This window comes from Bacteroides sp. BFG-637 (genome assembly GCF_024793605.1).
GTDB classification, from domain to species: Bacteria; Bacteroidota; Bacteroidia; order Bacteroidales; family Bacteroidaceae; genus Bacteroides; species Bacteroides vicugnae.
This window is the reverse complement of sequence record NZ_JANUPD010000002.1, coordinates 1,960,829-2,883,574: the sequence shown is the minus strand read 5'-3', so window position 1 is coordinate 2,883,574 and position 922,746 is coordinate 1,960,829. Positions and strand designations below refer to the sequence as shown.

The 922,746-nt window shown below is 43.0% G+C and carries 604 protein-coding genes, 9 tRNA genes, 3 rRNA genes and 64 pseudogenes (2 of these 680 only partly in view); 281 read left to right on the top strand and 399 right to left on the bottom strand.

Annotated features, from left to right (window positions below; all coding sequences use genetic code 11):
* From NXX38_RS11190 to NXX38_RS11140, 11 genes and pseudogenes are all read right to left on the bottom strand, one after another.
* A pseudogene (locus tag NXX38_RS11190) lies at positions 1-2,938 on the bottom strand (two-component regulator propeller domain-containing protein) (it extends 1,033 nt beyond the left edge of the window).
* A gap of 1,158 nt (positions 2,939-4,096) precedes the next feature.
* Positions 4,097-5,488 carry a phosphoglucosamine mutase gene (glmM, locus tag NXX38_RS11185; RefSeq protein ID WP_148366497.1) on the bottom strand — a complete coding sequence of 464 codons (1,392 nt, stop codon included), beginning with the start codon at positions 5,486-5,488 and terminating at the stop codon, positions 4,097-4,099.
* Positions 5,489-5,531: 43 nt separating this feature from the next.
* Complete coding sequence (locus NXX38_RS11180) at positions 5,532-6,224, bottom strand: DUF4827 domain-containing protein (RefSeq protein WP_148366498.1); 693 nt, start codon at positions 6,222-6,224, stop codon at positions 5,532-5,534.
* 118 nt (positions 6,225-6,342) lie between these two features.
* Positions 6,343-7,380: a bifunctional oligoribonuclease/PAP phosphatase NrnA gene (locus tag NXX38_RS11175; RefSeq protein ID WP_004311034.1), complete on the bottom strand. Its 1,038-nt coding sequence runs from the start codon at positions 7,378-7,380 to the stop codon at positions 6,343-6,345.
* A gap of 46 nt (positions 7,381-7,426) precedes the next feature.
* On the bottom strand, positions 7,427-9,520 hold the full coding sequence (locus tag NXX38_RS11170; protein WP_258979464.1) for a ComEC/Rec2 family competence protein: 2,094 nt from the start codon (positions 9,518-9,520) through the stop codon (positions 7,427-7,429).
* An 8-nt stretch (positions 9,521-9,528) separates the two neighbouring features.
* Complete coding sequence (gene rpe, locus NXX38_RS11165; RefSeq protein WP_148366500.1) at positions 9,529-10,179, bottom strand: ribulose-phosphate 3-epimerase; 651 nt, start codon at positions 10,177-10,179, stop codon at positions 9,529-9,531.
* A 99-nt stretch (positions 10,180-10,278) separates the two neighbouring features.
* On the bottom strand, positions 10,279-11,250 hold the full coding sequence (fmt, locus tag NXX38_RS11160) for a methionyl-tRNA formyltransferase (protein ID WP_258981933.1): 972 nt from the start codon (positions 11,248-11,250) through the stop codon (positions 10,279-10,281).
* Between the two features lie 125 nt (positions 11,251-11,375).
* The gene (locus NXX38_RS11155) at positions 11,376-13,169 is read right to left on the bottom strand and encodes a chloride channel protein (RefSeq protein WP_074636713.1); all 1,794 of its coding nucleotides are present in this window, start codon (positions 13,167-13,169) and stop codon (positions 11,376-11,378) included.
* Positions 13,170-13,733 (bottom strand): L-threonylcarbamoyladenylate synthase, encoded by a 564-nt coding sequence (locus tag NXX38_RS11150; RefSeq protein ID WP_004297304.1) that lies wholly within the window; start codon positions 13,731-13,733, stop codon positions 13,170-13,172.
* 201 nt (positions 13,734-13,934) lie between these two features.
* On the bottom strand, positions 13,935-15,560 hold the full coding sequence (locus NXX38_RS11145) for a RagB/SusD family nutrient uptake outer membrane protein (RefSeq protein WP_258979463.1): 1,626 nt from the start codon (positions 15,558-15,560) through the stop codon (positions 13,935-13,937).
* Positions 15,561-15,584: 24 nt separating this feature from the next.
* Positions 15,585-18,611, bottom strand: a complete 3,027-nt coding sequence (locus NXX38_RS11140) for a TonB-dependent receptor (protein WP_258979462.1) — start codon at positions 18,609-18,611, stop codon at positions 15,585-15,587.
* A 489-nt stretch (positions 18,612-19,100) separates the two neighbouring features.
* On the opposite strand from NXX38_RS11140, the gene NXX38_RS11135 reads away from it, so the two are divergent.
* The 23 genes and pseudogenes from NXX38_RS11135 to NXX38_RS11025 all read left to right on the top strand — a co-directional run bounded on the left by NXX38_RS11135 (position 19,101) and on the right by NXX38_RS11025 (position 43,160).
* Complete coding sequence (locus NXX38_RS11135) at positions 19,101-19,532, top strand: thioesterase family protein (RefSeq protein WP_004324741.1); 432 nt, start codon at positions 19,101-19,103, stop codon at positions 19,530-19,532.
* Between the two features lie 209 nt (positions 19,533-19,741).
* Entirely contained in the window at positions 19,742-21,265 is a 1,524-nt protein-coding gene (hutH, locus tag NXX38_RS11130; RefSeq protein ID WP_004324740.1) for a histidine ammonia-lyase, read from the top strand.
* A 1-nt stretch (position 21,266) separates the two neighbouring features.
* Positions 21,267-21,995 carry a 3-oxoacyl-ACP reductase FabG gene (gene fabG, locus NXX38_RS11125; RefSeq protein WP_004297297.1) on the top strand — a complete coding sequence of 243 codons (729 nt, stop codon included), beginning with the start codon at positions 21,267-21,269 and terminating at the stop codon, positions 21,993-21,995.
* A 26-nt stretch (positions 21,996-22,021) separates the two neighbouring features.
* On the top strand, positions 22,022-23,245 hold the full coding sequence (locus NXX38_RS11120; protein WP_258979461.1) for a beta-ketoacyl synthase: 1,224 nt from the start codon (positions 22,022-22,024) through the stop codon (positions 23,243-23,245).
* 21 nt (positions 23,246-23,266) lie between these two features.
* Entirely contained in the window at positions 23,267-23,518 is a 252-nt protein-coding gene (locus NXX38_RS11115; protein ID WP_004305450.1) for an acyl carrier protein, read from the top strand.
* Between the two features lie 2 nt (positions 23,519-23,520).
* On the top strand, positions 23,521-24,432 hold the full coding sequence (locus NXX38_RS11110; RefSeq protein ID WP_195648605.1) for an acyltransferase: 912 nt from the start codon (positions 23,521-23,523) through the stop codon (positions 24,430-24,432).
* A gap of 25 nt (positions 24,433-24,457) precedes the next feature.
* Complete coding sequence (locus NXX38_RS11105; RefSeq protein ID WP_258979460.1) at positions 24,458-25,528, top strand: class I SAM-dependent methyltransferase; 1,071 nt, start codon at positions 24,458-24,460, stop codon at positions 25,526-25,528.
* Complete coding sequence (locus NXX38_RS11100) at positions 25,525-25,998, top strand: hydroxymyristoyl-ACP dehydratase (RefSeq protein WP_258981932.1); 474 nt, start codon at positions 25,525-25,527, stop codon at positions 25,996-25,998. Before NXX38_RS11105 ends, NXX38_RS11100 begins: the two co-directional genes overlap by 4 nt.
* Positions 25,958-26,401, top strand: a complete 444-nt coding sequence (locus NXX38_RS11095; protein ID WP_004305454.1) for a thioesterase family protein — start codon at positions 25,958-25,960, stop codon at positions 26,399-26,401. Before NXX38_RS11100 ends, NXX38_RS11095 begins: the two co-directional genes overlap by 41 nt.
* The gene (locus NXX38_RS11090) at positions 26,386-28,158 is read left to right on the top strand and encodes a beta-ketoacyl-[acyl-carrier-protein] synthase family protein (protein ID WP_258979459.1); all 1,773 of its coding nucleotides are present in this window, start codon (positions 26,386-26,388) and stop codon (positions 28,156-28,158) included. Before NXX38_RS11095 ends, NXX38_RS11090 begins: the two co-directional genes overlap by 16 nt.
* The gene (locus tag NXX38_RS11085; protein ID WP_004297289.1) at positions 28,151-28,432 is read left to right on the top strand and encodes a phosphopantetheine-binding protein; all 282 of its coding nucleotides are present in this window, start codon (positions 28,151-28,153) and stop codon (positions 28,430-28,432) included. The genes NXX38_RS11090 and NXX38_RS11085 overlap by 8 nt, the downstream gene beginning before the upstream one ends.
* A gap of 3 nt (positions 28,433-28,435) precedes the next feature.
* Positions 28,436-29,627, top strand: a pseudogene (locus NXX38_RS11080) (beta-ketoacyl-[acyl-carrier-protein] synthase family protein).
* Positions 29,628-29,651: 24 nt separating this feature from the next.
* Entirely contained in the window at positions 29,652-30,650 is a 999-nt protein-coding gene (locus NXX38_RS11075; RefSeq protein WP_258979458.1) for a beta-ketoacyl synthase chain length factor, read from the top strand.
* Positions 30,647-31,324: a polysaccharide deacetylase family protein gene (locus tag NXX38_RS11070; RefSeq protein ID WP_258979456.1), complete on the top strand. Its 678-nt coding sequence runs from the start codon at positions 30,647-30,649 to the stop codon at positions 31,322-31,324. Before NXX38_RS11075 ends, NXX38_RS11070 begins: the two co-directional genes overlap by 4 nt.
* 12 nt (positions 31,325-31,336) lie before the next feature.
* The gene (locus NXX38_RS11065; RefSeq protein ID WP_004323602.1) at positions 31,337-31,972 is read left to right on the top strand and encodes an outer membrane lipoprotein carrier protein LolA; all 636 of its coding nucleotides are present in this window, start codon (positions 31,337-31,339) and stop codon (positions 31,970-31,972) included.
* On the top strand, positions 31,947-32,525 hold the full coding sequence (locus NXX38_RS11060) for a hypothetical protein (protein ID WP_258979455.1): 579 nt from the start codon (positions 31,947-31,949) through the stop codon (positions 32,523-32,525). The genes NXX38_RS11065 and NXX38_RS11060 overlap by 26 nt, the downstream gene beginning before the upstream one ends.
* Positions 32,526-32,528: 3 nt before the next feature.
* Complete coding sequence (locus NXX38_RS11055) at positions 32,529-32,993, top strand: 3-hydroxylacyl-ACP dehydratase (protein WP_148366514.1); 465 nt, start codon at positions 32,529-32,531, stop codon at positions 32,991-32,993.
* Positions 32,990-34,180, top strand: a complete 1,191-nt coding sequence (locus tag NXX38_RS11050) for a DUF2062 domain-containing protein (RefSeq protein ID WP_258979454.1) — start codon at positions 32,990-32,992, stop codon at positions 34,178-34,180. The genes NXX38_RS11055 and NXX38_RS11050 overlap by 4 nt, the downstream gene beginning before the upstream one ends.
* Complete coding sequence (locus tag NXX38_RS11045; protein ID WP_258979453.1) at positions 34,177-38,034, top strand: trifunctional MMPL family transporter/lysophospholipid acyltransferase/class I SAM-dependent methyltransferase; 3,858 nt, start codon at positions 34,177-34,179, stop codon at positions 38,032-38,034. Before NXX38_RS11050 ends, NXX38_RS11045 begins: the two co-directional genes overlap by 4 nt.
* A gap of 1 nt (position 38,035) precedes the next feature.
* Entirely contained in the window at positions 38,036-39,526 is a 1,491-nt protein-coding gene (locus tag NXX38_RS11040; RefSeq protein ID WP_258979452.1) for an NAD(P)/FAD-dependent oxidoreductase, read from the top strand.
* Positions 39,519-41,255, top strand: coding sequence for a C45 family peptidase (locus NXX38_RS11035; RefSeq protein ID WP_148366518.1), 1,737 nt, complete (start codon positions 39,519-39,521; stop codon positions 41,253-41,255). Before NXX38_RS11040 ends, NXX38_RS11035 begins: the two co-directional genes overlap by 8 nt.
* Positions 41,239-42,534 (top strand): phenylacetate--CoA ligase family protein, encoded by a 1,296-nt coding sequence (locus tag NXX38_RS11030; protein ID WP_004324722.1) that lies wholly within the window; start codon positions 41,239-41,241, stop codon positions 42,532-42,534. The genes NXX38_RS11035 and NXX38_RS11030 overlap by 17 nt, the downstream gene beginning before the upstream one ends.
* 56 nt (positions 42,535-42,590) lie before the next feature.
* Positions 42,591-43,160 carry a hypothetical protein gene (locus tag NXX38_RS11025; RefSeq protein ID WP_258979451.1) on the top strand — a complete coding sequence of 190 codons (570 nt, stop codon included), beginning with the start codon at positions 42,591-42,593 and terminating at the stop codon, positions 43,158-43,160.
* A 339-nt stretch (positions 43,161-43,499) separates the two neighbouring features.
* Here NXX38_RS11025 and NXX38_RS11020 read toward each other — a convergent pair whose 3' ends face one another.
* On the bottom strand, positions 43,500-44,360 hold the full coding sequence (locus NXX38_RS11020) for a phosphodiester glycosidase family protein (protein WP_258979450.1): 861 nt from the start codon (positions 44,358-44,360) through the stop codon (positions 43,500-43,502).
* Between the two features lie 361 nt (positions 44,361-44,721).
* Between NXX38_RS11020 and recJ the strand changes: the two genes are divergently transcribed.
* The 8 genes from recJ (at position 44,722) to dnaG (ending at position 55,924) form a co-directional block, all read left to right on the top strand.
* Positions 44,722-46,440 carry a single-stranded-DNA-specific exonuclease RecJ gene (recJ, locus tag NXX38_RS11015; RefSeq protein WP_258979449.1) on the top strand — a complete coding sequence of 573 codons (1,719 nt, stop codon included), beginning with the start codon at positions 44,722-44,724 and terminating at the stop codon, positions 46,438-46,440.
* A complete protein-coding gene (locus tag NXX38_RS11010) occupies positions 46,433-48,343 on the top strand; it encodes an ATP-dependent DNA helicase RecQ (protein ID WP_195648619.1) in 1,911 nt (636 codons plus the stop codon). Before recJ ends, NXX38_RS11010 begins: the two co-directional genes overlap by 8 nt.
* Before the next feature lie 38 nt (positions 48,344-48,381).
* Positions 48,382-49,344 (top strand): lipopolysaccharide assembly protein LapB, encoded by a 963-nt coding sequence (locus tag NXX38_RS11005; protein WP_148366522.1) that lies wholly within the window; start codon positions 48,382-48,384, stop codon positions 49,342-49,344.
* 301 nt (positions 49,345-49,645) lie between these two features.
* On the top strand, positions 49,646-50,494 hold the full coding sequence (locus NXX38_RS11000; RefSeq protein WP_004297266.1) for a prephenate dehydratase: 849 nt from the start codon (positions 49,646-49,648) through the stop codon (positions 50,492-50,494).
* Entirely contained in the window at positions 50,469-51,647 is a 1,179-nt protein-coding gene (locus NXX38_RS10995) for a pyridoxal phosphate-dependent aminotransferase (protein WP_055167701.1), read from the top strand. The genes NXX38_RS11000 and NXX38_RS10995 overlap by 26 nt, the downstream gene beginning before the upstream one ends.
* Before the next feature lie 88 nt (positions 51,648-51,735).
* Positions 51,736-52,797 carry a bifunctional 3-deoxy-7-phosphoheptulonate synthase/chorismate mutase type II gene (locus NXX38_RS10990; RefSeq protein WP_074636687.1) on the top strand — a complete coding sequence of 354 codons (1,062 nt, stop codon included), beginning with the start codon at positions 51,736-51,738 and terminating at the stop codon, positions 52,795-52,797.
* Positions 52,798-52,962: 165 nt separating this feature from the next.
* On the top strand, positions 52,963-53,736 hold the full coding sequence (locus NXX38_RS10985; protein ID WP_055167702.1) for a prephenate dehydrogenase/arogenate dehydrogenase family protein: 774 nt from the start codon (positions 52,963-52,965) through the stop codon (positions 53,734-53,736).
* 106 nt (positions 53,737-53,842) lie between these two features.
* Complete coding sequence (gene dnaG / locus NXX38_RS10980; RefSeq protein ID WP_148366524.1) at positions 53,843-55,924, top strand: DNA primase; 2,082 nt, start codon at positions 53,843-53,845, stop codon at positions 55,922-55,924.
* 113 nt (positions 55,925-56,037) lie between these two features.
* Here the strand turns inward: dnaG and folE are convergent, their stop codons facing one another.
* The 14 genes from folE to NXX38_RS10910 form a co-directional block, all read right to left on the bottom strand.
* Positions 56,038-56,628 (bottom strand): GTP cyclohydrolase I FolE, encoded by a 591-nt coding sequence (folE, locus tag NXX38_RS10975; protein ID WP_004324710.1) that lies wholly within the window; start codon positions 56,626-56,628, stop codon positions 56,038-56,040.
* Positions 56,629-56,635: 7 nt separating this feature from the next.
* On the bottom strand, positions 56,636-57,085 hold the full coding sequence (locus tag NXX38_RS10970; RefSeq protein ID WP_148366525.1) for an SPOR domain-containing protein: 450 nt from the start codon (positions 57,083-57,085) through the stop codon (positions 56,636-56,638).
* 107 nt (positions 57,086-57,192) lie between these two features.
* Positions 57,193-57,951: a triose-phosphate isomerase gene (tpiA, locus tag NXX38_RS10965; protein ID WP_004307847.1), complete on the bottom strand. Its 759-nt coding sequence runs from the start codon at positions 57,949-57,951 to the stop codon at positions 57,193-57,195.
* A 106-nt stretch (positions 57,952-58,057) separates the two neighbouring features.
* On the bottom strand, positions 58,058-59,416 hold the full coding sequence (locus NXX38_RS10960; protein ID WP_148366527.1) for a BT_3928 family protein: 1,359 nt from the start codon (positions 59,414-59,416) through the stop codon (positions 58,058-58,060).
* Entirely contained in the window at positions 59,406-59,948 is a 543-nt protein-coding gene (locus tag NXX38_RS10955; protein WP_074636678.1) for a DUF1599 domain-containing protein, read from the bottom strand. Before NXX38_RS10955 ends, NXX38_RS10960 begins: the two co-directional genes overlap by 11 nt.
* 122 nt (positions 59,949-60,070) lie before the next feature.
* Complete coding sequence (locus tag NXX38_RS10950; RefSeq protein ID WP_148366528.1) at positions 60,071-60,940, bottom strand: peptidoglycan DD-metalloendopeptidase family protein; 870 nt, start codon at positions 60,938-60,940, stop codon at positions 60,071-60,073.
* Between the two features lie 19 nt (positions 60,941-60,959).
* Entirely contained in the window at positions 60,960-61,424 is a 465-nt protein-coding gene (gene ndk, locus NXX38_RS10945) for a nucleoside-diphosphate kinase (protein WP_148366529.1), read from the bottom strand.
* A 223-nt stretch (positions 61,425-61,647) separates the two neighbouring features.
* Positions 61,648-63,744 (bottom strand): ATP-dependent DNA helicase RecG, encoded by a 2,097-nt coding sequence (recG, locus tag NXX38_RS10940; protein ID WP_258979447.1) that lies wholly within the window; start codon positions 63,742-63,744, stop codon positions 61,648-61,650.
* Positions 63,745-64,404 carry a 2-C-methyl-D-erythritol 4-phosphate cytidylyltransferase gene (locus tag NXX38_RS10935; protein ID WP_258979446.1) on the bottom strand — a complete coding sequence of 220 codons (660 nt, stop codon included), beginning with the start codon at positions 64,402-64,404 and terminating at the stop codon, positions 63,745-63,747.
* 7 nt (positions 64,405-64,411) lie between these two features.
* Positions 64,412-64,963, bottom strand: coding sequence for a DJ-1 family glyoxalase III (locus NXX38_RS10930; protein WP_148366532.1), 552 nt, complete (start codon positions 64,961-64,963; stop codon positions 64,412-64,414).
* Positions 64,964-64,990: 27 nt separating this feature from the next.
* Entirely contained in the window at positions 64,991-65,866 is an 876-nt protein-coding gene (locus NXX38_RS10925) for a cell envelope integrity protein TolA (protein WP_148366533.1), read from the bottom strand.
* A 6-nt stretch (positions 65,867-65,872) separates the two neighbouring features.
* The gene (locus tag NXX38_RS10920; protein ID WP_148366534.1) at positions 65,873-66,289 is read right to left on the bottom strand and encodes a biopolymer transporter ExbD; all 417 of its coding nucleotides are present in this window, start codon (positions 66,287-66,289) and stop codon (positions 65,873-65,875) included.
* 7 nt (positions 66,290-66,296) lie between these two features.
* Complete coding sequence (locus tag NXX38_RS10915) at positions 66,297-67,013, bottom strand: MotA/TolQ/ExbB proton channel family protein (protein ID WP_148366535.1); 717 nt, start codon at positions 67,011-67,013, stop codon at positions 66,297-66,299.
* The gene (locus NXX38_RS10910) at positions 67,010-67,726 is read right to left on the bottom strand and encodes a pyridoxine 5'-phosphate synthase (protein WP_148366536.1); all 717 of its coding nucleotides are present in this window, start codon (positions 67,724-67,726) and stop codon (positions 67,010-67,012) included. The genes NXX38_RS10915 and NXX38_RS10910 overlap by 4 nt, the downstream gene beginning before the upstream one ends.
* Positions 67,727-67,874: 148 nt before the next feature.
* Here NXX38_RS10910 and NXX38_RS10905 point away from each other — a divergent pair, with 148 nt between their 5' ends.
* Complete coding sequence (locus tag NXX38_RS10905; RefSeq protein WP_148366537.1) at positions 67,875-68,744, top strand: NAD kinase; 870 nt, start codon at positions 67,875-67,877, stop codon at positions 68,742-68,744.
* 633 nt (positions 68,745-69,377) lie between these two features.
* Here the strand turns inward: NXX38_RS10905 and NXX38_RS10900 are convergent.
* Complete coding sequence (locus tag NXX38_RS10900) at positions 69,378-70,250, bottom strand: hypothetical protein (RefSeq protein WP_148366538.1); 873 nt, start codon at positions 70,248-70,250, stop codon at positions 69,378-69,380.
* A 407-nt stretch (positions 70,251-70,657) separates the two neighbouring features.
* On the bottom strand, positions 70,658-70,861 hold the full coding sequence (locus tag NXX38_RS10895) for a hypothetical protein (RefSeq protein WP_195648625.1): 204 nt from the start codon (positions 70,859-70,861) through the stop codon (positions 70,658-70,660).
* 123 nt (positions 70,862-70,984) lie between these two features.
* Here NXX38_RS10895 and mdh point away from each other — a divergent pair, with 123 nt between their 5' ends.
* The 5 genes and pseudogenes from mdh (at position 70,985) to NXX38_RS10870 (ending at position 77,205) form a co-directional block, all read left to right on the top strand.
* A complete protein-coding gene (gene mdh / locus NXX38_RS10890) occupies positions 70,985-71,926 on the top strand; it encodes a malate dehydrogenase (RefSeq protein WP_148366539.1) in 942 nt (313 codons plus the stop codon).
* 289 nt (positions 71,927-72,215) lie between these two features.
* A complete protein-coding gene (locus tag NXX38_RS10885; RefSeq protein ID WP_258981930.1) occupies positions 72,216-73,649 on the top strand; it encodes a TolC family protein in 1,434 nt (477 codons plus the stop codon).
* A 114-nt stretch (positions 73,650-73,763) separates the two neighbouring features.
* Positions 73,764-74,756: an HlyD family secretion protein gene (locus tag NXX38_RS10880; protein ID WP_148366541.1), complete on the top strand. Its 993-nt coding sequence runs from the start codon at positions 73,764-73,766 to the stop codon at positions 74,754-74,756.
* Between the two features lie 6 nt (positions 74,757-74,762).
* A pseudogene (locus NXX38_RS10875) lies at positions 74,763-75,945 on the top strand (ABC transporter permease).
* Complete coding sequence (locus NXX38_RS10870; protein WP_195648627.1) at positions 75,946-77,205, top strand: ABC transporter permease; 1,260 nt, start codon at positions 75,946-75,948, stop codon at positions 77,203-77,205.
* A 151-nt stretch (positions 77,206-77,356) separates the two neighbouring features.
* Here the strand turns inward: NXX38_RS10870 and NXX38_RS10865 are convergent, their stop codons facing one another.
* Positions 77,357-77,950: a porin family protein gene (locus NXX38_RS10865; RefSeq protein WP_195648628.1), complete on the bottom strand. Its 594-nt coding sequence runs from the start codon at positions 77,948-77,950 to the stop codon at positions 77,357-77,359.
* A 398-nt stretch (positions 77,951-78,348) separates the two neighbouring features.
* Here NXX38_RS10865 and NXX38_RS10860 point away from each other — a divergent pair, with 398 nt between their 5' ends.
* The 3 genes from NXX38_RS10860 to NXX38_RS10850 all read left to right on the top strand — a co-directional run bounded on the left by NXX38_RS10860 (position 78,349) and on the right by NXX38_RS10850 (position 82,655).
* Positions 78,349-78,714 (top strand): BlaI/MecI/CopY family transcriptional regulator, encoded by a 366-nt coding sequence (locus NXX38_RS10860; RefSeq protein WP_004305524.1) that lies wholly within the window; start codon positions 78,349-78,351, stop codon positions 78,712-78,714.
* Between the two features lie 18 nt (positions 78,715-78,732).
* On the top strand, positions 78,733-80,550 hold the full coding sequence (locus tag NXX38_RS10855; RefSeq protein WP_234132357.1) for a M56 family metallopeptidase: 1,818 nt from the start codon (positions 78,733-78,735) through the stop codon (positions 80,548-80,550).
* Positions 80,551-80,741: 191 nt separating this feature from the next.
* Positions 80,742-82,655 (top strand): TlpA disulfide reductase family protein, encoded by a 1,914-nt coding sequence (locus NXX38_RS10850; protein WP_258979440.1) that lies wholly within the window; start codon positions 80,742-80,744, stop codon positions 82,653-82,655.
* A gap of 179 nt (positions 82,656-82,834) precedes the next feature.
* Here the strand turns inward: NXX38_RS10850 and NXX38_RS10845 are convergent.
* The 8 genes and pseudogenes from NXX38_RS10845 to mnmA (NXX38_RS10810) all read right to left on the bottom strand — a co-directional run bounded on the left by NXX38_RS10845 (position 82,835) and on the right by mnmA (NXX38_RS10810) (position 90,648).
* Positions 82,835-83,936, bottom strand: a pseudogene (locus NXX38_RS10845) (P-loop NTPase).
* A 60-nt stretch (positions 83,937-83,996) separates the two neighbouring features.
* Positions 83,997-84,755 (bottom strand): tRNA (guanosine(46)-N7)-methyltransferase TrmB, encoded by a 759-nt coding sequence (trmB, locus tag NXX38_RS10840; RefSeq protein WP_148366547.1) that lies wholly within the window; start codon positions 84,753-84,755, stop codon positions 83,997-83,999.
* A gap of 112 nt (positions 84,756-84,867) precedes the next feature.
* Positions 84,868-85,491: a DUF975 family protein gene (locus NXX38_RS10835; protein ID WP_148366548.1), complete on the bottom strand. Its 624-nt coding sequence runs from the start codon at positions 85,489-85,491 to the stop codon at positions 84,868-84,870.
* Between the two features lie 44 nt (positions 85,492-85,535).
* Positions 85,536-86,567, bottom strand: coding sequence for a branched-chain amino acid aminotransferase (locus NXX38_RS10830; protein ID WP_258981928.1), 1,032 nt, complete (start codon positions 86,565-86,567; stop codon positions 85,536-85,538).
* Between the two features lie 38 nt (positions 86,568-86,605).
* On the bottom strand, positions 86,606-86,815 hold the full coding sequence (gene xseB, locus NXX38_RS10825) for an exodeoxyribonuclease VII small subunit (protein ID WP_004297216.1): 210 nt from the start codon (positions 86,813-86,815) through the stop codon (positions 86,606-86,608).
* 53 nt (positions 86,816-86,868) lie between these two features.
* Entirely contained in the window at positions 86,869-88,158 is a 1,290-nt protein-coding gene (gene xseA, locus NXX38_RS10820) for an exodeoxyribonuclease VII large subunit (protein ID WP_371826257.1), read from the bottom strand.
* Positions 88,159-88,170: 12 nt separating this feature from the next.
* Positions 88,171-89,539, bottom strand: a pseudogene (locus NXX38_RS10815) (S8 family peptidase).
* Between the two features lie 23 nt (positions 89,540-89,562).
* A complete protein-coding gene (gene mnmA / locus NXX38_RS10810; RefSeq protein WP_148366552.1) occupies positions 89,563-90,648 on the bottom strand; it encodes a tRNA 2-thiouridine(34) synthase MnmA in 1,086 nt (361 codons plus the stop codon).
* Positions 90,649-90,758: 110 nt separating this feature from the next.
* Here mnmA (NXX38_RS10810) and NXX38_RS10805 point away from each other — a divergent pair, with 110 nt between their 5' ends.
* Positions 90,759-91,622, top strand: a complete 864-nt coding sequence (locus NXX38_RS10805) for a hypothetical protein (RefSeq protein ID WP_148366553.1) — start codon at positions 90,759-90,761, stop codon at positions 91,620-91,622.
* Here the strand turns inward: NXX38_RS10805 and NXX38_RS10800 are convergent.
* The 4 genes from NXX38_RS10800 to NXX38_RS10785 are packed head-to-tail and all read right to left on the bottom strand — an operon-like array spanning position 91,612 to position 94,425.
* Positions 91,612-92,619: a metallophosphoesterase family protein gene (locus NXX38_RS10800; RefSeq protein ID WP_148366554.1), complete on the bottom strand. Its 1,008-nt coding sequence runs from the start codon at positions 92,617-92,619 to the stop codon at positions 91,612-91,614. The two genes, NXX38_RS10805 and NXX38_RS10800, sit on opposite strands and share 11 nt — an antisense overlap.
* Before the next feature lie 19 nt (positions 92,620-92,638).
* Positions 92,639-93,121 (bottom strand): 2-C-methyl-D-erythritol 2,4-cyclodiphosphate synthase, encoded by a 483-nt coding sequence (ispF, locus tag NXX38_RS10795; RefSeq protein ID WP_004297210.1) that lies wholly within the window; start codon positions 93,119-93,121, stop codon positions 92,639-92,641.
* A gap of 39 nt (positions 93,122-93,160) precedes the next feature.
* Positions 93,161-93,775 (bottom strand): fumarylacetoacetate hydrolase family protein, encoded by a 615-nt coding sequence (locus NXX38_RS10790; RefSeq protein ID WP_148366555.1) that lies wholly within the window; start codon positions 93,773-93,775, stop codon positions 93,161-93,163.
* A complete protein-coding gene (locus tag NXX38_RS10785) occupies positions 93,775-94,425 on the bottom strand; it encodes a redox-sensing transcriptional repressor Rex (RefSeq protein ID WP_008650453.1) in 651 nt (216 codons plus the stop codon). The genes NXX38_RS10790 and NXX38_RS10785 overlap by 1 nt, the downstream gene beginning before the upstream one ends.
* A 165-nt stretch (positions 94,426-94,590) precedes the next feature.
* On the opposite strand from NXX38_RS10785, the gene NXX38_RS10780 reads away from it, so the two are divergent.
* The gene (locus tag NXX38_RS10780; RefSeq protein ID WP_148366556.1) at positions 94,591-94,941 is read left to right on the top strand and encodes a translation initiation factor; all 351 of its coding nucleotides are present in this window, start codon (positions 94,591-94,593) and stop codon (positions 94,939-94,941) included.
* Positions 94,942-94,958: 17 nt separating this feature from the next.
* Positions 94,959-95,468 (top strand): TlpA disulfide reductase family protein, encoded by a 510-nt coding sequence (locus NXX38_RS10775; protein WP_148366557.1) that lies wholly within the window; start codon positions 94,959-94,961, stop codon positions 95,466-95,468.
* Positions 95,469-95,591: 123 nt separating this feature from the next.
* Here NXX38_RS10775 and tsf read toward each other — a convergent pair whose 3' ends face one another.
* The 4 genes from tsf to rplM all read right to left on the bottom strand — a co-directional run bounded on the left by tsf (position 95,592) and on the right by rplM (position 98,519).
* Complete coding sequence (gene tsf / locus NXX38_RS10770) at positions 95,592-96,584, bottom strand: translation elongation factor Ts (protein ID WP_148366558.1); 993 nt, start codon at positions 96,582-96,584, stop codon at positions 95,592-95,594.
* 122 nt (positions 96,585-96,706) lie between these two features.
* Positions 96,707-97,543, bottom strand: coding sequence for a 30S ribosomal protein S2 (rpsB, locus tag NXX38_RS10765; RefSeq protein WP_004305566.1), 837 nt, complete (start codon positions 97,541-97,543; stop codon positions 96,707-96,709).
* A gap of 121 nt (positions 97,544-97,664) precedes the next feature.
* Positions 97,665-98,051 (bottom strand): 30S ribosomal protein S9, encoded by a 387-nt coding sequence (rpsI, locus tag NXX38_RS10760; RefSeq protein WP_004297203.1) that lies wholly within the window; start codon positions 98,049-98,051, stop codon positions 97,665-97,667.
* A gap of 6 nt (positions 98,052-98,057) precedes the next feature.
* Entirely contained in the window at positions 98,058-98,519 is a 462-nt protein-coding gene (gene rplM / locus NXX38_RS10755; RefSeq protein WP_004297202.1) for a 50S ribosomal protein L13, read from the bottom strand.
* 479 nt (positions 98,520-98,998) lie between these two features.
* On the opposite strand from rplM, the gene NXX38_RS10750 reads away from it, so the two are divergent.
* From NXX38_RS10750 to NXX38_RS10695, 12 genes are all read left to right on the top strand, one after another.
* Complete coding sequence (locus NXX38_RS10750) at positions 98,999-102,178, top strand: TonB-dependent receptor (protein ID WP_258979438.1); 3,180 nt, start codon at positions 98,999-99,001, stop codon at positions 102,176-102,178.
* A gap of 22 nt (positions 102,179-102,200) precedes the next feature.
* Positions 102,201-103,904: a RagB/SusD family nutrient uptake outer membrane protein gene (locus NXX38_RS10745; RefSeq protein WP_258979437.1), complete on the top strand. Its 1,704-nt coding sequence runs from the start codon at positions 102,201-102,203 to the stop codon at positions 103,902-103,904.
* 8 nt (positions 103,905-103,912) lie between these two features.
* Positions 103,913-106,516 (top strand): DUF4962 domain-containing protein, encoded by a 2,604-nt coding sequence (locus tag NXX38_RS10740; RefSeq protein ID WP_258979436.1) that lies wholly within the window; start codon positions 103,913-103,915, stop codon positions 106,514-106,516.
* A gap of 17 nt (positions 106,517-106,533) precedes the next feature.
* Positions 106,534-107,310 (top strand): DUF3575 domain-containing protein, encoded by a 777-nt coding sequence (locus NXX38_RS10735; protein WP_234132361.1) that lies wholly within the window; start codon positions 106,534-106,536, stop codon positions 107,308-107,310.
* Positions 107,311-107,322: 12 nt separating this feature from the next.
* A complete protein-coding gene (locus NXX38_RS10730) occupies positions 107,323-108,372 on the top strand; it encodes a DUF6562 domain-containing protein (RefSeq protein WP_148366563.1) in 1,050 nt (349 codons plus the stop codon).
* Between the two features lie 30 nt (positions 108,373-108,402).
* Complete coding sequence (locus tag NXX38_RS10725; RefSeq protein WP_258979435.1) at positions 108,403-110,073, top strand: DUF6562 domain-containing protein; 1,671 nt, start codon at positions 108,403-108,405, stop codon at positions 110,071-110,073.
* Positions 110,074-110,222: 149 nt separating this feature from the next.
* The gene (locus NXX38_RS10720; RefSeq protein WP_409012863.1) at positions 110,223-112,787 is read left to right on the top strand and encodes a DUF4962 domain-containing protein; all 2,565 of its coding nucleotides are present in this window, start codon (positions 110,223-110,225) and stop codon (positions 112,785-112,787) included.
* 15 nt (positions 112,788-112,802) lie between these two features.
* Complete coding sequence (locus tag NXX38_RS10715; RefSeq protein WP_229118797.1) at positions 112,803-113,633, top strand: DUF1961 family protein; 831 nt, start codon at positions 112,803-112,805, stop codon at positions 113,631-113,633.
* A gap of 9 nt (positions 113,634-113,642) precedes the next feature.
* The gene (locus tag NXX38_RS10710; RefSeq protein ID WP_258979434.1) at positions 113,643-114,500 is read left to right on the top strand and encodes a YesU family protein; all 858 of its coding nucleotides are present in this window, start codon (positions 113,643-113,645) and stop codon (positions 114,498-114,500) included.
* Positions 114,501-114,975: 475 nt separating this feature from the next.
* Entirely contained in the window at positions 114,976-117,978 is a 3,003-nt protein-coding gene (locus NXX38_RS10705; protein WP_258979433.1) for a polysaccharide lyase family 8 super-sandwich domain-containing protein, read from the top strand.
* Between the two features lie 62 nt (positions 117,979-118,040).
* Entirely contained in the window at positions 118,041-119,258 is a 1,218-nt protein-coding gene (locus tag NXX38_RS10700; RefSeq protein ID WP_258979432.1) for a glycoside hydrolase family 88 protein, read from the top strand.
* 118 nt (positions 119,259-119,376) lie between these two features.
* Positions 119,377-123,480: a hybrid sensor histidine kinase/response regulator transcription factor gene (locus NXX38_RS10695; protein WP_258979431.1), complete on the top strand. Its 4,104-nt coding sequence runs from the start codon at positions 119,377-119,379 to the stop codon at positions 123,478-123,480.
* A 27-nt stretch (positions 123,481-123,507) separates the two neighbouring features.
* Here the strand turns inward: NXX38_RS10695 and NXX38_RS10690 are convergent, their stop codons facing one another.
* From NXX38_RS10690 to yaaA, 13 genes and pseudogenes are all read right to left on the bottom strand, one after another.
* Positions 123,508-126,276 (bottom strand): DUF4962 domain-containing protein, encoded by a 2,769-nt coding sequence (locus NXX38_RS10690; protein ID WP_258979430.1) that lies wholly within the window; start codon positions 126,274-126,276, stop codon positions 123,508-123,510.
* Positions 126,277-126,318: 42 nt separating this feature from the next.
* Positions 126,319-127,719 (bottom strand): sulfatase, encoded by a 1,401-nt coding sequence (locus NXX38_RS10685; protein WP_195648646.1) that lies wholly within the window; start codon positions 127,717-127,719, stop codon positions 126,319-126,321.
* 18 nt (positions 127,720-127,737) lie between these two features.
* Positions 127,738-129,147, bottom strand: a complete 1,410-nt coding sequence (locus NXX38_RS10680) for an alpha-L-fucosidase (RefSeq protein ID WP_258979428.1) — start codon at positions 129,145-129,147, stop codon at positions 127,738-127,740.
* Positions 129,148-129,198: 51 nt separating this feature from the next.
* Positions 129,199-131,802 carry a DUF4962 domain-containing protein gene (locus NXX38_RS10675; RefSeq protein ID WP_258979427.1) on the bottom strand — a complete coding sequence of 868 codons (2,604 nt, stop codon included), beginning with the start codon at positions 131,800-131,802 and terminating at the stop codon, positions 129,199-129,201.
* A gap of 59 nt (positions 131,803-131,861) precedes the next feature.
* Entirely contained in the window at positions 131,862-133,061 is a 1,200-nt protein-coding gene (locus NXX38_RS10670; RefSeq protein ID WP_258981925.1) for a glycoside hydrolase family 88 protein, read from the bottom strand.
* Between the two features lie 250 nt (positions 133,062-133,311).
* Positions 133,312-133,803 carry a DUF4488 domain-containing protein gene (locus NXX38_RS10665; RefSeq protein WP_195648648.1) on the bottom strand — a complete coding sequence of 164 codons (492 nt, stop codon included), beginning with the start codon at positions 133,801-133,803 and terminating at the stop codon, positions 133,312-133,314.
* A gap of 139 nt (positions 133,804-133,942) precedes the next feature.
* Positions 133,943-135,346 carry an asparagine--tRNA ligase gene (gene asnS / locus NXX38_RS10660; RefSeq protein ID WP_148366576.1) on the bottom strand — a complete coding sequence of 468 codons (1,404 nt, stop codon included), beginning with the start codon at positions 135,344-135,346 and terminating at the stop codon, positions 133,943-133,945.
* A 105-nt stretch (positions 135,347-135,451) separates the two neighbouring features.
* Positions 135,452-136,930 carry a pseudouridine synthase gene (locus tag NXX38_RS10655; RefSeq protein WP_195648649.1) on the bottom strand — a complete coding sequence of 493 codons (1,479 nt, stop codon included), beginning with the start codon at positions 136,928-136,930 and terminating at the stop codon, positions 135,452-135,454.
* A gap of 74 nt (positions 136,931-137,004) precedes the next feature.
* Positions 137,005-138,351, bottom strand: a complete 1,347-nt coding sequence (gene purB, locus NXX38_RS10650) for an adenylosuccinate lyase (RefSeq protein WP_195648650.1) — start codon at positions 138,349-138,351, stop codon at positions 137,005-137,007.
* Positions 138,352-138,491: 140 nt separating this feature from the next.
* A tRNA-Val gene (locus NXX38_RS10645) sits at positions 138,492-138,566 on the bottom strand.
* Between the two features lie 36 nt (positions 138,567-138,602).
* Positions 138,603-138,677, bottom strand: a tRNA-Val gene (locus NXX38_RS10640).
* Positions 138,678-138,863: 186 nt separating this feature from the next.
* Positions 138,864-139,409, bottom strand: coding sequence for a sugar O-acetyltransferase (locus tag NXX38_RS10635; RefSeq protein WP_148366579.1), 546 nt, complete (start codon positions 139,407-139,409; stop codon positions 138,864-138,866).
* Positions 139,410-139,412: 3 nt separating this feature from the next.
* Positions 139,413-140,187 (bottom strand): annotated as a pseudogene (yaaA, locus tag NXX38_RS10630) (peroxide stress protein YaaA).
* A gap of 145 nt (positions 140,188-140,332) precedes the next feature.
* On the opposite strand from yaaA, the gene NXX38_RS10625 reads away from it, so the two are divergent.
* Complete coding sequence (locus NXX38_RS10625) at positions 140,333-140,464, top strand: hypothetical protein (protein ID WP_255518787.1); 132 nt, start codon at positions 140,333-140,335, stop codon at positions 140,462-140,464.
* A 198-nt stretch (positions 140,465-140,662) separates the two neighbouring features.
* Here NXX38_RS10625 and carB read toward each other — a convergent pair.
* A pseudogene (gene carB, locus NXX38_RS10620) lies at positions 140,663-143,885 on the bottom strand (carbamoyl-phosphate synthase (glutamine-hydrolyzing) large subunit).
* Positions 143,886-144,159: 274 nt separating this feature from the next.
* Positions 144,160-144,744 (bottom strand): hypothetical protein, encoded by a 585-nt coding sequence (locus NXX38_RS10615; protein WP_258979426.1) that lies wholly within the window; start codon positions 144,742-144,744, stop codon positions 144,160-144,162.
* A gap of 198 nt (positions 144,745-144,942) precedes the next feature.
* On the opposite strand from NXX38_RS10615, the gene trpS reads away from it, so the two are divergent.
* Entirely contained in the window at positions 144,943-146,037 is a 1,095-nt protein-coding gene (trpS, locus tag NXX38_RS10610; protein WP_004297181.1) for a tryptophan--tRNA ligase, read from the top strand.
* A gap of 90 nt (positions 146,038-146,127) precedes the next feature.
* Here trpS and NXX38_RS10605 read toward each other — a convergent pair whose 3' ends face one another.
* The 13 genes from NXX38_RS10605 to tig form a co-directional block, all read right to left on the bottom strand.
* Positions 146,128-148,515: a DUF2339 domain-containing protein gene (locus tag NXX38_RS10605; RefSeq protein ID WP_258979424.1), complete on the bottom strand. Its 2,388-nt coding sequence runs from the start codon at positions 148,513-148,515 to the stop codon at positions 146,128-146,130.
* Between the two features lie 658 nt (positions 148,516-149,173).
* Entirely contained in the window at positions 149,174-150,361 is a 1,188-nt protein-coding gene (locus tag NXX38_RS10600) for an OmpA family protein (protein ID WP_148366583.1), read from the bottom strand.
* A gap of 103 nt (positions 150,362-150,464) precedes the next feature.
* Positions 150,465-152,360 carry a DNA mismatch repair endonuclease MutL gene (gene mutL / locus NXX38_RS10595; protein WP_148366584.1) on the bottom strand — a complete coding sequence of 632 codons (1,896 nt, stop codon included), beginning with the start codon at positions 152,358-152,360 and terminating at the stop codon, positions 150,465-150,467.
* Between the two features lie 17 nt (positions 152,361-152,377).
* Complete coding sequence (locus NXX38_RS10590; RefSeq protein WP_004297174.1) at positions 152,378-152,677, bottom strand: hypothetical protein; 300 nt, start codon at positions 152,675-152,677, stop codon at positions 152,378-152,380.
* A 1-nt stretch (position 152,678) separates the two neighbouring features.
* Entirely contained in the window at positions 152,679-154,328 is a 1,650-nt protein-coding gene (locus tag NXX38_RS10585; protein WP_148366585.1) for an OstA-like protein, read from the bottom strand.
* 22 nt (positions 154,329-154,350) lie between these two features.
* Positions 154,351-155,733, bottom strand: coding sequence for a peptidylprolyl isomerase (locus NXX38_RS10580; protein ID WP_122138585.1), 1,383 nt, complete (start codon positions 155,731-155,733; stop codon positions 154,351-154,353).
* 9 nt (positions 155,734-155,742) lie between these two features.
* The gene (locus NXX38_RS10575) at positions 155,743-156,588 is read right to left on the bottom strand and encodes a peptidyl-prolyl cis-trans isomerase (RefSeq protein WP_148366586.1); all 846 of its coding nucleotides are present in this window, start codon (positions 156,586-156,588) and stop codon (positions 155,743-155,745) included.
* Positions 156,589-156,642: 54 nt separating this feature from the next.
* Entirely contained in the window at positions 156,643-158,187 is a 1,545-nt protein-coding gene (locus tag NXX38_RS10570) for a peptidylprolyl isomerase (RefSeq protein ID WP_258981923.1), read from the bottom strand.
* 143 nt (positions 158,188-158,330) lie between these two features.
* Positions 158,331-159,809, bottom strand: a complete 1,479-nt coding sequence (gene guaB / locus NXX38_RS10565; protein WP_148366587.1) for an IMP dehydrogenase — start codon at positions 159,807-159,809, stop codon at positions 158,331-158,333.
* Positions 159,810-159,896: 87 nt separating this feature from the next.
* On the bottom strand, positions 159,897-162,077 hold the full coding sequence (recQ, locus tag NXX38_RS10560) for a DNA helicase RecQ (RefSeq protein WP_148366588.1): 2,181 nt from the start codon (positions 162,075-162,077) through the stop codon (positions 159,897-159,899).
* Between the two features lie 168 nt (positions 162,078-162,245).
* Positions 162,246-163,490 (bottom strand): ATP-dependent Clp protease ATP-binding subunit ClpX, encoded by a 1,245-nt coding sequence (clpX, locus tag NXX38_RS10555; protein ID WP_148366589.1) that lies wholly within the window; start codon positions 163,488-163,490, stop codon positions 162,246-162,248.
* Between the two features lie 2 nt (positions 163,491-163,492).
* Positions 163,493-164,155 carry an ATP-dependent Clp endopeptidase proteolytic subunit ClpP gene (gene clpP, locus NXX38_RS10550; protein WP_004297164.1) on the bottom strand — a complete coding sequence of 221 codons (663 nt, stop codon included), beginning with the start codon at positions 164,153-164,155 and terminating at the stop codon, positions 163,493-163,495.
* A gap of 143 nt (positions 164,156-164,298) precedes the next feature.
* Positions 164,299-165,654 carry a trigger factor gene (gene tig / locus NXX38_RS10545; RefSeq protein ID WP_148366591.1) on the bottom strand — a complete coding sequence of 452 codons (1,356 nt, stop codon included), beginning with the start codon at positions 165,652-165,654 and terminating at the stop codon, positions 164,299-164,301.
* 689 nt (positions 165,655-166,343) lie between these two features.
* Between tig and NXX38_RS10540 the strand changes: the two genes are divergently transcribed.
* Positions 166,344-166,589, top strand: coding sequence for an RNA-binding protein (locus tag NXX38_RS10540; RefSeq protein ID WP_004297160.1), 246 nt, complete (start codon positions 166,344-166,346; stop codon positions 166,587-166,589).
* Between the two features lie 64 nt (positions 166,590-166,653).
* On the opposite strand, the gene NXX38_RS10535 is transcribed toward NXX38_RS10540, so the two are convergent.
* Both NXX38_RS10535 and NXX38_RS10530 read right to left on the bottom strand, forming a co-directional pair.
* Complete coding sequence (locus NXX38_RS10535) at positions 166,654-167,424, bottom strand: ABC transporter ATP-binding protein (RefSeq protein ID WP_195648656.1); 771 nt, start codon at positions 167,422-167,424, stop codon at positions 166,654-166,656.
* Complete coding sequence (locus NXX38_RS10530; RefSeq protein WP_148366593.1) at positions 167,421-168,164, bottom strand: ABC transporter permease; 744 nt, start codon at positions 168,162-168,164, stop codon at positions 167,421-167,423. Before NXX38_RS10530 ends, NXX38_RS10535 begins: the two co-directional genes overlap by 4 nt.
* 75 nt (positions 168,165-168,239) lie before the next feature.
* Between NXX38_RS10530 and lptB the strand changes: the two genes are divergently transcribed.
* The gene (gene lptB, locus NXX38_RS10525; protein WP_004297152.1) at positions 168,240-169,001 is read left to right on the top strand and encodes an LPS export ABC transporter ATP-binding protein; all 762 of its coding nucleotides are present in this window, start codon (positions 168,240-168,242) and stop codon (positions 168,999-169,001) included.
* Between the two features lie 134 nt (positions 169,002-169,135).
* Here lptB and der read toward each other — a convergent pair whose 3' ends face one another.
* From der to NXX38_RS10475, 10 genes are all read right to left on the bottom strand, one after another.
* Positions 169,136-170,449: a ribosome biogenesis GTPase Der gene (gene der / locus NXX38_RS10520; protein WP_004297149.1), complete on the bottom strand. Its 1,314-nt coding sequence runs from the start codon at positions 170,447-170,449 to the stop codon at positions 169,136-169,138.
* Between the two features lie 48 nt (positions 170,450-170,497).
* Positions 170,498-171,379 (bottom strand): GTPase Era, encoded by an 882-nt coding sequence (era, locus tag NXX38_RS10515; RefSeq protein WP_004297147.1) that lies wholly within the window; start codon positions 171,377-171,379, stop codon positions 170,498-170,500.
* An 86-nt stretch (positions 171,380-171,465) separates the two neighbouring features.
* Positions 171,466-172,473 carry a beta-ketoacyl-ACP synthase III gene (locus tag NXX38_RS10510; protein ID WP_074559971.1) on the bottom strand — a complete coding sequence of 336 codons (1,008 nt, stop codon included), beginning with the start codon at positions 172,471-172,473 and terminating at the stop codon, positions 171,466-171,468.
* Between the two features lie 86 nt (positions 172,474-172,559).
* Positions 172,560-172,745, bottom strand: coding sequence for a 50S ribosomal protein L32 (gene rpmF / locus NXX38_RS10505; RefSeq protein WP_074559973.1), 186 nt, complete (start codon positions 172,743-172,745; stop codon positions 172,560-172,562).
* 12 nt (positions 172,746-172,757) lie between these two features.
* On the bottom strand, positions 172,758-173,336 hold the full coding sequence (locus NXX38_RS10500) for a DUF177 domain-containing protein (protein WP_074559974.1): 579 nt from the start codon (positions 173,334-173,336) through the stop codon (positions 172,758-172,760).
* A 207-nt stretch (positions 173,337-173,543) separates the two neighbouring features.
* Positions 173,544-173,654: ribosomal RNA gene (gene rrf / locus NXX38_RS10495) — 5S ribosomal RNA — on the bottom strand.
* A 77-nt stretch (positions 173,655-173,731) separates the two neighbouring features.
* Positions 173,732-176,620: ribosomal RNA gene (locus NXX38_RS10490) — 23S ribosomal RNA — on the bottom strand.
* Positions 176,621-176,779: 159 nt separating this feature from the next.
* Positions 176,780-176,853 (bottom strand) — tRNA-Ala (locus tag NXX38_RS10485).
* A 58-nt stretch (positions 176,854-176,911) separates the two neighbouring features.
* Positions 176,912-176,988, bottom strand: a tRNA-Ile gene (locus NXX38_RS10480).
* Between the two features lie 207 nt (positions 176,989-177,195).
* Positions 177,196-178,725: ribosomal RNA gene (locus NXX38_RS10475) — 16S ribosomal RNA — on the bottom strand.
* Together the 16S, 23S and 5S rRNA genes with 2 tRNA genes alongside form the textbook arrangement of a ribosomal RNA operon.
* Positions 178,726-180,052: 1,327 nt before the next feature.
* Here NXX38_RS10475 and NXX38_RS10470 point away from each other — a divergent pair.
* The 5 genes and pseudogenes from NXX38_RS10470 (at position 180,053) to gldH (ending at position 184,834) form a co-directional block, all read left to right on the top strand.
* The gene (locus tag NXX38_RS10470) at positions 180,053-180,565 is read left to right on the top strand and encodes a ferritin-like domain-containing protein (protein ID WP_004299950.1); all 513 of its coding nucleotides are present in this window, start codon (positions 180,053-180,055) and stop codon (positions 180,563-180,565) included.
* A 187-nt stretch (positions 180,566-180,752) separates the two neighbouring features.
* A complete protein-coding gene (gene metF / locus NXX38_RS10465; protein WP_258979423.1) occupies positions 180,753-181,706 on the top strand; it encodes a methylenetetrahydrofolate reductase [NAD(P)H] in 954 nt (317 codons plus the stop codon).
* Between the two features lies 1 nt (position 181,707).
* A pseudogene (locus NXX38_RS10460) lies at positions 181,708-182,833 on the top strand (ATP-binding protein).
* A 14-nt stretch (positions 182,834-182,847) separates the two neighbouring features.
* Positions 182,848-184,383, top strand: coding sequence for a regulatory iron-sulfur-containing complex subunit RicT (locus tag NXX38_RS10455; protein ID WP_148363871.1), 1,536 nt, complete (start codon positions 182,848-182,850; stop codon positions 184,381-184,383).
* Complete coding sequence (gene gldH, locus NXX38_RS10450) at positions 184,361-184,834, top strand: gliding motility lipoprotein GldH (protein ID WP_148363872.1); 474 nt, start codon at positions 184,361-184,363, stop codon at positions 184,832-184,834. The genes NXX38_RS10455 and gldH overlap by 23 nt, the downstream gene beginning before the upstream one ends.
* Positions 184,835-184,844: 10 nt before the next feature.
* On the opposite strand, the gene rodA is transcribed toward gldH, so the two are convergent.
* From rodA to NXX38_RS10375, 15 genes and pseudogenes are all read right to left on the bottom strand, one after another.
* Positions 184,845-186,302, bottom strand: a complete 1,458-nt coding sequence (gene rodA / locus NXX38_RS10445; RefSeq protein WP_148363873.1) for a rod shape-determining protein RodA — start codon at positions 186,300-186,302, stop codon at positions 184,845-184,847.
* Complete coding sequence (gene mrdA / locus NXX38_RS10440; RefSeq protein WP_148363874.1) at positions 186,283-188,145, bottom strand: penicillin-binding protein 2; 1,863 nt, start codon at positions 188,143-188,145, stop codon at positions 186,283-186,285. Before mrdA ends, rodA begins: the two co-directional genes overlap by 20 nt.
* A 2-nt stretch (positions 188,146-188,147) precedes the next feature.
* A complete protein-coding gene (gene mreD / locus NXX38_RS10435) occupies positions 188,148-188,645 on the bottom strand; it encodes a rod shape-determining protein MreD (RefSeq protein ID WP_195649246.1) in 498 nt (165 codons plus the stop codon).
* A complete protein-coding gene (gene mreC / locus NXX38_RS10430) occupies positions 188,642-189,487 on the bottom strand; it encodes a rod shape-determining protein MreC (RefSeq protein ID WP_122136129.1) in 846 nt (281 codons plus the stop codon). The genes mreD and mreC overlap by 4 nt, the downstream gene beginning before the upstream one ends.
* A gap of 7 nt (positions 189,488-189,494) precedes the next feature.
* Positions 189,495-190,517: a rod shape-determining protein gene (locus NXX38_RS10425; RefSeq protein WP_004304915.1), complete on the bottom strand. Its 1,023-nt coding sequence runs from the start codon at positions 190,515-190,517 to the stop codon at positions 189,495-189,497.
* Positions 190,518-190,606: 89 nt separating this feature from the next.
* Positions 190,607-192,129 (bottom strand): annotated as a pseudogene (gene purH / locus NXX38_RS10420) (bifunctional phosphoribosylaminoimidazolecarboxamide formyltransferase/IMP cyclohydrolase).
* A gap of 151 nt (positions 192,130-192,280) precedes the next feature.
* Positions 192,281-194,317 carry a M13 family metallopeptidase gene (locus NXX38_RS10415; protein ID WP_258981921.1) on the bottom strand — a complete coding sequence of 679 codons (2,037 nt, stop codon included), beginning with the start codon at positions 194,315-194,317 and terminating at the stop codon, positions 192,281-192,283.
* A gap of 47 nt (positions 194,318-194,364) precedes the next feature.
* On the bottom strand, positions 194,365-196,332 hold the full coding sequence (locus NXX38_RS10410) for an ABC-F family ATP-binding cassette domain-containing protein (protein WP_258979422.1): 1,968 nt from the start codon (positions 196,330-196,332) through the stop codon (positions 194,365-194,367).
* 142 nt (positions 196,333-196,474) lie between these two features.
* Entirely contained in the window at positions 196,475-197,386 is a 912-nt protein-coding gene (locus NXX38_RS10405; protein WP_074558949.1) for a nucleotidyltransferase, read from the bottom strand.
* Positions 197,387-197,514: 128 nt separating this feature from the next.
* On the bottom strand, positions 197,515-199,857 hold the full coding sequence (locus NXX38_RS10400; RefSeq protein WP_148363876.1) for a BamA/TamA family outer membrane protein: 2,343 nt from the start codon (positions 199,855-199,857) through the stop codon (positions 197,515-197,517).
* Between the two features lie 2 nt (positions 199,858-199,859).
* The gene (locus NXX38_RS10395) at positions 199,860-204,371 is read right to left on the bottom strand and encodes a translocation/assembly module TamB (RefSeq protein WP_258979421.1); all 4,512 of its coding nucleotides are present in this window, start codon (positions 204,369-204,371) and stop codon (positions 199,860-199,862) included.
* Between the two features lie 114 nt (positions 204,372-204,485).
* Complete coding sequence (locus NXX38_RS10390; RefSeq protein WP_258979420.1) at positions 204,486-206,819, bottom strand: ATP-binding protein; 2,334 nt, start codon at positions 206,817-206,819, stop codon at positions 204,486-204,488.
* A 40-nt stretch (positions 206,820-206,859) separates the two neighbouring features.
* Positions 206,860-208,219: pseudogene (locus tag NXX38_RS10385) on the bottom strand (MATE family efflux transporter).
* 83 nt (positions 208,220-208,302) lie between these two features.
* Positions 208,303-209,541 (bottom strand): pitrilysin family protein, encoded by a 1,239-nt coding sequence (locus NXX38_RS10380; RefSeq protein WP_195649252.1) that lies wholly within the window; start codon positions 209,539-209,541, stop codon positions 208,303-208,305.
* 5 nt (positions 209,542-209,546) lie between these two features.
* Positions 209,547-210,385: pseudogene (locus NXX38_RS10375) on the bottom strand (peptidylprolyl isomerase).
* Positions 210,386-210,566: 181 nt separating this feature from the next.
* On the opposite strand from NXX38_RS10375, the gene NXX38_RS10370 reads away from it, so the two are divergent.
* Entirely contained in the window at positions 210,567-211,847 is a 1,281-nt protein-coding gene (locus NXX38_RS10370) for a sigma-54-dependent transcriptional regulator (RefSeq protein WP_409013805.1), read from the top strand.
* Positions 211,848-212,067: 220 nt separating this feature from the next.
* On the opposite strand, the pseudogene NXX38_RS10365 reads toward NXX38_RS10370, so the two are convergent.
* Positions 212,068-216,161 (bottom strand): annotated as a pseudogene (locus tag NXX38_RS10365) (two-component regulator propeller domain-containing protein).
* A gap of 180 nt (positions 216,162-216,341) precedes the next feature.
* Between NXX38_RS10365 and NXX38_RS10360 the strand changes: the two are divergent.
* The 8 genes from NXX38_RS10360 to NXX38_RS10325 all read left to right on the top strand — a co-directional run bounded on the left by NXX38_RS10360 (position 216,342) and on the right by NXX38_RS10325 (position 226,878).
* Positions 216,342-219,602, top strand: a complete 3,261-nt coding sequence (locus NXX38_RS10360; RefSeq protein ID WP_258979419.1) for a TonB-dependent receptor — start codon at positions 216,342-216,344, stop codon at positions 219,600-219,602.
* Between the two features lie 19 nt (positions 219,603-219,621).
* Positions 219,622-220,359: a RagB/SusD family nutrient uptake outer membrane protein gene (locus tag NXX38_RS10355; protein ID WP_258979417.1), complete on the top strand. Its 738-nt coding sequence runs from the start codon at positions 219,622-219,624 to the stop codon at positions 220,357-220,359.
* Complete coding sequence (locus NXX38_RS10350) at positions 220,280-221,557, top strand: RagB/SusD family nutrient uptake outer membrane protein (protein WP_258979415.1); 1,278 nt, start codon at positions 220,280-220,282, stop codon at positions 221,555-221,557. Before NXX38_RS10355 ends, NXX38_RS10350 begins: the two co-directional genes overlap by 80 nt.
* A 52-nt stretch (positions 221,558-221,609) precedes the next feature.
* A complete protein-coding gene (locus tag NXX38_RS10345) occupies positions 221,610-223,067 on the top strand; it encodes a sulfatase (RefSeq protein WP_229128594.1) in 1,458 nt (485 codons plus the stop codon).
* A 30-nt stretch (positions 223,068-223,097) separates the two neighbouring features.
* Positions 223,098-224,468 (top strand): alpha-L-fucosidase, encoded by a 1,371-nt coding sequence (locus NXX38_RS10340; protein WP_258981919.1) that lies wholly within the window; start codon positions 223,098-223,100, stop codon positions 224,466-224,468.
* A gap of 10 nt (positions 224,469-224,478) precedes the next feature.
* On the top strand, positions 224,479-224,709 hold the full coding sequence (locus NXX38_RS10335; RefSeq protein WP_370540815.1) for a hypothetical protein: 231 nt from the start codon (positions 224,479-224,481) through the stop codon (positions 224,707-224,709).
* Positions 224,710-224,778: 69 nt separating this feature from the next.
* The gene (locus NXX38_RS10330; RefSeq protein ID WP_195649257.1) at positions 224,779-226,341 is read left to right on the top strand and encodes a sulfatase; all 1,563 of its coding nucleotides are present in this window, start codon (positions 224,779-224,781) and stop codon (positions 226,339-226,341) included.
* A gap of 270 nt (positions 226,342-226,611) precedes the next feature.
* Positions 226,612-226,878, top strand: a complete 267-nt coding sequence (locus NXX38_RS10325) for a hypothetical protein (protein WP_167511699.1) — start codon at positions 226,612-226,614, stop codon at positions 226,876-226,878.
* A 104-nt stretch (positions 226,879-226,982) separates the two neighbouring features.
* Here the strand turns inward: NXX38_RS10325 and NXX38_RS10320 are convergent, their stop codons facing one another.
* The 7 genes and pseudogenes from NXX38_RS10320 to NXX38_RS10290 all read right to left on the bottom strand — a co-directional run bounded on the left by NXX38_RS10320 (position 226,983) and on the right by NXX38_RS10290 (position 242,667).
* A complete protein-coding gene (locus NXX38_RS10320; RefSeq protein ID WP_195649258.1) occupies positions 226,983-228,536 on the bottom strand; it encodes a LamG domain-containing protein in 1,554 nt (517 codons plus the stop codon).
* Positions 228,537-228,572: 36 nt separating this feature from the next.
* Positions 228,573-230,501, bottom strand: a complete 1,929-nt coding sequence (locus NXX38_RS10315) for a RagB/SusD family nutrient uptake outer membrane protein (protein WP_258979414.1) — start codon at positions 230,499-230,501, stop codon at positions 228,573-228,575.
* A gap of 13 nt (positions 230,502-230,514) precedes the next feature.
* On the bottom strand, positions 230,515-233,760 hold the full coding sequence (locus tag NXX38_RS10310; RefSeq protein WP_195649260.1) for a TonB-dependent receptor: 3,246 nt from the start codon (positions 233,758-233,760) through the stop codon (positions 230,515-230,517).
* A 36-nt stretch (positions 233,761-233,796) separates the two neighbouring features.
* Positions 233,797-235,188, bottom strand: a complete 1,392-nt coding sequence (locus NXX38_RS10305) for a glycoside hydrolase family 76 protein (RefSeq protein WP_195649261.1) — start codon at positions 235,186-235,188, stop codon at positions 233,797-233,799.
* Positions 235,189-235,202: 14 nt separating this feature from the next.
* Positions 235,203-236,450, bottom strand: a complete 1,248-nt coding sequence (locus NXX38_RS10300) for a SusE domain-containing protein (RefSeq protein ID WP_309600929.1) — start codon at positions 236,448-236,450, stop codon at positions 235,203-235,205.
* Positions 236,451-236,465: 15 nt separating this feature from the next.
* Entirely contained in the window at positions 236,466-238,439 is a 1,974-nt protein-coding gene (locus tag NXX38_RS10295) for a LamG domain-containing protein (protein WP_258979412.1), read from the bottom strand.
* 186 nt (positions 238,440-238,625) lie between these two features.
* Positions 238,626-242,667: pseudogene (locus NXX38_RS10290) on the bottom strand (response regulator).
* 211 nt (positions 242,668-242,878) lie between these two features.
* Between NXX38_RS10290 and NXX38_RS10285 the strand changes: the two are divergent.
* The 4 genes from NXX38_RS10285 (at position 242,879) to NXX38_RS10270 (ending at position 249,113) form a co-directional block, all read left to right on the top strand.
* The gene (locus NXX38_RS10285) at positions 242,879-245,161 is read left to right on the top strand and encodes a GH92 family glycosyl hydrolase (protein WP_258979410.1); all 2,283 of its coding nucleotides are present in this window, start codon (positions 242,879-242,881) and stop codon (positions 245,159-245,161) included.
* 53 nt (positions 245,162-245,214) lie between these two features.
* Positions 245,215-246,165, top strand: coding sequence for an endonuclease/exonuclease/phosphatase family protein (locus NXX38_RS10280; RefSeq protein ID WP_195649266.1), 951 nt, complete (start codon positions 245,215-245,217; stop codon positions 246,163-246,165).
* An 80-nt stretch (positions 246,166-246,245) separates the two neighbouring features.
* A complete protein-coding gene (locus NXX38_RS10275) occupies positions 246,246-247,379 on the top strand; it encodes a glycoside hydrolase family 76 protein (RefSeq protein ID WP_229128602.1) in 1,134 nt (377 codons plus the stop codon).
* 573 nt (positions 247,380-247,952) lie between these two features.
* Positions 247,953-249,113, top strand: a complete 1,161-nt coding sequence (locus tag NXX38_RS10270) for a glycoside hydrolase family 130 protein (protein ID WP_195649315.1) — start codon at positions 247,953-247,955, stop codon at positions 249,111-249,113.
* Between the two features lie 328 nt (positions 249,114-249,441).
* Here the strand turns inward: NXX38_RS10270 and NXX38_RS10265 are convergent, their stop codons facing one another.
* The 4 genes from NXX38_RS10265 to NXX38_RS10250 all read right to left on the bottom strand — a co-directional run bounded on the left by NXX38_RS10265 (position 249,442) and on the right by NXX38_RS10250 (position 254,051).
* The gene (locus NXX38_RS10265) at positions 249,442-251,712 is read right to left on the bottom strand and encodes a GH92 family glycosyl hydrolase (protein ID WP_258979409.1); all 2,271 of its coding nucleotides are present in this window, start codon (positions 251,710-251,712) and stop codon (positions 249,442-249,444) included.
* A gap of 304 nt (positions 251,713-252,016) precedes the next feature.
* Positions 252,017-252,688, bottom strand: a complete 672-nt coding sequence (locus NXX38_RS10260; protein WP_195649268.1) for an RluA family pseudouridine synthase — start codon at positions 252,686-252,688, stop codon at positions 252,017-252,019.
* 9 nt (positions 252,689-252,697) lie between these two features.
* Positions 252,698-253,444 (bottom strand): 3-oxoacyl-[acyl-carrier-protein] reductase, encoded by a 747-nt coding sequence (gene fabG, locus NXX38_RS10255; RefSeq protein WP_010536417.1) that lies wholly within the window; start codon positions 253,442-253,444, stop codon positions 252,698-252,700.
* A 16-nt stretch (positions 253,445-253,460) separates the two neighbouring features.
* Entirely contained in the window at positions 253,461-254,051 is a 591-nt protein-coding gene (locus NXX38_RS10250; protein ID WP_007763961.1) for a TetR/AcrR family transcriptional regulator, read from the bottom strand.
* A gap of 237 nt (positions 254,052-254,288) precedes the next feature.
* Here NXX38_RS10250 and NXX38_RS10245 point away from each other — a divergent pair.
* Positions 254,289-254,361 (top strand) — tRNA-Met (locus NXX38_RS10245).
* A gap of 260 nt (positions 254,362-254,621) precedes the next feature.
* On the opposite strand, the gene NXX38_RS10240 is transcribed toward NXX38_RS10245, so the two are convergent.
* The 17 genes and pseudogenes from NXX38_RS10240 to rhaB all read right to left on the bottom strand — a co-directional run bounded on the left by NXX38_RS10240 (position 254,622) and on the right by rhaB (position 283,246).
* Positions 254,622-255,419 (bottom strand): sialate O-acetylesterase, encoded by a 798-nt coding sequence (locus NXX38_RS10240; protein ID WP_258979408.1) that lies wholly within the window; start codon positions 255,417-255,419, stop codon positions 254,622-254,624.
* A 17-nt stretch (positions 255,420-255,436) separates the two neighbouring features.
* Positions 255,437-258,113: pseudogene (locus NXX38_RS10235) on the bottom strand (glycoside hydrolase family 2 TIM barrel-domain containing protein).
* A gap of 19 nt (positions 258,114-258,132) precedes the next feature.
* Positions 258,133-260,491 (bottom strand): annotated as a pseudogene (locus NXX38_RS10230) (TIM-barrel domain-containing protein).
* A gap of 8 nt (positions 260,492-260,499) precedes the next feature.
* Positions 260,500-262,294 (bottom strand): annotated as a pseudogene (locus NXX38_RS10225) (glycoside hydrolase family 71/99-like protein).
* A 56-nt stretch (positions 262,295-262,350) separates the two neighbouring features.
* Positions 262,351-263,337 (bottom strand): DUF6528 family protein, encoded by a 987-nt coding sequence (locus NXX38_RS10220; RefSeq protein ID WP_258979406.1) that lies wholly within the window; start codon positions 263,335-263,337, stop codon positions 262,351-262,353.
* Between the two features lie 61 nt (positions 263,338-263,398).
* A complete protein-coding gene (locus tag NXX38_RS10215; protein WP_258979405.1) occupies positions 263,399-264,937 on the bottom strand; it encodes a hypothetical protein in 1,539 nt (512 codons plus the stop codon).
* A 114-nt stretch (positions 264,938-265,051) separates the two neighbouring features.
* The gene (locus NXX38_RS10210) at positions 265,052-266,593 is read right to left on the bottom strand and encodes a hypothetical protein (RefSeq protein ID WP_148363922.1); all 1,542 of its coding nucleotides are present in this window, start codon (positions 266,591-266,593) and stop codon (positions 265,052-265,054) included.
* Between the two features lie 27 nt (positions 266,594-266,620).
* The gene (locus tag NXX38_RS10205; RefSeq protein ID WP_148363923.1) at positions 266,621-267,229 is read right to left on the bottom strand and encodes a fasciclin domain-containing protein; all 609 of its coding nucleotides are present in this window, start codon (positions 267,227-267,229) and stop codon (positions 266,621-266,623) included.
* A gap of 13 nt (positions 267,230-267,242) precedes the next feature.
* A complete protein-coding gene (locus NXX38_RS10200) occupies positions 267,243-268,703 on the bottom strand; it encodes a RagB/SusD family nutrient uptake outer membrane protein (RefSeq protein ID WP_258979404.1) in 1,461 nt (486 codons plus the stop codon).
* 13 nt (positions 268,704-268,716) lie between these two features.
* A complete protein-coding gene (locus NXX38_RS10195) occupies positions 268,717-271,854 on the bottom strand; it encodes a TonB-dependent receptor (RefSeq protein ID WP_258979402.1) in 3,138 nt (1,045 codons plus the stop codon).
* Between the two features lie 335 nt (positions 271,855-272,189).
* A pseudogene (locus NXX38_RS10190) lies at positions 272,190-276,217 on the bottom strand (two-component regulator propeller domain-containing protein).
* A 111-nt stretch (positions 276,218-276,328) separates the two neighbouring features.
* Complete coding sequence (locus NXX38_RS10185; RefSeq protein ID WP_148363927.1) at positions 276,329-277,228, bottom strand: AraC family transcriptional regulator; 900 nt, start codon at positions 277,226-277,228, stop codon at positions 276,329-276,331.
* Between the two features lie 144 nt (positions 277,229-277,372).
* The gene (gene fucO / locus NXX38_RS10180; protein WP_004304988.1) at positions 277,373-278,527 is read right to left on the bottom strand and encodes a lactaldehyde reductase; all 1,155 of its coding nucleotides are present in this window, start codon (positions 278,525-278,527) and stop codon (positions 277,373-277,375) included.
* Between the two features lie 18 nt (positions 278,528-278,545).
* Positions 278,546-279,355, bottom strand: a complete 810-nt coding sequence (gene rhaD / locus NXX38_RS10175; RefSeq protein ID WP_008997894.1) for a rhamnulose-1-phosphate aldolase — start codon at positions 279,353-279,355, stop codon at positions 278,546-278,548.
* Between the two features lie 103 nt (positions 279,356-279,458).
* Positions 279,459-280,478, bottom strand: coding sequence for an L-rhamnose/proton symporter RhaT (gene rhaT / locus NXX38_RS10170; RefSeq protein WP_148363928.1), 1,020 nt, complete (start codon positions 280,476-280,478; stop codon positions 279,459-279,461).
* 3 nt (positions 280,479-280,481) lie between these two features.
* Positions 280,482-281,738: an L-rhamnose isomerase gene (locus tag NXX38_RS10165; protein ID WP_258979401.1), complete on the bottom strand. Its 1,257-nt coding sequence runs from the start codon at positions 281,736-281,738 to the stop codon at positions 280,482-280,484.
* Between the two features lie 47 nt (positions 281,739-281,785).
* Positions 281,786-283,246, bottom strand: coding sequence for a rhamnulokinase (gene rhaB / locus NXX38_RS10160; RefSeq protein ID WP_258979400.1), 1,461 nt, complete (start codon positions 283,244-283,246; stop codon positions 281,786-281,788).
* 235 nt (positions 283,247-283,481) lie between these two features.
* Between rhaB and NXX38_RS10155 the strand changes: the two genes are divergently transcribed.
* From NXX38_RS10155 to NXX38_RS10120, 8 genes are all read left to right on the top strand, one after another.
* Positions 283,482-283,955 (top strand): arginine repressor, encoded by a 474-nt coding sequence (locus NXX38_RS10155; protein ID WP_004299854.1) that lies wholly within the window; start codon positions 283,482-283,484, stop codon positions 283,953-283,955.
* 27 nt (positions 283,956-283,982) lie between these two features.
* Positions 283,983-284,561, top strand: coding sequence for a GNAT family N-acetyltransferase (locus tag NXX38_RS10150; protein ID WP_143257045.1), 579 nt, complete (start codon positions 283,983-283,985; stop codon positions 284,559-284,561).
* 3 nt (positions 284,562-284,564) lie between these two features.
* Positions 284,565-285,782, top strand: a complete 1,218-nt coding sequence (locus tag NXX38_RS10145) for an argininosuccinate synthase (protein WP_258981916.1) — start codon at positions 284,565-284,567, stop codon at positions 285,780-285,782.
* Complete coding sequence (gene argC / locus NXX38_RS10140; RefSeq protein WP_195649291.1) at positions 285,779-286,747, top strand: N-acetyl-gamma-glutamyl-phosphate reductase; 969 nt, start codon at positions 285,779-285,781, stop codon at positions 286,745-286,747. Before NXX38_RS10145 ends, argC begins: the two co-directional genes overlap by 4 nt.
* Before the next feature lie 14 nt (positions 286,748-286,761).
* Complete coding sequence (locus NXX38_RS10135; RefSeq protein ID WP_195649292.1) at positions 286,762-287,883, top strand: aspartate aminotransferase family protein; 1,122 nt, start codon at positions 286,762-286,764, stop codon at positions 287,881-287,883.
* Positions 287,884-288,019: 136 nt separating this feature from the next.
* Positions 288,020-288,793 (top strand): pyrroline-5-carboxylate reductase, encoded by a 774-nt coding sequence (proC, locus tag NXX38_RS10130; protein ID WP_148363933.1) that lies wholly within the window; start codon positions 288,020-288,022, stop codon positions 288,791-288,793.
* Between the two features lie 170 nt (positions 288,794-288,963).
* Positions 288,964-289,518 carry a helix-turn-helix domain-containing protein gene (locus NXX38_RS10125; RefSeq protein ID WP_148363934.1) on the top strand — a complete coding sequence of 185 codons (555 nt, stop codon included), beginning with the start codon at positions 288,964-288,966 and terminating at the stop codon, positions 289,516-289,518.
* Between the two features lie 7 nt (positions 289,519-289,525).
* Positions 289,526-291,181 (top strand): AMP-binding protein, encoded by a 1,656-nt coding sequence (locus tag NXX38_RS10120; RefSeq protein WP_258979399.1) that lies wholly within the window; start codon positions 289,526-289,528, stop codon positions 291,179-291,181.
* Positions 291,182-291,271: 90 nt separating this feature from the next.
* Here NXX38_RS10120 and NXX38_RS10115 read toward each other — a convergent pair whose 3' ends face one another.
* The 7 genes from NXX38_RS10115 to NXX38_RS10085 all read right to left on the bottom strand — a co-directional run bounded on the left by NXX38_RS10115 (position 291,272) and on the right by NXX38_RS10085 (position 299,600).
* Positions 291,272-293,794 (bottom strand): zinc-dependent metalloprotease, encoded by a 2,523-nt coding sequence (locus NXX38_RS10115; RefSeq protein ID WP_148363936.1) that lies wholly within the window; start codon positions 293,792-293,794, stop codon positions 291,272-291,274.
* A 28-nt stretch (positions 293,795-293,822) separates the two neighbouring features.
* The gene (locus NXX38_RS10110) at positions 293,823-294,950 is read right to left on the bottom strand and encodes a thioredoxin family protein (protein WP_195649294.1); all 1,128 of its coding nucleotides are present in this window, start codon (positions 294,948-294,950) and stop codon (positions 293,823-293,825) included.
* 21 nt (positions 294,951-294,971) lie between these two features.
* Complete coding sequence (locus NXX38_RS10105) at positions 294,972-295,103, bottom strand: hypothetical protein (protein WP_258979396.1); 132 nt, start codon at positions 295,101-295,103, stop codon at positions 294,972-294,974.
* 160 nt (positions 295,104-295,263) lie between these two features.
* Positions 295,264-296,592: a PKD-like family lipoprotein gene (locus NXX38_RS10100; RefSeq protein ID WP_258979394.1), complete on the bottom strand. Its 1,329-nt coding sequence runs from the start codon at positions 296,590-296,592 to the stop codon at positions 295,264-295,266.
* 31 nt (positions 296,593-296,623) lie between these two features.
* Entirely contained in the window at positions 296,624-297,427 is an 804-nt protein-coding gene (locus tag NXX38_RS10095) for a DUF4843 domain-containing protein (RefSeq protein ID WP_148363939.1), read from the bottom strand.
* Between the two features lie 12 nt (positions 297,428-297,439).
* Entirely contained in the window at positions 297,440-298,954 is a 1,515-nt protein-coding gene (locus NXX38_RS10090) for a RagB/SusD family nutrient uptake outer membrane protein (protein WP_148363940.1), read from the bottom strand.
* A gap of 22 nt (positions 298,955-298,976) precedes the next feature.
* Positions 298,977-299,600: a hypothetical protein gene (locus NXX38_RS10085; protein ID WP_258979393.1), complete on the bottom strand. Its 624-nt coding sequence runs from the start codon at positions 299,598-299,600 to the stop codon at positions 298,977-298,979.
* Positions 299,601-299,768: 168 nt separating this feature from the next.
* Here NXX38_RS10085 and NXX38_RS10080 point away from each other — a divergent pair, with 168 nt between their 5' ends.
* The gene (locus NXX38_RS10080) at positions 299,769-301,064 is read left to right on the top strand and encodes a site-specific integrase (protein WP_009291488.1); all 1,296 of its coding nucleotides are present in this window, start codon (positions 299,769-299,771) and stop codon (positions 301,062-301,064) included.
* Between the two features lie 91 nt (positions 301,065-301,155).
* Here the strand turns inward: NXX38_RS10080 and NXX38_RS10075 are convergent, their stop codons facing one another.
* From NXX38_RS10075 to NXX38_RS10055, 5 genes are all read right to left on the bottom strand, one after another.
* A complete protein-coding gene (locus NXX38_RS10075) occupies positions 301,156-301,473 on the bottom strand; it encodes a helix-turn-helix domain-containing protein (protein WP_008640967.1) in 318 nt (105 codons plus the stop codon).
* 1 nt (position 301,474) lies between these two features.
* Positions 301,475-301,768, bottom strand: a complete 294-nt coding sequence (locus NXX38_RS10070; protein ID WP_032532542.1) for a helix-turn-helix domain-containing protein — start codon at positions 301,766-301,768, stop codon at positions 301,475-301,477.
* Positions 301,769-301,848: 80 nt separating this feature from the next.
* Positions 301,849-302,088, bottom strand: coding sequence for a hypothetical protein (locus tag NXX38_RS10065; protein ID WP_025813736.1), 240 nt, complete (start codon positions 302,086-302,088; stop codon positions 301,849-301,851).
* Positions 302,089-302,113: 25 nt separating this feature from the next.
* Positions 302,114-302,521, bottom strand: a complete 408-nt coding sequence (locus tag NXX38_RS10060) for a hypothetical protein (protein ID WP_258979392.1) — start codon at positions 302,519-302,521, stop codon at positions 302,114-302,116.
* Positions 302,522-302,563: 42 nt separating this feature from the next.
* Entirely contained in the window at positions 302,564-303,994 is a 1,431-nt protein-coding gene (locus NXX38_RS10055; protein WP_258979391.1) for a KAP family NTPase, read from the bottom strand.
* Between the two features lie 148 nt (positions 303,995-304,142).
* Between NXX38_RS10055 and NXX38_RS10050 the strand changes: the two genes are divergently transcribed.
* The 11 genes and pseudogenes from NXX38_RS10050 (at position 304,143) to NXX38_RS10010 (ending at position 312,677) form a co-directional block, all read left to right on the top strand.
* Positions 304,143-304,526, top strand: a complete 384-nt coding sequence (locus NXX38_RS10050; RefSeq protein WP_196245570.1) for a hypothetical protein — start codon at positions 304,143-304,145, stop codon at positions 304,524-304,526.
* A gap of 225 nt (positions 304,527-304,751) precedes the next feature.
* Entirely contained in the window at positions 304,752-305,726 is a 975-nt protein-coding gene (locus NXX38_RS10045) for an ArdC family protein (protein WP_032532540.1), read from the top strand.
* Positions 305,727-305,797: 71 nt separating this feature from the next.
* Positions 305,798-306,448, top strand: coding sequence for a hypothetical protein (locus NXX38_RS10040; protein WP_032532539.1), 651 nt, complete (start codon positions 305,798-305,800; stop codon positions 306,446-306,448).
* Positions 306,449-306,490: 42 nt separating this feature from the next.
* Complete coding sequence (locus NXX38_RS10035; protein WP_080696111.1) at positions 306,491-306,700, top strand: hypothetical protein; 210 nt, start codon at positions 306,491-306,493, stop codon at positions 306,698-306,700.
* A gap of 11 nt (positions 306,701-306,711) precedes the next feature.
* A pseudogene (locus tag NXX38_RS26745) lies at positions 306,712-306,906 on the top strand (DUF3873 family protein); the annotation flags it as partial.
* Positions 306,907-307,416, top strand: a complete 510-nt coding sequence (locus tag NXX38_RS10030; RefSeq protein WP_309569433.1) for an SLOG family protein — start codon at positions 306,907-306,909, stop codon at positions 307,414-307,416.
* A 143-nt stretch (positions 307,417-307,559) separates the two neighbouring features.
* Positions 307,560-309,271: pseudogene (locus tag NXX38_RS10025) on the top strand (ParB/RepB/Spo0J family partition protein).
* A 109-nt stretch (positions 309,272-309,380) separates the two neighbouring features.
* A pseudogene (locus NXX38_RS26740) lies at positions 309,381-309,980 on the top strand (hypothetical protein); the annotation flags it as partial.
* The gene (locus tag NXX38_RS10020; RefSeq protein WP_258981914.1) at positions 309,969-310,202 is read left to right on the top strand and encodes a hypothetical protein; all 234 of its coding nucleotides are present in this window, start codon (positions 309,969-309,971) and stop codon (positions 310,200-310,202) included. The pseudogene NXX38_RS26740 and the gene NXX38_RS10020, both read left to right, overlap by 12 nt.
* 376 nt (positions 310,203-310,578) lie before the next feature.
* Entirely contained in the window at positions 310,579-311,022 is a 444-nt protein-coding gene (locus NXX38_RS10015) for a RadC family protein (RefSeq protein WP_004326124.1), read from the top strand.
* Between the two features lie 194 nt (positions 311,023-311,216).
* Positions 311,217-312,677 (top strand): P-loop ATPase, Sll1717 family, encoded by a 1,461-nt coding sequence (locus NXX38_RS10010; RefSeq protein ID WP_258979390.1) that lies wholly within the window; start codon positions 311,217-311,219, stop codon positions 312,675-312,677.
* Between the two features lie 138 nt (positions 312,678-312,815).
* Here NXX38_RS10010 and NXX38_RS10005 read toward each other — a convergent pair whose 3' ends face one another.
* The 19 genes and pseudogenes from NXX38_RS10005 to NXX38_RS09915 all read right to left on the bottom strand — a co-directional run bounded on the left by NXX38_RS10005 (position 312,816) and on the right by NXX38_RS09915 (position 327,258).
* On the bottom strand, positions 312,816-313,646 hold the full coding sequence (locus tag NXX38_RS10005; protein WP_032532601.1) for a hypothetical protein: 831 nt from the start codon (positions 313,644-313,646) through the stop codon (positions 312,816-312,818).
* Positions 313,643-314,230, bottom strand: coding sequence for a hypothetical protein (locus tag NXX38_RS10000; protein ID WP_032532533.1), 588 nt, complete (start codon positions 314,228-314,230; stop codon positions 313,643-313,645). The genes NXX38_RS10005 and NXX38_RS10000 overlap by 4 nt, the downstream gene beginning before the upstream one ends.
* Before the next feature lie 5 nt (positions 314,231-314,235).
* On the bottom strand, positions 314,236-314,679 hold the full coding sequence (locus NXX38_RS09995) for a DUF3872 domain-containing protein (protein ID WP_032532532.1): 444 nt from the start codon (positions 314,677-314,679) through the stop codon (positions 314,236-314,238).
* 22 nt (positions 314,680-314,701) lie between these two features.
* Positions 314,702-315,283 carry a conjugal transfer protein TraO gene (locus tag NXX38_RS09990; protein WP_032532531.1) on the bottom strand — a complete coding sequence of 194 codons (582 nt, stop codon included), beginning with the start codon at positions 315,281-315,283 and terminating at the stop codon, positions 314,702-314,704.
* A 3-nt stretch (positions 315,284-315,286) separates the two neighbouring features.
* Positions 315,287-316,224 (bottom strand): annotated as a pseudogene (traN, locus tag NXX38_RS09985) (conjugative transposon protein TraN).
* A gap of 56 nt (positions 316,225-316,280) precedes the next feature.
* Positions 316,281-317,684: pseudogene (gene traM, locus NXX38_RS09980) on the bottom strand (conjugative transposon protein TraM).
* Between the two features lie 13 nt (positions 317,685-317,697).
* Positions 317,698-318,837 carry a hypothetical protein gene (locus NXX38_RS09975; RefSeq protein WP_225549350.1) on the bottom strand — a complete coding sequence of 380 codons (1,140 nt, stop codon included), beginning with the start codon at positions 318,835-318,837 and terminating at the stop codon, positions 317,698-317,700.
* Positions 318,838-318,840: 3 nt separating this feature from the next.
* A complete protein-coding gene (locus NXX38_RS09970) occupies positions 318,841-319,122 on the bottom strand; it encodes a TraL conjugative transposon family protein (RefSeq protein WP_032532529.1) in 282 nt (93 codons plus the stop codon).
* A gap of 5 nt (positions 319,123-319,127) precedes the next feature.
* Entirely contained in the window at positions 319,128-319,751 is a 624-nt protein-coding gene (gene traK, locus NXX38_RS09965) for a conjugative transposon protein TraK (RefSeq protein WP_032532600.1), read from the bottom strand.
* A 54-nt stretch (positions 319,752-319,805) separates the two neighbouring features.
* Positions 319,806-320,810, bottom strand: coding sequence for a conjugative transposon protein TraJ (traJ, locus tag NXX38_RS09960; protein WP_032532528.1), 1,005 nt, complete (start codon positions 320,808-320,810; stop codon positions 319,806-319,808).
* 53 nt (positions 320,811-320,863) lie between these two features.
* Complete coding sequence (locus NXX38_RS09955; protein ID WP_032532527.1) at positions 320,864-321,493, bottom strand: DUF4141 domain-containing protein; 630 nt, start codon at positions 321,491-321,493, stop codon at positions 320,864-320,866.
* A gap of 4 nt (positions 321,494-321,497) precedes the next feature.
* A complete protein-coding gene (locus tag NXX38_RS09950) occupies positions 321,498-321,860 on the bottom strand; it encodes a DUF3876 domain-containing protein (RefSeq protein ID WP_008640917.1) in 363 nt (120 codons plus the stop codon).
* A 141-nt stretch (positions 321,861-322,001) separates the two neighbouring features.
* Entirely contained in the window at positions 322,002-322,211 is a 210-nt protein-coding gene (locus tag NXX38_RS09945; protein ID WP_008640916.1) for a hypothetical protein, read from the bottom strand.
* A gap of 67 nt (positions 322,212-322,278) precedes the next feature.
* Positions 322,279-324,778: pseudogene (locus tag NXX38_RS09940) on the bottom strand (TraG family conjugative transposon ATPase).
* Positions 324,775-325,098 carry a DUF4133 domain-containing protein gene (locus NXX38_RS09935; protein WP_008640914.1) on the bottom strand — a complete coding sequence of 108 codons (324 nt, stop codon included), beginning with the start codon at positions 325,096-325,098 and terminating at the stop codon, positions 324,775-324,777. The pseudogene NXX38_RS09940 and the gene NXX38_RS09935 overlap by 4 nt, the downstream one beginning before the upstream one ends.
* 11 nt (positions 325,099-325,109) lie before the next feature.
* Positions 325,110-325,409, bottom strand: a complete 300-nt coding sequence (locus NXX38_RS09930) for a DUF4134 domain-containing protein (protein WP_008640913.1) — start codon at positions 325,407-325,409, stop codon at positions 325,110-325,112.
* Positions 325,410-325,428: 19 nt separating this feature from the next.
* A complete protein-coding gene (locus tag NXX38_RS09925) occupies positions 325,429-326,043 on the bottom strand; it encodes a hypothetical protein (protein WP_008640912.1) in 615 nt (204 codons plus the stop codon).
* 17 nt (positions 326,044-326,060) lie between these two features.
* Complete coding sequence (locus NXX38_RS09920) at positions 326,061-326,495, bottom strand: DUF3408 domain-containing protein (RefSeq protein ID WP_032532525.1); 435 nt, start codon at positions 326,493-326,495, stop codon at positions 326,061-326,063.
* Entirely contained in the window at positions 326,476-327,258 is a 783-nt protein-coding gene (locus NXX38_RS09915) for a ParA family protein (RefSeq protein ID WP_032532524.1), read from the bottom strand. The genes NXX38_RS09920 and NXX38_RS09915 overlap by 20 nt, the downstream gene beginning before the upstream one ends.
* Positions 327,259-327,928: 670 nt before the next feature.
* Here NXX38_RS09915 and mobA point away from each other — a divergent pair.
* From mobA to NXX38_RS09830, 17 genes and pseudogenes are all read left to right on the top strand, one after another.
* Positions 327,929-328,357, top strand: coding sequence for a conjugal transfer protein MobA (gene mobA, locus NXX38_RS09910; protein WP_004327358.1), 429 nt, complete (start codon positions 327,929-327,931; stop codon positions 328,355-328,357).
* Positions 328,354-329,649, top strand: a complete 1,296-nt coding sequence (gene mobB / locus NXX38_RS09905; RefSeq protein WP_032532522.1) for a conjugal transfer protein MobB — start codon at positions 328,354-328,356, stop codon at positions 329,647-329,649. Before mobA ends, mobB begins: the two co-directional genes overlap by 4 nt.
* A gap of 22 nt (positions 329,650-329,671) precedes the next feature.
* Positions 329,672-331,678 (top strand): conjugal transfer protein MobC, encoded by a 2,007-nt coding sequence (gene mobC, locus NXX38_RS09900; RefSeq protein WP_032532521.1) that lies wholly within the window; start codon positions 329,672-329,674, stop codon positions 331,676-331,678.
* Between the two features lie 340 nt (positions 331,679-332,018).
* Positions 332,019-332,378: a hypothetical protein gene (locus NXX38_RS09895; protein WP_014299618.1), complete on the top strand. Its 360-nt coding sequence runs from the start codon at positions 332,019-332,021 to the stop codon at positions 332,376-332,378.
* 459 nt (positions 332,379-332,837) lie between these two features.
* Positions 332,838-335,129 carry a hypothetical protein gene (locus NXX38_RS09890; RefSeq protein WP_032532520.1) on the top strand — a complete coding sequence of 764 codons (2,292 nt, stop codon included), beginning with the start codon at positions 332,838-332,840 and terminating at the stop codon, positions 335,127-335,129.
* A 50-nt stretch (positions 335,130-335,179) separates the two neighbouring features.
* Positions 335,180-336,391: an OmpA family protein gene (locus NXX38_RS09885; RefSeq protein WP_032532519.1), complete on the top strand. Its 1,212-nt coding sequence runs from the start codon at positions 335,180-335,182 to the stop codon at positions 336,389-336,391.
* A 564-nt stretch (positions 336,392-336,955) separates the two neighbouring features.
* A complete protein-coding gene (locus NXX38_RS09880) occupies positions 336,956-338,116 on the top strand; it encodes an OmpA family protein (protein WP_032532599.1) in 1,161 nt (386 codons plus the stop codon).
* 85 nt (positions 338,117-338,201) lie between these two features.
* Entirely contained in the window at positions 338,202-338,894 is a 693-nt protein-coding gene (locus tag NXX38_RS09875) for an MIP family channel protein (RefSeq protein WP_008640900.1), read from the top strand.
* Between the two features lie 82 nt (positions 338,895-338,976).
* Positions 338,977-339,399, top strand: a complete 423-nt coding sequence (gene mscL / locus NXX38_RS09870) for a large-conductance mechanosensitive channel protein MscL (protein ID WP_008760197.1) — start codon at positions 338,977-338,979, stop codon at positions 339,397-339,399.
* A gap of 125 nt (positions 339,400-339,524) precedes the next feature.
* Complete coding sequence (locus NXX38_RS09865) at positions 339,525-339,812, top strand: HU family DNA-binding protein (RefSeq protein WP_008760198.1); 288 nt, start codon at positions 339,525-339,527, stop codon at positions 339,810-339,812.
* A gap of 176 nt (positions 339,813-339,988) precedes the next feature.
* Positions 339,989-340,681 carry an SIMPL domain-containing protein gene (locus NXX38_RS09860; protein WP_032532518.1) on the top strand — a complete coding sequence of 231 codons (693 nt, stop codon included), beginning with the start codon at positions 339,989-339,991 and terminating at the stop codon, positions 340,679-340,681.
* A 125-nt stretch (positions 340,682-340,806) separates the two neighbouring features.
* Positions 340,807-341,034, top strand: coding sequence for a charged multivesicular body protein 2b-B (locus NXX38_RS09855; protein ID WP_080696110.1), 228 nt, complete (start codon positions 340,807-340,809; stop codon positions 341,032-341,034).
* Positions 341,031-341,222, top strand: a complete 192-nt coding sequence (locus NXX38_RS09850) for a hypothetical protein (protein ID WP_032532516.1) — start codon at positions 341,031-341,033, stop codon at positions 341,220-341,222. The genes NXX38_RS09855 and NXX38_RS09850 overlap by 4 nt, the downstream gene beginning before the upstream one ends.
* Positions 341,223-341,339: 117 nt before the next feature.
* Positions 341,340-342,528 (top strand): annotated as a pseudogene (locus tag NXX38_RS09845) (clostripain-related cysteine peptidase).
* A 345-nt stretch (positions 342,529-342,873) separates the two neighbouring features.
* Positions 342,874-344,394, top strand: a complete 1,521-nt coding sequence (locus tag NXX38_RS09840; protein ID WP_009040569.1) for a DUF4099 domain-containing protein — start codon at positions 342,874-342,876, stop codon at positions 344,392-344,394.
* An 89-nt stretch (positions 344,395-344,483) separates the two neighbouring features.
* Complete coding sequence (gene topB / locus NXX38_RS09835; RefSeq protein WP_258979388.1) at positions 344,484-346,610, top strand: type IA DNA topoisomerase; 2,127 nt, start codon at positions 344,484-344,486, stop codon at positions 346,608-346,610.
* A 215-nt stretch (positions 346,611-346,825) separates the two neighbouring features.
* Positions 346,826-347,956, top strand: a complete 1,131-nt coding sequence (locus tag NXX38_RS09830) for a YhcG family protein (protein ID WP_032532514.1) — start codon at positions 346,826-346,828, stop codon at positions 347,954-347,956.
* A 136-nt stretch (positions 347,957-348,092) separates the two neighbouring features.
* Here NXX38_RS09830 and NXX38_RS09825 read toward each other — a convergent pair whose 3' ends face one another.
* The 11 genes from NXX38_RS09825 to NXX38_RS09775 all read right to left on the bottom strand — a co-directional run bounded on the left by NXX38_RS09825 (position 348,093) and on the right by NXX38_RS09775 (position 362,554).
* Positions 348,093-348,578, bottom strand: a complete 486-nt coding sequence (locus NXX38_RS09825; protein ID WP_032532513.1) for a dihydrofolate reductase family protein — start codon at positions 348,576-348,578, stop codon at positions 348,093-348,095.
* 417 nt (positions 348,579-348,995) lie between these two features.
* The gene (locus NXX38_RS09820; protein ID WP_008640871.1) at positions 348,996-349,355 is read right to left on the bottom strand and encodes a helix-turn-helix domain-containing protein; all 360 of its coding nucleotides are present in this window, start codon (positions 349,353-349,355) and stop codon (positions 348,996-348,998) included.
* Entirely contained in the window at positions 349,330-351,456 is a 2,127-nt protein-coding gene (locus tag NXX38_RS09815; protein ID WP_032532512.1) for a bifunctional DNA primase/helicase, read from the bottom strand. Before NXX38_RS09815 ends, NXX38_RS09820 begins: the two co-directional genes overlap by 26 nt.
* Positions 351,419-351,829, bottom strand: a complete 411-nt coding sequence (locus NXX38_RS09810; RefSeq protein WP_008640869.1) for a helix-turn-helix domain-containing protein — start codon at positions 351,827-351,829, stop codon at positions 351,419-351,421. The genes NXX38_RS09815 and NXX38_RS09810 overlap by 38 nt, the downstream gene beginning before the upstream one ends.
* Before the next feature lie 233 nt (positions 351,830-352,062).
* Positions 352,063-352,896, bottom strand: a complete 834-nt coding sequence (locus NXX38_RS09805; RefSeq protein ID WP_008640868.1) for an RteC domain-containing protein — start codon at positions 352,894-352,896, stop codon at positions 352,063-352,065.
* 211 nt (positions 352,897-353,107) lie between these two features.
* Positions 353,108-356,353, bottom strand: a complete 3,246-nt coding sequence (locus NXX38_RS09800; protein ID WP_258979387.1) for a fimbrial protein — start codon at positions 356,351-356,353, stop codon at positions 353,108-353,110.
* Between the two features lie 36 nt (positions 356,354-356,389).
* The gene (locus NXX38_RS09795; protein WP_032532597.1) at positions 356,390-357,802 is read right to left on the bottom strand and encodes a DUF5042 domain-containing protein; all 1,413 of its coding nucleotides are present in this window, start codon (positions 357,800-357,802) and stop codon (positions 356,390-356,392) included.
* Positions 357,802-358,716: a FimB/Mfa2 family fimbrial subunit gene (locus NXX38_RS09790; RefSeq protein WP_008760204.1), complete on the bottom strand. Its 915-nt coding sequence runs from the start codon at positions 358,714-358,716 to the stop codon at positions 357,802-357,804. Before NXX38_RS09790 ends, NXX38_RS09795 begins: the two co-directional genes overlap by 1 nt.
* Positions 358,717-358,910: 194 nt before the next feature.
* Positions 358,911-360,344, bottom strand: a complete 1,434-nt coding sequence (locus NXX38_RS09785; RefSeq protein WP_032532510.1) for a hypothetical protein — start codon at positions 360,342-360,344, stop codon at positions 358,911-358,913.
* 55 nt (positions 360,345-360,399) lie between these two features.
* Complete coding sequence (locus NXX38_RS09780) at positions 360,400-361,902, bottom strand: hypothetical protein (protein WP_032532509.1); 1,503 nt, start codon at positions 361,900-361,902, stop codon at positions 360,400-360,402.
* A gap of 55 nt (positions 361,903-361,957) precedes the next feature.
* Entirely contained in the window at positions 361,958-362,554 is a 597-nt protein-coding gene (locus tag NXX38_RS09775; protein ID WP_032532596.1) for a DUF3575 domain-containing protein, read from the bottom strand.
* A gap of 508 nt (positions 362,555-363,062) precedes the next feature.
* On the opposite strand from NXX38_RS09775, the pseudogene NXX38_RS09770 reads away from it, so the two are divergent.
* Positions 363,063-363,907: pseudogene (locus NXX38_RS09770) on the top strand (helix-turn-helix domain-containing protein).
* Between the two features lie 578 nt (positions 363,908-364,485).
* Here the strand turns inward: NXX38_RS09770 and NXX38_RS09765 are convergent.
* The 10 genes and pseudogenes from NXX38_RS09765 to NXX38_RS09720 form a co-directional block, all read right to left on the bottom strand.
* Positions 364,486-365,700 carry a site-specific integrase gene (locus NXX38_RS09765; protein ID WP_007485338.1) on the bottom strand — a complete coding sequence of 405 codons (1,215 nt, stop codon included), beginning with the start codon at positions 365,698-365,700 and terminating at the stop codon, positions 364,486-364,488.
* Between the two features lie 373 nt (positions 365,701-366,073).
* Positions 366,074-367,090 carry a hypothetical protein gene (locus tag NXX38_RS09760; RefSeq protein WP_007485339.1) on the bottom strand — a complete coding sequence of 339 codons (1,017 nt, stop codon included), beginning with the start codon at positions 367,088-367,090 and terminating at the stop codon, positions 366,074-366,076.
* A 41-nt stretch (positions 367,091-367,131) separates the two neighbouring features.
* Positions 367,132-369,466 (bottom strand): annotated as a pseudogene (locus NXX38_RS09755) (TonB-dependent receptor).
* Positions 369,467-369,563: 97 nt separating this feature from the next.
* Positions 369,564-369,896: a hypothetical protein gene (locus tag NXX38_RS09750; protein ID WP_008640858.1), complete on the bottom strand. Its 333-nt coding sequence runs from the start codon at positions 369,894-369,896 to the stop codon at positions 369,564-369,566.
* Between the two features lie 106 nt (positions 369,897-370,002).
* The gene (locus tag NXX38_RS09745; protein WP_032534166.1) at positions 370,003-370,524 is read right to left on the bottom strand and encodes a ParB/RepB/Spo0J family partition protein; all 522 of its coding nucleotides are present in this window, start codon (positions 370,522-370,524) and stop codon (positions 370,003-370,005) included.
* 5 nt (positions 370,525-370,529) lie between these two features.
* Positions 370,530-371,810 (bottom strand): DUF3440 domain-containing protein, encoded by a 1,281-nt coding sequence (locus tag NXX38_RS09740; RefSeq protein ID WP_032534164.1) that lies wholly within the window; start codon positions 371,808-371,810, stop codon positions 370,530-370,532.
* Positions 371,807-372,211 carry a hypothetical protein gene (locus tag NXX38_RS09735; RefSeq protein ID WP_005805232.1) on the bottom strand — a complete coding sequence of 135 codons (405 nt, stop codon included), beginning with the start codon at positions 372,209-372,211 and terminating at the stop codon, positions 371,807-371,809. Before NXX38_RS09735 ends, NXX38_RS09740 begins: the two co-directional genes overlap by 4 nt.
* A 412-nt stretch (positions 372,212-372,623) precedes the next feature.
* A pseudogene (locus NXX38_RS09730) lies at positions 372,624-374,227 on the bottom strand (RagB/SusD family nutrient uptake outer membrane protein).
* Between the two features lie 19 nt (positions 374,228-374,246).
* Positions 374,247-377,243 carry a TonB-dependent receptor gene (locus tag NXX38_RS09725; RefSeq protein ID WP_032534162.1) on the bottom strand — a complete coding sequence of 999 codons (2,997 nt, stop codon included), beginning with the start codon at positions 377,241-377,243 and terminating at the stop codon, positions 374,247-374,249.
* Between the two features lie 87 nt (positions 377,244-377,330).
* Positions 377,331-377,795 carry a beta-barrel fold lipoprotein gene (locus NXX38_RS09720; RefSeq protein ID WP_032534161.1) on the bottom strand — a complete coding sequence of 155 codons (465 nt, stop codon included), beginning with the start codon at positions 377,793-377,795 and terminating at the stop codon, positions 377,331-377,333.
* A 388-nt stretch (positions 377,796-378,183) separates the two neighbouring features.
* On the opposite strand from NXX38_RS09720, the gene NXX38_RS09715 reads away from it, so the two are divergent.
* A complete protein-coding gene (locus tag NXX38_RS09715) occupies positions 378,184-378,882 on the top strand; it encodes an IS3 family transposase (protein WP_157454349.1) in 699 nt (232 codons plus the stop codon).
* A gap of 379 nt (positions 378,883-379,261) precedes the next feature.
* Here NXX38_RS09715 and NXX38_RS09710 read toward each other — a convergent pair whose 3' ends face one another.
* The 4 genes from NXX38_RS09710 to NXX38_RS09700 form a co-directional block, all read right to left on the bottom strand.
* A complete protein-coding gene (locus NXX38_RS09710) occupies positions 379,262-382,153 on the bottom strand; it encodes a SusC/RagA family TonB-linked outer membrane protein (protein WP_258979384.1) in 2,892 nt (963 codons plus the stop codon).
* Positions 382,154-382,163: 10 nt separating this feature from the next.
* Positions 382,164-382,307, bottom strand: coding sequence for a DUF4974 domain-containing protein (locus tag NXX38_RS26895; RefSeq protein ID WP_409013804.1), 144 nt, complete (start codon positions 382,305-382,307; stop codon positions 382,164-382,166).
* Positions 382,273-383,271 carry a FecR family protein gene (locus NXX38_RS09705; protein WP_258979382.1) on the bottom strand — a complete coding sequence of 333 codons (999 nt, stop codon included), beginning with the start codon at positions 383,269-383,271 and terminating at the stop codon, positions 382,273-382,275. The genes NXX38_RS26895 and NXX38_RS09705 overlap by 35 nt, the downstream gene beginning before the upstream one ends.
* A 248-nt stretch (positions 383,272-383,519) precedes the next feature.
* Positions 383,520-384,089 carry an RNA polymerase sigma-70 factor gene (locus NXX38_RS09700; RefSeq protein WP_148363943.1) on the bottom strand — a complete coding sequence of 190 codons (570 nt, stop codon included), beginning with the start codon at positions 384,087-384,089 and terminating at the stop codon, positions 383,520-383,522.
* Positions 384,090-384,832: 743 nt separating this feature from the next.
* Here NXX38_RS09700 and NXX38_RS09695 point away from each other — a divergent pair.
* Positions 384,833-386,917, top strand: coding sequence for a BT4734/BF3469 family protein (locus NXX38_RS09695; RefSeq protein WP_258979381.1), 2,085 nt, complete (start codon positions 384,833-384,835; stop codon positions 386,915-386,917).
* A 200-nt stretch (positions 386,918-387,117) separates the two neighbouring features.
* Here NXX38_RS09695 and NXX38_RS09690 read toward each other — a convergent pair whose 3' ends face one another.
* From NXX38_RS09690 to prmC, 21 genes are all read right to left on the bottom strand, one after another.
* Entirely contained in the window at positions 387,118-389,427 is a 2,310-nt protein-coding gene (locus NXX38_RS09690) for a glycoside hydrolase family 3 N-terminal domain-containing protein (protein ID WP_258981910.1), read from the bottom strand.
* Positions 389,428-389,598: 171 nt separating this feature from the next.
* Positions 389,599-390,813: a DUF1735 and LamG domain-containing protein gene (locus NXX38_RS09685; RefSeq protein WP_258979380.1), complete on the bottom strand. Its 1,215-nt coding sequence runs from the start codon at positions 390,811-390,813 to the stop codon at positions 389,599-389,601.
* A gap of 11 nt (positions 390,814-390,824) precedes the next feature.
* Positions 390,825-391,796: a BT_3987 domain-containing protein gene (locus tag NXX38_RS09680; RefSeq protein ID WP_258979379.1), complete on the bottom strand. Its 972-nt coding sequence runs from the start codon at positions 391,794-391,796 to the stop codon at positions 390,825-390,827.
* 24 nt (positions 391,797-391,820) lie between these two features.
* Entirely contained in the window at positions 391,821-392,825 is a 1,005-nt protein-coding gene (locus NXX38_RS09675; protein WP_254883910.1) for a glycoside hydrolase family 18, read from the bottom strand.
* Between the two features lie 51 nt (positions 392,826-392,876).
* On the bottom strand, positions 392,877-394,478 hold the full coding sequence (locus tag NXX38_RS09670; RefSeq protein ID WP_258979378.1) for a SusD/RagB family nutrient-binding outer membrane lipoprotein: 1,602 nt from the start codon (positions 394,476-394,478) through the stop codon (positions 392,877-392,879).
* 12 nt (positions 394,479-394,490) lie between these two features.
* Entirely contained in the window at positions 394,491-397,853 is a 3,363-nt protein-coding gene (locus NXX38_RS09665; protein ID WP_217722898.1) for a SusC/RagA family TonB-linked outer membrane protein, read from the bottom strand.
* Positions 397,854-398,037: 184 nt separating this feature from the next.
* Complete coding sequence (locus tag NXX38_RS09660; RefSeq protein ID WP_217722897.1) at positions 398,038-399,009, bottom strand: FecR family protein; 972 nt, start codon at positions 399,007-399,009, stop codon at positions 398,038-398,040.
* A gap of 150 nt (positions 399,010-399,159) precedes the next feature.
* Entirely contained in the window at positions 399,160-399,702 is a 543-nt protein-coding gene (locus NXX38_RS09655; RefSeq protein ID WP_008997914.1) for an RNA polymerase sigma-70 factor, read from the bottom strand.
* A gap of 345 nt (positions 399,703-400,047) precedes the next feature.
* Positions 400,048-401,190, bottom strand: coding sequence for a DUF1735 and LamG domain-containing protein (locus NXX38_RS09650; RefSeq protein WP_148363950.1), 1,143 nt, complete (start codon positions 401,188-401,190; stop codon positions 400,048-400,050).
* Positions 401,191-401,222: 32 nt separating this feature from the next.
* A complete protein-coding gene (locus NXX38_RS09645) occupies positions 401,223-402,344 on the bottom strand; it encodes a glycoside hydrolase family 18 (protein ID WP_217722896.1) in 1,122 nt (373 codons plus the stop codon).
* Between the two features lie 33 nt (positions 402,345-402,377).
* Complete coding sequence (locus NXX38_RS09640; RefSeq protein ID WP_117935555.1) at positions 402,378-404,018, bottom strand: SusD/RagB family nutrient-binding outer membrane lipoprotein; 1,641 nt, start codon at positions 404,016-404,018, stop codon at positions 402,378-402,380.
* A 15-nt stretch (positions 404,019-404,033) separates the two neighbouring features.
* Entirely contained in the window at positions 404,034-407,357 is a 3,324-nt protein-coding gene (locus NXX38_RS09635) for a TonB-dependent receptor (protein WP_148363952.1), read from the bottom strand.
* Positions 407,358-407,519: 162 nt separating this feature from the next.
* Positions 407,520-408,506 (bottom strand): FecR family protein, encoded by a 987-nt coding sequence (locus NXX38_RS09630; protein WP_258979377.1) that lies wholly within the window; start codon positions 408,504-408,506, stop codon positions 407,520-407,522.
* Positions 408,507-408,564: 58 nt separating this feature from the next.
* On the bottom strand, positions 408,565-409,119 hold the full coding sequence (locus tag NXX38_RS09625; protein WP_148363954.1) for an RNA polymerase sigma-70 factor: 555 nt from the start codon (positions 409,117-409,119) through the stop codon (positions 408,565-408,567).
* A gap of 277 nt (positions 409,120-409,396) precedes the next feature.
* A tRNA-Leu gene (locus NXX38_RS09620) sits at positions 409,397-409,480 on the bottom strand.
* A gap of 16 nt (positions 409,481-409,496) precedes the next feature.
* Positions 409,497-409,569, bottom strand: a tRNA-Gly gene (locus NXX38_RS09615).
* Between the two features lie 93 nt (positions 409,570-409,662).
* Positions 409,663-411,003, bottom strand: coding sequence for an argininosuccinate lyase (gene argH, locus NXX38_RS09610; protein WP_148363955.1), 1,341 nt, complete (start codon positions 411,001-411,003; stop codon positions 409,663-409,665).
* 108 nt (positions 411,004-411,111) lie between these two features.
* Complete coding sequence (locus NXX38_RS09605; protein WP_148363956.1) at positions 411,112-411,522, bottom strand: SRPBCC family protein; 411 nt, start codon at positions 411,520-411,522, stop codon at positions 411,112-411,114.
* 95 nt (positions 411,523-411,617) lie between these two features.
* Positions 411,618-412,256 carry an orotate phosphoribosyltransferase gene (pyrE, locus tag NXX38_RS09600; protein WP_004299787.1) on the bottom strand — a complete coding sequence of 213 codons (639 nt, stop codon included), beginning with the start codon at positions 412,254-412,256 and terminating at the stop codon, positions 411,618-411,620.
* 78 nt (positions 412,257-412,334) lie between these two features.
* Positions 412,335-412,817: a regulatory protein RecX gene (locus NXX38_RS09595; protein WP_148363957.1), complete on the bottom strand. Its 483-nt coding sequence runs from the start codon at positions 412,815-412,817 to the stop codon at positions 412,335-412,337.
* Positions 412,814-413,650 carry a peptide chain release factor N(5)-glutamine methyltransferase gene (gene prmC, locus NXX38_RS09590; RefSeq protein WP_148363958.1) on the bottom strand — a complete coding sequence of 279 codons (837 nt, stop codon included), beginning with the start codon at positions 413,648-413,650 and terminating at the stop codon, positions 412,814-412,816. The genes NXX38_RS09595 and prmC overlap by 4 nt, the downstream gene beginning before the upstream one ends.
* 36 nt (positions 413,651-413,686) lie before the next feature.
* Between prmC and ribD the strand changes: the two genes are divergently transcribed.
* The 8 genes and pseudogenes from ribD to NXX38_RS09550 all read left to right on the top strand — a co-directional run bounded on the left by ribD (position 413,687) and on the right by NXX38_RS09550 (position 422,181).
* The gene (gene ribD / locus NXX38_RS09585) at positions 413,687-414,742 is read left to right on the top strand and encodes a bifunctional diaminohydroxyphosphoribosylaminopyrimidine deaminase/5-amino-6-(5-phosphoribosylamino)uracil reductase RibD (RefSeq protein WP_258979376.1); all 1,056 of its coding nucleotides are present in this window, start codon (positions 413,687-413,689) and stop codon (positions 414,740-414,742) included.
* Between the two features lie 142 nt (positions 414,743-414,884).
* Positions 414,885-416,363: a DUF6242 domain-containing protein gene (locus NXX38_RS09580; protein WP_258979375.1), complete on the top strand. Its 1,479-nt coding sequence runs from the start codon at positions 414,885-414,887 to the stop codon at positions 416,361-416,363.
* Positions 416,364-416,388: 25 nt separating this feature from the next.
* Positions 416,389-417,123 carry an isoprenyl transferase gene (locus tag NXX38_RS09575; protein WP_217722892.1) on the top strand — a complete coding sequence of 245 codons (735 nt, stop codon included), beginning with the start codon at positions 416,389-416,391 and terminating at the stop codon, positions 417,121-417,123.
* Positions 417,124-417,153: 30 nt separating this feature from the next.
* Complete coding sequence (gene bamA, locus NXX38_RS09570) at positions 417,154-419,808, top strand: outer membrane protein assembly factor BamA (protein WP_074556722.1); 2,655 nt, start codon at positions 417,154-417,156, stop codon at positions 419,806-419,808.
* 23 nt (positions 419,809-419,831) lie between these two features.
* Positions 419,832-420,348: pseudogene (locus NXX38_RS09565) on the top strand (OmpH family outer membrane protein).
* 56 nt (positions 420,349-420,404) lie between these two features.
* Positions 420,405-420,920: an OmpH family outer membrane protein gene (locus NXX38_RS09560; protein ID WP_117935535.1), complete on the top strand. Its 516-nt coding sequence runs from the start codon at positions 420,405-420,407 to the stop codon at positions 420,918-420,920.
* Between the two features lie 108 nt (positions 420,921-421,028).
* The gene (gene murI, locus NXX38_RS09555) at positions 421,029-421,871 is read left to right on the top strand and encodes a glutamate racemase (protein ID WP_258979374.1); all 843 of its coding nucleotides are present in this window, start codon (positions 421,029-421,031) and stop codon (positions 421,869-421,871) included.
* Between the two features lie 76 nt (positions 421,872-421,947).
* Complete coding sequence (locus tag NXX38_RS09550; protein WP_004299777.1) at positions 421,948-422,181, top strand: DUF2007-related protein; 234 nt, start codon at positions 421,948-421,950, stop codon at positions 422,179-422,181.
* Here the strand turns inward: NXX38_RS09550 and NXX38_RS09545 are convergent.
* Positions 422,150-423,298 carry a pyridoxal phosphate-dependent aminotransferase gene (locus tag NXX38_RS09545; RefSeq protein ID WP_148363962.1) on the bottom strand — a complete coding sequence of 383 codons (1,149 nt, stop codon included), beginning with the start codon at positions 423,296-423,298 and terminating at the stop codon, positions 422,150-422,152. The genes NXX38_RS09550 and NXX38_RS09545 overlap by 32 nt on opposite strands.
* 105 nt (positions 423,299-423,403) lie before the next feature.
* On the opposite strand from NXX38_RS09545, the gene proB reads away from it, so the two are divergent.
* From proB to NXX38_RS09530, 3 genes are all read left to right on the top strand, one after another.
* Positions 423,404-424,486: a glutamate 5-kinase gene (gene proB / locus NXX38_RS09540; protein WP_258979373.1), complete on the top strand. Its 1,083-nt coding sequence runs from the start codon at positions 423,404-423,406 to the stop codon at positions 424,484-424,486.
* 551 nt (positions 424,487-425,037) lie between these two features.
* Positions 425,038-426,294 (top strand): glutamate-5-semialdehyde dehydrogenase, encoded by a 1,257-nt coding sequence (locus NXX38_RS09535; protein ID WP_258979372.1) that lies wholly within the window; start codon positions 425,038-425,040, stop codon positions 426,292-426,294.
* A gap of 71 nt (positions 426,295-426,365) precedes the next feature.
* On the top strand, positions 426,366-427,322 hold the full coding sequence (locus tag NXX38_RS09530) for an acetylornithine carbamoyltransferase (protein WP_258979371.1): 957 nt from the start codon (positions 426,366-426,368) through the stop codon (positions 427,320-427,322).
* A 33-nt stretch (positions 427,323-427,355) separates the two neighbouring features.
* Here the strand turns inward: NXX38_RS09530 and NXX38_RS09525 are convergent, their stop codons facing one another.
* From NXX38_RS09525 to rpmH, 7 genes are all read right to left on the bottom strand, one after another.
* Complete coding sequence (locus tag NXX38_RS09525; RefSeq protein ID WP_195650066.1) at positions 427,356-427,748, bottom strand: rhodanese-like domain-containing protein; 393 nt, start codon at positions 427,746-427,748, stop codon at positions 427,356-427,358.
* A gap of 14 nt (positions 427,749-427,762) precedes the next feature.
* Positions 427,763-428,464, bottom strand: coding sequence for a NigD-like protein (locus NXX38_RS09520; protein ID WP_234133273.1), 702 nt, complete (start codon positions 428,462-428,464; stop codon positions 427,763-427,765).
* Complete coding sequence (locus NXX38_RS09515) at positions 428,461-429,609, bottom strand: 1-acyl-sn-glycerol-3-phosphate acyltransferase (protein WP_258979370.1); 1,149 nt, start codon at positions 429,607-429,609, stop codon at positions 428,461-428,463. The genes NXX38_RS09520 and NXX38_RS09515 overlap by 4 nt, the downstream gene beginning before the upstream one ends.
* 100 nt (positions 429,610-429,709) lie before the next feature.
* Entirely contained in the window at positions 429,710-430,684 is a 975-nt protein-coding gene (locus NXX38_RS09510) for a D-alanine--D-alanine ligase (RefSeq protein WP_234133277.1), read from the bottom strand.
* Positions 430,681-431,754, bottom strand: coding sequence for an RluA family pseudouridine synthase (locus NXX38_RS09505; protein WP_117935519.1), 1,074 nt, complete (start codon positions 431,752-431,754; stop codon positions 430,681-430,683). The genes NXX38_RS09510 and NXX38_RS09505 overlap by 4 nt, the downstream gene beginning before the upstream one ends.
* A 26-nt stretch (positions 431,755-431,780) precedes the next feature.
* The gene (locus tag NXX38_RS09500) at positions 431,781-432,434 is read right to left on the bottom strand and encodes a PASTA domain-containing protein (RefSeq protein WP_148363970.1); all 654 of its coding nucleotides are present in this window, start codon (positions 432,432-432,434) and stop codon (positions 431,781-431,783) included.
* 367 nt (positions 432,435-432,801) lie between these two features.
* Entirely contained in the window at positions 432,802-432,960 is a 159-nt protein-coding gene (rpmH, locus tag NXX38_RS09495; RefSeq protein ID WP_004299762.1) for a 50S ribosomal protein L34, read from the bottom strand.
* A gap of 192 nt (positions 432,961-433,152) precedes the next feature.
* Here rpmH and efp point away from each other — a divergent pair, with 192 nt between their 5' ends.
* On the top strand, positions 433,153-433,719 hold the full coding sequence (gene efp, locus NXX38_RS09490; protein ID WP_148363971.1) for an elongation factor P: 567 nt from the start codon (positions 433,153-433,155) through the stop codon (positions 433,717-433,719).
* Between the two features lie 70 nt (positions 433,720-433,789).
* Here the strand turns inward: efp and NXX38_RS09485 are convergent, their stop codons facing one another.
* Complete coding sequence (locus NXX38_RS09485) at positions 433,790-435,190, bottom strand: alkaline phosphatase (protein WP_148363972.1); 1,401 nt, start codon at positions 435,188-435,190, stop codon at positions 433,790-433,792.
* Positions 435,191-435,352: 162 nt separating this feature from the next.
* Positions 435,353-436,948: a DUF6377 domain-containing protein gene (locus tag NXX38_RS09480; protein ID WP_148363973.1), complete on the bottom strand. Its 1,596-nt coding sequence runs from the start codon at positions 436,946-436,948 to the stop codon at positions 435,353-435,355.
* Between the two features lie 243 nt (positions 436,949-437,191).
* Between NXX38_RS09480 and NXX38_RS09475 the strand changes: the two genes are divergently transcribed.
* The 5 genes from NXX38_RS09475 (at position 437,192) to NXX38_RS09455 (ending at position 447,323) form a co-directional block, all read left to right on the top strand.
* A complete protein-coding gene (locus tag NXX38_RS09475; protein WP_148363974.1) occupies positions 437,192-439,045 on the top strand; it encodes a glycoside hydrolase family 13 protein in 1,854 nt (617 codons plus the stop codon).
* Positions 439,046-439,247: 202 nt separating this feature from the next.
* Entirely contained in the window at positions 439,248-441,455 is a 2,208-nt protein-coding gene (locus tag NXX38_RS09470) for a glycoside hydrolase family 97 protein (protein WP_258979369.1), read from the top strand.
* 104 nt (positions 441,456-441,559) lie between these two features.
* Complete coding sequence (locus NXX38_RS09465; protein WP_258979368.1) at positions 441,560-444,571, top strand: TonB-dependent receptor; 3,012 nt, start codon at positions 441,560-441,562, stop codon at positions 444,569-444,571.
* An 11-nt stretch (positions 444,572-444,582) separates the two neighbouring features.
* Positions 444,583-446,178 (top strand): RagB/SusD family nutrient uptake outer membrane protein, encoded by a 1,596-nt coding sequence (locus NXX38_RS09460; RefSeq protein ID WP_148363977.1) that lies wholly within the window; start codon positions 444,583-444,585, stop codon positions 446,176-446,178.
* A gap of 17 nt (positions 446,179-446,195) precedes the next feature.
* Positions 446,196-447,323: a SusE domain-containing protein gene (locus NXX38_RS09455; RefSeq protein ID WP_258979367.1), complete on the top strand. Its 1,128-nt coding sequence runs from the start codon at positions 446,196-446,198 to the stop codon at positions 447,321-447,323.
* Between the two features lie 196 nt (positions 447,324-447,519).
* Here NXX38_RS09455 and NXX38_RS09450 read toward each other — a convergent pair whose 3' ends face one another.
* The 8 genes from NXX38_RS09450 to pta all read right to left on the bottom strand — a co-directional run bounded on the left by NXX38_RS09450 (position 447,520) and on the right by pta (position 455,383).
* Positions 447,520-448,284, bottom strand: coding sequence for a UDP-2,3-diacylglucosamine diphosphatase (locus NXX38_RS09450; RefSeq protein WP_258979366.1), 765 nt, complete (start codon positions 448,282-448,284; stop codon positions 447,520-447,522).
* 52 nt (positions 448,285-448,336) lie between these two features.
* Positions 448,337-448,648: a metal-sulfur cluster assembly factor gene (locus NXX38_RS09445; protein ID WP_074909760.1), complete on the bottom strand. Its 312-nt coding sequence runs from the start codon at positions 448,646-448,648 to the stop codon at positions 448,337-448,339.
* A gap of 169 nt (positions 448,649-448,817) precedes the next feature.
* Positions 448,818-449,513: a RadC family protein gene (radC, locus tag NXX38_RS09440; protein ID WP_148363980.1), complete on the bottom strand. Its 696-nt coding sequence runs from the start codon at positions 449,511-449,513 to the stop codon at positions 448,818-448,820.
* A gap of 292 nt (positions 449,514-449,805) precedes the next feature.
* A complete protein-coding gene (ltrA, locus tag NXX38_RS09435; RefSeq protein ID WP_258978446.1) occupies positions 449,806-451,296 on the bottom strand; it encodes a group II intron reverse transcriptase/maturase in 1,491 nt (496 codons plus the stop codon).
* Between the two features lie 232 nt (positions 451,297-451,528).
* Positions 451,529-451,681 carry a hypothetical protein gene (locus tag NXX38_RS09430; protein WP_167511788.1) on the bottom strand — a complete coding sequence of 51 codons (153 nt, stop codon included), beginning with the start codon at positions 451,679-451,681 and terminating at the stop codon, positions 451,529-451,531.
* A gap of 216 nt (positions 451,682-451,897) precedes the next feature.
* Positions 451,898-452,887, bottom strand: coding sequence for a glycosyltransferase family 2 protein (locus NXX38_RS09425; protein ID WP_148363981.1), 990 nt, complete (start codon positions 452,885-452,887; stop codon positions 451,898-451,900).
* Between the two features lie 237 nt (positions 452,888-453,124).
* Entirely contained in the window at positions 453,125-454,324 is a 1,200-nt protein-coding gene (locus NXX38_RS09420; RefSeq protein ID WP_148363982.1) for an acetate kinase, read from the bottom strand.
* Positions 454,325-454,363: 39 nt separating this feature from the next.
* Complete coding sequence (pta, locus tag NXX38_RS09415; RefSeq protein ID WP_148363983.1) at positions 454,364-455,383, bottom strand: phosphate acetyltransferase; 1,020 nt, start codon at positions 455,381-455,383, stop codon at positions 454,364-454,366.
* Positions 455,384-455,581: 198 nt separating this feature from the next.
* On the opposite strand from pta, the gene NXX38_RS09410 reads away from it, so the two are divergent.
* The 4 genes from NXX38_RS09410 to NXX38_RS09395 are packed head-to-tail and all read left to right on the top strand — an operon-like array spanning position 455,582 to position 458,722.
* On the top strand, positions 455,582-456,025 hold the full coding sequence (locus tag NXX38_RS09410) for a CidA/LrgA family protein (protein ID WP_148363984.1): 444 nt from the start codon (positions 455,582-455,584) through the stop codon (positions 456,023-456,025).
* Complete coding sequence (locus NXX38_RS09405; protein ID WP_148363985.1) at positions 456,022-456,717, top strand: LrgB family protein; 696 nt, start codon at positions 456,022-456,024, stop codon at positions 456,715-456,717. Before NXX38_RS09410 ends, NXX38_RS09405 begins: the two co-directional genes overlap by 4 nt.
* Positions 456,718-456,774: 57 nt before the next feature.
* Positions 456,775-457,692 (top strand): DUF2156 domain-containing protein, encoded by a 918-nt coding sequence (locus NXX38_RS09400; protein WP_258979365.1) that lies wholly within the window; start codon positions 456,775-456,777, stop codon positions 457,690-457,692.
* Positions 457,693-457,705: 13 nt separating this feature from the next.
* Positions 457,706-458,722: a GNAT family N-acetyltransferase gene (locus tag NXX38_RS09395; RefSeq protein ID WP_217721884.1), complete on the top strand. Its 1,017-nt coding sequence runs from the start codon at positions 457,706-457,708 to the stop codon at positions 458,720-458,722.
* Between the two features lie 91 nt (positions 458,723-458,813).
* Here the strand turns inward: NXX38_RS09395 and NXX38_RS09390 are convergent, their stop codons facing one another.
* The 5 genes and pseudogenes from NXX38_RS09390 to NXX38_RS09370 all read right to left on the bottom strand — a co-directional run bounded on the left by NXX38_RS09390 (position 458,814) and on the right by NXX38_RS09370 (position 465,415).
* Positions 458,814-459,947 (bottom strand): glycoside hydrolase family 88 protein, encoded by a 1,134-nt coding sequence (locus tag NXX38_RS09390; protein ID WP_258979364.1) that lies wholly within the window; start codon positions 459,945-459,947, stop codon positions 458,814-458,816.
* Between the two features lie 4 nt (positions 459,948-459,951).
* Positions 459,952-461,247: a BNR repeat-containing protein gene (locus NXX38_RS09385; RefSeq protein WP_258979363.1), complete on the bottom strand. Its 1,296-nt coding sequence runs from the start codon at positions 461,245-461,247 to the stop codon at positions 459,952-459,954.
* 9 nt (positions 461,248-461,256) lie between these two features.
* Complete coding sequence (locus NXX38_RS09380; RefSeq protein ID WP_258979362.1) at positions 461,257-462,279, bottom strand: glycoside hydrolase family 43 protein; 1,023 nt, start codon at positions 462,277-462,279, stop codon at positions 461,257-461,259.
* Positions 462,280-462,306: 27 nt separating this feature from the next.
* A complete protein-coding gene (locus tag NXX38_RS09375; RefSeq protein ID WP_217721876.1) occupies positions 462,307-463,563 on the bottom strand; it encodes a DUF2264 domain-containing protein in 1,257 nt (418 codons plus the stop codon).
* A 296-nt stretch (positions 463,564-463,859) separates the two neighbouring features.
* A pseudogene (locus NXX38_RS09370) lies at positions 463,860-465,415 on the bottom strand (ATP-binding protein).
* Positions 465,416-465,590: 175 nt separating this feature from the next.
* On the opposite strand from NXX38_RS09370, the gene NXX38_RS09365 reads away from it, so the two are divergent.
* The gene (locus tag NXX38_RS09365) at positions 465,591-468,182 is read left to right on the top strand and encodes a helix-turn-helix domain-containing protein (RefSeq protein ID WP_258979361.1); all 2,592 of its coding nucleotides are present in this window, start codon (positions 465,591-465,593) and stop codon (positions 468,180-468,182) included.
* 81 nt (positions 468,183-468,263) lie between these two features.
* Complete coding sequence (locus NXX38_RS09360) at positions 468,264-470,744, top strand: glycoside hydrolase family 31 protein (RefSeq protein WP_409012860.1); 2,481 nt, start codon at positions 468,264-468,266, stop codon at positions 470,742-470,744.
* Between the two features lie 688 nt (positions 470,745-471,432).
* Here the strand turns inward: NXX38_RS09360 and NXX38_RS09355 are convergent.
* The 7 genes from NXX38_RS09355 to folP form a co-directional block, all read right to left on the bottom strand.
* Positions 471,433-472,578: an ATP-binding protein gene (locus NXX38_RS09355; protein ID WP_074556753.1), complete on the bottom strand. Its 1,146-nt coding sequence runs from the start codon at positions 472,576-472,578 to the stop codon at positions 471,433-471,435.
* 96 nt (positions 472,579-472,674) lie between these two features.
* Positions 472,675-474,645: a glycoside hydrolase family 97 protein gene (locus tag NXX38_RS09350; RefSeq protein WP_258979359.1), complete on the bottom strand. Its 1,971-nt coding sequence runs from the start codon at positions 474,643-474,645 to the stop codon at positions 472,675-472,677.
* A 35-nt stretch (positions 474,646-474,680) separates the two neighbouring features.
* Entirely contained in the window at positions 474,681-477,146 is a 2,466-nt protein-coding gene (locus NXX38_RS09345; protein ID WP_258979358.1) for an alpha-L-arabinofuranosidase C-terminal domain-containing protein, read from the bottom strand.
* Between the two features lie 36 nt (positions 477,147-477,182).
* Positions 477,183-478,160, bottom strand: a complete 978-nt coding sequence (locus tag NXX38_RS09340) for a glycoside hydrolase family 43 protein (RefSeq protein ID WP_217721866.1) — start codon at positions 478,158-478,160, stop codon at positions 477,183-477,185.
* A gap of 45 nt (positions 478,161-478,205) precedes the next feature.
* A complete protein-coding gene (locus NXX38_RS09335) occupies positions 478,206-480,542 on the bottom strand; it encodes a beta-galactosidase (protein WP_258979357.1) in 2,337 nt (778 codons plus the stop codon).
* Positions 480,543-480,739: 197 nt separating this feature from the next.
* On the bottom strand, positions 480,740-481,504 hold the full coding sequence (cdaA, locus tag NXX38_RS09330; RefSeq protein ID WP_148363998.1) for a diadenylate cyclase CdaA: 765 nt from the start codon (positions 481,502-481,504) through the stop codon (positions 480,740-480,742).
* A gap of 11 nt (positions 481,505-481,515) precedes the next feature.
* On the bottom strand, positions 481,516-482,382 hold the full coding sequence (gene folP, locus NXX38_RS09325; RefSeq protein ID WP_195650099.1) for a dihydropteroate synthase: 867 nt from the start codon (positions 482,380-482,382) through the stop codon (positions 481,516-481,518).
* 117 nt (positions 482,383-482,499) lie between these two features.
* Here folP and NXX38_RS09320 point away from each other — a divergent pair.
* Positions 482,500-484,514, top strand: a pseudogene (locus tag NXX38_RS09320) (ATP-binding protein).
* A 77-nt stretch (positions 484,515-484,591) separates the two neighbouring features.
* Positions 484,592-485,887: a UDP-N-acetylmuramoyl-tripeptide--D-alanyl-D-alanine ligase gene (gene murF / locus NXX38_RS09315; RefSeq protein ID WP_258979356.1), complete on the top strand. Its 1,296-nt coding sequence runs from the start codon at positions 484,592-484,594 to the stop codon at positions 485,885-485,887.
* A gap of 118 nt (positions 485,888-486,005) precedes the next feature.
* On the opposite strand, the gene NXX38_RS09310 is transcribed toward murF, so the two are convergent.
* Positions 486,006-486,398: a VanZ family protein gene (locus NXX38_RS09310; RefSeq protein ID WP_148364001.1), complete on the bottom strand. Its 393-nt coding sequence runs from the start codon at positions 486,396-486,398 to the stop codon at positions 486,006-486,008.
* A 102-nt stretch (positions 486,399-486,500) separates the two neighbouring features.
* Here NXX38_RS09310 and NXX38_RS09305 point away from each other — a divergent pair, with 102 nt between their 5' ends.
* Positions 486,501-487,871 (top strand): sodium-dependent transporter, encoded by a 1,371-nt coding sequence (locus tag NXX38_RS09305; protein ID WP_195650101.1) that lies wholly within the window; start codon positions 486,501-486,503, stop codon positions 487,869-487,871.
* Positions 487,871-488,782: a helix-hairpin-helix domain-containing protein gene (locus NXX38_RS09300; protein ID WP_258979355.1), complete on the top strand. Its 912-nt coding sequence runs from the start codon at positions 487,871-487,873 to the stop codon at positions 488,780-488,782. Before NXX38_RS09305 ends, NXX38_RS09300 begins: the two co-directional genes overlap by 1 nt.
* Before the next feature lie 182 nt (positions 488,783-488,964).
* Here NXX38_RS09300 and NXX38_RS09295 read toward each other — a convergent pair whose 3' ends face one another.
* The 3 genes and pseudogenes from NXX38_RS09295 to NXX38_RS09285 form a co-directional block, all read right to left on the bottom strand.
* Positions 488,965-489,621, bottom strand: coding sequence for an ABC transporter ATP-binding protein (locus NXX38_RS09295; protein WP_148364243.1), 657 nt, complete (start codon positions 489,619-489,621; stop codon positions 488,965-488,967).
* Positions 489,622-489,628: 7 nt separating this feature from the next.
* Positions 489,629-490,363 carry a ThiF family adenylyltransferase gene (locus NXX38_RS09290; RefSeq protein ID WP_234132554.1) on the bottom strand — a complete coding sequence of 245 codons (735 nt, stop codon included), beginning with the start codon at positions 490,361-490,363 and terminating at the stop codon, positions 489,629-489,631.
* Positions 490,345-492,479, bottom strand: a pseudogene (locus NXX38_RS09285) (cation:proton antiporter). Before NXX38_RS09285 ends, NXX38_RS09290 begins: the two are co-directional and overlap by 19 nt.
* Positions 492,480-492,967: 488 nt before the next feature.
* On the opposite strand from NXX38_RS09285, the gene NXX38_RS09280 reads away from it, so the two are divergent.
* From NXX38_RS09280 to NXX38_RS09160, 25 genes and pseudogenes are all read left to right on the top strand, one after another.
* Positions 492,968-493,975 carry an aspartate-semialdehyde dehydrogenase gene (locus NXX38_RS09280; protein WP_004299708.1) on the top strand — a complete coding sequence of 336 codons (1,008 nt, stop codon included), beginning with the start codon at positions 492,968-492,970 and terminating at the stop codon, positions 493,973-493,975.
* Between the two features lie 240 nt (positions 493,976-494,215).
* Complete coding sequence (locus NXX38_RS09275; RefSeq protein WP_258979354.1) at positions 494,216-497,053, top strand: TonB-dependent receptor; 2,838 nt, start codon at positions 494,216-494,218, stop codon at positions 497,051-497,053.
* A 2-nt stretch (positions 497,054-497,055) separates the two neighbouring features.
* Complete coding sequence (locus tag NXX38_RS09270; RefSeq protein WP_309569432.1) at positions 497,056-498,291, top strand: DUF4876 domain-containing protein; 1,236 nt, start codon at positions 497,056-497,058, stop codon at positions 498,289-498,291.
* Entirely contained in the window at positions 498,284-499,795 is a 1,512-nt protein-coding gene (locus NXX38_RS09265; RefSeq protein ID WP_258979352.1) for a DUF6850 family outer membrane beta-barrel protein, read from the top strand. The genes NXX38_RS09270 and NXX38_RS09265 overlap by 8 nt, the downstream gene beginning before the upstream one ends.
* 35 nt (positions 499,796-499,830) lie before the next feature.
* Positions 499,831-501,447: a fimbrillin family protein gene (locus NXX38_RS09260; RefSeq protein ID WP_258979351.1), complete on the top strand. Its 1,617-nt coding sequence runs from the start codon at positions 499,831-499,833 to the stop codon at positions 501,445-501,447.
* 203 nt (positions 501,448-501,650) lie between these two features.
* Complete coding sequence (locus NXX38_RS09255) at positions 501,651-502,238, top strand: hypothetical protein (RefSeq protein WP_004322225.1); 588 nt, start codon at positions 501,651-501,653, stop codon at positions 502,236-502,238.
* On the top strand, positions 502,225-502,791 hold the full coding sequence (locus NXX38_RS09250; protein WP_258976830.1) for a PepSY-associated TM helix domain-containing protein: 567 nt from the start codon (positions 502,225-502,227) through the stop codon (positions 502,789-502,791). Before NXX38_RS09255 ends, NXX38_RS09250 begins: the two co-directional genes overlap by 14 nt.
* Positions 502,792-502,813: 22 nt before the next feature.
* A complete protein-coding gene (locus NXX38_RS09245; RefSeq protein WP_004305101.1) occupies positions 502,814-503,701 on the top strand; it encodes an ABC transporter ATP-binding protein in 888 nt (295 codons plus the stop codon).
* 24 nt (positions 503,702-503,725) lie between these two features.
* On the top strand, positions 503,726-504,394 hold the full coding sequence (locus NXX38_RS09240; protein WP_004305102.1) for a hypothetical protein: 669 nt from the start codon (positions 503,726-503,728) through the stop codon (positions 504,392-504,394).
* A 42-nt stretch (positions 504,395-504,436) separates the two neighbouring features.
* Complete coding sequence (locus NXX38_RS09235) at positions 504,437-505,471, top strand: DUF4857 domain-containing protein (RefSeq protein WP_258979348.1); 1,035 nt, start codon at positions 504,437-504,439, stop codon at positions 505,469-505,471.
* 259 nt (positions 505,472-505,730) lie between these two features.
* Entirely contained in the window at positions 505,731-507,005 is a 1,275-nt protein-coding gene (locus NXX38_RS09230) for a lamin tail domain-containing protein (RefSeq protein ID WP_258979345.1), read from the top strand.
* A 282-nt stretch (positions 507,006-507,287) separates the two neighbouring features.
* A complete protein-coding gene (locus NXX38_RS09225) occupies positions 507,288-508,688 on the top strand; it encodes an Mfa1 family fimbria major subunit (RefSeq protein ID WP_148364013.1) in 1,401 nt (466 codons plus the stop codon).
* A 24-nt stretch (positions 508,689-508,712) separates the two neighbouring features.
* The gene (locus NXX38_RS09220; RefSeq protein WP_409012859.1) at positions 508,713-509,705 is read left to right on the top strand and encodes a FimB/Mfa2 family fimbrial subunit; all 993 of its coding nucleotides are present in this window, start codon (positions 508,713-508,715) and stop codon (positions 509,703-509,705) included.
* A gap of 23 nt (positions 509,706-509,728) precedes the next feature.
* A complete protein-coding gene (locus NXX38_RS09215) occupies positions 509,729-510,382 on the top strand; it encodes a fimbrial protein (RefSeq protein ID WP_258979339.1) in 654 nt (217 codons plus the stop codon).
* The gene (locus tag NXX38_RS09210; protein WP_258979336.1) at positions 510,349-511,533 is read left to right on the top strand and encodes a hypothetical protein; all 1,185 of its coding nucleotides are present in this window, start codon (positions 510,349-510,351) and stop codon (positions 511,531-511,533) included. Before NXX38_RS09215 ends, NXX38_RS09210 begins: the two co-directional genes overlap by 34 nt.
* A 12-nt stretch (positions 511,534-511,545) precedes the next feature.
* A complete protein-coding gene (locus NXX38_RS09205; RefSeq protein WP_258979335.1) occupies positions 511,546-512,376 on the top strand; it encodes a hypothetical protein in 831 nt (276 codons plus the stop codon).
* A 317-nt stretch (positions 512,377-512,693) separates the two neighbouring features.
* Positions 512,694-514,166 carry a sodium:solute symporter gene (locus tag NXX38_RS09200; RefSeq protein WP_258979332.1) on the top strand — a complete coding sequence of 491 codons (1,473 nt, stop codon included), beginning with the start codon at positions 512,694-512,696 and terminating at the stop codon, positions 514,164-514,166.
* Between the two features lie 13 nt (positions 514,167-514,179).
* Positions 514,180-516,632: pseudogene (locus NXX38_RS09195) on the top strand (DUF4922 domain-containing protein).
* A 12-nt stretch (positions 516,633-516,644) separates the two neighbouring features.
* Complete coding sequence (locus NXX38_RS09190) at positions 516,645-517,976, top strand: SpoIID/LytB domain-containing protein (protein WP_258979330.1); 1,332 nt, start codon at positions 516,645-516,647, stop codon at positions 517,974-517,976.
* Positions 517,977-517,991: 15 nt separating this feature from the next.
* A pseudogene (locus NXX38_RS09185) lies at positions 517,992-519,276 on the top strand (MFS transporter).
* A gap of 46 nt (positions 519,277-519,322) precedes the next feature.
* Positions 519,323-520,174 carry an ATPase gene (locus tag NXX38_RS09180; RefSeq protein ID WP_195648826.1) on the top strand — a complete coding sequence of 284 codons (852 nt, stop codon included), beginning with the start codon at positions 519,323-519,325 and terminating at the stop codon, positions 520,172-520,174.
* Positions 520,175-520,205: 31 nt separating this feature from the next.
* Positions 520,206-521,021 carry an N-acetylmuramic acid 6-phosphate etherase gene (murQ, locus tag NXX38_RS09175; RefSeq protein WP_258979327.1) on the top strand — a complete coding sequence of 272 codons (816 nt, stop codon included), beginning with the start codon at positions 520,206-520,208 and terminating at the stop codon, positions 521,019-521,021.
* Positions 521,022-521,282: 261 nt separating this feature from the next.
* Positions 521,283-523,822 (top strand): annotated as a pseudogene (locus NXX38_RS09170) (glycosyl hydrolase 115 family protein).
* Positions 523,823-524,009: 187 nt separating this feature from the next.
* Positions 524,010-526,445, top strand: a complete 2,436-nt coding sequence (locus tag NXX38_RS09165) for a glycosyl hydrolase family 95 catalytic domain-containing protein (RefSeq protein WP_148364024.1) — start codon at positions 524,010-524,012, stop codon at positions 526,443-526,445.
* A 159-nt stretch (positions 526,446-526,604) separates the two neighbouring features.
* A complete protein-coding gene (locus NXX38_RS09160) occupies positions 526,605-530,624 on the top strand; it encodes a two-component regulator propeller domain-containing protein (RefSeq protein WP_258979325.1) in 4,020 nt (1,339 codons plus the stop codon).
* A gap of 21 nt (positions 530,625-530,645) precedes the next feature.
* Here NXX38_RS09160 and NXX38_RS09155 read toward each other — a convergent pair whose 3' ends face one another.
* The 15 genes and pseudogenes from NXX38_RS09155 to xyl3A form a co-directional block, all read right to left on the bottom strand.
* Positions 530,646-532,025 carry a glycoside hydrolase family 43 protein gene (locus NXX38_RS09155; protein WP_148364026.1) on the bottom strand — a complete coding sequence of 460 codons (1,380 nt, stop codon included), beginning with the start codon at positions 532,023-532,025 and terminating at the stop codon, positions 530,646-530,648.
* 11 nt (positions 532,026-532,036) lie between these two features.
* Positions 532,037-533,953: a sialate O-acetylesterase gene (locus NXX38_RS09150; protein WP_258979322.1), complete on the bottom strand. Its 1,917-nt coding sequence runs from the start codon at positions 533,951-533,953 to the stop codon at positions 532,037-532,039.
* Positions 533,954-533,986: 33 nt separating this feature from the next.
* A pseudogene (locus tag NXX38_RS09145) lies at positions 533,987-535,289 on the bottom strand (cellulase family glycosylhydrolase); the annotation flags it as partial.
* A 127-nt stretch (positions 535,290-535,416) separates the two neighbouring features.
* Positions 535,417-537,615 carry an endo-1,4-beta-xylanase gene (locus NXX38_RS09140; protein WP_258979319.1) on the bottom strand — a complete coding sequence of 733 codons (2,199 nt, stop codon included), beginning with the start codon at positions 537,613-537,615 and terminating at the stop codon, positions 535,417-535,419.
* Between the two features lie 18 nt (positions 537,616-537,633).
* Positions 537,634-538,692: a DUF5627 domain-containing protein gene (locus NXX38_RS09135; RefSeq protein ID WP_143867439.1), complete on the bottom strand. Its 1,059-nt coding sequence runs from the start codon at positions 538,690-538,692 to the stop codon at positions 537,634-537,636.
* 26 nt (positions 538,693-538,718) lie between these two features.
* Positions 538,719-540,507, bottom strand: a pseudogene (locus NXX38_RS09130) (RagB/SusD family nutrient uptake outer membrane protein).
* Positions 540,508-540,540: 33 nt separating this feature from the next.
* Positions 540,541-543,374 (bottom strand): annotated as a pseudogene (locus NXX38_RS09125) (SusC/RagA family TonB-linked outer membrane protein).
* A 42-nt stretch (positions 543,375-543,416) separates the two neighbouring features.
* A complete protein-coding gene (locus NXX38_RS09120) occupies positions 543,417-545,417 on the bottom strand; it encodes a RagB/SusD family nutrient uptake outer membrane protein (RefSeq protein WP_148364032.1) in 2,001 nt (666 codons plus the stop codon).
* A 10-nt stretch (positions 545,418-545,427) separates the two neighbouring features.
* A pseudogene (locus NXX38_RS09115) lies at positions 545,428-548,578 on the bottom strand (SusC/RagA family TonB-linked outer membrane protein).
* Positions 548,579-548,697: 119 nt separating this feature from the next.
* The gene (locus NXX38_RS09110; protein ID WP_258979314.1) at positions 548,698-550,431 is read right to left on the bottom strand and encodes a glycoside hydrolase family 43 protein; all 1,734 of its coding nucleotides are present in this window, start codon (positions 550,429-550,431) and stop codon (positions 548,698-548,700) included.
* A 188-nt stretch (positions 550,432-550,619) separates the two neighbouring features.
* Positions 550,620-552,194: a glycoside hydrolase 43 family protein gene (locus tag NXX38_RS09105; protein WP_258979312.1), complete on the bottom strand. Its 1,575-nt coding sequence runs from the start codon at positions 552,192-552,194 to the stop codon at positions 550,620-550,622.
* A 50-nt stretch (positions 552,195-552,244) separates the two neighbouring features.
* A complete protein-coding gene (locus tag NXX38_RS09100) occupies positions 552,245-553,573 on the bottom strand; it encodes a glycoside hydrolase family 43 protein (RefSeq protein ID WP_217721821.1) in 1,329 nt (442 codons plus the stop codon).
* Positions 553,574-553,590: 17 nt separating this feature from the next.
* Positions 553,591-555,531: a glycoside hydrolase family 97 protein gene (locus NXX38_RS09095; protein WP_258981907.1), complete on the bottom strand. Its 1,941-nt coding sequence runs from the start codon at positions 555,529-555,531 to the stop codon at positions 553,591-553,593.
* A 67-nt stretch (positions 555,532-555,598) separates the two neighbouring features.
* Entirely contained in the window at positions 555,599-557,326 is a 1,728-nt protein-coding gene (locus NXX38_RS09090) for a glycoside hydrolase family 43 protein (RefSeq protein WP_258979308.1), read from the bottom strand.
* Between the two features lie 854 nt (positions 557,327-558,180).
* Positions 558,181-560,766, bottom strand: coding sequence for a xylan 1,4-beta-xylosidase (xyl3A, locus tag NXX38_RS09085; protein ID WP_217721819.1), 2,586 nt, complete (start codon positions 560,764-560,766; stop codon positions 558,181-558,183).
* A 257-nt stretch (positions 560,767-561,023) separates the two neighbouring features.
* On the opposite strand from xyl3A, the gene NXX38_RS09080 reads away from it, so the two are divergent.
* The gene (locus tag NXX38_RS09080; RefSeq protein ID WP_148364038.1) at positions 561,024-562,229 is read left to right on the top strand and encodes an ATP-binding protein; all 1,206 of its coding nucleotides are present in this window, start codon (positions 561,024-561,026) and stop codon (positions 562,227-562,229) included.
* Between the two features lie 113 nt (positions 562,230-562,342).
* Here NXX38_RS09080 and NXX38_RS09075 read toward each other — a convergent pair whose 3' ends face one another.
* From NXX38_RS09075 to NXX38_RS09060, 4 genes are read right to left on the bottom strand one after another with little or no spacing between them, the layout of a single operon-like run.
* Positions 562,343-563,359 (bottom strand): zinc-binding alcohol dehydrogenase family protein, encoded by a 1,017-nt coding sequence (locus NXX38_RS09075; protein ID WP_148364039.1) that lies wholly within the window; start codon positions 563,357-563,359, stop codon positions 562,343-562,345.
* Positions 563,360-563,384: 25 nt separating this feature from the next.
* Positions 563,385-564,653 carry an L-fucose:H+ symporter permease gene (fucP, locus tag NXX38_RS09070; RefSeq protein ID WP_148364040.1) on the bottom strand — a complete coding sequence of 423 codons (1,269 nt, stop codon included), beginning with the start codon at positions 564,651-564,653 and terminating at the stop codon, positions 563,385-563,387.
* Positions 564,654-564,691: 38 nt separating this feature from the next.
* Entirely contained in the window at positions 564,692-565,615 is a 924-nt protein-coding gene (locus NXX38_RS09065; protein WP_258979304.1) for an amidohydrolase, read from the bottom strand.
* Positions 565,616-565,630: 15 nt separating this feature from the next.
* Positions 565,631-566,563, bottom strand: coding sequence for an aldo/keto reductase (locus tag NXX38_RS09060; protein ID WP_258979302.1), 933 nt, complete (start codon positions 566,561-566,563; stop codon positions 565,631-565,633).
* Positions 566,564-566,742: 179 nt separating this feature from the next.
* On the opposite strand from NXX38_RS09060, the pseudogene NXX38_RS09055 reads away from it, so the two are divergent.
* Positions 566,743-567,757: pseudogene (locus NXX38_RS09055) on the top strand (LacI family DNA-binding transcriptional regulator).
* A 126-nt stretch (positions 567,758-567,883) separates the two neighbouring features.
* Here the strand turns inward: NXX38_RS09055 and NXX38_RS09050 are convergent.
* The 3 genes from NXX38_RS09050 to NXX38_RS09040 all read right to left on the bottom strand — a co-directional run bounded on the left by NXX38_RS09050 (position 567,884) and on the right by NXX38_RS09040 (position 571,302).
* Positions 567,884-568,444, bottom strand: coding sequence for an FKBP-type peptidyl-prolyl cis-trans isomerase (locus NXX38_RS09050; protein WP_148364044.1), 561 nt, complete (start codon positions 568,442-568,444; stop codon positions 567,884-567,886).
* 11 nt (positions 568,445-568,455) lie between these two features.
* Positions 568,456-569,997: a glycine--tRNA ligase gene (locus NXX38_RS09045; RefSeq protein ID WP_074559048.1), complete on the bottom strand. Its 1,542-nt coding sequence runs from the start codon at positions 569,995-569,997 to the stop codon at positions 568,456-568,458.
* A 243-nt stretch (positions 569,998-570,240) separates the two neighbouring features.
* On the bottom strand, positions 570,241-571,302 hold the full coding sequence (locus NXX38_RS09040; protein ID WP_258979293.1) for a DUF6930 domain-containing protein: 1,062 nt from the start codon (positions 571,300-571,302) through the stop codon (positions 570,241-570,243).
* Between the two features lie 383 nt (positions 571,303-571,685).
* Here NXX38_RS09040 and NXX38_RS09035 point away from each other — a divergent pair, with 383 nt between their 5' ends.
* The 9 genes and pseudogenes from NXX38_RS09035 (at position 571,686) to NXX38_RS08995 (ending at position 586,191) form a co-directional block, all read left to right on the top strand.
* Entirely contained in the window at positions 571,686-574,331 is a 2,646-nt protein-coding gene (locus NXX38_RS09035; RefSeq protein WP_195648833.1) for a DNA gyrase/topoisomerase IV subunit A, read from the top strand.
* A 19-nt stretch (positions 574,332-574,350) separates the two neighbouring features.
* Complete coding sequence (locus NXX38_RS09030) at positions 574,351-575,190, top strand: DUF3316 domain-containing protein (RefSeq protein ID WP_258981905.1); 840 nt, start codon at positions 574,351-574,353, stop codon at positions 575,188-575,190.
* A gap of 45 nt (positions 575,191-575,235) precedes the next feature.
* Entirely contained in the window at positions 575,236-576,270 is a 1,035-nt protein-coding gene (locus NXX38_RS09025; RefSeq protein WP_008649432.1) for a S41 family peptidase, read from the top strand.
* 73 nt (positions 576,271-576,343) lie between these two features.
* Positions 576,344-576,428, top strand: a tRNA-Leu gene (locus NXX38_RS09020).
* Positions 576,429-576,484: 56 nt separating this feature from the next.
* Positions 576,485-577,376: pseudogene (locus tag NXX38_RS09015) on the top strand (carbohydrate kinase family protein).
* A 181-nt stretch (positions 577,377-577,557) separates the two neighbouring features.
* The gene (locus NXX38_RS09010) at positions 577,558-580,623 is read left to right on the top strand and encodes a TonB-dependent receptor (RefSeq protein WP_148364068.1); all 3,066 of its coding nucleotides are present in this window, start codon (positions 577,558-577,560) and stop codon (positions 580,621-580,623) included.
* Between the two features lie 66 nt (positions 580,624-580,689).
* Positions 580,690-582,222 (top strand): RagB/SusD family nutrient uptake outer membrane protein, encoded by a 1,533-nt coding sequence (locus NXX38_RS09005; protein WP_148364069.1) that lies wholly within the window; start codon positions 580,690-580,692, stop codon positions 582,220-582,222.
* A gap of 142 nt (positions 582,223-582,364) precedes the next feature.
* A pseudogene (gene bglX, locus NXX38_RS09000) lies at positions 582,365-584,676 on the top strand (beta-glucosidase BglX).
* A 111-nt stretch (positions 584,677-584,787) separates the two neighbouring features.
* Positions 584,788-586,191 (top strand): glucoamylase family protein, encoded by a 1,404-nt coding sequence (locus tag NXX38_RS08995; protein ID WP_148364071.1) that lies wholly within the window; start codon positions 584,788-584,790, stop codon positions 586,189-586,191.
* A 27-nt stretch (positions 586,192-586,218) separates the two neighbouring features.
* On the opposite strand, the gene NXX38_RS08990 is transcribed toward NXX38_RS08995, so the two are convergent.
* Both NXX38_RS08990 and NXX38_RS08985 read right to left on the bottom strand, forming a co-directional pair.
* The gene (locus tag NXX38_RS08990) at positions 586,219-588,777 is read right to left on the bottom strand and encodes an outer membrane beta-barrel family protein (RefSeq protein WP_258979289.1); all 2,559 of its coding nucleotides are present in this window, start codon (positions 588,775-588,777) and stop codon (positions 586,219-586,221) included.
* 213 nt (positions 588,778-588,990) lie between these two features.
* Complete coding sequence (locus NXX38_RS08985; protein ID WP_148364073.1) at positions 588,991-589,440, bottom strand: hypothetical protein; 450 nt, start codon at positions 589,438-589,440, stop codon at positions 588,991-588,993.
* A 1,093-nt stretch (positions 589,441-590,533) separates the two neighbouring features.
* On the opposite strand from NXX38_RS08985, the gene NXX38_RS08980 reads away from it, so the two are divergent.
* The gene (locus NXX38_RS08980) at positions 590,534-592,645 is read left to right on the top strand and encodes a BT4734/BF3469 family protein (RefSeq protein ID WP_258979285.1); all 2,112 of its coding nucleotides are present in this window, start codon (positions 590,534-590,536) and stop codon (positions 592,643-592,645) included.
* A gap of 183 nt (positions 592,646-592,828) precedes the next feature.
* Here the strand turns inward: NXX38_RS08980 and NXX38_RS08975 are convergent.
* Positions 592,829-592,927, bottom strand: a pseudogene (locus NXX38_RS08975) (AAA family ATPase); the annotation flags it as partial.
* Between the two features lie 190 nt (positions 592,928-593,117).
* On the opposite strand from NXX38_RS08975, the gene NXX38_RS08970 reads away from it, so the two are divergent.
* Positions 593,118-594,671, top strand: coding sequence for an ATP-binding protein (locus tag NXX38_RS08970; RefSeq protein ID WP_258979284.1), 1,554 nt, complete (start codon positions 593,118-593,120; stop codon positions 594,669-594,671).
* Positions 594,672-594,718: 47 nt separating this feature from the next.
* Here the strand turns inward: NXX38_RS08970 and NXX38_RS08965 are convergent, their stop codons facing one another.
* The 5 genes and pseudogenes from NXX38_RS08965 to NXX38_RS08945 form a co-directional block, all read right to left on the bottom strand.
* Complete coding sequence (locus NXX38_RS08965; RefSeq protein ID WP_148364076.1) at positions 594,719-595,567, bottom strand: DNA/RNA non-specific endonuclease; 849 nt, start codon at positions 595,565-595,567, stop codon at positions 594,719-594,721.
* Positions 595,568-595,686: 119 nt separating this feature from the next.
* On the bottom strand, positions 595,687-597,258 hold the full coding sequence (locus NXX38_RS08960; RefSeq protein ID WP_258979280.1) for a choice-of-anchor J domain-containing protein: 1,572 nt from the start codon (positions 597,256-597,258) through the stop codon (positions 595,687-595,689).
* Positions 597,224-597,712, bottom strand: coding sequence for a DUF6359 domain-containing protein (locus tag NXX38_RS08955; protein ID WP_258979275.1), 489 nt, complete (start codon positions 597,710-597,712; stop codon positions 597,224-597,226). Before NXX38_RS08955 ends, NXX38_RS08960 begins: the two co-directional genes overlap by 35 nt.
* A gap of 20 nt (positions 597,713-597,732) precedes the next feature.
* A complete protein-coding gene (locus NXX38_RS08950; RefSeq protein ID WP_258979274.1) occupies positions 597,733-598,575 on the bottom strand; it encodes a DUF5689 domain-containing protein in 843 nt (280 codons plus the stop codon).
* Positions 598,576-598,622: 47 nt separating this feature from the next.
* Positions 598,623-601,152 (bottom strand): annotated as a pseudogene (locus tag NXX38_RS08945) (TonB-dependent receptor).
* A gap of 200 nt (positions 601,153-601,352) precedes the next feature.
* On the opposite strand from NXX38_RS08945, the gene NXX38_RS08940 reads away from it, so the two are divergent.
* Positions 601,353-602,378 carry an endonuclease/exonuclease/phosphatase family protein gene (locus tag NXX38_RS08940; RefSeq protein ID WP_258979273.1) on the top strand — a complete coding sequence of 342 codons (1,026 nt, stop codon included), beginning with the start codon at positions 601,353-601,355 and terminating at the stop codon, positions 602,376-602,378.
* Positions 602,375-603,529: a DNA/RNA non-specific endonuclease gene (locus NXX38_RS08935; protein ID WP_258979272.1), complete on the top strand. Its 1,155-nt coding sequence runs from the start codon at positions 602,375-602,377 to the stop codon at positions 603,527-603,529. Before NXX38_RS08940 ends, NXX38_RS08935 begins: the two co-directional genes overlap by 4 nt.
* 305 nt (positions 603,530-603,834) lie before the next feature.
* On the opposite strand, the gene NXX38_RS08930 is transcribed toward NXX38_RS08935, so the two are convergent.
* The 4 genes from NXX38_RS08930 to prfB form a co-directional block, all read right to left on the bottom strand.
* The gene (locus NXX38_RS08930) at positions 603,835-605,127 is read right to left on the bottom strand and encodes a DUF4010 domain-containing protein (RefSeq protein WP_195648964.1); all 1,293 of its coding nucleotides are present in this window, start codon (positions 605,125-605,127) and stop codon (positions 603,835-603,837) included.
* 58 nt (positions 605,128-605,185) lie between these two features.
* Positions 605,186-605,653, bottom strand: a complete 468-nt coding sequence (locus tag NXX38_RS08925) for a CYTH domain-containing protein (protein ID WP_148364081.1) — start codon at positions 605,651-605,653, stop codon at positions 605,186-605,188.
* A gap of 119 nt (positions 605,654-605,772) precedes the next feature.
* Complete coding sequence (locus tag NXX38_RS08920) at positions 605,773-606,825, bottom strand: porin (RefSeq protein WP_148364082.1); 1,053 nt, start codon at positions 606,823-606,825, stop codon at positions 605,773-605,775.
* Positions 606,826-607,277: 452 nt separating this feature from the next.
* A protein-coding gene (gene prfB, locus NXX38_RS08915) for a peptide chain release factor 2 (RefSeq protein ID WP_143256892.1) occupies positions 607,278-608,394 on the bottom strand; the annotation gives its coding sequence in 2 pieces (ribosomal slippage) (positions 607,278-608,330 and positions 608,332-608,394; 1,116 coding nt in all).
* A 99-nt stretch (positions 608,395-608,493) separates the two neighbouring features.
* Here prfB and NXX38_RS08910 point away from each other — a divergent pair.
* A complete protein-coding gene (locus tag NXX38_RS08910; RefSeq protein WP_258979269.1) occupies positions 608,494-611,412 on the top strand; it encodes a pitrilysin family protein in 2,919 nt (972 codons plus the stop codon).
* A 183-nt stretch (positions 611,413-611,595) separates the two neighbouring features.
* On the opposite strand, the gene NXX38_RS08905 is transcribed toward NXX38_RS08910, so the two are convergent.
* Complete coding sequence (locus NXX38_RS08905; RefSeq protein ID WP_148364084.1) at positions 611,596-613,410, bottom strand: long-chain fatty acid--CoA ligase; 1,815 nt, start codon at positions 613,408-613,410, stop codon at positions 611,596-611,598.
* 109 nt (positions 613,411-613,519) lie between these two features.
* Here NXX38_RS08905 and NXX38_RS08900 point away from each other — a divergent pair, with 109 nt between their 5' ends.
* Positions 613,520-614,587: a M20 family metallo-hydrolase gene (locus tag NXX38_RS08900; protein WP_195648856.1), complete on the top strand. Its 1,068-nt coding sequence runs from the start codon at positions 613,520-613,522 to the stop codon at positions 614,585-614,587.
* 86 nt (positions 614,588-614,673) lie between these two features.
* Here the strand turns inward: NXX38_RS08900 and NXX38_RS08895 are convergent, their stop codons facing one another.
* The 11 genes and pseudogenes from NXX38_RS08895 to NXX38_RS08845 form a co-directional block, all read right to left on the bottom strand.
* On the bottom strand, positions 614,674-615,870 hold the full coding sequence (locus NXX38_RS08895) for a TlpA disulfide reductase family protein (RefSeq protein ID WP_258979268.1): 1,197 nt from the start codon (positions 615,868-615,870) through the stop codon (positions 614,674-614,676).
* Positions 615,871-615,954: 84 nt separating this feature from the next.
* Positions 615,955-616,971, bottom strand: a complete 1,017-nt coding sequence (locus NXX38_RS08890; protein ID WP_148364086.1) for a DUF2059 domain-containing protein — start codon at positions 616,969-616,971, stop codon at positions 615,955-615,957.
* 203 nt (positions 616,972-617,174) lie between these two features.
* A complete protein-coding gene (locus tag NXX38_RS08885) occupies positions 617,175-620,111 on the bottom strand; it encodes a glutaminase family protein (RefSeq protein WP_258979267.1) in 2,937 nt (978 codons plus the stop codon).
* A gap of 434 nt (positions 620,112-620,545) precedes the next feature.
* On the bottom strand, positions 620,546-622,114 hold the full coding sequence (locus NXX38_RS08880) for an O-antigen ligase family protein (RefSeq protein WP_217721788.1): 1,569 nt from the start codon (positions 622,112-622,114) through the stop codon (positions 620,546-620,548).
* A gap of 51 nt (positions 622,115-622,165) precedes the next feature.
* The gene (locus NXX38_RS08875) at positions 622,166-622,750 is read right to left on the bottom strand and encodes a hypothetical protein (protein ID WP_258979266.1); all 585 of its coding nucleotides are present in this window, start codon (positions 622,748-622,750) and stop codon (positions 622,166-622,168) included.
* A complete protein-coding gene (locus NXX38_RS08870) occupies positions 622,690-623,028 on the bottom strand; it encodes a hypothetical protein (protein ID WP_258979265.1) in 339 nt (112 codons plus the stop codon). The genes NXX38_RS08875 and NXX38_RS08870 overlap by 61 nt, the downstream gene beginning before the upstream one ends.
* Before the next feature lie 318 nt (positions 623,029-623,346).
* Complete coding sequence (locus NXX38_RS08865) at positions 623,347-624,003, bottom strand: hypothetical protein (protein ID WP_254883791.1); 657 nt, start codon at positions 624,001-624,003, stop codon at positions 623,347-623,349.
* A 191-nt stretch (positions 624,004-624,194) separates the two neighbouring features.
* Complete coding sequence (locus NXX38_RS08860) at positions 624,195-624,839, bottom strand: hypothetical protein (protein WP_217721787.1); 645 nt, start codon at positions 624,837-624,839, stop codon at positions 624,195-624,197.
* A gap of 15 nt (positions 624,840-624,854) precedes the next feature.
* Positions 624,855-625,844, bottom strand: coding sequence for a hypothetical protein (locus NXX38_RS08855; protein ID WP_217721786.1), 990 nt, complete (start codon positions 625,842-625,844; stop codon positions 624,855-624,857).
* A gap of 349 nt (positions 625,845-626,193) precedes the next feature.
* Positions 626,194-626,592, bottom strand: a complete 399-nt coding sequence (locus NXX38_RS08850; RefSeq protein ID WP_217723724.1) for a hypothetical protein — start codon at positions 626,590-626,592, stop codon at positions 626,194-626,196.
* Between the two features lie 49 nt (positions 626,593-626,641).
* Positions 626,642-628,667: pseudogene (locus NXX38_RS08845) on the bottom strand (discoidin domain-containing protein).
* Positions 628,668-628,932: 265 nt separating this feature from the next.
* Between NXX38_RS08845 and NXX38_RS08840 the strand changes: the two are divergent.
* Together NXX38_RS08840 and NXX38_RS08835 are read left to right on the top strand one after the other, a co-directional pair.
* The gene (locus NXX38_RS08840; RefSeq protein WP_258979263.1) at positions 628,933-629,331 is read left to right on the top strand and encodes a hypothetical protein; all 399 of its coding nucleotides are present in this window, start codon (positions 628,933-628,935) and stop codon (positions 629,329-629,331) included.
* The gene (locus tag NXX38_RS08835) at positions 629,321-629,653 is read left to right on the top strand and encodes a hypothetical protein (RefSeq protein WP_258979261.1); all 333 of its coding nucleotides are present in this window, start codon (positions 629,321-629,323) and stop codon (positions 629,651-629,653) included. The genes NXX38_RS08840 and NXX38_RS08835 overlap by 11 nt, the downstream gene beginning before the upstream one ends.
* A gap of 489 nt (positions 629,654-630,142) precedes the next feature.
* Here the strand turns inward: NXX38_RS08835 and NXX38_RS08830 are convergent, their stop codons facing one another.
* Together NXX38_RS08830 and NXX38_RS08825 are read right to left on the bottom strand one after the other, a co-directional pair.
* The gene (locus tag NXX38_RS08830) at positions 630,143-630,748 is read right to left on the bottom strand and encodes a hypothetical protein (RefSeq protein WP_258979259.1); all 606 of its coding nucleotides are present in this window, start codon (positions 630,746-630,748) and stop codon (positions 630,143-630,145) included.
* A gap of 266 nt (positions 630,749-631,014) precedes the next feature.
* Entirely contained in the window at positions 631,015-631,650 is a 636-nt protein-coding gene (locus NXX38_RS08825; protein WP_258979257.1) for an HU family DNA-binding protein, read from the bottom strand.
* Positions 631,651-631,983: 333 nt separating this feature from the next.
* Here NXX38_RS08825 and NXX38_RS08820 point away from each other — a divergent pair, with 333 nt between their 5' ends.
* Positions 631,984-633,327, top strand: a complete 1,344-nt coding sequence (locus NXX38_RS08820; protein ID WP_217723716.1) for a VapE domain-containing protein — start codon at positions 631,984-631,986, stop codon at positions 633,325-633,327.
* A gap of 183 nt (positions 633,328-633,510) precedes the next feature.
* Here NXX38_RS08820 and NXX38_RS08815 read toward each other — a convergent pair.
* The 16 genes and pseudogenes from NXX38_RS08815 to NXX38_RS08740 form a co-directional block, all read right to left on the bottom strand.
* Positions 633,511-634,597 (bottom strand): annotated as a pseudogene (locus tag NXX38_RS08815) (acyltransferase).
* A gap of 26 nt (positions 634,598-634,623) precedes the next feature.
* Positions 634,624-636,678 (bottom strand): glycoside hydrolase family 127 protein, encoded by a 2,055-nt coding sequence (locus NXX38_RS08810; RefSeq protein ID WP_258979254.1) that lies wholly within the window; start codon positions 636,676-636,678, stop codon positions 634,624-634,626.
* 141 nt (positions 636,679-636,819) lie between these two features.
* Positions 636,820-637,950 (bottom strand): aldose epimerase family protein, encoded by a 1,131-nt coding sequence (locus NXX38_RS08805; protein WP_008998073.1) that lies wholly within the window; start codon positions 637,948-637,950, stop codon positions 636,820-636,822.
* A gap of 129 nt (positions 637,951-638,079) precedes the next feature.
* Positions 638,080-639,441: pseudogene (locus NXX38_RS08800) on the bottom strand (glycoside hydrolase family 125 protein); the annotation flags it as partial.
* Positions 639,442-639,545: 104 nt separating this feature from the next.
* On the bottom strand, positions 639,546-641,837 hold the full coding sequence (locus NXX38_RS08795; protein ID WP_258979252.1) for a GH92 family glycosyl hydrolase: 2,292 nt from the start codon (positions 641,835-641,837) through the stop codon (positions 639,546-639,548).
* A 12-nt stretch (positions 641,838-641,849) separates the two neighbouring features.
* Positions 641,850-644,327 carry a glutaminase domain-containing protein gene (locus NXX38_RS08790; RefSeq protein WP_258979243.1) on the bottom strand — a complete coding sequence of 826 codons (2,478 nt, stop codon included), beginning with the start codon at positions 644,325-644,327 and terminating at the stop codon, positions 641,850-641,852.
* 31 nt (positions 644,328-644,358) lie between these two features.
* Positions 644,359-646,524 (bottom strand): hypothetical protein, encoded by a 2,166-nt coding sequence (locus NXX38_RS08785; protein WP_258979241.1) that lies wholly within the window; start codon positions 646,522-646,524, stop codon positions 644,359-644,361.
* Between the two features lie 29 nt (positions 646,525-646,553).
* A complete protein-coding gene (locus NXX38_RS08780; RefSeq protein WP_195648861.1) occupies positions 646,554-647,813 on the bottom strand; it encodes a glycoside hydrolase family 76 protein in 1,260 nt (419 codons plus the stop codon).
* Positions 647,814-648,044: 231 nt separating this feature from the next.
* Complete coding sequence (locus tag NXX38_RS08775) at positions 648,045-649,511, bottom strand: DUF4972 domain-containing protein (protein ID WP_234132640.1); 1,467 nt, start codon at positions 649,509-649,511, stop codon at positions 648,045-648,047.
* A gap of 22 nt (positions 649,512-649,533) precedes the next feature.
* Entirely contained in the window at positions 649,534-650,676 is a 1,143-nt protein-coding gene (locus NXX38_RS08770; RefSeq protein ID WP_258979206.1) for a DUF4972 domain-containing protein, read from the bottom strand.
* Between the two features lie 25 nt (positions 650,677-650,701).
* Positions 650,702-652,024 (bottom strand): glycoside hydrolase family 76 protein, encoded by a 1,323-nt coding sequence (locus tag NXX38_RS08765; protein ID WP_195648863.1) that lies wholly within the window; start codon positions 652,022-652,024, stop codon positions 650,702-650,704.
* A gap of 23 nt (positions 652,025-652,047) precedes the next feature.
* Complete coding sequence (locus NXX38_RS08760) at positions 652,048-653,967, bottom strand: RagB/SusD family nutrient uptake outer membrane protein (protein WP_195648864.1); 1,920 nt, start codon at positions 653,965-653,967, stop codon at positions 652,048-652,050.
* 11 nt (positions 653,968-653,978) lie between these two features.
* A complete protein-coding gene (locus tag NXX38_RS08755) occupies positions 653,979-657,410 on the bottom strand; it encodes a TonB-dependent receptor (RefSeq protein WP_258979193.1) in 3,432 nt (1,143 codons plus the stop codon).
* Between the two features lie 158 nt (positions 657,411-657,568).
* Positions 657,569-658,771, bottom strand: a complete 1,203-nt coding sequence (locus tag NXX38_RS08750; protein WP_148364112.1) for a FecR family protein — start codon at positions 658,769-658,771, stop codon at positions 657,569-657,571.
* A 112-nt stretch (positions 658,772-658,883) separates the two neighbouring features.
* Positions 658,884-659,456 (bottom strand): RNA polymerase sigma factor, encoded by a 573-nt coding sequence (locus NXX38_RS08745; RefSeq protein ID WP_148364113.1) that lies wholly within the window; start codon positions 659,454-659,456, stop codon positions 658,884-658,886.
* 105 nt (positions 659,457-659,561) lie between these two features.
* Entirely contained in the window at positions 659,562-660,551 is a 990-nt protein-coding gene (locus NXX38_RS08740; RefSeq protein ID WP_258979187.1) for a glycoside hydrolase family 43 protein, read from the bottom strand.
* Positions 660,552-660,716: 165 nt separating this feature from the next.
* Between NXX38_RS08740 and NXX38_RS08735 the strand changes: the two genes are divergently transcribed.
* Positions 660,717-661,820, top strand: a complete 1,104-nt coding sequence (locus NXX38_RS08735; RefSeq protein WP_195648868.1) for a family 43 glycosylhydrolase — start codon at positions 660,717-660,719, stop codon at positions 661,818-661,820.
* Positions 661,821-661,822: 2 nt separating this feature from the next.
* Here the strand turns inward: NXX38_RS08735 and NXX38_RS08730 are convergent.
* The 12 genes and pseudogenes from NXX38_RS08730 to NXX38_RS08675 form a co-directional block, all read right to left on the bottom strand.
* A pseudogene (locus tag NXX38_RS08730) lies at positions 661,823-664,772 on the bottom strand (glycosyl hydrolase 115 family protein).
* 267 nt (positions 664,773-665,039) lie between these two features.
* Positions 665,040-666,616: pseudogene (locus tag NXX38_RS26890) on the bottom strand (alpha-glucuronidase).
* Between the two features lie 102 nt (positions 666,617-666,718).
* Positions 666,719-667,090 (bottom strand): annotated as a pseudogene (locus NXX38_RS26885) (alpha-glucuronidase family glycosyl hydrolase); the annotation flags it as partial.
* Positions 667,091-667,127: 37 nt separating this feature from the next.
* Positions 667,128-668,300 carry a glycoside hydrolase family 76 protein gene (locus NXX38_RS08715; protein ID WP_195648871.1) on the bottom strand — a complete coding sequence of 391 codons (1,173 nt, stop codon included), beginning with the start codon at positions 668,298-668,300 and terminating at the stop codon, positions 667,128-667,130.
* Positions 668,301-668,327: 27 nt separating this feature from the next.
* Entirely contained in the window at positions 668,328-669,245 is a 918-nt protein-coding gene (locus NXX38_RS08710; protein WP_195648872.1) for a DUF1735 domain-containing protein, read from the bottom strand.
* Between the two features lie 22 nt (positions 669,246-669,267).
* Complete coding sequence (locus tag NXX38_RS08705) at positions 669,268-671,061, bottom strand: RagB/SusD family nutrient uptake outer membrane protein (protein WP_195648873.1); 1,794 nt, start codon at positions 671,059-671,061, stop codon at positions 669,268-669,270.
* 13 nt (positions 671,062-671,074) lie between these two features.
* Positions 671,075-674,152, bottom strand: coding sequence for a SusC/RagA family TonB-linked outer membrane protein (locus NXX38_RS08700; protein WP_229128558.1), 3,078 nt, complete (start codon positions 674,150-674,152; stop codon positions 671,075-671,077).
* Between the two features lie 25 nt (positions 674,153-674,177).
* Entirely contained in the window at positions 674,178-675,560 is a 1,383-nt protein-coding gene (locus NXX38_RS08695; RefSeq protein WP_258981899.1) for a RagB/SusD family nutrient uptake outer membrane protein, read from the bottom strand.
* Complete coding sequence (locus tag NXX38_RS08690; protein WP_258979185.1) at positions 675,557-676,054, bottom strand: hypothetical protein; 498 nt, start codon at positions 676,052-676,054, stop codon at positions 675,557-675,559. Before NXX38_RS08690 ends, NXX38_RS08695 begins: the two co-directional genes overlap by 4 nt.
* Positions 676,055-676,074: 20 nt before the next feature.
* Positions 676,075-679,237, bottom strand: a pseudogene (locus tag NXX38_RS26725) (SusC/RagA family TonB-linked outer membrane protein).
* A gap of 37 nt (positions 679,238-679,274) precedes the next feature.
* Complete coding sequence (locus NXX38_RS08680; protein WP_258979183.1) at positions 679,275-680,966, bottom strand: glycosyl hydrolase 115 family protein; 1,692 nt, start codon at positions 680,964-680,966, stop codon at positions 679,275-679,277.
* Between the two features lie 37 nt (positions 680,967-681,003).
* The gene (locus NXX38_RS08675; RefSeq protein WP_258979173.1) at positions 681,004-681,345 is read right to left on the bottom strand and encodes a hypothetical protein; all 342 of its coding nucleotides are present in this window, start codon (positions 681,343-681,345) and stop codon (positions 681,004-681,006) included.
* A gap of 397 nt (positions 681,346-681,742) precedes the next feature.
* On the opposite strand from NXX38_RS08675, the gene NXX38_RS08670 reads away from it, so the two are divergent.
* The 5 genes from NXX38_RS08670 (at position 681,743) to NXX38_RS08650 (ending at position 691,317) form a co-directional block, all read left to right on the top strand.
* Positions 681,743-683,179: a DUF6377 domain-containing protein gene (locus tag NXX38_RS08670; protein ID WP_258979170.1), complete on the top strand. Its 1,437-nt coding sequence runs from the start codon at positions 681,743-681,745 to the stop codon at positions 683,177-683,179.
* Positions 683,180-683,519: 340 nt separating this feature from the next.
* Positions 683,520-686,234 (top strand): glycosyl hydrolase 2 galactose-binding domain-containing protein, encoded by a 2,715-nt coding sequence (locus NXX38_RS08665; RefSeq protein ID WP_258979168.1) that lies wholly within the window; start codon positions 683,520-683,522, stop codon positions 686,232-686,234.
* Positions 686,235-686,245: 11 nt separating this feature from the next.
* Complete coding sequence (locus NXX38_RS08660; protein WP_258979160.1) at positions 686,246-688,108, top strand: FAD-dependent oxidoreductase; 1,863 nt, start codon at positions 686,246-686,248, stop codon at positions 688,106-688,108.
* Positions 688,109-688,179: 71 nt separating this feature from the next.
* Complete coding sequence (locus NXX38_RS08655; RefSeq protein ID WP_195648880.1) at positions 688,180-689,280, top strand: glycoside hydrolase family 105 protein; 1,101 nt, start codon at positions 688,180-688,182, stop codon at positions 689,278-689,280.
* Between the two features lie 222 nt (positions 689,281-689,502).
* Entirely contained in the window at positions 689,503-691,317 is a 1,815-nt protein-coding gene (locus tag NXX38_RS08650) for a glycoside hydrolase family 2 protein (protein ID WP_195648881.1), read from the top strand.
* A gap of 104 nt (positions 691,318-691,421) precedes the next feature.
* Here NXX38_RS08650 and NXX38_RS08645 read toward each other — a convergent pair whose 3' ends face one another.
* From NXX38_RS08645 to NXX38_RS08625, 5 genes and pseudogenes are all read right to left on the bottom strand, one after another.
* Positions 691,422-692,942, bottom strand: coding sequence for an arylsulfatase (locus tag NXX38_RS08645; RefSeq protein WP_195648882.1), 1,521 nt, complete (start codon positions 692,940-692,942; stop codon positions 691,422-691,424).
* A gap of 530 nt (positions 692,943-693,472) precedes the next feature.
* Positions 693,473-694,853 (bottom strand): annotated as a pseudogene (locus tag NXX38_RS08640) (sulfatase).
* Positions 694,854-694,887: 34 nt separating this feature from the next.
* Positions 694,888-696,264, bottom strand: coding sequence for an arylsulfatase (locus NXX38_RS08635; protein WP_195648884.1), 1,377 nt, complete (start codon positions 696,262-696,264; stop codon positions 694,888-694,890).
* Positions 696,265-696,318: 54 nt separating this feature from the next.
* Entirely contained in the window at positions 696,319-697,689 is a 1,371-nt protein-coding gene (locus NXX38_RS08630; RefSeq protein ID WP_258979137.1) for a sulfatase, read from the bottom strand.
* Positions 697,690-697,705: 16 nt separating this feature from the next.
* Positions 697,706-699,298 (bottom strand): arylsulfatase, encoded by a 1,593-nt coding sequence (locus NXX38_RS08625; protein ID WP_167511710.1) that lies wholly within the window; start codon positions 699,296-699,298, stop codon positions 697,706-697,708.
* Positions 699,299-699,528: 230 nt separating this feature from the next.
* Here NXX38_RS08625 and NXX38_RS08620 point away from each other — a divergent pair, with 230 nt between their 5' ends.
* On the top strand, positions 699,529-702,090 hold the full coding sequence (locus NXX38_RS08620; protein WP_258979134.1) for a hypothetical protein: 2,562 nt from the start codon (positions 699,529-699,531) through the stop codon (positions 702,088-702,090).
* A 144-nt stretch (positions 702,091-702,234) separates the two neighbouring features.
* On the opposite strand, the gene NXX38_RS08615 is transcribed toward NXX38_RS08620, so the two are convergent.
* The 7 genes and pseudogenes from NXX38_RS08615 to NXX38_RS08585 form a co-directional block, all read right to left on the bottom strand.
* Entirely contained in the window at positions 702,235-703,920 is a 1,686-nt protein-coding gene (locus NXX38_RS08615; protein WP_258979132.1) for an arylsulfatase, read from the bottom strand.
* A gap of 37 nt (positions 703,921-703,957) precedes the next feature.
* Positions 703,958-705,310, bottom strand: coding sequence for a sulfatase (locus NXX38_RS08610; RefSeq protein ID WP_217723555.1), 1,353 nt, complete (start codon positions 705,308-705,310; stop codon positions 703,958-703,960).
* A 218-nt stretch (positions 705,311-705,528) separates the two neighbouring features.
* On the bottom strand, positions 705,529-706,548 hold the full coding sequence (locus NXX38_RS08605) for a DUF4973 domain-containing protein (RefSeq protein WP_148364125.1): 1,020 nt from the start codon (positions 706,546-706,548) through the stop codon (positions 705,529-705,531).
* A 20-nt stretch (positions 706,549-706,568) separates the two neighbouring features.
* On the bottom strand, positions 706,569-708,617 hold the full coding sequence (locus NXX38_RS08600) for a RagB/SusD family nutrient uptake outer membrane protein (RefSeq protein ID WP_258979122.1): 2,049 nt from the start codon (positions 708,615-708,617) through the stop codon (positions 706,569-706,571).
* A 15-nt stretch (positions 708,618-708,632) separates the two neighbouring features.
* Positions 708,633-711,723: pseudogene (locus tag NXX38_RS08595) on the bottom strand (SusC/RagA family TonB-linked outer membrane protein).
* 12 nt (positions 711,724-711,735) lie between these two features.
* Positions 711,736-713,241, bottom strand: coding sequence for an IPT/TIG domain-containing protein (locus NXX38_RS08590; RefSeq protein WP_148364128.1), 1,506 nt, complete (start codon positions 713,239-713,241; stop codon positions 711,736-711,738).
* Between the two features lie 17 nt (positions 713,242-713,258).
* A pseudogene (locus tag NXX38_RS08585) lies at positions 713,259-713,870 on the bottom strand (glutaminase domain-containing protein); the annotation flags it as partial.
* 279 nt (positions 713,871-714,149) lie between these two features.
* On the opposite strand from NXX38_RS08585, the gene NXX38_RS08580 reads away from it, so the two are divergent.
* Complete coding sequence (locus NXX38_RS08580) at positions 714,150-715,499, top strand: ATP-binding protein (RefSeq protein ID WP_195648967.1); 1,350 nt, start codon at positions 714,150-714,152, stop codon at positions 715,497-715,499.
* 92 nt (positions 715,500-715,591) lie between these two features.
* On the opposite strand, the gene NXX38_RS08575 is transcribed toward NXX38_RS08580, so the two are convergent.
* The 6 genes and pseudogenes from NXX38_RS08575 to NXX38_RS08550 form a co-directional block, all read right to left on the bottom strand.
* Positions 715,592-716,653, bottom strand: a complete 1,062-nt coding sequence (locus NXX38_RS08575) for a DUF4973 domain-containing protein (RefSeq protein ID WP_258979102.1) — start codon at positions 716,651-716,653, stop codon at positions 715,592-715,594.
* Between the two features lie 22 nt (positions 716,654-716,675).
* Positions 716,676-718,787 carry a RagB/SusD family nutrient uptake outer membrane protein gene (locus NXX38_RS08570; RefSeq protein WP_258979100.1) on the bottom strand — a complete coding sequence of 704 codons (2,112 nt, stop codon included), beginning with the start codon at positions 718,785-718,787 and terminating at the stop codon, positions 716,676-716,678.
* Positions 718,788-718,803: 16 nt separating this feature from the next.
* Complete coding sequence (locus tag NXX38_RS08565) at positions 718,804-721,923, bottom strand: TonB-dependent receptor (RefSeq protein WP_234133940.1); 3,120 nt, start codon at positions 721,921-721,923, stop codon at positions 718,804-718,806.
* A gap of 32 nt (positions 721,924-721,955) precedes the next feature.
* Entirely contained in the window at positions 721,956-723,494 is a 1,539-nt protein-coding gene (locus NXX38_RS08560) for an IPT/TIG domain-containing protein (protein WP_234133941.1), read from the bottom strand.
* A 26-nt stretch (positions 723,495-723,520) separates the two neighbouring features.
* Positions 723,521-724,150, bottom strand: a pseudogene (locus NXX38_RS08555) (glutaminase domain-containing protein); the annotation flags it as partial.
* Positions 724,151-724,868: 718 nt separating this feature from the next.
* Positions 724,869-726,152 carry a site-specific integrase gene (locus NXX38_RS08550; protein WP_148364254.1) on the bottom strand — a complete coding sequence of 428 codons (1,284 nt, stop codon included), beginning with the start codon at positions 726,150-726,152 and terminating at the stop codon, positions 724,869-724,871.
* A gap of 535 nt (positions 726,153-726,687) precedes the next feature.
* On the opposite strand from NXX38_RS08550, the gene NXX38_RS08545 reads away from it, so the two are divergent.
* The 8 genes from NXX38_RS08545 (at position 726,688) to NXX38_RS08510 (ending at position 742,964) form a co-directional block, all read left to right on the top strand.
* A complete protein-coding gene (locus tag NXX38_RS08545) occupies positions 726,688-729,210 on the top strand; it encodes a glutaminase family protein (protein ID WP_258979088.1) in 2,523 nt (840 codons plus the stop codon).
* A gap of 33 nt (positions 729,211-729,243) precedes the next feature.
* Positions 729,244-732,051: a TonB-dependent receptor gene (locus NXX38_RS08540; RefSeq protein ID WP_258979086.1), complete on the top strand. Its 2,808-nt coding sequence runs from the start codon at positions 729,244-729,246 to the stop codon at positions 732,049-732,051.
* A 4-nt stretch (positions 732,052-732,055) separates the two neighbouring features.
* The gene (locus NXX38_RS08535; RefSeq protein ID WP_258979084.1) at positions 732,056-733,810 is read left to right on the top strand and encodes a RagB/SusD family nutrient uptake outer membrane protein; all 1,755 of its coding nucleotides are present in this window, start codon (positions 732,056-732,058) and stop codon (positions 733,808-733,810) included.
* A 32-nt stretch (positions 733,811-733,842) separates the two neighbouring features.
* Positions 733,843-736,959, top strand: a complete 3,117-nt coding sequence (locus tag NXX38_RS08530) for a TonB-dependent receptor (RefSeq protein ID WP_258979082.1) — start codon at positions 733,843-733,845, stop codon at positions 736,957-736,959.
* A 19-nt stretch (positions 736,960-736,978) separates the two neighbouring features.
* Complete coding sequence (locus tag NXX38_RS08525) at positions 736,979-738,688, top strand: RagB/SusD family nutrient uptake outer membrane protein (protein ID WP_195648895.1); 1,710 nt, start codon at positions 736,979-736,981, stop codon at positions 738,686-738,688.
* A gap of 34 nt (positions 738,689-738,722) precedes the next feature.
* The gene (locus NXX38_RS08520; protein WP_258979079.1) at positions 738,723-739,664 is read left to right on the top strand and encodes a hypothetical protein; all 942 of its coding nucleotides are present in this window, start codon (positions 738,723-738,725) and stop codon (positions 739,662-739,664) included.
* A gap of 240 nt (positions 739,665-739,904) precedes the next feature.
* Positions 739,905-741,266 (top strand): sulfatase, encoded by a 1,362-nt coding sequence (locus NXX38_RS08515; RefSeq protein ID WP_195648897.1) that lies wholly within the window; start codon positions 739,905-739,907, stop codon positions 741,264-741,266.
* Between the two features lie 12 nt (positions 741,267-741,278).
* Positions 741,279-742,964: an arylsulfatase gene (locus NXX38_RS08510; protein ID WP_258979078.1), complete on the top strand. Its 1,686-nt coding sequence runs from the start codon at positions 741,279-741,281 to the stop codon at positions 742,962-742,964.
* 94 nt (positions 742,965-743,058) lie between these two features.
* Here NXX38_RS08510 and NXX38_RS08505 read toward each other — a convergent pair whose 3' ends face one another.
* Genes NXX38_RS08505 through dut form a run of 5 tightly spaced genes read right to left on the bottom strand, consistent with a single transcriptional unit; the run spans position 743,059 to position 751,198 of the window.
* Positions 743,059-747,075, bottom strand: coding sequence for a two-component regulator propeller domain-containing protein (locus NXX38_RS08505; protein WP_258979076.1), 4,017 nt, complete (start codon positions 747,073-747,075; stop codon positions 743,059-743,061).
* A 24-nt stretch (positions 747,076-747,099) separates the two neighbouring features.
* A complete protein-coding gene (locus NXX38_RS08500) occupies positions 747,100-748,401 on the bottom strand; it encodes a murein hydrolase activator EnvC (protein WP_148364144.1) in 1,302 nt (433 codons plus the stop codon).
* Positions 748,398-748,973 carry a DUF4292 domain-containing protein gene (locus tag NXX38_RS08495; RefSeq protein WP_148364145.1) on the bottom strand — a complete coding sequence of 192 codons (576 nt, stop codon included), beginning with the start codon at positions 748,971-748,973 and terminating at the stop codon, positions 748,398-748,400. Before NXX38_RS08495 ends, NXX38_RS08500 begins: the two co-directional genes overlap by 4 nt.
* Entirely contained in the window at positions 748,970-750,742 is a 1,773-nt protein-coding gene (locus NXX38_RS08490; RefSeq protein WP_148364146.1) for a tetratricopeptide repeat protein, read from the bottom strand. Before NXX38_RS08490 ends, NXX38_RS08495 begins: the two co-directional genes overlap by 4 nt.
* A gap of 24 nt (positions 750,743-750,766) precedes the next feature.
* The gene (dut, locus tag NXX38_RS08485) at positions 750,767-751,198 is read right to left on the bottom strand and encodes a dUTP diphosphatase (protein ID WP_004307331.1); all 432 of its coding nucleotides are present in this window, start codon (positions 751,196-751,198) and stop codon (positions 750,767-750,769) included.
* A 126-nt stretch (positions 751,199-751,324) separates the two neighbouring features.
* Between dut and NXX38_RS08480 the strand changes: the two genes are divergently transcribed.
* Entirely contained in the window at positions 751,325-752,671 is a 1,347-nt protein-coding gene (locus NXX38_RS08480) for a deoxyguanosinetriphosphate triphosphohydrolase (protein ID WP_258979073.1), read from the top strand.
* Here NXX38_RS08480 and NXX38_RS08475 read toward each other — a convergent pair.
* Both NXX38_RS08475 and NXX38_RS08470 read right to left on the bottom strand, forming a co-directional pair.
* Positions 752,643-753,659, bottom strand: coding sequence for a GNAT family N-acetyltransferase (locus tag NXX38_RS08475; protein WP_148364148.1), 1,017 nt, complete (start codon positions 753,657-753,659; stop codon positions 752,643-752,645). The two genes, NXX38_RS08480 and NXX38_RS08475, sit on opposite strands and share 29 nt — an antisense overlap.
* Positions 753,660-753,685: 26 nt before the next feature.
* Positions 753,686-754,504, bottom strand: a complete 819-nt coding sequence (locus NXX38_RS08470; RefSeq protein WP_148364149.1) for a 1-acyl-sn-glycerol-3-phosphate acyltransferase — start codon at positions 754,502-754,504, stop codon at positions 753,686-753,688.
* Positions 754,505-754,762: 258 nt separating this feature from the next.
* On the opposite strand from NXX38_RS08470, the gene NXX38_RS08465 reads away from it, so the two are divergent.
* The 23 genes and pseudogenes from NXX38_RS08465 to NXX38_RS08355 all read left to right on the top strand — a co-directional run bounded on the left by NXX38_RS08465 (position 754,763) and on the right by NXX38_RS08355 (position 781,096).
* The gene (locus NXX38_RS08465; protein WP_004298201.1) at positions 754,763-755,266 is read left to right on the top strand and encodes an RNA polymerase sigma factor; all 504 of its coding nucleotides are present in this window, start codon (positions 754,763-754,765) and stop codon (positions 755,264-755,266) included.
* A gap of 465 nt (positions 755,267-755,731) precedes the next feature.
* Complete coding sequence (mraZ, locus tag NXX38_RS08460; protein ID WP_004307337.1) at positions 755,732-756,202, top strand: division/cell wall cluster transcriptional repressor MraZ; 471 nt, start codon at positions 755,732-755,734, stop codon at positions 756,200-756,202.
* A complete protein-coding gene (gene rsmH / locus NXX38_RS08455) occupies positions 756,189-757,103 on the top strand; it encodes a 16S rRNA (cytosine(1402)-N(4))-methyltransferase RsmH (RefSeq protein ID WP_148364255.1) in 915 nt (304 codons plus the stop codon). Before mraZ ends, rsmH begins: the two co-directional genes overlap by 14 nt.
* 6 nt (positions 757,104-757,109) lie before the next feature.
* Positions 757,110-757,466 (top strand): FtsL-like putative cell division protein, encoded by a 357-nt coding sequence (locus NXX38_RS08450; RefSeq protein ID WP_148364150.1) that lies wholly within the window; start codon positions 757,110-757,112, stop codon positions 757,464-757,466.
* Positions 757,467-757,537: 71 nt separating this feature from the next.
* Positions 757,538-759,664: a penicillin-binding protein gene (locus tag NXX38_RS08445; protein ID WP_195648970.1), complete on the top strand. Its 2,127-nt coding sequence runs from the start codon at positions 757,538-757,540 to the stop codon at positions 759,662-759,664.
* A 29-nt stretch (positions 759,665-759,693) separates the two neighbouring features.
* Positions 759,694-761,142, top strand: coding sequence for a UDP-N-acetylmuramoyl-L-alanyl-D-glutamate--2,6-diaminopimelate ligase (locus NXX38_RS08440; RefSeq protein WP_258981896.1), 1,449 nt, complete (start codon positions 759,694-759,696; stop codon positions 761,140-761,142).
* 90 nt (positions 761,143-761,232) lie between these two features.
* Complete coding sequence (locus NXX38_RS08435; RefSeq protein WP_148364151.1) at positions 761,233-762,501, top strand: phospho-N-acetylmuramoyl-pentapeptide-transferase; 1,269 nt, start codon at positions 761,233-761,235, stop codon at positions 762,499-762,501.
* A gap of 180 nt (positions 762,502-762,681) precedes the next feature.
* Positions 762,682-764,016: a UDP-N-acetylmuramoyl-L-alanine--D-glutamate ligase gene (gene murD, locus NXX38_RS08430; RefSeq protein WP_195648901.1), complete on the top strand. Its 1,335-nt coding sequence runs from the start codon at positions 762,682-762,684 to the stop codon at positions 764,014-764,016.
* A gap of 36 nt (positions 764,017-764,052) precedes the next feature.
* The gene (locus tag NXX38_RS08425) at positions 764,053-765,381 is read left to right on the top strand and encodes an FtsW/RodA/SpoVE family cell cycle protein (RefSeq protein WP_148364152.1); all 1,329 of its coding nucleotides are present in this window, start codon (positions 764,053-764,055) and stop codon (positions 765,379-765,381) included.
* Positions 765,382-765,416: 35 nt separating this feature from the next.
* Positions 765,417-766,547 (top strand): undecaprenyldiphospho-muramoylpentapeptide beta-N-acetylglucosaminyltransferase, encoded by a 1,131-nt coding sequence (gene murG, locus NXX38_RS08420; protein ID WP_258981894.1) that lies wholly within the window; start codon positions 765,417-765,419, stop codon positions 766,545-766,547.
* Positions 766,548-766,578: 31 nt separating this feature from the next.
* Entirely contained in the window at positions 766,579-766,965 is a 387-nt protein-coding gene (locus tag NXX38_RS08415) for a GxxExxY protein (RefSeq protein WP_195648902.1), read from the top strand.
* Between the two features lie 30 nt (positions 766,966-766,995).
* Positions 766,996-768,372, top strand: a complete 1,377-nt coding sequence (murC, locus tag NXX38_RS08410) for a UDP-N-acetylmuramate--L-alanine ligase (protein ID WP_074558441.1) — start codon at positions 766,996-766,998, stop codon at positions 768,370-768,372.
* Positions 768,373-768,446: 74 nt separating this feature from the next.
* Positions 768,447-769,184 (top strand): cell division protein FtsQ/DivIB, encoded by a 738-nt coding sequence (locus NXX38_RS08405; RefSeq protein ID WP_004298212.1) that lies wholly within the window; start codon positions 768,447-768,449, stop codon positions 769,182-769,184.
* 92 nt (positions 769,185-769,276) lie between these two features.
* Entirely contained in the window at positions 769,277-770,722 is a 1,446-nt protein-coding gene (gene ftsA / locus NXX38_RS08400; RefSeq protein ID WP_195648903.1) for a cell division protein FtsA, read from the top strand.
* A gap of 57 nt (positions 770,723-770,779) precedes the next feature.
* A complete protein-coding gene (gene ftsZ, locus NXX38_RS08395; RefSeq protein ID WP_004307359.1) occupies positions 770,780-772,090 on the top strand; it encodes a cell division protein FtsZ in 1,311 nt (436 codons plus the stop codon).
* An 85-nt stretch (positions 772,091-772,175) separates the two neighbouring features.
* Positions 772,176-772,625, top strand: coding sequence for a GatB/YqeY domain-containing protein (locus tag NXX38_RS08390; protein WP_004298215.1), 450 nt, complete (start codon positions 772,176-772,178; stop codon positions 772,623-772,625).
* A 593-nt stretch (positions 772,626-773,218) separates the two neighbouring features.
* Positions 773,219-774,911: pseudogene (locus NXX38_RS08385) on the top strand (tetratricopeptide repeat protein).
* 160 nt (positions 774,912-775,071) lie between these two features.
* A complete protein-coding gene (locus NXX38_RS08380; RefSeq protein ID WP_217722669.1) occupies positions 775,072-775,440 on the top strand; it encodes a DUF3244 domain-containing protein in 369 nt (122 codons plus the stop codon).
* Between the two features lie 55 nt (positions 775,441-775,495).
* A complete protein-coding gene (locus tag NXX38_RS08375; protein WP_217722667.1) occupies positions 775,496-776,830 on the top strand; it encodes a hypothetical protein in 1,335 nt (444 codons plus the stop codon).
* 12 nt (positions 776,831-776,842) lie between these two features.
* Entirely contained in the window at positions 776,843-778,492 is a 1,650-nt protein-coding gene (locus NXX38_RS08370; protein WP_258979068.1) for an MACPF domain-containing protein, read from the top strand.
* A 94-nt stretch (positions 778,493-778,586) separates the two neighbouring features.
* Positions 778,587-779,696 carry a hypothetical protein gene (locus NXX38_RS08365; protein ID WP_008649209.1) on the top strand — a complete coding sequence of 370 codons (1,110 nt, stop codon included), beginning with the start codon at positions 778,587-778,589 and terminating at the stop codon, positions 779,694-779,696.
* Positions 779,697-779,750: 54 nt separating this feature from the next.
* Entirely contained in the window at positions 779,751-780,338 is a 588-nt protein-coding gene (locus NXX38_RS08360; RefSeq protein WP_195648907.1) for an immunoglobulin-like domain-containing protein, read from the top strand.
* 32 nt (positions 780,339-780,370) lie between these two features.
* Positions 780,371-781,096, top strand: a complete 726-nt coding sequence (locus tag NXX38_RS08355; protein ID WP_258979066.1) for a DUF5036 family protein — start codon at positions 780,371-780,373, stop codon at positions 781,094-781,096.
* Positions 781,097-781,457: 361 nt separating this feature from the next.
* On the opposite strand, the pseudogene NXX38_RS08350 reads toward NXX38_RS08355, so the two are convergent.
* The 3 genes and pseudogenes from NXX38_RS08350 to recO form a co-directional block, all read right to left on the bottom strand.
* Positions 781,458-782,685 (bottom strand): annotated as a pseudogene (locus tag NXX38_RS08350) (acyloxyacyl hydrolase).
* 22 nt (positions 782,686-782,707) lie between these two features.
* A pseudogene (locus tag NXX38_RS08345) lies at positions 782,708-783,660 on the bottom strand (hypothetical protein).
* Positions 783,661-783,845: 185 nt separating this feature from the next.
* Entirely contained in the window at positions 783,846-784,574 is a 729-nt protein-coding gene (recO, locus tag NXX38_RS08340) for a DNA repair protein RecO (protein ID WP_004298226.1), read from the bottom strand.
* A 140-nt stretch (positions 784,575-784,714) separates the two neighbouring features.
* Here recO and NXX38_RS08335 point away from each other — a divergent pair, with 140 nt between their 5' ends.
* The 11 genes and pseudogenes from NXX38_RS08335 (at position 784,715) to gyrB (ending at position 795,581) form a co-directional block, all read left to right on the top strand.
* A complete protein-coding gene (locus tag NXX38_RS08335; protein WP_195648911.1) occupies positions 784,715-785,674 on the top strand; it encodes a tyrosine-type DNA invertase cluster 3b in 960 nt (319 codons plus the stop codon).
* 349 nt (positions 785,675-786,023) lie between these two features.
* Positions 786,024-786,696: pseudogene (locus NXX38_RS08330) on the top strand (DUF3575 domain-containing protein).
* Positions 786,697-786,721: 25 nt separating this feature from the next.
* On the top strand, positions 786,722-787,753 hold the full coding sequence (locus tag NXX38_RS08325; protein WP_258979063.1) for a DUF3868 domain-containing protein: 1,032 nt from the start codon (positions 786,722-786,724) through the stop codon (positions 787,751-787,753).
* A gap of 12 nt (positions 787,754-787,765) precedes the next feature.
* Positions 787,766-788,335 (top strand): DUF3575 domain-containing protein, encoded by a 570-nt coding sequence (locus NXX38_RS08320; protein WP_120080758.1) that lies wholly within the window; start codon positions 787,766-787,768, stop codon positions 788,333-788,335.
* 11 nt (positions 788,336-788,346) lie between these two features.
* Positions 788,347-788,538: a hypothetical protein gene (locus NXX38_RS08315; protein ID WP_165863283.1), complete on the top strand. Its 192-nt coding sequence runs from the start codon at positions 788,347-788,349 to the stop codon at positions 788,536-788,538.
* A gap of 48 nt (positions 788,539-788,586) precedes the next feature.
* Positions 788,587-790,002, top strand: coding sequence for a DUF3868 domain-containing protein (locus tag NXX38_RS08310; RefSeq protein WP_120080754.1), 1,416 nt, complete (start codon positions 788,587-788,589; stop codon positions 790,000-790,002).
* Between the two features lie 24 nt (positions 790,003-790,026).
* A complete protein-coding gene (locus NXX38_RS08305) occupies positions 790,027-791,520 on the top strand; it encodes an Mfa1 family fimbria major subunit (RefSeq protein WP_258979058.1) in 1,494 nt (497 codons plus the stop codon).
* 31 nt (positions 791,521-791,551) lie between these two features.
* Positions 791,552-792,526, top strand: coding sequence for a FimB/Mfa2 family fimbrial subunit (locus NXX38_RS08300; protein ID WP_148364160.1), 975 nt, complete (start codon positions 791,552-791,554; stop codon positions 792,524-792,526).
* A 529-nt stretch (positions 792,527-793,055) separates the two neighbouring features.
* Positions 793,056-793,127: transfer RNA gene (locus NXX38_RS08295), tRNA-Glu, on the top strand.
* 42 nt (positions 793,128-793,169) lie between these two features.
* Positions 793,170-793,424, top strand: coding sequence for a 30S ribosomal protein S20 (gene rpsT, locus NXX38_RS08290; protein WP_004298235.1), 255 nt, complete (start codon positions 793,170-793,172; stop codon positions 793,422-793,424).
* A gap of 198 nt (positions 793,425-793,622) precedes the next feature.
* Entirely contained in the window at positions 793,623-795,581 is a 1,959-nt protein-coding gene (gene gyrB / locus NXX38_RS08285) for a DNA topoisomerase (ATP-hydrolyzing) subunit B (RefSeq protein WP_074558273.1), read from the top strand.
* 417 nt (positions 795,582-795,998) lie between these two features.
* On the opposite strand, the gene NXX38_RS08280 is transcribed toward gyrB, so the two are convergent.
* Positions 795,999-796,580 (bottom strand): DUF3109 family protein, encoded by a 582-nt coding sequence (locus tag NXX38_RS08280; protein WP_008649198.1) that lies wholly within the window; start codon positions 796,578-796,580, stop codon positions 795,999-796,001.
* Between the two features lie 169 nt (positions 796,581-796,749).
* Positions 796,750-798,264, bottom strand: a complete 1,515-nt coding sequence (gpmI, locus tag NXX38_RS08275; RefSeq protein WP_148364161.1) for a 2,3-bisphosphoglycerate-independent phosphoglycerate mutase — start codon at positions 798,262-798,264, stop codon at positions 796,750-796,752.
* 347 nt (positions 798,265-798,611) lie between these two features.
* Between gpmI and NXX38_RS08270 the strand changes: the two genes are divergently transcribed.
* The gene (locus NXX38_RS08270; protein WP_008649186.1) at positions 798,612-799,541 is read left to right on the top strand and encodes a magnesium transporter CorA family protein; all 930 of its coding nucleotides are present in this window, start codon (positions 798,612-798,614) and stop codon (positions 799,539-799,541) included.
* 128 nt (positions 799,542-799,669) lie between these two features.
* Here the strand turns inward: NXX38_RS08270 and NXX38_RS08265 are convergent, their stop codons facing one another.
* The 3 genes from NXX38_RS08265 to NXX38_RS08255 form a co-directional block, all read right to left on the bottom strand.
* Entirely contained in the window at positions 799,670-801,211 is a 1,542-nt protein-coding gene (locus tag NXX38_RS08265; RefSeq protein ID WP_008649185.1) for a DUF5723 family protein, read from the bottom strand.
* Positions 801,212-801,391: 180 nt separating this feature from the next.
* Complete coding sequence (locus NXX38_RS08260) at positions 801,392-801,994, bottom strand: ribonuclease HII (RefSeq protein WP_074558286.1); 603 nt, start codon at positions 801,992-801,994, stop codon at positions 801,392-801,394.
* A 90-nt stretch (positions 801,995-802,084) separates the two neighbouring features.
* The gene (locus NXX38_RS08255; protein ID WP_258979052.1) at positions 802,085-804,289 is read right to left on the bottom strand and encodes a sodium-translocating pyrophosphatase; all 2,205 of its coding nucleotides are present in this window, start codon (positions 804,287-804,289) and stop codon (positions 802,085-802,087) included.
* A gap of 322 nt (positions 804,290-804,611) precedes the next feature.
* On the opposite strand from NXX38_RS08255, the gene NXX38_RS08250 reads away from it, so the two are divergent.
* Positions 804,612-806,801 carry an alpha-galactosidase gene (locus NXX38_RS08250; protein ID WP_258979051.1) on the top strand — a complete coding sequence of 730 codons (2,190 nt, stop codon included), beginning with the start codon at positions 804,612-804,614 and terminating at the stop codon, positions 806,799-806,801.
* Positions 806,802-806,992: 191 nt separating this feature from the next.
* On the opposite strand, the gene NXX38_RS08245 is transcribed toward NXX38_RS08250, so the two are convergent.
* The 9 genes from NXX38_RS08245 to rimP form a co-directional block, all read right to left on the bottom strand.
* On the bottom strand, positions 806,993-809,827 hold the full coding sequence (locus tag NXX38_RS08245; RefSeq protein WP_258979050.1) for an ATP-binding protein: 2,835 nt from the start codon (positions 809,825-809,827) through the stop codon (positions 806,993-806,995).
* A 546-nt stretch (positions 809,828-810,373) separates the two neighbouring features.
* On the bottom strand, positions 810,374-811,585 hold the full coding sequence (locus tag NXX38_RS08240) for an aminotransferase class V-fold PLP-dependent enzyme (RefSeq protein WP_195648974.1): 1,212 nt from the start codon (positions 811,583-811,585) through the stop codon (positions 810,374-810,376).
* Positions 811,586-811,604: 19 nt separating this feature from the next.
* Entirely contained in the window at positions 811,605-812,948 is a 1,344-nt protein-coding gene (sufD, locus tag NXX38_RS08235; RefSeq protein WP_258979049.1) for a Fe-S cluster assembly protein SufD, read from the bottom strand.
* A gap of 97 nt (positions 812,949-813,045) precedes the next feature.
* A complete protein-coding gene (sufC, locus tag NXX38_RS08230) occupies positions 813,046-813,798 on the bottom strand; it encodes a Fe-S cluster assembly ATPase SufC (protein ID WP_004298251.1) in 753 nt (250 codons plus the stop codon).
* A gap of 115 nt (positions 813,799-813,913) precedes the next feature.
* Entirely contained in the window at positions 813,914-815,392 is a 1,479-nt protein-coding gene (gene sufB / locus NXX38_RS08225; RefSeq protein ID WP_004307399.1) for a Fe-S cluster assembly protein SufB, read from the bottom strand.
* Between the two features lies 1 nt (position 815,393).
* On the bottom strand, positions 815,394-815,927 hold the full coding sequence (locus tag NXX38_RS08220) for a CvpA family protein (RefSeq protein WP_148364164.1): 534 nt from the start codon (positions 815,925-815,927) through the stop codon (positions 815,394-815,396).
* A gap of 112 nt (positions 815,928-816,039) precedes the next feature.
* A complete protein-coding gene (infB, locus tag NXX38_RS08215; protein WP_148364165.1) occupies positions 816,040-819,138 on the bottom strand; it encodes a translation initiation factor IF-2 in 3,099 nt (1,032 codons plus the stop codon).
* Positions 819,139-819,244: 106 nt separating this feature from the next.
* Positions 819,245-820,525 (bottom strand): transcription termination factor NusA, encoded by a 1,281-nt coding sequence (gene nusA / locus NXX38_RS08210; RefSeq protein WP_117932414.1) that lies wholly within the window; start codon positions 820,523-820,525, stop codon positions 819,245-819,247.
* Between the two features lie 2 nt (positions 820,526-820,527).
* Positions 820,528-820,995: a ribosome assembly cofactor RimP gene (gene rimP / locus NXX38_RS08205; RefSeq protein ID WP_195357701.1), complete on the bottom strand. Its 468-nt coding sequence runs from the start codon at positions 820,993-820,995 to the stop codon at positions 820,528-820,530.
* 172 nt (positions 820,996-821,167) lie between these two features.
* On the opposite strand from rimP, the gene NXX38_RS08200 reads away from it, so the two are divergent.
* Positions 821,168-821,566 (top strand): hypothetical protein, encoded by a 399-nt coding sequence (locus NXX38_RS08200; protein WP_148364167.1) that lies wholly within the window; start codon positions 821,168-821,170, stop codon positions 821,564-821,566.
* 123 nt (positions 821,567-821,689) lie between these two features.
* Here NXX38_RS08200 and NXX38_RS08195 read toward each other — a convergent pair whose 3' ends face one another.
* Positions 821,690-822,388 carry a SprT family zinc-dependent metalloprotease gene (locus NXX38_RS08195; protein WP_258979048.1) on the bottom strand — a complete coding sequence of 233 codons (699 nt, stop codon included), beginning with the start codon at positions 822,386-822,388 and terminating at the stop codon, positions 821,690-821,692.
* Positions 822,389-822,517: 129 nt separating this feature from the next.
* Between NXX38_RS08195 and NXX38_RS08190 the strand changes: the two genes are divergently transcribed.
* The gene (locus NXX38_RS08190) at positions 822,518-823,300 is read left to right on the top strand and encodes a head GIN domain-containing protein (RefSeq protein ID WP_148364169.1); all 783 of its coding nucleotides are present in this window, start codon (positions 822,518-822,520) and stop codon (positions 823,298-823,300) included.
* Positions 823,301-823,468: 168 nt separating this feature from the next.
* Here the strand turns inward: NXX38_RS08190 and NXX38_RS08185 are convergent, their stop codons facing one another.
* From NXX38_RS08185 to NXX38_RS08145, 9 genes are all read right to left on the bottom strand, one after another.
* Positions 823,469-823,948, bottom strand: a complete 480-nt coding sequence (locus tag NXX38_RS08185; protein WP_258979043.1) for a hypothetical protein — start codon at positions 823,946-823,948, stop codon at positions 823,469-823,471.
* Positions 823,938-824,447 (bottom strand): RNA polymerase sigma factor, encoded by a 510-nt coding sequence (locus NXX38_RS08180; RefSeq protein WP_148364171.1) that lies wholly within the window; start codon positions 824,445-824,447, stop codon positions 823,938-823,940. Before NXX38_RS08180 ends, NXX38_RS08185 begins: the two co-directional genes overlap by 11 nt.
* Positions 824,448-824,508: 61 nt before the next feature.
* On the bottom strand, positions 824,509-825,282 hold the full coding sequence (gene argB / locus NXX38_RS08175) for an acetylglutamate kinase (RefSeq protein WP_258979042.1): 774 nt from the start codon (positions 825,280-825,282) through the stop codon (positions 824,509-824,511).
* 122 nt (positions 825,283-825,404) lie between these two features.
* Positions 825,405-827,297 carry a biosynthetic arginine decarboxylase gene (gene speA / locus NXX38_RS08170; protein WP_074558252.1) on the bottom strand — a complete coding sequence of 631 codons (1,893 nt, stop codon included), beginning with the start codon at positions 827,295-827,297 and terminating at the stop codon, positions 825,405-825,407.
* Positions 827,298-827,366: 69 nt separating this feature from the next.
* Positions 827,367-828,437, bottom strand: a complete 1,071-nt coding sequence (locus tag NXX38_RS08165; protein ID WP_217722649.1) for a hypothetical protein — start codon at positions 828,435-828,437, stop codon at positions 827,367-827,369.
* A 9-nt stretch (positions 828,438-828,446) separates the two neighbouring features.
* Positions 828,447-830,213, bottom strand: coding sequence for an HSP90 family protein (locus NXX38_RS08160; protein WP_148364174.1), 1,767 nt, complete (start codon positions 830,211-830,213; stop codon positions 828,447-828,449).
* Positions 830,214-830,222: 9 nt separating this feature from the next.
* A complete protein-coding gene (locus NXX38_RS08155) occupies positions 830,223-832,721 on the bottom strand; it encodes a hypothetical protein (RefSeq protein ID WP_258979040.1) in 2,499 nt (832 codons plus the stop codon).
* 208 nt (positions 832,722-832,929) lie between these two features.
* On the bottom strand, positions 832,930-833,457 hold the full coding sequence (locus tag NXX38_RS08150; protein WP_074558244.1) for a shikimate kinase: 528 nt from the start codon (positions 833,455-833,457) through the stop codon (positions 832,930-832,932).
* A gap of 115 nt (positions 833,458-833,572) precedes the next feature.
* Entirely contained in the window at positions 833,573-834,175 is a 603-nt protein-coding gene (locus tag NXX38_RS08145) for a nitroreductase family protein (protein ID WP_148364260.1), read from the bottom strand.
* 140 nt (positions 834,176-834,315) lie between these two features.
* On the opposite strand from NXX38_RS08145, the gene NXX38_RS08140 reads away from it, so the two are divergent.
* Both NXX38_RS08140 and NXX38_RS08135 read left to right on the top strand, forming a co-directional pair.
* Positions 834,316-834,951, top strand: a complete 636-nt coding sequence (locus tag NXX38_RS08140; protein WP_148364176.1) for a viroplasmin family protein — start codon at positions 834,316-834,318, stop codon at positions 834,949-834,951.
* A gap of 29 nt (positions 834,952-834,980) precedes the next feature.
* On the top strand, positions 834,981-836,756 hold the full coding sequence (locus NXX38_RS08135) for a glycosyltransferase family 39 protein (protein ID WP_148364177.1): 1,776 nt from the start codon (positions 834,981-834,983) through the stop codon (positions 836,754-836,756).
* Here the strand turns inward: NXX38_RS08135 and NXX38_RS08130 are convergent.
* From NXX38_RS08130 to NXX38_RS08100, 7 genes and pseudogenes are all read right to left on the bottom strand, one after another.
* Positions 836,743-838,723, bottom strand: a pseudogene (locus tag NXX38_RS08130) (LTA synthase family protein). The gene NXX38_RS08135 and the pseudogene NXX38_RS08130 sit on opposite strands and share 14 nt — an antisense overlap.
* 46 nt (positions 838,724-838,769) lie before the next feature.
* Entirely contained in the window at positions 838,770-839,189 is a 420-nt protein-coding gene (locus NXX38_RS08125) for a GtrA family protein (RefSeq protein WP_148364179.1), read from the bottom strand.
* The gene (locus tag NXX38_RS08120; RefSeq protein WP_148364180.1) at positions 839,173-840,129 is read right to left on the bottom strand and encodes a glycosyltransferase family 2 protein; all 957 of its coding nucleotides are present in this window, start codon (positions 840,127-840,129) and stop codon (positions 839,173-839,175) included. Before NXX38_RS08120 ends, NXX38_RS08125 begins: the two co-directional genes overlap by 17 nt.
* Positions 840,126-840,929, bottom strand: a complete 804-nt coding sequence (locus NXX38_RS08115) for a polysaccharide deacetylase family protein (RefSeq protein WP_217722642.1) — start codon at positions 840,927-840,929, stop codon at positions 840,126-840,128. Before NXX38_RS08115 ends, NXX38_RS08120 begins: the two co-directional genes overlap by 4 nt.
* A 14-nt stretch (positions 840,930-840,943) precedes the next feature.
* Entirely contained in the window at positions 840,944-842,779 is a 1,836-nt protein-coding gene (locus NXX38_RS08110) for an ABC transporter ATP-binding protein (RefSeq protein ID WP_148364182.1), read from the bottom strand.
* Between the two features lie 120 nt (positions 842,780-842,899).
* The gene (locus NXX38_RS08105) at positions 842,900-844,033 is read right to left on the bottom strand and encodes an ATP-binding protein (protein WP_148364183.1); all 1,134 of its coding nucleotides are present in this window, start codon (positions 844,031-844,033) and stop codon (positions 842,900-842,902) included.
* Positions 844,034-844,111: 78 nt separating this feature from the next.
* A complete protein-coding gene (locus tag NXX38_RS08100; protein ID WP_217722640.1) occupies positions 844,112-846,190 on the bottom strand; it encodes a BT4734/BF3469 family protein in 2,079 nt (692 codons plus the stop codon).
* A 603-nt stretch (positions 846,191-846,793) separates the two neighbouring features.
* On the opposite strand from NXX38_RS08100, the gene NXX38_RS08095 reads away from it, so the two are divergent.
* Positions 846,794-847,405 carry an HU family DNA-binding protein gene (locus tag NXX38_RS08095; RefSeq protein WP_258979039.1) on the top strand — a complete coding sequence of 204 codons (612 nt, stop codon included), beginning with the start codon at positions 846,794-846,796 and terminating at the stop codon, positions 847,403-847,405.
* Between the two features lie 157 nt (positions 847,406-847,562).
* Here the strand turns inward: NXX38_RS08095 and NXX38_RS08090 are convergent.
* Together NXX38_RS08090 and NXX38_RS08085 are read right to left on the bottom strand one after the other, a co-directional pair.
* A pseudogene (locus tag NXX38_RS08090) lies at positions 847,563-847,865 on the bottom strand (AAA family ATPase); the annotation flags it as partial.
* A 90-nt stretch (positions 847,866-847,955) separates the two neighbouring features.
* Positions 847,956-849,157: pseudogene (locus tag NXX38_RS08085) on the bottom strand (ATP-binding protein).
* Positions 849,158-850,454: 1,297 nt separating this feature from the next.
* On the opposite strand from NXX38_RS08085, the gene NXX38_RS08080 reads away from it, so the two are divergent.
* The 5 genes from NXX38_RS08080 to NXX38_RS08060 all read left to right on the top strand — a co-directional run bounded on the left by NXX38_RS08080 (position 850,455) and on the right by NXX38_RS08060 (position 855,622).
* Positions 850,455-851,780, top strand: coding sequence for an MACPF domain-containing protein (locus tag NXX38_RS08080; RefSeq protein ID WP_258979038.1), 1,326 nt, complete (start codon positions 850,455-850,457; stop codon positions 851,778-851,780).
* A gap of 397 nt (positions 851,781-852,177) precedes the next feature.
* A complete protein-coding gene (locus tag NXX38_RS08075; protein ID WP_258979037.1) occupies positions 852,178-852,720 on the top strand; it encodes a glycosyltransferase family 2 protein in 543 nt (180 codons plus the stop codon).
* Positions 852,721-853,225: 505 nt separating this feature from the next.
* Entirely contained in the window at positions 853,226-854,041 is an 816-nt protein-coding gene (locus tag NXX38_RS08070; protein WP_258979036.1) for a glycosyltransferase, read from the top strand.
* A gap of 52 nt (positions 854,042-854,093) precedes the next feature.
* Entirely contained in the window at positions 854,094-855,095 is a 1,002-nt protein-coding gene (locus NXX38_RS08065; RefSeq protein ID WP_258979035.1) for a glycosyltransferase, read from the top strand.
* On the top strand, positions 855,095-855,622 hold the full coding sequence (locus NXX38_RS08060) for a glycosyltransferase family 2 protein (protein ID WP_258979034.1): 528 nt from the start codon (positions 855,095-855,097) through the stop codon (positions 855,620-855,622). Before NXX38_RS08065 ends, NXX38_RS08060 begins: the two co-directional genes overlap by 1 nt.
* Before the next feature lie 383 nt (positions 855,623-856,005).
* On the opposite strand, the gene NXX38_RS08055 is transcribed toward NXX38_RS08060, so the two are convergent.
* The 3 genes from NXX38_RS08055 to NXX38_RS08045 all read right to left on the bottom strand — a co-directional run bounded on the left by NXX38_RS08055 (position 856,006) and on the right by NXX38_RS08045 (position 858,351).
* A complete protein-coding gene (locus NXX38_RS08055; RefSeq protein WP_258979032.1) occupies positions 856,006-856,593 on the bottom strand; it encodes a glycosyltransferase family 4 protein in 588 nt (195 codons plus the stop codon).
* 25 nt (positions 856,594-856,618) lie between these two features.
* On the bottom strand, positions 856,619-857,332 hold the full coding sequence (locus NXX38_RS08050) for a hypothetical protein (RefSeq protein ID WP_258979031.1): 714 nt from the start codon (positions 857,330-857,332) through the stop codon (positions 856,619-856,621).
* Positions 857,333-857,421: 89 nt separating this feature from the next.
* Positions 857,422-858,351 (bottom strand): glycosyltransferase family A protein, encoded by a 930-nt coding sequence (locus tag NXX38_RS08045; protein ID WP_258979029.1) that lies wholly within the window; start codon positions 858,349-858,351, stop codon positions 857,422-857,424.
* A gap of 423 nt (positions 858,352-858,774) precedes the next feature.
* Between NXX38_RS08045 and NXX38_RS08040 the strand changes: the two genes are divergently transcribed.
* Together NXX38_RS08040 and NXX38_RS08035 are read left to right on the top strand one after the other, a co-directional pair.
* On the top strand, positions 858,775-859,620 hold the full coding sequence (locus tag NXX38_RS08040) for a glycosyltransferase family 2 protein (protein ID WP_258979028.1): 846 nt from the start codon (positions 858,775-858,777) through the stop codon (positions 859,618-859,620).
* A 13-nt stretch (positions 859,621-859,633) separates the two neighbouring features.
* On the top strand, positions 859,634-861,016 hold the full coding sequence (locus tag NXX38_RS08035; protein WP_258979027.1) for a glycosyltransferase: 1,383 nt from the start codon (positions 859,634-859,636) through the stop codon (positions 861,014-861,016).
* Positions 861,017-861,104: 88 nt separating this feature from the next.
* On the opposite strand, the pseudogene NXX38_RS08030 reads toward NXX38_RS08035, so the two are convergent.
* Both NXX38_RS08030 and NXX38_RS08025 read right to left on the bottom strand, forming a co-directional pair.
* Positions 861,105-862,209, bottom strand: a pseudogene (locus NXX38_RS08030) (glycoside hydrolase family 99-like domain-containing protein).
* Positions 862,210-862,237: 28 nt separating this feature from the next.
* Positions 862,238-863,221, bottom strand: a complete 984-nt coding sequence (locus NXX38_RS08025; RefSeq protein ID WP_258979026.1) for a glycosyltransferase — start codon at positions 863,219-863,221, stop codon at positions 862,238-862,240.
* A gap of 197 nt (positions 863,222-863,418) precedes the next feature.
* Here NXX38_RS08025 and NXX38_RS08020 point away from each other — a divergent pair, with 197 nt between their 5' ends.
* From NXX38_RS08020 to NXX38_RS07995, 6 genes are read left to right on the top strand one after another with little or no spacing between them, the layout of a single operon-like run.
* Positions 863,419-864,228, top strand: a complete 810-nt coding sequence (locus NXX38_RS08020; protein ID WP_234131657.1) for a glycosyltransferase family 2 protein — start codon at positions 863,419-863,421, stop codon at positions 864,226-864,228.
* 1 nt (position 864,229) lies between these two features.
* On the top strand, positions 864,230-865,279 hold the full coding sequence (locus NXX38_RS08015; RefSeq protein ID WP_258979025.1) for a histidinol-phosphate transaminase: 1,050 nt from the start codon (positions 864,230-864,232) through the stop codon (positions 865,277-865,279).
* Entirely contained in the window at positions 865,276-866,007 is a 732-nt protein-coding gene (locus NXX38_RS08010) for an NTP transferase domain-containing protein (RefSeq protein WP_148364200.1), read from the top strand. The genes NXX38_RS08015 and NXX38_RS08010 overlap by 4 nt, the downstream gene beginning before the upstream one ends.
* Positions 866,008-866,022: 15 nt before the next feature.
* Entirely contained in the window at positions 866,023-866,835 is an 813-nt protein-coding gene (locus NXX38_RS08005; protein WP_148364201.1) for a phosphorylcholine transferase LicD, read from the top strand.
* 30 nt (positions 866,836-866,865) lie between these two features.
* Positions 866,866-867,999 (top strand): glycosyltransferase family 1 protein, encoded by a 1,134-nt coding sequence (locus tag NXX38_RS08000; RefSeq protein WP_258979023.1) that lies wholly within the window; start codon positions 866,866-866,868, stop codon positions 867,997-867,999.
* Positions 867,996-868,808, top strand: coding sequence for an FkbM family methyltransferase (locus tag NXX38_RS07995; RefSeq protein ID WP_148364203.1), 813 nt, complete (start codon positions 867,996-867,998; stop codon positions 868,806-868,808). Before NXX38_RS08000 ends, NXX38_RS07995 begins: the two co-directional genes overlap by 4 nt.
* 4 nt (positions 868,809-868,812) lie before the next feature.
* Here NXX38_RS07995 and NXX38_RS07990 read toward each other — a convergent pair.
* A pseudogene (locus tag NXX38_RS07990) lies at positions 868,813-869,725 on the bottom strand (lipopolysaccharide kinase InaA family protein).
* Between the two features lie 232 nt (positions 869,726-869,957).
* Here NXX38_RS07990 and NXX38_RS07985 point away from each other — a divergent pair.
* Positions 869,958-871,016, top strand: a complete 1,059-nt coding sequence (locus NXX38_RS07985; RefSeq protein WP_217723339.1) for a glycosyltransferase family 9 protein — start codon at positions 869,958-869,960, stop codon at positions 871,014-871,016.
* Here NXX38_RS07985 and NXX38_RS07980 read toward each other — a convergent pair.
* Genes NXX38_RS07980 through NXX38_RS07970 form a run of 3 tightly spaced genes read right to left on the bottom strand, consistent with a single transcriptional unit; the run spans position 870,999 to position 873,773 of the window.
* Positions 870,999-872,075 carry a glycosyltransferase family 1 protein gene (locus NXX38_RS07980; RefSeq protein WP_258979022.1) on the bottom strand — a complete coding sequence of 359 codons (1,077 nt, stop codon included), beginning with the start codon at positions 872,073-872,075 and terminating at the stop codon, positions 870,999-871,001. The genes NXX38_RS07985 and NXX38_RS07980 overlap by 18 nt on opposite strands.
* 57 nt (positions 872,076-872,132) lie before the next feature.
* Complete coding sequence (locus tag NXX38_RS07975) at positions 872,133-873,164, bottom strand: glycosyltransferase family 9 protein (RefSeq protein ID WP_148364207.1); 1,032 nt, start codon at positions 873,162-873,164, stop codon at positions 872,133-872,135.
* Between the two features lie 3 nt (positions 873,165-873,167).
* On the bottom strand, positions 873,168-873,773 hold the full coding sequence (locus tag NXX38_RS07970) for a DUF4254 domain-containing protein (RefSeq protein ID WP_004324325.1): 606 nt from the start codon (positions 873,771-873,773) through the stop codon (positions 873,168-873,170).
* A gap of 117 nt (positions 873,774-873,890) precedes the next feature.
* Here NXX38_RS07970 and pdxB point away from each other — a divergent pair, with 117 nt between their 5' ends.
* Entirely contained in the window at positions 873,891-874,931 is a 1,041-nt protein-coding gene (pdxB, locus tag NXX38_RS07965) for a 4-phosphoerythronate dehydrogenase PdxB (RefSeq protein WP_148364208.1), read from the top strand.
* Here the strand turns inward: pdxB and NXX38_RS07960 are convergent.
* Complete coding sequence (locus NXX38_RS07960) at positions 874,928-875,551, bottom strand: phosphoribosylglycinamide formyltransferase (protein ID WP_217723346.1); 624 nt, start codon at positions 875,549-875,551, stop codon at positions 874,928-874,930. The two genes, pdxB and NXX38_RS07960, sit on opposite strands and share 4 nt — an antisense overlap.
* Positions 875,552-875,649: 98 nt before the next feature.
* On the opposite strand from NXX38_RS07960, the gene NXX38_RS07955 reads away from it, so the two are divergent.
* The 3 genes from NXX38_RS07955 to rnc are packed head-to-tail and all read left to right on the top strand — an operon-like array spanning position 875,650 to position 878,086.
* Positions 875,650-875,886: an acyl carrier protein gene (locus NXX38_RS07955; protein ID WP_002558672.1), complete on the top strand. Its 237-nt coding sequence runs from the start codon at positions 875,650-875,652 to the stop codon at positions 875,884-875,886.
* 15 nt (positions 875,887-875,901) lie between these two features.
* A complete protein-coding gene (gene fabF / locus NXX38_RS07950; protein WP_148364210.1) occupies positions 875,902-877,164 on the top strand; it encodes a beta-ketoacyl-ACP synthase II in 1,263 nt (420 codons plus the stop codon).
* Positions 877,130-878,086 (top strand): ribonuclease III, encoded by a 957-nt coding sequence (rnc, locus tag NXX38_RS07945; protein WP_148364211.1) that lies wholly within the window; start codon positions 877,130-877,132, stop codon positions 878,084-878,086. Before fabF ends, rnc begins: the two co-directional genes overlap by 35 nt.
* On the opposite strand, the gene NXX38_RS07940 is transcribed toward rnc, so the two are convergent.
* Positions 878,028-879,038 carry an ATP-dependent 6-phosphofructokinase gene (locus NXX38_RS07940; RefSeq protein ID WP_148364212.1) on the bottom strand — a complete coding sequence of 337 codons (1,011 nt, stop codon included), beginning with the start codon at positions 879,036-879,038 and terminating at the stop codon, positions 878,028-878,030. The genes rnc and NXX38_RS07940 overlap by 59 nt on opposite strands.
* 137 nt (positions 879,039-879,175) lie before the next feature.
* Here NXX38_RS07940 and NXX38_RS07935 point away from each other — a divergent pair.
* A pseudogene (locus tag NXX38_RS07935) lies at positions 879,176-880,703 on the top strand (GH3 auxin-responsive promoter family protein).
* 253 nt (positions 880,704-880,956) lie between these two features.
* Here NXX38_RS07935 and mnmA (NXX38_RS07930) read toward each other — a convergent pair.
* Positions 880,957-882,114: a tRNA 2-thiouridine(34) synthase MnmA gene (gene mnmA, locus NXX38_RS07930; protein ID WP_258979019.1), complete on the bottom strand. Its 1,158-nt coding sequence runs from the start codon at positions 882,112-882,114 to the stop codon at positions 880,957-880,959.
* A gap of 53 nt (positions 882,115-882,167) precedes the next feature.
* Between mnmA (NXX38_RS07930) and NXX38_RS07925 the strand changes: the two genes are divergently transcribed.
* From NXX38_RS07925 to NXX38_RS07915, 3 genes are all read left to right on the top strand, one after another.
* Positions 882,168-885,008: a DEAD/DEAH box helicase gene (locus NXX38_RS07925; protein WP_258979018.1), complete on the top strand. Its 2,841-nt coding sequence runs from the start codon at positions 882,168-882,170 to the stop codon at positions 885,006-885,008.
* Positions 885,009-885,152: 144 nt separating this feature from the next.
* Positions 885,153-887,741, top strand: coding sequence for a DUF4955 domain-containing protein (locus NXX38_RS07920; RefSeq protein WP_148364216.1), 2,589 nt, complete (start codon positions 885,153-885,155; stop codon positions 887,739-887,741).
* A gap of 21 nt (positions 887,742-887,762) precedes the next feature.
* Positions 887,763-889,703 carry a PL29 family lyase N-terminal domain-containing protein gene (locus NXX38_RS07915; RefSeq protein ID WP_258979017.1) on the top strand — a complete coding sequence of 647 codons (1,941 nt, stop codon included), beginning with the start codon at positions 887,763-887,765 and terminating at the stop codon, positions 889,701-889,703.
* Between the two features lie 74 nt (positions 889,704-889,777).
* Here the strand turns inward: NXX38_RS07915 and NXX38_RS07910 are convergent, their stop codons facing one another.
* Positions 889,778-890,947, bottom strand: a complete 1,170-nt coding sequence (locus NXX38_RS07910) for an ATP-binding protein (RefSeq protein ID WP_258979016.1) — start codon at positions 890,945-890,947, stop codon at positions 889,778-889,780.
* A gap of 166 nt (positions 890,948-891,113) precedes the next feature.
* On the opposite strand from NXX38_RS07910, the gene NXX38_RS07905 reads away from it, so the two are divergent.
* From NXX38_RS07905 to NXX38_RS07885, 5 genes are all read left to right on the top strand, one after another.
* On the top strand, positions 891,114-891,926 hold the full coding sequence (locus NXX38_RS07905) for a Cof-type HAD-IIB family hydrolase (protein WP_217723357.1): 813 nt from the start codon (positions 891,114-891,116) through the stop codon (positions 891,924-891,926).
* A gap of 231 nt (positions 891,927-892,157) precedes the next feature.
* Positions 892,158-893,639: a cysteine--tRNA ligase gene (gene cysS, locus NXX38_RS07900; RefSeq protein WP_258979015.1), complete on the top strand. Its 1,482-nt coding sequence runs from the start codon at positions 892,158-892,160 to the stop codon at positions 893,637-893,639.
* Between the two features lie 241 nt (positions 893,640-893,880).
* On the top strand, positions 893,881-894,246 hold the full coding sequence (locus NXX38_RS07895; protein ID WP_258979014.1) for a carboxypeptidase-like regulatory domain-containing protein: 366 nt from the start codon (positions 893,881-893,883) through the stop codon (positions 894,244-894,246).
* Complete coding sequence (locus NXX38_RS07890; protein WP_258979013.1) at positions 894,243-897,140, top strand: SusC/RagA family TonB-linked outer membrane protein; 2,898 nt, start codon at positions 894,243-894,245, stop codon at positions 897,138-897,140. Before NXX38_RS07895 ends, NXX38_RS07890 begins: the two co-directional genes overlap by 4 nt.
* A 14-nt stretch (positions 897,141-897,154) precedes the next feature.
* A complete protein-coding gene (locus NXX38_RS07885; protein WP_258979012.1) occupies positions 897,155-898,795 on the top strand; it encodes a RagB/SusD family nutrient uptake outer membrane protein in 1,641 nt (546 codons plus the stop codon).
* Between the two features lie 85 nt (positions 898,796-898,880).
* On the opposite strand, the gene NXX38_RS07880 is transcribed toward NXX38_RS07885, so the two are convergent.
* The 3 genes from NXX38_RS07880 to NXX38_RS07870 form a co-directional block, all read right to left on the bottom strand.
* Entirely contained in the window at positions 898,881-901,742 is a 2,862-nt protein-coding gene (locus NXX38_RS07880) for a chondroitinase family polysaccharide lyase (RefSeq protein ID WP_234131668.1), read from the bottom strand.
* Positions 901,743-901,874: 132 nt separating this feature from the next.
* Positions 901,875-903,425 carry a sulfatase gene (locus NXX38_RS07875; protein WP_217723362.1) on the bottom strand — a complete coding sequence of 517 codons (1,551 nt, stop codon included), beginning with the start codon at positions 903,423-903,425 and terminating at the stop codon, positions 901,875-901,877.
* Between the two features lie 151 nt (positions 903,426-903,576).
* Positions 903,577-904,779: a glycoside hydrolase family 88 protein gene (locus NXX38_RS07870; protein ID WP_148364223.1), complete on the bottom strand. Its 1,203-nt coding sequence runs from the start codon at positions 904,777-904,779 to the stop codon at positions 903,577-903,579.
* A 185-nt stretch (positions 904,780-904,964) separates the two neighbouring features.
* Between NXX38_RS07870 and NXX38_RS07865 the strand changes: the two genes are divergently transcribed.
* Positions 904,965-905,375 carry a PaaI family thioesterase gene (locus NXX38_RS07865; RefSeq protein ID WP_148364233.1) on the top strand — a complete coding sequence of 137 codons (411 nt, stop codon included), beginning with the start codon at positions 904,965-904,967 and terminating at the stop codon, positions 905,373-905,375.
* Positions 905,376-905,388: 13 nt separating this feature from the next.
* Here the strand turns inward: NXX38_RS07865 and NXX38_RS07860 are convergent, their stop codons facing one another.
* Both NXX38_RS07860 and NXX38_RS07855 read right to left on the bottom strand, forming a co-directional pair.
* Complete coding sequence (locus tag NXX38_RS07860; protein WP_148364234.1) at positions 905,389-906,264, bottom strand: DUF3108 domain-containing protein; 876 nt, start codon at positions 906,262-906,264, stop codon at positions 905,389-905,391.
* The gene (locus tag NXX38_RS07855; protein WP_258979010.1) at positions 906,209-908,125 is read right to left on the bottom strand and encodes an Ig-like domain-containing protein; all 1,917 of its coding nucleotides are present in this window, start codon (positions 908,123-908,125) and stop codon (positions 906,209-906,211) included. Before NXX38_RS07855 ends, NXX38_RS07860 begins: the two co-directional genes overlap by 56 nt.
* 337 nt (positions 908,126-908,462) lie before the next feature.
* Here NXX38_RS07855 and NXX38_RS07850 point away from each other — a divergent pair, with 337 nt between their 5' ends.
* From NXX38_RS07850 to NXX38_RS07835, 4 genes are all read left to right on the top strand, one after another.
* Positions 908,463-909,074, top strand: a complete 612-nt coding sequence (locus NXX38_RS07850) for a DNA-binding protein (protein WP_258979009.1) — start codon at positions 908,463-908,465, stop codon at positions 909,072-909,074.
* A gap of 151 nt (positions 909,075-909,225) precedes the next feature.
* Positions 909,226-909,858 (top strand): ApaLI family restriction endonuclease, encoded by a 633-nt coding sequence (locus tag NXX38_RS07845; RefSeq protein WP_234131670.1) that lies wholly within the window; start codon positions 909,226-909,228, stop codon positions 909,856-909,858.
* Entirely contained in the window at positions 909,830-911,020 is a 1,191-nt protein-coding gene (locus NXX38_RS07840; RefSeq protein ID WP_234131671.1) for a site-specific DNA-methyltransferase, read from the top strand. The genes NXX38_RS07845 and NXX38_RS07840 overlap by 29 nt, the downstream gene beginning before the upstream one ends.
* Before the next feature lie 335 nt (positions 911,021-911,355).
* Positions 911,356-911,700, top strand: a complete 345-nt coding sequence (locus NXX38_RS07835; protein WP_234131672.1) for a hypothetical protein — start codon at positions 911,356-911,358, stop codon at positions 911,698-911,700.
* Between the two features lie 295 nt (positions 911,701-911,995).
* Here NXX38_RS07835 and NXX38_RS07830 read toward each other — a convergent pair whose 3' ends face one another.
* Genes NXX38_RS07830 through NXX38_RS07815 form a run of 4 tightly spaced genes read right to left on the bottom strand, consistent with a single transcriptional unit; the run spans position 911,996 to position 921,392 of the window.
* Positions 911,996-913,651 carry a RagB/SusD family nutrient uptake outer membrane protein gene (locus NXX38_RS07830; RefSeq protein ID WP_258979006.1) on the bottom strand — a complete coding sequence of 552 codons (1,656 nt, stop codon included), beginning with the start codon at positions 913,649-913,651 and terminating at the stop codon, positions 911,996-911,998.
* An 8-nt stretch (positions 913,652-913,659) separates the two neighbouring features.
* Positions 913,660-916,431 carry a SusC/RagA family TonB-linked outer membrane protein gene (locus tag NXX38_RS07825; protein ID WP_195648960.1) on the bottom strand — a complete coding sequence of 924 codons (2,772 nt, stop codon included), beginning with the start codon at positions 916,429-916,431 and terminating at the stop codon, positions 913,660-913,662.
* A gap of 27 nt (positions 916,432-916,458) precedes the next feature.
* Entirely contained in the window at positions 916,459-918,255 is a 1,797-nt protein-coding gene (locus NXX38_RS07820; protein WP_195648961.1) for a RagB/SusD family nutrient uptake outer membrane protein, read from the bottom strand.
* Between the two features lie 11 nt (positions 918,256-918,266).
* Entirely contained in the window at positions 918,267-921,392 is a 3,126-nt protein-coding gene (locus tag NXX38_RS07815) for a TonB-dependent receptor (protein WP_258981889.1), read from the bottom strand.
* A gap of 486 nt (positions 921,393-921,878) precedes the next feature.
* On the opposite strand from NXX38_RS07815, the gene NXX38_RS07810 reads away from it, so the two are divergent.
* Positions 921,879-922,746, top strand: the beginning of a protein-coding gene (locus NXX38_RS07810) for a glycoside hydrolase family 2 TIM barrel-domain containing protein (RefSeq protein WP_258979005.1). The gene runs 2,240 nt beyond the window's last position; only the first 868 of its 3,108 coding nucleotides appear in the window; its start codon is at positions 921,879-921,881; its stop codon lies off the right edge, out of view.

The following is a 922,746-nucleotide window of genomic DNA, read 5'->3' as shown; positions in this document are numbered from 1 at the left end:
CTGTTTTCTTCCTCTTTCATACTAACCGACACTTCACAGGTGTTCCTGTCCAATAGGTAGAGACCGCTGAAATAAAGGATGCAGCGCAACGCATTCTTATAAACAGGGAAAGTGAAATCCGCCGGAATATCCAAATGGATAGAGGAAATATCACGACCTTCCTTTTCAAGTACCCGGAGCACTTCTTCCGCCAACTGTGAAAGAGGCGGTCGCCCCGTAACAAAGAATTGCAGGGACGACAACAACCGGAAACACTCGTCGCCAATACCGCACCCGAAGAGCAAAGCCATGACGGCCTCACGGATCTGCCCGACTTTATCAGCATACTGATCCAACGAAAGCGTCTTGTCATTCAGTTGGTCACAGGCTTGGTAAATGAGCGTACAGTTATCAAGTACCTCGCGTTCTTTGTAACCGTCTACCACCAGTGAAGCGTTACGGCGTTCGGTTTCCAGCAGTTCCTGCATCATACGTTCATGACGGAAATATTTGTGGAATAAATGAATGACATATACCGCCAGCATAAGTCCGATCAACAGATAGATGATATACGCATAAACCGTCCGATACCAGGGAGGAAGAATATATACAGGAATAGTGAACGTCTTGTATTCCGTAGCAAATACATCTTTCTTATAACGGACTTTAAAAAGATAATTGCCCGAAGGCACACTAAAATAAGAGGCCTCGTTGACACTACTGAATGCCCCCCAATCCTGATCATACCCTTCGAGCATATAAGAGTATTCCACATCTCCGTCACTTGTATAATCCGGCACGACAAAAGAAAGAGAAAAAGACACCTTCGCCCCTTTCATCTGCAACCCTTTCCTGTCCGGCAAATAGTGGTCCTGTAAGTTAACGAATGTTTTCTCAATCACCAACTTACGCAATAAAACCTCCGGGTAATATTCTGGAGCGGAAGGTACATTCTTGTTCATATAGAGCAGCCCGTCGATTCCTCCGAAAAAAGATTTCCAGTGTAAGGACAGCGATAATAGGCATCGTCGCTAAATTCTCCGATTTGTATGCCGCCACTATAATAATAAGCGTGCGAAAAGAAATTGTCCGGATTGAATTTGATAAGACCGCGGTTCGTCCCCAGCCAGAGAAGTCCGTTGGCATCTTCCAAAATACTGTGTATCATATCGTTGAGCAATCCTTGCTTACGCCCGATATGGACGGTTTCCAACCTGTTCTCCTTGAAAGTGACACGCACCAAACCGGCAGTAGTGCCTACCCACAACTCTCCACGACGCCAATGCAAACACAGTACATCATCCACGGATTTGTGCAACATCTCGCTCAAAGAGAAGACCTGATATTCTTCCGTCTTCCGGTTGAAACGCACCAATCCCCTCTGCTGACTGCCCAGCCACAACAAGGAATCTCCTTGGGGCACCATACTATAATAGAGATTAAGCTCCTGTTGCTCATAGTAGAATTTATAATGTTTCAATGACTTTATCCGGAGCGGTCCATGCCCGCTGTCGAGCACCACCTTACAAAGCCCTTCACCCGAAGTGGCAAGATAGAGTACACTGTCATTCTCTTCAACGATGGAATGTACTTCATTACCGCCCTCTACCGGAACTCCGGAATCAGTTCCCACCAAAGGATGAAGTTGTCCGTTATCGAATGAATAATAGCACAAGCCCGGAGAAGCGGCTCCCACCCAGAATCCGTTTCTATAACTGCTCTCCCGCATAGCATAGATTCGCAACTCCCGTTCCGGTCTCACGTAAGATACCGCAGGCTGTTTCCCATTCAGCGAATAGACCTCCACATCGGATGCCCGCACTCCGTCACGATAATTTTTCACATGAAGCAGGCCGTTTCCCTTGGTTCCTACCCAAAGGCCACCCTGTTTATCCGTCATGATTGCCCTTACCTGCCGAGTCAAATTGGGAGAGAAGCTGCTCAACATCAGATTGGTAGCAATAGCGTATTTCCGCGAATACATCACCGCTCCCTGCCCGTCGGTTCCCACCCACAAAACTCCTTGCCGGGGATCATTATAGATGCCGAAAATCCGCATATTCCGGTCAATCACTTCTTCCGCATATCGCTGGGAAAGACGCAAACGCATCAGTCCATTGGTATGAAAAGCTAAAATGATGTCTTCATAGAAAGGCACAATGCCGGTGATAAGCCCATACTTCCGAACCAACTCACCAATATTCCGGATATAAATCTTAGACTTTCTTGAAATATCGTACACGAAAAGATCGTAGTCGGAGTCATAAAAGCAAAATATGCCATTCTGGTAGCATACATATTCTATCCGCTTCTGATGAAAATGGGAAGGAATGGTGGTAAGCCGGGTGGACAGAGTATCCTGATCAAAAGCATTCAACGAAAAGCGATACAGGTCACCGCTTTCATAGGGGAAAAGATACAAATCGCCTTCATCAGTGACAAACGCCCTGACATCGACTTTCAGCATATGGATGTCCGGCATCGGAATGTTAACAAAACGATGGTGAAACGTATTATAATAAGAAATCCATCCGTAGCCCAACACCCAGGTATTCCCTTTCTGATTGGAATGAATGACAAAGTCTCCTCCGAAATCGTAATTACTAATAATCTGTCGGGAGTCTTTTGAAAAACGGTTGGCTCCCGAATGCGTGGTCATCCACAGGCAACTGCTATCCGCCTGTTGAATAGAGTGCACAATATTGTTGTTCAATGTTTTCTGTTCGGAAAAGTCGGAGCGGAATACTTCCATATTTTCTCCGTCATAACAATTCGCACCGTCATACGTTCCAAACCACATCAATCCTTCGTTATCTTGGAAAATACTTAATACGGCACTATTGGAGAGTCCTTGCTGATAATTCACGGTCCGGAAAAAATAGGTTTCATTCCCTTTATCAGCACGGACAGTCAATGAAGCAGCCAGTGTTATAAGAAATAAAATCAGGTGTGTTTTCATCGTACTTTCTTTATATTACAGATCGTTTTCCCCCTCCTTCCGGAGTAGTAATTCGATCTTATATTCCAACCGTCCGATACGACGGTCCAATTCCATAATCTTCTCATCTTTACGTTCGAACAGTTCAAGTAACTACTTGTTAAATATGCTCACTATCCATTGGCAAACTGCCTCCAAAAACATAATCTTTTGTATTTCAATATAATCTCTAATTATACCACCGAAATAAAGGAAGCAAGCTTTCATTTATCAGATAATTCAGAGCAAATATAGTGAATTAATATAAATAATACCAAAATGAAGCAGAAAAGTAATCTACAACAGCATACTCCTTTCATTCCGCCCAAAAGGTTGGAAGCAAAAAAGTGGTAAAACAAAAAAAACGGTGTCAGACCAGAAGCACTGTGTAGTGGTTCATTGACGGAGCGGCAAAAGTCTTCTTGCTTTACAAACACGGCTACCGGAAACGAGAAAGCAATTGGGAGAGCAATTTGAAAACTTGGGGGGATTTGATTCAGGACAATCACATTCTTAAAATAGATTCATTCCGGTACGAAACCAAATCAAACCGTAACCGTAAATGGAGTATATGGTTTAATACTACATAATGTCGGCTCTATATGACAATTTTGATATTTTATTAATGGACAACTGTAGTCGGCTACTTGGTCAAGTACAGTTGGCTACTTAGACGACTATAGTTGACTAGATAGTCAACTATAGTCGGCCAATATCTATGTTGACTATTTCAATCCATTATTCAAGCATATTGGTCTTCTTATGTCCTTCCATATGGAAGGAAACACCTAAGCTTTTGTTTTAACTAAGGCTTCTTTCCCAAGAGGTAGGGAACGCAGTGTGAAGGATGTGAAGAATTAAAAAGAGAACCTTAAATCACAGCAAACATCTGTCACACTACAACTTACGAGTCTGTGATACTTGTGAAGGTCAAAAGCGTTTTTTTAAAAGGATCAAACTACCGCAATTTTGATTCATAACCAAAACGAACCGTTTTGAGGATAGTTGTTCTGAAACATATCCCCTCAAAATTAAACAGAGCCAGCAATTGCCTGTCAAATAGACAAACAGAATAAACAAAGGGAGAGCTTGATAGTGAAGCTCTCCCTTTATTATTTTTCCGATGATGTTAATGAATCGTTATTTCTTGGCTAATTCATTAATCACATCCATTATCTTCTGACCGATTTCTTCGGCTGCCTCCATTGTAGAAGCCTCGCTATATACGCGGATGATCGGTTCTGTATTACTCTTACGCAAATGTACCCATTTGTCGGCAAAGTCAATCTTCACACCGTCGATATCGTTGATTTCTTCGTTCTTATAGATTTCCTTTACTTTTGCAAGGATAGCATCTACATCGATTTCCGGAGTCAGATCGACACGGTTCTTAGCTATGAAGTAAGGAGGATAAGTGGCACGAAGCTCGCTAACTTTCTTTCCTTCATGAGCCAGATGGCTAAGGAATAAAGCAATACCTACCAATGCATCACGGCCATAATGGCTGGCAGGATAGATTACTCCACCATTTCCTTCACCACCGATAACGGCATTGGTTGCTTTCATCTTCGTTACAACGTTTACTTCGCCTACAGCAGAAGCACTGTATTCCATACCATATTTACGGGTTACATCACGCAGGGCACGGGTAGAACTCAAATTAGAAACTGTATTCCCCGGAGTATGTTTCAGTACATAATCAGCCACAGTAACCAGTGTATATTCCTCACCGTACATTACACCATTTTCGCAAATCATTGCCAAACGGTCAACGTCTGGGTCTACAACGAATGCTACATCTGCTTTGCCCCCTTTCATCAGGTTCATGATGTCGCCGAGGTTCTTTTCAAGCGGTTCTGGGTTGTGTTGGAAGTTTCCGGTAGGTTCACAGTAGAGTTTTTCTACATGTTTCACCCCCAAACGTTCAAGAAGTTCAGGGAGAATGATACCGCCTACAGAGTTCACACAGTCAATCGCTACCCGGAAGTTGGCTTTCTTGATAGCTTCTACATCTACCAGGTCGAGAGCCAATACACTGTCGATATGTTTCTGATTATAAGTCAGGTCTTTGCGGTAAGATCCCAGATGGTCAACATCGGCATAGTCAAATTCTTCAGCTTCAGCAATACGAAGTACTTCGTTGCCTTCGGCTGCATTCAGAAATTCACCATGTTCATTCAACAATTTCAGTGCGTTCCACTGTTTCGGGTTATGAGAAGCTGTCAGGATAATACCACCACAAGCGCCTTCCATTGTTACAGCAAGTTCTGTGGTCGGGGTAGAAGCAAGATCAATGTCTACTACATCCCAGCCCATTCCCATCAATGTGCCGACTACTACGTTTTTTACCATCTCACCCGAAATGCGGGCATCGCGTCCAACAACAATCTTGTTGCTCTTCGCTTTGCAGGTCTTACGAATCAAAGTAGCATAAGCCGAGGTGAATTTTACAATGTCAAGCGGGTTCAGTCCTTCCCCCGCTCCTCCGCCGATAGTTCCGCGGATTCCAGAGATAGATTTGATTAGAGTCATAAGTTCTCTACTTAAAGATTTGATTTATCTAAATGTTAGTGCTTTAGCTTTTTGCTTTCTCAAACTTCCAAATATCATAAAAATATGGATTGACATATTGCTGTGCAAGTGTATGTCCCATCTTAGAAGGTACAATCAGGCGTACATGTGCATTATTACGCAAATAAGGTAAGGCAATCAACCATCCGGATGGAATCGCAGTTCCATAACCTTGATTAACCCATAATAAATCGTAGTCCAAACTACCAGATAAAACGATTCCATAAACAGTAGATGCGTTTTGTACATAACGGAATGTTAATGGAAACTTATAATAATCAGGAACATCCATCCATTCTTCTAAAGGTACATTGAAACAAGTAACTTCTCCTGTCATCATATCCTTTTCCACATAACGAGCACAAATGATATTATTGTTAGCAAAAGTATCTACCTCATTAATAACTTCAACTCCATCCTTATCCTCTTTTCCTCCACGATCTACGATCTGCATATATACGCCATTGGAGAAAGCAACATATTCGTCATATCCATTCCCTGCTTCTTTAGAAGCTGTAATAGTATCCCGTTCAAACTCTTCCAATGAAATGACACGGATATCATTATCTTTGATGAACTTATTCACCGCATTTTTCTCGTCTTCCAGCATTTCTGCATAAGTCTTCGAATTGTCGCATGCCTGGAACAGACTTCCGGCGGTTAACAAAGAGAGAAATAAAAATACAAGTTTCTTCATTATCTGTTATTTAGCTATATTCTGCACAAATGTATCTCAAAATCATTAAAAGTTGAAAGAGGGAAGTTGAAAGTTCGTATCTTTTAACCTTTCCATATTCACTTTTAACCTTCCATCTTTAGCTTTTCGCTGTTAGTAAAGGTTTATATTTCTCAAGCGCTTTCTCAAAGACCGCTTTTGCCTCTTCCATCGTTCCGAAAAATTCACCGCCCGAAGCATTCAAGTGCCCTCCTCCATGGAAGAATTCGGCAGCTAGCTGATTGCATGGGAAGGTTCCTACCGAACGAAGGGATATTTTAATCATCGGTTTCTCTGTATCTTCCCTCAAGAAGCAAGAGAAGCAGACATTTTTAATGGAAAGGGGGATATTAACAAAGCCCTCACTATCGCCTTTTATGTAGTTGAATTTACTTTGCTCTGCTTTCGTCAGGGTGATTAGTGCCGAATTATAATCCGAATACACAGTCATGTTCGACAATACATAGCCCATCAAACGTAAACGACTCTCTGAATAGGTGTTGTACACCTTACGATAAATATCATCTTTATCGATTCCTTTAGAAAGGAGTTCGCTAATGATAAAATATATCTCCCGGTTGTTCGAGTTATAGGTGAACCCACCGGTATCTGTCATCATCCCTGTGTAGATACATTCAGCGCCTTCCTTAGAGATATCACTGAAATATCCCATACGGCAGATGAGACGGAATATCAGTTCGGAAGTAGAAGATATTTTAGGATAAGACATTACTATCTTACAGAAATCTTCGGGATACAAATGATGATCGATCATTATTTTACGTGCCGGAGAAGCAGCCACAGCGTCTGCCATATCGTCAATACGCTTCAGTGCATTGAAATCGAGGCAACAGATGACATCTGCTTCGGCAATCAATTTATCTGCAAAGTCTTTGTAACGGTCATACAACAGAATATCCTTACTGCCCGGCATCCACCGCAAAAAATCGGGAAAAGCATTCGGCACAATTACGTTTACTGTTTTTTCCTGTGAATCCAGGAAATGATATAATCCCAGTGAAGAACCGATAGCGTCACCGTCAGGGGAAACATGAGATACAATTACTATTTTGTCAGCTCGTTCAAACCATTTGGTGAAATGGTCTATTTTGGCTTGTTCAATTACTTTCGTCAACATACTCTTATACTTTATCAAGGTGCAAATGTACGATAAATCTTTGTACTTAGAGCAAAAAGCGAACAGAACCTTCGTCGGATAGCGAGATAAACCGCAGACCGGATTGCTTGCATTCGCTTTCAAGGAGGTGTTTGCGGTATTCCGAGAGAGATGCGTCCAATATGACGTAAGAGAAAGAAAAGATTCGAGTGAGCTCTTCCATATGTCCGTCATATCCTTTGCATAAGTAAAGATACTGAATATATAACGGAGAAACGGTAGTGTTGTTCCGCCAATGGTTATCATTTATTACACAAATATGACAGCCATGATAGGATATAATCTGCTGCTGACGGTTTAGTTCCATATACCGGCAATCGGCAGTTATTTTTTGGGGAGGCAGAAGGTGATGATGCTTCCAATAGTTAGCAGCCATGCGTTTCAAATGTTTTTCATGGGGGATAGTATCTACATAGTTTATCCAGGAACGTCCATCGCTCTCAATGCAATGTACTGCTGGGCAACCGCGCACATTATAAAAGACCAGGCTCGTCCGAGGACGATCTAGCCAATAGATTGTTGCATGATAAGTCCCCAGTAATAAGATAGAAAAAAGACAAATCAATAAATTCCGGTATCGACGGTTCATAAAATAATAGGTTAACAAAGAGCCAACGATATAGATACCCAATATTTCTGACTGATAAAGCCAGATTCCATCTATAGAAGCGTAAGGAAGCTGTTCCACCCATCGGACGAAGAAATTAAGTCCTTCCAATAGTTTCTTAACACCTTCGGCCACTACGGTCTGAAGCCACGAAAGAGGAGTCAGAAGAAGCATAATGACAGCAGCATACAGGATAATCGTAATGAAAGGAATAACAACCAAGTTCGTCAATAGAAAATGTACAGAGAACCGGGAGAAATAAAACATGACAAGCGGAGCTGTTCCTACCTGTGCAGCAATAGACACACTCATCAGTCCCCAAATATATTTCCCTATTCTACCTTTCACCGTAATCAGGTGATAAACTGGCTTTTGAATCAATAGGATGGAAGCAACAGCAAGGAAAGAGAGCTGGAAACCAACATCAAACAACCATGCCGGATTACAGAATAGCATCAACCATGCAGCTGCCGCCAATGTATTTAAAGATAGCGGTTGGCGACCAACCATATCTGCCATTGCTAAAATCGAAAACATACTGACCGAGCGTACTACCGAAGGGGAAAGTCCTGTGAAAAAGGCAAAAGCCCATAATAGGATAAGAAGAAGAACAGAACGTATAGCTCTACCTATATTTCCTCTTCGGGCAACAGGTTTCAGAATGAAGAAGAGCAATGTATATAAAAGCCCGATATGCAAACCGGATAAAGCTAAAATATGACTTGCTCCGGCTACCGAATAACTCTCACGAACCGAATCACTTAATTCCGTTTTGTCTCCTATGGTCAGTGCTGAAAGTACAGCCAGTTCATCGCCGGAAAATCCTAGTTCCCGATAAAGTGAAATCATCTTTCTTCGACAAGAACCGGCTATACTTTTGAGATCAAGGTTATTCATTCCGTCCTGTTTTGTCCATTTCCCGGATGCAACATATCCTATTCCGCTGATTCCTTTCCGCATCAGGAAGCGGGCATAATCAAATTCATCAAAGTTCCGATTGTTGAGAGGAGGAGAAATACGGGCAGAAACCAGCAGTTCATCTCCACTTTTTAATCGGGTGACGGCCGAATCTTGCTGTAGATAAAGGATTGCAGCACGTTCTATCGGATATGTGCCGGCAGTATCACGACGTCCCTTTAATAATGTCTGGCAGAGGTAGGTATGTTCTTTCACCTGAGGTGCATCCGTTATTAAAACCCGATACACTGTTTCTTCTTCCGGAAAAGAGTAGACAGCGTGCTGTAATTGCCAAGTTATTCCAAGCCACCCTCCTATAAAACAAAGGATAGAGACAGCTAATCCAAAGCACCATCGCAATGAATGGCGTTTCAGGAAATAAAGAACAAACAATAAAGCAATACAAAGTCCAAGAGCTAGAACACTCCCAAAAGGTTCCCATGAACGGTCAAAAAAATGATCTCCACAAAAAACGCCTGTTATCCAAGGGATAATCAGGCGTATATAGGGATATCGATGGATGTAAAAAGTACTCAACAGATGAGTTACAGTTCGTGCAACTGACGAATCATCGCTTCCGGATCCGGTGCCGCAAAGACAGCATTACCCGCCACTAACGCATCGGCTCCCGCCTCAACCAAACGGGCACCTGTTTCCAGATTTACCCCACCGTCTACTTCAATCAGCGCTTTCGAACCTGTCCGTTCAATCAGGGCACGCAGCTCACGAACTTTTTCTACTGAATGTTCGATAAACTTCTGTCCTCCAAATCCCGGATTCACGCTCATGATAAGCACCATATATACATCCCGGATAATATCTTGTAAAAGAGCTACAGGAGTGGCCGGATTGATAGTTACAGCAGGCTGCATCCCGGCTTCTCTGATTTGTTGAATCACCCGATGCAGATGCGGGCAAGCTTCATAATGCACATTCATCGTATGAGCGCCCAACGCTTTTACCTCCGGAATAAACTTTTCCGGATTCACAATCATCAAATGCACATCCAACGGTTTCCGGCTTAACTTCGCTACATATTTCAGTACCGGAAAGCCAAATGAAATGTTCGGAACAAATACTCCGTCCATAATATCAATATGTACCCACTCCGCTTCACTGCGGTTTACCATTTCAATATCCTTTGCCAAATATCCAAAATCGGCAGAAAGAATGGAAGGAGCGATAATCGGTTTCATAATTCTTCTATTTTAAGTTCTAGCCGTCTCTTATTCGGGACGGTTTTATTCTATTTATAATCTAATGGCTTGCTCGTTTTAATCTGTTTATCCGATTAATTACTTCATCAGACAACCATCTTCCAAGTGATATCCACGAAGCAATTCATCTATTTTCAAACGTTTTTTACCGGGAAGCTGTAAAGAAAGAATAGATACAAATCCATCCGGTACAGCTACTTTCATGAATTTCTTCCCATCGGTCACAATTGTTCCTATAGCTAATTGATGTGATTCATAAATCTTCTCACTTTCAAAGATCTTCACGGCCACTGGTGCTCCTTTTTCAGAAGTAATCAGTTCACTCCAGGCAGCAGGATAAGGTGATAATCCACGGATAAAATCGTATATCTTCTTCACCGACTGATTCCAGTCAATCCGGCAGGTTTCTTTAAAGATCTTCGGAGCAGGACGAAGTTCACCGACAACCGCCATTTCTTCTTGAGGAATCGGTTTTACCGTTCCATTCAATATAGCGTCTACCGTTTCAAGAACCAGTTTTCCTCCCAGCACCATCAACTTATCATGTACCACTTCCACATTATCCGTATCTGCGATAGGCACACGCACTTGCTGAATGACTTCTCCGGTGTCTATCTCGTGTTTCAAAAAGAAAGTAGTAATTCCGGTTTCCGTATCACCATTGATTACTGCCCAATTAATGGGGGCAGCTCCACGGTATTGAGGAAGCAAAGAAGCATGAAGATTGAACGTACCCAGTCGTGGCATATTCCATACCACTTCCGGCAACATACGAAAAGCAACTACAATCTGTAAGTCCGCCTTCCATTCACGCAATGCTTCTACAAAAGCTTCATCTTTCAACCTTTCCGGTTGAAGTAACGGCAAATTTTGTTCAAGCGCATATTGCTTTACAGGAGAATACTGAATCTTATGTCCGCGTCCGGCAGGCTTATCGGGCATTGTAATCACACCCACTACATTATAACCGCCTTCTACTAATTGACGCAGGGCCTCTACCGCAAAATCGGGAGTCCCCATATATACTATTCTTAAATCTTCTTTTTTCATCATTCAATATGTTATCGCTACTTAGGCACGGATTACACGGATTTCACGGTTTCCTGAATTAGGTCTACATAAAACAACAGCGTAAGCTGTGTAATCCGTGCCTAATAAATTATCCCTTACGGTTGTTAGTCTTCAGAGAAATGTACCAATACTTGCCGGTATGAATTAAATATCTTCGATTTAGAGACAAATCCCTGGTATCGCCCTTCTTCATCCACTACCGGAAGATTCCAAGCTTTCGTATCATCAAACGTCTGCATCACCTGTTCCATTCCATCCGTATCGAATATCTTGGCAGGGGCAGATGTCATTAATTTATTAACAGTGAAACGATGATAAAGTTCTTGTCGGAACATGATGTTACGAATGTCGTCGAGAAGTACAATTCCCAGCAATTCACCCGTTTTCTTATCTGTCACCGGGAACACATTTCGATGGGAAGCAGCTATTGCTTTCACTAATTCGCCCAAATCCATTTCCGGATGTACGACAACGAAATCTTTCTCCACCACATTTTCCATTTTCATCAACGTCAACACGGCTTTATCCTTATGGTGTGTAAGCAACTGTCCCTTCTTGGCCAGACGCATCGAATAGATACTATGAGGCTCGAAAGCAATAATGGTCAGATATGAACTTACGGATACAATCATCAACGGAAGGAATAAATCATATCCACCAGTCAGTTCGGCTATCAGAAACACCCCTGTCAAAGGAGCGTGCATAACGCCACTCATCACTCCCGCCATTCCCATCAACGCGAAATTCTTCTCCGGCAAATAAGCAGAGAAAGCAAAATCATTGCTAAAATGAGAGAAAACAAACCCTGCAATACACCCCAAATAAAGCGAAGGTGCAAAGATTCCACCACAACCGCCACCACCGTTCGTTGCACTGGAGGCAAATACTTTCAACAAAATTATCAGCACCAGATAAACCAGCAGCAGATTACCATAACCATAAAACATAGAATTGTTCATGACCGTATCCCACTCTGCCGCAGACGTTCCATTCAGTAAAAGATCAATCGTATCATATCCTTCACCATAAAGAGGCGGAAAAAGGAAAATCAGCACACTCAACATCACACCACCGAAAGCCAATTTCTTATAAGGGTTATTAAGTTTACCAAAGACGCCTTCCACCGAATTCATGGCACGCGTAAAGTATAGCGAAATCAGTCCGCAAAAGATTCCCAACAAGATAACGAAAGGAATACGTTCCAGTTCGAATGCCTGATCAAGATGAAACTTAAACATAGCTTCCGTACCGGTAGTGATATAAGATACGGTAGCTGCGGTCACTGCAGAAATCAGCAGCGGAAGCAAAGAAGACATAGTCAGGTCAATCATCAGGACTTCCAATGTAAACACGAGTCCGGCAATCGGAGCTTTGAAAATACCGGCAATGGCACCTGCCGCTCCACATCCTACGAGCAGCATCAGCGTGCGGTGTTCCATCTTGAAGACGCTACCCAAATTGGAACCGATAGCTGAACCAGTCAGTACAATCGGCGCCTCCGCCCCGACCGATCCTCCAAATCCGATAGTAATAGCACTGGCGATAGTAGATGACCAAATATTATGTCGTTTGATACGTCCCTGCCTGCGGGAAATGGCATATAGAATCTTGGTGACTCCATGACTGATGTCGTCCTTGACTATATTGCGCACAAACCAGCCTGCCAAAAAGATTCCGACTACCGGATATACCAAATACAGGTAGTTGGCCTGCGTCGCACTGAAGTTATCGGTCAGAAAATTCTGTATCTGATGGATAAAGAATTTCAATATTAATGCGGCAAACGCTGTAAAGATCCCAACAAGAAAACTTAATATCAGGATAAATTGCTTCTCCTTTATATTCGCTTCCCGCCATTTGATGCAACGCTGTAATAAACTAAGTTTTTCTCCTTTCATTTATTCGCGAATTATCTTTATCACTCCACCTTTTTCCAACTTAATAATACTTGAGGGTCTCGGCCGGCTCATATCGTCCTGGCGAAAGCCAACGATATAATCTACCGCCGATTTGATTTCATCACTGATTTCGCTAAAATTAGCCGCACCCGGCTGCCCGCTGACATTAGCCGAAGTAGAAACGATTGCTTTACGGAACTGCTGACAGAGTCGTCTGGAAAAGTCTTCATTCGTCACCCGAATCCCTACACTGCCATCCTCGGCCAGCAAATTCGATGCTAAGTTACGTGCTCCGGAATAAATAATCGTCAACGGCTTGTCGGCAACTTCAATCAAATCCCATGCAACATCAGGCACATCCTGTACATAAAAATCTACTTTAACCGGAGAGTCTACCAAGACCAGCATAGCCTTGCTGTCAGCGCGTTTCTTAATCTCATACACGCGGCGTACAGCCTCTTCATTAGTCGCATCACAGCCTATACCCCATACGGTATCGGTGGGATAAAGGATCACTCCTCCTTCATTCATCACCTGACAGGCTTTTTTAATATCTTCTATCATTTCTTGATTAATTTCCGTTAAGAACAAGACGCAAAAATAACACTTTTATTCCATTTAGTGAAATCTATCCCGACGTTTTTAAGTCCCTCAAAAATATAGATCGACACAACAAACCATACAAAAAGAAAGAACGATGTAAATTAAGAGATAACCTACATCGTTCTATAAAAAACAGATCATTCAAAAAATCAGCCCCTAACGCTATCTATTCTTCCAACTATTATCCAGATTCGGGTTCAAAATCACATCTTCATAGGGATAAGGAACATACATCTTACTGTCATCCCAAGTTCCGGTGACTGCTACTGCTTCTTTCCTGAAAACTCCGGGCGCCACTTCAATAGGCTCATTTTTCTTACGGAATTCAAAATGATCCTTATACCGGTACATTCTGAACATATCCCTGGCTCTGCTCGCAATACCGCCCCAATAATAACCGGCCATTTCCCAACCATGTTCATTGTAGGCTGCTTCCGCCAGTTCATCAGGAGACATATCCGTCGTATATCTATTTGTTTTTTCACCGTCTGCCCTGTTGCGCACTTCGTTCAACACTTTAACCGCCTGTTCATTGATTTCTCCTGCACGGCCTGTTGCTTCGGCATACCAGCAATATACTTGCGAAAGACGTAATAACTGGAATGTTTTCTCCCCCGATGCATTGACTACGGCAGGATTTGTATAATCAAATTCAGTTCCGCGTACAGCACCTTCCACGGTCTTCATAAAGACAGGCGCCACTACCTCGCGGGAAGCAGGATCGGTATCATACCACCAATCATATAGCTTCCCGTCGCTAAGCATGATTTTCGGGAAATACGTAGCGTTTTTACGAGGACCTTCGGGGAAGTTCATCCAGAAATTAATTTCTCCATTCGTATCTCCCCAACCGGCCTGTTTCATATCCTGCAGGAAGTCGGTCAAGGGAGCGGATTGTCCTGCTGCATCCCTATTATAATAGATACCCAACAGAAGTTCCGTATTCTTATTATTGTATTCCCATGAATATACCTGACTATATTCCGGCAGCAGTTTATAATAGTAGCTACCACCATCCGCACCGTCTATCACTTCTTTGGCTTTGGCGGCAGCCAGCTTGTAATATTCTACTCCTTTATTAAGCGACCATCCTGCCATACACATATAGACATAAGCCATCGTTGCTTTTACGGCTCCCTCACTTACAGCAATGTTCATTCCATTTCTGCCATACGGTTCCTTCGTGTACAGTGCGGGGCAATCGGTTTCTGCTATTTTCAGGTCAGACAGAATCAATTCGTACACTTCTTCTTCCGTCTTCAACGGAGCATTATAATCTATTTCTTCTTTCAGCATGATGGGAACCCGTCCCCAAGTGGTCACCAGATAAAAATAAGAGTAGGCCCTCCAATAATGTGCTTGTGCAATAGCCACTTTTATATCGTCTTTTGACACCTCCGGCGTACGCTCCGCATTATTTATGATAAAATTGGCAGCCTTGATGACTTTGAAACGCTGCTCCCACATACTGGACAACCACGAGTTATTGTCTTTCACATCAAACTGGTCGTGTTCACGAAGAGGTTGTTTATTACTGGAAGGATGAGTGGAGATATCATCTCCCACCAGGAAGTTCGTTCCACAAAGATTATTACTAGCCTGTGAACTTGCGATCACGGAATAGAGAGCCGTCAGCGAAGCGTCCAAGTCTTCTTTATTACTGAAATAGGTATCCGAAGGTAACTGCCCTTTCGGATCTTCTTCCAGAAAATCACTACACGAAGTCCAACACAAAGCTGTCAGAAGCACAGGCAAGGCTTTCATTATAAAGGTATATGCTGTTTTCATACGGTTATTGTCTTAATACACGGTTTAAAATCTGAATTTGGCTCCAAAGGTGATTGTCCGAGGAATCGGATAAGCACCGTAATCCAGTCCGTCATAACTGGTGTACACTTCAGGATCCATTCCTTTGTAGCGGGTGATTGTAAAGAGATCCTGTGCGCTGACAGACAGTTGTACACTTGCAAACTTCAGTACACGGCGAGGAATGCGGTACGAGAGGCTGATATTCTTCAACTTGATAAAAGAAGCATCTTCAAGCCAGAAATCCGAATTAGCATAACTCTTGTTGTCGGTATTGGTAAGGCTCGGATAAAGAGCGTCCGCTTTGTTGGCAACATGATCCCATCCTTTGAAGTAGGCATCACGCAAGGTTACGAAACGAGAAACACCAGTCATGGATGCCGCCATAAAACGGCTGATATTCAACCGGTCATATCCGGTGGCAGCATTGAAAAATACATTCAGCGTCCAGTTTTTCCAAGTAACAGTGTTGTTCCAACCTACTGTCCATTTGGGACTTGCCTGTCCTTTCACAACCAAATCATCGGAAGTCGGATTCGTTGTCAGACTACCATCTGCTTTCTGATAAAGATTAGCGCCTTTATCATCGAATCCTTTCCATTGATAGACATAGAAAGATCCCATAGGATAACCGGGCTTCATAATCTGCAGAGGACCTCCCAAATCGCTATAGTTAGCAGTGAGTACAAAGTCATCTCCTGCGAGATCTGCTACTTCATTCTTCACATAAGAAGCATTCAGGCTGGTTTCCCATGTCACAGCTCCCTTTACAGGGAAAGTGGTAAGGGATAATTCGACTCCGGTATTGTTCAGTTTTCCTTGATTCACCCAATAAGTACCACCTCCGTTATATTTAGGCACCTGTTTCTGAAAGAGCAGATCTTTCGTTTGTTTCTTGAACCAGTCCACTGTAATATTAAAGCCTCCGATACTCATATCCAATCCCAAATCATATTGGTAAGTCTTTTCCCAGGTAATGCCGGGTGTAGCAAACTGATATCCCCAATATCCTGTAGAGGAAGTGGAAGTTCCCCAGCCGTAAGATGCTCCCGACAACATACCCAATGTGCTGTAAGCAGCAATATCCTGATTTCCGGTGACACCAAAGCTGGCACGCAGTTTCAACTGATCGAGCACGTGCTGGTTGCTCATGAAAGATTCTTGTGCAATATCCCAAGCCACAGCTGCGGAAGGGAAATATCCCCATTTGTTGTCTCCCTGAAATTTAGAAGAACCGTCAGCTCTTAATGCAGCAGTAATAAAATATCGTTTCTTATAATCGTAATTAGCACGCACGATACCGGAAGCCAAAGAAAATTCCGTGTATGAATTGCTCGCATCTCTGATAGCAGCATTGCCAAGATTCCAGTACCCAACACTTTCATTGTTCAGATTGGAACCGGTTCCCTTTAGTTGTGAGTCCCACGAACGACTTATTTCCCATACGCCCATGGCAGTGAAGCTATGATCTCCGAATTGCTTTTGCCAGGTCAGATTGTTAGTATTCTGCCAATAGTTATGCAATGCGTTGGTATTGCTTGCGCTATTGATAGCACCCGGTGAATCCAGTTTCGACCGGAAAGAATAAGAAGGACTATTATCGTAGTCATAACCTCCCTGAACGGAAAGCGTCAGTCCTTTCATGATCTTAAACAGCAATGTCAGGTTGGCGTTTAAATTATAGCTATAGCTATCGCTATTGTTCACTATCATTTCACCGTAAGGGCTGGAACCGATCATATTATACGGGTCTGTATTGTACACGCCGGTTTCGGGATCTTTCAGCTCCATGGTAGGCGAAAAGTTAGTGACATGCAACCAGTTCGCCCCACCTTCATTGTGTTTGTGAAGACTGGATGCGTTTAATTTTGCAGAGATTGTCAACCAGGGTTTCACTTCCGAGTCGATGTTTGCCCGAATTCCATAGCGTTTATAATCGGACATGATGGTGATGGCTTCCTGATCGAGCACATTTCCCGAAATAAGGTATTTCACTTTTTCATTTCCTCCGGATATGGCGAGCCGATAATCCTGGGTGATACCTGTACGAGTCAGAAGATCAGTCCAGTTAATTCCTTTCGTTCCATTTTTATAAGCCTCAAGATCTTCGGCAGAAATAGTAGACGATCCGCGAATGTCATTCAGTGCAGTTGCATATTCGTAAGCATTCAGCAGGTCATACTGTTTTCTGACAGTCGAAAGCCCTACCGATGCATCGAACGTTACCTGTGCTTTTCCCTCACTACCCTGTTTGGTAGTTATCAGGATAACGCCATTCGAACCACGGGAACCGTAAATGGCAGTGGAGGAAGCGTCTTTCAGTATTTCCATCGACTGGATATCAGAAGGGTTAATACCGTCCAAGCCACTGGAAGAGATGATACCGTCAATCACATATAAAGGGTCACTGCTTTTATTAATAGAGGTAGTTCCACGGACGCGCACCTTCATACTTGCTCCGGGCATACCACTCGTAGCAGTGACTTCTACACCGGGAGTACGACCCTGGAGTATATTTTCAACCCGTTGTACAGGTTGATTTTTGTATTGTCTGTTGGATACACCGGACACAGCACCCGTAAGGTCACTCTTTTTGACGGTTCCGTATCCTACCACTACCACTTCATCCAACAACTGATTGTCTTCTTTCAACACAACACGAAGAAGAGATCTCTTTCTGACTTTTACTTCCTGCGTATGATAGCCGATATAAGAGATCACCAAAGTCGCTCCTTCCGGGGCTTCGAGAGTAAACCTACCATCCATATCACTGGTAGTTCCGGTATCTTCACCTTTGATAATGACGGAAGCACCAATGATTGTCTCTCCCTGTTCATCGTTAATCACTCCTTTGATTGTCTTTCCAGCATCCCCGTCGGTGGTAGTATCGCTGTTTATCGTAACTTCATTGTTATTTTCCGGGGCTTTCTGTATTTCTGTCTTCTGTTCTTCAAGAGGAGGAGCAACCTGCGCGAATAATCCGAAAGGCAGAAACAGCATTAAAAAAATGCATAATAGCCATTTGTTTTTCATTATTACTTCCATTATTGTTCTAAAATTAGAATAGTTATTAGGATAGATTACCATCAATATTAGGCAATTTATGTGCCAAAAGCATAACAAAAGACTGATACAACGAGACTTGCCAAGTTTAACAAAAGAGATTATATCACTCATTTTCAAATACATAAACAATTTACAATAAAGAAAAAAAGCATTAATAGCCAGATTAAGTTTCAAGCACGATCCTGTGCAAAAATTCCACAGAAATGTGGACATATTCCACAAGATAATAAGTTAAGAATAATCCGTATTTAAAAGTTCCTTTCCATCCTTCTGATTGTTTCCACATATCAGAAGTCAGAATAAACGTTCCAAAACTCCAGTTTAAACGATTATTAACTAATTTCTCCCCCGTCTCCGAGAACAGAATCAGCAGAAATATCTATCTTTGCCCCAAATTCAAGCAAGAAAGCAAAAGTGCTATTTTTGTGTCGAATTTAAAACATTTAAGAGAAAACAATGGAAGAAATCGTATTTCATCACACATTACCTATCCAATTGCGATTCAATGATGTAGACAAATTTGGTCACGTCAACAACACGGTTTACTTCTCCTTTTACGACTTGGGAAAGACTGAATACTTCGGTTCAGTATGCCCGGGAGTAGATTGGGAAAAGATTGGCATTGTCGTTGTTCATATTGAAGCGAATTTCGTTAAGCAAATTTTCGCATCAGACCACATCGCTGTACAAACCGCCGTCTCTAAGATAGGTACCAAAAGCTTTCATCTGGTTCAACAAGTCATTGACACGAAAACCAATGAAGTGAAATGCGTTTGCAAGTCCATCATGGTTACTTTCGATCTTGAAAGACATGAGTCCATGCCACTAACCAAAGAATGGATAGAAGCGATCTGCAAGTATGAAGGACGGGATTTGCAAAAAGCATAGATTGATTTTTCTCCCCACCGATGAAGACACCCTCCGGCACCAATGAAGGCATCGAGCGGTACCGGGGAACAAATCTCCCACGAATGAGAAACAAAACAAGCAAAACCAATTCCTTAGAAAAAGTTTTATCCTGATTCATGTCCGCTATATAACAGAAATTGCCTATTTTTGCACCTTATTATTAAGGCATAAAATATCTAGTACAGAAAATGATAGCTGACAAAAGTATAAATTTAGATACCCTTCATAAAGTATTGTTTGATAATGAGAAGCTGGAACTCTCTGAAGAATGTATTCGAAAAGTAGAGGAAAGCTTCGATTTTCTGCAATCCTTTTCCAGCGATAAGATTATTTATGGTATCAATACGGGGTTCGGCCCAATGGCACAATACAGAATAGAAGATCAGTCATTGATCGACCTTCAGTATAATATCATCCGAAGCCATTCCACCGGTGCCGGCAAACCGCTTCCCGAACTTTATGTAAAAGCAGCTATGATTGCCCGTTTGTACACTTTTCTACAAGGGAAGTCAGGAGTGCATCTGGAACTGGTTTCTCTCCTCTGTGAATTTATCAACCGCGGAATTTATCCGTTCATACCCGAACACGGAAGTGTAGGTGCCAGCGGCGATCTCGTACAACTGGCCCATATCGCCCTGACATTAATAGGGGAAGGGGAAGTTTTTTATCAGGGTAAATTGTGTAACGCAGCTACGGTGCTTCAGGAAAACGGTCTGAAACCTTTTTCCATGCGTATTCGTGAAGGTTTATCCGTTACAAACGGTACTTCTGTAATGACAGGCATCGGTATTGTCAATCTGATTTATGCAAAAAAACTACTCCGTTGGTCGGTGGCTGCCTCTGTAATGATGAATGAGATTGCCGCCTCTTATGATGATTTTATGGCACAGGCATTAAACGAGGCCAAGCATCATAAAGGTCAACAAGAGATAGCTGCTATGATGAGAGAATGGGTGGCAGGCAGTAAATGCGTGCTTCAAAGAGAGAACGAGCTATACAACCAGGTGCATAAAGAGAAAATCTTCGAACACAAAGTACAGCCCTATTATTCCTTGCGATGTGTTCCGCAAATACTCGGTCCTATTTACGATGAACTGGAGAATGCGGAAGAAGTATTAATAAACGAAATAAATTCCGCCTGTGACAATCCGATTGTCGATCCGGATACACAAAATATTTATCATGGCGGCAACTTCCACGGAGATTACATTTCTTTCGAAATGGACAAGTTGAAAATTGCCGTGACCAAGCTGACTATGCTTTGCGAAAGACAGATTAACTATCTGTTCCACGACCGTATCAATGGCATCCTGCCTCCGTTTGTAAATTTGGGAGTGCTTGGATTGAACTATGGTTTACAGGCTTCGCAATTCACTGCAACCTCCACCACAGCGGAGTGTCAGACATTATCAAATCCGATGTATGTACACAGTATCCCCAACAACAATGATAATCAGGATATTGTCAGCATGGGAACCAACTCGGCTCTATTAGCAAAAACAGTCATTGAGAATTCTTATCAGGTGATGGCTATCCAGTTCATGGGAATGGCACAAGCTATCGACTACCTGAAAATACAGGATCGCCTAAGTTCCAAAAGCAGGCAGGTTTATGAAGAAATACGCAGTTTCTTCCCTGTATTTACCAATGACACACCTAAATATAAAGAGATAGAAATGATGATAGACTATCTCAAAAAAGAAGATAAATAAAATGAAATATGCATTAGTAACCGGAGGAAGCCGAGGTATCGGCCGTGCTGTCAGTTGTAAACTGGCGGAAATGGGCTACTTTATACTGATAAATTATCAGAATAACGACGCAGAAGCGGAGAAAACGTTGCAGTTAGTACAAGAAAAAGGAAGTAATGGCGAGTTGATGAAGTTCGATGTGACCGACCCTGCCGCTATCACCCTTGCTTTGGGCAACTGGGCTTCCCAACACCCTGACGAATATATCGAGGTACTGATAAACAATGCAGGTATCCGCAAAGACAACCTGATGCTCTGGATGACAGGAGAAGAATGGAGCAAAGTGCTCGATATCAGCCTGAACGGCTTCTTCAACGTGACACAGCCTTTATTGAAGAATATGCTGGTCAAACGTTATGGACGTATCGTAAATATCGTGTCATTGTCGGGCATTCAGGGAATGCCCGGCCAAGCCAATTACTCCGCAGCCAAAGGTGGCGTAATAGCTGCTACCAAAGCACTGGCACAGGAAGTTGCCAAGAAGAAAGTAACAGTCAATGCAGTAGCTCCGGGATTCATCCGTACGGATATGACGGAAGGAATTGATGAGAACGAATGGAAGAAACATATTCCTGCGGGACGTTTCGGCACTCCGGAAGAGGTTGCCGACCTGGTCGGTTTCCTGGCATCTCCAGCCTCATCCTACATCACAGGAGAAGTGATTTCCATCAACGGAGGACTATATACTTAAAATAAAAGCATAGAATAGACAAAATAATGAAAAGAGTTGTTATCACGGGAATGGGGATTTACTCTTGCATCGGCAAGAATCTGGATGAAGTAAAAGACTCACTATATCATGGGAAATCGGGAATTGGCATAGACCCGGTACGGAAAGAATTGGGCTATTTTTCTGCATTAACGGGGATATTGGAACGTCCCGACTTGAAGAAGTTGTTGGACCGTCGTAAACGTCTCTGTCTACCGGAGCAGGGAGAATATGCTTATCTCGCTACATTAGAAGCTTTCCGTAATGCCGGTATTAATGAGGATTTTCTCGAAGCCCATGAAGTGGGTATCTTGTATGGCAATGATAGTAGTGCCGCTCCTGTTATTAACGCAGTGGACATCATTCGTGAAAAGAAAAACACTGCACTGGTGGGTTCCGGTTCTATTTTCCAGTCGATGAATTCCACCGTGACAATGAACCTGTCGGTTATTTTCAAACTAAGAGGGGTCAACTTCACCATTGCCGGAGCCTGTGCAAGCGGTTCTCACGCTATTGGCATGGGTTACCTGCTTATAAAATCGGGATTGCAGGATTGTATTCTTTGCGGTGGCGCACAAGAAGTCAATCCTTATGCAGTAGGAAGTTTCGACGGACTAAGCGCATTTTCCACCCAGGAAGCAGTCCCCGAGAAAGCCTCGAAACCTTTTGATAAACGACGTGACGGACTGATTCCGAGTGGAGGAGCCGCTAGTCTGGTATTAGAGAGTTATGAATCGGCTGTAAAAAGGGGAGCTCCCATTCTGGCCGAAGTCATCGGTTACGGTTTTTCATCCAATGGAGATCATATTTCCGTACCTAATGTGGACGGCCCGAAACGTTCTCTTCAAATGGCCATCAAAGATGCAGGGATTGCACTCGAACAGATCAGTTATATCAATGCACACGCCACCTCAACTCCGGTAGGTGACTTGAATGAAGCGAAAGCCATTGCGGAAGTATTTGAAGGACATCACCCGTATGTGACTTCCACGAAGTCTATGACAGGACATGAAATGTGGATGGCCGGGGCCAGTGAAGTGATTTATTCCACCCTCATGATGAACAACGGTTTCATCGCTCCCAACCTCAATTTCGAGGAACCGGACGAGGCCTCTGCACAATTAAATATACCTACCCAACGGGTAAACCTGGAATTTGATACGTTCCTTTCCAACTCATTCGGATTCGGAGGAACCAATTCTACGCTAATCATACGCAAAATCAATTCATAATTTACTAAAGAAAACAGATATATGACAAACGAAGAAATCATCGAGAAAATAAGAACCACTCTGGCAGAAGAGTTTGAAGTAGACATCGACGTTATCCAGCCGGATGCACCGTTAATGGAAACTCTTGAACTGGACAGCCTGGACTTGGTCGATATGGTGGTACTGGTAGAAAAGAACTTCGGTTTCAACGTAACCGGACAAGATTTTGCGGGTATCAAAACCTTCCAGGACTTCTACGATCTCGTTATCACCCGTATGCAGGAAGCCAAGTAAATATGTCGACGTGGAAAGGCAAAACCCGGGGAGGAACATTCGGATATTTATTCTTTATTTACCTGATTAAGTATCTGGGCATTACTGCCGCTTATATATTTCTAAGTCTGGTAGTATTGTACTTCATACCGTTTGCTCCGAAAGCCACCAAAAGCACCTGGTTTTATGCCCGCCACATTCTGAAATACAACCGAATACGCTCTTTGGGTATATTGCTACGCAACTATTATCGGTTAGGGCAAATCCTGATTGACAAAGTAGCTATTGGCAACGGAAAAGTCGATCAATACCGGTTCGAGTTCGAACGGTATCCGGAATTTCTGCAATTGCTGAACAGCGAACAGGGAGTGATTATGATTGGCGCCCATGTGGGAAACTGGGAAATAGGCGTTCCTTTCTTCGACGATTACGGAAAGAAAATCAATATCGTGATGTATGATGCCGAACATCGTAGAATCAAAGAGATATTGGAGAAAAATGGTCAGGACAAGGATTTTAAGATTATCCCCGTCAACGAAGATAACCTGACACACGTTTTCCGTATCACCGAGGCGTTAAACAAGAAAGAATATGTATGCTTCCAGGGCGACCGTTATCTGAATAAAGAGAAACTGCTGACAGGAACACTCCTGGGACAGAAAGCTCCTTTCCCTGCCGGTCCTTTCCTGCTTGGTTCGCGAATGAAAGTTCCGGTGGTATTCTACTTTGCCATGAGAGAGCCGGGCAGAACCTACCGTTTTCATTTTATAAGGACGGAACCAGTCATACGAACCAAAGAAAAGAAAGCAGAGACAGCTCTGCTCGAACAATATACGGCCGCTTTGGACCAGATACTGAAACGCTATCCGGAACAATGGTTTAACTATTACTCATTCTGGGAAACCACAAGTGACGGTTCGCTCTCAAAGGATTGAAATAGAAAGATATAACAAAATAAAGATGCAACAGAATCAATATGATAAGGAACCGTTGACCGCAGTAGAGGCACAACGCCTGGCACAAGAAATAGCTTTCGGGCCCGTCGTGTTTCAGGTATCACGCCTCATGCTCAAATTCGGTATTTTTCAGTTACTGGCCGACGAACGCGCTGGCATGACACAAGAAGAAATCAGCAAGACTTGTGGCCTGTCTTCTTATGCGACACAAGTTTTGCTGGAAGCCTCATTAACCATCGGTACCGTATTGCAGCACGAAAACCGTTACCGCCTTGCCAAAGCCGGATGGTTCCTGCTCAACGACAAGATGGTACGTGTCAATATGGATTTCAACCACGATGTCAACTATCTGGGAATGTTCCATCTTGAAGAGGCTCTCACCAACGGACGTCCCGAAGGGCTGAAAGTATTCGGCGAATGGAGTACCATCTATGAAGGACTGTCAAGCTTACCCTCACAAGTACAAAAGAGCTGGTTCGGTTTCGATCATTATTACTCGGATTGCTCGTTTGACGAAGCTTTGGCGATTGTTTTCGCCCGTCATCCCAAGACTTTACTGGATGTGGGAGGTAATACCGGTCGATGGGCAACCAAGTGCGTAAGCTATGACGACGCAGTGGAAGTAACTATAATGGACCTTCCGCAACAATTGGAGATGATGCGTCAACAAACTAAAGAACTGCCCGGAGCAATGCGTATCCACGGGTATGGCGCCAATCTGCTCGATCCCGAAGTTCCTTTCCCGACAGGGTTCGATGCTATCTGGATGAGCCAGTTCCTTGATTGTTTCTCGGAAGAAGAAGTAACCAGCATACTGACCCGCGCAGCCCGCTCTATGAGCCGGGAGAGCCGCCTCTATATCATGGAAACTTTCTGGAACCGGCAAAAGTTTGACACAGCCGCTTATTGCCTGACACAAATCAGTCTTTATTTCACAGCCATGGCAAATGGTAACAGCAAAATGTATCATTCGGATGATATGGAACGGTGCATCAAAGCAGCGGGATTGGAAGTCGAAAAGATAGATGACCATTTAGGAATGGGACACAGCATTGTACAATGCAGATTGAAATGAACAACAGGGAAGTTATCATACAAGGAGAAGGAATACTCAATCTGATTCCACAGCGTCCGCCCATCGTGATGGTGGACAGTTTCTTTGGTATCGAAGAGAATCATTCCTATTCCGGACTGACTGTCACTGCTGATAATATTTTCTGCGAAACCGGAAAACTGCAAGAGGCAGGAATTATTGAACACATCGCTCAATCGGCAGCAGCACGTATCGGATTTCTTTATACCCGGCAGGATGAAAAAGTACCGTTAGGGTTTATCGGCTCGGTAGACAAACTTAAAATCTACGATTTGCCAAAGATCGGGATGAAACTATTTACGGAGATTACCGTTGTACAGGAGGTATTCGACATTACATTGATTTCTGCACAAGTGAAAGTGGAAGACAAGCTGATAGCTGAATGCAGGATGAAAATATTTATAAAAAAGAATGAAACGGAAAACGAATCAACAGGTTGCAGCTTTGACTAACCGGACTACCTTCAGAGTGCGGTTCAGCGAAATAGACTCTATGCAGATTGTATGGCATGGTGAGTATGTGCGCTACTTTGAAGATGGAAGAGAAGCTTTTGGCAAACAGTATGGTTTGGATTATATGAGTATTTACCGGGAGGGATACATGGTTCCTATCGTGGATTTAACCTGTCAGTTCAAACAATCACTATCTTTTGGTGAAGAAGCGATTGTCGAGACGCGCTATATTGCCTGTGAGGCAGCCAAGATAAAATTTGAATACGTTATCTACCGGGCTACCGACCAAAGTATAGTAGCTACCGGAAGCACCATACAAGTGTTCCTGAACCTGAATAAAGAATTGGAGCTTATGAACCCTCCGTTTTATCTGGAATGGAAAAAGAAATGGAATATCCTTTAAATATATACATCACAGCCCATACGCTGATTAGTTCGTTAGGTTTCGGCATCCCGGAAAATCTGGAGGCCATCCATAACTACCGAAGCGGAATCCGTATGCAACAAGCCGGCCTAATTTCCGATCATCCCCTATTGGCGGGAATGATTGATTCTGTGGAACTGGAAAAACGGGCGAAGCTGATGCAGATTACGGATTATACCCGGATGGAGCAATTATTCATACTGGCTATCCAAGAGATTATTTCTCAATCGGGAGCCGACTTGCGGGAGCCGGATTGCGCCTTGTTATTATCTACCACTAAAGGAAATGTTGATTTATTGAGTGAATTACCTGCTGACAGTCCGGTTTTTCTTTGGAAAATGACAGAACGAATCGGAGATTTCTTTGGAGCGACAAATCAGGTAGAGGTCATCTCCAATGCCTGTATATCAGGAGTCTCGGCACTAATCGTCGCTAAGAGATGGATAGAATCAGGACGTTACAAACGAGTGATTGTGGCAGGTGGGGATATTCTTTCTCATTTCATTACCAGCGGCTTTCTATCGTTCCGATCTGTCAGCGCACAGCCCTGCCGACCATACGATATACAACGGGATGGATTAAGTCTGGGCGAAGCCTGTGGAGCTGTTCTTTTAGAAACTCAAGAAAACACGAATCATATTATTCTCTCCGGAGGAGCAATCAGTAATGACGCCAACCATATATCCGGTCCTTCCCGAACAGGGGATGGTTTAGCTCTAGCTATCAATCAGGCAATGGAAGAAGCCGGAGCACTCCCCGAAGACATTAGCTTTATCAATGCACACGGAACAGCTACGGTTTACAATGACGAAATGGAATCCAAAGCCATACATCTGGCGGGATTAGCTACAGTTCCGGTGAATAGCCTTAAGCCCTATTTCGGTCATACATTAGGAGCTTCGGGCATTATCGAAACCATACTTTGCATAGAGCAACTAAAAGAAGGAAGATACTACGGAACTTTAGGGTATGAAACACTCGGTGTTCCCATGCCTATCACTGTCTATGCCACTCATCAGCCGATGCCGATGAAATGCTGCATCAAAACCGCTTCCGGTTTCGGAGGCTGTAATGCCGCACTGGTATTATCCCTCCCCGATGCTCACCTGAAACAGAAGGCAAACTTGCAGACAACCGACAAAGCGAGTGCTCCGTCAGTTTGTAAAGCAGTGGTGGAATCGGGCAACATGGTCACAATCAGACCGGGAGCAGTAGAAAGTAAAGGAACAACTGTATTCAGCTCTTCGGAAACAGACTTTGCACCATTCATCCGGGAAGCACACAAGCATCTGGGAGAAAACAATATGAAGTTCTATAAGATGGACAACCTCTGTAAGCTGGGATATGTAGCTGCCGAATATTTACTGAAAGATACAAACTACCGTCCGGAAGAGATTGGAATCATTCTTGCCAATGCTTCTTCCTCTCTGGATACGGACTGCAAACATCAGGCAATCATCAGTAAAGAAGGAGACAAAGCAGCCAGTCCTGCCGTGTTTGTCTACACTCTCCCCAATGTAGTATTGGGAGAAATCTGTATCCGGCACAAGATTCAGGGAGAGAATACATTCTTTGTCCGTCGACAATCCGATGCTGCCTCATTAGAGGATTATGCAAGGATTGTGATGGCGAAAGGTAAGTTACGCACCTGTATCATAGGCTGGTGCGAACTATTGGACGGACATTATCAAGCAGAATTTAAACAACTTAATAATATATCAACGATTTATGGATAATTTAGATCAAACTAAAAGAGAACTGATGGACGAAGTGAAAGGGAAACTAATCGAAGAGTTGAACCTTGAAGAAATCACTCCGGAAGATATTGACAATGAAGCCCCTCTGTTTGGCGACGAAGGTCTTGGCCTTGACTCCATTGACGCACTCGAAATCATCCTGATTCTGGAACGCGAATACGGTATAAAGATAGAGAACCCTAGTGAAGGAAAACAAATCTTCTACTCGGTACGTACACTGGCAGACTACATCATTGCTAATCGCAAAGCTTAACCGATGAAGATATACGTCACCGGATTGGGAGTTGTTTCGGGCATCGGTATCGGAGTTTCCGAAAATATAGAAGCGTTGAGACAAAGAAAGCATGGCATCGGAAAAGTAACTCTTTTTCCGACGGCTCTCGATGTGCCCGTATCCGAAGTGAAACGTAGCAATGAGGAACTAAAGAAACTGATCTCTTTACCTCCGCAACGCACTGTATCACGTACGGCCTTGTTGGGAATGATAGCAGCCGAAGAAGCAATGAAAGATGCGGGACTCACACCACCATTACGTATCGGTTTTATTTCCGCCACTTCCGTTGGCGGCATGGATTTGAGCGAGCACTTCTATGAATCTTTCAAGAAAAAACTGGGACAAGGGACGGTTACGGGAAGTAATTTCACACGACTGCGGAGCCAGTACAGAATTGATTGCTTCGTATTTGGGTATCAATGATTTTATAACCACCATCAGTACAGCCTGTTCGTCAGCAGCCAATGCCATCATGCTGGGAGCAAGAATGATTAAACATGGGCTACTGGATGCCGCTATCGTGGGAGGCACAGATGCACTTTGCCGGTTTACGCTCAATGGATTCACCTCCCTGATGATTTTGGACAAAACACATTGCCGTCCTTTTGACCGCTCACGTACCGGATTAAATCTGGGAGAAGGTGCCGGTTACTTAGTGCTTCAATCGGAAAGTTCACTTCAAAGAACTCCTTATTGCGAACTTAGCGGTTACGCCAATACAAATGAGGCTTATCATCAAACAGGAAGTTCTCCTGAAGGGGACGGTGCCTTTCTGTCAATGAGTGAAGCTATCGCCTCCAGTGGCATTTCTCCCAAAGAAATCGATTATATCAATGTACATGGAACAGGTACTCCCGGCAATGATGCGTCAGAAGGTATGGCACTCCGAAGAATCTTTGGAGAACATGTTCCGCCATTTAGTTCGGTAAAAGCTTTTATCGGACATACCTTAGGAGCTTCCGAAGGAATTGAAGCTGTTTACTCCGTTCTTTCAATAGATAAAGGGCTGATCTATCCCAACCTGAACTTTACGGATGCGATGCCGGAAACAGGACTGATACCGGAAACCTCTTTTCAAGAAGGAATCCCCATCCGACATGTGTTATCCAACTCTTTCGGTTTCGGAGGAAACGATTCATCGCTCCTCTTTTCCGCAACGAATTTTCCAGCATGAACGCACCTTTAAGTATTTAAGCCTATGCAGCCAGTTTATATTCAACGCATCGCTTCCATTCATCCGCCAAAGGATCATTCACCAGAAAATAATCACCCTTATCTTCAGGCTTGCGAACCCGATTATAAGGATATTATCACCAATGCGACCTTGCGCAGACGTATGAGCCGTATCGTAAAAATGGGGGTGGCCTGCGGATTGGAATGTATGGGTGAACTATCTCCTGAAAAGATACAAGGAATCATCACAGCGACAGGATTGGGCTGCCTGACAGATACGGAAAAATTCCTGAACAACCTATTGGATAATGAAGAGCGGATGCTGAATCCTACTCCTTTCATCCAGTCGACATTCAATACAATCGGTGCACAAATAGCTCTGATTCATCAAATACATGCCTACAACATGACTTATGTCCACCGTGGACTTAGTTTTGAAAGTGCTTTATTGGACGCTATGATGAAAATAGGAGAAGGAAGTGAGAATATACTTGTGGGAGCCATCGATGAAATGACAGAAACCAGTTACACGATTCAGCAACGGCTGGGAATGCTGAAAGGGATAGCAGCCGGAGAAGGTGCTCAATTCTTCCTGTTAAGTCGGGAAGCCGGAGAGCATCCGTTGGCTGAAATACAGGGAATCGAAACTTTCATCGGGAAACAGACTATAGAAGAAATCAGCTCCCGAATCATCCGTTTTTTGCAACGAAATGGTTTAGAATGTCAGGATATTCAGTGGTTGGTTACCGGGAAAAACAAGAAGCAACACAATCAAGATGACTCTCACGAGCAAACTGTCGACAATGGCAACTCTATTTATGAAGAGCTTGAAACAAACCTTTTCCCGGAAAGTGTTCATCTTAGTTTTAAGAATGAATGTGGTGAATATCCTACCGCAACATCGTATGCGGTATGGAAAGCAGTGAACGAATCGGCCAACTGCACTACCTCGACCCATATATTGATTTACAATCATCACCACTCCATCAATCATTCATTGATTCTAATCCGGAAAAGCGTATGATAATCGTTTGCCTCCTTCTTTGCTTGCTCTTGCTCCTGTCTTTTCTCGTTTATGCCTCTTATAGCATTCAATCGGGAATTTACCTCCGGTCATTTTGCAAAAAGCATACTGCGGAAAAGATTGTCGCCCTGACTTTTGATGACGGCCCCGACTCCATACAGACTCCCAAAGTTCTTCAGGTACTAAAAGAATATCAGGTAACCGCCTGTTTCTTCTGTATCGGTCATAAGGTAAAAGGGAATGAAGCAATCTTGCAAAAAATGGTGGCAGAAGGTCATCTGATTGGAAATCATTCGTATACCCATTCCGGTTTATTCCCGCTATACGGGCTCTCCAAGATGAAAAAAGACTTGCAAACTTGTCAGTGTGAACTAGAACGAGTAACTTCGCAGCCGGTTAGTTTGTTTCGTCCGCCGTTCGGTGTCACTAATCCAACGATTGCGAAAGCCGTTCGACAGTTAGGATATACCTCTATAGGATGGAGCATCCGTACACTGGATACACAACAAGCACCGGATAAAATCCTTGCCAAGATTCGGAAACGTCTTGAACCGGGAGCCATTATTCTGTTGCACGACCGGATGCCGGACAGCGACCAGCTAGTGAAACAAATCTTGGATTTGCTGAAAGAACAAGGATATACCGTTGTCCATCCAGACAAACTATTGGCATAAAATAAAAAAGGTATGAGAACTTTATTAATATATTTATCGCTTTTCTTCTTGTCAATAGCCTCTATCCATGCCCAGAGCATGAAAAAGATGGCGCAAAAGACAGAGTTTGAAAGCCGCCTGGCAAAGGAGGCGCAAACCGTAGAGTCCATCGAAAGCGATTTTACCCAAGTGAAATATCTCGATGTATTCGATGAGAAAGTTACTTCCAAAGGGAAGTTCTACTACCAGAAGACCCATAAAATCTGCATGGAATATTTCCGCCCGATGGATTATCTCATCGTGATAAACGGCAGTAAGCTCAAAATCGTTTCGGATGGCAAGAAAAGTATCATGAACCTTAGTTCGAACAAAATGATGGCACAGATGCAGGATATGCTGACCGCATGTATGATAGGCGACCTGTCTAAAATGTCGTCCAACTACCTGCTAGAGTATTTTGAAGACGCACGATACTATCTGGTTAAAATAAAACCGACCAACAAAGCGGTACAAGCCTATATTGCCGGTATAGAAATCTATCTGGACAAGAAAGATATGTCGGTACACAAACTCCGTCTGTCCGAAACAGCCACAAACTATACAGAATACGAATTCTATAATAAAAAGTTCAACTCCCTGAAAAATGAGACGAAGTTTGCGATTCGTTAGTCTGACGGCTCTGCTATTCTTATGGATACAGATCCAGACTTCCTGCTCTCCACGGATGAGCGGGGAAGGAAGTACCGTGCCCCCCGCTATCGAACTAACACAAGGAGAAAGCTCGCAAAAATACAATATCCAACTGGATTTCATGAAACATCACATGAGCGGTATGCTAATAGTACGCCGTATGCCTGATAACGAAATCCGGATCGTAGCGTCTACCTACTTCGGACTAAGCCTTTTCGATTTTTCTCTTCGCAACGATCAGTTTACTGTCAACAGCTGCATTGAACCCATGAAAAAGGAAAAGGTGCTGAAACTTCTGGAGATGGATTTCAGACGTCTGTTCTTAAGTGGGAAAGATATTCGTGTGAAAGCGACCAAAGACAGTGCTACTGAAAAAAGGACCAGTGGAAAAGGCTTTGGAAAGTCAGTGCTCTATATCACCGGAAATACTCCGGGTGACCCCACACAAGTAAAAATCAAACATCCGTGGATACGGTTAATAATCTGTCTGGATAAACTGTCCAACCCGGATAAACTACCTAAAGAGATTTAATATATGCTACTTGATAACTTCTATACCATCCTTTCCTCCGAATCATCGGACTCAACTATCTGGACTATCCAGATAGAGTTGAATCCCAAACACCCTATTTACCAGGGACATTTTCCCGGGCATCCGGTAGTTCCCGGAGTTTGTCTGTTACAACTTATCAAGGAATGTATAGAAGACATTCGCCAGCAAAAGTTGCAAATAGCACAAGTGTCTTCCTGCAAGTTTCTTTCGGCTATCAATCCTATAGAAACACCGCACATTTCGGTGGCACTGACTTTTAAAGAGATAGAAGAAGGTACACTTCAATTGCAGGCGGAGGGGAGTGTAAAAGAAGGAGCTGTGAAAGAGAACATTGTAAAAGAAAGCAGTATAAAGGACAGCAGTATAGAAGAGAACTGTGCAGAAGGGCATACCGTAAAGAGCGAATGTTTCATTAAACTAAAAGCTGCACTTACCCCGAAAGCATGAAAGAACAAATAAGTACAGCCTATTGGCACGAGAAGTTGAACCAATTAGGGATCATCGTTATCATCCCAAGTTACAACAATGGAAAGACACTGGCGGACGTCATAGAAAGTGTACGTTTCTACGCCCCCGATATCCTTGTTGTCAACGACGGTTCTACAGATGAAACTGCCGGAATACTTAGCCGGGAATCTAACTTACATACCATCACCCACCCTGTCAATCAAGGAAAAGGAGTAGCTTTGAGACATGGACTATCCTTTGCCAAAAAGCAAGGATTTCGGTATGCAATCACCATTGATTCTGACGGACAGCATTTCGCTTCGGATATTCCCGCATTGATCGAAGCCATAGAAAAGGAACCGGACACATTATTGGTAGGTGCCCGTAACCTCGCCTCGGACAATATGCCGGGAAAGAATACATTTGCCAATAAGTTTTCCAACTTCTGGTTTACCCTCGAAACAGGTATCAAACTGCAAGATACACAATCCGGCTACCGCCTGTACCCCATCCAACGAATGAATGTAGACAAGTGGTATTACACCGCCAAATACGAATTTGAGTTGGAAGCACTTGTCTTTGCAGCCTGGGGCGGCATTACCGTTAAAAACATTCCGGTACATGTTTATTATCCGCCACAGGAAGAGCGGGTTTCTCATTTCCGACCGTTCCGTGATTTCACCCGTATCAGTATCCTGAATACAATATTGGTACTCGTCACTTTCCTTTGGATCATCCCCCGAAACTTCTTCCGTAAACTGACCTGGAAGAACTGCAAGCAGTTTTTCTCGGGTCATGTCACCCACTCCCCCGAATCTAATCTGCGGATCACGGCTGCCATCACACTCGGCGTATTCATGGGTATCGTTCCGGTATGGGGATATCAAATGCTAATCACGTTATTTCTGGCACATTTGTTCAGACTGAATAAAGTCATAGCTATTGTAGCAGCCAATATCAGCATCCCTCCTATGATTCCATTTTTGCTGTACGGCAGTTACGTAACCGGTTGCAAAATGCTGGGAGATCCTGTCAATCTGCATTTAAACGAACTTTCTTTTGAAAATGTAAAATCAGTCATAGAGCAATATTTAATAGGAAGTGTTATCTTTGCAGTCGTATGCAGCATACTGGCAGGAACCATCGCGTTCATTCTGCTCACGGCGTGTAGGAAAAAAAAGATATGACCCAGTTTTTTATCGGACTATATGATTATTTCGAGAGGCACAAGATTCTGTTCTATTTGTCACTCATCAGTTGTGTCCTGTTAATGGGATTCTTTGCCCTGCAAGTAAGGTTCGAAGAGAACATCACACAATTTTTCCCCGACACTAAAGATTCCCGGAACACAATCAAAGTATTCGACAATCTCAAGATTAAGGATAAGATTATCATTATGTTATCCTCGGCAGATACCTGCCACCGCGTAGAACCCGACTCCCTGATAGAAGCAGCCGGACAACTACAACAAACCCTGACTGAAAAAGCCGGAGGAAAACTGATTAAAGGAATTTTCGCACAGGTAGACCAAAGCCTCATCCAAGGAGCCACAGACTTCGTTTATGAACATCTTCCGCTTTTCCTGACAGATACGGACTATCAACGCTTCGATTCCTTACTGACGGATAAAGGGATACAAGCTACCATGCAGAAGAATTATACCAACCTCCTCTCTCCTGCCGGAATTGCATTAAGAAGCTATATTCTCCGGGATCCGCTCGGACTGGGAAGTGAAGCCCTGAAACATTTGCAAGATTTCCAGTTGGAAGCCAACTACGAGATTTATGACGAACATATCTTCTCCAAAGACGGTTCCACCTTACTTATGTTCATTACCCCGGTATTCAGTACAGGAAGTACCGGAAAGAACGACGAACTGATAAAGATACTCGAAGAAGAGCTCAAGCACGTACAGGGAGCATCTCCTACCATTCGAGCTGAATATTTCGGCGGTCCCTCCGTGGGAGTCTACAACGCCCGTCAGATTAAGAAAGATACCATCCTGACTTCCTCCCTGGCACTGCTTATCATCATTGTATTTATCTCACTCGTTTTTAAACGAAAGAGATCGATACCGTTGATTATTACTCCGGTACTGTTCGGAGGATTATTCGCCCTGTTTCTCATTTTCTTTATTAAAGGAAGTATCTCCGCCATTGCAGTGGGAGCCGGTTCGGCAGTGATGGGTATTGCACTAAGCTATTCCATTCACATGCTGGCACATCAGAACCATGTTTCCACCGTGCAACAACTTATTAAAGAGATAGCCTATCCGCTTACGGTAGGTAGTTTCACCACCATCGGCGCATTTCTGGGATTGATATTCACCAGTTCCGATCTGTTACGCGACTTCGGTTTGTTTGCCTCTCTGGCATTGGTGGGCACTACCCTCTTCTGCCTCATTTACCTGCCTCATTTTCTGAAAGGACAGGCAGACGTCAAACAGGGACGCATACTACGCATCATCGAGAAAATAAACGCTTATTCTTACGAAAAGAATAAATGGCTGGTAGGCGGCATCCTACTCATTACAGTGATCTGTTTGTTTACTTCGCAAAAGGTAGGCTTCAACAACGATATGATGAGTCTCAACTATGAGCCCCGCCATCTCCAACAATCGGAAGAAAAAATCCTGCAACTCTTCGACACTGACGAAAAGACCGTGCTTTTTGTCAGTGTGGGCAAAGACATGAATCAGGCTACCGAAACTTATGCAACGACCAATCAGAAGTTATCGGCACTGAAAGAGCAGGGACTCATCAAAGAGTATGCCTCCGCCTCACAGTTTCTGATCTCTCCGCAAGAACAGCAGAAACGCCTGAAGAAATGGAAAGATTACTGGACGGATGAAAAGCAGCAGCAAGTTCGTGAACAGTTGGAAACAGCTGCTGCCGAATATCGTTTCCGTCCGGGAAGCTTTGATTCTTTTTATCAATGGATGAACCAACCTTTCGGTGAATATCATTACACCGCGCAAGGAGACGATTTATCCGGCAAGCTATTGAATGAATGGCAAACCTCTGCCGATTCCATCACCATGCTTATCAGCCAGATACGGATCAGCGAACCGAATAAGGAAGCTGTGTACCAGAACTTTAATAAAGATCCGAATGTAGTCATCTTCGACCGTTCCTACTTTGCCAACAAATGGGTATCGGCCATCAATGACGACTTTTACCTGATTCTGTACATCTCTTCTTTCCTGATATTCTTTGCACTATGGTTCTCCTACGGACGTATCGAACTTACCTTGATGAGTTTTCTCCCGATGCTAATCAGCTGGGTAATCATCTTGGGATTGATGGGAATTCTGGGAATTGAGTTCAATATTATCAACATCATCCTGTCCACCTTTATCTTTGGCATTGGAGATGACTTCAGTATCTTCATTATGGACGGACTACAAAACAAATACCGTACAGGTCAGAAGGTGTTGAATTCACATAAAACAGCCATCTTCTTCTCCGCCTTCACCACAGTGGTCGGTATGGGAGCACTTGTGTTTGCCAAACACCCGGCTTTGCAATCCATTTCACTGATTTCCATTCTGGGTATGATAGCAGTGGTACTGGTGGCCTATACTATTCAGCCACTCATTTTCCGATTCTTCATCGCAGGCCCTGCTTCCAAAGGATTGCCGCCTTATACGCTTATCGGATTGATACGTACCGTGTTGCTCTTCCTGCTTTTCTTTATCGGCTGCATCGTCCTCCGTATATTGATTATCCTGCTTTATCCGGTGCCTGTGCGCAAAAGCAGCAAGCAGCGTTTGGTGTGCCGCCTGATACAAATCACCTGCAAAGGAATTTTGCTACTGGCCACCGCCGTCAAAAAAGAACATATCAACAAAGCCAACGAACGCTTCCGGCATCCGGCAATTATCATTGCCAACCACCAGTCATTCATCGACATTCTGGTATTGCTGTCTCTTTCGTCTAAAATCCTGATGGTAACCAATCATTGGGTATGGCACTCTCCTTTCTTCGGAGCCATCATTCGTTATGTCGACTTCTATTATATAGGCGAAGGATACGAGCAATATATGGAACGGATGCGGAAAAAAGTGAAGGAGGGCTACTCCATCGCCATTTTCCCGGAAGGCACACGTACCTATAACGGAAAGATGAAACGTTTCCACAAAGGAGCATTCTATCTGGCAGAAGCATTGAAACTGGATATTCTCCCGATCCTGCTTTACGGTAATAACAAAATCATTGCCAAAGCACAACCTTTCAATATCCGGAAAGGAATCATCTATACGGAAATACTTCCCCGTATACCATTAGACGACCTGTCTTTCGGAAGTACTTATCAGGAGCGTACCAAACGCATATCCGCTTACATGAAAGAGGTTTATGCCCGTATCTGCCGTGAACAGAACACGACGGACAATCCGGCGTTCTACGAAGCTCTTATCCAGAACTATATCTATAAAGGTCCCGTCGTAGAATGGTATATCCGTATCAAAGTAAAGATGGAAAAGAATTACCGGCTATTCAACCGGTTGATTCCCGTCCAAGGGCAAATCACAGACATCGGTTGCGGCTTCGGCCCGTTATGCTATATGCTGTCTCTGCTTTCCGAGGACCGGGAAATCCTGGGTATTGATTACGATGAAGACAAGATAGCGCTGGCGCAGCACGGATGGTTACGCAACGAGCATCTCCAGTTCAAGCATGGCAATGCATTGGAATATCCCCTGCCGGAAAGTGATGTCTTTATCCTGAACGACATGCTTCACTATATGAGCTACGAACATCAACAAACCCTATTGTTGAAATGTGCCGGTCGCTTACGTTCAGAAGGAATGATTATCATACGCGACGGAAATTCAGCCAACGCTTCCAAGCACCGGTTAACCCGGTTCACGGAATTACTATCCACCCGTATTTTCAACTTTAACCGGACGGTCGGAGAATTACACTTCACCACCGAAACTCAACTACGGGAAATAGCAGTCGCCTGTGGAATGGATGTCGAAATCATTCCTAATGACAAATATACATCGAACACTATTTACATATTCAGAAAACCGGACTAGTATGAGCAAATATGATATCATCATTATCGGCAGTGGCCTTGGCGGACTGGAATGCGGAGCGATTCTTAGCAAAGAGGGATTCAACGTATGCATAGTAGAAAAAAATGCGCAATTCGGTGGATGCTTCCAGACTTACCAACGAAAAGGGCATTTGTTGGATACGGGTATTCATTATGTAGGAAGCCTGGATGAGGGTCAAGTGATGAACCAGTATTTCCGCTATTTCGGTATCATGGACAAGCTGAAAATTAAACGCTTGGACGATGCTGCTTTTGATACGATCTACTATAAAGGAAAAACATACGATTATGCAATGGGATACCCGCAGTTTATTGAAACCATCTGCCGGTCCTTCCCGCATGAGAAAGAAAACTTGAAATGCTATGCCGAACAGCTTCAGGCTGTCGGAAACCTGATTAGCGTAGACCATCTGAAACAAGGCACACTCGCTTTAGAGGGTATGAAATACTTTTGTACCTCTGCCGCCCACCTGATTGCGGATATCACTCCGGACCCCGCCTTACGAAATGTACTGGCAGGTTCAGCTTTACTCTACGGAGGTTTGAAAGATGTCTCCACTTTCTACCAGCATGCCATGATTAACCACTCTTATATTGAAGGGGCCTACCGTTTTGTAGACGGAAGTATGCAAGTCAGTCTGGAGCTAATCAATGTAATCCGGGCAAACGGAGGGACCGTGCTCAATAACAGTGAAGCCACCCGCATCATCGTTGAAAACGAAAAGGTACAGGGGGTTATCATCAACGGAGAAGAGCGACTGGAAAGCGACTTCGTCATCTCCAATATGCATCCCCAACGGACATTGGAGATACTGGATAAAAACCGTAGCATCAAGAATGCCTATATTTCCCGCATCCGTTCGCTGGAAAACACCTACGGCATCTTTACGCTCTACCTGGTAATGAAGAAAAAAAGCACTCCCTATCAGAACCGCAACCTGTATCTGCATGCGAACAATAAAGTGTGGTATGATAAACTGCTCTATCCGGGACGGACCACCAACTGTATGATTTCCATGCAAGCGTCTTCCGAGGACAGTCAATATGCCAGTGTCATTTCCATCCTGACACCGATGTATATAGATGAACTGTCTGCCTGGAAGGACACGACTCCCGAACATCGGGGAGAAGACTACCAATCCTTCAAAAAGGAGAAAGCAGAGCAGATTCTCCGCTTCATCCGGGGACATGGCATTGATCTTTCAGAAAACATAGAAGAGATGTATACCACTACTCCATTAAGCTATCGGGACTATACAGGAACAGTGGATGGTTCCGCGTATGGGATTATCAAAGATTATAAATGCCCGCAAATTGGCTTCGTATCTACAAGAAGCCGCTTGGGAAATCTCTTTCTCACCGGGCAAAACCTGAATGTGCATGGTGCATTAGGGGTAACACTAACTGCCATGCTGACTTGTGCGGAGTTTGTAGGACAAGAATATCTGGCTAAAAAAGTAGGAAATGCATAGAATAGTCAAAAAAACAATCAAGTACGCAGGTTACATTTTCTTGTTACTCATCATCGGATTGATAGTCGGCATCAGCTACCTCTACTTTTCTGCGGATATGATGCAACCCAAGCATGAGCCCATGATACCCTTGAGGGAAATGCCTTATGCAGACACTATCATCATGGCTCCGGCAGAGGTTATCTACAACGACACTCTTGACCTCCGGTTTTATGCCGACAACTTCCTGCGTCACAGCGAAAGCGGGCTGTGGGAATTGTTCGTTAGAGGGGATGCTCTTGAAAGGGGGGATGCCATCGGCAAACTGTCTGCCGATCTGCTCCATCATCAGGAGAAAGTATTTATCGACCAGATTCGCGAAATTATTCCTTCGGACAGTTATCTGAAATTTCTGCGGTTCTTCATTGTACTATTCAACCGTAATCTGGGTGCGAATGTCCCTGAAGAATATCGAGAAGAGATTTATGGAATATCGCAATCGTGTACCCATGAATACGATTTTATCGGCACTCCTTACGAACGCCAATTAAATTATCATTCGGCACATGATCTGGGACATGCCATGCAAGATTATATGTTAGTGGGATGCAGTTCATTCGCTGTTTGGGGAACACAAAGTGCAGATTCATCCCTGCTCATCGGACGTAATTTTGATTTCTACGTAGGAGATGCTTTTGCAGAAAACAAGCAAGTTGCTTTCTATGCACCGGAGAAGGGCTATAAGTTTGCTTCCGTCGGATGGCCCGGCATGATAGGTGTACTGTCCGGTATGAATGAAGCAGGGCTCACCGTCACGATTAATGCAGCAAAATCCGCTGTCCCCACAGGCTCCGCCACCCCTATTTCCATCCTGACCAGAGAAATCCTGCAATACGCATCAACGATTGAAGAAGCCTTTGCCATCGCCGAAAAGCGGAAAACATTCGTCTCCGAATCTATATTGATAGGTTCTGCCAAAGACGGAAAAGCCGCCATTATCGAGAAATCGCCCGAGAAGACCGTACTTTTCACCGGTAAAGAGCCCGACCGCCTCATCTGCACCAATCACTATCAATCGGAAGCATTCAGCGAGGACGAACGGAATCTCGAGAATATCCGTACTTCCGACAGCCCTTATCGTTTTGCCCGATTGGAGGAACTCATCAACGAGAATCAGCCTCTGGACACCAAGGCAGCCGCCTCTATCCTGCGCAATCGCAAAGGTCTGCAAGATATCGATTTGGGACTGGCCAACGAAATGGCTGTCAACCAGTTTATAGCCCATCACTCCGTTATCTTCCAACCGGAAAAGCGGTTGATGTGGGTTTCCACCTCTCCTTGGCAATGTGGAAAGTATGTAGCTTACGACTTGAACAAGGTATTCAAAGACTACATCCTGCTGAAACAAGAAATATTCATCCCGGAATTAACTATTCCGGCAGATAAATTCATCGACACACCGGAGTTCCAGCATCTTCTCACTTATAAGAAACTGACTCCGCTTTTATTGAAGAAAATCAGAAAAAAGGAAAAGATAGAGGAATCTGTTTTAAAAACATACCAAGCCTCCAATCCTTCCTTATACTATGTATATGAAGTAATAGGAGATTACTACGAGGCCATGCAACAACCTCACCAAGCTATTGCATACTGGCAACAGGCATTGAAGAGACCTATTCCCAAGTTGCAAGAGAAAGAACGTATCCAGCAAAAAATTCAAAAACAATCCAAAGATGGAAAAGAATCCTGAAATTCAGTTCCGCTCACCGGAAGATATCAAAAGCTATCAGGAAGAACAGTTAGCCAAAGCGTTAGCCTACCTGCAAGCACATTCCAAGTTCTATCAACAGATGTTTGCCGAACATCACATTGATATCAATCAAATAAAGACGATTGAAGACTTGCAACAGATCCCCGTCACTACCAAGACGGACTTGCAACTCCATAACGATGATTTCATCTGCGTAGACAAAGAGGAAATTATCGACTATGTGACGACTTCGGGCACATTGGGAGATCCGGTCACTTTCGTTCTCACCTCTGAAGACCTGGACCGTCTCTCTTACAACGAATACCTATCTTTCACCACCACCGGATGCACCAAGCAGGATATTCTTCAATTGATGACTACCATCGACCGCCGTTTCATGGCAGGCTTGGCTTATTATATGGGAGCCCGCGAACTGGGTATGGGAGTGATCCGTGTAGGCAACGGCATCCCGGAACTGCAATGGGACACGATTCGACGGATACATCCGACTTGTGGAATGGTGGTCCCCTCTTTCCTTATCAAACTGATAGAGTTTGCCGAGAAGAATCATATCGACCATAATACCTGTTCCATGCAGAAGTGCATCTGTATCGGAGAAGCATTGCGCAATCAGGAATTCCAGTTGAATACGCTCGGACAGAAGATACACGATAAATGGCCTGCCTTGCAGTTGTATTCCACTTATGCCTCCACCGAAATGCAGTCGTCCTTTACCGAGTGTAATGAATTCCACGGAGGACATTTGCAACCGGAACTTATCATTGTAGAGTTTCTGGATGATAATAATCGTCCTGTGGAAGAGGGAGAAGCAGGGGAAGTAACGATCACGACGCTCGGAGTCAAAGGTATGCCGTTGCTCCGTTTCAAAACAGGCGATATTTGCTACCACCACACCGAACCCTGTGGTTGCGGGAGAAATACCATCCGCCTAAGCTCCATCCTCGGCCGGAAAGGACAAATGATTAAATACAAAGGAACAACGTTATATCCGCCTGCATTATTCGACATTCTGGATAATATACCTTCGGTAAAAAACTATATCATTGAAGTTTATACCAATGAATTGGGAACGGATGAGATTCTGATTCGTATCGGAAGCGAGAACCGTAGCGAAGCCTTTGCCAAAGAGATTAAAGATCTGTTCCGTTCGAAAGTCAGAGTGGCGCCAAGCATCAATTTTGAATCGGCAGAGTACATTGCCAAGATACAAATGCCTCCAATGAGTCGAAAAACGATAAAATTCATTGATTTACGATAATTATTTTCTACTTTTGGAAGTTAGTAACCAACTATATCACTTTAACATTAACGTATATGAAAAAACTTATTCTATTCTTATTCTTGAGCACGAGTCTGTTCTGTTTCGGACAAGGCAAGAGTGCATTGAAAGACATTCAGTCTATTAAGTTCTATGGGGTAGACTACTCCCAAGTGAAGATTTTCGGTGCAGATGAATCACCGGTACAATTCAAAGATGCTTTCAGACGCATCAATGAGCTGTTCATCACAGAAGCTAAGAAGTATAACATAGGAAAACAATTAAAAAAAGAGGTGACAGAGATTTCACTGGATGCAGTTAATCAGGTGAACGAAAACATCGATCTGTCCGAGCTAATGACTGCTAAAAGAGAATATACTCTTAGTAAAGAGCAAATCAAAGCAGCCATCAACGCATTGCCTATCCAGAAAACACCCGGAGTAGGTATGGTGTTTATCGCACAGTTCCTGGACAAATCAAACAATAGAGGTACGTATGAAGTCGTATTCTTCAATACCGAAACAAAGGAAATCATTGAAGAATGGATCACCGACGGCAAGGCACGTGGTTTCGGATTGCGCAACTATTGGGCAGGCTCTATCTATAGCGCACTCAAGAAACTATAAACAATAAAAATACAAGTATGAGGTTATATGGAGTAGGTATTAGATTCGGATTTGAATTCTAAGTCTGTTTGCAATACAGATAAATTTCTTGCCCTACTATTGCTTTTCACTAATTAATTTTGTATCTTTAGTAATTTTCATCCTTTTGGAGATAGCTAGTCACCTTATAGAATGATAAATGTCACCTTATAAGGTGACATTCGTCTTTTTACAAAGTGCCCATTGTCCCGTTATAACGGGACGACTACCCGACTGCACAAAAAGTCACTAGTTTCTGCACTGAAAAGTCTTAATCTATGCACTGAAAGACCTTAAATACAATGAAGAATAATGGAAACGTTATTGATGCGTTATATAAAGAATATTAGGAACTTTCCGTTCTCCGGCATGGTCAAACCGCCCATTGTCACAAGGATAATTAACGACTCCATTATCCGATGCACCGTACAACCAAAGAGTAGTAGATCCACCTCCATCCAAATTTAATGCATCCTCACCTCCTAAAACCCGAATCAGATGTGCCAATTCCGGGATATTCACTCCTCCTGCTTGTTCAGGAAAACGTCCGTCTACCGTTATCAACAGTATTTTTCCATCCTTAGTAGTAGCAACAGCACTGCGAGGATGCTTGTTTCGGATAAAATTCGCATTACAGGAGCTCCAGTCGCAAACCTGTCCGTCTTTCAACATTAACGGACCGGAGGCTAGTACTGTACCCGTTTCTTCCTTATACGCCTTTTCTATTTGCCTGTTCCAGGGAATTAACTTCATTTTTCCCTTATGTAGATGTATGGCTCCGGTAACACGCCATTTAGATTCACTCAAAGTGGTTGTATCAACGACCTGGGTACCAACTTTCAGAAAACAAACCGAATTTCCCCGCTTCATATCAAAGTAGGAACCATTAATGGCTGCAATGGCATGATGTTCAGAAGCAATCCGACTCGTCTCCTTCATTTCACCCGAAATGGCAATATCCACTTTCAAACCTGCGCCGGGATCAACTTCTATCAGACTAACAGACTGCGGTCCCTGATACAATCGAGGGATAGAAGCATACTTATGAATGAGTCCTTTTTGAGGACTTTCCACCTTCCATTGGGCAGAGACAATTGCCAGTGAATCCGATACTGTTTGCCCTTTTATTATTCCAATAGAGCATAAAATCAGGATAGCAATTAACAAGTTTCTTTTTATCATAGACAGAGAAATGAATCATTTAAGTCGCTAAAGCTAGTCAATAATCAACATTCATCCAAAGATTCCCGTACTTTTCCACTCTCTCACTCCATTTTCTCTATCGGCCCTTCTCTACTATCCAGATAATCAATATCCTCCGACGACTTCCGATACAGAATGACCAGTAGCCCCTTAAGCCAACTTTTGGCAGCTTCTTACTTTTAATATAGTAGCGTTTTTCCTGTCTTCGTTTTTTATGGTCTTGAAATATTTTCGTCTTATCTACTATACACTTCCCGCTTTTTTTCGTACTTTTACCCCTTGTTGGAAAGAAGTGCCTTTTCAACCCTTGAGAACAGAAAAAGAAAAAACAATATATAAAATGAATCACAAATGGAATTATCGACCCATTACACCCGAACAGGCAGAGACAAGCCAGACATTGGCCCAGGAATTAGGGGTTAGCCCGATACTTGGACAACTTTTGGTGCAGCGGGGAATTACGAAGGCAGCAGATGCCAAGAAGTTTTTCCGCCCGCAATTGCCCGACCTGCATGATCCGTTCCTGATGAAGGATATGGATATTGCAGTAGAACGTCTGAACAGGGCGATGGGAAAGAAAGAACGTATTCTAATTTATGGAGATTATGACGTAGACGGTACTACTGCCGTAGCATTGGTCTACAAGTTTATTCAACAGTTCTATTCGAACCTTGATTATTACATACCCGACCGATACAATGAAGGGTATGGCATTTCTAAAAAAGGAGTGGACTACGCCGCAGAAACCGGTGTAGGACTGATTATTGTACTCGATTGTGGAATTAAAGCAGTAGAAGAAATCACTTATGCCAAAGAGAAAGGGATTGATTTCATCATCTGCGATCATCATGTACCGGATGATGTGCTTCCGCCTGCCGTAGCTATTCTGAATGCCAAACGCCTGGACAATACGTATCCGTACACTCACCTTTCCGGTTGTGGAGTCGGTTTCAAGTTTATGCAGGCATTCGCTATCAGTAACGGTATCGAGTTCCACCACCTGATTCCTTTGCTGGATATTGTAGCTGTGAGTATTGCATCGGACATCGTTCCGATTATGGGTGAAAACCGTATCCTCGCCTACCACGGTCTGAAGCAACTGAACAGTAACCCGAGCATTGGTATGAAGGCTATTATCGACGTATGCGGACTTTCTGAAAAGGAAATCACCGTCAGCGATATTGTGTTTAAAATCGGACCGCGCATCAATGCATCAGGACGTATTCAAAACGGAAAAGAAGCCGTAGACCTGCTGACGGAAAAAGATTTCTCGGTAGCACTTGAGAAAGCCGGACAAATCAACCAGTACAACGAAACCCGGAAAGACCTCGACAAGAGTATGACGGAAGAGGCAAACAACATCGTTGCCAATCTGGAAGGATTAGCGGATCGCCGCTCCATCGTGCTCTACAACGAAGAATGGCACAAAGGCGTGATCGGCATCGTAGCTTCCCGTCTGACAGAAGTGTACTACCGCCCTGCCGTGGTACTGACCCGGACGGATGATATGGCAACAGGTTCCGCACGTTCAGTTTCCGGCTTCGATGTATATAAAGCAATCGAGCATTGCCGCGACCTGCTGGAAAACTTCGGGGGACATACATACGCCGCCGGACTGTCGATGAAAGTGGAAAACGTGAATGCCTTTACCAAACGGTTCGAAGAATACGTTTCACAGCATATCTTGCCGGAACAAACCAGTGCTGTGATCGAAATTGATGCTGAAATTGATTTCAGGGATATTTCGTCAAAGTTCTTCAACGACCTGAAAAAGTTTAATCCTTTCGGTCCTGATAACACGAAACCTATTTTCTGCACTCACCATGTCTATGACTACGGAACAAGTAAAGTGGTGGGACGCGATCAGGAACATATCAAACTCGAACTGGTCGATAATAAATCGAATAATGTAATGAACGGTATCGCGTTCGGACAGAGCTCACACGTACGTTATATCAAAACGAAACGCTCGTTCGACATCTGTTACACCATTGAAGAAAACACGCACAAGCGTGGTGAAGTACAACTTCAAATCGAGGATATAAAGCCGATTGAATAAGTATCAGGAGATATTAAAACAATATTGGGGATATGACTCCTTCCGCGACTTGCAGGAGGAGATCATCACCAGTATCGGCGAAGGCAAAGATACACTGGGACTTATGCCGACCGGAGGCGGTAAGTCCATCACTTTTCAAGTGCCTGCTCTCGCCCAGGAAGGGATTTGCATTGTCATTACTCCTCTCATCGCCCTGATGAAAGATCAGGTGCAAAACCTGCGTAAACGCGGCATCAAGGCGCTTGCCGTCTATTCAGGCATGACACGGCAGGAGATTCTCACTGCTCTTGAAAATTGCATCTTCGGTAATTATAAATTCCTCTATATTTCTCCGGAACGTCTGGACACGGACATATTCCGTGCCAAACTGCGATCTATGAAAGTCTCCATGATTACGGTCGACGAAAGTCACTGTATCTCACAATGGGGATATGACTTCCGTCCTGCTTACCTGAAAATTGCCGAAATACGGACATTGCTACCGGGAATTCCGGTACTGGCACTTACGGCGACCGCCACTCCGGAAGTAGTGAAGGATATTCAAGCTCGCTTGGATTTCCGTGAAGAGAATGTTTTCCGCATGAGTTTCGAACGGAAAAACCTGGCATATATCGTCCGGCAAACGGATAACAAAACTCAAGAGCTGTTGCATATCTTACGAAAGATACCCGGCAGTGCCATTATCTATGTCCGCAACAGACGACGCACCAAAGAAATCACCGAGTTACTGGTAAACGAAGATATTACCGCCGACTTCTATCACGCCGGACTGGATAATGCCGTAAAAGACCTCCGGCAAAAACGCTGGCAAAGCGGAGAAGTTCGTGTAATGGTAGCGACAAACGCCTTTGGAATGGGGATTGATAAACCCGACGTGCGCATCGTATTGCATCTCGATCTCCCCGACTCTCTCGAAGCTTACTTCCAGGAGGCCGGTCGTGCAGGAAGAGACGGTGAAAAAGCGTATGCTGTGATCTTATACACCAAAACGGACAGAACGACGCTGCACAGGCGCGTTGTGGATACTTTTCCCGACAAAGAGTATATTCTCAGTGTCTACGAACATCTGCAGTATTACTATCAGATGGCAATGGGCGACGGTTTCCAATGTGTCCGCGAATTTAATCTGGAAGAGTTTTGCCGGAAGTTCAAATACTTCCCGGTTCCGGTGGACAGTGCACTGAAAATACTGACTCAAGCCGGTTATCTGGAATATACGGACGAACAGGATAATGCCTCCCGTATTCTTTTCACGATTCGCCGGGACGAACTATACAAATTGCGGGAAATGGGAACGGAAGCCGAAGCACTGATACAGACGATTCTCCGCTCTTACACCGGAGTATTCACCGACTATGCCTATATCAGCGAAGCAACCTTGTCCATACGTACCGGACTGACCCGCGAACAAATTTATAATATACTGGTCACGCTTACCAAACGTCGTATCGTGGATTACATTCCGCACAAAAAGACACCTTATATTATATACACCCGCGAACGGCAGGAACTTCGTTTTGTGCATATTCCTCCTTCCGTCTACGAAGAACGCAAAGCCCGGTATGAAGCCCGCATCAAGGCGATGGAAGAGTATGTCACTTCGGAGAATGTGTGCCGGAGCCGGATGCTGCTCCGTTACTTCGGAGAGAAGAACGAGCACAACTGCGGACAATGCGATGTTTGTCTTAGTCACCGTGCAACTGGTGCCCTGACCGAGAATTCTTTCGATTTCGAGGAACTGAAAAAGAAAATATCAGAATTACTTACCCAGAAACCGCTGACACCGGTAGAAATAGCCGATAAGATAGAAGCGGAGAAAGAGAGCATCAGCGAAGTCATCCAATATTTATTGGAGGAAGGCGAATGGAAGATGCAGGATGGAATGATACATATTTCAAAATAAGTTACTACCTTTGCAAGGTAACTCAAAAATAACACACCATGCCGAACTTTTTTAAATCTTTCTTCTCCGGTAAGTCGGAAACTCCGGAAAGTGAAAAACAGAAAAACGATCAGAAAAATTTCGAGATCTTCAAATACGACGGTTTACGTGCGCAACGCATGGGACGTCCGGATTATGCAGTAAAATGTTTTATTGAAGCTCTTGCCATCAAGGAAGAGTTTGAAACAATGGGCTATCTTAGCCAACTCTATATCCAGATGGGGGAAACGGCAAAGGCCCGCGAATTATTGGAAAAGATGGCTGCTATGGAACCTGATGTCACAAGTACTTTCCTGACACTGGCCAATGTATGCTTCATCCAGGAAGATTATCAGGCTATGGAGGAAGCTGCCAATAAAGCGATTGCCATCGAAGAAGGAAATGCCGTGGCTCATTATCTGTTAGGGAAGGCCCGCAAGGGACAGGATGACGACCTGATGACTATTGCCCATCTCACCAAAGCAATCACTTTGAAAGATGATTTCATTGAAGCTCGCCTGTTACGCGCGGAAGCTTTGATGAACCTGAAACAGTATAAAGAAATGATGGAGGATATAGATGCTGTGCTCGCTCAAAATCCGGAAGAAGAGACCGCCATGCTCCTGCGCGGAAAAGTAAAAGAAGCAGACGGCAAGGACGAAGAGGCAGAAGAAGATTACAAACTGGTGACGGAAATAAACCCGTTCAACGAACAGGCATACCTTTATTTAGGGCAACTTTATATCAACCAGAAAAAACTGACGGAAGCCATCGGCCTGTTTGATGAAGCCATCGAGCTGAATCCGAACTTTGCAGAAGCCTACAAAGAACGTGGACGTGCTAAATTACTGAATGGTGATAAGGACGGTTCTGTAGAGGACATGAAGAAATCTCTGGAACTGAATCCGAAGGATGAAGCTAACCTGAATGGGGAATTCAAGAACCTGGGACCAAAGCCTGAAGCACTTCCCGGCATCTTTTAAGTATCCTTTTCATGTATTTTAAGCAAGAAAACAAAAAAAGTATCGTTTTTTGTTTGCATCTAACAGAAAATTATTACTTTTGCCCCAGAATTAAAAACCAAAGCAAAAAAATAAAGATTCGAATGAAATCATTTACTTATGCATATTACTTCTTTTTTTACTTTTACTTTAGCAACAAAGTAGAGCGGGAGTTTGTATGTATCAAGTGACAGTGATGCTTAAGGACTGAATAGAGAAATCAATCATATGAATCCCGCTCCAATATGGACGCGGGATTTTTTTATATAATATATTTAGAACAATGAAAAAGATAGCAATTCAAGGAACACTCGGCTCATATCATGATATCGCCGCACACAAGTACTTCGAGGGAGAAGAAATAGAGTTAATCTGTTGTGCCAACTTCGAAGACGTGTTTACTTCGATACGGAAAGACAGCCAGGTTATCGGAATGCTAGCCATCGAGAATACGATTGCGGGAAGTTTGTTGCACAACAATGAATTGTTGAGACAAAGCGGCACACAGATTATCGGTGAATACAAACTGCGCATCTCGCACAGCTTTGTCTGTCTCCCCGATGAGAACTGGGAAGATCTGACAGAAGTCAACTCCCACCCTATCGCCCTGATGCAGTGTCGCGAATTTCTGAATCAACATCCGCAGTTGAAAGTGGTGGAAGGTGAAGATACGGCCCGCAGCGCAGAAATCATCAAGAATGAAAATCTGAAAGGACACGCTGCCATCTGCTCCAAAGCAGCAGCTGAACGTTACGGTATGAAAGTCCTTCAGGAAGGTATTGAAACGAACAAGCACAACTTCACCCGTTTTTTGGTTGTTGCCGATCCCTGGCAAGTAGACGAACTCCGCCAACATCATGCCAATGCAACCAACAAGGCAAGTATCGTATTCACTCTTCCACACACGGAAGGCAGCCTGTCACAGGTTTTATCCATTCTATCGTTCTATAATATCAATCTGACCAAAATTCAATCGTTGCCTATCATCGGACGGGAATGGGAATACCAGTTTTACGTAGATGTAGCTTTCAACGATTATCTAAGATACAAGCAGTCTATTGCTGCAATCACTCCATTAACCAAAGAACTTAAATTATTAGGCGAATATGCAGAAGGAAAGTCAAACGTATAAAATCGCTCCTGCCGACAGATTGGCAAGTGTTAGCGAATACTACTTCTCAAAGAAGCTAAAAGAGGTAGCACAGATGAATGCAGAGGGAAAGGATGTTATCAGCCTCGGCATCGGAAGTCCTGATATGCCTCCCTCAAGGGAAACCATCGAAACATTGTGCAACAATGCTCATGATCCCAACGGACACGGTTATCAACCGTATGTAGGTATCCCCGAACTGCGCAAAGGCTTTGCTGCCTGGTATCAACGCTGGTATGGAGTGGAACTGAATCCGAATACGGAGATACAGCCTTTAATCGGCTCGAAAGAAGGAATTCTCCATGTTACGCTGGCATTCGTCAATCCGGGTGAGCAGGTGCTAGTCCCGAATCCGGGATACCCGACCTATACATCTTTGAGTAAAATACTCGGAGCGGAAGTTATCAACTACGACCTGAAAGAAGAGGATGGCTGGATGCCTGACTTCGAGGCACTGGAAAAAATGGATCTTAGTCGCGTAAAACTGATGTGGACCAATTATCCCAACATGCCGACGGGAGCCAATGCAACTCCGGAAATCTATGAACGTCTCGTTGATTTTGCCCGTCGCAAGAATATCGTAATTGTGAATGATAATCCATACAGCTTCATTCTGAACGAAAAGCCTATCAGTATCCTAAGTGTACCGGGAGCCAAAGACTGTTGCATCGAGTTCAATTCTATGAGTAAGAGCCACAATATGCCGGGCTGGCGTATTGGTATGCTGGCATCGAATGCTGAATTCGTACAATGGATATTGAAGGTGAAAAGCAATATCGACAGCGGTATGTTCCGTGCCATGCAACTGGCTGCAGCTACCGCCCTTGAGGCTGAAACAGACTGGTATGAAGGTAATAATAAGAATTACCGCAACCGTCGTCATCTTGCCGGTGAGATCATGAAAGCATTGGGATGCACCTACGATGAGAAACAAGTAGGCATGTTCCTCTGGGGGAAGATTCCTGCTTCCTGCAAGGATGTAGAGGAACTGACAGAAAAGGTGCTGCATGAAGCAAGAGTGTTTATCACTCCGGGATTTATCTTCGGCAGTAACGGAGCAAGGTATATTCGTATCTCACTTTGTTGCAAGGACAATAAGCTGGCGGAAGCACTGGAAAGAATTAAAAGAATCTAACCTCTTCCAAAGAGAGGACGACAGCAAGATGAGACAGAATAAGTTCAATAAAAACAAGTTATTAAAAGAATAAAAAACAAATAAGAATATGGAACTCGAATCAATTTTATTACCGGGCATTGAGGCTAAAAGACCAATTGTCATTGCCGGCCCATGTAGCGCAGAAACGGAAGAACAAGTAATGGATACAGCCAAACAACTGGCTGCTAAAGGACAAAAAATATATCGTGCCGGAATCTGGAAGCCGCGTACCAAACCGGGAGGTTTCGAAGGTATCGGTGTAGAAGGTCTTGCCTGGTTGAAAGAGGTGAAGAAAGAAACTGGAATGTATGTTTCTACGGAGGTAGCAACAGCCAAACACGTTTACGAATGTCTGAAAGCGGGAATCGATATTCTTTGGGTAGGTGCACGCACCACTGCCAATCCTTTCGCCGTACAGGAAATCGCTGACGCACTGAAAGGTGTTGATATCCCTGTGTTAGTCAAGAACCCGGTGAATCCGGATCTCGAATTGTGGATCGGAGCGCTGGAACGCATCAACAACGCAGGATTGAAGCGTCTGGGTGCTATCCATCGCGGTTTCAGCAGTTATGACAAAAAGCTCTACCGGAATCTTCCCCAATGGCATATTCCTATCGAACTGCGCCGTCGCATCCCTAATCTTCCGATTTTCTGTGATCCGAGCCATATCGGTGGAAAACGTGAGTTAGTTGCACCGCTTTGCCAACAGGCTATGGACTTGAATTTCGACGGTCTGATTATAGAAAGCCACTGCAACCCGGATTGCGCATGGAGCGATGCTTCTCAACAGGTTACTCCGGACGTACTCGACTATATCCTCAATCTGTTGGTAATCCGTACGGAAACACAATCTACCGAAAGTCTGGCACAGCTCCGTAAACAGATTGACGAATGTGACGACAATATCATTCAGGAATTAGCAAAAAGAATGCGTGTGGCACGTGAAATCGGTACTTACAAAAAAGAGCACGGAATCACAGTTCTTCAAGCCGGACGTTACAATGAGATTCTGGAAAAACGTGGCGCGCAGGGCGAACAATGCGGTATGGACAGCGAGTTTATGAAGAAGATTTTCGAAGCCATCCACGAAGAATCAGTTCGTCAACAGATGGAAATTATTAATAAGTAGTTAGAGTGAAGGTGTGTCATAATGAATAATAAAACGCAGATTAACGCAAATTATCGCAGATTATTTCAATTATATTGATATATTAATCAACGACTTATAAAATTATTTCTGCAATCATTTGTGTTAATCTGCGTTTTGACACACTCTCACTAAATAATAAACATTATGAGAATATTAATCCTTGGAGCCGGTAAAATGGGCTCCTTCTTTACTGATATTTTGAGCTTTCAACACGAGACGGCCGTGTTCGACGTCAACCCACACCAGTTGCGTTTCGTCTATAACACGTATCGTTTCACCACATTGGAGGAAATTAAGGAATTTGAGCCGGAATTGGTTATTAATGCCGCTACAGTAAAGTACACGTTGGATGCCTTTCGCAAAATACTGCCTGTACTACCGAAAGACTGCATCATTAGTGACATTGCCTCTGTAAAAACCGGACTAAAGAAGTTCTACGAAGAGAGTGGTTTCCGTTACGTTTCCAGTCACCCTATGTTTGGCCCGACTTTCGCAAGTCTTAGCAATCTAAGCAGCGAAAATGCCATCATCATCAGTGAAGGCGACCATCTGGGAAAAATATTCTTCAAAGACCTCTATCAGACATTGCGTTTGAACATCTTCGAATATACGTTCGATGAGCACGACGAAACAGTAGCCTACTCGCTTTCTATTCCGTTCGTATCGACTTTCGTATTTGCTGCCGTAATGAAACATCAGGAAGCCCCGGGAACTACGTTCAAAAAGCACATGGCAATCGCCAAAGGGCTGCTAAGCGAAGATGATTACCTGCTTCAGGAAATTCTGTTCAACCCACGCACTCCGGGACAAGTGACTAATATCCGGACAGAGTTGAAAAACCTTCTCGAAATCATCGAAAACAAGGATGCGGAAGGTATGAAAAAGTATCTGACGAAGATTCGGGAAAAGATTAAATAATCAATACTGGTGCCAAGATTTAACGATCCCCTGCAAAAAAGTTCTTTGCAGGGGATTTTTTTATGTGTACCTTTGTATCCGCAAAAACGGATTCACAGGAGAAAGAATGATAGATCAAATTACCATAGACCGGATATTAGATGCGGCACAAATTATAGATGTCGTTTCAGATTTTGTCACCCTGCGCAAACGTGGTGTCAATTACGTCGGTTTGTGTCCGTTCCACAGTGATAAAACCCCTTCTTTTTATGTCTCTCCCGCCAAAGGATTATGCAAGTGTTTTGCTTGTGGAAAAGGTGGAAATGCCGTGCATTTCATTATGGAGCACGAGCAGATGTCTTATCCGGAAGCATTGAAGTACCTTGCCAAGAAATATAATATCGAAATCAAGGAACGGGAATTAAGTGACGAGGAGAAGTTTGTGCAAAGCGAACGTGAAAGTCTGTTTATTGTCAACAACTTTGCACGCGATTATTTCCAGAATATACTAAAGAATCATATAGACGGCCGTAGCATCGGTATGGCCTATTTCCGTAATCGTGGCTTTCGCGATGACATTATTGAGAAATTCCAGTTAGGCTACTGCACCGAAAGTCATGATGCATTTTCCAAAGAAGCAATCCAAAAAGGATATAAGAAAGAGTATCTGGTAAAGACCGGACTTTGTTATGAAACGGATGACCACCGGTTACGGGATCGTTTTTGGGGACGTGTTATCTTTCCTGTCCACACGCTTTCCGGCAAAGTGGTGGCTTTTGGCGGACGTGTACTTGCCAGTGCAACGAAAGGGGTTAAAGTTAAATACGTCAATTCGCCCGAATCGGAAATTTACCACAAAAGCAACGAATTATACGGTATATATTTCGCCAAACAGGCTATTGTAAAGCAAGACCGCTGCTTTCTAGTTGAAGGTTACACGGATGTGATCTCCATGCATCAATCCGGCATAGAGAATGTGGTTGCTTCTTCGGGAACAGCCCTCACGCCAGGCCAAATCCGTATGATCCATCGGTTCACCAACAATATGACGGTGCTTTATGACGGTGACGCAGCAGGTATCAAGGCTTCTATCCGAGGAATTGATATGTTATTGGAAGAAGGGATGAATATCAAAGTCTGTCTTCTTCCCGATGGGGACGACCCGGACTCTTTTGCCCGTAAACATAACTCTACGGAGTTTCAAGCCTTCATCTCGGAACATGAAACGGACTTTATCCGCTTCAAAACGAACTTATTGCTGGAGGATGCAGGAAAAGACCCTATCAAGCGTGCGGAACTGATTGGCAACCTGGTGCAAAGTATCTCTGTCATTCCGGAAGCGATTGTTAGAGATGTCTATATCAAAGAATGTGCCCAACTACTTCATGTAGAAGACAAACTGCTTGTATCGGAAGTTGCCAAGAGGCGGGAAACTCAAGCGGAAAAGCGAGCCGAGCAAACGGAACGGGAACGCCGGATGGCTGAAAGAACAGCTATGATGTCACAGGGTAGCACACCTCCTGAAGATGTTCCAATGCCTAATGGAGATATCCCGTTGCCTCCTGAAGTGGATGGCGGATATACAGATGTTCCTCCTGCTCTGCAGGAAGACAGCTATGCTTCCTTTATTCCACAGGAAGGAAAGGAAGGGCAGGAATTCTACAAATTCGAACGGCTGATATTACAGGCGGTAGTTCGTTATGGAGAGAAAATCATGTGTAACCTGACCGATGAAGAAGGAAATGAAATTCCGGTAACCGTCATAGAATATGTGGTTAATGATCTGAAAGAGGATGAATTGGCCTTCCATAATCCGCTGCACCGCCAAATGTTATCGGAAGCTGCCGCACACATGCACGATGCCAACTTCATTGCCGAACGTTATTTCCTGGCACATCCTGATCCGGTAATCAGTAAATTGAGTGTAGACTTGATTAATGTGCGTTATCAGCTTAGTAAATATCACTCCAAGTCCCAAAAGATCGTGACGGATGAAGAACGGCTCTATGAACTGGTTCCGATGTTAATGATTAACTTCAAGTATGCAATCGTAACAGAGGAATTAAAGCACATGCTTTATGCCCTACAAGATCCTGCTCTTGCCCATGATAATGAGAAATGTGACTCACTTATGCAACGCTATAATGAGTTGAGAACCGTACAAAGCATCATGGCAAAACGCTTGGGAGACCGGGTTGTTCTGCGATAAATCTTCATCGGTGCGAAGCCATGCCTTCACCGGTGCCGCACACCCTCCTCATTGATGCCGAAGCCTACGTTCCCCGGTGCTGGAACAAAATCGCATTTTTTAGAGGTTTTCTCCTATAAAGTTCCGTGTTGAATCAGATTCATAAACTCTTCACGAGTCTTTGCCTGATTGAAAGCTCCGGTAAAGTCAGAAGTAGTAGTAATAGAATTTTGTTTTTCTACACCACGCATCTGCATGCACATGTGTTTGGCTTCCACCACTACCATTACACCCAGTGGATTCAGGGTTTCCTGAATGCACTCTTTGATTTGCAGTGTCATGCGTTCCTGCACTTGCAGACGATGAGAGAATATATCGACTACACGGGCAATCTTACTCAACCCCGTGATATAGCCGTTAGGAATATAAGCCACGTGCGCCTTTCCGTAGAACGGCAACATATGATGTTCGCAAAGAGAGAAGAAATCGATATCTTTCACAATCACCATCTGACTATATTCTTCCTGGAATTTAGCGGAACGAAGCACTTCATGAGGATCCATATGATACCCTTTCGTCAAGCTTAACATTGCCTTAGCCACCCGTTCCGGAGTTTTTAATAACCCTTCCCTTTCGGCATCTTCACCCAACAAAGTTATAATACTACGATAATGACTCTTCAACTCCTCCAGATTCGGAGAAACAATTTCTTCTTTTTCTAACATGATACAATTATAAAGGGATATTGATCTGGTCTCTTACAATAGAAACCTCTTTGAACACACCGGTAGCTTTCAACCGACGCATCATTGCGTCCGCTTCTTCAATGCTACGGAAATCACCTACACGACAAAGCCAACGAGGTGGATTGAACGAAGTATATACCGTCAATTCAGGAAAATACTCTTTCACACGTGATGCCACATGATAAGCATCATTCTTCGCCTGACGAGTATTGTTACCGGCATACGCCTGAATTCTGAACCCGGAAGTCTTTATTACTTTCTGTTCACCTGTTGCAGGACGTTCCATACCTATGAGAGCCTCAATGCGGGGGTCTTGATGGATAGTCACCTTTCCTTGCCCCGGAATGTTACGTTCCAGACTCTTGATAATACTTTGCGCTTGTATGCCAACACTTGCCAAAGCCAGCAACAAAGTAAGTAAGGCTATTTTCTTCATTTAATAAACAGTATTTAGGCACGGATTACGCGGACTACACGGTTTTTAAGATTTCATAGACAAAAACACCGTGTAATCCGTGAAATCCGTGCCTGAAAAAGTTTTAATTATGCGTTGAAGGCATCAATGATACCTTTGAAATCAGATACTTTCAAAGCAGCACCACCAATCAAACCACCATCAACGTCCGGGTTAGCGAACAGTTCTTTAGCGTTAGAAGGTTTACAGCTACCACCGTAAAGGATAGAAGTATTGTCTGCGATTTCTTTACCATACTTGTCAGCTACGATAGAACGGATGAAAGCATGGATTTCCTGTGCTTGTTCAGGAGAAGCAGTTTTACCTGTACCGATAGCCCAAACCGGTTCGTAAGCCAATACAATCTTAGAGAAGTCTTCAGCAGACAGAGAGAATACAGATTCCATCTGTGCAGCTACCACTTCGTTCTGCTTGTTAGCTTCGCGTTCTTCCAACACTTCACCGATACAGAAAATCGGAGTCAGGCCGTTAGCCAAAGCCAATTTTACTTTTTCTTCCAGGATAGCAACTGTTTCACCGTAGTATGCACGACGTTCAGAGTGTCCCAGAATTACATATTTTGCACCTGTAGAAGCAACCATTTCAGCTGAAACTTCACCTGTATATGCACCTGATGCTTTGTCTGCACAGTTTTCAGCACCTACACCGATCTTTGCAGCGTCTACCAACGGAGTAACAGAAGCCAGGTGGATAAACGGAGTACAGATGATTACATCACAGTTAGGCTTTTCGTTAGCCAATGCTTCGTTCAGTTCTTTAGCCAAAGCGATACCCTCTTGAAGGGTTTTGTTCATTTTCCAGTTTCCTGCAACAATGTTCTTTCTCATTTTGTTTTTTATTTTAAAGGGTTAATAAATTTACGATTGGACGATTGACGATTGAACGATTGAAATTAGTGTTCGTTACAGAGGGTCGATCGTTATCATTCATTTCTTATTCTCGTTCTTCTATTCCTTGGTTCTTTATTTCCATTTCTTTGTTTTTCACCTCTTCCTCTCGTTGCTTCCGCTTCGCGTTTTTCCGTTCTCTGCGGCGAACGACCAAAACATCCACTCCGAGCACTAACAACAACGGAATAACAAACCATAAGAATACATATCCCACCGTATGAGTATCACTGCTCACTTTCTGCTTTCCTAACGGCAGATTTTCCAGCTTGTCCGTCAGCACATATTCATCCGGTATATCCTCATCGCTCCATTTATTCAGAATTGTTCCGTTCTTAATCAGTATCAATCCCGGATTGGAACGAACCATCGTCTTTAATGTAATATCATCCATCTGACAGAAAGGATATTCGGCTCCCGTCTTGTCCTTCCACAATTCGATCTGCTCTTCCGGTGAAGAAGTGAGGCAGTAAAACTTATAGCCATGCTCCACCGAATAGTCATATATCTCATTAATCAAATCAATGTTACTATCATCCGCCTCTTCAATCCGATGGGCAACCAACAGGAAGGTGTATCCTATATCCGTCAAGACATCGTCTGTTATATCCTCACCCGTATTCAGATCAATCATAGAGAAATCGTGAATAGCCGGTTCATATCCTTTTTCCTTTAAGACTGTCCGCGTGTCGATAAATGTCCAGGTACTATCCGGATAGTTATCCAACGTAAATTCTTTCTTCTCTCCGTTCTTTTCCAAGATAAAGATGCTTTCATATACACTCGGTTTCGCTCCTTCGGGCATTGTCATCCCTTCCAGAATATTCTTTCCGATCTTGTAAGGACGAAAATCTAAAACAGGCAGACGGTCCAGACAATAGAATGACAAAGTAAACACAAAAAACAGCGTATAGAGAGAAACCAACCATTCCATCTTCACACTGATAAAACGAATCAGCATCCTTCTGTGACGGAAAGCCATCATTGCTGCAAACAGCAGAACTATATTCTTCCCGAATGTCTCCCAGTTTGTCAACACCCAAGCATCTCCAAAACAGCCACAATCCGAAACCGGATCAAAGATGGCAAGATACAAAGTCAGTGGTGTCATGAAAATCATCAGCATCAAAGCCAATGAAGTAGCCAAGGTTCTTCTGGTAGCAAAGAATAAGGAGATACCGATAAAAAACTCAATAGCTGATAAAGTGATGCCTCCCAATAAAGGGAAGAATGAAGGAAACCAGGAATCCATTCCGAATGCGGTCAGATAATCCTGTATCTTATACTGGAACCCCAGTGGATCAACTGCCTTTACAAATCCGGAAAAGATGAACGATGCCGCCAAAAGAAAGCGACACATATTCGCCACTACCTCCTGAATGATATGTAAGTTCTTATCCTTCAAATTCTATCTTAATCAGTCCGAAAACAGAGTAATTAATCATATCCATATAATTGGCATCAATTCCCTCTGACACCAATGTGTTGCCGGCCAGGCTCTCAATCTGCTTGGTACGGTAAATCTTCATCAAGATCAAGTCTGTGTAAGAGCTGACACGCATGCTCCGCCAGGCTTCATCATAATCATGGTTTTTGGCAAGCATCAGGTCTAATGCCCCTTTTGCATACTTATCGTATAAAGCCATCGCTTCTTCATTGCTGATGTCGGCAGATTCGGCATACCCCAGCTCCAACTGGATGAGTCCGACAATGCCATAATTGACAATCGCAATAAACTCTGCACGGATTCCCTCGTCAATCAAGGTCACTCCTTTGGTCTCAATACTACGAATCCGATTGGCTTTAATAAAAATCTGGTCAGTCACCGAAGCCGGACGCAGGATACGCCATGCAGGCCCGTAATCGTGCAGCTTCTTGGAAAATAAGTCACGGCACAAGGCGATGACATGTTCAAATTGTTGCTTGGTATCTTTCATCTTCTTCCAAATAGTGCGCAAAGGTAACAATAATTAAGTAAAAACAGAAAGAGGGCACTCTAAATTATATTAAAGTGCCCTCTTCTAAAGATATTGTATTACTGTTTTATAAGCTATCTATTTTATGAACAACGCAAAACCTGTCCGATACGCAAAGTCGTGGTTGGTTTGATGCGGTTCAGTTTGCAAAGCGTGCTGACTGATACGCCGCGTAACTTAGCAATGCGGGACAATGTATCGCCACTCTTCACCTTGTGATAACGGATAGCACCGTCAGCCACCTGAGTGTCATGAGAACCTGCACGATTCACGCCTTTTGCTTTGCGGAACGTATAAGTATCGGCAACGATATCCTGTTTCGGGAAGTCGAACATATAAATCGGATTAATGGCAATTCCCAGGAAGCGGGTTTCGAAATGAAGATGCGAACCAGTAGAACGTCCGGTGTTACCACCCAGACCAATCGGTTCACCGGCTTTCACCAGCTGATTATCTTCAACCAATTGTTTAGACAAGTGTCCGTATACAGTTTCCAATCCATTATCATGACGGATAACAACGTACTTACCATAACCTCTGCGCTCATACTTCACTACACGCACTTTACCGTCAAAAGCAGCAACGATTGTATCACCGATATTAACCTTCAAGTCAAGGCCATTATGCATTCTTCTCCAACGAGGCCCGAAAGGCGAAGTAATTTTAGTACTCGGAGTTGGCATATGGAAACCAGTCAGGTCGATTGTATACGTTTCAGGGATAATAGCATTTCCGTAAGCATGCACATACTGGTTGTTCCAGTTTGGATAAAGACTTAGGGCGGGATATTCGGACTGTTCGGCGCGGATTTGCTTCTGCAAGGCCAAAGAGTCTACTGATTTTAATTTCTTGTCTATCGGTGCTTGGCGGGCAATCAGGTCTTGCGAGAAAGAGCTCAGACTGACCATAGCCGCAACAGCGACCAATCCTGTTTTAATAATGCTAAAATTCATTCGTTCTTTGTCAATTCAATTAATATTCGTCGTTTGCGTACAGGTAGTCAAATGTTGCCTGCTTGTAATCGAATATTTCTTCCGGTTTAAAAAATCTCGTTAATTCAATAGCTGCGGTCTCCGGAGAATCGGATGTATGAACTATATTCTCTTGAAAGCTCATACTATAATCCCCACGAATGGTGCCTGGGGCAGCTAAACGTCCATTAGTCGGTCCCGCCAACGTACGGACTGTTTGAATAGCATCCACACCTTCGAAACAACAAACAATGACAGGAGCTGTCATCATCGAATCTTTCACACGCTGAAAGAAAGGTTTGCCGCTAAGGTGGGCATAATGTTCGCTTAACAATTCATCAGTCAGTTGCACCATCTTCATGCCGGCCAACCGCAATCCTTTACGTTCAAAGCGGTGAGTAATCTCACCAACCAATCCCCGTTGAAGGGTACACGGTTTTAAAATGACCAGCGTTTTTTCAAGCATAATACTCGACTTTACAAATGGTTAAACAATACATTTACTAAAAAAATTCCTCCAAAGATAGTATTTTCCTATGAAAAGGCAAGGGAGTTATTAACTATTTTTCAGATGCTTAGTACGGAAAGAAGGGAGAATCAGGGCGTTAAACTCCTATAAATAGGGAGGATAGAGACGAAATATGTTTTGCAACACATTTACGCAAATAAACTGCATGTTTAACCGTTTTTCAACTTATGGCAGCCCAGTTAACATTCGTTTTCCGTAAGGCTTTAAGCTGTCGCCATAAGATTTCGTTCTCCGGACTTTGTGCTGCAGGGTCTTGTTCTACAATACTTTCAGCTATAGCACGAACGTATTGCAACAGTTGCCCGTCGCGGACAATATCCGCAATCTTCAAATCGAAAGCAATGCCACTTTGCTGTGTACCTTCAAGATCACCGGGACCACGCAATTTCAAATCGGCTTCTGCTATTTCAAAGCCATCATTGGTGCGCACCATGATTTCCAATCGCTTCCGGGTGTCCTCCGTCAACTTGTAATTCGTCACCAGAATACAATAAGACTGTTCTGCTCCACGCCCCACCCGGCCGCGCAACTGATGTAACTGCGATAACCCGAAACGTTCTGCATTTTCTATAATCATCACCGAAGCATTCGGAACGTTCACTCCCACTTCGATGACGGTGGTAGCTACCATGATCTGTGCTTTACCCGAAACAAAAAGTTGCATTTGTTCGTCTTTCTCGGCAGGCTTCATTTTGCCATGCACTTTGCAAACCGTACACTTCGGAAACTCTTCCAGAATATGCTGATATCCTTCTTCAAGATTCTTCAAATCAATCTTTTCGCTCTCTTTAATCAGCGGATAGACAATATAAACCTGACGTCCTTCGTCGATCTGCTTACGCACCGAACGATACATGCTTTCCCGGCGATTGTCGAATTGATGGATGGTAGTAATCGGTTTTCTTCCGGGAGGAAGTTCATCAATCACAGACACGTCCAAGTCGCCATACAAGGTCATCGCCAACGTACGGGGAATGGGAGTGGCAGTCATTACAAGTACATGCGGAGGTTGAACATTCTTACTCCAAAGACGGGCACGCTGAGCCACGCCAAAACGATGTTGTTCGTCAATCACAACGAAACCTAAAGAGGAGAAATTGACAGTATCTTCAATAACGGCATGGGTTCCTATTAATATCTGCACATCTCCGGTCAGCAATCCGGTCAGAATCGCTTCTCTCCTTTTTCCTTTAATAGAACCTGTCAGTAGCTCAACACGAATGTCCATGCCAAAAAGCAATTCCTTGATGGTTTCGTAGTGCTGGTTTGCCAGGATTTCGGTAGGTGCCATCATACAAGCCTGATAGCCATTATCCAATGCCAGCAACATACTCATCAAGGCAACCAGTGTTTTTCCGCTTCCTACATCTCCCTGCAAAAGACGATTCATCTGCCTGCCACTGCCGACATCGTTCCGTATCTCTTTCAATACCCGTTTCTGCGCACCCGTCAGTTGGAAAGGAAGATTCTTTGCATAAAATGTATTGAACACATCTCCCACTCTTTCAAAGATGTATCCACGATACCTTTTCTGCCTGTCTTTGGCATATCGGAGAATGTTTAACTGAACATAAAACAGTTCTTCAAATTTAAGACGGTATTGTGCCCGACGAAGGACATCGGGATTGGTCGGGAAGTGGATATTCCGGAGCGCTTCCGTCAAAGGCATCAAATGATGCTCCGTCAGCAACTTGGGAGAAAGTGTTTCAGGCAGAGGTTCCTGTATCTGCTGAATCACCGTTGCCATCATCTTCTCAATCGCGTGAGAGTTGAGGAAACTGCGTTTCATCTTCTCCGTCGTACTGTAATAAGGTTGCAGTCCCACCGAGGAAAGTTTCAAATCATCCGGTTTATCTATATCGGGATGCGCCACATTGATACGTCCGTTGAAAATAGTCGGTTTGCCAAAGATGATATATTCCTCGCGAAGTTTATACTTTCCCAAGATATACTTTATGCCTTGAAACCACACCAAATCAACGACTCCTGTGCCATCCGAGAAATGCGCTGTCAGACGGCGTTGCCGTCCTTCACCAATAGTCTCAAAACCGAGGATTTCTCCTTTCAACTGAATATACGGCATATTGCCATCTATTTCATGAATGTAATAGATGCGGCTCCGGTCAATATATTTATAAGGGAAATAATAAATTAAATCGTGCAAGGAGTAGATTTCCAACTCCTTATTTAATACAGCGGCTTTTTGAGGGCCTACACCGGAGATAAATTTTATGTCGCGTGTGGCTAAATCAAACATTTATAAAAGAGCACTCCCCACTTTTAAATCGAAAGGAGTTGTTATTTTTATATTTTCACGGTTGCCTTCTGCCAGATAAACGGGCATTCCCATCGCTTCCACAACAGAAGCATCATCTGTAAAGAAGGGGGTAAATTCCTGTGCGTAGGCTTGTTTCAGCAACTCTATATCAAACACTTGCGGTGTTTGCACCAGTTTGTAATCCATCCGGCTGACTGTTTCACTTCCTGCATCTGTCAAATGGCGAAGCGTCTCTACTACATCCACCACAGGAATCACGGCTTTCTGCACCTCTGCCAACTCATAACAACGGCGAATCACTTCTACTGATACAAACGGGCGTACTCCATCATGCACCCCCACCAATCCCGGCTCTTGCACCAATGCCAGCCCATTCTTTACGGAATGGAAACGTGTTTCACCTCCTTCCGCAAGGACATGTTTCACCGTAAAATGATGTTTATCACAAAGTTGCTTCCAGAAACTTTGTTGCTCCTGCGGAAGCACCAATATGATTTGAAGTGTCTCGTCATATCTCCTGAAGACTTCCAGGGTATGCATCAACACAGGTTTATCACCCATGGGAAGGAATTGTTTGGGGAGATCACTTCCCATTCGCAAGCCCTTTCCACCGGCGACAATGATTACATATTTCTTCATGGGCGGTTTAGCGTTTAACGCACATCGCTTCTACCAGTTCGCCTACTTTTTCTTTACCTGCCAACAGATCAACGATTGCCAAGGCAAATTCCATAGCAGCACCCGGTCCCATCCCCGTAATGATGTTTCCATCACGTACGACATGTGCATTTACACATTCGGCGCCATCCAGATATTGTTCGAAACTCGGATAACAGGTAGCCTTCTTTCCTTTCAGCAGCCCCAGTTTACCCAACACCATCGGAGCAGCACAAATGGCAGCAATAGGTTTACCTTTTGCAGCAAAATCAAGAATCAATTTACGCAATCCTTCGTGCTTGTCAAGTGTAGCAGCTCCCGGCATTCCTCCCGGCAACAACAAAAGTTCAGCATCGAAGAAATCGCAATTCTCGAAATTGATATCGCAAAGAACAGATACATCATGTGCTCCCACTACAATTTCATCCGGTGTAACGGATACGATTTCTACATTCAGTCCGGCACGTCTCAACGTGTCAATAGCAGTAAAGGCTTCAATTTCTTCAAAACCATCTGCAAAAAAAGCGTATACAGTTCCCATAATGCTTAATATATTTGGTTAATGATACTATCTCAAGTTAAAATAATAGGTGATTGTCCCTGTCTGGTTATTCACTCCATCGATCGTATTAAAACGGGCTTTCTTAGCTGCATCCTCCGCTGCTTTACGTAAAGCAGAGTTTACAGTGTTCGTTTGAGGGCTAATGCTGGTCGACACTACTTGTCCTGCGGGATTCACGGTGATATTCACCACTACACGTCCTTCTTCCTGCACGTTATATACAGGCTTCGGCAAACTACCCGTACCTAAAGAACGTCCGCCAAGGTCAAATGTTCCATAACCACCAGTTCCGGTCTTCGCTCCGGTAGAAGAATTACCTTCTTTGCTACCTTCGGTTCCCGTGCCACTATCTGCTGTTCCTTTATTACCTGTCATTTGCGCTCCTTTTCCGAACGCACCGGCCACCCTCTTTTTAGCAGCCTCTTCGGCAGCTTTACGTTCACGTTCCGCTTTTTCCTCCGCCAGTCGTTTCGCCTCCGCAGCTTTTTCCGCTTCCGTTTTTTCCGGCTTCTTCACCGGCTCTTTCGGCTTGACCACCTCTTTAGGTTTCACCGTTTCTTTTTTCGGTTCTTCCGCTTTAGGTTTCAAAGTGACCGTTTCCTCTTCAGTCTGTGTCAGTAAATCCTGTTCCGAAGGAAGTTGCGGTTCTGTTTCTGCAGGCGGTGCTGCCGCATCTTCATCCATAATATCCACATCTACCAGAGAAGGATCATCAAAACCGCTCGCTGCGTCCACATTCCCCAGCATCACGGGCACTCCACCTGCATCTTCATCCGGTTGGGGGACAGTAAAGCTCACCAGAATCAAAAGAGCAATCACTGCCACATGCACCAATAGTGCACCGAGCGCTCCTATGTATTCACCCTTTTTTCTTCTGTCCATTGTTTCTTATTTTTTTTCAGGCGGGCGGGTAGCCAGCACCATCTTAAAATGATTCTCGTTTGCAATGTTCAATACCCTTACAATCTCACGGTAAGGTACCGATTCATCCGCATACAATGCCACATACATTTCCGGTTCCTTCTCTGCACAACTCTGCAAAAAAGAGGTCAGATCGTTCAGCGCCACCGGCTGCTCTTTTTCATTGCCGAAAGCGGCATAGAAATTCAAGTCCTTATCGATAACCACTCTTGTCAGCGGTTTGGCCGAAGTCTGCTGCTTGCCTTGAGGCAACAATACCTTGATGGCATTGGGCGACACCACCGTAGAGGTTATCATAAAGAATATCAGCAACAGGAAGATGACATCCGTCATGGAGGCCATGCTGAAATTGGGCGATACTCTATTTCTTCTTTTTAATCCCATCTGCGAATTATTTTGCAGGCTCGTTCAACAGGTCCATGAACTCCATTGTACGAGATTCCATTTTATTTACCACACGGTCTACCAGCATCACCAGATAATTGTAGGCAAACATAGCGATGATACCGACAATCAGACCACCGACCGTTGTAATCATAGCTTCATAGATACCTCCGGAAAGCAAAGTGATATCAATGTTTCCGCTTCCGGCATTCGCCATTTCGTAGAAAGCACGTACCATACCGGTCACCGTACCGAGAAATCCGAGCATCGGAGCGCCTCCGGAAATAGTTGCCATCACAGTCAGTCCTTTTTCCAGCTTTGCAACTTCAATATTACCCACATTCTCAATAGCTACCTGCACATCGTTAATAGGACGTCCCAAACGGCTGATTCCTTTTTCTATCATACGTGCCGAAGGAGTATTCATCGTGCGGCAATAGTTAATAGCCGCTTTGATCTCTCCACTATGAATATAGTCTTTAATCCGTTCCATAAACATGGGGTCCTCTTTTCCTGCCTTGCGAATCATGTAGTTACGTTCAAACAGGATATAGAAGCAGACAACCGACAGTACGCCCAGCACAATCATAATCCATCCACCCTTGACAGCCATATCAAGCATGTTCATTTCAGGAGTGTTTACCTCCGTCAGCACGGGGTTGGCAGTAGCCAGTGAATCGGCCATATTCATAGCCCCTTGGGCTAACAAGATCATTGCATTCATGAGCGTAGACAGTTTTTATATTCCTGAATGGTACGTTCGAGTCCCAGATACAGTGCATCGCTAATCAACGCATGTCCGATAGACACTTCATCCACCCAAGGAATGTTTTTATAGAAATAATTTAAATTCACCAGACTTAAATCATGACCGGCGTTCAATCCGATCCCCAGTTTACGGGCAGTCTTCGCAGCTTCGATAAAAGGAGCGATGGCCGCTTCCGGATTCTTAGGATAGTTTGTTGCATAAGGTTCTGTATACAGTTCGACACGATCCGCCCCTGCTTTTGCCGCATATTCCACCATTCCAGGATCAGCCGCTACAAAAACGGAAGTACGGATGCCGGCACTGTTAAATTGATCGAGAACTTCAGTCAGAAATTCCAGATTTGCTTTCGTATCCCAACCGGAATTGGAGGTGATCTGTGAAGGATCATCGGGAACTAAAGTAACCTGATGAGGTTTTACTTTCAACACTAAGTCAATAAATTCCGGGGACGGATAACCTTCAATATTGAATTCTGTCCGCAACAGAGGACGCAAATCATATACATCCGAACGACGAATGTGACGCTCGTCAGGACGGGGATGAACGGTGATACCATCAGCACCAAAAGATTCACAATCAAGCGCCACCTTTACTACATCGGGCACATTTCCCCCGCGAGCATTTCTTAGTGTAGCAATCTTGTTTATGTTTACACTTAATTTAGTCATAGTTCTACGTTATATTTGCCGCAAAAATACAAATATTATTATTAGTTGCCTAATAATACGAAACGCATTCTCTACTCTTTTTTGGTTATTTAAAGTAGAAATCCAAGAAAAAATGCCAAATTTGCATCCTGAACTAATGATGTTGCTTATGAAATTTGCCATTTTCGGAAATACTTATCAGGCTAAAAAGTCTTCTCATGCTGTCACCTTGTTTAAACTTTTAAAGAAACAGGGAGCAGAGATTGGTATGTGCAGGGAATTTTACCAATTCCTAGTTTCAGAAAATATGGATATTGAAGCAGATCTATTATTTGATGGTGATGATTTTACTGCCGATATGGTAATCAGTATCGGAGGCGACGGAACATTTCTGAAAGCTGCCCGCCGCGTAGGAAGAAAAGGGATCCCTATTCTGGGAATTAACACAGGACGTCTAGGGTTTCTAGCTGATATTTCACCGGAAGAAATGGAGGAAACATTCGATGAAATCCAAGCCGGAAGATATAGTGTAGAGGAACGAAGTGTACTTCAGTTGATCTGCAACGACAAACATCTTCAAGATTCTCCGTATGCCCTCAACGAAATTGCCATTCTTAAACGGGACAGTTCATCAATGATTAGTATCCGAACAGCTATTAATGGTGCGTATCTGAATACTTATCAGGCTGACGGGCTGGTAATTGCAACTCCTACCGGCTCCACAGCCTATTCTTTGAGTGTAGGTGGTCCGATTATGGTTCCCCATTCCAACACGGTTGTCATCACTCCGGTAGCTCCGCATAGTCTCAACGTCCGCCCTATCGTTATTCGGGATGATTGGGAGATTACATTAGATGTAGAAAGCAGAAGTCACAACTTCCTCGTCGCCATTGACGGGAGGAGCGAAACCTGCAAAGAAACGACTCAACTAACCATTCGCCGGGCAGATTACAGTGTAAAGGTGGTGAAACGTTTTAATCACATTTTTTTCGATACACTCCGCAGCAAGATGATGTGGGGAGCTGATGGAAGACGGTAAGCAGTTTACATTATACAACCGTTATTCCTCATCGCCTGATTCAACTATACGGTACTTAAAAATAGAACTTCTAAAAAAAGGGACATTCAAGCTGTTGAGAATGCAACAATTTGGGTATAGGATTCCAACTAAAGACAAAAAAGGCCGGGATTTACTATCTTCAGAAATCACATTGACATTATTTTCCCCTATATTTACCCGATAAGATTAAAATACCCTGATTGCATTTACAAATCATTCTTTTATAGACAAGAGTCATTCATTTTATCAGTTTCTCCTTATCTTTATTCGCATACAAACTAGAGAAAAAAACAGTTTCCAATCCTTCCTATATGAGTTCCTCACCGAGAAAAGAGTTGTCCCTCACCGAGGAACTTATCCTTCCTCGGTGAGGGACATCTCGTTGGTTTTAATCCAATGAAAGCTTCTATGATTAAAAAGCGGCATATTATATGCAAATTCATGCTACGCTCGCCCTATTTTCTGTATATTATTGCAATTATTTATGCAGTTCTTTCTCCAGTTCATCCATAAAAGAACAACTGTTACCCGAAGAAATATTAAAAACAGACCATCGGATTAGTTAATATAGAAGGAAATTAAAATATCGGTAGAGAGAAAAATACCCCGATATTAATTTAATGTAAACGACTGCGAACCTATCAGGTTCCCGCCTTCAAAAATATCTACCCGATAATTTCCGGCATATAGAAACTCTTCTACATCCCAAAACACATTGATATTCTGTTCTTCTCCATTATATTCAATATACTTCTTAATTGAATAAACCAATGTACGGTTTTCATAAGGGAAAGTATTGGATGCACTCTTGGTCAGTACATCATTATCGGGTTTGGTAATACGTATATAGATGGTACGTTCACCGTTTTCAGCGGTTATATTCTTCACGACCGTGAAACTGATAGCCAGCTTCACCACGTCTTTCACTTTCTTTGCAGCTTTGCCACGTTTATTGCGTGGTTCGATACGAATATTAGTTGCATCGAGTTGTGCGGCTAACGTCACCTTTTTATTCAGATTCTTCTTTTCTTCAGAAAGGTTATCGATCTGTCGTGAAGCCTGATTATACTTTTGAGTCACTTCAGCTATGACCTGTTTCTGCTGTGCAGTCAGTTTATTCAAAGAGTCGATCTGATTGATATAGCCAACCATTACCTTACGCAAAGTAGCCAATTCTTTCTTTAAACGACGAATCTCTGTCGCATTCGAGCTCTTCACAGTACGAAGTTCCTCCAATAGACGTTGAGTTTTCAATTGTTCCTGTTCCAGTAATTGAGATAAAGAGTCATTAGAAATCGTCATCTTTAACTCATCATATTGTTGTGCAAAACGGGCATATTCGTTTTCCAGATCTTCCTTGTCTAATTGGAATTCCTGCACTAACTCCCGGTTAGCTTGTTTTTCGGTAAACAATAAATAAGTAATACCAATAATAGCTATCACCAAGATAGCCACGGCCGCAATAAGAAGGCTTTTTTTACTCATAGTTTCAGTTGTGAATTGATAACGTGCGCAAAAGTAATCATTTCGCAACAGAAGTCAAGTATAAAAAGTGAGAGTTTTTGAAATAATCTGCGAAAATCTGCATTAATCTGCGTTTCAATAAATATCCATTCAGCTCATGTCCGTACGCTAAGCGGTAGCCCGAGAAATAATATAGCATTTACCTAACGGACAAACGTATGTTATCTACCGTGTGAATGTCCGTTACCCACCGGACGAGCATCAACAACCTACCAGACGAAAGCCGGTCATCTGCCGGACGAACAATTCATGAAGGACGCGGGAACAGAAACAGCACCGGCGAAGTGATCCGAACCGACAGCGGCAGCAGCAAAAGCTGTCTTCTCTGCCCAGTATTATTGCTGTTGTTTATAACAGAAATAATACTTTTACTTACTCTTCTTTTCTCTACTCTTCTCTACTCTACTGGTTTCCATTGGGTTTTCCCCCTTTACTGGCGGGCGTTTCAGCGCTTTGTGCACCCCTCTTCGGACACCCTCGTTTTTGTATCGTTTTCGTTGCTTATTCTCCGCTTCTTTTCCACGCTTGCCAACGGCTTGTCCGACCACTTTTTTTCCATTATAGCTGTCCATTCGGGAGAACTTAGACCTTTAACTAAAATTATTACGGAAAAATTTCTTTAATCAGGATTATCGTTGTAATTTTGTCGCGCTAAAAGATAAAACAAATTATCAACTTTTTAAATATATAGTATTATGTCAAAAGTAACCGTAGTAGGCGCAGGTAACGTAGGTGCTACATGTGCAAATGTACTTGCTTTTAATGAAGTAGCAGACGAAGTAGTAATGCTGGACGTTAAAGAAGGCGTTTCAGAAGGTAAAGCAATGGATATGATGCAGACAGCTCAATTGTTGGGTTTCGACACTACATTGATAGGCTGCACGAACGACTATGCTCAGACTGCTAACTCTGACGTTGTTGTGATTACTTCAGGTATTCCTCGTAAACCGGGTATGACTCGTGAAGAACTGATCGGTGTGAACGCTGGTATCGTTAAATCGGTAGCAGAAAACCTGTTGAAATATTCTCCTAACGCTATCATCGTTGTTATCTCTAACCCAATGGATACAATGACTTATTTGGCATTGAAAGCTCTGGGCCTGCCGAAAAACCGTGTTATCGGTATGGGTGGTGCTCTGGATAGCTCTCGTTTCAAATATTTCTTGTCTCAAGCTATCGGTTGCAACGCTAACGAAGTAGAAGGTATGGTTATCGGCGGTCACGGTGATACTACTATGATTCCTTTGACTCGTTTCGCTACTTACAAAGGTATGCCTGTATCCAACTTCATCTCTGCCGAAAAACTGGAAGAAGTTGCCGCTGCTACAATGGTAGGTGGTGCTACACTGACTAAATTGCTGGGTACTTCTGCATGGTATGCACCGGGTGCAGCGGGAGCATTCGTAGTTGAATCTATCCTTCACGACCAAAAGAAGATGGTTCCTTGTTCTGTATTATTGGAAGGTGAATACGGCGAATCAGATCTTTGCATCGGCGTTCCTGTAATCCTTGGCAAGAACGGTATCGAAAAGATCGTTGAACTGAACCTGAACGAAGACGAAAAAGCTAAGTTCGCAGCTAGCGCAAAAGCTGTTCACGGAACGAACGCTGCTTTGAAAGAAGTAGGTGCTCTGTAATTAAAATCCCCTTACTTTATATATCAAGAAAGGCTGTTCCTCGTCATGAGAAACAGCCTTCTTTCTTTTCAACAGAATCCAACCCCACTATATTTCTAAAAAAAGCTAATTCGTTTTGAGTTCTCACAGAAAGCATATACATTTGCATCGTTGTTTATGCAATTATTGTTTAAGTAAACAAGTACAAAAAAACTGACTACTTTAATAAACAAATTACATAAGAACAGGGTTATTTAAAATAGAAGTATCACCTTATTAATATGCAAGATGCGATGAAAAAAGTTTTTTTCTGACATTTCTGTTAAGTTTCACTTTTACAGTAAAAGCGCAGAGCTTTCTAAGTCTGGATAGTTGCCGCGCATTAGCTCTTGCCAACAACAAAGATTTGTTGATAAGCAATGAAAAAATAAATGCTGCTCATTATCAACGGAAAGCTGCATTTACAAATTATTTGCCAAATTTCTCGGCAACGGGAGCTTACATGAGGAACCAGAAAGAGTTTTCATTATTAAATAATGACCAGAAAGCTGCGCTTTCAGGATTAGGAACGAATCTGGCTGTGCCTTTCCAACAAGCCGCACACGAGATTGTAACAGCATACCCAGACTTGGCGCCACTTATTTCTTCTTTAAGTGGAGCTCTACCCGCTCTCGATCAAGCGGGAAACTCTTTAGTGGATGCGCTCCGCACAGACACCCGAAATGTCTATGCAGGTGCCATTACATTGACACAGCCCTTATATATGGGTGGGAAGATCCGTGCATACAACAAAATTACAAAGTATGCCGAAGAGTTGGCCCAAGAACAACATCACGGCGGTATGCAGGAAGTGATCATGAGTACGGACCAAGCCTACTGGCAAGTTATTTCGCTGGTTAACAAAAAGAAGTTGGCGGAAGGTTATCTAAAGCTTTTGCAACAGCTGGACAGCGATGTAGAGAAAATGATTAATGAAGGAGTAGCTACGAAAGCAGACGGTTTGTCTGTACGCGTCAAGGTAAATGAAGCGGAAATGACACTGACTAAAGTGGAAGACGGATTGAGTCTTGCGCGAATGTTGTTGTGTCAACTATGTGGCATTGATCTTAGTTCTCCCATCACACTGGCAGACGAAAATATGGAAGACATTCCATTACTGACAACGGACCCTCATTTCGATCTATCCACCGCTTATGAGAATCGTCCGGAAATACGTAGCCTCGAATTGGCAACGCAGATTTATAAACAGAAAGTAAATGTAACCCGTGCAGAACATCTTCCATCCATCGCATTGATGGGAAATTATATGGTAACCAATCCCTCGGTTTTCAATAGCTTTGAAAACAAGTTCAAAGGTATGTGGAATGTGGGAGTGATGGTACAGATACCTATATGGCACTGGGGAGAAGGTATTTATAAAACCAGAGCGGCAAAAGCCGAAGCTCGTATTGCACAGTATCAACTTCAGGATGCTCGTGAAAAAATAGAATTACAGGTCAATCAAGCCGCATTCAAGGTAAAAGAAGCCGGTAAGAAATTGGTAATGTCTTCTAAAAACATGGAAAAAGCGGAAGAAAATCTACGCTATGCAACACTTGGTTTTAAAGAAGGAGTGATTGCCACCAGCAATGTTCTTGAAGCACAAACAGCATGGTTGTCTGCTCATTCAGAAAAGATTGACGCGCAAATAGATGTGAAGCTGACGGAAATCTATCTGAAGAAATCTTTGGGAACTCTGAAATAGGTGATAGTTGATAAATGATAGTTATCAGTTATCATCTATCAACTATCATTTATCACCTATCACTTATCATTTATCACTTATCATTTATCAACTATCATTTAAATTCATATTAATATGGCACCTATAAAATCACAAAACAGCAATATGCTGCTTGCATTCCTTACTCTGTTGGGAGTTATTGCAATCGTTGCAGTCGTTGGCTTCTTCATGCTCCGCAAAGGTCCTGAAATTATACAGGGACAGGCTGAAGTTACCGAATATCGCGTTTCAAGTAAAGTTCCGGGACGTATACTGGAATTTCGCGTGAAAGAAGGGCAAAGTGTCAATGCCGGGGATACACTAGCCATTTTGGAAGCTCCTGACGTGGTAGCAAAAATGGAACAGGCACGTGCTGCTGAAGCAGCTGCACAGGCACAAAATGAAAAAGCAATCAAAGGCGCACGGGAGGAACAAATCCAGGCAGCTTATGAAATGTGGCAAAAAGCCCAAGCAGGCGTTACCATTGCCGAGAAATCATACCAACGCATCAAGAATCTCTATGAACAGGGAGTGATGCCTGCACAGAAGCTGGATGAAGTGACTGCGCAACGGGATGCAAGTATTGCAACAGAGAAAGCTGCCAAAGCACAATATACCATGGCGAAGAATGGAGCCGAACGTGAAGATAAGATGGCTGCGGAAGCTTTGGTAAACCGGGCGAAAGGAGCTGTTGCCGAAGTTGAATCGTATATTAAGGAGACTTATCTCATCGCTCCGGCTGCCGGGGAAGTTTCTGAAATATTCCCGAAGGTAGGCGAATTGGTTGGTACCGGTGCTCCTATCATGAATATCGCTGAACTCAACGATATGTGGGTAACATTCAATGTACGCGAAGATCTGCTGAAGAACCTGACGATGGGTTCGGAGTTCGAGGCTGTCATTCCTGCTTTGGATAATAAAAAGATCCAACTCAAAGTATACTATCTGAAAGATTTAGGCACTTATGCTGCTTGGAAAGCAACCAAAACCACCGGACAGTTCGATCTGAAAACATTCGAGGTGAAAGCTTCTCCGGTAGAAAAGGTGGAAAATCTCCGTCCGGGTATGTCTGTTATCATTGACAAGTAAATGACCATGAAAGAGAGAGAAAAGAAATATATAGCTTTGTGGCAGGTCATGCAAAGAGAGTGCCGGCGGTTGGTATCACGTCCGCTCTATCTCTTCTGTATGGTCATCGCCCCGCTGTTTTGCTATATATTCTTCACCACTTTAATGGATTCGGGGCTTCCCAAGGATTTGCCTGCGGGAGTGGTGGACATGGATGATTCGTCTACTTCCCGTAATATTGTCCGCAACCTGGATGCTTTTTCGCAGACAGGGGTTGTAGCTCATTACAGCAATGTAACAGATGCACGTATTGCCATGCAGGAGGGAAAAATCTACGGATTCTTCTATCTCCCCAAGGGTTTATCGGCAGAGGCACAAAGCCAACGGCAGCCAACGATCTCTTTCTACACCAATTACTCATACCTGATTGCAGGCTCTCTATTGTTCAGGGACATGAAAATGATGGGAGAACTCACCTCCGGAGCTGCGGCCCGGACGATGCTGTATGCCAAAGGTGCGACAGAGGATCAGGCTATGGCTTATCTGCAACCGATCGTAATTGATACACACCCACTAAATAATCCGTGGCTGAACTATTCGGTATACTTATGCAATACACTGATACCGGGGGTACTCATGCTATTAATATTTATGGTTACCGTTTATTCAATCGGTGTGGAAATCAAGGATCGTACTGCCCGAGAATGGCTACGGATGAGCAACAACTCCATTTACATTGCATTGGCTGGAAAACTGCTTCCCCATACAATAGTCTTTTTCATTATGGGTATATTTTATAATGTATACCTGTATGGATTCCTGCATTTTCCTTGCAATAGCGGCATATTCCCGATGATATTCGCCACACTGTGTCTCGTATTGGCATCTCAATGTTGTGGCATTGTCATGATAGGGAACTCTGCCGACTCTACGACTCGGATTAAGTTTCGCCTCCCTATGGGGAGTCATATCATTCTCCATTTCCGGATTTTCATTCCCGGTCATGGCTATGCACCCTGTTCTACAGGCTTTGAGTAACCTATTCCCGTTGCGGCATTATTTCCTTATTTACGTCGATCAAGCGCTCAACGGATATAGCATGGCTTACTCATGGACCAACTATATGGCACTATTAATATTTATGATGCTCCCTTTCTTTGTGGTTCATCGCCTGAAGGAAGCATTGGTTTACTATAAATATATACCCTAAATGAAAGATATAAAATTAAAAGACAAGATAGCCCAAGGCATCAATGACCTGTTTTATATCTGGAAGCGGGAGTTTCAGACAACTTTCCGCGACCAGGGGGTACTGATATTTTTCATACTCGTCCCACTAGGTTATCCGTTGTTGTATAGTTTCATTTATGACAACGAAGTAGTGCGTGAAGTTCCTGCTGTTGTTGTAGACGATTCGCATTCATCTCTTAGCCGTGAATATCTACGCAAGGTAGATGCCACACCCGATATTCAAATCGTCTCTTACTGTGCCGATATGGAAGAGGCCAAACAAATGCTGAAGAACCGGCGTGCGTATGGTATCATTTATATCCCTTCGGATTTCAGCGACAATATCGCAAAAGGAAAGCAGACACAGGTCAGCATCTATTGCGATATGAGCGGATTGTTATACTATAAATCGATGCTTCTTGCCAACACTGCCGTTTCTCTGGATATGAACAAGGACATCAAAATTGCACGTAGCGGAAACACGACCGATCGTCAGGATGAAATCACCGCTTATCCGATAGAATATGAAGAGATTTCCATCTTCAACCCTACTGCCGGATTCGCCGCTTTTCTGATTCCTGCTGTATTGGTATTGATTATCCAACAGACATTATTGCTCGGCATCGGTCTCGCCGCAGGAACTGCTCGTGAGAACAACAGATTTAGGGATCTTGTACCTATCAACCGTCATTACAACGGAACGTTACGAATTGTATTAGGAAAAGGATTGAGTTATTTTCTGGTTTATATATTGGTAGCTTTCTACGTACTTTATGTAGTTCCAAGATTGTTTAGCCTCAACCAAATAGGACAACCCGGTTCATTAATATTATTCGTTGTCCCCTATCTTGCGGCTTGTATTTTCTTTGCGATGACAGCTTCCATTGCCATTCGCAACCGGGAAACGTGTATGCTGATTTTTGTATTCACATCAGTCCCCTTGTTATTTATTTCCGGTATTTCCTGGCCGGGGGCAGCTATTCCTCCGTTTTGGAAGTATGTATCCTACATCTTCCCCTCAACGTTTGGAATTAACGGCTTTGTAAAAATCAACAATATGGGAGCTACTCTTAGTGAAGTAGCTTTTGAATATAAAGCTTTATGGCTACAAGCTGGTATTTATTTCCTGACCACCTGTTGGGTATACCGCTGGCAAATACTAATGAGTCGCAAACATGCAATAGAGAGATACAAAGAATTAAAAGAGAAAGCAAACTTATCCAAGCAGATAAGTGATTAATGAGTAAGAATTGCAAGAGAGAGAATTAACGGTGTATCCTTTCAATGGAGATATGCCGTTTTTCTTTTTATATCAAGACAGAAAAATCCCCCGTTCCAAGAGAGTATAGAACGAGGGATTTTAGAGATATTATAAAGAGAGTATAATAAGTTTAGAACTTGTAACCTACACCAATAGAGAAGTTCATGTTCTTAGGATTACTTACCCCGTCTGATTTGAAATCAACTACATTAGTAAATCCGAATTCACCATCCAGACCTACAAAGAATTTACCGATTTCATAAGCAACACCTACACCAATACCACAATCAAATCTTTTTCCACCAAATTGATCATCACCATCACCAAAGAAATCAGCTTTGTCATCACCAACTTTTACCTTTCCGGCAACACCAAATGCAAAATAAGGACCAGCTTTCACAACGATGTTCTGATTGTCAGCAACAGCAAATCTTGCAGCTGCCAAAACAGGAATCTCAAGATACATAGGATTAAACTTCATAGTCTCACCATCTTCTTTTATTTTTGCACCTTTTTGAGTAAGCATCAAAGAAGGTTGGATAGACCACATATCAGAGAACTGATATTCCATACCAACACCTACATTAAATCCAATCTTCATGTCAGTATCCATATCCCCAGTGTAGTTACTCATGTTCATACCCACTTTGGCATTCCAAGAAATTTGAGAATAAGAAACGATAGAAACAAGTGCAAATAGCACAAAAATCAAACCTTTTTTCATATCATTCATTTTTTAGTTTGCCTCCCTCTTCCCTTTGGTTGGCATTATTAGTTAATAGTCCTGTTTGAGGTGCGGGGAATTATTCGTAACAGATTAAAGTATTGAAACGCACCCTTCCATATTTAACGTATGTTTCGTAGCCGCAAATATATTTCATTTATTTTATATAAAAAAATCCTTGATAGTCTATTTTTTGCATAAAGGTTATTAAAGAGTGACTATATAGAAAAAAATAATGTTTATCCGGTCTTTTTTTATGCTTAACTAATTTCCAGACAACAATGCAATCAAAATATTCTTGCAAAATTTACACATTCACAATTATTAACCAACTATCTACTGGCTGTTTACGAAATATTCGTAGATTTGCGAAGTATTCGTAATTAAACAACATCTCCATGGAAAAGTTAACTATACAAGAAGAAGAAGTAATGATCTACATTTGGGAGTTACAATGCTGTTTCGTAAAAGACATTGTTGCAAAGTATACGCAACCGGCACCTCCTTATACCACAGTAGCATCTATCGTGAAGAACCTCGAGCGAAAAGGATATGTCACACCGAAACGTGTGGGTAATACCTACCAATATACTCCTGCCATTCGCGAAAATGAATATAAACGCCATTTTATGAGTGGTGTAGTTCGTAACTACTTTGAGAACTCTTACAAAGAGATGGTTTCTTTCTTTGCCAAAGACCAGAAAATTTCGACCGATGATCTCAAAGATATTATCGAACTCATTGAAAAAGGAAAAGAAAATTAATAGAAAACATTCATCACCATGACTCCGGAACTGGCTTATTTTCTAAAGATAAATGTAGCGATAGCTCTGTTCTACGCATTCTATCGGTTGTTTTTTCATAAAGACACCTTCTTCCATTGGCGCAGGATGGCTTTGCTATGTTTCTTCGCTATCTCCTTGCTTTATCCTTTGCTGAATATTCAGGGATGGATAAAAGCTCACGAACCAATGGTGGCAATGGCAGATCTTTATGCAACCATCATACTTCCGGAGCAAGCAGTTACTCCTTTACAAGAGCCTGCAATGAACTGGCAAGAGGTTATCATACAGTTCGCAAAAATTATCTATTGGAGCGGAATGTTATCACTAGCTACACGCTTCTTTGTACAACTGGGTAGCATCATCCGGTTACACTTCCAATGCTCAAAAAGCAAGATACAAGGAGTACGCGTACATCTATTAAAGAAGGAAACCGGCCCTTTTTCTTTCTTCCACTGGATATTCATACACCCACAATCACATACGGAATCTGAAATCAGTGAAATCATTACTCATGAAGAGACACACGTCCGTCAATACCATTCGGTAGACGTACTTATCAGCGAGATAATGTGTATCTTTTGCTGGTTCAATCCATTTATCTGGCTGATGAAACGGGAAGTCAGAGGAAACCTCGAATACCTGGCAGATCACCATGTATTGGAGACGGGGCATGATAGTAAATCATACCAGTACCATTTATTGGGACTGGCACATCACAAGGCTGCAGCAAATTTATCAAATAGTTTCAATGTTTTACCACTCAAAAATCGTATTAAAATGATGAATAAACGAAGAACGAAAGAAATAGGAAGAACAAAATATCTGATGTTTCTTCCCTTGGCTGCTATCTTAATGATTGTCAGTAACATCGAAATGGTGGCACGTACTACTGAAAAATTTGCCAAAGAAATGATGGGGCAAGCAACAGAAGAAGCTGCCATACAAGCTGAAACCACGGATATTCCGGAACTTCCTATAGAAGAAATTCAAGGAACTACACTTCCACTGGATAAGCAAGGAAAGGAAATGACGGAAACTCAAATCAAAAGTGTACCAGATTCCGTTGTCTTCCAAGTTGTAGAAGAAATGCCAGATTTTCCGGGAGGAGCACAGGCACTGATGGATTACTTGTCGAAGAATGTCAAATATCCGGCTGAAGCACATGCAATCGGTGCACAAGGACGCGTGATTGTAAGCTTTACTGTTAAAAAGGACGGAACTATAGCCGATACGAAAGTGGAACGAAGTGTCAATCCGTATCTCGACAAAGAAGCCATGCGTGTAATTGCCGCCATGCCTAAATGGAAACCCGGTAAACAAAGGGGAGAAGCGGTGAACGTGAAATTTACAGTTCCTGTTGCTTTCAGACTGACTGGTCCGGAGCTTCCCAAAGCGGAAGAGGTAAAGCAGTCCGACATGGATGAAGTAGTGGTGGTGGGCTATGCTGCAAAAGATGATCCAACTCCAGAGGGAGGCAGTGTAAAAGGAGAAAATGAGGATGAAGTATTCACCGTGGTAGAAGCAATGCCCAAATTTCCGGGAGGACAAGCCGGCCTGTTCCAATATCTGGCTAGAAGTATCAAATATCCCGTCATCGCTCAAAAAAGTAAAGAGCAAGGCAGAGTCATCATACAGATGATTATTGGTAAAGACGGAAGTTTGTCGAATATCAAAGTCTTACGCAGTGTATCTCCGTCACTGGATGCAGAGGCTGTACGCGTAGTGGGTAATATGCCTAAATGGGAACCAGGAATGCAAAAAGGACAGCCTGTTTCTGTCAAGTATACCATTCCTATCGTATTCAGATTACAGTAAATTCTTTCCCCGGTGCCGCTCCCTTTCCTCATCGGTAAGGAAAGGGGCGTTCATCGGTGGGGAGCACCCTCCTCCCCCAGTGCCGAACGTATCCTTCCCCGGTGCTCAAAAAAACATTTCTTTTTCAGCTGTTTACAAGGATAGTTATAAAAAGATCCTTATATTTGCTCATGTAACAAAACATTATTCACATGAAAAGATTCGTATGGATTATTGGTTTGATATGCTGCATGACCTGCATCATACAAGCCAAAGACAGAGTGATCGAGCGTCCTCCTTTTCTAGCATGGAGCTCCAACAGTATCGAGGTCGATAAAATTGTCATGAGTGATACAGTGACAACAGTGTATATAAAGGCTTTCTATCATCCTAAATATTGGATAAAAATAGCAACGGGCAGTTTCCTGAAAGACAACAATGGAATGCTCTATCCCATTCGAAGAGGAATTGGAATCACATTAGACAAGGAGTTCTGGATGCCGGAATCAGGAGAAGCGGAATTTCAATTGTTATTTCCTCCCATACCCGAAAATGTGACCAGTCTGGATTTCTCGGAAGGGGATTTTGACGGAGCATATAAGATATGGGGCATACAACTGGATAAGGATGCATTCTATAAACAGAAACTTCCCAAAGAAGCAGTCGTACACAAAATAAATAAGAAAGCGATATTGCCGACTCCTAAGTTGGCCTACGGAACTGCTACTCTTAAAGGAAAAATACTGGACTATCAAAAAGAGATGATAAAGCAAGTGAAGATGCACATAGAAAGTCCTGCACTGAATATCCACAACGAACAGAATATCATAAAAATCAAGGAAGACGGCACTTTCCTGGCGGAATTAAAAGTGGTATCTGTTACAAGCGTAGCATTGGAATTTCCTTTTGGTTGGATTGAATGTCTGATAGCTCCCAATGAAGAGACATCACTCATTATAAATACGAAAGAACTTTGCCGCAGACAAGCACATCTGCAAAGAAAAGATAAAACGTATGGAGAGCCTGTATACTTCAATGGTTATCTGGCTAGCCTACAACAAGAATTAGCTTCAGTAGATATAAACATTGTATTAAAAAGCGTTTATTACATGGATATGTACAACGACATTGTCGGGAAAAGTGCAGATGAATATAAAGCTTATGTACTTGAGCGCCTTCCATCTATTCGAAAAGAAATCGCGCAATCACAATACAGTAATGCGTGCAAAGAGCTATTAAATATCCTGGTAGATCTGGATGCGACTGGCAAAATCGCTATGACGGAGAGAGAACTAAAATCAGCACATATTGCTGTCAATAAACAGAATAGGGAACAGACAGACGATTATTTTTATAATACTCACATCGATACTCCTAAAGGATACTATGACATATTAAAGGAATTCAGTTCTATCAACACTCTTAAAGCTCTATACGGCAAATATTACGCATCGACGATTTATTTGATAAGCTTCCTGCCAGATTCTCAAAAGGTACTTGAGGAGACACTAGGAACAGGACAGGGACCCTTATTTGATAATATTAAATTTAATAAGCTGTATCAATCCATCAAAAATTTCACCCCGTTAACAACAGAACAGCATGCCGAATTAAAAACTTTTTCTTCTCCGGTTTATGCCGAGATGCTTAACCAAACGAACAAAGAAATCATAAAGAAAATTGAATTGAACAAAAGAAAGACAGGATTCACAGTGAACGAAGCCGGACAAGTCTCCAATGAGGATTTATTTCCCTCCATTATCTCTAAATTCCGGGGACACACGTTGTTAGTTGATTTCTGGGCAACATGGTGTGGTCCTTGCCGCACGGCTAATAAAGCTATTCTTCCCATGAAAGAGGAATTAAAAGATATGGATATTATCTACCTTTACATCACAGGCGAGACTTCTCCCAAAGGTACTTGGGAAAATATGATTACCGATATTCATGGTGAACATTTCCGTGTGACAAATGAGCAATGGAGTTTTCTGATGTCCAATTTCAACATACAGGGAGTTCCTACCTACTTTGTTGTTGATCCGGAGGGTAATATCACCTTTAAGCAAACAGGTTTTCCGGGAGTAGACACGATGAAAGAACAGTTAATGAAGGCTATGAATAAGTAATTCAAACCTAATAAATCAATAAAGAAAAAGGGCTGTCTAACAAGTCCCTCATTTACAATTTCACCCACGCTACAGATAGTTATAACGTGGGTGATTTTCAATATTCAGGACTCGTTAGACAGCTCCTTTTTATATCCTACGAGTGGGAGGCCAAAAGTCCTCCAAACTCCCCACCATCTTTATTTATGCATTTCTACAATTTGAGTTGGAGCCATCTCTACATTCCGGCGATCTACCTGACGAACGACACTGGCAGCCAGGGATAAGAAAGCACGTCCGGTCACGGAGTCTTCATCCAACGCAACAGGAGTACCATTATCTCCTCCTTCACAGATGCTTTGCACGATAGGAATCTGTCCCAACAAAGGAACATTCATTTCTTCAGCCAGTTTCTTGGCACCTTCTTTACCAAAGATATAGTATTTATTCTCGGGAAGTTCAGCGGGAGTAAACCAAGCCATATTCTCAACCAAACCGAGAATAGGTACATTTACCTTATCATTGGTGAACATATTGATTCCCTTACGGGCATCTGCCAAAGCAACCGCTTGCGGAGTGCTGACAACAATCGCTCCTGTCATGGCTAATGTTTGAACAACCGTCAAATGAATGTCACTGGTTCCGGGAGGAAGGTCTATCAGGAAATAATCCAAATCTCCCCAGGCTGCATCAGCTATCAACTGTTTCAATGCATTACTTGCCATTCCACCACGCCACAAAGTTGCCTGATCCGGATCGACAAAGAAACCGATAGGACAATAATTTCACTCCATATTTCTCTACCGGAATAATCATGTCACGACCATCTATACGTTCAGCATAGGGGCGTGCATCCTCCACCTGAAACATCTTAGGCATGGAAGGACCGAAAATATCTGCATCAAGCAAACCAACCTTATAGCCTAATTTAGCCAGAGCAACTGCCAGGTTCGCAGACACCGTAGACTTACCCACGCCACCTTTACCGGAAGATATACCGACTATATTCTTCACTTGCGGAAGGAGCTTGCCAACTTCCGGACGAGCGGCTTGCTTACTCTCTGTTGTGATTGTTACCTGCACATCAGGAGAGACATACGTATGAATAGCTGTTTCCGCAGCTTTCAACATTGATTTCATAAACGGATCAGTCGGTTTCTCAAAAATCAATGAAAAGCTGACAGTCATACCATCAATACGAAGATTATCGGCAACCATCTCCGCTTCCACCAAATTCTTTCCCGTACCAGGATAACGCACCGTTGCCAATGCATCCAATATCAATTTAGGATAGAGAGTCATTTTATTTACTATTTGACGATTTACAATTATACGATTTAATTACTATTTACTGCTGGAGAATTATTTGCTTGTATTCAATCCGCTACGCTTGCTACGGTTATAGCTACGATAGGGATCAAGCTCTATTTCCACATCCGGTTCTTGTAGTTTACCTTCCTGCGGAAGCCGGAATTTGATATACTTAATATCTAAACCACGATCCAGCCATTGTTGTTCATAATAGGTCTTAATACCGAGAATATTATCTACCAGACCAGAATGATATAAATCTTCAGTCATAAACTCAACGGGAAGTTTGTTTGCCTCAATCATGTATTTCGTATAGGTAAACATGAAGTTGCTGTCCGTTTTCAGGTGGATAATGCCATTCGGCTGCAAGAATTTGCGATACCGTTCCATAAAATAGGTAGAGGTCAGTCGTTTGGTTGCTTTCTTCATTTGCGGATCAGAGAAAGTAAGCCATATTTCACTCACTTCGCCTTCGGCAAAAAAACGTTCGATGATTTCAATATTGGTACGCAGGAAAGCAACATTCTTCATTCCGGCCTGTAATGACTCCGTTGCTCCCGTCCACATACGGGCGCCTTTTATATCCACTGCTATAAAGTTCTTTTCGGGAAACATCTTACCCAGACCGACGGTATACTCACCACGTCCGCAACCCAGTTCGAGCACAATCGGATGATCGTTCTTAAAAAACTCTTTATGCCATTTCCCCTTCATGTCAAAAGGCACGTTATCTACCGCCGAATAAGGATATTCGAATACGTGCGGATAACTTGCCATATCGGCAAACTTTTCTAATTTATTCTTTCCCATATCAATCCTGATTAGATCGCAAAGGTACTGATTTTGATGCAACCGACAAAAAGAAATGGAGCACAGATTTCTCCATGCTCCATTCTTCTATAGTGCTGAATGATTCGTCTTATCAAATCTCAACATTCACTTCAACGTCTACTTCCACATTTCCGCCTTGTTGTGCTTTCAAATCTTCATAGAAAGCAGCACGGGAAATAGCAACATACGGTTGCAGGAAAAGAAATCCAATACCAAAAGTAAAGATACAAAGGATGGCCCAGCCAATGAAGCTTAAATCAAGCATGAACAACTTCATCTTGTTTCCTTCCATCATAGCCATACTTTTCTCAATAGCTGCATTGTTTTTCATTTCCGGTTCATCTTTCAAGATAAAGTCGGTCATTGCATAAGAATAAGCCTTAATGATACCCGGTATAAGCAGCAACAGTGACCACAAAACTGTATAGACCATCTGAAGCAACTTAGTGACAAAAATACGTCCATAATCTTGGAAACCTTCGAACAAAGTACCAAAGTCAATGTCTTTGCCTCTACATACGCCAAGCATTACAATAGTAAAACCGTACGCAACCGGTAGTCCGACAAATAATGAGCATAACCCTCCAATCAAAGGAATAGCTGATAAACCGCCGGCTATAACTGAATAAATAAGTGCAGCAACAGCTGCCATAGGCCACTTGCCTCGAAGTGCCTCACGTGCCTGCGCACGCAATTCTGAATTTTGTTTTAACATAATGAATAATATTAATTGATAAATGTGTCATTTCAAAAATATAGTTATTCCACTATTGTTACCCAGCCATGCGTATCCGGTTCGTCGCCATACTGAATTCCACGGAGCTTATTATACAATTTTGTACAGATTGGTCCCGGCTTACCGTCTTTAGAGATCACATAAGATTTTCCGTTTTCCAAATCATCGATACGTTGAATCGGGCTGATTACTGCAGCAGTACCACAAGCACCTGCTTCCTCAAATGTTTCCAGTTCTTCTTCCGGTATCGGACGGCGTTCTACCTTGATACCCATATCTTCTGCCAACTGCATCAAACTCTTATTGGTAATAGAAGGCAAGATAGAAGATGATTTCGGAGTGATATACGTATTATCCTTAATACCGAAGAAGTTGGCAGCACCACATTCATCGATATATTTCTTTTCTTTCGCATCGAGATAGAACTCGCAGGAATAGCCCAAATCGTGCGCTTTCTTGTTAGCACGAAGACTGGCTGCATAGTTACCACCCACTTTATAAATACCTGTTCCATGAGGAGCGGCACGGTCAAACTCACGAATGATAACGTACGGATTGGTAGAGAAGCCACCTTTGAAATACGGTCCTACCGGAGTTACAAATACTACAAACATATACTCATCTGCAGGATGTACGCCTACCTGGGCACTTGTTCCAATCAATAGCGGACGAATGTAAAGAGAAGCACCGGTTTCATAAGGAGGAATAAAGCGTTCATTCAGCTTCACCACTTTCAAGATTGCTTCTTTGAATCGTTCTGTCGGAAGTTCTGCCATCAGAATTCCCTGGCAAGTAGATTGCAAACGGGCAGCATTTTCTTCCAAACGGAAAATACGAACTTTACCATCTTTTCCACGGAATGCTTTCAATCCTTCAAAGGCTTCCTGACCATAATGTAAACAGGTTGCCGCCATGTGCAAATTAAGGTGTTCTTCACTGCTTACCTCCAGTTCTCCCCATGCACCATTACGGAAATTGATTCTCACATTGTAATCTGTCTTCATATATCCAAACGACAGATTCGCCCAGTCTATTTCTTTCATATTGTTATGTATTAGTTTATTTTCTATGCATTGAAACGCAAAAATAACTTTTATTCTTCAGATTGCCTCTTTTCTTGCAATAATTTTTCGACTTCCCGGTCGGCTTTTGTCAGTTTATCCTTGCAAAAGGCAATAATTTCATTGGCTTCTTTTATTTTCTCACTCAAAATGTCGATATCCAGTTCGTTGTTATCTATCTGGCGAACGATCTTTTCAAGACGTTCCATCGCTTGGGAATATGTTTCTTTTTTTGCTGCCACGATGATTGATATTTAATGATTAATGTTTTTACAAATACACGTTTGGTGGATAGTTACTTTTCTACCACCGATCGAACTTCTCCTTTCGATAACCGGGTTATCAAATGGTCTCCCGGCTTCAGTGAAGATACATCCGTCACCGCTTTCCCGTCTTTTATTGTAATACTATATCCACGACTCAAGAGTTTATCCGGAGAAGCGTCCGCTATTCGTTGTTGCAAAAGTTCCAGACGGTGAGATTGACGGGCCACTAATGCTTTCGTCACCTGTGACAAATCTTTCTTTGCTACCAGCAAAGAAAAACGAGCGTCCGCAAGTTTGCGATGAACAAGATTGGGAATACGGGTTTGGAGAGTTTCCAACCTTCGTCGTTCCAGATCAAGAAGCATATAAGCTCCTTGTTGAATACGCATAGATAATTCTTCCAGATGCTCCGCAACTTCCCCTACCCGGTGAATCAGGAGTTCGGCAGCAGCCGTAGGAGTTTTTACCCGGGTATGAGCAACGGAATCAAGCACTGTATCATCGCGTTCATGCCCAATACCAGTAATGATAGGTAACGGAAATTGCGCACATGCAGCTGCCAATAGATAAGTATCAAAGCCGGACAAATCGGAAGTAGCTCCACCACCACGAATGATGACTACTACATCAAATTCATTGATGCGGGCATTAATACGATCCAAAGCCGCCAACACTGATTCTTCTACCTGATTTCCCTGCATTAAAGCCGGAAAAAGCTCCGTATAGAAAAAGAACCCGCCCGGATTATGCTGCAACTGATGACAGAAATCTCCATATCCGGCCGCAGTAGCCGAAGAGATGACAGCAATACGCTGGGGAAGAACCGGTATCTCAAGCTCTTTATTCAGCGTCAACACTCCCTCCTCTTCCAACTGTAATAATATTTCCCGGCGGCGACGAGCCATATCTCCCAATGTATAAGCAGGATCAATGTCAAGCACTGTCAGACTGTAACCGTACAGTTCATGAAACTGAACTGTTACTTTCACCAACACCTTAATGCCGGAAGTAAATAGCTGCCCTGTAGTTTCCTCAAAATAAGGCTTCAACAAACGGTAGATATTATTCCAAATCATACCGCGTGCCTTGGCTACGAGATTATTGCTACGAGGATCTTTCTGCACGAATTCCAGATAGCAATGCCCTGTCGTATTGGAACGGACATCGCTCAACTCTGCCTGTATCCAATATTCATCAGGCAGGCATTGCTCCAGACTACGGCGGACGAGTGCATTCAGCTCTAAAAGAGAAAGCCTCTCCCCACCCTCTCCCAAAGAGAGGGAGTCAGATTGCTTCGACTTATTCATAGCGTTTATCATACAGCAGTCACATTATTTCTTTTCCTTGGAAGAAAAGTTAAGATAAGCCTTCCACAAATCGGGAATACCATATCCATATATGTTATCCGGGAAATCGGCTCTATCACCCGATTGACGTACCAAATCTATAATCTGCTTCGCTGTCAGCTTCGGACAAGCCTGCCACAGACAAGCTACCATACCACACATAATCGGAGAAGAGAAAGAGGTTCCGTTGGCACGGCGAAGATTACCATCTGTTCCCATCACATCCGAATTCAGACCGACAGCCACTACATCCGGTTTCACACGTCCGTCAGCCGTATTTCCAACAGAAGAAAATGGTGCCAGCTCCCCCCTTTTATTTACAGCTCCTACCGTTATTATATTCTCTGCGTCTCCCGGAGGGGTAATTTTCTTCCACGAACCTGCCCCCGAATTTCCGGCACTGCAAACAACGACCATTCCTTTATCGGCTGCCTTCGCAGCTTCACGAGACATCAACGCATAATGACCATTCAAGTCACGATATCTATAATTCTTCGCAGGATCGTCAAATGAATAATATCCAAGCGATGTATTCACCAGATCCACTCCTACACTATCGGCAAACTCAATGGCTGCCGCCCAGTAATCCTGTTCCTACCAGATTCTCCGAATATTCGTCCTCACTACGCAGCAACCAATAAGAAGCTTCAGGAGCTGTGCCAATCATCACATTCGGCTGATTCATGGCCATACAGGATAATACAGACATTCCATGGCTACTTTCAGCATAAATATCCGCTTCCGGATTCACAAAGTCACGCACCCCAAGAATACGGATATTTTTCATTGCATCAATCTTATCCACATTATGGAATCCGGCATCAATTACGGCAATAGTCATTCCCTGTCCCTTAAAGCCCGCATCATGCAGAAGATTGACACGGCTCATTGCCGCCTGTGTGATTGCAGGACCGTAAAGGCTATCGGTACGCACCGGTTTATTTATTAACGAATCTCTTTGAAGGGCTCTTTGTGTGATACCTTTCCACACTCTTTCCGTGGAACGTACAAAAGGCAACTTTGCTATTTCGTCAATCAAAGTACTATCATTGCAAGAAACAGTAACAAAATTATCCCACTTCCCGGTAACGAGTACATGGACACCTGTCTTCCGTATAGCATCTACATATTTCTTACAGACCGGCAAATCCGTGGAATCAATGGGTAATCCTTGTTTCTTTCGACGCTCTATAGATTTCATAGACAAATATTTTTCCGGTTTCTGCAAGGAATAGTCTGTAGCCGCCTTGTCTTTCAGGCTAATTCGATATTTTAAGGTATCCTCCGGAGTAAACTGTGCAAACACACCCAAATACATATTTAAAGCGAGAATCAATACTATAAACTTCTTCATAAGTTATCTTTCTTTTTAATCAATCATAATCCTTCATTTTCTATAATCACCAACCCGATTCCTCTTTGAGAAGCAATGAAAGCTCCTCCCAGCACTCGTCTCCCGTCATAAAACACGGCAGATTGTCCCGGGGCAATGGCCGAAGCCGTTTCGAGGAAACGTACTAACAGACGTCCGTCTTCCAATCTTTTCACCCGGCAGGGGATAGGACGACTGCGATAACGAATCCGTACTGTCAGATTCTCACATCCGAACAGTTCCTGTTCATCCACAATCTTATCCTGCTCCGCCAACATGTATTCTGTTTTTAATTGGTCGGCATCCCCAAGCATCACGGTATTTTTCTGCGGGTTGATTTTCAATACATAGGCCGGCTTTCCTAAAGCAATCTCCAATCCCTTACGCTGACCGATTGTATAATAAGGCGCCCCTTTATGTTGCCCCAACTTCACCCCTTCAGAGTTGACAAACCATCCCGGTCCGATTTCACTATCCAGTTCAGGACACTGTTCACGAAGAAAATCACGATAATCTCCTTTAATAAAGCAGACTTCCATACTTTCCCCTTCTTTCGACTTTGCCTCATATCCTTTCTCCGCAAGATACTCGCGAACTTTCACTTTCGTATAATCTCCCAACGGAAAGATACAACGCTTCAGCACTTCCTGTCCCAATCTCCAAAGGAAATACGACTGGTCTTTCTTATCATCATCTCCGGCTACTATATACGTGTATCCGTTTTTCTCTTCCAACCGTGAATAATGTCCGGTAGCAATCCATGCACAATTCAACTTGTCCGCCCACTCTGTCAAAACACGGAACTTAAACAACGGATTGCACATCACGCACGGATTCGGCGTACGCCCCTGCTTATATTCGTCTATGAAGTTTTTTACAATGGTCTCTTTAAAAGGAATACGTTCATCTGCCACATAATGTTCAATCCCCATCCGTGCAGCCAACTCTCTGGCATCCTGCGGTTCATCTCCCCACACACGCATAGTAACTCCCACGATCTCGTATCCTTGTTCTTGCAGCATCAAGCAAGTAGCGGTGCTGTCTATGCCACCACTCATACCTACCAATACTCTCTTATTTCGTTCTTCCATTCGAATTTTGAAAATTTACATGGATACAAATGTACGAGATTTCAAAGAGAAAAATTGCTTTTCTGAAAGAAAATCCTTATATTTGAAATATACCAAAAGCGAGAACAATTATGGCTAACCCAAGATTACCGGGCATTTCCGAAAACGAGCAAGCCTTATTGTATGCCAAATTGAATGAGTACAACCGGGGCAGAGCCTCTTTTAAAGAGGTAGGAGTCTACCTGGTGGTGTTGCCCCGACCGGGGAAACCAAACTATTCCCTTTGGCTGTACTCTCCCCTGCCCGAAAAACAATCCATTCTTTATATACATGACCTGTCACCGGACATCAACGACTCCCTGCGGATGGCCAGCACGATGTTTTATTATTCGAGACGTTGTATCATCCTGGTAGATTACAATGAGAAAAGAATGCAGAGCAATGGTGACGACCTTATCTTCTTCGGAAAATACCGGGGACATTTTCTCCATGAAATCCTCAAGATAGATCCCGCTTACCTAAGTTGGGTAGCGTACAAATTCATTCCCAAAATACCTAAACAGGAACGTTTCGTCAAAATAGCACAAGCTTATTATTCCATACATTTGGACATAATGATAAGAAAGTCGAGGGAGAAGCGTTCACCCAGCCGCTATCTGGGAGAATTAGGAGAAAAGCTGACAGACTTAAAATTAAAAGTCACTCGGGTAAGATTGGAAGATGATCCATACAAAACAAGAGTGAACGGCACTACCCCACAGTTTTTTGTCAAGCAAATACTGACTTTGACCGATGCCAGTGGAAACTTAGTCATTATGAGTATTCCATCAAAAAATCCCAGTGCGATTTCATGCACTCTATCTGGGATAGAACATGAATACCGACTGGGAGATATTATCTACGTCGCATCAGCGAAAGTATCACGCCAATATGAAAGCTATGGTTCAAAATACACGCGCCTTAGCCACGTGAAGTTCGCAAGTCTCAACGTTTAGTCCAATCGTCCTTGACAAAACTTGCCGGATAAGAGATTTTATCCACCACACCGTCTTTCTGACGAATCCAGGATGTGAATGTACGGGTACCCTCATCCAATACAATAATACGGGCTCCATTCGGCAAATGGTTATATTCCGTATTTCCACCGGTAAAGCGTCCGTAAGCCAAAAGGATATCTTTCCACATCACAGCATAATCATTATCATGGTCGTGTCCTACAAACATACCCATCACATCGCCAGCTTCTTTCATCGCCGCAAACATTCCTGTATTCAATTTAGGTGCACAGGCTTCCTCCATACGAGTTCCACGAAGAATTGCATTTTCGCTACGGGCAGCGTCATTGTATTCAGGAAGAGGAATATGAAAAAAAGCAAGAGCCGGCAAAGGTTGTCCACCGTTTTGCTCTTTATAAGCCGCACTCTGTTGACGATACCAATTTATCTGGTCGAATGTAAGCCATGCATACCCTTTCACATCTTTCAAAGGAGAATAAGAATGAGAATCCATGCAATAAAGCAAAGCAGCATCCTTCTTTAGATTAGAAGACGATTTCACTGTCAATACATAATCCGGTGACAAAACAGTTCCGCGATCAGGCAATAAATTGCCGGGAACTTTACGGATGATATCATATAACTGTTCCCGTGTCATTCCCTGTTCATTGTCATGATTACCAAAAGTAACCACAAAAGGCAGTTTACGCTTAACTACCGGTTCAAGTACCTGCAACATTCCGGAATCCGCCGGAGCAGAATAAACGACATCACCGGTAAATATCACTAAATCCGGACGTTCGTCATCAAGCACCTGATTAATACGTTCCAAAGCTATATCTGAAGCCCGATTTCCATATTTAAAATGCACATCGGTAAATTGTACAATCTTGAATTTACCATCTTTACTAAATTTCAGTTCACTCTTCTGAGCCATACAAAAAGTCGTTACCAATAAAAAGGCAAGTGTTAAGTAGATTTTTAAAAGACGAATCATAATTATTTGTTTTAGGGGGTTAAGAAATCTTTTCTATCAGCACAGTAGCATAAGCCGATATACCTTCTTCACGACCTGTAAAACCGAGTTTCTCAGTAGTAGTCGCCTTAATGGAAATATCATCCATGTCAATCCCCATAACAGTTGCCATTGTCTCCTGCATCAAAGGAATGTGCGCTTTTAACTTCGGGCGTTCGGCACAAATGGTTGCATCGATATTGCCTACTTTATATCCTTTAGTAGCAATCAACTCCACTGTTTTCTTCAGCAGTATCTTGCTATCTATATTTTTAAATTCTCCTGCAGTATCAGGGAAATGATAGCCAATATCACGCATATTCGCCGCCCCCAACAGAGCATCGCAAACAGCATGCAATAATACATCAGCATCCGAATGCCCTAACAATCCTTTTGTGTGTTCCAAAAGAATGCCACCCAGCCATAACTCACGTCCTTCGACCAACTGATGTACGTCAAAACCAAAGCCTACTCTTATCTTCATATTTTGTATAACAAATGAGTACTAATGAATAAAAAAAGATCAACGAATATAGAAATCCAGCAGTTTTTCTTCCTCCAGATAACCTTGCAAACGCTGTCCGATACTAACAGGGCCTACGCCTACAGGAGTCCCTGTAAAGAGCAAGTCACCTATTTTCAAAGTTACAAACTGGCTGACATAAGCGATTATATCATCTATCTTGAAAAGCATATCTGCCGTACAGCCACGCTGCACTTCCTGTCCGTCGATCAACAAATGAAAGTCAAGATTCTGAATATCCTTATAGTGCTCCACCGGAACAAAAGTTCCAATAGCAGCCGACGAATCAAAACCTTTGCAAAGCTCCCAAGGATTACCCTGCTCACGGAATTTTCGCTGAAGGTCACGAGCCGTAAAGTCGATACCTACAGTCACTGCATCATAATAGCGGTTAGCAAAACGGGGAGCGATATTTTTCCCCAATCGGTTGATACGGACTACCAATTCCGTTTCATAATGTATCTCTTTAGAAAAGTCGGGAATGAAAAACGGTTTGCCATCCTTCAGAATAGCAGAATCAGGCTTCATAAAAATCACCGGCTCCGTATTTACTTGTGTATGTCCCAGTTCTTTGTTATGCTGGGCGTAGTTCATTCCTACTGCAATAATCTTCATTATTTCTCGTTAAAATTCAATCGGTTAAACATAACAGCCAAATGAGCATATAGAGACGTATTCTGCACCACTATATTCTCAGGCACACGAATTCGGAAAGGAGTAAAGTTCCATACGGCTTTTATGCCTCCGTCTACCATCTTATCTGTAATTTCCTGAGCAATATTAATAGGTACGGTCAATACACCGATATTTACATCATATTCTTTCATCTTTGCTTCAAAGTCATCGGAATGAAAAATAGGAATGCCATTCAGGTCTTTTCCCACCAGTTCCGGATTCACATCAAAAGCAGCCACAATCTCCAGTCCGAAATGATGCAAACCTGAATCCCGAAGCAAAGCAGCACCCAGGCTACCTACACCAAACAAGAAGGCTTTGTGCATATTGGTAAATCCAAGAAAGCTCTCTAACACCTCAATCAACGCATCAATATTGTATCCAACCCTCGTACGCCCCGAGATATTGACGTATGACAAATCCTTGGCGATTTGAGAAGCGTCAATATTTATTTCCTTAGAGATTTGTGTAGAAGAGACATACTGCTCCCCTTTTTCTTTCATTAGTTTTATATTGGACAGATACCAGGGAAGTCTGCGCAAGGTAGGCTCCGGCACTTTATCCGCCTCTTTTCGTATATAAGTGCTCATACTTCTTACAAAATTTGGTATTTTGCAAAAGTACATTATTTTTTGAGACTGACAACCCTATAACAGAAAACCTTAATAGAGATTAAACAAAACGATGAAAAGAGACTCAAATTTTGCTCTTTTCGATAAGTTTAATACTTTTGAAAAGGATTAAAAATAACAAGTATGAAAAATAATGATTGGAAAGATAGATTGAACGTTGTGTACTCCACGAATCCGGACTTCGGCTATGAAATGGATAACGATGAAGAACAGGTTACCCTCGACAAAGACAAGCAAAACCTGCGGGTTTCCATTGACAAAAAGAACCGGGGTGGTAAAGTGGTAACATTAATTACCGGATTTGTGGGTACGGATAATGATTTGAAAGAGCTGGGCAAGTTACTGAAAAGCAAATGTGGAGTAGGCGGTTCAGCTAAAGACGGAGAGATAATGGTACAAGGAGATTTCAAGACCAAGATCATAGATCTACTCATCAAAGAAGGATATACTAAAACCAAAGGCGTAGGAGGTTAAATTAAATAATACAAGATATGAGAAAAGTAATATTATTCTGTGCGGCAACACTATTCTCGCTGCTGTCATTCGCACAAGAAAGTGATATGGATATTGTCAAGGTAGGTGACAATATGCCTGCTTTCACCCTTCATTCAACAGCAAACGGTACTGTAAACTCTGCAGATCTAAAAGGGAAAGTTGTATTAATCAATATTTTCGCCACCTGGTGCGGTCCTTGCCAAAGCGAACTGGCTGAAGTTCAGAAAACACTCTGGCCTAAATATAAAAACAACAAGGATTTCTGTATGTTAGTAATCGGTCGCGAGCATACAGACGACCAATTAGCGGAATACAATAAAAGAAAAGGGTTTACATTTCCCCTCTACCCGGATCCCAAACGGGAAGTTACAGGTAAATTTGCCACCAAAATGATTCCCAGAAGTTATTTAATAGACAAAGAAGGAAAAGTAATATCAGCTACTACCGGCTATGAAGATGGAGCCATAGATACGCTGATGAAGCAAATAGATAAAGCACTGAAATAGTCCCTATCCCTAAGATATGCCTTAAAGAAAAAGAGTCCGGTGCAATACCGAACTCTTTTCCTAAATTTTAAATGTAAAAAATGACTTGGCAAGTAAGTAATACTTAACAAGATTTGAATCAGATTATTCAGCTTTCAAAGTGAAACGCTTGAAGTCAACAATCTTCAGTTCAGGATCAGCAGCAGCCAACACTTCTCTTACAGTCTTCTTAGCGTCCATGATATCTTCTTGGTTCAGCAGGCAAACTTCTTTCAAGAACTTAGCCAGACGACCCTTAGCGATGTTCTGAATCATTTGTTCAGGCAGATGTGCAGCCTTTTCAGCAGAAACAGTAGCAATGATTTCTTTTGCTCTCGCTACATCTTCAGCTGTAATCCAACCTTTAGCCATGTTGCTTTCCATGTGGTCTTCACTGTCTACATGAGCCGGGTTGATGTTAGCTTTCTTCAGAGCAGCTTCTACAGCCTTCTGTACCTGTTCAGCCTTTGTCTTTTCGATAGCTACTTCGATTTCTTTTTGCTTCACTTCTTCAGAAACACCATCCTCATCAATAGCGATCGGATTCATGGCAGCAATCTGCATAGCTACTTGCTTAGCCAACTGCTCGTCAACGTTCTTGTTAAAAGCAACAATCGTACAAAGACCATTTCTGTTCATGTGATTGTAAACAGCAGTGCTTGCACCTTCTACAGTCATGTAACCATCAAGTTCCATTTTTTCACCTGTGATACCGCTACGGTCAGTCACTGCATCCTGCACAGTACCGTTACCCATTGGCAATGCTTTTACTTCGTCCAATGTCTTGCATTTGTTAGCCACAGCAAGATCAAGAATATCCTGAGTCAGTTTCACAAAGTCAGCATTCTGAGCTACGAAGTCAGTTTCACACTTCAAAGCAATGACAACGGCATAGTCACCGGTAGTCTTAGCCAGAACGCAACCTTCAGAAGCCTCACGTTCAGAACGCTTAGCAGCAACAGCTTGTCCTTTCTTACGGATAATCTCCATTGCCTTGTCGTAATCGCCATCAGCCTCTGTTAATGCATTCTTGCAATCCATCATACCAGCTCCGGTCATTTTGCGCAGCTTGGTAATATCAGCCATAGTTACAGCCATAATAATTTCCTTTATTTAAATGAATAATAATTTTCGAAACAAAAAAATGTGCCAATCTGCCAATCAAGATGCAAGTGTATAACAATACCCTTGCACATTAGCAAATTGGCACATTTTATATATTAAGCCTCTTCGTCTTCCTTGATGAAAGCAGCAGCTTTAGCTGCGTTGATAGCTTCTTCGTCAGACTTGTCGAGTCTAGCTTTTACTGATTTCTTCTTGCCTTTGTTAGCAGGAGCCTCACCAGCTGCTTCCATGTCGATCTTTTCAGCTTTTCTTTCTTCCAAACCTTCGATCATTGCAGCGCAACAAGCATCCAGGATAACTTCTATTGATTTAGTAGCGTCATCATTAGCAGGAATTACGAAATCCACGTTTGAAGGATCAGAGTTAGTATCAACGATACCAAATACAGGGATACCCAAACGGTTAGCTTCGCGAACTGCGATATTTTCTTTCATTACGTCGATTACGAACAATGCAGACGGCAGACGAGTCAGGTCAGCGATAGATCCCAAAGTCTTGTCTAATTTTGCACGTTGACGAGAAATCTGAAGAACTTCTCTCTTAGAGAGGTTAGAATATGTACCATCGTTAGTCAATTTATCGATAGTAGCCATCTTCTTCACAGCCTTACGGATAGTCGGGAAGTTAGTCAACATACCACCCGGCCAACGCTCGATTACATAAGGCATATTAACAGATTGAGCTTTCTCAGCCACAACTTGTTTAGCTTGTTTTTTAGTAGCAACAAAAAGAACTTTCTTGCCAGATTTGGCAATCTGTTTCAAAGCTTCAGCAGCTTCGTCTACTTTTGCAACTGTTTTGTGGAGGTCAATGATATGAATACCATTGCGTTCCATGAAAATATAAGGAGCCATTGCAGGGTTCCACTTTCTCTTAAGGTGTCCGAAGTGGCAACCAGCCTCCAATAATGTATCAAAATTTGTTCTTGACATCTTGTTTTTTCTTTAAATCGTTTACTTTCTTTTTTGTTTTTTCTAAACCAACCGCTGGGTAGTCTATGAGCAGAGTCCCAGTAGTTTAGATACTAAACATATTCCTCTATCAGGCAGCACATTAACGCTTGCTGAACTGGAATCTTCTACGAGCTTTCGGCTGTCCCGGTTTCTTACGTTCAACAGAACGAGGGTCACGAGTCATGAAGCCTTCTGCACGAAGAGCAGCTTTATCTTCAGCGTTCATCTTAACCAGTGCACGAGCGATTGCCAAACGCAATGCCTGAGACTGACCTGTGAAACCACCACCACACAAGTTAACCTTGATGTCATACTTCTCAGCAGCACCCAGCTTGTTCAATGGTTGTTTTACAACATACTGAAGAATAGTTGATGGAAAGTACTCTGCAAGGTCTCTCTTGTTAATAGTAATCTTTCCTGTACCTTCGCTTACGAATATGCGTGCAATAGCACGTTTACGTCTGCCTAATGCATTTACTACTTCCATTATATCTTATTTATATGAATTAATATCAATCATTTTCGGGTTCTGTGCAGCCTGTTTGTGTTCGCTACCAGCGTAAACATACAAGTTGTTCAGCAATTTAGCTCCCAGAATATTCTTAGGAAGCATGCCCTTCACTACTTTTTTCAGTAATCTCTCTTCACCGTTCGGTTTTGTAATCAAACGAGCAGGAGTCATTTCTCTCTGACCACCAGGATAACCAGTATATGACAAATATACTCTGTCATTCCATTTGTTACCAGTCAGTTTTACTTTGTCTGCATTGATGATGATAACGTTATCACCGCAGTCTACGTGAGGAGTAAAGTTTGGTTTGTACTTTCCTCTCAGCAATTTTGCAACTTTTGCTCCCAGACGACCTAAAGTCTGGTCTGTAGCGTCAACGATAACCCATTCTTTGGTTACAGTCGCTTTGTTTGCAGAAATGGTCTTGTAACTTAAAGTATCCACTCTAATTTTGTTTTTTAAATGTTACTACTAAAATTGTCTTCACCACTTATTAGTCTTCCCCGGACAAAGGAATACTAACTAGCTATGAATTAATCTCTTATCATTTTGTGATAATAATCGGCTTGCAAAAGTACGGCTTTTCTTTGAATTGGCAAACAATTTCTTCCTTTTTTTGGATTTATCCGGTTGAATAACAAGAGATATAAAGATATTATCGGAAAACAAAAAGTCATCTCTGGAAGATTTCAAAGTAAATTATAATTCAGACTATTATATAAATAAGGTGTAACAGAGATCTGCCACCTTCCCTACAAGCATCACAACAGGTATCGGGATAAATTCTAAAGGGTTTTAGACGATTTCAAAAGCCCTCTATCTGTTTTCAAAAAAAGGAAAAACAATACTAAAATAGTAATAGAAAGAAAAGCATCTATCTTTGCCATAGATTCTTAATCCAGAAAACAACGAATAGAATTGATATGAAAAACATTCAAAAACTTCTCTTTCTTGCGGTTTGCCTTTGCACCGCACTTACGGTCAAAGCACAAAACCTGACTGTCACCGGAAAGGTCTTAGACTCGGAAGGTCTTGAGGTGATCGGTGCCAACATTACCCTGAAAGGTACTCCCGGCGTCGGTGCAATCAGTGATTTAAGCGGAAATTACAAGATTCAGGTAAACAATGCCGCTAAAGACATTCTCGTATTCTCTTATATAGGAATGAAAACACAGGAAGTACACGTAAAAGGAAAAACGGTCGTCAATGTCACGCTGCAAAGTGATGCCAAAGCATTGGACGAGGTGGTTGTGGTAGGTTACGGAACCAGTAAGCGTAGTGACCTGACCGGTTCTGTGGTTTCCGTAAAAAGCGAAGATTTGATGAGAATGCCTACTTCCGACGTCACCCAAGCATTGGCGGGACGGGTGGCAGGTGTACAAATAACCCAAAGTGAAGGTGCCCCGGGTTCTACCATTTCCATACGTGTACGCGGTGGTATTTCCATTACGCAAAGTAATGAACCTCTTTATATTATCGACGGCTTCCCCAGCGAAGACGGAATGTCTACTATCGACCCTGCCGAGATTGAAACGATTGATATCCTGAAAGATGCCTCGGCAACTGCCATTTACGGTGCACGCGGAGCAAACGGGGTAGTGGTAATCACCACAAAGCAAGGAAACAAAGACGGTTCCAAGATGAGTATCAGTTTCGACAGTTATGTAGGCGTGAAGACTCTGGCACGCAAACTGCCGGTACTCTCTACCAAGGAGTTTGTCCTGCTGGATTATGAGCGCAGATTACAATTCAACGGTGAAACAGGAGTGAAAAGTTTCCAGTCTATCTACGGTTCTTTCCTGGATATTGATGAAAACTACGGCAACTACGCCGGAATCGACTGGCAGGAAGAGACTTTAGGAAGAGTAGCCACTTCACAGAATTACCGTGTACGCATCTCCGGAGGAAACAAGGAACTGCAATACTCCCTGAACTATACTTATTTCAAAGACCTTGGAGCTATGCAGTACAGCGGAAACGACAAGCATAATATTTCATTCAGCCTTTCCCACAAACCTACCAAGCGTATTTCTGTCAATGCCCGTGTAAACTACGACCAGACCTATATATATGGTATGGGGACTTCCGACCAGTCCACCCGTTTCAACAAGATGGAGCATATCCTGCAATATCGCCCCACCAAAGGGATCTATGGAGATGACGAGAGCCTGCTGAAGAATGAAGAAGACAATATCACCGACGAAGAAGGCAATCCGATGCAGAATCCGCTCACCTCTGCCGCCCAAGAAATAAACAAAAGGCAATTGCGTACTTTCCAAGCCAATGGAGGGCTGACTTTCAATATTGCCAAAGGATTCAGTTTCCGCAACAATACCGGTATGCGTTACCAAACCACGCGCTTTGATGTCTTTTATGGAGAGAAATCCAGCATCGGAAAACGTTCCAGCGCCAACGGATATATCCAATACGCGGAAAACAGCAGCTTCCAGACTTCCAATGTGCTCAACTATGAATACAAGAAGAAAAAGCATAAATTAGTCGCTATGCTCGGACAGGAATGGGTATCACGATGGACACGCAATATGCGCGCCAGTGCCACCAATTTCCCCAATAACGATATTAACCTGGATGATATGAACCTCGGCATTCCGGGTTCCATTACTTCCAATGCCAATTACGATGACAAATTACTGTCCTTCTTCACCCGGTTCAATTACAATTTCGGAGAAAAATATCTGGTGACCGCTACTTTACGTGCCGACGGTTCTTCCAAATTCAGTGAGGACAAGAAATGGGGACTTTTCCCTTCCGTTTCTGCCGCATGGCGTATGGGCGAGGAGAAGTTTATCAAGAACCTGAACTTGTTTTCCGACCTGAAGTTACGTGTCGGGTATGGTATGTCGGGCAACAACCGCATCGGCAGTTATGCTTCACTGAACCTGCTGAATTCCGTGAAATATCCGAATGGTGAAAGTAATATGCCCGGATACGTACCGACCGCTATCCCGAACGAAATGCTTCAATGGGAATCCAACAACACACTCAATATCGGACTGGATTTAGGTTTTCTGGAACAACGCCTGACTATATCCCCGGAGTTTTACGTGAACGAAAGTACCCACTTACTCCTGAACTCACGCATACCCAGCTCTTCAGGATACAGCAATATGATTCGCAATATCGGAAAGACGCAGAACATCGGCGTCGACCTGACCATCAGTTCCGTCAACATACAAAAACGCAACTTCACATGGAATACCAACTTCAACTTGTCTCACAACAAGAATACGATCAAAGCATTGTCCGGAGAGCAATACTTCCTCGAAGAAGCCAAATTCGGTTATAACCAAAAGACACACAAGATAGAAGTAGGCAAGTCAATCGGACAGTTCTACGGATACCGTACCCTCGGACTTTATCAGGTAGAGGACTTTGATTATGACCCGAACACTAAAAAATACACATTGAAAGAAGGAATCCCTTACAGAGGTTCCCGCAGTGAAACGCAACCGGGTATGTGGAAATTTGCCGATACCGACGGGAACAAAGTGATTGATGAAAACGACCAGACGGTTATCGGTGAAGCCAATCCGAAATTCTTCGGCGGATTGAACAACACTTTCACTTATAAGAATTTCGACCTGAGCATATTCTTTACCTTCTCCTACGGAGGCGAAGTATTGAATGCCACCAAACTGACCAATACCCAAGCCGGCAAATCCGGATACAACGTACTGGATGCAGTGAACAGCAGCAAGCGCTGGATGACCATCAACCGGAATGGTGACATTATAACAGACCCGCAAGAGCTTGCCGCATTAAATGCAGGCAAAAGCGCAGCCGTTGTCAACGATATGGAACAGGGAGACACCTATATCCACTCATGGGCAGTAGAAGATGCCTCTTACCTGCGGCTAAGCAACGTGACTATCGGGTACAACTTCCCCAGAAAATGGATACGGAAAGCCGGCATCCAGAAACTCCGCCTGTATGCAACAGGCAGCAACCTGTTTGTCTGGACTCCCTATACCGGATTCGACCCGGAAGTTTCTACCAAAGGCAGCAACCTGACTCCCGGAGTAGACTACGGAGCATATCCGAGAAGCCATTCCTACGTATTCGGTCTGAATGTGACCTTTTAATTCACCTTAAAATAACGGAAAAATGAAAATCTACAAAACATATCTTTATGCGCTCGGTATACTGGCAGGAGGTCTGCTCAATACTTCCTGTGCCGACCTGTTGACTGAAGACCCCAACTCTTATTACGAGAAAAAGGACATATTCTCCACAAAGGCAAAGGCCGCCATGGCCGTTACCGGAGTATACGAACGACTTCCGGAACTTTATGGGTATATGGACATGGCGTTTCCCTGTTCGGACGATACTTATTATGTGTCGGGAGTGACTTCGGACAAAGGCCGGCGGGACATCGCCCACTACAAAGTGACCAGTTCAAACACATGGGTAAATAGCGTCTGGCAAGGCAACTACACCGGAATTGAACGTGCCAATTATACCGTTGAAGGTATTGAAGGCATGGCTGATTATGAGAAAGACAAAGAGCTGCAATCACTGGTCGGAGAAGCTAAATTCCTGAGAGCCTTGTATGCATTCAATCTGGTGCGTTACTGGGGAGATGTTCCCTTCAAAACGACTTCTACGAATGTAGACAAAAATGTCTTCCAACCACGTTGCAGCAGAGAAATAATCTACGACCAGATTATTGACGACCTGAATTTTGCCAAGACTCATTTATCGTGGGCTACCCCGGCCGTTACCCCGGAGAAAATCACCCAAGGCGCTGCACGCGGATTGCTTATGCGCGTACTATTGCAACGTGCCGGATACAGTCTTCAAATGAACGGAAGCATTACCCGCCCGGACGATGCCAAGCGCAAAGAATATTTTGAAGCTGTTATCGAAGAGTGGGAAGAGTTCAAAGCAAACGGCTATCATGATTTCTATCCCGAAGGTTACAGAGAGCTGTTCAAAGGTTTCTCGGCAGGAACACTTAACTCTGTAGAAAGCATCTTTGAAATCGCATTTTATAGTCCGGACGGAAATACAGGAGCCAAAGGCTACTGGGGGACTTACATCGGCCCGCTGGTTGCGCATCCCGGCATCTCCGTCACTGAAGTCAACCAGTTCATGGGACGTGCCAATGCGATGTTCCGGGTGGTTCCCGAATGGAAAGCATTCTTTGACGTACAGGAAGAAGACGCAGACGGTAATGTAATAACGGGGGACGAACGCCGTGACGTGATGATTTGCGACTATAAATACAACTGGGACAAAGAAATCTACAATCACGTGAAAGTGGTTAACAAGAACGGAAAAGACTGGTATCCCGGCAAATGGCGCCGCGAATGGATGCCTATCGGATACAAGAACCCGAACGTTACCGATGTCAACTTCTGCTATCTGCGCTATGCGGATGTCGTACTGATGGCAGCCGAAGCCTACAATGAAACGGGTGATACATCCGAAGCATGGAAACTGCTCAACAGCGTACGCAAACGTGCCGGAGCCAGAGAAATTACCACAGAAAATTACACCGAACTGATGAAAGAGAAAGTGTACAAACTCAACTTTATTTCCGATGCTGACGATGCCGGCAAGTTCCGTACGGCACTTTATTGGGAGCGTGGTTTTGAACTCGCTTTTGAAGGGCAACGTAAATACGACCTTATCCGCTGGGGAGTTATCAAAGAGGCATTAACCTTGTTCAGCAGCCGTTCATCAGTGAAGAGTTCTTATCCTGCCGGAGACAATTTCCAAAAGGGCAAACATGAATTATTCCCTATTCCGCTGGACGAACTCCAGTTGAATCCGATGTTTGAAAGCAAAAACAATCCTAATTATTAAATAATACCATGAAGAAATTAATCAGCAGCATACTACTTTGTTGTCTGGTGTCCGGTGTACAGGCACAAGAGAAGCCGGCACGGATCAGACTTACGGACGTAACGCTTATGCACGAGATGCGTGCCACCCCGTCGCCGTTGGACAAAGCAACGGTGTCCGACCGTGCAGTCTCGTTCCAATGGCCTTTGCAGGCAGATATAGATACTTCCGAAGAAGTATTGGACGGAATGAAGTCCCGCAAGAAGAAAGTAGACAAGTCCCGTTTGAAATACCAGTTACGCTACTCGCAAGATGCAGCGCTGAAAAGTAATGTGATTCAGGAAGAGACCCGCTGGCCTTTCTTCAATCCGGAGAAAGATTTAGCTCCCGGTGTATGGTACTGGCAATACGGATATGTGAATGAAGGAGGAAAGACTCAATGGTCTTCCGTTTTGCAGTTCACGGTTGAAGCCCATCCGGACAAGTTCTGCCCGCCATCATTCAAGACGATGCAGGCAAACCTTTCCAAAAGTCATCCGCGTATATTGGTGCAGAAAGACCAATGGGCGGACTTTATGAAAAACAGCCGGTCGAAACCGGAGTACCAGTGGTATTTGGAACAAGCCGATAAAGTATTGAAGACTCCGATGCAGTCTGTCAATAACATTAATACCAAACTGGCTGACGGTCTGGACAACGCCATGCAACGCAGTGCCATGTTAACCAGGGAAAGCCGCCGCATCATCGATCAGGAAGAAGCCAATGTAGAGCTGCTGATACGTGCCTATCTGCTGACACAGGACACGAAATATAGCAAAGAAGCTATAAAGCGTGTGATAGAAATGGTCGGCTGGGATGAGAACAAAAATGTCATGGGCGACTTCAACGCTTTTACCATGCTTTCGCTCAGCTCATTGGCTTATGATTCATTCTACGACCTGCTGGACGAAGGGCAGAAGCAAACTTTGCTGAAAGAGATTAAAAAACGTGGCAGTGAATCCTACAATAACTTTAACAACCGGTTGGAAAATCATATAGCCGACAATCACGTATGGCAGATGACCCTGCGCATTTTCACATTTGCAGCATTCAGCGTGTACGGTGAGCTCCCTGAAGCGGATACATGGGCGGATTACTGCTACAACGTTTGGCTGGCACGTTTTCCCGGTCTGAACAAAGATGGAGCCTGGCACAATGGCGACGGTTACTTTGCGGTCAATTTCCGCACGCTTGTCGAAGTGCCCTACTTCTATACCACCGTCACAGGATTCAACTTCTTCAACGACCCGTGGTATCAGGGTTCCGTGATGTACACCCTCTACCAGCAGCCCCCTTTCTCCAAATCAGCCGGCAACGGTAGCGGACACCAGGGAAATATGAAGCCGAACTCTATCCGTGTGGGATATGCCGACGCATTAGCCCGCATGACCGGCAATACGTATGCCGCCGATTATGTGCGCCGCATCGCCACTACTCCCGACTTCCACAAACGTTTCCTGACTTCCAAATCCGGCAGCCTGGCATGGTTCCGCCTGCAATGCGACAGACCGTTGCCCGAAGGCGAAGGGCTTGCCAATCTCCCGATGGGGTATGTTTTCCCGGAAAGCGGACTGGCTTCCTTCATGACCAACTGGGAGCGTGTGGGTGGAAACGCCATGTTCAGTTTCCGAAGCAGCCCTTACGGCAGCACCTCGCACGCCATTGCCAACCAGAACGCATTCAACACATTCTTCGGCGGAAGCTCGCTCTTTTACAGTAGCGGTCACCACATCGCATTTGTAGACAAGCATAGTATGCTTTGCCACCGTTCCACCCGCGCTCACAACACTATTCTGGTGAACGGCATGGGACAGCGTATCGGTACGGAAGGGTACGGTTGGATTCCCCGTTACTATATAGGCGAAAAAATCGGATACCTCTTGGGGGACGCTTCCAACGCTTACGGCGAAGAAATCTCCCCTATCTGGCTGGAACGCGGAAAAGAAGGCGGAATAGAATACACTCCTGCCAACGGCTGGGACAAGAACCACCTGAAAACTTTCAGACGTCACACCGTCGCTTTAGGCAAGACCGGATTAGTATTCATCTACGACGAACTGGAAGCCGACGAACCTGTCACCTGGGACTATCTGCTGCATACGGTCATCCATCCGATGAATGTCACCAAGAAAGATAAGTTCGTACACATACAGGCTACCAACAAAAACGGAGCTTCCGACGCTTATCTTTTTTCAAGCGGCACATTAAAGACCGATACGACCAGCCAGTTCTTTGCTCCGGCTGTAAACTGGTTGCGCGCAGATGCCAAAGGACAGTTTGCCGCTTATCCCAACCATTGGCATTTCACAGCGACTTCCGAGAAACAGAAGACGTACCGTTTTGCCACCATTATAAACACACATCTTCTCTCCCGCCCTGTCGCCGACCCGGAGATACTTCCCGACGGACGCATCAAAGTGGGGAGCTGGATTATCAAGGTGAATGTCTCGGCAGAGGGTGCTCCTTCGTTTTTCATCCGCTCTACCCGGAAAGGGGAAGATGTAAACATCACCTATAAAGGCGGAGCGACGATAGTACGTGAAGACGGCTATGAAACGACTCTTGTAGACAAACGTCCGGAACTGGAAATCTAACCGATTATAAGAAACATATGAAAACAAAAAGATACTTAGTACAAGGATTCCTGCTGCTGTTCTGCTCCATGACAGCCATAGCCGGTTCTCCTTCCGAAGAACTGCAACATCCGCAGCATCCACAGAAACAGGAAGGTAAACGTCCGCGCATACAGACTTCCGCAAGCGAGAAAGAAATTGTGTTCAAACCCAATGCGGAAACGGGAAAAGTGGAGACAGCAAAGACCCAAACAGTCAAAGCCATCGGGAAGGAGCGGAAAGAAACGGCAGCCAAGCCTAAAAAGAAGCCTCATCCGAAGAAAACTTCCGAACGCTACCGGGCGTTCAAGACCAATATTGCTTATGATGCAATCGCCGTGCCGAATCTGGCTTTCGAGATACAATGCAGCGAGCATATTTCCGTAGAGCTTCCCGTCATGTTCAGCGGCTGGGACATCAGTGACAAACACGCAGTCCGTACTTTTGCCGTTCAGCCGGAAGGACGCTGGTGGTTGGAAAAAGCAGGGACAGGCCATTTCTTCGGTGTACACGCACACATGGCATTGTTCAACGTGAAATGGGACGAAAACCGTTATCAGAACACGGGGCGTCCGTTATTGGGCGCAGGTGTCAGCTACGGATACAAACTCCCTTTTTCCAAACATTGGGGAGCGGAATTTACCTTGGGAGCCGGCTATGCCAACATGAAGTATAATACCTATTATAATATAGACAACGGTGCTCTGATTGAAACAAAAAGCCGGAATTACTGGGGAATCACCCGTCTCGGTCTATCACTGTCCTATCATTTTTAAGTCTGTTTGATTATGAAAAAGAATACCTATATATCCATTATCCGCACGTTGGGCTGTTTGCTGTTACTGTCGGTTTTCGTAAGCAGTTGCCTTTATGAAGAACCGGAATTGACAGCCGACGGTGAACTCGGAGTAGACCCCACCGCTGTCAACATCATGACGAACCTGACACTGGAAACGTCATTTGACCCCGTAAATGTGAATCGCGGTACACGCGCGGCAGCCACCACCTACTTGCACCGTTTTGTCGTTGCCGTTTACGAAGGCTCGCAAAAAGTAGCCGGTCAGGTTATCTATCAGGAAATGCAGAGCGGTGAAACAACTGTCAATATCCCGCTTAGCATGAAGTTACATGCCCGTAAGTATCAGCTTGCCGTATGGGCAGACTATGTGGAAAAGCCGGAAGAGGAAACTTATCAGACTTTCTATGATGCAACGGACATGGCATTCATACTACGTGCCACACCCTACAAGGGAAACTCCCGATACCACGACGCTTTCTACGGAAATACCCCATTGGATTTGAGTGCCTATCGCGACCAGTGGAACGTAACCGTTCCCGTAGATGTCAAGATGCTTCGTCCGATGGCATCGTACAACCTGATAGCAACGGATGTAGCCAAATTCCTGAAGAAAGTGACCGACAAGGAAATCACCGGAAAAAGATTTACCATGACTGTCAAATACAACTACTATCTGCCCACAGGGTTTGATGTGTTCACCGGCAGACTGAAAAACTCTTTGCAATATATAGAGTACAATAAGACGGTTGACCTGGCAACTCTCCAGAAAGAGGAAAACAAAGAAGAGTTCAACATCGGTTTCGACTATCTGCTTATCAACAATGAATCCGTATCGTCCATCCCGGTGACTATCGAGATAACGAATGAGAGTAAAACCGTGGTAGCCCGTTACCAGAATCTGAAAATCCCTTATCAACGGAACAAAGAAACAAACATCCGGGGATATTTCCTGACAGCCAGTCCGGGTATCAGTTTCGACCCTGACTTCAACGACGAGGACATCATCATAGATGTAACTCCTATTGTAAAAAACAACTAATAATTATTATACACTTTAATCATTACCATTATGAAAAAGAACTTTGCCTATTTAGCGATTACGCTATTCATGGGATTATTCGCCTCATGTAGTCAGGAGAATGACCCAACTACTTCGGACAGCCGGAACAAGCTGGTCAATATCTCCGCCGAACTACCGAAGGAATTTGCCCAAACACGTGCCGTTCCGTCAGCAGACGGACATTACCTGCGTTGCATCCTCGAAATAACGAATGAAAACGGCGACCGGGTGTATAGAGAAGAGAAACTGGGAACTGAAGGCAATGCGGACGGTAAACTCTCCTTTACTTTTGCCCTTGAAGAAGCTGGTACGTACAACTACAAGATGTGGGCTGACTTCATTGAAGCCAACGGACAGGAAAAAGATCCTGTGACAGGCCGCTACACCGACAAGTTTTATAACACGGAAGACCTTACAAAGATTACAATCAAAGATCCGGCTTTGCTTTATAACACCGATGCGTGTGACGCATTCTCCGGCAACGGAACTTTCGAGAAAAGTCAGGCAACGTTAGAGAATCCGCTTAGTGTCACATTGATTCGTCCGTTTGCCAAACTGATTGTATCGGACAAGAGTAAGGAGAATTTCGCTAAATGTACTTCTGTCAGTATCAGTCAGGAAATTCCTGGCGGATTCGATGTATCGACAGGTAAGATTTCTACGGAAACAGTGGAAGCCGTTCTTCCGGCTACTGCTCCTATCGGCACAGGAGAACAAGAAGGAGAAGGATTTGATTTAAGACTCTTCTCATGCTATATCTTTGCAGACAACGACGCTCTGGGAGAAATCGGACTGACTTTTGTAACTACCGACGGTGGCCGTACAGTCGCCATTCCCGCCAATGTGCCGGTGAAAAAGAACACACGCACACTGGTAAGAGGATACCTTGTAGCCGAATCACAAAACAACGGACAGATTGATACTGATTTCGGTGATTGGAATCCGGATATAGACGGAGGAGACGTTGAACCGACAGAACCGACTATCGACCCGAAAATTGGTGATTACTATTATAAGAACGGTGAATATTCTTCGGAACTGAGGACGGATGCCGAAAACCCATGTATCGGAGTTGTATTTGCCACTAAAGCTATAAACGGCGATGAAGCAAGCAATTATGGTGAATATACCCGTATCAAAGGATATGTGATGGCTTTGGAAAGCGCGCCGAGCAATACACGTAAAGAATTCTGTGATAAAGCTATGAATGGTACAATTGATTTCACCGGTATGGAATTGGTAAAAACAGGCTATGAAAATACGAAAGCCTTTTTAGCGGACAGCCGCTATACAGACAACAGTACCTCTTATCCACTACTTCTCGACTTTATCGCATTCAAAGAAAAAACAGCCACTCCCGAAAAGTCCAGTGGATGGTATATACCTTCTATCGAAGAGTTAAAAGAAACAATGATTAAATATCACGGTTTTGAGGAAACTCCAGCCAACAATGTATTCGTTGAAGCCGTAAATGCCATAGAGGGTGCCAACCAGTTTGTTCACACTACATCTGCACGTTACTTACTTTCCAGCAGTATCAGTAATAAAACAATTACCCCTGTAACGTTAACCGACGGTGTATTAGATACCAATACCAGAACGCAGGCAATATTTAATTCAGATCCGGAAAGAGCCGGCGTGCAAGGACAAATCCGTCCTATCCTCACTATCTTGGAATAAACAGCCAAAAGCGAAACACAATAGAAGAGCCAAGATAAGCAAGGCATCCCCTGCTAGCCTTGCTTATCGGCTTTTCCTCTTTATTTGCTATTTAATTTCGTTTTATTTCCGATTTATCTCCCAATCAATCTTTTATTTAATTCATCCTTATGAAAACAACTCTCCGCTTCAGCACTCTTTTCTTCATGCTTGCCTGCCTGTTTTTAGGCACTGCTTGCAGCGACGATGCACTTCCCGAACCGACAGACACGGGAACGGAACAGCCGGGAGAATCTCCCGATGCCTTACACGACAAGACACGGGAAAAGCCCTATCCTAAAGCGGACAATGAACTCTACATCAATCCCGCTCCGTTCATCGTGCCCCAAGCCATGAAGACCGGAGACAAACTTCAATTTGCCTTTTCACAGTCGAAAGACTTTCCTGATACGGAAACCACTGTATCCACTCCCCGGCAATGGTGCATGTACAATGCGCACCGGACACTCAAAAGCGGTACATGGTACTGGCGCTTCCGCTCTGTCGGCAATGACGGAACCGAACAGGCATGGAGCGAAACCTACTCTTTTGAAGTAAAAGACGAAACGCCCAAATTCGTAACTCCTACCTTTGAGACATTGCTCAAGAATGCTCCCCGCACTCATCCCCGCCTGTTCTGTTTTCTCGACAACGGACTGGAACAGGCACGACGTAATGTCAAGTCGCATCCCGAATACAAACAATTAACAGGCCGTGCACAAACGGCATTGGGCACGGATTACTCTCTTCTTCCCAACCCTTACGACGCAGCCGCCCAAATAAAAAACTCCGTCCAACATCTGTATCAAGCCTATCACCTGATACAAGACAAAAAATATGCAGACAAACTGCACGAGATACTGACCATTCTGCTGGCATATCCCGTATCGGACTCCCAACTGTTTGCCAGTAATTTCGGCGCTACGGATATCGCCATCAGCTTTATCGAAATCTACGACTTACTCTACAACGAACTGGCTCCGGAAGAAAAGCTCGGAATTGAAGAACTGTTGATGCGTGTTTCGCGCTACTATTTCCAATCAAACTGCGGAAGACAGGAAAACCATATTTTCGATAACCACTTCTGGCAACACAATATGCGCATATTGTTCCAGGCTTGCTTCATCCTTTACGATAAAGCAGCCTATGCGGACGAAATTCTCCCGATGCTGGAATACTATTATGAAATATGGAGTGCCCGCGCACCGGCTTCGGGGTTCAACCGGGACGGAATATGGCATAACGGAACGGGCTATATCGCCACCAACATAAAGACACTGTATTATATTCCTTCCCTCTTCTCGCACATTACGCGAAGTGATTTCCTGAAACATCCGTGGTATCTGAACGCAGGGAAAGCACTGGTCTATACCAGTCCACCCCACTCCAAAAGCATCGGATTCGGTGACGGAAGCGAGAGCGGAGAAGAGCCGAGCCGGGTATTAGCCGCTTTTGCCGACTTTCTGGCTAAAGAGAACGCCGACCCGTATTCGGGCTGGTATGCCGACCAATGCAAGGAGTTGGTACAGCAAGACTATGAGTTCAGGCTCTACCGCATGGTACGCACTCAAAGCTATGCCACCGAACTGCCATCGAACACTCCCAAGCTCATCTGGTATAAAGATGCGGGAGAAGTTGCCATACATACCCATCTGGCGAATCCGGAACAGGATATGGCTATCGGCTTCCGTTCCAGCACCTTTGCTTCGGGCAGCCATACGGTAGCCAATCAAAACAGTTTCAATCTCCTTTACAAAGGAGTGGATGTGTACCGCAGCAGCGGATACTACCAGAACTTCAGCGACGCGCACAACTTGATGTCTTACCGCCATACCCGTGCCCACAACACTATTTTAGTCAACGGCATCGGCCAGCCTTATTCCTTGAAAGGATACGGCAACATCACCCGTGCCATGGGCGGCGACCACATTTCCTATTGTCTCGGAGATGCCTCCCACGCTTATAGCGGCATCAGCGACGACCCGATGTGGGTGACCGCCTTTGCAGCCGCAGGCATCACCCAAACTCCGGAAAACGGATTCGGCAAAACTCCGCTTACCAAATACCTGCGCCACCTGTTGTTGCTGCATCCTTATACCGTAGTCATCTACGACGAACTGGAGGCTTCCGAAGCTGTCCGCTGGGACTGGCTCCTACACAGCCCCACGCAATTCCAACCAGACAAGGACAGGAACATGAGTGTCACCGAAAACACGACGAAAGGATTCAAAACCGTTGTTCGGCAATTCAGCAATTCTTCTTTTGAATACTCGCAAACCGACCAGTTTGTTGTACCGCCTGCCACCCCCGCTCCTGCCCAATGGCATCTGACTGCAACCTACGGTCCTTGCGCCCAAAACCGTATCCTGACTATTATTCAGATTACGCCGGATTCGGAACAGGCTCCGGCAATCGTACGTACCGGAGACAGTTTCCAATGTGACGACTGGAGCATCCAAGCCGTCCTAAGTCCCTCCCAACCGGCCGAACTGATAGTCACCAACCGGACAAACAGCGCGCTATTCAGCTATTCGGCAGACAACCCGGTCATCGACGGAAGTATGTATCTCCGGAAGTCTCCCCGTTCTTCTTTACTCTACGACCAATCGAACGGCAGATATGGCGTGACGGAACAAACGGATTATATCCCGGCTTCCACACGGGCTGTCGACTATGAACATAAAACAAATCCCTAATTGACTATTATGAATATGAAACAAGTATCTATCTTTCTAATTCTACTGTTCGCTTATTGCGGCGCTTACTCTCAAAGCTCCAAAGAAACCATATCGGCTTTTTACACTTTCGACAACGAAGAAGAAATTGCCGACTGGCTGGTGGAAGGAGAAGGCAAAGCGTATATCGAAAACGGAAAGCTGATTCTGGAACCTCTGTTCTTTCCACTTATGGAAACGTTGATGAAAGCCGGAGCAATCTCTGACGACAACCGCATGAAAGAATACGAGCCCTATCTCTATGCAGCCATGAAAGCCAAATACGGAAAGGACGTCAGAAACTATTTTCTTTTAGGAAAAGGAAAGCCCGTATTCATGGGCGGCCATTTCAACGTATGGAACCGGCGCATCCGGACATCCGATAACTTTGCCATCGAATTTGATTTCACCCCGCTTTCACCCGCTCCTTTGCACATGCTGATGTTCTGCGGCTCCGGCTTGGAAGGAGAAAGCGTTTTCGATGCTTCCCTACCCGCACGCTACGGAGTGGAAGACGAAACGATGTACGACATGGCAATGTATCGCGTCTCATTCTTCCATAAATCACGCCGGAAGGCTAACTTGCGCCGTGCCCCCGGCAAGATTATGGTTGCGCAGGGAGCAGATGTGGTGGTTTCGGAAGACTGGACGACAACCAGCCGTTGCCGGGTGGAAAGAATCGACGGGACAGTACGATTCCTGATAAACGGAAAAGAAAGTTTCTCCTTCAAGGACGAGCAGCCGTTGAAAGGCGACAACTGGGGATTCAGACTAATGGCTTGTGCCAAAGGAGCGTATGACAATATTAAAGTACTCACAATTAAATAAGGTATCCTTATGCATATCAGACAGACATTTATATGGCTGCTTTTACTGCTCGCTTATAGCAGCATTCATGCGCAAATTCCGAAGGAAGCCATAAATCCGAAAGAAACCGTATCCGCGACCTACACGTTCGATACGGAAGAAGAGCTTGCCGACTGGTTGGTGGAAGGAGAGGGCAAAGCATCCATAGAAAACGGGAAACTGATTCTGGAACCTCTGTATTTCCCGCTTATGGACTCTTTGATGAAAGCCGGAGTAATCTCCGAAGATAACATCATGGAAGAATACAACCCCTATCTCTATACGGCAATGAAAGCCAAATATGGAAAGGACATCGGCAGGTATTTCCTGCGGGAAAAGGAAGAAGCGATATTTACAGGCGGACACTTCAATATCTGGAACCGGAAAATCAAAACAGCCGGAAACTTCGCCATCGAATTTGATTTCACTCCCCTTTCGCCCGCCCCCTTGCACATGGTTCTGTTTTGTGCTTCCGGACTGAAAGAAGAAAGCATCTTTGCTCCTTCCCTGCCCGCACGCTACGGTCTGGGCGAAGAACTGATGTATGACATGAAAACCTACCGCCTTTCATTCTTTCATCAGTCACGCCGGAAAGCCAATTTGCGCCGGGCTCCGGGCAAAGTCATGATTGCCCAAGGAACAGATGTAGTTACTTCGGAAGACTGGCGTACAACCAGCCATTGCCGGGTGGAAAGAATCGACGGAACCATACGCTTTCTGATTAATGGAAAAGAAAGTTTCTCCTATAAAGACGAGGAACCATTGAAAGGCAACAACTGGGGATTCAGACTAATGGCTTGTGCGAAAGGAGCGTATGACAATATACGGATTATCACAATCTATCAATAGCCAACTCCAGTCGGCTATGTGGTCAAGTAGAGTTGTCTATTCAGCCAACTACTGTCAGCTATGTGGCCGACTGCATTTGGCTAACCCCATCTTACCTGTTTCCACCCGGTATTCAATCGTATTCGCTTTCTTATGTCCTTTCAGATTAAGGAAGCACCTACACTTTTGTCTTAACCGGGACTTCTTTCTTAAAAGTGTGAACAGAGTGAAGGGTGTGAAAGGCTAAAAAGAGAGCCTTAAATCACAGTATACATCTGTCATACTACAACTTACGGATTGGTGAAACTTGTGAAAAGCAAAAGTGAATTATAAAACCAGAATGAATCAGAATCAGTTTTGATTTCGTCTTTTACAGCTTATTGTCAGAAAATGAAATTCTTTAAATAGAATCTGAAAGTCATTTAATCTCCAGTTACCTATCTTTGCCCCCATGATAAAGCATAATCAGCGTTACAGAATTAAATAACACAATACCATGAAAAAAGATTTTCTACCTTTTTTAATTGCATGTTTCATCTGTTCATGCATCAGTTTTCAGGCATACGCACAGGAAAAAGTGTTTGCCACTTATTTTGATATTCCTGTCAATAGCCCGGAAGGAACGGAAGTTACCGGACGCATTCATCTGGAAAGGAATAAAGATGTACTGACTTCTCCTATCCCCAAAGGATATAAGTTCGAGATTGTCACACAGCCTGCGGAAGCACTGTTCAAGATAGAAACCCGCTACGATTTATCCCAGCGTATCATGGGAATATTGAGCGTTGACAAAAAGAAAAAGACCGGCCCCAAAGCCATCTCCTATCCCATGACAATCGCCCTGAAAGACGGGAACAGGGAAATAGAGAAATTCGATATTACGGTTCATATCGCTAAAAGCACTTTATGGACGTTATTATACGACCGCTACCTTCCCCATGCCATCGGCAACAGCCGACTGTATGGCCGGATGAAGTACTCGGACAAAGAAGTAGCGGAGATAATAGATGAATTAGAAAAGAACAACGGACGTTTCAGCGGATTCAGATGTTATACTGCCCGTCCACAGGATTATAAAGCGGAATTCAATCCTAAGAACGACCATCTCAACACAAAAACCATTGAATATGACTGGGAAAAAGTAGCCAACCGGATTGGAGGACTCGGCTATGCGTATGCCACATCGAAAGTCTATGGTCCGGAAGGTTCACCGGAGAAAAGGAAAGAATTGCGCGATGCTTTATACAAAGCAATATTAGCCTATACCCTGTCTGTTCCAGTGGAAGGGAAAGAGGTGGAAATAAACGGGAAGCCTATCGGCAATTGCACCGGCGACGCTTTCAGCCTGCTTCAAGCCAACAAGCTGTCGGGCGTTCAGATACCGACTCATCAGTGGGTGCTGACAGACCCGTTGGTGGTGCCTGCACTCTACCTTATGCCTGACATTCTGAAAGGGATGCAGGAAAATGACGAGACCTGCCTCAAAGTGCATAATGCACTGGTACGTTATAATCAGTTATTTATGTCCATCATAAAGGGGCGCAGAGCTATTGACAACCCCAAAGAACGCTGGGGGGAAATACAGGATACCCTTTATTCGTCCGGAGCGTGGACAGATGCCAATCTGGGACATCGCTCGCGCACCATGTTGGCTCTCCCGCTTATCTGGGCGGACTACAACCGTCCGCTGACGTACGTACAATACTGGTATAGCGACTTCTATAAGGATAAGCCTTTCAAGAATTTCAGTTTCTCTCCCGGATGGAGTCCGCAAGGAGTGATAGCCGACGTCAGCCGATGGATGACGAAATACAACATTCCCGCACACAAGTATATCCAGTCGGGATTTCAACCGGATGGCACCATATCCCACCACATTGGCCGTGCTACTGACGCAGCTATGGTAGCCTACGGCTTTGAATGGCTGACGGATTGCAACGTGGGATACCAATATTTCAAGAACACGCCCTTCAAAGTAGCTGCCCCGCAGTATCAGTTCCAGTTAGACCATTTATTGAATGTATATCCCAAGTTAATCTATAAGCAGCACATGGACTTCCTCGTCGCCGGACGTTCTTATCTGGACGATTTGAAAGGATTTGCAACCAAGCGCTATCCCAGAGCGGTCAATGAAATGCTGAAAGCCCGAAGCAAAAATACCCAATTGAGTGGAGTGGAAGAATTGCAGACAGTAATCAAAGCAATCAAAGCGAATACTCATGAATATTCGGGTACGGATGCTTATTGGGTGAATGAATATCTCGTGCACCGCCGGGGCGAAAACGAACCTGCGTTCTATGCGTCCCTGAAACTGAAATCGGAACGTACGGTAGGAGCCGAAGATTTCAGCAAGGTACGCAAGTCCTGGCATCTGGGATATGGTATCCTGCAACTTAAAGTACGCGGAGATGAATACGCCAGCCGCGTTTTGAAGAATTATGACTGGCACGCCGTGCCGGGACTGACGGAAGAATGGCGTACCGACGCCCTGCCCGCCGAAGGTGGCGCACAGGCTTCTTTGCCCGGATTAAACAAAATATCCGGTGTACTGGCCGACGGCAAAACGGGTATGGGAATCTACCACCATCTGCCGAAAGAGAAATACAGTTCCTCAACCGCATTCAAAACGTACCATTTCATCGAGGATAAAATCATCGCACTGGGAAGCGGCATCTCCCGTCTCCGTCCGGGACAGGGAAAGGAAATCACCACATTCCTCGACCAGTCTGCCTTCAACCGCGAACTGACCTGGTGCGTCAACAGTAAAGAGCAAACTGTGAATCCGGGTGAATCGGTGAATATCACCGAAAATATAGAATCTGTCTGCTGGCTTCACCAAGGAGAGAAAGGATATATCATTCTGCCGAAAAAGAGGCTGCAACTGGTGATTAAAACCGGAAAAGAAATCAATATCACCGACCGGGCAATAGCCGACAAACAGCCTAACTTTATTATCGCCCTCAATCACGGAGTCACTCCGGGAAGCGGTCTGGATGATAGTTATGCCTATTACCTGATACCCAATATCGGCAAAGAGGAGATGAAAGCCCGCGTGGCAAACCTGCAAAAAGAGATTACGACCGTAGAAAACACGGCTTCCGCCCATGCGGTATATTCCGCTGCCGACAAGACCTGGCAATATGCTTTCTTCAAGCCCGGAACGATTTCCGCAGGAAAGACTGAAGTGACTTCCGACGATGTGGCATTAATCATGCTGCGCGATAACGGTGACAGTTGGACTTTATCTGCTTCCAATCCGATGCCGGACGGCAAAAAGCAGAGACTGACTTTCCGTGTCAGCACTCCTCTGGCGGCAGGCACTTATACCTACCGGACAAAAGGCGTTTATCCGCTGGAAGGAGAAACCGTGACTGTTTCTCCGGATAAAGGGGGTGCAAAGGTGGTGGTTGAGCTGCCGGACATCAGAGATGAGAAACAGTACAATTATCAGTCCGACTTATATGCGGCAACCCCGATTGTAGTTACTATTCCTAAATAAATCGTTTTCAATATAATACACCAGCATCATAAGAAGATGCACTTATCATCATTGGTTGAGATATGAAATCACTTCAAAAAAGAAATATACTTATTCTTCTACTCCTGACCGCCTGTTTCTGCGGAAACTCGCAGAGTTTTGCCGCCGAACCGGGAAAGAAGGTTCCGCAATGGGTTCAACACGCTTTTTCCGTGATTGAGAAACAGGCACAGAAGATGTCTGCCAAAGTAGAAAAAACATCTTGCCTTCCCCGTTCCATCCAACGGGGAATGGTAAGTCCGACCGACTGGACCAGCGGCTTTTTTCCGGGAATGTTGTGGTATGTGTACGAATATACCGGAAAAGAAGAATGGAAAGCGCGTGCCGAACGTGCCACTGCCTTACTGGAAATGGAACAGTTCAATGCTTTCGACCACGACATAGGTTTCAAAATGTATTGCAGCTACGGTAACGGATGGCGGCTGACCCGGAATCCGGACTATAGCAAAATTATTTTCCGTTCTGCCAAGACTTTAAGTTCACGCTATTCATACAAGACAGGGCTTATCATGTCTTGGGAAGAAGACAGCACACGTGACTGGCAGTTCCCGGTTATTATCGACAACATGATGAATCTGGAATTACTGATGGAAGCCTATAAATTATCCGGAGACACCACATTGCGCCATATCGCCCTTTCCCATGCCGACAAAACAATGAAATGCCAATACCGCGAAAACTATTCATGCCCCCATGTGGTAGACTATGATGCGGAAACGGGCGAAGTCCGCAAATTCGACTGGAACAACGGCTCCGATGATGTCCGTGTTTCGACTTGGGCACGCGGACAGGCATGGGGACTTTATGGGTTCACGATGATGTACAGGGAAACAAAGAACCCGAAATACCTGCGCCATGCCGAACATATCGCCGACTTTCTCATACAGCATCCCAACCTGCCGACAGACGGAATTCCTTATTGGGACTATTCCGGCAGCCAGATTTCAACGATACGGGATGCTTCCGCCGCTTCCGTGATGGCATCGGCGTTCATTGAGCTAAGCACCTACTCTCCCCATAAAGGCTACTTCAAAACCGGAGAAAAAATGCTGAAAAGTCTCTCTTCCGATGCGTATCTCGCCAAACCGGGAAAACATTCTTTCTTTATTATAAAGCAGGCTATCGGAAATTATCTCCGAAACAGCGAACTGGAAGGTGGATTGTCATACGCCGACTACTACTATGTGGAAGGGTTGCTGCGCTACTTAAAACAAATCAACCCATCCATGGAACAGAAGTAAAAACATCGAATAGGCTGGAAATGTGAGATGAATAATCCGAAAGTATATTTGGCTATTGAATGAAAGATGATTATCTTTACCTTACATTTGTAGTATTCACATTTATCATTCAGCACACATGAGAAACCGATATTTGCAAACAAGCCTCATCTCCGGCCTATTCCTCTGTTTACTATCCGTTTCGTTCTGCCATGCGGCGACCGGCGGATCGGAACACATTCATTTCCGGCGTCTGTCGGTCAATAACGGAATGTCGCAAAATACGGTTCTCGCCCTCACGCAAGACCATAACGGTAAAATCTGGGTGGGAACCATGGATGGTCTGAACTGGTATGACGGATACCGTTTCGCTCTCCTCTACAAGAATCTGAACGACAGCACCAGTTTATCCAACAATCATGTTTACTCACTCTGTACCGACGCAGAAGGTACTGTGTGGGTAGGCACTTTAACCGGACTATCCAGATATAACATTGTAGGAAACAACTTCACCAATTTCTACTTACCCGGAAAATTACCCATACAAATATTCGCCATAGAAGACCTGAACGACAAGAACCAGCTCTTATTGGGAACCAATAGCGGGCTTGTTGTCTTTGATAAAAAAACGGGGTACATGAACCTGCATCCCCTTCTGCGGAAAGTCAACGTTTATTCCATTTGTAAAATAAAAGATGAAGTGTTGCTTGGAACTTCATCCGGTCTCTACCATTACCATCCCCATGACAATTCTGCCGTGCAACTGCTTCCGGAATTGAAAGAAGAAGTGTTCTCGTCCATTCTCCACGACCCGAGAAAACAGGTCAGCTGGCTGGGGTCGCTGACCAACGGAGTCTATTGCATAGATGAAAAATTCCGGATAAAGAAACATTATTATGACAAAAGCCCGCAGCAACTAGCTGAAAAGGCCGTCCGCACATTGGCACAGGATGACAAGGGAAGAATCTGGATCGGTACCATAAATGCCTTATTCATATTGGAACCTGAAACCGAAAAAATACAGAGACACGCCTTCTCCCATGAGGATCAAAATTCATTGGGACATAACTCTGTACGTTCCATTCTAAAAGATAATCAGGGAGGAATGTGGGTAGGTACTTTCTATGGCGGACTGAACTATCATCATCCCATGGCTCCGGCATTCGGGACGTTAGTTTATTCAGCCTACAAAAATTCCATCAGCGACAACACGGTCAGTTGCATCGTCGAAGACCCGCATACCGGCAATCTCTGGATAGGAACCAACGATGGCGGGCTGAACGAGTATGACCGTAAGAACAACCATTTCTCGGTTTACCGGGCCAATCATCACAACGCCCGCGCATTGCAATCGGACAATATCAAATGTGTATTGCCCGACGCGGACGGCATTTATATAGGAAGCCACGGCGGTGGATTGAGTTATTTATCCGCCCGCACCAAGCAAATTGAGAACTATACTTTCCCCGAAGCTGTCTCTTTCAGCAACAGTTGTTACTCTTTACTGGACGGACAGGACGGAACACTTTGGGTAGGTTCCATCATCGGATTGTACCGTTTCAATAAAAAGACCGGGCAGCTATCCCTGCATCCTCTGGCACAAGAATATCCCCGGCTGAACTCCATCCTCATATCCATCCTATACCGCGATTCGGCAAACCGGATATGGATTGGAACGGAAGAAAGCTTGTTCGTATATGCCAACGGCAAACTGGAAGAATGGAAAGACGGCACATCCGGCGTTCCGGCTCTGATACAGGCTTTCTGCATACAGGAAGACAGCAATCATCGTATCTGGATAGGCTCCTCCGACGGCCTGTATAAGTCGGATGACGGAAGTGTCGGACAGCAAGTCCGCTATTCTACACAGAACGGATTGCCTAACAATTTCATCTATGGCATACTGGAAGACGGACGGGGACGGCTCTGGCTCACGACCAACCGAGGTTTATCCTGTTTTGACCCTGCCGAAGAGACGTTCCTCAATTATACCGTACAAGACGGATTGAGCCACGGGCAGTTTAACACTTACGGAGCGTGTAAGACCAAGGACGGCATCTTCTTTCTAGGAAGCCTGCAAGGAATTACCTATTTCAATCCGTATGAGTTTGTAGACAATCCGTATTCTCCGAATGCTGTCATTACGGGAGCCAGCATCCAGAACCAGCCTGTGGCAAAAATAAAAGATGGCGTTTCCAAGTTTTTCCAGGCAGATGACGGGAAACTATTAGGAATGTCCTTTCCTTCCAACCGCAAGTTATTCAGCGTCCATTTCTCCGTAATCAATTATCTTTCCGGCAGACGGAATCTGTTTGCCTACAAACTGGAAGGATTTGATGAGGACTGGATTTATTCGAGGCAGATTGTTCCGTCGAGAGGTGTCGCCTATTCCAATCTGCCGCCGGGGAAATATGTATTCAAGGTAAAAGCCTGCAACAACAATGGCCGCTGGAGTCTTACTCCGACCGAATTCTTTGTACATATCACTCCTATGTGGTATCAGACATGGTGGGCAAAGATGCTCTATGTCTTATTTACATTGGGCGGACTTACTTTCATCTTCTATTTCTTCATTGCCCGCGCGAAGATGAAAATGCAGATGCAGATTGAACATCTGGAACGCAATAAGATTGAAGAAATCAGCCAAGAGAAAGTACGCTTCTACATCAATATGTCCCACGAACTGCGTACTCCGTTGAGCTTAATATTGGCTCCTCTGGAAGAACTGGTAGAAGAGAAGAATAAGTTTGACGACCGGATTCAGCAGAAACTTTCGTATGTGTACAGAAACGGACGCAAATTACTTCACCTTGTCAACCAGTTACTGGATTTCAGAAGGGCAGAGTCGGGAGCGCTTCCCATTCATGTTGCCATGAATAACGTGGATGAACTGGCCGGAAATGTCTTTACGATGTTCAAGGAGAACGCGCAGAAAAGAAACATTGCCTATCAGTACCGGTCGGAACTGGATGCGAGCCTGCTCCCGATAGACAGAACATATGTGGAGATGATACTAACCAACCTGCTTTCCAATGCGTTCAAATTCACTCCGGACGGTGGAGAGATAACGCTCTCTGTCTGGAAGAAAGAGAATTGTTTCGGATTCACGGTCAAAGATACCGGCGTCGGAATCGCGCCGGAGAAATTAGCACGCATCTTCGAGCGTTTCTATCAGGCGAGCGAAGGCAGGAAGGGAAGCGGAATCGGACTTTCATTAGTCAAATGCCTGGTCGAAAAGCATCACGGAAGTATCAGTGTGGAGAGTAAGCCGAACCAAGGCAGTGAATTCCGTATCGAGTTGCCGTCCGATCTGTCAGTATATGCTCCGGAAGAAATAGAGAACCCGCATGAACAGCATATCCCCGAACTACAAACGGCTTCATTAGCCACTGAAACAATGGTGGAGGACGGAGAGTTCCGGGCAATAGAGGAATCTGCCGCACCGACGGAAAATGAGTCATCGGATGAGATTACAGAAACAATCCTGCTGGTGGATGATAATAAAGAGATGGTGGACTATTTGAAGAATAACTTTAAATCCAAATACATCACATTGACCGCCGGAAACGGGGAAGAGGCACTGGCCATCCTGAAAGAACAGAAAGTGGACATTGTATTGTCCGATGTCATGATGCCGGGTATTGACGGGATAAAGTTGTGCGAACTGATAAAAAAGAATATGCAGACCTGCCATATTCCTGTCATTCTCTTATCGGCCAAAGGTAGTATCGAAGCCCAGACAACCGGTATCCAGACCGGTGCGGATGACTATATCCCCAAACCTTTCTCGATGAGTCTGCTAAAAGGTAAAATCAGTAATATACTGAAAGCAAAGCAGCGGTTGAGGCACTACTATTCCAACACGATTGATATTGATACGGCGAAAATAACGTCCAATGCGCTGGATGAAGAGTTTATGAGCAAAGCGATACAGATAGTCGAGGAAAATATTGACGATGAAAATTTCACGGCGGATGATTTGGCGGAGAAACTTTGCATGAGCCGTTCTTCCTTGTACCTCAAGATGAACTCGATATCAGGGGAACCGCCGGCTAACTTTATCCGTCGTATCCGTTTTAATAAAGCCTGCAAATTATTGCTGGAAGGAAGGTATTCGATTTCCGAAATCAGTAACAAGGTCGGCTTTAGCTCGCCCTCCTATTTCTCTACCAGTTTCAAGAAACACATGGGTTGTCTGCCTTCCGACTATGTGAAAAACCAAGGAAAGAGAGAGGCTGAATAATATTCAGCCCTCTCTCCTGTTTCATTTTTAATATCCTTTCTGACAAGGTACCATCAAAGGGTAACGGTCGATTGTCTCCTGACAACCGGAAGTCTTATTAATCAATAAAGTGCTATGCGAGAACTTCCGTCCTTTCGCTTTTACTGCTCCGTTGGCAGGGCCATAAAGCAGGTATTCTCCCGTCGTCTTGTTTTCAATTTCCAGACGGGCTTCCTGACTGGTGTCCATCTGCGCTTTGATACGATAGTTGCCGATGACAATTGTGTTATCTGCATCCGGCTTCGCATCAGCAAATGACATGGAGTTGGATTCATCTATCTGAATAACTGCCAGGAATCTCATATCCTTGCATTTACGGACGTTCTCGAATTTACCGTGATATTGATTTTTTTCAAACTCGATTGCTTTTCTTCCACGCTGCGGGTTCAGCCAGTCGAACGGTTTGACGTACGACGTATCAACCAGGGAAGTAGTCAATTCGGAACTTCCGAAAATCCGGGCAAGCACATCACAATTATCCGTATCGGCTATCAGTGAATTCCCGGCATCGCCAATCTTCATGCCTGCACGTTCAAGCCCATTAAGCTGAAAAGTCCAGGTTACTTCTTTTTCCGCTTCCAGTTCATCATATAGTACGATGATATTAGGACGCAACATCACCAAGTGACGACGGAATTTACGGACTTGCGGATTATCATTATCATCCAGTATAAAACCGTTTTCGGAGGTGTAAGCCTGTGCATTCTTCAACACAGTAGTCCAGTTGAGGGCACTTTGGTCAAAAGGTACATATGCGTTTGAAGCATCGCCCAAAGCATAGGTAATATCGTTGCCGTCCAGATAACGGGCAATCCATCCGTAACCGCTATGCGAATAGGCCTGCGTCTTTCCGTCTACGGTAATGGTATTACGCGCCCGGCTATGCTTGTGTGCCAGCAAGTAATGCTTGTCTTGTGTCGTCACTTTATATCCTGTAGGATAAAATATCGGTTTCCCTTTGTAGGACACATTGAAACTGTTTTGCTCTGCCATTCCGTGAGAACCGGATCCGAAAGGTGAACTGCGGAACGAGACAAACAGATTGTCCGAAGCATTCAGCACATCGGTATTCATGACGACGATACCGGTTTGGGGAAATATGGCAGACTGGGGAATGTTCGCCAGATTCACTGCCTCTACCTTCCGCGGACGATGCTGCAAACGATAGGTGTCAAAGTCCGTTTTCTTAAAAGCGAATGGAGCGGCAGGCGATTGGCCGGACAGCTCATAAGCGTAATGGATAGCAAACGGATTATTCAACTCTTGCCCCAGAATGTATGCAAACTCTGCCCGGAGCCGGTTTACTTCATAGACCTTGTCGCTCCCGTCACCGAAGCCGTCACCGGCAGAATGTACAGGCATCGTGTAAGCCAATGCATTGGCACAATTGGCATACCATGGATGCTTGAAGATATTCACGTTGAAAAGATTACGAAACAAGATGAAGTTATTCACCATCGATTCCATATTCACATGGACATAGCCCATGTTTCCGTTAGGCCAGACACCGTCCGACAAGAAGCCGCCGCCCGGTGAACGTGATAACCAGATGTCATAAAGCATACCGAACCACTTCTCTGCCTGTACATCATGGCCTTTCATGACGATAGCGGAAGTAAATGCGTTATAAAAGGTATGCTGAAAGAAATGGGCGCATAGTATGCCATCCGCCGACCCGACATTTTCCTGCATGGCATCGTCTATAATCAGCCCAATGACGGTCGTGATGAAGTGCTTATAATTCTTTTTCTGTTGTTCGTTCAGATAGGCATAGGCCACGTCATAGGTCATACTCAAGGCGGACATGGACTTGGCGCCCGTAAAGTCGGCAGCCGCATACATTGCAGCCGGTTCCTTTGCCGCGATGTAATCTGCCAAGGCTACAGCTTTATCGAGATATTCCTTGTTCGAAATCAGCCGATAGCCATTCAACAAATGTTCAATATCTCTATTGATTCCTTCTACTTCGTATCTCAAACGGAATTGCATGATTTGCTTTCGTTCTACTTCAGAAGCCGTTGCAGGTATGGGGTCGCCTTTCACCTTATAACTCGCCACCTCTTTATTCAAAGCCGCATTCGCAGCTCTCCGGTAAGATGCCCTTAATTGTTTCTGATCGGCTGTCAGCACTTTGCCGGATATGGCCTCTCCGAAAATACGAGGATGCTTCTCCGGTATCATATCATACGCTTCTTCGGCATTCGGTGACTGAAATTTAGGAAGATTTTCGGGGATATTCACTTCGTATACCTTCGACCAGGATTTCCCTGACACCCGATAGCGCCAATACCACGTACCCGGTTTGAGAGGCTTGTGGTTATTATAAAAGGCCAGTTTCAACCCTGTACGGGTAAGTACATCTTTATCTGAAAAGTTTCTTGTACGTCCCATTTGGAAGTCATACTGCAAACAGCGCTCCGTTTTTCCGCTTACTTTTTTTACAGGAAAGACTTTAGGATACTCGTAATCAGCCATCGGCCAAGTGAAAACCGGCGGATTGGTTATAACCTCGTGCCCCTTCACCGGGTAAGGAAACTCCCGGTTTCCCTTTTGCCGGATGCATCCCATAGTCAATGGGGTAATGCCACTCTTACTATCATCCGCCTCCTCTTCATTCACCTTGAAACCGTCGGCAAACTGATGGAAACCGCTGAATACCTGCTGAACCGTTCCATCCGACTGCGCGAATACTGACTGCACGGAAACGGACATTACCGCCACCGTTGCGCCAAGCCATACTTTGATTTTATTCTTCATGATACTCTTAACTATCTATCTGCTATAAATTCTTTTTTATATTTATTGAATACATTCCGCCATCTTTACCTGAAAATCATTCATCATGGCAGCCATTTTTTGTGCTATCTCCGGATATTGCCCAACCAAATCTACAGTCTCTTCGGGGTCTTTCTCCAAATCGAAAAGCGCAAGGCCGGTTTTGCCTCCCCTTGCAAGTTGCACGCCCGGCAGACCATCCTTGCCCGGTTCTGTCACGATGCGATATTCGTGAGGAGCCACACATTTCCATTTCCCGTCTCTCACCGCTTCTACTTTACCGTCATATAAGAAGTAAAACGGTTTATGACTCTGTGCTTGTCCGGTAAGTGTCATCCATACGTTCTCACCATCGAACTCGTTCATCCGCGGCATTTGTGAACCGGTCAGTTCTACAATGGTAGGGGTAATGTCCAAAGCCGACAGGAACTGCTCGGAAACTTTACCTGCCGGAATACGACCGGGCATCCGGGCTATGAACGGCACACGCTGCCCACCTTCAAAAGTAGTACCTTTTCCCTCACGAAGTCCGCCTGTAGAACCGCCGTGATTGCCGTAACTCAGCCACGGACCGTTGTCGGATGTAAACAATACCAGGGTATGATCGTCCAAACCGTTTTCTTTCAATGTTTTCATTATTTCACCTACCGACCAGTCTATCTCCATAATTACATCAGCATATAGCCCTTCTCCGGATTTTCCTTTGAACTTATCCGATACGCCCAGAGGAACATGAGGCTGTGTATAAGGAACATAAAGCAGGAAAGGTTCATTCTTATGCTTGTCAATGAATGCCGTTGCACGTTCTGTGATACGGGTAGTCATGTGATTCACTGTAGGATTATATTCCACCACGCGCTCATTGTCGTAAAGCGGCAATGCCCGGTACGGATGTCCCGGCTGAGGATGGAAAGGCCACATATCATTGGAATAAGGCAAACCGAAAAACTCATTGAAACCGTGTCGGAGCGGTAAGTGTTCGGGAAGACATCCCAAATGCCATTTGCCGAAAATGCCGGTAGCATAATTATTCTGTTTCAGGTAGTCGGCAAGGGTAAATTCATCGCTTTCCAATCCGTTTACGGACAGGTCGTCTACAACTCCCTGTAAGCCTGCCCGTTCGGCATATCGCCCTGTCAGTAAGGCGGCGCGCGATGGAGTAGAGGCTGCCGCACCTGCATAAAAGTTAGTGAAACGGATACCCTCCGCCGCCAATTGATCCAGATTGGGAGTTTGCAAACGAGAGTTGCCGTAACACTTCATGTCTCCATAGCCTTGGTCGTCAGTCAGTATAATAACGATGTTGGGCTTTTCTGCAGCGTTGCTTCTTGAAGAAGCATTCGCTGTTTCAGATGATTTTGAGTTTGAACCGTTGCAGGCGGATAATCCTGCAACAGCCAAACATAAGACTGATAAATTATTCATAAAACTTACTGTAAACTATCATTTTTTTACTTTAAAGCTAAAGGCTAACGGTTCATTCTTCAACCCTTTGGGCAGAGTAACAGTCACCTTGCCATCCTTACAGGAATACTTCACGCTCTTGCCGTTTTGCAACAGAGTCATTCTGCCTGTCGGCTCGTTACCTTCCCACTCAATGGTGGCAGGCAATGTCTCTTTTTCGGGCAGGGCGTAGATGGCATATAATGTTTTACCGTCTTTATTGGCAGTAAACCATACTTTACCGCAGTTATAGTTTGGTGTAGTACGGGTGGCGTAGATAGCCGCACCATTCTGCTTCAACCAATCACCAACTTCTTTCAAGCGGTCGATAGCGCCTTGCTCAATCTCTCCTTCCGGAGTAGGTCCGATGTTCAGTGCCAGGTTTCCGCCTTTGGCTACAATTTCAGCCAGCATATTGATTACCCATGAACAGGATTTGTATTCAGAGTCCGGACTCCAGCCCCAAGTTTTAGCCAAAGGGATACAAGTTTCCCAGGGGTTGTTTATCTGTTTCTCAGGAATGACACGTTCCGGTGTCTGGTAGTTCTCGTTACATCCCGGCACGGTTCTGTCCGCCACGATAAGACCCGGTTGTTTCCGGCGTGCTTTGTCTACGATTTCATCCATCTTGATATCCTGTTCCGGTTTACGCACCCATCCTCCATCAAGCCACAAAATGTCGACATTGCCGTAATTGCTCATCAGTTCGTCAATCTGGTTGGCGGTAAACTTCTGGAAGTTCGCCCATTTCTTATGGTATTTCTTTACGTCATAGTTTACGTTACGTGTGGGAGTAGCCCAAAACGGATCCCAATAATCTTTGTGATGCCAATCCGGTTTGGAAAAGTAAGTACCAATCATGAAACCTTTCTGCCGGAAAGCATCGAACAGGTGCTTGGTGACATCACTGTATTTTCCATTCTTATACGGGCCTTTTGTAATGCCGTAATCCGTGTATTTAGAGTCGTACATACAGAATCCATCGTGATGCTTAGTGGTGAAGACAAGGTATTTGCATCCGGCATCTGCCGCAATGTCTGCCCAACGGGAAGGTTCGAACTTGACCGGATTGAATGAATCCGCCAATCCCCAGTACCATTTTTTAAATTCATCGTAAGGTTTGTCCGGAGCTACTCTCTCCCTGCGCTTGGTAAAGCGGTCTTCCGAACAAAGCAACCATGATTCCGTAATACCCGGCACAGAGTAAATGCCCCAGTGGTACATGATACCGAATTTCACGTCTTGCCATTTATCCAGTTTTTCCAGTACTTTCGCATCCGTAGGCCATTCATAGCTTTCCGAACTTTCGTGTATCAGTTCTCCGTCTTTCATTCCGAAAACTTTTTTGTTTTGCGCATTCAGTGCCAACGACAGACCGATACACGCAACGAGTGATAAAACTTTTTTCATAAATAATTCTTGTTATTGCATTAGTAATAGATATTTTAGTTCTTTACCTGATTAGATTTCCAGTTCGGGAACTGTATCAACCAAGACTTTTTCAGTACCGTTTTCTTTGACAATGGTAGCTTTACCTTTATAGTCGATGCTTACGTTCTCACCTTTCTTCGTATTGCGAACGAAAAAAGAGGGAGCACCTTTAGAGGATAAATTAACCTTGATATTCCAGTCGCCTATCTCAATACAGCCATCTTTCAATGTTCGTGGCTGCGCGGTGGGGGACAGTTTGGCATGAGTATTGATAATTGTAGCAAAACGATATACTTTCTGCTTGTCTGACGTAGCTGTGAAATGCCAATGATTTGCGTACGTTTTAAAATTACCTTTCTCGTCAGCAATCAGCCAATTGACGGCAGGCGTAAAGAATTGGCTGGTCATATCGGTTTTCAATACTCCGGTGGAAAAAAGGTAAGCATCAGAGATTCCTTCTTTGTTGGTAGCCTGTACGTGTACCCAATCCGGATTGCTTTTGTCCACATTCATCGGATTAGTAACCGTATGCAGCAAGTAACTCCAAGTGACAGGCTGTTCAGCTTCCAATTCGTCATAGATAAAGGTAAGACCTGTTTTTCCGAGTTCCACGATATGACGGCGGTAAGTTTTCAGTCCGACTTCGTCCCAACCATTCTCAGGGGTATATTCCAGCCCGGCAACTTTGCCACGTTCTATCCAAAGCGGAGAGATTACTTTTCCATATGCATTAGACGCATCCCCTACCACATAACCTATGTTTTCACTTATATAATGACGGGGAATCCATCCGTAACCTTCGGTACCGATACGCTGTCCCATACCATTAACCAGTATCGTATTGTGAGCACGAGTTGCACGGTAACAATAAACAGAATGTTTATCAATAAAAGAAGTACCATGACCTGAGCTATAAAAGAGCGACTGTCCGCCCCAAAAGGTATTGAACGCATTCTGATTGGTTAGTGCATGGGATGTGCCACCGTAAGGACTGCTACGAAAACTAATCATGGCACTGTTTTCTGTCTGCGATAAACGGGTGGAGAATGAAGCCAGACCGGATTGCGGGAAAACGTGTCCCATAGGCAGGTCGGCAAGACCAGCCCCCACAGGCAATGGTTTGTCACACTGCAAACGGAACCATGCCAGTCCGCCTGCTTTGGACGTACTGCCTTCATTCAAAATGTTCGGCTGACGTGCCCGGATAGTACGCACATAATCAGCAGCATACGTATTGCCTGTCATCCGGGCGACAGCATCCGCGTAACCGACTCTTACTCCTCTGGGCGTTAACACCTTTTCATGGGAACTACCATTTCCGCCCGATTTTGAAAATGGGGGTTGCTGATAGATAGTGTACAACACCGAACCTTGATACCAGGGATCAGAGAAGAAATCAAATCCGGTCAGCCTGCTGTAAAAATAAGGAACTTCTATCAATGTACGTGTGTTTACAGTGAAATAAGAGTCACCATTATGCCATGCACCATCCTTATTCAGACCGGGGAAACGGGCAAGCCACACGTTATAGCAGTAATCTACCCAAGTATCAGCCTCGGGCAGTTCACCGTAAACAGTGAAAGCCGCCATTGTAAGAATCCGGAGCGTCATTTGCCAGACGTGATTCTCGGCGATATGATTTTCCAGATAATTATTATAATGGTCATACATCTTGTTTCCATACTTCCGGATGCAAGCAAGCAGGTCTTTTCGGGTATCTTCATCCAGAAGGTCATAGAGAGCATCATAAGCCAATGTGCCAAGTGATACGAAAGTAGCGTCATTAAAATCGCCTTTCACATTATCACTTTCCCCCCAAGTGATAATTTCCTTGATACGCTTGATGGCTTCATCGGCATAGCGACGTTCTTTAGTCAGCATATAAGCACGTATGATAACATCCAGGTTCGACTCTTCTCTGTCAACAATACGGCGACTTTCACGAGTAAGCATTGCGTTGCGCTCCATTTCGCTGTTCAAATTTGCGAGCAGCTTGGTGTTGACGTCATTGATAGACTTCATAGGTGTCTTCATCGCCTTGTTGGCAGCCGAGATATAAATCTTGCGTTCCGGAGTGGAAATGCTACGACGGATAAAGTGCTCCCACTCTTTTTTATCAAGCCAGACGCGGGGATGTTCATGCGGAACTTTGGCGAGGACTTCTTTCAGGGAAGACGGACAGAACTTGTCAGGATTGGTTTCCACCGTAAATTGCTGAACCGTAGCCCATTTTGTCTTGCCATCCTTTACGTTGCCATATTGCCAGTACCACACGCCGGGTGTCAAGTCTTTCTCCGGATTGTAAAAAGGCCAACGGGTTTCCACCTGTACCACCCCGGTCTTGAAAGTGGGATCTTGAGAGTAGCGCAAGCTATAACGGACTTTACTCTTGTCAACCTTATGCTTAGTATCCAGCCCGTCCAGCCCGCTCTCTACCACATAAAGCCCTTCCTGCAACGGCCATTGAAAAGAAACGATACGGTCGGCAACCACTGCTTTGTCCGACGGCGAGGGAGTAGCACGCATTTCGTGCATCAAAGTGACATCTTTCAGCCGGATATTGACAGGCGACTGTTGAGCATACAGTCCGGATGCCAATAAACAAATTGTAAGAGTATATAAAGTAAGTTTCATGGTTATTTGTTATTTATAATCTAGCAGTTAAGCGTTTTTCATTCTATATTCATTCTTGTTTAGCCGAACTTCTTCAATTCTTTATATCGTCTTAATGCTTCCAGATAATAATAATCCGCATAGTTTAACGGTACATCCACCTCGCTATCATGTGGAAAACTACCCACCGAGTGTTTCAGGATGAATCCTTTATTCTCATTCTCCTTCGCCAGATAATCCGGTGAAGAAAGCTGTTTTAATATATTTTCCGCATACTCCATATAACTGTTACTTAGATTCTTATCATCTGTATATCCGCATAGTTCGAGCAAAGCGGAAGCGGTAACAGCCGCGGCGGAAGCATCACGCGGGGCGTTCGGAATATCCGGTGCATCATAATCCCAGTAAGGAATATAATCATTTTCCGAAGGACGGTTCTCCATTATAAATCGGGCAATCTTATGCGCAGCTTCCAGATAAGCGGAATTTTTCGTAAAGCGGTAACACATCGTGTAACCATACACTCCCCATGCTTGTCCGCGTGCCCAGGCGGAAGAATCGGAATATCCTTGGAAAGTTCCTTTAGACTCCACTTTCCCGCTAGGTACGGAATAGCTGACTACATGATAGGAAGTCATGTTCTCACGAAAATGATTCTTCAAGGTTTTGTCAGCGTGAGCCATCGCAATATCACGATATTTAGAATTTCCGGTTTGTTCGGATGCCCAGAAAAGCATCTCAAGATTCATCATATTATCAATAATCACCGGGTAACTCCAATCCCCAAAATCCCAGGAACGAATCAAGCCGACTTCCGGACCGAAACGCGTACAAAGGCTCTCGGAAGAATTTACCAAAACCTGTTTATCTTTCGGTTCCGGTTTCAAACGAAGCGCCTGTCCGTAGCTACAATACATCATAAAGCCAATATCATGGTTTCCTGTATAATATTGAATATCTTCCAGACGGTTCGTATATTTACGGGCCTCCTTCGCCAACGCCTCATCCCCTGTCATCTCATAGGCCAGCCACATGGAACCGGGATAAAAACCACTTGTCCAGTCTTTGGCATTTTCCAGACGGTAACTTCCATCCGCCTTGGTAGAACGTGGAAAACAAACTGTGTCAGGTACATTTTTCAACTGATCCGCCATATAAAGTAACTGATGACCGGATGTTTTCACCGCAGTTTCAAACCATTCCGGCGTACCCGCTTTAGGAATATCACAAGCGGTCAGCAGACCTATTCCCAAAACCGCCATATACAACTCTCTTTTCATTTCCATATTTATAGTTTTAATGATTTATTTTAGATTTAATGTCTCATCTTTACCGATAGCAAAATTAGGGATTGCCGAAAAGAAAGGCTTTATATATCTATTTTTTCATCCTTGATTCCATATGCGTCAATGTAGATTTCGTCCAAAACACTTTTGTTTTTGTCTATTCTCATATAATCATACAAAAATTGCGCACACCTTCTTTAAAAAAGAGGATGTGCGCAATTTTGTTTCAGTCTGCGAACCTTGCTTATCTCACAATATCTTCCGGAAATTTAGCCGGCATCTCCACCCGTTTCCAAGTTTCATAATACCAGGTATTCAACTCGTTTCCATTCAAATCATTCTTGATGAAATATTTCAGACACAGATAATCATTGTCTTTTATTTCAAATTCGAGGATATTATCCTGATTATCCAACATTGGCAGATGAATATTCTTCTCGATACTTTCTTTATAAGAATCATCCGTCAGTTGTTTCCACATTCCATATCCTGTAATGATGGCATCCGAACCGGGGATAATGGTAAAGTTCACGATCCGTCCGTCATCACTCAACACTTTAAATGTATTACTGGGTTTCAATGCTCCCGGAACATCGGGAGATTCCGACACATAGTGGCAGAGCTGCCAAATACCTTTTAAATCGGCCGCTTTGAATTTTGTTTTCTTTTGGGCCATCGCACCTGTTACCGCTAACAACATCATTGAAAGCATGGTAAAGAAAAAGAGCTTTTTCATTGTCGTATGATTTTAGTTAACACTCTCGAAGGCGTATGTCCAAATATAAATATTTATTTTGAGAATATAACTATCAAAGACATAAAAAAACTCGCATAACCCAAAGATTATGCGAGTTTTACATAAATATACCGAAATATTAGAAATCAGCATTTCTCGGTGTACGCGGGAACGGTATCACGTCACGGATGTTCGCCATACCTGTAACGAATAATAACAGACGTTCAAAACCAAGTCCGAAACCGGAATGAGGACACGTACCAAACTTACGGGTATCCAGATACCACCACATATCTTTCATCGGGATGTGCATTTCTTCAATACGGGTCAGCAGCTTGTCATAGTCCGCTTCACGTTCGGAACCACCGATAATTTCACCGATCTTCGGGAAAAGAACGTCCATTGCACGTACAGTCTTACCATCTTCGTTCTGCTTCATATAGAAGGCTTTGATTTCTTTCGGATAGTCAGTCAGAATCACCGGACGTTTGAAGTGTTCTTCCACCAGGAAGCGTTCGTGTTCAGAAGCCAAATCCACGCCCCAGTAAACCGGGAACTCGAACTTATGGCCTTTCGCAACAGCTTCTTCCAGAATCTTGATACCGTCTGTATAAGGCAGACGTACGAACTCATCTTTCAATACACCTTGCAGACGTTCAATCAAGCCCTTGTCGAACATATCGTTGAGGAACTTCACATCATCCGCACAGTTATCCAACGCCCATTTCACACAATATTTGATGAACTCTTCCGCCAAGTCCATATTGTCTGTAATATCGTTGAAAGCAACTTCCGGCTCAACCATCCAGAACTCTGCCAAGTGGCGGGGAGTGTTGGAGTTTTCGGCACGGAACGTAGGACCGAATGTGTAGATAGCTCCCAAAGCAGTAGCAGCCAATTCACCTTCCAGCTGACCGGAAACGGTCAAACTTGCCTGCTTACCGAAGAAATCATCTTCATAAGAGATAGAGCCTCTCTCGTCTTTCTTCAAGTCATACAGGTTCATGGTAGTCACCTGGAACATCTGTCCGGCACCTTCACAATCGGAAGCCGTAATGATCGGCGTATGGAAATAGAAGAAGCCCTTTTCATGGAAGAACTTGTGAATAGCAATCGCCATGTTGTGACGGATGCGGAACACAGCACCAAACGTATTCGTACGCGGACGCAAGTGAGCAATCTCGCGCAGGAACTCCATAGAGTGACCTTTCTTCTGCAATGGATATGTATTATCACAAGTACCCAGCACTTCGATTTCACGAGCCTGTACTTCCACTTTCTGACCGGAACCTACTGACTCTACCATTTCTCCGTTCACGCTAATACAAGCGCCGGTAGTAATCAGTTTCAGCATCTCTTCATCGAAATTAGCCAAATCTACTACGACCTGCAAATTATTTATTGTAGAACCGTCATTCAGTGCGATAAAGTTTACTTGTTTGCTACCTCTGCGGGTGCGAACCCATCCTTTCACATTGACCATCGCGCCAATATCTGTGCGCTTCAACAGATCAACAATTTTTGTTCTACCAATCTTTTCCATTTAACTTTTTCTTTTTAGATACAAGAAGACGAGGTTTCAATTACAGGGTTCATTCTTTCCTGCTCTCTTTCCTCGTCCTCTGTCAAGTTGTTATTTATTGACTTATTATTCAAACGACCCCATACGGAGGTAGTTTACTTCTGCTTCCGACAGGTAACGCCAGTCTCCGCGACGCAGCCCTTTTTTGGTCAGTCCGGCGAAGAACACACGGTCGAGTTTTACTACTTTGTAACCCAGTGATTCGAAAATACGGCGAACGATACGATTCTTACCGGAGTGAATTTCGATACCTACCTGGTCTTTTTTGAAATCATCTGTATAGCTGATTGCATCTGCATGGATTTCGCCATCTTCCAACTGGATACCAGCTGCAATCTGATCCATATCCGCTTTTGTCAGGTTCTTGTCCAGATGAACATGATATATTTTCTTCTTCAGGAATTTCGGGTGTGTCAGCTTGGAAGCCAGATCACCGTCATTCGTCAGCAAGAGTACACCAGTCGTGTTACGGTCAAGACGTCCTACGGGATAAATACGTTCGTTGCAAGCGCCTTTTACCAGATCCATTACCGTACGGCGTTCCTGCGGATCATCCGATGTAGTAACCGTATCTTTCGGCTTATTCAACAATACGTATACCTTACGTTCGATGCTTACCGGTTCATCGTGGAACTTAACCACATCCGAACGTTTGATCTTTGTACCCAATTCCGTTACTATTTCACCGTTTACAGAAACCACACCTGCCGTGATAAATTCATCAGCCTCGCGACGTGAACAAACACCGGCATTAGCCAGGAACTTATTCAGACGGATCGGCTCATTCGGATCAATAAACTGTTCCTTGTACTCGATCTGTTTCTTTACGCTATACTTAGCATTCGGATCATAATCGCCGGTACGCGGACGAGGACGATAGCCTCCTTGTGAACGGTCATTGTTGTATCTCGGACGATAGCCGCCACCACCGTTGTTGCTACGATAGCCACCACCTTCACCGTTGTTGAAACGGGGACGATACGGACGGTCACCACCTTCACGGTTGTAAGAAGGACGTTGAGGACGGTCGCTACCTTCGCCGTTATTGAAACGGGGACGGTACGGACGGTCACCACCTTCACGGTTGTAAGAAGGACGTTGAGGACGGTCACTACCTTCGCCGCTATTGAAACGGGGACGCTGGGGACGGTCATAAGAACCACCTTCACGATTGTAGGAAGGACGTTGGGGACGGTCATAAGAACCACCTTCGCGGTTGTAAGAACGTTGCGGGCGTTCGCCTCCTTCATTATTGTTATTGAAGCGAGGACGATACGGACGATCGCCACCTTCACGATTGTAAGAAGGACGTTGGGGACGGTCGCCATAAGAGCGGTCACCATACGAACGCTGCGGGCGTTCGCCTCCTTCATTGTTGGCATTAAATCGCGGGCGATACGGACGATCCCCGCCTTCACGGTTGTAAGAAGGACGATACGGACGTTCTCCACCTTCTCTGTTGTAAGACCTGTTACCATCACGGCCGGCACCTGTATTCTCTTCATTGAAAGAATTTTCGCGCCATTCTTCGTTTTCTGTGCTCATTTTTTTTATTCGAATAAAATTAGACTTTGGCCTCACGGCCTATTTAAAAACACGTTTATTATATAAGTAAACAATTAAAGCCCCGTATAAGTATGGGGAGTGATTGCTCTTAACTCTTTTTTAATATCTTCGCTTACATTCAATTCTTCGATAAACTCTTTAATAGAACTTTCTGTAATAGCCTGATTAGTCCGGGTTAAAGCTTTCAAAGCTTCATACGGATGCGGATAAGCCTCACGGCGCAGAATAGTTTGAATAGCTTCTGCCACTACGCTCCAGCAGTTATCCAAGTCACGATAGATAGCCGGTTCGTTCAGCAACAGTTTACGCAATCCCTTCAAAGAACTCTGAATGGCAATCACGATATGACCGAAAGGCACACCTACATTACGCAGCACTGTCGAGTCTGTCAAGTCGCGCTGCAAACGGGAAACAGGAAGTTTCACAGCCAAGTGTTCCAGGATAGACGTTGCTATACCCAGGTTACCTTCCGCATTTTCAAAGTCAATCGGATTCACTTTATGCGGCATGGCGCTTGAGCCCACTTCTCCGGCTTTGATCTTCTGTTTAAAGTACTCCATAGAGATATACTGCCAGAAGTCACGATTCATATCGACCATAATTGTATTGATACGCTTCATGCTATCAAAAACAGCAGAGAGGTTATCATAGTTCGAAATCTGCGTAGTATATTCTTCACGTTCCAGCCCCAGTTTTTCTGCAACAAACCGATTACCGAATTGTTTCCAGTCATATTGAGGATAAGCTACATGATGCGCATTGTAATTTCCGGTAGCACCACCAAACTTAGCGGTAATCGGACATGCTTTCAACATGGCCAGCTGACGTTCGAGACGGTAAACGAATACCATCACTTCCTTGCCTAAACGAGTAGGAGAAGCCGGTTGACCGTGAGTTTTGGCAAGCATCGGAATGTTAGCCCATTCTGTTGCATAAGTTTTCAACTGCGCAATCAACTCTTCAATCAACGGATAGTAAACCTGTTCCAATGCTTCTTTGATAGAAAGAGGAACAGACGTATTGTTAATATCCTGAGAAGTCAGTCCGAAGTGGATGAATTCTTTATAGTCATCCATTCCGCCCATCTTGTCAAATTCTTCTTTCAGGAAGTATTCTACGGCCTTCACGTCGTGGTTAGTTACACTTTCGATATCTTTAATGCGCTGTGCGTCTGCTTCAGAGAAGTTACGGTAGATATTCCGTAAAGTTTCAAACACGTTGCTATCGATTCCTTTTAATTGCGGCAAAGGGAGTTCGCACAAGGTGATAAAGTATTCCACCTCTACCTGTACACGGTATTTAATCAGTGCAAATTCAGAGAAATAAGCTGCCAAAGCTTTAGTTTTGCCTCTATATCGACCATCAATCGGAGATATGGCCGTCAATACATCAAGTTCCATACGTTTTCTTAGATAATTATCAGACTGCAAAATTAACTCTTTTTCCTGAGTTATAAGGTAAAAGGAGAAAGAAAGTTTGTATAAAAGAGGTAAGAAATAAAAAAAGTCTCACGAATTCATCCGTAAGACTTCTTTTTGTGTGGGCGTTGACGGATTCGAACCGCCGACCCTCTGCTTGTAAGGCAGATGCTCTGAACCAGCTGAGCTAAACGCCCTTGTTAATGAGCCGGAAGTGCTTCGTTTTTTTTGTGTGGGCGTTGACGGATTCGAACCGCCGACCCTCTGCTTGTAAGGCAGATGCTCTGAACCAGCTGAGCTAAACGCCCTTACACTTCCGTTTCAAAAGCGATGCAAAGGTACGGCATTTTTTGAATTCTGCAAACATTTCATGTATTATTTTTCAAGAAAGTTTTTGTCTAATAAAGGAAAGCCCTGATTATCAACAAATAATACAAAAAAGTTTTTTTCTTGCAACTTTCACTTCGTCCAGTCCTTCTAATAGATAAAGCAACCTATTTACGAATCACACGTGCCGGATTCCCGACTGCAACACTGTCGTCGGGAATATCTTTCGTCACAACACTCCCCGCTCCTATCACACAACGATTACCGATCGTCACACCGGGACAGATAATAGCGCCGCCGCCAATCCAGCAGTCTTCACCAATCGTCACCGGATAAGCATATTCCTTAGAGCCTCTTCTTTCCTGATAATCCATTGGATGATGCGGCGTATAAATTTGCACGCAAGGGCCGACCAGTGTGTGAGCACCAATCGTGATATATCCTCCATCGAGGAAAGTGCAATTGGCATTAACAAACACATGTTCACCCAACTTAATTCCGTCTCCGTGGTCGCAATGGAAAGGCGGGCATATAATAGAAGTTTCAGGAATCCCAGGCACCAACTTTTCCAATAATTCCCTATACCCCGCATCGTATGTACTCATTCCCCGCATACGTGCCAATAGCTTTTTGGCATGTTCAAAACGTACCTGCAATTCCGGTGCAGACATATCAGCCAACTGGCTACTACGCATCTTCTCAACTTCCGTCATACTTTATACTTCTTTACCGTTAGTAAATACAAACTTCTTTTCATTCGAAAGAGATTCGTTAAACTCAAATCCTTCCCAAGAGAAGCCTTTCAGATCCTCCGGATTTTCAACTCGATTCTTCAGAATGAATCGTGTCATTTCACCACGGGACATTTTGATATATATCACTATTGAAGCCAATTTTCCATTCTTCCAGACCTGAAATTCGGGAGTGATGACACGCACCTCTTTTTCTACCCGCTTCCAATCAAACAAACTCTTCATCTCGTCACTAGCCAAATTGCAAAGTATGCCGCCGGCTTTCTTTATATCTTCTATGAACACATCCGTCAGGTGAGACTGCCAATAAGAGAACATCGTCTGATTGCCCAGTTCAGGCAACACTATATCTCCTTCCAACCGATAGGAACGAATGACATCCAAAGGCCTCAACAACCCATAACAAAAGGAAGTCAGCCGCAGGTGTTCCTGTGCATATTCAAATTCTTCTTTCGAGAAATCTTTTGCATTCAGCCGTTTGAACACAATTCCGGTATAAGCCAATAAAGCTGGCAGTTCCGGTGTACCCTCTGCATGAAAAGCCTGATAACGCTTGTAATTTTCCACAGCTATCTTAGCATTCACACGCAACAGACGCTCCAGTTCGTCCACCGAAAACTGTGACATTTGCAAAGCAACCCCGGAAGCTTCTTTTTTGAAATCGTGGAACCGTCTTCAAAGGAACTTTTACCTTTGAAGTTTCACTCATAGTCTTGGCACAAGATAGAAGTACTAACATCGCTAAATCTGATTTTATCTTTTCAAGAAACAAAAGTAAATAATAAAAAGCAAAAAAACATTCTACTAGAGATTTTAAATATTACAAGTTGCTGTCATCCGTCACCCAAAGCCTAATAATGCATTGACTATAAACAAGTAAGACTGTGACAGCAAGACGTGATGGCATGGTGACAGCACCATTTTCCGTCACCATGCCGTCACACTTTATCAATGCATCCTTCCGCTATAAGACTTTCATCCCTTCGGATGATGAAATCAAGGAAGCCTTAGTTTAGTTAGTTTCCAGCCACTGAAACTTTAGTTTCTCACTGGTGAAACTCCAGTTTCTCACCGATGAAACTTTAGTTTCACACCGACGAAACTTTAGTTTCACAGTGCGGAACTACCAGTAGCAAGGCACATAAAAAAAAGAACCCTCTCTTTGAACAAGCCAAAGAAAGAGTTCTTTTTCTTAAATAAACGACTAAAACAGTTTATTTATATTCCTGCCAGCTCTTGATCTGAATATCACCCAATTTCAATTCGCAGAATGCTTCGATAAAGGCACTTGCCAGACGAGCATTTGTAATCAATGGAATGTTGTGATCAATCGCACCGCGACGGATACGATAGCCGTTCGTCAATTCACGCTTACTATGATTCTTCGGAATGTTAACGATCAAATCAAACTTATGGTCAGCAATCATCTTCATCACGTTGTTCTCTGCACCCGGTTTTTCATCCGGCCAATAAACCGGAATTGTGTCTACTCCATGAGCGTTCAGGAAAGCTGCAGTTCCGGCAGTAGCATAAATCTGATATCCCTTAGCAAACAACATACGGCTAGCATCCAGCAAATCCACCTTCGACTTCATGGCACCGGAAGAGAACATAACCGCTTTTTCAGGAATCTTGAATCCGGTAGCAATCATTGAATTCAGTAATGCTTCAGAGAAATCGTCCCCAATACATCCAACTTCACCCGTAGAAGACATATCCACACCCAATACCGGGTCGGCATTGTGCAGACGAGAGAAAGAGAATTGAGAAGCTTTTACACCAATCCAATCGATATCAAACGCAGATTTGTCCGGACGTGAGTACGGAGCATCCAGCATGATACGGGTAGCTGTTTCGATGAAGTTACGTTTCAGAACTTTAGACACAAACGGGAAGCTACGAGAAGCACGCAAGTTACATTCGATAACTTTCACTTCGTTGTTACGAGCCAGGAACTGGATATTGAACGGACCGGAGATATTGAGTTCTTTGGCAATCTGACGGCTGATCTTCTTGATACGGCGTGCCGTTGCAAAGTAAATCTTCTGTGCCGGGAATACCAGTGTAGCGTCACCGGAGTGCACACCGGCAAATTCCACGTGTTCGGAAATTGCGTATTCCACCACTTCACCATTCTGGGCAACAGCGTCAAATTCAATTTCTTTTGTATTTTCAAGGAATTGAGAAACAACTACCGGGTATTCTTTAGAAACTTCGGCAGCCATCTTCAGGAAGTTCTCCAATTCTTCATCATCGTAGCAAACATTCATTGCAGCTCCCGAAAGAACATAAGAAGGACGAACCAATACCGGATAGCCTACTTTTTCTACGAATCCTTTCACCTCTTCGAGACTAGTAAGTTCCATCCATGCCGGTTGGTCGATACCTAGTTGGTCGAGCATAGCGGAGAACTTGTTACGGTTTTCAGCACGGTCGATAGAGATCGGAGAAGTACCTAGTACAGGAACCGACTGGCGGTAAAGTTTCATAGCCAGGTTGTTCGGAATCTGTCCACCTACAGAGACAATCACACCGCGAGGTTGTTCCAGATCGATTACGTCGAGTACACGTTCGAACGAAAGTTCGTCGAAGTACAGACGGTCGCACATATCATAGTCAGTAGAAACCGTTTCAGGGTTGTAGTTGATCATGATTGACTTGTAACCCAACTTGCGGGCTGTCTGAACGGCATTTACCGAACACCAGTCAAACTCAACCGAGCTACCGATGCGGTAAGCACCCGAACCCAGTACCACTACTGATTTTTCATTCTTATAATAGTTTACATCATAACCTTCTACTGCATAAGTCATATACAGGTAGTTAGTCAGTTCCGGATGTTCGGAAGCGACGGTATTGATACGTTTCACAGCCGGAAGAATACCCAAAGCTTTTCGATGAGCACGTACAGCCAAGTTTTCTTTCTCCATATTTCCAGTCGGGTTCAAGACGAAGCGGGCAATCTGGAAGTCAGAGAAACCTAAGATCTTCGCTTCACGCATCACGTCAGCCGGAATATCTTCTACCTTATTATAAGCAGACAATTTAGCTTTGTAGTCTACGATATTTTTCAGTTTGCCAAGGAACCAGGGATCGATCTTAGTCAGGTCGTGGATACGTTCGATAGTGTAACCTTCTTCCATGGCCTGTGCGATAGAGAAGATACGTAAGTCAGTCGGACAGGAAAGTTCTTTATCCAAATCGTCAAAGTGCAGTTCGTCGTTACCTACGAAACCGTGCATCCCCTGACCAATCATACGAAGACCTTTCTGGATGATTTCTTCGAAAGAACGGCCGATAGACATAATTTCACCCTACCGACTTCATGCTTGAACCGATCTCACGAGATACACCGGCAAACTTAGTCAAGTCCCAACGAGGAATCTTACAGATGTAATAGTCAAGTTCAGGAGCTGAATATGCTGAATTCGGAGTACCCATTTCACCGATCTGGTCGAGTGTATAGCCGAGTGCTACTTTAGCAGCAACGAATGCCAACGGATAACCGGTAGCTTTAGACGCCAATGCAGAAGAACGGCTCAAACGGGCATTTACTTCAATCACACGGTAGTCGTCCGTATCAGAGTTGAAAGCATACTGAATGTTACACTCACCCACGATGCCGAGGTGACGGATACATTTAGTAGAAAGTTCTTTCAACAGAGTCAATTCTTTATCATCCAGTGAACAAGTAGGAGCCACAACGATTGATTCACCGGTATGGATACCCAGCGGGTCAAAGTTTTCCATGCTGGCTACTGTGAAGCAATGGTCGTTAGCGTCACGGATCACTTCAAATTCGATTTCTTTCCAGCCTTTCAAAGATTCTTCTACCAGAATTTGTTTAGAGAAAGCAAAGGAACTTTCAGCCAGTTTCAGGAATTCTTCTTCGTCGGCACAGATACCGCTACCAAGACCACCCAATGCATAAGCAGAACGTACCATGACAGGATAACCGATTCTGCGTGCAGCAGCGATGGCATCTTCCATGTTTTCTACTGCCTGGCTAACCGGAGTCTTCATCTCGATTTCGTTCAGTTTCTTCACGAACAAATCACGGTCTTCTGTATACATGATAGCTTCTACCGATGTACCAAGCACCTTTACTCCGTATTTATCAAGAATACCCTGTGTGTAGAGTTCCGCACCGCAGTTCAATGCAGTCTGTCCGCCGAATGCCAGCAAGATACCATCAGGACGTTCTTTCTTGATAATTTCTTCTACAAAATAAGTATTTACGGGAAGGAAATACACTTTATCGGCAATACCTTCAGAAGTCTGAATGGTTGCGATGTTCGGGTTTACCAATACTGAGCTGATACCTTCTTCTTTCAAAGCTTTCAGTGCTTGTGAGCCTGAGTAGTCGAACTCTCCGGCTTGTCCGATTTTGAGTGCTCCAGAACCCAAAACGAGAACTTTCTTGATTTCCTTTTCCATTTCTTTTGTTGTTATAATAAGTTGTTATTTCTAAGTTCGTCCATAAAAAAAATGCGTTACCCTCAAAAAAGGATTAACGCATTACCAAAGAACTAAAATATCGTTTTTGGAGAAAAGAGAAGAAGTCTGCCGTTTCCGGGTGCAAAACATCCGAATGTAGATAATACTTACTTCTGATTTCCTGTTGATTCATTGTCGATTTCAAAATTTGTGCAAAGTAACGACATATTTTGCACATGACAAAAAGAAACGTTCACTTTTTTACCGAAATAGTTTACCGCGTCAATGAAACGGTTGTTTTTCCATTGGCTTTTTTAATGAATACTTTCTTGTATGGTTCGTCGTCGTCCGAGTAAACATGTACGCCATTATATTTCCAAGATATTATTTTTGCCCAATATTTACCGCCAACAATGTCTCTATCCGTATATTTATAGGTGATTTGCATTCCATCCTTATCGCCATTTACATAAATTGGAAAAGAATAAGTGCTCTGTCTTTCATCTCCATAAGCGCTCACTGTGCAATAGTAGAGTTTTTCCTCTTCGTCATAAAGAATCCAGTTATGGTTACCGTTATAATTGCCATGTTCCTGGAGATCTTCCGTACGTTCTATCGGATTTTCTATTTCTTCTCTCCATGATACAGGAAAAGTTTCTTTATTCTCCGGATTTATCAGACTGTTTCCATTCTCATCTATATAGTAAAATTGCACCGTGTTACCTCTCGAAAAGAAATTTCCATCCGGGATGCTATCATACCAGCCTTCTTCCTCATCAGTCATTTCATCATTACAACCTATCAGGCTGAATGTACCTAAAACGAATAGCAACATTCCTAGTAGTTTTCCCGTTTTCATAATATAAAAGTTTTTAGATACCGACAAAGATATTGAATTAATCCGGTAAACAGAATATTTTCTTTAATAATTTTCTGATAGATAGCTCATTTTCAAGACTAACAGTAGTAAGCATTAATCATGAAGTAGCTACATTTTGATGTATCTTTCAGTTTTTATCCTTATCTTTGTTGCCATTATATAATAAGGTAATAAAATATGGGAAAAGAAAAAATCATATTGACGGGCGACCGTCCTACCGGAAGACTTCATATCGGTCACTATGTAGGTTCGTTGAAACGCAGAGTTGACCTGCAAAACGCAGGTGATTATAGCAAGATGTTTATCTTCATTGCCGATTCGCAAGCATTGACAGACAATATAGACAATCCGGAAAAGGTGCGTCAGAATGTAATTGAAGTAGCCCTTGACTATCTGGCTTGTGGCATAGATCCGTCTAAAGCTACCATCTTCATACAGTCGCAAATTCCGGAATTATGCGAGCTTAGCTTCTATTATATGGACCTTGTAAGCGTATCCCGACTGCAACGTAACCCGACTGTGAAATCGGAAATCCAGATGCGTAACTTTGAAGCTAGTATTCCCGTAGGTTTCTTCACTTATCCTATCAGTCAGGCAGCGGACATCACAGCATTCCGTGCAACAACTGTCCCTGTGGGTGAAGACCAGGAACCAATGCTCGAACAAGCTCGTGAAATCGTTCGCCGTTTCAACTATATATATGGTGAGACATTGGTAGAACCCGAAATCCTGTTGCCGGACAATGCAGCCTGCCTGCGTCTTCCGGGAACTGACGGTAAAGCTAAAATGAGTAAATCACTCGGAAACTGTATCTACCTTTCGGAAGAACCGGAAGAAATCCAGAAGAAGATTATGAGTATGTATACCGATCCGGGACATCTCCGTGTACAAGACCCGGGAAAGATTGAAGGTAACACCGTATTCACTTACCTTGACGCTTTCTGCCTTCCCGAACATTTCGAACGCTACTTACCGGATTATCCGAATCTGGCAGAATTGAAAGCACATTATCAACGCGGCGGACTGGGCGACGTAAAAGTGAAACGTTTCCTAAACTCTATTATGCAAGAAATACTCGAACCGATTCGTAATCGTCGTAAAGAGTTCAGCAAAGATATTCCGGCTATCTATGACATGCTTCAGCAAGGATGCGAAGTAGCCAGAGCTGCTGCTGCCGAGACTTTGGCAGATGTGAAAAAAGCAATGAAGATTAATTATTTCGATGACAAGGAGTTAATCGAGGAACAGGTAAAACGTTTCTCACAGGAATAAGGAAGTTTGCATAAAAACGTATCATATAAAGTAAAGGCTGCCTACTCTAAGAAAGAATGGCAGCCTTTATTATAATATACAATTTAAGATTTAGCTAACTTCATCTTCGTCATTCTTGAATAATACATCCTTTAGTTTCTGATAAAGGAATGAAAGTATCAGTAATATCAGTCCGAGAATGATGAACACAATGATTTTACCAATAGTAGGCATTGCCCACAAATCGTCAAATACAAGTTTAAGCAGAACGATTCCGAAAGTCGAAAGGCTTATCATGCGCATGACTTTCTGATGCAAACGCATCCCTAGTCCCATCTGAACAAATCCGGCAATACTTAATGAAAGCGAAAGACCGGCACTGAAATCATCCACTCCTACCTGCCAGAGGAAAGAGCGCACCATTGTCACCCAAAGAAGAGTGACCAGAATATTGAGATAAATAGTGAAACGACTCTTGATGCCGATTAATAGATAGTATTGGCGTGCCACATAATAGATATTCGCTATTACAAAGGCTGCCGTGAACCATCGCAGTACAACAGGCACAAAAGCCATGTTCTCCCATTGGTCTCCCCATATATTTATGATGTATACAAGCGAATTTACCCCAATAGCCAGCATATAGAAAGTCAGATATCGGGTGATCGGGAATCTTTTTCTGAAAGCATAACAAACACTCGAAATGGCAATGGCAGTAAACAAGAACATTGCTCCGCTCCTCGTAGCTCCCTCAAAATGCAGGTGGAACTCCATCATAAATGTATAATAGAGTATAGCTACAGAGACAAAAAGCATGAAAGGATTCCAGAAACCATATTTCAGTTGACGGGCTGTAGAGAAGAATGAGCTATAATGTCCCATCAACAAAGCAAATGCTCCGGTAGCCAGCCCTACAAACAAAGAGGTGACAAATGAACTGTTCAGGAAAATAGTGCCGACAACATGATGTTCATACATTACTACATTATATATATCCATCAGGTAAGAAATAAAGGTGAGTCCCACCAGTATCTTTGCCGCATATTCATATACCCGGATTCTCGACTTGATATAAAGCCATAACAATAACACCATTTCTGACGCCCAAACTAATGTTATATAATTTCCATCCAACTGAATCGGGACGGTAATAGAGACAAATGTCAACACAAGTCCCAAAGTGGTATACACCAAGAATTTATAGTCCTTCCGGCTCTTCCATAACCAAAGCACCAGCCCTAAATTAACAAGAGCGATAAACAGGCTCAACAAACCGCTTGCTTTGAAAGACCATCCCATATTCCGCAAGAACAAAGCTCCCGAAAGCAAATAAATAAAATTATTCGTTATAATGACGAATACCAGTCCCCGACTCATTGTTCGCATATCTTCCCCACGAAGAATGGAGAACACCGGAAGCAGAAAAATAAAATAAAACAGAGTGGTAAACAAAAACAAGTGCCCCGAAATAACTGTAGAACTGGAGGTATAACTAAATAAAAGAAAGATTCCCATTATCAGCCAGGTAAAGACAAATGAGATAATCGGAAGCTCACCCCACTTCTTATAAATGGAAAGTCCGAACATACCGAGATTCAGGATACTTACATAAGTGAACAGTACCAGATAACTTCCCTCTCCACTGCTCACGATGAAAGGTGCAAGAAATCCTCCGACAAGTGAAATGATAGCCAGTTCACGCCGATTGTACACCACAGACAGAACAGACATAAATACAGTGACGCCTATCAGAATGATAAACGCCATAGTCTGCGAGAAGATATGATAATAATGGAATGCAATGGCAACCGTAAGATAGAATACAGCAAAAGCGCCACCCGCAAGTAACGAGCTAAATGTACGATATTTCTTTTGCAACCGTTCGGCAACGGCCAGCAATACAGCTCCCGTCAGGAAACCAAGTACGGTACGGAAAGTCTCATTGATCCAATTCTTATCAATAGCATACTTCACAAAGAAACCTACACCGATGACGAATATAAGGATACCGATCTTTCCGAAGAGATTCTCACCGATGAACCTCTCGTAATTCACTTGCTTCTTTTGTCTTGAAACAGCCGGAGCAACCGGGATAACCGGAACAGTCGGAGATTTAGCAGATTCTTTTCGAACAGCCTCAATACAAACTTCTTCCAGTTCTGTTTCAACCGTCTTTTCTAGTGTCTCACGTACTGTTTCAACAACCGATTCTTGTTTTTCCGGAACAACTTTCCCTTGTTGTGCAGCCTTTATTACCGTAACATGCTCTGTCATTTGAGAGATCAAAGGGACATCTTCTGTTTCTTTTACAACTATTTCCTCTTTAGGTTTATGCTCTTCAGTAGCAGCCTTTTGCTGAAGTTTGAGATAATCGTCCATTCGTTTCTTTATCTCATTCAATTCTCTCTCTACTTTCCCGAAGCGATTATCCAACCTACTCAATAGCACAAATAGCATAACTAAAACAAGTAGCGCATATACAGTATTAAAATCGTCCATAATATTCCAGATTTGAGTTCGATATCACAAATATAGATAATAATTAATAGTCTCAATCAATTGTTATTAAATTATTTGGATTATCGCAACAATGTAAGTTTACATCAATTACACAAATCAGACTACAGATCTCAAAGTCTGAAGATAGCAATCGCCCTTTACCTTTATCCCAGGCCCCCGATGAATAAAGAGTTGGCGGGTGAATGGCGACTCTTACACCAGCTTTTTCACTTTGCTTTGCATGCAATATCATTATAGCTAATCAGAATATCATTATAGCTAACAGGAATATGCTAATAGCAAAAACAAATATGCTAATAGATTATTTTTTTCATTGGGATGATTAAAAAAAACATTGCAGTGTTTTCTCCAATTAATACAAGGATTTTAGAAAACACTGTAATGACATTTTTTCGATATGTAATGTGATGAATACAGTAATGAAAAGGACTTCCTTCACCCGCAAACAGTGTATTCATCGAGAGTTCAGAAGAAAGGTGAAGGGGATGGGAAAATTACAACTCGCATTCACATTCTCTACCAAACTAATAAAAAGGCAGCTGAAAGCGAAAATACCTTATTTCAGGATTCGCTTTCAGCCGCCTTCTCTCTTTCAGCAGGCGATCACAAAGAATCGCCGGATACTGAAATTATATGATTACTGTGCTGATTCGACCAATACTACACGGTTCAGAATCGGTTGACCGAATTTGTCAACACCACCACCGGCTGCAACTTTCAATCTATCGGCAGAGATGCCATACTTTTTAACGAGCAGGTCTTTAACAACTTGCGCACGTTCCAAGCTCAACTTCTGGTTGAAAGCCGGAGTACCTGTTGCAGAGTCTGCATATCCGTTGATTGTGTATGTAGCATTCGGAGTATCTTTTATCTTGCTGGCAAGATATGACAAGTTCATTTCTTCCTGCGGAGATAATTTATCAGAACCAATCTTGAAGAATACAGTACGCGGAGCAATGTTAGTATCTGTTATAACAACTTCTTCAGTATCTTCTACTTCAACCGGTTGTTGTGCATTTGCCAACTGCTGTTGTAATTGCATATTAGCTGCTGCCATTGCATTCATCTGATTACGCATCTGGTTCAATTCAAGTTCAGAGATAATCTGTGGAACCGGACGTTGGAATCCGCGAGTTGGGAAATAATAAGTTACACCAATAGTAGCACCTAAGATACCATCGTAATCAGGTTTACTTCCGTGTTCGCCGTCAAACTTGCCTTCCAGACCTGTTGCACTCAATTCCAAGTTCAAGTCAACAGCATTCGACAAACGGAAGCGGTTGATAATACCTGCATTGAAAGTAGCGGAGTTAGTGTGAGGACGAGAATAAGCATGAGCCCAACCGGCACCAATATAAGGGATAATTTCATATACACGGTTCGGATTGTATCCACCGAAAAGTGCGTTCAGGTTAATCATCAAATCACCATGCAAGTTCATGTAGTCCCATCTTTGTTTGTAAGAGCCATCTTCTCTCGGACCGCCAACCACATAATTAGCAGTTTCGCTGGTGGTGAATCCTTTGGCCTGTAGACCGCTGTACTGCAAACGCAATCCGAATCCCGGAGTTACCCATTTACCAACAGACACGTTGAATGTAGGAGCGACACGATCTCTGAACTTACCGATATGGTCATTGTTTCCATACAATACCTGAGCACCTCCTCCTACAGAGAAGAACCAGTTACTCCAGAAAGGATTAGTTATTACTTGATATTTATCTTGCACCTGAATCACTTCGTATTCAGTTACAGTCATTGTCTGCTGCGCAGAAGCGACAGACGCAACGCCGGCAAATGCCAGCAACATCAGAATCTTTTTCATATACCTAATAGTTAAGTGGTTATTTAAATCTTTTTCTTTGTTGAACTATTTAAATAACACGAACTGGACTAAAAGGTTTTAGGAAAAGATGAATTTATTTGTTTTATTTGAATAATCTTTCGATGTCCTCCTCCTTAATAGTTGTCAAAACGATTTTCCCGTCGGGTGTGTAATTCGGTGAGGGACAGGCAAAAAGGTTGTCTACAAGGCTTACCATTTCTTCATTACTCAACACCTGTCCGTAGACAATAGCCGCTGCCCGCGCCAATGTAATTGCCAGAATACTTTGAATCTCTTCTTTAACGTCACTTCCTTTTTCCATCGCTGTATGTAGCATATTACGCACCAGCTCGACCGGATTCAGTCCTTCAATACCCGAAGGAATACCATTAATGGCATAACTACCGCCTCCCAGATTGCTCAAATCGAAGCCGACTGCCGACAAATCATCCATAATACTTTGAAGAACAGCAGCTTCCGAAGCCGGTAATTGTAATATTTCCGGAAAAAGAACGCCCTGCGATACTCCCTGTTTCTGCTGTATCTGTATCATATAGCGATCAAAAAGCACCCGTATGTGTGCCCGGTGTTGGTCGATTAACATCAAACCGGATTTAACTGAAGTCAGAATAAACCGCCCTTTGAACTGTAAATGCTGATTCCCCTTTTCCATCACCGGTTCATTGGCATACAAAGTAGAAGAAGCAGCGGATGTCATCGTCTCTATCTTTTCTTCCACAAAGGCCGATTCGCCTCCAATAGAAGAATCCGCCCAATCCATTTCGGGTTCCGGCTGCGGATTATTCATCTTACTGGCTTTTGTCAGCCCTCCGTACAAATCCTCCCATTCTACTTTCGAACGGCTATACGATCCGCCGCCACCGGTAGAGACTTTAAACGGATTATATTCTGTATTATAATGTACCTTCGGAGGTTCGGAAGATATCTTTTCCTCAAATGCCGGAATGTCAGGCATATCCTCCGTATCAAAATCAATGGAAGGGATAGCACTGAACTTACCCAACGATTCCTTAACGGATGCTGAAAGTATCTGCCAGATGGCCTGCTCATTCTCAAACTTGATTTCGGTCTTTGTCGGATGAATATTTACGTCAATATTGGCCGGATCCACATCAAAATAGATAAAATAAGAAATCTGTTCACCGACGGGAATCAACTGCTCATAAGCCTCCATGACTGCCTTATGGAAATAAGGATGGCGCATATAGCGTCCGTTGACAAAGAAATACTGATGGGCTCCTTTCTTACGGGCAGTCTCCGGCTTGGCTACATATCCGGAGATTTTCACCATGGTAGTGTTCACGTCTATATTCAGTAATTGCTGGTTGAGCTTCTTACCGAAAATAGCAAGAATACGCTGACGCAACTGTGATACCGGAAGATTGAAAAGTTCCGAATCATTACTATAAAGCGAAAAGGCAACTTCCGGATGCACCAAAGCGATACGCTCAAATTCGGCAAGGATGTTACTCAATTCAGTAGAATTAGCCTTTAGAAATTTACGACGGGCAGGCACATTAAAGAACAGGTTCTTTACAGAGAAGTTGCTTCCTTTAGAACAGGATATAGCCTCCTGACTCTCCACTTGAGAACCTGCAATCACCAGCTTCGTTCCCAGTTCTTCCGATTCCGGGCGCGTCTTTAGTTCTACCTGCGCCACTGCTGCGATGGATGCCAATGCTTCTCCGCGAAATCCCATGGTACGCAAAGCAAACAAGTCCGCAGCTTCCCGTATCTTGGAAGTAGCATGCCGCTCAAAAGAGAGACGGGCATCCGTTTCGGACATTCCTTTTCCATCGTCAATCACCTGAATACAGGTTTTACCCGCATCAGTCACTAACACATGTATATTTTGCGCATCTGCATCAATCGCATTCTCCACTAGCTCCTTGATAACAGATGCCGGACGTTGTATTACTTCACCGGCAGCAATCTGGTTAGCTACCGAATCAGGTAACAAATGAATGATATCGCTCATACTTCGTAAATTAACAATTAAAAACTCCAGCTTCCTGTTGCTAAATAATGCCACAGATAGAGAAGGAAGGCTATGATTATCAGTATGATTCCGAAAGAGACAGGTTTGCGGCCACTTGCTTTTCTTCTTTTCAAATGTGTAGTACCTTCGACGAATTTACCGCGAATATCTTCCGGATTAAATTCTTTCTCCGGCAGCATTCCCAAGTCACGTTTGGCGTTCTCCTCCATCTTAGCGAGCTTTTCTTTCCGCTCGTCCACATAAATGTATTGATGATTAAAGCCCCGGGGCTTTCTCATTGAGTTAAACATTCCCATACTACTTCATATTTATTAAGTTTCGCTTTTCTGTCTTTGGTCGCCGGTCGGTAGTCGGCTTCAATGTTTCTCCCGCACGCTTGCTGCGCCAGTTGAAAATATCGTCCTTATTCAGCGGACGGACATAGTCGAACCAGGCAAAAGTGGGAAGACGCAGTTTATCAGGCGGTATCTGGTCCATCGGATACATCGTTCCGTTGGATTTGCCGATAAAGAGTCCTTTTTCCATTTTCTTATCCTTCATATAAAGATGGAGCATACTACCTTCCAGACAATTAAATCCGGTCATCGTACTGTCTTTCTCTTCAGGATAAAAAGCTGTCAATACATTACCGATCACCTCAATATGGCGCATATCTCCATTAACGAAATAGGCTTTCATCTCCTTGCCGGACACTTGATTATAGTGAATAGAGTCTTTCATCTCTACTGTCAATGCCTGGTTGATAATGTGCGCCCAGTCAATCGTACTGTCATTCATATAAATCTTGATCTGCTCACCAAGCAGTTGCTGTCCGTCATTCCAAAGAATAGGGTCAGTATACATGGTCATACAGGAATCTTTCGAATTATAAACCAGTGAGTCACATACTCCCTGAACATCTGTACGATACATACGTACTTTATGGTAAGCCTTCATCAACCGATACAAAGAATCGGTATTCAGATTATAGGACACCATCTGCAAAGTATCTCCATGCAGATAAAGACTGTCTCCCTGTGAATAATCGATAGCAACAGCGCGTTTTGTTGCAAATGCGGAGTCCGTCAATTCATTATAGAAACAATAATCACCCGTCAGCATATTCTTATTAATGGAATCTGTCATCTTCACATTATCGAATGCTTCTCCGTAACCGATTATCCGGTCATAGAAGAGACTGTCGCCTACAAGTTTCTTCCCCTGATTGGTCAGGACCGAACGGTCCAACAATTCCGCTTGTTCGGTCAATGTGTTATAGAATCCCCGTTCCGAATAGATATGATTATTATCACTGACGATATTGGAAGGTCCGAGAATCACTGCTATTTTGTTCTCCGTATTATACCTCAATGTATCGGAGGTCAACACAAACTTAGGATTCACCAGCTTCACATCATGGTTGAATACCGACTGTTTCGTTGCAGGGCTATATTCACCCCAGTCAGAAGTCAGTACATTCTCTTCATCCATCAAAGTTCCTCCCTCGAAATAATATCCGAGGTCGTAGAGACGGTCATAGTTCAAACTGTCCGTCAGCAAAGTAGTGTTCCGGTTAATCATCTTCACATTTTCACGAAGTTGCGCAATTTGCGTCATTCCGTCATAATAAAGATAATCACCATAGATGAACAAGGTATCTCCCTGTTCCATACGCACATTACTGAAGGCTTCTACGGAGTTGGTTTTCTCAAAAATCAGTGCACTGTCACAGTACATATACATACTGTCATGGCGCAACTTCACGTTACCAATCAACACCTGCACATCCGGACGTGCCAGCTTATCCGCCTGTCCTTCGTCAGCATGAAGCAAGTAAACTTTGGTCTTTTTATTCTCCGGTTGCTTCTTGTTGTCTTGCGCAAGACATACACCAAACAGGCATAGAAAGCCTATAAGGAGCCATCTATGCCTGTCTTGTTGTTTATTTTTCTTATTCTTTTTCAGCATATAAAGTCAAAGCAAGGTTATATCAGTCATTCTTGACCCAACCCGGATACTTGAAGTCACACTTCTGCCAGTTTTCGTTGATGCGTACATAAGTGTGTTTTTGCTTGTTCAGAATCCATTTCTGCAACACCTCTTCGCGACGCTTATCCATTACGATTTCTTTCAGATCCTGATAGTCTTCCGCGATGGTTGCTTTATGACCATTGATTTTCGTTTTCAATTTCACGATAGCGCATACTTCTTTTCCATCTTTCTCATTAATCATTGTAAAAGCTTTGGAAATCTCGCCAACATTCATCTTATCCACTACCTTAGCAACGTCTTGAGGAAGATCCTGCATCTGGAACTTAGAGGTAGTGATACCTGAATGTTCATTGATGTTCACCATGATACCATGATTGTTACGGGTATCCTTATCTTGTGAGATAACGGCAGCCGCATCATCAAATGTGAATTTGTTAGCACGAATATCATCTGCAATAGAATCCAGACGGGCACAAGCCTCGGTCAGTTCTTTTTCCGATACTTTCGGACGCAACAGGATATGGCGAGTATTAACACGGTCACCACGCTTCTCAATCAACTGGATAATATGGAAACCAAATTCCGATTCTACAATTTTGGAAACTTTCTTCGGGTCCTGCAAGCTGAATGCCACATTCGCATAAGCGGGGTCCATCATACCACGTCCCATAAATCCACATTCACCACCTTTAATGGCAGAAGCCTTGTCTTCAGAATACAAACGTGCCAATGTGGAGAAGTCGATTTCTCCTTTTGTCACACGATCCGTATAATCACGCAGTGTCTTCTTTACATCCTCAATTTCCGAAACGGGTATTTTGGGTTGCAAAGTAATAATCTGCACTTCCACCTGTGTAGGAATGTAAGGGATGCTATCCTGTGGAAGGTCTTTGAAATAACGGCGTACTTCTGCCGGAGTCACTTTGATATCTCCTGCCAGTTTCTGCTGCATCTTCTGAACCGTCAATCCGTCACGTGCATTATCACGCAAAGTCTCACGAATCTGGGTGGATGTTTTATTGAAATACTCCTCCATTTTCTCTCTGGAACCGATCTGCTGGATGTACATATTGGTCATCATATCCACACGCTGAATGATTTCCGCTTCGGAAACCTCGATACTGTCCAACTTTGCCTGATGCAGGAATAACTTCTGCACAGCAATCTCTTCAGGAATTACACAATAAGGATCGCCTTCGAATCTGCGTCCATTATACAAGGCATCCATACGGGCCTCTTCTACATCTGATTTTAAAATAGCTTCGTCACCTACAACCCAAACTACTTCATCAACCACATTATCTTGTGCATAGGTTGCCACATTAGCAAATATTGCCAGGACAAGGGTAACAACAAATCTAAAGTTCACAAACTTCTTCATTCTTTGTATTTAATAATTATATATAATCTTCTTCTTACTTACCGCCTGCTGATACAAGTCGTTCTTTACCTGTTCCATAAAGCTCACCCGTTTCTGATTCACCAGTAAGTCTTTCACTTCCGACCGGGCAAATTCATACGGTTTCTCCTCACCAACTCCGCGATAATCGCTCACATTCAGGAAATAATAATAAGCCGTATCTTTCAATTCTACCTGACGGTGTTTGTTTACGTACTCTTCCGGTGCTTCTACTTTCAACGGAATCATGTCCAGGACATCGGTCACGGACACCCATTTATCATAGAAATATTCATATTTCACCGCATTCTGCAAACTATATTTTTCCAGACTCTCAATAGCATCCTGTTTTTCCGACTTATACCATCTGCGCACATTGTTCAACTGCGGAGCTGTCAACGGCACTTTAATAAACAATCCCTTAATCAACGGACTTTCCAGTTTAAACAATTCCTTGTTTTTGCCGTAATACTCTGCTATCTCGTGTTCGGAAATATCATTCGTCAACTTCTGGTTAATCAACTCCTGCTGATAAGTATGCATGATCAACGCTTTCCGATAATTCTCCACCAGTTTGTCTACATCCACATTATCAGGGATATTGTTCGCAGCTTTCTCATACAATAAAATCTCTTCCGCCCAACTACGAATATAGTGCTCGGCGAAGAGAATGCTATCATCTTTTGACAATCCGACCGGAAGCACGGACATCAAATCTTCTTTATATAAAAAGTTACCGTCCACCTCTACCAAAGGAGTCTTTCCTTTGTGGTCGCGCTGTTCCTTGCACGCTCCACAACCAAGAAGGGTAATCAGTAAGAGGACTAATATTCGCATCGGCAACTAAAATCTACTTATTTAAGGTACGAAGATAGTGAATAATCGGTTACATCAGTTATTATTAACTGTTTTTAAAACCTCTTGGTTTATTTCAACCTTACCGGACTCACTCAATTCCCGCATCCAGCACGTGTCAAGATAGCTTCGATAATCCTTTCGAACCCGATCAATTACTTCCCGATAATCCTCCGGACCTTTCATTTTTTTGCCTACAACAATAGTAAAAGGATAAGACACCAAAGGGTCAAAATCACCCTTCTTAAAAACCAGTTTATCTATATATTTATTGTCTCCGTCGGCAAAAATTCCTTGTTCAACTTGTATCTTTTCCTCCCCGGATGTATTAAAAGTTTGCCGAAGCTTTTCCGCCCACTCTTTTTCCGGCACTTTCTTCAGCATTTTTTTGGCTTGCTTTGCCGTCTTTTTATCAACGCAATGAAGCACGACTCCTCTATACCGGGGACTCTCCCACCGATAATCCGACGAATGAAATTTAAAATAAGTAGCCAATCCCGCGCGGTCATTGGCTGCGGGCAAATCTATTTTCTGACGTGTCATCTCTTCCACCAAATAGTTTTCATCAGATTCCCGCAAGGCATAAGGTATTTCAGGATGCTTTTTATCGATGTTCCGGCTTTCATAATCCAGCAATGACTTGGCTATAAATCCTTCCAACTGCCGTTTGACAGCTTGAGGATGGGAAGAGGCAAAATGAGTGAACATAGTTCCGGTGTACGCTTGTCCGTCAATCGTAAACAGGGTTTGTTCTGTACGGCCTTTCGCCAGCAATTCTTCCATTGCCGCCTGATTGGGAATATACTGCCATGCTTTTTTCAATCGCTCGAGCACCGCACCTGTACCTTTGTCCAAAATTTCCTTGCGCCGTAACCGTTCCATTAATCTGACACTGACATTTTCATAAGCAGCCGTTTCCTCCCGATCGACCACTTTCAAGATATGAATCCCTTCAGGAGTGAAAAAAGGCTGGGATACCATACCTTTTGCCAAAGAGAAAGCAACATTCTCAAACTCACTCGTTGTTTCCAGACATTCAATCCATCTACTTTGCTTATCATCCGAGTATATTTCGACCAAACGGTTAAAATTCAAATCCGGCTGATTCTGTATCACCCGGTATATAGAATCCATCCGCGTTTTTTCTTCTTCTAAATGCCTGGAAGTGATTATCTGCGGCAAACGTTTGAAAATCTGCATCACCTGTACCCTGCCGCTACGTGCCTTCAGTCCCATTTTCTGATAGATAGCATGGGCACAGCTATCCATCACTTGCCTGTCTATCAGATAAGATTCCACCAATTCGGTCCGGCATTTCTCCTGTTGTTTACGAAAAACAGAAGTCGTATCAAGTCCGGCAGCCCTGGCAGCTTCCACTTTCAATTTCGATTGAACGAAAAGTGCTGCATACTCTTTCGGTGAAAGTTCGACATTTGAACGTTCCGCATAACGGTGGTACGCATATTCAAATTCCGAACGGAGTATCTCTCTTCCGTTCACACGCATCAATACGGGATCTTCCCGCGCAAAGGCCACGACTACAAAAAGAGAAATACATCCCAACAACAGGCTTCTTTTCATCATCTATTTTATTTTCTTTCCGATCAATTAAACAACAAGCATCATGACAATAACAGATAAATAACAAACGGTGAGCAGTGAACACCCTGCTGACAACACAGCCTGTTCACCGTTCACCGTTACTAGTTCACCGTATTTATCTATTACTCCGGACGACTATAGTTCGGCGATTCACTAGTAATCGTCACGTCGTGCGGATGACTTTCCATTACACCTGCATTGGTAATGCGGGTAAATTTAGCGTCATGAAGTTTCTCAATATTGGCAGCACCGCAGTATCCCATACCTGCACGCAAACCACCACTCAGTTGATAAACAACTTCGAAAAGCGTACCTTTATAAGGAACACGGGCAGCGATTCCTTCCGGAACAAGCTTCTTCACATCAGCAGTTCCACTCTGGAAGTAGCGGTCTTTCGAACCATTCTCCATTGCTTCCAACGAACCCATACCACGATAGGATTTGAATTTACGACCATTGAAGATAATAGTGTCACCCGGAGATTCCTCTGTTCCGGCAACTAATGATCCGATCATTACGCAATATCCTCCAGCGGCCAACGCTTTCACCACGTCGCCCGAATAACGCAAACCACCATCGGCAATCAAAGGAATACCTGTACCCTTCAACGCTTTTGCAACATCATAGACAGCAGATAACTGCGGAACACCTACACCGGCAACCACACGAGTTGTACAGATAGAACCCGGACCGATACCTACTTTCACAGCATCCGCACCAGCTTCCACCAAAGCTTTGGCAGCTTCTCCGGTAGCAATGTTACCTACCACAATATCAATATTCGGGAAGCGTTTCTTTGCTTCTTTCAGTTTTTCAATCACAAATTTAGAGTGTCCGTGAGCTGTATCAATCACGATTGCGTCCGCACCGGCATCCACCAATGCTTGCATACGCTCCAATGTATCGGCAGTAACACCTACACCGGCAGCTACACGCAGACGACCTTTGGCATCTTTACAAGCCATCGGTTTATCTTTTGCTTTTGTAATATCTTTATAAGTGACAAGACCGATCAACTTTCCATCCATTCCGACAATCGGAAGTTTCTCAATCTTATGTTTCTGAAGAATCTGTGCAGCAGATTCCAAGTCTGTAGACTGGTTGGTAGTCACCAATCTTTCTTTCGGAGTCATGACAAGATCAATATGTTTTGCCATGTCTCTTTCGAAACGCAAATCTCTGTTGGTAACAATACCCACCAGATAACCTTCATCATCTACCACAGGGATACCACCGATTTTATATTCTGCCATAATGTCCAGTGCATCCTGAACAGTAGAACCTCTTTTGATCGTTACAGGGTCATAAATCATACCATTTTCGGCACGCTTTACGATAGCAACTTGTCTTGCCTGTTCTTCGATAGACATATTTTTGTGAATCACACCGATACCACCTTCACGGGCAATGGCAATAGCCATTTTCGCTTCGGTAACCGTATCCATGGCAGCCGTCACAAAAGGTATTTTTAACTCAATGTTTTTTGAAAACTTTGTCGAGAGATCGACAGTGCGCGGTAAAACTTCAGAATAAGCGGGGATCAACAATACATCATCGTAAGTCAACCCATCCATTACAATCTTATCAGCAATAAATGACATAGGGCTATGCGTTTAAAATTTATTGCGTGCAAATATACGGTTTTTATTCAAAACCGCATACCTGCACGCCTATTTTTTTTCGCTTTTTTAATTAGCCATTTCAGAGATGAACTTAATACGTACCAAGCGAACTTCCTCTTCCGTAAAGTCATCGCCTAATTCATCAAGCGCATCATCAATCTTATCAGTGGTAGATTCTTTGAAATAATCGTAGATATCGAGCATATGATCTTCGTCCATGATTTCTTCCAGGAAGTAATCTATGTTCAGCTTGGTTCCCGAATAAACGATGGCTTCTACCTCGTCCAACAGTTCACCAAATTCAATCCCTTTGGAAAGAGCGATATCATCTAACGCCACTTTACGGTCGATAGCCTGAATAATAGCTACCTTCATCTTAGATTTATTGGCAACCGTACGTACCCGCAGGTCTTCAGGGCGTTCTATCTCGTTCTCTTCACAGTGGCGTTTGATTAATTTACAGAACTCTTCACCGTAACGTTTTGCTTTTCCGGCACCTACGCCAGGTATATTCTGCAACTCGTCTAATGTCACCGGATAAATGGTAGCCATCGCTTCCAAAGACGGATCCTGGAAGATCACATAAGGCGGTACTTCCAGTTTCTTCGAGAGTTTCTTCCGCAAGTCCTTCAACATAGAATAAAGAGCCGGGTCCACCGCACAGGAACCACCGCCACGTGCCGGCACTTCTTCTTCCGTCTCTTCGAAGTCATTGTCCTCGGTAATCTTGAATGACTTCGGCTTCTTCAGGAACTTATGCCCTTCCTCCGTCACTTTCAGGAGTCCGTAATGCTCCACATCTTTGCTCAAGTAACCTGCAATCAGCGCCTGACGAATCACTGCGTTCCATGTCTTATCCTCTTCACCCATACCGGAGCCGAAGACTTCGAGGTCTTCATGCAAATGCGCCTGTACTTCGGAAGTTTCTTTACCTTGTAGTATGTCTATAATATAATCTGCCTTAAAATTTTCTTTCACCGCGATAATCGCTTCAATCACGGCACACAATAACTCTTGAGCCTCCACTTGTTTTTTAGGGTTTAAACAGTTGTCACAATTTCCACAATTTTCTTCCGTATATTCTTCACCGAAATAATGTAGCAACGTCTTGCGTCGGCATACGGAAGATTCGGCATAAGCAGCGGTTTCCAACAGAAGCTGCTTGCCAATTTCCTGCTCTGCCACAGGTTTTCCTTGCATGAACTTTTCCAGTTTCTGCAAGTCTTTGTTTGTATAAAAGGTTATGCACTGACCTTCACCGCCATCTCTACCGGCGCGCCCGGTCTCCTGGTAATACCCTTCCAGACTCTTTGGAATATCGTAGTGAATCACAAACCTCACATCCGGCTTGTCAATTCCCATACCGAAAGCGATAGTTGCTACAATAACGTCCACTTTTTCCATCAGGAAATCATCCTGATTCTTAGTCCTGGTCAACGAATCCATACCAGCATGATAAGGACGTGCATTGATACCGTTTGCTTGCAGGATTTCGGCAAGTTCCTCCACTTTTTTCCGGCTAAGGCAATAGATAATGCCTGATTTCTCCGGATTGTTTTTGATAAACTTGATAATATCCCTGTCAATATTAGCGGTCTTCGCACGTACCTCATAATAAAGGTTCGGACGGTTGAACGAAGATTTAAAGACTTGAGCATCTACCATTCCCAGATTTTTCTGGATATCATGCTGCACCTTCGGTGTCGCTGTTGCGGTAAGCGCAATCAACGGAGCTTTTCCTATTTCATTGATAATAGGGCGAATCCGCCGGTATTCCGGTCGAAAGTCATGACCCCATTCCGAAATACAATGAGCTTCATCCACTGCATAAAACGAAATCTTTACCGAACGCAAAAACTCTACGTTTTCTTCTTTCGTCAGCGACTCCGGCGCTACATATAGCAATTTTGTCTTTCCGGCAAGGATGTCCGACCTCACTTGGTCTATCGCACCTTTGTTTAATGAAGAATTGATAAAATGGGCGACGCCATCTTCTTCACTGAAATTGCGCATTGCATCCACTTGATTCTTCATCAACGCAATAAGCGGAGAAATTACGATTGCTGTACCTTCCATCAAGAGCGAAGGTAGCTGATAGCATAAAGATTTCCCGCCACCGGTAGGCATCAGTACAAAGGTATCTTTACCATCGAGCAAGTTATTAATGATCGCTTCCTGGTTTCCCTTGAACTTATTAAATCCGAAATACTTTTTCAGTTCATCTGTTAAATTAATCTTCCTTGCCATCTTAACTTAGGTTGTTTTATTCAGTTCATGGTTTAACTTTAAGTATGTTCTCTTCTTCAAGAGAGCCAAACAAAGTTATAAACAACTTCGTAATTACCAAGCAAAATGCGACTAATATTTTCAAGAAAATACAGTTACGATCATTTTCTGTAGCCTTACTCTTTGATTTTAAGCAGTTTGTAGTCGTGCCATATTCGCTTTTTCCAGTTGCATCTTTGCATAATCCAGCGTCACCTTATACTCTTTTTTGTTCTCTGAAGGGATTTCAAACATGACATCCATCATGATTGTTTCCACAATAGAGCGCAATCCGCGGGCACCCAGCTTATATTCTACCGCCTTGTCAACGATATATTCGAAGACATCATCTTCAAATGTCAGCTTGATACCATCCATTTCAAACAGTTTGATGTATTGTTTGATGATAGAGTTTTTCGGTTCGGTAAGGATCGCACGAAGCGCATCCCGATCCAGCGGATTCAAATAGGTCAGTACCGGAAGACGTCCGATAATTTCGGGAATCAGTCCGAATGACTTCAAATCCTGCGGAGCGATGTACTGCATCATGTTATTCTTGTCCACCGTCGCTGTTTTCTGCGATGCCGTATAACCTACGACATGGGTGTTCAACCGTTGGGCGATCTTCTTCTCGATACCGTCGAACGCACCGCCACAGATAAAGAGAATATTCTTGGTATTTACCGGAATCATCTTCTGGTCCGGATGCTTACGGCCTCCCTGGGGAGGTACATTCACTACAGAACCTTCGAGCAATTTCAATAATCCCTGCTGTACACCCTCACCGCTCACGTCGCGAGTGATCGAAGGGTTATCTCCTTTACGGGCAATTTTGTCGATCTCGTCGATAAACACGATACCCTGTTCTGCTTCAGGTACATTATAATCTGCTACCTGAAGCAAACGGGTTAAAATACTTTCGATATCTTCGCCCACATAACCGGCCTCCGTCAGCACCGTAGCATCTACAATGGTAAACGGCACGTGCAGTAACTTGGCAATCGTGCGTGCTAGCAATGTTTTTCCGGTTCCGGTACTGCCCACCATAATAATGTTCGACTTTTCAATCTCCACATCATCACCGCTGTCTTTTTGCAACAGGCGTTTATAATGGTTATAGACCGATACGGAAAGGAAGCGTTTCGCATCATCCTGTCCGATCACATACTGGTCGAGGAATTTCTTGATTTCTACCGGCTTGGGTAGTTCTTTTAAGTTGAGTTTGGTAGCTCCTGTGCTTTTCTTGCCTTCTCCCAATGCCTCCTGAGTAATCTCATAAGCCTGGGTAGCACAGCTGTCGCAAATATAGCCATTCATTCCCGTAATCAGGAATCCGACTTCATTCTCCGACCGTCCACAGAAGCTACATCTTTTCTTTGTTTTTGAATCAGCCATTTTTATTTCTTAATCAATACCTCATCAATCATACCGTACTCTTTCGCTTCCTGAGCTGTCATCCAGTAGTCGCGGTCAGAGTCCGCCCATACTTTATCGAAATCAGTATGCGAATGATCAGCGATGATCGTATAAAGTTCTTTCTTCAATTTCTGAATCTCACGCGCTGTGATTTCAATGTCTGACGCTTGTCCTTGCGCACCACCCATCGGCTGATGAATCATCACACGTGAGTGAGGCAATGCAGAACGTTTGCCTTCAGCACCGGCAACCAGCAATACAGCCGCCATTGAAGCTGCCATACCTGTACAGATGGTAGCAACATCACTTGAAATAAACTGCATCGTATCATAAATGCCCAGTCCGGCATATACACTTCCGCCCGGAGAGTTGATATAGATAGAGATATCCTTACCCGGATCCACAGAATCCAGATACAACAACTGTGCCTGAAGCGTATTAGCTGTATAGTCATCAACTTGTGTACCGAGGAAAATGATGCGGTCCATCATCAAACGGGAGAAAACGTCGAGTTGAGTTACGTTCAACTGTCTTTCTTCCAGAATATAGGGATTCAAATACCCGGCCTGCGACTTAATCACATCATCCAATACCATGCCATTCATCCCTAAATGCTTGGTTGCATATTTTCTAAAATCATCCATGTTAATTGTTCCTTTCTTATAAATTAAAAATAAACGTAAGTACAAAGAAACGAAAAAGAATACAGAGACACAAAAAAACACAGAGTTATAATTTTATAAAAACTCTGTGTTTCTGTGACTTTATATTTTATTCAACCGAATGATTACTCAAACATTTTATTGAATTCTTCGATCGAAACGTTCTTGTTTTCCAAAGTAACCTGCGCTTTCAGAGCAGCAGCAAGCTTCACTTCTACCACACGACTTACCAAATTATTGATAGTTTCTTTCTTCTTCAACATTTCCTGTGCATAGTTGTCAAGCACATCGTCAGGAATAGACAACATACCGTATTGAGCAAACTGTGCCTTCGTTGTTTCTCTAGCCATCTTCAGAACATCTTCCTGTTCTACTTTGATATCGTTTGCTTCAACCAACTGCTCCTTAATCAGGTGCCAAGTCAGTTCTTCGATGCTCTTATCATAGTTTTCAGCAACATATTCTTCTCCCTTTTCTTCGTTGTTCAGCAACATGATACGTTTCAGCAGGGTATCAGAGAATTCCAGCTTACCTACTTTTTCCATCATCACCTTACGAATGTCGATCAGGAATTTATAATCGCTGTCAGCCACAAATCTAGCTGCGATTTCTTCTTTAATCTTAGCGCGGAATTCTTCTTCAGTCTTCACAACACCTTCGCCGAATGCCTGGTCGAATACTTCCTGAGTCAATTCACCCGGAACAAAACGAGTGATTTCTTCTACCTGGAAGCTGAAATCAGATTTCACGTCTTTTGCGATTTCCTTGTCAATCTTCAACAAAGAACCCAGTTCGGCAGCATGTCCGTCATAAGCCACATTCGGATTGAACACCAATACATCATTTACTTTTGCATTAGCAAAAATAGCTTTCTGATCGTCGTTCTTCATGTAAGCAGGCATCAACACAGCAGCTTCTACCTGAATACCACCTTCTTTTGTGTTACCTTCTTCATCCAACTGTGCCAGCAGACCTTTCAGCATATCATTATCTTCGTAAGAGTCTACCTTATCATACTTGCCAGTGCGTTGAGTATACATCTTCACCTGGTTGTCGATCATTTCGTCAGAAACTTCGATAGTATAATAATCCACTTTATCTTTAGCACTTACTTCTGCTTTAAATTCAGGTGCCAAAGCGATGTCGAATACGAAATCGAATTCTTCCATTGTATCGAAATCAATATTCTGTTGCTTTTCTTCGTTAGGCAACGGCTCGCCCAACATATTCACCTTATTTTCTTTAATATAATTGTAAACAGCTTCTTGCAGTGCCTTATTCACAACCTCTGCAATTACCGACTTACCATACATCTTTTTAATAAGACTTGTCGGAACCATACCTTTACGGAATCCCGGAATCTGTGCCTTCTGACGGAGCGACTTCAACTCTTTATCTACTTTCTCCTGATAATCGGCTTTCTCAAGCTTTACAGTAAGCTCTGCGCTTACTTTGTCAATGTTTTGTAATGAAACGTTCATTCTGACAATTATTTATTTGATTTATACTTTGTTCTATACTCAAAGAGGGTGCAAAATTAGTGCTAATCTTTCAAATTTCAAAAGACATTGCAGATTTATTTCAGCAACGCCACCCATCTTTCACACATCTTTTATTGATATTTCACTGATATTCTGCTCATACCCACACCTAAACAATGAAAATTCCCCATCAACACCCACCCCGCCAGGTTCCCCCGGCCTACTTTTTTCTCCGTCAAGCGAGTGCCCGTAACGGAGCGTTAAGAAGGGCAGATTGTTTGAGCGTAACGAGTTTCTGCCCTTTAGCGTAGTGTAGGAAGCGAGTAGGAGAAAAAAGTCAGCCTTGAAAAGCCCGATTTAATGAGTGTAGCCGCAAGCTCGCTTGAGGATACCGAGCGTAAGGGCTTTCTCCAACTTTTCCTTGGTTCTTTCTTTTCTTTCAAGAGAAAAGGAAAGAACTTTTTTTCTCTGATAATCCGCAAATTAACTTTCCAAAAAGATGGTTAATCCAAAAATTATTCTTTTCTTTGTTGCGGATTGATGGACCATTAGTTTCTCGATTTGATTACAAGGTTTTTACTTCCGTTACCAGAACGCATTTGTAAACTCTCTGTCGTTTTAATCTTTTTATTAGTAACCATCTATCCAGAGAGTTTTATTCATTTATTTATTTTTTTATCATTTTCATTATGAACATTTATGTTGGAAACCTTAACTACCGTGTTAAGGAAGGAGATCTGCAACAAGTGATGGAAGATTACGGAGCAGTATCATCAGTTAAAGTTGTTATGGACCGTGAAACCGGTAAATCCAAAGGATTCGCTTTCATCGAAATGGAAGACGACGCTGCAGCTGCAAAAGCTATTGCTGAATTGAACGGAGCTGAATACATGGGTCGTACAATGGTAGTTAAAGAAGCTAGACCTAGAGCTTAATTGCCGACGCTAACATAGCTAAGAAAAAAGAAACTTCTGTCACCTGATGACAGAAGTTTTTTTATTACCCTTCCATTCCTTGCACTTCCACGTCCTTCACCTTACGGAGCAAGTCGGAAGCAAAGATAAAGTTATTCAGTCGTTCATTGGTAGAAGTAAAGATGTCATCTTTCGTACCTTCCCACTCTTTATGTCCCTCATAAATATAAATCACCTTCTCACCAATCCCCAATACAGAGTTCATATCATGCGTATTGATAATGGTCGTCATGTTATATTCTTGCGTAATATCGTGGATCAGATCATCAATCACCAATGACGTTTTCGGGTCCAGCCCCGAGTTCGGCTCATCACAAAACAGATATTGCGGATTCAAGGCAATCGCACGCGCAATAGCGACACGCTTCTGCATACCACCACTGATTTCTCCCGGAAACTTATCTTTCGCTTCCCCCAGATTCACACGATCCAGACAGAACATCGCCCGTTTGACCCGGTCACGCAAGATATCGTTGCTAAACATATTCAGTGGAAACATCACATTATCAAATACGGTCATAGAGTCAAAAAGAGCCGCACTCTGGAAAATCATTCCCATTTCCTTGCGAAGCATCTTCTTCTCCTTCTTCCCCATCAGGACAAGGTTACGTCCGTCATACAAGACTTCTCCTTTCTCCGGAGTCAGCAATCCTACAATACATTTCATCAACACCGTCTTACCGGAACCACTCTGACCGATAATCAAGTTTGTCTTTCCATTTTCAAAGTCAGCATTGATATCACTCAATACTGTCTTGTCATCAAATGATTTATAAAGTTCTTTAATCTCAATCATCCCATCAAAAGTTTAGTTAATATCAAGTCTGAAAACAGAATCAATACACTGCTGGACACTACGGCATCCGTAGAAGCCTTTCCTACAGCAATCGAACCTCCCTCTACCGTGTATCCGAAGAAAGCGGACACACTTGCAATGATAAACGCAAAAAAGAGGGATTTGATGATACCCGCCCAGATAAACCATTCGTTAAACATATACTGCAAACCATATTCGAGATCGACAGCATTCATAACCCCGGCAAACCAACATGTGCAAAAGGCACCGATGATTCCGGCAAAGATACTAAACGTCACTAGAATAGGGATAACAGTCACCATCGCCGTAATCTTAGGCAAAATCAGGTAGTTCGCCGAATTGATACCCATAATTTCGAGCGCATCAATCTGTTGTGTCACCCGCATCGTTCCTAATTCGGAAGCGATATTCGACCCGACTTTTCCGGCAAGAATCAAGCACATGATGGAGGAAGAAAATTCCAGCAACATAATTTCACGTGTCACATATCCCACTGTCCAGCGGGGCATCCATGGACTTTCGATATTCAACTTAATCTGAATGGTAATCACTGCGCCAATGAAAAACGAAATCAACAGCACAATACCGATGGAGTTCACACCTAGCTGCTCCAACTCGTTAAGGTATTGCCGGAAGAACATACGCATACGCTCGGGGCGGGAAAAAGTCCGTCCCATCAGTATAAAATATCTCCCGACGGTTCTCAATGCTTTTATCATAACTCACACTATTTGTCTGCAAATGTACATTATTTCAGCTTATTTTTACTACATTTGCCGCAAAATAACTAGAATATGGAAGAAAGCAAGATGGTGCTCCGCACGGAAGACTTGGTTAAAAAGTACGGTAAACGAACCGTTGTAAGCCACGTTTCCATCAATGTGAAGCAGGGTGAGATTGTAGGTTTGCTGGGACCGAACGGTGCCGGTAAGACGACTTCATTCTATATGACTGTAGGGCTGATTACTCCTAATGAAGGACGTATTTTCCTCGATGACTTGGAGATTACCAAATATCCGGTTTACAAACGCGCACAAACAGGAATCGGCTACCTTGCACAGGAAGCTTCCGTTTTCCGCCAGATGAGCGTGGAAGATAATATCGCCTCTGTACTGGAAATGACCAACAAGCCCAAAGAATATCAAAAAGAGAAACTCGAAAGCCTGATTGCAGAGTTCCGCCTGCAAAAGGTACGCAAAAATAAAGGTAACCAGTTGTCGGGAGGTGAGCGCCGCCGTACAGAAATTGCCCGTTGTCTTGCCATCGACCCCAAATTCATCATGCTTGACGAACCGTTTGCCGGTGTCGACCCGATTGCCGTAGAAGATATCCAGCAAATTGTATGGAAACTGAAAGACAAGAATATCGGAATCCTGATTACCGACCACAACGTACAGGAGACGCTTAGTATCACAGACCGCGCCTATCTGCTGTTCGAAGGAAAGATCCTTTTCCAGGGGACACCGGAAGAACTATCGGAAAATCAGATTGTGCGTGAAAAATACTTGAGTAATAGTTTCGTGTTACGCCGAAAAGATTTCCAGTTGGAAAAATAGGTTCACCACAGAGGACACGGAGGACACAGAGTTTTATTTTATAAGAAGACACGGATTGCCCCAATCTATATTTATATAGTTGAGACAGTCCGTGTCTTTGATTTATTATTTCTCTGTGTCCTCTGTGGTGAATTTTATTTCTGTCGAATATAAATATTAACCGGCGTACCTGTCAGATTCCATTTCTCACGCATCTTATTTTCGAGGAAACGTTTGTATGGCTCTTTCACATACTGCGGCAAGTTGGCGAAATATACAAATGAAGGCACTTGTGTGTTCGGCAACTGTGTGATATATTTAATTTTGATATACTTACCTTTATTGGAAGGAGGCGGATAAGCCTCGATCAACGGAAGCATTTCTTCATTCAAACGTGCGGTCGGAATCTTTGTCGTCCGGTTTTCATACACACTACGTGCTTCTTCAAGCACTTTCAGAATACGTTGTTTAGTCAGTGCAGAAGCAAAGATGATCGGGAAATCGACAAACGGAGCAAAACGCGAGCGAACAGCTTCCTCAAACGCTTTCTGTACTTTCACAGATTTATCTTCCACCAAATCCCACTTATTGATAACAACTACCAGTCCTTTCTGATTCTTCTGAATCAGAGAGAAGATATTCAAGTCCTGCCCCTCAACACCTCTTGTAGCATCCAACATCAAAATACAAACATCCGAACCTTCGATAGAACGAATCGAACGAACGACTGAATAATATTCCAAATCTTCATTTACCTTGTTTTTCTTACGGATACCCGCTGTATCCACCAGGTAAAAATCAAATCCGAATTTATTGTAACGAGTATAGATAGAGTCGCGGGTAGTTCCGGCAATCTCTGTTACGATATTACGTTCTTCCCCAATAAATGCATTTACAATAGAAGACTTTCCGGCGTTCGGACGTCCTACCACAGCAAAACGAGGAATATCATCATCCAGAATTTCAGATGATTCTTTCTTGAAATTGCTGACAATCAAGTCCATCAAATCACCCGTACCACTTCCTGTCATGGCAGAGACGCAATACGGATCGCCCAATCCCAGTTTATAGAATTCGGGAGCGTTATATTGTAAATCGTGATTATCCGTTTTATTGGCAACCATAATCACCGGACTATTAGCACGACGCAGAATAGCAGCTACCTGCATATCCAAGTCAGTCACTCCATTCATCACATCCACTACAAACAGAATGACATCCGCTTCTTCCACGGCCAATAATACCTGCTTACGGATTTCCTCTTCAAAGACATCATCCGAGTTGACCACCCATCCACCGGTGTCCACCACAGAGAATTCACGGCCCAGCCACTCAGACTTGCCATATTGTCTGTCGCGGGTTGTACCCGCTTCTTCATTCACAATAGCCTGACGAGTCTTCGTCAGACGGTTAAATAAGGTAGACTTGCCCACATTCGGGCGTCCTACAATTGCAACTAAATTACCCATAGTTCAATACCTTGTTTTTTCACGACTATCACAGTCGCATGAATACTCTTAATCTAACTGATAACCAAAATTGCGGAGTTCCTTATCCGAACTACGCCAATCCTTATCCACTTTCACATACGTTTCGAGGAAAATAGTCTTTCCAAAGAAACGTTCCAGTTCACGGCGAGCCTCGGTAGCCACCTTCTTCAACGCCTTTCCCTGTTTACCGATAATGATTCCTTTCTGCGAATCACGTTCCACGTTAATCACCGCCCGAATATGAATCTTCTTCGGTTCTTCCTTAAACTCTTCTACGACAACCTCCACCGAATAGGGGATCTCTTTATCGTAGTAGAGCAGAATCTTTTCCCGGATAATCTCATTCACGAAGAAACGGGCAGGCTTATCCGTCCACTGATCCTTTCCAAAATAAGGAGGAGAATCGGGCAGCAGTTCTTTGATCCGCTTCATTACATAGTCTACATTGAACTTTGATGTAGCAGAAATCGGAATAATTTCGGCTTGGGGAAGCAACTCTTTCCACTCTTCCACCAGCTTTACCAGTTTTTCCTGATCTGTAAGATCTATCTTATTGATGAGCAAGAGAACAGGCACCGTCATCTGACGCACCTTTTCCATAAACTCATTATTCTTATCCGGCGTCTCCACCACGTCCGTTACATAAAGCAAGATATCCGCATCCGTCAATGCCGAAGTAGAAAAATTCAACATAGACTCCTGTAGTTTATAATTGGGCTTCAACACACCCGGAGTATCAGAAAAAACAATCTGCATTTCATCCGTATTATAGATTCCCATAATCCGGTGACGAGTAGTCTGCGCTTTGAAGGTAGCGATCGAAATACGTTCGCCTACCAAGACATTCATCAATGTCGATTTTCCGACATTCGGATTTCCTACGATGTTTACAAAACCTGCTTTATGCATTTCTCTTTATTTTATTGGTTGAGACAAAAAAACGCATCGAATCGAAATAGGATGCGTTTTTGAGTGTTATAGTTCAGTAACTTACGTTACGATTCCTTCTTTCCATCATAACCCCATTTCACATATACTGCGCCCCAAGTAAATCCGGCACCGAATGCAGTGAAAATGATGTTATCGCCTTTCTTGAGTTTATCTTCATAATCCCAGATACACAGAGGAAGTGTAGCGGCACTCGTGTTACCGTAATGCTCAATATTTACCAACACTTTATCCATTGGCACCTCCATACGGTGTGCCACAGCCTCGATGATACGGACATTCGCCTGATGCGGAACAATCCAGTCAATACTATCTTTCGTCAGGCCATTCTTTTCTGCGATTGCAGCAGAGACATCCGACATGTTGGATACAGCATATTTAAATACTGTTCTTCCTTCCTGGTGCAAATAGTGCATCTTATTGTCTACTGTGAAATAAGACGGAGGACAAACCGAACCACCAGCCTTCATGTGGAGGAAAGGCAATCCCTTACCATCTGTTCTCAGTATCGAATCCATGATCCCGTAATCTTCCGTAGTCGGTTCTACCATAAAGGCAGCAGCACCGTCACCGAAGATAGGGCATGTAGCACGATCTGTATAGTTAACCATTGACGACATCTTATCGGCACCGACAATGATAATTTTCTTATATCTTCCCGAACGGATGAAATTAGCAGCTGTCTCCATCAAATACAGGAATCCGCTACAAGCAGCCTGCAAATCGAAGGCAAAAGCATTCTTCAGTCCGAGTTTATCACAAAGAATAGAAGCTGTAGAAGGGAAGTGATAGTCAGGAGTAGTAGTAGCAACAACAACTAAATCAATGTCATCAGGATTAGCGCCAGTCTTCTTCATCAACTGTTTGGCGGCTTTGCGCGCCATATATGAACTACCTAATCCTTCCTCATTCAGAATATGTCTTTCCTTTACTCCGATACGAGTCATAATCCATTCGTCGTTGGTATCCACCATTTTTGATATCTCATCGTTAGTCAAGATATAATCGGGTACGTACCCGCCGACTCCTGTGATTACTGCATTTATTTTTTCCATCAAACCTATTTTTAATTAGCAATACTATAATACTTAAAGCAGCCGGAGAGTTTCACCCCCAGGCTGTTTCAGTATAACTGTACTAATTATACAGCTGCTTCTTTCACAATAGCGAGCTTACCTCTGTAATAGCCGCAAGCACCACATACAGTGTGGTAAACGTGCCATTCGCCGCAATTCGGACAAATAGCCAATGTAGGAGCTACTGCCTTATCATGAGTTCTTCTCTTCGCTTGTCTCGTACTTGATTGTCTTCTCTTAGGATGTGCCATTTTCTTAAAACTTTAATTATTATCTAATATTTTTTTTAATTCATTCCAACGAGGATCAATTTGTTCCTCCACTTCTTCCTCAATTACGATGTCATCTCCACCTGTGTCGAAAGTATCATCGCTATCCTCATTCGCATTCGTTTTCAAATGCTTGTTCAATTTACTGGTTACCGCTTTATTACACTTACCGGGAGCATGTACATGCTTCATGGGTATAGAGAGTGCAATAAACTCATACATGAACCATGCAACGTTGATTTCCCCTTCTTCCTCGGGAATCACAATCAGGTTGTCACCTTCTTCTGCATATTCATGTCCAAACTTTACCATCAGTTTATCAGAAGAACTGATAGGCAACTCCATATCATCCAGACAACGGTCACATGGTACCCATACCATTCCCTCAGTCTGAAAACTCAGCTCGAAAGCACGAGAGGTTCTTTTCACGGTCAATGTAACATTCACCTTTCCTTTCTGAACTTCAGGACCATCAATGTGAGCGAAGTAAAGGTTATCCAATACAAACTCATACTTAGCAGAGTCTGTTTGCATTCCTTTCAAGTCAATTTTGTATTTATCAAACTTTCCCAAAGCTTCTCTCTTTTTTAAATCGTTAGCTTACAATTCGGGCGACAAAGATACAAATAAATATCCTCATAACATACAAATTATCAGTAAATATTCACTTTTTTAATAGGTATTATGAGGTTTGTATCTGTTAAAAACGGCGATATAAATACCAAAGTAATAAAAAAACAGAAAGCCTCGCCCGTCCAATAGACAAGCGAGGCTTCTTAAAAACGGCGGCTACCTACTCTCCCACTGTTACGCAGTACCATCGGCGTGACGAGGCTTAACTTCTCTGTTCGGAATGGGAAGAGGTGGAACCCTCGTGCTATAACCACCTGAATAAGGTTATGACATGATGAAAAGTAAAATCCTAGTGTATAGCAAGCTAAACGTATATACCCAACCGGTACATGTTCGAAAGAAAGTGAACGGGCAATTAGTAATGCTCGGCTTTGATGTTACCACCTTTACACCTGCATCCTATCAACGTCATCGTCTTTGACGACCCTAAGAAATCTAATCTTGTGGCTGGCTTCGTACTTAGATGCTTTCAGCACTTATCCAATCCCGACTTAGATACCCAGCAATGCACCTGGCGGCACAACTGGTAAACCAGCGGTCAGTCCAACACGGTCCTCTCGTACTAGTGTCAGAGCCACGCAAATTTCATACGCCCACGATAGATAGAGACCGAACTGTCTCACGACGTTCTGAACCCAGCTCGCGTGCCACTTTAATGGGCGAACAGCCCAACCCTTGGGACCTTCTCCAGCCCCAGGATGTGACGAGCCGACATCGAGGTGCCAAACCCCTCCGTCGATATGAGCTCTTGGGAGGGATCAGCCTGTTATCCCCGGAGTACCTTTTATCCTTTGAGCGATGTCCCTTCCATACGGAAACACCGGATCACTATGCTCTAGTTTCCTACCTGATCGACTTGTCTGTCTCCCAGTCAAGCGCCCTTATGCCATTACACTCTACGGACGGTTACCAATCGTCCTGAGGGCACCTTTAGAAGCCTCCGTTACACTTTTGGAGGCGACCACCCCAGTCAAACTACCCACCAAACAGTGTCCTCGCAGCAGCGAGTTAGAACTCAAATAATCAAAGGGCCGTATTTCAACAGCGACTCCACAAATACTGGCGTACCTGCTTCGAAGTCTCCGGCCTATCCTACACATCAATTACCCAAATTCAATGTTAAGCTATAGTAAAGGTTCACGGGGTCTTTTCGTCCCATCGCGGGTAATCGGCATCTTCACCGATACTACAATTTCACTGAGCTCACGGTTGAGACAGTGTCCAGATCATTACACCATTCGTGCAGGTCGGAACTTACCCGACAAGGAATTTCGCTACCTTAGGACCGTTATAGTTACGGCCGCCGTTTACTGGGGCTTCAATTCAATGCTTCTCTTGCGATGACATCTCCTCTTAACCTTCCAGCACCGGGCAGGTGTCAGGCTGTATACGTTATCTTTCAATTTAGCACAGCCCTGTGTTTTTGTTAAACAGTTGCCTGGACCTATTCTCTGCGCCCAACTCTCGTTGGGACCCTTTATCCCGAAGTTACAGGGTCAATTTGCCTAGTTCCTTAACCGTGAATCACTCAAGCGCCTTAGTATATTCAACCCGACTACGTGTGTCCGTTTGCGGTACGGGTACCTTAAAGATTAAGTTTAGCGGATTTTCTTGGGAGTATGTTTACACGCACTATTACCTCATTCCGAAGAATTCGGTATACTATCAGGTTCGACTCTTGCGGTGGATTTGCCTGCCGCAATCAACATCTACACCCTTCAACGGACTATTCCGTCAGTCCGCGGCGCTGTCACTCCTCCGTCTCCACGTCACTCTTTAAGGTAGTACAGGAATATTAACCTGTTCTGCCATCGGCCTCACCGTTCGGCTGAGCCTTAGGACCCGACTAACCCTGATCCGATTAGCGTTGATCAGGAAACCTTAGTCTTTCGGCGAGGGGGTTTCTCACCCCCTTTATCGTTACTTATACCTACATTTGCTTTTCCACACGCTCCAGCAAAGCTCACGCTTCACCTTCGACGCGGAGTGGAATGCTCCCCTACCGATGTTAGTGTTTAGTTAACATCCCATAGCTTCGGTAAATTGCTTGATGCCCGATTATTATCCACGCCAAACTCCTCGACTAGTGAGCTGTTACGCACTCTTTAAATGAATGGCTGCTTCCAAGCCAACATCCTAGCTGTCTTAGCAATCTGACTTCGTTAGTTCAACTTAGCAATTATTTCGGGACCTTAGCTGATGGTCTGGATTCTTCTCCTTTAGGACATGGACCTTAGCACCCATGCCCTCACTCCTGGGATCGAACTACTGCGCATTCGGAGTTTATCAAGACTTGATAGGCGGTGAAGCCCTCGCATCTTATCAGTCGCTCTACCTCACAGTAGTAATTCCCAAGGCTGCACCTAAATGCATTTCGGGGAGTACGAGCTATCTCCAAGTTTGATTAGCCTTTCACCCCCACCCTCAGTTCATCCGGAAGCTTTTCAACGCTTATCGGTTCGGTCCTCCAGTTAGTGTTACCTAACCTTCAACCTGACCAAGGGTAGATCACTTGGTTTCGCGTCTACTCCTTCCGACTAATCGCCCTGTTCAGACTCGCTTTCGCTTCGGCTTCATGTCTTGAGACACTTAACCTTGCCGGAAAAAGTAACTCGTAGGTTCATTATGCAAAAGGCACGCCGTCACAACCGAAGTTGCTCCGACCGCTTGTAGGCGCACGGTTTCAGGGACTATTTCACTCTTCTATTCGAAGTGCTTTTCACCTTTCCTTCACAGTACTGGTTCGCTATCGGTCTCTCGGGAGTATTTAGCCTTACCGGATGGTCCCGGCAGATTCACGCAAGATTCCTCGTGTCCCGCGCTACTCAGGATACCACTACGCTTCGTTTAGCTTCGAATACCGGACTATCACCGTCTATGGTCCCATTTTCCAAAGGGTTCTTCTCACTAAAGTTCTTGCGATATCGTGGTCCTACAACCCCAATATTGCCGTAACAACATTGGTTTGGGCTAATCCCCGTTCGCTCGCCACTACTAGGGGAATCATTATTATTTTCTTTTCCTACAGGTACTAAGATGTTTCAGTTCCCTGTGTTAGCCTCCAACTAGGTTGGATGACATTCCTTCAGAATGCCGGGTTGTCCCATTCGGAAATCTTCGGATCAAAGGTTATTTGCACCTTCCCGAAGCTTATCGCAGCTTATCACGTCCTTCATCGCCTCCGAGAGCCAAGGCATCCGCCATGCGCCCTTGCTTACTTTCTTTCAAACGTTTTATTCGTGTACTGGTATTGGTATGGGAATTGCTTCCTTCTATCAATATTGCGTACTCGAACACGTACGGTTTGATATATACTTTTAGCTCTTACTAAAATTTTACTTTTTGTACATCATGTCAAAGATCGTTTCTCTTTTCAGAGATCGTGGAGAATAACGGATTCGAACCGTTGACCCTCTGCGTGCAAGGCAGATGCTCTAGCCAGCTGAGCTAATCCCCCAAGAGGTTATCAAGAATTACTGCATTCCGCTTACGCGTCATTTCCTCGTTCTTGAGCTTGGTAGTCCCAGGCAGAGTTGAACTGCCGACCTCTACATTATCAGTGTAGCGCTCTAACCAACTGAGCTATAGGACTAGTTCAACCTTGTCTACCTGTATGTTAGACTCGGCTTCTTTTTTCTCTTGTTTATCTCTATCTATACTTCTATAGATGGTTGATCTATATATTATAAATAAACAAGTACCAGTAGTACAAAAACAGAACCTTTAAAGTCACTTTTTTTTACGATGTTGTATTTTACATTATTCATGCAGAATTACATCGTTTACGGCATCACTCCAGAAAGGAGGTGTTCCAGCCGCACCTTCCGGTACGGCTACCTTGTTACGACTTAGCCCCAATTACCAGTTTTACCCTAGGACGCTCCTTGCGGTTACGTACTTCAGGTACCCCCCGGCTTTCATGGCTTGACGGGCGGTGTGTACAAGGCCCGGGAACGTATTCACCGCGCCATGGCTGATGCGCGATTACTAGCGAATCCAGCTTCACGAAGTCGGGTTGCAGACTTCGATCCGAACTGAGAGAGGTTTTTGGGATTAGCATCCTGTCACCAGGTAGCTGCCTTCTGTACCCCCCATTGTAACACGTGTGTAGCCCCGGACGTAAGGGCCGTGCTGATTTGACGTCATCCCCACCTTCCTCACATCTTACGACGGCAGTCTCTCCAGAGTCCTCAGCATGACCTGTTAGTAACTGAAGATAAGGGTTGCGCTCGTTATGGCACTTAAGCCGACACCTCACGGCACGAGCTGACGACAACCATGCAGCACCTTCACATTTGCCTTGCGGCTATATAGTTTCCTACATATTCAAATGCAATTTAAGCCCGGGTAAGGTTCCTCGCGTATCATCGAATTAAACCACATGTTCCTCCGCTTGTGCGGGCCCCCGTCAATTCCTTTGAGTTTCACCGTTGCCGGCGTACTCCCCAGGTGGAATACTTAATGCTTTCGCTTGGCCGCTTACTGTATATCGCAAACAGCGAGTATTCATCGTTTACTGTGTGGACTACCAGGGTATCTAATCCTGTTTGATACCCACACTTTCGAGCATCAGTGTCAGTGACAGTCTAGTGAGCTGCCTTCGCAATCGGAGTTCTTCGTGATATCTAAGCATTTCACCGCTACACCACGAATTCCGCCCACCTCTACTGTACTCAAGACTGCCAGTTTCAACTGCAATTTTACGGTTGAGCCGCAAACTTTCACAACTGACTTAACAATCCACCTACGCTCCCTTTAAACCCAATAAATCCGGATAACGCTCGGATCCTCCGTATTACCGCGGCTGCTGGCACGGAGTTAGCCGATCCTTATTCATATGGTACATACAAAATTCCACACGTGGAATACTTTATTCCCATATAAAAGAAGTTTACAACCCATAGGGCAGTCATCCTTCACGCTACTTGGCTGGTTCAGACTTACGTCCATTGACCAATATTCCTCACTGCTGCCTCCCGTAGGAGTTTGGACCGTGTCTCAGTTCCAATGTGGGGGACCTTCCTCTCAGAACCCCTATCCATCGTAGTCTTGGTGGGCCGTTACCCCGCCAACAAACTAATGGAACGCATCCCCATCGATAACCGAAATTCTTTAATATCAATCTCATGCGGGATTGATATGCTATCGGATATTAATCTTTCTTTCGAAAGGCTATCCCCGAGTTATCGGCAGGTTGGATACGTGTTACTCACCCGTGCGCCGGTCGCCATCTTCACTTTGCAAGCAAAATGAAATGCTGCCCCTCGACTTGCATGTGTTAAGCCTGTAGCTAGCGTTCATCCTGAGCCAGGATCAAACTCTTCATTGTAAAAGTATTTTTTATCATCAGTTAAGATGATCTTTTTGCTCTGTTCAGGACGCCGTAAATTTATTGACCTTATTCAAATACCTATTAGTCTTAACTGTATCGCTACTTCATAAGACAAGTATTGACGGTTCTATTTTTACTTGTACTACTTGTATTGTTTATCAATATTTCAAAGAACTAACGTGGCTTCCGCCGCGCCTGCTTTCTTTTCGAAAGCGGATGCAAAGATAAGGACTTTTTCAGATAACTTCCAAACTTTTTTCAAAGTTTTTTGTTTTTATTTTCTGTGGCCTTCATCTTATAGCAGAATGTCAATCATTAGGCTCTGTCTCTCTAGCAAAGCGGGTGCAAAAGTAGACAAGTTATCAATAACATCCAAATATATCTGACTATTTTTTCTAATTATTTTCGGGTATTCATCCTAACTTACTGAATCATAACGATGTTGTAGAATGTATTTTTCTTCATATATGTTGCATATATATGAAGACAGGAAGGAAAGGACACCTTATTATATTACATACGCGTGTGTAGAGCAAATAGCAAAAAGATATTCGCAAAGAGAAGGTAAAAAGAGAAGTACTCTTAAAGAAACAAACTAAAAAATAGATTTCTACAGGACAAGAACACATAAAAAAGTGAGAATAGTTATCCGTTATCACTCTACTTTTGTTTATAATTCGCTCCTACTAATCAATAAATAAATTACTATCCTAATTTCAGCATACAGGTGTCTTTCTTTATAAGACATGCCACTTCATAGGCTTTCTTCTTATGTTCAATATTCATTTGCTTAGTAGTTGGCAAGGGCTCACTGCAGTGAACAAATAAGCTATCAGATGTAAACAAATAAGCTAACGATAGTAAACAAATTCGTTCACTGCAGTGAGCTGTTAAAAGACATTAGGGCTTATCAGAAGAATCACGAGGGATAAACATCTATTATATAAGACATTGACGTCTATTGTATAGGAGAGTATAGGATAAAAGCGAATAGACAAGACACTTATTATAAACTGTTTAAGATAGAATCAGGACGAGACAGGGTGAGGGTAAAAAGTTACCCTCACCCTACTACCGCACTTACCCTCACACGTTGTAACCACGATGAATAAAGGGATTGAGCGAAGGTGTGAGGGTGTGAGGGTAAAAGTGATACAAAAATTTAGTTGAAATCAAATATTAAAAGCATCCATGTTCTATTAAAAAAGAAGGAGCTGCACAATGCAATGCATTCTTTCTGTTAAAACCTCCGGGATACTCAAACAAAAAGAACCTCCGTCTGTTACATTAGCGATTTAAACATAGTAACCTAAACTTTAAAATTATGGCTAGAGAAAGTGTAAAAATCCTACAAGGTAAATTAGATGTAGAAAGTTTAATTTCACAGTTGAACGCAGCATTGGCTGAAGAGTGGTTGGCATATTACCAATATTGGGTAGGTGCATTAGTAGTGGAAGGCGCCATGCGTGCCGACGTACAAGGTGAGTTCGAGGAACATGCCGAAGAAGAACGTAGACATGCACAGTTGCTTGCCGACCGTATCATCGAGCTGGAAGGGGTTCCGGTACTTGATCCGAAACAATGGTTCGAACTGGCAAGATGCAAATATGATGCTCCGCAAGGCTTCGATTCAGTCAGTTTGCTGAAGGATAATGTTGCTTCCGAACGCTGTGCCATTCTCCGTTATCAGGAAATTGCCGACTTTACTAACGGGAAAGATTTCACCACTTGTGATATCGCCAAACATATTCTTGCCGAAGAGGAAGAACATGAACAAGATTTACAAGATTATCTGACTGACATTGCCAGAATGAAGAAATCATTTCTCGAAAAGTAAATTCTAATTTAATAATGATTAGGTGAGAGAGGGTGCGTCCGAAATACAGGATATGCCCTCTTTTATGTAATAGTGCGATAAAAACCAAACTATTTTCAAACAAATCAAGAAGAAATCTTTCTTTTTTCGTATTTTTGTCCCAATATGCATGTTTAATCCAAGTAGATAACAACATCAACGAAAAGGAATGAAAGTAATTGATTTAATAAATAACAGTAAAGGTACAGCTTTTTCTTTCGAGATTCTCCCTCCTTTGAAGGGAACCGGAATCGAAAAGCTCTATCAGACAATCGACACTCTTCGAGAATTTGATCCGAAATATATCAATATCACCACGCATCGCAGCGAATATGTCTACAAAGATCTCGGCAACGGGCTCTTTCAGAGAAACCGCCTGAGAAGACGTCCGGGAACAGTTGCCGTAGCGGCAGCCATTCAGAATAAATATAATATTACTGTGGTTCCTCATATCCTGTGCAGTGGTTTCACGCGTGAGGAAACCGAATATGTATTGCTGGATTTGCAATTTCTGAATATCACTGATTTGCTGGTACTTCGTGGGGACAAGGCTAAACATGAATCGGTCTTTACTCCCGAAGGAGACGGATATCATCATGCGATTGAATTGCAGGAGCAGATTAATAATTTCAATAAGGGAATCTTCGTTGACGGTTCAGAAATGAAAGTCACCGCCAGTCCTTTCTCGTATGGCGTGGCGTGTTATCCGGAAAAGCATGAAGAATCTCCTAACATAGAGACAGATCTTTACTGGCTGAAAAAGAAGGTAGAAGCTGGTGCAGAGTATGCTGTAACACAATTATTCTACGATAATAAGAAATATTTCGATTTTGTGGAGCAGGCTAAGGCAGCAGGTATCAACATACCTATCATTCCGGGAATCAAGCCTTTCAAGAAAATCTCCCAACTAAGCATGGTCCCCAAAACATTCAAGGTGGATTTGCCGGAAGCTCTGGTGAAAGAAGCATTGAAATGCAAGAATGACGCGGAAGCCGAACAGGTGGGTGTTGAATGGTGCGTGGCTCAATGCAAGGAGTTGATGGGACATGGGGTTCCGAGCATCCATTTCTACTCCATCGGAGCAGTAGACAGTATCAAGGAAGTAGCCAAAATCATTTATTGATATGTTTTTCAAAGACGTAATCGGACAAGAAGAAATCAAGCAACGACTCATTCAGGAAGTGAACGAGGGGCGTATTCCACATGCCCAACTCATTTGCGGTCCCGAGGGAGTTGGTAAAATGCCATTGGCTATCGCATACGCACGCTACATCAGTTGCACCAATCGGGGCGAGGAAGATGCTTGCGGTGTCTGTCCGTCTTGTGTGAAATTCAATAAGCTGGTACATCCGGATGTGCATTTCGTATTCCCCATCGTGAAAAGTGCGAAAGGCAAGAAAGAAGTGTGTGATGATTATATTGCCGATTGGCGGCCATTCGTTATCAACCATCCTTATTTCAACCTCAACCATTGGTTAAGTGAAATGGACGCAGAGAACTCTCAAGCGCTGATTTATGCCAAAGAGAGCGATGAGATCCTGAAGAAGCTCAGTCTGAAATCCAGTGAGGGTGGATTCAAGATTACGATTGTATGGTTGCCGGAGAAAATGCACCCGGTATGCGCCAATAAGTTGCTGAAACTGCTTGAGGAGCCACCCGAAAAGACGATTTTTCCTATTGGTTTCCGAAGCTCCGGACATGATCCTGCCTACCATCTTGAGCCGTACTCAACGTATGAATGTGCGAAAAATTGACGAAGCCAGCATCGACCGGGTATTGCAGAGTAAATATCATGTTCAGCCTGCGGATAGCATCTCGATTGCCCATCTGGCAAACGGAAATTTCGTCAAGGCACTCGAAACGATTCATCTGAATGAGGAGAATCAGTTATTCTTCGAGCTCTTTGTCAACCTGATGCGCTTATCCTATCAACGGAAAATAAAGGAGATGAAGATGTGGAGTGAACAGGTGGCCAGCATGGGACGCGAACGCCAGAAAAACTTTCTGGAATATTGCCAACGTATGATCCGCGAAAACTTTATCTTCAACCTGCACCAGCGCGATCTGACGTATATGACTATTAACGAACAGAATTTTGCAACCCGCTTTGCACCTTTTGTCAACGAACGTAATGTGATGGGTATCATGGACGAATTAAGCGAAGCGCAACTACATATAGAACAAAATGTAAATGCTAAAATGGTATTTTTCGACTTCTCACTGAAGATGATCGTACTGTTGAAGCAATAATAAATATATAACTTATGGAATATAAACTTCATAATGGGAGCGGTGGCCTTTGCTGCAAAGGATGTTCCCGACAAGATAAAAAACTGAATACCTACGACTGGCTGGCTGACATACCGGGCAATGCGGAGGAGAGTGACATGGTAGAAGTGCAATTCAAGAATACCCGGAAGGGATATTTTCGGAACAGCAACAAGATCAAACTGGAAAAAGGAGATATAGTTGCCGTAGAAGCTGCTCCGGGCCATGACATCGGAGTAGTTACATTAACCGGCCGGCTTGTTCCCCTGCAAATGAAGAAAGCAAACTTCAAGGCAGATACGGAAATCAAACGTGTTTACCGGAAAGCCAAACCAGTGGATATGGAGAAGTTCAACGAAGCCAAAGCCAAAGAACACGCTACCATGATCCGCGCACGCCAAATTGCATTGAACCTCAATCTGGATATGAAAATCGGTGACGTGGAGTATCAGGGAGATGGTAATAAGGCTATCTTCTACTACATCGCCGATGAACGGGTAGACTTCCGTCAGTTAATCAAAGTATTGGCCGAAGCTTTCCGTGTACGTATCGAGATGAAACAAATCGGTGCCCGTCAGGAAGCCGGACGTATCGGCGGAATCGGTCCATGCGGACGCGAACTGTGTTGTGCCACATGGATGACAAGTTTTGTTTCTGTGTCTACCAGTGCCGCCCGTTTTCAGGACATCTCACTAAATCCGCAAAAACTTGCCGGACAGTGTGCTAAACTGAAATGTTGCCTGAACTATGAAGTAGACTGTTATGTAGAAGCGCAAAAACGACTTCCTTCGAGAGAGATAGAGTTGGAAACGAAAGATGGTACTTTCTATTTCTTCAAAGCAGATATTCTAAGCAATCAGGTTTCTTACTCTACGGATAAGAACTTCCCCGCCAATCTGGTTACAATCAGCGGCAAACGTGCTTTTGAAGTCATCTCCATGAATAAAAAAGGGATGAAACCGGACAGCTTGATCGAAGAAGAAAAGAAACCGGAACCGAAGAAACCGGTTGACTTGCTGGAACAGGAAAGCGTTACCCGCTTTGACCGTAGCCGGAATAATAAAGATGGCGGCAATAACGCTAACCGAAACAATAAAAAGAAGAAGAAAGGAAACAATAACAATAATAACGGTAACCGCCCGCAACAACAAACGGAAGGTGGAAATCGTCCGCAACAACCTCAACGGGAGAATGAAAACCGCCCGCAGCCGTCAGAAAACGGCAACAGAGGGGAAAGGGACAATCGACCGAGAAATAACAATAACAACCGGAACAGAGGACAGAACCAGGGACGGAATAACGAAAACAGACGTCCGGAAAGGGGACAGAACCAAGAACGCCCACAAGGACAAGAGCGCCCCAGTCAAGAACGTCCGCAAGGTCAGGAACGCCCACAACAACAAGACCGCCAACGGGAGCAGCAAGGACAGGAACGTCAAGAACGACGTCCTAATCTGGAGCGTCCTTCCAAACCGGAAAGAAATCAGAATCAGGAGAAACTGCCAAATAATGAAAGGTCTACTCAAGAATAGTTTATTTATTCTATTCAGTGCTTGTTTACTGACAGCCTGCAATGATAATACGGTGTATCACTCCTATCAATCCCTCCCTGACGAGGGATGGGAAAAGAGTGATACACTCTCTTTTCAAATATCCATAACCGACAGTATTCCCACTACCCTCCGGCTTTTTGCAGAAGTCCGCAACAGAATAGAGTATCCTTATCATGACCTCCACTTATTTATCAGTCAGAATCTACAGGATTCTACGGTATGGCGCACTGACACAATCGCTTTCAGCTTGGCTGATTCTGAAGGGAAATGGACTGGACATGGATGGGGAAGCATTTACCAATCGGAAACTTTTTTTAAATCTCTCCTCCCCTTGCATTCCGGCAACTATACTATCAAAGTGATAAACGGAATGAAAGATGAAAAACTACAAGGATTGAGCGATATAGGCATCCGCATTGAAAAACAGTAAAAGGTAAAAGTTAAAGCCTTCTGCCACGGCCTGCATCAATCCGCAGGAAAATAAACAGCAATATCGTAAATCCCCATAAAGAAGAGCCTCCATAACTAAAGAAAGGTAATGGAATACCAATAACCGGAGTCAAGCCCAGCACCATACCGACATTGATAAACAAGTGGAAAAGGAAAATACTGACGACCGAATATCCATAAACCCGGCCAAAATTCGAAGTCTGCCGTTCGGACAAGAAGATTAATCGCAAAATCAAAATAAGGAATGCCAACAGGACAGCAGCCGAACCAACAAAACCTTGCTCTTCACCTACTGTACAGAAGATAAAGTCGGTATCCTGTTCAGGCACATACTTTAACTTCGTTTGCGTACCATTCAGGAACCCTTTTCCTGTTAATCCACCGGAACCGATGGCAATCTTAGATTGATTCACATTATATCCGGCACCGGTCAAATCTTCTTCCAAACCAAGCACTACTTTAATACGGACCTGCTGATGGGGTTCCAGCACATTGTCAAATACATAATTACTAGAATACAGGAACCCGACAGAACCGATTGCAAACAGAGCAATCAGGAAATAAGTACGTTGCCGCTCACTTAATGCCAGATAAATCAGATAGCCTATCATTACAGCACAAAGCCCCCATTGCACCCAAACCAGACTAAAGTGCACCCAATATTCCGATATTAAATAGGTAATCAGCAATATGATCAAACTTCCACCAATGATATTGCGGGTAGCAGCCCATTTCTTGCGATATACCCATACCATGCCACCGGCAAATAATAGAATCAACAGCAATACGATAAATTCTCCCAGCGGCGTAGGAGTATCGGCAATAAATACTTCATCAAAACGGATGCCGACCACAAAGTAGATTACCGCGCATACGCCTGCAAAGAGCACTACCCCCGGCATTCCTTCACGATAAAGAACCAGAAAAAAGGCGAGATAAACCAATGCGGAACCCGTCTCCCGCTGACCGATAATCAATAACATCGGAAGCAGAATGATAAATCCCAAGATAAAGGCACACTTTTCTTTTTTGATGCTGAATGAATAAGAGTTCATGTATTTGGCCAAAGCCAAGGCTGTGGCAAACTTGGCAAATTCGGCAGGTTGCAAGCTAACCGGCCCCATCACCAGCCAAGAGCGTGAACCCTTTGTGTCCGGCGCTATGAAGATGGTAACGATGAGCAAGAGAATCATTCCTACATATATAATGTACGCGAACATATCATACATACGGTCTTCCAGCATCAACAACACAAATCCGAGCCCGAAGGAACAGATAATCCACACAAACTGTTTACCGGCACGGGTCGAAAAATCCAGAAAATCACGTTCACCATAGTCGTAACTGGCTCCGCAAACGCTGAACCATCCACCAACAATCAGGAGCAGGTAAATAAAAATCGTTACCCAGTCCAGTGATTTCCACAAACTATCGTTCCTCGTTACCATACAATATCACTCTGTTACTAATTTCTTCCGCTCTTAATTCATTTTCCGGTGATAACTTCCCGTTTATATATTGTTCCATCATCAACGCACCAACAGGCACTCCATAAGTAGCTCCCCAACCACCGTTCTCCACATAGACGGCAATAGCTATCTTGGGTTTATTCATAGGTGCAAAACCCATAAATACCGAGTGGTCGTGCCCACGATTCTGTGCAGTACCTGTTTTACCACAGGCCTCCAACCCCGGAACCATTACGGACAGCATACGGCAGGTACCACCGGTGGCTGCGCCACGCATCCCTTCTACTACTGATTCATAATGCCTCTTCTCAATAGTGGTATAACGCGGTACGCGATAGATGCTATCCAACTGGTTATCCTGGATTTCCTTTACAATATGCGGTGTCACGAAATATCCTCTGTTGGCAATCGTCGCCCCCAAGTTAGCAATCTGAAGAGGAGTGGACAGAATTTCTCCCTGTCCGATAGAGATACTGATTACGGTTAATCCGTTCCAATGTCCGCGATAAGCTTTATCGTAGAACTGTGCATTCGGAATCAAACCACGTTTTTCTCCCGGCAAATCGACTCCCAGTTTGTAGCCGAATCCCTGCGAAACCATGTGATCTTTCCAGACCGTTATGGCATTTTGCGGTGAACCGTATTTACGATCGCCGAACATACGAAACAGTCCCCAACAGAAATAGGAGTTGCACGAAGTGGCAATGGCAGGAATCAGAGGCAAGGGAGAACCATGAGCGTGGCAACCTACTGTCAATCTTCCGTAATGGAATCCATGCGAGCAAGGGAATGCCGGACTTTGTTCGGTAATAATTCCTTCTTGCAAGAAGGTCAGTCCCTGCGCTGTTTTAAAAGTAGATCCCGGAGGATACACTCCCATCAAGGCACGATTCAGAAGTGGTTTCGTCATATCACGTTGCAAAGCCAGATGATTCTTTCCACGCTGACGGCCAATCATCAAGTGCGGATCGTAATTGGGAGAGGATACCAGACAAAGGATTTCCCCGGTTTCCGGTTCGATAGCTACAACACTTCCGATTTTATTCTTTAATAAACGCTCGCCCAGCATCTGCAAGTCAATATCCAGGCTCAATGTCAGATTCTTACCGGGAACGGAAGGACGGTCATATTCGCCATCCATATAATGCCCCTGGATACGGCCATGTGCATCACGAAGCAGAATTTCAATTCCTTTCTCGCCACGAAGATATTTTTCATACGATTTTTCAACTCCCAGTTTGCCGACATAGTCACCACGAATGTAGTATCCTTCTTCATCAGCCTCCATTTCTTTTGCGGAGACTTCTCCAATATCTCCTAAAGCATGAGCGGCAGCGTTGTAGGTATACTGGCGAATGGTACGCCGTTGAATATAAAAGCCACGGAACTTAAATAGTTTTTCCTGAAAGACACCACATTCCTCTGCCGAAAGTTGCGACATAAACAACTGGTTGGTATAGCGGGAATATCCCGGATTACGGCGACGGTCTTTCATGTCGCTCATAATTTTCAGGAACTGCGAACGGGTGATATTCAGCGATTGGCATAAATCGAGGGTATCGAGATTCTCGACTTCCTTCGGCACAATTGTTATGTCATAGGCCGGCTGGTTGAATACCAGCAATTTGCCGGTCCGGTCGTAAATAGCACCGCGTGAAGGATACTGAATTTTATTCAGAAAAGCGTTACTGTCAGCATTCTTTTTGTAGTCATCAGTCATGATCTGCAATACAAAAAGACGTATCAGATAAATCAGAACAATGGAGAGAGCAATACCTCCGATTACAAATTTGCGCTTCTCTAAGATATAATCTTTTGCCATCGTTACCTCTTAATCCCTTCTATAGCTATGATACAGGTTACAGTCAGAACAGTGCAAAGGAGCACTCGCAACAATAACAGCCAAATGCTGGTGAATGAGAAGAACTCGATGGAGAGTAATGCCAGACTGTGCACAAAAACACTTGCAGTAGTATATTTTAGAAAAGGACTGATTCCCATCGTCTTGAAAGAGGGAATGAGGCTGTCCGGATTATCACGGGGCATGAACAGACGAAGCAAAGAGGGCCGGAGAAAAGCAAGCAACACGGCAGCCGCTGCATTCATTCCCGGAGTATCGGAAAAAATATCAATGGTCAGTCCGAAGAAGAAAGCCCACAGCATCAGTTCATTGCGGGAAGTGCCGGAGCTGAACTTCAGAATAAAGTAGATATAGAGAAAAGGAGTTGCGTATCCGGCAATATGCACATTATTCAGAATCAGTACCTGAAGAAGCACCAAGCCGATAAACCATCCGATTCTATGTATATAAGTAATTATCATTCTTGCGTCACCTTGTTTTCAAGTTTCTTCTGTTCTTCCTGTCCCGTCCGGGCTATCACGCGAACATCACTCAACTTACCGAAATCAGTAGCCAGCTTAATCTTCAACAGATAGGAAAGTCCGTCATTAGAATCGGACATATCATCCACCGTTCCCACCATGACACCTTCCGGAAAGACAGTCGAGAAACCGCTGGTGACGACCGTATCTCCCAAATTAAACTCTGCATGACGAGGCAGGTCTTTCAGATAAGCATAGCGCGAATCTCCATGTTCCCACTTCAGGTAGCCGAAGTAATCGCTACCGACAATCTTACAACTGATATTCGACTTGCTGTTCAGTACCGAAATCACCACCGAATAAGAAGGGGATGTTTCATAAACAATCCCTACAATTCCATTACCGTCCACGACTCCCATTTCGGAGCGAATGCCGGAAGAAGAGCCTTTATCAAGTGTGATATAATTATCAACGAGATTCAAGCTGTTCTTTATCACATGAGCCTTGAACAGCTCATAATCCGTTTGCGACACCTGCCGAATACTTTTGATAGTCAGAGAATCAAGCTGACGCTCTCTCAATGCTTTCTCCAGATTAGTAATCTGTTGTTCGAGCACCATGTTCCGGTCCATCAGGTCTTCATTGACCGATTTCAGATGAAAATAAGAGGAAACTCCTCCCGAAACTTCATAAACTGCCCCCACAACCGTATTGGCAGAAGTGAAGAATGCACTCTGCTGATAACGGTTGAACCGAAATAACAAAACAAAACTGGCTACCTCCAATACGATGAAGAGGAACCAGTAATTGTATTTCAGAAGGAAGTTTAATAAATTCCTCATTCCCGGTTTATCTCATTAAGAAAGAGAAACGGTCTACGTTCTTTAATGCCACACCTGTACCTTTGGCGACTGCGTGCAAAGGATCTTCCGCAATATGGAAAGGAATGTTGATCTTGTCGGTCAAACGCTTATCCAGTCCACGAAGCAATGCACCACCTCCGGAGAGATAGATACCATTGTGCACAATATCAGCATACAGTTCAGGAGGCGTATTTTCCAATGCACTCAAGATAGCAGTTTCAATCTTTGAAATAGATTTCTCCAGACAGTGAGCTACTTCCTGATAGCATACAGGCACTTCCATTGGAAGAGCTGTGATACGGTTCGGACCATGAACGATATAATCTTCCGGAGCATCTTCACCCAGTTCGGTTAAAGCAGCACCCACATTGATCTTGATACGTTCTGCCATACGCTCGCTGACTTTCACATTGTGCTGACGGCTCATGTATTCGCGAATATCTTCTGTCAGGTCATCACCGGCAGTACGAATGGAGTTGTTGGAAACGATACCTCCCAAAGAGATAACGGCAATTTCCGTAGAACCACCACCTATATCGACAATCATGTTTCCTTCCGGAGCTTCTACGTCGATGCCGATACCGATTGCCGCAGCCATCGGTTCAAAAATCAAATAGACATCACGGCCACCGGCATGTTCCGCAGAGTCGCGAACAGCACGGAGTTCGACTTCCGTACTTCCCGAAGGAACGCCAATCACCATGCGAAGAGAAGGTGAAAACAAATGGTTGCGAGTATTCACCTGCTTTATCAAACCGCGCATCATCTGCTCGCAAGCATAAAAGTCGGCAATCACTCCATCTCTCAACGGACGGATAGTACGTATGTTTTCGTGGGTTTTTTCATGCATCAACTTCGCCTTTTCCCCCACGGCAATCATCTTTTCTGTACGGCGATCCAAAGCAACGACTGACGGCTCATCCACCACGATTTTCCCATTCGTGATGATAATGGTATTGGCTGTGCCCAAGTCCATTGCGATCTCTTGTGTAAAAGAAAATAATCCCATTCTTGAATAATTTATTAAAGTGGAGTATTAAGTTTAAGTATTATAACTGTGCAGTGCAAGTTAACACTAAAAACTTAATACTTATTTTTTTAGTGTTTAAAATGACGGATACCGGTAGTCACCATCGCCATACCATGCTCATTGCAATAAGCAAAGGATAAATCGTCTTTTACCGAACCTCCCGGTTGGATAACAGCCGTAATACCTTCTTTATCTGCAATTTCCACACAGTCGGGGAACGGGAAGAAAGCATCGGAAGCCATCACTGCACCATTCAGATCAAAACCGAATGATTTGGCCTTTTCAATTGCTTGCTTCAATGCGTCTACACGCGAAGTCTGTCCTACACCGCTTGCAAGAAGTTGCTTATCTTTTGCCAATACGATGGCATTAGACTTGCTGTTCTTTACAATTTTATTGGCAAACAACATATCTTCTACTTCTTCCGGAGTAGGAGCTTTGTCTGTCACGGTTTTCAGGTCAGCTACCGTTTCAATATTAGTATCTTTATCCTGCACCAATACGCCATTCAGTAAAGCACGGAATTGCTTTTTAGGCAATTTGGCTTCTTTACGAACGAGGATGATGCGGTTCTTTTTTGTCCCAGGATTTCGAGTGCATCCACATCATAATCCGGTGCGATAATCACTTCGAAGAAAATCTTGTTGATTTCTTCCGCTGCTTCTTTGTCAATGACGCCATTCGTAATCAATACACCTCCGAAAGCAGAAACCGGATCACCGGCCAATGCGTCTTTCCAAGCATCCAGAACAGTAGTGCGGGAAGCCAGCCCACAAGCATTGTTATGTTTCAGGATAGCGAAAGTGAGGTCGTCGAATTCGTCAATCAGGTCAACGGCAGCATTGATATCGAGAAGATTGTTATAAGAGATTTCTTTTCCGTGAATCTGGTCGAACATCGCTTCCAGATTTCCGTAGAAATAACCTTTCTGATGTGGGTTCTCACCGTAACGAAGTTGCTTCTGGCTATTTACCGAGCAACGGAAAGCAGAGCCTTCGCCGGCATCGAAATAGTTGAAAATAGCCGAATCGTAATGAGAAGAAACGGCAAATGCTTCTTTTGCCATCCAACGGCGTTCTTCGAGTGAAGAAGTAGCACCGTGCTCCATCAACATATCCAGCAATGGTTTGTATTGAGCTTGAGAAGCCACAATGATTACATCGTTGTAGTTCTTGGCTGCGGCACGAATCAGAGAGATTCCGCCTATATCGATTTTTTCAATAATATCTGCTTCAGATGCACCGGAAGCTACCGTAGCTTCAAACGGATACAAATCAACAATCACCAGATCTATCTCGGGGATTTCATACTTCTCAATCTGTTGCATATCCTGCTCCAAGCCGCGACGGCAAAGGATACCTCCGAATATTTTCGGATGTAATGTCTTTACTCTACCACCGAGAATAGAAGGATAAGTGGTCAAATCTTCCACTGCCTTGCAAGGATATCCCAATGATTCAATAAACTGACGAGTTCCGCCTGTCGACAAAAACTCTACTCCCTCTTCATGAAGTTTGGTAATAATTTCGTCCAAACCTTCTTTATGGTATACAGATACCAATGCAGTTTTTATTTTTTTAGACTCTGACATTGAATTGCTTATTAAGTATTTGGTGTGCAAAGTTACGAAATATTGTTTATCGTACGTAATAAATAAGGTGTGAATTAATAAAAAAAAGCGTTGACCCTCCTCAATGGAAAATCAACGCCTCTTCGCAGATGTGTTCTCTATTCAAAATCTATTACCAGATAGACACTCGTTTATCCTTAGGTACAAACATCGGATCCTGCTCGGTAATTTTGAATGCTTCATACCAATTTTCGATATGAGGAAGAGCACCGTCCACACGCCATTTTCCTAATGAGTGAGGATCGAGTTTAGTTAACCGGAGAATTTCTTCAGGACGGATATTTCCTGCCCACACATTAGCATAAGCAAGAAAGAAACGTTGTTCCGGAGTAAATCCGTCAACAATTCCCAATGGTGCAGCTTCTGTTGCTTTCTTGAAAGCCTGGAAAGAAACCTGCAAACCTCCGTGGTCGGCGATGTTCTCTCCCAATGTCAGGCTACCGTTTCCGTGTACGCCCGGAGCCACTTCAATGCTGTCAAAGAAGTTCACCATTACTTGGGCACGTTCTTCGAACTTTTTAGCATCTTCTTCCGTCCACCAGTCTTTCAGGTTTCCGTCTTTGTCATATTGACGTCCCTGATCGTCAAATCCATGAGTCATCTCATGGCCGATGACCACGCCAATTGCACCGTAGTTCATAGCATCGTCCGCATTCATATCGAAGAACGGAGGTTGCAGGATGGCTGCCGGGAAGCAGATTTCATTGGTAGTCGGGTTATAATAAGCGTTCACAGTCTGGGGAGTCATCAACCATTCATCCTTGTCTACCGGTTTGCCGGCTTTAGCAATCATTTCGTTGTAATCCCATTGGTTCGCACGTTCAATATTTGCCCAGTAAGAATCATTTTTGATCTCCAGTGCAGAGTAATCTTTCCATTTATCAGGATAACCGATTTTTACATGGAAGGTAGCCAGTTTCTCCAACGCTTTTTCTTTGGTCGGTTCGCTCATCCATTCCAAACCTTTGATGCGTTCACCCAAAGAAGTTTGCAGGTTCTTCACCAGTGTAACCATGCGTTCTTTAGCAGCAGCAGGGAAGTACTTTTCCACGTACATTTGTCCTACCACTTCGCCAAGCACACCGTCTACGGTGCTCACAGAACGTTTCCAACGAGGTTGCATTTCTTTCTTGCCGGACATTGTTCTGCTGTAGAAATCGAAATTCTGTGCTTCAAAATCATCGCTTAAATAAGAAGCGGCAGCATCTATCAATCCCCATTGGAGATACAGTTTTTGATCGTCCAGCGATACGGTGTTAATCACATCGGCTACTTCCTTCATGGCAGCAGGCTGACCGATGTTCACTTCCTTCAGATCTTTCAAACCGGAAACGGTGAAATAAGTATCCCAGTCGAAAGTCGGGAAGTTCTTTTTCAACGTTGCCATGTCCATCTTGTTATAATTAGCATGAGGATCACGCAATTCCACTTGTGAACGAGCTGCTTTCGCCAGACGGGTTTCAATGTTCATCACTGCTTTTACCGCTTTCTGTGCAGTAGCTTCATCATAACCTGCCAACTGGAACATCTTGGCGATGTGTTCCTGATATTTGTTACGGATATTTTTAGTCTGCTCGTCATCTTCCAGATAATAGTCACGTTGTCCCATTCCGATACCTCCCTGATAGGTTTGTACGATATTCATGGAACTGTTCATATCGTCTGCACTTACGAACATGGTAAAGTAAGGACGGATGCCTTTCTTCTGGCTTTCGGCGATATATGCATAGATTTCTCCTTTATCCTTGAGAGCGTCAATGGCTGCCAGTTCCGCTTTGATCGGAGCTACACCTTCCTGATTCAGTTTCACGCTATCCATTGCGATATTATAAAGATCGCCTACTTTCTGGGCAGCACTGCCCGGTGCGTTATCTTTCTTTGCAGCCAATTCGGCAATCAACGCTTTCAGTTGCTCACGGCTGTTTTCGCGCAACATATCGAATGTACCGAAACGTGAATACTCGTCTGTCAGCGGATGATCTTTCACCCAACCTCCACAGGCATATTGATAAAAACTTGTACCCGGCACAGCCGTGGTATCCAGATTAGCAAGGTCGATACCGGACGTCAGTACGGCCTCTTTCTTACTGTTACATCCTGTTGTCATAAGGCATACGGCAAGAATTGGTAAATACTTGGTTACTTTCATACTCATATAATATGTTATAGAATTATCATGCTATTGGAAAGGTAGTTCTAGCCTTTCACTTCTTTCACTTCTTCCAGTTCCATCGAAACTCGCTCCCACTCTTCAACAATAGTATCCAACTGCTGTTTCAGTTTCTGATGCTGCTCATACAGTTTCATATCCGAAGCTCCTTCGGGAGTGGCCATTTTCACTTCTATAATGGCTATGGCCGATTCGGTTTCTTCGATCGAGGTTTCGCAATCCGCAACTTGGCGCTCGAGTTTCTTCACTTTCTTATTCAGTTCTTTTTGAGCTTCATAAGAGAGTTTGTTTTCCGAAGGTTGTGCGGCTTCCTGTTCATTATTTCCTTTGGCAGATGCCGTAGGAGAAGTGGATAAGCCTGTCCCTTTCTGAAGTTCGTTCAAGCTATCTATCTTTTTCTTTTGCAGAAATTCATAGATACCGCCGAGGTGTTCTTTTACCAGTCCGCCACCGAACTCATATACTTTAGTCGCAAGTCCATCCAAAAAATCACGGTCGTGGCTGACAAGAACTACGGTTCCGTCAAATTCGCGGATCGCTTCTTTCAATACGTCTTTCGAACGCATATCCAAATGATTGGTCGGTTCGTCCAGAATCAGGAAGTTGACGGGTTCCAGAAGAAGTTTAATCATTGCCAATCGGGTACGTTCTCCACCGGAGAGGACTTTCACTTTTTTGTCCGAGGCTTCGCCTCCAAACATGAAAGCTCCCAGTATATCACGTATTTTCAGACGGATATCGCCTGTAGCTACCCGGTCGATCGTATCGAATACAGTCAGGTTCTCATCCAGCATTTGCGCCTGATTCTGCGCAAAATAGCCGATTTGTACATTATGACCGATGGTGAGCTTACCATCAAAGTCAATCTCTCCCATGATACACTTTACCAATGTAGATTTACCCTCTCCATTCTTACCGACGAAAGCTACTTTCTCTCCCCGGTTGATAGTGAGGTTTACATCATGGAAAACAACATGGCTGCCATACGCTTTGCGTACATCTTCGCAAATCACAGGATAGTTTCCGCTACGGCTGGCAGGAGGAAACTTCAAACGAAGCGAGGAGTTATCTTCTTCATCTATTTCAATGCGGTCTATTTTATCCAGCTGTTTGATACGGCTCTGCACCTGTACGGCTTTGGTAGCTTTATAGCGGAAGCGTTCGATGAAGTCTTCCGTATCCTGTATCTGTTTCTGCTGGTTTTCGTATGCACGAAGCTGTTGTTCGCGACGTTCTTTACGCAAGACTACAAATTCATCATATTTCACTTTGTAGTCATAGATCTGGCCACAAGTGATTTCAATGGTACGGGTCGTTACATTATTGAGGAAAGCACGGTCGTGGCTGACCAATACAACTGCATTGGCACGTGTAGCCAGAAAGTTTTCCAGCCATTGGATACTTTCAATATCGAGGTGATTGGTCGGTTCATCGAGCAAGAGTACGTCCGGGCGACGCAAAAGCAACTTCGCCAATTCGATACGCATACGCCATCCGCCGGAGAATTCCGAAGTAGAACGTTCGAAGTCCTCCCGGCTGAATCCCAGTCCGAGCAGAGTCCGTTCGATTTCCGCCTGATAGTTTGTACCACCCATCATCAGGAAGCGGTCATTTTCATGCGTGAAACGGTCTATCAACTGATGGTATTCTTCCGAATCATAGTCTGTCCGTTCGGCTAATTCCTGATTCATCCGTTCCAACCTTGCCTGAAGTTCAAAAATATGTTCGAATGCCAGTTCCGCCTCTCCCATCACCGTCCGGTTGTCGGAGAGAATCATGACCTGTGGCAAATATCCGATGGTTACATCTTTCGGAGTGGCTACAATGCCATGTGTCGGCGACTGCAAGCCGGCTAATATTTTCAGCATGGTTGATTTGCCGGCACCATTCTTGCCGACCAACGCAATGCGATCTTTCTTATTAATTACATAGCTGACGTCCTCAAAAAGCGGCGTCGCATTAAATTCTACTGATAATCCTTCTACTGAAATCACTTCTGCTTCTGATTTATAACATTTTGGACTGCAAAGATACTGAATATTTATTAGATACAGCTTAGTATTATACGTTATGAAAAACAAAAAAGCAGTCATTCTGATTGAATGACTGCCCTCTATCTTTACCTATGTATCTTCTTTAGAACAACTTAGCAGGATATTCGCCGGCATCTACCAATGCCTGAATCTTGTCTACTACGCTCTGACGATCTTCCGGATAAGTAACACCAAACCATTTGCTGGTAGTATCCAATACTTCAACAGTAGCAGTTCCGTCATTAATCAATTTATCCACCATCAATGGGATGAAGAATTCGCTCTTCAGGTTTTCCATGTTCTTCGGATCGCTAAGGAAAGTCTTGAAAAATTCCTGGCTGTAAGCGAAGTAATCAGGAGTGAAGCCCCAGAAGTTCATACTTACCGGAGTCGTGTCAGGAGTAGCAGTCCATTCGCCATCATCACCGATATATTTCACTTCACCGTCAAGACGTTGAATCTTCGTACGTTCTACTACAGATGTCAACAATCCTTTAGCATCTGTGCTACAGATACCACGAGATACCGTACCGCTTTCGCTCAAGGTATTTCCTACACGGAAACCTACCATTGAATAAACGTTCTCTGAATTTTCAGGAAGAGCTGAAAGGAATTTACCCATTACCTGGAAAGAATCGCGACCATAAAAGTCATCGCAGTTGATTACTGCAAACGGTTCTTTAATCACATCAGCACCCATCATTACTGCATGGTTTGTACCCCATGGTTTTGTACGGTCTGCCGGACAAGTAAAGCCTTCCGGAAGATCGTTGATAGACTGAAATACCAGTTCGCAAGGGATGTGACCTTCGTATTTGGAAATAATTTTATCACGGAAATCTTGCTCAAAATCTTTGCGGATTACAAATACAAGCTTACCAAATCCGGCATTGATAGCATCATAGATAGAGTAATCCATAATAGTTTCGCCATTAGGACCCAGTCCGTCTAATTGCTTCAAGCCTCCATAACGGCTACCCATACCGGCTGCCAATAAGAATAAAGTTGGTTTCATAAATTGTGTAATATTAAAAGGTTAGTGATGTCAACGGCATCAGATTTCGTTGCAAAATTACAAAAATAGTTGAATCCAACAGGACAAATATCAATCATTATTTACCAAAATCGTACAAAAATCATTCATTAGAAGGGATAACCGATAGCAAAATGTATTCCCAGATTCTTCATAAAGCTTCCTGTGACATTGTAATATCCGCTTCTTTCGGTATCGTAAGGCAAATGCAAAGGTATACCGAAGTCGAGACGGAACACCAGAATATCCATATCATACCGAATACCGACACCAGTACCCAAGGCGATTTGTTTAGGGAAAGTTTTCAGTTCGAGCTGTGAGTCCGGACGAGCCTCATCTTTACGCATCAACCAGACATTTCCGGCATCCAGGAAAGTAGCTCCCCAGATACTCTTAAAGATACGGAAACGATATTCTACATTTGCCTCGAAACGGAAAGTACCCGTCTGATCGAGGTAGGAATAGCGGCTTTCCGACGGATGGTAACCACCCGGTCCGATGCTACGCACCGTGAAGGCACGAATACTGTTGGCACCGCCTACATAGAATTGTTCGCTGTAAGGGGCTATCGTTGCATTACCGTAAGAGAAGAGAGCACCCAAGGCCACACGGGAGGCAATCTTATTATTCTTGTCCATATTCCATAAATGGCGGAACTCCGTATTCAGCTTTACAAACTGTGCGAAAGGTACGTTGAGCAAACGCTTATCTTCTTTGTTGAAAGGCTGACCGAAAGCACGGTAAATCAAGGAGGTCAAGTTTCCGGCAGAAGTAATGGTGGACTGCCACCAAATCGGATTCTTTATACCGCGTGCGGAAGCGTTATCATACGTATAAGTATATTCCATGGCAGGAATAAACTGGTCTTTCAAACTGATATATAAGGCCGGATTAGCTTCGGCTATTGCGATAAATTCGTCCGATTGATGTTGCAGGACATTGAATGTCAACTTGAAAGGGGTAATACTATGTCGGCTTGTACGTGTCGGCTGGAAATCGTAGGTAGCATTTCCACCGAAGGATAGCAGTTTGTAATATCTGGCGCGGTTCAACTGGTCGACGTACAGGCGGAAAGTCGTTGTTGCCGGAAAGTCGAACTCCCGTTTTCCCAAATGCGGGAAAACCACCCGTGGGAAAGTCAAAGAAGTAGAAACTCCCATCTCCCAGCTATTCATCAGAGAACTCTTCTCTCCTCCGCCGGTTTGCCACTCATAAGAACCTTTCAGCTTTACATTCCAGCTTTCTCCACCTCCGAACACATTGTTCCGGGTGACGCCGAATGAGGCTCCCGGACCGGTCTGGTCGTTACTTTTGGTTACGACATTCAATTCCAGCTCGGCATCCAGCGGCTTGGCAAAAGTAGCTTGCATCGTCACCTGCAACGTATCGCAAACGGCTGTTGTATCTTTAGGAGCATATTGCAGATCCAAGTAACTGAAAATTCCCAGCTGACTGAGCTTCTCCTGAATCTGTTCCTGCCGATACTGATTATAAAGCCGGGTGCGGTTGGAAGCACGCATCTGTGTATTCCGTACAAATTGCTGATAGTTCAACCACCGATAAAGCATATTCGGACGAACCTGCAATTTCTTATAGAAATGAATATTCAGATTCTTGTACATCATGCTATCATTCGGCATTTCTCCATTTTTCCCAAATAAATAGACAGAAGCATCTCCTACATAGTAAGGACGCTGCGCAGCAGCAGGCAATCCCGACACAGGAATCAGACGAAGACTGATGTGTCCTCCGGGCACTAAAGTTGTATCTGCCTGATAAGTCATATAGTCGGGACGGAAATAAAAATATCCCCGGTTACGTAACAGCGTACTGATACGGGTACGTTCTTCATCCAGATCGACCACGTTAAACTGCTCACCGGGATTTATATAGGACATCCGGCGCCCCCGTTCCATAATACGTAAAGTCTGGGGTGTGAAACGCTGATAATAGACCGTATCAATAAAATAAGGGTTCTTCATGTCAACCGTATAAAGAATGCTTGCTTTCAGGCTGTCTTTCTTATCCACCAAGGTTTCATAAGTCACTTTCCCATTAAAATAGCCATAATCACGGAGCAAGTTAGTAGCCACCTTGATACGCACTTCCGGATTGACAGTGGAAATAAATACCGGAGGGTTGGCAGCCAGGCGGTTGAACATCCACTTTCCAAATCCCTTTTTATATTTCACAAAGTCGTTATACATCCACATCTTAAAAGGAATAGGCAGAAGGCCTCCCAACATCTTTGTACTGGGAGTTTTGTCAAGAGCCGCATCAATCTCTGTTAAAGCCGTCTCTCCTACCGGTGTTGCCGACTTATTCTCTACTACCGTTTTTCCTCCTGTATAGAGTACCTCCCCTTCAGGCAGGTGTTTTGTCACCGAACAGCCCGAAAACAAAATGATACCAATCAGACAACTTGCTAATATGTTATTATATATCCCTTTCATGCTTACTTCTTTTTCTTAAAGATGAACAGTTCACTGAGTTTGTCCAGTTTCTTGCGAAGTACCAGACCGACTCCGGTTTCCGTAATCTCGCCTTCGAGTACACTCTCGTAGTTTTTATCGTAAAACAGACGGACATAACGGGTTCCGGTTCTATCCAAACGATATTCCAGAGAGATGTTATCAATAAAGGATTCCGCATCATTCGTCGCACTCTCACCTGTAGAAACCTTACCTCCGATTACAATCTGGAAACGATTGTTAAAGAGACGTTGTGAATAACGGAAACTGTAATCCGTACGCTTACCACCCGTATCCGACAAATCGTGATCTTCGATACCGACAGAAACACTGGCATTTTTCAGATTTCCCATCAATGAATTGATTTGGCTGCTTAATACGGAGTTCAGTGCGGAACCCATATTCAATTTACCCAATCCACCACCTCCGCCACCAATCGGTCCGGTGCCAAGATAGGTTTTCATAACCATAATATAGAGAGCTTGTTTACCTCTCTCTTCCGCCCCCATGGCTGTCAACTCGTTTTGTATGGTTGCATCTTCGGGAGCAGATACATCAAATGCAAAGGAAAGATTATCCAACCGGTTCTTGACGACAATGGACACATCGAAATTAACCGAACGCGTTCCACCGTTCTCTCCTTCGGAAACAGAAGCACGGATACGATCGGTTGCTTTGAAGTTCAACATCGGGTCCATGGGGTTTCCTGTCCATTCCACATAGCTACCGTTATCGATAGCAAATTCTTTGGCGGCAATGACAGGCAAAGCATATTTCATCAAACCGCCGCTCAACGTATAGCGTCCGGTCAATGTCAGATCACCTTGCGGAGTATATTTCATAGAGAGGTCACCTCCCCCTTCCAGTTCGACACGATTGTCATTGCTTGCATCCAAATCGACTTTCAAACGGACGGATGGATCGATATGTACCATCATCACCATGTCCAACCCGCCTAAAGAAACAGTCGGCACTTCTTGTTGAACAACCGTAGTGGTGTCGCTAAACGAAGTAAAGGTTACCAGACTTCCCAAACGATCCTGTACCGTCAACGGTGAGTCGGTCAAGATATAGGAAACGTCTGTATTACCCAACAGGCTCATGTTTCCACGCATGTTCAATCCATCCAACGGTCCTTTCACTGTTGCCCGGAAATCGGCAAAGACTTTTCCGTAGACCAGACTCTCACGAGTGCGTTTGGCATCCAGAAGCGTATAGTTCTGCGCCAGCAGATTCAGATTTGCCATCGGTCGGGACATATCCCTGAAATCAACATAACCGTCAATCGTAAATGGAGTTTTTCCTGTTGTATAGATAGCGAATTTATCAAATTCCAACCGATTATTCTTTATCAGTACCGGACGGTTGTCGAACCTGAAATTAGCACCATACTGTTGAGAAAGGACAGAAACGCTATCCAGCACCAGTTCGCCATTAATCAAAGGCTGTTCGGTGCTACCCGTAATGTTCAGATTACCATCCATATCACCAGCCAGCGTAGCCATTTTATCAGGAATAAATACGTTAGCTACACGTAGCGGGAAATGCTCCAGAGTAGCGTTTACTTCCAGACTGTCTTTTCCTGTCCGGGTTGGAAGCAGCTTACCATCCGCCACCATCACTTCTACTTCGTCGTGATTCAGATAGGCGTTCAGGTATTGCTTTCCCTGTTCGCCCGGTAGCCAAGTAGCTCCCACTGTCACGTCACCAATGCGTTGACGTTCATAAGTCAGCTCATCAATAGCTGCTTCAACCGAAAGCTGAAGATCCTTTTCGGTCTGTACATAGTGCGCTTCCGCAGAGAATAAACCGGTTATTTCCGGGAAGTAAGGAAGTACACTGCTCAAATCAGCCAAACTGATTCTTCGGATTTCCACATCAATATTCTGTAGAGAAACGGTGTCTCCCCGTACGGAATGTACACGGAATCCCATTCCTTCGTCATCCCACATATCGACATTGGCGTATACGCGCATATTCTTATGTACATAAATCCAATTATGCTTTTCATTGAAATGGAACTTCTGGAAGGCGATAATCGGTTCTTCCGGAATCAAGGTGAAAGCCAGTCCATCGCCTTTTCCTTTGCCCTCAAACAAGGGACGTGCATTGACACCGAGTAATACTCCTGTTTCTCCTTTTCCATTTTTAAAGTCTACCAACAACTCGGCATCCCGGTCACGAATCTCTCCCGTCAGTGTGGTAGAGAAGGAGAATTGCGGATTCTTGGGGCCGTTAATAACTCCGGCACGCAATTTCATGAGTGTGGTATCTTGTTTGACGGTAAAGAAGATGGTATCCAATTGCAAAGTATCTACTTTCAAGGCATGGATAGCGGCCTTTCCATTGATTCCCCAGTTGGGAGCCGTTCCGAATTTCACTGAAGCGTCATGGTAAGCTATCTTCTTGGTAGCCAGGAAATATGCCAAAGGGTTCTCTTGTCCTGCGGAGAAAGAGAAAATAGCAGTTGGCAATGCTTTGCGTAATTCAGCGTGATTCAAGGCTTTCTCATCAATCTGCTTCATCAGTACATCTACAAAATGAGTGGACTGGCGAATCAAAGGATTAACGCCGGAACGTGCACTCAAATCGAGTTTCATATCTCCGGAGATTAAATGTGCCGAAACTAAATCCCGACGTGCTTCGGCAACTAAGTTAAAAGTCAGCGGACGTTTCATTGGCTCTGGCATGATTCCCAGTTCATGCAAATCCAGTTGGGTGACATCAATCGTTATTTTACCGTCGGGGTAGCTGTGTGCCAGATTGTATTCAGCATCCGTTGTCATTTTCAATAAAGCATTGTCACTTGTTAGATGTGCAGTGACCAATGCGCCTTTAAGTTCTCCCGTCAGATCAAGATTGGAAAGATGGTATTTAGCATAATGAAGCTGATCTAATGAAAGATTCAATTTGGCAAATGAATGGTAGGACATGACATCCAATCCACGACCATTAGCCGCAGCCGAAAGAGAAAGTTCATAGATAGAGTCTTTCGGGAGGAAACTATGAAGTTGCAGATTGTCTATTTTCAGATCAGCCTTATAGACTTCGGTAGTGGTATTTAAGGCTGCATTCACGTCCATAGCTCCTTGTCCTTCTTTCAAACGGAGATTTGCTTTATATTCAGGACCTTTGATATCCACTTTCGCCACCAGATTCATGCTGTCAGGAATGACAAGCGTACCATTCGGCGCTTCTCCCGACAGAGCGGTCAGGAAGTTCAGGTTTTGAGTGGTCATTTTCAAGCCGATGGTTCCGGTGCGTGTGAGGCTGTCAGCAAGGTTTTCCAGAAGACCACCACCCTCCAATGCAAAAGCACCCGGCAGATCTACCGTGAAACGGGAAATCTGCATTTCTTTCAGATTGCCGTCCGTGCCGGCACGGATGACGAGCGGGCGGAAGGGATAGGCTTCTTTGAAGCTTTCAGGCAGACCGCCGGCAAATAGCATGACGTCTTCTTTGCCGATATAGGCATTGAGACGGGCGGATAAGCGTCCCGTAGTGGGGATATTGACCAGTTCCCAATAGGTATGGGCAGATAAATCGATTTCAGAATGGGGAGTGTTCAGTTTCAAACCGGGAACACAGATAACAGAATCATTGGAGTAGGCTCTACCCGTCAGGGAAGTGACGCTCAATCCGGAACGTTCGTTCATGGTAAATTCACGAATGACTGCGTTCATATCCCTCCCTTTATACAGCAAGGAATCCAGAGCGATGCGAATATCCCGGACGGCAATATGAGAAGCATCGAAGCCCTCTGCCGGTTGAGCAGTTCCGGTATCATAGCTGGCGGAGGTTCCCGATAATAAGAACTTCTTCAAGTCGTAGTACTGATTCTTCAAATCCGCTTGAGCATCATCGATGGCTGCTTCTCCAATATGGGTCGCCATACGCATGGAATCAGCAGGAAGCTGCATACTGAACGATACATTTTTCAATTTCAACTGATGAAGAGCTACTTTCCAGTTGATCGGAGTAGAAGCTGCGGTATCTTTGGGCGTAGTTGTGGTATCATTCATCAGTAGCTGCACGTGAGTGTCGGATAGTTCGACCTGATTGATTACCGCTACTTCATTAGATAGATCGACGCCATGACTTTGCAGGAAGAAACGTCCCAAAACGCCTTTAATCTTCATTCCCTCCATCAAATCGGCTGAATTAACGGCTACCCGGCTCAAAGTCACTTCATCCACTTCTACTTTTCCTTTTATCAACGGCCATGCCTGTACACGGACATTGAGACTTTCTAAAGACAAAAGGGTGTCCGGCTGTTGAATGACCTCCACACCACGTACCAACAGATTAAGTGGGAAACGAAGGTCTATCCGCTCCACCTGAATCTGCATGCCGGTTGCTTTAGAGGCGTATGCAGTAACCTCCCGACGCAAAAGATTCTGAACGGGAGGAACATAAAGCAATACCATTAGTATTACAAAGAGTATTATAGGAGTAAGCAGTATCCAGCTTACCCAACGTATCCATTTTCGTTTCATGTAAAATGTGTCAGTGTAAATAAGGTGACACAAAGTAAACAAATTATTTTGAAAAAAGGTTTGGGTAATAGTAAGAAAGATATAAATAGTAGCTAAGGAGTAGGAGAAACCAGCTTATTGGGGCTTCTTCATTGTCTCCAAATAAAGCTCCGCTTCACTAATTATTTTACGGACAGCTTCTAATGTATTAAATGTTATTTCTTCTATTTTTTCCGAGAATTCTTCTCCACGACAAGCCTCCAACCATTTTAGCGGAGCGATGGTTTCCTCCGCTCCGATCATTGTGAAGAGAGGGAGAAGTTTATGCGCCATGGCAGCTATCCCATCCACTTCTTTATCGTTCAATACTTGTTGCATCCGTTCGATATTCCTACCTGTCTCTTCAATAAAAGTATGAATGATGGAGTATGCTGCTTCCGGATCATCTTCAGAATAAGCAGTAAGTGCAGAAAAGTTGATCCCGACAGTTCCCATATCTTCTGTAATATGCGCTTCATCGGCCGAAAGTTGACCTTCATTTACTGTTAGCAACAATTCCTTTACTGTAAACGGTTTATGCAAACAACCGGCAAAACCATATTCATGTAAAGCGGCTTTATCCATCTCACTACGGGCAGTCACAGCAATAACAGGGATTGTTTTTGCTTGTGGTATATTAGAAGCCCGTAATAGTTTTACCAAATCAAACCCGTTAATGGCAGGCATTTGTATATCTGTCAGCAATACATCGAAGACGGAAGAGCGAAGTTGTTCAATCAGCTGTTCCAGCTGTTCACAACATACCGCATCAATACCATGCTGTTTCAACATGGCAGCAGTCAGATTCAGCTGAATCTTATCATCATCAATCAAAAGCACACGAATGACTTTCATGGGAGGAATGGCAGCCGACTGTTTGGGAGCGTATGAACTTTCGTTCTCCGATGATTCACTTTCCGGAGATTCACTCTCCGCAAGGGATTTACCTACCGGATACAGAGGCAGAACGACCGTAAAACAGCTTCCCTCACCTAATGTACTCTGCACGTCGATTGTTCCCTCAAGCAAGGTTACCAGCTTCTTCACAATAGACAGTCCGAGTCCGAATCCTTCTTCCCCCTGTGCACCGGAAAGACGTGTGAACTCCTGGAAAATACGTTCACGATCTTCTGATGCCATTCCTTTTCCTGTATCGGCTATAGCAATGGTTAACTTTGAAGAATCATAACCGGCTGTCAGGCTAATCTCGCCTTTTTGAGTAAATTTTACAGCATTGGACAAAAGGTTATTCACAATTTGCCGAAGTCGCAAAGGATCGCTAATATATCCTCTGTTCAGTTCCGAAGCGACGTGACATTGCAAGGCTAATCCTTTGGCAGCAGTCAGAGGTTCGAAACTGACATAAATTTCATCAAATAGCTGGGAGGGGTTAAAGGTTACACGATTCACTTCCGCTTTATTGAGATCAAGCCGGTGGAAATCGAGCAAGTCACTGACTAACTTCAATAAATGTTCCGAAGAACTTTTCATATTGTCGAGATAGAATCGTTGCCGTTCATCTTCTGTCAACCGGGACAGAAGCTCGGTATATCCCATAATTGAGCCTAACGGAGCTTTAAAATCATGGGTAATGGCAAGCATTAATTTCTCGCGGGCAACAAGCAAATCTTCCGCTCGTTTATTCGCTACCTCCAATTGCCGGCGGTAACGGTTGCTACGGGAAATATCCCGCATAATCAATATCAGGAAAAAAGCAGATAATAGTACGGCACCAACCGCGATACCGCCGATGATACGTGCCGACCGCATCCTCACTTCCTGCTGAAGTTCGGCATCCTGACGGGCACGCAAGGTCATTTCTTCCTCATATTGTTTAATCAGGCTATCCATCCGTGCCGTCAACTGCGTATTCATCCGCTGATACTTTGTACTGGTACGCCGGATTGTTTTCCTCCGTTGCAGTCGTTTTTCTTCGGTAGCCATGCGGATTTTCTGCTGAAGAGAATCTTTGGAAGTGGTCGGTTGAAGAATGGTATCGGTAGCGACTTCCAACGATGTATTTACTAATACGGCACTGTCTTGTTTAGAAGGGGAAAACACCTCGGCGAGTCGTTTAAAGAATCCCTTCTTTTTAGGCGTAGTGATTAAAGAGTCACGCTTGGTAATGACCCGATGTTGTACCCGCTGCTGGGTAATAACTGAATCCTGTTCGGAAATGATTTCTTCGATTTCCGAAGCAGAGAGAAGACTGTCGTTTGCTTCACTTAGCACCCGCAACATCTGAATCGTGTTTTGATCTTTCTCATGGAGAAGGGTCAACAGACTGTCTGTTCTTAAATTCTGTTGATCGTCGGCGGCCGACAATGCTTCCATCTCACGATGTACAAACACCAGCGAGAAAAGGAGGATCGCCAGCAACAAAGTGTAACCGGCGGTTATTTTCAACTTTGTAAAACGGAAGGAAGCCATTGGGGTTAAGTATTAAGTTTTAAGTATCAAGTATTTAGTATCAGGTTTTGGGATGGGGTTCGGGGAGTTTCGTCATGTGATGAAAACGCCACCAAAGCATCAATCCTGCGCTCGTCAAACCAAAAGGGAACGCCATCCAGACACCTACTACTCCCCATCCCATCACAAAGCCACAGAAATAACCTACAGGAAGGGAAATAATGAAATAGGCGACAAAGGCAATCACCATCATTAGTTTTACATCTGAAATTCCACGCAAAGCGTTGGCAAAAGTAATCTGCAGTCCGTCGCCAAACTGATAAACGAGGAAAGGTAAGATTAGAGAGGTCACCATAGCAGCCACTTCCTGACTGTCGGTAAACCAGCCTCCCAAGTAATTCCGGCAAAGGAAGACAATCAAAGAAAGCACAACACCCAATGTCATCATCAGATGAAAACCTGCATAGGCAGAACGACGTACATTGATGATGTCATTCTGACCTTTGAAGTTACTGACACGAACAGCCACAGCGGCACCCATACCGTAATACATCATAAATGTAAACTGCGAAATAGCCAGCATAACCTGATGGGAAGCCAGAGCGATAGTACCCAGCCAACCGATCATGATCGCACTTAGACTAAAGGAGGCTGTCTCCATTCCCATTTGAAAGGCAACCGGCCATCCGATCCCATTCAAACGTCCAAATATAGCTCGTGACCATCCCAAACGGAAAAAGCCAATCTTATAGCGGACAAAACGCGGACTACGCATAAAGATAATGATAAATATAATCACCATCACGATACGCGAGAACAGCGTGCTGATACCTGCTCCCAACAGACCTAATTCGGGCAATCCGAGCTTTCCATAAATCAGGATATAGTTTCCCTATGATATTCAAGACATTTCCACCAAGCAATATCCACATGGCGGTTTTAGTATCCGTAATTCCGTCTGTAAACTGCTTAAATCCATTGAAAAGCATGACAAACACTAGCGAAGCGAGCAAAACAAGATAATACGGTTTAATCAGAGGAATCAATTCTTCCGGCTGTCCGAGACGTTCTATATTTAGATAAAGAACAGTCATACAGATAGTCAGCAACAATGCAACCATCAGGTTTGCCAGCAAACTGTTGCGTAAAGCCTGTCCCGCAGGGGCATACTGCCGGGTTCCATACAAACCTCCCACAATGGGAGTCAGCCCATACGAAAAACCCGTACTGAAAATAATCGCCAGATTGAACACATTATTGACGAAGGAAGCTGCTCCCAGCTCAATCGTACTATGATGTCCGATCATTAACGTATCCGCGAATCCAAGAACGATTACTCCTATTTGACCGATCACAATCGGCAATCCGAGAAAAATCAGTGCTTTATAATGCTCTTTATATGTACTATAAATATGTCTCATTTACTTTTCCGTTACCTAAACGAATCTCCATTTTCAGGCAAAGGGACTTTTCCCTTTCACTGGTAGATTATAAAAGGGAGAATTTAATTTTGTTGTTTCTTATAATAAAGTATTACTCCGTTCTCCTTACGGAAAGCAGATTGAGCCACCGCCCGCAATTGGTCAGCTGTGACAGATCGATAACGATCAACCTCTTTTTCCATGTCTTCCGCCCGGCCAAGCAATTCGTACCAAGCCAGATTGGTTGCCACATTCAAATAATTGATGTTGCCGAATATCTGGGTAGACTCAAATTTATTCTTCACCTTTTCCAGTTCCTGTTCGTCAACCAATTCTTGTTGCAACAAATCCAGTTCTTCCCGTACTGCCGCTTCCGCCTGTTCCAGGGTGACACCTGCCGAAGGTTTGCCACTAATATGGAATAACCCCGCATCTACACTGCCGGAAATATAGGCATCTATACTTGAGAATAATTGTTTCTGCTGTACCAAACGCTGGCTCAAACGGCTGGAACGCCCGTTGCTCAACACATCCGACAGAATATCAAACGCATAATAATCCGGATGATGATGATCGGGCATATGGTAAGCCATAAACAGGGAATCGAGAGGAACATTTCTCTCAACTGTCAGTCGACGTTCTTCCGTCTGCTCCTGTTCCTGTGGCAGGTTCCGTTGAGGAACTTCCCGACGAGGAATAGAGGCAAACCATTTTTCCGTCAAAGCAACCGCTTCTTCGAAAGAGATATTGCCGGTCACAGCCAATATAGCATTATTGGGAGCATAAAAACGGAAAAAGAATGCCTCCACTTCTTCCAGCGTAGCATTGGCTATATGCGACAACTCTTTTCCGATAGTAGGCCATTGATAAGGATGCGTCTGATAAGCCAGAGGACGCAAAAGATGCCCTACATCTCCATAGGGCTGATTCAAACAACGCTGTTTGAATTCTTCCATTACTACTCCCCGCTGTACCTCCAGACTCCGTTCACTAAAATCAAGACTCAGCATCCGGTCGGATTCCAGCCAAAAGCCGGTTTCTACGTTCTGACGAGGTACAGTGAGGTAGTAATTGGTTATATCATTATTCGTCCAGGCATTATTCTCTCCACCCGCCAGTTGAAGCGGCATATCATAATCGGGAATATTCACCGATCCTCCGAACATCAGGTGTTCGAACAAATGGGCAAAACCGGTATGTTCGGGATCTTCGTCACGGGCTCCCACATTATATAATATATTAAGGGCAACCATCTGCGTACTTTCGTCCTGCGAATGTACCAAACGTAACCCATTATCAAGAATATGCCTGTTGATTTTCATATATTTCAGTCAAGTATTGTCACCTTTGTTATTTTTACATCTTCTTCGGGACGGTCGCTACGGTCGGTTTTCACCTGCTGGATTTTATCCACAATATCCATACCTTTCACGACTTCGCCGAATACGGTATATTCGCCATCCAGATGCGGAGTTCCTCCCACCGTTGTATAGGCTTCAATCTGTTCCGGAGTGAAATGAAATTCCGGTTCTTTGGCAGCCATTTCCTGTGCCTGTGCAAATAGTTTTTCCTGCAAATCATAAAGACCGTTCTCGTCATTTTCTTTCCGCATCTTATAGATTTCTTTCATGTGTTTCTGTGCCAGCGTATTGAAAATAACATTAATCTTATTCTCATTCATCTGGCTTTCCATACCCAGCAAGGTAGAATCATTGAACACCTTACCCGTCACGATATAAAACTGGCAACCGGAAGATTCTTTCTTCGGGTTCACATTATCTCCCTGACGAGCAGCGGACAGGGCACCTTTCTTATGAAAATATTTAGGATATACAAATTCTGCGGGAACAGTATAACCTACATCTCCGGTACCCAACATTTTTCCTTTCGGCGCATTCTTTGAGTCCGGGTCACCTGCCTGAATCATAAAATCTTTGATAACGCGATGAAACAACGTACCTTCATAAACTCCGTCTTTCACCAGTTTGATAAAATTATCGCGATGCTTCGGTGTCTCATTATAGAGCTTTACCTCAATGTCTCCTAAAGTGGTTTCAATCTTTACCAACGTTTCTTTATCCATGTCTCCTCCTTTTTTGTTCCGGTTTTGCAGGCAGTAAGTCCGCAAAACGATATGGTTAATATGATCAATAAAATCTTTTTCATAACGCTTTTATTTAATTTAAGTTTGCAAATATACCATTTTCGCCTAAATCCTCTTACCTTTGTGACTTAAAAGAATCAAAACCTGACATGATGAGCTCCATATTGATCGTTGAAGATGATATCACTTTTGGAATGATGCTAAAAACCTGGTTAGGCAAAAAGGGGCTTTGAAGTATCATCAGTGAGTAATATTGCCCGCGCCCGAAAACATATTGAAAGCCAAAGCGTCGACCTCATTTTATCAGACTTGAGACTCCCCGACCACGAGGGCATTGATCTACTGAAATGGATGAACGAACAAGGCATTGATATTCCTTTAATTATCATGACCGGTTATGCAGATATACAATCGGCTGTGCAAGCAATGAAACTGGGAGCACGTGATTATATCGCCAAACCTGTGAATCCGGAAGAGTTGCTGAAGAAAATCGCAGAATCCTTACAGGTCGGAAAGGTTCCGGTGACTCATAATACCGCCAAATCTTCTTCTAAAAAAAGCACCTCCATTTCATCTAAAGATTCAACAGAAAATCATCATGCCTATCTGGAAGGTGAAAGTGATGCAGCCAAACAACTTTACAACTATGTAAGTCTGGTAGCTCCTACCAATATGTCCGTACTTATCAACGGTTCCAGCGGAACAGGAAAAGAATATGTGGCACACCGCATCCACCAACTTAGCAAACGGAATGACAAGCCGTTTATTGCCGTAGATTGTGGCTCTATCCCCAAAGAACTGGCGGCCTCCGAATTTTTCGGTCATGTAAAAGGTTCGTTCACAGGAGCCTTGACAGATAAGACGGGGGCTTTCGTTGCTGCCAACGGCGGAACTATCTTCTTGGATGAAATCGGGAATCTTAGTTACGAAGTACAAATACAACTGCTCCGTGCCCTGCAAGAGAGAAAGATACGTCCGGTAGGCTCCATGCAGGAAATATCAGTAGACATCCGTCTGGTATCTGCAACAAATGAAAATCTGGAACAAGCTATCGAAAAAGGAACTTTCCGTGAAGATCTTTATCACCGTATTAATGAATTTACGTTGAAAATGCCTGACCTAAAAGAGCGGGAAGAGGACATCCTGCTCTTTGCAAATTTCTTTCTTGATCAGGCAAATAAGGAGCTGGACAAGCATCTGATAGGCTTTGATGCAAAAGCATCACAGGCTTTACTGAACTATCATTGGCCGGGTAACTTACGCCAAATGAAGAATATCGTGAAAAGAGCGACCTTATTGGCACAAGGCAGTTTCATCACTCTCCTTGAACTTGGGACCGAACTTTTGGAAACTCCCGTATCCAGTGTCACAAGCATAGCATTACGCAATGAAGATACCGAAAAGGAACATATTCTGGAAGCATTGCGCCAAACCGGAAATAATAAGAGCAAAGCTGCACAGTTACTGAATATTGACCGGAAGACATTATATAATAAATTGAAATTATATAATATTGATTTGTAGCAATTTACAATCTTATATTTCTCAAGCATTCTCATGCCTATGAGAAAAAACTCTCATAGGCATGAGAAAAAGTTCTCACTATAATGAGTATTTTTTCTCATCACAGTGAGAACACTTTAGATTGTACTTCCCTGATACTATTTGACTAGTTCTTTCTTTATTCTTGTTACAGGTTGATTAGAATGATTGCGTAATAACCTGCTAATAATTGGCTACCTTTCTATATTTCTCCCATATATTTAGAAGGAGATACTCCAAAATGTTCCGTGAAATGTTTGCGAAGAGTGCGAGTATCAGAATATCCGACCATTTCCGAAATCTCCTGAATAGAATAGCGGTTTTCCAGAATTAATGACGCCGCTTTGCTTATACGTATACTGCGGATCATATCTATGACCGACAAATCACTACGCTGCTTCACTTTCCGATACAACGTAGGCTGGCTCATATTTAATTGTTCCGCCAACATCTTCACATTAAAATCTTCATTGGAAAGATTAACCTCTATAACATGAATAAGCTGTTGCAGGAAAGTATCTTCTTTCCCTCCCTCTTCCGATTCTTGTTTCAGCATCAAGGCCTTTGTATAAATCCGTCTCAACCGTTCTCGTTGTAAAATCAGGTTATCCACTTTGGCAAGAAGAATCTCCGGATTGAAAGGTTTCAGCATATAATCATCCGCTCCACTATAAGAACCATGCAAGATATCAGCATCTTCCGATTTTGCAGTCAACATCAAAATCGGAAGATGCGCCGTTTCCTGTTGTGCACGAATCTCCCGACAACAAGTAAAGCCGTCTTTTACAGGCATCATCACATCCGAGATAATGAGGTCGGGCAATTGTTCTTTTGCCATACGCACCCCTTCTTCACCGTTGCCGGCTTCCATATACTAAATACTTAGAAATAAACAAACTCCGGATATATTCACGGACTTCTTCATTATCCTCAATAACCAACAAGCTTTTTTGGGATGTTGTTTCTTGGCTATTTTCTGATGCAGAAAGAAATAGTTCCGACTCCAACTCTTCATTCGGTTTCGTACTCATTTGCTGACAGTCAACCAGTTCATAATCATCTTTTGCAAAATGCTCCTTGCCATCAGGAATATATAAAACAAACGTACTCCCTTCACCCGTTTTGCTCTCCAATGTCACTTTGCCATGATGCAAATCCATCGTATTCTTCACAATGTATAATCCAATCCCTATCTTTGTTGATATTTCCGGTATATTTTCTCCTGTTATGAACGATTCGAAAACATGTTTCTGCAAATCCTTCGGAATCCCTGCCCCTGTATCCGAAACAGCAATCCGGCAATATCCTTGTCCATCTTTCATTGTATGGGAGACAGAGAGCAGGACACTACCACCCGAAGATGTATACTTAAATGCATTCGAAAGAAGATTTTGCATGGCCGAAGTAATTTTGGGTTCATCTACCCAATACAACAGTTTTCCTTCAGGCAGATTAACCTCAAAGCGCAAATCCTTGATCTCCGACATTTGCCGGAATGGTTCCGACACACTCTTTATCACCCGAGCCAAGTCGGTCTCGGACAATTGGAGTTTAACCATTCCTGCCCCTATTTTTTGCACATAAAGTAAATGATCTACTAAAGTATGCAAGGAAGTAGCATTCTTATGCATTATCTGCAATTTCTTATAAAAAGATTCCAACGGATTAGCTTGTTTCATCAATTCCTGCAACGGAGCAAGAATCAAAGTTAGCGGAGTACGCAGTTCGTGGGCAGCACCAGTAAAGAAATTTTCACGTTCCATACGTATCTGCCGTTCTTTCTCACGCTCCAGACCAACAGTCAGCAATTCATGTTTCATCTGCATTTCATGTTCCAGACGCCGTTGTCTCAATCTTAACAATCGCACAAAATAAGCTATCATGCCAATCACCACAAAGAGAATAAACAACCGAAAAGCCACTGTGCGACTCCAATGAGGAAGTATCTTTATATTCAGGGAAGTCACTGCTCCCGTCTGTCCATCCGGAAATATATTCTTTACCTCGAATACATAGTCCCCTTCCGGCAAGTTAGTATATGAGGCTTTTTCTCCATCATCAGATATCAGCCAATTCTCCTGATAGGGCAAAAGCCGGTAGTTATACTTTTGTTGTTCATTAGAATAAGACAGATTATTGAAAGTCAAAGAAAAATCGCGATTATCATTATTCAAAATAACTCGATTGGTATAAGAGATTCCCTCCCGAAGTATTATTTGACCGTTTATCTCCTTATCTATTTCCACCGGACGGTTGTCGACTTCCAATCCCGTTATCAATACCCGTTCATTTGCAGGATACACATCTACATTATCCGGATGAAAGTAAGTCATACTCTGATTATTCCCAAAGAACAACGTATGGTTACTGAATAAAGCCGATCGGTTACTACCTGCAATATAATAATTATAGAAAAGGTGCTGATGACGGCTATAACGGGAAATTCCCGAATTGCTGCCCAGCCATATATGTCCTTTAGCATCTTCCGCAATACAGCCGACAAAATTACTGCACAATCCGTCAGCAGTTGTATAAAATTCACAAATCGAATCCTGTTGAGGAGAGAGAATTGCGAAACCATCCATATAGCCTACATACAGATTTCCATCTGTAGAAGCTAACAATGACCGCACTGAATGATTCTTTACATTTGCTTTCTGCTCATAGCCAGACTTGGCTGATATTTCACCGGAAGCAGAGACAGACACCCTACATACTCCCTGATTGCTTGTGCCCAGCCAGATACCCCCGTCTTTTGTTACAGCAATAGAACGTATGGCAAGTGCTTCTTTTTTTATCTAGTTTCTGTTCAACCGGCAAACGCTTGCACATACTTTTTTTAGGTTCAAAGAGCAAAAGTCCTTTTTCAGTACCCACCCAAATAACTCCTTCAGCATCTATATAGATAGCCCAAATATCCGAAGTATAGATGATACCATCCACCAGCAAAGTATAAGTTATGAATCGGCGGGATTTAACATCATAAACGGTCAATGTCCCATTTCTATTCCCGAACCATAAATTACCCTGTCCATCTTTCAAAGAACAGAGCACAGTTTCACTACTATTTCCCGAACCGGAATATACAGTAGAAAACTGTAGCCTCTTACCTGATTCATAAGGTTCATCACTTCGCATAATACCTTTATGAAAAGTGGCCAGCCATACAAAACAGTCGTCGTCCATCGTTATACTGCAAATCTCATTATGCCTATCCTGATAAAAACGGTTATAGAACTGTGACCGCAAGTCCGAACACATCACTCCTCCACCGTTTGTCCCAATCCAAAGCACCCCATTCGGATCATAATAGGATGAAATCATACGAGTTTCCAAGTTTTGCTGAACTTGTGAAGCTGTATTATTATAAATTTCTGTAGTGAGTTTCTGTGGATATCCCTTATCCGGTATCAACACAGTATAGCCACTCCAAGTTACCGCCAGATAACGGTTATTATCTATTGGTATGACTTGATAAACATCCGTATGGGAAAGCTGATTTCCCTCTGTTATCCCGTCATACGAGATCCTGTCAATCTGATGAGTCCGCAAATGATAGCGAATAATCCCCCGGGCAATGGTTGAAATCCATACAATATCATCCTTACACATGACAGAAGTAATCTGAATAGACTTTATTGTATCTAATGGAATCAACGTCCGGCACAACTTCTCACTATCCGGATGAAATAACAGCAAGTTACTGAAATTGGTAACCAGACACAACCCTCTATTTTCATCAAAGCAAACAGCAGAAAGAAATTCTCCTTTTGCGGATAGTAGCTTAAACTCCTTCTGAAGGTTCGCACAAATAAAGTCTGCATCGCCTGACTGATCTTTATGCTCTTTCCATTGATACAACAATAATTTATCTTCGAATATAGCCCAAAAAGAAGTTTCATTCAAGGGCAACAATCCCCAGAGCCTGACTCCATCCGTCTCCTTTCCGGATATGACAGGAGTAAAACATTCGGATTTTCTATTAAAACAATAAAGTTTGTTTCCGGCAATAATACCCAGATAGTCTTCAGATAATTTCACAATCCTTTCAACCGAAACAGACATTTCCATCGGACTGAAATTTTTAATCATCTTCCCATCATAACGGCTTAAGCCATTATTCGTACCAAACCACATAAATCCGTCCGCATCCTTACAAATGCAAGAAACGGTATTGTCTGCCAGTCCATCCTGCATTGTCAACAAACGAATATCCTTATCAAAAAAAGCATAAACGGAAACCAAAGGAATACTGCTTATCAGAACTAGTAAGATTAGATTTAAGCGTTTTGCCATATTAATTAATTTAGGGCAAATAAACGAAATAAAGTCAAAACATACAAAAAAAAAGAGATAAAGAAATGCCGTATGAATTAAACATGTACACTGAATGAAAGAAATATGCATATCCATAAAAACTTTCTTCGCGTACATTTGCAGTACAATAACCTTATGTATAACTTTAAATAAAATGCAATGAGAAAACTAACATCATTACTCACCATGCTATTGCTAGGTATCAGTTTCGTGTATGCGCAGCAAGTCAGCATCAAAGGTACCGTTACAGACAAAAGGCTTAATGAGCCGATTATCGGTGCCAGTGTATTAGTGGAAAACACAAACAACGGAACCATCACAGATATAGATGGTAACTTCTCTCTCAAAAATGTCGCTAAAGGAAATGTGCTGATCATATCTTATATAGGATATCAGCCTCAACGCCTGACATTCGACGGCAATCAAACGACTTTCAATATTATGCTGACCGAAGATACACAAACGCTGGATGAAGTGGTTGTAGTAGGATTCGGTACGCAGAAGAAAGTGAACTTAACCGGAGCCGTAGCGACAGTAGATACCAAAACATTGGAATCCCGCCCGGTCACTTCCGTATCACAGGCCCTGCAAGGGGTCATGCCGGGATTGAACATTGACGTGAATGATAAAGGCGGACGACTGGATAAGAATCCGACAATGAACATCCGTGGCGTCGGTAACCTGGGAACAGGTTCCAGTGCTTCACCACTTGTTTTGATTGACGGTGCCGAAGGAGATATTAACACGCTTAATCCACAGGATATTGCTAATATTTCCGTATTAAAAGATGCAGCTTCCTCTTCTATCTACGGATCTCGCGCTCCGTTTGGTGTGATATTGATTACTACTAAATCCGGAGAAGCAGGAAAGACAACGATCCAATATTCAGATAACTTCCGTTGGTCTCGTCCGACCAATATACCCGACATGCTTGACTCCTATCGTTTTGCCAGATATTTCAATGCAGCGCAACTTAATACAGGAGATGGTAACAAGAAATTTATTTTCGATGCCAACACTATTGATCGTATCCAACGATACATGGCAGGCGAGTATCCATACACCTCTGATCCGGAAGGTTCTCAAGGGAGTAATTTTTTCCCTTTCAATGGAGCGTCTAATGATAACCAAAACTGGCCGCGAAACTTCATAGACAAAACATCTTTCGGACAAGAACATAATTTAAGTATTTCCGGTGGAAGTGAAAAGGTCAAGTATTATATCTCCGGTGCTTTTCTTTCGCAAGAAGGACAAATGAACTACTCTGACGAGAAAAAGAAACGTTTTAATATCAGCGGAAAAGTCAGCGGACAGGTAACCAAATGGTTAAACCTTGACTTCAATGCACGATTTATCCGTGAAGATATTGCAATGCCTACGTTTATCAATCTCTATGGCGACCGTTTCTTTGCAGAAACAACCAAGTTATATCCTACAATGCCATTATATGACAACAACGGACACTATACACGTAATCCCAAGTTAATGCAGTTAACTTCCGGAGGGCGTTCCAACTCAACGAAAGATACTTACTTCACCCAGGGAGGATTTCATTTAACCCCCATCAAAGGATTAGGCATACACGGGCAAGCCAGTCTGCGTACCGAAAGCTATCAACATCAATACAACATTAACAAAGTATATCTATACACTCGTGACAATCAGCCGGTTGAAGAGCAATGGTTGGGTGGTGACGACGATCTTGCCGCCGGAAGAACATCTGCACAAAGCGAAACGGAACAAACTTCCATGGTAACTACGGCTCTTTACGCAGACTATGAATACTCTTGGATGAAGCATAATTTCAAAGCTACCGCAGGTATGAATTCGGAATATTACCGCATCAACAACATGGTAGGCAAACGCTATGACGTAGTCAACGAACTGGTCCCCAGTATCAATACCGCAACAGGAACGAGTGTACTGAAAGCCTTCACAAGAGAATGGGCTACAATGGGTTATTTCGCACGCGTCAACTATGACTACGACGGCAGATACCTGATTGAAGGAAATATCCGTCGTGACGCGACTTCCCGTTTCCGGGGAGATCAACGTTGGGGAACTTTCCCTTCCGTATCCGTCGGTTGGAATATCGCACGCGAAGCATTTTGGGAACCGATACAACAACAAGTAAATCTTTTGAAACTCCGTTTCTCTTATGGTAGTCTGGGAAACCAGAACACAGAGAGCTTCTACCCTACCTATTCCATTCAGAACATTACAGTAGGTAGCGCAGACGACGGAGGCCGTTGGTTGCTTGAGCAGGCCAACAAGTCAAGTATAGCTACTACTCCCGGACTTGTAAGTTCATTGCTCACTTGGGAACGGATCACCAGTTACAATGCCGGTCTGGACTTCGGAGCTTTCAACAACCGTTTGACCGGATATGCTGAATATTATGTCCGCGACACAAAAGACATGGTAGGACCTGCCGAAGAGATTTCTCCGATTGTAGGTGCGTCAGCCCCGAAACTGAACAATACATCTTTACGAACCAAAGGATGGGAATTACAAATAAATTGGCAGGATAGAATCGGTCAGGTAGGTTATCACATATCTCTCAACTTATCCGATGCGCAGACTGAAGTGACAGAATATCCTAACCCTGACAAGACATTCTATACCAAAGACTCTGATGGTAATACAATAGAAAGTTACTGGAAAGGAAAAAAACTAGGTGAAATCTGGGGATTCAAGACAGTAGGCATGGCAAAAACCGATCAGGAAATACAAGATTATATAGCTATCCATGACCAAAGCAGACTTCCCAATGTTGGCAATAACATCTGGAAAGCAGGTGACATCATGTATGCGAATCTCGATGATAATGCTGCTATTGAAAAAGGGACTTCCGCCAACGACCCGAAGGACCTCTGCATTATCGGCAACAGTACGCCGCGCTATCGTTTTGGCATCACATTGGGAGCAGATTACAAAGGTTTTGATATCAGCATGATGTTCCAGGGAGTGGCGAAACGCGATATATGGGTAGGTGGAGATGACAGATCTGTATATGAAAAAGGTATGATTTTCTGGGGAGTCAACGGAGGACAATGGGACTCTACAGGATACGAAGAACATTATGATTTCTTCCGCCCGGAAGGTGACGAACTGGGAACAAACCTGAACGCTTACTTCCCTCGTCCCATCATCGGAAGCAAGCAAAATCAACAAGTACAGACTCGTTACCTGCAAAATGCCGCTTATATCCGTCTGAAGAATCTACAAATCGGATATACCTTACCGAAAGCGCTGATACAAAAAATCAGTTTACAAAAAATACGGGTCTTCTTTTCTGGTGACAATCTTTGGACAGGAAGTAAAATGAGTAAGAATTTTGATCCGGAGCTATTATATCAGAATGGTATGAGTTACCCACTAAGCTATACACTCTCCTTCGGTGTCAACATCACATTATAAACCTTAAAAACAGATTATTATGAAACTAAAATATATATTCTTTTCATTCATGGCTGCCTCATTCACTTTGAGTTCATGCAGTGACTTTCTCGACAGGCAACCCTTGACAGACAATACGGACGAAGGATTCTTCACCGAACCGATTCAATTGCAGGCATATTGCAATAAAAAATATGATTTGCTCCCCGATTATAAAGATGTCAATCTTTTCAATGATGACGAAACGAGTGATAATCAGGCAGCAGACGCACCGAAAGATCTCTTTTTGCCCCAGCGCATCAAAGTAGCAACAGATGGCAGCTATAACCGGCAGGAACATTTGCGGGATTGTAACCACTTCCTGCACTATGCTCTTGAGAACCTGAAAAGCGGAAGACTTAATAATACCAATGAAACACAGCAATATATAGGCGAAATGTATTTCTTCCGTGCCTATATTTACTTTGAATACCTAAGAAAGTTTGGAGACTTCCCTATCATTACGGAAGAACTTACCGCTGATGACTATGCCGCCAATGTGGAAGCAAACAAACGTAAGCCACGTAATGAGGTAGCACGTTTTATTCTTAGCGATCTGGATGAAGCTATCAGCCGTCTTTTTCCCCGTAGCAATGCATTAACCAATCACCGGTTGAATCAGGAATCCGCATTATTGTTTAAGTCACGTGTTGCTCTTTATGGAAGCCAGTTGGGAGACTTATCACAAAGGAACAGCCCGCGTACCGGGTGGTCCGGGATGGCCGGGAGGAACATTTGATGGTAATCTGGACACAGAAACAGACTTTTTCCTGACACAGGCAATGGAGGCAGCAAAACCTATAGCAGAAGCATTTCTACCCAATATTACCGATAAAATTGAAGACTACATGAATTTGTTCAACCAATATGATTTATCATCCAATAAAGAAGTATTGTTATGGCGTATGTATGCCGTAGATGCAACAGTCAACAGCAAGGTGGAGGGTACGTATCATAGTATCTACTACGGAGAAAAAACAGAAGCCCAAGGTTGTGCCGGCAAAGACGGAGGATACACACGCTCATTAATGGAAACATTCCTGACCACTAACGGTTTGCCTATTTACGCAACCGGCAACACAGAATATCAGGGTGACGCAAGTATTGAAGATGTGATGAAAAACAGAGATCTGCGCCTGGTACAATCAACTTCCAAACCGGGAGATCTCATATGGAGGGGAGCAAACCTTGACCAGACAGGTATCATGAGATATGTCAACTTGCTGAATTCATATGAAAGCGTATCTCATTCCACTACCGGTTATATGGTACGCAAAGGATGGAGAGACAGCAACGTTACTATGAATGATAATTCGCCATTGGCTTATATGATTTTCCGTGCTTCAGAAGCATTCCTCAACTATATGGAAGCCGATTGTATGAAAAACGGAGGAATTTCCATAGATGCAAACAGCCAGAAATACTGGAAAGCATTAAGAAAACGCGCGGGAGTATCAGATGATTATCAAAAGACCATAGACAACACTGACCTGAACAAAGAAAATGACCTGGCTGTATGGTCGGGCAATGAACAAGTCAGCAGACTGCTTTATAATATCCGACGTGAACGCCGTTGTGAGTTTATAGCTGAAGGTATGCGCAAAGACGATTTATTCCGTTGGCGTTCACTAGATAAAATGAAGAATTATATAGTGGAAGGATTCAACTGGGAAGAATATAAGAAAGAGGAGTATTATGTACATCAGACGCAACTGGGATTGAAAATCTATGATAGCAAATATCTGCGGCCATATGCCTTCAACGAGTTAATTATCAGCAATAATGGCTATAACTTTGAAGAAGCAAACTATCTTACCCCGATTTCTTATGACGTCTTCCGCATGTCGACACCAGTGAAAGGAGGAGACCCAACCACTTCGGTTGTATATCAGAATCCGGGATGGCCGATAGGCTCCAATCTCTATGCAAATCAGTAGCAATTCAATATAAATCATAATCCATTAGAAATAAAAAGCTATTTTTGCCATTATGAGTATTACAACAAGTATGATATATCACCGGACATGGATAATCGGAGCAGCACTTGCTGCTCCGATTCTTCCAGTTTCATCACAGGTCCCCCCTAACCTAGTCTTTATCATGGCCGACCAATATCGGGGAGATGCATTAGGTTGTGTGGGCAAAGAACCTGTAAAAACCCCTTGTCTGGATAAACTTGCTTCCGAAGGAATCCTGTTGACCAATGCAATCAGCAGTTATCCCGTTTCATCACCGGCACGGGCCATGCTGATGACAGGTATGTATCCGCTCCACAATAAGGTGGTAGGCAATTGTAATTCACAAACTGCCCCCTATGATGTAGAACTTCCTCAAGAAGCCCGCTGCTGGAGCAACGTACTGAAAGAAATGAACTATCAGACCGGATATATAGGTAAATGGCACTTGGATTCTCCTCATAAACCTTATGTAGACACCTACAACAACCGCGGTAAAGTAGCATGGAACGAATGGTGTCCGCCCGAACGTCGTCATGGTTTCGATCATTGGATAGCCTACGGGACGTACGATTACCATCTAAAGCCCATGTATTGGGATACTACCGCCCCACGCGATAGTTTCTATTATGTAAACCAATGGGGACCTGCCTATGAGGCAGATAAAGCCATCGAATACATTCAGGCACAAAAAGAGAATAAGCAGCCTTTCGCATTAGTCGTTTCAATGAATCCTCCACATACAGGTTATGAACTGGTTCCCGACAACTATAAAGCCATGTATAGGGACTTGAATGTAGAAGCTTTGTGTGCCAATCGCCCCGATATACCTGCCAAAGGGACTGAAATGGGTGACTATTTCAGAGACAACATACGTAACTATTATGCATGTGTTACAGGAGTGGACGAGAACGTAGGACGTATCGTAGACGAATTAAAAAGAAACGGGCTCTTCAAGAATACGATTATAGTGTTTACTTCCGACCACGGCATCTGTATGGGTGCTCACAACCATGCAGGGAAAGATATTTTTTATGAAGAGTCTATGCGTATCCCCATGATTATTTCCTGGCCAGAAAAAATTCAGCCGCGTAAAGACGAACATTTGATGATTGCTTTCGCCGACTTATATCCTTCTCTCCTATCCATGATGGGATTCCGGAAAGAGATTCCCGAAACGGTACAAACATTCGACTTATCCCGGGAAATCCTCGGCGAAAGTAGAAGAGAGGTCATACAACCTTATTATTTCGTACAGTTCGACAATCATGCCACAGGTTATCGCGGACTACGCACAGCAACCCATACCTTTGTAGTACATGCCCAAAATGGTATTATAGACGAAACAGTTCTTTTCGACCGCACAAAAGACCCATATCAAATAAACAATATAGCCGAACACTCCCCCAAGTTAGTCCGGCAGTTCCGGGAACAACTCAAGAAATGGCTACACCATACCCATGATTCATTTGCCAATTATCTGACCCCCTAATAAATAAATTAAAGACCATGAAGAAACTACATTACTTTATTCTTTTTTATCTTTTGCACAGTTACCTGTCTCGCACAACAGCAGAACATCCCTGTCCCCAAGCCTCACCAACTAAAATGGCATGAGGCGGAATTAGGAGCCGTCTTCCACTACGACCTGCATGTGTTCGACGGCATCCGCTATGAGCAAGGCAACAACCGCATTAACCCCATCGAAGATTACAACATATTCAATCCTACCAAACTGAATACCGACCAATGGGTGCAAGCCGCCAAAGCTGCCGGATGCAAATTCGCTGTGCTGACAACCAGTCACGAAACCGGCTTCTGTCTTTGGCAAAGTGATGTCAACCCTTATTGCCTGAAAGCCGTGAAATGGCGGGACGGCAAAGGAGATATTGTACGCGACTTCGTGAACTCCTGCCGCAAATATGGTGTGCAACCGGGCATTTATGTCGGTGTACGATGGAATGCTCTGCTAGGCATCCACAATTTCAAAGCCGAAGGAGAAGGAGAATTCGCAGTCAACCGCCAGACATGGTATAAACGCCTGTGCGAGAGAATGGTTACCGAGCTGTGCACCCGCTACGGCGATCTCTATATGATATGGTTTGACGGTGGAGCCGATGACCCGCGCAGTGACGGTCCGGATGTGGAACCTATCGTGAACAAATACCAACCGAATTGTTTGTTTTACCATAATATAGACCGTGCCGACTTCCGCTGGGGAGGGTCGGAAACCGGTACTGTGGGCTATCCTTGCTGGTCTACTTTTCCCGCTCCCTGCTCGCACCATAAGCGTTTGGAACAAGACAAAGACCTTTTGGAGTTGCTAAAACACGGAAGCAAGGACGGCAAATATTGGGTTCCCGCCATGGCAGACACTCCATTAAGAGGGGCTAACGGACGTCACGAATGGTTTTGGGAACCAGATGACGAAAACAATATTTACCCGGTGGACGTGCTAATGGACAAATATGAAAAATCGGTAGGAAGAAACGCCACGCTAATCCTTGGACTTACGCCCGACCCCACAGGGTTACTTCCCACCGGAGACGTGCAACGGCTCAAAGAAATGGGAGATGAAATCAATCGCCGGTTCGCTTCACCGATAGCACAAACCGCAGGACAGAAGAAAAGCCTGCCCCTTAAGTTTGGCAAAAAGCAACCCGTAAACTATTGCATCATCCAGGAGAACATCAAAAATGGAGAACGCATCCGTCAATATAAAGTAGAAGCGAAAGTGAACGGCAAATGGAAAACCGTCTGCACAGGAGAATCCGTAGGCCACAAACGGATTGAAAAGTTTGAACCGGTAGAAGCAACGGCACTAAGACTGACTGTACTCGAATCTACCGCATTACCGGATATTATCAATTTCAGTGCATACTCCGTCCAATAAAATCGGAAACATGAAAAGAACCATCCGCACCATGAAAGAGTATGGATTTGACTTTTTAAAGATAGATAACCAATCTTTCACGCTCCCGTTTTATATGGACGGAACGCAGGCCGTTCGACAGGCAAAGTACTGTAACCTCGCATTAGAACATCAAGCCCATCGTATGCAGCTGGGATTGATGAATTGTATGGTACAGAATGTTTTGAATATAGTATGGGTTGATTCTAACGGAAAGCAGTAATTACGAAGTATCCCCATCAACAAGATAGGCATAATTGAAATAAAGAAATAACACCCAAAAACTCCCCCCATGAACAAGAAAGCTCTATTTCCTCTCACACTTTTGCCGCTGGCCGCAACTTATTTGCAGGCACAGAACAACGGCAGTCTCCGAAGTGAATGCACAGACAAACGTCCGAATATCATCCTCTTTATGGTGGATGATATGGGATGGCAAGACACTTCCCTCCCATTCTGGACGCAAAAGACACGTTACAACGAACTGTATGAAACACCTAATATGGAACGCCTCGCCCGGCAAGGAATGATGTTTACCCAAGCGTATGCCAGCAGCATCAGTTCTCCTTCCCGGTGCAGTCTTATCACCGGAACGAATGCAGCCCGCCACCGGGTAACCAATTGGACACTGCAAAAGAATACAAAGACGGATCGCGAAGACAAATTACTGGATGTTCCGGATTGGAACTATAACGGAGTAAGTCAAGTAGCCGGCACTAATAACACCTTTGTCGGAACCTCTTTCGTACAACTCCTAAAAGACAGCGGTTATCATACCATCCATTGCGGAAAAGCCCACTTCGGTGCCATAGACACGCCGGGAGAAGATCCGCATCATTGGGGATTTGAAGTCAATATCGCCGGACATGCCGCCGGAGGGCTTGCCAGTTATCTTGGAGAAGAGAATTACGGACATACCAAAGAAGGGAAACCGGTTTCATTGATGGCTGTTCCCGGGCTTGAAAAATATTGGGGTACAGAAACTTTTGTAACCGAAGCGCTGACTTTGGAAGCTATTAAAGCATTGGATAAGGCAAAGAAATACAACCAGCCTTTCTACCTGTATATGGCTCAATACGCCATCCATATCCCGCTGAACAAAGATAAACGTTTCTATGACAAATACAAGAAGAAAGGGATGACTGACCACGAAGCTGCCTATGCAACGCTCATTGAAGGCATGGACAAGAGCCTTGGCGACTTAATGAACTGGCTGGAAAAGAATGGAGAAGCTGATAACACGATTATCATTTTTATGAGTGATAACGGAGGACTTGCCTCCGAACCCCAATGGCGTGACGGCAAATTGAATACACAGAATTATCCTTTGAACAGTGGCAAAGGCTCTACCTATGAAGGTGGTATTCGCGAACCGATGATTGTCAGCTGGCCGGGTGTAGTGGCTCCAGAAAGCAAATGCGACAATTACCTGCTGATAGAGGACTTCTACCCCACTATCCTCGAAATGGCAGGAATCAAAAAATACAAAACAGTCCAGCCAATAGATGGAATCAGCTTCATACCTCTGTTGAAACAGACAGGCAATCCCTCCAAAGGCCGGAGCCTTTTCTGGAATATGCCTAACAACTGGGGAAATGACGGTCCCGGAATCAACTTCAATTGTGCCGTTCGTAACGGCGACTGGAAATTGATTTATTACTATGGAACAGGCAAGAAAGAGTTGTTCAATATCCCTGATGACATAGGTGAAAGCAACGACCTTAGTGCACAACATCCGGATATCGTGAAAAAACTTTCCAAAGAGTTAGGAGACTATCTAAGAAAAGTAGATGCACAACGACCTACTTCCAAAGCTACCGGCAATCCTTGTCCCTGGCCGGACGAAATAAAATAGATTGCCCAAACAAAAGGAGTGTGGCGGGGAGTGTGGAATAATTCCACACTCCCCGCCACTATTTCCACACATTCCACATACGGTTCTACACAGTCCTACGCCTTTCGAAATCACATACACCTTTATTTATCAACTACTTAGCATATCGCTATTTTTTTGGCACGCGCTTTGATCTTTAATAAAACGTTAGCGAAAAAGTAATAACCAATTCCTTAACACAAAAGTAGAGAATTGAAAACATATGTCTAATAATCTTTAAAGCAAACGATTATGAAAAAATTAGTATTAGTAGTAGCAATGTTTATGTTTGTTTGTGGTGGTTCATTCCTTGTAAAGGCTCAGAGTTCTGCAGAAGCTGTGACAGCCCCGACAGAAGTCAATGCGACAGTTGTCAATGATACAGTAGTAAAAGATACTGTAACTAAAAAAGACGAGCCTGCAACGGCATCACTGGTTGCATTAGCCGCTAATGTCAATGATACAGTTGTCACAGACACTGCATCTAAAGACAAACCGGCTGTGCCTGTCAAGGAATAACCTTGCCAACAACAAGCAGGACATAGTCTGCTGAACAATAGTAAGCACACTACAAAAAAAGCCATCCCTACTTTCGTCTATTCCGGGGATGGCTTTTTTTATTTTTATTCCAATATCGGATCTGCTTTCCAACTTGAAACGATATTTGCCGCCTCTGCTTCAAAACTCTTTCCTACCAAAGACACAAATGTCTTAGTATTGCCATTTCCATTATTGAACAACCAATTAGCTACCATTCCATCCTTATCCTCACTCAACAACTTGCCGCTCTGCTCGGAAATTTGTTGTTCCGATAAGGCTTTTGTCCAAATACGGGCATAACTGATAGCTCCGTTCAACCGGCGTTTACCATCAGACTGTCCGATGTAGAAATCAGAAGTAAGATTGATCTCTTTCAAATCATCCGGCGTACCGTTTGATAATTGAAGCGTTTCTTTGGCACCATTTACATACAATGCAATCCGTTCACTTCCGCTCTTACTATTATCCAATACCACAGCCACATCATACCATTTATTAGTTTCTATCTTGGTAGAACCTTCATAGCGGATACTGCCTTTATCATCTGCAGCAAGCTGAAGGAAACGTTCCTCATTATTGCTTCCTCCTTTATGCACATCGACACGCAGCAGGAATTTCTTCTCTATACCCATCACTGTATTAATCCGGGCATTTCCATTGTCATCTCCATTCAACGACTCAATGTTGAAACGGGCTTCAAACGTGATCGTACTCAAATTCTTTAGCGATTCATCTGCCGTACCATTATATTCAAACGGTACTTTAAAGTAATTACCGCTACCCAGGTTCGCTACTTTATCTGCCTGTACCACCGTTACAGTCAGACTTAATTCCTGCTCCGCTTCGTCTCTGACAAACACGGTAGTGATACCCGCTTTTTTACCTATTAAATTGAAACGAGTGTCATCCACCTGCTGAATAGCTACAATCTCTTCATTCTCTGCTGTCAGACTATAACCTCCGTTTCCTTTTTCTACCGTAATCATGATCTTATTGTTGACTCCCACTCTCGGTGTCAGATTGGAGACATCAATAGAAATCGGATTTACCGTCACCTGAACCACTGCCTGTTTTCCTTTATGGTCTGTAAAAGTCACTGTTGTATGTCCGTTCTTCAAGCCTGTCAAAGTATAGAAAGGACGGAACTGGTCTGTATTGACCATGCTGACAACCGTTTCGTCCTCCACCTCATAAGATAATTCATCATTGCTGGAAAAATTCCCCATGCTGACAATCAACTGCTTTTCACCGGAAACTTCCAAGATCACCTCCGGCTCATTCACTTCCAGTTCAAATACACCTACATTCACAGAGATATTGGCAGCTACTCCTTCTCCATCCATTACTTCGATGGTAGTGGCTCCATTCTGTGAGCCACTTTTTACAGTTATCAATTCACCGGAAACAGTAGCCGTTGCAATGGCAGTGTTGAAACTTCTCACGGTATAGTTTCCGTTTCCAACCACTACATTCACTTTGGCTTCCTCATTCTGCCCGATACGTATCACCGGTTTATTCACAATCAACTCTATCAAGTCTTTAGCCACATCGTCATCATCATCGTCATCACAACCTATAACGGCAAACGATAATACCGACAAAAGCAACAGACACATATATGTATAGATTCGTTTCATCTGATTTTCTTTTTAAAGTTATACATTCCTACCGGTTTACCATCCGGGATTTTGTTCAATGGTCGGTGTCTTCTGCAACTCACTCTGGCGAATGGGGAACAGATAATGCTGAATAGAGAAAGTACGTTCTTCCACGCAGAAACGCTCCATTCTATATTTCACACCGTCAACCGTAATCGCTCCATTCTCATCCTGTACCGGACGCATTCCGTTAATCATTCGCTGGCAACGAGGCAATGCACCGTTATTGGCAGCCCAGTATTTCTGTGTACGTTTTGAGTTGTCGCTTCCACTAGATTTCCAAAGGCTTTCCTTTGCCAGTTCTTCCTTACTTGTCGGCTCCAAATACAAACGGCAAGTCCACGGACGTTTTCCCTCATAAAAGAGTTCCACGCGACGTTCGCGCTGAATGTATTCACGCATCAACTGCTGATTCGTTTTTACTTCCGGCGGCATCGGTTTCATAAAAGAACGTTCACGAACCGTATTCACCAATTTATAAGCTTCATCAATATCCTCTCCCAATTCATTACAAGCCTCCGCATAAATATATATAAACTCCGGAAGACGCCAGATGGCGGGCGCATTGATACTGAAATTACCGGATTTGTTCCATGACTCCTGTTGGAATTTACGTAAATAATAACCAGTAGTAGTTGCATTGGTAGCACCAATCTTATCGGAACCACTCGCGGTATTGATCGTTTTCGACTCGTTCTTATTATTACGGTAAGGAGCTCCGTGATAAATTACGTCGCGATAGAAACGCGGGTCACGAGTACCTTTCACATACGGATTAGCATCGTCATAGCCACCTTTACGGGCTTCTGCCGAATACACCGGATAACCATAATCACCTACGATATATTCATATTCATCCACTTGTTCCTGCACCGGTTGCTGTCGCGAACTTCCCTCACGGCTAGGCGGATAAATATCTCCCTGCCATGCCTGATCCTTGCTCTTCGTCATAAAGAACACATACTCATTGGCAAAGGCATCCATATCATAAAACATATCCCACAAACGAGCATATACACGGCTGTCATTCAGATTACCGTCAGCCGGATCCTTGAAATCATTTGCGTCATGTTTCGTATAGAGAGAATAACGCTTGGTGCCACCGACTTCGAAATCCAAAACGGCTTTGGCCGCTTCTTTTGCTTTTCTCCAACGAGTAGCATCGTAAGCATACTCATCTTCGAACACACGACGCAGGTTATATCCATATTGAGAAGCACCATTCCACAACGGAGTAGCTGCTACCCAGCGAACAAAAGAAATCAATCCCAGACAGGCTCCCTTATCCACACGACCGAAATTCTCAGAAGTTTTCACATATTTATTGGGAACCATGCCATAAGCTGTTTGCGCATCCGTCACAATCTTCTCGACCATCGAATGAACAGACTCTTTCTTGAAGTCCATATTATCTCCGGCATTAATCACACGATCAATATAAGGAGCTTCGCCATACATACGCATTAACAACATGTGGAAATAACCACGCATGAAATACATTTCACCGATACGGTTACGAAGATCACCATCCTGTTGAGGATTATCAGGAGTGTTATATTTTTGTACATTTTCTATAATCAGATTCGCTTTACGGATTCCTTCATAAAGAGCCTCCCAATATTGTCCAAAACTACCGGGCAAAGAGTTCGGGTTCCAAGCGCCGTTATTGAAGTTATTCGTTATGTTTCCCTCTACGTTGGTTCCTTCACATTCGTCCGTAATGGCACTGTTGCTGAAGTGTTCGAAGAATACCAACGGACGGTCTGCTTTCTTTGCAGCCGCATATACGTCGGAGACTAGTCCGTTCACTTTTTCGTAACGGGCAAAAACGTCCGCTTCCGTAATATTATCATCATCGTCCCGGTCCAGGTAATCGCTACAGGAAGTAAAGACCAAAGGCAGGACCAATAAAGCAATTGCTAAAAATCTATATAACTTTTTCATATTTCTATCTTATTTAGAATGTAATATCAATACCAAAATTGAATACCTTTTGAATAGGATACCAGGAAGCTCCGTCTCCGGATTTCGTTTCCGGATCGATATCCACATCACCCAGTTTATCAAAAGTCAACAGATTCAGACCTTGCACATAGATACGTGCCTGTTGCACATGGAATTTACGTAATAATTTGGGCGATACATTGTAACCAATTTCCACATTCTTAAGACGCAGGTATGAAGCATCATACAAAAACAAACTGCTGTTTCCATTCTTGTTGTTATCATGTGTTCCATAATGCAATGCCGGATATTTGGCAGTAGCAGCCGTTTCTGGTGTCCAACGGTCCAGATGCATTTTCTTCACACGTCCGATCTTATCCTGTTCAAATTGCGGGAAGTCAAATACAGCAGCCCCATTCAACAGAATAGATGATTTTGTCGCACCTTGCAATAATACACTAAAATCAAAGTTCTTATACTGGAAACCGAAAGGAATACCGAACATCAGTTCCGGACTACGCGGATTTCCCATTGCCGTACGGTCTTCATCATCAATCACTCCGTTACGATCCAAATCCTTATAAACAACATCTCCCGGAATTAATTGTCCCCACGGCTGATAACCGATTTTGTTCAGGCGGTCAGCTTCTTCCTGATCGGCTACAAAATGATCGAACACATAGACGAAGTTTTCGTATAAACGTTTACCGGTCTCTTTACGCCAGGAATTCTTACGGGCAACTTCCGCTTTATATTCCAGACGGTTGCGGGAGAAAGTCAGGTTCGGACGGATATAGTAACGGAAATCCTTTCCAATCTTATCGTTCCAGCTCAATTCGATATCCACACCGCGGTTGCTTACTTCACCCAGATTCTGTAAAGCCGCATCCTTACCTACAATGTCCGGATATCCCATGATACCGTCACCGTTCATATCCGTAATAATGTCAAAACGATATTCATAAAATGCATCTACCGTCAATGCCAACCTTTGATTCAGGGTAGTAAAATCAATACCGACATTCAGTTTACGAGCTTTCTCCCAAGTCAAACTTGCATTAGCCAGATTACCTTCGGAATTACCGCCTACATTTGTACCAAAGTTATTACCGAAATCATAACCGCTACCACCACCATAGAAAGCCAGATAAGGGAAACGGCTGCTGACATTGTCACTACCTACCAAACCATAAGAAGCTCTTACTTTCAGGAAATCAACCCAGGAAGCTTTTTTCATAAATTCTTCTTCTGAGACTACCCAACCGATTGAACCCGCGGGGAAGAATCCGTAACGTTTGCCCGGAGCGAAATTCTCGGAACCATTGTAACCGAAATTGAATTCCATCAGATACTTCTGATTATAATAATAAGCAAAGCGCCCGGTGATACCTTGGCTATGATAAGCCAGCTCATTGTTAACGGTACGATTACCACGGTTTGCCAATAACATGGCTGTCACTTCGTGACGATCGCTAAACAAACGGTTGTAATCCAAACGTGCTTGTATATAAGTACGTCCATCAGAAGCATTATGACTGAATCCGTTACCGATAGTCTGGTCAATATCATACTTGTTACCTGTTTTATAAGCACCAGTATAATGGCCGCCAGTCATATAAGCATCTGAACCTTCAATCGGCATAAACGTTGCATACTTCGGATATTCACGATATCCATCCTTGTAAGTATCCAGTTTGCGGTTAATCCATCGTCCTTCGGAAGCATCATAAGAAAACATCAGTTCCGCCTTTAATCCTTTCGTCAGAAATCCCATATCCAGATTCATCGCAAAACTACCGTTCAGATAAGTATTCTTCTCATTCAAATAACCCGTACGGCTCAATTCACCCAAAAGATTGTAGCGATAGATGTTGTCACCATAAAGCATTCCACGAGGGTTCTGCTGAATATATTCCTCATTCTGCGGATGCGAGTTTTCTTCCACCAAAATGGGCAGATAGGGAGGTTGAGTTGCACAGATGGTCATCAGGCGACTAGCCGTTGTACCCGGTGCATTACGGTCAGTAATACGGGCTCCCAAGTCCAGACGGGTACTCAAATAACGATTAATGTTAATATCAATGTTTGAACGAAAGTTGTAACGGGTGAATTTGGTCTGTGAGTCATATTCACCAGCATTCGCATATTTGTAGTTACCTCCTTGTGAGAAGTAATTAGCCAATACATAATAACGTACCTTGTCCGTACCTCCACGGATGGAGAGGCTTACATCTTCCTGCAAGCCCGGTTTAAAGGCAAAATCATAATAATCCCAGTCATATCCCAAGCCATCGGAGTTATCTCCTTTGGCGCGGCGGAAGTTATCAATCGCCTGTTGAGAGAAGAGGTTCAAACTGCTGATGTCTGCACCCGTCATCTTGGCATCGTTCAATCTGGCCTCATTATATAAGGTTGCATAATCGGCAGAACCTAAATATTCGGGGAAACCGATCGGCTGGTTAATACCGATAGAGGCTTTCAGATTCACGGTTGCCTTTTCCGCTGCTTTACCACGTTTGGTGGTAATAACGATTACACCATTTGCACCACGGATACCATAAGCGGCAGTAGCGGAAGCATCTTTCAGAATAGTGAATGTTTCAATTTCATCTGGTGCGAGGTAACTCATGTCACGTTCGATTCCATCGACAATGACAATAGCACTTTGATTACCGTAAGTTGCCTTACCACGGATAAACAATTCACTTTGGTCAACACCCGGTTCACCACCCGCATACTGGTTTACAATCAAACCAGGCAGACGTCCGGCAAGTGCATTGTTGATATTAGCCGTAGGACTCTGCGTCAAATCTTTTGTCGTAATGGTAGCAACAGAACCGATCATGGTTTCTTTACGTTGTTTGGTATAACCTACCACAACCACTTCCTGCAGGGCTTTCGTATCTTCCTGTAGTAAGACAGTCAGTTCCTTCTTTGCACCGGGAACAATTTCCTGCGGCTGGTAACCCAGATAGGAAAACACCAACGGAGCTTCTGCATACGGCAGTTTCAATGTAAACTTACCATCCATATCCGTAATCGTACCTGCATTGGCCACTCCTTTCACGACAACAGACACACCGATCAACGGGTCATTTGTCGTCTTGTCCAATACCGTACCCGACACTGTTATCTTATTGCTTTGTGTGGCCTGCACCTTTGCCGTTCTTCCCGTTTGCGCCACCCCCTGCAAAGGTATACCTGCAAGAAGAGTGCAAGAAACAGCCACCAGACAAATATTTCTTTTTATATGTATCATCTTTCTTTTCGATTTTCTATGTGTAATAAATCAATCTTATTCCTCTGCTTTCTTACCGAAATCCGGTCCGACCCAGTTGGCTTTTTCCGTTGCTTTACCTTGCACCCAGTCTTCATAACGGGCACGGATTTCAATCATTGTTGCTCCCGGGACTTCCGCATTCAAGGAGATTGTCAGACGATCTTCCCTGTTGTCGCGATTACCGAAGACCGGTGCTTTTGCCCAGTCGTACTCCCACACATAATAGCCTTCGGGATGAGCCAACGTCCAAAGCACATCAGAACAGCTGCGCAATGCAGCAATAAACTTATTCTTGGTCTTTTCCGGATAAAGGCTGCTAGTCGGCTGTTTCACCATATCCAAAAAGTAACGGACAAATATTCCACGGAATAAAAGATTATCTCCCGAATTTCCTTCACCACTGAATACCGGATAGTTGGAATCCATTTTCTTATTCACCTGGTAAGAGCCGAAAGCAACTGCATTACGAAGATATTCATCCTCACCGGTAGCGTTGTACAACTCCAGAGCAGCCGCCATAAATGTTCCCTGATTATAAGACAAGGCTACTTTATCAGGATCTCCCGGTGTACCGTCATCTTTAATACTAAGATTATCATATACCTGTCCGGTGGAAATATCACACAGATAAGCCGTCATCCAGTTATATACCTCTTTGGCGAAGTTCAGGTAATAAGCAGCCTGCTCTTCCCAGCCGTCTTTAGCCTCTTTAACGGTAAGCTGATACAATTTCATAGCCAGAAGGCAACCGGGACCATTAGAACAAGACATACGTGAAGCCGGCGCATCCGTTTTCCATGCCATTCCTCCTACCCCTTTATAGTCATTCTTCGCTCCCTTAATATGGTTCCACATCTTCATCAACGCACTGTAATAATCCTGATCGCCAGTCAATTCATAAACCCGCAGACAAGACAGTGCCATCCATTCCATATCATCATAGAAGTTATTCCAGAAGTCTTTGCCACCATAACCGCAATGTTCATTCCAGTCATCAAAAGCCGGCAGGAAAGGTTTCATGATGTTTTCATACAAATGAGCCTGATATTCGGGATTATTTGCATGACGGATATAAGCATCGATCACGATATCCAATGCATGTCCCTGCGACCATCCACCGCTACCGCCTGTGCTTGCCGGTTCTCCGGTTTCCGGTGTATTCGGTTTTTCCCAGTAAATGCTTCCGCAAAAGGTATCCCGTCCGCTGGCATTCTCATAAAAATATTTGATATAAGTTCCCGTACTTTTGTCGGCTGCATCTGTCCAGTTCACATCCGACACATATTCGCCAGACGAATTGCCCTTGTAGATATCTCCCAAATCGCCGTCGTCACAAGCTGTAAATATTGCCAGTGCACCGCTTAACAGCAAAGCTCTTTTTGATAATGATACTATATAGTTCTTCATATTATTATTCAGTTTTAATCTTCATTCGTTTCCGAAGCTACCCAACGGTGGGTATACGTTCCAAACTCTGCATTGAAATAGAGGGTCACATCGGTTCTCACCGTAGCATAATAGACATTTCCCTGCTTTTCGCCCCATTGCAGTAACTCGTCGCAAAAACGGAAACTGTAATCCCATGGATCTGTGCCCAATGCCAGTTGATATAAATTATAATAGCTGTTGTCGGTAGTCAGATTCGGTTGCCCTTTATCTTTCTCCTTATGTCCCCAACGGTAGGTTGTTCCGTTGATCTCCATCTTAAAGCTATGACGGGTTTCACCGCTTCCTGCCCAACTTTCCGTTTGTTTCCGGGCAGTATAATTCTTCACACCCCATTTGCCATATCCCAGATAGTTGAAGTTCTGTCTATACCCGCCTGAATGGTTATAAAGATACACCTCTCCTATTTCATCATAACTGATTGTCTGCTCACCCATATTGATAGTAATCCGGTAGATGCCTGATTGAGGAACCGTAATTGTATAATCTTCACCGTCATTACGTTCACGCAACACTCCGTTATCATCTACATAATAATAGCACTTGCGACCTTCAACAGTAGATGTAAAGACAAATGGCTGATCAGCTTTCAATTGAGTAAATGTCTGATAAATTCCCTCATTCTGACGAAGCATCTGCTGCGCTTCCGCTTCATCGCCATCATCTTCTGTACCTGCTCCAGTGATATAAACCGGCTCGTTTTCAGAAGGCATATCATCGATGCCGTCCATCATAAAAATTACGAAATAGCCTTCCAAACTACTAAGAGCCTGATCCAATCCGCAATAAGCACGTACCTTCCAACGCAGTGTGCCGTTGGTATTGCAACGGAACTTAGCCAGTTTACCTATTGTATTTGCCTGATAATGGGTAAAAGTCAGCTGTGATTCCAGCCCATTATTATCCGAAAAAAAAGTTTCTACCGGTTTGGTAAAGTCGCCCCCGATCGTATCAATCAATACTTCATAACGATATACAGTATTTCCGTGCTTCTCGGTAGGCGTCCATTTTAAGATAATATCCGTTAACGAAGCACCCGAAAGTACTACCCGCTCACCGCTAGCCATTGCATCCATTGTTCTGACAGGTTCAGGCGGAACAATCGGTTCATAATCATCCGGATCAAAGCCCGGATTCAGTTTATTGTCACAGGCCGTCAGTCCGATAAGAAAAAACAGCAGGGCAAATTTGATTAGTTTCTTTGTTATCATATTGTTTCTCATATTATATTCCTAGTTTTAGTATGAATGAGGACATCCAATTGGTTCAAAGCGGCTCTTATCTCCATTATAAGTTGCAGGAAGTTCCGCTCCCCAAGCTGGTTTATTTTCGCTTATATTCTGCAAACAAACTTGCGCATCCAATCCGCTACCGCCATTTCCCCAATTTTCAAAAACTGTAGAACCTCCGACACCTTTCGAGAATACCCAATATCCCATCAAGTCAGAGTGTTCTTCTGCATTAAGGATTTTGCACATATTCGCTTTAATTTCACTTTCGTCCAACGCTCTCTTCCACATCCGTGCCTGATAAACTTTGCAATATCCTACCCGATATGAATCTCCGGAACGTCCTATCAACAACGCCTTATCATTTCCACCTACATCTGTCAGATTGAGAGATGAATTAGGGGCACAATCTTCATAAGAGTTATCTGCAGGAGTCAACGTTTCTCTCACTCCGTTTATATACATTTTATAAGCCTCTTTTGTACTTGATTTCGTTCCATCATATACAATGGCTATATGATACCATTTACCCGGAGTCTTACGTCCACCTTCCGAATCATCACAATAAATAGTCTGCTGACTACGGAAACGGGGGTCACTCTTACCATTAATTTTAGTGGCTATTTCAAAACGCGGATTCACATCCTTAGCTTCTGCACGAAGCAGGAATACACTTTCCAAACCTATAAACGATTGCAAAGAACGAGTATAAGTCGGATAGAAAACAACCTCAAGAGTAAGCTGATTCATACTTTTCACCTCTGAATGTGATTCCGCATACTTCTTAATATCAATTTTAAAGCATACGTCATATTCCAAACGATAACATACCGGATTCACATAAACTGGTAAAGTCAATTTCTGACCTGCCGCATCAGACAGTTCCAGTGTAGTAGTTCCAAGCTTCTTTCCTGTTAGTTTTAACTTGGTAGCCCCGTCTTCCGTAATCAATTCAGCGGTTTTCAAATAGGTTTTATTATCATCTGTGAGTTGTGCCAACTTATAATCGCCATTTCCTCTGGTGATGGCAATTTCTGTAGATGCCTCATAGCCACCAATAATTAAAGAAGTTGCTTCATTTTCCAATTTAAGGTTATACGGATTCACTTTCACCGCAATCTCCTCCATGGAACCTTTTTGGTCTGTCACAATCACTTTCACATCACCTCTGGCTTTGGGTTTCAAGGTAATCAGATTCTCTTTTTCAGTGGCCTCCACAATCGTTGCATCCGTAGTAGGCTCGCCATCTCCTACCTGATAAGTAAAACTATAGCCACCATTACCTTTCTCTATAGATATATATTGAGATTCGGCATCCGGTTCGACAAAAATGGCTTCATTACTTTTCAGTGTCAGATCCACGATGTTCACTACCACAGGAAGGATGATCGTTTTGCCTTTCTTATCTGTTATCGTAACATTTACCGGATCATCTCCAGTCTCGAACTTGGCAGTCAACGGAATAACCTGTCCCGATAGTTCGCCCACTTCCAGAAACTTATCAGCACCTTCCGGTATGGAAATCTGGTAATCTCCGTTACCGGTCAAAATCTTCACCAGTCTCTTTTCACCGATAAAGAGGTCAAACCCTTCTTCCGGTGCATCTACCGTCAAATCCCAAAGTTTTGCTACCCGAACCAGCACTCTAGCCACTTTCTTACGCCCATCTACTATTAATATAGTGGTTTCCGTACGGTTATTTTCCTCCAACTGGCTATTTTCGGTAGCTTTAATAGTCACCTTATTACCATTGATTGTAGCCGTCGCCACATTTTCATCAAATGGCTTCACATAATAATCTCCATTACCGGAAGTGATACTTACCGTAATCTCATCTCCTTGTAGCAGTGTCACCGAATTATTATCGACAACCAGATCTGTTGCCGGTTTCACTTCCTGTTCTTCTTTATCATCACTGCACGATACCATAAAAAATGGGATAGTCAATGCTGAAAGAAATAAAAAACTAAGTTTCCTTTTCATTAGATTAAAGATTAATAAATTAATACTTTTCGAGTTTATCTACTTAAAACTTCGATGAGACAAAGATAAAATCACTAAACTCTACCAAAAGAAAATTAACTGCTTTTTTTACCTTTTGGCACGGATATTTACTACATTAACACGGATATTTACTTCTTCTTTTTCTTTAAAAATTCCCGCCACAGGCTACTGCTGAACCTCTTCCAAATGTTTCATCCGAAACTCTTTTGGCGTACATTCATACTTTTCACGGAACACCTTAAAGAAAGTAACTTTGTTCGAGAATCCCGAATCGAATACAATTTCATCAATCGTCTTTTTAGTGGTCAGCAATAAATCTTTCGCTATGTGCAAACGACATTCCTTAATCAGATCGGTCGGGCTATCCTCTCCTATCTCTTCCATCTTCCGGTAAAGACTCCGGGGACTGATTGCCAGCCGATCGGCGATATAACGCGGAGTCAAATCTTTGTTCGTTATATTATCATTGATAATCTTCAAAACCGACTGTAGGAACTTCTTCGACTCTTTATGCGTCAACTTCCCGTCCGACTTTTCAAAAGAACTAATCGGCGAACTGAAATAATTCTTCAACACCTCTTTCCGTTCCATCACCTGACAGACAGAAATACGAAGGTACTCCGCACTAAACGGTTTCGTGATATACATTTCCGCACCGGCAGAAAGAGCCTCCATCTGTTGTTCCATCTCGTGCCGTCCGGAAACCACAATAATAGGAATATGCGCCGTCTCTTTCACCGATTTGATCCGCCTGGTCAGTTCAATGCCACCCATTCCCGGCATCATGACATCACAGATAATCACATTCGGATAAACCTCATTCATCACCTGATCCAGCCGCTCGGGATCTTGCAAGGTTATTACATTAAAATCGCCGGAAAATATTTCTCCAATAAACCATAACATCTCGATTTCATCATCAACCACCAAAAGCGTGGGACGCATCTTGTCAAACTCATACTGTGGAAGTTTCAGTATCGATTGAGTATCTATCTTAGGGATGTATTCCGCTGTGAGCCGCTTGGTTTCCGACACTCCGGTAGTCTGCTCCATAACTGGCAAGGTTAATGTAAACATCACCCATCCATCAGGAGTATTTTCCACTTTCAACGTACCATTCAGTAACTTTGCCATATTATAAGAGATGGCTAGTCCCAGTCCGTTCCGTGAAAAGTTCTTTTCATCCTGATTTTCGAAGTTATCCAAAATAGCATACCGGTTAAAAATATACTGGAAATCCTTTTCCTTGATGGTACTTCCTTCATTTGCTACACGAAGAGTCAACATGTTTTCCCCACTCGTATCCACTTCAATCTTGATACTCTGTCCGTCGGGAGTATATTTAAAGGCATTAGAAATCAGATTAATAATAATCGTATTCAGAAATCCCTTGTCCGAGTTCCACATCACCTGTTCGGGTATCTTGCTCAAGAAAGTGATGTTTCTGGATTTAGCCATTTCGACAAACGTTTTGGCTATTCCTTTCACAATAGAAGACACATTCAATGACTCAATCCGTACTTCCCTGTTTCCTGTTTCAATCCGACGGAATTCAATCAACTCATGAATCAGGTTGTTGAGACGCTCCGCATTCGTCTGAATCATCTGTACGTAGTCCACGACAAATTTACTAAGTCCCTTCGATGAAAGGATTCGTCCGCAAGGACCATAAATCAAAGTCAGCGGAGTACAAAACTCATGTGCGATATTAGTAAAGAAACGAAGTTTGGACTCAAAGACATTCTTTTGATGGCGTTTCTCCTATCTCGTTCAGCAATTCCTGCTTTTTACGTTTGGAGCGCAGTATAAAAGAACGTATCAGTAAGGCTGCCAGTAAAAGCAGACAGAAGGCATAAATCAAATAAGCCCACCAGGAAGCATACCACGGATCGCCTATACGAATGACCAGGGAATAGACATCACTCTCTTTATCAAAAACACTATTGTAATATTTCACCAGTAAGGTATATTCGCCGGGAGCCATATTCGTAAAAGAGACTCCACTTTCCGAGCCATTGTTTACCCATTGGTCACTCAATCCTTTCAGTTTATAGAAATAGGTACAGTTATTACCATTCAGATAATCCACAGAAGCAAATGAAACAGAAAAGAAATTCTGGTCATACTGTAAATTCAAGACTTCAGCTTCTTTTTTCCGGGTGAGAAATTCTCCCAGATTGTATTGTTCACCGAAGATAGACAGCTTATCAAAATAAACAGGAGGCATATAAAGCTGCTCCGGACGGCCATCCGCCCGGATAGCTACGACTCCATTGATTCCTCCAAAGAACAGAGTACCAGTCCGGGAATCCCGAAAAGCGGCACCGTCACTAAACTCTACCACCTTTAAACCATCTCCGAAACCATACGAACGAAAGACATTCCGTTTCGTATCGAAATTGATTAATCCGAGATTGGTGCTCAACCAGAAATTGTCGGACGAGTTTCTAAGAATTGCATGAATGGTATTATTCAGGAAACCATTCTTGGCATTGAAGAGCTGATAAGAAGTTTCCGAAGTGTACTTTATCAATCCGTAGCTCGTTCCAAAAAGATAGTTATTGCTGCTGTCTTTACTGATGGCGAGAATATTATTCAGGGTCATGTTTTCGTATTTGTGAGTAGACACCGGTTCCAGGCCGTTCGTCGTTTCGTTATAGCGGAACACCCCATATCCTTTATTACCAAACAACAGGTTGGTTTCATTCTCCGCATAAATAGTAAAGAAATAGTTCGATCCCAGTTCGCCATCATTAATGATGTAACGTTGCGCATCCACAATCACCGGATTGTCCGGTGTTCCGGCAATACGAGCCTTCACCACTCCCATGCCGACACTCGCCAGCCACAGTTCGGAATCTGCTGTTTCGTAAATGTCATGGATGTATTTGAAATCTTCGTTGCCGATCCGTATTGGTATACTCTTGATACGTTTTTCCCGATATGAATAATAAGTTAATCCTTCTTCGTCTCCTATCCAAAGCAAATTCCGGTGGCTTTTGGCAAAACAATAAACGGCATTACTACTCAAAGCACTATTAGAGGTAGTCAACACCTCTGATCGGCAGTCAGAGATGTTTTTATCGAATTCGTAATCATAGATTTTAAGAATTCCGTTTCCTTTGGTTCCCACCCAAAAAGTACGTTCATCATCAAGATAGATGGCACGCACGGGGCGTTCTATTTTCTCGGTGTAATTGCTAAGCACCATTGATTTGATAGAATAAAGCGGGTTCGAATAAAGATAAACACCTTGCCCGTCTGTACCAATCCAAACAACATCCTGAAAACGGTCCTTCTTGAGACAGAATACACCGCTGTTGATTGGCAACGGCTGAATTTGATAATGATTCGTTTCCTTCTGTTTCTCCAACAGCAGAATACCATCCATCAAAAAACCCACAAAATAGCTGTTATGATAATGAACGATGGAAGAGATTTTGCCACGTTCCTGTATTTCCTTACCCAGATTGGCAATAAATTCATTCTTCTGGGTCGGAATATGGAAAGCATAAAAATTAAATTCCTTGTCTATGTAATAAAGAGATTGCTCGTCATTGAAACAATAGATCAAGGAGGTCTGATAAATCAGATTCGTTTTTTGGGGTAACAGGGTGATATCTCCCGATGTGGCTTCCTGCTGTATGTCATAACAACGGTTGTATCCTTTCATGACTACCCACATCCGGTTATTACCGTCGATAAAGAAGTTTACGATATCGGAAATCGGAATTCCCGTGATATTGATTTTCTTGAAGACGCCTTCTTTTTTATGATAATAATAAATGCAGTTACTATCCTGGATAATGAACAGATTACCATGACTATCCTTATTCATAAAGAAGAGTTTCTGAAATTCATTATAGTGAGTGATTGTATTGGTTTTCCGGTTCAAACGGTTCAACCCATAGTAGGTTTGAATCCAGTAAATGTCTTCACCCGTATACACAATATTGTCAATCAGATTACCAGATAAGTAATCCTCCTTGTCACGGGTCTTAAATTCCTCAATCTCTTGTCCATCATAAATATTCAGTCCGTCGCAGGTCCCGATCCACATTAATCCACGTTCATCCTGGCACAGAGATGTAATCGAACTATTAGACATATATTCTTTATCTGCAACTTGCTTCAAATTATAAGCATAAGCGTTATGTATCAACAGATTAAGAAAAAAGAATAGAATAAAAAACGACTGTTTCCCCATAGTGTATTATTCTTAGATTTGCTATATGACAAAGGTAAACAAAAAAACATTCCGAGCTTTTTTTTTGGCCGAGATATAAGTAAATATCCGTGCCAGAGTAGTTAATTTCAGTGACAAGAGACGATTTAAACTCCCTATTACTAGAAGCGCATTCCTTTTCTCCCTATTTTCGTCGTAGAAATTATTTTCAAATCTATAAATTCATTGGTTCATGAAAACACCTTTTTCATTTAAACACTTGCTATTTCTTGGAGGTGTCGTGTTGTACAGCCTGCAATCTTCTGCCGTTAAGAATCCGGTAGACTATGTCAGTACACTGGTAGGCACTCAATCCAAGTTTGAACTGTCTACCGGAAACACGTATCCGGCTACGGCATTGCCGTGGGGAATGAATTTCTGGACACCGCAGACCGGTAAAATGGGAGACGGTTGGGCATACACGTATGATGCCGACAAAATCCGGGGATTCAAACAAACACATCAGCCCAGTCCCTGGATGAACGACTACGGGCAGTTTGCCATCATGCCTGTCACCGGCGGACTGGTATTCGACCAAGACCGACGTGCCAGTTGGTTCTCTCACAAAGCGGAAGTCGCCAAGCCTTATTATTATAAGGTATATCTTGCCGACCACGATGTAACAACCGAGCTTGCTCCTACGGAGCGTGCCGCCATGTTCCGTTTCACATATCCGGAGACAAAGAATGCCTACGTGATTGTAGATGCTTTCGACAAGGGATCTTACGTGAAAGTGATTCCGGAAGAAAACAAGATTATCGGCTATTCAACCAAGAATAGCGGTGGCGTGCCGGAAAACTTCAAAAACTATTTTGTGATTCAGTTCGACAAACCGTTCACATTCCTTTCCGCAGTTTCCGAAAATAACATTCTTCCGAATGAAACAGAAGCGAAAGGAAACCACACAGGTGCCGTGATCGGGTTCGCCACCCAAAAAGGAGAAATTGTACACGCACGTGTTGCTTCCTCCTTTATCAGTCCCGAACAGGCGGAGTTGAATCTCAAAGAGCTTGGCAAAAACAGTTTCGACCAACTGGTAGCAAACGGAAGAGAGGTCTGGAACCGTGAAATGAGCAAGATAGAGGTAGAAGATGACAACATTGATCATTTACGTACATTTTATTCCTGCCTGTACCGTTCGATGCTTTTTCCACGCAGTTTCTACGAAATAGACGCTAAGGGACAAGTCATGCATTACAGCCCCTACAACGGCGAAGTGCGTCCCGGCTATATGTTTACCGACACCGGATTCTGGGACACGTTCCGCTGCTTGTTTCCTTTCCTCAACCTGATGTATCCGTCAATGAATCAGAAGATGCAGGAGGGACTGGTGAATGCTTACAAAGAAAGCGGTTTCCTGCCGGAATGGGCCAGCCCGGGACACAGGGATTGCATGGTGGGCAACAACTCGGCTTCCGTAGTGGCCGACGCTTACATCAAAGGGTTGCGCGGGTATGACATCGAAACTCTTTGGGAAGCATTGAAACATGGAGCCAATGCACATCTTAGCGGAACTGCTTCGGGGCGTCTCGGCTACGAATCTTACAACCAACTGGGATATGTCGCCAACAATATCGGCATAGGACAAAACGTTGCACGTACATTGGAATATGCATATAACGACTGGGCGATTTATACATTAGGCAAGAAACTCGGTAAACCGGAAAGCGAAACCGATATTTACAAGAAGCGCGCATTGAACTATAAAAATGTCTATCATCCGGAACACAAACTGATGGTAGGTAAAAACGACAAAGGCGTATTCAATCCGAAATTCGACGCTGTAGACTGGAGCGGTGAATTTTGTGAAGGAAACAGCTGGCACTGGAGCTTCTGCGTATTCCACGATCCGCAAGGACTTATCAACCTGATGGGAGGCAAGAAAGAATTCAATACGATGATGGATTCCGTTTTCGTCATTCCGGGCAGACAGGGAATGGAGAGCCGCGGCATGATTCATGAGATGCGTGAAATGCAAGTGATGAACATGGGGCAATATGCGCACGGAAACCAGCCTATTCAGCATATGGTGTATCTCTACAACTATTCAGGCGAACCCTGGAAAGCCCAATACTGGATACGTGAGATTATGAACAAGCTATACACCGCCGGTCCCGACGGCTATTGCGGTGACGAAGACAACGGACAAACTTCCGCATGGTATGTATTCTCCGCACTCGGTTTCTATCCAGTTTGTCCGGGAACAGATGAATATATCATAGGAACTCCGCTCTTCAAATCAGCGAAGTTACATCTGGAAAACGGAAAGACCATTACGATCAAAGCAGATAACAACCAGCTTGCCAACCGCTACATTAAAGAAATGAAGGTGAACGGGAAATCACAAACCCGCAATTTCCTTACACATGACCAGCTGACAAAAGGTGCTAATATCCAATTCCAAATGAGCCCCGTACCCAATAAACAGCGGGGAATCACAGAAAAAGATGTACCTTACTCTCTTTCATTTGAATAAAATATTGTACTTTTGGAGGTCAATGAATTATCTACCAAACAAACTATAAAAACATGAAACTGAAAAGTCTTTTACTAATTTCCCTTGTTGCGATCGTATTCTGCAATTGCCAGAGTAACTATCAGCCTACCACCTTTACTGTTGCCTCTTATAACCTAAGAAATGCCAACGGCAGCGATTCACTTCGCGGAAACGGTTGGGGACAACGTTATCCGGTCATTGCCAAGATGGTGCAATACCACGATTTCGATATTTTCGGCACACAGGAATGTTTCCTTCATCAGCTGAAAGACATGAAGGAAGCACTTTCCGGTTATGACTATATCGGTGTGGGCCGTGACGACGGTAAAGATCAAGGTGAACATTCTGCAATCTTCTATCGTACCGACAAGTTCGATCTTGTAGAGAAAGGCGACTTCTGGCTGTCGGAGACTCCCGATGTGCCGAGCAAAGGCTGGGATGCCGTGCTACCGCGTATCTGCAGTTGGGGACACTTCAAATGCAAAGATACCGGTTTCGAATTCCTGTTCTTCAACCTGCACATGGACCATATCGGGAAGAAAGCCCGTGTGGAAAGTGCGTTCCTTGTACAGGAGAAGATGAAGGAACTGGGCAAAGGCAAGAATCTTCCGGCTATCCTGACCGGTGACTTCAATGTCGATCAGACTCATCAGTCATACGATGCTTTTGTAAGCAAAGGCGTGCTGTGCGATTCCTACGAAAAGTGCGATTTCCGTTATGCTATCAACGGAACCTTCAATGACTTCGACCCGAACAGCTTTACAGAAAGCCGTATCGACCATGTATTCGTATCTCCGTCTTTCCATGTGAAAAGATACGGCGTACTGACAGATACTTACCGGAGCATCGTAGGAAACGGAGACAAAAAAAATGCAACCGACTGTCCGGAAGAAATCGACATCAAAGCATATCAAGCCCGCACTCCTTCCGATCACTTTCCTGTAAAGGTAGAGTTAGAGTTTGACGAACGTCGGCAGAAATAATTTTATTAGTTAAAAATAACCTGAAAAGTTTCACCACACAACCTGATATTCCTATGAGAAATATATACACCCTAGCCTGTATGTTATTTTTCCTTACGTCCGCAACGGGAAAGACACCGGAAAACAATCGCTATCTTTCCATTGCCGACTCGATTCTGCACAATGTATTGAATCTTTATCAGACGAAGGACGGATTACTGACAGAGACTTATCCTGTCAATCCCGACCAGAAAATCACTTATCTGGCTGGAGGAATGCAACAGAACGGAACGCTGAAAGCCTCTTTTCTATGGCCTTACTCCGGGATGATGTCAGGTTGTGTGGCGTTGTACAAAGCTACCGGTAACAAGAAGTACAAGAAATTACTCGAAAAGAGAATCTTGCCGGGGATGGAACAGTATTGGGATAACAGCCGCCAACCAGCCTGTTATCAGTCATATCCGGCCAAATATGGTCAGCACGGACGTTATTATGACGACAACATCTGGATTGCATTGGATTATTGCGACTATTACCAGCTCACCCACATCCCAACTTATCTGGAAAAAGCCATCGCATTGTATCAATACATTTACAGCGGCTGGACTGACGAACTGGGTGGAGGTATTTTCTGGTGCGAACAGCAAAAGGAAGCAAAACACACTTGTTCGAATGCCCCGTCAACTGTGCTCGGTGTCAAGTTATACCGATTGACAAAAGATGCCAAGTATCTGGAAAAAGCAAAGGCTACCTATGCCTGGACCAGGGAACATCTTTGTGACCCCGACGACCATCTTTATTGGGATAACGTCAACCTGAAAGGAAAAGTGTCCAAAGAGAAGTATGCCTACAACAGTGGGCAGATGATTCAGGCAGGCGTGTTGCTCTATGAGGAAACAGGAGACGAACAATATCTGCGTGATGCCGGACAAACAGCTGCAGGAACAGACGCTTTTTTCCGTACGCAAGCCGACAAGAAAGATCCGGTAATCAAAGTACACAAAGATATGGCTTGGTTTAATGTGATTCTGTTCAGGGGATTGAAAGCTCTGTACAAGATTGACAACAATCCGGTTTATGTAGATGCCATGGTGAACAACGTTCTTCATGCTTGGGAAAACTACAGGGATGAGAACGGACTATTGGGAAGAGACTGGTCGGGACATAAGGAGGAACCGTATAAATGGTTGCTCGACAATGCCTGCCTCATTGAGTTTTTTGCCGAAATAAATTAACTTCATCCATTATTATTACCATGAATATAACTAAAATAGTTGGTTTATCCATCCTCCTCTCCGGCAGTGCCGGTATGCAAGCGATGGAGTAGCCGATTGCTCATATCAGGAATTATTGTATTCCTGCTTACGGAATAACTGTTTCTAACATTGACACTTACGGTTCCAAGATAGTTTCAAGGCAGAAGAACTTTAGTTTCAAGCCTTTGAAACCATAGTTTCAAGCCTTTGAAACCATAGTTTCAAGCAACAGAAACTAAAGTTTCCTACTGATGAAACTAAAGTTTCAAGCAATGAAACCTTCTCTCACCTGTAATAGTATGATAATGAGCGAATACAACTCCGAATAGAGAAACAAGTACCCTCATAGCAGAAAAACAATAAAATCCCAGCTTTCGACAAAGTGACAGCACACCATGCCGTCACCTTGCCATCACACCATGCTGTCACACCGTAATATTTTCAGGATCAATAATTTATATCCAATCAGGTGACAGATGACAGCATTTTATTCATTTTTCAATTTATATGTAGAGAGTTATATGACTCCTGAAAATAAACAACCCATATAATATAGACAATATGAAATCAACTTTTTTATTCTTACTTGCTACGACAGTGATGACTTGTGCTGCCAACGGCCAGTCTTCCAATCATAAAGAGAACCAGTTACCCGATTGGGCTTTCGGTGGTTTCGAACGTCCGAAGAGCGTAAATCCGGTAATATCCCCCATCGAAAACACCCAATTTTATTGTCCGCTCACAAAAGACTCCATTGCATGGGAATCGAATGATACATTCAATCCGGCAGCTACAATCTACAATGGAGAGATTGTCGTGTTATACCGTGCAGAGGATAAATCAGGGGTCGGCATCGGACGCCGTACTTCACGCCTCGGTTATGCAACCTCTACTGATGGCACACATTTCCAACGGGAAAAGACTCCTGTATTCTATCCGGATGACGATTCACAAAAAGAATTGGAATGGCCCGGCGGCTGTGAAGATCCACGGATTGCTGTAACCGATGACGGACTTTATGTAATGATGTACACCCAATGGAACCGCCATGTGCCTCGTCTGGCAGTAGCGACCTCCCGCAATCTAAAAGATTGGACAAAGCATGGGCCTGCTTTTGCCACGGCATACAACGGAAAGTTCTTTAATCTGGGCTGTAAATCCGGCTCTATCCTGACGGAGGTTGTCAAAGGCAAACAGGTTATCAAGAAAATCAACGGAAAATACTTTATGTACTGGGGCGAAGAACACGTATTTGCGGCTACTTCTGATGATTTAATCCATTGGACTCCGATTGTCAACATTGACGGCTCCCTGAAGAAGCTGTTTTCTCCCCGTGACGGCTACTTTGACAGCCATCTCACCGAATGTGGACCACCGGCCATCTACACTCCGAAAGGAATCGTCCTTCTTTACAATGGTAAGAATCATTCAGGAAGAGGTGACAAACGTTATACTGCCAATGTTTATGCTGCCGGACAAGCGCTCTTCGACGCCAAAGATCCTACCCGCTTTATCACCCGTCTCGACGAACCGTTCTTCCGCCCGATGGACAGCTTCGAAAAGAGTGGACAATATGTGGACGGAACCGTATTTATCGAAGGAATGGTCTATTTCAAAAACAAATGGTATTTGTATTATGGCTGTGCCGACTCCAAAGTAGGAGTAGCCGTTTATGATCCGAAACGGCCGGCAAAAGCTGATCCGCTGCCATAATTAAGTATATGCACACAAGTAGTTTATATAATCATTCAGACACGGATTACATCCTCCTTTAAAAGAAAGAAAGTAATCACGACTAACTTATTTCTTAAAACTACATCCTCTCAAACGGCTGAAAACGGTAAGTTCCTGTAAGGATTTACTTTTCAGCCGTTTTTAGTGTATAAAATAAAGCTTTCCGAAGCTGAACTAAATGTTACAACCGGAAAGCTTTACAATACCTATTGAAAACTGAATTAATACTCGGGAACTAACTTTATTCTTTCATTGCCGAAGACTTTTCCCTCCTTTCAATAAGGACTTATCTTTTATAAGCTGTCTTTCATCTATTTATCTTATTCAAAACAACCGGTCTGTTTGCCGGAGCCTTACCAAAATTCTTATTCGGCTTTTTCCCCATTACAAACTTCAATGTGCTGCCATTTATTATATCCTGATAAGTGATATAACTCTTATCATAAGGCTTGCCATTCAAATACACTTTCTGGATATAGATATTTTCTTTGCTGTTATTTGGTGCTTCTACAGTAAAAGTATTACCACCACGTACCTTCATTTCTACTTTCTTAAAACAGGGGCTACCGAAAACAAATACACCATCCGACGGGTTCACCTGATAGAGTCCCATGGATGAAAGCAGATACCAAGCTGACATTTGTCCACAATCTTCATTGCCGATAATACCATCCGGTTGGTCTGTATAAAAATCACTCATGATGAAACGGACCTTTTCCGCCGTTTTCCATTGTTCACCGGCATACGCATAAAGGTAAGCAACATGGTGGCTCGGTTCATTTCCGTGCGCATATTGTCCGATCAATCCGGTTATATCGCTCGATGCTCCTTCGCCCATACTGTCGGTGTTGGTAAAGAAACTATCAAGCTTCGTCGCAAAGGGTTTGTCACCGCCAAACAAGGCAATCAGTCCATACGGATCTTGTGGAGCAAAGAAAGTATATTGCCATCCGTTTCCTTCACAGAAATCTCCGACAGTATGAATGGAACGTGCCGGATCGTAAGGAGTGCGCCAAGAGCCGTCTTCCAATTTCGGGCGGATAAAATGGATGGAAGAATCAAAATAGTTCTTATAATAATGAGCACGTTTCGAGAAAGTTTCAGCATCTTCGGCCTTTCCCATCTTATATGCCATAGCAGCAATTCCCCAATCGTCCACCGCATATTCCATTGCTATCGAAGTCGCCTCATGGATTTTGTCGGCAGGAATATATCCTTTTTCTACCACATAGGGTACTCCCTTTTGTTTCTCGTAAGTAGCCGTAGCTTTCATAGCCTGCCATGCTTCTTCCGCATCGAAACCGGTAAATCCTTTCAGATACGCATCGGCAATCACCGGCACGGAGCTATAGCCCGGCATCTGATTGGTTTCGCCGCTCATCAAAGGCCAGATGGGGAGTTTATCCTGCTGACGATAGATGGAAATCATCGAATTGACTACATGGTCCACCATTTCAGGTTGGGTGATAGTCATCAGAGGATTCAATGCACGGTAGGTATCCCACAAAGAAAGAGTTGTATAGTTGGCTTTCTTCGGATCCGTGTAAATCATGTCGTTCATTCCCCTATATTCTCCATTCACATCACAAAAAAGTGTAGGGGCAATCATGGTATGATAGTGTGCGGTATAGAACACACGTCTGGAAGCCTCATCGTCGGTTTCTACTGTCATCTTCTCCAGTTGCTTGTTCCATCGGGCGGCACTCATATCCACTACTTTGTCAAAATCCCAGTGGGTAAGTTCGGCTTGCAGATTCATCGCCGCATTGTCACAGCTGACAGAAGAAAGAGCGACTTTTATCTTCACTTCTTTCACGTTACCAAAAGTGAGGACACTCTTCACTGATGCCACTTTCAGTTGCCCCCAAGGTTTCGGGGTATTATCGTCATAGGCAGTAAACTGCTCTATCTTCTTATCACTTTTCAACACAAAATAAACTTTGCGGGAAGGACTCCAGCCTCTCACATAACGATACCCCTCTACTGTATAATCATCTACTTTACGGATATAACTGTCGTAAGCATTCGAGCCATTCCCTTCACGTAAGTCGATCAATATGGAAGCAGGTTTTCCTTCAGGATAAGTATAACGATGGAAGCCTACACGATCTGTAGCTGTCAGCTCAGCTTTGATATTGTAACGGTCGAGAAGCAAAGAGTAATATTCGGGACGGGCAATTTCATTCGTATGGGAATATCCGGAAGCATAGCCATCTCGTATATCATCCTGATTGCCTCTAGGCGTACGGATTTCATTCAATGGCATGATGAGAATATCACATAAGTCAGTACAGCCCGTACCGCTCAAATGGGTATGTGAAAAACCGATTAAGATGCTATCGGAATAATGATAACCCGAACACCAGTCCCAACCTTTATGGATGTTAGTAGGGCCCAGCTGCACCATTCCATACGGAACACTCGTCCCAACAAAAACGTGTCCATGATAACCGGATCCGATATACGGATCGACGTACTGCAATAATCCTTCACTTTTTGAATAGTCCCGTTGCGCAACTCCATTTCCCGCTGCAAACAAGAAGCAGGAAGTCAATGCAAGTAGTTTAAATGCTTTCATTCGTATTCTTCTTTGGTATGATTGATAATAACAATTAGCGAATGATGCAAATATACTACCTATTCAGGAATTTACTAAATGTCGCTGGAGTTTACTAGAAAAATGGCAGGCAAGTTTACTCTTTTGGCAAGAGTTCCAATCACAGACTTACCCGAATTTCCACAAAAAAAGCTGTATACCAAGCACTCTTGCTAAACAATCGTATATTATTAGGTACAGATTCCATGTTTTTTAGAATAATGAATTGTAAAGCAACAGCGCCAATCCGTGAAATCCGTGCTTAAATTTATTATAGAAATCCGTGTTAATCTATGATGAATCCTTTCCATAAATTCCCTTCGGGAAGGGGAGCTTCAAGCTCTATCAGCTCTTTGGAAACAGGATGTATGAATCGCACTCTCCGGGCGTGCAGACAAATGCTCCCATCCGGATTGGAGCGTGGAGAACCATATTTCAAATCTCCTTTGATAGGACATCCCATTTTGGCCAACTGACAACGAATCTGATGATGACGTCCGGTCTTCAAATCAACTTCGAGCAAATAGTAATTCTCCGAACGACCGATCAACCGGTAATGCAAAATCGCTTTCTTACTGTTCGGAACTTCCTTATCATATGCATAACTTTTATTTTGCTTTTCATTACGCACAAGAAAATGTATCAGTTCGCCTTCCGGTTCTTCCGGTTCATTTTTCACAACCGCCCAATAAGTCTTTTTCACCTCACTGGTGCGAAACATTTCGTTGAGTCGTGTAAGCGCTTTACTCGTTTTGGCAAAAATAACAAGACCGCTTACGGGGCGGTCCAACCGGTGTGTCACACCGAGGAAAACATTTCCGGGTTTCTGATACTTCTCTTTCAGATACTGTTTCACAGTCTCCGAAAGCGGCGTATCGCCCGTCTTGTCTGCCTGGACAATCTCGGAAGCGGTCTTATTGACTACAATGATATGGTTGTCTTCGTATACAACAGTCATTCTGTTCGATTACATATTCATACCACCATCTACCTGAATCACCTGGCCCGATACATAAGATGACATATCAGAAGCAAGGAAGGTAGCGATGTTTGCCACATCTTCAGGAGTACCACCACGACGCAAAGGTATTTTCTTTGCCCATTCAGCTCTTACTTCATCAGAAAGAGCAGCTGTCATGTCTGTCAGGATGAATCCCGGAGCGATAGCGTTGGCACGGATGCCGCGAGAACCCAACTCCTGTGCGATAGACTTAGCCAATGCAATCATACCTGCTTTGGAAGCAGCATAGTTAGCCTGTCCTGCATTTCCGTGAACACCTACAACAGATGCCATATTGATAATGCTACCGGCTTTCTGACGCATCATGACAGGTGTACAAGCATGAATGAAGTTAAACGCCGACTTCAGGTTCACGTTGATCACCATATCCCATTGCTGTTCGCTCATGCGCATCATCAAACCGTCACGAGTGATACCGGCATTGTTTACCAATATATCGATCCGTCCAAAGTCCTTGTGGATTTCTTCTACGACCTTTGCAGTATCTTCAAAGTTAGCAGCGTTAGATGCATAGCCTTTGGCTTTCACGCCCATTGCTTCAAGTTCTTTAGCTGTATTTTCTGCATTTTCGTCAATGACAAGGTCAGTAAATGCGATGTTTGCACCTTCGGCGGCAAACTTAAGAGCGATAGCCTTACCAATACCGCGAGCAGCACCGGTTACAATGGCTGTTTTTCCGTCTAATAATCCCATACTAAAAGTTATTTAATTAAATTTCTGTTCTATGCAGTGCGCCAAACACGATGTTGGACACATATTTATTTCTTGTATCTTCATCCAGATGCGCGCCTATATGACCACGGATATAAGGAACTTCAATTCCTTTCACACAATAATGAATCAAGTCGGCAGTCATCTCCACATCGTCAATATGAAAAACTCCTTTTGCCTGTCCTTCCAGGAGAACGGCTTTAAAAAGCTGGACTTCCTTTGCATCAAACTTCTTGCGGACTTTCTCTACCCGCCATATATCACGGAAGAAATAAGCACGCAGTGTTCCGTTTCGATAGACTACCTCTTTTACCGCGTCCAACCGGGTATATATCATCTCCAGCAATTTCTCGTCCGGTGAGATGTTTTTCTCGGCTACCCGCTTCATCATATCCGACAGAATATCCAATTCCGACTCCACAACAGCCAAATAAATTTCGTCCTTGCTCTTGAAATAAGTATAGAGTGTTCGTCTACCTTTTTTAGAAGCAAGAGCGATATCGTTCATAGTTGTGTTTTCTACTCCCATCTTCGCAAAAAGCTGACGGGCTACATCTACTAATTTGGCTTTTGTCTTGGATACGGTCATAGGTTACAAATTGCACATTGCTGAATATTTTGAGCAAAAGTAATTCTTTTCTTTAGACCATACAAGAAAATAGAGAGAATATTAACATTTGTATATTAATAGGTGCTAAGAAAAAGTTTCATCATTATTTCGCTCATTCTCAACCTAATAAGAAAAAAGTGAAGATTTATTCGAAAAATATTCAGCAATATATTTGTTTGTTTCAAAAAAAGCCGTACCTTTGCACCCGTTAAACATCGCGGAGTGGAGCAGTTGGTAGCTCGTTGGGCTCATAACCCAAAGGTCATTCGTTCGAGTCGGATCTCCGCAACTAAAGAAAAGAAGAATCGTAAAATGCGGTTCTTCTTTTTTTATGACGACTCTTCTCTACAGACTTTATTCACAACCTCATTTCAGTTATCAACAAGGATATTAACAAAGTTATTAACAGGTTAATTTGTTTATAACAAGATAATTAACTACATATAGTCATTTTCTATCAACAAGGCAGTATTTAGTTATTCACCATACAAAAGCCGGCTGATTCCTCATGAATCAGCCGGCTTTTGTATTCTTTCGAAAAAGGGTATTCTATGGATGCTTATAGAACTTCAGTACCTTTTTTGCATAACGTTTCCCTAATAACAATTGTGCTTCCGTATTAAAATGAGGGTCCTTCTCATCTTTATACCATCCCAATCCTTTCGATGATACCCAATCGGAATGGGGAATAAAAGAAGAAACTTTTTTAATCATCTGATTAAAGGGGACTGTACCTGCTTCTCTTTTCGTCCAGTTCCATTGAGAAATCTGTCCTACAACAATCGGCAGTTCCGGCAGATTCAAATCTTCCCGCAGGTCTTTCACCAAAGAAATCAGTTTTTGTTTATACGCTTCCGGATTGGAGCAGTCGGCTTCTCCCTGATGCCAAAGGATTGCTTTTAAAGCACCTCCCTGTTTCATCGCAATCCGAATCCGGGAGAGTGCTTCTTCATAATATCCGTCTTTACTTCCTTTTAACCAAGAGTTGATAGAAGAACCACCACGTGCATTTACTACCAGTCCGATAGGGCGTTTCGTTTTCCGCGTCAATTCTTTGGCAAAACCATAAGCTGGTCCCAAGCGTTGCATAGACAAATCTTTCCGGACTGTTGAATAACGATTGAGGGGATTTACTGCCGGTTCAAAATTCCCCTTATCATTCAACAGATACACATTTTGAAGGGTATCCATGACTTCCGGAGTTAATGTTGCACGCCCCGCCATGTTGGATTGTCCGATGCATACATACAAATCTAAAGAGGACGGAACACTCTCCTTTACATTCCCGGCAAAAGCAAACAAGGATTGCAGGAGGAGAAAAGACAGTAAATAAATAGACCTAAGCATATTGATAGCATTTATAATTAATAGTTTCTATAAATACGGATAGCATTCAGAATTGGTTCTCCCTCCTTTTTATGGAAATCGACACTCAATCCTTTTCCATCCTTTACTGTTATCACAAACTTCTTGATAACAGCACGGGCATATCCGTAATCGCGGGCTACGTTAAAATCATCAGAAACGGTTGTTCCATTGATTGAAATTCCGAAGCTGCGGTTTCCGGCAAATGTCTGTTCCGAGTCAGCTCCCAAGTTATAAACCAATGCTTCCCGCTCTTTGTCCGACTCCAGTTCTGCCCAGTACAAATATACGGAATATTCTCCATCCGGTACATCAGCTTTAAAAGATTTTATTCCGACACGTTGGGTCTGGAAAACCGGATTCATGTCTGTTCCGTGAATATCAATATCCGAGCCAAGCATACTGCCGAACCCTGTTTTGCGGCGATAAGAAGTTCCGCCAACAAATCCCCAGCTACCGGGCTTATACTCCTGTTCGGGAATCCATGCTACATTTGCCGAACGGTCTTCAAAATATCTTGGAGAACCTAACATTACATTGATTTCCGTGAATGGCACAGCTTCATCTTTCAATTGTGAACCTACCAACTGGAACTGAATCCGGAGCATATCACGCAATTTATGACCACTAGCCACAGCAACAGCTTCCAGCAGATTCTCTCCACCAACGAACGGCACGTCGAACAAAGCATAATTATCTTCTACCTTTTTTCTTTCCCAGACTCTTGTTGTTCACAAACAGCTCAACTTCTTCCGCATTAGAGAATACAGGGACAGACTGAATACACTCTTTCTGTGCAGTATTCACCACTCCTCCACGGCTTTTCCACTCCCGATTACCTATAACAAGTATCGGACGACGTGACAAAGCTGTCTTATAGAACCAATAGGCATCTTTCTTCTCCCTGTCTAATCCGACAACTCCTTTATTGTTTACATGAGGAACAGCATCTACACGGGATTCGGAATAAAAATCATTCAGATTCCACAGACTGGAACCGGCTATAAACGGACGTTTCATCATTTCACGGAGATAATGTTTATGATATACCAGACCGTATTCCTGTGAGAAGTCGAAACGTTCCGACTGGTAGGAATGAAGTCTCGGATCTACTCCCGGTCCATATTCCGTAACCATCAGTACTTTTCCTTTGTATACCTTATGGGCACGATCGAGCAAACGCTGAAACTCATTGATATCCGGTTCATACCAGCCTTGATACAGGTTCCATCCCTGAATCATCGGTATCTCGGTCAGATGGGCGTCTTCGTAATATTGAGGCATATTATGATAAGCCATCATGGTATATCTTGAAGGATCTTCTTCTCGGATGGTCGCCTCCAAGGCACGGGCTACTTTTTCAGTAAAGCGGTAATAATTTTCCAATTGCTTGCCTTCGGTATAAGGGCGACGCAGGAAAATCTCATTCATATAACCCCAAATCATAACAGAAGGGCGATTGAAGTCCTGACGCACCATTTCTTTAGCCATCTCAACGGAGTTCTGCAGAAACTCTTCGGTTTCCGTAACAGCATTGACAACGGGGATTTCAACCGAAGTCACAATACCCAGTTTATCGCACATTTCCATGATTACAGGATCTTGGGGATAATGTGACACACGCAGGAAGTTCCCTCCCATCTCTTTCAACAGCAATACATCCTGTACATGCAACTCGTCGCGCAAGGCATTTCCTTTCTGAAAATAATCCTGATGCCGGGCAGTTCCGATCAGTTTACGTCCTTTGCCATTCAGGAAAAAGCCTTTTTCCGAATCAAACTTGAACCAGCGCAAACCTAACGGATTCACCACTTCATCCAGTAAAGCGCCCTTTTTCTTATCAAGAATACGCGTATATACCATATACCGATAGGGATCGTCTATATCCCACAAACGGGGAGAATCAATTTTTATCTTTTTAGAGATGTCCGTCTTTGTTTCGCCGGATGCCAGCTTTACTTCCGCATGAGTCTTTTTCACTTCCCTGCCATCCGCATCGCAGATTATATTTTCCACCCTGATTTCAGCAGGTTGGAGTGTATTATTCGTCAGTAACGTAGTGATTTCTACCGAGGCTGCGGAGTTGTTCACTTCGGGTGTACGGATATAAACTCCTGACGAAGCATAATCATTCGTTGCAATGTGCACCGGATTCATAAACTGCAGATAGACATCCCGGTAGATACCGCCAAAGAAAGTAAAATCGGCAGACAGAGGCGGGATATTCGGGTTATAGACATTGTTCACATAAATGGCAAACAGGTTTTCCTGTCCATAACGCAAATGGGAAGTAATGTCAAAACAGAAACGGGTATACCCTCCTTTGTGCTCTCCCACGAACTGACCGTTCAGATAGCATTGCACTTCCTGATTGGCTCCTTCAAAATAGATCACTGCCTGACGTCCTTCCTGGCTTTTGTCTACAAATAATTGTTTCCGATACCAAGCCGGCCCCCGATAAAATCCCGGAGTTTCGTCGTCGGCATCTTTATCATTCCATGTATGAGGAATATTGACCGTCTCCCAAGAAGAGTCGTCACAGCCGGCCAGCTGCGCTTCAAACGGAGATCCTTTTGTAAATTTCCATCCGTCGTTGATTGTGTATACCACGCGTTGTTGCGCCTGCGCCCATCCCACAATAAGCAATAAAATAAAGATATAGAAAAACTTCTTCATAATCGATATATGCATCTAATTAAAACTTTATTTTTACCTCTCTACCTGTGTAGACACACTCTTTACTCTCAAGAGCAGCACCTTCAGGCAGATATAATTTCATATGCACTTTTATTTGTTCCGGCATACCGGGATAAGTTCCCTCACGCAGGCCAATAGTCAATGTCCGTTCCGAATCTTTCCATTGCACCGGCACTTTCGAACATACACCCTCTTCATAACGGTAGGAATCACCTTCATCCTCATACCATAAAAAAAGAAGCGTCCGCTCCTCCATAGATACGCAGTTCCAATTCACGGTCGGGATATTCCATCGCATATTGTTTTACTTCTGCCAAAGGCAAGATAGAACCTGCCTTCACATAGAGCGGAAGTATATCGAGGATACTTGTCTGCATTTGTTCTCTTCCTCCTTCAAAAGCTTCTCCGGTCCAGAAGTCATACCAATATTTACCGCTGTGTTCCGGCAGATAAATGCTGATGTTCTTTTCTTCCGATTGCGGACGAAATACCGGACGCACCAATAAGGAAGTACCGAACATATAGGCATTATCAATATCAAAAGTCCGGGTATCTGTCGTGAAATCCATTGCCAAGCCTCTCAACATGGTATAGTTATTGGCAGTTACCTGATGAGACATTGAGTAAATGTAAGGCAACAGACGGTAGCGCAGATGGATATATTTCACCTGATTATCATAGAATAATGTCCCCTTTTCACCGAATTGCCAAATTTCACGCGGCACGTTCGTACCGTGAGCACGGAAGATAGGAGTAAATGCGCTAAACTGGAACCAACGGGAATACAACTCTTTATAATCATTACTTTTCAGTCCGTCGGGATATTTCGCATCCCGTTCTGTGACGAAGAATCCTCCCGTATCGGAAGTCCAATACGGAATACCGGACATAGACAAGTTTAAGCCGGCAACCAGTTGTTTGTGCATATTCTCCCATGAAGCCGAAACGTCACCCGACCATACAGCCGTACCATAATGTTGTTGCGAGGCAAAGGCGGAACGAGTCAGGATAAATATTCGTTTCTGATCGCTTTCGGCTCGCAGGCGTTGATAGAAATCTTTCAGCATCTCTAAAGAATAGGTGTTCAGATAACGGTGGAAGCTACCCAGATAAGTATTACCTGCCGATTTGGTCTTTTCTTCCTGTTTCAACTGTGTGAATCCGTCTCGGAAAGAAGGTTCCGTTGCATCCATCCACCAGGCATCCACGCCCATATCATAGAGTCCTTTCTTGAGGTATTGCCAGAAGATATCCCGTGCAGCAGGATTATAGGCATCAAAAACCTTATAACCTGCCCATGTAGGTTCGCTAAACAATGCACCGATAGAATCCAATGACTGATAGACAGCCGTTTCCGGTCCGAATCCGGGCCATACGGAAAGCATAAAATGAACATGGTCCTGTTGATGCAGTTCATCAATAACCTGACGGGGATGATTAAAGTTTGCCGGATGGAAAGTCAGGCTGTTCCAATGAGGTTTGTCTCCCCAATATTCCCAATCCTGCACAATGTTATCCAACGGAATTCCCCGTTTACGATATTCTTTAACGACTGCCTTCAATTCATCGAACGACTTATAACGCTCTTTGGACTGCCAGAAGCCATATACCCATTTTCCAAACATCGGCACGTCCCCCGTCAATTCCCGATAACCGGCAACGACTTCGTCCATATCCTTGCCATAGACAAAATAATAGTCGGAAGCATCACCTACTTCGGAAGTAAACGAGTAGCCCTCCTTCGTATCTTCAAACTTCGTAGAAGAATAATTATCCCATAAGACACCGTATCCGTTGGTCGAAATAAGGAACGGATTGACAATATCCATATTGGCCTGCAACAGAAGTACGGATTTCCCCCGATAGTTCATGATTCCGTTCTGATACTGTCCCAACCCGTAAATAGCCTCATCCTCGGTAGGAACAAAGCATTGAGTGACTTCGAGACATTGTTCACCTCCGGCAACCGAACGTTTAAAGTTCCGTGCCTTTCCATCCCCTTTCTCTTTTAGTAACAACTTACCTGTGGATATTTCCTGAAAAGTGAAAGCCGCATCTGCCTTATCAAAAGCTACGGAAAGTTCACGGGTGCGAAAGAACAGCTTCTGTCCCGTATCTTCCCATTTATAGTCTTTGAAAGCCGGCTTTTCCGCATCGACCACCAATCTTTTTGTTATCAACGTATCACCTTGGGGAAAAGACAAAATCCGTACGCATCCCGCCGACATAAACTCAACCCGATATTGAATACTGTCAGATACGAAAGCACATCCTCTGCCATCCTCATGAACCGGAGAGGAACAGCCGAAGTAGGATAGTACCGATAAAACTAATAACCAATTATTTAAGCTCTTCATCCATGCATTTATTTGACTGTGTAGATCGTATAACCCAATGACAAATTACGGACTACGACATTTCCTTTTAAATAAAAAGTAGGCATATTGAATCCATTCACGATATTATCCTTATACAATTCTACTTTTGCGCTTTTCCACTCGCCCGTATTGTCGGTACGTATCCGGGATACAATTTTAAACGGCTCTTTCGGTTCACGCAGCGTAGACGAACGTATAAAAAGAGATTCATTTCCTTTGTCCAGATACTCAAAATAGAGATATCCTACATAGTTATTCATTTGTAGTTTGGAAACCAACTCTTTAGGCAAAGAGATAGAGAGAGTCTCTTCGGCACTGTAGCCACCGGATTTCCGCTTTCCCTGAATCTTCATGTCCGACTCACGCAAACGCATCATCTCAACCGTTAAAGCCGACTTTGCCGTCTTGACATCATTTTCTATTTGCGACAACAAACCTATCGCCACCGGATAACGTCCCTGGCTGATTAACAATGCTGCTTTATCGAGGGAACGATGACAACCGGATACGTCCATCTTTGTCTTTTCCAAGAAACGGGCTTCTTTTCGCAAACGGAAAAGCATCAAAGGCAAGGTTAATCCACGTTCATCCGCCTGTTCACCTTTGAACTCTGCCGCATATTTTAAAGTAGTACGCAATTCGCGGTCGCCGTTTTCAATGGTTGGCTCTATTTCGTGTCCTTCGGTATAGTCGCTCCACGAAGCAATAAACATCATATCCAAGCTGTCTTTCTCCGCCATACAGAACTTCCACATACTTTGGTAGGTTTCTCCATTGTTGCGAGGAATATAATAGGAAGTGTCCGCGTCCCCAGCCTGCACACCCCCGGTTATCCATCCCCGGCATGGCAAATCCCGACTTTATTGTATATGCAGGATTGTTACTATGCCAGATAGAATCGCGGAAAGGTTTCATAAACTCGATAACATCATCCTGTGTGGCGTAATTATCCCATTCGGCATGTGCCTGATCTCTTGTACGGACACGGGCAGGAAGCCATGCAGTCGGAATTTCTCCCACTTCTTTCCAAGCATCCATTTCATCGCTACGAGTGACGGGGATATATTTATCGTTTTCCAGTTTTCCCCAATCCGCCCAACGGCGTAAAGCAACCGGTTGCTTCATTCCTTGCGGTAACTTCGCCAGTGATAATACTTTCTTATATTCATCCACCTTCGCTCCGGGACCGAAATGATAAAAAACAGGCATTCCCTTCACCATAGGAGCTGTAGGACCGGTAAAGACGCTATCTACCAAATATTGGTAACATTTAGCCATGTATTCAGTCTTTGCCTCACGGGTATTGATTTCCGGATAAAGTTTAGTAATCCAGTCATAATACAACCAACCGTCACACCAGTTTACCCCGATCTCAAAGTCATACTTCGCCGCCACTTTCTGCATCTCACGCAACAAGATGTCATTTTCGTGAGGCTTGAATCCCCATTCAATAAAGAATCCATCTATCTTGGCTGCTTTCGCAGACAAAATCTGATATTCGATATAATCGGGATCGAGATTGGACTGCATTCCGACTTGCGGATAAGCCACTGCCGCTATTTCATGCCGCCCTTCACTGTCTATCAGGTCGGCATTATAACACAGCGACTTTCTTCCGGTACTTGATTTCTCCGTATTGGCATACATCTCCCAACGGCCCAACTTTCCGTCATGCTGCCGGGTATAGCGTACACCGTGAAAGTCGGCATACACTTTCTTTCCATTCTGCGCCAAAGCCGGCAATGCGATAGATACCAATAAAAATAGAAGAAGCTTCCTCATTGTTCCAAACTTAATTATTCAACTTATATACTCTATCAATCTTCCGTGATACTTAATCAATCCTCACCCAACACGAAATCATGCTTTTCCGGATAACTGAAGGTATTGTCTATCATCCAACGGCCTTTATAAATCTTGGCTCCGTCCATTTTGAAAAGTTCTTCTCCCTTCTCATTTACAAGTCCTTCTGCCCACCACTCTTCAGTCGGTTTCAACATCAGGATTCCATCCGGTCCGTTGCAGATACTTTTTATATCGGCTATGCTATACACTTTCTCGCAGGTCGGAACATCCGTAGAAATATCAAACTTATAAACTGCCGAAGCCGCTGTCAACCATAATTTATCTTCTTCACCATACACCGGGAACAAATCATGTCCTCCAGATTCCTTGTCGAAGGTATATATACGTGTCTGATTAGTAAGTTGCGGATTATTCCGATTTCCATTATAATTCATACGGAACAAAGCTGTTACACCCGCCTGTATGGTAGCCGTAGCATAGATACATTCTCTTTCCTTATCCCAGACTACATTATGGGCATTACCCAGTTTTATGGTATTAGCTTTCATTCCTAATACTTTTACCGTATCTACTACAAAGGTATTGATTTCACCGGATTTCGACTCTGCCGTAACGATATTTCCATCCGGCAAAATTTCTACAGAATGCGGGTTCTGTCCACAGTTTGCATAAAACATTAATTTATGGTCTGACAAGCGAATTAAAGCTACCGCCCCACCGGAAGCAGTCATTAGAATATAGCGTTTATTAAATACCGGTTTTACTTCGCTCGGATTAATAAACCAATCCTGATGTGCCGAAGGAACACGAGCAGTATAAGGATCCCAACTCCATACATTACGTTGGGTTTCTGCATCTCTTATCACAATAGCACGTTTTGTTTGCTCTGCCAAAACATATGCCTTTGCGGGAAGCTGAAACGATTCATTTTTCACAATCGGAGCTGCGTCGTCATCTGAACAAGCACCTAAAGCTATATTAAAGCCTAAAAAAAGAGCTAATAAACTGATCTTCTTCATTGTAGTAACTATTTCAAATTATATTTTCTTTTTCTATCAAAATCTCGATAAACTATCCTACTCATTGCTTGGCATCATAATAATCAATCAATGGATATACAGCCAAGTTCAGTTGTCGTACATATGAGAGGAAGGATTCATAGGGTTCATATTCCAGCGAAACGATTCCTTTATTTGAGGCACTGCCATCCGAAGCATAACCATCGTTGTATTCAAAATGTACCCATCCAACACAATTCTGCGTTTCAAGTAAACGAAGACAGAAATTCTGATGAAATTCTCCTCTGTTCTTTTGTGTACGGACAAGCCAACCACCGCCTTCAGTATTTGCATATTTAACCCCTTGATAACTGGCATCCTCTGCTTTCGTATAAAATTCTGATACCAGAAATGGCTTCGCACCACACCATACTTTCAAATTAGCAAGGAAGTCGGTTTCGGGTTGCCAACGTCCATAGTAATTAACAGAAACAACATCACAGTAACGGGCACAAGCTTCTACCACTTTCTGGTTATATTTGCTCCAGTCATGAAGACGCGTACCTAAGATCAAATGCTCCGCATCATGGCGGCGAACAGTTGTTGTGGCTAACTGATAATAATAATCAGAAACAGCTCCACGAAAGTCTTCCTGATCTTTCTTGCTTATTGCCGCCGAAGAAGCAATCCCTCTTTCTTGCATAAACTTCTCCGCATAAATCCGGGCAGCTTTATAACGATCGGGCAAGGATAGAAAATGCTTCAACTCAATTCCCTTTACTGGATCACCATTCTGGTAACTTGCAAACGGCAATTCATTATCAAGATAATATCCGATAAAATGTTTATCACCTGCAAACAATGCTGATTTCTCCTGTACAAGATTATCAATATATGCTGCAAATGTGGGTTCGAAAAGAAGAACCAGACGATTATATTTATCATCATCAAAAGCATATCCCAAATTCTTAGTCATATCCCACATAAAAGTGCGGAGTAGATACAGCGTTTCCGCATAAGCAATTTTCTGTGTCTTCGGAGTCAACAGATTGGCACGTACCGCTACGGGAAATGCTTCAATACGGTTTGAACCATATGAGATATAGTTTATATGATTGTCCGCCAACATTTTGCCAGTCACCTCACTCCATCGGGCTTCACTTCCATATTTTGTAATGAAAGCTTTCTGGTGAGCTGTAGACTCCCCTGGACGAACATGCTGAATTCCATGCAAAATAACAGCTCCATTATCTGGATCAAGCAGGTAAGCTCGTCCTCCACAATAGGCAACCCGGAAGAACCCTTCTTTTCCTGTTACAGAAGAAGGTTGCAACCCGATCCGTCCTCCCCATGCAGTCCTGCTATAATCTCCCGAAGGAGCGTATCGGTTCATATTATCAATGATACGGGTCTCACGGGAATCTGCAGTAGTCCACGATTGAAAAGTCCCATTCTGCCACTTTCTATACTCTACATTCAGATAAGTATACTCATCTGCTGGAGTAGTAGGAGTTTCTGGTTCTGAAGGTTCTTCTGCACTGCCAGAACAACTTATTGCGAACAATAATATCAAACTGGCTAAACAAAAAAAGCAAAAATACCTGTATGTATGTTTTTCCATATTACTTTCAGTTAATGTTAGTATCGTGTACGAGACATTCATCTCGCACACAACAACTAACCTCTTATCCCTATACAATCCACCTGTTTCAATACATTGCGAACGGGAGCATCTTTACTTCTTTTGGGGGAATTTGATTTCAACAGTCATTACTCGGGCAGTTGCATTATTGGAAACCAAATCCTTAGGTTCCGTTATATTAATAACTTTCATAACTCCAATTCTTCCTCCACCTGCTGTAGAAGAACTTCCTGTGCGGAAGGCTATAATATTTCCAACAGCAATAGGATCCAACAGACTTTGAGTTATACTACTTGAAAGTATTTCCGAAGAAATAGAAGTCACAGTTGCATTCTCATAATCAAAGTTAGATAATATAGCAAAACGTGTTAAGTTTTTCACCTTTATAGCCGACAGTTTACCAGTAGACCCGGAAAACTCACTATCCTTTCCTGTATTATCCATAGAGTATAAGCGAGGAGTACCTGCCGCCCCAAAACAATAGAATTTAAAGTCTATATTCTTCGCATTAGCCTCATTAGCGATTGCATAATCAACAGAGTATGTTTTCAAATCATTCAAAGACACCATTCCAAATGCATCCGGATATTTCTCATGTGCATTATTAGCAAGAGGCTGGCTACCTACATTCAGTGTAGCAACCTCCATATTAACATACGCTTTCACATAGCCTGTTGCTTCTTTGCCTTCTCTTCCATCAGAGACTACTACCTTAAGTTTTGAAGTAGCTTCGGTAAAATCTATTTCCGGAGCATAATTCAAAGTATGTTCTCCACTTCTAGTTTCACGCAAGGCCTCAACTTCCGCTCCATTTTCAATACGGTAAATTACAACCTCGTGCACTCCACGTACTGACTCTATCTGCATAGATACTCCTTTTTTAGCATCAGTACCTGCAAAAATTGCGGATTCTGTTAAGGTCAAAGAAGGTCCGGGGATAGTTTTATAAGTTACAGGTAACGTTGAAATCGTAATATAACCATAGGTATCTTCCGCTTTTACTTTAAAACCTCTGTCGCCTTCTTTATAATTAATCATTTCGTCAAACGTGTACTCTTTCTCCCCACTCAAATTTATCGTTCCTTTCGCTTCCTGTCCACTAGCCGAAACCAAATACATTTCAACTGTTTTCAAACCAGCCTCCGAAGTTATTTTAAATGTAGTACGAGGAATAGTAGGATTCTCATCCATTTCATCATAGATAATCTCTTCCGGATCAAAAGTGATAACCGGACGTTCTACCACATCAGTCACAGATATGGGCAGTGTTCCTGTGATAGCATGATTCAGTTTATCAGTCGCTTCAATAATAAATGCCTGATAATTTGCATTATATTCTAAGTTTTCCGACAAACTATAAGAGTTCGGATTAAAAAAATCCGTGACAGTCTTATACTCAACAGTACCCTCTACAGTCTGGATTTTCATCGTTACGCTCTGCAATCCAGCCTGGGACTTGATTACAGCTACTACTGGCAGATTGTCGACTTTATTCAAATCAACATCCAATTGTTCCATCGGGAATTTGATAACAGGAGCAGACGCATTAGGATCAATGCCTTCATTGTCGTCGCCGCAAGCTACTAAGTTTAAACAAAGCCCGATTAATAAGATGGTATATAATTTACGAATCATAATAAACTCATTTTAATGTAATACTGATTATTTCTGGTAATAACAATATTTCTCGAAGATATGAATGACACCATTCGTCGGCAAAATATTACTAGTTTTGGCATTACGCTGAGGTGATTTGCCATTACTACCCGTTTCATTCACCAAGATCTTGCCTACGGCAGCCTGCCACGGGTTCTTCCAGACAGACATTGTCATCAATCCCTTTTCCCCGGGAAGCATCGTCAAAACAAACATAGCTTCCACCTGCAGTTGACCATAGGAACTGTATTCACCATCTACAATATGGTATAAAAGCATATTTTTCACCGTTTCTTTATCACAGTCCGTAATAGAGGCTATCCCCGGAAAGGCATTTTCACGGTATGATTGCATTGCCGTATTATTCAAAGCCAAATAAGTGTATTTATTTTCGGTTTGAGTATAATAATCCTTCAAACCTGTATACTCTATAGCGGTAGTAAATTCAGAGAACATATCCTGATGATCCTGAAAATACTCCCAAGCTGTTACATTTACATGAGGATCATCTACTGATGCTTCATAATCATAATTCTTCTGCAATTCCAAGTCACACCCAGCTAGCGCAATAACGCTCAAGCAAAAGAAAAGCGTTCTATATATTGTCTTTTTCATCGTTTCAATCTTTTTAATTGTTACCATAATATGCATTCTGAGTTATCTTCGGATTCTCCAATATGTGAGAATAATGAATCGGGAACAGCTCATTTCCATCCTGACTCATGCCATTAATAGGCTTCATCACTTCTTTCCATTTCCCTGTACGTAACAAGTCGAACCAACGACGGCCTTCACCCACTAACTCTACCTGCCGTTCACGCAGAATATAATTAATGACTTCATCTTCCGATGCAAAACTAAGTGCAGTAGGAGTAACCAGTCCGGCACGGTCACGTACTTTCTTCACTAAATCCAAAGCTTCTTCCCATTTTCCTAAACGGGCACGTGCTTCGGCCTGCAATAACAACATATCCGTGTAGCGATAAATAGGATAAGCAACCTCACAAGTCTTATTTAATGAGTTACTAATATCACCGGCCATATATTTACGTAATTCGTTTCCATTCTGATAATCTTTCACAGTATAAGCTTTACGTAAATCACCCTGCATATCCGGTTCATTGAAAACACTCATCAACTTATCCGACAAAACGGCAGCACGGTTACCAGAGCCGGAGAACCATTGATACATATAACTATAACCATTGGTTCCCACTTCATCCATATTAAAATGAATCAGGAAAATAAACTCTTTTGTAGAATACTCATCATTTTCCGGAGTATCATCCGATGGCTTGTTATTCAATTCCTCTGTGAACATTGTATGCCAAGTTTGAATAGAGGGTTCAAAATCTACCAGACGCCCTTTGGAAGATTTTATATCAGCCATCTTATCAATGGTCTGATCAGCCAAATTATATTGCTCTGTCCACATATAAACATCAGCCATGATGGCCCAAACGCCACAGATAGAGATACGCTTGCGTTCGTAATTTTTGTTACGGTTAATCAGACTCTCCGCTTTCTTCAGATCCGGAAGAATTACATTATCAATAATATAATTCTTATCTGTACGTTCCTTGTAAATAGCCTCCGAATACTTTTCAGTAGGTTCTATAAACAAAGGTACGTCTCCCCAGACACGGATAGCATAGAAGTAGGCCAAAGCACGTAGCGCATACGCTTGTCCGAGGTAATCGTTGCGGTCTGCCACGTCGGGCATACTGATATTAGGAACATATTTGATGGCCAGATTGGTCTGGTTAATCATCTGATACAAGGTTGTCCATTTCGCACATTTCTCGTCCGTAGACATCAGGTTATTAATCACACGTGCCTGATCGGCCATCACCGGTGCTCCGGGAGCTACGTTATCCGAACGGAATTCACCCCAATAAAAATAATTCTCGCGTAAAGTGGAACGCAGCAATCCGTAGATTTCATTTATACCTGCCTTAGCATCACGGGCGGTCTGCCACATGTCACCTGCCGGGATTTCACTCACCGGTTCCTCATTCAGAAAGTCTGAACAGCTATTCAATGATAGAGCCAGGCATACAGCTCCAACAAAATATTTTATATTCTTCATACGATATTTTCAATTAAAAGTTAGCAGAAAAACCAATACCATATTCTCTCTTTCTCGGATAACGATAAGAGTCTTTACCTACCTGCAAAGGATTACTTGTAGAGAATTCAGGATCGAATCCCGAATAGTTGGTCCATGTCAACGCATTGTTTATAAAAGCGTAGATGTTTATATTCTTCAACATCAGCTTCTTTATCCAGTTTTCAGGAAGATCATAGGCTATACGTACGTTCTGCAAACGGATAAATGAAGCATCTTCCAAATAGAACGAGTTACCCATACGCGCATTGTTGAAATCATCGTTATACGGACGCGGATAGATGGCCTGATCGCCCGGATGCAACCACATATTATGAATGACTTCCGGTGAAGGAGTAGTTCCGGTATATTTGAACATATTACGATTATGTTCGGCAGAATTATAAATCTGTCCTCCCAAAGAATAATAGAATCCCAAATACAAGCTTACGCTTTTCCAAGTCACGGTTGTATTCAAACCACCGGTCACATCAGGCATGGCATTACCAATCACCATACGGTCATTATCATCAATCACACCATCACGAGTTCCTTCCGGCTCTTCCCAGTTGTAATCTCCACCACGGAACGGTTTGCCGTTCGGTAACGTTTTCTGGCGGATATCACCTGCATATTCCTTTCCATTCAATAAATACTTGTATTGGAATACACCATTTTCAAATACCGGAGTCAGTTGTTCCCATTTATCTGTAAAAGCGTTCGATTCGTCGTAAGCAAAGATACCGGCGCTTTTAAATCCATAGAAGTCACCTACACGGCCGCCTTCTTGCATCCACCAGATATCACCTTCCATATATGCCTTACCTTCAGACAGTTTCTCAATGCGGTTGATATTTCTGGAGATATTGAAAGAAGCATTCCACTTCCAGTCCTTTGTGCGGATAATATCACCGGTAACGGCAATTTCAAAACCGCGGTTACTCATCTCACCGACGTTTGTCTTCATATATGCAAAACCGGATTCTTTAGGCAATTGGTAGTTTGCCAACAGACCGTCTGTATATTTATCGTAGTAATCGGCAGTAATCGTCAAACGGCTATTCCAGAAATTCAAGTCCAAACCAAGGTTGAACTGTTTGGTTTCCTCCCATTTCAGGTTGTCTTTACCGATACGGGTCGGAATAACACCACCCACTCCGTCATAGATAGAATTCGGAGAATAAGAATAAATATAGTCATAGTTTCCGATCGCTTCATTACCCGTAATACCATAACTTACACGTATCTTACCATCTTCCAGGAATTTCTTCGAGAACTTCATGAACTTCTCATCAGAGAAACGCCATCCCACTGACACTGACGGGAAATTTCCCCATTTGTTTTCTTTCGCGAAACGGGAAGAACCGTCACGACGCATATTCGCTGTAAACAGATATTTTCCCAGATAATCATACGTCACACGTGCAAAGACAGAAGCCATGGAGTGATTGCTCAAGGTAGATCCCGTAGAAGACAAATCCAAATTAGCAGCAAAGGCATTCATCGTATAAATAAAGTCGGTGGATGAATTCAAACCTACAAAGGTTTCATTTTCATAACGCCATTGTTGAGCACTGACACCCACCATTGCGCTGAAATTATGTCCCTTGATCTTACGTGCATAAGTGATGAAATCTTCATTCATCCAGTTCCAGTTCAAGTAATTATAAGAATAGCCCTTATTCTGTTTCTGCCATTCATCGGTGATAAGACTCGGTTCGAGTTTTTTGCGCTTGTCCAGATAGAAGTTGGCATTGATATTGGCTCTGAACTTCAGATATTTGTTGAATTTGATTTCAAAGAACTGGAAAAAGTTCGCCTTATAAGAGTCTGTAAAGTCAGTTGTATAATTAACCTGTGCAATAGGGTTCTTCTGACCATTAAACACTCCAACCAAAGAGCCATCCGGATAATAAGTATTGAAATAAGGGCGACGAGTCAATACCGCACTCAATAATGTACCTTCATTCAGACCTTTCTTCTTAGAATAAGTCAAAGAAATACGGCTACCCATATTCATCCAGTCTGTCGGTGAATAATCGGAGTTGATACGAGTATTTAATCTTTGAAAACCGGTATTGGAAATAATACCTTTCTCGTTATAATAACCGGTATTGATGAAATATTTCAGTTTCTTCGTACCGCCACCTACGCTGATATCCACCTGATCTTTCTGCGCAGTGCTCGTAATCATGTCCAGATAATCATTGTCTACATTGAAGAAAGAGTTCAACGGATCATTCAGTATATCACTACTTTCGTCAGGATTACCTCCGCCGTATGTTTCAAAATACTCTTTGCGGTACTGGTCGTACAACAGACGCTCTTTGCGATTTGCCTGTGGCACCTTATGAGACAATGTACCCCATGAGTGATTATACTTGATATCAATACGGGCTTTACCTTCCTGACCGCTCTTGGTAGTGATAATAATCACACCGTTAGCCGAACGGGAACCGTAGATAGCTGCAGAAGCAGCATCTTTCAAAATCTCCATGGAAGTAATATCATTGGTATTGATACCGTCGATACTTTCCAAAGGCACACCATCTACAATATAAAGAGGAGTCACTCCTTCGGCGGAGAAAGTGGAAGTACCACGAATTTTAATAGAAGAAGACTCACCGGGCTGTCCCGAACCTGACACTACCTGTACACCGGCAGTAGTACCTTGCAGTGCTTCAAAAACATTAGTAGCCATTTTCTGCTCAATAGCCTCACTTGAGATGGAAGTAATAGCTCCCGTCACATCACGCTTTTTCATCGTACCGTAACCCACTACCACTACTTCGTCCAGTAACTTAGAGTTCTCTTCAAGCGTAATATTCATTGTTTTATCTTTCACTACTACCTCTTTAGGGGTATATCCCATGAATGATACAGTCAAAGTAACTCCCTTCTTTGAAACATTCAATGAGAAATTACCATCTAAATCCGTAATTGTCCCATTAGATGTTCCTTTCTCCATCACGTTAGCGCCAGGCAAAGGAAATCCTGTTTTATCCACAACAACTCCCTTCACTGCAAACCCGCCTTGAGCATAAGCCGGATGGACAAGGAAAAGGAGACTCAAGGAAATCAAAAGAAACGACTGCAACAACCGCACTTTTGTCCTACTCTGCAAATTTTTCATAACTAGAATAAAATTAAATTGGTTAATTATCAAGGTTTTACTCACTACTTAATTAATTAGGAGAAATACATTGGTTCTCTCCTGTAAGATGTTATCTTTTATTTATTACACGGATGATTGTCTTTCATAATACTATACAATAATTATTATATTAGAATAAAGATTATATCATACTTGGTCTGCTAAATAAAAGTGTGTGCGGACACACCTAATTAAAGAAAACTCAAGTACAAGCTGGCATGATCCAACGCCACAAAAGTATCGCATTTGAGCATATTGCACCCTATCGAATTGTTCGTTTTATCTAGTCTAAAAATTCAGATGACTTATTTTAATCACCTTACAGAGGGATCGGAAGGGGCATCATGAGATTTCCTATACTGTGTAGGAGCTATATCAAAAAGTTCTTTAAAACATTTGTTGAAGTATTGAGGATTTCCAAATCCTAACCGGTAAGCAATATCCGAAATGTTCATCTCCGGAGCATTCAGCAGAAAATACGCAGCCTTTTTCAGACGGAGATTCATGATAAAATTATTTGGTGTACTTCCCGTGATACCTTTTATCTTCTGAAATAAGACAGTACGCCCCACCCCCATCTCCCGTGAGAAAGCATCTACACTGAATTCGGGATTTTCCATATTATCTTCCACCACTTGAGTAGCTTGTTCGATAAACTTCTGGTCGAGTTCGTTCGTTGCAATCTTCTCCGCCTTGCTATCCAATTGATGGGCATATTTATTCTGTAAAAGTCTGCGGGTATTAATGAGATTATTGCATTGCATCACCAGCCGCCGCATATTAAATGGCTTCACCACATAAATATCCGCTCCAATTCTCAATCCTTCCAACTCACGTTCGGGAGCACTAAGGGCAGTCAGAAGAACGACAGGTATATGACAGGTTTCCTATATTGTTCTTGATCTTGGCACATAACTCTGTTCCGGGCATTCCGGGCATCATGATATCCGAAATAACCAGATCGGGCTGCATCACCTTTACTTTCTCGTATCCTTCCTTGCCATCACTTGCAGTTTCAACCGTGTACAATGGAGAGAAAATATCCACAAGGATATTTCTGATCTCTTCATTATCATCAATTACCAATAACTTACAGTCAGTAGTCCCGCTTTCACTCTGGGCTGACCGCACCTCCTTAACCAACAGTTCTTTATCTTCCGAATAATAAATATATTCCTTATCCCGCTCCGGTTCAACCCGGGCAACAGAAGAATCAAAGTGAGCATCCCCTTTTTTCAAAATGACCTTAAAACAAGAGCCTTTTCCCAACTGACTTTCTACTGTTATATCCCCCTGATGGGCTTTCACAATACCCTGACTCAAAGCCAGTCCGATACCTGTTCCTCCATACTGTCCTATATTCTCAACCTGATAGAACCGCTCGAATATCTTAACGTAGTCTTCCTCGGAGATTCCCGCACCATTATCGGAAACGGAAAACATACATTCCTCCGTTCCATCAGCCAATTCCATACGGATAGTTCCACCGTCTGAAGTATATTTAAAAGCATTAGACAGCAGGTTATTAACCACCTTTTGTATTTGCATCCGGTCTCCCCACACGAGGCATTGCTCGCAGTCGGCATGCAAAGCAAACGAAATATTCCTGTTAGCAGCCAACTCCTTGAACAATACATAATGCTCTTTGAGCAAAGAATATAAGTCAAATTGAGAAACTTTCAGTTTCAAAAGTCCCTGTTCTTGTTTCCGGAAATCAAGCAATTCAGTAATCAATGATTTCAGGTTACCTGCATTTTTATGTATATTCAACAGTTTTGAATAAGCATAGGTAGACAATTTGCCGGAATTCAGCAATAGATCAACCTGTCCCAGAATAAGAGTGATCGGAGTTCTGATTTCATGCGAGATATTCGTGAAGAAACGAAGTTTGGATTGATTCATCTCTTCAATGTATTGCTTCTCGCGAAGTTCAAAATCCAATGAAGTTTTCAGGAACAGACGGATTCTATATTCTCTCACGATAAAGAATAGCATAGTAAGAATCACGCATACATAAATCGTATAGGCCCACCAAGTGGCATAGAAAGGTGGCGTAATCGTTATATTCAGCGATCTGATTACTTCCGGGAAGTTCTTCAGCCTGATCTCAAAGACATAATCGCCCGGAGAGATGTTCGTATAAGTAATATCATTTCCCAAACGGTTCTCGCTCCATTCATCATTATACCCCATCAACCGGTATTCTACCTCACCCCCGCCTATATGCAAAAAATTATCTGTCGAGAAGCCGATAGGAAAACACATTCTGCAAGTAATTCAATTTGATCCGGTCGGTATAGGCAAAGGATTTATTTAAAATACCGGTTTGATCGCCTGTTGTTATCTCTTTGTTGTTGACATACAAATGCGCCAACTCCAGATCGTATATTTTCGGAGGATAATACAGACTACTTTCACGAATGGTAACCAGTCCGGTGGCCCCTCCCATATAAATATCATGATTGCGCGATACATGCATGGATTTCCGGTTCACAAGAGTCAGAGGAAACCCTGTTTTCGAATTGAAGTTAATCACTTTTCCCTCTTTCTGCTCCAGCATTGACAATCCATGCCCGGTACCAATCAGCAAATTTCCGGAAGGAGTTTCACCCAATACCCTGATATTTTCTCCTGACAATGCACTTTCAGAAGTATGCAAATGAAATGAACGGTCTTTCTTATCCAACAAGAAAAGTCCGTTTCCATGTGTCCCTACCCAAATATTTCCTTTCCGATCTTCATAGATAACATTGACCAGCTCTTTTTGAGATCTGACCCGTTTCTTCAGACTTATCCTATAGGTTTCAAACCGCTTTTCCTCAATCACATAAGCTACACAACCGTCATCGGAAGCAAACCATAATCTGTTTTTCGAATCAAGCAATAGGGTGTTGTAGTTATGTGTAAACAATTCCTTCTGATGAAACAACACCTCCGGTTTCAAGGTCTGTTTATCCAAACTCACAATAGCGGATGTTGTCCCGACATACAATTTACGAGGCGTATCTGCCAAAGCAAACAGGGCTTCTCCTACACTTTCTTCTCCAAGCGGTTCGAGATTATAGATATCATTCCGATAGTTATCAAGATGAAAACAATTAACCTTATTGGTAAAGTCAGCGGCAATCCATAAGCAATTATTAGCCTCATCGAAAACAACATCTTTCAGATAGTCCGTACTGAAATGATACCCCGTATGCGCATTAAAATGCTTGAACTTCCCTTGCTCCGGTTGATATAAATCCAATCCGCCTCCTTCCGTACAAATCCAGATATTTCCGGCTTTATCTTCCGCCATAGCACCGACCACCGGAAAAGACAATCCGGTGTCCGAAGCATGATAATGCACAAAATGCTGATATTCCGGGGAGAAAAAATTTACCCCTCCCCAATAAGTCCCCACCCAAACAGTTCCCTGATTGTCTGTATAAAGAGACGTCACCGAACGATTGGACATGGCACCCACCCGGTTAGGATCTGCCTGATAATGGAATATTTTCCCGGTAGCCACTTCAATCTTACTCAATCCACTTCTGTAGCCTACCCATATATTTCCTTCCAGATCCTGACATAATGCTCTCGCCATATCATCCCGAACCGTATAAACACTCTTATCATTGTATTCATAGTGATGTATGATGGCACCTTGAGGTGAAAAACAGAAAACGCCCTGATCCTGCGAACCTATCCAGATATTCTGGTCGTTACTTTTTATCAGTTTCATCACTTTAATTCCGGGCAAGTGAAGTGACATCGCTCCGCTAGTGTCTACACGCATCACCCCACCTTCTTTCAAAGCAATCCAGAGGCTTCCCTCAGAACCTTCCACCATCGTCGGGCCACTGTCCGGCAGCTGCAAATCGGCATACATCGGTTTCAAGAGGCGGGTATTCTTATCGTATAAGAACAGTTTCCCTCCTTCTGCAATCCACACTCCCGTCTTTCCTTTGGCAAGAGTGGAGGGAGAAGTCACCGGAAGGATATAATATTTCTCCGTTTCAAGGTCGAACTGGAAAAGTCCGGTAGAAGCCAACAGGAAAAGACTTCCCTGACCGTCTTCCACCATTTGAGTCACATATAAATTACCATAACTGATAGAGTCGTTATGAAAGTGGTTGAAGACTTTGATGTGATTGCCATCGAAACAATTCAGCCCGTCCAGAGTGGCAATCCATATACGCGATTTCTCATCCTGGCAAATATCGCTCACCGTTATTTGCGACAATCCATCTTCCACACCCAATGTTCTGAACTTGTATTCCTGTGACCGGAGTGGAAATACAAATCCAAAAAGAGATAGCAGAATCAAAAAATGGATATTAGATAGTCTTTGTCCGCGCATATCAAGAATGATGGTTTATAGCACACATTAATCTCGTCACAAAAGTAACAGTTTTTATGATATTCCCAAAATCAGAGCAAAATTACTGATAGATATAGACTTTCACCCTATTCATTCTTCCCGTCCGAACGAACGATATTCCAACGGAGTCAGCCCTGTACGCTTCTTGAAAAAAGAGAAAAAGTATTCGGTAGACTGGAAACCCAGGAAAAAAGAAATCTCTTTCACGGATTGGGAAGTTCCGACCAGCATTTGTTTGGCCTTACGTAGTTTCAATTCCTGAAAATACTTGGCGGGAGCATAACCTGTATATTCCTTGAAAACACGTCGGAACCATGAATAACTGATGTTGAGCCGCATAGCCAACTCTTCCGGATCCACATTACCGGAAACATTTTCATTCATGATAATTTTAGCCTGCTCTATCTTCTGGTCCACATCACTCATCTCAAAAAACTTATTCTTGGAAACGGAAAGAATCATTCCTATCATGTGAAGCACAATGCCGGAAAGATATTGTTGCGCGGAAATCTTATCCGCTTCTGCCACAGCAAGGGCACGGGAGAACAAGGAAACCAACTCTTCATTAATACCAATTTCGAGTATTTGCTGTTCCTGCGACAAAAAAGCATCGTTCACGATGGCGTCTATCATTGGTCCTTCAAAACCAATATAATACTCCGTCCAACCAGTCTGCCGTAACGGGCGGTAAGTATGCCATTGACCGGGAAACAGCACCATCAGCCGACCTTTACAAACCTGCTTTTCGGAAGTGGAATCGGATGAAAACAAACCACGCCCTTTGGTGATATAAACCAACTGATATTCGCGAAGTACCCTTCCTTTTTCCGCATTAAAAAAGTAACCGGAGGGATGTTCTTTCAACGGATAAGGTGAATCGGGAGGGATAGACTGATAGCCGACAGTATTTACCCACAGGCCGAATTTACGGTCCATGTCATTTACAATCAGATATTTAAATTCTAATCCCAAACTATTATCCTCGATCATATCAGTGTGTTTTCATGCAATTGAACCAGACAAAAATAGGAATTATTTTCAGAAAACACACGCAAGGGTATAAAAAAACATCCGGAGCGTACTTTCAAGTATCTCCGGATGTTTATATAAAAACAAACTTTACTATGACGAGATTTAGAATGCTTTATGATACAAGGCTTCAATATCCGCTACCGAAGTAGGACGAGGATTTCCACCTGTACAAACATCATTGAAAGCAGCTACAGCCAATGCAGGAATATCTTCTTCTTTCACATTGATTTCATGCAATTTCTGTGGGATATTAATGCTGATAGAAAGTGCTTTCACAGCTTCAATAGCAGCTTTAACGCCCTCTGCTTCACTCATTCCGGTAGTATCCACTCCCATTGCTTTCGCAATATGGATATATTTCGGAGCTGCCGGAGATTCAGCATTGTATTCCATCACATACGGTAACAACAAAGCATTGGCTACCCCATGAGGAGTATCATAGAATGCACCCAGCGGATGAGCCATTGAGTGAACTATTCCCAAACCGACATTCGAGAATCCCATACCGGCAATATATTGTGCCTGCGACATTGCTTCGCGGGCTGCCACATCTTTACCATTATCTACGGCTGCTTTCAGATTTTGTGCAATCATCTCAATAGCCTTCAATTCGAACATATCGCTCATTACCCAAGCACCCGGAGTAATATAACTTTCGATGGCATGCGTCAGAGCATCCATACCGGTAGCGGCAGTCAGTCCCTTCGGCATTGAGTACATCAGTTCAGGGTCTACGATAGCCACGGCAGGGATGTCGTTCGGGTCTACACAAACCATCTTCTTACGGGCATCTTCATCAATAATTACATAATTGATCGTTACCTCGGCAGCCGTTCCGGCAGTAGTAGGCAGTGCAAAGGTAGGTACAGCTTTATGTTTGGTATCAGCCACACCTTCCAAAGATTTCACATCTGCAAAGTCAGGGTTGTTCACAACGATACCGATCCCTTTGGCGGTATCGATAGAAGAGCCACCACCCAAAGCTACGATAAAATCGGCTCCGGAAGCTTTGTAGGCCGCCACACCGTTTTGTACATTTGCAATAGTAGGATTAGCTTTTACATCACTATAAAGTTCGTAAGGTATCTGGTTCTCATCAAATACTTTAATGATTTCGGCAGCTACTCCAAACTTAATCAAGTCTTTATCCGTTACAAAAAAGGCTTTCTTAAAGCCACGTCTGGCTGCTTCCACAGCAATCACACTCCGGCATCCGGCACCGAAGTAAGAAGTTTCATTTAAAATAATGCGATTCATGGTTGTGCTATTGTTTTTTTATTTAGGGAGATTAAAAGCAACTGTCATTTCTTTCATCTGTTCCTGACTCATACCATCCGGCTCAAAGCCCATATTTTTCGCCGCAATATAGATGAGAGCCGATTTATTAAGTACATCAATCTGGTCGAACGCCTGCATCGCATCGCAATCTACTGCAAATACACCATGTTTCTCCCACATCACAACATCGTAATCCTGCAATTCCTTGATGGTAGCTTCCGCCAACTCAACAGAACTAGGCAATTTATAAGGAATGATACCCAAACCACGCGGACAGAATGCCTTTGTTTCGGGAATCATACTCCACAACAGATTGGTAGCTACATCTTTTTCCAGGAACTTCGGGCAATGCGTCATGGCAATCAGTTCGATCGGGTGTGTATGCACAGATGCTTTATAAGGAGAGTTTTTACTCAACAGGTCATTATGCACGCTCAAGTGAGAAGGCAATTCCGATGTCGGAGCCACAGCCTCGTCCGCAATAATTACGTAGCTGGCACAGTCATCCAGAATACGGATCACCGAACCATTCTCCATTGGCCAACGGGCCAAATCGCGCATGCGCTTATTAGTTCCCTTGCAGTAGAAATAACATCCTTTCAGATAAGGAAGAGTTACACCGATAGGTTTAACTTCACTGATCGGTTTCATCTGACGGATTTCATCGTCTACAAACTCTGTGATATTAACAGTGATATTACCACCGTTACGTTCAGCCCATCCTTTCTGCCACAAGTATCCGGCAACTTCCGCTACCTTGTTTACTTCTTTGGCAAGTCCCGGACGATTCTCTAAGATTGATTTCATTCTATATATATTTTTTAATTAGGCACGGATTACACAGATTACACTGATTTTGTCGCAAGTTATAAAAAAACTGTGTAATCCGTGTAATCCGTGCCTGATTTTTTTAAAACAAATTTGGGAACACTAATGAGAAGATAAGTACGATCAGACCAGCTATCAGCACAGTTATGGTCTTATTTGACACGCCTTTCCATTCTTTCAGAATAATTCCCCAAACATTACTAAATGTGACATTCAATGCCATCAAAATACACCAGGAGAAAGCCAGCAATACCGGACTTTCCGTAAGGAAACTCTTACCCATTTCCAGTCCGAAGAACTGCATGTACCATAGTACACCAGCCAACGCACAGAAAACTAAATTATTACCCCATACTTTTCCTTTAGCATAGTCACCCATCGATTTATTCGCTACATTCTGCTGCAGGCAGTAAACTGCATTTGTCAGGAATCCCCCCAATGTAACCAGAAAGATCACCGGAAGTCCGGCATAAAGCCCTTCTACTCCACCGGCTAAAGCAGCTTCCTTGATAGGTGTTCCCGCATCCAGTCCCAAAGCAAAACAAGCACTCATGACACCGGCTAGAAGTGCAACCAGCAAACCTTTTGTCAATGCGAAGTCCTTTACGGCAGCACGTTTTTCTTCTTCACTCATGTTTTGTGCACGCAAGCTACCGGCATACCCGATAACGGCAATACCCGCCAATGTGATGCAAACACCCAACAGAAGAATCAACCCGTTACCTTCAAACAAGTTTGTACCTGCAAAAAGAGCCGGAAGAAGAGTTCCGAAACCGGCACAAGTACCCAATGAGATACTCTGTCCCAGCGCAACCCCCAGATAACGCATGGAAAGCCCGAAAGTCAAACCTCCCACTCCCCATAATATACCATAAAAGATGCTCATTCCAGCACCTCCCGCTCCCCATAAATCGAACAAACTACTTTCCTGGGGTACACCCAGTAGTGAACCCAGGAACGGGAACACTAACCAGGCAAATACACCTTGTATTAACCAGAAGCTTTCCCAGCTCCATTCCTTTACCTTTTTAATAGGCACATAAGAACTGGACTGGCAAAAGCTACCGATAGCTATAATCAATAAGCCGATTAAAATATCCATAACTTATCGTTTAGAAGTTACTTCGGCTTCGTACTTTTCGATTTCTGCGATGAAATCTTCACCTACAGGAACATTGTTCTTCAAGCAGAACATATCCCAAACTGCATTCCAAGGCAGCGCTTTTTCTTCTTCAAGCAGAGCCAGACGCTGGAATCCCTGTCCGTTTGCTTCGTATTCACGCAACTTCGCAATCGGTTCGAGCAAAGCACGAGTCATACATTTCTGTGCTGCACGGCTACCGATCACATAAGCACCGATACGGTTGATAGATGCGTCGAAATAGTCAAGGCCATAGTGTACACGATCCAAAGCACCACAACGAACGATTTCGCTGAACAGTTCCATAGTCGGGTCATCCATGATAGTAACGTGGTCTGAATCCCAACGAACCGGACGGCTTACGTGCAACATCAATTCAGGAACATAAAGCAACAGTGAAGAAACTTTATCAGCTACACTTTCTGTCGGGTGGAAGTGACCGGTATCCAACGTAATCATCTTATTACGAGAAGCACCGTAACCGATATAGAAGTCGTTAGAACCTACCGTGTAGCTTTCCAGACCGATACCGAACACCTTAGATTCGATACAATCCCTCATATTCTTATATTCGGTAGCGAAAATCTGATCCAAAGAATCTTTCAACAATGCACGATATTTCATACGGTTTACGGTAATGTCCTTGCTTCCGTCATGCACCCAAAGGTTCATGATACACGGATCGCCCTGTGCCTTACCCATTTCTTCCGCAACTGCACGACAACGTTTGGTATGCTCAATCCAGAACTGACGGATGCCTTCATCAGGATTAGAAAGTGACAAATCACCTGATTTCGGATGAGAGAAAGAAGTAGAGTTGAAGTCGAGCTTCATGTTATGTTCTTTACCCCATTCAATCCAGCTCTTGAAATGTTCCGGTTCTACTTGGTCGCGGTCTACCACCTTACCTTGGAAATCTCCATAGATTTCATGCAAGTTCAAACGATGAGTACCCGGGATATAAGAAGCAGCCTTCAAGATGTCGGCACGCAGTTCATCAATGTTACGAGCTTTGCCCGGATAATTACCGGTTGCCTGAATACCTCCGGTCAACGAACCGGCCTGTACTTCAAATCCAGCAACGTCATCAGCCTGCCAGCAGTGGAGTGACAGATGAAAATCCTGCATAGTTTTCAATACTTTTTCGGTGTCTACACCTACTGCTGCATAACGTTCCACAGCAATTTCATACGCTTTCTGAATCAGTTCTTCTTTTTTCATGATATTCTATTAGTTTTAAAAATGATTATTCTGTCGGTTGTTCCTATTTATTTCCGAACGCAATTCTTAAAATGGATATAAGCCGTATCCCAAGCTTCCGTGTCTTGCGGTTGATAAGTCTTCAACGGGATAGAACGGTTAATTAACTGGCGCATACCGGCAACATCCGTTGCTTCGCCTGCTGCCATGGCCTGAATCATCACATTACCGATGGCTGTCGCTTCAGACGGGCCGGCTACCACAGGAATGCCTATTGCATTGGCAGTAAACTGGTTCAGCAAATCATTCCGGCTACCTCCGCCAATCACGTGCAATGTATCAATCGGACGGGGAGAAAGTGAACGTAAATTCTCCAACACCTGACGATAACGCAAAGCCAGACTTTCAAAGATACAGCGCACCACTTGTCCTCGTTTCTCGGGAACCGATTGTCCGGTAGCCCGGCAATATTCAGCAATGGCTTTTTCCATATCCGCAGGATTCGCGAAACAATCATCATCCGGATTAATCAGACTACGGAATGGTTCACAAGCATCCGCCTCACTGATTAATTCAGGATAACTTGTATCTCCCCAATTCAGACGGCAACGTTCCAGCAGCCACATTCCACAAATATTCTTCAACAGACGAATGGTTCCTTCCACACCGCCTTCATTGGTAAAGTTCAACGCTTCCGTTTCGGCATTAATCACCGGAGCATCCGTTTCAACTCCCATCAGCGACCAGGTTCCGCTACTCAAATAAGCAAAATTGCGATCCAATGCCGGAACGGCAGCAACAGCAGAACCGGTATCATGGCCGGCTACCGCAATCACAGGAATCGCCCCCAGTCCGGTAATCTTTTGCACTTCTTCCGTCAATACTCCCACCTTTTCACCCGGAAATACAAAACGGCCGAAATTCTTCTCACTCAATCCTACCGCCTTCAGCAACTCCGGCTCCAAACGTCGTGTTTGTGCATTCACCAGCTGGGCTGTCGAAGCAATCGTATATTCCGTCACCATCTCTCCAGTGAGCATATAGCTCAACGCATCCGGCATAAACAGAATTTTATCTGCCGCCTCCAATGCGCTGTCGTGATTGCGACGTAAAGTATCTAATTGGAAAAGTGAATTAAAATTCATAATCTGAATACCCGTTTTGCCATACACTTCGCTACGGGAGATACGGGAGAAAAGAGCCTCCGGTGCTCCTACCGTATGCGGGTCACGATATGCATAAGGTTGACGGAGCAAGTTACCGTCTTTTCCGACACATACAAAATCCACTCCCCAAGTATCGATGCCGATAGAAGCAATAGATTCGCCACGGTGAGCAACCAACTTTAATCCGTCAATAATGTGACGATATAATGCATAAATATCCCAATAGAAATGTCCACCCACTTCAATCAGGTGGTTAGGAAAACGATTAATCTCTTCCAGATTTAATCCGCCTTCAATGAAAGTTCCCAAGATTGTACGACCGCTCGTTGCGCCCAGGTCGACTGCAAAAAAGTTTTGTTTCATGGTATTCTGTCTATATGTTTAAGGTATACATTTACCTACATGGCAAAGATAGGCGATTCCCTCCTCCCTTTCCTTATGTATTTTGATTGAAAGGGTATACATTTTGACACAAAACAGAAAAACAGGCTCTCATCGTTTAGCATATTTTTCACTTTTATGCAAAAAAACTTTGGTTTTATGCATATTTTCTCCGAAATAATGCATACTTTTGCGCCATTCTTAGAATAATTATACAATGAAGAAGAAAGCAAATCGGTTAGACGCCATCAAAATGATTATCTCAAGCAAGGAGGTCGGTTCGCAGGAAGAACTGCTGCAAGAGCTGAACCGCGAAGGCTTCGAACTGACACAGGCCACCCTCTCCCGCGACTTGAAACAACTGAAAGTAGCCAAGGCTGCCAGTATGAACGGAAAGTACGTATATGTACTGCCGAACAACATTATGTATAAACGTTCTACCGACCAGAGTGCCGGTGAAATGTTACGCAATAACGGATTTATCTCTTTGCAGTTTTCCGGTAACATTGCCGTTATCCGCACCCGTCCCGGTTATGCCAGCAGCATGGCTTATGACATCGACAACAATGAATTCAGTGAAATTCTGGGAACCATTGCCGGTGATGACACGATCATGCTGGTATTGCGTGAAGGAGTTGCAACCAGCAAGATACGCCAGCTTTTGTCACTCATCATTCCCAATATCGAATAATTATACCTATTATTATATAATAAAGAAATGGACACTCAACAAATAGATGTTATGGTAGCCGACGCCTCACATGAGGTTTACGTTGACACTATTTTGGAAACTATCAGAAATGCTGCCGCCGTACGAGGAACAGGAATTGCGGAACGCACACACGAATACGTAGCGACAAAGATGAAAGAAGGTAAGGCGATTATTGCTCTTTGCGGTGACACTTTCGCCGGATTCACCTATATCGAATCATGGGGAAACAAGCAGTACGTAGCTACTTCCGGTCTGATCGTTCATCCCGATTTTCGTGGATTAGGGTTGGCAAAACGTATCAAACAGGCTTCTTTCCAACTCGCACGTCTCCGATGGCCGAAAGCAAAAATATTCAGTCTGACCTCCGGAGCAGCAGTCATGAAGATGAACACCGAACTGGGTTACGTACCTGTCACTTTCAATGAACTGACAGACGATGAAGCTTTCTGGAAAGGATGCGAAGGATGTATCAACCATGACATTCTGGTAGCGAAGAACCGTAAGTTCTGCATCTGCACAGCCATGCTGTACGATCCGACAGACCCGCGGAACATAAAAAAAGAACAAGAAAGAAATAACATTTAAAAGATACAGCACTATGGAAGAAAAGAGAAAAAAGTAGTGGTGGCATTCAGCGGCGGACTGGACACATCGTTCACCGTCATGTACCTCGCCAAAGAAAAAGGTTACGAAGTATATGCAGCTTGTGCCAATACGGGTGGTTTCAGTGAAGAACAACTGAAGACAAACGAAGAAAATGCTTATAAACTGGGAGCAGTGAAATACGTAACACTGGACGTTACCCAAGAATACTACGAAAAGAGTCTGAAATACATGGTTTTCGGAAATGTGCTGCGCAACGGTACTTATCCTATTTCAGTCAGTTCCGAACGTATCTTCCAGGCATTGGCTATCGCACGCTATGCCAATGAGATTGGTGCAGACGCCATCGCACACGGTTCTACCGGAGCCGGTAACGACCAGATCCGTTTCGATATGACTTTCCTCGTACTGGCTCCCAATGTGGAAATCATCACATTGACCCGTGACATGGCATTGAGCCGTCAGGAAGAAATTGATTATCTGAACAAGCATGGTTTCAGCGCAGACTTTACTAAGCTGAAATACTCTTATAACGTTGGTTTGTGGGGTACTTCTATCTGTGGCGGCGAAATTCTCGACTCCGCGCAAGGACTCCCGGAAACAGCCTACCTCAAACATGTTGAAAAAGAAGGTAGCGAACAGCTCCGCCTGACTTTTGAAAAAGGGGAACTGAAAGCTGTCAACGACGAGAAGTTTGACGACCCGATCAAAGCTATCCAGAAAGTGGAAGAGATTGGTGCAGCATACGGTATCGGCCGTGATATGCACGTAGGCGATACAATTATCGGTATCAAAGGCCGTGTAGGATTCGAAGCAGCTGCCCCGATGTTGATTATCGGCGCTCACCGTTTCCTTGAAAAATATACATTGAGCAAATGGCAACAATACTGGAAAGACCAAGTAGCTAACTGGTACGGTATGTTCCTCCACGAAAGTCAATATCTGGAACCGGTCATGCGTGACATCGAAGCCATGTTGCAGGAAAGCCAGCGCAATGTGAACGGTACAGCGATCCTCGAACTTCGCCCGCTTTCTTTCTCTACCGTAGGTGTAGAATCGGAAGATGATCTGGTGAAGACTAAATTCGGAGAATACGGTGAAATGCAGAAAGGCTGGACAGCCGAAGATGCAAAAGGCTTTATCAAAGTGACCTCCACTCCGCTCCGCGTTTACTATAATAACCACAAAGACGAAGAGATATGATTAAAGCAGGAATCATTGGTGGCGCAGGATATACAGCAGGCGAATTAATCCGTCTGCTGCTCAACCATCCGGAAACTGAAATCGTATTTATCAACAGCAGCAGTAATGCCGGAAACAAAATTACCGACGTACACGAAGGCTTGTATGGAGAAACAGATTTAAGATTCACCGACCAGTTACCTTTGGACGAAATCGACGTCCTTTTCTTCTGTACCGCCCACGGCGACACAAAGAAATTCATGGAAAGCCACAACATACCGGAAGACCTGAAGATTATCGACCTCTCCATGGACTACCGTATCAAAAGCGATGACCATGACTTTATCTACGGTCTGCCGGAACTGAACCGCCGGGCCACTTGCACGGCGAAGCACGTAGCCAATCCCGGTTGTTTTGCAACCTGCATACAACTTGGTTTGCTTCCGCTCGCCAAGAACCTGATGCTGACGGATGATGTGATGGTAAATGCCATTACAGGAAGTACGGGCGCCGGAGTGAAACCGGGTGCTACCAGTCATTTCAGTTGGAGAAACAACAATATGAGTGTGTACAAAGCATTCGAACACCAACACGTTCCGGAAATCAAGCAATCGCTGAAGCAACTGCAAAACAGCTTCGATGCAGATATTGACTTCATTCCATACCGTGGAGACTTCCCTCGTGGTATCTTTGCAACGCTGGTAGTCAAGACCAAAGTAGCACAGGAAGAAATCGTTCGTATGTATGAGGAATATTATGCCAAAGACTCCTTCGTACACATCGTAGATAAGAATATTGACTTAAAACAAGTCGTTAATACTAATAAATGCCTGATACATCTGGAAAAGCATGGCGACAAGCTATTGATTATCTCTTGTATCGACAACTTGCTGAAAGGCGCCAGCGGACAAGCCGTTCATAACATGAACCTGATGTTCAACCTGGAAGAAACCATAGGACTACGTTTGAAGCCTTCAGCTTTCTAAAAAACAGAAGAATTATGAATTTATTCGATGTATATCCTTTATACAATATCAACATTGTCAAAGGTGATGGCTGCAAGGTATGGGATGAGAACGGAATAGAATATCTGGATCTCTACGGAGGTCACGCCGTTATCTCCATCGGACACGCGCATCCCCACTATGTAGCGATGATCAGCAATCAAGTATCAAAACTTGGTTTCTACTCGAACTCCGTCATCAATAAGCTTCAACAAGAGGTAGCCGAACGACTGGGAAAGATTTCCGGTTACGAAGACTACAGCCTGTTTCTGATTAACAGTGGTGCCGAAGCAAACGAAAATGCCATGAAGCTGGCTTCTTTCCACAACGGACGTACCAAAATCGTATCTTTCAGCAAAGCGTTTCACGGACGTACGTCTCTTGCAGTAGAAGCAACTCACAATCCTTCCATTATCGCTCCTATCAACAATAACGGTCATGTCACCTACCTTCCGCTCAACGACATTGACGCGATGAAGCAGGAATTGTCTAAAGGAGACACCTGTGCTGTTATCATTGAAGGAATTCAAGGTGTAGGCGGTATCAAAATACCGACCACCGAATTTATGCAGGAACTCCGCAAAACTTGTAGCGAGACGGGAACCATCCTGATTCTGGATGAGATTCAGAGCGGATACGGACGTAGCGGCAAATTCTTCGCTCATCAATATAACGATATCAAACCGGACATCATCACTGTAGCCAAAGGAATCGGTAACGGCTTCCCGATGGCAGGTGTCCTAATCAGCCCGATGTTCAAACCGGTATACGGTCAGCTGGGAACTACCTTCGGTGGAAACCATCTGGCATGTGCGGCAGCTCTCGCCGTGATGGATGTCATTGAACAGGAAAATCTGGTAGAGAATGCAAAAGCTGTAGGTGACTATTTACTGGAAGAACTAAAGAAATTCCCGCAAATTAAGGAAGTGCGCGGACGCGGACTCATGATCGGACTTGAATTTGAAGAACCAATCAAGGAACTGCGCAGCCGACTCATTTACGACGAGCACGTATTCACCGGAGCAAGCGGCACGAATGTACTTCGCCTGTTGCCCCCTCTTTGTCTTAGCATGGAGGAAGCAAAAGAATTCCTTGCCCGGTTCAAGAAAGTACTCTAACCGCTCATTTGATTAATAAACAGCCAACGATAAAAGCAGCCTCTATTAGAAATTTAGTTCTTATTCTGGCTGCTTTTTGTTTTTTCGTAATTAACCGTTACCTTTGTCTGTAACAACTCATTAAAAACAAGCGTATATGAAAATAGCCATTATCGGTGCAGGAAACATGGGCGGTTCAATAGCCCGTGGCCTGGCAAAAGGAAGTCTGATAGACGATTCGGATATCATTGTATCCAATCCCAGTGCCGGAAAACTAGAGAAACTGAAGAATGAATTTCCGGGTATCTCTATCACGAACAATAATGCGGAAGCTGCCGCAGGAGCAGATATTGTCATCCTCGCCGTCAAACCGTGGTTTATGGAACCTGTGATGCGCGAATTGAAACTGAAAAGCAAACAGATACTAATTTCTGTAGCCGCCGGCATCAGCTTTGAAGAATTGGCTCATTGTGTCGTTGCACCGGAAATGCCGATGTTCCGTCTGATTCCGAATACCGCTATCAGCGAACTGGAAAGCATGACGCTTGTCGCTGCCCGCAACACGAATGATGAACAAGACAAATTCGTCCTCCGGCTATTCAGCGAGATGGGAACTGTGATGCTGATTCCCGAAGATAAAATAGCGGCAGCCACTGCATTGGCATCCTGCGGTATCGCTTACGTTCTGAAATACATTCAGGCAGCCATGCAAGCCGGAATTGAAATGGGACTCCGTCCTAAAGATGCCATGCAGATGATAGCCCAATCCTTAAAAGGAGCGGCCGCACTGATTCAGAACAATGACACCCACCCCAGCGTAGAAATCGACAAGGTGACTACTCCGGGCGGAATCACCATCAAGGGAATCAACGAACTGGAGCATAACGGCTTCACTTCCGCTATCATCCGAGCGATGAAAGCGTCGAAATAACAATAAGACTGTCAGTAAGTTCAGGCACGGATTACACGGATTACACGGATTACGCTGTTGCTTTATACAATTATAATACTAAAAACCGTGAAATCCGTGTAATCCGTGCCTGAATAAAATGAAATCATTTCGCAAAATTACTATAACTAATCACTTATAACTTCAACAATATGAATGACCAAATTAAACAGATAGCAGAACGCCTTCGCGGACTACGTGATGTACTCGAATTGACTTCTGAAGACATTGCCCGCGACAGCGACATTTCTGCTGAGGAATACCGGCTTGCGGAAACTGGAGAGTACGATATCTCCGTCAGTATGTTACAAAAAATAGCCCGTACGTACAATGTAGCTCTCGATGCCCTGATGTTTGGCGAAGAGCCCAAAATGAGCAGCTACTTCGTGACCCGTGCCGGCAAAGGTGTCAGCATCGAACGTACCAAAGCTTATAAATACCAATCGCTGGCTTCAGGATTCATGAACCGTACCGCCGACCCGTTCATCGTTACCGTTGAACCGAAAGCAATCGACGAGCCGATCCATTATAACAAACATAACGGACAGGAATTCAACCTTGTCATCGAAGGACGTATGCTTATCAACATCGAAGGCAAAGAAATCATCCTCAACCAAGGCGACAGCATTTATTTTAACTCTAAACTTCCACATGGCATGAAAGCGCTCGATGGCAAAACGGTACGTTTTCTGGCAGTAATTATGTAATAACATCATGGTAGAAAGATTTTTATCACAGACCTCTTTCAGTTCACAAGAGGACTTTATCAAAAACTTAAAAATAAACGTTCCGGAGAATTTCAACTTCGGCTACGACGTAGTAGATACCTGGGCTGCCGAACAACCCGACAAGAACGCTTTGCTTTGGACAAATGACAAAGGCGAAAGCCGCCAGTTCTCATTTGCCGATATGAAACGCTATACAGACATGACCGCTTCTTACTTCCAGAGTCTGGGTATCGGCCGTGGCGACATGGTGATGCTGATTCTGAAACGGCGTTATGAGTTCTGGTATAGCACCATTGCCCTCCACAAACTGGGAGCAACCGTCATTCCGGCTACCCACCTGCTGACTAAAAAGGATATTATCTACCGCTGCAATGCTGCCGATATCAAAATGATTGTAGCTGCCGGTGAAGGAATCATCCTGCAACATATCATAGATGCTCTTCCCGAATGTCCTACTGTAGAAAAGTTAATCAGTGTCGGTCCGGATATTCCGGAAGGTTTCGAGGACTTCCATCAGGGTATCGAACATGCCACCCCGTTTGTACGTCCCCGCCATGCGAACACTAACGACGACATCTCACTGATGTATTTTACTTCCGGCACTACCGGTGAGCCTAAGATGGTGGCACACGACTTCACTTATCCGCTAGGACATATCGTTACCGGTAGCTTCTGGCATAATCTGGATGAGAACAGTCTTCACCTCACCATTGCCGATACCGGCTGGGGGAAAGCGGTATGGGGCAAACTTTACGGACAATGGATTGCCGGAGCCAATATCTTCGTCTACGACCACGAGAAGTTTACCCCGGCAGCTATTCTTGAAAAAATCCAGGAATATCATGTCACTTCCCTTTGTGCACCTCCTACCATCTTCCGTTTCCTGATTCACGAAGACCTGACGAAGTTCGATTTATCTTCACTCAAATACTGCACCATTGCCGGAGAAGCATTGAACCCTGCCGTATTTGAAACGTTCAAGAAACTGACTGGTATCAAACTGATGGAAGGTTTCGGACAAACGGAAACAACCCTTACCATCGCTACCATGCCGTGGATGGAACCGAAACCGGGAAGCATGGGACTGCCGAATCCTCAATATGATGTTGATTTGATCGACCATGAAGGTCGCTCTGTTGAAGCCGGTGAGCAGGGGCAAATTGTAATCCGCACCAGCAAAGGCAAACCTCTCGGACTTTTCAAAGAATACTACCGGGATGCGGAACGCACTCACGAAGCTTGGCACGACGGTATTTATTATACCGGTGATGTTGCCTGGAAAGACGAAGACGGTTACCTGTGGTTTGTCGGTCGCGCAGATGACGTAATCAAGAGCTCCGGTTACCGCATCGGCCCATTCGAAGTGGAAAGTGCATTGATGACTCATCCGGCTGTTGTGGAATGTGCCATCACCGGAGTACCCGATGAGATTCGCGGTCAGGTAGTAAAAGCTACGATTGTTCTATCTAAAGATTATAAAGCACGTGCCGGCGAAGAACTGATTAAGGAGTTACAGAATCATGTGAAGAAAGTGACTGCTCCTTATAAATATCCGCGTGTGATTGAGTTCGTGGAAGAACTTCCGAAGACGATCAGCGGCAAGATTCGCCGGGTAGAGATTCGCGAGAATGACAACAAGTAAGTAGAAAATAGTTTCTAATCAATAAGAAAGCGATATTATATGAACTGTAATATCGCTTTCTCAGTTTAAAGAGAATGATCCCTCATCCGCCTATTTTTTCATCAAGCGTTCGATATATTGTATCTGGAAACGATAAAAATCACGGCTTTCCTGATTGCCTACGGAACTATTCGCCTTATAGAGCTGAAGTATTTTCTGCAATTGCCCGAAAGAGGAAGATTGCAACAACTTCTGATTCAAAGGAGGAATGACAGGCATACGCATGGTGGCTGACTGTTCCTCGGATGCGGCGGAACAGCAGCAGCGCCATTTCTCCGAATAGAATGAATCGGCCAATCCGATTCGAAGTCCCCCCATGGGTGGTTGTATAAATCCCGCATTGGTAGCCAGTGCTTCGATGGCTGCCGCCTGCATTTTCATCTCAGTATAATTGAGTGCCTGTCCGGCAATGGTAGATTGGAATATAGTACGATAGACGTCATCCAAATAAGACGTGAGTGTATAGTTGTTCTTTGCGTCTACTACGCCTCCTTCATAAATACGTTGCAACCGACGGGCATCGTAAAGTGTTGCCGCACCTCCTTGAATCAGACCGTCGGCACCATTCAAGTCAAATCCGAAGCGGATTATTTTCTCCGGTATAATCAGCCAATTGTTTGCTTCCCGCAGTTGGCTGACAACCCATTTCATGGATGCGGACTGTTGACTTTTGGGTACGAATACACGTACGCCGTCTTTTTCTCCTACACGATTGTAAGTATATACAACTCCTCCCACATACCCCAGTGTATGTCCCAAATAATTAGAATACTGTCCGACAATGCTGGCAAAGTAATCTTTTAAATCCTGATAAGTATCTCCCTTCACGCCCATCCAGTCTTCCAAGTTCTTATAGACGATTTTCAGATTGCTGATACCATAATCACCCGCCTTTATCGGGTCATTGCCTAAGTCTTCCGTTTGGGCGGTCGGGTCTTCAATAATCCCCATTTGCTGTAATCCGAATTGGTACATCGGGTCACCGGCTTTCTCTTCAATCCATTTGGCTAGAACCTTAGATTGCTCTTTGGGAGTCTTATTGCCCGGAATAAGGCGATATCCCCAATTGATGGCATATATGTCATACACTCCTAAAATAGGAGGCGTCAGTCTCACGCCTTTCTCAAAGTCGCCGGGTTGGGCAACGTAGTTGTTGCGGGCATAGTCCATGATGCTGGGAGTCGTACCGTATTTCTGTGTGAAAGCCGGATCGCGCAATTTCTCCACGGGGTAGGAATGGCTAGCTCCCATGTTGTGGAGCAAACCTAACGTATGTCCTATTTCATGAGAGATGACATAACGCAGTGATTCGCACATTACATCGTCAGGAAACACATTGGCACGTACCCGTTTATCTACGGCACCGGTTTGTACAAACCGCCAGTTGTGTACAAGTTGGATGACATTGTGATACCAAATGACATCGGCTGTAAGGATCTCTCCCGAACGGGGGTCTACGTAACTGGGGCCCATCGCGTTCGGTATCGCGTATGTGGCATATTTCACACAACTATAGCGCATATCATCCGGATCGAAGTTAGGGTCGTTCGGATACATCTTGGCTTGGACGGCATTTTTAAATCCGGCAGCTTCAAAGGCAGTGTTCCAGTCTAAGATACCTTGTATGATTGTTTCACGCCATTTTTGAGGGAATGCTGTATCTACATAAAATACGATGGGTTTTATGGGCTCTACCAGCTCTCCACGGAAATAGGCTTCCCTGTCTTTAGGTTCCAGCCTCCAGCGATGGATAAAATTATAGGTGGTTACTTTATCTTCCTGGGTGTCGAATAGGTTACGGAATGAATGGAAATATCCCACACGATTGTCCTGAAAGCGCTGTTCCATCAGCGTATCCGGCAATTGGAGTATCGAGCGGTTGAGCATCAGCGTGATGCACTGGCCGTTTTGATTGTTGCGGAGATTCATTTGTGTGCGTACTTCCATATTGGACGGAAACAGTTTGACTCCTTTGATAATGGAAGCGTCCGGTGCAAAGGAGTAGGACTTGCGTATACCGTCGTGTATGGGAGAGATGATGCGTTGGTCGGTGGTGAAGAAATCGGTAACATCAATCGTCAAGTTCCCTTGATATTTGCTTTTCACTTTGAAGGCAGCTACCACGGGATTGGTAAAGTTCTTATGGAACGATGGAAGTACAGGGTCCCCTTCCGGTACAGCGAATACAAGTTGGCGCTGATGTATGTACACATTGATGCTGTCAGTAGAGAAATAAAAGCAAAGTGGTTCACACTGCATTTGTCCCGCCACTCCTACCCCAGTATTACTGGTCTCCGCCAATCGGGTAGCCAACAGATAATCATGCTTAAAGGCTTCGGAACCGAGTTCCAGCAGAAGCTTTCCCTCTTTGGTATAAGCGCAGAGCATGCCTTCCTGCCTTTTCATGCCCTCTATCAGTTTGTCATATTCCGTTTTTTTAGGGTCGGCGGGAGGCGTTACGGCTTCTGTTTTACCTTTTTTCTTTTTGGTCGTTTTCTTGTCAGACTTAGGTCCGGCAAATACAAGCATGGGGATGCAAAATGCCGCCAATGACACTAGTAGTAATTTTCTCATACGATATACTTTCTTTTAAGTTTGAATATTATTTCTTTGGATTGAAGCTTGCCAGTAGTTGTTCATAGTATGCTATGTATCGGTAGTTTTCCGCCGTCGTATTTTTGCGAATCTCGGAAAGGCGTTTCTTCACCCAGCCCGTTATCATTTTTCGGGTGGCGGAGGTGATTGTTCCGTTTCCTATGCGTGAAGCCCAGTTATAAAGAATCCCATCCGAGACGTCTTGTTTGCGGATTGCTTCGTTGCAAATTTGCGCATATTTGTTCCAGTCTCTTTGGTATTCCGCCACCAGCAGATGGTTGCGCAACATTATTTCGTCTCCTTTGAAGAGTGGGAAGCGGGTCATCTCTTCGAAATAGCGGTTTAACCCTTCTTCATCAATCTTATATACAGAGCCTTCCTGTTTAAAGAAGTCGCTTGCATGTGCCGACCACACTTGATACAACTTATCGTCTAACTGTTGCGGATCATATTGGGCTTTAAATTCGTCCTGATGTTCCTGCACGTAGCGGAAAAGAGGATGAAACGGTTCGCGGATATAGCGGAAGAAAAGGTCGTAAAGACCTTTGCTCTCCAACAATTCCTTCTCTTTCCCTTCCAGCAGCTCCAATGCAAGTTGCATAGCCTCTTTACGTTTCATGTGTTCATCGAGAGTCACAATATACTGCACCATAAATTCTTCACTGCGTTCCCCTCCCTCATACTTCGTTTGCAGGACTTCCAGCGTTTTGCCGGATAGGGTGCGTTCCGTACGTTCTATAAATTCGTCGGCTGTACAACCGCCCACGGCGGAATTCATCAACGTCCCCTCTTTGGTCAGATAGAGAAAAGTAGGAAAGGCTTTTACGCTGAACTTTTTGGCAAGTTCCGGCCCCTCTCCTTTTTCCATGTCTATCTTGGCGCATACGAAGCGCCCGTTCAGATAGTCTCCCAACTTCTTCTGGGTGAAAACCTGGCTTACCATCATTTTACATGGTCCGCACCAAGCGGTGTAGCAATCTACCAGAATCGGTTTGTTGGCAGCCTGCGCTTGTGTCAGCAGGGATTGCCATGCGGGATTGTCGAGGAAAGAAACCCCTTCTCCTTGCTGGGCGTACGTGATGGTAGTCCAGCAAGCAAGTAATGTTACTATGATATGCTTTAACAGTCGGTTCATAATTCTTTTGATAAATCAATATTAGTAGGGATATCCCATGAATGGACCGGAATCATTTCCCGGATATTTTGGTGCAAGATATACGGCGCGTTTCAGTTTACCGGTTCCGCTAATCGTTTTTACCGGTTCCCCATCGGGAGAACCACCTAACATATTATATAAATATAATTGATAGCTATCCCCCGTTTGAGTTCCTATTGCAAGGTATCTGAAACTGTCTCCATACCTGTCTTGATTGAATTGTTCCCAATAGATTGTTTCTGCATATACAATTTCTTCACCTGCAGGAATGCCTTCCGGCTTTAATTCCCATTCAGCCTCTTTCTCTATCTCTTCCTATCGATTTCTTAGGATCTTGTTGATAATTTAACGAATAGGCATAAAGTTTTCCACCATCTACACAGTAGGCTATAGATGCCCAACGAGCATTGTAAGAACGATAAGTCGCTTTGGCGAAATGCATATCGGGATTCACGGTGAGCATGGTATCCGGAGTGCAATTACTCCAATTGGCTGTCATGCGGTAGAAAATCTTATCGCCGGTAGATGTTTCATTAAACAAGAAAAAGAGTTTGGTATCATAGTTAATGTAAGTCTGTCCGGCAGAAACACATTCATAATTGGTCAGGTTTTCTACTGCAACCTCTTGATATGCATTCTTTTTTGGACTAGGAGTCTTTATACCTCCATTCATGTCTATACGATAAATCGTATGGTTCTTTTCATTCCAGAAGACAGTTTCGTATGTTCCGGTTTTTACCACAAAGGGACTGGCGCCCGCCGGTTCTTCCGGATGACTGAATTTACCAATAGGCATGGGTTTTGCAGTGGCGTCGCCGCAAGCGGTAATGTATGCTCCCTTGCTGGAAAGATAGAGATTTTTAAAAGTGGTGTTCACACTTGTATAAGGAACCTCGTCTATTCCATCCGATGCATAAAACATGGTTTTCTCATCATGTACTACCGCTAAATCCGGTGCACGCAGAAAGCGTACTTTTCTGTCATCAGTAATGACACACAATGAATGGTCGTAAGACGCTTTGTTAGTCTCCGGATCAATGTACGCATGATTATATACGACCGACAAGCTTTTAGGCTTTCCGCTTACCGGTGCTTGGTGCAGTCGAGTAAAGACATTGTCTATCTTTTCATTCGAAGGGGACAGGAAATCCAATTCCGTGTTTCCGTTCACTTCTTTCAGTATATAGAATCCCTCTGTATAACGGGTAGATACATTCAGTGATGTACGTTGGTAGGCCACACAGCCATTGCTTAGGGATTTAACCCGAAGCACAATGGTGTAGTCGCCTACCCCCAAATTGACAGGATAGGACAGATTCTCATCTTCACTGATAAGGACTTCTTCGTAATGGTTTCCATCATTATCTGTAGATGCATTTTCTTTCGATTTTTCATATAAGAACCAATGGTATTCCAAGTCTTTTTTGGGATAGTCACTTTTGATAACGGGATTGATCTGTAGTACTTCACCATTATCGGACATGGCTGAATATTTCTCTTTTATCCCGCTGATGGAAATGTTTCCCACTTCAACGGAAGCCTCCTCGCTATTGTCGCTATAGCAGGCAGAGAGTATCGCCATCATTATAATCATGTATGTTATAAAGTAATGCCTTTTCATATCTTTACTATTTTGATTCATTTCATTTTTTCTATAGTGATATCAGGGGAATGGAGACTTCCGTCCCATCTGCCTCTTTCAGTTTTCCTAGTCCTTGCGCTTCACGTTCCGCATTCAGTTTGTCAAGAGCCTCGCGTAAAACACTTTCCAAATAAGCAATATAATATTTATCACAAACAGCGGCATCTTCAATAGACAGTTCGTTGGCAAGGAAGTCATCATCCCACTTATCTCCTGTCGTGTCTATCAAAAATTGATGTTTTGCTACTCCGTATTCGCCGAAATAATAGGTTGATAAAGTTTTCCATCCGGAAGGTTTAGCCAAAAAGTCCGCAATATAAATGCTCATGAAGCTCTTGTTGGTGTATCCGGCAGAAAACTCATCTGTGGTTTTGATGGTAAATACAAGCATGAAGCCTTGTGATTTTAGAGAAGCATCCCGTTTAAGTACTATTGGAATAGTAGTACCGGCAGAGTTTGCAGGAATATAATAATATTTCTTTAGCAATTCAGGGTCATCGAAAGCTACGTAATGTTTACCCGGTACAGCGTTATCTGACACTCCATAAGTTACTTGCTCTAACTGGAAAGGACGGTCATAGGGGGTGACAAAACCCATAGTATGTACTTTATACCACAGAGTATCTGTTGTGGTAGTGGCTTTCTCGTAGACAAACGAGTATCGCTTCAGTGTGTCCGCCGGATTGGAATAATCAAAGATCAGACGGTTATTCGGATCACTGTATACAGGTAGTTCTTTCTCGCATCCACTCATTAGCATGGCAAATATACCCCCTAAAAGCAATGATAGGAATGCATGATTATAATGTTTCATAAATTCTGTTTTTTATTGAATTGCATTTGGATTGTATTCTGTTTCCGGTAATGGTAAGACGTACAGTCCTTCATTCATGGTTTCACCAAAAAGAAAAGTCATAGACGTTGAGTTACGACGCTTGTACTGATAGAACATAACACCTTCCGCATAAAATTCACGCTGATACTCTGCCAACATGAAATTCGCCACAGCATCCAAAGAAGTAAAACTGTCCTCCGCAGAGATAGATATGTCATGAGAAGCCATATATTCTTTATATAACGCATTGGCTTCCTCCAGACTAGTGGTAGTTTCCATAGCAATCAAGTACAGTTCGGAAATACGAAGCAAAGGGATAATTTGTCCTTTCACCATATCATTATCGCTGCTGTATTTGCTATAATACTTCTTAAGTGTTGGAAACTTTTGTCCATTGGAACTTGACTCCGTATTCAATTCCCATTGGTAAATGTATCTGTTGTGTGACGTGATAGAAAAGCCTGTGAAGAGCCTTTGCAAATTCCATGTGCCGTTCAGACAAAGTTGTTCCGATGGATTTATCTTACGGTCTGCGTCACCGCCTAGTACAGTAGGAGAATAGTCCCGTAAATTGTACTTGTGTATAGCAAGCAGACATTCTGACGGGCAGGCATAAAGACCTTTGAGGAGATCTTCTCTTCCGCTTAATTTCATTAGAGACTTGCCATCCGCTCCTTTTGCGTTGATAATTTCCATTGCGTTATCATGTGCTTTTGTCACATCTCCGATATATAAATAGAGACGCGCTTTTAAGGCTTTCACTCCCCAGTAGTTGAAGTGTAATTGGCGATAAGCCAGATAATCATCGTTCAAATTAATGTTTGAAGGAGTATTCAGTTGGTCGAATGTGTATTTAAAGATCAGATCATAGTCTTTTAGTAGAGAACAAGCTTTGTCCAGATCTTCATCCAACTTCTTCACGTAATCCTCAAAAGAATAATACACCGGCATAATCTTTATATCAGCACTTTCTGAATAAGGGAGCGACACTGTGAGCGTCGCATTTTGCGGAAGCTGCCCGAAGAGACGCAGTATATCCAATTGGCAAAACGCGCGTATGCCATACGCTTCTCCTTCTATCATGGCACGACTCGCCGGATCCGCAATGTTGTTGCCATATTGCTCGCAAGCTCCGATAATCATATTCGCCTGGGTAATCACATTGAATAATTGACTGTATATCGTTTTAATGGCATTCTTTGCATCATCCTGGGTATAATTGTGATGTAAAAAATAGTAGTCAGCTTTACGATAGTAGTCACTGGTCAGATTCCATTGTGCGGCAAGACTTTCAACATTGCTCATTGTCAATCTCTCACCATAAGCGTTACAGTCGGCTAATGCCATATAGCAGCCGTTCAAAGCATCTTTGAAACCCTGGTACGAAGAGAATAGGTCTTTTCCATACACCTCGTCCTCCGGTTTGATGTCCAGCCAATCGCGGCAAGATGTACACATGAAAGTAATGCCGGACAGTATGATTATCAGTTTCTTATTTATTTTCATATCTTTTCTTATTTAATTTGAACTAAAAAGCAAAGGAAAGAGTACCTCTGATGCCTCTGGCATAAGGATAACCAGTTCCACGCTCACGTTTGACGGATGAGATATAAAGTAAGTCGGACATATTGATTCCGAATATCAAATAACTAAATCTGGTAGCTTTCTGAAAGGCGGCAGAGTCCCAACGATATTGTATATCAAGTGATTGCAATTCAAAAACATTGTCGTCCATCACATAACGAGACGTGGCACGAGTGGCTTGGTTTGAGAATCCCTTGAAGAAGGTCAAATCACCTTCTTTGATCCATCTTTGACTTAATACGCGTGAGTCTACATTTTGTGAAGCAATGGTGTAGGTACTCACTTCCACTTTATCGAGTAATGTTTGATTATAGACTTTTCCACCCCAATGATAAGCAAATGAGAGATTAACGCTCAACCCTTTCCAACTGACCATCGTCCCGGCTATGCCCCGATAGAGTGGTTCACCGGAACCAAGATACACTTTATCCGACGGATTCCATGTGCTAGTGATCTTCCCATTTTTATCCAAAAAATCGGCATAAGACGCAAAGAAAAGCAAAGTTCTACTTAAATAATTGGAGGTCAGTATTTTGTATGTAGGGCGGATTGAAACAAGCTTTGGCATAAAACGCTTGAAAATCCCCCTTTCAGACAAAGTTCGGCTACTAAGCAGCTACCAGTCCTAAAGAGGATATATGGAATATAACAAGTTCTGTTTCATAACTTTGCGTTGTTTTGCATAACTCTTGGTAACAAATAATTAACTACCTTTAGAAACGAAAATTTTAGAGTTATGAAAACAAAGAGAAGTACGTTTGCAACCTCGTTCTACATCAAGAGATCGGCAGTGAGAAACCGGGACGGAAAAGCCCCCATCATGGTGAAGATCTCCATTGATGGGGATGACAAAGCATTGGGAACCAAACTATTCGTTACGCCGGATTTATGGGAGAATGGTAAGGCAAAAGGCAAGTCCGCCGAGGCGACAGAGATAAACGGGCAGCTCAAAGAAGTCAGTGCCCGGCTTACCAACCACTATCACCGCATCCTCCGGGAAGAGGATTTTGTCACCGCCGAAAAGCTGCGTAACGCCTTTCTGGGTATCGGTGTGATGGAAAACTGCATCCTGAAAGATTTCGAGAACATGAACCGGGAATTTGAGGCGATGGTGGAGAAAGGACAGCGTGCCAAATCCACTTACAACAAGTACTTGGCCGTGTACAACCATTTTGCCACCTTCCTTTGGGAGAAGAAGAAACGAACCGATATGGCTTACAAGGAACTGACAAAGGAGATTATCACCGATTTCGACAAGTACCTGCGCGTGGAAAAGGGATTGAGTGACAACACTCTTTGGATATACACCATGCCACTGCTCAGCCTGACAGACAAGGCATGGCGGCGTGGTATCGTCCGTTCCGACCCTTTCGGCGAGTACAGCCTTGAAATGCAGGAGACAGACCGGGGCTACCTCACGGAAGAGGAACTGCGCACCCTGGCTAACGCCGTGTTCGTGAAAAAACAGACCAACCTCGTACGTGACATGTTCCTCTTCGGGTGCTTCACCGGACTTAGCTACATTGATATAAAGACACTCACCCATGACAAGATCCAGCGCATGGACTTCGACGGCGAGGAGTGGATCATAACCCGACGCACCAAGACCCGTGTGTCGAGCAACGTTCCCCTTATGGAAATAGCCAAGGAACTGATAGAAAGGTACAAGGGACTTGCCGGAGGCGATTTCGTATTTCCCATGCCCTCTAACGGTACATGCAACAAGCACCTCAAACAGATTGCCAAAGCCTGCGGCATCAGCAAGGAGATCGGATTCCACCTGAGCAGGCACACCTTCGCCACGACCGTCTATCTCTGCAACGGCGGCACGATAGAGGCGCTCTCCAAGATACTCGGTCACAAGCACATCAGCACCACGCAGATCTACGCTGAAGTAACCAACAAGATGGTAAGTTCAGATTTCCGGGCAATCTCCGGCAACCTCGCCGCCATGCAGCGGAGCGTACTGGAGAAAAGGGACAGGAAGCAAGGCAGGAAACAGGTGCACCGGTCCCTCCGGGAAACGGCTTGACACCTTTCTCCATGCGAAACACGGCAAAGGCAGGAACCCCGATACAGTGCTCCTGCCTTTGCTGCATTTTCCGATGTATATCCCCGTGCGTTTATGTTGGACTTTTCCCCCGTTTGCGCTTTTGTCTCATGTCCACGTAATTTTCTTCCAGCATACGCAGCAGATCCGACTGGCGGTAAAGCGTCTTGCCTGGCAGCGATATGTACGGGATCAACCGTTGTGTGCGGTAGCCCTGCAACGTCCTTGACGTGATATGTAACATTCTGCACACATCCTCACCCGTGAAATAGACCTCGCCGTTCATCGCCGGACGGAAATGCGCCGTCACCGTATCAATATACCTCATGCCCTCTTCCAGAGCCTCGAAGTACGCACGTACCTCTTCCGTGTCTTTTGTTATCACTTCCATGTCACACGTCCTCCATTATTTCCCGGCTCATGGATTCCACGAATACCTCCACGTCCTCCGTCCGGTAGTAAATCTTATGGTTGATCTGGCTGTACGGCAGCAGTCCCCGGTCACGGTAGGTCTGCAACGTCCGTTTACTGATCCCCAGTTTCTCGCACACGTCCGCCCCGTCCATCCAGTTCATCTTCCCGGGCGGGCGGTAACGGGCGCAAAGTTCCTTCACGTGCCGTGAGAAGTAGCCGAACCGCTCCTTCATCTCCTCAAAGGTCTTCTTTTCAATACTTACTATTTCCATCGTTCTGATACATTTTTCATTATACTTCCCTGCAAATATATGGATCCATATAAAACTATGTATCAAAACCGTATAGCTTGTCACCGTTTTGCTTCACGTTCGTAGCCTTGTCGTACCCCAAACGATGAAAGGCGGGGAAAAGTCCTACATAAACGTACCCAGTTCAAGGGTACGCACGAGAACGGAATCCATAGCACCAATTCCGGATGGTTCAAGGGAAAATGTGTACTACGCACCGACTTCACCCTCATCCAGCCACGATGCAAGTTGATGGGGCACGGGGCAAATTTCGTCACCGGCTTGCCCCTTGTCAAAGCCATCTCTTTCGAAAACGGACTGGAATAGTTATTTTACTTTTGCGGTAATTTCATCTATCAGGTTCGTGATCTTCTCAATGGAATACTTTTCTATCAATCTCCTGTTTGCCGCTTCTGCCTTTAGTCTTTCATTGATTAATTTTAGTTGTGGCAAATCTGATTGACAATATTTGCTCAAGTGTTCTATTTCACTGCCCCAAGAGGTATATTTATAACGGAACTGTAAAAAATGCAGAAAGGTGTTACGTGATTCGTTGGACAATCCCAAAATACTTTTTGAAACCTTATCCGCATCAGCCTCTTGGAATATTGAAGTATCCCTATAAAGACACTGTTTGACCGGGACTACATCATTCAATGCCGGATTCAGGCGTTCGCAAGTTTCATCCGTCAGATTTTCCAGCATGACAGACACTTTATTAGGGCATTTCTTCAATCTTTGCTCGAATAGTTTTTGAAAATACGCAACCAGTCCATTCTAAATTCGATCTGAACCAATATTAGAATGATTCCTTCTTGTACCCGCATGTACCTTTGAGTTACAATTCAACAAACCCTCCATGTCGCTGATACCTTCCATCAGCCTGTCTATGGAATGCTTGCCTTGGGCTATGATGTCTTCCTCGGATACGTGAACAAGGTTGTCGCTATATAAAACCGATAGTACAGATATAATGACAAACAATTCTTTTAGATCAACGCTTTCATCCGCAAAGTAATATCGTACCGTTTCCCCGTAGTGTTTCTCGTATTCCCCGTTATCCAGTCTCCAATAGTCGTACAGGTAATCCCAACTGTTCAAACTTGCGTCTTCGGCTGCAAAATATTGTTGCAGGTAGGTCGTGTCAAAATACCCGCTTTCCAGATAGCAGACAATTTCATTAACGATGAATCTATCAAAAATATCCAACTGTTTACCTATCTCTATAAAACGGTATTTGGAGAGGATTTTTTCACGCTCCTCATCTTTCTCTTTATCCGGGAACATGTCATACAGGCTGTTGAATAGGCTTCCGATCCGGGTATTCCCACCCTTATACTCGCAGTAAACGGCGACAAAATTTGCCAACAACGATGTTATGACAAGTTTGTACTTGGGAGATTTATGATAATGCTCCGGCAAAGCCATGGCTATCCTGTGATAATCGTTCAGACATTGCCGCAGGACTCTTAAATTATCGAATTTAGAGGCATGGAATATCTTGATGATAAGCTCTTTGTTCTCAGACAAGAGGTTCCTGTTGTTGGTGGATATCTCGCCAATGAAGAAATCGAGTGTCTCCCCTATATTCAATTTGATCTCAAAAGTGCGCCCGATAGTCTTTTCCTTGAAATCCTTGAATTTCAACTTGCACTTATCGTCCTCTTTTTCGGAAATCTTGTTCTCATCGCCAATGATGATGACTTTGCATTTACAATGTTCCGAAAAGTAATTGATGTATCCCAACAAGGTTTCCAGTTTTACATCACATCTTTCAAGGTCGTCAAAAATCAGAATCTTGTTTCCTTTTATTTCGGAATTTTCTTCTTTCAACAACAAAATGGAGTCCAAGTCACAGGTTACACTCCCTTCATCCTTTCCGTCACCGTCGATGTCATATTTCAAAGCGATTTTCGAGGCGGCTTTTAATATATTCTTGGCCAGTTTCATTCCCTTGCTGTACAGCCACGGGGATATTTCCTTGTTGATTTGTTCTGTGATTTGCTGGGTAGTGGTCAAACCATATAAAGACACATATATGGGCCGCCATTTTAACTTGTCTGCATCTTTATCGTTTTTCAGTTGCTTTATCCATTGGCGGATAAAAAACGTTTTGCCGCATCCCCAGGCACCTCGCAGCATGATGGCATATTGCGGATCGGGTATTTCCGCATATTCATTTAAAAAGGTGAGTATGTTTCTATTCATAGCCATGTTCATTAGAGGTTTCAAAATTACGGAAAAGAGTCATAATTCTGATAACTTTTAAGAAATAAGTTATTACGGTCAATTCGTGTTTCCGGATGATTGTCGGAGCGTTCCCCTTCGGGTCGGGCTTTCCCCTGCAATCCCTAACGTGGGTGAAAGGGTTTTCACTGTCTTGCGCTTACACCTTGGCGCACGGGTTGTCCCGTCCCGGCGTCCGCTGCCGACCACTCCGGCAGGCTGCATGGCCGAAACCGGACATCGGGGCGGAAGGACAAACGGAACACGTCCGTCCGTGCCGTCACACGGGGCTTCGGCTATCGCCGAAACTTCCCGTGCCCCCTCCCGTCCGAAAGAGTTCCCCCCGTGCTTGTCCGGAAGCCGGAAGCTGACAGTCCTCCCATATACTTCTCCCGCACGTATGTCCTTGCCTTGGGAAACGGGCGTTCCCGGCTCTCCGGAAGGCTTCTTTTTCCCGCACCCGGCAAGTAACCGACCATTGACAGGAATGACTGACAGGGCATTTTTTCCCTAAGCTGATTGGAAAAACATTGACGAAGGTAGGCGGAGGTGAAAGCAAATCCGCAAAAAATGCAAAATCTCCACCCTGCGGGTAGTATTTACCATTTTTTCAGATGGTTGCCATTCACCTTTTCCGCTATCAATGATTGTCAATGTTCTTCCCAATCAGCCAAGGGAAAAAAATGGTTGGGGCGACAAGCGATGAAAACAGAGTAATAACGATTAAAATTTGTGAGTTATGGCAACAACGAACAGCACCATCGAAAAAATTGCACCGATGTTCACCGAGTTATTGATAAAGAAAATCGAGTGCCTGAAAACGGATTGGCAAAAACCGTGGATAACGAGCCTTGAACAAGGTTTGCCCCGCAACATCAGAGGGACGCTCTATAATGGCGGCAATGTCTTGATGTTATTGTTCTACACCGAGTTCATGAAATTCACTTTGCCCGTGTTCCTCACGTTCAACCAAGCGAAGGAAGAGGACTTGAGCGTCAGCAAGGGCGCACGCTCGTTTCCCGTCTATTATTGGTTCAAGTTCGTGGTACACAAGGAGACGAAAAAGACAATCAAGTACGAGGAATACCGCAAGCTGCCCGCAACCGAGCAGGAAAATTACAAGGTCATCCCGCAGATGAAGTATTACAACGTCTTCAACATCGACCAGACCGATTTTGCAGGGAAATACCCCGAACGCTACGAGCGCATGAAAAAGGGGGAGCAACCCGAAGATTATTCGGACGGGATGATTTACGAGGCGTTGGACGAACTTGTCTATCTGCAAAATTGGTATTGCCCCATCAAGGTGCAGTATTCGGACAGTGCCTACTATTCGCCCTCTTCCGACCATATCGTTTGCCCGCAGCGTGAGCAGTTCCCGCAGGGAGCGGAGTTTTACGGCACGCTCCTGCACGAGATGGCGCACAGCACGGGAAGCCCCCAGCGGCTGAACCGCACGTTCGGCTGCTTCTTCGGGGATGCGCTCTATGCCCGTGAGGAACTTGTCGCCGAACTTACCGCAGCCCTTTGCGGTGCGTTCTTCGGCTACGCAGCCGCACCGCAGGAGAACAACGCCGCCTATCTGAAGCACTGGCTCACCAAGCTAAGAGAAGAACCCGCCTTTTTGGTGGAGATATTGGGGGACGTGAACAAGGCGGCGAAGATGATTGCCGACAAGGTAACCGAACCGGTAAACGAACCCGCAGCAGCCTAAGCGGGACAACAAAGGAACAAGAGTATAAACCAACGGGCGGAGCAATCCGCCCCACTTAAAGACATAAGACGATGAAAACATTATCAGAAAAGGAATTTAACGGCTTTAACGTTAATGCGATGTTTACCGAAAGAGCGGAACGGGCGAAAAAAGAGCTGTCTCCACTCATGCAGGAGATAAGGAAGTACATACCCCAAGCGGAATACGGCTACCACGTGGAGAGCGGTGAATATCCCGCATTTTACGGCGTGCGCATAGAGTTCACGTATAACGGCATCCGTTTCCATGTGTGCAAGATATACAAAGAGAACAAATACAGGATAGCCGCCGACATGGAGCATTTTGAATATGTCAACCGCTACGACATCGAAAGGGCGGGCAACCAATACGAAAAGCCGTGCAATATCGGCGTGTTCACCGCCAAGAAAATAAACGATTGGATAAACTACTACACGCAGATATACAGGCAGGTGGAGCAAGAAAATGCGGAGAACTCGAAAAAGGTCGCCGATTTCTTGAAAAGTATCAAGAATGAACCCGTAAGATGGGAAGGGAACAACCGTTCAAAAGGGACGATAACCCGCAACGGCTTGCGCTTCACTTTCTACATAGAGGAAGGACACCTCTATTTTGAACTGTCCCTAAGTTATCGGGGAACGGCTGATTACGACACGTTCCGGCTGATAGCCGATAACCGCTATATCCCGAAAGGAAACTATTAAACAACCACGGGCGGATTCCTCCGCCCGACAATACCCGAGAACATGAAAACGACATTCATTTACAGACTGGTTTACCGCCTAATCCTTTGGGCTTCGGCGGTGTACTTCCTCACCACCACCGCAGGGCAGTTTTTTGCCCTATCCGCTACTTTGCTTCTGTTAGGCTTCGTGGCACGGCTTGTTTTCGCCCTTGCGTGGCGGTTGTTTGTCGGCTTCATGTTCGTACTGATAATCATTCTTTTAATCATCTAAAATTTACCGATATGGAAACAAGAACATTGACAGAAAACGGAATATCCGTTACCAAAGGTTTTGGAGAGGAAAAATATTTGAAATGCTGTTTGGGAGCGTTCAGAGGCACAGTTTATTATCAATATGATTACAGGCATTTGAACGGCGAACTCTTTTCAACCTTGCGCTCCACGTTGGAGCAGTGCAGGCAGGAACGGGACGAGTGGCTGCAAAAGAAAACGGTCGCTTTTTCGGGACACCGTACTAACCGTATAGCCAAATTCACGACAGACCGTGAGAAACTCTTTAGAGAGGTGGCGTTCGACACGTTCGTAGCCATCGAGAGTTATTGTATCAAAAAAGGCTATCATACCTTTTTGTCGGGAATGTGCGAGGGCTTCGACCTTATCGCAGCAGAGGAGGTCTTGAACCTCAAAAAGGAATACCCGCATATCCGGCTGAAATGCGTTGTACCCTTCAAGGGACAAGCCGAACGGTACACCCAAGCCGACAAGCGGCGTTATGACACCATTTTGGCGCAAGCCGATGAAGTGGTAACCTTGCAGGACGGATATACCGAGGGCTGTTTCCTACGCCGTAACGACTACCTTTTGGAAAACTCCGCTTTTCTGATGGTCTATTACGATTCGGTAGCCGTGGGCGGCACGTTCTACACCCTCAAACGGGCGGTAGAGCAGAAAAAGAAGTTCGCGAACGTGTGCTATAACCGCAGGTAAGCCGCAAGGGCGGACTTTCCGCCCGCTACTTTCTTTCGTGAGCCGGAGCGGGGAAAGAAAGATAGCAAAGAAACCGATTTCCCGACCGGAAAAAATTATCAAAAAGAACAAGAATAAACAATCAACTTAAAAACAAACGGATTATGAAGACAAAAGCAAATCAATCAGCAGCAGAGAGAAACATCACGATGGTAGCATTGGCAAACATTCAGCCGAGCGGTTTCAACCCACGCAAGCGTTTCGATGAAACGAGCCTTTACGAGCTTGCCGAGAGTATCAAGCGGCAGGGTGTGTTGCAGCCCATCACCGTGCGCCCCGTTGACGGGACAGACCGTTACGGGATTGTTTTCGGGGAACGCCGTTACCGTGCGTCCGTCATTGCGGGCAGGGACGAAATTCCCGCAATCGTTTCCGAGTTGTCGGACGAGGAAGCCGAGGAAATGGCGATTACCGAGAACTTGCAGCGCAAGGACGTGACACCCGTGGAGGAAGCCGCAGCCTATCAGCGGCTTATCGAGAGCGGACGCCACACCGTGCAGACCTTGGCGGTACTCTTCGGAAAGAACGAGAACTACATCCGCACACGGCTGAAATTCACCGCCCTTATCCCCGAAATCGCCGCCCTCTTGGATGCGGATGAAATCACCATCAGCGTGGCGGCTGAAATCTGCCGATACGGGGAGGACATTCAGCGTGAGGTGTACGAGAAACATTTGCAGGACGAGGGAACGTATAACAGTTGGCGGGGACTGAAAGCCGCCGATGTCGCAAGGCGCATTGAACAGAACTTCACCACCGACCTGCAATACTACCACTTCGACAAGGCCGAGTGCGCCACGTGCGCACACAACACCAATAACTTGCTGTTGTTCCATGACGGCGGGTGCGGGCATTGCGCCAACCGCACGTGTCTTGCCGAGATGAACGCCTCTTTCCTCATGGAGCGAGCCGTGCAAATCATGCGGAACCAGCCGGAGGTGTCGCTCTGCCGTGACTGCTACACCGCCAACGAGACGGTAGTAGAACGGCTAACCGCTTCGGGCTACGAGGTGGAGACCCTTGACAGGTACACCGCCTTTCCAAGCTGCCCCAAAGAACCCAAAGCCGAAAATTTCAACGACCCCGAACGCTACGGGGAAGCCCGCACCCGCTACGAGCAGCAATGGGCGGACTACATGGAGCAGGAGGAGGAAATCACCCGCAGGAGCGGAGCGGGGAAATCACCGTCTATGCCAAAATCGGGCAGAAGGAGATTACATTCTGTTACGTGGAGAACGTGACAGAGACCGAGACAGCGGACGGAACGCCCGTACCCGCACCGCTCTCTCCCGTGGAGAAATTGGAGAAGCAGGACAAGCGCAATAAGGAAATCGCACTCGAACGCACGGTGGAGGACACCAAGAAACAGATTCTCGAAGCCGACATCACGGGCGGCAAGTTCAGTGCCGATGAAGACACGATGCTGTACTTCTTCCTTCTGTCCTCGCTCCGGAAGGAACACTTCGCAGCCGTGGGGATTGCGGAAGACAAGCCGTATATCACGGACGAGGACAAGATGGGGATTATCGGAAACCTCACGGTAAAGATGAAGACCATCATCCGCAGGGACTTCCTTGTAGCCAACTTCAAGGGAGCGTACGGGAACAACACCGTGGCGACCCTCTTGCTTGACTTCGCACGCAGGCACATGCCGGAGGAACTCGCCAACATCGAAAGGGAGTACAACGGGGTGTACGAGAAGCGTCACCAGCGCATCGAGGAAAAGAAAGCCGTCCTATTGGTGCAGGAACGGGCAAGGGAGCGCAAGGTAACGCAACCCGAGGAACAACCGCAACCCGAAGAGATTGCAGCCTAAAGACAAAAGGCAGGGCGGAGAAATCCGCCCGCTACTTTCTTTCGTGAGCCGTGGCGGAAAAGAAAGATAGCAAAGAAACCGATTTTTTAACTTTCAAATTTTCAAACTTATGCGAACCGTACAGAGAACCTATACACTATTCGGCATTGCGGAACTGGAGGACGAAGCCCGTCAAAAAGCCTATACCGACTGGCTTGCCAAGGGAAACGATTACCCGTATGCTTCCGAGAACTGCGACACGCTCGAAGCCTTCTGCAACCTTTTCCGCATTGTCTGCACCAACTACCGTTACGACAGTTGCACATACGTTTACCGTTTCCATACCGGACACGAGGAGGAGACCGAAAGGCTTTCGGGCGTCCGCTTGCTGGCTTACCTCTATAACAACTTCCATGCGGAGTTGTACAAGCCCAAGGTCTATTGGACGAAAGACCGCAAGAAAAGACGCAGGAGCCGTATCTCCGTCACTTGCGAATGCCCCTTCACGGGCGTTGTGTCGGACGAAATCATCTTGCAGCCCCTCATGGACTTCATGCGCTCGCCCGACACACGGAATTTCAAGGAACTCATGCGTGACTGTCTGGAAAACTTCTTCCGCTCGTGCCGTGACGATTGCGAGTATTGCGAGAGCGAGGAGTATTTCACGGACGAGAGCCACAAGAATAATTGGGAGTACCTTATCGACGGGACACTTTTCATAGAAACGGCATGGAAGCGGGAAATCAGACAGAACGGGAGAACCGTCCTTCACAGCGAGGACGGTTGCAGCATCCCCATGATATTCAACAACCTTGTCGGGAAGAACCTCAAAGGCAGGGAGTATTCGGACTATATCGCTTTCGTAGCCATTCCCGACATGGGCTTTACCTACGGGAAGATAGAGTATTATTCGGACGGAAACCTAATCGCAACGGGGGAAATCACGCCATAACATTCCCCCCCTTGTGTTTCATTGCCGGAAGTCCGGGACGGGTAGCGATCCGCCCGGACTTCTTTTTACCCGCCCGTGGGAAAGGATTGACCCATTTTCGGACGCACTTCTTTTTCTTTCGGTGAGCCGTGGGCGGGAAAAGACAAAGAAGCAAAAAGAAACCCCTTGACTCACCGGATTTTTTAGCCAAGCTCCACACTCATTTTTTAGCAAACCTACGGGGAAAAACGGACAAGTAGCAAGGCTGAACCTGCCGGTTTTGCGCACAATCTCCACACCTTTGGGTCGTATTCCACGCAAAAGCCTTGCATGAAGTCCGTTCTTTCCCCGTGCCCCAAAGCAAAAAATAAATGTTTCACTTTTAATTTTTTGCATTATGAATACACTGTCTTTCCCTCAAATCACCGTAAGTTACAAGGACGCTGACGCATCCAAGAGAGTTAGAATCCACTCTTCCAAGGAGTCTTACGACATCCTCAAGACTTTCTACGAGGACTGTATGCAGCACCACGAGGAGTGCTGGGCGATGTACCTGAACGGCGCAGGCAGGCTGCTGGGCGTTTCGTGCGTCTCACGCAGCGGCATGAACAGCACGGTGGTGGACATACGCATCGTCCTCCAGACGGCTCTCGTCTCCCATGCCTCGGGAATCATCCTCTCGCACAACCACCCTTCCGGCTCGACCGTGGCGAGCACGCCGGACAACAACCTGACCAGCCAGTTGAAGAAAGGCTGCGAGGCAATCGGCATACAGCTTTTAGACCACATCATACTGACCGAGGACACCTACCTCAGCTACATGGACGAGGGGATGCTTTAAGCACCCCCTTTTTGCTCGCTAACTCTTTTATAAATCAAGAAAAGTATAAGTTATTATTTATGTTGTTTGGATATAGTTAGAATATAAATTTTGCTAACAAGTATCTTTGATATAATTTGTTGTCCCTAAAATATCTATCTTTGCTTAGAAATCGATTGCTATTACGATTTCATTATATATTGTCAATATAAAATATGAACAGAGCTATGGTTTTTGATGATGAAACAATACAAAAGCTTTTTGGATTTGAAGATGCAGAAAGTGAATCTATAGAAAGATTAAAAGAGTATTATTTTAAGAAAGATACTTTTGATCGGGTTACCGCAGAATTACCACTTCGGATTCTGGTAGGACATAAAGGAACTGGAAAATCTGCCTTATTTAAGGTAGCAATATCAGAAGAAAAGGAAGCTGGAAATTTACCTATTTTGATCAAGCCTGATGATATTGCGGAATTGGGTAAAAACAACGAAAACTTTCTTCTACGAATTCGTCAATGGAAATATGGATTAATCAAAATAATAGGAGAAAAAGTTTTTTCTGAATTTGGATTGTATGATGAAAAAGCTACCAGTAAATTGACGCAATTTGGATTAAAATTAATATCCTTTATATCCGAAACTATAAATGTAGCAAAAGACAATATTTCATTAACAGAAGGCCAAAAAATATTAACTGATAATTTTCTCAAGAAAAAAGGAATTATTGTTTATATAGATGATTTAGATAGAGGTTGGGAAGGAAAAAAGGAAGACATTATTAGAATATCAGCATTGTTAAATGCTATCAGAGATTTATCTAATGAAAATTCAGGACTCCTATTTAAGGTTTCTTTGCGTTCAGATGTGTATTATTTAGTTAGAACATCAGATGAATCAACAGATAAAATTGAAGGCTCTGTTGTTTGGTGTAAATGGACTAACCATGAAATTTTAGTTTTACTAATCAAACGTATATTGACTTATTTCGGAGATTCAGTAGATGAAAATACTCTTATGAAAACACCTCAGTTACATTTACGCTTTCATTTGGAAAGAGTAATGGAATCTACTTTTTCTGGTAGAGGAAAATGGGAAAATGTTTATATGTATAAGATATTGATGTCATTGATTAGGAAACGTCCAAGAGATCTTGTTAAACTTTGTTCATTGGCAGCTCAACAAGCCCAACAAACAAATTCACCTTTAATAAAAACTGAACATTTTCAAGCTATTTTTGAAGAATATTCTCAAGGAAGAATTCAAGATACTATTAATGAATACAAATCAGAACTACCCAATATTGAAAATTTACTATTCGGGATGAGACCTACTAAAAAACAACGTAATGCTTCAGATGGGTATATTTATACAACAGCAGAATTAATCCAAAAATTAAATAATATAAGACAACATACAAATTTTATTTTCAAGAATGGACGAAAAGCTTCTGCTAATGAATTAGCTCAATTCTTATATAAAATAAATTTTCTAACAGCAAGAAAAATTGTAGAATCAGGAGAAATTCAACGAAAATATTTTGAAGAGAATCGTTATATATCATCTTCATTTGTAGATTTTGGTTACGATTGGGAAGTTCATCCTGCATTTCGATGGGTATTACAGCCCGAAAATATTAACGAAATATTTAACAAATTGGCATTAAGTCATGATTGAGTGAATAAAAATGTTAAAATTTTAGCAAGTTTTAACAAAAAAAACAAAAGGTGTGGGTCGCCTTTTACGGCAAACCGCACCTTTGCGCCGGGATTCCGGTTTCTATGCGCTCCGTCCGGAGTTCCTTATCGGCTCACGCTACATCTTCAGCCCCCGTTTCCGCTCTTGCCGGATGTCGGAGAAGGAGAAGCCCCCCGTCTCCTTGTCGAACTTCACCGACTTGTCCTTCTGCACGCCGCCCGGCGTCTCCATCCGTTTCACATTCAGCGGCTTCCCGTTGTAGAAGTCCGTCATTTGCCGGTAGCTGAACTTTTCCCCCGTCAGGCTTTCCATCAGGCTGTTCAGCGTGTAGATGCTGTCTTGGTTATGCACGCTCTCCGGCACGAACTCCGGGTGATTCTTCACTATGTCCGGGTACAGCGTCTTCGCCATCAGGCAGACCTCCGGCGAGCGTTCCGCCCACGGGATCATCATCAGCGACTCCCGGCTGTGGGCGGCGCACCTGACATACACCTCGGGCGTGAGCAGGCTTTTCGGCACTCCGCCACGCCCGACGGCGGACATTCCCGACGTTTCCACCGCCACCCGCACCCGCTCCGGTGTTTGCAGGTGCACGGGCAGGATGCTGATACACCTGCCGTCCAGCGGCAGCAGGAAGTCCGCCATTTCGCCGTTCATCACCTCCGGGCGGATAGCCACCGCCACCCCGTAGAGTTCTTCCGGGTTATTCTCCCGGCACTCCTTCAGCACCTCCATGCACACCTCCGCAAAAGGGATATGCTGAACCAGCCCCCGGTGGAAGTCGTTCCCGAATCCCGCTTCCGTTTCCAGCGCCTTCCGGCACAGTTCCGGTGTCTTCATCTCTTCGGGCACGTTCTCCAGCTGCCAGCCGTCCTCTTCAACGGCGGCACGGCAGACCTCCGCCGTGCGGTCGTGCCTGCATATGAATTCCAAGGGAACTTGTTTCATTTTTTCTTCCATTCTATTTTATCTCTACATTTGGTTAATGATTTCACAATTTCATCCATATCATTATGCATCCGGCTCAATTTCTTTTCCACCGTGAGGTTCTCAAAGATAATTTGCTTCGGCAACACCCTGTGGCAGAAGTAACTCGAACCGAACGGCACCCTGTTCAGGTCATTGTACTGTACCCGTTTGTCGAACAGCAACAATTCCAGTTCTTTGTCCTTGAACAGCCGGCAGGGAGCGGAATCATTCAGCCAGAAGTTTGACATCAACAGGGCGAACGGTTTGCCGAAACCAAGGCAACGCTCGAATACCGCCAGCTTGTTACTGAACGGAGGATTTGAAACGATTACATCCCAACGTTCCGGCTCATACTCGAAAAAGTCCTGTCCCGTGCAAATATGGGAATGAACGACTTTAAACTTGTGCTCCTTCAATGCCAGTACAAATTCGCTGTGCTCCGTATCGAACGGACACCATACCCTTGCTTTTTGGGAAAGGTACTTGATGATCGGCAGCACCGCATAACGAGGCGTGTACTTCTCGTCACTCCTGTTGCTTCCCAAATATTTCGAATACTCCATCACTGCTATCTCTCTCCCTCTCTTTCCGAATTATCATTATTAAATGAAAACTCCACTTCCACCGTCTGTCCGAACGTGTCCTCTACCCACACCTTCAAGCTGCTCTGCTCGTCCGACAACGAGGTGAAATACAACCGGAACAGTTCTTTTTCCAACGGGTAACGCTCATTGGGCAGCAGCACCGTGCCGTCATCCAGTTTGAGCGTGCCTTTCCCGTCATAGAGAAACCAGCGGATCGTGTAATCCGCATCTTTCCAACGCCCTTCCCGCTTCAATTCACAGCGTATCTCCGCCGTCTCGTTCACCTTCAGCTTCTTCGGGACGGGCATCTTCTCTACCGTGAACGGGTATTTCGTCTGAATATCCAGCCCGTCATTACAGGCTGCGACCAGCACGAGGGCGGCCACGATGTAGCAGCCCGTGAGCATTTGATAGATTATCTTTTTCATATACTTTGCAATCAATCAGTTGTTATCGAATCATAAAACGTATTCCCACGCCGACCTGCGTGTGGAACTTCCCGCAATCACCTCCGAACAGCACCCGTTGGCGACCGTTTAACAGCAAGACAATCTTGTCCGTCACGTAGGCGGACAGCTCCAGCGTCAGCGCACCCCCGTAGATGAAATTGTCTTCATTCGTGAGCTGGGAGCCGTCCGGCAGCAGGCTCTCGCCCCAGTTCACCGTCTCGTACCCGGCAAGGGCGGACAGCCCCAGCGCGGCGAAGAACGTCTTCTTCCGGTCGGAAAGAAAGTTCAGGTAATAGCCGCCCTCGCCCGTGAACTGGCTCGCCGGATAGAGGCAGTCCCGGTAGCCGTACCGCTTCTCCAAGTATTCCGCACCGACCACCCAATGGTGGGCGTTCTTCGTGTAGGCGCTCACCGCTATCCCGGCGTGGTAGCCGAAGCCGTTGCCGTTTTTCCAGCGCATGTTGTCCGACAGCCCGCCCGTGAGCTGTATGCCCCTCATTCCGGGTAAGCACCGTTGGGCGTGTGCCTGGTTCACATGCAGGCACACCCCGAAAAGCAGGATAATGAACAGTAACCTTTTCATCTCTTATTTGATTTTCAGTTCGTTAATCTGTTTTGCCGCCACGAGGTCGGCGTTCTCCACCCGGATGGTCTGGTGCCTGCCGCCGTCCTTCTCGAACAGCTCGATGACCAGCAGCTTGTCGTCCGGTATGGTGAACTGCGGGACGGCATACACCGTACGCACGTCGCTTTTCCCCTCCGTCACCAGCACCTCGTTGTAGCTGCGCACCGGGTCGATCACCCGTTCCTGAATGGCGGTGCGCTTCGGCACTTTCTTGTCCACGATCTTGAACCGGATAAAGTCCGTCTGGAAAGCTACGTTCGACCTGTTCCTCGTTTCCGTGTGGAAATAGAACAGCCCGTTGTGCGAGTGGACGGATTTCAGGAGGAACTGCACCCCGAAGCGTTTGCAGCCCAAGTGCCGGATCTCCCGCCTGTCCTCTTTGTAGATGCTCTGCATGATCAGCTTCACCAAGAGCGGGCTTTCGCCTGCCAGCTCCCGGAAATGGATGTTCATGCGGGTATGCGAAAAGTCCGTCGTGTCCTCGTTCTCTAAAAAATCCTTCATCTCGATGTTCAGCATCTCCGGCTCATGCGCATACCGGGCATTGAATGAATAGAAACTTCCGTCCTCGCAGATAACGGAAAAATTCGTTTCCCCGGAAACCCCTCGGTTGTCGCTTTCACACGGATCACGTTCTCCGCACCGTCCGCTTTCCCGGCTATGATCCAATTGCTTCCCAAATCCACGTACCGCACCACCGAGGGGAAGATGATATGCACCGTCTTGGCAAACGTCACCTGTACCCCGTGGGGAGTCACCATCTGCCGGTAGGGTAACTTCCGTGTAATCCCCTGATATAGGTCGTTGCCCGCAACCCGCTGTATCGTATCGTTCACTTGTGCACTTGCGCACATGACTGCGCCCACAAACAGGGCGACCAATCCCAAAAATCTTTTCATTGTCTTTACTTTTTAATGGTTCATACTCTGTTAAATGATTCATATCCCGTTTTCCGTTATTGCTGTTTGGCATAGAGCATCAGCCCGTAGCCCGCTTTCAAATGCACCTTCACCGTGCGGAACCTCTTGGCGAGGTACTGGCTGCCACCCTGCATCAGCCCACGGGTGATGTCCATCGCCACCTGCTGCCCGGCGCTCCGTGCGAACGAGATGCTCGTTCCCAGCCCTGCGCCGATGTTCGCCATCGCCTCCTTCGCTGCCTCCTGCTCCAGCGACGAGGGGACGGACAGCCCTTTTTGCCCGTCGCTGTCATACACCGTCAGCTCCACAGGCAGCAGGTTGCCCCGGTACTCGATGCTCGACACCACGATATCCAGCCGTTCCCCCTGCACCTTTCCTGTGCCGGAGATCAGGGTGTTCTGCGGTATCACGAGGTTGCCCGCTTGCAGCGGTTCGAGCAGCCGAAGCCTTACCGTCTGCCCGTCCATGACGGTCTGGTCTTCATGGATGCATGCCCGGATCGTGTTCTTCCCGAGGGTGTACCCGCTGCCCACTGCCGTGTTGAAGCCGTAGTTCCTCGGCTGGTTGTACTGCCGCATGAACTCCGCATCACTTATGGTCTGTTGCAACCCCGATACCGTCCGCTCCCGTGCCGCCTGTACCGCCACGGTAGGCTGTCCCAAACCGTTTCCGCCCTGCCCGGTGGCGGGCACCTGCACGGCTGCGCCGTCCTGCCCGTTCTGTCCCATATACTTGGCGGCAAGTTCGTAGCTCTTCTCCATCAGCGCCACCTGATCGTCGATTCCGCCCGCCTGCCGCTCCCTTTCTTCCAGCTTGGCGGTCAGTTCCTCCACCTGCCTTTTCAGCTCCTCCTTTTCTCCGTCCGCCTGAGGTTGCTCATAAAACGAACCGAGTTGGCGGTTGATGTCACGGTAAGCGGCGACTGAAGAGCGATCGTCACGGTCGCCCGAATAGTCCCGGAACGGGAACCGTTCCGGGTTGCTGCCTGGCGGCTCCGCTACCGCACCCTCCGGTTCATCCTCCTCCGAAGGGGCGAAATCCTCCAACGGGCGTACCCGTTGCTTCCGGTTTTGTTCCATCTCCGCCTGCTCGTAAGCCGTGCGCTTGTCATCCAAAATGCCCTCGTCCTGTGGCAGCGGAATCTCGGCGTTAAATGCCCCGACACCCTGCTGAACTCTGTCCCTTTGGTCCGACGGAGCGAATATCAGCCACATCGAGCCGAGGAACAACAATCCCATCAGCGGATAGGCCAGCAGTTTCCTGCGCTGCTGCAATTGTTTCGGGGTGAGCGGTTTTTCAGGTTCCCTCTTCCGTCTTTCCTTCTCCTTTCCGGCAGGGCTTACGCCCGTTTCCCGGTTTTCCTGTGCCGTGATGCCTTCCTTTCCCATGTCGGTCGTGGCTGTGGCACGTTCCTCTTGTCTGATTCCTTTTTCTTCCATATTCTTTATTGGTTTAAAATTTTCTTACTCGCCGGACAGGCTTCCGTTGTTCCGTGTCATCCACCTGCCGCCTGTTTTTCTGTTCCCACCGGAACAGATCTTCCGGTCGTATCCGGCTGTCAGTCCGCAGGACGATAGCGTGTCCCTTCCGTCCTGCCCCCGTGAGGAACAGCCGTTTCTCCAGCTTTTCCGCCTCCCTTGCTGCCTGTTCCCGAATTGTACGGCTGTGACGGTCGATGGCGGCTGCCGGGTATTCACGGGAAAGATCGCCGTTGTCCTGGCTTAGGTGGTAGTTCCACCGCAGCGAGGCGATTTCGGAAAAAACTTCCGCCAGCCCGTACTTGACCAGTGTTTCCCTGGGGATTTCCACCCGCTCGCTCCATCCGTTCCGGGCGAGTTCCCGAAGCATTCTCCGTTCATCACTCACCGCTTCCAGGTAGTCCCCGGGCAACCTGCCAGCCAGTTTCTCCTCGTAAAGGGCGGCAGCTTGCCGCATCAGTGAGCCACGCCCGGCATCCATCTGCCTTTCAGTCTGTTCCATGCCGGGATAGTCATCATCGATGCGCTCTTCCCTCCACTGGCGTTGCAGGCCGTCGAGTTCCCGGTAGCCCGTTTCCAGACCGTGACGTAGGATGACCGAATCCTCGGGCCTTTTCCCTTTCAATGCAAGATCCTTCAGGGCGGCGAGGTCGCTCTCTCTCATGCGGTAGTTCAGCAACCGGTGAGCCTCATTCCTCCGTGCCTGTATTTCAGAAGTCGGAAGCAGGGGCTTGTAGCGGCGATTCTCGTACCCCTCTCTCAGCTCCTCGTACCGGGCGAACAGCAGGGAGAGCGGATTCTCAGCCTCTTCCGCCACGCTGTGGCGGGTGCCGTCCAAGGTCTGCCGCCCGTAACAGGTACCTGCCAGCGTTTCAATGACCGCCTGCCACTCCGGGCGTCCGGCCTGACGGATGCTGTACAGGCTCCCGTGTTCCAGCAGCAGTTCAACCTGCCTTTTCGTCATTTCCGGGAAGTCCTTATAGTCTTCCACGCACCGGCGCACCGGCGCACCGCCACGGCGTCCGCCTCCCCATGTTTCAACAGACTGCCGAAGTAAGCCGAAGCCCGGTATATCCGTTGCCGATGCACCGCCTCCTTCCGGCGTTGCAGCCATCCGCTAATCCTCTCCGACAGTCCCATGGTCCAAACCAATGAAAGGGTTGATGACACTGTCGTTCCGCAGTCTGAGCCTTCCGGCACGTTCTTTCTCCTGATGTTGCCCGTCCTCCCTGCCGATACGGTAGATGGACGATACGGTCATATAGACCGACACTCCCCCGAAGAGTAGCAGCATGATCACGATCAGGGTCACACGTACGTCAGGCGTGATGCGTCCGCACAGACGGCGGAGGCTTTCATCCGCCCAATCCTGTATTCTTGTGATGATTCTTCTTTTCATGATTCTCAGCGTTCGACGGTTCGTAAATCCCGGTTCTCCAGTATGGTGAACTGTTCCATCATGAAGCCGTGCGGATTGTTGTCCGACCTCCCCGAGTTGATCAGGCTGCAACGAGTCACGAGGCTGCGCTCGGTAATATTACTCGCCCGGGTGAGGTACTGCCGGGCATAGGTCTTCATTTGGTAAGGGTAGCGGTTGAAGTCACATGTCACACTGTCCACCCGGATACTCTGGTGGATGTTGGCGGAGATGATACGGTTGTAGAAACCCTTCTCCTGCCAGTCCTTGTAATAGCGGAAGGCGCTTTCGTCACACAGGAAGAGTGCCCGGCGGACGTTCCCCTCGATAGCCACCTTGTCGGGCGAGAGCGTGAAGAACAGCTCGTGAAACCGACGCACGTGTTCCCGGGCCTCCACCGGGCGGTTCTGCGCCATGTCCTGAGAGAGCGCCACCATCAGGCTCTTGCCCTTGTCCAGCACGTAAATCTTCTGACGTTGCGCTTCGGCGAAACGGAACGAGTTCCACACCACCACACCCGTGGTCAGGGCACACAGCCCGGCGAAGACCAGCAGGAAAAGCCGGATCTGCCGGAAGCTCGTTTCTATATTCCTTAAACTTTTAAATTCCATTTTTCCAGTCATTTTGTTATGATTCGTATATTCGTATGCTCGGGAAAGTCCGTACTACTTGATGATCCGTCCGGCAATATTGCCCACGGCTGCACCGGCGCCGGCGGCGGTGACGTTGCCTATCTTCGTGGCGGTCTGGTTCATCGCACGGTTGGCCTGGCTCACACCCCCAGCCATGATAATCCAGTTAGAGACGGTCGGTATCGTGAAGTACCCGAATATCCCGATGATTAAAAATATGATGTAAACCGCATTTGAACTGTCCGGGATGAAGGACGGGTCACTCATCGCTTCGATATCCCTGGTGAGCATCAGGACCTGGATACGTGCCAGTACCGAGCTGAACAGGTCACTCACGGGCAGCCACATGTAGATGGATATATACCGGGTGATCCACTGCGTCAGAGTACTCTGGAATCCTTCATAGACCGAGAGCGCGAATGCTATCGGGCCCAGTATGGAGAGGGCGATCAGGAAGAACGTCCGTATCGTGTCGATCACCAGCGCGGCCGACTGGAACAGCAGTTCGAGCAGTTCCTGGAACCACAGCCGGATATTGCGTTTCATGTTGTACTCCGCCCGGTCGATGTACATTACCGCCATCGTCTTCAAGTCCTTCGGTGACCAGCCCAATTCGTCGAGCTTCTTGTCAAAGTCTTCCCGGCTTGCCAGATACGCCTTCTCCGGGTCACGCCGGAACGCCTCTCTCTCCAGAGCCTCCTTCTGCTCCTGGTACCGGTTCATGTCGAAGGTCTGTGATTCGAGCATCCCGTGGCAACCCTTCACCACGGGCGAGAGTACCGTGTTGATCGTGCCGATGACGAAGGTGGGGAAGAAGAGGATGCACAGCCCGATGGCGAAAGGGCGCAGCAGCGGGTACACGTCAATGGGTTCGGCACGGGCGATCGCCTGCCACACCTTGGCGGCTACATAGAACAAAGCACCCAACCCGGCAATTCCCTTGGCTACCCCTGTCAGCTTCTCGCAGAGCGGCATCATGTCCTGATACAATGCCTGCAATATCTCGTGCAGGTTCGTGAAGTCTATCGCTAACAACATAGTCCTATACTTTTATTATATATGTACGCATGTATTATCATATATTGCCAGCCTCACCAGTAACGGTCTTCCGCATCCCCGTAGAGAGCCATCACCCGGTCGGTGTCCTTTTTCCTCTTCGCCCGCAGGTAACTTACCGATATGTTTTTGTTCGTGTAGTACTGTACGAGGTTGCGGTATTCCAGCAGCCGCTTGTAGCTCTGGTCGATGATTGCCAGCCGTTCGGCGTCCGAGAGCGACATTCCCGTCACATTCACCACGTTCTTCAGGTCTTGCAGGATGTCCGCACTCTCGGAGAGCAGCTTGGCGTACCCGAACGAGATGGTTGACAGCTCGTCCGGCGTGTAGTTCGGGTCGCCGAGCATCTTCTGGTAGTTCCGCACGTAGATTTCCGAGATGTCCGCCACCAGATCGATGGACTTCTTCACCTTCACGCCGCCTTTTACCACGTCATGCACTGCCTTGAGCGCATCATAATACTTCCGTCCCTGCTCGAAGATTTTCGCCGTTTCCTTGAAACCGTCCAACGTGTGCTGGGCGGTGGCGGAGGTTTCCACGATCTGCTTGGTCGTGTTGATAATGCCCTGCGCCAAGTTGCCGGGGTCGCTAACAACCCACTGGGCGTTGGCCGCACCTGCCGTCAGGCACACCATACCCACAATGATTGCTTTTACTGTTTTCATATTCTTATTTTTTTATGGTTTCGTTACTTTTTCTTTTGTATTCACCGCCCGGAGACAGCCGGATGCGGTCTTTCTTCCGGTCATAGTCCATCATCACGGCGAAGCCCGTTTCAATGAACAATACCCCTTCCGTTTCCCGGACGAGGTAGGTTTCCTGCCTGTCATCACCCTTGTAGTTACTGTGTGTGACGGTCACATGGTACTGGCCGTTCTCTTCCCAAAGGGTGAAGGGGGGCTTTCTACCCGTGCTGACCCACTCGCCGCACATCTTTTTCAACCGGTCCGCGCTTGTTTCCTTGCAGGAAATGACAAACGCCAGTGCCACCGTCACCGCAGACAGCAGCAGGATCAGATTCAATCGTCTCATATTGGTTCTATTTTAAAGTTTTACAAAAAGTCTTTTTTCCATACCGTTTAGCCGTTTGCATGTTCAATCGTTTGGACATTTGGCCGTTCAACTGTTTAGCTGACTGGACATTTGAGCATGCAGCCAACCGTCCTGCCCCGGCTATTCCTCGACTTCCACAGTCTTGTAATAGAGGGTGACATTGGTCGCATTGTACATGCTGAAAACGGTACGCCCGTCTTTTACCCCCTTAAAAACATATATCCATCCCATGATGGTATGCTCCTGCGTCATACAGATCTCATCCACATATTCGTCCGGTGTTGTGCCGGGTTCCGTGGAAAAATAGACACTTCCTTCGCCCCAACCCATACGGATGGCTTTTACATAGGTTCTTCTTTCATACTGTTTCTTTTTATTGGTTGTTAAATGATTTGAATCACTTGTATTTTGTTTCCGCCAGCCGCCGGATGGCAAGTTCCAGGTCACCGCCCAGTTCTTCCGCCAGTGCGAACACCTCCGTCTTCTCGCTTTCCTCCGTCGTGTACGTCAGGTACTCGGCGGACGACACCTCCGTGGCGTACACCGCCGACTGCACCCCGTTCAGACCGATCCATACCTCCTTGTACTTCCGTCCGGGATGGTTGGCGAGGTTGATGGAGAGTATCTGCGACTTCTCCTTGTCCGTCAACCCAAGCATCGACTGGATGCCGTCAAACTTGTTCATGTACTTCTTCTGGTCCAAAAGGATCTTGCAGTCCGAGTTAGTAATGATAGCCTCCTTCACGATGGGGGACGAGATGATGTCGTCCACCTCCTGCGTGACGACAATCGCCTCGCCGAAATATTTCCTGACGGTCTTGTATAGATATTTTAAATACTCACTCATGCTCGGTGAGGAAAGGGCTTTCCAAGCCTCCTCGCATATCAGCATCTTCCGCACCCCTTTCAGGCGGCGCAGCTTGTTGATAAAGGCTTCCATGATGATGATTGTTACCACGGGGAACAGCTCGGCGTTGTCCTTCACCGCATCAATCTCGAAGACGATGAACCGCTTGTGTAGCAGGTCGATGTTCTCTTTCGAGTTCAGCAGGAAGTCATAACGACCGCCACGGTAATACTGTCTGAGCGTGGTCAGGAAGTTGTCGATATTGAAATCCTTCCGGCTCACCTTGATGTCCCTTGCAGCCAGCTCCCTCCGGTAATCGTTCAGCATGTACTCGTAGAAGGTGTCGAACGAGGGGACGATGCTCCGGTTCTGCTGTATCCTGCGGATGTACGCCGACACCGCACTGCCCAGCTCGCCGCTCTCCGTCTTCGTGACTTTCTCGTCCTCGCCCTTCCACAGCGCCAGCAGCAGCGTCTTGATGCTGTCCTTCTTCTCCACACTGAACTTGTAGTCGTCCGTGAAGAAAGGATTGAAACTAATGGGCTTCTCCTCCGTGTACGTGTAATAAATCCCGTCCTCGCCCTTGGTCTTGCGATGGATCAGCTCGCACAGTCCTTGATACGAGTTGCCCGTGTCGATCAGTACGATGTGGCTGTTCTGCTCGTAATACTGGCGCACAAGGTGGTTCATAAAGAACGACTTGCCGCTTCCGCTCGGACCGAGGACAAACTTGTTGCGGTTCGAGATCACGCCTTTCTTCATCGGCAAGTCGCTAATGTCCAGATGCAGCGGTCTGCCCGTCATCCTGTCCACCATCTTGATGCCGAAGGGCGAGAGCGAGTCCTTGTAGTTCGTTTCTTCGGTGAAGAAGCACAGGGCTTGCGGGATGAACGTGTAGAAACTCTCCTCGAAAGGGAAGTCCCCTTCGTTCCCCGGTATCGCCGCCCAAAAAAGGGTCGGCACGTCCACGGTATTATACCTCGGCTTGCACTCCATCAGGGCGAGCTGGCTGCCCACCTCGTTCTTGATTCGTCTAAGCTCCTCCCGGTCATCGCTCCATGCCATCACGTTGCAGTGGCAACGCACCGATGTCAACCCTTTCGAATGTGCCTCGTTCAGATATTCCTCGATCCAGGCCTTGTTTATCTGGTTGGAACGGGAGTAGCGGGAGAGCGAGTGCATGTTCCGGGCGGTCTGCTCGAAGCGTTTCAGGTTCTCCGTGTGGTCATCAATGAAAATGTACTGGTTGTACACGTGGTTACAATCCAGCAGCAGGCCCACCGGGGCGGCAAACGACAGGCGGCAGTCCGAACGATCGGTCGAGAGCCGTTCATAACGGCTGTCCGTACCCACCTTGCCCGGCAGATCCTCCGTGTCCGAGAGGGTATGCAGGCAGAGGAAGTCGTCGCCGATACGCATCTCCTCCGGGTTCAGCTGGATGTCCTTCAATACCGTCGTGTCGCCCTGCGAGAGAGAAGTACTTCTCCACGATGCCTGCGGACCGTTCCGTCCCCGTGATTTCGTCCGTCGCAAGGCGGCGGAGTGTGACGAACCCGCTGTCGTTCATGATCTTCTCGAACTGCCCGACGGCTTCAAGGAACTTCGTCACCGTTTCCGTGTCCTCTATCTCTTTCGGGATAATCCTGCCCTTGCACAGCGTGCTGAAGGTGCTCTCCTGACGGCTGCGCACCTTCGTCGTCTTGGTAAGGAACAGGTAGCAGAAATGGTTCAGGAATGGGCGTTCATTGAAGTGTCGCTCGAACGAGCGGCTAAGGAAGCTCAGATCATCCTTGTCCGTTTCCGGCCGGTACTTCTCCTCGATGAAGAAGTCCTGCTTATGCACGATGGAGTAATCCGGCAGTACCTTTACCGCCTTGTGCCAAGCCGAATGGATCGCTTCGTACTCGCTCCCCATCACGGAGAACAACTCGGGCAATTCCACCTTGAAGGCGACTGTCACATCCGCCTCCTTGCTCACGATGCAGCCGTTTTCCACCGCCAGCAGCGGAAACTTGCTTTCCAACGTTGTCGCTTTCATTACATTTCTCATTTTTTCCAATGTTTAAAGGTGAATAACCGGGGAAATTTCAGGCGGTTCAGCACGTATCTCGGATGCCGCTTTCGGGCGGCTGCCTTCATCAGCCCATGGGTACCGTATCTCTCGTTCAGGCGGAAGGTGAGCCATACAAGGAACGTGGCTGAAACTGCACCGAAGCCAATGCACACCCACTGGTTCACACCCGCCATGTACAGGATGACGAATACCACGAACACGGCGAGCAGACCGCAGCAGAAGATGAAAAGGTACTGGCTTTCCAGTCCCTTGAACTCCACGTTCCTGCCAATCCCCTTATTGATTTCCAAGTCCATGATCCGAAGTTTTACAAGAAGAAGGAACGCAGGATAGTGGCCGCCACAATCAGGAAAATGCAGGCTCCGAACCACGACGCCGCCGTCTTTGACGTGTCGGGGTCCCCGCTGCTGAACTTTCCATATACTTTCACCCCTCCGATTAACCCTACCACAGCACCAATGGCGTAAATTAATTTCGTGCCTGGCTCGAAATACGAGGTGACCATCTGTGTAGCTTCCGTAATGCCTGCTTGCCCGTTTCCTTGTGCCATAGCACCCATTGCAGCCGTCAGGCAGGCCGCAATCAAAAAGAATTTCTTTTTTCTCATTTGTCTTGAACATTTTTAGTTAAACATTATGATTTTTCATCAGTCGGGCGACACGCTGCCGTGCACCCTCGAATGCATCCAGCATCGGTTCCCAGATATCCGACCCCATCACCGAGGGCAACACCTCACGAGCCTCCCGTTCCGCCTTTTCGTCCGCATCGTCCGACACCAGCACCCGGTGTACCTTCTTCAGGTCCTCGAAGGAGTATCCCGTGGCGAAATCGGGATTGCCGTCCGAATAATAAGCCCCCAGTTCTTCTTCCTCCTCCAGTTCCCTAACCTCTTCTGGTGTGGGCACGTATTCCTCCTCCTCGTCCTCTTCCGGCTCGATGTCGGAGTAATCCGCCCCGTCGTCCGCCGTTCCAGATTCCTCCACGTTTCCGGCTTTAGATTCGTTTCCACCCGTTTTGTTCCGGGCATCGTCCGTTTCTTCCCCCGCCTCGTTCCGTTCCATAAAGGGCTGGTAAGTACTTCTGCCCATGACCGTGTACGGCTCACCCGGTTGTTCCGGCTCCTTTTCCGTCCCGTACTTTTCCGTACGTTCGAACAGCCCGGTAATATCCTGCCGGTAATATTTCCAAAATACCCAGATGTAGTACACCGTCAGGACAAGGATCAATAATTTCAGTATCATTGTCTCCTCCTTTCTTTTCAAAATAAGTTTTCCAGTTTTCCGGCGTATGCCTCCTCGATCTCCTCCCGATACTGCTCGAAATGTTGCGCCAGCACGTTGTCAATGTATGCCGAGAGAGACACCCTGCCACCCGTCAGCATCACCGAGATTTTAGCGATGCGCTCGTGATACTCGCGTCGCACATAGACCGGCTTGCCGTAACGGGCAGGAATGTCCATACCTTTGAGGTAGGTCGTTTCATAGTCCGAAGTCTGCCTTGGCTTGCACCGTTTCGCATTCGCCGTTTTCCCTCCCCGCACCTTCTCCATGGGTACAGCAGTTCCCCTTCTCCCGGTTTCCCCCTCTTCCGTGTCCTCCGCACCGCCATTCCCGTCAGAGCGCACCTTTTCGCCTGCCATCATTCGCATCAGCAGTTCCTCGTCGATAGGTTCCTCATTCCACCGCTTCTTCATAATCTCCCAGTTTAAGAATGGATAATATCTCACGGGCCAGTTCAGGGATGCCACTTCCAGCAATCATCCGCTTGTCAGGGGGTAGCAAGGTGGAGCGGAACACCATCCGATTCCCCCTGTCCGCCTCTTTGCGGAAACGTTTCGTGTCTGGGATTCGTGTCTGTAGCATGGGTAACCCCATTTCAGCAACCACCTGCTCGTATTTCCGGTACAGTCCGCTTGTTTCCCGCCTGTCCACCAGGTTCCAGAAAAGATAGAGCCCTTTCAAACGGCTCGTTGTTTCTTTACCTAACATCATCCGCTGCAACACGTCGAGGAAAGCGAGTGTGCTTTCCAGCACCACCTTGTCCGCACTTATCGGGGCGAAGATGTAGTCCATCTGTGCGATTGTGCGTAGAATGCCCGCCGAGTTCACCGTGCCCGGCAGGTCGAAGAAAAGCAGATCGTAGCGGTTTTCTGTTGCCAGATCCCTTGCCGTATCGGGGGCTTGCTCCACCCGGCACTTGAGCACCGGATAGGCGGCACGCCCCGGTTGCCGCATCTGTTCGTAAGCCGCCCGTTTCAGGTATTCGTTCTCCAGTACAGCCCGGCTGTCACGCTCCCGCATCTCGTACAGGCTGTACTGCGGGAAGTCGCAGTCAATCACCGCCAGCGGATAGCCCAGGCGGTAGTGCAGGTAACCTGCCACCAGTACAGTCAGGGCGGTCTTACCGATGCCGCCTTTTTGTGTGGCGAAAGCCACATTTAATGTCTGTCTGTCCATATCGTCATTCAGTTAGTTTGTCATCCGGTTGCCTATGCAGCCATTTCTCTATTCATTCGTTCATTTATCCAGCCGTTCATCCGGTCATCCAACCGCCCGATTGACCGTTTAGCTGTTTAGCCATTTATCCGGCTAAACGTTTAACCGTCCGGTAAAACCATCATCTGTCCGGCAGTTTATCCGGTCAGCCGTTCACTTGTCCGACCGCCTGTTTATATGTCCTTCCGGACAACTGTCTGATTGCTTTCACGATGCAAAAGAATAGTAAATTATCGATGGATTATATAGCTGATTATCAATGTGGCGCACATTGTCCTTACACCCGTAGGTTTGTCGCATCCGGGCATGGTGACCGGACGGGAAAAGGGCTGTTACTTTGCAGGCGGAAACAAAAATAGAGTAAGAATGAAAAAGAGCGGCAACCGCCCGAGGGAGTGCCCCGGCACTCCGCAGCAGGCAAGGGCATCCTCAATCTGTCCGGCAGGACGGATTTTATTTTCAAACGAAAATGGCAAGTTGTGTGCTGCGGCACTCGAAATGAATTTCGTGCCTCACCACCACCTTGCCCCCTCAATGTGGCATCCCCCTCCAGAGTCGGGGGCTGCTCACGGGGAGAGCCGTAGGCATACGGCGTTTTCAGACCATGTTTCACTTAAAATTTTACAGGATGATGGACAATCAGAAGAAGTATGCGGGCAACCACGGGCGAAAGCCCAAGCCCGACAAGATGCGCCACCGCTACGTGTTCCGTCTGGATGACGGGGACAACGCCCGTTTCCTCGCGCTTTTCGACGAGTCGGGCAAGGCGACCAAGGCGGAGTTTATCGTTTCCGCACTTTTCGGCAGGGAGATTAAGGTTATTAAACTGGATAAGGGGACGCAGGATTTCTACATGCGCCTGACCACTTTCCACTCGCAGTTCCGTGCCATAGGCACGAACTACAACCAATGCGTGCGTGCGCTCAAATCCAATTTCTCGGAGAAGAAAGCCCTCGCTTTCCTCTACAAGCTGGAGCGGCACACCCTTGAACTGGTCGAGTTAAGCAAGCGGATTTCCGCACTGGTGGAGGAGTTCCAGAGCAAATACCCCGTCCGATGATAGCCAAGATCTCGCACGGAAGCAGCCTGTACGGGGTGCTTGCCTACAACCAGTTGAAGGTGGACGAACGGCACGCCGACGTGCTTTTCACCAGCCGGATTATCGAGCCGCAGGGCGATAACCCCTACACGATAGGGCATCTTTCCCGCTCGTTCGGTGACTACCTCACAGCCAACCGCAAGACCGAGAAGCCCGTCCTGCACATCTCCCTCAATCCCGACCCGAAGGATTGCTTGAGTGAAGAGCGGTTTGTCAGCTTGGCGGAGGAGTATATGCGGCGCATGGGCTTCGGCGACCAGCCCTATATCGTCTATCGCCACAACGACATCGGGCGGGAGCACCTGCACATCGTCTCCGTCCGGGTGGACGAAACCGGGCGGGCGATTTCCGACAGCTACGAGCACGGGCGTTCGATGAAGGTTTGCCGGGAACTGGAACGGCAGTTCGGTTTTGTCCCGGCTACGCCCAAGCAGTGGAAGGAGGGGCTGCCCTTGTCGCCCGTCGGTTACGGGGACGGCAATCTCAAGGGACAGTTGGCAGGAGTCATCCGCCCGCTCGCCCGGGAGTGGCGTTTCCGTACATTGGGCGAATACCGTGCCGTGCTTTCCCTTTACGGCATCACGGTGGACGAGGTAAAGGGGGAATACGGCGGGCGGGAGTATCACGGCTTGACCTATTCGGCAACTGACAGGGAGGGCAACAAGGTCGGCAAGCCCTTCAAGTCCTCCGTGTTCGGCAAGGAGGCGGGCATCGCTGCCCTCGAAAGGCGGATGCACAACGCTGCCGCATGGGAAAAGACCCACAAGGAGGTCGCCGCCGCCACCGCCGAAAAGGTTGCAGCCGCCATGCAGACCGCAGGGCATGACCGGGCGCAGTTCGAGCGGGAACTCATGCGGCAGGGAATCGGCGTGGTATTCCGTCAGAATGAAGCCGGGCGCATCTATGGGGCGACCTTCATCGACCATGCCGCCAAAGCCGTCTTCAACGGCTCCCGTCTGGGCAAGGAGTTTTCCGCAGGCGTGTTCAACGACCTTTTCGCCGAGCAGGAAGGCATTCACCTGCCGCAACCCTCCGCCGGAGTGGAACATCCCACCCGGCAGCAGGAGCATACGGGCGCATCCCAATGGGACGGACATACCGGCTATCGTCCCGACCACAAGGACGGCACTACCCAAAACGTGGCGGCCTCCTTCAACCTCTTTGCCCTCGTACCCGGCGGAGCGTCCGGTGACCAGCCCGTACCGCCGCAGCGCAAAAAGAAAAAGAGGCGCAAGTACGGCAGGCAACAATAATCAACTTAAAATTCAACGAATTATGCAAAACGAAGACGATTTGCGTGGACTCGCCAAAGTCATGGAGTTCATGCGTGCGATAAGCATTTTATTTGTAGTCATCAATATTTATTGGTTCTGTTACCAGTCCGTCCGGGAATGGGGCATCGACATCGGCGTGGTCGATAGGATATTGCTCGGCTTCCAGCGTACCGCCGGGCTGTTCTCCAATATCCTCTGGACGAAGCTCTTCGCCGTGCTGTTCCTCGCCCTTAGCTGCCTCGGCACAAAGGGCGTGAAGGAGCAGAAAATCACGTGGCGCAGGATCATCCTTTGCGGCGTATCCGGCTTGCTGCTCTTTTTCGGCAACTGGTGGCTGCTCGCCCTTCCTCTGTCGCTTCCGGCAGACACCGTGCTGTATATCGCCACCCTTACCGTCGGGTATATCTGCCTGCTCATGGCAGGGCTGTGGATGTCACGCCTGCTGAAGACCGACCTGCTCGAAGACGTGTTCAACGTCGAGAACGAATCCTTCATGCAGGAGACCGAACTGAAGGAGAACGAGTATTCTGTCAATCTCCGCACCCGCTTCTGGTTCAGGGGAAGGGCGTATGACGGATGGATTAACCTTGTCAATCCCTTCCGTGCGACGATGGTCTTGGGTACGCCCGGTTCGGGCAAGTCCTATGCGATAATCAACCAGTATATCAAACAGACCATCGAGAAGGGCTATTCGCTCTTCCTGTATGATTTCAAGTACCCCGACCTCGCCGAGATAGCCTACAACCACCTGCTCGCCCACTTGGACAGCTACAAGGTCAAGCCCAAGTTCTACGTGATAAACTTCGACAATCCGAGGGAAAGCCACCGCTGCAACCCCATCCATCCCGACTTCATGACCGACATCAGCGATGCCTACGAGAGTGCCTACACGATAATGTTAAATTTGAACCGCACGTGGATTTCCAAGCAGGGCGATTTCTTCGTGGAATCGCCTATCATTCTGTTAGCCAGTATTATATGGTATCTCAAAATCTACAAGAACGGCAAGTATTGCACCTTCCCCCATGCCATCGAGTTCCTGAACCGCAAGTATGCCGACATTTTCCCCATCCTGACCTCGTACCCGGAGCTTGAGAACTACCTTTCTCCCTTCATGGACGCATGGGAAAGCTCGGCGGTGGAGCAGTTGCAGGGGCAGATTGCCAGTGCCAAGATACCGCTTTCCCGCATGATCTCCCCGGCTCTCTACTGGGTGATGACGGCGGACGATTTCACCCTCGACATCAACAATCCCAAAGAGCCGAAAGTGCTGGTAGTCGGCAACAATCCCGACCGTCAGGGCATCTACGGGGCGGCTTTGGGATTGTACAACTCCCGCATTGTCAAGCTCATCAATAAGAAGAAACGTCTCAAATCCTCCGTGATTATCGACGAGCTGCCCACCATTTACATACGTGGGCTGGATAACCTCATTGCCACCGCTCGAAGCAACAAGGTAGCCGTCATGCTCGGCTTTCAGGATTTCTCTCAGTTGAAGCGTGACTACGGTGACAAGGAAAGCGCCGTAATCTGTAACACGGTCGGCAATGTATTTGCAGGTCAGGTAGTTGCGGAAACCGCCAAGACGCTCTCCGAACGCTTCGGAAAGGTCCTGCAGAAACGGCAGAACATGACCATCAACCGGAACGAGACTTCCGTCTCCATCAACACCCAGATGGACAGCCTTATTCCGGCAAGCAAGATTTCCAACCTCACGCAGGGCATGTTCGTGGGGGCGGTAGCCGACAACTTCGACGAGCGCATCGAGCAGAAGATTTTCCATGCCGAGATTGTAGTGGATAACGAGAAGGTTAGGCGGGAGACCGCCCGCTACGTGAAGATACCGCAGATCATCGACTTCACCGATAAGGATGGCAACGACACCATGCAGCAGCAGATTGATGCCAACTACTACCGCATCAAGAGCGAGGTTAAGCAGATTGTCGCTGACGAGATCGAGCGCATCAAGGCGGATCCGAAACTCTCACACCTGATCAAAAACGGATAATAAGCGTAAATTTCTACCTTAGTAGTAAAACAGTTGTTTTTATATAGTTTTACCAAGTTGGTTGAACAGCGCAAATTGTTGAATAATAGCGAATTTAAGCAATTCTTCGCCAAGAGCGCAAACCGAAAATTACGCAGCCATGGAAAATAGCAGGGAAAAGGATAACTGACCAAGGAGCAACTTGATATAATGTGGCAGGCTGTCTGCATCTGTCTAGGAAAGACACCGCAGGCGGTCAGGACGTGCTGGAAATGCATAAAACACTCCAGGCGAACAAAGTCCTGTTCAGGATGACGGATGAAAGAACAAGGGTGCAGCAACGGACGAGTACCTGCAACAGTTGAGCCGACAGATAGACCGGTTGGAAGGGTTGAAAGTAAACCACAGCCATAGTTTCAACGTGACATATTCCAGGTCGTATCTTGTTCAAGTCACCATCGTGGAATTGTTTCTTTTTTCGCTGGTGCATAACGCATGGCAGCTTAAAAGGGGCTGGCGGCTCAAATACCGCTACGTTCTGATGTCGGGAAATGCGGACGCCAAGACACTTGACAGGCTGGAGAACTGCTTCGAGTGGAACAGGGACAGGAAGCTAATATGGAAGATCAGGAAAGAGGTGGAGGACTTCGAGCGTTGGACGGAAAAGAAAGTGGCAGAAATGCTGCGTGCTAAAAGACAACAGCCGGGAGTGGGGAAATAACATACAAGAAAGAAAAAGGTCCAAAATATACCGTACTTCCTGATTTTTAAACGCTTCAAGTTATTGATTACAAGAACGGATTGTCTGAAGACGAAATTGTTAGATGATCAAAGTGACCATAACAACCGTATGGTATTTCTTGTTATAGTCGGTTGCATCTGATTATGCAGGAATTTTAATGTACATATTCAAATATAAATATTGATATAGGCCAAAAATACGGTTTATTTATTAATAAAATCATGATTACTGAACGAATTGTTAAAAAATAGAGCTAAATTGATAAGTTAAAAATTAAAATATTCATCTTATTTTGCAAAAAATATATTATTAATATTAATAACTATAACAAGTATGGTTAATTTTTACTGCTCGTTTTTCCGTAAATCAAGGAATTATTTTAGGTATTGATTATATTGATTTATTCCTCATTTTATATATTTAAAATTAAACAATTACATGAATTTATTCAAATCATCAGTTCTGTGCGGCATGGTCATAGTGTCATTCATGACATCCTGTACAGACGTGGATATCACCATGCCCAAGGGGCCCAAAGGTGATACGGGGCTTTCAGCCTACGAGTTTTGGAAGGAAAAAGTTGCGGATGGAACCGTCAACTGGCCGAAGGATCAGACAGAAGTCGCTGACTTCTTCAAGTTTCTCAAGGGAAAAGATGGCAAAGACGGGAAGGATGGTCAGAGTGCTTTCGAGCAGTGGAAAGACATGATTGCCAGCGGTAGCGTGGACGACCCGCATAATCCCGGCGAGAAATGGCCCTCCGAAAACAACACGGTACAGGATTTCTGGCGTTTCCTGACCGGAGCCAGCGGAGAGGACGGACAGACACCGCATATAGGTGATAACGGCAACTGGTTCATTGGGAAAGAGGATACCGGTATCGGCGCACGTGGGCGTGATGGTCAGGATGGTAAAGACGGTAAAGACGGAACGAATGGTCGTGATGCTATACCGCCGACAGTCACCATTGGCGATAACGGCAACTGGTATATTAACGGAACGGATACAGGCAAGCCTGCTTTCGGTAAGGATGGCAAAGATGGAAAGGACGGAAAGGATGCCGTGCCTCCTACGGTCACCATCGGCGATAACGGCAACTGGTTTGTGGACGGAACGGATACCGGGAAAAAGGCCGTTGGGCAGGACGGGAAATCTCCCGAGGTTGCCATTGGCGATAACGGCAACTGGTATATAAATGGAACGGATACAGGCAAGCCCGCTTTCGGTAAGGATGGCAAAGATGGAAAGGACGGAAAGGATGGAGCTAACGGAGCCAACGGTAAAAGTGCCTACGAGCTTTGGAAAGAGTATATCTCGTCCGGTGATGTGGACAACCCGCATAATCCTGACCAAAAATGGCCGGCGGACCGGAACAAGCAGACTGATTTCTGGGATTTCCTGACCGGAAAATCCTCTGTTATCGAGATAGAAGTTGGAAAATACAATGTTATTCCTGAATACTGGAACTCTTCCCTGAAAGAGTATGTTGTACCTTCGGACGGTTCGGTTCTATTTACCGTGTATGACAAGACCGGCAAAAAGGTCACAGCCGGAGTAAAAGTGAGCGACTTACCCGGTGTATCTTCTACGGATGCATTTATCACAAACGAGGAAGGGCAGTTCAAGGTCACATGGGATAAATTGCCAGACAATAAGGGTTTATCAGAAAGGAAAGGAAGTGTGACTGTAACGGTTGATGGAACGCAGGAAACGAGTGCGGGCAACACGTTGGTGCCGAATAGGATCAATGTTAGAGCTATCATTACAAGCGCATATCTGTCTAATTATTCTAATACGTCGATAGATATTTATAGGACACTAAATGTATATTACAGATTCGAGCGTCAAGTGGATGGAGAATGGGATAAGTATCCGACGTCCATTACTACTCCTTATAATAGTATGAAATCGGCCAGGGTTAAAGATATAAACCGGCCTGTCAACGAAGGAAATGTGGACAAAGATCAGTTAGTCCGCTATAGCAATGGAAACTCATATCTCTACATCATTCGTCCGTTGGTTTTGACAGAGACGGAGAAGGCAAATGTGGCGAAGAATGATACTGTCGGCAAGTTGGCGAAATATGAATGGGACCAAACAGACAATTATGCGGCACTGTATTTTGGTGATGGTACGGGAAGTTATAATGACTATGGACAGACTATATATTTGCAGGACAAGATACATGTCCCGGAAGTGTATCCGGCCCCATCTTTTAAAGAAAACAGTGTGTTTATTGAAATCAAGCAGGGTATTACCACCATGTGGGGAGAGATTGACACGGATAATTTACAGGATTTTTATAAAACATACGCTTACCCGACAGGGCAAGATAAATTTACAAAAGAGGAAGGAACCAATGTTTGGAAACATCCGGAAGGCAAGTTGCCGGCATCAGAGCTGGAAGAAAATCGGGCTGTATTTATAGAAATGCGTACTTTCATCAATGGAACGGGAGGAACTGTACATACCGGATCCAAGCCGTTGTCAACGGGAGGCAAGCGCTTTAAACTGACAAGCACTTATCCCAATAACTGGATTGGTCTGGATATCAGACGACGGACAGAAAGCACTGATAAAATAACATATAATATATCTAACGAGTACCGTGGGCGTTACGCTTACTATCTGTTAAAAGAGGAAGATAAGTACTATTTAGTTGATTTTGCGGACTGGTCCAAGCGGATGCCCTTGCCAATCAAGGATTGTCCTGTCGACTGGATGAATTGATTTATTTATTGGATAATTGAATATGAAGAAAAAAAATAACGATATGCTTTGTGTGTCTCTCCTTGCTGTTGGTCTCTCTGGCGGTGAGAGGACAGGACACGAAAACGACCCGTCGTGTGCCTCTCCAGGCAGAGGTGACGCATGACGGACTGTCAGAAAAGGAATCAAAAGCCTGGGAGATCGGTCTCGGCGGTTCGCTGATAAACTGGAGTCGGGTGTCAGTCACTGGTTTCCGGAGTACGCCGGACAACTACTTTTATAACCTGAAAGCGAATCATCTGATGGGAGGGGCAAACTTGTACATCGCACGGGAATTGAACCGGTGGTTTTACCTGGATTTGCAGGGAAGCGTCGGTTTGACGAAAAACAACAACCGTACCGCAGGTGATGACAGGAAACGTGATTTACTGTACATGGGGGGACTGGGGCTACAATTCCGCTTTACTCCCCTGCTCAGATCCCAATGGGTTGAACCTTATCTCAGGGTAGGTGTGAACTATCTGCATAAAGACTTTGCTTCCGTATATGGCGGCAACTTTGAGGATGATCCAACCGGACAGGCATATTGGGAGTCTTCCGACATCTGGAATCCTGACGGGCGTTCATCCGACAAAAACTCGTTTGTTCCCCTGTCTTTCGGGGCGGGTGTGAAAGCCTGGTTAAGCAACTCGTTCGGGCTGGGGTTACAAGGTGAATACCTTCTGCCCGTGCAGAAGGGGCTTCCCCACTTCGTTCAGGTTTCTGCCAGTGTCATCTGGCGTATTGGCGGAAAGAGCAAACATGCGGCTCCGGTGGTACGATATGTGGAGATAGAGAAACCCGTGGAAAGAATCGTCGAGCGGGTGGTTGAGAAAAAGGTGGAGGTTCCGGCCATTATTGACACTATGGCGTGTGATCTCTTGGAGAATATCCATTTTGAATTTGACAGGGATGTCATAACAGCCACTTCGGAAAGAACGCTTGACAGGCTGGCAGAGCTACTGAAAAGCTATCCGGACAGCCGTTTCCTTATCACGGGCTACACGGACGCCAAAGGAAGCGACTCCTATAACTTGACCCTTTCCGCACGGCGTGCTGAAAAGGTGCATGCCGCCCTGATCGGGCGTGGAGTTCCCGCCCGGATGATTAAATGGCGTGGCGTGGGTAAGCGTGCGGCCATTATCTCCGCCACTGCTGCGGACAATATCCGTGAAGGGGACAGAAAAGTCCTGCTGGAACGGGTTACCAACATGGATTATTGGAATGCCCTGGATAGCAAATAACCCGAATGTTCAGATAGTGATGAAAATGGATTGAAACAGTGCGGGAATCTCATCCGCATCATTCTATTCCCAGGTCAGGAGGAGTAATACGGGGCATTTCTCCGCCAGGCCTGGGAATTTTACTTTACATGACCGGATGGACGTGCAACAGGTTTGGATGATTATCGAGAATGATTAATAAGCATAAAACCGCTTATGCTATGATTGTATTGCTGCAAAATTATAAATATAATTGTCCATGTTTTTGCATTGCTAATAAACAGATCGACACTGCTTTTCATGGGGAAGCAGGCAGAATGATCGCTCATGATAATACTTGTGATTCACATGAATGGAAAAAACTTGTGTCTTTGTAGTTTAACAATCAAAATATTAAAACTTATGAATACTCTTCTTTTGAATGCCACTTCTTCCAAAAGAAAAAGAATCACTTCTGAAGGTCATCCATACAGCCAGTTTCTTTGCATTAAAGAGCTAAAATGACAAAAAAAAGAGCTGGAATGAAAACATGTGTTTTTGAATAAATTTCGATTTTTGCAAAATAATTAAAAATTAAACCTTATGATGAAGAAAATTTTTATCAGTTTGTTTTTGTCTGGTGTTTTTATGTATCACACAAATGCCCAGACTGCAGTAGAGGGTAACAAGTTTCTGGACAACTGGTCCATCGGGATCAGTGCGGGAGGAACAACCCCGTTAACACATCATTCTTTCTTTGGAAACATGCGCCCGATCACGGGGATAGAACTGAATAAACAATTGACACCGGTTTTCGGTTTCGGTTTGGAGGCGGTCGGAAGCTTTAACACCTCACAAAGCAGGACCATTTTCGACCGCTCCAATGTCAGTCTGTTGGGGTTGGTGAACCTGAACAATCTCCTTGGGACCTATACCGGGGTTCCCAGACCTTTTGAAATCGAAGCGGTGGCCGGAATCGGATGGTTGCATTATTATATGAACCGGGAAACGGGTTCCGATCAGAACAGCATGTCAACAAAACTGGGCCTGAACTTTAATTTCAACCTGGGAGAGAGCAAGGCATGGACATTGGCACTGAAACCTGCCCTGGTCTATGACATGAATGCTATGGGTTCCGAAGCCGTACGTTTCCATTCCGGACGGGCCGTATGGGAAATATCCGTTGGTCTGAAGTATCATTTCGGATGTAGTAACGGGAAACACCACTTTACAAAAGTGAGAGCTTACGACCAGCAGGAGGTGGATGTCTTGAACGCAAAAATTAATGAACTTCATACACAGGCCGGTAAAGATGCCGAGGCATTGCAGGAGGCAGTGCGAAAGGTAACGGAACTGGAGGCCGCACTGGACAAATGCCGCAACCAGGAACCAAAAATTGTGAAAGACACCATTGACAACACTAAAAAGACGCTGGAATCCGTCATAACTTTCCGCCAGGGCAGGACGACAGTTGACAACTCCCAACTCCCGAATGTCGAACGTATCGCTACTTATTTAAAGAACCATAAGGGAGCAAGTGTGCTCATCAAGGGTTATGCCTCTCCTGAGGGAAGCGTGGAAGTTAACGAGCGGATCGCCCGACAAAGAGCGGAGGCCGTGAAAAAAATGCTGGTGGGCAAGTATGGAATTGCAGAAGAACGGATTGTAGCCGAGGGCCAGGGAGTAGGGAACATGTTCGAGGAGCCCGACTGGAACCGGGTAAGCATCTGTACGATCAACGCGGGAACGGAATCCAGTAGCCGTTAAATGCGATCCGGAAAATACCGGAAAGATGCATTCACTTGAACAGAATGTATTAACTATATTTATTCTACATGTAATTTGAAATGCTATGAACAGGTATGTATCTGAAATGATCGGGACAATGATCCTTGTTTTGATGGGATGCGGAAGTGCTGTTTTTGCCGGGGATATGCCCGGTGCGGTCACCACCGGGGTGGGTACCCTGGGAGTTGCCATAGCCTTCGGGCTGTCGGTGGTCGCCATGGCATACGCTATTGGCGGAATATCCGGATGCCATATAAATCCGGCGATCACACTGGGCATGTACTGCTCGGGAGGAATGGGGGGCAAGGATGCCCTGTTATACATTATTTTCCAGATAATCGGGGGGATTCTCGGATCAGCCGTACTTTTCATACTGGTATCTACGGGGCCACATGCCGGCCCTACCATGACAGGGAGCAACGGCTTTGCTGAGGGGGAAATGTTGCAGGCCTTTATCGCTGAGGCCGTCTTTACGTTTATTTTCGTTCTTGTGGCGCTGGGAGCCACGGATAAAAAGAAAGGGGCCGGTAAACTGGCGGGCCTGGTCATCGGGCTGACGCTTGTCCTGGTGCATATCGTATGTATTCCCATCACCGGAACATCAGTAAATCCCGCGCGCAGCATAGGACCCGCACTTTTCGAGGGAGGAGGCGCGATCTCACAGCTTTGGCTATTTATCGTCGCTCCACTGACAGGAGGTCTGGCCAGTGCCATAGTGTGGAAAGCCATTTCTCAGCATAGCGACAGACAACGATGAAGGGAAGGTGGATGACCCCGAGACACGTTTCTCTGTTATCCACCTTTGTTTGATACATTATTATCAACTAAAATAAAAAAAGATGTCAAAAAGTAGTTTTTTACTGGATTTTAAGGCGTTTGTCATGCGTGGAAACGTAGTAGACATGGCCGTGGGTGTGATTATTGGCGGTGCCTTCGGGAAAATAATATCTTCAGTGGTGGCAGACATCATCATGCCACCGATAGGGTTGCTGGTAGGCGGAACCAACTTCTCGGAACTGAGATGGGAATTGGAACCCGCTAGGGTAGTTGATGGGGTCGAACAGGCGGCCGTCACGATAAACTATGGAAACTTCATACAGACCATGCTGGATTTTGTGATCATCGCTTTTGCCATTTTCTTGTTCATCCGCCTGCTCTCCAATCTCAGGCGCAAAAAAGAAGAGACACCCTTGCCCCCACCTGTCCCGAGCAACGAGGAAAAGTTACTTTCAGAAATACGTGACTTGCTGAAGAAACAATGACGTTTATTCAAACGGTATGGACGGTATCGGGCAGGAACATATCTGAGGAACAGGCTACTCCTTGGCGGTGGAAATTTTCCTTTGTCCCTGAATGATAAAAATAGTGTGAACATTAAAATTCAGATATGACTAAAGCAGATATTATAAACCGGGTCTCTGAGGAGCTTGGAATCGATCGCAGGACCGTTGGCCTGGTAATCGAGAGTTTCATGAAATGCGTGAAGGATGCACTCGGCAGAGAGAGAATTGTATTCCTGCGCGGATTCGGGACCTTTTCTTTGAAGAAAAGGGCGGCAAAGAAGGCACAGAATATCCAACAGCACACAACCATATGCATCCCGGCTCGCAAGGTCCCTCATTTTAAACCCTCGGAGTCTTTCTTGGTTCTCCGGAAAGAAGATAATCGAAAATAGACCGGGAGTGAATCTACCCCTTCCATTGTCAGGGAGGGGTGGATTTTAATGTGTTTTATGGAAATTTATCAATCATGTTTTACTCCTGTTTTCCAGCCCCGTTCAGATATGGACTACAGGATCATAGATGACCGGACGATCATGTAGATTCCCGGTAAACCTGTAAATAGACTGTTATGCGTGTTTTCAATCTTTTATTGTTGATCTTCATGTTCATCCCCTTTCCGCTGCCCGCTCAGGTGGGCGAACGTTATATAGAGGTAACCGGTACTTCCGAGATAGAGGTAGTTCCTGACAGGATTCATTACGTTATCGAAATAAGGGAGTACTTCGAAGAAGAGTTTGATGGCGTATCCAAACCGGAAGAATATCGGACGAAGGTTCCTCTTACCAGGATAGAGGAGGAATTGAAGCAGGTTTTGAAAATAGTCGGAGTGCCACGGGAGGCAATCCGCACAAAGGATGTGGGCGATAATTGGCGTAAGCCGGGACAGGATTTTCTGGTTTTCAAATCATTTGATGTCACGTTACGTGACTTCACACTGATTGATGAAATTTTAAAACGGGTGGACACAAAAGGAATTCATACGATGTATATAGATAAACTGGAACATAGGGATATCCTGTCCTATCACAGGAAGGGCAAGATAGAAGCACTGAAAGCGGCACGGGAAAAGGCGGTTTACCTGCTGGAGGCAATAGGTAAGAGGCCGGGTGAGATCATCCGCATCGTGGAAGGAGGGGATGCTGGAAAAGAGATGTTTGCACAAGGTCATATCTTATCGGTTGCCCCGCCCCCATTCGAGAGAAGCCGCACGATAAAAAAGAGATATTCGATGCTGGTCCGGTTCGGGATCGTGGATCGATGAACCGTTATTATAACAAATCCCGGAATGGACTTGCAAGAGAAGATAACGGGCATTCGGGTTTGCGGTGAAATATCCGGCCTTTTCTCTGACCGGTAAATAGATTAATAGATTCAACTCACGATAAGATGAAAGATTATTACTTTATTATGAATGCCGGGGTAAAAGCCGGAGGAGAGATCACCCATGCGGTATTAGAAGGGAAAATTGTATCTGCACCGAAAGGATACGATGCCTTCACGGGGATTGAAGCGGCCAGGGAGAAACTGGCTTGCGGGAATATCCGTCAGCAGATGGAAGAATTCGGTATCGAACTTGAGATCGTGCCGGTAAATACTGTTTTTTTACTACGATGAAGGAATATTGCGTTTATTGGTTTGAAAACGGAGAACCGAGGCACGAGGTATTTTCCTGTCTGGACGGGGCGGAGATGTTTTCCTGCATGATAAGAGGACAGGACGACGTGGAACACGTGGAAATATCCGAGGAAGATATTTCCGCTCCGGAGGAATTCCGGGAAATATGCCCCGGAGATTTCTCTTGAACATATGACATGGATCCGGGGTCCTTTTTTGCCGTAGCCTGGCGGTAAAGGAACCTTATCTGGTTGTAAAATCGGGCAGTGTCAACCATTTTTTCACCGATTAATCGCATACGCAAGATGAAAGCTCCACGGAAAATTTATACATGGACCAGTATCCTGCTTTTCGTGTGCTGTTCCCTTATTTTTCTTTCATGTGAAAAGGAAGAGCTCGGGGAAGCCATGGAAAATCGGAAAACGTTATTCATGTTTCTGCCGTGGTCCACTGACCTGACAGGCTATTTTTACACCAATATCGCGGATATGGAGGCGTGTGTAAGCAGAAGGGGGCTGGAGCATGAAAGAATTCTCGTGTTTATGTCCACGAGCTCTACGGAAGCCACGATGTTTGAGATCATACATTCCAAAGGAAAGTGCGATCGTAAAACGCTGAAAAGGTATGGCACTCCGGGGTTTACTACGGTGGAGGGCATAACGGGGATATTGAACGACGTGCAGGAATTTGCTCCTGCTCCGGTTTACGCTATGATCATAGGTTCCCATGGCATGGGATGGCTTCCTGTGGACGGTACACAGGCGCATTCCCTTTTCCGGATGAAAAAGCATTGGGAGTATCAGGAGCAGCCGCTGACACGCTATTTCGGGGGACTGACCCGGGAGTTCCAAACGGACGTGGGTACCCTGGCCCGGGGGATTGTAGGCGCGGGCGTCAAAATGGAGTATATCCTGTTTGACGATTGCTATATGTCATCCGTAGAGGTTGCCTATGAACTGAAAGAAGCCACAAGATTTCTTATAGCCTCTACCAGTGAAATGATGGCATACGGAATGCCTTACGCCACTGTGGGGGAGTTCCTGCTGGGAAATCCTGATTACGGATCCCTTTGCGAAGGATTCCACGACTTTTATTCAACCTATGAAATGATGCCCTGCGGGACACTGGCTGTGACAGATTGCTCTGAATTAGATAATATGGCTGCTATCATGAAAAGTATCAATGACAGGTATGTTTTCGATGATTCCCTACAAGGAGAACTCCAGGGGACTGGACGGATACACCCCCGTCATCTTTTATGACTTTGCCGATTATGTCCTCACCCTCTGCTCTGACCCTATCCTGACAGCCCGCTTCAGGGAACAGCTGGAGCGGCTTGTTCCCTATAAAACCCATACGGGTAAATTTTATTCCAGGGCCAGAGGGCCCCTTCCCATACATACTTTCTCGGGTATAACGATCTCGGACCCGAGCACCAATCCCATGGCCTTACTGAAAGGTACGACCTCTTGGTACAAGGCCACACACGAATAACCCCGTGGAAAACGGACAGATGAAAATACCCGCATATGACGCAAATATTCCCCTTTCTTCATAAAATTTCCGATAAGTTCGGACAGCATCGAAAATAATTCTACACGTATGTACCATATATAATTTTGCAGTGATATTTTTATTTACAGTTTATTCGGGGTAAAAAGGTCACGAGAAAATCAAAACTTCAATTACTCTCGAACCGGAATGTGACAAATCTACGAACAGGAGGACAAACGAGGATACCTAAGCCGTAAATTGCACGTTTCCAGCATTCATCCCATATCTTTACGTCCGGTTTCAATCGGAACCTTAAAAATATTCACCATTTAATTTTTTCAGATTATGGACGAACAACCGGACAGCAGCCAGCAGTTAATGGACATCCTGCTCGTCATGGACGAGAAAGGCACGCTCCAAGCCGTCAGCGGAGTAAAGGACGGCGAGTTACAGACCAAGAACCCACTGGAGGACAACAACGACCTCCTGCGGGTGGATCGCCACGGCGATATGTTTTCAAATTTCTTTTCCAACCTCTGGAGCCAGTTGAAAGATCCGACCCGCTTCCATTTCTTCCGTGTTCCGGAAGAGGAGGTGCAACGGGTAGCCGCCGATTTCCGGCAGCGGGAGAGCCGGTCGGTCAAGACAGGTGAGCCGCTCCTCGCACAGTACGAGGTGCAGCCGCCCGTGCAGGCACAGCAGCAGACCCAAGCCGGGCAGCAGCAACAGCCGGAGGATGCGCCGCAGCAGTCCGCCGGGCAGACCGAACAGAACCCGCAGTACAAGTACCGCCCGGAGGACATCGACTGGAACAGCCTCGCTGCCCTCGGCGTGCAGCGGGAACAGATTGAGGGCAACGGGATGCTCGACCAGATGCTCCGGGGCTTCCAGACCGACAAGACTGTCCGGGTGCATTTCCACTTCGAGGGCATCTCGCACAGCAACGATAGCCAGCTCTCGCTCAAACCCGGCACGGACGGCAGGCTGACCGTTTGCAGCCACGGCATCCTCGACCCGGAGAAGATGCAGAAGCAGTTCTTCGGTTACGACATCACCGACTCCGACAAGCAGGTGCTCCGGCAGACGGGCAACATGGGGCACCCGGCGACCGTCACCAACCGGGCGGGCGAGCAGGTCGAAGCCCTTGTCAGCCGCAACCTCAAGACCAACGAGCTGGTCGCTTTCCCGCTCTCCAAGGTCAATATCCCGGCGGAGAAGAACGGGCATACCTTCACCCCGGACGAAATAGCCCGGCTCAAACAGGGCGAGGCGGTGGTCTGCCAGTTCCTTTCCAGAGCCAAGGAGGGGGAGCAACCCAAGATCTACCCGGCTCCCGTACAGTTCAGCGCAGCCAAGATGCAGCTCGAATTTCTCTTCGGCGACCGGGGCAAGCTGGCGATGGATGCGTACAAGACGAACCTGAAACAGACCGCCAATCAGGAGGTGCCGAAGACTTTCCGCAAGCAGGAGCTTACCGAGAAGTCCCGCCTCGAACTCGAAGCCGGGGGAACGGTCAAGGTCTCCGGTCTGGTGGACAAGAAAGGAAAAGCCTACCAAGGCTACATCACATGGAAGCCCGGCGAGAAGCCCGCCTTCATGTTCCCCAAGGACTACAAGGCGGCACTCGAAGAGGGGCGTGTCAAGCCCGCCGTGGAGAACGAGGTGCAGGTGGCGGTCAATTCCGAGGGCAAGACCGTAGAGGCGACACGCAACCTGAAAGAAGCCCTGCAATCCGCACAGCAGCGCCCCACCGGGGAGCAGAAACAGCAGCAGGAGCGCAAGCAGGAGCAGAAAGAGGAACGGAAACAGTCACAGAAGCAGGAACAGCCCGACAAGCCCAAGCGCAGCCGGGGTGTCCGCCGCTGATTTCCCCCGCCACTCTGTAAATGAATTACACGGTTATCCCGTCCGGACGACGGGATAACTTTTGTCAAACCGTTAAATTTTAAAGAAATATGATTACAGCAGTTATCGCTGAAAAGCCTTCCGTAGCGAAGGATATAGCAAACGTGTTGAATGTCCGAGAGCGGCACGATGGCTACCTCTCAGGTAACGGCTACCTCGTTACCTGGGCGTTCGGCCATCTCGTCCAGCTTGCCATGCCCGAAGCATACGGCTATGCGGGCTTCCGGCGTGAGAACCTGCCCATTCTGCCGCAGGAGTTCAAGTACATTCCCCGCCAGATACGGGAGGGCAAGGAGTACAAGCCCGACCCCGGCGTGCTCAAACAGTTGAAGGTCATCAGGGAGGTTTTCGACCGTTCCGACCGTATCGTCGTGGCGACCGATGCCGGGCGTGAGGGTGAAGCCATTCATCGGTACATCTACAATTACCTTGGCTGCCGCAAACCCTGCCTGCGCCTCTGGATCTCCTCGCTGACCGACCGTGCCATCCGGGAAGGGCTGGACAACCTCAAACCCGGAAGCGACTACGACAACCTCTACCGTGCCGCCGAAGCCCGTGCTATCGCCGACTGGGAGATTGGATTAAACGCCACCCAAGCTCTCAGTATCGCCGCCGGGCAGGGCATCTACTCCCTCGGACGGGTACAGACACCCACCTTGATGATGATCTGCTCCCGTTATCTGGAGAACAGGGATTTCACCCCGCAGACCTATTACCGGCTGAAGGTCACGGCTGAAAAGGATGGCACGCCCTTCGCCGCCATCTCTGAATTGCGTTACGAAACCCTTCCGGCGGCAAATGCCGCTCTCGGCGCTGTAACCGCAACGGGGACGGTGGAGGTTGCCGACTTGCAGCGCAGGGAGGTGATCCAAGAACCTCCCTTGCTCTATGACCTGACCGCCTTGCAGAAAGAGGCGAACGGCAGGTACGGCTTCTCGGCAGACAAGACCCTCTCCATCGCCCAGTCGCTTTACGAGAAGAAGGTGTTGAGCTACCCCCGTACCGGCTCCCGCTACCTATCGGACGACGTGTTCGACGAGATACCCGATCGTATCGCCCTGCTGGAGCGGTACCCGGCTTTCGCCGCCCATGCCGCCGCCCTGAAAGGGGCTTCGCTCAACCGCCGCAGCGTGGACGCAGGGAAAGTCACCGACCACCATGCGCTCATCATCACCGAGTGTCTGCCCGGCGAGCTGTCCGCCGACGAGCGCACGGTATACGACATGGTAGCCGCCCGCCTGCTCGAAGCCTTCTCCGCCCGTTGCCTCAAGGACGCTACCACCGTCTCTTTCACGGCAGGGAACAGCGTGTTCACCGCCAAGGGGACGGTCGTCAGATCCGCCGGATGGCGTGCCGTACGGAACGAGCGGGAGGAGGACGACGAGGGAACAGCCGCTTTGCCGACTTTGCAGACCGACGAGGTTTTCCCCCTGCAATCGGCGGAGTGTGTGGAGAAACAGACCAAGCCCCGTCCCCTGCACACCGAGAGCAGCCTCCTTTCGGCGATGGAGCATTGCGGCAGGAGGTTGCAGGACGACGAGCTTCGAGACAGTTTGAAAGGGAACGGTATCGGCACGCCCGCCACCCGTGCCTCCATCATCGAGACCCTCTTTGCCCGTGACTACGTGCGCCGGGAGAAGAAGAGCCTCGTGCCGACCGACAAGGGGCTTGCCGTGTATCAGATAGTGAAGGACAAGCGCATCGCCGATGTCGAGATGACCGGGCAGTGGGAGACCGCCCTCGCCAAGATCGAGAGCGGGGAGATGAATCCCGACAGCTTCCGCAAGGCCATCGAGGTCTATGCCGCCCAGATTACCGAAGAACTCCTGCAAGTGCAGGTATCGGTGGCGGACGGCGGACATATCCCGTGCCCCAAGTGCCGTTCCGGTCGCATCCTCCTTTACCCGAAGGTCGCCAAGTGCAGCAACGTCGATTGTTCCCTTACCGTCTTCCGCAACAAGGGGGAGAAGCAGCTCACCGACAGCCAGATTACCGACCTCGTGACCAAAGGCAGGACTGCTCTGATCAAAGGATTCAGGAGTAGGGAGGATAACCCCTTCGATGCATACCTCACTTTCGACAAGGACTTCCGCATCGTATACGGGTTTCCGCCTCGCACGGACAAGTCCAAAGGAAAGGAGCGCAGGCGATGGACGGCATCGGTTGGATCTCCGTAGCGGAAGCCGCCCAGCTCTGCAGCACGAACGGCTCTTGATAGACAATGGTAGCCCACAGGAATTCAAGTTTTTATATCCGTAATCCCGGCAATAATCCCTATATTTGCCAATCGGTCACATAGAAAAGGCGGGATTGCTCTTTTCTGTGGCCGGATGGCAACCGTTCCGGGCACAATACCCGAACGGCTTTAATCAACATTCAACAATAGCATAACATGAATTTTGAACAATTAGCAACCATCATAGCCGACACGCACCAACGATTACAACAGAGTGCGGTCAAAGCCGTAAACCAGTGCCAGACCATGCGTAACTGGCTTATCGGTTTTTATATCGTGGAGTTCGAGCAGAACGGAGAAGACCGTGCCAAATATGGGGAATTCTTATTGAAAAACTTGGAACAAAAAGTTAATTTAAAAGGATTGAATATTACATTATTCAAGCGTTCACGAGTCTTCTATATGGTATATCCCCAGTTGGCAACTGTAATAAAAACGATATTGCCTCCAACAGGTGCATCAACGATGCACTTATTGGAAATGCAGGGTCTTGGAAAAAGTGCATCACTGATGCACTTATTACAAAATGCTGAAAACAAACAAGATATAGTTAATACGATAGAGCCTCAGAAACTACTCAGCTCTATTTCTTTTACCCACTTTATCGAACTGGTAAAAATCGACAATCCTGTCAAGCGGATGTATTACGAAATGCTCACCATCCAAACCGGGCTTTCTGTCCGTGAACTCAAACGGCAGATAGGAGCGTTGAGTTATGAACGTGTCGGCTTATCCGGCAACATGGAAAATGCACTTGCTACCATTCAGCAGAAGATTCACCCACAAACTGTAAACGATGCCGTCAAGGATGACTATTTCTTCGAGTTCTTGAACATTCCGCAGCAACGGGCTTCTTTGTTAAAGGAGAAGGAACTCGAAACACTTCTGCTCGACCATTTGCGAGACTTCATTATCGAACTCGGAAACGGTTTCTGTTTCGAAGCCAGACAAAAAAGAATCCTTATCGGTGACGAATTTTATTTCATTGATATGGTCTTCTACCACCGGATTTTGAAATGTCATATTTTGTGCGAATTGAAAGTTGATACTTTCAACCACGCTCATGTGTCACAACTTTATTCATACCTGAATTATTATAAAGCCGAAGTGATGGAGCCGGGCGATAACCCGCCTATCGGCATTTTGCTGGTAACGGACAAGAACGATGCGTTGGTGCGGTACACCACAACCGGATTGGATGAACAGATATTCGTTTCCAAATACCAGTTGCAACTTCCGACTGAACAACAATTAAAAGAGTTGATTTTAAAGACAATCCGGCAATAATAACAAATGCGCAACACATAGTTGCGCATTTGTAGTATTCTAATATTTGTCGTTCCAACTATTTCCGTTATCTTTGCAATCAATAGAACCTGCCAAGCCTCTTTAATAATGCCCAAATCGGCGGGTCGTTTTTTTATTACATCCTCCCGTACACCGTTCGGATTTTCCCGTCCTCCAGCACCTCGCTCGACCGTACGGCCCATATCCTGCCGTCGTTCGGTCCGCACTCCAGCCCCTTCTCACCGTTACCAACCAGCACCGGCACGGTTGTCATCACGATTTCATCTGCCAGCCCGTTGTCCAAGAGTAAAACTCCGGTTTCTCCTCCGTAAGCCACCACCATACCGTCGCCATTCTCCTTTATCCGTCGCAGTTCCGTTACCACATTCCCCCTGACAAAACGTACCCGTTCTGTCTCTGTCAAGTCTATACAGCCGTTCGTCACGACCAAGGTCTCCTTTGCCTCAAGCGGCCAGTCAAGATTATTCAGGTAAATACGCAGGTAAGTTTCCTCGTCAATCAGCACGTAGGCACAGGCGTCCACTGCCGCATTGAAACACTTGTCCGCTATGACCGGACAGCCGTCGATGGATTGGTACACGTGCAAGGTAATCTGTTTCATAACAATGTGTTTTTAAGGATTATGCCCGCCTCGCACCAAAAAGAACAGCGTGAACTCACACTATTCCGGAATAGAGGTACTGGCATACCTAAAAGACAGAATAGGCAAACTCACGCCGTATAAGCATACAGCATGAACATTGCGCTATACATCTTGTCTTTTTTTGAAAAGTGCCAGTTTTCTATTCCAAGACGTTCAGCGAACGTACAATATATATATATCAATCCCTGCTTGCTTCCAAGCCGGGTATGAATCTTTCATGTCATGACAGCAACCGTACCCCGGTAGAGTACCACCTGCCGTACTTTGTCACAAAGGTACGGGAAACTTCCCGAATAACAAAACAATAGCCCTGCCTAATCTCACGATCCGGCAAGTCCCCGTCCACTAACAGAAATCATAAAGGAAATATCACTTTTACGGAAACAAGCCTTTTTTCCTGCGCCTTTCCTCTTTCCGGACTTCCTTCTCCTTCCGTTTTGCAGCCCGTTCCTCCACAGCGGCAAACTGGTTGCGGAGGAACTCGTGCACATCTTTCACCCGATAGAAGACCTTGCCACTGATAGTGAAGTACGGCAGTATCCCAATGGCACGGTAACGTTGCAATGTGCGAATACCGACCTTCAGCAGCAGGCACAGGTCCTGGTTATCCAGTACCTCCTCTCCATCCAGCGCGTTGCTCTTCTTCAGTACTCTTTCCAACAACTTCTCCGTCCGGTCGAAACGTTCCATGATACGCTCCATCCAATTCTCAAATTTTTCGCTGTCCATATACATAGCAGTCGCCCTCCTTTTCAATAATTTCCTTTTCCCGCATGTAACGGATGTACCCCTTCGCCGTCCGTTCCTTCACGTCCAGGGTTTCCTGTATCAGTTCGCATAGCTCGATATAGCCATACTTTTTTTGCCTGACGAACGCTGCCCGTGCCATTTCAGACAGTTCCTTCTCCTTGCGCCTTTCTTTCTCCACCCTCGGTTTCTCTCCCATATAGACAGGCATCCCGGCCTGTTTGTCCCAGCGGAACTGCATCAGCGGGATATCCAGCGGGCTTCCATCCCTGACCTTCAATGCCTTCACCACCGACACCTCCGGGTTCTCGTCCTTCTCGATGGAGATGATAGCCGCCGACTTCCGCTGCAACTCGCTGCCCAAGTGTCCCCGCAACTTCAACCCGTTCGGGACGAAATGTACCACGGCGGTGATGCACGTGCGGTAAATTCCCGCCAGGCGGTAAATTTCGTCAACCAGCGCCACGCTCTCCGCCTCGTCGTTGGCGCAACGGATCAGGTCGGCAACTCCGTCGATGACGACCAGATGGATGCCCCCGTGCAGGTAGTGGTACTTGTCCATGCTTTGGATGATGGCGGTCAGCCGCTCGTTCCTCGACATCCCCGTCAGGCAGTACACGTGCAGGTAAGGCGGCATTTTCTCCCGACCGGCACGCCGCAGCAGCCGCCCCGTGTTCTTGTAGAGCTGTTGCTCGCTCTGTTCCGTGTCGTACAGCAGCACCGCACGCCCCTTTCGGTTCGGTTCCACCTTCACCCCAAGAAGGTCCGCGTCCTCCTCCCGTTCCATAATTGCCCCGGCGACCAACGCGGCGGTATAGTTACTCTTGCCCGTCCCTTCTCCGCCCGTGATGCAGAGTATGTTCTCTTCCGAGCCTAACGGCACGTCCCCGGCGGTCACGATAGCGACTGCCTGCTCCGGCGGGCAGTCGTAATCGATCTCACACGATTTCAGTACCGCCATCGTGTCCCCGTACAGCGTGTCGAGCAGTTTCAGGAACAGCCCCATCAAATCCTCCCGTGTGTGTCCGGCTTTAAAATAGTCCGTCACGTCTTTCTCTGATTTCGTCCCCGGCAGCGGTAGTACCAGCCGTTTAACACCGTACTCCGACAGTTGTACCCGGTGCTTCTCCGAGCATTCCAGCCCCGTCTTGTCCGTGTCGTACAGCAGTACGATGTGCTTGAAGCGATAGACGAGCTTCCGGACGGTCTTCGCCGGGATTACCGAGGTTTCCGAGTTGAAGCAGATGGCTTGGAAACCGTGAGCCGCAAGCGTCATCACGTCCTTCTCGCCACCCGTGAGGAAGAGCAGGTCGCCCTTCGAGGGCAGTTGTTCCAGACCGAAACAGTAGTTGTCGCCCGTATGACCGCCATAGACGAAACGCACTTCCGATAACGGGCGGTACACCTTCACGCCCCATTTCCCCTTGTAGCCGAACATCGGTTCCGCCGGGGTTGAAGTAAAGCCGAACGTCTTGCCTTCCCTTGTCTCGCTCCGGTACTCGGCGAGCGACACCACCCCGTAACGGTGCAGCACCTCTACCGTGATGCCCGATATGCCCCAGTAGGCGAGCTCTCTCTCTGTGAAAGACTTTTCAGCTACTTGGTAGGGACTTGGTCCAAGACGCTCGCGGGATAAATCTTTCCCTTCCGTGCCCGTGACAGTATCCCCGGGAATGCTCTCCCCGGTATTTTCTCCCTCACTTTTCTTTCGTGCACCCGTTACGGGCCGTGTCGTCCGGCAGCTTCCCTCCCGATTGTTGGTACCGGAAGGGATGGCCCCATCCAACCCCAGGCACAGCTCTCGGTCAATGGTGTGCAGCACTTCCACGAAATCAGCGGCACTCCGGCAGTCCAGTCCTTTCAGTTTCGCCACAAGGAAGAAACAGTCTCCCGAATACTCACCGTTACCAAAGTCCTTCATCCTGTACATCCCGCTGTGGCGATCATAATAAACGTTACACGAGGCCCTGCCATCAGCGTACAGCGGATTCAGGAAATTTCGACCCACCCGCCATTTTACGGGCAGATAATGACGGAACACCTCCAGCCCGTTACCTGTTTTTGCCAGTATTTCCTCTTTTCTTACCATATGATCTGCTTTTGCATTGGTGTAAAGGGTACGCTTCAATCATTCGGTCCACCAGCTTGTCAGGCGTTTCCCGTATCCAACGCTCATGGAACTGTTCCACGTCCGTACGGCGGTAACGTATCTTCCTCCCGCAGATAGAGTAAGCGATGATACGGTTCGTGCGGTAACGCTGCAAAGTACGGGGACTGATTTCAAGTTGTTCACACACTTCCTTTCCCGTCATCCATAGCCCTGCCTTCCTCGTACCCTTCTTATCCGCTACCGGCCATTGCTCCCGCTCCTTTGTTCCGGACGCCTCCACGTATGCCGCTATCCCCTCTATCTTCTCCACGAGGGTAGCAAACGCTTTGCTTTCGATTGCTATTATTTCCATAATCTTTTAATAATTTGGTTTCCGGTTACAAAGGTCAGTCTGTTCGACCGTTTTTCTTTTCACGTTCGTAGCAAGCTGCCAAAGTTTTTTTCTGGTACAAAAAAACCGCCGCGGAGCCTTATTCGGGCTCTCTACGGTGGCTATATACTGTATTTTCACCAAATGGCGTATCGGGAAAGGTGATTTGGCAACTTGCTATGAACCTGCCAGTCTCTTCCTTGTTTTACAAAAGGTTATCCGTCCGTTTCGTCCATTCGTTTCAACAAACGTTCCTTCATTTGATCAAGGTAAGCTGTCCGGCTGTTCTTCCGGTTACGCATGGAGATAAACGTGTGGTACACGTCTCCCAGGTCAATATGGAACATTTGTTCGAACAGCATCACGAGCTCGACAATGCTCACCCTCCCGTTATCCACGCTACCCATCGCCCAAATGCCATATATCAGTTCCACGGCAGCCGCCTTCCGGTCCGTCCAATGGTGCTCCTTTTCCTGCACGGCATACGCCCCCTCCATTGCCAGCAGCACTTTCCGGTTCAGATAACCAAGTAACATTTCCGCCGCTATCAGTCTTGCGGCCAACAAGTCATAACCGGTTGACATCACCGAATCCTCCTCCAGCATAAAACTTCCGCTTTCCGGGCTCAGCTCCTTTTTGGCACGGCGGAAATAGTAATGGTCCCGGTAAGTCGCCCCGCTCCGGTAATACTGGTAAAAGGGAAGGTATCGTTCCAGTTTCCGCTGGTATTCTTTCATAGCCTTGCGGTAATGCATCCGGGCAATCTCCGGGCAACATGAACAACCGCTCTCGATCTGGTATACCCGGTAATAATACAGCAGGCGTCCCGTCAGGGCAGGCTTGTAATACTTGAAAAAGCAGATTTCCTCTTCCACGTTGGAGAATGGGTGGTTCAGGACATAGTCCTTCAACTCACGGGATCGCTCCCTCAAAAAAGAAACCATCTCCTGACAAGTCCGTATTACTTGCTCTCCCTCCATACGGGAAGATTCAATGCCCATCTTACGTTCGACCTCCTGCATCAAGTTGTTAAAGTACGTTTCTATCATGTTATTCCTTAATTATGGGGCACGTGAGTACCTTCACGCTACCCGATTTATTTTTATGCCTCGCTTGATTCGATCGCAGGTTTTCCTTTCGGCCCTTTACGATGAAAAAACTTTTCCTCATATCGAAAAGACCGGAGAAAAGCCATGATACGGCTTCCTCCGGTCACACCTGCAAAACTGGGAAATTCCTTCCCCAATCCCCGGGACCAGACTATTCAAGGTCCCTCACGCAACGCACGTATCCCTTCCTGTTATTCACAAGCCTGTCATTGTCACCCGCCCATTGGGTATCCACGGTCGTGACCCATCGGAGATAACCATGGAGATACATCTGGTAGCCGGCACTGAACGATCTTGCCCCGTTCATGCTACGCTTGGAAAATCCCGTCCGAGAATGGAGAACTTCAGATTCTACTACTCCCAGAGAAGGAAGGTCATTACCGAATTCGTAAACCTCCTTTTTCTCAGGGTTATGCCAGTCGAACAGGCTCCCGCACATGATGATCAATTCCACCTCGTTGGGCACCCGCCAGGTTCCCAGGTCGCTCTTGTCCGCCTCCTGGTAATAATAGGCGCACGGGCTGTTTCCCTGTTCGATGTCCGCCATCAGCGTGCTCCAATCCTGTAAGTAATACTCGCTCTTCCTGTCAGGATTATTCAAATCCTTGGGCTTATCTATCTTATTGGCGATATACTTGGCCACCTCAAACCCGTTCTTGTAAATGGTGTTGCTCTGGGAGTCCTCATCATGCGCGGGCAACTCGTAAATGGCTCTTACTCCACGCGTCATGCTGTATGGCAGGTTATCTGCCCTAAAGACCAGATATTCCTCTTTCGTCCTGTTATTGACAAGAGACTTGTTCAGTTCCTTGCCCAACTCCTCGATGTGATAGCTTTCTTCCCCAGACTCCAGCATCCCCAGATCCCTGATCAACCTCACTTCCGAGTAGGGGGTGCGGTCCCCGGGTGAGTTCCCTCCCTTGTAATAATCAAAGTTTGCGATGGGAGTCACGCTGCGGGACTCCAAGATACAAATATAGGGGTTGGAAGAGTATAAAGAAAGGTTTGTACTTGCCATAAAGGCTCTTGACATATAAAATGCTGTGGCGTTGTCCGAGGGGGCGTGCCCGTGCAGCCTGGAATGTAACGGCAACGCCCGTTCCCCCACGATAAGCATACCGCTCTCGCTCATCGAAGGAATATACCACTTCATCTCGGCGGCCTGCATCCGGCCATCACGGTTATCATCCCGGTTCCGTAAAAACGGGGTGAAACAGGCATATTCGGCGTGGTAATTCTTGGCTGCCAAATTATAATGGTCTCTGCTGAGAGTCAGCTTCGCGTTGTCCACCTTCGTCATGACCTGCCATAACTGGTCTTGTTTACTTCTTCTCATCGGGTCAATCATGACCTCTTGACTGAAGTCGCCCGACCTTGCCATCACCTTCCAGGTATTCGACCAGCCGTTGGATGTATATTTATTATAAAAAGCATCCGGTTCTCCCGGAGCCTTCACCATAAAGTCCAGGTCCGGTGTCTCGTTCACGTTTTCCACCCCCCAGACACGCATGCCTTCGGGTCCCTCCGTAAACACCGTCTTGATGGACATCTGACGGATGGAAACGACAGCCTGGTGATAACGTGACTGCCCGTCGGGGGAGATTTCATGCGACGTGTTCACCAGCAGGTCGAAAGTCCGATCCGGGGCGTTGGCAAAGGTTTTCCACAAGTTCTTGTCCTCGGGGGCGCCATCCTGCATGGGGTTCCGCTCGTAGAAATACTCGTTGGCGTAAACCGTCACCTTGCAAAGCCCCGTGGAGGCATTAAATACATAATCGGGCTCTTTGACAAGTCGGTAAAGAAACTGTTCCAGCGAAAGCAGATGCGTCCCCGTGTTGGAGTAATATTCCATGGTTTCGTTTCCATTGTCAGACAGGGTGCTCGGGTGGATGAAGAACGCGAGCCAACCAGTGTCTGCCTTCTTCTCCCCTGAAGGAACGTATCCGTTATCCTCCAGCTGTTCCAGCTCCGCCCTCGTGTAAGAGACTATCTTGTCACAGAACGGGGTGCGTATGGCAAAGGAGATCATCGCGTCGTCCTTCAAACTGCCATCCGGATTGAAGATGGCAAGCTCGTCCTTGTTGAAACGCATCAGGCCCTGTTCATAATGGCAGTCAAAACTGAAGGAGCGGTGAGCGTCATATACAAGGCCCTCCACCCCGGGAGCGGGCTCCTCTTCCCGGTCCTTGTCGGACATCGCCTCCACTACCAGGTCGTTCATCCCCTTGATCGTCACGTTATAGGTATAGTGCACGTTACGTTCTATATCATAATCGTTGACCGGATCATTCTCCGCCGTGTATCCCAGATAAATGCGGTAGGTCACCCTCCCGAAACGCTCCGTTGAGACTTCACCGGTTGTCATATCCTGGCGTAACTCACCCGTGAACTCGATGTAGGGAGCCAGATCCGGAGCGTATTCTGTAGCTCCGTTCTGCACGTTCGGCTTCTCCGTAGCATCGGGAACGGGAGACTTCACTTGTTTCTGCCGCAGGTCATACCCCTTCCTCTCCGCATTGTAACCGGGAGAGGCGGGAGTTATCATTTTTTTTGCCAATTTCCGGTTCTCCGGAAGATAAAACGTAGTAGTAGTAGCGTCGCCCTCGAACTGGAATAATTCGGACAACCAGTACGAATCCATCTCCATCCCGCCGGCATCCCAAGGAGCCCCGGCGTCACTGCCCTTGACATGCTCGGTGACAAAGGTCGAAGCCGGCACGTTACCGACTCTCCATGTCCCGGGCACGAACGTGAGCCCCTCCCCGGTTTTCAGGTTGACCGTGATTTTCGCCTCCGCACGTTTCAGGGAGACCTCGAGGCGCCTGGTGTCGGGACTGATCTCCTCCGTCTTGGTAACTGACATCAGCAGGTTCCCGTTCGGTCGGAACAGGGTACGGGCGGTCATCTCCGCCTTGACCCTCTGAATGTCCGAAAGGGACGACACGCCAGCCAGGATCCCGGGCTCTACCTGAAACAGCCCGTCACCATCCGATTTATAGTTCGCCAGCAGGACCAACGTCTTCTCTCCCGAGGTAATGGGGATGTTTTTCAGCAATCCCATGCTCGTGGGTGCATCCGTGTCCTTCTCGCCGGTTGCCGTTTCCAAGGCAGCAGCGGCCTGATAAAGCTCTGCACGGGGATACTCCCGGGAGAACTCCACGCCGCCGCGGGAATCGAAAACCCACAGGTAAAGGTCGTATATCTTTCTCTCCTCGCCTTCCGGCAGGCCCGAACGTGTCTTGGCCCTGTTGGCTGCCGTACCCACGCTGATGTCTACCGTCGTGGGCACGCCTTCCGGGACACCGCTGCCCCGAAGCAGCTCCTCGTCCGTACAGCAGGTAAGAACGGGCAGTAACAAAAGAATGAAACAAGTTATTTTCAGCCTATATGCTTTCATATATAATAAAAATTTATAATGACAAAATCGTGAACATCACTGAAAAGGAGGGAACTCCACATCCTTCCGCTCCCAGGATTCGACCCGGTAGATAATCTCTCTGTCTGCGGCTTCCGGCAAGACCATGAATACCTTATAATCCCGGTTCGGGTAAATGGGGCCGGAATACACCCCGGGAGAACTTTCCTCGCCAATGTCAAGCAAAAAGGTCCTTGTCCTGGTCTGTGAGATGTTTCCTCCTGTATAATACTCCACTGTCAGCTGTATCTTCGGGTGAGGGTGTCCTTCCTGCCAGGAATTGGCTTCCGGAATATACGGGGCCAGGTACTGGGGAAGGAAGAACTGCTCGTATTTTTGGGTGTCCATTTTCGTATAGTCAATCTCTCCGCCGGCATTGAGGGGGGCCTCGTAGATGGTCAGTTGCGCTTCATTTTTTATTCCATAGGAATACGTGCCCGTATGCTCTGTGTTCTTTCCCGTTCCCGGGGTGGATCCTGCAAGCTGGCCGCCGTCCGAGTCATTCTCCCTGAAAGAAGGAGACATCAGTACCGGAAAGTTCAAAAAGGCAATCCTTTTATAATTATAAATGATCTGCTCAAAGGGGGCAATGCTTGCGATGTATATTCTGACACGGGAGAAATCACGGAACAGCGGGATTGTGATATCCTGCACCTGCTCCCCGGAAGCGGGCTGGACGGCCGTGGACAGCTTTCCCGAAAGCATGCCCATATGCAACCTGTTGGATATTCCGGGAGCGTCATCCCAAGAGATACTGGAAGTTGTTGTCCAATCTATAATCTTCTCATCCGACGGGGAAGGAGTCACACCATCGTACGGGTTGTCCACCGGAATGCCGAGACTGCCGTCATCCTGCTCCCTGATGATGGCAGGGAATGCGGCTTCGACAATATCCTCCCTGTCCACCTCCTCCATGCCTTCCCCGAGGAAGTTCCATGGAACTGCGTTCTGCAGGATTCCTCCGGGCGTATAATAGGGCAGGTCCTTTCCTGTCTGGTTGGGGGCATAGAAAGCATAGAATTCACTCTCGCCTTTGGGGATGCGTATCTTGGTTTGATATTCCCCCTCCGCGTTGCCCGAACTGAAAGGAAGCAGGCGACTGTACACATACCGGTTCTGCTCCTTGTTGAAAACCATAAGTGCTATTCTGGGCTGTGCGGGGGCTTGGGGAAACAGTGTGCCGGTTTTATACCAGTTGGCCGGATCGGAGGAATAAAGGTCCAGCATCTCACTTCCCCCGGCTGTTACGCCACGGGTTGACAGGTTCAGCCTGACGGTCACGTCATCCTCTCCGGAAAGCCGTTCCGGGATATCTTCTTCGTTCCGGCATCCTGTCAGGGCAAGGAAAAAGAGCGGCAACACCGTCATCACAAAGTTCCTCAAGGCCCTTACCGTGCGAGTATATTTAGTATCTTTCAGCATAATATTCATCAATCGGTTATGGGAACCACGTCAACGGCTTCCCAGGGTTTTACACTTACTGTCAGAGAACGGGGATTCTGGCGGAAGAACAGTGGAAGCACCGCTTCCTGCCGCCCCGTTATCCGTATCTGGTCGGGATACAGAGCGATATATTCCGCGACATCTACCGTGCAGAGAACCTTATCTCCCTGCATAAGACGGATCGTCAGCGGGTCCCCGTCCTTGAAGCGCAGGGTATTGAAATCAAGCACGAAACGGTCGTTTTTTCCTCCCGTGTAAAACGGAAGGTCGAAGGATGTTTCTCCCGAACGCTGCCCGGAAAAGGAGAAACGGGCTGAGAGCGTTTCCATCGTCAGGCGGAAGCCCGTCCCCTTGTTCTGTTCGTACCAGGTCCCGGCGTTCTCATCGTCGTCGGGAAGGACTACCGCATGGATTTTCACGTGCTGGGAATAAAGTCTTACCACGTCACGGGAGTCGTTCATGACCTTCGACGTGATGGTGGTTTCCCCAAGGTATAGCCTGTCAAACGTGCCGGCCGCCGGTCCGTCCTTTTCCGCCAGTTCGGGCCGGGAAACCGACGCTTCACCGTAAGCACCATCCCCGATAACCGTCTCGTTCAACGCGTTGCCCACGGCCACTACTTTATAATCACCTTCCGGGAGCCTGACCTCCAGCGGTGAAAGCAGCTGTTCTCCCTCCAGGTGGTGTTTCTCCACCAAGGCCCCGTTCCCAACGTCAAAGATGAAGACGTCAATGTCATCCACGTATTCCTGCAGATGTTCCCGGTTGTCATCGGCCAGGTAGGAGAAGACGATCGTGTTGCCAAGGCAGCCGCTCAGGTCGTCATACACCCGGTCACATGCGGTCACGAGGTATAAAGCGGCCAACAGGCCCAGCCAGGTCGGTATGTTTCTTATGTTCATACTTTACACTAATTATTATAAATCAATACTGTAATTTTCCCGAAAGAGAGGACACGTTTCCCTCCCGCGGGTAATAAAAAAGGGAGGGGACAAACTTTCCCCTCCCCGAGAGTGCGGGGCGGATTCCGGTACCGGCCTGTCAGGGTCGATACGGGAAAAGCGCTCCGGCAAGCGGCTATTACTCTCTATCTGTATCAGTCAAGGATGGGGAATACGTTCACAGCGGTCCAAGGCTGCACCTCGACACGGACGATGACGTTCACGTTCTCGTCCTCCAAATCCCCCTGTCCGCCCGGTTCGGGAGTCACACCTTCAGGAATGCTCGGGTCAACATCCACGAGGATACCCTGGCCCCCGTTCAGCGCAGCGAGATCCAGATTGATCAGGTAACCGCCCTTGCCGGCTTCCAGATCCGTCGTGCCTGCAGTTTCACCTTCTGCCTTCGCGTAACCGGATATAACGACAAAACGTCTGTCGGCGGATACGCCGTCGTCACCTGTCTTGAAAACGAAAGCAAGTTTTGGAGCGTTGTTTTCCTTACCGTAACCCGTAATACCGTTCACGAAGAAGTTAAACGCTGCGGCCTTTGCCCCCTGTGCGAAATCGAAACCCGCTGCATTGAAATAGGAGGCCACTTCCGACAAGTCCGTGCTACCGTCGGGTTTGAACGTGCCGTCTTCGAATTTATAGCGATCTCCGGCGTAGGTCTTGGCCCAGAACCAGTTTGCCTCTTCTTCCACTGTAAGTTGAGGAACAGAGAGCGTTCTGCTGAAACGGTTCATCAGGATACCTTGGTTTGCAGTGGTCACTTCGACAACCTGCAGCCATTGACTCAGGCTGGTCTGTTGGGCAATGTCAGACTTGCCGTCCCATGTCTGGCCGTTGAAGCCTGCGGCATCAGCCTTGAAAGCGGCCCACGCTTCGTCACTGCTCTTTCCCTTATTTTCATCCTTGGCCAGCCAAGTCGTGCACCATTGTTCAGCCTCGGTCTTTTTCCCGTCTTTCCAGATAACCTTGACAAACTTGGTACCGGTCACTTGGAAGCGGTTCATGCTGGCGGTCAAGGTGAGCTCGGCCTTCTTCACGGTACGTTTGTCTTCCTGAGGATTGACGCCATAAGGCTCGGCACCAACAGTGGTAAGTGTTTCAGAACCGGCATAAATCACTTCATTAATTTGGGCTTTCAGCTGTTGTTTGCTGATTTCAGCAACAGTCTTTCTCTCACCGTCAACCAACGCTCCCTGAGGGTTAGCGATAACAAGTGCCTTTGTCACGCCATTGTCCACGTCAAGGAATTTATAACCTCCCGTCGTTGCCTCTGCACCCACGGCAGTAGCCGAAGTCAGCTTGGTAAAATCATCAGTATCTTTTGTAAATTCCTTCGACAGGACAATGTCTTCCCCAGCCACCAAGTACACATGCAGTTTTTCAACCGATGCCGCATCCTGGTCGTTGGCGGTGTTCTGCAATTCGCCCATGGCGGCACGTGTGCCCGGACCGGGTAATGCCACTGACATCACCACATCAACCGGTTGGTTGCCACTCTCCGGCGCTACCGGATTCTCTTCGTTGTTACATGCAGCGAACAACGCCAACGAGGCCACTGCAAAATACTTCATTACTTTCATAATTCGAATTGTTTTTAAATTAAGATTACTAATACTATATATAACTATGTCTGAGTTACATCTCTATCTGCTGATTGTTTCCACCGTCCCCGGGCTCCCCTGAGAGTTTTTGTTTGCCCTGGGCCATACCGGCTTTCTTGATCAATTCTTCCGCCTTCCTCCAGTCACCTTTCATGTTATAGGCAACGGCCATGGGAAAGAAAGCACGGCTGTCATTCGTTACCGGTTCCAACACCCGCAACGCGCCGTCCGCATCCTGCCCGTATTTCAACAGGGCGTTGGCGTAATTCAGGATTGCCACGGTGTCATCCGGGAACTGCCCGTAGGCCCTCTCGTACACCGGAAGGGGAGACATCCCCCGGGAAGCGTACAGTCCGGCCAGCTGGTACATCTCGTGCTGACTGAGACACTCGGGTTTCGTTTCAAAAATTTCGGGAAGTTCCTCCACCGTGTAAGGTCTCACGTCAAAACTGAGACTGAAAGTCGTGCGCCGCAGTCCCGGGTAGAACTCTTCGAGGAGGAGGCGATAGCTCCTGCCGTCATCCAAGGCACGGATGGCCTCCTCGCGTTCCGTGTCACGCTCGTTATGTCCGATGATAAAAAGAATTTCGTCCCTGTTGACGAGGGTGGAGCCGCTGACCATCGATTTAAGACCCTCCCAGTCCTCCCCGATACCCTCGGTACGATAAACCGGTGCATTTTTCAAGGCGGGGTATTGACGCGAAATATAATCTGAAAGGGTTTGGGTGCGTCGTTGCGCGAGGGACCTGTTGTAATCGAAGCTCCCCTCGGGAGAGGCATAGCCTTTTATATCAACCTCCTTGAGTGACGTTCCTTGAATATTCAGGTTCTCCGAGAGAAACTTCTTCAGCCTGTCAAGCTCCTGAGCATTGCCTGTAAAATCTTCCTGCAGGTCGTGGCGTGCAACAGGAAAGACCACCTTACAGTCGAAGGAATCCTTGTAGCATTTGATCATGACCTTTTCCGGTTCGATGAAACTGTAGGCATAATCCTTTTCCCCGAAGAGGGGGATACCGGCCTGAAAGGCAATATCCTCGCTCTCGTTCGTGCCGCACTCGGCACAGCCGTACGACACCTCCCTGACAACGAGACGCCCGTCAGCCATCCACCGTTCAAAAGGGACGCTCCTTTTCACAGTCAGGCCCGAACTTTCCAGCACCTTGGCGGAACGGACCTCGCCGGATCCGGGGTTACCGGGTTTCAGGTTGCCCAACGCCTTTCGACGCTTGATCACCTTATATCTTCTCTTGCCGGCCACGCAGACCGGTTCGAGGCGGACGCTGTCACGCCCGTCAGCCGAGACATAGACGGGGAACAGGTAAGCGACTTCCTGGCTTCCAAGCCCTGCCAGGGGGAAGACACTGAAAGTAATATCCAACGCGTCTCTACCCGGTTCACGCTCCACACGGCTGTTTGAATAATCCCAACGCGAGGTACCTGACGTTGATAAAATGTCCTGGGCGGAAGAAAACAAGGGAAACATTCCCAGGCAGCCCATGATAAGGATTTGCTTCTTGTTAATATGGTAAGGTTTCATTGATATACATTTTTAGCATGATAGAATAAAAAATTGTGTCCCCGGATTCAGGGAGTTATTTCAACATGTAAATAATTGAAATGGCGGCCCTGGTGGGACCTATGTAGTCCGCATCCCCCTTGCCCAGCTTCTGCCCGCAGGTGGTACACTTGTACTTGTCATAACGGGCGTGCACGTAACCGATACCCAAGGAGGCCTCGATATTGAAACGGTTGGAAAGCACCCACTGGTAACCGACGCTCAACCCGCCTCCCCAGAAATAACCCTCGTAACGGTGGTCCTTCATGTTTCCGTCCCCTTTCTGAAGCACGAAGGGGACATCGACACCTCCGATATTCATCTGGCCGCCATGGGCATGCAACCCGAAGAACCAGCCGTTGAAAACGTCACAGGTCCAATAACGGAGCTCCGGCTGGACAAGCCAGTGACTGAACTTCTTTGCCTTGTACCGGGAAGACGTGGCGTCCCGCGTGTAGAAAAAGAAATTCATACCCACCTGTGTGTCAAGGGTCCATTTACGCCCCATGGAGAACTCCAAGGAGAGGTTGGGAGTTTTCAAGGCATCGTAGGCCAGATTGTTCTTCAAGGCAACCTTTTGAGAGAAGGCACCAGCCGAACAAAGCAAAAACACCAGAAGAAAAAACGGTTTCATCATACTGTTATTCATTGTTTCGTTACTTTATTTTATAAGAGGACAAGCCAAAGTTATCCTTATGTAATAATCATTAATAAAAATGCAGCTTCCCGGAAAAAACTCCAGAATCTTTCTTGCACGTATAGAGTGGACGGCCGGAAACTCCTGCCCGCACCAGAAGGACCTGCAGGGACGCAACCCGCCCACGAGACTTAAAAGTCTTTCAGCCGATCCGGCGAAAGCCGAATAGAGGACACCGTCCCGAGTATGCAGGTAAATCGAATCCCTGTTGGACCATTCCATGTTGAATATCTCATGACTCATTCGCATAATGTAAACCTTTATTCGATGACTTTCTTATTTTCCACTCTCTCCCGTAGAGAGTGGAAAATTTTTCAAAATCCGCTCTGGAAAGCGGTTATAGATGCCAAAAAGAAATAAAAGATGAAACATGGACAGATTTTATCATATAACTAACTGAAAATAAGATTACTAATATTTTCATTAGGCAACAAAAACAGAAACAATGGAACTTTTTTATTTGAACGAGCACACGTCTTGTTATAATTACTCAAAATCTATGCAGGAGGGATTCCGGTATTATAAATTTGACGAAGGATTGAACCACGAGGAGGAATTGGTAAAAGATTGTATCCTGTTCGTACTCAAGGGAAGTCTGCAATTCTCCTGCAACGGTTTTCAGTTCACTGTTTCATCAGGAGAGATGGTCTTTTTTTGCCGTGACAGCCTGTTTAACACCCAATCACTGGAAAAATGTGAAGTCGTGGCTGCCCTGTTCGAGGGGGAGTATGGCCCTGTCAAAGGGCCTCCTTTTCAGAGTTATACCACCTGAGGGAAATTGTCGAATATCGTATGGAACCTCTTGAAATCAGGGATCGGTTATGCAAATTTCTTGAACTACTGGTGTGTTATCTGGAAGATGGAGCGAACTGTATCCATTTTCACGAAATAAAACTCAAGGAACTTTTCTGGAACATTCGCTTTTACTATTCCAGACAGGAACTTGCGAATTTTTTCTATATGATTATAGGCCGTTCGCAAGACTTCAAAAATAAGGTCTTGAACAATTACAAAAGTTGCAGGACCGTAAAAGAACTCGCATCGGCCTGTGATATCTCCCTTTCCGCCTTCAAAAGACAGTTTTCCGCGGAGTTTGGAGAGGCTCCAGCCGAATGGATGCAGAAACAGTTGTTGGGAGAAATCAAATACAAACTTTCAGTTACAGACCTGCCGTTGGGAACCATTGCCAATGAACTGGAGTTTTCCTCTCTTGCACACTTCTCCAGATTTTGCAAAAGATGTCTGGGATGTTCTCCCAGAGAGTTAAGACAGCAGATAAAAGGCGGTTAAACAATCTCTGAATGGGGGAGATAAGAAATTGATAAATAATAGAGCCAAAACGGAAATAGCCAACAAAATTATTGTCTTTAAATTTGCAGCGTAATCCAAATAAAAAAAGGATTACGCTATTTTTTTAACACATGCTGTGAACTTTTTTGATTTTCCACTCTCTACGGGAGAGAGTGAAGAAACAGGAACAAATATACGTATATTGTGATAATATACTATAATTAAAGTGAAAAAAATATCTTAGATAATAGAATTTAACTAATGTAGAAAAATATTATTATTCCATTAAATCATCTGTTTACCCAACAGATGCCGGTCCAAAACGTAGATACCATAACATGTAAATCCCTCTCGTAGCCATCTTTCAATTGAAGACGGTATAAGATAAATTAGCTAAATAAGGTGTTCCTTTTTTTCCTGTATAATCCCGCCACGTGCACCAAGGCGGGATTTACAGAAACATCCGGGAATGGTAAAATTATCGGTGGTAAAAGCCTCTTTGGGAGTGGTTAACCGCCGTCCATCGTCCAGACGGGAACTGAAGAATTTGAGCTGATATCTTTCGCGGTCGGGCCCGGTCAATCATCCACCGCTAAAATGAAGTCAGCCACTTGATTATTAACCGCATCCAGTGCGGAATGATCCAGTTCTTTCAGATAGATTCGGGTCGTTTTTTCCGACGTATGCCCCAGACACTCACCAATAACATGAACCGAGGCACCGTTCACCTTGGCTATCGTGGCCCATGAATGGCGGGCCGCGTGAAGTCTCAGCGGGAATTCCAAACCAATGACCCGGGAAATCTTTCCCAGGGAGTAACGAATCCTATGGTAGGCACTTCTATAACCAGCGTACGGATCCCGTTCTGCCGGAAACAACGGGAAGATGTATTCTCCCGGTACATTCTTGTATCTTTCCAGGATACGACTGATCTCCTTGTTTATACCTACCCGCATCAATTGATCGGTCTTGTGACGCCTGTAACAGATTTCACCCGGGAAAACATGCCTCTTTTTTAGCAATGCAATATCGACGAATGACATTCCACGCGTGTAAAAGCTGAACATGAAAATGTCCCGGGCAAGAGATAATGGGCTGTCCTTTTCCAGTTCAATTGCGGATAGTGTTTTAATCACAACCGGATCAAGGGAGCGTTTGAGAGTTTTTTCCGTTTTAATGCTTATATCGCGAAATGGGCAAGGAAGTTCCAGGCCCATCTCCCGACATCCCTTCCTGAAAAGAGCCTTGATATTATGCAGATAAAAACCAATGGTGTTATCGCATATACCCGAAGCGAGTAGTTTCCCCTGGTAGTCGGAAATGATCCGGGAAGAGAGTTTTATGAAAGGAAAATCCTTTTTTCCCAGGTACCTCTGCATGGAACGCAGGCTGGAGGCGTATGCCCGGGCTGTTCCCTCATGACCGCATTCACGAAGCTCTCGGATTTTCCGTGAAAAATAGAAATAAAAACCGGCTTCGCGGGTTAACACGCCGTAAGTCCTGAATACGTCCTCTATTTCGTATTCCCGGGATTTCTTCTCTATCATTGAAATACACTTTAACAGTACCCTTGAGATACTTTCGCACCTGTTGTTGATCCTCCGAATCGACTCCGGGGTGTTTTCCCCGCCGTCGATAACCCTCCCTTTTACGGGATCAAACAGGGTATCCGGGATGCTGAATCCTGTATAAACAACCTTTTTCCTTCGCTTGTGAAGAACCTGCACGACTAACGGGAATTTGCCGGACCGGTTGCTCCTTCCTTTTACCAATACTGTTTTAACTGTTGCCATAAGTTTTTTATTAGTTAGACATTTGACGCTTCCTTGTTTCCTGGAAAGGAAGCATAAACTTATATGCATCAAATCGGAAAAAGACCAAAAAAGTTCAGTAACCAAGCGGGAAAATTGCACGAAAGACGGGAAGTCGGTTCCAGACCCGTCGGTAAGGGAACGGTACGTCTTGTATGTATAGGATTTTTTTCAACTTGCCAAACATGAAAAATGGAACAGGGTGAGATGGTAAAGCATGTCCCAATACATCCCCAAGTAAACCACGGGGATTAAGCATGGCAGATGGGATTTTTTCGCTGCACAAGACAAAAAAGGCGGCCCCACCTGCCGCCTGTAGATTGACAAAGAGAGAATTCCATCCTACGCAAGATTATCAAAGCCATATGGATCCAGCTTCCACATCCCCCGCCTGGTAGGTATAGGAGATGAACTCCTCAAGCGCCTCCTTCCATGTAAGACTGAAGGTTTTCATGATGGAGTGTAGCGTGCGGTTGCTGTCTTCATCCAGGCTATCCTCCCCGATCAGGTTCACATCTGCCTCCGGGTCCACATCAACAAACTCCTCGCGGCTCCAAAACACCACTACCGGGATGCTCAGGTTAATATCCCATGTTCCACGCTGGATCAATACCCCGGAGGGCTTGTAGAACGGGTCAAAGCCGTTTGTCTGCGGGTTCTTTTTAGAATTGTAGCCGTGATACAGGCGGAGTTTCAGGTCAAACTCCTTGCGGTCCTTCAGGAACCGGATAACTCCTTTTAATCCTACCGGGTTAGTGCCTCCCGTAATTTCCGCCTCGTTGTCATGTTTGGTCTTGTCCCAGGGCGTGGTATCCACATAGAGATAATCCACCAGTGCCTCCGGATCATTGTCGTCAGCTTCCGGTTTCCCGTCAAAGGTAGGTCTCACGTTCTCCGGGGTGAAGAAATGCTGGTGGATATTCTCCTGCCCGTTCTCCACGAACTGGCCGTTCATTAACTCTCCTTTGGAATTGTAGTAATAGATAAACATCAGGTAAACCGGGGCCGGGGTAAAGTTGTTTCCATTTTTATATTCGCCGTTTTTCTGAACGTAAAACTTGCCCTGGCTTCCTTCAGCAAGGGTCCATCCACTGCCGGTCTTCAGTTCATAAGTGATCTCCTGGACACGTTTCATATACCTGGCTGGGGATTCCGGATTTTGGTGGGGACCTCCGGCCTTCTGTATCTCGTTCCAGTCAGCGTGCAGGTGGCATTCAACGAGGCGGACGGTCATTTTTGCCGGGTCCTCATGCAGCTTGTTCTTCGTCTCGTCTTCTGGTATTACAGGATCCTTGCTGCAAGAGTTCAGCGACAGGACAAGGGACACTCCTATCAGAAGTGCCCACACGGTTTTACATGCAATTGTTCTCATTTTTCTTTTTATTTATTAGTGTTGATTATAGTTGTTATAAATTAAAAAATCCAGTTTACACCGCAACGCACATCACGTCCCATATCATGCGCATAGTAACGCGAGCGGTTGGTGTATTCCTTGTACTCACGGTTCAGGAGGTTGTCTGCCGACAGCATGAACCGGACCTGGTGTCCCCGTTTCACGGGAAGTTCAAGAGCAGCGTCGAACCCGAGGAGATGGTACGCCGGGGGAGTATACGGGATAAGATCCGTGTCCGGATCAAACCGCCTCTGTTTTGCGGTGAAACGGTGCCTGATGTTCAGACGCAGCCTGAGATGCGATTTCGTCTCGTGTATCCACGCAAGTTCATGGCTGAAACGGAAGGAGGGAATATAAGGAAGATAATTACCCTTTGTCCGTTCGTTTGCCCGTATAAAGGAGACGACGGCATGGTAGTCCCATGAACCGCCCGGAGTGAAACGCAGGTCAAAGTCCATACCGCGGAAGAAAGCCGGGGTCTGCCTGTACTGGAAGACCGGGTATGCCCCCGAAATCACGGTGACTGTCTCTTTCTCCGGCCCGTCATAGATATAGCCGTCCACCCATTGCAGGTAACCGTCCAGACAGACGCTGAACATCCCGTCGCCGTAACGGAGGGAAGATATCCATTTGTAGCTTCTTTCCGAGTGCATCGCAGAGTCTCCCCTGACAAACATCCCAGATCCGAGCTCGTTCCCGTTGCTGTACAGTTCATACACGTGAGGGGCACGCCAAGCCAGACCGAAGTTGGAGGTGAGCCTCCAGCGTCTGGAAAGTTGATAGTGTCCTCCCAGGCTGTAGGACACGTTGTTAAACTTTCTTGTCCCGCCATAGGGGCTTCCCGTCCAGTCATAACCACTGGCACGGGTTTCCTGCATATCCAGGCGGAGGCCTGCTTCAACGCCTCCCCTGGCCAGATGATATTTCCCGATTCCGTATATCCCTGCCTGTGTCTCCGTGTAGTTCGGGATAACGGGCACGAATCCGGTACCCGCGCGGCTGTGGTTCTCGATGAACATGACCTGACCTCCCGCCTCGACCTGCCAGGAGCGGTAATCCCGCTTCCAGCGCAGAAGATGCTGGAATGAATTCAGGTGCAGGGAAACCGCCGGAATGTTAGAATCCAGCCGCCGGACACGGTTTTCCTGCCTATCGTCCTTCTGCCAGGTACTCTGCCAGTGAATACTTCCCCCTTCTTCATGCCGAGCCGCATCCTGCCGAATGCGATCTGATGGGTGACCTCCTGGCAGGGAGGCCTGATACCACGGGAGAAGGGATCCGTGTGCAGGGGGCGACCAAGCCGGATACGTTCCGCCAGCAGGTCCTCGCTACCCATCTGGGCGCTGAGCATCACCCCTGTCCGGCTGTAGAAGCGGCTGTAGAAACCTTCCACTCTCAGACGTCCGCGGTCATAGCCCAGAGAGGCGGAAGCGTGATACTCTCTGGTTCCCGTGTTGTTCAGAAGATAGTGCGCAGTGGAACGGTCCCCGGAATTTGACCAGGTTCCTTGCAGACGCCAAGCGAAATCACCGGGAAAAGCACCTTCGAGCTGTCCGGTAGCCACGTAGCGACGCCCGTTACTTCCGTAAAGTGCGGAGATTCCCCCTTGAAGGGAGCGTTTTCTGAAAGGAAGCGGAGACTGCTCCATGACGATAATCCCTCCAAGGGCATCCGAACCGTATCTTACCGCATCGGAGCCCTTGATTACCGAAACAGAGGAGCTGCCGTTCATGTCCACTTCGGGAGCGTGGTCGGCCCCCCATTGCTGCCCGGTCTGGCGGGCACCGTTATGGATGATCAGTATCCGGTTCCCGTACATTCCTTGGATAACGGGTTTGGATACAGCGGTTCCCGTGCTGATGGAACTTACCCCGCTGACACGTTCGAGCAGGGTGGCAAGCGAGGTTCCCAGCGCGTTCCTGATCTCGGGAGATGAAAGGCGCCGGCTCACCACGTTGGGTGACGCCCCGGCACGTTCACCGGTCACGACCACTTCCCCGAGTTTTTGTATGTCCGGGGAGAGACATACGGTATGTATGCTACTTTCTTTGAATACCTCGTTCAAAGGCACACGCCGGGAACCGTAACCCAGGCACTGCACGAGGACCGTATCCATGAAACACGTTCCATGACCGAAAACAATCATTCCACGGGGGAGCTGACAAGTAACCGTTCCCCGGTCAGGATATAGGCCCCTTCAATGGGAAGCCCGCTTTCCTGGTCAATGACCAGCAGAGTATCGCGTGTACCCGTCGATTGCCGGTCAGCCTGTACCCGTGCTTCCATGGGAGAAGGGAGGGTACATAGGCAGACAACAAGCAGGCACGCATACTGGAGATATGCATGAAATGTCATACTTGAAAAAATATAAACGGGTTATAATCTGTTAAGACAGGACATGAAAAGCCCCTGCACGCAATCACAGTGATGGCATGCGAATCCCTCAAGGGAGTTATGACAAACACACAGGGGGTGCACGGAGGAAATGCGGGAAAAGAATGACGATGACATCTGTTTCCCCGGAGATAAGATACCTTACAGGCCTGCCAGTCGGAATATAATCGTATATAAAAATCCCTGCCTCGACAAACGGGGAGAGCGTAAAGAGACAGATGGTACAATTTTCAGGAGAATCGTGACGGGAGTGCCCCTGTTCGTTATGGGATACGCACGAATGTTCCCCGTGAACATGAAAAGCTTTCACGAGGAAAAAGGGCATCAATGTCAGCAACAACATACATGCTATGACAGCCCGCTGTCTCTGTCTTTTTTTCGTACGATCCATTAGTTTGCAAAATTAACGGTTTTAATCATCACTCGCAATACCTACAAATAATGATTTGCAAGCATAAACACCATGTATATTTGTTACGGATACCAGACAGACCGTTTTATTCCTCCAACCAGTCGTCTGAGAGCCCGAAACTCCTGTCACGAAACAATTCAGCCAGACCTGAGATTTGTTTGAAACGGAGTAACTCGTTCTTGTCCATGCCTATGTTGCGCATGATCCAGCTGTCGGACATACCCGATTTTGACAGTTCCGCCACAATACCTGTCATAAGTTCCAGCGAGTGCATTCCCCTGCCCCTGTTATGACGGATAGTCGAGGCCATCCTGTTCGAGATGTCTTTGTTTATGACTGTTACAGGCAGCAATCCGTTCTCGCGCTTGTAAATCCTGACGGATGTTTTCATAACCAGATAGCGGTGGTAACCGTCAACCAGCTCGTAGATATCCTCTTCTTCCCGGTAATAACACACGAGGGGCATCGTGTAGCCGTCTTCCCAGATGGACAGTTCCAACAGTTTCATCTCCGGGGGAGCAACGACATTCGGGTTATAGCTGTTGGCCACGATTTTCTCGACTGGCACGGCCTTGACGTTATACGCCGGACTTTTAAAACTTGACATGACAATCACAATTTATATCTTTTCAAAACTCTCTCTTTCATCTCCCTCTCCCGTTTGGTCTGCGTGAAACCCATATACTTGCAGGTATGATCGTTTTTCAGGATGCAGACGCACATTCGTTTGTAAGTGGGTATTTCACGAAATTCAGGGATATCTATCTCGTCTATATACTCCATGCGGACGGGCCTCTTGTCAGTCCGGTATGCCGTGCATTCTTCCACCGTGAACGGTACACCGGCCGCACGCAGCTTCCCGATCGTTTCCTCTCCCAGGCAGCCTCCTTTTTCTCTCCAGAATTTCTGGCTCACCCTCAGTTTCTCCAGGTAGTTCTCCCTTGTCGCCCGAGGAAGCGTGTCAAGGAGGAAGTACATGTACTCTTTCCACGTGAACCCGTCCGGACAACTGATGGAGCGCCAGCCCATTGCAACCGTGTTCCCGTACATTCCGGCGAAACTGACGCCGTTGACCCGGCTGACCATGCGTCCCCAGGTATCCGGATCAATAACTTTATAAAGATGTAGGGTCGAAACGGCCTGTGAGATAAACGGGCTGGCCACCCTCTGGCGGGACAAGGGAATCCCGGCCTGGTAATACAAGTCATACAAACGGTTATAATCCCAACCATACCGGGCATACCCCGTCCACACGTCCGTTGTCTTCCAGTCGTATATCGGGTAGGCGTTATAAGTGTAATATCCTACACGGTGAGTCCACTTGTAGTTGGCCAGCTTACGGTAATTCTTGTCGGAATGAATCGCCCGCCACCGGTTGAAGCTCTCCTGCGTGCGGATCCCCACGAGGCAGCAAACACGCTTGCATCCCTTCTTACGACGTATCCAGGAAGGGAAAAGAGACTGGAAGTCGTAATCCCACAGGCTGTCGTTCCAGAAATCAAAATCTTTCACGGTAAGAGCGGTGCCCGGCATCTGGCGAACCCAGATATTCTGGTACCCCTCTTGCCAGGGACGCCAGTACTGCTGGTACATGGAAGTACATGTGGGTACCTTGAAGGGGACACAACAGTGGAACACTTCAAGGATATCCCGGTTGTTGGAAAACATCCTTTCCACGTACTCCGTGCTCTGGCGGTACTGCACCTCGTAATCCATGTGGAACACACCCAGTTTTCTACCGGGAGCATGCATGCGGATATAATCCATGCACAAATGGAGAAGGATGCCGCTATCCTTGCCACCGGAAAAAGAGACATACACGTAATCAAAATAGTCAAAGATGATCTTCAATCTCCGGTTGGCGGCCTCGTGGACATCCATCCGGCGCATCATGCCCCACCTCCTTCATGATAACGCATCTTGACATACTTCTTCCACTCGACACAGGGGATAAAATTCTTCATTGAAAAGTCTTCCACGTGGCGTTCGTGTACAACGGCCACAAGGGAACCATCAGAAGAAAAATCATGGATAATACGGTCCAATAACATCTCTATTACAGAGGAGTTATCCCCGCTAATATAGTAGTTATCTATGCAATTGTTTGTCAAGGTCATTTTCACGGGCATGAATCCCAACACCCTTTGCTCATCCATGGCAATGTACCAGACATGGTTACGCGTCGTTTTGAAAGGGTAATTATTATTTTGCCGCAATACGGCCGGGTTCATTACCAAAGGGGCGACAAGGTCAAAAAGCCGACCGTCCAATCCTTGTAACTTCAGAATGTTCATGATTCCAATCCGTTATTACTAAAAATCGAATGTGTACCTATTATGCGTTTGTCCATGATTTCCGACATTATCATGCCGCAAGCACGTTACAAATGACTATCCGCAAACATGGATATCAATGGGGACGGGAATGATACCTCCTGAGTTTCCAAAAGGGAGAAAAACATAAGAATGAACAATAATGCCACGGGAACGATCTCCACACCCCATTCCCCTATCAGCTCAAAAGTCACGTGCAGGTCACATACCCTTCTTTCCGAAAACATATGACCGGAAAGGCAGGAGCAGAGAACACGGAAAAAACAATTCAAAATTTAGTACATGATATTAAAAAATTATACATTGAAAATCAGAGGAGCTACCCGCCAATCAACTGGTGATTGGCGGGTGCCCTCTGGCTTAAAATAAAAAATCACCTTACCAGATTCGGGTTTTTCTGGGAATCCATATCAGGATATGGAAGATACATCAGATTGTCACTCCATGTCCTGTTCGTATATTCTACAGACTCCTTTACCAGGATCCCGTCGGCGACTTCAACAGCCGTGTTCTCCGCTCTTTCCTTAAAGGTGTCTTTCAGTCTGTTCATACGGAACTGGTCCGCACGGCGTGTGACAAGGGCCACCCAGTAGCCTGCCACCTCCCAACCATGCTCCTTATAAGCCGCTTCGGCAAGGTCATCTGCAGAAAGTCCGGTGAGCGGTTCCAGTCCGGCACGCTCGCGGACATCATTCAGACACTTGAATGCCAACTCGTCCGTCTGCCCCGTCCTGGCCTTGGCTTCCGCATACCACAACAAAACCTCCGAATAACGAATGATTCTATGCCGATGGTCATTACACATGTTCTGACTGGCCGGTTTTGTATAATCATACGGGGCACTGGTATTCACTTTTGACGCAGGATCCCAGTTGACGGAGAATATACTGAACATGGGGTGATGTTCCGGAACGACAGGGGTACCGTCCTCCTTCAACTCCCACCAGTCAACCAACGTTCCGTCTTTCAGACGAATCTTGGGATCATAAGTCGCATCTTTTCTCGGACCGTCAGGAAACTCCTTCCAGAAACGAATTTCACCCCAGGCGTCTCCCCAGCCGCCCAGCGATTCAAACTGGTTACATGAAGTAAGCTCCGAATCCTGTGCCCAATCCACGAACGGTGAATAATTTATGCCGAGCACCGTCTCATTATTATAGTTATTGCTCATAGCATACACATCTTTGTAATCCTTATCGAGCTTATACTCGTATTCACCTCTGTTCACACCCTCAATGACCTCCTTCGCCTTTTCAGCAGCCTTTGCGTAATATTCCGTTTTGTTCATCGGCCAGCCGGCCATAGCCATATACACTGCTGCCAAAGTAGATTTGGCTGCCTGCCGGGTTACATACACATTCACTCCGTTCAGAAAGCGGGGGCTGCCACTGTAACCCGTAGGCAATACGGCCTCAGCTTCGGTCAGGTCCTGCACAATATGACCATACACTTCTTCCACGGGGGATAGAGGTTTGGTATAATCATCGTTGACATTGTCCAGATTCATCGGCAGCGGTCCCCAAAGTCGCACCAGGGTAAAATAAGCGTATGCCCTCCAGAATTTAGCCTGCCCGAGGGCGATATTTATCTCATCTTGAGTGGTAGGTGTTTTAGAGGCCCCCTGTATGATCAAATTGGCAGCCTTTACAATGGCATAATGCATGTTCCACGCATCTTTGACACCCTTGTTGTTGTTTGCTGCGGCAAACTTGTCCATTTCTGCGGCAGGCTGTTTGTTGCTCCCCGGATTGGTCGTTATATCATCCCCCTGCCACTGGGGCAGCTGCATGTTCGTATATACCTGTGAAAGATTGACTTTCTGGTAAAGGGCATATATGCTCATGTTCAATTCATCCTGGGTAGAGAAGAAGTTTTCCGGAGTGAGTTTTCCCCCGGATCTTCCGTTAAGAAATCACTGCACGACATCAGTGAAAATGACAGGGCAACCATAGTGCCTGCTATTATTTTTATTTTCATAAGTTCTTCTATTTTAGATTTAAAAATTCATCCGGAGACCGAATGTGAATGTTCTTGGGGAAGGATAGGCTCCCATGTCAATACCCGCGTCAACGTCAACGCTGCTGTTCGAGAAGGTAGTACCGGCCGGATCCATCCCCTTGTACCCGGTTATTGTAAAAAGGTTCTGACAGCTGAAAGTAAGCCGCAAATCAGCGAATCCCGTTGTCTTTTTGGGGAAAGTGTATGAAAGACTGATATTCTCCAGACGAAGGAAGTCCGCGTTCTCCAGCCATTTGGTTGAAACCGGCTGCAGATTATTTCCACCTTCGGTCAGGCTCGGGTATGTTGCCGAAGAGCCAATCTTGTCGAATCCCTTCAGATAGGCGTCTGCCAGAGTTACAAAGCGGGAATTCCCTTCGGCCGAAGCCATCGTATATCTTACAAGATTCAAACGCTTGGCTCCGAAAGATCCGTTGAAGAACAGGTTCAGATCCCAGTTTTTATAAGACAGGGAGTTGTTCCATCCCAGGGTGAAATCGGGATTGGCCTTGCCGATGACCTTGCGGTCGCCACCGTCTATCATCTGATTGCCATCTACATCCGTGTAGGTGTCATGTCCCTTTTCATCCAAGCCGGTCCATTCATATCCCCAAAAAGTACCGATGGCCTCACCCGGCTTGATAATGGTGGCATAATCAACCATACCGGCAGCCGGACTGGAGCCGTTGATGAAATCATTCTCACCACCGGAAAGGCGTTCCACGCGGTTCTTCAAATAAGTACCGTTCAAGGTGGAGGTCCATTGGAACCGGTCATTCTGCATAATCCGGGCGGTCACGCTCAAATCAATACCACGATTACTGATTTCGCCGTCATTCACCCAAAAAGAGTTACCGCCGACATATCCGGGGATACTTCTTTTAAGCAACGCATCTGTAGTGCGTTTATAGAAATAGTCCACACTGAAATTCAGCCGCCTGTCAAACAGGGAGAACTCCAAGCCCAGGTCGAACTGTTTGGTCTTCTCCCACGTAAGCTCAGGAGTCGCTATGTCATTTGCCCAATAACCGGTAAAATTACTGTTGGTTCCAAAATTGTATGCAGTAGCACTCATAAGGCCCATGGTCGCGTAAGGACTGATAGCCTGGCTACCCACAATACCATAACTGGCGCGAAGTTTAATGTCCTGAACCGAGGAAACATCCTTCATGAAATCCTCATTGCTCAACGTCCAAGCTGCGGCAATAGAAGGAAAGTACCCCCATTTCTTTTTGGCAAAGCGAGAAGAACCGTCGGCACGAAATGTTCCGGTAAGCATATAACGATCCTTATAATTGTACATGACACGGGCCACTCCCGACATCAACGCCCATTGCTCGTAACCATTGTTTGCATCACGAGAGGAAGCCATACCCACATTCCACCAGCCCACACCCTCGGTCAGCAGGTTGTTACCGGTTATACCCATTGTCCTGGTTTCGGAGGAGGTCACCTCATATACGGCCGTGGCTGTCAGATGATGGTCGTTCCAAGAACCCGTATATGTCAGGTTGTTGGAACTCTGCAGCATCAGGCGGTAAGTGTCATTGTTGCCCATACCACTCTTGGTCCCCACTCGTTTGGAGCTGAAACTATAACTTTTCCCGTCATAATAGTCCACGCCATTGGTTGTGGTGAATGTCAGCCCCTTCATTATATCAAGGCGCAAATCAACACGTCCGTTGAAAACATTGGTCATTGTCTCTCCCGACTGCAACTTTAGGATACCGACCGGGTTGGAAGCTATGGAATTATAAGTATCGGTGTTATAGTTCCCGTTTTCGGCCATCATCGTCATGGTAGGCGAATAGTTCAAAGCAATCCAGATCGGATTATCCTTACCGGAGGCAAAAGATCCCCCGCGACGCACACCGTGGGAAGCATTGATGTCAGCCGTGATATGCAGCCAGTCGGTAAGCTGTGAGGAAAGATTCGCCTTCGCCTGATAACGCTCGTTCTTCGATTCAATGACCACACCTTCCTGGCTCATGTAGTTGGCGGAAATGTAATATTGGGTCTTCTCGCTACCATTGGAAAGAGCCAACTTGTAATTCTGGGTGATCCCCGTACGGAAAATCTCATCCTGCCAGTCGATGCCCGCCGTTCCGTTCTGATAGGATTGCATCTCTTCGTTTGAGAAATCAATACCTTTGACCTCCTTGAGCGCCAGAGCGTAATCGTATGCTCCAAGGATATCGTATCTCTTATATACATTGGAAACTCCCACTGATGCGTCGAACATAATTTCACGCACACCGGCTTTACCACTCTTGGTAGTGATCAGAACGACCCCGTTCGAACCCCTGGAACCGTATATGGCAGTGGACGATGCATCTTTGAGAACCTGCATCGAACGGATGTCCTCGGGATTGATACCGTCCAAACCGCTTTCGCGGACGATTCCGTCAACCACATACAAAGGGTCGTTGCTTTTGCTGATGGAGTTAGCACCGCGGATGCGGATTTTCACGCTTCCCCCGGGGACGCCGCTGTTCTCAACATGAACGCCACTGACACGCCCCTGAAGAGCGTCTGCAACCTGGGTTATAGGCTGGTCCTTGAAATTTTTGTTGTCCAGCACGGCTACGGAACCGGCCATATCCGCTTTTCTTACAGCACCATAGCCAATAACAACCACCTCGTCAAGGACTTCGGCATCTTCCTTCAAAACGATGTTTAACGGTTCACCTGTCCAGGCTATTTCCTGGCTCTGATAGCCGACATAAGAAACAACAATTATATCCCCTTTTTTTACGTTCCTAAGGGAAAAATCACCGTCAAGTCCCGTAATGCTGCCGTTTGTCGTCCCTTTGACAAGTACGGATGCGCCGATAATGCTTTCGCCATTGGCATCTTTGACAACTCCTTGACAGATATCACTCTGTTCGATAATTTGTCCCCTCAGGGAAGGGTAGTCAGGGAACGCATAAACCTGCATCCCACACAATAGCGAGAGCGACAGAATTGCTCCCGCTGTTTTTTGAAGTGTATTCATAAATTATTTAGTTAGGAAAAAAAGTTCGATAAGAAACATGTTCAGGCGTTATGCTCTTTTCAATACAAGTTCTGTATTCTACCCGGATCATATCTCCTTGGTTGAAACGCTGAAAGTTTCAATAAGGGTATTACCATCTGTTATATATTCTTTTTCCAAACGGTTAACCTCCTTGTCGTCAATGTAGCCTATTACTGTTATATGAAGCCGTTTACCCGCCTCCGAGATACTGGAAACCGAACCGGCACAGGTCATGAAAAACGCATTCCCATTTGTACGACAAGACATAGCTGCCGTCCTTATTTGGGCAGAATAGGAATCACCAATGTATTCTCCCTTGTCATTGTACAACTTGGCGGGACCACCCTTGTCAGCACCACCGATACTTACACTCACTTCAAATGAATCTGTGTCACCGGACTGTTGGATTACAATTTTATGAATTCCTGTCTGAAAATCAGATGCGTTTTCCGTTCGTTCATTGTCACATCCTACAAATATAAATCCGGCCAAGAGCAATACAACACTCCATAATGTGAATTTACTTTTCATATTTATATTTACAACAATAATTGATAAAAATAATATATCTATAAATCTTGCCAAAAAGAATATTAATCATCTAAGGCAAACAAATTATCTAATTAACAACAATATATTTATTGAATATAATACGCAGCCCATTATTCATTGTGCAAAGAAAAAACAAGATAAAATATTATTGATTATCATTTTAGCCCTATAATTTATCAATATGGCCTAATAGTTTGGAATATATAAACAAAATATTATACAATAAGATAAATACATCAAATAAAAATACCTTAGATTTATATTACAAAGGAGATGATTATGGCAAATTTCTATGTTTCATGTAATGTGTCAAAGTATAATAAGAGAAATAGAGAGGAGCTGTAAGGTTATTTTAGGACAAGTCAGGGTGAGAAGTAAGAGAAAAACGACTTTTTCCAATCATTGGATGCGTAAATACCCCAATTTGATAAGGGATTATATACCAAAGGCTCCCAATCAATTATGGGTAAGCGACATTACTTATATTGAGATGGCAGGGTGTTTTGCTTATCTAGCACTTGTAACAGATGCCTATTCTCATAAGATCGTTGGTTGGGAGCTTGCTCCATCACTTCGTGCTTGCAATGCTCTTGCTGCCTTGAAAATGGCTTTAAATAGTTTACCGGAAGGATATTCCGGGCTTATTCATCATTCAGACAGAGGAAGCCAATATTGCAGCGCCAGTTATGTTAATTTGCTAACGCAGCATAAGGTACAAATTAGCATGACGGAAAGTGGCGATCCACTTGAAAATGCAATAGCAGAAAGAATAAATGGCATTCTGAAAACAGAATGGATATACGATGTTAAGCTAAAATCATGGCAGGAAACTATTAACTTCATTAGTCGAATTATTGATTTATATAATAATCAAAGACCGCATCAGAGTATCAGTTATATGGTTCCTGCCTTGGTTCATCAAACAAATATTAAAACGGAACGCAAATGGAAGAATTATTATCGAAAGAGGAATGTACTTAATGAAGAAGTCTCTATCTTTGAGCCGAAGTGTAAAGGCACAGCAGGACTAAAACATTCAATTCCTGATAATGTCAAGCTCATATAGGACAAAGTAATATAATCTGTAAAGTTTTTCTAGGACAAGATAATTCATTGGTGCAAGGTGCAGCTATATACAGATATAGCTGCACCTTGCACCAATGAATTACATCCTAAAAATCAATGATTTACATTTTTAGTAACAAGAATAGGTGCAAATCCTTTTTTGCACTTATTCTGTTACTTACACTTTTCTTGTTTTTCCGTTTACACAGAAAACTAAAAATCTCCTGTTTTTTTCTTTTTCGGTCAAAATTAGTATATTTGTATCAGTTCTAAAAGTGAAGCAAAGCAATGCACTGAAATTAGCACCGCTACCAAATCGCTACCAATTACCAGGCTTATCGCTCTTTACGCTTTATCAATCAGCCGATTAAAAGAAAATCTTAGTTTTTTTCTAAAAAGATTTCTTTACCCGAGCTGGGATCAATGCCCAATGATCGCACGGCATAGATACCGTTTTGCGGGCGTCCTTCATAGAAAAGACTGCTTACATCTACATTTTGTTTCAAGTATTCTTCATTTTGAGCTTTGATAGCTTCGGATACCTTGACAATGCGGTTCTTGTTGTATACCAATTGGGCGCGTCCTGACCATGAAAAGTGATGCGCAGGATTACGGAGTATGATACCGTTCAATCCTATTTCGAACCCGTTATTTTTCACCTCCCCCACATTGGCGGCATACGAAGAAAAGCCCATTGAAAGAGGAATATTCATAGAAGACAGCAGATTGTTGGTCTGTTTCACATAGTAATCGAAGGTTCCTGAAAATCTTCCGTTCCACAGACCGACCTCAAGACCGACATTGTATTGAGCCGTCTTTTGCCATGTCAGGTCAGGATTTCCTAAACCAACGAGGTAAGCTCCCGTCCAGTTCAGGTATTTGTTGTTGGTTACATACTTGTAGGAGGTCTCCGTCGCCAGACTTGAGAAATTCATGGAACCGGTTTCTCCATAGGAGGCTTTTAAACGCAGTTGGGTGAGCACATCGTTTTCTTTCAGAAATGACTCATGATGCAGGTTCCATCCGATACCGGTACTCCAGAAAGGAGCGTACTTCTTGTCGGTCCCATAATTGGAACTTCCGTCCATACGCAGAGATAAATCGAGGAAATAACGGTTGTCATAAGTGTAGTTCACATTGGCTGTCAGACCAATGCGGCGATTGGTGCTTTTAGAACCTGAAGGAGTCGCGTCTTTCTTATATTGCAATGCATTGTTTATGTAATTCATATTCTCATTGCTGAAACCTTCCGCTTCAAATCCATACGAGTGTGACTTATATTCGGTAATGGAATAGTCCAGACCTGTATATAACTGATGTTTGTCGGCAATAATTTTGGTATAAGACAGGGTGAGGGCACCATCGTAATTCTGGTTCTCTCCTGTACCGTAGCGGTAAAGTCCCCGGCGAAAATATCCACTGGCGCTCTTGTATTCATCGGTATTGAATTTGGAATGTTCTGCCGGCAAAAAATAATCACTGGAGTGTGTCTGACCGCTGATTCCTAATTGTCCACGTAATTTCAGACCGTCAAAGATATTCCATTCAATAGAGAAATTATTACTTATATCCTGATATTTACTTTTATCAAATGAGTTGAGAGTCGCGTCATAAAGCGGATTCTGCGTCCTTGAGTTCGGATTGGCATAGAAGTCGTCGAAATAACGCACAATATTACCATTCTCATCATAGGGAGCATTGTAAGGTTGTTGATTGGCATAATTGCTGAATGAACCGTAATTACTTTCCCTACTGTTAGTTATCCCTATGTTGGTCTGATTTTTGAAAATTAGATTCTTAATGGAATACATTAAGGTAATGCTTCCATTGAAAACTTTACGTGAAGAACCTTTCATAGCTCCTTGCGTGTCGTTATAGTCAGCGGAAGTGCTCCAGCGAAATTCTTCATTGCCGCCTTCCATTCGCAGATTATAACGCTGCCCGACTCCTGTACGTAGCGGTTTGCTCAACCAGTCAGTGTCTACACCGGAAAGGACTTTTCGTAAACGTCCGTTGTAGATTTCCTGTCGCTCTATCGTTGTCGTAGGATAACCTTCCAATACATAAAGTCCCGTCAGGCGTTCCAGCTCTAGTTTGTCTGCGGCATGCAGCAGATCGTATGAAGTAAGATCGGGCATTTCGAGGTTGAGTCCTATCGTACCTGTCACTTTCAGCCGACCGGAAACCGGGCGTTTTGAAACAATTACAATGACTCCGTTGGCTCCGCGTGAGCCATACAAGGCTGTAGCCGATGCGTCTTTCAGGATATTGATGGATTCAATATCATTGTCATTATAGTCCATCAGTTTGGTGAGTGAAATCTCAAAACCATCCATGATGATCAGCGGAGTATTGACTTCTCCCTTTACACCTTCGTTAAATTCCTTTACGCTCATAGGCAGGGAGGAGGTACCGCGGATATTGATATTGGGCAGGTTGTTAGGGTTACTACCCGAAATATTATCGACAGCCAGATTGATGGAAGCGTCTACATTGCGTAATGTTTGCAGCATATTCTGTCCCTTGTACATTTTCAGTTGTTCAGAAGTGATGGTAGAGACAGCTCCTGTAAAACTCTCTTTCGGTTTTTGGAAAATACCGGTTACGACAACGGCTTCCAATTCGGTTTTATTATCAGCTTTGAGCGATACATCCAGTTTATTCCCTCCTTTATAGATGATTTCCTGAGCTTCCATTCCGATATAGCTGAATTGCAATACGGCATTGGGTTCCGCTTCTATTTCGTACACTCCATTGATATCCGCTACACTGCCGATGTTAGTCCCTTTTATGCGGACACTCGCTCCGACTAGAGGCTCTCCTTGCTGGTCATAGATTCGCCCTGTCACTTTTTGTTTCTGCAGCTTTGCCCCCGACGGAACAGGGGTTTTCTGACTTTGCGTTTCCAGACCGACAGTCACCATGTTCCCGTTTCTTTTGAAAGTGAATCCTTTCTTTCCGAAGACCAAGTTCAGCAGTTTCTCTATCGGTTCGTTCTTTACCGAAATGCTGATAGGTTCCATAGCAGCCATCTGCTTCGTGTTGTACACAAAATCCAATCCGGTCTGTTGATGCACAGCATCAAAAAATTGTTTGACTGTCGCTCTTTTCAAATTTAGAGTCACCGTCCTTTCCTTATCCCATGACCAATCCGTCTCATGCACGTCTGTTTTCACCTCCCGTGCACATACGCTTGTCGGTTGACATAATAAAAGTCCTGAAACTAATGTAGCTATCCACATTAGCTTCTTCTTTCTCGCTGTTTTTTTCATTGTGTATTCTTTAATATTTATTCATAACGGTTATTTGGTGCTCGTCTATGTGGAATTTGACGCTAGACGTTGCTTCAATCGCGTTCAAAAGAATGTTGACGTTCTCGTAGCGTCCCACGCTACCGGTGAAATGTATTTTTAGAGAGAGCCTCATCTTCGAATTGTACGTTCATGTCATACCAAAGTGAAAGGTTTTCCATGATTTCTCCCAATGATTGATCGTCAAAGACAAAACGGGAGCGATGCCATGCCACGTAAGCCTCAAAGCTTTCGGGAGCAGTAATTGAAATTGTAGAGTGAACTCGATCCCAAACAGCCACATCGCCGGCATTGAGCATTCTTACATCTTCATCGGGAGAAATCATTCCGATGGAACCTTCTTCCAAAACAATCATCGTATTTTGGGGAGAACGCGCGTTGATGCTGAATTTTGTTCCATATTGCCGTACGGTCACTCCATTCACTTTCACCATGAAAGGACGTTTCGGATCTTTGGCTACCTCAAAATAGGCCTCTCCGGTAAGCTCTACGGTTCGATTGTCCGCTTCAAAACAGACCGGATAAGAAAGGGTGGATTGTGAATTCAGGTGTATCCGGGTCCCGTCTTCCAGAATGACACGATATTCGCCTCCGCGCGGTGTTTCCAAAAGGTTGTTCTGGTGTATGTCTTGTCGGGAAGAAGTTTGGTGGTAATCCAGAATGCCTTGTTTCTCAGCAACCATATCCAGCCGGTTCAAGCGTATCCATTCAAATTCCTTAGAGTTTCCCAACTCAATCTTGGTAGTTGGGTCGAGATAAAGAATCGCCTTTGAGGTGCCCGGTTCTATTTGTATCTCTTTGTCCGAGCGCAGTCCGAGATATAGGCTGAATGCCACTAGCACAGGGATCGTCCAGCAAGCCGCTTGCACAAGCACGTGTTTCCAACCGGATTGCCGGACGCTGAAATTCCGATGGGAGCGCTTATATTCTTGATATCGTTCGCTATAGTTTCTCTTTTTAAGTTTTTCCAAATAAAGAGCATTGTTCGGAGATTCTTTCATCCACAAGTCCAATAACTGTCGTTCTTTTGTGCTAAGTATTCCTAAGATATACTTAACTAAAAGTTCTTTTTTTCTCATGTTGACTATCGTTTTATTATTAAAACGACAAACTTCCTTAAATTGGGTACAAGAATTTAAAAAAAAATGAAGAATGGTGATGTTTTTTAGGTTTATCCGGCAATCATCTGATAGTCATTGAGTAATACAGAGACTTTCCATCAGTAAAGACATGGAATCAGGGTTCCAGTGCAATCCGCTATTGTTCAGATAACTAGAAGAAAACTGAAAGACCTGAAAGACAACGATGTATAGCTGTCAGTTGCTTCTTAAATGGAGCAGAGTAATTTAAAAAAGATAAAAGTAAATGAAATATTGGGAGAAGACTGGCTTTGAAAATGTTCTCTTAGAAATTTCATGGCGCGTTTCTTTTGTGTCCGTACGGTATCAATCGAAAGGGAGAGTTTATCAGCAATCTCTGTGCTGCTTAATCCGTCCAGATGCAATAAAAAGATTTCCCGACAACGTTTGGGCAGGCAGTCGATTGTCTTAAAAAGGAGCTCCATTACTTCTTTGTCGAACTGTTCATCAATCACATCTTCTTGGGATGTTTTTTCCATATACGCTTCTGCATAGCGGGTCTCTACATCCAAATGCTTCAAATAGTCGAGAGAAAGATTTTTGACTGAAGCAAACAGATAAGAACGCAAAGCCACCTCCGAGAAAAAGTCATGGTCTTTTTCCCATAGTCTTATGAATGCTTCTTGTACTAAATCTTGCGCAATATCCTCCCGCATAACATAACTCTTGGCGAATGCCAATAAAGAGTCATGATATTCGTTGTATATATCTTTTATATTTTTATGCAGGATATCGGCGTTGATGTGAGAAGTATCCATTTTATTATGACTTAGACCGCAAATTAACATATATTTCAACACATATCCAAATGAATGCTGCATATTCTTCTTTTGTAATCTTCCGTTCGGTATGTTGGGGAGAATTTGTGGCAGGCATTGTCCTATTGGCTATTTCGTTTCCCGGGGGAAGGTAATATCCTGCAGGTGAGTAAAAAAGTTGCTGGAAGCTAAAAAATTCGCCGGTATAATCATGAAACAGGTGAATCTTATTACGTAGAGGATGTGGAGACATGGATGATAACTTCAACAATCACAAATAATACTATTATACTTCCTAAAACCGGATATTATGATAGCAATGAAGAAACTGAGTCAGATAGAAGTAGCACCATAAGTATCTTTCACTTAACAAGTAGGTATTGTTCGGCTAGAGTAACGGTATCTTTACCTTCCCACGGCCGTGGGAAGATCTCGTCATGGCCGTGACGAACTAAAGATACCAACACTTTAGCGGAACTATACCGGCAGGTGAATGGAAGTATACCTGCTTCTTATCATAACAATACACGGTAGACAGCACATCCATACCCACTTTCCAATGTATCAGTCCCAGCATCATTAGTTCCGAACGTCATTAGTTGCAAATTAAAAAAAAACTGAATTAAGAAAGTCTATTCTTTATCATGATAAATCCTAAATAGTTTGTTTTACAAGCACCTTATCCGTACCTTTGAAACCTATAACAAACACTTACAGGTCTATAAAATTCAAGATAAAAAGAAATGAAGATTACACAAATCAGGGAAAACGGAGATACGGAAGCACTAAGCGTGATGGACATTGACCTGCTGATAGAGAAAATGAAGAAAGAAACCAAGCTCCGCCCGGTATCCGGACTACGTCAGGCCCTGCATTTTGTTCTGCCCGATGAACCTTGTTCCCTCGCCAGCAAACTACCACGAGTGATTCCTGCCGCAGCTTTCGGGCGAGTGAACGGAGTGAAACGAATGAAAACCTACAATGGTATTGTAGAACTGACCATTGGTCCGTTAGCCGGAAAAGCAGAAGTGGATATTGTGAAGCAAAAGGCTGCCGAACTTCCCCAGACAATGTTGGCCTTCATGGGGGCAAGCGGTAAAAGTGTCAAGATATGGACTTGCTTCACCCGACCGGACGGCACTTTGCCACAAACAACGGAAGAGGCCGAAGTGTTCCAAGCGCATGCCTATCGCCTCGCCATCAAATGTTATCAGCCTCAACTCCCTTTCAACATTCTGCTAAAAGAGCCGAAACTGGAACAATTCTCACGTCTTAGCTATGATCCGGACCTGATTTATCGTTCCACCCCTGTCCCTTTCTATCTTTCACAACCTATCGGTATGCCCGGCGAGATGACTTATCATGAGAAATCGAGCTCTGAAACATCTCCATTGAATCGTGCCTTGCCGGGATATGATACGGAAGATACTGTAGCATTACTCTATGAAGCGGCATTGCGGAAAACATTCGAAGAAATGGAAACAGATTGGCACCGGAACGATCATGATTTGCAAACTTTAGTAGTCCCGCTTGCCGAAAACTGCTACTATTCAGGCATCCCGGAAGAGGAGGCAACCAGACGCACCATCATGCGTTATTACAAAAGAAAAAATCCGATGCTGGTACGCGAAATGATAAGAAACGTGTATAAGGAATGTAAGGGAGTGCCCAAAGGCAACTGCCTGACTAAAGAACAACGCCTTAGCCTGCAAATGGACGAATTTATGAATCGTCGTTATGAGTTTCGCTACAATACGCAGATCGGGGAGGTGGAATACCGGGAGCGTTTCTCATTTCAGTTCTATTTCCATCCCATCGACAAACGGGCGCAAAACAGTATTATGCTGGACGCCCAATCTGAAGGAATCGGGGTATGGGACAGGGATATAGACCGTTACTTACATTCCAACCGTGTGCCTATCTATAATCCATTGGAAGAATTTCTGTTTCATTTGCCGCATTGGGACGGTAAAGACCGCATTCATGCTTTGGCAAACAGGGTTCCTTGCAACAATCCACATTGGGAATTGCTTTTCCATCGTTGGTTCCTGAATATGGTTTCGCATTGGAGAGGGGTAGATAAAATGCACGCGAATAGTACATCACCCATATTAGTAGGGGCACAGGGAACTCATAAATCAACTTTCTGCCGTGAAATGATTCCGCCTGCACTTCGAGCTTACTATACGGACAGCATTGATTTCAGCCAGAAACGGGATGCGGAACTGTATCTGAATCGGTTCGCGCTCATCAACATTGATGAGTTCGACCAGATTACTCTGACGCAACAGGGATTTCTGAAACATATTCTCCAAAAGCCCGTGGTCAATCTTCGGAAACCGCATGGTCGCTCGGTACTTGAATTGCAACGATATGCTTCATTTATCGGCACAAGCAATCAGAAGGATTTGCTGACTGATCCTTCGGGAAGCCGTCGTTTTATCTGCATTGAAGTGACGGGAAACATCGACACTACACAACCAATAGATTATGAACAGCTTTATGCACAAGCCATGCACGAGATTTATCATGGTGAGCGTTATTGGTTTGATAGCGAAGATGAGCAGATTATGACTGAAAACAACCGTGAGTTTGAGCAAACACCGGCTATGCTGCAATTGTTTTATCAATATTTTAAAGCTGCGCAAACGAAAGAGGAAGGAGAATTTCTTACTCCGGTCGAAATATTGAATTATCTGAAGAAAAAAAGCGGTATTTCATTGTCCGACAATAAAGTATATCACTTCGGGAGATTACTGCAAAAATGCGGAATTACCTCGAAGCACACTTATAAAGGTACTGTTTATCAGGTAATAAAGGTATCATAAGAGATAAAAGTAAGGCTGACAATAAAAGTAGAGATATTTTATTGTCAGCCTATTATCAATGGTTATTGTCAGGTGATAGAGTGCTGATATTCATCTACTTGAATAGAATTCTGACAGTATGACAATAAAATAGGTACAAATGATTATGAGATCTAACTTTGATATTTTTATTTCATAGATGAATAGAGGCGAAGTATCTCCTATTTTATCTCCATTTTCGTCTGTAATCTGATGTCATCAGAAGCAGCACCGATCATTATTTGGAAAGTTCCCGGTTCTACCACCCTTTTCAAATTCCGATCGACAAGTGCAAAATCCTCTTCGGACAGAACAAACTTCACTTCCTGTTCTTCTCCACACTTCAAAAAGAGGCGTGCAAAGTGTTTCAATTGCTTCAACGGTTGCACTACTGAAGCATATTCATCTCTCAAATAAAGTTGAACAACTTCTTCACCATCGTACTTTCCGGTGTTCCGGATTTTGCATGAAACTTCGAAAGAGTGTGGTGTCAGAGCTGACAGATGTAAATCTGAATATTCAAAAGTGGTATAGCTCAAACCATATCCGAAAGGATAAAGCGGAGCAGCAGACATTTCTACATAATCATGGCTTTGGGGGGCTTTCTTATTATAGTATACCGGAATCTGTCCGACGGAACGGGGCACAGAGAATGGTAATCGTCCTGCCGGATTAAATTCACCGAATAAAACATCAGCAATGGCATTTCCTCCCTCTTGTCCCGGGTAATAGGCCGTCAGCAGTGCATCAGCATTTTCAGATGCCCAGTTTTTATCCAAAGGACGCCCTTCAATGTAAACTACTATTAATGGTTTTCCAGTAGCTTTCAAGGCTTTGAGCAATTCCTGCTGTTTTCCTAATAAAGAAAGCGTTGCCCGGTCGAATCCTTCACCACATTCCATATCGCTGATTGTCTTTTCATCAGCAATGGCCGCACCTGTTTCTTTATAACTGGTTTTGAAATCACGGGCACTGGAACCACCTACCACAGCGATAATGACTTCGGAACGCCGGGCGGCTGCAACGGCCTGTTCAATATCAGATGCCACAGTATCACGAATGGAACAACCTTTCACATATTCCACCTGTGAGGAAGTAAGTTTTGTTCTGATTCCATCCAGTACGGTCTTTACATTCTCTTCTTCCTGCGGAGCGGTGTAATCTCCCAACATATTATAGCGGTTATCAGCATTAGGTCCGATCAGCGCAACTTTCACATGCCTGTTCAACGGAAGCAGAGAGTGCTCATTTTTCAACAAGGTGATCGAGGCTTGTGCCACTTGGCGTGCCAAAGTAACGTATTCTTTGCTACGAACTTCTTTCTTCGCTTTTCCGGAATCTACATAAGGATTTTCAAACAATCCCATTTCAAATTTCAATCGAAGTACACGGCTCACGGCTATATCAAGGATTTCTTTACTTATTTCCTTCCGGTTCACCGCATCCATAAGATTCATATAGGCATCGCCTCCGAGATCAATATCGACTCCGGCAGATAAGGCCATTACAGCCGCCTCTTTCATTGTAGAAGCAACAAAATGGCTTTGATGAATACCTTCGATACTGTATAGATCGGAAACGGCAACCCCTTTAAACTTCCATTCATCCCGCAAAAGTTCGGTCAGGAGATAATGATTGGCTGTACAAGGAATACCATCCATCGAATTATACGAAGTCATTACGGATAATGCTCCGGCATTGATAGCTTGTCTAAATGGCGGCAGAAAGTTTTCATGCAGTTCACGTATACCTGCAAAAGAGGGATTCCCGTTCTGTCCGCTTTCCGAGATACCGTAAGCGAGGAAGTGTTTGAGAGTAGCCAGCGTGCTGTATGGACGTGACAAATCACCACCACCTAATCCTTCCACCATCGCTTTTCCTATTTCCCCCGTCAATACAGGGTCTTCACCAAAAGTTTCTTCCACGCGAGACCAACGGGGATCACGGGCCAAATCAAGCACAGGTCCATAGCTGATATGTCCGCCTTGAAGACGTATCTCTTTACCGATTGCTTTACCTACCTCATTAATCAGTTGTGGTGACCAAGTTGCAGCCATCCCGATTCCGGTAGGAAAAACGGTTGTACCAATCGCCATGTGACCGTGGGGCGCTTCTTCTGCCAGGAATAAGGGGATTCCCAAACGGGTATTCTCCATCACGTACCTCTGTAAGGCATTTCCTGCCTTTGCAGCCAATGCGGGATTCAGTCCGGTTGCCAATGTTTTCTTTGTCCACGGATCGGCACGATAGGTTGCCCATAGCATTCCCGCATTTCTGTCTTTTATAAGTTGCTTGAATTTGTCAGAAGGAAGGACATCGTTGCCTTTGATTTCATACATCTCCCAACCCAAAGGACAAAGAAGTTGCCCGACTTTCTCTTCTAATGTCATACGGGATAGTAAATCCGCAACTCTTGTTTCTACGGGTAAAGTCGGATTTTTATAGGCTACTGCCGGAAGCTGCTGTGCAAAGGAATAAGAAACTCCTGTCATCATAGCCGTAAGCAATAGTGATTTACTGATTCTACTTAGCATAACTATTTTTTTAGATACGAATAAGCTATTTAAAAGAGAAGTCTGCCATCCCCCTCGCAATGCCTTACAGCAAAACCGATTCGACAGCAGACTTCATCGTACTAAAGAACAATCTCTATTTTACCTCTTTTAGAACGGACATTTCTGGTTGTCTACGTAGGTGATAGTTCCACCGGGCACTGCATTGTGGCCATGACCTGTCATATCAAGCACCGTACCGTCATCCTGCATTTCGCCATCAAAACGCCAGTAAGCTACGAGTCCTTCACTGGTTGGATCTACATAACAAACACCATCTTCAATCTGTGCGGATGTACGCGCCACGTTCCACACACGACATTCGCTAATGTAACCATCAAAGAAACGGGCATTACCGGCCGAACGGCCAATGGAGAACGTGTCTTCCCAGGTATGACCATCATAAGCCATACTCAAGTTGATAGTTCCGCCATTCTTGGTCTCTACGAAATGGATTTGCTCACCGTCCAGATAAAGACGGAGATACTGACCGTCGTATACGGCAGCAAAGTGCAACCAATGTCCGGTAGGAAATTCTTTTTCTACCCACGATTCATAGTGGTCTTTCTTATCAGGATGAGATGCCGCACCGATGGAGCCTTTCACAAACTGCAACTTATTCACAGGATTACCGGCACCGTCACCAAAACGGAAAAGGAAGTTTTCTTCGCATCCGCATAATGAACTAATGCCACTGGCACTCTTTTCCTGCCCAACAGGGAAAGACTTAGGAAGTACTTTCATTTCCAATGTCATCTGCCCGAGTGCTTTCACCGGACTATTTTCCTGATCACCAAACGAAGGAATATTGAAATATCCCCGGCGTGCCAAATAGGCGGCTTTAATTTCAATCACTTTGGTGAGCATGACATAAGCAGTGCGGGAACTCTCCATAACTTTCAGATCACTGTTTGAAACGGAAGTTATAGTTACGGGAAGACAGTAAGATACACCTTCCTGTAATTTCTCGGAATCAGCAGTCACTTTGATTTGTGTAGACTGGTTTTGTCCGGCAGGAATTATCACTTCATCACCTTCAAAACTGTAGCTGCCTTCAGGAGGCATTTGACAGTTACGACCGGTAGAAGAGTTGAAAGATTCCAGTAATTGAGGAGCCACCTGTACGCCTACCGCCACGTCTGTTTCCGCTTTATCGGTGGAGGTCACGGTCAATCCTAAAGTAGACTGTCCCTCTACCAGGAATTTTACGTTCGATGAAGTCAGCGTACCGGTCATGTAAACGGCATCACTGTAATCCGGTTCGGTCTTGCAGCCTGATACACAAAGCAACAAAGCCAATAAAGATAAAAGTGTATATTTCTTCATGGTTTTAATTATTATTTAGCATAAACATTAAATACGCCACAGTTTACAGAATAAGAGGTTGTCTCCACACGAATATAACGTGCGGTCAACGGTGCATAGAACACGATAAACCTGGAACTATCGGTCACTTCGCCGGCACTCTTGAAGTTCGTACCGTCATCGCTGGTACTAATCTTTGCTCCAGCATTGATGGAATTATAGTCCCCCCAAGAACTGCCCCTGTACGCCACAATGGCATTAAAAGTATAAGATTTGCCCATATCGACTGTAAAAGCTGCCTTATAATTCGACCAATCGGAAATGGAAGCAGTAGATTGAGGATTTCCGTCGAACCATCTGTTAAGATTTGATCCGCTACCACTCAACACCTCCACACTCCATCCTGTCTGATCAGCTACCAACGTACCAGTAACATCGGCTTCAGTGGCCTCATGATTTACATTGTCTTCTGTCACGGTAATGGTCAGGAAAGAAGGTACTACCATATTGGTGCTCAATTCTGTATTAGGACCTTCTGCTGACACCAAGCGTAAAGGTATGATGTATCCCTTTTCGCTCTTAAGTGTAGAAAGCACGCTAGCGTCATCTGTCAGTTTCACATGCACAGTGTCAGCAACGACCATTTCTCCAGCAGGGATAGTCATCTCGGCATTTTCCAGTACGATGGCTCCGGCAGGCATAGCTTCAAACTCGGTACCATGCTCTTCATTATAGGCAGCAATCAGAGAGTTGTCCACTTCCACTGCCACTTTAATGGTACCGTCTGCTTTCCTCGAGCATTTTACCGGCCATTTAAAATCCACGTTGCTGACTGTACTAATAGGAGTCTGCACAATCTTGTATGTTTTAGAGTTATCCAGTGTGTATACCCGGTTAAATGGATCGCCATAAACATCATAAGCCTCATCGTCACCACAAGCGGCAAGACCGATGCCACAGAGGGCGAACATACCTATATAAAATAGATTTTTTCTACTTTTCATTGTCATCTTTCATTAAAAGGTTAATTAATGGATAGCCGGATTCTGTATTTGAATACACTGACGGAACCGATAGTAAGGTTCAGGATTGTATTCATGTACATTATAGTCACGATGGATAAAGAATGCGCCAAAGCCACCTTTACGCTTGCCGTTCGCGGGCTTGTAGCGTGCCTGGTTGTACATAGACTGCATATCTCCCTGCCAGTTATCACCCATATTGCAACAGTACACCACTTTTTCATCAGGCCATCCGCCTGCTCCCGTACCACCGCCATAAGCTTGAAGGAAGCAATAGTTACTATACGGGATAAGGCTAGTCATGCTGGTACTGGTCTGGTCGATATTGAGCATTTTATCACAGATACCTTCCTGTGAAGCGATTTCTTTACCATAGCGTTCTTCGATGAGCTGTAAACGTTCTTCCTTAGTGATGTCCGGATTCGGTCCCATGTACTTTGCCATGTGTTTGTAAAAATATTCAAAGTTAGAGCCACTCAAGAAGTCACCTTCCGGCTCATAGTCCGCATCAAAACCGTCGAGATCGTTCAGAAATACCTGATCGAGGAAATATTCGGCATACATTTCAAAAGAACGATTGAGTGCGGCAGTCCGTTCTTCACCACTCGGCATTGCCTTCGCTTCATTGTAAGCCTGCTTGAAAGCATGGTCATCTGTTTCCGCATCGATACGGGTGATTGCCACACAAAGCATCTTGGTTCCTTTCACTTTCTGCACGAAGCGGATTTCTTCCCAAATCTCCGTATTTTCTGTTGCCGGAATGCCACCCCACATAGAGCAAATATCAAGGCTGTCAGGTAATCCCATAAAACGAACAGCGGCAGAGTTCTGCGCTCCATACTGTGCAAACCATCCGAAAGCAATTTCGTGCTCGCTCGCTTTGTAGTCGCGTAAGTTCTGGTAGTATTGGTCGTCGTAAGTCAGTGGTCGCTGAATGGTCAACGACTCTATGTCTGTATTACATGAGGCCATCATACCGCCCACAGTCAGTGCGGCCAATATGTATTTCATTGTTTTCATATTCTGATTACTTAGTTAGATTGTTCTACATTATATATCTGATCACCTTTTCACATCCCACCAAAGACGTGTGCCGGCAATATCCGTGCCTTTCAACAGGGAAACAGCAGCTTGTGTGTTCTCGCCATTGTCAGAATATTCCTTCGTAGGGAACTTCAAACGGCTGATAAGCTCTCCAGTGGCAACTTCTCCACCGGAAGCATTTGTGTTGATAGTCACAATGCCGGGATAACCAGTACGCCGCATCTCGCTCCACGCTTCTTGCCCGTCCGGGAAAAGAGCAATCCATTTCTGCACCATAATGCGCTCGAGTTTCTTATCAGGAGAAGCCGAATCATCCCACTTCACTGTCAAAGTCGAAACCATACGACTTACATCGGTATTACGTCCGTTTGTCGGATCAATGAATGAAGTTGACGGTACATTTACATCATTATCAAGATAACTCTCCGCACCGGAAGCACCTTTGGAAGAAAAAGAGGTCTTCACACCTTCTTCGTAATATTCCTTCACAGTCTTATCTCCCAAGTTTAAACGCAGTTTAGCTTCAGCCAAAAGGAAATATGTTTCAGCGGCATCCATCCAGAGGATAGAGCTAGCCTGTCCTACGTTCATGCTAGACGCTGCTTCAGACAAAGTGCCCTGACTACGGCTGGTTTGTCCATTACGGACTCCATGATATGCTCCATCTTTCTTCGCAACCTTGAAGTAAGATGCCAAACGCGGATCCTGTAAGCCTTTCAAATAACAATCCATAGTGGCACTCATTCGAAAATCATTGAAACTTTCAAATGCTTCCCACCACTCATTAATGAAAGAGAAGGATACAGACTGTTTCAAAACGGCATTGTCACTAACGGAAGTCATTAACCCGATAGTATGATCTATTGCTGCTTTAGCTTCATCCAGGGCCTTTGTCTGATCCACATAAGAAATACGCATTGCCAGACGGAGACGGAGAGTATTAGCAAACTTTATCCAATTCGCCACATTACCATTGTAAATATAGTCATAGTCTTCCAAGTAAGGCTCGGAAGTACGACTGTTGTAGCTGGTGAGCACCTCAATGGCATTTGACAATTCTTCAAAGAAACGATAATATACATCCTTTTGGCTATCGTAGGCTACTTGAATGCCGGTACCAAACTTTGAATAAGGGATGGGACCATACTTATCTGTAATACGACTCATACCGAACACCTTGACAATAGTAGCCATAGCGCGTGCGGGGGATGTTTCACTAGTACAATCCACGACTTTCCGCCATGGCTGCATCACCTCTGTATAAGCGGTGCTAAACGGAGAGTTGTACCACTGCGGATAGAGTTTGTAACAATCGTTGTCCTGCTCTCCGGCATAGTTCCATGTTTTAATAGGAGCACAGTAGCTGGCAAAAATATCACCGGTCAGCATTTGAGTCTCCTCAAACAAGCCACCTTTGTCTTTACCTACTACGAAAATACCTCTTTCCATCTGCGTGAAATAGGCTCCCGTCAGGAGATTATCGCGTTCCATCTGCTCGGGAGTTACTTCATTCGGATTGATATTCCAACTTTCATAATGGTCGGTACAAGCGGTAAACAACAAGCCTCCGGCAAGCAACACACCATTGAACACTTTCATGCATTTTAATATATGTTTCATCTTATCGATTCTTTAGAAATTGAGTTTAACAGAGAAACCTAAATTGCGTAAGCTCGGCAACATAAAGTAGTCCATTCCGCTGAAATGCGTGCCTGTACTTGCCGTCAGTTCAGGGTCAAAAGGAGCTTTGCAATAGAACATCAGCAGGTTACGTCCCGTAAAGGCTACATTCATGCCCTGTATCCAAGGAACCCACTTCTGAACAGGGATATCATAACCGAGAGACAACTCTGCAAGGCGAACGTTTGTCGCACTATAAACATACATAGAGCCGACACCACTTCCTACAGTGCTATAATACTTCTGTACAGCGGGTACTTTATAACCGTCAATCAGCACATAGCCCAAGTCGCGTGCCTCAGCAGTAGCTGTAGAAACACCGTAAGCATCCATCATCGCCTGTGTCTGTGAGACAACAATACCACCAATACGTGCATTAACCAGACAGCTCAATGTCAAACCCTTCCATGAGAATGAGTTGCGCCATCCCATCATATACTTAGCTTGCGAGTTACCGGCATAAATCCATCCGTCCTGGCGTTCGCCCGCCTTGTTGTCTATAGCTACTGTATTGTTGACATAGTCTACGTCAATATATCCATGGGAGTCGGTGCGAAGTGCAGTCACGTACAAGTCACCAATAGAGCCACCTTCAAAGAGACGCGAATTCACAATTTCCAATCCGCCCAAATCCATCATATCCTGTTTGACAATTTCTCCACTCGATAAAGTAGTCGGTTTCAACAGTTTTTTAATCTTATTGCGATTGATGGTATAAGTAAACGTAGAGTTCCATTTTACCGGTCCGAGCGGCTGGTTTAATGTCAGACTTGCCTCGATACCTTTGTTATCCACTTGTCCGCCATTGATATAAATAGAAGAATAACCGGAAGAAGCGGAAATCGATGGGTTGAATAATTGGTTGTAAGTAGATGTCTTATAGAGAGAAACGTTCAGCTCCAATCTATCATTCCAAAGATGAGACTGCAAACCGACTTCCCAAGCCTTGGTACGCTCCGGCTTGATATCCGTATTGGGATATGTGGTAGCCGTGACGGGAGAAGCCGATTCGTATGGGTAAGTCTGATAAGCGATGTAGCGTGTAGGAGCATTACCTACCTCACTGTATGAGCCGCGTACCTTCAAGAAGGTGAGCACATTGTTCTTGATGGGTAGTAACTCTGTCAAGATAGCAGAAACACCCACCGACGGGTAAGCAACCGACTTCGTATCGGTCCATGCCAAAGCAGACGACCAGTCAACACGTCCTGTTACGTCCAAGTAAAGTTTGCTCTTCCAACCCAGCTGTGCTGTAGCAAAGATGGATTGCGTCTGGTCATGATAACCATCCTGCTGGAATTTCACGGCAGACTGCATCAGGTTGAGCATTGTAAATCCGTCTGCCACAGAATTCAAGCTACCTCCCACATCATAATACTGGTAGTTGACATCCTGAATACTGGTACCTAGTGTAGCGGTCAGTGAGAAGTCGCCGAAATATTTGTCGATATTCAGCATCACATCGCCATAAAGTTGACGAGTGGATGCATCACCTTTATAATATCCTCCAAATTTCTGGCAGAAAATATTATCGGTAGATGCAGCGTATTTCTTTTCGTACAGAGCCGACGTATAATCCATTTTGGCACGCGCACCTAATGTAATGCCTTTCATAATTTCGAAACTCAAACCTCCACTCATGAGGAAACGGTTCTTGTGATTGATAAAATTGTCGCGATTGACAATCCAATAGGGGTTCTGCATGGCAATACCCTGATTACCCCAAGGCCAGTATTGTGTTTTGAAGTTACGGGCTTCGTTGTACATTTCAAACTGCTGAAGCATTTCCAAACTATAGCTCGGCGACATCAGATAGATAGGAACAATCGGATTGAAATACTGTCCCTGTGACACCATGTTCTGTTCACGCACATTCATATAGCTTGCGCTTAGGTCGAGACGCAGACGATCATTGAGCATGCTAGTCGTATTACGGATAGTGAAATTGTAGCGATCCAACGTATTGTTCGGAACAATACCTGCCGCATTGGTAGCAGCCATAGAAAGGAATATCTGGTTCTTCTCATTCCCATTACTGATGGTTAAAGAGTTGGTTTCGTTCCATCCAGTCTGATAGAAGTCCAACGGATCGTAACTGCTGGCTTGTCCCAATTTCTGTCCCCAGCTTCTTATTTCTCCCGTAGTTGCACCATAAGTGTTTTGAAATTCCGGAGTTACAAACGGATTGAAGAATGAGGTATTATTGGCATAGTTGACACGAAGCTTATCTTTCGATCCTTTCTTTGTGGTAATCATGATAACACCGTTGGCGGCATCACTACCATAGAGTGCGGAAGCGGCAGCACCACTCAACACAGACATAGTTTCAATATCTTCGGGGTTAATCATGGAAGCACCGTCACCGGATTGCCCCATACCGGTCATAAAGTCGTCCGGTTGTGTTGTTTCCAACGAAGGCATCGGAATACCATCGATTACATACAGGGCGTTATTATTCCCGGAAAGAGATTTCGCACCACGCATCACCACCTTAGCTCCACCACCGATACCGGATGAGCTGGAATTGATGACAACACCTGCTATCTTACCGGACAAGCTATTTACGAAATTGGCATCCTTGACGCCGACAATTTCACTGGCAGAAACTTCTTGGACATTATAAGAAAGTGCTTTCGCCTCTTTACGAATACCAAGAGCGGTAACCACCACTTCGTTCAACACTTGCGAATCATCTTCCAAGGTGACATTCAATACCGGACCGGAGACAGGCAATTCCTTTTTCTGATAACCCACATATGAGAATAGCAATACCGGGCTGGCAGTCTGTGTGGTCAATGTATAGTTTCCGTCAAGATCGGTCACTGTTCCGTTAGTGGTTCCTTTCTCCATAATAGAGACCCCAATCAGCGGTTCGCCATTCTTGTCTTTTACCGTACCTGCAACGGGTTTTGTTTTTTGTTGAGTTACTTTCGTTTCTTTAGCCGTCAGTACAATCTTATTATCCAATATTTTATATTCGACATTTGTACCTGCAAAGACCTGTTCCAACACCTGAAAAATATTCTTCTCGGAAGCTGAAACCGATACCCGGCGATTAAGGTTAAGATTCTTGCTATTTATAAAAAAGCTGAATCCAGATTCACGTTCAATCTTGTGCAGCACTTCTTCTATAGTACAATCGTTAACCCGTAAAGTGATAGAAGTTTTTTGCGCATATCCATCTGATGCATACGCTAGTCCGGCTGAACAAATAAGGAGTATAAATAGTAATTTCATAGCCAATGATATTTCCTTTAAGGTCCGTCTAATAGACTTTAATCCTCCAAGAAATTGGACGATACAATAATTTTGCATAAATTTGTAACGAGTTTAATTAGAAAATTGGTAGTTATACTTGTCGGGAAACAAGTAGGTTCACAATTACTGAAGCTCATACGGGAGGATACGGCCAATATCATCCCGTATTTTTTTGGTTGCTAGGGATCTTTGTTTTTCATGGCAATAAGTTTTTGGGAATTAAGGTTTTTATCTTTTAGTACTAAATAAATATCTCTATCTTTATTTTCTCTTTACCGGCATCTGCGTTATTATTCAGATAACGCCAACGAACTTTCGAGGAGGCACTGATAAAATTAAGTACCTGTTCCAGATTCCGGTTAGTAAATGTCCCGGAGAATGAGTCGTCATGAGGTACATTCTCCTGTATGACAAATTCGGCATTGTATCTATCTGCCAAGATATCCAGTGCATCCCGTAATGACGTTTGACGGAAAATGATTTTGCCATCTTTCCATGAAAGTTCTCTCTCGCCGGAAGTCGTATAGAGTTCCGTCTTTCCATTCTGGGAATAATAGACCAGTTTCTGTCCCGGAGCCATCACAATATACTGCGGTTGTTGACTGGCATTGTTGAATTCAAAATTAACTTTCCCTTCAACCAAAGTAGTAATTACCTCATCTGCTTCTTTGTATGCCTTTACATTGAATTTTGTACCTAGAACTTTTATGGCAGACTGGTGAGCGGTAGAGACTATAAACTGTTTTTCCGGATTTTTCCGGACATCAAAATAGGCTTCTCCATCAAGTTCCACAGTACGTGTACGGGAAGAGAAATGGCTCGGGAAAGTCAATGTACTTTTTCCATTTACCCATACTGTAGTTCCGTCAGCAAGTGTCACGAATGTGCGTTGTCCGGCTGGCACGTAAACAGTCTGCATTTCTATATCCTCTTTTTGGAGAACCTGTATCATTGCATAACTTAATCCGAAAGCTACAACAAACACTGCCGCAATCCGCAAGATTCGTTGTGTAACAGGATGCAATGAAATTGTCTTTTTTGTCTTCTTTGAGAATGCGCCTGTGTCTTGCCAGATGAATGCATCATAACTCTTACGAAGAGAAATGAATTCTTTAAGATTGGCTGCATCCGCATCAATCCATGTAGCAACGTCTTCCTTTTCCTTTTGGGATGCCTTGCCTGCAATATATTTTAATAGTAATTCCTTATCCATACAATAAATAATTTATGAGTAATGAGAATAGGAGTATTATTCCCCTTTCATTAAGAATACCACTCACTAAAGAGATTCCCTAGTAAGAAATGTGATTTTTTTTATTATTGCTTAAAAAAAATAGCAAGCAAGGAGGTATTTTCCTTCTTTTCAGATGAAAAAGAAAAGGAACGGAGCATAGTCTTTTAGATTATCACGCAGTATTTTAACTGCTCTGCTGATATGATATTCTACTCCTTTTACACTAATGCCCAGTTCTTCGGCTATTTCTTTATGGGATTTTCCATCCAGGCGATCGCGGATGAAAGCAGTACGAGTTTTTTCCGGCATACTCTCCAATAATGCATGCACTTTTGCCCGTAATTCCTCTGATAATATTTCCTTCGGATCACAGGCTTCCAATGTTGATATACGAATTTCCAATTCACGCTGTCCCTTATCAAGCAAAGTCTGAAAAACATTCTCCTGTGCTTGTATATGTTTCAGGTAATTGAGTGATTTGCTACGAATATAAGTGATTAAGATCGCTTCAACACTTGGGATTTCCCGTTCTTTACTTAGTTCCCATAAATGGATAATGGCTTCTGATACAATATCTTCTGCTACTAAGTCATTATGGACATAGGACAAGGTAAATAGGAAGGCTTTCCTATAATAAGCAGTATATATCGAGTTGAAGTTGATTTGAGCCATTCGCCAGTATATCCATAAGTATTAAACGCTGCAAAGGAATGCATTTTACTTATAATAAGAAAACTTTTTAGAGAAAATTTAAATTTGGCTAAAATTCCTTTTTCATATAAAGAAGAAAAGGGGTGCTGATTATAATTTGCACGTCAGCATTAAATCCCCTTCTGATGTACTGAGAAAAACATTTAGATGAAAAAGATATAAACAGGATAAATAGTAACTTCTTCATAAAACAAACATAAATAAAAGAAACCTGCTTACCAAAAGAATATTATCTTTTCAGTAAGCAGGCTTTCACTCATATTCAAAAATGCAAAGAGCAAAACTCTCACAAATTTGTGTGTTCCATTAATTAATAGCTATCGGAGCATCCAACGTCTTAATAGTAATTCCATTTGTAGTACCGTTTATACGCCCTGTGGCATCTTTGATAACTCCACCTTCCTGAGTCTCCGATCCGTCTAGTTTATAATAAAGTGCCAAGCCTTCTGAAGCAGGGTCAACCCCCAGCATATTCTGCTTAAGTTGATTTTCCGTACGGGCTACACTCCAAACACGGACTTCACTCATTTTACCATGGAATGGACGTTCACCCCATTTGAAACCATAGATTCTACCAATATAAAAACCCATATCCGAATTCGGATCAAAACCGTCAATACCCCAATCTGAACCAGCCCATTTTTCACCATTTACATAAATGCCGGTTTTTCCTGTCGGTTGATCATAAGTCAACGCTACATGATACCAACGATTTGTTAACAACGGTTTCGTTACACGGTAGTTCTGTCCTCCGGCCACTTCCAAATAATCTTTAGGAGTAATTCCTCCTCCCGCATCACCGATACGGAGAATCATCACACCTTCGGTTCCCATAATCGTATTATTATCGAGGAAATAATCCACATTAATCAATGCTTCGTAAGTGAATGACGAGAAGAAAGTACCGACAGGGAACTTCACAGAAATATAGTGATTACTGAAATTACCAGCTTTGGTAATTTTCAACGGTTTGGAGAAAAAGAAATATGCAATGTTTGTTCCGGAAAGAGTCGACACCGAAGACGAATGTACCCGCATAGGCAAAACATACGAGTTCCCGGCTTTCAAGGCTTCTAACCCGGAAAGTTCGACTTCTACATTATTCGCATACAATTTTCCACTCGAAATAGAAGATGTCGTACTGCTTAGCTTTACCTGCGAAACATCAAGCATCTCATAATTTGTGCCATACTTTGCATTGTATTCGTCTACTACACTTGGTTCGGCTACACTATATGATACGTCTACCTGAGAGGAAGTTGCTGACGAGAGTCTTGAAACCAGATCAAATGTCATTACATCCATCTCATCTTCCACCGAGAAATTATATTCCTTGCTTTCGAAATAAACCTTAGGCTCCAGCAGGTCATTCATGCTGTCGTTGCAAGCGCCCAACAATAATGCCATACTACCTACCATCAAATAATAGAATATATGTTTATTCATCATCTTTTTACTGTTTTAGAATTTTATAAATCCACTTATTCCTGCGGTTTATTTTCCGCTTCGTTTTGTTTCGCTTTCCATTCATTGAAAACCCGCTGATTGATTTGAATAGCCTGACGCATCCATTTATAATTTGGTGTATTGTCATAATCATTATCGAAGCGATAAGCTCCTACTCCACCTTTATAACCTTTCCGCGGCATAGCAGCAGCCTGTCTCAGCAATTGACCTCCATTTGTGGCATACTTTTCAAAGTTTTCAGTACAGATTATTTTCTTAGGATCAACGCCATAACCATCTAAATTGGGGTTGGAACTACCATAACTTTGTATAATCCAATAATCGACATACTCATCCAATTCACTGGTAAGCCCATAAATATTTCCATCAATACAGATCATTTTATGTCCTTTACCTTCCGGATCGCTTTTCGGGCCAATGTAATTGTTCATCTCTTTAACCAAATGAATCAAATGCTTGTTCTGACTCAATGTGCCATCCATATCAAACACACCACTACCGATTTCCCAGTCTACATCATAACCGTCCCATTCGTTTGCATACAAAGAATCGCACAGAGCTTTGGCAAACTTCGCCAGACATGCATAATGGTTTTCACTTTCAAACTGACCTTCAAATCCCCAATATTTCCAACGGGCTTGTTTCTTCGCCGTTTCCAATTGAGCCGCCGACCAGCCTTCTTCCTCCGCTTGTTTTTCCACTTCGAGGTATACCGAATTTGGTGTCGCACCCTTACCAAGATAAGAAAGCAGACTTACCTGCAACAGTTTCGTTCCTTTCACCTTTTGCACAAACTCTTTATCAGCTTTCTGCTCCGGAGTGATTTCATAACGTCCTGGAGCGCCACTCCACATAGAAACAAAATCCATACTATCGGGCATAGCAGAAAGATATCCTCTTCGATAAGCTCCAGCAGGCGCCCAATTGGAATACCATCCGAAAGCTACGGGACGATTGTAATTCCAGGCAGTCGCCTTATAGGCACGCAGATTGGCATAATATGCCTCACTCTCCGCATTGTTCATTGTGGCATACCCGCCTATATGGTCTATCTCAATATTCTCCACATCCATGCAAGAAGTTACCATCATGCCTGTCAATGGAATAATATATAACAATTTTCTTAATGATTTCATATTTTTCATCTGTATTAAAATGATACATGTAGGTTATCTCTTACAATCCCACCACAAACGGGTAGAAGACCTATCTTCGCCACCGGCACCGTTATTGAACAACTTCAAGGCTGCTTCATAGATAGCCTTTCCCTCGTTAGTCTGAGAAAAACTGGTGGGATAAATCATACGGCGAATACCGCCCTCAAGAGTTGCGCCTTGCACTGCTCCTTTCAAAGTCTTAATGACATTCAACTTCGGATAACCGGTTCTTCTCCATTCCGTCCACGCTTCCTGTCCGTTAGGAAACAAAGCAATCCACTTCTGAATCATAATCTTTTCCAACTTCTGCTCAGTTGTTCCTTCAAACTTGGCAGTAGTCTCACACGGAGCAGAAAGTGTTTGCCCATACTGATAATGGGAAAACACAAATGCCCGAGGTGACAAATTGGAATTCATATAATCATCTACAGGATCGGTCACGCCATTCTCCTGAAAAGACATATCAATGCCCTGTTTATACCATGAATCCGCACTACCGAAACCTTCCCAGACTAAAGCTGCTTCCGCACGCAAAAAATAAACTTCCGACGCACGCAGCCAATATGTAGGAGTCCCACTTTGAATATTGGGCTTTGAGCAAGATTTGTAGATATCATTCTGCGCATTGGCATGCCCTGCCGGCACCGCTTGATATGTTTTTCCGTCGAAAGCCTCAACACCATAAGAGGTATTACCATCCATCGGCAAAAAATAAACACTCAAACGCGGGTCTTCATATCCCATCAGATAAGAAAAAATGGAAGAACCCATACGAGCTTCATTATAGTTGCCTGCCAGCCATTCAATGTTGTTGCGGAAAGTCATGCCTGCTCCTTGACTCATTTGGGCCGCATCATCCTTAGCCGTCATCACACCGATAGAATGATTTACTGCTTGAGTAGCATATTTTTTCGCCAGTTCCGCATTAGCGAAGCGGACACGCATAGCCAAACGAAGCATCAGCGAATTGCCGTATTTCACCCATTTAGTAGCATCTCCGGCATATACCGCATCATAAGCTCCCATCACATTCACCCCATTTTCAGCTTTTTCCGTCAATACGGCAATGGCAGCAGTCAAATCCTGAAACATAGCTTCATAAACATCCTTCTCCGAATCGAATGGAATGTTCATTGTAGCGTCCGCCGCATGAGAATAAGGCATCGGACCGAAACTTTCAAGTGTCTTGTGCCAAGCGGAAATCTTCAGAATTTGAGCCAAAGCAAAGACTTCGGGCGTACCATTTTTTTCGGACGCTATTTTCAATTTCTTCCAAGGATCAAGAGCATTGGTATAGGACTGTGTATAGGTCGCTTTTATCCAATTGTCCAACAAATAATAAGTAGTATTGTTACTACCTGCGTTCCAACCGTTACTGTTGTTCTCGCCAAAAAATCCACTCCAATTATCGGCCGATAGATGATAAGCTATTTGATATTCATTGATAACATCTGTATCATCAGCCTGTGTGCCTACGGGAATCACTGTCCGTTGCATAGCTGTAATCAGCCCTCCGACTTCAAAACCATCCATCGCACCTTCTCCGTCGCTCATCTCAAATTGGTTGGTATTGATTTCTTCAAAATTGCATGAGGCAAATAGCGCCATTGCGCATATCACCGCTAATAGTTTAAACTGATTCATTTTTCTCATAATAAAGAAGGTGTATTATAATTTAAATTTAATACCGAAACCAAAGCTACGAACACTCGGTTGCATAAAATAATCATTACCTTGTCCGTAAGTACTAGTGGAAGGAGTCAGTTCCGGATCGAACGGAGCTTCGCAATACAACATCCAAGGATTGTTGGCTATAAACGAAACTGTAACATCTTTCAACACGTTACCAAACCACTTATTAGGCATAGTATAGCTAAAGGTAAGTTCTTGCAAACGAATATTGGTGGCACTGTATACATAGTAACCGGAAGTTTCATAATTTCCCGTACCTGTCATCTGATAATAAGACTTCGCGTCTACCAGACCTTGTCCCTTCAACAATACGCCTCCCGCTTCACGAGCCTCAGCCGAACGTTTGGACACACCGAAACGATCGAGCAATGCCTCTGTAGAAGAGGTCACCACGCCACCAAAACGTCCGTTGATCTGGAATCCGAGCCCAAAGCCTTTGTATGTCAACATATTACTCCATCCCATATTGAAATCAGGAGAAGTTTTTCCCAAATAAACGGGTTCCCCCTTTTCCATTCCAAAGGTTCCATCGCTCTTTACCTCAACATATCCCAAGTGGTCTTTCTTTAAGAAGGTGTTGGCATAAATATCGTGAATACTTCCACCTTCTTTCAAGATGACACGACCACCATCCTTCAAAACCTCCGGAATATTAATCGGTTCATCCATCAAATCCGTATGATAGTTTTCAACCATCTCCTTAATCTCGTTTATATTACGAGAGAATGTCAATGTTGAAGAGACTCCTAATCCGAACTTAAACTGATCGGAATAGCTTAATGAAGCCTCCCAACCACGATTTCCCACATTACCGGCCTGCAAATAAATCTGCTTGTATCCGGTAAATTCCGGAAGATCACCCAAGAAGGTCTGATTGTATGTATTAGAATGATAGTAGGTTACCTCCGCACTTAATTTATTCCACAACTTCAGACTTAATCCAAATTCGTATGACTTTGTACGTTCTGCCTTGAAATCTGTAAACGGATAGATACCGGTAGGATCTAATGCACCACCCACAATAGGGGTAGTTACCGTACCCGGAGTCAGTCCCGAACGGGATACAGGCGCACCGACTTCCGTATACGAACCGCGAACTTTCAGGTAAGAGATAAATTCGGGCAATTTGACCATCTCGGAAATAATCCCGGACAGACCGATTGAGGGATAGAAGAAAGATTCTTCATCGGTATTCACCAAACGTGAATTCCAGTCATTACGTCCGGTCAGCGTCAAATAAAGCATACTCTTCCAACCAAGTTCCAAATTGGCAAAAACAGCATGATTACGTACACGACTATCACCACCCTTTTCTGAAATACGACCATTAGCCGGATCGATATTAGAAGCCGCAAATTTATTGGGCACTCCCAATAATGTCCCTTTGTATCCTCTCTCCAATGCCCAATAGTTAGAATAGTTCCAACCCGCATTGGCAGAAATACTGAAATCAGCTATATGTTTATTTACGTTCAACATAAAGTCGGCATATTCCTGACGGTCTTCATAGTTATTGTATCCATACAGTCCTTTCTTGCCTTCCGCAAATTTATCGTCGGATGAAGCGTAAATCTTGCGTTCAAACAATACATGTGTGTCATCCATTCTGAAACGGGCTGCCGCATTCAACCAATCGGTAATATTATAAGTCAACCCTACGTTGAACATATAACGACTCTTTTCATTCGTAGCTACATTGCGATAAGCAGTCCAGTAAGGGTTCTGTGAAGCATATACCGGATCTGCCACCGGCCAATACTGAACCGGAAGTTGACGGCTTTCATCGAAATGCTCGAATGACTTAATTCCATCAAAGTCTTCACCACGAGGGAACAAATAGGCGGCCATCACCGGATTCCAATATTGTCCTTGCGATACCATATTCTTGTCTTTCTGTTTCACATACGACGCACCTAAATCAAGTTGTAATTTATCATTAAGGAAAGTTGCCGTATTACGGATTGTGAAATTCAAACGTTCATATTCATTATTAGGCACAATACCTTTGGAATTGGTAGAAGAAACAGAAGCAAAAGTCTGATTCGATTTCGTACCGGTGGTCAACGTAACCGAATTAATAAAGTTTGTTCCGGTATTAAAGAAATCCTTCTTAGGATCATAACTTGTAGGAGTCAAAAGTTTCTCACCCCAGCTTTCATACATATCTTTTTTGTTACCATACGTATTTTGAAACTCAGGAGTCATATAAGCTTTGCTGAACTCTGAAGAAGAAGAGAACTGCACTGAAAGTTTTCCTTCTTTTCCTTTTTTAGTGGTAATCAAAATTACACCGTTGGCAGCACTACTACCATACAGCGCGGCAGCCGAAGGACCACTCAAAACAGAAAGGCTTTCAATATCTTCGGGATTGAAGTCGGCGATTCCTTCTGTTCCGGCCTTACCTTCACCCATAATACCACTGTCGGTATTTCCCATATTGGTATTGAACAAAGGAATACCGTCCACCACATACAAAGCATTGTTATCACCTTCGATAGATTTTGCACCACGCATTACAACACGTGTCGCACCACCAACTCCACTAGCGCTTTTATTAATACTCACTCCGGCTATCTTACCGTTCAACGAGTTTACAAAGTTAGCATCTTTTACCGTAGTCAAAGCATCTCCCTTGACTTGTTGTACATTGTAAGACAACGCCTTTTCTGCGCGTTTGATACCCAATGCCGTCACAACAACTTCATCGAGCACTTCGGTATCCTGCTTCATTACAACCGGATAAAAATCTTTCTTGGAGACAGGAATTGTCTGTGTAGCATATCCGATATAAGATACTTTGAGAATCGATTTTTCTGCCGCTTTGATCGTAAAGTTACCATCGAAATCGGTAATCGTACCTGTAGAACTACCATCCACAGATATATTTACTCCAATCAACGGTTCACCGCTTTCATCGGTAACCTTTCCTTTGATATTTTTAAGGGTTTGCGTAACTACAGGCTTCTTTTCAGTTATTATGATGTAGTTACCTTGAATCTGGAATGAAAAGCCTGTCCCTTTTAAAATGGTATCGAGTGCGGTTTCGAGGGATGCATTCTGCAAGTTTAACTGGGCTATTACTTTTCCTTTTAATTCGGAATCACTATAATTTATAGACTTTTTGGACTGTTTTTCCACAGTCTTTAAGGCATCAATGACAGTGATGTTCTTTTGCTGGATAGTTATTTTACTATCATTTTGAGCCAAAGCGAAAGTCTGTATAAGAATAAGACTTAAAAAAGTGAGAAAGACCCGCTTATGAGCTATTTTTTCTGCTATTTTTTCGTAGATTTGTAGCATCTTTAGTATTAGTTAATTGGTTATTATTCTAGGATCATTCAGAATAGCGTCAATATTACGCTAATATTAAAAGAAATTGATTTCATATCCGGGAGGAACGGCCATTCCTTCCGGGTATTTTTTTGCATTACGTATTAAATTAAAAAAGGTTCTACAATATATTTATTCTTTGCTAGTTACATAGCACTTATTTCCCTTGACAACATAGTTTACATTTCCTACAACTTGCGATATAATCTTCATAACTTCCTCCAAATTAGCCTGTTTGGAGAAACGGAAACTATATGTATTCTTTTTCAGACTATGAAGGCTATATACAAAGGCATAAGGAAATTTACGTTCAAGATTTGTAAAAATATCCTCCAGATGCATATTACTAAAAACCAATTCCCCACGTTGCCATGCCGTCACATCATCTATCTCAGGCATCCGCAGATTGTGCGCTTTCGTATGTTTGTCATAGACCAACTGTTCATTAGGCTTTAAAATAATATTTGACATTAAATTATTAAATTCCACTTTCACACGACCTTCCAATAATGTGGCAATTAATTCATTGCTGTCAGGATAAGCATTTACATTAAACTCTGTTCCCAAAGCTGTAACTTGATAATCATTCGCCTTTACAATGAAAGGATGCTTCTTATCCGGTTTCACTTTAAAGTTGGCCTCACCAATCAAATATACACTTCTAGTTTCTCCTGTAAATTGTTCCGGATATAGTAGTGTACTCTTTGAATTCAGCATGACATGTGTACCATCCGGTAATGTAAGTTCACGAGTTTCCGCTGTTGGTATATAGCATTCAACCAAATCTTTTTCTGGTCGGTCCTTTTCCAACATCAGATAGATAGAAATGGATGAGACAGCTAACAAGAAAATAGCTGCAGCTCTCCATATAAGTAACTGGTAATTTCTCTGCGAAGTGGCAGACTGCATTCCCAGATTCTGCCGCATTCGTTGTATTGATTGTTGCATACCATCAGGTGCTCTCTGTCCTTCTGCTTGTTTCCAAAGCTCATGAAGAGCCTCATTCTTTTCATCAACATGCTCCTCATCAGCCAACCACTGTTGCACTTTCTTCTGTGTATCGGCTGAATAGTTGTTATGGCCGAACAATTCTATGAGTTGTTGAATATAATTTTTCATGAATCTTTTTCTTTCTTTTTTTGGGCTTTATACACTAAATACAACTACAACGAACACACTACTTAAAAATATTGGAGAAAAAAATAAAAAAGAGGAGTACCTTCTTTAATTCGATCAATGCCAGATAAACCTGATGCTCTATAGTACGAATAGAAACATCGAGTTTATCAGCTATTTCTTTATGGCTTAATCCTCGAAAACGGCTAAGTTCGAATATCAACCGACGACGTTTCGGCATCTTTTCCAAGGTCAACTGAATAATCAACAGCATCTCCCTATAATATACATTATTCAAGATCTCTTCTTTCTCTGTCAATTCATAAAGAAAAGTCTTTTCTATAACCTCCGCCTGATATTCTTGCTCTACCTGTTGATGCTTAAAGATGTTCAGAACTATATTTCTAGTCATTATAAAGATATAATTGTCTAGTTCTTTATCATTATTCAGCCATAACTCCGGCTGCAGCCAAAGCTTACAAAAAACATCTTGAGCCACATCTTCTGCATCACTTTCCGATTTAAGCAGCATTTGAGCAAAGTTTTTTACTTTCGGAAAATTCACAGTAAAAAACCTCTGAAACTTTAATTCAATCTGCTTGTCGTTATTTTCCATCTCTCTAGTATTTTTCAGTGTTAACGGTTAAATCAAATGTACCATGTATAAGGTTAAAGAAATGATTAATATAATATCTATTACAAGCTTATAATCTGAAAGCAAAATAAAAGATTAATAACACAATAAAAAAATATTATTACTGTTTTTTGATTTATTTTTTCAAGTAGCCATTACTACAAAGCTCCCTCAAACAAAACAAATGTAGATTACACACCCATAAAAATAAAAAAGGCTTTATGAATCAATGATTCATAAAGCCTATAAAGAATACTCGTACTCGAAGCGGGACTTGAACCCGCACAGCCGCAATGGCCAAAGGATTTTAAGTCCTTCGTGTCTACCATTCCACCATTCGAGCATCCTTTCAAAGAAAGAGCGGAAAACGAGACTCGAACTCGCGACCCTAACCTTGGCAAGGTTATGCTCTACCAACTGAGCTATTTCCGCGTTTTTTCAACGGGTGCAAAGATAAGCAGTTTACTTGTTTCTGCCAAATCTTTTCGGAGGAAAGTTTAAAAAACTATCCTCCGAAAGTTTATTTTATCTTCCAAGCAGTGCTTTCTCCGCTTTCTCCATTCCACAAAAGTTGAATCCATCGATCACTTGCTGCATCAATGCTGAGATTTCCGCATTGCAAAGGTTGCCAATACTACCTTCATGAGTATGGTGTACTTCTTTTGTATGAGAGAATTTTCCAGCTTCAATATCCAAACCAACCTTCTTATATGCATCACGGAAAGGCATACCTTCACGTGCCAGACGATTCACTTCTTCCACGCTAAAAATAAGGAGGTATTTATCATCATCGAGGATATGCTCATTGACCTTTATTTCATTCATGATGTAAGTTGTCATCTGCAAACAGTCTTTCAATTCCTGAAAAGCAGGCAGGAAAACTTCTTTTATAATCTGCAAATCACGGAAATAGCCGGAAGGCAAATTATTCGCAATCATCATGATCTGTTGAGGAAGCGATTGCAGTTTATTACATTTAGCACGTGTCAGTTCAAAAACATCGGGATTCTTCTTATGGGGCATAATGCTGGACCCCGTGGTACAGTCATCGGGCAATTTCACGAAACCAAAGTTCTGGCTATTAAACATGCAGGCATCAAAAGCTAACTTGGAAATGGTTCCGGCAATCGTAGCCAATGCAAAAGCAACATTACGTTCCATTTTCCCACGCCCCATTTGAGCATACACAACATTGTAATTCATCGAATCAAAGCCAAGCAAGTCGGTTGTCATTGTCCGGTTCAAAGGAAAGGACGAACCATACCCTGCTGCAGAACCTAATGGATTACGATTACACATTTTAAATGCGGCCTGCAAAAACAGCATATCGTCCATGAGACTCTCGGCATAGGCACCAAACCACAAACCAAAAGAAGAAGGCATTGCAATCTGTAAGTGGGTATACCCTGGCATCAAAACGTTTTTATATCGTTCGCTCTGACGAATCAGTACATGGAAAAGTTGCTCTACAGCTTCGGCAACTTCTTTTATTTGTGTACGGGTAAAAAGTTTCAAATCCAATAAGACCTGATCATTTCTGGAACGACCACTATGTATTTTCTTTCCGATATCACCCAAACGACGGGTCAACATCAGTTCTACCTGTGAATGTACATCTTCCACCCCGTCTTCTATGATAAATTCACCTTTTTCAGCCGAGGCATAAATACTCTTCAACTCTGCCAGCAACTGTTCCAGTTCTTCTTTTGTCAACAAACCGATACTTTCAAGCATCGTAATGTGAGCCATAGAGCCGAGCACATCATGCTTGGCCAAATAAAGATCCATCTCACGATCACGACCTACCGTGAAACGTTCGATATCCTTATTCACCTGTACGGACTTCTCCCAAAGTTTCTGTGCCATAAAAAATAAGTTTAAGTATTAAGTGTTAAGTATTAAGTATTAAGCACAACAGCATGAGCCAAAGTGACTGCGGTTAATACTTAATACCTAATACTTAATACTTGTTTTTTAATATTCAATAACTGCCAGCATATCAACCATCTTCTCCAAACCCTCCTGAAGAGGTTTCTGTACCATTGCTTTCATAAACGGATTAAGATCCATACCGATAGTCACCTTCACCTTGCACTCTTCTTCTGCAGTTTCAACCAGTTGAATCCACATATTAAAGGGAAGTGGAGAGTTAGTTGTTGCCAACTTTATACATTTACATGGATCACGCTCTACAATTTGCAAAGTCAGTTGCCCAACAGGAGGGACACTAAAGCTTAACGTGTCCGAATCAAAACTCAAATCCTGTACCTTATCTTTCGGTAAACGATCTTTGACAGCTTCCAGATTACTCAAATCCGAAAGTTTATTATATACGCGTTCCTGACTGTAAGGTATTACCTTGACACTACTCTCAAAATTACTCATAAATTTCTATTAGTATAAAACAAAAAAAGAACAATCCGGCCAAATATTGTCCGAACAGTTCTTTTTACCAAATATGTTTGATCAAAAAATGAATCTTATTTTCCAGCATCCCAATGAGCAGGGTCTTTACGCCATTCGTTCAATGTCTGTATGTCTTCTTCTTCAATATAGCCTGTACGAAGAGCGACATCAAGTACTGCTTCATAATTGGTCAATGTTACCAAAGTCACCTTCGCATTTTTGAACGCCTCTTCAGCTACCGGGAATCCGTATGTATACGCTGCAACCATACCGATCACTTCGCAACCATCGCGACGAATTGCTTCAACAGCCTTCAAACTACTACCACCAGTAGAAATCAAATCTTCTACGACTACGACTTTCATGCCCGGACGAAGTTCACCTTCAATCAGGTTTTCCAATCCATGATCTTTGGGGGTAGAACGAACATACACGAACGGCAGATTCAATGCATCAGCTACCAAAGCTCCCTGCGGAATAGCGCCTGTAGCCACACCAGCAATCGCATCCACCTGTCCGAATCGTTCTAATATCAGACGTGTAATTTCAATCTTCACAAAATTACGAAGAGAAGGATAGGACAGAGTTTTACGGTTGTCACAGTAAAAGGGGGATTTCCATCCAGAAGCCCATGTAAAAGGGTTAGCGGGTTGAAGTTTAATAGCCTTAATCTTCAACAGTTTCTCCGCAAATAGTCTCTCTAAGTTTTTCATAACTAAACTAACTATTAATTATTTGCCGCAAAAGTACAGAAATTGAATGAGAATAAAAAGAAGAATCCGTTTATTTTTTCAGTCAATTTGTTCCTCTTCATCGGGAATGTCAATACAACGCTTGATATCTTTCAATTCAAATCCACGACTCATAGCGAATCGCATCAGCTTTCCATTCAATTCGTAATCGTCTGCCGCATGGATACTTTTCCGCTTGGAAGTCAGCAAGTCACGCAGAATAGAAAGATATTCTTCTTCATCAATTTCATTCAGATAACGCCATGCCACATCAGAAGGGATTTTCTTCATGTAAAGCCCTTGGGCTATTTTCATTTTCCCCCACTTGGCAAAGCGGAACTTGTCATTCACAAAAGCCCTGCAGAAACGTTCATCATCAATGAACTTCTCTGATTCCAGTCGGTCAAGAATACGCGCAATGGTATCATAGGCAATCCCCCAACGTTGTAACTTCTCATTTATTTCTGCCCGGCAATGCTCGGCAGTGGAGCAGTAAGAGGCTACGCGATTTAAAGCCTCTTCATCAGTTAATTGTGCACTCATCGGTTAGCTGTAACTATTCTATCTTTTCCAAATATGTCTTTTATAACACGAACATCACGATATTGGTTCATTTCAAGTATGTGTGCTGTTTCCCGGCCATAAGCCTGGTTGATTTCAAAATAAAGTTTTCCGCCCGGCAATAACAATTCACTTCCCAGACAGGCTATACGATTATAAAACCGTAAAGGGTCCTCATCAGGAACGAACAAAGCCAAACCCGGCTCCCACTCAAGGACATTAGCGTCCATTTCGTTCTTTTCCGTTTCAGTCACATAAGGCGGATTACTGACGATCACATCAAAAGACGGTACTTTTTCCCAGTCATCGGACAGCACATCTCTTTGCAGAAATCTCACCCCGGCTTCTAAATTTTCATTGTTTTTACAGGCAATAGACAACGCTTCTTCCGAAATATCCCAAGCCTCTACGGCTACATCCGGAAGTTTTTTATCCAGAGAGATCGCAATGCATCCGCTTCCTGTACCTATATCTAACAAACGACGTGCATTCGGGTTCTCCTTTACTATTAGCTCTACGAGTTCCGCGGTCTCCGGCCGAGGGATTAACACGCCGGAAGCAACCTTAAAATTCCTTCCACAAAACTCTGCAAAACCGCGAATGTACTGTATAGGTTCATTTTTCTGTAAACGGAATATAATGTTTTCTAATTCACGCTGTTTGCATTCGGATAAAATTATATCTTTGCCCATGTAAATATCGAGCGCATCTAAGCCTAACATGTCGCAACAAATCAGCATTGAAAGAGCTTTTATCTCTTCCGGCGGATAGATTTCCTGCAAAGAATGGCGAATGTAAGCGGTGATACGATTCATATTTTCACAATTTCGGAGTGCAAAAGTAAGAATAATATGGCGAAGAGCACCAAAATGGAAGAAGAAAAATACATGAGGCGTTGCATTGAGCTTGCAAAGAACGGGTTATGCAATGTGCCTCCAAACCCGATGGTAGGGGCTGTTATCGTATGTAACGGACGTATTATCGGTGAAGGCTATCACATTCGTTGCGGAGAGGCACATGCGGAGGTCAACGCAATCCGTTCTGTCAAAGATGAGTCTTTATTGAAACATTCTACGATTTATGTCAGTCTGGAACCTTGCTCCCACTACGGGAAAACGCCTCCTTGTGCGGATCTGATTATAGAGAAACAGATTCCACGCATTGTTATCGGCTGCCAGGACCCCTTTTCTGAAGTAGCCGGACGAGGAATTCAGAAATTACTGGATGCCGGACGGGAAGTTACAGTCGGCATATTAGAGGAAGAATGTCAATCGCTGATTCGTCGTTTTATTACTTTCAATACACTTCATCGGCCTTTTATCACGTTAAAATGGGCAGAGTCAGCCGATCGTTTTATTGACATAGAACGTACAGGTGGAATGCCTGTGATACTCTCCTCTCCTCTCACTTCAATGCTAGTACATAAAAAAAGAGCGGAGGCCGATGCTATTATGGTAGGCAGACGAACGGCTTTATTGGATAATCCGTCGCTAACGGTACGCAACTGGTATGGGCATCATCCAATACGCATCGTATTAGACCGCACATTATCTCTTCCGAATGATTTACAAATATTCGATGGAAATGTGCCAACATTAGTCTTTACTGAAAAGAAACAGCCAGAAAGAACCAACATCACATATATCTCCATCGACTTCAATCATAACCCACTGGAGCAGATTATGGAGGTACTCTATCAACGGAAAATACAATCCTTACTGGTAGAAGGAGGCAGTCAATTGCTGCAATCATTCATCGATAATGAACTATGGGACGAGGCGTATATCGAGAAGTGCCCCAGCTGGCTACATTCCGGTGTTAAAGCACCCCAAATGAACGATAATTATAGTTATTCGATAGAAGAACACTTCGAAAGACAATTTTGGCATTATGTTCACCGGATATAGCTAAGATAGTTCTATTCAGGGGGTTTTACGTCGATAAAAACAGTATTATTATCTATAATTTTATATAAAACTTACCTGTAATGTTCATTATCGGAAAAAATGTTTCTATTTTTGCAACTTGTAAATAAACACAATCTTTCAAATGAGAATAAAGTTTTTATCATTCATTGCGAGTTTTTTCATGGTGTCATTTGTTATAACGTCATGTCTTGATGACGATAATAACATCGAATATAGCCCGGATGCAACTATCCATGCGTTTGAACTTGACACAGCAGGCCTTGGGAGTTATAAATTCACTATTGATCAATTATCACGTGAAATTTATAACGAAGACTCTCTTCCTGTTCATGCCGACACCATCATTGACAAGATTTTAATCAAAACATTAACTACGGCATCTGGTGTCGTAACAATGAAAGACAAAAGCGGTAACGATTCTGTCATAAACATCAATGATTCTATTGATCTCCGAGAACCACTTATTATAAAGGTATGGTCGACAGAAGCTTTAGCAGGAGTATCTCCTAATCAGCCTAAGGAATATACTATTAAGGTAAATGTGCATCGGCATGATCCTGATTCATTGAGATGGAATTACTGTGGGAACATTGACGAAGCTAACCTCACAGGAGAACAAAAGTCAGTAGCTTTAGAAAATGATATCCTAACTTATTCTGTTGTTAATGGTAGCCTTATGGTATATCGTGCACAAATAGGTAACACGATGAATTGGAGCTCAAGTGTTGTGAGTGACAGCAAATCTAAATTTGATGACAAGCTCCCTTCTTCTATTTTATCATATAAGAAGAAACTGTATGCAACATCTGCAACAGAAGACGGAAAGGTATATGAGTCTACAGACGGAACAACATGGTTAGAGTCAGATTTGTTTAGTGGCAATCACGTCAATTTGCTTCTGGCACCACTAAGTAATAAAATAACATATATCAAGACTGATGACGGCAAGAAAGTATTTGATTCAACCGCTGAAATCGCATCTATAGCAGAGGCAGAAAAGAAGCTTCAAGAAGTACCGGATGACTTCCCGATTGGCAATATTTCCTACACTACCTATACAACAGCTACGAACCAGGAAGGTATCATGTTAATCGGTAAATATAAAAATCAACCAACTGTTGGAGAAACCGAAACGATTGTACCTTGGGCATATATGGGAGAGATATGGATTCCACTACCACCCAATAATGTAGATACAAGTTGTCCTGCATTGACTAATCCTTCCATAATATATTATAACAATAAGTTCTATATTTTCGGAGAGAAATTTGAATCTTTCTATATTTCTGAAGCAGGTATTGCATGGAAAAAGGCAAATAAGAAATTTTATCTACCTTATCAGGATTGGAGTGAGTCAGACTTTAAACCAAGTCCGGAGAAGCCGGAATTCAGGGGTAGAACAAGCTATTCAACCGTAGTAAATAAAGACAACAACAGTATCTATATTCTTTTCAGTGCAGGCAATGCTAGCTTTGATGAAGAAGTAGAAGATGACGATAGTACACGAGCTACGAACCACCATACTTATTCTTATAAATCAGAAGTTTGGCGTGGCCGTCTTAATCAGCTATGGTTTGATTTGGCAAAAGCTGGCAAATAAAAACGTATACGTTTAAAATAAAAAGATGTCCTATATAGAACAAATAGACAAAACTCGGATACCACAACACGTGGCCATCATTATGGATGGGAACGGACGATGGGCAAAACAACGAGGGGAAGAACGTACTTATGGTCACCGTGCTGGCGCAGAAACGGTACAGAATATTACCGAAGATGCCGCCCGTTTGGGAATCAAGTACCTGACACTGTACACCTTCTCAACCGAGAACTGGAATCGGCCGCAAGACGAAATTGCGGCTCTGATGAATCTATTGCTAGAATCTATTGAAGAAGAGACATTGATGAAAAACAATATCCGCTTCAATGTAATCGGTGATTTCAAAAAGTTACCTGTTGAAGTTCAGAAAAGTTTGGCATCATGCATAGAACGCACATCCCAAAATAGTGGCATGTGTATGGTATTAGCTCTTAGTTATTCATCCCGTTGGGAAATAACCGAAGCTGTACGACAAATAGCAACACTGATAAAAACTGGAGAAATATCTCCCGAACAAATAACTGATGAATGCATCGCATCTCATCTGGAAACTAAGTTTATGCCCGACCCGGATCTACTGATCCGCACGGGAGGAGAAATCCGGCTAAGCAATTACCTCTTATGGCAATGCGCTTATTCGGAGCTTTATTTTTGTGATACTTTTTGGCCTGACTTCGACAAAGAAGAACTCTACAAAGCCATTTGGGAATATCAACAAAGGGAACGCCGATTCGGCAAAACCAGTGAACAGATCAGCTAATATAACTCGAAACATCAAATTATAACATAAATGCATTATCGTATTTCCTTTATATTCATAACGTTTGTCTGCCTGTGCTGCTTTGCGACAACAGGCATTGCGCAAAATGCTAACACTGATGAAGACTCGAAACCTGTCATCTTATACTCTGGAACACCCAAAAAGTATGAGATAGCAGATATTAAAGTCGAAGGCGTAAAGAATTATGAAGACTATGTATTGATTGGACTATCCGGACTATCGGTAGGACAAACAATTACTGTGCCGGGTGACGAAATTACTGGAGCAATCAAACGTTATTGGCGTCATGGTTTGTTCTCAAATGTACAAATCACAGCCGAGAAAATTGAAGGCGACAAAATCTGGTTAAAAATCAGTCTGACACAACGCCCGCGTATCGCAGATGTGCGCTATCACGGTGTGAAGAAGTCGGAACGCACCGATCTTGAGGCCAAGCTAGGGATGGTAAAAGGTATGCAAATCACTCCGAATACCGTAGACCGTGCCAAGACATTGATCAAACGCTATTTCGACGATAAAGGATTCAAAAATGCAGAAGTTATTATCTCGCAGAAAGACGATCCATCCAGCGAAAATCAGGTGATCGTTGACATTGATATCGACAAGAAAGAAAAAATCAAAGTACACGAAATCCAAATCGTTGGTAATCATGCAATCAAGGCTTCCAAGCTGAAGAAAGTAATGAAGAAAACCAATGAGAAAGGTAAACTTCGCAATTTGTTCCGCACCAAAAAATTCGTGCCGGAAAACTTCGAAGCAGATAAGCAGCTGATTATCGACAAGTATAATGAGTTGGGATACCGTGATGCAATGATTGTAAAAGACAGCGTTTCACAGTATGACGAAAAGACTGTAAACGTTTATTTGAATATAGACGAGGGACAGAAATATTATCTACGTAATGTTACATGGGTGGGTAACACTCTTTATCCGTCAGAACAGTTGAACTTCTTGCTTCGCATGAAGAAAGGTGACGTATACAACCAGAAGTTATTGAACGAACGTGTTTCTACAGATGATGACGCTATCGGTAACTTATATTACAACAACGGTTACCTGTTCTATAACCTCGACCCGGTAGAAGTAAATATTGTCGGCGACTCTATCGACCTCGAAATGAGAATCTATGAAGGCCGTCAGGCTACTATCAATAAGATCAAGATCAGTGGTAATGACCGTTTGTATGAAAACGTTGTTCGCCGGGAACTTCGTATTCGTCCGGGACAATTGTTCAGCAAAGAAGACTTGATGCGTTCCTTGCGTGAAATCCAGCAGATGGGACACTTTGACCCGGAAAAGCTGCAACCGGATATTCAACCGGATCCGATGAACGGAACTGTTGACATAGGCTTGCCTTTGACTTCCAAAGCCAACGACCAGGTGGAATTCTCTGCTGGTTGGGGACAGACAGGTATTATCGGTAAGTTGAGCTTGAAGTTCACCAACTTCTCCGTAGCCAACTTGTTGCACCCGGGTGAAAACTACCGTGGTATCCTTCCACAAGGTGACGGTCAGACATTGACTATCAGCGGACAGACGAATGCTAAATACTACCAGTCATACAGTATTTCATTCTTCGACCCATGGTTTGGCGGTAAACGTCCGAACTCATTCTCCGTATCGGCATTCTTCTCTGTACAAACAGATATCAGCAGCCGTTACTATAACTCCAGCTACTTCAACAACTACTACAACAGTATGTATAGCGGCTACGGTGGTTATGGTATGTATAACTATGGTAACTATAACAACTACGAAAACTATTATGACCCGGATAAATCTATCAAGATGTGGGGACTTTCCGTAGGTTGGGGTAAACGTCTGAAATGGCCGGATGACTACTTCACTCTTTCCGCTGAATTAGCTTACCAACGCTATAACTTGAGCGACTGGCAGTATTTCCCGGTAACCAACGGTAAATGTAATGACCTTAGCATTTCATTGACTTTGGCTCGTAACTCTATTGACAACCCAATCTTCCCTCGTTCGGGTTCAGATTTCTCACTGTCAGTTCAGTTCACACCGCCTTACTCGTTGATGGACGGTAAAGACTATAAGGGATATTACAGCAACCCTGAAACAGGTAGCATCACCCAGGACAACATGAATAAACTTCATAAATGGATAGAATACCACAAATGGAAATTCAAAGGCAAAACATATACTCCGCTGATGGATCCGGTTGCTCATCCAAAATGTCTGGTATTAATGACACGTACGGAATTCGGTCTGTTGGGTCACTATAACCAATACAAGAAATCTCCGTTCGGTACATTCGATGTAGGTGGTGACGGTATGACCGGTTATTCAACTTATGCAACTGAAAGTATCGCTTTGCGTGGTTACGAAAACAGCTCATTAACGCCATACGGTTCTGAAGGTTATGCCTATGCACGTCTCGGCATCGAATTAAGATATCCGTTGATGCTGGAAACAAGTACTAACATTTATGTGTTAGGTTTCCTTGAAGCAGGTAACGCATGGCATGATATCAAGAAATTCAATCCATTCGAGTTGAAACGTTCTGCCGGTGTCGGTGTTCGTATCTTCCTTCCGATGATTGGTATGATGGGTATTGACTGGGGTTACGGTTTCGACAAAGTATTTGGTTCTAAACAATATGGAGGAAGCCAGTTCCACTTTATCTTAGGACAAGAATTCTAATGTATCATCAAAAACTAAACGTTATGAGAAAGTCTGTTCTATTAATTATGATGCTATTTACTGTCAGCATGGCAGCAAATGCACAGAAATTTGCACTGATCGATACGGAATATATTATGAAGAATATTCCGGCAGCTCAAAGCGCTAATGAGCAAATGCAAGAAGCTACGAAAAAATACCAGAGTGAAGTAGAAGCTCTGGCTAAAGAAGCACAGAAGATGTTCCAGGATTACCAGGCAAAATCTTCCACTCTTTCTGCCGCACAAAAAACAAAGACAGAAGATGCAATCGTAGCAAAGGAAAAAGAAGCAGCCGAACTGAAGCGTAGTTACTTCGGTCCGGAAGGCGAATTAGCCAAGATGAGAGACAAGTTGATTACTCCGATCCAAGACGATATCTATGGAAGCTGTAAAAGCTATATCACAGCAACATGGATATGATTTGGTAATCGACAGAGCCTCTGCTACAGGTATAATATTTGCAAATCCACGCATAGATATTAGTGATGAAATCCTAAGAAAATTAGGATATTCAAATTAATTTCATACATTTGCAGCTGGAAATAACTAAAAATCATTCAAATAAATTATAGAACTATGCTAAAAAAAATTGCACTTGTAATGTTGCTTGCACTCCCAATGGGTGTATTTGCACAGAACCTGAAATTCGGCCACATTAATGCACAGGAAATCATCACTGTGATGCCGGAATTCACCAAAGCCCAAAATGATATTCAGACTTTAGAAAAACAACTTACTGCCGAACTACAGAGAACGCAGGAAGAATTCAACAAGAAATATCAGGAATTCCAACAAGCTATCGCTAAGGATTCTCTTCCTCCCAACATCGCTGAAAGAAGACAAAAAGAGTTGCAGGATATGATGCAGAGACAAGAGCAATTCCAACAGGATGCTCAACAACAAATGCAGAAAGCCCAAAATGATGCAATGGCTCCTATCTACCAGAAGTTGGACAATGCCATCAAAGCAGTAGGTGCTGCTGAAGGCGTGATCTATATCTTCGACCTGGCAAGAACTTCGATTCCTTACGTGAACGAATCACAGAGCATCAACTTGACTAACAAGGTAAAAGCAAATCTTGGTATCAAATAAGATCTGACCAAGGATAAAGAAATACCAAAAGGGAAAGAGAAAGAAGGATCATCTTCTTTCTCTTTCCCTTTTTTTGGTGTACATTTGCATATATAAATCAGGTTTGTCATGAAGCAACATCTATTCCATACGCCCGGCCCAATCGGAGTATTCGACTCCGGCTACGGAGGTCTGACCATCTTAGACAAGATTAGAGAAGTATTACCGGAATATGATTATATCTATTTGGGAGATAATGCACGTGCCCCCTACGGAACGCGCTCTTTCGAAGTCGTATACGAATTCACCCGACAAGCCGTCAACAAGCTGTTTGATATGGGATGCCATCTGGTTATATTAGCTTGCAATACAGCTTCCGCCAAAGCTTTGCGTAGCATTCAGATGAATGATTTACCCCAAATCGATCCTGCCCGCCGTGTGCTCGGAGTCATCCGTCCCACTGTAGAATGTATTGGAGAGATTAGCAAGAATCAGCATATCGGTGTACTGGCAACAGCAGGCACCATCAAATCCGAATCGTATCCATTAGAAATACATAAACTGTTTCCTGAAATTCAGGTAAGTGGAACGGCATGTCCGATGTGGGTATCCTTAGTTGAGAATAACGAATCACAAGACGAAGGAGCCGACTATTTTATCCGGAAGTACATCGACCAATTACTGTCAAAGGATCCTCAAATAGATACTGTCATCCTCGGATGTACCCATTTCCCCATACTCCTACCTAAAATCCGGCAATACATTCCGGATCATATCAGTATAATTGCACAAGGAGAGTATGTTGCAGAAAGCCTGAAAGACTATCTGAAGAGACATCCCGAAATGGATGCCAAATGTACCAAGAATGGCAACTGCCAGTTTTACACAACCGAAGCGGAAGAAAAGTTTTCAGAATCGGCCTCTACTTTCCTGAAACAGCAGATTAGCGTAAAACATATCACACTCGAATAATTTTTAAGAAAATAAATAACTATTTCTCTCTCTTTTTTGTTATATTTGTAAATAACAACCCCTAATAAGTAAGATCATGAAAGAAGAAGATTACAGCAAGGCAATAGAAGTATTCTCCGGATCCCCTTGGGAAGCCGAGATCATTAAAGGGTTATTAGAAAGCAACAACATCCGTTGTGTGATTAAAGATGGAATTATGGGGACATTAGCACCCTATATCGCTCCTTCCGTATCCGTCCTCGTGACAGAGGAAGAATACGAAGCAGCCACCGAGCTAATCAGAAGCCGGGACGAGAAAGGTAGCGATTGATACGGTCCAGTCCTTCTTTGATATTCTCCAATGAGTTTGCATAGGAGAAGCGTACATATCCTTCACCTCCCGTTCCAAAGTCTACCCCGGGAGTAATGCCGACATGCGCATGCTCGAGTACATCGAATGCAAAGCGATAAGAGTCGGTTGTAAATTTACGTGCGTTGGCAAAAATGTAAAATGCTCCTTGAGGTTCTACTTTAATCTCAAACCCCATTTCCCGAAGACGAGCAATCATGTACCGGCGACGCTCATCATAAATCTGCTTCATCCGTTCCACATCCGAATCAGCCTGCCGTAATGCAGCAATCCCAGCCTGTTGAGCAACGCTGGACGCACAAATAAATAGATTCTGCTGCAACTTCTGCAAAGAACGCATACAAGATTTAGGTGCGATCAAATAACCCAGCCGAAGACCCGTCATTGCAAAACGTTTAGAAAATCCGTTCAGGACAAAAGCCTGATCGGTATATTCAAGAATGCTGTGCGCACGTCCTTCATAGACAAGTCCGTGATAAATCTCATCTGAAATAACAGGAACTCCCAGTGCTGCCACTTCTCTCAAGAATTTTTCATCCAGCAACATTCCGGTCGGATTCATCGGAGAATTGATAAAGATAGCCGCTGTATGTGGATTCACACATTTGCGAATAGCTTCTATGTCGTATTGCAGATATTCTTTAGACAAAGGAACCAAAACAGGTTTAGCCTGGGTAGCCAACACAAAATTACGGTAACAAGCATATCCCGGATTGGAAAGAATCACTTCGCTATCCGTATTGCAGAGCAACATTAATGCAAGAAGAATGGATGGAGAAGAACCGGAAGTCACTACAATACAATCCGGATCTACCGTCACTCCATATTCCCGTAGATAAAAAGCAGCAATTTCCCTCCGCAGTTCCGGGTCCCCCAAAGAATGCGTATAGTGAGTAAGATGACGATCATAAGCCGCTTTTGCTGCTTCCGACACACAAGACGGCACATCAAAATCGGGTTCACCAACTTCCAAATGAATAATATCAACACCTTGTTTCTGTAATTCGTTTGCCCTCTCCAACACATCCATTACAATGAAGGAGGTCATCTGTTCTACTTGTGGATTTGTATGTTTCATTGTTAATCTTTTCTCTATCTGGCTGCAAAGATAATTCTTTTTAGCCTGTTTTGGTAACATATCGGCAAAAAGCTCTATATTTGCGCTTTCAAATCGTTAGTAAGGATGAAACAGGAATTTACACGAATCGCAGTAAAAGTAGGAAGCAATGTATTGACACGCCGCGACGGAACGCTGGACGTTACCCGTATGTCGGCACTTGTTGACCAGATAGCGGAATTACACAAGTCCGGGGTAGAAATCATTTTGATTTCTTCGGGAGCTGTTGCTTCCGGACGCAGTGAAGTGCATCCGCAGAAAAAACTCGATAGTGTAGATCAGCGCCAATTATTTTCTGCTGTGGGTCAGGCCAAACTAATCAACCGTTACTACGAACTTTTCCGTGAGCACAATATCCCTGTCGGCCAGGTACTGACAACGAAGGAAAGTTTTGGTACTCGCCGCCATTATCTGAATCAGAAAAATTGCATGACGGTAATGCTTGAAAATAATGTCATTCCTATTGTCAACGAAAACGATACAATTTCCGTCAGCGAGCTGATGTTCACCGATAATGATGAATTGTCCGGACTCATCGCTTCGATGATGGATACGCAGGCACTCATTATCCTAAGTAATATTGATGGGATTTACAATGGTTCTCCTTCCGATCCAAACTCTTCTGTTATCCGGGAGATCGGTCACGGCAAAGACTTATCCAACTATATTCAGACAACTAAGTCCAGTTTCGGACGGGGGGGGATGTTGACGAAAACCAATATTGCCCGCAAAGTTGCTGATGAAGGAATTACAGTGATTATTGCCAACGGGAAGCGGGATAATATTCTCGTAGATTTGTTACAGCATCCTGAAGAAACTCTTTGTACACGTTTTATACCATCAGACGAACCAGTATCCAGTGTCAAAAAATGGATTGCCCATAGCGAAGGTTTTGCCAAAGGGGAAATTCACATCAATGCATGCGCTACAGAAGTTCTAAACTCTGAAAAAGCTGTCAGCATCCTCCCAATCGGAATCACTCATATTGAAGGTGAATTTGAGAAAGATGACATTGTACGTATCATGGACTTTCAAGGAAACCAGGTTGGCGTTGGAAAAGTGAACTGCGACTCCAAACAGGCACAAGAAGCAATTGGAAAGCATGGAAAGAAACCGGTAGTGCACTATGACTATCTATATATCGAATAATCACCAGTAGGAGATACTGTTTGCTTTAATTTGCTCCCTTTTACACGGTTTTGAATTAATTCCAAATCAACATATACTTATATCTTACGTCTAATAAATTTAGCTCCAGTACTGTATAACTCTATTCGTCTGACAACTGTTTCTTTTTCGTCTGACAGTTGTCAGACGAAAGAACAACAACTGTCAGACGAAAGTTCAACAGTTGTCAGACGAATAAAATCATTCATAACGAGTACTAGTTTCTAGCATATGAAGAAGTAAATCTTTGAGCAACCAGCCATTAGTGCTTGCACAACAATATTCATTTCTGCACCAATATGAACTAGAGAGTAAGCAAATAATCACATGAAATAAACGAATGCTGACAGAACGAGACTTTATTGAAAAGGATGGAGATAAATATATCCTTTCCGATCTCATTTCCGAACTCTGCTTCAAAAAGGAATATTATAGTAGAGAGCAACATTTATTTCTATTTTCAACCAGTTTTATTCACATCATTCACTATATTTGCATAGTTTATCTTTCCATTTAATGCAAAAAAGGAGCAAATGACTACAAATTTAAACGAAATCTTTGCCGCTGTACAAGTAGCAAGTCGGGAATTAGCCCTACTGAATGATGATGTCATCAATCAAATTTTAAATGCAGTAGCTGACGCAGCAATTGCAGAAACACCTTTCATTCTTTCAGAGAACGAAAAAGACCTCGCACGGATGGACAAAAATGACCCGAAGTACGACCGGTTGAAACTGACGGAAGAACGTTTGAAAGGTATTGCCGCAGATACACGCAATGTAGCAACACTCCCCTCTCCTTTGGGTAAAGTGTTGAAAGAGAGTGTTCGTCCCAATGAAATGAAGTTGACAAAAGTCAGCGTTCCTTTCGGAGTCATAGGAATCATTTATGAAGCGCGCCCTAATGTTAGCTTTGATGTTTTCTCCCTTTGTCTGAAGAGCGGAAATGCCTGCATATTGAAAGGAGGAAGTGACGCCGATTGTTCCAACCGGGCCATCATCTGTGTGATTCACAAAGTATTGAAGAAGTTCAAAATCAATCCGCACATTGTAGAATTACTTCCGGCTGATAGAGAGGCTACGGCAGCGTTACTGAATGCTGTGGGCTACGTAGACTTGATTATCCCCAGAGGCAGCAGCAGTCTTATTCATTTCGTACGCGAGAATGCAAGGATCCCTGTCATTGAAACAGGGGCAGGTATCTGTCACACTTACTTCGATGAATTTGGGGATACAAACAAGGGAGCAGACATTATTCATAATGCTAAGACACGTAGAGTTAGCGTATGTAATGCATTGGATTGCACCATTATACATGAGAAGAGACTGGCCGACCTCCCTCTGATTTGCGAGAAACTAAAAGACAGCCATGTCATTATTTATGCTGATCCGCAAGCTTACCAGGCATTGGAAGGCCGCTATCCAGCCGAACTGTTGGAACATGCAAAGGCAGAAAGTTTCGGCACAGAGTTTCTGGACTATAAAATGGCAGTCAAGACCGTAAAAAGCTTCGAAGACGCTTTGGGACATATTCAGGAGAATAGTTCGAAACACAGCGAATGCATCGTCACCGAGGACAAGGAACGTGCTACGCTGTTTGTCAAGATAGTAGATGCAGCTTGCGTATACACCAATGTGTCTACCGCTTTCACTGACGGGGCACAATTCGGATTAGGGGCCGAAATCGGAATCAGCACGCAAAAGCTACACGCACGCGGTCCGATGGGACTGGAGGAAATCACTTCTTACAAATGGGTCATTGAAGGAGATGGACAAACGAGAAGAAATTGAGACTATACCTATATGTTAAAAATCAAACAAGGTTTTGAGCGAAGCTAATTAAAAATTAAAAAATAAATGATATGAAGAAATTTACTTGTGTACAGGACATTGGCGATTTAAAATCAGCCCTTGCAGAAGCATTCGAAATCAAAAAAGAGCGCTTCAAATATGTAGAACTGGGACGAAACAAGACTTTAATGATGATCTTCTTCAACTCTAGTTTACGTACCCGCCTTAGCACACAGAAAGCTGCACTCAATCTAGGAATGAATGTCATGGTGCTGGATATCAATCAAGGTGCATGGAAATTGGAAACTGAACGTGGCGTAATTATGGATGGAGATAAACCGGAACATATATTAGAAGCCATTCCGGTGATGGGATGCTACTGTGATATCATTGGAGTACGCTCTTTTGCCCGTTTTGAAGACCGTGACTTTGACTATCAGGAAACTATTATCAATCAATTCATCCAATACTCCGGACGTCCTGTATTCTCAATGGAAGCGGCAACACGCCACCCTTTGCAGAGTTTTGCCGACCTGATTACCATTGAAGAATACAAGAAAACAGCACGTCCAAAAGTGGTTATGACTTGGGCTCCGCATCCACGTCCATTGCCGCAGGCTGTCCCTAATTCCTTTGCCGAATGGATGAATGCAACAGATTACGAATTTGTCATCACTCATCCCGAAGGTTATGAGCTTGATCCGCAATTCGTGGGTAACGCAAAAGTAGAATATGACCAGATGAAGGCTTTCGAAGGAGCCGATTTCATATATGCCAAGAACTGGGCTGCCTATTCTGGCGACAACTATGGACAAATATTAAGCAAGGATCGTGATTGGACTGTAAGCGACCGCCAAATGGCAGTTACCAACAATGCTTATTTCATGCATTGTCTTCCGGTGCGTAGAAATATGATTGTGACAGACGATGTCATTGAAAGTCCACAATCTATTGTGATTCCGGAAGCTGCCAACCGTGAAATCTCGGCAACTGTCGTTCTGAAAAGATTATTGGAAGGACTGAAATAACCCCAAAAAATAAAGTGCTGATAAATCAGCACTTTATTTCTCTATTTCTTTACCTGCTTCCTCCCAGGAATTAAATCCCTTATCAAGCTCAAAGACTTTATATCCCTTCTCACTCAAAATAGCCGCAGCCTTCTTACTTCGTTTTCCACTACGACAATATACAGCCACCGGTTTGTCTTTTTGCAACAAAGAATCAGCCATTGAAGCAAAAGAGTCATCCATCACATTGATGTTCATTGTCTTCGTGATATGCCCCTCCGAATATTCCGCAAGTGTGCGAACATCCAGACGTTGTATATCCTCATTCTGAATAAGAGAATCAAACTCCTCTACATTCATTGATTGAAAATCACCTTTCTGCTGACAAGAGAAAAGGGAAGAGAGAAATAAAAATATTCCCACGATTAATTGATTCAATTTAAACATATACACTCCATTATTCAATTCTGTCCCGGAGTATAGTCAAACCCGGGATCACAGTACTTATCAAATTCTATCGGAGAGCCATCCTTATCGTACGTATAATATTTAAACTTAATCTTTATCGTCCGACCCGGATGCTCCTCATCAATATATTGCGCCAAAGGAACAGAAATGTAAGCACGCCGATTATAGTATTCTCCATCACTGTTCGCATCATGGTATAACAACATATTCACAATACCATTTGTTTTAAGTTCGGACACATCTTCCACTATACCGAAAACATGCCCCTTACCTATACTGACCTTGAGATTCAAAATCATATTCAGATAATCCCTTCCGAGCCAGATACTGACCATCTCTACCGGATCTAGCTTTATTCCGTCCTTGTAAACCGGATCATCTTCCGGTTTAGGCACTGGTGTTATAAGCGATTGCAAAGAATATATAGTAGCGGTGTTCTCACCGGAAAGTACCTCATAGTTACTCATTACACGTCTGGAAGTGTTTGGAGAGATAGTAGAACCCGTACGGTCTTCCGAAACAGTCAAGACTTCTCCCTTATCAGGAATAAGCGTTTGTATGCGACCGTCTTCTCCAGCCTCCACAGTCACAAATTCCAGTTTCACCGAAGGATAATAATAGTCATCATCTCCACAGGCAGTCATCAGGAAAAGCAATCCCCACAACCAAACAACATGTAATTTTCTTCTTTTCATCGGCAAGCTGCTAAATAATTAACTAACGGATTGGAATACATTAATAACAACTTCTCACGCAAAAAGTCTTCATCCTTATTCGGAATCTTGATCTTTGCCAATTGTTGTTCAATATAGTTCATAAACTGCTGTTTCTCTTCTTCCGTGTAATTGGACACGAATTCCGTTGTGCTATTCAGCCAATCATACGCCACATAATTTCCCGGATATATCCGATAATTACGATGGATGCGGCGATCAAGACAGGCAGAAATACGGGCAAACAAATCCGGTTTCGGCAACGAACGGTCCAAGTCTTGCAAGTCATCATTCAGGCAAGGAGCAACCTGAAAATGTACCCTGCCTTTATATCCGAAAAGACCAGTCTGCATATTAATCAAATCATCCTGTGTCGTCTTTTTATATCCTTCGATGTCCCTCTTCAACTGGAACTCTTGCGCTTTCAGAAAATCACACGGATCATATTCGTATGAAATAGCAAGAGGAGCAATATTCATTTCCATCAGGCGGTCTATCAAATCGCCTTCACCTCCCATTGCCAACATTTTCAATACACTGTCTTGTGTACGGTCATTCGAATCTTTTGCACGTCCTTCACGCTGCGCAATCCAAATAGACTGATTCTTCTCTGAAATGGTGTAATGCATATAACGGGACATACGCGCTGAAGATTCCAACATCTGCCGCATAGTCAACGCCCGCTGTACAATAAATGATTTATTGACACGCACCAGTTTCTTAATCCAGGGATAAATAAGCAAATTGTCGCCAATCGCAATTTCTACCGTATCCATTCCCTGGTCAATCAGCAAAATAGAGAGAAAGCCCGAATCAAGAATAATGTCTCTATGATTCGATATATACGTATAAGCTTTGCTTTTATCCGGTATGGCGGTATGATCCAGTGTCAGTCCGGCAGTATGATCTGCCGCTATCTTCCACAAAATGCCATAGCAAAATGCCTCCTGAAAATCAAGCTTAGTCTTACAGGCACGCATCTTTTGCGCCAGAAGTTCAAATGGAACGTTCGGTATAGCACCGGTAGCAGCTTTCTGAAAAGCCGGATCGGCAATCAGTTCCTCAAAGATTTGAGGAAGTTCCTCATCATTGTAAGGACGAATTTCATTAAACTCTGTCAGATCCATAAGTCTCAAGTATTATGTGCTCAAGTATTAAGTAATAAGTATAAAGTATTAGACTGCGTACAAACCGCATGGTTAATACTTGATACTTGATACTTAATACTTAAAACTTGTTTTCAATAATATCAGTCATCACATCCTTTATATCCAGTCCGGCTGCACGCACTTGCTGGGGAATAAAACTGGTAGTAGTCATTCCCGGAGTAGTGTTTACTTCGAGAAGATTCAGTTTTTCACCGGCAGTTATAATGTAATCTACACGGATAATACCGGAACAACCTAATATATCATAGATAGCTGAAGTCAGCATCTGTACGCGTTTGGTCAATTCATCCGAGATACGCGCAGGAGTGATTTCATCTACCTGTCCATTATATTTAGCATCATAATCAAAGAACTCATTGTGCGTCACGACTTCCGTAGGCGGAAAGATCACCGTCTTCTCTTTTGTCTTATAACAGCCGCAAGTCAGTTCCGTTCCGTCCATAAACGCTTCAACAATCACCTCTTCCGCTTCTCCGAAAGCTTTAACAATGGCCGGTTGTATTTGTTCTTTTGTCTTCACTTTCGTAACCCCGAAACTCGAACCTCCCAAACTAGGCTTGATAAAACAAGGCAGGCCGATCTTTTCCACTACTTCGTCGTCAGAAACCGATTGTCCCCGGCGCAGCAACAGTGATTCGGCAATGCGCACCCCGAAAGCTTTCAGATATTGATTGCAGGTAAACTTGTCATAAGTAATGGCAGCCGCCAACACTCCACAACAGGAATATGGAATACGCATCATATCAAAATAGCCTTGCAGCCTGCCATCCTCACCCGGCGTACCATGGATGGTGATATAAGCAAAGTCGAACACAACCTTTTCCGTTCCGTTCATAAAACTAAAGTCATTTCTATCCACCGGCACTTTGTTTCCGTCCGGTAATTGTACTTCCCAGCGACGGCCTTCCATCTCCACGATATACAAATTATACTTTTCCTTATCAATAAAGGAATAAATACCCTGTGCGCTACGCAGGGAAACTACGATTTCAGAGGTATCTCCTCCTGCTACGATAGCGATGTTGCGTTTCATTCTAATTCTCTATTACTTATATAGCCTCTCCACTTCTCGATAAGCCGGGTCATGTCATCCGGAAGTTCGGAAGTAAAATACATCTCTTCACCTGTGACGGGATGCACAAACCCCAACGTCATAGCATGCAAAGCCTGTCGGGGACAAGTGTCAAAGCAATTATTTACAAACTGTTTGTATTTACTAAAATGGGTTCCTTTCAGTATCTCATGACCGCCATAGCGTTCGTCATTGAACAGCACATGACCGATATGTTTCATGTGGACACGAATCTGATGAGTACGTCCTGTCTCAAGTATACATTCCACAAGGGTTACGTATCCCAGTCTTTCCAGTACGCGGTAGTGTGTAACGGCATGTTTGCCCACTGTCGGATCGGACATCACCGCCATTTGCATCCGGTCTCTCGGATTACGGGCAATATTACCGACAATCGTTCCTTCATCCTGTTCCACAACACCCCACACCAAAGCACGATATTTGCGTTTGGTAGTCTTATTAAAGAATTGAATTCCCAAATTTGTTTTGGCATCCGGTGTCTTGGCAATCACCAGTAAGCCTGAAGTATCTTTATCGATGCGATGAACAAGTCCCACGTGCGGGTCATTGGCATCATAATCCGGTATATCCTTCATGTGCCAAGCCAGCGCATTGACCAGCGTGCCGTGATAGTTTCCGTGTCCCGGATGCACGACCAATCCCGCCGGTTTATTCACAACCATCAGATAAGGATCTTCATAAACGATAGTAAGGGGAATATTTTCAGGAATAATTTCATTTTCATAACGGGGACGGTCCATCATCACTGTAATGACATCCAGCGGTTTCACTTTGTAGCTACTCTTCACCGGTTTGCCATTGGCCATAACGAATCCATCTTCGGCAGCTTTCTGAATACGGTTGCGCGAAGCATTGACAATACGTTCGAACAGATATTTGTCGACTCTGACCATCGCCTGCCCCTTGTCTACAACCACGCGGAAGTGCTCGTAAAGCTGGGATTCGTCACCGACAGGTTCTATATCATCCAAATCATTCTCCAGTTCATCCGGAAGTTCTTCCTCTATCATGCGAGTCCGTTTCTGTTATTTATCTATTAAAACCAACTATCATCTTGGGCAGATGATGATTCCGACGTAACCGGCTTCTCCGTATCCACGAAAACTTCGACCGAGTCCTCTTCTTCCGACATATCACCGGAGCCGTCTCCTACCATCAATGTCAAAGAAGCTCCCAAAGGAATCTTTTCTCCGGCAGCCAACTGACGTCCCTGATATTTCACACCGTACACCCAGTCTTTCTCACCATTTACCAATTGAATCTGATTCAGTTTAAAACCGGCATTCAGTAACTTTGCCTGTGCCTGCCGGAGCGAGCTGTTGTCCGCCACATCAGGAATGGCACGTAAAGGGACATCCAGTGTATTAACAGTCAGGTATACCGTACGTCCTTCCTTCACTTTCTCACCGGCTCCCGGTTTCAGTTCAAGAATGATACCCGCTGCTTTATCTTTGACATATTTAGTATCGGAAATCACATATACCAGACCGTGATTCCGGAACATCTTCGTAGCTTCTTCCACTGTCATTCCTTTCACATCGGGAACTACCACGCTTTCACCATGATGTGTATGTATATCAAGCCATTTCAACACACCAAATATCATCACTATCACCACCACAATCATGGCGATAATATTCACCCAGAAATATTTATTGTTTTTAAAAGAAAAGAATTCTTTAATAGTCATACGCATTGCTGTTAATATGCGCCAAAGATACGACAAAATAGTTGAACTTTTAAAAAGTAGGCGATGAAAAATGTCCCTACCTATTATGCAAGGACACTTATCATCACCAGAATTGCCGCAACTATAATCCCCACTCTTATAGATTTCAACAACCTTATAATGATACGGGATTTCAGGTCCCGGATATACTCTACCATCGCATATGTTCGTTTATGAGTTTTATTTAATCTCACAAAGAAAAGCAAAAAGTCATAAACAAGAGCAAATAATATCGCTTTTTAACATACTATCCCCTTGAAAAACAGAGAAACAAAAAAGGCGAAGATTAAATTCTCCGCCTTTTTTGTTTCCTGATGACAAATGATTATCACTTTTGTCCGTTGTACTCATCAGAAACAGTCAGTTTCTTTCTGCCTTTCGCACGACGAGCAGCTAATACTCTACGACCATTAGCCGATGCCATTCTCTCACGGAAACCGTGTTTGTTCTTTCTCTTTCTGTTAGAGGGTTGAAATGTTCTTTTCATTACTGTATCTTGTTTTTATGTTATTATTCTACGTAATCGGGCTGCAAAAATAGGCACTTTTTTTAAATTAACCAAGAGATAACTCATTTTTGCTCAAAAGTTTTTGTGTTTTTTACCGATTTAGATTACTTTTGCAGTCGAATTCCTGCGAAAACAATTAAATAACAATAATAGATTAAGAAAAATAGCAGTATGATTAATGCTCAAGACATCAAAAACGGAACTTGTATCCGTATGGACGGAAAGCTCTATTTCTGTATAGAATTCCTGCATGTAAAACCAGGTAAAGGTAACACTTTTATGCGTACTAAACTGAAAGATGTAGTTAGCGGATACGTTCTCGAACGCCGTTTCAACATCGGTGAAAAGTTGGAAGATGTACGTGTAGAACGTCGTCCATACCAATTTTTGTATAAAGAAGGAGAAGATTATATCTTTATGAACCAGGAAACATTCGACCAACATCCTATCGCTCACGATTTGATTAACGGCGTTGACTTCCTACTCGAAGGTATGATATTGGATGTGGTTTCCGATGCTTCTACAGAAACTGTACTTTATGCAGATATGCCAATCAAAGTGCAAATGAAAGTCACTTATACTGAACCAGGACTGAAAGGTGATACAGCTACTAACACACTGAAACCTGCAACTGTGGAATCAGGTGCAACAGTACGTGTTCCTTTGTTCATCAGCGAGGGTGAAACAATCGAAATCGATACTCGTGACGGTTCTTACGTAGGACGTGTGAAAGCATAATTTAAAAGAACATATAAAAATAGCCGGGAGTCCAAAGACTCCCGGCTATTTTTATATTTATACAGTTCTATTATTTATATCCTGCAGCTTTCGCAATTCTTTTAGGTATTTCTGTATTATCAATCTTCTCACCAAACAGTTGAGAACCTGCACCAATAGCAAATACAGGAACATAACCGGCAGAGTGTCCGCCACTTACCCATCCTATCATGGCTATTTCATCCATCACTTCCTTCGCACGTGCAGCCATCGGTTCGTTCTTAGAGTACATACTTTCAGCAAATACGACTTTATTCTTCACGAATGATTTCTCAAACTCATCACGCAACTTTTTTTCCTGTTCCCAAGAAATTGGGAATTGTTTCCAGAAGCCCATTTCTTCGCCAAGGAATGTTTTCATGTCCTCCCAAGTGACTTTATTGTCTTTTGATTTTCTCAATTCACTGATACGTTGTGAAAGTCCGTCAGTAGAATTTTTCTGATATTGCAATGCTTTCAGGTTCAACGCATATTTTCCCGTACCGAGCACGATACCACCTGTTTCATGATCTGCAGTGATCACAATCAGTGTTTCTTTCGGATGTTTCTTATAGAATTCATAAGCTACTTTGACAGCATTATCCATGTCTTTCACTTCGTTGAACACAGTAGCGGCGTCATTGGCGTGGCATGCCCAGTCAATTTTACCTCCTTCTACCATCAAGAAAAAGCCTTTATTATTACCTTTAGTAAGGAAGTCAATAGCACTTTCCGTAATTTGTGCCAATGTCAAATCATTCTCTTTGCGATCAATGGCATAAGGCAGACAAGAAGGATTGGCTCCTTCTTCCTGAATCAAGATCATCTTTTCTGCTTTTGCAGCTTTTGCCTTATAGTCATTGTAACCACGTGCTACTGTATATCCTGCTTCTTCAAAAATAGGGAAAATGCTCGGAGCTTCTTTCTTGTCATAAGTAGTGGTAGGTTTCAAGAAACCACCGCCTGCATAAAAATCGAAATTGGCTTTCGGCAAATCAAGAGCGATTTCATAATTCATATTACGATCAGGTTGATGTGCATAGAATGCGGCAGGAGTAGCATGATCTACACTGACAGAAGTCGTTACGCCCACCTTTTTTCCAGCTTTCTTTGCCTTTTCAGCAACAGTTTGAATGGCACTTTTATCTTCTCCTACGGAAATAGCACCATTATAGGTCTTCTTTCCTGTTGCCAATGCAGTACCTGCAGCTGCAGAGTCTGTTACTGAATTTTTAGCAGAGAAAGTGGTTGCTACGGTAGCAACCGGAAATTGAGTAAACAACAAAGGCTCGACTCCAATACGGCCATTTTGAATTTCCGCCTGATACATCTCCGTACCATTTACTTGATTGACTCCCATTCCATCTCCGATGAAATAGAATACGTACTTTGCTTGCCCGTTGGCTACAACGGAGATAAGGACAAAGAACAGTGTGTAGATTAACTTTTTCATTCTCTAGTATATTTATTATTAGATTAGTTGCCTACAAAGTTAGAAAAAAAAGAAAGAGATGCAGCGGATTATCGAACACTAAAAGTGGATATTTGCTGAATATGCCAGTATTACTTGCTCGCATATTACGAAGCAATAACACATTGCTATCTGTGAATAGCACTATAGGTTCATTACATTCTGCTCAAACTGATCTTTGTCCCCGGCAGCTTTATTACGCATCCGGCTACGATAATTATAGATAGTGGCCAAAGAATAACCGAGAAAATGAGCGATTTTGTTACTGTCTACCACTCCCAAGCGGATAAGGGCAAAGATACGAAGTTCTGTTGTCAGAAGCTCATCGGATTTCGGATAAACCCTTGCTTCTTCTACCAGCAATTCATTAAAAGCGGAAATAAAGTTCGGAAATAATTTCAGGAAAGACTTATCAAATTCATTATAAAACTCATCCCGCTCATCCCGGATAAACTGTTCGGATTTAATAGCCTTAAATAAATCTTCGATACGGGATGCCATCGCCAGTTTAGCCAATGAGCGACGGTAGGTTTCCAGTTTATCCAGATAGTTGACACACCTGTCCAGATAGCGGGCAATATATACCTCTTTTATTTTCCCCGTCTGCTCCAGTTCTTTGTTGACTACTTGCATCTGTTCATTGGCCAAACTCAAATCATGCCGCATGATAGACAGTTTCTTCATCCAACGGTACAGAAAGAAGATAGCAACCAAAAGAAACAATGACAACAAGCTGACACTGATTAACATGGTTCGGGAAACCGCACGTTCTTTTTCTTCCTTCAGTTTATAAGCCTTATCAATAATCGGAAAAAACTCAGTTACCTCGATAAAACGTAAACGGGCATTACAAGCTACAGCGTCCTCCATCGAACAACTCAAATACTTGTAAGCACGATCAATATCCCCCTGCTCATACATCAGATGGGCCAACTTCTGCAAAGAGGCATACTCTCTCACTGAAGACTCCAAATCCGCTATCGCTGTCAATATCAGATAGTATACTTCTTTCTCTGTATCTTTCTTCATACTATATGCTTCGGACAGCGTATAGTAGATATAAACTTTCTGGCGTTCATCAACAACGTCTTTCAATGCATCATTAAGCATGACTAAAGCTGTGTCGGCTTTACCATTGACTATATATTTTTCAGCTGCAACAATCGTCCTGTTTGTTTCCGGAGGCATGATACTGATAATAGAATCACGATATAAATCTGTCTTTTTCAGGTATTTCTTTTTTTCCTCCTTATTGGTAGTATAGTCAGCAAGCCAGCCATAGCAGGCACGGTAAGTCTGATAATAAGACAGTAACATTCTTTTGTCCAACTTCGCCGGGCGAATTCTCTCCAACTCTTTCATTGCTTCAATATACATCCCCATCACCCCCAACACTGTTGCCCGGTTAATCATAATCTCATTCTCCAACTCCGGACGATTCAGTTGAGGTAGAATCTGTTTTCTACTGTTTATATAATGAAGTGCAGAATCTGCCTGATAATGGAGATAAGCATCAAACAGAGCACCATATAGCCGGTATTTATCAACAGGATCAACCGAATGAGCAAGCTGGACTTTCAAGCCATCAATCTCCTTTTCTTTCTGAAGCTGATAAGTTTCTTTCTTATTTATGATGTCGTCCAGTCTTTTAAGAGCTGCTCCATATTCCGTCTGCTTTGCAGACAATGAAACAGGATAAGCCAAGAGAAAAAATAAAATATAACAGGCTATATTTCTCATAGGATACTTTTTAAAGATGTCACAAATATAATAAATATAGTAATGAGAATGAAATATATATTCATAACTATTTTAATTTTCACTTATATTTCCTCATCGTTATTTCGCTAACATACTATTGATTTACAACGCATTAACTTCCGAAAGCATTTATATTTATATTCTAGTTTCCCAATATAGCATCCTATCCCTCTACATTTGCAACATCGGTTCGCCGAGCAAACATTTAAAATCTACGTTACCATGAAAAAGTTTTTTTTATCCGTCATCTTACTTGTATCCTTATTTAGTTGCAGCTCACTATTCGCCGCAACTGCAATAAAAAAAGTAGCCCCTGCATTCTGGTGGGCAGGAATGAAAAACCCCGAACTGCAAGTCATGCTGTATGGGGAACATATAGCTTCTGCAGAGGTCAGCATTTCTTCTAAAGACATCATGTTACAAGAAGTTGTAAAACAGGAAAATCCGAATTACCTGCTTTTATATATGAATATTTCGGAAGCAGCCCCACAGAAATTCGAAATCATTCTGAAACAAGGAAAAAAGCAAACTGTAGTCCCCTACGAGCTTAAACAAAGAAGACCGTCAGCTTCCGAAGTGGAAGGTTTTAATTCAAGCGACGTTCTTTATCTCATTATGCCGGACCGCTTTGCCAATGGCGATGTTTCTAATGATATAATCCCCGGAATGTTGGAAGCTAAAGTAGATCGTAATGATCCTTTTGCACGTCATGGCGGTGATCTGAAAGGTATAGAGAATCAACTGGATTACATTGCCAATTTGGGAGTGACAAGTATATGGCTCAATCCGATTCAGGAAAATGATATGAAAGAAGGCTCCTATCATGGTTATGCCATTACCGATTACTATCAGGTAGACCGGCGTTTCGGAAGTAATGAGGAATTCCGCAGTCTGGTGCAACAGGCACACAACAAAGGCTTAAAAGTAGTAATGGATATGATCTTCAATCATTGCGGAGACCAAAACTATCTCTTCAAAGATATGCCTTCCAAGGATTGGTTCAACTTCAAAGGCAACTATGTACAAACGACTTTCAAGACAGCTACTCCATCAGATCCGTATGCTTCGGACTATGCGAAAAAGATTGTAGTAGACGGCTGGTTTAGCGAATGTATGCCCGATTTTAACCAACGTAACCGCCATGTAGCTACTTATCTGATACAAAGCAGTATCTGGTGGATTGAATATGCAGGTATCAATGGCATCCGCCAGGACACACATCCTTATGCAGACTTCAACATGATGTCTGACTGGTGTAAAGCGGTAACAGAAGAATATCCGAATTTCAATATTGTAGGAGAAACCTGGATAGGCAGTAACGTGCTTGTCTCTTACTGGCAAAAAGACAGTAAAGTAGCCGCTCCCAAAAATTCCTATTTGCGTACAGTGATGGATTTCCCGCTGATGGATCAGATGAATAATGCTTTCGACGAGGAAACGAACGACTGGAACGGAGGACTTTACCGGCTCTTCGACTATCTATCACAAGATATCGTCTATGCCGACCCGATGAATCTATTAATCTTTCTCGACAATCATGACACTTCCCGCTTCTACCGTTCGGAAGCTGCCACACAAAACCTCGATCGCTACAAACAGGCACTCACATTTCTGTTGACAACCCGGGGAATTCCACAAATATATTATGGAACTGAAATTCTAATGGCTGCCGACAAAGCTAATGGCGACGGTTTACTCCGCTGTGATTTTCCTGGGGGCTGGCAGAATGATACACGGAATTGCTTCGACGCAACCAACCGGACAGCACAACAATATGAAGCTTTCTCTTTCCTGCAAAAACTACTTCAATGGAGAAAAGGAAATGAAGTGATCGCCAAAGGGAAATTAAAACATTTTTCTCCTAACAAAGGTGTTTATGTATACGAACGCAAATATGGTGACCAATCAGTAGCGGTATTCCTTAACGGAAACAATCGGGAACAAACCATAAACCTGAATGAATATCAGGAAATACTACCCGCTTCATCTGCTCATAATGTGCTGACAGGAGAGACAGTCAAACTAGAAAAAGAATGGACCCTTCCAAGCCGTGGAATTTTGATTTTATCCTTCTGAACAAGTTCATAACGACTTATATTTGCGGAGGTGACATTGCCAGTTAATTACCTAGGAAACAACGTATTGACATTTACACAGACTTGTATTTTTATTCTAATTCATAAAGCCGGCAAGGATAGTCTTTACATTTGCGATATTCCTAATGCAAAACACCTGAAAGCTCAAAATAATTAGCTTACAATTTAATACCATAGATAAAATGAAGAAGAATTTATTGATTATTGCCTTACTCTGTATTTCGTTCATCGCGAACGCACAACAGAAACTGACCTCACCGGATGGAAATCTGGTTATGACCTTCCAATTAAATAAAGAAGGTGCTCCCATATATGAATTGAGTTACAAAGAAAAAGCTGTCATCAAACCTAGTAAACTGGGATTGGAACTGAAAAAAGAGAATGCGACTAAGACTGATTTCGATTGGGTAGACCGCAGAGACATGGATAAACTTGATTCAAAAACAAATCTATCTGATGGGTTTGAAGTGAAAGATGCCCGTACATCTACTTTCGATGAAACCTGGAAACCGGTATGGGGAGAAGAAAAGGAAATCCGCAATCATTATAATGAACTGGCAGTGACCTTATACCAACCGGTAAACGACCGCTCCATCCTGATACGTTTTCGTCTGTTCAACGACGGTCTGGGCTTCCGCTATGAGTTCCCACAGCAGAAGACATTGAACTACTTTATCATCAAGGATGAGCATTCACAATTTGCAATGGCAGGTGACCATACCGCTTATTGGATTCCGGGTGATTATGACACACAGGAATATGATTATACCATTTCCCGCCTGTCAGAAATCAGAGGATTGATGAAACAAGCTGTCACCCCTAATACTTCACAGACCGTATTTTCACCAACAGGTGTACAGACCGCATTGATGATGAAAACCGACGATGGTTTATACATCAACCTTCATGAAGCCGCTTTGGTTGATTACTCCTGCATGAACCTGAACCTCGACGATAAAAATATGATATTCGAGTCATGGCTGACTCCGGATGCCAAAGGAGATAAAGGTTATATGCAAACTCCTTGCAATACTCCATGGCGTACGGTGATTGTCAGCGACGATGCCCGCAATATCCTTGCCTCACGTATTACCCTTAACCTGAACGAACCTTGCAAACTGGAAGATACTTCATGGATAAAACCTGTGAAATATATCGGCGTATGGTGGGACATGATTACCGGAAAAGGTTCATGGGCTTATACCGACGAACTGACCAGCGTGAAACTTGGCGAAACTGATTATTCTAAAACAAAACCGAACGGCAAACATTCCGCCAATACAGCCAATGTAAAACGTTATATAGATTTCGCAGCTACTCACGGATTCGACGCAGTGTTAGTGGAAGGATGGAATGAAGGATGGGAAGACTGGTTCGGCAACAGTAAAGACTACGTATTTGATTTCGTAACTCCGTATCCTGATTTCGATGTACAGGAAATACATCGCTATGCAGCAGGTAAGGGTGTTAAAATGATGATGCACCATGAAACTTCCGCTTCTGTACGCAACTACGAACGCCACATGGATCAGGCTTATCAGTTCATGGCAGATAACGGATACAACTCTGTAAAGAGTGGTTATGTAGGCAATATTATTCCTCGTGGAGAACACCATTACGGTCAATGGATGAACAACCACTACCTGTATGCAGTAAAGAAAGCCGCCGACTATAAAATCATGGTCAATGCACATGAAGCAACCCGGCCGACAGGTATTTGCCGCACTTATCCCAACTTAATCGGCAACGAATCGGCACGCGGTACAGAGTATGAATCATTCGGAGGGAACAAGGTATATCATACCACTATCCTGCCTTTCACACGATTAATTGGCGGTCCGATGGATTATACTCCAGGTATCTTCGAAACTCACTGCAATAAAATGAATCCTGCCAATAATTCTCAGGTACGTTCTACCATCGCCCGCCAGCTAGCTTTATACGTGACGATGTACAGTCCTTTACAAATGGCTGCCGATGTCCCCGAAAACTACGAACGGTTTATGGATGCTTTCCAATTCATCAAAGATGTAGCCATCGACTGGGACGAGAGCAACTATCTGGAAGCAGAGCCGGGAGAATACATCACTGTTGCCCGTAAAGCGAAAGGTACTAACGACTGGTATATCGGTTGTACAGCAGGTGAGAATGGACATACTTCTAAACTGACATTCGATTTTCTTACTCCGGGCAAGCAGTATATCGCCACCGTTTATGCAGATGCCAAAGATGCTGACTGGAAAGAGAATCCACAGGCATATACCATCCAAAAAGGTATTCTGACCAACAAGAGTAAGATGACTTTGCGTGCAGCCAACGGCGGAGGATATGCAATCAGTATCAAAGAAGTAAAAGATAAAGCAGAAGTAAAAGGATTAAAAAGGCTATAATCATATAGCCTTTAAAGAATAAATGTTTTCAATAGGCATTTTTACTAAATATTTTCAAGGATATGATAATATCACTATATTGTTAACTTTAATTTTTAGAATGCATGAAGCAAGTTAATTTCAGAATCTTTCAAGTGATTCTCCTCATATTGCCGGGGCTGTTCTTCGCATTAAGTTCCTATGCACAACAGATGGCTGTCAAAGGACATGTAAAAGACACCACGGGCGAACCGGTAATCGGTGCAAATGTGATTGTCAAAGGTACTACCACAGGTACAATTACCGATTTCGACGGTAACTTTACACTGAATGCTGCCAAAGATGCCATACTCTCTATTTCCTTTGTAGGTTATAAACCTGCTGAAGTGAAAGCTGCTCCTTCTGTTACTGTGACACTGCAAGATGACAGCCAATTGTTGAATGATGTCGTTGTCATTGGTTATGGTTCCGTAAAGAAGAGCGATTTGAGTGGTTCAGTTGTTGCCATCAAAGCGGAAGACATGAATCGCGGTGCTGTTACATCACCGCAGGAATTAATCCAAGGCAAAGTGCCGGGACTTTTTGTAGCTCCGGGTGATGGTAGCCCCGGAGCCGGTTCTACCATCCGTATCCGTGGAGGTGCTTCGTTGAATGCATCCAATGATCCGTTGATTGTTATTGATGGTATTCCTACTTCCAATGATGCTGCTCCGGGTACACCTAATGCACTGGCAACAATCAACCCCAATGATATTGAAACATTCACCGTTTTGAAAGATGCCTCGGCTACCGCCATCTACGGTTCGCGTGCTTCGAACGGTGTTATCATTATCACAACTAAAAAAGGTTCGCAAGGCAAGGTGAAGATTACCTATTCCGGTAGTTTCACAGCCAAAGATGTTTATCAACGTGTTCCTACTCTCAATGCCGATCAATTCCGCGAAGTACTAAAGAATCAGTATAGCGGGACGACACAAGAGGATGCGATCAGTCAGATCGTGAACAAGTACCCTCACCAATCTACCGACTGGCAGGACGCCATCTACCAGACAGGTTTGAGCACCGACCAGAATATCGCCATCTCCGGCAAGACAGGTATACTGCCCTATCGTGTCAGCCTAGGTTACAATAACGAACGCGGTACTCTCAAAACGTCTTCTTACGAACGTTACACCGCTGCCATCAATCTTAATCCGAAATTCTTTAAAGAGCATTTGAGTGTAGATATCAATGTAAAAGGTACGATCAACAACAATCGTTTTGCTGATTCGGGAGCCGTAGGTGCCGCTGCTTTCTTCGATCCAACCAAACCGATATACACAGACAGCGGAAATTATCACGGCTATTGGAACTGGTCGGAAGTGCCCGGTGCCGTTCAATCGGTAGCAACATTCAATCCACTATCTTTATTATATGATAGAGATAATCAGGGAAAGACAAACCGTAGCTTAGGCAACATCCAACTGGACTATAAGATTCATGGCCTGGAAGACCTGCACATGAACTTGAACATAGGTTATGACGTGGCAAAAACAACGGGACACAACTTTGTTGCACCCGGTTCTATCCAAAGCGCACAAGACACCAACTTTAAAAATCTGGGAAGCGGCAATACATGGAATAATTTGCGTCGCAACCATTTGCTGGATTTTTATCTGAACTATACCAAAGATATAAAATCAATCAAAAGCCATATTGATGTAATGGCAGGTTATTCCTGGCAACACTTCTACTATGCCAACCATGATATCACCTACTCCAACCCGACAGATGGAAGCGAGGGTGACAAAGAGGGGTATACGTATGATAAGGAAATAGGAAAATATGTTCGGGACAGCCATTATCGTATTCCTTACGAAAACTATCTTGTATCTTTCTTTGGTCGCTTGAACTACAACTTCATGGGACGTTATCTGCTCACCGCAACCCTGCGCCGGGATGGCTCTTCCCGTTTCAGCAAAAACAACCGCTGGGGCCTATTCCCGTCGGCAGCACTGGCATGGACAGTGAGCGATGAGGCATTCATGGCAGGAACAAAAAATGTTTTATCCAAACTGAAGCTTCGTTTGGGATATGGTGTCACCGGTCAGCAAGAAATCGGCGACTATCAATATCTGACCACTTATTCATTCAGTACCAACCCCAACACGACTTATCTGGGAACAACTCTACTGAAACCAAATGGCTACAGCCCCGACTTGAAATGGGAACAGACCGCGACCTATAATTTTGCCATCGACTATGGTTTCCTGAATAATCGCATCAATGGTAGCATCGAGTATTATCAGAAACATACCAAAGACCTATTGAATACTGTCAGCGCACCTGCCGGCACCAACTTCACCAATCAAATTACAGCTAACGTGGGTGAAATGAAGAATGAAGGAGTCGAATTCAATATCAATGCAATGGCTATACAAAGCAAAGATTTTACCTGGAATGTGGGCTACAACATCACTTGGAATGACAGCAAGATTACCAAACTGACGGCTACTTATAATCCCGAATATCAAGGTATCGATGCCGGAACGAATCAAAAACATCAGATCAATGAACAGCCCAACACTTTCTATCTTTTCCAACAAGTATATGATAAAGATGGAAAAGCGATCCAGAATGCTTTTGTCGACCGTGACGGCAATGGAAAAATTACAGAAGCCGACCGTTATCTGACAGGTAAAAGTCCGATGGCAAAAGTCTTTATGGGACTAAGCTCGGAATTTACTTACCGCAACTGGGACTTGGGCTTCAACCTGCGTGCCAACCTCGGAAACTATGTATTTAATTCTCTTGCTTCCGGTAACAGCACTACCTACAACTACAGTGGTAAAGGCTTCCTCGTAAACTATTACGAAGCAATCTATAAAACCGGATTCACCCAGATCAACAGTACGGAGCAGGGAGCCAGCGATTACTTCCTCGAAAATGCCTCTTTCCTGAAAATGGATAACATCACGCTGGGTTACTCCTTCAAAAAGCTCTTCACCAACCGATTGTCGGGACGTATCAGTGCTTCGGTGCAGAACGTATTTACGATTACAAAGTACAGCGGTCTGGACCCAGAAACATCAGCAGTAGACGGAAGTATGTGGCCTCGTCCCCGCACATTTACATTAGGTATCAATCTTAACTTTTAAAACGGAATGCCATGAAAAAGAAATATTATATATTAGTTTCAATACTGACTTGCCTCACCGTTTTCAGCGGTTGCGTGGGTGATTTAGATGTACAGCCTTTAGACCCGACCGTTGTTACAGCGGAAAGAGCCTATACAGATGCAGCAAGTTATACCAAAGGATTAAATAAAATATATTCAGTTTGGGCACTTTCCGGACAGAATGGAAGTGATTCCGATATTGCCGGTTTGGATGGAGGTAACACTGTATTGATGCGCTGCTGGTGGACGATGCAGGAGCAGACCACCGACGAATGCAAGAATGCAGCGAACGAAGCCTGGTCGAGCGAAATCAATAGCCTGACCTGGAGTACCAGCAAGAATGAAATCATAGAGGGAGTGTACCAACGCTGCATGTTTGTAGTGGCACTTACCAATGAATTTATGAAGAATATAGATAATGCACCGTCAGAAATCGACCAGAAAAGCTATGCGGCGCAAGCTCGATTCAATCGTGCTTTCGCATATTACGTTCTGATGGATGCTTATGGCAGACCTCCGTTCATCACCGAACAGAATTATTCGCTCACTCCATCACAGCTTTCACGCACGGAACTGTTCAACTGGATTGAAAGCGAACTGAATACCATCAGAACCGATCTGCCTGCTACCCGTACAGAATACGGACGAGCCGACCAAACTGTAGTGGACGCATTATTGGCACGTATGTATCTGAACGCCGAAGTTTATACGGGACAGCCACGCTACACCGATTGTATCTCCGCCTGCAAACGCATCATCCCTCATTATTCCCTGGCAAGCAACTATGCCGATTTGTTTAAAGCGGACAATGGAGAGAACCCGGAAACATTGAAAGAAATTATCTATCCGGTCATTTTTGATGGCAGAAAAACTCAATCCTGGGGAATGACAGCACTGATTGTCGGCGCACGCAAAGAAGCAGGCGGTGGTGTTCGCGAAGGATGGAGTGTGTTCCGAGGCACACAGAATTTAGTGGGACTGTTTAGTTTTGAAGACAACACAACTCCTAAGCCGGAAGAAATTCTGGATAAACGAGGCATCTTCGATGACTATAACGGTAAATGTAACTATCAGATAACAACCGGAGTAGTAGGTAATTTTGATACCGAAGGCTGGGGAGTCATCAAATATACGAACCTCACCAGTACAGGAGAGCCGGGACAGGACGTTCTGTGGGTAGATACTGATTTCCCTTTGTTCCGTCTGGGCGATGTTTACCTGATGTATGCAGAAGCAGTGGCACGTGGCGGCGAAGGCGGTGATATCAATACGGCTGTCGGATATGTAAATGAGTTACGCGACCGTGCTTATGGAGAAACCCCACATAATAAGATCGACGCAGCCTGGCTGACAGCTAACAACTATCAGAATATCTTGGACGAAAGAGGCCGTGAACTTTACTGGGAAGGCGTCCGTCGCATAGACCTGATTCGTTTCGGCAAATACACATCTTCCTCCTACACGTGGCCTGCCAAAGGTGGTGTCATTACCGGAGTAGGTGTCAACGAAAGATACAATATATTCCCTATTCCTATTTCGGACATCAGCGTAAACGGATCACTGGAACAAAACGAAGGTTATAAATAATAAAATGACTTACAGATATGAAAATAGTAAAATATATATCAGCAATCTGCCTATCACTATTGATATTCAGTGCTTGCGAGAGCGACCTGGACAAAGTGTATTACAATGAGAGCGAAGTGACTCCTGCCGTATTGTCCGGCATTGCCGACACTTATGTATTGGACGCGAATAAAGCCCAGACCACTGCGATCGAATTTAAATGGATCAATCCCCAGGCAGGATATGCCGCCCAGATTACCAATTCTTTGCAAATGGCCTTGAAAGGCAAGGATTTTGAAAATGCAATAACCTTGTACTCCTCTACAGAAGAGGGGTCTTATGACATCACTACACTGGATTTGAACAGTAAAATAATGACGCTGTTCAAATCTTATGAAATGGAAGTCACCGTAGAACCTTATGATTTTGAATTCCGTATCGCCTCTTCTATCTCAGATGCTGTCGATTCCTTCTATTCAAACATAGAGTCCGCCCAGATCACTCCGTTTATCGGCGAACCCGAATATCCGAAAGTATACCTACCGGGAGCCTACTGCGACTGGGGAAATCCGGATGATTCGTTCAAGCAATGCCAATTACTGTTCTCTGCCAATGATGATGGCATCTATGAAGGATGGGTAGTCTTTGGCAATCAGGCAAAAGACGGCTGGAAGATTTCTCCTGAAGCATCCTGGAAAACGAGTTGGGGAACCGATGATGTCACCGAAAAGAATCCTGCTTCCATCACGCTGGCTACCAGTACGGGTAATATTGCCTGCTATGATAAGTATTCTTACAAATTTTCTTTTAATAAGGCGACTCTGGAACTTTCTACGAAAGCATCAGCCGATGCATGGGGAATTGCAGGTACACATAACGATTGGGGAAATGCAGCTGCGGACACTCCTATGACTTTAGCTTTTGAATCGGAGGCTTCAGGCAACAGAGCCTATTACTTAACTGCCACATTGGACCTAAAAGCCGATAACGCATGGAAAATCCGCGCAGATAACAAATGGACGAATTCATTCGGTACCAATGATGTTGAAGGAGAATTTGAAGAAGCGGGCAGCGATAATAATTTTAAAGTAAGCGAGGATGGCACTTATACCATTAAACTATACTTTAATAAAGTAAAAGCCAAGTTGATCGTAACGAAAAAATAAGTTTTTCATTAGGAATTACGCTGGTTAATACAGATTCAGTAGGGATATTTACTGAATATCTTTACTGAAAGATAAAATCAAAAGCAACTAAATCGCAATGAATTAGTTGCCTTTGATTTTAATATTTAGAGAATATCCCTGTTATATTGCAAATAAATAAGTTACAATCCAATCTATGTAATTGGTAGTATAATAATCAAGCTTGCGTTTCTCCTTCGATATACTCTTCCAAAAAGAGATTCTCTCCGTCGAATACGGCATAAGAGAAGAAGTTAATCCAGTCTCCCAAAATCAGTACGCGGGAGGTTGCACTCAACATCAGATCCAATTCAATGTGACGATGCCCGTAGATAAAGAAATTGATATTAGGATGGCTTCTCAGATACTCCTTTGTATATAGTACCAAATGTTCTTTATTTTCTCCCATGTAATCCGGTTCTTTTCCATCAACCCGTTTCTGTCGGCTACGCTTTGCCCACGTCAGTCCCAATTCCACACTCCACCGGGGATGGATGGCTGAAAACATCGTTTGCAAAGTTTTACTATGAAACATCTGCCGGAGTAATTTGAACTTCTTATCCGGATCACCCAGTCCGTCACCATGAGCAAGATAAAATTCTTTCCCATAGATTTCTGTAGTCAACGGTTCACGGTGCATAATGACACCACATTCTTTCGTAAGATAATCCCCACACCAGATATCGTGGTTACCAATAAAGTAGTGAATTTCCACTCCCATATCCGTCAGCTCGGAGATTTTCCCCAAAAACCGGGTATAGCCTTTAGGAACCACCAACCGGAATTCATACCAGAAGTCGAACATATCTCCCAACAGATAAATGGCAGAAGCTTTATGCTTTATACTGTCGAGAAAGTTCACAAGGCGTCGTTCCTGGGTGCGTCCATGTTCTATGGCACGAGACCCCAGATGCGCATCGGAAAGGAAATAAACATTCTTCATGAGTTTTGAGTTGTTAGTTATAAGAGATTGATTATGAAGCTATCACTCGTAACTAAAGAAAGCCCAGTTCAAGTTTTGCTTCCTCGCTCATCATATCTTTATCCCACTCGGGTTCAAACACTAGATTAATGGTGGCTGCAGTCACCCCCTCCACCGATTCCACTTTCTGACGGATATCCTCCATTATAAAATCAGCTGCCGGACAATTAGGGGCGGTGAGTGTCATATCAAGTACTACTTCCCCATTATCAGAAACATCTATCTTATAAATCAGTCCAAGATCGTATACATTCACCGGGATTTCCGGGTCGTACACCGTTTTTAGCATGGCTACAATCTTTTCTTCTATTTCAATCTTTTCCATACGTCCTCTTATTTTTTTATATATCGCAAAGATAGAGATAAAAAATGAAACATAAAAAATTAGACACAGAATGCATATCACGTATCCAAAGAATATGCAGTTTATTCTCTACCTCCGGCTGATTAAGAAAACGTATCGGGATGGCAAATTGTTGTAGAAAGCCAAACAGTCAAAGTAATCCTTCATCTGCAAAACTAAAGAATCCTTCTTCACAAACGACCACATGATCTATCAGGCGGATATTCATTGTATCCGCTGCTTTGCGAATATGTTCCGTCAAGGTTTTATCGGGCTGACTAGGACGGATATTCCCTGAAGGATGATTATGGACCACAGCTATTTGTGTGGCTCTTTGCAACAATGCTTCCCGAAGAATGGTACGCACATCGGTGTATGTTCCATCTATCCCGCCAGTACTGATACGCACCTTATCAATCAGTTTCGTTGCCTGGTTCAACAAAAGAACCCAGAATTCTTCTTGTTCCAGATCGCACATCAGAGGTTGAAAAATATCATAGATATCTTTTGAACAGCTTATTTGAGATCTTTCTTTTATACTCTGCAGTTTCCTTCGTTTTCCAAGTTCCAATGCAGCCATCACTGTGATACTCTTCGCCGGTCCTATACCTTTAAAACGGGAATAGTCGCAGACTTCCCATTTTGCCAAGGAATTAAGATTATTATCACAAGACAGAAGCAAGCGTCGCATCAGTTCAACAGCACTCTCTTCCGTATTTCCGGAGCCGATTAATATAGCGAGTAGTTCGGCATCACTCAATGCGGCTGCTCCCTTCTCCATCATTTTCTCCCGCGGGCGGTCCTCCAGTGCCCATTGGTTGATGGATAGTTTGTGTTTACTTTCCATTTGCTATGTTTTGAAAATGTAAAGGTAGACTTATTTTATTTAATGATAGAGGTAACGGAAAACAATTTGGCTATAGCCATCTTCTTTTTTCTATGCTAAGACAAGTTGTCTGACACCCGGGTGTCAGACAACTTGTGTTATGTAGGTCGGCGGCATTGCTGCCGCTTTCCCCATTAAGAACTGTACGTGCGACTTTCACCGCATACAGCTCCGATAATTCTAAATTTAATTCTCATAAAATTAAATCGGCTCATAATCATCTTGCGATGACTTGTTTCCGATAAAGTTTTCTTCACGCACGTTGACGGGCACTTTTGAGTTTCCGCCTTTCGAAGTATTCGTCCCATGATGGGTCGAACGGATTGGCCTCGCATCTTATCTTTGTGTGTCGCTTGATTGGAATTTCTGTCAGTTGCTGTAATGTGAACTTATCCTTTATTTCTCCACATACATATTCAAAACCGAAAATCCAATTTCTGCCACCTTTTCGGATAAAATACTTCTTCCTTATCCATTTCCTTGACTTGTCGGTATGTCTGCGATATGACCATCTTTTAAGTTGATTTATTAAGATATGGTCACATCGGCAGAACACCTCCTTTGATACCACATGGCTGTAGTAGTTACCCCATCCCTTTATTATAGGATTGAGTTTCTCTATCAGCTCCTGCTGGGATGATGCCTTACCTTTGGTCAGCACAACCTCATGCAGCTTGTCAGTGAAACGTTTCTGACTTTTCTTTGACGGCTTTATTAACAATGTGCCGTTGTACTTCCGGACATTGAAACCTAAAAAGTCAAATCCGTCACTGATATGTGTTATCAGTGTCTTCTCATCGGATAGGGTAAGTCCTCTTTCCTTTAGAAAAACTGTCAACATTTCCTTTATTTCAAGTAACGTTTTCCTTTTGTCAGCAGTGACAATGAAGTCATCCGCATATCTTACGAGATTGACTTTGGGGCAGTAAAGTTTTCCATTGACATAACTTGCCTTGTACTTCTCTTTGAGCATCCTTTCCATGCCGTCAAGAGTTGCATTTGCAAGTGTCGGTGAAATAATGCCGCCCTGTGGTGTCCCTTCAATAGTCGGTTGAAGCAGTCTGTTGAATACAACTCCACTTTTCAGCCATTTTCTTAATATCTGCCTGTCGATTCGTACGTTATCGAGAAGCCATTCATGGCTGATATGGTCGAAGCAGCCTTTTATGTCTCCCTCCAATATCCATTCGGGAGAGCAATCCCTGCTTAGCCATCTGTGAAGCGCATCTATCGCATCTGCCGTACTTCTGAACTTTCTGAATCCGTAAGAGTTTGCATCCGCTTCACTTTCCGTTATGGGTTCCAATGCCATAAGATACAGTGCCTGCATGGCTCTGTCTTTCATGGTCGGTATTCCCAACGGTCTTGTCTTGCCGTTTGCCTTAGGTATGTTAACTCTTTTCAATGGGAGGGCTTTATATCCTCTCCGTGTCAAAGAACGTATAGCTTCTATTTTATTGGCATCGGTATCCCACTTTATGTGGTCAACCCCTGCCGTGCGTTTACCTTTATTGGAGGTCACTTTCCTTACTGCCAATGCCTTGGCTTCGAACGAAGTGACAAGCAGGTGCTGCAAGGCTTTAACCTTGTTGTACCTCTTTTCTTTATGAGCCTTTGCTATTCGGACTTGCAGCTTTCTGACCTTTCGTTCACATTTGGAGAAGTCAATGCTTTTCCATGTTGTGTTACGCTCGGCTGAAGATGCACACTCGGCTTTCGCCTTGCTCCTTTGCTGTTTCTTCATTTCGTTAAAGTTCTACAATCGTTTCACAAAGAATTACCCTGCGGAAGTCTGCCTGCTTTCGCATGAGGTGACGTTTAAACCTCTATCTTCCGCATTACACGGAAGCGTTCGCTTTCTCCGCAATCCTTTACCCGCACATCATTCGGCTTCTCTTGCGATTGGCTTACCTGCCCGATAAAGGACAGGAGAGATACGGGCTTACCAAGTTCCGTACAAGTAACTTACGACCGACTTAAAGTCCGCCCATCCACCGGCAGTGCTGCATCCGTGTAGTCCTGAAAAAGAGAGAACTATCCTGACTGCCCGCCATTTTGGCTATAGCTTGTAAATATCCGTAAGCTATTCTTTTGTTACGATGGTGCAGCGGTTCACATACGTTACTCATATCGGTCAGCCTAACAGCCTATACATTGGATATTTCTGCATAGAACCATATTGTCAAGAGGGCTTCGCACCAAACAATTACTCGTAAAGCACGCCTCTTTAGGCTACTGTTGACGGAACAACAGGTTCAGACATTATGCTGAACAATTACTTGTACGACTTCTTGTCGCACCTTTTAAACAAAAATAGGAATGGTAATAGGCAAATAAAAAATGGATTACTTATAAAAATTCTTTTGGAAAGCCTCAAACTCATCCTTCCCTCTGATACAACGCTGCCACCATGCGCGCCAAAAACCTGTACCATAGCCTATAAGCTGTATAAATGCGGCAGCAATGGAATAAACGCCAATAGACAGACTTTTATTCTGAATAGTAGAATCAATGCATACGAGCAATGCATAGAGAATGATCGGCGTGAAACTGAAGAGGCAGAAGGGGGTTCCTAATAATAGAAGCGCCACTCCCAATGTAAATACGGCTGGAAGCAAATGCACCAGTTTCAGAGAATCCGGATATTTCTTATAAAGATTAATACGGGCAATGCCGGAATTATGCACCTGCTTGAAAAATTTCTTCAAGTCAGTCCGACGTTTATGATATACCCAGGCATCAGGAAAAAGACGACAAGTGTACCCATTCTTAAAGATACGGATACTGAAATCAATATCCTCCCCAAAACGCATCTTTGAAAAACCTCCCAAAGCCTCGTACACTGCCCGGCGAACTCCCATATTAAAACTACGGGGATAGAATTTGTCCATCTTCTTTTTTCCGCCACGGATACCTCCGGTCGTGAAGAAAGAGGTCATGGAATAGTTGATTGCCTTCTGAATATCAGTGAAAGAATCGTGTGCACGGTCGGGGCCACCAAAAGCATCGGCAGGAGAAGTGGTAAGCTCCTTCTCTACCGCATCGAAGTAGCCTTCGGGAAGGATGACATCAGAATCCAATATAATAAGGTATTCTCCTTCGCTACGTTCTGCTCCGTAATTACGGGTTTGTCCCGGACCGGAATTGGGTTTAGAGAAATATTTTATATTCAACCGATCTGCATACCGGTCTACTACTCCTTTGCAGGGAATGGAAGAACCATCTTCAACAACAACAACTTCAAAATCCTTAAAGTGTTGCACTGTAAGACTTTGCAATAATTCATCCACTTCATCGGGACGATTATAAACGGGAATTATGACGGAGTAACGCATATCAAAAACGGGATATAACTATTGATATGCAAAGTAAGACAAAAAAAAGGAAACTGCTTCTCTGATTGACAAAAAATAAATGGAAGGTATTGGATGATGCATCCAAACAATAGCAACTGGCAGCAGAATAGGTGTAATTACTAAAGTTACCAAACTATAAGTACCCGGACGGACTCACATAAAAAAAGATGGACTCAAAATTGAATCCATCTTTTTTATTTCTAACTGATTAATCTGTTATTTCTTCAGGATATCCATTGTATCCGATGCGATCAACAGTTCTTCGTCTGTCGGGATCACTACCACTTTCACTTTAGAAGCAGGAGTAGAAATGATTGCTTCTTCACCGTGAACCTTAGCATTTACTTCATTATCAAGTTCGATACCCATGAATTCCATATCCTTACAAACTTCACGACGACATTCCATCTGATTTTCACCAACGCCACCTGTAAACAGGATAATATCCACACCACCCAATGCAGCAGCATAAGCGCCGATATATTTCTTGATACGGTAATAATACATCTTCTCAGCAAGGATTGCTTTCTCATTACCAGCCGCACAAGCAGCCAAGAGTTCACGCATATCGCTTGATACGCCTGAAATACCCAGTACACCGCTCTTCTTGTTCAACAGATTAGAAACACCGGTCGTATTCAAGCCTTCTTTTTCCATGATAAATGTTACTGCACCGGCATCAATATCACCGCTACGAGTCCCCATCATCAAGCCTTCCAACGGAGTCAAGCCCATCGTAGTATCCATACATTTACCATCTTTGATAGCAGCGATAGAACCACCGTTACCAATGTGGCAAGTGATAATTTTCTGTCCTACCGGATTTACACCCAGGAATTCACATACACGCTTTGACACATAACGATGAGAAGTTCCGTGGAAACCATAACGACGTACACCATACTTTTCATACAGTTCGTGAGGAATAGCATACATATAAGCATAATCCGGCATTGTCTGATGGAAAGCCGTATCAAATACACCTACCTGCGGAATGTCAGGAAGAATAGCAGAAACAGCATTCACCCCTTTCAAGTTAGCAGGATTGTGAAGTGGAGCCAAGTCATTACAAGCTGCGAAAGCTTCCAAAACTTCTTTATTCAGCAATACAGATTCGCTGAAACGCTCTCCCCCGTGTACCATACGGTGACCTACAGCATTAATCTCATCCAAAGATTTGATAGCACCATATTCGGGGTGGGTCAATGTATTCAGGATAAACTCTACTCCTATTGTATGTTCCGGAATATCTTTTTCCAAAATTTTCTTCTCACCATTCGGCAAAGTCAGTTTCAAGAATGATCCTTTCAGACCGATTTTTTCAATACCACCTTGTGCAATCACCTCTTTGGTGGTCATATCGAACAATTTATATTTAATAGATGAACTTCCGCAGTTCAATACCAGAATCTTCATGTTGTTGTCGATTTATACTTAATACTTTATATCTAATACTTATTTATTCGCTTTTGCTGCAATGGCCTGATTAGCCGTAATAGCAATCATGCGATATACATCCTCGATAGAACAACCACGAGACAAGTCGTTTACCGGACAAGCAATACCCTGAAGAATCGGGCCGACAGCATCAGCATGTCCCAGACGTTGAACTAATTTATAAGAAATATTACCAACCTCCAGACTCGGAACGATCAGCACATTTGCTTGTCCTGCAACTGGAGAACCCGGCGCCTTGCTAGCACCGACTTCCGGTACAAGAGCAGCATCAGCCTGCATTTCACCATCCAGATCAAGAGTAGGAGCCATCTCTTTCGCAATCTTAGTAGCTTCTACCACCTTATCCACTACTTCGTGTTTAGCAGAACCTTTGGTAGAGAAGCTCAACAGAGCTACTTTCGGATTTTCAATACCGGCAACAGCTTTCGCAGTTTGAGCGGTACAAACAGCAATCTGTGCCAGCTGGTTAGCATCCGGAACCGGAGTTACGGCAACATCTCCCATGACTAGAATACCGTTCTTTCCGTATTCAGGAGCATGAGTCAAAAGCAACATAGCACCAGACACGCAAGTGATTCCCGGTGCAGTCTTGATAATCTGTAAAGCAGGACGCAGTACGTTACCGGTCGTGTTGCGGGCACCGGCCAACTGACCGTCAGCATCACCGCTCTTAATCATTAAACAACCATAGAACAAAGGATCGCTCGTCAATTTGCGGGCTTCTTCGATAGTCATCCCCTTCTTTTTACGAAGTTCACACAACAACTGTGCGTATTCTTCGTGTTTCGGAGAAGTTTCAGGATCAATGATAGTAGCTTTACCGATGTTTCCCAATCCCCATTTTGTAGCAAGTTCATTAATTTCAGCCGGTTTACCCAGTAAAATTAGATCGGCTACTTCGTCTGTCAAAATCATATTGGCAGCTTTCAATGTGCGTTCTTCAGTTCCTTCCGGAAGAACAATACGTTGGCGATTTGCTTTCGCACGCGCCACGATTTGGTTGATTAAATTGAGCATAGATATATTGAATATTATTATAAAACCTCATTACAATTTGTAATTTGCGGTGCAAAAGTACTCAATTTTGCAACATCCACATTACAATTTCGCCTATTTTTCTCTTTCAAGTCTAAAATATTATAATATTTAACACTGTACTCCTATTTTTCATACCTTTGCAGCGTTTTCAAAACAAAATCAATAGGTTATTAGTATATGATACGTCAGTGCGCCATTTTATTTGGCTGTTTGGCTTTGGGTGAATTAATTGTTTATTTTACGGGTATCAAGCTCCCCTCCAGCATCATTGGCATGCTGCTGCTCACCCTCTTTTTAAAATTAGGTTGGATTAAATTACACTGGGTACAGGGGTTGTCTGACTTTCTGGTTGCTAACTTGGGATTCTTTTTCGTTCCACCCGGTGTGGCTCTTATGCTATACTTTGATGTTATTGCGGCAGAATTCTGGCCAATTGTGATAGCTACCATTGTCAGTACCGCACTTGTACTTGTCGTAACGGGATGGGTACATCAGATCGTTCGCAAGTTCAGACTGGCGCATCAGATCAAACTGGCACGCAAACTTCATCTGTCAGATTTCCATCTACCGGAGAAACTACACCTTAAAGATAAAATCAACTTAACGAATAAAGACAAATGAGTTTCTTAGAAAATAATTTCTTCCTGTTGGCTATTACCTTCGGGATTTTCTTCTTTGCCAAACTGCTTCAGAAGAAAACAGGACTGGTATTATTAAATCCTATATTGCTGACCATCGCACTATTAATCATCTTCCTTAAAATGACCCATATCTCTTATGAGACATATAATAAAGGAGGACATCTGATCGAATTCTGGCTACGCCCGGCCGTTGTGGCTTTAGGCGTACCTTTATATCTACAACTGGAAATGATAAAAAAACAGTTGTTGCCTATTCTACTGTCTCAACTGGCAGGCTGCATCGTCGGAGTTATTTCAGTAGTACTGATTGCAAAGTTCATGGGAGCTTCACAAGAAGTAATCCTGTCGCTGGCTCCAAAATCGGTTACGACTCCCATTGCGATGGAAGTAACCAAAGCCATCGGCGGTATTCCGTCACTGACGGCGGCAGTTGTTGTAGCAGTAGGTTTATTAGGCGCTATCTGTGGTTTTAAAACAATGAAAATCATGCATGTAGGCAGCCCGATCGCCCAAGGACTTTCAATGGGAACAGCCGCCCATGCCGTCGGCACCTCTACCGCAATGGATATCAGCAGCAAATACGGAGCCTATGCTAGTCTGGGACTGACGTTGAATGGAATATTCACTGCATTGCTGACACCTACAATCCTTCGATTATTAGGTGTTTTGTAAAAACAAAATCTCTTGATTTTCCGTTATATAAAGAGTTAAACGCAAAAAAGCAATCTTATGATTCCATTTAAAGATATTACATTAACAGACAGGGACACAATCACCTCATTCACGATGAAAAGTAATCGCCGCAATTGCGATCTTTCATTCTCAAATCTTTGTAGCTGGAGGTTTTTATATGATACCCAATTTGCAGTAGTCGATAATTTTCTGGTGTTCAAGTTCTGGGCAGGAGATCAGCTTGCTTATATGATGCCCGTAGGTACAGGAGATTTGAAAGCAATATTGCGGGAGCTGATAGAAGATGCCCGCAAAGAAAACCATCATTTCTGTATGTTAGGAGTGTGTAGTAATATGCGCACCGAACTTGAGACCATCCTTCCGGAACAGTTCACTTTCACAGAAGATCGCGACTATGCTGATTATATCTATTTAAGAAGCGATCTTTCGACGTTGAAAGGTAAGAAATTCCAAGCGAAAAGAAATCATATCAACCGGTTCCGCAACACTTATCCGGATTATGAGTATACACCGATTACCCCAGACCGTATTCAGGAATGCCTCGATCTGGAAGCAGAATGGTGTAAAGTGAACAATTGTGACCAACAGGAAGGAACGGGCAATGAACGCCGTGCCCTGATCTATGCACTTCATAACTTCGAAGCACTCGGGCTGACGGGTGGAATTCTTCATGTGAACGGTAAAATCGTGGCATTTACATTCGGTATGCCTATCAATCATGAAACGTTCGGTGTACATGTAGAAAAAGCGGATACCAGCATTGAGGGTGCATATGCTATGATTAATTATGAATTCGCCAACCGGATTCCTGAGCAATATATTTATATCAACCGGGAAGAGGATTTAGGTATTGAAGGTTTGCGCAAAGCCAAATTGTCTTACCAACCGGTGACGATTCTGGAGAAATACATGGCTTGCCTCAAGGAGCATCCCATGAATATGGTTAAATGGTAAACTCTTTATAAATATGATGATAAAGGAGCAAGTAAAAGCATTGTGGAAAGTCTGTTTTGACGATAGTGAAGAATTCGTCGAGATGTACTTCGGACTGCGCTACAAGACAGAGGTGAACGTCGCCATCCAAAGTGGTGATGAGGTAATCTCTGCCCTTCAGATGCTTCCTTATCCGATGACTTTTGGTGGAGAGACCGTGCAGACCTCCTATATTTCAGGAGCCTGTACGCATCCCGATTATCGAAGCAAAGGGGTCATGCGCGAGCTTTTATCACAGTCTTTCGCCCGGATGTTACGGAATGGGGTACACTTCAGCACATTGATACCGGCGGAACCCTGGTTGTTCGATTATTATGCCCGCATGGGATATGCTTCGGTATTCAAGTATTCAACTAAAGAGATCGTTTTGCCCGAGTTTATCCCTTCTAAAGAGATAGCGGTCAGTGTTGTTTCAGAATTTCAGGAGGAGGTCTATTCCTATTTGAATAAGAAGCTTTCCGAACGGCCTTGCTGTATTCAGCACACACCGGAAGACTTTCAGGTTATTATGACCGATCTTGCCATTAGCGGAGGTTATTTATTTGTAGCCAGACAGGAAAACGAAATCAAAGGAATAACCATTATATATAAAGGAGAAAAACAGATCATTATCAATGAACTTTGCGCTGATGATAAGGATGTGGAATATAGTTTATTGTATGCGATCAGGCAGCACACCGGATGCAAGCGCATGGTTCAACTACTGCCTCCCGAAGATAAACAGCCTCAACATCCGCTAGGCATGGCACGTATCATCAATGCCAAAGAAGTGCTGCAAATCTATGCCGCAGCTTTTCCCGAAGATGAAATGCAACTGGAATTATCAGACAAACAATTGTCTGTAAATAACGGCTATTATTACCTGTGCAAAGGAAAGTGCATGTATAATACCGAGCGACTGCCCGGTGCACATATACAAATGAATATTAGCGAATTAACCAATAGAATACTTCGGCCGTTAAAGCCATATATGAGCTTGATGCTGAATTAAATTTTAGGCACGGATTACACGGATTACGCTGTTGACTTATATTAAGACATGCCTCTAAGAGCTGTGAAATCCGTGTAATCCGTGCCTGTATTTATTTATTCAAATAACGAACCCGTTCGCAGGCTGCCAATAGAAACGCACCTACTCCAAAATTCGAAGTGGAGTTTGCGTCTACCACCTGACCGGGTATCGCTTTCTCACCAATCGGTTGCACATATCCAATCTTGCCATCAGGCTGCAAAGCAACTGTTGAAAGATATTTCCATGCTTTTTCAACCACCGGCTGATATTCTGCAGCATCCAGGAAACCGTTATTGATTCCCCATTGTAAACCATAGGTAAAGAAAGCCGTTCCACTGGTTTCCGGTCCCGGTGCATGCAGCGGGTCGAGCATACTGCGTGTCCAGTAGCCTTCCGGCTGTTGACAAGCAGCAACCGACTTAGCCAGGGTACGGAAACGGTCTATATATTCCGGACGATACTTATCTGTTTCAGGAAGTTCTTTCAAGACTTTTGCCAATCCGGCCAATACCCAGCCGTCTCCACGTGCCCAAAAATCCTTTTTGCCGTTCACACTTTTATGTTTAGGAAACACGTATTTTCCATCCCGATAATAGAGTCCGGCCTCTTCATCATACATAATACTATCAGCATAGGCGAGGTATTCATGCAATTTCTCCAAATAGAGCGGATTCTTAGTTATATTATACATCTTTGTCATGACCGGCATGACCATATACAAGCCATCTGCCCACCACCAATAATCATGATTGGGGGTACTCATCTGATATTCCATCACTTCGCGGGCACGGGCTATTTTCTGTGTATCCGGTTCCAGATTATAGAGATCGGCATACGTCTGGAAACAAATCTGATAGTCACCGAAAAGCACATAATCATCACTTTCACCGTAACTGTACTTCCAGTTTTCCTTATGATCTGATTTTGCCCCTTTCCATTCATTATGTTCCGCCCAGGCTTTCGAGTATTCCAAATAGTCCGGCTGCTTAGTCAAAAAATAAGCTTCCATATTTCCGGTGTGATAGGCGGCATTATCCCAAAAAGAACGTCCGTGTTCCGGATGATTCGTCTGCCAATAATGATTCACTTTATGAATGGTGTTTATCACTTCTTCAGCAGAAGCATCCTTCTTATCCGTACAACTTGCACAGATTGCACCGCCTAGAAAGAGTGCAGAAAAAAGAGTTGCATATCGTTTCTTCATACCTTTATTTATTTGTATCCATATTCGTTTCCAATACATATATCATTTGAGGCTCAATTTCCGCTGTGCGTTCACCATCTCCCTGACGGGTGTGTTGTACAAAGAGATGCAGTTTCCGCTGCTTTTTCCAAAGTTCCGTATCATGAGAGGGTTCCCAAGCATCCACGGAAAAATCCGTCAGATCCGTTATCGTCCACTTACTCGTACCCACATCATTCGCATATGCCATCGACACACGACTTCCCCGTTCTTCGTCACGGAAAATATAAAAGACTTCTCCACCTTCTACCACAATACGCGGACGGGCAATAGGGATCATTTTCGTACCTCCACCCTTCAAGGTAAAAGGTGTCTGGCGATCGGTTATCTGCCGTTGATGCCACACCTTCCCGTCATTCCAGACGATGCGGTATTGAGGAACATCACTATCGGGTTCCCGCCAATAAGTAGCTATATACGGATTTCCTCCCGCATCAGCACTCATACTCGTCTGATTAATCAACTCACAGTTTTGAGGCAAGTGACAGGCATACTCCGCATTGGACAATTTGATCGGGAGTTCATATTGTTCTCCACTCGTCTTATACCAGGTTACCCCATTATCGAAAGAACGGGCATAACAAATATCATGGTTTGTTTCCACATGCCAGGTCTCGCGCCATACCCATGAAAGATGAATCGTCCCTTTCTCATCAACATATAACTGCCAATAGGCATTCCGTTTATTTTCCCCATCGATCAGTATATCCTGCACACGAGTCCATTTATGTTCTTTCAGCGAATAACGGTTCATTACCAGATTTCCACGCCCCGAAGAACCGGAGCGGTAAACAAACAATAAATCTCCTCCGGATAAAGGATAGAACTCCGGATAGGTGACATTTGCTTCGTCAACTCCGGTCATGGGCATTTTATCCCCCAGTTCCAAAGAACCGGGAGCAATGCTCCGGCAATAATTCAATGGATGTCCATGATGGTCAAAAGAAACGTGTATGTATCCTTCTCCATCTATCATCATACTAATTATATTATGAGCATCCTTCACATTTCCCTGATATTGGGTGCGATGTAATGTCCATTGTTCCGAATCCAGTTTCCGCTTTCCAAGTACCAGATAGCCATCGTTATCGTAATAACTGATATATTGTTCATCACCGTGTGTAACCAGCGAGTTATTCCGAAAGACCGTCGTATTGACCGAAGTACAGCTATACCCCTTTCCCACTTCAACCAGATGCTGGGAACAGGCAATAACGGGAACGAGCATTATTCCGCAAAGTAGTAGCAGTATCCGTTTCATATTTATTTTTTATTTGTCAAAGATAGATAGGTTCCATTTTTCATGCCAAGGGATCGTTATTTTCCCATCTTTTACCAACACAGGCAACCATACATAACGGGAATCTTCCAAGTCCTTCTTCTTCCAACGGTCGAACATGGCAATATATGCATCCTTCTTTCCGACAACGGGCTGGACATAAGTACTCTGGGCATAAAACGTTTTATCTGCATCCGGTCCCGTACAAGGGTTTCCGATTGTCTTCCATGTTCCCATAATAGAATCGGCTACTGCGATCTCGGCTATATTAGGATCCCAACCAGTACAACCGGAACTTAACATATAATATTTACCATTATATTTAAACACAGCCGGAGCCTCCCTCGATTCTTTTACGAAATTGCGTGTAAAACGTCCGCTCGGTTTCAGATAATCATCAGTCAGAAGGCTGATATACATCGTTTCATTATTTTCTGAAGAATAAAACTGATAAGCACGTCTATCATCATCCACAAAAACAGTCTGATCGCGGCTCATCGCATTATTCGGACGAAAGCTTCCCTGATAAACGAACGGACCGACAGGAGAATCGGAAACTGCCACTCCGGCACAAGCCTTACTGTAATCAGCACTTTCCACATGGGCCCACATTACAAATTTGCCCGTTTTCTTATTATAAACCACTTTCGGACGTTCCAATACTTTGGAGGGGTGCAGGTCATGATTTGGATCGTCTTTAACTGCCGGAAGTACAATACCCTCAAATTTCCAATTCAGCAAATCTTTAGAAGAGTAACAACCTACTCCGGTCACATCCGTACGATAACACTCCCACGTAGCCCAGTCAGGCAAAATGGTTTTCCCTTTCTTGTATTCGCCATACCAATAGTAAGTGCCGTTATGATATAGAAGTCCACCACCATGGGCATTGATCGGATTCCCGTCCGTATCTTTCCAAACTTCTCTGGGGATAAATGCAGCGTTTTTCTGAGCTTGTACCGGCATCGGCAGCAAGCCAAGACAAACTACAATAAATAATAATAGTCTAGTCATATATAAATCTTTATTAGTTAGTCCATCTTAATGAACAGCATGATCTTTCGGGAAATCTTTCCCCTCCCAGGCTTTCTTACTTGTCCAATCCTCGGCAGGTGAAGTCCAGAATGGATGTTCTGCCGGAAGTCCCAATGGGAGGAATGCGAGTGAAGCCATATATAAGCTACCATTATTCGTATACCAGTCTGATATATTCGGCTGCTTACCATTGAATCCTAAAGTCAGGAATCCTTTTTCATTGAAATTATGATTATCACTAAACATTCGTTTGATAACTGCCGTCATAGCTGCACGTACTTGTCCATTTGGTAATTCTTTAGGGAGCCACTCTCTCCATGCCAGCAATGCCAAAGGTTGTAAAGTTCCTGTACGGTACGTGATAGAACGCCCGAATACTGGGAGCGTACCTTCCGGAGAAATAAACCGTTCCAGAATTATTCCAAAGCGTTGCATCCGTTTGACTGCACGATTATAATCGCAATCCGGCATATTCCAGACTTTGTTCTTACCGGCATTTGTCATGATTTCCAACGGTTCTATATACATAGGGTGCAAAACGAAACTATTATAATAGTCAAAAGCAAAATCCGGACCGTCCGAATACCAGCCATCTCCCACATACCATTCTTCCACTTTACGTAGAGCCGAAGCAATGCGATAAGTATCACTCGGTGCACCAGCCTTACGCAGGAAAGATTCCACTGTGGCAGAGAATAACAACCAGTTAGTATAAGGAGGGTCTACTCGGCGAAGTTGTGTAAATTCGGTAATATAACGTTGTTTTGTCACACTGTCCAGCGGAACCCACAAGGCATCATATCCTCTTATGAAACTTTCTGCAATATAGGCTGCATCCACCAACGTCTGTCCCTCTTTTCTCCACAACAAATAATCGGGACTTTCCGGATCTACAGCCTGCGCATAACTCTTTAACGCCCATTCGCGCAACTGTTTACGCTGAACACCTTCTGCCGTATCATCATCCGGCAATGAAATCCAGGGAGCCAGTCCTGCCATCAAACGCCCGAAGCACTCCATATAAGTGACATTCTTATTTCGTCCATCCCATGTCGGACTCAACTCTACCAACATGTTCTGTTGCAACTTGCCCTCACTCATATTACTAAGCACGGGTTCAGCCATTCGATATAATACTCCCGCCCACAGTTCACGGTCGTTCGGTTCTTTTACTTGTTTTTTCTTTTTCGCAGACAGATCCTGTGCAGGGATCAACAACATTGCTATCAGCAACAGTAGTAAGTAATGTCTATTCAAATTCATGATATTATTTTAGGTTTTTCGTCTACAAAGGTACTCCATACTTAGATAAATAGAGTCCAAATTTACGTCAAAAAGGGATACAAAAAGACCATTATTCGTATGAAAAGCTTTTATAAGGCCATCTTTTCGCAAATGAGTCTCATTGCCATTATATATAATACGACATTACTCCACTTTCCACCTATCCATTATTCCATATTTCAATGACCAACTATACTGTTTGCATGATATTGATATTGGTTGTTTTTGGGAAGATATATTAATCCCTAAGGCCGCTACATAACTTTCACAATGCACTATGCATCAGCATCAGGGATTATTTTCCACTCCTTAATGCCGCGTGTCTCGGAAGAGAAGTCAACACCTATCTTATATAATTTGCGGGAATCTTTAGCAAAAGGCAAAGCATAGTCCTTCTCCTCTATCTGACGCAAAGCATCGTCGGCAGTACCATCAAGTTTCAGTTCCATCACGTAAATATAGTCTTTGGTTTTCAACACAATGTCTATACGCCCATTACTAGTGGTACGTTCTACGTCGGTATAAAAGCCCAACATTTTGAACACCAGATACATTGCATTTTGAAAATAAAGTTCCATCTTCCCCGTTATCTTGTAGTCAGTATCGGCAAACATGGATTGCATCCGCTGCATAAAACTTTCGGGATCTCCACGTTCAATGTCCATGATAAAGTTAGTAATGAAAAATCCGGTTTTTCCTCTTCTACCGGTGTATAAAAAGGTATCAAATATTTAATGAAACCATTCTCCACTTCCTTATTCGGAAAACCCAACTGATAGTTGCCGAAACGTTCGTCATATCCCTTTATCGTGAGATATCCGCTCTGATAAATGACAGGAATAGGATTGCGTGACATGGAGTCAATGCTATTCAAAAAGTCACCGGGAACTTGCTCTTCGGTTAGTTTATCTAATTGGTAATTCGAATTCTTCATCAGATAAACAAGGAATGAAGGTGTACCTGTTTCAAACCAATAATCGGCAAACTTCATTTTTGCTAAAGTATTGAGGATACTGAAAGGATTATAGAGTCCTTCGGTTTTGTAGTCAAAATGATAACCATCGTACTGTTCCTTCAGTTTAGTGTAACATTCCTCCTTTGTCAACCCATTTCTTTCACCTAACAGTACCACATCATTATCAAAATATTCGTGAAGTTCTCCGTCTGTGATACCGCAAATATTGATGTAACGGCCGTCCATAGAGATATCATTCAGGTTATTCAAATCACTGAACACGCTCACCTTGCCGAATTTCGTCACACCTGTCAGGAAAGCAAGTTTGATATAGCGGTCCTGCGTTTTGAGTACAGAGTAGAAAGCTTTCAGCGTGCTGCGATATTCAGCCTGCAACACCTCGTTGCCAATAGCTTGCAGCATAGGCTTGTCATATTCATCCACAAGAATAACTACGCGATGACCGGTCTTTTCGTAAGCACGTTCTACAATTCCTTTAAAGCGCAGGGCGAAGGTTACTTCTGTAGGAAAGGTGCCATATATCTCTTCCCATTTTTTGAGACTGTCATCAAGAACATGATTCAAGCTATCCATCGCGTCATATTTGGCGGTGTTCAAGTCAAGATGAAGAATAGGATGTTCCTCCCATTTATGTTCCAGCTTCTCGATGGCAAGCCCTCTGAAAAGTTCCTTTTTCCCACTCAGATAAGCTTCCAGCGTAGAAAGAAGCAAGCTCTTCCCAAAACGTCGGGGACGGCTAAGAAAATAATAACGTCCGGTAGTAGCCATTTGATAGACTAACGCCGTCTTGTCCACATACACATAACCGTCATTTATCAGACTCTCAAAGTTCTGTATTCCTATGGGGTAAATCATAATGGGATGATATTTAAGTATTCACTACGCAAAGATAAACGATTTCCTCGCGTAGACAAAGTGAAGGGTGTTAAAAGATTAGGAATGATATCGCAAGAATGATTATATCATAATTATTCCCCCTATCCTCTTTATTTCCGAAAGAAACAATTACCTTTGTAATATTGAAATAGCCATGACTACCAATAGCTTGAGAAACATACGGATTCTGCTCTGCTTATTTTTCTGTTTCAGGATGACACCGTTCATATATGCCGGTGGATTCCTGTTCACCACCATCAATGCGTCGCAAGGATTGAGTGATAACCAAATACGTTATATCCTCCAGTTGCCCGACGGAAGAATGGTATTCACCACCAGCGGTAATGTAAATTTATACGACGGTGTACATTTCAGCTATCTTCACCGCACCACGGAATACGTATATCCATTAAACCAATATAACGGGCATTACCGCATTTACCAGAGTGGGGATTCTCTGTTATGGATTAAAGATACTCACAAACTGATGTGCATTGACCTGTACAGAGAGGAATACATTCCTGATTTAGATGCTTACTTTAAGAACAGAGAGATACAAGCCCCCGTAGAAGACCTTTTTGTAGACGGTTCAGGACACACCTGGCTACTCATTGCTAACGAATTACTGGAATTAAACAACAAGACCCGTATAACCTTGCCCGGCAAGTATTCCGGAAAATTGCAGGACCTGAATGCCGACAGTACCTCCCTATATTTATTCTATGACACAGGCGAAGTGTCCTGTTACCACATAGCCGACCAAAAAACTGTATACAATATAGCCGCTTATCCTGCATCCGAACAGGCTGAATATCAAAATACTTCTCTCGTCATCAAAAGCGCAGACGGCTTCTATCAACTACGCAACGGGCGTAAAGGCGGTTTATTCTATTTCAATAGCCACAAGCGCACATGGAAAAAACTCTTCGAACAGAACTATACTCTCAATACCCTTATCATTACCCCTAATGGTGAGAAAGCCTATATCAGTTGCGTTCACGGGTTTTGGATTATTGACCTCCACACAGGAACACAAAAATACATCCCCCTATTGGAAACCGGAAACAGACAGATTGTCTCTACCGAAATCAGCACTGTCTTTCAAGACCGGCAAGGAGGGTTATGGCTCGGAACTTTCAATCGGGGATTATTATATCATCACCCGTCCATGCATAAACTGACTCATATAGGTCGCAATGCATTTCCCGTCTCCCCGGAAGAAGAAATCAATATTGAATCTTTCGCCGAAGATAAAGATGGAAATATCTATCTAAAAGCTCATTCCCGAGTTTATCGACTGACAGTCAATGAGCAGAAATCCCATGTATTGAAATCGGCAGCTATCCCTACAATTTCTCCTGAAATCCTGAACCGGTTGAACACCCCAAGGAACTGTTATTTCAGAAACAAAGTATATCATACATTATATACCGACACACGCGGCTGGACATGGGCAGGAACTCCTGACGGACTGGAACTTTTCACCAGCGAAAACGACTCTATCCCACGTACCTTCTACCGCGAAAACGGATTGAGCAATAACTTTATCCAGGGTATCATTGAGGATAAATATCGAGACATCTGGGTAACGACCAGTAATGGTGTCACACGCATCCACATAAATCCGGAGAATAAGAACATCAGTTTCACCCGGTTCAATCAGTTGGACGGTGCTTTGGACGGCGAATACATAAAAGATGCCGTATTCAGTTCTTCCGACGGCACTCTCTATTTGGGTGGTATTGATGGCTTTAACATATTCCATCCCGACAAGGACTCCATTCATCCGATGCTTCCTGATCCGCCGGTTTTCACAGCCTTACGCTTGTATGGAGAAAAGGTGAATACTGGAAAAGAATATGGCAACCGCATCATCCTGTCCAAGGCTGCTCCTTATACAACCGAAATCGAACTGGACTATAACCAAAACTTCCTGACTTTCGAATTTTCGGCATTGAATTATATCAATCATGAACGCACATACTACCGTTATCAACTGGAAGGTATCGACCCGCAATGGATGAGTACATTTGCAGGAAGACAGGGAAATGCGACTGTGGGGAAAGGTCTTCTTCAAGCTGTTTACACCAATTTACCACCGGGAGATTATACATTCAAAGTCATGGCTTCGGACAATCCTCTTCAGTGGAACGGCAAAGTGACAGCAATAAAATTAACCATCCATGCACCGTGGTGGAAAACAACCACGGCTTATATCCTGTATGCAATCATTTTATTACTGATTGTTTTCACCGGTATCCGATTGTATATCTATTGGAGCAGAAAGGAAATGGAACGCAAGCATAAAGAAGAGATTCTATTACTCCGTATACGCAACCTGATCGAACAAAATAATTCTCTAACCTGTAGCATAGAAGAAACGTCTCCCGACCATCAGCAACAGGACACGGAAGAATCTGCATTTCTGGCACAAGCCATCAAACTGGTGGAACAGAATCTGCACGTCAATGGCTATTCGGTGGAGCAACTAAGCCGCGACCTCTGTATGGAGCGAACGGGATTATACCGCAAACTGGTGACTATGCTCGATCAGTCTCCCAGCCTCTTTATCCGCAACATTCGTCTGCAACGGGCAGCACAACTGATAACAGAGGGCAAGCTAAGTATTACAGAAATTGCGGAACACACAGGTTTTAGCAGTTCCAGTTATTTAAGCAAATGCTTTCAGGAAATGTACGGATGCCGCCCGTCAGAATATGCCGAAAAAGTGAAGAAATCAACGTGATTACTGTTTGTTTCAACCTGATTATTGTCCGTTTTACTTGCCTCTGCCCTACTTTTGCTGCATCATAAAGCACTAAAAACCATGAAAATGAATCTTATTAGAAAAGCCGGTTTCTTGCTGGTATGTGCAACAATGGTTGCAGCAGGCAATGGTACAGCACAAAATGTACAACGTACCTCACAAGGCATCAAGTGTGCCACACAGGGGATGGATGTCAACATTGAGTTTTATTCACCCTCCATTGTCAGGGTTTATAAGACGCCCAGTCAGAAATCTTGCAATAAAGAAAGTCTGGTCATTGTCAAAACGCCTGAGACAACTCCTGTTTCTTTCGGTGAAAAGGGGAAAAATGTGACATTAAGCAGTCGTCTTATCCAACTGGAAGTGAACCCGAAGACTGGGGGTATCCATTTTTTCGATTCGTCCGGCCAATGTCTGTTGACGGACAAAGATTACGGAACGCAATTCACTCCTTTCAATGATGCAGGTGTTCCGTCTTTCAATGTCCGCCAGGCTTTTTTGCTGGATAAAGACGAAGTAATCTACGGATTGGGACAGCAGCAGACGGGTAAAGTGAACCAACGTAACCAGAAACTACTCCTCCGCAATCAAAATATGAGTATCTGTATTCCGTTTATTCATTCCGTCAAAGGATATGCCCTTTATTGGGATAATTACTCTCCCACTACTTTCCTCGACAATCCGCAAGAGATGTCGTTCGACTCGGAAGTAGGCGACTGCGCTGATTATTATTTCATTTACGGTGGCAATGCGGACGGTGTAATAGCCGGAGTGCGCGAGCTGACCGGTCAGGCCCCGCTCTATCCGCTCTGGACACTGGGATTCTGGCAATGCCGCGAACGCTATAAAAGTCCGGACGAACTCTGCGAAGTAGTAGACAAGTACCGTGAACTGAAAGTACCACTGGACGGTATCATCCAAGACTGGCAATATTGGGGATGCAACGAAAACTGGAACTCGATGAAATTCCAAAACCCACGCTATATCAACAAAATGGGTGATCCGGAATACATGAAATTCCTCCCGAACGGAGAAGACAGAAATGCTAATTATGGAACGCCACGCATCAAAAGTCCGAAAGAAATGATCGACTATGTACATAAACAGAATGCACATATCATGATTTCAGTATGGGCCTCGTTCGGTCCGTGGACAGAGATGTACCAGAAAATGGATAGCCTGAAAGCATTGCTTCACTTCGAGACATGGCCTCCCAAAGCCGGAGTAAAACCTTACGATCCGTTCAATCCGACAGCACGCGATATGTATTGGGCAGAAATGAAAAAGAATATCTTCGATCTCGGAATGGATGGCTGGTGGCTCGACTCTACCGAGCCGGATCATCTGGAAATCAAGGACAAAGATTTTGATACCCCCACTTATCTGGGTTCATTCCGCAGAGTGCACAACGCTTTTCCTTTGATGTCCAACAAGGGTGTATACGAACATCAACGTGCCACCACTTCCGACAAACGGGTATTCCTGCTCACACGTTCGTCTTTCCTAGGACAGCAACGTTATGCGTCACATTCATGGAGCGGCGATGTAGTCTCTACCTGGGAAGTGATGAAGAAACAACTGGCGGCAGGACTAAATTACTCACTATGCGGCATACCATACTGGAATACCGACCTGGGCGGCTTCTTCGCATGGAAATATAACAATAATGTACACAATATCGCTTATCATGAATTGCACGTGCGCTGGTATCAGTGGGGAGCATTCCAGCCGATCATGCGTTCACACAATTCCAGTCCGGTAGCTGTGGAAATATACCAGTTCGGCAAGAAAGGAGACTGGGCTTATGACGCACTCGAAAAATATACTCACCTGCGCTATCGCCTTTTGCCCTATCTCTACAGCACTTCATGGGAAGTTACCAACAAAGCGGGCAGCATCATCCGACCACTCATGATGGATTTTCCTAAAGATAAGAAAGTACTTGAGATGGATACAGAGTATATGTTTGGCCGTAATTTCCTTGTCCGCCCCGTAACTGATTCGCTTTATACATGGCAGGACAACAAACAGAACGGCTATCAGAAGAATATGAATAAGATAGGAAAGACAGATGTTTATCTACCCGCAGGTGCCCAATGGGTTGATTTCTGGACCGGAAAAAGCCTGAAAGGCGGACAAACCATCCAGCGTGAAGTGCCTATCGACATCATGCCTGTCTATGTCCGTGCAGGTTCTATCCTACCTTGGGGACCGGCTGTACAATATTCCACCGAAAAGAAATGGGATAATCTGACACTTCGCATTTATCCGGGCGCCGACGCTGAATTTACTCTTTACGAAGATGAGTTCGACAACTACAATTACGAAAAGGGAGCACACACTACCATTGCCATGAAGTGGAATGATAAAGACCGCACCCTGACGATTAACGACCGCCAAGGTAATTACAAAGGAATGCTGAAAAATCGTAAATTCAATATTATCATTGTAGAACCGGGAAAAGGTTGTGGTGACGGTGATGCTACGACGTTCGATCAATCAGTTTCTTATAAGGGAAAGAGAGTTGGCTTAAAATTATAAAGTTTCAACTTTATTCCCACCATCTCACACTGGGGAAATAAACAGTAACCAATCGGTAGATTTCCCCCTAACACCTATTTTTTAATTTCACAAATACAGCCTTCACCTTTCACAATGCCCTATTCATCGGCATTTGCGGGTGAAGGTTACTCTTTCATCCGCCTTTCACCCTCCGTTTTCTTAACCCTGCATAATTCTTCTCCACCTGTTACTTCTAAAGACATATCTAACCTGTTTCCTACTCATTACTAACTAACTTCTTTTTCATTAACAACAAACTTTCTTTTGATTACTGGTAAACTTCTTATTACCAGTATGTAAACTTGCTTTTCATTAAATGCAATCTATAATTGCAAGTTGCGTTTATAAAAACAAAAGCTTTGATTATACAAATGCAAGTTTCATTTATATAATCAAAGCTTGCATTTATAGTTTTCTTATAAGGCAAAGAAAGTTTGGTTCCTATACAAAGGAAGTTTATCCTTTATAGAAAAGAAGTTTTCCTATAATAGTCCGGAAGCTATCTGCTAACACTTCTTCTGCCAACTATAGATGAAGGATTTAGCAAACTGGACAATCTGTGAAAGTCAGGGTAGAAAGGTGAAAGGAAAGTGAAAGCCTGCCCTTCACCCGCTAATACCGATGAATAGGGCATTGTGAAAGGTGAAGGGTATTTTCTTGAATATGATTATTTTAGTATACCAGCGTAAGGTAATGTCTGCAACCACAATTCCATAAAACGGTCGTATACACAATATCCCTCTTCCGCCTTAAATACATATTCTTTATTAATCAGGAATTTAAGGGCTGCATTAATACTACTCGAACCTTTCAATCCATATTTCTTAATAAATATAGAACTATTAATAGCCGTTACGAATTGCTCCCGGGCGATAGCGCGCAACAAAGTTGACTGATTTTCGGTCAACATACCATATAAACGCTGGTATTCATCCACCTCGGAACGAACTATATCTGCCAAACATTTCTCAAATATGGTTTCATTCAAGACGGGCTCCTTTTGTTCATAAAGTCGGTTCAGCACATACTGTACATACCATGTATGCCCATTAAAACGTCGATAAATCATCTGAAAGAGTTCATCACTCAATTCCTTTCCTCCGGCCTGCATCCAACGTATGGCAAAAAGAGAATAATGCTCTAAAGGGATGGATGCCAGATTCATCTTTTCCGTACTCCGGTAAAAAGGACGTTTCGCTGAACCAAACATTTCTGCCATCAGATGTTGTTTACTTCCTGAAAAAATAAAATGTACATGAGGTAAAAATTGAATGTAAGAACGCAACAAGCCTTCTACTCCTTTTTCCGGATATTCAGTGATCTGCTGAAATTCATCAATAGCGATATAACATTCTTTTCCCGAATGTTCCAGGTAATCAAAAATCTCTTTTAATGTTGCCTGTGCCTGGGAAGGTTGAAAATCAAGAGTTGCTTGTGGCACTCCCGTTAAGACATCGGGGGAAAACACTAAACGACAACTTCTAAAAAAGCCACTGATTGTCGCCAGCGTCTTCTGCGATAAATTATCTAATTTACCAATCACAGTCTGCCCGAACTGAATGATAAAATCATCCAGACATGTCGTAGAAAAAATATCCATGTAAAAACAAGCTGCCTCCGGATACTCCCGTCGTATCTGATGAAAGACGTTCTGTATTAATCCGGTCTTACCCATACGGCGAGGACTCATTAAGGTCACATTTCTTCCATTCCGTAAAGCGGAAATCAAATGTTCCGTTTCTTCTATCCGATCACAGAAATACTTAGGACCAGCATAGGCATAAATCAAAAAAGGATTATTTACGTCATTCATATTCAAGCAATTATTTATAGCGTAATTATTGTAGTACTTTTTATGCTACACAAATTACGCTATAAATAATGATTCTACCAAACTTTTGCCGAACAATCATTTCCCATATGATCCCGCCACGCTTCTATTCACCAATAGAACACCTCCCTGTGGAAGGATTTCCAGTTGCACTTTTCCGTTTTCTTTCACTTTCAACGGCAGAAGCTGCGGTTCTCCTTTTTTATCATCCTCATACAGAGAAACAGTTTTTCCGGCAAACATATCTAAATCCAGCCTCAACTTTACGATTTCTTTCCCGGCATTCACTGCTGCCAGATACCAGGTATCACCGTGGCGACGCGCCAAAACTACATATTTCCCCGGATATCCGTCAATAAAACGTGTCTCATCCCATGTGGTAGGAACCGTTTTCATATAGTCCATACAAACAGGGGAAACATCTTTCAGGTTGTTGGGAGCAAGCGCAAAATTCTGTATCGGATTCTGGAATAATACGGTAGTGGCTAATTGAAATATATCAGTAGTACGGCGGGTAGTTCCTCCGTCATTGTTGCGATTCAGCCGTTTGTTCAGAAAACAACCACCGAATTCCATGCAACCCACCGCATTGCGGATAAACGGATGCAGACAGGCATTGAAAGCCTCTTCATCACAGAAGTGCTGGCCGAAAACCATATTTTCGGAGGCCAGTACAGCCTCGCTGCCTACATAGTTCGGGTACATACGTTCCCATCCTCGAGGGATGGTGCAACCGTGGAAGATTACCATCAGACCGTGGTCGTCAGCATCACTCAAAATATCTTCATACAGGCGCATCGTTTCCTGCTTGTCGCCACCAAAGAAATCAACTTTGATTCCTTTCACTCCAAGGCTTTGCAACCATTTCATTTCACGTTTGCGGATAATGGCATTGTCCATGTGATTCACCGGCCCCTGCTCAATATCATTCCAATAGCCGGAAGAGCTATACCATAAGAAGAGTTCCACTCCTTTGCTTCGTGCGTATTCTATCAAAGATTTCATACGGTCACGGCCGATGTTCGTATCCCACCAGTTATCGATCAAGGCATACTCATACCCCATTGCAGCTGCAAAATCAATATAGCGCACCTGATCGTCACAGTTGATACTACCATCCTGCCAGAGAATCCAGCTCCATGTGCCGCGTCCGAAACGGTAGTCATGCTTCGTTTCATAAAGAGGACGTACGACATCCCAGATAACGGTTGTTTCCACAATCGGTTTCAAGGTTTCGCCAACAGTTATGGTACGCCAGGGAGTAGCACCGGGAAGGGCAAATGCCGGAGCAGAAGTTCCGTTACCGTTATTTTCTTCAGCCATCGGGAAAGCAACCGTATACAGATTGCCTTCGCTTACATCGCTCAAACGAGAACCGCAATAACGACTGTCCACACCTGTTTCGCTGACTAATACCCAACCATCGTCACCGATACGGAACAGACAAGGGAACGTGTAGCCATGCCCGTACTGCGAACGGTCACTCATGGGAGCATCTGCCTTGTACTCTTCCTCATAACTGGGTTTGGTACGTTTCCAACCTATCATGGCATCGCTTTGCGGACATAAGAAAGTAGTTGTTTGTTGCGGAAAGCAAAAGCCGGTTTCTTCGGCAGTTACCGTTACACTTCCTTTTCCATCCTGACGCGGAAGAGTATAACGGAAAGCTACATCGTGATTGCTGACACGAAAGACTACATCTATTTTCTGCCCTTTCGGATTCTCAAAATTACAAATCAGTTCGTTTGCCTGATAATGCACTTTGGAGGTTTTAATACGATCCTGATGATAGACAGTATCAATCGGAGTAACAGCGTGTCCTGTCAGTTTCATCCCTTTTGCAAAATCACCGATATTCGTATTCATACCCAAAGGAGATTTCTCCAACATTGTCTTTCCATTGTAGGTAATCGAATAACTTGGCTTTTCGGCTGGAGAAGCAGATACAACCAATTGCAGTTTTTCATCCGGCCCTTTCACTACCACTTCCTGTGCTATCAGAGAAGTCAGACAGCAACTAGCCAGCAGGGTACTTATTATCTTCTTCATATTATCTATGTCGTTATTATCTTCACTTTTTTCTGTTATTTCTCATTTGCCTTCTTTATGCGGATCACCGTAAAAGAATAGGCAGGTAATTGATAGTCAAACTTTTCTGCTACTTCCATCGTGTCTTCAACAGGTAGCGGGGTATCGACCGGTTTGCCGGTCAGTACGGTTCTTTTTGCAGAAGACTGTATAGCACCGATTCCGGAAAGGTCGACATTCATATTCACTTCTACGGGAAGTAAATTGACCAGTTTCACAATCACATCACCACTTGCCGAGTCACGGACAATAGAAGAAGCAATGCGTTTCCGCACTTGATCGTCTCTATTATCAAGAGTGATCTGCGACGGAAAATATTCGTTCCCGGCATTCTGTCCGTAGAGTTTCTGAACATAGTAGCCGGTGGTAGGTTTCACTTCCCGGTTATTGAAGTAAATCAAATCCGGATTCCACTGGGTATGTCCTTCTTTAGCGAGAAGAGGGGCATAGGAAGTCATGTGGACAACATCGCCATTACGTTCCAAGGCTGCAAGATAAAGAGCTTCTGTCAGTGCTGTTTCGATATTCGCCTTTCGTCCCGGTATGTGAGTTGCATATTCGCCCAAGTATACTTTTGTCTTTTTCGAACGATCGTATTTGTCGTAGAAATCCTGGTTGTTCAGGAACCATCCCGGAGTCTGGTAATAATGTTCGTCGACCATCGGAATACCCAGTTTGTCCGCCAACTTCCATCCTTCCACGTAGTCTGTACCCTCATTGAATGGTCCCACTGTACCGACAACAATCATTTCTGGATATTTTTCTTTGATGGCATTGAAGATCATCGTGAAGCGTTCTTCGAAGATATCAGTGATAAGATCTTCATTTCCGATACCGATGTATTTCAAATTGAATGGTTTCGGATGCCCGGCTTCGGCACGTACCTTTCCCCACTTTGTCTTCTTTGCGTCACCGTTTGCCCATTCTATCAGATCAAGAATATCCTGAATATAGGCTCCCATTTCGCTCATTGGAATACCGCCTTGCTGCCCTCCTCTCAAGTCGCCGTGACAGGCAGAGTTCTGGCAAGGAACACCAGCCGCCAGCACTGGAAGCGGTTCCGCACCAATATCTTCGCAAAACTGGAAATATTCAAAATAACCCAATCCCATGCTTTGATGGTATCCCCAAAGGTTACGCTGCGCTTTTCTTGCTTCCAACGGGCCTACTGTATTTTTCCATTGATAAATGTTCTTCAAACCATCACCGTGAGCCACACAACCACCGGGGAAACGGATGAAACGGGGATGAATATCAGCCAACACTTGAGCCAGATCTTTGCGAAGCCCGTTCTTACGTCCTTTAAATGTACTTTGCGGGAATAAGGAAATCATGTCCAGATTCAATTCACCAACAGATTGAGGGATGATTTCGAGATGAGTGTCCGCAGTAGCTTTAGCAGCTATCACTGCTTTATATGTTTTCCATTGACGGGAAGATACTGTTAGAGAAGTTTCTCCACACACATTTCCTTTTCCATCTACCAGACGAACCTGCAATTTATTTGATTTACCCTGCGGAACCCGGGCGAAGATGGAAAAATCATATTTCTCTCCGGTGTTCAGTGCGATTCCATCAAAACCTGTATTTTCTAATGCAGCTCCGGGTTGTTCCACATTCAGCACGGCATAATGTGGGTTATTGATATGAATAGGGTCGGTAGTATCAATAGTGAAAGTCGTTTTCTCTCCTTTCAGTGCCCAGGAATGAGTGCTGTTCCAGTTCTTATCTCCTTCCCTGTCCGAAGGGTCGTACTCGAAGTCGCGGTTTTGGATAAGTTCTGCGTAGAGTCCTCCGTCTGCCGAATAATTGATGTCTTCAAAAAAAGCGCCCAGCAATACATCACTAATGGCCTTTGCACCTTCCGGTTGTACAGTGACCGTTGCTTTTACAGGCTTCAAACCGGCAAAACGTTCTCCATCCTGTACCGGACGTTCTCCATGTAATGAGTTCCGATATTGATTCCAGCCATAATTTTTATCCAATCCATCCACCAAGGTCCAAACTACCCGGTTGATATTTCCTTTCTGCTCTTCTCCGGCAACAATAGCTTTCACTCTCACTCCGTCAAAATCCGGCGTAGTACGGGGATATTTCTGACTAGTCCAGTTGATTAAATCCTTGGAAGTAGCCTGGCCGTATCCATCACGGTCATTCAGTTTCCAGGTACAAATCCATTCGCCATCGGGCGATTGTTTCAAATAAGGATCAAGCATTTTCTTCTGTGATCCCCAGCGGCTATAATCGCACCGGAGATATCCGTAGTTCCGGCCAATTTCAAACCAGTTTTCTTTATCTGTACTCCAGGCGAAACGGAGTCCGCTGCGTCCGTCGTCTCCGGAAGTTGCAAAAGAAAACAGATAAACCGAATCGGGTGTACTCGTCATTTCCTTGATTGCAGCTAAAGTGACCTGCTGAAACGACAAAAACAAGACAACTAGAAAGAGGAATAATTTTCTCATGGTATATATTGCATTAAGATTATCAATCGCAAAGTTTTAGAAACTTTCCGGTTTACCATATGCCTTGAAAAGGCGTCGCAATTCTTTTTGAGTAATCGGAATAACAGTACCGTGACGTGGATGAAAATCCATGCTGACGGCATGGTCAATCACTTTAAAGTGTTCCAGATCGGAACTTTCGGTAAACTGGTATTTGCCTTTCATATACACATCGTACATCAAGATATATTTATCCGAACCAATCAATGGAAAAATGCCTGCACCTTCTACCGCATCCTTCGTCTGCTGCTTATAATCATCCGATTCCGCCCACTGTCCGGAGGTCAGAGAGGAAGTAGTCGCTTTTTTAATTCCATTTCCATTCCCTTCCGTTTTGTAGAACAAATGATAGAGTCCATCTTTATAAATAATGTCGCCATCAATACATGATTTTCTGTTTTTCGGAAGAAACAGTGGCTTCGGTTCTCCTTCTATATCTGTAAAATCTTTGTTGGCATAAGCATAATAAATGATATCGGGACCATTGCCATGTTGCATAGACCAGTAAACCATGTACTTCCCAGCTTCCTTATCATAAATAGTTTGTGGTGCCCACACACGTTTCAGATCCTCCTGATCTGGATATTTCTTTTGGATATTCACGACATTGGAAGTCCAGTGTACAAGGTCTTTTGATTTCAAAAGTACCATGGCACGGTTAGAACTCCATCCATTTCCGGATACCATATCCGTAACCACCATATAAAACGTCTTCCCATCTTCACAACGCAGAATATGAGGATCACGCACTCCACCTGTCGAACTAATCACACGGGAATCAAGTACCGGCTGATTTCCATTCAAGGCTTTATAATTATATCCATCAAGACTAACAGCCATCCGGACGGCTTCCTCACTCATACGATTGCCGGTAAAGTAAACAAACAGGTAAGCAGATTGCTGGCAATACCCAGTTAGCACTCCTATAAACAGGAATGCGAAAAGAATTATATTTTTCTTCATATTCATCGTCATTTCAATGCTTTTTCATCCATTGTTTTATTCTTGTTCATTCACTGTTTAGTAATTGAAATCAGCAGGTTTCACATATACGCGATATTCCTTAATCATACCCGGATACCCTTTTTCGGCGCGGGGCAGATAGCGGAAACCGGTCACATTTTCCACTTTGCTCAAGTCAATTACCAATTGATGAGGATAAGGAACATTGTCCACTGTCATCCAAAAAGTGGATTCCTGCAAGTCGAATATCTTGTCGGCTGTACGGTTGCCACTACGTGTTTCTTCACTATCGGCATAACGAATCTTCCAATGTTCGCGGGATACCGGTTTACCATCAGCTCCCAAGACATCAAACTCCGCTATCGCTGCGATGTTATCATTTGCTTGCGGAGAAAGTGCTTCCAGACAGAAATAACGTCCTTTCACCGGAGTGATAAATCGTACCTCCTGCCAGCCGTTGCCCGGAGTGAAAGCTCCTTCGTGAGCCACATTCTCACCCGTCAGTTTCAGTTTCTCTCCATCCTTGCGGTGTGTTTCGGGAGCTTTTTCACGAAGCACATCGAGAATTGGTTTCTTCAAACCTTTGATGGAAGCCCGGGTAGGACCTTTCAAATCCAGAACAAGAATTTCATTCTCTCCTTCTTTCAGCCAGCACCCCGGCATAAAGAGAGTCTGCTGCGGACCGATCTCCCAAAAACGCCCCATTGCATGACCGTTCACCCAGACCATGCCTTTCCCCCATGTGCTCATATCCAGAAAAGTATCTCCTACTTTATCCAGTGTGAAGGTAGTCTTGTAATAGGCAGGCATAGTCGGTAACATCTTTTTATCGCTATATTTCTTATCTTTTATAAAGGAATAATCTACCGGGAAGTTATACACCGTCCAGTTTTTCAATTCCTTAGCCCGGTTACCCGAAATAAGTTCCACCTTTTCGGTGATTCCTTTGCGGTCGTGGATAGATTTGTCAAAGTTAACACGTCCCATTGCTTCCACAAGAATATCCAGTTGTGTGCCTTTTTTCAGTGCGGGCAGGGTCGTTGTAAATTCTCCTTTACGACGGTCTAAACGTGCCAGCAGTTTACCGTCGGCATATATCTGCGCCCAGTCGTGCACTTCCGTAATTTTCAAAGTGGTGCCTGCAAGAATAGTTTCGGACAATGTGGTGCGATACAGAATCGTTCCCCATCCCTGGTTGAATGATTCCATCGGTTGAATATCCACCGTTTGTTTTGCCTCCGGCAGATTCGAGAAAAGCGGAGCCACTTTATGGAAGTGAAACTCGGGGATTTCAATAACAGGCAAAGCTGCGGGTACTGCGGGCAGTGTTTCACCTGCCGGAAGATAGTTTTTCAACAAGTCACGAAGCAAGAAAAACTTGTCGGTCGTCCATCCGGGTTCGCTAATCGGAGCATCATAATCGTATGAGCTGCACATGGCGGAATAAGCCGGGTTGTTCGCACCTCCCCAATGTCCGAAAGTCGTTCCTCCGTGAGTCATATACAGACTGAAAGAGATGTTCCGGTCGAGCATATCCTTGATGCCCTGTACCATATCTTTTGCAGGACGTGTCTCATGTTTGCGTCCCCAGTGGTCGAACCATCCGCTCCAGAACTCGCTACACATCAACGGAGTTTCGGGGCGAAGTTCTTTGAGTTTTTTAAATTGCTGGTCGATATTGGCACCCGTTCCGAAATTCACTGTCCAAATCAGGTCATCGAGCGCATTATTGGTGAAGTTACTGCTCCAGTCACATTGAAACAGAGGTACATCGGTAAAACCGGATTCACGAACCAGGTCGCGCACGGCAGAAACATAAGGTTTGTCGATTCCATAAGAACCGTATTCGTTCTCTACCTGCACCATGATGATATTTCCCCCCTTATTCACTTGCAGCGGAGCCAGTTGCTTGCCTACTTCTTTCATAAAGACGCCTACCCGTTCCATATAATAGGGATCGAGCGTACGCAAGGCTATATCTTTTTTCTTCAACAGCCACCAGGGAAGTCCCCCCATCTCCCACTCCGCACATACATACGGACCGGGACGGACAATGACATACATACCGTGTTTCTGTGCCGCACGGCAGAAAGCTGCAATATCATTCTGACCGGAAAAATCGAACTTACCTTCTTCCTGCTCATGGATATTCCAGAAAATATAAATACAAATAGTATTCATGCCTAATGCCTTGCACATCTCAATGCGATGTTCCCAATAAGCTTGCGGGATGCGGGTGTAGTGCAACTCGGCAGCCTTCACCACAAACGGTTTTCCATCCAGCAAGAATGTGTTCTTGCCTGCCTCAAACTTCCGTGCGGTAGTTTGCGCCTGTGCAGTACTAAAGAAAATAACTGTAAAAAGTACCAGTAAAGCAATCAATCTGTTTTTCATGGTTTATTCAAAAATAGAATTTTAATAGTATACGGCAAAGGTAGGCGATTCACCTAAAAAGGAGGGCATAATTATCATTCAAAAAGGGTTGGAAATAAAGCAAAATAGCGCCAAATAGCAGATAAAACAACAATGGTCAAACAATGATGGTCATAAAATGACCATCATTGTTTGACCATTGCCTTACCAATATAAAATCAGTTTTCTTTTGTCAATAGACTTTCCAGTTCTTCCGCATTCAGGCGGAGGTAGAATTGTCCGCGATAGGCTACGGAGATACCACCTGTTTCTTCTGAAACAATAATGGCATGCGCATCCGATTGCTGTGAAATTCCCATCGCTGCGCGATGCCGCAAGCCAAGCTCCTTCGGTATATTCAAATCATGGGACACAGGAAGAATACATCCCGCTGCCTTGATACGTTTTTTGCTGATGACCATCGCTCCGTCGTGCAACGGACTATTCTTAAAAAAGATATTCTCGATTAAACGCTGATTGATTGCCGCATCAATCAATTCGCCCGTACGAACGACTTCATCTAAAGGAGTGTTATGCTCAATGACAATCAATGCGCCGACTTTTTGTTTGCCCATGCTTAAACAGGCCATTACCACGGGCATGATATCATCGTGCTTCAACGACTCTTTTTTCGATCCGCTAAAGAGACGTGCCAATGCACTGACATGACGGTGAGATCCCAAAGTCAAAAGGAAACGGCGTATCTCATCTTGAAAAAGAACAATCAACGCTATCACACCCACATTCATCAATGTGTCGAAAATAGAACCCAACAGCTTCATCTCCAACACTTGAGTCACCACCAGCCAGATCAGGATAAAAACCAGGATACCGGTGAATACCTTAATAGAACCGGAAGCTTTCATCAGTTTGTAGGTATAGTACAAAACAAAAGCCACCAGCAGAATATCGATAAAATCTTTTATGCCAAACTCAAAAAACATGCACCCTCCTCTTATTTGTCATATCCACTCTCTATTTTTAATTTCTCTGTGATCCGGACAGCTTCCACCGCCTCACGCACATCATGTACACGCAGGATGTGCGCTCCTTTCATTAACGCAACAGTGTCCAATACGGTTGTCCCGTTCAATGAATCTTGCGGGGTTCCCCCCAATAATCTATAAATCATTGATTTCCGCGAAACTCCCACTAAAACGGGAAGCTCGAATATATGGAACTCTTCCAGATGTGCCATCAGTTCATAATTATGCTCCAACGTTTTTCCGAATCCGAATCCCGGATCGAGAATGATATCTTTCACTCCCAAGTCGCGAAGTTGCTGCACTTTACGAGCGAAATACAGGAAAATGTCTTTAATCAGGTTATCATAAGACGGCTCTTTCTGCATACTTTGGGGAGTTCCCTGCATATGCATCATAATATAGGGCACTCCCAAGTCGGCAACTGTCTGAAACATCCGGTGGTCCATTTCACCGGCAGCTATGTCATTAATAATAGCAACTCCATAATCTTTCACACATTCTTCCGCTACATCAGCCCGGAAAGTATCAACAGAAATGATGGCTTCCGGATGATTACGGTTCAGAATTTCCAGACCGGTACGCAGTCTGCCCATCTCTTCTTCAGCAGAAATATGTTCGGCATTCGGCCGTGAAGAATAAGCTCCTATATCAATAATCGAAGCACCTTCATCAAGTATCTGCCGCGCCCGGGCAGCAATGTCTTCTTCAGTCTGCATCCGGCTGCCGGAATAAAAAGAATCGGGAGTAACATTCAAAATTCCCATCACCTGCGGAGTAGCAAGATCGAGCAACCGCCCTTTTACATTTATATAAGTAGGAGATATAGGTTTCATCATTGACAACATTCCTTTTAGATCGCCTACAAATGTAGATAAAAAAAGCAAGTATTCGTACTAAAAAGAAGAAATAAACGTATATTTGCAAACTATAGAAGAAACCGAAAAATTCATACCATGAGCCGATTAACCCTATTTCACGTAGGATTTCTTTTCCTCATTTTGCCCTTTGCCACTACTGCTAAAGCTCAAAAAGAGGCTGAAACTTTCAATGTTGACTCTACTCTCTATGAATATTATCAACGTTGTCAAGAATACTTATTAGATCCTATTGTGCTTAACATGTCCGACACATTGTTCAGAATGGCCGGTGAACGGCATGATGAACGAATGCAGGCAGTAGCCATAGCCACCCAACTGGATTACTATTATTTCCAGGGGACCCATGAAGATAGCGTAATCTACTATACCAACAAAGTAAAAGAATTCGCCAAAGCCACCCATCAGCCTAAATATTATTATTTTGCATGGGCGAACAGATTAATCACTTACTATCTAAAAACAAGCAGAACAAACATAGCACTTTATGAAGTGCAAAAGATGTTAAAAGAAGCACAGGAAGAGGATGACAAAACCGGTCTGTCCCGTTGCTACAATATCATGTCACAAATCTACACCATCAAAAGATTCGATTCGATGGCGGGTGAATGGCGGTTGAAAGAAATCGAACTGACTGAAAAATACAATATCGAAAACTATAACATTTCCCAGACCTATGCCCAGATAGCCAACTATTACATCAGCCGGGAAAAACAAAAAGAAGCATTGGAAGCTATGGAAAAGGCCGTTGCAACAGCCAATTCTTCTACACAGCAAATATCTGCCAAGTTGGAGTACGTAAACTACTACAGTAAGTTTGGTGACTTTCAGGCAGCCGAAAAATATTGAAGGAATGCCAAGCCGCATTCGAACAGGATAAAAGACTGGAATCGATCAAAAAAAGGCTATATAATATAGAATGTTTATACTACCAGCAGACCAGGCAATATCAAAAAGCACTGGAAGCTGCAGAAAGGCAAGAAAAGGAAGAGCGCCGTTTAAGTGAAAGTATACTTAGCAGCAACCACTATCGCACACAGGGAGAAATCTACCAAAAGATGGGGAATATGAACATGGCAGTCAAATTTCTGCAAATGTATATCAACGCAGATGACTCTTTAAAAATAGCCAATGAGCAAGTAGCCAGCAGCGAATTCGCCACCTTGCTAAACGTTGAGAAGCTCAATGCCGAAAAGAAAGAATTAACGCTCCAGACACAGGAAAAAGAGTTGCATAATAAAACAACATTGATTATCTCATTGATTATTTTATTAGGCGTTCTTTTCTTATTCCTTTATAGAGAAAACTTCCTGAAACGCAAACTGAAAGTTTCGGAAGCGGAACTTAAAACAAGAAATGAAGAACTTACTGTATCGAGGGAAGAATTACGTAAAGCGAAGGATATAGCGGAAGCAAACAGCCGGATGAAAACCACATTCATCCAAAGCATGACTCATGAAATCCGTACACCTCTCAACTCCATTGTAGGCTTCTCGCAGGTGTTAAGCGATCACTATAGCAACAATCCGGAAACACAGGAATTTGTCAATATTATCAAGAGCAACAGTAACGACTTGCTCCGACTGGTCACTGATGTACTCGCTCTGTCCGAACTGGATCAATACGAACAACTGCCCACAGATGATGAAACAGACATGAATACGATCTGTCAACTTGCCTCTGAAGTGGCCAAAGACAACAGGCAGAAAGAAGTGGAAGTGCTGTTCGAGCCTGCAAGAGAAAACCTGCTCATACGCAGTAATTCGGAACGTATATCACAAGCGTTGAACAACTTGGCGCATAACGCCGCTAAATTCACGACTCACGGCAGTATTCGCATAGCTTATTCCATACTGGAAGCTGAAAAGAAAATTGAAATCAGTGTCACCGATACAGGAACAGGCATCCCGACAAATCAACAGGAGGCAGTATTTCAACGTTTCTACAAAATGGATTCTTTCACACAGGGAACCGGTCTCGGACTTCCGATATGCCGGAGTATCGCCGAGAAGTTAGGAGGCAGCCTCCGGATCGATTCTTCCTATACGGACGGATGCCGGATGATACTGACTCTTCCTTTGGTATATGCCTAAGTAAAAATCTGTCCGAACTCCCGTCAAATCCGAAAGAATAGCCTATCTTTGCAACGTTTTAAATAAAAGATCAGGTTATGAAACTTTCTGCTCTTTACCAGATTTTTCTGGATTGCCAATCAGTTACTACTGATAGCCGGAACTGCCCGGACGGTTCTTTATTTATCGCCTTGAAAGGTGAGTCGTTCAACGGTAATGCATTTGCTAAGTTAGCGCTGGACTCCGGATGCGCATTTGCCGTTATCGATGAGGCCGAATATGCCATAGAAGGCGATCAACGATATATACTTGTAGACAACTGTCTGCAAACAATGCAGCAGCTTGCCAACTATCATCGCCGCCAACTCGGGACGCGAGTGATCGGCATTACCGGAACTAACGGAAAGACGACCACCAAAGAGTTAATCTCCAGCGTTCTCTGCCAAGCTCATAATGTGCTTTATACCTTAGGTAATCTCAACAATCACATCGGTGTACCGACCACTCTGCTACGATTGAAGCCGGAACATGACCTTGCTGTCATCGAGATGGGTGCCAATCATCCGGGAGAAATCAAGTTTCTTTGCGAAATAGCCGAACCGGATTATGGCATTATCACCAACGTAGGCAAGGCTCACCTGGAAGGATTCGGTTCTTTCGAAGGAGTGATTAAGACTAAAGGAGAATTGTACGATTTCCTCCGTAAGAAAGACGCCATTACCTTTATCCATCACGATAACACCTATTTGATGAATATCTCACAGGGATTGAACCTGATTCCTTATGGAACAGAAGAGGATCTCTATGTTAACGGGCGAATCACCGGCAATTCACCTTATCTCGCTTTCGAATGGAAAGCCGGTAAGGACGGTGAACGCCATCAGGTTCGCACACAGTTGATCGGAGAATATAATTTCCCGAATGCCCTGGCTGCCATCACCATCGGCCGTTTCTTCGGAGTGGAAGCAAAGAAGATCAACGAAGCTTTGGAAGGGTATACACCACAAAACAATCGCTCTCAACTTAAAAAGACAAAAGATAACACGCTGATCATCGACGCATATAATGCAAACCCGACCAGTATGATGGCTGCCTTGCAAAACTTCCGGAACATGACAGTCCCTCACAAGATGATCATATTAGGAGATATGCGCGAACTGGGTGCTGAAAGCCCGGCCGAACATCAGAAAATCGTTGATTACATCAAAGAAAGTGGTTTTGAGAAAGTATGGCTCGTAGGAGAACTGTTTGCCGCAAGCGAACATTCTTTTAAAACTTACGCCAATGCGCAGGAAGTTATAAAGAATCTGCAAGCAGACAAACCTAAAGGATATACCATTCTAATTAAAGGTTCCAATGGAATCAAACTTAGTTCAACGGTAGAATACTTATAATTATACTATTTTTTCAGGCACGGATTACGCGGATTACACGGATTTTAGAATTAGCATTTATAAAGCGACCGTGTAATCCGCGTAATCCGTGCCTGAAAATCCTTCTAGCCAGCAAATTTCAATCAGCCTTCATCATCCTCGGTCGTACGACATAATAGGCCACTAAACTAGCCAGAATCGCTCCCGTAGTATTAGCTGCAAAATCCAACCAGTCTCCTCCCCGGTAAGTAGTGCAATACTCCTGCAGTAATTCCACACAACCACTAAAAAGTACAGGACAGAAGAATGCACCTACCCACGCATGCCACATCGGAGCATTGTCCCTGCGATGCGCACGCAGAAACTCCAACCACAACATGCCCGACATACCCAAATACATACAGACATGAACCAGTTTGTCGAGGTTGGGAATTTCATTTAAATCCGTCTTAGGCGGTTTAAAGAACGACAGATAAATCACTGTCAGAATAATAAAAAGCGAGATCGGATATTTCTTAATATAAGATAGCATATCTAAATAATATTACAATTATCGTGCAAATATAAGTATCATTTTCTATATTTGCATTTTATACGTGCATTTTATAACGATTTGTAAGATAAAACAAGATTTATGGCAAAAAATGATAGAGCGAACTTCGGCAGTAAATTAGGGGTCATACTCGCTTCTGCCGGCTCTGCAGTCGGACTGGGTAATATATGGAGGTTTCCCTATGAAACGGGAAATCATGGAGGTGCGGCATTTATATTGATCTATTTAGGCTGCATCTTTCTTCTGGGACTACCTATTATGATTGCCGAGTTTCTGATAGGACGCCGTTCGAGAGCCAACACAGCAAGAGCGTATCAGAAATTAGCCCCTGGAACACATTGGCGTTGGGTAGGACGCATGGGAGTATTGGCCGGTTTCCTGATACTTAGTTATTATGCCGTAGTAGCAGGCTGGACGCTTGAATATATTCTTGAAGCTGCGACCAACGGCTTTGCCGGAAAAAACTCCGGAGAATTCATCTCTTCTTTCCAGCAATTCTCCAGTAGTCCGTGGAGACCGGTTGTATGGTTGGTAGCCTTCTTGTTAATCACTCATTTCATCATCGTGAAAGGAGTGGAAAAAGGAATCGAAAAGTCCTCCAAAATCATGATGCCTACCTTATTTATCATTATCCTCATACTGGTAGTTTGCTCGGTTACTTTGCCGGGAGCCGGTGCAGGCATTGAATTCCTGCTCAAGCCTGACTTTAGCAAAGTGGACGGGAATGTGTTCTTGAGTGCCATGGGACAGGCTTTCTTCTCTTTGAGCTTGGGAATGGGATGTCTTTGTACATACGCCTCCTATTTCAGTAAAGAAACCAACCTGACTAAAACAGCTTTCAGCGTAGGAATCATTGACACTTTTGTAGCGATACTAGCCGGTTTTATCATCTTCCCGGCTGCTTTTTCAGTAGGCATACAACCTGATTCAGGTCCGAGCCTGATCTTTATCACACTGCCTAATGTATTCCAACAGGCATTCAGCGGAGTCCCCATACTGGCATATATATTCTCTGTCATGTTCTACGCGTTATTGGCAATGGCTGCTTTAACCTCCACCATTTCCTTGCACGAAGTAGTAACCGCTTATTTACATGAGGAGTTCAAGCTTTCCCGTGGAAAAGCAGCAAGGTTAGTCACCGGCGGTTGTATCTTCCTCGGAATATTCTGTTCATTATCACTGGGAGTCATGAAAGGATTTACTATTTTCGGACTGGGTCTGTTCGATCTCTTCGACTTCTTAACAGCTAAAATCATGTTACCACTTGGCGGATTGTGTATTTCGCTCTTCACCGGGTGGTATCTGGACAAGAAGATTGTATGGTCAGAGATTACCAACGACGGTTCATTAAAGATACCGGTATACAAACTCATTATCTTTATATTAAAATATATCGCACCAATCGCCATCTCACTGATATTTATCAATGAACTGGGATTGATCAAGCTATAATGTGGAAAGACTTCCTTTATTATACTAAAACTGAACGACAAGGCATTATCGTCCTTGTCGTTCTTATTTTAGGAGTATATGCCGCTCCTAAACTCTTCTCCTTTTTCAAGCACGCTGAAGATACCGACTGCAAAGAGAATGAGAAGTTCGATAAAGAATACAACGACTTTATTTCTGTCCTCCGGGAAACCAAACCTCACCAAAAGTCCGGTCCTTCTTTTCAATCATCCCCTCAAAGGGAAATCAAGCTTGCGATATTCGACCCGAACACCGCAGACTCCACCACTCTCCTGTCACTCGGACTACCTTCCCGGATGGTAAAGAATATCCTGCATTATCGTAATAAACAAGGCAAATTCCGCCATCCGGAGGATTTCCGGAAGATTTATGGTCTAACCGAAGAACAATACCGGACTCTTTATCCCTATATCCAAATTACAAAAGATTTCAGTTCAAAGGATACGGTACGATTATTAACCGCACAAAGTGTACAACGGGACACACTCATGAAATATCTCCCCGGAACCATCATCAGCCTCAACTCCGCAGATACCACCGAACTGAAAAAGATTCCGGGAATCGGAAGCAGCATTGCCCGGATGATGGTGAATTACCGCGAACGGCTGGGAGGCTTTTTCCGAATAGAGCAGTTACAGGAGATTCATCTAAAGGCAGAGAAACTCCGTCCGTGGTTTTCCATTGACATCCAGCAGACACGCCGTATCAATTTAAATAAAGCCGGTATGGAACGAATGCTGCATCATCCATACATAAACTACTACCAAGCAAAGGTTATCATAGAATATCGGAAAAAGAAAGGACCCTTAAAAAGTCTGAAGCAATTATCTCTTTACGAGGAGTTCACTCCTATTGATCTTGAACGGCTAGAGCCCTACATTTGTTATAATTAATAAAAAAAAGATGCATTCCTATCACACCAGACAAGAATGCATCACACACAAACAAAACAAACACTCTACTATCATCTTCACAGACTTCCGTAGAGAAGCGACTATAAATATATAACTAAAAGATAGAACACTTGCAAGGCTCTACCTTTTTGGTATACATTTTTAGAAATTAGGTTCTCTAATTAATCTTTTTTAATCATACCATCCACCATATGAACGGTCCGGTCCGTAATTTTGGCAAGCCCCTCGTCATGCGTCACAATGACAAAAGTCTGCCCCAGACGGTCCCTCAAATCGAAGAACAGTTGATGTAAATCTTCTTTATTATGTGTATCCAGACTACCGGATGGTTCGTCTGCCAGAATAACTGCCGGATCGTTGATTAAAGCCCTCGCTACCGCTACCCGCTGCTTCTCCCCTCCCGACAATTCGTTCGGTTTATGAGAAGCCCGGTCAACCAGTCCCATAAAATCCAGAATCTTCACAGCGCGTTCGTGCGCCTCTTTGGAAGACACCCCGGCAATTAGGGCGGGAATCATCACATTTTCCAATGCCGTGAACTCCGGCAGTAGTTGGTGAAACTGGAAAACAAAACCAATATTCTTATTACGAAAAGCGGATAGTTCTTTTTCTTTCATCCGGCTCACCACTGTTCCGTCAATCTGTACCACACCTGCGTCCGGTTCATCTAAAGTACCCATTATCTGCAATAACGTAGTTTTACCCGCACCGCTCGGGCCTACAATACTAACAATTTCTCCTTTGTTGATTTCCAGATCAATGCCTTTCAGCACCTGTAATGAGCCGAAACTCTTCGTAATCCCTTCTAGTTTTATCATCATAGCCTTATAATCGTTTAATGACATATTCAGCCAGATAGCACCCGAACACGGCCGGCATATAACTGACTGTTCCACATGTCGATTTCTTATTCTGCTCATCCTCCGTCAGCAATACGGCCTTCGGATCGGCTTGTTCCGTACTGAACACCACCGGAAGTTTCCGTTTCATTCCCATCTTCTGCAAACGCTTCCGTACCGCCTTGCTCAAACCGCAATGATACGTCTCCCAAAGATCGGCAAAACGAACCTGGGTGATGTCACTCTTCGCCCCTGCTCCCATACTGGAGACAATCTTTATACGACGTTTCATCGCTTCATAAATCAGAAAGCATTTCGGACTGATCGTATCAATAGCATCTACTATAAAATCATATTTATCGGCATCCAGCAGTTCCGGTATATTTTCATCCTTCAGGTAAACAGGCAGGACAGTCAGCTCAATCGCCGGATTTATATCTTTATAACGGGCTGCCAACACCTCCGCTTTCGTCCTCCCCAACGTGGAATGCATGGCCGGCAACTGACGGTTCAGATTGGTAGGCTGCACCGTATCGGCATCTACAATCGTCATCCGCCCGACACCTGCACGGCAGATCATCTCGGCGGCATAAGCACCTACTCCACCCAGTCCCACGACCAATACGTGTGCATTCCGGATGCGCTCCATCTTTTCCTCCCCTAACAGGAGTTCCGTTCTCTGTTGCCAGTCGTATCTTTCCATTAGTTTTTCTTTAGCCATTTATAGAACCATTTACCGACCTTCTCATAATGTTGAGACTCATTATGTCCACGAGGATCGGAGAATGACACAATTTCCTGCGGTTCGCCAAACTGGTCGGGATACAGGATTATCAAACTATTATTAGAGAAATATTTTCCTAATTGTGCCGGCAGGCGCTCAAAAGAGGGATCATAAGAGATAGATCCGCGACGGGCAGAGATAACTACCAATAAATGGTCGTAATTCACCTGCCCTGTCAACAGCAAGAGATCCTCCCACTCCTCCAATATGGAGAATTCTGTCGGGGTACCTGCATGTCTCTTTTTCACAAGTTGCTGAATACGCATCAACGTACGCTCATTGGCAAAGAAATGCACCCGACAGCCCAAGATACTTCCCATACGGCAGAAGTGTTCCACCCATTTAGAGAACCCCGATTCATATTCAGCCTTCGGCGGAACGGCAATATTGATTCGACGCAGGGTATTAACAGGCATCAGGAATTTGGCAATCATCACTTCACGATGCGTACCTTTCAGCAGACTTTCAGCCAGATGTCCGAAGAAAGAGTCGACAATATTTGCCTTCCGGTGCAAACCGATCACAATATCCGTAGCCTCATACTCTTTGATCGTATGGATAATCCCCGAAGCAATATTCAAATCATAACGACTCACCATCGTAACAGGCACATCAGCGGCAGCGGCAATCATGGCAGCCTTCTCCAGATTACGTTTGCCCTGCTGCTCTTTTTCTCCGAGCTATTATTATCGTTGATAACATTCAACGCAACCAATGCATTCTTCTGCTTGGCATCCTTTATCACTAAAGCCAGATTGACCAGATCTTCAATCGTCTCCGGATTAGCGACCGGAATCAAGATTTGTTCCTTATTTATCTGTTTAGCTTCTTCTTCCGCTTGCACATTTTCATCCAAAGCAAAACGACGGGCCGAACGTTCGGTCACCAAAGAACTGATGACACAAGTGAAAAGTATCATCACTACCGTACCGTTCAAGACATCATCATTCAGCAACCGCTCTCCATTCTCCATTATGATTTCATGACCGATCAACACTGCCGCCAGCGTAGCTGCGGCCTGCGCATTGCTTAAACCGAATATCATGCTCCGTTCATTCGACTGCATCCGATAGATCTTTTGTGTGATCCAGGCAGCCAGCCATTTACTAAAGGTTGCCACCACTGTCATCACAACAGCTACCTTCAATGCTTCACCTCCAGTAAACAGGCTTCTTACATCAATAATCATTCCGACACCAATCAGGAAATAGGGAATAAACAACGCATTTCCCACAAATTCCAACCGGTTCATCAAAGGAGATACATGAGGAATCAGGCGATTCAATACCAAGCCCGCCAGAAAAGCTCCTAAAATTCCCTCCATCCCTACAAATTCCATCAATCCTCCTCCGAGGAAAACCATCGCCAGCACAAACACAAATTGCATCACGCTGTCATCGTACTTCCGGAAGAACCAGCGTCCGATACGGGGGAAAAAGAATACAATCAGGAATCCGAGGAAAGCCACTTTTGCCACAAGAAATACCCAGAACCAGCCATCGACAGTCCCCTTAAACATGCCTCCTATGACGGCAAGAATAATCAAAGCAAGGGTGACGGTGACAGCAGTACCACCAATGGTTATATTGACACTGCGCAAACGCGACAGTCCATAACGACTAATAATGGGATAGGCAATTAAGGTGTGGGAAGCATACATACTTGCCAACAGTACTGCCGTGAGAAAACCGTACCCCAGCATACTCATACTACTCCATATTCCCAACGCCATAGGAATCAGAAAGGTAAGCCAGCCGAACACGAAACTTTTTGTCCGGTTCTTCTTGAAATCCTCCATATCCATCTCAAGACCGGCAAGGAACATGATATAATAGAGTCCTACTTTGCCGAACAGTTCGAAACTACTGTCACGGTCGAGCACATGAAAGCCATGTTCGCCAATCAGCACACCTGCCAGAATCATGCCTATAATATGAGGTATATGGAGACGCCCCAAAATCATCGGAGCAAAAAGAATGATTATCAGTACCAAAAAGAATACCCAGGTCGGATCAGAAATAGGCAGCGTTAAATTGAGATCAAACAGGTTCATAGACTGTGGTTTTAGGAATTCTCTGCAAAGGAACAAAAAAGTTTGCAGAATCACAATGAATGTTCTGACGGATTATTCAGTAGTCAAGTAGGTAACTACTTACTACTTGACTACTTACTACTTCTTTCCCACCGCTTACCTAACAGGATATATTTCGTTAGGCACTTTTATTTCGTTCCACTATAGTGTCTCTTGCGGATAACTATAGTGGAACGAAGTAATATTAGGCAATAAAGAGAATCTTATCAGGCTACGGAATCAATCCGATTCGCATCGCGACAGGAAATGGCTCCCTTTTGGTACGTTTATCCCGTCCAACAACCATACCTGACGATACGTAAGGTTAAAGAAATCCTCCGAAAGGCTGAAATATTTCTCTCAAAAGCGATGTTTATATGCTAAATTGTTATAATTTTGCAGCCAAATCTTTCCGATTCGACAGGATGAAGGAGAGAAATTCAATATTCACAATTTAACAAAAGAAAAAGATGAAAGTAGCTATTGTTGGCGTAAGCGGAGCCGTAGGACAAGAGTTCCTGCGCGTGCTCGATGAGAGAAACTTCCCGATGGACGAGTTAGTTTTGTTCGGTTCTAAACGTAGTGCCGGAACAACATATACTTTCCGCGGTAAACAGATCGAGGTGAAACTCTTACAACACAACGATGACTTTAAAGGGGTAGACATTGCTTTCACTTCTGCCGGTGCAGGAACATCTAAGGAGTTCGAGAAAACAATCACCAAGTATGGTGCTGTGATGATCGACAACTCCAGCGCTTTCCGTATGGATGCCGATGTGCCTTTGGTAGTGCCTGAAGTAAATGCAGAGGATGCATTGGAACGTCCGCGCGGCGTTATTGCCAACCCGAATTGTACGACTATCCAGATGGTAGTTGCACTGAAAGCCATCGAAAAGCTTTCTCATATAAAAACCGTGCACGTGTCTACCTATCAGGCAGCAAGTGGTGCGGGTGCCGCTGCCATGGACGAATTGTACGAACAATATCGTCAGGTATTGGCAAACGAACCTGTGACTGTAGAAAAGTTTGCCTATCAGTTGGCTTTCAACCTGATTCCGCAGATTGACGTGTTTACAGAAAACGGTTATACGAAAGAAGAGATGAAAATGTATAATGAAACGCGTAAGATCATGCATTCTGACGTAAAGGTTAGTGCAACTTGTGTACGTGTTCCTGCATTACGCGCTCACTCTGAAAGTATTTGGGTAGAAACAGAACGTCCGATTTCCGTAGAAGAAGCTCGTGAAGCATTCGCTAACGGTGAAGGTCTGGTTCTGCAGGACAATCCTGCCGAAAAAGAATACCCGATGCCGTTGTTCCTGGCAGGTAAAGACCCGGTATACGTAGGCCGTATCCGCAAAGACCTGACAAACGAAAACGGATTGACTTTCTGGATTGTAGGTGACCAGATCAAGAAGGGGGCTGCCCTGAATGCAGTTCAGATTGCCGAATATCTGATTAAAGTAAAAAATATCTAATATAGCGGACTGGAAATAATATCCGGACAGCTATAGATAAGCCCAATAAATCAACCGGCTTGCAATGTGATAGTGATCGCAGTGCAAGCCGGTTTTTTATTCTCTAAGCTATAGTTAGAGGGGAAATACCTATTCGTAGGTAAGAAATCACTAGTTATAGGTATCATAATTTGCCAAAATAACTATTTATAGCGATTGATACAAACTCGGTTTTTATCGAATTTTGCGCAAAACTTATCTATGAAATATTGTCTTTTTAATATAGCATTCTGGGGGCTACTATTTTTCAATTTATTTGAAGCCGCAGCTAATTCAAACATCTATACAATCTCGGGACGTGTGACCGAGGCAAAAACGAATTCCCCTTTACCCGGTGCTTCTATTCTCATTAAAGGTACCTATTTATGGGCTGTATCCAATCAGAAAGGAGAATTTACGATACATGGAGTACAGGAGGGAAAATACAATCTGGAGGTTTCTTTTCTTGGATATGTACCGGCAACCATTCCCGTAAATGTACGCAGCAATATCAATAACGTTCCTATCATACTCAAAGAAAATACACTTGCACTGGATGATGTGGTCGTTACTGCACAAGCACCCAAGAATGAATTAAACACCACGCTCACTATCGGAAATAATGCATTGGAACACCTACAGGTGTCGAATGTGAGCGATATCTCCGCTCTTCTTCCGGGGGGAAAGACCAAAGTACCGGATCTCACCGCCAACCATATCTTCTCATTACGTGACGGAGGGTCAACAGCCGGTAATGCCGCATTCGGAACTGCAGTGGAAGTGGATGGGGTGCGTATTGGAAACAATGGTTCGTTTGGCAATATGAGCGGAGCGGATACCCGGAATATCACTGTTGCAGATATTGAATCGGTGGAAGTCATTACGGGAGTGCCCTCGGCAGAATATGGAGACTTGAATAGTGGTATAATCAAAATTCACACCCGAAAAGGGAAAACACCTTGGAACATATTGCTGTCTATCAATCCTCGCACCGAACAGGTGTCATTCTCTAAAGGATTGGATTTAGGAAACGATAAAGGAGTCATCAACATAAACGGTGAATGGACCAAAGCTACTCAAAAGTTGGTATCTCCCTATTCTTCTTATACAAGAAGGGGATTCTCTGCCGGATATAGCAACACATTCCACAACGTATTGAGATTCGACATCGGTGTTACAGGCAATATCGGAGGAATGAATACCAAAGATGATCCCGATGCCTATTCGGGAGAATACAACAAAGTGAGAGACAACGTATTCCGGGCAAACACGTCACTCGCTTGGCTGCTCAATAAATCGTGGATAACCAACCTCAAGTTCGACGCATCGATATATTATAATGATAACAACTCCCACGCGCATACGTTCAACTCGTATGCATCGGAGCAACCGACTGTTCATGCCACGGAGGAAGGATATTTTATGGCAAACAAACTGCCATATACTTACTTTGCCGATCAAATCATCGACTCCAAAGAACTGGATTATGCCGCATCGTTAAAATATGAATGGAACAGACGCTTTAAGACTGTAAACAGTAACCTGAAAGCGGGTGTTCAATGGAAAGCAACAGGCAATGTGGGTGAAGGAGAATATTACAAAGACCCAGCATTGGCTCCGAACGGTTATCGTCCCCGTCCTTACACTACTTACCCATATATGCATAATGTTTCGCTTTATGCAGAAGAAAGTCTCTCATTTCCTGTGGGAAATACCATGCTTAGACTGATGGCAGGGGTACGTTGGGAACACTTGTTTATCAAGGGAACGAACTATAAAAATCTGAATACTCTATCTCCGCGTTTCAATGCCAGATGGCAGTTGAACGAATATATCGCTATCCGTGGCGGTTGGGGAATTACCGAAAAGCTTCCCTCTTTTTATACCTTGTATCCCAAACAGGAATATCGGGACATACAGACCTTCGGCTTTTCCTATAATAAGATTGAATCATCTTATATATATTATAGTCAGCCCTACACGTTATTGCACAATGAGAACCTCCGGTGGCAACGGAATCAGAACGCTGAAATCGGTCTGGACGTCAACATCGCCCGTACCAGAATTTCATTAGTCGGTTATTTCAACCGTACCAAGTTGCCGTATAAATACACAAATACCTATACTCCGTTCTCCTACGATGTTCTCCAATTGCCGGAAGGATTCACTATGCCTACTAATCCGCAAATCAATGTGGACAACCAGACAGGTATGGTTTACATACGCGACAATGCATCCAGTTACTGGACTCCTATGGATGTCAAAGTGACCGACCAGACTTTTGTAAAGTCAACTTCTCCCGACAATGGAATGGACGTGATTCGTCGCGGAGCGGAAATGATCGTTGATTTCCCGGAAATTACTCCGATTCGCACGCAATTCCGGATAGATGCCGCTTATACTTATACGAAATACATCGACAACTCTTTATCGTATTATTATCAGAATGGATGGTCGCACACCAGTCTTGCCAATCGTTCTTACCAATATGTAGGTATCTACGCCAATGGCGACAACTTATCGAGTACTGCCAACGGCAAGCGTACCCACTCGCTGGATGCCAATATCACAGCCATCACCCGTATTCCGAAAGCCAGACTGATTATCTCGTGCCGACTGGAAGCTTCGCTTGTGAAGCGTTCGCAGAATATCTCCGAATACCAAGGAAAAGAATATGCTTTCAATGTGAGCGAAAGCAGCAATACCCAAACCGGAGGAAGTATCTATGACGGAGACTCTTATACTGCAATCTGGCCGGTGGCATACCTCGACCTGAATAATGAGATGCATCCTTTCACGTCAGCGGAAGCCGCAAATCCGGAATTCTCCTACCTGATACGTAAATCGGGCAATGCTTATACATTTGCTGCAGACGGATATGATCCTTATTTTTCTGCCAATATCAATATCACCAAAGAGATTGGAGACTATGTATCTCTTTCTCTCAATGCGATTAATTTCACCAACTCACGGCCTTATGTAAAATCTCATGCAACGGGTGTAAGCGCTCTTTTCACCCCGGATTTCTATTATGGACTTACTTGCCGTATCAAATTCTAACTATATGGAAGCAATCCATCTACATATTATTACTGACAGTGACCGGCATCTTTGCAGGATGCACGGATATCGATAAAGAGAATCCGTATGACAACCAATTGCACAACCTGCAGGTTACCGCCGTATATCCGGACGGATACACGGAGCATCTCAGGGAAGGAGTGACCGTAAAGATTGAAGATGTCGACCGTGGAAATTCTTATAAGGCTAAAACCAACAAGAATGGAGTGGCACAATTCTCTCTGACCAAAGGTATATACCGTGTGCAAATCAGTGACAAAGACGGACAGGATATTTTCAACGGGTTAGCTGATAATGTAAAACTGACCAGTAGTGATATATCATTTAATCTCCCGCTGATTCACTCCAGAGCTGGAACGATCATTATTAAAGAGATTTACTGCGGAGGATGTACCAAGTTACCGCTGGAAGGAAATTATCAGTCCGACAAGTACATTATCCTGCATAATAACGACTCGGAAGTGCAATATCTGGATAGCTTGTGTTTCGGAGCTCTCGACCCTTACAATTCACAAGCCACCAATGTATGGGTGACACAGGACGAAGCAACCGGAGCAACCATCTTCCCCAACTTCGCTCCTATCGCACAGTGTATCTGGCAGTTTGGCGGTACCGGCAAAACTTTTCCGCTTCAACCGGGAGAAGATGCGGTGATTGCCATCAACGGAGCAGTTGACCATGCGGCACAATATACGCAATCTGTTAATCTGAACAAACCCGGATATTTTGTATGTTACAACAATGTTTATTTCCCGAACACGCAATATCATCCGGCTCCCGGCGATCAGATTACACCGGACCATTACCTGAACGTAGTGTTGAAAACAGGACAGGCGAACGCTTATACATTCTCCATCTTTTCTCCGGCCACGATTATTTTTAAAGCCAAAGATACCACGATACAGGACTTCGTTCTTAAAGAAGGCAGCGTCATACAGAAGCCGGGAAGCACCACCGAACGGGTGATAGCGGTACCGCTCGACTGGGTGATTGATGGGACGGAAGTGTATTATGGCGGTTCCTCCAACAATAAAAAGCGCATTTCCCCATCCATTGATGCGGGATATGTCATTCAAAGTGCCACGTACAACGGACGCAGTTTATACCGTCATGTGGATGAAGAAGCGACACAGGAAGCGGGTTATGAAGTACTGGTAGATACGAACAATTCTTCTACCGATTTTTATGAACGGGAAAAACAATCTTTGCATGAGTGAGATGAAGAAAATATATATAACAGGCCTTTGGGTCCTATGTCTGGCATCCGGAGTTTCGGCACAGACTTATGACATCATCGAACGGCGTAACTCCTGGAATGCCGGGGCAAATGTCACAGGTATCATGACGGACAGTATTTCTGCTTCCTATGCCGAACTGTACGGAAAGAATAATCACGGTGATTTCCGCAACTATTACGAAGCAAAAGAAGCATGGAGTACCGGAGCGGTAGCAAAGTCCATCACTCATCTGAAAGGTTATTCGTTGACGGGTTCATTCTCCTTCGACCATACTTCCGGCAAGGATATGAGCGGTTCGATGTTCATCCACCCGGGATTTTATCCCGTAGATCTCCTGGAGTTCACGCCCGGACGCAAAGACTTGCAAACTTACGCTTTCATGGGTGGTATTGCAACTGATATTGCACCCAACTGGCGATTAGGAGGAAAGATTGACTTTGCCGCTTCCAACTATTCCAAACGAAAGGACTTGCGGCATACCAATTACCGACTGGATTTGAAAGTAGCCCCCAGCGTCATGTATCATTCGGGAGATATGGCAATCGGTTTTTCCTATATTCTCGGTAAAAACAGCGAATCAGTGAAAGCAGAAGTCATTGGTACAGCCGAAAACTCTTACAATGCTTTTCTGGATAAAGGACTTATGTATGGAGCTTACGAGGCATGGGACGGCAGCGGAATCCATCTTAGTGAATCGGGTGTCAACGGTTTTCCCATCAAAGAATTGTCGAACGGGGGAGCCTTGCAACTTCAATGGAAAGGAATTTACGGAGATATTGAATACACGTATTCTTCAGGTTCTGCCGGTGAAAAAGATGCTATCTGGTTTAAATTTCCCACCCACCGGATTACCTCCCATTTGAGTTATCATTTCAAACAGGGAAAGAAAGAGCATTTTCTGCGACTGAACCTGCAATGGTCACATCTGGCCAACAACGAGAATGTGATAACTAAAGAAACGGTGAACGGGATAACGACCACTTACGTACATGGTTCCAATCGTATTTTTGAGCAGGATATTTTCTCCGTCCATCCTGAATATGAATTCATAAGTCCCCGCACGGAACTTTGTTTGGGAACGAATATATCAACATTCAGACGACTGACCACACAGATGTATCCTTATGTGACTTCGGAAAAGATGCTTTGCAGCCGGACTTATATCTCCAGTGTATTTCATCTGGGGAAACTCGACCTGAAAGCGGCTGCATCCTTTGCCATAGGAAACTTTACCGGGAAAAACAGGACTACGGCAACAGATACGGAACCGGGTGATCCGCCTTATCGGCTGACTAATTATTACCATCTGAAAAATGAATATGCAACCGCCCCGCAGGCGACATTTCATCTCGGATTGCGCTACCATTTCAACTATGGAATTTATGCGGAAGTACAGGGTAGTTATACGCACGGTTTCAACCTGCAATATATAGATGGTTCGAACCGTTGGAACGAGGCTGTCAAATTAGGATATACTTTTTGAAAACAATGAATATATATAAACTAAATTATTAAGCAATGAAAAAGAGTTTGACATTTATCTTCGCAGCAGCACTTTTGGTATCTTGCCAACAAGAGGAGAACGAAGCTACGACTCCTGCAAACAGTCGTATTACTATCTCTCCTATTATTACACGTGCTACGGAAGTTAACTTTGAGACCGGAGATAAAATCGGTGTTACAATCACCCAAAACGGTGACTTCGTATATGCGGAAAATAAACTGATGACATACAATGACGGAGTATTTGCCGGTGATTTACTTTGGTATCCGGAAGGAAATGACAAATCGCAAATAGTAGCCTATTATCCCTATAAAGAGGGCAATACTCCGGCTTCATTTACTGTAGAAACCGATCAGACTAGCGGATATGGAGCGTCAGATTTTATGGCAGCAAAGAAATCGGATGTACTTCCGACTACCAACGTTATAAGCATGAACTTCAAACACATGTTTACTAAATTAGTGATTAATGTAACAAAGGAAGTAGAAGCTAACATCTCGTCCATTGCATTGAAAGGTTCTATCCCGACTGCAACTCTTGATTTGAGTGCTCTCACAGTGACTGCTGATGCAAATGCCTCTGCTACAAGCATTGTTGCACAAGCCGTTAAAGCGAATGAGACATACCGTGCTATTATCGTTCCCCAAACAGTAGCCTTGACACTTGAAGTAGCAACATCCGACGGCAAGACCTTGTCACAGAAGCTCACATCTACCACTTTGGCACAAGGAGGACAATACAGTGTGAACATTCGCGTGTTACCTGACGATATAGAAGTCAAACTTAGCGGTGACATTGAGAACTGGACAGATGAGGGCGAAATTGGAGCTGATAATGAAATTCCTTTTGAGGAACATCTCGATCAGAACTATTTCCTGTATGATAATGTGAAATATAAGACTGTAACTCTCTCAAACGGTACGACATGGATGGCTGAACCACTTTGCTATTTACCTAAAGGATATACACCCTCTACTGATCCGACAGCTGATTCACATATTTGGTATCCATATGAGATTGTTAACAATGTAGCCGTAGCCACAACAGACGAAAGTGCTATAAAAGAATTAGGCTATCTTTATGATTTGCAAGCTGCGCTAGGTGGTAAGGAAATTACTGAAAATAATCTGAAAGACTTTGAAGGCGCACAAGGTATCTGTCCGAAAGGGTGGCACATACCGACGCAAATGGAATATTTTAATCTTGTTGGCAAAAGCAACAATGATGAAGATGGAAATACTCCAGCAGATGGTGATAAAGCTCTCTTTTATGATGCAATCTATGATGGAGCTAAAGTACTGTCACTTCATAATGCAGGATTCAATTACCAATTTTCAGGAGTGCGTATGGTGACAAATTTCGCATCTACTCCAAGTTACCAGAAAACTGTAATATCCAGCACTACTAGTACAATAACCGAGTGGATTGGAAAACCAGCATTGAATTATTATATGACTTCAACTCCATATAAAGCAATACTTAATGCTAACAACGAACTTACCAACATACAATTTTTTGCATTAATGAGTACGTTTACTTCCAAATATTTGGAAGGCAGATTAACGTTAGGTTATATCAGCACCAAGTCCGGTATGCAACTCCGTTGCGTAAGGGATCAAGCCGGCAACTAAAGGACTAACATTTGTTTCACACCGGGAAACCTTTAGTTCCCCTACGGGGAAACAATAGTTTCTCGGTGAGGAAACAACAGTTTCCCGGCATGAAACTCAAAGTCCCAAGTAAGGTTAAGACTCCTCGCCCGTAAGGCGAACTATGATAAGCTATAAACAAACGATAAACAGATTACAAACTATATAAAAACGAAGCAAGAACAATGAAAACAAAAAAGCTAACAATCGCAATTGCCATCGTGGCAATGACTTTTATCGGAACTTCATGTGGTAACAAACAACAGAAAAGCGCATCAGAAGCGACTACAGAACAGTCTGCTTCTTCCGCTTTGGAAATCGACTCTCTCCTTGCCAATGCCGAAAGCCTTGCAGGACAAGAAGTGACCATTGAAGGCGTCTGCACACACACCTGCAAACATGGAGCAAAGAAAATCTTCCTGATGGGTAGCGACGACACCCAAGTGATCCGTGTAGAAGCAGGAACCTTGGGAGCATTCGACCCTAAATGTGTAAACTCCATCGTTCGTGTTACCGGAACACTGAAAGAACAACGCATTGACGAAGCCTACCTCCAGAACTGGGAAGCACAACTCAAAGCACAGGCTGCCGAGAAACACGGAACCGGTGAAGCCGGATGCGACTCTGAAAAGAAAGCACGTGGCGAAACAGCCAACAGCCCCGAAGCCCGCATTGCAGATTTCCGTGCAAAAATAGCCGACCGCAAAGCAGAGACGGGAAAAGAGTATTTATCTTTCTATTTCATGGAAGCTAACTCGTATGAAGTGGAGTAGTAACATCCGTAAGTGGAGTCGACTCATACACCGTGACCTATCATTTTTCTTTTCCGGAATGGTATTGATATATGCCATTTCCGGAATTGTAATGAATCACCGTGACACGATTAACCCGAACTTCTCCATCACACGGAAAGAGTATAAGATAGCAGAAAAGCTACCGGATAAAGCAGGAATGAATAAGGAGAAAGTGCTCACCCTCCTGGAACCATTAGGAGAAAGCGGCAACTATACCAAACATTACTTCCCGAAAACGGACGTAATGAAAGTATTCCTGAAAGGCGGCTCCAACCTCCTGGTAGATGTGAAGACAGGGGAAGCGGTATATGAATCCGTCACCCGCCGTCCGCTTATCGGAGCAATGTCCCGCTTACATTACAACCCGGGACAATGGTGGACTTACTTTGCGGATATTTTCGCTATCGCTCTTATTATCATTACTCTTTCCGGCATCATCATGCTGAAAGGAAATAAGGGTATTATCGGCAGAGGAGGAATCGAACTAATTGTCGGAATCTTGATTCCCATTCTTTTCCTTTTCTTCTTTTGAATAGAATAACAGATAAAATCAAATGGAACATATTATCGAATGTAACAACCTGACGCACTATTACGGCAAACGGTTGATTTACGAAAATCTTAGTTTCACAGTACCCAAAGGGCGCATCCTGGGACTGTTGGGAAAGAACGGTACGGGCAAGACCACCACTATCAATATCTTGAGCGGTTACCTGAAACCCCGTTCGGGAGAATGTCGCATCTTCGGACAGGAGATACAGACAATGACACCGGCTCTGCGTCGCAATATCGGACTGCTCATCGAAGGTCATGTGCAATACCAATTCATGACCATCAACGAGATAGAGAAATTCTACGCAGCTTTCTATCCCGGTCAATGGAAAAAGGAAGCCTACTACGAACTGATGAATAAATTGAAAGTAGCCACCGGACAACGTATCTCGCGTATGTCCTGCGGACAACGTTCACAAGTAGCCCTCGGACTGATTCTCGCACAGAACCCGGAACTTCTCGTACTGGATGATTTCTCTCTCGGACTCGATCCCGGCTATCGTCGCCTGTTTGTCGATTATCTCCGCGACTATGCCCGTTCAGAAGGAAAAACAGTCTTCCTGACCTCGCATATCATTCAGGACATGGAACGGCTTGTTGACGACTGCATCATCATGGACTACGGAAAGATACTGATTCAGAAACCAATCGCCGAACTACTGGAAAAAGGACGTCGCTACACCTTCACTATTCCCGAGGGCTACGAACTTCCTGCATCCGATGATTTCTATCATCCTTCTGTCATGCGGAACCAGTTGGAGACTTTCTCCTTCCTTCAACCGGCAGAAACAGAAGCCAAACTGAAATCCATGTCAGTGCCCTACACTAATTTTCATAGTGAACAGGTGAATCTGGAAGATGCATTTATCGGCCTGACAGGCAAATACTAGAATCGTTGATAATTGATAAAAACAATGTACGCTATATTTTATAAAGAATGGATAAAGACACGGTGGTATTTTCTACTTGCCGTGCTCGCCACACTTGGTTTTACAGGCTACTGTATGCTCCGCATCAACCGGGTGGTAGAAATGAAAGGGGCTGCTCATGTGTGGGAAGTGATGCTGCAACGAGATGTCATCTTCATTGATATGTTACAATATATCCCTCTGATTGCGGGAATTTTGATGGCTATTGTTCAGTTTGTTCCCGAAATGCAGCGCAAATGCCTGAAACTGACTCTCCATCTGCCTTATCCGGAGTTGAAGATGACAGGTAATATGCTACTTTCGGGATTAGTGTTGCTACTTGTCTGCTTCGCTTCCAATTTTCTGTTGATGGAAGTATACCTGAATGGAATACTTGCCCATGAACTGAAGAACCACATATTGCTCACCGCTTTAACGTGGTATCTTGCCGGGATTTCCGGTTATCTGCTTGTGGCATGGATCTGCCTCGAACCGGCATGGAAACGTCGTATTCTGAATCTCATTATCGCAGTATTATTACTCCGAATCTTCTTTCTGTCGCCCACACCGGAAGCATATAACAAGTTCCTCCCTTATTTAGTGGTTTATACTTTGTTGACAGCTTCTTTCTCGTGGCTTTCTATCGTACGATTCAAGGCCGGAAAGCAGGACTAGGAACAATTAAAAATTAAAGACTAAAAATTAAAAGATAGAGTAATGAGACGTTTCAGTACTATATTATTATATGTAACCATCGCTTTTCTGCTTCTTTGGCAGTTGCCCTGGTGTTACAATTTCTTTGTCGTAAAGCCGGAGAAGACTCCCTTTACCCTGTACAGTTTCGTAATTGGCGATTTCGCACAGATGGGACAGGAAGAGGGAAAAGGAAGTGTACGTCGCGACCTGGCTGGTAATATTTATTCGGAAGCAGCTTTCGACAGTATCCTGCCTATGTTTTATTTTCGTCAGTTGATGTCTGATGAGCGTTTCCCGGATACCATTAAAGGGATAGCAGTAACTCCTAAAATGGTACAGACGGAGAACTTCAACTTCCGTAGTGTTCCTTCGGATATCAATGCGCCTTCTATCGGACTTTATCCTCTGATGGAATCCATGTCGGGACGTGTAGACCTGAAAATGCCGGATGACGTATTCCGCATCACCTCCAAAGGAATCGAATTTATCGACATGGCCTCCAACAGCGTGAAGGAAGACAAGAGTCTTCAGTTTACCGAAGCTATGACTAAAAAGGATTTCCACTTTCCGGCAACGGAAATCGCAGGAAATCCAACGGTGAAAAAGGAGTATGACGAAGGTTATCTCCTATTGGATGCCGACCGCCGTTTGTTTCATCTGAAACAAGTGAAAGGGCGTCCGTATGTTCGTGCCATCACCTTGCCCGAAGGACTGACACTGGAACATCTGTATCTGACAGAGTTCAGAAACAAGAAGACACTTGCTTTCATGACCGATGTCAACAATGCTTTCTATGTACTGCAGAACCGGACATACGAAGTGGTAAAAACAGGAATTCCTGTATTCAATCCCGAAACGGATGCATTAACCATCATCGGTAATATGTTCGATTGGACGGTACGTGTGACTACCCCGACCTCTGATAATTATTACGCATTGAATGCCGACGATTATTCATTGATAAAAAAATTAGAGAACGAATCGTCCACTCATTCCATGCCCGGTATTACTTTCACATCTTATACAGATAAATATGTAATGCCACGTTTCGAATAATATTCCAATATTAAATGTAACAGTTGTAAAGGACTATCAAAAGTCAATCTATTAAATAGGACTTCAGATAGTCCTTCGCTGTTTTCTGTCCATGTATTTATAGAAAACAAAAAGAATTACAATCTTTTCTTCTGTAAGTATGGTCTTTTTCCGGCAAGAAGGTTTATCTTTGCTCACTCATTCAAATATTCAAGCCGCAATTGCTTCTGCATTATACACAAACAAATACGGTAAAATAAAAGCTCAAAATCAAAACCGTATGAAAGTTTATAAAGTATTTGTTTTCCTAAGCCTCTTCATGATGTTATTCTATCATTGTTCACTTCCTGCTGATGACGAAGAAAAAGGAGATGTAGAAGGAGAAGATACGGCTACTTCCGAACTTTCCTGGGAAGGAGAAACAAATAAGTTCACCATCAATTCTAAAGAAGGAATTCATCTGAATGACCCACAAGAAGATGCCGGAGCGGCTTATGTCACCATACCGTCCACTTCGGTGAAGAATACCCGTTGGGAATTTGGAGTTCACCTCACATTCAATCCTTCCGCCAACAATTATGCACGGTTTTATCTAACCTCATCCTCCAATGTACTTTCCGGTAAACTAAACGGCTATTATATTCAGATAGGAGGCTCCAAAGATAATGTAGCTCTTTACCGTCAAAACGAAGACGGTTCCAAACTACTGGCTTCAGGCAGAGAACTAATGAAAGGCAATAACTCACCGAAGCTATCTATCAAAGTAGAATGTGACAATAACGGTTACTGGACCTTTTGGACACGTCTCGAATCAGAGAATGAATATGTAAAAGAGAAGCAAGTGAAAAATATAGATATACCGACTTCGCTCTGCTGCGGTATATACTGTATCTACACCAAAACCCGTTGTAAAGGATTTACATTTCATCACATACAGCTATCTAATGACGTAGAAACGACCACCACGCCCGACGGAACGACTGAAGAACCGGGAACAGACATACCGGATAATCCGGACACACCCGAATTACCGGAAAATGTGAGAGGCATGCTTCTTTTCAATGAAATAATGTATGACAATGCTGCTGATGGCGCAGAATATATAGAAATCTATAATCCGACCGAAACAACAATCAGCGTACCATTCCTCTATCTATATAAAATGTATAAAGATGGTACAATATACAGTACTACTACCCTTCAAAATGAGAATACTTCCAGCCCTCTTAGCATTCCATCCAAAGGATATCTTTGTTTCACCAAATACTTCAACAAGGTAGTTCAAAAACATAAAGTCGGAGGAGAAACTCTGATTATAATACCGAACTTCCCTGCTTTAAGCAATGATGGAGGTTATCTGGCACTTTCAAGTAGTAAAGAGACAGCAGCAGGACATACTTTCGACACTTGTTGTTTTAGAGATGAGATGCATACATCAGAAAAGACAACCGGAGTTTCACTCGAAAAGAAATCCCCGGAGTTGCCCTCCCTCAATAAGAATTGGTATTCATCGAAACACGTCACAGGAGGTACACCCGGAATAAGAAATTTATAAGAGTAAGTTTTATCAAATATAGAATTTAAAGTCACTGTTTCGTGATTTTTCTACTGATAAATCTGACGTTTGGGGATTTGTTTCCACCTTAAATGAAGATTTAGCTTCAGATATATATATGAAAATGGAAAACTTTCTTTTAATCAAAACTGTTATTGATGATAATCACTATTACTACATGTAGCCAATAATTTATGAGAGAAACAAAACACAGGCATTTTATTACTAAATTCTTAATTAAGTAAAGGGTGCTTTATTATTTTATTTTAAAAATTAGGTATTATGAATATCAAAATATTTTTATCAACCCTTGTAATGGGACTCTGTTCCATTGCTTGCAGCGATGACAACGTCTCAGAAACAGAAAAACAACAAGAAGGAAAACCTACATACGTAAACTTGTCGGTCAGTCTTCCCGGAAGAACAACGAGCAGGGCACTTCCCGGTGATTATAATAATGACGGGACTTATGAAGGGCTAGACAGCTTGCAAACACTCGATGTATATATGCAATCGGCAGACGGGACTGTCGAGGCCAAACGTTTCACCGGATTGGATATTTCACATACAGGAACGGTAGTGTCTCCGAGCCAACCGTTCAGAACCACTTCCGGATACAAGACTATCTATATAGTCATAAATAATCCGAACCCGCTGGGAACTGTCATAACGACCGAGCATGATCTTATAGCAACGGATAATCTGGCTCAGGTAGTAACTGCCAATGGAAAAGAGTATGACCTGATTACGATGACGGGGAAATCAGCAAATGTGTACATACAACCTGATGTCCCCATACAGGATGTAGCAAAGGGCAGCAATAAGATAGCAGTAAGTGTAGACCGTATGGCATCGAGAGTCATTGTGACTACTACAGCCTCAGCAGATCTTATCGATGAAAATGGAGAAAAAATAGGTTCAGTCTCCGATGTAAACTTCTCTGTAGCCCAAGGTACCAACAAGATTTACTGGCTCAGTCAACCTAACTATGTATCCTATGGAAGCGAATACGTACCAGCATTGGGTGAATATGCAGGTCAAGCTGACACTTATTATGACTATTCCAACCTGTCCGTAAAGAATGCTATTCCTCAGAAACCGGTTGACGCAGACGGTTACAAAGCCCTGAAAGGTCAGTTTCTGTTTGAAAACACCCATACAGAAGGGAATTTGGAAAGCACACAGTATAGAAAAGGGAATACTGCCTACATCTTGGTCAGAGCCAAGTTTACTCCAGAAGCAAACGCTATAGCTGATGGCGGAAGCTTGACAGGAGGGACCTTCTATGTAGGTCAGACTGACGGAAAAATCTATTCTTCCAAACAAGCTGCACTCGCAGCTTTCCCTAACCAGAAAGTAGCCACTTATGTCGGTGGCAATATGATTAACTATGCCTGGCTGAATCCTGATGACTTGGTGAAACCGTTGAATTCTCCCGTCCTGAGAAATAACATTTATCATGTCAATATCACAGGCTTCAAAAGACTTAGTTACAACTGGAACCCATTATTTCCGGAAGACCCCAATACTGCAAATCCGCAGAATCCTGATCCGAAACCGGGTCCTGAGGAACCGGAAATACCCATTGATCCTGTTGACCCTCTGACTCCCGAACAAACCAATATGTCTGTTGAGGTCAATGTTCTGCAGTGGACTACACATTCTTATGACATTGAATTTTAATATATTATACTATTCCGGACACAGATGGATAACCCGATCCGGAATAGTACAAGCATATTAATCGTTACTAAAATTAATTTTATGAAATTATGTTTTCAATCAGTTTTGTCGATAAGCATAATCTTCTATTCACTTTTTCTTTCCGGATGTATTAGGGATGATACCGATTGTTATTATTCTCCGACGCTCATAGTATCTCTATATTCCATGTCTCCTTGTGAGACTGATACGGTTTATCCGACAGGAATCAAAGATATAACATTATGTGTATTTGACAAGAACGATATACTGGTAGCATATGTCCATAAGGATAATGTGACACTAGGAAAAGGATATACAGAGGAAATAACCGTTACCGAAAAAGGTATTTACACTGTCATGGCATGGTCAGGGATTTATACAGGATATTTTGACCTCAACCAGCCACAATTAGGGCAAACCACGAAAAAAGACTGGTTATTCCACCTGAAACGTTTGCAGAATATAGCCGTATCAATAGAAGGAATACAGGTTTATGCCGGTGAAAGCCGTGCTGTCTATATGGATGGCGCAATCTCCCGCTCGGAAAGAGCCTCAGTCAACCTTCAGGAGATTACAAACCGGCTTACAGTTACTATAGAAGGACTTAACAGGAATGAAGAGGAATATGAAGTTTATATTGAATCGGACAATGGTTCCATGCAACTGGACGGAAGTATCGCCGAAGATGAAATCGTAAGATTCAACCCTATGATCTCAATTAATAACGGGCGGCTGAACGAGAGGTTTTCTCTTCTGAAGCTTGAAACAGGGCATAATAATACGATAGTAATCAGGCATAAAATCAGCGGAAAAGAACTTTATAGAGGCAGCTTGTTGGGAACTCTCTTGTTGAAAAATCCTGAAGTGAATTTAGACTGTGACCATGATTTTATCATTAGGTTCACGACACAAGACCAATGTGAGTGTGGGACTTATACCATTCAGGAGATATGGGTGAATAATTGGCTGGTGCACAGTTATGATACAGAGATATGATTTCCGGCTATTAATACATGAGAATGATGAAGTTGATAAGAAATAACATACTATATATATATTGTCCGGCTGTTTTGTTTTTCATCCTGATGGCAATGAATGGTTGCTCGGATGAAAAACGTATTGAGGGTGGAACGGATGAATATGCTCATATAGCATTGTCAGTTCGTACTTCAGCATCCAGCATTAATGATGACACATATTTCTGGGAGGATCGTGTCGATGAGCTCCGGATGATTGTTTTCGAATCCGGCAGCGGCTCTGTCGTTTTCAACCAGCAACTCTACTTCCCTGATGGTTTTAAGGCAAAGAGTCATCCGGTCACTATCAAACCGGGGACGTACGATTTCTATTTCATAGCCAATGAATCAGTATATTCGGGAGATTTTGTTCCGGCTTTACTTGATATAACCAACAAATCGGATTTAGCTACTGATGCAAGATTTAACGGTATGATCTATAATGCCGGATTCCAACCTGACGGAAGTACTCCGGAAGGACGTTTTCTGATGTCGGCCATTTATGAAAATATAACTGTAGTCAAGGGCGGTACGGAGCAAGCTCCCATATCATTGCCCCTACCCACAAGCAAGGTGGAACTAATAAGGGCGATGGCGAAAGTGGAAGTCATTTTCCGCAAAAAGTGCCGGGCAGTACCCTTCCGGATCGTGCCGTGACTTCTGTTCAACTGAAGAATGTTGCTTCCAATTTGTCCGTACCTCCTTATGACAATTATTATGCAGGAGGCAAAAGTTCTTCACCGGAAGCATCTCTTTCGGAACTTGATTTTCTGAATGACAGCATAGGAGCCGTCGTATTCTATATTCCCGAATTGCTCCTGCCCGAAAGCGGGACAGAGTATACAGAATTATATATCAACAATAAAGGATTCGCAATGCAAAGTGATAGCGAAAAAACGGGTATTACAGCCCAAAGACGTTCTGTTCCGGCTTTGTCGGACAACAGCGTGATTCGTAATTATCATTATATCATAAATGCATATATCAATTCTGAAGGAGGGGTAGAAACACTGATTGAAGTGGAACCCTGGAAAAAAGACACATATACGTATATATTTCAGGGAAATGAGCAGATTGTGATTCCTCCGGTATTCCCCACAGATTCAAGTATCGTTATGCCTACCGATTGCGGTAAAATTGAGTTGATGGCAAGAGATGAAGTTTTGCCGCAAGGGTTGCAAGGAGCTTATGGGGATGAAATTATTTATTATGATCCTGCAACCGGCCTACCGGGCATCAAGGAAGGGAATCCACCTTACTATTGTGAGAAAAAATATGGCAAAGGGTGGCGCATGATTAATTCCTGTGAGTTAATGTCTTATATGGCACTGCTTGACCAGACGTATACCATATGGATGTCAAATACTTGGGATGCTCATACTTATAATATGGATCACCCGCAGGCACCTGTCCCTTATTATTCCCTGCATTTCAGGCGAGCCGCCCAATCCCTGCTGGAAAAACTGACAGGAGTGGACTTGTCGGCAACCGTATTGAAAAATGAGAATAACTGGGAAGACAATATCAGTGACAAGAAATTGGGAGTGGTAGACACCTATTACACCCCCGGAGATATCAAAGAAAGAGTAGATGATTATCCTGAAGGATGGCCGTTTCCAGCTCCTCCCGGCACGTCTGCCGGTGATTCCTGGATTTACAACGAAGCGGCTATTCAAGTAAAGGCATTCTGGTATTCCAGCGGATACGTCGATTTGTCCAAGCGTGCTAATTGGTATAAAGTATTATACGGAAACTTCCAACGGTATGATTTCCATGCTACGACCCGTTGTGTAAGAACTGTTGAATAGGAGAAAAGAAGTATGTATAGACTGATTTTTATAATCTCGATGATATGGCTGTGTAATGTGAGTTGCAGTGACGATCATATGCCCGAACCGGATATAAATAAAACTGCGTACATTAAGATCCGGCAGAACCTTTTTAGAAGTGCAACCATGGTAGACGAAGACAATCTTGAGAGCGAACAGACAATTAAAACAATTGCCTTATTTCTCACCGAGCCTTCCTCTACCAAGATTGTTTACAAATATATCAATATTGGTTCAATGGATATGGATAAATATAAACTAGTTACTCTCCCCCTTCAGGAATCCGAACTCGGGAAGAAGGATATTTATCTGATAACTAATTATGGGAGTACAAATTTATCTGCGGTCGAGACAATGGACGACATAAAGAAACTAAATACTCCTGCTGTGGATAAAAACCATGTGCTAGACCCGAATGAGGGCTTTTGTATGTATGGAAAATTACTGAACTTTGACTTTACCAATACAAACTCTTCGGCGATTGTGAATGCGGAACGTACTTGCGCCAAGTACAAGATCACACTTACATTTCCGGAAAATCCGGTTTTGAGCACAGATAATACATTTGTCATTGCCAATGAGGCAAGTTACACCCATATCGTTGACGGTTTAAGAGGCGGTATTCAGGACTCTGACTATTTTAACATTGCCAGTCCCCTGGCCCTCGAACCGGATGGAAGCGGAAAGTATATGAATACTGTTTATATGTATGGAAGCGGAAAAGGCTCCGCAGATTTATGTATATACCCGGATAAACAACTCTTCCGTGAAGCAAGAGTTTTCGGTCGACCTGCCGGTACCGTATCGGAATTATATGTATGATATAGATATACAAATCTATGAGAACTACAATTCACGTACAACAAGAGCAGATATTAAAGAACCTCAATACAGCATAAAAACGACAGTAAAAACCTATCTTTCAAACCACTAAGAATCCAGTCTGTGGCTATCTCCACCGACGAATCTTGATTTACGGATGTTATAGAACTTCCGGCAGGATGAAATATACCTTCATTTATCACATCTGTTTATTAGATTGTATCATTGAAAACAACTATCTTTACCACGTTTTATTTAGGACATACAATATGAACAGATTGGGATATTTCATCCTCAAATGAATTTAAACAGCAGATATGAGTCCAGCCGTTATATCTATTACTATTGTGGCATACTTTATCATCCTGTTCACTATCTCTTATATAGCAGGACACAAAGCCGACAATGAAGGATTCTTTGTAGGAAACCGTAAATCAGCCTGGTATATCGTTGCCTTTGCCATGATCGGTTCCACCATTTCCGGAGTCACTTTCGTTTCCGTTCCGGGCATGGTACAGGCAAGCAGCTTTTCTTATCTGCAGATGGTGCTGGGATTCATAGTAGGACAAATTATCATTGCGTTTGTACTCGTTCCTCTCTTTTATCGTATGAACCTGGTTTCCATTTATGAATATCTGGAGAACAGGTTCGGAAGCTCCTCCTACCAGACGGGGGCATGGTTCTTTTTTATTTCAAAGATGTTAGGGGCAGCTGTCCGGCTCTTTCTCGTATGTCTGACATTGCAGTTTCTTATCTTTGCTCCTTTTCATCTTCCATTCCTGTTGAACGTGATCCTTACGGTATTTATCGTATGGCTTTACACTTTCCGCGGTGGAGTGAAATCATTGATATGGACGGATGTTCTAAAAACATTCTGCCTGGTAGTGTCGGTTGTACTTTGCATCTATTATATTGCTTCCAGCCTGCATCTGAATTTCAGTGGTTTGATTAGTACGATTTCAGACAGTGACTTTTCCAAGACATTCTTTTTTGACGATGTCAATGACAAACGATACTTCTTCAAGCAATTCCTGGCAGGTGTATTCACCGTTATTGCCATGAACGGACTCGACCAGGATATGATGCAGCGCAATCTTAGCTGCAAGAACTTCCGGGACTCACAGAAGAATATGATTACCAGTGGAATCTCACAGTTCTTTGTCATTCTGCTTTTTCTGATGCTGGGAGTACTCCTATATACGTTTACAGCACAGCAAGGCATTGAGAATCCGGGAAAAAGCGATGAGTTGTTTCCGATGATCGCTACCGGAAATTATTTTCCCGGCATAGTTGGAATATTATTCATTATCGGACTGATAGCCTCCGCCTATTCTGCAGCGGGTTCTGCCTTGACGGCACTGACCACTTCTTTTACTGTAGATATTTTACATGCACAGAAAAAAGGAGATGCGACACTTAGCAAGATACGCAAACATGTACATATCGGTATGGCAATTGTGATGGGGGCAGTCATTTTCGTATTCAATTTGCTGAACAACACCAGTGTGATTGATGCGATTTACACATTGGCCAGTTACACGTATGGTCCTATCTTAGGGTTGTTCGCTTTCGGCATCTTCACCAAGAAACAAGTTTATGATAAATATATTCCGTTGGTAGCTATCGCTTCTCCTATTCTTTGCTATATCCTGCAAAGAAATTCGGAAGCATGGTTCAACGGTTACCAAATTAGTTACGAGCTGCTATTATTTAACGCTGCATTTACTTTCATCGGACTTTGCTTCCTCATTCGAAAGAAATCAACTATGGACAATACGACAGTTCTTTAATATTAAAATCAAGATGAAGAAGAAAATTAATTGCTTCCATACCTTTCGGCACCCCGGAAGATATCATGCAGACAGTGAAAGAACTACAAGCGTCAGAGCTAGTAAATAAAATCTATTTATTAGGTTCGGCGCCCGGCAAGAAAGCTCTTCCGGGGTGTGAATATCTCTCTGTTAAAGGGTTCTATTCCACAGACACAATGAAAACAATTGCAGCCAATGCCAATTCGGAATATACTCTGTTCTACTTGAAACAAACTCCATTAAAACTGGGACTGTATGCCTTGGAACGCATGGTGCAAATCATGGAGAACGATAAAAAGAATGGAATAGTTTATACCGACCACTATCAGCTGATTAACGGAGAACTTAAACAAGCACCTGTCATTGACTACCAATTAGGAAGCGTCCGGGATGATTTCGACTTCGGCTCTATGCTTCCTATTCAGTTCTTCTGCCTTCACTAAAATAGCAAATGCTTTGCGTGAAGAGTACGAATACGCAGGACTATATGCTATGCGTCTATTCATCTCTTACAAATATTCAATTGTGCACATCAATGAATATCTATACACCGAAATTGAAACAGATACCAGGAAAAGCGGAGAGAAACAATTCGACTATGTAAACCCCAAAAATCGGAAAGTGCAAATTGAAATGGAAGCTGCCTGCACCGAATACCTGAAATGTATTGATGCTTATTTCATGCCTACTTCTTCACGGCCTGTAAATCTTCACAGCGAAAACTTTGAATTCGAGGCATCTGTCATCATCCCTGTGCGCAATCGTGCTCATACCATCCGTGATGCTGTCAACTCGGCTTTAAACCAGCGGACCACTTTTCCTTTTAACATTATTGTTATCGACAATCATTCCACCGATGGAACGACGGAAATACTCCAGGAACTAAGTACCGATAAGAAATTGATCCATATCATTCCCCAAGAGAATGATTTAGGCATAGGAGGTTGTTGGAACAAAGGTATACATCACGAAAAATGTGGAAAGTTCGCCATACAGTTAGACAGTGACGATTTATACAAAGACGAATCCACTTTACAGAAAGTCGTAGATACTTTTTATAAGGAAAGTTGCGCAATGGTAATAGGCACTTATCTAATGACCGACTTCCAGCTAAACGAAATAGCCCCCGGTATTATTGATCACAAAGAGTGGACACCGGAAAATGGAAAGAACAACGCTCTACGTATCAATGGTTTGGGTGCTCCACGAGCTTTTTACACTCCTATTCTTCGTGATATCAAATTGCCGAATACCAGCTATGGAGAAGATTATGCCATAGGATTACGAATCTCACGGGAATATAAGATCGGACGTATCTATGATGTAATATACCTCTGTCGCCGTTGGGAAGGTAACTCCGACGCCGCATTAAGCACAGAAAAGATCAATCGGAACAACTTCTACAAAGACCGAATCCGCACATGGGAAATTAAGAGCAGAATCCAGATGCATACTATCGATCAAGAGTTTCAGGAACTTGTAGAAGAAATGATAGAAAACCAAAAAGAAAACTGGGAACTTGCGAAAAGGAACTATGAAGCGTTGGAAGAAAATCTGGAAAAGAAAAAAGTATTGAAGCTGAAGAAAGAAGACAGAGAGATGAAAGTTATAATTTTCCCAAATCCTCAACGCATCCTCTCGACCATGGCAAAAACAGATAGTCATTCTATCCAAGAAAGACCTTGTTTCTTATGCGGGAAAAACCGCCCCGCAGAGCAAACATATCTACCATTCGGACATTATGAGGTATGCCTCAATCCTTACCCCATTTTTCAGCGTCACTTGACAATCATCGACAAGGAACATACTCCACAAAGCATGAAAGGACGTTTTGAAGATATGCTTCACTTAGCTGAAAATCTGGACGAGTTCTATATACTCTATAACGGACCGGAGTGCGGTGCTTCCGCCCCTGACCACATGCATTTCCAGGCAGCAGGAAAAGAAGAAGAACTGACTAATCCTTTTGAGCTGAATTTCTTGACGGATATATTAGAAAATGGAAACTGCGTAACAACTTATGTAGACGATTTATTTACAACTTGCATAGGTATTACATCAAGCCTGAAAGTTGAATTACTGCAACAATTTGAAAAGGTCTACAAAAATCTTTCCGCCATTTATTCGGATAAAGAACCTTTAATCAACATGATAACCTGGTATGGCCTCGATAAAATCAGCCATTTCGGAGGTGACGAAGTAGAAGTATGGAATTGCATCATTTTCCTACGCTCAAAACATCGTCCCGTTTGCTATTATACCCCAAATGAAAAAGGGCTATTAATAAGTCCGGCTGTTGCAGAAATGGGTGGCATATTCCCGATTGTCAGAGAAGAAGACATGGATAAATTAAACGCCCAACAACTCACAGAGATTTACAAGGAGATAAGTTTATCTCCCCAACAGTTAAATACTCTATGCGATCAATTATTCAAAAAGGAATAGCAATAAAATAGTATGCAAATCCCTCTAATAAGTGTTGGTATCCTTTCCGGGAAAGAGATTGAATTCTCTTTCCCGGTGAAATTTAATTCTTCTGTCGGAACGGAAATTTCCGGAACACAGAAAGTTATTTATCAGAATGGAAAGATTCATTGGCAAGGGAAAGAATATAATGAATTATCTTTCACTTCCCAACAAAATGCACATGCTTTCTTTGAACTGAAAGATGTGACCATCGGAATCAACTTCCATTGGGAACGCAAAGAAGTCCAAAAATTCAAAGGGGAATTAAAAATTATCATCGAAGGAGAACAACTAACCGCTATCAATGTGATTTCCATTGAAGAATATCTCACCAGTGTCATTTCATCAGAGATGAGTGCAACAGCTTCTTTAGAACTACTAAAGGCTCACGCCGTCATCTCCCGAAGCTGGTTACTTAATAAATTGAGAATTGAGAATGATAAATTAAAAAATACGATGCCGTCAAACAGCGCAGCCAATCCTCAATTTTCAATTCTCAATTCTCAATTTATAAAATGGTATGACCATGAAGCACATAAGAATTTCGATGTATGTGCAGACGATCATTGCCAGCGTTATCAGGGAATTACACGAGCCTCAACACCACAAGCCATCGAAGCAGTCTCCGCCACGCGGGGGGAAGTACTGATGTATAAAGGAGCAATTTGTGATGCCCGTTTCTCTAAATGTTGTGGTGGAGCTTTTGAAGAGTTCCAAAATTGTTGGGAAAACGTAAAGCATCCTTATCTAATCAGACAACGGGATAGCAAGACTGAAAAACGACTTCCCGATTTGACCATAGAGACGGAAGCTGATAAATGGATACGTACCTCGCCTGTTGCTTTCTGTAACACGCAGAATAAGAAAATTCTAAACCAAGTACTAAACAATTACGATCAGGAAACAGCAGACTTCTATCGTTGGAAAGTCAGTTATTCCCAACAAGAGCTTTCAGAGCTGATTCATCAACGTTCAGGGATTGATTTCGGACAAATCATTGATTTAATTCCTGTAGAACGGGGAACATCCGGACGTCTTGTCCGGCTAAAGATTGTAGGAACCTTACGGACACTCATCATTGGAAAAGAGTTGGAGATACGCCGCACTCTATCGACTTCCCATCTTTACAGTTCCGCTTTTGTAGTAGACAAGGAGTACGGAGATGAATTTCCTTCCCGATTTATCCTCACCGGAGCCGGCTGGGGACACGGAGTGGGACTTTGCCAAATCGGTGCCGCCGTGATGGGAGAACAAGGTTATAAGTATGAAGAAATACTATCCCACTATTACCCCGGTAGTACACTTGAAAAACAATATAAATAAAATCGAACGAATGCCATGACAACACCCACTATAAAAAGAAATCCCTGGAGTTGGATTCCAACCCTCTATTTTGCAGAAGGATTGCCTTATGTAGCGGTAATGACTATTGCCGTCATCATGTACAAACGTCTGGGATTATCCAATACCGAAATAGCCTTATACACTTCCTGGCTTTATCTTCCCTGGACTATCAAGCCGTTATGGAGTCCATTCGTCGATCTGGTAAAAACGAAACGTTCCTGGATTATCGCCATGCAAGGGTTCATCGCCGCCGGATTTGCAGGCATCGCCTTTTTTATTCCAACGACACATTACGTACAATTCACTCTTGCTTTCTTTTGGTTATTGGCATTCAGTTCGGCTACGCATGACATCGCAGCAGACGGTTTTTATATGCTCGGACTCAACAACAAGGAACAATCTTTCTTTGTAGGCATCCGAAACACATTCTACCGACTCGCCAATATTTTCGGGCAAGGTATTCTCGTCATGCTGGCAGGATGGTTGGAAACCTCTCAAGGCAATATCCCTCTGGCATGGAGCATCACTTTTTACCTCCTGGCCGGATTATTCCTGGCTCTTACTTTGTACCATCGCTTTATCCTCCCCCATCCCGATTCCGATGTCAAACGTCCCAGACTCACAGCAGGTAAGCTATTAGAAGACTTTCTTCTGACTTTTGTCACTTTCTTCAAAAAAGAAACACCTGGGTCTCATGTTCTTTTTCCTGCTCACCTACCGATTGGGAGAATCGCAGCTAGCCAAAATAGCTTCCCCCTTTCTATTGGATACCGCTGAAAAAGGAGGTCTGTCCCTATCTACGGCAACAGTCGGAATGATCTACGGGACCATAGGTGTCGTAGCTTTGCTACTGGGAGGAATTATCAGCGGTTTTCTCGTTTCCCGTGACGGTTTCAAGAAGTGGATATTGCCCATGGCATTAGCCATCAATATTCCCGACCTATTATATGTGTGGATGGCAGCCACTACTCCGGACAATACAATACTGATTGCCAGTTGCGTAGCCATCGAACAACTAGGGTATGGCTTCGGCTTTACCGCTTACATGCTTTACCTGATTTATATTGCGGAGGGTGAACACAAAACTGCCCACTATGCCATCGGAACCGGATTCATGGCACTTGGAATGATGCTTCCGGGCATGCCGGCAGGATGGATACAGGAACATATCGGATATACTCATTTCTTTATATGGGTTTGTATCTGTACTCTGCCTGGTATTATTGCCGCACTAATGATTCGTAACCGGCTGGAAGATTCTTTTGGAAAGAAACAATGAACTTACTTACTGAATAACTTAACACATTAAAAAGATACATCAAGATATGATACTTATTGCAGATAGTGGTTCTACCAAGACCGACTGGTGTGTCATCCTCAACGGCACACCTATCAAACGGATTGGAACGAAAGGGCTTAACCCTTTCTTCCAGTCAGAAGAAGAAATTCAGCAAGAGCTGACACATTCCCTCCTGCCACAATTGCCAGAAGGGACCATCAATTCCGTTTACTTTTACGGTGCAGGTTGTACACCCGAAAAAGCTCCCGTTCTCCGCCGGGCGATAGCCGACAGTTTACCTGTTGTCGGAAATATCAAAGCCTACTCGGATATGTTGGCTGCTGCCCGTGGATTATGCGGCCATGAAGCAGGCATTGCCTGCGTTCTGGGAACAGGCTCCAACTCCTGTTTCTATGATGGAAAAGAGATTGTCAACAACATCTCTCCTTTAGGCTTTATCCTGGGAGACGAGGGAAGTGGAGCCGTCCTTGGCAAATTACTGGTGGGAGACATTCTGAAGAATCAACTTTCGCCTGCCATCAAAGAAGCATTTCTAAAACAATTCGACCTGACAGCTCCCGAAATCATCGACCGGGTTTACCGTCAGCCCTTCCCGAATCGTTTTCTGGCAAGTCTGTCACCTTTTATAGCGCAACATCTGGAAGAGCCGGGGATAAGACAATTAGTGCTTGGCAGTTTTATTGCTTTCTTCCGAAGAAACGTAATGCAATATGATTACACGCAGTATCCTATACACTTTATCGGATCAGTGGCTCACTGCTACAGGGAGATATTACAAGAAGCTGCACAAGAGACAGGAATCAGAATTGGAAAGATTCTGCAAAGTCCGATGGAGGGATTAATTTTATATCATACCGCTTCATCTCAATCCTTGTAATTTGTATTTTTAGTCAATCGCCATTACCAATATGCAGATAACCGAACAATCGTCGCTCTACGACAATTTAGAAAAGAAGTCCGTACGGGAAATATTAGAAGACATTAACCGGGAAGACCAAAAGGTAGCGTTAGCCGTTCAAAAAGCCATTCCACAGATCGAACTGCTCGTCAACCAGATTGTGCCCCGCATGAAACAGGGTGGACGCATCTTTTACATGGGCGCAGGTACCAGCGGCCGCTTGGGAGTGCTGGACGCTTCGGAGATACCACCGACATTCGGAATGCCTCCTACCTGGATTATCGGATTGATAGCCGGTGGAGATACCGCCCTGCGCAATCCGGTAGAAAGTGCCGAGGACGATATGAACCGGGGATGGGAAGAACTTACGGAATATCATATCAACCCCAAAGACACCGTGATTGGCATTGCTGCTTCGGGCACTACTCCTTATGTAATCGGTGCCTTGCGGGAAGCTCGCAAGCATGGCATTCTGACAGGTTGCATCACCAGCAATCCGGATTCTCCGATGGCGGCAGAAGCAGATGTCGCCATCGAAATGATTGTCGGTCCGGAATATGTCACGGGAAGTTCGAGAATGAAATCAGGCACCGGACAGAAAATGATTCTGAACATGATTAGTACGTCGGTGATGATTCAACTCGGACGGGTGAAAGGAAATAAGATGGTAAATATGCAGCTTAGTAACCATAAACTAGTGGAAAGAGGAACCAGAATGATTATGGAGGAATTGGGATTAGAGCATGACCATGCACAAAAATTGTTGCTGTTATACGGTTCGGTTAAAAAAGCGATTGGCGCTTATCAACACTCAAAAGACTATTAAGCACACTAAAGCCCCCACACATACAAGATAAAAAGATTTTGAAACAAAATCAAAAATATTTATTGAGCAAATCTGTTTGTTCACACTCCCTCATATTATTTCTAAAGAAAAAACTTCCCCAAAAAGTCGATAGGTATCAACAGTATAAATAATTGTAACATACCAAAAGCCCGTTCTTATCAATACCAACTATCTTTGCATCGTGTCACAATACAAGTGGAATAATAAATAATTAACCACAAATTATTAAATATTGAAACCATGAAAAAGTTATTTCTATTCTTCTATCTCTCTGTTGTGGGTATAGCGGCATTTGCCGCTGAACCATTCGTAGTATTCACAGCAACCGGCAATCATTTCCCGTTGGTTGCCAACGGAGTTCCTTGTCCGATATACATAGATTCTTCCGAAGACAAAGGAGTCATGATTGCTGCCGGCAATCTTCAACAAGACATACTGCAGGTATGCGGAGAAAAGCCCGAACTCTTAACAAGCGCAAGTTCAAAACAATGTATCATTGCAGGTACTTATGGCACTCCTTTTATAAAGAAGCTGATGTCGGCAGGAAAAATAGACAAAAAGGAATTGGATGGGAAAAATGAAAAATATATCCTGCAAATCATCGCCAATCCTTGTGAGGGAATAGATGAAGCGGTAGTTATCATCGGCAGCGACAGACGTGGTACTATTTATGGTATCTACGAACTTTCCGAACAGATGGGAGTATCTCCCTGGTATTGGTGGGCAGATGTTCCCGTCATGAAACAACCCAACGTATATATTAAACCCGGACAATACTCGGACGGAGAGCCGGCCGTAACCTATCGCGGTATCTTTCTGAATGATGAAGCACCGTGTCTTACCCAATGGGTAAAACACACTTACAGCACCAACTATGGCGACCATCGTTTTTATGCACGGGTGTGTGAACTGATACTACGCCTAAAAGGTAATTTCCTTTGGCCGGCCATGTGGAACTGGGCTTTCTATGCTGACGATCTGCAGAACAGCAAGACAGCAAGTGAAATGGGAGTCATTATCGGCACGTCCCACCACGAACCGATGGCACGCAACCATCAAGAATGGTCACGCAAGCGCAAAGAATATGGTGCATGGGATTATACAACTAACAAAAAAGTGATCGATCAGTTTTTCCGTGAAGGCATCGAACGGATGCAGGGCACAGAAGATATCGTAACCATCGGTATGCGCGGAGACGGTGACGCAGCCATGAGTAAAAGTACCAATGTGAAACTTCTGGAGAATGTAGTCAAGAATCAGCGCAAGATTATTGAAGAAGTCACCAAACGTCCGGCCAAAGAAACTCCGCAAGTATGGGCGTTGTATAAAGAAGTATTGGATTATTACGATAAAGGTATGCGTGTGCCCGATGATGTAATCATGCTATTGTGTGATGACAATTGGGGCAATGTATGCCGCCTGCCAAATGCCAAGGAACGTAAGCATCCGGGCGGTTGGGGTATGTATTACCATGTAGACTACGTAGGTGCTCCGAGAAACTCCAAATGGCTGAACGTAACCCCTATACAAAATATGTGGGAGCAACTTCAACTCACATACGATTATGGAGTAGAAAAGCTGTGGATACTGAATGTAGGCGATTTGAAACCAATGGAATATCCGATCACGCTCTTCATGGATATAGCATGGAATCCCAAACAATTCAACGTCTCTAACTTGCTGGATCATCCCCGTCGTTTCTGCGCGCAGCAGTTTGGCGAAGATCAGGCGGATGAAGCTATGCGAATCTTAAACCTGTACAGCAAATACAACGGCCGAGTGACGGGAGAAATGCTCGACCGGAATACTTATAACCTGGAGACCGGCGAATGGAAACAAGTATCTGATGAATATCTGAAACTGGAAGCGGAAGCTTTGAGACAATACATATCACTAGAACCGGAATATAAAGATGCCTACAAGCAATTAATCCTCTTCCCCGTTCAAGCCATGGCAAACCTGTACGAAATGTATTATGCACAAGCCATGAACCATAAATTGTACAAAGAAAACAATCCGCAAGCTAACGAATGGGCAGATAAAGTGGAACAGGCTTTTGCACGGGATAAAGCGTTGAGTGACGATTATAACAACGTTATGTCCGGCGGCAAATGGAAGAATATGATGATTCAGAAACATATCGGTTATACATCATGGAATGATAACTTCCCTGCTGATACACTGCCTAAAATCTACCGAATCAAACATCCGGAAAAGGCTGCCGGCGGATACGTCTTCACTGGGCAAGACGGATATGTAGCTATGGAAGCCGAGCATTATTACAGCGCTAAAGCAGCACCAAGGACGGAATGGACAGTGATTCCCTATATGGGACGTACCCTTAGTGGCATGGCTCTGATGCCTTACACACAACCGACCAGCGGAGCTTCTATCTCCTACAAGATAAAGTTGCCTAAAGGAATTGACAAGGTGACTGTCCATGTGATAGTTAAATCAACTCTTGCTTTCCACGATCGCAAAGGACATGAGTATAGTATCGGATTTGAAGGAGGAAAGGATCAGACGATCAATTTCAATCATAACTTAAATGAGCTTCCTGAAAATGTATACAGCATATACTATCCGACAGTTGCACGACGCATCGTTGAGAAAAAGCAAAACTGAATGTACCGAATACATCAGACGGTATGCAAACAATCACTTTCAAACCTCTTGATCCGGGCATTGTACTTGAGAAGTTGGTTGTAGATTACGGAGGTTACAAGAAATCCTATCTGTTTATGAACGAATCAAAGAATAAGAGAACAAACCTGCAATAAATATATAAAACAACTAGAGAATATAATGACAGTCAACAGAAGATGCATGGTTTTATCCTGTGGAACATACACCCTATACATTAGTAACATAAATATAGAAAGAAGTTACTTCCAAGATAGATTTCAGAAACACTTTTTTGCCTTATGTATTGGGAAATGAACTACCTTTGCTACAAATCCATACAATATGAACAGAAACACTTTTTTTGTATTATTCCTATTAATAAGCAACCTTGTTTCAGGACAGGACCTGAAGCTGTGGTATAGTCAACCTGCACAAAATTGGTCGGAAGCTCTTCCTATTGGTAACTCCCGTCTTGGAGCCATGGTATATGGCGGAATCGAACGCGAAGAATTACAACTTAACGAAGAAACATTTTGGGCAGGTTCTCCATACAATAACAATAACCCGAATGCCGTACATGTGCTACCGGTTGTACGCAAACTGATTTTTGAAGGGAGAAACAAGGAAGCGCAAAGGCTCATTGACGCCAACTTCTTAACCCGGCAACACGGAATGAGCTATCTGACATTAGGTAGTCTTTACCTAGAATTTCCGGAACACCAAAATGCATCCGGCTTCTACCGCGATCTGAACCTGGAGAATGCAACGGCAACTACCCGTTATCAAGTGGATGACGTCACTTATACCCGCACCACTTTTACTTCATTTACTGATAATGTCATTATTATGCATATCAAAGCAAGTAAAGCAAACGCACTGAACTTTACTATTGCATATAACTGTCCTTTAGTACATAAGGTGAATGTTCAGAATGATAAGCTGACCGTCACCTGTCAAGGGAAAGAGCAGGAAGGTTTGAAAGCCGCACTACGGGCAGAATGTCAAATCCAAGTAAAAACGAATGGCACTCTCCGCCCGGCAGGAAATACTCTCCAAATAAATGAAGGAACAGAAGCCACCCTTTATATATCGGCAGCAACCAACTACGTAAACTACCAGGATGTCAGCGCCGATGAATCCCACCGGACCAGCGAATATCTGAAAAGAGCAATGCAAATACCTTACGAAAAAGCTCTCAAAAACCATATCGCTTATTATAAAAAACAATTTGACCGTGTACGCCTTACATTACCGGCAGGCAAAGCTTCCCAACTGGAGACTCCCAAACGAATTGAAAACTTCGGAAATGGGGAAGACATGGCAATGGCAGCTCTACTTTTCCATTATGGGCGTTATCTGCTGATTTCTTCTTCGCAACCGGGTGGGCAACCGACTAATCTGCAAGGTATATGGAATAACAGTACTCATGCACCCTGGGATAGCAAATACACCATCAATATCAATACAGAAATGAACTATTGGCCGGCAGAAGTCACTAATTTAAGTGAAACACATAGCCCGCTATTCTCAATGTTGAGAGATTTATCCGTCACAGGAGCCAAAACCGCCCGAAGCATGTATAACTCACGCGGATGGGTGGCACATCATAACACCGACTTATGGAGAATCTGTGGTGTAGTCGATTTTGCAGCAGCCGGCATGTGGCCTAGCGGCGGCGCCTGGTTGGCCCAACATATCTGGCAACATTATCTTTTCACCGGAGATAAAGAATTTCTAAAAGAATATTATCCGATACTGAAAGGAACCGCACAATTCTATATGGACTTTCTGGTGGAACATCCTACCTATAAATGGCTGGTGGTAGTTCCCTCCGTATCACCGGAACATGGTCCGGTCACTGCCGGATGCACCATGGATAACCAGATTGCTTTTGATGCACTGCATAATACCTTACTGGCTTCATACATCGCTGGTGAAGCCCCTTCTTTCCAAGACTCCCTAAAACAAACGCTAGAGAAATTGCCACCTATGCAAATAGGGAAACATAACCAACTACAAGAATGGCTGGAAGATGTTGACAATCCCAAGGACGAGCACCGTCATATTTCACATTTGTACGGGCTATATCCGAGTAACCAAATTTCTCCATACTCGAATCCCGAGTTATTTCAGGCAGCAAAAAACACATTGGTGCAACGCGGTGATAAGGCTACCGGTTGGAGTATCGGCTGGAAAGTCAATTTCTGGGCACGTATGCTGGATGGAAACCATGCCTTCCAAATCATCAAAAATATGATTCAACTATTGCCCAACGATAACTTGGCTAAAGAATATCCGAGCGGACGTACCTATCCCAATATGCTGGATGCTCATCCGCCTTTCCAGATTGACGGTAATTTCGGTTATACAGCCGGAGTAGCGGAAATGTTGCTCCAAAGTCATGACGGTGCCGTACATTTATTGCCGGCATTGCCTGATGCATGGGAAGAAGGGAGTGTGAAGGGGCTGGTGGCACGTGGAAACTTTACTGTTGATATGGACTGGAAAAACAATGTGTTAAATAAAGCGATCATCCAGTCGAATATAGGCGGTACGCTCCGCATCCGGTCTTATGTTCCCCTGAAAGGGAAAGGCTTAAAACAAGTAAACGGGAAAGAGTGCTCAAATAGATTATTCGCCACCACTCCTATCAAGCAACCTCTTGTAGCCAAAGGGGTAAGTGCGCAGTCTCCCAAACTGCAGAAGGTTTACGAATATGACATCGAAACAAAGGCCGGTAAAAGCTATATTGTAAATACAATAAAAGGAAAACAATAATACATAAGGAAAGGTTAATCTTTTCTCATGTTACATTTTTCACGAACGATGTTACAACATCCGATTGCACTCCCGGAGCCTATTGAAAATATTCATCTTTTATTAGGTTATATTTAGGTTTTTAGTTTTCTTTGTACTACCAACAACGATCTATAAACTATGAGAAATGTATTGATTTTTCTATTATCATTGTTTTCTTTGTTATGCAACGGACAATCTCCTAAGTTATTCACTACTGACAAAGAGCTATCCAGTAGTCTGATTAATCAAATATATCAAGACCGAAACGGTTTCATTTGGATTGCAACAGAAGATGGTCTGAACCGTTATGACGGTGCTAAATTTACCATATACAAACATGAGCCTAATAATGAACATTCGTTAGCACACAATTTTGTTCGTACTGTTTTTGAAGACAGCAAAGGTCATTTGCTTATCGGCACATATATAGGAATTCAAATGTATGATCCGGCCACGGACAATTTTACTCCACTTGCCAAATTGGAAGATACCGGAGAAACGCTTGAAAGCAACATTAATTCTTTCATCGAGCGAAAAAACGGAGAGATATGGGTATCTGGAAATGTGTTGTGCAAACTAAACATCAAAGACCATCTGTTGACTGTCCGGAAAGTCGATATTGCAGTCACTTCACCCGGGAGCCTGTTTGAAGATAAAAAACAAAATGTATGGATGGCAAAAGGGGAAGAAGGAGTATATCAACTCACTCCCGACAATCAGCTTACGTTACACTTGTCTAAAGACAACGGATACGTCAAAAGTATATGTGAGGATCAGCGAGGCAACATTTATGTAGGAAGTATACGAAAAGGGCTATTCATTTACGACAAAGAATGTAAAACCTTTGTCCCTGTCGATTTGAAAGAGAAAGGAGAACTTCCTGTTTGCTTCCTTTATTCTGGTATACCAAATGAATTGTATATCGGCACTGACGGCAAGGGAGTAGCCATTTATAATATCCGAACACACGAAATCTCCGAATACAAGTTTGACAATAATTATTTTGATTCGGGGAACTCGAAAATACACTCCATCCTAAAGGACAATTCGGGTAACTTATGGTTAGCTGTTTATCAGAAAGGAGTTATATTAATTCCAGCCCGCACCAACAGCTTTAAGTATATCGGACATAAATCAACAGATAAAAATTGCATAGGCTCCTGTTGCATTACTTCGTTCTGCAAAGATAATAACGGGACTCTATGGGTAGGAACGGATAATGACGGTATTTATGCCCTTACAGAAAAATTAGAGCCGGCAAAACATTTCTCACACACCACCCATCCTCATTCAGTCCCCTCAACTGTTATTAAATTGTATGAAGACTCCGAACACAATATGTGGATTGGTTCATTTATCAACGGTATGGGAAAGCTGAACAAACAGACAGGATTATGCGATTACCAGTACCAACTGGTAGATAAGAACAACAACTATATACAACGTGTATATGACTTCGCAGAAGATAAAAACAAGCGTCTTTGGATTGCGACAATGGGATTCGGTTTGTTCTACTATGACCTGAAAACGAAAGAATTTACATCCGTACAATCTCAAACATCTTTAATCAACGAATGGATAGGTTGCCTGCACTATTCCGATGACAATAAACTGTATGTCGGAACTTATGACGGTGTCAACTGTATAGACCTTGACAGCCCTGATTTTCAAAGTCATAAGATACTCTCACAAAATGTTATTTATTCAATCTTTGAAGATGCCGACGGAGTTGTCTGGTTAGGCAGTTCCGAAGGATTATCCGGTTGGAATAAAAAAACGAAAGAACTAACCAGTTATACTACTGCAGACGGATTGCCCAGTAATACAATATATGCCATACAAGGAGATGGAAATGATTTTCTTTGGATAAGCACCAATGCCGGAATTTCCCAATTCCAAAAGAAAAACAACAAATTTATCAATTATTATGTCAGCGACGGATTACAGGGAAATGAGTTCTACAAGAATGCCTCCTTCAAAGATAAACAAGGTATTATCTGGTTTGGCGGAATGAATGGCATCACCTATTTCAATCCACAAGACATTATCAATCCGGCAAAAACATGGAATATCCGGATCACCGACTTTTTCCTGCATAACAATCCGGTTAGAAAAGGAATGAAATCCGGTATTCATAATATTATCAACTGCCCTGTATTCAACGCAAAAGAGTTTTATCTATCCCATAAAGACAATGTGTTCAGTATCGAGTTTGCCACTCTGGAATTAAATGCCCCCGAACATATCAACTACCTTTATTCTATCAACGATGAAAAATGGATTAGTTTGCCCAAAGGTGTAAACCGTATCTCATTCAGCAATCTGAAACCCGGTACCTATAACTTTAAAATCAGAGCAAAAGACAACACTGTGTATTCAAATATAAAAGATATTACCATCTTTATATCTCCTGCATGGTATGCTTCATGGTGGGCCAAAGTTATCTACTCCTTATTATTACTGACCATTATATTTATCATTATTCTTCAGATCAGACATCGGTACAGAATGCATCAGGAAATGCTGCAACATATCCATGCCGAACAAATCAATGAAGCAAAATTGCAGTTCTTTATCAACATCTCTCATGAGATACGCACTCCGATGTCTCTAATCATCAGCCCTCTACAGAAACTGATTAAGAATGAGGACAACAATGAACGCCTGAAAATATATCATATTATCTACAGAAATGCGGAACGTATTCTGAATCTTGTCAATCAACTAATGGATATTCGGAAAATTGATAAAGGACAAATGTTCCTGATGTTCCGGGAAACCAACATTATTCCTTTTATTGAGGATTTATGTACAACTTTCAGTCAACAGGCAAATACAAAAAATATCCGGCTACAACTTCACAGTACGCTCCGGGAACTAAATGTATGGGTAGACACAGGTAATTTTGATAAGATTATCCTGAATATTCTGTCTAATGCCTTCAAGTTTACTCCTGAAAAAGGAAACATAGATATTACCATCCGTACGGGAGAAGATAATACGCTGCCCACTCCCTTGAAACAATATGCCGAAATAATTATCTCGGATACCGGAACAGGCATCGATGAACAGGAAAAAGAACATATCTTCGAACGTTTCTACCAGATCCGTAACAGCCAACAGAATCCAAAAGGCGGAACAGGAATAGGATTACATCTGACTCGTTCATTAGTGGAATTACATCATGGAATTATCTATGTAGAAAATAATAAAGAACAACCGGGTTGCCGTTTTATTATCCGATTACCGTTGGGTAACAAGCATCTACGACCTGAAGAAGTTGACAACAATAAGCAAAAGGTAACAGTTACCGTACCAACTGTTCCTGTCATCTCTTCCATTATAGAAAATGAGGAAGAAAAGAAAGTCAGGGTAAAAACTAAATATCGCGTATTAATTGTAGAAGACGAAGAAGAAATCCGAAATTATATAGCGAAGGAGTTTGGGGACAAATTTCATATCATGGAAAGCCGTAATGGTAAAGAAGCATTAGAGCAAATATTTAAAAAGGCTCCGGATTTAGTCATTAGTGACATCATGATGCCCGAAATGGACGGACTTACCTTATGCCGGAAGATCAAGCAGAATGTAAACCTCAACCATATCCCAGTCATTTTGCTTACTGCGAAAACGAGGGAAGAAGACAACCTTGAAGGTCTGAATACAGGAGCCGACGCCTATATCATGAAGCCATTCAATATCGAAATTCTGCAAAAGACGGTAGAAAATCTGATTAATACACGGCAGCAGTTACGCAAAGTATTTACAGGCCAGCAAAACCAGGAGAACAAGGTTCAGAAACTGGAAGTGAAATCACCCGATGAGAAATTGATGGAACGTATTATGAAAGTGATCAATGAAAACATCAGTAACCCTAACTTGACAATAGAGACAATCACCACCGAAGTAGGTATCAGCCGCGTACATCTTCACAGGAAACTCAAGGAGCTCACCAACCAGACAACCCGTGACTTTATACGTAATATACGTTTAAAAGAAGCCGCTCGTCTATTGTCCGAAAAACAGCATACTATATCCGAGATAGCCATGTTAACAGGATTCACTGATCCTAATAATTTCTCGACAACATTCAAAGAATTGTATGGAATGCCGCCTTCAATGTATATGAAAGAGCAGTTGAGTAAAAAAGAAGAGTAACCCAACTGCTCTCTAGCATGTTTATCTGTTAAACTTGTACCAATCAAAGTTAAACAGTTTACAGCCTTTACGTCCTTTGAATACAAAATAAATATCTTGTATTCCTGTGACCGGTTTTACAATATCAGCCTGCAATGTTTTCCAGCATTCCCAACCTCCCGTTGAAGGAATAGTCAGTTCCGCAATTAATGGTCCGCTTATACTGTCTGTACGTACTTCAAGTGTCCCGCCACGAAGGGCACTGGCAACGGTAGCTGTAAACCGTTTGGGAGATTTATTGCCGAAATCCACTTCACGTACCTTTAGATAGTCTCCATTATGAATTTCAGATATATATATACCGGTTTTCACATTTGGCTCGGACTTCACTCCTTCAGAAAACGCTATAGTTTCAGCTTCCACCCTTTCGTAAGGATTGAGCGTACCTATCGGTGATGCCCCTCCCCGGGTAGCATTAATAATCGGGAAAGTACCGTCAGCGTTATATTTGAACTGCTCCACCGCTGCACTTCGCCCGAAGCCTCCACCCCCCGGCAGCTTACCCGTATGATAGAAAAAATAAGAATTGCCTTTATAGTCTATCACCCCACAATGGTTAGTAAACGAGCCTGTATCTTGTAAAGGCATGATTTCTCCCATATACTTCCACGGCCCAAGAGGTCCGTCACTCATAGAATAGGCAATATGTTCGGGTACACCTCCGGCAGCATAAAGAAGATAGTATTTTCCTTCCCGTTTATGAAGCCATGGGCCTTCTGTATAAGTATCTTTATACTTAACACCTTTGACACGTTTTTCCGGATTGGGTGCACCAAAGCTCTCAACAGTCTGTTCCAGTTTACCCACTTCACCTTTCAAAGAAATCATATCTTCATTCAATTCTGCATAATAGATATTCGGATTTCCCCAATACAGATAAGCACGACCGTCATCATCTATATATACGGTAGGATCTATATAATCCCAGCTCCCGTCATGAAGGGGTTTACCGATGGCATCCTTAAAAGGACCGACAGGCGTATCACCGACTGCCACACCGATCGCCATGGTATTGGTCAGTTTAGAGTGCAAACAGACATACCAATAAAATTTACCATTACGTTCGATGCACTGTGCTGCCCAGGCACGATCGTCCGCCCAAGCAAATGATTCAATAGCAAGAGGAGAACCATGGTCAGTCCAGTTCACCATATCTTTGGTAGAATACACGCGCCATTCCTGCATCCAGAAAAAATCCGCCTTATCTTCATCATGTCCCGTATAGACATACAATGTGCCATCATGCACCATAGGGGCAGGATCTGAAGTATAGCATGTTTGTACAATCGGATTTTGCGCAGATAAATGATGTGGCAATATCCCTAAAAACAGCAATACTGCTGCAACTTGTTTAAATTTCATATTCGTATTATTTAATGTTTAAACAGATTTGGAAGAAACTCTTTCAGGCAACGTCTCCAAGTCAACCATTCATGTCCCGTACCTTTCGATTCATAATAATCCACTTTGATTCCCAATTCACGGAGTGATTCTACCATTTTCTTTGTTCCCATTTGTTCTTCCGTACCACAACCAAGAAAGAAATAATTCACTCTTTTATTGAATCCGTCCGCATCAGAAAATACTCCGTTAAAACAAGTTTTCATGTCCAGTCCGAAAATTGCTCCGCTAAAACTCCCTATATAAGAGAACTTGTCAAGGTGGGGCAGTGTAGTATTGAAAGTCTGGTGTCCTCCCCACGACAATCCTGCCATTGCACGATGTTCGTGGTCGGTCTTGGTGCGGAACGTACGGTCTATCATAGGTATCAAGTCTTTCAGGATAACATCATAAAAAGTTGCGCCATACAGAGCCCGCTCTTCGTTTATATCCTTTCCGGGACGCGGCCGGAACGGAGCTTCCACATCTCCGCTATCCATCACTACCAACATCGGCACACACTTGCCAGATGCAATCAAATTATCCATAATGTGATTCATACGTCCTTGTGTGCCCCAGCCGGTTTCATCTTCTCCCATACCATGCTGCAAATATAGTACCGGATAACGCTTCTTCGGATGAGTTTCATACTCTGCCGGCGTATATACCATACACCGACGAAACTCTTTTTGTGTTTCCGAATAATACGTACAGGAACGAACTTGTCCGTGAGGTACTTGTTGAGGACGATAATACTCCCCCTCTTCACCTTCAGAGATTTCGATACCACTTGCCACACGGCAACAACCGAAGAACGTATAACTGGAAGGATCTGTTACCGACACTCCGTCTGCTATCAGGAAATAATAATGGAATCCTACAGGTAGAGGGTCGGTCGTTACCGTCCAGAGTCCTCCGGTATCTTTCCACATATCATACTTCTTTCCGCAACAATCCACTTGTAGCTTGCTAGCCTGCGGAGCATAGAAACGAAAATGAGCACGCCCCTCTTTATCCACCCGAGGATAGTCATATCCCAGAATATTAGTGGACGCCGGTTGGGTAGTAATCCCGGAGTTTGGTTCTTTCTCTAACAAAAGGAGTCGTTTCTCGGCATACCGCACTCCCAATTTTCTGTATCCTTCTGCCGTGAAATGCAAATTATCTTCTGCGGCAGGACAGCCTGAAGAAGGAATCACGTACGCATTCTGAATCACCTGTGGCAGCGTATTGATTATCTCATTCATGCTTGCACATCTGCCATTCTGGTCGGCATGCACTACTTCTCCCGCCAGTAAGGGAACATCCTTTGCCTGAAGATTCAAATCCCTCAACAGATTCTCATAGACTCTCTTTACTTTTTGAGGCCACTCTTTATCACCGGTATTAGACTCGCCTTGATGCAACAAAATACCTTTAATCACCCCAGCTTTCTGTGCTTCTACAGCCAATTCCTTTAGTCTACGATAAGGATTATTACCGTATGCTTTCACGGTAATTCTCAGCCATTCCGGTTGAGAGGCAATATGTTCTTCGCAATTCTCCTCATCAAACAGTTCAATCCTGCAACCACCTACAGCTACATTGATAACACCTACCTTAATATTATCAGGCAACCTTTTCACCAACGTACGCCCGAAATAATCGGTCGGTGTTAACCCTGTATGGCAACGTACTAACGGAGGAATAGCCTTATACCACTGTCCTTTGACACGTCCCAAAGACGGACAGTCAACAGCCGCCATCATCAGAAAACGTTCATTGACATTGCACGTATCCTGCGCTTCAATCTTTGCATTCCCTTCCATATTGGATTGTCCTAAACAAAGGTAAATATGGAAATTAGGGTCTTGTGCAAAGGCAAATATGCTTGCACATAACATACAGCTCAATAAAATAATATTTTTCATTTTGTAACAAAATTGATATTATTATTCATCCATTTCAGCATACTCTTTAAACCAGTGATAAATAGCCCACGGGCACGCTTCCGGGTCATTCAAAAAAGTATAGTTTCCCGGTTCACCCGCTACATCCCTAAAAGCAGCCAGTTCATGAGACTTTGTAGTAAAGAACAGCCAGGAAACATTGCCGGATTGATCGGCTATGTATTTGAAATTAGCTCCAAAACCTCCGCCTTTCGCCACTCCCGTAATACTTTTCCCCCATGTTGCATCATATTTCTTCGGTGCCCAGTCTATCTCAGTGAGCAAAACTAGCTACCGGACCTACTTGCTTGTCCCAACCACGTTGGAAAGGTTCATATCCCCCTCCTATAGAGGATCCATTTCCTTCACCACTGTCCTGTTCGGCATCACTTCCATACCAGCCCGGATAACAGTGTACGGCAAAACCTATATTTTCTCCTTCTATACGATGGTCTTTATAGCCACTATACTGAGATTGCCAGCCCAATCCGGGTACCCAAATGATATTGTTACAAGCATTTCCACGTATTTTATCAACAATCGCCTGAAAATACTTTTGCATATTAATGAAGCAAGCATCACCGTCTCCTCCATATATACCGTCTGCACCTTTTATATGAACGGGTTCATTAGCCAACTCGAACATAATCCCAGGATTATTCTTCACAACAGCATTCTGCGATACAATGTCCCACACTTTCAGTAGAAACTCCTGATAAGAATCTCCCAACTCTATACCTAGATACCTGTTATCTTCAGTATCACCTGCATGTGGACAAACTCCCGGCGGGCGCATCACCACATACATCCCTTTAGAAATAAAATATTCCGCCATCGGGACAAACAACTCTTTCAGGTACTTCTTGAAACGTGTTTCCGAAAAACGTTCATGTTCTTCATAACGTACATAAGGCAGCGTAGTATCATCACTCCAATAAGGATCCATATGCAGACGTACAAAGTTAAATTTCCATCCGGCAGCCAGTATTTTATCCACCATACTTTTGTTATAGCTAAGGCAACTGCTTACATCATAATTACTCCATGCGTTGTTATTAAAATAGGGACTATAGGTCTGCGTAAATCCATGCAAGTTGACAATTTTCCCTTGTTCATTTTTCAGATAACGTCCCTCTACATGTAAAGAAACAACCAGTTTCGGAGAATCAGGATCATCATCCGATTTATCACCACCGGTATCATCACCGACTGTTGTTTCTTCTGTTTTCTTTTCATTTTCCTCTTGCGAAATTTCATCCTTGCCACAAGCAGAAAACAGCAGACAAGACAAAGTTAATATACCTATTATTCTTTTCATAATTTCATCAATCTATTTAATTACATCTATTTAAAATAATAGCGGAGCTCTATCGAGAGACTCCGCTATCCGGACGAGCGTGCCTAATCTAAATCAGCATAAACTACATGATAGTTCTCTATCTCATTTATTTACTGGCAGTACCATTTTTCAAACCTTCAAGGAAACCAACATAGACAGGTTTGCGATTGTAATTCAAATCCCACAGACCAATTGGTTGTCCTTTTCTCCAGAAGGAGTTTTCAGAAGGGCTGTCTGTCGGACTCCAATGAGTGATGCCATATTGCTGTGCCACTGGAATAATCTCAAAGTATTTCTCAATAATAAACTGATAGAAATCAGACATATTCTGCTGCATTTCGTCTGTCAGATTCTCTGTCAGTATCGTTTCACCGGTTGCATCGACAATCCCCATATCCAATTCTGTGATCTTTATGAGCTTACTGGTAGAAGCTAACAGGGTAAACATATTGATAATGGCGTTTTCCTTACTAGCCTGAGTAGCAGGATTCATATAGTAAGACACATGCATTTGAGTACCGATACCGTCCACCTTTGTTTCCCCGTCAGACTCCCAACGTTCGATCCAATGTATCAAGCTCTTTAACTTCTTATTCTGATCCCAGTCGGATTCCAGATTATAGTCGTTAATAAAAAGCTTCAACTCATCAGGATTACCACCGAACTCCGCAAAATACTTACGCGCAAACTTAATCGGAATACGGGCGTAATCATCACCCAAATAATCCTGCCAATAGAAGTTCTCACCGGAGACACCATTATCATCTGTTTGAGAAGCTGACTGAAGATCGTAATAGCCATCCCCATCCGAATCTTTTCCGGAAATAGGTTCATTCACGACATCCCATGCCTTAACATAACCACCGCAAGATTCCAACATACCTTTAATCCAACGCTCCAATTCGTTCGTTAGGATTTCTTCTTTCTCTTCCGGAGTCAGAGGAATCGTATTACCCGATTTCTGCCAATATATAGACAAATCATCAATATAGATGGTACCGACATACTTCCCATAATTAAAAAGAATACGAGTAGCCGCATCTCCCGTGCAGTTGGTAAATACAGTAACCTCTTCCCATTCTGTTGTAATTGGTATAGAAGGGAAGTCACCACGCCCGGCAAATCCGTCCGGTTTTTGAAAGGCCGCCCCAATACTACCTGCTACACTGCCTTTAATCTTCATCTTTAAGAAATAGGTAGTCCCTTCTGTCAAAGGAGCTGAAAAATCATAGCCAGCCTGTGCTTCCCAAGGATTTACTTCCGACGAATTTGTCATTTGATGTACTCCGTCAATCACCTGCCGAGTCGAATTATTTCCCCACCCCATCATAGCTGTTCCACTTGAAAAGTCATCCTCTAATATATATACATTAGTTAACACGGATCCACTTTCCTGAACCTCCTCTATACCATAGGTAAAATCAATCCAACTCGCTTTGCTCCATCGGGACAAATCTTTGCTTTCTTCGAAAGTAGAGTTTATAATCAAATTTCTATCAGAGCCCGCGGCAGTCAATGTTAAATCATCAAAATACAAATCACCGCCAAACAAACCGAAACAGAATCGTAACCTATCTATATCAGCAGAAGGCGTAAACGTGAATGTGTTAGTTGACCATTGCTCACCCGCTGAAAAAGTCCCTGCACCATATTGAGTGTCAGATCCATCTTTCTTCCCGGGCCAGAACGGAAAGGTTATAGCCGAAGAAGCCTTCATCCGCACACTTATGGTATATTCTTGATTTGCTATTAATGATTCATCTAAATCATAATACAATTCCCAATCCCATACATTCGCTTGAGGCTTCGAGGTTTTTATATGAAGTGCGATTTCTGAACTTCCAGGAACCGGTTCCGGTTCTTTATCAGCAATCAGCCCATTCAAATAAGCATTTTGCTGCTGTGAATGCCAACAGAGCGTATGCCCGTAAATACTGATTCCCGTTTCTTTAGCAGTTTTCACAAACTTCTTGACTGTACCGAAATCCATATTTCCTTTGGCATCTACACAGGAGCTATATTTCATGGCATTACCAGCCGTCACGTCGTCATAGTTATTGACAGTCAAAGTATAAACCAAATCTTGCTTCAAGAAGTCACTCACCGTGACTCCCGTTCCCAACTTGAAGTCGGGATGGGAGATACGATCAATATATGTTTTCAAATCACCATATTCGTTCAAGTACTCATACTTTTTCAGACTCTCCGGTTTCTCCGTCTTGTAGTCCGCAAAAAGCGCATCCGCACAAGATACAGTTATTCCGACAACCATAGCAAGCAGTAAAATTCTATTATAGTATTTCATATTCTTCTAGTTTAACGATTAATTCTTCACATAGACCGGCGTAAAATCTTCTCTTGCCACACCACGACTATGCGCAACCAATGTATCTTCTGTTTCAAACTTTAATCCATTACTGAAATCCACAGTATACTTCAAATAAATGGCATCACGATCTTTATTGCCCCAACTATTCTTCTCACCGTCTTGAACAAACTTACCTGTACCAGTAGCCGTAACGCCGTCCAACCCGGAAACCACACATTCATCGCCATTAAAAGCCAGCAGTAACTTATAACTGATATTACGCGGATTGTCCGTTGTCCCCAAATTGGTAGTAACTGTAAGAATGGTTTCAGTCAAGGATTTTGTTACAGTCTGACATATTTCATCATCTTCTACATACTCGTTATGACGATCATTCTCGGTAGTTGTCCCGTTTTCTGTCACTTTGTCCACGCCATGACGCAGATACTTACCAGTCCATTTATTGATGTATTTCACACAATAAAGTACATAATCCTGTGGTTGCACCAACCACACTGACGAATTACATCTGACGGCTTCTGCTCCTTCGGACAAAGTACCATTCAAAATACGGTCAGCATTAGTCACACCTGTCATTACCAAAGGTATGACATAGGTAGCGGTCAGCGCTTCGGGATCAGCAAAGAAAGCATCAGTAAATGAGACTTCCACACCATCCATCAATACATTCTTCAGAGTGATCTTATCATCGGATAATGTATAGTAATTGGAAGGCATAGCTTTTACCGGCACATTCTCAGATGTAGAAGTGTACGAGTAATAAAGGTTATCACACAATGTATTGTCTACTTCAATATCTATCGTGATATCCTTCTTATTAGCATAAACACCGCCCATAGTAGCATTAATCTTACATTTATGAGCGTTGTCCAACGTCGTATCATACTCATCTTCACCCATAACCAACGTTCTCACCGGATACTGGGTTGCAAAATAGACTGAAGTGCCGCCCTCATAATCAGGAAATTCATTATCTTGATTTTCACAGGATGTCATCGTCCATGAAACAAAAACTCCAACTGACATGGCAAATATTAATTTAATTAATTTCATATGCTTCATTATTTATTATTTTACAATTATTTCCAACCGGCATTCTGTTCCAGATTGCTCCACTTCATTACTTCAGCAAAAGGTATTGGCCCGTAAATCATATACTCCTCATACTTTCTTTTCTCTACCGTAAGCGGAGAGTAGCTCATTATAGAACCGCTCTTGCTTATTTCCACCCCAAGAGCAGTTTCATTCAGTTTGGTCAAATCAACATTCCAGCGACGTAAATCCCAGAAACGGAAATTCTCAAAACAAAGTTCGATACGGCGTTCATTACGGATTAGTTCACGCATCTTGTCTTTATTATCCTTTATGCTCTCCAAATAAGCATCTCCATTATCCAGACCTAAACCGGCACGCGTACGAATGGCTTTGATTACATCATAAGCACTAAAAAGATGTCCATGATTATTCTGTGGTCCCCAAGCCTCATTAGCCGCCTCCGCATAAATCAGAAACATCTCTGTATAACGGATACGTGCCGTATAATGCTTCTTCTTTGTATTATACTGTGAATTAGGGTTACACTCTTTACGCAATAGTTTCCGCAAGTAATAACCTGTACGAGTAGACTTTCCGCTTTCCTTATTCACAACGTCCGTATTCGTACCGTAAGTCCCTGTAATAATTTCCGTATCACTAGGACCTTGCTTGCTACCATTGTAAACGATGTATTTTGCCAAACGCGGATCACGGTTATCATACGGGTTTTCTGCATTGTAATTGCCTGATGTTTCAGAAATAGGGTAACCATTCGCCATAGGAAAGGCATCCACCAGATTCTGGGTAGGATTGACACGACCGTTTCCGTAAAGTGATGGAGGAAAGTTAGCTGTTTCCAATGTATTATTATCATCTGTACTACTACGCCAGATAACCTCGGCGGGACTGCCGCCCGTTCCATAATCTTTATCCGCAAGTGTATACCACTCCAATCCATCTGCATCCAGCCCGCAGCCGCCGCCACCGTTAGCTTTCTCTATAATTTCAGCAGCATAATCGGCAGCTTGTTCCCAAGTCATTCCCGACCCGCTTTGAAATGCCGGACTGGCAGCTAACAGAGCCGTTTGTGCACGGACTGCCAATGCAATCCGTCCGCTCATCAACCCTCTATATTCTTCACCACAAACACGCCGATAATCACTCGCATTCGTCACACCGATGTTTCCTATATTTTTCCGGTATCTCACTATCTGCAAATTTCTTATAATCGAGCGGCAATAATTCGATAGCCTTACCGGCATCTTCCATTATTTGCTTCACGCAATCGGAATAAGTGGCACGAGCATGATTAAAATCCGCATCCGGTCCTTCTGATTTCAAAATAATAGGTACTCCCATCAATGTGCCGTCCGCAATCTTACCACCATGTGCACGTAACAAATAATACATATGCAGTGCACGCAACCCATAAGCCTCTCCTTTCAAACGATCAAGAAACATAGTAGAGATACGTTCGTCTTTCGCCCATTCTACCTTATCCACATTCTCTAAAAAAAGATTGATATACAGGATAGCGTTGAAACGATTCTGCCATTGGGAAACCGGATTATTATTGGCAGTCCAGGAACCTGTAGCCATTCGCAGATAGTTACTGGAAATCTCATTAGTCACAGCATCATCCGTAGCCAAGTCACTTGTAGGTGAAGTTTCGTAAGGGAGTATAATATAAGCGTTCGCAAGTATACCCTGCGCATAGCTCGGCTCTTTATGCATAGCTTCAAGATCTCTGTTGTTCTCCAGTGCCGGTTCAAACAAATCGTCACAAGCAGTCAGCAGAGGTAAGAAAGCCAATAATTTGAATATATTTTTCATAATTTCGTTCTTTAATTATTGAAATAATCTGTATTAGAAAGTTGCAGTCACACCTAAATTATAGAAGCGGCATTGCGGGCCGGAGCCAACATTCAATTCCAGCGCCTTGCGTTCCTTGGATATTGTGAGTAAATCAGAACCGCTGATATATGCGGATACTCCATGAACAAAACTATTCTTAAACCACTTGGAAGGTAGATCATACGTGACCTGTACTTTTGCCAGACGGAAAGCATCCGTCTTATACATCCAGAAGTCGGAAGAATAAAAGTTATTAGTTCCACTTTCTGTAGTCAAACGCGGATAAGTAGCTGTTGCTGCCGTTTCCGGAGTCCAACGCCCCCGGACTACTGCCGAGTATTTATCTTCACCGGATATCCAATAATAAGACTCGTTGTTTTTCATGGCATGTCCGCCAAACTCACCTGTACCCAATACAAAGAAAGTTAATCCTTTCCATTTAGCAGTCAAGTTTATACCCAACGCCAAGGGAGCTCCATACCAACCGCCACGAGCCAGATAAACCTGATCTTTATCATCAATTATACCGTCATTATTCTGATCTACATATTTCAAATCACCCGGTCTTATTGTACCGCCAAGACGCTGTTCAGGAGAATCTATGATGTCCTGCTCATCCTTGAAGAATCCGATGCACTGTAATCCCCAAATACCGTCAACAGCATATCCTTTACGGTATTGGTATTTATCCTGATGCAATTCATCCCGCTTGGTAGCTTTCGTTGTATAGTAAGTTCCGGTAACGCCCGCTGTAAAATCAACCTTACCGAAACGTTTGTTGTAGTTTACGTTGAAATCAAATCCCATGCGACGGTCATTATCGTAGTTGATGTACGGACGAAACGAAGCGGTCGGGTAATAAGTGAAGAAATACTCCGGATACTGAGTAGTAGAAGTCACGATTTTACCTTCGATTGAATTAACAAAGAAAGATGCATCCGCTGTTATCATCCGGTTCCATAAAGAAGTTTTCAGATTAACAGAAAGCTCTTTACGCTTGATAAAGCTCAAGTCTTCATTCGCCCCTTGTTTAGAGTTAGTAGAGTGTAGTGATACACTCTCGCGCCATCCCCACCATGCACCGTCCGATTGGTTGTAATAACCATCATACATATAATAGTTGTCAATTCCCAAATCCGTATTCAAGATACTGCCAGACACACTCAACATCAGTTCGTCCACTACCGGAGATTTTTCCAGAAAGCTCTCGTTGGATAATCTCCAGCCCAATGTCAAAGAAGGTGAGAAAGCATTACGATGTCCCGGAGCCAACTTTGCAGAATGTATAACAGCCCCACCAAAATCGGCATAATATTTATTGCGGAAGTTATATCCCAACTGCATGCCCAAATTTACATTGCTTGTCTTATGATATTCTCCTGAATAACTTTGTTGATAACCGGAGGCTATTAACATGGCAGCCAAATGATGATCATCATTAAAAGTGTTCTCGTAATCGAACTGACCGGAGAATAAAACAGTCTGGTTATCCGAACTGCCGCTGATATTCTGCACACCAGACTTCTTATCCTCATTGTATTTTGTCAAACCGACAATAATATCTTTCCCCCATTATTAGACCAGGTAGGAGCATATGTGGCATAGCTGTTATTATAAGAAGTGATATAAGCAGTAGAGTAATCTACAGAAAACCGAGTATGAAAAGAGAGTCCTTTCAACACCTTGTCCAAACCAATGTTCACTCCCGCATCAAACTGGAACGAACGATCTGTTGCTTTGCTATAACCTGAAGCATAATAATCGCCAAATACATTTGTCATATCAGATTGTGTTCCTGCCAAAAAGTATTTTCCATCAACTATATTATTGCTATTCGCCACCAAATCCCATGCACTGGCTGCATTTGCATCAATATAGCTCAACGGAATCAACGGAGAAATACGATTGGGACGCAATGCAGATGCCGCACTCCAATAATAAGAGCCATTGGCACTACGACGTGAATAGAAAGATACTTTAGCATTCACATAAGCTGTAATAAAGTCATTCAATGTCAAATCTACGTTACCGCGAATATTTAAACCATTGGTCCCATTATGCTTCGCTTCACCGATTTTGAAAACGTCATTGGAACGAAGATAATTTATATTCGTATAAAAATGGGCACGATGATTGCCACCCGAAATTTCGGCTGTAACATCCGAACGATTATATGCCTTCTTGATATAGTCCGACGAATACATATTCACATTAGCATAACGATAAGGATTCTCACCGGATCCATAATGGTAAATATCTTCCGCGCTATAGAGAGTACCGAGCCCGTCATTGGCACGTGCTTCATTATAAAGAGTCATGTATTCGGCCGAACCTAAATATTCGGGGTAACTCTTTGCGACATAAAACCCTGTATTAGCACGTACATCTACTTGAAGGTCCGTACTCTTACCTCTTTTGGTTGTAATCATAATTACTCCTTTAGCCGCACGACTACCATAGAGCACCACAGCTTGCGCACCTTTCAAAAAGGTTATTTGGCTGATTTCCGTAGGAGAAATATAATCAATATTGCGAGGTACCCCGTCCACCAATATCAGCTTTTCATCCATTCCCCACAATGAGTTTCCATTGTAACCACCGACATATCCCTGCATATCGGTCAAGCTCCATGTATTGTAATTTTTCTTCGTCAATTCCTCTACATTTACTACTGAGACACCTCCTAATAAATTGCTCTGAGAAACCTTTCGGAAAGCTACCTGCACCAACGAATCGTTTTGCAGCGAACTTGCATTATCCCCTGCCAACTCTTGTGCACCGGTAGAAATAACAACCGGAAAAACAAGCACTGCACTGAGAATGAATCTTCTATATATATGTTTCATTGTTTATTCATTTATAATTATACATTCAGTAACCATAAGGAATTACCATCCCGGATTCTGCGGGAATTCAGCATACAGATACACGTCATTATCCAATAAGGGGAACCAGTAATGCTTCGTTCCAAATACCCGTTTCAAAATAGTCACCTCACGGAAGTTTCTCACTTCTGCCTCTGCCGGATCATTATTCTTATAAAAGTCTTCATTCTCTACACGTTCGAATTCTTGTGAAGTCTTAATAATATAGGGTTCTTCGGTCAGCAGCAACCAACGCTGCAAATCGTTAAAGCGGAAACCTTCGAAAGACAACTCGACAGCACGTTCACGACGAACTTCATCCATAAATTTCCGGGAATTGGAAATATATTCCGGACAAAGAGTACCTTTTTCATCACCCGGCTCTCCTCCACCAACAGGGCCTACTCCCGCACGTTTACGCAAAGTATTGATCGCATCTTCGGCCGTTTTACCAAAATTCGTAGATTTACCTGCAGCACCATCTACTGCCGCACAAGCCTCAGCGTACATCAGATAAATATCCGCCAAACGCATGTAAGGTAAGTATGTATGCAGGTTACCTGACCAATTATAGAGCCCATCATATTTATTAGCCTGATGCGGTACTAATTTCTGGATGAAATAGCCGGTACGGCTGGCATTGGCCACGGCTCTCATAGCTCCACCCGTATACAGGGTGCAATAGCGCAAGAATTCCTTGTCTGCTTCAGGAATAGCTGCATTGACATAATGGAATCCGTCAAAAACTATGTCATGATAAAAACGGGCATCACGATTTCTAAATGGAAAATTCTTTCTAAAACCGGATTTTGTTTCATCTTCACTCAATGGCAAACCGTTCTCCATACCATACAAATTCACATAGTTGGCGGTAGGCTGGTGAATGATATTATCATGTTCAACCAAACCATAAATTTTAGGTCCCCACAATTTGGTCATATTCCAGTTACTACCGTTGAAGTCTTCGGACGGACCACGGAAAATAGCTTCTGTAGTACCCGGCATTTTCCAGTTCTGACCAGTAGTATAGAATATTTCAGAATAACTATCAGAAGCAGATGCCGATTTGGTATGATTGTAAATATCACTATAATCAAACTGCGCCAATGCATATTGCGTCTGCCCGCTTTCGACAAGTGTCAGTAACTCTCCGAATGCCTCTGCAGCTTTTTTTGCATATTCTGTATTGTAATTGTAAGTATTGCTTCCACCTAGCTGCGCACCATGCTCCATCAAAGGACTGGCAGCCCAAAGATAATTCTTGCCCAGATAGCCTAATGCCATAATCTTGTTGATACGCAAATCATTCTTACCCGCGGTTTGTTTGCCAACAGTTGTGTTATCCCAATTAATAGGAAGCAAATCCGCTGCCATACGGAAATCGGCTGCCGCTTTATCCGCACATTCCTGATAACTCAGACGTGGCAAAGACATTTTCTCTGTAGCAGATAAGACTGTATCAATATAGGGCAATCCGCCAAAATATTGCATCATTTCAAAGTGCCACCATGCACGGAAAAAATAAAGTTGACCGGCAATCAGGTTTTTCTCCTCATCCGTAGCTTCCGTTAACCTTTCTAGATTAGCGATGCCAATGTTAGCCTTACGTATACAATACCATGCATGTGGCCACAGTGAATGTTTAAACTTAGCATTGCCGTCACTGTTCGGATGATAAGTAGCCGTAGGATCACTGCCGGTACGATAGAGCCAGCATTGATTATTGGTAGACCATGCACGGAAGTTACCCAAATCGACCTGATGCGTCATGTGGCTGTCACCTTCCGGGTTGAATATTTCATCATCTCCCCAGTTCCAGGAAGTAGTATAATTGTTCTTCTCCTTATCAGGAATACAGTTGTATATTTCCTCGATAAACCCCTGAAAATTCCTAAAGTTCTTAAATGCTTCTTCTTCAGACACGGTAGAGTCAGCTTCCTTGTCCAGATAGTCCTCACAAGATGAAAATCCCAACGAGAAGAGCAATAAGCTACCGCATAAAAGAGTTCTATATATTTTTCTCATAGTACTTTGATTATAATGTAAATTTAACACCTAAGTTGAAACGTTTCACCGTAGGATACGCCCCTTGATTGCCCGAACCTGCATAATTCGATTCACGGTCGTCCGGCATCTTAGACCATACCCATAAGTTGTTTCCATTTAAGTAAATCTTCAAATTTTTCACCCCGAGTTTTCGCACCCATCCATCTGTAAAGGTATAGGCTATCTCTGCATTTTTCAGACGAATGTAAGAACCGTCATAATAGTATTGCGTACCATTACTGTAACCGCTCACCTTTGACAACCAGCGCGGAGTTACAACATCGGCCGCATCGCCAGCCTCAGACCACCAACTACCCTGGTCGTACACCGTATTCATCTGACTGCCGAAACTGGTCAACTGAACGACACGAGTCACATTATTTACACCATAGAACTGTACAAAAGCGCTGAATCCCTTCCACTCAAAGCCAAGAGTAGCATTATATGTGTTCTGTGGAGTATCAGAGTAACCGTAAGGAGCTTGGTCCTTGCTGTCGACTACGCCATCACCATTGAAATCGACGATATAATAGTCTCCGGGAAGACGTTGTGAATTGTTTGTATCATGCTGCGGGCTACCAATCACATCGTCATAAGAATTCAAATATCCATTATCAATATATGCCTTATTCTGACCAATGGCATAACCAGCCACCTTTTGATACCCAGCCAACAATGGAGCATCGTCTTTTTCAAGTATCTTATTTTCCGCATGGGTCATGCTCATATTAGCCCAAACGCGCATCCTATTGGAAAATGTCTTGTTGATACGAAGTTCCAACTCATAACCTTTGGTTCTAACCTTACCTAAGTTAGCGGTAACTGCTGTAGTACCAAAATAAGAAGGAATAGCCCGATCGCTTCCACCCACCAGAATATCAGTACGTTTATCACGAAAGACTTCCACGCTACCTGCAAACAAGCCATCCAAAAACGAGTAATCAATACCAAAATTCAATTTCTTTACTTTCTCCCAATGCACATCAGAATTACCTACTGCTGATTCACGATACCAAGTATATGGGCTTTCACCACGATCTACATCCAAAGACGAGGTTCCGCCGTAAGCCCATTGGTTCATATACAACCAACGTGTTTTTACATTATCATCACCAATTTCACCGTAAGAAGCACGAATTTTCAACATATCCAAAATTCTGCGTTCTTTCAAGAATTTCATAAACGGTTCTTCACTAACCATCCATCCGATAGCACCGGAATTAAAAAACGCAAAACGATTTTCTTTGCTGAACTTCTCGGAACCATTATAAGCACCATTATATTCAATAAAATACCGATCCGACCAATTATAAGTAGTACGGAATGCCCAGTCTTCACGATAGTGAGGAATTTCACTTCCTGTAGCCGTTTCCTGACGACTGAACAATCCCATAAGGGTAACATTATGCTTTCCAAAACTACGGGCCCAATTTAATTGTGCCTGATAATTAAGATTACGCTGTGTCGCCCAATTCTTGACTTCACCACCTTCCGTATTCCACATTACACCCTGCATAAAATCAAAACCAGTATTGTTGTCATACGACTTTTTATAACTGACCTCACCTGTATCCGGATTAATCCATTTATGTTGTGCGTCGTTATATAGGTCATTGATACCGCGCTTCCATTCTACAAAAGTATTATCCCAAGAAACCATAGCTCTTGCACTCAATCCTTTCGTTATAAAGCTCAAATCCTGCTCCAATGCAAAGTCAGTTGTTATCTGTGTAGTAGTGGTAGTCATCGTACCTCCCAATGACACATTTTCTGCAGAGTTGGTAACATTCGAGATATTCGGATAATATCCCCACGAACCATCCGAATATTTCGGAAGGAATACATCCGGAGCAATATTATACGCCCCCCGCCCACTGCTGGGCAATCGACCAGTCGGCCGAACTATCATAATTGGAATTATTATAAGGAGTTTTCTTGTATCCATTAGAGCCTGCTACATTAACCTTAAAAACAGTACTCTTGGTTATCTGGAAATCCAGATTACTACGTACATTAATTCTGTCATACCCATAACCGGAATTATAATCACGCCCATTATCAAATACATCGAACAAGTCTCCCTCATGCACATAATCGACAGAAGCGAAATATTTTACAAATCGAGTACCACCGCTGACATTCACATTTGCATTGTAGGACATCGCATAGTCTTTGAACAATACATCCTGCCAGTCCACATTCGGATAGCGTTCCGCTTCTTCCAAATTTGCCGGATTACGATACTTATTAATTATTGCCTGCGGCTTTATGTACGACCATGAATCCGGATACAAGCTCAACTCATGCTCAATAGCCATATTACGCGCCATCAAAGCATCATAAGAATCCAACTTGTTAGGAAGTTTAGAAGGTATCTTCATCGTGGCATTGGCTGCAATGTTTATTTGGGCAGCTCCCTCAGTTCCGCGTTTGGTCGTTACTAAAATGACACCATTTGCACCTTTCACACCATAAACAGCAGTTGCAGAAGCATCCTTCAAGACAGAAATAGATTGTACAGAAGCAATATCCACACTGCTCATCGGACGTTCTATGCCATCCACCAGTACCAACGGGTCACTATTATTCCATGAACTAGTCCCACGTATTGTGATTTTCGGTTCTTCCTCACCCGGCATACCGGAGCTTTGAGTCGTTATAACCCCCGGCAGGTTACCGGTTAACGCCGCACCAATATCAGAAATGCCAGCCGCCCGTTCCAATACTTTTCCAGTGGTCTGCGTGATAGCACCTACCACACTCGCTTTCTTCTGTTGTCCGTAACCTACAACTACGACTTCTTCCAGTTGTTTAGTATCATCTTCCAACACCACTTTAATAAGACCTTTGGAAACCACTTTTACTTCCTGTGGCTTCATTCCTACATACGAAACAATAAGGGTAGACTTCTCATTGGGTACGGTCAATACAAAATTTCCATCTATATCTGAAATCGTACCTATTGAATTATTACCCTTTAAAACTACTGAGGCCCCAATAATCGTCTCACCATTACTGTCAAGAACTGTTCCCCTCACCGTCATTTCTTTTTGTGCTTGTGCTGTTACAAAACTAAACAACATAAGGAGAAACAAGTAAGGAATCTTTTGAATTTTCTTCGTTACATTTTTCATTACCATTAGTTTAAGATGTTAATTAACCACATTGTTTTCTAATCATCATTCTTTTTTTAATTGCACTAGCCGTCATTATAAATACCACTCATAGTTACTAGTATTAGATTTATATAAAAAAATAATTATTTGCAAGTAGCGTATAATCCGATTGTAGTACCAGTAAATCCACCAGCCGTTGTAGTAGAGAGATAACTGGAATCTACATCTTTACAAAGCAGTTTCCAGCTTTTTTCACCATCAATAGAATAATAGAAATCGTAACCAATTCCTTGAGATACTAATTTCAAATATACTTCATTTGTATTTGCGTCTATTTCATCTGAAGCCAATGTCTGTTCCTTTTCACCAATTTGTTTCAGAGAAATATTTTTATTCTCACCCACTTTATTCAAGCAGAAGAAATATTGATGCGTCTCATCTTTAAACAACAGCATTCCTGCCATTTCCTTGTCGTCAGAAGGATTGAACAACATACGGGTAGCACATTCAAATTTATGATGTTGCAACCGACGGCAGACAAATGCCGGAGTCTTCTTCTCCGTAGCGCTAATATCTGCACACTTCAAGGTCAAATATCCGGGTGTTTCCGACAAAGAATATAGATCGGATGCAGAAGTTCTTAAAGTCATCCATGGCATATCAAGTACAGGAGAATCAAAGTTCTCTATTAACTCGAAATTACCATAAGTAACTGTCGTATCGCGTTTCGCACCTTCACGTTTTACAATCATAGGTACTGAATCATCGCCTTGTGTCATGTACGGGAATCCGTCTTCACTCCATTTCACCGGCATCATAAATGTTTCACGTCCCAAATTCTCAAACTGATTATTAATAGGGCGACAAGCCAGAAAAACAGCCCACCAATCTCCCTCTTTTGTTTGAATCAAGTCTGCATGACCAGCACAGGTTACCGAATTAGGACGGTCAGAATTCAAATGTCTTTGCGTCAGAATCGGATTGTTTTTCCATGGAAGAAATTTACCCATCGGAGAATCACCACGGAAAATCACTTCCGAATGCCAGTTCCCCGTTCCACCTTCGGCGGACATCAAGAAATACTTTCCATTTATTTTATATAAATGAGGGCCTTCTATCCAAATTGGTTTATCTGCCGGTTGAGCTCCTTTGTTTACAAGAATTTTACGGGGACCGATCGTCTTATCCGCCTTCACATCAAACTCTTGTATGCGTATAGTACGGTGTCCGCTATATTCAGGTTTATTATCCGGAGCCTCATCATTATTAACAATATATGCCTTACCATCTTCATCAAAAAAGAAAGAAGGATCAATACCTCCGACCTCCGGCAACATGACGGGTTCCGACCATTCACCAAACGGGTCTTGCGTCTTAACAAAGAAATTCCCGGCTCCGACATTGGTTGTTACCATATAATATGTCTTGTTATACGGATTATAAGAAATAGCCGGAGCAAAAATACCGCCACTCACTTTCTGTCCTTCCATCTTCACTAATTGCGAAGCGCGATTCAACACATGTCCTATCTGTTTCCAATTCACCAAATCCTTGCTGTGAAAAATAGGAACACCGGGAAAATAGGTGAATGTAGATGTTACCAGGAAATAATCACCTTCTCCATTTGTGCAAACACTAGGATCGGAATACCATCCTGGCAAAATAGGATTATAAAAATAATCTTCACCTGACAGAGGATTGGAAATATAAAAATCATCATTTCCTTTGTAGGAAAAATAATCAAAGAGAGCCACAAATTTTCCAATAGTCGGTAATTGTTGTTCTTTCTTTGAGTTACATGACATCATTGTTATCCCTAACATAAATATGGAGAGCCAAACGATTGACATTGATTGCATAACCTGTGTATTCTTCATAATACTTCTTATTTTCTTTATAATCAAATATGAATTACTGATCTTTTCTGCAAAGATATCCCAGCTCATAAAACTACAGACATAATTATGTTACGGGCTTCTTTTCCAAAATAACATCTTCATTTTCAATGTTACATCTATCTTTTCCCTTGTAGCACAGTAAAACAATCACACTGATTATCAATGTATTACATTTCTATTTTTTTATAATGAAAGAAATCAATATCCACATATCCACCTTTCGTTTTCGTAGCATAATTGAATATGGCAAACTTTGTTCCCATAAAAAACTTGGTAAAATCAAACTTCATTTTGAAATCCTGTCCGACCTTTATCCATTTGCGATTATCCAAACTATAATAGAAAGTAGCCAAATCACGATGCTGACTAAAATCGCAGTCAATACGCAGATAAATCATATTCTGATCCAAGCCTATCCGCTCTTCCTCAACAGCGTCAACTTTCAGAATCGCTTTGTCAGAATCATTCAATTCTACAACATTCGTACTCATTGTGAGATATTTCTTATTTCCATCCATTATTATAGACAATAACCCCGAATCCCCGTTAAATGCACTAAATCCGGCGACATCCCCATCTTTCATGTGGGATATATCCATAGAAATAGTTCCACTACACGCAGGTCCTTCCATACGCTGTGTGATGGTATTGGGAGCAGCATACAAATTATCGACTATCCGATCCGTCTTAAGCCGCAAGTAACCGGGACGTTCACTCAAGGACCAGAAATCGTTCATCGGATTATGGTTCCACTGCCAGTTAAGCTTTAACTTGGAGACATCAAAATCATCACTTACCACCAAAGGGATTTCCGGATAGCCTTGAATCGGCTTCTCCATCACCAAAGGTACATGTCCATTTTCATCCCCCAGCATCGGCCAACCGTCTACCCAACGACATGGCATCAAGGTAGGAACACGTCCCACTCCGTTACGGTCTTGAAATATCATGCCATACCAACGACCGTCCGGTGTATCAACAATATTCCCTTGTCCCACTCCTCCATACGTATCAAAAGCATCTTCTAAAATCACGTTCTTTTTATATGGCCCGGTTATATTATCAGCACGATAACATACCTCTCTGCGGATGCCATTTCTCGGCCATGAAATCATCAACAAATAATACTTTCCATTATGTTTTATCACCTGGCTTCCCTCCAACAGTCCATTCTCCGTCTCGTCACGTTCGAAGATTTTCATATTGACACCATTGGGTTGCACTCCTGAAAGATCACTCTTTAGTTCAACAAGAGAGCCTGTCCCGTAAAAAATATACACTTTACCATCATCATCGAAGAAAAGAGATGCATCATGAAAATGCGGTGTACGAGATACCAACTCCCACTTACCGCCCGGGTCAGTTGTCGAATAAATATATCCTTTGTGCGGCTTGTCATTAGGGGAAAAGAATACATAAAACTTACCATTATGATAACGAATCGATGACGCCCATTGTCCCCGTCCATAGACAGTACCGTCTTTCAGGTCATAATTCGGAGTATCCGTCAGTTTATCAAATACATAACCTACAATTTCCCAATTTACAAGATCTTTTGATTTCATGACAGGCGCTCCGGGCATCAGATGCATTGTAGTACTGATCATATAAAAATCATCACCTACCCTAATCACAGACATATCAGGAACGTCCGCATAAATAACCGGATTACGAAATGTATCACTTGCATATCCCATTATCCCGGATAGTAGTAACAAAAACAAAACAAACAGTTTTCTCATGACCATATTCTTGATATATAAAATTAAAAAACAATTGCTGTGTATTGGAACTATTTAAATTCCCAATAATCCAAATTGAAAAGTTTCTTCCCTTTCTCTCCCTTAAAACAAAAATAAAGATCATGCACCCTTTTGGCATTCTTTATCTTGCATGACATCAGTTTATAGATATCCATTCCTCCTGTAGAAGATATGCTGATATTACCAACTATCTGTCCGTCAACACCGTCCAAACGAATCTCAATATTTCCTCCTTTTTCAATGCAGGCAGCGCTGACACTAAACTTCTTCGCCCCTTTTGCTCCAAAATCAACACCTCGCACACACAAGTATTCATCATTGTCAATATCTGTCACATATAAACCTCCATTCTCTAAATTCCCGGTCTTCAGCCCATACCCCCAAGCCATCGTTTCAGCCTCCACTCTGCGATAAGGATTAAAGGTCCCGATTTGCTCCAGTTTTGTATCCTGCCAATAGGGGACTTCCTGAATTGTCCCATCCGGATTATAATGCATTTTTGCAACAGATACCGAACGCCGCTCTTTATGATCGAAAGTCTCCAGATGAAGCAAATCATAATTTAGGCCAAACACATACGAGTCCCCCTTATAATCAATAATTCCGGGGTGATTGCCTCTGGTTCTTTCCGTAGGACGCATGATATATCCTTCTGTAACCCATGGACCGGTAGCCTTGTCACTCATGGCATAGCCAATACCTTCCGGGCAACAAGTTGAAGCAAAAGCCATATAATAATGTCCGTTCCGCTTATACGTCCAAGGTCCTTCCTGATAATGTTCCGGCTTATCAGCCAGTTTTACGATTTCTCCCGAATAAGAAACCATATCCTCATTCAGTTTCACGTAATAGACATTTGGATTGCCCCAATACATATAGGCTTGCCCGTCATCATCAATAAATACGGTAGGGTCGATATCATCCCAATGCTCTTTTTGCCATACTAACGGTTTATTCAAAGGGTCTTTGAAAGGACCGTAAGGAGAGTCGGATACCAATACGCCGATACCATTACCGTGAATCGGGCAATACATATAAAATTTACCATTACGTTCGATGACTTGCTCTGCCCAGGCACCGTTATCACGCTTCACCCAATTGAAACTCTTCAAGGAAGCGACTGCACCATGATCCGTCCAGTTTACCATGTCTGTAGAAGTATAAAGCAGCCAGTCCAGCATTTTGAAACCTTCGGCATCATCCTCATCATGAGTGGTATAAAGAAAAACGGTATCATTATATACCATTGGAGCCGGATCAGCGGTATATTTTGTCTGGATAATAGGATTTTGTGCCGTTCCCGAAACAGCCATCATAACCAACAGGAGTGATACACCCCAAAAATTCAAGTTTTTCATATTCTATCAGTTTAAAGTTATTGGGTTATTAATATTCCACCATTGCAAGGAATGGCCAATTGCAATTCTTGTTTCTTACCTATTTCTATTTGTTTTACGCTACCCTGCAATGCCTTATCATCACCATACAGTCTCACCTTTTCTCCATTGGAGAACATCGGCAAATTAATTTTAAGTTTCAGTGTTTCCTTCTGCGCATTTACTCCGGCAATATACCATTTGTCTCCATGACGACGGGCAAGAATAACGTATTTGCCAGGATAACCATCAATGAAACGTACCTCATCCCAAGTCGTTGGGACCTCTTTCATAAAATCAATTGCCCACGCAGGAGCATCAGTCAGATTATTCGGTGCCAAAGCGAAATGTTGTACCGGACTTTGAAATAAAACCGCCGTAGCCAATGCAAAGACATCTGATGTCACCCGTCGACTTCCTCGTGGAGCATTATCCGCATTGTAATATTTGTTCAATGCACTACCTCCGAAATCCATGCTACCTACCGTGTTACGGATAAACGGATGCAGGGTGGCATTAAAAGCCTCATGATCACAGCTACCTTGAGAGAAATGAAGATTTTCACTAGCCAACACAGCTTCACTCGATGCGTAGTTAGGAAACATATGTTCCCAACCACGAGGCAAAGTACATCCATGAAAAATAACCAGAAGGCCGTACTCGTTTGCATCCGCCAAGATATCCTCATACAACTGCATAGTCATTTGCTTGTCACCTCCGAAAAAGTCAACTTTTATTCCGCGGATACCAATGCTTTGCATCCATTTCATCTCCTTACGTCTGGCTATCGCATTATCCATAATACCTCTCGGAGTTTGCGGAGCATCATTCCAATACCCATTCGAATTATACCACAAATAAAGAGCTACCCCTTTGTCCTTCCCATATTTAGCCAATTCTTCAATTTTATCACGCCCAATTTGTTTATCCCACAAGGCATCGACCAACACAGATTGATACCCCATCGCTGCCGAGAAATCAATATACCGGAGTTGCTCTTTGTAATTAGTACTTCCATCCATACCGATAATCCAGCTCCATGAACCCCGGCCATACGTATACTCTCCTTTTGCCGGATAAAGCGGTTTTACAACATCAAAAGGAACGGTCGTCTCCACTATGGGAGCCAAAGTCTTACCTAAAGTAATAGTACGCCAAGGCGTCTCGCCCGGTAATGCTATCCCCGGAGAAACCGTACCATTCCCATTCGCTTCACCTTCTTGCGGAAATCCAATGGTATATACTCCTCCTTTTTGTCCCAACAGACGGCTCGCACAATATCCGCCATTTACTCCCGTTTCGGAAACAAGCACCCAACCGTTATCTCCATTACGGAACAGACAGGGAAATGTATATCCTTCTCCCCAGCCATTTTTCCCTGCGACATCATCTGCTGTATAAGACGTCTCATAACTTGGAGAAGTACGGGCAAATCCCCCCATCGGTTTACTTTGCGGACAAAGGAAAGTGGTGGTTCCGTCAGGAAACGCAAATCCTGTGGCTTCCTTCCTAATCACGCAATTTAGTGTCTCACCTTGCGGATACATCTTATATTTAAAAGCAACATCATTATTACTTATGCGGAATATAACATCATAAACTGTTTTCCCTTGTTGTGTAAACAAAAATACAGCTTCATTCGCCACATAATGAACCTTGCTCTGTTTAATAGAAGGTAGCTCATAGGTTTCATCTATTTCGTTTATTAAAACATTTTTCTCTAGCGACATCCCCGATGAAAAATCTCCGATATTTGCAACAATCCCCAATGGAGATGGCTCTAAAAAGAGAACATTGTCATAACTGACAGAATAAGAGGGTCTCCCATCTCTATCCGAAACTGTTACCACCAGCTTCCCATCAGGACTTGCTATCTGTTTATCTTCTGCACTCGCAACGCTACTAACCAATAACATAGCCATTGCTATAAAAAATTTCATCATATTTCTATTTTTTAGATTCTTCAAAGGATGTATTTTCATAATTACAGAATGATAAGGTTTCTAATTAATTACCAACAGATGTTGCATACAGGCCGATCATTGCTCCTGTAAAGCCACCAGCCACATTAGTAGAAAGAATATCACCGGAAACGGTTCCTCCTAAATTTATAAAACTTTTGCCATCAGTCGAATAATTAAAACGATAATCATCTCCATTGGCTGTTACTTGCAGTGTCACAGGTTTCTCTATCTCTATCTTCACCTCGCCTAGAACACTTGTTTGCCCTTTTTCGGTTCTTTGCAGTATCAGATAATAGTCTTTTTCTTTTTTAGTAATACCGAAAACGTAGTGATATCTTTCATTCTGATAACATGTTACACCGGCAAAATCTTTCTCATTTTTCGGTTTGTACTCCATTGTCGCTGCCGCTGTAAATTGATTATGCTGCTGGCGGTAGAACAAGGTAGAAGTAGGTTTCACTTCATTGATATTTGTGGTAAAAGGAATGATTCGTAAACCTTTACCGGTGATATCCACGAATTCCTCACGAGGACCTCTAAGACCGATCCATCTAAAATCCAATGTCTTATCGGAGAAATCATCCTTAAAGACAAAGTTACCACTAGGCAAATAACCATTTTGCCCTGTTTGGTTCTCTACTCCTGAAGGCATCTTCAATGTAGGTTTCATAGGAATAAGCCCATTCTCAAAAACAGGAAATGTTCCGCTCCAGTCCACCGAAAGAATAAAAGTTTCACGTCCGGTATTCACTCTATTCTTCTCATTGGGACGTATCCCCAAAAATACACCATAATATTTTCCATCCGGTCCCTCCACTAAGTCTGCATGACCAGCCCAGTCTACTTTATTCACCCGGTTTGCAGGAAAATAACGCTGGGTGAGAATCGGATTGTTACTTGCCGGAAGATAAGGTCCTTTCGGATAATCACTTACAAAAATCACTTCACTATGCCAGCCTCCGGTTCCACCTTCCGCACACATCAAATAGTAACGTCCATCTTTCTTATAGATATGAGGAGCTTCAATCCATATTGGCTTTTCTTCTATATTGACGCCACCATTGACAATGATCCGGTCCGATCCCGGAACCACTTTATCATTCTCCACATCATAATCCCATATTTTTATGACACGGTGTCCTGAGTAACATTCATTTGCTTTAGCAGGAGCATCATTATGCACCACGTATGCCTTGCCATTATCATCAAAGAAAAGAGAAGGATCAATGCCTTCAAATTGAAGTTTGACCGGATCACTCCAACCATTCTCCGGATTCTTTGTCTTTACCACCATATTTCCAAAGCCTCCGGAAAATTGAGTGGTTATCATATAAAACGTATCATTATTGGGATTATATCTTATAGCAGGAGCATATACACCAGCACTAATACCACAATCTTCAACCTTTAATTGTGACGTTCTGTCCAGCACATGACCGATTTGTTTCCAGTTGACCAGATCATTAGAATGGAAAATAGGTACCCCGGGAAACATGGCAAAAGATGAGCACACCAAATAATAATCATTCCCTTTCCGCGTTATACTCGGATCGGGATAGCAACCCTGCAAAATAGGATTATAGAACTCACCCGGCTTTAAAGGATTGTTTTGATAAATAGCATCCTCCCCCTGATAAATAAATTGCGTAAAGACAGGAGCATTTTTCGTTATTTTACCCTTGCCACTCACCTCCATATTAAAAAACAGCATAATAAATACGACAAGGCCCACGGATTGACAGCCCGACAAAATCAATTTTAATGTTCTCATATTATCACTTTTTATTTTCTATAATTTCCTGTTCCATAGTAGTGATGGCAAATGTATTGATTTGATTTCATCGTATCTGAATAATCACGATACAGGCTTCTATATAGAGGTTACATTTATCACAGACATGTAACATTCTTCTTTCTTGGTGTTACACAAGCATTTAAATCCATAAAATGGTAAGAGAAATGTTACATTGAAAAGACAACTAGGGACAGTTGTCCATGGAATGAGAAGATTTCACGATAAGTATTAATAGAAAGAATCTAATCTATTAATAATAAACTTGTTCACTATTAAGGGGAAACTTCTGTAGATCAGTATACAAACTTACTCTTCCCTAATTACAATCTATAATTGCAAGCTTTGATTATAAAATCAGAACTTGCAATTATAAAAATGCAAGCTTCATTTATAAAAACAAAACTTGCGTTTATAGTTTATAATAGGCGCAAAACAACTTTACCGGTAACTAAAAACATGTTTGTCGGTAATGAAGAGAAACTTTTCTATTAATGGTTTGCGTACAGTATTCCTATATTTCTCATTGGATAGAGAAGCGAAGTAGAACATTTAGTATGAGAAATACCTTGATATGCCCTAGAATAGGATGAGAATAAAAGGATTTCGGGACTAAAATAGGAGAAAAGTATGAGAAATGAATTTCTAGAAAGTATTTCTCATAATGCATCTCCCTGATAATCTATATATTATATAAAATGATGAGAATATGAGAAATGAAAATGAAAAATCGTTTGCAGGGCGCTGAATTTAAATTTGAATTCAGCGCTCAATTTATATTGGTTGTAGAAGGTAGATAGTTCCAATATACTGGATAAAATCAGGAAGTATGATTATTGCACGTTCATCACTATCGCTTTCAATTTATTTTTATCGGAAGAGCCTCCATACAGCAATTCATAAGTACCTGCCACCGGATGCATTGTATTAGTCGCCTCATCAAACCATTCGAAACTCTCATGTGTAAGAGGAATAGTTACTGATTTTGTTTGCCCGGCAGGAATATGGACACGTTTGAAAGCACGCAGGGTATAACGGGGGCCGTCTTTATCTGCCGGAGATCGCAGATAAACCTGAACCACTTCATCTCCGTCCCGCTGCCCTACATTACTTACCGGAACAGTTAACATAGCTGTTTCTCCTTTTCCAATCGTATTCTTACCCAGATTAGCCTCACCATAAATAAACGTTGTATAACTCAGCCCATACCCGAATGGGTAAAGTGGTTGCTGTTGCATATATCGATAAGTACGTCCCTTCATGGAATAATCTTCGAAGTCCGGCAACTGACCGGCATCCTTATAGAAAGTGACCGGTAAACGTCCTGCCGGGTTATAATCTCCAAACAGTACATCTACAATAGCCGTACCACCTGCCTGACCCGGATACCACGCCTGCAAAATTGCCTCACAAGTATTTGATTCCGGCACTAATCCGATGGCTGAACCGGAATAATTGATAAAGACTACTTTCTTTCCAGCTTTCTTCAAGGTCCTCAGCAAGTCGCGCTGAACAGCAGGAAGTTCAATATCCGTACGGTCGCCCCCTTTAAATCCGGACACTTCCACCGGCATTTCCTCACCCTCCAGACTGGGAGAAATTCCGCCGGCAAAAAGAACGACATCAGCATCCTTCACTTTCTCTACTGCCAAATTCAAATTAATTTCGACTTGTTTACCCAAATCAAAGTCTAATGTAGCTCTCTCATTCCGTTGCTTAAACAGAATCTCAATATGATACTCCTTTCCAGCTTTCGCCTGTAACGTATAGAGATTCGTCGGATTCTTGACATATACTTTTTGAGCTACTTGTTCACCATCAACCATCAGAGTTACTTCACCATCCAACTGGAAACGGAAAGCAACATCACCGGACTGTGAAGGACGAAAAACAGATTCATAACGAGCCGAGAAATCTGTTATTTCTACACCGGGAGCAAATGTAGTAGCCCCTGTTGTAGCAAAATGGAATGGAGTAGAAATCTGGTCAGTGGCAACCACTTCTCCTTCACGAGTCCGATTATTCCAATATTCTGCCAAGAAGCCGGGCTTACCATTTATACTACATTCACTAAACAGACTTTGCAGTGCTTCTCTACTCGTGCGGTCACAACCGGGCTCATACATCACTTGTCCTTCGGGTAATTTGGAACGGACAGCTTCCAGTAAAGTAACTGTATGTCCCGGTATACCATTATAGTTTCCCCACTGCATCACAGAATCGTTGGCATTTGGTCCCATAACAGCCACTTTCAGACCAGTATTCAAAGGAAGAATATTGTTTTTATTCTGCAAAAGCACCAATGACTCACGCGCCATACGCAGGGCTAAATCCTGATGTTCCTTACTATTAAGAGTAGAAGCAGGAATCTCCGCCCAGGCAGGTTGTTCATCCATCTCTCCCAACTCAAAACGTGCAGTCAACAAACGTTTCAGCGAAACATCAATCAGCTTTTCATCAATCAATCCGGCTTTCACAGCATCTGCCAACGAGCCATATTCACCACCACATTCCAGGTCTGTTCCTGATAATACAGCCCCGGCAGAAGCGTGTTCCTTGTCCGGATGAGTTCCATGTGTTTCCGGCCTGTAAAAATCGGAAATTGCACCGCAATCGGAAACAACAATCCCTTTATATCCCCACTCATCACGTAAAATCTGCATTAACAGACGGTTGCTTCCACAACAAGGCTCTCCCTCAAAACGATTGTAGGCACACATCACCTCTTTTACATCCGCCTTCTGCACCAAGTCTTTGAAAGCCGGTAGGTAAGTCTCCCATAAATCACGGGGAGCAATATTCTCCGCATCAAAACTGTGGCGGTTCCACTCCGGTCCGGAATGGACTGCGAAGTGTTTGGCACAAGCATGCAGTTTGTCGTATTTACCATCCTCCGGTCCCTGCAAGCCACGAACGACAGCCATTCCCAGCTGTCCTGTCAGATAAGGATCCTCGCCATAAGTCTCCTGTCCGCGTCCCCAACGAGGATCACGGAATATATTTACATTCGGCGTCCAGAATGTCAGTCCCTGATAGCGTTTTAAAACACCGTTTTCACTGAAAATACGGGATTTCACACGAGCCTCGTCGGATACAGCATCAAATACTTCATACAATAACGAATCATTAAAAGAAGCCCCCATACCGATAGCCTGGGGAAAAACTGTGGCCAACCCTGCGCGTCCGACTCCGTGTAACGCTTCATTCCACCAGTCATACTCTTTGATTCCCAGACGCGGAATAGCGGGTGAGGCATTCTGCATGAGTGCAACTTTCTCTTCCAGAGTCAATCGGGGCAATAAATCTTCCGCCCGTTGTTCAGCCGTTAAAGAAGTGTCTTGATAAGGTAATTTTTGAGCGCAAGAAAAAAGTAAAGAGAGACTGCATACTCCAAGCGCAAATTTTAGTCCTGTATTCATGTTATTACATATTAGTAGGTTATCTTGTTTCAACGCAAAGTTAACGGATTTCAGCCAATAGTATATATAATCATGTATCAAAGACTTGTATTCGTGTTACATATATGCATAGAAAAACCAAGATTTCCTGATATTACATTTCAACAGAACTAAAATAGACTTAAAACTTTCCCGATTTCCAATAAAAGTTTGAAGTATACTTAAAACTTTTCCTTATCTTAGCAAAAGTTTTAAATACAAATAAAACCTATAATAAAATGGACTTTCCTAGAATTCTCAAAAAAAGAAAAGGCTACATCGAACGGATAAAACCTTTCATGCGGAAATCTGTAGCTAAGGTACTGACAGGTCAGAGACGTGTAGGCAAAAGCTTTCTCCTTTATCAACTTATTGAAGAAATTTTAGGTGAAGAGCCAAATGCCAATATCATTTACATCAATCTGGAAGACTTTGAATTCAGTTCATTACAAACAGCCCAAGATTTACATTCCTACATCATTTCTCAAAGTCAGAAGAAAGACAAGAACTATATATTTATCGACGAAATACAGGACATTCCGGGATTTGAGAAAGTGATTCGTTCTCTTCTCCTCAATGAAGATAACGATATATACATTACCGGTAGCAATGCCAATATGCTTTCAGGAGAACTTGCAACTTATTTAAGCGGCAGATATATTGAATTCAAAATATACAGTCTCTCTTATTTGGAATTCCTCGAATTTCATGGATTAACTGACAATGAAAAAAGCTATGAACTATATAGTCGTTATGGTGGGCTTCCTTACTTGTTGAACCTTCCTCTCGAAGACGAAACAGTAAATGAATATCTAAAAAGCATATACTCTACGATTGTTTTTCGTGATGTAGTCAGTCGGTATAAACTACGAAACACATTATTTTTAGAGAAGTTAATCCAGTTCTTATCCGAAAACATAGGAAATCTGTTCTCGGCTAAAAATATCAGTGATTATTTAAAATCACAACATGCGACAGTTTCTGTGAATCAAATTCAAAATTATACAGAATACCTAAGCAACGCTTTTCTTATTCACCGGGTAGAAAGATATGATTTAATAGGTAAACGTGTCTTTGAAATAGGAGAGAAATACTATTTCGAAAATATGGGAATCCGCAATATTGTTATTGGATATCGCATTACAGACAAAGCCAAAATATTAGAGAATCTGGTTTATAATCATCTTTTATATAGAGGATATGAAGTAAAGGTTGGTTATTATGGAGATAAGGAAATTGATTTCATCGGAGAAAAAAACGGAGAAAAACTCTACATACAAGTTTCTTTAAAAATAGACAGCGAAAAAACCGCTGAAAGAGAATTCGGGAATCTACTGAAAATACAAGATAATTATCCTAAAATGGTAATAACAGAGGATAACTTCAATGGAAATAGCTATGAAGGGATACGCCACTGTTCAATACGCCAGTTCTTAATGGAGTAGATTGCAGCAGTAACTCAATCGATCATCTTCTTAGATGCAGATTGCACGGATCAAATAAAAATCCCTGTTCCGTGCAATCCTGATCTGATCATAAGAGCCGACAAAACAGTTACTTAAAACTCAACTAAAATACGGAATACCTTCCCCGGATTAGCCGCCCATTCCTGCATAGCTTCTAAAGCTCCTTCAGGTTTGGCAACTTTCGAAATCAACTCTTCTACCGGACAATTTCCTTCTTTCATATAATTGATGACTGCACGGAAGTCTGCCGGCAAGGCATTTCTGGAACCACGAATATCCAGTTCTTTCTGAACAAAGAGTTTCGTTTGAAAAGCAACTTCACTCTTAGCATAGCCGATACAAACCACCCGTCCTGTGAAACCGACTTCATCTACTGCCATAACATAAGTCACCGGACTGCCAACAGCTTCAATCACAACATCAGCACCCAATCCCTCTGTGATCTCCTGCATCCGTTCGTGCACATTTTCTGTCTTGGAGTTAATCACATAAGAGGCGCCTACCTTTTTCGCCAGTTCCAGCTTTTCATCATCCAGGTCAACAGCAATTACCGTTGCACCTCTCAAAGCGGCACGTACAATGGCACCGATACCAATCATACCACAACCAATCACCATCACAAATTCATTATCGATTACTTGTGCACGAGATACGGCATGAAAACCGACACTCATCGGTTCGATCAAGGCACAGTCACGAGAAGAGATATTACCTGCCGGAATAATCTTTGTCCAAGGCAATACAGCATATTCGCACATCACTCCATTGCGTTGCACGCCTAATGTTTCATTATGTTCGCAGGCATTAACACGGCCATTACGACAAGAAGCACATTTTCCACAGTTGGTATACGGATTCAAGGTCACATTCATACCTTTTTCAAAACCCGCCGGAACATCCGGGCCGATTTCCTCAATGACTGCTCCTACTTCATGTCCCGGTATCACAGGCAATTTCACCATCGGATTTTTACCCAGGAATGTGTTCAAGTCGGAACCACAAAAACCAACATACTTGATTCTTACTAATACTTCACCGGCTCCAACGGTCGGTTTTTCCAGTTCAACCACCTTCATTTCGGAGGGATTGATAATTTGAACTGCTTTCATTTGATATGTATTTGATAAAATTTTATTAATCGATTACTTTATAACCTTTCCAGCCATAGTAGGCACAGAAGACAAAGCAAATCATCGGCACGCAATAAGCCACATAATAAATATGCTCATTGGCATGCATGAAATAAGCTGTCAACTGCGGGAGACAGGCATTACCAACGATCGCCATTACAAGAAAGGCCGAACCGCTCTTCGTCTGATTTCCAAGTCCTTTTAAAGCCAATGAGAATTGAGTGGGATACATAATGGACATAAAAAACGAAATAGCCAGCATCGCATATAGTCCGATCATTCCTCCCCATATCATCACCACTCCGCACAGGAGGATATTCATCAGGGCATAGAGCAACAGCATATCTTGAGGACGGAATTTCACCATCAAGCCTGTACCAATCCAACGCCCCAAAAGAAAAGCCAGCATATAGAGTCCGAAGAAAGTGGTAGCCGTATCTTCCGGCAATCCTGCATAGGTGCAGCAATAGACCAGGAAAAGACTATTGATGGCTGTCTGCCCGCCATTATAAAAGAATTGGGCAATCACTCCCCAACGAAGATGCGAGTGTTTTAATACTCCGAAGTCTATCAGTTTTTCTTTCTTAGCATCAGTCACCATTGCATCTGAAGAGGTTGTTTCATCTCCAATCTTCGGCAACTTTGAAAAGACAAATACAACGGCTATGGCAATGAGCAGTAAGGCCAATATCAGATAAGGAAGTTTCATGGCATCTGTTTCCAGTTGGATATAGGCTTGCCAACCACCCGGATAATCTACAGGAAGTGTTTCCCGTGTGTAATGGTTCCCACTAAGGATGAGTTTGCTTAAGAACATGGCAGCAATGAAGGCTCCGAGTCCGTTGAAAGACTGCGCTAGGTTCAATCGGCGGGGAGCCGTTTCAGAGGCACCCAGCACTGTTACATACGGATTGGCAGCCGTCTCCAGAAAGCACATTCCGGTGGCAATGATAAAGAAGATGCAAAGGTAAGCCCAATATTCTTTTAGCATGGCAGCAGGGAAAAAGAGCAGACCTCCGATAGCAGCCAGGATAAGTCCGAATATAATTCCCGCTTTATAACTATATCGTTTCATGAACATAGCTATCGGAATAGGAAAAATAAAGTAGGCAAGCCAATAGGCTGTCTCTGTAAAAGAAGCCTCAAAGGTATTCAGTTCACAGGTCTTCATTAATTGCCGGATCATCGTAGGAAGCAGATTACTGCTTATCGCCCACAAGAAGAAAAGGCAGAAAACCAAAGCTAAGGGTATTGTATATGTATTCTTTTTCATGGTATAAATATAGTTTCACGATAAGATTGTTTTCTCAATCATTCGGACATGTTCTTAATGTAAGGAAGCACGGGGAGATCTGTAAATCCATAGAAATTCCGGGCATTCTCTCCTAAAAAGAGTCTTTTGTCCTCTTCCGTCAATTCAGAAGACTTCACCACAAAATCATAAGACATTTTGTAGGTGATCGCTGTGATGGTACGCGGATAATCCGAGCCCCACATCAGTTTTTCCATTCCTACCAGATCTGCCGCTTCACGGATGGCTTTTATGGCTCCTTTAAAAGGATAAAACTCGTCATTGAAAAGCCAGGTGATTCCACCGGATTCAATCATCACATTGGAATGACGTGCCAGACGGATTTGCTCTTTCCAGTCGGGCCGTGTCACCATTCCGAAGTGTCCGATAGCTATCCGCAAATCCGGACATTCCTGAATAACCTCCTCCATTTCAGGAACCTGTGTGGCTCCGTCGGCTAAATCAATAGAAAGCAGAACGTCCTTATCTTCCATATAATGGAACATATCTATCATCTCTTCACTGTTCAGCATCACTCTTCTTTCTTTCAGTAATAACCGTTGTGCCGGAATCTTGATTGCCTTAAAACCATTGTCAATAAGTTCTTTGGCATGATTCAGAAATCCCGGTTTACGGAATTCACACATGCCGCAAACAATAAAACGATTGGGAAAACGTTCCTCTACTGTTGCCAGATAATCATTCTGAATTCCATCAATAAATTCTTGCGTGATGACTGCGGCAGCTACCTGCGCATAATCCATATTCGAAAGAAACGTCTCCGCATCATTCACCCCATTCACCATGAAAGGAGGAAGCATCTGGCGAATCTCTCCCATAAATTCCGAACGTCCATTCTGTAAAGAACGAATGGGTAAACCATCTACTACCGTGTTCTGCTCTATCCACAGATGAGCGTGCGCATCAATAATTGTATAGTCCATACAAATGATTCTGTTTTATGAATTTGCCCAGCTTACCCGTTTCTGTTCTCCGATAATCTCCTGCACTTCCTGAACGAGTTCCCAATCAATAGGTTCTTCGATGAAAGCGATGTTCTTTTTCACATTCTCCGGATTAGTCGTACTAAACAAAGTCGTTGCTATACGGGGATTGCTGACGGAAAATTGCATAGCCAGTTTCTCTATCGGATAGTTTTTTGCCTTGCAATGTTCCATAGCTTTACGGCAAGCTTCTACCAATGGTTGGGGAGCCGGATGCCAGACAGGAACACCGCGTTCACTCAACAGTCCCATTGAAAGCGGAGAAGCATTAATCACACCGATTGCTTTGGATTCGAAATAGTCCAGAAAGTCTGCTAATTTATCATCACACAGGCAGTAATGGCAGAAGTTAAGTACAGATTCAATCGTACCGCTCGGTGAATGGTCGATAACCCATTTCAAGTTTTCCAGTTGCAGGTCAGTAATTCCTACGTGGCCTACCACACCTTTTTCACGCAACTCGACCAAAGCCGGCAGTGTTTCATTGACCACTTGATTCAAATCGGCAAATTCCACATCGTGCACATTAATCAGGTCGATAAAATCTATATTCAAGCGTTCCATGCTCTCGTACACACTTTCTGTCGCACGTTTTGCAGAGTAGTCCCACAGGTTCACTCCGTCTTTTCCATAACGTCCCACTTTGGTAGAGAGGTAATAGCGATCGCGAGGAAGATCTTTCAGTGCTTTTCCTAAAACAGTCTCCGCTTTGTAATGTCCGTAATAAGGAGAGACATCTATAAAATTCATTCCCGATTCAACGGCTGTGAACACGGCCTGAATGCCCTCTTTCTCTTTCAAATCATGGAAAACTCCTCCTAAGGAAGAAGCTCCGAAACTAAGAGATGACACTTTCATCCCTGTTTTTCCGATTTCATGGTATTGCATACTTTTAGGTTTTAATTTATCTTGTATGCGACAAAAGTAGGTCAGGAATAGTTTCAATGCAGCAGAGAGCAGTCGAAAAACCAACGTAACGGTTTACGTAAAAAATATTGCTTCAGATGCTTTTAATTTTCCGGGAATGTGCTTTCTTTGTAAAAAGAATCTAAGTTACAGACTTTCAAATGGAAAACCGGAAACATACTTCACTCAAAGATCTCGCCCAAGCACTGGGGGTATCGATTCCCACTGTATCCAGAGCACTGAAAGACAGTCCGGAGATCAGTCGTGAACTTTGTGCCAAAGCAAAAGAACTGGCCAAAGAGATGAACTACCGTCCCAATCCTTTTGCCATGAGCTTACGGAAGAATGCACCGCGCATCATCGGAGTAGTAGTTCCGGATATTGTGACTCATTTCTTTGCATCTATTCTGAACGGAATAGGAAAATATGGCCATTGCCAACGGATATTTCGTGATTATCACCACGTCGCATGAGTCATACGAACATGAAAAGAGGAATATTGAGAATCTGGTGAATATGCGAGTAGAGGGTATTATCGCCTGCCTGTCTCAAGAAACAACCGATTTTTCCCACTTATCTGCCTTGAAAGACATCAATATGCCACTTATCCTATTCGACCGCGTTTGTTTGAGCGACCAATTTTCTTCAGTGATAGCAGATGGAGTGCAATCTGCACAAATGGCAACACAACATCTTCTCGATAATGGCAGCAAACGGGTAGCCTTTATCGGAGGAGCGAATCATCTGGATATTGTAAAGAGAAGAAAGCACGGTTATCTGGAAGCTCTACGCGAAAATCGAATTCCCATCGAAAAAGAGTTGGTCGTTTGCCGGAAGATTGATTATGAAGAGGGGAAGATTGCCACGGAGACGCTGTTATCTCTCCCCCAACCTCCCGATGCCATCCTTGCCATGAATGATACGCTGGCTTTTGCAGCTATGGAAGTTATCAAAAGCCGTGGACTTCGTATACCGAATGACATTGCCATTATCGGATATACGGACGAGCAGCATGCCAATTATGTAGAACCTAAATTATCTGCCGTATCGCATCAAACCTATAAAATGGGAGAAACTGCCTGCCAACTATTAATAGATCAGATTAAAGGAAATAAGACAATCAAACAGGTTACAATTCCGACACATCTGCAGATTAGGGAGAGTAGTATAAAATAAATTCAGGAAAGAAATATATAGTAGAAAAATGAAAAAGTAAATTCTGCTATTGAGATAAATAAAAAATATAGGTGTTGCATCTAAACGATACAACACCTTATTTATATTTATTATATTGTTATAAGATTATCTCTCTACAATCTTCTCTAATCTAACATTATATACTAATGCCGAATAAGCTTGCAGATTACCATCATTAGTGCTTGAGCCATATCCACTTTGATAAGGAATATACAAAGTCCAAAAATCACCAACTACCATATGTATCAGCGTATAAGACCAGCCGGAAATAACACCATTCAAAGTAAAATTTGCCGGAGAATCAAAGTCTGTAGGTTCTGTTCCTGTGTAAGTCTGTTGAACTACATCTCCATTGAAATAAGACATACGATAATGTGCACTTACTGTAGAAGTATATTGAGGCACCTCTTTGCCCGTCCCTTTTTTCACCTTCTTAACATATATCCATTGACCAGTTACCTCATCTTGATAACGATAAAGTTTCTCCGGATCATTCTTAGCTAAAGCCTGATTTTCAGGACTATCATACACACTAGCGATCGAGTCTATAAAAGCCACACTACGTGCCTGCCAATTATCATAACGACTCGTCTCTTCCGTCTCACTGCAAGCAGTGAACGCAAGAGCCAGCAATACTAAGGAGAATAAATAGATCTTTTTACTCATTCGTCAAAGGTTTATTGTAAAGTTTTCAATAGAGAAGTGATGCTTACTCTGTCTGCGATGATATTATTCAGTTCAGAGATAGCGACACGCTCTTGCTGCATGGTATCGCGGTTACGCAATGTCACACAATTATCTTCTAATGTCTGATGATCGACTGTTACACAGTACGGAGTACCAATAGCATCCTGACGGCGATAACGCTTACCGATACTATCTTTTTCGTCATATTGGCAATGGAAGTGGAACTTCAGGCTGTCAATAACTTCACGAGCTTTTTCAGGCAGACCATCTTTCTTTACCAACGGCATAACTGCCAGTTTCACCGGAGCCAAAGCAGCAGGCAATTTCAAAACGACACGGCTTTCACCATTTTCCAGCTGTTCTTCGCAATAAGATGCGCTCATGATACTAAGGAACATACGGTCAACACCGATAGAAGTTTCGATTACATACGGAGTATAAGACTCGTTCAGTTCCGGATCAAAGTATTTAATACTCTTGCCGGAGAACTTCTCATGTTGAGACAAGTCGAAGTTAGTACGAGAGTGGATACCTTCTACTTCTTTGAATCCGAACGGCATCAGGAATTCGATGTCAGTAGCGGCATTTGCGTAGTGAGCCAGTTTATCGTGATCGTGATAACGATAGCTTGCATCTCCGAAGCCAAGTGCCTTATGCCATTTCAAACGGATTTCTTTCCATTTCTTGAACCAGTCAAGTTCTGTCCCCGGTTTCACGAAGAACTGCATTTCCATCTGTTCGAACTCACGCATACGGAAGATGAACTGACGGGCAACGATCTCGTTACGGAAAGCCTTACCAATCTGTGCAATACCGAAAGGAACTTTCATACGACCCGTCTTCTGTACATTGAGGTAGTTTACAAAAATACCCTGTGCAGTTTCCGGACGAAGATAAATTTTCATGGCTCCGTCGGAAGTAGAACCCATTTCAGTAGAGAACATCAGATTGAACTGACGAACTTCTGTCCAGTTCTTTGTGCCGGAGATCGGACATACGATTTCTTCATCAATAATGATCTGACGCAATTCTTCCAGATTACCGTCGTTCAGAGCTTTAGCAAAGCGAGTGTGAAGTGCGTCACGTTTTGCCTGATGCTCCAATACACGTCCGTTAGTTGAACGGAATTGAGCCTCATCAAAAGATTCGCCAAATCTCTTGGCAGCCTTCGCTACTTCTTTATTAATTTTATCATCATACTTTGCCAACTGATCTTCAATCAGTACGTCAGCACGATAACGTTTTTTAGAATCCTTATTGTCAATCAAAGGGTCATTGAATGCGTCTACATGTCCGGAAGCCTTCCAGATAGTAGGATGCATAAAGATGGCAGAGTCGATACCGACAATGTTTTCGTGCAACAGCACCATGCTGTCCCACCAGTATTTCTTAATGTTGTTTTTCAATTCAACGCCCATCTGACCGTAGTCATACACAGCGCCTAGTCCGTCGTAGATATCGCTCGAAGGGAATACGAAACCATACTCTTTGCAATGCGATACAAGCTTCTTAAAAACGTCTTCTTGTGCCATTTTCTTTTCTATATCTATTAATTTGAATTTGCTTTTTTCGTAAAAAGTGCCACAAAGATAGGGATTTATCTCATAAATAAGACAGGGAGGGTATTAATTTATCTTATTCCTGAACTTCTTCACCGATTTCCAGCCCTTCTACCTCGAATTCCGCCAGTTCTGTCTCCTCATCTGCTTTCTTCATCTCTTTAGTCAGCATACTTTCCTAGCGTCACCTGTTCCGACAGATTGGTGCATTTAGTTTTATGAAAAGCTCATAAAGTTGTCGAGAAGGGACACCCAAGCTTCATTGAGTGCCGACAAATTTTGTTCGCGGACAAGAACAATGCTACACTGACGACAGAAGTCCTCTAAAAGCGCTTCGGTTTTCGCATCTTCCACTTGCATCTTTTGCGGCTTTCCTGCATTCCGACGAAAAGTATCGGCTAGTTCCACAAGTATTAGTATAGGATTTTTCTCAAAATCCTCTTTACAGAAAATGGGCCATAGATATTCAGAATCAGCATCTATACAAATCAGCACAGCTGGAAAATAAGGAACCTCACTCACTCCGTCATTTACAGGAGTAGGTATATGAATAATCCGCAGTTGCAAAATGCAAGATGTAGGAAGAGCTTTCACCATATTTACAAGTATATCATTTTCGAACTTCACCGTAGCATACTTGTCTTGCACAAGGGCAGGCAATTTCACAGTACTCCATTCATACGTTCCATCAGCGGTAGGGATAAGATAAGGCACAAGCTTACTTCCCTTTGCCGTGGGATAAGCTCCCCTCTTGTCAAAACCAAGACTTTCAAAATCATGTATCGTCAACTTTTCACTCACAGCAATTGCCGCACGAAGCGCTTCCGTAATGTCACGAGCATCTTTTTCACACGTGATGCCATATTGCGCCTTGTATGGCTCGAACCGGGTAAAGTCCGGCCATCCGTTGGAGCGACTAATTTTTAGACCAGCGTCATTGACATATTTGCGAATTCTCTTCTTCGTCGTGTCATCCAAGGTAGAAGCCGCCACGAAGTCACAATTGATGCAGTCAAAAGTCATCACAGTTTCAAACGTCTCGCAACCAAAAGATTGTTGCCTTCCCATATCCAAGGTCTTCAAGTAGCTGGAAAAGCCATTCTTACCTCTATAGAATCCAAGGGAGAAATGCTCACCTGCATTGCCCATCACACTACAATAGCCCGTCTCACCATCCGACAAGCGAAAAGCGAACACATCACTGTCAGTTAGCTCCTCCCACAAACAAATGCTGCGGAAACGAAGCGCTGCTTCAAGCATTTCATTAGTTAGTATCATAATTCTGTTTTTTAGTTTGAAGATTGCATTCAATATGATTACAAATAAACAAAAAAAATCCAGTTTCACTAAGCACTCCGTTTCTTTTTTTTGTTTTCGTTAAATAGATAGTGGCTCATTACAATTAACTCTTTGTTTCCCCCAAAGAAATCTACAACTTTTCTTATATCAATATTTTTTGGATCGGAGCCGCATTACTCTCCGTCTTTTTTGCTTTATTGGTATGGAATGTGAAATCAAAGGATTAACAGAACTGTCAGTATCATAAAAAACGTGAGTTCTTTTCGTCCTCATATGAATTTATTTCGTATTTTTGCGTGGACATCCCCTTTTTTGATGTTCAGGAAGATAATTTGTTGTTAAAGCAAAGCGAAGATTGATATATGAGTGACGAAATCAACGAGATAACGGAAGGACATTCAGACTACAAACCGGCGGACACGCGGGACGAAAACGTAAAGCATCAGTTAACAGGCATGTACCAGAATTGGTTTCTGGACTATGCTTCATACGTTATACTGGAACGTGCCGTGCCTCATATCAATGACGGTTTGAAGCCTGTGCAACGACGTATTTTACATTCAATGAAACGTCTGGACGACGGACGGTATAACAAAGTGGCTAACATTGTGGGACACACCATGCAGTTCCACCCTCACGGTGATGCTTCTATCGGAGATGCCCTGGTACAGTTGGGACAGAAAGACCTGTTGATCGATTGTCAGGGTAACTGGGGTAATATCCTCACCGGAGACGGCGCAGCTGCTCCCCGTTATATCGAAGCACGCTTGTCCAAGTTTGCGCTGGATGTTGTCTTCAATCCCAAAACCACCGAATGGAAACTTTCTTATGACGGACGAAACAAGGAACCGGTCACTCTTCCTGTGAAATTCCCGTTATTATTAGCACAGGGAGTGGAAGGTATCGCCGTGGGACTCTCTTCCAAGATCTTGCCGCACAATTTCAACGAACTTTGTGATGCCTCTATCAGCTATTTACGCGGAGAGGAATTCCAACTATATCCTGATTTCCAGACGGGAGGTTCTATCGATGTAGCCAAATACAACGACGGAGAGCGTGGCGGAGCCGTGAAAGTACGTGCCAAGATCAACAAGATTGATAATAAAACGCTTGCTATCACAGAAATTCCATACGGAAAGACGACTTCGACAGTGATCGACTCTATCCTGAAAGCTGTTGATAAAGGAAAGATCAAAATTCGTAAGGTAGACGACAACACGGCTGCCAACGTAGAAATATTGGTGCACCTCGCACCCGGCACCTCATCGGATAAAACGATTGATGCTCTCTACGCTTTCACAGACTGTGAAGTTAGTATCTCGCCCAACTGTTGTATTATCGATGACAGTAAGCCACATTTCCTTACTGTGAGCAAAGTCCTGAAAAAGTCTGCAGACAATACGATGGATTTGCTGAAACAGGAGCTGGAAATCAAGAAAGGAGAAATACTGGAATCCCTGCATTTCTCTTCTCTCGAAAAGATATTTATCGAAGAACGCATCTATAAGGATAAAGAGTTTGAGCAATCCAAAGACATGGATGCAGCCTGTGCACATATCGATGAACGCTTGACACCCTACTATCCGACATTTATCCGTGAAGTTACAAAAGAAGATATTCTCAAGTTGATGGAAATCAAAATGGGACGTATCCTGAAATTCAACTCGGACAAGGCGGATGAACTGATCGCCAAGATGAAAGAGGAAATTGCCGAGATTGATAACCATCTGGCCCATATCGTGGATTATACCGTCAACTGGTATCAGATGTTGAAAAACAAATACGGCAAGAATTTCCCGCGCCGCACGGAATTACGGAACTTCGACACCATCGAAGCAGCCAAAGTAGTAGAAGCTAACGAAAAACTCTATATCAACCGTGAAGAAGGATTTATCGGAACGGCATTAAAGAAAGATGAATTCGTGGCCTGTTGTTCGGATATTGACGATGTGATTGTCTTCTTCCGTGATGGCAAGTACATTGTTACTCCTGTTGCAGATAAAAAATTTGTCGGTAAGAACGTTCTTTATGTCAATGTATTCAAGAAGAACGATAAACGCACGATCTACAACGTAGCCTACCGTGACGGAAAAGAAGGAACGACCTACGTAAAACGCTTCGCCGTAACTTCCGTGGTCCGCGACCGTGAATATGATGTAACACAGGGAACTCCTGATTCACGGATCACCTATTTCAGCGCCAACCCGAACGGAGAAGCCGAAATCATCAAGGTGACATTGAAGCCGAACCCACGTGTACGCCGTATTATCTTCGAACATGACTTCAGCGAAGTCAGTATCAAGGGACGCCAGGCACGGGGTGTAATTCTCACCCGCTTGCCGGTACACAAAATATCCCTGAAACAAAAAGGCGGCTCTACTCTCGGTGGACGTAAAGTCTGGTTTGACCGTGACATACTCCGTCTCAACTATGACGGACGAGGCGAATATCTGGGAGAATTCCAAAGTGACGACTCCATTCTGGTTGTACTGAACAATGGTGATTTCTACACCACCAACTTCGATTTGAGCAATCACTACGAAGACAATGTGAGCATCGTTGAGAAATTCGATCCCCATAAGGTATGGACCGCTGCACTTTATGATGCCGATCAACAGAATTACCCGTACCTGAAACGCTTCTGCTTCGAGGCCTCCAACCGCAAACAGAACTATCTGGGAGAGAATAAGAATAACCGTCTCATCTTGCTGACCGATGAGTACTATCCGCGTCTGGAAGTTATATTTGGCGGACACGACAGCTTCCGTGATCCGTTGGATATCGATGCAGATGAATTCATAGCTGTCAAAGGGTTCAAAGCCAAAGGAAAACGCATCACGACCTATACCGTGGATACGATCAACGAACTTGAACCGACCCGCTTCCCCGAACCTGAACAAGAGCAGCAGGAAAGCCCGGAAGAGGAACCGGAAAATCTGGACCCGGACAGTGATAAGAGCGAAGGCGATATTATTGATGAGATCACCGGGCAGATGAAATTATTCTGATGAAGAAAAACTAATATACCTGGGGCTGACAGGATGCATCCTGTTCGCCCTTTGCACCAGATTACAAGCGCAGATTGACAGTCTGCAAACCCATCGGTATGTAACACGTGCCACCATGTACGGTGTAGGATTTACCAACGTATTCGACACCTATCTTTCACCGCAGGAATACAAAGGAATTGACTTCCGTATTTCCCGCGAGACGATTCGGATGACTAAGTTATTCGATGGAAATGTGTCTGTGCAGAATTTCTTTCAGGCAGACATCGGTTATACCCATAACCGTGCCGATAACAATAACACCTTCTCCGGATTAGTCAACTGGAATTACGGATTACACTACCAGTTTCGACTGACGGAGAATTTCAAATTATTAGCCGGAGGATTGATAGATGCCAACGGAGGCTTTGTCTATAATCTCCGGAACACCAACAATCCGGCATCCGCACGGGCATACGTCAATTTGGATGCCTCAGGAATGGCTATCTGGCATTTGAAAATCAAACGGTACCCGATGGTATTACGCTATCAAGTCAATCTACCGGTGATGGGAGTAATGTTCTCACCGCACTACGGACAATCTTACTACGAGATATTCTCTCTGGGAAATTCGAGTGGAGTGATAAAGTTCACCTCCCTGCATAACCAGCCTTCACTGCGGCAGATGCTCTCGGTCGACTTACCGATAGGATATACAAAAATGCGATTCAGCTATCTGGCTGATTTGCAACAATCCAATGTAAACAATATCAAGACACATACCTACTCGCACGTATTCATGGTAGGATTTGTGAAAGACCTATACCGTATCCGAAACAAAAAAGGAACAGCTTTGCCTTCATCGGTCAGAGCCTACTAAGAGAACAAAATTTAATGTTGAAACTTCAAGTGAGATCAATTAAGAATGAGAAATAAGATTAGACAAATGCTTTGGCTGCTCTGCTGTCTTCCGGTATTGACCGGTTGCATCGGAGAAGAAGACTACGCCAATGATCCTGTAGGAAACTTCGAACAACTATGGAAGATCATCGACGAACAGTATTGTTTTCTGGAAGCAAAAGGTATTGACTGGGATGCCGTTCACGACAAATATAGCCCACTGATTATTCCGACAATGTCTAATGACGACCTGTTCGACATCCTAAGCCAGATGCTATACATTTTAAAAGACGGACATGTCAATCTATCCTCTGCCAAACGTACTTCTTTCTACGATGAATGGTATCAGGGTTACGACTGGAACTACCGGGAAGATATTCTCTATCAAACTTATCTGGGCAGTGCCAGCACAGGATACTATACATCCGCCGGTTTAAAGTATAAAATATTCGATAATAATATAGGATATATTCGTTATGAAAGTTTCAGTTCCGGAGTGGGCGATGGCAACTTGGATGAAGTTCTCCTCTACCTGGCCACCTGCAACGGATTAATCATCGATGTACGTGATAACGGAGGCGGAAACCTGACCAACTCCACCCGCATTGCCGCCCGGTTTACCAACGAGAAAACACTTACCGGATATATACAGCACAAAACCGGACCGGGACATAATGATTTCTCCAAGATGGAGCCGATCTATCTGGAACCATCCAACAGCATCCGGTGGCAGAAGAAAGTAATCATTCTGACCAATCGTCGTTGTTATAGTGCCACCAATGATTTTGTGAATGCGATGCGTAGCTTAAACAAGGACAACGAAGAGAAAAGAATCATCCAGTTAGGTGACTGGACCGGAGGTGGTTCGGGACTTCCCTTCTCATCGGAATTACCTAATGGATGGAGCGTCCGTTTTTCCGCCAGTCCGCATTTCGACAAAAACAAGCAACCCTTGGAAGAAGGTATTGAGCCGGACATTGCCATCAATATGTCTGAATCAGATCAACTTAAGCACAAAGACACTCTGATTGAAAAGGCATTCGAAATCTTAAGTGAATAACTTTATTGTCGAATTATTTGCCAAATCAGAAAATCTTCCTATCTTTGCACCGCTAAACAAAAAAGCTACACATGCGGATGTGGCGTAATTGGTAGCCGCGCCAGACTTAGGATCTGGTGCCGTGAGGCGTGTAGGTTCGAGTCCTATCATCCGCACCAAAAATAAACTATAAGCCTTCAAGATACTATCTTGGAGGCTTTTTAATTAGTTAAACATGAATAAACATCAACTTTGCTGCATCGGTCACATCACATTAGACAAAGTAGTCACTCCTCAAAACACTGTCTACATGCCGGGAGGAACAGCTTTTTATTGTTCACATGCCATCCGCCATTTTAATGATATCGATTATGCGCTGGTAACGGCAGTAGGTGCCACTGAAATGAAAGTTGTAGAGCAGCTGCGCAAAGTGGGTATTAACGTAACCGCCTTACCGAGCAAACACTCCGTATACTTCGAGAACATCTATGGAGCCAATCCGGACGACCGTACCCAACGGGTATTAGCGAAAGCCGATCCGTTCACAGCCAGTCAGTTGAAAGAGATAGATGCGCAAATCTACCATCTCGGCTCTCTGCTGGCTGACGACTTCTCATTGGAAGTAATCAAAGAACTATCTCAAAAAGGGTTGATTGCAGTAGACTCACAAGGCTATTTACGTGAAGTGCGTGACACCCACGTCTATCCGGTGGACTGGACAGATAAGAGAGAAGCCTTGCAATATATTCATTTCCTCAAAGTCAACGAGCATGAAATGGAAGTACTGACCGGTCTTTCCGACCCGCATGGAAGCTGCCCGCCAATTATATGAATGGGGAGTGAAAGAAGTATTAGTCACATTAGGCGGCATGGGCTCACTTATCTTCAACGGAAAAGACTTCTATCGTATTCCGGCTTATAAGCCCAGAGAAGTGGTAGACGCAACGGGATGTGGAGACACGTATACCATCGGCTATTTATATCAACGGGTATCAGGTGCCGGCATCGAAGAAGCCGGTCGTTTTGCAGCCGCCATGTCTACATTAAAAATAGAGAAATCAGGTCCTTTCAATGGCAGCAAAGAAGACGTCATTCAATGTATGACCACTGCGGAACAAATGTTTTAAAACAGGAAAGGCATGAACCACACCGGTTCATGTCTGAACTTTTTCAACAGTCTCCTCACCCTTTTGTGTTAAAAACAAGCATCCTCTCTTTTTTCCCAAATCTTTTTTGAATTTCGTTTGTTTCCTTTGTTACTCTCGCCAAAAGACGGCAGAAAAAAGACTTCAACCTAAATAATAACAAATGGAAAAATTTAATGCAATGAGGACTAGACTTTTACAACATCTTCAGAAAAAAGCCATCAGGTCAAGGAGCATCATGACGCTTTTTTGCCTGCTATTGACCTCCACATCGGTCTTTGCACAGACAAAGACGGTGACAGGAACAGTGACGGATGCTGCCAATGAACCATTGATCGGTGCATCGGTACTCGTACAAGGAACTTCCACCGGAACCATCACGGATATGGACGGTAAATATTCAATCTCTGTCACACCGGAGGACGTGCTGGCATTTTCATACGTGGGAATGACTTCACAGACTGTTAAAGTGGGGGCACAGAATGTAATCAATGTCACTTTGAAAGAAGACTCACAAGTGCTAGCCGAAACAGTCGTTATCGGATACGGTAGTGCAAAGAAAAGAGACTTGACAGGTTCCATCACCAACGTCAAAGGAGAAGAAATAGCCAACAAACCGGCTATGAATCCGCTGTCTTCCCTGCAGGGAAAGGTAGCAGGTGTGCAGATTGTCAACTCCGGCCGGGCCGGATCTGATCCGGAAATACGTATTCGCGGAACAAACTCCATCAACGGATATAAACCGCTGTACATTGTCGACGGGCTATTCAACGACAACATTAATTTTCTGAATCCGGAGGATATTGAATCTATGGAGATTCTGAAAGACCCGTCATCTCTGGCTATCTTCGGTGTTCGCGGTGCGAACGGTGTGATCATCATCACCACAAAGAAAGCCAAAGAAGGACAGACACTGGTGAATATCAACACTTCTTTCGGTTTCAAGAAAGTGGTGGACAAAGTGAAACTGGTGAACGGCCCACAATTCAAGGAGCTATATAGCGAACAGCTTGCCAATCAAGGAGATAACCCATTCGATTATAGCGGTTGGGATGCCAATACAGACTGGCAAGACGAGATTTTCCAAACGGCCTTCATTACCAACAACAACATCAGTATTACAGGAGCTTCCCCCAAACATAGTTTCTACCTGGGCGTAGGCTACTCTTACGAACAAGGAAACATCGAGCATGAGAAATTCAGCAAGGTGACCATCAATGCCAGTAATGATTATAAGATTACAGACTTTTTGAAAGTCGGATTCCAGTTTAACGGAGCACGTATGCTTCCTGCAGATTCCAAACAGGTATTGAACGCTCTTCGTTCGGCTCCTATCGCTCCGGTATATAACGAAGAATATGGATTATATACGGCTCTGCCCGAATTCCAGAAAGCGCAGATCAACAATCCGATGGTAGACGTCGAATTGAAAGCGAATACTACCAAAGCAGAGAACTACCGGGCATCCGGTAACATTTACGGTGAGGTAGACTTCCTGAAACATTTCACTTTCAAGGCTATGTTCTCCATGGACTATGCATCGAACAACGGGCGTACGTATACGCCGATTGTGAAAGTATATGATGCCACTGTCAACGGAGGTGTTTCTACTTTGGGAACAGGAAAGACCGAGGTCAGCCAGTTCAAAGAGAATGAAACGAAAGTGCAGAGTGACTACCTGCTGACATACACCAACAGCTTCGACAACGGCAACCATAACCTGACAGCTACCGCCGGTTTTACTACTTACTACAATTCGTTGAGCCGATTGGACGGAGCACGCAAACAGGGAGTAGGCTTGGTCATTCCGGGCGATCCGGACAAATGGTTTGTCAGCATCGGTGATGCGGCTACCGCAACCAATGGAAGTACCCAATGGGAACGCAGCACAGTATCTATGCTTGCACGTGTCATCTACAACTATAAAGGTAAATATCTATTCAACGGTTCTTTCCGCCGGGATGGTTCTTCCGCTTTCTCCTATACAGGCAATGAATGGCAGAACTTCTTCTCACTGGGTGGAGGTTGGCTGATGTCTGAAGAAGAATTCATGAAAGATATCAAATGGCTGGATATGTTGAAAATCAAAGCATCTTACGGTACATTAGGAAACCAGAATTTGGACAAGGCCTATCCTGCCGAACCGTTATTGACCAATGCTTATTCCGCCGTATTCGGCAAACCGTCCATCATTTATCCCGGATACCAGCTTGCTTATCTGCCTAATCCTAACCTCCGTTGGGAAAAAGTAGAAGCATGGGAAGCTGGATTTGAAACGAACTTGCTCCGCAACCGCTTACATTTCGAGGGTGTTTACTACAAGAAGAACACCAAAGATTTGTTAGCCGAGGTTCCCGGAATTTCCGGAACAATCCCCGGCATCGGCAACTTGGGAGAGATTCAGAATAAAGGAGTGGAGATGGCAGTAACCTGGCGCGATCAGATCGGTGATTGGGGATATTCCGTCAGTGCCAACCTGACTACCATCAAGAATGAGGTCAAAAGCCTTGTTCAGGAAGGATATTCCATCATTGCCGGAGATAAACAGCAAAGTTACACAATGGCAGGTTATCCTATCGGATATTTCTATGGTTATAAGGTGGCGGGCGTTTATCAGTCGCAAGCAGATATTGACGCATCACCTAAAAACACGTTGGCTACCGTGACACCCGGTGACTTAAAATTCGCTGATGTGAACGGTGACGGAGAAATCACCCCGGAGGACCGTACCATGATAGGTAACCCTACCCCAAAGGTGACTTATGGTTTTTCCCTCGGAGTAAACTACAAGAATTGGTCGTTAGGCATCGACATGATGGGACAAGGCGGGAACCAGATTTTCCGTACATGGGACAACTACAACTTCGCCCAATTCAACTATCTGGAACAACGTATGGATCGTTGGCACGGAGAAGGTACCTCCAACTCCCAACCGTTACTGAACACCAAACATTCCATCAACAACCTGAACTCTGAATATTACATTGAGGACGGCAAGTTCTTCCGTATCCGCAACGTACAGTTAGCATATGCATTTGACAAAAGCTTACTTGCCAAAATACGCCTGCAAGCTCTGAAAGTCTATGTCAACATACAGAACCTGAAGACGTGGAAACATAACACCGGATATACTCCCGAACTTGGAGGAACCGCCACCGCATTTGGAGTAGATGACGGCAGCTATCCCGTACCGGCAGTCTACACCTTCGGTATCAACCTGACTTTTTAACGGCAGAGTGTCACGGGCAAGTTTTCTCATGCGGAATATAACTTTAATCTTTAAAACTATAATTGTATGAAACTAGATAAATATATATACTCAATTTTTATCGCTGCAGCCACACTATCGCTAGGCAGTTGTAGCGACTTTCTGGATCGCAGTCCACAAGGACAGTTCACGGAAGATGATAATCCGAACGCACTGGTCAACGGTAAGATTTATAATGTCTATACGATGATGCGTAACTATAATGTCACTGCCGGACCTCCCGCTTTTGCCATCCACTGTTTCCGTTCGGAAGATTCGGAAAAGGGAAGTATCGCCAGCGATGGTTCTGATGTAGCCGAGATGTATGACGATTTCGTGTATACGCCGACCAACGGTCTGCTAGGAGCTTATTGGGGGCAGAATTATGCCATCATCTACCAATGCAATGACATTCTTGATGCCATTGCAGAAAAAGAAACAGCCGGACAGACAGAAGCTGAAGATATTATCAATAAGGGAGAAGCTTCTTTCTTCCGTGCTTATTGCTACTTCAACTTGGTAAGAGCTTTCGGTGAAGTCCCCTTGGTGACTTATAAAATCAACGATGCATCGGAAGCCAATATCCCGAAGACAACCACTGATAAAATCTATGAGCTGATTGACAAGGACCTGAAAACAGCAGAAGAATCATTGCCGGAAACTTGGAGTACCGAATACACCGGACGACTGACTTGGGGAGCTGCCCGTTCCTTACACGCACGTACTTATATGATGCGCAACGATTGGGACAATATGTACACAGCCTCCACCGATGTCATCAGCAAGGGACTCTATAACCTGAAAACTCCGTATAACGAGATTTTCACGGATGACGGTGAAAACAACGGCGGTTCTATATTCGAACTTCAATGTACAGCCACTGCCGCCCTTCCTCAAAGTACCGTTATCGGTAGCCAGTTTTGTGAAGTGCAGGGTGTGCGCGGAGCAGGTCAATGGGACTTGGGCTGGGGATGGCACATGGCAACAGAAAATATGGCACAAGCTTACGAGCAGGGTGACCCACGTAAAAACGCGACCCTACTCTACTTCCGCCACTCGGACAGCGATCCTATCACTCCGGAAAACACCAATGAGCCTTATGGCGAATCTCCGGTTTCCCCGGCAATAGGGGCTTACTTCAATAAGAAAGCATATACCGATCCGGCTTTGCGTAAAGAATATACCAACAAGGGCTTCTGGGTAAACATTCGTTTGATCCGCTACGCAGATGTATTATTGATGGGAGCTGAAGCGGCCAACGAAAAAGGAATCCCGGGTGAAGCAATCGACTATTTGGAACAGGTCCGCGCACGTGCCAGAGGTACCAATACCAATATATTGCCTAAAGTGACGACCACCGACCAGGGAGAATTGCGTGATGCCATCCGCCACGAACGCCGCGTGGAACTGGGAATGGAATTCGACCGTTTCTACGATCTTGTTCGCTGGGGTATTGCAAAGGAAGTGTTGCACGCAGCCGGTAAAACAAATTATCAGGACAAAAACGCATTACTGCCATTGCCTCAAACAGAGATTGACAAGTCTAAAGGAGTACTGGTACAGAACCCCGACTATCAATAAAAAAGTTTCTCGGTGCCGAACGGTTGTTTCCTCGGTGCCGAAACTATAGTTTCCCGGTGCCGAACGATGTCCTCCTCGGTGCCGGACATTCAACATATAGGGAGGACTTTATATGAATGGATATAAAAGTAGAAATAATAGCATGATATACAAAAAGTTAAGTCTATCCGTCCTGTTGTTTGCCGCAGGTTTTCTGACCGCATCGGCACAGAAGTCGCCACAGGATATGGATCGCTTCATCGACGTATTGATGAACAAAATGACTTTGGAAGAAAAGATCGGACAGTTGAACCTCCCCGTCACCGGAGAGATTACTACGGGACAAGCCAAAAGCAGCGATATTGCCGCTAAAATCAAGAAAGGCGAAGTGGGAGGGTTGTTCAACCTGAAAGGAGTGGAGAAAATACGTGAAGTACAGAAGCAGGCTGTGGAACAATCCCGTTTAGGAATTCCATTGCTGTTCGGTATGGACGTCATTCACGGATACGAAACGATGTTCCCTATCCCACTCGGCCTGTCTTGCACTTGGGACATGACAGCCATTGAGGAATCGGCCCGCATTGCAGCCGTAGAAGCCAGTGCCGACGGCATTTCATGGACTTTCAGCCCGATGGTGGATATTTCACGCGACCCTCGTTGGGGACGTGTGTCCGAAGGCAGCGGCGAAGACCCGTTTCTCGGAGCTATGATTGCCGAAGCGATGGTGCGCGGCTATCAGGGGAAGAACATGGAACGGAATGATGAAATCATGGCCTGTGTAAAGCATTTTGCACTATATGGTGCGGGAGAAGCAGGACGTGACTATAACACCGTAGATATGAGCCGGCAGCGGATGTTCAATGATTATATGCTGCCGTATGGAAGCAGCCGTTGAAGCAGGTGTAGGTAGCGTGATGGCTTCTTTTAATGAAGTGGATGGTATTCCGGCCACTGCCAACAAATGGCTGATGACAGACATTCTCCGCGGACAGTGGGGATTCAACGGTTTTGTGGTAACCGATTATACGGGTATTTCAGAAATGATCGACCATGGTATCGGTGATCTTCAAACGGTATCTGCCCGTGCCATCAATGCCGGAGTGGATATGGATATGGTAAGCGAAGGCTTTGTGGGGACATTGAAGAAATCCGTTCAGGAAGGAAAAGTCTCTATGGAAACGCTGAATACGGCTTGCCGCCGTATTCTGGAAGCCAAATATAAACTGGGATTGTTTGATAATCCTTATAAATATTGCGATCCGAAACGTCCGGCACGCGATATCTTTACCAAAGCGCATCGCGATGCAGCCCGCAGTATTGCAGCAGAAAGTTTCGTTCTTCTGAAAAACGACAGTCCCGACGGCAATCCGAACGGAAATCCGTTACTGCCTTTCAATCCGAAAGGAAATATTGCAGTGATCGGTCCGTTGGCAAACAGCCGGAGTAATATGCCGGGTACATGGAGCGTAGCAGCCGTGCTCGACCGCTGCCCTTCTCTCGTGGAAGGACTGAAAGAGATGACTGCCGGAAAAGCGAATATCATGTACGCCAAAGGAAGTAATCTGATTAGTGATACTAGTTACGAAGAACGGGCAACGATGTTCGGCCGTTCCCTGAACCGCGATAACCGCACCGACCAACAATTGTTGGATGGAAGCGTTGAACGTAGCCCGCCGGTCGGACATTATCATCGCTGCCTTAGGCGAATCTTCCGAAATGAGCGGTGAAAGTAGCAGCCGCACGGATTTAAACATTCCCGATGTACAGCAAAATCTGTTGAAAGAGCTTTTAAAGACAGGCAAACCGGTAGTACTGGTATTATTTACAGGTCGTCCGCTTACGTTGACTTGGGAACAGGAACACGTGCCCGCCATTCTGAATGTATGGTTTGGAGGTAGTGAAGCAGCTTACGCCATTGGCGACGCCCTCTTCGGTTATGTCAATCCGGGTGGTAAACTGACTATGACTTTCCCGAAGAACGTAGGCCAGATACCTCTTTATTATGCGCACAAGAATACCGGACGTCCTTTGAAAGAAGGTAAATGGTTTGAGAAATTCCGCAGTAACTATCTCGACGTGGATAATGATCCGCTTTATCCGTTCGGTTACGGTCTTTCTTATACTACTTTCTCTTACAGTGATATCGACTTGAGCCATTCCAGCATGGACATGACCGGATCATTGACCGCAGCAGTGGAAGTTACCAATACCGGCACATGGCCCGGCACGGAAGTAGTACAGCTTTATATCCGCGACGTTGTAGGCAGCAGCACCCGTCCCGTCAAAGAATTGAAAGGCTTTCAGAAAATATTCCTGGAACCGGGAGAGATGAAGATTGTCCGTTTCAAGATTGCACCGGAAATGCTACGGTATTATAATTATGACCTGCAACTGGTTGCCGAACCGGGCGACTTTGAAGTGATGATCGGCACGAACAGCCGGGATGTGAAAACTGCGAAATTTACATTGAACTAAACTTTTAGGCACGGATTACACGGATTACGCTGTTGTTTTATGTAACCACAATTCCTAAAACCGTGAAATCCGTGTAATCCGTGCCTAATCCTATAAATTATGACCTTGATTATGAACGATAAATATAAAAGAATCGCAGTGATGAGCGCACTTCCGCTCATGTTACTGTTTCTATCCGCCATCGCCCTGACTTTCCAAAGCTGTAAAGGGAAAAGCAAGAATGACAACCTTACTGCCGCCACCGACTCGCTGTCGGACGACGCCCTGATGGACACCGTTCAGCGACGGACTTTCCTCTATTTCTGGGAAGGTGCCGAACCGAATAGCGGTCTGGCTCCCGAACGGTATCATGTGGACGGCGTATATCCTGAAAACGATGCCAATGTAGTCACTTCCGGCGGCAGCGGTTTCGGCATCATGGCTATCCTTGCGGGAATCGACCGCGGCTACGTCACCCGCGAAGAGGGACGGGCACGGATGGAACGCATCGTTTCTTTCCTCGAAAAAGCAGACCGTTTCCACGGAGCCTACCCCCACTGGTGGTATGGTGATACCGGAAAGGTGAAACCGTTCGGTCAGAAAGACAATGGAGGCGATCTGGTAGAGACAGCTTTCCTCATACAAGGTCTGCTTGCCGTGCACCAATATTACGTCAACGGAAATGAGAAAGAGAAAGCACTCGCTCAACGTATCGACCGGATTTGGCGGGATGTCGACTGGAACTGGTATCGGAAAGGCGGGCAAAATGTCCTCTACTGGCATTGGAGTCCGACGTATGGCTGGGAAATGGATTTCCCCGTACACGGTTACAACGAATGTATGATTATGTATATTCTTGCTGCCGCTTCTCCCACACATGGAGTACCTGCAGCCGTTTATCATGACGGTTGGGCACAGAACGGAGCCATCGTCTCTCCACACAAAGTAGAAGGAATCGAATTGCATCTCCGCTATCAGGGCACGGAAGCCGGACCGCTTTTCTGGGCTCAATATTCTTTCCTCGGACTTGATCCGGTGGGATTGAAAGATGAATACTGCCCCAGCTACTTCCACGAGATGCGCAACCTGACATTAGTCAACCGCGCTTACTGCATCCGCAACCCCAAACATTACAAAGGTTTCGGACCGGATTGTTGGGGACTGACTGCCAGTTACTCCGTCGATGGATATGCAGCTCATTCACCCAACGAGCAGGACGACAAAGGAGTCATCTCCCCTACCGCCGCACTTTCATCGATTGTCTATACACCGGAGTATTCCATGCAGGTAATGCGCCATTTGTATGGCATGGGGGATAAAGTGTTCGGTCCTTTCGGATTCTATGATGCTTTCAGCGAAACGGATAATTGGTATCCGCAACGGTATCTGGCTATCGACCAAGGACCTATCGCTGTAATGATCGAAAATTACCGGACAGGGTTGTTATGGAACCTTTTCATGAGCCATCCTGACGTACAAGCCGGATTGACCAAACTTGGTTTTAACACCAACAAGCAAGACGTGAGACAGAAATAAATGGGAACTACGGTGCGTGGAAGTGGTCTACTGACCACCTCCGCCACCCGTGTTTCCACTTTCTCCGCCACCTTTCACATCATCATTGTCGATGCTGCGCGCAGCTTTCTTCACACTGGCTTTCAACTCTCCAAGCCGATAGCTGACACTAAAGCCGAAATACCGGCTCGGATATTTACTCGAACTTTTCGAGATAAAGTTAACTCCTTCCGTGTGATTATTGTAAGTTCTGTATTTCTCTACGATATTGCTACAATAAATATTCAAAGAAAGACGTTCTTCTTTCAGGAAAGAACGGCTCAATCCCAAGCTATAATAATTATATCCCGAACCTCTTCCCTGCAAACTGATACGCGGTGTACTTCCCCCTCCGTTCAAGCTCAAACGGACTTTTCCCGGTAGAGTTTGCTGAATACCTCCATACGCAGAGGCATTCCATCCATAATTATGCAACTCTTGGGCAGGACTCCGCAAATCACTATAATTTCCACGCCCATTGATGTAAATCCTCGTTTTGGGAGAAGCATTCCAGTTCAGATAAAAGTTCAATCCAGTTTCCCGGCTTTTGCCAATATTATCATACGTGCTATACAAAGCCCCATAAGGAGCTTTATGACCACCTTCAAATATTTCTCCGTCTTTATCGGTAATCAGGCGGCTGACTCTTTCAATTCCATTGTTATTGAAAGAATGGCGCAAAGAGAGATTGATGTTGAACTTGGCGGTGAAACTGCTGTAAGACAAATCAAACGAATGGCTCTTTTCACTCTTCAGGTTCGGATTTCCCTGATTGATAAACATCGGATTCTGATTATCAAAATAAGGATTCAAGTTCCAAATGCCCGGTCGCCAGATACGCATATTATATCCGCCGCGAAGGTTCTGCGTCTTACCTAGTTTTATTCCCAAGGAAACGGAAGGAACCAGATCGCTAAAGTTCGAGTTGAAATTCTCGCCTGCACCGACCAGATACTTCACTTCCTGTATGGTTTGCTCATAACGAAGTCCCGGTTTGAAAGTAAAATCCTTGTATTTCAGCGTATATCCGGCATAAGCGGAAAGGATATGATTCAGATGGCGGTACTCGCTGCTACGTTTCTCATTATATGCATAGTTTTCACTTTCCCCTTCGGTGTCATAAAACCGATTATCACTGGAGTTGCGCCGGAAAATATATTTAGCACCGGTTTCAAGCGTATGCAACTTTCCAATCGGAGTGGTATAGTCCACCTGGAAAGTTTGTTCCATTGTGTTCGTCTTTCCGTCCGAATGGAAATTCTTCAATGACAGTTCTTTGATGATCTCCAGTTTATTCTCATCAGGCTCGATGTCCAGATAAGTATTATAGGAATCATTCGTTTGAGGTTGGGAGTTGATTTTATAAGAAAGGGTAATCATCCGTTCTTTGTTCTTCCGGGAAGTACGTTGATAGTCTATATTACCGTTGATGGAATACCATGATCCTTTTCCATGATTGTCCGTTCTATAACGATATGCAAAATCCTGACGATCAGCTCCGTGCATAATCGTAGTTCCGCCACTGTTGCTTTTGTCATTGCTACCATACATTCCGAAAGCCACAGTCAGCAGCCTCAACGTATCAATCTCGTAACTGGCTTCTAAATTGCCATACTGGAAATTACCTTTCGATTTGGAACTGCTTTCCGATTCCAGAAACTTTTCATTCTCCTTATCAGGTTCATAATTCTCCCGGTAACTGTCGGAATAGCTGCGCGGACTATTATTATAATTATAGTTGTAGTTGGCAGAAACCGTCAGTTTGCCCTGCTTCACCATTGCATAAGTGCCGGCGCCTACTCCGTTGTTGCTGGCATTTCCTCTGAAAGTAGCCGTATATCCTTCAAATCCGGTACCCACTGTGACGATATTCAAAATACCTCCGATACCTTCCGCATCATATTTGGCTCCCGGTGAAGTAATCACCTCAATATATTTAATTGTATTTGCCGGCATACTTTTCAGTACTTCCTTCGGATTATTACTCATCATATTATTGGGCTTTCCATTCACATGGATCTTGAAGCTGCTACTGCCGTTCACTTGCACATTGTCTTCTCCATCCACCGTGACCAGAGGGACTTTCCGAAGCATCTCCAATATACTGTTCGATTTTGAATCCGGATCATCTTCAATATTATATTCGATCTTATCCACATCTACCTTCACCAAAGGTTTCTGTGCAACAACCTCCACTCCTTTCAGCACATTATTGGCTTCTGAAGAAATCATCGTTCCCAAATCAATCTCCCTGACCGAAGGTTTTAAAGTGAACTCTTTTACTATAGGCGACTTGCCAATGGAAGAAATCGTGATTATATAACTGCCTGCAGCGACATTCAGTTTCTCCTGAAATTTACCATTCGCCCCTGTGACCGCCATCTTTACAGCTTTATCCGGAGCATTTTTGGGAGTAATCTTAATCGTGGCATACGGTTCTCCTTCTTGTGTTAAAGAATCAAGAAGCACTCCTTTGATGGTATAAGAAGGAGCCGTGGATTTTTGTGCCCACCCAGCCACAGACGTGGCGAACACGAATAGCAATAGTAGTAACAGTCTGTGTTTCATGACTAGAAATATTTAGTTTATGTTTATTAGACGCAGAATATTCAAAAATGCTGCGAAATCAGGAGCCAAAAGTAATTGGTTTATCAACGCTTACGAATTTTTCGGAGTTAAGAATATAAAACGAATGGATAAAAAATCTTATGACAGTATATTTATAGTATTTTTAAACATTTCTGTTCAGGGGTATCTTTAAATAAATGAGATGGATAATATTTACCGTCGTATCAACCGTATCAGCCGCCTTAAGTTAGCGCAGATTCTTCCAATCCAACAGAAACTAAAGTTCTCTTCATATTCCGTGAACACTTTTTCGCAGTCCCGGAGTCGGCTGTTTTGCCTTTTTATAACAGTTTGTATTTCTTTCATCCGGGCGATTTGCTCCCTTTGATTCAGAAGTTCCTTGTCTTGATAACCGATGATTTCAGCATATAAAAGACAAATCTTTGTCTTTCCAATACACAGCTCTTCCAATGTGTCGATATACTCGGCTGTAATTCGATCCTTATTCTGATGCAGGAATCCTTCAAGACTTTCTTCATCAACAGCAGTGATAGCTCCCTCATATGACATAGGGAATCTTTTCATCTCCGCCCAAAGCCAGATTACCTCTTTGTTAATTCCATACTTGACCGCTGCTTCTTCTACGCTAATCCATTTCGACATAATACATTTGTTTTAATGTGTTCCACAATAAAGATTGAATATTATTTTGTTTATGTGGAGCAACGGGCATTCACGTTTTCTGTATTTCGGGCGGACGGGGAATTGTTTAGGTTAGACTTTTTGGGGTAATCATAACCGACCGGACACAAGAAAGACGTGAATGCTGTTGCACCATTATCTACCTCTAAGGCTAGCAATACCCTCGTAAAAGACAATGATAACAACAGACACCCACGTCAATCGTTTATATATAACACATCTTTTACGGATATGTTGATATACAGCCGTTCACGTGGAGTATCTGTCGAATCATCTCTCTTTACTTAAACTTGCTATTTTTAGAGGTGAGAGATAATACACATATACTCAATTTAGTAATATATACTGCTTCCCGCTAGTTTCATCACGCTGATGAGCAGAAAGCACATGACAAAGATATACATATTTTTCTAAATGTGATAGAAATATGGAAATAAATGCTGGAAGTTATGTATATCCATCAAACTCTCTCATACATAAAAATGAAAATCCTCTTTCAACCTATCACCGGCATCACCAAATCCTTTATTCATCGTACTTTCAGAACGGTGACAGGTTGTCATTAACCTATCACCACATCTATCACCTATCACCGCTTGATTTTTGAAAAAAGCCTATAGCAAACAGTCATTTTAATAAGGAGTAATCTTTGTTTCATACTTAGAAACTCTTGTTTCCAAGGCTTGAAACACTTAGTTCCAAAGGCTAGAAACTTTAGTTTCAAAGCCTAGAAACTTTAGTTTCCTGCTGATGGAACCAAAGTTTCCCCATGGTGAAACTAAAGTTTCAAGCCGGGGAAACAAGAGTTTCAAGCCTTGAAACCAAGTGTTTTGAGGCATGAAACATTTTTTATCCCGTAATGAACTACATTCTTCATTTTAGTATATTCATGCGATAAGCTCTCTTCACAATAGAATTTTGCGACCACATAAAGGAACAGAATCCGCCCCATGAAATAAACAATAAATAAGTACGATATAACTTGGCAAACCGGATAATAAAGCCTATCTTTATGAGCCTTTAATAAAGAGGCATAACAATAAACACTTTTAACATGAAACTTACTTTGATGCGGGACAACAACGGAACATCAACCATGCGGACGTTGGACATAAACCTACAAATAGAAGCGATGAAGCATGAAACGAAAGCCCGCCCGATAAGTAATCTACGGACAAGCATACGTTATGCCTCACCGGACAGCAAACTGGAAGCTGCTCAAAAACTACCCAAAGTCATCCCTGCGGCTAACTTCCGCAAAACAACAAATGGCGCACAAATGACCGGATATAACGGCATTGTGCAAATAGAAGTAAACCATCTGGCAAACCGGACGGAAGTAAACCGTATCAAACAGGAAGCAGCAGAACTTACACAGACTTTTGCCGCCTTTATGGGTTCCAGCGGTCATTCCGTAAAAATATGGCTACGCTTCACCCGCCCGGACAAATCACTTCCTAAAGACCGGGAAGAAGCAGAAATATTCCAAGCCCACGCCTACAGAAAAGCCGTCAGCCTTTATCAACCGGCACTCTCCTACTCCATCGAACTGAAAAATCCGACATTGGAGCAATTCTGCCGGCAAACGTGTGATCCGGAACTTTACTATAATCCCGACTCCACCGTCATTTATATGCGTCAGCCATTGGAAATGCCATCGGACACAACCTACAAAGAATCCGTACAAGCAGAAACATCTCCTTTCAAACGGCTGATTCCCGGTTATGACAGCTTTGACACTTTGTCCGCACTCTTCGAAGCAGCACTGAACAAGGCTTACCATTCATTAAGCGAACTTCACCCCAACATACACCTACATTCCGACGAAGATCTCAAGCCATTATTGGTCCATCTGGGGGAAAACTGTTTTCAGGCAGGCATACCGGAAGAAGAAACAGCCCGTTGGGCAATCGCTCATTTCTACACCAAAAAGAAAGAATTTCTCATCCGGCAAACCATACAGAACGTATATACAGGAGCCAAAGGATTCGGACAAAAATCACCTTTATCAACCGAACAGGAACTGGAATTTCGAACGGAAGAGTTTATGCAACGCCGATACGAATTTCGTTACAACACAATGACGACTGTTACGGAATTTCGCGAACGGAACACCTTTTGTTTTTGTTTCCGCCCCATCACCAACCGTATACGCAACAGTATCGCCATGAACGCACGTCTGGAGGGCCTCAACCTATGGGACCGGGACGTGATCCGTTACCTCGATTCCGACCGCATCCCGATATTCAGCCCTATTGAGGATTTTCTTTTCGGAGTGGATGTCCGTTGGGACGGACGCGACCGGATTCGTGAACTGGCTTCCCGTGTTCCCTGCAACAACGCTCACTGGCCGGATCTGTTTTACCGCTGGTTTCTAAATATGGTGGAACATTGGCGTCACACCGATCGAAAGTATGCCAATTGTACAGTACCGCTACTTGTCGGACCGCAAGCTTATCGAAAATCGACTTTCTGCCGGAGTTTGTTGCCGCCGGAATTACAGATATATTACACCGACCGCATTGATTTCAGTAATAAAAGGGATGCCGAGCTGGCTCTAAACCGTTTTGCGCTCATCAACATGGACGAGTTCGATCAGAATAGAGTAAATCAACAGGCTTTCCTGAAACATATCCTGCAAAAGCCCGTGGTTAATATCCGTCGTCCTCACGGCACAGCCACACAAGAGATGCGCCGTTACGCTTCATTTATAGGAACAAGCAACCACAAGGACTTACTGACTGACACTTCCGGAAGCCGACGCTACATTGTTATCAATGTGACCGGTCCGATTGACTGTTCTCCAATTGATTACGAACAACTTTATGCGCAAGCAATGCACGATATTTACAGGGGAGAACGTTACTGGTTCGACACTGAAGATGAAAAGGTGATGACCGAAGCCAATCAGGAATTTCAAGTAGTTCCCATTGCGGAGCAGTTATTCCACCAATTTTTCCGGACTGCTAAAGAAGAGGACAAAGAATATGAGTTACTTCTTGCTATTGAGATACTGGAACAGGTGCAACACGACAGTAGAATTCATATATCCGATTGCAATATTATTCAATTCGGAAGAATATTGCAAAAGAATCAAGTGCCTTCTATACATACCAAGCGCGGGAATGTTTATAAAGTGGTCCGAATCAAGCCGAAAAGAACATAAATATACGTTTTTCTACAAGGTGATAGGTGAAAGATACGGTGATAGGTTAGGAATGACCTATCACCGCTCTGTAAATACGATGAATAAAGAGTTTCAGGATGATGGTGATAGGTTGAAAGAGGAATTGACGAAATCAACAGGGAGAGAAATTAGAATATAAGATATCCTTTCACCTAACTATATATAAATCAACTCCGTCTTATCTACATAGACATTATTATTATTGCGTAAGTCTTCAAAATTCTGTATCCCTATCGGGTATATTCTGAAAGTAGTATCCATAATGCCTATCCTTATAAAATTGAAATGTAGACAAATATAGGCATTAAAATATAGACTTCAAACAGGGCGTACTGTTTTCTACACTTCATTCAGTTAAAAGCGACTATACTCATACTTTCCTTTTTCTAAAAGCGATGAAGTACCCGGAAATTTATTACCTTTGTGTAATTCATTTATAAAACCGGAGTATATGAGCACTAAAATTTATCCCATTGGCATACAGAATTTCGAAAAGATTCGTAATGACGGTTATTTCTATATTGATAAAACGGCATTGATGTATCAAATGGTGAAAACCGGTAGCTACTATTTCTTAAGTCGCCCACGCCGCTTCGGGAAGAGTCTGCTTATTTCTACTCTGGAAGCCTATTTTCAAGGTAAAAAGGAACTGTTTGCAGGATTGGCAGTAGAAAAGCTGGAAAAGGAATGGACCAAATATCCGATATTGCATCTGGATCTTAATATCGAAAAATACGACACACCGGAAAGTCTGGGTAATATACTCGATAAATCGTTGACTGCGTGGGAAAAGCTCTATGGTTCCGAACCGTCCGAGCGCTCATTTTCCCTGCGTTTTGCCGGCATCATAGAACGCGCCTGCAAACAGGCAGGGCAGCGTGTAGTTATTTTGGTAGATGAATACGACAAACCCATGTTGCAAGCCATCGGCAACGAAGAATTGCAAAAGCAATTCCGGGATACCTTAAAACCTTTCTACGGGGCACTCAAAACAATGGATGGGTGCATAAAGTTCGCGTTCTTGACCGGTGTAACTAAATTCGGCAAAGTTAGTGTATTTAGCGACTTAAATAACTTGGACGACATATCGATGCGGAAAGATTATGTTGAAATCTGCGGTATCAGCGACCAAGAGCTTCATGAAAATTTGGATATCGAACTTCATGAATTTGCAGAGACGCAAGGTTTGTCATATGACAAACTCTGTTCCAAACTAAAGGAATTTTATGACGGCTATCATTTTACACACAATTCTATCGGCATATACAATCCGTTTAGTCTGCTTAATGCTTTCAAATATAAAGAATTCGGTAGTTATTGGTTTGAAACAGGCACACCTACCTATCTGGTGAAATTACTGAAAAAGCATCATTATGATCTGGAACGGATGGCACACGAAGAAACCGATGCACAAGTATTAAACAGCATCGACTCCGAATCAACCAACCCGATTCCGGTGATTTACCAAAGCGGATATCTCACGATCAAAGGGTATGATGGAGAATTTGGGATATATCGTTTAGGTTTCCCCAATCGTGAAGTAGAAGAAGGCTTTATTCGTTTTCTACTGCCTTTTTATGCGAATGTGAATAAGGTAGAATCTCCGTTTGAAATTCAAAAGTTTGTCCATGAAGTGCGTTCCGGAGACTACAATTCTTTCTTCCACCGCCTTCAGAGTTTCTTCGCCGATACGACTTACGAAGTTATCCGAGAGCAGGAATTACATTATGAGAACGTGCTTTTCATTGTTTTCAAGCTGGTTGGTTTCTATACTAAGGTAGAATACCACACCAATGAAGGGCGTATAGATCTTGTCCTGCAGACAGACAAATTCATTTATATTATGGAATTTAAGCTGAATGGCACGGCAGAAGAGGCTTTACAGCAGATTAACGACAAACGCTATGCGCTACCTTTCGAAGCGGATGGGCGGAAACTATTCAAGATAGGGATTAACTTCAGTGAGAAGACCCGTAATATTGAAAAATGGGTGGTAGAAGTCTGAAGTATACCCTGCCTTGAAAAGAAAGTGTTACTATTAACGTGGCAATCTTATTCCAATCCCGGCCATGCTTTTGTTGAATATGTAGCCTCAAGCGCATTTTCCAAATTGTCATTCAAGTTCGGAAAGAAATCGATTCCTGTCTTTTCTTCCAGTTCATCTATGGATAATGCATAGTCAACAAGTTTTGTTGATTTCGGAGTGTCAGTATGCTCCATCCAAAAAGCGATTGCTTTGAATGAATCTCCTTTTTTAAACAACAAAGCCATATAATAATATTTAGGAATAGGTTTGCTAAGGTCGTTACTAATATATCCTCTGATCTGATCTTCCTTATCAATCGTTCCTCCTTTTACCACATATAAGGTATCTGAAGATGTGCAGCTACGTCCCCATGATTGCACCTGTCCCTCCAAAGTCAACCATATACCTGTATTAAATTTATTTCGTTGAGGACTCATATTCGTATAATAGAAGGTCTGTTCATTCACCTCACGCGAATAAAGTCTGTCGGCAGAAGCACAAAGATGCCCTCTATCATAACCTTGTTTTCCAAAATCGGCTTGCACACGTTGGTATTGTGAGCCGATAGCAGGATCTGCATCAAAAGGCTCATCACTACGTGATACATTTTGTTGCTTTGTTTGATTGTCAAATCGAAAGGCAATCCAACGAGAATGTTTCTTACTCTTATCGTATTCCATACTGAAAGAGGTTACTTTCTGCCCGTTGAAAGTAGTAGAGTGGGTTATGAATACATCGTTTGCACCATTGCGGAGAGCAGGGAGTTCTACGATGCCGGTGGCAAAATTATTGGAATTATTATTTTCATCTTTATCACAAGCGTAAAAGCTTATGCACAACAGACTCAATAAAAGATATTTTTCTAAATATTTCATATTTCAATTCTTATGATAATCTACGATACATATCCCTATATAAAAGGAAAAGAAAAAAATATCTCAAAGAGAAAAAACATTCCCTCTTTGAGATATTTTGCTATACTAGCTTAGTATTATTACTTTACCTTAACGCCAAAAACAGCTCCACGTTCTTTGTCGGTCGAAAACTTAATCTTAGAATTAGCCGTAGTACCAATTAAAGTATATTCATGATAATCTGTATCAACAACGGGTACAATTGTAAAAGTACTTCCTGAGCCTGAAAAGCCTGTGTTTGCAGCCAAATTCACCGTCTTTGAAACCTCACCACCTTCAAAAGTACCCCCACCTACAATTTCTACAGTTAGACTTGTATCGTTCTTACCAGTCCACGCAACAGAATAAAAAGACAATTTCGTCTTTACAACTCCTAAAGCGTCAGATGTCCATGTTCCAGCAGTGCCATTTTTTCCTAATTTTAAACTGGCAAAGCCATTTATAGTGCAATTATAATAGAAATCAACCTTAGAGTCAGAAGTGGTAGGCATAACGATATCACTTTCATATGGTTCTAAATCCGGATCTGGTTCTGGCTCTACTCCTCCACCTCCTACAATGCCTCCATCTTCAGTTTTTAAACTAGCATCATCTATCAACAAATCTTTTCCTGGACTTTTAGGATTCATAACAACCAAACAAATCTTTTGCTCTCCTGTCAAAGTAAATGTGTAACTTTTTGTGACCCAGTCTGTATTAGTTATATCATTTACATAATCAGCATCATATGCATAATTTCCAGGAGTGCCGTCATCACCAATTGGAACATAACCCAAACGAGCACCAGCCTTATCCGCTGTAGCTGCTTTAAAATAAGCAGAGAACACATAAGTGCCAGCCTTCAATGTCATTTCTGTACTGCCAAGGCGCTTATTGCTTGACGGATCTCCCTTTACTAAAACAGAATATGTACCACTACGTTTATCAGTAGACTGTTCTAGAGTTGCATTACCTGCAGTAGATACAGATTTCCAACCTACCGGATATCCATCTGTCCAGTTTTCAAATCCTCCATTAGTTAACAATTCAGTACCTTCTCCCGGAGTTTCTCCACCACCTTGGCCTTTTCCTGCTTGAATATCGTCTAAACGATAGCTTAAAGCTTCTGTGCTACTTGTACTAGTATATTTGAATCCAACAAAACCTGTTTGACCTGCATAACTATCCAACTTAGCTTCCAATGATACCCATGTATTATCAGTTGTAGGCATACCGTCAATTGTCAGTTTATTAGATTCCATCTTACCATTTACTAATTTCAAGAAATAAACTTCCAAATTAGAGTTAGCAGCTGCTGTTGCATAATTATAAACTGCACACTTGAAAGAAACTGTCTTATCTGCAATTTCATCAACCTTGAAAGCTGGAGTTACAAACCAACATTCAAAACTACTACCTGAAGCATTGTAAGAAGTTGCCTGAATATATTTATCTGCATTAAAGACTTTTCCTTGCCAACGTCTGCCACCAGTAACAGCTACATTATACCAATTTGCCAAAAGATAATCGTTATTATTTACTGCATCATCGAAAGTAGCAGAGAATGAATTCACAGGATTAGAATCATCTAGTCCAAGAGGATTATCCGGATCTGTTTCACCACTTCCACCAACATCTTTACCATCTAATGTCGCTGCAGTTGTACTCTTCACCCCCGGAAAGCCATAGGAATTTTTCCAAAGAACCTTGAATAGCAAGAATATGCCCCAAATTAGCAGCATTTTCTGCAAGGTTTAATTTCGAATACAGCTCTGTTCCAGAACTTAATTGCACACAAACACAATTCTTCACATTCGTCTCCGTTGCACTCTCTGCTATCAGTAAATTGTTCTTAGCCGTAAATGGTGCTGCAAATTTTGCACTTCCAGAAGGATCTTCATAATTTTCTATAGTACCTACAATATATCCTTGCACCCAAGCAATTGTACCATCTTGTTTCTGTTGTGCTGCTTCTATACTATATGGATTCTCTTTAGTACCATCACCCGTCAACCCTGGAACATCACCTTCTCCCAATATATCATAAGGAGCCGGTACATCACTACATGAACTAAATGTGAACACCGCAAGCAGTGTCATGAATAAAGCATTTAGAATCTTTTTCATAATTATATGTGTTAATTGAATTAATTATTTCGTTTGATATCGCTTAAAGTACGGACAACAACCTCCCATTGGTTATTGTAACGCAATAAAATACCTGTAATATTTACACTGCCCTGTGGCATTACTTCCATTGAGAAATTTGCATAAGCACTGGTATAAAGGAATAGATTACTTCCACTCTGCGTACCGTCAGCATAAGTAAAATAACGCTTTACCGAACCTTCATCTCCTGGAGCGTAAGTAGCTGTTCCATCTGCTTCGGAAAGTTTTACATCTTTGAAAGTAACCAGTACAGGAGCTTCCTTCAAATCTATAGCAGCAAGATCAGCAGGAGTAGTAATTTCAATCGGCGTCAATTCCGAATAGTACAACTTAGGTTCGTTTATCAAACGTACATGTTGTTTCCAAACATACTCTGGCATACGTCCTACAGAATTATTATAAACAGTTCCGATCTGTGCCTGTTTACGATAGCTACCTATCTGCAAACCCTTACAGTCAATCACTACTTTCTGACCTACCGGGCAGAATGCATACAATCCGGTTGCATTAACACCAATAACGATAGCTCCTGTTTCATCTGCCACCACGAGCTTCTTATACAAGTTTCCACTTTCATCATCACAGGTAATTACTCCTTCAATACGTGTCTCACCTTCGATAGTCGTATAAGTGTCTTTGCTTGTATCGATGAAATCATTATATTTCTCTTTCAATGCCGCAATTGAAATCGTACGTCCTTCCGGAATCGAATTATTGCCATAAGCATTTCCCGTCACCGGATCATCATAGTTCTCACAGGAAGTGAGACCTGCGCCACATAGCAGCAATCCGGTACATAATATAGATAGTAATTTCTTCATAATTGTTTCTTCCTTTCTTTTTGTTTTGGATTGATAACTACACATTCTTAAAATCTATAACCAATGTTCAAGAAAGCATTGAACGGGAATGCGTAGAAATACTTAGAATTCTTGGAAAACTTGTAAACACGTGCGTCACCGTCTTTGTAATTATCATCACGGTTTTGCTCGAAACCACCTGTACGCAAATCTGTATTATTCAAGATATTAGTCAAACTCAAATTAAGACTAATGCTCTTTCCATTGCGCAAACGGATATATTTTCCAATAGAAGCATCCAACATAAATCCGCCATCCAGTTTCTCCTGACCCGGTACATTGAGAACCGGATTTCCGTTAGCATCTACACCGGCACCATTCTTATCCAATACACTGCCAAGACGACGATAGCTTGAGAAATCGATATATACACGGTCATAATAATTTCCTGTCAAATTGAAGAACCAACCTTTTACGTTATAATCCAAAGCTAGACTATAAGCAGAAAGCGGAGTGCCATTAGCACGCATACCTTTAGCATAAACACGGTCGAGGTTTGACTCATTCTCACTTTCATACGTCAACACAGCATCCGGATTATTGGTATACTTAGCTTCGCTCCAAGTACCGATAGCAGTTAATGACAGTTCACTTGTCAATTTAAAAGTAGCTGCTGCTTCTATTCCCCAATGTTCCTTTTCAATACCGTTCATAGAAAGATAAGTGAAACGTGCTTCGCTATCATTATAGAAAGCATCCATCTCTACTTGATTCTGGAAACGAGTGTAATAACCCGTCAAACGTCCCATCACCCAAGGAGTATTGAAGTTGTAAGTCAAATCACCACCAATGATACGCTCTGTTTTCAAATCTCTCACAAAGTCGTTCTTGATACGCGGAGCGATGAAAGAGTTGTAAGCCAGCGGTGCACGTTCTTCATATCCGGCATTCAACGTGAAGGAATGATTACCATTGATAGCCCAATTCAGACCAGCTTTTATACCGCCTTCCAGAAATTTCGCCGTACCGCTACTACCAAGTGATTTCAATGGCGCACGTCCGTTTCTCATCAATCCGTCACGGAACATTTGTGTAGATCCTATTTTACCGGAAGCAAAATAATTTAATGATCCGCCATTATTACCCTGATAACGTACCCATGCGCTCTGCTTATTCACATAGATGTTATAGTCATAACCAAATTTATCACCTTCACCAATACGACGGTTAGGATTATCGAGGTCATTCTGCACCATGCTGGAACTAGCGCCATGGTCACGTACTGCGAACTTGTCGACATCCGTATAAAGCTGTCCGCCCAGCAAGTCTTTCATTTTCTTATAATGCATACCTTTGGTTGTATTCACTGCAATTCCGGCAACGTAGCTATTGTGCTCATTCCATTGATGATTGAATACAGAGCTCAAGTTGAAAGCCAACTGGTCGTCGTGACGTTCTTCCACATAATAAAGCGTCTCTTTACCTAATGCATTCGCTTGTTTGTTGGCAAAATAAAGAGCATCCCAATCCAACTGACGATAAGCTTTATTATTCTTCCAATTATCAGTAACCTCATTAAACTGCTGCAGTTCATCAGCAGTAGGAACGGATTCCCACACGTCGAAGATAGAGCTAGGCAATTTTTTATAATAATCCGGGCGTGGATCGGCTGCATTACCATTCCAGCCCAAAGCACTTTTGCCATAATTGGAATATTTGAATCCGGCACTCGTCACCAGTTTCTTATTATCATCAATGGTGAAATTCCATGGAAGCGATAGCTGATGGCTCGAACTGGCGTACAATACGCGCATTTCGTTTTTCTCCATTCTGATATCCCCAGTTCGGATTATAATAATGACTGTTTGCTAAATAATAGGCTTCTTCAGTTGCCGCCATTTGCTGTCCTCTCTCTGTAGGTGTTCCCCAAGTTGCCAAAGAAAGACTATGGCGATCATTGAACACTTTCTCAGCACCGAGGAAGTAAGAAAAAGAGTTGTACTTGATTCCTTCAATATTTCCCTCGTTACCCCAACGATATCCCAATGAACCGGTAAAGGCCCATCCATTATTCATCAGACCTGTAGAATAAGTATACATTCCACGCAAGATATAGTTGCGGTTACTACCTGATAAGGTTAGTTTTGAACCGGCCGCATATTGGCTGGCACGTAAATTAATATTGGAAGCTCCCCCTATGGCTCCGAAAGTAAAGTTGTTAATTTCAAAAGGACCGATCCCTTCCTTATTACGGGTAGCATCGTTTAATCCTCCTATTAGTCCGTAACTGAAACGTCCTGTTTCTGCATCATTAAACTGTACCCCATTGATATACATGTCACTATACTGGGAATCATATCCCCTCACACGAAATCTCATTGGGCTAAACAGATAACCTACATTTGACAGATAAACATCATTGTTAGAAGTGACCAATGCAGATGTGCTCTGTGCTGCATCATCATCCTCATTCAATTGTGATTCTGTAAACATGAAAGAAGCATTGTCCTCACGGGCGTTTTGCTTTGCCTTTTGCTGTGCAAAAAGTGCTGGCATTAAGCAAAATAGCACGATCGCTAACCCTAGTCGTTGTTTCATAATTTAATTTATATTAATGTTAATTGGTCTTTCGTTTTGCAATACAAATGAAATAAGTTGTTACGCAAAATAACAAAGAATTTTATGAATAACAATGTTTTTTACAAAAAAAGTAACTAGTAAGGGTGGTTTTTCCGTTTTCTTTTTAGATATTTGTCATACGAATGACAAATTACCCACTTTTAAAATCAATTTTAAAGATGAAAAAAAGCTTAATTACTTTAGGTGTACTCACTCTTTTCGTCCTCATGGCCTACGGACAGGAAAAGAAATTTGCCCTCTACAGTGTAGCGTTCTACAATATGGAGAATTTGTTTGATACCATTCACGATGAAGGTAAGAATGACTACGAGTATCTTCCTAACGGTACTAATCAGTGGAATACGATGAAGTATAAGGCTAAGCTGAAAAACATGTCGGAAATATTAAGTCTGTTAAGTACCGACAAATTACCAATGGGCCCTGCCATTATCGGCGTTTCTGAAATCGAAAACTACAGAGTATTGGAAGACATACTGAAACAACCTGCTTTAGCGGACAGAGGTTACCAGTATGTTCACTACGAAGGAGAAGACCAACGTGGTGTAGACTGTGCTTTTTTCTATAATCCCAAACTGTTTGAACTGACGAATAGCAAGCTCGTACCTTATGTATATATCAATGACACGATACATAAGACGCGCGGTTTCCTGATTGCCAGCGGTAATATTGCAGGAGAAAAGATGCACTTTATCGTCAATCACTGGCCTTCAAGAGCAGCGGCTTCTCCAGCGCGTGAACGTGCTGGAGAACAGGTAAGAGCTATCAAAGACTCACTGTTAAGGGAAGACTCCGCAGCCAAAATTGTTATCATGGGGGATATGAACGATGACCCGATGGATAAAAGTATGGCTGTAGCACTTGGAGCTAAGCGGAAACCTGCTGATGTAGGTCCTACAGACTTGTACAATCCGTGGTGGGATACTTTGAAGAAAGGATACGGAACTCTGATGTACAAAGGTAAATGGAATTTGTTCGATCAAATCGTATTTACCGGAAATCTATTAGGTACTGACCGCAGTACACTGAAATTCTATAAACATGAAATTTTCCGCCGTGATTTTATGTTCCAAAAAGAAGGGAAATACAAAGGATATCCTAAACGGACACAAGCAGGTGGTGTATGGCTAAACGGATATAGCGATCACTTGCCTACTATTATTTATTTAATCAAAGAGATAAAATGACAAAAGCATTATTTAAACTATTCATCCTGTTCATAACCTGTAGCACAGCAATCTCATGTAGTGAACAGGATTCTCCCGAACTCCCTGATAATCCGGGCAACACGAATCAAGGAATCGCCTCTATTGACCAAACGCAAATCAATGGAAACGGAGGCGGATTTATCATTCGTGTAAAAGTTGACGGCACATGGCAGGCTTCAAGTAGTGAGACTTGGTGCACATTGAGTAGAACATCCGGCAACGGAAACGGCTCAATCAGCGGATATATGAAAGCAAATACCGGAGCTGAACGAAGTGTCGTTATTACAATCACAGCCGGAAAAGAAAAAGCAGAGTTTATACTCAAACAATTAGCAGGCGATGGTTCAAATCCGGATCCAGATCCGGACCCTAATCCATCAGGGTATGCAGGAAGAATCGAAATTCCAGCTTTACGTTCTGGAGATATGTATAAATTCATCACGCACACTACCAAAGAAAATAATAAAGAGATTATTACTTATAGTTATGAGTATGACTGCAACAAAATGCATTCTCGTTGGGTCGCATGTACTTTTAGCACTGCTACTTCTGACAAAAATGTCGGAAGGAATGAGGACTTTACAGAAGACCTTTCACTACCTCCAGCATACAGACTTGGAGAAAAAGCATTTTCCGGTTCTAATTACAGTAGAGGACATTTAATCGCCTCCGAAGACAGACAGTATTCAGTATCAGCCAATAAAAAAACATTCTACATGTCAAATATGAGTCCACAAATTCAAAATGGATTCAACGGAGGTATTTGGCTAAATTTAGAAAGACAAGTTCAAAGTAAAGGGTATAGCATTACCAACTCAAAAGATACATTATATGTAGTTAAAGGCGGAACAATTAAAGATGACCAAATACTAAAATATATTTCAGACGGTTCTCATAAGATAGCCGTTCCCAAATATTATTTCATGGCCCTTTTATCTCTTAAAGATGGAAAATATTCAGCCATTGGATATTGGTTTGAACATAAATCTTATGACAGTAAGGAACCCTTCTCAAAGTATGAGGTTACCATAGATGAATTGGAAGCTAAAACAGAAATTGACTTTTTCCCCAATCTTCCTCCCGATATAGAAGAAAATGTAGAAAAGAGCAAAGATAACTGGAAATGGTAATTAAAAGCTATATCACTACTTAGAAACATTCAGTAATGTACCACCTTGAAATTTAATGAAGAGCAAGTTTCCCTCTCTAATGAAATTTGCTCTTCATTTTCTATCCAGTAGCCATCCAATAAAAAAAGAATGACATATCCTATACACACTCCTAATATTCAGACATCAATCCTTTACTAGCTCTTTAGCATTTTCGCTTTATCGAATATAATCGATAAAAATAAGCCTATTTCATCGACTATACTCGACAAAACAACAATTTACTAGAATTAGAACCTATGAAAAATAGCCTATCACTCTATTTTTTAAATATAAAAGAACAGCAACAACACAAGATTACAAGCAATCACCACACCGAACCCTCCCAGAATCCAAGGACGAAGTTTACTTCCTTTCCCGGCAAAGAATAAAGCATAAAACATATTTACCATTATATTACTGATGATAGCCTGCATACTACAAGCAGTAATTATCAATGCAGCAACACTACCCGTATTTTGCAACAAGTTTAATATGAAAGGAGTGATATCACTAAAACCAGATACAAAAGACAGGAGATTCAATCCGCCTGTACCTGCATAAACGAGTGTATAATGAGTTAAGAAAGTAAATACGACAAAGAGTACGGCAAAAATCAAAGCAACTTTAAATTCCAACGGATTGCTGCTATCATCCTCTTCCGCTTCGACAGGCTGGTCGTTGGAACGCTTTTGACGGGAATGAATAAACCAGGCCACAATAGCTGCCACCACTGCCATAGTCAACAGATACGGATAAATAGACAAGAAGATTTCCCGACTGAAAATAAGTATCAATATCATAAAGCGCAGAAACATCATGCTGATAGCCAATAACATGGCAGCAACATAATCAGTAGCTTCCTGCTCCGAAGCTTTCCGGCTTTTACGGGCAAGTACCGAGATAGTAGCCGTACTGCTATATAATCCGCCGATAATACCGGAGACTAATGTTCCGGATTCATGAAATACATATCGCTTTAATAAATAAGAGAGATAAGAAATGCCGGATACCACTACCGTTGCCAGCCAAATAGAGTAAGGAGTGAGATTTACATCCGGAAGCAGATTTTTATGAGGAAGCATCGGCAATATAATACCACTGATAGCCAGGAACTTTGCCAACGTAATCATTTCATCATTCTTCATTCGTTGCGCAAATTCCGTAAAAGTATGTTTGAGTTCGGTCAGCAGAAGCACTGTCACAACCACCATGACATAAAACCAGGAAGGTTGGGTAGCTACGATAGGAGCCATACAATAAGTAATCAGGGCTATAATAATGGTAGTCACGCCAAAGACATGAAATTGTGATTGCTTTACATAATAGTTTAATCCCAATAGCAATCCCAGCACCGCTCCGCCTCCCATAAATAAGCGCATATCCGTAGGATCAAGTATATAAAGCAGGTAGCCCAGTATACCGATAAAGGTAAAAGTTCGGTCGGTTCCGAAAAGAGTAGTCTCACCTTCACGCTTCAAACTGATCCGACGTTGCGAAAGTCCGATTAGCAATGAAAACAAAGTAACTAAAACAAAAGTAACCAATTCACGCGGCACATAACCGTACAACTGTTCCATATCCATACACTGCTCTCTTTTTTATATAAGAACAAATATACGGTTTATTTGTTAACGTTCACCACGTTTTATACGGTTTTTTCATTAACTGTGAGTTATAGTAGCGTATATCTCCGGTAACCTCTTTACCAATAAAACCGGGTTTCACAAAGGCCTCATCTTCTGATTCCAGTTCTACTTCCGCCACAATAAGTCCTTCATTCTCACCATAAAATTCATCGACTTCAAATGTATGTTTGCCACTGCGCACCAAATAACGGGTCTTGTCAATGATCCCCGGTTCGCAAAGTTTCATCAATTCTTCCGCTTCTGATAAAGGCAATTCCTTTTCCCACTCATAACGGCTGGTACCGGAAGCATTAGAAGCCCCCTTTATCGTCAAATACCCCTTATCATCCCGGATACGAACCCGGACAGTACGCCCACGAGCACTACTGATATACCCTTGTACAATGCGACTCTGCGCAAAAGCCAAAGATTTAAATTCACCGGTAACCAAAAATTTACGTTCTATTTCTTGTGCCATGACACAAAGATAAATTAAAAATTGAAAATTGAGAATCAAAACGCTGTAGTTTTCTGATACACGATGCAAGGTATCAAACTATCATTTCTTAATTCTCAATTTTCAATTCTCAATTTACATCAGAATCTCGTCATGAATTCAATCACGATCTTATCCCGTTCCGATTCTTTGGGGATGCCGGAGTTCTTATAGAAATATTTTTCGAAATTCAGCCGGAGGTCGGCAATGAAGGCTTTGGAAAGACTTAATGTGATTCCACCTGTCACACGGTGGCGGGCATAATCATTTATAATCAGGGCTTTTGTCGTTTCATCCATTTTGCCATCACTATGGTCGGTCATCATATCATAGCGAGCCAGGAAAGAAATTTTATTGAATACCTTTTTCAGTGGTAAATCGTAATTGATAAAGCTATTCACTGCATGAACATCTTTGAATGCTTCATGCCCGTACATCTTATATAAATATTCCGCCTCAATATGAAAACGATCATTCTGATAATAAATACCGGCATCATACATATTAATGCGCACATTTTCCGGTTTTATCATTTGGGTACTAAGTGTCAGGTTCCAGTTCTTATTAGGTAATAGCTGTGCTTTTATGGAATAATTCAGCGTTTTGTGCCATTCCTTTTGATTGGTCAAACCGGAGCCGTTGAATAATCCTCCTTCAAGGATAAAAGGGAAACCGCCTTTATTCGTATAGCCGGCCGTGAAACCGACGTCACGCACATTTCCTACTTGTTTAGCTATGAATGAGCGATTTGCAAAATACTGTTGATGTGGTGAACGGTGAGCGTCTATCGTGAAAGGAACGCGCATCTGACCAATCGTAAAATTCAGGTCTTTCACCGGAAAAACACGGGCATATGCATCAAGCATCTTGATAGAACCTTCATCAGAAAGGTCGATTTCCGCTTTATAAGCAACTATCGGATGCACATTTCCCGAAACACTGAAGCGTGCATTACGTACTTCAAAACGGCTTTCACTTGTTTCTGTCTGGTACTCGTACTTTCCCCGGATAGTTCCGTGAATCTCCGGCAGATAATCCTTAAACTCCATGGTCTGCTTATCCAGCTTCTTACCATCCCCTGCATCTTCTTTTGCCTGTCCAAAGGCAATTGTCGCCAGCAAAAGCATAACGACGGTTGTTGTGATTCTACTCATTTCAGTTGTCTGCTACTAAATTCACGGCAAAAGTACAACTGTGAGGATACACGGAGATGACAAATTAACTACGGGAAAATGACAGAAAAGTTACATTTATATTACAGAGAATACAAATGCATTACAAAACAAAGAGTTCACCACAAATTACGCTGATTAACACACATCGGATTTGATATTCATCCTATCAATAACCAAACAATTTGGGTTAACCGTATAATTTGTGGCGAACTATCAGCCGAAAAAGGAAAATGCGATCAGCATAATCAATGCCAAAATAATTAATGAGACGAACACTATTTTGACAACCTTCTGGGCTTGTTCTTCTTCTTTTTACTAATTGCTACTTTTTTCTTCACCTTACCCATAATAGTTAGCTTTAAAGTTCAACGCTAACAAAGTAAGTACAAATCTATTAACTTTCCAAAAATAACTCTTGCTAATTTTATTTTTTATGATTCCTGTGAAGAAAACTCCATCAAATAAGCTTTGATAAAACCATCTATTTTACCATCCATCACGCCGTTCACATCCGAGGTCTGATAGTTGGTACGGTGGTCTTTCACACGACGGTCATCGAATACGTAGCTTCGGATTTGAGAACCCCATTCGATCTTCTTCTTACCGGCTTCCACCTTTGCCTGTTCTGCCATACGGTGCTGCAATTCCTTATCATATAAGATGGAACGTAACTGACGCATTGCATTCTCACGGTTCTTCGGTTGGTCACGGGTTTCGGTATTCTCGATCAGGATTTCTTCTTCCTCACCGGTATAAGGGTCTTTGTACTGATAACGCAAACGGACACCGGACTCCACCTTATTCACATTCTGTCCACCGGCACCACCGCTTCGGAACGTATCCCAAGAGATATTGGCAGGCAAAATATTAACTTCAATACTGTCATCTACCAACGGAGTAACAAACACAGAAGCAAAAGAGGTCATACGTTTACCCTGCGCATTGTAGGGAGAAACACGGACCAAACGGTGCACACCGTTCTCTCCTTTCAAATAACCATAAGCAAAGTCACCTTCGATATTGATGGTACAGGTCTTGATTCCGGCTTCATCCCCTTCCTGAAGGTTGGCAATGGTAGCTTTATAACCATTCGTCTCGGCATAACGCAGATACATACGCATCAGCATAGAAGCCCAGTCCTGACTTTCCGTTCCACCGGCACCTGAATTGATTTTCAGCACACAATCCATCTGGTCGGCTTCATCACGAAGCATATTTTTGAGTTCGAGTGCCTCTACCGCCTCACTGGCTTTTGCGTAAGCAGCATCCACATCTTCCTCAGTCACCAGTTCTTCTTTATAGAAATCAAATGCCAGTTCGAGTTCATCTGCCAGCGTCTTGAGTTCGTTGTAACCCTCAATCCACTTTTGCAGGTCTTTCACCAGTTTCATTTGAGCTTCGGCTCTCTTCTGGTCATCCCAGAATCCCGGAGCTTGTGTTCTTAATTGCTCTTCTTCGACTTGAATTTTCTTCCCGTCGATGTCAAAGATACCTCCTCAGCGCATCAGTGCGCTCTTTCACGTCTTTAAGTTGTTCAATAGTAATCATTTGATTTACAATTTTATTATTTACAAATTTCAGATATCGGGGACAAAGATAAGCAAAATTCTGCTACCTTTGTTTTTGTTATTAAAATGTTGTCATATTATGAACAAACGATTGAAACTTTCTTGCTTGTCACTCTTCCTGGCATTAGTGATTTGCAGCTGTAGCTCACAAAAGAAGTATAGCTACGAAACAGTGCCCGATGACCCGCTAAAGGCCCGCATTTACACACTGGACAACGGACTAAAGGTTTACCTCACCGTAAACAAGGAGACTCCGCGCATACAAACATTTATCGCAGTAAGAGTGGGCGGAAAGAATGACCCGGCAGAAACGACGGGACTTGCTCATTATTTCGAACACCTGATGTTTAAAGGCACTGACAAGTTTGGCACACAAGACTACGCGACCGAAAAGCCTCTGCTGGATGCAATCGAACAACAGTTCGAGATTTATCGTAAGACTACGGATGAAGCGGAACGTAAGGCGATTTACCACACCATCGACAGCCTTTCTTACGAAGCTTCCAAGTATGCTATCCCTAATGAATATGACAAATTAATGGCAGCTATCGGATCTACCGGCAGCAATGCTTATACCTGGTATGACCAGACGGTCTATCAGGAAGACATTCCTTCCAACCAGATAGAAAACTGGGCGAAGATTCAGGCAGATCGTTTTGAAAACAATGTGATTCGTGGTTTCCATACTGAATTGGAAGCTGTATATGAAGAGAAGAACATGTCGCTCACCCGTGACAACAGCAAAGTGCAGGAAGCTATTTTTTCTTCTCTTTTCCCCAACCATCCTTATGGAACACAGACTGTGTTAGGCACGCAGGAAAACCTGAAGAATCCTTCTATCACGAATATCAAGAACTACTATAAACAATGGTATGTGCCTAACAATATGGCAATCTGTATGTCCGGCGATTTAGACCCGGATGCAACGATTGCGTTGATCGACAAATATTTCGGCGGATTGAAACCCAATCCGGAACTTCCGAAACTGAACCTGCCGAAAGAGGCGCCAATCACGCAACCTGTTGTAAAAGAAGTGCTAGGTCCGGATGCCGAAAGCGTTGCATTGGCTTGGAGATTCCCCGGTGTGTCCGACAAGGACTTTGAAATCCTGCAAGTCGTTTCGCAAGTATTATACAATGGAAAGGCAGGACTTATCGACCTTGACCTGAACCAGCAGCAGAAAGTGTTGAATAGCTACGGTTACCCGATGGGACTGGCAGATTACTCTGCATTGCTGTTAGGAGGACTTCCCAAACAAGGACAAACACTGGAAGAGGTAAAAGACTTGCTACTCAGCGAAATCAAGAAGCTCCGTGCCGGAGAGTTCGACGAGAAAATGCTGGAAGCGAACATCAACAACTTCAAGCTCGGTGAACTGCAAAACATGGAAAGCAACGAAGGACGTGCCGATATGTTTGTCAACTCATTTATCAACGGCACAGACTGGAAAAATGAAGTTACTGCCATCGACCGCATGGCCAAACTGACCAAAGAAGACATCGTAGCGTTCGCCAACAAATACCTGAAAGAAGATAATTATGCCGTTATCTACAAAAAGCAAGGAAAAGACCCGAACGAAAAGAAGATGACGAAACCGGAGATTACTCCCATCACAACCAATCGTGATGTAGCCAGTCCGTTCCTTGTGGAGGTACAGGAAAGCGCAGTTAAACCGATTGAACCTGTGTTCCTCGACTATCAAAAGGATATGAGCCAGTTAAAAGCAAAATCGGATATTCCGGTTCTTTACAAGCAGAATGTAGCCAATGACCTGTTCCAATTGATTTATGTCTTTGATATGGGAAACAACCATGACAAAGCTTTGGGAACAGCATTCGATTATCTCGAATATCTGGGTACTTCGGACATGACACCGGAAGAACTGAAAAGTGAATTCTATCGCCTGGCTTGTACTTTCTATGTTTCTCCGGGTAACGAACGCACGTATGTCGTACTTTCCGGACTGAATGAGAACATGCCTGCTGCCGTACAATTATTCGAAAAGCTGCTGGCAGATGCGCAGGTCAATAAGGAAGCCTATACTAATATGACCGGCGATATACTGAAAGCCCGTTCGGATGCCAAACTGAATCAGGGACAGAACTTCTCCCGTTTGATGAGCTTTGCCATGTACGGTCCCAAATCCCCTGCCACCAATCTACTGACGGAAGCGGAACTGACAAATATGAATCCACAGGAACTGGTAGACCGGATTCACAATCAGAACAGCTACAAACACCGTATTTTATACTACGGTCCAAGCAGCAGCAAAAATTTACTGGCTACCATCAACCAATATCATCAGGTTCCGGCAACTCTGAAAGAGATTCCTGCCGGAAACGAGTATTCTTATCTCGAGACTCCCGTCACTAAAGTTCTAATAGCTCCTTATGACGCCAAGCAAATATACATGGCACAGATATCCAATCTCGACAAGAAGCATGATCCGGCTATTGAACCTATCCGCGCATTATATGATGAATACTTCGGAGGGGGCATGAACTCCATCGTCTTCCAGGAAATGCGTGAAACACGTGGATTGGCTTATTCCGCCTGGGCTAGCATAATGCCGCCGAGTTACTTGAAGTATCCCTATGTACTACGTACACAGATTGCCACGCAAAACGACAAAATGATTGATGCCGTCACTACATTTAATGACATCATCAACAATATGCCGGAATCCGAAGCTGCTTTCAAACTGGCTAAAGACGGATTAACCAACCGTCTGCGCACCGAACGTATCATCAAGGGTGACATTATCTGGAGTTATATCAATGCACAGGATTTAGGGCAAAACGTAGACCCGCGCATCAAACTCTACAACGATATACAGCATATGTCGCTAAAAGATATTGTCGATTTCCAAAAGCAATGGGTAAAAGGACGTACGTATGTTTATTGTATTCTGGGAGATAAGAAAGATTTGGAGCTGGATAAATTGAAAGCTGTAGGTCCTATTGAAGAATTGACTCAGGAACAAATCTTCGGATATTAAAAGAAATGATCCGGCCATAAATAATAAAAAGAAGGTGTCAAAGCACCCCTAAATACAAAGTTTACCCCTGTTACAGTTCAATCTGTAACAGGGGTAATACTTTAAAGAGAGCTCCAATACACTCTTTATTGTTTGCGCATTTACGGTTTACCGTTTCATTTTTAACGATAAACCGCCTATCGCTTATTTCTCATTTTCTTCGTACATCTTCTCTATCTGCTCACTATAATTCTTGGCAACTACTGCCCGTTTCAGTTTCAGTGTATTAGTCAACTCTCCACGTTCCATACTGAATGGTTCAGGCAGTAAGGTGAAACGTTTAATTTGTTCATAGTGTGCAAACTGCTGCTGAAGTGTATCGATTCGTGCACGGAACAGTCCTACAATCTTCGGATGCTGCAACAGTTCCGCCATATCCTTGTATTCAATACCCTTTTCTTTGGCATACTCTTTTACGAATCCATATACAGGAACAATCAGAGCCGAGACAAACTTACGCTGATCGGCGATAATGGCAATCTGATCGATATAACGGTCAATGACCAACTTCGTTTCCAAAGCTTGTGGAGCGACGTATTTGCCGTTCGATGTTTTAAACAAGTCTTTAATACGTTCCGTCAGGAAAAGCTGACCATTTTTAAAATAACCGGCATCACCTGTATGGAACCAGCCATCCGGCTCAATAGCGGCAGCTGTGGCTTCCGCTTTTTTGTAATAGCCTTTTGTGATCGTCTTACCCCGAAGCAGGATTTCATTGTCTTCGCCAATCTTCACTTCAAGTCCCGGCAATACGACGCCTACCGAACCGATGTCATAACCAACCGGCAGCGTACAAGATACAGTAGCCGTAGATTCCGTCAGTCCATATCCTACCACCATATTGATTCCTACCGAATGAACGAATTCATTGATTTCATCGGGAACGGCAGCACCGGCAGTCGGGAAAAAGTTACCATTCTCAATACCGATTGTTTTTTTCAGTAGAGAATAGATAGTCTTTTCGTAAAACTTATATTTCAGTTGATTCATCACCGGAGGAGTCTTTCCCTGACGCAGATAATCCAGATTATGGATTCTACCTACCCGGATAGCATCCAGCATCAGTGCTTTCTTCAACCCTGTTGTTTCGTTTATTTTTTCCTGTACCCCTGCATACACCTTCTCCCAAAAACGGGGAACACTGCACATCAGTGTCGGGCGAATTTCCTTAATGGTTGTCTGTATATCTGCCGGACGGAGATTGATACAAATCTGCACTCCTTTATGGATACAGAGATAACACCATGCTTTCTCAAACACGTGTGTTAATGGAAGAAAGTTCATCGATACATCCTTATCCGACATCGTCGTCAGACGGTCATCGTGTGTATGAAACTGTTCCAGATAGCAGGAATGGTGAAGCATAACTCCTTTCGGTTCCCCCGTTGTGCCGGAAGTATAGAGGATATTTGCCAGGTCATCATAAGAAGCCCGCTCCGTACGTTCTTCCACCGTATCATTATGAGGCAATCCCTCTCCCATCGCCATAAATTCATCAAAATAGATAGATGAAACGTCACGAGGGTCTTTTACCACCGAACGGTCAAAAATGATCAGTTGTTGTAAAGAAGAACAGAAACCAAAGATGCTGAAAGCGGCATCATACTGATATTGCTCACCGACAAAAAGAAAACGAATCTGCGCATCATTGATGATATATTGCGCCTGCGCAGGTGAACTGGTTGCATAAAACGGAATGGTAACCACCCGGTTGGCAAATGCACCAAAGTCTACATAGAACCATTCGGGTTTATTCTGTGAAAATATACCGATATTCTCTTGTTCTTCCACTCCCAATGCCACGAAAGCATTAGCTGCTTGCCGTACTGTTCCGGAGAACTGCTTCCATGAAATAGGAATCCATTGAGCTGTCTCATAGTCGCGGTATTTTAAGGCTACCTTGTCGCCATATTTTTCGGCCTGACGATGGACCAGGACAGATAAATGATGATAAGTCATACTCTTTGTATTAGTAAATATGGCACAAAGGTATTAGTTTTATTTGAAACTATTGCTCAAAACGACTATCTTTGTGCAAAGATTAAGATATAGATAAAAGATTTGCACTATGAAATATGATATTCCGTATATGTCGACAGAGGCTGTAAGCCTACTTAAATCGCTGATTAGTATCCCTTCAATCAGCCGGGAAGAAACCCAGGCTGCGGATTTCCTGCAAAATTATATTGAAATGGCAGGTATGCAGACCGGACGTAAAGGAAATAATGTGTGGTGCTTTAGCCCTATGTTTGATTTGAAGAAGCCTACTATTTTACTTAACTCGCACATAGACACAGTGAAACCTGTTAATGGTTGGCGGAAAGATCCGTTCACTCCACGTGAAGAGAACGGTAAATTATATGGGTTAGGAAGTAACGACGCCGGTGCCAGTGTTGTTTCTCTATTACAGGTGTTCCTGCAACTATGTCGTACTTCACAAAAATACAATCTGATTTATCTTGCTTCCTGTGAAGAAGAAGTTTCTGGAAAAGACGGAATTGAGAGCGTATTATCGGGACTTCCTCCTGTTTCATTTGCCATAGTGGGCGAACCGACGGAGATGCAACCTGCCATTGCCGAAAAGGGATTAATGGTATTGGATGTTACTGCCACAGGTAAGGCGGGACACGCCGCACGCAACGAAGGAGACAATGCTATTTACAAGGTATTGGACGACATTGCCTGGTTCCGCGATTATCGTTTCGAGAAAGAATCACCGTTATTGGGACCTGTGAAGATGAGTGTCACTGTCATCAATGCCGGCACACAACACAATGTCGTTCCCGACAAATGTACGTTCGTTGTCGATGTTCGAAGCAACGAGCTTTACTCGAATGAAGAACTGTTTGCGGAAATCAAGAAACATATTTCCTGCGAAGCTCAAGCCCGTTCATTCCGCCTCAACTCTTCACGAATCGACGAGAAACATCCGTTTGTCCAAAAAGCTGTGAAGCAGGGACGTGTGCCTTTCGGTTCTCCAACCTTGTCCGATCAGGCATTAATGTCCTTTCCATCGGTTAAAATAGGTCCAGGACGCTCGTCACGTTCACACACGGCAGAGGAATATATTATGCTGAAAGAGATAGAAGAGGCTATCGGGCTGTATTTAGAACTATTGGATGGGCTTCTTATTTAATAAAAATCATTGGTGAATTGATAGTTGAAAGCTATTAGTATGATAACAACTATCAATTCACCCATCCAATAAAAACAAAGCAATGATTATTCAAACAACTTCGATAAAGCTTCCTCCAGCTTTTCCCCCCTTAAATTTCTGTCTATAACAATCCCCGTAGGATCTACAAGAAAAGTTCTGGGTATAGCATAAATGCCGTATACGTCACCAGCATCCACATCCAATAATTGTGTCCAGTTCATTCCAAGTTCTTCAATAGCCGCCCTCCAAGGTTTCAGTTTCCGATCTGTAGATATGCTAATCACCTCAAATCCCTTAGAAGCATATTTTTCATAGGCAGCTTTCACATTAGGCATTTCATGCCGACAAGGTCCGCACCATGAAGCCCAGAAGTCAATCAAGACATATTTTCCCTTACCTACATAATCAGACAAGAGCTTCATGTTGCCAGTATTGTCTTTCACTTTAGCATCCGGGAAACGTTCCCCAATCTTTATCTTAGCGTCCATCTCCTTCCGTTTCTTTTGTTCTTCACGCTGCTCTGGAGTCATTTTCTTTTCAACTTCCGCCTTCATACGCAACTGTGCCTGGTTCTTCTTTTCCACAATGTTTCTCACTAGATTATTTTGTGAGAACATAGGCGAAGCTTCTTTCATCAAAATCTCCATGTCCTCGAAAGGCATCATCATACCTCCAATGGAGAAAAGGTATATACCCACTATACTATTCTTATAATCCCTTATACAATGCGATACAGAATCCATTTGTGCAAGAAATTTCTTCTCTATCTTATCATATTTTGCTCTAAATGCAGTATCATTCACCATCTTATCAGCAAATTCCTCAGGCTTCATTCCAGTCATTAACTTATAAATATCCTCTGATGTTTTTACCATATTATCCATTATAAGCTGCATACGATTTAAAGCTATATTCAATGAATCATTTAAGGGTGTTCCCCCTCTCTCGTTCGTAGTAGTATTCACAGATATTTTTCCTTTTTCGAGAATCAACGGATAGGTTTCTCCATCCATATCCTTGATGATTGCAATATCCGGCATCTGATATACACCGGAAAAAGAGAACTTACCTTTTTCCACTGTTGTACTGTCCAAAACAACTTCTTTAGCATTCTTTTCATCTCCCTCTCCCATCAAGCATAAATACAACAATTGATTATTCAATTCCTCATTAGCAATACCTTTGATTGAGTATTTCTCTTGGGCAGAAGAAAATATAGCAATGGCACAAAACGTGCATAGAATCATAATTCGATTTCTCATATAGAATAAATTTATATCAAAAACAGTAAACGCTCATGTTCATATACCTACTATTATCATTTCAAATTCTGATCATCATTTAAACTAATAATAGATCTTCTTATTTTTCTTACCGAAAGCAACCTGATAATCTTTCACCTTTATATTAAAATATGATTTAGACCTTCCATCGTCATTAGAAGGCAACTGTTCTTTATCCTTTTCATGCGGCAACTCAAGAATATCTATTTCTTTCACACTCTTCTTCAGTTTCGGGAATAGAAGGCTGATATAAATATATTTATGATTAAATCCTTTGACAGCCAACAGCCTACCCATCGGAGCTCCACCATCATATCCTCGTACATTATATTCATCGCCACTTTTCTTATCAACAATCTTAAATCCCGGACTATAATACAACCATTGCCAATCCCAATAAATAGGTTGTATGAATGTCACCTTAGTATCATTCTTTCTCCTTTCAATCGAATATAAAGAAGGACTTGTAGACCTCCCATTCTCATACGCTTTCTCATACACTTCTTCAGGAACTACAACTATACTATCACTAGGAAGCATATAAGCTTGTGCATATAACTCTTTATCACGCTTCTTCTTTTGCTCATATTCCTTCAGCCGTTGTTCATCTCTTTTTACTCGTTCACTTCTCTCCGGCATTACTTCTTTGAACATCTCTGTCTGGAGTTGCTGCACTAACAACGGCATTGCCTCACGCATAACAATCAACGAAGCCTCTTTATATTTTTCACCTACCGGAGATTCATAAAATGCAGCAACAGCTTTCAATTCTTCCAATGTTAAATGCTTCTCATAAATAGGCATATACATTTCAAATATCTTCTTTTCCATCTTCTGTTTCCAATTTTTAGCAAACTCATTCCAATAAGCCTCATTTTCTTTCGGCACATTTAATTTCATTATAGAAGATAATTTCTGGAAAAAGTCATCCGTAGTGGTCGAAGTACCAGAAAAGTCCATAATCTTCTTCAATGTTTCTTTGTACTCAGTCGCATTTGTTTTTTGTGCAGAAGCAGGTAAAATTAAAGTAAACAGCGCAATTATACACATCATTACTTTGGGAAGGAAAATGTTTTTCATAATTATCTAATTTTATTTATGGGATTTATATTGATTCCATGTTTCATCCCGCATTTCTTACAAATATACACATTAAACCAACATCATTCAATAGTATATTACAATCCATAAGGTTACCATTCACGCTCTCTGTAAGGTACAGACAAACAGAACATCCCCTATTCATCTATAATTATAACATTCAGACACCTATTTTATCAGGATTACTTTGAACAATTCATTTCATCTTTTGAAACGATATTATTATCTTTTACATCTAAAACCGCCTCTAATAATTTTATGAAATAGGCACCCGTTACCGGTCTTCCCCACGATGTGACTCTTGTTTTCTGATTCACCACATTATAAGTGTCTGCCATTGGTACACGCCATTTGTTTTCATTCATATAATTATAAAGCGGAAGAATAAACTCACGAAACATAAGCCGGTCATTTTGCAATGCAGCCGCCCATACAGTCCAATCAGCTTTCGCATAATCAGTTTTACTATGCAACGGACAACCGTAAGTATTCGATTTAGTCCTATAAAAAACAGTCTCCAATTCTACGACTCTATCCGGAAAAACATGAAGGTCAAGGAGTTTATCCCAAATCAAGTTATATTTTTGCCCCCAGCTATCCATCTGGTCAAAAGCCAAACGATAATGATCCCCATCAGAAGCCTGCTTCTCCCATTCTTCGGCCATTCTTTTTGCTGCTGCCAAATATTTTTCAGCATCTTCCTGTTTATCTAGCATTTTTGCCAGAAGAGCATACGATGCAATACCTAAAATTCCTTTGGCAGACAAATTAGCATTATGAGAATAGCGGCCGGCAAAGCTATCGGTATCAATCTGTTTACCGGTATCAACCCCGTTCTCCACCAAATACCCCGCCCATTTGGAGAGAGTCTCCCAATGAACCTTTGCGTATGATGCATCTTTTTCCGCTTTAGCCATAGCAGCCACCATAATCAGCATATTTCCGGCATGTTCAACCGGTAAATCTCCCCCTTTCGCTTGTCCGTTTACAAACGGATAACCGCCCAAATCATGAGCCGGGAAAGGCTTATTCCATTTACCACTCTCACTATAATAAAAGAAAGGATTCAACATTGCTTTCAGCAGATCGGGATTATAACAAAGAAATAGCGGTGAAGCAGCATAATAAATATCCAGTGAACCCACCAACGTAGTAAAATAGAGCAACTCATCACTCGAATCCTTAGACATCTGGAAAGACGAAACGGCCTGACGATATGCCGAAGCACATAGTTCTGCGTACTCTTTACCACCGACACGGCAAGCATTTTCCATCAATTGCCTGTCAAAAGCATAACACCTTGCCATTGTTTCTTTATATACTTTTTCCGCGTCTTCATATAATCCTTCTATCGTTCTATCTCCGTCCTTATTCCAATAAGGTCGTAGGTCCTCACCGAAATAAGCCATTGTATACAATCCATCGAAAGCCGCAATCAGATGTTGGGGAAACTCACTATTCATTTCCAGCTTCTGTGCTATTGCCGCATAACGTTTTTCATTCGACCGACGCATTTCTTTCAAATCACCTTCTTTCATAAAGTGTGCCCGCATCTCTGCCGCGTCCCCTTGTGCATAAGTAGCATTCTCTTTCGCCCCTAAATAGAAATACCCCCAGGCCGGAGCATCTTTCAGCTTATCTACCCATAACTTCTGATTCTCCCGACCGGTCTTCATCATCACCCAACCGTCTTTTTCATACATTTCCGTAGACTGCCCGGCACGAAAGGCTTTATGAGGATCCATTTCAAAATAAATAGCGACATCATGCTCCTTACCGTCCAAGGCTTTAGCCTGATAAGAAATATAATTGACCGGACGACTTAACAGTTCCAAATCATCCAATAAATAAGGAGCCGTAAACGTCAGTTTCAATTCCACATCTCCACAATCAAAAATATAATGTGTTTGGGTAGCCTGCACATCCACTGATTTTTGCCCGGCTTCTTTCAGCTCACCATACAACCCAAAATCTGCAAAGGAAGTACCTCCCCAATTCACACAACGGGCAGCAAACAAGGCTTTTCCATCTTTCATTGTTTCCAAGATAGAATCCGGAATCTGCACTTTCACATCGTTGCGTGCCTTCGTTCCTGTACGAACAAGCTCCTTTCCATTAATAAGCAGCTGCATACCGTCATTATACGAATAACGCACAAAAAGTTGTCTATTTTTCACTAAAGAAGGATCGAATGAGACTTCCCTTCTAATCCATAGCCTATTGGTATTCCAGGGAGTACCAACACTCGGTCCGCCTTCCGTGCCAAAAGCAGCGCTTCCTTGTGCCCATGCGCTATCATTGAAAGCAGCCATTTCCCAACCCTCTTCCGGTTGTTCTGTTGTATATTTCCCAATCCATTCCTTCTCATTAGAAACAGGAGCTATGCCTTCTACCAATATTCCCGGCTCCTCTGCAAATAAGCCGAAATCAATCAATGCACTACCTTTTTTATTCTCACAATGAGCTGCAATAAGGGCTTTCCCTTCCTTCATTGTATTCAAGATAGAATCCGGCAACTCGACTTTTAAATTTGCCGCTGCGCGGTCCGCACTTACGACTAGTTTTCCGTTAATATATAATTGAACTATATCATCATACGAATAACGCAAATATATTTTCTTGTTCTCAAGCAAATATGGATCAATATCCACGATTTCCCTCCGCACCCATATATCAGTTGAAAGCCACTGCGTTCTCGTTTCACGTCTGTCGCGTGTACCGAATGCACCTTCATTTACCTGCCAATATTGATCATTAAAATCCGGTTGCTCCCAGCCTTCATCCGGTCTAAGAGAGGTGTACTTTCCTTCCCAGCTTTCATAATCGTATGCCATTGTTGCAATGGCTTGCATAGGTAGTTCACGTCTACCCATAAAGCGATACATCGTTCCGTCCACCCGCAGGAAACCGACAAAAGGAAGATTTTTCCCATTAGTAAAAATCATATTCTTCTCTGTCAGCTGATCTGTTGTCGACCATAAACGCAGATGCGGGTGGAGCATTAATAGCGGATAAGCAGGTACACGCAGGTCATTTTTAATGGTTTCGTCAGAATAAGGAACACTTTTTGAACAGGCTGCCAACAGGATAGCTAACGAATAAAGGATATACTTTCTCATAATTGTTTTTTGTTACAAATAATATATTGTCAGGCACTTAGTCCTAACTAACTTTCAATTTACAGTTTTGCAGTTAATAATGACTGCTATGGATACAGAGAGATACATATCTGCTCAATTCTTCTCATTCTTGATAGAAAATATCTCGACATATAGTAACTAAAGCACCTTAAACGAACCATAAGGAGAACTATTATAACCAAACAGAGCCTATGTTGGAATCACAAAATAAGCTAAGGTAAGAAGCGTTATAGATATAACATATCCTATCCTTTCTATTTTACTATGCCGAAATAAATAATTAAATACAAACAAAGCAATTACCCAACCAAACACTATTTTAATTAAATCATAATGTTTCTCCAAAGGATTCCAAATATAAAGGTATACATTAAGGAAAAACATTATGAATGTCGCATAATTACATACTATATTCATAATATTAAAAGTTCACACTCCTTTTTGAGTTGATATTTTATCCGTTTGATTAACATTGAATTTACTTTTGCAGGCTTTTCCAGAAGTATCTTTGCCAATTCCGAAGCCTTCTCTGTATTACCTATGCATTTATACAGTTCATACAATTGATAAAGAGGCAAAAAACGACTAGGGCACATATACGAAGCACTCATATAGTATTCTTCAGCCTGTTTATAATCCTTTTTCTCTCTATAAATATCTCCTAATAATAATTCAAGATCATAATCTGCCCAATACTTGCGACACTCCAACGCTACCTTCAAAGCCTTCTCGTATTCTTTGGCTTCCGTGAAAACAGCAGCATAATTATACAGGAAATAAGGATTATCTTCGAATCGGTGTTTCAGACTCACATAGTACGGAAGCGCCTCATCATACGAATGACAAAGAGCTAACTCCGAAGCCTCCTGCCAACTGCGTTCCGACTGTGTACGTGCGCCCAGCCTAACCTGTCCCCAAAAGAAGCCCATCAACGCTGCGGAATATATTATATTCCTGCCCCATGTACCTATCTTTATCCGCTTCAAATAATCAGCAGTCAACATGAGAACGGCAAGAAATGTCACCATCCACGTAAAAGGATACGTAAACGGATAGGAAAAGAAAGAGAATATGCCTATTGATAGCAAAGCATAAAGAGTTATTTTCTTTTCCTGTGTAGGATTTTGCCTATAACAATACACAAGTGCCCCCACAATACCCAAAAGCAAAGCCAATCCGACAATACCGAAATTAATCAGAACTCCCAAATATTCATTAAAAGGCTGCTTTACATTATCCGCTAACATTGCATAGCGATTTTGCGAACCATATTCTTTGAAGTAATCCGCCTGATAGTCCATATATTTAGCCTCGAAACTTCCGACGCCATGCCCCGTCCAAGGAGCATCTTTCACCATTTCCAAGCCACACCGCCAAATCAACAACCGACCATCTGCCGAATCTTTTTTCAACCAATAGGAGCCGATTATTAACAATCCTATCATAGATACCGATAATAAATATCTCCACAATCTCCCATGAACGAATCTTCCACACAAATACATGACACATACCGCAATGACACTTACCATGCCGGATCGCGAATGAGATAAAAATACTGCCAATACCATCACTCCCCCTGCCAGCCATCCGGCATATCGAATATACTTATTTCTATGTATGATCAAAAAAACGACAAAAGGCAATCCGGCACAAAGACAAGCTGCAAATCCTGCCGGATTATCAAAACTACCGGTCACACGGAAGGTTGCATGAGAAGGAAACAAACCTACATATTGCAATATTCCATAAACAGCCTGCAACCAACAACTGGAAACAATGATACTCCCCCATATCGCCATATCCACCACTATGGATTTACGCTGCAATGCCAAAAATGCAGCACACACCAGCATCCATAACAGCACAAACAAAACGCAGCACCATTTAGGCACAATATATGCGTCTGTAAATTGGTGGGAATATACAAACATACTGCCTATACATGCTGCGGCAAACAAAAGATGAAAGAGTCTTATCATTTTTATCTTAGTATTAAATTAAGTTCTCATCCTCCAATACCTTTCAACATTCTATTCATTTTCCGTAGTTGATAATGAATGATTAGGAACAACCTCAATAAAACGAGGCCATTTAGCATCCAGACTGTCTTTCAAGGCCCTGGCCTTTGCCATATGTTCTTGCAACTCGGTTCTATACTCCCGCCAAGCTAAAAGAATATCGCGTTCTACCTCAGGCATTAAATCGACAACATGCAAGAATCGCGATAAAATAGCCTCATCTCCCGCAGTTTGATTAATAGGGTCTATATACATAGCCAACCAAGATCGGATAACATCGGGATATTGGGCATATTTTTCTCCAAAAAGCAAACAACCTTCTGTGGAACGTATATACGCATCTCGAAACAACGCATTTAAACGTGCATCACTTTTCATCGCTTCCTCTTCCTGCTTGGTTCTCATCAAATAGAGCATCTTGTCTACTTGCTTTTTACATTCGATAATGTACGCATTATAATCATTATTAATAGGAGCACCGGAAACATTCCCCTCACTTCCCCAATCAACAATGCGAAGTTGAATATCCCCCGGTTCTATAACGAAAGAGGTATTATAACGAAACTGTCTACCTTTACTGCAAGAGAGAGAAACCAAAAAGGTTTCCGCTTGAGCGTTCCTTCGTAATGGAATGTATTACCAACTACCAATATGGTATCTTTAAATGCTTGCTTCATACGTTCAGGTTCTTCAACAAGAGCTGAATGTTCATATAGAAACACATACTCACCATCCAAAGAACGATCTGGAAACTCACCGCTGATTGTGTATCTTTCTTGCCCGTAAAATAGCTGGGCAACAGAAGCAAATACAATAATTAATAATGTCCGTGTATATTTCATTTTCGCATATATTAAATTTATATCTTTTATCATCTTGTTTCTATCTACCTCAACATATTTGCAATGGACGTAACCAGCACCATCGAAATTATAATTATGCACCCAAAATCTTTCTTTTTATTTATAAGTACATCTACAATTTCCCACAATAAAAGAAAAAACCAGGTTGAAAGATAAACGATATGCAGTGTTATATCTCCTATTGGATATTTCCTGTTTATCATTGATAACAATATATATAAGTGTTATTCTTGGTCGACAGCATCTTTTTAATTGACGTCTTATCTTCCCAGATCATAAGATATATTGGTTTTTAGTTACTTACTCAAGATTTCATTGTTTCTCCATTCATCAAGGTACAGATTCTATATACAATTCCGTTTTATCCTTTCCTGTCATAAAATCAATATTCACGCAATAACATAAATAACGCCAAAAGAAGAAAGTGAAAAACATCTGAACATCCCTATCCGTTTCAAAAGCATCTAAACATTGATGTTTGTTGGATTGGATCTTTCCCCAAACGACAGTAAAAGGTAAACTGCCGGTTGCTTCATACGCATTGCATATTTCTTTAAATAAAGGAGATGTAGCCTGTGACAGTTCCTTCTGATAATAAGTTTCTCCATTCAGTTGTTTTTTGAATTCATAGCCACAAATAATATGATAAGGATCGTACCGTTTCCAATTCGTATGAAGTGAATCAATCGGATGCTCATTAGTCTCTACAAAATAGCTACCAAACATATCCGGATAAAGTTTGCCATTAATAACTTTCAAAGCCTCCTTGTCCACATCAATAATATAATGGAATTTATAATGCAGAAAAGCATCCATCATCAACTTTACTGCTTTTCCGTCAGAACTGCCGTAGTTACGTTGCAATGTAGAACGGAAAAAATTAATCATTTCTGTCTCTATAGCAGACACATCGTTTATTGTAGATGCTTTTGTCTGATAAACAAACAACATTATTCCCAGAAGGAATAAAAAAATACTTCTTTTCATATTCTCCTTATTCACATTTTATTGCTTCACTTGTTTTATTGACTCCTACATAAGGTATCCAATCCTCCTACATAAATACTATCACCGAAAAAGCAATTGCTATGCACCATGACGACTGCCACGTCAGGTGACGTGACAACCACAGGTGACTGATCATTAATAGCTATTTCATATCCTATCATATTTTTCCGTTATTGATGATGAAGAATCGGAACAACCTCAATATGCTTTTTGGCATCTCGTTTGTATTTCCTGTTTATGAAATCAATATGGCTTTGTGGTATATTGGCTCCAAAAATATTCCCCCACTTCACAATTGCTTGCGTTTTAGCATTCACAAACATATAATAATGGTAAGTCGTATCCCACAATTTAAACACAACCTCCCATACTTCATAGCCTATTTTAACCTCCCTCATCATCTTACTGACAATGTCTTCATCTATTGTTTGAAAAGGATCTTGTTCAATTGTAAAACGCCAAGTAGAGAATTCACCAATATCAGAATTTCCTCCTTGACTTCCAGCTACTCCCCAATTGGGAACATATGGCGGAAAATTTCTCTTCACATAGCTTTTTATTTGCTTCTTGTTTTTAATCGTTTCCACATAGTGATAATATAGCAGTTTTATTTCATTAGCATTATCTACATAAATGGGAAAATTCCGAAACAGATTTCTAAAATTCATCTCACTTGTTCCAATAGACGGACTTCCATAAGTAAACAAATCCATTTGCGCAGATGGAAGAGTATCACAACGGTTGAATACTTCGTTAGCAGTTGCTGTACCAACTATATTAAAAACGATACTAACTAGAAATAAAACGGTTCGCATAATATACATATTAAATTAGTCTAACGCATTTGCAGAAAAGCCCTCACCACCAACAGCACCAGAATCTTCTCCATACATAGTAAAACTTGAGCCATTCATTGAAATTGTAATTTCTTTTGTACCAACCCCAACTGCATAATTATAAGAGAATGTTCCATTTTTACCATATTCAACCTCCGCTTGTATTTGACCTACCGCATAAAATCCAGGTTTCGAATCATGAGGTGCCTCATATTGAGCATAATCTATTGATTTTGTTCCATCAGGATATCGAGTTCCCGAAACCTGAACATAGTAATATGCAATTGCTCCTACAGTATGATTGGATGCATAACAAACATAAGTAGAGGACATTTTATCATACGAGATTGGATATTTGTCATATCCTGGATCACCACCACGTGTTTTAACAATTTTTCTTGAGAAAGTTTTATTATTGGCCGGTACTTCTATTGTTATATACCGAATATTCGACAATATATCATCATAAACCATCTGTTCATCTGTCACCAAGCACTTAGTTTCAAAATATTCATTCTTATTATACCTCCATTTAATTTTTACTATCTTTAATTGCTCATTAAGATACTCTCTCAAAATATCCATCTTTTTCGTCATATACAAAGATTTTGCATTTACATTGAACATTGAATTAAGTTCCAAAAACGACCATAATTTAAACCTATTAACATTTATAGAATCTCCGTAAATCGGAATAAACATACTATCTGCAATTATTTCTTTGATAGCTTGATGCCCTAATATCGTACTATCTTTTAACAAAGAATACTCTATCATCTCCAAACTACTACATTGTAAAGAGTCCTTTCCTGCACCATTAAACGAATAATTTAAATCATCTTCCCAATTTGTTTGCTCTTTTCCACAACTTAACAGGGTATGCTGATTACCCAATTGCAAGCTTTTAAATTCAGGCTCTTTTTCATATTCCTGACTACATGAAACAAATAACAACAGTACAATTAAATTAAAAATAGCTCTCATTGTTCTCAACTTTTTAATTATTATATCAACAAAAAACATTTTTCAAAAATATATTTACAACATTATTTTTTACCTCAACATATTTGCAATGGACGTAACCAGCGCCATCAAAATTAGAACTATGCACCCAAAATCTTTCTTTTTATTTATAAGTACATCTACTACTTCCCACAATAAAAGGAAAGACCAGGTTGAAAGATAAACGACATTCAGTGTTATATCTCCTATTGGATATTTCCTGTTTATCATTGATAACAATATATATAAGATACACAGTCCTATATAAATGTTATTCTTGGTCAACAGCATCTTTTTAGTTGACGTTTTATCTCCCGGATCATATTCTTTATTAATTCAATTTATTATTAGCAACTTCACGCATCTTCTCAAACACAGCAATAGACGCATCTTTACTTAATTTCAACTTATCAATAATCCTGAATATTTTAGAACATGCTGCCACATATTCCGCAAACTCTTTCGTTTGTTCCACATCTTCGCCCTCACGCATAGCATTCTTCTTTGTCCGATACTTTTTGTATGAATCAAGAAATACAGCATATTCATCCAATGCTACAATAGAATCGACCAATGCACGCTCTCTCTCACTGACGTTAAGATAATCCCATATTCTTGAATCACTCTTCATTTCATCATAATTCTTTGCTAATTTAGCAGAAGAGCCACAACTTGACATAAATAATACACATGCCAATGCCACTCCTGTACAAATATTCTTTTTACTCATAATAAAATATTAAATTGTTAAATATATTACATCCAATCATAAAAACTCTTCATTTCCACACCTGCTTTCCACCCTCATACACAAAAATCCGTTCCTGATTCCCTCGTGTATGATTCTGCAACAACAGCAACGCCCCTTTAGGAACCCTCTTGTAAACCAGCGAATCCAACATCGCCGTTTGCTGTCCTAACGTCCTCCACCCTCTCTTTGTACAATAAGACAACTCATAGTCATCCAACGAACGAACATAATTATCCCGGTTGGCAGGCGTATAGATTATCTTATCTATCACCTTCGACGTGCCTAGGTCTAACCCTGTCCAGCCGCCATAGGGTTCCGTATAATCAAAAGACGTTTCAGTATTACCGTCGAACGCATTCGTATATTCGTGCGAGCCATCCTGTTGATAGCAACCGGGAGTACCAATAATTCTACCGCTTAATGGCAACAGTCCACCCGCTTCATAAAACTCTATTTCCGCCACATTACAGTGCCCCTTTTCCGGTCCTATATATCGGACATACCGACAAGGCGTCAAGGAACGGGAATACGCCATTGTCCGTAACCGTTCGGGTTGCTTTTCTATCAGGAAAAGCACCTCTTTCTGACGAAAATCCGGATCATTGCTTCCTTCAAAAACACCTCCTATCATACGTTTCTGATACTTCTCATCTTGCCACAAAGGATATTTAGCAAACAGCGTTACATCCTGAACACTATCTGACGGAGTAAAAACATGAAATTCACCGGAAACAGTCATTTCAAAAGGGTCAGTCCAAAAACGAAGTCTTCCTCGTTCGTAAGTTGCTATCCGCATGACGGGTTCTATCTGGACATCGCTGAAAGCAAGATGTTCACCATCAAATTCCGCCCATGCCACAGACTCCCAATCCATGCGGCTACTGCCACAAAGATAAGCGATACGCGAACGGGGCTTTCCCGAATAAAGCATAGATGCAGGAATCTCCAGTTTCTTTTTGTATGTCTTTGCATAATCGGCTGTCACATCAACGATATGCGGATCTCGGAAGAAAGGCACAACAGCCGTATCTAAACGTTGCATTTCTGCCTGCATAATACGATTAAGACTGAACGTATTCCGATAAACCTTTATTTTCGAAGCTCCACACATCTTATCCTTACGGACTTCTTTTATCTTATCCGGATACTCCTGAAAATAAAGCGTACCATATTTATCTGTGAACGACACCCACTGATGCCCATCATTTCCACCTCCATGAAGAGGCATAAAATCTATGGCACAAGGAATTCCCAACGCACGACAAACATAAACGACATAATCGGAAAGTTCACGACAACTGCCCGAAACGCTTTGGGCAATCTCCGGCCCTACATGAGGAAGTCCTTGCGGAACCGTAGTTGTAAAAAAGCGGCTACGTTTACGAAGAGAATCGCACAAACAGCGGGCGGCAACAAGCGGATCTTCTATATCAAGAACCGTGGAAGCACGCAATGAATCAAGCAAAGGATTATACTTTCGATAAATATCCTCACGCCAATAGCTTAATGTTTCATCACCAATACGATAAGGAAGAATATACTCGCAAAAATCAGCAAAAGATACATTCTTCCCCCAAGGCTGTTCCTGCCAAACTTTAAATGCCCAGTCGATGTTATTACATAAATAAGCAGAATCGACTGTCACAACGTCTTTGCAATATTGCAAAGAATCTAAAGAGAATGGTCCATACATCCTTCTGATAGAATCTATCATTGCTTGTGGATATACCTTTTTTACTTCGTGCTTCTTGCAAGAGAGTAAAAAAGGTGAGGTATTGTTCCAGCAGCTTACCTTTATAATAGGTATAAGATGGCATATTCTCTATCAGGAAACGAGCTGCCTTATATTTCAAGCTATCCGATGGATTGGATTGATAACGATGTAATACTTTCTCAAGTTCAACACGATTTTCTCCAGCCTGTGACAAAGCTGCCTCCAACGGAAGTACAATAGCAGTCTCCTTTTTCTTCTCTTGTGAACAAGAATATAAAAGAGAACCGCCTATAATAACAAAAAGGCAAATAATAGGAATCAGCTTTGTCATTGCTTTCATAATATTATTTTTACACAAAGATACGAGCATAACAAATGCCATTCAAGAGAGCGTTACACTCCTATCCCTGTCATATAGGCATTTATCGGGCATATAGAGCCCTAAAAAAGTCATTTTATATCTAAATTGTAACATTAATATATGAGTTATTATAGTCATCAAACAACTATTTGAGCAAATTATTTCATTTTTTGAACAAAACATTCCATCTAATTGCTGTAAAATCCCTTTCTTTGTTTTTCCTAATTTAAATTATAAACAAGACATGAAAAGCAAGAACAAAAAACAGAGTAGTATATACATAATTACACTGTTTGGAATATTATTGACCACATTCCTTATTTATAGTTGTAGCACCGATGAATACAACTATACAAATGAGACAGCAACAGAAGTAAACTCAATTGCCAAAACACGCAGCTTGGTCTCTCAAACTTGGAATACAGGAAATGTATTGATAGATTCCGTTGCCAATTCAGACGAGTTTTATGAATTTGAAAGATGTAGTGAACAATTAGCGGACAAGTTTAGTGCTTATACATCCAAACTAAATAATGAAGAATATGACAAACTCATGGAAAGTCTGAATGATGATGAGTATATGGAAGATTTCATCAAAAAAGCGAATCTGGAAGAAGAACTCCGACAAATGGATGGAAGCTAAAAAAGGCTTGCTTGAACGTACGGTATTCTTAAGATTGAGTGAAGAGGAACGGTTGTTATTATTCAGGCAATATGCCAAAAGTCGTGAGTTAGCGAAAAGAAAGATATTAAAAACACGCAAAGAAGGAAATGGTAACAGTAAATGTGAAGAATTGAGACAAGCAGCATACGAACAAGCAAAAACAGAGTATGATAATGCCATAGCTACAAACTGTAAAGGTATGGGACCTCTCTCACCATGTTACTTGAAAGAAACAACAGTATATAAAGCAAATATAAGAATAGCAAATAAAGATTATGAGAATTGTATAAACAATCAATAACAATGATTCGCTATATTATACTTTATTGCAGTACATGCGCTGTCTGCATTATCATGTGTTATCTAGATCTTTTTATAGATAACATCGATTCTATTCTTCAGCTGTTTCTCATTCATTTCTTCGATTTTCTTTCATGGATCATACTAACAATAGGCGCAATCAAATGTATGCCAGAAAAAGCATATTCTAATAAACGAGTATGGTTTTATTGTGCAGCGATGTCAGGAATGCTTGCAGCAATTAAGTCTTTCGTCAAACTAATAGAAATATTAGACACATAAAGATAAGAGAAGAGTTAATTAATCTCCAGTAAAAAAGCCTCCAATTCTTTATCTACAATCCCTAAACGTTTCCGGGCACGTGATCGCATAGTACGATAAGATCCGTCGCTTACACATAGAACTGACAAAATTTCTTCTTTTGTTTTATACATTCGGATCAATACGCATAACACAATATCTCGTGGAGGAAGCTGAAAGTTTTGCGACTTCAACCAACAAAAAAGTCAGGATCTATCGTTCTACACCCTTCTACCAATGATAGATAGTCTTGGGCAGACAATTGAGCAATAGATTTATTCTCTATCAATTTACGAACTAAAGAAATACCTCTTTGGGTAGATAAAGGAGAAGCTAGCAATTGCTGTAACTTTTGAGATTGAATAATAGATTGTTGCCGTTCATTCTGCAATTTTTGATATAACGAAATCGAATACTTAATTATACCGGCTATCAATATGCCAACAACCACTAAAGTAGGAATTGTATAGGTAGACAATGCCGGTGCCACCTCCTGATGTATTTCTTTTGGCATAACGACATATATCTGATCTGCTGTAATTAAAAGAAAAGCAGCGATACACTGCCAGTCCGTTATTTCGGAAGGTATACCATGTGCCTCCCTCTCACGGAATGTCCACAATAATGCTCCCACAAAGAGTGTCAGCCACATTGAAAGATGTATGGAAGATGAGAACGCATCAACATACATTTCAGGGAAAAATGCCTGAAATATATAAGCAGCCAACAGAATCGCGCAACAAAGCAAGCCTCCTGACAGTAATTGTTTAAAAGAATAAATAGACTGTTTCATCATTCTCTTTATCTTGTGCTCTTGAATCACAAATATAAGAAAAAAGTATCTTTACATCATTAATCGACCTATATATTTTTACCGAAAAACAAAAAAGCCCTATATTATCATACGAAATGATTACAGCCTTCACCGCTTCCACCTTCTTCCCGAAACCTCTGTCCAGAGCAGGAAAGCGGGTGAAAGCGACCATGCAAAAGCCCTTCTATCACGCTTTCGCCACTTTCACCGACACACTTCAAATCGACGCTTACTCAAATCGTTTCCATTTACCGCCGGAGCACATCACGAGATACCCCGTAATAACCCGCTGCAGCCACATAAATCGGCTGCATACGTTTGCCGATATTTTTCAATTTGCCTTCTTCCAGCAATCGCCGGAGATGACGATTCGCCGTAGTCCGTGTCATGCAGCATACTTCCTGAAAATCGTAGCGAAGCATTACGTCATGATCGGCGAAATATTCCTTCAGCCGCATATCTATCTCCACTGCCGACAAGGATTCCGAATGGCGTGCATACTTGCTTCGGCTACCCTTAACACCTACCAGTTCCCCCCGCAAACGAGCATCGGGACGAAAACCAATTGTTTTCAACTCCATTTTCGTCCATTTGTTCTTAGTGCTGCGAGTCACTTTTTGTGTACTCCGCAAGATTGGAGCAAAATAGCCAAGTCCCTCAATATGCACCTCACGTCCCTCGCGCAGTTCTTCACCACAAATTTGGGCAAGCATCTCGAACGCATTTTTCACATCACCTACGGAAAGCGAACTGCGCCCGTGAATCATCCGGCACAGTTTATCCGTTCCCACCTTACCATTCAAAAAAATGCGGGGATGCAAACCTTTCTCTTCCGAATCGTCGGACTCACCGGGATTCTCATACCAATCGTAAAGTATAGCCATTAGTCGTTAACGTTTTGATAGTGAATATATTTCATGTAAAAACTTTAAGTTTATCATCAAACCACTACCGTGGTTCATTTAAATCACAGTTGTTATCCAATTAGATCACTTTTGTCATTTGATTGAACCACGAAAGTGAATCATCAATAACTCTTCGTCAAAGATACGATAAAAAATAGAGAAAAGGACGATAAGAAGCCGACTTCTTCAGGTATGTAGAAATTAATATTTTTTCCGGAGAAATACTTGCAAACCGGTATCATCCTATAGTACATTCGCAGTATCAGCGCTGAACAACAAACCGATTTTAATCACTTAAAAATAGAAAAAATAATGAATACAATAACATTGATATGGAAACAGGTATTGAAGGAACTAAAATTGTTTCAAATGAAGGAAAACAAAGAAGATGCAGTTGAGAAAACAGACAAAGAGCTACAGAAAACGCTAAAATGTCATGAAGATAAATATACCGTTCCCCTGCCGGACACTGCACTGCCTACTGGAAGAGAGAAGGAGACAGAACGAAAACAACCGGTCCGATTAACCCAAGAGGTACGTACATTCCTGCAAAAACAGTATGATTTTCGTTACAACCTATTGACGGAAGAAACAGAATATCGTCCTGCCAACAAGCGTGCCGTTCCTTTCGAACCTGTAGGTAAGCGGGAACTGAACACTTTCTGCATGGAAGCACACGACCAAGGTATATCCTGCTGGGATAAAGACTTGAGCCGTTACATTTATTCCACTTGTATTCCTGAATACCATCCTTTCCGGCTTTACATGGAAGAACTGCCCGGCTGGGATGGGACAGACAGACTGGAGGCTTTGGCGCAGCGTGTCTCTGACAATCAGCTCTGGATAAAAAGCTTCCATACCTGGATGCTGGGACTCACCGCTCAATGGTTAGGCATGACGGGAATACATGCCAACAGTGTAGCCCCCATACTTGTCAGCAGCGAACAGGGGCGACAAAAATCCACATTTTGCAAGGCACTAATGCCGCCAGCATTGTCACGTTATTACATGGACAACCTGAAACTGTCTGCACAAGGAAAACCGGAAAGGTTACTTGCCGAAATGGGACTTCTGAACATGGATGAATTTGACAAGTACGGAACGCAGCAAATGCCATTATTGAAGAATCTGATGCAAATGGCAAACCTGAATATCTGCAAAGCATATCAAAAGAATTTCCGCAACCTACCGCGCATTGCTTCTTTCATCGGTACAAGCAACCGCTTTGACTTACTCACCGATCCCACCGGTAGCCGGCGATTCATCTGCATTGAAGCAGAACATCTGATTGATTGCGCAGACATAAAGCACGATCAAATCTATGCCCAATTGAAAGCTGAACTGCTCTCCGGCATCCGCTATTGGTTCACAAAAGAAGAGGAACGGGAGCTGCAACGCCACAACGCTGCTTTTTATCATCCGTGTCCGGCAGAAGAAGTCTTTCATGCCTGCTTCCGGATAGCTAAAGACGATGAAGAGGGAAGCGAACGTCTCTCGGCTTCGGACATATTTAGAAGACTGAAAAAGTATAACCCCGCCGCCATGCGAGGAAGTAATCCGGCTACGTTCGCGCAAGTTTTGCTTGCGGCAGGTGTCACCCGCAAACATACCAAATATGGAAATGTGTATTTGGTGAAACCGCTGAAAGCGGCATAAAGCTCCAAACAGAGAGAGGGTTCACCCGTAAGAAGTTGGATAGTAATGGTTTATAATAGAAGTGAAAGAGATGAAAAGAGAAAGAGGGCATTAAGAGAGAAATAAGCTGTAAATAGTAAGAATCTGAATAGAAAATCAGGAAAGACATGATTATCTATTCAGATTCTTACTATTTCCGGATATTTATCCTACTATCCATTTACTGCCTGGTATAAACGAAATAATCTTTGTCGTTACAAAGCAACAGATAAATGTAACCACTGCAATGCATGGGATAGCGGAAACGGTGGGTAATCCCAATGTGTCCTTGAATACAGATACCCACAGTCCGAGCCAGAATATGTGCATAAGATACATACCATAGCTAAGTTTCGAAGTTTCTGTCACCAACTTGGGAGCTTGCGGACGTTTGATACATGTAAACATGAGGAATGTGCCCGTTGTGAGAAGCACACAGTTAATAGTACAGAAAGCCCATCCTATTTCTATTACAGGGGTGGAATGGAGTTCGCCGGGTATAGCCTGAACATAGAATGAATAAATAGTCCATACAGCACCGATCACCATTAAAATAGTTCCTATAATAAAACGTTTGGAACGGTTCCATGTAAGGTGTACACGAATGTAGTGTGCCAGAACGAGATAGCCCAGATAACCGGAGAAGTACCACAACATATGGTATTCATTCCAGAAACATTGTCCCCACACTTCACCGCACCAACGATTGAGATACGGCATACACGTTGACAATACGAATAGCCCAATGAAGAAACGTTCTTCTTTTGCCGTGGCTTTACGCAGCCATGGAGATATAATAGGGATAAACAGGTAAAGACTTATCAGGGGGGTACATGAACCACAAGTGTCCGGCCAGTGTCGGAAAGTTCAGCAATATTCGCGACAAGTCTTTCACGGATGTTTCTCCGTCTATCTGTCCCCACAACATTGGCAGGGTGCTGTATAATATCATGAATATGAAAAACGGTGGCAGGATGCGAAGACAGCGCTGGCGATAGAATTGCCACATCGTCTGTTCCTCTTTCATCGGTGCAAGCAGGAAGGCAGAGACTATCATGAACAGGGGTACCGCCATACGTGAAAAACCGTCGTATACTGATACCCATAGCCGGTCTGCTTCATTCGCTAGAAAAGACTGCGGTCCTGCCATATCGGTGGATCCGGGAGCACCGTAGAAATTTTCACTAGCATGAACTAGGATGACGAGAAAACATGCAAACACACGGATGTAATCTAAAAAAATACGTTTCATTTATTCTAAGTTTTCTAGTTATTAATTTATTCTCTTGTATTCGGGAACGCAGATATTCTCAACCGTGCCGCACCCATGGGGATCAATGTTATTTCTTCTTTATCACCTTTCACTGCATCTTCTTCCGGCAATACGCCACACAATCCGGTTTCGTCTATCTTCCATTCAGTAACCAGGCGGCCGGTAGCTTTTACCTCTAAAGGTACACTGGCTACTGTGAAAGGATAATTATCGGCAGGCCAAGATTTACGGATTACCTTAAAGTTTTTCAAAGGCTCTGTCTTGTCCAGTACCAATGAATAGTTCCAGGGACTATCCGGATAGATTTCAGTAGTAGGCCATTTCTGGGGATCAGCGCCTTTCTGCCATTTAGAATCACCGATAGCAGTCTCGCGGCTGTCTTTCTCTACATATTTCTCTGCAATCTTGAGAGACAAAGTGAGGGGACCATAATCTACGCTTACGCTATTTTTATTAACCTGCCAGGTACGCATAGACAAAGACATCGGTAACATCAGTTCCACGCGATCTCCATTCGACCATTCCCGATGGATGCAAAGGTATTTTCCCGCTACGGGAGCTACATTTACCTTCTTACCATTCACGCGCACTTCTGCTCCTTTTGTCCATGAAGGAATGCGGAGATAGAACGGAAAAGTGACCTTTTCACCGGTAGAAACAGAGAAGGCAATGCTTTCCTCAAAAGGATAATTCGTCTCTTCGTGAAGAGTGATTTCCTTTCCGTCGCCCACCTTTACAGTAGCTTTGCAAGCTGCATAAATAGCAGTTGCCACTCCGTTGTCGGGAGTTGCCAATACCAGATGTTCGGTAAAGTAAGGCCAGCCCTGTGCATGATTGTGTTGGCAACAACGGCTGCTGAAAGGATTCATCGAAAGGAATGGGCCACGATTGTCAATGCCCGGATGATGATTCTTGGAATCACTGATGGCATGGTTCGGACAGGTGATATAGCGCAATGCTTTAAAGTCCGGCATCACGGCAGCAGGATAAGAGTTGAATGCTACTTCTTCACAGTGTTCAGCCCACATAGGGTCTCCCGTCATGCAAAGCATGATTTCATCGGAGGCCATCTGTTCAACCAGTCCGCAGGTTTCCACTCCCTGACGGGGATCGATGTATCCCAAACGGGCATTCTCATCCGCACCGAACATACCACCGGGCACTTGTCCGAAAGTACGGCGAATCAGATGATGAACATTATAAGAGGCTTTCAGCATCGCTGAATCTCCGGTCTGCATATAATAAGTGGCAGGTTCACGGAAACATTGGGCGATATTGACATTGTGCCAGTTGGGTAAAGAGGTAGATTTAGTCCAGTCGGCAGTGTTGCGATGAATCTTTTCAGCCAATTCTAACAAGAAAGCATCTCCGGTATGGTTGTAAAGCCAATAGATGCTGATGATATTATCACCACCGCGGCTTTTCTCCCAGTAATCTTCCAGAAGCTGGTCATCGGGAACAGTCATCTGCCATTTAAAGTAGTTCGTCATCAGGTCAATGACACGCTGATCTTGAGAATACTCGTAATAGGATTGCAGACACCAGAGCATAATCATTTGTGCCCAAAGTTCACGTTTTCCGTTACGTTCGTTGACAGGACCGAAGTAACCATCCGGCTGGCGACTGGCAAATACGCCTTCAATCCAGTACTTGGTTTCCTCAATCATCTTCGGGTCGTTCAGGATATATGCCAGATTGCCGTAGCCTTTGAGCCAATAGGGAACTTCTTCCCAACCATGGTCACCACCGGTTGTCAACCAAGCATTATTATCTTTCTCCAGCCAGGCACTGATCTCTCCCAAGTGTCCGGTCAGACCGTCACGCTGCAATTCGAGATACTTCTTCACCCAACCTTCAGGCTGAATACTGCCTACCGGCAACTTGATAAAATTCAATGGACGAAGCGGAGCGCGATACCCTGTGTAATTGGTATTGACAGACTGCATATCCGGCCGATCCACTACGGTCACTGTGCCACTGGTGGGAGCAGGTGCGCAAGCTGTAACCGCTATCCCAAACACTATCGATGCAAAAAAAACTTTAGTCTTGATTATCTTCATATCGTCTATTCTACTGATTCCAGAAACTCCTCATCATCCAACGAACCTTAATGGGATGCCAGTACATGACATTCGAAACACAGAACGGATAATCCCTAATCAGACAATCCGTTCTTCAAAAGCAGGAGCCTGTTTTATTGCCTACTTATCTACAGAGAATTTAAAAATACATTGACTTGTATATTTCTCACCCGGACGAAGTACAGCCGACGGCCATTCGGGTTTGTTCGGTGTATCCGGATATTTCTGTGTTTCAAGACATACGGAAGCACGTTGGTTGTAAGTGATACCTTTCTTTCCTGTCAGTGAGCCATCGAGGAAGTTTCCGGCATATACCTGAATACCCGGTTCGTTGGTATAAACATCGAGTACGATACCTGTCTTCGGTGATTTCAGAGAAGCGCATTTACGAGTTACGTCACCTTTTGTATTCAATACCCAGTTGTGGTCGTAGCCGTTGCCGTTTTTCAGTTGTACGAAATCATAGTCATTGATACGCTCGCCTACCGGAGTCGGAGTACGGAAGTCCATTGGAGTACCTTCTACTGTAACAATTTCACCCGTAGTCATAAAGGTGCTGTCCACCGGAGTGTAATAATCCGCATCAACTGTCAACAGATGACCGGCGTTATTGCCTGCGTCTCCCTCCAGGTTGAAATAAGAGTGATTGGTCATATTCACAATAGTCGGCTTGTCTGTTTCTGCCTCGTATTGAATGTCGATAGCGTTATCATCTGTGAGTTTCATTACCACTTTACAAGTGATATTTCCAGGAAAACCTTCTTCACCGTCTTCTGCCAAATAGGTCAGTTGCAGTTCCTGCGGATTGGGTTGAACAGCATCAAACACACGATACTGGAATCCTTGCGGACCACCGTGCAGGCAATGGCCATAATTGTTACGAGGAAGCTGATATTCCACACCATCCAATGTAAATTTACCCTGATTGATACGGTTGGCATAACGTCCGATAGTTGCGCCGAAATCCGACGGTTTACTGATATAATCCTGAATAGAATCGAAACCGAGCACGACATCGCGCATCTGTCCGTCTTTATCGGGGACCATCACTGAAACAATACGTCCACCAAAGTTCGTGATACAAACTTCCATGTTGTTCTTGTTGCGCAAAGTAAACAAATCAGTTTTCTTTCCATCCACTTCCGTCTGGAAATTACTCTGCAATAAACCGGAATCCGTAGTCTTTTCGGCTTTCGGCGTACAAGATGCCATTAAAAGGGCGGCAACTGCCCATACACATAAATTTTTCATGATACAACTTGTTTTTAGATATTCATTTTCAGATGCAGACGACGCGGATAACGCGTTTTTTCTCATTTTACATCAGAGAAAGAGCCGCATCATCCGCGTTATCCACGTCTAATTTAGTATGTCAGCATATTATTGTATACTATTCAATAAATCTACCTTTCCTTCATTAACCAACTTCAAAATCAGTTCACCAAAAAGAGTATTCTGCCAAGCGAACCATGCACGGGTAAATTTCTTCGGATTATCCTTATGGAAAGATTCGTGCATAAAGCCCGTGTCGGCATCCGTATCCATCAGCATCTTGATGCAGGTCTTGATTTCGGCATCATTCTGACTGGTAAAGGCTTTCATCATAATACTCATCGGCCATACCATATCATAACCGATGTGCGGTCCGCCGATTCCTTCACCTGCCTTGCCTTTAAAGAAGTAAGGATTGTCTTCGCTCCATACAAAGCGACGGGTGTTCTGATAAATCGGATCGTTCACATTCACATCGCCCAGATAAGGCATCGCAAGCAGGCTCGGCACGTTGGCATCGTCCATCAGATGATGATTTCCAAAACCATCCACCTCAAAGGCATAGATTTTACCATATTTAGGATGATTATATACCGCGTATTTCTTCAAAGCTGTTTCTACTTCCTGCGCCAGGTCTTTACATTCTTTAGACAAGGCTGTTTTCTTATTTACTTTCTCCAGAATCTCGGCAGCCTTACGCAAAGAAGACACTGCAAAGAAATTGGAAGGAACCAGGAATTGAAGAGTGGTGGCATCGTCCGAAGGACGGAAGCTGGAAACAATCAAACCGACAGGTTTCACCGGTGCTCCAAGGCCGTCATTGCTCACAGTATCCAGTGCACGTTCTGTTTTACGCTGGAATTTATAAGGGCCTACTCCTTCTTTGCGTTGCTGTTCCTTGAAGGTTTTCAGTACGTTAGTAATTGCCTGAATCCATTCTTCGGTGAATATGCTTGCATCTCCGGTAGTCTTCCAGTAGTGGTAAGCCAGACGCAACGGATAGCACAGGGAGTCGATTTCCCATTTACGTTCGTGCAATTCCGGTTTCATATCCGTAAGGTCGCTCATCCAATGACCGTTAGGAATGGCACCGTCATTAAACGCATTTGCATACGGGTCGATATTGATACATTTGAACTGGCGGAGGATCACTCCTGCCAGCATTTCTTTCAGTTCGGGGTCCGAATTAGCCAGTTGCACATAAGGCCATACCTGCGCACCGGAGTCGCGCAGCCACATGGCATGAATATCTCCCGTGTATACGAATGTATCCGGTTTGCCATCGCTTCCCTTACGGAAATGTACGGTAGTGTCCAGGGTATTCGGGAAACAGTTGGTAAACATCCATGCCAGCTTCGCATTCTTCAGAAGCTTCTGTACACGGAGAATCTCCTTTTCCACTGCATTCGAACGGAACAGGCGGTTGGATATTTCCGGGCGGTTATCTTTCTGAATGGCATCTGCCAGACATACATGCATTTCCGTCATACGGTTGGAAGCTTGCAGCTGGCCACCGCAGAGAAGCATACCCGCCAGCATACCTGCACTGATATATTTGATTTGTTTTTTCATGATTACTTCTTCTTTTTGAATTCATTAGAGAAAGAGTAAGGGAAATCGCTTTCTTTCGTACCACGTTGCTGATTGGGTTTGGCATCCATCTTGAAAGAAATGGTGGCGCCATTCATCAGATCCTGATGGGTCAGGTAGTTTTTGGTATGTTCCTTGCCGTTCAGTGTCATTGATGAAATGTAACGCTTGTCGTCTCCGTTATTCGGGGCGGAGATGGTTACTGTCTTTCCGTTTTCCAGATGCAGTTTCATCTCTTTGAAGTAAGGAGTACCCAGGACATACTCATCCGTACCGGGGCATACCGGATAGAAGCCCATTGCCGAGAATACATACCAGGCAGAAGTCTGGCCGTTGTCCTCATCACCGCAATAACCGTCGGGAGCAGGAGTATAGAGTTTATCCATTACTTCACGAATCCAGTGCTGCGCTTTCCAGGGTTGACCGGAATAGTTGTACATATAAAGCATGTGCTGGATCGGCTGGTTGCCATGTGCATAGTTGCCCATGTTCATGATCTGCATTTCACGGATTTCATGGATAACGGCTCTGTAATAGCTCTCATCGAATATCGGAGGCAGAATAAATACGGAATCCATCATCTGGTTGAAGCCGTCTTTACCACCCATCAGGTCGATCAGACCTTGAGGATCGTGGAATACCGACCAGGTGTAATGCCAGCTGTTACCTTCTGTGAAAGCATCTCCCCATTTCAACGGGTTGAACGGAGACTGGAAGGTGCCGTCTTCATTCTTGCCACGCATCAGTTTGTGTTCGGGGTCATACAGGTTCTTATAATTCATTGCACGCTTGGCAAAGATTTCAATCTCTTTTTTCGGTTTCTTCAAGGCTTTGCCGAGTTGGTAGATACACCAGTCATCATAAGCATACTCCAGTGTGCGGGCTGCATTTTCATTAATACCTACATTATAAGGAACGTATCCCAACTTGTTATAATACTCATGTCCTAATCGTCCGGTAGAACCCACTTTCGGATGCACAGCATTCGCTCCGTGTTTCACGGCTTCCCACAACGTCTCAATATCGTATCCTTTCAATCCTTTCAGGTAAGCGTCGGCAACTATGGAAGCAGAGTTGTTTCCAACCATACAACCTCTATGACCGGGGCTCGCCCATTCCGGCAGGAATCCGCTTTCCTTGTAGGTGTTCACCAATCCTTCCTGCATCTTCGTATTCATAGATGGATACATCAGGTTGAGGAATGGGAAAAGACAACGGAATGTATCCCAGAAACCGGTGTCGGTAAACATATAGCCCGGAAGTACTTCACCGTTATAAGGGCTGTAGTGCATAACGTCTCCTTTGACATCTATCTCATAGAAGCTTCTGGGGAACAATACCGAACGATACAAGCAGGAGTAGAATGTACGCAAATGGTCGATATCATCGTCTTTCACTTCGATACGTCCCAGAACGTCGTTCCATACCTTGCGGCCTTTCGCTGCAATCTGTTCAATGTTGTCCGTACCCAGCTCTTTCAGGTTCAGTTCAGCCTGTTCGGGGCTGATGAAAGAAGAAGCTACACGCACATTTACCTGTTCGCCCTTGCGGGTTTTGAAACCGATCAGTGCACCGGCATGATTGTCTGTCGCTTCCAGTTTGTTGGTGTCAATCACACCACTGGCTACGGCAGCCGTATAAGTAAACGGTTTGTCGAATACCAATACAAAGTAGTTTTTAAAGTTGGCAGGAACACCACCGCTGTTTTTAGTAGTATAGCCGATAATCTTGTTCTCCGAAGGGATCACTTTCACAAACGAGCCTTTATCGAAGGCGTCTACCACTACATAAGAGTGGTCGTTTTCGGGGAAAGTGAAACGGAAAGCAGCGGCTCTCTCTGTCGGAGCAATCTCCGTCACTACATCATGGTCGGCAAGATATACCTTATAGTAATAAGGGGTAGCCGTTTCAGCTTTGTGAGAGAACCAACTGGCACGCTGGTCCTGATTGAATACTGCTTCACCGGTGACCGGCATGATAGCAAATTGACCGTAATCATTGATCCAGGGACTTGGCTGATGGGTTTGTTTGAATCCCCTGATCTTGTCAGCGTCATACGTATAGGCCCATCCATCGCCCATTTTACCAGTCTGCGGAACCCAAAAGTTCATTCCCCAGGGTAACGCAATGGCGGGGTAAGTATTTCCGGTAGATAGTGCGTGCTTCGACTGCGTACCAACCAGCGGACTAACATAGTCCACTGGGCCGGTAATTGTTTTTGCAGTCATACTCCATGCACTAAGTAACGTAAAAGCGAATAGAGCTAGTTTCTTCATGGTATTCTTGTTTTATTTAATCAGTTTTCCTTCAAGCATCTTGATAAAATATCCACCTACAACGGAACGTGCCTGGAAGCCTCTCTGATTCGGTTCATCTGTAAATACCCAGTCGGACATCGGAACACGGTTAGGTGTCACGTTCATAAACAGATATACCGGTTCAATAAATTTCTCAAAGGTAGCTTTGTCGTCAGCCAATGTAGCTGTCCACATGATCCAGTCGGTTTTGGTGTATGTTTCACGGTTATCCAATGGAAGACCATATTTATTTTGCTTCGAAAGATAGTAAGCTATTTCCGTTTCTGCAACATTTTTAGGGAAGATTTGCAGATTCAACAGTTTATCCCACACTAAGTTATACTTCTGGCTCCATGTTCCCGGTTTGTCAAATGTCAGACGGTAGTGGTCGCCATCATCCGCCATTTTCACCCATTCGGCAGCCATATCTTTTGCTTTCTGTGTGTATTTCTCGGCTACTTCTTTCTTGCCCAGCATATCTGCCAGATAGCCATATGAAGCAACACCCATGATCGCTTTGATAGAAAGGTTGGCATTGTGTGCGAAGTGACCTGCAAAGTCATCGGTACAAAGTTGGTTGGCCGGATCAAGTCCGTGCTCTGCCAGATAATCCGTCCAAGTAGTCAGTGTTTCCCAATGTTTCTGTGCATATTCTGCATTGCCTTCCACCTTTGCAATAGCAGCAGCCAACACTACCATATTACCCGATTCTTCTACCGGCATATCACCGCCATAAGTCTGGCCGTTAGCTAATGGATAAGTACCTACATCATGTGCCGCAAACGGTTTCTCCCATTTTCCGCTTTCGCTATAATAGAAAATATGGTTCATGGTAGCTTTCACCAGTTCCGGGTTATAGTACAAAAGCAGCGGAGCTCCCGGATAAGTCAGGTCGACTGTTCCGATAGAACCATTACTGAAGTTTTCTTTAGAAAGGAATACCAGGTCACCGTTCGGAGCTTCTACCAATTTATGAGCAGCCAATGCCTGACGATAAGCCAATGCACAAAGTTCGGCATATTTACGTCCACCGGCTGCAATCGCTTCTTCCATCATTTTCTTGTCGAAAGCGGCACAGTTCTTCATCTGTGTCTTATATTCTTTCTCTGCTTTCTGGAATTGGGATACAATCGTTTCATTGCCCTGACGGTTCCAGTAAGGACGCAGGTTATCGCCAAAGTATTGGATAGAATAAACATCATCGTATCCGATCAATAGATGACCATCCGCTTTTTGTGTTTCGCCTAATGAACGTACCAAAGCCAATTTATCATAACCATTCGTGGTAGGAGCTTCCAGTTTATTTGCTACAAAGTTTTTACGCAGTTCTCTGCCGTCACCGATTGCAGATGTGCTGTTTTCTTTTTCAGCAGCCAGGTAGAAATGTCCCCAATCGATACGTACATCATCACCTTTCTTCTTCAGGATTTCCTGATTACGGCTTCCGGTACGAAGGAATAACAAGTCGCCGTCAGTAAAGCTGTCGGCTACAGATTCCTGGTGAGGTTGGTCGATTGCCCATTGCGGAGATACTTCGAAATACAATTCAACCTGATGTTTCTTGCCGTCATTGGAAGCTACTTCATAAGAAATATAATTGACCGGACGTGACAGCAAATCCAGATTATCCATAAACATAGGAGCGGTAAATGTCAGTTTCAAATCTACCGGACCGCAAGTAAAGGTATAATAAGTCTGCATAGGCTGTACGTCTACAGATATTTGTTGTGCTGTTTGATGGAAAGAACGGTAACCGTCCAGTTCTACCAATAATCCGAAATCCAGTAATCCGTTTCCTACACGGTTACGGCAATAGCCGGCAATCAGATTCTCACCCGGTTTCAAAGAAGCTACCACTTCTTCGGGCAGTTTCACTCTCTCGTTCTTTTTACAAGCATTACCAGTATCTACCACTTTGATGCCGTTGATATAGATGATAGCATCATCGTCGTGAGAGAATTCCAGATATACATTCTTTCCTGTCAAGTCTTCCTGAATATCAGCTACCCGGCGTACCCAGATAAATTCTTCACCCCATTGGGTCTTGGCTGTATGTTCATTCTCCATGGTTCCGAAAGCAGCTTCGCCTTCTTTCCATGCTTTATCATTAAATCCGGCATTCTGCCATCCGTCAGCAGGCTGTTGAGTGGTATACTTTCCTATCCAGCTACCTTGTTCGGATGTCTTTACCAAAGGACGTAGTTCCAGTTCTTCCGTTCCCATGAAACGGTAAGTTTGTCCGTCTACTTTCGCCACTCCAAGCAAAGGGAAATCCTTACCTGTCCAATGTTTCACGGAGCCATCATACAGATTGTCAGTAGTAGACCAAGCACTAGTGTAAGGGTCAATCGTCACCAGCGGGTATGCCGGAGCACGTAATTCATTTTTCTCGTGCTGCTCTATCTGGGTCTCACAGCTACAAAGTACGGAAGCTGTTCCCAGCAACAGCATCATCAGTTGTTGTTTCATAATTTAAATCACCTGTTTTATTTAATCTATTTTACCATTCTATGGATACATTCACTCCGGCAGGATCGTTCTCGAAACTCAATAAAAGAGTTTTTGAAGATTCATCCCATTGCGGCTGTTCCGTCTTCCCGTTTACCAAGACTTTCCCGGGCTTGCGCGGCAAGAGGATTCTGGATACATTCGTCGTATGTAACGGGCTCTTAGCTACGAACGAGTAACTCTGCTTCCCTACTTTCTCATCATAAATGCGGGAAGCTCCGCAAAGTACCTTTGCTTTGACTTTGCCCGACACTTTACTCAAGTCATACAAATATCCCTGTTCACCGGGATTAATCTGTTTCATGGTTAGTACCGGCAGGTCTTTGTCGAATAAATCGATATACAGTCCCGACAGTTTCAAAGGCTCTTTAAAAGAGCTCTCATCCATTACTGCCGCGATTGTATAAGGTCCCCGTTCTACCACAAAATTGTTTTTGATTTCTATCTTTCGACCTGTTTGGTTCAAATAAGCGGATGCAATCGTTTCAAAGTATTTGCGGTCGTTGCCGTTCTTCAATACAAAATGTTTCGGATCTTCGCGTATGACAATCACAGTACCTTTCCCGGAACGATATGTTCCATCACCGGGAGTGCGGGACAAGCCCATTGTCTCAAACAAATGTTCCGAAGGGGCTTTGTAGGCGTTTCCTTCTGTATTCCACCATTCCAAAACGGTTTGATAGGGATCGACATCTTCTCCGCAATACACCAGTGTACCTCCCTTTTTAACCCAGTCTGCCAGATAGTTATGGTATTCCGGCTTCATCGGTTTCATGTTCGAGTAGGACATTACAAGTACCTGAAGTCCTTTGAAAGTTTCTTGGAATGGAGTATTCTCCATGTGTACCAGTTCTACCGGGATTCCTCTTTTTAATAATGGCAAAGTTTGGCCATAGAAGCTGGAGAATTGCGGATCGTCATATCCGTTATGATCCGGAAAACGCTGGAACATCAACGAATTTGCCATTAATACCCCAATGCCGTGCGTACCGTTGATCTGCTTGTCAGAGGTGCGAATGTCATTCAATGTATTAATCATCACCTGCATTTGCGTGGAGTATGAACGTGGAATGCGTTCTTTCTGATCGGTTCCGGCTATCCGGTATAATCCCTGATAAATACGGTCCGGCCATGGCATCACTTCATAAGTATCTACCATCGGGTACATTAGCTGTGCGGCAAAAGTGGCCTGATAATTTATCTTATAATCCAGCCAGTCTTTGGCACGGTCTTCAATCGGATCGGTCAGGAAATACATTTTGCGATTCAAAGGAGCAGTCATGGATTTCATGCAGCCATATTCGAGAAAGGCATTCTCAAATACACGCTCTTTCTTTACACCGTTATAGAAGTTCGGTTCACGGGCAGTACCCGTCCATACCTGTGCTATGTAGCCGTCTACACAATCCAATGAAGCCAGACTGGCTTCCGGGCTTACAATTTGCCAGGAAGTGTAGTTAATCAAAGAATGAGTAGGCACATAACATTTCACATCCAGCCCTTTCAATTTACCGTATTCTTTGGCATAAGTAAATATCTTATCCAGTGCATAATAGTAGAGGTGATATTTCAACTTATTGGAAAGGTAGGTGTTCTCGGGAGATTCATGTTGAGGCCTCCAGGGAAAATTATAATATTTCTGCCATTCTGACTTGAAGGCTTCGCTATATCCGCCACGCATCCAGAATTCAGGTTCCTCCAGATAGATAGAAGTAATTCCGGCATCAATCACCCGCTTTATCTGCGTTTCCTGCATATAACGGATAAAACTTTCGGTAGGCACAATGTAGGGTATCAAGTGTCCGTGGGCTATCTCGTTTCCGTTACGATCCCGTTGACCTTCTTTCAGGTGACCGTCTATTCCATCCCATTTGCCGAGAAAATAGTCTTTATAGTCTCCCCATGCCACTCCGGTCATAAATTGTGTCTGATATCCCTTGTCTCTCCACGACTGGACACGTTGTTCAAAAGAAACACCCTTTTTATCAAGTGTACCATATACCATCGTGGCATCGGCACGCACATCTGTTTCCGGTTTCCAGGGTTCGGCTGTTTGAAAAGTTGTTTTTGCTTCCTTGCCGTTAGTCGTTTGAGCAAAGGAAACATTATTACCGGTTAATAAAAGGCTGAATACAATCAGTAGTTGTTTATTATTCATTTTCACGTGGTTCTGTGTCGTTTTCCTATTTACTTCTTAGCCGGAAATAAAAGCATCAATGCCGGTATACCGGAAGCTGAATAACTGTCGATTTCCGCACCTGCCGGCAACTTCTTATGATATTCGCCTCCACACACATTCCGCGTCTCATCTCTGTTTGCCCAACCTGTTTTGATGGTACGTTTCAGGAACGGAAGATATTGGGTTTGTCCGCAATCATATACTAACCATGCCATGTATTCTGCAAAGATAGCAGTATAGATACCCTGTTCAATACCACCTTCGAAAGGTAGCACTTTATGTTCCGCAGACATATCTTTCACTGTATAGTCTGCTGCCAAAATTGCATTGTCCAGATAACGTTTCTCTCCGGTCGCCTTATAAAGCAGTATGGATGCACCGATAAAGGTTGCCTGATTGTAGACATGTGACTTCCACGCGGGATTGCCATTTCCATGACGGCTATCAGCTATCTTTCCCGTTTCTTTATCCAGCAGATTTTCCACTCCCCATTCGTAGATTTCTTTGCCTTTGGCAAGATATTGAGCCTTCGTCTGATAAGACGGACGTTTGTCGGTCGATTCTTTTCTATTTTCAGGCACATTATTGTAGAGCGTCAATGCCGCTACCACTGTCGGGAAGTTGATACATGCCATCTTTCCATCACCGAATTTATTCGGTTTCGGATTCCGAATGGGTTGCCATTGCCAGAACATACCTCCGTTTTCTTTGTCATACGAACCGGTATCACCCACCTTTTCCGAGCCATACCACACACGTTTGAAACTGGCTTCCGAGAGTTTCAGGTATTCATTCACTCCAAAAAGCTCGTATGCGCGCGCCAGACTAATAGTCCACCACATGATGTCATCGTAGATGAACCAGCCGGTGTTTTCGTTGTTATCATCAAAATCAAACTGGCAATATTGTGCTTTGTTTCCTGCGAAAATTTTCTCGCAAAGAGTTTTATACTCACGAGTCTTTTTTTTGTCTTTCTGTGCCTTTGCCAGTTTATAGGCATTCATCGCCATGTCCCAATAAATAGGCTGACACCAAATAGCCGCCGCTCCATTACCGCGGTCAACGGCGCTTGGATAGGAGGAATTTGTTTTATAAATATATTTATTAGAGTCTAGTAGGGTATTGTTAAATCCTTCGTAAGCTGCCCATACATCTTCGTTAGTATATGCGTGCTTCTTCTGGTTTGCTTTTCCTAAATTGCCGACTGCCCATATAGTAGTTGATGCTCCCATTAGCAGCGTCAGAGCCAAAAGAATTTTGCCTTTCATGATAGTTTATAAGTTTATAGTATTTTTCCTGTTACAAAGATTGCAGAAATAGCTGAAAAAAAACAATAATATTTATTCAATAAAGAACAAATACAGACCAAAACGCTTTTCTGCAATAAAAATATAGGATTAATAAAAGGGTATTGGAGAATAATTTCCCCTCATTCTGCCTTACGACAGAGATAAGGGGAATATTTAATCTACCTATTGAAAACTCATCCTGGTAAACAATTATTTGTTATCTGAAATAGTTGTAGATTCAACCCATTGCCAGTTATCACCAACTAATGTTGCTGTATGACCTTTCACACCTTTTATTGTTTCGGTAGCACTTTGAGTAGGCTGATCGCCTTTCACTTCAAAATCCCAAGCATCTACCAAATCCGCATTATCAGCATTTACACCTTCTTCATTTCCCATATAAGAAGCATATACTTGATTTTCTGTCCGGTTTGTTTTCCAGATGCGTATCTTCTTTATGTAACCGGAGAACCATTCATTACGATTTCCATTATTGTCCATCATACAGAATCCGGTCATGTGAATCTGATTAGCTATGGATTGCTCATTGATATATGTTCTCCAGGGTTCACCCACACGGATGGGATCTCCTTGTCTCGTACCGTCAATCATGGAATAACATTTCACATCTGTCGGAGTGTCAAATCCCGGCAACCCTTTATCTCTGAACAGGAATGCATAATGTGTCCAACGATCTTTAGTCCAGTTGTCCGATTTCTTCCATCCCGGCTCCCACTCTTGAGGATTTGTATGATTATCATCTTCCCAATGGGCAACCATTGTTCTCAACAGCCCTTTTGTGCGATCCTGTGCACGCCATCCGCTCCAATAAGGATCGTTCGTCATCGTAGAAAGGAAAGTACAGTTATCTTCCCCCTGTTTATTACAGTATTCTTTGATATTCACCCAAAGTTCTATCGTGAATGCCTGATTATCATCCTCTCCAAACTTTACATAATCCTCACTATAACCAAAGTCTATATATGAACCGGCATTTCCGTCTACAAACAGATTCCAGGTAATCTGGCTGTTATCCGGCCATGCAGAATCTTCTACTTCTTCCACTTTCTTATCGGCAGCGGCAATAGCCTCATCATAGATTTCCTTCGTCATATCTGTAATGGAACCGGATTTGATTCTTTCAGCCAGACTTTCCAAGTCTTTAGCAGCACTCTCCAAAACTGATTTATTATCAACCGGATATTGTCCTTGATGATTTCCCCACTTCGTTTCATCATTAACGATTGCAAGTATTTCATCCGCTTTAGCCAGCAAATTATTAATATATTGTTGTGCTTCCGGAGACAGATTATAATATTTTGAATTCTTAAACTCATCAATAGCCTTATTTACCTTTGCTACAGCAGCTTCCAGAGTTGTTTCATCCAGTTCTTCGCCACCTTCTACCCGCTTTATCAGGGCATCCAACTCGGCAATGGCAGCATTCAATATATCCTTTCCGGCTTCGGGATAGGTGCCGGGAGCAGTTCCATAGGTTGAATTTTTCAATAAATAGTTCAATGATGTACGGTTCTCTTGCAGGATACTCAATTGTGTATCTGTTATATACTCGTCTTCAATATCATCACAAGCGGTAAATATCCCTGCCAGACAAGAAATCAGGAGGAAAGAGAGGAGCATTGCTCCCTCTCTCCATTTATTAGTTAAACATTTCATGTTTTTCATCGTTTTTACATTATTATTCAACAATACGTTGCCACTCGTAAGTACCGATAATCTTAGCAGTATGACGACCTGTCAGGTCTATTACTTCATTACCCGAACCGGAAGGTTTGGTGGTGAAATCCCATGCTGCCGCCAAGTCTTCTTCTTTACCAGTCACTTCAGTCGTCTCATTATAAGAGCTCTGGATATATTCGTTATCCTTTGCACTTTTCCAGATACGGATTTTTTTCATATAGCCGGCAAAACCTTCTTCAAACAGATTATCACTGGTACGCATATACCGTCCGAAAGCGGTCATCGGCGTGTTATAGCTGGCATAGTTACTGGAATTATAGAATCTGCTGCCAACATTTCCCTCGGTCGTTTTCACTTCTCCATTCACATACAACTTCGCGCGGAATTCCGGACTACCCGGCAAACCTTTATCACTGTACACAAACAAGAAGTGTTGCCATTCTCCATCTTCCGGAGCCTTTAATGACGGTTCACAAATATTTCCTCCCGTTTCGCCCCAAGTTGCACGATAAATACCACCGTCTGCATTGCGCCAATACATCATCCAGCCATTGCGCCATCCATCACCGCCCATGTAGGTAGAGAGGAACACATTCTGGTCTTTTCCACCACCTTTGGTTACTTTCACCCAGAACTCAACAGTAAAGGCTTGATTTCCTTCAGTTCCGAAATTCACATATTCTTCGCTACGTCCGAAATCGATGTAAGAACCACCGTCTCCACGTCCATCCACAAACAGTTCAGCCAGCGTAGTTTCAGCATCTTCTGTACGGATCGTGCTTTCAAACTGTTCTATAGCCGCCTCGGCTTCTGCCACATAACGTTGTTTCTCACTTTCTGACGGAGAAGGTTTCTGATATTTGATTAGAAGTACTGCACGATTAGCATCATCTATCGCATCTGTCAGAATAGCCCGGCTTTCGGTGGGATACTGTCCCTTCTTATCTCCGTATTCTGAATTTTGCTGCAAATCGGTCATTTCAGCAATCAATGCATCCAGTTGGTCGATATAGGCATCCTCTATTTCAGGAGCCGCAGTATACTCGTCATGTGTTTCTTCAGAACAAGCCGCCAATTGAAGTGTCAGTATCATGCATAACACATAATACCACATTTTCCAATTTGAATATTTCGTATTCATTATTCTTCTTTTTTATGGGTTACAATTATTTATCTGCCGGAAACAATAACATCAATGCCGGTATTCCGGACGCACTATAGCTGTCGAGAGTAGCACCTTCTATCTGTGCCTTATGGTATTCGCCGCCACATAGATTACGTGTCTGATCGCGATTAGCCCAGCCATAATTAATGTTACGCTTCAAAAATGGTAAGTACTGTGTCTGACCACAATCGTTTACCAGCATAGCCATGTATTCCGCAAAGATAGCGGTATAAATACCCTGTTCCACTCCACTCTCAAACGGCAATAAATCGTAGGTTGCAGACATGGTATTCATCGTATAGTCGGCTCCCAGAACCGCATTATCCAAATAAGTTTTCTCTCCGGTAGCTTTATAAAGCAATAACGAAGCTCCGATAAAAGTGGCCTGATTGTACACATGGGCTGACCATGCCGGATTTCCTTCGCCATGCTTACTGTCGGCAACTTCTCCAGTATTGCTGTCCACGAGATTCTTCACAGCCCATTCATAGATTTCCTTTCCTTTTGCCAGATAAGCATCTTTTGTTTCATAATGCGGACGGGTAAAGTTACCGTACTTATTACTCCAGCTTTCCGGATTCGGATCTGCCACACGGTCGGCAGGAACATTGTTGTAGAGAGTCAATGCAGCCACTACAGTCGGAAAGTTGATACAAGCCATCTTGCCGTCGCTGGCTACATTCTCATTCGGATTGCTGATAGGCTGCCATTGCCAAAACATACCTCCACCCAAATTCTTTTCCGGATCTGCATACGAACCCGTATCACCGACCTTTTTCGAGCCATACCACACGCGTGCAAAACTTGCTTCTGCCAGACTGCGATACTCGTCTACTTTAAACAATTCATAAGCACGCGCTAAAGTAATGGTCCACCATTGGATATCATCATAGATAAACCAGCCGGTGTTCTCATTATTATTGTCAAAATCAAAGTTTGCATAATGCGCTTTATTTCCGGCAAACAAATCATCGCACAACTGCTTGTATTTGTTTTCTCTTTCCGTATTCCCTTCCGTTTTTGCACGTTTATAAGCATTCATCGCCATGTCCCAGTAAATAGGTTGGCACCAGATAGCGGCAGCTCCGTTATTGCGGTCTACAGCAGCAGTATAAGCGGTACTTGTTTTATAAATATTCTTATCGGGGTCCAGCAAATAATCATTAAATGCCTCATAGGCAGTCCAGGTATCTGCATTGGTATACTCCGGGACAATCTCATAATCCGGCGTATACGGCTTTGCCTGCTTATCCTCATTGCAAGAGGACATACAAAGGACACCGGACATGAGACAAACTGCAGAGAAAATATATTGTTTCATCATAATTTCTATTTTATAATCAGTATTTAGAATCCTGTATTCTGAACCAAGTTCTTATCAATATCAATCTCACCCTGTGGTATCGGGAAGAAATACTGACGGTCAAAAATACGTTTTACAATCTCCGTACGTTTAAAGAATTCATTTCCGTCATAATTGACATTCATTCCATGAATTGCCTTGTTGAAATATTCATTTACCAATCCCCAGCGGCGTACGTCAAAATAACGGCAGTTTTCGAAACTCAATTCGATGCGTTTCTCCTTGCGGATCAACTCCATGACTTCATCCGTTGTAGTCGGTTTAGGCAGATTGACTGTCTCACCGTATCCCGGAATACCTGCACGCTTACGGATCATGTTCATATAAGTCCAGATATCTTCATGAGTCGGGCTGACATGTGCCAGTGCTTCGATATAGTCAAAATAAATATTAGTCAGACGTAAGAGCACACAAACCAAATTCTGGTTACGGTCGCCGGAATCCATTCCTTTGCGCACCAAATAACCCGTGCTCGTATAGTCATTGCTACCTTGTTCTTTACCACAACTTCCACTATAAGTAAAATCTACTACATAACCGCCTTCTGTTCCCTCAAACCATTTTGAATTGCTAAAGGTAATGTCGGCATAGAAACGAGGTTCACGATTGACATACATCATTCTGGTTCCTACCGGTGCATATAATGTACCGTCTGTTCCTTTGTATTCTGTTGTAGAGACTCCCTCTTCTACATAATCAGATTTTTCGTTGATAATCGGAGTGACTCCGTCAGCACTATAACCGGAAATAGGAGATTCTCCGTTTGACATGAAATAGGCATCTACCATTTCCTGTGTTGCCCCCAACAAGCTACCACCTCTGTAGTCGGTCGTATTACCGGATCTATTCGGCATACGGTCATACTGCATGGTTCCAGCAGCATTATCCAGACGATAGAAAATCATCTCTTTATTGTTACCCATTTCAGAAAACAGGGTTCTCACTGCACGACGATAAGACTCTGTCGGACTGAATCCTTCCGAGTCCGGGCCGGAAACAGAAACACCATCCTTATTGGTATACATCAGATGATAACGGCTACCATAGTTAGAGAAGAATGTGTTACATTCATCAATCACTCTCTGCCAGTTGGCGCGTTTGGTAGCTTCATCCGGTCTGTCGGGAAATAGTTTTGTTCCATCATTATTAGCCAAATCAGAATAATAGGTACTTTCTCCATTAAACAACCAGCTGGCACGATAAGTCAATGCCTCAATGATAAATGCCTGTGCAATCGCTTTGTCAATACGACCATATCCGGACACCTTGTCGGTAGAAGCATCATCCAGCAAACCGTCATTTTGTGCACCTTTCAGTTCTGATACGATAAAATCGAAACACTCATCTACCGTATTACGCGGGAGTTGCAACTCGTCACTTGGAGTATCCATCGCAAAGTCCTTTTCAAGCAAAGGAACCGGGCCATAAGTACGTACTAAATAAAAATAGTAGATAGCCCGTAAAGCTCTTGCTTCTGCTTTCCATTGATTTCTTTCTGTAACAGTCAACGGTGCCTGACCTACATTTTCTGTAAATACTGCAGCTTCATGGATACCAGAGAACCAGCTCTTCCAGCGATACAATACCATCGTTCCTTCGGTAGCATCGATAGAGTTGTTATTTATCAGTTTTCCCTTATTGTCATTTGTCCACTCTGCCTCGTCACTGGAACCTGTCCAAGGACCGGGAGTACGGTACAGACTGGTTTCATGTACCTGACGTTGGTTAAATTCATCCGGTAAGAATGTGTATACGTTCGAAAGATACCGCAAAGCTCCATCTCTGGTTGTAAAAATCTCTTTGAGTGACAAACGGTCATCAGGCACCTGATCAAAATAGTCATTACAAGATGTCGTCAAGAGACACGCCAGCAAACTAACGATTATATAATTATATTTTTTCATTATCTTTTTGTTTAGAATGTGAAATTAATACCAACTGAATAAGAGGTCGTATTTGGATAAGAAGCACCATTATCGGTATTCAACTCCGGATCCCACAATTTGAAACGACTCAAGGTGAACAGGTTAGTTCCCATTACATATACAGCCGCATTCTTCAGATGAACTTTATTCACCCAAGGTTTCGGCAGGTTATAAGATACCTGCAATGTCTTCAGACGCAGGAAGTTCATGTTACGCACCCACCATGTGCTCTTCTGGAAGTTATTAATATTACTGGTTGTTTCGCTTCCATAAGACAGACGCGGATAAAAGGCATTCTGATCCGGATTTTCCTCTGTCCAACGGTCGCCAATGTTAGAGTAGAGGTTACCGCTACCACCACCGCCGTTAAACGGATTAATACTGCTACCATTCAAAACACGTTCGGCTCCTGCTACACCTTGGAACATCATACCTACCGACAAATCTTTCCAACCTACGGTAAATCCGAAACCATAAACAGTTGTCGGCACATCCCCACGGGAAATGTAAGTCTGGTCGTACGCATCAATCTGACCGTCATTGTTCAAATCCTTGTATTTGATATCTCCCGCCTTTACTGTACCAAACTGTGAAGCAAAAGGTTTGGGAGTGATTGCTTTATTGGCATCCGACAACGATTCCCAACGTGCCATATCATCTATTTCAGCTTGAGTGAACAGTCCTTCGGCCACATATCCTTTAACTCCATTGATGTTACGTCCATACTGGTTCATCCATTCGTATTTTTGTTCCGGCAATTCTCCCTGAATCCATTTATCCTTATTAAAGGTGATATTACCACGAAGCGCAAGTACCCAGTCTTTATTTATACGCTTGTTATACTCTATCGTTCCATCGAATCCTTTATTTTCTATGATACCAATATTTCCATAAGGAGCAGATGTATTGTAGCCCAGGAATGAAGGTATAGAATGCTCACGCTTCAACAGGATGTTCTCACGACGTTCCTTAAACAAGTCGAATACAATAGACAGATCGTCATTAAACAGTTTTATATCAATACCCAAGTCTTGTTTACGAGATTCTTCCCAAATTAAGTCAACAGCCATATTTACTGTTTCATAACCAGACCATTTTGTTCCGTTCGGTCCGAATTTATAACCATAATCACCGTTCTCTTTCATCTGGTCCAGATACATAAAACGACGGTCGGAAACTTCACTATTACCTACTTTACCATCCGTATAGCGTATCTTCAGGAAAGAAACAGTTTTTGACAGCGGTTGCCAGAATTTCTCGTTCGAGATAACCCAACCTACACCAAATGCAGGGAAAGTTCCGAAACGATGTTTGGGTGAGAAGTTCTCGGCGCCGTTATAACCGATGTTGAATTCTGCAAAATAACGGTCTTTCCATGAATAAGTGGCACGACCGGCAATACCCATCATACGATAAGGAATCGCATCTTCCAGTGTACCTTTCGGATACAACAGTTTGGATTGCTGGTTGAACAGGAACAGTGCACTGACACGATGATCGTCATTGAATGTCCGGTCATAGTTCAGGGAAGCTTCCAGATAAGTTTTCTTATTACCACTTGTTTCCTGTTTATAACTCAACACGTTACTTCCTTCATAAATACGTTGCAGAATGGGTTGTCCGTCCATATCGTAAGGAACACTTGTATCCAGGAAGTTATAAGTAGACTCTGCACGGTCCTGATGTACATGTATCTCATTGTATACATCGAACGCATACATGGCAGTCAATTTCAGCCCTTTAGTAAGCATATCCAAATCCTGTGTGATACGCAGATTGGAATAGATCTGATTTTTCGTCAGGTTATCATATCCGCGACGGGTAGCTTGTGAATAAGGGTTATTAAAGTTATTGTTAGTTGAAGTTCCGGGCACATAGGCTTGTCCGTTGACAAAGAACATCTTCGGATATTCAACCGGTGAAATTGACATTGCCGCATTATACAAATCAGCAGAAGAGATGGCCGGATAGTTTCCTTCTCCCAAATAACCTTGTGCACCGATCTCCACTTTAGTAGTAGGAGTCACATCGATATTCAGATTAGTGGTAAAGTTATAACGGCTATATTTCATTTTGGAATCATAGGTGTTGATATTCTTATCAGTCACCGTCATACCAGTTTCATTGAAGTAGCTGACTGACGCATAATAAGCGACCTTTTCACTACCACCCCGCACGTTTACATTCACACGACGATTGTGTCCCCAATCATTAAAGATTTCCTTCAACCAATCCACGTTCGGGTACAAATAAGAATCTTTTCCCGCAATCGTGTTACGTATCTGGTCCTCCGTATATTTTGTAGCAATACCGTCATTACACATTGCCTCGTTGGCTGCATTCATATAAGTGATACCGTCTGCCAGATCAACCATCTTCGTGAAACGGGTAAACGATTCATAATAATCCGCGCTCACTGTCGGTTTTCCCACCTTTCCCGGCTTGGTTTTAATCAGGATCACACCATTAGCACCTCGCACACCATACACAGCCGTTGCCGATGCATCTTTCAGTGTTGTCAACGATTCAATGTCTTCCGGATCGATGTCATTGAACGAACGTTCCACTCCATCCACCAATACCAGCGGAGAAGAAGTGTTGGGAGTAGAAATACCACGAATCCAGATATCAGCGGCATCTTTACCCGGTTCTCCCGTACGTTGCACGGCTACAACACCGGCCAAACGACCTGCCAGCGTTGTAGTTAAACTGGCAGAAGGTGTTTTAATATCCTCCATCTTCATAGAAGATTGTGCGCCGATATTACTTATTTTACGCTGGGTACCATAACCAACAATCACAGTCTCTTCCAACTCGTTCACCTGTTCTTCCAAGGCCACGTCGTAAATATTAGTAGATGCATTCGTCCGTATTTCTGAAGTTTTAAAACCTATATAAGTAAATTTAAGCACTACGCTTTTTTTGGTTACGAATATCTCATACAAACCATCCATATTGGTAATCGAACCGTTTACATCTCCATCCACGGTAACGTTCACTCCAATAAGCGGTTCCCCTTTTACATCAGTAACACGTCCGGTTATTTTCCGTTTATTCTGTTGCTGTTCATTAGGAGCCGATGCTTTTCCGGAAATAAAGATTTGTCTGTCAGAGATCCGATAAGTACATGAAGTACCCTCGAAAAGTTCAGAAAGAATTTCTTCTATCTTCTTATTCTTACTGTCGATAGATACCTTACGTTCTAAGTTCACAGCATCATCTAAGTAGAAGAAAACAAATTGACTACTTTTCTCTATCGTTTTAAGCACTTCTCTCAACGTCGAGTTATTAACGCTGACCGAGAGGGTCTTAAATTGAGAATAATTGTTGTAACTTGCGAAAGAGTAGTCTATTCCGAGAAGTAAAAAGCAAAGGAATAGCCCGAGAACCTTACTCTTTCGTTCTCTAATTGCATTTTTCATATTAAACATGTTAAAATTTTCTCATAATATTATTTCTGTATCTAAACATTATTGGGTACACACGTCCCAGTTGGATGATAGCGTGTATCATCCACTTTCTACAAAAATTACCATAAAATTCAGGAATTAGATTTATTCTTTATCTTATTTTTTCATATCTATTTCTTTACGACTCGATACGTCTTATATTGTTCATCATAGGCATAAGAGATTGGTGCAACAAAGGTTAATCCATTAATTACTGTTTCAAAGTTGTCTTTCAAATCGATTTTTCCGGAACATTTTATTTTACTTAGCGCTGGGTCAAATTCTACGTTAATGCCATAATAGGTAGACAGACGTTTCAAAACGATTCCCAAATCAGCACTTTGGAAATAATAGAGTCCATTCACCCATGATATAGCTTCTTCTACATCTACCTGTGTTATATTTTCCTTTCCATCGGCAGAACTGAACATCTGATTAGGAGCCAGAATGGCTTTAGGAGTCCGGTCTGTCTCCACCTGAACACATCCTTGTGCCAGCACTACACTTCTAATTGCTTCCGATTCATACGCAGTTACATTAAATTTAGTACCAAGCACTCTGACATTCATATCTTTGGTCCGCACATAGAAAGGACGATTTTCATCTCTGGCCACTTCTATGTAGATTTCACCATCCACATAGATTTCACGTTTGTCTTGTTCAAACTCCACCGGATAAACCACCCTTGTACCGGCATTCACCCAGACTTTAGATCCATCGGCAAACGTCAATACCGAACGTTTTCCACGTGGAATAACCAATTGGTTATAAGTTGCCGATTTCTCCTTTTGTATACTTTCCTGATTCGTTTTGATTTCTACGGAATCATACGTGATCTCTGTTTCTTTTTCCTTCAAACTCACGACATTATCTTCTGCCAAAATCAACAGTGTTTCTTCCGTCAAAGGCAAATCGGCTTTCGTATTCACAGCAAATGTGGCAATGTCCGGATCCAGAGCCGAAGAATAGTTCTTCAAAAAGAAGAAACATCCCACAAGAATAGCCACACTGGCAGCCGCACTCAATCCTATTAAGAAATAGTTCTTGCGTCTCGCTTTCTCCTTATTTATATTAGTCGCTTGAATACGAATCCATAAATCATCCGTTTCCTGGTTTGAAAGTACCTCACCCTTCTCTTTCGAAAAAACTTCCAAATATCTTTTTGCAGCGATATATTCATCTATATTAGAAGGATTCATCTGTTCAAATTCATCCCAGAACTTCTGTGTTTCTTCCGTAGGATAGTTCATAGAAGAAACAAAGAAATCATTCTGAAGAAATTCTTCAAAAGTATATAGGGAAAAATCTGTATGTTCTTGTTCAGAGTTCATCATTTTCATTGTCTTTACGTATGAATAACAGTTGTACTTTCATTTTATACTCACCTTTTTCGAAGTTTTTTCCACTTTTTTTGATAGGCAGGAAAAATGGGCTGGTTATTCTCTCTTATTTTCTCTTAAATAAGTCGCGGATACGTCCCAAAGCCCGTTGAATAGAATTAGAAACAGACTGATTATTCATATCTGTCACCTTACTGATTTCATCGATACTCATCTCTTTGATATACCGATAATAAATAATTTCGCGCTGTCTGTCCGTCAATACAGACATCATAGAATGTACGGTTGTCTGAACTTGTTTTTCCTGTTCATTATTAATATATATAGTTTCCGGAGTGGAAGGAGAGTCGTCAACCGTATCTTCTCTCTCACCTATTTCATCAAACGGGAGAGAATCTGTTGTTTTTTTCAGCGCATTAAAAAGAGTGTTTTTCAACGCCACTGTCAAATAGGCGGCAATATTATCTGTTGGAGCCAACTTTGCACGATTCATGTGAATTTTCACAAACACATCATGTATGCAGTCTTTAATTAATTCTTTATCCGAAGTATATAATAATCCGAATCGAAACAGATCTTGTACTGTTTGATTATATATTTGGGTATACGCACTCGAGTCTCCTTCGAGAAACCTTCTCCACAAAAGGGAATCAGAGAGAGAGTGTATATCCGATTTCATTATAATAAGTATATTGAATTTATAAGGACAAAAATAAAACAATAAATCAAAAAAAGCCCATCTTTATTAAAATATTAATTACCGATGAGCTGAACTTTTCAGATTTTACTTCAATGGGCTGGCTTCTACTCCCTCGAAAGTCATCTCTATGGGTTTTATTTTTCCGTCTTTATCAAAAATCATGCGATCAATACAGGTCACACGAGCATTTCCATCCGTTTCACCTAATGGATGGCGATGATAAATGATGTACCATTCGTCCGCTCCCGGACCTTTCACTACAGAATGATGACCGGCACCCGTTCCAATATTGGGATCTCGCTGTAAGATTTTTGCTTCTCTTTTAAAAGGTCCGAATGGTGAGTCGGCAATCGCATAGGCTACGCAATAATCCGGTCCGGTCCAACCGCCTTCCGACCACATAAAATAGTATTTACCGTTACGTTTTAACATGAAAGGTCCCTCTACATATTTTTCGGGAGTTACTTCCTTATAGATGGTACCATCCTCAAACGGTACGATACTCAACAAGTCCGGAGCCAGCTTCACCATATTGCAATGTCCCCAGCCACCATAATACATATAATACTGTCCGTCATCATCTTTGTAAACAAACTGATCGATCGGCTGTGCACCATTTACAAATTTATCAATCAGAGGTTTGCCCAGTGCATCCTTAAATGGTCCGGCAGGATTGTCGGCTACAGCCACACCGATACCTCCCAGCTCGTTATTACTTTGAATATCATTCGCACCGAAGAATATATAATATTTGTCATTCGCATGAACCACAGCAGGTGCCCATAAAGCACGTCTAAACCAACTTATATTCTCTTTCGACAACACTTTCGGGTGTTTTGTCCAGTTCACCAAGTCTTTAGACGAGAAAGCATCCATGAAGGTTTGTTCGTCATAAGGCGCCGAATACGTAGGGTAAATCCAGTATTCATCTCCAAACACAATTCCTTCCGGATCGGCATACCAGCCCGGAAATACAGGATTGCCACTTGTCTTTGGTTGCTGACCGGCCTTTTGCCCAAATACAGACAGGGAACAACAAATAATACAGAAAAGAATAAGATGTTTTAGTTTCATATAATATCAATTTTAAAGTTCGTGCTACAAAGATGAGAAAAAACGAATAGAAAATTCAATAATTATGAACCAATTAAGGATAAATACTAACCAATCTGCAAAAAAAAGATGATTTATCAAGATTTTGTGCTTTCTTTGCAGTGTCATTATAAAATGAAAAATACCATGAAAAGCGGAATCTCATTACTAACTGTACTTTTAGTCATTATTTGTGCATCTTGCCAACCCAAGAAGAAAACAGAGCCGGAAAAGGAAACGATAACAGGAGATACCTATACGAATCCGTTGCGCGAAAAAGGAGCAGAACCATGGAGTGTTTTTCACGAAGGGAAATATTACTACACACAAGGTTCCGAAAGCAGGATCATACTTTGGGAAACGAGTGATATAACAAACTTGGATGACAGTCTTAAAAAACCGGTATGGATACCGACAGACCCTAGTAATTCGCACCATTTATGGGCCCCCGAGCTACATCGGATCAATAATAAATGGTATATCTATTTTGCGGCAGATGACGGTAACATGGACAATCACCAGATTTATGTAATTGAGAACGAGGCTGCCACTCCTACAGAGGGAAAGTTTGTCATGAAAGGCCGAATACCGACTGACAAAGATAACAACTGGGCGATTCATGCAAGCACTTTTGAACATAACGGACAACGTTACATGATCTGGTGCGGATGGCAAAAACAAAGAATCGACAGTGAGACACAGTGCATTTACATCGCTTCCATGGAAAATCCATGGACTCTTTCTTCCGATAGAGTCCTGATTTCCAAACCTGAATATGAATGGGAATGTCAATGGGTCAATCCTGATGGCAGTAAAACGGCCTATCCGATTCATGTGAACGAGGCACCTCATTTTTTCCAACCAAAGAATAAAGACAAAGTTTGCATTTTTTATTCTGCCAGTGGTAGCTGGACGCCTTATTATTGTGTAGGATTACTAACAGCAGACGCCAATGCTGACCTGCTGGATCCCGCCTCCTGGAAGAAACATCCGACACCCGTATTTCAGCAGGAGCCGAAAAACGAAGTTTTTGGTCCCGGCGGCAGTTCTTTCATTCCTTCACCGGATGGAAAAGAATGTTATATGCTTTATCATGCCCGCCAGATTCCCAACGACGCTCCGGGCGCAATGGACTCACGTACTCCCCGCTTACAAAAAATGGAGTGGGACAAAGACGGAATGCCTGTACTGGGAATACCGCAAAAAGAAGGAGAACCCATGGCAAAACCATCCGGTTCCCCAACCAATTGAGACTAGTTACATTTTGTACTTTCAGGTCCAAGATATGAACGTTTTAATCCTCCCATATCAATGACTATTTTTTGAATAACGATTCCGGGATCACCACAACGTATCTGTAGAGTATGTTTACCAGGTTTCTTCACATACAAAGTAGATTTATTCACTCTGCAGTTCTTTAGTACGCTATCATACCAAATTTGAGAATACTCAATAGCGGAAGTCGAAGGAGTAGAAATAGATCCATCATCTATACGGACACTATACTTTGTATCTGAATTAGTATGTTCCGGCAATTTATAGTCTCGTTCCGCGTGTAACGGGAATGTGGGTAGAACATACGTATACACATCATAAATTCCAGCATTAAACGTATAAAAATCATATTCTACTCTAGGTACATCACCCGCACGATACATCTGTAAAGGCGCCATAGGAGTTCCCATTTGTAGAGAACTTTCTTCAAAACCGAGTCCAGGGAGAACAGTCATTTTGATATCCCTATTCTCAAACTTGCGATGAAAATCAACAGCCGGGATAGAAATATATCCATTCTCTTCGACATATAATCCTTGCACCTCATCACGTATAGGAGAAACCGGATTAAAAACAGAAACCAGCACACATTCTTTCTGATCTCCAGATACAATTTCAATATCTCCTCTTATCCTCTCTCCCACAGGAACTTTAGTCCAATCGATAGAAACAACTATTCGATTTTCCAACGAAGTTTTTCCAGCTTCTTGCGAGAGTATTATCCAATCAGCTGAAGATTGTGCATTCCATACGACTTCTCCTGTCCCCTGATTATAAATATCAATCCAATGTTCCTTGCGAGAGTAAGTGCTGAAAGCAGGCAAACTATGAAAATTTAATCCACCTTTGTCCAATGCCTCACCTTCCGCTTGGACTGCAAGTTTAGGACTTCCCATAGGAACATAGTTCTCCTCCATCAACGGAACCATGAAATAAGAACTTGTACCATCATAGTTCTGTTTCAGAGACATCATATATTTCCATTTCCCATTCAACAACGAATTATAGCTATCGGTAATAAGTTTCAAGCTATCATGATAATTTTTCACCTGTGCTTTCAGTTGACTGGCAGCTGCACGTTGCTGACGGACATACTGGCGATAAAATTGCCCTTTTATAGTCATGTGATTCATCAGTTCGGCACCCTTTACCGGATAATACAATAGCTGATACAATGCCGGTTTAGCTTCTTCCATCAATGAAAGAAAAACATTTTCCGCTTCTTTCCCAATACGACGATATTCACTCAGACGTCTTTCCGCCTCATTATAATTAGCGAAAGAGAATTCAGTATCCGTACGTTTTTCTCCTCCACCCCAATAATTATTCCAATACCCCCACCCCATATATTCCGGTTTTCTGGAAAAAGCAAGATTAATATGTGAAGTTGTAATATCCTCAAAAACATTATAATATTGTTCTCCAAACATCTCAGCCAACCAATGTGCCGGATAAGTGACCACATTATTGGCATTAAACTGTTCAATATTATAAGCCATATCAAGGAATAGAGAAACCTGCATTTCCGCTCCTTTCAAATCTCCACAATTAGCCAGCCAAATACGATCCGCAGTAGTATCATAAGCTTTACGAAGTTCTTCATACATTAAAGCTGGAGGAGTAGTACTGTACCACAAATAACTATGAGGAACTCCCAAATAAGATAAGTGATAATAAACTCCTGATCGTCCGGAACGCTTTTGCTCCTGCGGACCACTCAATCGCTTCCATATACCCAAAATTATCATCCGGCCAAATAATTGTAACATCATCCGGTAGTTCCAAACCATTTGAATAAATTTCCAATACCTCTTTATAAGGAGTAAATGCTTGCGGAATTGTTTCAATTGGTTTATCAGTATGCCTGGCTATAATATCACGTTGGTCTTTCAATGCACTCTCCAGCAATTTCACCTTCTCTTTCATCGATACATCTCCGCCTCCCATAGCTGCATCGTGAAGTCCCCGCAATGCCAGTGTATATACATTCTCATAAGCACAAATCTCTTCCACACGGCTTCCTAAAACCTCATTAATTTTATCTTTATTTTTTCCATAGTCCCAAGGACCCATAGTTTTAGAATTCCATTCACTAGCAGTATTCAACAATAATGGTTCGCAATGACTAGAGCCCATCACAATGGCAAAAGTATCTGCCACTAACTTATTTTCAGGTATCTTATAAAATGCGGTTGACACCGGATGCATAGCAGGGGCCAAATGATTTGCTTTCAGGCGTAACAACAATTCGCATATTTTGGCATAAGTACGGGGACCGATATTCCCGCGTTCCTTTTCAAAAGTCTTAGCAGCCCAAGGTTTTAATCCCCAGTCCTCATCATTCAAGAAAATCCCCCTATATTTCACAGAAGGAGTCTTAGATAAAGTAGCAGGAGCATCTACATAAAGTGTTTTATGTTTCTTCACAGGGACATCCGCCCACCAGTACCATGGAGATACACCTGCCATTTCCGAAAGAGAGAATAAACCGTAAGCGGCTCCTCGTCTATCACTTCCTGCTACCACCAAAGCCTTACTCACACCCGGAAAAGGACGATCAACCATTTGAATCAAATACCGTTCCCAAGCTCTTTCCAAAGGAGCTATATTTATTTTCCCTTTGGAAGCTAACTGACGAATTGCCCGATTCTTCTCAATAGTGCCAACAATGACCACTGCTCTTCCCTTCTTACATTCATTTGTCAATTTCAGTCTTTGACCCGTAACATTCTCAATGTCTGATACAAACAATTCAGTGGCCTTCTTTACAACCAGATAATCATTAGCATCATAACACACAGTCGCCTCCACATTAGAAGTAACTAACGGAAAAACATTTTTACTATGTTTTATATTCTCATTCACAACGACTTGCGATTGCAGAACAGATGCCATCATCAGTAATATTAATAGCGAAAAGACTTTCATTGATACAATATTTCTAGTTATTTAATTCTATTTCTTTTTATTATAAAAATTATTAATCACACTTACCTGCACTCCCAAAGGTATATCCGCACCAATAGCCGTACAAATAGCAGAAGTATCATCTATAAGTGAGTAATTTCAGCCAATTAGCTATTAAAAGATCACATCCAAAGTTCGACAGTTTATTTGGCAAATTATGAAAATAGCTGTTCAATAAAGAATAAAAAACAGCCATTTTCATATAAAAAAGTTAGAAAAGCTCTTCTCTTATTTATAAAGATTGAAAAAATGGATAGCAGAATCATAAAAGGCTTGTGTATCCTTTTTTTCTGTAGCGAGGCTTTCCATCACTTCACCAAAGCGTCGCTCATCAATTTTACCACGAAGTGATTTCCAAAGTTCAATATTTCTGTCAACTTGTTCTATTCCCTGTTTCAAATTGGCAATAAGTTCCTCACGAAGCGTCAGGCCGGATTTCATTTTATGATTCCAAGGAGTTCTGTGAAAACAAAGTAAATACAATTCAGGGCATTGATTGATATCATTAAAAAGTGAACGATTCGGTTCAAAATACTGTGATACATAATCAGAGCCAGTAATCGTCCGATCATTACCAATACTTTCATTATCTATCTTCCATTCTTTATTGGCTCGTATCTCAAAACCAGCCAGATAATGCCCTTTAACCTGTACCGTAAATCCAATACTATAAGGAGCATGACTACAAACAAAACTTTTCCATGTTGGCATCATCATTTGTTCCACAACTTTCAAAGTTTGTTTGTCGCAGTTCCATGTCGATTTTATCCACTCGGATGTAATCTTATGGGTCTCCAGTTTCGGATTCCAAGCCAAACGTCCGAAAGCAAACCAATTAGCTTGCGCAAAATGGTGTCCTGTCCAATTGTGAGAATCACCGGTATTGGCCACTCCTGCTATAGCACGATATGACTGAGGGATTACCTCACCTGTCAGAATTTTGGCAATGGTACTTCCAGCACCTTTACAATGTGTGTCAAAATCTAAAAACTCTCTCCACATTGGCAGCAAATACACCAGATAAGTAGAATGACCGAGATACTCCTGAGTAATCTGAAGCTCTGCCATTAAAGGGGTTCGTGTCATACTTCCAAAAAGAGGTTGTGCAGGCTCACTCGGTTGAAAATCCAATGCTCCGTTTTTAGTTTGCAAAATTACGTTATCATCAAACATTCCATCCAGCGGTAGAAATTCCTTATAAGAACGCTTTATCCGATCTTTATCTATTTCCGGATTATATACAAATGTCCGCCACATTACAATCCCCCATGAGGTTTCAAAGCACGTGCCAGCATATTAGCCCCATCTGCATGCGTACATCCATAATCCTGCGGTCCCGGCATTCCTTCTGAATTTGCTTTTACTACAAATCCACCGAAGTCAGGAATCAATGAATAAATTTCATCAGCTTTTGTTTTCCACCACTTCTGTACCTCAGGATTTCGAGGATCAGCCGTATTCAAATTTCCTACTCCTCCCCATTGCCTCATGACATCCGGTGTTGCAGATGGTTTCATGGGAGCTCCGAAATTGGCTGCAAGATACACACGTATATTATATTTACGGAAAATTTGAGCCAGAACTGCAATTTTTTCTAAATAATCACGGCGTAAAAAGCGAGGATCGGCATTGACATTATTCAAAATCACTCCATTTATTCCAATAGATGCGTTAGCACGGGCGTAGTCGGTGTACCTCGGATCTATTTTCCCGGGTAAGTCATTCCATTTCCATAATGATCTTCCAGCATATCCCCGTTCTATAGTTCCCAGATCATCCCAGTGATTCAGTTGACGGGAGTCCAATGCGGGAGTTTCTCTGATATTCAAGTGTTCAAGTGAATATTCACATTGTATCAAACGAATCAAATGGAACGTACCATAAAGAAATCCCGCATCGGAATAAGCCTGGAGTGTTATTCCCTTTTTACCACTGCGAATAATGTATCCCTCCTGCCCCAAGCTTTTATCTGCACAAAAACTCATTTGAATGCCTTTTTTCTCATTATGAACGAATTCTGGCGTGATTGTCAACATGGCCTTCAAACTGCGTTTCAGTTCGTCAGCTATCACTTCATCATATCGACTGCCGGACAAACGAATTTGGCTGTAATGCTGAACATAAGTTCTTTTCAGCCTAGTATCCAGAACCGGTTTATAATTCAACCAAAGTTGATATCCCGTATCAGTAGTAGCTGAAGTCTGTGCATATCCACAAACACTTCCTATAAGACATAAGAAGAATAGGACAATACTAACGTGAGTAAAATGGTTATTCATGCCTTTTCAAATTTACAAATATGTTACAAATATACTATTATTCTGCTAAATTCGCCAACATCCGGGCAACTCCCTCCATCAAAGATGCACCGCTTGTCTGAGCTCCCATAGAAGCAATATCACCGGATGGAAACACCTTTCCCCAATAATAATTGCAATACATTTCCGGATATAAGCTTCTGTCCAAATTATTCCATAATACAGTTGCATTATCCTGCAAAAAGAGAATAATACGTTTTTTAACATAGTCGGAAGCCTTCTCATCTAAAGCCAGATTTACAGCATAAGGAATAAAGACGGCCTTAAAAATGCTACCATCCATAGAGGTACCTTCATCACGCAATATCCAATTCTGGAGACATCGATCACTGGTCATCGTATAGTTTATCACCTCCTCTGCTTTCCTCATGTACTGCCGTTCCTGCGTTATATGGTACAACTGTCGACACGCTTCACCAAAAGTTCCCTGCGTATAAGTTAAGGGTGGTTCCTCTACCCTACCATCACCTTTTAGCAAATTTTTCACAATATAATCATATAACATTTTCGCATCATTCAGATAATTTTCTGTACCATATTTTTTATACAATTTAGCTGCAATCAAACAACCCGGAGAATTGGTACATGCATTCCTGCTTTCATCATTGCTTTTCCATGGCAATCCGGTTCCTTTAGCATCCGTTCTTGCCCGAGTAATAATATGCGTATCGTAAACTGTTTTAGCCATATTAATGTATATATCATCGCCAGTAGCCTCCGACATATGAATTAATGTCAGACAAATCCAACACATATCATCTGTAAAAGAATTCAAAAATCCAGTCTCATCATTTTTATCATGATTATAATTATTAGCCTTATTTTTAAGCCAAAGCCTGAAATAATTCTCATAAGTATCGGCCAATTCGGGATTCTTATTCTTAATCCGTTCATAAGCATATACAATAACATCCATAGCATGAGCTTGTTGCCAATAAATATTATAAGACCCTCCACTTACATTCTTCGGTGACTTCCAAAACGTTCCTTTTTCTTTGTTCATAAATTGCTCTACCAGAACAAACGTACAGCTATCAGCAACAGCCGTCCAATCAATCACAGGATCTATTTTTACAGTTTCTATCACCTCCAGATTCTGCCATCCAGCTTCTGAATCACAGGCAGAAAAGATAGACAAGATAGATAAAATAATAGGAATATATATCTTCATTTCTTTATTTTTTTATAATACTATTAATTACCAAGTTTCAACACGTAGATCATATAATGGATCCTGACGTAACACTAACTTTTCAGCAACATGATAATATTTTCCGTCCTTTACATAAGTATATTCCAGATCAAACTGAGGAGCACGCGTACCAACATTAGCCACATAATCATAATCACCTTCAGTTTTATAGCTTCCTGACGCATCACTTATAGCGGCCTTACCTTCCACACCTGTCACTACAACGTTCTTATCAACATCCATTATCAAAGTCACACTACCGACATTTTCTTTTTCATTACCGACTCCCGGACACACAACAGTACGTGGAGCAGTACTTTTAAAACCAACAGTACTACAATTGATAATGTCATGTGTATTTCCATAATTTACCGGACTGCCCAAAGCGGTTCCTGACGCATCAACCTCCGTAACGGTCCCCATACGATAATACGTTCCAGCATAAGTACTGATATATTTAATGATGGCAACAGTTGTTTCAGCACCTTCACGCAAAGCTCCCAAAGAGTTTTCAGTCATACGAAACGGTAAGACATAGTGATCTTTCAGACTAAGCGGATCATTATAGAATGCTTCCGTAAAATCAATGCGAACATCAGCCACTGGAAGATTAGACTTGCGTACCCGGAAATATTCCGGGTCTGAGAGAGTATAATAATCACTTGGAAGCAGTTCCTTACCAGTGCCTTCTACCAATGTCGGATCAATTACAAATCGAGCCCAATCCGACATATCCACTTCTCTTTTACCCCCAATTGATACCCCTATGTATATCGGCATATCACGCTCCGAAATAACTGTACGCATTGGTTTACTAACAGCAAATCCCATATTAGGATTTTCATAATCGCTCACATAATCATCATAACACGAAGTAAATCCTAATAACGCAATAATAAATAATAATGTATTTATAGCTTTCATAATATCCTGTTTTTATAAATTACTACTTTCCCCACCCTCTATTATTCATAAGATTTGAGTTCTTCAGTATCTCGTCGTAAGGCAACGGGAGATAATAATAACGCATATTATCAAGCGGGCGTTCTTCTATTGGCACAACCTCAAAGACTTCAGTACCATCTACTTTCCGAGTAACTTTCATACCTAAAATGGTCTCATCGAGTGGCAAAAGTCTACGACGTAAATCCCAAAAGCGTTGATTTTCAAAAGCAAACTCTATACGACGTTCATTCTGAATCAATTTTGCAAAACTTTCTTGAGAAACCGCCATCTCATCCAGATAGGTAACATCAGTTATTCCTCCTGATTTTTCACGGATCGTACGAATAACATCATATGCAGACATCGTACAATCCGGACCTACAACTTTTGGCCCCCATGCTTCATTTGCAGCTTCTGCAAAGTTATACCAAACTTCAGCTTTACGCAACATCGGGTTATAGTGACGAGACTCCTGTTGATCAAGAGGCTTAATGAAATTTGCAAGATCTGTATTAATGAACTTTGCAAGATAATACCCAGAGCGACTTGCCTTTTCATTCAAATAATCAGAATCTTTTCCTCCATATGCGACATCTATGTTAGAGTCGTTTGCTCCAAACTTCCGCCCTTGATAGTAGAGATTCACATCAAAACGATTGTCACGTATACAGGAGTAAGGATTCTCTTTATCATATCCGGCACGAGGATCATCAATCGGAAACCCATTTTTTGCAGGAAATGCCGCAGCAAGATTATGAGAAGGAACTGTCTGCGCATTTCCATAATAGAAAGGAGGATAGTGACGACCTTCAATAGCATGTCCCTTGCCTACAAATGTACGAAAAAGGAACTCAGTAGATTGTGCGTCTCCACCATCATACAGTTCTTTCGGTTTTAGAGCAGCATAAGTTGTCATTCCGGACATTTGGAGTACTTCATATGCATAGGTTGCCGCCCGTTCCCATTTTGCCTGATAAGCAGTTTGATCTACAATAGTATAATCCCCCATACCATTTAACCTAACAATATTGTCAGGCTGATATGCCGGACTTGCAGCATATAGTAAAACACGAACTTTTAGTGCAGCGGCTGCTAGACCAGATGCTCTACCAAAAAGATTCTCACCCAAAATTGCATCACTCCCCGAATAAGTCAATGGCAGCAAGGACATAGCTGTTTCACAATCTTCCGCTATTTGTTTTACACATTCTTCATAAGTATTACGTACAAAGTTCTCCGGATGTGAAGACTCTTCCGGAGTAACAAAATGAGTTACAATGGGATAACCAAGTACTGAACCATCATCTGTTTTTCCCCCATACATCTGTAATAACTGAAAACCAGTCCAAGCACGCAAGAAAATAGCTTCTCCTTTAAGGCGCTGTTTGATTTTCCTGTCATTGTCCTCGCTTGTCATACTATAACAAACATCATTTGTCAATCCCTTATCCAGGAAAATATGAATTTGCTGGAACTGATTATAACATTTACTCCAAATACCCAATGGATTTGTAGAAAAACTAAAAGCACCTTGTCCAGCGCGATAAACACTTGAACCTGTATTACGAGTCAAAGCATTATCTGTAGCCGCATCAAGAAAATTACCATCCCACGCATCAGGAGAAATCATGACATCCTGATAGACTGAGAGTAAAACACCTTGAGCTTTTTCCGCATTTGTCCAAGTATCATCTTCCGACCACTCGTTTGTCAGTTTAGTATCAAGCATATCGCTACATGAACATACAGTGCCTGCCAACAAAACCGTGATAAATGTATATTTTATTAATTTCATAATCATAATAAGTTTAGAAAGAGATTGATAATCCACCCGTAACAGTACGGTAGGTAGGATAATTAGTCACACCAGAGAGTATCCTTTCCGGATCAAGATCTTTAATGCCTGAAAGAACAAAAAGATTAGTTCCACGAACAAAAAACTTATAGTTCTTGCCGATACCTTTTCCTGATTTATTCACCAAAGTATAACTCAACTCAATATTCTTAAGACGGAAAAACGAACCATTCTCCGCCCAGAATGTAGAGTTACGTTGATTGTTATCGGCTGCCATTGTTGTCAAGCGGGGTTGAGTCCCCTCTGGATTGTTCACTGGGTGATAACGGTCAAATGCAAGTACAGAATATCCGTTAAGACCAGAGTTCCAGTAATAAGAACTCGTGCATAACTTAGTAATACCTGTGGTGACAGTACCTAAAATATAAAGACCAAATCCTTTATAATTTAAAGTAACATCAATCCCCATTGTTGTAGTAGGAAAACTCTGCCCAATACTTTTTTGGTCATTATTATCGACAGTTCCATCACCATTCAAATCCGCATAAGCAATGTCACCGACCTGATAATTGCCAAAAGTCTGATTAGCATGACCTGCAAGAGGAACATCTTTACCAAAAAGTCCTTGTGCCTGCCATCCAAAGATCGTGCTGGTCGGACGTCCTATTGCCTTACGATACTCTTCCATATTACTTAGTTCATTACTTTTACGCAATTTATTTTTCGTATAAGTAATATTGAATCCCACATTATAAGTAAAATCCTTTCCTATTTTATCATTCCAACTTACATAAGCATCAAATCCCTGATTCATGACTTCCCCAATGTTCTCGTACGGAATAAAATCACCTCCTGTTGCTGCATACTTAGCATTATTTACACCTATAATATTCTTACGCAACTCACGGAAATAGTTAATTTCAGTAGAAAGGCGGTTATGCAAGAAAAGCCCTTCTGCACCCACGTTCAGCTCATTAGAATACTCCCACTCCAAATCGGGATTACCCCAACGAGAAAGATCGGTAGTATTCCCCCCAATAGTCGGTCTGAACTCTTCCTTATCTCCTTTTTTCCAATTTGTTCTATAAAGGAAGAAACCGGTATTACCAGCATAACCAAGATGACCGTAACTAGCCTTTAACTTCAAAAAGTCTACTTTTTTCATATTTTTCAAGAACGATTCATTAGAAAGTACCCACGCTGCGCCAATTGCCCGGGCAAAGAAGTATTGGCTACCTTTCTCAAACTTATTACTTCCCATTGCAGAAAGTGTACCTTCAAGCATATACCGTTTGTCATAATTATAATTAGCCCGGAATGTAAAATTAGCATCTTTCGAGTCCTGTGAACTGCCTGTGGCTTCTTCTTGAGTATAACGAAAAGCAGCATTGGCAGAGACTCTATGAAGTCCGAATCTATTTTCATACCCCACATTCGCCCGCCATCCGAAATAGCGATATGTATTATTTGCTACAATCGATTGCTTCTTAGGCAAATTCAGTCTTTTTCGCTCCGTAAAACGAAGAACTTCATCACCATTAGCATCCAAATAACGATCAATAGAATAAGTTGGGTATGCATTACGTAATTCCTGACGTAAATAACTGTAATTATCAAAAGTCATATAAGCATCGGCAGTCAATCCTTCTACAAACTCATTCAAATCAAATTTTAATCCCAGATTCGTCTGACTGTTTACATATCTTTCTGATGTATTCCCCCCATATGCCATATCTGAATAAAGATTGCTTGATTTACGAGAGCTTGCTCCAAAAATCAAAGAACTTCCATCTACAGCAATACCATCATGCCCGTTGATCGCCTCCGGAGAGATTATAAATGGATATTCATTGGAACGAAGGGTAGATATCTCTCCAAATAGTCCTTCACCATCCTTTGCTCCCCAGTCCTTCTTTTCAATACGTGCCGCAACATCTGCTGCAACCGAAAGAAAATCTGTAATACGAATATCCAGATTACCACGAGCGTTTATTCTATTCAAGTCAGAACGGTCTCCCACTTTTTCCAAACCAGAACTTCCTGTATAGCCTACAGTCACAGCATAAGTAGCATTTTTATTTCCACCATTCAGTTCAAGAGTGGCTTTCCGGAAAGTATTCTGATCACGAAGAAACTCTTTATAATAATCTACATTAGGATAAAGCAGGTCATTTACTCCTGATGAATGACGGTAACCTTCTAAATCTTTATCCGTATAAAATGGAGACATACCGTCATTTTCACGTGCCTCATTAAACAATGTGGCATAATTATAAGAATCGAGATACTTAGGTAAACGTGTTGTAGGTTGCACACCATATTCTAATCCAAGCCGAATAATACGCTTATGTGCTTCTCCACGTTTAGTGCGCACCAGCACCACTCCATTAGTGGCCTGCGCTCCATACAGAATTTTAGCCGGAGCATCTTTCAAAATCTCAATTGATTCTATTTCCTCCGGAAGAATATCATCAATCGGACGTTCAATCCCATCAACAATTACAATAGCATTATTCGTACCATTGTTGTGATGCCCGCGAATATAAAGTGTCGAATTATCATAGCCAATTCCGCCCGTCCCTGCAATAGCAATCAGACCAGCCGCCTGTCCTTGCAAAGTATTGGATAGTTGTAATTCAGGCATTGTTTTCAAATGTTCAATATTCACATGACCAATAGCAGCCGTTAAATCAGACTGATATGTTTTAGCACCATCACCACGTTCATAAATATCACGTTCTGTTGAGTACAATCCTTCAAGCTCAAGTTTGATTTCACTGGGACATCCCCCCTCCTGTAAATTAATCACTGCATCCTTATACCCAGGAGTCTCAATCAGAATGGTGCCATTTGCCTTTGTTTTAAGGGAGAAACAACCATTCACATCTGTATAATTAGTTATTGCTCCACCCCCACTTAATACCATAACATCACGCAACGGCTGACCGTTTACATCGGTTACTCGAGCTTTTACCTCAATTACCGGAATTTTCTTCTTATTCTTGTTCTGGGCTTCCACGTCCATTGTACCTCCTATCAAAAAAGCCGACGCAAACAATCCCATGAAAAATATACGATATCTGTTTCTCATAAACATCTAAAATTAAGTATTTTCATTACCAACCCGGATTCTGTTGCAAATTGCGAAGCGCATCCACATCATGCTGTGGCAACGGATACCAGTAATTACGCATATTCGAGAATCCCCGAACTTCTTTAGTCATGTCAAATTTCTCATAAGTGAAACTTTCCGGTCTTGTTTTATCACCATACGAACCAACAGGATGAAACTTAACTCCTTGAAGAGGATATGCTGTTTTAAATAAATCATGCATAATCATCCAACGACGCACATCCCACCAACGGTGATGCTCGAACATAAGCTCTACCCCACGTTCACGACGATACGCTTCACGGAACTTCTCCGGATCATTCACTATATCCGAAGGCAAATCCGTCACATCTACACGATTACGAACTAAATTTATAGCTTCTTCTGCCGTCATTCCACAATTCTCTACTGTAGCTGTCGCACTTCCAGTCGCTTCAAACGATGCTTCTGCAAAATCCAGATAAAGCTGAGCAACCCGAATAAATACAGTTTGCGCACAGTATCTTAACCATTTATCATTACCACTAGGAAAGTGCTGCCCATGAGCATCTTCCCAAAGAAATTTACGGCACATAAAACCCGATATTTCACGTCCATTCGAATGTTTGGATGTCAAAAAGTCATTATATGGTTTTGAACCAACCCATAAACGAATATAATAGGTTGCACCATTCTGGTAAGTTCCCCATTTATCACCAGGAATTAATATATTATTATAAAAACGAGGGTCACGTTTGGTGAAAGCATGTTCTGGATCAAACTCATAACCGGAACGAGGATCATCAATCGGATAATATATTCCATCATCCCCCTGACGTTCGTACATATTAACAGCATTCAACGTCGGACAAGACATGGCAAACGCTTCCGCCCCCGTGCCTGTAGCCAACTCCGGATAAAGCCAGAATGCACGTAACGTTTTACTCCGATCCGTTGTATTTTTCATGCTACGGCGCGTCCATATATGTTCTGGCTGCTTTATCTGCGTATCCGGAAACCAAAAAATATTCGTATATTCTTCCTTAGTCTCCATCCTCACTCCGGTCACCCCCTCATTATCTTTCATATACTTAATAGCCTGCCAAGCAGCCTGTGCCGCTTTCTTCGCCCGTTCCCGATCATAAGTTTTCACTTCAATTGAATTCAGATCATTTTGCATTAAAGGACTTGCATCATACAATAACGCCATCTCTTTGAAAGCCATGGCTGCCAATTTCGTCGGACGACCGTACTGCATATTTTCCCAAGTATCAGGAAGCATAGCTATCGCTTTATCGATATCCCCAATCATCCAATCCGAACTTTCATGATAAGTGACACGGGGAAGATCATCATCTCCACCCTCAAAAACGCGATCTATGATAGGCATACCTCCATAACGTTTTATAACCGAGAAATAAAACCAGGCACGATAAAAATAAGCCTGTCCCAGAATCTCTTTTTTTGTTCTTCCGTCAACGGGACTTTATCAATATTGGCAATCACACGATTCACAATACGTAAAGATGGATATGCCTTTCCTATCGGTGTTTTATCCCCATTACCAATCTCAGTAACATTTTCACTCTTACCCGTCAATAACCAAGAGCCTGAAAAGAATTTAGCAAAAACCGTACTATTATATGTTGCTGCCATTTCATCGGCCATTACACCCACATAAGTACGGCCATAACTACCTCCATCAGCACTTTCAAACCAATTGTAATTATCTAATTTGGAATATACACCATCCAAAAAGCCACGAATCGATTCATAATTTGCATAAACAGAAGTTTCGTCAAGCCCGCCAGCATCTTCACGTTTATCCAGGAAATCTTCGCATCCTACATTTAAAAGCAAGAAAAATCCCGCCAACAATATATATATACATTTATTCATCATACTACCAATTATTAAATGAATCAGAACGAGAGTCTTATACCGGAGGTTATCGAACGCAGAATAGGATAGCCTTTCTGATTACCTTCCGGGTCAATACGGTTATCTCCTCCCCAAAATGTCAACAAATTATTGCCATTCACATAAAGCTGTAAATTGGAAATACGCGCAGCTTGCAACCAACGTTTGGGTAATTTATAGCTAACTTCAAGATTTTTCAAACGCAGATAAGAGAAATTTCGATAACGATATGTACTCTCTGTTCCATTAAATCTGCCATTATTAATCAAATGTAAAGCCGGAGTTGTAATGCCACCCTGATTGGCAGTTTCCGGTGTCCATGCAGCCATGACATCAGGCTGTGCATTAATCTTTCCATCGATAAATGAAGCCATATATACATGATCTACTAATTTATAGACACCTGTTGGAGCATAAAACATGGCACTAAACCCTAATCCTTTCCAGTCAAATCCTAATTGAAAACTATAAGTGTGCAAGGGGTAATTAAGTTGTGAAACTGCAACTTTATCAGAACCATTCAAAACACCATTGGCATCGAAATCAACATAAACCAAATCACCTGGAATTACCTGACTCGGAGCAACAGAATTAATAGAACCTGTTTGGGCATAATTAAATACATCATCAATAGTTCCATAATTACCAATAGCCAAATAGCGAATCTGATGTCCAATAGGCTTTCCTGCACCTTTCAGGTGCTCTGGAGAACGATATGGGTCATCACGGAACACAACCCGGTTTTCACTTGATGCCATAGTGAAACCAACATTATAACGAAAATCCTTACCTATTTTATCTTGCCAGCGCAACTCTACTTCAAATCCATGATTCTTAGTACGCCCCATATTCACAGCATTGAAAGTCGCGCCTGCTATTGATGAAGTAGTGTTAGGTGTCATTAAAATATCCTTTCGTTTCTCATCAAACAAGTCCAGTGTCATGGATAGTTTGTTCCAGAATCCCACTTCAATTCCCAAATTTTGTTTGGTTGACTTCTCCCAAGTCGAGCCCACGTTTGCAATAGAGCCTTCTTTATAAATAGGTCCCCATTCATGCGTTTGCGTATCACCCAATGTTATCACTCCCCCCAGAAGTAAATGACTGTATATAATTCCAGCGACTTGCTCCTGCATCAGAACCGACCTTTCCCCATGAATAACGAAACTTAAGATTAGTCAGTATCTTACTTACACTACTTTTCTTTATAAACGGTTCTTCCGAAAGACGCCATCCCAAAGAAAATGAAGGAAACAATCCAAAACGATGTCCGCGAGCAAACTTTTCCGAACCCGTATACGAAACATTCATCTCTCCTAAATACCGCTCTTTCCAGTTATATGTCACACGTCCTACCCAGTCCTCATTATAGCTAGGGAAACGAACATTGTCACCATCTTTTGAATCATAAATCTGCCGATTAAACAAAGCAAGTGCCCCGACATTATGACCATTGAATGTACGGTTATAAGCTACTGAAAACTCATAATAGAAACGACGTGTATATCCATCTAACCTATCATAATATTCAACAGTAGGAGACAAGGGTACGGACTCTGCATCAGGAAGACGTGTATTCTCAATCATTGGATACGAAACCGAACCATCCTGATTAATAATCGGATTAGCGTAGTCGTAAACACGATGATAACGGATTATAGACTTTAACGCCTGATTCGCACTTCCTCCACGAGTTACATTAGTCGAGGTAGTAGAGGAAGAAGAATAAGACAGCTTAGCACCCATTTTTAATCCGGGAGTAATAAAATCCAGTTTCTGCTCAAGAGACGCATCATACCAGCCTTGAAAAGTCTTACGTAAGTTTGCACCGGCCAGATTCATATTAGCAACCGGATTCTTTTCTTCATCATCTCCCCAATATCCATCAGAATATTTCACAGGGTGATCGCTCGTAGACTCTGTCATTATACGGTTAAATGGATTATCGCTATCTAGAGATTTGTTACGATATGCCATTTTACCGGCAACATTCACAGAAAGTTTTGTGGTGGAAGTAATATTAAAATCAAAATTAGAGCGCCAATTATAACGTTTGTACGTATGTCGCGGATCAAAAGCATCGTTTTCTTTCAAATTGTAGATATCACCGTCTCCCTGATAACCTACAGAAGCAAAATACTTCATATAACCAGTTCCTCCACGTATGTTTACATTATAATTTTGGGTATAGCCACTACTTACCAATTCATCCCACCAATTCACATAAGGAAATACATCGTTGTAAGCACCATAGTTACCTTCCTCATAAGCACGCTGCCAAGCTTCAATCGTAGAAAGAGGAATCAATTTATCCCAACTTCCATCATTAGCAAGCCCTCGATTATACGCTTGCATAGCCGTCACATGATCAGCTAAATGCATACTTGTCGTCGGACTCTTAAACGTCACATTTGCCGAAAAATTAATTTCCGGCGAATTGTCCGTACCACGTTTGGTTGTAATAAGAATCACACCATTACCACCACGCACACCATAAACAGCCGTTGCAGAAGCATCTTTCAGAACAGAAATTGTTTCAATTTCATTCATGTCAATATCATCCATGTCGCGCTCGATGCCATCCACTAATACTAAAGGATTCGTATTCCCCCATGTACTCTTACCACGAATATACATCGTCACATCATTATCACCCGGCTTTCCCGAAGAATTGATTGCTATGACACCATTCAACTTTCCTTGAAGAGCTTCCGAAACAGAGTTCACACTACCAGACTTCATCAATTCCAGTCCGTCCGCTTGAGTGATAGAACCAACATTCGTCACTTTTTTCTGAACACCATAACCCACCACTACAACTTCTTCGAGTACACTCGCATCTTCCTGCATCTTAAAAACGGTTCTTTTGACTGCCTCTTCAGCTTTCATTTCAATGGACTTATAGCCTACATACGAAAATTGAAGAACAGAATTAGCTTTAACAGTCAGCTGAAACCCTCCATCAAAATCAGAAATCGTACCTGTAGTAGTTCCCTTAATCTGGATATTCACCCCGATAAGAGTCTCACCACTTTTCGCATCCACAATTCGTCCCTTGACTGTTTTTGGCCATCCTCCATCGGCATGACTGATCTGTACCGAAAAGAGCAATAGAACCAACATCAGCAGACGAAATACTTTCGTGCTAAAATCTACATTTCTCATAAATTAGATCCAATTAGGTAATTAATATAAATTGTTATTAAATCTCTTTACGTAGTTTATACAATAACTTTAGTTTAGCGGGAATATTGAATTTACCGTTGAACGAATCCCCAGTATACCAAGTAGCAAATACGCCTTCTTGAGTAGCATAGAGCGTATCACGAGCTTCCTCTAACTGCCTAATTGCAGCATCCAGATTTTCAACCCGTTCATCAGTATTTTTATATGCAAGAACAAAATGATATAATGAACGGCTTAAGGCTTCCATATAATGACACGGAGCTGCCAGATTATCCCTGAAGAAACGTTGATCTTGACAAGGAAGTTGTTTCAGAAGATCCTCACAACGACGGGAAACTTCACCAAAACGAAATACAGCTCTCTCCATTCCTGCAATTAAAGAGTCAACTTGATTATTTCCGTCAATACGAAACGTCCGTCCCGGTATCCGTTCAAATCCTATATCATACAAAGGATTGGGAGAAAAATCCTGAAAACGTTTTCCTATTTGATCGAATACACGTGAATATCTTAAATCCTGAAAAATAAACTGCCGTTCCATATTTGGAAATGCAGAAGGCTTCTGCTGCCAATAAGCATAATAATAATCATGATAAAGCTTAGCAACTTTAGCGGCATGTTTCTTTCCAAAGTACTGCGTACAAAAATCCAGTAAAAACGAATCAGTATCATAAAGCTGCATATCCCACATCATACGAGCATTGGCAGCCATTTCCATTACAAATTCCCGCAAATTACCTGCGTTGACAACAGAGAAAGTCAGCGGTCCACGAGTATTGACATATCGATAATTAAACTCCATTTTCCACGGACCTTCGGCCGGAGCCAGATGAGCACCGGTAGAAGTAAACTGAAGATTCATATAATAGCCCAGCTTCACTTGCTTTTTTGTATCAAAGGCAACCAAATCATCATAAGGATAATGGTCTCTCCGCCCGGCCACAAATGTCCAAAGCATATTCTCACCCGTTGGTGGCTGAAGATAGTCTTTGGCTAATAAATCAGACAGTTCATCATAAAAAGTCATACGAACAAAAGGATCTTTTTCACCTGTTGCTTCCTTTATCATATCCAGTTGAATACGGATCATACGGTTAATAACCTCCGCACGCTCCTTATCCGTTTCCGGAGCATCAGAGAAAGCTGCCCAAAAAGGCTGGTCATTAATTCCACGGAAAGAAATCTGCCAAAGATTTTCCTGTTTATCACGGCACACAGTTTCAATGCTATACTGCCAGAACTCACGCAACGATTCCTCATCAGACAATAATAACTTAGGCGGTTCCATTTTACGCACTGTCCGCCAATAGCCCTCCCAATTCATCAGATTGTTGTTACAAGCAACGTGATGATGAGAAGTTAATATCAGACCATATTTACGCAATAATGCAGCTCGACTATTCAATTTATAATCAGGGTATGTTACTGTCGCTTCTAATTCTACAGTATTAAGTTTCAGCCTCAACATAGTCTCAAGCCACAATTCATCATTTTCTTTCGACAGCTTCCTCCATGGCTCAAATAAATCTGTATCATTAGGAAACCATGCACGATATCGAACTTGTGGAGACTTTTGATAATAGTCAAAATCTGAAGAAATCATTACTTGTTTCTTATACTGTGGTTCCCAAGACGAGAAATACCATAATGCCGGCACTTCAAGAAACTGTTCACTAAATGTATAAAGGGCATAAATAGTGCCCCGCATATCTTTTCCATGGATGTATATCCGTCTCTTCAACACATCACAATAAATTCCTATGGGATTCAAAACCATCTAAAGAGCGAAGCAGTAATTTATCAATTAACAGATCATCCGTAGATTCATTAACAACTACAATATCTATCCCTTTTGCATTATCAGCCCTTTGAGAAATCTCCGGTTTATAATGCATCACTTTCTCAAAGTCTTTAGATAAAGTTGCCACCGCCAATTTCACAGGTTCAACTTCGTGACCGGATACCACAATCTGAAAGTTACCATCTTTTAAATTTAGAGATGAGTTAGCATTTATTGCTAACGATGAAATGGAAATAAAAGACAGCATAATCAGAAGCGATACAAACAGTCTACTATAATTCTTCATAGTCTCACGATTTTTAAATTCAAGTCATTAACATCCTATTTATTGAAGTGGAGGCAAATTTAAAAATTATGAACTGGATAAAAATGAAGTATGTTTATCGTATAATAAAAATATAGGTTTCTCAAAAAGAATAATTACTAATAATCAACTACTTAACAAACAAGATTAAGGCAAAAATATAGGGTTTTATACATATCTGTACAGAATATATACTACTCTTTTTTATATATAATATAGACACAAACAACCTTTATATGTTTTTTTTATATATTTTTGCGGAAGTACTCATATTAGATAACCTCCAGTATACTTACATCAGAATCTATGCAAAAAGTTAAACAGAAATACGGTTTCATTTTTTTTTATGATATCTTTTATCCTTACTTCTCTATTTTACATGGGATGTTCTCAAAGAAAACAAGTAAGAAATAAAAAAGAAATCGAAAAAAGAATATCGCCCGTATTGCAGCAAAAAAGAACGTACCGTCAAGAAAAAATAGAACGTGTAGATTCCATTAAGCATTTTCTTCATACCAATGAAAATGCTATGCATGAAGAAGATATATTTAAAGAATATATGAATTTATACAATGAGTTCAAATTATATTCTTTTGATTCTGCTTATCACTATGCCACACAGTTGTGTAAAATAGCCAATGAACTAAACTCATCAGGTTATAAAATTAGTGCCAAAACTCAATTAGGCTATATCCTAGCACGTGGAGGGTTCTTTAAAGAAGCTATCGACACTCTATCTTCAATACAAATTGAAAAAGATGCATTACCTGACGTCGTGCTATCGAATTATTATATCAGCTTCGGCCGTGTTTATCATGATCTGGCAGACTATACAAAGGATGATGTATTTTCTGCGAAATATAATAAACTAGGAAATGAACTATTATACAAGAGTTTATCACATTTGACAGATTCATCTACTATATATTATGTAAAAGGGAAAATTGCTCTCAAAGAGAATAAAGTAGAAAAAGCCAAACAATTCTATCAACAAGCATTGCATCTATGCGATACGACAGATTCGGAAACACTTTCTATACTTCTGTCGACGATGGCATTCATTGACTATAAGTTGGAACTGAACGACGAAGCCATTGAATATTATGTACAAGCAGCCATCAATGATATTCGCAGTGCGATCAATGAATCTGTATCTTTAAGAGGATTGGCAACTATACTTTATTATTATAAAGATGATGTGGACCTTGCTTCCGATTATATAAATGAAGCTTTTGAAGATGCCACTTTCTACGGAACACGTCATAGAATGAATGTAATCGGAACATTATTACCTGTTTTTGTCGGAGAAAAACTTGATATTGAAAAGGTAAAAAGACAAACCTTCCAAGACAGTTTCATACTAAGTTCTGTTTTTGCAATTATACTAATTGTCTCTATAATCTACATTCTGATACAAATGAAACGTCTTCGCCGTTCACGGGAACTGCAGGAAAAACTAAATGCAAAATTAGCAGAAGCAAACAGAATCAAAAATTCATATATAGGACATTATCTGGATGCAACTTTCAAACTTGTCAACCAACTGGATAAGTTTGTACTGGTAGGCCAACAAAAATTGGATAATAAACAATACGATTCTCTTTATTCAATGATTCATAATCTGAATCAGGAATATAACAGAAAAAATACATTTGCAGATTTTGATCAGACTTTTCTGTCCTTATTTCCTACATTCGTAGAAAGTTTTAATGCATTGCTTCATTCTGAAGATCAATTCGTAATAGATAACAAGTCTTCATTGAATTCTACTTTACGAATTTTTGCCTTAATACGCCTTGGGAATTACAGAAAATGAGCAAATCTCTACTATTTTAGGGTATTCAGTAAACACGGTATACAATTACAGAGTGCGCACCCGTAATAAAGCAACAGAACCCAAGGATTTTGAAGAGAATGTCAAAAAAATAGGTTTATAAACTTCCATATATTTATATGCAAGAGCCTATATTTTTGCATATCATCATATTGTTATTTCTTTGATTATCAAAACAATGCCATTCAACCAAACCTATATTTTCATTATACGATAGACATACCCCATTCTTATCCGGTCCACAATCTTTAAATTTGCCTACATTCTAATGAATACAGAAAATGAATAACTTAGATTTAAAACCGTGAAAAATATAATGAATATGCACAGCTCTATTAAAGTTCTATTTTCTATTTATCTATTATGTATCTATACAACAATAGCAACCGGACAAAATAGAATAAACAATGCCAGAGATACTCAACATCTTTGGCTCGATTCAGAGATTGGTCATCAGGGTGACTATCAGTGGAAAATGATCAAAGCAGGAGATGCAGCAGACCCCGGCGAGAAGATCTCGTTATCCAATTATGCAACTGCAAATTGGATGCCGGCTATCGTGCCCGGAACAGTGTTGAATTCTTTGGTGTATAATAAAAAATATCCGGAGCCTTATTATGGAATCAATAATAAGATTGAATCAAAATTGATACCGGATATTTCTAAAACCGGACGTGATTTTTATACCTACTGGTTCCGTACAGATTTTACAGTTCCGCAGTCATTTAAGGGAAAGACTGTCTGGTTACAGTTGGATGGTATTAACTATCGGGCGGAAATTTGGGTGAATGGTAACTTGTTGAGTACAATGAACGGCATGTTCATTCAAGACTATATCGATGTCACAGACTTCGTGAAAGTCGGAGAGAGCAACGGACTGGCCATAAAAGTCTACCCGGTAGATGTTCCCGGAAGTACAAAGCCAAAGTCTTGGGGAGCAGCCGGTGAATTTCATAACGGTGGAAACGGTAACATTGGTTTGAATACTACGATGCTGATGACTGTGGGCTGGGATTTCACGTTTATGGATGGTATTCGTGACCGTAATACAGGTATATGGAAGAATATTTCCCTTTATGCTACAGGCAGAGTAGCATTGCGCCATCCTTTTGTTAAATCTGAATTGCGAAAGCCCGATTATGACCAGGCTTGTGAGACTGTATCAGTTGAAATTATCAATCCATCAACCAATAATCGGGTAATCAGTTGCAAGGTAAAGGGTGAAATTGTGGGTGAGAATATCACTTTCGAAAAGACTTTCCGGCTGATACGCGGAGAAGAAAAAATAGCTACCTTCACTCCTGAAGAGTTTCCGCAACTTATCATCAACTCGCCAAAACTTTGGTGGCCTGTCAATAAAGGACCACAAAACTTATATGACCTGAAGCTGACAGTGTCAGTTGATGGTAAAGAATGTGATTCAGTGAAAACAAGATTTGGTATTCGAGAAATTGTTTCGGATAGAAAGACTCCAGACAAATCACGTGTCTTTTATGTGAATGGTAAACGATTGTTTATCCGTGGCACTAACTGGATACCGGAAGCCATGTTGAGAACTTCGGATGAGCGTACTTATGCTGAATTACGTTATTCTCGTCAGTCGGGCGTCAACCTTTTGAGAATGTGGGGAGGTGGTATCGCAGAATCCGATTACTTCTTCCAGTTGTGTGATGAATTAGGACTGTTGGTATGGCAGGAATTCTGGATGACAGGTGACACTCGTCATCCGCATGATAAAGCTCTCTATATGAGCAATGTGGAATCTACCGTAAAACGTATTCGCAATCATCCTTCTTTGGCTTATTACGTTGCTTCCAATGAAAGTACAGAAGTTACAGGTACTCCTGAATTACTGAATAAACTGGATGGCACACGTGGATTCCAGATGCAGTCCGAATGTGAAGGAGTGCATGATGGCAGCCCTTACAAACAGGTAAATCCGATGCAGCATTATGAAAATACAGCCTCTCCTAGAGGAAGTCGAGTAGACGGGTTTAATCCGGAATACGGTGCGCCTACTCTCCCGACTGTGGAAATCCTTCGGGAAATGATGGATGAAAAAGACCTTTGGCCGATCAATAAGGAAGTATGGGATTATCTGGATGGAAATGGTTTCCATCTGATGAGCACTATGTATACAGACTTGGTGAATAATTACGGAAAATCCTCTTCCATCGATGAGTTTGCACAGAAAGGACAATTGTTGGGTGCTATTAATTCGAAGAGTATCTGGGAAGTATGGAACTACAATAAACTGGATTACGGTGACCGGTTCTGTTCCGGACTACTGTTCTGGTATCATAACTGCTCCATGCCTCAAGTGGCTTCCCGCATGTGGGACTGGTCTTTGGAACCGACAGCGTCGCTTTATCATACAGCTAACTCATTAGAGCCATTGCATGCGCAGTTTGACTATCTGAAAAATACGGTATCTGTAGTGAATGATTATTACCGTGAATTTAAGAACTACAAGGTGACAGCACAGGTGTATGACATTAACAGTCGGAAAGTATTCGAAGAATCAGCTACTGTGAATCTGCCTTCGGATGGAGTGGTGAACGATGCATTGACCATTCGTTTTCCGGAAAGTATATCTCAAGTCCATTTTATCAAGCTGATTTTGAAAGATGAGAAAGGAAAAGATGTTTCTTCTAACTTCTATTGGCGTTCTAATGACAAATATGAAGGTAGTAAGACTTTGACCGGTCCGGCAGCTTCAGGTTTCGAGGATTTGAGTAAACTGAAGCAGGCAAAAGTGAAACTTACCTATAAAGTAAGAGAAGATAATACTAACTACTTTGTAGATATTACTTTGAGAAATGCATCCGGTCAGATTGCTTTCTTTAACCAGTTGCAATTCCTGAACTCAAATATGAGTCCGATACGTCCGTCGTTCTATACAGACAATTTCTTCTCTCTGATGCCGGGTGAAAAGAAAACGGTAACCATTGAGACTGCAAAAGAGAAGTTGAAAGATGGAGCAGTATTGACGCTGAAAGGCTGGAATACAAATGCACAAAAGTATAAACTGAAATAAAGATAAGCAACGTGAAACGAATCTACATTCTTGGCTTTTTATTAATAATAAGCTGGAACCTATTCGCACAGAATAGTTTTGACTTAGTTATTGTCGGAGGCAATCCTGGTGGTATAATGACAGCAATTGCTGCTGCAAGACAGGGCAAGACCTCTGTTATTCTGGAACGCACCAACCATCTTGGCGGTCTTCCTGCCAACGGATTGGGAGCAACAGACATTGCCACCCGGAAAGCTACTACCGGTTTGTTTGCCGAATTCACGAAGAAAGTGAAACAATACTACATCAAACATTACGGAGAGAACTCCCGGCAAGTAGAAGATTGTAGTGACGGATTCCACTTCGAACCCTCCGTTGCGGCATTCATTTATCAGGAAATGTTGAACGAACATAAAGATAAGATAACCGTTCTTCTTATGCGTCAGTTTGATACAGCGCATCAAAATATCAACGTCAAAAACGGACATATCGAAAACATTAGTGTACTAAATCGTGAAAATGGACGAAAAGAACTGTACCAAGGCAAGATCTTTGTAGATGCTACCTATGAAGGAGACTTGGGAGCTGCAGCCGGTGTACCTTTCCGTGTCGGCAGAGAAAGTAAGGAAGAGTATGGAGAACCCGGTGCAGGGAGAACTTACGAATATTGGAAAAGCCAACCGTCAGAAGACAGTACAGGAGAATCCGATAATGCAATACAAGCATACAATTATCGTCTTTGCCTGACAAACAACCCGGAAAACCAGATTCCTTTCCCAAAACCGGAGTCTTACAATCGTGATGAATATATTTCACTCATTGAAGACGTATGGACCGGAAAAAACACGCAAAAAATTATGTCGAAAGTGACAAACGAAATGATGGAAGAAAACCGCCGGCATATTGCACAAGGAAACCGCACCAAACTACCGGGAGATAATTGGGGTATTAAAAAGTTAAGTAGCCTGGTGAAATTGCCCAATCAAAAAGTGGATGGTAATAATCAGCATGCCGCTTTCCTTTCCACCGATTTGCCTGAAGAAAACTGGCCTTGGCCCACTTCTTCCTGGGAATGGCGGGACAAATTCGCCAAACGCTTGAAAGACTACACACTGGGCTTGTTCTGGTTTGCCCAACACGATCCGGCACTTCCCGAACATTTTCGTAAAGATATAGCAAAGTGGGGATTAGCTAAAGACGAATATCAAGATAATGAAAACTTTCCACGTCAGGTTTATGTGCGCGAAGGAAGGCGCTTTGAAGGTGTCTATTTTTTCACCGCCAAAGACGCTTTACCGGTTGAACAAGGAAAACGTCCTCCTCTGCATCCCCATAGTGTTACTGCAAGTCATTATGCACTTGACTCACATGCCGCCCGAAAACGAGAAACAGGTAGAGTGCACTTGGATGGCTTTATCAGTTACCCCACAGCCGTATACACTGTACCATTGGGCGTAATCCTTCCCCGGAACATAGACAATCTATTACTTCCTGTACCCGTATCCGGTTCACACATAGGATTTTCTACTCTACGAATGGAACCTTGCTGGATGGCATTAGGACAAGCAGCAGGAATAACAGCCTCGCTTGCAATAGATTGCAGAGTATCTGTACGTGATATAGATACAACCATGCTGCAAGATTTACTAATCCGCCAAAAAGCAACTCTGGTTTACTACCGTGATATAAAACCGGAAGATGCAAATTTCCCTCTAGTACAATATATGGGATTACGAGGGTATCTACCTGAATGGGAGGCGAATTTACAGGACGCAATAGACAATGAGACATTACGGAAGTGGAGTAAGTTGTGCGGACACAGCCTCCAGGCTACTCCGGGAATAACGCCCAGAATAGAGGTGCTGCAACAGATTTACGATCAGATTTTCCTATAACAATGTTACCGTTCTAATTAAGGGATTCAATCTCCAAAAGCAAAATATTTAATAGAATAAAATCAATTATTATGTACAAAAAAGCATTATTTCTTTTATGTCTTCTACCTATCCAAATCTTAGTTGCCCAAACCGGTGCATTAAAAAACTTTCCTGATGGTAGCACTCCCGACGAGATAGGCAAGCGTCTGGCATCTCGTTTTGTAAAATCCAAGCATCTCCTTCATGCAAACAAATGGATTGGCTATCCGGAAACATGTAGTTGGAACGGTGCTCTTAAGTTTGCAACAATCACCAAGGATAAGAGACTCACGCAAATGCTGAAAGAAAAGTTTGAGCCTCTATTCACTACCGATAATAGAATATTGCCTGCCATGACTCATGTTGACCAAAATATGTTCGGAAGTTTGCCTTTAGAGTTTTATCGGATCACCAAGGAAAAACGATATAAGGAATTAGGAATGCCTTATGCCGACACTCAATGGGAAATCCCGGAAAATGCAACAATAAAGCAAAAGGGATGGGCTGATAAAGGTTATACATGGCAAACTCGCCTATGGATTGATGATATGTACATGATAACCATTGTACAGACACAAGCATATAAAGTGACTAAAGATAAAAAATACCTTGATCGCACAGCTAAAGAAATGGTGATGTATTTGGATGAACTACAACGCCCGAATGGTCTTTTCTATCATGCTCCGGATGTGCCGTACTATTGGGGACGTGGGAACGGATGGGTAGCCGCAGGTATGGCAGAGCTACTTCAATGTCTGCCCAAAAAGCACAAAGACCGTCCTCGTATTCTACAAGGGTTCCGGACAATGATGGAAAGTCTGAAAAGATATCGTAACCCGGAAGGTTTGTGGAATCAGCTGATCGATCAGCCAGACTGCTGGACCGAAACATCCGGATCGGCCATGTTCACTTTCGCGTTCATCAAAGGAGTAAAGAATGGATGGTTGGATGCAAAAGAATATGCGCCAGTCGCCCGCAAAGCCTGGATAGCTTTAGTTCGATATATCAATGATGAGAATGATGTAAAAGAAGTGTGCATCGGAACCAATAAGAAAAACGACAAACAATATTATTATGATCGCCCGCGCCGTACAGGAGACTTCCATGGACAGGCTCCCTATCTTTGGTGCGCTGCCGCTCTTTTAGAATAATAATACTTGCCGAGAATTCTAGAAACACCCTATAAAGGTTGTTGTTTTGCCCTTTGTCGGGACTTTAACAGGCACCAAAAGGCTTTTTGGGGCAAAAAAGAAGAGATTTTGCTGTTTTTTGAACGGCAAGTTTCCTTTATTCTCTTTAAATTCCACTTTCTTTGCAATGTTCCTTCTTATGGAATTTATATCTAATAACTAATTATAATGTATACCATGAACATGAAAAAGAATTTTCTAACAATGCTACTTGCATTGGCTCTATGCAGTTCGACTTTTGCTCAATGGAAACCTGCCGGTGACAAAATCAAGACATCGTGGGGAGAACAGCTCGATCCTAAAAATGTATTGCCGGAATATCCGCGTCCTATCATGGAACGTAGTGACTGGAAAAACCTGAACGGGCTTTGGAAATATGCAATCACAAAGAAGGGAACTCCTGCACCTGCTGCTTACCAGGGTGACATTCTGGTTCCTTTTGCTGTAGAATCGTCTTTATCAGGTGTAGGCAAAATGATAAACGAGAAAGAGGAACTGTGGTACCAACGCACTTTCGACGTTCCTTCCAACTGGCGTGGCAAACAAGTCCTGTTGCACTTCGGAGCAGTAGACTGGAAAGCAGAAGTTTGGGTGAATGACGTAAAGGTAGGTGAACACACAGGCGGATTTACTCCTTTCTATTTCGATATCACTTCCGTACTTAATAAAGGCAATAATGATCTGGTAGTAAAAGTATGGGACCCTTCAGATCGTGGCGAACAACCCAGAGGAAAACAAATAGCAAATCCTCATGGCATTTGGTACACTCCGGTTACAGGTATCTGGCAAACAGTGTGGTTGGAACCGGTGGCAGCACAATACATCGCTAATCTGAAAACTACTCCTAATATTGATAATAACTCTGTTAAGGTAGAAGTTGCTGCCAACACAACTTCTGCTGACAAAGTGGAAGTAAAAGTATTCGACGGCAAGAACCTTGTAGCCAAAGGTGCAGCGTTGAACGGAGTACCCGTTGAACTGGCAATGCCTGCTAATGCTAAACTGTGGTCTCCGGACTCTCCCTTCCTTTACAATATGGAAGTGACTCTGTATAAAGACGGAAAAGCAATCGACCAGGTAAAGAGCTATACTGCTATGCGTAAATATTCTATCCGCAAGGGTCCGAATGGTATCACTCGCCTGCAGTTGAACAACAAAGATTATTTCCAATTCGGTCCGCTCGACCAGGGATGGTGGCCTGATGGTTTATATACTGCACCGACAGACGAAGCTTTGGTTTACGACTTGAAGAAAACAAAAGACTTCGGCTACAACATGGTACGTAAACACGTTAAGGTAGAACCTGCACGCTGGTACACTCATTGCGACCAGTTGGGATTGATCGTATGGCAAGATATGCCGAACGGTGGTCCCAGCCCACAGTGGCAAGCACGTAACTATTTCAACGGTACAGAAGTGATTCGCTCTGCTGCTTCCGAAGCTAACTACCGCAAAGAGTGGAAAGAAATCATCGACTGTCTGTACTCTTATCCGAGTATCGCTGTATGGGTACCTTTCAATGAAGCATGGGGCCAATTCAAAACTCCGGAAATCGTAGCGTGGACCAAAGAATACGATCCTAGCCGACTGGTGAATCCTGCCAGTGGTGGTAATCACTACACTTGTGGCGATATTCTCGACCTTCACCACTATCCGGGCCCAAACATGTTCCTTTACGATCCGAGACGTGCTACCGTATTGGGTGAGTACGGAGGTATCGGCCTTGTAGTAGAAGGAAACACTTGGGTGAATGACAAGAAAAACTGGGGTTATGTGAAGTTCAATACATCGGACGAAGTAACCAACGAATACATCAAATATGGCAGACATCTGTTGGAATTGATCCAAAAAGGATTCTCTGCTGCCGTATATACTCAGACAACAGACGTAGAAGGTGAAATCAACGGTCTGCTCACTTACGACCGTAAAGTAATCAAAATGGATGAAGCTAAAATCAGGGAAATCAACCAGAAAATCTGTAACTCTCTGAATAAATAATAATTAGAATAATACTCTTTTCCTTGTTGAATTTAAAAACAGCACCTCTGAAGGTCTATATTCAGGGGGCTGTTTTTTTATGTTTTCATTTTTTCCCGATGGGCTTACTCTTCTTCCTGCATGAAGATCTTTACCTGATTCCAGCTATTCTCCGTATCATTCGATACTTTCTCACCGGGTGTAGAGCGTCCTTCTTCCAGATATTTCTTCATAGTCCGTTTCATCTCTTTCACCTCATTCTCATAACGTTTATCACCGATGATATTTTCTTTTTCCGAAGGATCTTTCACGATATCAAACAATTGCATCGGAGGGAACTTAGCTACATCAACCGGTTTAACGGGATATGTCCACCCACCGGAGCCTCCGTAAAATACCAGTTTCAGTTGGGAAGTACGTAAAGACAGATACCCCTCTCCTGCTTCATGCACCAAGTCTTTGCGGGTGGAAGTGCCTTTCTTACTCAATATCGGCCACATACTGTAACTGTCGACGGCTTCTTCCGTCTCCAAATTGTGGTTAAGCATTTCGGCAAAGGTAGCATAAAAGTCAATCAACGAAACCAGAGAGTTGTTTGTCTCTTTCCCGTATTTACCTTTCCAGGAGACAATAAGCGGTATTCTGTGACCGCCTTCATAAATATCACTCTTATAGCCTTTGTAGATATAACTGGGGAAATGCCCCTGTCTTTCCATATCTTTGACGCCTATATAGGCAGCACAGCCATTGTCCGAAGCAAATACGATGATGGTGTTATCCAGTTGTTTATTCTTCTTCAATGTTTCTACAATTTGGCGCACCATGTCGTCTATCATGACTACAAAATCACCATAGGGACCGATGCTGGTTTTACCCTGAAATTCTTTCGAAGGCAATATAGGTGTGTGAGGAGCAGTAATAGGCAAATATAAGAAGAATGGTTTCTTACTGCCTTTTTGCTCATTGATATAGTTCAGGCTGTGACGGATGATGTTGGGAAAACATTCTTCCGGTTTGAAGTCAGCTCCTGCCATTCCTCCGTGCATCAGTAAAGCCAGGTTCTTTTTCTGGGGTTCTATCACATGATCGGGGATAGAGGTTGCCTTATTGTTTTCCACGTAAACATAGGGAGAAATATCCAGTGATGCAGGGATGCCGAAGTAATAGTCAAATCCTCTGTCGGTAGGTCCGTTCTTGATCGGGAGCGAGAAATCGATATCTTTCATGCTTCTGCCGTTGTCCGTATATCCCCAGTCCCAGCCTAAATGCCATTTGCCGATACAAGCGGTATTGTATCCGTTGGCTGAAAACATTTGTGCGATGGTGCGACGTTCAGGGTCGATCATAGCAGGTGAATCACCATTAAGACCGCCTCGTTTCAGTTTGGTACGCCACGGATATCTTCCGGTCAGGAGAGAATATCTGGAAGGAGTGGATAAAGCAGAGGAAGCATGGGCATCCGTAAAGGCAATTCCGTGCCCGGCCAGTTTGTCGATGTTAGGAGTATGGATTTTAGATTCGGGATTGAAGGCGGAGATGTCTCCGTAACCTAAATCGTCAGCCAATATAAACACGATATTGGGTGTTTGCGCCTTTACAGCAGTTACTGCAAAAAGTGCAGAAGAGATTGTGATTAGTTTATTCATATATATAATGTATTAAAACCGTAGTTAATAGGTGATATCGCCTATGCCTTCATGTTTTCCAAGCGGCATGCCCGTATTATCCTACTGCCATCTCTTTCGTTCCACTCCAGTGAACGCCCCCTTTCACTCCAGTGAACAGGTCTGTGCACTCTAGTAAACAGTTTGTGCCACTCTAGTGGAACGATGCAGATGCTTTATCAATAACAAGGCAAGAACGAATGGAAAACAGGAGGACATCAGGTTGTTTGAACGGAAAATGCTCTTCATCTGTTTTCAATGTAGGCGTTTACAGTACCCATCATCCGTGCAATTTCGATGAGAAGTGTATGAGAAATGATTGAAAAACGTATGAGAGAAAGCCCTTTTTCCGTTAAAATATCTATAAAAAGTATGAGAGATGCCTGTTTTAAAAACATCTCTCATACTATATACATTTAATTACAAGCTTATTATCGAGATTTTATGAGAAATGAGAAATAAAAAAATAAAATCTCTTTCAGAGAGCAAATAACGATAGCATTGTTGGAATGCTATGCATTGGCTGCTTTCTTCTGCCTGTTCTTAGGGGTGCGTGGCTGGTCTTTATCAGCTCCGGTATCATTTTGCTGCTTCCATCCATTTCTGCAGTTCCATCGTCAGTTCAGCTTTCTTCTTACTATATTTCTTCATATCCGCCAGATTATTCATCTCGAACGGATCTTTCTTGATATCATATAGCTCGAATTCAGGACGATTCTTGTAACGGTTCAATATTTTATGTGCCTGATCCGACTCCTGTGCTTTCCAGGAGAGATACCATTCTGCCTTTTCAATATGTTTTTCCACGTATGTTTCTTCCGGAGTCAGATTCCAGATCAAGCGATAGTGTCCGTCTGAAATGGAGCGAATCGGATAGGCCGGACCCTCGGGAACATTGTTGTGAACATGATAAGCATATTTATGGTGTGTCTTCGTTTTCCCCTGAAACACACCCAGCAAGCTCTTTCCGTCTATCACGTCAGGAATTTCTCCGCCTGCAACATCGATGAACGTAGGAAGAAGATCCTCATATTGAACAATGGCAGAAGTTTCCACACCCGGTTTAATGACACCCGGCCAGGAAGCAACCATCGCCGACTTGACCCCTGCACTCCAATTCGTCCATTTAGCTCCGGCAAATTGCGTACCTTGTTCGGAGATGAAAATGACAAGCGTGTTCTGCAGCAGATTCTTATCTTTCAGAATCTGCATAGCGTCACCCACCTGCTGATCGAGCAAACCGACTTCAGCCAAATATCTGGCATAGTATTCACGCGTTACTTCCGTATCAATAAATTGTGGCGGCAATTGAAGTTTCTTCCGGTCGAAGACGGAAGCGTCACCACCCGTCCAGGGAGCATGCGAGTTGATAGAAGCCAATACCAGACAAAAAGGTTGGGAAGCATCACGCTCCATAAACTTTTCGATACCTTTGGTATGATAGTCAGTGTTTGTACTTGTACATCCTTCAGGAAATCCCGGTACTTTCTCGAAGGGAAAGTTAGCCAAAGGCCTGATATGCCATTTCCCGGCTAATCCTACCCGATAGCCAAGTTTCCCTAGATAAGTGGGAAGAGACTTTACATCAGCATTGACCGCACTATGGTTTGCATAACCACCATGATGCATCGGATACATACCTGTATACACACAATGCCGGGTAGGCGTACTCATCGAAACGGAGTTATACGCATTGTTGAATTTGATCCCCTGCTCCGCCAGTGCGTCTATATGAGGTGTCTTGTTGTTTACAGCCCCGAAACAGCCTATATCATAATAGGAGCAGTCGTCGGCTATGATTAATAGAATATTAGGTTTCGAAGGAGTTTGGGCAAACCCATTCCCTATCGCCAATCCGCCTAAAAGGCACATGCTAATCATTGATTTTTCCATCTTGTATTATTTTCAATTCATAGGGTTAACAGATTCAACGTACTACTTTCCATTCTTTAGGAGCCTTGAATCCGTCACGGCCTTTACCATATGGAACCTCCGGTATACAAGGAGTGATGGTGTCATATTTCAAGGCAACCTGATACAGGGCCTTCACAATCTTCTCGTTTCCTGCACTGGCATTTTTCTTTTCATAAGGATCTGTTTTATAATCAACCAGAAAATCCTGTTTCAAATCAAGTCCCGGTTTCATGCCTTTTCTGATCAGTTTATAGTCTTTATTGACTACGGCTCCGTGTCCCAGATAGAAATCGCGGTCGATGCAGCTCTTCTTACCATTCAATACAGGGAGTATGCTGATACCATCATATTCACGTTTCGGACGACTGTTATCTCCTACCAGTTCTTTCAATGTGGGAACAAGGTCAACAAAACCTGTCACCTGCGAACTCAAGTTCTTATACTGTTTCTCTGCTTTCTTCCAATAGAGAACAGCCGGAGCGTGCACGCCTCCATCCCACTCGTCGAATTTATGCCCACGCAATGGTCCTGATGAGGATCCCGGAACGCCGGCAGTACCGTTATCGCTAAAGAAGATAAAGAAAGTGTTGTCCATTATTCCTTTCTTCTTCAAGGCATCTACGATAGCTCCGATTCCTCTGTCCATACAGGAAACCATTGCACTATAAGTCACCTTTTTCTGTTCCTTCGGTGTCAGACTGTCGAAGTTATCACAATAAAGTTTAATATCTTTTTCCTGTGCTTGCAGCGGAGTGTGAGGCGCATTATAAGCTACATACAACATAAACGGACCTTCTTTCTCATAAGCATCGATGCAACGGATAGCTTCTTTAGTTATCAGTTCGGTAGAATATCCCTTGTCATGACAAGTTTCCCAATCGTTGTGCCAATCCAATTCGCCCTCACGCGTAAGGTCGAAATAATCTATTGCACCGTTCAGGTGACCGTAGAAATGCGAAAAGCCCCTATTCATCGGATAATGCACTTTCTTCGTATGTCCCAAATGCCACTTACCGATAATGGCTCTGTTCTTATATCCGTTGCGTGCCAACATATCGGCCATCGTTTCTTCATTCTCGTCCAGACCGTCTTCACGCCAAGGCGGAATAACAGCCGAACGAACACCAAAGCGGTTCGGGTAACGTCCCGTCATCAGTCCCGCACGGGTAGGCGTACTGATAGGAGAGGTATAGAAACGTTCGAGCTCCACTCCTTCTCCAACCAGAGCATCCAGACAGGGAGTCTTGATTTCACTTCCATGAAATCCGACATCTCCCCAACCTAAATCGTCGGCCAATACAATCACAATATTAGGACGCTCTGTCTGTGCATGAAGAAATGCCGGAAGCAGAGTACATCCACAAAGCAAACCAAAAAATTCTTTTTTCATGATATACGATTTATTAATAACATTCTGTGTTTCATTCGTTTGATATGTGACGGCTTATTTTTTCTTTCCCGGCATGTGTTCGAAGGCACGCATCTCGGTAGCTTGTCCTTCGTCTCCACAATCCTTCATCCATCGTTTCAATTCTTTATCCAGCCGGCTGATGGTAGAGGCTTGTCCTGCATCTTCCGCCAAGTTTTTCATACAATACGGATCATTCTTCACATCGTACAGTTCGATAGCAGGGCGATGCTGGTATCTGGTCGTCATAGCTTTCGCATGACTATCCGTTTCCGCCAGACTTTTCCACTCCTTGAATAAAGGAGAACTCGTCATAACATTCTGAAAAGTAGCTTCCGGAGTGAGATTGACAATATATCTGTACCGGCCGTCGTATACCGAACGGATTCCGTAATACGGCGATCCGGCATTGATACCTCTCGTGGTCTGAAGGGAGAAAGAATATTTTTTATGTTCCTTCTTTTTGCCTGTCAACACCGGTTTGAAGCTTTCTCCATCCATTTTCGCCTGCGGCTTTCCTCCTGCTATGTCGACAAAGGTAGGAACAATATCGACGTATTCCACCAATGCATCACTTACGCTTGCCGGCTTAATCACTCCCGGCCAGCGGACGATACACGCAGAATGTACTCCCGCATCATAACAAGTCCATTTGGCAAAAGGCAGGCTGTTGCCTTGTTCGCTCAAATATACGACAACAGATTTATCTGTCATCTTTTCCTGATCCAGAATAGAAAGGACGTTGCCAAACTCCTGATCCATAAAATTGATTTCTGCCAGATAACGAGTAAACTGCTTGCGTGTTTGGGGAATATCCACATACATAGGGGGTAAGGTTAGTTTATCTGCATTAAACTGCGAAGCGTCTCCTTTATTCCAGGGAGTATGCGGTTGATTGGAAGCAACAAACAGACAAAAAGGGTCTCCTTTTGCTTTGCAATCGGAAACAAATTTCTGAATCGCTTCAAAATTCAAATCTCCTCCTTTCAAAGAAGGTACATAAAGGTCGAAAGGAAATACTGATTCCGGAGCGATATGCGATTTCCCGATCAATGCTACTTTATAGCCCAATGGCTGCAGATGATGCACGACACTCAATGTTCCTTCATCGGCACAAGTATGATTGGGGTAAGCCCCGCTACGTACAGGCCATAAACCTGTATATAAATTATGGCGGGTAGGTGATGACATCGGGACAGCCTGATAGGCTTGTGTGAAACGTACTCCCTGGGTAGCGAAACGGTCGATATTCGGAGTTTTCGAATCAACACTTCCATAACAGCCCAGATCATAATGGGAACAGTCGTCGGCTATAAACAACACAAAGTTCGGTTTTTCCGTTTGCTGTGCATATGCCAGGCTGGTAACACCCAATGCAACGGATGCGCTCAATAGCAATTTATTCATTTTGTGTTCCTCCTAATTATTTCTTCGGATGTTTAGGCAATACAAAGTTAGCATTCGCCCATTTCTCCCATTCGGTAACCAGTTTCGTCAATACTTCAGGGTGCTGTTCTGCCAGATTGTTACGTTCGGTGCGGTCTTTAACCACGTCATACAGTTCCCATTCTTTTCCTTTTTCGTCGCGGATCGCTTTCCAGTTGCCCCAGCGGATCGCTCTGTTGTTTTGATGTTCCCAGTACATATATTCGTGCAAAGAGTCTGTTTTCTTTTGAATAGCAGGGAAAAGACTGCTTCCTACCAATGGATATATTTTGTTTCCACCGTGATAAGTTTCCGGGTAAGCGGCTCCTGTCGCTTCCAGAATAGTCGGCATAATGTCCGGCAAATAACCGGGAACACGACACCATTCACCTTTTTTATTCTTCAGATTGTTTTTCCACGACACGATGAGAGGGGTAGAAATACCTCCTTCATAAGAACGGCATTTGTATTTGCGGAACGGAGTATTGGAAACCTGTGCCCATGCCCTTCCATAAGAAGGGAATACGCTACAAGCCGGGTCGTTGATCTCTGACACTTTTCCGCCTCCTAATTCTGCATAAGGTTCGGCACAAGCACCATTGTCGGACAGGAACATGACAAGCGTATTGTCCAGTTTATGATTCTTCTTCAGGTAATCCAGCAATTTTCCTACATTATAATCTACACAATGCACCTGTGCTGCATAAACAGCCATCCGATAGGCTACTTTATCTTTCTCCTGCTCCGTCAATTCATCCCATTTCCGGTTTTCCCATTCGGCGAATTCTGTGCTCGAGTCAATAATTCCCATTTTAGTCATCCGTTTCCGTCTTGCTTCACGAATTTCATCCCATCCTTTTTCACGATAGATCTTTGTGAATTTCTGAATGTCTTCCTCTTTCGCCTGCAACGGCCAGTGAGGAGCATTAAAAGCCAGATAAAGGAAGAAAGGTTTATCGTCTTTCTGTTCATCAACAAAGCGGATGGCATAATCAGTAAATGCATCCGTTGTATAATAAGGCGCTTCCGGAGTCGGAAGTTTGGTGTTATCTAGCGTCAACCCGCGTCCTCCTGATGGTCGAAGATAGCTGCAAGCTCCTGCCAGAATACCGTAGAAACGTTCAAATCCCCGTTGTAAAGGCCATTTTTCTTCTCCATGCATTCCCAGATGCCATTTACCAGCCATATAAGTATGGTAGCCTCCTTCTTTCAAGACCTCGGCTATTGTGACACAGTTCCGGTTCAGGAATCCTTTATATCCCGGCACTCCCCAGTCGTTCGGACTCTTTTGATTCTCTTGCTTAAACGGATCTTCGGACATTTGCCCGATGCCCGCCTGATGCTGATATAGTCCTGTCATTAAACTGGCCCGGGCGGGGCAAGAACGTGAAGTGTTGTAAAATTGGGTGAAGCGTACTCCTTTGGATGCCAACGCATCAATATTAGGGGTCAGTATTTCTCCACCGTAGCAGCCGATATCGGAATAACCCATATCATCTACCATAATCAGTACGACGTTCGGCTTTTCCTGTGCCGAACAAAACGATGCCATCAGTAAGGGGGCAGTCATTAAGAAATTCTTCTTTACCATAGTATTATCAATTATCTGGAAAACAAAAGTAGAGAAGTTTATGCAAAAGAAAGGAAAAATGCTAATCAATAAAGAACAAAATCAGGTATATGTGATACTAAACAGGCATACAACACGCTCCTGTACTTTTATTTCTATCATGAATAGTTTTTTTCCTTTATTGAACAATATGTTTTCTATTTTTAGATCCATTTTCTCTAACTTTGTACTTTAGTTAAAAATCTATTGAAATGAGAAACAAACGAATTATTCTTCTGCTTTCTTTTTGCTTATCATTAATAGCAACATGGGGAGAAGTACCTCCCGCCAAGGTCATATTCCAACAATATATGAACCAGGCACAAACATTCGCCAACAACTTTCCACGGGAGAAAGCGTATTTACATTTTGATAATACGAGTTATTACGTCGGTGACACAATTTGGTTCAAAGCTTATGTCACCCTTGCCGAAAAGCAGACTTTCAGTCTGATCAGCCGCCCTCTGTATGTGGAGTTAGTAGACCAGACAGGGCATATAGCAGATAAACAAATTATCAAGCTGACACAGGGAGAAGGAAATGGGCAATTTATTCTTCCTCATTCAATGCTATCCGGTTATTATGAGGTACGCGCCTATACGCGCTGGATGCTTGCTTTCGATGAGCCACAGTATTTTTCGCGCACTTTTCCTATTTATCAGCTTTCCAATAGTGATAAATTGGAACGTAGTATCACGACTTACGAACTAAGTTCATCGATGAAGAACCGTCCGTCTGAAACGGAGGAGAAGTTTAATTTGCGTTTTTTCCCTGAAGGAGGACAATTAGTGGAGGGGGTAACTTCGCAAGTCGCTTTCAAGGCGGAGAGTAAGAATGGAGGGGACATTGAATTATCGGGAACGATCTATACCAAAGAAGGAACAGAGATCACCTCTTTCGAAACTTTGCACGATGGAATGGGACATTTTGAATATACTCCTTCCGCTCAACCCGCGATCGCTAAAGTCAGTTTTCAAGGAAAGAAATATGAATTCACACTTCCACAGGCATTGCCCAACGGGTATGTTTTAAGCACTGTCAGTAATGCCGGTGCCCTTTTGGTGAGAGTATCCTGCAATGCCGCCACTCCTCAAGACACATTGGCTGTATTTATCAGTCATCAAGGGCGTCCATCTATTCATCAGCTGATTAGTTGCCGGGCAGATGCTCCGCAGGAGTTTATTTTGCCCACCCGTAAACTACCGGCAGGTGTACTGCAGGTCAGCCTCATCAACCGGGCAGGTAATACATTGTGCGAACGTTTCGTCTTTGCCAATCCGCGTGCTCCCCTGCAAATATCGACGGAAGGATTGAAAGAAGTGTACGCTCCCTACGCTCCCATTCGTTGCGAATTGCAAGTAAAGAATGCTAAGGGAGAACCAGTATCCGGAGAATTGTCAGTCAGCATCCGGGATGGTATCCGGTCGGATTACCTGGAGTATGACAACAATATTTTCACCGATCTGCTGTTAACCTCCGATTTAAAAGGATATATCCACCAACCCGGTTATTACTTCGCATCCCCGTCTCCGCGAAAGCAAACCGAACTGGATGTTTTATTGATGGTGCACGGATGGCGTAAATATGACATGAACCAGACCATCTCTACCGCTCCTTTCACTCCGCTTCAATTGCCGGAAGCACAATTGGCACTGAACGGGCAGGTGAAATCAACCATTCTCAAAAATAAGCTGAAAGATATTGCGCTTAGCGTGATAGTGAAGAAGGACGATCAATTCATAACCGGAGGAACCGTGACCGATGAAAACGGTCGTTTCACCATTCCGGTGGAAGATTTTGAAGGAACGACGGAGGCAGTGATCCAAACCCGGAAAGTCGGTAAAGAACGTAATAAGGATGCTTCTATCCTGATCGACCGTAATTTCTCCCCCGCTCCGCGGGCCTACGGCTACAAAGAGCTTCATCCGGAATGGAAAGACCTGGCCTACTGGCAACAGAAAGCCGAGAGTTTTGATTCTCTATACATGGATTCTATCCGGAAGGTAGAAGGACTTTATGTATTGGATGAGGTGGAAATAAAAAGCAAACGCCGGCAAGGAAGTAACATGGCTACCAAGATCAGCGAGAAGAGTATTGATGCTTATTACGATGTACGCCGTTCGGTGGATGTATTACGCGATAATGGAAAGATTGTCACTACCATTCCCGAATTAATGGAAAAGTTGAGCCCGCAATTTTATTGGGATCGTACCAATGACAAGCATACGTATCGCCAGAAACCGATCTGCTATATTATGGATAATCACATTTTGTCTGAAACAGAAACTCAAATGATGCTGACCGAGGTGGACGGATTAGCTTCTATCATCATTAGCAAAGGTACCGGAGGTATTGATGACGACATCATCCAAAATACAAAGATGTCCGAGGTGACCGATAGTACAGGAGTCGATATAAGCAAACTGGATAAATATAGTGTTTTCTACCTGATTCCCCTGCCCAGACGCGATGTATTGAATAAAAACCAAAGTGCGGTACTAGGTACCCGGCAAACTGTTATCCAAGGATATACCCGTCCATTGGAATATTATTCTCCCGCCTACCCGACCAAGGAGCTGTATATGGACAAAGTAGATAAAAGACGGACGTTATACTGGAATCCATCCGTACAAGCTGATGAAAATGGGAAAGCGGTGATTGAATGTTATAATAATCAATATTCCACTCCGTTGATTATTCAAGCGGAAACACTGGGTAAAGATGGACAAATAGGAAGCATGAGGTATTCTACTATTAGCAAAACAGAACAATAATCTCTATTACGGATTAGTCAAGTTAGTATGTGAATATATTAATGGGGATGAAGTTATTCCTGACCCGGAATCCTTCATCCCCATTATTTGTTCAGTCCTCTATTAATCTGTTTTATATAAAACCCATTTTCTATGAAATAATTCTTATTTCTTTTTCTGTCCCGGATAAGGTTCTACCATACAACGTTTCGCCCATGCTTCATAAGCCTTTGCCATCTCTGCCACCTTTTCCGGATATTTAGCAGCCAGATCGTGTTGCTCACTACGATCTTCATTCAAGTTGTACAATTCCCATTGAGAGTTATTTTTCGGACGAACTAATTTCCAGCCATCATTAGACAGGAAAGCACGTTCGTTGAAGTGTTCGAAACCTAAATAATCATGTCCTTTACGATGTCCGGTCTTAAAGATCGGAAGCAAACTCTTTCCTTCCATAGGAAGAATATCATGTCCTTTGTACGTTGTAGGATATTCTGCATCCGCCAGATCAATACAAGTAGCCATAATGTCCATCACATGGCCGATTTCAGACGTCATGCCACCTATGTTCTTTTTGATACCTTTCGGCCAGTGGGCAATCATCGGAGTACAGATACCTCCTTCATAAGATTTAGCTTTCCAGAAGCGGAACGGAGTATTAGCCACATTAGACCAGCGGGCTCCTAATGAAGCGTATGTAGTTTGTGGTCCGGGCAATACTTGTTTATTACGTGGGTAAATGATTTTCTTTCCATCACGGGTCATATCCGGACGGTCGTTCTCCCCACCAGTCATATTCTGGCAATCTTCATTACTGCACCCATTATCAGACAGGAAAAGAATCAATGTATTATCAAGCTGCCCGGTCTTTTTTAAAGCCTCAATAACCTGCCCGATACCTTGGTCTACACGGTCGATCATGGCAGCATGAACAGCCATGGCACGGGCATCCCATTCCGCGTGCGGATTGTCTTCCCATTTGTCATGAAACTGACGTTCGGACAAGAAATTATCCATTCCCGGGAAAATGCCCAATTGCTTCTGACGTTCGTAGCGGGCATTACGGATAGCTTCCCAACCTACTTTATAGGTATCCTTGTATTTCTCAATATCTTCCGGCAATGCATGCAGCGGCCAGTGTGGTGCTGTATAAGCCAGATACATGAAGAATGGTTTGTCATCTTTTGCGTATTCTTCTACTTCCTGTACAGCACGGTCTGAAAGAGCTTGTGTGATGTAATACCCGTCGGGTACTTCTTTTATGGGTACCTCACCTTCTACCAGACTAAACGGATCAAAATAATCCACTACCCCATAAATAACTCCATAATGAGAATCAAACCCACGATTTACAGGATAATGACACAAATCAGAGAATGTGTCATGGAAAACACGGTGTGCCAGCCATTCGCGTTGATCTTTGCGCAGAGGAGTTTCTGCAACATGCCATTTTCCAACCATACTGGTGGTATATCCTGCTTCCTTCAATACTTCGGCAATGGTAACGGCATTACGTGAGAGTGTCCCACGATAGCCCGGTAAGTGAGCATCAAAAGTCATTCGTCCGATTCCGGCCTGATGCTGGTAAAGTCCCGTCAATAGGGAAGCACGCGTCGGACAACTACGGCTTGCATTATAAAAATGATTAAATCGTACTCCTTCTTGTGCCAGTTTGTCCAAATTAGGAGTATGAATCTCACTACCATAGCATCCCAAATCGGAGTACCCGAGATCGTCTGCAAGAATTACCAGAATATTAGGGCGTTTATCCGACTTTTTCCCTTTCGCTTCCGCTACAGAATTACCGGCAACCATCAAAGCAGTCGGCAATAGTAATAATTTAGAATTCATAAGTTTAATGTTGGTTTATAATTTGTTTTTCACTGTATTACTCTTTTCCTTTATCTTTATTCTCTTCAAACCATTTACAAACTTTTTTACTTAACTTGGCTACAACTTCCGGATGCGACTGTGCTACATCATTTTTCTCGAACTTATCTTTTTCAATATCATACAATTGCGCATCACTTCCATCACTATTTATCAGCAACTTCCAGTTACCGCTGCGTATAGCCAGATGAGGACTTCTGTCATTCGGGTTTCCCGGTTTCTTAAAGAACTGATTTCTTCCGAAATCCCACATCAAATCTGTTTTACGTTTAGCTTTTGACTTACCCAAAAGAATTTTATCATAATTTTGTCCGTCTCCCTGATAGCCTTTTTCTGTTGCAATCCCGGCTATTGCACACAAAGACGGATATAAATCGACTGCGCACAACACGCTTTCGCTATTCACTTGCCCGGCCTTTATCTTCTTGGGATATTTTATCAGAAACGGCATACGGATACCACCTTCATAAAGGCTGTTCTTAGTTCCTCTTAAATAAGCAGCACGAGCGGATTGAAAGCTGGGAGCCGGTCCGTTGTCACTAGTGAAAATCACGATTGTATTTTCTGATAATCCCAGCTCTTCCAGTGCTTTGATAAAACGTCCGATCTGTTTATCCATTTCAGCAAGAACAGGAATGAAGGCTTCTTCCGTATTCCAGCTTTTGTTTTCTTTTTGCTTAAATTCCGGTACCCAAGGGGTATGCATATCATCCGGCCACAGATTCAGGAAGAAGGGTTGGTCTTTATGACGTTTGACAAAGTCAATACTCTTATTTACAAAATATTCGGTACGTCTCCAACGTTTCACACTGTCTTTAGCTGACCAGATCCAGTTGGTAGCAGTGATTGCCGGATCAGGGTCAGGGCTTTCATACGTTGATATATATTCGTCGAAACCATAATTCCTAATAGAAGGGGCATTGCGCACGTCGCGTCCGCCCCCCATGTGCCATTTCCCGATATGTCCGGTAGCATAACCTGCACTCTGAAAAGCACGTGCCATAGAAGGAGCATTATCGTTTAGAAAGTTGCGTTGCTCACATTTTTTATTAGCAGCTTTCCCATTTAAAAAGGTGTTGATTCCTTGTGTTATAGGAAATGTCCCTGTTGTCAGTCCGCAACGGGAAGGTGAGCTGACCGGTGCCGAGGAATAATATTGATTGAATAATAATCCGTCCTGCGCTATCTTGTCAATATTCGGAGTGGGGACAAACTTACCTCCATAACAACCGATATCTCCGATTCCCATATCATCTATATAGATAATGACAACATTGGGTTTTGTCTCTGCCTGCATATTGACCACGGGTAGCAAAGCTCCGAGCCAAGGCAAATGTTTCTTGATGTTCATAACTATTTTGATTTAATTAACTGTACTTCTTGTCGTTTTTTGTATGACTGACCTACAGAACAAAAGTAGAGAAGTTTTCTTTTAAAAAAGGAAAAATACAAATCAATAAAGGAAAAAAACAGGTAAACAGAGGTGAAAGCTGTCGGTCATAATCTATTATAAGCAAATAGGGAAGATATAATTTCCTATATCTTCCCTATTTCTATTTATTAATAGGATTACCATTCAACCTGCTGATCTTCATCCGGAATCTGGGTATTGATATTCCGCTGAAGCGTCATGCTTCCTTCCACTCTATATTTGATGGGAATGACTTCTATACCACTTCCACCATAGGTGAAATCCTGAAAATCGTATTCAAACATAATTTGAACATAACGACGTTCCAAATAAGGGCGTGTAGCATCCATAATCGATGTTTTGCTATAGATAGGTGTTCCTATCAATTTGAACTGCATTTCGTTATTGGGATCATCTGGTTCCATATCCAATGTTTCATCGTCCCTAAAACGCACATTGATTTTGTATTTCTTACGGATATCCTTATCCATGTCTTCATTAATCAGACCGGCATAAAAGAATACGGAATTGTTGTCTATCACATACGCGGTGCGCTTATCGGTCGTTCTGGCATTGGTATCGGGCTTACCATTGATATAAGTATACACTTTCATGGACGAAGCCGCATACGAACCTGAATAATCATTAAAGGGAACCACATTCAACAAAGCTTTCGCATAGTTCTTGCGCGGATGACTTTGATAATTGTAAGACTCATCATCTACAATGGTTAGTGGTAAAACCCACTTTTCCAACATATCAATGCCTTGCAAATTGAAATCGATATTCAACTGTTCTACACACGAACCGGCAGGAATATGCACCGTTTCGGGGAATTCATATTTGTCCTCCTCCAGTTCCGTATACCACAGTTCCGGGCGATAAAGACTGAAACGCTCGATATTCAACGTGTGCAGTGTATCCTTATCCACCGCTATATGAATATCTCTGTCCTGTCCGTTCACTGTAGAACCGCTGACAACTACAGGCAATTGATAAGTCACTTTCCCATCCTCCTTATATCTGACGTAGATAGTAGTAACACCATCGCCTCCGGAAGCGATAGGCGCTTTGAAAGAGACGTATTGTTCATACTGCTCATCTTCCCACTCATTATTACAAGCGGTTCCCAAGACGATGACAGCCAATAAACTTAAATAAATATATATATTCTTCATATCATATTCTTATTAGGAGATTAATCATTGTATGTCCATCCCGGATTCTGTGTCAACCGTTTATTGCGTTTCAACTCATCGTGGCTGATCGGCCAGAAATAGAGCTTGCGTGAGAAGGCAGTGGGCAAATCCGCAATTTCAATCGGAGTGTAGAATTGTTCTCTCTGCTCCTCTGTATCCGACATATAAAAGTTACATCCGTAATTTTTCTTGGATTCTTCCACTTCTGCATCTTTCCATCTGCGCAAATCGAAATAACGCTGTCCTTCTGCCATGAACTCAATCTGACGTTCATGTTTCAGTTTCGTACGGAACACATCCCGATCCTGATATTCTGTCATGGTATAATCGGGAACACCTGCGCGACGACGCACATCTCTGATGCCCTTTTTCATTTCATCAATATCACGTTTGACAGTATAACTAATAGAACCGTCCCACGATGGAATGTTGTATGAAGATCCGTCTTCCAATTCATTCAAAGCTTCGGCATAGATTAACAGAATTTCGGCAAAACGAATGGCTGGCTCCGCTTTCGCTTTGATTTCTTTCCGATTCGTATCATCCGGATGTACATACTTCATGATACCGATGCCGGACCGCAAATAAACACCTGTACCGGAGAAACCGTCAGAATTGATGCCGTAATAATAGTTGACCTGCTTCTCAACGTCATTCTTATAGTCTGTTGTCTCTGCATTTTTCAGTAAAGACCACACGCAACCATTGAAAGAAACGGAAGCATAGAAACGAGGTTCACGCCATGCATATTCTTTCCACACTCCTTTCTTTAAATGAGGATATGTTCCTGCTTGTCCTTCCTTTTCAGTCACAAAACGGTTTCCAACCCGACAAGTGTCCAAAAAGGTTTGGCGATCAAACTCTGAACCGTCATACATATAGTAAGCGTCACACATCTTTAATGTCATACCGTAAGCATTACTTCCGTTCCCTAAAGTTCTCGGCATTTGAAGCTTCACCATTTCAACCAGGCTGTTACCTCCCTGGTTACGTCCGCGACTGAAAATCAACTCCGGATTTTGATACATCGCTAATGCACCATTAAAAACTGCCCGATAAGATTCATAAGGGTCTATATCACTATAACCACCTTCGTCCCATGTCTTCGTTGAGAAGTCATCGTCCTGGTAAGGGGCAATGGTAGCCGGATATCCGGGTTCGGCAATGTTAGTCGCCTTTTTATGATAGAGTTCATAGCGATGTCCGCTATTTTCTCCGGGAAGTTCCATCACATCTCTGGCCGCAGCAGCTGCTTTGGCCCACTTATATTCATTGTATTCCTGTGACATCAAACAATTTCCGTCGTAATCTACCATATCCGAGAACTTGTCCGCATCTCCCGGGCGGGGATTATTGATGGGACTAGCCGAATACAATAATGCTCTGGCACGAGCAGCCAATGCCGCTCCGCGCGTAGGACGTGCCACCTGGTTAATGGCACGGGTCAAGGGCAGATCTTTGGCAGCCAGAAGCATCTCCGATTCAATGTATTCCACACACTTATCATACGAACTGCGTTGAATGGCTAGATCATCATAAGTGGCAGTATAATCCAATCCCTCATCGGGCAGCAAGGGTACAGGACCGTATTTGCGTAACAACAACCAGTAATAGTAAGCACGGACAAAGCGCGCCTGCGCTTTCAGATCCGCTCTCTCCTCTTCCGTAAACTTCGTGTTCATGTCAATATTCTGAATGAAGATAGAGGCTTGGCGGATACCTTTATAACTATCATCCCATGAGTGCCGGTAACTCTCATCGTAAGTACCGGTCTTAAAAGTCTTATACCCTGCGAGACTATTGCCTCCGAAATAAATGTCATCGGCAAAATTAGTGATTGTATTCAGCATCATAGATACTTCCAGATTGTATCCTCCCAAATAGGAATAGGCATTTGCCAACCATTCTTCCGTGTTTTCCTTGTCAGTAAACACATCCTCCAAAGACCGACGGTCTTTGAAATATTTATCTGAGTCGAGTTTATCCGAACAAGCAACGGCAATCACGCTCAGCATAATACCAATATACAGTTTATATATCTTTCTCATTTTTCATGCATTAAATTAGATATTCACAGTCAACCCCAAAGTAAATGTTTTGGCAAGCGGATACTTCTCTCCGTTAGTACTTCCCATTTCCGGATCCCATTCTTTAAATTTGGCAAACGTCAGGAGGTTGGTACCAATGAAAAATACACGTATCTTATTAAACCGCATCTTGTTTACGATCGATTTCGGTAAGGTATAGCCCACTTCCAATGTTTTCAAGCGCAAATAAGAACCGTCTCTTAGCCAGAAGGTAGAGGCCCTATAGTTATTGTCGTTTCCTCCATAACTAAGACGCGGATATGAAGCGTTCGGATTCTCATTGGCAGAGATACCCAATGTGGCAGCTGTCTCCGCATCGACATAGCGGTCTTTCACCAGATTTGTCAGGACATTTCCCCACTGGCTACCACTAAAGGCATATACGGTAGGCCCGTTAATGAAGAACGAAGATTTGCCTGCCCCCCTGGAAATGTGCATTGAAATCGAACCCTTTCCACTGCGCAGAGATACCAAACCCATAAATTAAATTGGGCTTCGTTGTGGCACCGATAGCCACCTCATCACTCGCATTGATAATTCCGTCTCCGTTAACATCCTTATATTTGATGTCACCCGGTTGAACCTTTCCCCAGTTGGTTTGCTGCGGACTATTGCGTATATCATCGTAGTCCTTAAACAACCCCAAAGCGATCAATCCCTTCGCCTGATTCACCCGATAACCGGCCTCTTTTTGATAAGGGTAAACCGCATTCATTTCATCTTTCTCCAGAATCTCATTTTTACTGTAAGTGAAATTACCGCGGACAGTCAGATTGACTTTTCCCAACTTCTGCTTATAAGCAAAGTTCCCGTCAAAACCTTTCGAAAGCACACTTCCCACATTCGCTTTCGGGTTACTATTCACCCCCACAATGCCCGGCAGATATTTACGTTCCATATAGATACCGTCACGCCGTTCATGGAAATAATCTACAGTAGCCGTAAACTTGTCGTTGAATAAGGAGAGATCCACACCTGCATCGTGCTTGGTTGCAATTTCCCAAGTAACATTATTGGATGCCAGTTGTGTATACCACATTCCTGTATAAACATTGTCCGAAGAATTGTAATCACTCCAAGTCCAGCCACTTCCATTATCATTAATCGTGTATAAATAGGGGAAACGTTCATTCATCTTGTCGTTACCCACTTTACCATAAGAATAACGCAACTTGAACATATTCATCCATTTCAGATGTTTCTTGACAAACTTCTCTTCCGCTATATTCCAAGCCAAAGAAAAAGCCGGGAAAAAGCCGAAACGGTGTCCATCCGCAAAATTTTCCGAACCATTATAACCAAAATTGAAATCGGCAAAGTAACGATAGTTCCAGTTATAGCTGGCACGACCTGCCAATCCCATGTGACGTTGAGCAACCCCATTTTTCACATCCGTTCCTATACCAACCGTGGTCCGATAAGCATCCTGACTATATTTCAATGTTCCACCCACATGATGCGCTTTGAACGCACGACTATATTGTAAGAATGCTTCCAAGAATTCGCGCCGCTCACCAGTAGAAGAACTGGTTTGTGCCATCGGTTTTTCTGCGTTCTGTTGCTTGTAAACCACATTCCCCTCATCATCACGGTCTCTTTGAGCGCGCCAAGTTTCCGGCATTCTTATCCGATCGATTTCACTCTGATTGTTTGTATCGAATCCGAAACGTCCCTCAAAGCGCAAACCTTTGGTGATAAAATCCAACTTTTGCTCCAAAGAGATATTGGTCTGAATCTTATTGTTCCAGATTTCCTTATAACCACTCTGTGTAGCAAGTACCCAAGGATTATTACGATTATCGTCCGTTCCGTGTGAAGGAATGTAACCGTTAGAGTACATGACGGGAATACTGATCGGGCTCTGTCCCATTAAAGAAGTCCATACGTTAGAACCCTGTCCCGGTGCATTCCGTTTCTTCAATGAACCGGACACCCCTACTTTGACAAGAGTACTCTTCGTAATGTCAATATCTGTATTCAAACGATAGTTCCAACGCTGGCTACTAGGATTGGTGTTGTAATCCTTGCGCATGGCCTCGTCTGTTTTATACATACCTTCTTCATTGACGTAGCTAAGAGACACGAAGTAACGTGCCGTACTGCCGCCACCACTCATATTCAAATTGGCACGATAAGTCATCGCTCCATCTTTCAACAGCACGTCCATCCAGTCTACATTCGGATACAAATCCTGATCAAGTCCCAACCGCAGAATCTCCATTTCATCATCTTGATACATTCTCTCCTGATTACGAGTAATTCGCGCTTCATTCATCAACATGGCATAAGTATAACCATCCGCAAATTCCGGCGTAATGGTACGCGCATTATAAGAGGTCTCCACCTTAGCATTAATCTTAATCTTGCCCTCCTTACCATGTTTGGTTGTAATCAGCACTACTCCATTTGCACCACGAGGACCATAAATCGCTGTAGTAGAAGCATCTTTCAATACAGTAAAAGATTCAATATCTTCAATATTGATTTCATCCAGATCACGTTCAAAGCCATCAACCAACACCAATGCAGCGCTATTGGCACCAAAAGTAGATATACCACGAATCCAGAATTCAGAGGTGTTCACACCCGGCTGTCCGGAAGTCTGCATGGCAAGCACACCCGGCACGTTTCCCGCCAACGCATTGGAGAGGTTGGCTGAAGGATTAGATTTTAAAACCTCGACATCTACGTTCGTCACGGCACCGGTCACGGTCAACTTTTTCTGTGCACCGGTTCCCGTGATAACCACTTCATCAATTTCCCTGGCATCCGATTCTTTCATCGATACATTGACCAAATTCTGACGTTTCACCAATACCTCTTGCGTATCGAAACCGATATACGAGAATACCAAACGGGAAAATTCCTCAATCTTAATTTTGTAACGTCCGTTGATATCTGTTATCGCTCCCAAGCCCGGCTTATCCTTCACTGTCACATTGACGCCGACCAACGGCTCTTTATTTGTATCTGTCACGACTCCTGTCACCTCAAATATCTTCTCCTGAGCAAAAAGGGAAACAGAGACCAGTAACAGGCAAATCGTAATAAATTCTTTTACTCTCATGTGTTCTTCTTTTTATTGATTTTCTTGATTCTCACTGTCACTAGGTTCTGCTCCGACTAAATCGTCCGGAGCCTGCTCTTTGGCAATCTTCCGAATCTTATAATTTCCCGAATCGCCAACATAGAAAGTCTTCGTCGCCTCATCGTAGGCCAAAGCTATCGGTTTATTAAAACGAGCTCTCTCGCGTATCTCTCCGTTTTGCTTACCCCATTTATAACTAGTTGAAGAGGCAGAACCACGTCCGGCAAACGTCGAAACTATTCCATCCGGAGTCAACACTCGGATACAATGATTTTCTGTATCCGTAAAATAAAAGTCATACCAATCACTTTTATTAGCAGCCTTATATTCCTCATTGAGTACGAAAACACCTTGACCAGGTTTATTGATACGCGCATTGATACCTACAAGATCTTTATAATCAGCCCCACCGGATTGTCCGCATACGATGTACGGAGTCACCAGTTTTTTGGTTTCTTCATCATAATTGGAACGAAGGATATAATGTGACTCATGCATGATGATATAAATGTATTTCCCCGTTGGATGAGGGACCATACTGAAGTCAACCGTCTGATTAGGCACACTAAATGCCAGAAGGTCAGGCAATCCGGCTCCGTTAGGAACATTCGGATTGTTATTATAGCCGTTCTCTATAAAATTATATCTGTATACATTGCCCGTTGCACGATGATTGAAATAAAGCTCTCCCGTTTGTGGAAGAATCATAGATCCATTACAAGCATTGCCATGCGTCAAAGGCACCCAACTGGACTCTTTGAAATCCTGCCCATCGGCACTGCTGCCACGCTCTAAAATAATATTATTTCTATTCGTAGCACCATTATTTTGTGGGGTAGCCAATACCATATCTCCATCATTCGTCCATGTAATGGTCGTTGTACGATCAATATTATCCAATTTTTTGGAATAGATCATTTTCTTTTCCAAATCCAACACTCTTAAAGGTCTACTTTGATTATTTTGAGACAAATAAAGAATGTTAGGATGTTGGGGATCGAAAGAGAACCAGAAAGGATACTCTATTTTTCCACAATTATCGAACGGCCCAGTCTCTACGACATCTCCATTACCCAATTCGTCCACATCACCACATAAGTCCGTTACTACCATTTGCGGTTCATACTGGTATTTTTCAGGCAATATCACCGTTTGCTCACCAACTTTCACTTCGACAGTCCCTTCAAAACAGCTTTCCGGTGTAGAACAGTAAATACTGGTACCTTTGGCACTGACAACAATCGCATCTTTTCCACCTACCTTTACAGAAATGATAGAACGGTCTGTTCCAAAATTACTTCCATAGATAATCATTTTCTTTTTTCCACCTCCCGATTTAGGCGTAAAATCTGTCACCTCTACCGGCTGATTCGGATCGTAAGGCGCTGATGTCTCATCTTTACTATCTTTACAGCTACCAAGACAGACTGCAAAGATGAATCCCAACATCATGCACTGTAGCCCTATGCTCCCATGTTTCATAGTTTTACATTTCATAATACACTAGATTTAAATTATTGATTATTCTGAACTTTGTCCATTAATACCTTCATCCAGTATCCTCCGATTACTGAACGTGCTCTGAAGCCGACCCATCTGCCGCTGTCTGTATGATGCCAGTCACTGATAGGCACACGAGATACCGTTTCGTTGATATATTTATAGAGAGGATTAGCAAATTTCTGAAAAGTCTCTTTATCCGGAGACATAGCTGCTGTCCACATAATCCAGTCGGATTTTGTGTATTCTTTGCGGGAATCTAGAGGAAGTCCATAAGGATTCTGTTTTGTCAAGTAATAGCTGATTTCTTTTCCGATTACATTATTAGGGAACAGATTCAGATTCCACAACTTATCCCAAACCATATTGTATTTTTGGCTCCAAGTGTTCTTACGGTCAAAAGCCAAACGGTAATGGTCGCCTTCATTTGCCATTTCCTCCCACTTCACCGCCATTTTCTTGGCTGTCGCTGCATACTTATCTGCCACATCATTCAAACCGAGCATACGAGCCATCTCGCTATATCCGGCTACGCCCATAATCGCTTTCACTGAAAGGTTGGCATTGTGCGCCCAATGCCCGGCGAAGTCATCCGTGCAAAGTTGGTTTTCCGGGTCCTGTCCAAACTAACAAATCTTATTATATCTATTTGATAATCTAGGTATTATAGATTTATGTATTGTTTCTGTATTGTGCTTTACACCTTTTTTGAGTAAAATCAAAGTAATTTTTCTCTCAATAAAGTCACTTATTTTCATTTTTTTATTATTCCATTTTCTTTCGGATGAGCTCTAAAAATGGCGAAAACATCAATAATAAGTATTGTAAAATTGCCTGTTCTTAATTTATTTCATATTTTTGCAACGGCGGTTGATTCAACGACCGTTGAGAAAAACTTATTGATTATGAAGTTTTATAATAGAGAGAAAGAAATTGCAGAATTAAAGCGTGTACAAGAGCTTGCATTTGGTCAAAACTCCAGAATGATTGTGGTTACAGGCCGTAGGCGTATTGGAAAAACCAGTCTTATAAAACAGGCTCTGAAGGGAACACCTACTGTCTATTTTTTCATTGGAAGAAAGGCAGAGAGTATATTAGTAGCAGATTTTATAAAAATAGTACGTGAGACATTATCTATTTTTATTCCGGATGGCATATCCAACTTTACTAATTTGATACAATATCTTTTCGAAATAGGAAAAACACGCTCTTTTAATATTGTCATTGATGAATTTCAGGAGTTTTATAATATCAGACCCGATGTTTTTAGTGATATGCAAAATCTTTGGGATGAATATCGGCAAGAAACTAAAATAAATCTTGTAATTAGCGGCTCTGTATATTCATTGATGCAAAAGATATTCACAGATCATGGAGAACCATTATTCGGACGTGCTGACAACATTTTATGTCTTCGGCCCTTCAATACCAAAGTGCTAAAACAAATTATGGAGGATTTTGCACCCGGGTATACCAATGATGACCTGTTAGCTTTGTATACATTGAGCGGAGGAATCCCTAAATATGTAGAGTTATTCTGTGACAATCAAGCGCTTTCTGTTGACCGGATATATGACTTCGTTTTTTCAGAGAATTCCCTGTTTATAGATGAAGGGCGTAATTTGTTGATTACTGAATTTGGAAAAAATTACGGTATTTACTTTTCTATCCTATTAGAAATAGCAAATGGACATTATACACAAGGAGAAATAGAATCGGCATTAGGTGGTATATCTATTGGAGGCCATTTAAGTAAATTAGAAAATGTGTATAATTTGATAACTCGTGAGCGGCCTATTTTTGCGAAACCCGGTACAAAGAAGAATGTACGATATATTATTGGTGATAACTTTCTAAATTTCTGGTTTAAATACATTGAACGGAACCGTTCCTATATTGAGCTACAGAACTTTGAAGACCTTCGTCAACTAGCAAAAGCTGATTATCAGACCTATTCAGGTAGAGTATTGGAGAAATATTTTAAACAGAAATTAGCAGAGGAAGGAGGGTTTAAAGAAATTGGCTCCTGGTGGGAAACTAAAAGTTCTGCAAACAAGGAACGATTAAATTCTTTTGAAATTGATATTGTTGCTCTCAAATCAAGTGGTAAGAAAGCACTTGTAGCTGAGGTGAAACGAATGCCGGAGAACAATTATGTCCATTCGGCCTTCATGGAAAAAGTGGAGCATCTAAGACACAAAGAGATGGCAAAATATGATATTGAGACACGAGTTTTAGGGCTGGAAGATATGTAAGCCATTTACCGAGTAGGCTGCACTTCATATTGTGCAGCCTACTAACTATTAATCACTAATCTCTTTAAGGGAATAAAGCGGATACTTACAAATTACCATTCAATAGCCTGATCTTCATCTGGTACTTGGGTATTGATATCGCGTGACAAAGTCAATGTACCTTTTACATGATAGCGAATGATAGTGCCTTCTACTGGAATATAATTGAAGAAGTAATCTATGTTATTGATAATTACATAACGATGTTCCAAGTAAGGTTTTGCTTCATCCATGGATGATGAAATACGGAATGAAGGCATAATTTTTTCATTCACTTTGAATCCAATCTCTTCCGCATTATCGCACGATATGCTGACTGACCCGTTCTTGTCGCCCTTAAATTTGAATTTAATCTTATATTTTTTGCGGTCTGTATAATCTTCATCTACAATTCCGGCATAAATGAACATCGACTGTTCGTCTATTACATATCCTCTTACTGAAGCTTTCGTAATAGATTCAGCTGTTTCATTTATTGTGCCATCTGTATTTTCGCCCATCACAACTTTGTTAGTTAGTCCTGTTCCGGAGTAATCACCTGAATAGTCATTGAACGGAAAAATTCTCAATATTGCTTTAGCGTAATTTTTACGTGGATGTGCTTGATAACCGTAAGACGGATTGTCTACTATTTGTAATGGAAGTACCCATTTTTCAGACATGTCAATTCCCCGAAAATCAAACTTGAGGTCTAACAAACCAATATTTTGTCCTGCCCCTATCAGCATGTTTTCCGGATAGGAAACAAACGTTAACCTTTCATTTCCCATATCTTTATAGAATAAATCTGTACGAATTGCAAAACGAGCCTTATTCAAAGTGTTCAACGTATCCGAGTCATGTGATATATGTATGGTAATATCTTGAGTATTATCAGTAGAACCACTGACAAGTACTGGCAAGCGATAACTGGACCTTCCTTCGCCACCTTCTGCATAATTACCTTCTATATCATGGCGACTATAAGGCACATAAATATTCGTGACTCCTTTGCTGTCTAAAGGAGAGCTAAAAGAGATGTAATGTTGATACTGTTCCTTTTCCCATTCTGAGTTACAGGAAGTTCCTAACACGATAATTGCAGCTAAAACTGCTAAAGTATATATCTTTTTCATATATCTGTCTCTACTTTTATAATTAATCATACATGGTCCATCCAGGGTTCTGTGTCAAACGAGAATTGCGTTTCAACTCACTGTGTTTGATTGGCCAAAGCCACAATTTCTCAGAGAATGTAGATGGAAGATTGTATACAGGGATAGCAGAATGGAATTCTTCTCTTTTGTCTTCAGCCACAAAAACATTACATCCATATATTTGCACAGCCTCTTCCGTAGGTGCGTCTTTCCAGCGGCGAAGATCGAAATAGCGTTTCCCTTCTCCCATTAATTCGATCATACGTTCACGTTTCAACGCTTTACGCATCTTATCAGCATTAGCATATACATCGTCACTATAGTCTGGTAGGCCGGCACGAATACGAACCGGATGAATACCCCGTTCCATTTGTGACTTGTCACGACTGATAGTATAGGTTATCGCTCCATTCCAAGAAGAAATATCATAAATTCCAGTTAACTCATTCAGTGCTTCTGCATAAAGCAATAAAATATCAGCATAACGGATAGCAGTTTCTGCTTTTGCGACATAATTACCCGGATAATCATTTGGGTGAACAAACTTCTTGATTCCTATACCTGTACGCAAATAGAAACCATCATTTCGATAACCGTCAGAACTTCTAAAATAGTACCAGACCTGTTGATTACAATCAGCGGGTTTGCTTTCAGTCTGGCTCAAGTAATGCCATGTACAGCCGTTGTATGCCACAGAGGCATAGAATCTTGGCTCCCGCTCTACATACTGTAAAGAAACATTCATGCCTGTTGAAGCCTGCTCATTGTCACCCTTATTAGGATCATATTTCCATCCGAGTTCTGTGTACTTACCATTTTTAAGATCTTGTAATCCGGTAAATCCAGTCCTGCGTTCACGGCTATCTACACGGTCTTCATAACCGGTAACTCCCATATACATACTATTCATACCCGGGCAGTCGGTTCCATCGTTCATATAATAAGCATCAAGCATTTTCTGCGTCATACCATGTGAGTTCCACCCACCATCATCTTTTGGCATTTGGTGAAGCACCATCATATTAATATCTGTCGCACCACGTGTAAAGATGAGTTCTTGATTATTAGCAGGCAATAACGTCCCGTCGAATATGTTACGATAAGATCTAAGCGGATCAATATTAGCCCAACCGTTGGGCCACTCTTTAGTGGAAAATTCCCCATCATCCGGTATTTTAACAGTCGGACGTTCGGAAGGCCCATTATCCGAAGTGGATTTGTTCACATGAACCAAGTCGTAAACATTTAAATCAAGAACATCCCGACATGCAGCAGCGGCCTTCGCCCATTTCTCTTCAGTATATTCCTGAGAGAGTAGACGATTACCTTGATCGTCTACTAATGCCTGCGCGTATTCATCGTTATTACCATTAGCAAATGGACTAGCAGCAAAAATCAGTGCATAGGCACGTGTCGCTAGTGCAGCCCCCCTAGTGGGACGAGTAACAGCATAATTATCTGTACGTCGGTCGTATTGCAATTCTTTGGCAGCCAGTACCATTTCGTTACTAATATATTGAGCCACTTCTTCATATGAGTTGCGTGGCGTAGCAATTTGTTCGTAATTTTCAGTGTAGTCTACCCCTTCATCCGGCATAACAGGCACAGGACCATAACGCCGTAACAACAACCAATAATAGTAGGCACGTGCAAAACGAGCTTGTCCCTTGTAGTCTTGAATCTCCCAGTCTTCCATTTCTTTACATTTGTCTACATTATGAATCATGACGGATGCTTGATAAATTCCTTTGTAACATGCTCCCCAAGCACCAATATTATATGAGTTTTCATCATATTCTCCCAATTTGAACATATTATACGACAATTCATTTTTGGTAGCATCAATTGTTTTATCACGATCACCAAAATACATATCGTCAGCGAAACAGAAAGGATTAGTTCCGGGGTTTTTAGTCGTAACCTCTTCGTTTTCTCCTTTTAGAAATGAATAAGTATAAGCTAACCACTCTTCCACATGATCCTTGCTTTCGAATGTTTTTTCCAAGGTTAGACGATCTTTGAAATATTTCTCTGAATTTAGGTAATCTGAACAGGAGAGCATAAATCCTATTCCCACTATAGCTAATAGTAATATAAAAATTTTCTTTACCATAATTTCTAATTGTATTTTATAGGTTGACAGTTATTCCCACAGTAATCGATTTTGTTAATGGATAGTCTTCGCCACGTGGATTGGCTGATTCTGGATCCCAAGTCTTAAATTTTGACCATGTAATCAGGTTTGATCCTGTGATGTAAACACGAATATTATTAAAATGCAGTTTGTTTACGAAATTCTTTGGCAATGTATAACCGATATCCAAGTTCTTTAAACGAATATACCGTCCATCACGCATCCAGAAAGTGGATGTTTGCTGGTTGTTACTGTTTCCTCCATAACTCAGACGAGGATAAGATGCATTCGGATTTTCATTAGCAGGAATACCTAGCTTGACAGCAGTTTCTGCATCCACCCAACGGTCATTTATCATATCCTTGAAGATATTCCCCCAATCACTTTCACTAAACGCATAGACACACTTACCATAAATGGGGAAAGTAGATTTTCCAGCTCCTTGAAAATGAATATTGATATCAAAACCTTCCCATGCAAAAGAAGCCCCTATGCCATATATTAAGTTCGGTTTGGTTGTAGCACCAATAGCCACTTTGTCTTGATCGTTAACAATCCCATCGCCATTGACATCTTTATACTTTATATCACCAGGTTGTACTGTCCCCCAACTTTGTTTAGGACTGTTACGGATATCATCATAATTGGCAAACAATCCTTCAGAGATCAATCCTTTACACTGGTTTACACGGTAGCCTCTTTCATATAAATAAGAATAAACTTGATTTTCTTCATCTTTTTCCAGCACCTCATTTTTACTGTATGTGATGTTGCCACGAACAGTCATATCCACTTTACCAAGCTTCTGATGGTAGGTAAAGTTACCGTCGAATCCACGAGATTTTACCGCACCTACATTTGCTTTCGGTTTGCTTTCTAAACCGGCAATTTCTGGTAGAAATTCACGAGGCATAAAAATTCCTGTACGTTTTTCATAGAAGTAATCTACCGTTGCAGTAAGTTTGTCATTAAAGAGAGAAAAGTCTATTCCCAAGTCATCTTTTGTTGCAATTTCCCAAGTTACGCCGGTTGAAGCCATTTGTGTATAATGAGCACCAATGAATTGCTTTTTATAATCACCAAATCCCCAATTATATACATAATTAGGATCCCCTTTGTCATTATATCCAGTTGTTGCTATGGTATATAAATATGGAAAACGGTTTTCGTTTCCAAGGTTATCATTTCCTACTTTGCCATGTGAGTAGCGTATTTTAAACATATTCATCCATTTTAGGTGTTGTTTAACGAATGGTTCTTCGGCTACATTCCAAGCTAGAGAAAAAGCAGGAAAGAAACCGAATTGATGTCCTGGAGCAAAGTTCTCCGAGCCGGTGTAACCGAAATTGAAATCGGCAAAATAGCGGTAATTCCAGTTATAAGTGAAACGTCCCGCCAATCCTTGGTTACGTTTTGACACACCATTTTTGATATCCGAACCAATATCTACGGTGCGTTTCTCACTATCCTGTGTATAACGGAAAGTAACTCCTCCATGGTGATTGTCTACACTACGGTCCCAACTTAATAACAAGTCAAGGAATTCTCGACGTTTACCAGAGCTGCCACTTGATTGTTGCATATCATATGCAGAAAACATTTTATCAAAGATAATTTCACCAGTTGTCTGATCACGTCCATTTGCTTTATATAAATCCGGTTGACGATGGCGGTTTATCCAGTTACTGTTATCTGTATCGTATCCAAAGCGTCCGATAAACTTCAAACCTTTAGTGATAAAATCCAATTTCTGTTCCAAGGTTACGTTAGTTTGTAGATTGTTATCCCAATTTTCATTATATCCAGTCTGTGTGGAGGCTACCCATGGATTGAGCTTATTCACATTATCCCTATGAGAAATAGGTGTATATCCATTGGAGTAATACACAGGTGAAGCAATAGAGTTATATCCGAAAAGCATTCCCCACAAAGTATCGTCCCCTAATCCCGGACTATTGCGCTTAGCAAGCGAGCCAGCTACACCTAACTTCAGAATAGTACTCTTTGTTATATCAATATCCACATTCATACGATAGTTCCAGCGCTTATAGTTGGCATTTGTATTGTAATCTTTCCGTAATGTTTCATCAGTTTTATACATACCTTGGTCTTCTGTATAACTTGCAGACACATAGTAACGGGCAGTATTACCACCGCCGTGCATATTCAGATTGGCACGATAACTCCATGCACCATTTTTCAAAATCAAGTCTAACCAATCTACATTCGGATAAAAATCCGGATCCATTTGAGTACGAAATAGTTCCAGTTCTTCAGGTTGATAGGCCACTCCCTTATTACGGGTCACCAACGCTTCGTTCATCAATCCTGCATATGTAAGGCCGTCTACAAACTTTGGTGTAATAGTACGAGTATTGTAAGAGGTTTCCACTTTAGCATCAATATTTATCTTTCCGGCTTTACCGCGCTTGGTTGTAATCAGTACCACACCGTTAGCTCCTTTAGAGCCATAAATGGCAGTGGCGGAAGCATCTTTCAATACTGTAAACGACTCGATGTCTTCAATATTGATTTCATCCAAGCTACTGCGTTCAAATCCATCTACCAAAATATAAGCACTCGAGCTAGCTCCGAAAGTCGAAATACCTCGTATCCAGAATTCTGATGTATTTTTCCCCGGTTGTCCGGAAGTTTGTTGGGCAATAATACCCGGTACATTACCTGCTAATGCATTAGAGATATTAGAAGTTGGAAAACGTTTCAGCTCACCTACATCTACGTTCGTTACAGCTCCCGTTACGGTAAGCTTTTTTTGAGTCCCCATACCAGTAACGACAACTTCGTCCAATTTGCTCGCTTCTGACTCCTTCATTGTTACGTTAACAGTACGCTGTTCCTTCACAAGCACTTCCACATTATCGTATCCAATATATGAGAATAGCAGACGATGATAGGGTTCTACTTTAATGATGAATTGACCGTTAATATCTGTAATAGTACCCAAACCGGCTACATCTTTTACAGTAATGTTTACGCCAATCATTGGCTCCCCTTGTGTGTCGGTGACTATTCCTCCTACAGTAATTTTTTGCTGTGCTAATATTGTCAATGGAACTACTGCGACCAATAAGAAAATAGCTAATATTTTTTTCATATTCCAATAGTATGTTTATTTGTTAGTTTCTTTTATTTATATTCGTCATCCACTGTCTTGTCACCGATAGCTACAGCTTTCTCCATTGAAATGGTACGAATGGTACGTCCTATTTGATCATGAATGTAGAAAATCTCTTTCTCATCATCATAAACAAGCCCGGTAACATCGCGAAAACGTGCTGTTTCGCGCAAATCACCATCATCCGTTCCCCATTGGTTGCCATCAGCCAAAGTTGTAGATATTCCTCGTCCTGCATATGTAGAAACGATACCTTCCGGAGTTACTTTTCGGACACAGAAATTGAGCTTATCTACAAAATAAAAATCATACTCATCATTTTCACCTATATACTCGTCATTTTTGACAAACACACCTTGGCTAGGTTGATTCATGCGCGCCACCGTTCCTACATCATCTTTATAACCACTTTGTTTATAACCTCCCACAAAATTATATGGAGTAATGAATGTTTTTTTCTCCTCATCGTAATCAGAGCGCATAAAGTAATGGTTATTAATGACTCCAAAATAAGCGTATTTGCCTGTAGGATGAATAAAAATCTGAAACTCCCAACTAGGGTCAGCAATAGTAAATAGTTGTTTGAAGATATCCGGATGTTTTTTTACGACTGGATCCCAATCCTGATTATTTCTGATTGTTTTGAAATATTCAGCTAAGTCCAAACGAAATACCTGTCCCTTTTCATAACTGTTAAAATAGAGTTCCCCGTTAATAGGATGAATAGAGGCACCATTACATTGTTTATAAGAAGCTAGCAATTGAATATCAGAATTATCATTGAATGTTCCATCTGCATTACGTTTGATGATATAAACACTGGCACTTTCATCTCCCCGACCATCATAGTCAACTGATATGATCATATATTGTGCCTCATCAGCATATCCATCTATTTTTTTGTTGAAGGTTATACTACGCAAGCGGTTAGTAGGCACGGTATTAATATTCAAAGGTGAAGAAAGTTCACGTTTCTCCAAGTCAATCAATTGTATGGCCTTATGACCATCATAACATATATATATATGATTTTTATTTAGCGGATCGAATGCCATACGACCGCTATTAGCAAAACCGCAACATCTGATACCATCGGGACCATCAAATGGTCCATCTTTCCATCCTTGATCATCACGATTATTGCGATAACCACAAAGTGTTCCTACTACCATCTTTTTCTGATATTCAAATTTTCTATCAGCAACAGCTGTTATACTATTTTCTCCTTCACCTACGGTTACTTCTATTTCTCCATTAAAGGCTCCAGAAGGAACAAAACAATAAATATGAGTGTGTTTCACATTAATAACAATTGCGTTTTTTCCACCAATAGTCACTTTTACTTTAGAAGCGTCAGTTCCAAAATTTTCCCCATAGATTAAAAGTTTTTGATATGCTCCACCTTCATGTGGAGTAAAATCAGAAATTGTCATAGGGCTTGAAGGATCAAAAACACCTACTTTTACATTGTTCTCATTCTTGCAACTGTAATTACAAATTGCAAGTAATGCCAGTATCATCCACTGCCATTCATTCAATACTTTTTTCATTCTACTTTTCATGTTTTTCATTTTAATTAATAATAGAAATTCTTTAACTCAAACACTTCATAAGATTTATTCATCAATACTTGCATCCAATATCCCCCAATCACTGAACGTGCACGAAATCCTATCCAGTCACCACTGTTTGTATCATGCCAATCACTAATAGGTACTCGAGAATTTGTTTCATTGATATATTTATAAAGGGGGGATACGAATTTTTCGAATGTGTATTGATTGGGTGACATAGCCGCTGTCCACATAATCCAGTCGGATTTAGTGTATTCTCTACGGGAATCCAAAGGCAGTCCGTAAGGATGCTGCTTTGTTAAATAATAATCAATCTCCTTCTTTATTACATTATTTGGGAATAAATTTAGACTCCACATCTTATCCCACACTATATTATATTTCTGGCTCCAGGTATTCTTACGGTCAAAGGCCAAACGGTAATGATCACCCTCATTTGCCATTTCTTCCCATTTCACCGCCATTTTCTTAGCTATCGTTGCATATTTATCAGCCACATCATTCATTCCAAGCATACGAGCTATCTCGCTGTATCCGGCTACACCCATAATCGCTTTCACTGAAAGATTGGCATTGTGAGCCCAATGACCTGCAAAATCATCTGTACAAAGTTGATTGCCTGGGTCCTGTCCAGACTAAGTTGACAGTAAATAACTAGTTGTTACACAATGAATTATCGTTATTTCGTGTTGTCTTTGTGTTGTTATGGGCATCAAACAAAGTACAAAATTCTAACTTATGAGTAGACTTTTAATAAATAAAAAAGCTAATGGATGAATATAATGGTAGTCTAAGATGAAATATGGACTAATCTGAAAAAATGAATATTTTTCCTCTCTCTCTTCCCTTTTTATCTATGTAACTTCTTTTATGATATAAAAACTGGCAACATTTTGAGATATAAAAAATCAAATAGATTGAATAATGGCTCTTATTGAATGAACACGACGTAAATGAGGCTTTCCAGAATGAATTATCTATCTTTTTATACTATTTTGCAGAGAAATGCTATCGTATAATAGCTTAAGAAAACAAGAAAAATAGATGTTAGAAACCTATTCAGGAAGCCATAGCATAGTTCATTTTAAACCAATAAGTGGTTTCTTTTAAAGGTAGGAGATGTTTCTTTTAAACCAACGACTTGTTTCATTATATCAAAACTCGTTTTCGATAGTATGAAAAAGTACATGTTTATAAAGAATTATGCTATATATATTCAATAAAAGGAATATATATGATGTAAATGTGACTTTCTTTTTTCTATTTAGCAACTCAATAGAAGATTAATTCTTCTGCATACATGAAAAATAGAACATAATTTGAAATAACTAAGATAAAATATTTCAATCTTTACCTGGCAAGTTTAGCTCGAAGTTCTTTTAGTCTTTTTGCAGCCTGTAGATTATCAACCTTTATATATCTCATGAATGCAGATGGACTCTTATGCCCAGATATGCGCATAAGCTCTCCAGCAGGAAAGCCGGATAAATACATATTTGTGCAAAACGATCGTCGACAGGTATGAGAAGAGATCATCTCCCATTTTTCATAGACTCTCTTTTCCCGTTCCTTTCCTTTTTTGCGAACAACTTCGATTTTCTGTTCTAGTTTTGCTCTTCGCCCTAATTCTTTAACTCTTTCGTTGAATATATATCTAGGAATTTTAGGTAAATCGTAGTTGTACTTCTTGAGTATTTCCGGTACATAATCGATCATAGGGATTATGACAGCTTTATGCACTTTTCTCTGTTTGAGATTTATAATCTCATTATCTAAATCAATATGTTCAGGACTTAATGTTGAGAGATCACTATATCGTAGTCCTGTAAAACACCCAGTAATAAAAACATCTCTAATCTCTTCCAATTGCTTATCATCTGACAAATCTAACTCGTGTATTGTTGAAAGTTCCTTTTCACTTAAATAAATAGCATCAGTTTCTTCTTCTACGACCTTAAAATGCTTCAAGTCAATTGGAGGAATAACTCCTTTATCTATTTGATAATTAACAAACCCTTTTAACAAACGTACAATTTTTCCAGCAGAATTAGTGAGTAAACCAACACTTCCATCGGGCTTTATAACTTTATAAAATAAATAGTCCATAAATTCATTGTAAAATATAAGATTCAGGTTATGGAAAGTAATTGGTTGCGATGAATGTTCTTTGAAAGCGACCAGATGTTTGCGAAGTGTTCGGTAGTCTTTTATTTGATCTGCAGAAACAACTGGAGCTTTTTCTGTAATATATCTTTCTAATGCATCAAAGATATCTACCCGATTAGGTCGTAATTCATATTCTCTATTCTTTTTTAGTTCAAGTAAAACAAAATCTACGGTTGGACTTATTCCATTTATCTTTGCATATGTAAGAATTTCTCCAAGCTTGGATGTCATTCTAATCAGACAGGCATCAATCTCATCATAGTTTGGACAAGCGCGCTTAATCCATCTCTTTTTAGAATCCCAGTGTTCTGGTTTAATACTGTATCCAGTAGAGATGAGCGTACGCTTAGTTCGATTGTAGTTATATCGAACATAAAGGACAGTAGTCCCCTCTCGAGTGACGTACCTTGGTTTAATATATGGAGTATATTTGGCGATAGTAAAATCTGTATTGCATTCGTATTGCAAAGTTACAAAAGCTATCTGAAATGAGCAATATCTCATCGTTAAAAGCTAGAATCTCAAAATGTATTGCGCTATCTTTAAAAAAAGTGGATAAAAATTGCTCAAAAAGAAAAAAACTACTCAAATCATACTGTAACAGACCTTTTTTATACTTTAAAAACGTTCAAAACATGAAAAAAGAATAGATTTTGTCCTTTCTTGAACACAGATTTTCCTAATATTTAGCATTAATTCCATTATTTTGTAGCGTTACAAATAAAATGCTATAGAAAAACAGTTGGATTTGTATGACTCCCAGGTCTGCCTGAAACACACAATTCTATATTAACTTTTCCCCTAGCATTTATCAATGTTCGACAGTACTGATTTTATATATTATTTAGGTATAGCGATAAGAAAGGTAAAATTGCATTTTTAAGAGGTAATAGTAGTAAAGTAAAAAGAAGAATAAAAGAAAATGTAGGGTTTGTTTTTCTTTATTGGTAAACAAGATTGTAGATGGGTAACCTTAAAATTGTAGATTAATTAGAAAATATTTATGAAGAAACTACTAACAGTAATGGTCTTTTCGGTCGGTTTATTTGCAAATGCTCAAACCGGCAACTTATTTAAACCAGTAAAAGAGGTAGCGCTACGTACTCCATCAGTACCTATCGTTGTTTCAGATCCTCACTTCTCTATCTGGTCTCCTTATGATAAATTGATGGAAGGAAGTACAGAACACTGGACTACAGCTAAAAAGCCTTTAGTAGGAGCCTTACGTGTAGATGGTAAAGTGTATCGTTTCCTGGGTAAAGATCAAGTGGCTCTAATACCTATTGCTCCCATGACGAATGTGGAACGCTGGGAGGCGGCATATACTAATAGCCAACCCGCAAATGGATGGCAAGAATTCCAGTTTGATGATAGTAGTTGGAAAAAAGGTAAAGCTGCCTTCGGCAGCCGTGATATGCCACGGGTCCGTACAGAATGGAAAGGAGATAATACAGATATTTATATTCGACGTACATTTGAAATTAATGATTTGGATTTAACAGAAAATATTTTTCTCATTTATTCTCACGACGATGTATTCGAATTATATTTAAATGGGGAAAGACTGGTGGCTACGGATCTCGTATGGAAGAATAATGTAAACCTAAAACTTTCAGATGAAGCAAAGAAGAAACTTCGTAGTGGTAAAAATGTGATTGCCGCACATTGTCATAACACAACTGGAGGATCTTACGTGGATTTCGGTTTATATCGTGAAAAGAAAAATGCAGTAACATTTGATAATGAAGCCATACAGAAGTCGGTAGATGTATTAGCCACTTCCAGTTACTATACATTCACTTGTGGCCCAGTCGAATTAGATGTCGTATTTACAGCACCTCAATTGATAGATGATTTGGACTTGCTTTCAACTCCGATTAACTACATCTCTTATCGTGTACGTCCTCTTGATAAAAAAGAGCACGATGTACAATTTTATATAGAAACTACTCCGGAGTTAGCAGTGAATGAAACAACCCAACCCACTATTGCGCGCACATTATCAAAAAATGGTATTAGTTATGTAGAGGCTGGTACTATTAATCAACCGATCTGTGATCGTAAAGGTGATTTGATTTGTGCGGATTGGGGATATGTATATCTTGGTAGTGTAAATGGAGCAGGAAAATCTGTAAGCTTGGGTGACTATAGCGGAATGAAAGAATCTTTTGCTAAAAATGGAACTTTAGCTTCAAGTAAAACTAAATGGATCACTCGCAGAGAAGAAAATACTCCTGCAATGGCTTATGTACATAATTTTGGAACTGTTACCAAAGATGGTAAAGATGGTTTCATGATGATCGGTTATGATGACATTTATTCTATTGAATATATGTATGAAAAACGTATGGGATATTGGAAACATGATGGTAAAGTGACGATTTTTGATGCTTTCGAGAAACTAAGAGATAACTATCAATCCATCATGGAGCGTTGTCGTGCACTTGACGAACTTATTTATAGTGATGCAGAAAAAGCAGGTGGCAAAAAATATGCAGAAATCTGCTCTGCAGCCTATCGTCAAGTTATTTCTGCTCACAAGCTCTTTACTGATAAAGAAGGTAATCTGATGTGGTTCTCTAAAGAGAATAACAGTAATGGCTGTATCAATACAGTCGATCTGACCTATCCGTCCGCCCCTCTGTTCCTCGTTTATAATCCAGATTTGGAGAAAGCGATGATGACCAGTATTTTCGAATATAGTGCAAGTGGTCGCTGGAATAAACCTTTTGCTGCACATGACCTTGGTACTTACCCAATAGCTAATGGACAAGTTTATGGTGGTGATATGCCAATTGAGGAAAGTGGTAACATGGTGATTCTAACAGCAGCCATTTCGAAGATCGAAGGTAATGCTGATTATGCTAAGAAATATTGGGACATTTTAACTACATGGACTAATTATTTAGTAGAGTATGGACAGGACCCGGAAAACCAACTTTGCACGGATGACTTCGCCGGGCATTGGGCGCACAATGCCAACCTTTCAGTGAAAGCGATTATGGGCGTAGCCGGATATAGCGAGATGGCTCGTATGCTCGGTTTGAATGATGTGGCAGATAAGTATGCAGCGACAGCCAAGAAAATGGCGGTGAAGTGGGAGGAAATGGCAAATGAAGGCGACCATTACCGTTTGGCTTTTGACCGTAAGAACACTTGGAGCCAAAAATACAATATGGTTTGGGATAAGTTGTGGAATCTGAATCTGTTCCCTAATAATGTAATCGGAAAAGAAATCAGCTATTACTTGACAAAACAGAATCCTTATGGACTTCCTTTAGATTCCCGCAAAGAGTATACAAAATCCGACTGGATTATGTGGACAGCAGCTATGTCTCCGGATAAAGAAACTTTTCAGAAATTTGCTAATCCTCTCTATAAATATATCAACGAAACGGTATCTCGTGTACCTATCAGTGACTGGCATCATACAGACAGCGGCAGATGGGTCGGCTTCAGAGCACGTTCAGTAATCGGAGGATACTGGATGAAGGTATTAATGGACAAAGTTCAGAATAATCAATAAAACTACTATGGTGTTAACTCAAAATTTATACGTATGAAGTTCTTAAGAGAAATTTTGTTAGTTGGACTATTACCCGGTTTTCTTATAAGCCAGGCACAAAATGTCCAAAACAAAGAAGATTTACCTTTAGATTTAGGTTATCGTGTACTTCCTATGGGAGATTATAACGGTTCAGCCTACACTATCTCGGGTAAACAGTTACGCAATCTACCTGTTACAAATCTCTCGGCAGTATTGGCAGGATTGGTACCAGGTTATTTTGCCCGGCAGGTCCAAGGTGGTGGATTGGTGAATGAACAGAATTCATTCTGGATAAGAGGACAGAGAAGTAATTCATCCGATGTGCTAGTACTGGTTGATGGACAAGAACGGGATTTTGCTGTTTTGTCATCACACGAAGTAGAATCAATTACCGTATTGAAAGATGCTGCAGCAACAGCTTTATATGGAATGCGTGCAGGCAGTGGAGCTATTCTGGTTACAACCCGTAAAGGAATAAAAGGGAAACCACAGGTTGAATTAACAGCTCAAATAATAGCTCAACAGCCACTTAAAGAGTTAGAGTCATTAAATGCAGCCGATTACGCAAGACAGCATAACATAGCCCGTCACAATGACAATATGGATCCACTGTATTCCAACTATGACATTATGAATTATGCAAACAATGACCCTAATTCCATATTGTATCCCAATGTAGATTGGGCTGATAAATACTTGAAAGATACCCGATGGAGCCAGCGCTATAATCTTAATATCCAAGGAGGGACTGAAAAAAGTACATATTTCGTGAATGCAATGTACACTCGTAACAATGGCTACTTCAATACGGATGATTCACATGATTATAGTACCAATCACTCTGCCGAACGGTTTAATATCCGTTCCAATATTGATTTTGCTGTAACTCGCACCACCCAACTGGACGTAAATTTGTATGGCTGGTATCAAAGCCAGAACGGGCCTGGCAGTGGAGCCGAAAACATTTATAAAAACGTGGTCACATTACCGCAAGGAATCTTCCCTGAATGGTACAGTGATCAAGGGTATACAGATCAATACGGCAATATTATCAATACAGAAGATGGAAAAATTGTAGCAGGAAATGCATTCCGTGAAAATCCATGGGCAATGCTAAACCGCTCCGGTTACTTCCAGGACAAACAATTGTATGGTTCTTTCCGTACGAAACTCTCACAGGATCTTTCCTTCATAACAGAGGGATTAAAAGCTTCTATTGCTTTATCTATGGATTCACGCACAGTTTCTTCTATCAGACGTACAATAACTTTCGCATATTACGAAAAGGACGCCACGAATGAGAACGTTCTCCGCCGGACCCGCGAGGATGACTCGATGATAAACAAGGTAGATAATACCAGTTCTTTCCGCCGGACCGGTATCGTGGCTCAATTAGATTATAACCGTACCTTTGGAAAACATGGAGTTTCGGCTTTAGCTTTCTATGAACAATATGAAAGCAATGATGAAATGGTATTACCAACCCGCTTCCAAAGCGTAAACGGTTGGTTCGGCTATAATTATGATAAAAGATATGGCATCGATGTTATCGGAGCTTATCAGGGTTCTCACAAATTTGGGCCGGGACACAAATTCGGTTTCTTCCCTACAGTATCTGCCGGATGGACTGTTTCTAACGAATCCTTTTGGAAAGATGTCCAAAAATTAGTGCCCTACCTGAAACTAAAAGCATCTTATGGACAAGTCGGCAACTCATCGGGTGTAGATGCCTTTTATTACAGGGGACGTATGTGGCCGCAAAACGATGTCTACATCACAGGGGTAAACATGGGAACAAAACTTGGAGGATATATTCAGGATATACTTCCAAATCCCGGACTGACTTGGGAAAAAGCAAGAATTCTGAACATCGGAATAGATACCAGACTATTTTCAAACCACCTATCTGTTACAGCTGAATTTTTCAAGGACAACCGTCATGATATGTACGTAGTTAATAATAAAATCAGCTCTCTTGTCGGTAATGTAAAAGAATTTAAGCAGAATATAGGCAAGATCAATAGCCATGGAGTAGACTTATCTGCCATGTGGAATTCAAATATCGCAGATTGGAGCTATTTCATAGGAGGTACATTCTCTTATTCCACGAATGAGCTGATTGCAAATGGCGAAGTAGATCAGCCATACGAATGGTTGAAGAATCAGGGACGTCCTTTGGGAGAAAACCGAGGATACATCGCAAAAGGCTTTTTTAACTCTTGGGAAGAAATAGCAGCCTCTCCTGTACAAACATTCTCTGATGTCCAACCAGGCGATGTACGTTATGAAGATATAAACAAAGACGGACAGATCGATGTAAACGATATGATACCTATCGGATATGGAGATATTCCCAGAATGATGTATGGCATTAATCTAGGAGTCGGCTACAAAGGATTTTCGATCACCGCATTGTTTCAGGGAGCAGCAAAAGTCTCTCATCAATATTCGGACATCGTAATGAATCCTTTTACAGACAACGGAACCATATTTGAGCATCAACTTGATTATTGGACACCCGAACACCAGAATGCAGCATTCCCACGTTTAACAACACTGGACAATGCCAATCTTAACAACAGGCAGATAAGTACATTAAATGTGAAAGATGCTGATTTCTTAAGATTGAAAACGTTGGAAGTTTCTTATGACTTTCCTGTAAAAATGATACAGAAAATCCATCTTAAGGGATTGAGACTTTTCCTTAGCGGAACGAATCTGATTACCTGGACAAAATATAAATGGGTTGATCCTGAAGCGCCTTCACTGGCGGCTCCTTTGACGAGAAACATGAGTATAGGTTGTTCCTTAAAATTCTGATAGCATGAAAAAATCGATAATTTATTTAGCAATAAGCGCAACACTTACACTTTCCGGTTGTGATTATCTGGATGACATGCCCTATGACTGGGCACAACCTGATGATATTTTTACGAATGAGCAGAACTATCTGAAACCTATCAATCAGGTTTATGCATATATTCCCGAAGGCTTCAACCACGTAGGAAATGCCTTTTTAGATGCAGCCACTAATGATGGAATAAGCACAATCATAGATTCGGATATCCATAAGTTGTCTCGTGGATATATCACTTCTTCAAATCCGATTGAAGAATGCTGGAATAATTCATACAAGGGAATCCAACAAGCTGTTTTTGCTCGCAAGTATTTGCGTGAAGCCGACTTGGTGTTACAAAATAAGACAGAAGAAGATATCCAGGCATTTAAGGACACTTATTGTGCGGAAACTGAATGTTTACAGGCCTTATTTGAGTTTAACCTGTTAAGACACTACGGAGGTTTTCCTATTGTCGATCGTATTTATGAAGTCGACGATCCTGAACTGCAAACAAAAGCAAGAGACTCTTTCAAGGACTGTGTCAATCACATCGTACAGTTGTGTGAGAGTGCTGCCGCTGTGTTGAAAGTTGACCCGGAAGGTGGGAATGGTTCTTATGGCCGTATGACTAAAGGAATGGCACTTGCCATTAAAGCCAAGACGTTACTCTACGCCGCAAGCCCACTCTATAACAGAACAGATAATAATGACCCAGTACTAGGGTATACTGACGGCTCGGATGTGACAGAACGCTGGCAACTTGCCGCCAAAGCTTGTGCAGATGTAATTAACCTGAATGCAGATGGAACTATAAACCCAAATGGAAATAAGAAATATAGCCTGATAGCTCTTACTGCTGCTAAAACGTATGATAAGATCTTTATCCATGCTAACCCTAATCAGGAATACATATTGTTCTACACAGCTGCCAAAGACAATGCTCTGGAAAACAGGCATTATCCCCCTACTATTTCCAAAGATCAGGGAGGAGGTACAGTACCTTCACAGCAATTAATCGATGCATTTACTATGAAAGATGGAAGTAATTATACCCATTCTTCTGATGGCGAGAACATGTATAATAACAGAGACCCACGTCTGGCAGCAATTATTGGATATGACGGTTCGATTTATGGAAAGAATACCATCTATACGCGAATTAGTGATAATACAACCATAGACGGACTCAACCAAGTGAAAAACCGTTCGACCAATACTGGGTATTATTTGGCTAAGTTCCTGGACAAAACCCTGAACTTCGGACAGGCTAATGTAGGTACTGTTTTCCACTTATTCCCGATGATTCGCTTATCTGATATCCTACTTTCCTACGCAGAAGCCATGCATCACGCTTACGGCATGAATGCGGACCCTGAAGGCTATGGTTTGACAGCAATAGAAGCCGTACAGAAAATACGTTCCAGAGCCGGATTCGGAACAGATGATAAATTTCTTAATGGGGTGACAGATGATAACTTCATGGAAAAGGTGAAGCAAGAACGTCGTATCGAACTCTGTTTTGAAGAACATCGTTACTTTGATTTGCGACGTTGGATGGATGGCAATCAACTAAGAGAACCTATTGTCGGAATGAAAGTAGAAGAAAATGTTTCCGGACTTCATTATACTCGCTTTACAGTAGATGAAGCACGCAATTTTAAGGATTACATGTATTATCATCCCATTCCTCTGAAAGTAATCAAGGAAAGCCCTTCCATTCAACAAAATCCGGGTTGGTAATGGGGATCAAAACTATTTAATAGATAGAAAACATGAAAAAAATAATAATATTATTCATATGCTTAACCAGTTCCATCTGGCATGTCTATGCACAAACCAAAGTTAGCGGAATTGTCAAAGATGCCCAAGGAATGGAGATGATTGGCGCTACTGTCCTTCAGAAAGGGACTAATAATGGAATAGTGACTGGTTTGGATGGCAAATTTACTCTTACATTGTCCAACGAAGCAGAACAGACAATTCTTATCTCAATGATTGGCTTTATTGAACAATCTATTGCCATAAAAAAGAATCATCCTTTTATCAATGTCACTTTAGAAGAAGATGTTGCGCAATTGGATGAAGTCGTTGTTGTAGGATATGGCACACAGAAAAAAGTATCTCTCACCGGTTCCATTTCTAATGTCGGGACGCAAGACTTGAAAAGTATGCCTGTATCAAGTGTCACAAATGCTTTAGGCGGCCGCATCCCGGGACTAGTAACCCGACAGGAAAGCGGACGTCCCGGTGGCGATCAGGCTACGATGTTTGTTCGTGGTCGCGCTTCATTGAACGATTCTAGCCCCTTGGTACTGATTGACGGGGTAGAACGCCCTATGGCACAAATCGACCCTGATGATATTGAAACCATCTCCGTGTTAAAGGATGCTTCTGCAACGGCGGTATACGGTGTACGAGGAGCAAATGGTGTGATACTGGTGACTACCCGACGAGGTCGTGAAGGAGAAACTCAAATTTCTTTCTCGTCTGAATTCGGTGTTACTTCCTTCAATCGTATATCTCAAACTCTAAGTGCAGAATCCGTTTCAAGATTCATGCGTGAAGGTGCTATCAATGACGGCTTTGACCCTTCCGATACTGGTAATACCCGAGGCCTTTTTCTTTCAGAATACGATAACTATCTCTATCGTACCCAAAAAAGTCCGTTCACACACCCGGACAATGACTTTGTAGATATGTTTACGAAGAATGGTTTCCAACAAAAATACAACGTCAACTTATCCGGTGGAAACAAGACAGTACGCTACTTTGTCTCTGTGGGATACTTTACTCAAACAGGTATGTTTGAGACAGATGTGGACAAAATTAAAGAACACGAAACGATACAAGCTCTTTTAGCAGCCTCACCAGATGTAGCAAAAGGCTTGTACAAAGAAGGCTATAATTCAGAATACAGGTACAATAGGCTCACTACCCGTTCAAATATCGATATCAATCTGACTGAAGATTTTAAAGTATCCGTGAATCTTGCTTATCGTTTCGGAAGTCAGAACCGTCCCTATGGCTACGATGCTGATGGACAGGAAGCTATGCGTTTGTTCGGTATGTTCTACCGCAATTCTCCTCAAGCATTCCCCATCTTGAATGCGAATGGTACCTATGCCGCTGCCGATGGGATATGGAGACAAAATCCACTCGTAACGTTATGTTATACAGGTTTTTTTCTTGATTTCAACAATAAGCTTGAGACAGATTTTGCTTTCAAATATAACTTAAGGAAACTGTTAAAAGGATTAAGTATAGACGGAAAGTTCTCTTACGATGCCGGTTGGAGCAATAACCGCAGCATACAGCAGCGTCCCAATATCTATCAATATAATCCTGTAAACGAAACCTATAAACAAGGGCTTGAAATGGTGTTGCCAACAAAAGCCACTAACAAAACGGCAGCTACACACCGTAAGTATATTGAAGCAGCAGTTCGCTATAAACAGTCCTTCTCCGGACATAACGTATCCGGACTGGCACTTTATAATATGAGTTACACCTCCACCCCCGGCGGACGCTATTCTTACGTGCCTCATATCTATCAGGCTTTAGTAGGACGTGTAAACTATGATTATGAAAATCGCTATCTGCTCGAAGTTAACGCAGGTTATAACGGTTCAAACCGTTTTGCGGAAGGACACCGTTATCAGCTCTTCCCTGCAGCATCAATGGGATGGGTACTGACTAATGAACCTTTCTTTAAAGAAAACCCTATCTTAAGTTTTACTAAACTACGCTTCTCTTATGGTGAAGTTGGTAATGACAAGCTGGGAGGCTTCTCTTACTATTATCGTTCAGGATATGATGAAGGATTAGGGTACACTTTTGGAGAGACACACAATCCTGCGATTAAAGGTCTGATTCAAGGAAAAAGTGCCAATGAAAACATCACATGGGAAGTTGCACGGAAATACAACTTAGGACTTGAGACAAAATGGCTGAAAGACAAAATATCTGCCAGTATCGACTTTTTTAAAGAACGTCGCAGTAACATCTTATGTGAACCGGAAAGATATTCTCAGGCAGCCGGTTCAAACGGACTGGCTCCCATAAACTATGGTGTCGTAACAAATCAGGGATATGATCTGGAAATAGGATATCAAGATCAAAAAGGAGATTTTGGATATTCCGTAAAAGGGATTTACGGATATGCCCACAATGAGATTGTAGAGAAAAGTGAATCAGTGAAACCCTATTCCTATATGTCACAAACCGGCAATCCTATCGGACAGTTTATCGGCTATATTTCCGACGGATTCTTCAGTTCTTATGAAGACATAGCAAGTTCTCCCGTTCAATTCGGACAAGTAAGCCGACCAGGAGATATTAAATACAAAGATTTGAATCATGACGGAGTGATCGATTCCAACGACCAGGCTCCTATCGGTTACAATCCGGTGCCCGAGATGACCTTCTCTCTTGCCGCCGGTTTGAACTGGAAAGGATTTGATTTTAGCATATTACTTCAGGGAGCTGCCCGTTCATCTATCTATCTGCAACAAGATATTGCATGGGATAATTTCTGGGGGAATTATTACGAAGAGCATATCGGAAGATGGACACCGGAGACAGCGGCAACAGCAACATATCCACGTTTCACAAAAGCAGCCACTGCCGCACATCCTAATTATTATAAATCCGACTATTGGTTGAAAGACTCCAAATACTTGCGTCTGAAAAACATTCAGTTAGGCTACACTATACCTCGCAAACTATTGAAAAAATTCGGAGTACGTTCACTTAGAGTATATGCGAATGCCTACAATCTCTTTACATGGGATAACGTAAAAAAGGTAGACCCTGAATCATCGAACAATAGCAATGGACAATTCTATCCACAACAAAAAGTAATAAATTTTGGTATCAACCTGAATTTCTAATGTTTGAAATGAATAATTTATGAGAAAACTATTTATATCCTTTGTAACGGCTGTCCTGCTTACCAGTTGTAGTGCAGATAGCCTGATGAAAGAAACCGAACTGGATCTTACAGATACAGAGAAAGTTTATTCGGACATTACCTTGACCCGCAAAGTTGCATACGACTTGTATGCACGTATGCGCATGGGGAGAGACCGCCTGGGCAGCTTTGGCTTTTTGGCAAACATTGGCGGTTCACCTTGTATGCTTGACAACGCAACAGACGATGGAGCCGGAAATACAACCCGTGCCGGAGGTGCAGTCATTCCCGAACTCGAAAAATTTATCAAGGGAGGAATTGATGCTTCCAAAGGTTTGATTGGCGGTGACCATCCCTGGATATTCTACTATAAGGCCATTCGTTCTGCAAACACCTTCCTAAACAACGTAGACCGTTCACCTCTGGAGGATGCAGAGAAGATCTCCTTGAAAAATCAAGTACGTTTTCTGCGTGCATTGTATCACCACGAACTGTTTCGTTTCTACGGAGCATTAGTAATCGGAGACAAAGAACTCGATCCGTTGCTTTATGATGAAATCAAACGTGAATCGTTAGAGACCACCGTCCGTTGGATTACTAATGAATTCAAAGAACTTGCAGAACCGGGAGTATTGCCGGACAAATACGATGCGGCAGACTACGGAAGAGCTACCCGGGGAGCAGCCCTAGGCTATCTGGCACGCACATTACTTTATGCAGCAAGTCCCTTACACAATGCGTCCGGAGTGACCTGGAGGGAAGCTGCTGATGCTGCCTACGATATGATTGAATATTCTGACAACGGAGATTTCTATCGTTTATATGAAGATCCGACCACTCCGGAAAAGAGCTACACACGATTATTCAATACTCGTGCCAATGGTGAGGTAATCATGGGATTTCTCCGCGCACCGGCAAATGATCTTTACGGAATGATGCCTGCCTTTGACCCCTGGAATGTAAATAAGGAGCTACTGACTTGCCCGGACCAATGGTTGGTAGATTGTTATGATATGCTCGACGGTTCACAGCCCATTCTCGGTTACGAATCAAATACGAAAGCCATCATCAACCCGAATTCCGGTTACAATGAAAATTCTCCTTATGCTAACAGGGATCCCCGTTTGGCGCAAAGCATTCTATGTGATGGTGCTACCTGGCCTCTGGTCAACGGTAAGCCAGCTACAATAGACCTGTCAAAATCATATAGATGGGGAAGCGGATACTTCCTGACAAAGTTCCTGGATGACCGTATCGATCATCGAAAAGGTGGTACCACTTACATGGACTTTCCAATGATGAGATATGCAGAAATCCTGCTTGATTATGCAGAAGCCGAGAATGAAGCTGAAGATACGAACACAGCCAGAGAGAAAGCAATAGCCCAACTTAACAGGATCCGTCGCCGTGCCGGTATCACGACAGACTTACTGGCCGCAGATTATAATCAGGCAACCCTTCGGGAACGCATACGCAAAGAACGCCGTGTAGAACTTTGTTTTGAAGATCATCGATTCTTTGATATAAGAAGATGGCTGATAGCAAAAGATGTAATGAGATTACCGGCTGTCGGAATAAAGAAAATTAACGGTGAATATCAACGGGTAACTTTAGATACACGTAATTATAACGAGCGTATGAACTTGGCTCCAATACCACAGGATGAAGTTAATAACTGCCCGAATATCTACCAGAATCCGGGATACTAATCTAAATAGAATGTTTACTTAAAAAAATAAAGTCATGAAAACAAATAGTATAATTGCATTAATTCTGTCAATCAGTTTATTCGGACTATTTAGCTGCGCAGATAAATATGAAGTTGATTATGAAGCACCTGTCAAAATTGAATTTGCAGATGTCGATCAGAACAATAGAGTATCATTAGAGAAAGGAGTTGCAGAATACACGGCAACTGTCAAAGTACAGGGAGAGATCATGAGTTTTGAAATCTACCAGGCAGATTCCAAAACCGGAATGCAAGGAAATCTGATAGAAGAAACTGCCCAGTCATTTGCAGACGGAACCACTAATTATGAGACAAGTTACAAGTTTACTTCTTTAAAAGAAAATGCCTGTATTACAGTAGTCGTTCTAGGTGCCGACGGTCATACGTACCAACGCAACTTATTGGTAGAGATTACTCCTTCCGTTTTATTCTCCGATCCGGATTACGGAAAAGATGGAGAAATAGTAGAGACAGCCTCGGCCTACTATGGTTGTTATTATGCAACATGGCTTCTTGGACGCACCTATATGGCTGCTGATGCCATGAAATATACAAACGAAGTAGATTTCTCACTCGGAGATGTTATCTTGTCTTCGGGAAGTGAAGCAGTACCTGCTTTTGTTTCACCAGCTAAAAGAAGTGAGTATGGTTTGATGACAATTAGCGGTTTACAACATACATTATTTGCTGAAACCTCTTTATCACAAGCGGAATTTAATGCAATCTCCCAGGTAAATGCAACTCCGATAGAAAGTCTGGCAGATCCGACCTCCGAAGTTTTAGCTATTCAAGCAAATAAAGTTTATCTGTTCAAAACAGCCAATGGAAAGAAAGGATTGATTTGCATACAAAAAATAACAGCAAAAACTGGTACAATCGAAGTGTCACCGGATAATTGGGTAGAAAACACTAAATACTCATGGGTACAATTACTGACTAAAACTGTGGCAAAGTAAAGCTCCCATTCAAGATACTCTCTCCAATGACAGTACCATAGAATAATTAGAAGAATAGAGAAGTTTTCGGTTTCTACGAGCTTCTCTATTCCTGTTTTATCAACAGAAGAAAGGAGAAATCTATCATTCTACCATTTTTTTTCCTTTATTGATTAGTATTTTTCCTTCCTTCTCTGATATCTTCCCTACTTTTGCGAAAAGTCATCACGAAAAACTGAAGTTAATTAAATCAAAATAATTATGAACTTAAAAAAACATTTACCCTGGTTGGGAGCCCTCCTCCCCATTGCTAACACACAAGCTGAAACAAAACCCAATGTAGTAATTATCTATATCGATGATATGGGTATCGGTGATATCGGTTGCTATGGAGGTAAATTCGCTCCTACTCCTAATATTGATAAATTGGCACAGGACGGATTATTATTCAATCAGTATTATTCTTCTGCGCCGGTTAGTTCTCCATCCCGCTGCGGACTGACAACAGGTCTATTTCCTCTTGAAGTGGGAATCAACACTTTCCTGAACGACAAAGCGAGCAATAGGAAATGCGAGCAACGTAACTTCCTTGATGATAAGTTGCCTTCAATGGCACGTGCTTTCCAAAATGCAGGTTACTCAACAGGACATATCGGAAAATGGCACATGGGAGGCGGACGCGACGTACATGATGCTCCTTCTATTAAGAATTACGGTTTTGATGAATACATTTCAACTTACGAGAGCCCGGATCCGGAACCCGCAATCACTGCTACTAAGTGGATATGGTCGGATAAAGACAGTGTGAAACGCTGGAGACGTACCGAATACTTTGTAGATAAAAGTATTGAGTTTGTAAAACATCACAAAGATGAGCCTTTCTTCCTGAACCTATGGCCGGATGACATGCACACCCCTTGGGTACCGGAATTCAAACAAAAGGAAAGAAAAAGCTGGGAAACACAGGAAGCGTTTGCACCCGTACTTGCGGAAATGGATAAACAGCTCGGACGTTTTATCAAAGCACTGGATGAGTTGGGACTGGCGGAAAACACAATCATTATTTTCACCAGTGACAATGGTCCCGCACCTAGCTTCAAATCTGTACGTTCCGCTTATCTGAGGGGAACTAAAAATAGTCTTTATGAAGGCGGTATCCGCATGCCGTTCATCGTCAGATATCCTAAGAAGATTAAAGCCGGACAGGTAAATAATGAGTCTGTATTATGTGCCGTAGATTTATATCCGACTTTATGTTCAGTAGCGGGAATCAAAACTGAAAAAGGCTACAAAGGTGATGGGCAGAACTATGCAAAAGTTCTTCTCGGAAAATCGGAAGCTAAACGCAAGACTGATTTAATGTGGGATTTCGGAAGAAACAAATTCTTCATGTTCCCCGGAAATGCTTATGATAAAAGCCCTCATTTAGCTATACGTAGCGGAAAATGGAAATTATTAGTGAATGGTGACGGAAGTGATGCACAACTATATGACATGGAAAAGGATAAGTTTGAAAAGAGCAATATCGCAAGTGAGCATCCTGATCTGGTTGCCAAGTTGAGCAAAAAGGTATGCCAGTGGTATGCCGAAAACAAGGACAAAGGATTACAAACCTCTAATTAAACAATAATATTCATGAATTCTAAAGCTTTTATTCTGCCGGCGGCGCTAATGATAGCCGGCAACACTGCAGCAAACGTCAAAGGAAAAAAGTCTGATCAGAGACCTAATATCCTGGTAATTCTGGCGGATGACCTCGGTTATTCCGACTTGGGATGCTACGGTAGTGAAATCCACACACCTAATCTGGACAAACTGGCAAAACAAGGAGTACGTTTCAATCATTTCTATAACACTAGCCGGAGCTGTCCGACACGCGCTTCCTTATTAACAGGACTTTATCAACATCAGGCAGGAATCGGACGAATGACTTTCGATGACCACCTGCCGGGATACCGGGGTACACTATCACGCAATGCAGTTACCATTGCTGAAGTATTGAAAGAATCAGGATATGCAACCAGCATGGTAGGTAAATGGCATATCGCCGAGACTCCCTTACGCAAAGACCAACGCGAATGGCTCGCACACCACGTATACCACGAAACCTACTCTGACCTCTGTCATTATCCGGTGAATCGAGGATTTGACACCCATTATGGTACGATTTATGGAGTGGTAGATTATTTTGATCCATTCAGTCTAGTAGAAGGAGAAGTACCCGTAAAAGAAGTACCCGACGGATATTACATCACACAGGCACTTTCAGACCGTGCAGTGAAAGAAGTGAAAGAGTATGCCAAAGACGATAAACCATTCTTTATGTACCTGGCTTACACAGCACCACACTGGCCGTTGCACGCATTGCCGGAAGATATTGAGAAATACAAGGATACCTATAAAGTAGGTTGGGAAGCCATCCGTAATGCACGTTACGAACGTCAGAAACAACTGGGTATATTCCCTGACATGGATAATTTCCTGTCTGACAGACAGTTCAAAGATAAATGGGAAGATAATCCACATGCTGAATGGGATGCTCGCGCCATGGCTGTTCATGCAGCCATGATCGACCGTATGGACCAGGGAATAGGACAAGTAATCGATGCTCTGGAAAAGACAGGACAGCTTGAAAACACATTGATTCTATTCCTTTCCGATAACGGATGCAGCAATGAAAATTGTCAGAACTACTCTCCTGGAGAAAACGACCGTCCTGACATGACACGTAAAGGGGAGAAAATGGTTTATCCTCATAACAAAGAAGTACTGCCCGGACCGGAAACAACTTATGCTTCACTGGGAGCACGTTGGGCAAACGTAGCCAATACACCGTTCCGTTTCTGGAAAGCTAAATCTTATGAAGGAGGTATCTGTACTCCGATGATTGCTCACTGGCCGAAAGGTATCAAGAAGAATGTCGGCAAGATGACTCCTGAAATCGGGCATGTGATGGATATTATGGCAACCTGTATCGATATGGCGGGAGCTACTTATCCTACCAAATACAAAGGAAACGACATCATTCCATTAGAAGGTAAGAGCTTGGTTCCTATTTTCAAGAACGGACATCGTGAAGGACACGACTATTTGGGATTCGAGCATTACAATGAACGTGCATTTCTTTCTAAAGATGGATGGAAGCTGGTTCGTCCGGGAGAAAACGCTAAATGGGAGTTATACAACCTGAATGAAGACCGGAGCGAAATGCATAATCTGGCAGCGCAACACCCTGAAAAAGTAGCGGAAATGACAAAAGCTTACGAAGCGTGGGCGAAACGTTGTATGGTAGAACCTTATCCGGGACAAAAAAAGAAATAAAAAGCATTCAATTGATTATTTTATAAAAGACTCCTGCCGCAATATCATAAGATATTTCCCGGCAGGAGTCTTTTTATATGCTTTATGCAATCTATCACTCCTCACCTGAAACCGGAGGCTGACCATTATATTCTTTAGGTAATACGCCATATTGCGCTTTAAAACATTTCGCAAAATAAGAAGAAGAAGTAAATCCCACCTGTGCTGCCACTTCAGAAATCCGGGTACCGCTCATAATCAGTTCAGCAGCTCTATTCATACGAAGTGTCTTCAAATAATCATTAGGTGACATTCCGGACAAAGCCTTGATCTTCCGATAGAAATTGGAACGGCTCATATTCATCTGTTCAGACAAGGTATCTATCGAAAAGTTCTCATCTGCCAGCTGTTCGGCTATCACCCCTTGTATCTTCGCAATGAATTCACAGTCTTTCTGCGACATCGCAAAGTCCGTTGTCGAAACAGCCACCGTATCCCCAGCCAGGCTCACCATCAATTTATGGAAAGACTGCCTCAACTTCAGCAAATTCTCGATCTGCATATGAAGTTGTTTGATAGAAAATGGTTTCTCCACATATACATCTGCTCCACATGTAAGTCCTTCGACTTTAGACTCCAAAGTGGTTTTTGCCGTCAATAAAATGACCGGAATATGGGAATAAGAGATTTCAGACTTCACTTTGCAACAAAGTTCCAGACCATCCATCTCCGGCATCATAACGTCGCTTACTATGACATCTACATTTTCCTGCGCAAGCACTTCAAGTGCTTCACGACCATTGGAAGCCCTCAACACACGGAACCATTCTGCCAATGACTCGCGAGTCAGATTCAATAAATCAACATTATCCTCAACCAGCAGAACCGTAAACTTCTTCCCTGAATACTCCGAAGATACAGCATCAGAAGCATCCACATGTTCCGGATGCATTTCTACAATATCAGCCGTTTTCTCCGTCTCCCACTCTTTGACCGGAAGAGACAATATAAATGAAGAACCGCCTCCAACATTATCTTCCAAGTACAAATCTCCCTGGTGAGCCTCCGCCAAAGACTTTGCAAAAGCCAATCCGATACCGGTACCTACAGCCGTAGCCACCTTATCATCAGGCAGTTGATAGAAAGCTTCAAATATCTTTTGTTTCTGTTCATCCGGTATTCCGGGACCATCATCATTCACCTGTATCTCATATCCTTTATCAGTGACAACTAGTTTCAATTCAATATGCGCATGAGCATATTTGATGGCATTTCCCATCAGGTTAACAAGAATCTTACTTAATTTCTCCCGATCCACCGTAGACACCAGCTCTTGTTCTGGAACAGTCAATTGTAAATCAATTCCCTTTAATTCAGCAGGGCTTGTAAATTGGTTATAAACATCACTGACAAGTTCCTTAATATCACTCTTCTTCAAATTCAAATGCAGCGTGCCACTCTCCATTTTCTGGAAGTCAAGCAATTCATTAGTAATTCCCAACAGATAATTTACATTCTTATCTATCACAGACAGATACTTGAGATCTTTCCCTTCACGCTCTTTCTCCAACAGTTTTTCCAAGGGAAGACGTATCAAACTAAGCGGAGTACGTATCTCATGCACCAAATTGATGAAGAAGCTAATCTTCGACTTATAAACTTCCTGTTCCTTGGCAGTCTGATATTTTTCCATCCGCCGTTTATATTTGCGTTTAACGCGGAGATTCCATCGCCAGGCCATCCAGCCGATCCATCCCAATAACATGAGAACATAAACAACATAAGCCAAAGTACTACGCCACCAGGGAGGAGTAATCACCACCTTTAAAGTAGTAGTCTTCTCATTCCACTGACGGTCATTATTAGAACCTCTGACTTCGAACAGATACTCACCGGGAGGCAAATTGGTATAAGAAGCCACATTATTCTCGGTATTCATAATCCATTCCTTATCCACTCCCCGAAGTATATAAGAATATCGGTTCTTTGCCGGATCTTCAAAACTAAGAGCGACAAATCGGATGGAGAAACTGTTGTTCTCATAAGATAAAGTCACCTTATCGGCCATATAAAGCGGTTTATCCAACTGAAGCAGTTTCTTTACTTCCAGTTCATCAGTCTGATAAGGCAACCGGATGTCGGTCACATAAACCGGAGGAATGTATTTGTTATCCACAAACTGTTCGGGCTGAAATACATTAAAGCCATTTATTCCACCAAAATACAATTTTCCTTCGGATGATTTCAATGAAGATCGAGCCATAAACTGATTTCCCTGCAAACCATCATTAATCGTAAATTGTCGGAAATGATCTTTAGTGAGAGGATTAATCTTGAAAATTCCGGCATTACTGGATATCCAGAAATCACCTCCCTGATCTTGTTCAATCGCATAAATAACCTTATTAGGTAATAAGGTATTATGCGGATCAAATTCAATGAATGTTTTCGTTTTAGGATCAAAGGAACACAACCCTCCTCCATTAGTACCAAACCACATGGTTCCTTTCGCATCTTCAAACAGAGTGATGACCGAATTGCTGGTAATTGTGGTCGAGTCTTCCCGTTCATGCTGATAATGCTTCCAATGGGCATTCATCGTGTTGTAAGAAAACACACCACTATTGGAAGTCGCAATCCAAAGATGATTGTACATATCCTCATATATATCGACAACAGAAACCATTGAACCGACACTTGTGATAGTCATAAAGTTATCTTTCGCAGAGTCATAACAGCATAATCCCCAACTCGTCCCTACATAGATATCTCCTTTCCGTCCTTTATAGATACATAACACATCATTGCTACAAATTGTATTCGGGATTCCACGAGAGTGAGTATAAGCCTTCACTGCTCCTGTGCGCAAATTAACAACCCGTATTCCTCCGGCATAAGTCCCGATCCATAAGTAGTCGCCGTCCAACATTAAAGAACGAATATCATATTTCTGACTTTTAGCTCCTCCAATAGCATAGGGAGAAAGCTCTTGGGTAGCAGCATTAAAGAAATACAAACCGCTTTGAGTTCCAATCCAGATATTCCCATCTTTACTCTCACAGAAAGGAGCAACCACCTCCCCTGCTCCCGGCACCCCGGACAAATAGGCAGGCGAATAATAATCAAAGCGTTTAGTTTGCTTGGACATATAGTTGATTCCTCCCAGATTGGTCAACACCCAAAGAGCTCCTTCAGCATCCCACATCATTCCATTGATGGTCTGATCGCTCAAACTTCTCGGATCCGCCGGATTATCCGCCCGCTGGAATGTGTTTGTATTCTGATTGAACAGATAAAGCCCGTTATCAGTCCCTACCAACAACTCTTTATCCGTATACTTCAACAAGCAATGAACAGCTCCGAAATTAAACGCCGAACCACTGTAGTTATCTATAGCTTCGGTTCGTTCATCCAAGCGACTCAGCAGATTGCTTCCTGCACCAATCCAGATTTCTCCATCGATATTCTGAATGCAGTTCACCTTATAACTATCGGAGGCATTTGTTTCCAATGAGATTTCGTATGCCCGGAGAAACTTGCCATTCTCGTCAAAACACAACAATCCTTCCTGTAGAGAAGAGATATACACCCTCTTTTGATCGGCACTCTGACAAAGGTCCCACACAAAAGAAGTCTGGACACTATTTTGAGTCAACACCTCTGTTTTCGGATCATAAATAAAAAATCCCTGTCCCAAAGTCGCAATCCAGATAAGACCATTTTCCGTCTTTATAATCTTTTTAATCTCACTACTGATATATACACCATACTGCGTAGTTTTATCAAAATAAGAAAAACGATCGGTATCGCGGTCATAAATATAAAGTCCGGAGTTCGTTCCAACCCAGATAGTCTTGTCCACTTCTATCAAGGCTTCTACAAAATTATTTTCTAATGAAAATTTGTCGTTGAGAACATTCCGGTACACTTTATTGCCTCGTCCGTCATAACGGTTCAATCCGTCACTGGTACCCAGCCAGATAAAGCCATAACTGTCTTGAAGGGCACACCACACGGTATTATGAGACAACCCATCCTCCACCTGGTATTTCTTGAATGAAAAATAAGGAGACGCAGATAATGTTCCGGCCCAGAAGACCAGCAAGCATATTAGTATTTTAGTTAACTTCATTCTCTGTGTGTGTTTTTAATTCAATTATCGATTCAGCCAAGGTTCAGGGTTCAGCTTTTCTTTCTCCCTGCGCAACTGGAAATGCAATACCGTCCGCCCATTATCCGTAGCGTCGGAAAAGACCTGGCCGATAGACTGCTTCGTCTTCACCGTATCACCAGCCTTAACGGAGGCAGAAGAAAGATTGCAATAAACAGAAATATAATCACCATGACGAATGAGAACGTTAAATAATCCGTTCAATTGGAATACAGCCGCCACCTTTCCATCAAAAATGGCACGTGCCTGTGCACCCGGTCTTCCCTGAATATCAATACCCTTGTTATCCAGTTTCACGTTGCGTAAGCCCTCTACAGCATATTGCCCGTAACGGCTGGTAATGATATAAGCTCCGGATATAGGCATTGGCAGTTTTCCGCGGTTAGCAGCAAAATTACCCGATAATTCCCGATCCGCCTTGCTCATGGTATAAGCATCAAGAGGTTTCGATTTCGCAGCCGCTTCCGTTGCAGTGGATTTCCCCTCCTTACTTTCCTCTTTCTTACGTGCAGCGGCTTCACGACGGGCTTCTTCCTGTGCACGCTTACGGGCACGTTCTATTTCTTCCGCAATTAATTTATCAATACGGGCATTCAGTTGATTGGCTTCCCTGCGTTTTTTATTAATCTCATTCTGCAATCCTTTCTGTTTCTTTTGCAGATTAGTCACCAACGTACGCTTCTCCTTTTCCTGTTCCTCCAGCTTGACCTTTTCGCTCTCGCGTTCCTGCAGCAGGCTCTCCTTGGCAGCTTTCACCTGTTGCCGTTCCGCTTTCTTCTTGCGTATCTGTTCTTGTTTCTTCAGGATTTCCTCCCCTTGCAGACGTTGATAAGTAGCATATTCACGGACATAGCGCATACGGCGGTAAGTCTGTCCCAAGTTCTTTGCCGAAAAAATAAACATCAGCTTCTCCTCTATCGACTTATTCTTATACAAGTACTGGACAGAAGCTTCATATTTCTTCTTTTTATCTTTCAAATCCTTCTCCAACCCTCTCAACTGACGTTCCAATGACGCCAGTTCACGCTGGATAGCTTCCACATCATTGTTTATAGCCATGATATAGCGTTTCCGTTCTTCAATCTGCCCCGTCAACACAGCCAAGCTGTTCAACTGGCTTCCCACATCTTTCTTTGTATTCTTCAATATAGATTCCGATTCGGCAATCTGTTTTTGCAGCGTGCCGCGTTTACTTTCCAGCTCACGAATCAACTTGTTCGATTGAGCGAAAAGAGGAACTGCCAACCAAAGGCAACTGATTAGAATAACAAAGAAACGTTTCATCATAATAAAGCTACCAGCATTTTTACTAATTCTTCCAAAGGAATTTGGTTATACTTAGACGTCAGTTCCGTCGGAGTCATTGAAAACTCCTGTGTCGAAAACTCATAAAGTTGAACTTTAGCCTTTTCCAATGAGGGGATTCCTATATCCTTTCCTGTCAGTTCTGTCTTTCCGCCAGGAAGAGAAGCATCCATCAATATCTTTTCCAAACGGGAGAATTCCACATTCTTCGATAACACATTCTTCAATTCAGCCTTTGTTGCACGAACGAAGCGTTTATTCATCCGGTCTACAAGCAGCACTTCGTCGGGAGTTACTTCTATACGTGCCACTTCCGTACGGAGAATAGGCATCAATAAGGAGATTTGTACCCGCTCATGAGTTTTCATTTTTAGGGTTCCCCCTACAGACATACTCCCCTTCTTACCGGGAATGGTCAATTGAAGCTTGGAAGCCAAATAACTGGAGGTCTGCGTCTTTGTCGAAGTCTTAGTTTCCGAGGTCGCTAAATGCTTCGAACTCTTACAGCCTGCCAACACTACCACCACCAACAATAGATAAACTATTCTTTTCATTCCGCAATATATTTCTTCTTTTCTATTTTCTGTTTCAACATCTTCGACTCGCTACCCATTTCCAGTGCCTTCTTCCAGTATTTCAACGCACCTTCCACATCACCGGTCATAAAATAAATATCTCCGCAATGCTCCACAATCACATCACTTTTCTCACCATCGTTCTTCATCGCATTATCAATGTAGATACGGGCTTCGGCATAGTTTCCCTTTTCGAAAAGAATCCAGGCATAAGTGTCGAGATAGGTTGAATTATTAGGTTCAGCTTTCACCGTTTTGTAACTCATCTCCTCCGCTTTGTCCAAATCACGACGTTCCACAGACAGATAATAAGCATAATTATTTAATGCGCCAATATTGGAAGGATTATATACCAAAGCCGAATCGTAAGCAGCATAAGCCTCCGCCATCTGTTTCTTGGTATGATAAATATCCCCCATGATAGAATAAAAATCTGAAACGACTTCTTTCCTCGTATCAGGAGCTATATGTTCCAATGCTCTATTACAAACACTCAATACACTATCTCCCTGTTCTGCCTGATGATAAGCGATAGCCAGATAATAATAAAGTTCCAACGCATCCGGAGTGGCTTCAATGCCCGGTTCGCAGACCTTGATAATTTGCTTGTAATCTTCCTTCTTCACCGCCGCACTGACTAGCATCAAACGGGCAGCCTTATTAGTAGGATCCAGATCAACCACCTGCTCCAATACCGGCACAGCTTCCTGTTCCATATTCTTCGACAACAGGTATTGAGAATAAAGCATCGGTATCTGCGGATCATCCATATCCTGCTTCATCATCCGGTCAAACAACTCAATCACCTGAGTGCTATCTTTAGCGGATGACTGTTCATTTTCCGCAATCACCTGTCTCATGACACTGATTTTAGTATCAGAAGTCACCTTTTTGTTCAATAACAACGTATCCAGTTGCTGTTGATACAATTCTTTCTGACCGGTCTGTTCATAATAAGAAGCCATCGAGAAAAGAGCCATCGGATTATCAGGTTCTACAGCCAGAACTTTCTGGTATACATCATAAGCTTCCTGCTTTTTCCCATTCTGAAGATATACATCTCCCAGGATCACCTGATAACGCATATCCATCGGATATTCCTGTACCAGACTTTCTATTTCCTGAAATGCTTTCTTATCATCTTTCATCTGAAGATAAATCCGGAATTTCTCCATAGACAGCTGCTCATTCTTACCCAGACGTTTCTCTAAACGGTTCAATGTGGAAATGACATCATTATACTTCTCCTGGCGACTGTAAATATCAAGAAGGCTGAACAAAGGGTCCTGTTTCGACGGGAAACGGGTGACCATCTTCTCAAGCAAAGCCGCAGCCTTATCCAATTCATTTTGTTGCTGATACAGACTGACCAATCCCTGACTATACCAATAGTTATCAGGCGCAAAAGCCACTGCCTGCTCCAGAGCAGCCTGACCTTGCGGCACCTGGCGAAGGAACATATAATATTGCGATATTTCATAAAGCGCAGAAGAAGCAGTGGGGTTGATATCCAGACAATGCTGTAGCAATCCAAATGCCGCATCATACTCATTCTTTCCTTTCATCCGCATGGCTTCCAAGAAGAAGTAGTCATATTTACGCTGTTGTTCAGCAGAAAGCCATGTTTCCTTCATCAAAGAAGCTCCATCTGCTTTCGCTGTTGTTTTTGCTGTACGCACAGACCGGATTCCCCCACACGAAGTGAGCATCAATACCGTCACGAACAGCCATCCTATTTTTATCTTCATTCTATTTTCTCCATTAAGCATTCATCATACTCCGGTATGTCCGAAACCACCGGCTCCCCGTTCTGTTTCATCCAGCACCTCTACTTCCTGCCATGCAGGCTGTTCGTGCTTCGCTATCACCATCTGCGCGATACGTTCACCGTCTTCAATCACAAACGTTTCAGAGGAGAGATTGACTAAAATGATACAAACTTCCCCACGATAATCCGCATCAATCGTACCCGGAGAATTGAGCACCGTAATCCCTTTCTTGATTGCCAGTCCGCTACGTGGACGAACCTGTGCCTCAAATCCCTTCGGCAAGGCGATATACAGTCCTGTCGGCACCAGACAACGTTGCAACGGTTCCAGTGTGATAGGTTCAGAAAGATTAGCACGGATATCCATTCCTGCGGACAATTCAGTGGCATAAGCCGGAAGCGGATGCTTCGATTTATTGATAACTTGAATATTCATAAATGCATGTTTACTATTTAACGGGCGAAAATACACATTTTGAACTGAAAAATAGTTAAGTTTGCAGTTAAATAATGTACCGTTCCCTAAATTGTAAATAGTAAATATAGTCAAATCGTAAATAAAATGATGAATTGGAACCAATTAATATCAGCGAAACGTTTCGGAATGGAAGAATTCCATGAGGAACGACAGGAAAACCGATCCGAATTCCAACGGGACTATGACCGTCTTATTTTTTCGGCTCCTTTCCGCAGATTACAGAACAAAACGCAAGTATTCCCTCTACCGGGCAGCGTTTTTGTACACAACCGCCTTACGCACAGTCTCGAAGTCGCCAGCGTCGGTCGTTCACTCGGGGACGATGTTGCCAAAGCACTTCTGGAACGTCATCCGGAACTTCAGGATTCTTTCCTGCCGGAGATCGGCTCTATCGTTTCAGCCGCTTGCCTGGCACACGATTTGGGCAACCCGCCTTTCGGTCATTCAGGCGAAAAGGCCATTTCCACTTTTTTCTCTGAAGGGAAAGGAGTCCGTCTGAAAGAGAAACAGCCCGACGGAGAGCAACTTTCTCCGATGGAATGGGAAGATTTGACACATTTTGAAGGAAATGCAAATGCCTTCCGGATACTTACACATCAGTTCGAGGGACGTCGCAAAGGCGGATTCGTTCTAACATATACCACCTTGGCTTCTATTGTAAAATACCCCTTTTCATCGAGCCTTGCAGGAACAAAATCCAAGTTTGGCTTTTTCGTCAGCGAAGAAGAAAGCTTCCACAAAATTGCAACAGAATTAGGACTGATATTGCTCAACGAACATCCTTTGAAGTATGCGCGCCACCCGTTAGTTTATTTGGTTGAAGCAGCAGACGACATTTGCTATCAGATGATGGATATTGAGGATGCATATAAACTGAAGATTCTCACCACAGAAGAAACCAAGGAGCTATTAATGGCCTATTTCAGCGAAGAACGACAGGAACATCTCCGGAAAACATTCCTGATCGTCAACGATGTCAACGAGCAAATCGCCTACCTGCGTTCTTCCGTCATCGGTTTATTAATCCGGGAGTGTACCCGTGTCTTTTTAGATCATGAACAAGAAATACTGTCCGGCACGTTCGAAGGATCACTGATCAAGCGCATAGCCGAGCGTCCGGCAGCAGCCTATAAACACAGCGTCGAAGTATCTATCAACAAAATCTACCGTTCACGGGATGTACTGGACATCGAGCTGGCGGGGTTCCGCATCATCAGCACCTTACTAGAATTGATGATAGATGCCGTAACTTCACCCGAAAAGGCTTATTCCAAACTCCTGATCGACCGGGTTTCCAGCCAATACAATATAAAATCGCCCATACTCTATGAAAGAATACAGGCGGTACTTGACTATATATCTGGAATGACCGATGTCTTTGCTCTTGATCTTTATCGTAAAATTAACGGGAACAGTCTGCCTGCGGTGTAACCACTTTAGGAGTAAACACTTCTTCCCCTCCACAAGAAGACAATCTCAACGCATCCGGATGGCTTTCAATAAACGTCTGGATGTGTCGAATCCGTTTATCCTCGAGAATTTCGTCTACAGCAATCAGGATACCGGTTTCTTCCACATCACCGAATTCATAATTGATAGCTGTTCCGAACATACGCATCGTAGGGCTTAGGCTCATATATGCATTTACCAACGGAGGTATATTATACCCCAGTTTACGGATTTCACAATTCAATATTTTATAGTCTTCCTTGAAAGAATGCTTGCAGAAGAGAGATTTCAACTCTGCCTCGGAAGTTTCAAGTTTCAGAGGCTCGATCGGAGTGACAAGTTTCTCTTTGTCATAAAAATGCTTCTTAAGGAAATGAAGAATCATATCACGCCCACGACGATGATAGCTCGGATACATGGTCACTTTACCAAAGAAATATTTCACATTCGGCATAACCACGGTCAACGCTCCCAATCCATCCCACAAGTTATCTAAGGCAAACAAACCTTTGCTTCCGGCACGGGTAGACTGATATTCAAGCGTAACGAACGAACGCCCCAATTCAATTGTCTGCGGCAAGTATTCTTTAATAAAAGCATCAGAAAAATGAAACATATGGGAAGTAGCCAGAATCGGAGCACCTTTTTCATCAAAACGCACGTCCGTACCTAGCAAATACCGGTAACCACCCAGAATTTCTTCCGCTTCCGGATTCCATACAATCAACTGCTTATAGGGGTGTTCCATCGTGTCGTATTCATCGATATCCATTGACAGACCTGTACCTCCACCAGCAGCACGGAAAGCTATCTCACGCAAACGACCAATCTCTCTCATTACATTAGGAGCATTCTGATGAGTAATAATATAAATCTGATTATTACTCTTATTCGTCATTCGTAAGCGCCTGTCTTCCGTCAATTCTGCTTTTAGCAGTTCTTTGCTTACCGGTTTAATAATCTCTTCCATATTCCTTGTTATAGTTGTTCTATCAGTTACAGTTTATAAACAATATCCTTTACGTATTCAGCCCACTGCGCAGGAGTTTTCGATTTATCAAAAGTCTGCCAGGGTATGGGCTTTCCAAAAGTGACAGTAAAAGTTTTGTGGCGATTCTTAAACATTTCATCCGCAAGATACAACATAGCAATGTTAAACTTAATGCCCAGTGCCTTGCAAACATTTGCCAGATTGTAAAAGAAGTCAGAATTCCTACCCCCAAAATGCACGGGTATTACATCACGTTTTGTTTGTATGCTCTTTACTACAAATGTCTTTTTCCATTCCACGTCACGAATGACTCCATTGTGACGGCGCGAACACAGTCCGGCAGGAAACATAATCAACTGATCGTCGGAATGGAATCCGGCTTCCACCATCTTCGGGAAATCCTTTGCTTGCTTGCCGGTTTTATTAATAGGTATGCAAAGGGGAGCCAGCCCGCGTAGATTCATCAACAAATCATTCACTAGGTATTTCACTTTCCCATCATAATGTTTTCCTAACACATAACCAAGCGCAACACCATCCTGTCCGCCCAGCGGATGATTGGAAACAAAAGTGTACAGACCATCCTTAGGCAAATTCTCAATGCCTTTTACATCCACTTTCGCATCCAGAAAATCCATACACGCTTCCAGAAAGTCCACTCCCAGTTTATCCTTCGACTCATTCAGGAATACATTAATTTCATCCTGATGAATAATTTTCTTCAAGTAAGAAATCACGAACTTAGGGACGTACTTATAACGCTTCGGAGCCTTTGTCCGAAGTATCTTATCGACATCGATCAAAAATAAAGAGTCATCAGTCATTCTTTTCAAATAAAAATGATGGCACAAAATTAACGGTTCTTTTTTATTAATCGCAATAATTTGGTAGAAAATGCAGGATTTAAGTTCAGAAGATAAAAAAACACCACCCAAAAACTATCAAAAATGACCTAAAAACTATCCGCGGATAGTTTTCGGGTAAAAAACGTCTGTTTTTCCCCTACCGGGTTTCAGAAATTCATGTAAACTTGCAACATCGAAAATAACAAACGAATATTCACCTTTAAAAAGCAACACATTATGAAAAGTTTAAGCTTCAGAAAAGATTTAGTAGGAGTACAAGATGAATTACTACGCTTCGCTTATAAACTGACAACTGACCGTGAAGAAGCAAACGATTTGTTGCAGGAGACATCATTAAAAGCATTAGATAATGAAGATAAATATACCCCTGATACAAATTTCAAAGGATGGATGTATACCATCATGCGCAATATATTCATAAACAACTACCGCAAGGTAGTCCGCGACCAGACATTCATCGACCAGACAGACAATCTTTATCATCTGAATTTGCCACAGGACGGAAGTTCTGAAAATACAGAAAGAGCATACGACCTGAAAGAGATGCACCGTGTAGTCAACAAACTCCCCAAAGAATACAGGGTCCCGTTCGCGATGCACGTTTCAGGATTCAAATACCGTGAAATTGCGGAAAAATTGAACCTGCCGTTGGGTACAGTGAAAAGCCGTATTTTCTTCACGCGCCAGAAATTACAGGAAGAATTGAAAGACTTCCGCTAAACCTTAACTATATAAAACTCAGTGATTTTGAGTCACATATTTCTTTAATACAGATTTTTAGTTTTGATAATGATTAAAAGGCAGAAATACTCCGGTATATTCTGCCTTTTCTTTTATTGCAAAGATTAGTTGTCCGACACCCGGGTGTCAGACACACCGGCACCCGGATGTCAGGCATGCCGAGACCCGGGTGTTGGGAGTACCGAGACCCGGGTGTCAGTCTATTTATTATTGCATAGAAATAAAACTCTTTTCTCTATATTATCAAATTTTACCTATACAGACATTTTTTTTCGTTCTGCGGGCACAAGCTCCCCACCAGTAAAGCATTCTCGAAGGCACATCATTTTCAAGCAAATAGACATTTAACATTCTGTTGAAAACTTCTCTGAAAGTTTTTTATGGAAAGTTGTGGGGAATTGTGGGGAATTTCATACTTTTACGGTCGCTTATTATAATAAGGTAATGATACGTTTTTTAGGAAATATTGAAGCCAGGGCGGACGCCAAAGGAAGGGTGTTCATACCCGCCACCTTCAGGAAGCAATTACAAGCCGCTTCTGAAGAGAGGCTTATTATGCGTAAAGACGTATTTCAGGACTGTTTAACCCTGTACCCCGAGAGCGTGTGGAACGAGGAGTTGAACGAGCTACGTAGTAGACTTAACAAATGGAATAGCAAACACCAACTTATTTTCAGGCAATTCGTGAGCGACGTTGAAATAGTGACACCTGATAGCAATGGGCGCATATTAATTCCGAAACGGTATTTACAGATTTGCAGTATCCATGGGGATATCCGCTTTATCGGCATCGACAACAAGATAGAGATCTGGGCGAAAGAACGGGCAGAACAGCCTTTCATGTCACCCGAAGAGTTCGGTGCAGCATTAGAAGAAATTATGAACGATGATAATAGACAAGATGGAGAAAGATGAATTGACATATCACGTACCTGTATTGCTGAAAGAAAGCGTTGACGGTATGAATATCCAACCGGATGGAACGTATGTAGACGTCACATTCGGAGGAGCGGGACATTCGCGCGAGATCCTTTCACGGCTCGGAGAAGGCGGACGTCTGCTGGGTTTCGACCAGGACGAGGACGCTGAACGGAACATTGTCAACGATACTCATTTCATCTTCGTGCGCAGTAACTTCCGCTATCTGCACAACTTCCTGCGTTATCACGACATCGAGCAGGTAGATGCGATTCTGGCCGACCTCGGCGTATCTTCCCATCATTTCGACGATAGCGAGCGTGGCTTCTCCTTCCGTTTTGACGGGGCACTGGATATGCGCATGAACAAGCGTGCCGGAATGACAGCAGCAGATATCGTGAATACTTATGATGAAGAACGCCTTGCAAACATCCTCTACCTGTATGGAGAACTAAAGAATAGCCGCAAACTGGCTTCTGTCATCGTTAAAGCCAGAAGCGGACAGTATATCCGGACCATCGGTGAATTTTTGGAAATCATCAAACCGCTTTTCGGTCGTGAACGCGAAAAGAAAGAGTTGGCAAAAGTGTTCCAGGCACTGCGAATTGAAGTAAATCAAGAGATGGAAGCATTGAAGGAGATGTTGCAGGCTGCTACGGAGGCATTAAAGCCGGGCGGCAGACTGGTAGTTATCACCTATCATTCGTTGGAAGACCGTATGGTGAAAAACATCATGAAGACAGGCAATGTAGAAGGAAAAGCGGAAACCGACTTCTTCGGCAATCTGCAAACACCTTTCCGCCTTGTCAACAATAAGGTAATCGTTCCCGACGAAGCAGAAATAGAACGAAACCCGCGGTCGAGAAGTGCCAAATTACGAATTGCAGAAAAGAAGTAAAAAGATATGGAAGAAGAAGTAGTAAATAAGAAAGCAGAAGAGGGCAAGAAGAAAAAACGTACCTCACTGAAGAGTATTCTGGGTGGAGACATTCTGGCTACCGATTTTTTCCGCCGTCAAACGAAGTTGCTGGTACTTATCATGGTATTTATCATCTTCTATATTCATAATCGCTATGCCAGTCAACAACAGCAGATCGAAATAGACCGGCTGAAAAAAGAATTGACAGATATTAAATATGACGCGCTGACACGCAGTTCGGAGCTAATGGAAAAGAGCCGCCAGTCGCGCATTGAAGATTATATATCAAGTAAGGAAAGCGATTTGCAGACATCGACGAATCCTCCCTACCTTATTAAATAAGTGAGAGTGGATAGTTGATAAATGATAGTTAAAAAAGAAAGGCGCTGTGGCAGTTAATAAAAAAGAACATAATGACCCGTTACTTCTTCGTCATCCTGTTGATGGCGTTGATAGGAGTAGCTATTGTTGTAAAAGCAGGCATCACCATGTTTGCCGAACGACAATACTGGCAGGATGTGGCTGATCGTTTCGTAAAAGAAAATGTGACGGTGAAACCCAATCGTGGAAACATTATTTCTTCTGACGGTAAACTAATGGCCAGTTCTCTGCCCGAATACAGAATATATATGGACTTTATGTCTGGTGAAAAAGATGAAAAACGCAGGCAGAAAGATCAGGCACGACGTGATTCTATCCTCAACGCGAACATGGATTCTATCTGTATCGGACTTCACAAGATATTCCCGGACAAGAGCGTGGCACAATTCAAGGCACATCTCAAAAAAGGACGCCAGGCAAAAAGCCGCAATTATCTGATTTATCCGAAACGTATCTCCTATATACAATATAAAGAGGTAAAGAGACTACCTGTGTTCTGTTTGAACCGGTATAAAGGCGGATTCAAAGAACAGGCTTACAATCAGCGTAAGAAACCGTTCGGTTCACTGGCTGCCCGTACATTGGGAGACGTGTATGCAGACACAGCCAAAGGAGCGAGAAATGGTATCGAGCTTGCTTTCGACACCATCCTGAAAGGACGGGACGGATTGACACACCGCCAGAAAGTGATGAACAAATACCTGAACATTGTCGATGTGCCGCCGGTTGACGGTTGCGATCTGATTAGTACTATCGACGTAGGTATGCAGGATATTTGCGAGAAAGCGTTGGTGGATAAACTAAAAGAGTTGAATGCCAGTGTGGGTGTGGTGGTATTGATGGAAGTAGCTACCGGAGAGGTGAAAGCCATCGTCAACATGATGCAAGGCAAAGATGGTGAATACTACGAAATGCGCAACAATGCCATCAGCGATATGCTTGAGCCGGGGTCTACTTTCAAAACTGCCTCTATCATGGTAGCTCTTGAAGACGGAAAGATCACTCCGGACTATGTGGTAGACACCGGTAACGGACAGATGCCGATGTACGGACGTGTCATGAAAGACCACAACTGGCATCGCGGAGGATACGGAAAACTGACTGTTACGGAAATCCTGGGAGTGTCGTCCAACGTCGGTACCTCTTATATAATAGACCATTTCTACGGCAGCAACCCGCAGAAATTTGTAGACGGATTGAAACGGATGAGCATCGACCAACCGTTACACCTGCAAATTTCGGGAGAAGGAAAACCGAATATACGCGGTCCGAAAGAACGTTATTTTGCAAAGACAACTTTGCCGTGGATGAGTATCGGCTACGAGACACAGGTTCCGCCGATCAATATTCTCACATTCTATAATGGGATAGCCAACAATGGAGTCACCGTACGTCCGAAGTTTGTCAGAGCTGCCGTGAAAGATGGGGAAATCGTGAAAGAATATCCGACAGAGGTGATCAATCCCAAGATTTGTTCGGATAAGACTTTGGCACAGATCCGTGAGATTCTCCGGAAAGTGGTCGGTGAAGGACTTGCCAAACCTGCGGGAAGCAAGCAGTTCCACGTTTCAGGAAAAACAGGAACAGCGCAGATCTCACAGGGAGCAGCCGGATACAAAACGGGAAGAACGAATTATCTGGTTAGTTTTTGCGGATATTTCCCGTCAGAAGCGCCTAAATATAGCATGATTGTCTCTATCCAGAAACCGGGATTACCGGCTTCGGGAGGTTTGATGGCAGGTAGTGTGTTCAGCAAGATTGCAGAAAGGGTGTATGCCAAAGACCTGCGGTTACCGCTGACCAATGCGATTGATACTAATTCCGTAGTCATTCCGAATGTAAAAGCCGGAGAGATGCGCGAAGCGCAACGGGTATTGGAAGAGCTGCAGATTAATGTACAAGGCAAAATTGCTGATTCGGGCAAAGAAGTTTGGGGAAATACCCATTCTGCCCCACAAGCTGTAGTTCTTGAAAGCCGGAGCAATATGCAGAATTTTGTACCCAGTGTGATAGGTATGGGAGCGAAAGACGCTGTGTACTTGTTGGAAAGCAAAGGATTGAAAGTCAACCTGGTCGGCGTGGGCAAAGTAAAAAGCCAGTCGATAGCCAACGGAACGATTGTAAAGAAAGGACAGACGGTGACGCTTACGCTTCATTAAAAATTAAAGATTAAAAATTGAATAGAGTGATGTTATTAAATGAGTTACTGAAAGCAATCCAACCGGTAGAGATAGCCGGAGATTCAAACATAGAAATCACCGGTGTCAACATCGACTCCCGTCTAGTGGAAGTCGGACAGCTATTCATGGCAATGCGTGGCACACAAGCCGACGGCCATGCTTATATACCTGCTGCCATTGCAAAAGGAGCGATCGCCATCCTCTGCGAGGATATGCCGGAAAAACCCGTAGCGGGGATCACCTATATACAAGTAAAAGACAGCGAAGATGCGGTAGGAAAGATTGCCACTACCTTTTACGGAGACCCGACTTCCAAGTTGGAACTGGTCGGTGTTACCGGAACGAACGGAAAAACAACAATCGCTACCTTATTATATAATACATTCCGTTATTTCGGATATAAGGTAGGATTGATTTCTACCGTTTGCAATTATATCGATGACGAACCGATTCCGACAGAACATACTACTCCTGATCCAATCACGTTGAACTGTCTGTTGGGACGGATGGCAGATGAAGGATGCAAATATGTTTTCATGGAAGTCAGCTCCCACTCGATTGCACAGAAACGTATCAGTGGATTAAAGTTTGCAGGAGGGATCTTTACCAATCTGACCCGCGACCATCTCGACTATCATAAAACAGTAGAGAATTATCTGAAAGCGAAGAAAAAGTTCTTTGACGATCTGCCGAAAAATGCATTCAGCCTGACCAATCTGGACGATAAAAACGGACTGGTAATGACGCAGAACACACGTTCGAAGGTCTATACTTATTCATTGAGAAGTCTTAGCGACTTTAAAGGACGGGTATTGGAGTCTCATTTTGAAGGGATGCTGCTCGACTTCAACAATCATGAACTGGCAGTTCAGTTTATCGGAAAGTTCAATGCTTCCAATTTGTTGGCGGTATTCGGGGCGGCAGTTCTGTTAGGTAAGAAAGAGGAAGAGGTGCTTGTAGCTCTTAGCACACTTCATCCGGTAGCCGGACGCTTCGATGCGGTCCGCTCACCGCAGGGAATTACGGCGATTGTTGATTATGCACATACCCCGGATGCTCTCATTAATGTACTGAACGCTATTCATGGAGTGCTTGAAGGAAAAGGAAAAGTGATTACTGTGGTAGGCGCCGGCGGCAACCGCGACAAGGGCAAACGCCCCATCATGGCAAAGGAAGCTGCCAAAGCGAGTGACCGCGTCATCATCACTTCCGACAATCCGCGCTTTGAAGAGCCACAAGACATCATCAATGATATGCTTGCCGGACTGGATGCGGAAGATATGAAGAAAACACTAAGCATTGCCGACCGTAAAGAAGCAATTCGCACGGCTTGCATGCTGGCAGAGAAAGGAGATGTAATTCTCGTTGCCGGAAAAGGACATGAGAATTACCAGGAGATAAAAGGAGTGAAACATCATTTTGATGACAAAGAAGTACTCAAAGAAATTTTTAAATAATGAATAGACTGTGCTAATATGCCGACCGGCTTCGTTATCTATCCGACAGCAACCGGCATAACAACACATCAATAAATTGGCAAATTATTTATGTTATACTATCTATTTGAATGGCTACATAAGCTCAATTTTCCAGGAGCGGGAATGTTCGGATATACCTCATTCCGTGCTTTGATGGCAGTTATCCTCGCGTTACTGATTTCAAGTATCTGGGGAGACAAGTTCATCAACCTACTCAAAAGGAAACAAATCACAGAAACGCAACGTGATGCTAAAACCGACCCGTTCGGAGTCAACAAAGTAGGCGTCCCGAGCATGGGTGGTGTTATCATCATTGTAGCCATCCTGATACCCTGTTTACTGTTAGGTAAACTGCATAATATATATATGATACTGATGCTGATCACCACCATATGGTTGGGATCACTCGGATTCGCAGACGACTATATCAAAATCTTCAAAAGAGACAAGGAAGGTTTGCATGGCAAGTTCAAAATCATCGGTCAGGTTGGTTTAGGCTTAATTGTCGGAATGACTTTATACCTTAGTCCGGACGTAGTGATCCGCGAAAATATCGAAGTTCATAATCCGGGACAGGAGATGGAAGTAATACACGGAACGAATGACCTGAAATCTACCCAGACAACGATTCCTTTTTTCAAGAGCAACAACCTTGATTATGCCGATCTGGTATCTTTCATGGGAGAACATGCGCAAACAGCCGGATGGATATTGTTCGTCATTGTCACCATCATTGTAGTTACCGCCGTATCAAACGGTGCCAACCTGAATGACGGTATGGACGGAATGGCAGCCGGGAACTCGGCAATTATCGGTGCAACGCTGGGGGTACTGGCGTATGTATCATCGCACATCGAATTTGCAGGCTACCTGAACATCATGTATATTCCGGGTTCGGAAGAACTGGTAATCTATATCTGCGCCTTCATCGGTGCACTGATCGGTTTCCTATGGTACAATGCCTATCCGGCACAAGTATTTATGGGAGACACAGGCAGTCTTACTATCGGCGGTATTATCGCAGTGTTTGCCATCATCATCCACAAAGAGTTGCTGATACCGATTCTTTGCGGTGTATTCCTGGTAGAAAACCTGTCGGTCATCCTGCAACGGGCTTATTATAAGGCGGGAAAACGAAAAGGTGTGAAACAACGATTGTTCAAGCGCACACCGATTCACGATCACTTCCGCACTTCGATGAACCTGATTGAACCGGGATGCACGGTGAAATTCACCAAACCCGACCAACTGTTTCATGAATCAAAGATTACCGTCCGTTTCTGGATTGTAACGATTGTATTGGCAGCAATAACAATTATAACGCTTAAAATAAGATAAAATGAAGGCACAGATTACACGGATTAACGCGGTATTAACTGCATATCCCTTAAAACCGTGAAATCCGCGTAATCCGTGCCTAATTAAAGATATAGAGAGTATTAACCCGATTATTAACTTTTAAAGATGTGCACAGCTAATAGGATCAATCAATTAGAAAATAAGGGCACATTATTGTAGATGAAAAGAATAGTAATTTTAGGAGCTGGCGAAAGCGGTGCAGGTGCAGCCGTACTCGCTAAAGTCAAAGGATTTGAGACGTTTGTTTCGGACATGTCCGCCATCAAGGACAAGTATAAGGAACTTCTCGACAGCCATCAGATTGCCTGGGAAGAAGGACACCATACCGAAGAACTCATTCTGAATGCCGACGAGGTGATCAAAAGCCCCGGTATCCCGAATGACGCCCCGATCATCCTGAAACTGAAAGCTCAAGGCACACCGGTGATCTCCGAGATAGAGTTTGCCGGACGCTATACTGATGCCAAAATGATCTGTATTACAGGTTCTAACGGAAAGACAACAACAACTTCCTTGATCTACCATATTTTCAAAAGCGCAGGTCTGAACGTAGGTTTGGCAGGCAACATCGGCAAAAGCCTTGCTTTGCAGGTAGCCGAAGATTACCACGATTACTATATTATCGAACTTAGCTCTTTCCAGTTGGATAATATGTATAACTTCCGTGCGAACATCGCCGTATTGATGAACATCACTCCGGACCATCTTGACCGCTACGACCATTGTATGCAGAATTACATCGACGCCAAATTCCGCATCACCCAGAACCAAACACCGGACGATGCTTTCATCTTCTGGAACGATGACCCTATCATCAGACAAGAACTGGCGAAACATGGTCTGAAAGCCCACCTGTATCCTTTTGCCGCTGTAAAAGAGGATGGAGCGATTGCATACGTAGAAGATCACGAAGTGAAAATCACCGAACCGATTGCCTTCAACATGGAGCAGGAGGAACTGGCCCTGACAGGACAACACAACCTGTACAACTCTTTAGCCGCCGGTATCTCGGCAAACCTTGCCGGCATCGCCAAAGAAAACATCCGGAAAGCCCTCTCCGACTTCAAGGGAGTGGAACATCGGTTGGAAAAGGTGGCACGTGTGCGCGGAATTGATTTTATTAACGACTCTAAAGCCACAAATGTCAACTCCTGCTGGTATGCCCTGCAAAGCATGACTACCAAAACGGTATTGATTCTCGGTGGTAAAGATAAAGGAAACGACTATACTGAAATTGAAGACCTGGTACGCGAAAAGTGTTCAGCACTGGTATATATGGGACTTCATAACGAAAAGCTCCACGAGTTCTTCGATCGTTTCGGCCTGCCGGTAGCCGATGTGCAAACCGGCATGAAAGATGCCGTAGAAGCAGCCTATAAACTGGCAAAGAAAGGTGAAACGGTATTATTAAGTCCTTGCTGTGCTTCTTTCGACCTCTTCAAGAGTTACGAAGACCGTGGCGATCAATTTAAAGAATGTGTCCGTGCCCTTTAATTCTCAATTTTTAATTCTCAATTCTCAATTTAAGAAGTGGATTTATTAAAGAACATATTCAAAGGTGACAAGGTAATCTGGATTATCTTCCTCTGTCTCTGCCTCATCTCGATCATCGAGGTGTTTTCGGCAGCGTCGACGCTGACTTACAAAAGCGGCGACCATTGGGGACCGATTACGCAACACTCCATCATTCTGATGGTAGGAGCTGTGGTAGTCGTATTTCTGCATAATGTTCCCTACAAATGGTTCCAGGTATTTCCGGTCTTTCTATATCCGGTATCTCTGGTTCTACTGGCATTTGTCACGCTGATGGGTATCATCACAGGCGACCGTGTCAACGGAGCAGCCCGCTGGATGACCTTTATGGGATTGCAATTCCAGCCATCGGAATTGGCAAAGATGGCGGTAATCATTGCCGTCTCATTCATCCTGTCCAAAAAACAGGACGAATACGGGGCCAATCCGAAAGCCTTTAAATATATCATGATTCTTACCGGACTGGTATTTCTGCTCATCGCACCGGAAAACCTTTCAACAGCAATGCTGCTGTTCGGAGTGGTATGCATGATGATGTTCATCGGGCGGGTATCTTCCAAGAAGCTGTTCGGAATGTTGGGAATATTGGGACTTATAGGTGGGGTTGCGGTAGGTGTACTGATGGCTATTCCCGCCAAAACACTGCATAGCACTCCGGGACTTCACCGCTTCGAGACGTGGCAGAATCGTGTTTCCGGTTTCTTTGAGAAGGAAGAAGTGCCGGCAGCCAAATTTGATATTGACAAAGACGCACAGATTGCACATGCGCGAATCGCCATTGCTACCAGCCATGTAGTAGGCAAAGGTCCGGGAAACTCGATACAGCGTGACTTCCTTAGCCAGGCATTCTCCGATTTTATCTTCGCGATTGTGATTGAAGAAATGGGATTGGTAGGAGGAATATTTGTGGTGTTCCTCTATTTATGGTTGCTGATGCGAGCCGGACGAATCGCCCAGAAGTGCGAGCGAACCTTCCCCGCCTTTCTCGTTATGGGTATTGCGCTGTTGTTGGTATCACAGGCAATACTGAATATGATGGTTGCCGTCGGGTTATTCCCCGTCACAGGACAGCCTCTGCCTCTGGTCAGCAAAGGAGGTACAAGTACGCTAATCAACTGCGCTTATATCGGAATGATATTAAGCGTAAGCCGATATACCGCTCATCTGGAAGAACAAAAAGCGCACGATGCACAGATCCAACTGCAAATAGAGGCGGATGCCGCAGCCAATTCCGAAGCACAGGCTGCAGCCGAACCGACAGCGCAGATTCTGAACAGCGACGCTGAATTTGAAGATGAGCATGATAGCAGAAACAACGAACGGTAAATGTTGAGAAAGAACGAACAGAAGAAAACAGTATGATGGAAAAAGAACTTAGAATTATCATCAGCGGTGGAGGAACAGGAGGACATATCTTTCCTGCCGTCTCTATCGCAAACGCTATAATAGAGCTACGCCCCGACGCAGAAATTCTCTTTGTAGGCGCTGAAGGACGTATGGAAATGCAACGGGTTCCCGATGCAGGCTACCGGATTATCGGACTTCCGATAGCCGGATTCGACCGCAAACATCTATGGAAAAATGTATCCGTATTGATTAAACTGATGCGCAGCCAATGGAAGGCGCGCAAAGTAATCAAAAACTTCCGCCCGCAAGTGGCGGTAGGTGTAGGCGGATATGCAAGCGGACCGACACTAAAGACTGCCGGCATGATGGGAGTCCCCACATTAATCCAAGAGCAAAACTCATATGCCGGAGTTACCAATAAACTGCTGGCACAGAAAGCTCGTAAGATTTGTGTCGCTTATGAGGGAATGGAAAAGTTTTTCCCCGCCGACAAGATTATCATGACGGGCAATCCCGTCCGCCAAAACCTGACAAAGGATATGCCGCCCAAAGAAGAAGCGTTACGTTCCTTCCACTTACAGTCCGGCAAAAAGACAATACTGATTGTAGGTGGCAGCTTGGGTGCACGCACCATCAACAATACGCTGACAGCCGGTCTGGCAATTATCAAAGAAAACACGGACGTGCAATTCATCTGGCAAACGGGCAAATACTATTACCCGCAAGTGACAGAAGCCGTAAAAGCGGCAGGAGCACTTCCGAATTTATATGTAACGGATTTCATCAAAGATATGGCAGCCGCTTATGCCGCTGCCGATCTGGTCATTTCCCGTGCGGGAGCAGGTTCCATTTCTGAATTCTGCCTGCTGCACAAACCTGTTATCTTAGTGCCCTCGCCCAACGTGGCGGAAGATCACCAAACGAAGAACGCCTTGGCGTTGGTGAACAAGCAGGCAGCTATCTACGTCAAAGACAGTGAAGCGGCAACCACTTTGATGGACGTAGCCCTGTCCACTGTCAACGACGAGCAGAAATTGAAAGAACTAACAGAGAATATCGCCAAACTGGCTTTACCCGATTCAGCGAGAATCATCGCACAAGAGGTCATTAAGCTGGCGGAAGCAGAAAACAATAATAACAATTAGGCACGGATTACGCGGATTACACGGTTTAAGAATGATACACGAGAAATTGACAAAAGAGATTATAAGTGCTTTTTATGAAGTACACAGCACATTAGGATTCGGATTCCTAGAGCAGGTCTACCAAAATGCACTTTATAAGGAACTCTTAAAAAGAGGACTCTTCTGCCAAACTCAAAAAGAGATGAAAGTATATTATAAAGGTGAAATTGTAGGAAGGTATATTGCAGATATGATAGTAAATAATGAGATCATTCTTGAATTAAAAGCAGTAACAACTCTTCGTCCAGAACATGAATGGCAATTAGTAAATTATCTAAAAGCAACAGGAATAGAAGTTGGATTACTACTAAATTTTGGTGTAACAGCAGAGATTAAACGTAAAATATTGACACATCATGAAACCGTGAAATCCGTGTAATCCGTGCCTAAAATAAAAAAATAAAAAGAAATGAATATAGAAACGATAAAATCAGTCTATTTCGTAGGTGCCGGCGGCATCGGTATGAGTGCACTTGTACGCTACTTCCTTTTCAAAGGAAAGGTAGTGGCCGGATATGACCGCACTCCTACTCCATTGACTGAAACGCTGATTGCCGAAGGCGCACAAATACATTATGAAGAAAACGTCGACCTGATTCCCGAAGCCTGCAAAGACAAGGAAAGTACGTTAGTCATATACACTCCGGCCGTTCCGCAGGAACACGAAGAACTCGTTTATTTCCGGAACAACGGATTCGAAATACAGAAACGCGCCCAAGTATTGGGAACAATTACCCACTCGAGCAAAGGTCTGTGTGTGGCAGGCACTCACGGGAAAACAACCACATCAACTATGACAGCCCATCTGTTCCACCAGTCGCACGTGGAATGTACCGCTTTTCTCGGAGGAATCTCAAAGAATTACGGCACCAACCTGCTGCTCTCTCAAGCAAGCCCTTACACAGTGATTGAAGCGGATGAATTCGACCGTTCTTTCCACTGGCTGTCGCCTTATATGTCGGTAATCACGTCTACTGACCCCGATCATCTGGACATCTACGGAACAGAGCAAGCCTACCTGGAAAGTTTCGAACATTACACCACGCTAATCCAACCGGGTGGCGCACTGATTATCCGCAAAGGCATCTCCCTGCAACCCAAAGTGCAGCCGGGGGTTCGTGTCTACACTTACTCACGTGACGAAGGCGACTTCCATGCAGAAAACATCCGCATCGGAAACGGAGAGATATTCATCGACTTTGTTGCTCCGGACACCCGTATCAACGACATCCAACTGGGAATTCCGGTAAGTATCAACATAGAAAATGGCGTAGCCGCCATGGCATTGGCACACCTCAACGGGGTGACCGATGAAGAGATAAAAAGAGGTATGGCAAGTTTCCGCGGAGTAGACCGCCGGTTCGACTTCAAACTCAAGAACGACCGGATTGTCTTTCTAAGTGACTACGCACACCATCCCTCTGAAATCAAACAGAGCGTGCTGTCTATGCGCGAACTTTACAAGGACAAGAAGATCACAGCCATCTTCCAGCCTCATCTCTATACCCGTACCCGCGACTTCTATCAGGACTTTGCCGATAGCCTGTCGCTACTCGACGAAGTGATTCTGGTAGACATCTACCCGGCACGTGAAGCACCAATCCCGGGCGTCACCAGCAAACTGATTTATGATAATCTCCGTCCGGGTATCGAAAAAAGTATGTGCAAAAAGGAAGAGATACTGAACATTCTGAAAGATAAAAACATTGAAGTATTAATAACTTTAGGAGCCGGAGACATCGACAACTATGTCCCCGAAATAAAGGAACTATTAGAAAAAAGATAAATAAATGAATAATCATCCGGCAGCCTGTCCGAAACAGTGCAAGCATTTTAATTTTTAATCTTTAATTTTTGATTATGATTAAAAGAATCCTTCTATCCATCGTCATGCTGGTGCTCATAGCCTACCTTGCCGTAGCTATCACCGCTTTCAACCGCAAGCCTGCCGACCAGACCTGCCGTGACATGGAATTGGTTATCAAGGATACCGCATACGCCGGCTTCATCACCAAAGAAGAGCTGAAAGGTATCCTTCAGCAGAAAGGGATCTATCCCATCGGGAAGAAGATGGAACGCATCTCCACCAAGTCACTGGAACGGGAACTAAGCAAACATCCGTTGATTGACGAAGCCGAATGCTACAAAACACCCAGTGGCAAAGTGTGCGTGGAAGTGACACAGCGTATTCCTATCCTCCGCGTCATGAGTGCCAACGGCCAAAACTACTACCTTGACAACAAAGGAACTATCATGCCACCGGAAGCAAAATGTGTCGCTCATCGGGTAATTGTCACCGGAAACGTAGAAAAGTCGTTTGCAATGAAGGATTTATATAAGTTTGGTGTATTTTTGCATAATAATAAATTCTGGGACGCCCAGATAGAGCAGATCCATGTGTTGCCCGACCAGAATATCGAATTGGTACCGCGTGTGGGAGATCATCTGGTCTATCTTGGAAAACTGGAGAATTTTGAAGATAAACTGGCACGTTTGAAGGAGTTCTACAAAAAAGGACTCAACCGGGTAGGCTGGAACAAATATTCACGTATCAACCTCGAATTCAGCAACCAGATTATCTGCACAAAACGAGAGTAGATGATAAATGATAGGTGATAGATGATAGGTGATGAGTGAATAGTCTTTTTTCAATCGTAAATTGTAAATCGTAAAATCGTAAATAAATATATATGGCAACAACAGAATTTATCGCCGCTATTGAACTTGGTTCATCGAAGATAACCGGTGTGGCCGGAAGAAAGAACAGTGACGGAAGCATGCAGGTATTAGCGTATGCCCAGGAAGACTCTTCTACGTTCATTCGTAAAGGAGTAATCTTTAATCTGGACAAGACAGCGCAAAGCCTGACTTCAATCATCAACAGACTGGAAGGTGAGTTGAAAAACTCAATTGCCAAGGTATATGTAGGCATCGGCGGACAATCACTCCGCACCGTCCGCAATGTAGTAAGCCGCGACCTGGAGGAAGAAGCTATCATATCCGAAGAGCTTGTAAGCGCTATCGGTGATGAGAACATTGCCATCCCAGTGGTCGATATGGATATATTGGACGTAGCTCCACAAGAATATAAGGTGGGCAATAACCTGCAAGCCAATCCGGTAGGTCTGGTAGGAAGCCACATCGAAGGACGTTTCCTCAATATCGTTGCCCGTGCTTCCGTACGTAAGAACCTGGAGCACTGTTTCCAACAGGCTAAAATTGATATTGCCGACCAACTGATCGCTCCGTTAGTAACCGCAAATGCCGTACTGACAGAAAGCGAACGCCGTTCGGGTTGTGCACTGATCGACTTCGGAGCAGACACAACTACCATCTCTGTATATAAGAATAACATTCTCCGCTTCCTGACAGTATTGCCTTTGGGAGGCAACAGCATCACGCGTGACATCACCACCCTGCAAATGGAGGAAGAAGAAGCCGAACGCCTGAAAAAAGCCTACGGTGACGCCCTCTATGAAGAGGACCCCGAACAGGAAGAAGCAACCTGCAAACTGGATGATGACAACCGTATCATCAAAGTGGCGGATCTTAACAATATCATCGAAGCCCGTGCCGAGGAAATCGTTGCCAACGTATGGAACCAGATACAACTATCGAGTTACGAGGACAAACTGTTGGCAGGAATCATCCTGACAGGAGGAGCCGCCAACCTGAAGAATCTGGACGAAACCTTGCGCAAACGCAGCAAGATAGAAAAGATACGGATGGCGAAACTCCCACGCAATACGGTTCATGCGCCCAGCAACATACTGAAGAAAGACGGTTCGCAGAACACTTTGTTCGGACTCCTGTTTGAAGGTAACCAGAACTGCTGCCTGACCGAAACTGCTCCACAAGCTCCTGCACCATCAGTCTCCAAACCGGAGCCGGAAGTGCATACAGTAGATATGTTTGAGGACGATCAGGAACTGAAAGAACAGGCCCGCATCGCCCGTCTCAAGAAAGAGGAAGAAGAGCGGGAAGCCAAGTTAGCCGCCAAAGAAGCGGAAAAACTTCGCAAGCAAAAGGAAAAGGAAGAGAAAGAAAGACGGAAAAGAGAAGCGGGTCCGAGCTGGATTCAACGCAAGATCGATTCGTTGACGAAAGAAATCTTCTCCGACGACGATATGAAGTAACCTTCAGCAGCTTGTTAATCAATATTCATAATTCGTAATTCATAATTCAATCAAGATATGGACGAGATAGTACAATTCGATTTCCCGACAGATTCACCGAAGATCATCAAAGTGATTGGTGTAGGTGGTGGTGGTGGTAACGCTGTAAACCACATGTACCGGGAAGGCATCCATGATGTAACGTTCGTTCTTTGTAACACGGACAACCAGGCACTAGCCGAATCACCTGTCCCGGTGAAACTGCAACTGGGCCGCAGCATCACGCAAGGGCTTGGAGCCGGCAACCGTCCCGAACGGGCACGCGACGCCGCCGAAGAAAGTATAGAAGATATCAGAAACCAGCTGAACGACGGCACCAAAATGGTATTCATCACCGCCGGAATGGGAGGAGGAACCGGAACGGGAGCTGCTCCGGTCATCGCCCGCATTGCGAAGGAAATGGATATTCTGACTGTCGGTATCGTCACCATCCCCTTTATCTTCGAAGGAGAAAAGAAAATTATCCAGGCATTGGACGGTGTTGAACGTATCGCCCAGCACGTTGACGCCCTACTGGTTATCAACAACGAACGCCTGCGTGAAATATACGCCGACCTTACCTTTATGAACGCCTTCGGCAAAGCCGATGATACTCTTTCCATTGCTGCCAAGAGCATTGCCGAGATTATCACCATGCGGGGTACGGTCAACCTTGACTTCGCTGATGTGAAAACCATCCTGAAAGATGGTGGAGTAGCAATCATGAGTACCGGATTCGGCGAAGGAGAAAATCGTGTGACGAAAGCAATCGACGATGCCCTGCATTCTCCGTTGCTCAACAACAATGATATCTTCAATGCCAAGAAAGTAATGTTGAACGTATCTTTCTGCCCGTCGTCCGAACTGATGATGGAGGAAATGAACGAGATACACGAGTTCATGAGCAAATTCCGCGAAGGGGTGGAAGTGATTTGGGGTGTTGCCATCGACAACTCACTGGAAACAAGAGTAAAAATCACCGTATTGGCAACCGGATTCGGTGTAGAAGACGTCCCCGGAATGGACAGCCTGCATGCTGCACGCAGTCAGGAAGAGGAAGAACGCCAACTGCAACTGGAAGAGGAAAAAGAAAAGAACAAGGAACGTATCCGCAAGGCATACGGCGAAAGTGCCAGCAACATCGGAAGCAAGAGCCTCCGCAAACGCCGCCACATCTATCTTTTCAACACGGAAGATCTGGACAACGACGACATCATCGCCATGGTAGAAGATTCTCCCACCTATATGCGTGATAAGACTACTCTTACCAAAATCCGGACGAAAGCCGCTCTGGAAGAGGAAGTAGCCACGGAAGAAGCTACAGATGACAACGGTGTGATTACGTTCTAAACAAAGAACTAAGAACGAAAATTATAAACTCGCAAAATCAGGCTTCAGATCTAATTTTTAATCTTTAATTTTTAATTACAATAGTATGGATTTATTCGATCAAGTCAGCGAAGACATTAAAACCGCAATGAAGGCGAAAGACAAAGTAGCCCTTGAAACTTTGAGAAATATAAAGAAGTTCTTCCTCGAAGCTAAAACAGCCCCGGGAGCTAACGATATATTGACAGATGATGCTGCTCTGAAGATTATCCAGAAACTGGTGAAACAAGGAAAAGATTCTGCTGAAATCTATATCGGACAAGGTCGTCAGGATTTGGCGGACGTAGAATTAGGCCAGGTAGCCGTTATGGAGAAATACCTGCCGAAACAAATGACCGCTGAAGAACTGGAAGCTGCCTTAAAGGAAATTATTGCTGAAACAGGTGCAACAAGCGGTAAAGATATGGGTAAAGTAATGGGAGTTGCCTCCAAGAAGTTAGCAGGTCTTGCAGAAGGACGTGCCATTTCTGCAAAAGTGAAAGAGCTTTTGGGATAACTTCCGGAACTTTCACGATACCGTTGCAGATGTGTGCAAGATGTTTTATCTTACACACATCTGCAACTTTCTTTAAATACGGCATTCACCACCTTCACCACTCTGAAACATCGATGAATAAACGGATTTCGGGTGAAGGTCTGCCTTTCACATAGGTTTCACCCGATTCACCGCATTTTTTGCAAGATTGAAATAAACTGCCTTATGTTTTTCTCATAGTCAGATACCATCCCTTTCCTCTTCCTGGTTCAAGATAAGCATTCGTTCTGATTGTCCCATATATTGTGGGAAAGTATTCCTATATATTTAGGGAATTTGTTCCCACAAAATGAGGGAATACTTTCCCAACTAACTGGGAATCTTTTCCCACAATATATGGGACAAAGGAAATATATAATGAAAGCCAAGCGGAGGATAAGTTTAATCCATTTCCGTACTGAAAGAAAAGAGGTGAAAGCTATATTTGAAATAAAGATCATGTATGAGACGAACATTAATAATCTTCATCCCTCAAATTAAAATAACCTCCTATCAAAAGACACGAAATAAAGAAAATGATTATTTTTGCAACAAAACTAAACCGCGACAGACAAATGAAAAACAGCATTGGCATAATTATAATATCCATATTAGTACTATCAGGATGCAACAAACAATCCATGTCCGACAGTCTATTAAATGAAGTGGAAAAAGTCATTGCTGTTAATCCAGACAGTGCATCCAATCTACTAAAAAGCATATCATCTCCTGAAAAACTAGACGACAAAACTTTTGCACGCTGGTGTATGTTATCAGGTAAAATTACAGACGAAATTTTTAATAGCATCCTACCAACTTACCAATTAGAAAGAGCCTATGAATGGTATTCCTCACATGGTAGCCCTGACGAACAAGTGCAAATCTTGATTTATTTAGGTCGATCCTTTTTTGCAGATGGAGATTATGATAAAGCAATGTCAATATATACTAATGCTTTGGATATTGCAGAAAAGAATAAGCTTAATAACCTCACCGGATATACATATAGCTATATAGGCGATTTATATGGAGAGAAATTCATGCGGACAGAAGCTATCAAGAGATATAAGGCTGCTGCCGAATGCTTCAAAAAAAGAAAATAATACGGATAGCTATGCTTGCGCATTAAGAGACGTAGGACGCGAATATGCATGCATAGACTCGTTATCACGCGCTTTAAAAATTCTAACTATAGCTGATTCTGTAGCACGTAATACTAAAAATATCGAAGTCACTGCATCAATAGACAATGCCTTAGGGAATATTTATGCAATGCAAAATAAATATGATAAAGCTGAAGAATACTTTCTCAAAGCATTGGTAGGAAGAGAAACAATGCCCGATTATATGGCACTGATAGACTTATATATTGCATCGGGGGCTATTAACAAAGCAAAAGAGCTACTATCCAAAATACCACAAGATAATCCAAAGTATACATACAGCATTAAATATTTATACTACCAAATCTATAATGAAGAAAAGAATTATAAAGAAGCTCTTACTAATCTGAAAGAATACATCGAAATAACTGATTCAATCATATATGCTGATAACCAATCTAAGATATTGAACATAGAGTCTAAATATAATCATTTAAAGATCAACAAAGAAATAGATAGATTAAAAATTAAACAGCAAAGCTACATTATAGTTTTAGTTATATGCATTGGAATACTATTATTAATAATAATAGGATATCTACTATATCGAAAGAAAGCAAAAGAGAAAATCCAAAGACAACAAGAAGAGTTGAACCGAATAAAAACAGATTTGCTTTATGTTTCTTTAGAACTGGAAAAGAAAAAAAGATTGTTAGATACATTTAAGGAGAAAAATGAGAGCTATGATGAAATGCAGGAAGAAATAAGTCTCCTAACCACCAACTATAAACAATTGCAAAGTAAAATTCTAGAGAATTCACCTTTACATAAAGAACTAATACATCTAGCCAACCAAAATAAGCCCAGAAATAACAAGCCATTAATAGCAGACAAGCAATGGAAACTCATTGCAGATGAAATAACATATATTTATCCGAATTTACGTAAATACATATATAGTCGATGCCCCAATTTACCAGAGCAAGACTTTTGGTATTGCTGTTTATATATATCAGGGTTTGACACTAACACAGAAGCGAAGTTACTAAACATTACAGTCGACTCAGTAAGAAAAAAAAGACTCAGACTTAGACAAAAACTGAATATAATATTACCAGATAATAATGCTACATTATATGAGTATTTAATTGAAAACATGCACTAATATCCTCTTTTCAGGAAGAAATAATCAGCAGTATAAAAGGATGTCCACGCAAAACATCATAAACAACTGATTATCAGATACTGTTTGTCCACGCTGAAAAACTTTTTTTATTTGCATTCCCCCTCATATCTCCATAAATTTGCAAAAAACAATTAAAGATATGAGAAAACTAAGCATTTTACTATTATTAATTGGCATTCCATTCATGATAATAGAAGCCAATAATCTATCAACACAAAGAACTAAAATTATAAGATGGCATAAATACCAAAAAATACCAATTTCTATCCCCATAGAAGCCATTCTCGACGAAAACTCTATTGAAATTCGTTTTCTTGAAAACATCGACGATCAAGTCATTCTCCAAGTAAAAGATCAACAAGGAAATATCATGTTCCAAGATGTGATAGTAACCCCTAATGAGCAAGAAACTTATAAAATTGATTTAAAAGGTTACAAAACTGGTCATTATGAGCTTCTTTATATAGAAGAAGACATGACTTTCATAGGAGAGTTTGTAATTGAATAATCAACGATAAATGATAAAAATATCGAACTTTATAAACCCTATAAAACTAATAATTATGGGAAACATTTTCAAATTCTTATTAGTGGTGTCTTGCATCACATTGTTATTATGCTCTTGCGAAAGTGAGATTGAAAATGAGATTCAGTCATCTACAGAAAAACTGAACTTATCAAGATTGGAATTGGACAGCCTTCAATTAGGAAGTTATGAATTGTCTAAAATGACAGATGAGCTAAAAGCGTTAAAGGAAAGGATGGATGAACTAAAGAAAACGAAGACACGATCAGTAGCTTCAAGTAACTATAGCCAATATTTTTCTGAAAACATGTGGGCTATTAGAGAGTTACCCTTCACACTTAGCACTGGAGGTGGATATTTATCATGCACTGGTTGGGGACAGAGAGTGACTTATGAGGGATATAATCCTGGCTCTTATGGTAAATTCTATGTCCAAATTCCCTCATCAATTACCGGCATACCCTATTTAATTTATTCAAACTACTCGAAAACTCGTCTAGCTGTAGGACATTACACTAGTAATCCAGAATCAAAAATATTACTTGCAATGAACAGTAATTCTACTACAGGAGCCATGGATTCTTGGGACATTATACCTGCTACTAATAATCCAGGAACTTATGTCCTCCAAAATGAATTATATATTGGCCAAGGAAGTAGTGGTTCATGGTGGGATGTATTCAATTATGTGGTAGATATACAAGCTAATAATGTTGGTTTCAGCCAATATACACAAAGAACCCAACAGGAATTTACTATCACTCCTGATGCTGTATTCACACTGAAAAGCCTGGAATTTATCAATCCATATTCCGCAACTGTGACCCAAAGGGACAATGTCTCTATCAAACGAGCCATAACAAACTCTTCATCCCAATTTATACGAGAAAACCTCGTATTTGAAAAGACTGTACAAGAGGACTCCTATTTTAAAGAAGAAAAGGGAATAGCATTTAAGGTTCCAGCCTCAGATACGCTATTTGCACGACCTACAGTTACATTAGGCGAAATAGATCTTGTTCCTAATGCAAGTATACCAACTGATACAAAATACCAGCCCAATGTACGCAGAGTATTAGAAAATACATTAAAACATATAGAACCCGTCAAAGTTTCGCCACGTACAAAACTTACAGTGACCTATTATTTTAAAGAATATGATGTATCAGTAGACTATGTAGCCACAATTGAATATAAAGAAGACGGTAAAGATGCTAGAATAGCCAAATTGCCTGGACGTTGGAGCGGAAGGATTCATGTAGATGAAATATCTGATGTTGATTTTGAAGAGACAAACTTGGATACTCAACAAAGTGTAAAAGGAAAAGTGAACATCAGAAATGCAAGCCAATCATCACCAATCATATTTTAAAAATATACCTATATGAGAAAATCTACTATATTTTCATTTATCATACTGTTTGCAATAGCATCATGTAACAATGAAGACGAAATAAGTTATGCTGATTCGCTAAACAATCAGGATGATTCAACATCAGAAATCATCTTGCAAGAACGTGACCCAAACCTACCAAAAGTTTGGTCTAAAAAAATAACACCCAGACCCAGTACTAGGACATCATTTACCGATGCTACAGATTTTCTTGGAAATTCTTATGCCATAGAAAACGGAACATCAATTATCGGGGACTTTTCAAATGCGAGATTTCCAATTGTTAATATGGAAAAGCTACTTGAAAGATATCCTTCATACAGAGTTGCTAAAGAGTTGAGGACAACCTCAACAGAAGCTATGTCATACTCTAGCTTTGAACGCTTAGAAACTACTTCATCGTTTACTAAAACAGTCAAATCAGGATTCTCACTAAATGTTGGTCCGTTCACATTTGGAAGAACGAAAACTGTAACCGATATTTTCAAGCATAATACCAATGATTCCGAACAAGCAGTACATGGAGAGCTTAGTGTTGAGGTCGTCAATACAATGATATCTCTACAAACCGCTCCTAGTGCATTGAAAAGAATTTCAGCAGATTATTTAGACGAATTATTTGTGGATGCCCTTTATAATTCATCAATGGTTGAATTAATGCAAAGCTATGGAGAGTTTGTCTTAACATCTTACTACACAGGCGGACGAGCATCGGCTTTATACTATGGCCTTGACAAGCAAAGTACAGATTTCAAAAGTAAAGAACGTGATATGGATAAATCAATAAATGCGTCCTACTCATGGGATAAAAACTCTGCGTCAGGAGATTTCTCTATTGGAACAAAAGATGGCAATTCTTCCACAGCAAACGAATCTTTTTCAGAACTGCGCGTCTCTATTAAAACATTGGGTGGAGCCTATGGATATAATGTTGCAACACCTCCTTATGACGTTAAAAACACTTCCATTAATTTAACAAGTTGGCTTCAATCATTAAACGATTCAAGAACACATACAATGATTGACATTCAAGATGGCGGGCTTTATCCCATATCGGATTTTATTTTGGAAGAAAACTTTAAGCAAAGATATAACGACACCCACATGGATTTTCAGCACCAAGAACAACTTGAAGAACCGTATATAGAAATAATGAAAGTATACGTCCGCAAAAGTAGATCGGGAGAGAAATTATATGATATTGTACCCGTGCTAAGCACAAGACAAGGAGATAAGCTCATTTTCTCAAATTCAAGTGCAGCAAGTCAATCCGATGCAGAATTAAAAGCGAACAGTGTTGCCGCAACCTTTACCGAAAAAAGTAATGCTATAAAAAATGAAAAGAGCAAATATTATAAACTAGCTATCAAATCTAATCCGAATAAAGTAATAAATCCTATCCTACAAACCACATTATCATTTTCAATAAACGACGTAGACGAAGCTGGAATGTATAAGTTTAAAAATGCAAATACCAATATTTGGTATATCTACAATCCGACATCGTTATATTGTTTTGCATACTACGACGATGATTATATTCTTGATGCATACGGGATCTTAGACTGGGTAAACAGTATACCTGTAAAATCCGTTTCAATGACGACTTTATATCAACGATATAGAATATTCGGTTTGTAATGAAGAGCATTAATAGATATTCACCAATAAAAAAGACAATCCTTTTAAGGAAGAGGTAAAATACGTATCATTTATTAATTCAAATTATTCGCTTATGAAAAAATTATTATTACCTTTGACCATTCTGCTGTTTTTCGGATTAGTCATATCATCATGTTCTTCAGACGATATACTTCAAAGAGAAAACAACGAACAGCCAAACATTGTAAAAAGAAACAATGAGAAAGCTCGTGAGGCTGGCATAAGATTATTAGAATCATTTGGAATGACAAAAAGTCGTTCATTAAGTACTAGTGACTATCCGGACTATTATGGAGGAAGTTATATTAACGGGGATGGTAAACTTGTTGTTTTTCTTAAAGGAGAAATAGAAAGTACCAAAGCTACTCTTATAAGGTTAATAGGCGAGAATGATGTCATATATACGCAAGGCAATTATTCTTATACGGAGTTGAATAATATTCTAACCAAAATAACTTCATTTATTAGTAGTAATAAAGATTCTCAAATTGCTAAGAATATAAAATACTATTATCTAAATGATTTTGAGAATAATGTCGTGGTGGAACTTAACAGATTTAATGAAATGGAAATAAAAGAATTTAAATCAGAAGTAGTGAACTTTTCAGGAATTGTATTTAAACAATGCACTAGAAAATTTCAAGACCACTCATTATCGCCTGGAAGTTCTATAGGCACACCTAAAGGCACTGCGTCAATGGGCTATAGAGCTACTAGATTTAACACTGACGGTTTTGTTACCGCAGGACATGCTTATAACACAGGCGACCCGGCATATTATAATAATACACTAATCGGTAGTTGTGATCTTTCAATCCAAGGAGGTTCTGTTGATGCAGCATTCATTAGTATAACAAATTTCTCCCTCGTTCCCAATAATGGAAATCTTACCGGAGAAGAATATAATATTTGGGCAGGAGATAATGTAACCAAGTTAGGAGAGACTATAGCTCAATCTGAAGGTTATATTACGAGTACCAATGCAAATGTAAATGTCGGAGGAATAAGTTATACAGACATGGGAGAAGCTACATATTTGAGTGCTTCCGGTGATAGCGGAGGTCCAGTATATCTGACAAATAGTAAAAAAGTAATAGGCATACATAAAGGAAGCACAGCTTTTACATCTATATTTGTTAAGGTTGATAATATAGCATCAAAACTAAATGCTCATTTTAACTAATATTCATCAATGGATTGGATAAGTAACTTATCCAATCCATTTCATATTTAGCTTATGTTCAAATTAATATCTATTTTGATAACCAATGGAATTGTTTTATTCATGCTAATCAGTTGTCATAATAAAACAAGCAATTCAAGAAACACTATAAATCTTGAATATGAAAATAATGCCGACTCTCTAAATTCATATAAAATGGATATATCACATTTCATTCATTCCATCGAGCCAGGAGAAACGATTGTAGAAGAAAAACAAATGCAAGGGAAAGAATTGATCACAAGAAAAAATGAGAATATAAAAGTCTACTTTTTATTACAAGACTCTTGTTCAAAAGACGGATTCTTGAATACTGAAATTACAAATGATACAAATGATACCATTTTTTATATGAACGATCTCTTTTCATACTATAAGGAAAGTAATGATTCATGGCTTCCTCTCGTTTATCCAAGTAATTATGTAAAAAATGATATTGGATATTCAATACCTTCTCAAAAGAGCATCCAAATCAAGTTCTTTTTACCTCCTCAAAAAGAATACCCTAAGGGGAAATACAAACTACAATTGCTATTTCATAGCGCTTCGAAAGATACTTACTATTATATTAATAAATTTTTTCTAAGTAACGCATCCAAATAAGTTATTAATTAATCAATCCATTTTTTATTATTATGAATACGAAAAAAATTATTGGGATTTCTTTATTATCCCTTTGCATTACATTCTTCATGAGTTGTAGTGATGATGACACTCCAAATGATCCGGCAGACACCATCACACTCAATATGCTTAATGAGCACAATGGAAAAACTTATTTAGGCGAATCAGGAACTTATATCAATGAAGCTAATAACTTCGTCACATCTTCTAATTTCATTTCTGACGTAGGAAATGGCGCAGGAGTTGGAGCAAATATTCTACCCTCGCTAACCAACCTCACACACGAAGTAGCGGTTACGCCGGGGCATATTTATCAGATTTTTGATAAAAATACACTTATAGATTTTCCGTCAGGTAATCGTGCTATTCAAGTAGAAGCAAGTTATTACCAAGCCTATGTTGTATCTAAAATATTAAATAGCGACATGACTATCGGTGCAATTGTAAAATACATACCAATTGTCCCTGACAATAATGAACTGCCTGCATATAAGTATAATATTGGAAGCCTTCACTACATAGGTGAAACGGTTGAATTAGCATTACCCCCAAATATTGAGTTTTTCTTGAAAGAACATAGTGCAGGAAAAAAAGGATTAAATGTAACATCTGCCAATAACAAATTAAGAATAACCCTAACTAAAGCACCTGACATAGTCAACGGACCTTATGGAACATTCGACCTTTATATCCGTTCAAATAATGTCTTTACAGTCGTAGAAGTGAATGTGAAATAAGAGCTTTATTATCCAGTAGAACTAAGGGAAAAGGAGAGGAATAAACATCTCTTTAATTACTGGTATCTTCATACAGTTGTTCTGAAGAGCAGTCGTACGAACCTGAAAAGATTACCTCTTTAACCCTAATGTATGACGATAAAACAGAGAAATTCGGTTTTAAATTTGCTACAAAAATGTCATACGGATATATTCTACAGAGTGATAAAACATCAGAATATCAGCAACGATATCCTGACGCCGGTATCACAGAAGTAAAAGTGAATCATGTTTGGAAGGACAATGGGATAATCCAATTAGGAGGACTTACATTTTAATCAAATTGAAAAAAGGAGGTTATTAACAAACGAAGATTGCCCTTTCATCGTTTGTCATGGAATCTATATCCAAGTCCCAGCATCAAATTGCTGGGGTCTTTAAACTTGCTCAACTGATATCCCACGTGCAAAAACAAATGCCGGGTGACATAAGTTTTGAGAGCCAGAATCTGGTAGGAACCCTTTTGTATCATCCCCACTGTATATCAGGTTCCGACCGACGCCGACATTGATAGAGAAAACAGGCATCACCAGTTCTGCCCGAAGAGATAACCCCATGGCAAATTGCTTACGGAAAGGAGGACGATGAAACTTCAAATCACCCGAGTAGAACTCGCCCACTCTATACTCCTTAAGATTGGCACTCTCATCATATTGCGCATCTGCAGAAAGCCCTGCCCGAAAATAGTTATTGAAATTATACATCGGGGCGAAATTGATGCCCGCCACGCCGAACGAACCGGGAATCAGACTCGACACATCGTCTCCAATCAGTCCTCTTTTGCGGGTGGCTCCGTAAATTACCAAGTCATAGCTGACGTGAGGCTTTATAAAGAGCCGTCCGGGAGTGATGGAACCGGGCGCCTCATCCGCGCCCAAAGTACGTACGATGCCGACTCTTCCTCCAATAACATTAAGACCGCCATTAGGATAATGCGTGTTTCCATTGGAGAAATGGGTGAGATCTACGCCTGCCGCCAGTTTCCAATACCTGTGAACTTGCCAGTTCAGCAAAAAGCCGAGATTGATGTATGCATTGATCTTGGAGCCAACCAACACGTTTTGCGGATTGGATAGTTCGTCATATTTCTTCCAGCCAAAAGAAGCTCCGAAGTTCCATTCATAATCGAGCGATAGGCGGGGCAACAGTTGCGCGATACGTGACCCTTGAAAAGCGTATACCGACACCGGATTTCCCAATTCAACGGGACTAAAGAAGGTATGGTAGGAAACGCCAATACCCTGATAGGTATGAGGAAAGAGCCTGCCTAGATTGGATTCTTTGCCGAATCTGAAAGCGTACTTGAAATGGAAAGAAAGCGATTGGTCGATTTTCTTTTGTTGCGCATTGTCTCCTTGCAGAAAACTATGGGTGGAGACGATATAGCCCGGACGGATGTCAAAGCCGAGCTGATGGCGGATCAAGGGATAGCTGACGCTGCCGTTCCGTTGTCCGATGATTGTCTGGGCTTCCAGATTTACGTTGATTGCCGGATGTACCAGGAGGCAAAGGAGGCACAGCAACCGTATGGTGTTTCTATTTCTAATCATTAATATGCTAGTTATTGAAAGGTTAGTTGTTGAGAGGAACATCCCTGTGTGTTATGTGATATTTTACAGGCATTTCGCTATGTAACGTACCGCTTACGATTCGTTGTTTCTTGGTTTTGGGATGAGAAACATAGAGGGTATATCGCGTTTCCAACCAATCATACACCATCCATAAGGTATAGGTTCGAGCAGTTCGGGGAGGGACTATGTCTTCTTCCTGTTCCGTACTGGGGCAAGACAACATTTGTTGTGCAGAAATGAACGACACCCGTTTACCGTTCATCCCTAAATATCCGTCTTTCATGCTTGGTATTTCCACCGTCAGACCGGCTTTGCCCAGTAGCTGAAAAGCTTCGGGCACATCGCTTTTGAATCTCATAAAATGGTAAAAAGACTCGAAAGGAAAAAACGTGTATGTAGACGAAACATCTGTAAAGTTATGAAAGGAGACGCCTTCTTTTCTCTCTGTCTTGTTTTCCGGATCGTAAGAATATGCATCCAAAGAATAAATAATACTGTCCATTACATATCTGTCTGCCGGAGAGATCTCGACATGTATCTCCTGCCACTCATACTCGTTGCTTGCCGTGAGTTGAAATTGAAAAGGAGCGGAAAGGGCATTCTCGCCCACCGTTATCTTCACTTCTTCGGGATAAACACGTTCGATGGTGAAATCAATCATCTCCCCGACACACACAATCTTGCCTAATCCGTTCAGCAATGGACCTTGATCATTTGTTACCAGGCGATTGTCCGCATCATATACTTTATATTGAAAGGGAAAACCGGAAGCTGTATACATTGTTAACCAATCCCAATTGGCAGCTGCAAATTGAATAGTGGCAACATCCCCGTTCCCGTCCAACATCAGTTCGGAATCGGAAGGACGGAAGTCGTCGACAAACACGTCTCCGTTACAACCATAAAACTCCCCAGGATGAGAAGACAGATTGTCAGGTATAGGAATCTTTTCATATTGTTTTCTCTCTTGTTCATGCTCTTTTATTCTCTACGGACAAAAGTAACATATATTTTCAGGAACAGCATACAAACCCACATTAAGAAGTGTTATTATCACCTGATTAATTACCATATACAGTGGCGGACGCTAAAACGGAGCTAAAACAATATATAGCAAGCAGATGGAGAGAAGTTACTAATTAATCAAACAGTTCTTTCAATACCTCCAGTGATTTCAATGCCGGAAAGTCCGGCAGATGCAAACGATAATAATCATTCATGATCGTCAGGCAGCGAGTACGCTCCGCACGGCTCATACCGAAAAGATGCATGGTCTCATAGTTCATGCGCATCAACTGACGGAGACGGGCGGCCTCTTCAGGATTGATATAAGAAGAATGTAGCTGGGGACGAATGGAAGTGAAACAGGCATTCAATAAATCGAAGTAATCGCCGGTATGATAATCTTCCAGATTCGGGTAAAGCCCCAGAAAACGCGAAAGACGCATCAGGAAAACCAGATGGAAATTGGCAAATCCCTCTCCACACTCGTCCAGCCAAATGATAGAATGTTGCAGATAGGCGAATAACGGACGGTTCTCCGCCTCCTCCCGGATAGCCCTGTAAAGAAACTCCGACAGGAAAAGTGCCATCGAAGACTTATACGGATCATAAGGTATGGAAGAAAATGGATAAAAGGATTTCGCTTCCTTCACACGATAGAGTGTTGCATTGGGCCGATAGTCGGCCTCGAACTCGATAAAAGACAACGGTTGGAAAAGTACGGATTTTACAGCCGCCTTCCGTGAACGGGGTACTGTTACAAGGAAAGAAGCCCTGCCGGACAACTCTGTATACATATCTACAATGATAGAAGTATCATTGTATTTTAATGTATGAAGAACTATTCCTTTCGTTTTTTGCAACATAACCAAATAACCTCGTTTCCAATCCGAAGCAAAACTACAAAAAATAGATAGTAATCAGAGAGTTTTTAAAGGCATTAACAACAAAAAAGATAACTACTTTTGTTATAGTCCCTGAATAACAAGTAAAGATAAACAAGCTTATGAAACGAAAAAGTAATAAAAACGGATTTACCGGATGCGCCAAAGCATATATCCGGAATTTACAGGAAGAAGGTCGTTATTCGACAGCACATGTGTATAAGAATGCAATTCTGTCATTCACGAGGTTCTGCGGTACTCCCGGCATAGCTTTCGGACAGGTCACCCGCGATAGTTTGAGACGATACGGACAGCATCTCCACGAACATGGGTTGAAACCAAACACTGTTTCGACCTATATGCGTATGTTGCGCAGCATCTATAACCGTGGTGTGGAGGCAGGTATAGCCCGCTTCATCCCCCGGTTGTTTCGCGACGTATACACTGGCGTAGATGTACGGCAGAAAAGGGCACTCCCTGTCAGCGAACTGCATACACTTCTCTACAAAGCTCCTCAATCCCAACACTTAAGTCGTACGCAAGCTATCGCACGGTTGATGTTCCAATTCTGCGGTATGCCGTTCTCTGATTTCGCACATTTAGAAAAATCGGCATTGGAACACGGAATCCTTAGATACAATCGCATAAAAACAGGCACACCAATAAGCCTTGAAATCCTGGACACCTCCAAGAAAGAGATAAACAGACTGCGTAACAACAATCCGCCGAGAGAAGATTGCCCAGACTACCTATTTAATATAATGAAAGGAGATAAGAGACGAAAAGAAGAAAGCATATATAAGGAATATCAGTCAGCCCTCCGCCGATTCAACAATCAATTGAAAAGCCTGTCAAAAGAGCTAAACCTAAAATCACCTGTCAGTTCATATACTATCCGGCATTCTTGGGCAACAAATGCCAAATACCAGGGAATCCCTATTGAAATGATCAGTGAATCATTAGGACATAAATCAATAAAAACCACACAAACTTATCTGAAAGGTTTTGGTTTGAAGAAAAGAACAGAAGCCAACCAATTGAATTGTTTTTACGTAGAATCTTACAGCACAAGTCATCAATAAAATATAAGCAGCTATCTATCAGCAATCTACCTTATCCATTACTTCTTAGGTAACGGATATAAATACTGCACAAAGATATATAAAAAGAGTATTACATTCCAAATTAATTATAGATTATTTTATTCAACTTCTTCCGAAGAATAAAATAAGATATGAGAACACGAATCACTTTTAGTTCATGTTCCAACTATCTATTGCCAATCATCGGACCGTTTTTTCTGTCCGAAAGCTTCCAGAGACGTATATCAATAAAAGACCACTGTCTTTTTTACTTTTCCCCCATGTGCTCCTGTCATTAAACAGGAGTTCCGTTACCTAAGAAGTAACAGATACACATAAACAAATAATTATGACACACAAACCCGATATCAGTAAAAATGAAAGGCCTGCTGCCAGCAACAGGTGGAGATATGCGGCAAACATTAAACATGGGCTAGCCATCATTGCCTTTGTTACATGTATTCTGCCTGCTTCAAACCTTTGCGGACAAAATATAGCCATTAAAAGCAATCTGCTTTACGATCTAACCACTACTCTCAACATGGGAGGAGAAGTGCGATGTGACGATACACATACCATCAGCCTTTCTCTCAATTACAATCCCTGGGACTTCGGAGGGAACAAAAAGATGGAAGCATTTCCTGTTGCAGCCGGAATACCGTAAATGGTTTAATGAAGCATTCACAGGAAATTTTATCGGCTTTCAGCTACACTATGCTTTGTTCAATTTTGGAGGAATGCTCCCTTGGGGATTCAGCGATGGGAAAATGCTGGGTATTGAGAACAGGCAGATTGCTCATAACAGATATCAAGGCAATCTGGCGGGTTTCGGCATTTCCTACGGTTATCAATGGATGATCAGCCCTCAATGGAACCTGGAAGCAGGAATCTCACTCGGATATGCACACCTTAATTATAAACGCTACGGACAGTCTGAAGGTGCAGCCCTATTGGAAAAATCAAGCTGCAACTACTGGGGACCTACACAAGCAGGGATATCAATCATATATTTCATCCGATAAATCAACCTAATAATAACCACATAAAATGAAAACGAAAGCATTCATATTTTTCAGCTTATTGATATGCAATCTACTCCCGGCACAAAACATTAAACTGGATATTACTCCACACTTTCTCGGAGTGCGGGCAGATTCATTACTACTCTCCATGGATGTATCGGTAGAAATAGAAAATATGGAGTCTAAAAATGCCGTCAGACTAACGCCCGTCTTAACCGGACAGGAAAAGAAAATCTTACTGCCCTCCATCCTATTGAACGGCAAACAAAAACAGAAATTATATCTGCGCAACCAGATATTACGAAAAAAAAGCGGGCATAAAGAAGAGGATGCAACCTACCTCGTTGCCGGTATCGGCGAAAGTCATTCCCGCACCATCGCTTACCGGACTTCGTTGCCCGCAGAAGATTGGATGAACCACGCAACTCTCCTCCTTCGGAGAACAATCATCCGTCCTGAAAGCGAACAAGCGTTGAAAGACACTTTACTCATTACATCTCAACCTGCTACACTCCCATCCCTCCAAAAGAATCCGGACGAGGCTACGTCAACAGCAGAAAACACGTCTCAGGCCGATACGACAACCACAAAAATGAAATATAAAGGTTCGTATGTTTCTCCGGCTACGGATGATGTAGATATACGAAATCAGAAAGAGTTGAATTTTAATCTTGAAGAGGCTAAGATTATGGCTGACGTCAATCCACAAATGTTGTCGCTCCGCGAACTCTATACCGTAGCTCTGTCGTATGCAGATAACAAAGCCAAGTTTTACCAAATTATTAACATCAGTGTCAAACTGTATCCTGTACACCCCATCGCCAACCTGAACGCTGCCGCTGCCGCCATCGAACAAGGAAATACTCAATCAATAAGCAAGTTTTTATCGATGGCTCCTCATGACAACCTTGCTTACAAGAATTGCCGGGGTGTATATGAGCTAATGACTGGAAACACATACGAAGGCATTCGTATGTTAAAGGCCGCTAAGACAGAAGGGTCAGAAGAGGCTTCTTACAATCTGAATGTATTTTTTGAAAATAATAAACGTCCTTAACGAGCAGATACAATGAAATATTTCTTATTCTTATTCCTGTTCTTATCAGTTGGTTGGCTCCACTGTCACTCACAGAAAGTAGCAGTCAGGGTGAATGCGCTTCCTGCAATAGAGGGGGCTCTCGAGGCCGGAGTCTCATATGCCATCGGAAATAAAAGCACAGTTGAACTGACCGGCAGTCTGCGACCATGGAAACGGGAAGAGAAATATGTGAACCGCTATTGGCTGATACAACCAGAATATAAATACTGGACTTGCCAGAAGTTTAACGGCTTTTTCTGGGGTACTTACCTCAATGGGGCACAATTCAATATCGGAGGGAAAAAACTGCCTTTCGGTATATTCGCCGGGTTGAAAAAGTACAGATATGAAGGATGGCTGGCAGGCGGAGGTATCAGTGCCGGATATCACTGGATGCTGAATGATCATTGGAATATAGAAACAAGTCTGGGAGTAGGATACGATTTTATCCGCTACAAGCAATACAACTGCGTCAAGAAATGCGCCGGATTACGGGACAAAGGTGATTATCATTACATAGGGCCTAGTAAGGCTTCAATAAGTTTAGTTTATCTATTTTAAAATAAAACAGGATGAAAAGTTTATGGAAAGTCTGGTTCTCCAGAAAAAGAAGTATCTACATACGAATAGCACGTCAATGCCGTTCTACCCCATGGAGAGTATATTATCTAGGACATGGAGGCATCAGCAGATCAATAAAGGACATGAAGATATTGAAAGCATTGCAGCAGCAAGGAATCATTTCACGAATTTATCCATGGTGAGTTATGATTGCTTTTGTTACGGATAAGGAGTCATTTAGTTGTAAAATTATGAAAACAGGAGGAACTTTTATCATTGCAGCCATCTTATCTCTTTCTCTTCAGGCACAGACACCTGTAGCAGGAGATGATGGCACTGTTCGAGCCACTTCCTCCAGCCTGCACAAGGCCGGGAAAGAATTACTGGTTTCTATTGGAATAGAAGTCACTCGTGACTTCCTGCCCAATGAATCAATGACATTGATACCTGTTGTCAGTGACAGTCTGGAACACCGGTTGGAATTACCACCGATCTATATCAACAGCCGAAAACAACACATCATATTTTTGCGCGAAGCCGGCAAGAAGGAAAAAGAAGCCGAAGCATTGCAAAGAAAAAACGGAAGTCGGCAGACAATACATTATCTGCAATCTGTACCTTTCGAAAGTTGGATGAATCATGCCACTCTCTCACTCGTTGAGAAAAGCTGTGGCTGTGGGATTCCGGGTGAAGAAAATTTCACTTGTATCGCCCGTTTACACCCACAGCCAACCCCTATTCCACAACTCGTATTCCTGACTCCCCAAGTGGAAACCTCGAAAATCAGAGAAGAAAAAGGGTGTGCGTTTATTGATTTTCCTGTCAATGTGACTGCTATATACGAAACATACAGCAACAATACAGTAGAACTGAATAAAATTATTGAAACAATCAACACCATTAAAAATGACACCAACGTTACCATCACACACATCAGCATTCACGGCTACGCTTCACCCGACGGACCTTACCGACTCAATGAGAAGTTGGCCCGTGAACGTACTCAATCTGTGAAAGAGTATGTAAATCAGCTATATGCATTCGACGGAGCGCATATCCGGACAGACTATACTCCCGAAGATTGGGAAGGATTTGAAGCTCTTCTCTGTGATACGACTTTTCAAGAGAAAGAAGCGATAATAAAAACCATAACAAGCGACATTCACCCCGACAGCAAGGAGAGAAAGTTAAAAAAACACTTCCCTGCATTCTACGATTTTGTCCTGAAGCATTGGTTTACTCTACTTAGACATTCCGACTACACTATTGAATATCGTGTACGCCCGTTTACTCTTGCAGAATCCCGGAAAGTCTTTACTACAAACCCTAAAAATTTGAGTCTTGAAGAAATGTTTCGTCTCGCACTTGCCAGTACACCTGGAAGCGAAACTTATAATCAGATTTTCATGACTGCCGTACAACTATTTCCCGATAATCCCACAGCCAACTTGAATGCCGCCTGTATAGCCTTGATGCAAAGAGACGTCCAAACAGCTGCCACTTATCTGGAAAAAGCTCCGGAAGTACCGGAAACAATATTAGCAAAAGGAGTTCTATGCTTTCTTAAAAATAACTATGAGGAAGCAGAGTACTTATTCAGACAAGCTCAAAAAGCAGGACTATCACAAGCGGATAATAATCTGCAATTAGTCCTTGAATTAAAATAAATACTCATTAAAATCAAATGTAAAATGAAAAGATTCAGTAAATTAATGTCACTGCTTTTATTCGCGGCAGTCACACAGTACAGTTGCATCAATGATGCAGATGTGGTCATCACCGATGACACTCATTCAGAGTCAAATGGTAATCTCGCCTTGTTCTTCGAGATTCCAAACGTTGCTACCAGCCGAAGTGCCGAATCGTCCGGCGTTACCACCGAAGGTTCGAAAGAAGAATATGCGGTAAAGAGTCTCACAGTTTATCTATTTGACTCGACCACAAAAACGCTCAAAGATCAGCAGGAACTGAAGAACATCAACCGGACAGTTACGAGCGGTCAAAACATACAGTACACCGCTGACAAAATCACTGTAAATCCGGGAACTTATAACATCTTTGCCATAGCTAACGGAAAAGCAATCACTGGAAATATCAGCACACAAGAGGCTTTTCTGAATGCAGTTGATGCCGTTACTTACAGTGCAGGAAAAATTCCAAGCGTACCCGAAAACGGTTTCGTTATGACCAATCGTGGAGCTGCCAATCTGAACGTTGAAGTGAAGAAACCTACAGATTCCGATAAAGTGACCAGTGTATCTATTGGTCTCGAACGCGTGGTTGCCAAAGTCGAACTGACTCAAACACAGGAAACTTTCCCGCTAACAGACCCAGCCGGAAAGACCTACTGTACAATCAAACTGAACAATTTCAGAATGTTGAACCTGGCAACCCAGTTCTATACTTTCCGCCATACAGCGGTACTGAACAGTTTCCAGGAACCAGATTCATATACTGATGAAAACTTCGGTGATATCAACGACAACAATGGTTATGTTATCGATCCCTATTTCTTCAAGAAAACAGTGGAGAATGCCGGGGACTTTACAAACGCCGATGGTTTCTTTGCACAAGCTCTAGTACAGTTGGATATCAACGACGGCAACTGGGCAGGTATGGCGCAAGCTAACAGTTGGTCACATATCTACTGCCTGGAAAACTGTATGTTCCTTGACGCCCAACTGAACGCATACAGCACGGGAGTTATGTTCAAAGCCAACATGGATATTGCCCCCGACCGCGTTTTCAATGAAAATGGCGATGTAGTTAGCAATCAGTCCAACTGGCCGACTAATATGTTCTACTTCAATTACAACTTTTATACCAGCGTAGATGCAATCCGTAAACTAGTCCTTAATAATTTGCCCAATGATGTCACTGACAACTCGACAACAGAAGAACTAGCCCGATATAGTATCAAACGTTTCAAGAAAACGGAAAACTACTCTTGTTATTACAATTACTGGATCAAACACCTTGATAATAATTCTCCGGAAATGGGTGTTATGGAATTCGGTATCGTACGCAACAATATATACAGATTGTCAGTCAACAAAATTGCAGGACTCGGTAGCGGCGAACCTTTCATCGACCCGGATCAGCCGGATGAATATAAAGCCGAACTAGACATCAATTTCAATGTTTTTCCGTGGGCCGTACGTAATCAAGATGTAGAACTTGAATAAGTATTGGCCACCCGAACTAAATTTATTATAAATGCGTCCATTTTTACTCTATATTATCAGTGCCATCGCCTTGTTCTCATCCTGTGACTGGGTGAACGACGACTTGTCAGACTGCCCTTCCGGGACTTGGCTGAAAATCTCGTATACCTATAATATACTAGATGTGGACGCTGCCTCCACACAAGTAAGCGATATTACCATCCTTGCTTTCGACAAGGATGATAAATATGTGGATCGAGTGGACGTAGACAGCATTACATTACATCAAGGCTACTGTATGGTAAAAGTACCATTTCCCGAAGGAACTTATCGTCTGCTTATATGGGGAGGGACATCCAACCATATGTACCAGCTCCCTAATCTCAAAGCCGGACAAACGGAACGAAGGTCCCTGAATATATCACTGGCATGCGACAATAAGAACCAGTCGGACAGGAAACTGAATGCACTCTTTTACAGTAGCCTTGAAAATATTACTATTAGTCAAAAATATCAGGTTATTACCGCCAATTTAGTGAAAGATACTAATTATTTCTCATGCATTCTTCAAGATGAAGCAAATGCTCCTCTACGCCAAGAGGACTTTTCCTTTACGCTAGAATCTGGCAACGGAATAATAGACTACACAAACACACCGGTCGGTACAACTCCAGTCTACTATCTTCCATATCAGAAGGAAGTGGCTGTAATGTCCGAGCAAACTCCGGTCATTCATGCGAGATTAAATACATTACGTATCATGAAAGGGGATCAGACAACCTTATCGATCAAACATATACCAAGCGGCCAGAACATTCTTCGTCTCCCACTCACCCAATATCTGTTGTTATCCAAAATCTACAATGATATAGGTGAAATGAGTGACCAGGAGTATCTCGACCGTCAGGACTCATATACGCTTTTGTTCTTTATCCAGTCATCGGATACCGGGATTCCGAAGATATGCCCAAGAATGCAAGTTAACGGATGGATTATACGCCTGAACAACTCCGAACTGGAGTCTTAAAAACGTATGGCGAAATAGTATGTGAACAATATTTAGGTGAGATGTATTTACAAAGGCTACTGCGAAGTACCCTAGCGGGCTCTTTTGCCCTCTGCTCATGTAATGTTTCCCACTACATGTAGCATCTTAATAAAACGATTTTTCAAAGAAAATATCGTTTTATTAAAATTGTTTGTTTTGTTTGTGTTTCGTGCATTCTGTCCAAGCGAGGAGAGAATGCACTTTTTTTTTGTTACAAGAGAAATCACAAATAAGTAGCCTTTTTAGTTCATTATAATATAATAAGGTATATAAAAGAGGACACCTTCCAGTTTTTTTACCGGAAAGAAGTTTTTTTATAAAAAGTAAAGCATTCTATTTCATTGAATATCAAGATAAAAGAATGGTCAATTTGAAAAAAAACGCATATTCCACGAAAATTTTCCTATGAATCATTTGTCAGTTTCAAAAAAGTTCCTACCTTTGCATCCGCAATCGAGAAACAAACACAGATTCGAGAAAGCAAAACGCAGAAATGCAACAATAGGATGGCCCGTTCGTCTATCGGTTAGGACGCAAGATTTTCATTCTTGAAAGGGGGGTTCGATTCCCCCACGGGCTACAAGTTAAAAGAATAAAGAACTAAAAAAATAGATTAGTCGAGATGGCAAATCATAAATCATCACTGAAAAGAATCAGACAAGAAGAGACTAGAAGACTTCACAACAGATATTATGGCAAGACCATGAGAAATGCTGTTAGAAAGCTTCGTGCAACTACTGATAAAGCAGAAGCAGTTGCAATGTACCCAGGCATTACAAAGATGTTGGATAAGTTGGCTAAGGTGAATATTATTCACAAGAACAAAGCTAGCAATCTGAAATCTAAGTTAGCTCTTTACATCAACAAGCTCGCTTAATAGAAAGAATTTTATAATTCTACATAGCATCCAGGCTGAACTTTTAAGTTCGGCCTTTCTTGTTTATAACCCATTGAATATCAAACTTATCAAGATAGCGGAGAATCCACTCACATTCTTTATTTTTCACTGATTATTCTTCGTCAAGTCGACAATTTTCACTATATTTGCTCTGTTATTAAAGTTAGAAAGGCAATTATGAGCGAAGAACAAATCACTCCCAATAACGGGTCTTATTCTGCGGATAGTATCCAGGTATTGGAAGGTCTTGAAGCAGTAAGAAAACGCCCTGCGATGTACATTGGTGACATCAGCGTCAAGGGACTTCACCATTTGGTATACGAAATCGTTGACAACTCTATCGACGAAGCATTGGCCGGATATTGCGACCATATCGAAGTAATAATCAACGAAGACAATTCAATCACAGTACAGGACAACGGACGCGGTATTCCGGTGGACTATCACGAGAAAGAAAAGAAGTCGGCACTGGAAGTTGCCATGACTGTACTGCACGCCGGAGGTAAATTCGACAAAGGATCTTACAAGGTATCCGGAGGTTTGCACGGTGTAGGTATGTCTTGCGTAAATGCGCTGTCTACCCACATGACTACGCAAGTATTCCGTAATGGCAAAATCTACCAGCAGGAGTACGAGATCGGTAAACCGCTTTACTCTGTAAAAGAAGTCGGTACAGCCGACATCACGGGAACCCGCCAACAATTCTGGCCGGACAATACCATCTTTACAGAAACGGTATACGATTACAAGATTCTGGCTTCACGCCTGCGTGAATTAGCTTACCTGAACGCTGGTCTCCGTATTTCCCTGACCGACCGTCGAGTTGTGAACGAAGACGGAAGCTTCAAGGGTGAGCAGTTCTATTCAGAAGAAGGCTTGAGAGAGTTTGTACGTTTTATCGAGTCTTCACGCGAGCACTTGATTAACGACGTTATCTATCTGAACTCGGAAAAACAGGGAATCCCTATTGAAGTGGCTATCATGTACAATACCGGATTCTCCGAAAACGTTCACTCATACGTTAACAATATCAACACCATTGAAGGTGGTACACACCTGGCAGGTTTCCGCCGTGCGCTGACCCGTACGTTGAAGAAATATGCCGAAGACAGCAAGATGCTGGAAAAAGTGAAGGTTGAAATCTCGGGAGATGACTTCCGCGAGGGTTTGACTGCCGTTATCTCCGTAAAAGTGCAAGAGCCACAGTTTGAAGGACAGACTAAAACGAAGTTGGGCAACAACGAAGTGATGGGCGCTGTCGACCAGGCAGTGGGGGAAGTATTGGCATATTATCTGGAAGAGCATCCGAAGGAAGCAAAAACGATTGTAGACAAGGTGATTCTCGCCGCTACCGCACGTCATGCAGCAAGAAAAGCCCGTGAAATGGTACAACGCAAGTCCCCAATGTCAGGAGGCGGTCTACCAGGTAAATTGGCTGACTGTTCGGATAAGGATGCAACGAAATGTGAATTATTCCTCGTCGAGGGAGATTCGGCAGGTGGTACTGCCAAGCAGGGACGTAACCGTATGTTCCAGGCTATCCTCCCATTGCGCGGTAAGATTCTGAACGTAGAGAAAGCCATGTATCACAAGGCTTTGGAAAGTGATGAAATCCGTAACATCTACACAGCCCTCGGTGTTACTATCGGAACTGACGAGGACAGCAAAGAAGCGAATATCCAAAAGCTGCGCTATCACAAGATCATCATCATGACCGATGCCGACGTCGATGGTTCTCACATCGACACACTGATCATGACGTTCTTCTTCCGCTATATGCCACAGATTATTCAGAATGGCTATTTGTACATCGCTACTCCCCCGCTCTACCTCTGCAAAAAAGGTAAAGTAGAAGAGTATTGCTGGACAGATGCACAACGCCAGAAGTTTATCGATACTTACGGTGGCGGTTCGGAAAGTGCTGTTCATACACAGCGCTACAAAGGTTTGGGTGAAATGAACGCACAGCAATTGTGGGAAACAACTATGGACCCCGAAAACCGTATGTTGAAACAAGTAAATATTGACAACGCTGCAGAAGCCGATTATATCTTCTCTATGTTAATGGGTGAAGATGTAGGACCACGCCGCGAGTTTATTGAAGAAAATGCAACGTATGCAAATATCGACACATAATTTAAATAATTACGTTTTATAAACCAACCTCACATCTTACAACGAGGAAACGCCGATGGCGAAGGAACATCCTTCGATCGGCGTTTTTCTTTTGCCCAAAGGGTCTTTATGTTCGAATAGTTCAACTGCCTATCTCTTAATAAAAGCTAACAGCAGAAACGTTTTCCATACAAAATCACTATCTTGCATAAAAAGCAAAGAAAACATAACTATGAAAATGAAAACTACTGCTCCTAATCCGTTATTTGCAAAGATCAGGTTGTTTCTTATTGTATTGACTTCCTGTGTGATCGCCACTTGTATCTTCTTGATTATTATTCATCCGGAAGTATGGATGATACCGGCATGTGGAATAATAATCGCATTGTGTATTTTACTATATCAAGTATATTGCATACGCAAGAACCGGAAGAGAATTTAAATATATTGTTGCTTTTTCAGTTCTTCGGCAACAGTAACCAGTTCTTTGTACCATTCTTCACCGAACTTACGGATTAAAGGCTCTTTCAGAAACTGATATACGGGAAGATTCTCTTTTTTTCCCAGCAAAACCGCTGCTTTGCATATGTCCCAACGATTATAATTCACCGCTTTATAAGGTCCGTAATCTCCAATCCGGATAGGGTAAAGATGGCAGGACACCGGTTTATAGAAAGCAGTCTTTCCCGCTCGATAGGCCTTTTCGATTGCGCAATAACAACAACCGTTCTCATCATAACAAGTAAACACACAGTCCTTATTATTGACAATAGAAGTCACCAAATCACCTTCCTGATCCGTATATACCACTCCTTGCTTTTCAATCACCGCACGTGCCTCCGGAGCCAGTTCGTCCCAGATAACCGGCAAAACTTCTTCCAACTCCATCACCTCATCCAGCTCTACCGGAGCACCGGCATCACCTTCAATGCAACAAGCACCCTTACAGGCACCCAGATCGCAAAGAAACTTCTCCTGAAATACATCAAGAGATACTACTACATCACCTATTTGTATCATCTTAAATTGAGAATTAAAAATTGAGAAATAAATGTTTTGATAAAACAAACTCTTTTTCAGATCCTACTAAAAACTTGTATGCGTTTACTATACGAATAGCAAACGCATACGATTTAACATGAATAGCATTATTCTTAGCTATCATTTTTTAATTTTTAATTCTCAATTCTCAATTTATCAACACTTTTCCGTCCATTTCAGCCGGAACAGCCAGCCCCATAATCTTGAGAATAGTCGGAGCAACATCTGCCAGACGACCGTTTTCTACTTTCGCAGCTTTGTTCTCAGTTACGTAAACACAAGGAACAGGGTTCAAAGAGTGAGCAGTGTTCGGAGTACCGTCTTCGTTCAAAGCGTGGTCAGCGTTACCATGATCAGCAATGATAATTGCTTCGTAATCCTGTGCTTTGGCAGCTTCAATTACATCTTTCACGCAAGCATCTACAGCAATAACAGCTTTCTCGATTGCTTCATAAATACCGGTATGACCTACCATGTCACCATTAGCGAAGTTCACTACGATGAAATCATATTTGTTCTCGTTGATGGCAGCCACCAGTTTGTCTTTTACTTCGAAAGCGCTCATTTCCGGCTTCAAGTCATAAGTAGCCACTTTGGGAGAAGGAACAAGAATACGATCTTCTTTGTCAAACGGAGTTTCACGTCCACCATTGAAGAAGAATGTTACGTGTGCATACTTTTCTGTTTCAGCGATATGAAGTTGGCTCAAGCCTTTAGAAGCAAGATATTCGCCCAATGTATTAGATACATTATCTTTGTCAAACAGGATATGAACACCCTTGAAAGAAGCATCGTACGGAGTCATACAGTAATATTGCAGGCCCGGGATAGTGTGCATACCGGCTTCCGGCATATCTTGTTGAGTCAATACAACAGTCAACTCTTTGGCACGGTCATTACGGTAGTTGAAGAAGATAACCACATCACCTTCTTTGATTGTTCCGTCGCAGTTGGCATTCACAATCGGTTTGATGAATTCATCTGTAACACCTGCATTATAAGAGTCCTGCATGGCCTGAACCATATCGGTAGCTTTCTCACCTATGCCGTTTACAAGCAGGTCATAAGCTTCTTTTACACGTTCCCAGCGTTTGTCACGGTCCATAGCGTAATAACGCCCGATGATAGAAGCAATCTTGCCTGCAGATTTCTCACAGTGTGCAGAAAGTTCTTCGATAAAGCCTTTACCGCTCTTCGGGTCAGTGTCACGACCATCCATGAAGCAGTGGATAAATGTATTGTCGATGTTATATTCTTTAGCGATATCGCAAAGTTTGAAGAGATGAACGAGTGAGCTGTGTACGCCACCGTTAGAAGTCAGCCCCATAAAGTGAACACTCTTTCCGTTTTCTTTTGCATAAGAGAAAGCAGAAACGACTTCAGGATTTTTCAGGATGCTATTATCAGCACATGCACGATTGATTTTTACCAAATCCTGATAAACCACGCGTCCGGCACCGATATTCAAGTGACCTACTTCCGAGTTACCCATCTGTCCGTCGGGCAAACCTACGTTTTCACCGCTTGCCTGAAGTTGAGAGTGAGGATAAGTAGTCATCAGATAATCCCAGTAAGGAGTGGGCGTGTTGAAGATTACGTCGTCTTTCTTTTGGTCACCTAATCCCCAACCATCGAGGATCATTAAAAGGGCTTTCTTACTCATAATATTTCAATATTTAAATTATCACTCTGATTTTCGGGCGCAAAGGTACAAAAAAGATGGTTACGTAAACGTTTAATCTATGTTAAGTTACAGGGCAGAAGTGCACCAGGCTATGGATGTTTTTCTTACTTTGTAAAAGTACTTTCAATATATTGATCGAAAAACACGATACAAAAGGCGGAACCTACTTCATTTTTCCGTACCTTTGCATCGCTTTAAAAATAAAATCATAGAAATATGGACGATTCAAACCCGCGAACGTGCACAACTAGTATTAATTAAAGCGAACAGAGTCATTGAAACCTGATGCCTCTGCTCGTGTCAAACAAACGAAAGGAGGCAATAAGATGAGAACGTATCTTTATTGTGAAGCTGGCTTTGTGGAAAAAGCTCAATGGCTTCCTAACAGCTGGGTAAATGTAGTATGCCCGAATAACGATGACTTTGAATTTCTAACTCAAACTCTCAACGTACCCGAATCATTTCTTAATGACATAGCCGATACGGACGAACGTCCGCGTACGGATACGGAAGGTAACTGGTTATTGACCATTCTTCGTATCCCTGTACAGATTGCGCAAAACAGCACTCTGCCTTTCAGCACCGTACCAATTGGTATCATCACCAACAATGAGATCATTGTGTCCGTCTGTTATCATAACACTGATCTATTACCGGATTTTATTGAACACACCCGCCGAAAAGGGATTGTTGTGCGCAACAAACTGGATCTGATTCTCCGGATCATCTATTCTTCTGCCGTGTGGTTCCTGAAGTATCTAAAGCAGATAAACATAGACATCAGCGCCGCAGAAAAGGAACTAGAGCGAAGCATCCGCAACGAGGACCTGCTCCGGCTGATGAGACTGCAGAAAACACTTGTCTACTTCAACACTTCCATCCGCGGAAATGAAGTAATGATAGGAAAGTTAAGAACTATCTTCCAGGATACGGATTATCTGGACACAGAACTTGTGGAGGATGTTATTATCGAATTGAAACAGGCACTTAACACGGTGAATATTTACAGTGATATTCTCACGGGAACAATGGATGCTTTTGCCTCTATTATCTCCAATAACGTGAATACGATCATGAAACGTATGACAAGTTTATCCATCGTCCTGATGCTCCCGACATTGATTGCCAGTTTCTATGGTATGAATGTGGATATTCATCTGGAAGAGGTACCCTTCGCTTTCTCTTTGATTGTACTCTTCTCCATTGGATTGTCAACTCTTGCATTTGTGATATTCCGGAAGATAAAATGGTTCTAATACAAAAAAACAGCTCACCATCTGTGATCCTTTAGAGGACTCTAAGACGGTAAGCTGTAAATTATACGTTTTTTATTCGATAGAGAATTAATTAAAAGAGAATGTTTAGAGAGAGAAATTAAAATATCTTATCCTTCTTTATTTGCTTTTCTTCCGCCCAACGGAATAGAAACTCCAACGAATCCGTTCACAGAGTTAGAGTTCTTACCTAAGAACATATAGTCAGTTCCGACAAACAGAGGACCTAATTTCAGACCCAGACCGAAAGATTTACCGGCTGACTGGATAGCAGAGTAGCTAAGTGCTACATTGAACCAGCTTTTCGGACGGTAGTTTGCAGAGAATGTTAATTCTGTAAGAGCATCAGGCTGTACAAAACGAGTTGTTGACAATACACCTACTGCTAATTTGTTATTGAAGAATCCATATTCTGCACCTAATACTAGGGTAGAAGCAAGACGAGATTTACGGGACTTGCTTGCTTCTTCCGTTCTAAGTTGCAACATTTCATAGTCAAGTACGTCACCGCCACTAACACGCTCCATATATCCATTAGCATCCGTCTGCAAATCCTTTATGTTATTTTCAATAGCAGTAATACTTCCAGGGATATTATTAGGATCAATACCTGATGTGTAGTCACTTCCCTTCATATCAATGCCTGCTGCTTTAGCATTAGCTATTTGAGTGCTACTTTTCGACCATGATATAAACCCCAAGTCCAAAATAGAAGCAGATACAGTCAGATTATCCATAATCTTGTAAGACGCTCCCAAGTCAATACCGAAGCCGTAACCTGCGATTCCCATGTCTTTGCTCTCAAATTCGAAATCACTAATATAATCCTGTCCATCTTCCTTTTTCAAATTCAATCCTTTGAAAGAACTTTCCAAATGAGCATCTACTGCCAGATTAGCATGGTAGCCCTCAATTTCACTTCTTAACTTCGTAATATCGTCAACACCCAAACTAGATAAATATGCTGGATCCTGTAATTGATTAATACGGGCATCACTAGGCAAATTAGCATTCATCGCAACTTTATTAAGTTTCAACTCCATGTTGCCAATACCCAATAAAGCTTTCACTCGAGCACCAACCGTCAAACGGTTATTAATCTGACGTGAAAGTCCTAAACCAACTTCAGTATAAGCATTGATATTCAATTGCTGACCACTAATATCATAGTTACTATTTCTCCAGTTTTCTTCAACTGTTTCCATCTCATTCAAGAAGGTAAACATATTCTTTGTCAGGTTAGCACCAATATCTGTACGAAGACCAATATTGAATGACCAGAAGTTTTTTCCTTTATACCATCCTGCAGAAAGAATTTCTGTACTGAAGTTTACATTCAGTTTATTATTATCTTTCAGACGATTCATGAAATCCGGTTTAGTGTAGAAATCATCGCCATCATCAATAATGTCAATGATATCCTGATAACCTAACGAAGTAGAACCAACCGTTGCATTGACAGCACCGATCACCGGAAGATTGAAGTAACCTTTAGTCGGTGTTAAAGCCGGATTCAGTTGTTGACGATAGTGAGTACCTTCCATGAAATAGGAAGTACGTAAAAACTGTGCATTTGCAGAAAGAGTGCAAACCAACATAATAAAAAATACCCCAATGAGCTTAGAAGACCATAATAGCTTGTTCGTTGCCATGATTTTAAACTTTTTAATTCTTATTATTGTTCGCAAAGATATAGCATTTCAATAACAAATAAAAGCACTAGGCAACACTTTTTTAGCCTAAACGGAACAATTTCACGGTTATCCGTAACAAAATCGTGCTTATTCTGCAAAAAAATGTAGAAAATATGTGCAAAATGAAATAAAGCGACCTTAGAAGTTCAAAGTCAACTGTCCATCTCCCAACAGGTTGAACGTCATGCGATGGTAAGGAGTAGTGCCACGTTCGGCAATGGCGGCACGATGTTTCTTAGTTGGATAACCTTTATTGTGGTCCCAATCATAATACGGAAATTCTTCGTGAAGGCGGTTCATATAATCGTCTCGATATGTTTTGGCTAAAATAGAAGCTGCTGCTATTGAAAGATATTTCCCGTCTCCTTTCACTACTGTAGTATGAGGAACACCGGGGTATTTAGTGAAACGATTACCGTCGATCAGTAAATGTTGGGGACGGGTGGACAACTGGTCCACTGCACGATGCATCGCCAGAAAAGAAGCCCGCAGGATATTTATTTCATCAATTTCTTCCGGTGACACAATGCCAACCGCCCAAGCAATCGCTTCTTTCTCTATTACCTCACGTAATGCATAACGTTGCTTTTCCGTCAGTTGTTTGGAATCATTCAACAGTTCATTCTTAAAATCCTTCGGAAGAATAACTGCAGCAGCATATACCGCTCCCGCCAAACACCCACGACCGGCCTCATCACATCCGGCCTCAATCAGATTCTCGTTCAAATAAGGTAATAACATATTTATTGCTTCTATTTTGACACAAAGGTAATTCAAATAAGAAAAAGGAGACTTGTTTTGTCTCCTTTTTCTTATTTCTCTTCTGCTTTTTTAGAATAAACTCCAAGCAACAGTAAGTCCTGCCATCACAATGGCGACCATACTCATAAGCTTTATCAAAATATTCAAGCTCGGACCGGAGGTATCTTTAAACGGATCACCTACTGTATCTCCTACTACGGTTGCTTTATGCACTTCACCGCCTTTTCCACCAAAGTTACCTTCTTCCACATATTTCTTTGCGTTATCCCATGCACCTCCGGCGTTAGCCATAAAGATAGCCAACACGAAACCACTGCTCAAGCCACCAATCAGCAGACCGAGTACGCCGGGAACACCAAAGATAAATCCTGTAAGAATCGGAGCAACAATAGCAATCAAGGAAGGAATAACCATCTCACGCTGCGCACCCTTTGTCGATATTTCAACACAACGTTCGTAATCCGGCTCGGCCTCTCCAGTCAGAATACCCTTTATGTCACGGAACTGGCGGCGCACTTCGTCAACCATGTGTCCTGCCGCACGTCCTACTGCATTCATTGTCAAACCACAAAACAGGAAAGCCATCATTGAACCGAGGAACATGCCCGAAAGTACTTTCGGATTCATCAAGTGTACTTCGTAATAATCCATGAAGTCGATAAAAGTGGCATTTGCTACGCTGATAGAACTTCCATCTGCAAAAGTCAGGTCCACATTACCAAGACGTGTCAGACCGATTCGGATTTCTTCAATATAAGAAGCCAGCAAAGCCAGACCTGTCAGTGCAGCGGAACCGATTGCAAAACCTTTTCCCGTGGCGGCAGTTGTGTTACCCAATGAATCGAGCGCATCAGTACGTTTGCGAACTTCAGCACCCAGGCCGGACATTTCCGCATTACCTCCCGCATTATCCGCAATCGGACCGTAAGCATCCGTTGCCAATGTGATACCTAAGGTAGAAAGCATACCAACAGCTGCAATACCGATGCCATACAATCCCATGCCTACATTACCGAAATCACCTGCGGAAGCCAACAGATAAGAAGCAATGATACCAATCACTACTGCAACTACAGGAATAGCTGTAGAAAGCATACCCAAACCAATGCCGGAAATAATGACGGTAGCAGGTCCGGTCTTACCGCTTTCACTTAGTTTCTGGGTAGGGCGATAGGATTGGGAAGTGTAATATTCCGTAGAACGTCCGATGACAATACCTACCAACAATCCGACTACTACGGCACAAGAAATCAAAATCCAGTTATCAAGCTGCAAGAACCACAGGATTAAGAATGTAGCTGCAACAATAAGCACGGAGCTAAGGTTCGTACCGAAAGCCAACGAACCGAGCAAATCTTTCATAGTTGCATTCTCTTTAGTACGGACAGCAAATATACCTATAATAGAAAGGATAATACCAACAGCTGCAATCAACATCGGAGCAATAACCGCCTTGAATTGCATCACTGTATCTGCCGAATGGATAAAAGCAGCAGCACCCAGTGCAGCTGTTGCCAGAATCGAGCCACAGTAAGATTCATATAAGTCGGCTCCCATACCGGCTACGTCACCGACATTGTCACCGACATTATCGGCAATGGTGGCAGGATTACGAGGGTCATCTTCCGGAATTCCGGCTTCTACTTTACCTACCAAGTCGGCTCCAACATCGGCTGCCTTCGTATAGATACCACCACCTACACGGGCAAAGAGTGCTTGCGTAGAAGCACCCATACCGAAAGTCAGCATGGTAGTAGTAATTACACAGAGTTTATGAGTAGGTGTCAGCGCATCAGCAGGAATCACTGCATTCAACAACAGATACCAGAAAGATATATCGAGCAATCCCAGACCAACTACAACTAATCCCATCACCGCGCCGCTTCGGAAAGCAATCCTCAACCCTGCATTCAGAGAAGTGCGGGCAGCATTAGCGGTACGAGCCGATGCATAAGTCGCCGTCTTCATCCCTAGAAATCCGGAAAGTCCGGAGAAAAATCCGCCTGTAAGAAAAGCAATGGGAACCCATGCATTCTGTACATGAAAGCCATAGGCCATAATTGAAAACAGAATAACCAACCCCAAGAATACCCAGCCTACTATTTTGTATTGCTGTTTCAGATAAGACATAGCTCCTTTGCGCACAGCAGCAGCTATCTTTATCATTTGGGGTGTACCTTCGCTCTCTTTCATCATTTGCTTATGAAAGTAATAAGCAAAGCAGAGGGCTAACACGGAAGCGACTGGAACCAGCCAGAAAAGAATGTTGTCCATAGGATCAATTTTTAAAGGGTTTACGAAGGCTAAAAGTATGGAAATCAAACGAAATAAGCAAGTAAAAAAAGAAAGAATTTATAAAGCTGAATCATTCTATCTTTTATACATCTCTTTAAACAAATGAACATGCTGTGGTTATTTACTTTATCCCTTATTTCCGCACTGGTTATGAACATTTCTATTTCACCACAGAGGACACCGAGTATACAGAGGAAAGAAATAATCTGTGGTGAAATGATTCATTTCTATGCCATTATAATTATCTTTGCGGCATTCTATGCCCACAAACTAACTAATACCTGTTAATTATTAAAAAACCATGAAGAAACTTTTCGTATTACTTATGGCATTGTTTACCCTGGCGCAAGTGGACGCCCAAGAAAAGAACATTATCCGCATCGCAACGGACAACACTGACTTAATTCTCCAAGTAGCTCCTAACGGACGACTCTACCAGGCTTATCTGGGCGATAAGTTACTGAACGAGAAAGACATCAACAACTTTTCTCCTTACGTAAAAGGAGGAAGTGACGGTAGCGTATCCACCCGCGGATGGGAAGTATATCCGGGCTCCGGCGCCGAAGATTATTTTGAACCGGCTGTAGCCATCACGCACAATGACGGGAACCCGAGTACGATTCTCCGCTATATATCCTCCGAGCAGAAGGCAGTGGCGGGCGGAACGGAAACGATCATTCAACTAAAAGACGATCAATACCCGGTGGAAGTCACACTGCATTACATCGCTTATCCGAAAGAAAACGTCATCAAGACGTGGAGTGAAATCAAACATGCAGAAAAAAAGCCTGTGACCTTATGGCGTTATGCTTCCACAATGCTTTATTTCTCCGGAAACGAATATTACCTGACAGAATTCAGCAGCGATTGGGCAAAAGAAGCACAAATGAGCACACAACCTCTGTTGTTTGGTAAAAAGGTGATCGACACCAAACTGGGAAGCCGTGCTGCCATGCACACCCACCCGTTCTTCGAGCTTGGTTTTGAACAACCGGCACAGGAAGCACAGGGACGTGCCATGCTAGGTACTATCGGATGGACAGGAAACTTCCAGTTCACTTTCGAAGTGGACAACGTAGGTAATCTCCGTGTAATCCCTGCCATCAATCCTTATGCATCTGATTATGAACTGAAGCCGAATGAAGTGTTTACAACTCCTGAATTCATCTTTACTTTCAGCAACAACGGCACGGGCGAAGCCAGCCGTAACCTTCACGCATGGGCACGCAACTACCAGCTGAAAGACGGACAAGGCGACCGCATGACTTTATTAAACAACTGGGAAAATACTTACTTCAAATTCAATGAGGAACTGCTTGCCGAATTGATGAAAGAAGCTAAACATCTTGGTGTAGATATGTTCTTGTTGGATGACGGCTGGTTTGGCAACAAGCACCCACGCAACAGTGACAATGCCGGACTGGGTGACTGGGAAGTGATGAGATCCAAACTGCCGGGCGGTATTCCTGCCCTTGTACAGTCTGCCAAAAAAGCCGGAGTGAAATTTGGTATCTGGATTGAACCCGAAATGGTCAACCCTAAAAGTGAGTTGTTCGAAAAGCATCCCGACTGGGCTATCCAGCTGCCTAACCGCGAAACATACTATTACCGTAACCAGCTGGTACTCGATCTTAGCAATCCGAAAGTACAGGACTTTGTATATGGCGTAGTGGATAAGATCCTGACAGAGAATCCGGAAGTGGCTTTCTTTAAATGGGACTGTAACTCTCCAATTACGAATATTTATTCTCCATATTTAAAAAATAAGCAGGGACAACTTTATATCGACCATGTACGTGGTATATACAATGTATTGAAACGCATCAAAGACAAATATCCGAACGTGCCAATGATGCTTTGCTCCGGCGGTGGCGCCCGTTGCGACTACGAAGCTCTGAAATATTACACAGAATTCTGGTGCAGCGACAACACAGACCCGATAGAACGTCTGTTTATCCAATGGGGATTCTCACAAATCTTCCCGGCAAAAGCCATGTGTGCACACGTAACCAGCTGGAACAAGAAGACAAGCGTGAAGTTCCGTACGGATGTGGCAAGTATGTGCAAACTGGGCTTTGACCTCGGACTGAAGGAACTGAATGCAGATGAACAGACTTATTGCCAGAATGCGGTTGCCAACTGGACGCGTCTGAAAAAAGTGATTCTGGACGGCGATCAATACAGACTGGTTTCTCCCTACGATGGCAACCACATGTCCCTCATGTATACCTCACTGGATAAGAACAAAGCTGTACTTTATACCTATGATATCCACCCACGTTTCGGTGAGAAACTGCTCCCGGTAAAACTTCAGGGACTGGATGTGAAGAAAATGTATAAGGTGAAAGAAATCAACCTGATGCCGAATTCCAAATCGAATCTGGCTGCCAATGAGAATACTTATTCAGGAGATTATCTGATGAAAGTGGGAATCAATGCTTTCACTACGAATCAGGCTTTTAGCCGTGTGATTGAGCTGACTGCCGAATAGAAGAGAACTGAATAGTCAGACCCAAATATAGTAAAAACAGAAAAGGGGATTCATCGTTACTGACGTTTCCCCTTTTCTGTTTTTACTATAATCATTATGCTGCAAATAACTTATTATATTTTAATTATAAATGCTACAATAGCAATAAGTATGTAATGCAATTATATACTCTGGGAGGATGACAGATAATCTTATTTATTTGCAGTCCATTTGATTATCAGATTTTTTAAATGTACGCTATTTATTGGTTTAGGCAGAAAATCATTGCATCCTGCTTGTAGTGCGTTCACTTTATCTTGTTCGAAAGCAAAAGCTGTAGTAATGATTATAGGGATTTCTTTGTCCTGTTTCCGGATAAGTGTAGTAGCAGTCAGTCCATCCATGACTGGCATCTTTATATCCATTAATATAATGTCCGGTTTCCACGATTGATACATTTCTATGCCCTCCTGACCATTTTCAGCATGTTGTAATTCATAGTTTTTACGTAAGATAGAAGCTATCAGGAGATAATTGCTTGAATTATCTTCGACAATCAGAATACGCAATTTACGAGTTTCGGTACTAACGGCTGACAGTGTATGAGAGTGCACAGAAATCAGCCCATCCGTACAGATGTTGTTACTTTCCGGTTGAGTCCAAGGGATGGTGAACCAGAAAGTGGAACCTACCCCCTGCTCACTTTCTACTCCGATAGTACCTCCCAACTGTTCTATAATGCTTTTGCATATAGATAATCCTAGTCCCGTTCCTTGTACGAAGCTATTCAGTTTGACGAAACGCTCGAAAATAGAATCTACCTTGTCGGGAGAAATACCTGTCCCAGTATCGGTCACATAGAAATGGAGCATATTGTCGGGAGTAATTTCATATCCTACTGTGATACTCCCTTGAGAAGTGAACTTCAATGCATTGTTGACGAAGTTGGTAATGACTTGTGTCAGACGGTTCTTATCGCTGTGTAAACGACACTCACCTTGATGACCGCTTCGCAGCAACTCGACACCTTTCGGAACTTTTATTTTGTAAGACAGTACAATTTCTTCAAACATACGGTTTACATCTATGTCTCCGAAAATAAAGTCAAATGTGCCTGCTTCTATTTTGGAGAGATCCAGAATATCGCTGATGAGTTGCAACAACAAATCATTATTTTCACGGACTATTGCCATATACTGCGAACGTTCGTTTCTGTCTTCCGTATCAGCTAGTAAATCGGCGAATCCAACGATGGCGTTGAGTGGAGTACGTATTTCATGACTCATGTTAGCAAGAAAAGCACTTTTTAAACGATCCAACGTTTCGGCGTGATTTTTCGCCTCAATCAGCTTTTCTTCCATCTCTTTCAGCTCAGTGATATCATAATTAATACACACTAGCTCTATGATGCCTTCTTCAGGGCGGTAATCCCGAACAAGAATATTAACACAACTCCAAGTATATCTATCCCCACGATTAATACGAACATTTTCACGGAACTTTTTAAGTACTCCTTTCCTGGCTTCTTCCAGAAAATATTCTATCTTCCCTCTATCTTCGGGATGGATATACTCGCATGAAGTGAAGAGTTCTTTCAGTGCCTTATCTTTAGTCTCTCCTACATTCAAGTACCAACTGTCGCTAGCATATCCTTCGCATTTGATAAGATCATAACGGGCATACCCCACCTTGGCATAATCGCCTGCTAATGAGAAGAACTCCTCAAATTCTATAATGCGACTCTGCGCATTTTGAGTTTCGGTATTATCTATAACCAGAATAAAGTAATTCGTAATCTTTCCTTCATGATTACGCAATGGAATTATCTTGGTGATCAGTGCACGCGTTCCCTTCTGAGGGGTCTGATAATAATCCACCATCTTGTCAAAACTATAATTGAAAGACAAGTCAACGGTTTCACCAGTACGTATTCTATCTTTCAAATCTTTATTGGCAAGCGGATGCTCAAACAGATTAATACCTAATAAATCTTCTTTCTTGGCCACTCCGAAAATTTCAGCATCTTTATCATTTACTTCTATCAGTTTACCATCAGCATTATAAAGCTCTATCCCGGCAGGTATGCTGGATAAAAGCCACTTGAAATATTGATGTCTATTTTCGGCCTCTTCAACAGAACGTCTCAATTTCAGGCAAATGCTTAGTATGTTCGCAATGAATGTAAACCACAAACGTTCGTCTTGTTTCCATTCTTTTTTTTGTGTGGCGAATTCTATCCCAACGTATCCCCATATATCATTACCTGATAATAATGGAAGAAATATAATCGAATTGATATGCCTGCCTTTCATCCACTCTAGTTTCTCTCCTCCCTCGAGTGGGATATCCGATAAATTCAATATGATAGGGATACCTGTTGTGAGTCTGCTGTTCCACCAGTCTGATTTATCTATAGCATTACACATATTCTCCTCATAGATAAGCTCGTGTCCTTCTTTGCTCACTTCGTATATACAGTTCTCACAGGTATAGTTGTTATCAAATTCCATAATATAAGTATGATCGGCATTGAACTGTATCAACAGTTCTTTCAGCATCATATGGACAGATATAACTGCATCTTTCTCTTGCAAGAAGACAAGTAAAGCATCGGATATGGAATTTTGCCAATAAAGCATACGTTCGAATCGTTTACCCGAATCGGATTCCATGTAGCTGGTTTCTTCTTTACTCAATTGTTGTAACATACCCGTGCAACGATTCGTGTCCTGCCCACCAGCAGCCCGTAAAAGCACCCAAATCTTTCCTTTAGGGGTATTAACAGGAAGCCGTTGTTCGAACATCTCATCACTACCTTTATAAAACAAGCTAGTATAATTAAACAAGTTCCGGTAATCTTCGGGGAGCAGTTGCTGAAAATCATGGAAAGACATTTCATTTTTTCCGGCATCCAGTCCCAACAACTGGGCCACAAAATCAGAAAAAAGATACATTTCTTTATTATAATCAGCTTCCCACCACCCCATGTTGGACACGGATATAGCTTTATCCCAACGGGAACTATCCTCTTTAATACTATTGTTCATAATGATATATTTTTATTTTCTTCGAAGTTTCAGCAACACTCTTCTATGAAGAGCTCGTGCTTAATGGCTAGATTGTACTTAGCTTAAACCCACTTATAATAAAGGGGTATGATAGAAAAACAGTTTGTAGGAAATAATTTCAAATATTTTCACACCGTATGTCATTGCTTCTTGTATAATAGTGAAATGCCGTGAGCTCTGTGTAGATTCTTCATTCATAACTATTTCTTTATACATTTGTCTGCTTGTTTTTAATTGATAAATCACAATAATTTCCAAAGTTCAATATTTTATTTAATAAAACAAACAAATTAAATAAAAAAGTTGCAGCTACACCGTAACTTTTTACGATATAGCTGCATAATGTTAAAGAGAGAGAATTTATATAATATAAGCATAGTCTCACGACCCTCCTGATATTCAATGAACATTTTGTTTCTTTACCTATTAGACGCACGAAAGCTCAAATTACTGCACTTGAGACTCTCTTTTTTTAGTTAAAGAATAAAAAAAGCCGCTACTTCACAAGAATAGCGGCTCATATCTTTAAAACATTTTGCTGACACGTTCAATCCCTGCCACCAATGTGTCTATTTCCGATTTGGTATTGTACATGGCAAACGAAGCACGTACAGTTCCCTCTATACCAAGACGTTGCATGAGAGGTTGTGCACAATGATGCCCCGTTCTCACGGCAATACCTAAACGATCCAGCAACGTGCCAAGATCGAAATGATGGATATCTCCCACCAAGAAGGAAATGACTGCTCCCCGTTCGGCTGCTTCACCGAATATACGCATATGGGGGATTTCTTTCAAGCGTTGCAAAGCGTAAGTTGTCAGTTCATGCTCATGGGCGGCTATCTGTTCAATACCATGTCCATTCACATAATCAAGGGCTTTTGCCAGTCCGGTAGTTCCGATATAGTCGGGCGTACCGGCTTCAAACTTGAAAGGAAGTTCATTAAAAATGGTCTTCTCGAAAGAGACATGCTGAATCATCTCTCCTCCTCCCTGATAAGGAGGAAGGCGATCTAACCATTCTTCTTTTCCGTAAAGCACTCCGACACCTGTCGGACCATATATCTTATGGGCGGAGAATACCAGAAAATCGGCATCCAACTCCTGTACATCTACTTTCATGTGAGGAATAGACTGTGCAGCATCTATCAGGCAAGGTACACCATGCGCATGAGCTGTTGCGATCATCTCCTTCACCGGATTCACTGTACCCAGTACGTTCGATACATGAACCACACTGACTATTTTCGTACGTTCGGAAAATAGTTTTTCATATTCATCCAGCAGAAGTTCACCTTTGTCGTTCATCGGAATCACTTTAATGGCAATTCCTTTGCGGGCAGCCAACAGTTGCCAGGGAACGATGTTACTATGATGTTCCATCACGGAAACAATCACTTCATCCCCTTCTTCCATAAACTCGTCGCCAAAGCTGGAAACAAGCAGGTTGATACTTTCTGTTGTTCCGCGTGTAAAGACAACTTCATTCGTGCTACGGGCATTGATGAACTGACGTACCGTTTCACGGGAAGCTTCATGCAGTTCCGTAGCTTGCTGGGAAAGATAATGTACGCCGCGATGCACATTGGCATTGACGGAATAATATTCATCCACCAGCGCATCAACCACCAGACGGGGTTTCTGTGTTGTCGCACCGTTGTCGAAATAAACCAAAGGTTTACCGTAAACCGTACGGCTCAATATCGGAAAATCTTCACGTATCTTTTGAATATCCACGTTCATTATTTTTTAGTGGTTACTTACAAATAGCACAACCCTGACATCTATTCAACTCGCCACGGAAACGTTTCTCTACCAATAGATGCAAACGATCTTTCAGCGCTTCCAAACGAATGGTATCGATCACTTCGTTGACAAATGCGAACATCAGCAGCAGACGGGCTTCTTTCTCTGCAATACCACGCGAACGCATGTAGAATAATGCGCCTTCATCCAACTGACCTACTGTTGCTCCATGCGAACATTTCACATCATCCGCATAAATCTCCAATTGAGGTTGTGTATACATTCTTGCATCACGCGTAGCACACAGATTCCGGTTAGTCTGTTGGGAATTCGTATGTTGTGCATCGGGACGCACGAGTACCAATCCGGCAAACGCACCTACCGACTGGTCGTCGAGTACATACTTGAACAGCTCATTGCTGGTACAGTTCGGTACGGCATGGTCAATACTTGTATGATTGTCTACGTGCTGGTTCTTGTCAGCAATCGCCATACCACAAAGATTTATTTCGGCTCCTTCTCCTGCCAGCAGCACTTCGGTCGTGTTGCGGGTAGTACCATTATGCAAAGTCATTCCGTTGAGCAATACATTGCTGTTGGCCTCTTGCTTTACATACAGGTTACTGATACGAACTGTGCTTGTATGTGTTTCTTCCAGTTCATACATATCGAATACCGCATTCTCACCTGCAAACACTTCAATGACTTGTGTCGCCAGAAAGTTCACATTATCCATTGCATGGTCACAAATCAGCAAACGGGCTTGCGCGCCATCCTCCAGAATAATCAGTACGCGACGGTTCACCATAAAGTTAACATCTGCACGCAGGATATTTACCAACTGGATCGTTTTTTCCACCACCACGTTCTTCGGCACATAAAAGACAACGCCATCTTGTGCAAAAGCGGTATTGAAAGCAGTCACACCATCCTTGGAAGTATCTGCCAGTTGACCGTAATACTTCTTCACCAACTCCGGGTGTTGCTCGGCCACTTCTTTCAGGCTGCCGAAAATCACACCTTCCGGCAGATTTCCTGTGGGAAGTGCTCTATTATAAAATGTGTCATTTACCACAAAATACAAGGAGGTACTCATATTCGGCACATCACACTTAAACACCTCATACGGATTGACCGGAATAGCCAAACGATTCAAGTTCAAACCGAAATCCGGTTCAAAGTACTTGCTCATATCCGTATATTTGTACTTCTCCATCTTACGGGTCGGAAATCCGAGTCGCTCAAAATCGGCAAATGCTGATGCACGAGGCGCATTCAGCACTTCGGCACTATGCTTGCAGATCATCGCTTCCGTCTGTGAGAAAAGTTCTATATATTGTTGTTCAACCATCATAGCTTATATTTTTTTATTTACAGGCACGGATTACACGGATTTCACAGTTTAAAATACATGAGCAAAACCGCGTTATCCGTGTAATCCGTGCCTAAAATTATTCTCCTACTTCTTTCTTGATCCAATCATATCCTTTTTCTTCCAGTTCCAGAGCAAGTTCCGGTCCGGCAGTTTTTACGATACGACCTTTATAAAGGACATGCACAATATCAGGCTTGATATAATCGAGCAAACGTTGGTAGTGGGTAATAACGATTGTACTTGTTTCAGGAGTTTTCAGCTTGTTCACCCCTTCCGCAACAATACGGAGTGCATCAATATCCAAACCGGAATCTGTCTCATCGAGGATGCTCAAACGCGGTTCCAGCATAGCCATCTGGAAAATCTCGTTCCGTTTCTTCTCACCACCGGAAAAGCCTTCATTCACCGAACGGTTAGCCAGTTTATTATCCAACTCCACCACCGCACGTTTCTCACGCATCAGCTTCAGGAACTCACTGGCGGTCAGTGCAGGCAGACCTTTATATTTGCGTTGCTCATTCACAGCAGCACGCATAAAGTTCACCATGCTCACACCCGGAATTTCTACGGGATACTGGAAACTAAGGAAGATTCCTTCATGGCTACGATCTTCGGGGCTCAACTCCAATAGATCCTTTCCATAAAAAGTGACCGAACCTTTTGTTACCTCAAAAGCCGGATTACCCACCAATACGGAGGAAAGCGTACTTTTACCGGAACCATTCGGTCCCATAATAGCGTGCACCTCACCGGGATTCACCGTCAGGTTAATACCTTTCAATATCTCTTTGCCATTAATACTGGCATGCAGGTCTTTTATTTCTAACATGATTATATTTACTATTTTTTCATTTACTATTTACTATTAAAAACCTATACTACCGACAATTTACCTCCAATAAGCACACAGCCAAATAGTAAATCGTAAATTGTCAAATAGTAAATCACCCCACGCTTCCTTCCAATGAGATGGTAAGCAGCTTCTGTGCTTCTACCGCAAACTCCATCGGAAGTTTATTCAACACTTCCTTTGCATATCCGTTCACAATAAGTCCGATAGCATCTTCTGTCGGAATACCGCGCTGGTTGCAATAGAATATCTGGTCTTCACTGATCTTGCTCGTCGTAGCTTCATGCTCTACCACTGCCGTCTCATTGTGAATATCCATATACGGGAAGGTATGTGCACCACACTTATCTCCCAATAACAGAGAGTCACACTGGCTATAATTACGGGCATTATCCGCTTTCTCGGCCACGCGTACCAACCCACGATAGGAGTTCTCACTATGTCCGGCGGAAATACCTTTACTTACAATCGTACTACGGGTGTTCTTACCCAGATGAATCATCTTCGTTCCGGTATCTGCCTGCTGATAGTTGTTCGTTACAGCTACGGAATAGAATTCAGCAGTCGAATTATCGCCCGTCAGGATACAGGAAGGATATTTCCAGGTGATTGCCGAACCGGTTTCCACTTGTGTCCAGGATAATTTACTGTCCACTCCTTTACAGTTACCGCGTTTGGTCACAAAGTTGTATACACCGCCCTTGCCTTCCGCATCTCCCGGATACCAGTTCTGAACGGTACTGTATTTTACTTCTGCACGGTCGTGCACAATGATCTCAACGATAGCGGCATGCAACTGATTTTCATCCCGCATCGGAGCCGTACATCCTTCCAGATAAGAAACATACGAATCATCATCCGCTACAATCAGCGTACGCTCAAACTGTCCCGTATTACGGGCATTGATACGGAAATAAGTGGAAAGCTCCATCGGGCAACGCACTCCTTTCGGAATATACACGAAAGAGCCGTCAGAGAACACTGCGGAATTCAACGCTGCAAAGAAATTGTCCCGATAACCTACTACCGAGCCCATATATTTCTTCACCAGATCCGGATGCTCCCGCACGGCTTCACTGAACGAACAGAATATAATCCCTTTCTCCATCAGCGTTTCCTTGAAGGTAGTCTTTACGGAAACAGAGTCCATAACGGCATCCACTGCCATTCCACTAAGAGCCATTTGCTCTTCCAGAGGAATTCCCAGTTTATTAAACGTCTTTATCAGTTCAGGATCGACTTCCTCCATGCTCTTCGGTCCTTCTTTCTTCTTTGTCGGATCGGCATAATAAGAAATTGCCTGATAATCAATTTCAGGGATACGGAGATGTGCCCAGGTAGGCATTTCCAGCGTCAGCCAATGGCGATACGCTTTCAGTCGAAACTCCAGCAACCACTCCGGTTCGTCTTTTTTCGATGAAATCAGACGAATGACATCTTCATTAAGTCCACGCTCAATGATGTCCGTATGCACCTCTGTGGTGAAGCCGTATTTATATTTCTCCTCCGCAAATTTCCGGACAAACTCATTATCAGTCTTCTTTTCAAGTTCGTCTTTCTGATTGGGTTTCATTTTATTGGGTTCTTGTTGCATCTTTATCTTTATTCTCTAATATATATTGTTGCGTCATATTCTTCGCAGCAGGGAAAAAGATCCCCGCAAACGTTTCCATCGGATAATATAACAAAGATTCCTCCTTTTTTGTTGCACTAATTAACTTATTATCGCTGTCCACAAACTCTATCGCACCAATCACTACACTCGTTAACAACAGAAACTTAAGTGCTCCCAGCCCACTTCCTAACCAGCGATTCAGCCAGTTCAGCGAAATAGCCTGCATTGCTTTTGTCAATAGCGAGGCAATCAATACAAAGATCAATGGTACGGCAATCCAGATCATGATAAAAGCCAACACTTGCGCAACTGTCATTGAATCCGTCACTGTCGGGCAAAGCTTCTCCGCCAAAGAGGCATACAGAGCTTTCGCTGCCATCAGACCGACTATCAACCCCAAAATAGAAGCCAACTGACGAATGAAGCCTTTTACAAAACCTACAATCGCTCCGGCGCCTATTACAATAAGGATAATTATATCAATCGTTGCCATATTCTTCTATTCTATGATATAATTCAGGCACGGATTTCACGGATTACACGGATTTATTAAAGAACCGTGAAATCCGCGTAATCCGTGCCTGATATTGATTCAGCACTGCCTATTACAGTGTCTGTTTCACTTCTATTTCTTCGAATGTCTCGATCATATCGCCTACCTTCATGTCGTTGCAGTTCACCAGACTGATACCACACTCGAAGTTTGTACCTACTTCCTTCACATCGTCCTTGAAACGTTTCAATGCGTTGATGTTTCCGGTAAAGATTACGATACCATCGCGGATCAAACGAGCCTTGTCGCTGCGTTTCACCTTTCCGGTCTTCACCATTGCTCCGGCTACCAGACCGACTTTCGTGATATTGAATACTTCGCGGATTTCGATGGTTGCAGTAATCTGTTCCTTTACTTCCGGAGCCAACATACCTTCCATAGCAGCCTTTACCTCTTCGATTGCATCGTAGATGACAGAATACTTACGGATGTCAACACCCTCTTGGTCGGCCATCTTACCGGCAGCCCCCGAAGGACGTACCTGGAATCCGACAATAATCGCATCCGAAGCGGCAGCCAGAGAAACATCAGATTCAGAAATAGCTCCCACACCCTTATGGATAACATTTACCTGAATTTGTTCCGTAGACAACTTAATCAACGAATCGCTCAACGCTTCCACAGAGCCATCCACGTCACCCTTAACGATGATGTTCAATTCCTGGAAGTTACCCAAAGCAATACGACGACCCAACTCATCCAATGTAAGGATCTTCTGAGTACGCAAACCTTGTTCACGAGCCAGCTGTTCACGTTTATTAGTGATTTCACGAGCTTCCTGATCGCTTTCGACTACATGGAATGTGTCACCTGCAGCAGGAGCACCATTCAATCCCAGAATCAATGCCGGTTCGGAAGGTCCTGCTTCCTTGACGCGTTGGTTACGTTCGTTGAACATAGCCTTCACACGTCCGTAGCTGGTTCCCGCCAATACGATGTCTCCCACTTTCAGAGTACCGTTAGATACCAATACAGTAGCTACATATCCACGTCCCTTATCCAGTGAAGATTCGATGATGGACCCCGTAGCATTACGGTTCGGATTTGCCTTCAGGTCGAGCATTTCTGCTTCGAGCAATACTTTTTCCAGCAAGTCTTCCACACCCATACCTTTCTTGGCAGAGATATCTTGTGACTGATATTTACCACCCCATTCTTCAACAAGGTAATTCATTGCAGCCAGTTCTTCTTTAATCTTATCCGGATTTGCAGTCGGTTTATCTACCTTATTGATTGCAAATACAATAGGTACACCGGCAGCCATCGCGTGATTGATCGCTTCTTTCGTCTGTGGCATCACGTTATCATCGGCAGCCACAATAATGATAGCAATATCCGTTACTTTGGCACCACGAGCACGCATAGCGGTAAACGCTTCGTGACCCGGAGTATCGAGGAACGTAATACGACGACCATCTTCCAGTTGCACGTTATAAGCACCGATATGCTGGGTAATACCTCCGGCCTCACCGGCAATTACATTCGCCTTACGGATATAGTCGAGCAAAGAAGTCTTACCGTGGTCAACGTGTCCCATCACCGTTACAATCGGAGCACGCGGTTGCAAATCTTCCGGAGCATCTTCTTCTTCAACAATAGCTTGTGCCACTTCCGCACTTACATATTCAGTCTTGAATCCGAATTCTTCAGCCACCAGATTGATGGTTTCCGCATCCAAACGCTGGTTGATGGAAACCATGATACCAATACTCATACAAGTAGCGATAACCTGATTAACCGAAACATCCATCATCGTTGCCAATTCGTTAGCCGTAACGAACTCGGTCAACTTCAATACCTTGCTGTCTGCCATTTCCTGATCTTCCAGTTCCTGCATACGGTTGGAAGCCATTTCACGTTTCTCTTTACGGTATTTGGACGTTTTATTCTTACCTTTGGTTGTCAGACGTGCAAGGGTTTCTTTTACCTGTTTTGCTACGTCTTCCTCGCTCACTTCCTGTTTGATAACCGGCTTCTTGAAGCGATCTTTATTGTTGTTATTTCTTCTGTTGTTATTTCCCTGTCCGTTGGCCTGACCGCCCTGACCGTTACCATTGCCACCTTTACCCTGTACATTAGGTCTCGGAGCAGCAAAGTTGGAAGTTGCAACATTGTTAACGTCCACCTTCTCTTTATTGATACGGTTCCGTTTCTTCTTGTTTGCAGCTGCTTCCGCACTGTCCTTAGGTCCGCTCTTCGCCAATTTAGAATCATCCTTACGGATTTCCTTGATGATAGCTTCCTTCATCAACTTCTTCTGATCCTGACGGATTTTTTCCTTTTCTTCACGTTCGCGACGTTTCTCTTCCTTCGATTTCTTCTTGGGGCGAGTAGACTGATTCAATGCAGCCAGGTCGATCTGACCGATCACATTAATCTTCGCGCCTAATTCCGGTTGACGGATTTTGAAAACACCATCATCCTCCGGAGCCTTTTCCGCTACCGGGGTTACTTCAGCCTGTGCAGTTTCCACCTTTTTTTCTTCTTTATGTTCTTCCGCCTTCACAGGTGCAGTTGCTACTACCTTCGGCTCTTCTTTTTTCACTACTTCCACTACTTTTTCAACTTCTACCGGCTTCGTCTCCACTACAGGTTCCGGCACTACTACGGGCTCAGCCACCACTGGAGCAGGCTCTACAACAGAAACAGGAGGTGTCACCACCTCTTCCTTCTTCACCTCGGGTTCTTTCTTCTCGGGCTCCTTTTCCACTTCGGGTTTAACGACAGGCCGTTCTACAACAGGTTCTTCCTGTTTCTGTTCCGGTGCTTTCTCCACCTTTTCAGGTTTACGACCGTTCAATTTATCCAAATCAATTTTTCCGACAGGTTTAAACTTCGGACGTGCATCCTCAGGTACGACTGTCTTAATCACATCTTCCGACTTCGGCTTTTCGGGCTGCTTTTCGAAGCCTTCAATCGATACCGACGCCTTATTACGTTCCTTATTCTGACGTTCCTGTATGAAACGCTCCGATTCAAGTCTAAGGTTCTTATCTGTACTAAACTCCTTTACGAGTATAGCGTATTGCTCCTCGCTAATTTTGGTATTAGGATTAGCCTCAACGGTATGCCCTTTCTTTTGCAGGAACTCAACTACCGTCGCGATTCCTACGTTCAAATCTCTTGTAACTTTGTTTAACCTTATCGTCATATTTTAAAATTAATGAATAAATGGAGCTTGTTTAATTGAGAATTGAGAATTAAAAAATAAAAGTCTGCTACATTATGTTGTATCGCAATTTTTTAATTTTTAATTTTTAATTTTCAATTGAAGAAGGATCTTCTTCTTCAAACTCCGATTTCAAAATGCGTATTACCTCGTCCACTGTCTCTTCTTCCAAGTCCGTCTTTTCAATCAACATCTCACGAGGAGCATTCAACACAGCCTTCGCTGTATCGATGCCGATAGCTTTGATAGCGTCGATCACCCATCCGTCGATTTCGTCTCTGAACTCGTCGAGATAGATATCTTCGTCAGCTACATTCTCATCCAACTCACGGAACACGTCGATAGTGTACTCAGTCAACATACTGGCCAGTTTGATATTCAAACCGCCTTTACCGATAGCCAGCGAAACTTCTTCCGGTTTGAGGAATACCTCTGCTTTCTTCTCTTCCTCGTTCAGACGAATAGAAGAAATCTTAGCCGGGCTTAAAGCGCGCTGTATAAACAATGAGATGTTCGATGTGTAATTGATTACGTCGATGTTCTCATTGCGAAGTTCACGAACAATGCCATGAATACGACTTCCCTTTACACCTACACAGGCTCCTACAGGGTCGATTCTGTCATCGTAAGATTCCACCGCAATCTTGGCACGTTCGCCGGGGATACGGGCAATCTTCTTGATGGTAATCAAACCATCATTAATTTCGGGTACTTCCATCTCGAACAGGCGTTGCAGGAAAACGGGAGAAGTACGTGACAAGATAATCTTAGGATTATTATTCTTGTTATCCACGCGGGCAACTACTGCACGGGCCGTCTCACCTTTACGATAAAAGTCGCTCGGGATTTGTTCGGTCTTAGGTAACAGCAATTCGTTTCCTTCATCGTCTAAAAGCAACATCTCTTTTTTCCAGATCTGATATACTTCCGCATTGATGATAGTACCTACCTTATCTATATATTTATTATAAATACTGTCTTTTTCGAGTTCCAGAATCTTGGAAGCCAGCGTCTGGCGAAGATTCAGGATCGCACGACGTCCGAACTTGGCAAAGATCACCTCGTCAGTCACCTCTTCACCTTCTTCGTAAGAAGCATCAATTTTCTGTGCCTCGCTCAACGAGATCTGCATATTCGGGTTAGTCAGATCTTCATCGGCCACAACTTCACGGTTACGCCATATCTCGAAGTCACCCTTGTCCGGGTTCACGATCACGTCGTAATTTTCATCGGTGCCAAACATTTTCGCGATTACGCTACGGAACGACTCTTCGAGTACGCTAACCATCGTCGTTCTATCGATATTCTTCAGTTCCTTAAATTCCGAAAATGTATCAATCAAGCTGATTGTTTCTTCTTTTTTGGCCATAACTATTTAAAGCTAATTAAGTATTTAGTATATTTTATTTGCTCATAAGTGAAGGTTTCGTCCTCTTCTACCAGTTTCGGACGCTTTGATCCTTCGGGTTTTACTTTCTTTTGTACGCTTACCGTAAACTTCTCTTCATCGGCATCTTTCAGTATGCCGGCCAACTTCCGTCCGTCTCCGGTCAGCACTTCCACCTCTTGTCCGATGTGGATATAATACTGTTGCAGAACTTTAAAGGGTTGTCCGATCCCAGCCGACCCTACTTCCAGTTCATAATCTTCCTCTTCGCGGTTCAGTTTCGACTCTATGAAGCGGCTAAGCTCCACGCAATCTTCGATCCAAACACCTTCTGCATGGTCTATTTCAACCACAATCTTGTCATCCGGGCTCACGGTTACCTCTACTAAAAAGTAGTCTTTTCCTTCCAGCCACTCTTCTACAATCTGACAAACAGTTTTCTTTTCTATCATTTATTAGCTATATAAGAACAAAAAAAGGAGCTTAATTGCCCCTCCACCTTTCATCCGTTTTCGGTTGCAAAGATATAAATAATCTGTTCGACTACAAAACATTAAAGAAAAAAAGTATGAATTAACAGTGCTATATTCGTATCTTTACGCCGTAATTCAAAAAATAACGACTATGGCACATCGTCTCAACACAAATAAACAGTTCATGGTAGGTAACGGGCTGCTTGCTTTTGCCGTCATTTTTGTCGTAGTTATTTTTGTCTATATGAGCATGCGACTACAACGGGAAAAGCAGGAAGAACGTCATTTTATCGAGAGCTATACAATCAGTCTGGTAAAGGGGTTTGCCGGAGATTCCATCTCTTTGTTTGTCAATGACAGTCTGATCTCCAACAAAACCATGTCGGAAGAACCTTACACAGTAGAAGTGGGACGTTTTGCCGAACAGAGCGCCTTGCTGATTGTAGATAATAACACAGAATTAGTGTCTACGTTTGATCTTAGTGAAAAAGGAGGGACTTATCAGTTCGAAAAAGAATCAGACGGAATTAAACAATTAGCCAAACAATAAGGGCATATTAACTAAGTTTGTGCCACCACGTTGGCACAACTATGCCATCGCATTGGCACGACTGTGCCAACGTGGTGGCACAAGTGTGACAATACGATGCCACTAATCCGGCAATGAAACATTCTAAATTTCCGTACGGTACTTTCTTAATTCTCCCCTTAAAGCCAATGCTTTTCCTTCTGTAAGCTGATTTAGCAACGCCCAAAATCGTTCGCTATGATTCATCTCACGCGTATGACATAATTCGTGCAACAACACATAGTCTATTAAATGAGAAGGCAGTAAAATCAGATAATAGGATAAATTAATATCTTTTCGAGCCGAACAACTTCCCCACCTGCCTTGACTGGAGTTTATTTTCACACTTGAATAGGGAAGTCCGCATTGCTTGGACAAGGAGGCCAAACGTGAAGGAAGGATACTTTTCGCATTCCGCCTCAACGATTCTTCGATTACCTTATGCAACCAGCTTTGCAGTTTCTCATCCGTAAAATCCGCATGAGGCGGACAAACTATTTCCATAACTCCCAACCGGGAATTAGCCAGAAACTGATCTTTTTCACCGGAAACCAAGGATAGTTTAAAGTGCTCCGCATCAATTTTATAATTCAGATCAATCAACGACCGGGCTAGTTTTTGTCGGGAGGCCAGAAGTTTACCACGCAGATTCTCGACCGCCTGCTTCACTTCTTTCAATGTAGTGCCGGGAGGAACCGAAACATAAACAGCATCACTCTTTGTACGGAATACAAGACTCCTCGCACGTGAATTGACGCGCACTATCAGACGTCCTAATTCGTCATCTTCTATGATCTTATCCATTATAATCCTCCTATCAACAGCCACAAAAGTAATAAAAAAGAAGATTCTAATGAAAAACTTCGCGGAAGATGCAACTTTATATCAGACTCTTCCGTCTAACTGCCATATCAATCATAGAAAAACATAATTATGAAAACAAGTTTATTGCTCGTATTAGTCACCGGATTGTCTCTAGTACTTACTGCCGGCTCTTGCTTGCAGAGAAAACACGTAGTAGGCAGCAAGAACTACATCTCCCAAGAAGTAAAAGCCGACCACTTCAATGAAATCAAACTATTGGGAAGTGCCAATATCAGTTATCACCAAGATACACTCAGCCACGTTGAGATACATGGCTCCGATAACATTATACCACTTGTAGAAACGTATGTAGACGGCAATACATTAATTATTAAATTCAAGAAGAATGTCAGTATCCGGAAAGGGAAACTGGAAATAAAAGTTTTTGCTCCGGAATTGAATAAGTTAACGATTAATGGTTCGGGAAATATAAAATTAATCAATGGAATACAAACTTCTAAAGATATCGAGTTCCATATAAACGGCTCGGGAAACATTCAGGGAGAAGGGCTTAACTGCCGAAGAATGGCTGTTTCAATTAATGGATCGGGAGATGTAAGACTGCAACAAATTGAGAGTCAGGAATGTCAGGCAGGAATTTCCGGTTCGGGCAACATCAATCTTAAAGGCAAAGCCATTCAAGCAAAATATTCTATTAGCGGATCGGGAAACATTCAGGCTGCAGATTTAGAAGCAGAAAATACGGATGCAAGCATCAGTGGATCCGGAAACATCAGTTGCCATGCAAGTCAGAAGCTGGTTGCCCGCGTGAAAGGAAGTGGCGATATTGCCTATAAAGGCAATCCACAAGAAGTGGATGCTCCACGGAAAAACATACGGCAAATCAAATAAAGACAGTCTAAAACACATAAAAGGGCTACTGCATCGCGCGGTAGCCCATTTATTTAGTTAGTTTTAATCTAAAAATTTGAGAGAATTGAAAACTTCACAGTTTCGCCTTCGTTGTTGTTTTAATTAAGCACACTAACTATATTATATGTTTAAAGCAAATGAAAATGTCTATTCGTTTATAACTTGCACCTTGTGGTTGATCTTCGCCAAACTATCGGCTAAAACCTGTTCCGCTTTCACATCATTCGAGATAGCGACCGACGGCGCAGTTACTTGTTTACCAATGGTATCCGTTGCCAATACACTTCCGTCATCTCCGGAGAAAGAATGTTGTGCCACATTCCCCAAAGAAAGGATGATTGCAATCACGGCAGCGGCTTTGAACAGAGGAATAAAACGACCGGCCAGCGTCAAGCGTTTCGCTTTTACAACCGTAGGCTCCACCTCTGCCAGAATACGTGCATCAAAGTCTTTGCCCAGTCCTACTTCCTGCTGAACCTGTTGATAAACAAACAGGCTTTTATAGCGAAGCAAATGAGCCGGAACTTCCTCCTTTGCGAAGAAGTCGCGCAATGTTGCTTCCTCCTCAACGGAAGTTTCGCATTGCCAGTATCGCTCCAGGAGCTGTTCTATATCCTTATAATCCATATTCGTCAATTTCTAAGTACCTTTGTTTTACTTTTTGTCTGGCTCTGAAGAGGTTCACTTTGACTTGTTCCTCTGTCAGATTCAGCAACCCTGCAATTTTCTTATAGCTTTCACCTTCAATGTCCCTCAGTTGCATGATAAGCCGCTGTTTTTCGGGAAGTTCGTTTACCAGTCTATTAATAATGTTCATTCTTTCATCATGAATCATCTGGTCATACGGACTGTTTGCATCAGGTTCTTCCTCCATCTCGGGGGTGAGTTCCACGTTTTGAGCCTCTTTCTTTTGACTTCGATCTATCGCCAGATTCTTTGCCACTGTCAGGCAATAAGCTTCGACCGATTCAATTTGAGACCACTCATCACGCATCTTCCACACTCTTATCATGGTGTCCTGAACGACATCCTCGGCTTCGGCCCTATCCAGGGTGATTCTGAGAGCCAATCGAAAGAGTTTATCCTTCAACGGCAAAATATCGTTTCGGAAGCTGATTTCTTGCATCTCTATAATAATGACGGGCTAGGATATGAAAAGTTACAGTCGCCCACTACTTTTTTTTGAATTATTTTTTTATTCTTGTTCCACCAGTATCGTTAATCGCTGACGCTAAAGTGATTACCACTTCAGAGACTCCTGCATTTATTGCTTCAAAAGAATTCTCCAACTTGGGAATCATACCTCCCTGAATAACGCCATCAGCTACATATTGTTCAAATTCGGCACGGGTGATTTGGGGAATCACACTGTCATCATCATTCTCGTCACGCAACACGCCTTTCTTCTCAAAACAATATACCAATGTCACATCAAACAGCGTGGACAACGCTTTCGCTGTCTCCCCGGCAATGGTATCTGCATTCGTGTTCAGCATATTACCGTGTCCGTCATGTGTCAATGGAGCCATTACCGGAACCACTCCCTTATGTATCAAATCCGACAACAAAGTAGCATCCACCTTTTCCACATCACCCACAAAACCATAGTCCACCTCTTTCACCGGGCGTTTTACTGAACGGATCACGTTCATATCCGCTCCGGTCAATCCGAGTGCATTGACTCCGCGCGCTTGCAGGCCTGCCACAATATTTTTATTCACTAATCCGCCGTATACCATCGTTACGACCTTCAAGGTTTCGGCATCGGTAATCCGACGACCATTTACCATTTTGCTTTCAATACCCAGTTGTGCGGCAATCTTTGTAGCCGAACGGCCGCCGCCGTGAACCAATACTTTATGCCCAGCGATAGCGGCAAAGTCATTTAACAACTGACAAAGGGTGGCTTCCTCTTCTACGATTTTGCCACCCACCTTAATAACTGTTAGTTTTTCTCTCATTTCCTATTCTTATTTTAGGCACGGATTACACGGATTTCACGGTTTTAGTTGTGTGAGAACGTAAAGCAACCGTGAAATTATGCGAAGCCACCGTGAAATCCGTGTAATCCGTGCCTACTTATCTATTCCAAATAAGTATATCCGTAAAGCCCTGAACGATAGTTGGAGAGGAATTCTTTTCCTTCTTCCAAAGAAATCTTTCCCTCTTTCACAGACTTCGTCACCCAGGTTTCGAGTGTACGTACCAGTTTCTTCGGATTGTACTGTACATAGTCCAACACCTCCGCTACCGTTTCTCCGTCAATAATCTGTTCGATATTATATCCTTTCTCATTCACCGAAACATGCACGGCATTCGTATCACCGAACAAATTGTGCATATCTCCCAGAATCTCCTGATAAGCACCGACCAGGAACACAGCTACATAGTAGGGCTCCGTTTTTTTCAGTGTATGTACGGGCAGATAATGGGAAACGTTACGGGTAGAAATAAAATTAGCAATTTTACCGTCCGAATCACAGGTAATATCCTGCAAAGTAGCCGAACGTTCCGGTTTCTCATCCAGTCGCTGGATAGGCATGATCGGGAATATCTGGTCGATCGCCCAAGAGTCGGGAAGCGACTGAAAGAGCGAGAAGTTACAGAAATATTTATCGGCAAGCAATTTAGACAGTCCGCGGAATTCATCGGGCGCGTGCTTCAAACCACCGGCAATCTGATTAATCTCACGCGTAATAGACCAATACAGACGCTCAATTTGTGCACGGGTTTTCAGATCTACGATTCCATGACTGAACAAGTCCAGCGCTTCCTCCCTGATCTGCTGCGCATCATGCCATGCTTCCAACATCTTGTTCTGATTCAGTGTATCCCAGATACCATACAGTTCCTGCACCAGTTCATGAGCATCCGGAGCAATCTCTTCCTCGTCATCCCATTCGGGCAAGGTAGCAGTTTCAAGTACCTCAAAGATAAGAACGGAATGATGTGCCGTCAGTGCACGTCCACTCTCCGTTATGATATTCGGGTGTGGGATGCCATTTTTATCGCTCACGTCCACCAGAGTAGAAATAGAGTCGTTTACATATTCCTGAATGGAATAATTCACGCTACCTTCACTATTAGACGAACGGGTTCCGTCATAATCCACTCCCAGTCCACCACCAATATCGACAAATTCGACGTTGAATCCCATCGAATGCAGCTGCACATAGAATTGTGAAGCCTCACGCAAAGCCGTTTTGATACGACGTATCTTTGTCACTTGACTGCCGATATGGAAATGAATCAGTTTCAGACAATCCTTCAGCCCTTTGCTATCCAGAAAGTCGAGCGCTTCGAGAAGTTCACTGGAAGTCAAACCGAATTTGCTGGCATCCCCTCCCGACTCTTCCCACTTTCCGCTCCCGGAAGAAGCGAGTTTGATACGTATGCCGATGTTAGGCTGCACATTCAGCTGTTTTGCCATCTTTGCAATCAGCTTCAGTTCGTTCATCTTCTCTACAACGAGGAAAATACGTTTACCCATTTTCTGGGCAAGCAAAGCCAGTTCAATATAGCTTTCGTCTTTATATCCGTTACATACAATTAATGAGTCAGAATCCGTATTGACAGCAATCACCGCATGGAGTTCCGGTTTGGAACCGGCTTCCAGTCCGAGATTGAACTTCTTTCCATGGCTGATAATCTCTTCCACCACGGGGCGCATCTGGTTGACTTTAATCGGATAGATAATAAAGTTCTCGGCTTTATAACCATACTCCTCGGCTGCCTGTTTAAAGCAGGACGACATCTTCTCAATACGGTTGTCCAAAATATCCGGAAAACGCACCAGCATGGGAGCTGCCACATCACGCAATTGTAACTCATCGACCAGTTCTTTCAAATCGACAGACACCCCGTCTCTACGAGGTGTAACAACAACATGACCCTTGTCATTAATACCAAAGTACGAGGTGCCCCAACCTGTGATGTTGTAGAGTTCCTCAGAATCTTCAATACGCCACTTTCTCATTTTCTGTTATTCAGTGTTTTTAGTAAATAATTGGACGGCAAAAATACGGATTAATCTACATGTTGGCAATTAATTAGACATTAAATCTTTCAAACGGTCCAGATAACCACTATTTCCGTTACGGGCGTCATAGCGATGTGCCAGCTCCTCTGCCTGTTGATAGAAATAATTGCGAAGTTCGTTTACCTGATAAATTCCATCCGGACGATAAAGAGGAAACTCTTCCGGCAAAGACAACGAGACTTCCGGACGAGTTTCATACTTCAAAGCCTCTACCATATCACAGGAGAAACGATAACTCTTCAACGTATTCGTACGCAAACTCCAACCGATACACCGTTCGACATATTCCCAAGCCCTTTCCGGCTTCGTCATCATATAATAGGCAATAAACAATCCCAGATAGAGCAAAAGATATTCATCCTTCTCCCTTCCCACCAACGCTTCTTCGGCACGTGCACACATATCAGCGGCAATTTCCGGTTTACCTGCTTTCTGCGCATAATAAGAAAGTTTCAAGTAGGCCCGCAGATTAGCCTCATAACAAGTGACCTGCTTATTAATCAACGGTTGCGCGCGGCTGTAAGCCTCATCAAACTGTCCTGTTTCCAGATAATAATCCAGCATAAAGTTCAATTCACAAGCCTCACACGACTGATCGTCTATCTTCTCATTCAACATTTTATCAATGTATTCTTTCGCCTTGTCATACTGCCGCATCCAGACACATTCCACAGACCAGCGGTGAAAATAACTCCGCAAAGAATATCCGTTCCGGAGGATACGGGTTTTATAATCCTCCCCGACTGCCTGCACCTGTTCCATCGGAATCTCCGGAAGATCGAACGTACAAGCCCATATCCACTTATATTTCCACAACAAGTCATCTTCCTTGATCACATCCTTGTGATTCTCGTAATCATCCAGAATTTTAGAGAACACGGTAATCTCCTCAGCATCCGCCGAGAGAAGATTCAGTTCATAAATAAGATCCAGTCTCATCTCCGTAGCCCATTCCACATCTTCGTTCTCATCAGCGATACGGATGGCTTCTTTCAACAGATTGGCTTTTTCGCGGGGATGCAGGTTCTTATTCTGTGTCTGCAACAGCAATTTTTGTATTTCAAGTGTGTATCTCATTCTCTTTCTTTAATTCAGGAAATTTATAAAATCATTCATTTTCGAAGTCATCAGTTCACTTAGCGAATGGTTGAAAAGCTCCATTTCTTCGCTGTTTACCGGATATTTACCTTGCAGAAGCGACTGTACATACAATATATGCACCACATGCCGGAACAGTTTATTGTCTCCTTGTATTTGCAATAAGGTCTGCACCATTTCATTATCCGCATTGAAAGTGAGTGTCGGCGGAATCTGCTTTGCAGTATTCACAGCCCCCAACACAGCCGCCAACGGGTTATTAGCACTTTTAGCGGCATTCTCCTTTTCCTCCGCCACAAAAATAACCGGAATATCTACCGGAGTAAAATGCTTCAGACGACAGATACAGCCAAACCGTTTCAACAGTTCGTTCGCTTTCACCTCAAAAGCCTGAGATTCCTGGTTCGCCTCCACTTCACCAAACTGCTCCAGCAACCGTGAAGGAGATATTTCATCCAAAGTAAGTTCCGGATTCAGACGGACATACTTTTTCAACAAAGTTTCATCAAACGTATAAGCAGCATTCACGACCAGCCAACCCTGTGCTCCGGCTATACGCCGCACTTGCCGGAAATCCTCCAGATTCTTGGTATAACATATCACATTGCTTGCCGAACGAATATTTCCAAAGCTACGCAACCCCTTATTGGTTTCAAAAGGAAGGTAATCCATAAACAAACGGAGCAATTCATTATCCTCCGAAGCAATCGCCTTGATATGAAAGTGATGAACATCCAGAATCCGGTTGAACATGGCACGGTCATTCTGCACCAATCCCCGCAGATAATCCTTGATAGCCACCCCGATTTCTTTTCGGGCATCCTTCAGCTGGTCATTACTCACCAAAGACTCCCGGGAAGCAGTAGACAGCAACCCGTCCGCATTCACCAGACAACGGATAAAGAAAGCCCACGACGGCAACAGATTGCAATCATCCTCGCTCAACAGCATACGCTTGAGATAGACCTTATGAGAGTTGCGCACTGAAAATTGCGTACGGAAAGGCAGGACATAAAGCACCCCTTCCACTTTGCCGCTTTCAGTATAGATCCGGAAAGCATCGAGAGCAGACGACTGAAACACTTTCGCCCCATAATCCAGCAACTCCTTACGAGTCGCCTTCGGGTCAAGCCATACAGGTGAAGGCGTATTTACCAACTCCTCCTCCCCCTGATAATGCAGATAGATAGGATACGGCAACACTTCCCCGTAACTCACCAGTATCTTCTTAAACGTTTCATATTCAAAAAGATGCATCCAGTCTCCTTTCGGGTGCAATACCACCTGCGACCCGATGGGCCGTTCTTCGTCTGATAAAGTCAGCTGATACGTCCCATCCACTTTTCCACACCAGCAAACAGGTTGTCCGCCCATTGCCGAACGGCTCTCTACGGTGATTTCATTAGTCACCACAAAACAAGACAACAATCCGATACCGAACCTTCCGATAAAATCGTCCGCATCGGGAGTATCCCGCTTTGAACTCTCCCCGATAACAGTCAGAAAACGATAAACTTCCTCCTCTTTCAGTCCGATACCATTATCCCGGAATACCACTGTCTTGTCCTCATTCAGAAAGACATCGATGCGACCTTTGTAATTCTCGTCAATATTGCGTAGTGCCGTGATGGCATCTACACAATTCTGCAACAGTTCGCGAACAAAAGTATTCGGATTACTATAAATGTGCTCTGATAACAGGGCAATCATACCTTTAAGATTGACCTGAAACAGATTATTTCCTTCTTTTTCCATGTTCCTCTTCTACTTCCTCCTCCTTCCGGTGATTTTAAGAGCTTTCTCATTGCCATTCTCTGCGGCCTTTTCGAACCACTCCATGGCTATTTCATCGTTTTCTTCCACACCATTTCCTGTCAGATAGGCATTTCCAAGTTCAAATTGTGCTTTATCGTTGTTTTTCTCGGCAGCTTTCAGCAACCATTGCACCGCAGCTTCCGGATCAGGGTTACAACCTTCGCCATACATCATCATCTTACCCAGATAATAAGTCGCAGCGATATTCTCATGCCCCGCCGCATCCGTAAACCAGCGATAAGCTTCGGCATAATTCTGCTTCACACCTACTCCGTTATAATAGCAAAGTCCGGTACGATACATACTCATCGTATTCCCATTATCCGCAGCCAGTGTATAATATTTAAAAGCCTCCGTTTCATTATCTTCCACTCCGATACCCATTTCATAACAGATACCCAGTCCTTCACTGTACCATTCATACTCGGCAGCTTTCTTGAAATAAGCAAAAGCCTTTTCCGACTCATTCAGGTTGTCATAATCATACAGATAATACTCACCCATACGCAACATAGCCATCGGAATCTCATTAGCCACCGCCTTATCATACCATTCCACAGCCGTTTTATTATCTTCCAGACAGGGACCGCAACCGAAGAAATAATAATCTCCCATCTTAAACTGCGCATAACCATAGTCCTGCTCGGCAGCCTTCATCATATATTCCACTGCCTTTTGAGGATTCTCTTCCACGCCATTGCCGTTCTCATAAGCCATCCCCAATTCGGTCAGACAACGGGCTTCATTCTTTTCCGCCCCTTTACTAAACCATTCGAGTGCCTTATCCCAGTTTTCTTCCGTCCCGATACCTTCTCTATAGCAACGTCCCAAAGCAAAGATCGCATCATTATCGTCCGCTTCAGCCGCCTTTGTATACCAAGCGAAAGCCTCTTCCGGTTTCACTTCGCCAAGAACACCCTTTTCCATATAAAGTCCTACACGGAACATTGCATAAGGATAACCCTGTTCGGCCGCCTTGCTAATCAGTTCAAAAGACTTTTCATAGTTCTTCTCCACTCCATCGCCATTCTCATATAAGAATGCCAGTTCCACAAGGGCAAAGCAAGCACCCAGTTCGGCCGCTTTTTCATAATATTCCCTTGATTTTACAGGGTCCTTCACACCACTATATCCATTAGCCAGATAAAGAGCCACACGGCAATACCCATCGGCATTATTCAGCGAAGCCGCCTTTTCATAATACTCTAAAGCCTTCACATAATCCGGTTCTTCAGACAAGAAGCCACGTTCATACATCCAGCCCAAACGATAAGCTGCACTTCCCGAACCCAATTCAATGGCTTTCTCCAACAACTCTTTCGCGCGATTCATGTCTTCCGGCACCAAATCACCGTTGAAATAGATATTGGCCAGTCCTTCGATACCTTGTATGTAATCATCCTCCACGCAGCGGTTCAGACACATCAGTCCACGTTCCACGTCCTTATATTCATCATTATACAGGTAGATCAATGACAGTTCATACGCACTGTATGGTTCACAATAAAGCATGCCCTTTTCCAGCCACTCAATCGCCTTAGGCATATCCAGCCATTCCTCTTCCTGATAGTTATATCCCAGGAAATTGGCGGCAGACCACACACCGGCATGCCAGGCCTTTTCCCAAAGTTCGAAGCTCAGTTCTTTCGGTTTATTCAGTTCCGGATAACGGAAATAAAGCGTAGCCAGATTTTTAAGACTATAAAGATTGGGAACAATTTCCAGAGCTTTTTCGTAGTAAGCAGCTTCCTCTGCCACGTTACCTTCCGCCCTGTCGAGCGCATCTCCCAACGACGCATATACATGAGCACGCAAACGTTCACCTTCAGGCAATTCGGCAAGCAGGTCATTCCGTATCTGTAATGCCTTTGCTTTATCTCCTGTAAATTCTTCGACAAAAGCACGATAATGCTTTCCCCACCAAATAGCTTCGGGAGAAGTGAGAGCGGCAAAACGCCGTTCCCCCTCTTCTTTATCTTGTTCACAATAAAATCCCATGTATCGCCAATAGGCAACAGTTGCTTCCGCTTCAGCCCACCCCATATCGGCAGCTTTCTCGTAGTATGGAAACAAATAACTCATATCCCGCTTTCCATAACGGGCTTCAGAATATTGTGCACCTTTCTGCGCCCATCCCGCACCGCTAAACTCTGCTACACGGTCGCATACCTGCATCACCTTTTCCCACCAGAATTCATATTCTTCCGCATTGAGACCGACCTCTACATTACAGTCAAAAGCACTGAATATCAGTTCAAAAAAATCTTCTGTTAATTTCTCGTCTTCTTTTGTGTCCAAAGCATATTCACATACAGCCAATGCTTCCCACCAGTTTTCCGCACTTAATAATGAAGCCGGTGTATACTGCGGAAACCATACCCTTGCAGGTTGTCCGGATGCTTTAATTTTAGCGGATAACTCCCCAAATTTCTCTTTTAAAGTTTTCATGATATAGACTTTACCTTAATTTTGTGTCACTAGTCAATAAAAATCTCATAACGAGTGCAAGGTACAAATATTGACCGAATGCACAAACAAGAGTCTTAAAAAAGATAAGACTGATATACTATTTAGGCACGGATTACGCAGACTGCACTGTTACTCTATCATACAGATATTTAGAGGAACCGTGAAATCCGTGTAATCCGTGCCTATTTTATAATCCCAAAAGTTGTCGTAACCGTTGCACCGATGTTTCAATCTGCCAACGGTCTTCCAATTCGTCTGCATTAAAGATATATTGAGCCTGGTGATAAAAAGGAGCCCGCTTCTCCAGTGCCTGAATAATAAACGCTTTCAGTTCTTCATCCTCTTTCCCTTGAAGAATAGGACGTTGCTGCTTAGCCACACGCAAACGCCTGAAAAGCACATCCGGATGCACATCGAGAAAAACCGTCTTTCCGGTCCGGTTCATAAACTCCATATTATCATAAAAACAAGGCGCTCCACCTCCCGTCGAGATTACCACATTCTCAAACTCGGCTACTTCATGGAGCATATTTCTCTCCAGCTCCCTGAATCCTGTTTCGCCTCGTTCAATGAATAATTCTCCAACGGTTTTGTGAAAACGCTCTTCAATATACCAGTCCAGATCAATGAACGGTATATCCATATGCCGGGCAAAAGCCTTACCCAACGTCGTTTTTCCGGCACCCATATAGCCGGTAAGGAAGATACGAACCATAAATGATTAATTTTGCTCACAAAATTAATCATTTAATGAAGAATGAAGAATGAAGAATAAAGAATTTTAGCCATTATGTCATCCAATTCTTCATTATTCCTTCTTTATTTCCGATTTATTTAAAGATTCTCACCCGTTCTTCAAGCGGCTGGAATTCTTTTTCACCCGGTTTGCCGACAGGAAGTCCGAACGGCATTTCCGCAATCAGATGCCAATGTTCCGGCAAATCCCATGCACGGCGCACTTCTTCATCAATCAACGGGTTATAGTGTTGTAGCGATGCTCCGAAACCTACATCTTCAAGCATTACCCAGATAGCTAACTGGTGCATGGCAGAAGTCTGCAATGACCATCCCGGAAAATTCTCCTGATAAGACGGGAAAGCCTCCTGAAGCCCTTTCACAACCTTCTGATCCTCAAAAAACAACACAGTGCCATAACCACAGGCAAACGAATGATCTATCTTCTCTTCTGTCTTGACAAACGCTTCAGCCGGCACAATCTTCTTCAATGCATCCTTCACGATCTGCCACAATTTCTGATGCGATTCTCCCAATAGAAGTACCACACGGGTAGATTGCGAATTAAATGCCGACGGCACGTGGCGCACAGTCATATTAACGATACATTCGATCTCCTGATCGGATATAGGTGACTGATTAGTAATTGAATAGTAAGTTCGACGTTGTTTCAAAGCTTCACTAAAAGATCTTTCCATCATGGTTCCTTTCTTATTTTATATTCTTAAAACTCTCTTTTTTTTATAACAAGTAGCCCCCCTAACTTGTTCAGTTAGAGAATATATTTGTACCTTCGCAGCGTCAATTCATTGACTATCTAAAATTATCGTCGAAAAAAATGGCTAAACAGAAATTTTATGTAGTATGGGAAGGTGTCACACCCGGAGTTTATACTTCCTGGACAGACTGCCAACTTCAAATCAAAGGATATGAAGCTGCCAAATACAAATCATTTGACACGCGCGAAGAAGCGGAACGCGCGTTGACAATGTCTCCCTATGCTTATATCGGCAAGAACGCAAAGGCTAAATCAGGAGGTCCCAAACCTTCTTCAGATACTTTACCTTCTTGTGTGATCGACAATAGCCTGGCTGTCGATGCGGCCTGTAGCGGTAATCCGGGACCGATGGAATATCGCGGCGTACACATTGCCAGCCGTCAGGAGATTTTTCATTTCGGCCCGATGAAGGGAACAAATAATATCGGTGAGTTTCTAGCCATCGTACACGGCTTGGCTTTGTTGAAGAAGAAAGGTTTCGATATGCCCATTTACAGCGACAGCGTGAATGCCATCAGCTGGGTGCGACAGAAAAAGTGCAAGACCAAACTTCCCCGGACTCCGGAAACAGAAGAACTGTTTCTACTAATTGAACGGGCGGAGAAATGGTTGCAAGGAAACACCTATACTACTCGTATCCTGAAATGGGAAACCAAAGAATGGGGAGAGATTCCGGCCGACTTCGGCAGAAAATAAAAGAACATAAATTTCAATATAAGAAAAAGATGAAAACATTGACTTCAAGCAAAGCTTTCTGGCTGTTACTAGTCATTTGCGTAGTTACCATCCTGCCTTTCCTCGGTTTATCGGAGTACCACACCAAAGGGGAGCCTCGTGAATCTATCGTCTCCTACTCCATGCTGGATAGCGGGAACTGGATTTTACCCAGAAACAACGGAGGAGAAATGGCTTACAAACCGCCTTTCTTCCACTGGAGCATTGCTGCTGTCTCGGCAGCAGTAAACGGAGGGCAAGTCACAGAAATGACCTCCCGCTTGCCGTCTGCCATCGCCTTGATTGCCATGACTCTCTGCGGCTTTCTGTTCTTTGCCAAAAGAAAAGGAGTGGAACTGGCGCTGTTAGCCGCCTTTATTACCCTGACTAATTTTGAACTGCATCGGGCCGGAGCAAACTGCCGGGTAGACATGGTATTGACAGCTCTCACCGTTGGCGCTCTTTATTGTCTCTACAAATGGTATGAGAAGGGGCTTAAAGGTATTCCCTGGCTGGCCATTCTCCTGATGAGTTGCGGCACACTGACTAAAGGGCCGGTAGGTACTATCATTCCATGTTTGGTTGTAGGCATCTTTTTATTACTCCGGGGTGTCAACTTCTTCAAAGCATTCCTGTTACTTTCCGCCTGGGCCATTCTTTCACTCATCCTGCCTTTCTGCTGGTATGTCGCTGCTTACCAACAAGGCGGAGAAGAATTTCTGGCATTGGTTATGGAAGAAAATCTCGGTCGTATGACCAATACCATGAGTTATGATTCATGTGTGAACCCCTGGCATTATAATTTTGTGACCTTGTTTGCCGGATACGTTCCCTGGACACTGTTAGTCGTGCTCTCCCTGTTCAGCCTGACTTACCATAAATTCAGCATCCAACCTGCCGCGTGGTGGAAACGTTTCACCACATGGATAAAGAATATGGACCCGGTGGATTTATTCTCTTTCACCAGCATCGTCGTAATCTTCGTCTTCTACTGTATCCCGCAGAGCAAACGTAGTGTATATCTGATGCCGATCTATCCTTTCATTGCTTATTTCCTTGCCAAATATCTATTCTATCTGGTTAAGAAGCAATCCAAAGTCATCAAGGTATACGGAAGTATTCTTGCAGTAATCAGCCTGTTACTGTTCACCTGCTTCATCGTATTAAAATGCGGACTCATCCCCGAAACGATTTTCCACGGTCGCCACGCACAAGACAACATTAATTTCATGCGTGCCATACAGAATATCAACGGAGCAAGAGCCTTGATACTGATTGCCATTCCTACCATTCTCGGTATCTACTGGTGGTTCTATCAACGGAAAAATGCATTAAGCAACCGCTTCCTGTATGCCCTCGTTGTGCTAACAATGGGATTATACCTTGCACTGGACGGTGCTTACCAACCGGCGGCATTAAATTCGAAATCGGTGAAATTCATCGCTGCAGAAATAGAAAAGGTTGCGCCGGAAAACGAAGGGACTATGTATGAGTTCATTGAAGAAAGTCTGCATGCAGCAGGTGACCCCGTACATTACTTCGAACTCAACTTCTATCTGCGCAACCGTCTCGACAACTTCTACCGGAAACGTCCTTCGGAAGGTTTCTTGTTAATCGGCACGAATGATGCAGAGAAATATCTTCCCGAATTCGAGAAAGAAGGGTATCAGTTTGAGCAGGTGTATGAATCTCCCAAACGAGTACTCCGGCAAATAGCCAAGGTATACAAGTTCGTTAAAAAACAACAGCCTGAAAATACCGAAACGACTACTCCTATTGTTGAGTGAAAGGTATAGAATTAAGCGTTTTTCCATGCTTCACAAGGAACTCCGCCGATTGGAGCATGGAAAAACTATATTCTTTCAAAGGCAAAAAGCTATCATCCATCGGAACAGCATTCAATTTGCCGTTACCTATATGATAAGTAAGTTCCTGCTGAGTCTCGTAATTATAAAGATAGAGTAACGTATCATTGCGTCCCACCACCATATTGTCAGCAGTATAGAACATACAGGGACGTTCTTCCTTCAACAAGTCTACCCCAAAATTATTCTGTAAATAATCAATATTCAACAACCCTAATATCGTTGGCTGTATATCTACCTGACCGCCAAATGTAGTTTTCTCTTCCGGCTGAATACGGCTGGAGTAAATCATCAGCGGAATATGGTTATAAGACTCCGGCAATTCACATTCGGCATCTCCCACCAGTTTGCCATGATCCCCTTCCAATACGAATATCGTATTATCAAACCAGGGTTGTTTACGCGCCTCTTCAAAGAACTGGCGCAAAGCCCAATCCGCATACTCAACGATCTGCGTCTCCGGTTCACTTGTTTTCGGATGGAAGAAAGGAGGTATCACATACGGCGGATGATTACTGATGGACAGTAACGTAGCAAAAAACGGTTGTCCGGTAGCAGCCCGCTGATTCAATACCGGAATTGCGTAGTCATACAAGAAATCATCCTGCACTCCAAAGCTATTCACCACCTTATCAGCCGGATAGTTTTCTTGTGAGAACACTTCATCATAGCCGTTTGTCCGGAAGAAAGCGTTCATATTATCATACTGCCCTTCATGCGTCATAAAGAAAAGGTTGTAATAGCCGTTTTCTTTCAATACGGTAGGCAGTCCCGAATAGCGGGGAATGACAGAGCCTTTCATCAGGTTCCGTTTCATCATAGCGGGAAAAGAATACAAGGTAGCATACAAACCGTGGTTCGTATGGATTCCTGCGGAATAGAAATTGCGGAAACTGATAGGAACGGGTATACAGGCTATCCAGGAAAGGAGTCAAGGTCTCCGATTGCCCGAAATGCTTCATAAACTTGCAGGACATAGACTCCATCATAATCAATACAACATTAGGACGGTGCCGTTGTACGCTATCCGTCATCGAAGGATGCCTATAAACAGCCAGCGGTGACACATTCGCTTCCCCCGGCCGGTTGAGCAGAGCCTGCGCCTTAGTGATTGCTTCCTGTTCATCCATCAGATGCAAGTATTTATTTTCAGGCCGCATATCATCCATCACGCTTGTCAGCAGATTAAAGGTAGGGCTTACTCCCAGCTGATTGAGAAAAGCGTCCTGACAGAAATATGCCGCACTCACTTTGATCGGATTATACCCTGTACGTCCCCGGATTCCAAAGATGCAGAGTCCGATTAAACAGGCTCCGATCAGAACCGCCCCTCCTCGCTTCCAATAAGGAAACGGAGCAGAAATGGTAAGGCTACGATGATGGAAATAACGCGCCAGATAGATAAGCCAAGCTACGAATCCGCCCAGAAGGAGAAGAAATAATCCGATGGACAGATAATAGGCACTTTCACCCAATATCATTCCGGCGGTAGTTCCCGCATAACCGAACCATTCGAATATGGAAGAATTGATATGTTTAAAGAAATAGGCAAAATAAGGAATGTCTGACGCACTGATTAAATAAACCAATCCATAAAAGACACTGAAAAAGATCGTAAAGAAACGGAACAACGCTTTCCCATAATAGTTGCAAACTCCACACACCACTGCAACTACCAGAGGCAACAGAAGTATGTAACAGCCTATCACATTGTCAAACCAGACACCATGCACAAAAGCAAGCATCGAAAGTGTCTTATCCGACAAGGCTTCAGAGGTCAACTGATGATAAGATGAGATGAAAAGTACCAGGCGAAACAGTCCTGCGACCAGCAAAGCCGAAACATGTATGGCAAGTATATATACAACAAGATTTAGAAAACGTTTCATAATAGCCTTTTCTTTTTATGAATTAAATAAAAGGGGTTGAATAGTGTTATTTCCTCCCTTTATAGATATAAACGAAATGAAGAATCAGGAAATTGACAGGCACCACGATAATCATTACCAGTATCGGTGCAAGCAGTTCACCCGCGCCTATCCAAAGGAAGAGATTCAGCAAACCGATCTCAAGCAGGTAATTAATCAGATGACTAAAACCAAAGCCAATCGCATTATGCGAGGATGGCTTGGAACGAAAGGTAAAGAAAGTTGTCAGGAAGTAGTTGCAGACAAATCCCACAGCATAACCGGCCGTAAAGGAGATATTGGCATTCGCAACCAACAAGACCAGGCAATATACGCCGTAATGAATGGCCGAAGATATAGTGCCGACAACTCCAAAACGAACAAACTGCCAGAACTTATCCCGCCAATCCGGGTGCTTCTCAAGTATAGCCTTACTTATTCTGATCATCGTACAACACTTCTTCCACGTTATAGAGCGGACGACGTTTTACCTCTTTATAAATCTTGCCAATATACAGTCCGACAGCTCCTATGGATAATAAAACAACTCCGCCTACAAACCAGATTGATAACATCAAAGAAGCCCAGCCATGTTCCGCAGTACCCGAAATCAATGCGTAAAGAACATAGATTCCAATCAAAATACTGATAAAAACAAAGATACCTCCCAGATAAACAATTCCGTAAATAGGCTTTACCGAGAAAGAGGTTATCCCGTCCAAAGCCAGACTGAACATCTTTCTCACTGTATATTTGGAAGTTCCGGCTGTCCGTTCCCGGATCACATCATCTACCGTAGTAGAAGGGAAGCCGAGCAACGGGATAATACCACGCAGATAGACATTGCGTTCCTGATAATGAGACAACTGTTCCAGCACTCTCCGGCTTAGAAAACGAAAATCCGCATGATTGTAGATAGTCTCTACTCCCATCCGGTGCTGTAGTTTATAAAAAGCAGTTGCGGAAAGACGTTTCAGCATCGGGTCTGCCTGACGGGATACTTTCACCCCATATACTACATCATATCCTTCCGTATAGGCATCGATCATCTCCTCAATCGCATTCAGATCATCCTGCAAATCGGCATCCATGGTAATAACGGCATCACTCCAGTCTTTAGCGGTCATCATACCCGCCATGATTGCATACTGATGTCCTACGTTCCGTGCCAGATTCATTCCTTTTATATAAGGATTCGTCCCGTGCAGTTTCTTAATGATGCTCCATGTACGATCTTTACTGCCATCATTCACAAAGAGCACAAAGCTGTCGGCACTGATCTTCTCTTTCGCCACCAGTTCATCAAACAAGGCTGTCAAACGGGCGGCCGAATCTTCCAACACTTCCTCCTCATTATAGCAGGGGGATACAATAGCCAATTTTATCATTTTTCGTCCGGTTTATTCAGTTCAGCCAGTTTTATCTGTGCAAATTCCGAGTAAGTCATAAAAGCATATCCTTTTTCTTTCAGTTTGCGGATCAGCCTATCCAGACGTTCCTCCATTCCCTTACCGGAATGATTGCGGATAATAAAAGGCATCTTAAATTCAGGATGTTCACCCAACGGGTAGAATTCCCACGGGTGGAAATAAGTCACAAAATATCCGTCATGCTTCAATACCCGGTTTACCAGGAGTTGATACAGCCACATCGGCAGATTATGACAAGACAACCAAAATAGCGGGAAGCGAATCCACGGAGTTACAGAAGCTGGGATTTGAAGTAACTTACCCGTCATAAAGCAGGTACGCGGCTCCGACAAATGCATATATCTTCCGGGGATAAATGCGGGATTCAATGAGGAGTTATATACATACCCCATCCGTTCAAGTTCCGTATCTGATACGGGGAACATACGCGGCTGGCGATAGCCTTGTATCGTCCTGCCGGTAAGGCGTTCCAGAATTTCTTTTGAACGACTGACATCCGAAGCCTGTGGCCGCCAATGGTCACATCCATGCGCAGCAACTTCATGTCCCTCGTCCATAATGCGCCGCATCACTTCCGGCGCATTTTCTGCAAAATTGCTTGTACAAAAGAAAGTAGCTTTCACCCCGTTGTTTTTCAGGCAGTCCAGTATCCGGTTCGTACCATAGACTGACACTTTCATTGCTTCATCCAGCGGAAAGTCTACACCATGCTCACGAGGTACATCAAATTCTTCCGTATCAAAACTTAATAATATCATTGCAATATCAAGAATTACAACTGCTGCATATCATGCAGACGTTTATAGTAACCGTTTAACTCAATGAGTTCTTCATGCTTACCACGTTCCACAATCTCACCCTCATACAGCACACAGATTTCATCTGCATTCTTAATTGTAGAAAGACGGTGGGCAATAGCAATCGTCGTACGTGTTTTCATCAAACGTTCCAACGCTTCCTGCACAAGACGTTCTGATTCGGTATCCAAAGCAGAAGTAGCCTCATCAAGAATCAGAATCGGAGGATTCTTCAGAATAGCACGGGCGATACTGATACGCTGGCGCTGGCCACCGGACAATTTTCCACCACGGTCACCGATATTCATATTATATCCTTCCGGTTTCTCCATGATGAAATCATGCGCATTGGCTATCTTTGCCGCTTCTACAACTTGTTCCATTGTCGCATTCTCCACACCAAAAGCAATGTTATTGAAGAATGTATCATTAAACAGAATAGCCTCCTGGTTTACATTACCAATCAAACTGCGCAAATCCGCAATACGTACATCACGAATACTTGTTCCGTCAATGGTAATATCACCCTCCTGCACATCGTGATAACGCGGCAACAAATCGACTAATGTGGATTTACCGGATCCCGATTGTCCAACCAGTGCAATCGTCTTCCCTTTAGGAACTGTCAGGTTTACATGTTTCAGCACCTCTCTCTTACCATCATAGCTGAAAGAGATATCTTTAAATTCTATTTTATCAAACAAACCTTTCAACGGTTTCGGATTCGGAATTTCCTTAATCTTATTCTCTGCCTTCAGGATTTTATCAACACGTTCCATGGAAGCCAAACCTTTCGGAATGTTGTATCCAGCTTTTGCAAAATCTTTCAACGGATTGATTACACTATATAAGATAACCATATAGAAGATGAATGTAGGAGCATCGATGCTTGCATTCTGTCCCAAAATCAATGTACCTCCAAACCACAATACGGCTACAATCAGGATTGTTCCTAAAAACTCACTCATCGGATGAGCCATAGCCTGACGTATGGCAACCTTGTTTGTCGCATCCCGGAGCTCGTTGCTACATTTGGTGAAGCGGTTAATCATTTTATCTTCCGCAATAAAAGCCTTGATGATGCGCAAGCCTCCCAGTGTTTCTTCCAATTGCGACATCGTATCACTCCATTTCGACTGCGCCTCCAATGACTGGCGTTTCAGTTTTCTTCCGACTACTCCCATCAGCCAACCCATTCCCGGCAATACAACGATAGTAAAGAGTGTCAACTGCCAACTAACCGTAACCAATGTCACAAAATATATAATAATCAGAATTGGACTTTTCATCAACATATCCAATGAACTAGTGATGGAATTTTCCACTTCCCCCACATCACCACTCATACGAGCTATAATATCTCCCTTTCTTTCTTCCGAAAAAAAAGACATCGGCAGACGCATAACCTTAGCATACACCATAATACGAATATCACGTACCACTCCTGTACGCAATGGAATCATCACGGCTGAAGAAGCAAAGTAACAACCAGTTTTAAACAATGTCATTACCATCAGGAACAGTCCCAAGAATATAAGAGCCATAGTGGGACCATTATCCACGATCATCTGAGATATGTAATAATAGAAGTTATTCTTGGCAACATCCGCTAAATCTCCACTACCCCATTCCATAAAATGGTACACTTTATCCGCTCCTTCTGTTTTAAACAGAATACTCAAGATAGGAATCAAAAAAGTAAATGAGAATACATTGAATACAGCAGACAAAATATTCAGCAAAACAGCCCAGCCGATATACTTCTTATAAGGCGACACAAAACGTCGCATTAGTTGTAGAAATTCCTTCATTATTTACCATTAAAAAAGTTAAGACCGCAAAGATACAATAAAACTGATTAACAGACAGTAGTTTCAGCTAATTATTAACGCGATTTATCGAAAAGCGTTCTTCAATAAATGAAAAATGACTTAATAATTCTCTTTCAGCCAAATTCCCAAAAAACGATCATATATCTGACAGATTCCCATTTCCTGAGTCACGAAATCCTTTTCCAGTAACCCTTTTAGTGCTGCTTGGACTGAACTAGCAGAAGCCAGTCTGTATTTTCTAATGAAAGCACCGGAAGTGACAGCTTTAGCCTTTCCCTCTTTAGTGATAGCAATCAGCAACTCCTTTTGTTTTTCCGGCAAACGAAAAAGAATCTCCGAATAAGTATATCTGAATGAATCAATAATCTGCCGAATAGCGCCTGGCACCATTTCAACTCTACAGACTCCCTGTTCCGGAGTCATGTCATAAAGCGTATTCAACACTTTTTGTATATACCATGTGATTCCCTCAAACTGTTGATAAATCGCAACAATAGCGTTTTCTTCTATTTCTTTGCCCGCACGCTTGAAATGAGTACCTGCAAAACGAATATATTCTTCTAAAGGAATACTTTCCAAATGCATCATTGATACACTTTGATAAAAAGGCCGGGAAGGCGTTAAAAACATATTTCCCATCACATGCCGCTGACTCCCTGCAAAAATGAAACGTGCATTATTACAATGTTGCACATAGGTCCGAAGAGTAGCTTCCACATTTTTCTCTACATATCCGGAAATCTGCTGGAATTCATCAATTGCAACCAGACAAGGTTTATCCGCCTGTTCCAAATACCGAAAGATTTCATCGAGTGTAGTAGCCGGAGCTTGTATATCCCCTAGCCCCAAATTCAAAGAAGGCATACCATTCACATCAAAAGAGATACTGGCTTGCAAAGATTTCACACATTCCCAAAAGCTCTGCAAAGCTTTCTTCCCCACAGGTTTCAGCACTTCCAGAATCTCCTTACTAAGTGCAAAGACCAAATCACGCAATGAACGGCTATCATATATATCAATAAAAAAGGTATAGTAACCCTGTTTAATTTCAGGAAACTGAAAGCAATGACGGATCAGCCCTGTCTTTCCCATTCGCCGGGTAGAGACAAGAGCCAAATTATTCCCATTCATCACCTCGCGCACCAACTGTTCGCTCTCAAAACGGCGATCGCAAAAATAATCAGCAGAGACATATCCGCTTGTTATAAAAGGATTTCTTATCATAGTCTTCATACATCTCACGTTATTACGCAAAGATAATTATTATAAAATAATAAAAGCCATCTACTATACATTATTTCATCATCATCCTTACTCAACAGGCACCACATGATAATAGACCCCGCGCGTTTTCCTGAACGACTTTACTCCCAATCTCTGCAAGATACGCCCGAAATAATTAACTTGCCCGGAAGAAAATTTCATTTTACTTGCTTTTTGTATCCGCTGCAATATATCTGCAGCAAGCAACCACTCTCCCTCTTCTTCCTCTTCCGCTGCCCGGTAATATACCTGAAACAATTGTTCAATCACCGGAGACTGTTCAAATTCCCGATTAGCTTCCGTCATGATAGCCTCTTCCTTCTCATCAAACCAGTAGCGTTCATTACTACGCAGCAATGCCATTGCCTGCGCATACAATTGTTCATAATCAATAGGGTGGACCACATCAATCACTCCCGTCACCTCGACACCGATAAAACGACGACTGCCGGAAGTATCCGTCAGCAAATCTTTATGATTACTCGTACCTATAAAAGAAGCGTACCGGCGAAGCTCCTCCACTGCCGAAGCATTCGGACGTCGCGTATTGACAACAGGCTTTTGCAGAATATGCTTGAGAAAAGACTGCTGATTGATGCCAATCTGATCAAACTCATCCATATTAATCAATAGAAAACGATTCAAATACAGTTCGGCATCCCGTTTCCGGCTGAAATCAATACTGTCCGTATAATACGCCTGCAAACACGGGGGCAAGATCAATCGGCAAAATGTAGATTTACGATAGGCTTGCGGACCGATTAATATTGGCGAAGTACTGTTCGCGTGATTCTTACCCATCCCACGCCAGTGTGCAACCATACTAAGAAACCAGCGACGAAACAATTGAGTCCAATAAGGATGATCACAAGGAACCCGTTTGGCAAGATTACCAATATAATCTTTGCCGTTCCAGCGAGGAAGGTCATAAAGAAATTCTTCGACTGGCTGATAGAGCGGCACATGATCCGAATTCAGGTAACGCACGACATCTTTATCCCAAAGTTTAAGTCCCTCATATTGTGCATTCATTGTAATGCTTGCCATCAACCGTTTATCCACCGGACGAAAATAAAAATTAAAGCTATTCCGTTCGCGACATTCCACTTGTGATGTCAGTTGGTTGAAACGAAAATCATAACGCCGTTTCATAAACTCGTCCATCTGCATGACAAATAATTGTTCCGGCAAGAGACTACTCTTACTCGCAAATCCCTCACAAGTGCGGTATACATTTCGTATGGTTTCCCGAACCAATGTATCGTCCTTCGGCAAGCGATAATGGGCACGAGACCATCTTACTGTATCTTCTTCAGGAATACCGGCACGGAAACAATGTCCCGCAAGGTTAATCAAAAGCGATTGTTTGTCTCCTTCCGATTGATAATCAGTCTCTTCATCCAGCGCACGTGCAAAAGCAGCTTCGAAAAGTACAGAAAGCGCATTACATTTTTCATATCCCGGCGCAAGCCGTTGCAACGGCGAAGTTTCCGTTTGCACCCGTTCGCGATAAGTCACCTCACCCGGCATAGCCGCAGGCTGCTTCATATAAATAGGCATTGCATTGGGATTAAAATACAAGTTCGGGTCAAAAGTTAAACGACAATATTGCTCCAACGAAGGCACTTTCAGTTCAATATCATAAGGGAGTTGTGGCTGATAATATTTCACCGCCAACCGATAGGCATGCGCATGAAAAAGCTCTGCTTCCTCACTAGTTGTCGGCAGAAGATCATTGGGATAAGTAAAACGTACCCATACTTTCACAGACTTTCCGGAAGAACCGGTGAAAGCTAAGTAAGTCTGCGGAAGTTCCTTTACCCGTTCTTTCACTTCATCCGCTTCCATGTGCCCGGACAAGTTGTTGACCTGAATCATCACAATGCCATTATATTCACTCATCGTCGTTATGCCGCCTTTGCGAAAAAAGGCGGCTGCGGGTATCAACTTCGGTACATTCTGTACATAGTCATTTTTATCACCCGGAAGCATAAAAGGCAGGACTTCTCTCATTTTTGAGACAGGCTGTGCTTTGGTTTCCACTTTCATTTGCTCCACGAGCTGTTCAATTCTTAACGTACGCATAGTGTTCACCTTGCCATCGTCTCTTACCAGTGTTATTCTCATTACTTCATTTATTTGTCCTGCATGTGTTTGTAGGGCGATTATTATGATACAAAGATACTGTAAATATTACATACAAACAACTTTTCCGGAAATACTTACTACACCTCTCTACTAGAAAAGATTTTTCAATTTCATTTCTCATATTCTCATAGATTTAAGATAAAGCACATATAATCAAAGAAGTACATTATGAGAAACGTTTTTAAAATAGGCATTTCTCATACTACCCTCATCAATTTTCTTCAAAAAAACGCTATTTCTCATACTATTTCAGGGTATTTCTCATAGTCAGTTACAGCTATTCTCCTATTTATCCACCAAGCTTATCTTACAAAACATCTAGCTATTTCTTTCATGCAAACAACTAGTTAATTACTTGTTTTTCACCTAATAATGTCGTATCTTTGAAAGAGCATACCAATCGTTCCACTACAGTGCACAGGCCTGTTCACTACAGTAAAAAGATATGTCTACTAGAGTGAAAAGAACCGTTCACTGTAGTGGAACAATCAGGATGGCGGTTGAATAATAAAAGAATAAAGGCAAGATGTGATAAGCACATCAGGTATATAACATATAAACAACCATTAAATTAGAACAAAGATGGCAATACAATTCGAGTTTTATAAGAATCCCCAACCGGAGAAAGAAGGAGAAGAACCTAGTTATCACCCGCGGGTGGTTAATTTTCAACATGTGACCACTCAAAAGCTGGCAAGAGAAATCCATATGGCAACTACTTTCGGGAAAGCGGAAGTAGAAGCCATGCTAATGGAATTGAGCAGATGTATGGGAAACCACCTACGTGAAGGAGAACGAGTACATCTGGATGGAATCGGCTATTTCCAAATTACATTACAGGCTACCGAACCTGTACATTCGCTTGCCACTCGCGCAGACAAAGTGAAGCTAAAATCTATTAACTTCCAGGCCGACAGAGATTTAAAAAGTTTATGTATGAGTACTCACTTACGACGTTCAAAATACAAGCCACATTCGGCGTCCCTTTCAGAAGAAGAGATTGACAAGAAGCTCACTGCCTATTTTGCAACCCATCCTGTATTGACCCGTAGTAATATGCAGTCACTCTGTTGTTTTACCCAAAGCATGGCCAGCAGACAGATTCGTCGTCTAAAGGCACAGGGTAACTTACAGAATATCGGCAAACCCACACAGCCTATTTATATACCAACCCCGGGGCATTATGAGAAATGAGCTCAACGGGTATGAGAAATAAGCCAAATGAAGGCTAATTCGTGAATAAAACTATGAGAAATGCCGATTTTCAAAACATTTCTCATAGTTTATTCTATTAGTTATCTGGCACTTAGGTCATATTTATGAGAATATGAGAAACAAATATTTTATATCCATTCTGACAATGTAACTCCAGCTCGCGTGCAAGCTCATAGGGAATATCCGAAAAGAAACTTTGCAAGCGACGGAAAAAAGATTCATAATCACCGGCACGCACTTCACGAACAAATTTCAGAATTTCAAAAGGAGACTCCACCTTATTGACGTTCGCATAATAAGGAAGGAGAAAACGGATAAATCCTTCCTCCACTTCACGATTAGGAAAACCTAAACGATATATTCCAAAACGCTCATCATACCCCTTAATGGTGAGGTATCCGCTCTGATAAATCACCGGGATAGGATTGGTAGATTCGGCAACTCTACTCTAACCTTACCATCAACCGCTTATGCACGCTTATTTACGCCCCAGACATTATAAGAAAGAATATTTCCTGCAGGTTCCCCGTCAATACAGGAAGCCGACAATCCAAATCGGCAATTTACACCTGTAAGGCGTTTCTATTCCATCAGCTAAAATATAAGAATCAGGCACATCTGCAATCTGATCATACGTTTTACCTTCACCACCAACTTCCAAAATATATCTTCCATTGACCCTAAAATCTCCGGTTTTCTTCCCGTACTCCACTTCATTGTCACACGAAAGTTGATTGACCACAAACGTTTCACGTGCCGTTCCTATTTTCACAGGATGAGAAGCTAAAGCATATAGCAGATTAGGATTATCCAGGAAAATCTTATCCGGCTTTTGCATCTTCTTGACAGACAACAAATCCGCGTATAGCAAATGGAGCAATTTCACCTTTTCCAAGCTATTCAGATATTCGATGACAGTATTACGATGAACACCTATAGTTGTTGACAATTTGGAAATAGCCACCTCAAAAGGAACAGAAGTTGCAAGAATGCCCAACAAGGCCTTTATCTTACGCACATTACCCACATCAATTCCACACAACTGGGGTAATTCCGTTTCTACAATAAAATTAACAACCTGTTCGATACTTGTATAATAATCTATCTGATTTTTCAAATAAAACGGATAATATCCATATTGCAGATATTCCTTAAAAAAGAGGTAAAGGGCGACACACTTTATTCACTTCCGAACAAATTTTTTCGGGCGAGGTCAAGACTTCTTCCAGCGTACATACGGGAAAGCTCATGTGTTTATAAAACAATAGAAATTCTCGGAAAGAGAGCCCCTGCATCTCATAAGGGATACAGCGTCTGGATAAGTCGGCATCAGCATTTAATATATTGAGTAAAAGAGGACGCACTGAACACAACCTTCAAATCGGGATACATGTCATATACTTCTTTTATCTCCTTACTCCAAGTCGGATATTTATGTACCTCATCCAGAAAGAGATGCTTTCCACCATTCTTTACGAATACATCCGCCAATTCCAGCAAAGTATGATTAGAGAAATAAACAGAATCCAATGTACAATAGAGCACGTCCCTACTATAAACCTCATAATGCAGTTTCATATACTGTAACATTAAAGTTGTTTTCCCCACTCCTCGAGGTCCTCTAATAGCCACCAACTGAGCATCCCAATTGATTCGATGCATCAATGTCCTTATAATCTCAGTCGATGTCAATGACAACAAACGGTCTTGTTTCGCAAAAAGAGTTTCCATACATTCCTATATCTTAGTATTATGAGACACAAAGATAATAAAATGCTGTTTGCAAACAGCATTTTATTATACTTTTTGCTGTTTGTAAACAGCAAATAAACACACTCTCAACAAAAGAGGTCTCAAGCCTATATCTACCATATAACATTTCACCTGATACAATATGAAACACTCCAGTAATTCGCTAAGATATTTTTCAATCAGACTCAATGGCCATTTGAAGGATATGGAAGCTTTTTTATGCGCTTTTACCTCCAGAAATGACAACAGAAGGAAAATGAGCGATTTGGATATTTATATGATGCAGCTATTTCTTATCAGAATTGGAATAGTATATGCCCAAAAGAAATAGGAGCGATTATTTAACATTGAACATTTATATAGAAGCAGAAAAGAATTTCCAAATCCAATATGAGAGTTTCTTTCCGTCGTACGGATAGAAGTCCATTGTCAGATCAATCAGTTTATGCTCTGCAAAACACAAGTCATCAGCTATCACAAACAAAATTTCGCCTATATTATCATACAGCTAGATATGTATGTTGCAAGAGCATAGTTGCTTTGCCAATGCCACATGGCCTCTAAATAGCAATAAGCTTATTATCCCACTCTATCTCATCATAGAAATAACGGACAAAATCAGTGGATATGTTTCTAAACAACATACGATATGACTTATAAAGCGTATCCATTATTTCTTATTTTGGGGTTATACAAACAAAATAGAGTAATTACCGAACAAAACTGGCAATTTTTGGAAAAGCTGCAAATTTCATTCGGTAATCAGGTCTATATTTATATTTTTTATAGAAACGAATTATGACATCTAACAAAATGTTTTAAATATCCTCAAAGCACCGCCCATTTAGTCTATTCTACAAACTTTCCAGAATACCATATTTTACACATTAAGATCAAGATGTAATACTGACATTTTGCATAATCCCTTTCCAACTTCTCCATCATTATATTTACATAACCACAAGCAAAAGCTTATCAGACATTTTTTATAGACTTCTCAATAAACCACATCAATAGATAACACTTCAACTTAAATACAATTGACGTTTTTGATGTTTACAAACATACACTTAAGTTTTGCTATTTTCAACATTTTTCCTAACTTAGGCATTTATTAACTGTAAAAAATAATATTATGAGAAAAAAATTATTGGTTATTAGGTTTATTATTAACCATTTGTTATTCTTGCTCTGACATTGAAGACTTTTCAAGCAATCCATCTTCCAAGCCTTTCTTAAGTTCTACAACTAGAGCTGCCGGCGATGAAAAGTATGTGTGTTAGGATATGGTTATGATGTGACAGGTGAATACCTACATCCTCTATCTGTTCGAAACCCTGTACTTAATATAACAAAGTATGATCAAGAAAAGCATGAACGAGTGCAATATGGCACTTCTTCTTTTGGACATGACCAAATGTATTATGGTTACTCGGCCTCGGATTATACAAAAGACATTATAAATGAAACTAATGTTGATTCAAATATGAGCTATGGCAATGAAAAAGTTGACACAGTACCTTATTTCTCTGGGAATATAACCAATAATAATTATTTAAAGACCGAATATGCCTATTCTGATAAATATTCATTCGCTAGTGTAGATGCCGTTAGAAATCGTAAATATATTAAAATAAACGATGAGGTAAGCAGTCTGTCACAATACTTATCAGACAGTTTCAAAGAAGATTTAGAAAGACTTTCTCCCGATAGATTAGTAGAAAGATATGGTACCCATGTATTAACAGACTTTATAATTGGCGGTCGGTACAAATTGATGTATAGATCTGTCATTACACATACAAAAGATGCAACTCATAAAAAGACCACTGTAGCCTCCGGACTTAAGGCAGCATTGTTTGGAATTGGTTTTTCTTTAAATATATCAAGAACCGTTCAAACAGATGAATCCTTAGTTAAGGATAATCAAAACAAAGAACTTTTTGTTCAATTTTATGGTGGTAATGGCACAAGTCTTAAATATGATTTAGAAAAAGGAATGCCTACTGGTATAGACGTACAAAGTTGGGAAAATTCTGTCTCTTTAAGTAACGCATGCCTTACTAATATTAACTGGAAAGAAACCTATCCTATTTATAATTTTATATCTGATCCAGTGAAAAAGGAGGAGATAAAACAAGCAGTATTCAAGTACATAAGCAACTCTCGATTTAAAGAACTTAAATTAAACCTTTTATATGCTTACGACTGCCGAGAAGGACGGAAACACCTCGTTACTACTGATGATGAAATAGCAACTCGCTACCCAGATTGGAAATTTTGGAACTATGATGGATATATTCTTACAGAACAACTACCCGGAACGATTCCACTATACGAATACAAGACAAATGATATAACATTAGACTTCTTCACAACAACAATTCCTAATTACGATTTAATGAATCCACTCTATAGAAAATCTATGATTATAGGCTATGTTTATGAAAAGCCGACAGAGTTTACAGTTCCACTTTATGAATATTATCATACCGAACATGATGACCACTTAACAACCTTAGATCTCAATATTATTTATAATCACGGAGGATGGATCCGAATAGAACCTCCTATAGTCGGGTACGTTTATCCCAATAATTAAACACCAAGAGAACACGCGTCAGAATTATAAATCTAAGATCTCAGTTCACAAGTAAGCTTCCTTTTAGTTTTGCTCTTTGAAAGGAAAAGAAACAGTCTTATTAATATCTACTAAGGAACTATATCGATAAAAAGCTATTTAAGCTTGGGGCTTATTAGTCCTCCGTTAACAATATTAACGATTATAAGAAGTTTCTCGCTTGAATGCAAAACAAAAAGAGAGCTTACAATTATCCAAACTTTATTCATTTTTCTAATCACTGAACATATATTATTATACATAATATCTATTTTTGCAGAAACATTATGGAGTAATTATCATAGAAAAATCTATATATACATACAAAAAAGCAAAAAGTCTCATACAAACATTAACAACAACCATAAACTTAAATAATATGCCACAACTAACCATAATCACAATTAATAGAAATGATGCTCAAGGATTAGAGAAAACCCTAGAAAGTATATGGGAAAAGCAATCTTTTAAAAATTTTGAACATATTATTATCGATGGAGCCTCAACCGATAATAGCATTAACATTATAAAAAAGTATGCATCACATTTATCTTATTGGGTATCAGAGCCTGATAAAGGGATCTATAATGCAATGAACAAAGGAATTATTAAAGCTAAAGGCAACTATCTATTGTTCTTAAATTCCGGCGATTGGTTAGAAAATGACATTCTAACGCGAGTATTTAAGGAAAGTTTCACAGAAGATATTGTCTATGCTGATTTATACCTGTATCGTAATGCCGATGACATACAAATCAGCCCTTATCCCGACAAATTGACCCTACCCTTTATATATAAGTATTCTTTAGGACATCCGTCTACTTTTATTAAAAGAGAACTCTTTAAAGATATGCTATATGAAGAAAAATACCAGATTATATCAGATTGGGCTTTTTTTATAAAAACAGATCCTTTTGTTTAATCGCACAACAAAACATCTAAATTTTGCAGTCTCATACTTTAATGTTTATGGAATAAGTTCTGACCCTAAAAGTGGCAACTTAATCATGCAAGAACGTTCCGATTTTTTTAAAAATAATTTCCCCTATTTGATTAGCGAGTTTTATCAGAATCATACTACCCTTCAAGAGAAGGTAAGAACTCAAGAGCAGGCATTAGACATATTATCAAAACACCGAGTTCAACAACTTATAGACAATGTTTGGATTCAAAGAAAAGCACGACAGTATATTAAATTCTTATTTTTAGTAAGAAGATTTCTTAGAAGAAGAAGATAATAAATATCTCAAGTCGTCACTCTGAATATCTAAAAGAATCTAATGCCAACCTCTATCCAAACACCATACTATAATAACATTGAATATACAATATTAGAAATGATGAATATTAATCAAAAAAAATAGTAGCTTTGCAAGCTATAAACCAGAAAAAACTAATGTATAACATCATTGTTAACAGAAATAAAAATGAGAAGAAAGTTGATTCGAAAATATAAAGCATTCAATCAAGACTTTCAAAGGTCTAAAGAGCTAATTCTTAAATGGTTTATTCCCGAAATCAAAAAAAGGCTCTTTGGAGTAAAGAAAATCAACTATAAAGACATCCCTATCATTATTAACAACTACAACCGTTTGGAAATGCTAGCAAAGCTAATCCATAGCTTAGAAAATAGGGGATACCATAATTTATATATTATTGATAACCAATCAACATACCCTCCACTATTAGAATACTATACAAAACTACCATACCCTGTATATATGTTAAATAAAAATGTCGGGCATTTATCATTGTGGGAAACAGGGATATTTAAGCAATTCAAGGATTCTTATTATGCCTATACCGATTCTGATTTAGAGATCCTTCCTAATTGTCCTGACGATTTTATTGAGAAATTTATTTTATTGCTACAGAAATATCCAAAAGCATTGAAGGTTGGCTTCTCAATCTGCATAGACGACCTACCAGATCATTATAAATTAAAAGAAAAAGTTATAAAGTGGGAAAGCATTTTCTGGAAAGAAGAAATAGAACCTAACATATTCAAAGCTTTAATAGATACAACCTTTGCTGTATATAAGCCCTATTTTATCGGAGAACCTATTGACCCAGACTGTTTCTGTATTCGAACCGGACACCCTTATTCCGTCAGACATTTACCTTGGTATATGAATAGCGCAAAGCCAACTGAAGAAGAATTATATTATTTGGGACATATTAAAACGCTAACTCATTGGTCTAAACAAAATCAGACAAATACAAACTCGGCTAAAAAAGAGTGAAAAATATATCTATAATGTTCTCTATTAAATAACGCAATTAAAATATCAGATTATGAAATGCTATATTTGTCTAACAGACTCCATAGTCACTCGAAAAGATTATCTTGATTTACTAAAAGTCATGTTAATCAGTGCCAAGAAAAACACATCTCTCCATTTAGTTTGCCTATATGATGGCAACACAAATGACCTTGTTTATAGGTTATTAAAGGAATTCAATGTAGAAATAATCCTCCATCAATTACCCTATAAGCAAGAGTTGATGGAGATATATCCGCGTGAATGGATGTTGCAGAATTTAGGGAAAGAAATCGAATATAACCGAATTTTCGGAACATTTATGAGAATGGAAATCCCCGTTGTAGAAAAAGAAGAAAAGTATGTTCTTTATTCTGATATAGACGTGATTTTCAATTCTGACATTTTACTTGAGGAACTTCCACATCCCACTTATCTAGCAGCTGCCCCAGAATATGAACGTAATGTGGAAGATATGGAATATTTTAATGCGGGAGTATTAGTTATGAATATCCAAGGCATGAAAGAGAAATATGAGGAATTTATTCTTAAAATGAAAAATAGAGAAAGAAACATATCTGGACTTTTTGACCAAGGATATTTAAACGAGCTATGCTTCAAAGACATGGAACTACTACCAATAGAATATAATTGGAAACCTTATTGGGGTATCAATGACAAAGCTAAACTTATCCATTTTCATGGCATGAAGCCTAGCAGCAATCTCAATGAGGCTGGTTTTATTACTGATAATTCTTTTTTCCGTATCGTTTTCGAGGCAAATCCTGGCGGCTATGCAGGATATGTATACTATTTTACCCAATTCTATGATTATCTGGGAAGAAAAGAAGACAAATGGTTATACAATCACCTACAAGAAGTTTTCAATTTATATAAAGATCCATCTTTTTTCTTTTCTAAATATAACAAGTATAAGCTTAAATACCAGAAATATAAGAAATACTATTTAGTTACTTTAGGAATATCCTGTGTCCTACTAATACTGTTATGTTTAACTCTTATTTTAAAACAATAATGAAGAAACAACCATTGATATCAGTTATCGTTGCTTCGTACAACTATGCTAAATATATAAAAGAGACTTTAGATTCTTTAATCAGACAAACTAATAAATCATTTGAAGTTATTGTGGTAGATGATGGAAGCAGAGATCAAAGCCTTCCTATAATAGAAGAATATGCCAACCGTTTTAAAAATATAAAACTATACACACATCCCAGTAACCAAAATAGAGGATTAGCTGAGACTGTGAAATTAGGAATTGAAAAATCCAATGGAGAATACATTGCATTCTGTGAGAGTGATGATTATTGGACTAATAACCATATTGAATATTTACAAAATACAATCCAACAGAATCCCTTAGCAAATTTCATAGTCAATGGTATCAAAGTTATAAACCTATCGAATAACCCTGAATATGATTCATATATAGAATTTAGTTCCTCATTCCTCAAAAAACATTCAGGTAGTAACATATTTCCCTACCTTGATTCAAACTATATCCCTACATTCTCAGCTGTTTGTGTGAAAAAGAAGTAATCCAAAATATTAATTTTAGCACCCCTTACCCCGCATGGTTAGATTTCTGGCTTTGGAGACAAATATGTGTGTTCAATAAAGTATATTACATTCCTCAAGAATTAACTTTATGGAGAAAACACAATGAAAGTTATGATGCAGTCTCTGATAATAAAGATTTCAACGGCTTTATAAAAAGCTCAGACCAATATCTAGTATCTCAATACAGTTTATCCCAGATAATAGCCAATGCCAATATTCCCAAAGATAAAAAGTCTCTCAAACAATTTATTAAATCTTTTTGCCACTCCATATCATTCAAGAATGAATAGCAGCAGCTGATGCGTAAAGAATCTAAAACGTTTTCAAGATGACAATATAGAATCAAAGGCTCAACAAAAACATTAAAATTCATCTTTAAGAATAGAAGTATAAACCGATAATCTCCGATCCAACATTTCTTGTGGATTATACATATTCTTCATTTTGTCATTAGCCTGATAAACCAACATTTTTTGTAACTCCAAATCATTGGATAATTTAATCATAGCATCTGCGAAATCAATAGTATTGTCAGCTATCAAGCAATCTACACCGTGGCTAAAATGAATACCTTCCAATCCTTTTGAAGTTGTAATAAAAGGAACATTTGAAGAAACTATATCAAGTATTTTCATTCTCATACCACTTCCGATACGAATAGGAACAAGAGCAATGCTCCCCTGCAAGAAAGAGGTCAAATTCTCAACGAATCCAACTAACTCTATCTCAGGACAAGCCGTTCGTAGTTCAGCAGAATAACGCTCATATCCCATTCCAACCACTTGCAAAGTGAACTCAAAATTGCATTCACGCAAATAGGGAACAATTTCTTTACAAAGCCATACAACAGCATCTAGATTTGGAAAATGCTCTCCATATCCCACAAAAGTAAAACGCCGATGAACACAAGGGATAAACTCCGTCTCTGAATTCGATTCAAATTTTATCACTGCAGGAGAAGCATAAATGTGATCTTCACGACCTAAAAAAGTTAGCTAACAATAGCCTATCGACTTCCGTCAAAGCAATTATATGCTTATACTTCTGCAACGCATTCCATTCGAAGTCTTTTGCAATAAGAAAATTCATCCGATCGCTAGGCCATATTGCCTGAAAAAGGTTCATCTCATTCTCGTTACGTATATATCGCAATTCATGATGAACAAAAATCGTCTGTACATTCTGCGGTAACACATATCCCAATGCTATCAATTCATAAAACTCTACCTGAATGATATCAAACCCTGTATGTGCTACTTTTGTAACATAATCTATATATCGTGTATCAAATTCTTTATATACAGAATTAGGTAAAACAGACTTTTCACGTACAAAATCTTTATCTTTCAACAGATCGACAGTACCGTTTGACGTAGATAACAACTGCCTCCGCATTTTACGTTCAATAGACGTCTTGAGCTTTTTCAGCCACTTATAATAAAAAGGATTTCGCACCAAAGGAGAATCCGGTCCTTCTTTGGTCTCTTTAACAAAAGTATAAAAATCCACATCTCCCCACAAATCTTCTAACTTTTCTACTCTTTTTGCCTCATCAACCGTCCAAGCATAAAACAACACTGAAACTGAAATCTTATGGCGAATATAGTCTACCATCTGAAAAAAAGCCTGATTCCCCCCAGAATTCAAAGGATAAGGGACACAAGGTATAATAAAAAGTATTTTCTTCATTTTGTATTTCAATATAAATTACTATTCAACCATTTCTTTCTAACTAGGAGATAAATTATATACCGAACATTTCACCAAAAGAAATTATCTCAAATAAAAAGTTTGGCTTTTAAAATATGGGAGCGTAAAACACGTGAAGCCACATTAGGAGAAAGTCTTCTCAAAATAGCATATAAACAAACCAAATCTTTTAGACTATAGTTTCCTCTTACAGAACACTCTAATATTACATTCACATAAGTCACCAATGCATCTTGAAATCTAGACTCCCGGAGATTTAATCTATAATTCATTCCAATCCATTTTAGAAAAAGTCCGGTAGCTTTAAGCTTCTCCCTATCAAAACGTGTAGAATTACTTATATTCTTATCTTCAGCATTCCGCCAATAAACAGGAGTTCCCGGCAACGAAATAATACCAGCTGTATAATCTGCAAACTTTGCCCATGTTGCATCATCTGAACACCATGCCAAAGGAAACCTAACAAACCCTCCTGTTTTTTTCCAAACATCACGTGTAAACACATACTCACACGCAGCAGAGGATATTTTACCACTTAACTTATCCAATAAGAAATCAGAGCCAGAGATCCTTTCTGCCTCAAAAGGCGGATTAGTATATTTTAATTTACCATACGAATCCACTATAGCCAAAGGAAAACGAAATACGGCATCACATTCTCCTGATTTCCTCCAAGTCTTCATCACCCGCTCTACAGCATCAGGTGGCATTAAATCATCATCTGAAAAAAGCCATACCAGCGGCTCATCAGATAATTTAATACAGCGCTCCCAATGGGCAACCAAGTCTCTCCCACCCCAATTTTGTTCAAAACGGAAATAGAATATATCTAATTTATCCTTATAATCAGATACTATTGATTCTAAATCATCAGGACTGGCATCATCACCGATATAGACCGTAAAGTCACGATTACTCTGCCTTACAATAGAATCTAAAACCTCCCGAAAAAAACAAGCTTTATAAGCAGGTATAATGATCGCCAGTTTATTTTTCATTTTTCTAACTATTCAATAGTTTCATTTGCAAAGATAAGTAAATGAGATGAAAGATTTGCATTAATAAGATCACTTTAATTTCTGATATTCTTGATTCTAATAGAGGTAAACCTAACAATCAATTATACAAGAACAATTGACTTTATATCTTAGTAGTTATCTACCTATGCCAAAATAAGATCAAAAACCATAGCAGAGTATTAAGTTAGATGAAAAACATATTGTCTTAAAACCTATACCTCTGAGATTAATAACTTGCCACTCTTATTTTTCTTTATACCTTTGTATCATTATATATAAAAACAATCTGTACTTCTATAAAGCGGTACTTCACCTCAATCTATTTTAATTCATCATGGATACTGATATTATAATACCCATCTATAATGCTTTTGATTTTACTAAGAAGTGTATAGGGAAACTGTGATTGAACATACAGATCTCACCAAACATACCTTACTACTTATCAATGATAAAAGTACAGACCAGCGAATCCTTCCTTTGCTAAACCTGTTTACGGCAGAATATCCATCTTTAAACATTGCAATAATCAACAATGAGAGCAATCAAGGATTTGTACGAACGGTTAATATCGGCATGCAACACTCGTCACGCGATGTTGTTTTATTAAATAGCGACACAGAGGTTACAAAAAATTGGCTCCCTAAGATACAAAAGTGCGCATATAGCAAAGCTGCAATAGCAACTGTCACTCCACTATCTAACAATGCGACATTAGCATCCGTACCTGATTTTATGTCAGAAAATACGATACCATCAGATTTTACGATAGAGAAATATGCAGAGATTGTTGAAAGATGCAGCATGAACCTATTCCCTGAAATTCCTACTGCAAATGGATTTTGTATGTATATTAGACGAGAAGCCATAAATAACATTGGTCTCTTCGATGAAAAAGCTTTCGGGAAAGGATACGGTGAGGAAAATGATTTTTCATACAGATGTCTACAAGCCGGATATAGACATCTACTATGTGACAACACATATATCTATCATAAAGGAACCCAGTCGTTTTCTCAAGAAAAAACAGAACTAATAAATTCTCACCTACAAATATTAAAAAAGAGATATCCTTCATGCATCGAGAACACAGAATCCTTTGTACAACAAAATCCAATTTCAGATATACAGTTAAATATCCGCTATGCCATTAATTTACATTCTAAGAAAAATGTATTAATTGTAATACATGATTTCAAAGAAGCTGAAAAGAAAAAATATAGGAGGAACAACTTTACATGTACATGATCTAATAAAAAACATGAAAGAAGAATTTAATTTTCATGTTCTTTATTATTCCGATGATGATTTTAAATATCATGTAACTTCTTTCTTACCATTTGATAAAATTACCTCCACACTAGATGCATATTCACAATATACGACATTAAACCTCTACAATGATACATTCAATAGAGATATTAAAATACTAATAGACACTTTAAAAATAGACCTAATACATATCCATCATTTAAAATACATGTATTTGGATATATTCAAAGTAGCAAAAGAAAAAAGTGTCCCTGTCATATACACTTTACATGACTTTTATTCAATATGTCCTTCTATGAACCTCTTTAACAAAGAAACTTTTCTATGTAACTATGCTAACACAGCAGGATGCGGTTCATGTATAGCAAAAACATTCAGCCTAAATATCAACTTCATTCCACTGTGGAGAAAAGAGTTTTATGAAAATCTTAAAACTGTAAAGAAAATCATTGTTCCATCTTACAGTACAAAAAATATATTCCTGAACACATATAAGGATTTAACAATCGAAGTGGTAGAACATGGTTATGACAAAATAAACGAAAAGCCTAATAATGACAATCCAGATAAAAAGAAGAATAAAAAGTTTAATATTGCCTTTATTGGATATATTACAGAAGAAAAAGGACTAAAATATTTAGAGGAATTAACAGAGAAAGTAAAAGGCACAGACATAAACGTCCATCTTTTCGGACAAACAACAAACAAAAAATACAATAAAAATAAGAAGAATTATATTTATCATGGCAAGTATATACAACAAGATCTTCCCAATCTACTACTAGAGAATAACATAAAATTAATCTGTTTATTATCCATGGGACCCGAAACATATTCTTATACCTTATCAGAAAGTTTAATTTCAGAGATCCCCGTAGTCTCTTTTGACCTAGGAGCAATTGCCGAACGAGTAAAAAGAACAGATGTCGGCTGGATTTTACCTATAAATAGTACATTAGACGATATCTTTAAACTCATCTCAACTATTAAATCAGCCCCACAAGAATATGAACAGAAAGTGGAAAGAATCAGACATTTTTTAAAAGACATGAAGTCTTTAAAAGATATGGGCAATGAATATACGGAAATATATAACAAAACCATCAATGCATTTCCTATTGAAAATCACGACATATACTATGTACAATCAAGGAATGAATTTTACAGAAAAGGGAAAGAGATTCTGACGTTAAACCTTAGAGAAGAAAAAAAGGAGTATAAACGAGTAAAGCATATTATTAAAAGTTCAGTTCCTTTCAAACAAGCTTTTAATGAAGTACAAAATTTTCGTAGCACTTACACCAGCAGTAAATATAGAAACAAGATCTTTTTCAAATTTATATGGTACAGAATTCTACGAATTAACATCTAGAGAAATCTTACAAAACGATTTCTCTAGATCCGGCTCGAACACGAGCAACATTATATATTCTAGAAAAAACACAATCACCTCCCTATATCTAAAAGCCACCTTCTTGCATACTTTTTACCACCTTTTCTGTTTCTTCTAAATAACGGAATCCCCATTTTAAGTCAGGTTCCAAATGATTACCCTCTGCCCATTCATTCCAAGCATTGACAAAAACAAAATTCTCGTCTTTGCTATAAGGCACAAATTTATTCATAACCGAACATAACCATTCACCGTATTTTTCGGGAGTACTCTTGTCTAAAATAAACATTTTCTGTTTTCGACGAGAAGTATTATCCCACATTGGAGTAACCCCCCGGATACATTTTATAGTCAGGAAAAGGAGTTTTACAAATATAATCTACATATTCCGAGTAATCAATCTTTTTCTTCTTACATGTATTAAAAAGGTGACGATTTATATTATAAGCAAACTTCCGTAATGGGTTTCTCTTTTTTTGAAATTCATTCATTTGATGAGTGAAAGGTTGAAACTCTACAGCAGCATCAAAACCATCCTGAAGGTATTCTTCTCCATAACAATCCATAGTTTCGACGCGGCATAAATACAACTCCACTCCTTTACTAGAAGCTTCTTCCCTCCAAACTCGAATAGTCTCTTTCATATTCGGGAAAAGCATGGAACGATAAATTAAAAATACAGGTTTACCATCTACTCTTATATATCGAGAATCACTAAATACATTATCTAACAGATAACGGATATGCGCACGATCATCCTCTTCCGAATAATTTTGAGCAATCAGAACATGACGACTTCCACCATCCCATGCCCTTGTCCAATTTTCATTAGCCCAACAAAGCATAAATGGAAAATCAGGGTTGCCAGAAGATAATACTTCTTCTAGTGGTCTTTCCATCAATTGATGACCATTAAACCAATAATGATAATAACAAAAGCCATTAATCCCGTGCATTCGAGCCATATCAGCTTGCTGCTGACGAACTTCCGGAACACGCAGATCATAGAAACCTAAATCTGCTGGTAAATGCGGCTGATAATGGCCACGATAAAGAGGCCTAGCCTTGACCACATTTCTCCATTCAGTAAATCCCTTGCCCCACCATTCATCATTTTCAGGAAATGGATGATATTGCGGCAAATAAAATGCTATAATTCTTTTGTCAACCATATCTTTCTTTATTGCACTTCACAATTCATTACAACCTATCTCTATCTCTTGTAGGTTGCCATGGATTCAAAAAACTCATGTATTTATTAACCCGTTCCCATCTATATGTCCACACACTTGTTCCAAAACATCCTTTCAGTTTTTCAAACAACAACAATCTCATTTTCGGGTCAACTGTTGCACGCTTTATATTTTTGTAAAGCATTCCATGCCGCATCAAACGCTTATAACTCCCTATTGGATAAGAAAATGATTCAACATAATGTACTACTTGAATATCTTCAAGAATCGCATTACCTGAAGCATTACCCTCAACAGTTGTACTTGTTGAATGCAATCGAAAAAGGTTTAACTTTTCATATAACTCAACAACGACCCCTTGCCTCGCCATCTCTATCCAAAAAAGCCAATCACCACTATATCGCATTGAAAAACAAGACAAATCCTTTATCCGTTCAAAACACTGTTTACGAAAAACAACGCCACTAGCGTTATAAATATAATTACGCCAATAAAGATTATGTTTTATGTAATCTTCACCATCAAAAACACCTATATTGTGAGGACGGCGTAATTGTTTTGAAGTCCAACGGTCAAAATCTGTAGATAGTTCATTCCCTTTCTCGTCTATACAATGTGAACCTAAAAAACAGAAAGAAGCATAAGGATATTGATTTAAGGCAGAAACAGCCTTTTCCAAAAAAGAAGAATCAGCCGCATCATCGCTCTCGGCAATCCATATATATTTTCCACGAGACAAACTAATCCCTTTTTGCCACTGAGCAAAAGGACTCCCTGTATTGACAGAATTAATCTCCAAATGAGCGACACGAGAGTTTGTTTTATAATGGTTTAAAATAGACACACTATCATCGGTTGAAGCATCATCTAATAATATAATTTCATAGTCTGTATATGTTTGTGCCAATACAGACTCGATACGTTGCTGCAAAAAACGAGCATAGTTATAATTAGGGATGATTATACTAACTTCCACCGGATGATTTTCCATTACAAACACACTATATTATCTTAGTTATTATAACAAACTGATAGCAAAGATACGGATATTATTCTTAAAAAGGATGCTAACCCCCTAATGTTTAGCAAAAAAGCCTTTAACGCTTGTCACAACCAAATAAAATGTATACATTTGTAGAATTTTAGTGCAAGCCCCCTTAACTATTTAACTAACTTAGTAATAATTATATGAATAAACCAATGGCGAGCAACATAAGTACATCGCTAATTATATCCACCTATAATAGAAGCGACGCATTAGAATTATGCGTTAAAAGCGTGCTACGTCAATCTCTCCTTCCTAATGAAATTATCATTGCCGATGATGGTTCTAAAGAAGATACAAGAGAACTAATTCATCAATTGGCTGTTTCTTCCGAAGTCCCCATTATTCATGTTTGGCATGAAGATTTAGGTTTCAGACTGGCCTCCATCCGCAACAAAGCTATTGCGAAAGCATCTAAAGAATATATTATACAAATTGACGGAGATATCGTCTTACACAAAGATTTCGTCAAAGATCATGCACATTTTGCTAAAAAAGGTAGTTTCGTAACCGGTAGCCGTGTATTAATCCGGGAAGGTTTAACCCAAAAGATGCTAGCAGAAAGGAACTGTATTATCTCTATTCACGACAAAGGTACTAAGAATGCAATCAACGGAGTACATTTGCCTTGGCTAAGCCCATTACTTCAGCATTATCGCCAATGGGATATTTCATATTCCAGAGGATGCAATATGGCTTTCTGGAAAGAGGATTTATTAAAAGTCAATGGGTACAATGAAGCTATTACCGGATGGGGAAGCGAAGATCATGAATTAGTGTGCCGCCTTATCAACAGCGGTGTACGCAAGCGTACCATCAAATTTGCGGGAATTGTGTTCCATCTTCATCACGAACTACATGGAACAGATAATTTGAGCAACAACCGCAGCATTTTGAACGAAACGAAAGTCAGGAAACTAACCTGGTGCGATAAAGGAATCATACAAAACTAATATGGAAAAGAATTTGAACTTTTTAGATCGAAACGAATTTAACTACAGTCCATCAAAAGAAGTAGTAGAAGCTTTAAAAAACTTCGATATAAATAAACTTTGTTTTTATACCCGCATTTATGATGAAGGAAAGAAAAGTATATTATCTGTTTTCTTATCCGAACTTTACGATATAGATGAAACACAAGTCTTATTAGGATACGGCGGAGAAGATATTCTGAAACAAGCCGTACACTACTTCCTGACTCAAGAAGATGGAAATAAAACGATGTTGATTCCCAAGTTCTCATGGTGGTATTATAAATCAATTGCAGATGAGGTGAATGGCCATACTTTGCAATATCCTCTCTACGAAGACGGAAATACTTTTAAATATGACTTTGAGACGCTAAAAAATATGATTCGGAAAGAGAATCCAAAGATTCTTTTACTAGCTTCTCCCAATAACCCTACCGGCAATGGTTTGACTCCGAAAGAATTGGATGAACTACTTGCAGAAGTACCCGGCCAAACAGTGGTATTGATAGACGAAGCATACGCTTCTTTTGTTTCAACTGATACCAGTTATATCAAAAAGCTGGTTAATAAATATCCGAATTTGATTATTTCCCGTACCTTATCTAAATTTTATGGATTGCCGGGTTTACGTATGGGATTCGGATTTATGAGTAAGGAGCTGGAAAAATTCAGCAGATACAGCAATAAATATCTGGGATACAACCGGATATCCGAAGATATCGCCATTGCGGCTCTTAAATCGGACGCACACTATCGAAACATCGCAAAACTGATGAACGAAGACCGTGAGCGTTACGAAAAGGAAATCGGCGTGTTGCCCGGATTCAAAGTATATGAATCGGTTGCCAACTTTATTTTAATCAAATACCCGATAGAGCTGAAAGAGGCTTTACAAAAGGCTTTTGCTGAACAGAGTTATAAAGTGAAATTTATGAATGAACCGGATATCAATACTCATTTGCGTATCACATTGGGTCGCCCAGAGCAGAACCGGATCGTTATAGATACAATCAAAGAAATCGCATCCAAATGAAAGCAATAATATTAGCCGCAGGAATAGCTTCACGCTTACGCCCGCTGACCGATACGACGCCCAAATGTCTTCTCAAGATAGGAGAACGATGCCTTTTGGAAAGGGCTTTTGATGCTCTGATACAAAACGGATTTGATGAATTCATCATTGTCACCGGGTATCGCCAGCAGCAAATCGTTGATTTCCTACAGGCACATTATCCAACCCAAGATATTACTTTCATCTATAATGACAGGTATGAATCAACCAACAATATCTATTCATTATGGCTCACCCGCCCATATACGGATGGGGAGGAAATTCTGTTATTAGACAGCGACATTGTATTCGATCCGCAGATTGTAGAGAAGCTGCTTCATTCGGATAAGGACGACATATTGGCACTGAATCGCCATGAGCTCGGAGCAGAAGAAATAAAAGTCATCGTGGACGACGCACAAAAGGTCGTGGAAATCAGCAAAGTCTGTTCGATATCCGATGCTATCGGAGAGTCCATCGGTATCGAAAAGATGTCAGCTGAATATACCAAGGCGCTATTTCGTGAACTGGAAATTATGATTACTACCGAAGGACTGGATAATATATTCTACGAACGGGCTTTTGAGAGACTGATTCCGCAAGGATATAGTTTTTACGTTATGGACACCACCGAGTTCTTCTCGGCCGAGCTGGACACAGTAGAGGACTTTCAACAGGCACAGAAGCTGATTCCATCCAGTCTTTATTAATTAAAATCAGATAAAATGGCTAATTACGACATCCGCCCTCTACAGCTTCGCATATTAAAGAACTTATTAGCTGTTGACAAAGTTTGCAAAGAACATAATCTGCGATATTACATCATGGCAGGCACCATGTTGGGAGCTGTACGCCACAAAGGATTCATCCCCTGGGATGATGACTTGGATATCGGAATGCCAAGAGCTGATTATGATTTACTAATGGCTAATGCCAAAGAATGGTTACCGGAACCTTACGAAGCGGTATGCGCCGAGAATGATAAGGAATATCCTCTTCCGTTCGCAAAGGTGCAGGATGCCAATACAACCTTAATCGAGCGTATGCATCTCAAATATCTGGGAGGTGTATATATTGATATATTTCCACTCGATGGAGTTCCGGAAAGCCGCATGGCGCAAAGAATGCATTTTGCGAAGTATGAGTTCTACAAACGAATACTTTACCTGATTCATCGTGATCCATACAAACATGGAAAAGGTCCCAGTTCATGGATACCGCTATTATGCAGAAAGTTTTTCACCCTTACCGGAACACAGGAAAGCATCAGGAAGGTAATGAAGAAATACGATTTCGACCAATGCGCATTAGTCTGCGATTATGATGACGGAATGAAAGGAATCATGTCGAAGGACATTCTGGGCACTCCTACTCCCATCCGGTTTGAAGATGAAGAAGTATGGGGAGTACAGAAATACGACACTTATCTGTCACAGAAATATGGAGATTACATGACCATACCTAAACAAAGTGGACAAAGACAACACAATTTCCATTATTTAGACTTGAATAAACCTTATCGGAATTTTGAAGTCTAAATTATAATCATATAAAGGTAAGAAGTAGAAATGAGAATAGGTTTTGACGGAAAACGTGCAGTACAGAATTTCACCGGTCTGGGTAATTATAGCCGCTATATAGTGGATATTCTATGCCAATTCGGTCCGGAGAATGAATATGTGCTGTATGCCCCCAAGAAACGGGAAAACAAGAGGCTGGACAAATTAACGAAGCAGTATCAGCAACTACAGCTTTCTTATCCCACTACTTCTTCCTGGAAAAAGTTAAGTCCATTGTGGCGAGTATGGGGAGTCACCCGCCAATTGGAAAAAGAAAAAATCGATATATTCCACGGGCTTAGTAATGAGCTGCCCCTGAATATTCATCAAAGCGAGGTAAAAAGTATTGTAACGATCCACGATCTGATCTTTCTGCGCTATCCGCAGTATTACCATTCGATCGACAGGAAAATATACACATACAAATTCCGTAAAGCCTGCGAAAATGCCGATAAAATCATTGCTATCAGCGAATGTACCAAGCGTGATATTATTGAGTTTTTCAGGATTCCCGCCGATAAGATAGAAGTTGTTTATCAGGGATGTGACCCTTCATTCATACATCCTGTAGCAGAAGAGAAGAAAAGAGAAGTCCGGGCTAAATATCAGCTACCGGATCACTATATCCTTAACGTAGGAAGTATTGAAGAACGCAAGAACGCCCTTTCAGCGGTGCAGGCACTAATGATGCTTCCTGAACAAATTCATCTCGTCATCGTAGGACGCCATACGGAATACACTGATAAGGTTGAACATTTCATTAAGGAGTATAAGCTGGAAGAAAGAGTGCATATCATCAGTAATGTTCCTTTTGATGATCTACCGGCTTTTTATCAGTTAGCAGAAATTTTTGTATACCCTTCCCGTTTTGAAGGTTTTGGTATTCCCATCATAGAAGCTCTGTACTCCGGTATTCCGGTAGTGGCCGCTACAGGATCTTGTCTGGAAGAAGCGGGAGGTCCCGATTCTATCTATGTACATCCTGACGATATCAAAGGAATGGCCGATGCCTTCAAACAGATATACACAGATCCCGAGAGAAAAAAGAACATGATTGAAAAGGGGCATTCTTTTGCCAAAAGATTCTCTGAAGAAAAGCAAGCGGAAGAGATCTTAAACATCTACAAGAAACTAATGAAATGAACGTACTTAAACATACAATAAAGAAATTTATATATGGCACTCTTCCATATTATTTCATGAAAGGGTATAAACCTGATTCACCCTATCTGAAATATTATGAGTATATTAAAAAACACGGGTATTCAAGACATTTGTATGAATTCAAAGATGAATATACAAATATGCCTGTCAATGTACAAAAGGATGAGAAAAAAGGCTTATACTATGTACAACAAGAAAAGAAACGGCTATATTTCAGAAAGAGTACTCCACCCAAGAAAATTCAAAAGTACTACAGGGCTTTGAGTATGGAGCAGGACAAGCGATCACCGCACCATTATTTCGATAGTGTAAAAGATGTCACAGGAAAAGTTTTTGTGGACATTGGTTGTGCCGAAGGATATTCTTCACTGGAAATCGTAGAAGAAGCCAAGCATATCTATTTGTTTGAGCAGGACGAACAATGGCTGGAAGCTATCAGAGCTACTTTCGAACCATGGCAGGATAAAGTTACAATCATACAGAAGTATGTGAGCGACCATAATTCTTCGAGAGAGCAAACTCTTGATGATTTCTTCAATAACCAGACGGATGAACATCTGTTTCTTAAAATGGATATAGAAGGAGCCGAACGGCACGCATTGACCGGATGCAAGAACTTATTTCAAAATTGCCAAAAGCTGGATTTTGCTATTTGCACATACCACTTGCGTGATGACGAAGAAGTTATCTCTACATTCCTGAACAAACACAACTGCGCATATATTAATCAAAAAGGTTTTTTCAGGCATAGAATCCGCAGTGTAGTGATGCGCGGAAGTAAGAGGTAATCAATCATTGATAATCAGCAGAAAGCAATTCACAATAATCATACTTGCACAAGTATGTATCATAGATATGCTTTTCCTTTTTCAATAAGAAACGTGAGATATGCGGCTCCCAAGAAAAGAATTTACGTACGGAACGGTATAAACGGAAGAATAAAATCAGGGATACAATATGCTTTTCTTTTTCTTTCCGTGCCGCACGACGATAAATGTAATGAGTAAAGAACTGATCGCTGTAACGAAGAGCCAGACTGACCGTAGATTCGATGTCCCATCCACGCAAAGAAGCATATTCTGTCATGATGTAAGTCAGTACCTCACGCGAAATACACAAACGGCACATATTACGGCATACCGTATCACAATCAATTTCCGATAGCAACTGCATGCGATTCACATCGACCAGGGAGAAACTGTATTCATTCGTTTCATTCTGATGGATCAGTATATTACCGGGAGAATAGTCTAAATGGAGGATACCTGCCTGATGCAAAGCAGCAGTGTAGCGTGCAAAAGCTGAAAGTTTGTCTTCATTCCCCTCCACCTTTCCATCCATCAGGGAACGGACAGTTTCGCCACCATCATAACAACAAATGTAATAGCTATGCGAGAGAAGACCATCTTGAAATTGCTCGATCATAGCCACTGGCTCCGGAGTGTCAAAACCATGCTGTTGGATCTCCATAGAATAAATATAGGAACGTTCTGCCTTCGACTGGCGGAAAAACGAATATACAACACGATTGATGATGTGAGGCTTTTTAAAGCTCTTCACCACAACATCAATGCTGCCCAAACTAATCCGTTTCAGAACATTACGACCATCGTACACCACATCTCCTTCGTTCTGGAAGGACCTCGGAACTTCTTCCTATCTCCTTCTGCAAATGTGCGTACTTGGGATTTACAATCACTCTCATTACACTCTCCTATATAATCCTAATTACAAAGATTGAGCAAAGATAAAGAAATTAGGCCATATTCCGACTATATTTTTCTCTTTTCTCACAAAGATTGGCTAACTCTCTCCACATATAAGCAGCATCACGGTGGCTTTAATCGTTTTTTCTTTTTTTCTTTTCATTTATATTTAGACATAAATGCTTTTTTTTAGTTATGTTTGCACGGTAAAAAGCATAAAGAAGTTTAAGCATGAAACCAATCAAAAGAATTCTGATTATTCGATTTAGACAAATAGGGGACTCTATTCTGGCTGTTGCATTGTGCAGCACACTGAAAAAAAGCTTTCCCGATGCAGAGATACACTTCGTGCTTAATAAAAATATTGCTCCACTCTATGAGGGGCATCCGGACATAGACAAAGTCATTACATTTGACAAGAATGAGAATAAGCCGTTCACTGCATATATAAAAAAAATATGGCAGGTAATGCACCAAAATAAATACGATGTAATCATCGATATGCGTTCTACCATCCGGACTCTTTTTTTCTCTCTTTTCTCATTAAAAACTCCTTTTCGGATAGGACGTATCAAAGGATATACCCGTTTTCTACTGAACTACCGCACAGATACTTACAGCAAGAATCTGACAACTGATATGGTACAACGCAACCTGTTACTTGCAGCACCATTAGAGAAGATCAGACCTATTCAATACACAAAAGAATTCAAGTTATACCTGACTGACCGGGAGAAAGAAGATTTCCGATATTATATGGAAAAGGAAGGGATTGATTTTACACACCCCGTGTTATTAATAGGAGTCACAACCAAACTCATACATAAGAAATGGAATACGGAGTTCATGATAGCCACACTGAAAAGAATATTAGAGGAACACAAGGACATACAAATGATCTTCAACTACGCACCGGGGTACGAAGAAGAAGATGCCAGAAATATCTACAAGGAATTAGGATGTCCGGAACGCATCAAGATTGATATACAAGCTTCTTCATTACGACAACTGGCAGCACTTTGTGCCAACTGTTCATTTTACTTCGGGAACGAAGGAGGAGCCAGACACATCGCCCAGGCTCTTGGAGTTCCTTCATTTGCCATTTATTCACCAAGTGCGTCAAAATCAATGTGGTTACCCGCCAATTCCGTACTTGCCGAAGGAATTAGTCCTGACGACATTCTTCCGCCGGAACAGCAGGCAACATTAACCTATGAAGAGCGTTTTGCATTAATTACTCCCGAAAAGGTATACGGGCAATTGACTTCAATACTAAGGCAATTGAGCTAACTCCCGATATAAATCAAGGTAGGCTTGTATATGCTTCTCGTAACTGAATGAAGCGGCATGTTCCTTGATTTTCTCCAGACGCTCCTTGTCTTTATAAAAATCAGGCAGATGCTCCCGGATACTTTGCACCATAGATTCTGTATCCAAATACTCCCACATGATAGCGTGTCCATTACAAACTTCCGGCAAACTAGTGCGATTAGCGGCAAATACAGCCTTCCCAAATTGCATAGCTTCCACCACCGGCAATCCAAAGCCTTCTCCCTCACTAGGAAACAGGAATGCCTCACAGTTCCGATATAACCATATCTTCTCGTTTTGAGAGATAACATCCGTCAAGAAGACATTAGTAAGCTGATTCTCACGAATCAGATTGCGCACTTCTTCAGCATAAGCAAAATGAGCATCTCCACAAATATATAGATCATATTCCGGAAAATGACGCATTACGTCAACCAAGAGATGGAAGTTCTTTTTTCTACGGATTTGTCCAATCGTAAAAAAGAAAGGACGCCCTGTAGCAAACGACGGTTTTGTTCCTTCCAGTGTATCAATCCTCTCCACTCCATTATAGATGACCCGTACCTCTTTCCCTTTCAAATCTACATGCTGTCGAATGACATCTGCCACATAATGAGAGATCGTAGTCACGACCGCTGCCTTATTGACCTTATTCTGCATCCGGCGAAGATACATTTTCGCCTTCCAGGGCTTTTTCTCGGTTAAGAAATTAAAGTCATGTATAGTAAAGATAAATTTTGTACCACCGGCAATACGCAACAACTTGCGCTGTTGATTCACTGCATGCCATACATCTACCTTGGGAAGGGTAAAAGGAAGAAACTTATTGATACGACGCACCGGAACAGAAGTCACATTCGGGCCAAATTCCTGCATATATTTCTGCCGCAATAAATATACAAAATGAAGATCTTCTACCGGCATAGACGAAAAGGCGGTTGCATAGTTGGCCGCAATCTGCCCGAAGCCGGCTGTGAGACTACCATAATTCGTAAGATCTATCAGTACTTTTTTCTTTCGTTGTATCTCTTTCATCATTATTTGATTCTACGCTCTTTCGGCTCAATAAACAGCTAATTTGAACTTCAGCAAGGATTAATCTACAATCCCTTCTATTTTCGCAATGACCTGCTCCGGTTTTATATCCCTCAGGCAGGCATAATCACCTCGCCAGCAAGGCTTCTGTCCATATACGGAACAGGGGCGGCATGACAAATCGAGTTGTACGGTATTGACCGGCAATTGTTTCCAGCCCATAAAACCGGCATAAGGATGGGTGGCTCCCCAAATAGAGACAACCGGAATATTGACCAAGGATGCCAAATGCATGTTGGCAGAATCCATTGAAAGCATCACATCCAGATGGCTCATCAGATTCAGCTCGGTACGCATATTCAGTTTACCGATCATTGAAACAACAGAAGGATATTTAGCAATCCATGCATCAAATACGTCCTGCTCACTTTTACCACCTCCAAAAAGGAAAACCTTTACTTTGGGGTTGGCAGCAAAATGTGCTATAACTTGCTCTTGCAGTTCTAACGGATAAATCTTACCTGCATGTTTGGCAAAAGGAGCTATACCAATCCACTTCTGGTCTTCTTTAGGTCCTGTGACTGGTTCTATTTCCGCAAAGTTTCCTTTTCCTTCGCCATAAATGGAAGAGAAATTTAATAGTACCGGTAAACCTAGCTTCTCAAGTACATCGGCATAACGACGAAAAGAACTCTTCTGATTTTCCATCACCTTATCATGACGGCGAACCAGCTTCTTTTTGCCTGCCCTTCCTTTACAAATGGAAGCTACCGGTTTATTGGCAAGACGGAATCGCAAACATAAATACTTAGAACGAAGTACATGATGAAAATCAGCAATGTAATCAAAATGCATCGCTTTTAATTCCGAATAAAGGCTATTCAAGCCCCAAAATCCCTTGTGTTTGCCAGTTAAATCAGCTCCGACAAAACCCACATTGGCAGGCAACCCCTGAAAGAGCGGCTGCCATACAGCACGACTTAACACTGTTATTTCGTGCTGCGGGTATTGCACAGCCAACGAATGTATTACCGGGATTGTCATGGCTACATCGCCAAGAGCTGAAAAACGAATAATGAGAATACGCGCCATTCGTTATTTTTTCGCATAAAGCACCGGATTTAATGCCGGGTCATTATACATCTTCATCTGTTTATATACTTTCATATATTTTCTTCCGGCCTCGATATCAGCCAACAGCTGTTCAATAGCCGTAGAAAGGTCTTTGCGTTGTTCCAGCAGGATATTCAACTTAGTCTGGCATTGAGCACGGTGTTCCTCGGTAGTATCCGTACGCTCCACCTCCTGTTGCATGTGGTAAATTTTCAATGCAAGAATTGACAGGCGGTCAATTGCCCATGCAGGGCTTTCCGTATTGATCGTTGCGTCAGAGAGAGGTTTTACCTCTTTGTATTTGTCTAAAAAGTAGCTATCAATTAATTCCACCAGATCCGTACGGTCCTGATTTGATTTATCAATTCTTCTTTTCAAGGCCAATGCTTCTACCGGATCAATCTGCGGGTCACGGATAATATCCTCAAAATGCCATTGCACGGCATCAATCCAGTTCTTTAGATATAAATAATACTCAATAGTTTTCAACTCGTAAGGATTGTTCATCGGAGCATCCACACTATCCGTCACATGGTAATCAGTTGTCGATTTCCAAAAAATCTCGTTGCAAAGGTTACTAAATGTCATAATCTTAACTAGCTAATAGATATATAATAGGGCAAATCTATGTAATATTTTTCAGACAAGCAACCGTTTCTTACTTTTTTATTTGTTACCTTTGTGGGTACAAAAGATGAATTGTATATGAAAATTATTATCGACAATAAAATACCTTATATAAAAGAGGCGGTTCAGAGAATAGCCGATGAGGTGGTTTATGCACCGGGTAAGGATTTCACCCCGGAGCTCGTACGAGATGCAGACGCTCTTATTGTCCGTACCCGCACACATTGCAACCGGGATTTATTGGAAGGTAGTCGAGTGAGATTCATAGCGACCGCAACCATAGGTTTCGACCATATTGATACGGAGTATTGCAAACAGGCAGGCATTGAATGGACGAATGCACCGGGATGTAACTCGGCTTCTGTCGCCCAATATATACAGTCATCGCTTCTGGTGTGGAAATCTTGCAGAAACAAAAAGCTAAATGAACTGACGATTGGAATCATAGGAGTAGGAAATGTCGGGAGTAAGGTAGCTAAAGTTGCCCAGGATTTTGGCATGCGTGTTTTATTGAATGATTTGCCACGGGAAGAAAAAGAAGGTGCAGAACGGTTCTCTTCACTAAAGAAAATAGCGGAAGAGTGCGACATCATCACTTTTCACGTACCTTTATATAAGGAAGGAAAATATAAAACGTTCCACCTGGCAGATGAAGATTTCTTTCAGTCACTCAAACGGAAGCCTGTTATTATCAATACCTCACGAGGAGAAGTCATCCAGACTGATGCTCTTTTAAAAGCCTTGAACAGCCGGATGATTTCGGATGCCATCATCGACGTATGGGAGCATGAACCGGAAATCAACCGCGATCTACTGGAAAAGGCATTTATCGGAACTCCTCACATTGCAGGTTACTCTGCAGATGGAAAAGCAAACGCCACACGTATGTCATTGGATGCTATCTGCAAATTCTTCCAAATAAAAGGGGATTATGAAATTAACGCACCCGCACCCGCCTCCCCCATTATTCACGCTAAAAACCACGCAGAAGCAGTCCTCCAAATGTATAATCCAACCGAAGACAGCAACCGGCTAAAAAATCAACCGGAGCTATTCGAAACCCTGCGCGGAGATTATCCTTTGCGGCGGGAAGAGAAAGCATACATTATTAAGTATTAGGTGTTACTTAATACCTGTTCTATGATTTTCGGGAAGTGTTCATATTCCAAAGCATGCACCTTTTTAGCTACATCACCCGGAGAATCAGTCGAAAGAACAGGGCAAGTAGCTTGAAAAATCGTATTTCCTTCGTCGTAATGCTCATTTATATAATGTATAGTGATACCGCTTTCTTTTTCACCGGCAGCTACCACTGCTTCATGCACTCGGTCGCCATACATTCCTTTACCTCCATACTTCGGCAGAAGAGCAGGATGTATATTTATAATTTTATCGGGATAAGCATGCAAAAGCAAATCCGGTACACGAACTAAGAAGCCGGCCAACACGACAAAATCAATGCGGTACTCCTGCAAAATAGCCAAAATTTCATCTCCGGCTATCCAATCCTCCTTTGGAAACACGTTAGAAGGCACTCCCAAGCGATGCGCACGTTCCAAAACATAGGCATCACTCTTATTAGAAAGTACCAACGAAACCTGAACGGAATCGTTTTTTTGGAAATACCGGATAATATTCTCAGCATTAGAGCCGGAACCGGAAGCGAAAATTGCGATGTTTTTCTTCATAACCCTCAAATTCGATGCACAAAACAGTGAAAAATGTGCAAAACATTGCATTTATTTAGTCAAATATTTGCGCAAAACGATAAATATTCATTCCTTTGCACCGCAAATTTAAAGAAATAAAACTAATTATTAATTAAAAACTTAAAGTTATGTCTGAAATTGCATCAAGAGTAAAAGCGATTATCGTTGATAAATTAGGCGTAGAAGAATCAGAAGTTACAACCGAAGCAAGCTTCACTAACGACCTGGGAGCAGATTCTCTTGACACTGTAGAACTTATCATGGAATTCGAAAAAGAATTCGGTATCTCTATTCCTGATGACCAAGCAGAAAAGATTGGTACTGTAGGTGATGCTGTATCTTATATCGAAGAACACGCTAAGTAATTCGATTTCATCAATATGGAATTAAAAAGAGTGGTAGTAACAGGCCTTGGCGCCATTACTCCCGTTGGCAATAGCGTTCCCGAATTTTGGGAAAACATTGTGAACGGGGTTAGTGGAGCAGGGCCTATTACTCATTTTGATGCGTCGTTATTCAAGACCCAATTCGCATGCGAAGTGAAAGACTTCGATGCAACGAAATACATAGACCGCAAAGAAGCAAGAAAGATGGACTTGTACACTCAGTATGCCATCGCTGTTGCCAAAGAAGCGGTAAGTGATTCGGGGCTTGACGTCGAGAAAGAAGACTTGAACAAAATCGGTGTTATTTTTGGCGCCGGTATTGGTGGTATACATACATTTGAAGAAGAGGTAGGCAACTACTACACTCGTCAGGAAATGGGTCCGAAGTTTAATCCGTTCTTCATTCCAAAGATGATTTCGGATATTGCAGCCGGACAGATTTCTATCATGTATGGTTTCCATGGTCCTAACTACGCGACTTGTTCAGCATGTGCTACTTCAACCAATGCCATTGCAGATGCCTTCAACCTGATTCGTTTGGGTAAAGCAAATGTAATTGTATCCGGTGGCTCGGAAGCAGCGATCTTCCCGGCAGGTGTAGGTGGTTTCAACGCTATGCACGCCTTGTCAACACGCAACGACGAAGCTTCTAAAGCTTCACGTCCGTTTAGCGCAAGCCGCGATGGTTTCGTTATGGGCGAAGGTGGCGGTTGCTTGATCCTGGAAGAACTGGAACACGCTAAAGCTCGTGGTGCAAAAATCTATGCAGAAGTTGCCGGTGTAGGTATGTCTGCAGATGCACATCACCTGACAGCTTCTCATCCGGAAGGTCTGGGAGCGAAATTGGTGATGAGAAATGCACTGGAAGATGCGGAAATGGATCCGAAAGAAGTAGATTATATCAATGTACACGGTACATCTACTCCGGTTGGTGATATTTCAGAAGCAAAAGCAATCAAGGAAGTATTCGGTGATCATGCGTTCGAGTTGAACATCAGTTCAACCAAATCAATGACAGGTCACTTGCTGGGAGCTGCCGGTGCGGTAGAATCTATTGCAAGCATCCTTGCCATCAAGAACGGCATTGTTCCTCCGACTATCAACCACGAAGAAGGTGACAACGACGAGAACATCGACTATAACCTTAATTTCACGTTCAACAAAGCACAGAAACGCGAAGTTAATGTTGCCTTGTCCAATACATTCGGATTTGGCGGTCACAATGCGTGCGTTATCTTCAAGAAATACGCAGAGTAATATCGTGTTACGTAACGAAATAGATAAGATAAGGCTCTTGTTCCGCAAGGATAGAGAGTCTTATCTTTGTTTTTACCGGATACTCGGATTCTACCCGCGCAATATCCAGCTTTATGAGCAGGCTCTCCTGCACAAATCGACTTCTGTCCGCTCCGACAAGGGACGTCCCCTCAACAATGAACGGCTGGAGTTTTTAGGTGACGCCATCCTCGACGCCATCGTGGGAGATATTGTCTACAAACGTTTCGAAGGGAAACGGGAAGGTTTCCTGACCAATACACGTTCCAAGATTGTACAACGGGAAACGTTGAACAAGTTGGCCGTTGAAATCGGCTTGGACAAGCTCATCAAGTATTCCACCCGCTCCTCCTCTCACAATAGCTATATGTACGGAAATGCTTTTGAAGCGTTTATCGGAGCTATTTATCTGGATCAGGGATATGAACGTTGCAAGCAGTTTATGGAGCAACGGATCATTAACCGTTATATCGACCTGGAGAAAATATCCCGAAAAGAGGTTAACTTCAAATCCAAACTTATCGAGTGGAGTCAAAAGAACAAAATGGAGGTTTCCTTTGAATTAATAGAGCAGTTTCTCGATCATGACAGCAATCCTGTATTCCAAACCGAAGTACGCATTGAAGGACTTCCGGCAGGAACAGGTACGGGGTATTCCAAGAAGGAATCTCAACAGAATGCCGCCCAGATGGCTATAAAGAAAGTAAAGGAGCCTACATTTATATCAACTATCGAAGAGATCAAAGCACAACATTCTGCAACTGCTGCTGAACCGGAAAATATTTCAGAAGAAAACATCCTCGTCGATGAGATTTCCACAATGCAGGACGCAGAAGCTCCGGAGTCTAACCAAAGCAAATCCCCATGCGACGACCCTGAATCACCAAATCGTGATCTTCAGTAACTAATTTCAGTTTTCCTGCAACTTCTTCAAGAGGGATAGATGCTATATCATCCCCTTTTAAAGTCACCATACGCCCGAATTGGCCATTGGCTATCAATTCTGTTGCATGCCCGCCCATGCGGGTAGAAAGATTGCGGTCGAAAGGAGTAGGCGAACCACCACGCTGGATATACCCCAAAACTGTTTCGCGGGTTTCTATACCGGTTTCATATTCAATTTCCTGCGCGATATATTCAGCAGCACGTTTACGCCCGTCAGTCTGAATACCTTCCGCTACCACTACAATAGAATAGGGTTTGCCTTTCTTTAGTCTTTCCAGAATCGTATTGCCGATATTCTTAATGTCATAAGCAATTTCTGGGACGAGAATCACATCCCCTCCTCCTGCCATACCGGAATACAAAGCAATCCAACCCGCTTTATGCCCCATCACTTCAATCACCATCACCCTTTTATGAGAACTTGCGGTAGAATGTAGACGGTCAATGGCATCAGTAGCAATACTTACCGCCGAATCGAAACCAAAAGAGATGTCCGTGCCCCAAATATCATTATCAATGGTTTTAGGAACAGATACGATGTTAACTCCCATTGCAGCAAACTTGGCTGCGGTCTTCTGTGTTCCATTTCCACCGATACAAACGATACAATCCAGTCCCATTTCACGGATATTCTGAAGAATTAAAGACGGTTTGTCAACATCCGAGACAACACCTCCTTTTTTGAAAGGCTTCTCGCGAGAGGTTCCCAACATCGTTCCACCCAAATTCAGCAGACCGGAAAGCGACTTGTCTGTAATAGATTCGACATCTTTGGTCAGCAAGCCCTGAAAACCGCTGTGAATGCCTATCACTTCCATCCCATAATAATTGATGGCAGTTTTGCACACGCCACGAATGGTGGCATTGATGCCGGGACAGTCCCCGCCGGATGTTAAGATTCCAATTCTCATTGTCGCATTTTTTAGTCTAAAACTCGGGTATTCTATGGAAGTCGTCAATTTTTAACGATTATTTCCGTCGTAAAGATAGAAAAAAAAGATAAATAAGTTACTTTTGCACGACTAAACATTATTATGTTAAAGCAGAAATGAATATTACAAAAATTATTAGTAAGACTTTCGATTCCCGTTTAAAACAGATAGACCTATATGCTAGTCAGGCTAGTGAGATACAGCATCGTGTGTTAAGCCGTTTAATACACCAGGCCGCTCAGACTGAATGGGGAAGAAAGTACGATTACTCCTCTATCCGTAACTATGAAGACTTCCGGAAACGTGTTCCTATCCAAACATACGAAGAAATCAAACCTTATGTGGAACGTTTGCGAGCCGGGGAACAGAATCTGCTTTGGCCATCGGAGATACGCTGGTTTGCAAAATCCTCCGGAACGACTAATGATAAAAGTAAATTCCTTCCTGTCAGCAAAGAGGCACTGGAAGACATTCATTACAGAGGAGGAAAAGATGCGGCAGCTCTTTATTTCCGCATCAATCCGGATAGCCATTTTTTTCTCCGGCAAGGGACTGATTCTTGGAGGTAGCCATAGTCCGAACCTCAACTCCAACCATAGTTTAGTAGGAGATTTATCCGCTATTCTGATTCAAAATGTGAATCCGCTTATCAATTTCATTCGTGTACCCAGCAAGAAAATTGCATTGATGAGCGAATGGGAAACCAAAATAGAAGCAATCGCCAACAGCACTATTCCGGTAAATGTGACAAGTTTGTCCGGCGTACCGTCATGGATGCTCGTACTTATCAAACGTGTTCTCGAAAAGACAGGAAAACAGACTTTGGAAGAAGTATGGCCCAATCTGGAAGTTTTCTTCCACGGTGGAGTGGCTTTCACTCCTTATCGTGAGCAATACAAGCAGGTGATTCAAACACCGAAGATGCATTATGTTGAGACTTATAATGCTTCTGAAGGATATTTCGGAACTCAAAACGACCTCTCCGATCCTGCCATGTTATTAATGATCGACTATGGAATCTTCTACGAGTTTGTTCCGCTGGAGGAAGTAGGAAAAGAAAGTCCACGGGTTTACTGCCTTGAAGAAGTCGAGCTCAACAAAAACTATGCAATGGTTATTTCTACTTCTTGCGGTTTATGGAGATACATGATTGGTGATACGGTGAAGTTTACCAGCAAGAATCCCTATAAGTTTGTCATCACAGGAAGAACAAAGCATTTCATCAACGCATTTGGCGAAGAACTGATTGTCGATAACGCTGAAAAAGGATTGGCAAAGGCTTGTGCCGAAACCGGAGCGCAAGTTAGTGAATACACCGCGGCACCTGTGTTTATGGATGAGAATGCAAAATGCCGGCACCAGTGGTTAATAGAGTTCGCTAAGATGCCGGATTCAGTAGAAAAATTTGCAGCGATACTTGATGCCACACTAAAGGAGGTTAATTCCGATTATGAGGCGAAACGATGGAAAGATATAGCCCTGCAACCATTGGAAGTGATCGTTGCCCGTGAGGGATTATTCCATGATTGGCTGGCACAGAAAGGAAAGCTGGGAGGACAACACAAAGTTCCCAGATTAAGTAATACGCGCGAATATATAGAAACAATGCTAGCGCTGAATGACAGTATTCCTTCGGAAGAATAACCAAAAACCAAGACATAACCGACACAAGTATCTTTATTACAGAGATTGCTTGTACAAGGAAGGTATTTCGAAGCAGAAGCACCATTCTAGTATCTTTTAGGCACGGATTACGCGGATTACACGGATGAACATGGAAAGAGAATAAACTTGTCCGTGTAATCCGCGTAATCCGTGCCTAATCTTTGTCAGTCAATAAGCTAAATTTCGTTTTGACTCACCCCTGTCAGACGAATCACCTTCCCCCATATAAAGATTACCGGGCATTGACTATTATCCCTCCTCCCAATAATAAACCATCTTTATAGAATGCGGCAGCTTGTCCCGGAGCAATGGCGGTTAAAGGCTCATGAAGTTGCACATGTAGTAGATGATCCGGTGTAATGGTAATCGTAGCATGGTTTTCCTGTTTGCGATACCGTATTTTCACAATGATGTCAGAATGCCCTAAAGTACGCTCCTGATTGACAAGATTCCAGTCTTTCAGCCACATTTCTGTTTTCTCCAGAGCTGAAAGAGAAGCTAATACCACTTCGTTCTTTTCAGGATTAATCTCTTTCACAAATACGGGACGGTTCAAATGAATGCCCAAGCCACGTCTCTGTCCAATGGTATAAAAAGGATAGCCCTCATGCCAGGCAATAAAATCTCCCTTTTCATCGACAAATCTTCCTCGTTTCACTTTATTGAGTCCTGCCTGACTGCTTCCAACCAATCTCTGACAATCTTCAACCAATGATTGACCCTCTTCCATCATCAGCTTTTCCCCTGCCAATACCACACTATTTTGAGCCAACCAGTTTTTCAGAAAAGTCCGATAGTCCATTGGGCAAAAACAAACGCCTATACTGTCCTTTTTAGTTGCCACCTTCCGGAACCCATGTTCGGCAGCCCAGGCACGGGCTTCCACTTTCGTAATATTTCCCATCGGCAAGAGCATCCTGCAAAGAATATCTTGTTTCAATCCCCATAGAAAGAAAGTTTGATCCTTATCCGAGTCGGCAGCGTATGTTATATAAAAGGTATTATTTAGTTGTATATTCTGCGCGTAATGCCCGGTAGCGATATAGAAAACACCCATTTCATCGGCAATTCTAGCAAGCAGAGGCCATTTCAGGTAATTATTGCACAATGTACAAGGGACCGGAGTCCGTCCTGCCAGATACTCCTGCACAAAATAGTCAATAATCTGCTTACTGAATATTTCACGGGCATCGTACGTTATATGCCGTATTCCTAAACGTTCTGCCAGATTACGGGCATCTTCCAGATACTCTGTCGAGCCATTCAGTTCATAAAAACGAAAGGTTACTCCGATTACTTCATAACCGGCTTCCAACAATCGCATAGCAGCAACAGAACTATCTGTACCGCCGCTCATTCCAAGCAATACTCGTTTGTTTTCCTCCATCATGCTGCAAAATTAAGTATTTTCCCGTATCTTTGTCTGTTAAAGCCTAAAAGAGAATGAAAGAGAGACCAACTAACGGACAAGTTATAATCGTTTTCACAGAGCATCCGATACTCGGCATATTGCTGATTCCCTATATTGCGGAAAGGCTGGACGATGGTACCTTGCAATTGGTGGAACAAGCATTTCACGCCTCTCCCGAAGCTATGAGCAAGATGAGTGAGGCAGAAAGACAAGCTATTCATATCGCCTCTTATTATACAGAGAAGCATCTAATGAGCGTTTACTCCCGCGAAAAAACAGTATCGCGTTTTCTACATAAGTTATCCGAAGATCCGGAACGAATTAAAAATGATATCCGTCCGCCTATCGAAAAGAAACTGTTGGAGATGCTGGCACTGATACGCGACAATGGACTGCCTTTTTATCAGAAACAAGCCGGCAGTAAAATACTATACGCCCATCATGCCTATCACATAAATCCGCATAATGCAGAAATTCGCGTAACGTTTCATGTTGACAATAAAACGTTCCGTTATCAGTTGCAGTGCTATTATGAAGGGCAGCCATTCTCTTTGAGCGAGTTGAAACCTGTGGTTGTACTGACTTCCTCGCCGACGACGCTATTATTGGGAATGGAGCTATACTTCTTTCCGCACATTGAAAGTGCACGTATCTTACCTTTTACAAAGAAAAGATCGATCAGCGTAGACGCTTCCCAAATTGAAAAATACATAGATAACATTGTCATCCCGATTGCACGCTATCACGAAATCGAGGCTCACGGTTTGAGTATGATGGAAGAAAAATGTACTTGTGAAGCAATTCTCTCATTCGAAGACACGACGTACAACGGACAAGCATTGCAGCTTGGTTTCCGTTATGGAGATCAGACATTTACACCGGATAGCGCCCTTGAAATGAAGAAAATCGTCTATCGGAAAACATCCGGTGGGATCTTCTTTTTTCGCCGGAACATTACTGCTGAAAAACAAGCCGTTCAGCTCTTAACGGATGCAGGCCTGCAACAACTCAATGATACACATTTCAGCCTATCCCCCGAAGCTCCGGAAAAAACGATTGTCGAATGGATCAACAGCCATCGGGAGATGTTGCAGCAGTCCTTCCATCTCACCTGCAATATGGGAAACACACCTTATTGCCTGGACGAGATACGCATCGAGCAAAGTTGCGACGATGAGGTCGACTGGTTTGAATTGCGCATCACCGTTGTTATCGGTAATCTGCGTATTCCTTTTTCACGTTTCCGCAAACATATCCTGGAAGAAAAGAGAGAGTATCTGCTACCCGATGGCCGCATGATTCTCCTGCCAGAGGAATGGTTCAGCAAATATGCGAATTTATTAGAGATAGGAATTCAAACGGAAAAAGGAATCCGCTTGAAACATACATTTGCAGGTGCTGCACAAACTGCCTTAAGTGAAGAGGAATTAAAGAAATTTCCGGTGAAGCAACAGATACAAAATGTTGCCGTACCCAGAAAACTCAAAGCAACGTTACGTCCCTATCAGCAGAAAGGATTCTCATGGATGGTACACTTGCACAAACAAGGATTTGGCGGATGCCTGGCAGATGACATGGGACTTGGGAAGACACTTCAAACTCTCACTCTATTACAGTATATATATAAGCCATCTACTCCCAAGCAACCGGCTACCCTGATCGTTGTCCCCACATCGCTACTTCATAACTGGCGACGGGAAGCCAAACGCTTTACAGCGCTCTCGATGACGGAATACAACAACACCGTGGCTATAGACAAGGAACGACCGGAAAAATTCTTCGGTCATTTTCACTTGATCTTTACGACGTATGGCATGATGAGGAATAACATTGATATACTCTGTTCATACCGTTTCGAATACATCGTGCTCGATGAAAGTCAGAATATCAAAAATAGTGAATCGCTCACCTTCCGGTCAGCCATTCGACTACAAAGTAAACACCGGCTTGTGCTTACAGGTACTCCCATCGAAAACTCATTAAAGGACCTGTGGGCTCAATTTCACTTTATACAACCAGACTTACTGGGCACGGAAAGTGCTTTCCAAAAGCAGTTTATAATGCCGATTCGTCAGGGGAATACCCGTGCAAAAGTATTATTGCAGCAGCTGACAGCCCCATTTATCCTCCGTAGAAGCAAGAAAGAGGTAGCTCCGGAACTTCCGGCACTTACCGAAGAGACCATCTACTGCGACATGACTGAAGAACAGAACACTTGTTACGAACAGGAGAAAAACAGCCTGCGTAACATCCTTCTTCAGCATCCTCAAAGTACCGACAGGCTTCATTCGTTTAGTGTATTAAATGGCATCTTACGTTTACGACAACTATCCTGCCACCCGCAACTTATCCTTCCCGACTATACCGGAACATCCGGAAAAACGGCACAGATAATCGAAACATTCGATACGCTACAGAGCGAAGGCCACAAAGTTTTAATTTTCTCCTCATTCGTCAGGCATCTGGAGGTGCTCGCCGAAGCTTTCCACGAACGGGGTTGGAAATATGCCTTATTAACAGGAACGACCAACAACCGCCCTTCCGAAATCGCCCATTTCACCGATCAAAAAGATGTCCAGGCATTCCTGATTTCACTAAAGGCAGGAGGCGTGGGACTTAATCTGACTCAAGCCGACTATGTATTTATCATAGATCCCTGGTGGAATCCTGCCGCCGAATCGCAGGCGATCGCCCGCGCCCATCGTATCGGGCAGGACAAGCAAGTGATTGCTTACCGCTTCATTACCCAAAACAGTATCGAAGAAAAGATTCTTCACCTACAAGATGAGAAACGGAAACTGGCGGAAACATTTGTTGCCGATAGTGAGCCATTACCAATGTTAAGTAACGAGCAATGGGTAGACCTGCTCTAATAATACATAAGTCACAATCTATCACAGAGGCGTGTAAAATGTATTATTTCATCGTATTCCTGAATTTTTTTATCCATATATTCTTATTTTATCCGGTTATCTTTGCCATTGTGAAAATTATAAATAACCCGAAATAATAAACGTATGAAAAACAGGAGCATTACCTACCTATTACTATTTGGTATTTGCAGCATGTTGGCAATCATGCAATCGTGCCAGAAAACAGATGACCTGGAAGCAGACATCAATTCTCTGAAAGACCGTGTCGCTGCTTTGGAAAAAGCAACGGAAGGACTGAATACTTCATTTGCCAGTCTGCAAGCCCTTATGCAAAAAAACAAAGTCATTATCGGAATTACTCCGACTAAAGATGGTCTGGGATATTTGCTGGAACTTAGTGACGGAACAAGCATTAAAGTCATGGAAAGTGAAGCGGTACAGGCATCTGTCCCTGAATTTTCCGTAGATGAAGAAGGCTACTGGATATATAAAACAAGTAGTGATACCGATTTCAAATATCTGCCGGGAGCCGATGGAGAGAAAGTATCGGCATGGCCCCGTGATGAAGAAGGCAATGTGGTGGCAACTCCATTAATCAGCGTATCCTCCAGTGGATATTGGCAAGTGAGCTACGATAATGGACAAACGTATACAAGCTTAGGAACTAAGGCCGAAGGTGGAAGTCAGGGAGGAACCAGTATATTCAGTAAGGTAGAATATAATGAAGCAAACCACACTTTCTCATTCACATTATCCGATGGAGGAAAAACATATACCTTTCCGGTAGATGACACCTTTGGACTGATAATTTATGGTCTCAATGATGCCGACAGCGAACAAGCCGTGCAGGTTTTCGCCCCCAATGAGAATCATAAGGAATATAAAGTAGAACAGAATGACGTACAACAAGCCGTAGTACAAGCTCCTAAAGGATGGAATGTTCTTTTGTCCGAGAACTTGTTAACTATCACACCACAAGCAACTGCGACAAAGGATGTGGAAGAAACTATTAAAATTGTACTGACTTCATCAAAGAATTATATCCGTATTGTATCTATTGAAGTTAAACAACTTTCCAGCGAAGCCGGAGCAGAAGCCTGGCAGCAGTTTGTTAACGCTGACCAACAGAATGTGTTATTAGACTTTTCATACGCCGGATATAAGTATGGTGAAATGGCTCCTCCCGAAATAGAAACGCTAACAGCGCAAGGATATAAAGTATACGATGTTACAGATCCCAAATATGGAGCTATCCCCAACGACGGTAAATCTGACAGAGCAGCTTTCATGAAGGTCTTGGCAGAAATAGCGAGTCAAACAAAGCAAGAAGACAACAATATGACCGACCGATATATCAAGGAAAATGCTAAAGCTATTATCTACTTCCCCGAAGGAAACTATATTCTGCAAGATGAGGATTCTAAAGATCGCAGGATTCGTATATCAATGAGTGATATTGTTTTAAAAGGAGCCGGAAAAAACAAAACGACACTCGAAATGACCGCTGCCAATAATTCTCCCAAGCCAACCGAAGAGATGTGGAATGCTCCTGTCATGATGGAGTTCAAACACAATACAGGATTAGGAGAATCTGTCGGTACCATCACCGAAGACGCTCCGATAGGCAGCAAAACCATAACGGCTAGTTTAACAGGAGTAAGCGGAGGCAGCTGGGTATGCCTTGTGTTGGAAAATACGGATGACAATGTAATTAACTCCGAATTATATCCACACAAATGGGAAGATATTAAGATACAGCAAGGTGGTACTCCCAATATCAAGACAAAAGGGATTCAGATATACGAATATCATCAGATTGAGAAAATCAGCGGTAACAATGTTACCTTCAAAGAGCCGATCATGCACGCTATCAATAAAGATTGGGGATGGAAAGTACATAAGTTCGCAAACTATGCCAATGTGGGTGTAGAAGACCTGACCTTCAAAGGACACGCCAAAGAGAAGTTCATTCACCACGGCTCTGACATTGACGATGGTGGTTTTAAGCTCATCGATTTTGTGCGTCTGACCAATTCGTGGATGCGCCGGGTTAATTTTGAGAGTGTTAGTGAAGCCATGTCAATCACCAGTTCTGCCAACTGTTCTGCTTATGACATCACTATTGGCGGTAATCGTGGACATGCTTCTATCCGATCGCAAGCTTCTTCCCGTATCTTTATTGGAAAAGTAACTGAAAACAGCAATGGCTACACACTTAGAAAAGGAGAAGGTGAAAACACATTGATGGAATATAAAATGAATGTTGGACAATATCACGCTTGCGGTGTTTCAAAGCAAAGTATAGGTGCTGTAATATGGAATGTTAGATGGGGAGATGATTCTTGCTTTGAATCACATGCCACACAGCCACGTGCAACACTAATCGACTGCTGTTCCGGTGGTTTCATGCATTGGAGACAAGGAGGAGACTCTGCCCAAATGCCTAATCATATGGAGAATCTGACAATATGGAATTTCTATGCAACAAATGCACAAACAGACCAGGACATCGATACAGAAGGTAAATTTACCTGGTGGGATGGTAACGGCTTTTGGTGGAAATTTATGCCTCCTATCATTGTCGGTTTCCACGGAAGTCCTTTAGATTTTGATGATACTCAAATGAAACGACTCGAAAGCAACGGAACTGCTGTGGAACCATATTCACTCTATGAGGCTCAATTACGTAAACGTTTGGGATATGTTCCTTCTTGGCTATCCTCTTTAAAATAATAACTTTAAAACAATATAATCATGAAAAAAGTATGGAGTATGTTCATGTTATTGGCTGTATGCCTGGTAGCATGTACCAACATTGACGATTTGGAAGATGATGTAGACGCACTGAAAAAGCGCGTTACCGCACTCGAAACACAAGTACGTGATATAAATAGTAATACTGAAGCTCTTCGCGAACTTTATAATGAAGGAACATTTATTACTAATATAGAGGAAAAGTCTGATTCTTACACACTCACTTTGAGCAATGGAAAGACAGTAAATCTATATATGAAAAACGATAATAACCTCTTATGCCCTATTATCGGTATCGATTCAGAAGGCTACTGGACTGTTCTTTATAACAAAAATGAAACTCCGGAGCGTCTGACTGTAAACGGACAACCTGTAAAAGCTAATGGAGAGAGTGGCAAGACCCCTACATTCAATGTAGATAGTGAAGGTTATTGGCAGGTTAGCTATGACGGAGGAAAGAATTATAGTTATATATACAAAGAAGGAACTACTGACAAAGTCAGTGCAACCGGTGACGGTTCTGCTCCGACAGAAGACAAAAACTTCAAGAGTGTAACAGTAGAAAACAACGAACTGGTCTTAGTACTTGCAGGTGAGGATGCTCCAACCATACGCATCCCTATCGTTAGCGATTTCGAATGTAGTTTTGCAGCCGAAGATTTAAAACAAGTACAGGAGTTTTCGGCAGGTGAAGTGAAAGAGTTTACCATGACCGTGAGAGGAGTAGAAAATACAATGATTACTGCTCCCGAAGGATGGAGTGCTAAATTCTCTAAGGAAGCTGGAAAAGAAAATGTATTGGTTGTTACTGCCCCTGTATCAAGCGCAAAGATGATGACTCGTGCAACAGCTGATAACAGTACTGATATTGCGGTATTGGCAACAAGCGGAAAGTACGCTATGATTGCTAAAATTCAGGTTAGTATTAAGAATCGTACGGATTACAAGGCAATGTTTGAAGCCGGAGAACTTCAGATCGGTGAAGAGACTCTAAATCCTGAAAATTATACAAGTAAGGTAATAGACAGTAATACAACAAGTGATATAAGTAGTGAGTTAGGTGCATCCGAAGGAACAATTTTGTTCCTAACAGGAACAGGTACGTTCACTATCAGCTCCAATAAAGCGATTAGTGCTCCTATCATCATTGTTGGACAATATCCTGACGAACGACCCAACCTGGAATTTGGAGAAACTGCTTATCTAAGTTTAAAGAGTGGTAAACTTCTGTTGAAGAACATCAACATTAAAGCACGGGCCGCAAACTACTTATTTAATAGTCCGGCTAGTGGTGATGCCACATTTACCAATCTGACTATTGAAGACTGTAAAATGACCAATATAACAAAAGCTATGTATTACGTAAGTGCTACTACTGTAGGTATTGGTAACATCACATTTAAGAATTCTTTATTCGAATTTGTGAATACTGGCAACATAGCTTTCTTTAATACTACAGCAACTGTTAAACCTAGTATTTTTGGTAAACTCATTCTCGAAAACAATATCATATATCATAAGACTGGCGTAAGTGCCATACAGATATTCAACTGGGCTACAACAACCAACACTACGGATGAAGGTACTATGACTGTTAATATTAAGAATAACAGCTTTATCAATGTCAAAGGCAGTAATGTATTTATCAAAGCAAATAAAGCCAACATTGATTACACAAATAATATTTTCTGTGTATCTTCCGAAAGCACCTTAACTTCATATCTATATGAATTAAAGGATGCAGGTTCTACAGTAAATACAACCGATAACATTTTGTATGATGCAAAGGTGAACTGGAACTATGCCAATAGTGATGTATGTAAACCTGCAAATAATACATTGTCGAAAGAGAGCACTATTCCTTTTACAGAAATTGATTGTATCAACGGGGTTTTCACTAAAGATCCTGCTTATATAAACAATGGTGCAACAATTGAATAAAACTCTTTTACCAGTTTAACAATAAAGCCGCATAACTTTCGTTATGCGGCTTTTATTTATCTAAATGCGAGAACCTAATATCCCATTCCGAACTGCCACAACGGCACCACATTCATAAAGCCTCTTTCAATATCATCCTTCACTACAAATCCTTTCTGTACCTCCTGAATCTGCTTTTGTCCCTTTTTCTTTCCTCCCACCTCAAATGTCATATCATCAATCAAGAAATCAGAAACAGGAGAAGCTACTACATCCGAAAAAATACGGGTCTGGTTCAAAAAGAAAGTCTCCCTGATATTTCCAATATTAAAATTATCTTGAGCCAGACTATATATCAAATTGGTATTATCCAGATAAATTTTATCTACTTTCCCTAACCCGCGTATTCCGCCGGTGGCGTCTCTCAACTGCGCTATCAACCCTGCCTCTTCAATATAAAGGCAATAATCGGATATATTATTACGGCTCACTTCAAGAATTTTAGCTATGTTGCTAAAATTAGGCTTGAACGGCACACTCTTGGCAATGATAGCAAGAAGTTGCTTAAGCTTACGCCCAGTGGAAACATTCATATCAGCAAATTGTGGTATGTCCGACTCCAAAGTCAAATTGATGATCTGTCGCAAACGTATATCAAAATCTTCCTCCAATGCAAAAGGATAGTAGCCTTTCCGCAAATAGTCATGAAAAAGTGGAAGCGGATGCTCCAAACCCGGAATTTCCACTTTATGCGCTACAATATCCCGCAAACTGTATATTTCAGAAGGTATACGATGAAATAAATACAAATACTCACGAAAAGAAAGTCCCTGCATCTGATACATGACAGCGCGACGACTCAAATCTGAAGCTCCTTTATTAATATCCAATACAGATGAACCTGTAAAGACTATATTCAATTCTGAATGATAATCGTAAATCAATTTAAGCTCTTTCGACCAGTCTTTATATTTATGAATTTCATCAATAAATAAATGCCTACCACCCATCTTGACAAAAGCATCCGCTAAGTCCAGCAAACGATGGCTCGCAAAATAAAAATCCTCGGCTGTCACATACAAAGAATCATTCAAATTCAGACTTTCTTTAATATGTTGTAACACAAGAGTCGTCTTCCCTACTCCTCTGGGCCCTGTAAGCCCTATCATGCGACTATTCCAATTTATCTTGGAATAAATATACCGGTGAAACTCTATATTAGTTTCCCGTATCATCTTGTTGAAATACTCAAATAACTTATCCATATATCATTGGTTTATAGGCAAAGATACGATTATTTGCACTGCGACAGTGCAAATAATAAAACAAATTGCACTATCACAGTGCAATTTTGGCTAAAACCACATCTTTTCCCCCACCACCTTGCAGAAAAACTTTTTTAATTTATCTTTGCATCCAAAACAACCCTACATGAAATACAAACTTATCGTGCTCGATCTTGACGGCACACTCACCAACTCTAAAAAGGAAATCACTCCCCGCAACAGGGAAACTCTGATACGTATGCAAGAGCAAGGAATACGACTGGTATTAGCTTCCGGACGGCCTACTTATGGCATTGTGCCATTAGCTAATGAGTTACGTATGAATGAATTCGGTGGATTCATCCTGTCCTATAACGGAGGAGAAATCATTAATTGGGAAACACAGGAGATGGTATATGAAAATGTGTTGCCTAATGAAGTCGTTCCAATGCTTTACGAATGTGCCCGTACCCATCAACTAAGTATATTAACCTATGACGGAGCAGAGATAATAACCGAAAACTCTCAAGATCCATACGTATTAAAAGAGGCCTTTCTCAATAAAATGGCAGTTCGGGAGACAAACGACTTCCTGACAGACATCACGCTTCCCGTAGCCAAATGCCTCATCGTAGGAGATGCCGATAAACTGATTCCACTTGAAGCTGAACTTTGTCTCCGGCTGCAAGGTCGCATTAATGTTTTCCGTTCAGAACCCTATTTTCTCGAATTAGTCCCGCAAGGTATCGACAAAGCTCTTTCTTTGGCCGTCCTGTTAAAAGAAATAGGAGTAGCACGTGAAGAAGTTATTGCCATAGGTGATGGCTATAATGACCTATCCATGATTAAGTTTGCAGGATTGGGGATTGCCATGGGAAATGCTCAAGAACCTGTAAAGAAAGCAGCAGATTACATCACTCTAAGTAACGAAGAAGACGGTGTAGCAGAAGCAATCAATAAGTTTTGTAATCAACAATAGCCAAACATTTACTGACATGCTGACAGAGTTTTAGTTTCTCGGTGAGAAACCTTTGGTTCCTCGTAGTGAAACTATTGTTTCCTCGGTGTGAAACTGTCAGTTTCATACCGGGAAACAAATCACCTTACTAGCAAAAACGACCCAACACTTAAAATCAACCGATTAAAGATAGGGCGCATATTCAGATTTTATACTAACTTTGCGACTCCAATAAAACAAATATAAAATGTTATGGAACATCAACTTACCATTTACAACACCTTAGATAGAAAGAAAGAGTTGTTTGTACCGCTTCATGCACCTCATGTAGGCATGTATGTGTGTGGACCGACTGTTTACGGAGATGCCCATTTAGGACACGCCCGCCCGGCTATAACCTTCGACGTGTTATTCCGCTATCTCACCCACCTAGAATATAAAGTACGCTACGTACGAAATATTACCGACGTAGGTCATCTGGAACACGATGCCGATAACGGAGAAGACAAAATCGCCAAAAAAGCACGTCTGGAAGAGTTGGAGCCAATGGAAGTTGTTCAATATTTCCTGAACCGCTATCATAAAGCAATGGAAGCGTTGAATGTACTTTCTCCAAGCATTGAGCCACATGCTTCAGGACATATCATTGAACAAATCCAACTGGTACAGAAGATTTTGGATGCCGGATACGCCTATGAAAGCGAAGGCTCCGTCTACTTCGATGTAGCCAAATACAATAAGGATTACCACTACGGAAAACTTTCCGGACGTAATCTGGACGACGTATTAAATACCACCCGTGACCTCGACGGACAAAGCGAAAAACGCAATCCTGCCGACTTCGCCCTTTGGAAAAAGGCACAACCGGAACATATCATGCGCTGGCCGTCTCCATGGAGCGACGGCTTCCCCGGATGGCACGCCGAATGTACCGCTATGGGACGCAAATACCTGGGTGAGCACTTCGATATTCACGGAGGAGGAATGGACTTGATTTTCCCCCACCACGAATGTGAAATCGCACAATCGGTAGCTTCGCAAGGGGACGACATGGTTCACTACTGGATGCACAACAATATGATTACCATCAATGGAACAAAGATGGGTAAATCACTTGGCAACTTCATCACACTGGACGAATTCTTCAACGGTACCCATAAGCTGTTGGCACAAGCCTACACACCAATGACAATCCGCTTCTTCATCCTGCAAGCTCATTACCGCAGTACGGTAGATTTCAGCAATGAGGCATTGCAAGCATCCGAAAAAGGCCTGCAACGTCTGATGGAAGCTATCGACGCATTGGATAAGATAACTCCCGCATCGGCAACTTCAGAGGGAATCAACGTGAAAGAGCTACGTGCAAAATGCTACGAAGCAATGAATGACGACTTGAATACACCGATTGTCATCGCACAGCTTTTCGAAGGCGCCCGCATCATTAACAATATCATTGCCGGCAATGCCACTATCTCCGCCGAAGACCTGAAAGACCTGAAAGAAACATTCCATCTGTTCAGTTTCGACATCATGGGATTGAAAGAAGAAAAAGGCTCTTCAGATGGTCGTGAAGCAGCTTACGGCAAGGTAGTAGATATGCTACTGGAACAACGTATGAAAGCGAAAGCCAACAAAGACTGGGCTACTTCCGACGAGATCCGCAACACACTGACAGCACTCGGATTTGAAATCAAAGATACCAAAGACGGTTTCGAATGGAGACTGAATAAGTAATATTTATATTTCCAAGCTTTACAATAAAAAGAAGATAGCAGGTCTGTAAAAGATCTGCTATCTTCTTTTATTGTAAAGATACTGCTGCAAAAGGCATCATTCCTGCATACTGACTAAAAAATTCACATCAAAGATTAATTTTTCCACATTACAACTATAAATAATTTTTAATTTCGCATATCGTAACAGCATAAATTATCCTGTTATACACCTTATTTAATAACTATAAAAACATAAAATTATGGATCTAAAAACGCAAGTCCGAAAATTAGCAGTGACTCTTTTTCTGAGCATGCTATGTTTAATTGCCTTTGCACAAGGCCGTCAGATCACAGGTACAGTACTCGATTCAACCGGCGAACCTGTAATTGGGGCCAATGTAACAGAAATCGGTACAACCAACGGAACAATCACAGACATTGATGGGAAATTTACCTTGCCAGCCGTTTCAAAAGGTGCAAAAATCAAAATCTCGTTTATCGGCTATCTTCCACAAACAATTACAATTGCCGACCAGACAAACCTAACAGTAAAGCTGACGGAAGACCTTCAGACTCTTGATGAAGTGGTCGTTGTGGGTTACGGTGTGCAAAAAAATCCGATTTGACCGGAGCAATCAGTAGTGTGGACAACGCAAAATTGACCGGCAAAGGTGCATCAACCGTCATGGAATCCTTGCAAGGACAAGTGCCCGGAGTCGATATTTCCCAATCATCCAGCCGTGTAGGCGAAAGCTTCAGCATTTCCATTCGTGGTAAAAGTACATTAGGTAGCAGTACAAGTCCTTTATTCGTAGTAGATGGAGTGGTATGTGATGATATCAATTTCTTGAACCCGTCGGATATAGAGAAAATAGATATATTGAAAGACGCCTCCTCCACAGCCATTTATGGTTCACGCGCCACGAACGGTGTAGTCATCGTTACTACTAAATCGGCTCAAGTAGGGGCGGAAATGAAAGTAAACGTTACATACGATGGTTATGTAGGCTATAAGACAGTAGCCCGCATGCCCGAATTCATGGACGATGTGGAATGGATGGATTATCGTTATATGAAATATACTTCTCCTGTGAAGAATGCGGGAATTGTGGATGGTCGTCTGCCACTTGAAATGACTGAGGGTAACCTTGCCTCTGTCTGGAATGACAAAGGAAATGCTCTTTCTACTAAGATGCGCGAACAGTTCATCAACAGAGATTTTACAGACTGGCGTGATTTGATGTTGAAGGACGGAACACAGCAGAATCACTTCATCCAAGTTGCAGGCGCCGGACAAAAAGTATCCTACCGCCTTGGAGCCGGCTATCAGCAGGAGGACGGAGTGATGGGCGATGGTATGAAACGCTTCAATGTGAAAATGGCTATTGACGGCAAAATCAATAAATATATCAAGGTAGGGGCAACAGCCAATCTAGTCGCTTTCAATTATGACTACGGTTCCAAACGTGCCGTTCAAGAGTCATTCCGCGCTAATGGATATTGGCTGCCTTATAACACAGAAACCGGTGAGGTCAACTACCTCCCGGGCAAAGATTTAGCACCGGGACAGGCTTCCAGCTCTACTTTCCCCGCCGGGTTTTCTTCTTCCGTTTCTCCGCTGATCGACTCTCAGAATTCGGAGGACAAGACGAAAGGATATCGTGTGCTGGGAACGATGTACGCCCAATATCAACCGGTCAATGACGTGATTATCAAGACTACCTTCTCTCCTACGTTCTCTACCCGTCGCAAAGGGGAATATTACGGAGGACTGTCGTCTGCACAATCCAGCACATATAATGCTTCAACAAACCCTACCGGAACTTCTTCGGCTACCGTCACCCGCAATGAATCTTTCTCCTATACTTGGGACACTCAGGTGAATTACGTCAAGACGGTCAAGGAAGACCATAGCTTTAACGCCATGGCATTGTTGAGCGTATACAGCACAGAAGCAGAGAAATACGCCTTAACCGGCGAAGGAGTCACTCCGAAAACATTATGGTATAATATGGGCTCTGCCAAAAGTTACAGCGATATTGAGAGTTCTTACGGAAAGGCGACCATGCTATCCTACGCGCTTCGTTTGAACTATGCTTATAAAGGACGTTATCTGGCGACAATCTCTTCCCGTTGGGATGGCTCTTCCAAATTTCAGGACGGACATCGCTGGGGAAGTTTCCCTTCCGCAGCTTTGGCATGGCGCATCAGTGAGGAATCATTTATCAAAGACAAAGCTCCGTGGATCAGCAACCTGAAACTTCGTGGCAGTTTCGGAGCAACGGGCAACAATGCTTCCGTAGGCAACTATGAAACTATGTTTCTAGCTAATCAGCTTTATTATTCCAGCTTTGGAAAGGGTTACGGTCCCGAAGTCATCAATGAGTTATTGAGCTGGGAGAAAACGACTGAGTTGAACTTTGGTCTGGACTTCGGTTTCTTCAACGGTCGCCTGTCCGGTACCATCGACTGGTATAACAAAACCTCCAAAGACCTGCTGATGGATCAGAAATTATTGCTTGAGCAAGGTTCTCCCACAGGTACAATGACTGCCAATGTCGGAAAAGTCCGCAACAGTGGTATCGAACTTATGTTGAAAGGTGTTTTGCTTCAGACCAAAAACTTTTATTGGGATGTCACCGCAACATTTGCTAAAAACAAGAATGAGATTCTCGAACTGCAAGGTAAAAAAGAAGATATGCGTGCTGAACGTTGGTTTATCGGACAGCCCATCGACGTGGCTTACGACTTACGTCAAACGGGCATCTGCACACAAGCAACAGCCAATGAGAAAGTAACGATTGACGGAGTGACGAAAACCAAGAGTGAATGGTATGGCTATTTTGAGGGCTGCATGACCTACGAAGACATCAACAAGGATGGTAAAATAGACGACAGCGACCGCCAGATTATCGGTCAGGCCATGCCCAAATGGACAGGTACTCTTTCCACGTCTTTCTCTTACAAGAACTGGGATTTCTCCATGTCTGTAAACACCAAACAAGGACACACGCTCTACAGTCCGTTTATGCAAGAATTCACGGATTATTCCGACCGTGGCCGTACGAAACTAAAAATGGACTTCTACATCCCGGAAGGTGCACCAGTATTCAACTACACATGGGATGGAAGCAATCCGTCTTCCCTGACTTCCGATCGCACAGTTGTTGCCGGACAAACCCACGTAGGCAGCTACCCCTACCCGCTCAACGATGTCAACTACAATCATGGTGGCGGCAATGGCTGGTACACTGGTAAGAACACTGAATTCAAGTCAAACAATTATGTAGATGCTTCTTATTGGAAAATCAAGAACATCACGCTGGGATATACTTTCGACAAGCAACTCACCAAGAAGATCGGTATCGAACATTTGCGTATATATGCCAACGTATTGAATCCGTTCACTTTCACAGACTATAAAGGATTTGATCCGGAATGGGCAGATGCCGCTATACTTGACGGAACAGGCGGCCCAAGTTCCATTTCTTACCAGATAGGTCTTAATGTTAAATTCTAATCACCATTACAATTATGAAAAAAATATATATACTTACAGCTACAGCACTACTAACCCTGTTTACCGGTTGCTCCGATTTCCTGAATCAAGACTTGAAATCCGACATTCCCGGTGCCGACTATTATGGAACAGCCGAAGGTTTTGAATCTCTGTCGAATGCAGCTTACAGTTCATTGCGTACCATATACGGCGGTGACCCGTGGCTCTTTGAAGGAGGAACAGATTTATTCGCTACCGGCCGTACATCCGTTCCGACGTGTAATCTGTACAGCAATGCCTATTCTGCCGCAGAGGAGAACGTGCAGACCTTTTATACAAATCATTACAAAGCCATTTCCTTGACTAATGAAGTTATTTACTGGGGTGAAAAAGAGGCAAGCCGTGCCGGTCGTATCGATGAAGCTCGCGGTCTGCGTGCCTTGTTCTATTTAAATCTGGTACAGCAATTCGGCGGCGTGCCGATGATAACGGAACGTTCCGCCACTCCTATCACAGGTATTGCCCGCAGCTCGGCAACGGATGTTTATGGATTTATCATTTCCGAAATGGGTGCATTATCCACTTCTGTCAACTTGCCTGAAAGTGCAACAGACGGCCGCTTCAACCGGAAATCCGCCTACCACTACCTGGCTAAAGCCCTGCTATCAAGAGGATATCTTACCAATAATGACCAGGACTATCGTGACGCTATCACAGCTGCCAATGCAGCAGGTGCGGGAGCAGCTCTGACTACTTCATTCCCGACTTTATTCAGCAATGCAGGCGAAGGTAATGCCGAAGTCCTTTTCTCAGTGGTTTACAATGTTGCTACTGTCAACGACCCGAAAGCAGACGGAAACAAACAACAGGCTCATTTCTGCGATTACCTGGACGGACAGGAAAAAGGTCATAAATATACTTCGTCTACATTGACTCCTACCTTGTGGATGCATGAAGTCTTTAACACCAATACTTCCTCACCCAATCTGGATATCCGTTATGAAAGCACATTTATGACAGAACTTCGTCAAAGTTACTGGGATTATTACGATGACAATAAAAACACAAGTGCTGTCACCTACTACTATTGCCCGTCATGGGAAATAGAAAATGTGGATGCCTGGCGTGCAGCACTACCGAGTCGTGCTAATGCGCAAGTAGTGGAAATGCTTCCCATGGGTACCAACATCAATGGAGATGAAACCAGTTATGAAACAAAAATGAAAGAAGACGTGTATGGTGTTGCTTCCTTCCGCAAATTTGATGATACAGAGAACGGACGCACTTATTTCAGTACTACTTCTTCCATGCGTGACATTTATCTGGCTCGACTGGCAGAAACAAATTTAATTGCCGCCGAGGCATATGTGAAACTCAATGATGGAACAAATGCCGCTCGATACATTAACATTGTCCGCAATCGTGCCAATGCAACTTTAGCTACTGCAAGTGAAATGAATATTGACTATATTCTGAATGAACGTGCCCGCGAACTAGCCGGCGAATATCATCGCTTCGCTGACCTGACCCGTACCGGCAAACTTTCTGAATATGCAAAAGCACACAATCCGGATATTAACAGTGACATTGATTCTAAATTTAATCTGCGTCCTATTCCATTGGCAGCTATGGAGCTGAATCCGGCATTGGAGGGAGACCAGAATCCTAAATGGTAGAAAAGAAATTGTTGAAAGAAAAAAGCAAGAGGTGCACAAAATGTGCACCTCTTATTCTTTACGATCATTTCTCTATAAAACTAAATCAATCGGATTGCATTACCATCTCAACAGGCTGCCCATGCTGGCAGACGACTGTCAACTGCGTGTTATTACCTTGTTGTTCCAACCGCACATTTTCCTGTGGATTCTTCAATGTCCAACGTCCTTTCAGCAATACCTTTTTAGTAATCGGGCGACTCGGTTCTTTCGTCGTATAAGTCTTTTCCGCAATATTCAGATTAGGGTCACATACACTGATACGAATCATCCCTTCTCCTTCTTTACCTGCCATCACCATCGTTTCCGCCGGAATAGCGATGAATATTCTGTCGCTGGCTGGATGGTAGTTTTCAAATGCAGCATAGGCCGTAATCTCCGTTTTCCTGTCAAAGACTACGTGAGCAGTCTGATCGCGTTGCAACACCTCGTATACAGAGGTTTTACGCAGCTCGTCGAGTTCGGAAGCCGAAGGCTGAATCAGCACCATATACTCGTATGTTCCGTCTTTCGGAGCCTTACCATGTTCTATCCAGGCAGAAGAGAATTTCCCCTTGGTTACTTCACGTGTCTTTTCATGTCGTGATTCTTGATCTGCCACTTGTGAACGAACGGTTCCGTCCACTACATGATAATAATTGTCATAACCATCATGAAGCCAATAGTTATCCTCTCCCACCTTGGGCTCCTTCCCATTGTATTTTGTCTGGAAAAGAGTGGTTTCCGTAGGATAGTCCGCATTAGAGTTCGAGATACCTGTTCCCAGGCAAACCATCCGGTTATCAAAACAGAAAACAGATTTACGGGCCACAAAGTCCGGTGTGAAGTTCTCATAATCCCGTTCTGACAACTTCATAGCAAACATACCATTTTGGCCATTCAAAGAACTGCTTCCGGAAAAATTCTCTTTGGAGTGTGCCATAGTTGTTCCTTTCAGCGGACTGTCGAGTAACTCAAAAGGCAAATGAATGGTCGTTGTACCCGGCAAGCGATTCCAGTCCCATCCCTCCTGCACAAAGCCGCTTCCGGCACGTGACACGGGACTTCCTTTCCCCATAATCTGCACGGAACCATAGCTCTGATAACGTCCGTAACGGTTATCTTTCGTATAAATTTCAGCCCCCCATACATCAGTGGTATATCCTTTCAATGTCACCATCCAATCCGCACGACGGAAAATCCCCGCCGAACCGTAGTTGTAAACGAAGAATCCCTGTGGAGCCTGTGCCGGTTGAATACCTTCCTTCTTGAAGAAACGCGCATTCGGAGTATCACTATTGCGTATCAGACGTAAATAGTCGGCAGCCAGACCACGATCAAACGCGTTTCCCTGACCGGACAAATCGCCGGATAAAGCGATATTGGCAAATGCTTCGATATCATCGCTTCCCATCTTCCCTCCAAAAGGATGACGGCCACTGATTCCGATGCCCCATTCATAGAGATTACAATAATTGCGCATAGCAATAAAGGCTGATTTCATGTGTTTGCGCGCATCTTCTGTCAGCTCAAAACTTGTGCCATTGGTAAATGCAATATATTCTCCTACAGTCGCAAGTACTCCAGTAGTATATCCCGGATAGAAACCGCCATGATGGAACGTCGTACCGTCTACCTTTATACCACCGATCGTTCCCGGAGTATAACGCAAAGAAGAAGACAACCAATGCGACAAGCCGCTCAAAGCTTGCGCTTGTTCCCTTGCATCGGGAAACATCATAGCGGAAATAAACTTCGCCATCAATAACGTATGCCAGGAATCCAACAATTCGTCACGCGTTGGAGAACATGGCTGACGGGTTTCTTGCAGAGCCGCCCAAAAACGCAGTGTGGAGAGATAAGCATCCCGATGAGGATGTTTATAGATTGCATCACGCATCAGCCAGGCAGTCGTATATATCTTACGCACCTGATAACCATAATGATGATTGGTACCCATACCGCTGCCATAGGCAAATCCCTGATCGATAGCATAGTCGAACACAGTAAAGTAGTTTTTCTTTGATGTTTCGTTCCGGTTATAATAAGCATCATAGGCAAAACCGGAAAGCATCGTTTCAATATCATTCCATGACATCTCCCCTTTCTTCTTGTCCTGTTCATCAGGAGCAACAATAGGAGTTCCTATAAATCCCGTTCCGGCGATGGATGGACTGATAGCCGCTTTCTCAAACGTTTTATAGGCAGCATTAATCGGTCCTTGCGGAGCCTTTTTCACTTCCAAAAAGTCAGTCAAACGTTGTTCGATAGTCTTCAGCTCCTTCTTTTGCTCGCTTGTCAATTTAGAAGGCAGAGGAATAGCATACGACTGTTGTTCCCATTTCCACACCAGACACCAATGCCACAAATCACGATTAGACAGCCCATTATTAGCAGGCAACTGCTGGTCGGGAGTGGTACGAAGATTCATTTTCTTTTCCGGGAAAATGAGACGGTCAAGAAAGATACGTCCCTTCCGTTGCGGGGCAACCAGCCGATAGGCTACGATCTTCTTATCTTTCTTGTCGCCCTGCATATACTCAAAAGAGATCCAGCAAGCCCGCCATCCTGCTGCCTGCAAACGATAAGAGAACCAATAAGAGACTTCTCCCTCTTTATTCAGAAACTCAAAACGAATAGAATCCTGCTGTGGTTTCTCATTATAAATCCACAAAGTAATGCCGAACTGCTTCTCGTTTCTCGTATTCAACGATAAAGGAGCAATCTGAACATCCAGTGTAGAACCGGGCTGAAAGTCCCATTCCAGACTGCTTTCACCCTCCTTGTAAAAAAGAGAAGAGATTTTCACTTCTCCCTTTCCGGAAACTTTAAATGTTTCGGGCACTTCCTTTTCAAATCCGATGAGTTGGGCGAAAGCTGAAGGAATAATTCCCAAAAGGAATAATACTATAAAACAACTGTCTTTCATTACTGAATTGCTTTCGTTTTTTAGGCATGGATTACACGGATGAACGCGGTTGCCTTGCAACAATGAGAACACTAAAGACCGTGAAATCCGTGTAATCCGTGCCTAAATGATTATATAAGAATACATAAATCGCTAATAAGGGATCCGATCCGACAGAATCTTTTCCGTATACCAAGGATCGTTAATCTCTTTCAACATAGCTCCCATTTCACCGCAAAGTTTTGCCACAATCTCCTTATTTTCTTCCAAAGGCAAGTTATGCAGCTGATATGGATCTTTTACATCATCGAATAAGAGGCTTTTCTTCAATTGCTTCGTATCACGGTCGATATATAAAGCCAATGTATATTGAGCTGTCTTGATACCTCTTGAAGAAGGGAAGTAAGTCTGCACCAATCCATTTTCATCTTTATCACCGTCTACATTCTGAATATACAGTGCACCTGTAGGGCGAACAATTTCAGCCTTTTCATCGAAGAAAAGAGGAGCAAAATTACGTCCCTGCACTTCTGCCGGAATAGAATCACCCAGCCCGCATAAGCCAAGCACCGTAGGCATAATATCAGGAGCAGAGAGCAATAAATCATCTACCCGCGGCTGAATCTTACCGGGAAAACGAACCAGAAACGGAATATTCATGGATTCAGAATAAGGGGAATTCTTCGGATCATCAGTGCGCTGGCTACACATCGTCTCACCATGGTCGGAAGCAAAAATTACGACTGTATTCTTATCCAATCCCAGCTCTTTCAATGTCGTCAAAATCTGTCCGAAAGCACGGTCTACTCCGGTTACGGAAGCGAAATAATAACGTGCGGACTCCGCTTTCTTCATCTTCAAATCGACATTCGGGCGAATCAGCAGACTATCCAGAGGCTGATCTTTATAAAGATTAAAATCCTGCTCTTCACAGTCATTCAAAGAACGATACGGGCTATGGGGAGGATTCATACCCACCATTATAAAGAAAGGTTTCTTGGTATCACGCACGTTACCGTCATTTTTCAGATAAGAAATGACTTTGCCTGATTCATGCAAAGGTGACCATTCCTTCGGATCATGTCTCTTACCATCCGTATCCCAGTAATGCGGATTCTTGTGTTCATCAAATGTTCCGTAAGAATACCAGTAGTTAAAACCGTGCCGGCGTTCTTTCGGTGTATAGGCATCCCATGCCGGACGTTTTTCTTCCACATACTGTCCCGGATGTTCGGGATCGTTCGGAGTTGGGAAGTCAGCATGAAGTTTGCCAAAATAAGCACAGTCATAGCCTGCTTTGCTGAATACATCGCCGATACATTCCGCATCCTCGCGCAAGGAACTGATCGGACGTGTAGAGTTGCAATTCAATGGTACACCACTTTTGTTCGGATACATACCGGTCAGTAACATTCCACGATGGGGGCTGCTCAACGGACAGTTACTCTGCGCAGACGACAAGACCATAGATTCACGTGCAAAGGCATCCAGATTAGGAGTATGCACGGGGTCTCCTTCAAAGTTTACTTTATCCCGGAATCCGTTCTGGCTCCAGAAGCCCATCGCCTGGTTACGGTATTGATCGGGAAATACATAGATTATATTAGGATGCTCCGCTTGTTGGGACACTTGTTTCGGAGCCTTGCAACCTTGTGCGGCAAACAGCGTCAATCCTCCAACAAGAAGGTTAATAGGTTTATTCATGATAGTTTATGATAAATGATTAAAACAGGTAAATGACAAACGGTCAATAGAGAGTTATAAACAATAAGTAGCGAATGATAAACGGTAAACATTTTCCGTCAGAATCCGCCAAGCATTCACCGTTCACTGTTTACCGTTCATTGTCTATTTCTTATTTCTTTTCCAAATCTCTTTTACGCATCAGTCCTTCCAGGAAGTAATAGTCAGCATAGTTCAAAGGAACGTCAATTTCCTGACCGTGAGGAATACTGCCAACGGAGTGCATCAGGATAAAGTTGCCGTTTGTTCCGACCTTTGCACGATAAGCAGGTGAGCCTAAACTTTCCATTATCTTATCAGCAGTTTCCTTGTAGTGGTTGCCCGGCAGGTAGCCATCCAGTTCGTAAAGGGCAGAGGCTGTACAAGCTGCTGCAGAAGCATCGCGAGGTTCGTTCGGAATATTCGGAGCATCATAATCCCAATATGGCACGAGGTCTTCCGGCAAGTTCTTATTATTAAAGATGAAATTATAGACCTTTTGTGCCTGGTCGAGATATTTCTTATCTTTGGTATAGCGATAACAGGTAGTATATCCATACAAAGCCCATGCTTGTCCGCGAGCCCAAGCCGATTCGTCGGCATATCCCTGTGCAGTTTGTCTCTTACGCACTTCTCCTGTCTCCGGGTCGTAATCTACCACATGGTAGCAGCTGTTGTCTGGACGGAAATGGTGAGCCATTGTTGTATCAGCATGTTTCACTGCAATATTATAGAAAGTAGAATCCCCGGAAAGGGCTGTTGCTTCAAATAAGAGTTCGAGATTCATCATATTATCAATAATCACCGGACATTTCCATCCCCGTGTTCCTTGCCAGCCTTTATCGGCATCCCATGACTGGATAACGCCTGCATTCGGACGAAAACGAGTGGACAATGATCTGGCAGCTTCTATAATGACGTCTTTATACTCTTTCTTATCTGCCATGCGATAGCCGTTCAAATAACTGCAACCGATCATGAACCCTACATCATGGTGCCATTTCAAATATTTCACTGAATCAAGAGCCTCTGTGTATTTCTCTGCCAGCGGCAACCATTTCTTATCACCCGTCAGATTATAAGTCAACCATATACTACCGGGAAAGAAACCTGAGCACCAGTCTTCCATAGGTATGTAAGAGATACTCCCATCTTCGTTGATTGTTCTCGGATTCAAGATTTTACCGGACTTCTCAATAATGTCCGTCTGGATTGTGTTCTGTGCCACAGCGTTGTCGATGTTGTCCTGAATAAAGTCTACTTCAACCTTTTTTTGTCCACCGCAACTCGTAAAGATCAATAGGGAAAGTCCTAATGCGCTAAGAATTGTTTTCATAATACAGGGATTATTTGTTAAGTGATTAATTTTCCTGATGGCAAAAGTAGTGCATTTAAATAGAATTGACCGACCTAAATAATCCAAATGAAGGACAATTTTGGTACATTTGCAAAAGAAATAGTAGATTTATAAAGATGAATCACACCTAGAGATACAATGTTGACAACTTTAAATAAACTCATATGACCCCACAAGAATTCTTTAAGAATGATTTATTTGCCGAAAACGCAGGAGTAGTACTGCTGGAAGTACGCAAAGGATACAGTAAAGCCAAGTTAGAAATAAAACCCGAACATCTGAATGCAGGCGCCCGTACACAAGGAGGAGCCATTTTCACATTAGCGGACCTGGCACTGGCCGCAGCAGCCAACTCGCACGGTACACTAGCTTTCTCTCTCTCGTCCAGCATCACTTTTCTACGCGCAAGCGGACCTGGCGACACCCTTTTTGCCGAAGCACGCGAACGCTACATCGGTCGAAGTACAGGCTGCTATCAGGTAGATGTAACGAACCAGAACGGAGATTTGATTGCCACTTTTGAATCCAGCGTATTCCGGAAAGACCAGAAAGTGCCTTTCGAAGTTCAGGAATAAAAAATCTCTTTATCTATTTAACGATAGAAGTCAGCGGATGCCGGTTGCCGGTCACATTATTCAAGAATGCTTTTGCCGAACCAAAATTCAGGAATAAGTCCAGACGGACAGGAAGATGGTTCAAATCGTCCGTTACGAAGAAAGTAATCACTTCCTTCTCTTTCCCTTTCTTATCATATTCAACTAATGAGAAAATCAGACAACGGTAAGTCACTCCATTTTCTGCTTTTACATTTTCTTTACCGCGATAAATAAGCGTCTGTTCTTCCACTTTACGTCCCGTAGCCATCGGAAATTTAATCTTGTCTCCCACCTTATAATCAGCAGGGTCATAAGAACGTGCCTGTCCTAAGATGCTTAACATATCGTATATACAACGGCTATCGCTAGCTTCAGATTCATCAAACGCTCCATCCCGGTAAGTACGCTTCTGATTTACCAGGCAAAGACCGTTCTTATAAGAAAACCAAGCCTCATCGACCGTGTAACGTTTTCCCTCTTCGGCACCTTTACGGAAATAGCGCGGCTCCAGTTTTTCTCCAATCACACAAGTCAGCGTATCGCGCATCTTGAAAAAGAAGTCCGCCCGTTTACTGCCCAAAGCAAGCAGGTTAATCCGGTAGGCTGGTTGTGAATGATAAGTAGTCGCATTCGTCGTCAAACTGGCAAGTCCGGCTTTCACCCAGACAAACTTCCAGTTAAAGTATAAATCATACATTACGTGTTCGCCGGATTGAAACGCATCATTCTTCGCTTCACATTGAGCACTGGCAGGAAGGGCGAAAGCTCCCATCAGTAAGGCCACTAATCCGATAATAAAATTGCGTCGAACGCTAACGACGGCGGTTCTGACTATTTCGTTCCCGATCCTTTTTCTTCTTGTCTTCATCTGGTTTTTGTTTTTTAAGTTCATCCAGCTTTTGCTTATCTAGCGGAACTGCATGAATATCCCAACTTTGTTCTAGATCCCAGTTGGCTTTCGGCTCTAAAATCTGATTATAATAATACACCTCTTCGGGCTGCACTCCTTTTTCAAAATTGCCGGTATCCCATTCACCGTTTCCATTCCGGTCGTTAATCAACCGGGCGGAATACTTACCGGGATTTAAGTAATAAAAGTCGACATAACCTCCCTCCTCTACTCTTCTTCGGCGTACCACTTTATCCTGCGCATCCAACAGTTCAACGAAAGCATTAGGTTCCGCTCCCGTCACCACAAACGTGATTTTGGCATATTCTTCCAAACTACGCCCCTTGAACCCTTGTTTTATTTTGTCTGTAAACAGTCCGTATATACCATGGAACGCAGTCGAATCTACCGAAAATTCATATTCCAGCGTCGGCTCCCAATCATAATACAGATTAAACCTCTTTAGATTCACAGAGTCCTGTTCAAAGTCGAATGGTATATCTTTCCAAAGCGTATCTACCTTTTGCCGCAGATGGATGGCCGCAGTATCAAAACTGGCTATCGGTTCTTCAAAACTCAAAGAGATAGAACCATATACATCCATTGACGAAGGAGCCCCGACATTTACCGGCAAGAATTTTGTCGGTTCGGGTTCATCCTCTTCACCTTTCTTTTTCTTCTTTTTCTTTTTGTCCTTATCCGGCTCCTCTTTCTTATATTTTTGCTTCGAAACGAGGTTGAGCGTATCTGTACGGGGCACTAACTGATTCAATGTATCCGTATAAAGATAAGTCAGGCTCATAGCCAGCGTATCTTGTTTAAAGAGCAGGGAGTCTTTTACCCAATAATGGATGGTGTCATTCCGCTGATTCTTTTCGATAACAAAAGCATCCTTTTCATCGAAGTTCAAGCCTTTCAATACAGGCAAAGTATCGGCTTTACCGGCAAAGTAGAACGTGAATTTCTGCGGAACCAATCTTTCCGACTTGATAAGATATTGCGAATAGTTGAGTTCTTTAAAGGCACGGAGGATGACATCATCCGGCAAATAATGCATATATTTCTTCTCAACAATCGTGTCGTAAGTCAATGAATCGACCCAAGCCGTATCCATGCGGACACGTTCTTCCATACGAGGGATAATCAACGAATCGTGGAAAGCAATCATCTCGCTCTTCTGATTAAAAGTAAAGTTCTGGTCGGCATCCATCAAACCGTAGATACGATACTTACCGGGAGCTATACCCCGGATAGAGAAACGGCCACGGCTGTCTGTACGTGCCACACGGTCGAAAGGCAATTTATTGAAAGCCGAATCGTTCAGGTTGGAATGCAGTCCGACGAGCATACCTTTAATCGGTTCCAGATTAGAAGCATCGAGCATTGTTCCCGACACCTCCATCGTATCGATCTCCGTACCGGTAGAGAACGTAAATGCAAAATTCCCTAGCGGATTACCTTCATTATTATCGACAATCGCATCCGAGAAGTCAATCGTGTAGGTAGTATTGGGCTTCAAAGAGTCGAGCAGGTTCACTTGTATTCTCTTGCCGGAAGCCTTTATCTCCGGTTGCTGTATCTGAGGAGGAGAAACAACGACTTTCTCGGTTGCTTTCTCCAACTTAATAAACTCATCAAATACCAAAGAAATTTTAGTCCTTTCATTATTCAGAGCACCCGCAGCAGGAGTACTACCGATGAAACGGGGTGGCGTCTCATCATAAGGGCCTCCGTCCGGCCGTCCAATACTGGCGCAGGAATATAACATAGCTCCCAGCGTTACTACCGGAAGCACCTTGCGAACTATTTGCTTTATCTTTTGATTCTCAAATTGTAACATGCTGCAAAAATAAGGGTTCTTATTCAATAAACACCACACTTTCTAGCTAATTTATTAAAAAAGGAAAGGGTGGCATAAGGTAATAAACAATATTTGCGACGTTTTTATTTCTTTCTTACTAATATAATTAGTTTTATTACCTAAAAAGATTACCTTTGTTGCCTGATATCTTTTCGTATAACTATAGTTATTCGAAAAGATAACTATAGTCTCCCTTGCGTATGACTATAGTTATACGAAAGAAAGACTATAGTCATACGAAGTAAGAATAGCTAATAAAACAAATCCTCACAGGCAATCGGATAAATAAAAGTACCGGTATAAAACAATTCTGATTATGAGTATACATTACGACCTTTACGACACGCCCGACATTCAGAAGAAAGGCGAAGAACAGCCACTTCATCCCCGTGTTGTTTTCAACGGAACAATCGATCAGGAAGAATTCCTGGATCGTGTTCACAAATTCACCGGAATAAGCCGTAGCTTATTGGTTGGTGCCATGCAGTCTTTTCAAAATGAATTAAGAGACCTGCTTGCAAATGGATGGATTGTGGAGCTAGGTGATATCGGATATTTTTCCGTCTCTCTGCAAGGACCTCCAGCGATGAAAAAGAAAGATGTGCACGCCCAATCCATCAGCCTGAAAAACATCAATTTCCGGGCAGGCAAACAGTTCAAAAGAGAAGTAGGCCAGCAAATGAGACCAGAGCGCGGCAAATCGTTCACCCGTCCTACCGGAAAAGGGCACAGTGAAAAAGAGTGTCTGGCTATCATCAACGAACACCTCCAACGATTTCCCTGTTTGACCCGTGCAGATTATTGCCGATTGACAGGGCATGACAAGCAACGGGCACTCAATGAACTAAATACCTTTATCGAGCGCGGATTGTTGATACGCTACGGAGCTGGAAAACTGGTGGTTTATGCAAAAAAAACAGAAGGATGAATTACAATTATTCTGTTTATATACCCATGAAAAAAGAAAGTCTTAAATAACAAAAAAGTCTTTGCGGTTTGCTTTTTTTGTACTTTTGCATATTGAGGGAGTATCAGCCAAACTTAGAAAGCTCCCTTATCTAATTTTTAATCGTATTTATATGGCAATAAAAGATAAAATTAAGAAGCTGGCAGACAAATATACTAAGACTCTTCATTCCCAAATCGCTCAGAGAAAAAAGGAAATGAAGGATGATGATACGTCACACTATTTGATTTATCGTGTTCTCGGTATTTCTAACGAAGAAGGCCAACTTATCGACGAATATCAAAATACAGGTCGTTTCTTGTACAAGTATGCCGGCTCTTTTTTGGAAGAAGCCACAACGCTTTGTTTTACCGAAGTTTATCCAGAAGGATGCAAGACTAAGATCCCTAATACTTTAGGCCAAAAGCCTAAAACTTTTGAGATAGATTTTCTTAATGGTACAGATGCCATTGAAATCAAGTGGAGAGACGCAACAACTGATGGCGACCATATAACAAAAGAACACACTAGAGTAAAGGTTATCACTGGAGCAGGTTTTACACCCATCCGTGTTATGTTCTACTATCCTCAAAGAGCCCAAGCTATTAAGATTCAAGAAACACTCGAGACTCTTTACAGTGGAGTTAACGGTGAATACTATGCAGGAGATTATGCATGGGAGTTTGTTAAACGATACACAGGAATCGACTTAAAACAAGTTTTAGAAGAAATTGCCTATGAGAGAACTGCAAGCAACAATGATTAATACAATTTTGCTTGGTGATTGCCGAGAAATACTAAAAGGAATCGCCACCCAAAGTATTAACATGGTTTATCTTGACCCTCCTTTTTTTACTCAAAAAAAGCATAAGCTTACTGATTCATCTCGCGATAAAATATACTCTTTTGACGATAAATACAAATCGTTGGATGAATACTTAAGCCTGATAAAAGAGGCTTTAATTGAGTGTAAGCGAGTTTTGCGAGATGATGGCTCATTGTTACTTCATTGTGACAAAACGGCTTCTCATCATCTACGTTTCGTTTTAGATGAAATTTTTGGCGAAGATAACTTTGTTAATGAAATTGTTTGGACTTACAAGAGATGGTCAAATTCTAAAAGCGGACTTCAAAACGCTCATCAAATAATTTTCTTTTACTCAAAATGTGAGAATTTTAAATTTAATAAGCTGTATACGGATTATTCTGCTACAACAAACATTGACCAAATTCTTCAAGAGAGAGAAAGAGACCTATTTGGGAAAGCCGTTTATAAGAGAAATGCAGATGGAGAAATCGTAAAACCAACAAGCAAGAAAGGTGTCCCTTTATCTGATGTATGGGAAATTCCGTTTCTCAATCCCAAAGCCAAAGAGCGCTGTGGATATCCTACCCAAAAGCCAGTTGCACTTCTTAAAAAGATTATTGAAGTCACAACTGATGAGAGTGATATTGTGTTGGATCCTTTTTGTGGAAGCGGAACGACTTGTGTAGCTGCGAAATCAATGGGACGAAACTACATCGGGATAGATATTTCCGAAGATGCTGTAAGTTTATCCAAGCAGCGTCTTTGTAAAATGATTATTACAGAGTCTCAGTTATTAAAAAAAGGTGAGAGAAGTTATATTGAGAAGACTGAATTTGAATTGGAGATATTAAAAAACATCAATGCGGTCCCTGTTCAGCGTAATTCAACTGTTGATGGTTTTTTAAAAGAAAGTCTGACTCCTATTATAATTCAAAGAGAGTTTGATTCTGCAAACTTTCTACTAGCAAAAATAAACAAACTATATAATAAACAAAAGTGTTTAGAGGTGATTATTGTTCAGACTGAAGCTGGTGATTTACTGGATAAGATAGAAAATAGCCCTTGCAAAATAAGAGTAATAAAAACACTGCAAGCACAGATGATTCAGAACTATCTATGAAATTATAAAACAAGATTACTTGCTTTACAGATATTTATTGCTACTTTTGTAGCGGTTTCCTTTCATACGTAGAGAGGAACATTTTATTGAGAACGGTTATTTATTGCATTCAACCATAAATTCGGCAAAAATTTACCGCGAATGGCAATAAGTGATGTCAGGTCTCGCGCACACTTCTGTATATAATTTGTTTATATACCCAATGGGCGTGGGACTATCACTTATGTCGCGGAGGGTCTTTGCCGAGCCTATGGTTGGCATACAGTGGTAGTTTTCCACGCTCTCTTTTTTAACCGCGCACCACAGGGAAATGATGCGACAAACATAACAAAGATATGTATGACGACCTGAAAGAAAACATTATTCTATTAATGCAGCACCCTATCGCGCGCCGCCCCATCTCCAACTTATCAGATGAAGAACGAGAAAAAGCATCCGACCTGTTGAACTATCTTTCAACTTTATCCGTTGACGAAAACTATACCTTATTAGATTACATACAAATGGCACGTCTTGAATATGCACTTGGAGAACTTGAGTATAGAACAACAAATGATGCCGAAAAAGTGATCCGCCATTTTAGAACCGCCCTCCAATACTTGGAGAAAGGAGGGTTCGATTTAAGTATCATTAAGTGGACAGAGTTAGTCAGTCTGCGAACCAAAGAAGATATGGAATAATCCAGATTCATAACCCTTACCTATATATAATAGGAGATAGCAAACAGAAAGATTGCTTGTGAAAGTAACCCTTCCGGCCTATCTTCGAAGAGAATGCCTTCCCTACCCCTGATACCCCAATATCTCAATCGGCATCCTCTTCTTTCATTTCACCATTCCATCTTTTCCACATATACAGACCTATACATTCGTTTTTTACGTATTAATTTATGAACGCACAATTCTTTAAAACTTCTTTCCATAAAAATGAACCCTAAAAGTTTTTGTCTAACTTTTAGGGTTCGCTTATTCATAGTTACCAGCCTGTATTTTGACCTAAATTAGGATTCTTATAATATTCTGTCTGCGGTATAGGATATAAGTACATCTTATCATCCCAGTTACGTGTTTCAAGCAATTCTTTCTTATAAACAGGAGAGCCGTTTTCCATGATGATCTTGATGCAGTAAATAGCTTTGGTTTTATCGCCGATCTTCCAACGGCGGATGTCCCAGAACCTATGGTCTTCGAACGCAAGTTCCACTCGTCTTTCACGACGAACACTTTCAGTAAACGCGTCGCCACTTGTTGTAATGGCAGGCATATCGGCAGCAGTACGCACCTGATTCAGTGCCGCACGTGCAGACAACGGATGATCATTATCCGTATAATCGGCGTCTTTCCAGGCATCCATTGCTTCCGCATAGTTCAGGAGAATTTCCGCATAACGGAATATAATGAAATGGTGCGGTTTCTTTTTCTCGTTGGAGGGAGCTAAAGAGACAGTCTCATTCATATACTTCTTCAAATAATAACCTGTGGTAGTTGCTCCGGCTGTTCCGGCACCGTCTTTTCCTCCTTCATAAGACTGGATAGTCGAATTCATCCATGTATCACCGTTACAAAGTACTGTTTTATAAAATCTCGGGTCCCTGCCTTCATACGGATTCTGCCCCGGCGCAATCTGTTCCCAATCAAAGTCTTTTCCATTAGTCATTTGGAAAGCATCCACCAAATTCTGGGTGGGCACGTTACCCGTTTTACCCTTTTCATAACTGATAGGTAAATTGTTTGCTTCAAAATCAAAGCTTTCCCCATTTCTACGTTCAAAAATTAATTGCGGAGATTTCAACACATCGTTCCCACCATTCTTGTCATACAGAGGATCAGCATTCGTCTTCGGCAAGCTGTACCAGTTCTCTTTTATGATAGCATAAGCCGCATCGGCAGCCGCTTTCCATTTATCAGCATCCCGGGCGGGATTATGCAACAAACTCGCCGCGTAAAGAAGAGCGCGGGATTTCAATGCCAACGCTGTGCCTTTGGTCACACGTCCCGTCTCCGCCCAAAAGTCTTGATGACTGACAGGCAGCACCTTGGCCGCATCACTACATTCGTCGCAGATATATTTTATCACCTCATTGAAAGAAGTCTTTTCCACACTATTGATTTCATCTAATGTATATGTACGCGTCAAAAGCGGAATGTCACCATATCGTTTGGCCAGTTCGAACAGATAGAAAGCCCGCAACACCCGTAATTCTTCACGATACATGGTAGCCTTGGCAATGTCTTCTTCATACGTATCATTCCAGCGGAAACGCTCCAGTTTTTCCTGTGAATAGTTTTCAAGGAATGAATTGACGGAACGGATAGCTCCATAGCACTTCGACCACATATTATCGACTGCATTGTTGGGACTCCAGGCATTGTTATAAAAGTCGTGGACACTATTATCACTCCAGACATAAACAGAATTATCCGTCGCAGACTCCCTCAAAGCCCCGTCGAGCACTCCGAGATCTCCGGGCAACTGGCTATAAACATAGGTAGCCAAACCTTTTACATTGCTAAAGTAGGAATAGGCCTCTTCTCTGTCCAAGCCTGTCGATTCGTCCAGTTCGAGCAAGCTACACCCCGATACGGATAGCAGCAAACCTGTATATAGTATGATATATTTTCTCATGGTCATCTCACATTTTAGAAGTTAATATTCAACCCGAAATAAACGGAAGTCATATCCGGATAATTGATGTTCAAATCCTCACAATTCATATACTTCACATGATCGAGCGAAAAAAGATTATTAGCTCTCGCATATACCTGAATCTTCTCCATTCTCATTTTCTTCACCCAAGAAGAAGGAAGGTTATAGTAGACATTCAGGTTACGAAGTTTGAAATAGCTCCCGTTCTCCAACCACTGTGTACTGTTTCTGAAGTTATTGGCATTATCCAGCGTGGTCAGGCGGGGAACATTTGCGATATCTTTCGTTTCTTCCGTCCAGCGGATTCTGTCGTTCAGATACCAGCTGGAAATATTCGTGTTGTTCCTCAACGGCCAATATACGCTAGCAGTATTCAACATCACGCTATAATGGCCTACTCCTTGAAATAAAGCATCCACACCGAAACCTTTATATTCAAATCCCAAGTTAATGCCATAATAAATCTCCGGTATGGCAGTGGAATATCCTATCGCCTTCTGGTCATTGTTGTCAATCACGTTATCACCATTCAAATCCCTGTACTTGACATCACCTGGACGTACTTCCGAGAATTTCTGTACCGGACTGCTCTTAATGTCCGCCTCATCTCTGAAATAACCGATAGCCTCCCAGCCAAAACATTGCCCGACAGGGTAACCTTTTTTAGACAAATAGCCATACGGCTGATATCCCTCACCATTTTCTATGACTTTACTTTTGGCATAGGAGAAGTTGGCTCCGATATAGTAGTTGAAGTCCTTATATTCCTTTTTCCACATAGCAGAGAGCTCCGTTCCTTTTGTTTCCACTTTCCCTGCATTCATTTTGGGAATAGTAACGCCGATTGCAGATGAAATCAGCCCACTTCCGTCAATCAGGATATTGGTACGCTTGTCATAAAAGCCGTCAATAGAAAAAGTCAGTCCCTTGAACAGGCTCATATCCAAACCGATATTATATTTATCCGCAACTTCCAGATCCAATTGTTCCATTGCAAGCACTCCTTCCTTCAGACTGCTCCCGGCAGAAGTATTTCCGGCCTGAAAATAGTAAGAACCGCTTCCTATCCAATATTGCTTATCCATGTCATAATCATAAATATCATATCCGGAACGTCCGTAAGAAGCGCGAAGTTTCAGATAATCGAAAGCGGAAATTCCTTTCATGAAATTCTCGTTCGAAAGTATCCAGGCGGCAGATATGGCGGGATATGCACGATACTTGTCGTTCTTCCCCAACACGCTGCTGCCAAAACAGTTGGCTACGATATCCACCATATAACGGTTGTCAAAATTATAACCTGCAGTTCCGATGATGTATTGGCGGTAACGACTATTATTAGCTCCTGTCAATGTCATTGATTCCTGACGGAACATAGCACTGGCCGTAAAATCATGCTTATCCCATGTCCGGTGATAATTGACCTTCGCTTCAAAATTGGCATGTATGTATTGATTGGCCAATCCTTTGTTGCTGATTTCCAGTTCATCGTTAGGGTTACCGTAATTTGTGTAAACCGGCTCTCCGTCTGTACCTTTTTCAATGGTCTGGTACATAAAACTTTTCTTGGCTGTTTCCTGATAGGTCGCATTATTATCATAAGCAATAGCGAGTTCCGCACTCAACCCGCGTGTCAATACAGACAAGTCCTGCACCAACCGCAAGTCCGCCTGCAACATACGCTGATTCAGTTTATAATAACCTACGTCCGCCAGATTGGCTATCGGGTTTGTTTTCAGCACATTATTACTACCCCAGAACCCATTCTTTGTCTGCACGGGGAATGCAGCGGACGGGGTGTTGAAAATCTGCTCAAACAAAGTCGCTTCCGATGTAGTGGGACGCTTGCTCTCTCGCAGCATACCGAGCATACTCAATTTCAATTTCGTCGCGTCTGTGATATCCACATCCAGATTCATGCGAAGATTGAGGAAGTATTTCTTCATCTGGGAGTTATAACGATCTGTATAATCGGTATACTTGCTATTCAGCAGTCCCATATCATTTTTGTAATTGAGGACACTGAAATAACGAAGCCGCTTGCCACCTCCGCGGAAAGTGATGTCCAGTTGATGACTGGTCGTATGATTGCGTAACGCTTCTTTCTGCCAGTCCACATTCGGATAAAGATCGCTATTGGCTCCGGACAGGAAAGAGGCTTCATCCATATCCGGTTGCAAGCCATCATATCTCAATGCTTCATTACGGGCCTTGGCATAGGTATAAGCATCGGCAAATTCCGGCTGATCGACAGGCAAGCCTAAACCGAACTTGTAGTCTACTTTTATATCTTTCTTGTTATATATACCACGTTTGGTAGTTATCAATACTACTCCGTTAGCACCTCTGCCTCCCCAGAGAGCAGTAGCAGCACCGTCTTTCAAAACGGATATCGATTCTATCTCCGAAAGGTTGATATATTCGAGAGGGCGTGCAAAACCATCTACTACAAATAAAGGCGTATCTCCATTCAAAGAACCGCGCCCCCGCACGTTGAGACGAGATTTATCTGTGCCCCAACTAGTGTTCTGCATCACACTCAATCCCGGCAATAGACCATAAATGGCATTATAAGGACTAGTGGTGGCATTTTTATCTAATTCATCCGAATAAATGGTAGATACAGCCTGTGTCTTCCGTAATTCGGTTGTCGTCTGCGTGCCCAGATCGATTACCTTATCTTGTCCTTCATTATTTTGCGCTATACCCGTAGTGGCAAATGCCAACGAGAAAGCTACGATATAAAGTGATTTATTCATAATCATTCTTCTTATTATTCAACGATTTGATTATTACCAACCCGGATTCTGAATCAATCCATATTTCTTGTTTATCTCATCTACAGGCAGAGGTAACAGGAAATACTTGTCGTTCCACTTTTCGGGTTTCGCATACTGGCGTGTTTCCGCCATTGCATGAGATACGGTATAAGAAAAGCCGCTTGGCTCACCGGCCGCTTTTTTAATAATCAGACGTGACAATTGTCCGGTAAATATATCTGAGCGTTTCCAACGTACCAGATCGAAATAACGTACTTCTTCATAGCCGAATTCAATGGCTCTTTCGCGTAATATCGCTTCACGCAACGGTTTGCCGGCCGGAACATCTGTTGCCGATATCGCAGGCATACCTGCACGCAGTCTGGTTTTATTCAAATAATCATAAGCTGTATTGCCAAACTCATCACGGACTTCCGCCTTATTCAGTTCGTTCATCGCTTCGGCCATATTCAGATAAACCTCCGGAAGGCGAATCAACGGGCAAGAATAAAACTTACCATTCACTTCGTCATTGAAGTTCCGTATGAATTTTCTCATAGCAACCCCATTGTAGCTCATTCGTCCGTCTTTATAAGGCGCTTGGGTGGCTCCTTCGTAAATCTGCACTTTCTGGGCGCCCTTAAACTTATCTCCATTCACAGCAACCGTTTCATACAAGCGGATATCTCTTCTGGGGTTTCCGTCCTTATCAAAGAAGGGGAATTTATTATGATCCGGATTGTTCCAGTCGAATTCTGTTCCGTCTTTCATCTGAAACATATCGACATAGGTCAATGTAGGAGAAGCGACCCCGTAACGTACTTGGGCAAACGGAAGCTTTCCCGTAGCATAGGTGGTGAATCTTCTGGAAGAAATCAAGACTTCACCGTTATGGCGATTGAAATATCCTGCTGCAAAATCATCGCGAGGATTACCTGTATTCACCAGCTGATAAGCGTCCGAGTTCTTTTTATTAGCCCGCATAAATTCTAATCCGGCATCCAACGCCTTTTGCCACCTGTCTGGTGAATAGTTGCCATACCAAGTAAGGAATTGAGACGAAGCATCTCCTTCCAAATAGGGTTTATCAGCATTAAATAAAGGACTCGCCACAAATTGAAGCACTCTGGACTTTAACGCTAAAGCAGAAGCAGCCGTCATGCGCCCGTCATTATCTGCATCAACCTGCCAAGGTAGTACAGAGGCTGCCGCATCCAGTAGTCCAACGATCTTCTGTACAGTTTCCTCCACTGTCATACGGGGAAATTTCATCGCATCTTCTGCCGTATATGCATGGTCTATCCACGGCATGCCACCATAATAACGGAGCATTTGAGAATAATGATAGGCAATGATTACTTGCGCTTCCGCTTTCCCTATCGCTTTCTCATCCGCAGTCATATCCGGCACTCTATCCACATTTTCAATGTAGATGTAGGCTCTCCGGATACCATAAATCGGTCCTACTCCTATTGTAGCACTGGCAACATCCAACCGGTATGGAAGATGTTCCAGATATGTATTTGTTCCGTCCACCGTCCCTGTATAAAATTTAGGTGCCCCCTTTTTCGTCCAGTCACCCAGATCGGTAAGCATCTCCAAAACGCCATATCCCAGACGTCCTTGCATCGGCAGATAATCCGGTAAAGAATGATAAGTTTCCGCCAACGCCTGCTCAGCATATACCTTTTTGTTAAAAACAGAATCGATATTCTGTTCGTTACTTATCGGCTTATCCAGAAATTTCTCTCCAAATTTAAGGTCTTCACACCCTATCAGTGTCAATACAAAGAGAGAAAGACAGCCTATATACTTTTTATAGTTTTTCATTGTCAGCACTATTAAAAGGTTAGATTAATACCTAAATTATATATTTTAATGATAGGGTAAGAATCCGCATTATTCGGATTACATTCAGGGTCCATGATGTCAAACTTATCAAAGGTCAACAGATTATAACCGGTCAGTTTTATACCTAACTGCTGAATACCCAGCTTCTTTAACATCTTCTTATCTGTGAAGTTATATCCTATCGTCACATTCTTCAGCTTCAAATAAGAACCGTCTCGCACCCACAAAGAGGAGGAACGCATATTATAGACTGCATTTGTCTCGGTAAACCGCGGTGTAGTAGCTGTGTTTGCAGTTTCCGGCGTCCAGCGCGTATCTGCATGAAACTGCATCAAACCACGGATTTTACCATTTCCAAAAGGTTCTCTGAAAGCCCCGTCCAGCAACAAAGAGCGCTGTGCAGCACCAGTCCAGTTCATTGTCAGGAAAAAGCCTTTGTAATTAATACCATAATTCAATCCGAATGTATAGGCCGGACGAGTCGGGTTTCCAATAATAGTCTGGTCGTCGGAAGTAATTTCCTCATCACCGTTCAAATCCCGGTATTTCACATCACCCGGCTTCACAGACACACCCGGATCGGGCAGACCTGCCAACAGTTTGCCGTTCTCCCCGAAGTCCGCCTCTGTATAAAAACCGTCCGCCACATATCCGAAAAGCGTTCCGACCGGATTTCCTGTCCGCCACATATAAGGCTCATTAGGCTCAACCTCGTCTTGAAAAACAATCTTATTCTTTGAATAGGAAACATTTGCCTGAACATTATACTGAACCTGCCCGATCTTGTCATTCCACCTCACTTCTACTTCATATCCATGGTTTTTCACTTTACCCATATTTACGGCAGGTAGAATGGATGAAGTCAGCCCCGTTAATAAAGGTATTGTCTTACGATTGATAAGAATATCCTTACGTTCTTCGAGGAAATAATCCAAAGAGATTTTCAGACGGCTCTTCAAGAAATGAACGTCCAATCCATAGTTCTGTTTCAGCGCAGTTTCCCAAGTCACGTTCGGATTGCCCAGACGCTTCTCCAATGCACCCAGAATTAACGCCTTGCTGTTATAACCAAAGTTGAATCCATACTTATTGTTATTCCATCCATCTACTCCGCTCAGATTCACATCGTAAGAATCCGGCAAGAACAAGAAGCGGTTATTTCCAAGATTGTCATTTCCGACCAAGCCGACAGAAGCACGGAATTTCAGATAATCAACCACCTTCTGTTTTTTCATAAAAGCCTCTTCCGACAGAATATAACCGATAGAACCGGCAGGAAACGCACCGAATCTCTTACCCGGAGCAAAATTCTCAGAACCATTATAACCAAAGTTAACTTCTGCCATATAGCGGGATTTGTAATCATATGTCAGACGCCCTACAAAACCGATGTAAGCAGACGGTACTCCCACCCATTGGGTGGGATAGTATTTCTTGCTCTGATTGTATAAGAACAATCCCCCGACATTATGAAAACCAAATTTACGGTTATATCTCAGACTTGCTTCCAGATACCAGTCTCGTGCCCGCGAAGAAGTTTCCTCATATTGCAAGCTCTTGTTCTCTCCTTTGATCTTATAAACAATATTCTTGTTGAAATCCGGCGAATCATAACCAAGCGACGGGTCTTCCAAAGAAGACTGATAGAAAGGCATAAATTGTTCCACTTGCCCTTTACGCTTTTTGGTAAAGCCATAACTCGTATTATAAGCACCTTTTATTTCCGCCGACAGCCCTTTGGTTATGAAGTCCAACTTCTGATTCAACAGAAGGTCCAGATTCATCGTATTATTAATAGCAGTTGAGTAACCCGTCCCATAACACTTAGGCAAAGCACTGTTGCCCAGATTAATTTTATTATCAAAACGTTCTTCGGGAGTAACTATGAGTTGTCCGTCAATTACACCCGGACTGCTGAACGGAGTTGTCTGATTAATCAGTGTCCAGATCGAATTAGTCGCATCATTAATCATCGGCTCATTCCGGTTACCTACAATGCCACCGATACCAATCTTCAACGTGGTAGTCTTAGTTACATTAAAGTCTAAATTCGCGCGATAATTGTATCTTTTGTATTTATAATTGTTATCATACCCCACTCCTTCAAACTGTTTCAGCAAGCCATTCTGATATAAGAAACCTAAAGATATAAAGTAACGTATATCTTTTGTTCCTCCGGAAATATTCAGGTTATGCTGTGTTTGCACAGACGTTTTATTTAGCAAATACTTTCTCCAGTCGATACTGGGATACATAACAGGTTCATCATTCAACCTGAACCGTTCAATTGCATAATTATCAAAAACCAAATCATTTTCGGTAGCATTTGGTTTATCATTCGTTATAATCTCGTTCCTCAAAGTAGCATACGTATAGCTGTCTGCCATTTCAAGCATGCGGGTAGGCATCTGGATACCAACCGAAGAATTCACGGAGATTTTCGCTTTGCCTTCCTTACCACGGCGTGTAGTCACCAAAATTACACCATTTGCACCACGCACACCGAACACGGCAGTAGCAGAAGCGTCTTTCAAAACCGTCACGCTCTCTATTTCATTCGGGTCCATTTGATAAAATGAACGTTCTATACCATCCACTAAAATCAAAGGAGAGGAAGCGCTTTCTGTCAAAGACCCCACTCCGCGAATAAACACCTTAGGGTCTTCCTGCCCCGGCTGACCGCTAGTCTGGACGGATGAGAGTCCTGTAATCTGGCCCGCCAGCGAATTGGCCACACTTGCATTTGGCGAACGTATCAGCGCCTCATTGTTTACAGCAGAAATAGCGCCTGTCAGAGTTTCTTTCTTTTGTGTACCATAGGCCACAACTGTAACTTCCTGAAGTTCATTTGCCGTTTCTTTTAAAATAATTTTCAGTTGTTTGCGACCATTTAATGGCACTTCTTGAGGTTCATATCCCATGAACGAAATCTGCAGAACTGCCTTTTGAAGATTGCCTACTTTTAAATGGAAAACACCATTCATGTCGGTAATAGCACCGTTAGCCGTGCCTTTTTCTTTTACATTAGCACCAATCACCTCTAAGTTAGATTCATCCAATACAGTTCCCGTCACTGTATTTTGCGCCCATACCAAGAGCGAACAACACATAAGCATTAACGTACTGATGCACCTTTTGCATCTTTTTAGTCTCGTCAGTTTGTTCATAATAATAAATTTAAGAATTTGAAATAGGTTTGTTAAAAACACTTGTCGCAAATTAAGTGAATATGACAGTTTTTAAGATACAGTTATCATACTAAAAAGATACAAAATAGTACATAACAAGAAATGTAAAGCTTTAAATCTAGCTGTATTATCCATAATATCAGGGCATCACACTAGAGAAATACAGCCTATTCATCGTTTCTTATTGATTTTACCATACTCGAAAAGTCGTTTTCAAAAAGTTAATTTACCAAGTTCTTCTCTCATCGTAAATCTATACCAACTCCACATATCATTATCAGCCTTCATTGGATAGTTCATAAATAAATTAAAATTGAACTATTGCCATACCTAATTAGACTTATTATTCTCCTTCATTAATCAAATTATTCCCTATCTTTGACTCCCGAAATTCAAACCTAATACAAAAAACCCATGAAGAAACAACTACTCTCTTGCTGCTTGGCTGCATTGGGACTGACAGCAATTCAAGCACAAAGCTTCAATGAGTGGAAAGACCCGGAAGTGAATTCCGTAAACCGCTCCGCCATGCACGCTAATTACTTTGCTTACGCATCGGCTGATGAAGCTAAAGCCGGCATCAAAGAAAATTCAACGAATTTCATGACCCTGAACGGTCCTTGGAAATTCAACTGGGTGAGACATGCAGATGCACGCCCGACTGACTTCTATCAAACTAATTTCAACGACAAAGGTTGGGACGACCTTCAGGTGCCCGGCGTTTGGGAATTGAACGGTTACGGTGATCCTATCTACGTCAACGTAGGATATGCATGGAGAAGCCAATTCAAAAACAATCCTCCGCAGGTGCCGACAGAAAACAATCATGTAGGCTCTTACCGCAAAGAAATTATCCTTCCCGCCGACTGGAAAGGCAAAGAGATTTTTGCACATTTCGGCTCGGTAACTTCCAATATGTACCTTTGGGTGAACGGACGCTACGTAGGATATAGCGAAGACAGTAAACTAGAAGCTGAATTCAACCTGACCAACTATCTGAAACCGGGTAAAAACGTGATCGCTTTCCAGGTATTCCGCTGGTGCGACGGCAGTTATCTGGAAGATCAGGACTTCTTCCGCTACTCCGGCGTAGGACGTGACTGTTATCTCTACGCACGCGACAAAAAATACATTCAGGACATTCGTATCACTCCCGATCTGGACAGCCAATATAAAGACGGTATGCTGAATATAGCCGTTGACCTGAAAGGAAGCGGCACAGTAACTTTAAACTTGACAGATACTCAAGGCAACAGTGTAGCGACTGCCGATTTGAAGGGTT

Coding starts and splice junctions, on each gene's coding strand:
- NXX38_RS09775 (WP_032532596.1), bottom strand. CDS start 362,554: ATGAAACCGTTTTTTCTTCTGGTGTTTTTGCTTTGTTCGGCTGGTGCC.
- mreD (WP_195649246.1), bottom strand. CDS start 188,645: ATGATAATTACTTATATACATAGAATCGGATGGTTTATCGGCTTGGTG.
- NXX38_RS08610 (WP_217723555.1), bottom strand. CDS start 705,310: ATGAACATCAAGAAACATTTGCCTTGGCTCGGAGCTTTGCTACCCGTG.
- NXX38_RS09045 (WP_074559048.1), bottom strand. CDS start 569,997: ATGGCACAAGAAGACGTTTTTAAGAAGCTTGTATCGCATTGCAAAGAG.
- NXX38_RS10065 (WP_025813736.1), bottom strand. CDS start 302,088: ATGGCTTTGACAAGGGGCAAGCCGGTGACGAAATTTGCCCCGTGCCCC.
- NXX38_RS10155 (WP_004299854.1), top strand. CDS start 283,482: ATGAAGAAGAAAGCAAATCGGTTAGACGCCATCAAAATGATTATCTCA.
- NXX38_RS08980 (WP_258979285.1), top strand. CDS start 590,534: ATGAAACTTACTTTGATGCGGGACAACAACGGAACATCAACCATGCGG.
- NXX38_RS08415 (WP_195648902.1), top strand. CDS start 766,579: ATGATACACGAGAAATTGACAAAAGAGATTATAAGTGCTTTTTATGAA.
- NXX38_RS07860 (WP_148364234.1), bottom strand. CDS start 906,264: ATGAAGACAAGAAGAAAAAGGATCGGGAACGAAATAGTCAGAACCGCC.
- NXX38_RS10535 (WP_195648656.1), bottom strand. CDS start 167,424: ATGATTGAGATTAAAGAACTTTATAAATCATTTGATGACAAGACAGTA.
- NXX38_RS08670 (WP_258979170.1), top strand. CDS start 681,743: ATGGGATGTTCTCAAAGAAAACAAGTAAGAAATAAAAAAGAAATCGAA.
- NXX38_RS11100 (WP_258981932.1), top strand. CDS start 25,525: ATGAACAACAGGGAAGTTATCATACAAGGAGAAGGAATACTCAATCTG.
- NXX38_RS10730 (WP_148366563.1), top strand. CDS start 107,323: ATGAAAAAGAATACCTATATATCCATTATCCGCACGTTGGGCTGTTTG.
- NXX38_RS09640 (WP_117935555.1), bottom strand. CDS start 404,018: ATGAGAAAAATGAATCAGTTTAAACTATTAGCGGTGATATGCGCAATG.
- NXX38_RS10710 (WP_258979434.1), top strand. CDS start 113,643: ATGCATATCAGACAGACATTTATATGGCTGCTTTTACTGCTCGCTTAT.
- NXX38_RS10070 (WP_032532542.1), bottom strand. CDS start 301,768: ATGGAAATAGTAAGTATTGAAAAGAAGACCTTTGAGGAGATGAAGGAG.
- NXX38_RS10895 (WP_195648625.1), bottom strand. CDS start 70,861: ATGGACAGCTATAATGGAAAAAAAGTGGTCGGACAAGCCGTTGGCAAG.
- NXX38_RS09035 (WP_195648833.1), top strand. CDS start 571,686: ATGAGTGACGAAATCAACGAGATAACGGAAGGACATTCAGACTACAAA.
- NXX38_RS10655 (WP_195648649.1), bottom strand. CDS start 136,930: ATGAGCACAGAAAACGAAGAATGGCGCGAAAATTCTTTCAATGAAGAG.
- ltrA (WP_258978446.1), bottom strand. CDS start 451,296: ATGAAGAAACAGCAAAGGAGCAAGGCGAAAGCCGAGTGTGCATCTTCA.
- NXX38_RS10780 (WP_148366556.1), top strand. CDS start 94,591: ATGAAAAATAATGATTGGAAAGATAGATTGAACGTTGTGTACTCCACG.
- NXX38_RS08335 (WP_195648911.1), top strand. CDS start 784,715: ATGAAACGAAAAAGTAATAAAAACGGATTTACCGGATGCGCCAAAGCA.
- NXX38_RS08625 (WP_167511710.1), bottom strand. CDS start 699,298: ATGGTAAAGAAGAATTTCTTAATGACTGCCCCCTTACTGATGGCATCG.
- NXX38_RS10590 (WP_004297174.1), bottom strand. CDS start 152,677: ATGGGAATGTTTAACTCAATGAGAAAGCCCCGGGGCTTTAATCATCAA.
- recQ (WP_148366588.1), bottom strand. CDS start 162,077: ATGGCAAGGAAGATTAATTTAACAGATGAACTGAAAAAGTATTTCGGA.
- NXX38_RS09515 (WP_258979370.1), bottom strand. CDS start 429,609: ATGGATCTGACAGAGTTTAATGAAATTCGTCCTTACAATGATGAGGAA.
- NXX38_RS08075 (WP_258979037.1), top strand. CDS start 852,178: ATGCCACAACTAACCATAATCACAATTAATAGAAATGATGCTCAAGGA.
- NXX38_RS11070 (WP_258979456.1), top strand. CDS start 30,647: ATGATAATCGTTTGCCTCCTTCTTTGCTTGCTCTTGCTCCTGTCTTTT.
- NXX38_RS11060 (WP_258979455.1), top strand. CDS start 31,947: ATGAGACGAAGTTTGCGATTCGTTAGTCTGACGGCTCTGCTATTCTTA.
- NXX38_RS10425 (WP_004304915.1), bottom strand. CDS start 190,517: ATGGGATTATTTTCTTTTACACAAGAGATCGCAATGGACTTGGGCACA.
- NXX38_RS09745 (WP_032534166.1), bottom strand. CDS start 370,524: ATGTCAAGTTTTAAAAGTCCGGCGTATAACGTCAAGGCCGTGCCAGTC.
- NXX38_RS10405 (WP_074558949.1), bottom strand. CDS start 197,386: ATGAAACCAACTTTATTCTTATTGGCAGCCGGTATGGGTAGCCGTTAT.
- NXX38_RS08940 (WP_258979273.1), top strand. CDS start 601,353: ATGAAAAAAAGCTTAATTACTTTAGGTGTACTCACTCTTTTCGTCCTC.
- recG (WP_258979447.1), bottom strand. CDS start 63,744: ATGTTTGATTTAGCCACACGCGACATAAAATTTATCTCCGGTGTAGGC.
- NXX38_RS09425 (WP_148363981.1), bottom strand. CDS start 452,887: ATGCGTTACTCCGTCATAATTCCCGTTTATAATCGTCCCGATGAAGTG.
- NXX38_RS09240 (WP_004305102.1), top strand. CDS start 503,726: ATGTACGCTATATTTTATAAAGAATGGATAAAGACACGGTGGTATTTT.
- NXX38_RS08185 (WP_258979043.1), bottom strand. CDS start 823,948: ATGGATTATAAGGATATAGAACAGCTCCTGGAGCGATACTGGCAATGC.
- NXX38_RS08315 (WP_165863283.1), top strand. CDS start 788,347: ATGAAAAGTTTATGGAAAGTCTGGTTCTCCAGAAAAAGAAGTATCTAC.
- NXX38_RS08930 (WP_195648964.1), bottom strand. CDS start 605,127: ATGGAACAGTTGTACGGTTATGTGCCGCGTGAATTGGTTACTTTTGTT.
- NXX38_RS09800 (WP_258979387.1), bottom strand. CDS start 356,353: ATGAAAGCATATAGGCTGAAAATAACTTGTTTCATTCTTTTGTTACTG.
- NXX38_RS07925 (WP_258979018.1), top strand. CDS start 882,168: ATGAAAGAGAGACCAACTAACGGACAAGTTATAATCGTTTTCACAGAG.
- NXX38_RS10570 (WP_258981923.1), bottom strand. CDS start 158,187: ATGAAAAGAAGCCTGTTGTTGGGATGTATTTCTCTTTTTGTAGTCGTG.
- NXX38_RS10295 (WP_258979412.1), bottom strand. CDS start 238,439: ATGAAAAGGAAACTTAGTTTTTTATTTCTTTCAGCATTGACTATCCCA.
- NXX38_RS09690 (WP_258981910.1), bottom strand. CDS start 389,427: ATGACAGGAGTTTCTTATTCCTTTGCACAGCAGCTTCCGGCAGTAGCC.
- NXX38_RS10800 (WP_148366554.1), bottom strand. CDS start 92,619: ATGATTCGTCTTTTAAAAATCTACTTAACACTTGCCTTTTTATTGGTA.
- NXX38_RS08510 (WP_258979078.1), top strand. CDS start 741,279: ATGAATTCTAAAGCTTTTATTCTGCCGGCGGCGCTAATGATAGCCGGC.
- NXX38_RS10300 (WP_309600929.1), bottom strand. CDS start 236,450: ATGAGAAACAATATGATAACAAAGAAACTAATCAAATTTGCCCTGCTG.
- argB (WP_258979042.1), bottom strand. CDS start 825,282: ATGAGAGAAAAACTAACAGTTATTAAGGTGGGTGGCAAAATCGTAGAA.
- NXX38_RS09100 (WP_217721821.1), bottom strand. CDS start 553,573: ATGAAAAACTTGAATTTTTGGGGTGTATCACTCCTGTTGGTTATGATG.
- ispF (WP_004297210.1), bottom strand. CDS start 93,121: ATGAAGATAAGAGTAGGCTTTGGTTTTGACGTACATCAGTTGGTCGAA.
- trmB (WP_148366547.1), bottom strand. CDS start 84,755: ATGGGAAAGAATAAATTAGAAAAGTTTGCCGATATGGCAAGTTATCCG.
- NXX38_RS09150 (WP_258979322.1), bottom strand. CDS start 533,953: ATGAAAAATATTATTTTATTGAGCTGTATGTTATGTGCAAGCATATTT.
- rhaD (WP_008997894.1), bottom strand. CDS start 279,355: ATGAAATCAATCTTAGAGAATCGTCCGGGACTTGCCAAAGAAGTAAAC.
- NXX38_RS09250 (WP_258976830.1), top strand. CDS start 502,225: ATGAAGTGGAGTAGTAACATCCGTAAGTGGAGTCGACTCATACACCGT.
- NXX38_RS08565 (WP_234133940.1), bottom strand. CDS start 721,923: ATGAAAAAAATATTAGCTATTTTCTTATTGGTCGCAGTAGTTCCATTG.
- NXX38_RS08525 (WP_195648895.1), top strand. CDS start 736,979: ATGAGAAAACTATTTATATCCTTTGTAACGGCTGTCCTGCTTACCAGT.
- NXX38_RS11110 (WP_195648605.1), top strand. CDS start 23,521: ATGTCGACGTGGAAAGGCAAAACCCGGGGAGGAACATTCGGATATTTA.
- NXX38_RS08495 (WP_148364145.1), bottom strand. CDS start 748,973: ATGAAAAGAATAGTTTATCTATTGTTGGTGGTGGTAGTGTTGGCAGGC.
- NXX38_RS09390 (WP_258979364.1), bottom strand. CDS start 459,947: ATGAAGAAACGATATGCAACTCTTTTTTCTGCACTCTTTCTAGGCGGT.
- NXX38_RS08605 (WP_148364125.1), bottom strand. CDS start 706,548: ATGAAGAATATATATATTTATTTAAGTTTATTGGCTGTCATCGTCTTG.
- NXX38_RS10100 (WP_258979394.1), bottom strand. CDS start 296,592: ATGAAAAGGCATTACTTTATAACATACATGATTATAATGATGGCGATA.
- NXX38_RS09705 (WP_258979382.1), bottom strand. CDS start 383,271: ATGAGAAAAAAAGAACTTTTAGTTAAGTATATCTTAGGAATACTTAGC.
- NXX38_RS10220 (WP_258979406.1), bottom strand. CDS start 263,337: ATGAAGAAGATCAGTTTATTAGCTCTTTTTTTAGGCTTTAATATAGCT.
- NXX38_RS09700 (WP_148363943.1), bottom strand. CDS start 384,089: ATGGATACTTCTCACATCAACGCCGATATCCTGCATAAAAATATAAAA.
- NXX38_RS10775 (WP_148366557.1), top strand. CDS start 94,959: ATGAGAAAAGTAATATTATTCTGTGCGGCAACACTATTCTCGCTGCTG.
- NXX38_RS07875 (WP_217723362.1), bottom strand. CDS start 903,425: ATGAATAAACCTATTAACCTTCTTGTTGGAGGATTGACGCTGTTTGCC.
- cdaA (WP_148363998.1), bottom strand. CDS start 481,504: ATGTTTTTTGAGTTTGGCATAAAAGATTTTATCGATATTCTGCTGGTG.
- NXX38_RS10695 (WP_258979431.1), top strand. CDS start 119,377: ATGAGAAACCGATATTTGCAAACAAGCCTCATCTCCGGCCTATTCCTC.
- NXX38_RS11020 (WP_258979450.1), bottom strand. CDS start 44,360: ATGATAAAAAGAAACTTGTTAATTGCTATCCTGATTTTATGCTCTATT.
- NXX38_RS10265 (WP_258979409.1), bottom strand. CDS start 251,712: ATGAAAGCATTTAAACTACTTGCATTGACTTCCTGCTTCTTGTTTGCA.
- NXX38_RS10715 (WP_229118797.1), top strand. CDS start 112,803: ATGAAACAAGTATCTATCTTTCTAATTCTACTGTTCGCTTATTGCGGC.
- NXX38_RS08590 (WP_148364128.1), bottom strand. CDS start 713,241: ATGAAATGTAAAACTATGAAACATGGGAGCATAGGGCTACAGTGCATG.
- NXX38_RS08270 (WP_008649186.1), top strand. CDS start 798,612: ATGAGAACGTATCTTTATTGTGAAGCTGGCTTTGTGGAAAAAGCTCAA.
- NXX38_RS09110 (WP_258979314.1), bottom strand. CDS start 550,431: ATGAAGAATACACAGGTTATGCAATCAATGTCAATCGTTTGGCTCTCC.
- NXX38_RS09215 (WP_258979339.1), top strand. CDS start 509,729: ATGATGAAGTTGATAAGAAATAACATACTATATATATATTGTCCGGCT.
- NXX38_RS09430 (WP_167511788.1), bottom strand. CDS start 451,681: ATGAGTAACGTATGTGAACCGCTGCACCATCGTAACAAAAGAATAGCT.
- lptB (WP_004297152.1), top strand. CDS start 168,240: ATGGAAGAAAGCAAGATGGTGCTCCGCACGGAAGACTTGGTTAAAAAG.
- NXX38_RS08705 (WP_195648873.1), bottom strand. CDS start 671,061: ATGAAATTAATAAAATATACATTTATCACGGTTTTGTTGGCAGGCACT.
- NXX38_RS09830 (WP_032532514.1), top strand. CDS start 346,826: ATGAATTTTGAACAATTAGCAACCATCATAGCCGACACGCACCAACGA.
- NXX38_RS07825 (WP_195648960.1), bottom strand. CDS start 916,431: ATGATTATGAATAAATCACTTTATATCGTAGCTTTCTCGTTGGCATTT.
- NXX38_RS09815 (WP_032532512.1), bottom strand. CDS start 351,456: ATGGTAAGAAAAGAGGAAATACTGGCAAAAACAGGTAACGGGCTGGAG.
- NXX38_RS10935 (WP_258979446.1), bottom strand. CDS start 64,404: ATGAAGAAATATGTAATCATTGTCGCCGGTGGAAAGGGCTTGCGAATG.
- NXX38_RS08165 (WP_217722649.1), bottom strand. CDS start 828,437: ATGAGATACACACTTGAAATACAAAAATTGCTGTTGCAGACACAGAAT.
- NXX38_RS08795 (WP_258979252.1), bottom strand. CDS start 641,837: ATGAAGAAACTAGCTCTATTCGCTTTTACGTTACTTAGTGCATGGAGT.
- NXX38_RS10850 (WP_258979440.1), top strand. CDS start 80,742: ATGAAAAGATTCGTATGGATTATTGGTTTGATATGCTGCATGACCTGC.
- NXX38_RS09395 (WP_217721884.1), top strand. CDS start 457,706: ATGATGATAAAGGAGCAAGTAAAAGCATTGTGGAAAGTCTGTTTTGAC.
- NXX38_RS10055 (WP_258979391.1), bottom strand. CDS start 303,994: ATGAATAGAAACATACTCACCTTTTTAAATGAATATGCGGAAATACCC.
- NXX38_RS11075 (WP_258979458.1), top strand. CDS start 29,652: ATGCAGCCAGTTTATATTCAACGCATCGCTTCCATTCATCCGCCAAAG.
- NXX38_RS09760 (WP_007485339.1), bottom strand. CDS start 367,090: ATGAGAACAATTGCATGTAAAACCGTGTGGGCACTTCTGATAGGAGTG.
- NXX38_RS07850 (WP_258979009.1), top strand. CDS start 908,463: ATGAGTATACATTACGACCTTTACGACACGCCCGACATTCAGAAGAAA.
- NXX38_RS09090 (WP_258979308.1), bottom strand. CDS start 557,326: ATGAGAACATTAAAATTGATTTTGTCGGGCTGTCAATCCGTGGGCCTT.
- xyl3A (WP_217721819.1), bottom strand. CDS start 560,766: ATGAATACAGGACTAAAATTTGCGCTTGGAGTATGCAGTCTCTCTTTA.
- NXX38_RS11040 (WP_258979452.1), top strand. CDS start 38,036: ATGAGCAAATATGATATCATCATTATCGGCAGTGGCCTTGGCGGACTG.
- NXX38_RS10905 (WP_148366537.1), top strand. CDS start 67,875: ATGAAATTTGCCATTTTCGGAAATACTTATCAGGCTAAAAAGTCTTCT.
- NXX38_RS09625 (WP_148363954.1), bottom strand. CDS start 409,119: ATGGAAAATAACGACAAGCAGATTGAATTAAAGTTTCAGAGGTTTTTT.
- NXX38_RS10330 (WP_195649257.1), top strand. CDS start 224,779: ATGAACAAGAAAGCTCTATTTCCTCTCACACTTTTGCCGCTGGCCGCA.
- NXX38_RS10805 (WP_148366553.1), top strand. CDS start 90,759: ATGGCTAACCCAAGATTACCGGGCATTTCCGAAAACGAGCAAGCCTTA.
- NXX38_RS09475 (WP_148363974.1), top strand. CDS start 437,192: ATGAAAAAGTTTTTTTTATCCGTCATCTTACTTGTATCCTTATTTAGT.
- NXX38_RS08540 (WP_258979086.1), top strand. CDS start 729,244: ATGAAGTTCTTAAGAGAAATTTTGTTAGTTGGACTATTACCCGGTTTT.
- NXX38_RS09650 (WP_148363950.1), bottom strand. CDS start 401,190: ATGATGAATAAACATATATTCTATTATTTGATGGTAGGTAGTATGGCA.
- NXX38_RS08805 (WP_008998073.1), bottom strand. CDS start 637,950: ATGAAAAATTTATGTGTATGGGCAGTTGCCGCCCTTTTAATGGCATCT.
- NXX38_RS08755 (WP_258979193.1), bottom strand. CDS start 657,410: ATGAAAAATGCAATTAGAGAACGAAAGAGTAAGGTTCTCGGGCTATTC.
- NXX38_RS26895 (WP_409013804.1), bottom strand. CDS start 382,307: ATGAGGCTCTCTCTAAAAATACATTTCACCGGTAGCGTGGGACGCTAC.
- NXX38_RS08255 (WP_258979052.1), bottom strand. CDS start 804,289: ATGGACAACATTCTTTTCTGGCTGGTTCCAGTCGCTTCCGTGTTAGCC.
- NXX38_RS09865 (WP_008760198.1), top strand. CDS start 339,525: ATGACTAAAGCAGATATTATAAACCGGGTCTCTGAGGAGCTTGGAATC.
- NXX38_RS10215 (WP_258979405.1), bottom strand. CDS start 264,937: ATGGAAAAACATACATACAGGTATTTTTGCTTTTTTTGTTTAGCCAGT.
- NXX38_RS07845 (WP_234131670.1), top strand. CDS start 909,226: ATGGCAATAAAAGATAAAATTAAGAAGCTGGCAGACAAATATACTAAG.
- NXX38_RS10685 (WP_195648646.1), bottom strand. CDS start 127,719: ATGAATAATTTATCAGTCTTATGTTTGGCTGTTGCAGGATTATCCGCC.
- gpmI (WP_148364161.1), bottom strand. CDS start 798,264: ATGAGTAAGAAAGCCCTTTTAATGATCCTCGATGGTTGGGGATTAGGT.
- NXX38_RS09695 (WP_258979381.1), top strand. CDS start 384,833: ATGAAGATTACACAAATCAGGGAAAACGGAGATACGGAAGCACTAAGC.
- mobA (WP_004327358.1), top strand. CDS start 327,929: ATGGACAATCAGAAGAAGTATGCGGGCAACCACGGGCGAAAGCCCAAG.
- NXX38_RS08820 (WP_217723716.1), top strand. CDS start 631,984: ATGAATACAATAACATTGATATGGAAACAGGTATTGAAGGAACTAAAA.
- NXX38_RS09975 (WP_225549350.1), bottom strand. CDS start 318,837: ATGGCTGCAACGCCGGAAGGAGGCGGTGCATCGGCAACGGATATACCG.
- NXX38_RS08025 (WP_258979026.1), bottom strand. CDS start 863,221: ATGGAAAATCATCCGGTGGAAGTTAGTATAATCATCCCTAATTATAAC.
- NXX38_RS08955 (WP_258979275.1), bottom strand. CDS start 597,712: ATGAAAAAGATTCTAAATGCTTTATTCATGACACTGCTTGCGGTGTTC.
- NXX38_RS08140 (WP_148364176.1), top strand. CDS start 834,316: ATGGCTAAACAGAAATTTTATGTAGTATGGGAAGGTGTCACACCCGGA.
- NXX38_RS10035 (WP_080696111.1), top strand. CDS start 306,491: ATGAAAACGACATTCATTTACAGACTGGTTTACCGCCTAATCCTTTGG.
- NXX38_RS09225 (WP_148364013.1), top strand. CDS start 507,288: ATGAATATCAAAATATTTTTATCAACCCTTGTAATGGGACTCTGTTCC.
- NXX38_RS07840 (WP_234131671.1), top strand. CDS start 909,830: ATGAGAGAACTGCAAGCAACAATGATTAATACAATTTTGCTTGGTGAT.
- NXX38_RS08150 (WP_074558244.1), bottom strand. CDS start 833,457: ATGGTTCGTATCTTCCTTACCGGCTATATGGGTGCCGGAAAAACGACG.
- NXX38_RS10585 (WP_148366585.1), bottom strand. CDS start 154,328: ATGCTGAAAAAGAATAAGAAAAATAAACAACAAGACAGGCATAGATGG.
- fucP (WP_148364040.1), bottom strand. CDS start 564,653: ATGAAAAAGAATACATATACAATACCCTTAGCTTTGGTTTTCTGCCTT.
- NXX38_RS10395 (WP_258979421.1), bottom strand. CDS start 204,371: ATGAAACGAAAATGGATACGTTGGGTAAGCTGGATACTGCTTACTCCT.
- NXX38_RS09105 (WP_258979312.1), bottom strand. CDS start 552,194: ATGAGAAAACTGTTTGTTTTGTTTTTGTTACTACTATCCGGGATAATG.
- NXX38_RS10080 (WP_009291488.1), top strand. CDS start 299,769: ATGAAAACAAAGAGAAGTACGTTTGCAACCTCGTTCTACATCAAGAGA.
- NXX38_RS09780 (WP_032532509.1), bottom strand. CDS start 361,902: ATGAAACCTTACCATATTAACAAGAAGCAAATCCTTATCATGGGCTGC.
- NXX38_RS09190 (WP_258979330.1), top strand. CDS start 516,645: ATGCAAATCCCTCTAATAAGTGTTGGTATCCTTTCCGGGAAAGAGATT.
- NXX38_RS11140 (WP_258979462.1), bottom strand. CDS start 18,611: ATGAAAAACAAATGGCTATTATGCATTTTTTTAATGCTGTTTCTGCCT.
- NXX38_RS09505 (WP_117935519.1), bottom strand. CDS start 431,754: ATGATAGAGGAAGAACTTCCGGATGAACTGGAGAATGATTTGGATGAT.
- NXX38_RS10120 (WP_258979399.1), top strand. CDS start 289,526: ATGGTAGAAAGATTTTTATCACAGACCTCTTTCAGTTCACAAGAGGAC.
- NXX38_RS07940 (WP_148364212.1), bottom strand. CDS start 879,038: ATGAGAATTGGAATCTTAACATCCGGCGGGGACTGTCCCGGCATCAAT.
- NXX38_RS11025 (WP_258979451.1), top strand. CDS start 42,591: ATGAAAAAACTTATTCTATTCTTATTCTTGAGCACGAGTCTGTTCTGT.
- NXX38_RS09095 (WP_258981907.1), bottom strand. CDS start 555,531: ATGAAATTTTTTATAGCAATGGCTATGTTATTGGTTAGTAGCGTTGCG.
- asnS (WP_148366576.1), bottom strand. CDS start 135,346: ATGGAAAAGATTGGTAGAACAAAAATTGTTGATCTGTTGAAGCGCACA.
- purB (WP_195648650.1), bottom strand. CDS start 138,351: ATGGAACTTGATGTATTGACGGCCATATCTCCGATTGATGGTCGATAT.
- NXX38_RS08260 (WP_074558286.1), bottom strand. CDS start 801,994: ATGTTATTACCTTATTTGAACGAGAATCTGATTGAGGCCGGATGTGAT.
- rodA (WP_148363873.1), bottom strand. CDS start 186,302: ATGGTAACGAGGAACGATAGTTTGTGGAAATCACTGGACTGGGTAACG.
- mnmA (WP_258979019.1), bottom strand. CDS start 882,114: ATGATGGAGGAAAACAAACGAGTATTGCTTGGAATGAGCGGCGGTACA.
- NXX38_RS08530 (WP_258979082.1), top strand. CDS start 733,843: ATGAAAAAAATAATAATATTATTCATATGCTTAACCAGTTCCATCTGG.
- NXX38_RS08735 (WP_195648868.1), top strand. CDS start 660,717: ATGAAAAGCGGAATCTCATTACTAACTGTACTTTTAGTCATTATTTGT.
- NXX38_RS08690 (WP_258979185.1), bottom strand. CDS start 676,054: ATGATGAATAAATGTATATATATATTGTTGGCGGGATTTTTCTTGCTT.
- NXX38_RS08220 (WP_148364164.1), bottom strand. CDS start 815,927: ATGGCAACGATTGATATAATTATCCTTATTGTAATAGGCGCCGGAGCG.
- NXX38_RS08950 (WP_258979274.1), bottom strand. CDS start 598,575: ATGAAGAAATTACTATCTATATTATGTACCGGATTGCTGCTATGTGGC.
- NXX38_RS08920 (WP_148364082.1), bottom strand. CDS start 606,825: ATGAGTAGAATCACAACAACCGTCGTTATGCTTTTGCTGGCGACAATT.
- NXX38_RS09005 (WP_148364069.1), top strand. CDS start 580,690: ATGAAACTAGATAAATATATATACTCAATTTTTATCGCTGCAGCCACA.
- NXX38_RS08965 (WP_148364076.1), bottom strand. CDS start 595,567: ATGAAATATTTAGAAAAATATCTTTTATTGAGTCTGTTGTGCATAAGC.
- NXX38_RS07905 (WP_217723357.1), top strand. CDS start 891,114: ATGAAATACAAACTTATCGTGCTCGATCTTGACGGCACACTCACCAAC.
- NXX38_RS10200 (WP_258979404.1), bottom strand. CDS start 268,703: ATGAAGAATATAAAATATTTTGTTGGAGCTGTATGCCTGGCTCTATCA.
- NXX38_RS10040 (WP_032532539.1), top strand. CDS start 305,798: ATGAAAACATTATCAGAAAAGGAATTTAACGGCTTTAACGTTAATGCG.
- ndk (WP_148366529.1), bottom strand. CDS start 61,424: ATGCTTGAAAAAACGCTGGTCATTTTAAAACCGTGTACCCTTCAACGG.
- NXX38_RS10275 (WP_229128602.1), top strand. CDS start 246,246: ATGTTATTTTTCCTTACGTCCGCAACGGGAAAGACACCGGAAAACAAT.
- NXX38_RS08830 (WP_258979259.1), bottom strand. CDS start 630,748: ATGATGAAACAGTCTATTTATTCTTTTAAACAATTACTGTCAGGAGGC.
- NXX38_RS10740 (WP_258979436.1), top strand. CDS start 103,913: ATGAAGAAATTAATCAGCAGCATACTACTTTGTTGTCTGGTGTCCGGT.
- NXX38_RS10150 (WP_143257045.1), top strand. CDS start 283,983: ATGGACACTCAACAAATAGATGTTATGGTAGCCGACGCCTCACATGAG.
- NXX38_RS08405 (WP_004298212.1), top strand. CDS start 768,447: ATGATTAAAAGAATCCTTCTATCCATCGTCATGCTGGTGCTCATAGCC.
- NXX38_RS08880 (WP_217721788.1), bottom strand. CDS start 622,114: ATGATAAGACTCTTTCATCTTTTGTTTGCCGCAGCATGTATAGGCAGT.
- NXX38_RS10210 (WP_148363922.1), bottom strand. CDS start 266,593: ATGATTCGTAAATTATATACCATCTTATTAATCGGGCTTTGTTTAAAC.
- NXX38_RS08375 (WP_217722667.1), top strand. CDS start 775,496: ATGGGAAACATTTTCAAATTCTTATTAGTGGTGTCTTGCATCACATTG.
- NXX38_RS08635 (WP_195648884.1), bottom strand. CDS start 696,264: ATGAAAAAAGAATTTTTTGGTTTGCTTTGTGGATGTACTCTGCTTCCG.
- recJ (WP_258979449.1), top strand. CDS start 44,722: ATGAATCACAAATGGAATTATCGACCCATTACACCCGAACAGGCAGAG.
- traK (WP_032532600.1), bottom strand. CDS start 319,751: ATGGAATTTAAAAGTTTAAGGAATATAGAAACGAGCTTCCGGCAGATC.
- dut (WP_004307331.1), bottom strand. CDS start 751,198: ATGAATATTCAAGTTATCAATAAATCGAAGCATCCGCTTCCGGCTTAT.
- folE (WP_004324710.1), bottom strand. CDS start 56,628: ATGTTAGAAAAAGAAGAAATTGTTTCTCCGAATCTGGAGGAGTTGAAG.
- NXX38_RS08250 (WP_258979051.1), top strand. CDS start 804,612: ATGAAGAAACTTTTCGTATTACTTATGGCATTGTTTACCCTGGCGCAA.
- NXX38_RS09380 (WP_258979362.1), bottom strand. CDS start 462,279: ATGACTAGACTATTATTATTTATTGTAGTTTGTCTTGGCTTGCTGCCG.
- NXX38_RS08655 (WP_195648880.1), top strand. CDS start 688,180: ATGTACAAAAAAGCATTATTTCTTTTATGTCTTCTACCTATCCAAATC.
- NXX38_RS10605 (WP_258979424.1), bottom strand. CDS start 148,515: ATGGACGATTTTAATACTGTATATGCGCTACTTGTTTTAGTTATGCTA.
- clpX (WP_148366589.1), bottom strand. CDS start 163,490: ATGGCTGATTCAAAAACAAAGAAAAGATGTAGCTTCTGTGGACGGTCG.
- topB (WP_258979388.1), top strand. CDS start 344,484: ATGATTACAGCAGTTATCGCTGAAAAGCCTTCCGTAGCGAAGGATATA.
- NXX38_RS10790 (WP_148366555.1), bottom strand. CDS start 93,775: ATGAAGATTATTGCAGTAGGAATGAACTACGCCCAGCATAACAAAGAA.
- NXX38_RS10045 (WP_032532540.1), top strand. CDS start 304,752: ATGGCAACAACGAACAGCACCATCGAAAAAATTGCACCGATGTTCACC.
- metF (WP_258979423.1), top strand. CDS start 180,753: ATGAAAGTAATTGATTTAATAAATAACAGTAAAGGTACAGCTTTTTCT.
- mreC (WP_122136129.1), bottom strand. CDS start 189,487: ATGAGGAATTTATTAAACTTCCTTCTGAAATACAATTACTGGTTCCTC.
- NXX38_RS09345 (WP_258979358.1), bottom strand. CDS start 477,146: ATGAGAAAATTATTCCTCTTTCTAGTTGTCTTGTTTTTGTCGTTTCAG.
- NXX38_RS08630 (WP_258979137.1), bottom strand. CDS start 697,689: ATGAATAAATTGCTATTGAGCGCATCCGTTGCATTGGGTGTTACCAGC.
- NXX38_RS10930 (WP_148366532.1), bottom strand. CDS start 64,963: ATGGGAACTGTATACGCTTTTTTTGCAGATGGTTTTGAAGAAATTGAA.
- NXX38_RS10870 (WP_195648627.1), top strand. CDS start 75,946: ATGAAAGATATAAAATTAAAAGACAAGATAGCCCAAGGCATCAATGAC.
- NXX38_RS08195 (WP_258979048.1), bottom strand. CDS start 822,388: ATGGATAAGATCATAGAAGATGACGAATTAGGACGTCTGATAGTGCGC.
- NXX38_RS07885 (WP_258979012.1), top strand. CDS start 897,155: ATGAAAAAAATATATATACTTACAGCTACAGCACTACTAACCCTGTTT.
- NXX38_RS10665 (WP_195648648.1), bottom strand. CDS start 133,803: ATGAAAAAGCTCTTTTTCTTTACCATGCTTTCAATGATGTTGTTAGCG.
- NXX38_RS09265 (WP_258979352.1), top strand. CDS start 498,284: ATGAGTGAGATGAAGAAAATATATATAACAGGCCTTTGGGTCCTATGT.
- NXX38_RS08995 (WP_148364071.1), top strand. CDS start 584,788: ATGAACGATAAATATAAAAGAATCGCAGTGATGAGCGCACTTCCGCTC.
- mrdA (WP_148363874.1), bottom strand. CDS start 188,145: ATGGCAAAAGATTATATCTTAGAGAAGCGCAAATTTGTAATCGGAGGT.
- NXX38_RS09065 (WP_258979304.1), bottom strand. CDS start 565,615: ATGGACTATACAATTATTGATGCGCACGCTCATCTGTGGATAGAGCAG.
- NXX38_RS08490 (WP_148364146.1), bottom strand. CDS start 750,742: ATGAAGATAAAAATAGGATGGCTGTTCGTGACGGTATTGATGCTCACT.
- NXX38_RS08325 (WP_258979063.1), top strand. CDS start 786,722: ATGAAAACGAAAGCATTCATATTTTTCAGCTTATTGATATGCAATCTA.
- NXX38_RS10705 (WP_258979433.1), top strand. CDS start 114,976: ATGAAAAAAGATTTTCTACCTTTTTTAATTGCATGTTTCATCTGTTCA.
- NXX38_RS09875 (WP_008640900.1), top strand. CDS start 338,202: ATGAACAGGTATGTATCTGAAATGATCGGGACAATGATCCTTGTTTTG.
- NXX38_RS10455 (WP_148363871.1), top strand. CDS start 182,848: ATGGAATATAAACTTCATAATGGGAGCGGTGGCCTTTGCTGCAAAGGA.
- hutH (WP_004324740.1), top strand. CDS start 19,742: ATGATAGCTGACAAAAGTATAAATTTAGATACCCTTCATAAAGTATTG.
- sufD (WP_258979049.1), bottom strand. CDS start 812,948: ATGATGGTTGAACAACAATATATAGAACTTTTCTCACAGACGGAAGCG.
- pyrE (WP_004299787.1), bottom strand. CDS start 412,256: ATGAAAAACTTAGAGAGACTATTTGCGGAGAAACTGTTGAAGATTAAG.
- NXX38_RS09765 (WP_007485338.1), bottom strand. CDS start 365,700: ATGGCAACAGTTAAAACAGTATTGGTAAAAGGAAGGAGCAACCGGTCC.
- NXX38_RS09550 (WP_004299777.1), top strand. CDS start 421,948: ATGAAAGAAGAAGATTACAGCAAGGCAATAGAAGTATTCTCCGGATCC.
- NXX38_RS09355 (WP_074556753.1), bottom strand. CDS start 472,578: ATGAATGACGTAAATAATCCTTTTTTGATTTATGCCTATGCTGGTCCT.
- efp (WP_148363971.1), top strand. CDS start 433,153: ATGATTAATGCTCAAGACATCAAAAACGGAACTTGTATCCGTATGGAC.
- NXX38_RS08265 (WP_008649185.1), bottom strand. CDS start 801,211: ATGGCAACGAACAAGCTATTATGGTCTTCTAAGCTCATTGGGGTATTT.
- NXX38_RS10205 (WP_148363923.1), bottom strand. CDS start 267,229: ATGAAAAAGACAATATATAGAACGCTTTTCTTTTGCTTGAGCGTTATT.
- NXX38_RS08620 (WP_258979134.1), top strand. CDS start 699,529: ATGAGAAACAAACGAATTATTCTTCTGCTTTCTTTTTGCTTATCATTA.
- NXX38_RS08155 (WP_258979040.1), bottom strand. CDS start 832,721: ATGAAAACTTTAAAAGAGAAATTTGGGGAGTTATCCGCTAAAATTAAA.
- mutL (WP_148366584.1), bottom strand. CDS start 152,360: ATGAGCGATATCATTCATTTGTTACCTGATTCGGTAGCTAACCAGATT.
- der (WP_004297149.1), bottom strand. CDS start 170,449: ATGGGTAATTTAGTTGCAATTGTAGGACGCCCGAATGTGGGCAAGTCT.
- NXX38_RS09670 (WP_258979378.1), bottom strand. CDS start 394,478: ATGAAACATATATTAAAATGCATGAAAGTGTTCAATGGTGTGTTGCTT.
- NXX38_RS08310 (WP_120080754.1), top strand. CDS start 788,587: ATGAAAACAGGAGGAACTTTTATCATTGCAGCCATCTTATCTCTTTCT.
- NXX38_RS09580 (WP_258979375.1), top strand. CDS start 414,885: ATGAGAATAAAGTTTTTATCATTCATTGCGAGTTTTTTCATGGTGTCA.
- NXX38_RS10690 (WP_258979430.1), bottom strand. CDS start 126,276: ATGAAGAATAAAATCAAAGTATGGCTTGGCGCAACGGTGGCGGTAATG.
- fabG (WP_004297297.1), top strand. CDS start 21,267: ATGAAATATGCATTAGTAACCGGAGGAAGCCGAGGTATCGGCCGTGCT.
- argC (WP_195649291.1), top strand. CDS start 285,779: ATGATTAAAGCAGGAATCATTGGTGGCGCAGGATATACAGCAGGCGAA.
- NXX38_RS09050 (WP_148364044.1), bottom strand. CDS start 568,444: ATGAGTAAAAAGATCTATTTATTCTCCTTAGTATTGCTGGCTCTTGCG.
- NXX38_RS08860 (WP_217721787.1), bottom strand. CDS start 624,839: ATGCGAACCGTTTTATTTCTAGTTAGTATCGTTTTTAATATAGTTGGT.
- NXX38_RS10910 (WP_148366536.1), bottom strand. CDS start 67,726: ATGACTAAATTAAGTGTAAACATAAACAAGATTGCTACACTAAGAAAT.
- NXX38_RS07830 (WP_258979006.1), bottom strand. CDS start 913,651: ATGACCATGAGAAAATATATCATACTATATACAGGTTTGCTGCTATCC.
- NXX38_RS08115 (WP_217722642.1), bottom strand. CDS start 840,929: ATGATATTATTAAGTTTTGATACGGAAGAATTTGATGTACCTCGTGAG.
- NXX38_RS09795 (WP_032532597.1), bottom strand. CDS start 357,802: ATGAATATTATGCTGAAAGATACTAAATATACTCGCACGGTAAGGGCC.
- NXX38_RS08245 (WP_258979050.1), bottom strand. CDS start 809,827: ATGAACAATAGTATTAAAGAGGATAGTTCCCGTTGGGATAAAGCTATA.
- NXX38_RS08005 (WP_148364201.1), top strand. CDS start 866,023: ATGGCTAATTACGACATCCGCCCTCTACAGCTTCGCATATTAAAGAAC.
- mscL (WP_008760197.1), top strand. CDS start 338,977: ATGTCAAAAAGTAGTTTTTTACTGGATTTTAAGGCGTTTGTCATGCGT.
- NXX38_RS09535 (WP_258979372.1), top strand. CDS start 425,038: ATGACTACAAATTTAAACGAAATCTTTGCCGCTGTACAAGTAGCAAGT.
- NXX38_RS08145 (WP_148364260.1), bottom strand. CDS start 834,175: ATGGAAAGATCTTTTAGTGAAGCTTTGAAACAACGTCGAACTTACTAT.
- NXX38_RS10085 (WP_258979393.1), bottom strand. CDS start 299,600: ATGCCAAAGCTTGTTTCAATCCGCCCTACATACAAAATACTGACCTCC.
- NXX38_RS09450 (WP_258979366.1), bottom strand. CDS start 448,284: ATGAAGAATGTTTATTTCCTTTCCGATGCGCATCTGGGGTCTCGTGCC.
- NXX38_RS10305 (WP_195649261.1), bottom strand. CDS start 235,188: ATGAAGAACTATATAGTATCATTATCAAAAAGAGCTTTGCTGTTAAGC.
- NXX38_RS08900 (WP_195648856.1), top strand. CDS start 613,520: ATGAAATATGATATTCCGTATATGTCGACAGAGGCTGTAAGCCTACTT.
- tpiA (WP_004307847.1), bottom strand. CDS start 57,951: ATGAGAAAGAACATTGTTGCAGGAAACTGGAAAATGAACAAAACCCTT.
- NXX38_RS07815 (WP_258981889.1), bottom strand. CDS start 921,392: ATGCTTATGTGTTGTTCGCTCTTGGTATGGGCGCAAAATACAGTGACG.
- NXX38_RS08990 (WP_258979289.1), bottom strand. CDS start 588,777: ATGAAACACAGACTGTTACTACTATTGCTATTCGTGTTCGCCACGTCT.
- NXX38_RS09420 (WP_148363982.1), bottom strand. CDS start 454,324: ATGAAGATTCTGGTATTGAACTGCGGAAGTTCATCTATTAAATATAAA.
- NXX38_RS11145 (WP_258979463.1), bottom strand. CDS start 15,560: ATGAAAACAGCATATACCTTTATAATGAAAGCCTTGCCTGTGCTTCTG.
- NXX38_RS09305 (WP_195650101.1), top strand. CDS start 486,501: ATGGCAAAAAATGATAGAGCGAACTTCGGCAGTAAATTAGGGGTCATA.
- NXX38_RS09945 (WP_008640916.1), bottom strand. CDS start 322,211: ATGGGTTGGGGCGAAGGAAGTGTCTATTTTTCCACGGAACCCGGCACA.
- NXX38_RS07910 (WP_258979016.1), bottom strand. CDS start 890,947: ATGGATAAGTTATTTGAGTATTTCAACAAGATGATACGGGAAACTAAT.
- NXX38_RS09990 (WP_032532531.1), bottom strand. CDS start 315,283: ATGAAAAGGTTACTGTTCATTATCCTGCTTTTCGGGGTGTGCCTGCAT.
- NXX38_RS10010 (WP_258979390.1), top strand. CDS start 311,217: ATGAACAGAGCTATGGTTTTTGATGATGAAACAATACAAAAGCTTTTT.
- NXX38_RS08645 (WP_195648882.1), bottom strand. CDS start 692,942: ATGAATAAACTAATCACAATCTCTTCTGCACTTTTTGCAGTAACTGCT.
- NXX38_RS11055 (WP_148366514.1), top strand. CDS start 32,529: ATGCTACTTGATAACTTCTATACCATCCTTTCCTCCGAATCATCGGAC.
- NXX38_RS09950 (WP_008640917.1), bottom strand. CDS start 321,860: ATGAGACGATTGAATCTGATCCTGCTGCTGTCTGCGGTGACGGTGGCA.
- NXX38_RS08905 (WP_148364084.1), bottom strand. CDS start 613,410: ATGACTTATCATCATTTATCTGTCCTGGTCCATCGTCAGGCCGAAAAA.
- fucO (WP_004304988.1), bottom strand. CDS start 278,527: ATGAATCGCATTATTTTAAATGAAACTTCTTACTTCGGTGCCGGATGC.
- NXX38_RS09165 (WP_148364024.1), top strand. CDS start 524,010: ATGAACAGAAACACTTTTTTTGTATTATTCCTATTAATAAGCAACCTT.
- NXX38_RS09825 (WP_032532513.1), bottom strand. CDS start 348,578: ATGAAACAGATTACCTTGCACGTGTACCAATCCATCGACGGCTGTCCG.
- rsmH (WP_148364255.1), top strand. CDS start 756,189: ATGGAGAAAGATGAATTGACATATCACGTACCTGTATTGCTGAAAGAA.
- NXX38_RS08045 (WP_258979029.1), bottom strand. CDS start 858,351: ATGAAAAATAAACTGGCGATCATTATACCTGCTTATAAAGCTTGTTTT.
- NXX38_RS08870 (WP_258979265.1), bottom strand. CDS start 623,028: ATGATAAAAGATATAAATTTAATATATGCGAAAATGAAATATACACGG.
- NXX38_RS08545 (WP_258979088.1), top strand. CDS start 726,688: ATGAAGAAACTACTAACAGTAATGGTCTTTTCGGTCGGTTTATTTGCA.
- NXX38_RS09205 (WP_258979335.1), top strand. CDS start 511,546: ATGTATAGACTGATTTTTATAATCTCGATGATATGGCTGTGTAATGTG.
- NXX38_RS09500 (WP_148363970.1), bottom strand. CDS start 432,434: ATGACTATTAAAGAATTCTTTTCTTTTAAAAACAATAAATATTTCTGG.
- NXX38_RS09820 (WP_008640871.1), bottom strand. CDS start 349,355: ATGTATATGGACAGCGAAAAATTTGAGAATTGGATGGAGCGTATCATG.
- NXX38_RS09915 (WP_032532524.1), bottom strand. CDS start 327,258: ATGGACAGACAGACATTAAATGTGGCTTTCGCCACACAAAAAGGCGGC.
- NXX38_RS09605 (WP_148363956.1), bottom strand. CDS start 411,522: ATGAGTAATTTTGAGAGTAGTGTCAAGGTAATACCTTACAGTCAGGAA.
- NXX38_RS10915 (WP_148366535.1), bottom strand. CDS start 67,013: ATGAATGCAATGATCTTGTTAGCCCAAGGGGCTATGAATATGGCCGAT.
- NXX38_RS10990 (WP_074636687.1), top strand. CDS start 51,736: ATGGAACTCGAATCAATTTTATTACCGGGCATTGAGGCTAAAAGACCA.
- NXX38_RS10540 (WP_004297160.1), top strand. CDS start 166,344: ATGAACATTTATGTTGGAAACCTTAACTACCGTGTTAAGGAAGGAGAT.
- NXX38_RS10835 (WP_148366548.1), bottom strand. CDS start 85,491: ATGTTAAAACAAAATTCAGAATTGCGTGCGCAGGCACGTGAGGCACTT.
- NXX38_RS10315 (WP_258979414.1), bottom strand. CDS start 230,501: ATGAAAAAGTTATATAGATTTTTAGCAATTGCTTTATTGGTCCTGCCT.
- proC (WP_148363933.1), top strand. CDS start 288,020: ATGAAAATAGCCATTATCGGTGCAGGAAACATGGGCGGTTCAATAGCC.
- NXX38_RS10260 (WP_195649268.1), bottom strand. CDS start 252,688: ATGACTGTTGTATACGAAGACAACCATATCATTGTAGTCAATAAGACC.
- NXX38_RS11000 (WP_004297266.1), top strand. CDS start 49,646: ATGAAAAAGATAGCAATTCAAGGAACACTCGGCTCATATCATGATATC.
- NXX38_RS07960 (WP_217723346.1), bottom strand. CDS start 875,551: ATGCAATGTTTTGCACATTTTTCACTGTTTTGTGCATCGAATTTGAGG.
- NXX38_RS10280 (WP_195649266.1), top strand. CDS start 245,215: ATGAAACTGAAAAGTCTTTTACTAATTTCCCTTGTTGCGATCGTATTC.
- clpP (WP_004297164.1), bottom strand. CDS start 164,155: ATGGATGATTTTAGAAAATATGCAACCAAGCATTTAGGGATGAATGGC.
- NXX38_RS09140 (WP_258979319.1), bottom strand. CDS start 537,615: ATGAAATACTATAATAGAATTTTACTGCTTGCTATGGTTGTCGGAATA.
- dnaG (WP_148366524.1), top strand. CDS start 53,843: ATGATAGATCAAATTACCATAGACCGGATATTAGATGCGGCACAAATT.
- NXX38_RS11180 (WP_148366498.1), bottom strand. CDS start 6,224: ATGAAGAAACTTGTATTTTTATTTCTCTCTTTGTTAACCGCCGGAAGT.
- sufC (WP_004298251.1), bottom strand. CDS start 813,798: ATGTTAGAAATAAAAGACCTGCATGCCAGTATTAATGGCAAAGAGATA.
- NXX38_RS09595 (WP_148363957.1), bottom strand. CDS start 412,817: ATGAGTGCACAATTAACTGATGAAGAGGCTTTAAATCGCGTAGCCTCT.
- NXX38_RS08190 (WP_148364169.1), top strand. CDS start 822,518: ATGAAAACAAGTTTATTGCTCGTATTAGTCACCGGATTGTCTCTAGTA.
- NXX38_RS08515 (WP_195648897.1), top strand. CDS start 739,905: ATGAACTTAAAAAAACATTTACCCTGGTTGGGAGCCCTCCTCCCCATT.
- NXX38_RS11050 (WP_258979454.1), top strand. CDS start 32,990: ATGAAAGAACAAATAAGTACAGCCTATTGGCACGAGAAGTTGAACCAA.
- NXX38_RS09295 (WP_148364243.1), bottom strand. CDS start 489,621: ATGATAAAACTAGAAGGGATTACGAAGAGTTTCGGCTCATTACAGGTG.
- NXX38_RS07880 (WP_234131668.1), bottom strand. CDS start 901,742: ATGAAAGACAGTTGTTTTATAGTATTATTCCTTTTGGGAATTATTCCT.
- NXX38_RS07835 (WP_234131672.1), top strand. CDS start 911,356: ATGTATGACGACCTGAAAGAAAACATTATTCTATTAATGCAGCACCCT.
- NXX38_RS08575 (WP_258979102.1), bottom strand. CDS start 716,653: ATGAAAAAGATATATACTTTAGCAGTTTTAGCTGCAATTATCGTGTTA.
- NXX38_RS08765 (WP_195648863.1), bottom strand. CDS start 652,024: ATGATGAAACAATATATTTTCTCTGCAGTTTGTCTCATGTCCGGTGTC.
- NXX38_RS08780 (WP_195648861.1), bottom strand. CDS start 647,813: ATGAAAGGCAAAATTCTTTTGGCTCTGACGCTGCTAATGGGAGCATCA.
- NXX38_RS10115 (WP_148363936.1), bottom strand. CDS start 293,794: ATGAGAAAATTACTACTAGTGTCATTGGCGGCATTTTGCATCCCCATG.
- NXX38_RS08935 (WP_258979272.1), top strand. CDS start 602,375: ATGACAAAAGCATTATTTAAACTATTCATCCTGTTCATAACCTGTAGC.
- mobC (WP_032532521.1), top strand. CDS start 329,672: ATGCAAAACGAAGACGATTTGCGTGGACTCGCCAAAGTCATGGAGTTC.
- NXX38_RS10250 (WP_007763961.1), bottom strand. CDS start 254,051: ATGACCGTATCCAAGACAAAAGCCAAATTAGTAGATGTAGCCCGTCAG.
- NXX38_RS08360 (WP_195648907.1), top strand. CDS start 779,751: ATGTTCAAATTAATATCTATTTTGATAACCAATGGAATTGTTTTATTC.
- NXX38_RS09245 (WP_004305101.1), top strand. CDS start 502,814: ATGGAACATATTATCGAATGTAACAACCTGACGCACTATTACGGCAAA.
- NXX38_RS07975 (WP_148364207.1), bottom strand. CDS start 873,164: ATGGCGCGTATTCTCATTATTCGTTTTTCAGCTCTTGGCGATGTAGCC.
- NXX38_RS09510 (WP_234133277.1), bottom strand. CDS start 430,684: ATGAAACGCAACATCGCTATCGTAGCAGGAGGAGATACCTCTGAAATC.
- NXX38_RS08060 (WP_258979034.1), top strand. CDS start 855,095: ATGAAGAAACAACCATTGATATCAGTTATCGTTGCTTCGTACAACTAT.
- NXX38_RS08890 (WP_148364086.1), bottom strand. CDS start 616,971: ATGAAAAACATTTTCCTTCCCAAAGTAATGATGTGTATAATTGCGCTG.
- rpsI (WP_004297203.1), bottom strand. CDS start 98,051: ATGGAAGTAGTAAATGCATTAGGCAGACGTAAACGTGCTATTGCACGC.
- NXX38_RS07970 (WP_004324325.1), bottom strand. CDS start 873,773: ATGACATTTAGTAACCTTTGCAACGAGATTTTTTGGAAATCGACAACT.
- NXX38_RS09840 (WP_009040569.1), top strand. CDS start 342,874: ATGGACGAACAACCGGACAGCAGCCAGCAGTTAATGGACATCCTGCTC.
- NXX38_RS08100 (WP_217722640.1), bottom strand. CDS start 846,190: ATGAGAATAACACTGGTAAGAGACGATGGCAAGGTGAACACTATGCGT.
- NXX38_RS09405 (WP_148363985.1), top strand. CDS start 456,022: ATGAGTTTCTTAGAAAATAATTTCTTCCTGTTGGCTATTACCTTCGGG.
- NXX38_RS08825 (WP_258979257.1), bottom strand. CDS start 631,650: ATGGCTATACTTTACGATTGGTATGAGAATCCCGGTGAGTCCGACGAT.
- NXX38_RS11150 (WP_004297304.1), bottom strand. CDS start 13,733: ATGATAGAAGATATTAAAAAAGCCTGTCAGGTGATGAATGAAGGAGGA.
- infB (WP_148364165.1), bottom strand. CDS start 819,138: ATGACGATAAGGTTAAACAAAGTTACAAGAGATTTGAACGTAGGAATC.
- NXX38_RS08885 (WP_258979267.1), bottom strand. CDS start 620,111: ATGAGAAAGTATATCCTTTATTCGTTAGCTATCCTGTTGGCAGCCTGT.
- fmt (WP_258981933.1), bottom strand. CDS start 11,250: ATGAAAAAAGAAGATTTAAGAATAGTATATATGGGGACTCCCGATTTT.
- NXX38_RS09300 (WP_258979355.1), top strand. CDS start 487,871: ATGTGGAAAGACTTCCTTTATTATACTAAAACTGAACGACAAGGCATT.
- NXX38_RS10750 (WP_258979438.1), top strand. CDS start 98,999: ATGAAAAACATTCAAAAACTTCTCTTTCTTGCGGTTTGCCTTTGCACC.
- NXX38_RS08125 (WP_148364179.1), bottom strand. CDS start 839,189: ATGATCAGAATAAGTAAGGCTATACTTGAGAAGCACCCGGATTGGCGG.
- NXX38_RS08010 (WP_148364200.1), top strand. CDS start 865,276: ATGAAAGCAATAATATTAGCCGCAGGAATAGCTTCACGCTTACGCCCG.
- NXX38_RS10380 (WP_195649252.1), bottom strand. CDS start 209,541: ATGAAAATCAACAGGCATATTCTTGATAATGGGTTACGTTTGGTACAT.
- NXX38_RS09445 (WP_074909760.1), bottom strand. CDS start 448,648: ATGGAAAAGATTGAAATAGAAGAAAAGATTGTAGCCATGCTAAAAACG.
- tsf (WP_148366558.1), bottom strand. CDS start 96,584: ATGGCTGTAACTATGGCTGATATTACCAAGCTGCGCAAAATGACCGGA.
- NXX38_RS10855 (WP_234132357.1), top strand. CDS start 78,733: ATGACTCCGGAACTGGCTTATTTTCTAAAGATAAATGTAGCGATAGCT.
- NXX38_RS08280 (WP_008649198.1), bottom strand. CDS start 796,580: ATGATACAAATAGGTGATGTAGTAGTATCTCTTGATGTATTTCAGGAG.
- tig (WP_148366591.1), bottom strand. CDS start 165,654: ATGAACGTTTCATTACAAAACATTGACAAAGTAAGCGCAGAGCTTACT.
- NXX38_RS09660 (WP_217722897.1), bottom strand. CDS start 399,009: ATGGATAAGGAATTACTATTAAAATATATTGCAGGCAAGGCATCCCAA.
- NXX38_RS08750 (WP_148364112.1), bottom strand. CDS start 658,771: ATGATGAACTCTGAACAAGAACATACAGATTTTTCCCTATATACTTTT.
- NXX38_RS09135 (WP_143867439.1), bottom strand. CDS start 538,692: ATGAAATTAATTAAATTAATATTTGCCATGTCAGTTGGAGTTTTTGTT.
- NXX38_RS09410 (WP_148363984.1), top strand. CDS start 455,582: ATGATACGTCAGTGCGCCATTTTATTTGGCTGTTTGGCTTTGGGTGAA.
- NXX38_RS07895 (WP_258979014.1), top strand. CDS start 893,881: ATGGATCTAAAAACGCAAGTCCGAAAATTAGCAGTGACTCTTTTTCTG.
- NXX38_RS09220 (WP_409012859.1), top strand. CDS start 508,713: ATGGATAACCCGATCCGGAATAGTACAAGCATATTAATCGTTACTAAA.
- murC (WP_074558441.1), top strand. CDS start 766,996: ATGAATATAGAAACGATAAAATCAGTCTATTTCGTAGGTGCCGGCGGC.
- NXX38_RS10920 (WP_148366534.1), bottom strand. CDS start 66,289: ATGGGATTAAAAAGAAGAAATAGAGTATCGCCCAATTTCAGCATGGCC.
- NXX38_RS08390 (WP_004298215.1), top strand. CDS start 772,176: ATGGATTTATTCGATCAAGTCAGCGAAGACATTAAAACCGCAATGAAG.
- NXX38_RS09010 (WP_148364068.1), top strand. CDS start 577,558: ATGGAAAAATTTAATGCAATGAGGACTAGACTTTTACAACATCTTCAG.
- NXX38_RS10345 (WP_229128594.1), top strand. CDS start 221,610: ATGAGTATTACAACAAGTATGATATATCACCGGACATGGATAATCGGA.
- NXX38_RS09525 (WP_195650066.1), bottom strand. CDS start 427,748: ATGTTTAAATTGAATCAATTAATCGTGGGAATATTTTTATTTCTCTCT.
- NXX38_RS09485 (WP_148363972.1), bottom strand. CDS start 435,190: ATGAAAAAGTTAATCTACACACTGTTCTTTGTCCTTATCTCCGTTGTA.
- NXX38_RS08440 (WP_258981896.1), top strand. CDS start 759,694: ATGTTATTAAATGAGTTACTGAAAGCAATCCAACCGGTAGAGATAGCC.
- NXX38_RS08020 (WP_234131657.1), top strand. CDS start 863,419: ATGAATAAACCAATGGCGAGCAACATAAGTACATCGCTAATTATATCC.
- NXX38_RS08000 (WP_258979023.1), top strand. CDS start 866,866: ATGAGAATAGGTTTTGACGGAAAACGTGCAGTACAGAATTTCACCGGT.
- NXX38_RS10785 (WP_008650453.1), bottom strand. CDS start 94,425: ATGAGCACTTATATACGAAAAGAGGCGGATAAAGTGCCGGAGCCTACC.
- NXX38_RS11175 (WP_004311034.1), bottom strand. CDS start 7,380: ATGTTGACGAAAGTAATTGAACAAGCCAAAATAGACCATTTCACCAAA.
- NXX38_RS09680 (WP_258979379.1), bottom strand. CDS start 391,796: ATGAAAAGTAGAAAAAATCTATTTTATATAGGTATGTTCGCCCTCTGT.
- NXX38_RS08355 (WP_258979066.1), top strand. CDS start 780,371: ATGAATACGAAAAAAATTATTGGGATTTCTTTATTATCCCTTTGCATT.
- fabG (WP_010536417.1), bottom strand. CDS start 253,444: ATGGGATTATTAGACGGAAAAACAGCCATTGTAACCGGTGCTGCTCGC.
- NXX38_RS09630 (WP_258979377.1), bottom strand. CDS start 408,506: ATGAAAAATTATATTCAACAACTCATAGAATTGTTCGGCCATAACAAC.
- murD (WP_195648901.1), top strand. CDS start 762,682: ATGAAAAGAATAGTAATTTTAGGAGCTGGCGAAAGCGGTGCAGGTGCA.
- NXX38_RS09480 (WP_148363973.1), bottom strand. CDS start 436,948: ATGAGAAATATAGCCTGTTATATTTTATTTTTTCTCTTGGCTTATCCT.
- NXX38_RS09360 (WP_409012860.1), top strand. CDS start 468,264: ATGAAAATGAATCTTATTAGAAAAGCCGGTTTCTTGCTGGTATGTGCA.
- NXX38_RS10325 (WP_167511699.1), top strand. CDS start 226,612: ATGAAAAAATTAGTATTAGTAGTAGCAATGTTTATGTTTGTTTGTGGT.
- NXX38_RS08580 (WP_195648967.1), top strand. CDS start 714,150: ATGAAGTTTTATAATAGAGAGAAAGAAATTGCAGAATTAAAGCGTGTA.
- NXX38_RS09520 (WP_234133273.1), bottom strand. CDS start 428,464: ATGAAAAGAAGAAAATTACATGTTGTTTGGTTGTGGGGATTGCTTTTC.
- NXX38_RS10165 (WP_258979401.1), bottom strand. CDS start 281,738: ATGAAAAAAGAAGAACTGATTCAGAAAGCGTATGAAATTGCTGTGGAA.
- NXX38_RS09675 (WP_254883910.1), bottom strand. CDS start 392,825: ATGAAATACATATTGGCCGCACTGACTGTGGGCGGTATGATGGCCTCA.
- NXX38_RS08500 (WP_148364144.1), bottom strand. CDS start 748,401: ATGATGAAACGTTTCTTTGTTATTCTAATCAGTTGCCTTTGGTTGGCA.
- NXX38_RS10310 (WP_195649260.1), bottom strand. CDS start 233,760: ATGATACATATAAAAAGAAATATTTGTCTGGTGGCTGTTTCTTGCACT.
- NXX38_RS10350 (WP_258979415.1), top strand. CDS start 220,280: ATGGAAGCCAGTTGGGAGACTTATCACAAAGGAACAGCCCGCGTACCG.
- rpmF (WP_074559973.1), bottom strand. CDS start 172,745: ATGGCACATCCTAAGAGAAGACAATCAAGTACGAGACAAGCGAAGAGA.
- NXX38_RS10865 (WP_195648628.1), bottom strand. CDS start 77,950: ATGAAAAAAGGTTTGATTTTTGTGCTATTTGCACTTGTTTCTATCGTT.
- NXX38_RS08615 (WP_258979132.1), bottom strand. CDS start 703,920: ATGAATTCTAAATTATTACTATTGCCGACTGCTTTGATGGTTGCCGGT.
- NXX38_RS08305 (WP_258979058.1), top strand. CDS start 790,027: ATGAAAAGATTCAGTAAATTAATGTCACTGCTTTTATTCGCGGCAGTC.
- folP (WP_195650099.1), bottom strand. CDS start 482,382: ATGATGAAACCTATATCTCCTACTTATATAAATGTAAAAGGGCGGTTG.
- NXX38_RS09460 (WP_148363977.1), top strand. CDS start 444,583: ATGAAAAAGAAATATTATATATTAGTTTCAATACTGACTTGCCTCACC.
- NXX38_RS08035 (WP_258979027.1), top strand. CDS start 859,634: ATGAAAGAAGAATTTAATTTTCATGTTCTTTATTATTCCGATGATGAT.
- NXX38_RS09925 (WP_008640912.1), bottom strand. CDS start 326,043: ATGATACTGAAATTATTGATCCTTGTCCTGACGGTGTACTACATCTGG.
- NXX38_RS08675 (WP_258979173.1), bottom strand. CDS start 681,345: ATGAAGAATTATAGTAGACTGTTTGTATCGCTTCTGATTATGCTGTCT.
- NXX38_RS10195 (WP_258979402.1), bottom strand. CDS start 271,854: ATGAAAAATTTGCAGAGTAGGACAAAAGTGCGGTTGTTGCAGTCGTTT.
- NXX38_RS10335 (WP_370540815.1), top strand. CDS start 224,479: ATGAAAAGAACCATCCGCACCATGAAAGAGTATGGATTTGACTTTTTA.
- rnc (WP_148364211.1), top strand. CDS start 877,130: ATGCGTGCGTTATCTTCAAGAAATACGCAGAGTAATATCGTGTTACGT.
- NXX38_RS10360 (WP_258979419.1), top strand. CDS start 216,342: ATGAGAAAACTAACATCATTACTCACCATGCTATTGCTAGGTATCAGT.
- NXX38_RS10400 (WP_148363876.1), bottom strand. CDS start 199,857: ATGAAAGGGATATATAATAACATATTAGCAAGTTGTCTGATTGGTATC.
- NXX38_RS10735 (WP_234132361.1), top strand. CDS start 106,534: ATGAAAACAAAAAGATACTTAGTACAAGGATTCCTGCTGCTGTTCTGC.
- NXX38_RS10985 (WP_055167702.1), top strand. CDS start 52,963: ATGAGAATATTAATCCTTGGAGCCGGTAAAATGGGCTCCTTCTTTACT.
- NXX38_RS10135 (WP_195649292.1), top strand. CDS start 286,762: ATGAATTTATTCGATGTATATCCTTTATACAATATCAACATTGTCAAA.
- gldH (WP_148363872.1), top strand. CDS start 184,361: ATGAAAGGTCTACTCAAGAATAGTTTATTTATTCTATTCAGTGCTTGT.
- NXX38_RS09155 (WP_148364026.1), bottom strand. CDS start 532,025: ATGAAATTTAAACAAGTTGCAGCAGTATTGCTGTTTTTAGGGATATTG.
- NXX38_RS11065 (WP_004323602.1), top strand. CDS start 31,337: ATGAGAACTTTATTAATATATTTATCGCTTTTCTTCTTGTCAATAGCC.
- trpS (WP_004297181.1), top strand. CDS start 144,943: ATGGGAAAAGAAAAAATCATATTGACGGGCGACCGTCCTACCGGAAGA.
- NXX38_RS08790 (WP_258979243.1), bottom strand. CDS start 644,327: ATGAAACAACAACTGATGATGCTGTTGCTGGGAACAGCTTCCGTACTT.
- NXX38_RS08505 (WP_258979076.1), bottom strand. CDS start 747,075: ATGAAGTTAACTAAAATACTAATATGCTTGCTGGTCTTCTGGGCCGGA.
- NXX38_RS07855 (WP_258979010.1), bottom strand. CDS start 908,125: ATGTTACAATTTGAGAATCAAAAGATAAAGCAAATAGTTCGCAAGGTG.
- NXX38_RS10005 (WP_032532601.1), bottom strand. CDS start 313,646: ATGAAACAAGTTCCCTTGGAATTCATATGCAGGCACGACCGCACGGCG.
- NXX38_RS08300 (WP_148364160.1), top strand. CDS start 791,552: ATGCGTCCATTTTTACTCTATATTATCAGTGCCATCGCCTTGTTCTCA.
- NXX38_RS07870 (WP_148364223.1), bottom strand. CDS start 904,779: ATGAAAACAATTCTTAGCGCATTAGGACTTTCCCTATTGATCTTTACG.
- NXX38_RS09880 (WP_032532599.1), top strand. CDS start 336,956: ATGAAGAAAATTTTTATCAGTTTGTTTTTGTCTGGTGTTTTTATGTAT.
- mnmA (WP_148366552.1), bottom strand. CDS start 90,648: ATGGAAGAACGAAATAAGAGAGTATTGGTAGGTATGAGTGGTGGCATA.
- NXX38_RS09785 (WP_032532510.1), bottom strand. CDS start 360,344: ATGAAAGTAATGAAGTATTTTGCAGTGGCCTCGTTGGCGTTGTTCGCT.
- guaB (WP_148366587.1), bottom strand. CDS start 159,809: ATGTCATTTATTGCTGATAAGATTGTAATGGATGGGTTGACTTACGAT.
- NXX38_RS10000 (WP_032532533.1), bottom strand. CDS start 314,230: ATGGAGTATTCGAAATATTTGGGAAGCAACAGGAGTGACGAGAAGTAC.
- NXX38_RS08840 (WP_258979263.1), top strand. CDS start 628,933: ATGAAAAGCAAGAACAAAAAACAGAGTAGTATATACATAATTACACTG.
- mdh (WP_148366539.1), top strand. CDS start 70,985: ATGTCAAAAGTAACCGTAGTAGGCGCAGGTAACGTAGGTGCTACATGT.
- NXX38_RS10090 (WP_148363940.1), bottom strand. CDS start 298,954: ATGAAAATAAATAAGAAACTGATAATCATACTGTCCGGCATTACTTTC.
- NXX38_RS10720 (WP_409012863.1), top strand. CDS start 110,223: ATGAAAACAACTCTCCGCTTCAGCACTCTTTTCTTCATGCTTGCCTGC.
- NXX38_RS09810 (WP_008640869.1), bottom strand. CDS start 351,829: ATGGAAATAATAGCAATCGAAAGCAAAGCGTTTGCTACCCTCGTGGAG.
- NXX38_RS09855 (WP_080696110.1), top strand. CDS start 340,807: ATGAAAGATTATTACTTTATTATGAATGCCGGGGTAAAAGCCGGAGGA.
- pdxB (WP_148364208.1), top strand. CDS start 873,891: ATGAAAATTATTATCGACAATAAAATACCTTATATAAAAGAGGCGGTT.
- NXX38_RS09850 (WP_032532516.1), top strand. CDS start 341,031: ATGAAGGAATATTGCGTTTATTGGTTTGAAAACGGAGAACCGAGGCAC.
- gyrB (WP_074558273.1), top strand. CDS start 793,623: ATGAGCGAAGAACAAATCACTCCCAATAACGGGTCTTATTCTGCGGAT.
- NXX38_RS11135 (WP_004324741.1), top strand. CDS start 19,101: ATGGAAGAAATCGTATTTCATCACACATTACCTATCCAATTGCGATTC.
- NXX38_RS08785 (WP_258979241.1), bottom strand. CDS start 646,524: ATGAATAATAAACAACTACTGATTGTATTCAGCCTTTTATTAACCGGT.
- NXX38_RS08855 (WP_217721786.1), bottom strand. CDS start 625,844: ATGAGAGCTATTTTTAATTTAATTGTACTGTTGTTATTTGTTTCATGT.
- sufB (WP_004307399.1), bottom strand. CDS start 815,392: ATGAAACCCAATCAGAAAGACGAACTTGAAAAGAAGACTGATAATGAG.
- NXX38_RS09920 (WP_032532525.1), bottom strand. CDS start 326,495: ATGAAGAAGCGGTGGAATGAGGAACCTATCGACGAGGAACTGCTGATG.
- NXX38_RS10680 (WP_258979428.1), bottom strand. CDS start 129,147: ATGAAAAAAGTTTTATCACTCGTTGCGTGTATCGGTCTGTCGTTGGCA.
- NXX38_RS09080 (WP_148364038.1), top strand. CDS start 561,024: ATGGACTTTCCTAGAATTCTCAAAAAAAGAAAAGGCTACATCGAACGG.
- NXX38_RS08710 (WP_195648872.1), bottom strand. CDS start 669,245: ATGAAAGCTATAAATACATTATTATTTATTATTGCGTTATTAGGATTT.
- NXX38_RS11105 (WP_258979460.1), top strand. CDS start 24,458: ATGCAACAGAATCAATATGATAAGGAACCGTTGACCGCAGTAGAGGCA.
- NXX38_RS10075 (WP_008640967.1), bottom strand. CDS start 301,473: ATGGAAGTGATAACAAAAGACACGGAAGAGGTACGTGCGTACTTCGAG.
- recO (WP_004298226.1), bottom strand. CDS start 784,574: ATGTTGCAAAAAACGAAAGGAATAGTTCTTCATACATTAAAATACAAT.
- NXX38_RS08570 (WP_258979100.1), bottom strand. CDS start 718,787: ATGGTAAAGAAAATTTTTATATTACTATTAGCTATAGTGGGAATAGGA.
- NXX38_RS08600 (WP_258979122.1), bottom strand. CDS start 708,617: ATGAGAAAGATATATAAACTGTATATTGGTATTATGCTGAGCGTGATT.
- NXX38_RS08865 (WP_254883791.1), bottom strand. CDS start 624,003: ATGAAAAGAAGTATTTTTTTATTCCTTCTGGGAATAATGTTGTTTGTT.
- mraZ (WP_004307337.1), top strand. CDS start 755,732: ATGATACGTTTTTTAGGAAATATTGAAGCCAGGGCGGACGCCAAAGGA.
- NXX38_RS10700 (WP_258979432.1), top strand. CDS start 118,041: ATGAAATCACTTCAAAAAAGAAATATACTTATTCTTCTACTCCTGACC.
- NXX38_RS08810 (WP_258979254.1), bottom strand. CDS start 636,678: ATGAAGATAATCAAGACTAAAGTTTTTTTTGCATCGATAGTGTTTGGG.
- NXX38_RS10510 (WP_074559971.1), bottom strand. CDS start 172,473: ATGGAAAAAATAAATGCAGTAATCACAGGAGTCGGCGGGTACGTACCC.
- NXX38_RS09275 (WP_258979354.1), top strand. CDS start 494,216: ATGAAATATTGTCTTTTTAATATAGCATTCTGGGGGCTACTATTTTTC.
- NXX38_RS08160 (WP_148364174.1), bottom strand. CDS start 830,213: ATGGAAAAAGAAGGAAATAATCTGTTTCAGGTCAATCTTAAAGGTATG.
- rpsT (WP_004298235.1), top strand. CDS start 793,170: ATGGCAAATCATAAATCATCACTGAAAAGAATCAGACAAGAAGAGACT.
- NXX38_RS10615 (WP_258979426.1), bottom strand. CDS start 144,744: ATGAAAACGGGAAAACTACTAGGAATGTTGCTATTCGTTTTAGGTACA.
- NXX38_RS08910 (WP_258979269.1), top strand. CDS start 608,494: ATGAACAAACGATTGAAACTTTCTTGCTTGTCACTCTTCCTGGCATTA.
- NXX38_RS08070 (WP_258979036.1), top strand. CDS start 853,226: ATGAGAAGAAAGTTGATTCGAAAATATAAAGCATTCAATCAAGACTTT.
- NXX38_RS10470 (WP_004299950.1), top strand. CDS start 180,053: ATGGCTAGAGAAAGTGTAAAAATCCTACAAGGTAAATTAGATGTAGAA.
- NXX38_RS08015 (WP_258979025.1), top strand. CDS start 864,230: ATGGAAAAGAATTTGAACTTTTTAGATCGAAACGAATTTAACTACAGT.
- NXX38_RS09970 (WP_032532529.1), bottom strand. CDS start 319,122: ATGAAAAGAAGAATCATCACAAGAATACAGGATTGGGCGGATGAAAGC.
- NXX38_RS09385 (WP_258979363.1), bottom strand. CDS start 461,247: ATGAAACGGATACTGCTACTACTTTGCGGAATAATGCTCGTTCCCGTT.
- pta (WP_148363983.1), bottom strand. CDS start 455,383: ATGCTCAATTTAATCAACCAAATCGTGGCGCGTGCGAAAGCAAATCGC.
- NXX38_RS11115 (WP_004305450.1), top strand. CDS start 23,267: ATGACAAACGAAGAAATCATCGAGAAAATAAGAACCACTCTGGCAGAA.
- NXX38_RS09290 (WP_234132554.1), bottom strand. CDS start 490,363: ATGGCTAAAGAAAAACTAATGGAAAGATACGACTGGCAACAGAGAACG.
- speA (WP_074558252.1), bottom strand. CDS start 827,297: ATGAGAAAGTGGCGTATTGAAGATTCTGAGGAACTCTACAACATCACA.
- NXX38_RS09725 (WP_032534162.1), bottom strand. CDS start 377,243: ATGAATACACTTCAAAAAACAGCGGGAGCAATTCTGTCGCTCTCGCTA.
- NXX38_RS08365 (WP_008649209.1), top strand. CDS start 778,587: ATGAAAAAATTATTATTACCTTTGACCATTCTGCTGTTTTTCGGATTA.
- NXX38_RS10415 (WP_258981921.1), bottom strand. CDS start 194,317: ATGAAAGTAACCAAGTATTTACCAATTCTTGCCGTATGCCTTATGACA.
- NXX38_RS09350 (WP_258979359.1), bottom strand. CDS start 474,645: ATGAAGAAGATAATAAGTACCCTGCTGGCTAGTTGCTGTCTGACTTCT.
- NXX38_RS09575 (WP_217722892.1), top strand. CDS start 416,389: ATGTCCTATATAGAACAAATAGACAAAACTCGGATACCACAACACGTG.
- NXX38_RS08680 (WP_258979183.1), bottom strand. CDS start 680,966: ATGCGGGGCACTATTTATGCCCTTTATACATTTAGTGAACAGTTTCTT.
- proB (WP_258979373.1), top strand. CDS start 423,404: ATGAAACAGGAATTTACACGAATCGCAGTAAAAGTAGGAAGCAATGTA.
- NXX38_RS08775 (WP_234132640.1), bottom strand. CDS start 649,511: ATGAAATGTTTAACTAATAAATGGAGAGAGGGAGCAATGCTCCTCTCT.
- NXX38_RS10995 (WP_055167701.1), top strand. CDS start 50,469: ATGCAGAAGGAAAGTCAAACGTATAAAATCGCTCCTGCCGACAGATTG.
- NXX38_RS11005 (WP_148366522.1), top strand. CDS start 48,382: ATGCCGAACTTTTTTAAATCTTTCTTCTCCGGTAAGTCGGAAACTCCG.
- NXX38_RS08435 (WP_148364151.1), top strand. CDS start 761,233: ATGTTATACTATCTATTTGAATGGCTACATAAGCTCAATTTTCCAGGA.
- NXX38_RS08180 (WP_148364171.1), bottom strand. CDS start 824,447: ATGCAAGAAATCAGCTTCCGAAACGATATTTTGCCGTTGAAGGATAAA.
- NXX38_RS10355 (WP_258979417.1), top strand. CDS start 219,622: ATGAAACTAAAATATATATTCTTTTCATTCATGGCTGCCTCATTCACT.
- NXX38_RS08120 (WP_148364180.1), bottom strand. CDS start 840,129: ATGATAAAATTGGCTATTGTATCCCCCTGCTATAATGAGGAGGAAGTG.
- NXX38_RS08450 (WP_148364150.1), top strand. CDS start 757,110: ATGGAAGAAGAAGTAGTAAATAAGAAAGCAGAAGAGGGCAAGAAGAAA.
- NXX38_RS09040 (WP_258979293.1), bottom strand. CDS start 571,302: ATGATACTAACTAATGAAATGCTTGAAGCAGCGCTTCGTTTCCGCAGC.
- NXX38_RS08465 (WP_004298201.1), top strand. CDS start 754,763: ATGAAAAGTTTAAGCTTCAGAAAAGATTTAGTAGGAGTACAAGATGAA.
- NXX38_RS08370 (WP_258979068.1), top strand. CDS start 776,843: ATGAGAAAATCTACTATATTTTCATTTATCATACTGTTTGCAATAGCA.
- NXX38_RS10635 (WP_148366579.1), bottom strand. CDS start 139,409: ATGACGGAAGTTGAGAAGATGCGTAGTAGCCAGTTGGCTGATATGTCT.
- NXX38_RS10950 (WP_148366528.1), bottom strand. CDS start 60,940: ATGAATTTTAGCATTATTAAAACAGGATTGGTCGCTGTTGCGGCTATG.
- rpe (WP_148366500.1), bottom strand. CDS start 10,179: ATGAAACCGATTATCGCTCCTTCCATTCTTTCTGCCGATTTTGGATAT.
- mobB (WP_032532522.1), top strand. CDS start 328,354: ATGATAGCCAAGATCTCGCACGGAAGCAGCCTGTACGGGGTGCTTGCC.
- murF (WP_258979356.1), top strand. CDS start 484,592: ATGAAACTTTCTGCTCTTTACCAGATTTTTCTGGATTGCCAATCAGTT.
- NXX38_RS09335 (WP_258979357.1), bottom strand. CDS start 480,542: ATGAAAAACAGATTGATTGCTTTACTGGTACTTTTTACAGTTATTTTC.
- NXX38_RS09120 (WP_148364032.1), bottom strand. CDS start 545,417: ATGAGAAAAATATATAGAACTCTTTTATGCGGTAGCTTATTGCTCTTC.
- NXX38_RS11045 (WP_258979453.1), top strand. CDS start 34,177: ATGACCCAGTTTTTTATCGGACTATATGATTATTTCGAGAGGCACAAG.
- NXX38_RS09025 (WP_008649432.1), top strand. CDS start 575,236: ATGAGAAATAAGATTAGACAAATGCTTTGGCTGCTCTGCTGTCTTCCG.
- NXX38_RS10970 (WP_148366525.1), bottom strand. CDS start 57,085: ATGAAGAAAATAGCCTTACTTACTTTGTTGCTGGCTTTGGCAAGTGTT.
- NXX38_RS07920 (WP_148364216.1), top strand. CDS start 885,153: ATGAAAAACAGGAGCATTACCTACCTATTACTATTTGGTATTTGCAGC.
- prmC (WP_148363958.1), bottom strand. CDS start 413,650: ATGAATCGTATCACCGCTTACATTCGCCATTCTTTGCAGGAAATCTAT.
- NXX38_RS09530 (WP_258979371.1), top strand. CDS start 426,366: ATGAAGAAATTTACTTGTGTACAGGACATTGGCGATTTAAAATCAGCC.
- NXX38_RS08480 (WP_258979073.1), top strand. CDS start 751,325: ATGATGAATTGGAACCAATTAATATCAGCGAAACGTTTCGGAATGGAA.
- NXX38_RS08475 (WP_148364148.1), bottom strand. CDS start 753,659: ATGGAAGAGATTATTAAACCGGTAAGCAAAGAACTGCTAAAAGCAGAA.
- NXX38_RS10320 (WP_195649258.1), bottom strand. CDS start 228,536: ATGAAACGAATCTATACATATATGTGTCTGTTGCTTTTGTCGGTATTA.
- argH (WP_148363955.1), bottom strand. CDS start 411,003: ATGGCACAGAAACTTTGGGAGAAGTCCGTACAGGTGAATAAGGATATC.
- NXX38_RS09235 (WP_258979348.1), top strand. CDS start 504,437: ATGAGACGTTTCAGTACTATATTATTATATGTAACCATCGCTTTTCTG.
- murQ (WP_258979327.1), top strand. CDS start 520,206: ATGCAGATAACCGAACAATCGTCGCTCTACGACAATTTAGAAAAGAAG.
- NXX38_RS10675 (WP_258979427.1), bottom strand. CDS start 131,802: ATGAAACTTACTTTATATACTCTTACAATTTGTTTATTGGCATCCGGA.
- NXX38_RS08895 (WP_258979268.1), bottom strand. CDS start 615,870: ATGAGAAATCGAATTATGATTCTATGCACGTTTTGTGCCATTGCTATA.
- NXX38_RS09255 (WP_004322225.1), top strand. CDS start 501,651: ATGAAAACAAAAAAGCTAACAATCGCAATTGCCATCGTGGCAATGACT.
- NXX38_RS09365 (WP_258979361.1), top strand. CDS start 465,591: ATGACTACCAATAGCTTGAGAAACATACGGATTCTGCTCTGCTTATTT.
- NXX38_RS10240 (WP_258979408.1), bottom strand. CDS start 255,419: ATGCTTAGGTCTATTTATTTACTGTCTTTTCTCCTCCTGCAATCCTTG.
- radC (WP_148363980.1), bottom strand. CDS start 449,513: ATGGAAAGTAAACACAAACTATCCATCAACCAATGGGCACTGGAGGAC.
- NXX38_RS09665 (WP_217722898.1), bottom strand. CDS start 397,853: ATGCAAAATTATTGTATCGTCCAATTTCTTGGAGGATTAAAGTCTATT.
- NXX38_RS09635 (WP_148363952.1), bottom strand. CDS start 407,357: ATGCTACAAATCTACGAAAAAATAGCAGAAAAAATAGCTCATAAGCGG.
- NXX38_RS11095 (WP_004305454.1), top strand. CDS start 25,958: ATGAAACGGAAAACGAATCAACAGGTTGCAGCTTTGACTAACCGGACT.
- NXX38_RS08650 (WP_195648881.1), top strand. CDS start 689,503: ATGAAAAAGAATTTTCTAACAATGCTACTTGCATTGGCTCTATGCAGT.
- NXX38_RS08985 (WP_148364073.1), bottom strand. CDS start 589,440: ATGTCGAAATGGATTAGCGTAGAAGAAGCAGCGGTCAAGTATGGAATT.
- NXX38_RS08740 (WP_258979187.1), bottom strand. CDS start 660,551: ATGAAACTAAAACATCTTATTCTTTTCTGTATTATTTGTTGTTCCCTG.
- NXX38_RS09400 (WP_258979365.1), top strand. CDS start 456,775: ATGATTCCATTTAAAGATATTACATTAACAGACAGGGACACAATCACC.
- NXX38_RS10095 (WP_148363939.1), bottom strand. CDS start 297,427: ATGAAACATTATAATCATGCATTCCTATCATTGCTTTTAGGGGGTATA.
- NXX38_RS09685 (WP_258979380.1), bottom strand. CDS start 390,813: ATGAAGAAATATACACTTTTATCTTTATTGGCTTTGTTGCTTTGTGTA.
- NXX38_RS09455 (WP_258979367.1), top strand. CDS start 446,196: ATGAAAATAGTAAAATATATATCAGCAATCTGCCTATCACTATTGATA.
- NXX38_RS07995 (WP_148364203.1), top strand. CDS start 867,996: ATGAACGTACTTAAACATACAATAAAGAAATTTATATATGGCACTCTT.
- NXX38_RS08065 (WP_258979035.1), top strand. CDS start 854,094: ATGAAATGCTATATTTGTCTAACAGACTCCATAGTCACTCGAAAAGAT.
- NXX38_RS08050 (WP_258979031.1), bottom strand. CDS start 857,332: ATGAAGAAAATACTTTTTATTATACCTTGTGTCCCTTATCCTTTGAAT.
- NXX38_RS09890 (WP_032532520.1), top strand. CDS start 332,838: ATGAATTTATTCAAATCATCAGTTCTGTGCGGCATGGTCATAGTGTCA.
- NXX38_RS09375 (WP_217721876.1), bottom strand. CDS start 463,563: ATGAATTTGAATAGACATTACTTACTACTGTTGCTGATAGCAATGTTG.
- NXX38_RS09955 (WP_032532527.1), bottom strand. CDS start 321,493: ATGAAAACAGTAAAAGCAATCATTGTGGGTATGGTGTGCCTGACGGCA.
- NXX38_RS09160 (WP_258979325.1), top strand. CDS start 526,605: ATGAGAAATGTATTGATTTTTCTATTATCATTGTTTTCTTTGTTATGC.
- rpsB (WP_004305566.1), bottom strand. CDS start 97,543: ATGTCAAGAACAAATTTTGATACATTATTGGAGGCTGGTTGCCACTTC.
- NXX38_RS08200 (WP_148364167.1), top strand. CDS start 821,168: ATGGCACATCGTCTCAACACAAATAAACAGTTCATGGTAGGTAACGGG.
- NXX38_RS10600 (WP_148366583.1), bottom strand. CDS start 150,361: ATGAAAAAGATTCTGATGTTGCTGGCATTTGCCGGCGTTGCGTCTGTC.
- NXX38_RS09935 (WP_008640914.1), bottom strand. CDS start 325,098: ATGGACTTGGAAATCAATAAGGGGATTGGCAGGAACGTGGAGTTCAAG.
- NXX38_RS10105 (WP_258979396.1), bottom strand. CDS start 295,103: ATGTTAGGTGGTTCTCCCGATGGGGAACCGGTAAAAACGATTAGCGGA.
- NXX38_RS08560 (WP_234133941.1), bottom strand. CDS start 723,494: ATGAAAAAAGTATTGAATGAATGGCAGTGGATGATACTGGCATTACTT.
- NXX38_RS09545 (WP_148363962.1), bottom strand. CDS start 423,298: ATGAAACATACAAATCCACAAGTAGAACAGATGACCTCCTTCATTGTA.
- cysS (WP_258979015.1), top strand. CDS start 892,158: ATGGAACATCAACTTACCATTTACAACACCTTAGATAGAAAGAAAGAG.
- NXX38_RS10125 (WP_148363934.1), top strand. CDS start 288,964: ATGAATGACCAAATTAAACAGATAGCAGAACGCCTTCGCGGACTACGT.
- rhaT (WP_148363928.1), bottom strand. CDS start 280,478: ATGGATATTTTAATCGGCTTATTGATTATAGCTATCGGTAGCTTTTGC.
- NXX38_RS10530 (WP_148366593.1), bottom strand. CDS start 168,164: ATGATAAAAGCATTGAGAACCGTCGGGAGATATTTTATACTGATGGGA.
- NXX38_RS10955 (WP_074636678.1), bottom strand. CDS start 59,948: ATGAAAGATACCAAGCAACAATTTGAACATGTCATCGCCTTGTGCCGT.
- rimP (WP_195357701.1), bottom strand. CDS start 820,995: ATGATAGAAAAGAAAACTGTTTGTCAGATTGTAGAAGAGTGGCTGGAA.
- NXX38_RS11030 (WP_004324722.1), top strand. CDS start 41,239: ATGGAAAAGAATCCTGAAATTCAGTTCCGCTCACCGGAAGATATCAAA.
- NXX38_RS09930 (WP_008640913.1), bottom strand. CDS start 325,409: ATGAGAAAAAAGAAATTCTTTTTGATTGCGGCCTGCCTGACGGCTGCA.
- NXX38_RS08110 (WP_148364182.1), bottom strand. CDS start 842,779: ATGAAGGAATTTCTACAACTAATGCGACGTTTTGTGTCGCCTTATAAG.
- NXX38_RS10575 (WP_148366586.1), bottom strand. CDS start 156,588: ATGCGAATATTAGTCCTCTTACTGATTACCCTTCTTGGTTGTGGAGCG.
- NXX38_RS08835 (WP_258979261.1), top strand. CDS start 629,321: ATGGAAGCTAAAAAAGGCTTGCTTGAACGTACGGTATTCTTAAGATTG.
- NXX38_RS08380 (WP_217722669.1), top strand. CDS start 775,072: ATGAGAAAACTAAGCATTTTACTATTATTAATTGGCATTCCATTCATG.
- NXX38_RS09075 (WP_148364039.1), bottom strand. CDS start 563,359: ATGAAAGCAGTTCAAATTATCAATCCCTCCGAAATGAAGGTGGTTGAA.
- NXX38_RS08925 (WP_148364081.1), bottom strand. CDS start 605,653: ATGGCACAAGAAATAGAACGTAAATTTTTGGTTACCGGTGAATTTAAA.
- NXX38_RS08320 (WP_120080758.1), top strand. CDS start 787,766: ATGAAATATTTCTTATTCTTATTCCTGTTCTTATCAGTTGGTTGGCTC.
- NXX38_RS08665 (WP_258979168.1), top strand. CDS start 683,520: ATGCACAGCTCTATTAAAGTTCTATTTTCTATTTATCTATTATGTATC.
- NXX38_RS08520 (WP_258979079.1), top strand. CDS start 738,723: ATGAAAACAAATAGTATAATTGCATTAATTCTGTCAATCAGTTTATTC.
- NXX38_RS09180 (WP_195648826.1), top strand. CDS start 519,323: ATGATACTTATTGCAGATAGTGGTTCTACCAAGACCGACTGGTGTGTC.
- NXX38_RS10880 (WP_148366541.1), top strand. CDS start 73,764: ATGGCACCTATAAAATCACAAAACAGCAATATGCTGCTTGCATTCCTT.
- ribD (WP_258979376.1), top strand. CDS start 413,687: ATGGCGAAGAGCACCAAAATGGAAGAAGAAAAATACATGAGGCGTTGC.
- NXX38_RS10015 (WP_004326124.1), top strand. CDS start 310,579: ATGAATACACTGTCTTTCCCTCAAATCACCGTAAGTTACAAGGACGCT.
- NXX38_RS11120 (WP_258979461.1), top strand. CDS start 22,022: ATGAAAAGAGTTGTTATCACGGGAATGGGGATTTACTCTTGCATCGGC.
- NXX38_RS09790 (WP_008760204.1), bottom strand. CDS start 358,716: ATGAACATAAGAAACATACCGACCTGGCTGGGCCTGTTGGCCGCTTTA.
- NXX38_RS11155 (WP_074636713.1), bottom strand. CDS start 13,169: ATGAAAGGAGAAAAACTTAGTTTATTACAGCGTTGCATCAAATGGCGG.
- NXX38_RS08760 (WP_195648864.1), bottom strand. CDS start 653,967: ATGAAAAAATATAATTATATAATCGTTAGTTTGCTGGCGTGTCTCTTG.
- NXX38_RS10580 (WP_122138585.1), bottom strand. CDS start 155,733: ATGAAGAAGTTTGTGAACTTTAGATTTGTTGTTACCCTTGTCCTGGCA.
- NXX38_RS10860 (WP_004305524.1), top strand. CDS start 78,349: ATGGAAAAGTTAACTATACAAGAAGAAGAAGTAATGATCTACATTTGG.
- rhaB (WP_258979400.1), bottom strand. CDS start 283,246: ATGAAACAAAACTTTTTTGCAGTCGACCTGGGCGCAACGAGCGGTCGT.
- NXX38_RS09995 (WP_032532532.1), bottom strand. CDS start 314,679: ATGAAAAAGATAATCTATCAAATGCTCACGGGCTGCTACATCGTGGCC.
- ftsA (WP_195648903.1), top strand. CDS start 769,277: ATGGCAACAACAGAATTTATCGCCGCTATTGAACTTGGTTCATCGAAG.
- NXX38_RS09720 (WP_032534161.1), bottom strand. CDS start 377,795: ATGAAAAGTAAATTCACATTATGGAGTGTTGTATTGCTCTTGGCCGGA.
- NXX38_RS08700 (WP_229128558.1), bottom strand. CDS start 674,152: ATGAGAAACAGATATCGTATATTTTTCATGGGATTGTTTGCGTCGGCT.
- NXX38_RS07915 (WP_258979017.1), top strand. CDS start 887,763: ATGAAAAAAGTATGGAGTATGTTCATGTTATTGGCTGTATGCCTGGTA.
- NXX38_RS10725 (WP_258979435.1), top strand. CDS start 108,403: ATGAAAAAGAACTTTGCCTATTTAGCGATTACGCTATTCATGGGATTA.
- NXX38_RS07980 (WP_258979022.1), bottom strand. CDS start 872,075: ATGATGAAAGAGATACAACGAAAGAAAAAAGTACTGATAGATCTTACG.
- NXX38_RS09735 (WP_005805232.1), bottom strand. CDS start 372,211: ATGAACATTCTGAAGTTACAAGGATTGGACGGTCGGCTTTTTGACCTT.
- bamA (WP_074556722.1), top strand. CDS start 417,154: ATGCATTATCGTATTTCCTTTATATTCATAACGTTTGTCTGCCTGTGC.
- NXX38_RS10390 (WP_258979420.1), bottom strand. CDS start 206,819: ATGGCTTCCTTCCGTTTTACAAAGTTGAAAATAACCGCCGGTTACACT.
- NXX38_RS08470 (WP_148364149.1), bottom strand. CDS start 754,504: ATGACTGATGACTCTTTATTTTTGATCGATGTCGATAAGATACTTCGG.
- NXX38_RS07985 (WP_217723339.1), top strand. CDS start 869,958: ATGAAACCAATCAAAAGAATTCTGATTATTCGATTTAGACAAATAGGG.
- NXX38_RS09230 (WP_258979345.1), top strand. CDS start 505,731: ATGAAAGTTTATAAAGTATTTGTTTTCCTAAGCCTCTTCATGATGTTA.
- NXX38_RS07955 (WP_002558672.1), top strand. CDS start 875,650: ATGTCTGAAATTGCATCAAGAGTAAAAGCGATTATCGTTGATAAATTA.
- NXX38_RS08770 (WP_258979206.1), bottom strand. CDS start 650,676: ATGAATACGAAATATTCAAATTGGAAAATGTGGTATTATGTGTTATGC.
- NXX38_RS10900 (WP_148366538.1), bottom strand. CDS start 70,250: ATGAGTAAAAAAAGCCTTCTTATTGCGGCCGTGGCTATCTTGGTGATA.
- NXX38_RS08715 (WP_195648871.1), bottom strand. CDS start 668,300: ATGAAGATATATATTCCTATTATTTTATCTATCTTGTCTATCTTTTCT.
- NXX38_RS09200 (WP_258979332.1), top strand. CDS start 512,694: ATGAGTCCAGCCGTTATATCTATTACTATTGTGGCATACTTTATCATC.
- NXX38_RS08445 (WP_195648970.1), top strand. CDS start 757,538: ATGACCCGTTACTTCTTCGTCATCCTGTTGATGGCGTTGATAGGAGTA.
- NXX38_RS09260 (WP_258979351.1), top strand. CDS start 499,831: ATGAAAAAGAGTTTGACATTTATCTTCGCAGCAGCACTTTTGGTATCT.
- NXX38_RS10110 (WP_195649294.1), bottom strand. CDS start 294,950: ATGAACCGACTGTTAAAGCATATCATAGTAACATTACTTGCTTGCTGG.
- NXX38_RS07820 (WP_195648961.1), bottom strand. CDS start 918,255: ATGAAAAACTATAAAAAGTATATAGGCTGTCTTTCTCTCTTTGTATTG.
- NXX38_RS09340 (WP_217721866.1), bottom strand. CDS start 478,160: ATGACGATGAATATGAAGAAAAATATAATTCTTTTCGCATTCCTGTTT.
- era (WP_004297147.1), bottom strand. CDS start 171,379: ATGCATAAAGCAGGTTTTGTAAACATCGTAGGAAATCCGAATGTCGGA.
- NXX38_RS10745 (WP_258979437.1), top strand. CDS start 102,201: ATGAAAATCTACAAAACATATCTTTATGCGCTCGGTATACTGGCAGGA.
- NXX38_RS09060 (WP_258979302.1), bottom strand. CDS start 566,563: ATGCAATACCATGAAATCGGAAAAACAGGGATGAAAGTGTCATCTCTT.
- NXX38_RS09310 (WP_148364001.1), bottom strand. CDS start 486,398: ATGCTATCTTATATTAAGAAATATCCGATCTCGCTTTTTATTATTCTG.
- NXX38_RS11085 (WP_004297289.1), top strand. CDS start 28,151: ATGGATAATTTAGATCAAACTAAAAGAGAACTGATGGACGAAGTGAAA.
- NXX38_RS09560 (WP_117935535.1), top strand. CDS start 420,405: ATGCTAAAAAAAATTGCACTTGTAATGTTGCTTGCACTCCCAATGGGT.
- NXX38_RS10925 (WP_148366533.1), bottom strand. CDS start 65,866: ATGGACAGAAGAAAAAAGGGTGAATACATAGGAGCGCTCGGTGCACTA.
- NXX38_RS09750 (WP_008640858.1), bottom strand. CDS start 369,896: ATGGATCGTACGAAAAAAAGACAGAGACAGCGGGCTGTCATAGCATGT.
- murI (WP_258979374.1), top strand. CDS start 421,029: ATGAAGCAACATCTATTCCATACGCCCGGCCCAATCGGAGTATTCGAC.
- xseA (WP_371826257.1), bottom strand. CDS start 88,158: ATGATAAACGCTATGAATAAGTCGAAGCAATCTGACTCCCTCTCTTTG.
- NXX38_RS08105 (WP_148364183.1), bottom strand. CDS start 844,033: ATGAAGACTATGATAAGAAATCCTTTTATAACAAGCGGATATGTCTCT.
- NXX38_RS09805 (WP_008640868.1), bottom strand. CDS start 352,896: ATGATAGAAACGTACTTTAACAACTTGATGCAGGAGGTCGAACGTAAG.
- NXX38_RS08970 (WP_258979284.1), top strand. CDS start 593,118: ATGAGCACTAAAATTTATCCCATTGGCATACAGAATTTCGAAAAGATT.
- NXX38_RS08095 (WP_258979039.1), top strand. CDS start 846,794: ATGGCAATACAATTCGAGTTTTATAAGAATCCCCAACCGGAGAAAGAA.
- nusA (WP_117932414.1), bottom strand. CDS start 820,525: ATGGCCAAAAAAGAAGAAACAATCAGCTTGATTGATACATTTTCGGAA.
- NXX38_RS08745 (WP_148364113.1), bottom strand. CDS start 659,456: ATGAAATCGGATATACACTCTCTCTCTGATTCCCTTTTGTGGAGAAGG.
- NXX38_RS09470 (WP_258979369.1), top strand. CDS start 439,248: ATGAAGAAGAATTTATTGATTATTGCCTTACTCTGTATTTCGTTCATC.
- NXX38_RS09860 (WP_032532518.1), top strand. CDS start 339,989: ATGCGTGTTTTCAATCTTTTATTGTTGATCTTCATGTTCATCCCCTTT.
- NXX38_RS08850 (WP_217723724.1), bottom strand. CDS start 626,592: ATGAGTAAAAAGAATATTTGTACAGGAGTGGCATTGGCATGTGTATTA.
- NXX38_RS07865 (WP_148364233.1), top strand. CDS start 904,965: ATGACCCCACAAGAATTCTTTAAGAATGATTTATTTGCCGAAAACGCA.
- NXX38_RS11090 (WP_258979459.1), top strand. CDS start 26,386: ATGGAATATCCTTTAAATATATACATCACAGCCCATACGCTGATTAGT.
- NXX38_RS09280 (WP_004299708.1), top strand. CDS start 492,968: ATGAAAGTAGCTATTGTTGGCGTAAGCGGAGCCGTAGGACAAGAGTTC.
- NXX38_RS08535 (WP_258979084.1), top strand. CDS start 732,056: ATGAAAAAATCGATAATTTATTTAGCAATAAGCGCAACACTTACACTT.
- NXX38_RS09710 (WP_258979384.1), bottom strand. CDS start 382,153: ATGAAAAAAACAGCGAGAAAGAAGAAGCTAATGTGGATAGCTACATTA.
- NXX38_RS09645 (WP_217722896.1), bottom strand. CDS start 402,344: ATGAAATCATTAAGAAAATTGTTATATATTATTCCATTGACAGGCATG.
- NXX38_RS10670 (WP_258981925.1), bottom strand. CDS start 133,061: ATGAAAAGAGAGTTGTATATGGCGGTTTTGGGAATAGGTCTGCTGACC.
- rpmH (WP_004299762.1), bottom strand. CDS start 432,960: ATGAAAAGAACATTTCAACCCTCTAACAGAAAGAGAAAGAACAAACAC.
- NXX38_RS09465 (WP_258979368.1), top strand. CDS start 441,560: ATGAAGCAAGTTAATTTCAGAATCTTTCAAGTGATTCTCCTCATATTG.
- NXX38_RS10185 (WP_148363927.1), bottom strand. CDS start 277,228: ATGATCGAGGATAATAGTTTGGGATTAGAATTTAAATATCTGATTGTA.
- glmM (WP_148366497.1), bottom strand. CDS start 5,488: ATGACTCTAATCAAATCTATCTCTGGAATCCGCGGAACTATCGGCGGA.
- traJ (WP_032532528.1), bottom strand. CDS start 320,810: ATGTTGTTAGCGATAGACTTCACGAACCTGCACGAGATATTGCAGGCA.
- NXX38_RS09740 (WP_032534164.1), bottom strand. CDS start 371,810: ATGATGCGCCGGATGGATGTCCACGAGGCCGCCAACCGGAGATTGAAG.
- ftsZ (WP_004307359.1), top strand. CDS start 770,780: ATGGACGAGATAGTACAATTCGATTTCCCGACAGATTCACCGAAGATC.
- NXX38_RS10285 (WP_258979410.1), top strand. CDS start 242,879: ATGAAAACACCTTTTTCATTTAAACACTTGCTATTTCTTGGAGGTGTC.
- NXX38_RS08135 (WP_148364177.1), top strand. CDS start 834,981: ATGAAAACATTGACTTCAAGCAAAGCTTTCTGGCTGTTACTAGTCATT.
- NXX38_RS09655 (WP_008997914.1), bottom strand. CDS start 399,702: ATGGCTCAAATCAACTTCAACTCGATATATACTGCTTATTATAGGAAA.
- NXX38_RS11035 (WP_148366518.1), top strand. CDS start 39,519: ATGCATAGAATAGTCAAAAAAACAATCAAGTACGCAGGTTACATTTTC.
- fabF (WP_148364210.1), top strand. CDS start 875,902: ATGGAATTAAAAAGAGTGGTAGTAACAGGCCTTGGCGCCATTACTCCC.
- murG (WP_258981894.1), top strand. CDS start 765,417: ATGGAAAAAGAACTTAGAATTATCATCAGCGGTGGAGGAACAGGAGGA.